Source organism: Stenotrophomonas sp. 71799_Sma (assembly GCF_056482505.1).
The window spans coordinates 2,695,853-3,596,412 of the sequence record NZ_CM151202.1 but is presented as its reverse complement, the minus strand read 5'-3'; the positions used below and the strand labels follow the sequence as shown (position 1 = coordinate 3,596,412).

834 protein-coding genes, 18 tRNA genes, 7 pseudogenes and 1 riboswitch (2 of these 860 running past the window's edge) are annotated in these 900,560 nt (G+C 66.0%); of the genes and pseudogenes, 488 read left to right on the top strand and 371 right to left on the bottom strand.

Annotated features, from left to right (window positions below):
- On the top strand, window positions 1-89 hold the 3' end of the coding sequence (locus ACZK4Z_RS16775) for an alpha-2-macroglobulin family protein (protein WP_478450924.1). It extends 4,819 nt beyond the left edge of the window; 89 of the gene's 4,908 nt are visible here — the last part of the coding sequence; its start codon lies beyond the left edge, outside the window; it ends in the stop codon at window positions 87-89.
- A gap of 64 nt (window positions 90-153) precedes the next feature.
- Window positions 154-2,535: a penicillin-binding protein 1C gene (gene pbpC, locus ACZK4Z_RS16770; RefSeq protein WP_478450923.1), complete on the top strand. Its 2,382-nt coding sequence runs from the start codon at window positions 154-156 to the stop codon at window positions 2,533-2,535.
- A 117-nt stretch (window positions 2,536-2,652) separates the two neighbouring features.
- Here pbpC and ACZK4Z_RS16765 read toward each other — a convergent pair whose 3' ends face one another.
- Window positions 2,653-3,228 carry a ferritin-like domain-containing protein gene (locus ACZK4Z_RS16765; RefSeq protein WP_049421227.1) on the bottom strand — a complete coding sequence of 192 codons (576 nt, stop codon included), beginning with the start codon at window positions 3,226-3,228 and terminating at the stop codon, window positions 2,653-2,655.
- A gap of 29 nt (window positions 3,229-3,257) precedes the next feature.
- A complete protein-coding gene (locus tag ACZK4Z_RS16760) occupies window positions 3,258-3,740 on the bottom strand; it encodes a peroxiredoxin (RefSeq protein ID WP_032127816.1) in 483 nt (160 codons plus the stop codon).
- A 260-nt stretch (window positions 3,741-4,000) separates the two neighbouring features.
- On the opposite strand from ACZK4Z_RS16760, the gene ACZK4Z_RS16755 reads away from it, so the two are divergent.
- On the top strand, window positions 4,001-4,894 hold the full coding sequence (locus tag ACZK4Z_RS16755; protein ID WP_197616322.1) for a DnaJ C-terminal domain-containing protein: 894 nt from the start codon (window positions 4,001-4,003) through the stop codon (window positions 4,892-4,894).
- A gap of 88 nt (window positions 4,895-4,982) precedes the next feature.
- Here ACZK4Z_RS16755 and pilH read toward each other — a convergent pair whose 3' ends face one another.
- Together pilH and ACZK4Z_RS16745 are read right to left on the bottom strand one after the other, a co-directional pair.
- Window positions 4,983-5,354 (bottom strand): twitching motility response regulator PilH, encoded by a 372-nt coding sequence (gene pilH / locus ACZK4Z_RS16750; protein ID WP_005410644.1) that lies wholly within the window; start codon window positions 5,352-5,354, stop codon window positions 4,983-4,985.
- Between the two features lie 88 nt (window positions 5,355-5,442).
- Entirely contained in the window at window positions 5,443-6,438 is a 996-nt protein-coding gene (locus tag ACZK4Z_RS16745; protein ID WP_197616324.1) for a YhdH/YhfP family quinone oxidoreductase, read from the bottom strand.
- Window positions 6,439-6,592: 154 nt separating this feature from the next.
- Here ACZK4Z_RS16745 and hflK point away from each other — a divergent pair, with 154 nt between their 5' ends.
- From hflK to ACZK4Z_RS16710, 7 genes are all read left to right on the top strand, one after another.
- The gene (hflK, locus tag ACZK4Z_RS16740) at window positions 6,593-7,726 is read left to right on the top strand and encodes an FtsH protease activity modulator HflK (RefSeq protein WP_049401370.1); all 1,134 of its coding nucleotides are present in this window, start codon (window positions 6,593-6,595) and stop codon (window positions 7,724-7,726) included.
- Window positions 7,723-8,586 (top strand): protease modulator HflC, encoded by an 864-nt coding sequence (gene hflC, locus ACZK4Z_RS16735; protein ID WP_010482785.1) that lies wholly within the window; start codon window positions 7,723-7,725, stop codon window positions 8,584-8,586. Before hflK ends, hflC begins: the two co-directional genes overlap by 4 nt.
- Before the next feature lie 67 nt (window positions 8,587-8,653).
- On the top strand, window positions 8,654-8,839 hold the full coding sequence (locus tag ACZK4Z_RS16730) for a DUF2065 domain-containing protein (RefSeq protein ID WP_005410640.1): 186 nt from the start codon (window positions 8,654-8,656) through the stop codon (window positions 8,837-8,839).
- Between the two features lie 541 nt (window positions 8,840-9,380).
- Window positions 9,381-10,673 carry an adenylosuccinate synthase gene (locus ACZK4Z_RS16725; RefSeq protein WP_014038120.1) on the top strand — a complete coding sequence of 431 codons (1,293 nt, stop codon included), beginning with the start codon at window positions 9,381-9,383 and terminating at the stop codon, window positions 10,671-10,673.
- A gap of 127 nt (window positions 10,674-10,800) precedes the next feature.
- Complete coding sequence (locus ACZK4Z_RS16720) at window positions 10,801-11,439, top strand: hypothetical protein (protein WP_197616329.1); 639 nt, start codon at window positions 10,801-10,803, stop codon at window positions 11,437-11,439.
- A gap of 153 nt (window positions 11,440-11,592) precedes the next feature.
- Complete coding sequence (locus ACZK4Z_RS16715) at window positions 11,593-12,870, top strand: ComEC/Rec2 family competence protein (protein ID WP_197616331.1); 1,278 nt, start codon at window positions 11,593-11,595, stop codon at window positions 12,868-12,870.
- Between the two features lie 123 nt (window positions 12,871-12,993).
- Window positions 12,994-15,120 (top strand): methyl-accepting chemotaxis protein, encoded by a 2,127-nt coding sequence (locus tag ACZK4Z_RS16710; protein ID WP_197616333.1) that lies wholly within the window; start codon window positions 12,994-12,996, stop codon window positions 15,118-15,120.
- An 86-nt stretch (window positions 15,121-15,206) separates the two neighbouring features.
- Here ACZK4Z_RS16710 and ACZK4Z_RS16705 read toward each other — a convergent pair whose 3' ends face one another.
- Together ACZK4Z_RS16705 and ACZK4Z_RS16700 are read right to left on the bottom strand one after the other, a co-directional pair.
- Window positions 15,207-15,497: a hypothetical protein gene (locus ACZK4Z_RS16705; RefSeq protein ID WP_107432237.1), complete on the bottom strand. Its 291-nt coding sequence runs from the start codon at window positions 15,495-15,497 to the stop codon at window positions 15,207-15,209.
- A 14-nt stretch (window positions 15,498-15,511) separates the two neighbouring features.
- Window positions 15,512-16,060: a hypothetical protein gene (locus ACZK4Z_RS16700; protein ID WP_125895315.1), complete on the bottom strand. Its 549-nt coding sequence runs from the start codon at window positions 16,058-16,060 to the stop codon at window positions 15,512-15,514.
- A gap of 140 nt (window positions 16,061-16,200) precedes the next feature.
- On the opposite strand from ACZK4Z_RS16700, the pseudogene ACZK4Z_RS16695 reads away from it, so the two are divergent.
- A pseudogene (locus tag ACZK4Z_RS16695) lies at window positions 16,201-16,910 on the top strand (alpha/beta fold hydrolase).
- Window positions 16,911-16,919: 9 nt separating this feature from the next.
- On the opposite strand, the gene ACZK4Z_RS16690 reads toward ACZK4Z_RS16695, so the two are convergent.
- On the bottom strand, window positions 16,920-17,393 hold the full coding sequence (locus tag ACZK4Z_RS16690) for a hypothetical protein (RefSeq protein WP_478450922.1): 474 nt from the start codon (window positions 17,391-17,393) through the stop codon (window positions 16,920-16,922).
- A 22-nt stretch (window positions 17,394-17,415) separates the two neighbouring features.
- Window positions 17,416-19,449 (bottom strand): annotated as a pseudogene (locus ACZK4Z_RS16685) (catalase); the annotation flags it as partial.
- Between the two features lie 173 nt (window positions 19,450-19,622).
- Here ACZK4Z_RS16685 and ACZK4Z_RS16680 point away from each other — a divergent pair.
- From ACZK4Z_RS16680 to ACZK4Z_RS16670, 3 genes are all read left to right on the top strand, one after another.
- Window positions 19,623-20,345 (top strand): AraC family transcriptional regulator, encoded by a 723-nt coding sequence (locus ACZK4Z_RS16680; RefSeq protein ID WP_032127825.1) that lies wholly within the window; start codon window positions 19,623-19,625, stop codon window positions 20,343-20,345.
- Between the two features lie 81 nt (window positions 20,346-20,426).
- On the top strand, window positions 20,427-21,794 hold the full coding sequence (locus ACZK4Z_RS16675; protein ID WP_478450921.1) for an amino acid permease: 1,368 nt from the start codon (window positions 20,427-20,429) through the stop codon (window positions 21,792-21,794).
- A gap of 103 nt (window positions 21,795-21,897) precedes the next feature.
- Window positions 21,898-22,308, top strand: coding sequence for a VOC family protein (locus ACZK4Z_RS16670; protein WP_106550323.1), 411 nt, complete (start codon window positions 21,898-21,900; stop codon window positions 22,306-22,308).
- Between the two features lie 92 nt (window positions 22,309-22,400).
- Here ACZK4Z_RS16670 and gcvP read toward each other — a convergent pair whose 3' ends face one another.
- Window positions 22,401-25,268, bottom strand: coding sequence for an aminomethyl-transferring glycine dehydrogenase (gcvP, locus tag ACZK4Z_RS16665; protein WP_125895311.1), 2,868 nt, complete (start codon window positions 25,266-25,268; stop codon window positions 22,401-22,403).
- A 62-nt stretch (window positions 25,269-25,330) separates the two neighbouring features.
- A riboswitch (glycine riboswitch) is annotated at window positions 25,331-25,433 on the bottom strand.
- Between the two features lie 299 nt (window positions 25,434-25,732).
- On the opposite strand from gcvP, the gene ACZK4Z_RS16660 reads away from it, so the two are divergent.
- From ACZK4Z_RS16660 to ACZK4Z_RS16650, 3 genes are all read left to right on the top strand, one after another.
- On the top strand, window positions 25,733-26,959 hold the full coding sequence (locus ACZK4Z_RS16660) for a multidrug effflux MFS transporter (RefSeq protein ID WP_125895310.1): 1,227 nt from the start codon (window positions 25,733-25,735) through the stop codon (window positions 26,957-26,959).
- Window positions 26,960-27,100: 141 nt separating this feature from the next.
- On the top strand, window positions 27,101-27,997 hold the full coding sequence (locus tag ACZK4Z_RS16655; protein WP_125895309.1) for a siderophore-interacting protein: 897 nt from the start codon (window positions 27,101-27,103) through the stop codon (window positions 27,995-27,997).
- A gap of 83 nt (window positions 27,998-28,080) precedes the next feature.
- The gene (locus ACZK4Z_RS16650) at window positions 28,081-28,473 is read left to right on the top strand and encodes a hypothetical protein (RefSeq protein ID WP_008265644.1); all 393 of its coding nucleotides are present in this window, start codon (window positions 28,081-28,083) and stop codon (window positions 28,471-28,473) included.
- A 119-nt stretch (window positions 28,474-28,592) separates the two neighbouring features.
- Here the strand turns inward: ACZK4Z_RS16650 and ACZK4Z_RS16645 are convergent, their stop codons facing one another.
- Window positions 28,593-30,557 (bottom strand): M2 family metallopeptidase, encoded by a 1,965-nt coding sequence (locus tag ACZK4Z_RS16645; RefSeq protein ID WP_125895308.1) that lies wholly within the window; start codon window positions 30,555-30,557, stop codon window positions 28,593-28,595.
- A gap of 690 nt (window positions 30,558-31,247) precedes the next feature.
- Here ACZK4Z_RS16645 and ACZK4Z_RS16640 point away from each other — a divergent pair.
- Window positions 31,248-32,162, top strand: coding sequence for an IS110 family RNA-guided transposase (locus ACZK4Z_RS16640; RefSeq protein WP_478450920.1), 915 nt, complete (start codon window positions 31,248-31,250; stop codon window positions 32,160-32,162).
- A gap of 255 nt (window positions 32,163-32,417) precedes the next feature.
- Here the strand turns inward: ACZK4Z_RS16640 and ACZK4Z_RS16635 are convergent, their stop codons facing one another.
- The 3 genes from ACZK4Z_RS16635 to ACZK4Z_RS16625 form a co-directional block, all read right to left on the bottom strand.
- Window positions 32,418-34,067, bottom strand: a complete 1,650-nt coding sequence (locus ACZK4Z_RS16635) for a phosphoethanolamine transferase (RefSeq protein WP_125895854.1) — start codon at window positions 34,065-34,067, stop codon at window positions 32,418-32,420.
- On the bottom strand, window positions 34,064-34,831 hold the full coding sequence (locus ACZK4Z_RS16630) for a phosphatase PAP2 family protein (protein ID WP_125895855.1): 768 nt from the start codon (window positions 34,829-34,831) through the stop codon (window positions 34,064-34,066). Before ACZK4Z_RS16630 ends, ACZK4Z_RS16635 begins: the two co-directional genes overlap by 4 nt.
- Before the next feature lie 111 nt (window positions 34,832-34,942).
- Window positions 34,943-36,646 carry an ArnT family glycosyltransferase gene (locus tag ACZK4Z_RS16625; protein WP_049461541.1) on the bottom strand — a complete coding sequence of 568 codons (1,704 nt, stop codon included), beginning with the start codon at window positions 36,644-36,646 and terminating at the stop codon, window positions 34,943-34,945.
- Window positions 36,647-36,776: 130 nt separating this feature from the next.
- Here ACZK4Z_RS16625 and ACZK4Z_RS16620 point away from each other — a divergent pair, with 130 nt between their 5' ends.
- Together ACZK4Z_RS16620 and ACZK4Z_RS16615 are read left to right on the top strand one after the other, a co-directional pair.
- Window positions 36,777-37,490, top strand: coding sequence for a response regulator transcription factor (locus ACZK4Z_RS16620; protein ID WP_032129861.1), 714 nt, complete (start codon window positions 36,777-36,779; stop codon window positions 37,488-37,490).
- The gene (locus ACZK4Z_RS16615) at window positions 37,477-38,763 is read left to right on the top strand and encodes a sensor histidine kinase (protein WP_049461542.1); all 1,287 of its coding nucleotides are present in this window, start codon (window positions 37,477-37,479) and stop codon (window positions 38,761-38,763) included. The genes ACZK4Z_RS16620 and ACZK4Z_RS16615 overlap by 14 nt, the downstream gene beginning before the upstream one ends.
- A gap of 215 nt (window positions 38,764-38,978) precedes the next feature.
- On the opposite strand, the gene ACZK4Z_RS16610 is transcribed toward ACZK4Z_RS16615, so the two are convergent.
- Window positions 38,979-39,368: a VOC family protein gene (locus tag ACZK4Z_RS16610; RefSeq protein ID WP_032129859.1), complete on the bottom strand. Its 390-nt coding sequence runs from the start codon at window positions 39,366-39,368 to the stop codon at window positions 38,979-38,981.
- A gap of 132 nt (window positions 39,369-39,500) precedes the next feature.
- On the opposite strand from ACZK4Z_RS16610, the gene ACZK4Z_RS16605 reads away from it, so the two are divergent.
- Complete coding sequence (locus ACZK4Z_RS16605) at window positions 39,501-40,751, top strand: DUF819 family protein (RefSeq protein WP_125895856.1); 1,251 nt, start codon at window positions 39,501-39,503, stop codon at window positions 40,749-40,751.
- A gap of 204 nt (window positions 40,752-40,955) precedes the next feature.
- On the opposite strand, the gene ACZK4Z_RS16600 is transcribed toward ACZK4Z_RS16605, so the two are convergent.
- Window positions 40,956-41,180: a YbdD/YjiX family protein gene (locus ACZK4Z_RS16600; protein WP_005410613.1), complete on the bottom strand. Its 225-nt coding sequence runs from the start codon at window positions 41,178-41,180 to the stop codon at window positions 40,956-40,958.
- Window positions 41,180-43,261, bottom strand: a complete 2,082-nt coding sequence (locus ACZK4Z_RS16595; RefSeq protein WP_049401342.1) for a carbon starvation CstA family protein — start codon at window positions 43,259-43,261, stop codon at window positions 41,180-41,182. Before ACZK4Z_RS16595 ends, ACZK4Z_RS16600 begins: the two co-directional genes overlap by 1 nt.
- Before the next feature lie 215 nt (window positions 43,262-43,476).
- Between ACZK4Z_RS16595 and ACZK4Z_RS16590 the strand changes: the two genes are divergently transcribed.
- Window positions 43,477-44,328 carry a pirin family protein gene (locus ACZK4Z_RS16590; protein WP_125895857.1) on the top strand — a complete coding sequence of 284 codons (852 nt, stop codon included), beginning with the start codon at window positions 43,477-43,479 and terminating at the stop codon, window positions 44,326-44,328.
- A gap of 83 nt (window positions 44,329-44,411) precedes the next feature.
- Here ACZK4Z_RS16590 and ACZK4Z_RS16585 read toward each other — a convergent pair whose 3' ends face one another.
- From ACZK4Z_RS16585 to ACZK4Z_RS16570, 4 genes are all read right to left on the bottom strand, one after another.
- A complete protein-coding gene (locus tag ACZK4Z_RS16585; protein WP_032129855.1) occupies window positions 44,412-44,870 on the bottom strand; it encodes a hypothetical protein in 459 nt (152 codons plus the stop codon).
- 196 nt (window positions 44,871-45,066) lie between these two features.
- Window positions 45,067-45,786 (bottom strand): aquaporin Z, encoded by a 720-nt coding sequence (gene aqpZ / locus ACZK4Z_RS16580; RefSeq protein WP_032129854.1) that lies wholly within the window; start codon window positions 45,784-45,786, stop codon window positions 45,067-45,069.
- A 121-nt stretch (window positions 45,787-45,907) separates the two neighbouring features.
- Window positions 45,908-46,771, bottom strand: coding sequence for a pirin family protein (locus tag ACZK4Z_RS16575; protein WP_032129853.1), 864 nt, complete (start codon window positions 46,769-46,771; stop codon window positions 45,908-45,910).
- Between the two features lie 616 nt (window positions 46,772-47,387).
- Entirely contained in the window at window positions 47,388-49,451 is a 2,064-nt protein-coding gene (locus ACZK4Z_RS16570) for a 3-hydroxyacyl-CoA dehydrogenase NAD-binding domain-containing protein (RefSeq protein WP_049401338.1), read from the bottom strand.
- A gap of 235 nt (window positions 49,452-49,686) precedes the next feature.
- On the opposite strand from ACZK4Z_RS16570, the gene rpoE reads away from it, so the two are divergent.
- The 9 genes from rpoE (at window position 49,687) to recO (ending at window position 58,363) form a co-directional block, all read left to right on the top strand.
- Window positions 49,687-50,307, top strand: a complete 621-nt coding sequence (rpoE, locus tag ACZK4Z_RS16565) for an RNA polymerase sigma factor RpoE (protein WP_010482816.1) — start codon at window positions 49,687-49,689, stop codon at window positions 50,305-50,307.
- On the top strand, window positions 50,304-51,194 hold the full coding sequence (locus ACZK4Z_RS16560) for a sigma-E factor negative regulatory protein (RefSeq protein WP_125895916.1): 891 nt from the start codon (window positions 50,304-50,306) through the stop codon (window positions 51,192-51,194). The genes rpoE and ACZK4Z_RS16560 overlap by 4 nt, the downstream gene beginning before the upstream one ends.
- A 74-nt stretch (window positions 51,195-51,268) precedes the next feature.
- Window positions 51,269-52,804 carry a DegQ family serine endoprotease gene (locus ACZK4Z_RS16555; protein ID WP_032129850.1) on the top strand — a complete coding sequence of 512 codons (1,536 nt, stop codon included), beginning with the start codon at window positions 51,269-51,271 and terminating at the stop codon, window positions 52,802-52,804.
- Window positions 52,805-52,983: 179 nt separating this feature from the next.
- Entirely contained in the window at window positions 52,984-54,777 is a 1,794-nt protein-coding gene (gene lepA / locus ACZK4Z_RS16550) for a translation elongation factor 4 (protein WP_032129849.1), read from the top strand.
- Between the two features lie 54 nt (window positions 54,778-54,831).
- On the top strand, window positions 54,832-55,626 hold the full coding sequence (gene lepB / locus ACZK4Z_RS16545) for a signal peptidase I (protein WP_032129848.1): 795 nt from the start codon (window positions 54,832-54,834) through the stop codon (window positions 55,624-55,626).
- A 52-nt stretch (window positions 55,627-55,678) separates the two neighbouring features.
- A complete protein-coding gene (locus ACZK4Z_RS16540; protein ID WP_010482821.1) occupies window positions 55,679-56,062 on the top strand; it encodes a DUF4845 domain-containing protein in 384 nt (127 codons plus the stop codon).
- Window positions 56,052-56,732: a ribonuclease III gene (rnc, locus tag ACZK4Z_RS16535; protein WP_012511808.1), complete on the top strand. Its 681-nt coding sequence runs from the start codon at window positions 56,052-56,054 to the stop codon at window positions 56,730-56,732. The genes ACZK4Z_RS16540 and rnc overlap by 11 nt, the downstream gene beginning before the upstream one ends.
- Window positions 56,729-57,625: a GTPase Era gene (gene era, locus ACZK4Z_RS16530; RefSeq protein WP_006382863.1), complete on the top strand. Its 897-nt coding sequence runs from the start codon at window positions 56,729-56,731 to the stop codon at window positions 57,623-57,625. The genes rnc and era overlap by 4 nt, the downstream gene beginning before the upstream one ends.
- Before the next feature lie 18 nt (window positions 57,626-57,643).
- Window positions 57,644-58,363, top strand: a complete 720-nt coding sequence (gene recO / locus ACZK4Z_RS16525) for a DNA repair protein RecO (protein WP_032129846.1) — start codon at window positions 57,644-57,646, stop codon at window positions 58,361-58,363.
- Between the two features lie 637 nt (window positions 58,364-59,000).
- On the opposite strand, the gene ACZK4Z_RS16520 is transcribed toward recO, so the two are convergent.
- Window positions 59,001-59,729 (bottom strand): response regulator, encoded by a 729-nt coding sequence (locus ACZK4Z_RS16520; RefSeq protein WP_032129364.1) that lies wholly within the window; start codon window positions 59,727-59,729, stop codon window positions 59,001-59,003.
- Between the two features lie 127 nt (window positions 59,730-59,856).
- Here ACZK4Z_RS16520 and rlmD point away from each other — a divergent pair, with 127 nt between their 5' ends.
- From rlmD to ACZK4Z_RS16475, 9 genes are all read left to right on the top strand, one after another.
- Window positions 59,857-61,191, top strand: a complete 1,335-nt coding sequence (gene rlmD / locus ACZK4Z_RS16515) for a 23S rRNA (uracil(1939)-C(5))-methyltransferase RlmD (protein WP_125895832.1) — start codon at window positions 59,857-59,859, stop codon at window positions 61,189-61,191.
- A 33-nt stretch (window positions 61,192-61,224) separates the two neighbouring features.
- On the top strand, window positions 61,225-61,710 hold the full coding sequence (locus tag ACZK4Z_RS16510) for a CYTH domain-containing protein (protein ID WP_197616010.1): 486 nt from the start codon (window positions 61,225-61,227) through the stop codon (window positions 61,708-61,710).
- 114 nt (window positions 61,711-61,824) lie between these two features.
- Window positions 61,825-62,520, top strand: coding sequence for a DsbA family oxidoreductase (locus ACZK4Z_RS16505; protein ID WP_049398295.1), 696 nt, complete (start codon window positions 61,825-61,827; stop codon window positions 62,518-62,520).
- A 163-nt stretch (window positions 62,521-62,683) separates the two neighbouring features.
- On the top strand, window positions 62,684-63,691 hold the full coding sequence (nagZ, locus tag ACZK4Z_RS16500; protein WP_032129343.1) for a beta-N-acetylhexosaminidase: 1,008 nt from the start codon (window positions 62,684-62,686) through the stop codon (window positions 63,689-63,691).
- Entirely contained in the window at window positions 63,691-64,245 is a 555-nt protein-coding gene (locus tag ACZK4Z_RS16495) for a hypoxanthine-guanine phosphoribosyltransferase (protein WP_005410592.1), read from the top strand. Before nagZ ends, ACZK4Z_RS16495 begins: the two co-directional genes overlap by 1 nt.
- Before the next feature lie 82 nt (window positions 64,246-64,327).
- Complete coding sequence (locus ACZK4Z_RS16490) at window positions 64,328-65,074, top strand: S-methyl-5'-thioinosine phosphorylase (RefSeq protein ID WP_010482830.1); 747 nt, start codon at window positions 64,328-64,330, stop codon at window positions 65,072-65,074.
- A gap of 88 nt (window positions 65,075-65,162) precedes the next feature.
- A complete protein-coding gene (locus ACZK4Z_RS16485; RefSeq protein ID WP_005410590.1) occupies window positions 65,163-65,369 on the top strand; it encodes a cold-shock protein in 207 nt (68 codons plus the stop codon).
- Between the two features lie 102 nt (window positions 65,370-65,471).
- A complete protein-coding gene (locus ACZK4Z_RS16480; protein WP_125895833.1) occupies window positions 65,472-66,740 on the top strand; it encodes an FAD-dependent oxidoreductase in 1,269 nt (422 codons plus the stop codon).
- Between the two features lie 180 nt (window positions 66,741-66,920).
- Window positions 66,921-67,190 (top strand): hypothetical protein, encoded by a 270-nt coding sequence (locus tag ACZK4Z_RS16475; RefSeq protein WP_032129345.1) that lies wholly within the window; start codon window positions 66,921-66,923, stop codon window positions 67,188-67,190.
- Between the two features lies 1 nt (window position 67,191).
- Here ACZK4Z_RS16475 and pdeM read toward each other — a convergent pair whose 3' ends face one another.
- Genes pdeM through ACZK4Z_RS16455 form a run of 4 tightly spaced genes read right to left on the bottom strand, consistent with a single transcriptional unit; the run spans window position 67,192 to window position 72,881 of the window.
- Window positions 67,192-67,833, bottom strand: coding sequence for a ligase-associated DNA damage response endonuclease PdeM (gene pdeM, locus ACZK4Z_RS16470; RefSeq protein ID WP_125895834.1), 642 nt, complete (start codon window positions 67,831-67,833; stop codon window positions 67,192-67,194).
- Window positions 67,823-70,282 carry a ligase-associated DNA damage response DEXH box helicase gene (locus tag ACZK4Z_RS16465; protein WP_125895835.1) on the bottom strand — a complete coding sequence of 820 codons (2,460 nt, stop codon included), beginning with the start codon at window positions 70,280-70,282 and terminating at the stop codon, window positions 67,823-67,825. Before ACZK4Z_RS16465 ends, pdeM begins: the two co-directional genes overlap by 11 nt.
- Window positions 70,279-71,886 (bottom strand): ATP-dependent DNA ligase, encoded by a 1,608-nt coding sequence (locus ACZK4Z_RS16460; RefSeq protein WP_125895836.1) that lies wholly within the window; start codon window positions 71,884-71,886, stop codon window positions 70,279-70,281. Before ACZK4Z_RS16460 ends, ACZK4Z_RS16465 begins: the two co-directional genes overlap by 4 nt.
- Entirely contained in the window at window positions 71,883-72,881 is a 999-nt protein-coding gene (locus ACZK4Z_RS16455) for a ligase-associated DNA damage response exonuclease (protein WP_125895837.1), read from the bottom strand. Before ACZK4Z_RS16455 ends, ACZK4Z_RS16460 begins: the two co-directional genes overlap by 4 nt.
- Before the next feature lie 113 nt (window positions 72,882-72,994).
- Between ACZK4Z_RS16455 and ACZK4Z_RS16450 the strand changes: the two genes are divergently transcribed.
- Window positions 72,995-74,632 (top strand): acyl-CoA dehydrogenase family protein, encoded by a 1,638-nt coding sequence (locus ACZK4Z_RS16450; protein ID WP_125895838.1) that lies wholly within the window; start codon window positions 72,995-72,997, stop codon window positions 74,630-74,632.
- A gap of 308 nt (window positions 74,633-74,940) precedes the next feature.
- Here ACZK4Z_RS16450 and ACZK4Z_RS16445 read toward each other — a convergent pair whose 3' ends face one another.
- The 3 genes from ACZK4Z_RS16445 to ACZK4Z_RS16435 form a co-directional block, all read right to left on the bottom strand.
- On the bottom strand, window positions 74,941-75,351 hold the full coding sequence (locus ACZK4Z_RS16445; protein ID WP_014647982.1) for a hypothetical protein: 411 nt from the start codon (window positions 75,349-75,351) through the stop codon (window positions 74,941-74,943).
- A gap of 156 nt (window positions 75,352-75,507) precedes the next feature.
- On the bottom strand, window positions 75,508-75,849 hold the full coding sequence (locus ACZK4Z_RS16440; protein ID WP_004153024.1) for a hypothetical protein: 342 nt from the start codon (window positions 75,847-75,849) through the stop codon (window positions 75,508-75,510).
- Between the two features lie 124 nt (window positions 75,850-75,973).
- The gene (locus ACZK4Z_RS16435) at window positions 75,974-77,149 is read right to left on the bottom strand and encodes a thiolase family protein (protein WP_121504604.1); all 1,176 of its coding nucleotides are present in this window, start codon (window positions 77,147-77,149) and stop codon (window positions 75,974-75,976) included.
- A gap of 183 nt (window positions 77,150-77,332) precedes the next feature.
- On the opposite strand from ACZK4Z_RS16435, the gene ACZK4Z_RS16430 reads away from it, so the two are divergent.
- Window positions 77,333-80,173: a S8 family serine peptidase gene (locus tag ACZK4Z_RS16430; RefSeq protein ID WP_478450919.1), complete on the top strand. Its 2,841-nt coding sequence runs from the start codon at window positions 77,333-77,335 to the stop codon at window positions 80,171-80,173.
- 44 nt (window positions 80,174-80,217) lie between these two features.
- On the opposite strand, the gene ACZK4Z_RS16425 is transcribed toward ACZK4Z_RS16430, so the two are convergent.
- The gene (locus ACZK4Z_RS16425; protein WP_125895918.1) at window positions 80,218-81,315 is read right to left on the bottom strand and encodes a Glu/Leu/Phe/Val dehydrogenase dimerization domain-containing protein; all 1,098 of its coding nucleotides are present in this window, start codon (window positions 81,313-81,315) and stop codon (window positions 80,218-80,220) included.
- Window positions 81,316-81,593: 278 nt separating this feature from the next.
- On the opposite strand from ACZK4Z_RS16425, the gene ACZK4Z_RS16420 reads away from it, so the two are divergent.
- Window positions 81,594-82,670, top strand: a complete 1,077-nt coding sequence (locus tag ACZK4Z_RS16420) for an HDOD domain-containing protein (RefSeq protein ID WP_032129353.1) — start codon at window positions 81,594-81,596, stop codon at window positions 82,668-82,670.
- A gap of 3 nt (window positions 82,671-82,673) precedes the next feature.
- On the opposite strand, the gene ACZK4Z_RS16415 is transcribed toward ACZK4Z_RS16420, so the two are convergent.
- The 3 genes from ACZK4Z_RS16415 to ACZK4Z_RS16405 all read right to left on the bottom strand — a co-directional run bounded on the left by ACZK4Z_RS16415 (window position 82,674) and on the right by ACZK4Z_RS16405 (window position 85,579).
- Window positions 82,674-84,239: a phospholipase D family protein gene (locus tag ACZK4Z_RS16415; RefSeq protein ID WP_125895920.1), complete on the bottom strand. Its 1,566-nt coding sequence runs from the start codon at window positions 84,237-84,239 to the stop codon at window positions 82,674-82,676.
- A gap of 93 nt (window positions 84,240-84,332) precedes the next feature.
- On the bottom strand, window positions 84,333-85,031 hold the full coding sequence (locus ACZK4Z_RS16410; RefSeq protein ID WP_032129355.1) for an RNA pseudouridine synthase: 699 nt from the start codon (window positions 85,029-85,031) through the stop codon (window positions 84,333-84,335).
- Window positions 85,032-85,078: 47 nt separating this feature from the next.
- Window positions 85,079-85,579 (bottom strand): M48 family metallopeptidase, encoded by a 501-nt coding sequence (locus tag ACZK4Z_RS16405; protein WP_049421271.1) that lies wholly within the window; start codon window positions 85,577-85,579, stop codon window positions 85,079-85,081.
- Between the two features lie 62 nt (window positions 85,580-85,641).
- Here ACZK4Z_RS16405 and ACZK4Z_RS16400 point away from each other — a divergent pair, with 62 nt between their 5' ends.
- Window positions 85,642-86,199 carry a DUF2058 domain-containing protein gene (locus ACZK4Z_RS16400; protein WP_293799312.1) on the top strand — a complete coding sequence of 186 codons (558 nt, stop codon included), beginning with the start codon at window positions 85,642-85,644 and terminating at the stop codon, window positions 86,197-86,199.
- 160 nt (window positions 86,200-86,359) lie between these two features.
- The gene (locus tag ACZK4Z_RS16395) at window positions 86,360-86,626 is read left to right on the top strand and encodes a DksA/TraR family C4-type zinc finger protein (RefSeq protein WP_032129365.1); all 267 of its coding nucleotides are present in this window, start codon (window positions 86,360-86,362) and stop codon (window positions 86,624-86,626) included.
- 699 nt (window positions 86,627-87,325) lie between these two features.
- On the opposite strand, the gene ACZK4Z_RS16390 is transcribed toward ACZK4Z_RS16395, so the two are convergent.
- Entirely contained in the window at window positions 87,326-87,919 is a 594-nt protein-coding gene (locus ACZK4Z_RS16390) for a mechanosensitive ion channel family protein (protein WP_080291803.1), read from the bottom strand.
- A gap of 35 nt (window positions 87,920-87,954) precedes the next feature.
- Window positions 87,955-88,134, bottom strand: coding sequence for a hypothetical protein (locus ACZK4Z_RS16385; protein ID WP_049398314.1), 180 nt, complete (start codon window positions 88,132-88,134; stop codon window positions 87,955-87,957).
- Window positions 88,135-88,260: 126 nt separating this feature from the next.
- On the opposite strand from ACZK4Z_RS16385, the gene ACZK4Z_RS16380 reads away from it, so the two are divergent.
- Genes ACZK4Z_RS16380 through ACZK4Z_RS16370 form a run of 3 tightly spaced genes read left to right on the top strand, consistent with a single transcriptional unit; the run spans window position 88,261 to window position 90,261 of the window.
- Window positions 88,261-88,839, top strand: a complete 579-nt coding sequence (locus ACZK4Z_RS16380; RefSeq protein ID WP_032129359.1) for an RNA polymerase sigma factor — start codon at window positions 88,261-88,263, stop codon at window positions 88,837-88,839.
- Window positions 88,836-89,369: a hypothetical protein gene (locus ACZK4Z_RS16375; protein WP_032129360.1), complete on the top strand. Its 534-nt coding sequence runs from the start codon at window positions 88,836-88,838 to the stop codon at window positions 89,367-89,369. Before ACZK4Z_RS16380 ends, ACZK4Z_RS16375 begins: the two co-directional genes overlap by 4 nt.
- A gap of 10 nt (window positions 89,370-89,379) precedes the next feature.
- Window positions 89,380-90,261, top strand: coding sequence for a DUF4097 family beta strand repeat-containing protein (locus ACZK4Z_RS16370; RefSeq protein ID WP_032129361.1), 882 nt, complete (start codon window positions 89,380-89,382; stop codon window positions 90,259-90,261).
- A 49-nt stretch (window positions 90,262-90,310) separates the two neighbouring features.
- Here ACZK4Z_RS16370 and ACZK4Z_RS16365 read toward each other — a convergent pair whose 3' ends face one another.
- The 3 genes from ACZK4Z_RS16365 to ACZK4Z_RS16355 form a co-directional block, all read right to left on the bottom strand.
- A complete protein-coding gene (locus tag ACZK4Z_RS16365; RefSeq protein WP_005410566.1) occupies window positions 90,311-90,493 on the bottom strand; it encodes a hypothetical protein in 183 nt (60 codons plus the stop codon).
- Between the two features lie 11 nt (window positions 90,494-90,504).
- Window positions 90,505-90,756 (bottom strand): YkgJ family cysteine cluster protein, encoded by a 252-nt coding sequence (locus tag ACZK4Z_RS16360; protein ID WP_005410565.1) that lies wholly within the window; start codon window positions 90,754-90,756, stop codon window positions 90,505-90,507.
- A 271-nt stretch (window positions 90,757-91,027) separates the two neighbouring features.
- Window positions 91,028-92,389, bottom strand: a complete 1,362-nt coding sequence (locus ACZK4Z_RS16355; protein WP_032129362.1) for an Hsp70 family protein — start codon at window positions 92,387-92,389, stop codon at window positions 91,028-91,030.
- A gap of 191 nt (window positions 92,390-92,580) precedes the next feature.
- On the opposite strand from ACZK4Z_RS16355, the gene ACZK4Z_RS16350 reads away from it, so the two are divergent.
- Complete coding sequence (locus ACZK4Z_RS16350; RefSeq protein WP_010482882.1) at window positions 92,581-92,916, top strand: zinc ribbon domain-containing protein YjdM; 336 nt, start codon at window positions 92,581-92,583, stop codon at window positions 92,914-92,916.
- A 6-nt stretch (window positions 92,917-92,922) separates the two neighbouring features.
- On the opposite strand, the gene ACZK4Z_RS16345 is transcribed toward ACZK4Z_RS16350, so the two are convergent.
- Window positions 92,923-94,077, bottom strand: a complete 1,155-nt coding sequence (locus tag ACZK4Z_RS16345) for a tetratricopeptide repeat protein (RefSeq protein ID WP_032129363.1) — start codon at window positions 94,075-94,077, stop codon at window positions 92,923-92,925.
- Window positions 94,078-94,305: 228 nt separating this feature from the next.
- Between ACZK4Z_RS16345 and ACZK4Z_RS16340 the strand changes: the two genes are divergently transcribed.
- The 4 genes from ACZK4Z_RS16340 to ACZK4Z_RS16325 all read left to right on the top strand — a co-directional run bounded on the left by ACZK4Z_RS16340 (window position 94,306) and on the right by ACZK4Z_RS16325 (window position 97,171).
- On the top strand, window positions 94,306-94,908 hold the full coding sequence (locus ACZK4Z_RS16340; protein ID WP_125893954.1) for an HD domain-containing protein: 603 nt from the start codon (window positions 94,306-94,308) through the stop codon (window positions 94,906-94,908).
- 50 nt (window positions 94,909-94,958) lie between these two features.
- Window positions 94,959-95,132, top strand: a complete 174-nt coding sequence (locus tag ACZK4Z_RS16335; protein ID WP_049398321.1) for an oxidoreductase-like domain-containing protein — start codon at window positions 94,959-94,961, stop codon at window positions 95,130-95,132.
- Window positions 95,129-95,746, top strand: coding sequence for a DUF998 domain-containing protein (locus ACZK4Z_RS16330; protein ID WP_032130397.1), 618 nt, complete (start codon window positions 95,129-95,131; stop codon window positions 95,744-95,746). The genes ACZK4Z_RS16335 and ACZK4Z_RS16330 overlap by 4 nt, the downstream gene beginning before the upstream one ends.
- A gap of 78 nt (window positions 95,747-95,824) precedes the next feature.
- On the top strand, window positions 95,825-97,171 hold the full coding sequence (locus ACZK4Z_RS16325) for a virulence factor family protein (protein ID WP_053092114.1): 1,347 nt from the start codon (window positions 95,825-95,827) through the stop codon (window positions 97,169-97,171).
- 1,038 nt (window positions 97,172-98,209) lie between these two features.
- Here the strand turns inward: ACZK4Z_RS16325 and mprF are convergent.
- Complete coding sequence (gene mprF / locus ACZK4Z_RS16320) at window positions 98,210-100,774, bottom strand: bifunctional lysylphosphatidylglycerol flippase/synthetase MprF (protein WP_125893956.1); 2,565 nt, start codon at window positions 100,772-100,774, stop codon at window positions 98,210-98,212.
- A gap of 192 nt (window positions 100,775-100,966) precedes the next feature.
- Between mprF and ACZK4Z_RS16315 the strand changes: the two genes are divergently transcribed.
- Complete coding sequence (locus ACZK4Z_RS16315) at window positions 100,967-101,314, top strand: RidA family protein (RefSeq protein WP_005410556.1); 348 nt, start codon at window positions 100,967-100,969, stop codon at window positions 101,312-101,314.
- Between the two features lie 146 nt (window positions 101,315-101,460).
- On the opposite strand, the gene rnfB is transcribed toward ACZK4Z_RS16315, so the two are convergent.
- From rnfB to ACZK4Z_RS16270, 9 genes are all read right to left on the bottom strand, one after another.
- Window positions 101,461-101,874 carry an Rnf electron transport complex subunit RnfB gene (rnfB, locus tag ACZK4Z_RS16310; RefSeq protein WP_080291848.1) on the bottom strand — a complete coding sequence of 138 codons (414 nt, stop codon included), beginning with the start codon at window positions 101,872-101,874 and terminating at the stop codon, window positions 101,461-101,463.
- 25 nt (window positions 101,875-101,899) lie between these two features.
- On the bottom strand, window positions 101,900-102,490 hold the full coding sequence (locus ACZK4Z_RS16305; protein WP_125893997.1) for an HAD family hydrolase: 591 nt from the start codon (window positions 102,488-102,490) through the stop codon (window positions 101,900-101,902).
- Window positions 102,491-102,568: 78 nt separating this feature from the next.
- Window positions 102,569-104,656 carry a methionine--tRNA ligase gene (gene metG / locus ACZK4Z_RS16300; protein WP_293799413.1) on the bottom strand — a complete coding sequence of 696 codons (2,088 nt, stop codon included), beginning with the start codon at window positions 104,654-104,656 and terminating at the stop codon, window positions 102,569-102,571.
- 101 nt (window positions 104,657-104,757) lie between these two features.
- Window positions 104,758-105,201, bottom strand: coding sequence for a DUF2147 domain-containing protein (locus ACZK4Z_RS16295; protein ID WP_071228702.1), 444 nt, complete (start codon window positions 105,199-105,201; stop codon window positions 104,758-104,760).
- 268 nt (window positions 105,202-105,469) lie between these two features.
- Window positions 105,470-105,874, bottom strand: coding sequence for an SMU1112c/YaeR family gloxylase I-like metalloprotein (gene gloA2, locus ACZK4Z_RS16290; RefSeq protein WP_197616005.1), 405 nt, complete (start codon window positions 105,872-105,874; stop codon window positions 105,470-105,472).
- On the bottom strand, window positions 105,871-106,941 hold the full coding sequence (locus ACZK4Z_RS16285) for a serine hydrolase domain-containing protein (RefSeq protein WP_197616006.1): 1,071 nt from the start codon (window positions 106,939-106,941) through the stop codon (window positions 105,871-105,873). The genes gloA2 and ACZK4Z_RS16285 overlap by 4 nt, the downstream gene beginning before the upstream one ends.
- Window positions 106,942-106,957: 16 nt before the next feature.
- Window positions 106,958-108,898 carry a DUF885 domain-containing protein gene (locus ACZK4Z_RS16280; RefSeq protein WP_071228705.1) on the bottom strand — a complete coding sequence of 647 codons (1,941 nt, stop codon included), beginning with the start codon at window positions 108,896-108,898 and terminating at the stop codon, window positions 106,958-106,960.
- Between the two features lie 94 nt (window positions 108,899-108,992).
- A complete protein-coding gene (locus tag ACZK4Z_RS16275) occupies window positions 108,993-109,778 on the bottom strand; it encodes a queuosine precursor transporter (protein ID WP_049398695.1) in 786 nt (261 codons plus the stop codon).
- Window positions 109,775-110,470, bottom strand: coding sequence for a DUF502 domain-containing protein (locus ACZK4Z_RS16270; protein ID WP_197616007.1), 696 nt, complete (start codon window positions 110,468-110,470; stop codon window positions 109,775-109,777). The genes ACZK4Z_RS16275 and ACZK4Z_RS16270 overlap by 4 nt, the downstream gene beginning before the upstream one ends.
- A 76-nt stretch (window positions 110,471-110,546) precedes the next feature.
- Between ACZK4Z_RS16270 and ACZK4Z_RS16265 the strand changes: the two genes are divergently transcribed.
- Window positions 110,547-111,863 carry a hypothetical protein gene (locus tag ACZK4Z_RS16265; protein WP_478450918.1) on the top strand — a complete coding sequence of 439 codons (1,317 nt, stop codon included), beginning with the start codon at window positions 110,547-110,549 and terminating at the stop codon, window positions 111,861-111,863.
- A gap of 7 nt (window positions 111,864-111,870) precedes the next feature.
- Here ACZK4Z_RS16265 and ACZK4Z_RS16260 read toward each other — a convergent pair whose 3' ends face one another.
- The 4 genes from ACZK4Z_RS16260 to trxA all read right to left on the bottom strand — a co-directional run bounded on the left by ACZK4Z_RS16260 (window position 111,871) and on the right by trxA (window position 116,686).
- On the bottom strand, window positions 111,871-112,323 hold the full coding sequence (locus tag ACZK4Z_RS16260; protein WP_032128978.1) for a DUF4442 domain-containing protein: 453 nt from the start codon (window positions 112,321-112,323) through the stop codon (window positions 111,871-111,873).
- A 75-nt stretch (window positions 112,324-112,398) separates the two neighbouring features.
- On the bottom strand, window positions 112,399-114,024 hold the full coding sequence (locus ACZK4Z_RS16255) for a CHASE2 domain-containing protein (RefSeq protein WP_180836605.1): 1,626 nt from the start codon (window positions 114,022-114,024) through the stop codon (window positions 112,399-112,401).
- Entirely contained in the window at window positions 114,021-115,721 is a 1,701-nt protein-coding gene (locus tag ACZK4Z_RS16250; protein ID WP_032128980.1) for a FecR family protein, read from the bottom strand. The genes ACZK4Z_RS16255 and ACZK4Z_RS16250 overlap by 4 nt, the downstream gene beginning before the upstream one ends.
- A 107-nt stretch (window positions 115,722-115,828) precedes the next feature.
- Window positions 115,829-116,686 (bottom strand): thioredoxin, encoded by an 858-nt coding sequence (gene trxA, locus ACZK4Z_RS16245; protein WP_293797489.1) that lies wholly within the window; start codon window positions 116,684-116,686, stop codon window positions 115,829-115,831.
- Between the two features lie 125 nt (window positions 116,687-116,811).
- On the opposite strand from trxA, the gene ACZK4Z_RS16240 reads away from it, so the two are divergent.
- The 8 genes and pseudogenes from ACZK4Z_RS16240 (at window position 116,812) to ACZK4Z_RS16205 (ending at window position 123,703) form a co-directional block, all read left to right on the top strand.
- Window positions 116,812-117,414 (top strand): DUF998 domain-containing protein, encoded by a 603-nt coding sequence (locus ACZK4Z_RS16240; RefSeq protein WP_293797487.1) that lies wholly within the window; start codon window positions 116,812-116,814, stop codon window positions 117,412-117,414.
- A gap of 105 nt (window positions 117,415-117,519) precedes the next feature.
- Window positions 117,520-120,162, top strand: a complete 2,643-nt coding sequence (leuS, locus tag ACZK4Z_RS16235; RefSeq protein WP_121504589.1) for a leucine--tRNA ligase — start codon at window positions 117,520-117,522, stop codon at window positions 120,160-120,162.
- A gap of 136 nt (window positions 120,163-120,298) precedes the next feature.
- Window positions 120,299-120,883, top strand: a complete 585-nt coding sequence (locus ACZK4Z_RS16230; RefSeq protein ID WP_032128984.1) for an LPS-assembly lipoprotein LptE — start codon at window positions 120,299-120,301, stop codon at window positions 120,881-120,883.
- A gap of 9 nt (window positions 120,884-120,892) precedes the next feature.
- Window positions 120,893-121,930 (top strand): DNA polymerase III subunit delta, encoded by a 1,038-nt coding sequence (holA, locus tag ACZK4Z_RS16225; RefSeq protein WP_032128985.1) that lies wholly within the window; start codon window positions 120,893-120,895, stop codon window positions 121,928-121,930.
- Window positions 121,931-121,933: 3 nt separating this feature from the next.
- On the top strand, window positions 121,934-122,599 hold the full coding sequence (nadD, locus tag ACZK4Z_RS16220) for a nicotinate-nucleotide adenylyltransferase (RefSeq protein WP_049421058.1): 666 nt from the start codon (window positions 121,934-121,936) through the stop codon (window positions 122,597-122,599).
- Between the two features lie 58 nt (window positions 122,600-122,657).
- Window positions 122,658-123,069 (top strand): annotated as a pseudogene (gene rsfS / locus ACZK4Z_RS16215) (ribosome silencing factor).
- Between the two features lie 64 nt (window positions 123,070-123,133).
- Entirely contained in the window at window positions 123,134-123,604 is a 471-nt protein-coding gene (gene rlmH, locus ACZK4Z_RS16210) for a 23S rRNA (pseudouridine(1915)-N(3))-methyltransferase RlmH (protein WP_005418108.1), read from the top strand.
- Between the two features lie 22 nt (window positions 123,605-123,626).
- Window positions 123,627-123,703: transfer RNA gene (locus ACZK4Z_RS16205), tRNA-Asn, on the top strand.
- Window positions 123,704-123,835: 132 nt separating this feature from the next.
- Here the strand turns inward: ACZK4Z_RS16205 and arcD are convergent.
- From arcD to ACZK4Z_RS16185, 4 genes are all read right to left on the bottom strand, one after another.
- Window positions 123,836-125,257: an arginine-ornithine antiporter gene (gene arcD, locus ACZK4Z_RS16200; RefSeq protein WP_293797478.1), complete on the bottom strand. Its 1,422-nt coding sequence runs from the start codon at window positions 125,255-125,257 to the stop codon at window positions 123,836-123,838.
- A 138-nt stretch (window positions 125,258-125,395) separates the two neighbouring features.
- Window positions 125,396-128,233, bottom strand: coding sequence for a TonB-dependent receptor (locus ACZK4Z_RS16195; RefSeq protein WP_019338628.1), 2,838 nt, complete (start codon window positions 128,231-128,233; stop codon window positions 125,396-125,398).
- Window positions 128,234-128,424: 191 nt separating this feature from the next.
- Window positions 128,425-129,075: an energy transducer TonB gene (locus ACZK4Z_RS16190; RefSeq protein ID WP_293797474.1), complete on the bottom strand. Its 651-nt coding sequence runs from the start codon at window positions 129,073-129,075 to the stop codon at window positions 128,425-128,427.
- A 216-nt stretch (window positions 129,076-129,291) separates the two neighbouring features.
- Entirely contained in the window at window positions 129,292-130,029 is a 738-nt protein-coding gene (locus ACZK4Z_RS16185) for an SIMPL domain-containing protein (protein ID WP_006382138.1), read from the bottom strand.
- Window positions 130,030-130,160: 131 nt separating this feature from the next.
- On the opposite strand from ACZK4Z_RS16185, the gene ACZK4Z_RS16180 reads away from it, so the two are divergent.
- Genes ACZK4Z_RS16180 through tldD form a run of 4 tightly spaced genes read left to right on the top strand, consistent with a single transcriptional unit; the run spans window position 130,161 to window position 137,640 of the window.
- Window positions 130,161-130,769, top strand: a complete 609-nt coding sequence (locus tag ACZK4Z_RS16180; protein ID WP_032128990.1) for a Maf family nucleotide pyrophosphatase — start codon at window positions 130,161-130,163, stop codon at window positions 130,767-130,769.
- Window positions 130,762-132,249: a ribonuclease G gene (rng, locus tag ACZK4Z_RS16175; RefSeq protein WP_010482960.1), complete on the top strand. Its 1,488-nt coding sequence runs from the start codon at window positions 130,762-130,764 to the stop codon at window positions 132,247-132,249. Before ACZK4Z_RS16180 ends, rng begins: the two co-directional genes overlap by 8 nt.
- A 30-nt stretch (window positions 132,250-132,279) precedes the next feature.
- Window positions 132,280-136,134 carry a YhdP family protein gene (locus ACZK4Z_RS16170; protein WP_478450917.1) on the top strand — a complete coding sequence of 1,285 codons (3,855 nt, stop codon included), beginning with the start codon at window positions 132,280-132,282 and terminating at the stop codon, window positions 136,132-136,134.
- Window positions 136,135-136,194: 60 nt separating this feature from the next.
- The gene (tldD, locus tag ACZK4Z_RS16165) at window positions 136,195-137,640 is read left to right on the top strand and encodes a metalloprotease TldD (RefSeq protein ID WP_032128992.1); all 1,446 of its coding nucleotides are present in this window, start codon (window positions 136,195-136,197) and stop codon (window positions 137,638-137,640) included.
- A gap of 41 nt (window positions 137,641-137,681) precedes the next feature.
- On the opposite strand, the gene yjgA is transcribed toward tldD, so the two are convergent.
- Entirely contained in the window at window positions 137,682-138,269 is a 588-nt protein-coding gene (gene yjgA, locus ACZK4Z_RS16160; RefSeq protein WP_180836610.1) for a ribosome biogenesis factor YjgA, read from the bottom strand.
- A 68-nt stretch (window positions 138,270-138,337) separates the two neighbouring features.
- Between yjgA and pmbA the strand changes: the two genes are divergently transcribed.
- Window positions 138,338-139,705, top strand: a complete 1,368-nt coding sequence (pmbA, locus tag ACZK4Z_RS16155; protein ID WP_180836611.1) for a metalloprotease PmbA — start codon at window positions 138,338-138,340, stop codon at window positions 139,703-139,705.
- 87 nt (window positions 139,706-139,792) lie between these two features.
- A complete protein-coding gene (locus tag ACZK4Z_RS16150; RefSeq protein WP_010482972.1) occupies window positions 139,793-140,164 on the top strand; it encodes a DUF4870 domain-containing protein in 372 nt (123 codons plus the stop codon).
- Window positions 140,165-140,249: 85 nt separating this feature from the next.
- Here the strand turns inward: ACZK4Z_RS16150 and ACZK4Z_RS16145 are convergent, their stop codons facing one another.
- The 5 genes and pseudogenes from ACZK4Z_RS16145 to ACZK4Z_RS16125 all read right to left on the bottom strand — a co-directional run bounded on the left by ACZK4Z_RS16145 (window position 140,250) and on the right by ACZK4Z_RS16125 (window position 145,667).
- Window positions 140,250-141,128 (bottom strand): polyprenyl synthetase family protein, encoded by an 879-nt coding sequence (locus ACZK4Z_RS16145; protein ID WP_121504580.1) that lies wholly within the window; start codon window positions 141,126-141,128, stop codon window positions 140,250-140,252.
- Window positions 141,118-141,378: an exodeoxyribonuclease VII small subunit gene (locus tag ACZK4Z_RS16140; protein ID WP_005410522.1), complete on the bottom strand. Its 261-nt coding sequence runs from the start codon at window positions 141,376-141,378 to the stop codon at window positions 141,118-141,120. Before ACZK4Z_RS16140 ends, ACZK4Z_RS16145 begins: the two co-directional genes overlap by 11 nt.
- A 36-nt stretch (window positions 141,379-141,414) precedes the next feature.
- Window positions 141,415-142,701 carry a tRNA lysidine(34) synthetase TilS gene (tilS, locus tag ACZK4Z_RS16135; RefSeq protein WP_478450916.1) on the bottom strand — a complete coding sequence of 429 codons (1,287 nt, stop codon included), beginning with the start codon at window positions 142,699-142,701 and terminating at the stop codon, window positions 141,415-141,417.
- A 718-nt stretch (window positions 142,702-143,419) separates the two neighbouring features.
- On the bottom strand, window positions 143,420-143,965 hold the full coding sequence (locus ACZK4Z_RS16130) for a WG repeat-containing protein (protein ID WP_478450915.1): 546 nt from the start codon (window positions 143,963-143,965) through the stop codon (window positions 143,420-143,422).
- A pseudogene (locus tag ACZK4Z_RS16125) lies at window positions 143,962-145,667 on the bottom strand (alkaline phosphatase). The gene ACZK4Z_RS16130 and the pseudogene ACZK4Z_RS16125 overlap by 4 nt, the downstream one beginning before the upstream one ends.
- Window positions 145,668-145,821: 154 nt before the next feature.
- Between ACZK4Z_RS16125 and ACZK4Z_RS16120 the strand changes: the two are divergent.
- Window positions 145,822-147,156: a dicarboxylate/amino acid:cation symporter gene (locus tag ACZK4Z_RS16120; RefSeq protein ID WP_046988032.1), complete on the top strand. Its 1,335-nt coding sequence runs from the start codon at window positions 145,822-145,824 to the stop codon at window positions 147,154-147,156.
- Window positions 147,157-147,417: 261 nt separating this feature from the next.
- On the opposite strand, the gene ACZK4Z_RS16115 is transcribed toward ACZK4Z_RS16120, so the two are convergent.
- Together ACZK4Z_RS16115 and ACZK4Z_RS16110 are read right to left on the bottom strand one after the other, a co-directional pair.
- On the bottom strand, window positions 147,418-148,191 hold the full coding sequence (locus ACZK4Z_RS16115) for a C40 family peptidase (RefSeq protein ID WP_053091065.1): 774 nt from the start codon (window positions 148,189-148,191) through the stop codon (window positions 147,418-147,420).
- Window positions 148,192-148,322: 131 nt separating this feature from the next.
- Entirely contained in the window at window positions 148,323-148,901 is a 579-nt protein-coding gene (locus ACZK4Z_RS16110) for a C40 family peptidase (RefSeq protein ID WP_065428014.1), read from the bottom strand.
- Window positions 148,902-148,974: 73 nt separating this feature from the next.
- Between ACZK4Z_RS16110 and ACZK4Z_RS16105 the strand changes: the two genes are divergently transcribed.
- From ACZK4Z_RS16105 to ACZK4Z_RS16070, 8 genes are all read left to right on the top strand, one after another.
- Window positions 148,975-149,457 carry an FKBP-type peptidyl-prolyl cis-trans isomerase gene (locus ACZK4Z_RS16105; RefSeq protein ID WP_049398704.1) on the top strand — a complete coding sequence of 161 codons (483 nt, stop codon included), beginning with the start codon at window positions 148,975-148,977 and terminating at the stop codon, window positions 149,455-149,457.
- A gap of 99 nt (window positions 149,458-149,556) precedes the next feature.
- Window positions 149,557-150,801, top strand: coding sequence for a DUF418 domain-containing protein (locus ACZK4Z_RS16100; protein ID WP_478450914.1), 1,245 nt, complete (start codon window positions 149,557-149,559; stop codon window positions 150,799-150,801).
- Window positions 150,802-150,804: 3 nt separating this feature from the next.
- Window positions 150,805-152,061 (top strand): NAD(P)/FAD-dependent oxidoreductase, encoded by a 1,257-nt coding sequence (locus ACZK4Z_RS16095; protein WP_478450913.1) that lies wholly within the window; start codon window positions 150,805-150,807, stop codon window positions 152,059-152,061.
- Window positions 152,058-153,416, top strand: coding sequence for a glutathione-disulfide reductase (gene gorA / locus ACZK4Z_RS16090; RefSeq protein WP_293799514.1), 1,359 nt, complete (start codon window positions 152,058-152,060; stop codon window positions 153,414-153,416). The genes ACZK4Z_RS16095 and gorA overlap by 4 nt, the downstream gene beginning before the upstream one ends.
- A gap of 318 nt (window positions 153,417-153,734) precedes the next feature.
- Window positions 153,735-154,697 carry an IS110 family transposase gene (locus ACZK4Z_RS16085; RefSeq protein WP_478450912.1) on the top strand — a complete coding sequence of 321 codons (963 nt, stop codon included), beginning with the start codon at window positions 153,735-153,737 and terminating at the stop codon, window positions 154,695-154,697.
- Between the two features lie 109 nt (window positions 154,698-154,806).
- Window positions 154,807-155,727, top strand: a complete 921-nt coding sequence (locus ACZK4Z_RS16080) for a DMT family transporter (protein ID WP_049423794.1) — start codon at window positions 154,807-154,809, stop codon at window positions 155,725-155,727.
- Window positions 155,634-156,062: an MGMT family protein gene (locus ACZK4Z_RS16075; protein WP_428993065.1), complete on the top strand. Its 429-nt coding sequence runs from the start codon at window positions 155,634-155,636 to the stop codon at window positions 156,060-156,062. The genes ACZK4Z_RS16080 and ACZK4Z_RS16075 overlap by 94 nt, the downstream gene beginning before the upstream one ends.
- A gap of 93 nt (window positions 156,063-156,155) precedes the next feature.
- Entirely contained in the window at window positions 156,156-156,830 is a 675-nt protein-coding gene (locus tag ACZK4Z_RS16070; protein ID WP_032128229.1) for a rhomboid family intramembrane serine protease, read from the top strand.
- A gap of 140 nt (window positions 156,831-156,970) precedes the next feature.
- Here the strand turns inward: ACZK4Z_RS16070 and ACZK4Z_RS16065 are convergent, their stop codons facing one another.
- The 8 genes from ACZK4Z_RS16065 to ACZK4Z_RS16030 all read right to left on the bottom strand — a co-directional run bounded on the left by ACZK4Z_RS16065 (window position 156,971) and on the right by ACZK4Z_RS16030 (window position 175,037).
- Complete coding sequence (locus ACZK4Z_RS16065; protein ID WP_293799069.1) at window positions 156,971-158,554, bottom strand: phytoene desaturase family protein; 1,584 nt, start codon at window positions 158,552-158,554, stop codon at window positions 156,971-156,973.
- Between the two features lie 77 nt (window positions 158,555-158,631).
- Window positions 158,632-159,126, bottom strand: coding sequence for a VOC family protein (locus tag ACZK4Z_RS16060; RefSeq protein ID WP_032128230.1), 495 nt, complete (start codon window positions 159,124-159,126; stop codon window positions 158,632-158,634).
- Window positions 159,127-159,252: 126 nt separating this feature from the next.
- On the bottom strand, window positions 159,253-161,259 hold the full coding sequence (locus tag ACZK4Z_RS16055; protein WP_049460715.1) for a M13 family metallopeptidase: 2,007 nt from the start codon (window positions 161,257-161,259) through the stop codon (window positions 159,253-159,255).
- Between the two features lie 308 nt (window positions 161,260-161,567).
- Complete coding sequence (locus ACZK4Z_RS16050) at window positions 161,568-163,670, bottom strand: M13 family metallopeptidase (protein WP_049398732.1); 2,103 nt, start codon at window positions 163,668-163,670, stop codon at window positions 161,568-161,570.
- Window positions 163,671-163,860: 190 nt separating this feature from the next.
- On the bottom strand, window positions 163,861-166,713 hold the full coding sequence (locus ACZK4Z_RS16045) for a TonB-dependent receptor domain-containing protein (RefSeq protein ID WP_125893993.1): 2,853 nt from the start codon (window positions 166,711-166,713) through the stop codon (window positions 163,861-163,863).
- 186 nt (window positions 166,714-166,899) lie between these two features.
- Entirely contained in the window at window positions 166,900-168,927 is a 2,028-nt protein-coding gene (locus ACZK4Z_RS16040) for an alpha/beta hydrolase family protein (protein ID WP_049398711.1), read from the bottom strand.
- A gap of 169 nt (window positions 168,928-169,096) precedes the next feature.
- Window positions 169,097-171,904, bottom strand: a complete 2,808-nt coding sequence (locus ACZK4Z_RS16035; RefSeq protein WP_197615836.1) for a TonB-dependent receptor domain-containing protein — start codon at window positions 171,902-171,904, stop codon at window positions 169,097-169,099.
- A 343-nt stretch (window positions 171,905-172,247) separates the two neighbouring features.
- A complete protein-coding gene (locus ACZK4Z_RS16030; protein ID WP_180836621.1) occupies window positions 172,248-175,037 on the bottom strand; it encodes a TonB-dependent receptor plug domain-containing protein in 2,790 nt (929 codons plus the stop codon).
- A gap of 214 nt (window positions 175,038-175,251) precedes the next feature.
- Here ACZK4Z_RS16030 and apbC point away from each other — a divergent pair, with 214 nt between their 5' ends.
- The gene (gene apbC / locus ACZK4Z_RS16025; protein ID WP_026347084.1) at window positions 175,252-176,106 is read left to right on the top strand and encodes an iron-sulfur cluster carrier protein ApbC; all 855 of its coding nucleotides are present in this window, start codon (window positions 175,252-175,254) and stop codon (window positions 176,104-176,106) included.
- A 77-nt stretch (window positions 176,107-176,183) separates the two neighbouring features.
- Window positions 176,184-176,756: a dCTP deaminase gene (dcd, locus tag ACZK4Z_RS16020; RefSeq protein WP_010483020.1), complete on the top strand. Its 573-nt coding sequence runs from the start codon at window positions 176,184-176,186 to the stop codon at window positions 176,754-176,756.
- Between the two features lie 96 nt (window positions 176,757-176,852).
- Here dcd and ACZK4Z_RS16015 read toward each other — a convergent pair whose 3' ends face one another.
- Genes ACZK4Z_RS16015 through ACZK4Z_RS16005 form a run of 3 tightly spaced genes read right to left on the bottom strand, consistent with a single transcriptional unit; the run spans window position 176,853 to window position 178,126 of the window.
- Window positions 176,853-177,020: a LiaI-LiaF-like domain-containing protein gene (locus tag ACZK4Z_RS16015; RefSeq protein ID WP_005418011.1), complete on the bottom strand. Its 168-nt coding sequence runs from the start codon at window positions 177,018-177,020 to the stop codon at window positions 176,853-176,855.
- A 15-nt stretch (window positions 177,021-177,035) separates the two neighbouring features.
- Entirely contained in the window at window positions 177,036-177,458 is a 423-nt protein-coding gene (locus ACZK4Z_RS16010) for an HIT domain-containing protein (RefSeq protein WP_049398714.1), read from the bottom strand.
- The gene (locus ACZK4Z_RS16005) at window positions 177,455-178,126 is read right to left on the bottom strand and encodes a dienelactone hydrolase family protein (RefSeq protein ID WP_154264097.1); all 672 of its coding nucleotides are present in this window, start codon (window positions 178,124-178,126) and stop codon (window positions 177,455-177,457) included. The genes ACZK4Z_RS16010 and ACZK4Z_RS16005 overlap by 4 nt, the downstream gene beginning before the upstream one ends.
- A gap of 204 nt (window positions 178,127-178,330) precedes the next feature.
- On the opposite strand from ACZK4Z_RS16005, the gene rimO reads away from it, so the two are divergent.
- Both rimO and ACZK4Z_RS15995 read left to right on the top strand, forming a co-directional pair.
- Window positions 178,331-179,692, top strand: a complete 1,362-nt coding sequence (rimO, locus tag ACZK4Z_RS16000) for a 30S ribosomal protein S12 methylthiotransferase RimO (RefSeq protein ID WP_049398716.1) — start codon at window positions 178,331-178,333, stop codon at window positions 179,690-179,692.
- A complete protein-coding gene (locus ACZK4Z_RS15995; RefSeq protein ID WP_478450911.1) occupies window positions 179,689-180,525 on the top strand; it encodes a DUF3025 domain-containing protein in 837 nt (278 codons plus the stop codon). The genes rimO and ACZK4Z_RS15995 overlap by 4 nt, the downstream gene beginning before the upstream one ends.
- A gap of 157 nt (window positions 180,526-180,682) precedes the next feature.
- Here ACZK4Z_RS15995 and greB read toward each other — a convergent pair whose 3' ends face one another.
- Both greB and ACZK4Z_RS15985 read right to left on the bottom strand, forming a co-directional pair.
- Window positions 180,683-181,189 (bottom strand): transcription elongation factor GreB, encoded by a 507-nt coding sequence (gene greB / locus ACZK4Z_RS15990; protein WP_346486703.1) that lies wholly within the window; start codon window positions 181,187-181,189, stop codon window positions 180,683-180,685.
- 78 nt (window positions 181,190-181,267) lie between these two features.
- Window positions 181,268-182,773, bottom strand: coding sequence for a helicase HerA-like domain-containing protein (locus tag ACZK4Z_RS15985; RefSeq protein ID WP_478450910.1), 1,506 nt, complete (start codon window positions 182,771-182,773; stop codon window positions 181,268-181,270).
- Window positions 182,774-182,895: 122 nt separating this feature from the next.
- On the opposite strand from ACZK4Z_RS15985, the gene ACZK4Z_RS15980 reads away from it, so the two are divergent.
- Window positions 182,896-184,500, top strand: coding sequence for a transglycosylase SLT domain-containing protein (locus ACZK4Z_RS15980; RefSeq protein ID WP_180845115.1), 1,605 nt, complete (start codon window positions 182,896-182,898; stop codon window positions 184,498-184,500).
- Window positions 184,501-184,522: 22 nt separating this feature from the next.
- Window positions 184,523-184,870 carry a ribonuclease E inhibitor RraB gene (locus tag ACZK4Z_RS15975; protein ID WP_071228773.1) on the top strand — a complete coding sequence of 116 codons (348 nt, stop codon included), beginning with the start codon at window positions 184,523-184,525 and terminating at the stop codon, window positions 184,868-184,870.
- Between the two features lie 91 nt (window positions 184,871-184,961).
- Here ACZK4Z_RS15975 and asd read toward each other — a convergent pair whose 3' ends face one another.
- Together asd and ACZK4Z_RS15965 are read right to left on the bottom strand one after the other, a co-directional pair.
- Entirely contained in the window at window positions 184,962-185,804 is an 843-nt protein-coding gene (asd, locus tag ACZK4Z_RS15970; RefSeq protein WP_125895651.1) for an archaetidylserine decarboxylase, read from the bottom strand.
- On the bottom strand, window positions 185,801-186,451 hold the full coding sequence (locus ACZK4Z_RS15965) for an SCO family protein (RefSeq protein ID WP_006381470.1): 651 nt from the start codon (window positions 186,449-186,451) through the stop codon (window positions 185,801-185,803). Before ACZK4Z_RS15965 ends, asd begins: the two co-directional genes overlap by 4 nt.
- Window positions 186,452-186,573: 122 nt before the next feature.
- Between ACZK4Z_RS15965 and prmB the strand changes: the two genes are divergently transcribed.
- The 10 genes from prmB (at window position 186,574) to ACZK4Z_RS15915 (ending at window position 197,651) form a co-directional block, all read left to right on the top strand.
- The gene (gene prmB / locus ACZK4Z_RS15960) at window positions 186,574-187,503 is read left to right on the top strand and encodes a 50S ribosomal protein L3 N(5)-glutamine methyltransferase (RefSeq protein WP_032128243.1); all 930 of its coding nucleotides are present in this window, start codon (window positions 186,574-186,576) and stop codon (window positions 187,501-187,503) included.
- Entirely contained in the window at window positions 187,500-188,603 is a 1,104-nt protein-coding gene (aroC, locus tag ACZK4Z_RS15955; protein WP_346486248.1) for a chorismate synthase, read from the top strand. The genes prmB and aroC overlap by 4 nt, the downstream gene beginning before the upstream one ends.
- On the top strand, window positions 188,596-189,633 hold the full coding sequence (locus tag ACZK4Z_RS15950) for a 2-hydroxyacid dehydrogenase (RefSeq protein WP_478450909.1): 1,038 nt from the start codon (window positions 188,596-188,598) through the stop codon (window positions 189,631-189,633). Before aroC ends, ACZK4Z_RS15950 begins: the two co-directional genes overlap by 8 nt.
- Before the next feature lie 93 nt (window positions 189,634-189,726).
- On the top strand, window positions 189,727-190,755 hold the full coding sequence (locus ACZK4Z_RS15945; RefSeq protein ID WP_012511725.1) for an aspartate-semialdehyde dehydrogenase: 1,029 nt from the start codon (window positions 189,727-189,729) through the stop codon (window positions 190,753-190,755).
- Window positions 190,756-190,903: 148 nt separating this feature from the next.
- Window positions 190,904-192,958, top strand: coding sequence for a FimV/HubP family polar landmark protein (locus ACZK4Z_RS15940; protein ID WP_180836625.1), 2,055 nt, complete (start codon window positions 190,904-190,906; stop codon window positions 192,956-192,958).
- A 26-nt stretch (window positions 192,959-192,984) separates the two neighbouring features.
- Window positions 192,985-193,347 (top strand): VOC family protein, encoded by a 363-nt coding sequence (locus ACZK4Z_RS15935; protein ID WP_032128247.1) that lies wholly within the window; start codon window positions 192,985-192,987, stop codon window positions 193,345-193,347.
- Window positions 193,348-193,379: 32 nt separating this feature from the next.
- Complete coding sequence (truA, locus tag ACZK4Z_RS15930; protein ID WP_478450908.1) at window positions 193,380-194,150, top strand: tRNA pseudouridine(38-40) synthase TruA; 771 nt, start codon at window positions 193,380-193,382, stop codon at window positions 194,148-194,150.
- Complete coding sequence (locus ACZK4Z_RS15925; protein WP_019660598.1) at window positions 194,147-194,803, top strand: phosphoribosylanthranilate isomerase; 657 nt, start codon at window positions 194,147-194,149, stop codon at window positions 194,801-194,803. The genes truA and ACZK4Z_RS15925 overlap by 4 nt, the downstream gene beginning before the upstream one ends.
- Window positions 194,804-195,056: 253 nt before the next feature.
- Window positions 195,057-195,746 (top strand): hypothetical protein, encoded by a 690-nt coding sequence (locus ACZK4Z_RS15920; protein ID WP_478450907.1) that lies wholly within the window; start codon window positions 195,057-195,059, stop codon window positions 195,744-195,746.
- 48 nt (window positions 195,747-195,794) lie between these two features.
- Entirely contained in the window at window positions 195,795-197,651 is a 1,857-nt protein-coding gene (locus ACZK4Z_RS15915) for a C40 family peptidase (RefSeq protein WP_478450906.1), read from the top strand.
- Between the two features lie 48 nt (window positions 197,652-197,699).
- On the opposite strand, the gene ACZK4Z_RS15910 is transcribed toward ACZK4Z_RS15915, so the two are convergent.
- Complete coding sequence (locus ACZK4Z_RS15910) at window positions 197,700-198,587, bottom strand: LysR family transcriptional regulator (protein WP_032128249.1); 888 nt, start codon at window positions 198,585-198,587, stop codon at window positions 197,700-197,702.
- Between the two features lie 97 nt (window positions 198,588-198,684).
- Between ACZK4Z_RS15910 and trpB the strand changes: the two genes are divergently transcribed.
- The 5 genes from trpB to glmM all read left to right on the top strand — a co-directional run bounded on the left by trpB (window position 198,685) and on the right by glmM (window position 203,843).
- Window positions 198,685-199,902 (top strand): tryptophan synthase subunit beta, encoded by a 1,218-nt coding sequence (gene trpB / locus ACZK4Z_RS15905; RefSeq protein WP_132810543.1) that lies wholly within the window; start codon window positions 198,685-198,687, stop codon window positions 199,900-199,902.
- A complete protein-coding gene (locus ACZK4Z_RS15900; RefSeq protein WP_125895658.1) occupies window positions 199,899-200,576 on the top strand; it encodes a hypothetical protein in 678 nt (225 codons plus the stop codon). The genes trpB and ACZK4Z_RS15900 overlap by 4 nt, the downstream gene beginning before the upstream one ends.
- Before the next feature lies 1 nt (window position 200,577).
- Entirely contained in the window at window positions 200,578-201,387 is an 810-nt protein-coding gene (trpA, locus tag ACZK4Z_RS15895; RefSeq protein ID WP_197617189.1) for a tryptophan synthase subunit alpha, read from the top strand.
- Window positions 201,388-201,606: 219 nt separating this feature from the next.
- On the top strand, window positions 201,607-202,482 hold the full coding sequence (gene accD / locus ACZK4Z_RS15890; protein ID WP_005410473.1) for an acetyl-CoA carboxylase, carboxyltransferase subunit beta: 876 nt from the start codon (window positions 201,607-201,609) through the stop codon (window positions 202,480-202,482).
- The gene (gene glmM, locus ACZK4Z_RS15885) at window positions 202,482-203,843 is read left to right on the top strand and encodes a phosphoglucosamine mutase (protein WP_032128253.1); all 1,362 of its coding nucleotides are present in this window, start codon (window positions 202,482-202,484) and stop codon (window positions 203,841-203,843) included. The genes accD and glmM overlap by 1 nt, the downstream gene beginning before the upstream one ends.
- Window positions 203,844-203,924: 81 nt before the next feature.
- Here the strand turns inward: glmM and ACZK4Z_RS15880 are convergent, their stop codons facing one another.
- The 3 genes and pseudogenes from ACZK4Z_RS15880 to ACZK4Z_RS15870 form a co-directional block, all read right to left on the bottom strand.
- Window positions 203,925-204,782: a polysaccharide deacetylase family protein gene (locus ACZK4Z_RS15880; RefSeq protein ID WP_032128254.1), complete on the bottom strand. Its 858-nt coding sequence runs from the start codon at window positions 204,780-204,782 to the stop codon at window positions 203,925-203,927.
- Window positions 204,775-205,920 carry a glycosyltransferase family 4 protein gene (locus tag ACZK4Z_RS15875; RefSeq protein ID WP_032128255.1) on the bottom strand — a complete coding sequence of 382 codons (1,146 nt, stop codon included), beginning with the start codon at window positions 205,918-205,920 and terminating at the stop codon, window positions 204,775-204,777. Before ACZK4Z_RS15875 ends, ACZK4Z_RS15880 begins: the two co-directional genes overlap by 8 nt.
- Before the next feature lie 20 nt (window positions 205,921-205,940).
- A pseudogene (locus tag ACZK4Z_RS15870) lies at window positions 205,941-207,826 on the bottom strand (DUF3413 domain-containing protein).
- Window positions 207,827-208,021: 195 nt separating this feature from the next.
- Here ACZK4Z_RS15870 and ACZK4Z_RS15865 point away from each other — a divergent pair.
- From ACZK4Z_RS15865 to pnp, 27 genes are all read left to right on the top strand, one after another.
- Window positions 208,022-208,957, top strand: a complete 936-nt coding sequence (locus ACZK4Z_RS15865) for an isopenicillin N synthase family dioxygenase (RefSeq protein WP_032128257.1) — start codon at window positions 208,022-208,024, stop codon at window positions 208,955-208,957.
- Between the two features lie 813 nt (window positions 208,958-209,770).
- Window positions 209,771-210,526 carry a triose-phosphate isomerase gene (gene tpiA, locus ACZK4Z_RS15860; RefSeq protein ID WP_478450905.1) on the top strand — a complete coding sequence of 252 codons (756 nt, stop codon included), beginning with the start codon at window positions 209,771-209,773 and terminating at the stop codon, window positions 210,524-210,526.
- Between the two features lie 31 nt (window positions 210,527-210,557).
- Window positions 210,558-210,995, top strand: a complete 438-nt coding sequence (gene secG, locus ACZK4Z_RS15855; RefSeq protein ID WP_010486424.1) for a preprotein translocase subunit SecG — start codon at window positions 210,558-210,560, stop codon at window positions 210,993-210,995.
- Between the two features lie 51 nt (window positions 210,996-211,046).
- Window positions 211,047-211,131, top strand: a tRNA-Leu gene (locus tag ACZK4Z_RS15850).
- 111 nt (window positions 211,132-211,242) lie between these two features.
- Entirely contained in the window at window positions 211,243-211,599 is a 357-nt protein-coding gene (locus ACZK4Z_RS15845) for an NADH-quinone oxidoreductase subunit A (protein ID WP_008265012.1), read from the top strand.
- Window positions 211,590-212,144, top strand: coding sequence for a NuoB/complex I 20 kDa subunit family protein (locus tag ACZK4Z_RS15840; protein ID WP_005410463.1), 555 nt, complete (start codon window positions 211,590-211,592; stop codon window positions 212,142-212,144). Before ACZK4Z_RS15845 ends, ACZK4Z_RS15840 begins: the two co-directional genes overlap by 10 nt.
- 33 nt (window positions 212,145-212,177) lie before the next feature.
- Window positions 212,178-212,927 (top strand): NADH-quinone oxidoreductase subunit C, encoded by a 750-nt coding sequence (locus tag ACZK4Z_RS15835; RefSeq protein WP_005410462.1) that lies wholly within the window; start codon window positions 212,178-212,180, stop codon window positions 212,925-212,927.
- Window positions 212,924-214,231 carry an NADH-quinone oxidoreductase subunit D gene (locus ACZK4Z_RS15830; RefSeq protein ID WP_006458796.1) on the top strand — a complete coding sequence of 436 codons (1,308 nt, stop codon included), beginning with the start codon at window positions 212,924-212,926 and terminating at the stop codon, window positions 214,229-214,231. Before ACZK4Z_RS15835 ends, ACZK4Z_RS15830 begins: the two co-directional genes overlap by 4 nt.
- A gap of 97 nt (window positions 214,232-214,328) precedes the next feature.
- Window positions 214,329-214,856: an NADH-quinone oxidoreductase subunit NuoE gene (gene nuoE / locus ACZK4Z_RS15825; protein ID WP_006381132.1), complete on the top strand. Its 528-nt coding sequence runs from the start codon at window positions 214,329-214,331 to the stop codon at window positions 214,854-214,856.
- 4 nt (window positions 214,857-214,860) lie between these two features.
- Window positions 214,861-216,201: an NADH-quinone oxidoreductase subunit NuoF gene (nuoF, locus tag ACZK4Z_RS15820; RefSeq protein ID WP_006381131.1), complete on the top strand. Its 1,341-nt coding sequence runs from the start codon at window positions 214,861-214,863 to the stop codon at window positions 216,199-216,201.
- Window positions 216,198-218,432, top strand: a complete 2,235-nt coding sequence (nuoG, locus tag ACZK4Z_RS15815) for an NADH-quinone oxidoreductase subunit NuoG (RefSeq protein ID WP_006381130.1) — start codon at window positions 216,198-216,200, stop codon at window positions 218,430-218,432. The genes nuoF and nuoG overlap by 4 nt, the downstream gene beginning before the upstream one ends.
- A complete protein-coding gene (gene nuoH, locus ACZK4Z_RS15810; RefSeq protein ID WP_006381129.1) occupies window positions 218,429-219,523 on the top strand; it encodes an NADH-quinone oxidoreductase subunit NuoH in 1,095 nt (364 codons plus the stop codon). The genes nuoG and nuoH overlap by 4 nt, the downstream gene beginning before the upstream one ends.
- 3 nt (window positions 219,524-219,526) lie before the next feature.
- On the top strand, window positions 219,527-220,015 hold the full coding sequence (gene nuoI, locus ACZK4Z_RS15805; RefSeq protein ID WP_006381128.1) for an NADH-quinone oxidoreductase subunit NuoI: 489 nt from the start codon (window positions 219,527-219,529) through the stop codon (window positions 220,013-220,015).
- Between the two features lie 9 nt (window positions 220,016-220,024).
- Window positions 220,025-220,681 carry an NADH-quinone oxidoreductase subunit J gene (locus tag ACZK4Z_RS15800; RefSeq protein WP_032128645.1) on the top strand — a complete coding sequence of 219 codons (657 nt, stop codon included), beginning with the start codon at window positions 220,025-220,027 and terminating at the stop codon, window positions 220,679-220,681.
- On the top strand, window positions 220,678-220,983 hold the full coding sequence (gene nuoK, locus ACZK4Z_RS15795; RefSeq protein WP_005417921.1) for an NADH-quinone oxidoreductase subunit NuoK: 306 nt from the start codon (window positions 220,678-220,680) through the stop codon (window positions 220,981-220,983). Before ACZK4Z_RS15800 ends, nuoK begins: the two co-directional genes overlap by 4 nt.
- Window positions 220,984-220,990: 7 nt before the next feature.
- On the top strand, window positions 220,991-223,168 hold the full coding sequence (gene nuoL / locus ACZK4Z_RS15790; protein WP_121504565.1) for an NADH-quinone oxidoreductase subunit L: 2,178 nt from the start codon (window positions 220,991-220,993) through the stop codon (window positions 223,166-223,168).
- A gap of 23 nt (window positions 223,169-223,191) precedes the next feature.
- Window positions 223,192-224,700 carry an NADH-quinone oxidoreductase subunit M gene (locus ACZK4Z_RS15785; RefSeq protein ID WP_032128647.1) on the top strand — a complete coding sequence of 503 codons (1,509 nt, stop codon included), beginning with the start codon at window positions 223,192-223,194 and terminating at the stop codon, window positions 224,698-224,700.
- Between the two features lie 15 nt (window positions 224,701-224,715).
- Entirely contained in the window at window positions 224,716-226,176 is a 1,461-nt protein-coding gene (gene nuoN, locus ACZK4Z_RS15780; RefSeq protein WP_032128648.1) for an NADH-quinone oxidoreductase subunit NuoN, read from the top strand.
- A gap of 127 nt (window positions 226,177-226,303) precedes the next feature.
- A tRNA-Met gene (locus ACZK4Z_RS15775) sits at window positions 226,304-226,380 on the top strand.
- 84 nt (window positions 226,381-226,464) lie between these two features.
- Window positions 226,465-226,541 (top strand) — tRNA-Met (locus tag ACZK4Z_RS15770).
- Between the two features lie 357 nt (window positions 226,542-226,898).
- Complete coding sequence (gene rimP / locus ACZK4Z_RS15765; protein WP_478450904.1) at window positions 226,899-227,489, top strand: ribosome maturation factor RimP; 591 nt, start codon at window positions 226,899-226,901, stop codon at window positions 227,487-227,489.
- 4 nt (window positions 227,490-227,493) lie between these two features.
- A complete protein-coding gene (gene nusA, locus ACZK4Z_RS15760) occupies window positions 227,494-229,005 on the top strand; it encodes a transcription termination factor NusA (RefSeq protein ID WP_005410449.1) in 1,512 nt (503 codons plus the stop codon).
- A gap of 92 nt (window positions 229,006-229,097) precedes the next feature.
- Window positions 229,098-231,743 (top strand): translation initiation factor IF-2, encoded by a 2,646-nt coding sequence (gene infB / locus ACZK4Z_RS15755; RefSeq protein WP_032128650.1) that lies wholly within the window; start codon window positions 229,098-229,100, stop codon window positions 231,741-231,743.
- Between the two features lie 158 nt (window positions 231,744-231,901).
- Window positions 231,902-232,285, top strand: coding sequence for a 30S ribosome-binding factor RbfA (rbfA, locus tag ACZK4Z_RS15750; protein ID WP_005410447.1), 384 nt, complete (start codon window positions 231,902-231,904; stop codon window positions 232,283-232,285).
- Between the two features lie 107 nt (window positions 232,286-232,392).
- Window positions 232,393-233,301 (top strand): tRNA pseudouridine(55) synthase TruB, encoded by a 909-nt coding sequence (gene truB, locus ACZK4Z_RS15745; protein ID WP_478450903.1) that lies wholly within the window; start codon window positions 232,393-232,395, stop codon window positions 233,299-233,301.
- A 173-nt stretch (window positions 233,302-233,474) separates the two neighbouring features.
- Entirely contained in the window at window positions 233,475-233,735 is a 261-nt protein-coding gene (gene rpsO / locus ACZK4Z_RS15740) for a 30S ribosomal protein S15 (protein WP_005410445.1), read from the top strand.
- Window positions 233,736-233,886: 151 nt separating this feature from the next.
- Complete coding sequence (gene pnp / locus ACZK4Z_RS15735) at window positions 233,887-235,995, top strand: polyribonucleotide nucleotidyltransferase (RefSeq protein ID WP_032128652.1); 2,109 nt, start codon at window positions 233,887-233,889, stop codon at window positions 235,993-235,995.
- 134 nt (window positions 235,996-236,129) lie between these two features.
- Here the strand turns inward: pnp and ACZK4Z_RS15730 are convergent, their stop codons facing one another.
- On the bottom strand, window positions 236,130-237,116 hold the full coding sequence (locus tag ACZK4Z_RS15730; protein ID WP_236494365.1) for a tetratricopeptide repeat protein: 987 nt from the start codon (window positions 237,114-237,116) through the stop codon (window positions 236,130-236,132).
- Between the two features lie 222 nt (window positions 237,117-237,338).
- On the opposite strand from ACZK4Z_RS15730, the gene ACZK4Z_RS15725 reads away from it, so the two are divergent.
- Window positions 237,339-238,529, top strand: coding sequence for a glycoside hydrolase family 18 protein (locus ACZK4Z_RS15725; RefSeq protein WP_293797567.1), 1,191 nt, complete (start codon window positions 237,339-237,341; stop codon window positions 238,527-238,529).
- 90 nt (window positions 238,530-238,619) lie between these two features.
- On the top strand, window positions 238,620-239,012 hold the full coding sequence (locus ACZK4Z_RS15720) for a VOC family protein (RefSeq protein ID WP_049401221.1): 393 nt from the start codon (window positions 238,620-238,622) through the stop codon (window positions 239,010-239,012).
- Window positions 239,013-239,141: 129 nt separating this feature from the next.
- On the opposite strand, the gene ACZK4Z_RS15715 is transcribed toward ACZK4Z_RS15720, so the two are convergent.
- Genes ACZK4Z_RS15715 through ACZK4Z_RS15705 form a run of 3 tightly spaced genes read right to left on the bottom strand, consistent with a single transcriptional unit; the run spans window position 239,142 to window position 241,271 of the window.
- Window positions 239,142-240,701, bottom strand: coding sequence for a PepSY-associated TM helix domain-containing protein (locus tag ACZK4Z_RS15715; protein ID WP_197615941.1), 1,560 nt, complete (start codon window positions 240,699-240,701; stop codon window positions 239,142-239,144).
- A 10-nt stretch (window positions 240,702-240,711) separates the two neighbouring features.
- Complete coding sequence (locus ACZK4Z_RS15710) at window positions 240,712-240,975, bottom strand: hypothetical protein (protein ID WP_197615948.1); 264 nt, start codon at window positions 240,973-240,975, stop codon at window positions 240,712-240,714.
- Window positions 240,975-241,271 carry a hypothetical protein gene (locus tag ACZK4Z_RS15705; RefSeq protein ID WP_005410439.1) on the bottom strand — a complete coding sequence of 99 codons (297 nt, stop codon included), beginning with the start codon at window positions 241,269-241,271 and terminating at the stop codon, window positions 240,975-240,977. The genes ACZK4Z_RS15710 and ACZK4Z_RS15705 overlap by 1 nt, the downstream gene beginning before the upstream one ends.
- A 429-nt stretch (window positions 241,272-241,700) precedes the next feature.
- Here ACZK4Z_RS15705 and thrS point away from each other — a divergent pair, with 429 nt between their 5' ends.
- From thrS to ACZK4Z_RS15650, 11 genes are all read left to right on the top strand, one after another.
- Window positions 241,701-243,602, top strand: a complete 1,902-nt coding sequence (gene thrS, locus ACZK4Z_RS15700) for a threonine--tRNA ligase (RefSeq protein WP_032128659.1) — start codon at window positions 241,701-241,703, stop codon at window positions 243,600-243,602.
- A gap of 48 nt (window positions 243,603-243,650) precedes the next feature.
- Window positions 243,651-244,193 (top strand): translation initiation factor IF-3, encoded by a 543-nt coding sequence (gene infC / locus ACZK4Z_RS15695; RefSeq protein ID WP_005410437.1) that lies wholly within the window; start codon window positions 243,651-243,653, stop codon window positions 244,191-244,193.
- A 266-nt stretch (window positions 244,194-244,459) separates the two neighbouring features.
- Window positions 244,460-244,657 (top strand): 50S ribosomal protein L35, encoded by a 198-nt coding sequence (rpmI, locus tag ACZK4Z_RS15690; protein WP_005410436.1) that lies wholly within the window; start codon window positions 244,460-244,462, stop codon window positions 244,655-244,657.
- A gap of 11 nt (window positions 244,658-244,668) precedes the next feature.
- On the top strand, window positions 244,669-245,028 hold the full coding sequence (gene rplT, locus ACZK4Z_RS15685) for a 50S ribosomal protein L20 (protein WP_006380762.1): 360 nt from the start codon (window positions 244,669-244,671) through the stop codon (window positions 245,026-245,028).
- Window positions 245,029-245,221: 193 nt separating this feature from the next.
- The gene (locus ACZK4Z_RS15680; protein ID WP_005417865.1) at window positions 245,222-246,217 is read left to right on the top strand and encodes a phenylalanine--tRNA ligase subunit alpha; all 996 of its coding nucleotides are present in this window, start codon (window positions 245,222-245,224) and stop codon (window positions 246,215-246,217) included.
- A gap of 121 nt (window positions 246,218-246,338) precedes the next feature.
- Complete coding sequence (gene pheT, locus ACZK4Z_RS15675; RefSeq protein ID WP_197615940.1) at window positions 246,339-248,720, top strand: phenylalanine--tRNA ligase subunit beta; 2,382 nt, start codon at window positions 246,339-246,341, stop codon at window positions 248,718-248,720.
- A gap of 27 nt (window positions 248,721-248,747) precedes the next feature.
- Window positions 248,748-249,047 carry an integration host factor subunit alpha gene (locus ACZK4Z_RS15670; RefSeq protein ID WP_005410432.1) on the top strand — a complete coding sequence of 100 codons (300 nt, stop codon included), beginning with the start codon at window positions 248,748-248,750 and terminating at the stop codon, window positions 249,045-249,047.
- Complete coding sequence (locus tag ACZK4Z_RS15665; RefSeq protein WP_005410431.1) at window positions 249,028-249,384, top strand: MerR family transcriptional regulator; 357 nt, start codon at window positions 249,028-249,030, stop codon at window positions 249,382-249,384. The genes ACZK4Z_RS15670 and ACZK4Z_RS15665 overlap by 20 nt, the downstream gene beginning before the upstream one ends.
- A gap of 68 nt (window positions 249,385-249,452) precedes the next feature.
- Window positions 249,453-249,529 (top strand) — tRNA-Pro (locus tag ACZK4Z_RS15660).
- A 117-nt stretch (window positions 249,530-249,646) separates the two neighbouring features.
- Window positions 249,647-249,847, top strand: coding sequence for a hypothetical protein (locus tag ACZK4Z_RS15655; protein WP_014037933.1), 201 nt, complete (start codon window positions 249,647-249,649; stop codon window positions 249,845-249,847).
- Window positions 249,844-250,185: a low molecular weight protein tyrosine phosphatase family protein gene (locus ACZK4Z_RS15650; protein ID WP_197615939.1), complete on the top strand. Its 342-nt coding sequence runs from the start codon at window positions 249,844-249,846 to the stop codon at window positions 250,183-250,185. The genes ACZK4Z_RS15655 and ACZK4Z_RS15650 overlap by 4 nt, the downstream gene beginning before the upstream one ends.
- Here ACZK4Z_RS15650 and ACZK4Z_RS15645 read toward each other — a convergent pair.
- The gene (locus ACZK4Z_RS15645; protein ID WP_032128661.1) at window positions 250,164-250,601 is read right to left on the bottom strand and encodes a GNAT family N-acetyltransferase; all 438 of its coding nucleotides are present in this window, start codon (window positions 250,599-250,601) and stop codon (window positions 250,164-250,166) included. The two genes, ACZK4Z_RS15650 and ACZK4Z_RS15645, sit on opposite strands and share 22 nt — an antisense overlap.
- Before the next feature lie 85 nt (window positions 250,602-250,686).
- Window positions 250,687-251,196, bottom strand: a complete 510-nt coding sequence (locus ACZK4Z_RS15640) for a DUF3011 domain-containing protein (protein ID WP_032128662.1) — start codon at window positions 251,194-251,196, stop codon at window positions 250,687-250,689.
- A 240-nt stretch (window positions 251,197-251,436) separates the two neighbouring features.
- Between ACZK4Z_RS15640 and ACZK4Z_RS15635 the strand changes: the two genes are divergently transcribed.
- Window positions 251,437-251,832 carry a hypothetical protein gene (locus ACZK4Z_RS15635; RefSeq protein ID WP_012511691.1) on the top strand — a complete coding sequence of 132 codons (396 nt, stop codon included), beginning with the start codon at window positions 251,437-251,439 and terminating at the stop codon, window positions 251,830-251,832.
- Between the two features lie 24 nt (window positions 251,833-251,856).
- On the opposite strand, the gene ACZK4Z_RS15630 is transcribed toward ACZK4Z_RS15635, so the two are convergent.
- The gene (locus ACZK4Z_RS15630; RefSeq protein WP_197615938.1) at window positions 251,857-252,549 is read right to left on the bottom strand and encodes an aspartate/glutamate racemase family protein; all 693 of its coding nucleotides are present in this window, start codon (window positions 252,547-252,549) and stop codon (window positions 251,857-251,859) included.
- A gap of 86 nt (window positions 252,550-252,635) precedes the next feature.
- Here ACZK4Z_RS15630 and ACZK4Z_RS15625 point away from each other — a divergent pair, with 86 nt between their 5' ends.
- From ACZK4Z_RS15625 to ACZK4Z_RS15605, 5 genes are all read left to right on the top strand, one after another.
- A complete protein-coding gene (locus ACZK4Z_RS15625) occupies window positions 252,636-252,947 on the top strand; it encodes an ArsR/SmtB family transcription factor (RefSeq protein ID WP_042358872.1) in 312 nt (103 codons plus the stop codon).
- Window positions 252,947-253,297: an SRPBCC family protein gene (locus ACZK4Z_RS15620; RefSeq protein ID WP_197615937.1), complete on the top strand. Its 351-nt coding sequence runs from the start codon at window positions 252,947-252,949 to the stop codon at window positions 253,295-253,297. Before ACZK4Z_RS15625 ends, ACZK4Z_RS15620 begins: the two co-directional genes overlap by 1 nt.
- Before the next feature lie 37 nt (window positions 253,298-253,334).
- Entirely contained in the window at window positions 253,335-253,943 is a 609-nt protein-coding gene (locus ACZK4Z_RS15615) for an ATP-dependent Clp protease proteolytic subunit (RefSeq protein ID WP_032128666.1), read from the top strand.
- A 98-nt stretch (window positions 253,944-254,041) separates the two neighbouring features.
- Window positions 254,042-254,683 (top strand): LysE family translocator, encoded by a 642-nt coding sequence (locus ACZK4Z_RS15610; protein ID WP_032128667.1) that lies wholly within the window; start codon window positions 254,042-254,044, stop codon window positions 254,681-254,683.
- A gap of 94 nt (window positions 254,684-254,777) precedes the next feature.
- Window positions 254,778-254,951, top strand: a complete 174-nt coding sequence (locus ACZK4Z_RS15605; RefSeq protein ID WP_006380555.1) for a DUF1328 domain-containing protein — start codon at window positions 254,778-254,780, stop codon at window positions 254,949-254,951.
- 22 nt (window positions 254,952-254,973) lie between these two features.
- Here ACZK4Z_RS15605 and ACZK4Z_RS15600 read toward each other — a convergent pair whose 3' ends face one another.
- The 4 genes from ACZK4Z_RS15600 to ACZK4Z_RS15585 all read right to left on the bottom strand — a co-directional run bounded on the left by ACZK4Z_RS15600 (window position 254,974) and on the right by ACZK4Z_RS15585 (window position 256,509).
- Window positions 254,974-255,306: an SMR family transporter gene (locus tag ACZK4Z_RS15600; protein ID WP_005410423.1), complete on the bottom strand. Its 333-nt coding sequence runs from the start codon at window positions 255,304-255,306 to the stop codon at window positions 254,974-254,976.
- A 13-nt stretch (window positions 255,307-255,319) separates the two neighbouring features.
- Window positions 255,320-255,892: a TetR/AcrR family transcriptional regulator gene (locus ACZK4Z_RS15595; protein ID WP_049401207.1), complete on the bottom strand. Its 573-nt coding sequence runs from the start codon at window positions 255,890-255,892 to the stop codon at window positions 255,320-255,322.
- Window positions 255,893-255,978: 86 nt separating this feature from the next.
- On the bottom strand, window positions 255,979-256,212 hold the full coding sequence (locus ACZK4Z_RS15590) for a DUF1653 domain-containing protein (protein ID WP_032128669.1): 234 nt from the start codon (window positions 256,210-256,212) through the stop codon (window positions 255,979-255,981).
- Between the two features lie 12 nt (window positions 256,213-256,224).
- Entirely contained in the window at window positions 256,225-256,509 is a 285-nt protein-coding gene (locus tag ACZK4Z_RS15585; RefSeq protein ID WP_197615936.1) for a hypothetical protein, read from the bottom strand.
- Between the two features lie 443 nt (window positions 256,510-256,952).
- Between ACZK4Z_RS15585 and ACZK4Z_RS15580 the strand changes: the two genes are divergently transcribed.
- The 3 genes from ACZK4Z_RS15580 to ACZK4Z_RS15570 all read left to right on the top strand — a co-directional run bounded on the left by ACZK4Z_RS15580 (window position 256,953) and on the right by ACZK4Z_RS15570 (window position 258,185).
- Entirely contained in the window at window positions 256,953-257,153 is a 201-nt protein-coding gene (locus tag ACZK4Z_RS15580) for a hypothetical protein (RefSeq protein WP_478450902.1), read from the top strand.
- A gap of 97 nt (window positions 257,154-257,250) precedes the next feature.
- Window positions 257,251-257,814, top strand: a complete 564-nt coding sequence (locus tag ACZK4Z_RS15575; RefSeq protein ID WP_049401711.1) for a DUF3011 domain-containing protein — start codon at window positions 257,251-257,253, stop codon at window positions 257,812-257,814.
- Window positions 257,815-257,981: 167 nt separating this feature from the next.
- Entirely contained in the window at window positions 257,982-258,185 is a 204-nt protein-coding gene (locus ACZK4Z_RS15570) for a hypothetical protein (protein WP_005417823.1), read from the top strand.
- Between the two features lie 152 nt (window positions 258,186-258,337).
- Here ACZK4Z_RS15570 and dxs read toward each other — a convergent pair whose 3' ends face one another.
- From dxs to ACZK4Z_RS15530, 8 genes are all read right to left on the bottom strand, one after another.
- Window positions 258,338-260,245, bottom strand: coding sequence for a 1-deoxy-D-xylulose-5-phosphate synthase (gene dxs / locus ACZK4Z_RS15565; protein WP_197615947.1), 1,908 nt, complete (start codon window positions 260,243-260,245; stop codon window positions 258,338-258,340).
- A gap of 105 nt (window positions 260,246-260,350) precedes the next feature.
- Window positions 260,351-261,016: an HNH endonuclease gene (locus tag ACZK4Z_RS15560; protein ID WP_125894316.1), complete on the bottom strand. Its 666-nt coding sequence runs from the start codon at window positions 261,014-261,016 to the stop codon at window positions 260,351-260,353.
- Between the two features lie 507 nt (window positions 261,017-261,523).
- A complete protein-coding gene (locus ACZK4Z_RS15555; protein WP_049401710.1) occupies window positions 261,524-263,314 on the bottom strand; it encodes an acyl-CoA dehydrogenase C-terminal domain-containing protein in 1,791 nt (596 codons plus the stop codon).
- Between the two features lie 65 nt (window positions 263,315-263,379).
- Complete coding sequence (locus tag ACZK4Z_RS15550; protein ID WP_032130304.1) at window positions 263,380-263,856, bottom strand: LEA/WHy family protein; 477 nt, start codon at window positions 263,854-263,856, stop codon at window positions 263,380-263,382.
- Window positions 263,857-264,018: 162 nt separating this feature from the next.
- Window positions 264,019-264,570, bottom strand: a complete 552-nt coding sequence (locus ACZK4Z_RS15545) for a lipocalin family protein (protein WP_478450901.1) — start codon at window positions 264,568-264,570, stop codon at window positions 264,019-264,021.
- 96 nt (window positions 264,571-264,666) lie between these two features.
- Entirely contained in the window at window positions 264,667-265,242 is a 576-nt protein-coding gene (locus ACZK4Z_RS15540; RefSeq protein ID WP_107432594.1) for a hypothetical protein, read from the bottom strand.
- A gap of 100 nt (window positions 265,243-265,342) precedes the next feature.
- A tRNA-Phe gene (locus ACZK4Z_RS15535) sits at window positions 265,343-265,418 on the bottom strand.
- Window positions 265,419-265,491: 73 nt separating this feature from the next.
- Window positions 265,492-265,567: transfer RNA gene (locus ACZK4Z_RS15530), tRNA-Phe, on the bottom strand.
- A gap of 334 nt (window positions 265,568-265,901) precedes the next feature.
- Between ACZK4Z_RS15530 and ACZK4Z_RS15525 the strand changes: the two genes are divergently transcribed.
- Window positions 265,902-266,927, top strand: a complete 1,026-nt coding sequence (locus ACZK4Z_RS15525; RefSeq protein WP_197615933.1) for an NADP-dependent oxidoreductase — start codon at window positions 265,902-265,904, stop codon at window positions 266,925-266,927.
- A 73-nt stretch (window positions 266,928-267,000) separates the two neighbouring features.
- Here ACZK4Z_RS15525 and ACZK4Z_RS15520 read toward each other — a convergent pair whose 3' ends face one another.
- Entirely contained in the window at window positions 267,001-267,843 is an 843-nt protein-coding gene (locus tag ACZK4Z_RS15520) for a bifunctional transcriptional activator/DNA repair enzyme AdaA (RefSeq protein ID WP_478450900.1), read from the bottom strand.
- 132 nt (window positions 267,844-267,975) lie between these two features.
- Between ACZK4Z_RS15520 and ACZK4Z_RS15515 the strand changes: the two genes are divergently transcribed.
- Window positions 267,976-268,737, top strand: a complete 762-nt coding sequence (locus tag ACZK4Z_RS15515; RefSeq protein ID WP_032130300.1) for an SDR family oxidoreductase — start codon at window positions 267,976-267,978, stop codon at window positions 268,735-268,737.
- Between the two features lie 6 nt (window positions 268,738-268,743).
- Here the strand turns inward: ACZK4Z_RS15515 and ACZK4Z_RS15510 are convergent, their stop codons facing one another.
- The gene (locus tag ACZK4Z_RS15510; RefSeq protein ID WP_197585214.1) at window positions 268,744-269,229 is read right to left on the bottom strand and encodes a hypothetical protein; all 486 of its coding nucleotides are present in this window, start codon (window positions 269,227-269,229) and stop codon (window positions 268,744-268,746) included.
- A 161-nt stretch (window positions 269,230-269,390) separates the two neighbouring features.
- On the opposite strand from ACZK4Z_RS15510, the gene ACZK4Z_RS15505 reads away from it, so the two are divergent.
- Window positions 269,391-269,561: a hypothetical protein gene (locus tag ACZK4Z_RS15505; RefSeq protein ID WP_165929940.1), complete on the top strand. Its 171-nt coding sequence runs from the start codon at window positions 269,391-269,393 to the stop codon at window positions 269,559-269,561.
- Between the two features lie 62 nt (window positions 269,562-269,623).
- Here ACZK4Z_RS15505 and ACZK4Z_RS15500 read toward each other — a convergent pair.
- The 4 genes from ACZK4Z_RS15500 to ACZK4Z_RS15485 form a co-directional block, all read right to left on the bottom strand.
- A tRNA-Ala gene (locus tag ACZK4Z_RS15500) sits at window positions 269,624-269,699 on the bottom strand.
- Window positions 269,700-269,794: 95 nt separating this feature from the next.
- Window positions 269,795-270,727: an alpha/beta hydrolase gene (locus tag ACZK4Z_RS15495; RefSeq protein WP_478444875.1), complete on the bottom strand. Its 933-nt coding sequence runs from the start codon at window positions 270,725-270,727 to the stop codon at window positions 269,795-269,797.
- Complete coding sequence (locus tag ACZK4Z_RS15490) at window positions 270,717-271,610, bottom strand: alpha/beta fold hydrolase (RefSeq protein ID WP_478450899.1); 894 nt, start codon at window positions 271,608-271,610, stop codon at window positions 270,717-270,719. The genes ACZK4Z_RS15495 and ACZK4Z_RS15490 overlap by 11 nt, the downstream gene beginning before the upstream one ends.
- A 21-nt stretch (window positions 271,611-271,631) precedes the next feature.
- The gene (locus ACZK4Z_RS15485) at window positions 271,632-272,687 is read right to left on the bottom strand and encodes a sugar phosphate isomerase/epimerase family protein (protein WP_478450898.1); all 1,056 of its coding nucleotides are present in this window, start codon (window positions 272,685-272,687) and stop codon (window positions 271,632-271,634) included.
- Window positions 272,688-272,788: 101 nt separating this feature from the next.
- Between ACZK4Z_RS15485 and ACZK4Z_RS15480 the strand changes: the two genes are divergently transcribed.
- Both ACZK4Z_RS15480 and ACZK4Z_RS15475 read left to right on the top strand, forming a co-directional pair.
- Complete coding sequence (locus ACZK4Z_RS15480) at window positions 272,789-273,370, top strand: TetR/AcrR family transcriptional regulator (protein ID WP_049461862.1); 582 nt, start codon at window positions 272,789-272,791, stop codon at window positions 273,368-273,370.
- Between the two features lie 180 nt (window positions 273,371-273,550).
- The gene (locus ACZK4Z_RS15475; protein WP_032130294.1) at window positions 273,551-275,881 is read left to right on the top strand and encodes a TonB-dependent receptor; all 2,331 of its coding nucleotides are present in this window, start codon (window positions 273,551-273,553) and stop codon (window positions 275,879-275,881) included.
- Window positions 275,882-275,955: 74 nt separating this feature from the next.
- On the opposite strand, the gene ACZK4Z_RS15470 is transcribed toward ACZK4Z_RS15475, so the two are convergent.
- Together ACZK4Z_RS15470 and rnd are read right to left on the bottom strand one after the other, a co-directional pair.
- Complete coding sequence (locus ACZK4Z_RS15470; protein WP_478450896.1) at window positions 275,956-277,029, bottom strand: hypothetical protein; 1,074 nt, start codon at window positions 277,027-277,029, stop codon at window positions 275,956-275,958.
- Window positions 277,030-277,119: 90 nt separating this feature from the next.
- Window positions 277,120-278,199, bottom strand: a complete 1,080-nt coding sequence (gene rnd / locus ACZK4Z_RS15465; RefSeq protein ID WP_032130292.1) for a ribonuclease D — start codon at window positions 278,197-278,199, stop codon at window positions 277,120-277,122.
- Between the two features lie 84 nt (window positions 278,200-278,283).
- Here rnd and ACZK4Z_RS15460 point away from each other — a divergent pair, with 84 nt between their 5' ends.
- Together ACZK4Z_RS15460 and ACZK4Z_RS15455 are read left to right on the top strand one after the other, a co-directional pair.
- Entirely contained in the window at window positions 278,284-280,170 is a 1,887-nt protein-coding gene (locus tag ACZK4Z_RS15460; RefSeq protein ID WP_049423890.1) for a formylglycine-generating enzyme family protein, read from the top strand.
- An 89-nt stretch (window positions 280,171-280,259) separates the two neighbouring features.
- The gene (locus tag ACZK4Z_RS15455; RefSeq protein ID WP_049401698.1) at window positions 280,260-281,156 is read left to right on the top strand and encodes a M48 family metallopeptidase; all 897 of its coding nucleotides are present in this window, start codon (window positions 280,260-280,262) and stop codon (window positions 281,154-281,156) included.
- Between the two features lie 538 nt (window positions 281,157-281,694).
- Here ACZK4Z_RS15455 and xseA read toward each other — a convergent pair.
- Together xseA and queG are read right to left on the bottom strand one after the other, a co-directional pair.
- Window positions 281,695-283,026, bottom strand: coding sequence for an exodeoxyribonuclease VII large subunit (gene xseA / locus ACZK4Z_RS15450; protein ID WP_049463075.1), 1,332 nt, complete (start codon window positions 283,024-283,026; stop codon window positions 281,695-281,697).
- 44 nt (window positions 283,027-283,070) lie between these two features.
- Window positions 283,071-284,141: a tRNA epoxyqueuosine(34) reductase QueG gene (gene queG, locus ACZK4Z_RS15445; RefSeq protein ID WP_164080198.1), complete on the bottom strand. Its 1,071-nt coding sequence runs from the start codon at window positions 284,139-284,141 to the stop codon at window positions 283,071-283,073.
- A gap of 23 nt (window positions 284,142-284,164) precedes the next feature.
- Between queG and ACZK4Z_RS15440 the strand changes: the two genes are divergently transcribed.
- The 7 genes from ACZK4Z_RS15440 (at window position 284,165) to ACZK4Z_RS15410 (ending at window position 292,905) form a co-directional block, all read left to right on the top strand.
- A complete protein-coding gene (locus ACZK4Z_RS15440) occupies window positions 284,165-285,649 on the top strand; it encodes an NAD(P)H-hydrate dehydratase (RefSeq protein WP_293797724.1) in 1,485 nt (494 codons plus the stop codon).
- Entirely contained in the window at window positions 285,646-286,128 is a 483-nt protein-coding gene (gene tsaE / locus ACZK4Z_RS15435; RefSeq protein ID WP_253143611.1) for a tRNA (adenosine(37)-N6)-threonylcarbamoyltransferase complex ATPase subunit type 1 TsaE, read from the top strand. Before ACZK4Z_RS15440 ends, tsaE begins: the two co-directional genes overlap by 4 nt.
- Before the next feature lie 82 nt (window positions 286,129-286,210).
- Window positions 286,211-287,773: an N-acetylmuramoyl-L-alanine amidase gene (locus ACZK4Z_RS15430; RefSeq protein ID WP_032130507.1), complete on the top strand. Its 1,563-nt coding sequence runs from the start codon at window positions 286,211-286,213 to the stop codon at window positions 287,771-287,773.
- A gap of 309 nt (window positions 287,774-288,082) precedes the next feature.
- Window positions 288,083-289,045, top strand: coding sequence for an IS110 family transposase (locus ACZK4Z_RS15425; protein ID WP_107314971.1), 963 nt, complete (start codon window positions 288,083-288,085; stop codon window positions 289,043-289,045).
- 53 nt (window positions 289,046-289,098) lie between these two features.
- Window positions 289,099-291,006, top strand: a complete 1,908-nt coding sequence (gene mutL, locus ACZK4Z_RS15420) for a DNA mismatch repair endonuclease MutL (protein WP_121505054.1) — start codon at window positions 289,099-289,101, stop codon at window positions 291,004-291,006.
- An 11-nt stretch (window positions 291,007-291,017) separates the two neighbouring features.
- Window positions 291,018-291,950: a DUF1684 domain-containing protein gene (locus ACZK4Z_RS15415; protein ID WP_293797719.1), complete on the top strand. Its 933-nt coding sequence runs from the start codon at window positions 291,018-291,020 to the stop codon at window positions 291,948-291,950.
- A 1-nt stretch (window position 291,951) separates the two neighbouring features.
- Window positions 291,952-292,905 (top strand): TraB/GumN family protein, encoded by a 954-nt coding sequence (locus tag ACZK4Z_RS15410; RefSeq protein WP_032130255.1) that lies wholly within the window; start codon window positions 291,952-291,954, stop codon window positions 292,903-292,905.
- A 74-nt stretch (window positions 292,906-292,979) separates the two neighbouring features.
- Here the strand turns inward: ACZK4Z_RS15410 and phaR are convergent, their stop codons facing one another.
- The 3 genes from phaR to gluQRS all read right to left on the bottom strand — a co-directional run bounded on the left by phaR (window position 292,980) and on the right by gluQRS (window position 295,381).
- Complete coding sequence (gene phaR, locus ACZK4Z_RS15405; protein WP_032130258.1) at window positions 292,980-293,519, bottom strand: polyhydroxyalkanoate synthesis repressor PhaR; 540 nt, start codon at window positions 293,517-293,519, stop codon at window positions 292,980-292,982.
- 183 nt (window positions 293,520-293,702) lie between these two features.
- Window positions 293,703-294,443, bottom strand: a complete 741-nt coding sequence (gene phbB, locus ACZK4Z_RS15400; RefSeq protein ID WP_180836674.1) for a beta-ketoacyl-ACP reductase — start codon at window positions 294,441-294,443, stop codon at window positions 293,703-293,705.
- 17 nt (window positions 294,444-294,460) lie between these two features.
- Entirely contained in the window at window positions 294,461-295,381 is a 921-nt protein-coding gene (gluQRS, locus tag ACZK4Z_RS15395; protein ID WP_180836675.1) for a tRNA glutamyl-Q(34) synthetase GluQRS, read from the bottom strand.
- Window positions 295,382-295,474: 93 nt separating this feature from the next.
- Here gluQRS and htpX point away from each other — a divergent pair, with 93 nt between their 5' ends.
- Window positions 295,475-296,341: a protease HtpX gene (gene htpX / locus ACZK4Z_RS15390; RefSeq protein ID WP_049457138.1), complete on the top strand. Its 867-nt coding sequence runs from the start codon at window positions 295,475-295,477 to the stop codon at window positions 296,339-296,341.
- A 700-nt stretch (window positions 296,342-297,041) separates the two neighbouring features.
- Here htpX and ACZK4Z_RS15385 read toward each other — a convergent pair.
- On the bottom strand, window positions 297,042-297,869 hold the full coding sequence (locus ACZK4Z_RS15385; RefSeq protein WP_049401244.1) for an inositol monophosphatase family protein: 828 nt from the start codon (window positions 297,867-297,869) through the stop codon (window positions 297,042-297,044).
- 120 nt (window positions 297,870-297,989) lie between these two features.
- Here ACZK4Z_RS15385 and ACZK4Z_RS15380 point away from each other — a divergent pair, with 120 nt between their 5' ends.
- From ACZK4Z_RS15380 to ACZK4Z_RS15370, 3 genes are all read left to right on the top strand, one after another.
- On the top strand, window positions 297,990-298,760 hold the full coding sequence (locus ACZK4Z_RS15380; RefSeq protein ID WP_049423915.1) for an RNA methyltransferase: 771 nt from the start codon (window positions 297,990-297,992) through the stop codon (window positions 298,758-298,760).
- Between the two features lie 76 nt (window positions 298,761-298,836).
- Window positions 298,837-299,739 (top strand): phosphate/phosphite/phosphonate ABC transporter substrate-binding protein, encoded by a 903-nt coding sequence (locus tag ACZK4Z_RS15375; protein ID WP_032952775.1) that lies wholly within the window; start codon window positions 298,837-298,839, stop codon window positions 299,737-299,739.
- Window positions 299,736-301,862 (top strand): putative bifunctional diguanylate cyclase/phosphodiesterase, encoded by a 2,127-nt coding sequence (locus ACZK4Z_RS15370; protein WP_049460742.1) that lies wholly within the window; start codon window positions 299,736-299,738, stop codon window positions 301,860-301,862. The genes ACZK4Z_RS15375 and ACZK4Z_RS15370 overlap by 4 nt, the downstream gene beginning before the upstream one ends.
- A 74-nt stretch (window positions 301,863-301,936) precedes the next feature.
- Here the strand turns inward: ACZK4Z_RS15370 and epmB are convergent, their stop codons facing one another.
- Entirely contained in the window at window positions 301,937-302,977 is a 1,041-nt protein-coding gene (epmB, locus tag ACZK4Z_RS15365) for an EF-P beta-lysylation protein EpmB (RefSeq protein ID WP_197616062.1), read from the bottom strand.
- 96 nt (window positions 302,978-303,073) lie between these two features.
- On the opposite strand from epmB, the gene efp reads away from it, so the two are divergent.
- The 5 genes from efp to ACZK4Z_RS15340 all read left to right on the top strand — a co-directional run bounded on the left by efp (window position 303,074) and on the right by ACZK4Z_RS15340 (window position 307,330).
- A complete protein-coding gene (gene efp, locus ACZK4Z_RS15360; protein ID WP_014037874.1) occupies window positions 303,074-303,640 on the top strand; it encodes an elongation factor P in 567 nt (188 codons plus the stop codon).
- Between the two features lie 197 nt (window positions 303,641-303,837).
- On the top strand, window positions 303,838-305,181 hold the full coding sequence (locus ACZK4Z_RS15355; protein ID WP_014037873.1) for a TRZ/ATZ family hydrolase: 1,344 nt from the start codon (window positions 303,838-303,840) through the stop codon (window positions 305,179-305,181).
- A gap of 24 nt (window positions 305,182-305,205) precedes the next feature.
- The gene (gene ubiG / locus ACZK4Z_RS15350; protein WP_049401248.1) at window positions 305,206-305,922 is read left to right on the top strand and encodes a bifunctional 2-polyprenyl-6-hydroxyphenol methylase/3-demethylubiquinol 3-O-methyltransferase UbiG; all 717 of its coding nucleotides are present in this window, start codon (window positions 305,206-305,208) and stop codon (window positions 305,920-305,922) included.
- Window positions 305,919-306,614: a phosphoglycolate phosphatase gene (locus tag ACZK4Z_RS15345; RefSeq protein ID WP_110712927.1), complete on the top strand. Its 696-nt coding sequence runs from the start codon at window positions 305,919-305,921 to the stop codon at window positions 306,612-306,614. Before ubiG ends, ACZK4Z_RS15345 begins: the two co-directional genes overlap by 4 nt.
- Before the next feature lie 11 nt (window positions 306,615-306,625).
- Complete coding sequence (locus ACZK4Z_RS15340; RefSeq protein WP_049460737.1) at window positions 306,626-307,330, top strand: squalene/phytoene synthase family protein; 705 nt, start codon at window positions 306,626-306,628, stop codon at window positions 307,328-307,330.
- Between the two features lie 97 nt (window positions 307,331-307,427).
- Here the strand turns inward: ACZK4Z_RS15340 and ACZK4Z_RS15335 are convergent, their stop codons facing one another.
- From ACZK4Z_RS15335 to yidD, 4 genes are all read right to left on the bottom strand, one after another.
- Window positions 307,428-308,948 (bottom strand): gliding motility protein, encoded by a 1,521-nt coding sequence (locus tag ACZK4Z_RS15335; RefSeq protein WP_125895509.1) that lies wholly within the window; start codon window positions 308,946-308,948, stop codon window positions 307,428-307,430.
- Window positions 308,949-309,060: 112 nt separating this feature from the next.
- Window positions 309,061-309,909 carry a M23 family metallopeptidase gene (locus tag ACZK4Z_RS15330; RefSeq protein ID WP_180836676.1) on the bottom strand — a complete coding sequence of 283 codons (849 nt, stop codon included), beginning with the start codon at window positions 309,907-309,909 and terminating at the stop codon, window positions 309,061-309,063.
- A complete protein-coding gene (locus ACZK4Z_RS15325) occupies window positions 309,909-311,255 on the bottom strand; it encodes a dihydroorotase (RefSeq protein ID WP_010486624.1) in 1,347 nt (448 codons plus the stop codon). The genes ACZK4Z_RS15330 and ACZK4Z_RS15325 overlap by 1 nt, the downstream gene beginning before the upstream one ends.
- 1 nt (window position 311,256) lies before the next feature.
- On the bottom strand, window positions 311,257-311,511 hold the full coding sequence (gene yidD / locus ACZK4Z_RS15320; protein WP_014037867.1) for a membrane protein insertion efficiency factor YidD: 255 nt from the start codon (window positions 311,509-311,511) through the stop codon (window positions 311,257-311,259).
- Between the two features lie 272 nt (window positions 311,512-311,783).
- Between yidD and dksA the strand changes: the two genes are divergently transcribed.
- Window positions 311,784-313,013 (top strand): RNA polymerase-binding protein DksA, encoded by a 1,230-nt coding sequence (gene dksA, locus ACZK4Z_RS15315; protein WP_478450894.1) that lies wholly within the window; start codon window positions 311,784-311,786, stop codon window positions 313,011-313,013.
- 670 nt (window positions 313,014-313,683) lie between these two features.
- Here the strand turns inward: dksA and ACZK4Z_RS15310 are convergent.
- From ACZK4Z_RS15310 to cysS, 3 genes are read right to left on the bottom strand one after another with little or no spacing between them, the layout of a single operon-like run.
- Window positions 313,684-314,931, bottom strand: a complete 1,248-nt coding sequence (locus ACZK4Z_RS15310; RefSeq protein ID WP_032129395.1) for an MFS transporter — start codon at window positions 314,929-314,931, stop codon at window positions 313,684-313,686.
- Window positions 314,928-315,380: a SufE family protein gene (locus ACZK4Z_RS15305; RefSeq protein ID WP_049423936.1), complete on the bottom strand. Its 453-nt coding sequence runs from the start codon at window positions 315,378-315,380 to the stop codon at window positions 314,928-314,930. Before ACZK4Z_RS15305 ends, ACZK4Z_RS15310 begins: the two co-directional genes overlap by 4 nt.
- 53 nt (window positions 315,381-315,433) lie before the next feature.
- The gene (cysS, locus tag ACZK4Z_RS15300) at window positions 315,434-316,810 is read right to left on the bottom strand and encodes a cysteine--tRNA ligase (protein ID WP_478450893.1); all 1,377 of its coding nucleotides are present in this window, start codon (window positions 316,808-316,810) and stop codon (window positions 315,434-315,436) included.
- 188 nt (window positions 316,811-316,998) lie between these two features.
- On the opposite strand from cysS, the gene ACZK4Z_RS15295 reads away from it, so the two are divergent.
- From ACZK4Z_RS15295 to ACZK4Z_RS15245, 11 genes are all read left to right on the top strand, one after another.
- Entirely contained in the window at window positions 316,999-317,568 is a 570-nt protein-coding gene (locus ACZK4Z_RS15295; RefSeq protein WP_032129397.1) for a glycine zipper 2TM domain-containing protein, read from the top strand.
- A gap of 318 nt (window positions 317,569-317,886) precedes the next feature.
- Window positions 317,887-318,897 carry an N-acetylornithine carbamoyltransferase gene (locus ACZK4Z_RS15290; RefSeq protein WP_032129398.1) on the top strand — a complete coding sequence of 337 codons (1,011 nt, stop codon included), beginning with the start codon at window positions 317,887-317,889 and terminating at the stop codon, window positions 318,895-318,897.
- A 119-nt stretch (window positions 318,898-319,016) separates the two neighbouring features.
- A complete protein-coding gene (locus ACZK4Z_RS15285) occupies window positions 319,017-320,213 on the top strand; it encodes an argininosuccinate synthase (RefSeq protein ID WP_125894472.1) in 1,197 nt (398 codons plus the stop codon).
- Between the two features lie 137 nt (window positions 320,214-320,350).
- Window positions 320,351-321,439: an acetylornithine deacetylase gene (locus tag ACZK4Z_RS15280; protein ID WP_125894470.1), complete on the top strand. Its 1,089-nt coding sequence runs from the start codon at window positions 320,351-320,353 to the stop codon at window positions 321,437-321,439.
- A gap of 75 nt (window positions 321,440-321,514) precedes the next feature.
- Complete coding sequence (locus ACZK4Z_RS15275) at window positions 321,515-322,843, top strand: acetylglutamate kinase (RefSeq protein WP_293797338.1); 1,329 nt, start codon at window positions 321,515-321,517, stop codon at window positions 322,841-322,843.
- 3 nt (window positions 322,844-322,846) lie between these two features.
- Window positions 322,847-323,449 (top strand): GNAT family N-acetyltransferase, encoded by a 603-nt coding sequence (locus tag ACZK4Z_RS15270; protein ID WP_293797341.1) that lies wholly within the window; start codon window positions 322,847-322,849, stop codon window positions 323,447-323,449.
- The gene (argC, locus tag ACZK4Z_RS15265) at window positions 323,446-324,399 is read left to right on the top strand and encodes an N-acetyl-gamma-glutamyl-phosphate reductase (protein ID WP_293797344.1); all 954 of its coding nucleotides are present in this window, start codon (window positions 323,446-323,448) and stop codon (window positions 324,397-324,399) included. The genes ACZK4Z_RS15270 and argC overlap by 4 nt, the downstream gene beginning before the upstream one ends.
- A gap of 20 nt (window positions 324,400-324,419) precedes the next feature.
- On the top strand, window positions 324,420-325,715 hold the full coding sequence (argH, locus tag ACZK4Z_RS15260; protein ID WP_049461415.1) for an argininosuccinate lyase: 1,296 nt from the start codon (window positions 324,420-324,422) through the stop codon (window positions 325,713-325,715).
- Entirely contained in the window at window positions 325,715-325,978 is a 264-nt protein-coding gene (locus tag ACZK4Z_RS15255) for a YciI family protein (RefSeq protein ID WP_032129404.1), read from the top strand. Before argH ends, ACZK4Z_RS15255 begins: the two co-directional genes overlap by 1 nt.
- A gap of 11 nt (window positions 325,979-325,989) precedes the next feature.
- Complete coding sequence (gene proB / locus ACZK4Z_RS15250; RefSeq protein WP_049401148.1) at window positions 325,990-327,147, top strand: glutamate 5-kinase; 1,158 nt, start codon at window positions 325,990-325,992, stop codon at window positions 327,145-327,147.
- A complete protein-coding gene (locus ACZK4Z_RS15245; RefSeq protein ID WP_293797350.1) occupies window positions 327,144-328,415 on the top strand; it encodes a glutamate-5-semialdehyde dehydrogenase in 1,272 nt (423 codons plus the stop codon). The genes proB and ACZK4Z_RS15245 overlap by 4 nt, the downstream gene beginning before the upstream one ends.
- A 137-nt stretch (window positions 328,416-328,552) precedes the next feature.
- Here ACZK4Z_RS15245 and pgaD read toward each other — a convergent pair whose 3' ends face one another.
- The 10 genes from pgaD to ACZK4Z_RS15195 all read right to left on the bottom strand — a co-directional run bounded on the left by pgaD (window position 328,553) and on the right by ACZK4Z_RS15195 (window position 339,235).
- Window positions 328,553-329,023, bottom strand: coding sequence for a poly-beta-1,6-N-acetyl-D-glucosamine biosynthesis protein PgaD (pgaD, locus tag ACZK4Z_RS15240; protein WP_125894458.1), 471 nt, complete (start codon window positions 329,021-329,023; stop codon window positions 328,553-328,555).
- The gene (gene pgaC, locus ACZK4Z_RS15235; protein WP_010486660.1) at window positions 329,020-330,276 is read right to left on the bottom strand and encodes a poly-beta-1,6-N-acetyl-D-glucosamine synthase; all 1,257 of its coding nucleotides are present in this window, start codon (window positions 330,274-330,276) and stop codon (window positions 329,020-329,022) included. The genes pgaD and pgaC overlap by 4 nt, the downstream gene beginning before the upstream one ends.
- Window position 330,277: 1 nt before the next feature.
- A complete protein-coding gene (pgaB, locus tag ACZK4Z_RS15230) occupies window positions 330,278-332,164 on the bottom strand; it encodes a poly-beta-1,6-N-acetyl-D-glucosamine N-deacetylase PgaB (RefSeq protein WP_285301650.1) in 1,887 nt (628 codons plus the stop codon).
- Between the two features lies 1 nt (window position 332,165).
- Window positions 332,166-334,193, bottom strand: coding sequence for a poly-beta-1,6 N-acetyl-D-glucosamine export porin PgaA (gene pgaA / locus ACZK4Z_RS15225; RefSeq protein ID WP_293797358.1), 2,028 nt, complete (start codon window positions 334,191-334,193; stop codon window positions 332,166-332,168).
- 343 nt (window positions 334,194-334,536) lie between these two features.
- A complete protein-coding gene (locus ACZK4Z_RS15220; RefSeq protein ID WP_032129410.1) occupies window positions 334,537-335,742 on the bottom strand; it encodes a CynX/NimT family MFS transporter in 1,206 nt (401 codons plus the stop codon).
- A 221-nt stretch (window positions 335,743-335,963) separates the two neighbouring features.
- Window positions 335,964-336,040, bottom strand: a tRNA-Pro gene (locus ACZK4Z_RS15215).
- A 140-nt stretch (window positions 336,041-336,180) separates the two neighbouring features.
- Window positions 336,181-336,257, bottom strand: a tRNA-Pro gene (locus ACZK4Z_RS15210).
- A 56-nt stretch (window positions 336,258-336,313) separates the two neighbouring features.
- Window positions 336,314-336,427 (bottom strand): cytochrome bd-I oxidase subunit CydX, encoded by a 114-nt coding sequence (cydX, locus tag ACZK4Z_RS15205; protein ID WP_032129411.1) that lies wholly within the window; start codon window positions 336,425-336,427, stop codon window positions 336,314-336,316.
- Window positions 336,428-336,481: 54 nt separating this feature from the next.
- Entirely contained in the window at window positions 336,482-337,636 is a 1,155-nt protein-coding gene (gene cydB / locus ACZK4Z_RS15200) for a cytochrome d ubiquinol oxidase subunit II (protein ID WP_125894452.1), read from the bottom strand.
- 15 nt (window positions 337,637-337,651) lie between these two features.
- Entirely contained in the window at window positions 337,652-339,235 is a 1,584-nt protein-coding gene (locus ACZK4Z_RS15195; RefSeq protein WP_032129413.1) for a cytochrome ubiquinol oxidase subunit I, read from the bottom strand.
- Window positions 339,236-339,463: 228 nt separating this feature from the next.
- On the opposite strand from ACZK4Z_RS15195, the gene cydD reads away from it, so the two are divergent.
- Window positions 339,464-341,209 carry a thiol reductant ABC exporter subunit CydD gene (gene cydD / locus ACZK4Z_RS15190; RefSeq protein WP_253143598.1) on the top strand — a complete coding sequence of 582 codons (1,746 nt, stop codon included), beginning with the start codon at window positions 339,464-339,466 and terminating at the stop codon, window positions 341,207-341,209.
- Window positions 341,206-342,879 carry a thiol reductant ABC exporter subunit CydC gene (cydC, locus tag ACZK4Z_RS15185; protein WP_253143597.1) on the top strand — a complete coding sequence of 558 codons (1,674 nt, stop codon included), beginning with the start codon at window positions 341,206-341,208 and terminating at the stop codon, window positions 342,877-342,879. The genes cydD and cydC overlap by 4 nt, the downstream gene beginning before the upstream one ends.
- A 91-nt stretch (window positions 342,880-342,970) precedes the next feature.
- On the opposite strand, the gene ACZK4Z_RS15180 is transcribed toward cydC, so the two are convergent.
- The 11 genes from ACZK4Z_RS15180 to ccmA all read right to left on the bottom strand — a co-directional run bounded on the left by ACZK4Z_RS15180 (window position 342,971) and on the right by ccmA (window position 351,328).
- The gene (locus tag ACZK4Z_RS15180) at window positions 342,971-343,315 is read right to left on the bottom strand and encodes a DUF1294 domain-containing protein (RefSeq protein WP_253143596.1); all 345 of its coding nucleotides are present in this window, start codon (window positions 343,313-343,315) and stop codon (window positions 342,971-342,973) included.
- Window positions 343,316-344,428 (bottom strand): homoserine O-acetyltransferase MetX, encoded by a 1,113-nt coding sequence (gene metX / locus ACZK4Z_RS15175; RefSeq protein ID WP_125894446.1) that lies wholly within the window; start codon window positions 344,426-344,428, stop codon window positions 343,316-343,318.
- 138 nt (window positions 344,429-344,566) lie between these two features.
- Complete coding sequence (locus ACZK4Z_RS15170) at window positions 344,567-345,556, bottom strand: tetratricopeptide repeat protein (protein ID WP_125894444.1); 990 nt, start codon at window positions 345,554-345,556, stop codon at window positions 344,567-344,569.
- Complete coding sequence (locus ACZK4Z_RS15165) at window positions 345,550-345,999, bottom strand: cytochrome c-type biogenesis protein (protein ID WP_032129419.1); 450 nt, start codon at window positions 345,997-345,999, stop codon at window positions 345,550-345,552. The genes ACZK4Z_RS15170 and ACZK4Z_RS15165 overlap by 7 nt, the downstream gene beginning before the upstream one ends.
- A 4-nt stretch (window positions 346,000-346,003) precedes the next feature.
- On the bottom strand, window positions 346,004-346,621 hold the full coding sequence (locus ACZK4Z_RS15160) for a DsbE family thiol:disulfide interchange protein (RefSeq protein WP_125894442.1): 618 nt from the start codon (window positions 346,619-346,621) through the stop codon (window positions 346,004-346,006).
- An 8-nt stretch (window positions 346,622-346,629) separates the two neighbouring features.
- Window positions 346,630-348,549, bottom strand: a complete 1,920-nt coding sequence (locus ACZK4Z_RS15155; protein WP_369352636.1) for a heme lyase CcmF/NrfE family subunit — start codon at window positions 348,547-348,549, stop codon at window positions 346,630-346,632.
- Window positions 348,550-349,011, bottom strand: a complete 462-nt coding sequence (ccmE, locus tag ACZK4Z_RS15150) for a cytochrome c maturation protein CcmE (RefSeq protein ID WP_032129787.1) — start codon at window positions 349,009-349,011, stop codon at window positions 348,550-348,552.
- Window positions 349,008-349,196: a heme exporter protein CcmD gene (locus ACZK4Z_RS15145; RefSeq protein WP_032129786.1), complete on the bottom strand. Its 189-nt coding sequence runs from the start codon at window positions 349,194-349,196 to the stop codon at window positions 349,008-349,010. The genes ccmE and ACZK4Z_RS15145 overlap by 4 nt, the downstream gene beginning before the upstream one ends.
- Window positions 349,193-349,963 (bottom strand): heme ABC transporter permease CcmC, encoded by a 771-nt coding sequence (ccmC, locus tag ACZK4Z_RS15140; protein ID WP_125894439.1) that lies wholly within the window; start codon window positions 349,961-349,963, stop codon window positions 349,193-349,195. Before ccmC ends, ACZK4Z_RS15145 begins: the two co-directional genes overlap by 4 nt.
- Window positions 349,964-350,006: 43 nt before the next feature.
- Window positions 350,007-350,702, bottom strand: coding sequence for a heme exporter protein CcmB (gene ccmB, locus ACZK4Z_RS15135; protein ID WP_032129785.1), 696 nt, complete (start codon window positions 350,700-350,702; stop codon window positions 350,007-350,009).
- Entirely contained in the window at window positions 350,699-351,328 is a 630-nt protein-coding gene (gene ccmA / locus ACZK4Z_RS15130) for a heme ABC exporter ATP-binding protein CcmA (RefSeq protein ID WP_032129784.1), read from the bottom strand. Before ccmA ends, ccmB begins: the two co-directional genes overlap by 4 nt.
- A gap of 186 nt (window positions 351,329-351,514) precedes the next feature.
- Here ccmA and ACZK4Z_RS15125 point away from each other — a divergent pair, with 186 nt between their 5' ends.
- The 3 genes from ACZK4Z_RS15125 (at window position 351,515) to ACZK4Z_RS15115 (ending at window position 354,022) form a co-directional block, all read left to right on the top strand.
- Window positions 351,515-352,663: a pyridoxal phosphate-dependent aminotransferase gene (locus tag ACZK4Z_RS15125; RefSeq protein ID WP_125894437.1), complete on the top strand. Its 1,149-nt coding sequence runs from the start codon at window positions 351,515-351,517 to the stop codon at window positions 352,661-352,663.
- 14 nt (window positions 352,664-352,677) lie between these two features.
- Entirely contained in the window at window positions 352,678-353,484 is an 807-nt protein-coding gene (locus ACZK4Z_RS15120) for an amidohydrolase (protein WP_125894435.1), read from the top strand.
- A gap of 103 nt (window positions 353,485-353,587) precedes the next feature.
- Complete coding sequence (locus ACZK4Z_RS15115) at window positions 353,588-354,022, top strand: hypothetical protein (protein WP_032129781.1); 435 nt, start codon at window positions 353,588-353,590, stop codon at window positions 354,020-354,022.
- Here ACZK4Z_RS15115 and ACZK4Z_RS15110 read toward each other — a convergent pair.
- Complete coding sequence (locus ACZK4Z_RS15110; RefSeq protein WP_125894433.1) at window positions 354,009-354,302, bottom strand: hypothetical protein; 294 nt, start codon at window positions 354,300-354,302, stop codon at window positions 354,009-354,011. The genes ACZK4Z_RS15115 and ACZK4Z_RS15110 overlap by 14 nt on opposite strands.
- Window positions 354,303-354,654: 352 nt before the next feature.
- Between ACZK4Z_RS15110 and ACZK4Z_RS15105 the strand changes: the two genes are divergently transcribed.
- Window positions 354,655-355,062, top strand: coding sequence for a hypothetical protein (locus tag ACZK4Z_RS15105; RefSeq protein ID WP_010486702.1), 408 nt, complete (start codon window positions 354,655-354,657; stop codon window positions 355,060-355,062).
- A gap of 78 nt (window positions 355,063-355,140) precedes the next feature.
- Here the strand turns inward: ACZK4Z_RS15105 and ACZK4Z_RS15100 are convergent, their stop codons facing one another.
- Complete coding sequence (locus ACZK4Z_RS15100; protein WP_293797782.1) at window positions 355,141-356,295, bottom strand: MFS transporter; 1,155 nt, start codon at window positions 356,293-356,295, stop codon at window positions 355,141-355,143.
- Between the two features lie 90 nt (window positions 356,296-356,385).
- Between ACZK4Z_RS15100 and ACZK4Z_RS15095 the strand changes: the two genes are divergently transcribed.
- Window positions 356,386-357,174: an AraC family transcriptional regulator gene (locus ACZK4Z_RS15095; protein ID WP_125894429.1), complete on the top strand. Its 789-nt coding sequence runs from the start codon at window positions 356,386-356,388 to the stop codon at window positions 357,172-357,174.
- Window positions 357,175-357,290: 116 nt separating this feature from the next.
- Here the strand turns inward: ACZK4Z_RS15095 and ACZK4Z_RS15090 are convergent, their stop codons facing one another.
- Genes ACZK4Z_RS15090 through ACZK4Z_RS15080 form a run of 3 tightly spaced genes read right to left on the bottom strand, consistent with a single transcriptional unit; the run spans window position 357,291 to window position 360,727 of the window.
- Complete coding sequence (locus ACZK4Z_RS15090; RefSeq protein WP_049401107.1) at window positions 357,291-358,940, bottom strand: pseudouridine synthase; 1,650 nt, start codon at window positions 358,938-358,940, stop codon at window positions 357,291-357,293.
- Window positions 358,933-359,808 carry an SMC-Scp complex subunit ScpB gene (gene scpB, locus ACZK4Z_RS15085; protein ID WP_125894427.1) on the bottom strand — a complete coding sequence of 292 codons (876 nt, stop codon included), beginning with the start codon at window positions 359,806-359,808 and terminating at the stop codon, window positions 358,933-358,935. The genes ACZK4Z_RS15090 and scpB overlap by 8 nt, the downstream gene beginning before the upstream one ends.
- Window positions 359,809-359,821: 13 nt before the next feature.
- A complete protein-coding gene (locus tag ACZK4Z_RS15080) occupies window positions 359,822-360,727 on the bottom strand; it encodes a segregation and condensation protein A (RefSeq protein WP_006456456.1) in 906 nt (301 codons plus the stop codon).
- 375 nt (window positions 360,728-361,102) lie between these two features.
- On the opposite strand from ACZK4Z_RS15080, the gene ACZK4Z_RS15075 reads away from it, so the two are divergent.
- The 10 genes from ACZK4Z_RS15075 to ACZK4Z_RS15030 all read left to right on the top strand — a co-directional run bounded on the left by ACZK4Z_RS15075 (window position 361,103) and on the right by ACZK4Z_RS15030 (window position 374,990).
- Window positions 361,103-361,402, top strand: coding sequence for a YciI family protein (locus ACZK4Z_RS15075; protein WP_032129789.1), 300 nt, complete (start codon window positions 361,103-361,105; stop codon window positions 361,400-361,402).
- On the top strand, window positions 361,399-361,674 hold the full coding sequence (locus ACZK4Z_RS15070) for a BolA family protein (RefSeq protein WP_434060509.1): 276 nt from the start codon (window positions 361,399-361,401) through the stop codon (window positions 361,672-361,674). Before ACZK4Z_RS15075 ends, ACZK4Z_RS15070 begins: the two co-directional genes overlap by 4 nt.
- 149 nt (window positions 361,675-361,823) lie before the next feature.
- Window positions 361,824-362,861: a LacI family DNA-binding transcriptional regulator gene (locus ACZK4Z_RS15065; RefSeq protein WP_032129774.1), complete on the top strand. Its 1,038-nt coding sequence runs from the start codon at window positions 361,824-361,826 to the stop codon at window positions 362,859-362,861.
- A 76-nt stretch (window positions 362,862-362,937) separates the two neighbouring features.
- On the top strand, window positions 362,938-366,024 hold the full coding sequence (locus tag ACZK4Z_RS15060) for a TonB-dependent receptor (protein ID WP_049401101.1): 3,087 nt from the start codon (window positions 362,938-362,940) through the stop codon (window positions 366,022-366,024).
- Between the two features lie 251 nt (window positions 366,025-366,275).
- Complete coding sequence (locus ACZK4Z_RS15055; RefSeq protein WP_032129772.1) at window positions 366,276-367,880, top strand: glucoamylase family protein; 1,605 nt, start codon at window positions 366,276-366,278, stop codon at window positions 367,878-367,880.
- A gap of 4 nt (window positions 367,881-367,884) precedes the next feature.
- Window positions 367,885-369,225: a sugar ABC transporter substrate-binding protein gene (locus ACZK4Z_RS15050; RefSeq protein WP_032129771.1), complete on the top strand. Its 1,341-nt coding sequence runs from the start codon at window positions 367,885-367,887 to the stop codon at window positions 369,223-369,225.
- Window positions 369,222-370,103 (top strand): carbohydrate ABC transporter permease, encoded by an 882-nt coding sequence (locus tag ACZK4Z_RS15045; RefSeq protein ID WP_032129770.1) that lies wholly within the window; start codon window positions 369,222-369,224, stop codon window positions 370,101-370,103. Before ACZK4Z_RS15050 ends, ACZK4Z_RS15045 begins: the two co-directional genes overlap by 4 nt.
- The gene (locus ACZK4Z_RS15040) at window positions 370,100-370,936 is read left to right on the top strand and encodes a carbohydrate ABC transporter permease (protein WP_006378064.1); all 837 of its coding nucleotides are present in this window, start codon (window positions 370,100-370,102) and stop codon (window positions 370,934-370,936) included. The genes ACZK4Z_RS15045 and ACZK4Z_RS15040 overlap by 4 nt, the downstream gene beginning before the upstream one ends.
- The gene (locus ACZK4Z_RS15035; RefSeq protein ID WP_125894423.1) at window positions 370,933-374,100 is read left to right on the top strand and encodes a discoidin domain-containing protein; all 3,168 of its coding nucleotides are present in this window, start codon (window positions 370,933-370,935) and stop codon (window positions 374,098-374,100) included. Before ACZK4Z_RS15040 ends, ACZK4Z_RS15035 begins: the two co-directional genes overlap by 4 nt.
- 2 nt (window positions 374,101-374,102) lie before the next feature.
- Window positions 374,103-374,990, top strand: a complete 888-nt coding sequence (locus tag ACZK4Z_RS15030; RefSeq protein WP_125894421.1) for an endonuclease/exonuclease/phosphatase family protein — start codon at window positions 374,103-374,105, stop codon at window positions 374,988-374,990.
- Between the two features lie 372 nt (window positions 374,991-375,362).
- On the opposite strand, the gene rne is transcribed toward ACZK4Z_RS15030, so the two are convergent.
- Window positions 375,363-378,647, bottom strand: coding sequence for a ribonuclease E (gene rne / locus ACZK4Z_RS15025; protein WP_125894419.1), 3,285 nt, complete (start codon window positions 378,645-378,647; stop codon window positions 375,363-375,365).
- A gap of 407 nt (window positions 378,648-379,054) precedes the next feature.
- Here rne and ACZK4Z_RS15020 point away from each other — a divergent pair, with 407 nt between their 5' ends.
- Window positions 379,055-380,029: an RluA family pseudouridine synthase gene (locus tag ACZK4Z_RS15020; protein WP_049401092.1), complete on the top strand. Its 975-nt coding sequence runs from the start codon at window positions 379,055-379,057 to the stop codon at window positions 380,027-380,029.
- Window positions 380,030-380,571: 542 nt separating this feature from the next.
- Here ACZK4Z_RS15020 and zupT read toward each other — a convergent pair.
- The 3 genes from zupT to ACZK4Z_RS15005 all read right to left on the bottom strand — a co-directional run bounded on the left by zupT (window position 380,572) and on the right by ACZK4Z_RS15005 (window position 382,243).
- A complete protein-coding gene (gene zupT / locus ACZK4Z_RS15015) occupies window positions 380,572-381,381 on the bottom strand; it encodes a zinc transporter ZupT (RefSeq protein WP_049399991.1) in 810 nt (269 codons plus the stop codon).
- Window positions 381,382-381,479: 98 nt separating this feature from the next.
- A complete protein-coding gene (locus ACZK4Z_RS15010) occupies window positions 381,480-381,896 on the bottom strand; it encodes an energy transducer TonB (protein WP_032129663.1) in 417 nt (138 codons plus the stop codon).
- Complete coding sequence (locus tag ACZK4Z_RS15005) at window positions 381,893-382,243, bottom strand: 4a-hydroxytetrahydrobiopterin dehydratase (protein WP_100440645.1); 351 nt, start codon at window positions 382,241-382,243, stop codon at window positions 381,893-381,895. Before ACZK4Z_RS15005 ends, ACZK4Z_RS15010 begins: the two co-directional genes overlap by 4 nt.
- A 90-nt stretch (window positions 382,244-382,333) precedes the next feature.
- Between ACZK4Z_RS15005 and ACZK4Z_RS15000 the strand changes: the two genes are divergently transcribed.
- Window positions 382,334-382,933 carry an NfuA family Fe-S biogenesis protein gene (locus ACZK4Z_RS15000; RefSeq protein WP_125895477.1) on the top strand — a complete coding sequence of 200 codons (600 nt, stop codon included), beginning with the start codon at window positions 382,334-382,336 and terminating at the stop codon, window positions 382,931-382,933.
- A 10-nt stretch (window positions 382,934-382,943) separates the two neighbouring features.
- Window positions 382,944-384,710 (top strand): hypothetical protein, encoded by a 1,767-nt coding sequence (locus tag ACZK4Z_RS14995; protein ID WP_125895478.1) that lies wholly within the window; start codon window positions 382,944-382,946, stop codon window positions 384,708-384,710.
- A 625-nt stretch (window positions 384,711-385,335) separates the two neighbouring features.
- On the opposite strand, the gene ACZK4Z_RS14990 is transcribed toward ACZK4Z_RS14995, so the two are convergent.
- Both ACZK4Z_RS14990 and ACZK4Z_RS14985 read right to left on the bottom strand, forming a co-directional pair.
- A complete protein-coding gene (locus ACZK4Z_RS14990) occupies window positions 385,336-385,749 on the bottom strand; it encodes a barstar family protein (RefSeq protein WP_032129660.1) in 414 nt (137 codons plus the stop codon).
- Window positions 385,746-386,207 carry a guanyl-specific ribonuclease gene (locus ACZK4Z_RS14985; RefSeq protein WP_478450892.1) on the bottom strand — a complete coding sequence of 154 codons (462 nt, stop codon included), beginning with the start codon at window positions 386,205-386,207 and terminating at the stop codon, window positions 385,746-385,748. Before ACZK4Z_RS14985 ends, ACZK4Z_RS14990 begins: the two co-directional genes overlap by 4 nt.
- 219 nt (window positions 386,208-386,426) lie before the next feature.
- Between ACZK4Z_RS14985 and ACZK4Z_RS14980 the strand changes: the two genes are divergently transcribed.
- Complete coding sequence (locus ACZK4Z_RS14980) at window positions 386,427-387,038, top strand: superoxide dismutase (protein ID WP_005410310.1); 612 nt, start codon at window positions 386,427-386,429, stop codon at window positions 387,036-387,038.
- A 134-nt stretch (window positions 387,039-387,172) separates the two neighbouring features.
- Here ACZK4Z_RS14980 and ACZK4Z_RS14975 read toward each other — a convergent pair whose 3' ends face one another.
- A complete protein-coding gene (locus ACZK4Z_RS14975; protein WP_049398779.1) occupies window positions 387,173-388,009 on the bottom strand; it encodes an endonuclease/exonuclease/phosphatase family protein in 837 nt (278 codons plus the stop codon).
- Window positions 388,010-388,172: 163 nt separating this feature from the next.
- On the opposite strand from ACZK4Z_RS14975, the gene ACZK4Z_RS14970 reads away from it, so the two are divergent.
- Entirely contained in the window at window positions 388,173-389,738 is a 1,566-nt protein-coding gene (locus ACZK4Z_RS14970) for a POT-type proton-dependent oligopeptide transporter (RefSeq protein WP_032129657.1), read from the top strand.
- A 7-nt stretch (window positions 389,739-389,745) separates the two neighbouring features.
- Window positions 389,746-390,372, top strand: coding sequence for a rhomboid family intramembrane serine protease (locus ACZK4Z_RS14965; RefSeq protein ID WP_032129656.1), 627 nt, complete (start codon window positions 389,746-389,748; stop codon window positions 390,370-390,372).
- A 43-nt stretch (window positions 390,373-390,415) separates the two neighbouring features.
- On the opposite strand, the gene ACZK4Z_RS14960 is transcribed toward ACZK4Z_RS14965, so the two are convergent.
- Window positions 390,416-390,577, bottom strand: a complete 162-nt coding sequence (locus ACZK4Z_RS14960) for a hypothetical protein (protein WP_165929939.1) — start codon at window positions 390,575-390,577, stop codon at window positions 390,416-390,418.
- Window positions 390,578-390,786: 209 nt separating this feature from the next.
- Here ACZK4Z_RS14960 and ACZK4Z_RS14955 point away from each other — a divergent pair, with 209 nt between their 5' ends.
- The 4 genes from ACZK4Z_RS14955 (at window position 390,787) to ACZK4Z_RS14940 (ending at window position 394,066) form a co-directional block, all read left to right on the top strand.
- Window positions 390,787-391,089, top strand: coding sequence for a GNAT family N-acetyltransferase (locus tag ACZK4Z_RS14955; protein WP_006455911.1), 303 nt, complete (start codon window positions 390,787-390,789; stop codon window positions 391,087-391,089).
- A gap of 37 nt (window positions 391,090-391,126) precedes the next feature.
- Window positions 391,127-392,008 carry a DUF3298 and DUF4163 domain-containing protein gene (locus ACZK4Z_RS14950; RefSeq protein WP_071229774.1) on the top strand — a complete coding sequence of 294 codons (882 nt, stop codon included), beginning with the start codon at window positions 391,127-391,129 and terminating at the stop codon, window positions 392,006-392,008.
- 19 nt (window positions 392,009-392,027) lie between these two features.
- Window positions 392,028-393,143 carry a cyclopropane fatty acyl phospholipid synthase gene (gene cfa, locus ACZK4Z_RS14945; RefSeq protein ID WP_125895481.1) on the top strand — a complete coding sequence of 372 codons (1,116 nt, stop codon included), beginning with the start codon at window positions 392,028-392,030 and terminating at the stop codon, window positions 393,141-393,143.
- A gap of 161 nt (window positions 393,144-393,304) precedes the next feature.
- Complete coding sequence (locus ACZK4Z_RS14940) at window positions 393,305-394,066, top strand: hypothetical protein (RefSeq protein WP_180837504.1); 762 nt, start codon at window positions 393,305-393,307, stop codon at window positions 394,064-394,066.
- A gap of 199 nt (window positions 394,067-394,265) precedes the next feature.
- Here ACZK4Z_RS14940 and ACZK4Z_RS14935 read toward each other — a convergent pair whose 3' ends face one another.
- Window positions 394,266-396,434, bottom strand: a complete 2,169-nt coding sequence (locus ACZK4Z_RS14935) for a M3 family metallopeptidase (protein WP_125895483.1) — start codon at window positions 396,432-396,434, stop codon at window positions 394,266-394,268.
- Between the two features lie 130 nt (window positions 396,435-396,564).
- Between ACZK4Z_RS14935 and ACZK4Z_RS14930 the strand changes: the two genes are divergently transcribed.
- Complete coding sequence (locus tag ACZK4Z_RS14930; protein ID WP_125895484.1) at window positions 396,565-397,044, top strand: glutathione peroxidase; 480 nt, start codon at window positions 396,565-396,567, stop codon at window positions 397,042-397,044.
- 79 nt (window positions 397,045-397,123) lie between these two features.
- Here ACZK4Z_RS14930 and ACZK4Z_RS14925 read toward each other — a convergent pair whose 3' ends face one another.
- The 4 genes from ACZK4Z_RS14925 to ACZK4Z_RS14910 form a co-directional block, all read right to left on the bottom strand.
- A complete protein-coding gene (locus ACZK4Z_RS14925) occupies window positions 397,124-397,903 on the bottom strand; it encodes a ferredoxin--NADP reductase (RefSeq protein WP_046984352.1) in 780 nt (259 codons plus the stop codon).
- Window positions 397,904-397,982: 79 nt separating this feature from the next.
- Window positions 397,983-399,854, bottom strand: coding sequence for an ABC transporter ATP-binding protein (locus tag ACZK4Z_RS14920; protein ID WP_125895485.1), 1,872 nt, complete (start codon window positions 399,852-399,854; stop codon window positions 397,983-397,985).
- Between the two features lie 241 nt (window positions 399,855-400,095).
- Window positions 400,096-400,545, bottom strand: coding sequence for a carboxymuconolactone decarboxylase family protein (locus ACZK4Z_RS14915; RefSeq protein WP_012511595.1), 450 nt, complete (start codon window positions 400,543-400,545; stop codon window positions 400,096-400,098).
- A gap of 36 nt (window positions 400,546-400,581) precedes the next feature.
- On the bottom strand, window positions 400,582-401,478 hold the full coding sequence (locus tag ACZK4Z_RS14910; protein ID WP_125895486.1) for an RNA polymerase sigma-70 factor: 897 nt from the start codon (window positions 401,476-401,478) through the stop codon (window positions 400,582-400,584).
- A 147-nt stretch (window positions 401,479-401,625) separates the two neighbouring features.
- Here ACZK4Z_RS14910 and ACZK4Z_RS14905 point away from each other — a divergent pair, with 147 nt between their 5' ends.
- From ACZK4Z_RS14905 to ACZK4Z_RS14895, 3 genes are all read left to right on the top strand, one after another.
- On the top strand, window positions 401,626-403,143 hold the full coding sequence (locus ACZK4Z_RS14905; RefSeq protein WP_125895487.1) for a fumarate hydratase: 1,518 nt from the start codon (window positions 401,626-401,628) through the stop codon (window positions 403,141-403,143).
- Window positions 403,144-403,270: 127 nt separating this feature from the next.
- Window positions 403,271-403,606: a hypothetical protein gene (locus ACZK4Z_RS14900; protein ID WP_478450891.1), complete on the top strand. Its 336-nt coding sequence runs from the start codon at window positions 403,271-403,273 to the stop codon at window positions 403,604-403,606.
- Between the two features lie 58 nt (window positions 403,607-403,664).
- Complete coding sequence (locus ACZK4Z_RS14895; protein ID WP_049398760.1) at window positions 403,665-404,300, top strand: glutathione S-transferase family protein; 636 nt, start codon at window positions 403,665-403,667, stop codon at window positions 404,298-404,300.
- A 71-nt stretch (window positions 404,301-404,371) separates the two neighbouring features.
- Here ACZK4Z_RS14895 and arsC read toward each other — a convergent pair whose 3' ends face one another.
- From arsC to ACZK4Z_RS14880, 3 genes are all read right to left on the bottom strand, one after another.
- Entirely contained in the window at window positions 404,372-404,713 is a 342-nt protein-coding gene (arsC, locus tag ACZK4Z_RS14890; RefSeq protein WP_125895488.1) for an arsenate reductase (glutaredoxin), read from the bottom strand.
- A complete protein-coding gene (locus ACZK4Z_RS14885; RefSeq protein ID WP_049434855.1) occupies window positions 404,713-405,867 on the bottom strand; it encodes a phospholipase A in 1,155 nt (384 codons plus the stop codon). The genes arsC and ACZK4Z_RS14885 overlap by 1 nt, the downstream gene beginning before the upstream one ends.
- 119 nt (window positions 405,868-405,986) lie before the next feature.
- A complete protein-coding gene (locus ACZK4Z_RS14880) occupies window positions 405,987-406,472 on the bottom strand; it encodes a DUF456 domain-containing protein (RefSeq protein WP_049398758.1) in 486 nt (161 codons plus the stop codon).
- Window positions 406,473-406,708: 236 nt separating this feature from the next.
- Between ACZK4Z_RS14880 and ACZK4Z_RS14875 the strand changes: the two genes are divergently transcribed.
- Window positions 406,709-406,918 (top strand): cold-shock protein, encoded by a 210-nt coding sequence (locus ACZK4Z_RS14875; protein ID WP_005410290.1) that lies wholly within the window; start codon window positions 406,709-406,711, stop codon window positions 406,916-406,918.
- Window positions 406,919-406,989: 71 nt separating this feature from the next.
- Here the strand turns inward: ACZK4Z_RS14875 and ACZK4Z_RS14870 are convergent, their stop codons facing one another.
- A complete protein-coding gene (locus tag ACZK4Z_RS14870) occupies window positions 406,990-407,484 on the bottom strand; it encodes a glycine zipper 2TM domain-containing protein (RefSeq protein ID WP_110712854.1) in 495 nt (164 codons plus the stop codon).
- Window positions 407,485-407,620: 136 nt separating this feature from the next.
- Entirely contained in the window at window positions 407,621-408,055 is a 435-nt protein-coding gene (locus ACZK4Z_RS14865) for a cytochrome c (protein ID WP_180855044.1), read from the bottom strand.
- A gap of 80 nt (window positions 408,056-408,135) precedes the next feature.
- Here ACZK4Z_RS14865 and ACZK4Z_RS14860 point away from each other — a divergent pair, with 80 nt between their 5' ends.
- The gene (locus ACZK4Z_RS14860; protein ID WP_478450890.1) at window positions 408,136-408,963 is read left to right on the top strand and encodes a tRNA threonylcarbamoyladenosine dehydratase; all 828 of its coding nucleotides are present in this window, start codon (window positions 408,136-408,138) and stop codon (window positions 408,961-408,963) included.
- Between the two features lie 77 nt (window positions 408,964-409,040).
- Here the strand turns inward: ACZK4Z_RS14860 and ACZK4Z_RS14855 are convergent, their stop codons facing one another.
- Window positions 409,041-409,814, bottom strand: a complete 774-nt coding sequence (locus tag ACZK4Z_RS14855) for a TatD family hydrolase (RefSeq protein ID WP_478450889.1) — start codon at window positions 409,812-409,814, stop codon at window positions 409,041-409,043.
- The gene (locus ACZK4Z_RS14850; protein ID WP_049398753.1) at window positions 409,811-410,026 is read right to left on the bottom strand and encodes a DUF6116 family protein; all 216 of its coding nucleotides are present in this window, start codon (window positions 410,024-410,026) and stop codon (window positions 409,811-409,813) included. Before ACZK4Z_RS14850 ends, ACZK4Z_RS14855 begins: the two co-directional genes overlap by 4 nt.
- 163 nt (window positions 410,027-410,189) lie before the next feature.
- Between ACZK4Z_RS14850 and ACZK4Z_RS14845 the strand changes: the two genes are divergently transcribed.
- From ACZK4Z_RS14845 to ACZK4Z_RS14795, 11 genes are all read left to right on the top strand, one after another.
- Window positions 410,190-411,035, top strand: a complete 846-nt coding sequence (locus ACZK4Z_RS14845) for a glycine zipper 2TM domain-containing protein (protein WP_478450888.1) — start codon at window positions 410,190-410,192, stop codon at window positions 411,033-411,035.
- 126 nt (window positions 411,036-411,161) lie between these two features.
- Complete coding sequence (locus ACZK4Z_RS14840) at window positions 411,162-411,704, top strand: GNAT family N-acetyltransferase (protein WP_032129637.1); 543 nt, start codon at window positions 411,162-411,164, stop codon at window positions 411,702-411,704.
- Between the two features lie 175 nt (window positions 411,705-411,879).
- The gene (locus ACZK4Z_RS14835) at window positions 411,880-412,536 is read left to right on the top strand and encodes a glutathione S-transferase family protein (RefSeq protein ID WP_121505110.1); all 657 of its coding nucleotides are present in this window, start codon (window positions 411,880-411,882) and stop codon (window positions 412,534-412,536) included.
- A gap of 78 nt (window positions 412,537-412,614) precedes the next feature.
- Window positions 412,615-414,894, top strand: a complete 2,280-nt coding sequence (locus ACZK4Z_RS14830; protein WP_478450887.1) for a thiamine pyrophosphate-dependent enzyme — start codon at window positions 412,615-412,617, stop codon at window positions 414,892-414,894.
- Window positions 414,895-414,897: 3 nt separating this feature from the next.
- Window positions 414,898-416,841 (top strand): asparagine synthase (glutamine-hydrolyzing), encoded by a 1,944-nt coding sequence (gene asnB, locus ACZK4Z_RS14825; protein WP_478450886.1) that lies wholly within the window; start codon window positions 414,898-414,900, stop codon window positions 416,839-416,841.
- A gap of 66 nt (window positions 416,842-416,907) precedes the next feature.
- Complete coding sequence (locus ACZK4Z_RS14820; protein ID WP_032129634.1) at window positions 416,908-417,468, top strand: NADPH-dependent FMN reductase; 561 nt, start codon at window positions 416,908-416,910, stop codon at window positions 417,466-417,468.
- 212 nt (window positions 417,469-417,680) lie between these two features.
- Window positions 417,681-419,111, top strand: coding sequence for a replicative DNA helicase (locus tag ACZK4Z_RS14815; protein WP_010486827.1), 1,431 nt, complete (start codon window positions 417,681-417,683; stop codon window positions 419,109-419,111).
- A gap of 173 nt (window positions 419,112-419,284) precedes the next feature.
- Window positions 419,285-421,528 carry a TonB-dependent receptor family protein gene (locus ACZK4Z_RS14810; RefSeq protein ID WP_478450885.1) on the top strand — a complete coding sequence of 748 codons (2,244 nt, stop codon included), beginning with the start codon at window positions 419,285-419,287 and terminating at the stop codon, window positions 421,526-421,528.
- On the top strand, window positions 421,528-423,117 hold the full coding sequence (locus ACZK4Z_RS14805; protein WP_478450884.1) for an alkaline phosphatase D family protein: 1,590 nt from the start codon (window positions 421,528-421,530) through the stop codon (window positions 423,115-423,117). The genes ACZK4Z_RS14810 and ACZK4Z_RS14805 overlap by 1 nt, the downstream gene beginning before the upstream one ends.
- A gap of 167 nt (window positions 423,118-423,284) precedes the next feature.
- Window positions 423,285-423,497: a hypothetical protein gene (locus ACZK4Z_RS14800; protein ID WP_478450883.1), complete on the top strand. Its 213-nt coding sequence runs from the start codon at window positions 423,285-423,287 to the stop codon at window positions 423,495-423,497.
- A complete protein-coding gene (locus ACZK4Z_RS14795; protein ID WP_125892138.1) occupies window positions 423,494-423,742 on the top strand; it encodes a hypothetical protein in 249 nt (82 codons plus the stop codon). Before ACZK4Z_RS14800 ends, ACZK4Z_RS14795 begins: the two co-directional genes overlap by 4 nt.
- 149 nt (window positions 423,743-423,891) lie before the next feature.
- Here ACZK4Z_RS14795 and lpdA read toward each other — a convergent pair whose 3' ends face one another.
- The 6 genes from lpdA to purB form a co-directional block, all read right to left on the bottom strand.
- A complete protein-coding gene (gene lpdA / locus ACZK4Z_RS14790) occupies window positions 423,892-425,328 on the bottom strand; it encodes a dihydrolipoyl dehydrogenase (RefSeq protein ID WP_478450882.1) in 1,437 nt (478 codons plus the stop codon).
- Window positions 425,329-425,391: 63 nt separating this feature from the next.
- On the bottom strand, window positions 425,392-426,591 hold the full coding sequence (gene sucB / locus ACZK4Z_RS14785; RefSeq protein WP_032129627.1) for a dihydrolipoyllysine-residue succinyltransferase: 1,200 nt from the start codon (window positions 426,589-426,591) through the stop codon (window positions 425,392-425,394).
- A 40-nt stretch (window positions 426,592-426,631) separates the two neighbouring features.
- Complete coding sequence (locus ACZK4Z_RS14780; protein ID WP_032129626.1) at window positions 426,632-429,463, bottom strand: 2-oxoglutarate dehydrogenase E1 component; 2,832 nt, start codon at window positions 429,461-429,463, stop codon at window positions 426,632-426,634.
- Window positions 429,464-429,649: 186 nt separating this feature from the next.
- Window positions 429,650-430,546 (bottom strand): GNAT family N-acetyltransferase, encoded by an 897-nt coding sequence (locus tag ACZK4Z_RS14775; protein ID WP_478450881.1) that lies wholly within the window; start codon window positions 430,544-430,546, stop codon window positions 429,650-429,652.
- Between the two features lie 9 nt (window positions 430,547-430,555).
- On the bottom strand, window positions 430,556-431,968 hold the full coding sequence (locus ACZK4Z_RS14770; protein WP_478450880.1) for a ribosomal protein uL16 3-hydroxylase: 1,413 nt from the start codon (window positions 431,966-431,968) through the stop codon (window positions 430,556-430,558).
- 740 nt (window positions 431,969-432,708) lie between these two features.
- Entirely contained in the window at window positions 432,709-434,076 is a 1,368-nt protein-coding gene (purB, locus tag ACZK4Z_RS14765; RefSeq protein ID WP_478450879.1) for an adenylosuccinate lyase, read from the bottom strand.
- A gap of 294 nt (window positions 434,077-434,370) precedes the next feature.
- Between purB and ACZK4Z_RS14760 the strand changes: the two genes are divergently transcribed.
- Window positions 434,371-435,798: a class II fumarate hydratase gene (locus tag ACZK4Z_RS14760; protein ID WP_164081209.1), complete on the top strand. Its 1,428-nt coding sequence runs from the start codon at window positions 434,371-434,373 to the stop codon at window positions 435,796-435,798.
- A 104-nt stretch (window positions 435,799-435,902) separates the two neighbouring features.
- On the opposite strand, the gene ACZK4Z_RS14755 is transcribed toward ACZK4Z_RS14760, so the two are convergent.
- From ACZK4Z_RS14755 to ACZK4Z_RS14730, 6 genes are all read right to left on the bottom strand, one after another.
- The gene (locus ACZK4Z_RS14755; RefSeq protein WP_032130459.1) at window positions 435,903-436,328 is read right to left on the bottom strand and encodes a hypothetical protein; all 426 of its coding nucleotides are present in this window, start codon (window positions 436,326-436,328) and stop codon (window positions 435,903-435,905) included.
- Between the two features lie 106 nt (window positions 436,329-436,434).
- Entirely contained in the window at window positions 436,435-437,040 is a 606-nt protein-coding gene (locus ACZK4Z_RS14750) for a YggN family protein (RefSeq protein WP_182266396.1), read from the bottom strand.
- A gap of 31 nt (window positions 437,041-437,071) precedes the next feature.
- Window positions 437,072-437,959 (bottom strand): DUF4097 family beta strand repeat-containing protein, encoded by an 888-nt coding sequence (locus ACZK4Z_RS14745; RefSeq protein WP_032130457.1) that lies wholly within the window; start codon window positions 437,957-437,959, stop codon window positions 437,072-437,074.
- Window positions 437,960-437,984: 25 nt separating this feature from the next.
- A complete protein-coding gene (locus ACZK4Z_RS14740; RefSeq protein ID WP_049400228.1) occupies window positions 437,985-439,013 on the bottom strand; it encodes an ABC-2 transporter permease in 1,029 nt (342 codons plus the stop codon).
- Window positions 439,010-439,885, bottom strand: coding sequence for an ABC transporter ATP-binding protein (locus ACZK4Z_RS14735; protein WP_032130455.1), 876 nt, complete (start codon window positions 439,883-439,885; stop codon window positions 439,010-439,012). Before ACZK4Z_RS14735 ends, ACZK4Z_RS14740 begins: the two co-directional genes overlap by 4 nt.
- Window positions 439,885-440,244 (bottom strand): GntR family transcriptional regulator, encoded by a 360-nt coding sequence (locus tag ACZK4Z_RS14730; protein WP_006453095.1) that lies wholly within the window; start codon window positions 440,242-440,244, stop codon window positions 439,885-439,887. Before ACZK4Z_RS14730 ends, ACZK4Z_RS14735 begins: the two co-directional genes overlap by 1 nt.
- A 615-nt stretch (window positions 440,245-440,859) precedes the next feature.
- Here ACZK4Z_RS14730 and ACZK4Z_RS14725 point away from each other — a divergent pair.
- The 6 genes from ACZK4Z_RS14725 to ACZK4Z_RS14700 all read left to right on the top strand — a co-directional run bounded on the left by ACZK4Z_RS14725 (window position 440,860) and on the right by ACZK4Z_RS14700 (window position 446,947).
- Complete coding sequence (locus tag ACZK4Z_RS14725; RefSeq protein WP_019337359.1) at window positions 440,860-441,447, top strand: glutathione peroxidase; 588 nt, start codon at window positions 440,860-440,862, stop codon at window positions 441,445-441,447.
- A 96-nt stretch (window positions 441,448-441,543) separates the two neighbouring features.
- Window positions 441,544-442,521 (top strand): FKBP-type peptidyl-prolyl cis-trans isomerase N-terminal domain-containing protein, encoded by a 978-nt coding sequence (locus ACZK4Z_RS14720; RefSeq protein ID WP_019337358.1) that lies wholly within the window; start codon window positions 441,544-441,546, stop codon window positions 442,519-442,521.
- Between the two features lie 23 nt (window positions 442,522-442,544).
- Window positions 442,545-443,894 carry a UDP-glucose dehydrogenase family protein gene (locus ACZK4Z_RS14715; protein ID WP_032127659.1) on the top strand — a complete coding sequence of 450 codons (1,350 nt, stop codon included), beginning with the start codon at window positions 442,545-442,547 and terminating at the stop codon, window positions 443,892-443,894.
- Window positions 443,887-444,126: a SlyX family protein gene (locus ACZK4Z_RS14710; protein WP_019660397.1), complete on the top strand. Its 240-nt coding sequence runs from the start codon at window positions 443,887-443,889 to the stop codon at window positions 444,124-444,126. The genes ACZK4Z_RS14715 and ACZK4Z_RS14710 overlap by 8 nt, the downstream gene beginning before the upstream one ends.
- 10 nt (window positions 444,127-444,136) lie before the next feature.
- Entirely contained in the window at window positions 444,137-444,826 is a 690-nt protein-coding gene (locus ACZK4Z_RS14705) for a DUF2058 domain-containing protein (RefSeq protein ID WP_125892121.1), read from the top strand.
- Between the two features lie 48 nt (window positions 444,827-444,874).
- A complete protein-coding gene (locus ACZK4Z_RS14700) occupies window positions 444,875-446,947 on the top strand; it encodes an acyltransferase family protein (RefSeq protein ID WP_125892119.1) in 2,073 nt (690 codons plus the stop codon).
- 212 nt (window positions 446,948-447,159) lie between these two features.
- Here ACZK4Z_RS14700 and metH read toward each other — a convergent pair whose 3' ends face one another.
- Genes metH through ACZK4Z_RS14685 form a run of 3 tightly spaced genes read right to left on the bottom strand, consistent with a single transcriptional unit; the run spans window position 447,160 to window position 451,936 of the window.
- A complete protein-coding gene (metH, locus tag ACZK4Z_RS14695) occupies window positions 447,160-449,844 on the bottom strand; it encodes a methionine synthase (protein ID WP_125892117.1) in 2,685 nt (894 codons plus the stop codon).
- 57 nt (window positions 449,845-449,901) lie between these two features.
- Window positions 449,902-450,993 carry a homocysteine S-methyltransferase family protein gene (locus tag ACZK4Z_RS14690; protein WP_125892115.1) on the bottom strand — a complete coding sequence of 364 codons (1,092 nt, stop codon included), beginning with the start codon at window positions 450,991-450,993 and terminating at the stop codon, window positions 449,902-449,904.
- 13 nt (window positions 450,994-451,006) lie between these two features.
- Complete coding sequence (locus ACZK4Z_RS14685) at window positions 451,007-451,936, bottom strand: ArsR/SmtB family transcription factor (protein ID WP_032127664.1); 930 nt, start codon at window positions 451,934-451,936, stop codon at window positions 451,007-451,009.
- Window positions 451,937-452,089: 153 nt separating this feature from the next.
- Between ACZK4Z_RS14685 and ACZK4Z_RS14680 the strand changes: the two genes are divergently transcribed.
- Together ACZK4Z_RS14680 and ACZK4Z_RS14675 are read left to right on the top strand one after the other, a co-directional pair.
- Window positions 452,090-453,238, top strand: a complete 1,149-nt coding sequence (locus ACZK4Z_RS14680) for an acyl-CoA dehydrogenase family protein (protein ID WP_125892114.1) — start codon at window positions 452,090-452,092, stop codon at window positions 453,236-453,238.
- 155 nt (window positions 453,239-453,393) lie between these two features.
- A complete protein-coding gene (locus tag ACZK4Z_RS14675; RefSeq protein ID WP_080355173.1) occupies window positions 453,394-453,657 on the top strand; it encodes a hypothetical protein in 264 nt (87 codons plus the stop codon).
- A 140-nt stretch (window positions 453,658-453,797) separates the two neighbouring features.
- Here ACZK4Z_RS14675 and ACZK4Z_RS14670 read toward each other — a convergent pair whose 3' ends face one another.
- From ACZK4Z_RS14670 to ACZK4Z_RS14660, 3 genes are read right to left on the bottom strand one after another with little or no spacing between them, the layout of a single operon-like run.
- A complete protein-coding gene (locus tag ACZK4Z_RS14670; protein ID WP_125892112.1) occupies window positions 453,798-456,971 on the bottom strand; it encodes a multidrug efflux RND transporter permease subunit in 3,174 nt (1,057 codons plus the stop codon).
- Window positions 456,972-456,986: 15 nt separating this feature from the next.
- Window positions 456,987-458,255: an efflux RND transporter periplasmic adaptor subunit gene (locus ACZK4Z_RS14665; RefSeq protein WP_032127668.1), complete on the bottom strand. Its 1,269-nt coding sequence runs from the start codon at window positions 458,253-458,255 to the stop codon at window positions 456,987-456,989.
- Window positions 458,255-458,911: a TetR/AcrR family transcriptional regulator gene (locus ACZK4Z_RS14660; RefSeq protein ID WP_032127669.1), complete on the bottom strand. Its 657-nt coding sequence runs from the start codon at window positions 458,909-458,911 to the stop codon at window positions 458,255-458,257. The genes ACZK4Z_RS14665 and ACZK4Z_RS14660 overlap by 1 nt, the downstream gene beginning before the upstream one ends.
- A 250-nt stretch (window positions 458,912-459,161) precedes the next feature.
- On the opposite strand from ACZK4Z_RS14660, the gene ACZK4Z_RS14655 reads away from it, so the two are divergent.
- The 3 genes from ACZK4Z_RS14655 to ACZK4Z_RS14645 all read left to right on the top strand — a co-directional run bounded on the left by ACZK4Z_RS14655 (window position 459,162) and on the right by ACZK4Z_RS14645 (window position 466,286).
- Window positions 459,162-464,138 carry an NAD-glutamate dehydrogenase gene (locus tag ACZK4Z_RS14655; RefSeq protein WP_125892110.1) on the top strand — a complete coding sequence of 1,659 codons (4,977 nt, stop codon included), beginning with the start codon at window positions 459,162-459,164 and terminating at the stop codon, window positions 464,136-464,138.
- A gap of 382 nt (window positions 464,139-464,520) precedes the next feature.
- The gene (locus ACZK4Z_RS14650) at window positions 464,521-465,294 is read left to right on the top strand and encodes an NAD kinase (protein ID WP_006376667.1); all 774 of its coding nucleotides are present in this window, start codon (window positions 464,521-464,523) and stop codon (window positions 465,292-465,294) included.
- A 47-nt stretch (window positions 465,295-465,341) separates the two neighbouring features.
- Window positions 465,342-466,286, top strand: coding sequence for a 5'-nucleotidase (locus ACZK4Z_RS14645; RefSeq protein WP_125892109.1), 945 nt, complete (start codon window positions 465,342-465,344; stop codon window positions 466,284-466,286).
- 135 nt (window positions 466,287-466,421) lie between these two features.
- Here ACZK4Z_RS14645 and ACZK4Z_RS14640 read toward each other — a convergent pair whose 3' ends face one another.
- From ACZK4Z_RS14640 to asnS, 12 genes are all read right to left on the bottom strand, one after another.
- Entirely contained in the window at window positions 466,422-466,973 is a 552-nt protein-coding gene (locus ACZK4Z_RS14640) for a DUF2939 domain-containing protein (protein ID WP_125892106.1), read from the bottom strand.
- Window positions 466,974-467,015: 42 nt separating this feature from the next.
- Entirely contained in the window at window positions 467,016-467,996 is a 981-nt protein-coding gene (locus ACZK4Z_RS14635) for an aldo/keto reductase (RefSeq protein WP_125892104.1), read from the bottom strand.
- Entirely contained in the window at window positions 467,996-468,682 is a 687-nt protein-coding gene (locus ACZK4Z_RS14630) for a DUF2461 domain-containing protein (protein WP_032127674.1), read from the bottom strand. Before ACZK4Z_RS14630 ends, ACZK4Z_RS14635 begins: the two co-directional genes overlap by 1 nt.
- Window positions 468,679-470,118 carry an exodeoxyribonuclease I gene (gene sbcB, locus ACZK4Z_RS14625; RefSeq protein WP_125892101.1) on the bottom strand — a complete coding sequence of 480 codons (1,440 nt, stop codon included), beginning with the start codon at window positions 470,116-470,118 and terminating at the stop codon, window positions 468,679-468,681. The genes ACZK4Z_RS14630 and sbcB overlap by 4 nt, the downstream gene beginning before the upstream one ends.
- On the bottom strand, window positions 470,118-471,485 hold the full coding sequence (locus ACZK4Z_RS14620; protein ID WP_125892099.1) for an FAD-dependent oxidoreductase: 1,368 nt from the start codon (window positions 471,483-471,485) through the stop codon (window positions 470,118-470,120). Before ACZK4Z_RS14620 ends, sbcB begins: the two co-directional genes overlap by 1 nt.
- A 31-nt stretch (window positions 471,486-471,516) precedes the next feature.
- Complete coding sequence (gene kynU, locus ACZK4Z_RS14615) at window positions 471,517-472,791, bottom strand: kynureninase (protein ID WP_032127677.1); 1,275 nt, start codon at window positions 472,789-472,791, stop codon at window positions 471,517-471,519.
- 242 nt (window positions 472,792-473,033) lie between these two features.
- Complete coding sequence (locus tag ACZK4Z_RS14610; RefSeq protein WP_125892097.1) at window positions 473,034-473,555, bottom strand: 3-hydroxyanthranilate 3,4-dioxygenase; 522 nt, start codon at window positions 473,553-473,555, stop codon at window positions 473,034-473,036.
- 19 nt (window positions 473,556-473,574) lie between these two features.
- The gene (gene can, locus ACZK4Z_RS14605; RefSeq protein WP_014037740.1) at window positions 473,575-474,237 is read right to left on the bottom strand and encodes a carbonate dehydratase; all 663 of its coding nucleotides are present in this window, start codon (window positions 474,235-474,237) and stop codon (window positions 473,575-473,577) included.
- A gap of 72 nt (window positions 474,238-474,309) precedes the next feature.
- Window positions 474,310-474,948: an FMN-binding negative transcriptional regulator gene (locus ACZK4Z_RS14600; RefSeq protein ID WP_125892095.1), complete on the bottom strand. Its 639-nt coding sequence runs from the start codon at window positions 474,946-474,948 to the stop codon at window positions 474,310-474,312.
- 9 nt (window positions 474,949-474,957) lie between these two features.
- Window positions 474,958-475,272: a hypothetical protein gene (locus tag ACZK4Z_RS14595; RefSeq protein ID WP_125892093.1), complete on the bottom strand. Its 315-nt coding sequence runs from the start codon at window positions 475,270-475,272 to the stop codon at window positions 474,958-474,960.
- 7 nt (window positions 475,273-475,279) lie between these two features.
- Window positions 475,280-475,579, bottom strand: coding sequence for a hypothetical protein (locus ACZK4Z_RS14590; protein WP_005417403.1), 300 nt, complete (start codon window positions 475,577-475,579; stop codon window positions 475,280-475,282).
- 30 nt (window positions 475,580-475,609) lie between these two features.
- Window positions 475,610-477,004, bottom strand: a complete 1,395-nt coding sequence (gene asnS, locus ACZK4Z_RS14585; protein ID WP_032127679.1) for an asparagine--tRNA ligase — start codon at window positions 477,002-477,004, stop codon at window positions 475,610-475,612.
- A 128-nt stretch (window positions 477,005-477,132) separates the two neighbouring features.
- Here asnS and ACZK4Z_RS14580 point away from each other — a divergent pair, with 128 nt between their 5' ends.
- The 7 genes from ACZK4Z_RS14580 to zipA all read left to right on the top strand — a co-directional run bounded on the left by ACZK4Z_RS14580 (window position 477,133) and on the right by zipA (window position 484,034).
- On the top strand, window positions 477,133-477,471 hold the full coding sequence (locus ACZK4Z_RS14580; RefSeq protein WP_006376495.1) for a HesB/IscA family protein: 339 nt from the start codon (window positions 477,133-477,135) through the stop codon (window positions 477,469-477,471).
- A 78-nt stretch (window positions 477,472-477,549) separates the two neighbouring features.
- The gene (locus ACZK4Z_RS14575; RefSeq protein WP_125892091.1) at window positions 477,550-478,092 is read left to right on the top strand and encodes a CbrC family protein; all 543 of its coding nucleotides are present in this window, start codon (window positions 477,550-477,552) and stop codon (window positions 478,090-478,092) included.
- A gap of 160 nt (window positions 478,093-478,252) precedes the next feature.
- Window positions 478,253-478,690: a 30S ribosomal protein S6 gene (gene rpsF, locus ACZK4Z_RS14570; RefSeq protein ID WP_006452997.1), complete on the top strand. Its 438-nt coding sequence runs from the start codon at window positions 478,253-478,255 to the stop codon at window positions 478,688-478,690.
- 11 nt (window positions 478,691-478,701) lie between these two features.
- Window positions 478,702-478,932 (top strand): 30S ribosomal protein S18, encoded by a 231-nt coding sequence (rpsR, locus tag ACZK4Z_RS14565; protein WP_002804494.1) that lies wholly within the window; start codon window positions 478,702-478,704, stop codon window positions 478,930-478,932.
- 105 nt (window positions 478,933-479,037) lie between these two features.
- Window positions 479,038-479,487: a 50S ribosomal protein L9 gene (gene rplI, locus ACZK4Z_RS14560; RefSeq protein ID WP_014037734.1), complete on the top strand. Its 450-nt coding sequence runs from the start codon at window positions 479,038-479,040 to the stop codon at window positions 479,485-479,487.
- A gap of 259 nt (window positions 479,488-479,746) precedes the next feature.
- Entirely contained in the window at window positions 479,747-483,250 is a 3,504-nt protein-coding gene (gene smc, locus ACZK4Z_RS14555) for a chromosome segregation protein SMC (protein WP_125892089.1), read from the top strand.
- A gap of 46 nt (window positions 483,251-483,296) precedes the next feature.
- Entirely contained in the window at window positions 483,297-484,034 is a 738-nt protein-coding gene (zipA, locus tag ACZK4Z_RS14550) for a cell division protein ZipA (RefSeq protein ID WP_006376490.1), read from the top strand.
- 118 nt (window positions 484,035-484,152) lie between these two features.
- On the opposite strand, the gene ACZK4Z_RS14545 is transcribed toward zipA, so the two are convergent.
- Complete coding sequence (locus tag ACZK4Z_RS14545) at window positions 484,153-485,277, bottom strand: pyridoxal phosphate-dependent aminotransferase (protein ID WP_125892087.1); 1,125 nt, start codon at window positions 485,275-485,277, stop codon at window positions 484,153-484,155.
- A gap of 337 nt (window positions 485,278-485,614) precedes the next feature.
- On the opposite strand from ACZK4Z_RS14545, the gene ligA reads away from it, so the two are divergent.
- From ligA to ACZK4Z_RS14510, 7 genes are all read left to right on the top strand, one after another.
- Window positions 485,615-488,086 (top strand): NAD-dependent DNA ligase LigA, encoded by a 2,472-nt coding sequence (gene ligA, locus ACZK4Z_RS14540; protein ID WP_180837543.1) that lies wholly within the window; start codon window positions 485,615-485,617, stop codon window positions 488,084-488,086.
- Window positions 488,087-488,135: 49 nt separating this feature from the next.
- Window positions 488,136-488,621 carry a GNAT family N-acetyltransferase gene (locus ACZK4Z_RS14535; protein WP_032127684.1) on the top strand — a complete coding sequence of 162 codons (486 nt, stop codon included), beginning with the start codon at window positions 488,136-488,138 and terminating at the stop codon, window positions 488,619-488,621.
- Entirely contained in the window at window positions 488,618-489,574 is a 957-nt protein-coding gene (gene epmA / locus ACZK4Z_RS14530) for an EF-P lysine aminoacylase EpmA (protein ID WP_125892083.1), read from the top strand. Before ACZK4Z_RS14535 ends, epmA begins: the two co-directional genes overlap by 4 nt.
- Window positions 489,575-489,716: 142 nt before the next feature.
- Window positions 489,717-490,445, top strand: coding sequence for a DUF3011 domain-containing protein (locus ACZK4Z_RS14525; RefSeq protein WP_032127686.1), 729 nt, complete (start codon window positions 489,717-489,719; stop codon window positions 490,443-490,445).
- Window positions 490,446-490,492: 47 nt separating this feature from the next.
- Complete coding sequence (mtnA, locus tag ACZK4Z_RS14520) at window positions 490,493-491,557, top strand: S-methyl-5-thioribose-1-phosphate isomerase (RefSeq protein ID WP_125892081.1); 1,065 nt, start codon at window positions 490,493-490,495, stop codon at window positions 491,555-491,557.
- A 218-nt stretch (window positions 491,558-491,775) separates the two neighbouring features.
- Window positions 491,776-494,490, top strand: coding sequence for a DNA gyrase subunit A (gyrA, locus tag ACZK4Z_RS14515; RefSeq protein ID WP_125892079.1), 2,715 nt, complete (start codon window positions 491,776-491,778; stop codon window positions 494,488-494,490).
- 131 nt (window positions 494,491-494,621) lie between these two features.
- Window positions 494,622-497,150, top strand: a complete 2,529-nt coding sequence (locus ACZK4Z_RS14510) for a membrane-bound PQQ-dependent dehydrogenase, glucose/quinate/shikimate family (RefSeq protein ID WP_125892077.1) — start codon at window positions 494,622-494,624, stop codon at window positions 497,148-497,150.
- A 43-nt stretch (window positions 497,151-497,193) separates the two neighbouring features.
- On the opposite strand, the gene ACZK4Z_RS14505 is transcribed toward ACZK4Z_RS14510, so the two are convergent.
- Window positions 497,194-498,183, bottom strand: a complete 990-nt coding sequence (locus ACZK4Z_RS14505; protein ID WP_125892075.1) for a zinc-dependent alcohol dehydrogenase family protein — start codon at window positions 498,181-498,183, stop codon at window positions 497,194-497,196.
- A 120-nt stretch (window positions 498,184-498,303) separates the two neighbouring features.
- Here ACZK4Z_RS14505 and ACZK4Z_RS14500 point away from each other — a divergent pair, with 120 nt between their 5' ends.
- The 3 genes from ACZK4Z_RS14500 to ACZK4Z_RS14490 all read left to right on the top strand — a co-directional run bounded on the left by ACZK4Z_RS14500 (window position 498,304) and on the right by ACZK4Z_RS14490 (window position 501,146).
- Complete coding sequence (locus ACZK4Z_RS14500) at window positions 498,304-499,209, top strand: LysR family transcriptional regulator (protein WP_478450878.1); 906 nt, start codon at window positions 498,304-498,306, stop codon at window positions 499,207-499,209.
- 219 nt (window positions 499,210-499,428) lie between these two features.
- The gene (locus tag ACZK4Z_RS14495; protein WP_478450877.1) at window positions 499,429-500,859 is read left to right on the top strand and encodes a serine hydrolase domain-containing protein; all 1,431 of its coding nucleotides are present in this window, start codon (window positions 499,429-499,431) and stop codon (window positions 500,857-500,859) included.
- A 62-nt stretch (window positions 500,860-500,921) separates the two neighbouring features.
- Entirely contained in the window at window positions 500,922-501,146 is a 225-nt protein-coding gene (locus ACZK4Z_RS14490) for a hypothetical protein (protein ID WP_164161265.1), read from the top strand.
- A gap of 12 nt (window positions 501,147-501,158) precedes the next feature.
- Here the strand turns inward: ACZK4Z_RS14490 and ACZK4Z_RS14485 are convergent, their stop codons facing one another.
- The 4 genes from ACZK4Z_RS14485 to ACZK4Z_RS14470 all read right to left on the bottom strand — a co-directional run bounded on the left by ACZK4Z_RS14485 (window position 501,159) and on the right by ACZK4Z_RS14470 (window position 504,316).
- A complete protein-coding gene (locus ACZK4Z_RS14485; protein ID WP_032127694.1) occupies window positions 501,159-501,551 on the bottom strand; it encodes a DUF3037 domain-containing protein in 393 nt (130 codons plus the stop codon).
- The gene (locus ACZK4Z_RS14480; protein WP_478450876.1) at window positions 501,529-502,305 is read right to left on the bottom strand and encodes a HipA family kinase; all 777 of its coding nucleotides are present in this window, start codon (window positions 502,303-502,305) and stop codon (window positions 501,529-501,531) included. Before ACZK4Z_RS14480 ends, ACZK4Z_RS14485 begins: the two co-directional genes overlap by 23 nt.
- Window positions 502,306-502,375: 70 nt before the next feature.
- On the bottom strand, window positions 502,376-503,797 hold the full coding sequence (locus ACZK4Z_RS14475; protein ID WP_478450875.1) for an XVIPCD domain-containing protein: 1,422 nt from the start codon (window positions 503,795-503,797) through the stop codon (window positions 502,376-502,378).
- 12 nt (window positions 503,798-503,809) lie between these two features.
- A complete protein-coding gene (locus ACZK4Z_RS14470) occupies window positions 503,810-504,316 on the bottom strand; it encodes a hypothetical protein (protein WP_223224724.1) in 507 nt (168 codons plus the stop codon).
- A 572-nt stretch (window positions 504,317-504,888) separates the two neighbouring features.
- Between ACZK4Z_RS14470 and ACZK4Z_RS14465 the strand changes: the two genes are divergently transcribed.
- The 4 genes from ACZK4Z_RS14465 (at window position 504,889) to ACZK4Z_RS14450 (ending at window position 509,164) form a co-directional block, all read left to right on the top strand.
- Complete coding sequence (locus ACZK4Z_RS14465) at window positions 504,889-505,218, top strand: hypothetical protein (RefSeq protein ID WP_006376346.1); 330 nt, start codon at window positions 504,889-504,891, stop codon at window positions 505,216-505,218.
- A gap of 167 nt (window positions 505,219-505,385) precedes the next feature.
- Window positions 505,386-507,848 carry a S9 family peptidase gene (locus ACZK4Z_RS14460; protein ID WP_478450874.1) on the top strand — a complete coding sequence of 821 codons (2,463 nt, stop codon included), beginning with the start codon at window positions 505,386-505,388 and terminating at the stop codon, window positions 507,846-507,848.
- Window positions 507,849-507,957: 109 nt separating this feature from the next.
- The gene (locus tag ACZK4Z_RS14455; protein WP_125892061.1) at window positions 507,958-508,710 is read left to right on the top strand and encodes a hypothetical protein; all 753 of its coding nucleotides are present in this window, start codon (window positions 507,958-507,960) and stop codon (window positions 508,708-508,710) included.
- A gap of 133 nt (window positions 508,711-508,843) precedes the next feature.
- Window positions 508,844-509,164 carry a hypothetical protein gene (locus ACZK4Z_RS14450; protein ID WP_125892059.1) on the top strand — a complete coding sequence of 107 codons (321 nt, stop codon included), beginning with the start codon at window positions 508,844-508,846 and terminating at the stop codon, window positions 509,162-509,164.
- A gap of 10 nt (window positions 509,165-509,174) precedes the next feature.
- Here the strand turns inward: ACZK4Z_RS14450 and ACZK4Z_RS14445 are convergent, their stop codons facing one another.
- On the bottom strand, window positions 509,175-510,158 hold the full coding sequence (locus tag ACZK4Z_RS14445) for a hypothetical protein (protein WP_049463183.1): 984 nt from the start codon (window positions 510,156-510,158) through the stop codon (window positions 509,175-509,177).
- Between the two features lie 138 nt (window positions 510,159-510,296).
- On the opposite strand from ACZK4Z_RS14445, the gene ACZK4Z_RS14440 reads away from it, so the two are divergent.
- Both ACZK4Z_RS14440 and ACZK4Z_RS14435 read left to right on the top strand, forming a co-directional pair.
- Window positions 510,297-511,262: a DUF2268 domain-containing putative Zn-dependent protease gene (locus ACZK4Z_RS14440; RefSeq protein ID WP_125892057.1), complete on the top strand. Its 966-nt coding sequence runs from the start codon at window positions 510,297-510,299 to the stop codon at window positions 511,260-511,262.
- Window positions 511,263-511,311: 49 nt separating this feature from the next.
- The gene (locus tag ACZK4Z_RS14435) at window positions 511,312-512,100 is read left to right on the top strand and encodes an SGNH/GDSL hydrolase family protein (protein WP_125892055.1); all 789 of its coding nucleotides are present in this window, start codon (window positions 511,312-511,314) and stop codon (window positions 512,098-512,100) included.
- On the opposite strand, the gene ACZK4Z_RS14430 is transcribed toward ACZK4Z_RS14435, so the two are convergent.
- Window positions 512,075-512,959 (bottom strand): LysR family transcriptional regulator, encoded by an 885-nt coding sequence (locus ACZK4Z_RS14430; protein ID WP_100468918.1) that lies wholly within the window; start codon window positions 512,957-512,959, stop codon window positions 512,075-512,077. The genes ACZK4Z_RS14435 and ACZK4Z_RS14430 overlap by 26 nt on opposite strands.
- Before the next feature lie 105 nt (window positions 512,960-513,064).
- Here ACZK4Z_RS14430 and ACZK4Z_RS14425 point away from each other — a divergent pair, with 105 nt between their 5' ends.
- Complete coding sequence (locus ACZK4Z_RS14425) at window positions 513,065-514,195, top strand: agmatine deiminase family protein (protein WP_125892052.1); 1,131 nt, start codon at window positions 513,065-513,067, stop codon at window positions 514,193-514,195.
- 22 nt (window positions 514,196-514,217) lie between these two features.
- On the opposite strand, the gene ACZK4Z_RS14420 is transcribed toward ACZK4Z_RS14425, so the two are convergent.
- Window positions 514,218-514,763 (bottom strand): thioesterase family protein, encoded by a 546-nt coding sequence (locus ACZK4Z_RS14420; protein ID WP_049397600.1) that lies wholly within the window; start codon window positions 514,761-514,763, stop codon window positions 514,218-514,220.
- A 69-nt stretch (window positions 514,764-514,832) separates the two neighbouring features.
- Between ACZK4Z_RS14420 and ACZK4Z_RS14415 the strand changes: the two genes are divergently transcribed.
- The 3 genes from ACZK4Z_RS14415 to ACZK4Z_RS14405 all read left to right on the top strand — a co-directional run bounded on the left by ACZK4Z_RS14415 (window position 514,833) and on the right by ACZK4Z_RS14405 (window position 516,620).
- Window positions 514,833-515,408, top strand: coding sequence for a TetR/AcrR family transcriptional regulator (locus ACZK4Z_RS14415; protein WP_125892050.1), 576 nt, complete (start codon window positions 514,833-514,835; stop codon window positions 515,406-515,408).
- A 52-nt stretch (window positions 515,409-515,460) separates the two neighbouring features.
- Window positions 515,461-515,844, top strand: a complete 384-nt coding sequence (locus ACZK4Z_RS14410; protein ID WP_049463189.1) for a nuclear transport factor 2 family protein — start codon at window positions 515,461-515,463, stop codon at window positions 515,842-515,844.
- A gap of 254 nt (window positions 515,845-516,098) precedes the next feature.
- The gene (locus ACZK4Z_RS14405) at window positions 516,099-516,620 is read left to right on the top strand and encodes a hypothetical protein (protein ID WP_125892048.1); all 522 of its coding nucleotides are present in this window, start codon (window positions 516,099-516,101) and stop codon (window positions 516,618-516,620) included.
- 46 nt (window positions 516,621-516,666) lie between these two features.
- Here ACZK4Z_RS14405 and ACZK4Z_RS14400 read toward each other — a convergent pair whose 3' ends face one another.
- From ACZK4Z_RS14400 to hutI, 6 genes are all read right to left on the bottom strand, one after another.
- On the bottom strand, window positions 516,667-518,775 hold the full coding sequence (locus tag ACZK4Z_RS14400; protein WP_125892046.1) for a TonB-dependent receptor family protein: 2,109 nt from the start codon (window positions 518,773-518,775) through the stop codon (window positions 516,667-516,669).
- 187 nt (window positions 518,776-518,962) lie between these two features.
- Complete coding sequence (locus ACZK4Z_RS14395) at window positions 518,963-520,399, bottom strand: serine hydrolase domain-containing protein (protein ID WP_125892044.1); 1,437 nt, start codon at window positions 520,397-520,399, stop codon at window positions 518,963-518,965.
- 150 nt (window positions 520,400-520,549) lie between these two features.
- Window positions 520,550-522,217, bottom strand: coding sequence for a urocanate hydratase (hutU, locus tag ACZK4Z_RS14390; protein ID WP_049399643.1), 1,668 nt, complete (start codon window positions 522,215-522,217; stop codon window positions 520,550-520,552).
- Window positions 522,214-523,068, bottom strand: a complete 855-nt coding sequence (hutG, locus tag ACZK4Z_RS14385) for an N-formylglutamate deformylase (protein ID WP_125892042.1) — start codon at window positions 523,066-523,068, stop codon at window positions 522,214-522,216. The genes hutU and hutG overlap by 4 nt, the downstream gene beginning before the upstream one ends.
- A complete protein-coding gene (hutH, locus tag ACZK4Z_RS14380) occupies window positions 523,065-524,606 on the bottom strand; it encodes a histidine ammonia-lyase (RefSeq protein ID WP_125892040.1) in 1,542 nt (513 codons plus the stop codon). The genes hutG and hutH overlap by 4 nt, the downstream gene beginning before the upstream one ends.
- A complete protein-coding gene (gene hutI / locus ACZK4Z_RS14375) occupies window positions 524,603-525,826 on the bottom strand; it encodes an imidazolonepropionase (RefSeq protein ID WP_125892038.1) in 1,224 nt (407 codons plus the stop codon). The genes hutH and hutI overlap by 4 nt, the downstream gene beginning before the upstream one ends.
- A gap of 67 nt (window positions 525,827-525,893) precedes the next feature.
- Between hutI and ACZK4Z_RS14370 the strand changes: the two genes are divergently transcribed.
- The 4 genes from ACZK4Z_RS14370 to ACZK4Z_RS14355 all read left to right on the top strand — a co-directional run bounded on the left by ACZK4Z_RS14370 (window position 525,894) and on the right by ACZK4Z_RS14355 (window position 528,678).
- Complete coding sequence (locus tag ACZK4Z_RS14370; RefSeq protein WP_125892037.1) at window positions 525,894-527,264, top strand: formimidoylglutamate deiminase; 1,371 nt, start codon at window positions 525,894-525,896, stop codon at window positions 527,262-527,264.
- Between the two features lie 28 nt (window positions 527,265-527,292).
- Window positions 527,293-528,021, top strand: a complete 729-nt coding sequence (gene hutC, locus ACZK4Z_RS14365) for a histidine utilization repressor (protein ID WP_125892035.1) — start codon at window positions 527,293-527,295, stop codon at window positions 528,019-528,021.
- A gap of 73 nt (window positions 528,022-528,094) precedes the next feature.
- Window positions 528,095-528,277 (top strand): type II toxin-antitoxin system HicA family toxin, encoded by a 183-nt coding sequence (locus tag ACZK4Z_RS14360; RefSeq protein WP_125892033.1) that lies wholly within the window; start codon window positions 528,095-528,097, stop codon window positions 528,275-528,277.
- Between the two features lie 8 nt (window positions 528,278-528,285).
- Window positions 528,286-528,678, top strand: a complete 393-nt coding sequence (locus ACZK4Z_RS14355; RefSeq protein ID WP_125892031.1) for a type II toxin-antitoxin system HicB family antitoxin — start codon at window positions 528,286-528,288, stop codon at window positions 528,676-528,678.
- Between the two features lie 119 nt (window positions 528,679-528,797).
- On the opposite strand, the gene ACZK4Z_RS14350 is transcribed toward ACZK4Z_RS14355, so the two are convergent.
- From ACZK4Z_RS14350 to ACZK4Z_RS14340, 3 genes are all read right to left on the bottom strand, one after another.
- A complete protein-coding gene (locus ACZK4Z_RS14350) occupies window positions 528,798-529,808 on the bottom strand; it encodes a restriction endonuclease (RefSeq protein ID WP_125892029.1) in 1,011 nt (336 codons plus the stop codon).
- A 237-nt stretch (window positions 529,809-530,045) separates the two neighbouring features.
- Window positions 530,046-530,537 carry a phasin family protein gene (locus ACZK4Z_RS14345; RefSeq protein ID WP_032127716.1) on the bottom strand — a complete coding sequence of 164 codons (492 nt, stop codon included), beginning with the start codon at window positions 530,535-530,537 and terminating at the stop codon, window positions 530,046-530,048.
- Window positions 530,538-530,617: 80 nt separating this feature from the next.
- Complete coding sequence (locus ACZK4Z_RS14340) at window positions 530,618-530,893, bottom strand: polyhydroxyalkanoic acid system family protein (RefSeq protein ID WP_005417302.1); 276 nt, start codon at window positions 530,891-530,893, stop codon at window positions 530,618-530,620.
- A gap of 125 nt (window positions 530,894-531,018) precedes the next feature.
- Between ACZK4Z_RS14340 and ACZK4Z_RS14335 the strand changes: the two genes are divergently transcribed.
- From ACZK4Z_RS14335 to aroA, 4 genes are all read left to right on the top strand, one after another.
- The gene (locus tag ACZK4Z_RS14335; RefSeq protein ID WP_125892027.1) at window positions 531,019-531,825 is read left to right on the top strand and encodes an FHA domain-containing protein; all 807 of its coding nucleotides are present in this window, start codon (window positions 531,019-531,021) and stop codon (window positions 531,823-531,825) included.
- A 217-nt stretch (window positions 531,826-532,042) separates the two neighbouring features.
- A complete protein-coding gene (gene serC, locus ACZK4Z_RS14330) occupies window positions 532,043-533,128 on the top strand; it encodes a 3-phosphoserine/phosphohydroxythreonine transaminase (RefSeq protein ID WP_125892025.1) in 1,086 nt (361 codons plus the stop codon).
- A 51-nt stretch (window positions 533,129-533,179) separates the two neighbouring features.
- On the top strand, window positions 533,180-534,379 hold the full coding sequence (gene pheA / locus ACZK4Z_RS14325; protein ID WP_014037689.1) for a prephenate dehydratase: 1,200 nt from the start codon (window positions 533,180-533,182) through the stop codon (window positions 534,377-534,379).
- A gap of 76 nt (window positions 534,380-534,455) precedes the next feature.
- A complete protein-coding gene (gene aroA / locus ACZK4Z_RS14320) occupies window positions 534,456-535,763 on the top strand; it encodes a 3-phosphoshikimate 1-carboxyvinyltransferase (RefSeq protein WP_125892023.1) in 1,308 nt (435 codons plus the stop codon).
- 120 nt (window positions 535,764-535,883) lie between these two features.
- On the opposite strand, the gene ACZK4Z_RS14315 is transcribed toward aroA, so the two are convergent.
- A complete protein-coding gene (locus ACZK4Z_RS14315; protein WP_125892021.1) occupies window positions 535,884-536,456 on the bottom strand; it encodes an energy transducer TonB in 573 nt (190 codons plus the stop codon).
- A gap of 119 nt (window positions 536,457-536,575) precedes the next feature.
- On the bottom strand, window positions 536,576-537,214 hold the full coding sequence (locus ACZK4Z_RS14310; RefSeq protein ID WP_121503608.1) for an energy transducer TonB: 639 nt from the start codon (window positions 537,212-537,214) through the stop codon (window positions 536,576-536,578).
- Between the two features lie 113 nt (window positions 537,215-537,327).
- Here ACZK4Z_RS14310 and serS point away from each other — a divergent pair, with 113 nt between their 5' ends.
- Window positions 537,328-538,608 (top strand): serine--tRNA ligase, encoded by a 1,281-nt coding sequence (gene serS, locus ACZK4Z_RS14305; RefSeq protein WP_125892019.1) that lies wholly within the window; start codon window positions 537,328-537,330, stop codon window positions 538,606-538,608.
- A 142-nt stretch (window positions 538,609-538,750) separates the two neighbouring features.
- On the opposite strand, the gene ACZK4Z_RS14300 is transcribed toward serS, so the two are convergent.
- Window positions 538,751-539,101 (bottom strand): SH3 domain-containing protein, encoded by a 351-nt coding sequence (locus ACZK4Z_RS14300; RefSeq protein ID WP_125892017.1) that lies wholly within the window; start codon window positions 539,099-539,101, stop codon window positions 538,751-538,753.
- 223 nt (window positions 539,102-539,324) lie between these two features.
- Window positions 539,325-539,912 carry an FMN-dependent NADH-azoreductase gene (locus tag ACZK4Z_RS14295; RefSeq protein WP_032129793.1) on the bottom strand — a complete coding sequence of 196 codons (588 nt, stop codon included), beginning with the start codon at window positions 539,910-539,912 and terminating at the stop codon, window positions 539,325-539,327.
- A 122-nt stretch (window positions 539,913-540,034) separates the two neighbouring features.
- Between ACZK4Z_RS14295 and ACZK4Z_RS14290 the strand changes: the two genes are divergently transcribed.
- Complete coding sequence (locus ACZK4Z_RS14290) at window positions 540,035-541,027, top strand: LysR family transcriptional regulator (RefSeq protein WP_005410175.1); 993 nt, start codon at window positions 540,035-540,037, stop codon at window positions 541,025-541,027.
- Between the two features lie 81 nt (window positions 541,028-541,108).
- Here the strand turns inward: ACZK4Z_RS14290 and ACZK4Z_RS14285 are convergent, their stop codons facing one another.
- The gene (locus ACZK4Z_RS14285) at window positions 541,109-542,179 is read right to left on the bottom strand and encodes a DUF4241 domain-containing protein (protein ID WP_125892015.1); all 1,071 of its coding nucleotides are present in this window, start codon (window positions 542,177-542,179) and stop codon (window positions 541,109-541,111) included.
- Between the two features lie 124 nt (window positions 542,180-542,303).
- On the opposite strand from ACZK4Z_RS14285, the gene ACZK4Z_RS14280 reads away from it, so the two are divergent.
- From ACZK4Z_RS14280 to ACZK4Z_RS14230, 11 genes are all read left to right on the top strand, one after another.
- Window positions 542,304-542,393, top strand: a tRNA-Ser gene (locus ACZK4Z_RS14280).
- A 137-nt stretch (window positions 542,394-542,530) separates the two neighbouring features.
- Complete coding sequence (locus ACZK4Z_RS14275) at window positions 542,531-544,000, top strand: site-specific integrase (protein ID WP_065427970.1); 1,470 nt, start codon at window positions 542,531-542,533, stop codon at window positions 543,998-544,000.
- Window positions 544,000-544,731 carry a hypothetical protein gene (locus tag ACZK4Z_RS14270; protein WP_006375976.1) on the top strand — a complete coding sequence of 244 codons (732 nt, stop codon included), beginning with the start codon at window positions 544,000-544,002 and terminating at the stop codon, window positions 544,729-544,731. The genes ACZK4Z_RS14275 and ACZK4Z_RS14270 overlap by 1 nt, the downstream gene beginning before the upstream one ends.
- A gap of 105 nt (window positions 544,732-544,836) precedes the next feature.
- Window positions 544,837-545,190, top strand: a complete 354-nt coding sequence (locus ACZK4Z_RS14265) for a hypothetical protein (RefSeq protein ID WP_012480712.1) — start codon at window positions 544,837-544,839, stop codon at window positions 545,188-545,190.
- Between the two features lie 107 nt (window positions 545,191-545,297).
- Window positions 545,298-545,954: a DNA N-6-adenine-methyltransferase gene (locus ACZK4Z_RS14260; protein WP_049400621.1), complete on the top strand. Its 657-nt coding sequence runs from the start codon at window positions 545,298-545,300 to the stop codon at window positions 545,952-545,954.
- Window positions 545,947-546,198, top strand: a complete 252-nt coding sequence (locus tag ACZK4Z_RS14255; protein ID WP_006375905.1) for a hypothetical protein — start codon at window positions 545,947-545,949, stop codon at window positions 546,196-546,198. The genes ACZK4Z_RS14260 and ACZK4Z_RS14255 overlap by 8 nt, the downstream gene beginning before the upstream one ends.
- Window positions 546,199-546,207: 9 nt before the next feature.
- On the top strand, window positions 546,208-546,471 hold the full coding sequence (locus ACZK4Z_RS14250) for a hypothetical protein (RefSeq protein WP_006375902.1): 264 nt from the start codon (window positions 546,208-546,210) through the stop codon (window positions 546,469-546,471).
- A 502-nt stretch (window positions 546,472-546,973) separates the two neighbouring features.
- Complete coding sequence (locus ACZK4Z_RS14245; protein ID WP_141098938.1) at window positions 546,974-547,156, top strand: ribbon-helix-helix protein, CopG family; 183 nt, start codon at window positions 546,974-546,976, stop codon at window positions 547,154-547,156.
- A gap of 69 nt (window positions 547,157-547,225) precedes the next feature.
- Complete coding sequence (locus tag ACZK4Z_RS14240) at window positions 547,226-549,157, top strand: DNA primase family protein (protein ID WP_061478955.1); 1,932 nt, start codon at window positions 547,226-547,228, stop codon at window positions 549,155-549,157.
- Between the two features lie 118 nt (window positions 549,158-549,275).
- A complete protein-coding gene (locus ACZK4Z_RS14235) occupies window positions 549,276-549,491 on the top strand; it encodes a hypothetical protein (RefSeq protein ID WP_024956732.1) in 216 nt (71 codons plus the stop codon).
- A 68-nt stretch (window positions 549,492-549,559) separates the two neighbouring features.
- Entirely contained in the window at window positions 549,560-550,585 is a 1,026-nt protein-coding gene (locus ACZK4Z_RS14230; RefSeq protein ID WP_006375900.1) for an ArdC family protein, read from the top strand.
- Between the two features lie 77 nt (window positions 550,586-550,662).
- Here ACZK4Z_RS14230 and ACZK4Z_RS14225 read toward each other — a convergent pair whose 3' ends face one another.
- Both ACZK4Z_RS14225 and ACZK4Z_RS14220 read right to left on the bottom strand, forming a co-directional pair.
- Window positions 550,663-551,382 (bottom strand): hypothetical protein, encoded by a 720-nt coding sequence (locus ACZK4Z_RS14225; protein WP_024956731.1) that lies wholly within the window; start codon window positions 551,380-551,382, stop codon window positions 550,663-550,665.
- A gap of 419 nt (window positions 551,383-551,801) precedes the next feature.
- The gene (locus ACZK4Z_RS14220; protein ID WP_006375898.1) at window positions 551,802-552,080 is read right to left on the bottom strand and encodes a hypothetical protein; all 279 of its coding nucleotides are present in this window, start codon (window positions 552,078-552,080) and stop codon (window positions 551,802-551,804) included.
- A 542-nt stretch (window positions 552,081-552,622) separates the two neighbouring features.
- On the opposite strand from ACZK4Z_RS14220, the gene ACZK4Z_RS14215 reads away from it, so the two are divergent.
- Together ACZK4Z_RS14215 and ACZK4Z_RS14210 are read left to right on the top strand one after the other, a co-directional pair.
- The gene (locus ACZK4Z_RS14215) at window positions 552,623-552,856 is read left to right on the top strand and encodes a hypothetical protein (protein ID WP_478409982.1); all 234 of its coding nucleotides are present in this window, start codon (window positions 552,623-552,625) and stop codon (window positions 552,854-552,856) included.
- A gap of 379 nt (window positions 552,857-553,235) precedes the next feature.
- Window positions 553,236-553,574, top strand: a complete 339-nt coding sequence (locus ACZK4Z_RS14210) for a hypothetical protein (RefSeq protein ID WP_032971199.1) — start codon at window positions 553,236-553,238, stop codon at window positions 553,572-553,574.
- Here ACZK4Z_RS14210 and ACZK4Z_RS14205 read toward each other — a convergent pair.
- Complete coding sequence (locus ACZK4Z_RS14205) at window positions 553,541-553,822, bottom strand: hypothetical protein (protein WP_061478953.1); 282 nt, start codon at window positions 553,820-553,822, stop codon at window positions 553,541-553,543. The two genes, ACZK4Z_RS14210 and ACZK4Z_RS14205, sit on opposite strands and share 34 nt — an antisense overlap.
- Window positions 553,823-554,169: 347 nt before the next feature.
- Between ACZK4Z_RS14205 and ACZK4Z_RS14200 the strand changes: the two genes are divergently transcribed.
- Window positions 554,170-554,526, top strand: coding sequence for a hypothetical protein (locus ACZK4Z_RS14200; RefSeq protein ID WP_006375896.1), 357 nt, complete (start codon window positions 554,170-554,172; stop codon window positions 554,524-554,526).
- Between the two features lie 210 nt (window positions 554,527-554,736).
- Here ACZK4Z_RS14200 and ACZK4Z_RS14195 read toward each other — a convergent pair whose 3' ends face one another.
- A complete protein-coding gene (locus tag ACZK4Z_RS14195) occupies window positions 554,737-555,711 on the bottom strand; it encodes a hypothetical protein (protein ID WP_006375894.1) in 975 nt (324 codons plus the stop codon).
- A gap of 84 nt (window positions 555,712-555,795) precedes the next feature.
- On the opposite strand from ACZK4Z_RS14195, the pseudogene ACZK4Z_RS14190 reads away from it, so the two are divergent.
- From ACZK4Z_RS14190 to ACZK4Z_RS14150, 9 genes and pseudogenes are all read left to right on the top strand, one after another.
- Window positions 555,796-556,017 (top strand): annotated as a pseudogene (locus ACZK4Z_RS14190) (transposase); the annotation flags it as partial.
- A 228-nt stretch (window positions 556,018-556,245) separates the two neighbouring features.
- On the top strand, window positions 556,246-556,677 hold the full coding sequence (locus tag ACZK4Z_RS14185; protein ID WP_125892011.1) for a hypothetical protein: 432 nt from the start codon (window positions 556,246-556,248) through the stop codon (window positions 556,675-556,677).
- Between the two features lie 66 nt (window positions 556,678-556,743).
- Window positions 556,744-557,946 carry an ankyrin repeat domain-containing protein gene (locus ACZK4Z_RS14180; RefSeq protein ID WP_075677511.1) on the top strand — a complete coding sequence of 401 codons (1,203 nt, stop codon included), beginning with the start codon at window positions 556,744-556,746 and terminating at the stop codon, window positions 557,944-557,946.
- Between the two features lie 216 nt (window positions 557,947-558,162).
- Window positions 558,163-558,642 (top strand): JAB domain-containing protein, encoded by a 480-nt coding sequence (locus tag ACZK4Z_RS14175; protein WP_061478952.1) that lies wholly within the window; start codon window positions 558,163-558,165, stop codon window positions 558,640-558,642.
- Window positions 558,643-558,901: 259 nt separating this feature from the next.
- The gene (locus ACZK4Z_RS14170) at window positions 558,902-559,198 is read left to right on the top strand and encodes a hypothetical protein (RefSeq protein ID WP_049403041.1); all 297 of its coding nucleotides are present in this window, start codon (window positions 558,902-558,904) and stop codon (window positions 559,196-559,198) included.
- Window positions 559,191-559,646: a hypothetical protein gene (locus tag ACZK4Z_RS14165; RefSeq protein ID WP_125892007.1), complete on the top strand. Its 456-nt coding sequence runs from the start codon at window positions 559,191-559,193 to the stop codon at window positions 559,644-559,646. The genes ACZK4Z_RS14170 and ACZK4Z_RS14165 overlap by 8 nt, the downstream gene beginning before the upstream one ends.
- 113 nt (window positions 559,647-559,759) lie before the next feature.
- Window positions 559,760-560,260: a Csu type fimbrial protein gene (locus ACZK4Z_RS14160; protein WP_061478951.1), complete on the top strand. Its 501-nt coding sequence runs from the start codon at window positions 559,760-559,762 to the stop codon at window positions 560,258-560,260.
- Between the two features lie 130 nt (window positions 560,261-560,390).
- Complete coding sequence (locus tag ACZK4Z_RS14155; protein ID WP_061478950.1) at window positions 560,391-561,050, top strand: fimbrial biogenesis chaperone; 660 nt, start codon at window positions 560,391-560,393, stop codon at window positions 561,048-561,050.
- Window positions 561,051-561,053: 3 nt separating this feature from the next.
- Window positions 561,054-563,249: a fimbria/pilus outer membrane usher protein gene (locus ACZK4Z_RS14150; protein ID WP_061478949.1), complete on the top strand. Its 2,196-nt coding sequence runs from the start codon at window positions 561,054-561,056 to the stop codon at window positions 563,247-563,249.
- A gap of 7 nt (window positions 563,250-563,256) precedes the next feature.
- Here the strand turns inward: ACZK4Z_RS14150 and ACZK4Z_RS14145 are convergent, their stop codons facing one another.
- A complete protein-coding gene (locus ACZK4Z_RS14145) occupies window positions 563,257-563,976 on the bottom strand; it encodes a hypothetical protein (RefSeq protein ID WP_049430732.1) in 720 nt (239 codons plus the stop codon).
- A 658-nt stretch (window positions 563,977-564,634) separates the two neighbouring features.
- On the opposite strand from ACZK4Z_RS14145, the gene ACZK4Z_RS14140 reads away from it, so the two are divergent.
- Window positions 564,635-566,404 carry an ATP-dependent nuclease gene (locus ACZK4Z_RS14140; RefSeq protein WP_082783310.1) on the top strand — a complete coding sequence of 590 codons (1,770 nt, stop codon included), beginning with the start codon at window positions 564,635-564,637 and terminating at the stop codon, window positions 566,402-566,404.
- Window positions 566,401-567,192, top strand: coding sequence for a hypothetical protein (locus ACZK4Z_RS14135; RefSeq protein WP_046272134.1), 792 nt, complete (start codon window positions 566,401-566,403; stop codon window positions 567,190-567,192). The genes ACZK4Z_RS14140 and ACZK4Z_RS14135 overlap by 4 nt, the downstream gene beginning before the upstream one ends.
- A 138-nt stretch (window positions 567,193-567,330) precedes the next feature.
- On the opposite strand, the gene ACZK4Z_RS14130 is transcribed toward ACZK4Z_RS14135, so the two are convergent.
- Window positions 567,331-567,669: a nucleotidyltransferase domain-containing protein gene (locus tag ACZK4Z_RS14130; RefSeq protein ID WP_046272133.1), complete on the bottom strand. Its 339-nt coding sequence runs from the start codon at window positions 567,667-567,669 to the stop codon at window positions 567,331-567,333.
- 93 nt (window positions 567,670-567,762) lie between these two features.
- Window positions 567,763-568,311 carry a hypothetical protein gene (locus ACZK4Z_RS14125; RefSeq protein WP_061478947.1) on the bottom strand — a complete coding sequence of 183 codons (549 nt, stop codon included), beginning with the start codon at window positions 568,309-568,311 and terminating at the stop codon, window positions 567,763-567,765.
- 156 nt (window positions 568,312-568,467) lie between these two features.
- Here ACZK4Z_RS14125 and ACZK4Z_RS14120 point away from each other — a divergent pair, with 156 nt between their 5' ends.
- The 4 genes from ACZK4Z_RS14120 to ACZK4Z_RS14105 all read left to right on the top strand — a co-directional run bounded on the left by ACZK4Z_RS14120 (window position 568,468) and on the right by ACZK4Z_RS14105 (window position 571,089).
- Window positions 568,468-569,010, top strand: a complete 543-nt coding sequence (locus ACZK4Z_RS14120; RefSeq protein ID WP_061478946.1) for a hypothetical protein — start codon at window positions 568,468-568,470, stop codon at window positions 569,008-569,010.
- Window positions 569,007-569,567 (top strand): hypothetical protein, encoded by a 561-nt coding sequence (locus ACZK4Z_RS14115; RefSeq protein ID WP_061478945.1) that lies wholly within the window; start codon window positions 569,007-569,009, stop codon window positions 569,565-569,567. The genes ACZK4Z_RS14120 and ACZK4Z_RS14115 overlap by 4 nt, the downstream gene beginning before the upstream one ends.
- Before the next feature lie 198 nt (window positions 569,568-569,765).
- On the top strand, window positions 569,766-570,464 hold the full coding sequence (locus ACZK4Z_RS14110) for an ankyrin repeat domain-containing protein (RefSeq protein ID WP_157805965.1): 699 nt from the start codon (window positions 569,766-569,768) through the stop codon (window positions 570,462-570,464).
- 10 nt (window positions 570,465-570,474) lie between these two features.
- Entirely contained in the window at window positions 570,475-571,089 is a 615-nt protein-coding gene (locus ACZK4Z_RS14105) for a relaxase domain-containing protein (protein WP_157805966.1), read from the top strand.
- A gap of 275 nt (window positions 571,090-571,364) precedes the next feature.
- Here the strand turns inward: ACZK4Z_RS14105 and ACZK4Z_RS14100 are convergent, their stop codons facing one another.
- Window positions 571,365-571,739 (bottom strand): HNH endonuclease, encoded by a 375-nt coding sequence (locus ACZK4Z_RS14100; protein ID WP_082783308.1) that lies wholly within the window; start codon window positions 571,737-571,739, stop codon window positions 571,365-571,367.
- Window positions 571,740-572,482: 743 nt separating this feature from the next.
- Between ACZK4Z_RS14100 and ACZK4Z_RS14095 the strand changes: the two genes are divergently transcribed.
- The 7 genes and pseudogenes from ACZK4Z_RS14095 to ACZK4Z_RS14065 all read left to right on the top strand — a co-directional run bounded on the left by ACZK4Z_RS14095 (window position 572,483) and on the right by ACZK4Z_RS14065 (window position 579,147).
- Window positions 572,483-572,890, top strand: a complete 408-nt coding sequence (locus ACZK4Z_RS14095; RefSeq protein ID WP_061478942.1) for a hypothetical protein — start codon at window positions 572,483-572,485, stop codon at window positions 572,888-572,890.
- Window positions 572,891-574,726: 1,836 nt separating this feature from the next.
- Window positions 574,727-575,161 (top strand): BLUF domain-containing protein, encoded by a 435-nt coding sequence (locus ACZK4Z_RS14090; RefSeq protein WP_006375649.1) that lies wholly within the window; start codon window positions 574,727-574,729, stop codon window positions 575,159-575,161.
- A 93-nt stretch (window positions 575,162-575,254) separates the two neighbouring features.
- On the top strand, window positions 575,255-575,530 hold the full coding sequence (locus tag ACZK4Z_RS14085; protein ID WP_049452609.1) for a hypothetical protein: 276 nt from the start codon (window positions 575,255-575,257) through the stop codon (window positions 575,528-575,530).
- A gap of 61 nt (window positions 575,531-575,591) precedes the next feature.
- Complete coding sequence (locus ACZK4Z_RS14080) at window positions 575,592-576,020, top strand: BLUF domain-containing protein (RefSeq protein ID WP_061478940.1); 429 nt, start codon at window positions 575,592-575,594, stop codon at window positions 576,018-576,020.
- Window positions 576,021-576,080: 60 nt separating this feature from the next.
- Window positions 576,081-576,464 carry a response regulator gene (locus ACZK4Z_RS14075; RefSeq protein ID WP_046429004.1) on the top strand — a complete coding sequence of 128 codons (384 nt, stop codon included), beginning with the start codon at window positions 576,081-576,083 and terminating at the stop codon, window positions 576,462-576,464.
- A 114-nt stretch (window positions 576,465-576,578) separates the two neighbouring features.
- Window positions 576,579-576,920 (top strand): hypothetical protein, encoded by a 342-nt coding sequence (locus tag ACZK4Z_RS14070; RefSeq protein WP_125892003.1) that lies wholly within the window; start codon window positions 576,579-576,581, stop codon window positions 576,918-576,920.
- Window positions 576,920-579,147, top strand: a pseudogene (locus ACZK4Z_RS14065) (methyl-accepting chemotaxis protein). The gene ACZK4Z_RS14070 and the pseudogene ACZK4Z_RS14065 overlap by 1 nt, the downstream one beginning before the upstream one ends.
- Before the next feature lie 212 nt (window positions 579,148-579,359).
- Here the strand turns inward: ACZK4Z_RS14065 and ACZK4Z_RS14060 are convergent.
- The 4 genes from ACZK4Z_RS14060 to ACZK4Z_RS14045 all read right to left on the bottom strand — a co-directional run bounded on the left by ACZK4Z_RS14060 (window position 579,360) and on the right by ACZK4Z_RS14045 (window position 581,597).
- Complete coding sequence (locus ACZK4Z_RS14060) at window positions 579,360-579,638, bottom strand: hypothetical protein (RefSeq protein WP_125892001.1); 279 nt, start codon at window positions 579,636-579,638, stop codon at window positions 579,360-579,362.
- 39 nt (window positions 579,639-579,677) lie between these two features.
- On the bottom strand, window positions 579,678-579,911 hold the full coding sequence (locus tag ACZK4Z_RS14055; protein ID WP_125892000.1) for a hypothetical protein: 234 nt from the start codon (window positions 579,909-579,911) through the stop codon (window positions 579,678-579,680).
- A gap of 117 nt (window positions 579,912-580,028) precedes the next feature.
- Window positions 580,029-580,505, bottom strand: a complete 477-nt coding sequence (locus tag ACZK4Z_RS14050) for a chemotaxis protein CheW (protein ID WP_046272126.1) — start codon at window positions 580,503-580,505, stop codon at window positions 580,029-580,031.
- Between the two features lie 567 nt (window positions 580,506-581,072).
- A complete protein-coding gene (locus ACZK4Z_RS14045) occupies window positions 581,073-581,597 on the bottom strand; it encodes an EAL domain-containing protein (protein WP_235649995.1) in 525 nt (174 codons plus the stop codon).
- A gap of 44 nt (window positions 581,598-581,641) precedes the next feature.
- Here ACZK4Z_RS14045 and ACZK4Z_RS14040 point away from each other — a divergent pair, with 44 nt between their 5' ends.
- Together ACZK4Z_RS14040 and ACZK4Z_RS14035 are read left to right on the top strand one after the other, a co-directional pair.
- Window positions 581,642-582,652, top strand: a complete 1,011-nt coding sequence (locus tag ACZK4Z_RS14040) for a sensor histidine kinase (RefSeq protein WP_082783306.1) — start codon at window positions 581,642-581,644, stop codon at window positions 582,650-582,652.
- Between the two features lie 15 nt (window positions 582,653-582,667).
- Entirely contained in the window at window positions 582,668-583,096 is a 429-nt protein-coding gene (locus ACZK4Z_RS14035; protein ID WP_065427813.1) for a response regulator, read from the top strand.
- Here the strand turns inward: ACZK4Z_RS14035 and ACZK4Z_RS14030 are convergent.
- A complete protein-coding gene (locus ACZK4Z_RS14030) occupies window positions 583,060-583,581 on the bottom strand; it encodes a response regulator (RefSeq protein WP_061478936.1) in 522 nt (173 codons plus the stop codon). The two genes, ACZK4Z_RS14035 and ACZK4Z_RS14030, sit on opposite strands and share 37 nt — an antisense overlap.
- A gap of 1,050 nt (window positions 583,582-584,631) precedes the next feature.
- Here ACZK4Z_RS14030 and ACZK4Z_RS14025 point away from each other — a divergent pair.
- The 3 genes from ACZK4Z_RS14025 to ACZK4Z_RS14015 all read left to right on the top strand — a co-directional run bounded on the left by ACZK4Z_RS14025 (window position 584,632) and on the right by ACZK4Z_RS14015 (window position 586,299).
- Window positions 584,632-584,865 (top strand): hypothetical protein, encoded by a 234-nt coding sequence (locus ACZK4Z_RS14025; protein WP_106468504.1) that lies wholly within the window; start codon window positions 584,632-584,634, stop codon window positions 584,863-584,865.
- Between the two features lie 48 nt (window positions 584,866-584,913).
- Window positions 584,914-585,528, top strand: a complete 615-nt coding sequence (locus ACZK4Z_RS14020) for a hypothetical protein (RefSeq protein ID WP_032971128.1) — start codon at window positions 584,914-584,916, stop codon at window positions 585,526-585,528.
- Between the two features lie 564 nt (window positions 585,529-586,092).
- A complete protein-coding gene (locus tag ACZK4Z_RS14015; protein ID WP_153643642.1) occupies window positions 586,093-586,299 on the top strand; it encodes a hypothetical protein in 207 nt (68 codons plus the stop codon).
- Window positions 586,300-586,776: 477 nt separating this feature from the next.
- Here ACZK4Z_RS14015 and ACZK4Z_RS14010 read toward each other — a convergent pair whose 3' ends face one another.
- Entirely contained in the window at window positions 586,777-588,222 is a 1,446-nt protein-coding gene (locus ACZK4Z_RS14010; protein ID WP_235650041.1) for an EAL domain-containing protein, read from the bottom strand.
- Window positions 588,223-588,611: 389 nt separating this feature from the next.
- On the bottom strand, window positions 588,612-589,055 hold the full coding sequence (locus ACZK4Z_RS14005) for a hypothetical protein (protein WP_061478934.1): 444 nt from the start codon (window positions 589,053-589,055) through the stop codon (window positions 588,612-588,614).
- A gap of 347 nt (window positions 589,056-589,402) precedes the next feature.
- Here ACZK4Z_RS14005 and ACZK4Z_RS14000 point away from each other — a divergent pair, with 347 nt between their 5' ends.
- The gene (locus ACZK4Z_RS14000) at window positions 589,403-589,597 is read left to right on the top strand and encodes a hypothetical protein (protein ID WP_061478933.1); all 195 of its coding nucleotides are present in this window, start codon (window positions 589,403-589,405) and stop codon (window positions 589,595-589,597) included.
- A gap of 126 nt (window positions 589,598-589,723) precedes the next feature.
- Window positions 589,724-590,257, top strand: a complete 534-nt coding sequence (locus tag ACZK4Z_RS13995; protein WP_061478932.1) for a hypothetical protein — start codon at window positions 589,724-589,726, stop codon at window positions 590,255-590,257.
- 88 nt (window positions 590,258-590,345) lie between these two features.
- On the opposite strand, the gene ACZK4Z_RS13990 is transcribed toward ACZK4Z_RS13995, so the two are convergent.
- The gene (locus ACZK4Z_RS13990; protein ID WP_100443809.1) at window positions 590,346-590,645 is read right to left on the bottom strand and encodes a hypothetical protein; all 300 of its coding nucleotides are present in this window, start codon (window positions 590,643-590,645) and stop codon (window positions 590,346-590,348) included.
- 62 nt (window positions 590,646-590,707) lie between these two features.
- Here ACZK4Z_RS13990 and ACZK4Z_RS13985 point away from each other — a divergent pair, with 62 nt between their 5' ends.
- The 4 genes from ACZK4Z_RS13985 (at window position 590,708) to ACZK4Z_RS13970 (ending at window position 592,276) form a co-directional block, all read left to right on the top strand.
- Entirely contained in the window at window positions 590,708-591,322 is a 615-nt protein-coding gene (locus tag ACZK4Z_RS13985; RefSeq protein ID WP_061478970.1) for an apurinic/apyrimidinic endonuclease family protein, read from the top strand.
- Window positions 591,323-591,544: 222 nt separating this feature from the next.
- On the top strand, window positions 591,545-591,913 hold the full coding sequence (locus ACZK4Z_RS13980) for a hypothetical protein (RefSeq protein ID WP_478450873.1): 369 nt from the start codon (window positions 591,545-591,547) through the stop codon (window positions 591,911-591,913).
- On the top strand, window positions 591,903-592,082 hold the full coding sequence (locus ACZK4Z_RS13975) for a hypothetical protein (protein ID WP_046272123.1): 180 nt from the start codon (window positions 591,903-591,905) through the stop codon (window positions 592,080-592,082). Before ACZK4Z_RS13980 ends, ACZK4Z_RS13975 begins: the two co-directional genes overlap by 11 nt.
- Window positions 592,079-592,276, top strand: a complete 198-nt coding sequence (locus ACZK4Z_RS13970) for a hypothetical protein (protein WP_046272122.1) — start codon at window positions 592,079-592,081, stop codon at window positions 592,274-592,276. The genes ACZK4Z_RS13975 and ACZK4Z_RS13970 overlap by 4 nt, the downstream gene beginning before the upstream one ends.
- A 144-nt stretch (window positions 592,277-592,420) precedes the next feature.
- Here ACZK4Z_RS13970 and ACZK4Z_RS13965 read toward each other — a convergent pair whose 3' ends face one another.
- Complete coding sequence (locus ACZK4Z_RS13965; protein ID WP_143568382.1) at window positions 592,421-593,509, bottom strand: hypothetical protein; 1,089 nt, start codon at window positions 593,507-593,509, stop codon at window positions 592,421-592,423.
- A 175-nt stretch (window positions 593,510-593,684) separates the two neighbouring features.
- Between ACZK4Z_RS13965 and ACZK4Z_RS13960 the strand changes: the two genes are divergently transcribed.
- Both ACZK4Z_RS13960 and ACZK4Z_RS13955 read left to right on the top strand, forming a co-directional pair.
- On the top strand, window positions 593,685-594,371 hold the full coding sequence (locus ACZK4Z_RS13960) for a uracil-DNA glycosylase family protein (RefSeq protein WP_235649996.1): 687 nt from the start codon (window positions 593,685-593,687) through the stop codon (window positions 594,369-594,371).
- A 12-nt stretch (window positions 594,372-594,383) separates the two neighbouring features.
- Window positions 594,384-595,172, top strand: a complete 789-nt coding sequence (locus tag ACZK4Z_RS13955; protein WP_054172066.1) for a DUF6988 family protein — start codon at window positions 594,384-594,386, stop codon at window positions 595,170-595,172.
- On the opposite strand, the gene ACZK4Z_RS13950 is transcribed toward ACZK4Z_RS13955, so the two are convergent.
- Both ACZK4Z_RS13950 and ACZK4Z_RS13945 read right to left on the bottom strand, forming a co-directional pair.
- Window positions 595,169-595,465, bottom strand: coding sequence for a hypothetical protein (locus ACZK4Z_RS13950; RefSeq protein ID WP_143568383.1), 297 nt, complete (start codon window positions 595,463-595,465; stop codon window positions 595,169-595,171). The genes ACZK4Z_RS13955 and ACZK4Z_RS13950 overlap by 4 nt on opposite strands.
- A gap of 96 nt (window positions 595,466-595,561) precedes the next feature.
- Window positions 595,562-595,840: a helix-turn-helix domain-containing protein gene (locus ACZK4Z_RS13945; RefSeq protein WP_478450872.1), complete on the bottom strand. Its 279-nt coding sequence runs from the start codon at window positions 595,838-595,840 to the stop codon at window positions 595,562-595,564.
- Between the two features lie 503 nt (window positions 595,841-596,343).
- On the opposite strand from ACZK4Z_RS13945, the gene ACZK4Z_RS13940 reads away from it, so the two are divergent.
- From ACZK4Z_RS13940 to ACZK4Z_RS13885, 12 genes are all read left to right on the top strand, one after another.
- Window positions 596,344-596,943: a hypothetical protein gene (locus ACZK4Z_RS13940; RefSeq protein WP_235649997.1), complete on the top strand. Its 600-nt coding sequence runs from the start codon at window positions 596,344-596,346 to the stop codon at window positions 596,941-596,943.
- Entirely contained in the window at window positions 596,940-597,302 is a 363-nt protein-coding gene (locus ACZK4Z_RS13935) for a hypothetical protein (protein WP_061478925.1), read from the top strand. The genes ACZK4Z_RS13940 and ACZK4Z_RS13935 overlap by 4 nt, the downstream gene beginning before the upstream one ends.
- Window positions 597,303-597,360: 58 nt before the next feature.
- The gene (locus ACZK4Z_RS13930; protein WP_061478924.1) at window positions 597,361-597,843 is read left to right on the top strand and encodes a hypothetical protein; all 483 of its coding nucleotides are present in this window, start codon (window positions 597,361-597,363) and stop codon (window positions 597,841-597,843) included.
- Between the two features lie 291 nt (window positions 597,844-598,134).
- Window positions 598,135-598,533, top strand: a complete 399-nt coding sequence (locus tag ACZK4Z_RS13925; protein WP_061478923.1) for a hypothetical protein — start codon at window positions 598,135-598,137, stop codon at window positions 598,531-598,533.
- A gap of 3 nt (window positions 598,534-598,536) precedes the next feature.
- A complete protein-coding gene (locus tag ACZK4Z_RS13920) occupies window positions 598,537-599,361 on the top strand; it encodes a hypothetical protein (protein WP_125895663.1) in 825 nt (274 codons plus the stop codon).
- A gap of 96 nt (window positions 599,362-599,457) precedes the next feature.
- Window positions 599,458-599,742 (top strand): hypothetical protein, encoded by a 285-nt coding sequence (locus tag ACZK4Z_RS13915; protein WP_148099975.1) that lies wholly within the window; start codon window positions 599,458-599,460, stop codon window positions 599,740-599,742.
- Window positions 599,735-600,223, top strand: coding sequence for a hypothetical protein (locus ACZK4Z_RS13910; protein WP_125895662.1), 489 nt, complete (start codon window positions 599,735-599,737; stop codon window positions 600,221-600,223). Before ACZK4Z_RS13915 ends, ACZK4Z_RS13910 begins: the two co-directional genes overlap by 8 nt.
- Before the next feature lie 359 nt (window positions 600,224-600,582).
- Window positions 600,583-600,837, top strand: coding sequence for a hypothetical protein (locus tag ACZK4Z_RS13905; protein ID WP_061478920.1), 255 nt, complete (start codon window positions 600,583-600,585; stop codon window positions 600,835-600,837).
- Between the two features lie 25 nt (window positions 600,838-600,862).
- Window positions 600,863-601,336, top strand: a complete 474-nt coding sequence (locus tag ACZK4Z_RS13900; RefSeq protein WP_061478919.1) for a hypothetical protein — start codon at window positions 600,863-600,865, stop codon at window positions 601,334-601,336.
- Window positions 601,337-601,599: 263 nt separating this feature from the next.
- Window positions 601,600-602,040 carry a DUF6573 family protein gene (locus ACZK4Z_RS13895; protein WP_044570520.1) on the top strand — a complete coding sequence of 147 codons (441 nt, stop codon included), beginning with the start codon at window positions 601,600-601,602 and terminating at the stop codon, window positions 602,038-602,040.
- An 88-nt stretch (window positions 602,041-602,128) separates the two neighbouring features.
- Window positions 602,129-603,046 (top strand): hypothetical protein, encoded by a 918-nt coding sequence (locus ACZK4Z_RS13890; protein ID WP_061478918.1) that lies wholly within the window; start codon window positions 602,129-602,131, stop codon window positions 603,044-603,046.
- On the top strand, window positions 603,043-603,804 hold the full coding sequence (locus tag ACZK4Z_RS13885) for an AbiU2 domain-containing protein (RefSeq protein ID WP_024956683.1): 762 nt from the start codon (window positions 603,043-603,045) through the stop codon (window positions 603,802-603,804). The genes ACZK4Z_RS13890 and ACZK4Z_RS13885 overlap by 4 nt, the downstream gene beginning before the upstream one ends.
- A gap of 162 nt (window positions 603,805-603,966) precedes the next feature.
- Here the strand turns inward: ACZK4Z_RS13885 and ACZK4Z_RS13880 are convergent, their stop codons facing one another.
- Window positions 603,967-605,697, bottom strand: coding sequence for a type 4 pilus major pilin (locus ACZK4Z_RS13880; protein ID WP_162292566.1), 1,731 nt, complete (start codon window positions 605,695-605,697; stop codon window positions 603,967-603,969).
- A 222-nt stretch (window positions 605,698-605,919) separates the two neighbouring features.
- Here ACZK4Z_RS13880 and ACZK4Z_RS13875 point away from each other — a divergent pair, with 222 nt between their 5' ends.
- From ACZK4Z_RS13875 to ACZK4Z_RS13860, 4 genes are all read left to right on the top strand, one after another.
- Window positions 605,920-606,093, top strand: a complete 174-nt coding sequence (locus ACZK4Z_RS13875; RefSeq protein WP_156476632.1) for a hypothetical protein — start codon at window positions 605,920-605,922, stop codon at window positions 606,091-606,093.
- Window positions 606,084-606,548, top strand: coding sequence for a hypothetical protein (locus tag ACZK4Z_RS13870; RefSeq protein WP_049430686.1), 465 nt, complete (start codon window positions 606,084-606,086; stop codon window positions 606,546-606,548). Before ACZK4Z_RS13875 ends, ACZK4Z_RS13870 begins: the two co-directional genes overlap by 10 nt.
- 114 nt (window positions 606,549-606,662) lie before the next feature.
- A complete protein-coding gene (locus tag ACZK4Z_RS13865; protein ID WP_061478917.1) occupies window positions 606,663-607,259 on the top strand; it encodes a ParA family protein in 597 nt (198 codons plus the stop codon).
- Complete coding sequence (locus ACZK4Z_RS13860) at window positions 607,256-607,864, top strand: hypothetical protein (RefSeq protein WP_061478916.1); 609 nt, start codon at window positions 607,256-607,258, stop codon at window positions 607,862-607,864. The genes ACZK4Z_RS13865 and ACZK4Z_RS13860 overlap by 4 nt, the downstream gene beginning before the upstream one ends.
- Window positions 607,865-608,088: 224 nt before the next feature.
- Here the strand turns inward: ACZK4Z_RS13860 and ACZK4Z_RS13855 are convergent, their stop codons facing one another.
- Window positions 608,089-608,973 (bottom strand): HNH endonuclease, encoded by an 885-nt coding sequence (locus tag ACZK4Z_RS13855; protein WP_061478915.1) that lies wholly within the window; start codon window positions 608,971-608,973, stop codon window positions 608,089-608,091.
- A gap of 42 nt (window positions 608,974-609,015) precedes the next feature.
- Window positions 609,016-610,071, bottom strand: a complete 1,056-nt coding sequence (locus ACZK4Z_RS13850; protein ID WP_235650001.1) for a hypothetical protein — start codon at window positions 610,069-610,071, stop codon at window positions 609,016-609,018.
- Window positions 610,072-610,838: 767 nt separating this feature from the next.
- Here ACZK4Z_RS13850 and ACZK4Z_RS13845 point away from each other — a divergent pair.
- The 12 genes from ACZK4Z_RS13845 to mobF all read left to right on the top strand — a co-directional run bounded on the left by ACZK4Z_RS13845 (window position 610,839) and on the right by mobF (window position 624,195).
- Complete coding sequence (locus tag ACZK4Z_RS13845) at window positions 610,839-611,240, top strand: hypothetical protein (RefSeq protein WP_012480692.1); 402 nt, start codon at window positions 610,839-610,841, stop codon at window positions 611,238-611,240.
- Window positions 611,241-611,268: 28 nt separating this feature from the next.
- The gene (locus ACZK4Z_RS13840) at window positions 611,269-611,904 is read left to right on the top strand and encodes a hypothetical protein (RefSeq protein WP_012480691.1); all 636 of its coding nucleotides are present in this window, start codon (window positions 611,269-611,271) and stop codon (window positions 611,902-611,904) included.
- A gap of 59 nt (window positions 611,905-611,963) precedes the next feature.
- Complete coding sequence (locus ACZK4Z_RS13835) at window positions 611,964-613,028, top strand: hypothetical protein (RefSeq protein WP_232503858.1); 1,065 nt, start codon at window positions 611,964-611,966, stop codon at window positions 613,026-613,028.
- 65 nt (window positions 613,029-613,093) lie between these two features.
- Window positions 613,094-613,426 (top strand): hypothetical protein, encoded by a 333-nt coding sequence (locus ACZK4Z_RS13830; RefSeq protein WP_061478914.1) that lies wholly within the window; start codon window positions 613,094-613,096, stop codon window positions 613,424-613,426.
- Window positions 613,427-613,449: 23 nt separating this feature from the next.
- Window positions 613,450-616,431 (top strand): TraM recognition domain-containing protein, encoded by a 2,982-nt coding sequence (locus tag ACZK4Z_RS13825; protein WP_478450871.1) that lies wholly within the window; start codon window positions 613,450-613,452, stop codon window positions 616,429-616,431.
- Between the two features lie 86 nt (window positions 616,432-616,517).
- Complete coding sequence (locus ACZK4Z_RS13820) at window positions 616,518-617,042, top strand: hypothetical protein (RefSeq protein WP_061478969.1); 525 nt, start codon at window positions 616,518-616,520, stop codon at window positions 617,040-617,042.
- Between the two features lie 137 nt (window positions 617,043-617,179).
- Window positions 617,180-617,383: a hypothetical protein gene (locus ACZK4Z_RS13815; protein ID WP_012480686.1), complete on the top strand. Its 204-nt coding sequence runs from the start codon at window positions 617,180-617,182 to the stop codon at window positions 617,381-617,383.
- A gap of 227 nt (window positions 617,384-617,610) precedes the next feature.
- Window positions 617,611-617,838, top strand: a complete 228-nt coding sequence (locus ACZK4Z_RS13810; protein ID WP_099475959.1) for a hypothetical protein — start codon at window positions 617,611-617,613, stop codon at window positions 617,836-617,838.
- 416 nt (window positions 617,839-618,254) lie between these two features.
- Entirely contained in the window at window positions 618,255-618,701 is a 447-nt protein-coding gene (locus ACZK4Z_RS13805; RefSeq protein ID WP_230548553.1) for an ankyrin repeat domain-containing protein, read from the top strand.
- Window positions 618,679-620,553 carry a helicase HerA-like domain-containing protein gene (locus tag ACZK4Z_RS13800; protein WP_061478913.1) on the top strand — a complete coding sequence of 625 codons (1,875 nt, stop codon included), beginning with the start codon at window positions 618,679-618,681 and terminating at the stop codon, window positions 620,551-620,553. Before ACZK4Z_RS13805 ends, ACZK4Z_RS13800 begins: the two co-directional genes overlap by 23 nt.
- Before the next feature lie 21 nt (window positions 620,554-620,574).
- On the top strand, window positions 620,575-621,297 hold the full coding sequence (locus ACZK4Z_RS13795) for an HIRAN domain-containing protein (protein ID WP_012480682.1): 723 nt from the start codon (window positions 620,575-620,577) through the stop codon (window positions 621,295-621,297).
- A gap of 63 nt (window positions 621,298-621,360) precedes the next feature.
- Window positions 621,361-624,195, top strand: coding sequence for a MobF family relaxase (gene mobF, locus ACZK4Z_RS13790; protein ID WP_061478912.1), 2,835 nt, complete (start codon window positions 621,361-621,363; stop codon window positions 624,193-624,195).
- Here the strand turns inward: mobF and ACZK4Z_RS13785 are convergent.
- On the bottom strand, window positions 624,185-624,640 hold the full coding sequence (locus ACZK4Z_RS13785; protein ID WP_012480680.1) for a GIY-YIG nuclease family protein: 456 nt from the start codon (window positions 624,638-624,640) through the stop codon (window positions 624,185-624,187). The two genes, mobF and ACZK4Z_RS13785, sit on opposite strands and share 11 nt — an antisense overlap.
- A gap of 397 nt (window positions 624,641-625,037) precedes the next feature.
- On the opposite strand from ACZK4Z_RS13785, the gene ACZK4Z_RS13780 reads away from it, so the two are divergent.
- A complete protein-coding gene (locus ACZK4Z_RS13780) occupies window positions 625,038-625,562 on the top strand; it encodes a hypothetical protein (protein ID WP_049420549.1) in 525 nt (174 codons plus the stop codon).
- Window positions 625,563-626,151: 589 nt separating this feature from the next.
- Here the strand turns inward: ACZK4Z_RS13780 and ACZK4Z_RS13775 are convergent.
- Window positions 626,152-627,912 (bottom strand): adhesin, encoded by a 1,761-nt coding sequence (locus tag ACZK4Z_RS13775; protein ID WP_061478911.1) that lies wholly within the window; start codon window positions 627,910-627,912, stop codon window positions 626,152-626,154.
- Between the two features lie 257 nt (window positions 627,913-628,169).
- Between ACZK4Z_RS13775 and ACZK4Z_RS13770 the strand changes: the two genes are divergently transcribed.
- The 3 genes from ACZK4Z_RS13770 (at window position 628,170) to ACZK4Z_RS13760 (ending at window position 630,719) form a co-directional block, all read left to right on the top strand.
- Window positions 628,170-628,964 carry a M15 family metallopeptidase gene (locus tag ACZK4Z_RS13770; RefSeq protein WP_061478910.1) on the top strand — a complete coding sequence of 265 codons (795 nt, stop codon included), beginning with the start codon at window positions 628,170-628,172 and terminating at the stop codon, window positions 628,962-628,964.
- Window positions 628,961-629,353: a hypothetical protein gene (locus tag ACZK4Z_RS13765; protein ID WP_260467334.1), complete on the top strand. Its 393-nt coding sequence runs from the start codon at window positions 628,961-628,963 to the stop codon at window positions 629,351-629,353. Before ACZK4Z_RS13770 ends, ACZK4Z_RS13765 begins: the two co-directional genes overlap by 4 nt.
- Window positions 629,354-629,465: 112 nt before the next feature.
- Window positions 629,466-630,719 carry a chymotrypsin family serine protease gene (locus ACZK4Z_RS13760; protein ID WP_125893884.1) on the top strand — a complete coding sequence of 418 codons (1,254 nt, stop codon included), beginning with the start codon at window positions 629,466-629,468 and terminating at the stop codon, window positions 630,717-630,719.
- Window positions 630,720-630,973: 254 nt separating this feature from the next.
- Here ACZK4Z_RS13760 and ACZK4Z_RS13755 read toward each other — a convergent pair whose 3' ends face one another.
- A complete protein-coding gene (locus ACZK4Z_RS13755; RefSeq protein ID WP_293795734.1) occupies window positions 630,974-633,727 on the bottom strand; it encodes a UvrD-helicase domain-containing protein in 2,754 nt (917 codons plus the stop codon).
- A 178-nt stretch (window positions 633,728-633,905) separates the two neighbouring features.
- Between ACZK4Z_RS13755 and ACZK4Z_RS13750 the strand changes: the two genes are divergently transcribed.
- Window positions 633,906-634,115 carry a hypothetical protein gene (locus tag ACZK4Z_RS13750; RefSeq protein ID WP_238378272.1) on the top strand — a complete coding sequence of 70 codons (210 nt, stop codon included), beginning with the start codon at window positions 633,906-633,908 and terminating at the stop codon, window positions 634,113-634,115.
- 69 nt (window positions 634,116-634,184) lie between these two features.
- On the opposite strand, the gene ACZK4Z_RS13745 is transcribed toward ACZK4Z_RS13750, so the two are convergent.
- Both ACZK4Z_RS13745 and acuI read right to left on the bottom strand, forming a co-directional pair.
- Window positions 634,185-634,505 carry a hypothetical protein gene (locus ACZK4Z_RS13745; protein ID WP_049463018.1) on the bottom strand — a complete coding sequence of 107 codons (321 nt, stop codon included), beginning with the start codon at window positions 634,503-634,505 and terminating at the stop codon, window positions 634,185-634,187.
- 128 nt (window positions 634,506-634,633) lie between these two features.
- Entirely contained in the window at window positions 634,634-635,623 is a 990-nt protein-coding gene (acuI, locus tag ACZK4Z_RS13740) for an acrylyl-CoA reductase (NADPH) (RefSeq protein ID WP_125893950.1), read from the bottom strand.
- A 101-nt stretch (window positions 635,624-635,724) separates the two neighbouring features.
- On the opposite strand from acuI, the gene ACZK4Z_RS13735 reads away from it, so the two are divergent.
- Window positions 635,725-636,072, top strand: a complete 348-nt coding sequence (locus tag ACZK4Z_RS13735; RefSeq protein ID WP_125893886.1) for a winged helix-turn-helix transcriptional regulator — start codon at window positions 635,725-635,727, stop codon at window positions 636,070-636,072.
- Between the two features lie 293 nt (window positions 636,073-636,365).
- Here ACZK4Z_RS13735 and ACZK4Z_RS13730 read toward each other — a convergent pair whose 3' ends face one another.
- The 8 genes from ACZK4Z_RS13730 to ACZK4Z_RS13695 form a co-directional block, all read right to left on the bottom strand.
- On the bottom strand, window positions 636,366-636,563 hold the full coding sequence (locus tag ACZK4Z_RS13730; protein WP_032128612.1) for a hypothetical protein: 198 nt from the start codon (window positions 636,561-636,563) through the stop codon (window positions 636,366-636,368).
- Between the two features lie 115 nt (window positions 636,564-636,678).
- Window positions 636,679-637,056, bottom strand: coding sequence for an EF-hand domain-containing protein (locus ACZK4Z_RS13725; protein WP_125893888.1), 378 nt, complete (start codon window positions 637,054-637,056; stop codon window positions 636,679-636,681).
- Between the two features lie 27 nt (window positions 637,057-637,083).
- Entirely contained in the window at window positions 637,084-637,479 is a 396-nt protein-coding gene (locus tag ACZK4Z_RS13720) for a hypothetical protein (protein WP_049398244.1), read from the bottom strand.
- Between the two features lie 90 nt (window positions 637,480-637,569).
- Window positions 637,570-639,528 carry a MacB family efflux pump subunit gene (locus ACZK4Z_RS13715; protein ID WP_478451550.1) on the bottom strand — a complete coding sequence of 653 codons (1,959 nt, stop codon included), beginning with the start codon at window positions 639,526-639,528 and terminating at the stop codon, window positions 637,570-637,572.
- Window positions 639,529-639,530: 2 nt separating this feature from the next.
- Window positions 639,531-640,721, bottom strand: a complete 1,191-nt coding sequence (locus tag ACZK4Z_RS13710) for an efflux RND transporter periplasmic adaptor subunit (RefSeq protein ID WP_100468875.1) — start codon at window positions 640,719-640,721, stop codon at window positions 639,531-639,533.
- A gap of 135 nt (window positions 640,722-640,856) precedes the next feature.
- Window positions 640,857-641,273 carry a hypothetical protein gene (locus ACZK4Z_RS13705; RefSeq protein ID WP_478450870.1) on the bottom strand — a complete coding sequence of 139 codons (417 nt, stop codon included), beginning with the start codon at window positions 641,271-641,273 and terminating at the stop codon, window positions 640,857-640,859.
- Between the two features lie 323 nt (window positions 641,274-641,596).
- Window positions 641,597-642,946, bottom strand: coding sequence for a sensor histidine kinase (locus ACZK4Z_RS13700; RefSeq protein WP_006375112.1), 1,350 nt, complete (start codon window positions 642,944-642,946; stop codon window positions 641,597-641,599).
- Complete coding sequence (locus tag ACZK4Z_RS13695; protein WP_100468871.1) at window positions 642,946-643,620, bottom strand: response regulator transcription factor; 675 nt, start codon at window positions 643,618-643,620, stop codon at window positions 642,946-642,948. The genes ACZK4Z_RS13700 and ACZK4Z_RS13695 overlap by 1 nt, the downstream gene beginning before the upstream one ends.
- Window positions 643,621-643,829: 209 nt before the next feature.
- Between ACZK4Z_RS13695 and ACZK4Z_RS13690 the strand changes: the two genes are divergently transcribed.
- Window positions 643,830-644,111, top strand: coding sequence for a hypothetical protein (locus ACZK4Z_RS13690; RefSeq protein WP_012511452.1), 282 nt, complete (start codon window positions 643,830-643,832; stop codon window positions 644,109-644,111).
- Window positions 644,112-644,167: 56 nt separating this feature from the next.
- Here ACZK4Z_RS13690 and ACZK4Z_RS13685 read toward each other — a convergent pair whose 3' ends face one another.
- Both ACZK4Z_RS13685 and ACZK4Z_RS13680 read right to left on the bottom strand, forming a co-directional pair.
- Complete coding sequence (locus ACZK4Z_RS13685) at window positions 644,168-646,309, bottom strand: TonB-dependent siderophore receptor (RefSeq protein WP_478450869.1); 2,142 nt, start codon at window positions 646,307-646,309, stop codon at window positions 644,168-644,170.
- Between the two features lie 73 nt (window positions 646,310-646,382).
- Entirely contained in the window at window positions 646,383-647,027 is a 645-nt protein-coding gene (locus ACZK4Z_RS13680) for a TetR/AcrR family transcriptional regulator (RefSeq protein WP_006375107.1), read from the bottom strand.
- Between the two features lie 82 nt (window positions 647,028-647,109).
- Here ACZK4Z_RS13680 and ACZK4Z_RS13675 point away from each other — a divergent pair, with 82 nt between their 5' ends.
- A complete protein-coding gene (locus ACZK4Z_RS13675) occupies window positions 647,110-648,639 on the top strand; it encodes an FAD-dependent monooxygenase (protein ID WP_478450868.1) in 1,530 nt (509 codons plus the stop codon).
- A gap of 45 nt (window positions 648,640-648,684) precedes the next feature.
- Here the strand turns inward: ACZK4Z_RS13675 and ACZK4Z_RS13670 are convergent, their stop codons facing one another.
- From ACZK4Z_RS13670 to ACZK4Z_RS13655, 4 genes are all read right to left on the bottom strand, one after another.
- A complete protein-coding gene (locus tag ACZK4Z_RS13670; protein ID WP_012511449.1) occupies window positions 648,685-648,930 on the bottom strand; it encodes a hypothetical protein in 246 nt (81 codons plus the stop codon).
- A 126-nt stretch (window positions 648,931-649,056) separates the two neighbouring features.
- Window positions 649,057-649,326 carry a hypothetical protein gene (locus tag ACZK4Z_RS13665; protein ID WP_032971045.1) on the bottom strand — a complete coding sequence of 90 codons (270 nt, stop codon included), beginning with the start codon at window positions 649,324-649,326 and terminating at the stop codon, window positions 649,057-649,059.
- A 104-nt stretch (window positions 649,327-649,430) separates the two neighbouring features.
- Window positions 649,431-649,907 carry a hypothetical protein gene (locus ACZK4Z_RS13660; protein WP_478450867.1) on the bottom strand — a complete coding sequence of 159 codons (477 nt, stop codon included), beginning with the start codon at window positions 649,905-649,907 and terminating at the stop codon, window positions 649,431-649,433.
- Between the two features lie 93 nt (window positions 649,908-650,000).
- Entirely contained in the window at window positions 650,001-651,239 is a 1,239-nt protein-coding gene (locus tag ACZK4Z_RS13655) for an NADH:flavin oxidoreductase/NADH oxidase family protein (RefSeq protein ID WP_006374758.1), read from the bottom strand.
- Window positions 651,240-651,328: 89 nt separating this feature from the next.
- Here ACZK4Z_RS13655 and ACZK4Z_RS13650 point away from each other — a divergent pair, with 89 nt between their 5' ends.
- A complete protein-coding gene (locus ACZK4Z_RS13650; RefSeq protein ID WP_478450866.1) occupies window positions 651,329-651,808 on the top strand; it encodes a MerR family transcriptional regulator in 480 nt (159 codons plus the stop codon).
- A gap of 16 nt (window positions 651,809-651,824) precedes the next feature.
- Here ACZK4Z_RS13650 and ACZK4Z_RS13645 read toward each other — a convergent pair whose 3' ends face one another.
- Window positions 651,825-653,036, bottom strand: a complete 1,212-nt coding sequence (locus ACZK4Z_RS13645) for an MFS transporter (RefSeq protein ID WP_478450865.1) — start codon at window positions 653,034-653,036, stop codon at window positions 651,825-651,827.
- A gap of 235 nt (window positions 653,037-653,271) precedes the next feature.
- On the opposite strand from ACZK4Z_RS13645, the gene ACZK4Z_RS13640 reads away from it, so the two are divergent.
- From ACZK4Z_RS13640 to ACZK4Z_RS13570, 15 genes are all read left to right on the top strand, one after another.
- Complete coding sequence (locus ACZK4Z_RS13640) at window positions 653,272-653,529, top strand: hypothetical protein (RefSeq protein WP_006374755.1); 258 nt, start codon at window positions 653,272-653,274, stop codon at window positions 653,527-653,529.
- Between the two features lie 36 nt (window positions 653,530-653,565).
- The gene (locus ACZK4Z_RS13635) at window positions 653,566-655,245 is read left to right on the top strand and encodes a type IV secretory system conjugative DNA transfer family protein (RefSeq protein ID WP_012511444.1); all 1,680 of its coding nucleotides are present in this window, start codon (window positions 653,566-653,568) and stop codon (window positions 655,243-655,245) included.
- A gap of 426 nt (window positions 655,246-655,671) precedes the next feature.
- Window positions 655,672-656,118 (top strand): hypothetical protein, encoded by a 447-nt coding sequence (locus ACZK4Z_RS13630; RefSeq protein ID WP_006374753.1) that lies wholly within the window; start codon window positions 655,672-655,674, stop codon window positions 656,116-656,118.
- An 89-nt stretch (window positions 656,119-656,207) separates the two neighbouring features.
- Window positions 656,208-657,263: a VirB8 family type IV secretion system protein gene (locus ACZK4Z_RS13625; RefSeq protein WP_012511442.1), complete on the top strand. Its 1,056-nt coding sequence runs from the start codon at window positions 656,208-656,210 to the stop codon at window positions 657,261-657,263.
- Window positions 657,260-658,039 carry a TrbG/VirB9 family P-type conjugative transfer protein gene (locus ACZK4Z_RS13620; RefSeq protein WP_012511441.1) on the top strand — a complete coding sequence of 260 codons (780 nt, stop codon included), beginning with the start codon at window positions 657,260-657,262 and terminating at the stop codon, window positions 658,037-658,039. Before ACZK4Z_RS13625 ends, ACZK4Z_RS13620 begins: the two co-directional genes overlap by 4 nt.
- Window positions 658,036-659,292 (top strand): TrbI/VirB10 family protein, encoded by a 1,257-nt coding sequence (locus ACZK4Z_RS13615; protein WP_125893915.1) that lies wholly within the window; start codon window positions 658,036-658,038, stop codon window positions 659,290-659,292. The genes ACZK4Z_RS13620 and ACZK4Z_RS13615 overlap by 4 nt, the downstream gene beginning before the upstream one ends.
- Before the next feature lie 14 nt (window positions 659,293-659,306).
- Window positions 659,307-660,350: a P-type DNA transfer ATPase VirB11 gene (gene virB11, locus ACZK4Z_RS13610; protein WP_032976212.1), complete on the top strand. Its 1,044-nt coding sequence runs from the start codon at window positions 659,307-659,309 to the stop codon at window positions 660,348-660,350.
- Between the two features lie 3 nt (window positions 660,351-660,353).
- Complete coding sequence (locus ACZK4Z_RS13605) at window positions 660,354-661,337, top strand: lytic transglycosylase domain-containing protein (protein ID WP_049463037.1); 984 nt, start codon at window positions 660,354-660,356, stop codon at window positions 661,335-661,337.
- 73 nt (window positions 661,338-661,410) lie between these two features.
- A complete protein-coding gene (locus tag ACZK4Z_RS13600) occupies window positions 661,411-661,821 on the top strand; it encodes a TrbC/VirB2 family protein (protein WP_010484857.1) in 411 nt (136 codons plus the stop codon).
- A complete protein-coding gene (locus ACZK4Z_RS13595) occupies window positions 661,814-662,122 on the top strand; it encodes a VirB3 family type IV secretion system protein (RefSeq protein ID WP_010484859.1) in 309 nt (102 codons plus the stop codon). Before ACZK4Z_RS13600 ends, ACZK4Z_RS13595 begins: the two co-directional genes overlap by 8 nt.
- Before the next feature lie 81 nt (window positions 662,123-662,203).
- Complete coding sequence (locus ACZK4Z_RS13590; protein WP_478450863.1) at window positions 662,204-664,651, top strand: VirB4 family type IV secretion/conjugal transfer ATPase; 2,448 nt, start codon at window positions 662,204-662,206, stop codon at window positions 664,649-664,651.
- Entirely contained in the window at window positions 664,648-665,499 is an 852-nt protein-coding gene (locus tag ACZK4Z_RS13585; protein WP_125893919.1) for a hypothetical protein, read from the top strand. The genes ACZK4Z_RS13590 and ACZK4Z_RS13585 overlap by 4 nt, the downstream gene beginning before the upstream one ends.
- 61 nt (window positions 665,500-665,560) lie before the next feature.
- On the top strand, window positions 665,561-666,709 hold the full coding sequence (locus tag ACZK4Z_RS13580; protein WP_125893921.1) for a TrbL/VirB6 family protein: 1,149 nt from the start codon (window positions 665,561-665,563) through the stop codon (window positions 666,707-666,709).
- A 39-nt stretch (window positions 666,710-666,748) separates the two neighbouring features.
- Window positions 666,749-667,291, top strand: coding sequence for a DUF4189 domain-containing protein (locus ACZK4Z_RS13575; protein WP_125893923.1), 543 nt, complete (start codon window positions 666,749-666,751; stop codon window positions 667,289-667,291).
- 341 nt (window positions 667,292-667,632) lie between these two features.
- Entirely contained in the window at window positions 667,633-668,181 is a 549-nt protein-coding gene (locus ACZK4Z_RS13570; RefSeq protein ID WP_448123169.1) for a DUF4189 domain-containing protein, read from the top strand.
- A 9-nt stretch (window positions 668,182-668,190) separates the two neighbouring features.
- Here ACZK4Z_RS13570 and ACZK4Z_RS13565 read toward each other — a convergent pair whose 3' ends face one another.
- Window positions 668,191-668,439 carry a hypothetical protein gene (locus ACZK4Z_RS13565; RefSeq protein ID WP_197581506.1) on the bottom strand — a complete coding sequence of 83 codons (249 nt, stop codon included), beginning with the start codon at window positions 668,437-668,439 and terminating at the stop codon, window positions 668,191-668,193.
- Between the two features lie 577 nt (window positions 668,440-669,016).
- Between ACZK4Z_RS13565 and ACZK4Z_RS13560 the strand changes: the two genes are divergently transcribed.
- From ACZK4Z_RS13560 to ACZK4Z_RS13550, 3 genes are all read left to right on the top strand, one after another.
- Window positions 669,017-669,553 carry a hypothetical protein gene (locus ACZK4Z_RS13560; protein WP_197581508.1) on the top strand — a complete coding sequence of 179 codons (537 nt, stop codon included), beginning with the start codon at window positions 669,017-669,019 and terminating at the stop codon, window positions 669,551-669,553.
- Between the two features lie 57 nt (window positions 669,554-669,610).
- Window positions 669,611-670,618 carry an XVIPCD domain-containing protein gene (locus ACZK4Z_RS13555; protein WP_012511433.1) on the top strand — a complete coding sequence of 336 codons (1,008 nt, stop codon included), beginning with the start codon at window positions 669,611-669,613 and terminating at the stop codon, window positions 670,616-670,618.
- Window positions 670,619-670,715: 97 nt separating this feature from the next.
- Complete coding sequence (locus ACZK4Z_RS13550; RefSeq protein WP_448123168.1) at window positions 670,716-671,990, top strand: hypothetical protein; 1,275 nt, start codon at window positions 670,716-670,718, stop codon at window positions 671,988-671,990.
- A 54-nt stretch (window positions 671,991-672,044) separates the two neighbouring features.
- On the opposite strand, the gene ACZK4Z_RS13545 is transcribed toward ACZK4Z_RS13550, so the two are convergent.
- Genes ACZK4Z_RS13545 through ACZK4Z_RS13535 form a run of 3 tightly spaced genes read right to left on the bottom strand, consistent with a single transcriptional unit; the run spans window position 672,045 to window position 674,732 of the window.
- Window positions 672,045-673,370 carry an XVIPCD domain-containing protein gene (locus tag ACZK4Z_RS13545; protein WP_478450862.1) on the bottom strand — a complete coding sequence of 442 codons (1,326 nt, stop codon included), beginning with the start codon at window positions 673,368-673,370 and terminating at the stop codon, window positions 672,045-672,047.
- Complete coding sequence (locus ACZK4Z_RS13540) at window positions 673,367-674,020, bottom strand: hypothetical protein (protein WP_107431640.1); 654 nt, start codon at window positions 674,018-674,020, stop codon at window positions 673,367-673,369. Before ACZK4Z_RS13540 ends, ACZK4Z_RS13545 begins: the two co-directional genes overlap by 4 nt.
- Window positions 674,021-674,060: 40 nt before the next feature.
- Complete coding sequence (locus ACZK4Z_RS13535; protein ID WP_478450861.1) at window positions 674,061-674,732, bottom strand: hypothetical protein; 672 nt, start codon at window positions 674,730-674,732, stop codon at window positions 674,061-674,063.
- Window positions 674,733-674,975: 243 nt separating this feature from the next.
- Between ACZK4Z_RS13535 and ACZK4Z_RS13530 the strand changes: the two genes are divergently transcribed.
- On the top strand, window positions 674,976-675,482 hold the full coding sequence (locus tag ACZK4Z_RS13530) for a GNAT family N-acetyltransferase (protein ID WP_404830387.1): 507 nt from the start codon (window positions 674,976-674,978) through the stop codon (window positions 675,480-675,482).
- Window positions 675,483-675,504: 22 nt separating this feature from the next.
- Here the strand turns inward: ACZK4Z_RS13530 and ACZK4Z_RS13525 are convergent, their stop codons facing one another.
- From ACZK4Z_RS13525 to ACZK4Z_RS13515, 3 genes are all read right to left on the bottom strand, one after another.
- Complete coding sequence (locus ACZK4Z_RS13525; RefSeq protein ID WP_346484738.1) at window positions 675,505-675,711, bottom strand: hypothetical protein; 207 nt, start codon at window positions 675,709-675,711, stop codon at window positions 675,505-675,507.
- 58 nt (window positions 675,712-675,769) lie between these two features.
- Complete coding sequence (locus ACZK4Z_RS13520; RefSeq protein ID WP_346484737.1) at window positions 675,770-676,207, bottom strand: acetyltransferase; 438 nt, start codon at window positions 676,205-676,207, stop codon at window positions 675,770-675,772.
- Between the two features lie 68 nt (window positions 676,208-676,275).
- A complete protein-coding gene (locus ACZK4Z_RS13515) occupies window positions 676,276-677,043 on the bottom strand; it encodes an NAD(P)H-dependent oxidoreductase (protein WP_478450860.1) in 768 nt (255 codons plus the stop codon).
- Window positions 677,044-677,121: 78 nt separating this feature from the next.
- Here ACZK4Z_RS13515 and ACZK4Z_RS13510 point away from each other — a divergent pair, with 78 nt between their 5' ends.
- From ACZK4Z_RS13510 to ACZK4Z_RS13490, 5 genes are all read left to right on the top strand, one after another.
- The gene (locus ACZK4Z_RS13510) at window positions 677,122-677,481 is read left to right on the top strand and encodes a winged helix-turn-helix transcriptional regulator (RefSeq protein ID WP_032129513.1); all 360 of its coding nucleotides are present in this window, start codon (window positions 677,122-677,124) and stop codon (window positions 677,479-677,481) included.
- 75 nt (window positions 677,482-677,556) lie between these two features.
- A complete protein-coding gene (gene tadA / locus ACZK4Z_RS13505; RefSeq protein ID WP_125893936.1) occupies window positions 677,557-678,081 on the top strand; it encodes a tRNA adenosine(34) deaminase TadA in 525 nt (174 codons plus the stop codon).
- Window positions 678,082-678,155: 74 nt separating this feature from the next.
- Entirely contained in the window at window positions 678,156-678,728 is a 573-nt protein-coding gene (gene orn / locus ACZK4Z_RS13500) for an oligoribonuclease (protein ID WP_107431636.1), read from the top strand.
- A 159-nt stretch (window positions 678,729-678,887) separates the two neighbouring features.
- Window positions 678,888-679,763 (top strand): EcsC family protein, encoded by an 876-nt coding sequence (locus tag ACZK4Z_RS13495; protein ID WP_125893938.1) that lies wholly within the window; start codon window positions 678,888-678,890, stop codon window positions 679,761-679,763.
- Window positions 679,764-679,902: 139 nt separating this feature from the next.
- Entirely contained in the window at window positions 679,903-681,018 is a 1,116-nt protein-coding gene (locus ACZK4Z_RS13490) for an alkene reductase (RefSeq protein WP_125893940.1), read from the top strand.
- Between the two features lie 87 nt (window positions 681,019-681,105).
- Here ACZK4Z_RS13490 and ACZK4Z_RS13485 read toward each other — a convergent pair whose 3' ends face one another.
- Window positions 681,106-681,999, bottom strand: a complete 894-nt coding sequence (locus tag ACZK4Z_RS13485) for a mechanosensitive ion channel family protein (RefSeq protein ID WP_050509854.1) — start codon at window positions 681,997-681,999, stop codon at window positions 681,106-681,108.
- A 130-nt stretch (window positions 682,000-682,129) separates the two neighbouring features.
- Window positions 682,130-684,508 (bottom strand): phosphoenolpyruvate synthase, encoded by a 2,379-nt coding sequence (ppsA, locus tag ACZK4Z_RS13480; RefSeq protein WP_014037623.1) that lies wholly within the window; start codon window positions 684,506-684,508, stop codon window positions 682,130-682,132.
- A gap of 145 nt (window positions 684,509-684,653) precedes the next feature.
- Between ppsA and ppsR the strand changes: the two genes are divergently transcribed.
- The 5 genes from ppsR to ACZK4Z_RS13455 all read left to right on the top strand — a co-directional run bounded on the left by ppsR (window position 684,654) and on the right by ACZK4Z_RS13455 (window position 688,902).
- On the top strand, window positions 684,654-685,475 hold the full coding sequence (ppsR, locus tag ACZK4Z_RS13475; RefSeq protein ID WP_006452040.1) for a posphoenolpyruvate synthetase regulatory kinase/phosphorylase PpsR: 822 nt from the start codon (window positions 684,654-684,656) through the stop codon (window positions 685,473-685,475).
- Window positions 685,476-685,623: 148 nt separating this feature from the next.
- Window positions 685,624-686,133: a DUF1249 domain-containing protein gene (locus tag ACZK4Z_RS13470; RefSeq protein WP_049398213.1), complete on the top strand. Its 510-nt coding sequence runs from the start codon at window positions 685,624-685,626 to the stop codon at window positions 686,131-686,133.
- Between the two features lie 42 nt (window positions 686,134-686,175).
- A complete protein-coding gene (locus ACZK4Z_RS13465; protein WP_049462146.1) occupies window positions 686,176-686,664 on the top strand; it encodes an NUDIX hydrolase in 489 nt (162 codons plus the stop codon).
- Window positions 686,665-686,789: 125 nt separating this feature from the next.
- On the top strand, window positions 686,790-687,419 hold the full coding sequence (locus tag ACZK4Z_RS13460; RefSeq protein ID WP_478450859.1) for a DUF2239 family protein: 630 nt from the start codon (window positions 686,790-686,792) through the stop codon (window positions 687,417-687,419).
- A gap of 118 nt (window positions 687,420-687,537) precedes the next feature.
- Complete coding sequence (locus ACZK4Z_RS13455) at window positions 687,538-688,902, top strand: MATE family efflux transporter (RefSeq protein ID WP_478450858.1); 1,365 nt, start codon at window positions 687,538-687,540, stop codon at window positions 688,900-688,902.
- Window positions 688,903-689,608: 706 nt separating this feature from the next.
- Here ACZK4Z_RS13455 and ACZK4Z_RS13450 read toward each other — a convergent pair.
- Window positions 689,609-690,259 (bottom strand): class I SAM-dependent methyltransferase, encoded by a 651-nt coding sequence (locus tag ACZK4Z_RS13450; RefSeq protein ID WP_134952214.1) that lies wholly within the window; start codon window positions 690,257-690,259, stop codon window positions 689,609-689,611.
- Between the two features lie 344 nt (window positions 690,260-690,603).
- Here ACZK4Z_RS13450 and ACZK4Z_RS13445 point away from each other — a divergent pair, with 344 nt between their 5' ends.
- The 3 genes from ACZK4Z_RS13445 to ACZK4Z_RS13435 are packed head-to-tail and all read left to right on the top strand — an operon-like array spanning window position 690,604 to window position 693,381.
- Entirely contained in the window at window positions 690,604-691,218 is a 615-nt protein-coding gene (locus ACZK4Z_RS13445) for a CDP-alcohol phosphatidyltransferase family protein (RefSeq protein ID WP_032130352.1), read from the top strand.
- A gap of 22 nt (window positions 691,219-691,240) precedes the next feature.
- Window positions 691,241-692,317: a class III poly(R)-hydroxyalkanoic acid synthase subunit PhaE gene (gene phaE / locus ACZK4Z_RS13440; protein WP_189721025.1), complete on the top strand. Its 1,077-nt coding sequence runs from the start codon at window positions 691,241-691,243 to the stop codon at window positions 692,315-692,317.
- A complete protein-coding gene (locus ACZK4Z_RS13435) occupies window positions 692,314-693,381 on the top strand; it encodes a class III poly(R)-hydroxyalkanoic acid synthase subunit PhaC (protein ID WP_071227618.1) in 1,068 nt (355 codons plus the stop codon). Before phaE ends, ACZK4Z_RS13435 begins: the two co-directional genes overlap by 4 nt.
- Window positions 693,382-693,423: 42 nt before the next feature.
- Here the strand turns inward: ACZK4Z_RS13435 and ACZK4Z_RS13430 are convergent, their stop codons facing one another.
- On the bottom strand, window positions 693,424-694,386 hold the full coding sequence (locus ACZK4Z_RS13430; RefSeq protein ID WP_107314971.1) for an IS110 family transposase: 963 nt from the start codon (window positions 694,384-694,386) through the stop codon (window positions 693,424-693,426).
- Between the two features lie 253 nt (window positions 694,387-694,639).
- Here ACZK4Z_RS13430 and ACZK4Z_RS13425 point away from each other — a divergent pair, with 253 nt between their 5' ends.
- The 7 genes from ACZK4Z_RS13425 (at window position 694,640) to ACZK4Z_RS13395 (ending at window position 701,985) form a co-directional block, all read left to right on the top strand.
- Window positions 694,640-695,011 carry a YfeK family protein gene (locus ACZK4Z_RS13425; protein ID WP_071229599.1) on the top strand — a complete coding sequence of 124 codons (372 nt, stop codon included), beginning with the start codon at window positions 694,640-694,642 and terminating at the stop codon, window positions 695,009-695,011.
- A gap of 65 nt (window positions 695,012-695,076) precedes the next feature.
- Entirely contained in the window at window positions 695,077-695,280 is a 204-nt protein-coding gene (locus tag ACZK4Z_RS13420; protein ID WP_006374017.1) for a PspC domain-containing protein, read from the top strand.
- A gap of 44 nt (window positions 695,281-695,324) precedes the next feature.
- Window positions 695,325-695,729 (top strand): hypothetical protein, encoded by a 405-nt coding sequence (locus ACZK4Z_RS13415; RefSeq protein WP_478451549.1) that lies wholly within the window; start codon window positions 695,325-695,327, stop codon window positions 695,727-695,729.
- Between the two features lie 755 nt (window positions 695,730-696,484).
- On the top strand, window positions 696,485-696,700 hold the full coding sequence (locus ACZK4Z_RS13410; protein ID WP_005410085.1) for a hypothetical protein: 216 nt from the start codon (window positions 696,485-696,487) through the stop codon (window positions 696,698-696,700).
- Between the two features lie 207 nt (window positions 696,701-696,907).
- Window positions 696,908-699,295: a Tex family protein gene (locus ACZK4Z_RS13405; protein WP_180837815.1), complete on the top strand. Its 2,388-nt coding sequence runs from the start codon at window positions 696,908-696,910 to the stop codon at window positions 699,293-699,295.
- Between the two features lie 207 nt (window positions 699,296-699,502).
- Window positions 699,503-701,692 (top strand): PAS domain S-box protein, encoded by a 2,190-nt coding sequence (locus tag ACZK4Z_RS13400; RefSeq protein ID WP_125894544.1) that lies wholly within the window; start codon window positions 699,503-699,505, stop codon window positions 701,690-701,692.
- Window positions 701,693-701,754: 62 nt separating this feature from the next.
- On the top strand, window positions 701,755-701,985 hold the full coding sequence (locus ACZK4Z_RS13395) for a hypothetical protein (protein ID WP_125894546.1): 231 nt from the start codon (window positions 701,755-701,757) through the stop codon (window positions 701,983-701,985).
- Window positions 701,986-702,024: 39 nt separating this feature from the next.
- On the opposite strand, the gene ACZK4Z_RS13390 is transcribed toward ACZK4Z_RS13395, so the two are convergent.
- A complete protein-coding gene (locus ACZK4Z_RS13390) occupies window positions 702,025-703,113 on the bottom strand; it encodes a DUF5694 domain-containing protein (protein ID WP_032129389.1) in 1,089 nt (362 codons plus the stop codon).
- A gap of 95 nt (window positions 703,114-703,208) precedes the next feature.
- Between ACZK4Z_RS13390 and ACZK4Z_RS13385 the strand changes: the two genes are divergently transcribed.
- The gene (locus ACZK4Z_RS13385; protein WP_258015780.1) at window positions 703,209-703,811 is read left to right on the top strand and encodes a GNAT family N-acetyltransferase; all 603 of its coding nucleotides are present in this window, start codon (window positions 703,209-703,211) and stop codon (window positions 703,809-703,811) included.
- A gap of 255 nt (window positions 703,812-704,066) precedes the next feature.
- Window positions 704,067-705,893, top strand: a complete 1,827-nt coding sequence (locus ACZK4Z_RS13380; protein WP_125894548.1) for a methyl-accepting chemotaxis protein — start codon at window positions 704,067-704,069, stop codon at window positions 705,891-705,893.
- On the opposite strand, the gene ACZK4Z_RS13375 is transcribed toward ACZK4Z_RS13380, so the two are convergent.
- The 3 genes from ACZK4Z_RS13375 to ACZK4Z_RS13365 form a co-directional block, all read right to left on the bottom strand.
- A complete protein-coding gene (locus ACZK4Z_RS13375; protein ID WP_125894550.1) occupies window positions 705,890-707,326 on the bottom strand; it encodes a GGDEF domain-containing protein in 1,437 nt (478 codons plus the stop codon). The two genes, ACZK4Z_RS13380 and ACZK4Z_RS13375, sit on opposite strands and share 4 nt — an antisense overlap.
- Window positions 707,327-707,441: 115 nt before the next feature.
- Window positions 707,442-707,984, bottom strand: coding sequence for a GNAT family N-acetyltransferase (locus ACZK4Z_RS13370; protein WP_125894552.1), 543 nt, complete (start codon window positions 707,982-707,984; stop codon window positions 707,442-707,444).
- 70 nt (window positions 707,985-708,054) lie between these two features.
- Window positions 708,055-708,140: transfer RNA gene (locus ACZK4Z_RS13365), tRNA-Leu, on the bottom strand.
- A 132-nt stretch (window positions 708,141-708,272) separates the two neighbouring features.
- On the opposite strand from ACZK4Z_RS13365, the gene ACZK4Z_RS13360 reads away from it, so the two are divergent.
- Window positions 708,273-708,653 (top strand): response regulator, encoded by a 381-nt coding sequence (locus tag ACZK4Z_RS13360; protein ID WP_032129385.1) that lies wholly within the window; start codon window positions 708,273-708,275, stop codon window positions 708,651-708,653.
- Between the two features lie 69 nt (window positions 708,654-708,722).
- Complete coding sequence (locus tag ACZK4Z_RS13355) at window positions 708,723-708,920, top strand: hypothetical protein (RefSeq protein WP_010484956.1); 198 nt, start codon at window positions 708,723-708,725, stop codon at window positions 708,918-708,920.
- A gap of 45 nt (window positions 708,921-708,965) precedes the next feature.
- Here ACZK4Z_RS13355 and ACZK4Z_RS13350 read toward each other — a convergent pair whose 3' ends face one another.
- A complete protein-coding gene (locus ACZK4Z_RS13350) occupies window positions 708,966-709,922 on the bottom strand; it encodes an SOS response-associated peptidase family protein (RefSeq protein WP_049461923.1) in 957 nt (318 codons plus the stop codon).
- A 77-nt stretch (window positions 709,923-709,999) separates the two neighbouring features.
- Between ACZK4Z_RS13350 and ACZK4Z_RS13345 the strand changes: the two genes are divergently transcribed.
- The gene (locus tag ACZK4Z_RS13345; protein WP_010484960.1) at window positions 710,000-710,416 is read left to right on the top strand and encodes a GNAT family N-acetyltransferase; all 417 of its coding nucleotides are present in this window, start codon (window positions 710,000-710,002) and stop codon (window positions 710,414-710,416) included.
- 139 nt (window positions 710,417-710,555) lie between these two features.
- Here ACZK4Z_RS13345 and ACZK4Z_RS13340 read toward each other — a convergent pair.
- The 7 genes from ACZK4Z_RS13340 to ACZK4Z_RS13310 all read right to left on the bottom strand — a co-directional run bounded on the left by ACZK4Z_RS13340 (window position 710,556) and on the right by ACZK4Z_RS13310 (window position 711,894).
- Window positions 710,556-710,631, bottom strand: a tRNA-Glu gene (locus ACZK4Z_RS13340).
- A gap of 47 nt (window positions 710,632-710,678) precedes the next feature.
- Window positions 710,679-710,754 (bottom strand) — tRNA-Ala (locus ACZK4Z_RS13335).
- Window positions 710,755-710,800: 46 nt separating this feature from the next.
- Window positions 710,801-710,876: transfer RNA gene (locus tag ACZK4Z_RS13330), tRNA-Glu, on the bottom strand.
- Between the two features lie 49 nt (window positions 710,877-710,925).
- Window positions 710,926-711,001, bottom strand: a tRNA-Ala gene (locus tag ACZK4Z_RS13325).
- 184 nt (window positions 711,002-711,185) lie between these two features.
- Window positions 711,186-711,261: transfer RNA gene (locus tag ACZK4Z_RS13320), tRNA-Glu, on the bottom strand.
- A 54-nt stretch (window positions 711,262-711,315) separates the two neighbouring features.
- A tRNA-Ala gene (locus tag ACZK4Z_RS13315) sits at window positions 711,316-711,391 on the bottom strand.
- A gap of 89 nt (window positions 711,392-711,480) precedes the next feature.
- Window positions 711,481-711,894, bottom strand: coding sequence for a heavy metal-responsive transcriptional regulator (locus ACZK4Z_RS13310; RefSeq protein ID WP_032129382.1), 414 nt, complete (start codon window positions 711,892-711,894; stop codon window positions 711,481-711,483).
- 186 nt (window positions 711,895-712,080) lie between these two features.
- Between ACZK4Z_RS13310 and ACZK4Z_RS13305 the strand changes: the two genes are divergently transcribed.
- The 8 genes from ACZK4Z_RS13305 to ACZK4Z_RS13270 all read left to right on the top strand — a co-directional run bounded on the left by ACZK4Z_RS13305 (window position 712,081) and on the right by ACZK4Z_RS13270 (window position 722,136).
- A complete protein-coding gene (locus tag ACZK4Z_RS13305) occupies window positions 712,081-713,148 on the top strand; it encodes a GlxA family transcriptional regulator (protein ID WP_125894554.1) in 1,068 nt (355 codons plus the stop codon).
- An 80-nt stretch (window positions 713,149-713,228) separates the two neighbouring features.
- Window positions 713,229-714,032 (top strand): TlpA disulfide reductase family protein, encoded by an 804-nt coding sequence (locus ACZK4Z_RS13300; protein ID WP_032129380.1) that lies wholly within the window; start codon window positions 713,229-713,231, stop codon window positions 714,030-714,032.
- A 30-nt stretch (window positions 714,033-714,062) separates the two neighbouring features.
- On the top strand, window positions 714,063-714,905 hold the full coding sequence (gene dsbG, locus ACZK4Z_RS13295; protein ID WP_032129379.1) for a thiol:disulfide interchange protein DsbG: 843 nt from the start codon (window positions 714,063-714,065) through the stop codon (window positions 714,903-714,905).
- A gap of 517 nt (window positions 714,906-715,422) precedes the next feature.
- Window positions 715,423-716,856: a DcaP family trimeric outer membrane transporter gene (locus tag ACZK4Z_RS13290; RefSeq protein WP_125894558.1), complete on the top strand. Its 1,434-nt coding sequence runs from the start codon at window positions 715,423-715,425 to the stop codon at window positions 716,854-716,856.
- 76 nt (window positions 716,857-716,932) lie between these two features.
- A complete protein-coding gene (adiC, locus tag ACZK4Z_RS13285; protein ID WP_006461445.1) occupies window positions 716,933-718,285 on the top strand; it encodes an arginine/agmatine antiporter in 1,353 nt (450 codons plus the stop codon).
- A gap of 20 nt (window positions 718,286-718,305) precedes the next feature.
- Window positions 718,306-720,594, top strand: a complete 2,289-nt coding sequence (locus tag ACZK4Z_RS13280) for an Orn/Lys/Arg family decarboxylase (protein ID WP_125894559.1) — start codon at window positions 718,306-718,308, stop codon at window positions 720,592-720,594.
- Between the two features lie 28 nt (window positions 720,595-720,622).
- Window positions 720,623-721,525: a cation diffusion facilitator family transporter gene (locus tag ACZK4Z_RS13275; protein ID WP_125894561.1), complete on the top strand. Its 903-nt coding sequence runs from the start codon at window positions 720,623-720,625 to the stop codon at window positions 721,523-721,525.
- A gap of 176 nt (window positions 721,526-721,701) precedes the next feature.
- Window positions 721,702-722,136 carry a RidA family protein gene (locus ACZK4Z_RS13270; protein WP_100434884.1) on the top strand — a complete coding sequence of 145 codons (435 nt, stop codon included), beginning with the start codon at window positions 721,702-721,704 and terminating at the stop codon, window positions 722,134-722,136.
- Here the strand turns inward: ACZK4Z_RS13270 and ACZK4Z_RS13265 are convergent.
- From ACZK4Z_RS13265 to ACZK4Z_RS13225, 9 genes are all read right to left on the bottom strand, one after another.
- Window positions 722,133-722,846, bottom strand: a complete 714-nt coding sequence (locus ACZK4Z_RS13265) for an energy transducer TonB family protein (protein ID WP_032129375.1) — start codon at window positions 722,844-722,846, stop codon at window positions 722,133-722,135. The two genes, ACZK4Z_RS13270 and ACZK4Z_RS13265, sit on opposite strands and share 4 nt — an antisense overlap.
- Window positions 722,839-723,639 carry a ChaN family lipoprotein gene (locus tag ACZK4Z_RS13260; protein ID WP_125894563.1) on the bottom strand — a complete coding sequence of 267 codons (801 nt, stop codon included), beginning with the start codon at window positions 723,637-723,639 and terminating at the stop codon, window positions 722,839-722,841. The genes ACZK4Z_RS13265 and ACZK4Z_RS13260 overlap by 8 nt, the downstream gene beginning before the upstream one ends.
- Window positions 723,626-726,097, bottom strand: coding sequence for a TonB-dependent receptor (locus ACZK4Z_RS13255; RefSeq protein ID WP_293794562.1), 2,472 nt, complete (start codon window positions 726,095-726,097; stop codon window positions 723,626-723,628). The genes ACZK4Z_RS13260 and ACZK4Z_RS13255 overlap by 14 nt, the downstream gene beginning before the upstream one ends.
- Before the next feature lie 64 nt (window positions 726,098-726,161).
- Window positions 726,162-727,088 carry a FecR family protein gene (locus ACZK4Z_RS13250; RefSeq protein ID WP_032129372.1) on the bottom strand — a complete coding sequence of 309 codons (927 nt, stop codon included), beginning with the start codon at window positions 727,086-727,088 and terminating at the stop codon, window positions 726,162-726,164.
- Window positions 727,085-727,594, bottom strand: a complete 510-nt coding sequence (locus ACZK4Z_RS13245; protein WP_032129371.1) for an RNA polymerase sigma factor — start codon at window positions 727,592-727,594, stop codon at window positions 727,085-727,087. Before ACZK4Z_RS13245 ends, ACZK4Z_RS13250 begins: the two co-directional genes overlap by 4 nt.
- Window positions 727,595-727,717: 123 nt before the next feature.
- Window positions 727,718-728,224, bottom strand: a complete 507-nt coding sequence (locus ACZK4Z_RS13240) for a hypothetical protein (RefSeq protein WP_125894567.1) — start codon at window positions 728,222-728,224, stop codon at window positions 727,718-727,720.
- 98 nt (window positions 728,225-728,322) lie between these two features.
- A complete protein-coding gene (locus ACZK4Z_RS13235) occupies window positions 728,323-728,547 on the bottom strand; it encodes a hypothetical protein (protein WP_125894569.1) in 225 nt (74 codons plus the stop codon).
- Window positions 728,544-729,245 carry a glutamine amidotransferase gene (locus tag ACZK4Z_RS13230; RefSeq protein WP_121503550.1) on the bottom strand — a complete coding sequence of 234 codons (702 nt, stop codon included), beginning with the start codon at window positions 729,243-729,245 and terminating at the stop codon, window positions 728,544-728,546. The genes ACZK4Z_RS13235 and ACZK4Z_RS13230 overlap by 4 nt, the downstream gene beginning before the upstream one ends.
- Window positions 729,242-730,015 (bottom strand): YggS family pyridoxal phosphate-dependent enzyme, encoded by a 774-nt coding sequence (locus ACZK4Z_RS13225; RefSeq protein ID WP_125894571.1) that lies wholly within the window; start codon window positions 730,013-730,015, stop codon window positions 729,242-729,244. The genes ACZK4Z_RS13230 and ACZK4Z_RS13225 overlap by 4 nt, the downstream gene beginning before the upstream one ends.
- Window positions 730,016-730,091: 76 nt before the next feature.
- Here ACZK4Z_RS13225 and ptsJ point away from each other — a divergent pair, with 76 nt between their 5' ends.
- Window positions 730,092-731,378 (top strand): MocR-like B6 salvage transcription factor PtsJ, encoded by a 1,287-nt coding sequence (ptsJ, locus tag ACZK4Z_RS13220; protein WP_125894573.1) that lies wholly within the window; start codon window positions 730,092-730,094, stop codon window positions 731,376-731,378.
- 134 nt (window positions 731,379-731,512) lie between these two features.
- On the opposite strand, the gene ACZK4Z_RS13215 is transcribed toward ptsJ, so the two are convergent.
- The 7 genes from ACZK4Z_RS13215 to ACZK4Z_RS13185 all read right to left on the bottom strand — a co-directional run bounded on the left by ACZK4Z_RS13215 (window position 731,513) and on the right by ACZK4Z_RS13185 (window position 740,284).
- Window positions 731,513-732,019, bottom strand: coding sequence for a hypothetical protein (locus ACZK4Z_RS13215; RefSeq protein WP_012511394.1), 507 nt, complete (start codon window positions 732,017-732,019; stop codon window positions 731,513-731,515).
- A gap of 81 nt (window positions 732,020-732,100) precedes the next feature.
- Complete coding sequence (locus tag ACZK4Z_RS13210) at window positions 732,101-735,211, bottom strand: error-prone DNA polymerase (RefSeq protein ID WP_125894575.1); 3,111 nt, start codon at window positions 735,209-735,211, stop codon at window positions 732,101-732,103.
- 6 nt (window positions 735,212-735,217) lie between these two features.
- A complete protein-coding gene (locus ACZK4Z_RS13205) occupies window positions 735,218-736,627 on the bottom strand; it encodes a Y-family DNA polymerase (protein WP_125894577.1) in 1,410 nt (469 codons plus the stop codon).
- A gap of 9 nt (window positions 736,628-736,636) precedes the next feature.
- On the bottom strand, window positions 736,637-737,251 hold the full coding sequence (gene imuA, locus ACZK4Z_RS13200) for a translesion DNA synthesis-associated protein ImuA (protein ID WP_125894579.1): 615 nt from the start codon (window positions 737,249-737,251) through the stop codon (window positions 736,637-736,639).
- Between the two features lie 296 nt (window positions 737,252-737,547).
- Window positions 737,548-738,555, bottom strand: coding sequence for a cyclase family protein (locus ACZK4Z_RS13195; protein WP_125894581.1), 1,008 nt, complete (start codon window positions 738,553-738,555; stop codon window positions 737,548-737,550).
- 35 nt (window positions 738,556-738,590) lie between these two features.
- On the bottom strand, window positions 738,591-739,241 hold the full coding sequence (locus ACZK4Z_RS13190) for a DsbA family oxidoreductase (protein WP_121503545.1): 651 nt from the start codon (window positions 739,239-739,241) through the stop codon (window positions 738,591-738,593).
- A gap of 92 nt (window positions 739,242-739,333) precedes the next feature.
- Entirely contained in the window at window positions 739,334-740,284 is a 951-nt protein-coding gene (locus tag ACZK4Z_RS13185) for a LysR family transcriptional regulator (RefSeq protein ID WP_185749963.1), read from the bottom strand.
- Window positions 740,285-740,415: 131 nt separating this feature from the next.
- Here ACZK4Z_RS13185 and ACZK4Z_RS13180 point away from each other — a divergent pair, with 131 nt between their 5' ends.
- Complete coding sequence (locus tag ACZK4Z_RS13180) at window positions 740,416-741,306, top strand: sterol desaturase family protein (protein WP_125894583.1); 891 nt, start codon at window positions 740,416-740,418, stop codon at window positions 741,304-741,306.
- Window positions 741,307-741,315: 9 nt separating this feature from the next.
- On the opposite strand, the gene ACZK4Z_RS13175 is transcribed toward ACZK4Z_RS13180, so the two are convergent.
- Together ACZK4Z_RS13175 and ACZK4Z_RS13170 are read right to left on the bottom strand one after the other, a co-directional pair.
- Window positions 741,316-742,020, bottom strand: a complete 705-nt coding sequence (locus ACZK4Z_RS13175; protein WP_125894585.1) for an AraC family transcriptional regulator — start codon at window positions 742,018-742,020, stop codon at window positions 741,316-741,318.
- A 282-nt stretch (window positions 742,021-742,302) separates the two neighbouring features.
- Window positions 742,303-742,737 (bottom strand): VOC family protein, encoded by a 435-nt coding sequence (locus ACZK4Z_RS13170; RefSeq protein WP_049422820.1) that lies wholly within the window; start codon window positions 742,735-742,737, stop codon window positions 742,303-742,305.
- Window positions 742,738-743,074: 337 nt separating this feature from the next.
- Between ACZK4Z_RS13170 and ACZK4Z_RS13165 the strand changes: the two genes are divergently transcribed.
- Window positions 743,075-745,870 carry a beta-glucosidase family protein gene (locus tag ACZK4Z_RS13165; RefSeq protein ID WP_125894587.1) on the top strand — a complete coding sequence of 932 codons (2,796 nt, stop codon included), beginning with the start codon at window positions 743,075-743,077 and terminating at the stop codon, window positions 745,868-745,870.
- Window positions 745,871-745,970: 100 nt separating this feature from the next.
- On the opposite strand, the gene ACZK4Z_RS13160 is transcribed toward ACZK4Z_RS13165, so the two are convergent.
- Window positions 745,971-746,867 carry a LysR family transcriptional regulator gene (locus ACZK4Z_RS13160; protein ID WP_125894589.1) on the bottom strand — a complete coding sequence of 299 codons (897 nt, stop codon included), beginning with the start codon at window positions 746,865-746,867 and terminating at the stop codon, window positions 745,971-745,973.
- 105 nt (window positions 746,868-746,972) lie between these two features.
- Between ACZK4Z_RS13160 and ACZK4Z_RS13155 the strand changes: the two genes are divergently transcribed.
- The 4 genes from ACZK4Z_RS13155 (at window position 746,973) to ACZK4Z_RS13140 (ending at window position 751,266) form a co-directional block, all read left to right on the top strand.
- Entirely contained in the window at window positions 746,973-748,331 is a 1,359-nt protein-coding gene (locus ACZK4Z_RS13155; protein ID WP_125894591.1) for an MFS transporter, read from the top strand.
- The gene (locus tag ACZK4Z_RS13150; RefSeq protein WP_125894593.1) at window positions 748,331-748,717 is read left to right on the top strand and encodes a DUF4440 domain-containing protein; all 387 of its coding nucleotides are present in this window, start codon (window positions 748,331-748,333) and stop codon (window positions 748,715-748,717) included. The genes ACZK4Z_RS13155 and ACZK4Z_RS13150 overlap by 1 nt, the downstream gene beginning before the upstream one ends.
- A 219-nt stretch (window positions 748,718-748,936) precedes the next feature.
- Window positions 748,937-750,847, top strand: coding sequence for a CocE/NonD family hydrolase (locus tag ACZK4Z_RS13145; protein WP_125894595.1), 1,911 nt, complete (start codon window positions 748,937-748,939; stop codon window positions 750,845-750,847).
- A 293-nt stretch (window positions 750,848-751,140) separates the two neighbouring features.
- Entirely contained in the window at window positions 751,141-751,266 is a 126-nt protein-coding gene (locus ACZK4Z_RS13140; protein WP_260467346.1) for a hypothetical protein, read from the top strand.
- Here ACZK4Z_RS13140 and ACZK4Z_RS13135 read toward each other — a convergent pair.
- The gene (locus tag ACZK4Z_RS13135; RefSeq protein ID WP_125894597.1) at window positions 751,252-752,205 is read right to left on the bottom strand and encodes a helix-turn-helix transcriptional regulator; all 954 of its coding nucleotides are present in this window, start codon (window positions 752,203-752,205) and stop codon (window positions 751,252-751,254) included. The two genes, ACZK4Z_RS13140 and ACZK4Z_RS13135, sit on opposite strands and share 15 nt — an antisense overlap.
- Window positions 752,206-752,262: 57 nt before the next feature.
- Here ACZK4Z_RS13135 and ACZK4Z_RS13130 point away from each other — a divergent pair, with 57 nt between their 5' ends.
- The 9 genes from ACZK4Z_RS13130 to ACZK4Z_RS13090 all read left to right on the top strand — a co-directional run bounded on the left by ACZK4Z_RS13130 (window position 752,263) and on the right by ACZK4Z_RS13090 (window position 761,870).
- Entirely contained in the window at window positions 752,263-752,556 is a 294-nt protein-coding gene (locus ACZK4Z_RS13130; protein WP_125894599.1) for a hypothetical protein, read from the top strand.
- A gap of 95 nt (window positions 752,557-752,651) precedes the next feature.
- Window positions 752,652-753,410 (top strand): SDR family NAD(P)-dependent oxidoreductase, encoded by a 759-nt coding sequence (locus tag ACZK4Z_RS13125; RefSeq protein ID WP_049398446.1) that lies wholly within the window; start codon window positions 752,652-752,654, stop codon window positions 753,408-753,410.
- Window positions 753,411-753,569: 159 nt separating this feature from the next.
- Window positions 753,570-754,022 carry an MgtC/SapB family protein gene (locus tag ACZK4Z_RS13120; RefSeq protein WP_005410036.1) on the top strand — a complete coding sequence of 151 codons (453 nt, stop codon included), beginning with the start codon at window positions 753,570-753,572 and terminating at the stop codon, window positions 754,020-754,022.
- Window positions 754,023-754,244: 222 nt separating this feature from the next.
- Complete coding sequence (gene lldP / locus ACZK4Z_RS13115; protein ID WP_180837660.1) at window positions 754,245-755,903, top strand: L-lactate permease; 1,659 nt, start codon at window positions 754,245-754,247, stop codon at window positions 755,901-755,903.
- 53 nt (window positions 755,904-755,956) lie between these two features.
- Window positions 755,957-756,721 carry a transcriptional regulator LldR gene (gene lldR, locus ACZK4Z_RS13110; RefSeq protein WP_049398449.1) on the top strand — a complete coding sequence of 255 codons (765 nt, stop codon included), beginning with the start codon at window positions 755,957-755,959 and terminating at the stop codon, window positions 756,719-756,721.
- A 4-nt stretch (window positions 756,722-756,725) separates the two neighbouring features.
- Window positions 756,726-757,865 (top strand): FMN-dependent L-lactate dehydrogenase LldD, encoded by a 1,140-nt coding sequence (gene lldD, locus ACZK4Z_RS13105; RefSeq protein ID WP_125894605.1) that lies wholly within the window; start codon window positions 756,726-756,728, stop codon window positions 757,863-757,865.
- On the top strand, window positions 757,862-759,568 hold the full coding sequence (dld, locus tag ACZK4Z_RS13100) for a D-lactate dehydrogenase (protein ID WP_125894607.1): 1,707 nt from the start codon (window positions 757,862-757,864) through the stop codon (window positions 759,566-759,568). The genes lldD and dld overlap by 4 nt, the downstream gene beginning before the upstream one ends.
- A gap of 161 nt (window positions 759,569-759,729) precedes the next feature.
- Entirely contained in the window at window positions 759,730-760,614 is an 885-nt protein-coding gene (locus ACZK4Z_RS13095) for a hypothetical protein (RefSeq protein ID WP_125894609.1), read from the top strand.
- Between the two features lie 293 nt (window positions 760,615-760,907).
- Window positions 760,908-761,870, top strand: coding sequence for an IS110 family transposase (locus ACZK4Z_RS13090; protein ID WP_478450857.1), 963 nt, complete (start codon window positions 760,908-760,910; stop codon window positions 761,868-761,870).
- Between the two features lie 44 nt (window positions 761,871-761,914).
- On the opposite strand, the gene ACZK4Z_RS13085 is transcribed toward ACZK4Z_RS13090, so the two are convergent.
- On the bottom strand, window positions 761,915-762,211 hold the full coding sequence (locus ACZK4Z_RS13085) for an I78 family peptidase inhibitor (protein WP_006373100.1): 297 nt from the start codon (window positions 762,209-762,211) through the stop codon (window positions 761,915-761,917).
- A gap of 171 nt (window positions 762,212-762,382) precedes the next feature.
- On the opposite strand from ACZK4Z_RS13085, the gene ACZK4Z_RS13080 reads away from it, so the two are divergent.
- Window positions 762,383-763,039 (top strand): hypothetical protein, encoded by a 657-nt coding sequence (locus ACZK4Z_RS13080; RefSeq protein ID WP_049463092.1) that lies wholly within the window; start codon window positions 762,383-762,385, stop codon window positions 763,037-763,039.
- Between the two features lie 67 nt (window positions 763,040-763,106).
- Window positions 763,107-763,883, top strand: coding sequence for a CDP-diacylglycerol diphosphatase (locus ACZK4Z_RS13075; protein WP_125895867.1), 777 nt, complete (start codon window positions 763,107-763,109; stop codon window positions 763,881-763,883).
- Here ACZK4Z_RS13075 and ACZK4Z_RS13070 read toward each other — a convergent pair.
- Window positions 763,880-764,479 carry a GNAT family N-acetyltransferase gene (locus ACZK4Z_RS13070; protein ID WP_125895868.1) on the bottom strand — a complete coding sequence of 200 codons (600 nt, stop codon included), beginning with the start codon at window positions 764,477-764,479 and terminating at the stop codon, window positions 763,880-763,882. The two genes, ACZK4Z_RS13075 and ACZK4Z_RS13070, sit on opposite strands and share 4 nt — an antisense overlap.
- A 219-nt stretch (window positions 764,480-764,698) precedes the next feature.
- Here ACZK4Z_RS13070 and ACZK4Z_RS13065 point away from each other — a divergent pair, with 219 nt between their 5' ends.
- The gene (locus tag ACZK4Z_RS13065) at window positions 764,699-767,425 is read left to right on the top strand and encodes a TonB-dependent receptor plug domain-containing protein (protein ID WP_125895869.1); all 2,727 of its coding nucleotides are present in this window, start codon (window positions 764,699-764,701) and stop codon (window positions 767,423-767,425) included.
- 104 nt (window positions 767,426-767,529) lie between these two features.
- A complete protein-coding gene (locus ACZK4Z_RS13060; RefSeq protein WP_260467380.1) occupies window positions 767,530-768,162 on the top strand; it encodes a hypothetical protein in 633 nt (210 codons plus the stop codon).
- Window positions 768,163-768,189: 27 nt separating this feature from the next.
- Here ACZK4Z_RS13060 and ACZK4Z_RS13055 read toward each other — a convergent pair whose 3' ends face one another.
- The gene (locus ACZK4Z_RS13055; RefSeq protein WP_049398456.1) at window positions 768,190-768,831 is read right to left on the bottom strand and encodes a hypothetical protein; all 642 of its coding nucleotides are present in this window, start codon (window positions 768,829-768,831) and stop codon (window positions 768,190-768,192) included.
- Window positions 768,832-769,014: 183 nt separating this feature from the next.
- Between ACZK4Z_RS13055 and ACZK4Z_RS13050 the strand changes: the two genes are divergently transcribed.
- Window positions 769,015-770,175 carry an amidohydrolase family protein gene (locus ACZK4Z_RS13050; RefSeq protein ID WP_125895870.1) on the top strand — a complete coding sequence of 387 codons (1,161 nt, stop codon included), beginning with the start codon at window positions 769,015-769,017 and terminating at the stop codon, window positions 770,173-770,175.
- Between the two features lie 115 nt (window positions 770,176-770,290).
- Here the strand turns inward: ACZK4Z_RS13050 and ACZK4Z_RS13045 are convergent, their stop codons facing one another.
- A complete protein-coding gene (locus ACZK4Z_RS13045) occupies window positions 770,291-770,728 on the bottom strand; it encodes a DUF3806 domain-containing protein (protein WP_121503529.1) in 438 nt (145 codons plus the stop codon).
- Window positions 770,729-770,859: 131 nt separating this feature from the next.
- A complete protein-coding gene (locus ACZK4Z_RS13040) occupies window positions 770,860-771,741 on the bottom strand; it encodes a LysR substrate-binding domain-containing protein (protein WP_125895871.1) in 882 nt (293 codons plus the stop codon).
- 122 nt (window positions 771,742-771,863) lie between these two features.
- Between ACZK4Z_RS13040 and ACZK4Z_RS13035 the strand changes: the two genes are divergently transcribed.
- A complete protein-coding gene (locus ACZK4Z_RS13035; protein ID WP_125895872.1) occupies window positions 771,864-772,565 on the top strand; it encodes an ankyrin repeat domain-containing protein in 702 nt (233 codons plus the stop codon).
- Between the two features lie 51 nt (window positions 772,566-772,616).
- Window positions 772,617-774,074 carry an amidohydrolase family protein gene (locus ACZK4Z_RS13030; RefSeq protein ID WP_478450856.1) on the top strand — a complete coding sequence of 486 codons (1,458 nt, stop codon included), beginning with the start codon at window positions 772,617-772,619 and terminating at the stop codon, window positions 774,072-774,074.
- 89 nt (window positions 774,075-774,163) lie between these two features.
- On the opposite strand, the gene ACZK4Z_RS13025 is transcribed toward ACZK4Z_RS13030, so the two are convergent.
- Window positions 774,164-775,093: a LysR family transcriptional regulator gene (locus ACZK4Z_RS13025; protein WP_125895874.1), complete on the bottom strand. Its 930-nt coding sequence runs from the start codon at window positions 775,091-775,093 to the stop codon at window positions 774,164-774,166.
- 92 nt (window positions 775,094-775,185) lie between these two features.
- Here ACZK4Z_RS13025 and ACZK4Z_RS13020 point away from each other — a divergent pair, with 92 nt between their 5' ends.
- Window positions 775,186-776,379, top strand: a complete 1,194-nt coding sequence (locus ACZK4Z_RS13020) for an MFS transporter (protein ID WP_125895875.1) — start codon at window positions 775,186-775,188, stop codon at window positions 776,377-776,379.
- A gap of 241 nt (window positions 776,380-776,620) precedes the next feature.
- Here ACZK4Z_RS13020 and ACZK4Z_RS13015 read toward each other — a convergent pair whose 3' ends face one another.
- The 3 genes from ACZK4Z_RS13015 to ACZK4Z_RS13005 form a co-directional block, all read right to left on the bottom strand.
- Window positions 776,621-777,535 carry an IS110 family RNA-guided transposase gene (locus ACZK4Z_RS13015; protein WP_107314970.1) on the bottom strand — a complete coding sequence of 305 codons (915 nt, stop codon included), beginning with the start codon at window positions 777,533-777,535 and terminating at the stop codon, window positions 776,621-776,623.
- Window positions 777,536-778,344: 809 nt separating this feature from the next.
- On the bottom strand, window positions 778,345-778,998 hold the full coding sequence (locus ACZK4Z_RS13010; RefSeq protein ID WP_107432195.1) for a response regulator: 654 nt from the start codon (window positions 778,996-778,998) through the stop codon (window positions 778,345-778,347).
- Complete coding sequence (locus ACZK4Z_RS13005) at window positions 778,991-782,020, bottom strand: sensor histidine kinase (protein ID WP_125894350.1); 3,030 nt, start codon at window positions 782,018-782,020, stop codon at window positions 778,991-778,993. Before ACZK4Z_RS13005 ends, ACZK4Z_RS13010 begins: the two co-directional genes overlap by 8 nt.
- Before the next feature lie 96 nt (window positions 782,021-782,116).
- Here ACZK4Z_RS13005 and ACZK4Z_RS13000 point away from each other — a divergent pair, with 96 nt between their 5' ends.
- From ACZK4Z_RS13000 to ACZK4Z_RS12970, 7 genes are all read left to right on the top strand, one after another.
- On the top strand, window positions 782,117-782,449 hold the full coding sequence (locus ACZK4Z_RS13000) for a hypothetical protein (protein WP_125894352.1): 333 nt from the start codon (window positions 782,117-782,119) through the stop codon (window positions 782,447-782,449).
- A 50-nt stretch (window positions 782,450-782,499) separates the two neighbouring features.
- Window positions 782,500-782,943 carry a helix-turn-helix transcriptional regulator gene (locus ACZK4Z_RS12995; RefSeq protein ID WP_053091059.1) on the top strand — a complete coding sequence of 148 codons (444 nt, stop codon included), beginning with the start codon at window positions 782,500-782,502 and terminating at the stop codon, window positions 782,941-782,943.
- Window positions 782,940-783,596 carry a hydrolase gene (locus ACZK4Z_RS12990; RefSeq protein ID WP_049422794.1) on the top strand — a complete coding sequence of 219 codons (657 nt, stop codon included), beginning with the start codon at window positions 782,940-782,942 and terminating at the stop codon, window positions 783,594-783,596. Before ACZK4Z_RS12995 ends, ACZK4Z_RS12990 begins: the two co-directional genes overlap by 4 nt.
- Before the next feature lie 2 nt (window positions 783,597-783,598).
- Window positions 783,599-784,024, top strand: coding sequence for a DoxX family protein (locus tag ACZK4Z_RS12985; protein WP_049398467.1), 426 nt, complete (start codon window positions 783,599-783,601; stop codon window positions 784,022-784,024).
- A 119-nt stretch (window positions 784,025-784,143) separates the two neighbouring features.
- Window positions 784,144-785,991 carry an amidohydrolase gene (locus ACZK4Z_RS12980; protein ID WP_185749961.1) on the top strand — a complete coding sequence of 616 codons (1,848 nt, stop codon included), beginning with the start codon at window positions 784,144-784,146 and terminating at the stop codon, window positions 785,989-785,991.
- The gene (locus ACZK4Z_RS12975; protein ID WP_180837647.1) at window positions 785,970-787,253 is read left to right on the top strand and encodes an alginate export family protein; all 1,284 of its coding nucleotides are present in this window, start codon (window positions 785,970-785,972) and stop codon (window positions 787,251-787,253) included. Before ACZK4Z_RS12980 ends, ACZK4Z_RS12975 begins: the two co-directional genes overlap by 22 nt.
- On the top strand, window positions 787,247-788,896 hold the full coding sequence (locus tag ACZK4Z_RS12970) for an MFS transporter (RefSeq protein WP_293794667.1): 1,650 nt from the start codon (window positions 787,247-787,249) through the stop codon (window positions 788,894-788,896). The genes ACZK4Z_RS12975 and ACZK4Z_RS12970 overlap by 7 nt, the downstream gene beginning before the upstream one ends.
- Before the next feature lie 158 nt (window positions 788,897-789,054).
- On the opposite strand, the gene ACZK4Z_RS12965 is transcribed toward ACZK4Z_RS12970, so the two are convergent.
- Window positions 789,055-789,879, bottom strand: coding sequence for an alpha/beta fold hydrolase (locus ACZK4Z_RS12965; protein ID WP_125894358.1), 825 nt, complete (start codon window positions 789,877-789,879; stop codon window positions 789,055-789,057).
- A 186-nt stretch (window positions 789,880-790,065) separates the two neighbouring features.
- Here ACZK4Z_RS12965 and ACZK4Z_RS12960 point away from each other — a divergent pair, with 186 nt between their 5' ends.
- Window positions 790,066-790,452, top strand: a complete 387-nt coding sequence (locus ACZK4Z_RS12960; RefSeq protein WP_125894360.1) for a hypothetical protein — start codon at window positions 790,066-790,068, stop codon at window positions 790,450-790,452.
- Between the two features lie 69 nt (window positions 790,453-790,521).
- Here the strand turns inward: ACZK4Z_RS12960 and ACZK4Z_RS12955 are convergent, their stop codons facing one another.
- From ACZK4Z_RS12955 to ACZK4Z_RS12895, 13 genes are all read right to left on the bottom strand, one after another.
- Window positions 790,522-791,235: a DUF2968 domain-containing protein gene (locus tag ACZK4Z_RS12955; RefSeq protein WP_043402505.1), complete on the bottom strand. Its 714-nt coding sequence runs from the start codon at window positions 791,233-791,235 to the stop codon at window positions 790,522-790,524.
- 99 nt (window positions 791,236-791,334) lie between these two features.
- Window positions 791,335-793,500: a TadG family pilus assembly protein gene (locus tag ACZK4Z_RS12950; RefSeq protein WP_125894362.1), complete on the bottom strand. Its 2,166-nt coding sequence runs from the start codon at window positions 793,498-793,500 to the stop codon at window positions 791,335-791,337.
- A gap of 8 nt (window positions 793,501-793,508) precedes the next feature.
- The gene (locus ACZK4Z_RS12945; RefSeq protein WP_125894364.1) at window positions 793,509-793,967 is read right to left on the bottom strand and encodes a DUF3613 domain-containing protein; all 459 of its coding nucleotides are present in this window, start codon (window positions 793,965-793,967) and stop codon (window positions 793,509-793,511) included.
- The gene (locus ACZK4Z_RS12940) at window positions 793,964-794,860 is read right to left on the bottom strand and encodes a tetratricopeptide repeat protein (RefSeq protein WP_125894366.1); all 897 of its coding nucleotides are present in this window, start codon (window positions 794,858-794,860) and stop codon (window positions 793,964-793,966) included. Before ACZK4Z_RS12940 ends, ACZK4Z_RS12945 begins: the two co-directional genes overlap by 4 nt.
- Window positions 794,860-795,795, bottom strand: coding sequence for a type II secretion system F family protein (locus tag ACZK4Z_RS12935; RefSeq protein WP_032128078.1), 936 nt, complete (start codon window positions 795,793-795,795; stop codon window positions 794,860-794,862). Before ACZK4Z_RS12935 ends, ACZK4Z_RS12940 begins: the two co-directional genes overlap by 1 nt.
- Before the next feature lie 28 nt (window positions 795,796-795,823).
- Window positions 795,824-796,780 carry a type II secretion system F family protein gene (locus ACZK4Z_RS12930; RefSeq protein ID WP_032128077.1) on the bottom strand — a complete coding sequence of 319 codons (957 nt, stop codon included), beginning with the start codon at window positions 796,778-796,780 and terminating at the stop codon, window positions 795,824-795,826.
- Between the two features lie 2 nt (window positions 796,781-796,782).
- Window positions 796,783-798,132, bottom strand: coding sequence for a TadA family conjugal transfer-associated ATPase (locus ACZK4Z_RS12925; RefSeq protein WP_049398477.1), 1,350 nt, complete (start codon window positions 798,130-798,132; stop codon window positions 796,783-796,785).
- Window positions 798,117-799,373, bottom strand: a complete 1,257-nt coding sequence (locus ACZK4Z_RS12920) for a CpaE/TadZ family protein (protein ID WP_317618055.1) — start codon at window positions 799,371-799,373, stop codon at window positions 798,117-798,119. The genes ACZK4Z_RS12925 and ACZK4Z_RS12920 overlap by 16 nt, the downstream gene beginning before the upstream one ends.
- A gap of 27 nt (window positions 799,374-799,400) precedes the next feature.
- The gene (locus ACZK4Z_RS12915) at window positions 799,401-800,759 is read right to left on the bottom strand and encodes a type II and III secretion system protein family protein (RefSeq protein WP_010485136.1); all 1,359 of its coding nucleotides are present in this window, start codon (window positions 800,757-800,759) and stop codon (window positions 799,401-799,403) included.
- Between the two features lie 18 nt (window positions 800,760-800,777).
- Window positions 800,778-801,815, bottom strand: a complete 1,038-nt coding sequence (cpaB, locus tag ACZK4Z_RS12910; protein WP_430371582.1) for a Flp pilus assembly protein CpaB — start codon at window positions 801,813-801,815, stop codon at window positions 800,778-800,780.
- 23 nt (window positions 801,816-801,838) lie between these two features.
- A complete protein-coding gene (locus tag ACZK4Z_RS12905) occupies window positions 801,839-802,315 on the bottom strand; it encodes a TadE/TadG family type IV pilus assembly protein (protein WP_010485140.1) in 477 nt (158 codons plus the stop codon).
- Window positions 802,312-802,857 (bottom strand): A24 family peptidase, encoded by a 546-nt coding sequence (locus ACZK4Z_RS12900; protein WP_010485142.1) that lies wholly within the window; start codon window positions 802,855-802,857, stop codon window positions 802,312-802,314. The genes ACZK4Z_RS12905 and ACZK4Z_RS12900 overlap by 4 nt, the downstream gene beginning before the upstream one ends.
- Before the next feature lie 65 nt (window positions 802,858-802,922).
- Complete coding sequence (locus ACZK4Z_RS12895) at window positions 802,923-803,114, bottom strand: Flp family type IVb pilin (RefSeq protein WP_019337868.1); 192 nt, start codon at window positions 803,112-803,114, stop codon at window positions 802,923-802,925.
- A 686-nt stretch (window positions 803,115-803,800) separates the two neighbouring features.
- Here ACZK4Z_RS12895 and ACZK4Z_RS12890 point away from each other — a divergent pair.
- From ACZK4Z_RS12890 to ACZK4Z_RS12875, 4 genes are all read left to right on the top strand, one after another.
- Window positions 803,801-804,781 carry an AraC family transcriptional regulator gene (locus ACZK4Z_RS12890; protein WP_010485148.1) on the top strand — a complete coding sequence of 327 codons (981 nt, stop codon included), beginning with the start codon at window positions 803,801-803,803 and terminating at the stop codon, window positions 804,779-804,781.
- A 235-nt stretch (window positions 804,782-805,016) separates the two neighbouring features.
- Complete coding sequence (locus ACZK4Z_RS12885) at window positions 805,017-810,014, top strand: YadA-like family protein (RefSeq protein WP_478450855.1); 4,998 nt, start codon at window positions 805,017-805,019, stop codon at window positions 810,012-810,014.
- A gap of 61 nt (window positions 810,015-810,075) precedes the next feature.
- A complete protein-coding gene (locus ACZK4Z_RS12880) occupies window positions 810,076-810,912 on the top strand; it encodes an outer membrane protein assembly factor BamE (protein WP_430371588.1) in 837 nt (278 codons plus the stop codon).
- 121 nt (window positions 810,913-811,033) lie between these two features.
- Window positions 811,034-811,324, top strand: a complete 291-nt coding sequence (locus ACZK4Z_RS12875; RefSeq protein WP_014037513.1) for a DUF6959 family protein — start codon at window positions 811,034-811,036, stop codon at window positions 811,322-811,324.
- A gap of 85 nt (window positions 811,325-811,409) precedes the next feature.
- On the opposite strand, the gene ACZK4Z_RS12870 is transcribed toward ACZK4Z_RS12875, so the two are convergent.
- Window positions 811,410-812,237, bottom strand: a complete 828-nt coding sequence (locus ACZK4Z_RS12870) for a class I SAM-dependent methyltransferase (RefSeq protein ID WP_430371591.1) — start codon at window positions 812,235-812,237, stop codon at window positions 811,410-811,412.
- Between the two features lie 63 nt (window positions 812,238-812,300).
- On the opposite strand from ACZK4Z_RS12870, the gene ACZK4Z_RS12865 reads away from it, so the two are divergent.
- The gene (locus ACZK4Z_RS12865) at window positions 812,301-812,708 is read left to right on the top strand and encodes a MerR family transcriptional regulator (protein ID WP_010485157.1); all 408 of its coding nucleotides are present in this window, start codon (window positions 812,301-812,303) and stop codon (window positions 812,706-812,708) included.
- A 15-nt stretch (window positions 812,709-812,723) separates the two neighbouring features.
- Here ACZK4Z_RS12865 and ACZK4Z_RS12860 read toward each other — a convergent pair whose 3' ends face one another.
- The 3 genes from ACZK4Z_RS12860 to ACZK4Z_RS12850 all read right to left on the bottom strand — a co-directional run bounded on the left by ACZK4Z_RS12860 (window position 812,724) and on the right by ACZK4Z_RS12850 (window position 817,449).
- The gene (locus ACZK4Z_RS12860; RefSeq protein ID WP_005409984.1) at window positions 812,724-813,440 is read right to left on the bottom strand and encodes an MgtC/SapB family protein; all 717 of its coding nucleotides are present in this window, start codon (window positions 813,438-813,440) and stop codon (window positions 812,724-812,726) included.
- A 92-nt stretch (window positions 813,441-813,532) separates the two neighbouring features.
- Window positions 813,533-815,305 (bottom strand): chloride channel protein, encoded by a 1,773-nt coding sequence (locus ACZK4Z_RS12855; RefSeq protein ID WP_423159626.1) that lies wholly within the window; start codon window positions 815,303-815,305, stop codon window positions 813,533-813,535.
- 62 nt (window positions 815,306-815,367) lie between these two features.
- Window positions 815,368-817,449: a TonB-dependent receptor family protein gene (locus ACZK4Z_RS12850; protein ID WP_428703002.1), complete on the bottom strand. Its 2,082-nt coding sequence runs from the start codon at window positions 817,447-817,449 to the stop codon at window positions 815,368-815,370.
- Window positions 817,450-817,580: 131 nt separating this feature from the next.
- Between ACZK4Z_RS12850 and ACZK4Z_RS12845 the strand changes: the two genes are divergently transcribed.
- On the top strand, window positions 817,581-818,501 hold the full coding sequence (locus ACZK4Z_RS12845) for a M14 family metallopeptidase (RefSeq protein WP_430371594.1): 921 nt from the start codon (window positions 817,581-817,583) through the stop codon (window positions 818,499-818,501).
- A 7-nt stretch (window positions 818,502-818,508) separates the two neighbouring features.
- Here the strand turns inward: ACZK4Z_RS12845 and ACZK4Z_RS12840 are convergent, their stop codons facing one another.
- The gene (locus tag ACZK4Z_RS12840; RefSeq protein WP_197597872.1) at window positions 818,509-819,360 is read right to left on the bottom strand and encodes a LysR family transcriptional regulator; all 852 of its coding nucleotides are present in this window, start codon (window positions 819,358-819,360) and stop codon (window positions 818,509-818,511) included.
- Window positions 819,361-819,510: 150 nt separating this feature from the next.
- On the opposite strand from ACZK4Z_RS12840, the gene ACZK4Z_RS12835 reads away from it, so the two are divergent.
- Both ACZK4Z_RS12835 and ACZK4Z_RS12830 read left to right on the top strand, forming a co-directional pair.
- Window positions 819,511-819,864: an SMR family transporter gene (locus ACZK4Z_RS12835; RefSeq protein ID WP_019659945.1), complete on the top strand. Its 354-nt coding sequence runs from the start codon at window positions 819,511-819,513 to the stop codon at window positions 819,862-819,864.
- On the top strand, window positions 819,864-820,187 hold the full coding sequence (locus ACZK4Z_RS12830; RefSeq protein ID WP_049437687.1) for a DMT family transporter: 324 nt from the start codon (window positions 819,864-819,866) through the stop codon (window positions 820,185-820,187). The genes ACZK4Z_RS12835 and ACZK4Z_RS12830 overlap by 1 nt, the downstream gene beginning before the upstream one ends.
- Window positions 820,188-820,356: 169 nt before the next feature.
- Here the strand turns inward: ACZK4Z_RS12830 and ACZK4Z_RS12825 are convergent, their stop codons facing one another.
- The 3 genes from ACZK4Z_RS12825 to ACZK4Z_RS12815 all read right to left on the bottom strand — a co-directional run bounded on the left by ACZK4Z_RS12825 (window position 820,357) and on the right by ACZK4Z_RS12815 (window position 824,834).
- Window positions 820,357-823,305 carry a TonB-dependent receptor gene (locus ACZK4Z_RS12825; protein WP_430371597.1) on the bottom strand — a complete coding sequence of 983 codons (2,949 nt, stop codon included), beginning with the start codon at window positions 823,303-823,305 and terminating at the stop codon, window positions 820,357-820,359.
- Between the two features lie 69 nt (window positions 823,306-823,374).
- The gene (locus ACZK4Z_RS12820) at window positions 823,375-824,319 is read right to left on the bottom strand and encodes a FecR family protein (RefSeq protein WP_430371599.1); all 945 of its coding nucleotides are present in this window, start codon (window positions 824,317-824,319) and stop codon (window positions 823,375-823,377) included.
- A complete protein-coding gene (locus ACZK4Z_RS12815; RefSeq protein ID WP_019337855.1) occupies window positions 824,316-824,834 on the bottom strand; it encodes a sigma-70 family RNA polymerase sigma factor in 519 nt (172 codons plus the stop codon). Before ACZK4Z_RS12815 ends, ACZK4Z_RS12820 begins: the two co-directional genes overlap by 4 nt.
- Window positions 824,835-824,984: 150 nt before the next feature.
- On the opposite strand from ACZK4Z_RS12815, the gene ACZK4Z_RS12810 reads away from it, so the two are divergent.
- Both ACZK4Z_RS12810 and betT read left to right on the top strand, forming a co-directional pair.
- Window positions 824,985-825,365, top strand: coding sequence for a VOC family protein (locus tag ACZK4Z_RS12810; protein ID WP_010485179.1), 381 nt, complete (start codon window positions 824,985-824,987; stop codon window positions 825,363-825,365).
- Between the two features lie 193 nt (window positions 825,366-825,558).
- Window positions 825,559-827,538, top strand: coding sequence for a choline BCCT transporter BetT (betT, locus tag ACZK4Z_RS12805; RefSeq protein ID WP_010485181.1), 1,980 nt, complete (start codon window positions 825,559-825,561; stop codon window positions 827,536-827,538).
- A 107-nt stretch (window positions 827,539-827,645) separates the two neighbouring features.
- Here betT and ACZK4Z_RS12800 read toward each other — a convergent pair whose 3' ends face one another.
- Together ACZK4Z_RS12800 and ACZK4Z_RS12795 are read right to left on the bottom strand one after the other, a co-directional pair.
- Window positions 827,646-830,273 carry a TonB-dependent receptor gene (locus ACZK4Z_RS12800; protein WP_430371604.1) on the bottom strand — a complete coding sequence of 876 codons (2,628 nt, stop codon included), beginning with the start codon at window positions 830,271-830,273 and terminating at the stop codon, window positions 827,646-827,648.
- Between the two features lie 233 nt (window positions 830,274-830,506).
- Window positions 830,507-831,484, bottom strand: a complete 978-nt coding sequence (locus ACZK4Z_RS12795) for a zinc-binding dehydrogenase (RefSeq protein ID WP_143994575.1) — start codon at window positions 831,482-831,484, stop codon at window positions 830,507-830,509.
- 431 nt (window positions 831,485-831,915) lie between these two features.
- Here ACZK4Z_RS12795 and ACZK4Z_RS12790 point away from each other — a divergent pair, with 431 nt between their 5' ends.
- From ACZK4Z_RS12790 to ACZK4Z_RS12775, 4 genes are all read left to right on the top strand, one after another.
- On the top strand, window positions 831,916-834,279 hold the full coding sequence (locus ACZK4Z_RS12790; protein ID WP_430371606.1) for a ribonucleoside-diphosphate reductase subunit alpha: 2,364 nt from the start codon (window positions 831,916-831,918) through the stop codon (window positions 834,277-834,279).
- 99 nt (window positions 834,280-834,378) lie between these two features.
- Complete coding sequence (locus ACZK4Z_RS12785; RefSeq protein WP_024957408.1) at window positions 834,379-835,419, top strand: ribonucleotide-diphosphate reductase subunit beta; 1,041 nt, start codon at window positions 834,379-834,381, stop codon at window positions 835,417-835,419.
- 25 nt (window positions 835,420-835,444) lie between these two features.
- Entirely contained in the window at window positions 835,445-835,912 is a 468-nt protein-coding gene (locus ACZK4Z_RS12780) for a flavodoxin (protein ID WP_082587896.1), read from the top strand.
- Window positions 835,884-836,210, top strand: a complete 327-nt coding sequence (locus tag ACZK4Z_RS12775; protein WP_010485192.1) for a thioredoxin family protein — start codon at window positions 835,884-835,886, stop codon at window positions 836,208-836,210. Before ACZK4Z_RS12780 ends, ACZK4Z_RS12775 begins: the two co-directional genes overlap by 29 nt.
- 115 nt (window positions 836,211-836,325) lie before the next feature.
- Here the strand turns inward: ACZK4Z_RS12775 and ACZK4Z_RS12770 are convergent, their stop codons facing one another.
- Window positions 836,326-837,657, bottom strand: coding sequence for an Nramp family divalent metal transporter (locus tag ACZK4Z_RS12770; protein ID WP_010485195.1), 1,332 nt, complete (start codon window positions 837,655-837,657; stop codon window positions 836,326-836,328).
- A gap of 117 nt (window positions 837,658-837,774) precedes the next feature.
- On the opposite strand from ACZK4Z_RS12770, the gene mntR reads away from it, so the two are divergent.
- A complete protein-coding gene (mntR, locus tag ACZK4Z_RS12765; protein WP_006372477.1) occupies window positions 837,775-838,245 on the top strand; it encodes a manganese-binding transcriptional regulator MntR in 471 nt (156 codons plus the stop codon).
- 114 nt (window positions 838,246-838,359) lie between these two features.
- Here mntR and ACZK4Z_RS12760 read toward each other — a convergent pair whose 3' ends face one another.
- From ACZK4Z_RS12760 to fabR, 3 genes are all read right to left on the bottom strand, one after another.
- The gene (locus ACZK4Z_RS12760) at window positions 838,360-838,908 is read right to left on the bottom strand and encodes a thioredoxin-like domain-containing protein (protein ID WP_053443188.1); all 549 of its coding nucleotides are present in this window, start codon (window positions 838,906-838,908) and stop codon (window positions 838,360-838,362) included.
- Complete coding sequence (locus ACZK4Z_RS12755; RefSeq protein WP_430371610.1) at window positions 838,898-841,057, bottom strand: TonB-dependent receptor plug domain-containing protein; 2,160 nt, start codon at window positions 841,055-841,057, stop codon at window positions 838,898-838,900. Before ACZK4Z_RS12755 ends, ACZK4Z_RS12760 begins: the two co-directional genes overlap by 11 nt.
- 229 nt (window positions 841,058-841,286) lie before the next feature.
- On the bottom strand, window positions 841,287-841,943 hold the full coding sequence (fabR, locus tag ACZK4Z_RS12750) for an HTH-type transcriptional repressor FabR (protein ID WP_019336273.1): 657 nt from the start codon (window positions 841,941-841,943) through the stop codon (window positions 841,287-841,289).
- Between the two features lie 92 nt (window positions 841,944-842,035).
- Between fabR and ACZK4Z_RS12745 the strand changes: the two genes are divergently transcribed.
- The gene (locus ACZK4Z_RS12745) at window positions 842,036-843,106 is read left to right on the top strand and encodes a ferredoxin reductase (RefSeq protein ID WP_049437664.1); all 1,071 of its coding nucleotides are present in this window, start codon (window positions 842,036-842,038) and stop codon (window positions 843,104-843,106) included.
- Between the two features lie 11 nt (window positions 843,107-843,117).
- Window positions 843,118-844,266, top strand: a complete 1,149-nt coding sequence (locus ACZK4Z_RS12740; RefSeq protein WP_010485207.1) for a fatty acid desaturase family protein — start codon at window positions 843,118-843,120, stop codon at window positions 844,264-844,266.
- 5 nt (window positions 844,267-844,271) lie between these two features.
- On the opposite strand, the gene ACZK4Z_RS12735 is transcribed toward ACZK4Z_RS12740, so the two are convergent.
- The 5 genes from ACZK4Z_RS12735 to ACZK4Z_RS12715 form a co-directional block, all read right to left on the bottom strand.
- Window positions 844,272-844,607 carry a tetratricopeptide repeat protein gene (locus ACZK4Z_RS12735; RefSeq protein ID WP_019336271.1) on the bottom strand — a complete coding sequence of 112 codons (336 nt, stop codon included), beginning with the start codon at window positions 844,605-844,607 and terminating at the stop codon, window positions 844,272-844,274.
- Window positions 844,604-845,182, bottom strand: coding sequence for a flavin reductase family protein (locus ACZK4Z_RS12730; protein WP_164144729.1), 579 nt, complete (start codon window positions 845,180-845,182; stop codon window positions 844,604-844,606). Before ACZK4Z_RS12730 ends, ACZK4Z_RS12735 begins: the two co-directional genes overlap by 4 nt.
- Window positions 845,179-845,808: a superoxide dismutase gene (locus ACZK4Z_RS12725; RefSeq protein ID WP_430371614.1), complete on the bottom strand. Its 630-nt coding sequence runs from the start codon at window positions 845,806-845,808 to the stop codon at window positions 845,179-845,181. The genes ACZK4Z_RS12730 and ACZK4Z_RS12725 overlap by 4 nt, the downstream gene beginning before the upstream one ends.
- Window positions 845,809-846,221: 413 nt before the next feature.
- Window positions 846,222-847,742, bottom strand: a complete 1,521-nt coding sequence (locus tag ACZK4Z_RS12720) for a thioredoxin family protein (RefSeq protein WP_430372179.1) — start codon at window positions 847,740-847,742, stop codon at window positions 846,222-846,224.
- A gap of 129 nt (window positions 847,743-847,871) precedes the next feature.
- A complete protein-coding gene (locus tag ACZK4Z_RS12715; protein WP_430372177.1) occupies window positions 847,872-848,321 on the bottom strand; it encodes a GNAT family N-acetyltransferase in 450 nt (149 codons plus the stop codon).
- A gap of 66 nt (window positions 848,322-848,387) precedes the next feature.
- On the opposite strand from ACZK4Z_RS12715, the gene ACZK4Z_RS12710 reads away from it, so the two are divergent.
- The 9 genes from ACZK4Z_RS12710 (at window position 848,388) to ACZK4Z_RS12670 (ending at window position 859,475) form a co-directional block, all read left to right on the top strand.
- On the top strand, window positions 848,388-849,323 hold the full coding sequence (locus ACZK4Z_RS12710) for a TIGR03571 family LLM class oxidoreductase (protein ID WP_010485219.1): 936 nt from the start codon (window positions 848,388-848,390) through the stop codon (window positions 849,321-849,323).
- A gap of 125 nt (window positions 849,324-849,448) precedes the next feature.
- A complete protein-coding gene (locus ACZK4Z_RS12705; RefSeq protein ID WP_010485221.1) occupies window positions 849,449-849,760 on the top strand; it encodes a DUF3817 domain-containing protein in 312 nt (103 codons plus the stop codon).
- A 154-nt stretch (window positions 849,761-849,914) separates the two neighbouring features.
- Window positions 849,915-851,111 (top strand): MFS transporter, encoded by a 1,197-nt coding sequence (locus ACZK4Z_RS12700; protein WP_043396400.1) that lies wholly within the window; start codon window positions 849,915-849,917, stop codon window positions 851,109-851,111.
- On the top strand, window positions 851,108-852,301 hold the full coding sequence (locus ACZK4Z_RS12695) for an isochorismate synthase (protein WP_235651819.1): 1,194 nt from the start codon (window positions 851,108-851,110) through the stop codon (window positions 852,299-852,301). Before ACZK4Z_RS12700 ends, ACZK4Z_RS12695 begins: the two co-directional genes overlap by 4 nt.
- A complete protein-coding gene (locus ACZK4Z_RS12690) occupies window positions 852,298-853,950 on the top strand; it encodes a (2,3-dihydroxybenzoyl)adenylate synthase (protein WP_430372174.1) in 1,653 nt (550 codons plus the stop codon). The genes ACZK4Z_RS12695 and ACZK4Z_RS12690 overlap by 4 nt, the downstream gene beginning before the upstream one ends.
- Entirely contained in the window at window positions 853,950-854,582 is a 633-nt protein-coding gene (locus ACZK4Z_RS12685) for an isochorismatase family protein (RefSeq protein ID WP_024958585.1), read from the top strand. The genes ACZK4Z_RS12690 and ACZK4Z_RS12685 overlap by 1 nt, the downstream gene beginning before the upstream one ends.
- The gene (locus ACZK4Z_RS12680; protein ID WP_049437644.1) at window positions 854,582-854,839 is read left to right on the top strand and encodes a phosphopantetheine-binding protein; all 258 of its coding nucleotides are present in this window, start codon (window positions 854,582-854,584) and stop codon (window positions 854,837-854,839) included. The genes ACZK4Z_RS12685 and ACZK4Z_RS12680 overlap by 1 nt, the downstream gene beginning before the upstream one ends.
- A complete protein-coding gene (locus ACZK4Z_RS12675; protein ID WP_430372172.1) occupies window positions 854,836-858,726 on the top strand; it encodes an enterobactin synthase subunit F in 3,891 nt (1,296 codons plus the stop codon). Before ACZK4Z_RS12680 ends, ACZK4Z_RS12675 begins: the two co-directional genes overlap by 4 nt.
- Window positions 858,717-859,475 (top strand): 2,3-dihydro-2,3-dihydroxybenzoate dehydrogenase, encoded by a 759-nt coding sequence (locus ACZK4Z_RS12670; RefSeq protein ID WP_430372170.1) that lies wholly within the window; start codon window positions 858,717-858,719, stop codon window positions 859,473-859,475. Before ACZK4Z_RS12675 ends, ACZK4Z_RS12670 begins: the two co-directional genes overlap by 10 nt.
- 138 nt (window positions 859,476-859,613) lie before the next feature.
- Here the strand turns inward: ACZK4Z_RS12670 and ACZK4Z_RS12665 are convergent, their stop codons facing one another.
- The 6 genes from ACZK4Z_RS12665 to ACZK4Z_RS12640 form a co-directional block, all read right to left on the bottom strand.
- Window positions 859,614-861,071, bottom strand: coding sequence for an esterase-like activity of phytase family protein (locus tag ACZK4Z_RS12665; protein ID WP_430372168.1), 1,458 nt, complete (start codon window positions 861,069-861,071; stop codon window positions 859,614-859,616).
- A gap of 21 nt (window positions 861,072-861,092) precedes the next feature.
- Window positions 861,093-863,411 (bottom strand): TonB-dependent receptor, encoded by a 2,319-nt coding sequence (locus ACZK4Z_RS12660; protein ID WP_430372166.1) that lies wholly within the window; start codon window positions 863,409-863,411, stop codon window positions 861,093-861,095.
- Window positions 863,412-863,663: 252 nt separating this feature from the next.
- On the bottom strand, window positions 863,664-864,047 hold the full coding sequence (locus ACZK4Z_RS12655) for a DUF2894 domain-containing protein (RefSeq protein WP_049409407.1): 384 nt from the start codon (window positions 864,045-864,047) through the stop codon (window positions 863,664-863,666).
- Window positions 864,037-864,675, bottom strand: coding sequence for an OmpA family protein (locus tag ACZK4Z_RS12650; RefSeq protein WP_005409939.1), 639 nt, complete (start codon window positions 864,673-864,675; stop codon window positions 864,037-864,039). The genes ACZK4Z_RS12655 and ACZK4Z_RS12650 overlap by 11 nt, the downstream gene beginning before the upstream one ends.
- Window positions 864,672-866,936 (bottom strand): DUF802 domain-containing protein, encoded by a 2,265-nt coding sequence (locus tag ACZK4Z_RS12645; RefSeq protein WP_430372164.1) that lies wholly within the window; start codon window positions 866,934-866,936, stop codon window positions 864,672-864,674. Before ACZK4Z_RS12645 ends, ACZK4Z_RS12650 begins: the two co-directional genes overlap by 4 nt.
- 10 nt (window positions 866,937-866,946) lie before the next feature.
- Window positions 866,947-867,600 (bottom strand): DUF3348 family protein, encoded by a 654-nt coding sequence (locus ACZK4Z_RS12640; protein WP_019337835.1) that lies wholly within the window; start codon window positions 867,598-867,600, stop codon window positions 866,947-866,949.
- Window positions 867,601-867,746: 146 nt separating this feature from the next.
- Here ACZK4Z_RS12640 and ACZK4Z_RS12635 point away from each other — a divergent pair, with 146 nt between their 5' ends.
- A complete protein-coding gene (locus tag ACZK4Z_RS12635; protein WP_010485250.1) occupies window positions 867,747-868,667 on the top strand; it encodes a M14 family metallopeptidase in 921 nt (306 codons plus the stop codon).
- Here the strand turns inward: ACZK4Z_RS12635 and ACZK4Z_RS12630 are convergent.
- From ACZK4Z_RS12630 to ACZK4Z_RS12600, 7 genes are all read right to left on the bottom strand, one after another.
- Window positions 868,571-870,382 (bottom strand): phosphoethanolamine transferase, encoded by a 1,812-nt coding sequence (locus ACZK4Z_RS12630; protein ID WP_430372162.1) that lies wholly within the window; start codon window positions 870,380-870,382, stop codon window positions 868,571-868,573. The genes ACZK4Z_RS12635 and ACZK4Z_RS12630 overlap by 97 nt on opposite strands.
- Before the next feature lie 73 nt (window positions 870,383-870,455).
- Window positions 870,456-870,842: a diacylglycerol kinase gene (locus tag ACZK4Z_RS12625; protein ID WP_164191750.1), complete on the bottom strand. Its 387-nt coding sequence runs from the start codon at window positions 870,840-870,842 to the stop codon at window positions 870,456-870,458.
- 59 nt (window positions 870,843-870,901) lie between these two features.
- Window positions 870,902-872,134: a HAMP domain-containing sensor histidine kinase gene (locus tag ACZK4Z_RS12620; RefSeq protein ID WP_430372160.1), complete on the bottom strand. Its 1,233-nt coding sequence runs from the start codon at window positions 872,132-872,134 to the stop codon at window positions 870,902-870,904.
- Entirely contained in the window at window positions 872,131-872,805 is a 675-nt protein-coding gene (locus ACZK4Z_RS12615; protein ID WP_143994300.1) for a response regulator transcription factor, read from the bottom strand. The genes ACZK4Z_RS12620 and ACZK4Z_RS12615 overlap by 4 nt, the downstream gene beginning before the upstream one ends.
- Window positions 872,806-872,916: 111 nt before the next feature.
- Window positions 872,917-873,447 carry a Cif family virulence factor gene (locus ACZK4Z_RS12610; protein ID WP_262102513.1) on the bottom strand — a complete coding sequence of 177 codons (531 nt, stop codon included), beginning with the start codon at window positions 873,445-873,447 and terminating at the stop codon, window positions 872,917-872,919.
- 35 nt (window positions 873,448-873,482) lie between these two features.
- A complete protein-coding gene (locus ACZK4Z_RS12605) occupies window positions 873,483-873,929 on the bottom strand; it encodes a YbbD-related protein (RefSeq protein ID WP_478450854.1) in 447 nt (148 codons plus the stop codon).
- Entirely contained in the window at window positions 873,922-874,116 is a 195-nt protein-coding gene (locus ACZK4Z_RS12600) for a hypothetical protein (protein WP_049409423.1), read from the bottom strand. Before ACZK4Z_RS12600 ends, ACZK4Z_RS12605 begins: the two co-directional genes overlap by 8 nt.
- 493 nt (window positions 874,117-874,609) lie before the next feature.
- On the opposite strand from ACZK4Z_RS12600, the gene ACZK4Z_RS12595 reads away from it, so the two are divergent.
- Window positions 874,610-874,927 (top strand): hypothetical protein, encoded by a 318-nt coding sequence (locus tag ACZK4Z_RS12595; RefSeq protein WP_430372157.1) that lies wholly within the window; start codon window positions 874,610-874,612, stop codon window positions 874,925-874,927.
- A gap of 49 nt (window positions 874,928-874,976) precedes the next feature.
- Here ACZK4Z_RS12595 and ACZK4Z_RS12590 read toward each other — a convergent pair whose 3' ends face one another.
- From ACZK4Z_RS12590 to ACZK4Z_RS12570, 5 genes are all read right to left on the bottom strand, one after another.
- Window positions 874,977-875,324 (bottom strand): RcnB family protein, encoded by a 348-nt coding sequence (locus ACZK4Z_RS12590; protein WP_233652744.1) that lies wholly within the window; start codon window positions 875,322-875,324, stop codon window positions 874,977-874,979.
- A 133-nt stretch (window positions 875,325-875,457) separates the two neighbouring features.
- Window positions 875,458-876,894, bottom strand: a complete 1,437-nt coding sequence (locus ACZK4Z_RS12585) for an efflux transporter outer membrane subunit (RefSeq protein ID WP_197654698.1) — start codon at window positions 876,892-876,894, stop codon at window positions 875,458-875,460.
- On the bottom strand, window positions 876,891-877,775 hold the full coding sequence (locus ACZK4Z_RS12580; RefSeq protein WP_430372154.1) for an HlyD family secretion protein: 885 nt from the start codon (window positions 877,773-877,775) through the stop codon (window positions 876,891-876,893). Before ACZK4Z_RS12580 ends, ACZK4Z_RS12585 begins: the two co-directional genes overlap by 4 nt.
- 1 nt (window position 877,776) lies before the next feature.
- Complete coding sequence (locus ACZK4Z_RS12575; RefSeq protein ID WP_019337823.1) at window positions 877,777-877,986, bottom strand: DUF1656 domain-containing protein; 210 nt, start codon at window positions 877,984-877,986, stop codon at window positions 877,777-877,779.
- 4 nt (window positions 877,987-877,990) lie between these two features.
- Window positions 877,991-879,952: an FUSC family protein gene (locus ACZK4Z_RS12570; RefSeq protein ID WP_430372152.1), complete on the bottom strand. Its 1,962-nt coding sequence runs from the start codon at window positions 879,950-879,952 to the stop codon at window positions 877,991-877,993.
- A gap of 79 nt (window positions 879,953-880,031) precedes the next feature.
- On the opposite strand from ACZK4Z_RS12570, the gene ACZK4Z_RS12565 reads away from it, so the two are divergent.
- Window positions 880,032-880,826: an AraC family transcriptional regulator gene (locus ACZK4Z_RS12565; RefSeq protein ID WP_329835622.1), complete on the top strand. Its 795-nt coding sequence runs from the start codon at window positions 880,032-880,034 to the stop codon at window positions 880,824-880,826.
- 35 nt (window positions 880,827-880,861) lie between these two features.
- Here ACZK4Z_RS12565 and ACZK4Z_RS12560 read toward each other — a convergent pair whose 3' ends face one another.
- Window positions 880,862-881,683, bottom strand: a complete 822-nt coding sequence (locus ACZK4Z_RS12560) for an alpha/beta fold hydrolase (protein WP_049480914.1) — start codon at window positions 881,681-881,683, stop codon at window positions 880,862-880,864.
- 358 nt (window positions 881,684-882,041) lie between these two features.
- Between ACZK4Z_RS12560 and ACZK4Z_RS12555 the strand changes: the two genes are divergently transcribed.
- Window positions 882,042-886,766 carry an RHS repeat-associated core domain-containing protein gene (locus tag ACZK4Z_RS12555; RefSeq protein ID WP_430372150.1) on the top strand — a complete coding sequence of 1,575 codons (4,725 nt, stop codon included), beginning with the start codon at window positions 882,042-882,044 and terminating at the stop codon, window positions 886,764-886,766.
- Window positions 886,767-886,855: 89 nt separating this feature from the next.
- Window positions 886,856-887,251 (top strand): hypothetical protein, encoded by a 396-nt coding sequence (locus ACZK4Z_RS12550; RefSeq protein ID WP_049409431.1) that lies wholly within the window; start codon window positions 886,856-886,858, stop codon window positions 887,249-887,251.
- 49 nt (window positions 887,252-887,300) lie between these two features.
- Here the strand turns inward: ACZK4Z_RS12550 and ACZK4Z_RS12545 are convergent, their stop codons facing one another.
- The gene (locus ACZK4Z_RS12545; protein ID WP_430372148.1) at window positions 887,301-887,675 is read right to left on the bottom strand and encodes a hypothetical protein; all 375 of its coding nucleotides are present in this window, start codon (window positions 887,673-887,675) and stop codon (window positions 887,301-887,303) included.
- 603 nt (window positions 887,676-888,278) lie between these two features.
- On the opposite strand from ACZK4Z_RS12545, the gene ACZK4Z_RS12540 reads away from it, so the two are divergent.
- A complete protein-coding gene (locus ACZK4Z_RS12540) occupies window positions 888,279-888,608 on the top strand; it encodes a hypothetical protein (RefSeq protein ID WP_010485292.1) in 330 nt (109 codons plus the stop codon).
- On the opposite strand, the gene ACZK4Z_RS12535 is transcribed toward ACZK4Z_RS12540, so the two are convergent.
- Window positions 888,602-889,006 carry a hypothetical protein gene (locus ACZK4Z_RS12535; RefSeq protein ID WP_019337817.1) on the bottom strand — a complete coding sequence of 135 codons (405 nt, stop codon included), beginning with the start codon at window positions 889,004-889,006 and terminating at the stop codon, window positions 888,602-888,604. The genes ACZK4Z_RS12540 and ACZK4Z_RS12535 overlap by 7 nt on opposite strands.
- Before the next feature lie 194 nt (window positions 889,007-889,200).
- On the opposite strand from ACZK4Z_RS12535, the gene moaA reads away from it, so the two are divergent.
- From moaA to narH, 10 genes are all read left to right on the top strand, one after another.
- Entirely contained in the window at window positions 889,201-890,181 is a 981-nt protein-coding gene (gene moaA, locus ACZK4Z_RS12530; protein WP_010485296.1) for a GTP 3',8-cyclase MoaA, read from the top strand.
- An 8-nt stretch (window positions 890,182-890,189) separates the two neighbouring features.
- The gene (gene moaCB, locus ACZK4Z_RS12525; RefSeq protein WP_049397971.1) at window positions 890,190-891,185 is read left to right on the top strand and encodes a bifunctional molybdenum cofactor biosynthesis protein MoaC/MoaB; all 996 of its coding nucleotides are present in this window, start codon (window positions 890,190-890,192) and stop codon (window positions 891,183-891,185) included.
- A complete protein-coding gene (locus tag ACZK4Z_RS12520) occupies window positions 891,185-892,438 on the top strand; it encodes a molybdopterin molybdotransferase MoeA (RefSeq protein WP_430372615.1) in 1,254 nt (417 codons plus the stop codon). The genes moaCB and ACZK4Z_RS12520 overlap by 1 nt, the downstream gene beginning before the upstream one ends.
- Window positions 892,438-892,698 (top strand): MoaD/ThiS family protein, encoded by a 261-nt coding sequence (locus ACZK4Z_RS12515; protein ID WP_019337814.1) that lies wholly within the window; start codon window positions 892,438-892,440, stop codon window positions 892,696-892,698. The genes ACZK4Z_RS12520 and ACZK4Z_RS12515 overlap by 1 nt, the downstream gene beginning before the upstream one ends.
- A 3-nt stretch (window positions 892,699-892,701) precedes the next feature.
- Window positions 892,702-893,202, top strand: coding sequence for a molybdenum cofactor biosynthesis protein MoaE (locus ACZK4Z_RS12510; protein WP_430372613.1), 501 nt, complete (start codon window positions 892,702-892,704; stop codon window positions 893,200-893,202).
- Between the two features lie 36 nt (window positions 893,203-893,238).
- The gene (gene mobA / locus ACZK4Z_RS12505; protein WP_430372611.1) at window positions 893,239-893,781 is read left to right on the top strand and encodes a molybdenum cofactor guanylyltransferase; all 543 of its coding nucleotides are present in this window, start codon (window positions 893,239-893,241) and stop codon (window positions 893,779-893,781) included.
- Window positions 893,778-894,143, top strand: a complete 366-nt coding sequence (locus ACZK4Z_RS12500) for a DUF7009 family protein (protein WP_010485308.1) — start codon at window positions 893,778-893,780, stop codon at window positions 894,141-894,143. Before mobA ends, ACZK4Z_RS12500 begins: the two co-directional genes overlap by 4 nt.
- 144 nt (window positions 894,144-894,287) lie before the next feature.
- On the top strand, window positions 894,288-895,706 hold the full coding sequence (locus ACZK4Z_RS12495; RefSeq protein ID WP_019337810.1) for a NarK family nitrate/nitrite MFS transporter: 1,419 nt from the start codon (window positions 894,288-894,290) through the stop codon (window positions 895,704-895,706).
- A gap of 72 nt (window positions 895,707-895,778) precedes the next feature.
- Complete coding sequence (locus ACZK4Z_RS12490) at window positions 895,779-899,522, top strand: nitrate reductase subunit alpha (RefSeq protein ID WP_143993732.1); 3,744 nt, start codon at window positions 895,779-895,781, stop codon at window positions 899,520-899,522.
- A protein-coding gene (narH, locus tag ACZK4Z_RS12485; RefSeq protein WP_143993733.1) for a nitrate reductase subunit beta crosses the window boundary here: on the top strand, window positions 899,522-900,560 show its 5' portion. The gene runs 506 nt beyond the window's last position; 1,039 of the gene's 1,545 nt are visible here — the first part of the coding sequence; the start codon lies at window positions 899,522-899,524; the stop codon falls past the right edge of the window. Before ACZK4Z_RS12490 ends, narH begins: the two co-directional genes overlap by 1 nt.

Sequence of the window (900,560 nt, the reverse complement as noted above, 5' to 3'; positions counted from 1 at the left end):
CGCCGCCGCTGGTGGAGGACATGTACCGGCCGCAGCTGCGTGGCGTCGGCCGTAGCAACCCGACCACGATCACGGTGGTACAGCCGTGACCGCGCGGACGGGCCGCGACGGCGCGGCCCGTCCCGCTGGCAAGCTCCAATCCGGCGCGCTGCAATGAACAACACGATGACGACCCGGCTGGCGGCCCTGCGCCGCTGGCTGCGGCCGCTGTGGCCGTGGCTGCGCTGGGGTACAGCGGCACTGTTGGCACTGCTGCTGGTGCTGGATTTCGCCTTCCCGCCGCCGCTGCCGAAGCAACCCGATACCAGCACCCTGGTGGTTGCCGCTGATGGCACGCCGCTGCGCGCGTTCGCCGATGCCGAGGGCGTGTGGCGCTATCCGGCATCGATCGACAGCGTCTCGCCGCTGTACCTGCAGGCGCTGCTGACCTACGAAGACCGGTGGTTCTGGCGCCATCCGGGCATCAACCCGCTGGCGATCCTGCGTGCCAGCGGCCAGTTGCTGCGCGGTGGTCGCATCGTTTCCGGCGGCTCGACCCTGACCATGCAGGTCGCACGCATCCTCGACCCGCATACGCGCACGCCGTGGGGCAAGCTCAAGCAGATGCTGCGTGCGGTGCAGCTTGAGGTGCATCTGAGCAAGCAGCAGATCCTGGCCCTGTATCTGGAGCGCGCGCCCTACGGTGGCACCATCGAGGGCGTGGAAGCGGCCAGCTGGGCCTATCTGGGCAAGCCGGCGGCGCAGCTGTCACATGCCGAGGCCGCCTTGCTGGCGGTACTGCCACAGGCACCGAGCCGGCTGCGCCCAGACCGCCACCCGGAAGCCGCGCAGAAAGCGCGCGACAAGGTGCTGTCACGCATGGCCGAACTGGGCGCGTGGACGCCGGAGGAAGTGCAGGATGCGCGCATCGAGAACGTGGTGGCACGCTCGCTGCGACCTCCGTTGCACGCCGCGCTGCTGGCGCAGCGCCTGCATTCGGCGCATCCGGGCCAGGCGCGCATCCAGAGCAGCATCGACATCGGCCTGCAGCGCACGCTGGAAGAACGCGTGGCGAGCTATTTCTCGACACTGCCCGAGCGTACTTCGGCGGCCTTGCTGGTGGTCGACAACCAGACTCTGCAGGCGCGTGCCTACGTCGGTACGTTGTCCTTTGGTGACCGCCAGCGGCTCGGCCACGTCGACATGGTGCAGGCCTGGCGGTCGCCGGGCTCCACGCTCAAGCCGTTCCTGTATGCGATGGCGCTGGACGATGGCCTGATCCATTCGGAAAGCCTGCTGGTCGATGCGCCGCAGAGTTTCGGCAGCTACCGGCCCGGCAATTTCGACATGGCCTTCAATGGGCCGATTGGTGCCTCCAGTGCATTGCGGCTGTCACTCAATGTGCCCTCGGTGGACCTGCTGCAGCGGGTCGGGGCCGCGCGCTTCGCCGCGCGCCTGTCGCACTCCGGCATCCAGCTGCGCTTCCCGCCGGGCAGCACGCCCAACCTCTCGCTGATTCTGGGCGGTACCGGTGCGCGGCTGGAAGATCTGGTCGGCGCGTTCGCGGCGCTGAACCGCAACGGCATTGCCGGACGCGTGCGCTACACCGATGACGAACCGATGATCGAGCGGCGCCTGGCCTCGCCGGGCGCCAGCTGGATCGTGCGCGAAATGCTGGAATCGAACCCGCGCCCAGGCTACAGCGTCGGTACGTTCGATGTCGGTGGCCGCCCGCGTGTGGCGTGGAAGACCGGCACCAGTTACGGGTACCGCGATGCGTGGGCAATCGGCAGCACGCGCCACTACACCGTGGGCGTGTGGGTGGGCCGGCCGGACGGCACACCGCTACCGGGCCAGTACGGCGCGGTGACCGCGCTGCCGCTGATGTTCGAAGTGGTGGACAGCCTGCCGCGCCAGCGCGGCGATTCGGCTGCTGCACCGATGCCGGCAAGTGTCAGCCAGGAAGATATCTGCTGGCCCACCGGCGAACGCGCCGAAGGCCTGCCGACGGCACTGTGCCAGCGGCGGATGTCGGCCTATCTGCTGGACGGCGCGGCACCACCGACCTTCCCCGAGCGCGAGGCGCGGCGCTGGCAACCGGGGCGCCAGCGTTACCTGGCCGACGCGCGGACCGGTCTGCGTGTATCCGCTGATTGCCGTTTGCCGCATGAGGAAGTCGCGCGAGAGATCGCGCGCTGGCCGGCGTTGTTGTCACCGTGGCTGCCCAAGGCCACGCGCGCTGCCTCGCAGTTGCCGGCGCTGTCGCCGGATTGCCGCGACGACGGGCGTGAGGCCAGCGTGGCCTTGCACATCGATGGCCTCAATGATGGCGCCACGCTGGCGCGTGCACCCAATGCCGAACATGGCGTGCGCCTGCAGCTGCGCGCGCTGGGCAGCGAGCAGGCGGTGGACTGGCTGCTGGATGGCCGTTGGATCGCGCAGACCCGTGGCGCGCAGTTGATGCAGCGCGAGTTTGCCGAGCCGGGCGCACACACCCTGACCGCGCTGGCGGCCGACGGTGCGTGGACGCAGGTGCGGTTCAACGTCCTGCGGTAGGTGCTGGGAATGGCCCGGCGACCCGACGGATCCATGCTCTGGTAGGTGCCAACCTTGGTTGGCACGCGATAAATGCGCCCACCAAGGTGGGCATCTACCAAGGCGTATGCGGGGCCGCTATTCCCCGATCCACCCATCCAGCAGGTCGGCGAACTCATCGGCGTGCTCCTCTTCCTGTGCAAGGATCTCTTCAAGGATGCGCTTGGTGGTGGTATCGCGGTCGCCGATGAAGTTGATCATCTCGCGGTAGCTGTCGATGGCGATGCGTTCGGCCACCAGATTCTCGCGGACCATGTCGCGCAGGTCGCTGCCTTCCTTGTACTCGGCATGCGAGCGCGCGGTCAGCGTGTCGGGGTTGAAGTCCGGCTCGCCGCCGAGCTGGACGATGCGCTCGGCCAGCTTGCCGGCGTGCGCCTGTTCCTGCTGTGCATGTTCGAGGAATTCGGCTTTCACCGCGTCGGCCAGCATGCCCTTGGCCATGAAGTAGTGCCGGTAGTAGCGCAGCACGCATACGTACTCGGTGGCCAGTGCATCGTTGAGCAGCTTGATCACGACCTTGCGATCGGCGCTGTAGCTGTCGGTGATCGCACCGTCTTCGATATTGCGACGGGCGCGTTCGCGCAGGGTCTTGCGGTCACTGATGCCGGGCACCTTTGCGGCAGGCTTTGCGGCTTTGGCTGGCTTGGTGGACATGGCTGGCCGTTTCCTCTTGCGGTGGAAGATCAGGTTGGCAGGTGCTCCAGCACGTATTCGGCCGAAGACACTTCGAACTGGCCGGGCTGCTCGATCCAGGCCGCACGCACCACGCCATCCACCACGTACAGGGCGAAACGGCGTGAGCGGATGCCCATGCCCGAGGCGCTGGCGTCGAGCTCCAGGCCGAGCGCGCGGGTCAGTTCGGCATTGCCGTCGGACAGCATCAGCAGGCCATCGGGCACGCTCTGGTCGGCAGCCCATGCCTTCATCACGAACGGGTCGTTGACGGCCATGCAGTAGACGTCGATGCCGCGCTGGCGGAACGCCTGGAACTTCTCGACGTAGCCGGGCAGGTGGCGGGCCGAGCAGGTCGGGGTGAACGCGCCGGGCACGGCGAACAGCACCACCTTGCGTGCGTCGAACAGCGAATGCGTATCGAGCGTTTCGATGCCCTCGCGGATGCGCTTGAGGGTCACTTCCGGAATGCGGTCGCCGACATGGATGGTCATGGGGAACTCCTTGCTGGGGCAGGCTAGTGGGCCGGATGGGACAGGGGCGTCAAGACATTGGAAAACCCGTGTGCAGGCCCCATCTTCAGGCTTTGCGGCGGGGGCTTCCAGCCACAGCGTGGCGCATGGGGATGGCAGCCGCATTGCGCAGGATCAGTCGGCCTCACCGTGGCCGCACGAGGGGCGGCGTAGCATGCCGGCGCGTAGAATGAACCCGGGGCGGCGCCACCGGCGCGGCCGAAGCAGATCGAGGTAGCTGGATGGAATTCAAGGATTACTACGCCACCCTGGGGGTGGAACCGAGCGCGGGCGAGGCGGAGATCAAGACCGCCTACCGCCGGCTGGCACGCAAGTACCACCCGGACGTCAGCAAGGAGGCCGGGGCCGAAGACAAGTTCAAGGCGGTCAACGAGGCCTACGAGGCGCTGCGCGATCCGGAAAAGCGCGCGGCCTATGACCAGCTGCGCGCGCAGGGCTATCGCCCGGGCGAGGAGTTCAACGTGCCGCCGAACTATGGTGGTGCTGGCGGTTTCAATTTCGAGGAAGTATTCGGCGGTGGCGGCCCCAATGGAGGCTTCAGCGACTTCTTCGAGAGCCTGTTCGCGCGCCAGCGTGGCGGTGGTGGCGCTGGTCCGGGGCCGGGCTTCAGCAGCCAGGGCCACGCGCCCAACCGCGATACCCGCGCCAAGCTGTCGGTTCCGCTGGAAGCGGCCTACAGCGGCGACAGCCTGCGCATCACCGTCAACGGCAAGCAGCTGGACGTGCGCGTGCCCAAGGGCATCCGCCCCGGCCAGGTGATCCGCCTGGCCGGGCAGGGCAACCATGGCGGCAACCTGCTGCTGGAAGTGGAGTACGCCGCACACCCGCGGTTCGAAGTCGATGGCCGCAACATCCTCTATACGTTGCCGGTGACGCCGTGGCAGGCCGCGCTGGGTACCAGCATCAGCGTGCCGACCCTGGGCGGTGCGGTGGAGTTGAAGATTCCGGCCGATTCCGATGCCGGCCGCAAGCTGCGTCTGCGTGGCCGTGGCCTGCCGGGCAACCCGGATGGCGACCAGATTGTTGAAATCGAGATCGTGGCCCCGGCCGCGACCGATGAGGCGCAGAAGAAGGCGTACCGGAACCTGGCCAAGGCCTTCGGCGAGACCATTTGAAGGTAGTGCCGGCCGCTGGCCGGCAACTTCATTGCCCGGGACGGTGATGCGTGGTTGCCGGCCAGCGGCCGGCACTACCGCGCGCGTCTCAGCCCTGCCCGGCGAACACCCGTTCCAGCACCTCGGACAGTTCGTCTTCCGAGAACGGCTTGGTGATGTAGGCCTTGGCGCCCTGGCGCATGCCCCACATGCGGTCGGTGTCCTGGTCCTTGGTGGTCACCAGGATCACCGGGATATGCCGGGTCGCCTCGTCGCGGGCGAGGGTGCGGGTGGCCTGGAAGCCATTGAGGTTGGGCATCACCACGTCCATCAGGACCAGGTCGGGCAGCTCGGCCTTGGCGGTTTCGACCCCGGCGGCGCCATCGGTGGCGGTCAGGATCTGGTGCCCGAGCTTCTCGACGATGCGCTGTATCCCCAACAGCTGCGACGGTGAGTCGTCGACGATCAGAATGCGTGCCATGTTGTTCCCCATGTAATGCCCGCAGTGTAGTGCGGGCCCATTACTGGCGGGAGGGGCGCATCTGCCGTCCGTCGCCTGCCTGCGACGTTCAGTCGATCCGCACCACGGTGCGGCCCAGCGAACCGCCCGCCAGCATCCGTTCGAACACGGCAGGAAGGCCATCGAGGCCGACTTCGGCGGTGCAGATGCGGTCCAGCTGCTGCGGCTTCCAGTCACTGCCCAGCCGCGACCACACTTCTTCGCGCAGCCCGCGCGGTGCATTGGCCGAGGACACGCCCAGCAGTGACACGCCGCGCAGGATGAACGGCATCACCGTCATGTCCAGCGTCGGGCTGGCTGCCAGGCCGGCACTGACCACGCTGCCGTAGGGCACCGTCTGTGCCAGCAGGCTGGCAAGCATGTCGCCTCCGGCATTGTCGAGGCCCCCGCCGAAGCGGGCCGACTGCAGTGGGCCGGTATCGGCCAACGCCGAGCGTGGCAGCACCTCGGCGGCACCGATGCCGTGCAGGAAGTCGGACTGCTCCGGCTTGCCACTGACCGCGTGCACCGTGTAGCCGGCACGGCTGAAGATGGACAGCGCCAGCGCGCCCACACCGCCGCTGGCGCCGGTGACCGCCAGCGGGCCGAGCTCCGGGGTCTGCCGGTTGTCCTGCAGGCGCAGCAGCGCCAGCGCCGCCGTGAAGCCGGCGGTGCCCAGCACCATTGCCTCGCGGGCACTCAGCCCGGCCGGCAGCGCGATCACCGCGCGCGATTCCAGCCGCACGTACTGGCTGTAGCCGCCGTCGCGGGTTTCGCTGAGGCCGCAGCCCGTGGCCAGTACCGCATCGCCTTCACGCCAGGCCGGGTCGGTGGATGCCACCACGGTGCCGGCCACATCGATTCCGCCGACCAGCGGGAAGCGGCGCAGGATCCTGCCCTTGCCGGTGCCCGCCAGCGCGTCCTTGTAGTTGACCGAAGACCAGTGGGCGCGGATCAGTACCTGGCCGGGGTTGAGGTCGTCGACATTGAGCTGGGCCAGGCCGCTGCGGTAGCCGGCGTCGTCGTTTTCGATGCGGAAGGCGGTGAACGGGGTGGTGGGGGCCATCGGCGTTGCCTGACTTCGAGGAAAACGCCACCTTACCCCGTTGCCCCCCCTTTCGATCCTGCCGATCCGCCCCATCTTGTATGATCGGTGATGGTTTCACGGCTGGTGGTGCGGGAAGGGCCCGCGCCGCAGCCCAAATCTTGATGGAGCGTGCATGGCCTGGAATACACCCGGCGGCAACAAGGGCGGACAAGGCCCCGAGGACAATCGACGCGGGCCCTTCGGGTCGCGCGGCGGTGGCAATGGTGGTGGCTGGGGCGGACTGCCCGGGCCGCTGAAGGACCTGTTCGACGGTGGCATCATGCGTTGGGTGGTGGCGGCTGTCGTGTTGCTGGTGCTGTTCTCCAGCTTCCAGCTGATCGGCGAACAGCAGCGTGGCGTGGTGCTGCGCTTCGGCCAGTTCTCGCGCATCCTGCAGCCCGGCCCGAACTTCAAGCTGCCGTGGCCGATCGAATCGGTCACCAAGGTCAATGCCACCGAGATCAAGACCTTCTCGATCCAGGTGCCGGTGCTGACCCGCGACGAGAACATCGTCAACGTCTCGCTGAACGTCCAGTACCGCATCGACGACCCGCAGCAGTACCTGTTCGGCACGGTCGATGCCAACCAGGTGCTGGAGCAGTCGGCGCAGAGCGCGGTGCGCGAGGAAGTCGGCCGTGCCGACCTCAACGCCGTGCTGAACAACCGTGGCCCGCTGGCCGTGGCTGCTGAAGAGCGCCTGCAGGCGCTGCTGAAGGCGTTCAAGACCGGCCTGACCGTGACCGGCCTGACCCTGCAGGACGCCCGTCCGCCGGAGGAAGTGAAGCCGGCCTTCGACGAGGTCAACGGTGCCCAGCAGGTCAAGGAACGCTTGATCAACGAAGCCCAGGCCTACGCCGCCAAGGTCGTGCCGGAAGCCCGAGGCCAGGCCTCGCGTGCCCGTACCACCGCCGAAGGCTACAAGCAGGCCGTGGTGTCCAAGGCCGAGGGTGACGCGCAGCGCTTCAGCCTGTTGCAGGCCCAGTACAAGGACGCCCCGGAAGTGACCCGCAAGCGCCTGTGGCTGGAGACCGTGCAGCAGGTGCTGAGCGAGAACCGCAAGGTGATCGGTGGCGATGGCCGCCAGCTGATCTACGTGCCGATGACCGGCGATACCCGTCCCACCACCTCGGCCCCGCCGGGAGTGACCAATCCGGAGGTGGTGATGCCGTCGCTGCCGGGTGCAGCGGCGGAAGCTTCCCGTGATCCGGGCCGGCCGGTGGGCCGCCCGACCGGGCGACCGAGCGGCCGTGAGGAGGGCAGCCGATGAAGAGTCCTATCTGGATTGCCGTGATCGTGGCGGTGGTGCTGGGCCTGCTTGGCTCGGTGTACGTGGTCCGTGAGGACCAGACTGCCATGGTGCTGAACCTGGGCAAGGTGGTGCGTTCGGACATCAAGCCGGGCCTGCACTTCAAGGTGCCGGTGGTGGAAACGGTGAAGGTCTTCGACCGCCGCTTCCAGGTGCTCGACACCGCCCCGGCGCGTTACTTCACCGCCGAGCAGAAGGACGTCAGCGTCGACTTCTTCGCCATCGGCTACATCTCCAACGTGGGTGACTACTTCCGTGCCACCGGTGGCGATCCGCGCATCGCCAACGCCCGCCTGGCACCGATCATCACCGACTCGCTGCGCAACCAGATCAACTCGCGCACCCTGCAGCAGCTGGTCTCCGGCGACCGCAGCGAGCTGATCGCCGAGCAGCTGAAGGGGATCAACGAAGCGGTGGCGGGCCTCGGCATGCAGATGATCGACCTGCGCATCAAGCAGGTGGACCTGCCCACCGACAGCCAGGTGATCAATGACGTGTACGAGCGCATGCGCGCCCAGCGCAAGCAGGAAGCGGCCAAGCTGCGTGCGGAGGGCGAGGAGCAGTCGCTGACCATCCGCGCCCAGGCCGACCGTGACAGCACCGTGCTGATCGCTGAGGCCGAGCGTGATGCACAGCGCCTGCGCGGTGAAGGCGACGCCGATGCGGCGCGCATCTACGGCAAGGCCGGCTCGGCCGACCCGTCGTTCTATGCGTTCTACCGCAGCCTGGAGGCCTACCGTGGCTCCATGACCGACGGCAACGGCGTGATCGTGCTCGACAAGAACGACCCGTTCCTGCAGTACCTGAAGAACGACCGCTGAGGTCGCAGGGCAGTACCCCACGGGGCCCGGCCAGATGCCGGGCCCCGTGCTTTTTCCGGAGTCCCCCATGAAAGATCTGTTCGCCGCCGTCTGCCTGGTGGCGGTGCTGGAAGGCCTGTTCCTGTTCGTCGCCCCATTCGCCTGGAAGCGCATGGCCGAGCGCCTGCTGGACCTGCCCAGCCCAGCCCTGCGCAGCTTTGGCGGGCTGGTGCTGCTGGCCGGCCTGAGCCTGCTGTGGTGGGCGCGGCATTGAAAGGGTAGTGCCGGCCGCTGGCCGGCAACCTGGGATTGCCCACCAGCGGCCGCCTGCGTTCACATGCGTGGCCCGGCTCTGGTAGATGCCAACCTTGGTTGGCATTGCCGGCCAACGGCCGGCACTACCGGGAGGCGCCTGACCGGCCGGTACATGCGTGGCCCGGCTCTGGTAGATGCCAACCTTGGTTGGCATTGCCGGCCAGCGGCCGGCACTCCCGGGAGGCGCCTGACCGACCGGCACATGCGTGGTCCGGCTCTGGCAGATGCCAACCTTGGTTGGCATTGCCGGCCAACGGCCGGCACGACCGGGCGGGGCGGCTGACCGGCCGGTGAAGCCGTCCGTCGGAAAGGTGGCACCCGACCCCGGAAACCCGGATAATGCACAAAAGCCGGACGGGCCTCCCCGTTCGGCTTTTTCCGTGTATGGGCCTTCCATCGCCGGCGGCTCCCCGTTTGGAGCCGCCCTCCAGGTGCTGGCCAGCCCCGCCACGGTTCAACCGTCCGCGGCCCCGATGGCCGCAACATATGAGGAGCCCGTCATGGGTCAGTCTGTCGTAGTGTTGGGTGCCCAGTGGGGCGATGAAGGCAAGGGCAAGATCGTCGATCTGCTCACTGAGGAAATCGGCGCCGTCGTGCGCTTCCAGGGCGGCCACAATGCCGGCCACACCCTGGTCATCAACGGTAAGAAGACCGTCCTGCACCTGATCCCGTCGGGCATCCTGCGTGACGATGCGCTGTGCCTGATCGGCAACGGCGTGGTGATCTCGCCGGCCGCGCTGCAGAAGGAAATCGCCGAGCTGGAAGCCTCCGGCGTGGAAGTGCGTTCGCGCCTGAAGATCTCTCCGGCCGCGCCGCTGATCATGCCGTACCACATCGCCCTGGACCAGGCGCGCGAGCGCGCTGCCGGCGGCAAGGCGATCGGCACCACCGGCCGTGGCATCGGCCCGGCCTACGAAGACAAGGTGGCGCGTCGCGGCATCCGCATCGCCGACCTGCATTACCCGAAGCAGCTGGAAGAACTGCTGCGCACCGCGCTGGATTACCACAACTTCGTGCTGACCAAGTATCTGAACACCGATGCGGTCGATTTCCAGAAGACCTTCGACGAAGCGCTGGCCTTCGGCGAATACGTGCAGCCGATGAAGTCCGACGTGGCCGGCATCCTGCACGACCTGCGCAAGCAGGGTAAGCGCGTGCTGTTCGAAGGCGCGCAGGGTGCGCTGCTGGACATCGACCACGGCACCTACCCGTACGTCACCAGCTCCAACACCACCGTGGGTGGTGCACTGGCCGGTTCCGGCGTCGGCGCCGATTCGATCGACTACGTGCTGGGCATCGCCAAGGCCTACGCCACCCGCGTCGGCGGCGGCCCGTTCCCGACCGAACTGGACGACGAAGTCGGCCAGGGCATCCGTGACCGCGGCGCCGAGTACGGTGCCTCGACCGGCCGTCCGCGTCGCTGCGGCTGGATGGACATCGTCGCGCTGAAGCGCGCCGTGGCCATCAACGGCATCAGCGGCCTGTGCATCACCAAGCTGGACGTGCTGGATGGCATGGAAAAGCTGAAGGTCTGCATCGCGTACGAATACAACGGCAAGCGCACCGAGTACGCGCCGCTGGACGCGCAGGGCTGGGAAGACTGCACCCCGGTGTACCTGGAGTTCCCGGGCTGGAGCGAGAACACCCACGGCATCACCAACTGGGACGACCTGCCGCCGGCCGCACGTGCCTACCTGCGTTCGCTGGAAGAGCTGGCCGGTTGCCCGATCAGCATCGTCTCCACCGGCCCGGACCGCGACCACACCATGGTCCTGCAGGATCCGTTCGCCTGAGTGAGTGACCGGTAGCACTGGGCCTTGCTTGGCGCCGCTGGAAGGAAAAGCCCCGCGAAAGCGGGGCTTTTTCGTTACTGTGTCGGCACGGCCAGCAGGGAAATGACGTGATGACCCGGATGTCAGCGTGAAGGGCGTAACGGTGGTGCGGATCACCCTGTGGGTGCTGTGGAGCCTGTGGGGCATCGCCTGTCTGGTACTGGTGCTGGGTGCGGCTGCCAATACCCTGGCTTCGCGCACGCAGACGGTGCCGCTGGTGCTGAGTCCTGGCGCAACCGCCCAGATCACCGTCTACCGCCTCATCGATGACCAACTGCGCCTGCGCCTGCGCTATGCCGCGGACGGTACAGAGGCTGACCCCGAGGTGCTGCTGCGCATCGAAACTCCGACCGATCAGGGAGACTTCCGTGCAGGGGAGCGTTCGGGAGTGGCCGGGCAGGGCATCAATCGCGCGCTGGCTTCGGTTGAGTCCAGCGGCCTCACGGCGTTCTACTTTGGATATGGCCGCGGCGACGCATTGCCACGCGGCCGCTCATGGCTACGGGTAACCGTGCTGGAGGTGGACCCGGCCCTGGCCGGGCACGCGGCAGACATCGAGCTGCAGCCACCGCTGGACCTGCTGAAGCTGACCGACCTGGATTACATCTGGCTGTGGCCGTTCTTCTTCTGGAAGATGGCGGCGTTCTTCCTGCTGATCTTGGCAGGGGGATTGGCCATACTCACGACTCTTCTGCGCAGGCTGAATCGGCGTATTCCCGTTACGTGATCAGGCATCGGCGGCACCGAGCACGGTGTCGCGGTGCAACTACATCCTAGCTCGCGTGATTGATGGAGCCTCTGCCCCGAGGTGGCCGGTCGCTGGATCGCTTCGGATTACTGTAGATTCCCTTCCATATCAACTCATATTCATGGATGAATCATGCTGACTCACGTTTGCCAGCGCTTTCAACCGGTCGGGCATGGAACCTTCTTTACTGGCATCGTCAGTGATGATTCCAGCAAGGGATTCAGTTGGGTGTATGACTGTGGCTCACGCAGGCCTAGCCATGTGGTACCGCTCGTTGGGCGGCTGAATACTTGGGGGGATCTCCCGCAGGAATTGGATGTTCTGGTGATTTCTCATTTTGACGTTGATCACGTAAATGGGATTCGCGAGTTGCTGAAGAGTCGGCGGGTAAAACGGATGGTGTTGCCTTTCATGGATATCGGACAGCAGCTCGAGAACGTGATGGAACTGTTGGATGACGAAGAAAACACTGAAGAGAATGGGAGTGAAGGTCTGCTGGATGCAGTCCTCCTTCAGCTTGTTCCCGTCCGTTGGTTGGCAGCGAATGGGTTTGAGGACAATGTCGGCGAGTTGATGTTCGTCCAGTCCGGAGGGCCGGCGGAAGAGGGTGAGAACATCGAACCGTTCCCTGACAGCGGCGGCAATGAAAGCGATCGTGTTGCAGTAAGTGAAGAGTATGTTCTTTCCACTCGCGGGGCTGAAATTGAGCGTGCATCGGTTCGATTGGTCGAGGACTCCGCCAGGCGCAGGGCAGGCACTTTCCCCGTTGAGTTGACCTTCTTCAACTCGATGGGGAGCGATCTCTTCGAGACGGATGACTCGGGCCAAAGGTTGAGCAGGCTATCCCAGAAGACAGTGAAGGAGCTTCGCGACCAACTGGCGACGATCCTGTCCGATTTGGGAATGGATCAGCCGGAGCAGGCAGTGGGCTCCGCTTCCGTTGACTGGAGGGGAAAGCTCCGTGAATTCTATGACGGCCACTTCGGAGGGGATGGGCATCATCGGAACAATATCTCCCTGTGTCTGATGATACGTCCGCTTGGGAAAGAGCTACGGCAGTGCAAATTTTTCAAGGAGCACGAACCTATGAGCAGTGCTGGTGTTTCCTCTCATGGTGGACTGCTGTTGTTGGGTGATCTGGGCATCGACCAGAATAGGTTCGCCGAACTCAAAGCGCACTTCGGTCATAAGCGATGGAGCAGCTTGAGCGCAATCCAGGTTCCTCATCATGGATCTCAGCACTCGTGGGCGACGGGAACCGCGAAGATGTTTGGTGATCTCACCTTTGTTCATTGCGCCCCAGGCGATAAGAAACTCCCTCATCCCAGCGTGGAACGGGATCTGCAAGGCAATGGAACCGTCCATATCGCGACTTACAAAGTGGGTGTCGAACTGGACTATCACTTCTAGCCTTGGAACGCTGGCCCAGGCCCCATCACATTCCTGAATCAATAAATGGAGTGGTGCAGGCACACATCAAGATTGCGGCCTTGCGTGCCGATAGGGCCACATCCCCCCGTTTTGGATGTACCGATGAACTATTTGAGGAACGTCAGGGTTGCCTGGCGTCTTGGGCTGGGCTTTGGCCTGTTGCTGCTGCTGGTTGCCGCCGTGGTGACCACCGGCGCCACCGCAAGTGTCGTGCAGAAGCGCGCGATGCAGCAGGTGGTCGATGTCAGCGTGGCCAAGGTGCGCCTGCTGTCGCAGATGCTTGATGCCAACAACCAGATGATGGTGGTGCGCCGCGAGATGCTGATCCGCCAGGGCGATGACCGCGGCCACGACGAGCAGCGTATCGCCGATCTGGTCAAGCGCTACGAGGCCAGCTGGACCGCCTACCAGGCGCTGCCCAGCGACGCCGACGGCAAGGCCATCGCGGAAACCATCGCCGCCAAGCGTGCCATTGCGCGTCCACTCAACAAGCAGACCAGCGAACTGATGGAGCAGGGCGACTACCCGGGCGCCGTAGCGCTGACCCTGGGCCCCGTGCAGGAAGCAGCAAACGGCTGGAACAAGGCGCTGTCCGATGGCGTGGACTTCGAAGAGAAGGAAAGCCGTGAGGCAGCCGCCGAGGCGATCCGCCTGGGTGAGCGCAGCCTGCTGCAGCTGCTGGTGCTGGGCGGCGTCGCGCTGCTGGTGGGCATCGGTGCCTCGGTGATGATCGGCCGCAGCCTGACCGGTCCGCTGGCCCGCGCGGTGAACCTGGCCGAGCGCCTGTCCAAGGGACAATTGGACCAGGAGTTCCGCCTTGGCGGCCGTGACGAACTGACCCAGCTGGGCGAGGCGATGGCCAGCGTGCGGCAGAGCGTGCAGGCGGCGATCGGCGCACAGCTGCAGATGGCTGAGCAGCATGAGGCGGGCGCGATCCGCTATCGCATGGACGTCACGGCGTTCCCCGGTGACTTCGGTCGCATGGTGCAGGCCACCAACAGCCTGGTCGAATCGCACGTGCAGGTGGAACTGCTGATGGCCGAGGTGATGCAGCGCTACGCCATCGGCGACCTCAGCCGTGACCTGCCCGACTACCCGGGCGAGAAGGGCACGCTGACCCGTACCCTGGCCGCGGTGAAGCAGAGCCTGATGGCGATCAACGCGCAGATCGATGAATTGGCCCGCGCCGCACGCGCCGGTGATTTCAGCATGCGTGGTGATGCCGCTGCGTTCCAGTACCAGTTCAAGGCGATGGTCGAACATCTCAACGGCATGATGGCCAGTTCACAGGCCAGCATCGCCGATGTCTCCGACGTGCTGCGCGCGATCTCGCACGGCGACCTGACCGCACGCATGGACGGCGAGTACGACGGCGTGTTCGCACGCATGCGCGACGATGCCAACACCACCACCGCACAGCTGACCGGCATCGTGCATGGCATCCAGGTGGCTGCCGACAGCATCAACAACGCGGCGCAGGAACTGGCCGCCGGCAACAACGACCTGTCGCGCCGTACCGAGCAGCAGGCAGCCAATCTGGAAGAAGCGGCCGCATCGATGGAGGAACTGACCTCCACCGTGCGCCAGAACGCCGAGCTGGCGCGTCAGGCCGACAGTGAAGCGCATGCGGCCGGTGCCGCCGTGCGCGAGACCGAGCAGGCGATGGCACAGATGGCCTCGGTCATGGGTGAGATCGACCAGTCCTCGGCACGCATCTCGGAAATTTCGACGGTGATCGATGGCATCGCGTTCCAGACCAACATCCTGGCGCTGAATGCTGCGGTGGAAGCGGCGCGTGCAGGTGAGCAGGGGCGTGGATTCGCCGTGGTCGCCAGTGAAGTGCGGACGCTCGCGCAGCGTGCCGGTGTCGCCGCCAAGGAGATCAAGGAACTGATCGAAGATGCCGCTGCCAAGGTGAAGAGCGGCCTGGCAGTGACCGTTGAATCGGAAGCCGCGATCGCCCGCGTAGCCCAGGCAAGTTCGCGCACCACCCAGCTGATGAGCGACATCGCAGCGGCAAGCAAGGAACAGGCCGCCGGTATCGAGCAGGTCAACCAGGTGGTGGTGCAGATGGACCAGGTGACCCAGCAGAACGCTGCGCTGGTGGAAGAAGCCACCGCGGCGAGCCGCGCGCTGGAAGAACAGGCGCATGCGCTGACCACGTCGGTTTCGGTGTTCAAGGTGGAGCAGGGCGCGCGCATGCCCATCATGCCTGCGCAGGCGGCGTAAGCAACCTGCGACTGGATGTTGGATGGCGCCCTGCATGCGCTCCCGCGTGCAGGGCGTCGATGCGCGCAACCGGTCCGTGCCGCTGGCTAGCGCCCGCGCGCGGCGCGTTCGATCAGCCAGCCGGCTGCGTACAGCAACAGCAGTGTTGGCGGAAGCAGCACTGCATACGCGGTCGACCAGGGTTTGCCGTACAGCAGGCTGCCTGCGCCGATGGCATCGAGTGCGGCGGACTGTAGGGTGATGGGGAGCGCCATCAGGATATAGGTGCCCTTCGGGTCCGCGTCCGACTGCGCGCCGTGAACCAGCCATGCGGTCAACAGCAGGTAGACCACGCAAAGCGCAAGACCGGTCCAGCTCAGTAATCGCCGCATCTTCATTCGCATGCCTCCGTTCAACGGACGTCGAAGCGAGCCTGCAGAGGCAGGCTCACATTCCGCAGCAGATCCCTGACCACCACCTGCGCAGTCCATGTGCCTTTCGGATCACTGGCCTCGGCGACGAACTTCAGGTGCAGGTTGGCCATGTACAACAGGGTTGGCGGGCCGGGCAGGGCAGTGGTGAAACAGGGAACATCGGGTTCGTCGATACTGGTACTGCCGTCCGGACGTAGCATGCGCAGATCGCAGTGCACCTTGGGTACGCGGTTCTCGTCCAGTTGCGGGTTGGACAGGAATGTCAGCAAGAACAATTCACCGCCCAGGTGGACTTCGTTGGCCTCGGTAAAACCGGGAGTGGTCTCCGGTGGGGTTTCCCACTTGGCCTGCCAGTCGGCATCGGAGGTAACCAGCAGCGATGCAGCAAAGCCACCGCTGGATTTCATAGCACCGGTCTCCGGCATCGCCTTGCCGTCCCCGTTTATCCAACCATCGCTGGCGGAGCTGTTCAGTGGCAGCATCATGGCCATCATGGCCATCATGGCCAGCGCGTAGGTCCATCGCACCAACGGCTCTCCTTGGCAGCCGCGTTCCGCGGCAGAGCGGGCAGTATTGCTCAACCTTGACCGGCAAAGCAGCCGGAGAGCCGGAGCAGAGGTTCCGTTGCATGCCGATGTGGGTGATGCTTGTCAGCAAAGGAGGTGACATGGGAATCGGGAGCGAGGAAAAGCCGGGCTGTGATTCAGCATCGGCTGCGCCGCAGCACGTGCTGATGCTGCCCGGCCTGGATGGCTCCGGCAGCCTGTCCACCCCGTTTCTGTCAGCACTTCAGGCTCATGGGCTGACGACGCAGGCGATTACGCTACCTGCGCAGGGAGGGCAGGATCACGCCACGCTAGCCCAACGGCTGTGGTCGCAGCTGCCCGGCCATCCCTTCATCCTGCTTGCCGAGTCCTTCTCGGGCCCGTTGGCAGTTGAACTGGCCACGCGACACCCTACCGGGCTGCGCGGACTGGTGCTTGCCCGGCAGCCAGCGCAGCCCTGCTGTCGCCGGCTTGGCCTCTGCCTCCCGTGGCGTTGCTGGCGCGCCTGCTGCTGGGGCGGTGGCGCACCCGCGAGCACATGTCGATGCTGCGCGATGCGTTGGTCCAGATTCCGGCGATCACGTTGCGGCAACGCGCCGCAGCGACCCTGCGGGTCGACGTACGCGCATTGCTGTCGGCAATCGAAGTGCCGACGCTGTGCCTGCACGCGTGCCATGACCGCCTGCTGTGGCCGCCCAGCGTGGCAGAGCTGCAGGCCCTTTTGCCGGATGCTCGTCATGTTTCGCTGGAAGGGCCGCATCTGCTACTCCAGGCGCGCGCCGACGCAGCTGCAGCCGAAGTTGCCGCGTGGATGAGGACGCTGTCGCCCTGATCGAAGGGCTCAGCCGCGCGCGCGGGTACGTGCTGCCTTCTTCGCTGCCACCCTGCGCACGGTCTTCTTTGCCGCACGGGTCTTCGCTGCCTTCTTCGCGGCAGCACTACGCGAGGCGGGAGTGCTGGCCTTCTTGGCCACCGTCTTCTTTGTCGTCTTCTTTGTGGCTGTCTTGCGAGCCGGTGCCTTCTTAGCCGCCGCCTTCTTCGCAGGTGCCTTCTTCGCTGCCGTCTTGGGTGTGGCCTTCTTTGTAGCGGACTTCCTGGCAGGCGCCTTCTTGGCAGCGGTCTTGCGGGTCGCCTTCTTCGTACCCTTGCGTGCGCTGCCGCTACGCTTGCCGCCGCCATCCTGCTTGTTCACGGTAGCCCAGGCAATACGCTCGGCCGTGCCTTCGCCGGCACCGCGCTCGCGCTCGCTTTCCTCGATGTGCTCGACCTGGCGCTTCTGTTTGTCGGTATATGCGGATTTGTCACCACGGGGCATGACGGTTCTCCTGTCGTTGTAGTCAGGCCAGCAGGCGCAGCTTGGGTTCACGCGCCCATTGGCGGGTGGCGGCGACCGCCAGGAAGGCCTTGGCATCTTCCGCTTCGACGATGCCGGCATCGTTGCCGACCCTTGCTGCCTTCAGCAGCGCATGGCCGCCGGCATCGCTGGCAATGGCCTTCAGGTGCGCCCACGCCTGGCTGACGAATTCGATGGCTGCACTCTCTTTCGACAAAGCCTTCGCGGCCTCCGGGCTGAGCACTGCGGCCACCGCATCGAACACGGCCGAGGGGGTGCCCGCCAGCTGCCCATCCGCCGCCTGCAAGGCGCCATCGCTGAGCGTGGCGCCACCCACTTTGGGGGCGACCAGCTTCACGTCTGCACCTGCTTTCCTGGCTGCTTTGCTCAGGCTGGCAATGATGCGAGCGTCGGAGCCTTCATCGAACAGGATGCCGATGCAGCGACCCTGCAGGGTAGGCTTGTTGCGCCCGATCACTCGCACCTCGGGAGCGGGGGGCATGTCCCGCACCGGGGTGGCAGTCGGCGCGGGGTCGGGCAGTGCAGGCAACGCCAACCCGTCGGCCACGCGCTGTGCCAGTGAGTCGTCGATATTGCGCAGGTGGCTGAGGGTACGCACCCGCACCTTCAGCGTTTCCACCTTGGACAACTCGAACACCAGCGCCGATGCCAGATGGGCCTGTTCCGGCTTTTCAAGGCTACGGAAGAACATGCGGGCCTGGCTGTAGTGGTCGGCAAAGCTCTCCGCGCGGATGCGGCCCTTGCGGCCATCGTCCGTGCTGGCGTGACTGCGGAATCCGCTTGAGGCCTCGCGCGGTGTGTCTTCCTGCAGCGAGCTGGGATCGTAGGCCACCCGGCCCTTGGGCACCTGCATCTGCATGTGCCCGTCGCGCTGATGATTGGAAAACGGGCACTTCGGAGCATTCACCGGGATCTGGTGGAAGTTGGGGCCGCCCAGGCGCAGCAGCTGGGTGTCCAGATAGGAGAACAGGCGCCCCTGCAGCAGCGGGTCGTTGCTGAAGTCAATGCCGGGCGGCACGTTGGCCGGGCAGAACGCCACCTGCTCGGTCTCGGCGAAGAAGTTGTCCGGCCAGCGGTCCAGCACCATGCGGCCGATGACCTGCAACGGCACCAGTGATTCGGGAATGATCTTGGTCGGGTCCAGATGATCGAACGGGAATGCGTCGGCCTCTTCTTCCGTAAACAGCTGCACTGCCAGCTCCCATTCCGGGAAGTCACCGCGCTGGATGGCCTCGAACAGGTCACGGCGATGGAAGTCATTGTCGGCCGACTGCAGCTTCAGCGCTTCGTCCCAGACCGTTGACTGGATGCCCAGCTTCGGCCGCCAGTGGAACTTGACGAAGGTCGACTCACCTGCCTCGTTCAGCAGGCGGAAGCTGTGCACGCCGAAGCCTTCGATCATTCGCAGCGAACGCGGAATGGCACGGTCGCTCATTGCCCACATGATCATGTGCATCGACTCGGGCATGAGCGAGATGAAATCCCAGAAGGTGTCGTGGGCCGTGGCCGCCTGCGGGAAGGCACGGTCCGGTTCCATCTTCACCGCGTGCACCAGGTCCGGGAATTTCATGGCGTCCTGGATGAAGAACACCGGGATGTTGTTGCCGACCAAGTCCCAGTTGCCCTCCTTGGTATAGAACTTGACCGCGAAGCCGCGCACGTCGCGCGGGGTGTCCACCGAGCCTGCGCCACCGGCTACCGTCGAGAAGCGGGTGAACACGGGTGTCTTCACGCCTACCTCGGTCAGGACGCGCGCGCGGGTATGCGCTTTCAGCGATCGGGTCAGTTCGAAGTAGCCATGTGCTGCGCTGCCACGTGCGTGCACGATGCGCTCGGGAATGCGTTCGTGATCGAAGTGGGTGATCTTCTCGCGCAGGATGAAGTCCTCCAGCAGCGTGGGCCCCCGAGCTCCCTGCCGCAGGGAGTTCTGGTTGTCCGCCACCGGGATGCCCTGATCGGTGGTCATCACCGGATGGCTGCCCCCGGCCTGCTGGTGCAGTTCATCACCGTTGCCCCGGTGTTGGTTTTCAGCGTGGGTGGTTGCGCGCTTGCCGGTCGGCTTGCTGGCGGCCATTGACGTTGGCTCCGGAGGATCTGAAAGAGAACCACGACACTGGAACCGAGCCCGTTAAACCGAGGTCCGGCAAAGGTGAACGTACAGGCAAAAGCAGGCTCGGGTATGCTTGCCCCATGCGAGTCGAGCCCGCCGACATCGAAGCCCTGTTCGACGCCATCCCGGATGTGCTGTTCTTCATCAAGGACCTTCAGGGGCGTTACACCCACGTCAACCAGACCATGCTGCGGCGGCTGGGTCTGCGCGCGCGCAAGGACGTGATCGGGCGTACCGCGGCCGAGATCTACCCGACCGGCCTCAGTGCGGACTACGTCGACCAGGACGCCCGCGTGCTGTCCGGTGAGGTGATCGAGAACCTGATGGAGCTGCACCTGTTCGCCAACCGCGAACCGGGCTGGTGCCTGACCTGCAAGCGCCCGCTGGTGGTCGATGGGGCCATCGAGGGCCTGATCGGCATATCCCGCGACCTTGGCCAGAAGGACAGCCTGGGCACCCAATACGAGCAGCTGCGGCTGGCCCTGGCCCACCTCAATGCGCACTACGCCGAGAACGTGCGCATGCAGACCCTGCTGGACATCACCGGCTTCTCGCTGTCCAAGCTGGAGCGCAGCTTCCGCAAGGTGTTCCAGATGACCCCGCAGCAGGTGCTGACCCGGCTGCGGATCCAGATGGCCATGCACCTGCTGCACGGTGACGACAGCATCGCCTGCATCGGCCAGGCCTGCGGTTTCAGCGACCAGAGCGCCTTTACCCGCAAGTTCAAGGCTGAAACCGGTTTCTCGCCGCGCGCCTACCGGGCCCGTATTGGTGGCAACGTCGGCGAGCCGGCGCTGGCCTGAGCCGCCTGCTGCGCTGTGCCTATCCCCGTGGGCACGGGACAGGGTAAGGTGTCGCCCCTGTAGCCGCCGCCAGCCCTGCCGATGCCCAACTCGATTCCGACCGCTTCGCCGTCCCGCCTCGGGCACTCGCTCAAGCCCCGCCAGCTGATCATGATGGGCCTGGGCAGCGCCATCGGCGCCGGCCTGTTCCTCGGCTCGGGCGTGGGTGTACAGGCAGCCGGCCCGGCGGTTCTGGTGTCGTATCTGGTCGCTGGTGCGCTGGTGATCATCGTGATGAACGCACTGGGCGAGATGGCGGCGGCCAAGCCGACCAGTGGCGCGTTCTCGGTCTATGCCGCTGATGCCATGGGAGCCACCGCCGGCGCCACCGTGGGCTGGCTGTGGTGGGTGCAGCTGGTGATCGTGATCGCCGCCGAGGCGGTAGGCGCGGCCGGGCTTCTTGCCACGGTCTGGCCGGCGATACCGGTACCGATGGCGGCGCTGGCCTTCATGCTGTTCTTCACCGCGATCAACCTGCTGGGAGTGAAGAACTTCGGCGAGTTCGAATTCTGGTTCGCCATCCTCAAGGTGGTGGCGATCCTGGCCTTCATCGCCATCGGCGTGGCGCTGCTGATGGGCTGGCTGCCGCAGGTGACCTCGCCGGGCCTGAGCAACTTCACCGAGCATGGCGGCTTCGCGCCGAAGGGGCTGGCCGGTATTGGCGCGGCACTGCTGGTTGTCGTTTTTGCCTTTGGCGGGACCGAGATCGTAGCCGTCGCTGCGGCCGAAACCGAAGATCCCGAGCGCAGCATCGCCCGTGCCATCCGCACCGTGGCCTGGCGCATCCTGGTGTTCTACATCGGCTCGCTGAGCGTGATCATCGCCGTGGTGCCATGGACCAGCGAGGCGCTGAAGTCGCCGTTCGCTGCGGTGCTGGATATTGCCCGCATCCCGGGCGCGGGTACGGCCATCACCCTGATCGCCGTGATCGCGCTGCTGTCGGCGCTCAATGCCAACCTCTACGGCGCCTCGCGCATGATGTTTTCGCTGGCGCAGCGCCGCGAAGCCCCGGCCGTGCTCGGCTGGACCGACCCGCGCCAGGTGCCGGTGATCGCCGTGCTGGCCAGCGTGCTGTTCGGCTTTGCCGCCACGGTGATGGAACTGCTGTTCCCGGACCGGGTACTGCCGGTGCTGCTGAACATCGTCGGTTCCACCTGTCTGCTGGTGTGGACGCTGTCGCTGGTTTCCCAGCTGGTGCTGCGCCGCCGTGCCGACCGACTGGGTACCCGCCTGCCGTTCCGCATGGCCGGCTTCCCGTGGCTGACCTGCTGCGCGCTGGCGATCCTGGCACTGATCTTCGGCCTGCTGCTGAGCGAAGCGCATACGCGCCTGCAGTTCCTGTCGATGGTTGCGCTGACTGCCACCATCGCCGCCAGCAGCGCCATCGCACGGCGCATGCGCGAGGCCTGACTGAAGCTGCCGGCCCGCGGCCGGCACTACCACGGGGGCTGCACATCCGCCGTGCCATCCTGATCGTGTGGGCCGCCCGCGGCCCGTCGACCAGGAGTACCGCATGCTGCGCAGCCGCCCCTTCCTGATGTTCACCGGCCAGGCCGAAGCGGCCCTGGCCCTGTATGCCGAAGCCTTCGCCGATTTCCGCCTGCTGGCACTGCAGCGCCACCCGGACGGCGCCGGTGCCGGCGTGCCCGGGCAGGTCCGCCAGGCCATCTTCCTGCTCGGCGGCACCCATTACCTGTGCTTTGACAGCCTGGATGTGCACGATTTCACATTCTCGCCGTCGATCTCGCTGTTCGTGGAGTGCTCCGGCGCCGAGCAGTTCGAGCGTGCCGCACGCGTGCTGGGCGAAGGCGGTCATTGGTTGATGCCGGTGGGTGACTACGATTTCAGCAACCGCTACGGCTGGGTGCAGGACCGCTTCGGTGTGTCGTGGCAGTTGAGCCTGGGGCAGATGCCCGACCCGTGATCGGATGTTTGTGGGTGTGGACCTTGGTCCACACGCGCTTATGAAAACGGCCCGCTTGCGCGGGCCGTTCTGTTTACCGATGCAGCGAGGAATCACGCCTCGACTTCATCATCCTTGTAGGCATCGACCGGGATGCAGGCGCACATCACGTTCTTGTCGCCGTACACGTTGTCGACACGGGCCACCGGCGGCCAGTACTTGCTCTGCTTCAGGCTGGCCAGCGGGAAGGCGGCAAGTTCGCGCGGGTAGGCGTGGGTCCACTCGCTCGCGGTCACTGCGGTGGCAGTGTGCGGCGCGTTCTTCAGCGGGTTGTCCTCGCGGTCCAGGCGGCCGTCTTCGATCGCGGTGATTTCCTCGCGGATCTGGATCATCGCGTCGATGAAGCGATCCAGCTCGTGCAGCGACTCGCTCTCGGTCGGCTCGACCATCAGCGTGCCGGCCACCGGGAAGCTCAGCGTCGGGGCATGGAAGCCGAAGTCGATCAGGCGCTTGGCCACGTCCTCGGCGCCGATGCCGCTGGTCTTCTCCAGCGGGCGCACGTCCAGGATGCACTCGTGTGCCACCAGGCCGTTGCGGCCGGTGTACAGGGTCTTGAAGTGCGGAGCCAGGCGCTTGGCGATGTAGTTGGCGTTGAGCTGGGCGACCTGGGTGGCCTTGCGCAGGCCGTCGCGGCCCATCATCGCGATGTACATCCAGCTGATCGGCAGGATCGAGGCGCTGCCGAAGCTGGCCGCGCTGACCATGCCGACCGGGCCGTTGTCACCCAGCTTGCCCGGCAGGAACGGGGCCAGGTGCTCCTTGACCGCGCACGGGCCGACGCCCGGGCCACCACCGCCATGCGGGATGCAGAAGGTCTTGTGCAGGTTCAGGTGCGAAACGTCCGACCCCCACTTGCCCGGCTTGGCCACGCCGACCAGGGCGTTCATGTTGGCACCGTCGGTGTACACCTGGCCGCCGTGCTTGTGGATGATCTCGCAGATCTCCACCACCTCTTCCTCGAACACGCCGTGCGTGGACGGGTAGGTCATCATGATCGCAGCCAGGCGGTCGCTGTACTTCTCGGCGTTGAGGCGGATGTCCTCGACGTCAACGTTGCCGTTGGCATCGGTTTTGGTCACCACCACCTTCATGCCGCACATCTGTGCCGAAGCCGGGTTGGTGCCGTGCGCCGAGTCCGGAATCAGGCAGATATCGCGATGTTCCTCACCGCGCGAGCGGTGGTAGGCGCGGATCGCCAGCAGGCCGGCGTACTCGCCCTGCGCGCCGGAGTTCGGCTGCAGGCTGACCGCGTCGTAGCCGGTGCATTCCACCAGCATCGCTTCCAGCGTGTCGATCAGTTCCTTGTAGCCCAGCGCCTGGTCGGCCGGCACCAGCGGGTGGATCTGCGAGAACTCCGGCCAGGTCACCGGAATCATCTCGGCGGTGGCGTTGAGCTTCATGGTGCACGAGCCCAGCGGGATCATCGTGCGGTCCATCGCCAGGTCCTTGTCGGCCAGCGAACGCAGGTAGCGCAGCAGCTCGTGCTCGCTGTGGTGGGTGTTGAACACCGGGTGGGTCAGGAACGCGGACTGGCGCAGCAGGCCGGCCGGCAGCGCATCGGCAGTGCTGGCATCCAGTGCGTCGACGTCCAGCGAGGCACCGAACACGGCAGCCACGGCGACGATGTCGGCGCGGGTAGTGGTCTCGTCCAGGCTGATGCCGACCGAGTCGCTGTCGATCGCGCGCAGGTTGTAACCAGCGGCGCGTGCCTTGGCGTGGATCTCATCGGCGTGCACGCCGGTGACATGCAGGGTGTCGAAGAAGTCACCACCGACCTGCACGCCGGCGTTGCGCAGCGCGGCGGCCAGGATCGAGGCCAGGCGATGGGTGCGGCGGGCGATGCGGGTCAGGCCGTCCGGGCCGTGGTAGACGGCGTACATCGACGCCATCACCGCCAGCAGCACCTGTGCGGTGCAGATGTTGGACGTGGCCTTCTCGCGGCGGATGTGCTGCTCGCGGGTCTGCAGGGTCAGGCGGTAGGCCGGGTTGCCCTGGGCGTCGATCGAGACGCCGATCAGGCGGCCCGGCATCGAGCGCTTGTAGGCGTCACGGCAGGCCATGAAGGCGGCGTGCGGGCCACCGAAGCCGAACGGCACGCCGAAACGCTGGCTGTTGCCGACCACGATGTCCGCGCCCCATTCGCCCGGAGCGGCCAGCAGGGTCAGGGCCAGCAGGTCGGTGGCCACGGCCACCAGGCCGCCGCGCGCGTGCACGGCATCGACCAGCGCCTTGTAGTCGCCGACCTGGCCGAAGGTGTCCGGGTACTGCAGCAGCAGGCCGAAGGCTTCCGCTTCCAGCGCTTCGGCCGGGGTACCCACGCGCAGCACGATGCCCATCGGTTCGGCGCGCGTGCGCAGCAGTTCCAGCGTCTGCGGGTGCACGGCGTCGTGCACGAAGAAGGTGTCCGACTTCGACTTGGCCGAACGCTTGGCCAGGGTCATCGCTTCGGCGGCGGCAGTGGCTTCGTCCAGCAGCGAGGCGTTGGCGATTTCCATGCCGGTGAGGTCGGCGCACAGGGTCTGGAAGTTGATCAGCGCTTCCATGCGGCCCTGCGAGATTTCCGCCTGGTACGGGGTGTAGGCGGTGTACCAGGCCGGGTTTTCCAGGATGTTGCGCAGGATCACGTTCGGCGTGTGGGTACCGTAGTAGCCCTGGCCGATGAAGCTGCGCAGCACGGTGTTCTTGTCGGCGATCGCACGGATCTTCGCCAGTGCCTGCACTTCAGTCATCGACTCCGGCAGCGCCAGCGGCGCCGGCGACTTGATCTTGGCCGGTACGATGGCATCGGTCATGCCATCCAGCGACGCGTGGCCGACGACATCGAGCATCTGCGCGATCTCGGCGTCGTTGGGGCCGATGTGGCGCTCGACGAACGCATTGTGGTGCTCGAGCTCACGCAGGGAAGGGGTGTTCTGGGACATGGCGAAGGATCCGTCAGGAAAGGGCACACGCACGGGCACAAGCCGCCGGTCGGCGGTCTGCGGGGCGCCCCTCTGTCCTTTTGCCTGAGAGTTTAAAAGCGCGGCGGACCGCAGCTTCGTGCCCCTTCGGCGCCGGATCGAACCGGTCTCTCCAGAGTTCTGTTACGGGTGGTATCGGGCCTGAGCGATTACGGGCGTTGCGCCTTCGGCAGCGGTGTTCCGCTTCTCCCACCGTGTTGCCCGCTGATTATAGCCCGTTGCGGGCCCGCCGGCCGCCTCCAGGCATGGCCGCCGCGCCTGAATGGCCGATGGCCCGGTCGTGCGTTTTGTACACCGCTGCATGGCATCGGGCGCAATCCCCACCTATGATGGGCGGATACCCGAATTCATCTGGCGCCGTCCCTGCAGAAGGGGACCGGCGCCCGCCGTGCGTGTCGCGCATGGCCCTGCCGGACGCCTTCCCCATGACCGCCGCTGTTGCTCCCTCCACCCGCCGCATGGCCCTGCTGCTCGCCGGTCTGGCCATGTTCGGTCCGTTCTCGATCGACACCATCTTCCCGGCGTTCCCGCAGCTGGCCCAGCGCCTGGCGGTGGACGAAGTGGCGGTGCAGCAGACCATCAGCGTGTACCTGCTGTTCTACGGCCTGATGAGCCTGGCGCACGGCCCGCTGTCCGATGCCTGGGGCCGCAAGTGGGTGATCCTCGGTGGCTTGGTGGTGTTCGTCGGCGCCTCGGTCGGCTGCGCGCTGTCCACCGACCTGACCACGCTGCTGGCGTTCCGCGCGCTGCAGGGCCTGTCGGCGGGTGTCGGCATGATCGTCGGCCGAGCGGTGATCCGCGACCTGTACCACGGCCATGACGCGCAGCGGCTGATGAGCCAGGTGTCGATGCTGTTCGGCATCGCCCCGGCGATCGCCCCGATCATCGGTGGCTGGATCCTGCTCAGCGGCGCCGGCTGGCCGTTGATCTTCTGGTTCCTGGTGGTGTTCGCGCTGGTGCTGCTGGCGGCCACTGCACGCTACCTGCCGGAAACCCATCCGGTCGAGGCGCGCGTGCCGTTGTCACCGCGCGTGCTGCTGCGCGACTACGTTCGCATCGGCTTCAATCCGCGTTTCCTGCGCTTGGCGCTGGCCGGCAGCATCGGCTTCGGTGGCGTGTTCCTGTACATCTCCTCGGCGCCGGTGTTCGTGATGCAGCACCTGCACCTGGGCGAGGGCGGTTTCGCCTGGCTGTTCATTCCCACCATCGGCGGCATGACCACCGGCTCGTTCCTGTCCGGGCGCATGGCCGGGCACAGCAGCCCTACGCGACAGGTCGCCATCGGTTTCGGCCTGTGCGCGCTGTCGGTGCTGCTGAACATCGGTTACGTCGGCCTGGCACCGCAGTTCGCACTGCCGTGGGCGGTGATGCCGATCTTCCTGGGCGGCATGGGCATGGCGCTGATCTTCCCGATCCTGGCGCTGGCGGTGCTGGACATGTACCCGCACCAGCGCGGCCTGGCCTCGTCGCTGCAGGCCTTCGTGCAGCTGATGATCAGCACCGTGGTGGCCGGCGTGGTATCGCCGCTGCTGAGCGCCAGCCCGCTGCACCTGGCGTTGGGCCAGGCTGCGTTCTTCGGTGCTGGTTTCGTGTTCTGGTACTGGGAACACCAGCGTGAACGTGCGGCGCAGGCAGTCTGCACGGGTCACTGAGCAGCGTGCAGGGGTAGGGCAGGCCGCGACGCCGGCAGCGCTTGCGACGGGAAACCACCGGACTAGGCTGGGCACTCCAGCCAGCCGGTGCACGGGTGCACGACAGCCAGCCAATCCGATGTCGTTGCATGAGGTTCCCCCATGGCTGCGCAGCAGACCTACCGCCTGTTCGAGGTGGCGCTGAAGGAGCGCCGCGTTCTTTCCCCTTCCCTGGACCGCATGGTGTTCACCGGTGCCGACGTGGCGCGGATGAAAACCGAAGGCCCGGACCAGCGCATCAAGGTGTTCTTTCCCTTGCCCGGCCAGGAGGTGCCGCAGGTCCCCAGCGGTGACGACTGGTACCCGCGCTACCGGGCGCTGCCGGATGATCAGCGCCCGCCGATGCGCACCTACACCATCCGCCAGCTGCGTGCGGAGCAGGGCGAGGTCGATGTCGATTTCGTCATCCACGGCGTGACCGGTCCCGCCTCGCGCTGGGCCATGCATGCCCGGCCGGGCGACCGCGTGGTGCTGCTGGCCCCGGATGCCGACTGCGCCGACAGCAGCGAGGGCTGGGAATGGAAGCCGCCAGCCGGCGTTGGCCAGGTGCTGCTGGTGGCTGACGAGACCGCGCTGCCGGCAGTGGCCGGCATTCTCGAGGAACTGGCGGCCATGGTGGATCCGCCGCGCACGCTGGCCCTGCTGGAAGTGGCGCAGGCCGGTGATGCGGTTCCCCTGAAGGCGCCGGCCACGGCCGAGCTGGTGTGGTTGCCGCGTGGGCAGGCCGCCTATGGCCAGCCGCTGCTGCAGGCGGTCCAGGCAAGGTTGGCTGCGGCCGCGGGTGTGGCTGCCGGCGACGCGCTGGAAGAGATCGACGTCGATACGCAGATCCTCTGGGAGCAGGCCGACACCTGCGTGGCCGGGCCGCTGTACGCCTGGGTGGCGGGCGAGGCGGGGGCGGTGATGGCGATCCGCCGCCACCTGGTGCGCGATTGCGGGCTGGACCGCCGCGCGATCACCTTCATGGGCTACTGGCGGCACGGCAAGGTGCTGGACTGACCATGCTGGATCGAGCACGCGTGAAGCAGCGCTGCGGGCGGGGTGCGCTATCCTTGCGCCCCCCTTCGCAGCGGTACCGCACCATGTCCACCAGCTCCAAGACCCGCCGCGACCAGCGCCGTCGCCAGGAAAAGCAGGCCGCCAACAAGGCCGCCGCGCAGGCATCGCCGGTGGAACCGCATGCCGAGCTGCGCGATGCGCAGCGCACCCTGCTGGCCGGTGTCGTGCGCCGTGACGGCGAATGGGTGCTGGGCATGGACGGCCGCATCGCTGGCCACAGCGAGAGCGCTGCGCAGGTGCTGGCGCTGATCATGCAGGCCGGTGAACTGCACGAGCGCAACGGCACGCCGGTGCGCCTGATGTACTCCGATGCGCTGCGCGATGCCGCGCAGGCCGAAGCGAAGGAGAAGGGCCAGACCTTCGAGGAATTCAAGGCCGAGCTGGCCGCAGCGATGGCCGCGAAGAAGAACAGCTGACAGGCATTTCGGTAGAGCCGGCCGCTGGCCGGCTGCCCGTTGGGTCTTCATCGCGTAGTCGCCGGTCAGCGGCCGGCACTACCGGAAAGGGGCGGATCCTTGCGGACCCGCCCCTTTTCTCATTTCGCCGCCGGGGCCGCGTTGGCCTGCCAGCCGCACATCTGGCCTTCGTTCTGCTGCTTCAGCCATTCGTTGACCGGGCTGAAGTACTCGATCATCGGGCCGGCATCGAGCTTGTCGGTGCCGGTCAGTTCCTTCAGTGTGGCCTGCCACGGCTGGCTGGCACCCTTGCTCAGCATCGCCCAGTACTTCTGGCCGGCTTCCTTGTTGCCGTAGAAGGTGCACTCATGCAGCGGGCCCTTGTAGCCGGACGCGTCGCACAGGCCCTTGTAGAACTGGAACTGCAGGATGCGCGCCAGGAAGTAGCGGGTGTACGGGGTGTTGCCCGGCACGTGGTACTTCGCGCCCGGATCGAAGAACTCTTCGCCACGGGTGCTGGCCGGCGCCACGCCCTGGTACTTGGCCTTCAGGTCCCACCACGCCTTGTTGTAGTTGTCGGCGGTGATCGAGCCATCGAACACGCCCCAGCGCCAGCGGTCGATCATCAGCCCGAACGGCAGGAACGACACGCCCGACAGCGCCATGCGCATCTGGTTGTTGATGACCGCTTCGCGGCTCTCGGTCGGCGCATCAACCAGGCCGATCGAGCTGAGGTACTTGGGCGTCATCGCCAGCACGATGGTGTCGCCGATCGCTTCATGGAAACCATCGTTGGCACCGCCCTGGAACAGCGGCGGCAACGGGTTGTAGGCCAGGTCGTAATAGATGTGGCCCAGCTCGTGGTAGATGGTGGTGAAGTTCTCTTCGTTCGGCTTGATGCACATCTTGGTGCGCACGTCGCCTTCCATGTTCATGTCCCAGGCGCTGGCGTGGCAGACCACGTCGCGGTCGTCAGGCTTGATGAACTGGGTCTTTTCCCAATACGACTGCGGCAGCGACGGCATGCCCAGCGACACGTAGAAGTCCTGGGCGCGCTCGGTCATCTGCTTGGCGGTACGCAGTTCGGCCTCGCGCTGTGCCTTGTACTGCGCCGCTACGTTGGCATCCTTGCCGGCCTTGGCCAACGCCGCGCTCAGGTTGGTCTGGTACTGCTTTTCAAGCGCTGCAGTGATGTCCAGGCTGCCGGCACCCGGATACGGCTCCAGCTGGTCCCACAGATTCGACCAGTCCTGCTGCCACATGTTGCCCAGCAGGTGTGCGGCGATCAGGCCATTGCCCACTTCCGCCTTGTCCTTGCCGTAGGTCTTGTCCAGCTTGCCGCGTGCGTAGCAGTGCAGCTGCTCGTACATCGGCTTGACCTGTTCCCACAGGCGGTCGGTTTCCGGGCCGATCTGCTCCGGCGGCATGTCGTAGCCGCTGCGCCACATCTGGCCGGCATCGGTGAAGCCCATGCCCTTGGCACCTTCGTTCACCAGACCGACAAATTTCTGGTAGTCGCCGCGCATGCTCTTGGTGGTGCTGTGCCAGCCCTGCCAGGCGTCGAGCTGCTTGTCGTAGTCGCGGCTGCGTGCCAGCACCTGCTCCAGCTCGCCCAGCTGGCGGCAGGAGTTGGGATCGTTGGCATCGGTGCAGTACTTGCCGGCACCGTAGCTGCCTTCCATGCGGGTGGCGATCTGGGTCAGCTCGGCCAGCTTGGCCGGGTCACGCGGTGCCGGCATCGAGGACATCAGCTTCAGCAGGTGGATCGCGCGCTTGCTGTCCTCGCTCATCGGCTTGCCATCGAACTTGGCGGCCTGTTCGATCCAGCTGTTGAGCTGGGTCAGCGAGCGCTCGTTGGCCTTGGCCGCGATGCGTTCCGAATCACTGTTGATGTAGGTGGAGGACAGCCACTGCGCCGAGGTCATCTCCGGGTAGGCGGCCTTGAATTCGGCATTGATGCGGGCCACGAACTGGTCGGCGGTTTCGCCGGCCGGGGCGCTGCTGCTGGCGGTATCGGTGCCTGGGGCAGCTTCCTTCTTGCAGGCGGCCAGGGCCAGCGTGGCGGCGGCGATTGCCGAGGCCAGCAGGAGATGACGGTGTTTCACGGGCGGTCCTTGGGTGGTGAACGACGGCCGAAGGCTAGTGGGCAGTCGCCGCCACCGCAAGTGGCGGAAGTCGGTTGGGTTCGGCAGGGCTGCGCCCTGCACCTGCCGAAGCCTTCAAGCAACGTCAACGTCAGAAGCGGGTATTCCGTGGTTTGGCGGGGCGGTGTCGGAGTGCGGGGACGCCGCAAGTACGTCCCTGTAGGCTTGGCAGCCGCATCCATGCGGCTGACACCCCGCACTCCGACACCGCCCCACCTCCGACAGATTCCGTGTGCTGTGGGTAGGTGTCGACCTTGGTCGACACATCTGTCAGATATCGAAAGGAATCTGGGGTCAGATCCGGTTTCCTCCGGAAAACGGATCTGACCCCAAGGCCGTTCCATCAGATCGCGGAAAACTGTCGAAGGCGGGGTGGATCCGGTTGCGGGGGCGTGAGCGCCATGGATGGCGCGACCGAGCCTTATCTAATCGGAATCTGGCAGCGTAGGCGTCGAGAGCCGGCGTGGGCCGCCGTGCGAGCCTGGATCTCGACGATCCGTAACCAGGATCGCGACGATCGCCATGTAGCTTGGCGCCCACGCCGGAATCTCCCTTGATCCGCCCGAACAGTTGCTGGAGCGACCACTCGAAGCGATAAGACTGGGCAAGCGGGGGAGCTCTCGACCCTTCCAGACTATACGGAGTCAGGTGATGAACGGGATCGGGATTGATGTCAGCAAGCGTCAGCTGGATATCGGTACGACGGACGGAGAAACCCTGCAGGTCAGCAACAACCGCTCCGGGTTTTCTGAACTGGATGTTTGGCTGAAGAAGCGTCCGACCCGCCAGATCGTGCTTGAAGCCACGGGTGGCTATGAGCAGCCGGTGCTGGATTTCCTGCACAAGGCCGGTCATCCGGTGGCCCGTGCCAATACCTTGCGCGCCCGGAAACTGGCTCAGGGGTTGGGTCAGACTGCCAAAACCGACCGTTTGGATGCCTACGCGTTGGCGCAGATGGCCGCCCTGGTGAAGCTGCCTCCCTATCAGCCGCTGCAGTCTTGGCAGCAGAAGATGCGGGAGTTCGTTCGGGCACGTCGGCAGGCGATAGACGCCCTGACCATCGCGCGGCAACAGCAGGAAATGGTGCTTGATCGTGAACTGCGCCGACTACTGCAGGGCAACATCACCCGCCTACAAACGTTGGTTGAGCGTCTGGGCAAGCAGATCGTCGAGCAGGTTGGTCAGCAGCCTCAACTGAAGATGCTGAAGTCGATGAAGGGCGTAGGGCCTGTGCTGCAGGCAGTTCTAGCCAGCTATCTGCCAGAGCTTGGCAGGATCACTGGCAAGCGCATCGCCAGCCTGGTCGGGGTAGCCCCGATGTCCCACGACAGCGGCACGATGAGAGGAAAACGAAGCATCCACGGTGGAAGAGCCGAAATCCGGCAAGTGCTCTACATGGCGGCAATGTCGGCCATGCGGCATGAACCTCGGCTGCGCGATTTTTACCAGTCGCTACGAGCCCGCGGCAAGGAAGGCAAGGTGGCCATCGTGGCAGTGATGCGGAAGATGCTGGTCATCCTCATCGCCCGTGTGCGCGACGCTGAAAGCGGGCTAGTCCCCGCCTGAGGCGAGCCAGGGCGAAAGACCAAAGGCTGCCGGCCAGCGGCCGGCACTACCGTGCCCGTTTACCTGACGGGCCTGAGACTCTCCAGCAACACAGTTGCTACAGGGATGTATTTACGGCGTCCCCCGCAACCGGACCCACCCCGCCAACCCACGGATAGCCAGCTTCTGCTGTTGCTGTTGCTGTTGCTGTCGAGGCTGCCGGCCAGCGGCCGGCACTACCGCGGGTGCAGGGCTGCAAGCCCTGCCGGACAACCCTCAACCCTCGCAGTTGGCGAATACGTCGCGGTCGCGCTCGTACAGCGAGGTCTTCACCTGCATCAGGCCCAGCACCGACGGGAACAGGTTGTCATGGTCGGTGTAGGCCGCCGAACGCTTGCGCACGCACTGCAGGTCCAGCCCGCGGCTGCTGGCGAAGCCCTGCGAGAACCACATCGTCATCGGTACCCGGGTCTGCTCGGCCGGGGCGATGGCGTAGGGCACGCCATGCAGGAACAGGCCCTTCTCGCCCAGCGACTCGCCGTGGTCGGACAGGTAGATCATCGCCGTGTCGTAGTCCTGCATGCCCTGCAGCGTACCGATGGTCTTGGTCAGGAAGTGATCGGTGTACAGCACGGCATTGTCGTAACTGTTGGTGATCTCTTCGCGCGAGCAGCGGCCGATGTCGCGGGTATCGCAGGTGGGGGTGAAGCGGCGGAACGCGGGCGGGTAGCGCTCGAAGTAGGCCGGGCCGTGGTTGCCCAGCTGATGCAGCACCACGACGCGGTCGCCCGGCTTTGCACGTACCTGGGTGGCCAGGTCCTGCAGCAGGATTTCATCCATGCAGCGGCCGTCAGCGCACAGGCCCGGCGTGGTCGCATCGGACAATGACTGGAAGTCCAGGCCTTCGCACACGCCCTTGCAGCCGGACTGGTTGTCACGCCACAGCGGCGCGATACCGGCACGGTTCAATACGTGCAGCAGCGACTGGTGCGCGCGGATCTTCTTCTCGTCGTAGTCGTGCCGGCCCCATGGCGAGAACAGGCACGGCAGTGAAACCTCGGTGCTGGTGCCGCACGAGTGCATGTCCGGGAAATTGATCACGCTGGCCTGCGCCAGTTCCGGGGTGGTGTTGCGGCCACCGTTGAGGCCCCAGTTCTGCGCGCGCACGGTCTCGCCCATGACGATCACCAGCAGGCGCGGCTTGCTGGCAGGGGCACGCGGGGTGGCCTTGGCATCGGTACCGATCGGCAGCTTCGGTGCGCGCTGTACCGGGTTGTCGCCACGCAGTGCACGCGGCACGCCCAGCAGCACATTGGCCGGGGTGGCGAGGTAACGCACTTCGCGCTGGTTGCGCATCAGTGCCGAGACATCCTGGAACGAGATCAATGCGCCGCCCACCGCGGTCACTGCCGCCACGACCAGGAAGCCGACGCGCCAGAGCAGGCTGCGGCCCCAGCTGCGGCGGCGCAGCTGCACGCGCCACAGCACCGCCATCGGCAGCACTGCCAGCAACAGCACCGGCCACACCAGCGATATGGTCATCAGCTCGCGGCTTTCCTTGGGATCGGTCGCCAGCACGTTGCGCAGCATGTCCGCATCCAGGTAGATGTGGTAACGGCTCATGTAATGCGCAGCGAATGCGGTCACCAGCAGCAACAGGCTGATCACCACCTTGGCGTTCCAGCGCCAGACCAGGATGCCCAGCAGCACGCCGTGCGCACCGAGCAGCAACAGCAGCAGCGACAGCGCGTAGCGCAGGCTGCCCGGATGGCTGGCCATCGCGCTGTGCCAGAACAGGCCATTGCCTGCCACCGCGAAGAACAGGCTGGTCAGTGCGATCAGTGCTTCGGTGGACAGCTGCGGCCGCCAGCGGCGAAGGTTCGCCAACGCGGGAAGGCGGGTGGGGCGTTGGACCGATGCACTCATGCGTTTGCCTCCTGGCGGTGGGGACGGTCCAGCTGACGGCGGGCCAGGACGCGTTTGACGATCAGATACAGGCTCAGCGAAAGCAGCCAGCAGATCAACGCAGTAGCAACGTCATGCGAAAGGAAATGCGCGCCCCGCAGTTGCTGGCTCACGCCGAATACCAGGCCGGTGCCAAGGCCGATCCACAACCCGGCCCAGCGCCATGAAGGGCGCCACAGCAAGGCGAAAAAGTACAGGGACAACCATGCATAGCCCGCGCTGGCGTGGCCGGCCGGGAAGCAGGCCTGTGCGGCCATGCCTGCGGGGCGTGCCGTGAAAAGCCCGATGAACGGCTGGTGGCCACCGTAGCGCAGCAGGTCCCAGGGGCATTCCATCGGCACCAGCGACTTCAGCAGGGAGATCACACCTGTGCCCAGGGCCATGGCAATCACGACATAAAGCAGCGCCCACCGCAGGGTGCGATCGCGACCCTTTCGCCAGTGGTGGAAGCACAGCAGGATCGCCACGAGCGCAGCCGCCGTGCTCAGCCACTTGCCGGCCTTGTGCACCACCGTGCGGGTGACCCAGGCGTCCTGTAGCGCCCAATGGCCACCCTCAAGGCGGAACAGGTGATCGGCCACCCATTGGTCGCCGCCGAAACCCATCAGCAGCGTAAACACGGGCAGACCGATTGCGACAGGCAGCCAGAGGTGAGTTACGGCGAATTTTGACGCCAGTGGCGATGTCGCAAGCGGCGCTACCGAATCAAGGGGACGGACGGGCATGCTGGGAAAGGGCGGGTCGGGAATCCGCGGCCATGCTCGTCACCTGGATGTCGGAGAAGGGTCGGACGCTCGTTCGTGCCGGGTTAATGCTTGTCCGGCACGTGTCAGCGTTCAGTCTTCTTCGGCGGTCGCGCCGGCCCGTTCAGCGTGGCATTCCGCGTCCCACGCGGTACCGGGAAGCAGTTGCCAGCGATTCCTGTTGGCAATACCGATATCGATCACCTTGCTCGGGTCCACGCACGGGCTCATCGCATCGTCCAGCACCAGCAGCCAGCGCTTGCCCGGTGCCTCGGCCAGCCACGGGCCGGCGTCGTGCCACTGCTCGGCCCAGGGCCGCTTGAAGCCGAACTCGCGCACCGGCCGGTCGGCCTGCAACAGGTTCTGCTCGCGCCAGGCCACCAGCGCCAGTTCGGCGTCGGGTCCGATCCGCGCGCCCACCCGGCGCATGAGTGCCGACGCCGAAGCGAAGGGGTCCAGGGCAGGCATCAGCACCAGGCCGTAGAGCATCCACAGCATGCCGTGGGTCAGCAGTACCAGCGTCGCGGCACGGCGTACCCGCAGCCACACGATCAGCGTGGCCAGGGCAATGGCGAAGGTCAGCAGGCCATCGCCCAGCACCGGCAGCAACGTCTCGGGCATGGCGCGGCGTTGCAGTTGCGCCAACGCCCATGGGTGCTCGGTCATCAGCATTACGCCGAGTACGCCGGTGGCCAGCATCAGCACCACGCTGTAGCCGAACAGGTAGCGGCGCACGCACACGCGGCGCAGCAGGCCGGGCAGCAGCGGCGCCACGGCCAGTGCCATCGCCGGCAGCATCGGCAGCAGGTACACCTCGCGCTTGCCCGGGCTGGCACTGAAGAACACCAGTACCAGTACGGCCCAGCCCAGCAGCAGCCACTGGCGGCGATCGCCACGACGGATGCGGCGCCACCAGGGCTTGAACAGCATCGGCAGCAGCAGGCTGCCCGGCAGCCACAGGGTCAGGATCACCTGCAGGTAGTACCAGGCCGGCTGCCGGTGGTGCCAGGCATTGGCGTAGCGGGTGCCGGTCTGCTTGAACAACAGCTCGTGCGCGTAGGCCTGCAGTTCGGCGCTGGGCGTATGCAGCAGGGCCCAGCCCAGCGGCGCCAGCCACACGCCCACGCCCAGCAGGAACGCCGGGATCAACCACAGCAGCGTTGCCGGGTGCGGACCCTCCACACGGTGCCCGCGACGGCGCTGGTACAGCCACCAGCCGAACCAGGGCAGCACCAGCAGCAGCGGCAGGAAACCCACGCCCTTGGTCACCGTGCCGACACCGGCGGCGAAACCGGCCAGCCACAACGCGGGCAGGTTGCGACGTTCGCACAGGTGCCGCATCAAGCCCCACAGGGCGACGGTGGTCATCCCCACCAGCACCATGTCGATCTGCGCACGCTTGGCCATCAGCCCGAACTGCAGCGTGCAGAACAGCGCCGCGAGGGCATAGATGGAATGCCGCGGCGACCACAGCCTCCGTGCCAGATCCGACACCAGCCACAGACTCAGCAGGGCGCCCAGCAATGATGGCAGCAGGAACGACCATTGCCAGCTGCCGACCACCTCGTAGGCGGCCGCCTGCAGCCACATGAACACCGGTGGTTTCTCGGCATACAGCTCGCTGCCACGATGCGGCAGCAGCCATTGCCCGCTCTCGACCATGGTCCGTGCGGCCAGCACGAAGCGCGGCTCGTCCGGTGGCTGCGGCTGCCGAAGGCCGATGCCCGCTGCCAATGCAGCAATGATCAGCAGCCACAACAGGGGCAGGCGCCAACGGCGGGGCAGGGCTACGGGCACGGCAGGCTCCGGGAGCAAAACGGCCATTCTGAGGTGGCAGGGGTGGGAAAAGCGTCAGAAGGGGGCGGGACGACCGCATTCCGACATGGGCGGCGCTACCATGGTACGAACTTCCGTGGATGTTTCGTGCATGCGTCTGTTGGTGATCGAGGACAACCGCCAGCTGGTGGCCAACCTGTTCGACTATTTCGAGTCGCGCGGGCATGTGCTGGACGTGGCCCCGGATGGCATCACCGGCCTGCACCTGGCCGGCAGCCACCCCTACGATGCGGTGATCCTGGACTGGATGCTGCCGCGCATGGAGGGACCGGAAGTGCTGCGCCGGCTGCGTGCCGAGCACGCGTCGGAGGTGCCGGTGATCATGCTGACCGCGCGCGATGAACTGCCGGACAAGATCGCCGGTTTCCGCGCCGGTGCCGACGACTACCTGACCAAGCCGTTCGCCCTGCCCGAGCTGGAGGTGCGGCTGGAAGCGCTGCTGCTGCGTGCGCAGGGCCGCAACCCGCGCAAGCGCCTGCAGGTGGGCGATCTGGTGCTGGATCTGGCGACGCTGGAGGCCCAGCGTGAGGGCCAGGTGCTGCACCTGTACCCGGCCTGCCGCAAACTGCTGGAAGTGCTGATGCGGGCCAGCCCGGGTGCGGTGACGCGACAGCAGCTGGAGTTCGCCCTGTGGGGTGACGAGCCGCCGGATGGCGACCTGCTGCGTTCGCATGTCTACGAGTTGCGTCGCAGCGTTGACGGTCCGTTTGCCGAGAAGCTGATCCACACCCTGCCGCGCGTGGGTTACCGGTTGGCGGTAGTGGAGGGTGCCGACGCCGGCAGGAATGCTGATGAGGGCGCGTAAGCCGGGGCCGTTGTACCGGCGCGTGGTGTGGTGGTTGCTGGGCTATCTGGCGCTGCTGTCGATCGCGGTGTTCAGCGTCGGCAACTACGTGCACGAGCACGCCGAGCATGCCGCCTGGCGCGCGCTGCTCAACTCCGAGCTCGACAGCATCGTCGAGCATGTCGAGCACGAACCGCACTATCGCTGGCAGGATTCGGACACGCTGAGCCTGTACCGCTTCGACGCGGTCAACCTTCCCGATAGCCTGCGTACCCTGCATCCAGGGCTGCACGACGGCGTAATGGTCAAGGGCCGCGAGACGGCGGTGATGGTGCGTGAAACCCAGTCGATGGGACGGGTCGCGCTGGTACTGGACATCTCCGACTTCCATGACCTGGAACAGTTCGCCACGCGCTGGGTGATGCTGGCCGGGGTGATCATGATCTTCGTTACCGTGCTGATGGCTTCGTTCGGCATGGAGCGGATGGTGCGTCCGCTGAGCCTGCTGGCACAACACATCGCCGCGCTCAGGCCGGGCGTGCAGGGGCAGCGCATCGAGGTCGACCCGCGCGGCAGCTCAGAGCTGCACACCATTGCCAATGCGTTGAACGACTACCTGGATCGCAACGAGCAGTTCGTCGAACGCGAGCGGGTCTTCATCAGCACCGCCAGCCATGAACTGCGCACGCCGATCGCGGTGATGACCGGTGCCGCCGAACTGGCGCTGGAGCAACCGGGCCTGCCCGAGCGTGCGCGCCAGCAGATGCAACGGGTACTGCGCACCGCGCAGAGCGTGGAGCAGCTGATCGAACTGCTGCTGGTGCTGGCGCGTGATCCGGCGCGACTGGCGGCGCGTGCCGAGCGCATCGCGCTGGATCAGCTGCTGCCGGAGATCGTCGACGACCATCGCCACCTGCTGGGCGACAAGGACCTGAGCATCGGCATCCAGGCCGCACCGGTGGACATCGTCGCGCCGCTGGCGGTGGTGCAGGCAGCGATCGGCAACCTGCTGCGCAACGCCATCGAGAACAGTGGCCGTGGCCACATCGAATTGCGCCTGAGTTCGTCGGCGGTGCTGACCCTGCAGGACCCGGGACATGGCATGAGCCCGGAAGAGATCGCGGCGATCCATGCGCGGATGGCCCGTGGCGAACGCGCCGATCGTGGCGGCGGCATCGGACTGGATCTGATCGCGCGGCTGTGCGAGCACCTGGGATGGACCCTGCAGTTGCAGCCCTGCGAGCCGCGTGGCACGCGTGTCACGCTTGATTTCGGTGCCTCGCGACCGCGCTGATCCGGCCGTTCGTGTAAATGCCAACCTTGGTTGGCATGCCGTTCGTCGACCAAGGTCGACGCCTACCCAGGCGGTGGCTGTCCGTGTCCTGGTAGATGCCAGCCCTGGTTGGCATGCCCTGGCGGTGGCTGGGCGTGCTCTGGTAGATGCCAACCTTGGTTGGCATGCCGTTCGTCGACCAAGGTCGACGCCCACCCAGGCAATGGCTGTCCGCTTCAACGCCCGTTCGGTCGCGCCACGTGCTGGTCGATCAGGATCACGTTGCCGTCGGGATCGGCCAACTGCAGATAGCCGGTCCCCTGGCCATCAGGATCGGTGCGGACCGCCAGTTCGATGCCCCTGGCGTCCAGCTCTGCCTGCAGCTCACGCACATCCTGGAAGTGGGGCAGTTCCTGCTTGTGCTGGTCCCAGCCGGGGTTGAAGGTCAGCAGGTTGCCCTCGAACATGCCCTGGAACAGCCCGATCACCGTGCCGTTGCTGCGCATCACCAGCCAGTTCTGTGCCGGATCGCCGCCGGTGACCGAGAAGCCCAGGGCTTCGTAGAAGGCACGGGAGGCCGCGAGATCCTTCACCGAGAGGCTGACCGAAAAGGCACCAAGCTGCATGAGTGGGCTCCCTGACGGGATGGGGGTGTCGGCACTGCAGCATGACCGGGCGTGAAGACAATGTTAATCTCGATCTGCGCCGCCTTATGCGGCGCTTTTTTTTCTCCGCTCTTTCGATCGACAGAGGATCCCATGCCGACCGAACCCGCTACTGCCCTGATCAGCAACGACATCGTTGGACTGGGCCTGATTGCCGCCACCCTGGCCCTGATCTTCTGGGCCGCCAGTGGTCCAACCCCGCTGCTGAAGAAGATCTTCGCCTGGGTGCCGGCCCTGCTGCTGTGCTATTTCATCCCCGCCATCTACAACACCGCCGGTGTCATCGATGGCCACAATACCTCGCTGTACAACCCGGTCGCGCGTGACGTGCTGCTGCCGGCCGCGCTGGTCCTGCTGACCCTGTCGATCGACCTGAAAGGCGTCATCAAGCTCGGCCCGAAACTGCTGATCGTGTTCTGTGCCGGTACCGCCGGCATCATGCTCGGCGCCATCGTTTCATTCCAGCTGATGAAGCTGATCCATCCGGAAACCGTGGCCGGTGATACCTGGGCCGGCATGGCGGCGCTGGCCGGCAGCTGGATCGGTGGCGGCGCCAACATGGTCGCCATGCGCGAGGTGTTCGGCACCGATGCCACCACCTTCGGCCAGTTCGCGGTGGTTGACGTGGCCTGTGCCAGTCTGTGGATGGCGATCCTGCTGTTCCTGGCCAACCGCGCACAGCAGATCGACACCCGCAATGGTGCCGACACCCGTGCCATCGACGAGATGAAGGCGCGCATCAGTGCCTACGAGGCGCAGAACGCGCGCATTCCCAGCATGACCGACCTGATGGTGATCGTTGGCGTGGCACTGGGCGGCGTCGGCCTGGCTCATGCAATCGCCGCGCCGCTGGCGGGCTGGTTCAAGGCCAATGTCAGCTGGGCCAGCCAGTTCAGCCTCGACAGCCAGTTCGTCTGGGTGATCCTGCTGTCCACGGCGATGGGCCTGGGCCTGAGCTTCACCCGTGCCCGCCGGCTGGAAGCGGCCGGTGCGTCGCGGCTGGGCACGGTGTTCCTGTACTTCCTGATCGCCTGCATCGGCATGCAGATGAACCTGCTGTCGCTGCTGGATCGGCCGTGGCTGTTCCTGCTCGGCGCGATCTGGATGGCCACGCACGTGCTGGTGCTGTGGGTGGTGGCCAAGCTGCTGCGCGCGCCGCTGTTCTTCTTCGCCATTGGTTCGCAGGGCAACATCGGCGCAGCCGCTTCGGCCCCTGTGGTGGCGGCGGCGTTCCATCCGACGCTGGCGCCGGTGGGCGTGCTGCTGGGTACGGTGGGTTATGCCACCGGCACGGGCCTGGCCTACGTCACCGGCCTGATCCTGAAGTGGATGGCCACCGGCTGAGTTCGGACCGCCCTGGCGTCATGCTTCCGTAGATCCACGCCATGCGTGGATGCATTTCATGGGTCTCCATGAACAAGGAAGGGGTCAGATCTGTTTCCCGGAGGAAACGGATCTGACCCCGGACTCAACTCGATATCTGCCAGGTTTCATCCACGCATGGCGTGGATCTACTCAACGTCACTCGAGCGCTGTTGAACCGGACCCTCAACAGCAGCGGCCACCGTTGCGTCCGCCATAACGCGCTTCCTGGCGCTCGCGGAAGAACGTCTTGTAGTCCATCGGCTCCTGGTCCGGATGCTTCTCCAGCATATGCCGGACGTAGTTGTCGTAATCAGGAATGCCACAGCACAGTCGTGCGGTCTGCACCAGGCGCCGCCAGATGCGGCGGTGCGCCTGGTACTGGCCGGCGGGGACCAGTTGGGTACTCATCACAGATCCACCATTTCATGCGGCTTCAGCGCCACGTACGGGGTCTCGCGGTCAGTGCGCTGCGGGTTGCGGCGTGCCGCCAGGATGGTCTTGATCGAATACACCAGCACCGCGCCCACCACCAGCAGGAACAGCGCGGTCAGGCCGGTGTTGACGTAGGCGTTGACCACGATCTGCTTCATCTGCGCCACCGACTTGGCCGGTGCAGTGATGGTATCGCTGGCGAGCGCGGCCTGGAACTTGTGTGCCTGTGCCAGGAAGCCCTGTGCCGGATTGCTGTCGAAGATCTTGATGAAGCCGGCGTAGGTGGTGCAGATCAGCAGCCACACCGCCGGTACCGCAGTCACCCATGCATAGCGGTCACGCTTCATCTTGAACAGCACCACCGTGCCCAGCATCAATGCGATGCCGGCCAGCATCTGGTTCGAGATGCCGAACAGCGGCCACAGCGTCTGGATGCCGCCGAACGGATCGACCACGCCGGTGTAGAGCAGGTAGCCCCACAGCGCCACGCAGCCGGCGGTGCCGATGATGTTGGCGGTCCACGATTCGGTCTTCTTCAGGGCCGGCACGAAGTTGCCCAGCAGGTCCTGCAGCATGAAGCGGCCCGCACGGGTACCGGCGTCCACCGCGGTGAGGATGAACAGCGCTTCGAACAGGATCGCGAAGTGGTACCAGAACGCCATCATCGCGTCGCTGCCACTGGGAATCGCTTCGTGCAGGATCTGCGCGATGCCTACCGCCAGTGTTGGCGCGCCACCTGCACGATGCAGGATGGTGGGTTCACCAATGGCCGCCGCGGTCGCGGTCAGCTGCTCGGGGGTGATGGTGAAGCCCCAGGTGTTGGTGATGTAGTGCGCGGCCGAGGCCGCATCGGCACCGATCACCGCCGCCGGGCTGTTCATCGCGAAATAGATGCCCGGATCGATGATCGAGGCCGCCACCAGCGCCATCACCGCCACGAACGATTCCATCAGCATGCCGCCGTAGCCGATGTAGCGCATGTGCGCTTCATTGGCCAGCAGCTTCGGCGTGGTGCCGGAGGAAATCAACGCATGGAAGCCGGAGACCGCACCGCAGGCGATGGTGATGAACAGGAACGGGAACATGCCGCCCTTCCACACCGGGCCATCACCGCTGGCGGCGAACTGGGTCAGCGCCGGCATCTTCAGTTCCGGCATCACCACCAGGATGCCGATGGCCAGCGCGATGATGGTGCCGATCTTGAGGAAGGTCGACAGGTAATCACGCGGGGCCAGCAGCAGCCACACCGGCAGCACCGAGGCGACGAAGCCGTAGCCGATCAGCATCCAGGTGATCTGGGTGCCGGTGAAGGTGAACGCCGGGCCCCAGACCGGGTCGGCGGCGACCTTGCCGCCGTACCAGATCGCGGCGAGCAGCAGGATCAGGCCAACCACCGAGATCTCGCCGATCTTGCCGGGGCGGATGTAGCGCATGTACACGCCCATCAGGATCGCGATGGGCATCGTCGCAATCACCGTGAACATGCCCCACGGGCTTTCGGCCAGCGCCTTGACCACCACCATCGCCAGCACTGCCAGGATGATGATCATGATCAGGAACGCACCGAACAGCGCGATGGTGCCGGGCACCTGGCCCATCTCTTCTCTTACCAGGTCACCCAGCGAGCGGCCATTGCGGCGGCTGGACAGGAACAGGACCATGAAGTCCTGCACCGCACCGGCCAACACCACGCCCACCACCAGCCACAGCAGGCCGGGCAGGTAGCCCATCTGCGCGGCCAGGACCGGGCCGACCAGCGGGCCGGCGCCGGCAATGGCGGCGAAGTGGTGGCCGAACAGCACGTGCTTGTTGGTCGGAACGTAGTCCAGGCCATCGTTGTTGATCACCGCCGGGGTGGCCCGGGTCGGATCCAGCTGCATCACCTTGTTGGCGATGAACAGGCTGTAGAAGCGATAGGCGACGAGGTACAGCGACACCGCCGCGACGACGATCCACAGGGCATTGATGTGTTCGCCGCGGCGCAGCGCCACGGTGCCCAGACAGAACGCGCCGAGCAGAGCGAGTACCGCCCAGCCCAGTTTGGAAAACCCTTTCATGAGGTGCTCTCTCCCGGAAAGACAGACAAAGAGTCCTGCTTGCCCACGACAGGGTCAATTGGCACAGGACGAATCGGCGGTAGTACTTTGGTCGTACGGCGGCTGCGCTGACGTGCAGCGAACATCAGGGATGGAACAATCGGTTGCGGAGCCATCCATTGGCCTACGGCCGTGTGGCGTCCATCTTCAGTGGCACCCATCCAACAGGAGTCGCCATGAGCTTTCCCGAACCGGTCCGCGTACTGCGCACCATCCGTGGCATGCCCACCTCCGACGGTGCCGGCGTGCGCCTGACCCGCGTCATCGGCGGCCCGACGCTGCCCGACCTGGATCCGTTCCTGCTGCTTGATGAGTTCGGTACCGACCGCGCCGAGGACTACATCGCCGGCTTCCCGGAACACCCGCACCGTGGTTTCGAGACCGTCACCTACATGCTCGACGGGCGCATGCGGCATCGCGACAACCATGGCAACGAAGGCTTGCTGACCCCGGGCAGCGTGCAGTGGATGACCGCTGGCCGTGGCCTGGTGCATTCGGAGATGCCCGAGCAGGAAAGCGGGCAGATGCGCGGGTTCCAGCTGTGGGTGAACCTGCCGGCGAAGGAGAAGATGACCGAGCCGAAGTACCAGGAATTCGCACCCGAGCGCATTCCCGTGGTGCACCCGGAGCCGGGCGTGGAGGTGAAGGTGATTGCCGGCAGCGTGGACGGCACCGATGGCCCGATCGTGCAGCCGGCCACCGATCCGCTCTACCTCGACATCACGCTGTCGCCCGACCGGGCCTGGACCTATGCGCTGCCGGAGGGGCACAACGCGTTCGCCTACGTGTTCGAAGGTGCGATGACCGTGGGTGAGCAGGACGCCGCGCGCGACGTTGCACGCCAGGAACTGGCGGTGCTGGGCGGTGGCGAGCAGTTGCACCTCTCGGCCGGCAGCGAAGGTGCGCGGTTGATCCTGGTGGCCGGCCGTCCGCTGCGCGAGCCGGTGATGCGGCATGGCCCGTTCGTGATGAACACGCGGCAGGAACTGATGCAGGCCTTCGTCGATTTCCAGGAAGGCAAGTTCTGAGGGGGGACGCCGGGCCATGCCCGGCGGATGTCCAGCGCATTGGATGCGGCGGGGATGCTGCCAGGCAGTCATCCCCGTCACCTTCAGCGCCCCGCGGCCACGGCCGACGGAGTCAGGCTCATGCCCTGCGCCAGCTGCTGCAGCGAGCCCAGTTCCTGCGCGCTGTCCGGATACAGCGAAATCTGCGCGTAACGCCCTTTGTCGAGCTTGACCACACTGATGCGACGCTCGGCATAGCCCGGCGGCTGCTGGCCACCCAGATCTGGCTGGTACCAGTACAGCGATTCACCGCCGAAGCTGCCCTTTTCCTGGCGCAGCGAGCGGTTCAATGGAAGGTTTGGATCGCGCGCACTGAGCATCAGGCTCAGTACCTCGCGACCATCGCCGGTGCTGGCGCGGCAGACCAGGAAATCGGCCTGTGCCTGCTGTTGCCACTGCAGGCCGCTGCTGGCCGGCAATGAAGGACATTCGGTGGGAGCCTGCGCGGCGGCCTGGGCCACCGCGAACAGCAGGCTCGACAACACTACAGGCGCGAACTTCATGCATCCCCCAAGGTGGTGTGTCGTTGGCTCCGCCGGATGGACCGGCAGCCTTGGCATCCCATCCCCGGATGCCGCCCCGGCCGGCATGTGCACGGACGGTCAACTCAACCTTAACGGAACGTGAGCGATCGCACAAATCGCGGTTACACGCGTAACCATTGCGACCGATGGTCGGCCGCAATGGTCCGCACGGGCCTCAGCGGTCGTTGCCGATCCACTTGTAGATGATGCCGCCGATCGCGCCGCCCAGCAGCGGGGCAACCCAGAACAGCCACAGCTGGCTGACCGCGCCGCTGCCGGCGAAGAAGGCCACCGCCGTGGAACGGGCCGGGTTCACCGAGGTGTTGGTGACCGGGATGCTGATCAGGTGGATCAGGGTCAGTGACAGGCCGATCGCCAGCGGGGCGAACCCGGCCGGTGCCTTGCCGTGGGTGGCGCCCATGATCACGATCAGGAACACGGCGGTCAGCACCACTTCGCACAGGAAGGCCGCGGCCACGCTGTAGCCGCCGGGGGACAGCGCGCCGTAGCCGTTGCTGGCGAATGCACCGGCCTGGCTGCCATCAATGGCGAAGCCGCTGGCGCCCGATGCGATCTGCAGCAGGATGAAGCCGGCCAGCAGGCCGCCGGCGACCTGGGCGATGATGTACGGGATCAGGTCCTTGGTCGGGAAACGACCGCCGGCCCACAGGCCGACACTGACCGCCGGATTGAAGTGCGCGCCGGAGATATGGCCGAACGCATAGGCGCCGGTTACCACGGTCAGGCCGAAGGCCAGCGCAACGCCGAGGAAACCGATACCCAGCGGATTGCCGTCACCGCCGAACTTGGCGGCCAGCACGGCACTGCCACAGCCACCCAGAACCAGCCAGAACGTGCCGAGGAACTCGGCGGACAAGCGTTTACCCATGCTCATGTGTTGCACTCCTTTGACGGTCGAAAGTGTGATTTATGTCACATTTCAATGATCAGCGGGTGACTGTAGTGTCAACGCCGGGTGCAGGGATACACCTTCGGATGTGTGCAACACGCGATGTTCAGTACTGCGGCAGCGGGATGAATTCCTTGTCGTCGCCCGGAATGGTGCCGAAGCGGCCGGCCTCCCAGTCGTGCTTGGCCTGTTCGATACGTTCCTTCGAGCTGGACACGAAGTTCCACCACAGGTGACGCGGGCCATCCAGCGGCTCGCCACCGAACAACATCGCCTTCACCGGCGTCTTTGCGCGCAGGCGGCCACGCGCACCAGCCTCGGGGATCACCAGGTGCTGGGCAGGGATGTCCACGCCATCCAGCTGCGCGTCGCCTTCGAGGATGTACAGCGCGCGCTCGCGGTGGCCGTTGTCGATATCGATTTCCGCATCCGGGTCGAGGTCGATCGCCACGTTGAGCGTATCGGCGAACACCTTCACCGGCGATTCTTCGCCGTAGGCGCGGCCGGCAATGACGCGCAGCCATGCGCCATTGCGGCGCTGCTCGGGCAGGGTGGCAGCGGCGTGGTGGTAGAACGCCGGTTCGATTTCCTCGTGCGACTTCGGCAGCGCGACCCAGGTCTGCATGCCGTGGATCGGGTTGTCGTGATCGCGGTCAGGTTGCGGCGTGCGCTCGGAATGGGCGATGCCGCGGCCGGCGGTCATCCAGTTGACGTCACCGGGACGGATCACCTGGTCCGAACCCAGCGTGTCGCGGTGGCCGATCGCGCCCGACCACAGATAGGTGACGGTGGCCAGGCCGATATGCGGATGCGGGCGCACGTCGATGGCGGTGCCGGGATGCATGAGTGCCGGGCCCATCTGGTCGACGAACACGAACGAGCCGATGCTGCGGGCCTGCAGGGTCGGGACGGCCCGGCGGACTTCGAGGCCGCCGATGTCGTGCACGCGCGGGGCGATGATGGTGGTCATGCGGGCGTTCTCGCTGGCAGGGATCAGGTGATCAGCATCGCATGCAGCTGTGACGGGGACATGCCCCGTATGGGTAACAGGTTGTTCCAGCCAACGGCGCAGCCCCTCGTGGCTGTGGGGGTGGTCGCGTAAAGCAAAAGCCGCGCTTGGCCGGGCGGGTGGGAGGCGCAGGACACGCCGTAAACCCGTCCATGGGGGCTCGATGGCGCCATCCATGGCGCCAACGGTCCTGCGCCACCCACCCGCCCGGCCTCTGACAGTTTCCGTGTGCTGTCCAGCCACGGAGAAGAAAAAAGAAAATCAAAATCAAACGCCGGTCGCTTCGCTCCTTGTGGCAACCAAGGTAGCCACCCACCAGTTCGTAGCGATTCCCACCAGAATCGCAGTTCACCGACCGTCATCGGGAAACTGTCAGGGGTGGGGCGGTGTCGGGTTGCGGGGTGTCCGCGGCATGGATGCCGCGGCCAAGCCCCCAGGGACGGGTTTACGGCGTCCCCGCAACCCGACACCGCCCCGCCCAACAAACAGAAAAGCCAGAGCCGCTTTGGCTCTGGCTTCTGCTGTGGAACTTGACGTTGCCTCTGCGGGTGCCGGGCCGCAGGCCCGGCCGATCAACTCACACCACCGGTTCGCGCAGGGCGGGGTTGTCCCAGCCCGGGCGCGGTGCGAAACGGTCACCATGGCGCTGCTGCAGCGCCTTCAACCGCTCGACGATCGCGTCGGCACCCACCGCGCGGATGTGCTGGATCGGACCACCGCGGAACGGTGCGAAGCCGGTGCCGAAGATCACGCCGGCATCCAGCAGGTCCGCATCGGCCACCACGCCTTCGTGCAGGCAGGCCACCGCTTCGTTCAACAGCGGCAGGATCAGGCGGTCCTCCAGATCGGCCGGGGCCTGGTAATCGCTGGCCACGTCCGGCTTCTTCGGCTTGCCGTTCTCCCAGGTGTAGATGCCCTGGCCATCCTTCTTGCCGCGCTTGTCCGGTTCCACCGTCTGCAGCGCGGCCGGAATCTGCAGGCCCAGGAACGGTGCCAGTTCGCGGCCGACACCGGCGGCTACGTCCAGGCCCACGGTATCGATCAGTTCGATCGGGCCCATCGGCATGCCGAACTTCACCGCCGCCCTGTCGATCACCGGGCCCGGGATGCCTTCGGCGTAGGCAGTGGCGGCTTCCAGCATGTACGGGAACAGCACGCGGTTGACCAGGAAGCCCGGGCTGCCGGCCACCGGCACCGGGAACTTGCCCAGTGCCTTGCAGAACGCGGCCAGGCGACGTTCGGTCTCAGGCGCCATGCCGTCGTGATGGATGATTTCCACCAGCGGCATCTGCGCGACCGGGTTGAAGTAGTGCAGGCCAGCGAACTGTGCCGGGCGCTGGATGTGGTCGCGCAGCTCCACCAGCGGAATCGACGAGGTGTTGGTGGTCAGCAGCGCATCCAGCTTCATCTTCGGTTCCAGCGTCTGGTACAGCGCGCGCTTGGCTTCCGGGTTCTCGATGATCGCCTCGATCACCAGATCGGCCTCGGCCACGCCGCTGCCTTCCAGGTCGGCACGCAGGCGCGCGGCCACCGCGGGACGCTTGCTCTCGTCGCGCACCTTCTTGGCGAACAGCGCCTGCGCGCGTTCCATGGCCGGGTCGATGAAGCGCTGCTCGCGGTCCTGCAGGGTCACCTCGAAGCCCTTGTAGGCGGCCCACGCGGCGATATCACCGCCCATCACGCCGGCGCCGACCACGTGCACGTGGCGGATGCCGGAATCACCACCGCCGAGGCCCTTCAGGCGCTCGGTCAGGAAGAAAATGCGGATCAGGTTGCGCGCGGTCGGCGTGCTGGCCAGCTTCACCACGGCACGCCGCTCGGCATCCAGGCGCGCCTGGATCGGCTTGCCGCCGCTGCGCTGCCAGGTGCTGATCAGCGCGTAGGGCGCCGGGTACTGGTCCTTCTTGGCCTTGCGCGCGACCTGCTTGACCATCTGCGGTGCCAGCAGGGTGCGGGCCAGCCAGGTGTTGGTGGCCCAGGCCGTCGCGCGCTGCTTGAACGGGCGGGTGGTGCCGGACAGCGCCAGCGCGACGGCGGTGTCGAGCACCACCGCCGGTGCCACCACCTTGTCGACCAGGCCGATGCCGCGCGCGGCCGAGGCCGACAGGGTGCGGCCGGTCAGCATCATGTCCATCGCCGCCGGTGCGCCGACCAGCTGCGGCAGGCGCGCGCTGCCACCCCAGCCCGGGAAGATGCCCAGCTGGGTCTCCGGCAGGCCGATGCGGGTGCTGCTGTCATTGGAGGCCACGCGGTAGCGGCAGGCCAGCGCCAGCTCGGTACCGCCGCCCAGGCAGTGGCCGTGAATGGCTGCCACGGTCGGGCAGGGCAGCTCAGCCAGCTTCTGGTAGGTGGCCTGGCCGCGACGGATGGCGTCGTTGACGGTGCCGCGGCGGTCGAACTCCTGGAACTCCTTCAGGTCGGCACCGGCAATGAAGCCGGCCTTCTTCAGCGACTGGATCACCACGCCCTTGGGCGGGTCCAGTGCAATGCGCTCGAGCAGGTCGCCCAGTTCCAGCAGCACGTCCTGCGACATGGCGTTGACGCTGCTGTCCTGACGATCCAGGGAGAGAACCACCACGCCGTCGTCGCGGATCTCGGGGTGCCAGTGGCTGAAGCGGAGACCATCGAAGCCTGAGAGCATGGACGTTCCATCCGGTTGTGTATGGAGAAGCGGCTATGATCCAGAGGTTGTTTCCCCCGCGTCAAATCCCAATAGCAGGGGAGTGGCGACCCCGGATCCATGGCCGTGGACCGGGACGCTAACGGAACGGTGGTTAAAAGCTGGTGCGGCGCCAGGTGATCGGCGACTGAACTTTTCCCGGGATTGGCAGTCTCATTGCCCGACGTCGGTTGGGCTGACAGGAGTGCGGCCCCTCATGGCCGATGTTGATACACCTCAGGAGCTGGATCTGGAACTGGTCCGGCGCGTGCAGCACGGCGAGAGCGCCGCGTTCGATGTCCTGGTGCGCAAGTACCAGCATCGCGTGGTGGCCCTGGTCGGTCGCTACATCGCCGACTGGAGCGAATGTCAGGACGTCGCCCAGGACACTTTCATCCGTGCGTACCGCGCGATCGGAAGTTTCCGCGGCGATGCCCAGTTCTCAACCTGGTTGCATCGAATCGCCGTGAATACCGCCAAAAACTACCTGGCTTCACACAATCGACGGCCGCCGACCGATGACATCGACATCGGTGACGCCGAACAGTTCGACAGCGGGACGCGCTTGCGCGACACCGATACGCCCGAACGCGAGTTGATGCGCCAGGAACTGGAACAGACGGTGATGAAGGCCGTCAATGCGCTGCCGGAAGAACTCCGGTTGGCGATCACCCTGCGCGAGGTGGAAGGCCTGAGTTACGAAGATATCGCGCAGAAAATGGGGTGCCCGATCGGCACCGTGCGTTCACGGATCTTCCGGGCGCGCGAGGCGATCGACACCGAACTCCGGCCGCTGTTGGACATCGGCAGCGCCACCCGTGAGAAGAGCCGCGTATGACCAGTAATCCGTTCAACGAATCGCAGAACCACCAATCGCCCGCCGGGCAGCGCCTGGACCAGCGCCATCGCGAACAGCTGTCGGCCCTGGTCGATGGCGAGCTGGGCGCCGATGAAGCGCGCTTCCTGCTGCGCCGGATGGAGCACGACCCCGAGCTGGCCGGCTGCCAGGAACGCTGGCAGCTGCTGGGTGACGTGATGCGCGGGCAGGCCTCGGCGCTGGCGCCGGCCGGCTTCAGCGCGGCCGTGGCCGCCGCCATCGCTGCCGAACCGGCGCCGCAGGCCGAGCCGCGCCGCGAGGTGCGCCGCAGCGGTTGGCGGGCCTGGGGCGGTGGCGCCGCACTGGCCGCCTCGGTGGCGGCGGTGGCGCTGTTCATGGGCGGCGAGAAGCTGAAAGAGGCCACCCCGGGCGAGCCGCTGGCACCGCAGGTGATCGCCAGCCAGGCCGAACTTGCGCCCGCTCCGGCGCCGACGACGCCGGCTCCGGTAACCGAAGCGTCGGTGGATACCGCCGCAATGGCCGTGGCCGGTGTACCGGCAGTGGCCATGGCCGCGGCCAGCCGACGCCAGGACACCCGTCGCGCCAGCGCTACCCGCAGCCAGCAGGCCGCGCGTGCCGCCCAGCGCGAGGACATGCCGCAACGCGCTGTGGCCGCTGCACAGGCGCCGCTGACCCCGACCGTGCCGGCCAACAATGCCAGCCGCAACATGCCGTTCGGTGAGGTTGGTGGCCTGCAGGCGCGACCGTGGCCGCGCTCCAGCCTGGCGCCCGCTGGCGGTGGCGCGCTCAATGCGAGCTTCCCGGCCCACGCCGGGGGCGCCGCGTTCTACCCGTTCGAGCCGCGCCTGCAGGACGACCTGCCGGTGCCGCCGCGCCCGCGCGACTGAGCCGGGCGCTTTCACGCCCCGCCGTCGGCGGGGCCCGTATTCCTCTTTCCATCCGATCCGGAGGTTGCCGTCCGATGACTCCCCGACTCCGCACGCAGGCCATGGGCCTGCTGGCCCTGACCCTGCCGTTGGTGGCCTGCGCGCAGGCCCCGGCTCCGGCCGCCCAGACCCAGGCCGCGCCGGCCGCCGCGCCGCGGGCCCCGGCCCAGCCGCTGGTCACGGGCCTGCCTGACTTCACCAATCTGGTCGAACAGGTCGGGCCTGGCGTGGTCAACGTCGACACCACCATCGTCCGCAACAACCGCCAGGCCTCGCGGGGCCCGATGGGCGGCGACGATGACATGCCGGAGTTCTTCCGCCGCTTCTTCGGCCCGGATTTCCCGATGCCGGGGCAGGGCCCGGGCGGTCCGGACGGTGGCCCCAGCATCAAGGGCCGCGGCATGGGCTCGGGCTTCATCATCTCGCCCGATGGCTATGTGCTGACCAACTACCACGTGGTGGCCGATGCCAGCGAGGTGAAGGTCAAGCTGGGTGACCGCCGTGAGTTCACCGCGAAAGTGGTGGGCAGCGACCAGCAGTACGACGTGGCACTGCTGAAAATCGACGGCAAGAACCTGCCGACCGTGCGGGTTGGCGACTCCAACTCCCTCAAGCCGGGTCAGTGGGTGGTCGCGATCGGTTCGCCGTTCGGCCTCGACCACTCGGTCACTGCCGGCGTGGTCAGCGCCCTCGGCCGCAGCACAGGTGGTCCGGACCAGCGCTACGTGCCCTTCATCCAGACCGACGTGGCGATCAACCAGGGCAACTCCGGTGGCCCGCTGCTGAACACCCGTGGCGAAGTGGTCGGCATCAACTCGCAGATCTTCTCCGCCTCGGGCGGCTACATGGGCATCAGCTTCGCGATCCCCATCGACCTGGCGATGAGCGCGGTCGAGCAGATCAAGAAGACCGGCAAGGTCACCCGTGGCCAGCTCGGCGCGGTGGTGCAGGAAATCGACGGGCTGAAGGCGCAGGCGATGGGCCTGCCGGACAGCCGCGGCGCCCTGGTCAACCAGATCGTGCCGGACTCGGCTGCAGCCCGGGCCGGGGTGAAGATCGGCGATGTGATCCGTTCGGTGAACGGCGCGCCGGTCAACAGCTGGTCCGACCTGCCGCCGCTGATCGGCGCGATGGCACCGGGCAGCCGGGTCACCCTGGGCGTGATCCGTGATGGCAAGCCGCGCGACCTCAGCGCCACCCTGACCGCACTGACCGAAGACGGGCAGGCCGGTTCACGTGGCCCGGCCACCGGCGACAGCGATGCGGCTCCGCAGGCCGGCGCCAATGCCCTGCTGGGGCTGGACGTCAGTGACCTGACCGCACCGCAGCGCAAGCAGCTGGGCCTGGAATCGGGCGAAGGCGTGCGCATCACCGGGGTCAAGGGCCAGGGCGCGCGTGATGCGGGCCTGTCTCCGGGCATGGTGATCCTGCAGGTGGCCAGCACCCAGGTCGGCAGCGTGGACGCGCTGAACCGTGCGCTTTCCAGCTACAAGAAGGGCGACGTGGTGATGCTGCTGGTGCGCACCGGCAGCGGCAACAGCGCGTTCGTCGCGGTCAAGGCCGGCCAGTAAGGCCTGCCGGGGCCGCTTCGGCGGCCCCGCCTTTTCCCCGAAGCCCCGCCCTGGCGGGGCTTCGGCCATTCCGGGCCCGGTCCGATGAGGCCGTTTTCGCGGGCGGGCGCCGGGCATGCGATAATCGACCGTTACCCTGACGACGCCGCGCGCCGCCGCCACCTATGTCTTCTGATTCGATGCGGAACATCCGCAACTTCTCCATCATCGCCCATGTCGACCACGGCAAGTCCACGCTGGCCGACCGCATCATCCAGCTCTGTGGTGGCCTGCAGGCCCGCGAGATGGAAGCGCAGGTGCTCGACTCCAACCCGATCGAGCGCGAGCGTGGCATCACGATCAAGGCGCAGTCAGTGTCGCTGCCGTACCTGGCCAAGGACGGGCAGACCTACCATCTGAACTTCATCGACACCCCCGGCCACGTCGACTTCTCCTATGAAGTCAGCCGCTCGCTGGCCGCCTGCGAAGGCGCGCTGCTGGTGGTCGATGCGGCCCAGGGCGTGGAAGCGCAGTCGGTGGCCAACTGCTACACCGCCGTGGAGCAGGGCCTGGAAGTGGTGCCGGTGATCAACAAGATCGACCTGCCCACCGCCGACATCGAGCGCGCCAAGGCCGAGATCGAGGCCGTGATCGGCATCGACGCCTCCGACGCCGTGCCGGTCAGTGCCAAGACCGGCCTGAACGTGCAGGACGTGCTGGAAGCGATCGTGCATCGCATCCCGCCGCCGAAGCCGCGCGACACCGACAAGCTGCAGGCGCTGATCATCGACTCCTGGTTCGACAACTACCTGGGTGTGGTCTCGCTGGTGCGCGTGATGCAGGGCGAGATCAAGGCAGGTGACAAGCTGCAGGTGATGTCCACCGGCCGCAACCACCAGGTCGACAACGTCGGCGTGTTCACCCCGAAGCGCAAGGTGCTGCCGGCGCTGCGTGCAGGTGAAGTGGGTTGGGTCACCGCCAGCATCAAGGACGTGCACGGTGCGCCGGTCGGCGACACCCTGACCCTGGCCGGCGACCCGGCACCGAAGCCGCTGCCGGGCTTCCAGGAAATGCAGCCGCGCGTGTTCGCCGGTCTGTTCCCGGTCGATGCCGAGGACTACCCGGACCTGCGCGAAGCGCTGGACAAGCTGCGCCTGAACGATGCCGCGCTGCGTTTCGAGCCGGAAAGCTCCGAGGCGATGGGCTTCGGCTTCCGCTGCGGCTTCCTCGGCATGCTGCACATGGAAATCGTGCAGGAGCGCCTGGAGCGCGAATACAACCTGGACCTGATCAGCACCGCGCCGACGGTGGTGTATGAAGTCCTGAAGACCGATGGCTCGATCATCAACATGGACAACCCGGCCAAGCTGCCGCCGGTGAACCAGGTCGAGGAGATCCGCGAGCCGATCATCCGTGCCAACGTGCTCACCCCCGAGGAGTACATCGGCAACATCATCAAGCTGTGCGAAGAGAAGCGCGGCAGCCAGATCGGCATCAACTACCTGGGCAGCCAGGTGCAGATCAGCTACGAGCTGCCGATGGCCGAGGTGGTGCTGGACTTCTTCGACAAGCTGAAGTCGGTCAGCCGTGGCTATGCCTCGCTGGACTACCACTTCGTGCGCTTCGACGCAGGCCCGTTCGTGCGCGTGGACGTACTGATCAACGGTGACAAGGTCGATGCACTGTCGCTGATCGTGCACCGCAGCCATGCCGACCGTCGCGGCCGCGAGCTGTGCGAAAAGATGAAGGACCTGATCCCGCGCCAGATGTTCGACGTGGCCATCCAGGCCGCCGTCGGCTCGCAGATCATCGCCCGTACCACGGTCAAGGCCATGCGCAAGAACGTGCTGGCCAAGTGCTATGGTGGCGACGTTTCGCGCAAGAAGAAGCTTCTGGAAAAGCAGAAGGAAGGCAAGAAGCGCATGAAGCAGGTCGGCCGCGTGGAGATCCCGCAGGAAGCGTTCCTGGCCGTGCTGCAGATGGACAACAAGTAAGCCCGCACCGGCCCTGCGGGGCCGGTCGTCTGGTGACGTTGCAAAGGACCCTGAATGAAACTGTTTGAGATCCTCCTGGTCGTGCTGACCCTGGCCTCGGGCCTGATCCTGCTCGCGGACAAGCTGTACCTCGCCAAGCGTCGCGCCCAGCGCGCGGGTCTGCTCGATTCCGAGCCGGTGCTGGTGGACTACTCACGTGCGTTCTTCCCGGTGCTGGCGATCGTGCTGATCGTGCGCAGCTTCATTGCCGAGCCGTACAAGATCCCGTCCAGCTCGATGATGCCGAACCTGCTGATCGGCGATTTCATCCTGGTCAACAAGTTCTCCTACGGCCTGCGCCTGCCGATCAGCAACACCAAGTTCGTGCCGGTGGGCGAGCCCTCGCGTGGTGACGTGGTGGTGTTCCACTTCCCCGGCCATGGCGAGAACGATCCGGCCAAGGGCGAGAACTTCATCAAGCGCGTGATCGGCGTGCCGGGTGACACCGTGGTCTTCGAAGGCGACGGCGTGATCCTCAACGGCGAGCCGCTGAAGTACGACAACAAGGGCATCTACGCCGGCCACAAGGGCCAGGGCGAGGGCGCCAACCTGCTGGTCGAGCACCTGCCGGGCCGCACCCACACGGTGCTGGAGACCGACTATCCGCGTGGCCAGGGCCAGTGGACCGTGCCGGCCGGCAAGTACCTGGTGATGGGCGACAACCGCGACAACAGCGACGATGGCCGTTTCTGGGGCCTGCTGCCGGAAGAGAACCTGCGTGGCAAGGCGTTCCTGATCTGGCTGAACTGCCAGGGCTGGTTCTGCAAGGATGGCTTCGAGCCGTCGCGGATCGGCTCGAGCATCAACTGAGCGGGCACCAACTGAGTATTTTCACATCCAACGCGTATCTGGGGAGAACGCAATGAAGACGATGAACACGCAGCGTGGCATGACCCTGACCTCGTTCCTGACGGTCCTGATCGTGGTTGGCTTCTTCCTCTACATCGGCATGAAGCTGTTCCCGATGTACCAGGAGTACTACGCGGTGCGCTCGGCGATGAAGAGCCTGGCCAACGAGCCGGGCGTGGGCAGCATGGAGCCGGCGCGCATCCAGGATCTGTTCTTCAAGCGCCTGTACATCAACTATTCGGACAACGTGAAGCCGGCCAACGTGAAGTTCGACCGTCGCGACAATGGCTGGACCCTCAAGGTCAACTACGAAGTGCGCCGTCAGCTGATCGGCAACCTCGATGTGGTTGGCAAATTCGATTCTTCCCAGGACCTGACACGAAGCGGTGCCCAGTAAATTCATCCAACGTGGCGACCTGATCGGTCATGCCTTCAGCGACCCGGCCCTGCTCAAGCAGGCGCTGACGCATCGCAGTGCCGGTGCGCCGCACAACGAGCGCCTGGAGTTCCTCGGCGACAGCATCGTCAACATGATGGCGGCCGAGGCGTTGTACCGACGCTGGCCCAAGGCCGACGAAGGCGCGATGACCCGTGCCCGTGCCGAGCTGGTGCGTGAAGGCGCGCTGGCGGTGATCGGGCGCACCCTGGAACTCGGCGAACGGCTGACCCTGGGCCCGGGCGAAATGAAGTCCGGCGGTCATCGTCGCGACTCGATTCTGGCCGACGCCGTGGAAGCCGTGGTGGCCGCGATCTACCTGGATGCCGGCTTCGAGGCCTGCCGGGCGGTGGTACTGCCCTGGTTCAGCGCTTCGATCGAGGCACTGCCGGCTTCCGGTCGGCCCGAGAAGGACCCCAAGACCCGCCTGCAGGAATGGCTGCAGGCCCGACAGAAGGCGTTGCCGCAGTATGAACTGGTGTCAGAATCCGGTGACGACCATGCCAAGCACTTCCGGGTACGCTGCATCGTAGCCGACCCGGCCGCCAGCACCGAGGGCGAAGGCGCCTCGCGGCGGCTTGCCGAACAACAGGCGGCTGCGGCCGTCCTAGAACAACTGGATTCCAAGTGAGCGAACAAACTCCCCATCATTGCGGCAGCGTGGCCGTCATCGGCCGCCCGAACGTGGGCAAATCGACCCTGACCAATGCCCTGGTCGGCGCCAAGGTCAGCATCGTTTCCAACCGCCCGCAGACCACGCGCCATCGCCTGCTGGGCATCGCCACCTATCCGGAAGGCCAGCTGGTGCTGGTCGACACCCCCGGCCTGCACAAGGTGCAGAAGCGGGCGATGAACCGGGTGATGAACCGCGCCGCGCGCGGCTCGCTGGAAGGCGTCGATGCCGGCCTGCTGGTGATCGAAGCCGGTCGCTGGGACGAGGAAGACAGCCTGGCCTTCAATGTTCTGCGCGACGCCGGTATCCCGGTGGTGCTGGTGGTCAACAAGATCGACCGGCTGAAGGACAAGGGCGCGCTGTTGCCGTTCCTGCAGGAAGTCACGGCCGGCCGCGATTTCTCGTCGGTGCATCCGATCTCGGCGCAGAAGCGCAACGGCCTGGAAGCACTGGTACGCGACGTACTGGCGCTGCTGCCGGAAGCGCCGCCGATGTTCGGCGAAGACGAGATCACCGACCGCAGCCAGCGCTTCCTGGCCGGCGAACTGGTACGTGAACAGCTGATGCGCCAGCTCGGCGAAGAGCTGCCGTATGCCACCACCGTGGAAATCGAGCGCTTCACCGAAGATGGCAACCTGCTGCGCATCGGTGCGGTGATCTGGGTCGAGCGCGAGGGCCAGAAGGCGATCGTGATCGGCAAGGGTGGTACCCGCCTGAAGGAGATCGGGGCCAAGTCCCGCCTGCAGATGGAGCGCCTGTTCGGGGCCAAGGTGTTCCTGGAGACCTGGGTGCGCGTGCGTGAAGGCTGGTCCGACGACGAGGCCGCACTGAAGGCCTTCGGTTACGAGTAAGCCGTTGCAGTCGCTTCGATGATGATCGAGGACGACACCGGCTTCGTGCTGCATGCACGGGCCTATCGCGAGACCAGCCTGCTGGTCGAAGTGCTGAGCGCGCAGCATGGCCGGATCGGCCTGCTCGCGCGTGGCGTATCCACCGCCAAGGGACAGGTGCTGCGCGCGGCCCTGCAGCCGCTACAGTGGATCCGCTTCAGTGCCCAGCAGCGGGGCGAATTGGCCCAGCTGCGGGGTGCCGAGGCACTGGATGCTGCCCCGCGCCTGGTCGGCCAGGCGATGCTGGCCGGCTTCTATCTGAGTGAATTGACCCTGCGCCTGGCCCCGCGCCAGGACCCGCTGCCGGAGTTGTACCTGGCCTACGGCGAGGCACGCGCGCGGCTGGCCGTGGGCGCCGGCCTGGCCTGGACCCTGCGCCGGTTTGAGCGCGAGCTGCTGTCTGCGCTGGGCCTGGGTTTCGATCTGGACAGCGCCAGCGACGGCCAGCCGATCGACCCGGCCGCGCGCTACGAACTGGACCCACAGGAAGGCGCGCAGCGCCTGCTCAGCGAGCGCGGTGGGGAACGCCGGGCGGCCGCGACGGGTTCTGCGCTGCTGGCGCTGGCCGCCGATGAAGAGCCCGATGCCGCCGACCTGGCCAGCCTGCGCCTGCCGATGCGGCGGGTGCTGGCCCATCACCTGGGGCCGCGCGGCCTGAAGTCCTGGGAAATGCTCGAGCAGCTCGCTCCCAGGCGTTGAGGGGGGGGCGGCAGGGCTTGCAGCCATGCACCTGCCGAATCAACGTCAACGTCAACGTCAACGGCAGAAGCTGGCTATCCGTGGGTAGGCGGGGTGGGTCCGGTTGCGGGGGCCGCTGCAAGTCCCCCTCCGGGGCCCGGCCCAGCCGCTGGCGGCTGTGCGTTCGGGCGCTTGCGAAGCAATGCTTCGCAAGCAAAGCGCCCTCACCCATGTAAGCTCGGTCGCCGCACCCATGCGGCTCACGCCCCCGCAACCGGACCCACCCCGCCTTCGACAGTTTCTCGCGAGCTGTCGGAACGGCACTCTGCTCTGGTGGGTGTCGACCTTGGTCGACACAGTAGAGCCACGCCATGCGTGGATGCGTTTCGATTTCAATTCGAAATATTTGATTCCGATTGAGATTCATCCACGCATGGCGTGGATCTACTGGCCACCGGCCAACTATCGAAGGCGGGGCACTGTGGGTTTGCGGGGTGTGAGCCGCATGGATGCGGCGACCAAGGCTACATGGACGTACTTGCGCCGTCCCCGCAAACCCACAGTGCCCCGCCATCCCACGGAATGCTGCTTTGGCCTTTGACGTTGCCCTGGCTTGAAGGCTTCGGCAGGTGCAGGGCGCAGCCCTGCCGAACAACCGTTAATGCAGCAGGGCAGCCACCGCGTCGCGGAACCCCGCCTGGGCCTGCCCGGACTCCGGCGCATGATGCAACTGGCGCACCGCCCGGCCCAACCGCGCCGCGCCCACGAAGCCACAGCTCGCCTGCAGCCGATGCAACTGGCTGCGCAGCTGGCGCTCGTCATGCTGGTCCACCGCCTGCTCGACCGCATCGCGTACGCCTGGCAGCTCGGCCAGGAACAGCTCGCGCAGCGCGATCAGGTGGTTGCGCTGGCCATTGAGCGCGGCCAGTGCCGCAGTCTCGTCCCAGTCCTGTACCTGCAGCTCGACCGCGGCCGGCGCCTGGGCCATGACGATCCCGGCCGGACTGTTGACCAGGGCGCGGCGCACCGCCTTCAGCAGCTGGTCGCGGCCCAGCGGCTTGACCAGCGTGTCGCTGAAACCGGCCTCGCGCAGGCGCGCATGGATCGAGGTATCACCGTCGGCGGTATGCGCCAACGCCGGGGTGTCGGGATGTGAACGGCGCAGTTCGCGCAGCAGCTGCGCGCCGTTGCCGTCAGGCAGGTTGACGTCGATCAGCCACAGGTCATGCGCGCCGGGCTCGGCGCTGGCCAGGGCACTGGCCAATGAGTCTGCGGTGTCCACGTCCGCCGGTAACGTTTCCAACGCCGCCTTGAAAAAACCGCGGCTGATGATGTCGTCCTCGACAAGCAGGAAGCGGGGCCGGCTGGCCCGCGGGGTCATCTGCATCAGGGCTGCCTCCATGTCAGCTGTTGCAATCATCAAGCACAGCGGCGGCGGGCGCAAGCGGGTCCGGACCCTGCCGGTCAGGATCTGCGACAATACGCCCCCATTTTTGCCCGCAGCCTGTTGCCACGTGGCCCGATCCCGCTCCCGCATCGACCGTACCCCGTTCCAGACCGAGATCCTCGACCTCAGCCATGATGGTCGCGGTGTCGCCCGCCGTGAAGGCGAGGGCGGCAAGGTCACCTTCGTCAGCGGCGCCCTGCCGGGCGAGGTGGTCATGGCCGAACAGACCGCCCGCAGCCGCCATTTCGACGAAGCGCGTACGGTGGAAGTGCTGCAGGCCTCGCCGCAGCGCGTCACCCCGAAGTGCCCGCACTTCGGCACCTGCGCCGGCTGCGTGCTGCAGCACCTGGACGAAGACCAGCAGATTGTCGCCAAGCAGCGCGTGCTGATGGACAACCTGGAGCGCATCGGCCACGTGAAGCCGGGCACCGTGCTGGCGCCGCTGGTCGGTGAGAGCTGGGGCTACCGGCGCAAGGGTCGCTTCTCGGTGCGCCGGGTCGAAAAGAAGGACAAGACCCTGGTCGGCTTCCGTGAACAGGATCCGCGATTCGTCGCCGACCTCAGCCAGTGCCTGACCGTGATCCCCGAGATCGGCACCAAGGTCGAGGCGCTGTCCACCTTCATCGAATCGCTCGATGGCAAGCGTGACATCCCGCAGATCGAATTCATCGCTGGCGACCAGGCCGTGGTCCTGACCGTGCGCCACCTGCAGCCGCTCAGCGATGCCGACCGCGTGGCCTGGGCCGCCTTCGGCCAGCAGCATGGCTTCGTGATCTACCTGCAGTCCGGTGGCGTGGATACCGTGCAGCCGCTGGACGGGCAGGGCGTGCCGCTGTCGTTCCGGCTGGCGCCGTGGGACGTGGAGCTGGCGTTCCGTCCGTTGGACTTCATCCAGGTCAACGCCAAGCTCAATGAGAAGATGATCGCCCACGCCCTGGACCTGCTGGAGCCGGGTGAGGACGAGCGTGTGCTGGACCTGTTCTGCGGCCTGGGCAACTTCACCCTGCCGCTGGCGCGCCGCGTGCGCGAAGTGGTCGGTGTTGAAGGTGATGCTGGCCTCGTCGCGCGGGCCCGTGAGAATGCCGAGCGCAACGGCCTGACCAACGCCCAGTTCTTCAGCGCCGACCTCACCCAGGACCAGCGCAGCACGCCGTGGATGCGCCAGGGCTTCGACAAGCTGCTCTTGGATCCGCCGCGCTCGGGCGCGATCGAAGTGCTGCAGCAGCTGCCGCTGAAGCAGTTCAAGCGCATCGTCTACGTCAGCTGCCACCCGGGTTCGCTGGCACGCGATGCCGGCTATCTGGTCAACGAACAGGGCTTCACCCTGGTCAGCGCCGGTGCCATGGACATGTTCCCGCACACCGCACACGTGGAAAGCATCGCGGTATTCGAGAAGCGCTGATCGGCTGTCATGCCCATCGCGCATAATGGCGCGATGGGCATCGAAATCGAACGCAAATTCCTCGTCAGCAGTGATGGCTGGCGCGCCGCCGCGCGCCGGGTGATCCCGATGGCGCAGGGCTACATCAACGACATGGGCGCGCTCGACCGCGGCACCCAGAACGCCTCGGTGCGCGTGCGCATCGAGGGCGACCACGCCGCGCTGAACCTGAAGTCGCGCACCATCGGCCACACCCGCCAGGAGTTCGACTATCCGATCCCGGTGGACGATGCTCGCGCACTGCTGGCGCTGTGCGTGGGCGGCCTGATCGACAAGCGCCGCCATCTGGTCGAACACGCCGGCCTGACCTGGGAGGTGGACGAGTTCCTCGGCGACAACGCCGGCCTGGTCGTGGCTGAGGTTGAGCTGGACAGCGCTGACCAGACCATCGACCTGCCGGACTGGGTGGGTGCCGAAGTCACCGATGATGCCCGCTACTACAACGTTGCCCTGGCCAGCCACCCGTATTCAGAGTGGTGAAACCACCCAAAAGGGGACGGAGGGGATTAAGTCGTCTTTACCCCATCTGTGCGGGAAACGACTTAATCCCCTCCGTCCCCTTTTATCGAGGGTGTCGGCCCCCATGTGGAAAGGATGAGAATCGACATCTACTCCGACGTGGTCTGCCCCTGGTGCTGGATCGGCAAGCATCGTTTCCAGCAGGGCGTGCAGTTGCTGGGCGCCAACGCGCCTGAACTCGATATCCACTGGCAGCCGTTCCAGCTCGACCCGGATGCTGACGCCACCCCGGTGCCGCTGCGCGAGGCCTATGTGCGCAAGTTCGGCGGCGTTGAGCGTACCGAACAGATCCTCGGCCAGACCCAGACCACCGCGCGGGCCGAGGGCCTGCCGATGGACTTCAGCCAGGGCCAGGTGCGGGTGACCACGCTGCCGGCGCACCGGGTGTTGTGGCTGGCAGGCGAGCACGGCGTGCAGGATGCGGTGGGCGAAGCACTGTTCCGCGCCCACTTCGAGCACGGTCAGAACCTGGCGGACCCCTCGGTGCTGATCAAGGCGGGCGCGGCAGGCGGCCTCGACGCGGGTGAAATCACGCAGATGCTGGCCTCCGACCGCGGCCTGGCCGAGGTCGAAGCCAAGCTGGCGCAGGCTCATGCATTGGGCGTTTCTTCGGTGCCGACCTTCGTCATCGATGGGAAGTGGGCCATTTCCGGGGCGCAGCCCCCCGAGGCCTTCGCCAACGCCCTGCGCCAGATCGCCGCCGAGCAGGGCGCGCCTGCGGCCCCGGCTGACGGCGACGAGGCCTGCGGCCCGGACGGCTGCAAGGTCTGACCGGATCCGAAAAGGGGACGGAGGGAATTAAGACGTATCCAGCCCGTGGGGGCCGATTGCGGCTTAATCCCCTCCGTCCCCTTTTTCTGACCACTGCGCCTGTCGGCCGGTTCTGCGACAATGCGGCACTGCGCCATGCGGGCGCGCGTTGTGGAGATCGACCATGCTGCTGATCGGCGTTGCCGGCACCGAACTGACCGCCCAGGAACGTGACTGGCTGCAGCACGATGCCGTGGCCGGAGTGGTGCTGTTCAAGCGCAACTTCGCCTCGCGCCAGCAGGTGACCGATCTGAGCGCGGCGATCCGCGCTGCCGCGCCGCGCCCGCAGCTGATCTGCGTGGACCAGGAAGGTGGCCGCGTGCAGCGTTTCCGCGAGGGCTACAGCGAGTTGCCGCCACTGCAGGACATCGGGGCGATGTACGCCACCGACCCGCAGCAGGCGCTGGCCCTGGCCGAGCAGCACGCCTGGCTGATGGCCAGCGAAGTGCGCGCCAGCGGCCTGGACCTGAGCTTCGCGCCGGTGGTCGACCTTGGCCGTGGCAACCGCGCCATCGGCAACCGCGCCTTCAGTGAAGACCCGCAGGTGGTGGCCGCGTTCACCGCCGCCTACGTGCGCGGCATGCATGCGGTCGGCATGGCCGCCACGCTCAAGCATTTCCCCGGCCATGGCACCGTGCTGGAAGACACCCACGTGGATACCGCGATCGACCCGCGCGCGCTGGACGAGCTGCGCGCCCAGGACCTGGTCCCGTTCCAGGCCGGCATCGCCGCCGGTGCCGACGCGGTGATGATGGCGCACGTGATCTATCCGCAGGTGGCACCGGAACCGGCCGGCTATTCGCCGCGCTGGATCCAGGACATCCTGCGCGGCGAGCTCGGGTTCCGCGGCGTGGTGTTCTCCGATGACATCGGCATGGCCGCCTCGCACAGTGCGGGCGGCGTGCCGGCGCGCGTGCACGCGCATCTGGATGCCGGCTGCGACGTGGTGCTGGTCTGCCACCCGGAGCTGGTCGATGAAGCCCTGCACGCCGTGCAGGGACGCTCCCTCAATACTGCTGCGCTGCTGGGCCTGCTGGGCCGCGGCGCGCTCGGCTGGGACGGCCTGCTGGCCGATGCCCGCCATGGCGACACCCAATCCCGTCTGCTTGAAACCCTTGGAAGAACCGTCTGATGCCCAACCTCACCATTTCCCAGGCCCTGGCCCAGGCTGACCTGCTGGTCGACCGCCCCACCATCGACAAGGCCATCGCTGGTATCGCCGACGCCATCGCGCGCGATTACAAGGGCGAGGTGCCGCTGTTCCTGTCCATCATGCACGGTGCGCTGCCGTTCGCCGGCCAGCTGGCGCTGGAACTGGGCGCGCGCGGCCAGGACGTGCAGTTCGATTACCTGCACGCAACCCGTTACCGCGGTGAAACCACCGGCGGCGACCTGGTCTGGAAGCACAAACCGGCCACCTCGCTGTTCGGCCGCCGCGTGCTGCTGGTCGACGATATCCTCGACGAGGGCTACACCCTGCAGGGCGTGCGCACCTGGTGCCTGGAACAGGGCGCGACCGACGTGCGCATCGCCGCGATGACGGTGAAGAAGCACGACCGCGCGCTGCCGGACGTGACTGCCGACTACGCCGGCATCGAACTGCCGGACCGTTACGTGTTCGGCTTCGGCATGGACGTCAACGAAACCCTGCGCTGCGTGCCGGCCATCTACGCGATGAAGGAATAACGGCGCAGCCGCCCGCGGCGCGTCTTCTTCTGCCGCCGGCATCCTCGGGTGCCGGCGTTCGTCTTTTCATGGAGTGCTTCGAATGCAACAGATCGCCCTGGCCGTGATCGGCGGTACCGGTGTCTATAACCTGGCCAAGCTTGACGACGTGCAGACCCACGAGGTCGACACCCGCTTCGGCCGTCCGTCGGGCCCGGTGCGCGTTGGTACGCTGCTCGGCCATCGCGTGGCGTTCCTGGCGCGGCATGGCGAAGGCCATTCGCTGCCGCCGCACAAGATCAACTACCGCGCCAACCTGGCCGCGCTGCAGCAGCTGGGCGCGCAGCGCGTGCTGGCGTTGAACACGGTGGGAGGCATCACCGAACACTTTGGTCCGCGCGTGCTGGCCTGCCCGGACCAGATAATCGACTACACCTGGGGCCGCATCAGCACGATCTGTGAGGAAGAAGGCACCGACGTGGTCCACGTTGATTTCGGCCACCCGTACACACCAATGCTGCGCAGCAAGATCCTGGCGGCGGCCAAAGTGACCGGCGTCACGGTCCATGACGGTGGCTGCTACGGCGCAACACAGGGCCCGCGCCTGGAAACCATCGCTGAAATCGCCCGTATGCGCCGCGACGGCTGCGATCTGGTGGGCATGACCGGCATGCCGGAAGCCGCCCTGGCACGCGAGCTGGGGCTGGATTACGCCTGCCTGGCGATCATCGCCAACTGGGCTGCCGGCTGTGGTGATGGTGAGGAGATCACGATGGCCGAAGTGCTGGCCAACGTGCAGGCGGCCGGCAACGGACTTCCGGAACTGGTGGGCGAATTGGCACGGGGGTGATTGTCTTCCCCGAGCAAGCTTTGCATACTCAGCTTGTGCGCGGGTTCAGCGTACACCACCCATTCATTGCATAAGGTCTCGCATCACCATGCCGAACGGTACCGTCAAGTGGTTCAACGACGCCAAGGGATTTGGCTTCATCTCGCCGGAGGATGGCAGCGCCGACGTGTTCGCGCACTTCTCCGCCATCAACTCCAAGGGCTTCCGCAGCCTGCAGGAAGGCCAGCGTGTCACCTATGACGTGACCCAGGGCCCGAAGGGTGCCCAGGCTTCGAACATCACGCCGGCCGAGTGATCCACTCGACAGTGCGTTGAAAACCCCGCTTCGGCGGGGTTTTTTTTGCGCGGATTGCCCGCGACCCGCTCGCGACCCACCCGCCTCGGGCACAATGCGGCCATGACGGAACGACTGCGCATCGCCGTGATCGGCTACGGCACCGCTGGACAGGCAGTGTCCATCCTGCTCACCCGTGACGGCCACGAGGTGGAGATCTTCGAGCGCGTGCCCACGCCGGGGCCGGTGGGTGCCGGTTTCCTGCTGCAGCCCAGCGGCCTGCAGGTACTGTGGCAGATGGGCCTGCTTGATTCCGTGCGCGCACATGCCGCGCCGGTGCACCGCCTGTATGGCGACACGCCGTGCGAGCGCGCGGTGATGGACATGCGCTACGAGGGACTGGATGCGCGCCTGCACGGCCTGGGCATGCAGCGCGGGGCCTTGTTCTCGCTGTTGGACGAGGCGCGCGCAGGCGAGGGCCAGCTGCATGCCGGTACCACCATTACCGAGGTGGATGCCGAACACGGCCGTCTGCGCGACAGCGACGGGCGCACGCATGGCCCGTTCGACCTGGTAGTGGTCGCCGATGGCGCCGCGTCGACGCTGCGCGGCACGATCGCCGGCGGTGCCGGGCTGGACCGCGTGTATCCGTGGGGGGCGCTGTGGTGCCTGCTGCCGGCCGAGGACTGGCCGCACGTGCAGGAGCTGCGGCAGCGTTACGTGGCCGCGCGCAAGATGATCGGACTGCTGCCGGTCGGCACGCGCCCCGGTGATGACACGCCGCGCCTGAGTTTCTTCTGGAGCCTGCCACGCGCTGACTTCGAACGCTGGCAGGCCGATGGCATGACGCCCTGGCTGGATGAACTGCATGCACTGTGGCCGCAGGCCAGTGCGCGCTTCGCCCATCTGCGTGATGCCGGCCAGTTGGCGCGCGCGGTCTACCGTGATGCGGTGATGACGCGCTGGTACCACGGCCGCATGGTGCTGGCCGGTGATGCCGCGCATGCGATGAGCCCGCAGCTGGGGCAGGGCGTGAACATGGCGCTGTTGGACGCGCTGGCGCTGCGCGATGCGGTGCGCACCTATGGCGGCAGCACGGTCGCGCTGCAGGCCTACCAGGCGCAACGCAGGGCACACGTTGCGGTGTACCAGCGCTGGAGTCGTTGGCTGACGCCGCTGTTCCAGTCCGACCGCGACGCCTGGGCGAAGGCGCGTGACGTGCTGCTGGGCCCGATGGGGCGCCTGCCCGGTGGCCGTGGCCACATGCTGCGCGTGCTCAGTGGCACCCAGCACGGCTGGTTCGGTGCACTTGCACTGGATCCGGCGTTCGTCGACGCACTGGCCACTGCAGCGGAAATGCCTCGTATCAACGCGATTTCGGCCAATGCGTGAAGCGCGTCGTCACCTGAATTAACGGTTGCCTCACCGCCGATATGCGAGAAGTAGGTTGCACGCGATTGCGCGTCGCCCGTTTTCCTTTCCGTGATCAACATCGCGCGTGGCCCGGGCGGCGCTGCCGTTGCGGCCTGTTGCGGCCCGGACGTGCCGCCTGTTGTTGAAGAGGAGGACGCCATGTTGTTCGCGGTCGAGGAGCTGGAATCGGAAATCTGCAAGCTGCGCGGATTGCTGCAGATGCTGCACGAGGACCAGCCCGACGTACTGGAGGACGTGTTCGAGTTCCATGTCGGCAGCCTGATCAGTCATGCATCAGCGGAGCACCACGCGCGCATCCGCACCTGCGCGCAGGAAATGCTGGCGGCGATCCAGGCGTTGCCGCGACGACGTGAGGGCGACACGCCTGATTTCCAATTGATGCCGCAGCTGGGCATTCGTCCGGCCTGATTCAAGCCACCGGCAGTTGCACCAGGCCGTTTTCCACGCAGGCGACCCTTTGCTCGCCGCGGGCGGGCACGGGCACGATGCCGGCAGTGAATGCGGAGAAGGCCGGCAGCACCGTCATCCGCTCACGCAGCCAGAACGCGGGGAAGCGCCGTCGCAATGGCGGCAAGGTGACCTGCGGATGCAGATGCCCGGCGATCACATGCAGCTCTGCATCGGGCATCGGCTCATGGCGAAGCAGGAACGGCTGCAGCCGTACTTCATCGTGGATCTGTACCTGCAACTGAGCATGCGGCAGCTGGCGGTCGTGATTGCCACGCAGGACATGCACGTCCAGCGAAGCATTGCGTTCGCGCCATGCCAGCCATTGCTGGTACCACGCAGCGCGATGCGCCGGTCCATGCAGGATGTCACCCAGGATCCACAGCTCGCGACAGGCATGCCTGTCCAGCAGCCCCTGCAGGCGTTGCAGGTCTTCGCCGGTGCCGCCGCTGGGCAATGCGATGCCGGCGCGGCGGAATACATCGGCCTTGCCCAGGTGCAGGTCGGCGATCAACAGCGCCTGCCGCGCGGGCCAGTACAGCGCACGCGCGCCAAGCAGAATCAGCGATTCGCCGGCGCGCAGCAGCGGCAGTTCATCGGCCATGGCGGCGCTCCAGCTGCTGGGCCGCACGTTGCACGCGGGTGCACCAGTCCTCGTTGCTGAACTGCCCGCGTTGGCGTTCAGCCCATAACGGGAAGCCCAGTGGCGTGAGTGATGTCGGGTGCTGCACGGAGAGGACCTGCATGCCGATCCTTGCCAGGACCTGCTGTAGTCCCGGCAGATCCAAGCTGTCGTGCAGCACTTCGCGTTCGGCCAATGCCAATAGCAGGTGACCGGGGTCATGCTCGCGCAGTACGTCGTAGAGCAGGCCTGCCGAGGCCTGCAGCTGGCGCAGCGATCGCGGCATACCGCCGGGCAGGCTGGGGACCAGCAGGCCCGCTACGCGTGCGATGCCACGGAACTGGCGGCGCGCCAGCTCGCCCAGGTTCACCGCGGCACGCAGATCGTCCAGCAGCTGATCGGCGGTGAACAATGCACGCCATTGCGCCGCATCCAGTTCGATCGCCTGCGCCGGTGCCAGCACCAGGCCATGATCGTTCACCGCGTAGCCGATGCTGTTGCGCTGCCGGCGGGTACAGCGCAGTGCCAGCAAGGCGGCCAGCGCCTCGTGCACGTGACGGCCGGCAAAAGGGTAGACGAACAGGAACTGGCCGTCGCGGCGCCGCACCTCTTCCACCAGCAGATGCTCTGGTCCGGGAAGCGTCGACAACTGCTGCTGCAGTGCCAGCAAGGGGGACAACCAGCGTGATTCGGCACTGTCGTCGGCGCCGGACAGTACCCACTCCAGCTCGCGGCCGAGCGGCATCGACAGTGGCAACTGGCCTCCCTGCCAGCGCGGCACCACACCATCACCGCGCCCTCGTGCCAGCCGCACGAAGGCGGTCATGTCGCGCAGCTGCACCAGTTCCAGCAGGCGCCCGGCGAACTGGAAACGGTCGCCGCGACGCAGGCGGCTGGCGAACTGTTCCTCCACGGCGCCCAGGCCACCTCCGCGCAGGAACTGCACGCGCACGCTGCCATCGCTGCTGATGGTGCCGATCGACAGCCGATGTCGCAGCGCCTGGCGACGGTCGTGCATGCGGTACCGGCCATCGGCATCACGCGCGACCTTGTGGAAATCGGGGTACTGGGCCAGAGCCTGGCCGCCCTGCACGATGAACGTCAGCACGGCCTGCCACTGGTCTTCGCCGAGCGACGCAAAGGCATGTGTACGCCGTACCTGCGCCAGCAGCGCATCGCTGTCGAAGCCACCGGCCAGCGCGCGGCTGACCGCATGCTGGGCCAGCACATCCAGCGACAGCGTCGGCGGCCTGCGCGCTTCGACCACGCCTTGGGCCAATGCACGGCGCACCGCGGCGTATTCGGCCAGCTCCAGTGCATGGCTGGGCACGCACAGGATGGAACCGCTGGCACCCGGGCGGTGACGCGCACGTCCCGCGCGTTGGCGCAGGCGGGCCACGCCCTTCGGGCTGCCCAGCTGCAGTACCTGCTCAACCTCGGGGAAGTCCACGCCGAGGTCGAGGCTGGAGGTGGCAACCACGCAGCGCAGCGCGCCCGCGCGCAGGCCATCCTCGACCTGCTGGCGCAGCGCTGGATCCAGCGAGCCGTGGTGCAGCGCAAGCGTGTCCGGGGCTTCCGGCCAGACCGCGGCCAGCGCCTGATGCCACAGTTCTGCCTGCGCACGGGTGTTGGTGAACAACAGGCTGCTGCGTGCCCGCATCAACGCGTCCAGCACCCGCGGCAGCTGCGCCAGGCCCAGATGCCCGGCCCACGGAAAACGTTCGCCGGGTTCCGGCAGCAGGCTGCGCACGCTGATCGCGCGCGGGCGCACGCCCTGCACGATCGGCGCGTCGGGCTGTCCGGGCAGCAGCACGTCGCGCGCCTCTTCCAGGTTGCCCAGCGTGGCCGAAAGCCCCCACAGCTGCACTGCAGGCGCAGCTTCGCGCAACACCGCCAGGTTCAACTGCAGCAGCACACCGCGCTTGTTGCCCAGCAGCTCATGCCATTCGTCCACCACCACGCAGCGCAGCTGGCGCATGCGCGGCAACGTATCCGGATAGCTCAGCAGCAGCGCCAGTGATTCGGGCGTGGTTACCAGTACGTCGATGCGGCCTTCGCGGGCCTGGCGCCGCTCGCGGTTGCTGGCGTCACCGCTGCGCAGGCCGACACGCCATCCCAGTCCCAAGCCGTCGACGACGGCCTGGAGCGCGCGTGCGGTATCACTGGCCAATGCGCGCAAGGGCGTGACCCACAGCACCTGCAATGGGCGCACCACACTGGCGCGGCGGGGCGAGGGAGGTGGATCGATCAGCGCCTGCAGCAACGGCCCGCCGAACATCGCCAGCGTCTTGCCGCTGCCCGTGGGCGTATGCAGCAACCCGGATTCGCCGGCCAGGTAGTGGCGCCACATCGCGCGCTGGAAGGGCAGTGAGCGCCAGCCGCGTGCCGCGAACCAGTCTTCCAGCCGGCGCAGTGCCTGGCTGCGGGTCATCGCGCCAGCGCCTGCAGGCTGGCCAGCTGATCGGCCTCGCTGGCAGGCTTGTCGTGGCGCCAGCGCAGGATGCGCGGAAAGCGCACGGCGATCCCCGATTTGTGCCGGCTGCTGCGGTTGACCGCTTCGAAACCCAGCTCGAACACCTGTTCGGCGCGTACGCTGCGCACCGGCCCGAAACGCTCGCGGGTGTTGGCGCGGATCCAGCGGTCAAGCGCGAGGATCTCCTTGTCGTCCAAGCCCGAATACGCCTTGGCCACCGGCACCAGCGTGTCGCCGTCCCAGACGCCGAAGGTGTAGTCGGTGTACAGCGTGCTGCGCCGCCCATGGCCAGCCTGTGCGTACAGGAGCACCGCATCGATGGTGAGCGGATCGACCTTCCATTTCCACCAGTCACCGCGGCGTCGCCCAGCCAGGTAGGGCGAGCCGCGTCGTTTCAGCATCAGCCCTTCCACGCCACGTTCGCGTGCCACATCGCGCATCGCCGCCGCCTGCGCCCAGTCGACGGCGGCAACGTCGGGCGACAGCTGGATCCGCACATCGTCCAATGCGCCGATGACCGCGGCAAGCCGCGTACGCCGTTCCTGCAACGGCAGCTCACGCAGGTCCGCGCCGTCGTGCTCCAGCAGGTCATAGGCGAGCACGCGTACCGGCGTGTTGCGCAGAGTCGCTGCTCCTGGCTTGCGACGCTGGATGCGGGTCTGCAGGGCGGTGAATGCGCGCGGCAGGTTGGCGGTCTCGTCCCAGGCCAGCAGCTCTCCGTCCAGCACGCAGCCCTCCGGCAACGCCATCGCGGCGTGCTCGATCTCGGGGAAGCGGCCATCCAGTCGTTCCTCGCCACGGGACCACAGCGCGACTTCGCCACGCCGGCGCAGCAGCTGCAGGCGTATGCCATCCCATTTCCATTCCAGCAGCCAGTCGTCGATCGCGCCGAGGCGTTCGGCAGGATCGCCTTCCAGAGGGGAGGCGAGGAAGAAGGGGTAGGGCTGCTGGCGGTCGGACGGCAGCTCGTCCGGTGACAGCAGTTGAGCCAGCAGCCCGGGCGAGGGGACCCACTCGCCGAGCATGCGCTGGGCGATGCGTGCGATGTCCAGGCCGGACCATTCCGCCAGTGCCTGCTGTACCAGTCGCTGCGAAACGCCAACGCGCAGGGCGCCGGTCAGCAGCTTGTTGAACACCAGGCGTTCGCTGCTGCACAGCTGCCGCCACCCGGCGACGACCGCAGCGCGGCGTACTGCCTCGGGTTGGTTGGCCACGGCCAGCAGATGCTGTTCGATCCAATCAGCCAACGGGCGGTCGGCGGCTGGCTGCGATGGATCATCCAGCAGCAGGGTCAGCGTTTCGGCCAGGTCACCCACCTGCGCGTAGCTGTCTTCCACCAACCAGGGAGGCAAGCCGGATTCTTCGGCAATCCAGCCGCGCAGTTCGCCGCTGGCGGCGATCTTCCGGCGTGCACCGCCCACCTTGCCGCCGCTGAGCAGGTACAGCGCCCACGCCGCATCATGCGCACGCGCGTGGCGGAAGTAGTCGACCAGCGCCGCACGCTTGTCCAGTGTCGCGGTGCTGCGGTCCAGGCGCTGGTAGAGCGCAGCGAAGGCCTTCATTCCTCGCTCCCGAAATCGGTGCGGAAGGCTTCGGCAGCCACGCCGCGCTCGCGCAGGAACGGAATCAACGCATCGGTATTGCCATGGGTAGCGATCACCCGCTGCGCGCCTGTCTGTTCGATGGTCTGCAGCAGTGCTGGCCAATCGGCGTGATCGGAAATGACGAAACCGCGATCGACATTGCGGCGCCGGCGGTTGCCGCGCAGTTGCATCCAGCCCGAGGCGAAACCCAGCTGGTGGCGGCCGAAGCGGCGCATCCATGGTGTGCCCGCGGCCGAGGGTGGGGCGAGGATCAACTGGCCCGCCGCGTCCGGCTGGCGGCCCTGTTCGGCCACGGCGAGCGTCTCCAGCATCGGTACGCCGGCCTGCCGGTAGACCGCCACGCCATTGGCGATGGCGCCGTGCAGCCAGGCTGGTCGATCGTCCAGCTGCAGCAGCTCGGCCAGCACCCGCTGTGCCTTGCCCAATGCGTAGCACAGCAGGATCGCGGCTTCGCCACGTTGTTCGCATTCGCGGCGCCACGCCAGGATCTCTGCAGCCACCGCCGGCGTGTCCGGCCAGCGGTAGATCGGCAGTGCGAACGTAGCTTCAGTGATGAAGGTATCGCAGGGCACCACTTCGAACGGTGTGCAGGTCGGATCAGGCTGTCGCTTGTAGTCGCCGGAGGCTACCCATACCTGCTGCCCGTCGTCGATGCGTACCTGTGACGAACCGAGTACGTGGCCGGCCGGATGCAGCGATATCTGCACCTGCCCGAGGCGGAACGGCACACCCTCGGCATGCGCCTGCACCGGCACGTCACCCAGGCGCCAGCGCAGGATCGGCAGGCTGCCTTCGCTGCAGTGGTACTCCCTCATGCCCGGGCGGGCATGGTCGCCGTGGCCATGGGTGATGACCGCGCGCGCTACCGGTCGCCACGGGTCGATATGGAAATCGCCGGCGGCGCAGTACAGCCCCTCCGGGCGCAGCACCACCAGATCGTCGTTGCCTGCCATGCGGTCACTGTGGCCTGCGTCTCGTGCAGAGGGTGAGAACCGGCCTGAACACGGGCTTGGCAGGCGATGCGGCACAATCGGGCCGCAGACCTCTTGCCGCCAGGATGGACCGGATGAGTGGACCCAGCTTCAGCAGCAACGCACCGTATGAAACCCATGTGGTGTTGAACCAGCCGCCGCCGTTCGCAGGGCGACAGTTGTGGACCGACGACGTGGCGCTGATGGAGGCCGTACAGCGCGAAGGCGCCGCCAGCTTCGCGCCGCGACTGGGTGTCTATGGTGCACTCGCCGGTGATGAACTGTACCGGCTGGGCTTCGATGCCAACCGTGATCGTCCGCGGCTGCGCACGCATGATGCACAGGGCCATCGCATCGACACCGTGGAGTTCCATCCGGCCTATCACCAGTTGATGGACACGGCAAAATCGCACGGTGTCGCTGGATTGTCCTGGCATGAGCCGCAGCCTGGCGCGCACGTGGCACGTGCGGTGTTGAGCTACCTGCATCACCAGGCCGAGGCGGGCACCAGCTGCCCGTTGACCATGACCCATGCGGCAGTGGCGGTACTGCATTCGCAGCCGCATCTGGCCGAGTGGGCGCGCAAGGCCGCTGCGCCGGTCTATGACCCGCGCGACGTGCCGGTGGCGGACAAGGCCGGCATCACCCTGGGCATGGGCATGACCGAGAAGCAGGGCGGCTCGGATGTCCGTGCCAACAGTACGCGCGCCGAACCGATCGATGGCGAGCGTTACCGTCTGGTCGGCCACAAGTGGTTCTTTTCTGCACCGATGTGCGATGGCTTCCTGGTGCTGGCGCAGGCGCCGGGAGGCCTGACCTGCCTGCTGATGCCGCGCCGGCTGGCCGATGGTGACCGCAATGCGTTCCGGTTGATGCGGCTGAAGGACAAGCTCGGCGATTGGGCCAACGCTTCCAGTGAGGTCGAGTTCTGCGGCGCACAGGCATGGCGCGTGGGCGAAGAGGGGCGCGGCGTGGCCACCATCATCGGCATGGTGATGATGACCCGCCTGGACTGCATGCTGGGTGCAGCGGCGGAGATGCGCATGGCGCTGGCGCTGGCGCTGCACCACGCACGTCATCGACGTACCTTCGGCAAGCTGCTGGTCGAGCACCCGCTGATGACCAACGTGCTGGCTGATCTGGCGCTGGAGTCGGAAGCGGCCACGGTGTTGGCGATGCGGATCGCGCGCGCGGTGGATCGCGCCGGTGTGGATGCCAATGAAGCCGCGATGGCGCGGTTGGGGACGGCGCTGGGCAAGTACTGGCTGTGCAAGCGCGCGCCCGCCTTCGTCAATGAAGCGCAGGAATGCCTGGGCGGTGCGGGCTACGTGGAGGAGTCGATGCTGCCGCGCCTGTACCGGCAGGCACCGTTGAATTCGATCTGGGAGGGCAGCGGCAACATCCAGTGCCTGGATGTGCTGCGTGCGCTGGCGCGCGAACCGGAGGCGATGGCGGCGCTGCGCGGTGAGCTGGCATCGGTGGCTGACCGTGATGGGCGCTATGCAGCGGCATTGCAGCGTTGGGCAGCGGCACCGCCACCGGAGGAAGCGCAGGCGCGGCTGTTCTGCGAGCGCACTGCGCTGCTGCTGCAGGCGGCGCTGCTGCTGCGTGCGCGCAGCCCGATGGCGGAGGCATTCGTGCGTAGCCGGCTGGAAGGGGAGCACGGGCTGGCGTTCGGGACGCTGCCGGCGGGGGTGGAGCTGACGGCGATGCTGGCGCGCGCGCTGCCGTAGGAGGCGGCCAACGGCGGAGCCCCTCGTGGTGGGCGCTGATACTGATGGGTGGGCCGCGCGGGTAGGTCGCGCAGGGGGCGCTGCAAGTACGTCCATGTAAGCTCGGGCGCGCCATCCATGGCGCTTACGCCCCTGCGCAACCTACCCGCGCGTCCGTGGACACTTTCCGTACGCGTCCAGCACGGAATCAACAGAAAGAGCAGAGAGCGAAAAGCAGAAAAGCCGCGGCAGTGCCGCGGCTTTTCCTGTGCAGCCGAGCCGATGCTCGGCTGGTCGGTAGCGCCGGGCCATGCCCGGCGAACGAACCGTTAGTGCTTGGCTTCTTCCTTGGCGGCGTTGGCCTTGGCGTCATTGGCGACATCGCGGGCCTTGTCGGCGACCTTCTGTGCGGCGTTCGCAGTGGCGTCGCTGGCGTGTGCGGCGGCATCGGTTGCGGCGTCCTTGGCCTTGTCGGCGGCGTTGGCGGTGGCGTCTGCAGCCTTGTCCAGCGCCTGCTGGGTATCGGCGGCGGCCTGCTCGGACGCGGCAGCGGTCTTGTCGGCGGCGTCGCGGGTGGCTTCGGCGGCCTTGTCCACGGCGTCACGGGCGGCAGCGCCTGCGCTGTCGGCAGCCTGCTGTGCGTCCTGCTTGGCCTGTTCGGCTTCGGGGCCCTTGCAGGCGGCCAGGGCCAGCAGCAGGGAGGCGGCCAGCAGGGTGGTGGTGATCGGACGAATCTTCATGGCGGTCTCCGGTACTGCAATGGATGGGGACGCCAGCCTATTCATGCCGTTGTGAAGACGGGGTCGCGATGCAGCGGCTCAGTCGCGCGCATTCGAAAAAGAAAAAGCCGCTGGCGAACCAGCGGCTTTTCCAGAACAGCGTGAAGAAAGAAGTTATTACTTCTTGGCTTCTTCAGCAGCGTCCTTGGCCTTCTCAGCGGTGCCTTCAGCAGCCTTGGCAGCGTCAGCAGCGGCGCCGGCAGCGGCGTCGGTGGCAGCAGCGCCAGCCTGGGCAGCAGCGTCAACCGAAGCGTCAGCAGCGGTGGCGGCGGTGTCAGCGGCCTGCTGGGCAGCGTCGGCGGTCTGGGCGCCAGCAGCGGCGGCCTGGTCGGCAGCAGCCTGGGCTTCGGTGGCGGCTTCGTTGGCCGAAGCAGCGGCGTCCTGGGCAGCTTCCTGCTTCGAGCAGGCGGCCAGGGCCAGAGCCAGGGACATCGCGACCAGCAGCTTGTTGATGCTCATTGTGTAAATCCTCGTCGTTAGAATTAGGCAACGCGCATGCTGCGCGCCGACAACATGATGACAAGCCAAGATTGGGTGTCAAGCGATCCCGCATTCATTTTTGCGAAATCATCGTTAAATCTTTTTAAATCAATTCGATGGCGATTGCGGTTGCTTCGCCGCCGCCGATGCACAGGGTGGCAATGCCGCGCTTGCCACCGCGCGTGCGCAGGGCGTTGACCAGGGTCACCACCAGACGTGCGCCGGAGGCACCGATCGGATGGCCCAAAGCGCAGGCACCGCCATTCACGTTGAGCTTGTCGTGCGGGATGCCCAGTTCGCGCATCGGCGCCATCGCCACCACGGCGAAGGCTTCATTGATCTCGAACAGATCGACCTGGTCCAGCGACCAGCCGGTCTTGTCCAGCAGTTTGTGCAGCGCGCCGATCGGGGCGGTGGTGAACCACTCCGGTTCCTGCGAATGGGTCGCGTGGCCGACGATGCGGGCCAGCGGGGTGATGCCGCGAGCGGCTGCATCTTCCTCGGTCAGCAGGACCACTGCAGCAGCGCCGTCGGAGATGCTGGAGGAACTTGCGGCGGTGACGCTGCCGTCCTTCTTGAAGGCCGGGCGCAGGGTCGGGATCTTGGCGATGTCCGAGCGGCCCGGCTGCTCGTCGGTGGCGACCTCGACCTCGCCCTTGCGGGTGGCGACCTTCACCGCGACGATTTCATCGGCGAACGCACCGTTGGCCTGCGCCGCCTGCGCGCGCTTGACCGATTCGATGGCGTAGGCGTCCTGCTCTTCGCGGCTGAACTGGTATTTGTCCACGGCGCATTCGGCGAATTCACCCATCGCCTTGCCGTCATAAGCGTTGACCAGGCCATCGTGGGCCATGTGATCGACCGCCTGGAAGTTGCCGAAGCGGTTGCCGGTGCGCGAGTTCGGCAGCATGTGCGGCGCGTTGGACATCGATTCCATGCCGCCGGCGACAACGATGCTGGCCGAACCGGCCTTGATCAGGTCATGACCGAGCATGATGGTCTTCATGCCCGAGCCGCACACCTTGTTCAGCGTGGTGGCACCGGTCGACAGCGGGATGCCGGCAGCGATCGCCGCCTGGCGGGCGGGCGCCTGGCCGAGGTTGGCCGGCAGCACGCAGCCCATGAGGACTTCGGAAACGTCGCTGGCCGGGATGCCCGACTGTTCCAGGGCGGCAGCGATGGCGGCCGCGCCGAGGGTCGGGGTCGGCACGCCGTTGAACTGGCCGAGGAAGGAGCCGATGGCGGTGCGCTTGGCGGCGGCGATGACGATGTTGGACATGGCAATCTCGTTGATGCGTAAGCAATGTTCGGAAAGGAGACCGGGGGCCGTTGGATGTGCCCCGGTTTCCCGGCAGACTGCGTGGGGGTCGACCCAAGTATAGAGGGTCGGGGAGGGCCGCCGCTGGGCGCGGCCGCACGCCTGCCGGGATGAAGGCAGGACAACGTTCATGGGAAGGAATCGATGGAACGCACGATGATGGTGAGGTCCGCCCTGGGAACCGCGCTGGCGGTAGCGCTGACGGCCTGTGGTGGAGGTGGCGGGGGCGGCAACGTGCGCATCGATACCCCGCCACCACCGCCGCCACCGACTACCCCGCCACCGACGACGCCGCCCCCGGTCAAACCGCAGGAGCCGGCCTTCGACGCGCATCTGTCAGTCACCAATGCGCGCGCCGCACAGGCTGCCGGCCTGACCGGCCAGAACGTGCGCATCGGCATCGTCGACTCCGGCGTGCAGCGCAATGCGGTGGCGTTGAATGGCCGGGTGCTGGCCAACCTCAACTACATCGATCCGGCCAGGAACAATCTGGGTGTCGATGATGTGGTCGGCCACGGCACCGCCGTGGCCAGCCTCGCCGCCGGCGCGGCAACGGGCTCCTGGCCGGGTGGCATCGCGCCAAAGGCGCAGATCGTGTCGGCACGGATCATTGCCGACAAGCCGCCCGTCGATGACGGCAGCGGCAAGGGCAATTCCTTCAGCGGCCCGCTGGGCGTGGCGCAGGTCCACCAGGACCTGATCAGCTACAACGTGAAGGTGATGAACAATTCGTGGGGCGGCCTGTACTGGACCGACCTGCCGACCACCGCGCAGGTGGCCGCCGAATATCGCCCCTTCGTGATCAACCATGGCGGGCTGGTGGTGTTCGCCGCGGGCAATGATGGCCGCAGCGAGCCGAGCAGCCTGGCCGCACTGCCCAGCCAGCAGGGCGTGGCCGGCACGCTGCCGGCTGCCGACCTGGAGCGCGGCTGGCTGGTGGCCACCGCCGTGGATCCGTATGCGCCCGGTACGCTGGCCAGCTATGCCAATGCCTGTGGCCAGGCGGCCCGCTACTGCCTGGCGGCGCCCGGCAGCGCGGTCTACCCCGATGCCAACGGTGGCAGCTACTACTGGAACTACGGCACGTCATTCGCGGCGCCCTTGATTTCCGGTGCGGCGGCGCTGGTCTGGGAGCGCTTCCCGTACTTCAGCAACGATCTGGTGCGGCAGACCCTGCTGGGCACCGCCAAGGATATCGGCGCGCCGGGCGTGGATCCGGTGTTCGGCTACGGCCTGCTCGACATCGGTCGTGCGATCAACGGTCCGGGTCGTTTCGACTGGGGTGATGTGGTCGCCAACGTGGATCTGGCCTCGACCGGCTCGGCGTGGCGCAACGATATCGTCGGCAGCGGCGGGCTGGTCAAGCAGGGCGGGGGCACCCTGGTGCTGGCCGGCAACAACAGCTACACCGGAGCAACCCGCATCGAACGCGGCATCCTGTCGCTGCAGAACGGTGGCGTGATCCGTTCCAACGTGACCATCCTCGGCCAGTCCGATCCGGATTCGACCGGCCTGCAGTTCAATGGCGGCACGCCCCGCGTGATCGGCAATGTGGCCAACGGCAGCAGCGTGTTCCTCACCACCGGCAACACCACCGGCACCATCGAGGGCAACTACACCCAGCAGGCCGGCGCACAGTTGATGATCGCACTGGGCGCCAATGCGCTGCAGGTCACCGGCAATGCCACGATCGACGGTGGCGTGCGCGTGCATGGCTTCGTTTCCGGCTACGTGCCACAGAACGGCAGCCGGCAGGACCTGATCCATGCGGCAGGCGGACTCAGCGGCGCCTTCAGTACGCCGGCTACCTCCAGTGGCCTGCAGGGGCTGTCATTGCTGCAGAGCAGCTACGGCTATGACAGCAACAACGCGTGGTTGAACCTGACCCAGGTCAGCGTCACCGCAGCGGCCAGCGGGCTGGGGGCGTCCGCCCAGGCGGCAGCACAGCGCCTGGAAGGTGCATTCGCAGCGCTGGACAAAAACACAGGCCTGCAGGGATCGGCCTTTGGTGCAGCGGCCGGTGCCCTGCAGTGGACCGGCGGTGGCCCGCAGGGCCTGGCCGCCAGCCTGCAGAGCCTGTCCGGTCAAGCGCATGCGCGAGCCGAAGCAGCGACCTTCGACAGCATCGACATGTCGCGGCGTGCGATCGCCGAGCGCTTTGATCGTGTACAGGCCGCACCGCGCCTGCGCGGGAGCTGGCAGAGCGCGCTGGGTGAGGCGGGGCAGGGCAGCTTCGCCGGCAACGCTGCCGACAGCCGGGGCTGGATGGCCGGCCAGGATCTGCCACTGGGCAGCAACGGCCTGATGGGCGTGGCGTTTGGCGAGACCCGCAGCACTGGTGGCAGCAGTTTCGGCGGTGATCGTGGGCGTGATCGCCAGGCGCAGGCGCAGCTGTACGCCGGCTGGAATCTGGGGCGTGGCTACGCGTTGGCCCAGGTGGGCAGCGGTCAGTTCACCCGCGCGCTGGATCGTCAGCTGCTGCTCGGTGCGGGTGCCTATGGCGTCTCCGCGCGGTACGGCGGCCGTTTCAGCAGTGCCAGCGTGGAGGGCGGGTATCGGCTGGGGCGTGCGGGTGCATCGTTGACGCCCTACGTCGGTGCCAGCACCACGCGTGTGGAGACCGACGCCTTCAATGAACTCGGCGGCTTTGGTTTCGGCCTGCGGGGCGATGCCAACCGCGTGCAGCGCAGCCAGATGCTGGCCGGTATCCGCGGCGAGCGCGGCTGGGGGCGTTGGACGCTGCGTGGGCATGCCGAATGGCAGCAACGGCTTGATGGTGCGGATGCGGACTGGCAGGCCAGCTTCGTCGGCGTCGATGCCTGGGCGCCGTTGGCGGGCTGGAACGCGCCGCGCGGCAGTGCGCTGATCGGCGTGGCGCTGGAATCGTGGTGGGGCCGCAATGGGCGCCTGAGCCTGGGCTTCGACCAGCGCGTTGGTGGCGAAGGTGCGCGGCAGGCCGCCTTGCACTACAGCACCGGCTTCTGAAGGACGGCTCGCGCCGGGTCATGCCCGGCGCGACATCGGCGGGTTCAACCGCCGCGCAGGTTGCCCAGGCGCGGGGTGCTGCGGCCCAGCGGCATCTTCAGCTTGCCGATCGACAGGATGCGGCTTTCGGCGATGCGGTCGGCGGCACGCTGCGGCGCGATGTTCTCGCGCTGCGACAGTTCGAAGATGCGGGTGAGGTTGTGGTAGATGCTGCGGATCAGGCGCATTGCGCGTTCGCGGTTGTAACCGTCGATCTCCAGCGACACGTTCATCACGCCACCGGCGTTGACTGCATAGTCCGGCGCATACAGGATGCCGCGCGCATGCAGCTCGTCGCCGATTTCCAGGCTCGACAGCTGGTTGTTGGCGGTGCCGCAGATGATCTTCGCCTTGATCCGCGGCAGCGTGTCGGCGTTGATCGCACCTTCCAGCGCGCACGGTGCGAACACGTCGGCGTTCACCTCGTGGATCTCATCCGGCTTGACTGCTTCGGCGCCGAAATCGCTGACCGCGCGATCAACCAGCGCGCTGTCCAGGTCGGTGACGTACAGCTTGGCACCGCGGTCGCGCAGCAGCTTCACCAGTTCCATGCCGATGTGGCCCAGGCCCTGCACGGCGATGCTGGTCTTGCCCACTTCCTCATGGCCGAACTTGAAGCGCATCGACGCCATCAGTGCCTGCAGCGCACCGTAGGCGGTGAACGGGGCGGGATCGCCGGAGCCACCATGGACCTGGTGCACGCCTGTCACGAACTGGCTTTCCAGGTAGATGTTCTCCATGTCGTTGACGTCGGTTCCGACGTCCTCGGCGGTGATGTAGCGCCCGCCCAGGGAATCGACATAGCGGCCGAAGGCACGGAACAGCACCTCGGTCTTGTCCACTTTGGGGTCGCCGATGATCACCGCCTTGCCGCCACCCACGTTGAGGCCGGCCAGTGCATTCTTGTAGGTCATCGTCCGGCTCAGCCGCAGCGCATCGGCCAGCGCCTCTTCGGTGCTGGCATAGGGGCGCATGCGCACGCCGCCCAGGGCCGGGCCGAGGGTGGTGTTGTGGATGGCGATGATCGCCTTCAGGCCGGCGTCGTGGTTGTGGCAGAACACCACCTGTTCGTGGCCGGTGGTGGCGAGGGTTTCGAATAGCATGGCGTCTCCGATGGCGCGATCAGCGGCGAACTGCAGCGAACGGCCAGTGAACGGTAGGGTCCCAAAACAAAAAAAGCGACGTCGTCGGTGCAGGGGGACGGGTCGCGCGGCGCCATTCTAGTCCATTCCCCCGGCCGGTGCCGTCGACATCGGTGGCCTTCCGGTTAAAGAAGATGAAAGTTCGGCCGATGCTGCGACGACGGCGGGTGGCCGGATTCGCGTGAAGAGGCAGGGCGGTCAGTGACGGCAAGGGCACCACAACGACAGGGCGGGCGGCGATGACGCCGGCCTGGTGGCGATCACTGCGTGGCTGGCTGGCGCGTTCGACCGGGACGGCACCGTCCCGGTTGGCGGCGGCGTCGCGGCAGGCGGTGGCGGCGGCTGCGGCCAGCCTGCAGGGCGAGGCTCTGCCCTCGGCCGAGATCGCTGCACATCTGCAGCGTGGCCTGCATGCACTGGCCCTGTACCCGCGCCTGGCCGGTGAATCCACGGCGGTGCAGGCCGCGGGGTTGGGCGAGGCGGTGGCGCGCGCGCTGCAGGACCGGGACTGGGCGGCCCGTCAGCTGCCGCGCCGCCCGCAACTGCTGCCGCAGCTGATCCAGACGGTCAACGACGATGCTGCGTCGGCGCGGGTGATGGCGGCGATCATCGGCCAGGACCCGGTGCTGACCGGCAACCTGCTGCGCATCGCCAACAGCCCGGCCTACAAGGTGCACGAGCGCCCGGTGGAAAGCCTGCAGCGGGCGGTGACGCTGGTCGGTACCGAAGGCGTGCGACAGATCATCAGCGCAGTTCTGGTGCAGCCGGTGATGCAGGTGCAGTGCGAGGTGTTTCCGCAGTTCAGCACGATCATCTGGGAGCACGCACTGCTGGCCTCGCGCGCAGCCGCTGACCACGCGCGCACGGTCACTTTCGGCGATGCCTTCGCCGCCCAGTGGCTGGGCCTGGTACAGGGGCTGGGGGCCGCGCTGGTGATGCGCCAGCTGCTGCAGGAAGCGCAGGCACGAGATGAAACGGTGGAACCGGCGCTGGCGCTGCAGCTGCTCCAACAGTGGTCGCTGCCGTTGGCGCAACGCGTGGCTGCGGCCTGGGAGCTGCCCGAGCCGGTGCACCAGGCGCTGGCGCCCGAGGCGGATGGCCCGCTGGCCGACAGCCTGCGCCTGGCCAGCGCGGCCGCAGCGGCCAGCCTGCTGTGCCGGCACGGACATGCCAGCCAGAGCCGCATGCTGGCCCTGCTTGAACAGTTGCCTTCGGCGCCGCCGCATGCCCTGCGCTGGATCTGGCGGCGCCTGCATGGGCGCAGCGTGGAAACACGGGATGACGCCGGACAGGAAGAGGCGGGTCCTGCGCCCTGAGCGCTACAGCTGCGATTCCACCGGCAGCCAGCTGATCACCCGCGCGGTCCAGCGCTTGCCCAGGCTGGCCCCGGGTTCGGCCTCCACCCAGTGCGGCGGTGGCTGCCGCTCCAGCCAGCGCAGGTCATCATCGCGCCCCAGCGCCAGCCACCAGCTGTGCTGCGGACCGGCCAGGCGCAGGTACTCGTCGCGCAGCTGTGCACCGAGCGCCGGGTCATCGAACAGCACGCCCATTTCGGTATTGAGGTAGGCCGAACGCGGGTCGAGGTTGAACGAACCGACGAAACCGCGGCGGTCATCGACCACGAATGCCTTGGTGTGCAGGCTGGCGCCGCTGCTGCCGAACAGGCTGGCATCCAGCTGGCCGTGTGCCTTCAGTTCGTACAGCTGCACGCCGGCCCTCAGCAGCGGCACCCGGTAGCCCATGTAGCCGCCGTGTACCGCTGCCACATCGTTGGCGGCCAGTGAGTTGGTCACCACGCCCACCTGCGCGCCGCGTGCGGCCAGCGCCGACAGCGCCTCGACCCCCTCGTTGCCGGGCACGAAGTAGGGCGAGATCAACAGCGCACTGCGCCGCGTGCTGCGCAACTCGTCGCTGAGACGGCTGACCAGCCAGCCGCGGCGATCGTCATCGCGGTGCTTCATCGGCGGATCGGAAGCGATGCGCACGTTCGCGCTCCAGTGCAGCGGTTCCGGGCTGGGCCGCTGCAGCGCGCGCGACTCGGCCACGCGTTGCAGGTAGGGCTGTGCCTTGGCATGCATGGCATCCAGGTCCGACTGCCGTACCAGCTGCTGCAACTGTGCATCGGTATACGAGGCCAGTGCGGAAATCGGGATCGCCGTGCTGCTGTTCCAGTAGTCGTCGAAGATCTGGTTGGCCTGCTGCACGGCGGGGCCGGCCACCACCAGATCCAGGTCCTGGAAGTTCACATCGTCGCGCGCGCTGAAGTATTCCTCGCCGATGTTGCGGCCACCGACGATCGCGATGCGGCCGTCGGCGATCCAGCTCTTGTTGTGCATGCGGTGGTTCACGCTGAAAGCGCGTTGCACCAGCTCCAGCGTGCGCGCGATGCCGCTGCGGTTGCGGAACGGGTTGTACAGGCGGATCTCGATGTTCGGATGCGCATCGAGTGCCATCATCAGCGCGTCCTTGTCCTTGGCGTTCATGTCGTCAAGCAGGATGCGCACGCGCACGCCGCGCTCGGCGGCGTCGTACAGCGCCTTGGCCATCAGATGGCCGATCAGGTCGTCGTGCCAGATGTAGTACTGCAGGTCCAGGCTGCGGCCTGCTTGCGCGGTGATCATCGCGCGCGCGGCGAAGGCGTCCATGCCATCACTGAGGAACGCCACGCCGGACTGCCCGGGGTGTGCGTCCTGCAGCGGCACGATCTGCTGGTCGATGCGGGTCTGCGCCGGCTGCAGTGGCAGCACATGCGAAGGTGCGCCCTGTGCCTGCGGGGTGAGGTGGTCGGCCAGCAGCAGCCCGGACAGGACCAGCAGCAACAGCGCGGCGAGGATGATCGCAGCGACGCGCAGCAGGCGTCGCCACAGGGGCTTGGGCAGGCTCATGCCCCGATGGTAGATCCACGCCGTGCGTGGATGAAAGCCAATAGACCCGCTGCAGTAGATCCACGCCATGCGTGGATGGCAGGGATTTCGCGGTCAGAAGCGCTCGTCGCTGCCCAGATAACGCCACTGCCCCGCAGGCAGCGGTCCCAGTGCCACGCGGCCAATCCGCAGCCGACGCACGGCCGCGACCTGCAGGCCGGCAGCGGTGACCGCCACGCGCAGGCCCTTGGCCGTCAGGCCCTTGCCGGCGAAGCGCAGGCGCTGCTCGCTCTGCCAGCTGACCTTGGCGCCGCCCGATTCCTGCTGCAGCCGCGCCATCAGCCACGGGCCGCGCTCGGGACCGCCTTCGGCCACTTCGATCAGGTATTCCTGTTCGGTGCGGCCCAGATTGCGCTGCAGATGGGCCAGCGTGGCCGGGTCCTGGCTGACCACCACCAGGCCGCTGTCGCTGGCCGGAAGCGAGGCGGCCAGCTGCAGGCCGTGGAAGTGACGCTGAAGCGGACGGATGTCGCTGGCATCAAGTTCGCTGCGGCTGTCACTGCTGACCAGCGCGCACAGGGTTTCAGCGGCAACGCCTGCCGGCTTGTGCAGCAGCATGCTGACCCGCTCAGCCTTTTCATCACTGGCCTGCTCGGCCACGACGATCACCGCGCTGTCATCGACCGGGCGCTGCGGCTGCTCTACCACCTCGCCATTGACGCTGACCCAGCCGCCTTCGATGTAGCGCCGCGCTTCACCGCGCGGGATGCCGAGCAGGGCGGACAGGCGTTTGTCGAGACGGATCGGTTCCATGGCGGAAAGGTCAGGCAGGGGGCGCGCAGTGTAGCCGCTGCGGCCGGTCAGCGCTGGCCGCGGTTGGCCAGCTCGGTCAGGTACAGGCGGGTATCGAACTCCAGCTGCAGGTACTCCGGCTCCATGTGCTGGCACAGCTGGTAGAAGGCCTTGTTGTGATCGGCTTCCTTCAGGTGGGCCAGTTCATGCACCACGATCATGCGCAGGAACGCCGCTGGTGCCTGGCGGAACACGGTGGCGATGCGGATCTCGCGGCTGGCCCTGAGGCGGCCGCCGTGCACGCGGGAGATGGCGGTATGGGTGCCCAGCGCATGCTTGATCACTTCCAGCGTGTTGTCGTAGCAGACCTTGTTGAGCGGCACCGACTTGCGCAGGTAGCGGTCCTTCAGCTCCTGCGTGTAGTCGTACAGCTGGCGGTCGCTGCGCACCTCGTGCGGATCGGGATAGCGCTGCTGCAGCCAGGGGCCGAGCTTGCCCTGCGCCAGTAGTTCACTGACCTGGGCGACCAGGGGTTCGGGATAGCCGGTGAGGTACTTCAGGACTGCCATGCAGGGGCGGCGGGGCGTCGGTAGAATGGGGCATCCAAGATTACACGCGGTACGCATCGACCATGGCAAAGCCCAACGCGCTGCAGGAACAATTGCTCAAGGCCGGCCTGGCCAAGAAGTCGCAGGCCAGCGCTGCCGCGAGCGCGCAGGCCAAGGCCCGGCAGGGCAAGGCCGAATCGACCTCGGGCGAGGTCCAGCGCGAGGCTGAACGGGCCCGCGCCGAGAAGGTCGAGCGCGACCGCGCATTGGCCGCCGAGCGCAATGCCCAGGCCAGGCAGGCTGAACAGAAGGCCCAGGCCCGGCAGATCATCACGGCCCATGCCGTGCCTCACAAGGGCGACGACGAGTACCGCTTCAGCGATGGCGCGGCGATCCGCACCCTGCTGATCGACCCCAAGCTGCGCAAGGCGCTGTCGGTGGGCGTGCTGGTCATCGTTGCCCACGGCGAGGGCTACGCCCTGCTGCCGCGCGCCGCTGCCGAAAAAGTGCGTGAACGCGCCCCGGAGGCGATCATCGTCGACCACGGCCAGCCGGGCTCGACCGCCGAGATCTCCACCGGCAATGCCGAGGACGACGCCTACTACGCGCAGTTCCAGGTGCCGGACGACCTGGTCTGGTAAGCCAAAAAGGGGACGGAGGGGATTAAGTCGCAAATGGCCTGATCCGGCCCGTCTGCCTTCTGCTCAGCTTGCTGAAGGCCTGCCGGTCATGGCTCGGCGCTACCGTTTGCTGCGCGGTGTATCGTCCCCATATCAGGCGACACACCTGCGGAGGATGGCCATGGCCACCGGTTGGGCGGGAGACGGCGCGGTCCAAGACCAGATCGACGCCACCGTCGACGATGCGATCGCCCGCGCGCGGCGCCAGCTGCGCGAGGGGCCTGGTCTGGAACATTGTGAGGAATGCGACGCGCCGATCCCGTTGGCGCGGCGCCAGGCCGTGCCCGGGGTACGGCTGTGCGTGGCGTGCCAGCAGGCGCATGATGACGAAGCGCAGGCGCATGCCGGCTACAACCGGCGCGGCAGCAAGGACAGCCAGTTGAGGTAAAGGTTGTTCGGCAGGGCTTGCCGCCCTGCACCTGCCGAAGCCTTCAAGCCAAGGCAACTTCAACGTCAAAAGCGGGCATTCCGCAGGTAGGCGGGACGGTGTGGGTAGGCAGGACACGCCGTAAACCCTTCCATGGGGGCTCGATGGCGCCATCCATGGCGCCAACGGTCCTGCCTACCCACACCGTCCCGCCTCTGACAGATTTCCGCGGCTGTTGGTAGGCGTCGACTTTGGTCGACACATCTGTCAGATATCGAATGAGTCATCCACGCATGGCGTGGATCTACCGTGTCGACCCAGGTCGACACCCACCAGGGCAATGCGTCGTTCCGACAGCTCGCGGAAATCTGTCGAAGGCGGTGTGGGTCCGGTTGAGGGGGCGTGAGCCGCATGGGCCCGAGGCATGCCTCGGGCGGGTTGGGCAGGACGCCCAACCCCGGTCTTGCCGTGTGCGCAGGAACGCGCACACGAGCAAGCGGCGACCGAGCTTACATGGGTGAGGGCGCTTTGCTTGCGAAGCACTGCTTCGCAAGCGCCCGAACGCACAGCCGCCAGCGGCTGGGCCGGGCCCCGGAGGGGGGACTTGCAGCGTCCCCCTCAACCGGATCCACACCGCCAACCCACGAAATGCCGGCTGTTGCTGGTGCTGTTGCTCCCGCTCGTAGCAGGTGCAGGGCGCAGCCCTGCCGAAAACCACCCTCAGCCGTCGCCCTGGATGCCGCCGGGGGCCTGCGCCGGGTCGCGCCAGCGGCGCACCGTGCGCTGGAAGAACAGGTTGTTCGGCAGCTGCAGCACCGTGCCCTCGTGGCCGTCGCCGGTTTCCTGCAGCGTGGTGTAGATCAGGTTCACGTCGATCACCCGGCCCTTCAGGCCCGGCTTCTCGCCGTTTTCCAGCACCTCGATGTAGTCGTGCAGGCGGAACGGGCGGGTGGTGAAGATCAGCAGCGTGCAGAAGATGTTGGACAGCACGCTCCACGCCGCGAAGAAGGCCACCGCGCCCACGGCTGCAAAGCCGGTGAACGCGGTCCACAGCACCGACGGCTTCGCGCCGAGCAGGCTGAGGATGTACAGCAGGGCACTGAAATAGACCACGAAACTGGTGATCCGGCGCGCGCCCATCACCATTTCCGGCGGCAGCGTGTAGTGCTCGGCGAAGCGGCGGATCAGGCGACGGGCGAGCACGCGCAGGAGCCATGCGACCAGCAGCACCAGTACGATCTGCAGCGCGACGCCGGCGTAGTTCAACCACGGGTGGGTCCAGGCGGGCAGGTGATCCTTCAGCGACAACATCATGGGGCGAAAACAGGCGGCGGGAACGGCCCCTGATGTTACCCGGCGCGTGCGGGGGATTCGACCGCCGGGTTCCAGGCCACGCACACCAGTTCCTGGCGGTGCTGCTGCAGGCAGGCGCGGCCATTGTCGGGACGCAGCTGCAGTGACAGGCCCAGCGCCTGCAGCAGGACACAGGCGGTGATCACCAGCAGGGCGGCGCAGGATGGGCTGGACATGGCAGGACTCCTGGACGGCAATTTCGCGAAGGACCTTTCATGGATGCAGCAGCCACCCAAAAGGTTGCATGCCATCGATCATCGATCGGCTCTAAACCTTTTCCCGGGTCGCCGCATCCAAGCGATATGCTCGACACCACCATGCCCGCGCCGCCTGCCGCCAACGACGCCGTCGATGAACCCGCCCTGGTGCGGGCGGCGGCCGCCGGTGACACCGCTGCCTACGAACTGCTGTACCGGCGCCACGCGCCCCGTGTATTCGCTGTGCTGTGGCGGCTGTGTGGCGGCCAGCAGGCACGCGCCGAGGACGCGCTGCAGGAAGCGTTCCTGCAGGCGTGGAAGGCGCTGCCGGGCTTCCGTTTCGAGAGCAGCCTGTCGACCTGGCTGCACCGGCTGGGCGTCAACGCGGCACTGATGGAGCTGCGCGGACGTGCGGGCGGGCAGGATCACGACAGCCTCGACGAAGTGGACGGAGGGTTGCAGGAGCTGGCAGTGCACGATCGTTGCGCCGGCACCGAACGCGACCTCGAACGGGCACTGTCGACACTGCCGCCACGGGCACGTGCGGTACTGGTACTGCACGACATCGAAGGCTGGAAACACCAGGAAATCGCCGAACAGCTGCAGATGGCCGTCGGCAGTTCCAAGGCACAGTTGCATCGTGCGCGCGGCCTGTTGCGCGCACGGCTGGGAGACATGACATGAGTACACACGACCACGATTCCGACCACGATCTGCTGGCCCGGCTGCGCGCGCTGCCGACCGAACGCGGCGTACCCACCGATGGCTGGGCACGCCTGTCGGCGCAGCTGCCGCCGCGTGAACCGCAGGCGGCACCTGCGCCGGGCGACAACGTGGTGGCCCTGCCAGCGCGCTCGCGGCGTCGCTGGTGGCTGCCGGTCGGTGCGGCGTTGGCGGCCAGCCTGGCGCTCTACGCGGTGGCACCGTGGCGGCATGCGCAGCCGGAGGTGCCGGTACCTTCAGCGCTGCAGCTGCAGGCGGCGGCGATGACCGAGCAGTACCAGCAGGCCGTCGCTTCGCTGCCCGATGGACGGGCGCCGGAATGGCAGCCGGCGCTGCACGAACTGGATGAAAGCGCAGCGCAGATCCGTGCCGCCTTGGCGCAGGACCCACGTGCGCCGCACCTGCTTGGCCAGCTCAAGCGCACCTACGCGCTGCGGCTGGAACTGACCCGGCAGGCGGCCTATGCCGCCGAGTCCGGCTTGACGACCTGAGGAGACCCCCATGACCCGAACCCTGATTTCCTGCTGTGTCGCGCTGCTGCTGGCCCCTGCCGTGGCGCTGGCCGACACCCGCATCGACGAGCGCCACACCCTGGCCGCGGGCGGTCGCATCGAGCTGAGCAATGTGGCCGGCAAGGTGACCGTGCGTGGCTGGGACCGCAATGACGTGCAGCTCACCGGCACGCTCAGCGACGGCCTGCAGCTGCGTCAGGAGAAAAGTGCCAACCGTGTGCGCTGGGAGATCGAATACCCGCGCCGCAGCAGCAATGGTGGCGCGACGCTGGTACTGAACGTGCCGCGCTCGGTGGAGCTGCTGCTGAGCACGGTCAGCGCCAGCCAGGACATCAGTGGCATCGATGTGCGACGGCTGCAGGCCGACACGGTCAGCGGCAGCCTGAGCGCGGCTGGCCGCAGTGGCGACAGCAAGCTCAACACGGTCAGTGGCAGCGTCAGCGCACGCCTGCAGACGCCGAAGCTGGACGTGAACACGGTCAGTGGCCGGATCGAGGCCGGCGGCGGCGTGTCCGGTGATATCGGTGCGCAGACGGTGTCCGGCCGGGTCGAGGTGGATGCCGGGCGCGTGCAGCGGCTGGCGGTGGAGACCGTCTCGGGCAGCATCGATCTGGCAGCGGCCGGGTTGGCTCCCGGCGGCCGCATCAACGTCGAATCGGTCAGTGCCTCGGTCACGCTGAGCCTGCCGCGCACGGTGTCGGCACAGCTGTCGGTGAACAGCTTCAGCGGATCGATCAACAGCGATGCCGGGCAGGTGGAGCGGCCGCGCTATGGGCCGGGCAGCCACCTCGATACGCGTCTGGGCGGCGGTGATGGTGACATCCGCATCCAGTCGCATTCGGGCAGTGTGCGGGTACGCCTGGACCGCTGAACGCGATCCGGCAGGCCGCGGCGGCAGCGCCGCCGCGGTCGATACTGGGTCAGCTGGCTTTCTTCAGCGCCCAGGTGGTGCCGAGGACTTCGATCTTGCCACCGGCCTTGCGGAACGCTGCCAGGTCCGAAGCGATCGAATCGCTGCTGACCACAGTGCTGGCGGCCGCGCCCTTGCGTTCGCTGCGGATGCTGTTGCTGGCCTTCGCGGGGGTCTTTGCCTTGCGGGGCATGGTTGCTCCTGTCAGGTGGAAGGGGAGGAAAGCGCCCAGGCATCGGCCTGGCGCAGGTAGTCCTGCCGCTCGCGGCGGCAGTCATCGCCGCCCATCGAAAACTGGCGGCAGATCGCCGGGCGCTGCGAATAGATCGTGCAGCGCAGGTGATAGGGATCGATCGCCGCGCACCAGCCTTCCTCGTTGCGCGCCATCACGGCACGGCCGTGGGTGTCGCGTGACAGGAACTGGCCGGGCACGTGGTCGCCGGGCTGCAGCAGCACGGGCAGCCGGCAACAGACCGCGTCACAACGGCGGCAGTCGATGGGTGCAGGTGCTGCGTCAGGTTGTAAGGCCACAGGGGCCTGGCGGGTGCCCAAAGCGGGTCTCGATGGCGGCTCAGGTGCTGCGCGGACCATGAACGAGCCAGGAAGGCATGGCCGCTAGGCCCGCGGGGCGGGCCAGGCTGCACTGTGGACACACACCGGCGTGGCCGGCGGAAGGTGCAGCGTGGTTCTAGCCGACCAAGAGTAACTTAGACCGCGTAACGTTTTGTTAATCCTGGCTGGCTGCCGCCAGCGCAAGGCCCTGGACCACGCCCAGCGAGGGCTCGCCGTGGACCATGCGGGCCCCCGGGAAGGCCTCGGCCACGGCCTGGCGCAGGTAGCCGGCACGGGACATGCCACCGGTCAGGAACACCGCGTCCGGGTCGCCGCCGATGTCGCTGCGGACCTGGGCCAGCAGTTCGCGGATCTGCTCCAGGTAGCCATGGGCGGCGGCGGCCAGGCCGTCGGCGCTGCTGTCGGCATGCAGGTCGCGGGCGATGTAGTCCAGCGTGCTGCGGTGTTCGCTGGCGGCGCTGAGGGCAATCTTGGCGCGTTCGACATCGCGGTACAGGCGGGCGGTGTTGCCGGTGTCCTGCAGGGCCTGCAGGCGAGCGCCCCACGGTTCGTCGACATGGTCGTATTTGTGCTGGCGGAAGTCGCGCTGGCGCGTCATGTCCTGCACGGTGGCGGCTTCCACGTAGTGGTGGGCGGGCACGCGGGTGATGCCGCGGCCGAACAGCGGCATGTAGCTGGACAGGCTCAGCGCCAGATCGATGTCGGTACCGCCACGGGCGATACCCCAGGCGCGGTGGATGCGCGGCGCAGCATCGCCACCAACCTCGGCGTGGGCGATATCGGTGGTACCGCCGCCGATGTCAACGATCACCGCCTGGTGCCGCTCGCGGCTTTCGGCGTGGTAATGCATGGCCGCCGCGGCCGGTTCCTCGAGGAAATCGATCTGGTCGAAACCGGCCTGGGTGGCGGCTTCGCGCAGGATGTCCAGTGCCTGATCGTTGCCGGCCGCGCCGATCGAGCTGCGGAACTGCACCGGGCGGCCGAGCAGGGCGGCACGCAGCGGCTGGCCAAGCTGGGCGCTGGCGGTCAGGCGGATGTGCTCGAGGATGTGCGCGGCGATGCCGGTGATGGTCTGCTTCGCGCGCGGGTGCAGGTTGTAGCCCAGCATCGACTTCGGGCTCTGCACCAGGTTGCCTTCGTGTTCCTCGAAATAGGCTTCCAGCGCGTCGTCGCCGTAGACCGCGTTCTGCAGCAGGTCGCTGGCGCTGCGCTCCTTGCCGGCGCGGGCTTCCATCCATTCCCGGCGCAGTGCGCGCAGGGCTTCGCGGCGCAGCGCCTGCGGCGTGCGTTCCTGGCCGGCGGCGCGGGCCGCGCGCGCGGCGCTGTCGATCATCTGCTGCAGCTCGTGTTCCTGGCCGGCGTCGAGCTGGAAGTCGTCCGGGTCGGGCACCACGCCAGGGAAGTACACGCTGGTACGGAACTGCTCGGCGTCGCCGAAGCGGATCGGCAGCAGTTTCCCCTCATGCACGATGGCGGCGGCGGAGTTGCTGGTACCGAAGTCGATGCCGAGGCGCATGGGGAGTTCCGGGGGCGATCAGGGGCCGCGCACTCTGCTGCAGTTCGTCGCCGACTGCAAGTTCCTGCGGCCTTCTGTTCTGGATGGGGGTTCCGGATCGGGTCATGCGAGCCGCCGGGCGCCGGCCGGAAAAGGGCAGCGAGCCAGGCGGTTACAATGGCGGCTGTTGATTCACTTTGAGGTACTTGCTGATGTCTTCTGCCCCCGCCTGCCCGCAGTGCACCCTGGAAAACACCTACGCCGATGGTGCGCTGTGGATCTGCGCCGACTGCGGTTTCGAATGGACCGCCGAGGAAAGCGCCGGTTCCACCCTGGTCGTGCGTGACAGCAACGGCAACACCCTGCAGGCCGGCGACACCGTCACCGTGATCAAGGACCTGAAGGTCAAGGGCTCCTCGATCCCGCTCAAGCAGGGCACCGTGATCCGCAACATCCGCCTGGTCGAGGATGACGCCGAGCACATCGAAGGCAACTCGGACAAGATCAAGGGCCTGGTCCTGAAGACCTGCTTCCTCAAGAAGGCCTGATCACCTTCAGCGCTTGGCCTGCTGCTGCGCGCGCCAGCGGGCCAGGCTGTCCAGTTTGGCCTGGTAGCGCGCCTGCTCCGGCGCGCCCCCCAGTTCCTGCGCACGCAGCAGTTCGCGATCGGCGCGCTTGAGCTGGCCAGCCAGGAAATAGACGCGTGCCAGCCCGAAGTGGAACTGATGCGCGGTGTCATACAGGCGCACGGCCTGCCGGTAATAGCGGATCGCCTGGTCCAGCTGGCCGGCACGTTCGGCCTTGGCGCCGAACATGTACTGCGCGAACGGGTCTTCGCGCTGCACCGACTTCAACCGGCGCTCAAGTGACTGTGCCTGCGCGGTCAAGCCCAGGCTGCGGAACAGTGCGGAGGCATTGGTCAGTGCGGCATCCTGGCGGCCCTCCAGCTGCAGCGATCGGTCCAGCGCCTGCCGCGCCGCCTCGTTGTTGCCTTCGCGGTGGTCGAGCACGCCAAGGTTGTTCCACACCGGAGCGAACCCGCTGTCCTGAGCCAGGGACGCGTCGAAGAATGCACGCGCGCCGACGAAATCACCGTCGGCGAGGCGCTCCGCACCCCGGTTGTTGTAGAAGTGCGCCAACGCCCGCGCACGGCTGACGGGAACCGGGCCGCGGCGGTCATAGAGCACATTGCGGTCCAGATCGACGGTACCGAAACGCCCACCGACGTCGACACCGGCGTTGACGTGGCCGACGCTGTAGACCACGCCCGCGTCCTGGTCCTGGTACCAGGACACCACCTGCCCGACTTCCTGCACGCGGGCCTGGATGCCAGCCTCCCGCGCAAGCGTCACGAACAGCAGGGTGAAGGCCAGGCAGTTGGCGCGGCGGTGCTGCCAGATATCGCTGACGGTGTAGGTCGCATTGGCGTCGTACTGCAGGTCCAGCCCGTGCTGGTCGAAGATCATCTCCACGAGCGCCTGCAGCCGCTGGTCGCGGGAGTAGCTGCGCTGGATCACCTGCTTCTGGAGCATCGCGCGCAGGTCCGCGGGAATGGCGAACACTTCTTCCGGGGTCGGCACACGTGCGGCCGACACGGTGATGGTCGGGGTCGTCACCACATCGGCGGGCGGTGCCTGGCCTGCGCCGAAGGCAGGAGCACAGAAGGCCAGCAGCGAAAGAGTGAGGCAATGGGCGGCAGAACGGTACATGACGGTTCCCGGCAGCGGCGGGCGCTCCCGCCTGTGGCGAGTGTATGCCCATGGATGTCCGGCTGCAGCGACCGTTGGTCGGCGCCGCGTTCATCCACAACCGGTGTGGACCAGCGCTCGACAAAGCTGTGGACAACTGGCTCCGGGCCCCGCCCGGCAAGCGTTGTGAGTGCGTGGTGAAAAAACCGCCAGCTTGCCCGGCGCCGGCGCAGGCGGGATGATCCGGTCATGGACTTCTCACCGCTGACGCTTGCCCCGGCGCAGTGGCAGGCGCTGCAGGACAGCTATGCAACGCCGCCACGGGCCTACCACCACTTCGGCCATGTGCGCGCGGTGCTGCAGCACTGCCAGGAGGTCGCCGACGGCCCCGGCTGGAAGCAGCCGGCCGAGATCTATCTGGCCGTGCTCTATCACGATGCGATCTACCAGGCGGGGCGCAAGGACAACGAGGCGCGTTCGGCGCAGCTGGCTCTGCAGGCGATCGCACAGGCGCCAGAGCTTGCCACTGTCGACGCCGCTCGCGTGGAGCAATTGATCCTGCTGACCGCCCGCCACGGCGCGCTTGGTCCGGAGGATGTGGATGCCGAGGCGGCGCTGTTCCTGGACTGCGACATGGCGATCCTGGCCGCGCCGGAACCGGTGTTCGCTGCCTATGACCGTGGCGTGGCCGAAGAATACAAAGGGGTGGTGCCGGGCTTCCTGTACCGTGCCGGCCGTCGCCGCTTCCTGCAGGGCCTGCTGCGCGCTCCGCGGATCTTCCTCAGCGAGTTCTTCCACCAGCGCCTGGACGCGGCCGCCCGTGACAACCTGCGACGTCAGCTGGGCGTTTGAGCCGGCCCGGTACACTGGTGACCTGTTTCCAATGATTGCCGTTTCCGACCGTGTCCGTCCCTGATCCCGATCCCCGCCCGCTGCCACCGGAAGAACCCGGCCCCAACGAGTGCTGCGGCAGTGGTTGCCCACTGTGTGTGCTGGACCTGTATTCCGATGAGCTGCAGCGCTACCGCAAGGCGCTGGCCGAGTGGAAGACGCGGCATCCAGAGGCCGCACCATGAGTCGTGCACGCCCGGCGGCGGTGCTGGCGCTGGTGGCACTGGTGCTGTTCGTGGCCACCGCGCTGTGGACCCAGGTCGCGCGCAGTGATCTGGACTGGGTGCGGGCGACCTTGAGCCTGTACCTGCACGGGCCGTGGGGGCTGGCATTGCGCGCTGCCTACTGCCTGCTGGCGCTGGCCATTGCGGCGCTTGGCATTGCGCTGTATCGAGGCAGCATCGGCCCGCGGCGCAGTGCGGCCGCACCATTGCTGTTCACGGTTTCCGCGCTGGGCCTGGCGACGGTCGCCATCGGCGACAGCTGGCTGCCTGAAGCAACACCGCTGCTGGCGCCGTTCATCCATGGGCTGGCAGCCAACACGGCGTTCCTGTGTGCCAGCGTCGGCATGCTGCTGCAGGCCTGGTATCTGCGCCGCGAACCGGGTTGGCAGTCCGCTGCGGGCCTGCTCTGGGGCTGGGCATGGCTGGCCTTTGTGCTGCTGTGGCTGCATGTGCTGTGGCGTGGTGGACCACCGCGTGGGCTGGGACAGAAAGTGGTGATCGCGGTGATCGTTGGCTGGCTGCTGTATCTGGCGATGGCGCTGTACCGTCGCAGCCGTCGGGCCGCGGCCCACTGAATCCCCAACGGCCTGCGCCGGTACGTGCCGTGCACGCGGCGGCGGCGTATCGTGTGCGCATTCCATCGGGGATGAGATATGAAGCGTGCAGGGCTGGGCAGGGCAATGGGGGTGGTACTGGCGCTGGCCGCGCTGCCGGCAACGGCGGCCGTGACCCCGCAGCAGTTCAGCCATGGGCGGTTCGAGCAGATTCCGGTGCACATGCCATCCGGCACGCCGCAACGGGTGGTGATCTGGTTCCACGAACCCACGGCCGGTGGTGACACCAGCCGTCTGCCGATCGAGGCCCTGCGTGCCGATGGCGCGCTGGTCGCGGCAGTGGACATTGCGCACCTGCGCGGTGTGCTCAAGCGCGAGGGGGACCCGACCTGTTCGTTCGGTTCCGGTGACGTCGAGAATTTCTCACGTTGGCTGCAGGCCTCGCTGCATCTGCCCGGCTACCACCTGCCGCTGGTCGGCGGTGATGGCGAAGGTGCCGAGATGGCCTATTCGCTGGCAGCGCAGGCCGATACCCAGGTGTTCGCCGGTGTACTGACCACCGGCTTCTGCCCGGACCACAACCACCAGCGCATGGTCTGCGGCGATGGTGTGAAGCACGACAGGCTGCAGCCGGCCGAACTGAATTTTCCGTGGTTGAGCGCGGCCGGTGACCGCGGCTGCAAGGTCGGCCAGGCCAGCGCGTTCGTGCAGCAGGTCGCGATGGCACGCGAGTTCAAGCGCACCGCGCGCGGTGATGCGTCACCGGGCCTGGTGGCTGCGGCACGGGTGATCGGCGCGCAGGCCGGCGTCAGCCTGGCACCGCCGCCTGCTGCACTGAAGGGCCTGCCCGTGGTGGAAATGCCGGCGACCGGCAGCGGCGATACGCTGGCGGTGTTCGTCTCCGGTGACGGTGGCTGGGCTGGCCTGGACAAGAACGTGGCGTCGTCACTCAACGAGCATGGCGTGGCGGTCGTCGGCATCGATTCGCTGCGCTACTTCTGGAGCGAGCGCACACCGAAGGGCTTTGCGGGCGACCTGCAGAAGATCATCGACCACTACCGCCAGCAATGGCACCGCGACAAGGTGATGTTGATCGGTTTCTCGCAGGGCGCCGACGTGCTGCCGGCCACCATCAACCAGCTCGACGCTGGCACCCGTGAGGCGCTGGAGCGCATCGTGCTGCTGTCGGTGGGCAGGAAGGCCGACTTCGAATTCCATGTCAGCAACTGGCTGGGCGGTGGCGGCGACGGCCTGCCGATCGCACCGGAAGTGGCCAGGCTGCCGGCGGAAAAAACGCTGTGCGTGTACGGCGACAAGGATGAGGACGCGCTGTGCCCGGATCTGCCGGCCAATGACGGCGTGAGGAAGGTGAAGCTGCCGGGCGATCACCATTTCGGTGGCGATTACGACCGCCTCGCCGAAGTGATCCTGAAGGGCGGGGTGTAGCGTTTGGTAGACGCCGATCTTGGTCGGCGCCGGGGCTGAAGGCACCGCGGGATGAGCGTGTCGACCAAGGTCGACACCTACCAGGCGCATGTAGCGTCGAGCCACGCTCGACGGCTGTTGGTAGACGCCGACCTTGGTCGGCGCTGGGGCTGAAGGCGCCGCGGGATGAGCGTGTCGACCAAGGTCGACACCTACCAGGCGCATGTAGCGTCGAGCCACGCTCGACGGCTGTTGGTAGACGCTGACCTTGGCCGGCGCCGGGGCTGAAGGCGCCGCGGGATGAGCGTGTCGACCAAGGTCGACACCTACCGGGTGGCATGTAGCGTCGAGCCACGCTCGACAGCTGTTGGTAGACGCCGACCTTGGTCGGCGCTGGGGCTGAAGGCGCCGCGGGATGAGCGTGTCGACCAAGGTCGACACCAACCGGGTGGCAGGTAGCGCCGGGCCATGCTCGACGGCTGTTGGTAGACGCCGACCTTGGTCGGCGCTGGGGCTGAAGGCGCCGCGGGATGAGCGTGTCGACCAAGGTCGACACCTACCCGGCGCATGTAGCGTCGAGCCACGCTCGACGGCTGTTGGTAGACGCCGACCTTGGTCGGCGCTGGGGCTGAAGGCGCCGCGGGATGAGCGTGTCGACCAAGGTCGACACCTACCCGGCGCATGTAGCGTCGAGCCACGCTCGACGGCTGTTGGTAGACGCCGACCTTGGTCGGCGCCGGGGCTGAAGGCACCGCGGGATGAGCGTGTCGACCAAGGTCGACACCTACCAGGCGCATGTAGCGTCGAGCCACGCTCGACGGCTGTTGGTAGACGCCGACCTTGGCCGGCGCCGGGGCTGAAGGCACCGCGGGATGAGCGTGTCGACCAAGGTCGACACTTACTAGGCGCATGTAGCGTCGAGCCACGCTCGACGGCTGTTGGTAGACGTCGACCTTGGTCGGCGCCGGGGCTGAAGGTGCCGTGGAATGAGCGTGTCGACTAAGGTCGACACCTACCGGGTGGCAGGTAGCGCCGGGCCATGCCCGGCGGATCGCGGCTTCAATTCCGCCGCGGATCCAGCGAGATCAGGCGCGTGGCATCCAGCAGCGCGGCCGGCAGATGCATGCCGCCGGGCGCGGCGAGATAGCGCGGCCGCCACTGCGGATCGAACTTCGATTTGAAGCGGCGCAGGCCACTGAATCCGTAGAAGCGTTCGCCGTGCCGCGCCAGCAGGCCGGCCAGTCGGTTCCAGCGACCGGCCAGCCGATGCTGTGCCAGCCCGGACAACGGTGCCATGCCCAGCGAGAAACGCGCATAGCCCTGCGCGCGGCCCCACAGGAACAGTTCGATGAAGAGGAAGTCCATCGTGCCCTTCGGTGCTTCGTTGACGTGGCGCATCAGGTCGACCGACAGCTCGGCGCCGGCCGGTGCCTGCCACAGGTTGGCGAACGCCACGATCTGGCCCTCGGCCTCTACCAGCGCCACCGGGAAGCGCACCAGGTAATCCGGGTCGTAGCTGCCCAGCGAGAAGCCCTTCTCATCGCCGGCCTTGTCTTCCAGCCATGCATTGGAAATTGCGTGCAGGCGCGGCAGCAGGCTGGGAATTTCCTCCACCGGTGCCACGCGGAAGGTCAGGCCACCGCGCTTGCCCCGGTTCCAGGCCTGGCGCAGATCGGCGCGTTCGCGGCCTTCCAGGCCGAAGTCGTGCAGCGGCACCATCGCTTCCTCGCCCAGCTTGACCAGGCCCAGGCCCAGGTCGAGGTAGGTCTGCCAGTAGGTCTCGCCCACCTGGTAGAACACCGGGCGCAGGCCCAGCCGGTCGGCTTCCTCGCGGAAGCGCCAGATCAACGCACGCGCCACGTCAGGCGGGCCGACCGGATCGCCCATCGCGATCAGCGAACCGCCGTAGCGCTGCATCATCACGAAGCCCTGTTTCGCGTCATCGCGCAGCACCGCCTTGTCGGCGGTCAGTACCAGGCAGGCCTGGGTATCGGTGGCACCGGCCAGTACCGGCGCCAGTGATTGCAGCGTGGCCTCGTCGGCGGCTGGCAGCGGGCTGCGCGTGCTGTGCAGCAGCCGCGCCAGGCCGAACATCACCAGCGCGATGGCCACCACCAGCAACGCACGCAGTGCGCGCGGTGCATTGCCCGACACCGCGAACTGCCACCACAGCTCGTTCTGGTATTCGACATGACTGTAGGTGAAGAACAGCAGCCAGGTGACCGCCACCAGCACCAGGCCGAGATTGCGCAGCCACGGCCACGACCAGGCTTCGTCCAGCAGGGCACCCTGGCGGTAGAACTCGCGGCGTGCGGCCCACAGTGCCATCGCCACCAGCACTGCCGAGACCGCGATCAACAGCTGGCCACCACGCAGCCACAGCGGCAGCGGGGTGATCACGCACACTGCCATCGCCAGCATCCACGCCGCATGGCTGCGCCGGGCCAGGCCCTGGCCGATCAGCAGCAGTGCAACGCCGCTGAGGCTGCCGATCAGATGGGATGTTTCCAGGATCGGCAGCGAGGCATTGACCAGGTGACGGCGCGGCGTCGGCAGCGTGCCGTCGATGACCAGCGCGGCGCCGATGCTGAACACCGCCAGCGCGATGATCTGCGGCAGCCACGGGCGCAGCGCGTTCCAGCCGGCGCGGGTTGCGCCGGCACTGGCCTGCAGCGGCTGACGCAGTGCCGGCGCGAGCGCGAGGAGCGTGGCCAGCACCAGCGGCAGTACGTAGTAGGTGACGCGGTAGATCAGTGCAGCCGCCAGCACCGCAGCCGGTGCCACCTGTGGCAACAGCTTCAACAGGCTCCATTCGAATACGCCCAGGCCCGCGGGAACCGTCGAGACCAAGCCGGCCAGCACTGCCACCAGGTACAGGCCGACGAAGCCCGGCAGGCCGGTCGGCGTGGAGTCCGGCAGCAGCACGTAGAACGCGGCACTGGCCAGCACCAGTTCGATCACGCTGAGCACGGTGACACCGATCATGGTGCGGCGGTCGGGCAGCCACAACGCATGACCGAATACGCTGAACTGCCGTCCATCGCGGCCGACCAGCAGCACCGTGGCGAGGTAGGCGAGCAACGCGACGATGCCGACGATACGTACCGCATTGGGATCCAGCGGCAGCGCCAAGGCTGCGGCAGCCGGTTCCATGCACAGCGCCACACTGATCAGCAGCCATGCACCGAACACGAAGCCGAGCGTGCTCATCAGCACCACCTGGCCGATCTGCGCCAGGTCCAGGCCGGCGCTGCGGTAGCCACGCAGGCGCACCGCGCCGCCGGTCAACGCGGCAAAACCCACGGTCTGGCCCAGCGTGTGCGCAAGGAAGGCGGTGATGCCGACGCGCGCGGGGTGCACGCGGATGCCGCTGCGACGCAGGCCGATGGCATCGAAACCGATCAGGCAGGCGTAACTGGCCAGGCCGAGTACCACGGTGAGCGCGATCTGCGTGCCGCTGAGCTGCCGGAACGCCTGGCGGATGGCGCGATAGCCGTGCTCGTCGAACTCGTTGGCCAGGCCGTGCAGGGCCAGGGCGAGGATCAGCAGGGGGATGACGATGGTGGCAACCCGCTTCCAGGTTGGCGTGGAAGAGGCAGTGGTGGAATCGACGGGGGCGGTCATCGGCGCAAGGGTGCGGCAGGAGGGGCGAGGGCGGTGTCAACGCGGGCGTGGCGCATCGTGCGCCTGTCATCGTCATTTGACCAGTGGGACCGTCCGAGTCCGGTAGTGACGTGTCGCGGAGGATGCCCGTGCACCCACCGTCGACCGGTTTGGAGGACAATGCAGGCCTGATCAACCGCAGGAGCCACGCCCATGATGGAGCGTTACGACGTCGGACCGCGCATGTCCGAAATGACCGTATACAACAAGGTCGCCTATCTCTCCGGCCAGATTCCGGAAGACACCAGCCAGGACATCACCGGCCAGACCCGGCAGGTGCTGGCAGAAATCGACAAGCTGCTGGCGTTGGTCGCCAGTGACCGCCAGCACGTGCTGCGCGCCGAGGTGTTCCTGGCCGACATGGCTGACTTCGACGGCATGAACAAGGCGTGGGATGAGTGGGTGGTCGAGGGTGCGACCCCGGCGCGTGCCACGGTCGAGGCCAAGCTGGCCCACGCTGACTGGAAGGTCGAGATCGTAGTGACGGCGGCGGTACCGTAACGGCAGGCAAGGTCAGGTCCCACCAGCGGAGGGTAGAGTCGACGGTTAGTCGACTATCGCGCGCAGCGCGGGGTTTTGCGCCGCCGGAACGAAGAGCAGTCGACAAACAGTCGACTCTACCCCGCCGCTCCACTGCCGGTTGGTGGCTATGTTGGCACCAGCTCGATGCAGTCCACCGGGCACGGTGGAATGCACAGCTCGCAACCGGTGCACAGATCGGCAATGACCGTGTGCATGTACTTGGCGCCACCGACGATGGCATCCACCGGGCAGGCCTGGATGCACTTGGTGCAGCCGATGCAGTCGGCTTCCACGATCAATGCCACCTGCGGCGCCTTGTGCTCGCCGCGCGAACGATCAAACGGAATGGCGGGTACGTCCAGTACCTGCGCCAGTGCGCGCGCGCCAGCGTCGCCGCCCGGCGGGCAGCGGTCCACGCCTGCCTCGCCGCGCGCCATGGCCTGCGCGTACGGGCGGCAGCCGTCGTAGCCGCATTGCCCGCATTGGGTCTGCGGCAGCAGGCGGTCGAGGCGTTCGGTCAGGGGAGGAATCAGGCTCATGCGTGGCGAAGGCTGCGCGTTGGGGTTACTTCAAGGGTTTGCCACGGAACCAGCGCTCGTGGGCCAGCGCCAGCATCGGCTTGTCCTCGGAACTGTCACCGTAGGCATGGATGCGCACGTAGCGTGACAGATCGAACTGGCGGCGGATGTGCTCGACCTTGCGCGGGCCGCAGTCGCCACCGGCATAGCGACCTGTGAGACGGCCGTCCTGGCTCTCCAGCCGGTTGCAGATCAACTGCAGGTCCAGCTGTTCGCACCACGGCCGCAGGTACAGGTCCAGCGAGCCGGACACGATCACCACGGTGTGCTGCTGTTCCTTGTGCCAGCGGATCTGCTCCAGCATTTCCGGGCGCACCACGTCGGGCAGGAACTCACGCGAGAAGCCGGCTGCCAGCGTGGCGATGTCATCGCTGTGGCGGTCGCTGAAGGTCAAACGGGTGACGCGCGCGCGGATGCGCTCGGCCGAGATCAGCTTCAGCTTGTACGCGGCCAGCCACGGGCCGACCTTCCACCACGCCTGTGCCAGCTGTTCGGCCGTGGCCACGCGGCGCAGGAAACGGCCATAGGTATCGCAGGTGGTCACGGTGTGGTCGAAGTCGAACAGCGCCAGTTCCATTCCGTTGCCTCCCATCGCGTTGCCTCCGGTGACCGGTGCTGCCGGCGGGCGTGGCCGCAACCACGCCCGCTGCGGGCATCAGCGGACCGGCATGCCCGGCTGCGCGCCGCTGTCGGCGTCCAGCAGCGCCAGCGCGCCGCCGTCGAAACCGGCCGACAGGATCATGCCTTCGCTCAGGCCGAAGCGCATCTTGCGCGGGGCCAGGTTGGCGATGAACACCACACTGCGGCCGACCAGCTTCTCCGGCTCGCCGTAGCTGGCGCGGATGCCGGAGAAGATCTGGCGCTTGCCCAGCTCGCCGGCGTCCAGTTCGAAGCGCAGCAGCTTGTCAGAACCTTCCACGAACTCGCAGACCAGCACCTTGCCGATGCGCAGGTCGAGCTTGGCGAAATCGTCGATGCCGATGTAGGCCGGAGCATCGGCACCCTTGGCTTCGTCCTTGGCCGGTGCCGGTGCCGGTGCGGCCGGCTTGGCGGCGTCGGTCTTGGCGGCGGGGGCGGCAGCGGCGGCCGGCTGCAGGGTGTCCTTGGAGGCGTCGATCATGGCGTCAATCTTCTTCGGGTCGATACGGGTGAACAGCGGGGTGTAATCGGTGATGCGATGGCTCAGCAGCGGCTGCGCCAGTTCGGTCCAGTCGTTCACCGGTGCGGCCAGGAAGGCTTCGGCCTGTGCGGCGGTGGCCGGCAGCACCGGCTTCAGTGCGGTGACCAGCACGCGGAACAGGTTCAGGCCCTGGCTGCACACCGCCTGCAGCTGCGCGTCGGCGCCTTCCTGCTTGGCGATCACCCACGGCTTGACGTCGTCGATGTAGCGGTTGGCTTCGTCGGCCAGGGTCATGGTCAGGCGGATCGCCGCGGCCGGATCGTTGCGCTCGTAGGCTTCACGGATCGGCGCCAAGCCGTCGACGAAGCGCTGGTACTGCGCCGCATCGGGCAGCTGTGCGGCCAGCTGGCCGTCGAAACGCTTGCTGATGAAGCCGGCACAGCGGCTGGCCAGGTTGACGAACTTGCCGACCAGGTCGGCGTTGACGCGGGCGATGAAGTCACCCAGGTTCAGGTCGAGATCGTCGACGCCACCGCCGGACTTGGCCGCGAAGTAATAACGCAGCGCTTCCGGTTCCAGGCCGGCATCGAGGAACGTACGCGCCATCACGAAGGTGCCGCGCGATTTGCTCATCTTGGCGCCGTCTACGGTCAGGTAGCCGTTGACGTGCAGGCGGGTTGGCGCGCGGTGGCCGGTGCCATGCAGCACCGCCGGCCAGAACAGGCCGTGGAAGTTGACGATGTCCTTGCCGATGAAGTGGTGCAGCTCGGTGGCGGTGCCGGCGCGCAGATGCGCTTCGAAGTCTTCGCCGAGCTTGCCGCACAGGGTCTGGAAGCTGGACAGGTAGCCGATCGGCGCATCCAGCCAGACGTAGAAGTACTTGCCCGGCTGGCCCGGAATCTGGAAACCGAAGTACGGTGCGTCGCGCGAGATGTCCCACGCGCGCAGGCCACCTTCGGCATTGAGCCACTCACCCAGCTTGGCCTTCACGCCCGGCAGGGCGACATCGCCGGCCAGCCATTCGCGCAGGAATGCATCGAAGTGGCCCACCTCGAAGAAGAAGTGCTCCGAATCGCGCATTTCCGGCGTGGCACCGGAGATGACCGAACGCGGCTCCTTCAGGTCGGTCGGCGCATAGGTGGCGCCGCAGACTTCGCAGTTGTCGCCGTACTGGTCGGGGCTGCCGCAGTTCGGGCAGATGCCCTTGACGTAGCGGTCGGGCAGGAACATGCCCTTGGCCGGGTCGTAGAACTGCGCCACCGAGCGGCGGCTGATGTGGCCGGCCGCTTCCAGCTTCAGGTAGAACTGCTCGGTCAGCGCCTTGTTGGCCGCCGAATTGGTCGAGTCGTAGTGATCGAAGGCCACGCCGAAGGCGGCGAAGTCACGTTCGTGACTGGCCTGGATGTTGGCGATGAAGGTTTCCGGGGTGACCCCGGCCTTCTCCGCGGCCAGCATGATCGGCGTGCCGTGGGTGTCGTCGGCGCAGACGAACCAGGCCTTGCCGCCACTCATTCGCCGCGCACGCACCCAGATGTCGGCCTGGATGTAGCCGACCAGGTGGCCCAGATGCAGCGGGCCGTTGGCGTAGGGCAGGGCGGTGGTGACGAGCGCGGTACGGGTCATGGTCGCGGGGTGAAGCCGAGGGGAACCGCAGAGTATCGCATGCCCGCAACGACGTGACCCGGCCGAAGCCGGGTCACGGGGATGAAGCGGGGCCTGGGGGCTTATTCGCGCTGCCAGGTCTGCGCGCGGCAGATGAAGGCAATGCAGCCGGACACGTCCAGCTTGGTGCCGCCGGGCTGCAGTTCCATCTTCGACTTGTAGGTCTTGCCGTTGGCCGGGTCGAGAATGGTGCCGCCGGACCACTTGTTGGCGCCGTCGGCCTTCAGGTTCCAGAGAATGGTCATGCCCTTCACCGGCTTGTTCTTGTTGGCGCCTTCACAGCCGTCGCAGACCGGGTTCGGGCCCTTGTCCGAGTGCAGGATGTCGACCACCTTGCCGGTCAGCGTGCCGTTGGCGGCCTGGCTGATCTCGACGATCGACTTCACCTTGCCGGTTTTGTCGTCGATGGTCTTCCAGCGGCCGGCGGCGCCGTCGGCGGCCTGTGCCGACAGGGCGGCCAGGCACAGCGGCAGTGCCAGCAGCAGGGTCTTGAAGGTCTTGCGCATGGTCCCCTCCCAGGGTTCATTCCGGCACGCTGCCGGCATGGGTCGACTGTATACCCATTCGGCGGGGTATGGGGAAGGGGGGCTTTGCAGGGCTGCGCCCTGCACCCGCGGTAGTGCCGGCCGCTGGCCGGCAACCTCAACGGCAACGGCAACGGCAACGGCAAAACCGCCCCGCCTCCGACAGATTTCTGCGGCTGTTGGTAGGTGTCGACCTTGGTCGACACGGTAGATCCACGCCATGCGTGGATGAATCTCGATTGAAGAACGCTCAACCGACTTCGTACAGCTCCAGCGGCAGGTCGTCGGGGTCGGCGAAGAAGGTGAAGCGGCGGCCGGTGTATTCGTCCACGCGGATCGGTTCGCATACCACGCCATGCGCGGCCAGACGCTGGATGAAGGGTTCCAGCCGGACGACGCGGAACGCGAGGTGGCGCAGGCCCTGGGCTTCCGGGCGGCTGGGACGGGGCGGCGGCGAGGGGAAGGAGAACAGTTCCAGCTGGCCACCGTCGGGCAGGGCCAGGTCCAGCTTCCAGGAGTCGCGCGCGCTGCGGTGGTTCTCGGCCAGCACGCGCAGGCCGAGGATGCGCACGTAGAAGTCCTTCGAGCGTGCGTAGTCGCTGCAGATCAGTGCGGCGTGGTGGATGCCCAGTAGGGCGTCGGCATCGCGGGTCATTGCAGGGTGTCCAGCCAGCGCTGGGCGATCTTCAGCGCCAGCGGATAGGGTTCGGGGTCGTTGCGGTTGGTCAGCACGATCACGGTCAGGTGCTTCTCCGGGTGGCGCACGATCACGTTGCGGAAACCGATGCTCTCGCCGCTGTGCCATTGCACCGGCCCGTTCAGGCGCCAGCCGAAGCCGTAGTGCGGCACGTCGGCTTCAGGCGTCGACGTGGCCGGGCTGAACATCGCGCGGCGCGAGGCCTTCGACAGCAGGCGGTCGTCATACAGCGCGGCATCCCAGCGGGCGAGGTCGTCCAGCGAGGAATAGATGCCGCCATCGCCGAGCACGGCGCTGGTGGTGCTCTGGTCGGTGCGTTGCCAGCGACCGTCGATCCAGCTGTAGCCATAGGCACGTGCTGGCACCGTATCGACACCGTCCTGGTGGGCCACGGTGTGGGCCATGCCCAGCGGCGCGAAGACGCGCTGCTGCAGGAAGGCGGCGAAATCCTGGCCGGAGGCGCGGCCGACGATCATTGCCAGCAGTGCATAGCCGCTGTTGCTGTAGCGGTACTGCGTGCCCGGTGCGAAGTTCAGCCGGTCCTGGCGCGACAGCAGGGCCAGCACATCGGCATCGTGTACCTGCCGTGTGTCCGCCGGGTCCATCAAGTCTTCGTAGTCGAGCAGGCCGCTGGTGTGCGAGAGCAGCTGGCGGATCGTGATGGTCGCTGCAGCCGGCGGCAACTCGGGCAGCCACTGCCGGGCCGGCTGGTCGAGCCCAAGCCGGCCATCCTCCACCAGCAGCAGTACCGCCGCAGCGGTGAACTGCTTGCTGACCGAGGCCAGCCGGAAGTTGCTGGCCGGGGTGACTGCGGTGCCGTCCTCCACCACCGCCAGGCCGTAGCCGCGGCGGAATACCGGTTGCCCGTCGTGCAGTACCAGCACGGCGGCGCCGGGTACCTGGCCATCGTAGGCCTGCATCAGGCCGTCGATGCCCGCATCCGGTGGGGTCAGCACCGGTGCGGCGGAGGTGGCCAGCGGCAGCAGGCCCAGCACGGCGGCGAACAGAGCGACGGCAGGGCGCATGGCGGCTCCGGAGGGGTCAGGGTGAAGGCGCGGGCGTGGCGCTGGCCGGCTGCGCCATCCAGCGCTCCATCTTGCGGTCCAGCACGTCCAGCGGCATCGAGCCATCCTTCAGCAGTTCGGCGTGGAAGCGGCGCAGGTCGAAGGCGGCACCCTGGCGTGCCTTGGCCTTGTCGCGCAGGGCGACAATGGTGGTCAGGCCGGCCACGTTGGACAGCGCCTGGCCGGGCTGGGCCATGATCCGCTCGACTTCGGCGTTGGCGTCATCGCTGCTCATGTCCACGGTCTTCTGCAGGTAGGCCACGGCCTGCTGCTTGCTCCAGCCCTGGGCGTTCACGCCGGTGTCGGCCACCACGCGGGCAGCGCGCAGCAGGCGCGAATACAGGTAGCCGATGCGGTCGTAGGGATCGGTGTAGATGCCCAGGTTCTCACCCAGTGTTTCGGCATACAGGCCCCAGCCTTCGACGAAGGCGAGATCGCCACCCAGGCGGCGGAAGCGCGGCAGCTTGGCCAGCTCCTGCTGCAGGCCCAGTTGCACGTGGTGGCCGGGGATCGCTTCATGCAGGTACTGCACCGGCACGTTCCAGCGCTTGCGGCTGGGCAGGTCGCGGGTGTTCACGTACAGCACGCCCGGTTGCCCGGCCGCAGACGGCTGGTAGGCCGCTGCTGCGGCGGTCAGTGCACGCTCCGGTTCCACCGCGCGCACGTCCAGCGTTGACTTGGGCAGGGTATCGAGCACCTGCGGCAGGCGTGCGTTGACCTGCTGCTGCACCTGGCGATAGCGGTTGATCAACGCATTGGCGTCGCCGTACTGGAACTGGCGGTCGTTGCGCATGCTGCGCAGCAGCTTGGCCGGCGTGCCGCGCAGCTTGGCGTCCTTCATCACCGTGGCGATCTGCGCCTGCAGTTCCTGCACGCGCTGTTCGCCCAGCGCGTGCAGCTGCGCGGCGGTCTGGTCGCTGGCCGTGGTCTGCACGATCAGGTTGGCGTACCAGGCCTGGCCATCGGGCAGTGCGCCCAGGCCGCTGCTGGTGCGCGAGGCGGGCAGGTATTCGGTGGCGATGAAACCGCGCAGGGCGCGATAGGCCGGCATGATGCGCAGTTCGATCATGCGCTTGTATTCGGCGCTGATGCGGGCCTTGTCCTCGGCCGCGATGGTGTTCGGCATGGTGCGGATCGGCGACCAGAAGATGCTCTCTTCGGCGGTCGGCTTGATCACTGCATCCAGCTGCGGCAGCACTTTTTCCATCAGGTCGCGTGGCTGCACCACGCCGGCCTTCATGCCCTGGCGCATGTTGTCGATGGCCTGGTCGAACAGCTCGGGAATGCCGAGCGAACGGCGCGACCAGGTGTCGTAGTCCTGCACTGTGTTGAACGGCTGCGCGCCGGCACCTGCACCGAGGATCGCCATGATGCTGCCGACGTTGTAGTACTGGCTGATCGGCATCATCCAGCTCGGGTAGCGCTCGGCGGCCAGCGAAGCGCGCGCGTCGCGCACGAAGATCTCGTAGCTGAGCAGGTCCTGGCCCTGCAGGCCGTCGCTGCCGAGTTTCTCGACCTTGCCCAGCCACTCGGTGGTGAAGTCGTGCGATTGCTGGCGCCACGCGGCGGACAGGATGTTGGGCAGCTGGTCGTTGTAGCGGGCCTCGCCCTGGAAGGTTGCCTGCAGCGGATTCAACCGCATCGAGGCATCCCAGTATTCGTCATACAGGCGCTCCAGCTGCACCTGCTTGGGTACGGCGCGGGCCGGTGCGACCGGACGCGGCGTGGCGCGGCGCGCCGAACTGCCACGGGCCGGCGCGGTAGCGCGGGCAGGCCGGGCCTTGGGCTTGGCGGCCTGGCGGGTCTGCGCGGCGGCAGGGCGGCTGGCCTTCTTTTTCGCTGCTTCGGCCGACGGCACGGCGCTGAACAGGAACAACGCGGCGATGGCGGCGGCCAGGGCGCGGGTGGGATGCGGCATCAGGAGCTTCCGTGGAACACAGACCGTGGAGCTTGCACGATCCGGCCGCGTACGGCCAGCGTTAAGGCGCAGTCAGCTTTTTGCTGCTGGGGCTTCAGTCAGCCGCAGCGGCGGCGCGCAACGATGCGGCTCGCTCGGCACCCAGATAGCGGGTGATGGCACGCCGCATCAGGTACAGCAACGGAATCAGGGCGATCGCAAAGCCCATCTTGTAGATGTAGTTGACGCTGCTGACCGCCAGGAACAGCGAGGTCGGCCAGTGTTGCGGGCCCAGCACGAAGGCGATCCAGATCACCACGAAGCTGTCGACTACCTGCGAGACCGCCGTCGATCCGGTCGCGCGCAGCCACACGTGGCGTTCTCCGGTGGCCTGGCGGATGCGATGGAACACCGCCACGTCGATCAGCTGGCCGAGCAGGAAGGCCACCAGCGAGCCGGCGATGGTCCACATGCCCTGGCCGAACACCGCCGCGAACGCGGCCTGGTAGTCGGGCACGCCGTGGCCATCCATCGACGTGACCCACCAACTGGCCGGCGCCAGCGAAATAGCCGCGAAGGCGAACAGGAAGCCGTAGCCGATCAGCACCACCGCCAGCCACGAGATGAAGCGCACGCCGCGCTTGCCGAAGAACTCGTTGATGGTGTCGGTCATGATGAACACCACCGGCCACAACAGGGTGCCGGCGGTGAAGCTGAGCGAGCCGGTCTGGCCGAACAGGTTCCAGTTCAGCGGAGCGATGCCCAGGGTGTCTTCCAGCGCGAAGATCTTCACCCCGATCAGCTCGGCCAGCACCGCATTGCCGCAGAAGAACGCGGCCAGCACGATGAACAGCAGGACCGCGCGGTCCTGCAGCGGGCGCTCGATCGGCGCCGGGGTCATTCGGTGTGTTCGCCGGTGCGTTCGCCGGCACGGGTGAACGGCACGCTGGACGGCGCCACGGCACCGCCGGAAATGATGAAGCTCATGGCCTGGTCGACGGTCCAGTCGGTCGGCGTCAGCAGTTCCACCGGCACGATTTCCAGATAGCCCGAGGTCGGGTTCGGCGTGGTTGGCACATACACCGCGGCCAGCTCACGGTCGGTGCCGTGTTCCTTGATCACGCGGGTGACCAGGCCGACCGATTTCATGTCGCGGTGCGGGAAGTCGATCAGCACCACGCGCTGGGTGCTGCCCGGCTCGGTCTGCAGCATGTCCAGCAGCTTCTTGGCGCTGTCGTAGATGATGCTGGCCAGCGGAATGCGCTTGATGACCGCGCCCACCCAGCGCAGCAGGCGCTGGCCGAGCACGCGGCGGCTGGCCACGCCCACCGCCAGGATCACCAGCAGGGTGGCCAGCAGGGCGATGGTGTCCTGGATCCATTCGGCGCGGACCCAGCCGAGGTAGTGCGGGAAGCTTGTCGCGATCTGCTCGGACAGCGGTACCACCAAGGGGCTGGAAATGCCCGACAGCAGCACGAACACGAACTTGACCACGACCCAGGTCAGCCAGATCGGTAGCAGGGTCAGCAGGCCGGTCAGGAACAGGCGCTGCAGGGAGGGGCGGGGGACCAGGGCGGGGGCTTCGAGCGACATGCGCGCATTGTAGCGGTCACTGCCGGTCGATTACGCTGGGGAATCGACTGTGGCAACGGCACATGGAAGGGAAGCTGTGTTGAAGATTCTGCGCGGACTGGGCTGGACCCTGGCAGGCCTGCTGGTGCTGGCCATCGTGGTGTGGTGCGCTTCGCGCATGTGGCCGGTGCCCGAATCGCGGCTGCAGGCGCAGCAGCGACTGGAAGCACGCCTGCCGGCGACTGGCCACAATGGTTATGCCCTGTTGTGGACGCTGCCGTTCGACGATCTGGATGCCCGCCAGCGCGAGCAGGCGTTGGCCGAGGACGTGCGCCGTTGGGAGGCCGACCTGCGGGGCAGCAGCGGCGGCCAGACACACCTGGTGGCCAACCATGCTGAGCTGCGCTCGCGGCCCGGTGCCAGTTGCGGGCCGGCCGCCAGCGGCTGCCTCGCCCAGGTCCGCGCGGACCCGCAACGCTTCGTGGAGGCCCATGCTGGGCACCAGCAGTTGCATGCGCGGCTGGATCAGCTGGGCGAAGCGGACTACTTCATGTCGCCGTTCCCGCCGAAGGGCGAGGGCGTTCTGGTTCCGTTGCCGACCTATGGCGTGGTGATGGACGCCACCAGTGCACGCGCGCTGGCGTACGTGCAGGGCGATATCGACGGTGCCCTGCGAGGTGCCTGCCGTGGCTTGCAACTGGGCCGGCGGCTGTTGCCCGGCAGCAGCTATCTGGTCGAGAGCATCATCGGTGCCAGCCTGGTGCAGGCCAATGCCCAGCTGCTGGCCGACATGCTGGTCGAACTGCCGGCCGACCACCCCTTGCCGGCGGAGTGCGAACAGGCCATGCAGCCGCTGCGGGCCGAGGAACAGAGCCTGTGCCGTGCCATGCAGGGTGAGTACGCGATGAGCCGGGCGGCGATCGAGACATCGGCGCGGGAGTTCGGCGGCGTGCTGGTGCTGGATCGCAGCAGCACCCTGGCCCGCGCGGCCGGCAATCTCGGCTGGGCCTGTGGCGCGGCAGCCACGTCGGCGCTGGAAGCGGATCGCCCGTTGCCAGTGCCGGCGCCACCGCAGCATGACTTCGGCTGCCTGTCGAACGTCATGGGCTGCGTGCTGACCGATATCGCCGCGCCGATCTATCCTGCCTATTCGTCACGGCCACAGGATGCCGCGGCGATGGTGCGGCTGCTGGGGGCGCAGCGTTGGCTGCGGCAGCAGACGGATGATCCGGTGGACGCACTGCAGCGGCTGCCGGTGCAGTTCCGCTCGCCGGTGCGGGCGCCGCAGCTGTCGGCCGACGGCCGCCACCTGCAGGTGCCGCGTCGCTCTCCAGCGCGCAGCGCTGAAGAGAACCCGTGGCTGTCGGTGCCGTTGCAGAAGGAATCGGCTTCGACTGCTGCGGGACGCGACTGAAGCGCGCTCAGCGTGCGTGTGGCTTCAACCGCAGGTAGACCTGCTTGCGCACCTGGGCGACCACCTCGCCGCTTTCATCGACGACATCATTGCTGAACCATCTCAGCACTTTGTCACCAGCGGCGGCTTCGGCGCGCAGTTCGTCCAGCAGTGCGTCGTCGATGCGGAACGACGTACGCACGGTACCGCGGCCGGGCTTGAGGAAATCGATGGCGCCGGCACGGTCCCACACGTAGTAGTCGCGGCCGAGGATGTGCAGCAGGCCAAGCATCCAGAACGGATCGGTCATCGCAAACAGGCTGCCGCCGAAATGCGTGCCGACGTAGTTGCGGTTCCAGGGCCGCATGCGCAGTTCGACGTCGATCTGCCGGTAGTCCGGCGAGACCCGGGTGACGTGGATGCCGGTGAACAGGAACGGCGGCCAGAGATTGATACCGAAGCGGAACAGGCGGGCGTTCATGCGGGTCCGGGGGCGCAGGGCGAGGCGCCCAGTCTAACCATTCGCATGCGTATGTTGCACCCCGGGCGGCGAGGGTCACGCCTCGCCGTCGATGACATACCCGTCGCGGCCGTTGGCCTTGGCCTGGTACAACGCGGTGTCGGCGCCTTCGACGAAATGGTGTGGTTGCAGCGTGCCGTCGGGTACGCGGGTGAACACGCCGATGGTGAGGGTGACGCCTGCTTCGCTGCCGTCACCGGGCGCCGGCAGTGCGCGCACGCAGGCAATCAGGTCCTCGATGACCTGGCGCGCGCCCTCGGCCGGGGTATCGGGCAGCACCAGTGCGAACTCGTCGCCACCGTAGCGCGCGGCCATGTCGCGAGGGCGTCGCGCATGCGCACCGATCAGGCGTGCAACATCGCGCAGCACGCGGTCGCCGACCTGATGGCCGTGGCGGTCGTTGTGGCGCTTGAAATGGTCAACGTCGATCAGTGCGAGGCTCAAGGACTTGCCACTGCGTCGCGCGGCATCGCATTCCTGTTGCAGCGACTGCTCGAAACGCAGGCGATTGCCGAGACCGGTCAGCGCATCGCGGTTGGCCAGGCGGTGCCAGGCCGAGACGCGCCAGGTCGCCCAGGCCAGCAGCACCAGCAGGATGCCCAGCATTGCGCTGGCCGGTGCCCACCACAGGTCACCGGCGCGCAACAGCAACCAGCTCAGCAGCGGTGGAAGCGGCAGCGAGCACAGCGCCGAGAGCCAGGGCAGGCGCAGGCCGAGCAGGATCACGCACAGTGCCACCAGTACGCCACTGATGGCGTGCTGCCAGAGGCGGGGCAGCAGGTCGATCTGCTTGTGCTGCAGCAGCATCGAAGCGATGTTGGCCTGGTACTCACTGCCGCTCATCCAGAACTCGCGGGTGGTCGGGGTCAGCAGCCGCGGTGCGATGCCGCTGGCGGTCATGCCCACCACGATGCGGCGGCCGTGCAGCATCGCCATGTCCACGTGACCATCCAGCACATCGGCATAGGACACCTGCGGCAGGCGTTCGGGCGGTCCGGCATAACGCACCCGCACGTAGTCGTTGCGCCGCCATTGATAGGGCGAACCGATCTCCGGGTCGGGGTCGGGCAGGCCGTGCACCGCGCCCGCCGGCAGGTCGGCCAGCGCCAGGCCCAGTGCTGGCCAGTGGGCCTGGCCGATGCCGGCACGCAGGTACACGCCGCGCGCGACACCATCGCCATCCACTTCCACATCGGTGTGGCCGATAGCTGCGGCACTGGCCGCGATCTGCGGAATCGGCAGCATTTCCTCGGCCATGCGGTCGCCGGCGGCCGGTGCCGCGAGTACCGGCAGCACCACCCGGCCGTTGCGGCGTATCGCGGCGGCCAGTTCATCGTCCTGGCGGCTGTCGCGACGATCAGGTTCGGACAGCATCAGGTCCAGTGCGACGCGCTCGGCACCGGCATCGGTCAGCCGGTCGAGCAGGCGGGCATGGATCGAGCGGGGCCAGGGCCATTGGCCGATGCGCTGCAGGCTGCCCTCGTCGATGGCCACGATCAGCACGCTGGGGTCGGGGCGGTAGTCCCAGTTGCCGACCATGGCGTCGTAGGCCGCTTCGTCCTGTCGCCACAGCCACTGGCCCTGGCTGGCGATCACCGTCAGCACCCCGGCCAGCAGTGCCAGCAGGATCCGCTTCGGCCACGGCAGCGGCGAGCGCCTCATAACAACAGCAACAGCAGCAGGGCGCCACCACCGGCGCCGTAGCACAGGCGGCAGGGCAGCTTGATCTGCTGGGCCGGTGAGTACTCACCCGCATGACCATCGTCGTCGATGTACTGCACACGCACATGCAGGGTGCCGCTCCACGGCCGCTTGAAGCTGACCTGCGGCTCGCTCACGGTCTGGTCGACCAGGGGCGCCCTGAAGTCGCCACGACGGTCCACCTGCACCCGGTACTGCTGGCCTTCGCTGCCGGCCTGCCAGCGCAGGGTCAGTTCGCCATGCGCGGCCTCAGGCGGCTGCAGGGCAGGGTCCACCGGTTCATTGCTCAGTTGCAGGGGCAGGGCCTGGCCGTAGCGGCCCTGATGGCCGTTGCCGTCGCGCGACGCCACCCGCCAGAAGTACTCTCCGGGCGGCAGCGGCTGCGCCAGGCGCAGGTCGGTACCTGGGGTGCTCTGTTCCTGTAGTGGCTGCACGAAGCTCGGCTCGGTGGCGATCTGCAGCACGCTGCTGCGCGCGCCCGGCGCCTGGCTCCAACGGAAGCGCGGGCGGTCGCTGTTGACGGTCTGCCCATGCAGGGGGGCCACGGTGAGCGGCGGCGGGGGCTGGTCGCTGAGTTCGAAATCGGCGCTGGCGTCGAGGCCTTCCACGCCCTGTGCATCCACCGCGCGCAACAGGATGCGCAGCTGGCCGGGGGGCAGGTCACCGATCGCCAGCCGGGTGTCGGCGGTGGTGGCGGCAAACAGCAGGATTTCCGGCGTCGCTGCCTGTACCACTTCCACGCGGTAGCGCGCGGCGCCGTCGACGGGGTCCCAGGCAAGCAGGGTCGGCAGGGGCGCCAGGCGCACCTCGTCGCTACGCAGCTGCGGCGCTGGAAGAAGGGCGGAGACAGCGTCCGGTGCGGCATCGGCGCTGCTGCTGCGGCTGGCCTGTCCAGGCTGGACCAGGCGCTTGCCGTGGGTGTTGCCGACCTGCACCTTGCCCTGCAGTACTTCGGTGGCAGCCACCTGGCCGGTGTCACCGGCGCTGACCCGGAAGACGGTGCCGCGCACGCTGCTGGTCGCCGTAGGTGCATCGATGATGTAGCGCGAGGCCGGGCCACGGGCAGGTGTCACCCGATTGCTGGCGCGGCCCTGCTGCAGGCGCAGGCGGGTATCGACCATGCCGGTGTGGCCGTAGCGGCTGAGCTGGTCCAGGCGCAGCCGGGAGTACTCGCGCAGCTGCAGGCGCGAGGCGTCAGCGAATTCAAGCGTGACGCTGGAGTCGCCTTCGGTCTGCACGGTGTCACCGATGCGAAGTTGTTCCCCGGCGAGTATCGCGCGCGAGGCGCTGCCATCGGCGCCTGACAGTTCGACCTTGCCGCGCACCGACAGCACGCGGGCAGGTGCCGGTTCGATGCGCAGCCAGCTGATCGGGAAGCGCAGCAGCTGCCCCGGTGGCAGCTGGTAGGGGTTGTCGATGCGGTTGTGCTGTTGCAGCTGCTGCCAGCGCACCGAGGGCTTGAGGTACAGGCCTCCCAGATCCCACAGGGTATCGCCGGGACGGACCCGGTAGTTCCAGTCCTGGGCGGCGGCCATGGCCGGCAGGAAGAGAAGAGCGCAGAGCAGCGCGCCCTGGAAGCGCATGGCGAACGACAGCGAGCGAACGAAGGTCACAGTTTGCAATCCCGGCAATGCGGGGGCGCAGCTGCAAGACCCCATGGCCCCGACCTCATCCCCCCGAACGGATCGTGGCGACCGTACGGCCGCCATCCCGCGCATTATTGCCCGCGTTCAGTGCAGGGATTCTGAACGAAGTGGGTTCCCGTTCAGAACAGCAGGGAGGCCATCCGGCGGCGGTACTGGCCGACCAAGTCCTCGTCGGAGATCACATTGAAGGCGTCGATCAGGGCCTTGCGCGGCAGTCCGTCCTCGAACGTGCGGTCGATCCGCAGCATTTCCAGGAACTGGGCCAGCGCGGCTTCGTCGTGGCCACCGAGCAGCAGCTGTACGCCACGCAGGTGGCGTGCCTTGAGGTCCTTGCCATCGGCGGCGATGCGCGCGTCCAGCACTTCGGCGGCCGGGGCGTCCTTCAGGGCCGAGGCGAAGGACAGCCGGGCGCGTGCACGCACGGCACGGTCGTCGGTGGCCAGGTTGGCGGGCAGGCCATCGATCAGCAGACCGGCTTCATCCACGCCACCGATCTGCAGCAGGGCCAGCGCCAGGTCGAGTTTCAGCTCGTCCTTGTCCGGCTCGGCGGCGATCTGCGCGCGCAGCACGTCCACCTGCGCCTGCGGGTCCAGCGGCGCTTCGTCTTCGGCGACGGCGTCGCCGATGTCGGCCGGCACGATGCCGTGCTGGGCCAGGAATTCACGCAGCCGGCCTTCCGGGATGGCCCCCGGGAAGCCGTCCACCAGCTGGCCGCCCTTCACCAGGAACACGGTCGGCACCGAGCGGATCTGGAAGGCGGCGGCGATCTGCTGTTCCTTGTCGACGTCGACCTTGGCCAGTTCGAAGGCGCCGTTGTACTCGGCTGCCAGCTTTTCCAGCATCGGCCCGAGGGTCTTGCACGGCCCGCACCAGGTGGCCCAGAAGTCGACCAGCACCGGCGTCTGCAGCGACTTCTGCAGGACTTCGGCCTCGAAGGTCGCAGTGGTGGCGTCGAATACGTAGGTCGTCTCGGTCATGGGGGAAAGCATCGTTTGGCGTCTGGAGACTGATTCTATGGTGACGATCGATGCCGGTCTCAACCCGGGTTGTAGTAAATGCCTGACAATGCCGCCTTCCTGTCGCCGTCCTTTCCGGAGCCTGCATGTCGTCCCTGTCCCCGTTGCTGCGCCTGTCCGGTCTGGTCGCCGCACTGCTGTTCGTGCTGGCGGTGCTCGGTTTCGGCGCCGGCCTGGATGGCTACGCACAGGCTCGCCACCCGGTGGCGCTGCTGGGTGCACAGGGGGTGCCGCATGCGCTGGCCTTCAATCTGCTGGGCTTCGTGCTGCCGGGCCTGCTGGCGGTGGTTGTGGCCGAGTGCCTGCGCCGTGGGCTGCCGGCAACCGCCGGCTGGGCGCCCCGGGTGGGCAGCCAGATGCTGCTGCTGGCCGGGTTGGCGTTCGCCGCGATGGGACTGCTGCCGCTGGATGTGGATGACCTGCACGGGCCGGCCAGCCAGCTGCATGCCAGCGCCTGGATGATCTGGGTGCTGGGTTTCGTTGCCGGGACCCTGTTGCTGGGCACGTCGCAGTTGCGCCAGGCGCATGGCCGCGCGCTGGGCGCAGTGGCGCTCGCCTGTGGCGTACTGGCCGCGCTGGCGGCGTTTGCCCTGCAGGGCGTGTTGGCGGCACCGCTGGCACAACGGCTTGCGTTCGCCTGCTGGACGGCCTGGCTGGCCCTGGCCCTGCCGTTGTCGCGGCCGCGCTGAGACCAGCCTCGGGCGCTCGCGGAGCCGGCCTTCAGCGGGCGGGATTGGAGACGTTTGCCGCACTGCGGTACGCTGTACCGCTTTGCCGCCGCATCCGCGTGTTCCATGACCAGCGCTGAAACCAACGCCTACGACCCGCAGCAGGTTGAATCCGCCGCCCAGCAGTACTGGGACGCCACCCGTGCCTTCGAAGTCGACGAGACTTCGGACAAGCCGAAGTACTACTGCCTGTCGATGCTTCCGTACCCGTCCGGTGCGCTGCACATGGGCCACGTGCGCAATTACACGATCGGCGACGTGATCAGCCGCTACAAGCGCATGACCGGCCACAACGTGCTGCAGCCGATGGGCTGGGACGCGTTCGGCCTGCCGGCGGAAAACGCCGCGATCAAGAACAAGACCGCACCGGCGGCCTGGACCTACAAGAACATCGAGCACATGCGTGGCCAGTTCAAGGCCATGGGCTATGCCGTTGACTGGTCGCGCGAGTTCGCCACCTGCCGCCCGGACTACTACGTCCACGAGCAGCGCATGTTCACCCGCCTGATGCGCAAGGGCCTGGCCTACCGCCGCAATGCGGTGGTGAACTGGGACCCGGTCGACCAGACCGTGCTGGCCAACGAGCAGGTGATTGACGGCCGCGGCTGGCGCTCCGGCGCCCTGGTCGAGAAGCGCGAGATCCCGCAGTGGTTCCTGCGCATCACCGATTACGCCCAGGAACTGCTGGACGGCCTGGACGAGCTGGACGGCTGGCCGGATTCGGTCAAGACCATGCAGCGCAACTGGATCGGCCGCTCCGAGGGCCTGGAAATCCAGTTCGATGTACGTGACGTTGACGGCGGCGTGCTGGATCCGCTGCGCGTGTTCACCACCCGTCCGGATACCGTGATGGGCGTGACCTTCGTGTCGATCGCCGCCGAACATCCGCTGGCGCTGCATGCGGCGAAGAACAACCCGGAACTGGCCGCGATGCTGGCCGACCTGAAGCAGGGTGGCGTGTCCGAGGCGGAACTGGAAACCCAGGAAAAGCGCGGCATGGACACCGGCCTGCGTGCGCTGCATCCGGTCACCGGCGAGCCGGTGCCGGTGTGGGTCGCCAACTTCGTGCTGATGGGCTACGGCACCGGCGCGGTGATGGCTGTGCCGGGTCATGACCAGCGCGACAACGAAGTGGCCAACAAGTACGGCCTGCCGATCAAGCAGGTGATCGCGCTGAAGGATGCGCGCACCGAAGAAGAGCGCACCTGGGATGGCAGCCGCTGGCAGGACTGGTACAGCGACAAGAGCCGTGCCTTCGAGCTGGTCAACTCGGCCGAGTTCGATGGCCTGGATTTCCAGGGTGCCTTCGAAGCCCTGGCCGAACGATTCGAGCGCAAGGCCCAGGGCCAGCGCCGCGTCAACTACCGCCTGCGCGACTGGGGCGTGAGCCGCCAGCGCTACTGGGGCTGCCCGATTCCGGTGATCTACTGCGCCAAGTGCGGTGCGGTGCCGGTGCCGGAAGAGCAGCTGCCGGTGGTGCTGCCGGAGGACGTGGCATTCTCGGGTACCGGTTCGCCGATCAAGACCGATCCGGAATGGCGCAAGACCACCTGCCCGGAATGTGGCGGTGCGGCCGAGCGCGAGACCGACACCTTCGACACTTTCATGGAGTCGAGCTGGTACTACGCCCGCTACACCTCGCCGGGTGCCCGTGATGCTGTCGACAAGCGCGGCAACTACTGGCTGCCGGTCGACCAGTACATCGGTGGCATCGAGCACGCGATCCTGCACCTGATGTATTTCCGCTTCTATCACAAGCTGCTGCGCGACGCGCGGATGGTGGACAGCAACGAACCGGCGCGCAACCTGCTGTGCCAGGGCATGGTGATTGCCGAGACCTACTACCGCCCGAACCCGGATGGCTCGAAGGACTGGATCAACCCGGCCGATGTGGAAGTGCAGCGCGACGAGCGCGGCCGCATCACCGGCGCGACCCTGATCGCCGACGGCCAGCCGGTGGTGGTCGGTGGCACCGAGAAGATGTCCAAGTCGAAGAACAACGGCGTGGACCCGCAGGCGATGGTCGACAAGTACGGCGCCGACACCGTGCGCCTGTTCTCGATGTTCGCCGCGCCGCCGGAACAGTCGCTGGAGTGGAACGAAGCCGGTGTGGATGGCATGGCCCGCTTCCTGCGCCGCCTGTGGGCCCAGGTGCAGAAGCATGCTGCCGATGGCGCCGCTCCGGCGCTGGATGTTGCAGCACTGGATGCCAACCAGAAGGCACTGCGCCGCAAGACCCACGAGACCATCGGCAAGGTCGGTGACGACTATGGCCGCCGCCACAGCTTCAACACCGCCATTGCCGCGGTGATGGAGCTGATGAACGCGCTGGCCAAGTTCGAGGACGGCAGTGCGCAGGGGCGCGCGGTGCGCCAGGAAGCGCTGCAGGCCATCGTGCTGCTGCTCAACCCGATCACCCCGCACGCCAGCCATGCCCTGTGGCAGGTGCTGGGCCATGGCGAGACCCTGCTGGAAGACCAGCCGTTCCCGCAGGCCGATGCCGGTGCGCTGGTGCGCGACGCGCTGACCCTGGCCGTGCAGGTCAACGGCAAGCTGCGTGGCACCATCGACGTGGCAGCCGACGCCGCGCGCGAGCAGGTCGAGGCGCTGGCCCTGGCCGAGCCCAACGCGGCCAAGTTCATGGAAGGCCTGACGGTGCGCAAGATCATCATCGTGCCGGGCAAGATCGTGAACATCGTCGCCGCCTGATGTACCCCGTACCGGCCACCCGCGTGGTGGCCGGTACCATTCCGGTGCAGGGCCCGGCGTTTGATGGCCCTGCATTCACGCGGCTTCGGGCACGCTGTCTGTTGCCGTGATCGCCCGGCTCCGCCAGACTGTCTCCATGACCCGAATCCTGCTTGCCCTCGTTCTTGTCCTCGGCCTTGCCGGCTGCGGTTTCCATCTGCGCAACAAGCTGATGCTGCCGACCGACACAGCACCGGTGAAGGTGGTTTCCACTGCGCCGTACAGCGAACTGGTCAAGCTGCTCAACCGCAGCCTGCTGGCCTCCGGCGCCAGGCTGGCCGATGAGGACAGCAAGGAGCCCAGCGCCCAGCTGCAGGTACTGTCCGAGCGCTGGGGCGACCTGCCGATCGCCATCGACTCGCAGGGCCGTGCGCAGGAATACAGCCTGCGCTACGCGGTGATCTTCATCTTCCGTCGCGAAGACGGCAGCGAACTGGTGCCGCAGCAGGTGATCGAGCTGTCGCGCGACTACGTGTCGCCGCCGACCGACGCCACCGGTACCACCACCGAACGTGAAATCCTGGCCAATGAACTGCGCCGGGAAATGTCCGCCTCGATCATCCGCCGCATCGACAGCGTGGTGCGTGCCGAGATCGAGAAGGGCGGCAGCCTGTCGGCGCCGAAGGACAAGCCGATCGAAGGCGCGGTACCGGCCGAGCCGGTCCCCGCAGCCAAGCACTGAGCCGCGCGCATGGAACTGCGTCCGGAGCAGCTGGCCAGCCAGGGCGCTGATACCGCGCTGGCGCCGGTCTACCTGATTGCCGGCCCGGAAACCCTGCGCGTGCTGGAGGCGGCCGACGCCATCCGCGCACGTGCGCGCGCCTCGGGCATTGGCGAACGTGAAGTGTTCGACGCCGATGGGCGTGATTTCGACTGGAACCAGCTCGACGCCAGTTTCAATGCCCCCAGCCTGTTCAGCGCCCGTCGCCTGGTCGAGGTGCGCCTGCCCAGCGGCAAGCCGGGCAAGGACGGTGCCGAGGTGATCAGCCAGTTCTGCGCCAATCCGGCGCCGGACGTGGTGTTGATGATCACCGCCAACGAATGGAGCAAGGCGCACCAGGGCAAGTGGGCCGAAGCGGTCAACCGCATCGGCGTGCTGTCGGTGGCGTGGGCGATCAAGCCGCACGAACTGCCGGACTGGATCGAGCGCCGCCTGCGTGGCAAGGGCCTGCGCGCGGACCCGGCCGCCGTGCAGCGCCTGGCCGAGCGGGTGGAAGGCAACCTGCTGGCTGCCGCCCAGGAAATCGACAAGCTGGCGCTGTTGGCCGATGGCCAGCCGCTGGATGTGGAGCGCATGGAGTCGCTGGTGGCCGACGCCGCCCGCTATGACGTGTTCCGGCTGGTGGAGGCGACATTCTCCGGGCAACCGCCGGCGGTGCTGCGCATGCTGGCCGGCCTGCGAGGCGAGGGTGAGGCGGTGGCTGCGTTGATGCCGATGGTGATCCGCGAGCTGCTGGCCGGTGCTGGCCTGGCCCGGGTGCAGGCCCGTGGTGGCAACCTGGCCGCCGAAATGAAATCGCGCGGCATCTGGGAATCGCGGCAGGCGCCGTACAAGCGCGCGCTGCAGCGGCATCCGGAAAGCAAGCGCTGGGAGCGCTTCGTGGCTGAAGCGGGACTGGTCGACCGTATCGCCAAGGGGCGCGCCGACGGTGATGCCTGGCTGGCGCTGGAGCGCCTGCTGGTGGCTGTGGCCGAACCGCGTGCCGTGCGCCTGCTGGCGCGGGCCTGAGCAATGAGCCTGCGGATCTACTACGGGGGCACCTTTGATCCGGTGCACCTCGGGCACCTGGCGATCGCGCGGGCTGCCCGTGACGAACTGCAGGTTGCCGTGCGCATGCTGCCGGCGGCCGATCCGCCGCACCGTGCCGTGCCCGGCGCCACGGCCGAGCAGCGCTGCACCATGCTGTCGCTGGCCATCGGCGACGAACCAGGCCTGCTGCTGGACCGCCGCGAGCTGGAACGCGCGGCGCGTTTCCCCGGTCGGCCGTCCTACACCGTGGACACCCTGCGCGAGCTGCGCGGCGAGCTGGGGCCGAGCCGGCCGCTGGCCTGGCTGGTCGGCGCCGACAGCCTGCTTGGCCTGTCCAGCTGGCACGAATGGGAGGCGTTGTTCGGGCTGGCTCATTTCGTGGTGGCGGAGCGCCCGGGTAGTCCGTTGCAGGCCGCGGTGGATGGCGAGCTGGGCCGGGCGCTGGAAGGGCGTTGGGCCGACACCGAGCAGGCCCTGTTCGCCAGCCCGGCCGGGCGCATCCTGCGCCTGCACCACCCGCTGCGCGAGGAATCGGCCAGCGCCGTGCGCTCGCAGATCGCCGCCGGCGGCCCCTGGCGCGCCCTGCTGCCACCCGGCGTGGCGGACTATGTGGCTGCACACGGGCTGTACCGCCCGGCCAGGCCGTGAATGGCGCAGCGGCGCCATCCCCGTATAATCGCCCCCACGTTTATCGAGTCGATCCACTTTGAGCAACCAGACCCAGCCCCAGACCATCAAGGTCGATCTGCCCAGCCCCGCCGCCGTCCGTGCCGGAACTGCTGGCCAGCGTCCGCCAAGCCACCGAAGACCTGAAGGCCAAGGACCTGGTCGAGATCGACGTGCGCGGCCGGTCCAGCGTTGCCGACTACATGATCGTCGTTTCGGGCACCTCGACCCGCCACGTCAAGTCGATTGCCGACGAAGTCGTGCGCTTCGCCAAGAACATCGACGTGATGCCGCTGGGCGTGGAAGGTGAGCGCGAAGCCGAGTGGGTGCTGGTCGACCTGGGCGACGTGATCGTCCATGTGATGCTGCCGCGCGTGCGTGAGTTCTACGCTCTCGAGCGCCTGTGGACCGTCGGCGACCAGCCGCCGTCCAGCGACGACGAAGTGGCCTGAGCCACGCGTTGATGCATCCCTTCGACGGCGCCGATGGCGCCGTCGACGTTTTGGAGGACCGTTGATGAAAGCCCGCCTGATCGCCACCGGTGAACGCGCCCCCAGCTGGGTGGCGCAGGGCTTCGCCGAGTACCAGAAGCGGCTGTCGCACTGGCTGCCGTTCGAGCTGGTGGAAATCGAGCCCGGCCTGCGTGGCAAGGGGCGCGATCCGCGTCGCGCCACCGAAGATGAAGGCAAGCGGGTCATCGCCGCGCTGCCCAAGAACGCCTATGTGGTGGCGCTGGATGTGCCAGGGCGACAGCTGAGTTCCGAACAGCTGGCGCAGCGCCTGGAACACTGGCGTGGGCAGGGAAGGGACCTGGCGTTCCTGATCGGTGGCCCGGAAGGGCATTCGCCGGAGGTGTCCGCGCTGGCCGATGAGAAGTGGTCGATCGGCCCGCTGACGCTGCCGCACATGCTGGTGCGCCTGGTGGTGGCCGAGCAGCTGTATCGGGCTGCCGCAATGATTGCCAATCACCCCTACCATCGCGCGTGAAGAGTGGTTATACTAGTCGTCTGCCCGAATAGCTCAGCCGGTTAGAGCACTTGACTGTTAATCAGGGGGTCGTTGGTTCGAGTCCAACTTCGGGCGCCACCTTGAAAAACCTGCATCGCGAGATGCAGGTTTTTTTTTGCGTCTTTGTAGGGGCGAGCTTGCGCGACTGCTGTTGTGGAGCCGAGCCATGCTCGGCTGCTGCGGATGAACCAGCCGAGCCTGGGCTCGGGTCTACAGCGTGAGATTGCCTCGCCAGAACGCCACCAGCGTAGCAATCGCCACGATCAGGATCGCAGCGAACAGTACCCCTTCCCAACGCGTAAATACCTGTTCGCCGCGTTGGTGCCGGGTCAATGCGAACAACACCACGCCGGGCACGTACAGCAGTACCGACAGCAGCAGGTTGTCCAGCCCGCCGGCATACACCAGCCACAGCGCATAGGCGCTGGCCAGCAGTGCGACCACGAAATCGCGCCAGCGCACGCCTGGTTCACCGGCATAGGCCTGCCCACGCCAGGCCAGCTGTACGCCGAATGCCGTGGACAGGAAGTAGGGCACCAGGCTCATCGACGCGGCCAGCAGCACCAGCCCGGTATAGCTGCCGGAATTGACCAGCACCAGCAGCAGGAACAACTGGATCAGCCCGTTGCTCAACCACAGTGCATTGGCCGGCACCCCGCGCGCGTTCTCACGCCCCAGGAAGGCCGGCATGGTGCCGTCACCTGCGGCGGCATAGAGCACTTCGGCACACAGCAGCACCCAGGCCAGCAATGCACCGAGAACGGAGATGATCGAACCGATGATGATCACCGTCGCGCCCCATTCGCCGACAATGGCACGCAGCACATAGGCCATCGACGGATTAGGCAGTCCGGCCAGTTCCGCCTGCGACAGCACGCCCATCGACAACAGGCTGACCAGCACCAGCAGCAGCCACACGCCGAGGAAGCCGATCACCGTGGCGCGACCCACGTCGGCACGGCGTGCGGCGCGCCGCGAGTAGATACTGGCGCCCTCGATGCCAATGAACACCCACACGGTCACCAGCATCATGCCGCGCAGCTGCTGGCCGAGATCGCCCAGTGCGGGCGTGCCAAAGAAATCGGCGCGGAACACGTCCATGCGGAACGCGCCGGCGGCCAGGACCAGGAACAGGGCGATCGGCAGCAACTTGGCCACGGTCACCAGGCCGTTGACGATGGCGGCAGTGCGCAGGCCACGCAGCACCAACAGGTGCACGGTCCACAACAGCAATGAGGATGCGGCCACGGCGGCCGGGGTATTGCCTTCGCCGAACACGGGCATGAAGTGGCCCAGGCCACTGAAGATCAGCACGAAGAAGCTGGCGTTGCCGAGCACCGAGGCGACCCAGTAGCCCCACGCAGCGGAGAAGCCGATGTAGTTGCCGAAGCCTTCGCGTGCGTACGCGTAGATGCCGGTATCGAGATCAGGCCGGCGGTTGGCCAGCGCCTGGAATACGAAGGCCAGCATCAGCATGCCCGCGCCGCTCAGGGCCCAGCCGATCAGTGCGGCGGCAGGCCCGGCGCTGCGCGCCACGTTCTGCGGCAATGAAAAGATGCCGGCGCCGACCATCGAGCCGACCACCAGTGCAGTCAACGCGGGCAGGCCCAGGCGTTGCGAAGTTGCGGCCATGCAGATCCCCTGCGGCGGTGATGCCGCGTGCACACGGTAGCCATGTGCCCGTGAACATGCCTGCAAGGGGCGGAACGACGAAGGCCCGGGCAGCTGCCCGGGCCTTCGAAGTTGCTGCGTTGAAAGGTGTTGCCTGTATTACTTGAAGGTGTACTTGGCACCGACGGTGAAGTAGCGACCGATGGCACCACTGAAGTGCATCGGGTTGTAGTTCACGCCGCCATAGGTCAGCGGATCCAGCGGAGCAATGCGGTCGAAGACGTTCTCGACCGAAGCATTCAGCTCGAACGCTTCGGTGATTGCCCAGCGGCCGGAAAGGTCGAAGGTGGTGAACGAAGAGATCTTCTTCACCGGCGAGCCGTCAGCATAGAAGAACTGGTACTTGCCGCCGCGCTTGTCGGTGTTTTCCATGCTGGATATGTAGTTGGCCACGCCGCTGACACTCCACGGGCCCTGCTTCCAGGTGGTACCGAAGTTGATGCGGTCCTTCGGCGTGCCGATGCAGTTGGTCACGTCGCAGTTGCCGTGCGTGCCCAGGAAGTCATCGGTGCTGGTACCACTGGTGCGCTCGAACTTCAGCAGGTGGCTCCACTGCAGATCCATCTCCAGCTGGCCCGGGCCGATGTCGAAGGTCTGGCGGATGTCGGTGTCGATACCGCGAACGCGCGAGGAACTGGCGTTGATGTAGGCGGTGTTGACGGCCAGGATGCTGCCGGTACCGGCGACGCCGTTGAGCAGGTTGTTGTCGCGCAGGACGTTGCCAGCCCGGATCGCGTCATCGGTATCGCCCTGGGCGATCTCGTTGGTGCGCTTGATCTCCCAGGCATCGACGGTCAGCGAGGTGGAGCGGGTAGGCTGCAGCACGATACCCACCGAGTAGCTCTTCGACTCTTCCGGCTTCAGGTCCTTGTTCGGACGGGTGATGATCGCAACCGACTGCGAGCCGCAGTCGTCCGGCGAAGCGCCCGGGGCAGGGTTTTCACCGTCCGGGCAACGGATCGGATCCGAGGCCGTGGAGAACGCGGCCAGGCCACCGTCGCCGTTCTCGGCCGGGTTCGGTGCACGGAAGCCTTCGGCGTAGCTGGCGCGCAGGGCGATCCAGTCGGCCGGCGTCCACTTCACACCCAGCTTCGGCGTGGCCTTGCCTTCACCACTTTCATACTTGTCGTAGCGCAGGGCGGCGGACAGTTCCAATTGCTCCAACACCGGTGCCGACAGTTCGACGTAACCGGCGTACACGTTCTGGGTGCCGTCGTAGGCCGAGTAGCCCAGGCCGATGATGTCACCCGTGTCGGTGTAGGTCTGCGGGGTCAGGCTGTTGCTGGTCTTGCGCCACTCGGTACCGATCGCCAGGCCCAGCGGGCCACCCTTCAGGTCCATCAGGCTGCGCGACACGGTGAAGTCGAACATATCCAGGCTGGACTTGGCACGTGCGCTGATCTTCGGCGAGATGTAGTCATACAGCGCCTGGGAGTTCAGGTTGGCGTTGTCGCCAATGCGCCATACGCCACCGGCACAGTTCGCGTCACCCAGTGCACATTTCACGGCGCTGTAGCGCAGGAAGCCGGTGCGCTCGTTGACCAGGTCGGTGCCCGAGTGCAGGTAGGCGGTGTCGTAGCTCCAATCACCCCAGTTGCCCTTGACGCCGACCAGGAAACGATTGAACTCGTTGGTGTTGTCGGTCACGCGGGGGCCGACGTCCCAAGCGCTATAGCGCAGGCGCAACGGGCCAGTACCGAGGCCGGCAGGCCGGTCAGGATGATTGGGACCAAGCACCACGGCGCCCGGACCGCTGTTGCCGTTGACCGGGCCGCCGGGATAACCCCAGCCGCCGGACGCGGCGGACGGCGTGTTGCTGAAGGTGGTTTCCTTCTTCGAGTAGCCGATCTCGGTGTAGATTTCGCCACCTTCACCGAACGCGAAGCTGGCGCGGCCGAACACGTTGACGTACTTCTCTTCCGGCGAGATATCGCGATACAGCTGTGCCGGATCCCACAGGCAGCCCTGCGCGGCGACAGAGGCGTCGGTCTGGCCACCGATGGTGGTCAAGCCCTGGCAGCCCGGCAGCGGTACGAGGGTGGCCGGATTCGTGTCGGTGACATTGCGGTCGTCGTACACCGAGCCATTGGGACCAACGCCGCCGCGGGTCTTGCCGCTGAGGAAGGCGCCGCCCAGGAACTGGGCATTGTTGCCATAGCCCCACTGGCGGGTGTCGCCGGTGCCGATCCACTTGCGGTTCTTGCGGTCGCTGATCTTGATCGCGTCGCTCTTGCCGACGTCAAGGCTGAAGAAAGCGTTCCAGCCGTCGGTGGCCATGTCGCCGGTACCGGCGGTCAGGGTCGCCTTCTTGGTATCGCCATCGCTGTCGCCGGACAGGCCGTAGGAGCCGCGAAGGATCGCGCCCTGGAAGTCGCTGCGCAGGATGATGTTGACCACGCCGGCGATGGCGTCGGAACCATAGATCGCCGACGCGCCATCCTTCAGCACTTCCACACGTTCAACGGCGTCGAGCGGGATGGTGCTCAGGTCGGTGAAGACCTTCTGGCCGTCATCGGCCAGGCCGTAGGTGGCCATGCGGCGGCCATTCAACAGGACAAGGGTCGAACCCGCGCCCAGGCCACGCAGCGAAATGCCGGCGCCACCACCGGCGAAGCCGTTGCCGAACGATTTGGGAATCGAGCCGGCGCCATTGGCGGTGATGGTCTGCAGGTACTCGGCAACCGTGGTCTTGCCCGTACGGTCGATTTCCTGGCGGGTCACCACCTGCACCGGGGACGGTGTTTCAGTGTTGGTGCGCGGGATGTTCGAACCGGTGACCGTGATGCGGTCCAGGTTGGTGGCCTTTTCCTGCGCGAAAGCGGAGGTGGAAGCCACGGCGCCAACCAGCAGCAGCGTGCCGCCGGTAAGGATATGGGTGATGGACGATGCCAGGGTGGTGCGGCGGCGGCTGGCGGGCCGCTGGATCAGGTGTTTCACAGCTTCTCTCCTAACTGGAAAACCGTAGCGTTGAGGGCTGTCTCCGGAAGATTCCGGGACGGACCAATCTAGGTTTCCGACAGGTGACGAAGTCGTGAATTTTTGCTTAATCAATAACAGTTGATCCTGTTCCGTCCGTACCCGCCCGGACGGAAGCGCCGGCCCGGCAAGCAGCCGGGCCGGCGATCACCTCAGTCCGGCAGCGAGAACTGCACCGGCACCATGCCGATGGCCGGCACGGCCACGCCATCACGCTGGGCCGGCTCGAAGCGCCAGTGCCTGAGCACCTGCTGGCGTGCGGCCTGGTCCAGGCTGCGCGAGCCACTGCTGCGCTCGATGCTGACCACCGCCGGCTGCCCGTGGGAGTCCACCTCTACCCGCAACAGCACCGTACCCTGCTCGCGGTTGCGCAGTGCCGCCAGCGGGTAGGCCGGCGGCGGGGCGCTGCGGTACTGCAGCTGGGCGCCGGCCAGAGGCGTGGAGGTATCGATGCTCGGTGCCAGCTGGGGCGGGGCCGGTTCGGCGGCCGGCAGTGCGATGCCCTGGGTCTCCTCCACGGTCGCGGTGGGTGCAGGCAGTGGCGGTGCTACTGGCTGCGTCCGGGGTTTCGGCACCACCTGGACGATCTCTTTCGGCGGAATCGGAACCGGCGGCGTGGGCGGTGGCGGGATCTTCTCGATCAGCCTGACCGCAGTCTTGTCACGTGGGGCCTGCACGGCCTGGTAGGTCGCCGGGATCAGCAGCAACAGGAAGGCCAGCAGATGCAGGGCGATGGCCGCGCTCCAGGCGGCAACGCGGGCGGGGTCGAAGTGCGGGGATGCAACGGGATACGTACGAACCATGGTCTACCTCCATGCCAGTGACGAAGTCCTCAACGCACCAGGGCCCGTGGCGGGGTTGCCGCACGCGGCTGGCAGTCCATCAGTAGCGCGACAGGGCGGCCACTGCCTAGAGGCAGGGGGGCGATCGTTGGGCTGGCCTTCAGCCAACGCCGGCTGCGGGCATGAAAAAGGCGGACCCCCTGCGGGATCCGCCGTTGTCGGCAATGGCGAACGGAATCAGCGACCCAGTTCGAACACCACGTCCAGGTTGACCGAGACGGTCGATTCACCCGGTGCGACCGGGGTGGCCTTGTCCATCGCCGCGCCGGCCGACATGGCCCGCATCATCGGCATCGGGCGGTAGCCGCCGCCGGCGTTCTCGGAAATGCTGACGATGCGGCGCACCTGCAGGCCCAGCGACTTCGCATAGGTCTGGGCGCGGGCCTGGGCCTTCTTCAGTGCAGCCAGGCGGGCTTCGTCGTAGACCGGTTCCGGCTGGTCGATCTCGAAGCTGGGGCCGTTGATCTGGTTGGCGCCCTGCGCAGCCAGTGCATCCAGCACCTTGCCCAGCTTGGCGATGTCACGCACCTTCAGGCTGACCGTGTTGCTGGCCTGGTAGCCGGTGATCTTCGGTGCTTCGTTGTCGGCATAGCGGTACTGCGGATTGAGGCTGACGCCACTGGTCTGCACGTCGCGCTCGGCGATGCCGGCGGCCTTGATCGCGGCCAGTACCTTGTCCATCTGCTGGGCGTTCTGGCGCATGGCGCTGTTGCCATCGGCGGCCTGGGTGACCACACCGGCCGACAGGGTGGCCACGTCCGGCACGCGGGTCGCCTCGGCATTGGCCGAGATGTTCAGCAGGGTGCCTTCGGCCGGGGCGGCGATCGACGGCGACGACGGGGCAGCATGGGCAGTCATCGAGGTTCCAAGGGCGAGGGACAGGGCGAGCAGCAGCGGGGTGGCGGTCAGGCGCATGGAGAACTCCTTGTTGTGCCGTTGAGGGTGGTGTCGTAGCGATGAACGCGCTGTGAGCCCGTTCGGGGTTGCGCACGTTCCGGGACGGGTTGCCGACGATTCAGGTGGCGGCCTCAGGTTATGCTGTGCCGATGCTCTATCTTGCTTCCCGCTCCCCCCGACGCAACCAGCTGCTGGCCCGACTCGGACGCCCCTTCCAGGCCCTGGACCTGGAGGTCGTCGAGCAGCGCGCGCCCGCTGAAAGCGCCGAACAGTATGTCTGCCGGGTCGCCGCCGACAAGGCGCGCGCCGGGCTGGCCCGGGTGCTGGCCGATGACCCGCAGGCGCGGGTGCTCGGTTCTGACACCGAGGTGGTGCTGGATGGCGACGTGTTCGGAAAGCCCACTGACGCCGCCGATGCGCGGGCGATGCTGGCGCGCCTTGCCGGGCGTACCCATCAGGTGATGACCGCCGTGGTGGTGGTCGGCGCGGACGGGCTGGACAGCGAACTGGTCATTTCCGAAGTGACCTTCGCCCCGATCGACGCTGCCGACATCGCCGCCTACGTGGCCACCGGCGAGCCGTTGGACAAGGCCGGGGCCTACGCCATCCAGGGCGGGGCCGAGCGCTGGATCGAACATCTTTCCGGCAGCTACTCCGGCGTCATGGGGCTGCCATTGCTGCATACCGATCGTCTGCTGGCGCGCTGCGGCGTGCCGGCCACAACTGCCGATGCCGCCAGGGAGGCTGCCGATGTCTGAGGAAATCCTGGTCAATGTGACCCCGCGCGAAACCCGGGTCGCGGTGATCGAGAACGGCATGCTGCAGGAACTGCACATCGAGCGCGGTTGGCGCCGGGGTGTGGTCGGCAACATCTACAAGGGCAAGGTGCAGCGGGTGATGCCCGGCATGCAGGCCGCCTTCGTCGAAGTCGGGCTGGAGCGTGCCGCGTTCCTGCATGCCAACGACGTGGTGCGGCCGGCGCCGGTGGCCAGTGCCGATACCGAGAACACCACGCTGCCGCCGCCGTCCAGCGTGCCGATCGTCGAGCTGCTGCGCGACGGCCAGGACATCGTGGTGCAGGTGGTGAAGGACCCGATCGGGACCAAGGGCGCACGCCTGACCACCCAGATCAGCATTCCCTCGCGCTACATGGTGCTGCTGCCGCAATCCAAGGTCGTGGGCGTTTCCGCACGCATCGAGGATGAAACCGAGCGCGCCCGCCTGAAGGCGCTGGTGACCGAACTGTCGGCGCAGCACGGGGGCTACGGCTACATCGTGCGTACCAATGCCGAGGGCCAGCCGGCAGAGGCCATCGCCGAGGACATCGCCTACCTGTCGCGCGTTTGGAACGTGGTCGAGCGTCGTGGCCGCGAAGCGGCCTCGTGCAGCAACATCTATGAAGACCTGAGCCTGCCGCTGCGATCGGTACGCGACCTGATCCGCAAGGACGTTGACAAGGTGAAGGTGGACTCCAAGGAGACCTTCGCGCAGTTGCAGGCCTTTGTTGCCAAGTACATGCCGGTGCTGGCCGAGAAGATCGAGCTGTACAGCGGTGATCGCCCGATCTTCGACATGTTCGGGGTGGAGGACGAGATCGGCCGCGCGCTGGACAAGCAGGTGCCGCTGAAATCCGGTGGCTACCTGGTGATCGACCAGACCGAGGCGATGACCACCATCGACGTCAACACCGGTTCGTTCCTCGGCCAGCGCAACCTGGAAGAGACGGTGTTCCGCACCAACCTGGAAGCGGCACAGGCGGTGGCACGGCAGCTGCGGCTGCGCAACCTGGGCGGCATCATCATCATCGATTTCATCGACATGGACGATGCCGAGCATCGCCGCCAGGTGCTGCGCACCCTGGAAAAGGCGCTGGCCCGCGACCATGCCAAGACCACGGTGTACGACTTCTCGCCGCTGGGCCTGGTGGAGATGACCCGCAAGCGCACGGTGGAAAGCCTGGAGCGCCAGCTGTCGGAGACCTGCCCGCAGTGCAGCGGCCGCGGCAGCATCAAGACCACCGAGACGGTGACCTACGAGATCTTCCGCGAGATCACCCGTGCCGTGCGCCAGTTCGATGCCGCGCGCCTGCTGGTGATCGCGTCGACCAAGGTGGTCGCGCGCATCACCGACGAGGAATCCGCGGCGGTGGCCGAGCTGGAGGAATTCCTCGGCAAGAGCATCCGCTTCCAGGCGGACGAGCAGTACCTGCAGGAGCAATTCGATGTCGTTCTGCTCTGATCCTCGCCGGCCGCAGGCCGGCGGTGGCCGATGAGCGCGCCGCCGCGCCTGCGACTGCGAAGGATCCGCCGTCATTTCATTGCCGCCTGCGCGGTGGGCCTGGTCGGGCTTGCACTGCTGGTGGGCACCTTCAGCCAGCTGCTGCCGCTGGCCGAGCGCCATCCCGACAGGATTGCCGCCTGGCTGAGTGAACGCGCTGGCCAGCCGGTGCGTTTCGACCAGCTGCAGACCGCCTGGACCCGGCGTGGTCCGCTGCTGCAGCTCAAGGGCCTGCGCATCGGCGCCGGCCAGGGCCTGGCGATCGGCGAGGCCGAAGTGCTGGTATCGATGTACAGCGGCCTGTTGCCTGGCCGGTCGCTGACCGAGCTGCGCCTGCGTGGCCTGGCGCTCGACCTGCAGCAGGGCGAGGACGGTCGCTGGTCGGTACGCGGCCTGCCGCAGGCCGCCAATGGCGGGGACCCGCTGGATGCGCTGCGCCGGCTGGGCGAACTGCAGGTGATCGGAGGCCGCCTGGGCGTGCATGCGCCGGGGCTGGGAATCGACACCACGCTGCCACGCATCGACGTGCGCCTGCGGGTCAATGGCGACCGCCTGCGTGTAGGCGTGCGTGCCTGGGCCCAGACCGAAGCGCTGCCGTTGACGGCGGTGCTGGACGTGGACCGCGTGCGCGGCAATGGCCAGGCCTGGCTGGGCGCCGATCCGGTCGATTTCCATGCCTGGTCGCCGCTGCTGGCGGCCGGCGGTGTGCGCCTGCGCGAAGGCAAGGGCGAACTCAACCTGTGGCTGACCCTGCGCGATTTCGCGCCGGTGGCGGTGACCACCGATTCGGACCTGCGTGATGTCCGCATCGATGGCGCACCGATGCCCTCGATGGCGGCTCCGCAGCTGCAGCTGCAGCGGTTGCAGGCACGCCTGCGCTGGCAGCGCCAGGCTGATGGCTGGGCGTTGCAGGTGCCGCGCCTGCGCCTGAAAACCGAAGAGGGCGAGCAGCAGCTCGATGGCCTGCAGCTGCAGCTTGGCAAGCAGCTGCGGGTCCGTTCTGGCGAAGTGCAGGCCGGCACCGCGCTGCGTGCGCTGGCCCTGAGCGATCGTCTCGAACCAGGCCTGCGTCGCTGGCTGTTCCTGTCCAGGCCGCAGCTGGACGTGCGCGAGTTGCAGCTGGCGGGCGATCGCGATGGCCCGCTGTGGGCGCAGGGCGAACTGCAGTCGCTGGGCTTCGCCAGCGTGGGCAATTCGCCCGGCCTGCGCGGCCTGGGCGGGCGCTTCGAAGGCGACGCGGATGGCTTCAGCCTGCAGTTGCAGCCGCAACGGCAGCTGCAGTTCGATTGGCCGACCGGCTTTGGTGTGCGTCATGACCTGCATCTGGCGGGACAGGTGGTGGGCTGGCGCGACGAGGGCGGTGGTTGGCGTATCGGTACTGCGGCGATGCGCGTGGAAGGCACCGACTATGCGGCCGACGTGCGCGGCGGGGTCTGGTTCCAGGGGGACGGTACGCGGCCGTGGCTGCAGCTGGCGGCCAAGCTGGACGACGTGCCGATGACTGCGGCCAAGCGCTTCTGGATCCACTCCAAGATGAGCAAGGGCGCCACCGACTGGCTGGACATGGCGCTGGCCGGCGGCCAGGTGCGCAATGGCATCGGCCTGGTCAGTGGCGACCTGGACGACTGGCCGTTCGACAATAACGATGGCCGCTTCGAGGCCACCGGCCATATCACCAACGGTGACATCCGTTTCCAGCACGATTGGCCGTTGATGAGCCAGGTCGACGCCGATATCGCCTTCATCGGCCCCGGCTTCGACATGCATGGGCGCGGCGATCTGGCCGGTGTGGCGGTGCAGAAGTTCGAGGCGGGCATTCCGGATTTCGGGCAGCAGCCGCTGTATGTGCGCGCCGATGCGCAGAGCGAGGCGGGCAAGCTGCTGGCGATGCTGCGGCAGAGCCCGCTGCACAAGGATTATGGCGACACCCTGGACAACCTCACTGCTGCCGGCCCGGCGCATGTGACCTTCGATCTGCTGCAGCCACTGCACCACGATGAAGGTGGCGGCCACCTGCAGGGGACGGTTGATCTGGCCGGCGTGAAGCTGGTCGACAAGCGCTTCCAGCTCGCCTTCGACAACATGCAGGGGCAGGCGCGCTACAGCAATGGCGGTTTCGATGCCGAGGCACTGTCGGTGCGCCACCTCGGCCAGGACGGTCGCCTGAGCCTGCGTGCCGGTGGCTACGTGCACGACAGCAGACTGGCCTTCGAATCGCAGCTGTCGGCCACGCTGGATGCTGGCGTGCTGATCGACCGCGCGCCGGAGATGGCCTGGCTCAAGCCCTACATCACCGGAACCTCGCCGTGGACCATCGCGGTCAGCCTGCCCAAGGTCGCTCCAGGGGCGCCTGCGCCGCCCAGCGAGCTGCGGTTGAGCTCCGATCTGGTCGGGACCCGGCTGGACCTGCCGGCGCCGCTGGACAAACGGGCTGCCGAGCCATTGGCGACCACCGTGGCTGCACAGCTGCCGATGGGGGCCGGCCGCATCGACGTTGCGTTCGGCCAGCGCCTGGCGCTGGCCGCACGCAGCCACAACAACCAGACCGGTGTGCAGGTGACGCTGGGCAGCGACCATGTCGACCGCGAGCCGCCGCCGAGCGGATTGACCGTCAATGGCCGCAGCCCGACCCTGGACGCTCTGGAGTGGATCAGTCTGGCGCGGGGTGGCAGTGATGACGACGCCATGCCGCTGCGTGCGGTGGACGTGCAGGTCGGCCAGTTGAAGCTGATCGGTGGCGTGTTCGAGCAGACCCGGTTGCAGCTGCGCCCGGGCGCGCAGGCACTGGATGTGCGCCTGGACGGCCCGTCGCTGGCCGGGCGCCTGACCGTCCCCAATGCAGACGGCGGCACCATCAGTGGCCAGCTCGACCGCGTGCACTGGCAATCCCTGCCGGCGGCTCCGGGTGCATCGGCCGCACCGGCACGGGTACAGGCCGGCGCCAACGACATGGACCCGGCCAAGCTGCCGCCGTTCGCGCTGGACATCGCCGACCTGAAGTTCGGCAAGGTGGTGCTGGGCCAGGCGGTACTGCGTACGCGGCCGCTGGCCAATGGCCTGAACGTGGACGAGCTGCGCTTCCGTGCGCCCGACCAGGAGATCGACATCAGCGGTCGCTGGCTGGGCCGCACCGGTGGTGCCCGCACCGAGCTGACCGCACAGGTGCGCAGCGAGGACCTGGGCGGATTGATGCAGAACCTCGACTACGGCGGCCAGCTGCGTGGCGGTTCCGGCCAGGCGCAGCTGCAGGCCACGTGGAGTGGGGGGCCGTCGGACTTCCAGCTGGGCAACCTGCAGGGCCGCCTGGACCTGCACGCGCGCAACGGCCAGCTGCTGGAGCTGGAACCGGGCGCTGGCCGGGTGCTGGGCCTGCTCAGTGTCACCCAGCTGCCGCGGCGCCTGATGTTCGACTTCCGCGACTTCTTCTCCAAGGGCTTCGCGTTCAACCAGATCGACGGCAGCATGCAGTTCGGCCAGGGCATGGCACGCACCGACAAAGTGCTGATCGAAGGCCCGGCAGCCAACATCACCATCCGCGGCCAGGCCGACCTGCGCAACCAGCAGTTTGACCAGACCATCGACGTCAACCCGCGTGCAGGCAATCTGCTGACCGTGGTGGGTGCGGTCGCCGGTGGCCCGGTGGGGGCGGCGCTGGGCGCGGCCACCAATGCGGTATTGTCCAAGCCATTGGGCGAGATTGGCGCCCGTACCTACAAGGTGACCGGTCCATGGAAGGAACCGAAGGTGGAAGTGATCGAGCGCAGCCGCGACAAGGCTCCGCCACCCGTACCGGCACCGGCGCCGGCCATTCCGCCGACCGTCACCGGCCTGCCGCGCTCGCGTTGAGCGCGGCTTTCCTGTTCACGGGGCTTGCCTGAGCGCCCCCGCATCCCCAGATCGAGAACCATGACTGATATCGCCCTGACGCTTGCCCAAGACCGCCTGCTGCGCCCCGGCGGCCTGGATACCGCTGGCCTGGAGCGCACCTTCGGCCAGCTGCTCGGCCCCGGTGTGGACTTCGGCGACCTTTATTTCCAGCATGCCCGCCGCGAGAGCTGGAGCGTGGAAGACGGCATCGTCAAGGACGGCGCCCATTCCATCGAGCAGGGCGTGGGCGTGCGGGCGATTTCCGGCGAGAAGACCGGCTTCGCCTACTCCGACGACATCCATGCCGATGCGCTGCTGACGGCGGCGCAGTCGGCGCGTGCGATCTCGCGTGAAGGTGGCGCCCAGTCCGGGCGGTCGCTGCTGCGCGGCAACGCGCGCGCGCTGTACCCGGCGCTGGACCCGATCGATGGCATCGGCAACGAGGCCAAGGTCGAGGTGCTCAAGCGCCTGGATGGCTACCTGCGCGCCGCCGACCCGCGCGTGAAGCAGGTGATGGTGAGCCTGTCCGGCGGCGTCGATACGGTACTTATCGCCCGCAGCGACGGTGTGCTGGGCGCTGACGTGCGCCCGCTGGTGCGCCTGAACGTGCAGGTGATCGTCGAGCACAACGGCCGCCGCGAGTCCGGCTATGCCGGCGGTGGTGGCCGCTACGGGTATGAGGAGCTGTTCGCCGACGGCCGCCCCGAGGCCTTTGCCCGCGAGGCGCTGCGCCAGGCGCTGGTGAACCTGGACGCCGTTCCGGCACCGGCCGGGGTGATGCCGGTGGTGCTTGGTCCGGGCTGGCCCGGCGTGCTGCTGCATGAAGCGGTCGGCCATGGCCTGGAAGGCGACTTCAACCGCAAGGGCACCAGCGTCTACGCGGGCCGCATCGGCGAGCGCGTTGCCGCCCCGGGCGTGACCATCGTCGATGACGGCACGCTGGACGGACGCCGTGGTTCGTTGAACATCGACGACGAGGGCCATCCGACCCAGTGCACCACCTTGATCGAGGACGGCATTCTGGTGGGATACATGCAGGACAGCCTCAATGCGCGGCTGATGGGCATGGCGCCGACCGGCAACGGCCGCCGCGAATCGTTCGCGCATCTGACCATGCCGCGCATGACCAACACCTACATGCGCGCCGGCCAGCACGACCCACAGGAAATGATCCGTTCGGTGAAGAAGGGCCTGTACGCAGTCAACTTCGGTGGCGGCCAGGTCGACATCACCAGCGGCAAGTACGTGTTCTCGGCCACTGAGGCCTACCTGATCGAGGATGGCCGCATCACCACGCCGGTGAAGGGTGCGACGCTGATCGGCAACGGTCCGGAAACCATGCAGAAGGTGCGCATGGTCGGCAACGATCTGGCCCTGGACGAGGGTGTGGGCATCTGTGGCAAGGACGGGCAGAGCGTGCCCGTGGGTGTCGGCCAGCCCTCGCTGCTGATCGAGGGCATCACGGTCGGCGGTACCCAGGCCTGAGCCGGGCGATGGCCAGCGCCACCGCCCAGGCCGGCGCGGACTCAGTCCTCGTCGGCTTCGTCGCTGTCGACGGGGTCGGCGTCTTCGGCGCTGGCCTTCAGGCCCAGTGCGGCCGGCAGCATCAGGGCGCGCAGCACCTGGAAGATTTCGCGGTAGGCACGCGGCGGCTTGTTCTTCGCCTTCTCGGCCTGCGCATTGCGCACCAGCGTGCGCAGCTGCTGGCGGTCGGCCTGCGGGTAATCGTCCAGCAGGGCGGCCAGCGCCTTGTCACCTTCGGCCAGCAGGCGCTCGCGCCAGTCTTCCACGCGGTGCATCATCGCCACTTCGCGGCGGCCGGTTTCGCTGTTGGCATCCAGCGCATCGCGGATCGCATCCAGCGTGGCTTCTTCTTCGCGGCGCATGTGCTTGGCCAGGAACGCCAGCTGGCGCTTGTGGGCGATGTGGGCGGTGATGCGCTTGCACTCGGCGATATGCGGCAGCAGGTCTTCCGGGATCGGCAGGCGCGCCAGCTGGGCCGGGGTCAACGACACCAGCTTCTCGCCCAGGGCCAGAACGTCGAGCGCGTCGCGCCGGTTCTGGCTGCGGCTCTTGTCGTGGAATTCACCGGTTTCTTCGTCGCGTCCGCGCATCGTTCCTACCTGATCTCAAAAAAAGTCGCCCGGCGTGATGCCGGGCCCAACCCGTACAGGATAAAGCATTGAACGTGATCGCCCCTGAAGTCGCTGTCGGCGACGACAGCCTGGCCCGGCTGGAACGGCTGGCCGACCTCTCCCAGCAGCTGCTCGACCGCGCCCGTGCGCTGGGCGCCAGCCAGGCCGAGGTCAGCTGCAGCGAGGATCGTGGCCTGGAGGTCAATGTCCGCCTTGGCGAGGTGGAGACCGTGCAGTCCACCCGTGACCGCGGTATCGCCGTCACCGTCTATTTCGGCCAACGCAAGGGCAGCGCCAGCACCGGCGACCTGAACGAGGCCAGCCTTGCCGCCACGGTCGAGCAGGCCTGTGCGATCGCCCGGCACACCGAAGATGACCCGGCTGCCGGCCTGGCCGAGGCCGCGTTGATGGCCACCGATTTCCCGGATCTGGATGCCTGGCACCCCTGGGCGCTGCAGGCCGACGAGGCGGTGGACCTGGCCCTGGCCTGCGAGAACGCAGGCCGTGAGGCCGATGCGCAGATCCGTAATTCCGACGGCGCCTCGGTGTCGAGCATGCAGAGCCTGTCGGTGTACGCCAATTCGCATGGCTTTTTCGGCCGTGAGCGTGGCACCCATCATTCGGTGGGCTGTGCGCTGATCGCCGGCCAGGGCGATGGCATGCAGCGCGATGGCTGGTACACCAGCGCGTTGGCCCGGGAGGACCTGGAAGACGTGGGCCTGGTCGGCCGTCGTGCTGCCGAGCGCACCGTCGCCCGCCTGCAGCCTCGCTCGATGGCCACCGGCAGCATGCCGGTGCTGTTCGCCCCGGAAGTAGCGCGCAGCCTGGTTGGCCACCTGCTGTCGGCGGTGTCCGGCGGTGCGCTGTACCGCCAGGCCAGCTTCCTGTTGGACAGCGTTGGCCAGCAGCTGTTCCCGGACTGGATGCAGATCGAGGAACTGCCCCACCTGCGCCGTGGCCTGCGCTCGGCCGCCTTCGACGGTGACGGCGTGGCTACCCGTGCTTCGGCCCTGGTCCGTGACGGCGTGCTGCAGCGCTATGTGCTGGGCATCTACTCGGCACGCAAGCTGGGCCTGCAGACCACCGCCAATGCCGGTGGCGTGCACAACCTGCAGCTGGCCGCCAACGCGGGCTCCCTGCAGGACATCGCCCGGCAGATGGGCGATGGCCTGCTGGTGACCGAACTGATGGGGCAGGGCGTGAACGGGGTGACCGGCGACTACTCGCGCGGTGCCGGCGGCTTCCGCGTCGAGAATGGTGAGATCCAGTACCCGGTGGATGGCATCACCATCGCCGGCAACCTGCGTGAGATGTTCAGCAGCATCGAAGCGGTCGGCAGCGACGTCGACCCGCGCTCGCACATCCGGACCGGTTCGATCCTGCTGGGGCGGATGACCATCGCCGGTAATGATTGATGGCGTCGATGGCGTAAGCTATGCCCGCCTGACGCAACCAGCTTGGTGCTGGTGGGTCAAGACCACCCAATGAAAAGGAGTTTTGTCGTGAGCGAATTCGATAACGTCCCGCCGCCGCCGGCCACCACCGACGTACCGGCCGACCAGCGCACCATGGCCCTGGCTGCCCACCTGCTGGGCATCTTCACCGGCTTCATCGGCGCGCTGATCATCTGGCTGATCAACAAGGATGACGCGGGCAAGGCCTTCGTGACCGACCAGGCCAAGGAAGCCCTGAACTTCCAGATCACCGTGACCATCGCCATGGTCATCAGCATGATCCTGACCATCGTGATCATCGGCGTGTTCCTGGCCCCGATCGTGGGCATCATCAGCCTGGTGTTCAGCATCATCGCAGCGGTCAAGGCCAACAACGGCGAAGCCTATCGCTACCCGTTCGCACTGCGCCTGATCAAGTAATACCGGCGGCATGCGGAATTGAGAACGCCCGGCATTGCCGGGCGTTTTCATGTGCGGGGAGCGACGGGCGGTGCCCGGCGAGCGATCAATGATCGCGTTCGACCGCCAGCGTCGCCAGTGCACGCAGTGCATCGGCCTCTTCGCCATACCCGGCCAGGATCGACTGCATGCGTGCGGCCAGTTCGTGCAGCTGAGCCTTGGCACCGTCCATGCCGAGCAGGGCGGGGAAGGTGCTCTTGTCCTGCGCCTGGTCCTTGCCGGCGGTCTTGCCCAGCTGCTCGGAACTGGCCTCGACATCGAGGATGTCATCGCGTACCTGGAAGGCCAGGCCGAGTGCGTCGGCGAAGCTGTCCAGCTGGGCCAGCTGAGGTTCGTGGGCCTGGCCGCACAGCGCGCCCATGCGCACCGCCGCACGGATCAGCGCGCCGGTCTTCAGGGCATGCATGCGGGTCAATGCCGCCAGCGTCTGCTGCTGGCCGGTGGCATCGATATCCAGCGCCTGGCCGCCGCACATGCCAGCGGCGCCGGACGCGTGGGCCAGGGTCTGCAGGCAGGCCACGCGCAGCGTGGCCGGCAGCGGTGCATCGGCCAGCAGGCCGAAGGCACGGGTCTGCAGCGCGTCGCCTGCCAGAATCGCGGTGGCTTCATCGAAGGCGATGTGGGTGGTCGGCTTGCCGCGACGCAGCGCGTCGTCATCCATCGCCGGCAGGTCGTCATGCACCAGCGAGTAGGCGTGGATGAGTTCGACGGACATGGCGGCCGCATCCAGGCTTTCCGGCTGCGCACCGAACAGGTGGCCACTGGCGTAGACCAGCAGCGGGCGCATGCGTTTGCCACCGCCCAGCACCGAATAGCGCATGGCCTGGTGCAGGCGCTGCGGCGCTTCGGCAGGCGAGGGCAGCGCGGCGTCGAGCTGGCTTTCGATACGGTCGCGCCAGCGCGCGAACAGAACCTCAGCCGTCATGGCTGGGCGGATCGAAAGGCTCGGATGCTTCCGGCTGCGCCGGATCGCTGAGCAGGCGCACGCGCAGCTCGGCCTGCTCCAGCGCCTGCTGGCACTGGCGATACAGACCGACGCCACGTTCGTAAGCACTGAGCGAAGCTTCCAGGCTCAGCTCGCCGGTTTCCATCTGCTCCACCAGCTGCTCCAGCGATTCGAGCGACTGCTCGAACTGGGCGACCGGGGAGGCGTTTTCGGGGGACTTCTTGGCCATGCGGCAAGTGTGGACGGGCCGCGCGCGGGGGTCAATTCACCAGCCGCCCGGGCGCCACTGCAACTGCGCGCCATGCGCCTGCAACCAGGCCTGCAGCGGTGCGGCGATGACCACGTCGGCGGCGGCCAGCAACTGCGGGCCATCAAAGATCAGCGGCAGCTGCGCGCGTCGCCAGGGGGCGAGGTGTTCGCGTTGCAGGCAGTCCTTCAACGCGTGCGAATGTTGGCGACCGGGCAGCAGAATGCGCTCACCGCCCACGCGTGCACGGACCTGCAGCGGGCGATCGAAGGCCGGGGTGCCCTGCAGGCGCAGCTGTCCGCCATCGGGCAGTGCCAGCGGTGCGCGTCCATCCCATTCGACCTGCCACTCGAGGGGAAGCGCAGGCAGCCGGGCCGGCAGCAGGTAGACGTGGTCGCGCCACTGTTGGATCGCGTGATCGTGCCAGCGCACCCGCGCCTGGCAATCGTTGTCGGCCGGCAGCAGCTCGTCCAGCGCCTGCTGCAGCACGGTGGCCGGCAGCGGTGCCGCGCAATGGCCGGCCACCCAGGCACGCAGCACGCGTGCGGCACGGCCCGTTGAGACCTGACGAAGCAGCTGCAGGGACAGCACGCGTGGAGCGACTTCCAGGTGTGCGATCAGCTCGGCGTCTTCCTCGTCAAGCAGTTCGCGGGTCTGCCCGCAGTGCGTTGCGCTGCCCGCCATCGCCGCAGCGGCATGCGGCCAGCGCTGGCGCAACAGTGGCAGTACCTGCAGGCGCAGGAAGTTGCGATCGGCGTGGTCGTCGGCGTTGCTGGGGTCTTCGATCCAGTGCAGTGCATGCTGGCGGGCATAGTCGAGGAGTGCACTGCGTGGCACTGCCAGCAGCGGTCGCCATAGAGGCTTTTCGCCAAGGCGGCTGTGCGTGGACATCGCCGCCAGGCCATCGACGCCGGAAGCGCGCAGGGCGCGCAACAGGAAGGTCTCGGCCTGGTCGTCCTGGTGCTGTGCCAGCGCCAGGGTTTCGCCGTCGCGCAGTTCGGCCGCGAACGCGGCGCGTCGTGCCAGTCGCGCGGCACCCTCGGTGCCCAGGCCTGTGCCGTTCTCGACCTGCACGCGGTGCACGGCCAGTTCGATGCCCCTGGCATCGCATTGCTGCTGGCAGTGCAGCACCCAGTCATCTGCATCGGGCTGCAGCCCGTGGTGCACGTGCACCGCGCGCAGCGCCGTGCCGGAAGCTTGCGCGCAGCACCACAGCCAATGCAGCAGCACGGTGGAGTCGACACCACCGCTGTAGCCCACCAGCAGCGGCGCATCCAGCGGAACGAGGGCAGGGAATTCACTCACGGCGGCAAGTATAGGGTTGGTCGGCAGGGCTGCGCCCTGCACCCGCAGACGCGCAAGCAACGGCAACGGCCGAAGCAACAGCAGAAGCGGGTTTCCTGAGGCTTGGCGGGGTGGGTCCGGTAGCGGGGGGCCGCTGCAAGTCCCCCTCCGGGGCCCGGCCCAGCCGCTGGCGGCTGTGCGTTCGGGCGCTTGCGAAGCAGTGCTTCGCAAGCAAAGCGCCCTCACCCATGTAAGCTCGGTCGCCGCTTGCTCGTGTGCGCAGTCCTGCGCACACGGCAAGACCGGGGTTGGGCGTCCTGCCCAACCCGCCCGAGGCATGCCTCGGGCCCATGCGGCTCACGCCCCCGCAACCGGACCCACCCCGGCTTCGACAGAATGCCGCGATCTGCCAGAACGGCGTCGTGCACCGCTTTGGTAGGTGTCGACCTTGGTCGACACAGTAGATCCACGCCATGCGTGGATGACTCATTCGATATCTGACAGATGTGTCGACCAAGGTCGACACCTACCAACAGCCGCGGAGATCTGTCAGAGGCGGGGCACTGTGGGTTTGCGGGGTGTGAGCCGCATGGATGCGGCGATCAAGGCTACATGGACGTACTTGCGCCGTCCCCGCAAACCCACAGTGCCCCGCCATCCCACGGAATGCACGCTGTTGCTGTTGCTTCGGCCGTTGCCGTTGCGTCTGCGGGTGCAGGGCGCAGCCCTGCCGAAAACCCTACTTTACCCGACGGCCCGAACGGTCGATGCGGAACCGCTCTCCGCCTTCCATCGGCGTGTGGCCATCGGCATCCGGCGTGCCGCGCCGGCAGCCATTGCAGACTTCGGCCACGCCATCCTGGAACGGCCAACCGAAATCGAAGGTGCCGGGCACCACCTGGCGGAACTTCAGATCGAAGTAGGCCACGCGGTTGCCGACGCGGGCGCGCAGCAGGCCTTCCTGCGGCGTTTCCGGACCGTTGTCCCAGGTCAGTACCGGCAGGCTGCGGCCTTTGCGGTTGACGTAGTGGAAGCCTTGGTCGGCGTACACCACGGCCAGGCCATGGTCGTCGTAATTCAGGTCCTTCAAGGTGTCGGCACTGATCTTCGGCCGGTGATCGACCACTTCGCAGTTGGGCAGCGGCCACAATCCGTGTTCGTCGGTCAGCAGCTTGCACGCCGACGCCTGTGCCGCTGCATTGGCACTGACCAGCACGCCAAGCAGGACCAGCGACCGCGCGAAGCGGCCGCTGGCAGGAGCAGGGTAGGCCTGCCTCACGATCACTTGGCCTCGGCCTTGCGCTCGAATGCGGTCGGCGCCGGCAGCTGCACCGGCACGCCCTTGTCATCGCAGGTGCCGGCCTGGCACAGGCGTTCGCGCAGGGCCGGGGTGGCCTGCACGATCATGTGGTAGATCGCGTTCTGTTCCAGCGTGCCGCGGATCGCCTTGCTGCCCGGGCCGCGTGCCCAGATGCCGACGTCTTCGCCGCCGTGCGACTCGGACTTCATCGGCACCAGTGCTTCCTGCATGTAGTCCGGATGCTCGGTGTCGACCTCGCGCAGGTTCGGGCGGCCGTTGGCCGGTTCGAAGCTGCTCGGGTTGTGCGGGTAACGCTTCGGACCGGCCGGCTGCTGGTTGCTGCTGCCGGTGTGGCCCGGGCCGTTGGCGTAGCTCAGCGTGGTGTAGGGCTGGCCGGTGCCGTCCAGCGCGTAGTCCAGCTTGCCGGCGCCATCTTCGCCGCCCTTGTCCTTCACCTTGCCCAGGATCGGGTTGCCGCGTGCCGGGTAGCCGACGAAGTTCAGGGTGTGCGAGTGGTCGGCGGTGACGATGATCAGGGTGTCGTCGGCCGACGTCAGTTCGTTGGCCACGCGCACCGCGTCGGACAGGGCCACGGTCTCGGTCAGCGCACGGTAGGCGTTGCCGCTGTGGTTGGCGTGGTCGATGCGCGCGCCTTCGATCATCAGCACGTAGCCTTCCTGGTGCTTGGCCAGGTTCTTGATGGCTGCCGCCGTCAGTTCGGCCAGGCTCGGCTCACCGCCCGGATCCTGCGGGCGCTCGTACTCGTAGCGCATGTGGTCCGGCTCGAACAGGCCAAGGATGGCCGGCGCATTCGCGGCGGCGGCCAGCTGCTTGCTGTTCCACACGTAGGCACCCTGCGGATGCGCCTGCTGCCATTCCTGCACCAGGCTGCGGCCGTCCAGGCGCTGGCCGACCTTGTCGTCGTACTCGGGATCGCGCTCTTCCACGGTGGTGAACTCACCACGACCACCGCCGAGGGCGACCAGCGGGCCACGGCCATAGCGCGAGGTGGACAACAGCTGCTGGGCGATGTCCTTGCAGCCGGCGGCCTTCGCGGCTTCGGTCAGGTCGGTGTCGTTTTCCCAGTTGCGCTCGGGCGAGTGCGCGTAGGTGGCGGCCGGAGTGGCATGGGTCAGGCGTGCGGTGGACACCACACCGGTGGCCAGGCCGGCGCTGTCGGCCAGCTGCAGCCAGGTCAGCAGGCCCTTGGACAGGCTGTCGGCGCAGTCGGTGCGGCTGCCGGCGCTGACGCCGATCGCGCCCATGTGGGTCTTCACGCCGGTGGTGATGGCGGTCATGGTGCCGGCCGAATCCGGGGTCTGCGAATCGGTGTTGTAGGTCTTGCTGAAGGCCGTGGCCGGGAAGCGCTCCCAGGACAGCAGGTTCTCTTCACCCGAGCCGCCCTTCTGCTGGCCTTCGTAGATGCGCGAGGCGGCCACCGTGGTCAGGCTCATGCCGTCGCCGAGGAACAGGATGACGTTCTTGGCCTTGCCGGACATCGCGCCGTTGGCGGCGGCCTGGGCGGCGCCGCTGCGGTACCACCACTGCGGGGTCTCGCCGGCCGGATGGGCAACGGGGTCGACGGCGACCTTCAGGCCGGCCGGGGCGGACGCGGGGGGGTGCTGGCGCAGGCGCCCAGCAGCAGGGTGGTGGCGCAGGCGGCCAACAGGGAGACGGAACGGCGCATGGACGCTGGGATCTCACAAACTGTAACGGGACGTTCATTATGCCCGCCCTCGCAAGGCACGCCGATGACACACTGATTTGCCGGCCGGGCGGTCGTTCTGCGGGCCGCCTTGGGCTATCGTGCCAGCATCCCTTCCTTCACCTCTGGATTGCCTATGAAGCTGGTCTCTGCCTGGCTGCGGATTCCATTCTGGCAGCGCGTGGTCGGTGGCTTCGTGCTCGGCGCGCTGGCCGGCTGGGCGCTCGGCCCGGCCGCGGAAACGTGGTTCGGCCCGCTCGGCGAGCTGTACGTCACCCTGATCAAGATGATCGCCGTGCCGCTGGTGTTCTTCGCGGTCATCAACGCAATCTCGTCGCTGCACGGCCAGAAGTCGGTCGCCGCGCTCAGTGGCCGCACCTTCCTGTGGTTCGTGATCACCGCCGCGTTGGCGGTGTGCGTCGGCCTTGGCGTGGGTACCGTGCTGCAGCCCGGCGCCGGTGGCCTGCAGCTGTCGATGGCCAGCAACTACGTGCCGCGCGAAGTGCCCAGCGTGGTGCAGGTGCTGCTGGACGTGGTGCCGGCCAATGTCTTCTACGCGCTGTCCGGCATCGGCACCAAGGTCAATGCGGCCGGTGAGACCGTGCTGGCTGCCGGTCGCGGCTCGATCCTGCCAGTGATCTTCTTCGCTGGCCTGGTCGGCTTTGCCATCGTCAAGCTGGGCGAGAAGGTGACCGAGGCGCGCAAGCTGGTCGGGCAGATGAGCGACATCATGATCCAGGTGACGCGCTTCGTGCTGGAAGTCACCCCGATCGGCACCTTCGGCCTGATTGCTGGCCTGGTCGGCAGCTACGGTTTCGAGAAGCTGCTGCCGCTGGGCCACTTCGTGCTGGCGCTGTACGTGGCCTGCGCACTGCACATCGTGGTGGTCTACAGCGCACTGCTGCTGGCGCACGGCCTGAACCCGTTGAAGTTCTTCCGTGGCGCGGCGCCGGGCATGCAGGTCGCCTTCGTCAGCTCGTCCAGCTTCGCCGCGATGCCGGTGGCGCTGCGCTCGATCACCCACAACCTGGGCGTGAACAAGGACTACGGTTCGTTCGCGGTGCCGCTGGGCGCCAGCATCAAGATGGATGGCTGCGGCGCGATCTATCCGGCGCTGTGCGCGGTGTTCATCGCGCAGTACAGCGGTGTGCCGCTGACCCCGGAACAGTACGTGGTGGTGCTGATCGCCTCGGTGCTGGGCAGCTTCGGTACGGCCGGCGTGCCCGGTACCGCGGTGATCATGGCCACGGTGGTGCTGAGCGCAGCCAACCTGCCGCTGGAGACCATCGGCTACCTGTATGCCATCGACCGCATCCTGGACATGATGCGCACGATGACGAACGTGACGGGCCAGATGCTGGTGCCGGTGATCGTGGCCAAGGAAACCGGCCTGCTTGACCAGGCGGTGTATGACAACCCGTCCAGCAACGTGGGCGTGGACGATCCGGACCCGACACCGCCACGCGGCTGAGGTTGCGTGGAGATGAAAAGCCCGCCCTGACCGGCGGGCTTTTTGTTTTGGAGCTGACTGGCGCGGTGCCGATCAGGGTAGGTCCCTGGTAGATCCACGCCATGCGTGGATGGCCGCAGTGCCGACCAACGGTCGGCACCCACTGGGGCAGGTGGCGCAGTGCCGGCCAAGGTCGGCACCCAGTGGGGGCGCAAACAAAAAAGCCGCTGCAGGGCAGCGGCTTTCTCGTGTGAGGCGGCGCGGTAGCGCCAACCGGTCAGATCAGAGATCGACCCGGCGGGCCTGCATGAACTTGTTGCCCCAGTAGCCGCTGAGCAGGGTGTCCACGCGGACGTCCTTGCCGGAGCTCGGTGCGTGCAGGAAGCGGCCATCGCCAACATAGATGCCGACGTGGTCGACGCGGCCCTTGCGGCCGAAGAACACCAGGTCACCGGCAGCCAGTGCGGTGCGGTCGTTGATCAGTTCGGCGTTGTCATCGTGCGCCATTTCGCGGGAGACGCGCGGCAGCTCGATACCCAGGGCCGAGCGGAACACGTAACCGACCAGGCCGCTGCAGTCGAAACCGCTGTCCGGGTTGCTGCCACCCCAACGGTACGGGGTGCCCAGCAGGGTCATCGCGCGGCGCAGCAGCGACTGCACCTTGCCGTTGTCGGCGGCGGTGCCGACAACGCTGCCATTGGCGGCGCTGCTGGTGTCGTAGTTGGCGAGCAGGCGGCTGAGATCACCGGCCACCACGGCCGAGCGGTCCATCAGCGGAATGGTGTCGTTGGCAGCCAGGTGCGGCAGCAGGGCGGCCAGCGTGGCGCTGGCGGCGGCATCGACGCGGCTGCGCTGCGGAGCGGCAGCCTCGGCCTTGGCGGCCGGTCGGGGGGTGCTCTCGGCCACCGGGGCCGGGGTCACATCGGAACGGTTCGGAGCAGTCTGCGACCAGGCCGGAAGGCTGGTCAGACACAGTGCCAGGCCAAGCAACAGCGGGCGGGCACTACGTGAAGATACGGAAGTCTGGCCTTCGCTTTTCAGGTCGTCAGTCGTCACGCGTCGGTCACAGGAAAAAAACGATGGGGCATCATGCCCTGTAAAAGCGGCAATAAGTTAAAAATTCCGTTAGTAAATCGTTAGTTGCATGGTGATGTGCGTCACAATTTTGAACATATCGCCTGTTCATCTTAGCGAAGGACGCGTTTCGCCCCGGTGTAGTGGTCCTTCCAGTACGGACCGCTGAGCGAGTCCAGCCGGACCGTGCCACCGGTGCTCGGCGCGTGCACGAAGCGCCCTTCACCCACATAAATGCCGACATGGGTGACGCTGCCGCGGCTGCCGAAGAACACCAGGTCGCCGGTGGCCAGGCGCTGCGGGTCGATCTTCGGGCCCTGTACCGCCGCCAGGTCGCGCGAGGTGCGCGGCAGTTTCAGGTCCAGCATCTCGCGGTAGACGTAGGCCACCAGGCCGCTGCAGTCGAAGCCGGAGTCGGGGGTATTGCCGCCATAGCGATAGGGGGTGCCGACCAGGCTGATGGCGCGCATCAGCACCGAGTTGGCCGCCTCGGGATTGTCCGGCACGGTCTTCGGCCAGTTCGCGGTCGGCGGGGGCGGCGCGGGTCGGGTGGCCTTGCCGCCGCCGCAGGCGGTCATCAGCACGGGCAGGGCCAGCAGCAGGGCCGGGGCGAGGAGCCGGCGCAGGCCGGACGAAACTGGCGTGATGTGCATGATCTCCGGATAATGCGCCACCTTAGGATTGGCCGTCATGATGGCGGCGTCCCCGCCGGGCGACAACCCGCCCCAACCCGCCTGCCTCCGGCAGATCCAGACAGAGTTGCGCATGAAGATCGAAAAAGACCGCGTTGTCCGCTTCCACTACACCGTTTCCGAAGTCGGCCAGGAGCCGATCGAATCGTCCAAGGACCGCGGCGAGCCGCTGGCGATCCTGATCGGCCACGGCAACATCATCCCGGGCCTGGAAAACGCCATGATGGACAAGGAAGCCGGCGCGACCTTCAGCGTCGACGTCAACGCTGCCGATGCCTACGGCGAGCGTCGTGAGGGCCTGTCCCAGCGCGTGCCGAAGAAGCACTTCGGCAACACCAAGCTGGCTCCCGGCCAGCAGGTCGTGCTGCAGACCAACTTCGGCCCGCGTGCGGTGACCGTGCAGAAGGTCGGCATGAGCGTCGTCGACGTCGACCTGAACCATCCGATGGCCGGCAAGGACCTGCACTTCGACGTGGAAATCGTCGATGTGCGCGAAGCCGGCAAGGAAGAAATCGACCACGGCCACGTCCACGGCGACGGCGGTCACCAGCACTGATCGCAGTGCGATCGTGATGGCAGCAACGGCCCGCTTCGGCGGGCCGTTGCGTTTGTGGAACACGGCGCGGCCATCCATGGCGCGCAGGCCGGCGGCATAATGGCGGACCTGCCCGACGGACGCCCTGTGAACGCCGCTTCTCCTTCCCTGCAGCCGGTGGCTTCCGGCGAACGCATCGCCGTGCTTGACGTGCTGCGCGGTGCTGCGCTGCTGGGCATCCTGCTGATGAACATCGAGGCCTTCAGCGGGCCGCTGGACCTGGCGTTCACCGGCATCGACGTGCATTGGCAGGGCATCGACTACTGGGCCGATGCCTTTGTCTACGTGTTCGTGCAGGGCAAGTTCTTCACCCTGTTCTCGTTGCTGTTCGGTGCCGGCTTCGCGGTGATGGCGCAGCGCGCTGAGGCCGCCGGGCGCGACTTCACCCCGTTCTACCTGCGCCGCAGCGCTGGCTTGCTGCTGATCGGTCTGTGCCATGCACTGCTGGTCTGGTCCGGCGACATTCTGGTGATGTATGCACTGATCTCGTTGCCGCTGCTGGCCTGCCGCGAGGCGCCACGCAGCTGGCTGCCGTGGATGGGGCTGATGGTCTACCTCGGCGGTGTGGCGATGATGCTGCTGGTCGGCGCGATGGTGTCGATGGCTTCGGCCGAAGATGTGCAGGGCATGCTTGCCGAGGCGCAGCGGAGCATTGAGCTGCAGCGGCAGGTGTACGGGCAGGGCAGCTGGGCGCAGGCCAATGTGCAGCGCCTGAATGAGTTCGGTACGTCGATGGGGGCGCTGCTGATCACCGGCCCGGAAGTGCTGGGCATGTTCCTGATCGGCAGCTGGTTCGCCGGCAGTGGCGCGCTGGCGGCGCCGGAGCGCTTCCCGCGGCTGTACGCGTCGCTGCGCTGGGTCGCGTTGCCGCTGGGCCTGCTGGTCACGTTGATCGGCGTTGCCTGGAAACCCTACCTGGCACCGGGCGCCTACAACCTTCCGGTGACGGCGGCGATGGGCCTGGTGACCATAGGCGGCCTGCCGATGTGCCTGGGCTATCTGGCGTGGATCGTGCACTGGCGCACGCGGCTGGCCTGGCTGGCGCCGGTGGGGCGCATGGCGCTGACCCATTACCTGGCGCAGTCGCTGGTCTGCACGCTGCTTTTCTATCACTACGGACTGGGATGGTTCGAGGTGATGCCGCGCAGCGTGCAGCTGCTGTTCGCACTACTGCTGTTCGCTGTGCAGGTGGGCATTTCGCACGCGTGGTTGCGCCGCTTCCGTTTCGGGCTCATGGAATGGCTGTGGCGTGCGATGACCTACCGGCAGTGGCCGCCGATGCGGCGCGGGGCCGGGCAGGGCTGATCGATGCAGGGCGCGCGCGAGGATGTGATCGTGGTCGGCGCCGGTGCCGGTGCCATTGGACTGGCCGTCGCGCTCGCGCTGCGCGCACAGGGCCGGCAGGTACGCGTGATCGACCGTGGGCGTGTCGGCGGCGCGACCTCGCATGGCAACTGCGGCACCATCACCCCCAGCCACGCGCCGCCGCTGCCAGCGCCTGGCGTACCGTTGCGCGCGCTGCGCTGGATGCTCGATCCGCGTGCGCCGTTGTACGTGCGTACGCGACTGGACCCTGCATTGTGGCGCTGGCTGCTGCAGTTCAGCGCACGCTGCAATGCCCGCGACTGGCTGCAGGCCACGCGCGCCCGCGCTGCGCTGCTGAATGATTCCCGGCTGCGCCTGGCACAGTGGGTGCAGGTGCATGCGCTGGACTGCGAATTCGATATCCGCGGTCTGGACTACGTGTTTGGCGATGCCCGCAATTTCGATCACCACGCCGCTGAGTGTGAGGCACTGAACGCGCAGGGCATCGCCACGGCGCGCATCGACGGCGCCGACTATGCGCGCGACAATCCAGCTTTCCATGATCGCATTGCCGGCGCGATCCACTTCCCCGGCGATGCGCAGCTGCGTCCGGACCGCTACACCGCCGAACTGGCGCGCGTGCTGCGTGCACAGGACGTGGTGATCGAGGAGCAGGCGGACATGCAGGATTTCAGCACCGACGCGCACGGTGTGCGCGTGCACGTCGGCGAACGCACGCTGCACGCACGCGAGCTGGTGCTGGCCACCGGACCGTGGTCGCCGCGCTGGGCACGGCAACTGGATCTGCGCGTGCCGATCCAGCCCGGCAAGGGCTATTCGCTGACCTGGTCGCGACCGGTGCAGGTGCCGCAGCGCCCGGTGGTGCTGAAGGACCATTCCGTGTTCGTGATTGCCTGGCGCGAGGCGTTACGACTGGGCGGCACCATGGAATTCGCCGGTGCCGACCCGCAGCTGCGCACGGCCCGCCTGCAGGCCCTGCAGCAGGCCGCCGACCGCTACCTGCGCGCGCCACGCGGTGCGCAGCTCCAGGAGCAGTGGTGCGGGTGGCGCCCCATGAGCGTGGACGACGTGCCGTTGATCGGCCGCGCGCCCGCGCATCCTCACGTCTGGCTTGCAGCGGGGCATGGCATGCTCGGCATCAGCATGAGCGCCGGCACCGGCCAGCTGATCGCCGATCTCGTCTGCGGCCGCACGCCAGCGATCGATCCTGCCCCTTACCGACCCGAGCGATTCCGATGAGCACTGCATCCTATGATTACGACCTGATCGTCCTTGGCGGCGGCTCCGCCGGCCTGGCCGGCGCGATCCGCGCCGCGCAGCACGGCAAGCGCGTGGCCATGCTGGAGCCCGGTGAGCTGGGCGGGACCTGCGTCAATGTTGGCTGCGTGCCGAAGAAGGCGATGTGGCTGGCGGCCGACCTGCACGAGCGCATCGGCCTGGCCAGTGCGATGGGCTTCGATGTTCAGGCGCGCCCGGCGCTGTCGTGGAAGGAACTGGTGATCCATCGCCAGGCCTACATCAGCAACATCCACACCAGCTACCACAAACGCCTGGATGAGACCGGCGTGGTGCGCATTCCGGCGCGCGGCCATCTGCTCGATGCGCATACCGTGGCCTGCAGTGATGGCGTGCGTTACAGTGCCGAGCACATCCTGATCGCCACCGGCGCGCACCCGCTGCGTCCAGATATCCCCGGCGCGGAACTGGGCCTGGTCTCCGATGATTTCTTCGATCTGCGTGCGGCACCGGCGGAGGTGGCGATCATCGGTGGCGGTTACATCGCGGTGGAGCTGGCCGGCCTGCTGCAGGCTCTGGGCAGCAAGGTGAGCCTGCTGGTGCGTGGCCAGCGGCTGCTGGATCGCTTCGATTACGAGCTGACTGATCAGCTGGCCGAGAACCTGAAGCAGCAGGGCGTGCGCATCCATTTCGGCTATCGCCTGCGCGAACTGCAGCGCGATGGCGAACGCGTACGTGCGTTCGGCCATGACGGCCCGCTCGACAGCGTGTTCGACGCGGTGTTCTTCGCCACCGGCCGCCGCGGCAACAGTCGTGATCTGGGCCTGGAAGCGCTCGGCATCGGCATTGGCGAACACCAGCAGGTGCAGGTGGACGAATGGCAGACCACCAGCGTGCCGAGCGTGCACGCGGTGGGTGACATCGCCGGCAAGGTCGGCCTGACCCCGGTGGCGGTGGCTGCTTCGCGACGGTTGATGGATCGCCTGTTCGGTGGCCGCCCGCAGTCGAAGATGGATTACGAGAACGTGGCCAGCGTGGTGTTCTCGCACCCGCCGCTGGGTGCGGTGGGCATGAGCGAGGAAGAAGCGCGCGCGCGTTTCGACCAGGTGAGCGTTTACCACAGCCGTTTCCGACCGATGCTGCAGGCGCTGGCCAACGGTACACAGCGCAGCCTGTTCAAGATGGTCTGCGCCGGCCCGGAAGAACGCGTGGTAGGTATCCACCTGCTGGGCGAAGCGGCCGACGAGATCCTGCAGGGTTTCGCGGTGGCGGTGAAGATGGGCGCGACCAAGGCCCAGTTCGATGACACCGTGGCGATCCACCCGACCTCGGCTGAGGAAGTGGTGCTGATGCGCTGAGCCGGGCCGTTGTAGAGCCGAGCCATGCTCGGCCGTCGCTCTTTGTAGAGTCGAGCCATGCTCGACTGCGGTGGAAAGACAGTCGAGCATGGCTTGTATGTTCCTCCCGGCTCCTACGAGGTATGTAGGAGCCAGGGTGGAGGGACCGTCAAGCATGCATCTGCGGATACTAGCCGACAGACGAGTCGAGCGATCCCCATCCCGCACACGAACGTCGATAAAGGATCGTACGGCCCCCAAAGGGGATCGTCGATGTAGGCAAGCTAACGTCGGTGCGGTACCACCCCAGCCCCTTAAAGATAGCTGGGAGCCGTACAAATGTCTGATTCTCTCGATATTGGCGTGGACGTGGACTCCAAGGAGTTCGTACCGGCAGTGGCCGACCGCAAGGCCGGCGACAGGATCGCCAACACCCGGGCCGGCATAGCCCAGTGGCTCAACACCTTGCCCCAGCGATGCCGGATTGGCATGGAGGCGACGGGGCGGTACTACGAGTTGTTGGCTCGGATGGCTGGCCAGGCAGGCCACGTTGTCTATGTGATCAATCCACGTCTGATCAAGCACTACGGCCGGGCGACGGGCTCGCGTGGCAAGACGGACGCCATGGACGCCGAAGCGATCGCCCGGTACGTGAAGAAGGAGAACGATCGCCTGCGTGAATACGTACCGCGTACCGACGAGCAGCAGCAGATGCACGATTTGCTGCGCAAGCGGCAGACGCTGGTAAAGACACGCGCGCGCCTGGAGCAATCCTTCGGGGTAAGCAAAAGTGCCCCCGGGGAGCTGTCAGATCTGTTCTGCGCTCTGGCTGGGACGCTGTCCGAGCTGGAAAGCGAACTGCAGCGCTTGGGGCGCGATGGAGAGCATGGCACGCTCTACAAGCGCCTGTTGACCATCCCTGGTATCGGCCCCGCCGTCGCCGCTCACCTGATCTACTACATGACGCGCTGGCCGTTGGCCAACGCCAACGCGTGGATCGCCTGCACCGGCCTGGATCCCCGGCCTAACGAGTCTGGCGGCAGAACGGGACGGCGTCGGCTGTCCAAACAGGGCACGCCAGTGCTGCGCCAGATGCTCTACATGGCCGCCATGGGGCTCAAGCGGTGTCGCCAGGGGCAACCGCTCTACGACGAGCTGTCAAAACGCGGTCACCCCAGCACCGCCGTCTTCAACATCCTGGCCAGAAAGCTGGCCAGGATCGCCTGGGGTGTCTTCAAAAGCGGCCGGGACTTCGATCCGGCCATGCTGAAGGTGGGTCAAGCCTGCTTCCAGCAGGCTTGACCACGAACATAGGATCTCGACTCTACAAGGCGGGCACCGGACGCCCCCGTGCGACAATGGGCGCCCCCACGCTTTCCCGGGCCGCTCCGAGCGGCCCGCCGTCGTCCTGATGTCCAATCCCGCTTCCCGTATCGCCACCGCCTCCCCACGCATTGCGCTGGGGGGTATCGGCCTGGCCGCGATCGGCGCCATCGCTGCTTCCGGCAAGGCGATCATTGTCAAGCTCGGCCTGCGTCACGGCGTGGATGCCACCACGCTGCTTGCCCTGCGCATGCTGATGGCGCTGCCGCTGTTCGTACTGATGGCGCTGTGGGCCGCGCGTCGGGCCGAACCACTGTCCTGGGCCGACCGCGCCCGCGTGCTGTGGCTGGGTTTCACCGGCTACTACCTGTCCAGCCTGCTCGACTTCCAGGGCCTGCAGTACATCAGCGTGACGCTGGAACGGCTGATCCTGTACTTGAACCCGACCCTGGTGCTGCTGATCAACGTGCTGCTGGCGCGCCAGCGGCCGGGCCGATGGCAGATCGGTGCGCTGGTGCTGAGTTATCTGGGCGTGCTGCTGGCGTTCGGCCATGACCTGCAGCGCGAGGGTGGGCAGATCATCGTTGGCAGCCTGCTGGTGCTGGGCAGTGCGCTCAGCTATGCGCTGTACCTGTTCGGCAGCGGGCAGGTGGTCGCGCGTATCGGAGCGGTGCGGCTGACCGCTTACGCCAGCTGCGTGGCCAGCGTGCTGGTGCTGCTGCATTTCGCGGTGACCCATCCGCTGCCGTTGTTGTGGCAGGCGCCTGCGCCGGTGCAGTGGCTGTCGCTGGTCAATGCCACCGTGTGCACGGTGCTGCCAGTGCTGGCGATCATGCTGGCGGTGCAGCGCGTGGGTTCGTCGCTGGCCGCGCAGGTCGGTATGCTGGGCCCTGTTTCCACCATCGTGATGAGCCTATGGCTGCTCGACGAACCGATGGGGCCGGCGCAGATCGCCGGCACCGTGCTGGTGCTGATCGGCGTTCTGCTGGTAACCCGCCTGCGGCGCTGACGCCGGAGCAGGCGCGTGCGCGCATCCTGGCGGTGATCCGCGCGATCCCGGCGGGGCAGGTGATGGGCTATGGGCAGGTGGCGATGCGCGCGGGCCTGCCCGGGCGTGCACGCCTGACCGCGCGCATCCTGGGCCAGAACGACGACCCGGACCTGCCCTGGCATCGCGTGCTGCGCTCGGATGGGCGCATTGCCATGGAGGAAGGGTCGGCCGGCTGGCGCGAGCAGTCACAGCGGTTGCGCGCCGAGGGCGTGCGGGTGGAGAACGGCCGGGTGCGGATGCCGGCGGCTGATCCGGCGGCAGCACTGGATGCCGCTGTGTGGGGTCCGGGCTGAGCAACGCTGGCGACTGAACAGGCCGCGCCTGCCGGTCGCCAACAAGACACGGTGCTGCGGCTATGATGGAGGCCGTTCCATGCCGGTGCTCCCATGTTCCCGCGACTGCCTACCGTCACCAAGGCCCTGCTGATCGCCAATGCGATCCTGTTCCTGCTGCAGCAGCCGTTCCTGCTCGGCATGCAGACCTTCGAGCCGTTCATGCTGCAACCCCTTCAGCAGGGCTTCGACGCATTCTCGCCGGGCGGCAACTTCCAGCCCTGGCAGCTGCTGACCTACGGCTTCCTGCATGGCAGCTTCGGCCATCTGTTCTTCAACATGCTGGCGGTCTTCATGTTCGGCGCGCCGCTGGAGCAGACCTGGGGCGAGAAGCGCTTCCTGCTGTATTACCTGGTGTGCGTGGCCGGTGCCGGTGTCTGCCAGCTACTGGTGGGCACGCTGCTGGAAAACCCGGCCACGGTGCTGGGCGCCTCCGGCGGCGTGTTTGGCCTGCTGCTGGCCTACGGCATGCTGTTCCCCAACCAGCGGGTGATGCTGCTGTTCCCGCCGATCCCGATGAAGGCACGCACCTTCGTGATCCTGTTCGGCGTGGGCGAACTGGTGCTGGGCATGACCGGCTGGCAGCCGGGCGTGGCCCACTTCGCACACCTCGGCGGCATGCTGTTCGGCTGGTTGCTGATCCGCTACTGGCGCGGGCAATCGCCGTTCAACAAGCGCCGCCCGCCTGGCCCACCGAAGCGCCCGAACCATCTGCGCAGCGTCAAATGATCCGAAGGATCATTTGACGCTGTAGGTGCCGACCGTTGGTCGGCACGCCTTGTCCCACGCGGGTAGGTGCCAACCTTGGTTGGCACGCTTTGAATGGGATCATTTGACGCGGTAGGTGCCGACCGTTGGTCGGCACACCTCTACCCATCCTGCAACACCACCTGCGCGGCATTGTGCCCGGGCGCACCAGTGACGCCACCACCGGGATGGGTGCCCGCACCGCACAGGTACAGACCGGGCAGGGCACCGCGATAGCCGGCCTGGCCGACCATCGGCCGTGCCGAGAACAACTGGTTGGCACTGAGCGCGCCATGGAAAATGTCGCCGCCGACCAGGCCGAAGGTGCGTTCCAGATCCAGCGGCGACAGCACCTGCCGACCGAGCACGCTGCCGGCAAAGCCGGGCGCATACCGTTCGACGGTGGCAATCATCAGGTCCGCCACAGTCTCGCGGTGATCATCCCAGTTACGCCCGTCGGGCAGTACCGGCGCCACGTGCTGGCAGAACAGGCTGGCCACATGCTGCCCGCGCGGCGCCAGTGAATCATCCAGCGTGCTCGGAATCAGCATCTCTACGATCGGTTCGCGCGACCAGCCTTCGCGGCGCGCATCCAGCCAGGCGCGGTCCATGTAGTCCAGGCTGGGGGCCATGATGATGCCGGCGCTGAGGTGATCGCCGGGGCCGGGCAGGGCACGGAAGTCCGGCAACCGCGACAGCGCCACGTTCATCCGGAAGGTGCCGGAACCGCAGCGCCAGTTCGTCATGCGTTCGCGTGTGGCAGCGGGTACTTGCGTCGGCTCCAGCAGCTGTTCGTACAGCAGCTTCGGATTGACGTTGGCCACCACCGCGCGTGCACGCAGGGTTTCGCCGTTGACCAGTTCCACCCCCACGACGCGGCCTTGTTCGGTCAGTACCTGTTGCACACCGGCATCCACGCGAAGTTCGGCCCCGGCCTCGCGCGCCGCGCTGGCGATGGCCTGGCTGATCGCGCCCATGCCGCCGATCGCGTGGCCCCACGCACCCTTTACGCCATTGCACTGGCCGAATACGTGGTGCAGCAGTACGTAGGCACTGCCCGCTGTATACGGGCTTGCGTAGTTGCCGACGATGCCATCAAAGCCGAACAGCGCCTTGATCGGCTCGCTCTCGAACCAACGGTCCAGGTACTCCGCCGCCGACAGCGTGAACAGGTCCAGCAGTTCCTGCCGCAGTGGCGCATCCAGCGCCGCCAGTTCGCGGCCGAGTTTCCCCATCTGCCATAGTGCGGGCAGCGCACGCCAACCGCCTGCTACACCCAGGTCGGGCGGCGCGCGCAGGGCCCATGCGCGCAGTACGTCGGCGAAGATTTCCAGGCGTGCCTCGTACGTGGGCAAGCGCTGCGCATCCCGCTCGGAGAACTTCGCCACTTCGGCCTGAGTGCGGCCAGGTGCCGACAACAGATAGCGGTCGTCGGGCAATGGCAGGAAGTTGTTGGCCGGGCGCGCGACGATGCGCAGCCCATGCGCATGCAGCTGCAGGTCGTCGATCACCTTCGGCTGCAGCAGCGAGACCGTGTACGAGGCGACTGAATTGCGGAAGCCGGGATGGAATTCCTCGGTGACTGCAGCGCCGCCAAGAACGCCGCGACGTTCCAGCACCAGCACCTTCTTTCCGGCACGTGCCAGATAGGCGGCGCAGACCAGGCCGTTGTGGCCACCACCAACGATGATCGCATCCCAGGTCATCTGCACCTCGGAAAAAGGGGACGGAGGGGATTAAGTCGCAATTCGCATGGGGTCACCGGCAATGGGGAAAAAACGACTTAATCCCCTCCGTCCCCTTTTTTGATCGCTGCTTCGATGGTGGCGATGTCGATCTTCTTCATCGGCATCATCGCGTTGAATGCGCGCTTGGCCAGTGCCTTGTCCTGGCTGGTCACCGCTTCGATGAGCATGCGCGGGCTGATCTGCCAGGAGATGCCCCAGCGGTCCTTGCACCAGCCGCATTGGCTCTCCTGGCCACCGTTGCCGACGATCGCATTCCACAGGCGGTCGGTCTCGGCCTGGTCCTCGGTCTGGATCTGGAAGGAAAACGCTTCGCTGTGCTTGAACGCGGTGCCGCCGTTGAGGCCGACGCAGGGGATGCCGCAGACCGTGAATTCAACGGTCAGTACGTTGCCTTCCTTGCCGTCCGGATAGTCACCGGGGGCGTGATGCACGGCGGTCACCGCGCTGTCGGGCAGGATACTGGCGTAGAAGGTGGCGGCCTCGAGCGCGCCGTTGTCATACCAGACACAGATCGTGTTCTTGTGTGCCATGTCGGGGCTCCACGTTGGACGAAGCCGCAGCGATAGCATGCGCGGTGTTAATCCGGGATCGTGCTGCACCTGCAAAAAAGGAGGGCGCCCGAAGGCGCCCTCTGCGTTACCCGTGTGGCAGCTGGATCAGCGCCAGACCTTGATCTGCTCGGCTTCACTGCGCTGCATCGGCTGGCCGGCCTTGCAGCTGAAGGTGGCGCCGAAGGCCGGCAGGTTGGCCAGCGTGCCGTTGCTGCGCCACAGGCCTGGTGCACGGATGTCGGCGGTCAGGCGGCGTACGGCCTCGTTCGGCGCCAGCTGCTGCGCCCACAGCGCAGACCAGGCGCGGAAGAAGCCCTGCTGCTGGGCCTGCTTGGCCTTCGGCTCCTGTGCGACATACGCCGCCCAGGCCAGTTCCAGACCGGCGATGTCGGCCAGGTTCTCTTCCTGGGTGAGCGTGCCGTTGACCTTGGCACCCTTCACGCCCGGGAAGTCGTAGGCGCTGTACTGCGCGGCCACGCGGTTACCGAGCAGGGTCCAGGCGGTCTTGTCGGCCGGGGTCCACCAGCTGCGCAGCTCGCCCTTGGCGTCGACCAGCGCACCCTTGGCATCGATCGCGCGGGTCAGCTCATGGCCGACCAGGCCACCGAAGCTGCCGAACTTGTCGGCAGCGTCGGCCTTGGCGTTGAACACCGGGCCCTGCAGGATCGCGGCGGTGACGATCAGGCGGTTCTGGGCCAGATCGTAGGCCAGCGACGGCTGCTGCGGCAGCACGTCCCAGCGACGGTCGGCATTGCCCTTGCCGATGCGCTTCATTTCCTCGCGATGGCGCCAGGTCGAAGCAATCAGCATGTTGCCACCGAACGAACCGCGGCCCATCGGCTGCACGCTGTAGTCGAGGTCGCGCAGCGGGGTGCCAATCTCGATCTTCAGCGCAGCCAGCTTGGCCTGCGCTTCGGCCTTGGCTTCGGTGCTCATCCAGCTGCTGTTCTTGACCGCTTCGATCTGCACTTCGCGCACCTTGTCGACGATCCACGCCGCCTGGCGACGATCTTCGGCGGACAGGTAACGGGCAGCGTATTCGCGACCGACCATCGGGCCAGCGGCTACGTTGATCGCCTCCAGCACGTCTTCCCAGCGCTGCGGCGGCAGGGTTTCGCCACGCAGCACGCGGCCGCGGAATTCGAACTCGGCGTCGCGGTAGGCCTTGGACAGGTACGGCGCCATCGAGTCGCCCACGCGCCAGCGCAGGTAGGCCTTCCACTGGTCCGGCTTGAGCTTGGTGACCATGCCGTCGAGCTGCTTGAACAGGCCCGGGTCGGCCAGCGAGACCAGGTCGTCATCCACGCCCTGTGCCTTCAGGAAGGCATCCAGCTGCAGGTTGCGGTAGCGGCTGTTGAGCTCCTTGGTGGAGATCGGCGCGTAGTTGTTGAACGGGTTGTTGATGCCGGCCAGCGACTGCGCATTGCGTGCCAGCTCGGTTTCCAGCGCGATCACCGCCTGCGACTCGGCATCCAGCTTGGCCGCCGGCGTGCCGGTCAGTGCCAGGATCTGCTTGACGTAGTTGCGGTAGCGGCCCATCAGCGCCACGGTGTCGGCGTCGGTACGGGTATAGAACGCCGGATCCGGCAGGCCCATGCCGCCCTGCATGAAGTAGCCGATGTGACGGTCCAGCGCTTTCAGATCGACGTCGGGGCCGAAGTTGAAGGCCACCGGGATGCCGACCTGGTGCAGTGCGGCGATCGAGGCCGGCACATCCTTGGCCTTCTTGATGGCGTTGATGCGGGTCAGCAGCGGGGCGATCGGGTTGGAGCCGTCTGCTTCCACGGCCGCTTCGTCCAGGCCACTGGCCCAGAAGTCACCCAGCAGCTTCTGCACGTTGCCCTGCGGCGCCTTCATCGCTGCGTCGAGCAGTTCACGCTGCTGCTGGCGGCTGCGGTCGACCAGCTGGCCCAGCGCGGTGGTGGCGCCGGTCTGCGGCACCGGGTTGGCCTTCAGCCAGCCGGCATTGGTGGCGTCGTAGAAGTCGCTGCACTGGGCACTGACAGCCGGGGCACGCGCGGCCTTTTTCTTGGCGGCGAACGCATCGTGGGTCGGGACCAGAGTCGCCAGGCTGATGCCCAGGGCGATGGCAAGCGGACGGAAATTGGGCATGTGGAACGAATCCGTGATGGATTGAGGGCGCGCGCACTATAGCAAGCCGCGCATGGGCGCGGCATGCACGCATCACGGCGCATCCGCCGGGCATGGCCTGGCGCTACCGGGTGTGTGGCATCGACACCGCATGCACGCATCACGGTGGCTCCGCCGTGCCGTGCGCCGACCAAGGTCGGCATCTGCCAATGGCGTGGGCCTGCACAGGCGCAGTAGATCCACGCCATGCGTGGATGACGGGCGCGGCAAAAAACAAAGGCCCGGGAATTCCCGGGCCTCTGCAGGTCTACCTTGGCATCAGCCAGGGCTTACCAGATCACCACCTGCTGCTCGCCGGCGCGGGCCATCGGCGAACCGGCCTTGCACTGGAAGGCCGCAGCAAAGGTCGGCAGGTTCGACGGCGCACCCATGGCTCGGAACTGCGCCGGCGCGTGCGGGTCAGTGGCCAGGCGGACCTTGGCGTTTTCCGGGGTGTACTTGGTGCGCCACACGGTGGCCCAGTTGAAGAAGAAGCGCTGGTCGCGGGTGAATCCATCGACCTTTGCATCTTCCTTGCCGGCGGAGGCCTTCTGCAGGGCGTCGTAGGCGGTAGCCAGGCCGCCCAGGTCGGCGATGTTCTCGCCCAGGGTCAGGTGACCGTTCACGGCCTGGCCGTCGACCTTGTACTGGTCGAACTGCTTGACCAGCTTGCCGGTCAAGCCTTCGAAGTTCTTCTTGTCAGCGGCAGTCCACCAGTCTTCCATGTTGCCGGTCGGCCCGAAGCGTGCACCCTGGTCGTCGTAACCGTGGGTCATTTCGTGGCCGATCACCGCACCGATGCCGCCATAGTTCAGTGCGTCGTCGGCCTTCGGATCGAAGAACGGAGGCTGCAGGATGGCGGCCGGGAACACGATCTCGTTCTGCAGCGGGTTGTAGTAGGCGTTGACCGTCTGCGGGGTCATGCCCCACTCGGTCTTGTCCACCGGCTTGCCGATCTTGGACAGGTTGAACTTGTAGTTGAACTCACTGGCCGCGCGCACATTGCCCAGGTAGCTGTCGCGCTGGGTCTGCAGGCCCGCCCAGTCACGCCACTTGTCCGGGTAACCGATCTTCGGGGTGAAGGTTTCCCACTTGGCGATGGCCTTGGCTTTGGTTTCATCGCTCATCCAGCTCAGGCCCTGGATGCGTTCCTTCAGCGAAGCGGCCAGGTTCTTCACCAGCTCTTCCATCTTCGCCTTGGCTTCCGGCGAGAAGGCAACCTTCACGTACAGCTGGCCGAAGGCTTCACCGGCGTCGTTCTCGATGGTGCCCAGCACGCGCTTCCAGCGCGGCTTCTGTTCCTTCTGGCCGTTGAGGGTCTTGCCGTAGAACTCGTAGTTCTCCTGCACGAAGGCATCGGCCAGGTACGGCGAAGCGCTGTCCACGGTGTGGAAGCGCAGGTAGGCGCGCCACACCGACGGATCGGTATCGCCCAGCGCCTTGCTCACTTCCTCATGGAAGGCCGGCATGGCCAGCGAGAACTTCTCCGGCGCGGCTACGCCCTGCGACTTGAAGAACTCGGTCCAGCTGAAGTTCGGGGTCAGCTTGTCGGCGTCAGCCAGGGTGACCGGGTTGTAGTACAGCTCGACGTTGCGCGACAGCTCGACGCGCGACTTGGAGGCCTTGGCCAGGCGGGTCTCGAACTTGACCACGTCCTCGGCCTGCTTGGCAGCGTCGGCAGCGGCGACGCCGGACAGCTCCAGCACCTTGGCGACGTGTGCCTGGTAGGCCTTCAGCTTGTCGGCGTTCTTGGCATCGGTGTAGTAGGTGCTGTCCGGCAGGCCCAGGCCGCCCTGGCTGGCGTAGGCCAGGTTCACGGCCGAGTTCTTGAAGTCGGCTTCAGCGCCGAAGCCGAACAGGACGTTGTCACCCTTGGCCGCGCTGCTGCGCAGGTAGTCGGCGATGGCCGCCTTGTCCTGCAGGCCGTCGATCGCGGTGAGATCGGCCTTCAGCGGCTCGATGCCCTGGGCATTGATCTTGGCTTCGTCCATGCCGGTGGCCCACAGGTCGCCGACGATCTTCTCGATATGGTTCGGGTTCTTGACCTGCGCGACCTGTTCAGCCAGCTGGTGCTGCACGGCCACCGAACGCTCGTCGAGGATGGTGAACGCGCCCCAGCTGGTGCGGTCGCCCGGAATTTCATTGGCGGCCAGCCACTTGCTGTTCACGTAGTCGCCGAAGGCGCCACAGGCGTCCTTGCTGGCATCCAGATCGCTGGGCTGGAAGGCGTTGTAGGCCGGCAGCTTGCTCTCGTCCAGCGTGTAGTTGGTGGCTTCGGCCGCAGCCGGCGTGGAGGCGGTGGCATCCTTGGCCGGGGTTTCGTTCTTGCCGCAGCCGACCAGCGCGGCCGAAACGGCCAGGGTCAGCAGCACGATCTTGGGAGTACGGGTCACTTTGATGGCCTCCAGGCCGAGTGAGTCAGGGAAGGGCCGCGGGGACGGCCGTGGGCCGAACAATACGCCGCCGGCCTGCCCTGCAAGGGTGTCGAAGGTCATGGCCGGGCGCAAGGGGGCCGCTTCGTGGGCCGGAAAAGACAGACCCGGCAAAAGCCGGGTCTGTCGGGGTCCTGCGATCAGGCGTGGATCAGAACTTGTACTTCAGACGCACGAACGGGGTGCGGCCGTACAGGTCGTACTGGGTTGCGAATGCCGGGATGTTGCCGTAGCGGGCATCGCTGACGCCGGTGGAGATCAACGGCGGGGTCTTGTTGAAGATGTTGCTGACACCCACCAGGATTTCCCAGTCGGCCTGCGCGTAGCTGACCGAAGCGGTGTGGTACGTGCGCGAATCGGCAACGATGTCACGGTAGGAGTTCGGACGGCCCTGATAGGTGTACACCGGGTTCAGGTCGATGTCTTCGGTCTTGTGGATATAGGTGGTCAGCCAGTTGAACGACCAGTCGCCACGGGTCAGGCTCAATGCCAGATTGCCCACGACTTTGGGACGGCCGATGTCGCCCAGCAGTTCCGAGGATTCCAGGCCGCTTGCAGCCGCACTGGAGAACACTTCCTGGGTGTCTTCGATCGTGTAGGTGACCTGGGTCTCGGCCGAGAACTTGCCGAACGAGAAGTCGTGATCGAAGTTGGCGGTCAGGTCGTAACCACGGGTGCGCTGCTTGTTGATGTTGATGTACTTGTTCTGGATCTCGGTCACCGCATACGGCTGGTTGCCGGTAGCCGGGTTGCGCTTCAGCAGGTCGCAGTAGCTGTTCGGGTACACCGTGCCGCCGTAGCAGCCGCGCATGATGTTGGTGCTGCCGAGCTGGGCGATTTCATCCTTCACTTCATAGTCGAAGTAGTCGATGGCCACGCTGAGGTTGGCGAAGGTCGGAGTGAACACGATACCCGCAGTCTTCGCACGCGAGGTTTCGGGAATCAGGCCACTGCCACCGCCGGTGGCGTACGAGGTACCGCTCGAGCCGCCGCCCGCATAATCGGCGGGAATGCCTGCGGCTGCGCAGTTGGTCTGATAGGCGCTGTTGGAGCTTTCACCCCAGCGGACGCACGGATCGTTTGCCTGCTGGAAGAAGCCGGTCTGGTTGCCCAGGTACAGCTCATACAGGCCCGGAGCACGGTAGGAAGTGCCGATCGAGCCACGCAGACGCACCGATGGGATGATCTGCCAGTTCAGGCCGACCTTCCAGACGTTGTCCGAACCGGACACCGTGTCGTACTTGAATACACGGCCGGAGGCGTTCAGGCTCAGCGACTCCACCGCAGGCAGGCCCTTCAGCAGCGGAACGTCCAGCTCGACGAAGGCTTCCTTGACCTTGTCGTTGCCCTTGGTCACATCAGCCGAGGACGAGCCCCAGATGTCACCGGCGCGCGACAATTCGCCCGGCTGGTCGTTGATCGAGTAGTAGCGGTATTCCAGGCCGCCCGCAAAACCGACCGCACCCGCCGGCATCTCGAACAGGTCGCCGCTGACGACGGCGTTGATGGTGGCCTGCTTGTAGATGGTCTTGCCCCAGTCCCAGACGCCCAGCTTGTCGACCAGTTCATCGACCTTGCGGCCGCTGAGGTACTCCGGATCGAAGTAGTTCACCGCCGGAGGAGCATCGGTGTAGTCCAGGTCGCCGCTCTTGGAGGCCTGGATGGCGAGGTTACCGTACTTGCCCTTGGAGTGGCTGAAGTTCGCATTGACTTCCCATGCCCAGGTGTCGGTGCCCTTGAACAGGCCGTCAAGCTTGGTGGCGGCATAGAAGTAGTCGACCGTCACATCCTGTTGCGACTTGAACAGCATCACCGGATTGGCTTCGATGCGGGTGCCCGGCAGGTATGCGTACGGGAAGAACTGGCGCCAGGCGAACGTTTCGGTTTCGCGGCGGTTGAACAGGAACTGCGTCTTCCAGTTGACCGAATCGAAGCCGAAATCGGTTGCCAGGTAGACCGTCTTGCGTTCCTGCTGGTTGATGATCTGGCCCTCGCCCCAACGGGCGAAGTTCAACGGCTCATCGTAGAAGGCCTGGCCACGCGCATAGGTCTGGGTCTTGCGCGGGCGGTAGCCCGGCAGCGGGCCGACAGTGGTGCCATCACCCGACGGCACATAGCGGGTGCTGCCGATGTCGACCACGTTGTGAAGCATGTTGTTGCAGCCGGCCAGCGGGGTGCCGGCGTTGACCGAGCGATCTTCGCGATCGATGCGGTTGCCGTCCGCGTCCTTGATCAGGTCGTTGCCGCACTTCAGATAGTCGCGGTCGCCGCGGGTCAGCTCATAGTGCTTGTACCACTCGACGGCAGCCACGACGCTGCCCTTTTCGAAGTTCCAGCCATTGGCCAGCGACGCCGAGAACACTTCGCCGCCACCCTCGGTCGGCACGCGACCGGTGACGGTCAGCTCCGGGCGCTCGATGTTCTTCTTGGTGATCAGGTTGACCACACCGGCCACCGCGTCGGAACCATAGATCGAGGACGAACCGTCCTTCACGATCTCGGCACGCTGCAGGATGGCGGTGGGAATGACGTTCAGGTCGAAGGCGCCGACGGCGCCACGGGTACCGGCCGGGCCGGGGCGCTGGCCATCGAGCAGCACCAGGGTGCGGTTGGCGCCCAGGCCGCGAAGCGACACGGTCTGTACGCCGGTGCCGCCGTCCACGACGAAGCCGCCGAACTGGTGGGTGATCTGGGTTTCGGCCGAACCGATGGCCGACTTCTGCAGGAACTCGGCCACGTTGACCTGGCCCTGCTTCGCATTGGTTTCGGCGTTGATCGTGAACACCGGCGAAGTGGTCTCGTAGTCCGCACGGCGGATCAGGGAGCCGGTGACCGTAACCTTGTCAAGATCGGTTGCGCGGGTGGAAGCGCTTGAGCTGCTTGACGCCTTTGCTTCCTGCTGGGTGGATTCCTGGGCCAGAGCCGGTGCGACCTGCAGGCAGGCCAGCACAGCAAGAGTCAACGGGACGCGGCTTGGCTTTGATTGGCGGTTGGCGTTGCGCATTTCGTTTTGATCCCCACTTGTTATGCTTCGGTTAATGGAGTGTATGAGTCGCGTAAAGTAAATGCAACATGAATATTAAAATCTCTTAACTTGCTGTTGTTATGGGGAAATTCAGTATTTGGGGCATGAAAAAGCCCCTGCCTGGCCGGCAGGGGCTTGGTGAAAGCGAGGGTGCCCGGGGAGGGATCAGAGGCCGCCGGGGCCGCAATCCTTGCTCAGGTAGTCGGCCATGAGCGTCAATGTCGTCCGGAAGTGCACGGGGTACCAGGGCATGCTGTGCGGCATGTCGGGGATCAGTTCGAACCGGGCCGGCACCTTGCCCTGTACGCCGTTGTAGAAGTTCCTCGCATGGAAGGACGGCGTGCGTACGTCACGGTCGCCGACGAAGGTCAGCAGAGGAATCGTGGCCTTCGCGGTGTTCTGCATCGGGTCCATGCCCTTCACCGTGCGCCCCTGCAGAATGCGTTGCAGGCGGTTCTGGCTCCAGGAGGTGCCCAGTCGGCCAAGATCAGTGACCGGGGCACCCGCGATGGCGCACTGGTAGGGCGATGGGCTTCGGACCGTTGCAGCGGCAGCCGCGAAACCACCGTAGGAATAGCCGAAGATCGCGATCCGGTCCTTGGCGGCGATGCCCTGTGAGACCAGCCAGGCGGCGCCGTCATCCTTGTCGTCCTGCATCTTCTGGCCCCACTCGGCGTCACCTGCCAGCCAGAGCTTGCGGCCAAGGCCGGCGCTGCCGCGGTACTGAGGGCGCAACACGGCGTAGCCGCGCGAAGTGAAGAACGGTACCCAGCCTGATGCATCCCAGCCAGTGTAGTCGCGCGCCCACGGCCCGCCGTGCGGATGAACGAGTGCCGGCAGCGGGCCGTCGCCCTGCTTCCAGCCCGGCGGGAGATCCAGAATCGCTGGAATCTGCAGCCCATCGCGTGCGGTGTAGGTCACCCAGCGTTGTTCGCCAATCTGTTTGCTGTCCACCCAGGGGCGCTCATTGCCGAGTGGCACGACATCCTTGCGATCGGCCAGGATGAAGTAGCTCTTCGGGTTGCGGTTGCTTTCCGTGGTGAACAGGACGCGCGAAAGGTCGTCGTTGTAGCCGGTGATGTAGATGCTCAGGCCGGGATAGGCTTTCTGCAGGCCCTCCTGCAGGGCCTTCATCTGCGGATCCACGTACACGGCCTGTCGCTGCGGACCGTCGATATAGAAGCCGAGGACCTGGTTGAAGTTGCTCTTGCGCGTGCCCAGGATCAGTGAACTGATCGAGAAGGACGGATGGGCGGCCAGAGGCTCCTTGTCGAACTCCTTTTTGGCAGGATCGTACAGTCGCGCCTGCACCAGATCGGAGAACTGGTCGGTCAGCACGTACAGCTTGCCGCTGTCATCGTCTATGCCGACGACTTCCACCGTATAGCGTTCGCTCAGTCGGGTGGTCAGGGGGGCGTGCACTTCGAACTGGCCGGCGCTGTTCTTGATCAGAATGCGTTGTTCGAAATCGTCGGAGCCGGCGGATTCGACCTGGGTCTGGGTAAGGACTTCACCTGTTCGGGGATGGAACAGGCCGGGTGACGTGCGGGAGCTGCCCTTGAACAGCAGTTCGGTCTGGCCCGTGCGCAGGTTGAAGCGATAGTAGTTGGCCTGCAGCGTGGCCTCATTGAGCTGGCTGATGATGACCCTGTCTGCATCCAGCGGCAGCCCATGGACGAGCGAGGCGGTACCCGCAAGTTCGAGGCAGCGAAGGGTCTCGGGGCTGACCCCGAGCGTGCGGGTGTTGTTGGCGAAAGCCTCGTCGAACTTGGTCTGGGTAGCGTCGGTGAGGTAGGCCTTGGTCAGGAAGGTCTTGGTGGCTCCCGTACTGTTGCCTTCACCGCAGCCGCCGAGTTTGCCTGTCCATTCCTGGCGTCCGATGACGAGGTTGCGTCCCGCCTTCAGTGCGCTTGCCGCGATGAACTTCATCCGGTCACCGGATGGCGTGATGGCGACCGGACCGGCGCCGAGGTTATCCAGGTTCCAGTTGGCCAGGGCGGTATCGCTGTTGTCGCTGCCGGGCGCGGCGACGATCGCGACCAGCTGCTTGCCGTCGGCGCTCATGGTGACCGACTGGATGGTGGGGATCTTGGCGAAATCCTCGGCTGGCAGAGGGCTTGCGAGGGCAGGGGCAATGCACAGCGCCGCCAGTGCGGCGGCGCCAAGGCGGGCGGGGGACAAGCGCAGTTCCATGGTCGGCAGGGTCCTTGTGGCGGGCACATCAATATGACCTGAAGATGAACGAAGACGTGAATCCAGTCAACTTGGCGTGAATGCCCGGGCGCGCGTCACGCCCTGGAGGGACGACCAGCAAAAAAAGACCCCGCCGGGGGCGGGGTCTTTGGTGCGGCAAGGGCCTGGATCAGTGATCGCCGAACTCGTACTTGGCCTGCACATAGATGGCACGCCCGTAGGCGTTGTACAGGTAATTGTTGTACGGCTGGCCGCTGGTCCCGGCGAAGCTGAAGCGCTGGTTGTCCGGCATCTTGTTGAACACGTTGTTGACCATCAGCGACAGGGTCAGGTTGTCCAGCGCGCGATAGTTCACGCTCAGGTTGTAGGTGGTGTAGGACCCCCACTTGCCTGCCTTGTAGCCGGAGCTGTGGACGTAGTCGTAGCCATTGCCCACGTAGGCCATGTAGTTCGGCGTCTTGCCGATGTAGTTGGCATACAGGGTGGTGGTCCACTTGTCCTTGGCCCAGCCGACCGAACCATCGGCGCGCACCTTGGCGTAGGAGTCATATACCCACATCGCGTACGGGTCACGCAGCAGGTCCAGGAACTCATCGCCCGGCTGCGGCTGCAGTTCGCGCTTGAGCATGTCGGTGTAGTTGCCCGAGAACTGCAACGAACCGAAGCGGCCCATGTCGTGCACGTACTTGAAGCTGGCGGTCAGCGCTTCCAGGTTCTGGCGGGCGACGTTCATCTTCGGGGTGTAGATCTCGTCCAGCACGCCGGACGCATCGCGGGTGATCCAGTCGTCGACGTTCTGGCAGCTGGCCGAGGTGTTGTTGGCCTGGCCGCCACGGCAGTAGTACTCGGCCAGCAGCAGCTGGTCGGAGCTGAGCGTATCGACCTCGTTCTTGATCTTCCAGTTGTAGTAGTCCACCGACAGCGACAGGTTGTTGATCGGTGCCCACACAACACCTGCGTTCCAGACGTCGGCGGTGATCGGTTCCAGGTCCGGATTGCCGGCGCGGGTGCCGAATACCGAGACGCTGTCATACGGGCAACCGGTGGTGTTGGCCGGGTCGTAGCCCAGCTGGCCGCAACGGTAGTAGTCGGTGGAGCCGTTGGCATAGTAGCCGCTGCGGCCCTGGAATGCGTCGGACAGGGTCGGCGCGCGGAAGGCAGTGCCGTACTTGCCGCGGAACAGCAGGCTCTCGATCGGGCGGAACTCGATGCCGATGCTGTAGGTGGACTTGTCGACGGTGTTGCTGCCGATCTTGAAGGCGTCGTAGCGGCCGGAGCCGGTGACTGTCAGCGTGTCATGCAGCGGCAGACGCAGCTCACCGGTCACCGCATAGTTGCTGCGGTGGCCGGCACCGGAGACCGCCGTGGTGCCCCAGACGCTGCCATCCATCAGGCCCGGATCGGGGCTGTAGTCCCAGCCTTCACTGCCACCTTCAACGACCACGGCCAGGCCGGCGTCGCCGCCGGGCAGCTTGAACAGTGATCCATTGGTGACCTGTGCACGGGCCAGGTTCTGCCAGGTGCGGCTCTGGCTGTAGCTGTAGCCGGTGAAGGTCTGGAAGTCACCGGCCGGCAGCGGCGCGTAGAAGGCTTCCCAGTTCGGGCTGTAGATGTCGTAGCCGGTGCTGGTGGTTCCCAGCACCGGGCCGAGCACGCGCTGTTCGAAGTAATCGTTGATCGGGTCATTCCAGCGCACGAAATTGCGCTCGGTCAGCTTGTACTCGCCGCGGGTGAAGCTGAGGCTGTAGTCCCAGTTGCCGGCCGTGCCGCGGCCGCCCAGCGTCACCTGATAGGCCTTGTTGCGGTCGGTGTTCATGATGTCGCGGTAGCCGGCGCCGCCGATGTCTTCCGGGGCGAACACGCGCTGCAGGTTCATGTACTGGCCGCTGGCCTGGTCGTAGAAGCGGCCCCAACCGGAAGAGGTGCCCCACCAGGTGTAGCCGGAACCCGTCGCGTACTTGACCTCTTCCAAGCTGTACAGCGCATCGCCGAACAGCTGGAAATTGTCATTCACGTCGAAGGTGGCAGAGCTGTAGATCTGCGCGCTTTCCTTGCCGTTCTTGATGGTCTTGTAGCCGGTGCCATAGGTCGAGCCGCATGCCTGGCCGGTGGGTCGGGTGCCGAGCACGGTGGTGCCATCGAACTGCCCGGCGACGTTGGCGCACAGGTTCGGGTCCATCATCGCGTAACGGTTGTTGTTGGCCGGCAGCAGCACCAGGAAATCGTTGGAGACGTACTGCGGGCTGTAGCCGTCGGGATTGTTGACCTTGGTCAGATCGCGTTGGTAGCCCCAGATCGGGCTGGTCTTTTCGTACTGCACATTGACCAGCGCGTGGAAGCGGTCATCGACACCATTGAAGCCGCGGGCGCCGCTGAAGCGGAAGCTGTTGCCGCCGCCTTCGCTGTAGGCGCCGCCACGGACGTTGAGGACGCCACCATCCATGCGTTCCTTGAGGATGATGTTGACCACGCCAGCGATCGCATCGGAGCCATACAGTGAGGACTGGCCGCCCGGCAGGATCTCGATGCGCTCGACGATGTCGATCGGAATGCCGCTGATGTTGTTGAACGTATCGCCGCCGTTGTACAGCGCCGGATATGAAAGCATCGGGCGGCCGTTGATGAGGTACTTGGTGTAACCCGGGCTGAGGCCGAACATGCCGGCGGCTTCGGCGCCCTGGGTGAACGAGGCCGAGGTCTGGCCACCCTGCAGGCCGCCAGTGGACAGCGAGGACTGCTGCAGGACATCGGCAACGCTGGTGAAGCCGCGGGTCTGGATGTCCTCTGCGGTCACGGTCAGGACCGGCGTGTGGTTCTCGATCTCGGTCTGCGGAATCAGCGAACCGGTGACCGTCACGCGGTCAAGCTGGGTCGGTGCGTTGCCGCTTTGCGCCAGGGCCGTGCCGGAGGCGAGCAGTGTGCCGAGCAGGGCGAGCGTCAGTGGGTGGCGCGAGAGTGTGGAACGATGGCGAGACATGGAAAATCCCCGTAGTGAGCGATGTCTTTGGCTACCGGCTTCCGTGTCGGCTTAACGATCTGTTCAGTTGCATTCCATTCAGTCGGACCGTAACACGCACTTAACGCAGGGAACACACGATCGTCATTTCGTCAATCGGGGTTTCGGCTGAAAAATGTCGGTATATCAATGACTAACGCCAATTGTTTTGGAGTGTTTCAAAAGATGGCGATATGAAGAGCATTCTTTCGTAGTGCATTTGCTGCTTCTGCATCAGTGCTTTACCGAAGGCTTCCTGGAACCAAAAAAAAGGCCCCGCCGAAGCGGGGCCTGGTCCAGACACGAAGTCCGGAAAATGACGGGATCAGAAGTTGTACTTGACCTGGGCCGAGATCTGGCGGCCGTAGACGCTGTAGAAGCCGTCATTGAACGGGGTCGATTCGTTGCCCGGGTAGTTGTAGCGCTGGCCTTCCGGCAGCTTGTTGAACACGTTGTTGACCATCAGCGACAGGACCAGATCTTCCTGTGCCTGGTAGTTCATGCTCAGGTTGTACGTGGTGTACGAACCCCACTTGCCGGCCTTGGCGCCGGAGGAGTGGACGTAGCCGTAGCTGCGGCCGGTGTAGGCCAAGTAGTTCGGGGTGCTGCCGACGTAGTTGGCGTACACGGTGGTGGTGAACTTGGCGATGTTCCAGGCCACCGACAGATCGCCGCGAACCTTGGCGAAGTTGTCGTAGTACCACATGTTGTACGGATCGCTCAGCAGATCCAGCTTGGCGGCACCCGGCATCGGCTGCACTTCACGCTTCAGCATGTTGGTGTAGTTGCCGGAGAACATCAGCGAGCCGAAGCGGCCGATATCCTGCTGGTACTTGGCCGCCACGGTCACCGCTTCCAGGTTCTGGCTGGCAACGTTGAGCTTCGGCGTGTACACGCGGGTCAGGTTGCCACCGGCATCGCGGGACACCCAGTTGGTCACGTCACCGCAGCTGGCCGAGGTGTTGTTCGGCAGGCCGTTGTGGCACTGGTACTCGGCCAGCAGCAGCTGGTCGCTGCTGAGGGTCTTGACCTCGTTCTTGATCTTCCAGTTGTAGTAGTCGGCCGACAGCGAGAAGTTGCTGACCGGAGCCCACACCACGCCTGCGCTCCAGACGTCGGCGGTGATCGGCTTCAGGTCCGGGTTGCCGGACTTTTCGCTGTACACCGAGGTGTTCTTGTAGAACGAGCAGGCCTCGTCACGCAGGCCGTAGCCCAGCTGGCTGCAGCGGTAGTAGTCGTTCTGGCCGGACGAGTACGAACCGCTCATGCCCTGGAAGGCATCGGACAGGGTCGGCGCGCGGAAGGCGGTACCGTACTTGCCACGCAGCAGCAGGCTCTCGATCGGACGGAATTCCAGACCGATGCTGTAGGTGGCCTTGTCGACGGTCTTGTCGGCGATCTTGAAGGCGTCATAGCGGCCCGACGCGCTGACGGTCAGCTTGTCGTGCAGCGGCATGCGCAGCTCGCTGGTGACCGCATAGTTGCTGCGGTGGCCGGCGCCGGCGACGGCGGTGGTGCCCCACACGTTGCCCTTGACGAACGCCTGGTCCGGCGAGTAGTCCCAACCTTCGCTGCCACCTTCCAGCACGACGGCCAGGCCGGCGTCACCGCCCGGCAGGCTGAACAGCGAGCCGTTGGTCACCTGCACGCGGCCCAGGTTCTGCCAGGTCTTGCTGCGGTGGGTACCGTAGCCGGTGAAGCTGGCGAACTGGTCCGGAGTGATCGGCGAGTAGAAGGCCGCGTAGTCCGGGTTGTAGATGTCGAAGCCATCAGCGGTGGTGCCCAGCTTGGGGCCCAGCACGTTGTCGCCGAAGAAGCCATCGATCTTGTCCTTCCAGCGCACGAAGCGGTTCTGGTCCAGGCGGTACTCACCACGGGTGAAGCTGGCGCTGTAGTCCCAGTCGCCGACCATGCCCTTGCCGCCCAGGGTGACCTGGTAGGCACGGCTTTCGTCGGAGTTCATGATGTTGTTGTAGTGGCCCGGGCCGATTTCTTCCGGCGCGAAGGCGCGCTGCAGGTTCACGACCTTGCCCAAGCCCTGGTCGTAGAAGCTGCCCAGGCTCGACTTGGTGCCCCACCACAGGGCGCTGGAGCCGGAGGTGAACTCGGTCTTTTCCTTGCTGTACAGCACATCGGCGAACAGCTGGAAGTTGTCGTTCACGTCGAAGGTCATCGACGAGTAGAACTGGCCGCTGTTCTTGCCGTTCTTCAGGGTCTTGTAGCCGGCGCTGTACACCGAACCGCAGGACTCGCCCGACGGGCGCTGGCCGACCACAGTGGTGCCGTCATACAGCCCAGCGACGTTCGCGCAACGGCTCGGGTCCATCATCAGCAGCTTGTTGTCAGCGTTGGTGATGACGGCGAAGTCGTTCGACGGGACCTGGGCGGTGTAGCCGACCGGGTTGTTCTGGCGGGTGATGTCGCGCTGGTAGCCCCAGATCGGGCTGCCGTTCTCGATCTGCACGTTGAACAGTGCATGGAAGCGGTCGTCGAAGGCGTTGATGCCCTTGGCGGCGCTGAAGCGGATGTTGCTGCCACCGCCTTCGGTGTAGGTGCCGCCACGGAGGGTCATGGTGCCGCCGTCCATGCGCTCCTTCAGGATGATGTTGACCACACCGGCGATCGCGTCCGAGCCGTACAGCGAGGACTGGCCGCCCGGCAGCACTTCGATGCGCTCGACGATGTCGATCGGAATGCCGCTGATGTTGTTGAAGGTTTCGCTGCCGTTGTACAGCGCCGGATACGAGAGCATCGGGCGGCCGTTGATCAGGTACTTGGTGTAGCCCGGGTTCAGGCCGAACATGCCGGCAGCTTCGGCGCCCTGGGTGAACGAACCCGAGGTCTGGCCACCCTGCAGGCCGCCGGTGGTCAGCGACGACTGCTGCAGCACTTCAGCAACACTGCTGAAGCCGCGGGTCTGGATGTCTTGGGCGGTGATGGACATCACCGGGGTCTGGGTTTCAACCTGGGTCTGCGGGATCAGCGAACCGGTGACGGTGATCTTGTCCAGGTTGGTCGCCTTGTCCTGGGCCATTGCCGGGGCGGCGGCCATCAGAGCGGAAATCAGGGCGACGGCGAGCGTGTTGCGACGTGCGGTGTTGCTTACGTAGTTCATGTAGTTCCATTGGAGAGCAAAAACAAAAACGGCACTGCGCATGCGCCATCGCGCGGGCTGGAAATGCCAGCTCCGCAGCCCAAAACAGTGCGGGTCGAACGTAACATGAACTTAACAATCTGTGCACGAATCTGTAGCAATCCTGAATTTCAGTCAGGTTACGTCCAGCTTGTATGATGCTCGGTTATTCCCCCTGACCCCGCCGGTGCTCGTTGTGAACAGTTCTCCCCGCCGTCCCCATGCAAGCCAGGTCCAGAAGGGACTTACGCCGCATGCCCGCATCCGCAACGTGATCGCGGTTGGTTCGGGCAAGGGCGGCGTCGGCAAGTCGACCACTGCGGTCAATCTGGCCGTGGCCCTGCAGCAGCTCGGCGCACGCGTGGGCGTGCTTGATGCGGACATCTACGGGCCGAGCGTGCCGGCCATGCTGGGCCTGTCCGGTCGCCCGGAAAGCCCCGACAACAAGAGCATCGAGCCGCTGCGTGCGTTCGGCGTGGACACCATGTCGATCGGCTACCTGATCGAAGAAGACACGCCGATGATCTGGCGTGGACCGATGGCCACCTCGGCGATGACCCAGCTGTTCAATGACACCCTGTGGGATGACCTGGACTACCTGCTGATCGACCTGCCACCGGGCACCGGTGACATCCAGCTGACCCTGACCCAGAAGATCCCGCTGGCCGGCGCGGTGATCGTCACCACCCCGCAGGACATCGCCACGCTGGATGCGAAGAAGGCGCTGAAGATGTTCGAGAAGGTCGAGGTGCCGGTGCTCGGCATCGTCGAGAACATGGCGGTGCATACCTGCAGCAGCTGCGGGCATGTCGAGCACCTGTTCGGCGAGGGCGGCGGCGAGCGCATGGCCGCGCAGTACGGCGTGCCATTGCTGGGTTCGTTGCCGCTGCAGATCGGCATCCGCGAGCAGGGCGATTCCGGTACCCCGATCACCGTGGCCCAGCCGGATTCGGTCCCGGCCCAGGCCTACCGCCATGCCGCCCAGCGCCTGATCGAGGAGGTTGGCAAGCGTCCGCGTGCCTCGATCCCGATCCTGTCGTCGCTGCTGTAAGTGCCAGGGCAGGGGCCGCCGGCAACGCCCGGCCCCCTGCTAGAATCCTCGCGCCCCCTCGTACCCCAGGACAAAGCATGAGCATCAAGAGTGACCGTTGGATCCGCCGCATGTCCGAGCAGCACGGCATGATCGAGCCGTTCGAGGCCGGGCAGGTCAAGCAGGCCAACGGCGAGCGCATCGTCAGCTATGGCACCTCCAGCTACGGCTACGACGTGCGCTGCTCGCGCGAGTTCAAGGTGTTCACCAACATCAACTCGACCATCGTCGATCCCAAGCACTTCGATCCGGGCAGCTTCGTGGATATCGTCGGCGATGAATGCATCATCCCGCCCAACAGCTTCGCGTTGGCGCGCACCGTGGAGTACTTCCGCATCCCGCGCGACACCCTGGTGGTGTGCCTGGGCAAGAGCACCTACGCGCGCTGCGGCATCATCGTCAACGTGACCCCGCTGGAGCCGGAGTGGGAAGGCCACGTCACCCTGGAATTCAGCAACACCACGCCGCTGCCGGCACGCATCTACGCCAATGAAGGCGTGGCGCAGATGCTGTTCTTCCAGGCGGCCGCCGATGACATCTGCGAGACGTCGTACCGCGATCGTGGTGGCAAGTACCAGGGCCAGACCGGCGTGACCCTGCCGCGGACCTGAGCGGCGCGCCATCGCATGACGAAAACGCCGGGCATGCCCGGCGTTTTCATGGGTGCGGCCACACGCTGCGCTCGCCGGGCATGGCCCGGCGCCAGCTTATTTCCCGCGACCGAACAGCATCGCGATGCCCACGCCCACCAGTGCCACCGGCCACCAGGTCAACAGCAGCTTGGACAGGTTCAGGTGCGTCCAGCCGAGGTTGCTGGCGAGCATGAACAGGCCGATCAGGATCAGCAGGACGGCGGCAACGAGGTTGAATCGCATCGGGTCGGCAAACGCTCAGGACTGGGCTGGATATCCTAGCCGTTCCTTCCAGTAGGCGACATGCTGGTCCAGCGCACCCGGCTCGTAGCGGTGCGCGGGGCCACTGCCCCAGACCGGGCCCGGCCACGCGGGGTCGCCGTCATGGCGGCCGATCACATGGAAATGCAGCTGGCGCACGATGTTGCCCAGCGCACCGATATTGATCTTCTCCACCCCGTCGGCGCCCTTCAGGGCCTTGCAGGCGCGGTTGAGCTCGGTGCGCAGCTTGTCCTGCTGCTCGCCGTCCAGCTCGATCCACTCGGTCACCCCGGCCAGGCGCGGTACCAGCACCAGCCAGGGGAATCGTTCGTCGTTCATCAGCCGCACTTGCGACAACGGTCCTTCCGCCACCAGCACGCTATCGGTGGCCAGGCGTGAATCGAGTTCGAATTCGCTCATCCAAGATGCTCCGAGAAGAAGTCCAGGGTGCGTTGCAGCGCCAGGGTGGCGCTGTCTGGATCATACGCATGTCCGACCTCCCGGTTGAAGGCGTGGTCGGCCGGATAGACGAAGGTGGCCATCTGCGGCAGCTTCTCGCGATGGGCCTGCACGGCCTCCGGCGGGATGCTCTTGTCCTGGGCACCGAAGTGGAAGATCACCGGGGCCTTGGGTGTCTCATCCAGGAACTGGACGTTGCGCGCACCGTAGTAGCTGACCGATGGCAGGCCCAGGCGCAGGGCCGACAGCATCGCCACCGTGCCGCCCCAGCAGTAGCCCACCGTGCCGACCTTGCCGTAGGGGGCCAGCCGGGTCGCTGCGGCACGGACCACCTCCAGCGCCTTCTCCATGCCCAGTGCAGTCACCCGTTCCAGGCCCTGCTTCACGCCGTCGGCGTCATAGGGCAGGGCATCCGGATCGGCTTCTGTGCCGTCAATCAGGTCGAAAAAGGACGGCGCCAGCACCGCATAGCCTTCGGCCGCGAAGCGCTCGGCCACGCCGCGGATGTGCGGGTTGGCGCCGAAGATTTCCTGCACCACCACCAGCCCGCCACGCGGGGTGCCCTCCGGCAGGGCGTGCCAGGCCCGTACCGGGCCGTGATGCGTATCCAGGGTGATCCACTCGGCCATCGTTTCCATCTCGTTGCGGGGAACAGAACCCGCATTGTCGGCGCTGCGTGGGTTAGCGCGGTGTCAGCGGCTGTGCGTGATCGGGCGGCTGGCCATTCAGAGCGCGGCCGCCAACCCCGGTATACTGGCGCCCTTTCAGGCCCCGGCCCCCAGGAACCCCTGCCACGACGGCAGGGGCCCAGGCCCCCAGAGTCCCGCGATTCCATGTCCCAGCTGAACCCCAAAGTCGGCTTCGTCAGCCTTGGCTGCCCGAAGGCCCTTGTCGATTCCGAACGCATCCTTACCCAGCTCCGCTCGGAAGGCTACGACATCGTGCCGTCCTACGATTCGGCCGACGTGGTGGTGGTCAACACCTGCGGCTTCATCGATTCGGCGGTGACCGAGTCGCTGGACGCGATCGGCGAGGCGATGAACCAGAACGGCAAGGTCATCGTCACCGGCTGCCTGGGCAAGCGCCCGGAGCAGATCCGCGAGGCGTACCCCAACGTGCTGGCGGTGTCCGGCCCGCAGGACTACCAGAGCGTGATGGAAGCGGTGCACGAAGCGCTGCCGCCCAAGCACGATCCGTTCGTGGACCTGGTGCCCGACTACGGCATCAAGCTGACCCCGCGTCACTATGCCTACCTGAAGATTTCCGAGGGCTGCAACCACAAGTGCAGCTTCTGCATCATTCCGTCGATGCGCGGCAAGCTGGTTTCGCGCCCGGTGGATGAGGTGCTGCGTGAAGCCGAGCGCCTGGTGCGCGGTGGCGTGCGTGAGCTGCTGGTGGTATCGCAGGACACCTCGGCCTACGGCGTGGACGTGAAGTACGCCGAGAAGATGTGGCGTGACAAGGCCTACCAGACCCGCCTGAAGGCGCTGTGCGAAGGCCTGTCCGAGCTGGATGCGTGGGTGCGCATGCACTACGTCTACCCGTACCCGCACGTGGACGAGGTGGTGCCGCTGATGGCCGAAAACCGCATCCTGCCGTACTTGGACATCCCGTTCCAGCACGCCAGCCCACGCATCCTGCGCCTGATGAAGCGCCCCGGCGCGGTCGAGAAGACCCTGGAGCGCGTGCAGAACTGGCGCCGTATCGCGCCGGACATCACCGTGCGTTCCACCTTCATCGTCGGCTTCCCCGGCGAGACCGAGGCCGAGTTCGAGGAGCTGCTGTCGTTCCTCGACGAAGCGCAGCTGGACCGCGTCGGCGCGTTCGCCTATTCGCCGGTCGAGGGTGCCACCGCCAACGACCTGCCCGATGCGGTGCCGGAAGAGGTGAAGCAGGAGCGCCTGGCCCGTTTCATGGAAAAGCAGGCGCAGATTTCCGCTGCGCGCCTGGAGGCCAAGATCGGCACCGTGCAGCAGTGCCTGGTCGACGCCATCGAAGGCGATATCGCGGTGGCCCGTTCCAAGGCCGATGCCCCGGAGATCGATGGCCTGGTGCACATCCAGAATGCCGACCAGGTGCCGTTGCGCGTGGGTGAGTTCGTCGACGTGGACATCACCGAGAGCGACGAGCACGACCTGTACGGTGACGCGCTGCCGGCCGCCACCCGCCCGGCATTCGATCTCAAGATGCTGTGACCGCGGCGACGACCGCCCCCGGTGACGGCAGCGGCGTCCGCCGTTTCGTGCCGCCGCCGCGTGCGGCGGTCGATCCACAGGTGTTCGCGCACCCGGTGTTTGCCGGATTGCGCGACGTTCGTGATCTGTTGGAAGGCCCGGAGTGGCCGTCCATTGCAGCGCTCGAGGCACGCCTCGCGCTACCGGGCATGCAGCTGGTCGAGCAGGATGCCAGGCTGCTGGCCGACGGCCTGCACTACGAAGCCCGCATCGCACAGGGCCGCATCGCCACCCGCGCCGACAACTGGCATGACCTGTTCAACGCACTGGTGTGGGCCCACTACCCGCAGCTCAAGCAGGCGCTCAATGCGCAGCAGTGCCGGCATATCGAGGCGATGCCGCCGGGTCAGCGCAACCGCGCGCAGGCGGCACTGACCCAGTTCGACGAAACCGGCGTGATCGTGCGTGTGCGCGATCACACGCTGCTGGCTGCCTGGGATGTGCACGACTGGTGTGCGCTGTTCGAATCGAGACACTGGCTGAGCGGCGACATTGCCATCGCTACGGTATTCGGGCACGCGCTGATGGAGCAGGCGCTGCTGCCGGGCCGCCGGCTGGTGGGCAAGTGCGTGATGGTGCACGGCAAAGCCGATGACACCTGCGTTGACGCAGTGACCGCGGCCATCGCCGAAGGCAGGGCAGTGACCGATCCCCTGCAGTTGCGTCCGCTGCCGTTGGCTGGAGTTCCGGGCTGGCACGAGAGACAGGACGCCGACTTCTATGCAGATGCCGCGTACTTCCGCCCGTTGCGTGCCGGCCGCCAGTATCCGCCGCCGTTGCACGGGGCTATGTAGAGTCGACTGTCAGTCGACTGCTCTTCGTCCCGAGGCCGTGAACGCCTGACAGATGGCTTCGGCGAGTCATCAACCGCGATGAGGAGCGCGGTGCGTTTGCCGTCCGGCTGCGGAGGTTTGTGCCGCGCTTCGCGCGGTAGTCGACTGACAGTCGACGCTACAGCGGTTCGTATTCCACGCTGATCACCGCGAAGGTGAACTGGCCGCCGGGCAGTTCCACCGAAAATTCATCATCCAGCCGCTTCTTCAGCAGTGCACGTGCCAGCGGCGAATCGATGCTGATCCAACCCAGGCCTGCGTCGGTCTCATCCGGGCCGACAATGCGATAGCGGCTGGTGTCGCCACTGTCCACGTTCTCCAGTTCCACCCACGCACCAAAGAACACCGCCTGCGGATCGGTCGGCGTGGTGTCGACCACGCGCAGCGATTCCAGCCGCTTGGTCAGGTAGCGCACGCGGCGGTCGATTTCACCCAGCTGCTTCTTGCGGTAGGTGTACTCGGCGTTCTCGGAGCGGTCGCCTTCCGCGGCAGCGGCGGCCAGCGCCTTCACCACCTCCGGGCGGCGCACACGCCACAGCTCATCCAGTTCGGCCTTCAACCGGGCGTGGCCGGAGGCGGTGATCAGGGCGGTGCTCTTTTCTGCAGGGGGACGCCAACGCGACATGTGGTGCGACTTCTTTTCAGGGGAACGATGGGGCCGGGTCCTTTCCCCAGGAAAGGCCTCCGACCCCGGGAGGGCAGGTCAGCGCTTGCCGCCGAAGATGCCGCCCAGCAGGCCGCGCACGATCTGGTTGCCCAGCTTGGTGCCGACGGTGCGCGTGGTCTGCTTGGCCATGGTTTCGATCATGCCCTGGCGGCGCTTGGTGCCGAAGATCGCGTCCTTGATCGCCTGGCCGAAACCGCCTTCCTGCGCTTCGTCCTGCTCGCGACTGCGCGCGGCCGGTGCCTGCGCCTGTTCGACGGTCTTCTGCGCACGCTGGGCCAGCAGTTCGGCGGCCGATTCACGGTTGATCGCGGTGTCGTAGCGGCTGCCGACCGGGCTGCCGGCACGCACCTGGGCACGCTCGGCGTCGGTGATCGGCCCCATCCGGCAGCGCGGCGGCGCGATCATCGTCTGCTGCACCGGCATCGGCACACCCTTGTCCTGCAGCGTGGACACCAGCGCTTCGCCGGTACCGAGCTGGCTGAGCACCTTGGCCACGTCCAGCTTCGGGTTCGGCACGAAGGTCTCGGCAGCAGTCTTCACTGCCTTCTGGTCGCGCGGGGTGAATGCACGCAGCGCATGCTGCACGCGGTTGCCGAGCTGGCCGAGGATGTTGCCCGGTACGTCGTCGGGGAACTGCGAGCAGAAATACACGCCCACGCCCTTGGAGCGGATCAGGCGCACCACCTGCTCGATGCGCTGCACCAGCGAGGCCGGTGCGTCGTCGAACAGCAGGTGTGCCTCGTCGAAGATGAAGACCAGCTTCGGCTTGTCCAGGTCGCCCACCTCCGGCAGCTGCTCGAACAGCTCCGACAGCAGCCACAGCAGGAAGGTGGAATACAACTTGGGCTTGAGCACCAGCTGGTCGGCGGCGAGGATGCCGATCACGCCGCGGCCGTCGTGATTGACCCGCATGATGTCGGCCAGTTCCAAGGCCGGTTCGCCGAAGAAGTTCTCGCCGCCATCCTGTGCCAGGCGCAACACCGAGCGCTGGATCGCAGCGATGGACTGCGCGCTGACCAGACCGTACTCGGTGGAGATGTCCTTGCGTTCCTCGGCAACCAGGCCGAGCAGGGCGCGCAGGTCATCCATGTCCAGCAGCAGCAGGCCGCGATCGTCGGCCAGCTTGAATACGATATCGAGCACCCCGGCCTGGGTGTCGTTCAACTCGAGGATGCGTGCCAGCAGGGTCGGGCCCATTTCGCTGACCGTAGTGCGCACCGGGTGCCCGAGCTTGCCGTACAGGTCCCAGAAAATGGTCGGGCTGGCGGCCGGCGCGTAGTCGGCCGCGCCGATCTCGGCGGCGCGCTTGAGCAGGTTCTCGGCACCGGTGCCGGGCACGGCCAGGCCGGACACATCGCCCTTCACATCGGCCAGGAACACCGGCACGCCCAGCCGCGAGAAGCCCTCGGCCAGGGTCATCAAGGTCACGGTCTTGCCGGTACCGGTGGCGCCGGCCACCAGGCCGTGGCGGTTGCCGAGTTTCGGCAGCAGGGTGACGGCAATATCGTCGGTGATGCCTTTGCCGAGCAGAATCGGATCCATGGTCCAGCCCTTGTGGTGAATAGCCCAATGTTAACCGCCAGCGGTGACGGGCCGAAGGTCGGCTTGCCCGGACCTTGGCGGCGCCGCTACTCTGCCTGCCTGTTTCGCACACAGTGCCATCAATGCCCGTTCCTGTCCTGATTTCCCGCGGTTGGCCGCTGCTGGCCCTGGCCGGCCTGGTTTCCCTGGCGCCCGACGCCCATGCGCAGCGGGTTTCGGCCCGGGACAAGGTGAAGGTGGATGCGCTGCAGCAGCGCATGACCGCCGCCGAGAAGCGCTACAGCGATGCGCTGCTGCTGGTCGCCAATGCCGACCCCAAGGGCAGCAACGAGGCGGACGCCGCGCTGGAGGACATGGAAGATGTCCTCAACGACTGCGTGAAGCAGAAAGGCTGCCAGATGGGCACCCTGCTGGCCAGCTACAAGCGTCTGCTCAAGCATGATGCTGATGCCGCTGCCAGCGATGACGTGGCCGATGAGGGTGGTGACCGTCTGGAAGCCGACCCCGACCATATCGGCCCGCTTACCGCCGACGTGCCGGAGGCCGCGCGCGCTGCAGCGCTGCTCAACGACAAGCGACATGCCTTCGACACCATGGTCGAGTACAACCCCGCCGTGCAGGCCGGCATCCGCCGCTGGTTGACCGACATGCGCCCGGCGCTGCTGACCAGCTACGAGAACTACCAGAACCTGCGCGCGGTGATGTGGCCGGAGTGGGAAAAGCGTGGTCTGCCGGAGGCGCTGCTGTTCGGCATCATGGCCAAGGAGTCCAACGGCCGTGTGCATGCCTCCTCGCGCGCCGGCGCCGCCGGGCTGATGCAGTTCATGCCGGCCACCGGCCGCCGCTTCGGCCTGGGCCCGGACGGCACCGGCTTCGACACGCGCTTTGACGCACGCAGTGCCGCCGAGGCCAGCGCCAGTTATCTCAACGAGCGCCTGCGCGAACTGAACAACAACGTGGAAATGTCGGTGGCCGCCTACAACGGTGGCGAAGGCCGCGCCGCGCGCGTGTTCAAGCAGAGCGGTGGCCAGAGTTTCTGGACCGACAGCGTCTACAACCAGTTCCCCGGTGAAACCAAGGACTACGTGCCGATGGTGATCGCCGCGGCCTGGATCTTCCTGCACCCGCAGCAGTACGGTGTGGAGCTGCCGAAGATCAGTGCGCAGCCGGCCACGCTGCGCCTGGCCAAGTCGACCACCATCTACGAACTGACCATCTGCCTGGGCAGCCACGGCACCCGCGATGGCTACATGCGCGCGCTGCGCAACCTCAACCCGCGCTATGAGGCCGATGGCTGGATCCCGGCCGGCACGCTGATCAATGCCACCACCCGCATCGCCGGCCTGTACCAGCGCAACTGCGTCAGTGGCCCGCGTGCCGACCTGGCCCGCACGCTGATCACCGCCGATCTGAACGCAGCAATCAAGCGCCCGGCCGCGACCAGCTACACCGGAAGCGTGGCCGTGGGCGGCGTGGTGCCGGTGGCCGATGCGGCCGCGTCCACCAGCGTGCCGACCACGCCGGTCGCTCCGGTGGCCACGCCGCGCCCGGCGGCGCGCCCGAAGCCGGTGCGCAGCCACAAGGTGGGCCGGGGTGAAACCCTGGGCGCCATCGCGGCCAAGTTCCAGTGCGACGTGCCCACCCTGGCCCGCGCCAATGGCCTGAAGGCCCCGGCCTACAGCCTGCGCCACGGCCAGACGCTGAAGCTGCAGGGCTGCGACAAGTAATCCCCCCGACCCTGGAATCCGCATGGACCTCGAAGACACCCGCAACCTGTTCGCCAACCTCCGCGAAAACACCGACTGGGACATCACCGGCCCGTTGCTGTGGGGGTACTTCTTCGTGCACTCCACTGCCGAGCCGTTGCAGGCACTGGCAGAGCACCTGCAGGCGCAGGGCTATACCTTCGTGGAACTGTTCGAGCAGGAGCCGGAAGAGGGCGACGCGCCGTTCCACGTGCTGCACGTGGAGCGTGTGGAGATCCACGACGAAGCCTCGCTGGATCGCCGCAACCAGGAATTCGCTGCGCTGGCCGCGGAAAAGGGCGTGGAAGACTACGACGGCATGGACGTCGGCCCGGCTCCGGCCCTGCAGTAACGCGCGTACCGGTAGTGCCGGCCGCTGGCCGGCAATGCTCGACGCGTTGGATCAGCGGAGATGCCGGCCAGCGGCCGGCACTACCGAAGCCTCAGCGCAGCTTCGCCAGCGCCTGGCCCAGCTGCACCGGGCTTTCGGCGCCCAGCTGCGGGGCGAACTCGGCTACGCCCGGCGGCAGCAGCACGATCACGGTCGAGCCGTAGTTGAAGCGCGCCATCTCGGCGAAGCGCTCCAGCTGGATGCCCTGGCCGCGGTAGTCCTTGCGGGTGATGCGGTCACCGTAGGCCGGAATTTCTTCGCCGCTCCACACGGTTTCCACACCGGACACCAGCAGCGCACCGACCATCACGCTGACCATCGGGCCGAAGCTGGTGTCGAAATGGCAGACCAGGCGCTCGTTGCGCGCGAACAGGCGCGGCACGCCGTTGACGGCGGCCGGGCCGACGCTGAACAGGCGGCCGGGCACGTGCACGGTTTCGCGCAGGGTGCCGGTCCACGGCATGTGCACGCGGTGGTAGTCGCGCGGCGACAGGTACACGGTGGCGTACAGGCCTTCGTTGTACGGCTTGGCGTCCTCGTCACTGCCCAGCAGTTCGGCGGCGGTGAACGACTGGCCCTTGGCCTGGAAGATGCGGCCGGCCTCGATCCTGCCGAGCTGGCTGATGCGGCCGTCGGCCGGCATCACCAGGCTGCGCGGATCGGCGTCAGCCACGCGCGCACCCGGCTTCAGCGCACGGGTGAAGAACTGGTTGAAGGTGGCATAGCTGCGCGGGTCCGGGTTGGCCGCTTCGTCCAGATTGACGTTGAACTTGCGGGTGACCGTGTCGATCAGCCAGCGCGAGACGCGCGGATCGTCCGAGTACGCCAGCGAACGCGCCATCGAGGACAGCAGGCGGTGGGGCAGGGCGTACGTCAGGGCGGTGGTGAGGCTCATGGGGCGGTTTTCTCGGTCAGCTTCTGCAGGTCGCGGGCAATGGCCGGCGCGTTGAACGGGGGGCGCACCAGGCCGGCAAGGCGGCCCTGCGGGTCGAGCACGGCCAGGCTGGCCGAATGCTCGACGGTGTAATCCTCGGGATTCTCGTCGAAGTGCTTGCCCGGCACCTTCTGGAACACGAAGCCCAGCGAGGTGGCGAAGCGCTCCAGCGAGGGAACGTCGGCGGTGGCGGCCAGGGTGTCCTTGTGGAAGCCGTGCACGTACTCGCCGAGGCGGGTGGCGCTGTCACGGTCCGGGTCGACCGAGATGAACAGCACGCGCGGGCGCAGGCTGTCGGGCAGGGCCTCCCACTGGTTCTGCGCGCCGGCCAGCTCGGCCAGGGTGGTCGGGCAGACGTCCGGGCAGAAGGTGAAGCCCAGGAACACCAGGGTCCAGTGACCCTTCAGTTCGCCCGGAATCAGGCGGGTACCGTCGGACTGGGCCAGATTGAAATCGGGCAGTTCGCGCGGCTGCGGGTACAGGGTGATCGCTTCGGTGGCCGGGGCATTGGCCGGCGGCTTCGGCGCGAACACCTGCTGGGCGGCCAGCAGGCCGAGACCCGCCGCCAGGGCGATCAGCAGGATGATGCCGGCGTTGCGATTGAACATGGGAGCCCCCGCGCGAAGTGGGCTCCATCATACCGGCTGCGGCCCGATCGTTTCTGCCGCAACGGATGCCGCCGCGGGCGTCAGCCCCTATAATCGGGGGCCACTTTGCCCGCAGTACCGCCATGACCGCTGAAACGGCCGCCGAACTCCACACGATCATCGATCTGATCCGCTACGGCACCAGCCGTTTCAACGAAGCCGGACTGACCTTCGGGCACAGCTACGACAACGCGCTGGACGAGGCCACCCAGCTGGTGCTGCACAGCCTGCACCTGCCGCACGACCTCGGCCCGGCCTACGGCCAGGCGCGCCTGCTGCAGGAAGAGAAGGTGCGTGTGCTGGAACTGTTCCAGCGCCGCATCGACGAACGCATCCCGGCCGCCTACCTGACCGGCGAGGCCTGGTTCGCCGGTCTGAGCTTCAAGAGCGACAAGCGCGCCCTGGTGCCGCGCTCGCCGATCGCTGAACTGATCGAGTGCGGCTTCGAGCCGTGGTTGGCCGGCCGCGATGTCAGCCGTGCGCTGGACCTGTGCACCGGTTCGGGCTGCATCGCCATCGCCATGGGCCACTATTACCCGAACTGGGAAGTGGACGGTGTCGACCTGAGCGACGACGCGCTGTCGCTGGCCGAGGAAAACAAGGAACGCCTGCAGGCGCACAACGTGACCCTGCTCAAGTCGGACCTGTTCAACGGCCTGACCGGTCGCCACTACGACCTGATCGTCACCAACCCCCCGTACGTCACCAACGACGAGACCGATGCCCTGCCGCAGGAATACTCCTACGAGCCGGAGATGGGCCTGCGTGCCGGTGACGACGGCCTGGACCTGGTGCTGAAGATCCTGCGCGATGCCCCGCTGCACCTGAGCGAGGACGGCCTGCTGATCTGTGAAGTGGGCGAGTCCGAGCAGCACCTGATCAAGCTGCTGCCGGAAGTCGACTTCGCCTGGATCGAATTCAAGGTCGGCCAGATGGGCATCTTCGCGGTCGAATGCCGCGAGCTGATCGCCCACAGCGCGCGCATCACCGAGCTGGCGGCGCAGCGCCCGTGAGCTCCAATTCGTTCGGCAAGCTGTTCACCGTCACCACGTTCGGCGAGTCGCACGGGCCGGCCATCGGCTGCGTGATCGATGGCTGCCCTCCGGGGCTGGCGCTGGACGCGGCCGAATTCGCCCACGACCTGCAGCGTCGCGCTACCGGCAAGAGCCGGCACACCTCAGCGCGCCGCGAGGCGGACGAGGTCGAGATCCTGTCCGGCGTGTACGAGGGCCTGACCACCGGCACGCCGATCGCCCTGCTGATCCGCAACACCGACCAGCGCAGCAAGGACTACGCCAACATCGGCCAGCAGTTCCGGCCGGGCCATGCCGACTACAGCTACTGGCACAAGTACGGCATCCGCGACCCGCGCGGTGGCGGCCGTTCTTCCGCGCGCGAGACCACCATGCGCGTGGCCGCCGGCGTAGTCGCCAAGAAATGGCTGGCCGAGCGCTTCGGCGTGACCGTGCGCGGCTACCTGTCGCAGCTCGGCGACATCACCCCGGCCGGTTTCGACTGGTCGGCGGTGGAAGACAATCCCCTCTTCTGGCCGCACGCCGCACAGGTGCCGGAACTGGAGGCGTACATGGATGCGCTGCGCAAGTCCGGTGATTCGGTCGGTGCGCGCGTGGACGTGGTGGCCGACAACGTGCCGCCAGGCTGGGGCGAGCCGATCTACGGCAAGCTCGATGGCGAACTGGCTGCCGCGCTGATGAGCATCAACGCGGTGAAGGGCGTTGAGATCGGCGACGGTTTCGCCAGCGCCGCACAGAAGGGCACCGAACACCGCGACCTGCTGACCCCGCAGGGCTTCGCCAGCAACCATGCCGGCGGCATCCTCGGTGGCATTTCCACCGGCCAGCCGGTGGTCGCCTCGATCGTGCTCAAGCCGACTTCCAGCCTGCGCCTGCCCGGCCCGTCGCTGGACACGGCCGGCAACGTGGTGGAGGTCGTCACCACCGGTCGCCACGATCCCTGCGTCGGTATCCGCGCCACCCCGATCGCCGAGGCGATGGTGGCGATGGTGCTGATGGACCAGGCGCTGCGTCATCGCGCGCAGTGCGGCGATGTTGGCACGATCACCCCGCGTATTCCCGGGCAGATCGATGGCTGACACGCGGCCGACCGTGTGGGTGAGCCAGCCGCTGATCGACGCGGCCATCGCGCCGCTGCGCGATCGAGTGCAGCTGCGCAGCACCGACACCGTCACCGCGTGGTCGCCCGACCAGATCGCCGAACAGCTGGCCAGCGCCGACGGCGCCATCATCACCCTCAACGAGCGCATCGGTGCGGCCCAGGTGTCCGGCGCCGCGCAGCTGCAGGTGATCGCCAATGTCGGGGTGGGCTACAACAACCTGGACGTCGACGCGCTCAGCGCGGCCGGCATCCTCGCCAGCAATACCCCGGACGTCCTGACTGAAACCACCGCCGATCTCGGTTTCGCTCTGTTGATGGCCACCGCGCGCCGCATCACTGAATCCGAGCGCTGGCTGCGCGAAGGCCAGTGGCAGCAGTGGTCGTTCCAGACCATGCTCGGTGCCGACATCCACGGCAGCACGCTGGGTATCCTCGGCATGGGCCGCATCGGCCAGGGCATCGCCCGTCGCGGCGCGCATGGTTTCGGCATGAAGGTGCTTTACCACAACCGTTCGCAGCTTCCGGCCGCGACCGAAGCGGAGGTGGCGGCCCGTTACGTTGACCTGGACACGCTGCTGGCGCAGTCCGATCACCTGCTGCTGGTGCTGCCGTATACCCCGGCCTCGCACCACCTGATCGATGCCGCCGCGCTGGCGAAGATGAAGCCGTCGGCGACGCTGGTGAACATCGCCCGCGGTGGCCTGGTCGATGAGATCGCGCTGGCCGATGCGCTGGCCAACGGCCGCCTTGCTGCAGCGGGTCTGGATGTGTACGAAGGCGAGCCAAAGGTACGCCCCGAACTGCTGGCGCTGCGCAACGTCGTGCTCACTCCGCACATCGGCAGCGCCTCGCTGGCCACGCGCACGGCGATGGTACAGCTGGCCGCGGATAATCTGGTTGCCGGGCTCGGCCTGGACGGCGGCCCATCGCGCATGCCGAGCGCGATCAACGCTGACGCGGCGATGGCCGCGCGCGTGACTCTGGGCAAAAAAACCGGGAAACGATAGGGAACCTCCGCGCGCCCCGCTTGAGGAGGTTCCCCGAACCCAGCTGTCGTGCGTGTTTTTTTCCCCATCCCCGTTTTCGTGAGAGTTTCCCCCATGAGCAATGCACAGCGCAGTTTCCACGTCGCCGTCGTCGGTGCCACCGGTGCGGTCGGCGAGACCATGTTGTCGATCCTGGCCGAACGTGATTTCCCGGTCGGTACCCTGAGCGTCCTCGCCTCCGAGCGTTCGGCCGGCGGCGAGATCGAGTTCAACGGCCAGAAGGTCAAGGTCCAGGACCTGGCCACCTTCGATCCGAGCGGCGTCGAGATCGCCCTGTTCTCGGCCGGCGGCAGCGTGTCGAAGGAATATGCACCGAAGTTCGCCGCAGCGGGTGCGGTGGTGATCGACAACTCCTCGGCCTTCCGTTACGACGATGACGTGCCGCTGGTGGTGTCCGAGGTCAACCCGGAGCAGGTCGCCAACCGTCCGCGCGGCATCATCGCCAACCCGAACTGCTCGACCATGCAGATGCTGGTGGCGCTGGCGCCGCTGCATCGCAAGTACGGCATCGAGCGCATCAACGTCTCCACTTACCAGTCGGTGTCCGGCGGTGGCCGTTCGGCAACCGAGGAGCTGGGCAAGCAGACCGGCCAGCTGCTGAGTTTCCAGGAAATCGATCCGCAGCGCTTCCCGGTGCAGATCGCCTTCAACCTGATCCCGCACATCGACGACTTCCAGGACAATGGCTTCACCAAGGAAGAGATGAAGCTGATCTGGGAGACCCGCAAGATCCTCGGTGACGACAGCATCCTGGTGAACCCGACTGCAGTGCGTGTGCCGGTGTTCTACGGCCACTCCGAGTCGGTCGCGATCGAGACCCGCGACAAGGTCACCGTGGCCGAAGCACGCGCGCTGCTGGAGCAGTCGCCGGGCATCGAAGTGGTGGATCGCCACGAGGCTGGCGGCTACCCGACCCCGGTCACGCATGCGTCGGGCACCGACGCGGTGTACGTCGGCCGCATCCGCGAGGACCTGTCGCACCCGCGCGGCCTGAACCTGTGGATCGTGTCGGACAACGTGCGCAAGGGCGCGGCGTTGAATGCCGTGCAGCTGGCCGAGCTGGTCGCCGCCGAGCAGCGCTGATCACAGCGGTTGCCTCATCGGTAGTGCCGGCCGCTGGCCGGCATTGCCGTGATGGGGGCGTGCGTGTATGCCGGCCAGCTGCCGGCACTACCGAAGGTCTCCCATCGGTGGGTGCGGACCCCGGTCCGCACGCTTTATAGTGTCGCCCATGAATAAACGGGCCAAGGGCGCAAAGCGCCCGCTCACCTATCTGTCCGCCGCACTGCTCGCCCTGGCCAGCAGTTCGGCGCTTGCCCTGGGGTTGGGCGACATCCGGGTCCTGTCCAAGCCGGGCCAGCCCCTGCTGGCCGAAATCCCGGTGGTCTCGGCGGACCCGTCCGAACTGGAAAACCTGCGCGTGGCGCTGGCCTCACCGGTCACCTTCGAACGTGTCGGCCTGCAGCGGCCAACCGGACTGGTCAGTGAACTGCAGTTCGAACTGACCCGCGACACGCAGGGCAGGGCGGTGGTGCGCGTCACCTCGCAGGCGCCGGTGGAGACGCCGTCGCTCAGCTTCCTGATCGAAGCCGACTGGGGCCAGGGCCGCCTGGTGCGTGAGTACTCGGCACTGGTCGATGCGCCACCCAGTGCGTTGGCCGTGGCCGAGCCGGAAATCGTCGCGCCGGCCGGTACGCTCTCCAATACCATCGTGCGCGAACCTGCACCGGCTTCGGTGCCAGCAGCAGAGACGCCCACGACGCCGCCACCAGCGGTGGCGCCAGCACCGGCACGCCCGCGTGCGGCCTCCGCGCCAGTTGCTGCACCGGCGGCCGATGGCAGCATCACCGTGCAGCGCGGGCAGACCCTGTCGCAGATCGCCAGTGCGGTGGCACGTGGCAACCAGGTCAGTCGCGACCGCGCGATGATCGCCCTGCTGCGTGCCAATCCCGAAGCCTTCATCCGCGGCAACGTCAACCTGCTCAAGCAGGGTGCGGTGCTGCGCATGCCCGGCAGTGATGCGCTTGCTGCGGTCGACGCTGCCGAAGCGGCGACGCTCGTGCGCGAGCATGCCGCGCAATGGCGGCAGGCACGTACCGTGCCGCAACCGGTGGGCATGGCCGCACCGGTTGCCAGGGCGGCAGCCACGAACGCTTCTTCCCCGGCTGCGGCCAATGGGGCACGACTTGAGATCGCTCCGGCGCTGGCGTCCGACGCCGCGCACGCGGGCACAACCACCGGCACCGCTGCCGGCAGCGAGGGTGACATGCTGGGCAACGAACAACTGCGCCAGGCGCGTGAGGACATCGCCACCCGCGATGCCGAGATCGGCGAGCTGAAGCAGCGCGTGGCCGACCTTGAAAAGCTCAAGGAACAGCAGCAGTCGCTGATCGCGATGAAGGACAACGACCTGGCCGCCGCGCAGCAGCGCCTGACGCAGGCACCGGATGCCCGCGATGCGGCAACGCCGTGGTACTGGCTGGGGCTGCCGGTGCTGCTGCTGGCGGCGGGCGCCGCCTGGCTGCTGCGTCGTCGCAAGCCGTCGCCGCTGCCGCCGCTGCGTGAGGAAGACGATGCCGCCGGCCTGGCCGCAGCGGTGCCGGCGGGTGCGGCGCTGGATACGCTGGCCGAGCAGTCCTCGTGGTCATCGGCTGTTGCCGGCAACGGCCGCCAGGAACCGGCGATGCCCGACTGGGCGACCGAAACCGAAGTGCACGACGTAGTGGTCGCCGAACCCGTCGCCGAGCACGCGGTACGGGCCGACTGGCAGGCCGACACGCTGCGCGACGAGGACGCGGTGGCCTTGCCCGAAGCGGTGACCGATCTGCCGCGCTGGGACGATTCCGCAACCACCGCCGACGAGGTTGTCGTCGCCGCGCCGCTGCAGGACGAACGCGTTGTACCGCAGGCGCCGGCCGACGTGGCGGTGCCGGACTACGCACTGCATGCCGAACAGCAGCCGCAGTTCCGCGGCGTGTTCGATCTGCCGGCCGACGCGCATGACAACGAGGCGCCGGCGGATGCCGCTCATCCCGAAGCCGTCGACGGCATCGACCATGGCAGCATCGAGGCCTCTCATTCCGACGACATCGCGTCGAGCGCGGCCGTGCCTGCCGACGACGCCGGCTGGTCGCCACGTGCCGGCCAGGAGCGCCTGGAACTGGCCATTGCCTACCTCGATCTGGGCGACGCGCAGACGGCGCGCACCCTGTTGCTGGAAGTCGCCGAAGGCGGTGACCTGCACAGCCAGGCCCAGGCCCGCGAACTGCTGGCCCGCCTGCCGTGACCGAATCTGCCGACAAGGACCTTGCCATGAGCCGCGAACGCCGCATCGACTACGTTGAATTCGCGTCCAGCGACCCGGCTGCCAGCCGTGCTTTCTTCGAGAAGGTGTTCGGCTGGTCGTTCGTCGACTACGGCAGCGACTACACGGCGTTCGACGATGGCCGCCTGCAGGGCGGCTTCTTCCGTGGCCAGCCGCAGCGGGCCAGCGACAGCGGTGCACCGCTGCTGGTGCTGTATGCCGACGCACTGGCACCGGTCGAGGCCGCCGTGCGCGACGCCGGCGGCGAGATCGTGCGCGCGGTGTTTTCCTTCCCCGGTGGCAGCCGCTTCCAGTTCGTCGAGCCCGGTGGCAACGAACTGGCGGTCTGGTCCGAACGCGATCCGGCCTGAGCGCCGCCCCATCCGCAACATCGAGGTAGCACATGCGTTATGCGCTTGGCGTCGAGTACGACGGCAGCGATTTCAGGGGCTGGCAGAACCTGGGCGAGGGTGGTCCCAGCGTGCAGGCCAGCCTCGAGCAGGCCCTGTCATCGGTGGCTGATGCGCCGCTGCAGGTGGTCTGCGCCGGCCGCACCGATGCCGGGGTGCATGGCCAGTGCCAGGTCGTGCATTTCGATACCGACGTGGTGCGCGATCCGCGCGCCTGGATGCTCGGCACCACCACCCGCCTGCCGCGCTCGATCGCGGTGCGCTGGTGCGTGCCGGTGGCCGATGATTTCCACGCCCGCTTCTCCGCGCGTGCGCGCCGCTATCGCTATCGGCTGCTCAACCGCGAGGTACGGCCGGCGCTGGACCGGCAGACCCTGAGCTGGGAGCGCCGTGCGCTGGACGAGACCCTGATGCACGCCGCCGGCCAGGCATTGCTTGGTGAGAATGACTTCAGCGCGTTCCGTTCGGTGCAGTGCCAGGCGCTGCATGCGCGGCGTGAACTGCAGTCGCTGCAGGTCAGCCGTCATGGCGAAGTGATCGAAGTCGCAGTACGTGGCAATGCATTTCTTCATCACATGGTCCGCAATATCGTCGGATCGTTGATCCTGGTGGGCAGCGGCGAAAAACCGGTGGAATGGATCGCCGAAATGCTGGCCGGGCGCGACCGCACCGTAGCTGGTCCCACCGCACCGCCGCAGGGCCTGGTGTTCCTTGGGCCCCTGTACCCCGACAACTGGCATCTGCCCGCCGAGGTCACGCTATGAGCCGTTCCTACTACCGTACGCGCATCAAGTTCTGTGGAATGACCCGTGCCGGCGACGTCCGCCTGGCCGGTGAGCTGGGCGTGGACGCAGTGGGTTTCATCTTTGCCCGCGAGAGCAGCCGCCGGGTTGCACCGGCCGAGGCCCGCGCGATGCGCCAGGCGATCGCGCCGATGGTCGACGTGGTGGCGCTGTTCCGCAACAACAGCAAGGAGGAAGTGCGCGAGGTGCTGCGTACGGTACGTCCGACCCTGCTGCAGTTCCATGGTGAGGAAGACGAAAGCTTCTGCCGCAGCTTCAACATGCCGTACCTGAAGGCGATCGCCATGGGCGGCCGTGAAGAGGTCAACGCCCGCACCCTGCAGCTGCGCTACCCCAGCGCTGCCGGCTTCCTGTTCGACAGCCACGCCCCGGGTGGCGGTGGCGGCACCGGCGTGGCGTTCGACTGGGGCCGCGTTCCGACCGGGTTGCACCGGCCGTTCCTGCTGGCCGGTGGCCTGAACCCTGAGAACGTCTACGATGCTGTGCTGGCGACGCTGCCGTGGGGCGTGGACGTGTCCAGCGGCATCGAGCTGGAGCCGGGCATCAAGGACGGCTACAAGATGCGCACCTTCGTCGAAGAAGTGCGTCGCGCGGATTGCACCGTTCTGGAGTGATCCGCGTCACCTGAGGGGTCACCCGGAATGTCATCGTCGACGGTGCGTTCCGCCGTGCCGTGAAGGCGGGCGAATCCTGAATGCGATGAGTATCACGCTTTCGGGTAATTCAGGTTCCAGCGCCAAAAAGTCGACACCCCCCGAACATCTGATCGGACACAATGCGCCCAGCCTGTCTTGGCTGGGTGCGATGCCGTGTGCGTGTCGCTGGCCGCACGCTCGAGATACGCCTTACCTTTCGAACGAGGACGCAATGGATATGCCCCATCTCTCTTCCCGCCGTATCCGCCTGGCCCGCCTGACGCTCGTGCCCAGCCTGCTGCTTGCCTTGGGCGCGTGTGCGGCCGGTGACTCATCCGCCCCGACCGCATCGGCACCGGCCGCTGCCGCACCGGCAGATGCACCTGCCACAGCACCGGCCACGGTTCCGGCGGCAGCACCGGCAGCCGACGGCCTGGCGGCGCTGATCCAGGCCAGTGGCGTGAAATGCAGCAACGCCAGTACGGGCAGCGGCTGCACGGCCGGCGATGTGGACAGCGGTGATTTCTACGATGTCGAACTGTCGCCGGACTGTGGCGACCAGGGTTTCTTCGCGGGCGTAGCCGATGCCAAGGGCGTGGAGACGTTGAGTACGGTGCCATCCACCGGCAGCAAGGCCAGCGTGACCGCGAAGCTGTCGAAGGGGCAGCTGGTCTGCGTGCAGGGCATCGGGCGCACCGGACAGAACCCGCTGTTCTATTACGTCGTTGCGGTTCCCGCTGCGACGGTCGGCAAGTGCAAGGGCAACACGTTGTGTGACACCTATGGCGACAGGCCGCTCACTGGCCTGGCGACCACGGGGGGCGAGGCCTGCCATGCGGCGGCGCCGGGACGTTACGCCGGGAACTGCGCACAGGGCTGGGTCAGTGCGGACGTGCTCGACGTGTTTTCCAACGGAATGTAATCACCGCCAGGGGAGCGGTCCAATCAACCACTGGCAAAGGAACAGCTCATGTCGGATCCAAAAATCACCCGGCTGGTCAGCAGCGTAGGTACCACGCGCACGCTGGAAATGGACGATGGCAGTGTCGTCGAACGATCAGGCGGCAGCGTCTCGTGGCGCAACAACAATCCTGGCAATCTCAAGTTTGAATTCGCCGACAGCGCGGACAAGACGGTGACCAATCCGCGTACCCGCGAGCAGGCGCTGGAATCGGCGCAGGGGCGCTACAAGGGCGTGGTCGATCTCGACCAATGGGGCAACGCGGTTTTCGAAAGCTATGAAGCCGGCCGGGTGGCGAAGATCCAGCTGCTCGAACGCCGGTTCGGCGACAAGACCGTGGAGGAAATGCTGCCGAGCTACTCCACCAAGGATTACAGCGGCACCACCCACCACAAGGAGCAGGCGGCCACCATCTATGCCGAAGGCGATCGCCAGGGTGTCGACCTGCGCTCGAAGACCGTCGGCCAGATGAGCGTGCGCGAGCGTGAAGTGCTGGCCGACGGCATCCGCCGTTTCGAGGGCTGGCAGCCGGGTGAGGTTGCCACGCAGCAGCCACCCACGCGCACTCCGGCGGCCGCGCCCGTGCAGGCCCAGACCCAACCGCAGGTACAGACGCCTTCAGCGGCGGCGCCTGCTGCGGGCCAGGCCGCGGCTGCAGTCGGCAGTGCCGCGCTCTACAACGAGGCCTATCAGCATTTCATGGCCTCAGGCCGCCAGTACGAATACGGGCGCCCGGACCATCCGCGCCCGGGTCGCGACAGCAGCCGGCTGGAGCGTGACCTCGATGGTGACGGACGCTTCGGCGTGGATTGCTCGGCGTTCGTATGGCGCGGCCTGAAGAACGCGGGTTACGACGTGCGTGGCGAGAACGCTGCGGGGTTCACTACGTCGACGCTGTTCAATGGTGCGAACACCACGGCTTACGCACGCGAGCATTTCGATGTGACCTCGGCTGCCGAAGCACGCAAACCGAACGGAACGCTGAAGCAGGGCGACATCCTGATGTTCTCCTCGTCGCAGGGCCAGCATGTCGGCATTTTCAAAGGCTACGACGCGCAGGGAAACATCCAGTTCATCGGTTCACAGGGAAGCACCGGGCCGGCCGAAGTCACCATCCGGCCGGGCGGGTACTGGGATGGCGGAAGCACCCGCATCGTTGGTGCGCTGACACCGAAGCCGGAATTCCAGGTGCGCGCGCCGCTGCACGGCAATGGCGAACCTGCGCTGTCCCGGCCAACCGCCACCGTGCAGCCGGCTGCATCACACACGGCGGCCAGCGAGGTGATGAAGCAGGGGCAGCGTGGCGCCGACGTGCAGGCGTTGCAGCAGACTCTCAACCAGCTCGGTGTGCGTGATGCGCAGGGCCATCGGTTGTCAGAGGATGGTCGTTTTGGTGATCACACCCGCGAAGCGGTGGTCGCGCTGCAGAAACAGCAGGGGCTGGTGGCCGATGGAATTGTCGGTCGCCAGACCGCTGCCGCGCTGGCGGCGGGCCGTGTGCAGGGCCATGAACCTGCAGCGGCTGTACCGAAGGGGCCGTCGCTGAACGATGCATCGCATCCGGACCACGCACTGCACAACGCCGTCCGCAGCAAGCTTCCCAGCGTGTTTTCCGAAGAGGCTGCCGCCAATATCACCCTGCATGCAAAGCAGAACGGAATCGACGCGGCCGACAAGCTGCAGAGCATCACGGTGCAGGATGGCAAGGCGTTCGTGATGGGCACGACGCCGGGCTTCCGCACCGCGGTCGACCTGGCCCAGGCGCCGCCGTCGCTGGAGCAGACCAGTGCCAAGCTGCTGGCAGATCCTTCGCACCAGCAGCAGGTGCATGAGGAGCAGCAGCGGGTCGCGATGGGCGGTCGCTGAGGCCTGTGTTGCCGGCTCCGGGCGGTGAACGCCGCCCGGGGCCTCGTCTCATTGCAGTTGCGCTGCTGCCCAGTCGGCCAGGGCGTCCACCCGTGCATCGGCCGGGCCATCCGGCCGCGCCAGCACCCAGAAGCCGCCGGTGGCGGTAAACCCCCACGGTGCGACCAGCCGGCCTGCTGCCAGATCTTCGGCCACCAGTGGCTCCGGTGCGATCGCCGGGCCCAGCCCGGCCACGGCTGCTTCCAGCAGGTAGTACAGATGTTCGAAAGCGGTGCCCAGCTGCAGCTTCGCGGTGTCCAGATCGTGCGCCTGCGCCCACGCCGGCCACGCCTGCGGCCGTGAGCTGGTGTGCAGCAGCGTTTCCTGCAGCAGCGCCGAGGGCGGTACCTGCCGCAGGCGCTGCGCGGCCGGATGCGAGGGTGCCACCACCACGCCGACCCGTTCCGGCGCCAGCTCACGCACCTGCCAGCCCCGTGGCCACGGCCCCTGCGCCAGCAGCAGCACGGCATCCAGCGCCGCCTGTGCTTCGGTGAAACTGCCATCCAGCGCCGACCACTGCAGGCGCACGCCGGGCAGGGCGGCCTGCAGCACGGGCAGGCGCGGGATCATCCAGCGCGCCAGTACGCTGCCGCTGCAGCCCAGCACCAGTGCTGGGGCCGCCGTCGGCCGGCGCAGCTCGCGCACGCAGTCTTCGATGCCGCTGAACGCCTCGCTGCACGCGGCCTGCAGTCGCGTGCCCGCAGCGGTCAGGCGCAGCCCGCGGCCGGCACGCTGGAACAATGCCAGGCCGAGATGATCCTCCAGCAGCTTCAGTTGCCGGCTGACCGCGCCGTGGGTGACATGCAGGTCCTGCGCGGCGCGCCCAACCCCGCCCAGACGGGCGGTGGCCTCGAACGCACGCAGCGCATTGAGGGGAGGCAGCAGGGAACGACTCATGTGAGATTTCCTGACGATATGCGCCAGATAATATCCATTTTCCGGTCACGACCCGTGCGCTAGAGTATCCACCTGTCTCGAACCAGCGGTCGCTTCCATGTCTGCCTCCCCCATTGCCGACTACCACGCCTTCCCGGATGCCCAGGGCCACTTCGGCCGCTACGGCGGCAGCTTCGTTGCCGAAACCCTGGTCGGCCCGCTGCAGGAACTGGCCCAGGCCTATGACCAGGCCCGCCAGGACCCGGCATTCCAGGCCGCTTACGACCGCGACCTGGCCCATTACGTGGGCCGGCCGAGCCCGATCTATCACGCCCAGCGCCTGAGCGATCATGTCGGCGGTGCGCAGATCCTGCTCAAGCGCGAGGACCTGAACCACACCGGTGCGCACAAGATCAACAACACCATCGGCCAGGCGCTGCTGGCCGCGCGGATGGGCAAGAAGCGCATCATCGCCGAGACCGGTGCCGGGCAGCATGGCGTGGCCAGTGCCACCGTTGCCGCGCGCTTGGGCCTGGAATGCGTGGTGTACATGGGCGCCACCGACATCGAGCGGCAGAAGATCAACGTCTACCGAATGAAGCTGCTCGGTGCGACGGTGGTGCCGGTCACCTCCGGCTCGGCCACCCTGAAGGACGCGCTCAACGAAGCGATGCGCGATTGGGTGACCAACGTGCAGGACACCTTCTACATCATCGGCACCGTGGCTGGTCCGGATCCGTACCCGCGCATGGTGCGCGATTTCAACGCCATCGTCGGCCGCGAAGCACGCGAGCAGATGCTGGCCGAGTACGGCCGCCTGCCGGATGCGATCACCGCCTGCGTCGGCGGCGGCAGCAATGCCATCGGCCTGTTCCATGCCTTCCTCAATGATCGTCAGGTCGAGATCGTCGGCGCCGAAGCTGCCGGTGATGGCATCAGCACCGGGCGCCACGCTGCATCGATCGCGGCGGGTCGGCCGGGCGTGCTGCACGGCAACCGCACCTATGTGCTGTGCGACGACGACGGCCAGATCATCGAGACCCACTCGGTATCAGCCGGCCTGGACTACCCGGGTGTCGGGCCGGAGCACGCGTTCCTGGCCGATACCGGCCGCGCACGTTACCTCGGCATCACCGACGAGGAAGCGCTGCAGGCCTTCCACCTGCTGGCGCACACCGAAGGCATTCTGCCGGCGCTGGAATCCAGCCATGCGCTGGCACAGGCGATCAAGCTGGCGCGCGGTCGTCCGCGTGACCAGATCGTCCTCTGCAATCTGTCCGGCCGTGGCGACAAGGACGTGCACACCATCGCCGCGCGTGAAGGGCTGGTGCTGTGAGCGCGCGGCTGCGGAACAGCGGCGTGCTGCTGCTGGCGCTGGGCTTGGCCGCGTGCCAGCCGCCGGAGCCGCCGGTGCTGGCACCGGCCGCCAAGGCCACCACGCAGCCTGTGCAGCGGGCCGCCAACGATGATCTTGACCCGATGGCGCGTACGCCGATCGACGATCCGCCGTCTGTGGAAGATAAGGACAGCGATGACGCGCCCGCGGTGGCCTCGGTGGCGCTGGACCATGCCGGCGAGGTGCTGATCGGCCAGCATATGACCGATCTGAAGGCACTCGGGCCGTGGACCGCGCAAGGGGCGGTCGAAGCCATCGGCGGCAGTTGCGAGTACTACGACGGCAAGGGGCTGCCGCCCGGCGTGTCGATGATGACCGATGAAGATCGCGTCGTCCGTTTCGATCTCGGCCTGGATCCGGAGAGCGGGGCGCCGACCCAGCAGCCCGGGCCGTTCGGCCTGCGTGTCGGCATGACCCGCGCCCAGGCCATGGCCCAGTTCCCGAAGCCGCCGGTATCCAGCCCGCATGCCTACGACGGTGACCAGGGCGAGTACCTCACCTGGCAGGACCCGGGCTCGGCCCTTGGCATCCGCGTGGAACTGTTTGAAGGGAGGGTCATCCAGATGTACTGGGGGACCAGCGATGCGATTGAACTGATTGAAGGATGTGCCTGAGATGCCTGTTTCCCGACTCGATGCCTGTTTCCAGCGACTGCGCGAGCAGCAGCGCAAGGCGCTGATTCCCTTCATCACCGCCGGTGATCCCTCGCTGGAGGCCACCGTGCCGGTCATGCACGCGCTGGTCGATGCCGGTGCCGATGTGATCGAACTGGGCGTGCCGTTCTCCGACCCGATGGCCGACGGTCCGACCATCCAGCGCAGCTCCGAGCGCGCGCTGGCGCGTGGTGCTGGCAGCCGCTACGTGCTGAAGGCCGTTGCGCAGTTCCGCGAGCGTGACGCTCAGACGCCGGTGGTGCTGATGGGCTACCTGAATCCGGTGGAGATCCATGGCTACGCGGCCTTCGCAACGGCAGCCGTGGAGGCCGGTGTGGACGGCGTTCTGCTGGTCGACCTGCCGCCGGAAGAAGCCGGCGAAGCGCAGCAGGCCTTCGATGCAGCGGGCCTGGCACTGGTCCTGCTGGCGTCGCCGACTACCAGCGAAGCGCGCGCCGACAAGCTGCTGGCGCTGGCCCGTGGCTACCTCTACTACGTCAGCTTTGCCGGTGTCACCGGCGCGTCCGAGCGCCTGGACAGCGATGCCGCCAGTGCCCGCCTGCAGGCGTTGCGCGCGCGTGCTTCGGTGCCGGTGGTGGCCGGCTTCGGCATCAAGGATGCCGACAGTGCTGCGGCGATGGCCCGCCAGGCCGACGGCGTGGTGGTCGGCAGCGCGCTGGTGGCGGCGCTGGCCGAAGCGGGCTCGGCTGAAGAGGCCGCACAGCGCGCTCGAACCTTCCTGGCTCCGCTGCGGCAGGCGCTGGACCAGTAACGGTAGCGCCGGGCCATGCCCGGCGGTGCGGGGCGCAAGGGCATCCGCCGGGCATGGCCCGGCGCTACCCGCACGGCGTTGCCGCGCTAAACGTACGTCCCAGCATGGTTTTTTCCGGCGGCCCCGTGTCCGGCAAGGGGGTGCACGGGCGGGGAAAGCGGAGCTAGACTGTCCGCCTTTGCGGCCCTTGGGCCGCCCTGAACGGAAGTGTCCTCCCGCATGAGTTGGCTCAGCAAGTTGATGCCGTCCGGCATCCGCACCGACAACACCCCCAGCAAGAAGCGCAGTGTCCCCGAGGGCCTGTGGGAAAAGTGCAGCAACTGCGGCAGCGCGTTGTACCGTCCGGAACTGGAAGAGAACCTGGAGGTCTGCCCGAAGTGCGGCCACCACATGGCGATCCGCGCACGTGCGCGCCTGGCCGCCCTGTTCGACGCCGACAGTACCACCGAGATCGGTGCGCGCCTGGGCCCGACCGACCTGCTCAAGTTCAAGGACCAGAAGAAGTACAGCGAGCGCATCAAGATCGCGCAGAAGAACACCGGCGAGTACGACGCGCTGATCGCCATGCGCGGCCTGCTCAAGGGCCGTGCGCTGGTGGCCTCGTCGTTCGACTTCGCCTTCATGGGTGGCTCGATGGGCTCGGTGGTGGGTGAGCGTTTCGCGCTGGCCGCCGAAACCGCGGTCGAGATCGGCGCCCCGTACGTGTGCTTCTCGCAGAGTGGCGGTGCGCGCATGCAGGAAGGCCTGTTCTCGCTGATGCAGATGGCCAAGACCTCGGCCGCGCTGGGCAAGCTGCGTGAAGCGGGCCTGCCGTACATCTCGGTGCTGACCCACCCGACCACCGGTGGTGTGTCGGCCTCGTTCGCGATGCTGGGCGACATCAACATTGCCGAACCGCAGGCGCTGATCGGCTTCGCCGGCCCGCGCGTGATCGAGCAGACCGTGCGCGAGAAGCTGCCGGAAGGCTTCCAGCGCTCGGAGTTCCTGTTGGAGCACGGTGCCATCGACCAGATCTGCGACCGCCGCGAAATGCGCGACCGCCTGTCCGATCTGCTGGCAATGCTGGGCCGTCAGCCGGCGCCGGAGGTGGCTTGATGGGAGGCCGCAAGTACTTCGGTACTGATGGCATCCGTGGGCGGGTCGGCCAGGGCGTGATCTCGGCCGACTTCGTGCTGCGCCTGGGCAATGCCCTGGGCCGTGTCCTGGTCGCCCAGCGCGGCCAGGACGGGCGCCGGCCGATCGTGGTGATCGGCAAGGACACCCGCATTTCCGGTTACATGTTCGAAGCGGCACTGGAAGCCGGCCTGGTCGCCGCCGGCGCCGACGTACAGCTGCTGGGGCCGATGCCGACCCCGGCGGTGGCGTTCCTGACCCGCACGCTGGGCGTGGACGCCGGCATCGTCATCAGCGCCTCGCACAACCCGCATTACGACAACGGCATCAAGTTCTTCTCGGCCCAGGGCGAGAAGCTCGACGATGCCACCGAACTTGCCCTGGAAGCGGCGCTGGACGTTCCGTTCACCACCGCCGAATCGGAGAAGCTGGGCAAGGCATCGCGTGCGCGTGAAGCGGTCGGCCGCTACATCGAGTTCTGCAAGGCCAGCGTGCCGCGCGCGTTCGACCTGCGTGGCGTGCGCCTGGTGCTGGATTGCGCACACGGCGCCACCTACCAGATCGCACCGCTGCTGTTCCGCGAACTGGGGGCCGAGGTGATCGGCATCGGTGCCGAGCCCAACGGCGTCAACATCAACGCCGGTGTGGGTTCCACCCATATCGACAACCTGGCGGCCAAAGTCCGCGAGACCCGTGCCGATCTCGGCATCGCGTTCGATGGTGATGGCGACCGTGTGCTGATGGCCGACGACCAGGGCAACCCGGTCGACGGTGACGACCTGCTGTACATCCTGGCCCGCGCCTGGAAGGACGAAGGCCGCCTGCGCGGCCCGGTGGTCGGCACGCTGATGAGCAACTACGGCGTGGAGAAAGCTTTCGCCGATCTGCAGATCCCGTTCGTGCGCAGCAACGTTGGTGACCGCTACGTGCACCAGGCATTGGTCGAAGGCGGCGGTGTACTCGGTGGGGAAGCGTCGGGCCATCTGCTGTGCCTGGACCGGGCCACCACCGGTGATGGCATCGTCAGCGCTCTGCAGGTGCTGGTCGCGCTGCGCAACAGTGGGCAGACCCTGCGCCAGGCACTGAAGGGCCTGGTGCGGGTGCCGCAGAAGACCGTCAACGTGCGTCTGGGCAATGTCTCGGCCAAGGCCACGGTGCAGTCTGAAAGCGTGCAGTCCGCGCTGGCCGTGGCGCAGCAGGCCGTAGCCGGCCGTGGCCGCGCGTTCCTGCGGCCGTCCGGTACCGAGCCGGTGGTTCGGGTCACCGTGGAAGCCGATGACGCTACGCTGATGCAGCAGACGCTGGACCGCTTGTCCGCTGCGGTGCGTGAAGCCGCCAGCTGAGGCGACTGCACATCCGTACAAAGAAAGCGCCCCGGAATTCCGGGGCGTTTTCTTTTGCGGCGGCCCGGGAGGATGGCGTGCTCAGGGCCCCGGCACCATCTTCTTCTGGCGTGCCTTGAACCCATTGAACAGCGGCGCGATCAGCGGGTTGTAACTCAGGCGGATGCGCTTGCGCAGCCAGTTGGCCGGGCGGTTGCGGATCGCAAAACGATAGATGCGTTCCGGGTCGCCACCGATCACGTTGCGGCCGAACGGGTGGGTAGTGTGCAGGTAGCGGAAGCCCTGCTCGCGCGCCACTTCGATGTGATCCTGGTCGAAATCACCGTACGGCCAGCACAAGGTATCGGACACGTCGCCAAGCTTGTCCTGCAGGACTTCGCGCGAGATCGCCAGATCCCGGCTCAGGCCCGCGCGGCGCTGCGCACGGTCCAGATCGTCACGGCGCAGCCAGCGGGTGTGGGTATGGGTGTGGCAATGCACTTCGAAGGTGCCGGCGGCGATGGCCGCACGTGCTTCGCTCCAGCGCATCATCACGTCGTCACTGCGGTCCTGCTCGTAGATCGCCGCTTCGCAGCCGCGATGGTCCGGCGTCGACGGCAGCGTCGCTCCGGCAATGCCGGCATGCGGACGTTCCGGGCCTTCGCCCATCCAGCCGGTGACCACGAACACCACGGCATGCATGCCGTACTTCTGCAGGATCGGATGGGCATACACCCAGTTGTCCAGGTAGCCATCGTCGAAGGTGATGACGATCGACTTGCGCGGCACCGGCTTGCCGGCCAGGAAGCCGGCGTACTGGTCCAGCGTCAGTGAGGTCCAGCCATTGCCTGCCAGCCACGCGATCTGGCTTTCGAAGTTTTCCGGCGACACGGTGATCATGCCCGGCGAAGGGCTGACATGGTGGTGCATCAGCACCGGAACGGTTCGCGCATCAGCCATGTCCCAGCTCCTTCAGCCACTGGTGGTAGTAGTGTTCGGTGGCTTCACCGTGGCCGTCCGGCGTGAAGCGGTGTGCGCCGTGCATCCAGTCCCAGCCAGCGCGGCCCATCTGCCGCCGCCGTTCCGGGTCGTCCACCAGCAGGCGCAAGGCACCTGTCAGGGCGGCATTGTCTCCCAAACGGGTGAGGATCGCATTGCTGCCATCGACCACCATCTCCGGCACGCCACCCACCCGCGTGGCTACGATCGGTACGCCCACATAAGCCGCTTCCAGGAACACGGTGCCGGCCGCTTCCTTGTGCGAGGCCAGCGCGAAGATGTCGAAGCCGGCCATCAGCCGGCAGGCTCCATCGCGGTAGCCGAGCAGGTGCACCTGGCGCTGCAGGCCGTGCTCGGCGCACATCGCCTGCAGTCGTTCCGTCACGGCCTGGCCATCACCGACGATCACCAGGTGCAGGTCCGGGTTGGCCTTGCACAGCGGGATCATCGCCTGCAGCAGGTCGGCATGGCCCTTGGGCTCGCGCAGTACCGCCACGCAGCCGACCACGATGTCCTGTTCGCCGAAACCGAGCTCGGCACGCACCTGCGCGCGCGCGTCCTGCAGGCACTGCCAGGGATCGGCCTTGCGGATCTCGCTCCAGCGCGGCGGAACCGCGATAGGCGGCACGATGCCGATGCGCTCGGCCGGAATGCCACGGTCGGCCAGCAGCTGCTTGACGAAGCTGCTGACGGTCAACACCCGGTGCGGAAGCCCGGTATAGGTCAGCAGCGAATTGACCGGGCTCATCAGGTGGCGTGAGCGCACCACCAGCGGCGTGCCGCCCAGGCGTGCACCGGCGGCGGCGATCAGCGCATCGCGGCGGCTGGTGGTGTTGACCACGTCGTAGCGTTCGCGGCGCACCAGTCGCGATACCGACCACACGCCGCGCAGCAGGCGTGCCAGGCCTCCCATGCGCAGCGTATGCACGGTGAAACCGTCGTCGCGTGCCAGTGTGGCCAGGCGCGCATCGGGCTGGCACAGCAACGACACTTCATGGCCACGCGCGCGCATCACCTGCATGTGCCGGAAGATGTAGATCTCCTGCCCGCCCATTCCCTTGGCGGCTTCGGTATGCAGGATGCGCAGCGGACGGTTCATGCAGGATCGGTCCTTGAAGTTCAGCGGTTGCGGAAGCGGGTCAGCGCTTCCCATGCGGAGCGGATGGCGGCGGCGTCCGGCGCCTGCTGCGGCAGCGGACGGTAGTGCCGGTCGAGCGCGGTGGCGTTGCCGAACTTGTCGAACACGTAGATGGCATCGCCATGGCGTACCGCGCGCTGCGACCAGCTCTCCACCACCAGCGCACGTTCGCTGGTGGTGGGCGCGGCCAGCAGGTCCTGGCCAGTACTGAAGTCGCTCAGTGCGTTCTCGCAGCCCAGTGCGTGGCGCATCAACGTCGGCACCCAGTCCTCATGCGAACTGGTGCGCATCTCATGGCCGCTGGGCTGGCCTGGCCAGTGCAGCACGAACGGCACCTGCAGCTGGTAGTCGGAGAAGTTGCCGTTGTGGCCCCAGTAGTTCAGCTTGAGGTCGTTGAACTCTTCGGCATGGTCACCGGTGACCAGCACGATGGTGTTCTCGGCCAGGCCTTGTGCGCGAAGGTCGTCCAGCAGCGAGCCGATCAGGCTGTCGGCGTAGTGCACGGCGGTGCGGTAGCGGTTGAGCTCCGGCGTCGGGTCGTGGTCCGGGCCGAAGGACAGGAAGTCGATCTCCTTGGCCATCGGCGTGGCCACCGGCGGGTAGCTGGCGGGCAGGTGGTAGCCGGCGTGGGTGGAGTCGAGGAACACGAAGCCGAACCACGGGTGCTGCGCGGCCTGGCTGGTGCGGATGTCGCTCTGCAGCGCGGTGACGATGGCTGCGTCACGCTTGTCGGGTGTCAGGGCGGAGGGGCCCTGGTGCAGCTGGTCGCGTACGTCGGCGAAGGCGGTGCGGTCGAACTCCGGGCTGTACAGCGGCGCGCTGCCGTACAGGTGCAGGTCGTAGCCCTGCTGGCCCAGCACCTGGAACAGCTGCGAGCCGCGCTGTTCGTCCAGCATGCTCTGCCAGTAGCCGCCGGGCAGGCCGTAGAGCAGGCCGAACAGGCCGTAGCGGGTGGCGTTGCCGGTGCTGAAATGCTGGTCGTACACGCGCGAAGCCTGTGCCAGTGCCGTCGTATTGGGCATCAGCTGCGGCGTCATGGCGTCCTGGCGCAGCGACTCCAGCACCACCATCAGCACATTCGGCCGATGTGGGTTCTGGCAGCGCAGGGGCTGCAGCGGATACAGCAGCTGCGCATGCCGCGGGTCAGGCAGGCCGGCCTGCTGTTCGCTGACAACGCCCAGTTTGCGCATGAAGCTCTTGGCGGTGATCGGCTGCGCCCAGGGCAGGTAGTTCCACTGCGCGATGACGTCGCGGTCGCCGCGGGCATCGTAGTAGGCGGTGGCGACCTGGCCCCCCCCATCAGCAGAGCGACCACCGCCCAGGCCTGCAGGACCCGGCGGCGGCGGGGCAGGGCGGGCAACAGCTTCCAGCATGCCCAGGCCAGCAGGCCTTCGGCGGCGAAGATGGCGGCGACCAGCAGTCCGGCCTGCAGCCAGGTTTTCCAGGACAACGCGACCTGGTCCTGCAGCGCGCCGCCGAACACCATGTTCACCACCATGGCATTGAGGTGGAACCGATACAGAGTGAAAACCTTCGCATCAACCAGCAGCAGGCACAGCCACAGGCCCTGCAGCAGCACGGCGCTGATGCTCAGCGTGCGCGCGCTGCGCTGCCACAGGCCCAGCAGCAGCGGCAGCAGGCCTGCGAGGGCACCGAAGGCGAGCAGATGCCCCGGCAGAGCGACGGACAGGTAAACCAGGCCGATTGCGCCACCGGGGTTGTCGGCCAGCGGTACGTTGCCGAGCGTGATCGCCATCGCCAGCAGCGCGTTGCCGGCCACGAACAGCGACCACCAGGCCAATCGGCGCCAGTGACGTGCCGGGCCTGAGGGCAGGGAGGTGTTGGCAGAAGGAGCAGCAGGGCGCATGAAGGACGGAGGCGGCAGGTGGAGCAGGGGCGGGAGTCCCGGTTGTGACGGAATCGTTAATCCGCGCGCGGGTTGCGCATTGTATCGGTTTGTTTCTTCGTATCGAGTGGCGTCCCCCGGGCGATCTGTCACAATGTTCAGGTGGGCCATGAATGCGCTGGCCCTTCCAGACCCAACGACAAGCCAGGAACCGCTGTGAGCCAGATCCCCACCCTCGACATCACCCGTTTCGACAGCGACCGCGAGGCCTTCGTGGCCGAGCTGGGCGCGGCCTACCGCCAATGGGGATTCGCGGGCATCCGCAACCACGGCATCCCGCAGGCCGACATCGACGCGGCCTACGATGCCTTCAAGGCCTTCTTCGCCCTGCCGGAGGAGGTCAAGCGCAAGTACCACGTGGCCGGCAGTGGCGGCGCCCGCGGCTACACCCCGTTCGGCGTGGAGACCGCCAAGGGCTCCAAGCATTTCGACCTGAAGGAGTTCTGGCACATCGGTCGCGAGATCGCCGACGACTCCAAGTACCGCGACGTGATGGCGCCGAACCTGTGGCCGACCGAGGTCGAGGGCTTCCGCGAGCGCGGTTACGGCCTGTACCAGGCGCTGGACAACCTGGGTTCGCGCGTACTGTCGGCGCTGGCCCTGCACATCGGCCTGCCGGAAGACTTCTTCGCCGACAAGACCAACTTCGGCAACTCGATCCTGCGCCCGATCCACTACCCGCCGATCACCACCGACGACATCCCGAACGTGCGCGCCGGCGCGCATGGCGACATCAACTTCATCACCCTGCTGGTCGGCGCCAGCGCCGCGGGCCTGGAAGTGCAGTCGCACGAGGGCGAGTGGGTGCCGTTCACCTCGGACGCGGACACCATCGTGGTCAACATCGGCGACATGCTGCAGCGCCTGACCAACCACGTGTACCCGTCGACCATCCACCGCGTGGTCAACCCCCCGGGTGAGCTGGCGCGCCAGCCGCGCTACTCGGTGCCGTTCTTCCTGCATCCGAACCCGGACTATCTGATCGACGTGCTGCCGTCCTGCATCACCCCGGAGAACCCGAGCCGGTACCCGGAGGCGATCACCGCCCACGGCTTCCTCGAGGAACGCCTGCGCGAGATCAAGCTGAAGTAATGAGAAGTGAGGCCGCTGAAAGGCGGCCTTTTTCTTTAGCAGGGCTGCGCCCTGCACCCGCAGAGGCCAAAGCCAAAGCCAAAGCCAAAGCGGCTCTGGGATGTTCCGTGGGGAGGCGGGGAGGTGTCGGATGGCGGGGACGCCGTGAACCCGTCCTGGGGGCTTGGCCGCGGCATCCATGCCGCGGACACCCCGCCATCCGACACCTCCCCGCCTTCGACAGTTTCCCGGTGACGGTGGGTAAATCGCGATTTCCGGTAGGTGTCGACCTTGGTCGACACGGTAGATCCACGCCATGGGTGCGGGCAGCTATCCGCACTGCTGCTTTTGCTTTTGATCTTCTTATTTCTTTCCGTGGCGGGCGGAACCGCCGGAATGTGTCAGAGGCCGGGCGGGTGGGGCTGCGCAGGGGCGTGAGCCGCATGGGCCCGAGGCATGCCTCGGGCGCGTTGGGCAGGACGCCCAACCCGGGTCTTGCTCGTGTGTGCAGGACAGCGCCCACGAGCAAGCGGCGACCGAGCTTACAGGGGTGAGGGCGCTTTGCTTGCGAAGCACTGCTTCGCAAGCGCCCGAACGCACAGCCGCCAGCGGCTGGGCCGGGCCCCGGAGGGGGACTTGCAGCGCCCCCTGCGCAGTCCCACCCGCCCGGCCAAGCCCCAAATCCAACCGGGCTCTCCGCGACCAACCCAACCCCACCCCCGCCACGAGAGGCTGCGCCGTTGGCTGAAAACCCATGTAACCGCTTACACGGAAACGGATTTTTGCCGTAACGGGTATCATGACCGGCTGACTTCACACAGGAGCCACCCGCTCATGCGCCGCAAGATCGTCGCCGGAAACTGGAAGCTGCATGGCAGCCGTCAATTCGCCAATGAACTGCTGGGGCAGGTCGCCGCCGGGCTGCCGCTGGAGGGGGTGGACGTGGTGATCCTGCCGCCGCTGCCCTACCTCGGGGAGCTGGTCGAGGACTTTGGTGATACCGGCCTGGCCTTTGGCGCGCAGGACGTGAGCAGCAACGAGAAGGGCGCCTACACCGGCGAGGTCTGCGCCGCCATGCTGGTCGAGGTCGGCGCCCGCTATGGCTTGGTCGGCCATTCCGAGCGCCGCCAGTACCACCACGAAAGCAGCGAGCTGGTCGCACGCAAGTTCGCCGCCGCCCAGCACGCCGGCCTGGTGCCGGTGCTGTGCGTGGGCGAGACCCTGGAGCAGCGCGAGGCCGGGCAGACCGAAGCGGTCATCGCCAGCCAGCTGGCGCCGGTGCTGGAGCTGGTCGGCGCGGCCGGTTTCGCCAGGGCCGTGGTCGCCTACGAGCCGGTCTGGGCCATCGGTACCGGCCGTACCGCCACCAAGGAGCAGGCGCAGCAGGTGCACGCGTTCATCCGTGGCGAAGTCGCGCGTATCGATGCTAGAATCGCTGATTCACTGCCCATTGTTTACGGCGGTAGCGTGAAGCCCGACAATGCCGGGGAACTGTTCGCGCAGCCGGATGTCGATGGTGGGCTGGTCGGCGGCGCCTCCCTGGTGGCCGCGGACTTCCTGGCCATCGCACGGGCGGCGGCCGCGAACTAATCCTAGAAGTTTTGTCCGAGGGCGGTTTCCAATGCTGATGTTGATCCTCAATGTCGTCTACGTGCTGGTCGCTGTGGCCATGATCGCGCTGATCCTGATGCAGCGTGGCTCGGGTGCGGCGGCGGGTTCGGGCTTTGGTGCCGGTGCCTCGGGTACGGTGTTCGGTGCGCGCGGCGCCTCGAACTTCCTGTCCAAGTCGACCAAGTGGCTGGCTGTCGTGTTCTTCGGCATCAGCCTCTTCATGGCCTGGTATGCCGGTCATGGCAGCCGCCCGGCGGCCGACCAGGATCTGGGCCTGATGTCCGCCCCGGCGGCAGTCGCTCCGGCGGCTCCGGCGGGCGAACTGCCGGCCGTTCCGAAGGCCGATGCGGTCCCGGCCGCCCCGGTTCCGGCCGCGAATGTGCCGGCTCAGGCGGAATCTTCGGTTTCTGGTGAAGAAAAGCCTTCGGAAGGCTCCCAGAAAGACTGAAGCCGGTTACAATACGCGGCGCATCGGGAAGATAGTCTGATGTGATCGTTTGCCCAGGTGGCGGAATTGGTAGACGCACTACCTTGAGGTGGTAGCGACGCAAGTCGTAGGGGTTCGAGTCCCCTCTTGGGCACCATTTGTAAGTAAAGCGGGTTCGTCTGGCGCGCAAGGCGCCAGGCAGATTCCCGTCCACTCCCCCATGCCAAAGCGCCTGCAGGCGCGGCGGCAGAGGCAAGAGAGAATCGCTGTGCTGGCCGAATATTTGCCGTCTCTGCTGTTTCTGATCGTTGCCACCGGTATCGGCATTACGCTGATGCTGGTTGGTCGATTCCTCGGTCCCCGCCGCCCCGATCTGGAAAAGCTGTCGCCGTACGAGTGCGGCTTCGAGGCCTTCGAAGACGCGCGCATGAAGTTCGACGTGCGCTATTACCTGATCGCGATCCAGTTCATCGTCTTCGACCTGGAAATCATCTTCATCGTGCCGTGGACCCAGGTCTTCATGGAGCTGGGTGCCCGTTCGCTCATCACCATGGGCCTGTTCGTCGGCATGCTGTTCCTCGGTTTCATTTACGTCTGGAAGAAGGGAGCGCTGGAATGGGAGTGATTCAGACTCTCGATGGCCTCATGAACAACCCCACGCCGGAAGGCCGGGTTGATGACATCCTGCGGCCGGAAGGCGACAACCCGCTGCTGGAAAAGGGCTTCGTCACCACCAGCGTCGATGCACTGCTGAACTGGGCGCGCACCGGCTCGATGTGGCCGATGACCTTCGGTCTGGCCTGCTGCGCGGTCGAGATGATGCATGCCGGCGCCGCGCGCCTGGACCTTGACCGCTACGGCGTGGTGTTCCGCCCGTCGCCGCGTCAGTCCGACGTGATGATCGTGGCCGGTACCCTGGTCAACAAGATGGCCCCGGCGCTGCGCAAGGTCTACGACCAGATGCCGGACCCGAAGTGGGTCATCTCGATGGGTAGCTGCGCCAATGGTGGCGGCTATTACCACTACTCCTATTCTGTGGTGCGCGGCTGTGATCGCGTGGTGCCGGTGGACGTCTACGTCCCGGGCTGCCCGCCGACCGCCGAGGCGCTGGTGTACGGGATCCTGCAGCTGCAGAAGAAGATCTGGCGTACACAGACCATCGCCCGCTGACCCCTTCACCTGACAAGAGCGCGCCAAGCCCCCATGGCAGAGCAAGCATCCTTCATCGACCGACTCTCCGCACGTTTCGCAGGTGCGAAGGTCATCGTGGTCGAACCCCGCGGCGAAGTGACGCTGGAAGTGCCTGCCGCCGAGTGGCACGCCACCGCCCTGGCGCTGCGTGACGAGTTTGGTTTCGAGCAGGCCGTGGATCTCTGCGGCGTCGACTACCTCGGTTATGGCTCCGACGAATGGGACACCGCCGACGTGTCCTCGCAGGGCTTCAGCCGTGGCGTCGAAGGCAAGGCCCAGGGCCGTTTCGCGTGGGGCGAGTTCCCCACCGAGGAAAACGGTGCCGACGGTGCCCGCCCGCAGCACATGCCGACCCAGCGCTTCGCCGTGGTCGCCCAGCTGCGTTCGTACCAGCACAACCTGATGATGCACCTGCGCTGCTTCGCCCCTGACGAAGCGCTGCCGGTGGTGTCCTCGCTGACCGGCATCTGGCCGGGCCTGAACTGGTTCGAGCGCGAAGCGTTCGACCTGTACGGCGTGATCTTCGAAGGCCACCCGGACCTGCGCCGGATCCTGACCGACTACGGTTTCGTCGGCCATCCGTTCCGCAAGGACTTCCCGCTGATCGGCAATGTCGAAGTCCGCTACGACGAAGAAAAGAAGCGCGTGATCTACGAACCGGTCACCTCGGTGGAGCCGCGTGTCGGCGTGCCGCGCGTGATCCGCGACGACGCCCGTCTGCAGACCGCAGAAGGTGAGCGCGCGCAGGAGGCAGTGAAGTGAGCCACGTACACCAGGCCGGCGAAGCCTTCGCCAGCAACGCCGCCGAAAGCCGGCAGGAAATCCGCAACTACACCATGAACTTCGGCCCGCAGCATCCGGCCGCGCACGGTGTGCTGCGCCTGATCCTGGAAATGGACGGCGAAACCATCATGCGCGCCGACCCGCACGTGGGTCTGCTGCACCGTGGTACCGAAAAGCTGGCCGAGTCCAAGCCGTTCAACCAGTCGATCGGCTACATGGATCGCCTGGATTACGTGTCGATGATGTGCAACGAGCACGCCTACGTGCGCGCGATCGAGACCCTGATGGGCATCGAAGCGCCGGAGCGTGCGCAGTACATCCGCACCATGTACGACGAAATCACCCGCATCCTCAACCACCTGATGTGGCTGGGCTCCAACGCGCTCGACCTGGGTGCGATGGCGGTGATGCTGTATGCCTTCCGCGAGCGCGAAGAGCTGATGGACTGCTATGAAGCGGTCTCCGGCGCGCGCATGCACGCGGCGTACTACCGTCCGGGCGGTGTCTACCGCGACCTGCCGGACCACATGCCGAAGTACAAGGAATCGCGCTGGCACAAGGGCAAGGCGCTGAAGCAGCTCAATGCTTCGCGCGAAGGCTCGCTGCTGGACTTCCTGGAGAACTTCACCGTCGAGTTCCCCAAGCGCATCGACGAATACGAAACCCTGCTGACCGACAACCGTATCTGGAAGCAGCGTACCGTCGGCATCGGCGTGGTCACTCCGGAACTGGCCCACCAGTGGGGCATGACCGGCGTGATGCTGCGTGGCTCGGGCATTGCCTGGGACCTTCGCAAGAAGCGTCCGTATGCCAAGTACGATGCCGTCGATTTCGACATCCCGCTGGGCAAGGAAGGCGACTGCTACGACCGCTACCTGGTCCGCGTTGCCGAAATGCGCGAGTCCAACCGCATCATCAAGCAGTGCGTGGCGTGGCTGAAGGCCAACCCCGGCCCGGTCATGGTCAAGAACTTCAAGGTCGCTCCGCCCAAGCGCGAGGACATGAAGGACGACATGGAAGCGCTGATCCACCACTTCAAGCTGTTCAGCGAAGGCTATTGCGTGCCGGCCGGGGAAACCTACGCGGCAGTGGAAGCGCCCAAGGGCGAGTTCGGCTGCTACCTGGTCTCTGATGGCGCCAACAAGCCGTTCCGCGTGCACCTGCGTGCACCGGGCTTCGCCCACCTGTCCTCGATCGATTCGATCGTGCGCGGCCACATGCTGGCCGACGTGGTGGCGATGATCGGTACCTACGACCTGGTGTTCGGCGAGGTTGACCGGTAATGCCGTCCGCCACGCCAACGCCCGCTGCAGGCAGCCGGCGCAAGCCGGCGCCGCAGTTTCTGGAATTTCACGTTATGCATTTCGCTGAGGTCGGCCGATGAAGGCGACAGGTAATTTCGAGGCGGCGCGCGACGTCGACCCGATGGTGGTGCTGAGCGACAAGACCCGCGCTCACATCGATCACTGGCTGTCCAAGTTCCCGCCGGACCGCAAGCGCTCTGCCGTGCTGCAGGGCCTGCATGCGGCCCAGGAGCAGAACGAGGGCTGGCTGACCGACGAACTGATCGCCGGCGTGGCCAAGTACCTGGACCTGCCGCCGGTGTGGGCCTACGAGGTCGCCAGCTTCTACTCGATGTTCGAGACCGAGAAGGTGGGCCGCAACAACGTGGCCATCTGCACCAACATCAGCTGCTGGCTCAATGGCGCCGAGGACATCGTCCGCCATTGCGAGAAGAAGCTGGGCATCAAGCACGGTGAATCGACCCCGGACGGCCGCGTCTACCTCAAGCGCGAGGAAGAGTGCCTGGCCGGCTGCGGTGGCGCGCCGATGATGGTCATCAACGGTCACTACCATGAGCGTCTGACCCTGGAAAAGGTCGACGAGCTGCTGGACGGGCTGGAGTAAGGGCATGGCACATCACCACGAATCCAAGGGTCCGGTCGGCCCCGCGCCGCTGCCGCACCAGGTGGTCTACACCACCCTGCATTACGACACCCCGTGGTCGTACGAAAGCTACCTGAAGACCGGTGGCTACGCCGCCCTGCGCAAGATCCTCGAAGAGAAGATCCCGCCGGAGCAGGTCATCGAGATGGTCAAGGCCTCGGGCCTGCGTGGCCGCGGTGGCGCAGGCTTCCCGACCGGCCTGAAGTGGTCCTTCATGCCCAAGGGCAACATGCAGAAGTACATCCTCTGCAACTCGGACGAATCCGAGCCGGGCACCTGCAAGGATCGCGACATCCTGCGCTACAACCCGCATTCGGTGGTGGAAGGCATGGCGATCGCCTGCTACGCCACCGGTTCGACCGTGGGTTACAACTACCTGCGCGGTGAGTTCCACCACGAGCCGTTCGAGCACTTCGAGCAGGCCCTGGCCGACGCCTATGCAAATGGCTGGCTGGGCAAGAATGTGATGGGCTCGGGCGTGGACATCGACATCTACGGTGCGCTGGGCGCCGGCGCGTACATCTGCGGCGAAGAAACCGCGCTGATGGAATCGCTGGAAGGCAAGAAGGGCCAGCCGCGCTACAAGCCGCCGTTCCCGGCCAACTTCGGCCTGTACGGCAAGCCGTCGACGATCAACAACACCGAAACCTATGGTTCGGTGCCGGCGATCATCCGCAACGGTCCGGAGTGGTTCAAGGGCCTGAGCCTGACCGCCAACGGCGGCCCGAAGTGCTTCTCGGTGTCCGGCTGCGTGCAGAACGGCGGCAACTTCGAAGTGCCGCTGGGCACCAAGTTCCACGACCTGCTGGAAATGGCCGGTGGCCTGCGTCCGGGCCGCACCCTCAAGGGCGCGATCCCGGGCGGCGTGTCGATGCCGGTACTGACCGCGGCCGAGCTGCAGGATCTGCCGATGGACTACGACACCATCCGTGCGCTGGGCTCCGGCCTGGGTTCGGGTGCGATCGTGGTGCTCGACGACAGCGTCTGCTGCGTCAAGTTCGCCTGCCGCATCAGCCAGTTCTTCCACAAGGAATCGTGCGGCCAGTGCACCCCGTGCCGTGAAGGCACCGGCTGGATGCACCGCGTGCTGGAGCGCATCGTCGCCGGCAAGGCCACGATGGAAGACCTGCACCAGCTGAAGGCGGTGGCCGGCCAGATCGAAGGCCACACCATCTGTGCGTTCGGTGAAGCGGCTGCATGGCCCATCCAGGGCTTCCTGCGCCAGTTCTGGGACGAATTCGAGTACTACATCGTCAACGGTCATTCGATGGTTGACGGCAAGAAGGTGGAGGCAGCCGCCGCATGAGCGCGCAACCCGTAAACCCGAACGTGCCACCGGATCACGTGACCATCGAAATCGATGGCAAGTCGCTGGTCGTGCCCAAGGGTTCGATGATCATCCAGGCGGCCGACAAGGCCGGCATTTCGATTCCGCGCTTCTGCTACCACGAGAAGCTGCCGATCGCCGCCAACTGCCGCATGTGCCTGGTGGACGTGGAAAAGTCGCCGAAGCCGGCGCCGGCCTGTGCCACCCCGGTGATGGATGGCATGAAGGTCGCCACCCGCAGCGAGAAGGCACTGAAGTTCCAGCGCTCGGTGATGGAGTTCCTGCTCATCAACCACCCGCTGGACTGCCCGATCTGCGATCAGGGCGGCGAGTGCGAGCTGCAGGACGTGTCGCTGGGCTATGGCCGTTCGGTCAGCCGCTTCAACGAGCGCAAGCGCGTGGTGCCGGACGAGGACATGGGCCCGCTGGTCGCCACCGAGATGACCCGCTGCATCCAGTGCACCCGCTGCGTCCGCTTCACCGCCGACGTTGCCGGTACCTATGAACTGGGTGGCATGTACCGCGGTGAGAACCTGCAGATCGGTACCTTCGACGGCAAGCCGCTGACCACCGAGCTGTCCGGCAACGTCGTCGACGTCTGCCCGGTCGGCGCGCTGACCAACAAGGTGTTCCAGTTCCGCGCCCGCCCGTGGGAACTGACCGCGCGCGAATCGCTGGGTTACCACGACGCGATGGGTTCGAACCTGTTCCTGCACGTGCGTCGCGGCGAAGTGCTGCGCACCGTGCCGCGCGACAACGAAGCGGTGAACGAGTGCTGGCTGTCCGACCGTGACCGCTACTCGCACCAGGGCCTGTACAGCGAAGACCGTGCGGTCAAGCCGCTGCGCAAGGTCAATGGCGAGTGGAAGGAAGTGAGCTGGGCCGAAGGCCTGGCCGCGGCCGCCGAGATCCTCAAGGCCAACCAGGGCGACAACCTGGGCGTGCTGGTGCACCCGTCCACCTCGAACGAGGAAGGCGCGCTGCTGGCCCGCCTGGCCAAGGGCCTGGGCTCGAGCAACATCGACCACCGCATCAACAACCGGGATTTCTCCGACGCCGCAACCGCCGAAGTGTTCGGCCTGCCGCTCGCCGAGATCGAAGGCGCCGACCGCATCGTCGTTCTGGGCAGCAACATCCGCCACGAACTGCCGCTGCTGCACGCTCGCCTGCGCAAGGCGCAGACCACCAACGGCGCGAAGATCCACGTCGTCAACCCGGTGGACTTCGACTTCGCCTTCAGCATCGCCGGCAAGCAGATCGTCGCGCCGTCAAAGTTCGTCGACGCGCTGGCCAACGCCGAGCTGCGTTCGGCGGTGCAGGGCGGCAACAACACCGTGCTGATCGTCGGTGGCATCGCCGAAAACCACCCGCAGGCTGCCGCGATCCGCGCCGCCGCGCGTGACTTCGCCGCTGCGACCGGTGCCAAGCTGTGCCGCATCCCGCAGGGTGCCAACGCCGTTGGCCTGACCCGCGCAGGCGTGCTGCCGGCCGGCAAGGACGTCGCCGCAATGCTGGCGCAGCCGCGCCAGGCCTACGTGGTGTACGGCCTGGAGCCGGGTCTGGACTTCGCCGACGCCCCCGCCGCGCGCAAGGCGCTGGTCGGCGCCAAGGTGGTGGCCTTCAGCCAGTTCGCCTGCGTCTCCACCCGCGACGTTGCCGACGTGATCCTGCCGATCGGTGCGCTGCCGGAAATCGACGCCACCCTGACCAACCTCGATGGTCGCGAGCAGTCGGCGCGTGCCGGCGGCAAGCTGCCGGGCGAGGCCCGTGAGGGCTGGCGCGTGCTGCGCGCCCTGGGCGGTGAGCTGGCGGTAGCCGGTTTCGACTTCACCGACCTGGCCGGCCTGCGCGCCAGCCTGGCCCCGGTGTCGGTCGCCGTTGCCGCCTCGGCACAGCCGGTGGTTGCCGGCGAAGGCTTGGAAGTGGCTTCGACCGCCGCGATCTACCGCACCGATGCGGTGGTCCGTCGCGCCCCGGCGCTGCAGTCGCATCCGCTCAACAACGCCCCGCGCATCGTGCTGAACGCTGAAGATGCCGCTCGCCTGCAGCTGCAGGAAGGGCAGATGGCCAAGGTCGGCACCGATGCCGGCAAGGCCACCCTGCCGGTGGTGATCGACGCCCGCGTCGCTGCGGGTTCGGTCTGGATTGAATCGGGCCACGGCGCGACCGCGCCGCTGGGTGCCGCTCGCGTAACGGTGGTGGCTGCATGAACGAATTGCTGTTGAACGCGGTCGATCCGCTGCACCAGTGGCTGCTTGGCCTTGGTGACATCGGCGCGCTGATCTGGATCATCCTGAAGATCCTGGTGATCACCGTGCCGGTGATCATCTCGGTGGCCTTCTACGTGGTCTGGGAACGCAAGCTGATCGGCTGGATGCACGTCCGCCACGGCCCGATGTACGTGGGCATGGGTATCTTCCAGGCCTTCGCCGACGTCTTCAAGCTGCTGTTCAAGGAAGTGGTCCAGCCGAGCAGCGCCAACAAGGCGATCTACCTGCTGGCCCCGCTGATCACCCTGGCTCCGGCCTTCGCGGCCTGGTCGGTGGTCCCCTTCGATTCGCAGATCGTGCTGTCCAACGCCAACGCCGGCCTGCTGTACCTGCTGGCGATGACCTCGCTGGGCATCTACGGCATCATCCTGGCCGGTTGGGCATCCAACTCGAAGTATGCGTTCCTGGGTGCGATGCGCGCCTCGGCGCAGATGATCAGCTACGAAATCGCCATGGGCTTCGCCCTGGTCGGCGTGATGATCGCGTCGGGCAGCCTGAACCTGAGCAACATCGTGATGGCGCAGGCCGGCAATTCCGGTTTCTTCGACTGGTTCCTGCTGCCGCTGTTCCCGCTGTTCGTCATCTACTGGGTGTCGGGCGTTGCCGAAACCAACCGCGCGCCGTTCGACGTGGTGGAAGGTGAATCGGAAATCGTCGCTGGCCACATGGTCGAGTACTCGGGCGGTGCGTTCGCGCTGTTCTTCCTGGCCGAATACGCCAACATGATCCTGATCAGCTTCCTGATCTCGATCTTCTTCCTCGGCGGCTGGCTGAGCCCCATCCAGGGCTGGGTCAACTTCGGCGACGTCTCGCCGCTGGTCGACTGGATCTGGAAGGGCGGTGCACCGTGGCTGTTCGTCAAGGTGTTCTTCTTCGCCAGTGCCTACATCTGGTTCCGTGCCAGCTTCCCGCGCTTCCGCTATGACCAGATCATGCGCCTGGGCTGGAAGGTCTTCATCCCGCTGGCCATTCTGTGGATCGCGGTTACCGCCGTCATGGTGTTCTTCGGCGTGATTCAAAAGGGCGTCTAAGTGATGAACAGGATTACCCATTACTTCAAGAGCCTGCTGCTGCTCGAACTGCTTGGCGGCCTTTGGCTGACGCTGAAGTACAGCTTCAAGCCCAAGTACACGATGATGTACCCGATGGAGAAGTTCCCGCAGTCGCCGCGCTTCCGTGGACTGCACGCCCTGCGCCGTTACCCCAACGGTGAAGAGCGCTGCATCGCCTGCAAGCTGTGCGAAGCGGTGTGCCCTGCATTGGCCATCACCATCGACTCGGCCAAGCGCGAAGACGGCACCCGCCGTACCACGCGCTATGACATCGATCTGTTCAAGTGCATCTTCTGCGGCTTCTGCGAAGAAAGCTGCCCGGTGGACTCGATCGTCGAAACCCACATCCTCGAGTATCACTTCGAGAATCGTGGCGAAAACATCGTTACCAAGCCGCAGCTGCTGGCCCTGGGCGACCGTCTCGAGTCCGAGATCGCCGAGCGTCGCGCCGCCGATGCCGCTTACCGCTGAGGTCGAGAGATGGATTGGGTAAATATCGCTTTCTGGGTGTTCGCCATCGCGGCAACGGTTTCGGCCGGTGCGGTGATCAGCGTGCGCAACCCGGTTCACGCCGTGCTCTGCCTGGTGCTGACCTTCTTCTCCATTGCCTGCGTGTGGCTGCTGGTCGGCGCCGAGTTCCTCGGCGTGGCGCTGGTGCTGGTCTACGTCGGCGCGGTGATGGTGCTGTTCCTGTTCGTGGTGATGATGCTCGACATCGACCCCACCAAGCTGCGTGAGGGCTGGGTCCGCTACCTGCCGGTCGGTCTCATTGTTGCCGTGGCGATGCTGGTGCAGATGCTGATCCTGATCGGCGTGAAGGGCAGGGCGGTCAACCCGTTCCCGGCCGACAACGCCGCCGCGGTCGCTGCCGACAGCTCCAACGTCACCTGGCTGGCGCGTACGCTGTTCACTGAGTACCTGCTGCCGTTCGAGTTCGCCGCCGTCATCCTGACCGTGGCCGTGGTTGCCGCCGTGATGCTGACCTTGCGCCGCCGTACCGGCGTGAAGAGCCAGAACCCGGGTGAGCAGACCATGGTCAAGGCCGGCCAGCGCCTGCGCATGGTCAAGATGGGCGCCGAAGCGCCGGTCGTGCACAGCAACAGCAAGCCGGCCGCCGGCGAGGAGACCCAGCCGTGATTACCCTTGGCCACATCCTTGCGCTGGGCGCGGTGCTGTTTGCCATCAGCCTGGCCGGCATCTTCCTCAACCGGAAGAACGTCATCGTCCTGCTGATGTCGATCGAATTGATGCTGCTGTCGGTGAACATCAACTTCGTCGGCTTCTCGCGTCAGCTGGGCGATCCGTCCGGCCAGCTGTTCGTGTTCTTCATCCTGACCGTCGCCGCCGCGGAAGCCGCCATCGGCCTGGCGATCCTGGTGACCCTGTTCCGTACCCGCCGCACGATCAATGTCGGCGAAGTCGATTCGTTGAAGGGCTGATCCACAGATGGAAATCACTCTCTCCAAGAGTCTGTTGATCGCAGTGGTGCTTGCACCGCTGTTCGGCAGCATCATCGCCGGCCTGTTCGGTCGCCAGGTCAAGCGCTTCGGCGCGCAGACCATCACCATCCTCGGCGTCGCGGTTGCCTGCGGCCTGTCGATGTACACGCTCTACCAGTTGCTGTGGGGCGGTGCGCAGCCGTTCAACCAGAACATCTACACGTTCTTCGAAGTCGGCCAGTACTCGGCCCACGTCGGTTTCATGGTCGACAAGCTGACCGCGATGATGATGGTGGTGGTGACCTTCGTGTCGCTGCTGGTCCACATCTACACGATCGGCTACATGCAGGACGATCCGGGCTACCAGCGGTTCTTCAGCTACATCTCGCTGTTCACCTTCTCGATGCTCACCCTGGTGATGAGCAACAACTTCCTGCAGCTGTTCTTCGGCTGGGAAGCGGTGGGCCTGGTGTCGTACCTGCTGATCGGCTTCTGGTTCAAGCGCCCGACTGCGATCTTCGCCAACATGAAGGCGTTCCTGGTCAATCGCGTTGGTGACTTCGGCTTCCTGCTCGGTATCGCCGGCGTGCTGTGGGTGTTCGGCACACTGGACTACTCGCAGGTGTTCTCGCAGGCCGGCATGCTGGCTGACCCGCGCGCCCAGCTGCAGATCTGGGACGGCACCATGTTCGGCATGCAGCTGCTGAACGAGCCGGTGATCTGGTCGATCGCCACCGTCATCTGCATCTGCCTGTTCATCGGTGCCATGGGCAAGTCGGCCCAGGTCCCGCTGCACGTGTGGCTGCCGGACTCGATGGAAGGCCCGACCCCGATCTCGGCACTGATCCACGCCGCGACGATGGTGACCGCCGGTATCTTCATGGTCACCCGCATGTCGCCGCTGTTCGAGCTGTCGCAGACCGCGCTGAACTTCATCCTGTTCATCGGTGCCACCACCGCGTTCTTCACCGGCCTGATCGGCATCGTGCAGAACGACATCAAGCGCGTCGTCGCGTACTCCACGCTGTCGCAGCTGGGCTACATGACGGTTGCACTGGGCGTGTCGGCGTACTCGGCCGCCGTGTTCCACCTGATGACCCACGCCTTCTTCAAGGCGCTGCTGTTCCTGGGTGCCGGCTCGGTCATCATCGCGATGCACCACGAGCAGGACATGCGCAAGATGGGCGGCCTGCGCAAGTACATGCCGATCACCTTCGTCACCATGTGGATCGGTACCCTGGCCCTGGTCGGTACGCCGTTCTTCTCCGGCTTCTACTCGAAGGACACCATCATCGAGGCGGCCGAGATCCACGCCCACATGCAGAACAGCTGGGTGGCCACCTATGGCTACTGGGCAGTGCTGGGTGGCGTGCTGGTGACCAGCTTCTACAGCTTCCGCCTGCTGTTCCTGACCTTCCACGGCAAGGAGCGCTTCCGCGACGTGCATGATGATCACGGCCATGCCCATGACGATCACCACGCCGCAGATGCGCACCCTGCTGATGCCCATCATGGGGACGCGCACCATGACGACCACGGCCATGGCCACGGTCCGCATGAGCCGCACGAAACCCCGTGGGTGGTGACCCTGCCGCTGATCCTGCTGGCCATCCCGTCGATCGCCATCGGTTTCTTCAGCATCGGTCCGATGCTGCACGGCACCGACTGGGCCGGCCACCATGCACACGACGCAATCAAGGGCCAGGTCAACACGTTCTTCACCGGCATCGTCGATTTCTACGATCCGGCCAAGAACACCGTTGCCTTCCTGGGCGAAGAGTTCCACGGGCCGGTGGCGTTCGCGCTGCACGGCATGATGCTGCCGCCGTTCTGGCTGACCCTGGCGGGCTTCCTGCTGGCTGCGCTGTTCTACCTGTGGAAGCCGGACCTGTCGGGCAAGGCGCGCAAGACCTTCGCTCCGCTGGTGTCGGTGCTGGAAAACAAGTACGGCTTCGACAAGCTGTGGATCGATGGCTTTGCCGGTGGCAGCGTCAAGCTGGGCAAGGTCGCACGCTGGATCGACAGCAACATCGTCGACGGCGTGGTCAATCTTTCGGCACGTGTTGTGGACGTCGCAGCCGGCGTGCTGCGTCGTACCCAATCCGGTTTCCTCTATCACTACGCCTTCGCGATGATCATCGGCCTGATTGCCCTTCTGGGCGTGCTGATGCATTACCTGCGTTGATGACCTGTACGGAATAAGAAGACGTGTCGAACTGGCCTCTACTCAGTGTCCTCATCTGGCTGCCGATCATCGGTGGCGCCCTGATCCTTGCGATCCGTGATGCGCAGACCGCCCGCTGGGCGTCGCTGGGCGTAGCGGTGCTGACGTTCGTGGCGAGCCTCTCGCTGCTGAGCGGCTACAACGCGGGCATCGACGGTCTGCAGTTCGTCGAGACCCATGCCTGGATCCCGGCGTACAAGATCGGCTACAACCTGGGCGTGGACGGCATCGCCGTGGCGCTGATCCTGCTGACCACCCTGGTCAGCGTGCTTGCCCTGATCGGCGCCTGGAGCGCCATCGACAAGCGCGTCAACCAGTACGTGGCCGCCTTCCTGATCCTGGAAGGCGTCACGGTCGGTATCTTCTCGGCCACGGACGCGATGCTGTTCTACGTGTTCTTCGAGGCGATGCTGATCCCGATGTTCCTGATCATCGGTGTCTGGGGTGGCCCGCGTCGCATCTACGCCGCGCTGAAGTTCTTCCTGTACACCTTCCTCGGCTCGGTGCTGATGCTGGTGGCGCTGATCTACCTGTACATGAAGGGCGGCAGCTTCCAGCTGGCCGACCTGTACGCGCTGCCGCTGTCGGCCAAGGAACAGACCTGGATCTTCTTCGCCTTCCTGATCGCCTTCGCGGTCAAGGTGCCGATGTTCCCGGTCCACACCTGGCTGCCGGATGCCCACGTGGAAGCGCCGACCGCCGGTTCGGTGATCCTGGCCGCCATCGCCCTGAAGATCGGTGGCTACGGCTTCCTGCGCTTCAACCTGCCGATCGTCCCGGACGCGTCGCAGGAATGGGCGTGGCTGGTGATCGCGCTGTCGCTGATCGCGGTGATCTACGTCGGCCTCGTCGCCCTGGTGCAGGACGACATGAAGAAGCTGATCGCCTATTCGTCGATCGCGCACATGGGCTTCGTCACCCTGGGCACATTCATTGCCCTGTGGCTGGTGCGTGAAGCCGGCAACGCCGATGCCGCCCGCCTGGGCCTGCAGGGCGCCATGGTGCAGATGATCTCGCACGGCTTCGTGTCCGGTGCGATGTTCTCCAGCGTCGGCGTGCTGTACGACCGCATGCACAGCCGCCGCATCGCCGATTACGGCGGCGTGGTCAACGTGATGCCCTGGTTTGCGACCTTCGCCATGCTGTTCTTCATGGCCAATGCAGGCCTGCCGGGCACCAGCGGTTTCGTCGGCGAGTTCATGGTCATCCTTGCGGCCTTCCAGCGTAATCCGTGGATCGCGCTGGGCGCGGCCACCACCCTGATCATCGGCGCCGCCTACACCCTGTGGCTGTACAAGCGCATCTTCTTCGGTGAAGTGGCCAACAGCCATGTTGCCGAACTGAAGGACATCAACGGCCGCGAGTGGCTGGTGCTGGGCGTGTTCGCCATCGGCGTGCTGGCCCTGGGCATCTACCCCAAGCCGCTGACCGACCTGATGGAGCCCTCGATCGCGAAGCTGGCGATGCAGATCGCATCCAGCAAGCTGCTGTAATTCCAGGATTTGATGATGACCACCTCGCCGCTGCTGCCATTGACCGCCGCTGACCTGCCACCGCTCGCTCCCGAGCTGGTGCTGATCGGTAGCGCCTTCGCCCTGATGATCCTCGACCTGTTCGTCAGCAACCGGAACAAGATCGTCACCCACCTGTTCTCGCTCGCTGCGCTGGCCGTGGTGCTGTTCATGCTGGCCACCGGCGTGGGCGGGCAGGGGGAGGTCTTCCATGGCATGTTCGTGCGTGATACCGCCGCGGACGTGATGAAGACCGGGATCGTGCTGCTCAGCGGCCTGACCCTGGTCTACGGCTGGCGCTACCTGCGCGACCGCAACCTGTTCCAGGGCGAGATCCCGGTGCTGATCCTGTTCGGCACCGCCGGCATGATGATCCTGGTCTCGGCCGGCAGCCTGCTGATGGTCTACCTGGGCCTGGAACTGCTGGCGCTGTGCTCCTACGCGCTGGTTGCCAGCAACCGTGAGAACGGCCTGGCCTCGGAAGCGGCGATGAAGTACATCGTGCTGGGTTCGCTGGCTTCTGGCCTGCTGCTGTACGGCATGTCGCTGATCTACGGCGCCACCGGCAGCCTCCACCTGGACGTCATCCGCGAGGCCATCCCGCACTCGGAAGAGCGCGTGCTGCTGATCACCGGTGCGGTCTTCATGATCGCCGGCGTCGCCTTCAAGCTGGGTGCCGCGCCGTTCCACATGTGGCTGCCGGACGTGTACCAGGGTGCCCCGGCACCGATCGCACTGTTCATCAGCTCGGCGCCGAAGCTGGCCGCCTTCGGCATGGCCTACCGCCTGCTGGAAATGGGCGTGGGCCCGCTGTCGACCGAACTGCAGCTGCTGATCGCCGGCCTGGCGGCGGTCTCGCTGGTCATCGGCAACCTGATGGCCATCGCGCAGAGCAACCTCAAGCGCATGCTGGCGTTTTCCACCGTCTCGCACATCGGCTTCCTGCTGATGGGCATTGCCGGTGGCGGCTCGCAGGGCTATGCCGCCGCACTGTTCTACGCACTGGCCTACGCCATCATGTCGACCGCCGCCTTCGGCGCGATCATCGCGCTGTCGCGTGCCGGCTTCGAAGCCGAGAACATCGAAGACTTCAAGGGCCTCAATGCCCGCAACCCGTGGATGGCCGGCCTGGTGCTGTGCATCATGGCGTCGCTGGCTGGCATCCCGCCGTTCCTGGGCTTCTGGACCAAGCTGGCGGTGCTGGGCGCGGCCGTCAACGGTGGCCTGCTGTGGCTGGCCATTCTCGGCGTGCTGTGTGCCGTGGTCGGCTGCTTCTACTACCTGCGCGTCATCAAGGTCATGTACTTCGATGAGCCGGTGGGCGAGGCCATGCCGCGCAGCAACGACCGCGTGCTGGGCCTGGTCCTGGGCGTGAACGCGCTGGCGCTGCTGGCGCTGGGCCTGGCATGGAACCCGATCATGGTCTGGTGCCAGCAGGCATTTGCGCATCTTGCATAAAAGTTGACACAAAGCTGCGCGATTCGTGTAATATGCGCAGCCTGAGTTGTCACTGCAGCGGTTCAGCCAGAACATCGTTGCGGTAGCCCTCCTCGAAAGAGCAGGGCAGCAGTTCAAACACTTCCGGTGCGGGGTGGAGCAGTCTGGCAGCTCGTCGGGCTCATAACCCGAAGGTCGCAGGTTCAAATCCTGCCCCCGCTACCAACACATCGAATCGGCGCCAACCAGTTCGATGAATGAGGAAAAGCTTGCAGGTTTTGAAGTTATGCCTCATAATTCCGCTTCTGATGCGGGGTGGAGCAGTCTGGCAGCTCGTCGGGCTCATAACCCGAAGGTCGCAGGTTCAAATCCTGCCCCCGCTACCAAGTAAAGAGATCGCCTTCGAAGTCCTGCTTCGAGGGCGTTTTTCTTTGCGGCTCTGGTTGATCCGCCGGGCCATGCCCGGCGAGCGAAGCGGCCGGTTTCAGGCGGGTCCAAGCCTTGCACCAGCGCGGTGCAGTCGCTATCATCAGCGGCCTAGCAATACCCCTGAAGGCGGCCTCCCAGCGGGAGTCCGGACCCGGAAGGAGGGCCGCAACCGGCAGGCACTGCAGGTTGCAACCGGAATCCAGTCACCGGAGTCTTTCCGGAAAAGGGGCCCCAGCGGGCCCTTTGTCGTTTCCGGGGCGTCATGTTTCCATGCCGGCCAAGGCCGGCACCCAACCAAGAGATCAAGGCAGGCTGTGAGCGACAAGGCAACCGACATCGCGAATCTGCTCGCCCCGACCGTTGTGTCGCTGGGCCTGGAGCTGCTGGGCGTTGAGTATCTGCCGGCCCCCGGCGGTGCGACCCTGCGCCTTTACATCGACGTGCCGCTGGCTGAACAGCCCGAGCGCATCATCAATGTCGACGACTGCGAGCGGGTCAGCCGCGAAGTGTCGGCACAGATGGACGTCGAAGACCCGATCAGCGGCAACTACACGCTGGAAGTGTCTTCGCCGGGCGTCGATCGTCCGCTGTTCAACCTGGAGCAGTTCGGCCGTCACTTCGGCGAAATGGCCAAGGTCACGCTGAAGCTGCCGCAGGACAACCGTCGCCGCCTGCAGGGCCGCATCGAAGCCATCGACGAGACCGCAGGTGCCATCACCTTCATCGTCGACAAGGCCGAAGTGGTCGTGTCGGCCGACAACATCGACAAGGCACGGATCATGCCCGACTGGGTGGCGCTGGGGCTGGCCCCGAGCAAGCCGACCGGTCCGGCACCGAAGCGTCCGAAGCCGAACACGAATTCTTCTTCCAACGAGCCGGCGGCAAAGAAGCCGCGCGCGGAGTGAGCCAATGAGCAAGGAACTGTTGCTGGTAGTCGACGCGGTCGCCAACGAGAAGGGCGTGCCGCGTGAAGTGATCTTCGATGCCATCGAGGCCGCCCTGGCCTCGGCAGCGAAGAAGCGCTATCCCGACGAGGAAGTGCTGACCCGCGTGGTCATCGACCACAAGGATGGCAGCTACGAAACCTTCCGCCGCTGGGAAGTGGTGGCCGATGACGTGGTCATGGAATCGCCGGACCGCCAGATCCGCCTGATGGACGCCGTCGATGAAGCCGAAGGCGTGGACGTCGGCGACTACATCGAAGAGCAGATCGAGAACCCGGACTTCGGCCGCATTGCTGCCCAGGCCGCCAAGCAGGTCATCGTCCAGCGCGTGCGCGAAGCCGAGCGCCAGCAGGTCGTGGATGCATGGAAGGATCGCGTGGGTGAGCTGATCACCGGCGTGGTCAAGCGCGCCGAGCGCGGCAACATCTATGTCGACCTCGGTGGCAACGCCGAAGGCTTCATCCCGAAGGACAAGGGCATTCCGCGCGACGTGCTGCGCGCCGGTGACCGCGTGCGCGGCTACCTGGCCGAAGTCCGTTCGGAACCGCGTGGCCCGCAGCTGTTCATCAGCCGCGCCGCCCCGGAATTCATGATCGAGCTGTTCAAGCTGGAAGTGCCGGAAGTCGGCCAGGGCCTGGTGGAAATCAAGGCCTGCGCCCGCGATCCGGGCGACCGCGCCAAGATCGCCGTGCTCGCCCACGACCAGCGCACCGATCCGATCGGTGCCTGCATCGGCATGCGCGGTTCGCGCGTGCAGGCCGTGTCCAACGAGCTCAATGGCGAGCGCGTGGACATCGTGCTGTGGAACGACAACCCGGCCAACTTCGTCATCAACGCGATGGCGCCGGCTGAAGTGCAGTCGATCATCGTCGATGAAGACAAGCACTCGATGGACCTGGCTGTCGCTGAAGACCGCCTGGCCCAGGCGATCGGCAAGGGCGGCCAGAACGTGCGCCTGGCCAGCCGCCTGACCGGCTGGCAGCTCAACGTGATGACCCAGGACCAGGTCACCGCCAAGTCGGAGGCCGAGCAGGCTTCGGCCCGCCAGCTGTTCATGGACAAGCTGGAAGTGGACGAGGAAATCGCCGGCATCCTGGTCAGCGAAGGCTTCGGCACCGTCGAGGAAATCGCATATGTCCCGGTCGGCGAACTGCTGGCCGTGGAAGGTTTCGACGAAGACATCGTCGAAGAGCTGCGCGCTCGTGCCCGCGATGCGCTGCTCAATGAGGCCCTGGCAGTCGAGGAAGGCCTTGAAGACGGCCAGCCGGCGCAGGACCTGCTGTCCCTGAAGGGCATGGACGAAGCCACCGCGTATGCGCTGGCCGGCCACGGCGTGCGTACCAGTGAGGATCTGTCCGACCTGGCCGCCGACGAGGTCATGGACTTCGGCATCGAAGGGCTGGATCAGGCGCGCGCCGCTGCGCTGATCCTGGCCGCACGTGCCGAGGAGATCGCCCGACTGGAACGCGGCGAATGAGCCGGCAATGAACAGGGCCCTGAGCCGCTCAGGGCGTAGAATCCGCGCCACCTCCAGATGCGGGGGGGCGCCCACAAGATCATAGGATCCGAATGTCGCAGCAAACCACCATCCGCAAGCTTGCCGAACTGGTCAACACGCCGGTCGAAAAACTGCTGGAACAGCTGGCCGGTGCCGGCATGAAGTTCAGCGGTCCCGACCAGGTCGTGACCAGCACCGAGAAGGTGAAGCTCCTGGGCTTCCTTCGTCGTTCGCACGGCAAGCCCGAGCAGGCCCCGGAAGAAACTGATCAGTCTGCAAAGAAGATCACGCTCAACCGCCGGAAACAGCAGGAAGTGACGGTCAGTTCCGGTCGCAGCAAGACGACCGTGAATGTCGAGGTGCGCCAGAAGCGTACCTACGTCAAGGATGGTGCTCGCGCCATGACCCCGGACGAAGAGCGCGCCGACATCCTGCGCAAGCTGGAAGAGTCGCGTGCGCGCAACCTTGCCGAACAGCAGGCCCTGGCCGAGAAGGATCGTCTGCGCGACGAAGCCATCGTCCGTGCCCGTGAGGAAGAGGTTGCGGCCAAGGAACGCGCAGAGGCCGAGAAGAAGGCCGCCGAGGAAGCTGCGGCCGCCGCCAAGGCTGCCGAGGCGCTGGCGGCCAGCAAGCCCAAGCGCGCTCCGATCGATGAAACCGCGCCGCGCCCGCCGCGTGCTCCGGCCGCCGCTCCGGCTGCGCCGCGCAGCGCTCCGCCGCCGCCGCGCAACGACGACCGCAACAACCGCAGTGCGCCGCGCAACGAGCGTGGCCCGGGCGACCGTTTCGCCGGCCAGATGCACCTGTCGGCTGCCGACCGCGCGCGTCGTGGCAACAGCAACAACAGCAACACCCGTGGTCGTCCGGGCGGGCGTAACCAGGCCGGTGGCCGTCGCGACATGTCGCGCGGTGGCAACAATGCAGGTCCGCACGCCTTCGAGCGTCCGACCGCGCCGGTGGTGCGTGAAGTGGCGATCGGCGACACGATCACCGTGGCCGACCTGGCGCAGAAGCTCGCGCTGAAGGGCGGTGAGGTGGTCAAGGCGCTGTTCAAGATGGGCGTGATGGCCACCATCACCCAGTCCATCGACCATGACACCGCCGCGCTGGTGACCGAAGAACTCGGCCACAAGGCGATCCGTGCCAACGACAACGACGCCGAAGACGCACTGCTGGCCTCGACCGGTGAAAACCAGGGCGAAGCCACCCAGCGTCCGCCGGTGGTCACCATCATGGGCCACGTCGACCACGGCAAGACCTCGCTGCTGGATTACATCCGCCGCACCAAGGTCGCCACCGGCGAAGCCGGCGGCATCACCCAGCACATCGGTGCCTACCACGTGGATACGCCGAAGGGCGTGATCAGCTTCCTGGATACCCCGGGCCACGCGGCATTCACCTCGATGCGTGCGCGCGGCGCCAAGCTGACCGACATCGTGGTGCTGGTCGTGGCCGCCGATGACGGCGTCATGCCGCAGACCAAGGAAGCGATCCAGCACGCCCGTTCGGCGGGTGTGCCGCTGATCGTGGCGATCAACAAGATCGACAAGTCCGACGCCGACCCGATGCGGGTCAAGAACGAACTGCTGTCCGAGCAGGTCGTGGCCGAAGACTTCGGTGGTGACACCCAGATGGTGGAGATCTCGGCCAAGACCGGCCTGGGCATTGACGACCTGCTGGACGCCATCTCGATCCAGGCCGAACTGCTGGAACTGAAGGCCGTCGACGAAGGCCGCGCTTCGGGCGTGGTGATCGAATCGTCGCTGGACAAGGGCCGTGGCCCGGTCGCCACCGTGCTGGTGCAGCAGGGCCGCCTGAAGAAGGGCGACTACCTGGTGTGCGGCATCCAGTACGGCCGCGTGCGTGCGCTGTTCGACGAAACCGGCAAGCAGCCGGAGTTCGCCGGCCCGTCCATCCCGGTGCAGGTCCTGGGCCTGTCCGGCGTGCCGGAAGCGGGTGATGACTTCGTGGTCGTCGAGGACGAGCGCCTGGCCAAGGACGTTGCCCAGCAGCGTGAGACCAAGCGCCGTGAATCGCGCCTGGTCGCCACCGCCGGCAGCCGCATGGAAGACATCATGGCGACCCTGGGCAAGGGCGAGGGCCAGCAGGTCCTCAACCTGGTCATCAAGGCCGACGTGCAGGGTTCGGTGCAGGCCCTGAGCCAGGCACTGGTCGCGCTGTCCAACGAAGACATCCGCATCAACGTGATCCACTCCGGCGTGGGCGGCATCACCGAATCGGACGCCAACTCGGCGGCCGCTTCGAAGGCCACCGTCATCGGCTTCAATGTGCGTGCGGACGCTTCGGCCCGTCGCATCATCGAATCCAACGGCGTCGATCTGCGTTACTTCTCGATCATCTATGACGTGATCGATCAGGTGAAGCAGGTGGCTTCCGGTCTGCTGGGCGTGGAGATCCGCGAAGAGATCATCGGTATCGCCGAGGTCCGCGACGTCTTCCGCAGCTCCAAGCTGGGCGCCGTGGCCGGCTCGATGGTCATCGAGGGCGTGGTCAAGCGCAACAAGCCGATCCGCGTGCTGCGCGACAGCGTGGTGATCTTCGAGGGCGAGCTGGAATCGCTGCGTCGCTTCAAGGAGAACGTCGAGGAAGTCCGCAACGGTACCGAATGCGGTATCGCGGTGAAGGCCTACAACGACGTCAAGCCGGGTGACCAGATCGAGTGCTTCGAGCGTATCGAAGTGCCGCGCACCCTGTAATGTGATGTGGCCCGACCAACGGTCGGGCCCTACCATGATGTAGAACCCGACCAACGGTCGGGTACCATGTAGTAGCGCCCGACCGTTGGTCGGGCGACCATTGAATCAAGAGTAGTGCCCGACCGTTGGCCGGGCGACAACTGAACCAAGAGCTCCTCGTGCCCAAGACTTTCCATCGAACCGACCGTGTCTCCGCCCAGCTGCGCCGTGAACTCGGCACCCTGGTGCACAACGCCGTGCGCGAGCACGGGTTGCCCTCGGTGAGCGTGTCCGACGTGGAAATCACCCGCGACATGGCCCATGCCAAGGTATTCGTCACTGCGCTGATGCCGGAACGTTCGGCTGAAGCCGTTGCCGGCCTGAAGGAGCTGGGCTATCGCCTGCGCATGGACCTGGCCCGTGCGATGAAGCTGCGCCACGTGCCGGAGCTGCATTTCCACTACGACGACTCGGTCGACCGTGGTGAGCACATCGACAACATCCTGCGCGATCTGCCTGATACGTTGGCCGCCGAGAAGCGTCGCGAGAGCGACGAAGAATAACCGCGCGACGCCGGGCATGCCCGGCGTCGTTGCATTCCGGCTGCGCGATGTCTGATGCAGACCGCGCTGCAGCAGTCGAGCATGGCTCGACTCTACAAAATCCTGTCATGACCCGAATTCAGTTCCGCCGCCTGGATGGCATCCTGCTGCTCGACAAGTCGACCGGCATGAGCTCCAACGCCGCCCTGCAGGTGGCCCGTCGCCTGTTCCGTGCCGAAAAGGGTGGCCATACCGGCAGCCTCGATCCGCTGGCCACCGGCCTGTTGCCGCTGTGCTTCGGCGAGGCGACCAAGATTGCCGGTCTGCTGCTCGGCTCGGCCAAGGCCTACGACGCCGAGATCATGCTGGGCCAGACCACCGACACTGACGATTCCGAAGGCCAGGTGCTGCTGCAGCGCCCGATGCCTTCGATCAGTGCCGAGGCCCTGCAGGCGGCGCTGGCGCCGCTGACCGGCAGCATCCGCCAGCGTGCTCCGATCTATTCGGCACTGAAGCAGGGTGGGGAGCCGCTGTATGTGAAGGCCCGCCGCGGTGACGTCATCGAAGCGCCGGTGCGCGAGGTGCAGGTGCACGCCATCGAGGTGATGGAGCAGCAGCCCGAGCGGTTGCGGCTGCGCGTGACCTGCGGCTCCGGCACCTACATCCGCAGCCTGGCCCGCGACCTGGGCGAGGCGCTGGGCTGCGGTGCCCACATCAGCGCGTTGCGCCGGCTGTGGGTCGAGCCGTTCCATGAACCGGCGATGGTCACCCTGGACCAGCTGCGGGCGATGGTCGAGGCAGGCGACGAGGCCGGCATGGACGCGCTGCTGCTGCCGCTGGCGGCCGGCCTGGCTGAATACCCGCGGGTCGACCTCGATGCCGACCAGGCCCACCGCTTCTGCGTCGGCCAGCGCCAGCGCAATCTGTCATGGCCGCATGGCCTGGTGGCCGTGTTTGGCCCGGACGATGCTGTCCAGGGCCTGGGCCAGGTTGATGGCAGTGGCCTGCTGGCCCCGCAGCGTCGTTTCAACCTCTGACCTGGGCCGGGCGGTTCAGCCCCGGTCCTTGTCCCGGAAGCCCCCGACCGTTACAATTTCGCGGCCGTTTTCCGGCAGCCTGCCTCGCGCAGGTTTCATCCTCGTAGTCCACGGCGAGCCTGGCGGTGCGCGAAGCGCGTTCCTGCCGGCCACGCATCACAGAGAAAAAAGAAATGTCGATCGACACCCAGAAGGTCATTGAAGACAACAAGCGCAGCTCGGCTGACACCGGCTCCCCGGAAGTCCAGGTTGCACTGCTGACCGCCCGCATCGAACTGCTGACCGGCCACTTCAAGACCCACAAGAAGGACCACCACAGCCGCCGCGGCCTGCTGCAGATGGTCAACCGCCGTCGCAGCCTGCTCGACTACCTGAAGAAGAAGGACGTCGAGCGTTACAAGGCCCTGATCGAGAAGCTTGGCCTGCGTCGCTAAGCAACGAATCCCCCGCGGCGCAGCGATGCGCCGCGGTTTTGTTTTGTAGCACCGCAATCCCCGATTCAGGCCGGAACGATCCGGCCACCCGCTGGCGGCAAGGGTCGCCGACGGTCCAAATTCGCAGACAGCATCCCCAAGGACACCCTCCGTGGCAAAAATCACCAAAACCTTCCAGTACGGCAAGCACACCGTCACGCTCGAGACCGGCGAAGTCGCCCGTCAGGCCAGCGGTGCCGTCATCGTCAAGATGGACGACACCGTACTGCTGGTCACCGCCGTCGCCGCCAAGAGCGCGCGCGAAGGCCAGGACTTCTTCCCGCTGACCGTCGATTATCAGGAAAAGTTCTACGCCGGCGGCCGTATCCCGGGTGGTTTCTTCAAGCGTGAGGGCCGTGCGACCGAGAAGGAAACCCTGATCTCGCGTCTGATCGACCGTCCGATCCGTCCGCTGTTCCCGGAAGACTACAAGAACGAAGTGCAGATCATCGCCACGGTCATGTCGTTGAACCCGGACGTGGACGGCGACATCCCGGCCCTGATCGGCGCCTCGGCTGCCCTGGCCCTGGCCGGCACCCCGTTCATGGGTCCGATCGGCGCTGCCAAGGTCGGTTACAAGAACGGCGAGTACATCCTGAACCCGACCGTCAGCGAACTGGCCGACTCGCAGCTGGAACTGGTTGTCGCCGGTACCTCCAACGCCGTGCTGATGGTTGAATCCGAAGCCGCGCTGCTGTCCGAAGAAGTGATGCTGGGCGCCGTGACCTTCGGTCACCGCGAAATGCAGAAGGTCATCAACGCGATCAACGAGCTGACCGTCGAAGCCGGCACCAAGCCGTCGACCTGGGAAGCTCCGGCCAAGAACGACGCGCTGATCTCCGCCCTGAAGGAAGCCATCGGCCCGCGCCTGGGCGAAGCCTTCCAGGTGCGTGACAAGCTGCAGCGCCGTGACGCCATCTCGGCGATCAAGAAGGACGTGGTCGAAACCCTGGCTGGCCGCGTGGCCGCCGAAGGCTGGAACCCGGCCGAGCTGTCGAAGGAATTCGGCGAGCTGGAATACCGCACCATGCGTGACTCGGTGCTGGACACCAAGGTCCGCATCGACGGCCGTGCGCTGGACACCGTCCGCCCGATCGCCGTGAAGACCGGCGTGCTGCCGCGTACCCACGGTTCCTCGCTGTTCACCCGCGGCGAAACCCAGGCCATCGTGACCATCACCCTGGGCACCGCCCGTGATGGCCAGGTCATCGATGCCGTCGCCGGTGAGTACAAGGAAAACTTCCTGTTCCACTACAACTTCCCTCCGTTCTCGGTGGGTGAGTGCGGCCGCATGATGGGCCCGAAGCGCCGCGAAATCGGCCACGGTCGCCTGGCCAAGCGCGGCGTGCTGGCTGTCATGCCGTCGCTGGAAGCCTTCCCGTACACCATCCGCGTCGTCTCGGAAATCACCGAGTCGAACGGTTCCTCGTCGATGGCATCGGTCTGCGGTTCGTCGCTGGCCCTGATGGACGCCGGCGTGCCGGTGAAGGCGCCGGTTGCCGGTATCGCCATGGGCCTGGTCAAGGAAGGCGAGCGTTTCGTCGTCCTGTCCGACATCCTGGGTGACGAAGATCACCTGGGCGACATGGACTTCAAGGTGGCCGGTACCGCTGAGGGCATCTCCGCCCTGCAGATGGACATCAAGATCGAAGGCATCACCGAAGAGATCATGAAGCAGGCCCTGCAGCAGGCCAAGGCTGGCCGTCTGCACATCCTGGGCGAAATGGCCCACGGCCTGACCGCTCCGCGTGAAGAGCTGTCGGACTACGCGCCGCGCCTGCTGACCATCAAGATCCACCCGGACAAGATCCGCGAAGTGATCGGCAAGGGTGGCTCGACCATCCAGGCCATCACCAAGGAAACCGGCACCCAGATCGACATCCAGGACGACGGCACCATCGTCATCGCCTCGGTCAATGCCATCGCTGCCCAGGCCGCCAAGGCCCGCATCGAGCAGATCACCTCGGACGTCGAGCCGGGCCGCATCTACGAAGGCAAGGTCGCCAAGATCATGGACTTCGGTGCGTTCGTCACGATCCTGCCGGGCAAGGACGGTCTGGTCCACGTGTCGCAGATCTCCAGCGATCGCGTCGAGAAGGTCGGCGACGTGCTGAAGGAAGGCGATGTGGTCAAGGTCAAGGTGCTGGAAGTCGACAAGCAGGGCCGTATCCGCCTGTCGATGAAGGCCGTGGAAGAAGGCGACGCCGTCAGCGCCGAGTAATCGACCTCCGGTCGATTACGGTAGGTGTCAACCTTGGTTGACACGCTCCTGGAATCGCTGAAATGAAAAAGCGGGCTTCGGCCCGCTTTTTCTTTGCCTGGAATCCTGTGGATGAGGACCGTTGGTCCTTGCACTTACGCGTCTTCTTCGTCCTCCCCCAGCCACCAGACCTGGCCTGGCTCCGGGTCGCTCATCGGGTGCTCGCGCTGTTCGATGGCCTCCAGCACCCGGCCGGGGGCTGCAGCGACCCACACCGCCATGAGCTTTTCCACCGCAGCCCGGCCCTGTGCGGCCACGCCGAGGTCACGTTCGCGTCTCCATTGGTCTTCATCTGGCGCCTCATCACCATGCTGGTGCGGCGTGCCGTAGCTGCAGCGGCGGCACAGCCGGCGCACGGTAGCCGTCCAGTCCTCGACCATGCCGATGCCGGGCAGGGTGATTGCCTCCAGCGCAGCGATGTCATCGGCCGAATCGCACTGCACGAACACGGTGAAGGTCGCCATGTCCGATGCCTGCAGGCGCTGCATTGCATTGAACACCGGCACCTCGTGTTCGCTGTACGTACGGCGGCCGGTCGAGGCGCCGTCGTGCAGCACGATGTCGCCGAAGCGAAAGCCGCTTTCGGGCAGCGGTACGTTGTGGATGCGTGCACGCACCGGATCAATGCGGCTCATGTACACCACTTCGGCATCCGACCACGGTGCCAGGCGCACGCAGGCCACGCCGAAGTGGCCCTCGATCGGGCCCTCGCCTTCGGGCAGGGTGATGCCACAGCGGGTCCACTGGCGTCGTGCTTCGGCCCAGTCCGCCATGCCGGTGGCGGCGATGCCGGCATTCCAGGCAGTGGCGACATCGAATTCCCCACGCAGCTGCTCCGATTGCAGGTTGTCCTGCAGTGAGGCAGCCCAGTCGCGCAGGTACTTGTGCGCCAATCCGCGCATGTAATGCAGGTACGGCACTTCGGGGGCGAGTGCGATCAGCTCGCCGAACAGCGCCACCGCCTGCTGCAGGTCGCCCTCTCGGAAGGCGGCGTAGGCGCGTGCCTCCAGGGCCTGGCATTCGTCGAGGGTTTCGTCGTCCAGCAGGTCGCCGTCGTCGAGGTTGTCGTGGTCGGTGCTCATGTCCATGCGCGGTTGAAGGTCCGCGGCTACCTTAGCCGATGCGCGAGCCCGCGAACGCAGCGTCGGCGTGTGTCCTGCTGCAGTGCATGAGGGTCGTTGCATGACTGGCGCGTTGTCGTCATCCGGCGGGATGCACTTGTCCACTGGACGACATGCTACGACAACCGTCCCACAGCCCCATCCGTTTGCTAACGTGGCTGCGCCTTCGAACCGGGAGATCCCATGTTCCGCCAGACCGTGGCTGCTCTTGCCGTGCTGATTGCCGGTGCTTTGCCCATAGCCGTGCATGCGGCACCCGCGCAGCCGCCGATCTTCGGTGCCTACTACCCCGGTGGTTCGGCCGAGCGCTACCCGGTGTCGAGCATTCCGGCCGAGCGCCTCACCCACCTGTTCTACGCGTTCTCCACCATCGAGGACGGGCGCTGCACGATCGGTGCGGAAGCGCCGAAGAATTTCGCGGCGCTGGCCGAGCTGAAGAAGGCGCACCCGCATCTGCGCACGCTGATCTCGATCGGTGGCTGGGGCGCAGGTGGATTCTCCGATGCAGCGCTGACCGAGGGCAGCCGCAAGCGCCTGGTCGACTCATGCATGGCGCTGTTCTTCGATCGTCATGCTGGCAGTTTCGATGGCGTGGACATCGACTGGGAGTTCCCGGTCAGTGGCGGACCGAAGGAGCTGGCACACCGCCCGCAGGACCGCGCCAATCTGACCCGGCTCGCGCAGGCGTTCCGCGTGGCCCTTGATGCGCATGGCCGCAAGGCGGGGCAGCCGACGCTGTTGACCGCCGCACTGGCCGCCGGTCGCCTGCAGACCGATGGCCCCTACGATCCAGCCGCAAGCTATGACCTGCCGGCGCTGGCCAAGGTGTTCGATTTCATCAACCTGATGAGCTACGACATGGGCACCGGCTTCTCGGCGGTGTCGACGTTCAATGCGCCCCTGCATGAAGTGCCGACCGATCCGCTGGCGCCGGAACTGCGGCGCTGGAACAACGTTGCCGGCGCGGTGCAGTACTATCGCGAGCGCGGGGTGCCAGCCCACAAGCTGGTGCTGGGTATGCCGTTCTACGGGCGCGGCTTCAAGGTCACCGGCGATGCACCGGACGGTCTGTATCAGGCCTACAGCGCACCAGCCGATGCCGGCGATTGGCGGGTGATCAAGGCGCGTTATCTCGACCAGCCGGGCTGGACGAAGCACTGGCAACCACAGGCGCAGAGCCCGTGGCTGTACAACGCCGAGCAGAAGGTTTTCATCAGCTATGAAGACCCGCGCTCGATCGGCCTGCGTGCGCAGTTCGCCCGCGAGCAGGGCCTGGCCGGCGTCTTCATGTGGGAGCTGACCGGCGACGACGAACAGGCCAGCCTGCTCAACGCCATGCTGGGCCCCTGGCAGAAGGCACGCATCGGCGATTGAGCTGCATCAGGCGATGTCCGGCGCAACGCCGCAACGCCATCGGCCCGACCCCGCACAGCATGTCCATGCCCGCAGCATTACGCTGCGGGCATGATCCATCTCGAACGCCTGGACCATCTGGTCCTCACCGTCGCCGACATCGACCGCAGCTGTGATTTCTACCAGCGCGTGCTCGGCATGCAGGTCGTGCGCTTCGGCGCCGGTCGTACCGCGCTGCAGTTCGGCCAGCAGAAGATCAACCTGCATCCGGCCAGCGCCCCGCTGCAACCGCATGCGCTGCGGCCCATGCCGGGCAGCGCCGATCTGTGCCTGGTCACGCGCACGGCGACGACCGATGTGCTGGCCCACCTGCAGGCGCAGTCCGTTGCAGTGGAGGAGGGGCCGGTCGCACGTACCGGCGCGCTGGGGCCGATCGAATCGGTGTACTTCCGCGACCCGGATGGCAACCTGATCGAAGTGAGTCGTTACCCCGGCGAGGCATGATCCTGCTTGGGTAGCGTTGAGCTTGCTCGACGGAGCTTGGCGCGAAATCAACAGCTGTCGAGCATGCTCGACGCTACAGGGGGCGTTGCGCGTAACGGTCGGTAGCGCCGGGCCATGCCCGGCGACGGCTCAGTTGGCCCAGACGCTGTTGGGGTCGCCGTTGCGGGCGCGGCGTTGGCTGGCCACAGCCAGGCGGGCGAAGCCGAAGGCCATGGCCAGCGCGATGGCATCGACCCAGAACAGCGGCCAGTGGCCACGCGCAGCAGCACGCCACAGCCAGTCACCATTGAGCGCGCCATGCAGGATCGGCACCAGCGCGGTGCTGATCGCCGCCGCCCACAGCAGTTCGCGTGCCGCCTGCGCCGGGCGTCGCAGCGCGGCCCACAGCGCACAGGCCGCCCAGCTGCCGAAGCAGGCCCAGCGGATGCCGTGATCGACCGCGGACGGTGCCAGCCGCTCCAGCACCAGTGCGGTGACGAACGCCACCGAAATCGCAACGCACAGCCCGATGCAGACGCCGACCGTGGCCCGTGCCATGTTCACCCCGGCACGCGGTTGCTGCGGCTGGCGACGCTTGCGCCGCGATTCGATCCACAACAGATTGCCGGAGTAGAACAGGAAGGCACCGCCAAGGCCGAGCAGAAAGTACAGCCAGACCACCACGCCGTTGCCGAACTCGCCGAAGTGCAGGGCATAGGCCGCGCTGAGCGTGGCGTGGTTGGCGTCGCGCTGGCCGGGCAGCTGCGAGGCCAGGACGTTGCCGGTGGCCACGTTCAGTGCCACCGCGCCGAGCGGGCCGAGCGTTCCGGTGGATTCGCCGGTGATCTCGATGGTGGCGTTGGCATCGCCGGCGTTGGCCAGCTTCAGGTAGGCCGGTTCGAAATTGGCCACGCCCTGTGCGCGGGCCACTTCAAGCGCGCGTGCATGCAGCACGCGCAGGCTGCCCGGCGGTGCCGGGATGCCGCTGGCGTCGCGCACGGGCGCGGTGTCCATTGCGGTCGGTACCGCCTGCAGGGCCTTGCCGTCGTAGATCAGCGGGTTGAGCAGGGCCATCTGCACGAACACCAGGCAGAGCAGGGCGCCAGTGACCGCGAACATCAGGTGGAAGGGCAGGCTGAGCACGCCGATCACGTTGTGCGCGTCCTGCCACAGTTGTTTCAGGTTGCGGCCCGGACGCAGTGCGAACAGATCACCGAACAGCTTTGGCAGGTGGATCACCAGGCCGCTGAGCAGGGCCATGCCATACAGCAGGCTGACGATGCCCATCACGTAGATGCCGGCCACCGGCAGGCCGAGGCTGTAATGCAGCTCGTTGACCAGTTCGGCCAGCCCGGTCTGTGGCGGCGTCGGGCTGCCGGCGATCTGTCCCGGCCAGGCGTAGCGCCAGCTGCCGTCATCGGCCTGCCAGTAGGCCAGTGGCTGCGGGTGTTCGGTGCCGGGGAAGGTCATGCCGACGTGGCGGCGCGCTTCCGGATGCGCGGCAAGCACGTCTTCCAGCAGGTACTGCGCGTCGTCCAGGCCGGCGGGGAGTGCGGTGGCTGCACCGGGCGTCTGCCACAGCGGCAGGTCGTGGTGGAACAGGGTCAGCGCACCCGCGTAGAAGGCCACGAACAGGCCGAAGCCGGCAACCAGGCCGACCCAGGTGTGCAGGGTGGTGAACGTGCGCAGCGTCTGCGAACTGAACTTCATGGGAAAGGTCTCATTGCACCGCGCCGGTCAGGCGCAGCAGCCCGAGCACGGCAAAGCCGGCGGCGGCGCTGCCGGCCAGCACCAGCCAGGCGCGCAGCGCGCTGCGGAAACTGAACGCCCAGAGGGCGGCCAGCATCCACAGCGGGATGAAGGCGATGAGGGTCGGCACCAGCGCCCGTTGCCACGGGCCGGGCGGCAGCCAGGTCACCAGCCCGGTGACGGCGGCGGCCAGGAGGAAGCCGGCCACGATGCCGGCGAAGGCGCGCGGCCACATCACGGCGACTCCGTGCCGGGGCGGTGCCAGGCCGCCAGCGCCGGCAGCAGCATGGCGGCCAGCATCCAGGTGCACAGCATCGCCACCAGGCCGGCGGCAAAACCAAGCTCGGCCATCCACAGCCACAGCGCGGCGGCAGCGGCGACCAGGCCGATCTGGCGGCCAAGGCGGCCGGCACGGCGCAGGCGCGGCCAGCGGCAGTGCGGCGAGGCGGCATAGAACGCCAGCGCCGAGAACATCGCCGCCAGCATGCCCAGGCTGCAGAAGCCGAGCGTGGAAAGGCCGACGGTGATCATCGCGGGCGGCCAGCGTGGCAGCGGGCCGGCGAACGCGGGGCACGGGCGGGGCCGGCGGGAGCCGGTCGGAGCGGGTGGCGCATCACGGGGTCCTGGGGGAAAGCGGGCAGGCTGGCACAGGGCGGCCTGCGCCGACATGGTAATCATTGCAATTTCACGCCGCCAGCGAGACCCATTCAGCGGACCGTACGGTAGGCCTTGGGCTTTCCCCTGCGCTGGTTTAAGATCAGCGTAGAACCCTGACTGGAACAAGGTGGCCCGCGCCCAGCGCCGGCCGAGCGTGCGACATGAGCACTACCACCGCCCACTGTTGACCTGCCCCCGAAGGCCCTGTGTTCCAGGCGCCCTCGCGGCGCTTTTTTATTGCCCGGGCGCCGCCCCGGGAACGCTTTCCAGCCCGCCCAGCGGGCCCCGCACGAAGCCACTGCGATGATCAACATTACTCTTCCCGACGGCAGCCGCCGCGAATTCGAAAATCCCGTCAGCGTCATGGAGGTCGCCCAGTCGATCGGCGCCGGCCTGGCCAAGGCCACCATCGCCGGTGCCGTGGATGGCGTGCTGGTCGATGCCAGCGACGTCATCGACCACGATGCCAGCCTGCGCATCATCACCGCCAAGGACGAGGAGGGCGTGGAGATCATCCGCCACTCCTGCGCCCACCTGGTCGGCCACGCCGTCAAGCAGCTGTACCCGGACGTGAAGATGGTGATCGGCCCGGTGATCGCCGAGGGCTTCTACTACGACATCTACTCCGAGCGCCCGTTCACCCCGGACGACATGGCCGCGATCGAGAAGCGCATGGGTGAACTGATCGCCCAGGACTACGACGTCATCAAGAAGGTGACGCCGCGCGCCGAAGTGATCGAGATCTTCAAGGCCCGTGGCGAGGACTACAAGCTGCGCCTGATCGAGGACATGTCCGACGACATCCAGGCGATGGGCATGTATTACCACCAGGAATACGTGGACATGTGCCGCGGCCCGCACGTGCCGAACACGCGCTTCCTGAAGGCCTTCAAGCTGACCCGCATCTCCGGTGCCTACTGGCGCGGTGACGCGCAGAACGAGCAGCTGCAGCGCATCTACGGCACCGCCTGGGCCGACAAGAAGCAGCTCGAGGCGTACATCAAGCGCATCGAAGAAGCCGAGATGCGCGACCACCGCCGCATCGGCAAGCAGCAGGACCTGTTCCACCTGCAGGAAGAAGCGCCGGGCCTGGTGTTCTGGCACCCGAAGGGCTGGGCACTGTGGCAGGTGGTCGAGCAGTACATGCGCAAGGTGTACCGCAAGACCGGCTACGGCGAAGTGCGCTGCCCGCAGATCCTGGACGTGAGCCTGTGGCAGAAGTCCGGCCACTGGGACAACTACCAGGACGCGATGTTCTTCACCGAATCGGAGAAGCGCACCTACGCGCTCAAGCCGATGAACTGCCCGGGCCACGTGCAGGTGTTCAACCAGGGCCTGCACAGCTACCGCGACCTGCCGATCCGCTATGGTGAGTTCGGTGCCTGCCACCGCAACGAGCCGTCCGGCGCGCTGCACGGCATCCTGCGCGTGCGTGGTTTCACCCAGGACGACGGCCACGTGTTCTGCACGGAAAACCAGGTCGAGGCGGAAGTGACCGCGTTCCACCAGCAGGCGCTGGCGGTCTACCAGCACTTCGGCTTCGATGAGATCCAGGTCAAGATCGCGCTGCGTCCGGAATCGCGCCTGGGCGATGACGCCACCTGGGACAAGGCCGAGGGCGCGCTGCGCTCGGCACTGTCCAGCAATGGGGTGGAGTGGCAGGAGCTGCCGGGCGAGGGCGCCTTCTACGGCCCGAAGATCGAGTACCACCTCAAGGACGCGATCGGCCGTACCTGGCAGCTGGGCACGATGCAGGTCGACTTCATGATGCCGGGCCGTCTGGGCGCCGAGTACGTGGACGAGAACAGCCAGAAGAAGCACCCGGTCATGCTGCATCGCGCCATCGTGGGCTCGATGGAGCGCTTCCTGGGCATCCTGATCGAGCACCATGCCGGCCAGTTCCCGGCCTGGCTGGCGCCGACCCAGGTGGTGGTGGCCAACATCACCGACGCTCAGGCCGAGTACGTCTCGGGCGTGACCAAAACCCTTGCGGAGCAAGGCTTCCGCGTCAGCTCGGATTTGCGTAACGAGAAGATCGGCTATAAAATCCGCGAGCATACGTTGCAGCGCGTGCCCTACCTGCTGGTCATTGGTGACCGCGAGAAGGAAAATGGGGCTGTGGCGGTGCGTACGCGTTCTGGCGAAGACCTGGGCAGCATGAGCCTGCAGGCCTTCATCGAGCGGCTCCAGGCCGAGGGCGCGTAAGCAAAGGTCCGGTCCGGGGGCACAGGCACCCGGACCGGTTCGATACCCTTGGGAGAACGTAATATCAGCACCCCTGACAACAAACAGAACCGCAAGAATCAGGAAATCCGTGTGCCGCGCGTCCGCGTGATCGGCAGTGACGGAGAAATGATCGGCGTGTTGTCGCGCGACGAAGCGCTGTCCATGGCCGAAGATGAAGGCCTGGACCTGGTCGAAATCCAGCCGCAGGCCGATCCGCCGGTCTGCAAGATCATGGACTTCGGCAAGTTCAAGTTCGAAGCGCAGAAGAAGGCCAGCGAGGCCAAGAAGAAGACCAAGCAGGTCGAGATCAAGGAAGTGAAGTTCCGTCCGGTCACGGACGAGGGCGACTACCAGATCAAGCTGCGCAAGATGCGCGGGTTCCTCGAGGATGGTGACAAGATCAAGGTCAACATCCGTTTCCGTGGCCGTGAAATGAGCCACCAGGAACTGGGCCGCGAAATGGCCAACCGGATCGAGACCGATCTGGGCGAGGACATCGTCATTGAATCCCGTCCGCGCCTGGAAGGGCGTCAGATGGTCATGATGATCGCGCCGAAGAAGAAGACCTGAGGCCTGACGGGCCGCCTTCCGGGGCGCCTGGCTGAATGGTTCAGGGTAGAGGGACGCCATGGGCGTCCCTTTGCTTTTGCAGGAAGCCGGTGAATTGCCGGCGAAAGGGTTGCAGGGGCTGGTGGCAGGGCGGTTTTGCCTGTATCATGCCCGGCTCGACCCACCCAGGACGGGTCGTACGCCGATCATGGCAGGACGGAAAGAGCGGCCCAGGCCGCCGCCAGATCAGTCAGAAACCAGGGTCATATCCCATCAAGGACATTGCAATGCCCAAGATCAAGACCAACCGGGCAGCGGCCAAGCGTTTCCGCAAGACCGCCTCGGGCAAGTACAAGTGCGGCCACGCCAACCGTAGCCACATCCTCACGAAGAAAGCGACCAAGCGTAAGCGTAATCTGCGTCAGACGGGCCATGTCCGTGCAGAAGACGCAGGCCGTCTGGACCGCATGCTCCCTTACCTCTGAGGAACTGAAAAATGGCACGAGTTAAGCGTGGCGTACAGGCGCGTCGCCGCCACAAGAAGATTCTGGATCTCGCCAAGGGCTATTACAACGCCCGTCGCAAGGTCTTCCGCGTCGCCAAGCAGGCGGTCATCAAGGCACAGCAGTACGCCTACATCGGCCGTAAGCAGAAGAAGCGCAACTTCCGTTCGCTGTGGATCACCCGTATCAATGCGGCTGCCCGCATCAACGGCCTGAGCTACAGCCGCTTCATGAACGGTCTGCTGAAGGCCGGCATCACCCTGGATCGCAAGGTCCTGGCTGACATCGCCGTGCACGACGCAGCCGGCTTTACCGCGCTGGCCGAAAAGGCCAAGGGCGCGCTGGCGGCATAAGTCCTTCCCGATGCCGTAACCGTTCACTCGGAACGGTGTCAGGTCAAGGCAATGCATGGGGAAGGGCGCAAGTCCTTCCCCATTCTTTTTTGGGTCCCGGTGAGGCCATGACGGCAGCGCGGGGACGGCGGTGGCGACAGGGGTCGGCCCTTCGCGCATCGCGATGGCAGATCGACTGGAGTTCCGGCCCCCCATGAGCGACATCCAATCCCTCACCACCCAGGCGCTGGCCGATGTGGCCGCCGCACAGAGCCCCGACGTGCTGGAACAGCTGCGCGTGGCCCTGCTTGGCAAGAGTGGCAGCATCACCTCGCAGCTCAAGCAGCTCGGCGCCCTGCCGGCCGACGAGCGCAAGGCCGCCGGTGAAGCGATCAACCAGGCCCGCGACGCGCTGACCCGCGCGCTGGGCGAGCGCAAGGCGCTGCTGGAAGACGCGGCACTGGATGCGCGCCTGGCCGCCGAAGCCATCGACATCACCCTGCCGGGCCGCAATGGCGACCGCGCCGGCCTGCATCCGATCACCCGCACCCTGGAGCGCATCACCGGCATCTTCGGCAGGCTGGGCTACGAGCTGTCGGAAGGGCCGGAGATCGAGGATGACTGGCACAACTTCGAGGCGCTGAACTTCCCGCCGCACCACCCGGCGCGCGCCATGCACGACACCTTCTACTTCGGTGACGGCCGCCTGCTGCGCACGCATACCTCCGGTGTGCAGGTGCGCTACATGGGCGACCACGCGCCGCCACTGCGCATGATCGCCGCCGGCAAGGTGTACCGCAGCGACAGCGACCAGACCCATTCGCCGATGTTCCACCAGGTGGAAGGCCTGCTGGTGGACGAGCATTCGACCTTCGCCGACCTGAAGGGCACGCTGGCCGAGTTCGTGCGCGCCTTCTTCGAGCGCGACTTCGAGATGCGCTTCCGCCCCAGCTACTTCCCGTTCGTTGAACCGGGCGCGGAAGTGGACATCGCCTGGCAGCAGCCCGATGGCAGCACCCGCTGGCTGGAAGTGCTCGGCTGCGGCATGGTCCATCCGAACGTGCTGCGCAACGTCGGCATCGATCCGGAGCGCTACACCGGCTTTGCCTTCGGCATGGGCGTGGAGCGCTTCGCGATGCTGCGTTACGGCGTCAACGATCTGCGCGCGTTCTTCGAGAACGATGTGCGCTTCCTGAAGCAGTTCGCGTAAGTCGCAACCGTGTAGCGCCGAGCCATGCTCGGCTGCTTTTCTGGATGGACGCCTCCTTGCGCATGCGCTGGGCGACCACAAAAACCGCAACGGGAGGCACGCCTCCCACCAGGGTGACACCATGAAATTCTCCGAAAACTGGCTGCGCAGCCACGTCCCGACCCGCGCTTCGCGCGATGAACTGAGTGCGGTGCTGACCGCCATCGGCCTGGAAGTGGAAGACGTGACCGCGCTGGGCGAGGGCCTCGAGCACGTGGTCGTGGCGCGCATCGTCGACGCCGTACGCCATCCGGAAGCCGACCGCCTGCAGGTGTGCAAGGTCGATGCCGGGCAGGGCGAGCTGCTGCAGATCGTGTGCGGCGCACCGAACGCACGTCCGGGCCTGGTTGCGCCGCTGGCGATGGTCGGCGCGCAGATTGGCGAGCTGAAGATCAAGCCGGCCAAGCTGCGCGGTGTCGAGTCCAATGGCATGCTGTGCTCGGCCAAGGAGCTGGGCCTGGACAACGATGCCTCCGGCCTGCTGGAGCTGCCGGATGACGCACCGGTCGGCCAGGCTCTGGTCGAGTACCTGGGCCTGCCGGACGCCAGCATCGAGATCAAGCTGACCCCGAACCGCGCCGACTGCTTCAGCCTGCGCGGCATCGCCTACGACGTCGCCGCGGCCACCCGCAGCGACGTGCTGGATTTCACCGCCGAGGCGATTCCCGCCATCGGCAGCCGTGAGCTGGCCATCCAGCTCGACGCCGGCGCCGAAGCACCGCGTTACCTGGGCCGCGTCATCGAAGGTGTCAACGCCGCCGCCAAGACCCCGCTGTGGATGGCCGAGCGCCTGCGCCGCAGCGGCGTGCGCCCGGTCTCGCTGCTGGTCGACATCACCCAGTACGTGATGCTCGAGCTCGGCCAGCCGATGCATGCCTACGACCTGGGCACCCTGCAGGGCAGCATCGCCGTGCGCCGTTCGCGTGCCGGCGAGAGCCTGAAGCTGCTGGACGGCCGCGACGCCGCGCTGGACGACAGCTTCCTGGTGGTGACCGACGCCGATCGTGCGGTCGGCCTGGCCGGCCTGATGGGCGGCTTCGACACCCGCGTCACCGACGCGACCACCGCCGTATTCCTGGAAGCCGCACACTTCGCGCCGGCCGCGATCATGGGCCGTGGTCGCAAGCTGGGCCTGCACACCGATGCCGGCCACCGCTTCGAGCGCGGTGTCGACCCGGCACTGCCGCGTACCGCCATCGAGTACGCCACCCGCCTGGTGCTGGACCTGGCCGGCGGCACCCCGGCGCCGGTCACCGAGGCCGTGCGTGAGGCCGATCTGCCGCAGCCGGCAACCATCGTGCTGCGCCGCGCCCGCATCACCCGCGTGCTCGGCATCACCATCGACGATGCGGAAGTGGAGCGCATCCTGCGCGCGCTGGGCATGGACGTGGTTGCCACCGCCGACGGCTGGCAGGTCACGGCGCCGAGCCGCCGCTTCGACATCGCCATCGAAGAAGACCTGATCGAAGAGCTGGCGCGCATCCACGGTTACGAGCAGATCCCGACCACGCTGCCGGGCGGCGCCTCGCGCGTGGCGATGCCGAGCGAGACCCAGCTGGACGCACTGAGCGTGCGCCGCCAGCTGATCGCCCGTGATCAGCAGGAAACCGTCAACTTCGCCTTCGTCGACGATGCGCTGCTGAGCCAGTGGCAGCTGCGCGACAACCTGGTGCCGCTGGCCAACCCGCTGTCGGCCGAACTGGCGGTGATGCGCCCGTCGCTGCTGCCAGGCCTGGTCGCCACGTTGGGCCGCAACGCCGCCCGCCAGATCGGCCGCGTGCGCCTGTTCGAACTGGGCCGCGTGTTCGCCCAGCAGGCCGGCGACGGCCGGCCGGCGCCGCTGGAAACCCCGCGCGTGGCCGCTGCGGTCTGTGGTGATGCACAGGCACTGCAGTGGGGCCTGCCGGCCCGCAAGGTCGATTTCCATGACCTGAAGGGCGATCTGGAATCGCTGGCGGCTGCCAGTGGTGCGGTACTGGAGTTCCGCCCGTCGGCCCGCCCCTACGGCCACCCGGCCCGTTCGGCCGAGGTGTTCCGCGATGGCGTGGCGATCGGCTGGATCGGGCAGATCCACCCGCGTCTGGCCAAGGCAATGGACATCGAAGCCGACGTCTATGCCTTCGAACTGGACCTGGAGCCGCTGACCGCCCGCCGCCTGCCGCGTGCCGGCGAACTGTCGCGCTTCCCGGCAGTGCGTCGCGACCTGGCATTCCTGGTGCCTGAACAGGTGGCCTGGGCCGATCTCGCGGCCACCGTCCGCCAGGCTGCTGGCCCGCTGCTGCGCGACCTGAACCTGTTCGACCGCTACGTCGGCCAGGGCGTCGAGCCGGGATTCAAGAGTCTCGCTATGGGCTTGATTTTGCAGGACAAGTCGCGCACTCTGACGGACCGCGACGTGGATGCGGTGGTGGCCGAGGCGGTCACTGCCATCGAGCGTGAACATCACGCCCGGATCCGCGGCTGAGCGGGCAGCACTCGGGGGTAGCAGGCAATGGCATTGACCAAGGCGGAGATGGCGGAAAAGCTGTTCGACGAAGTCGGTCTGAACAAGCGGGAAGCCAAGGAATTCGTCGACGCGTTTTTCGATGTGCTGCGTGAAGCATTGGAACAGGGACGTCAGGTGAAGCTGTCGGGCTTCGGTAATTTCGATCTGCGGCGCAAGAACCAGCGCCCGGGTCGCAACCCCAAGACCGGCGAGGAAATTCCGATTTCCGCCCGCACGGTGGTCACCTTCCGTCCGGGCCAGAAGCTCAAGGAGAGGGTGGAAGCTTATGCTGGATCCGGGCAGTAACCGCGAACTACCGCCGATCCCGGCCAAGCGCTACTTCACCATCGGTGAAGTCAGCGAGCTGTGCGACGTCAAGCCGCACGTCCTGCGCTACTGGGAAACCGAGTTTCCCAGCCTTGAGCCGGCCAAGCGCCGAGGCAACCGCCGCTACTACCAGCGCCACGACGTGCTGATGGTGCGGCAGATCCGCAGCCTGCTGTACGAACAGGGCTACACCATCGGTGGTGCACGCCTGCGTCTGGACGGTCCCGATGCCCGCGAGGAATCGGCGCTGAGCAACCAGATCATCAAGCAGGTGCGCATGGAGCTGGAAGAAGTGCTGCAGTTGTTGCGCCGCTGATCCCATTTCCATCGTAATCCGCTATACTTCACGGCCCGCCGCACTGGCGGGCACATCGCAGCATCAGTCGGGGCGTAGCGCAGCCTGGTAGCGCATCTGCCTGGGGGGCAGAGGGTCGTCGGTTCGAATCCGGCCGTCCCGACCACTGTGATGAATCAAGAGGCCTGCGCAGCAATGCGTGGGCTTTTTTGTGCGCGCGGTGTATGCTGCGCGCCACTCGTACTACCGCGGCTGCTGAACCCGGTACTCACGAGAACACATCATGGAATCTGCAAGAAACCGTGCCTGGCGTCGCAGCCAGGCGCGCAACCGTGGTGGCGACCGCGCCACGACCGCCTACAGCTACAAGCCCGAGAAGAACTGGAAGCTGCTGTACACGCGCGATGCCAAGCTTGCGCGCGCACGCCAGCTGGGCTTCACCTATCCAGTGCTCAGCGCCCGCCAACTGCAGGAACAGGAATGATCAACCTGCTGTTCGTCTGCAGCCGCAACCAGCTGCGCAGCCCAACCGCCGAAGCCATGTGGCGACGGCGGCCCGGCTTCACTGCGCGGTCGGCCGGCACCAGCCCGCATGCACGACACCCCATCGACCCGGCGGACATCCGCTGGGCCGATGTCATCTTCGTGATGGAGGCCAAGCATCAGCATCGACTGCAGGCCGCATACGCGCGCCTGCTGGAACACAAGCACCTGCATTGCCTCGATGTTCCCGACGACTATCGCTGCATGGATCCCGTGCTGATGGATCTGCTGGACACCAAGGTGACCGCGTATCTCGATCAGCTGCCGGCAAAGCGGTAGATCAGCTCTGGGTCGCCGTCATCCAGTCCATGCACGATGCCGCTGTCGATGAAGCCCGATGCAACGAGCAGGCGCTGCATGGCGATGTTGGAGGCATTGGTCGAGGTGAACAGCTTGCGCTGTCCACGCTGTGCGATCGCGTGCCGCAGCAGTGCAGCGCCGACGCCCTGGCTGCGCCGCTCGCGCGCGACCATCAGCATTTCGACGAAGCCTTCGCCGAAGAAGTGCTCATGGAGGGTCATGTAGCCAACGATCTCGCGCTCCTGCTCGGCAACATGCACGTTGCCCCGCGCCAACCACTCGCCAATCTGTTCCGCCCGTCGAGGGTCGCTTGCCGCCACGCTGTCGAGTGCGATCAGCGCGGAGGCATCGGCGGGCGTCGCGTCGCGGAGGCGCAGCGCAGTCGCAGCGGGCATGGTCGGGCTCCTGACAGGAGGGGCCAGTCTATCGGCTATGCCACAGGTGCAGTCGCACCCGCCGCAGCCAGCGCGTGCTCGGCAGTCAATACACGCGGAACTCGGCCCGGCAGCCGTCGCTGACCCACACGCCGCGGCGGTCCCAGCCCCAGTTCTGGTCCTCGATGCAGGCCGTCACCGACTTCTGCTTGATCAGGCGCACCTCGTGGCGCACACGGATGCGGCATTCCTTGTCCTTCTTTTCGTAGGACTCGCAGACCAGGCGCTCGCCATCATCGTCACGGTCCCTGCCGCGGCCCGGCCAGCGTCCGCGCCCATAGCCGTCGGCGACGAACTCGGCGCGGCAGCCGTCGGTCACCCACAACGTGCGGCGGCTCTGGCCCCAGTTCTGGTTCTCCACGCAGCGGGTGACCGACAGTTGCCTGGCCAGGCGCATCGGGCCCTCGATCGGGCATTGCGCGGTCTTGTTGAACTGCGATTCGCAGCGCAGCGCCGGAATGTGATCGGTGTCGTAGTCCTGTGCGGCCACGGTGGTGGCGGCCAGCAGCAGGGCAAGGGAGGTGCCGGTGATCGTCAGCAGCAGGCGATGGGACATGTGCAGGCTCGGTGGGGATGGGGCGGCAAGAATGGCCCAGTCCGGGGCTGCCGGAACGCTTCGTTCCGAAGATGGCTCAGTGGCGGTTTAGTAGTACGCGCGGGCCCATGCAGAGGGCTACATCCCGTATCATCGCTGCACATCCGATCGCATCGGTTTACACCCTCTTACATGTCTCCCACGCCGGTCGGCACAGCCTGTGGCTGTTGTCACTGGCATGCGGCCGGCGCGTGGAGGAGGATGCGCGGACCACGACGACCACAGGGGGTTGCGTTGATCAGCAGTACCGTCATTCATCGCTCGGCCGACGCAGGTGGCGCCGAGGTGCGGGTCCTGGACACCACGTTCAAGGGCAAGCATGTGTTCATTGCCTGGGGCCTGCGCGGGCCGGAACTGACCCGCAGCGCGGACCCGGCTGCCACCGTGGCCGCACGCAAGGCGCTGCACGCGGTTGCCGGCCACAGCGAGGGGCCGCGCAGCCCGGAAGTGTTCATCGCCAACCAGTCGGCGGTGGCGATCACGGTCTATCGCCTGCTTACCGAGGCGCGCTCCGGCGATGCCATCTTCTTCCTGTGCGATTCACAGGCGGTGGTCGAGTGGCTCATCACCGCGCTGGAAGTGCAGGGCGCGGACTGATTCCGCGCTCCGGCGCGCATCGATTCAGGCCAGCGCCGCGTCCACCGCAGCCCGTGCGTGCAGCGCAGTGGTATCGAACAGCGGCACTGCGCTGTCTTCCGGGCGTACCAGCAGCATGATCTCGGTACAGCCCAGGATGATGGCTTCGGCACCGCGCGCCACCAGTCTCGCGATCACGCCGGCGTAGACCTGTCGTGAGTGCTCGCTGACCACACCGGCGATCAGTTCCTGGTAGATGATGTCGTGCACGCTGCGACGATCATCGCCTTCGGGAACCAGCACCTCCAATCCGAAGCGATCCTGCAGCCGGCCGCGGTAGAAGTCCTGTTCCATGGTGAAGGCGGTACCGAGCAGGCCCACCTTGCGTGCGCCTGCCTGCACGATGGCCTGGGCGGTGGGGTCGGCGATATGCAGCAGCGGCAGTGGGCAGACCGCCTCGATGCGGTCGGCCAGCTTGTGCATGGTGTTGGTGCAGATCAACAGCAGATCGGCGCCACCGGCCTGCAGGCGCCGTGCAGCGTCGGCCATGTGGTCGCCCAGCGCATCCCAGTCGCCGTCATGCTGCAGCTGCTTGATGCCGGCGAAATCCACCGACCACAGCAGCAGCTGCGCCGAATGTGCGCCACCGAGGCGCTGCCGCACGTCCTCGTTGATGAGCCGGTAATACTGCGCCGAGCTTTCCCAGCTCATGCCGCCGATCAGGCCAAGGGTCTTCATGCACAGCTCCATGCCGGGGAGCCGTCATTGCAGCACAGCCGATGCGGGAGTTGCACTACACATTAGTGATTGCTAATGTGTTGGTCATGATCGAGAACGCCCTCTTCAAAGCGCTGGCCGACCCCACCCGCCGCCACATCTTCGAAAAGCTGGCCGAGGGCGGGCAGCATGCCAGCGCGCTGCGCGAGGGCATGGCGATCAGCCAGTCTGCGATGTCCCAGCACCTGGCGGTGCTGCGCGATGCCGGGCTGGTGAGCGAACAGCGCCAAGGCCGTTTCGTCCACTACGAGGTCGATCCGCGCGGGCTGGCGCACATCGGCAACTGGCTGCAGCGCTACCGGGCCTACTGGCCCGCGCGGATGGATGCCTTGCAGGATCTGCTGAAGGAGATGGACTGATGGACGATGTTCTGAACGAAGCGGCTCCCGCGTTGGTGATGGAGCAGTGGCTGCCAGCGCCACCGGAACGGGTCTGGCGCGCACTGTTCGATCCGGCGCTGCGTGAGCGCTGGTTGCCTGCGGCCGATCTTGCCGATCCGCAGCCTTGCCTGTGCGAGGAGGGGCGGGAGCTGGGGTTCCGCCTGCGCGATGCGCAGCCCCCGCATCTGCACAGCCTGGTGTGTTTCCGGCTGCGCGCGGATGACGGTGAGGGGACGGTGCTGACCATCGTGCATCGGCTCACTGACCTGCGCGCGCTGCTGCCGTTGGCCGCCAACGACGATCATCGCACCATGATGCGCGCGGCCTGAGCCGGCGCCTGGATCAAACGCTACAGGGAGCAGGCACATGCGGGACAGAATGCAGCTGATACCGATGGTGGTGGAACGCAGCGAGCGCGGTGAGCGCTCCCATGACATCTACTCGCGGCTCCTGCGCGAGCGCATCATCTTTCTCAACGGCGAAGTCGATGACACTGTGTCGGCGCTGGTCTGCGCGCAGCTGCTGTTCCTGGAATCGGAAAACCCGGAGAAGCCGATCCATCTGTACATCAACTCGCCGGGTGGGGTGATCTCCAGCGGCCTGGCGATGTACGACACCATGCAATACATCTCGGCCCCGGTGCATACGCTGTGCATGGGCACCGCGCGGTCGATGGGTTCGTTCCTGCTGATGGCCGGCGAGCCCGGTCACCGTGCGGCGTTGGCCAATGCCAGCCTGCATGTGCATCAGCCGCTGGGCGGGGTGCAGGGCCAGGCGTCGGACATCTTCATCCACGCCGAGGAAATGCAGCGCACCAAGCAGCGCATCACCCGGCTGTATGCGCAGCATTGCGGACGCAGTGTCGAGGAGGTCGAGCAGACCCTGGACCGCGATCGTTTCATGAGTGCCGAGCAGGCATGCGAATGGGGCTTGATCGACCAGGTACTGGTACGGCGCGACGCGCTCGCGGCCTGAGCCTGCCTCTGTAACCACCGCATCCATGCTGCGCTGTGTGTGCCGCGCCAGGCCGGCGCACTCTATGCTGGTGGGATCTTCTGAAGTGGATGTCCGATATGGCGCTGCATACCTGGTGGTGGTTCCTCGCCACGGTGTTCGTTCTGTGTGGTACGCCGGGGCCGAACATGCTGCATATCCTCGGTCGCAGCGTCGGGCTCGGCTTTCGCGGTAGCGTGCCGGCGATGGCTGGCTGCCTGCTGGCGATGCTGCTGGTGCTGGCGGCCTCCGCAGCAGGCCTGAGTGCGCTGCTGCATTCCTCGCCGATGCTGTTTGAGGTGCTGCGCTATCTGGGCGTGGCCTATCTGGCCTGGCTGGGCCTGAAGGCATGGCGTGACAGTTGCCGGCCGGCACCACCGGTGACGGTCGATGCCGCGCTGCCGGTTGCGGCGTCGCTGGGCGCGTGGAAGGTGTTCCGTGGTGGCCTTCTGGTGGGCCTGAGCAATCCCAAGCTGCTGCTGTTCGCTGCGGCGTTCCTGCCGCAGTTCGTCGACCCGTCGCGTGGCCAGGCGCTGCAGTACAGCGTGCTGGTTGCCACCTTCGCCGGCTGCGAACTGTTCTGGTACGTGATGTATGCCGCCGGTGGCCATGGCCTGCGCCGATGGTTGGCCAAACCCTTCGCGCGGCGCTGGTTCGAGCGGCTGGTGGGCAGCGTTTTCCTGGCCTTTGCAGTGGCCCTGCTGCGTTTCCGCCCGCGCTGATTCACGCCGCGCACGCGGCCTGTTCACGACTGCCGCATCGGCTACGGCCTAGCCTGATCATCCAGTACGCAGTCCCCACGGGGAAAGGTTTGACATGATCAAGTGGGCCATCATCTTCGCCATCATCGGCGTCATTGCGGGCGTGCTCGGCTTCGGCGGCATTGCCGGCGCCGCGGTCGGCATCGCCAAGTTCCTGTTCTGGGCCGGCATCATCATCGCCGTGGTGCTGTTCCTGCTCGGCATGACCGTAGCGAAGAAGGTCAGCTAGCGTTGATCGCGCAGCAGCGTACTCAGTGTGCGCTGCTGCGCGAGAACAGATTGATCACCAGTACGCCAGCACAGATCAGGCCGATGCCGATCAACGCCGGTGCATCCAGGCGCTGCTTGAACACCACCAGCCCGATCAGCGAGATCAGCACGATGCCGACGCCGGACCAGATCGCGTAGGCGATGCCGGTCGGGATCGACTTCATGGTCATCGACAGCAGGTAGAAGCACAGTCCATAGCCGACCAGCGCGCCCAGTGTCGGCGCCAGCCGGCTCATGCCGTCGGATGCCTTCAGCAGCGACGTGGCAATTACTTCCAGCACGATGGCAGCGGCAAGGTAGAGATAGGGATTCATTGAGCGCTCCTGCTCACTGCGGGTCGCATAGTTTCAGGGCCTGTTCGGCCATCGCCAATGCGTTGGCGCGTTCTTCCTCGTCCAGCGGACGCCCATAGGCCGTGGCCCAGTAGCCATCGGCAGCGCAGCGCGCCGCATACAGTCGGGGATCGTTGGCTTCGCCGGCGAACTCGGCCAGCATCGCACGCTTCCAGGTGCGCCAATGCGCGAGCAGGGCTGGTTCCATCAGGTTGCCCAGGGTCAGGCCGATGTCGTTGTCCTGTTCCTGCTGCAGCAGATGCTCGAAATTGGCCTGCACATAGGCGCGGCTGAAACGGCCATGCCCTTCGGGGTTTTCCTGCAGCAGGGCACGCACCCGCGCTTCGAATTCGCCGATGAGCGCTCCGATGGCTTCATCCACCAGTGCCTGCTTGCTGCTGAAATGATGGAACAGCGCACCCTTGCTGACACCGGCGGCCTGTGCGACGTCCTGCACGGTCAGCGCGGCCAGGCCATTACGGCCGATCACTTCAATGGTGGCCTGCAGCAGTGACTGGCGCACGCTGTCGGGCGCCTTGCGGCGCGAACGGGAGGGGGATGCGGACATGGCGGGAAGAAACCGACTGGACGGTACGATTGTAACGCAGGCCCGTGGTGTCACCGCGCTGCCGGCCAGGGCCGGCAGCGGAACCGTCATGCGTCGATGCGGGCGAAACGCGGCTGCGGTCCGTGTTCGCCCGGTACCTGTTCGACGAACATGGCATACGGGCGCACCCACAGGCCGCCTTCGCCATAGAGCGCGCGATACAGCACCAGTGGCTCCAGCGTCTCGCTGCTGCGGACGATATCGAGCACGTCGTACTCGCCGCCCTTGAAGTGGCGGTAGCGACCCGGGGCCAGGGTGGGTAGCGGGCTCAGCTCAGCCATGGGGTGCGCGCCTCACTTGCGTGCCGGGCTGGCCGGCTTCGCGCAGTAGGCATCGATGGCCTCGGCGGTATTGGCCAGGCCCTGTGCCCGTGCCAGTTCCCACGGGCGTTCGCAACGCTGGCTGCGCTCGCACCACTGGTAGCCGGCCGAACCAATGCATCCGTGGGCATCGCGATCGCCGCCCACCTTCGGTATCGCAGACGAGGTGGTCGCCGCATCGGCACGTGCGGCGGCGTCGTGCTGGTTGGCGCACGCGGTCAGCACCAGCAGGGCTGGAATCAGAAGAAGCGCTTTCATCGGGCGGGCTCCGTGCCTAAAGCGACAGTGTCTGTCGCAAATAGCCCTCCAGCAAGCGCTCAGTGCATGGCGGCGCGGATCAGCTCTTCAATCAGCACCAGATAGCTGGCGACGAAATAGAACTTCAGCAGCGTCCAGCGCTGCTGCGAGAAGAAGGTGCGCATGTGGAAGGGGCCCCTGTTGGTGACGGTAGTGTGAAGCTCCGTCAACTCCGTGACAAGGGTCACGGAACGCCTTCACTAAACAGCCTCAGGGATGTGAGGGTTGGGAAGCGCCCGACCGAATCCTGAGGCATTTTCGTACAAATCTGATGGGCCATCTCCGACGCGATCGATAGCCTGAGGGTGTACTGGCACGTGGCCCTGCCGCCTGTCACCGCCTCTTTCCTTCCGCAGGAGCTTCTCATGGTCTTTACTGTCCAATGCACTGCCCGGCACTGGTCCGTGTTGCATCCGAAGGCGGGTGACGCCACCCGTTACGCCCGCGGTGCCGATGCCTTCGACGCGGCCGCTGCGCTGGCCCTCGAGCACCATCGTCGCACCGGCCAGCGCAGCACGGTCCGGGTCGAGGCGCTCGGCAGCACCGTGGATGCGCTCCATATCGGGAGTGACGCCACCGGCCGAGGCGCAGTCAGCCACGGTTGAGTTGTTTGAATGGGGAAAAAACCGCCGTGGGGCGCCCCCTGTGCGCCGCGCCACGAATCCCGGATGCTTGCGCCATCGTATTCATCCGGAGATTCCGATGGGCAAGGCACTCACCTGGCGAACCCTGGCCTGCACGCTGCTGCCGATGCTGGCGGCCGCGGGCGGCGCGCAGGCGCAGAGCTATGGCTACGGTTATGACGACGATCGCTATGGCGGTCGTGATGGCGGCGGCATCGTCCGCTGCGAATCGATCAAGAACCGCAGCAATGAATGCCGCCTGGAAGGCCGTGCCCGGATGATCCGCCAGTTGTCCGGTTCGCCGTGCGTGGAAGGCGAGACCTGGGGGCAATCGCGCTACGGTGTGTGGGTCACCCAGGGCTGCCGTGCCGAGTTCGTTGGCGAGTACCGCCGTGGCGGTGGCTGGGGTGGTGGCCATGGCAACGGCTGGGGCAACGGTGGCAATGGCTGGGGCGGGGGTGAGGTGATCACCTGCCATTCCAACGGCCACCGCCAGGAGTACTGTGATGCCCGCATCCGTCGTGGTGTGCGCCTGGTGCGTCAGGATTCACGCAGCGCCTGCATCGAGGGCCAGACCTGGGGCTGGAACCGTCGTGGCATCTGGGTCAGCGACGGCTGCCGGGCGCAGTTCCAGGTGAATTGAGCTCGCCCATCGAAAATCAGAATAATCTGATACAGCTCACATTTTGAACGTCGTATCTTCTGTGATTAGGGCACCCCTGCGTGCCCCTGATCCGTCGCGATGAAGTCTGCCGTAACCGGCACGCCCGTCCCGCCACCGTCGATACGCTGCCTCAAGGAGTGAGCTGCATGTTGATCCGCCTGCAATGCGAGCAACGCCAATGGCGCGTGCTGCACCCGGACCGGCCGGAACCGATCGAGTTCCGCGATGGTGCCCGGGCCTACGATTTCGCTGAAACCCTTGCACGCCTCCACTTCGTCGACACCGGGCAGCGCGCTGCGGTGCGGGTGGAGGCCAGCGGTGCGTTCGTGGAAGCGGTCAGCTACGGCTGAGGGTTGGGGTTTCCGGCCAGATCATCGTTCCGGAGCCCGCCATCCACGCACGGCGTGGATCTACTTTGCATCTGTCTCCACGCATGGCGTGGATCGACCCCTGTTCCGCAGTAGATCCACGCCATGCGTGGATCTACTGGTGGTGACCGGCCTCAGCCCGCCGCGCTGAGCGGCGGGGTGCCTGCAGCCAGCTGCGGCCAGCGCTTGAGTACCGCCGCGCGGATGCCCGCCGCATCGATACCGGCTTCGGCCAGCAGGTCCTCACGGCTTGCGTGGTGCTGGTAACTGTCTGGCAGGCCCAGATGCAGGATCGGGCGCAGTACGCCTTCGGCGTTGAGCAGCTCGCCGACGCCGGAACCGGCGCCACCGGCCACCACGTTGTCTTCGATCGTCACCAGGCCCTCGTGCTGGGCGGCCACGGCCAGCACCAGCTCGCCGTCCAGCGGCTTGATGAAGCGCATGTTGACCACGCTCAGGCCCAGCTCGCGCCCGACCTGTTCGGCGGCCGCCACGGTGCTGCCAAAGGCCAGCAGTGCCACGCGGCTGCCCTGCAGGCGCAGCTCACCCTTGCCGATCGGCAGGGTCGACAGGTCGGTGCCGGCGGCGACGCCGGTGCCGGTGCCGCGCGGATAGCGCACGGCAGCCGGGCCCGGATGCTGCAGGCCAGTGCTGAGCATCTGCCGGCACTCGGCTTCGTTGGACGGTGCCATCACCACCATGTTCGGCACGCAGCGCAGGAAACTCAGGTCGAGGTTGCCGGCATGGGTGGCGCCGTCCGGGCCGACCACGCCGGCGCGGTCGATCGCGAACAGCACGTCCAGGTCCTGGATGGCCACGTCATGCACCAGCTGGTCGTACGCACGCTGCAGGAAGGTCGAGTAGATCGCCACCACCGGCTTGCCGCCCTGGGTGGCCATGCCGGCGGCGAGAGTGACCGCGTGCTGTTCGGCAATTGCCACGTCGAAATAGCGCTGCGGGTATTCCTTGCTGAAGCGCACCAGGCCGGAGCCTTCGCGCATCGCCGGGGTGATGCCGTACAGGCGTGGCTCGGCAGCGGCGGCATCGCACAGCCAGTCGCTGAACACATCGGTGTAGGTCGGCTTCTTGGCACCGGCCTTGGCCACCAGGCCCTTGTCCGGATCGAACGGGCCGACGGCGTGGTAACCGATCTGGTCGCCTTCGGCCGGCTCGTAGCCCTTGCCCTTGGTGGTCATCACGTGCAGCAGCTTCGGGCCCTTGGAGGCGCGCAGCGTCTTCAGCGTGGACAGCAGGGCGGGCATGTCGTGGCCGTCGATCGGGCCGGTGTAGTGGAAGCCCATTTCCTCGAACATCGTGGACGGCACGAACATGCCCTTCCAGTGTTCTTCCCAGCGCTTCACGAAGCGCGCCGGATTGTTCTTCTTGTCGCCGAGGATCTTCTTGCCGCCTTCGCGCAGCGCATTGAGCGTGCGGCTGCCGGTGGCACGGCCGAGCATCTTGGTCAGGCCGCCGACCGCCTCGGAGATCGACATGTTGTTGTCGTTGAGGATCACCAGCAGGTTCGGCTCGGGCTCCATGCCACCGGCGTGCATCAGCGCTTCGAACGCCATGCCGGCGGTCATTGCGCCATCACCGATCACTGCAACGACCTGGCGGTTGTCGCCTTCGGACTGGCGGGCGATGGCCATGCCGAGTGCGGCCGAGATCGAGGTCGAGGAGTGGCCGACGCCGAAGGTGTCGTACTCGCTCTCTTCGCGCTTCGGGAACGGCGCGACGCCGTCCTTCTGCTTGACGGTGTGGATCTCGTCGCGGCGACCGGTCAGGATCTTGTGCGGGTAGGTCTGGTGACCGACGTCCCAGACCAGCTGGTCCTGCGGGGTCTGGTACAGGTAGTGCAGGGCCACGGTGAGTTCGATCACGCCCAGGCCGGCGGCGAAGTGGCCGCCGCTCTTGCCCACCGACTCGATGAGGTAGGCGCGCAGTTCGTCGGCGACCGCCCTCAATTCGGATTCGTCGAACGTGCGCAGGTCATCCGGTGTCTGGATGCGCGCGAGGCGGGGATAGCGGGCAGAGTCGATCATCATGTTCGCACTTGTTCTGAACGCCCATTTTCGCCCTCAAACGGGGGTGGGGCAAGCAAACGCCGCCGCCCGTGACAGGACGGTGAGGGTTGCATTTTCAGCGATTCAGGTGCTCAGTTTTGACCGCTTGGGCAATTGCGCCTTCAGGAAGGCCATCTGGTCGGCCAGGATGTTGCGGTTGGACAGGATCAGATGCTCGATCCAGCTGGGCCGGTAAGGCACCGCCAGCAACGGCATTCCGGCCTGCTGGGGGGTGCGGTCGCTCTTGCGCGAGTTGCAGTGGAAGCAGGCGGTGACCACGTTTTCCCAGCAGTCCAGGCCACCCTTGGACAGCGGCATGACGTGGTCGCGGGTGAGCGTGGGGCGGTTGAACTGCTGGCCGCAGTACATGCACAGGTGCGCGTCGCGGGCGAACAGGGCCGGGTTGGTCAGGTTCGGCGTGGGGTCGATCGCGCGGGAGCGGGCGTGGCCGCGGGCGGCGATGATCGGGTGCAGGTCCATGCCGCTCTGCAGGCCGCTGAAGCGGTTGGTGCCGCCGTGGATGTGCAGGCAGGGATCGCCGAGTGTCCAGGCGACGGCTTCGCGGGCGTAGAGGCACGCCGCATCCTGCCAGGTGATCCAGTCCAGTACGCGTCCGTGGGCATCGAGCGAGAGCAGCCGGACCGAACCGGGGCGATGCAGCGTCGTGGCGTTGGGCGATGCTTCGGCGCCCGGAGCAGAAATCGGGGCTCCGGCTTCGATCAGACCCAAGCGTGTAGTGTCTGTCTCCATCGGGAGAACAGCTTATACCTGAATCATTGCGATTTGGGTATCGCCCCGAGGGCGATGCCCAAATCGCAAGATTCAGGTCCACGCATTCCTCCTATCCCCCGCACCTGTCGGTGCGCCCCCTTTAGCAACCCAGCCCGCCGTTGGCGCGCTGGGTTGCCCGCGCATTCTTCCTAATCCCCGCGCCTGTCGGCGCGCCCCCTTTAACAAAAGGGGGCTTTTCTCCAGATGGATTTCGGTGGTTTCCATCCACGCATGGCGTGGATCTACGGTGTCGACCAAGGTCGACACCTACCAGCAGCAGAAATCTGTCGAGGGCGGGGTGGGTCCGGTTGCGGGGGCGTGAGCCGCATGGATGCGGCGACCGAGCTTACATGGACGTACTTGCAGCGTCCCCCGCAATTGGACCCACCTCGCCACCCCGCAGGAAGCCAGCTCTTGCCGTTGATGTTGCTGTTGCGGGTGCCGGCCAGCGGCCGGCACTACCGCGGGTGCCGGGCGCAGCCCGGCTCAGGCGCCGAAGCGCTCGTCGTCCATCGCCATCAGCGGGGCGGCGCCGGCCTGGATCGCGGCGGCGTGGGCGAGGGTGCGCGGCAGTACGCGGGCGAAGTAGAACCGTGCGGTCTCGCGCTTGCCCTGAGCGAAAGCGGCGCCGTGCGCGCTGGCATCGGCGGCGGCCACGCTGCGGGCCCACCAGTAAGCCAGCACCACGTAACCCGAATAGAACAGGTAGTCGTAGCTGGCCGCGCCGAGTTCGTCCGGATTGGAAGCCGAACGCTGCAGCACATCCATGGTCAGCTTGCCCCATTCGGCGGCCTTGGCGCGCAGCGGGCCGATGAACTCGGCCAGCGCTTCGTTGCCCTCGTTGGCCTTGGCGAAGGCTTCGATCTCGGCCAGCATCAGCTTCAGGCCGGCGCCCTGGCTGGACGCGGTCTTGCGGCCGATCAGGTCCAGCGCCTGGATGCCGGTGGTGCCTTCATACAGCGTGGTGATGCGTGCATCGCGGGCCAGCTGCTCCATGCCGTGTTCGCGGATGTAGCCGTGGCCACCGAAGCACTGCAGGGCGTTGTAGGTGTTCTCGATGCCCCATTCGGTCTGGCAGGCCTTGGAGATCGGGGTCAGGAAGCTCACCAGGGTGTCGGCGCGCTCGCGCTCGGCGGCATCCTCGGCGTGGTGGGCGACGTCGATCAGGGTGGCGGCGTGCAGGGCCAGCAGGCGGCTGCCCTCGACCAGTGACTTCACCGTCAGCAGCATGCGGCGCACATCCGGATGGACCAGGATCGGGTCGGCCGGCTTGTCCGGGAACTTGGCGCCGCTCAGGGCGCGCGACTGCAGGCGCTCACGGCTGTACTTCAGTGCGTTCTGGTAGGCGCGCTCGGACAGGCCGATGCCCTGCAGGCCGACGCCCAGGCGCGCGGTGTTCATCATGGTGAACATGGCCTGCAGGCCCTTGTGCGGCTGGCCGACCAGGTAGCCCTGCGCACCATCGAAGTTCATCACGCAGGTGACCGACCCCTTGATGCCCATCTTGTGCTCGATCGAGCCGCAGCGCAGTGCGTTGCGCTCGCCGACGTTGCCTTCGCGGTCGACCTTGAACTTCGGGGTGACGAACAACGAGATGCCCTTGGCACCCGGAGGGGCGTCGGGCAGCTTGGCCAGCACCAGGTGCACGATGTTGCCGGTCAGGTCGTGCTCGCCGGCAGTGATGAAGATCTTGGTGCCGGTGATCGAGTAGCTGCCATCGGCATTCGGCTCGGCCTTGGTCTTGAGCAGGCCCAGGTCGGTGCCGCAGTGCGGCTCGGTCAGGCACATGGTGCCGGTCCAACGGCCCTCGATCAGCGGCTTCAGGAAGGCCTCGTGCTGCCAGGCCTCGCCGTGCTGCTTCAGCGCTTCGATGGCGCCGTGCGAGAGCAGCGGGAAGTTGCCCCAGGCCAGGTTGGCGGCGTTGATCATCTCGTTGAGCGGCACGCCCAGGGTGTGCGGCAGGCCCTGGCCGCCCAGCTCCGGCGAGGCGGTCAGGCCGGTCCAGCCGCCATCGACGAACTGGTCGTAGGCCTGCTTGAAGCCGGGCGGGGTGGTCACTTCACCGGTGGCCTGGTCGAGCACGCAGCCGATCTCGTCGCCGACGCTGTTGAGCGGGGCCAGCACGGTGGCGCTGAAGCGGCCGGCTTCTTCCAGCACGGCATCGACCACGTCGGCGGTGGCGTCGGTGAAGCCCAGGCGGGCGAACAGGGGTTCGACCTTGAGCACATCGTGCAGGGCGAAACGGAGGTCGGAAAGCGGGGCGGTGTAGCTGCTCATCGGTACGTCTCGATTTGATCAGGGACAGGGGGAGCGGCGCCGGGCGCCGCGGCGGAAAGCGGGAGTCAGCGCAGCACGCCCGGCAGGCCCGGGGCCTGGTTGAGGGTGCTGCGGCTGCTGATGTCGAAGCTGCGCTGCTTCTTTTCCTGCGGCGTGGCTGCCACCGTTCCCTTCAGGCCATAGGCCAGGGTGCGGTTGCTGGCCAGCGCATCGGCCACTACCAGGCGTGCGGCCGAGCTGGGCACCAGATTGACCTGGATGACGTCGGCCGAGGTGCCGCCGATGGAAATGCCCGGCTTGGCCTGCAGGGTGCCGGCGTCGCTGTCGCCGACGGTCAGCGCCAGCGCGACGTCATCGAAGGTCATGGGCATGGAGCTGTAGTTCTGCAGGCGCAGGGCTACGGTCCAGTTGCCGTCGGCGCGCACGGTCAGCTGCTGCAGGCTGGCCGCCGGTTCCGAAACACGCTTGACGATGCCGTTGTTGCAGGCAACAAGGGCGAGGGTGCACAGGACGATCAAGGCGATACGGAAGCGGTGGAGCATGGGCGCAGGTCCTCTGGAGGGGTGCGTTGGATAAGCATACTACGGCGTATGGTCGTTTGGATCGCCTGTGGCGACCCGTCGCAGAGGGTAGCGCGTGAAGATGGCGGCCGGGCGTGCGCGGCGCCGGATGGCACGCGCGTGGTGCGCCGGATGCGGCGCGGTTCAGTCGGCGGGCGTATCGCGAATCGGAGCCATCAGGCGCAGTGGGCCGAGGTCGTAGCCCATCGTCTCGGCTTTCTCTTTCAACTGTTCGAACCGGGCGCGATCCATTTCCGGCAGGCGCGAGAGGATCCACAGGTACTTACGGTCCGGTTCACCGACCAACGCCCACTGATAGTCCGGGTCCAGTGCCAGGACCCAGTAGTCCGCCCAGACCAGTGGCACCCAGCTCAGCCAGTCCGGCACGAAGCGCACCTGCAACTGGCCGGGATGGCCGGCAACCGGGCGTGCCACGCCTTCAGCAACCACGCGTTCTCCGTCGCCGTTGTGGCAGGCATTGGTGACACTGATGCGGCCATCGCGGCGCAGCCCGTAGTTGGCGGTGATCTCGCCGACGCACTGCTTCTGGAACGACACCGGAAGATGCGCGATCTCGTGCCACTGGCCTGCGTAGCGGTCGATGTCCAGCGTGTCGACTGCGCGCACCGGTTCGGCGGCGATCACCGGGGAGGCGGCCAGCAGCAGGCAGGCGAGCAGGGCGGGACGCAGAGGCATCGGCAGGCTCCAGGCAGGAGTCCTGAGCTTAGGCGAGCGGCCACGGGCGCGTGTAAAGGTTCCATGCGCCGGCACCATTGCCGTCGTCAGTTGCGGCTACTGCTCGAACGGGCGTTGACTGCGCTCGTCGCCGTCAAAGGTAAGTGTCCGCGTATGCAACGTGCCGCTGCCCATATCCCATTTGAAGGTGTCCAGCCCTCCGCCGCCAGTTCCCTTGGAATGCAGGCGTACTGCGCCGCGGGTCAGATTGTCGGTCAGCAGCAGTTGCGCGGAGCCGTCGGCGTCCACACGGAGTCCGGCCCGGTCCCGCCACCGGTCCTCGCCCTGTCCCTTCGGGGCGTCCAGAGCAAGAGCGACGCTGTTGTCCTCGAACGTGCTCAGGCCGCCTCGCTCGGCGCCGGAAGCGTCGAAAATCAGGATGCCGGCAGCGCGGCTTCGTCGCCCTTCTTCTACGCTGTCCTGGCCAATCTCCACCCGTACCACGCCGTGCTCGTCGAGTACCTGCAGCTGCCGCGTGCTCAAATGATCGACGTGTAATGGGGCATCGCGCTGCGAAAGCAGCCAGGCCGTGACTGCGGCCAAGCCAAGCAACAATACGGACAGCCCGGCAACCAGCCATTGCAGGCGACGCAGCGATTGCCGTAGTTGGGACAGGGAAGGGGTGTCATCCATGTCATCAGTGCTCCATGCAGTGAACCAAGGACGGTACTACAGAGACGGCAGGCACGATCGCGCAAAAAAAAAGACCTGCATTTCTGCAGGTCTCTGAAGATGGTGGCCGAAGACGGAATCGAACCGCCGACACGGGGATTTTCAATCCCCTGCTCTACCAACTGAGCTACTCGGCCAAATTGTGTGGCAACCGTGATCAAACCCGGTTTCCGGAAAAAAAAGACCCGCATCTCTGCAGGCCTTCGAAAGTGGTGGCCGAAGACGGAATCGAACCGCCGACACGGGGATTTTCAATCCCCTGCTCTACCAACTGAGCTACTCGGCCACATGTTTCATTGCAGCGAGGTCGCTGCCAAGGACGCGTATATTACGGAGGTCGGCTGCCTTCGGCAAGCGTTTTGCCAAGATTTCTTCACATTGCCGTCTGCGCGCTCGCAAGTGCTTGATCCTCCGTTCTGGGGCGGGGCGTGGCCAGTCGATCATCGTCTGCGGTGGAAATCAGCAGATCGCCGCGATCGCCAAAGCTGCAAGGGCAAGGGCTGCGCCGGACCTGCGCCGGTCCGGGCGATGGAACGCTGTTTTCGTGGCCGCCATCGGGGATGGCTGCGGCGTAGTGTCGGCACTCCCTTCCTGATGCTGGCAACAGCAGAGACCTGGCCATGTCCGATCCCTCGACCACCTCCCGCATCGTGCTTGCGTCGCGTCCGCAGGGGGCGCCAAGTGCAGCCAACTTCCGCCTGGAACAGGTTGCGTTGCCGTCATTGGCCGATGGCGAGGTGCTGCTGCGCAACCGCTACCTGTCGCTGGACCCGTACATGCGTGGACGCATGGACGAGGGCCCCTCGTATGCCGCGCCGGTGGCGGTGGGCGCGGTGATGGAAGGGCAGACCGTGGCCGAGGTGCTGCAGTCCAACGCCGAGGGCGTAGCCGCAGGTGAGCTGGTGCTGGCGCCGGGGGGCTGGCAGACCCACGCGGTGCTGCCGGCCAAGGCACTGGGGCGCCGCCTGGACCCGGCCGGACTGCCGCTGAGTACCGCGCTGGGCGTGTATGGCATGCCCGGCTTCACCGCCTATTCCAGCCTGCATGAAATCGCCCGTTTGAAGCCGGGCGAGACGCTGGTGGTGGCTGCCGCGACCGGGCCGGTGGGCGCGACCGTGGCCCAGCTGGCCAAGCTGCAGGGCGCGCGCGTGGTCGCCATCGCCGGCGGCGAAGCCAAGCGTGCCTATCTGCAGACGCTGGGCGTGGACGTGGCGCTGGATCATCGCGCCGCTGATTTCGCCGCGACGCTGCGCGCGGCAGTGCCCAGGGGTATCGACGTGTATTTCGAGAACGTGGGCGGACACGTGCTGGATGCAGTGCTGCCGCTGCTCAACGACTTCGCCCGCATTCCGGTGTGCGGCACCATCGCCACCTACAACGAGCGGGGCGTCGAGCAGCCCGGCCCGGACCGGTTGCCCGCACTGTTCAGCCAGATCCTGCGCCAGCGCCTGACCGTGCGCGGTTTCATCGTGCACGACTTCAACCACCTGTGGCCGGAGTTCGAACGCGAGATGCCGCAGTGGCTGCGCGACGGCCGCATCCAGTACCGCGAGGATGTGGTGGAAGGGTTGGAGAATGCGCCGGAGGCGTTCTTCGGGCTGTTGCAGGGGCGCAACTTCGGCAAGCTGGTGGTGAAGCTGGATTGAGGCCTTGGCGGTGTGCCGACCAAGGTCGGCGCCTACGGGAAGCTGAGTGTGTCGACCAAGGTCGGCACCCACCTCAGGCAGTCGAGGTCTTTTCCCGGCGCAGCAGTTCGCGCTTGCGCGCTACGCCCCAGGCATAGCCGGACAGGTCGCCATCGCGGCGCACCACGCGGTGGCAGGGCACGGCCACCGCCAACGGATTGCTTGCGCATGCGCGTGCGACGGCGCGGCTTGAGCGCGGCGCGCCGATACGCGCGGCGATATCCGCATACGAGGCAGTCTGCCCGCGCGGAATCTGCTGCAGTGCCTGCCACACCCGTTGCTGGAACGCGGTGCCACGGATATCCAGCGGCAACGTGGCGCCTCGCGAAGGATCCTCGACCAGGCCTACGACCTGTGCCACCAGTTGCTCGTAGCCCTGGTCGGCGCCGACCAGTTCGGCTTGGCGGAAGCGTTGCTGCAACGACTGCAGCAGTGTCTCCGGATCGTCGCCGAGCAGGATCGCGACCACGCCGGTCCCGCTGCTGGCCACCAGCACGCTGCCCAGTGAGCTTTCGGCAAGCGCGAAGTGGATGACTTCGCCGCGCCCCCCTGCGCGCCATTGCTTGGGCGTCATGCCCAGCAACTTCGGTGCGTTCTCGTAGAAGCGTCCACTGGAACCGAAGCCAGCATCGTGGAAGGCGTCGGTGATGCGTTCCTGTTGTTCCAGCCCGGTGCGCAGGCGGTCGGCGCGCAGCGCGGCGGCGTACTGCTTGGGGGTCAGCCCGGTGGACTGCTTGAACAGGCGATGCAGGCGCGTCGGGCTGCAGCCAGCGATATCGGCCAGTTCCTGCAGCGAGGGTTCGTCGAGGCTGGCCTGCAGGTGGCGGCAGACCCGTTCGATGCGGTCATCGAGGGCGGTGGTGGCGGTACTGTCCATGGCCGGATTCTGGCACGTGCCGGTGCTGCGGAAACTCCGTTTCCTGCACTCACCTGTGAGGCCCGGAAACGGAGTGTTGGCGGGCCGAACGCACGGCATCGTGGCGGCCACTTCACAACCGGTACCACGACCATGCGCCTGAACAACAAGATCGCTCTCATCACCGGTGCCAGCGCCGGTATCGGCCGCGCCAGCGCGCTGCGCTTCGCCGCCGAAGGAGCAAAGCTGGTGCTCAACGCACGGCGGCCGGAGCCGCTGCAGGCGCTGGCCGAGCAGATTCGCGCTGCCGGTGGCGAAGCCGTGGTGCATGCCGCCGACGTGGCCAACCCGGGCACGGCGCAGGCGCTGGTCGATCTGGCCCAGCAGTCATTCGGCGGCCTGGACATCGCGCTCAACAATGCCGGCATGCTCGGCCCGGGCGTGCCGGCGGCGGAGTTTCCGGTGGATGCCTGGCGCGAGGTGATGGCCACCAATCTCGACGCCGCCTTCCATGCGGCACGCGCGCAGCTGCCGGCACTGCTGGCGCGCGGCGGCGGCTCGCTGGTGTTCGTCGGTACCTTCGTCGGCCACACCGTGGGATTCCCGGGCATGGCGGCCTATGCGTCAAGCAAGGCCGGGCTGATCGGCCTGAGCCAGGTGATCGCTGCCGAATACGGTGCGCGCGGCGTGCGCAGCAACGTACTGCTGCCCGGTGGCACCGATACGGAGATGGGCCGGCAGGCCGCACCGACCGGCGATGCCCGCGACTTCGTGCGCTCGTTGCACGCACTCAAGCGCCTCGCCGAGCCGGAGGAGATCGCCAATGCGGCGCTGTTCCTGGCCAGCGATGAGAGCAGTTTCGTTACGGGTACCGCGATGCGCGTGGAGGGTGGGGTGTCGATCACCCGTACCTGAGCGCGGTCACGTGCGTGGTGAGTAGCGAATGCCGCTGCTGGCCATGAAGCCTTTCGGATCGAAACGGGCCCAGGCTTCGCCCCAGTTGAACCGGGCGCAGCCGCCGGCCAGTTTTCGCCCCAATGCCGTGGCCAAGGTGCGGCGCATGAACGCGACTTCGGCATCGATCGCTGCCTGGGTTGGCCAGCCGTCTTCCAGTGTTGCACCGGGTAGATCGACGCCCATCGTCACCATGTCGAGCTGTTGCCCGTGGAAGCACAGGCTGATGCCAGCGGGCGCACCGCCCAGGCTGAGCCGGTGCAGGCTGAGCCAGTGATAGCCGGTGCCGACATCACGCTCCCCACTTACCAAGGCGGTAAAGGCGATGCGCGCTTCATCCAGTGAGAGCGTGGGGCAGATCAAGGCCGGCAGATTGCCGAGCTGGATGCTGCCGTCGGTCGCATCGAGGCGCATCGGCACGGCGTGTGCTGCGTGCTGGACAGAAGAGGGCATGGCATACCGGTGGGCGTGGTGCGTCGGATTCTGGCTGCACGGGGGCCGCAGCGGCAAGCCAGTGCCTGCACATGACGTTGGCACAGGACTGACCTGTGGCTTACCCGGCAACCTCTAGCGTGATGGGCAACGTTGGCGTTCCGCCGGCGAGGGAGATTTCAATGAACGAGCGAGGCAAGGATCAGGACCCGAAGCAGGGCATCCAGGAAAGCCGCCAGGACAGGAAGCAGGACGACGTGGCCAAGCAGCGGCCGGGGCAGCGCGATCAACAGGTGCGCGATACGCACTCGCGCAGCCCGCAGCGCAAGGACGGCGGCGAGGAGCCGGCCTGAGCCGGGGGGGCTGAAAAGAAAAAACCCGCAGATCACGGAGATCTACGGGTTCTTCTGAATAGTGGTGGAGCCAAGGAGGATCGAACTCCTGACCTCGTCATTGCGAACGACGCGCTCTCCCAGCTGAGCTATGGCCCCACGGCAGGCTTTCAGTGTAGCGCCGCCTGCCGGGCTTGCCAAGCGCCGGACCGGAACGGCGGCAGGCGTGGATCTGCCGCCGTCCCCCAGCCGGTTCAGGCCAGCGCCTGGCGCAGCAGATCGCCCGCGCGCTGTATCGCCATGCCGGTGGAAGCGGCCACGCCCTGCAGGTGGATGCAGGCGTGGATCATCCCCGGCAGCCGCTCCAGCATGCAGTCGACACCCGCAGCCTGCAGGCGGTGCGCGTACTGCTCGGCCTCGTCGCGCAGCGGATCGTGCTCGCAGCTGAGTACGGAGGCAGGCGCCAGCCCCTGCAGGTCGGTTGCGTGGGCGGGCGAGGCCAGTGCCGGCGGTGGATCCAGATCCATCCCACTCAGATAGGCCTGCCAGCAGCGCTGCATCAGTTCGGCGCTGAGGTAATAGCCCGTGGCGTAGTCGCGGTAGGAACCGCTGCCCATGCCGGCATCCAGCGCCGGGTACAGCAGCAGTTGGTGGCACGGTTGCGGCAGGCCCCGTTCGCGCAGCAGCAGGCAGCAGGCGGCGGCGAGGTTGCCGCCGGCGCTGTCGCCACCGATTGCCAGCCGCCGTGGGTCCAGGCCGAGGCGCTCGGCGTTGTCCTGCAACCACCGCCAGGCGTCGGCGACGTCATGCAGTGGAACCGGGAACGGGTGCTCCGGCGCCAGCCGGTAACCCACGGCGACAATCACGCAACCGCTGGCATTGGCCAGCGCGCGGCAGGGGCCGTCATAGACCGCCAGCGAGCATTGGAACCAACCGCCGCCGTGGGCGAACAGCAGAGCCGGTACCGGTCCATCGGGAAGCCCTTCCGGCGTGTAGAAACGCAGCTCCAGCGCATGCCCGTCGCGCGCGATTACCGTGTGTTCGATCACATGCGCAACCGGCTGTGGTGCTCCCTGCAACTGTGGCAACGCGCTCTCGCTGATCGCCCGCAGTTCGCGCAGGTCTTCCGGCAGCGCATGGGCGGCGACGGCGTCGACGAACTGCTGCAGCGCCGGTTCAAGCAGCATGGCGTGCCTCCTGCAGGAACGGCAGCAGCTGTGCAAGGAACGCCTGCGGCGCTTCTTCCATGATGAAGTGGCCGCAGCCCGGCACGATGCTGCCGCGCACATCATCGGCATGCGGTTGCAGGGTCAGCATCGGCGCATCGCCGGTGGCGTGTTCGGCGCCGATCGCCAGCACCGGCATCGGCAAACGGTGCTGCGCACGCAGCTTGTTCTGGCGGATCGTTTCCGGAATCGCGCGGTACCAGGCGAAGCCCGCCCTCAGGGCGCCGGGGCGGCTGTAGGCGGCAATGTAGGTATCGGCGGCCACCGCATCACGGCGGTACGACCAGCGGTCGAACATGAATTCCAGGTAGGCGCGCTCGCGACCGGTGATGAGCGCCTCGGGCAGGTCGGCCACCTGGTTGAACATGAAGTGCCAGAGGAAGATGTTGTCGGCCGGTGCAGCAAAGATGCCCGGTTCCGGGGGCAGGCCGGGAATCACCGCTTCGGTGACGGCCAGCTGGCGCACCGCCTGCGGCTGGTCGCTGGCCAGTGCATAGGCGATCCACATGCCGATGTCATGGCCGACTACCTGGTAACGGTCATGGCCCAGCGCCTGCATGGTCCGGTGCAGTACGGCGGCGGCGCTGCCGGTGTCGTAGCCGTGGGTCGGGCGATCGGATTCGCCGATGCCCGGCGGATCCACGGCAATCGCTTCGAAGCCGGCTTCGGCCAGGGCGTGCAGCACGTGGCGCCAGGCGTACCAGGTCTGCGGCCAGCCGGGAATCAGCAGCACCGGTTCACCGTGGCCAGCGGACACGCAATGCACGCGCTGGCCATCGACGCGCAGGTAGTGGTGGCGCAGCGAAGCCTCGCCGGCAGCGCCAGCGGAAAGGGAAGTGGTCATTGGGAAGTGCTCCGTTGGGGTTCAGGCGATGCCGAGCATCTGCTGCATCTGTGCGGTGCTGATCGGTGCACCGGCGAAGTCGTCGAAGATCTTGTCGGTGACCGGAATGATGTGGTCGCGGATGAACGCGGCACCTTCGCGCGCGCCGGCTTCCTGGTCCTTCAGGCAGCACTCCCATTCCAGCGTCGCCCAGCCCGCGTAGTCGTACTGGGCCAGCTTGGAGAAGATCGACTTGAAGTCGACCTGGCCGTCGCCCAGCGAGCGGAAGCGGCCGGCGCGCTCGGTCCAGTCGGCATACCCGCCATAGATGCCCTGGCGGCCGCTCGGGCGGAACTCCGCATCCTTGACGTGGAACATGCGGATCAGCGGGTGGTAGATGTCCAGGTACTCCAGGTAGTCCAGCTGCTGCAGCACGAAGTGGCTGGGATCGAACAGGATGCGGCAGCGCTGGTGCTGGTCGACGCGTTCGAAGAAGCGCTCGAAGCTGGTGCCGTCATGCAGGTCTTCGCTGGGATGGATCTCGTAGCAGAGGTTGACGCCGTTGTCCTCGCAGGCATCGAGGATCGGCCGCCAGCGTCGTGCCAGTTCGTCGAACGCCGCGTCGATCAGGCCCGGCGGGCGCTGCGGGAACGGGAACAGATACGGCCAGGCGAACGAGCCGGAGAAGGTGCCCATGTCCTGCAGGCCCAGCCGTCGCGAGGCACGGGCGGCCAGGTGCAGCTGCTGCTGCGCCCATTCGCTGCGGGCCTTCGGGTTGCCGCGCAGTGCTTCGGGGGCGAAGCCATCGCAGAGCTCGTCGTAGGCCGGATGCACGGCCACCAGCTGGCCGAGGATGTGGGTGGTCAGTTCGCTGACCTGCAGGCCGTGCTCGGCCAGGGTGCCGCGGAGGTCGTCGCAGTAGTCCTGGCTGTCGGCAGCCGTGGCCAGGTCGAACAGGCGTGCATCCCACGCGGGAATCTGCAGCGCCTTGAAGCCGTGGCCGGCGGCCCACGCGGCAATGCCGGCGAGGCTGTTGAACGGGGCCTGGTCGCCGGCGAACTGCGCCAGGTGCAGGCTGGGGCCCTTGAGGGTCTGCATGTGTTGCTCCAATTGTTTGTTGATCAACAAAGAATAGGCGCGACCCTCGCGGTGGTCAACACCCGCGTTACACTGCGCGCCTCACTGGAGCAGGCAGGCAGATGGCAGGGCGACCGCGCGAATTCGACAGGGACCAGGCGTTGCGCAAGGCGATGCTGCTGTTCTGGCAGCACGGTTATGAGGGCACGTCGATGTCGGCACTGGTCGAGGCACTGGGCATCGCCTCTGCACGCATCTATGCCGCGTTCGGCAGCAAGGAGCAGTTGTTCCGCGAAGCCGTTGCGCTGTATGAGGAAGGCGAGGGCGGCTTCGCGCCGCGCGCGCTGGAGCAGGCCACGCTGCGCGAGGCGATCGGGTCCATGCTGCGTGACGCCGTGTTGACCTACACCCGGCGCGGGCGGCCACACGGTTGCCTGGTGGTGTCCTCGGCCAGCAGCGTGTCGCCCGATGGCGAGGGCGTACGGGACTGGCTGGCCAGCCATCGTCGCCAGCGTACGGCGGCGATCATTGCGCGGCTGCAGCAGGCGCAGGCCGAAGGGCAGCTGGCCGGCGATGTGGCGGTGCAGGCACTGGGCGATCACTTCGCCACGGTGCTGCACGGCATTTCGGTGCAGGCCCGTGACGGCATCAGCCGCGAGCGGCTGCTGGCGATGGTCGATGTGGCGTTGACCCCGCTGCCCTGAGTCAAGCCTTCGGGGCGTGCGGAATGCCCGGTGACTGTGCCGAAACCGCTTGTTTCGCCGGGTTTGGGTGCTGCGCAACGAAATCGTAACAATTTGGGGGATAATGGCGGCTTGCGCAGTTATCCTCCTTTTTGCCGCCCGGCTCGCGCAGGCCGCACGGACGCCTCCTCAGAGCATTTCATGCCCTCCCATTCCGATTCCCGCCGCCTGTCGGGTATGTCGTCTTCCTTTGTTTCCTTCCGCCGCCATCCGCTGGCCCTGGCCTGTGCCGGCCTGGCCCTGGTCGGCAGCTTCGGCGCCGCCGCACAGGACAGCGCGCCGACCCCGACCGGCCTGGACACGATCACCGTGACCGCCGAACACCGTGAGCAGAACCTGCAGGAAGTGCCGGTCTCGGTGGGCGTGGTGCAGGGCGAGCGCATGCGCGACTTCACCGCCGGCGGCGACGACACCCTGCTGGCGCTGTCCGGCCGCGTGCCGAGCCTGTATGCGGAAACCACCACCGGCCGCATCTTCCCGCGCTTCTACATCCGTGGCCTGGGCAACATCGACTTCTACCTCGGTGCCTCGCAGCCGGTGTCGATCATCCAGGACGACGTGGTGCTGGAACACGTGGTGCTGAAGTCCAACCCGGTCTATGACGTGGACCAGGTGGAAGTGCTGCGCGGCCCGCAGGGCTCGCTGTTCGGCCGCAACACCACCGCCGGCATCATCAAGTTCGACACCCTGAAGCCGACCCAGGACTACACCGGCCGTGTCAGCGCCAGCTACGCGTCCTACAACAGCGTGTCGATCGACGGCGGCTTCGGTGGCCCGATCAACGACATCGCCTCGTTCCGTGTGTCGGCCCTGTACCAGCACCGCGACGATTACGTCGACAACACCTACAAGGGCCCGAGCGCCGACGGCACGGTCAGCCCGAAGAAGAACGCCATGGGCGGCTTCGATGACCGCAACGTGCGCGCCCAGCTGCTGCTGACCCCGAGCGACCAGTTCTCGATCCTGGCCTCGGCCCACGCCCGTGATTACGAAGGCACCTCAACCCTGTTCCTGCGCGGTGCGCTGACCAAGGGCTCGAACAAGACCGACGTGCCGCGCGACAAGGTCGCCTACGACGAAGCCGGCAACAACCCGCAGGCGTACAAGACCTATGGCGGTTCGGTGAAGGCGCGTTATGACTTCGGCGCGATCGACTTCACTTCGATCACCGCCTACGAAACCACCTCCGGTTACAGCCGTGGCGACACCGACGGCGGTGCCGCGGTGAACTTCCCGGTCAACGGCGTGCCGAACGGCTACGGCCAGTCGATGGGCCGCATCCGTGACCTGGACCAGTGGACCCAGGAATTCCGCCTGGCCAGCCATGACGACAGCGCCCTGCAGTGGCAGGCCGGTGCGTTCTACTTCAACGGCAGCGACACCACCGACTTCTACCAGCGTGCATGGTTCCTGCAGGGCGCGGCCCGCAACCCGAACAACTGGGTGCGCCTGCGCAACAAGAACACCTCGTGGGCCGGGTTCGGCCAGATCAGCTACGCCTTCACCGACAAGTTCACCGTCACTGCCGGCCTGCGCCAGACCAAGGACGAGAAGCACACCCGCCTGCTGAAGACGGCTGACACTGCCGCTGGCGTGGTCACCTACAAGGGCCGCACCGACGTCAAGATGTCCGACACCACCCCGAGCTGGGATCTGAGCGCGATGTATCAGATCACGCCGGACGTGAGCGTCTACGCCAAGGTCGCACGCGGCTTCCGCGGCCCGACCATCCAGGGCCGTTCGGCGGTGTTCAATGCCGACTTCACCACCGCTGATTCCGAGACCATCCTGTCCTGGGAAGCGGGCGTGAAGAGCAGCCTGTGGGACAACCGCCTGCGCCTGAACGCCACCGCGTTCACCTACACCGTCAACGACATCCAGCTCAACGGCAACGATTCGGACGGCAACGGCGTGCTGTTCAACGCCGACAAGGCCAAGGCCTACGGTTTCGAAGCGGACATGGAGCTGCGTCCGATCCCGAACCTGACCCTGAGCGCCGGCCTGAGCCTGCTGCACAGCGAGATCAAGGACAAGCGCGTGTACGCGCAGGTCTGCGGCCTCAATGGCCAGGTGGTCTGCACCGTCGGCGACCCGACCATCAAGGTCGGTGCCAACACCTTCGCGCAGATCGACGGCAACCCGCTGCCGAACGCGCCGAAGTACAACGTCAACCTGGCGGCCCGCTACGACTTCCCGGTGAGCGACGCCGGCACCATGTTCGTCTCCACCGACTGGAACAAGCAGGGTTACACCAGCTTCGTGCTGTACGACAGCAAGGAGTTCAACTCCAAGGGTGACTTCGAGGGTGGCCTGAAGATCGGCTACTCGGGTAACTACGGTGCCTACGAAGTGGCGCTGTTCGCGCGCAACATCACCAACGAGAAGAACCTCAAGGGTGTGATCGAGAACTACATGGCCGCGGTCTACAACGAGCCGCGTACCGTCGGTGTCTCGCTGAACATGAACTGGTAAGCCCACCCCGTCGTGTAACGGAAACGGCGCTCATCGAGCGCCGTTTTTCGTTGCTGGTCAGGCATCATCCGTGCTCAAGGCGTGGCGCTGACGCCCTTGCCCAGCGCTGCATCGGACGGCGCACTGGGGCCCAGCACCTGCAGCTGCATCGCCTCCATCCGCTCCAGTACCTTGCGCTGCTTGCCGTTGAGGCCGCGCGAGGTGATTGCGATGTGCTTGCGTGCAGCGTCCAACGGCGCGGGTTGGTAGTGCACCCTGAAGCGGCGCAGGGCGCAGCCCGTCAGCTTGTCGACCGGTGCGCAGTCGTTCGCGTTGAAATCGATATCGCCGTCGGCGGCAACAATGAAGGGGCTGAGCAGGATCTGCCCTTCGTGGGCAGTGAAGGCCAGTGGCGCGTGGGCCTTGGCGATGACCGCCTGGATGCGTACGGCAGGGATGTCTTCAGGGACGATCCTGTCATCCCAGTAGCCTTCGGTCGGGCGCGAGGTTTCATAGTTCTGGGTGCCCCATGCCACGCAGTTGCCGGAAGCCACGTGCACCGAGATGCAGACCTGCTGGGAGTGCTGATCGGTCAGGACGCCCGGTGGTACCCAGACCTTCTTCCAGGAATAGAAACGGTAGTCGACGTCGGCAAGGCGGGTGGCGCCGATGTCCTTCGATACTTCGTCCATGGTCCCCAGCGGCTTCAGCTTGGCCACGCGGGTGTTCAGGCGGTAGTTCTCCGCACCGTTCAGCAGATAGGTGCCCGGCGGAATCAGATGCACCTCGAACACGTCCATCAACACCGTCCGCTGCGGGCCGGTTTCCAGTTCGTTGGTGTTGAACAGCTGCACATAGCCCTGGGAGGGAATGTCCTTGTGCTGGAAGGACACCCGCGTCGAGAACCCGGGCAGGTCGGTCGAGCGGTTGCCCAGATGAAAGCCGGGGACCGGAGAGCCGACGCCTGGCCCGCCGTTGTGCACGACATACGGGGCCGGCACCAGCACGGCAACCAGACCATCGCGGGTGGCACCGTCAATGATGTCCACCAGCTTGGCTGTGTTCTCCTTTTCCTGTGCATAGGAAAGCGGTGCGGCCTGCCCAGCGCATGCCAGGACCAACGGGGTTAGCAGCAGTGCGCAGGCGGTCGCGATCTTGCGGGTCTGCATCGACGTCTCCTTGTCAGTACCGGCAAACCCTAGCACGGCCCCTGCAGGCCTGAGGTGCACGGCGCCGGCGTGGTCCGGCGCCTTGTGCCATCAACGTGCCGGCAACAGTGCCTGCAGTCGCGATTCCAGTTCCTGCTGGCGCCAGCCGGCCAGTGCTGCCGGCCATTGGCGGCGTTCCAGATAGCTTTCCAGATGCTTGCGGGAGGCCAGCACGCCATCCGGCAGGCCCAGCTCGCGGCTGCGCTCGGCCACCGCGTCTTGAAGCTTCTTCACCGCCTGCTTGTTGCTGTCGTTGGCGGGTAGCGCCAGCGGTGCCCCGGCCTCATCGGCCAGCGGTGTGGACAGCGCCTGCCAGACCGCGCCGGCCAGCTTGCGCGGTGCCTTCGGGAACTGCTCGAACAGCTTGCCCAGCGCAGCCTCGTCGGCCGGTGGCGTGCGCGCCAGGGTGGCGGCCAGTTCGTTGTCCAGGATCCAGCTTCGCGGGCGGTCGCTGTTGCGTGCCTGCACATCACGCCAGCGCAGCAGGCGCAGCAGGCGGTGCTGTGCGGCCGCGTCGAGGAACTGCGCCGAGCGCATCGCCAGATGCGGCCAGCGGTCTTCGTCATTGGCGACGCTGGCCAGCAGGCGCTCGCCATCGTCGTGCAGCCACTGCTGGCGGCCGAGTGCCTGCAGCTTGGCATCAATGGCGTCATGCAGTGCGAACAGGTGCTCGACATCGTCGGCGGCATACTGCAGCTGCGACTCCGAAAGCGGGCGGCGCATCCAGTCCGAACGGGTTTCGCCCTTGGCCAGGGCGACGCCGGTGATTTCCGCCACCAGCTTCTGGTAACCCATGCCGCCACCGATGCCGGCCAGCGCAGCACCGATCTGGGTGTCGAACAGTGGTCGCGGCAGCACGCCGCACGCCCACTTGAAGGCGACCAGGTCTTCGCTGGCGCTGTGCATCACCTTGGTGATGGATTCATCGGCCAGCCACGGCGCCAGCGCCTCGGTCATGCCGGGAATCAGCGGGTCGATCAGCAGGATGTCCTGCCCGACCGCCATCTGCACCAGGGCCAGCTGCGGCCAGAAGGTGCGCTCACGGATGAATTCGGTATCCAGGCCGATGCGGGTCGGGCGCTGCTGGAAGTACGCATCCAGCTCGGCGGGGGTGGTGATCCAGGTTGCCACGGGTCAGGGCCTACTACTCGGGTTTGCTCAGGCAGGGGAGAATAGCCTAACGTCGGTGCGCGTCCGTGCCGAAGGAGGCTCTGCTTGCGTTTTTCGTTGTCGCCCGTGCTGTGCACCGCCCTGGCCTTGGCCCTGGCCGGCTGCACGCCGTCGCCCCCCACGGCAACGGACCGGAGTGCCGGGGAACAGGCGCGCCCGTCCGCGGACGCAGACAGCGACGAGCGCCCGCAGGCCGGGCAGGGCAGCGTGACCATCGCCGGTGAGGATGCCGCCGAGGATGTACAGCAGTGGACGCCGCCGCGGGTGGACCGCCAGGGCCGCAGCCTGGCCCAGTTGCGCCGCGCCGCCGAGCAGGCGTTCGCCGAAGGACGGCTCTATGAGGATGCCGATGCCGCCATCCCGCTGTGGCTGGCGGTACAGGAAGAGGATCCGGATGACCGCCAGGCCCGCCAAGGCCTGCAGCGCGCCCGCCAGCGCCTGCAGCAGCAGGCGGATGCGTTGCTGGTGCGGCCGCTGAAGCAGCGCGAGGCGCTGGCCGAGGCCAGCCGCCAGGCGCTGGTGCTGCTGACGCTGGCGCCGAAGGACGAGAAGGTGCGTGCGCTGCAGGGACGGGTGGAGCTTGCCCAGCGTGTGGTGGCTTACAACCGCGCCGGCGAAGAGGACCTGCGCTCGGACCGGATCGGCGAGGACGGGGACGGGGCCATCGGCAACTTCCGTGAGGCACTGGCACTGGATGAGGACAACAGCCGCGCACGGCAGGGACTGGCCGCGGCCGAAAGTGGACTGATCCGCCGCGCCGAAGACGCGGCACGCACGCGTGATTTCGCCAGCGCCGGCACCTGGCTGGCCGAAGCGAGCAAGGTGCGCGACTCGTCGCCCACCATCGCCGACGCGTTCGAGCGCATCGAGCAGATCCGTGCGGCGGCATTGCTGCAGCTGCGCGATGACGGCCTGCGCGACCTGTCCACGCCGCAGGGCCTGAAGCCGGCGCGCGAGAAACTGGCCGAGGCCCTGCGCATCGCCCTGCCGGGAGACGCGGTGGTGGCCCAGCTGCGTGAGCGTATCGACCTGGCCACCCACTACGGCAGCTTCCGCCCGGGCCAGGTGTTCAGCGACGCCATGCGCGATGGCGGACGCGGGCCGCAGATGGTGGTGGTGCCGCATGGCGGTTTCCAGATGGGCGCCGGCGATGCCGAGCCGGGCTCGAGCGATGCCGAGCGACCATCGCACTATGTGCGCTTTGATCGAGGCTTTGCGATGGCGATCACCGAGGTCACGGTCAGCGATTTCCAGCGCTACGTGAAGGCGACCAATGCGCGCCCACGGGCGACGCGGCGCGGCCATTCGGTGGTCTATGACGAACGCAGCGGCAACTTCATCCGCCGCAGCGGCGTGGACTGGCGCTCGGATTACGACGGTGGCCGCGCGATGGCCAATTCGCCGGTGATGCACGTCAGCATCCGCGATGCCGAAAACTATGCGGCATGGTTGTCCGAGCAGACCGGGCGCAGCTACCGGTTGCCCAGTGAAGCAGAGTTCGAGTACGCGCTGCGCGGTGGCAGCAGTGGTCGCTACCCCTGGGGCGATGCCGGCACGCCGCCGCCGGGCAGCGGCAATTTCACCGGCAGCAAGGACGTGTCGCCGTCCGGGCGGCATTGGCACAACGCCTTCATCGGCTATGGCGATGGCTGGTGGGGGCCGGCACCGGTAGGGAGTTTCCAGGCCAATGCCTTCGGCCTGCACGACATGGGCGGCAATCTCAGCGAATGGGTGGCCGATTGCTGGCATGCCAGCTACCGGCGCGCGCCCTCCGATGGCGCCGCCTGGTTCAACCCGGGCTGCCGCGCACGGGTGATCCGGGGCGGCAACTGGGCCAATGCGCCGGAGCAGACCCGTGCCGCCTGGCGGCAATCCCAGGACTCGGATACCACCAACGCGCGCATCGGCTTCCGCCTGGTACGCGGCATCTGATCGGCGGCCGGCTTCACCCGTTGCTGGCATCGGCGCACTAAGATTGCGCCGTGCCCGCCGGCCGGCGGGGCCCGCTGGAAGCCGACCCGATGCGCAATGATCCCTTCTCCCGCTCGCCGCAAGGCCCACAACGGCGCGGCCTGTTCGGCAACATCCGCTGGTGGGTGCTATTGCTGGCCGCTGGCTATGCGGTCTTCTACTGGTTTTCCAACCGCACGGTGGATCCGTATACCGGCGAGAAGGTGATGATCGACAGCAGCCTGGATGCGCGGCAGGAGACCGCTTTGGGGCTGCAGGCCTACCAGCAGATCCTGTCGCAGGAACGGCCGATGGATCCCAATGCGCCGATCGCGCGCGATGTGCGTGACATCGCCCAGCGGCTGATTGCCAAGGTCGATGTGGTGGAGACCGCGCTGGCCCAGGAGCACGGCGTGCAGCCGGCGCATTTCGCGCGGGATTTCCAGTGGGAAGTGAATGTGATCCCATCCGAGCAGGCCAATGCGTTCTGCCTGCCGGGCGGCAAGATGGCGGTCTACACCGGGCTGGTGCCGGTGGCGCGCACCCGTGATGCGATGGCGGTGGTGATGGGCCATGAGATTGCCCATGCGCTGCTGCGCCACGGTGCACAGCGGATGGCCCAGCAGAAGCTGACCCAGATCGGGCAGGTGGCCGGCGCCGCCAGCGGCATGGATGCGCAGCAGCAACAGATGATGATGTCGGCGATGGGTTATGGGTATCTGCTGCCGTATGCGCGCAGCCACGAGACGCAGGCCGATGAAGTGGGGCTGATGCTGGCCGCAGCGGCGTGCTTCGATCCACGCGAGGCGGTGCCGCTGTGGCAGCGCATGGGCCAGGCCAGCGGTGGCCAGTCACCACCGGAATTCTCCTCGACCCATCCCAACCCGGGTACCCGCATCCAGAACCTGCAGGCGTTGATGCCGAAGGCGCTCGAGTACCGGCAGAAGTTCTGCGAGCAGGCAAAGTAGAGGGTTGTTCGGCAGGGCTGCGCCCTGCACCTGCCGAAGCAACAGCAACAGCGTGCATTCCGTGGGATGGCGGGGTGGGTCCGGTTGCGGGGGCCGCTGCAAGTACGTCCATGTAAGCTCGGTCGCCGCATCCATGCGGCTCACGCCCCCGCAACCGGACCCACCCCGCCTTCGACAGATTCTCGCAATCTGTTCGCTCTTCTGTAGAGCCGAGCCATGCTCGGCTCAAATCGTTCCGATATCGAAATATTCGATTCCGATGGAGATTCATCCACGCATGCGTGGATCTACCGTGTCGACCAAGGTCGACAACTACCAACAGCCTCCGGAATCTGTCAGAGGCGGGGCGGTGTGGTTGTGCAGGTCCGTTGGCGCCATGGATGGCGCCATCGAGCCCCCATGGATGGGTTTACGGCGTGTCCTGCACAGCCACACCGCCCCGCCATCCCACGGAATACCAGCTTTGGCTGTTGCTTCGGCTGTTGCTGTTGCTTGAACGCTTCTACAGGTGCAGGGCGCAGCCCTGCCGAACACCCCTTTACTTGACCTGCACCTCGATCACGCCGTCGCCAACGCGGGCCTGCAGGGCGTCACCCGGCTGCACCTGGTCGACGTGCCGCACCAGGGCACCATCGTCACTGCGGGTCAGGATGCTGTAGCCACGCGCCACGGTCGCCAGCGGGCTGACGGCTTCCAGCGAACGCGCCAGCCCGCGCAGGCGCAGTGCATCGCGTTCCAGCAGACGCTGCATCGCAATCTGTGGGCGCCCGCGCAGGGCAGCCAGGCGGCGCTGCATCGCGTCGAGCTGGCGCTGCGGATGATGCCCGCGCAGCACTGCCGCCGCATGGCGCAGGCGCGCGGCACGGCGTTCCTGTTGCTGGTTGAAGGCGGCATGCAGGCGCCGACCCAGATCGAGCTGGCGGCGGCGCAGCAGGTCCAGCCGCGCCTGCGGGCTCTGTGCGTTCAGGCGCAGCAGGGCGCGATCGGCGCGTTGCATCGCCTGCTGCATCGCATGCCGTTGCAGCTGCACCATGCGCGCCGCCGTGCGGCGCAGGCGCAGGGCCAGTTCGCGCTGGTCGGGTACCAGCAGTTCGGCCGCCACCGACGGCGTCGGTGCGCGCAGGTCGGCGGCAAAATCGCTGAGGCTGAAGTCGGTTTCGTGGCCCACCGCCGACACCACCGGGGTGCGGCTGGCGGCGATCGCTCGGGCCAGGGCTTCATCGTTGAAGGCCCACAGGTCTTCCAGCGAGCCGCCGCCGCGGGTCAGCAGGATCACGTCGTAGCGGCCACTGGCGTCGGCGGCCTGCAGCAGGCGGGTGATCTGCGCGGCGGCACTGCTGCCCTGGACCAGGGTCGGCAGCAGGTCCACTTCCAGCAGCGGGAAGCGGCGGCCGAGCACGCTCAGCACGTCGCGTACGGCGGCACCGGTGGGCGAGGTGATCACTGCCAGGCGCTGCACGTGCGCCGGCAGCGGCCGCTTGCGTGCGGGGTCGAACAGGCCCTCGGCCTCCAGGCGTGCCTTCAACTCCTCGAAGGCGCGGCGCAGTGCGCCTTCGCCGGCTTCTTCCATGTGGTCCAGCACCATCTGGTACTCGCCACGGGCGTCGTACAGCGTCACCTTGCCGCGCACCAGCACGCGCATGCCTTCGCGCGGCACGAACTTCAGGTACTGCGCCTTCATCCGGAACATCGCCGCGCGCAGCTGCGCACGTGCGTCCTTCAGGGTGAAATACAGGTGCCCGGAGGCAGGGCGCGCCACGCTGCCCAGTTCGGCCTCGACCCAGATCGCCGGGAAGCTGCCTTCCAGCAGGTCGCGGGCCAGGGTGTTGAGCTGGCTGGGGGTGAGGATGTCGTTGTTGCGTGGCTGCATGGGAACGGCGTGCTGCGGGCGGAACGGGGGCTCAGGATCGCACGTCAGCGCACCGTGTGCTGGCCCAGCGCCCACTGCACGTGTTCACGCACCAGCGGCGAGGGATCATCGATGCGGGTATGCAATGCGGCGAGCGCTTCGGCAGAGGACGGTGCGTTGCCCAGTGCCACGGCGATGTTGCGCAGCCAGCGTTCATGGCCACTGCGCCGGATCGGGCTGCCTTCGGTACGGCGCAGGAACTCGGCTTCATCCCAGGCGAACAGCTGGTCCAGCCGCGCGGTATCGAGGTTGTTGCGCGCGCGGAAATCGGCTTCGTCGGTACGCTTGGCGAACTTGTTCCAGGGGCAGACCAGCTGGCAGTCATCACAGCCGTAGATGCGGTTGCCGATCAACGGCCGCATCTCTTCGGGAATGGCGCCGTCGTGCTCGATGGTCAGGTAGGAGATACAGCGCCGCGCGTCCAGCCGCTGCGGGCCGGTGATGGCCTGGGTCGGGCAGACATCGATGCAGCGCGTGCAGGTACCGCAGTGTGCTGTGGCCGGTGCATCGATCGGCAGCGGGATATCGATGTAGATTTCGCCGATGAAGAACCAGGAGCCGCCATGGCGGTCGATCAGGCAGGTGTGCTTGCCGATCCAGCCCAGGCCGGCATTGCGCGCCAGCGCGCGTTCCAGCACGGGGGCGGAATCGACGAATACGCGGTAGCCCAGCGGTGCCACTTCATCGTTGATCTGCGTGGCCAGCTTCTGCAGGCGGTTGCGCATCAGCTTGTGGTAGTCGCGACCCAAGGCGTAACGGGCCACGTAGGCGCGGCCCGGGTCGGCCAGGGTTGCCCAGGCTTCGGTGTCGTCCTTGTGGCTGTAGTCCATGCCTACCGAGATCACCCGCACGGTGCCGGGCAGCAGTTCGGCCGGGCGCGCGCGCAGGGTGCCGTGGCGCGCCATCCAGTCCATCGTGCCGTACAGGCCCTGGCCCAGCCAGTCGGCCAGGTGCGCTTCATCCTCGCCCAGCTCGATGCCGGCGATGCCACAGCGCTGGAAGCCATGCGCACGGGCGAGTTCGCGGATGCGCTGCACGGCCTGGGCCGGATCGACAGGGGCGGGGACGGGGGACATGTGCACCAGTATAAAATCCCCGCATGGCCAACCTTGCCGATCTGTTCGATTCCGCTGCCGCGCGTGCGCTTGATGCGCAGGCCTCGACGCTGGCCGCCGAGGGCGGTTGGGGCCTGATGGCACAGGCCGGCCAGGCCGCCTGGCAGTGCCTGCTGCAGCATTGGCCGCAGGCGCAGCGGATCGGCGTGGTGGTTGGTGCGGGCAACAACGGCGGCGACGGCCATGTGCTGGCCCGCCATGCGTTGCAGGCCGGACGTGAGGTGACGGTGATCGCCTTGCCGGGGAAGCCACCGTCAACCGCGCTGGCACAGCGTGCAGCATCGGAATTCACATCCGACGGCGGCACCCTCACCGATTTCGACGGCGCGCTTCCCGAGGCCGATATCTGGGTCGATGCACTGTTCGGGCTGGGCTTCGATCGCGTGCCGGAGGGCGTGGCGCGGACGCTGATTGCCGCGCTCAACGCGCAGGCGGCACCGGTTCTGGCGCTGGACGTCCCCAGTGGCGTGGATGCCGACCGCGGCGCCGTACCGGGCGAGGCGGTGAGGGCGGCGCTGACCGTGCAGTTCATCGTGCCGCATCGCGGGCTGTACACCGGCGATGCGCTGGACCATTGCGGGCGGAAGGCGCTGGCGCCGCTGCAGCTACCCGCGGCCGCATGGCAGGGCGTGTCACCCGCTGCGCAGCTCTGGACGCAGGTGCGCCTGCCAGCCCTGCTGCCGCCGCGCCGCACCAATACCCACAAGGGCGAATCCGGGCACGTGCTGTGCGTCGGCGGCAACCATGGCAGCGGCGGCGCCATCGCCATGGCGGCTGAAGCGGCGTTGCGCGCGGGTGCTGGATTGCTGAGCCTGGGCACCCGCCGCGACCACGTTGGCCCGTTGCTGGCTCGGCTGCCCGAGGCCATGACCCATGCACTGGAAGATGGTGACGCGCTGCCGGCACTGCTGGACAAGGCCAGGGTGGTGGCGATCGGCCCCGGTCTGGGCCAGGACGAATGGGCGCGCGCACTGTTTGCGCGGGTGCTGGCCAGCGCCAGGCCACTGGTGGTCGATGCCGATGCACTGAACCTGCTGGCGCAGGATCCGCGCGCGCTGCCCGACGCCATCCTTACGCCACACCCGGGCGAGGCCGCGCGCCTGCTGGGTTGCAGCACGTCTGACATCCAGGCCGATCGCTTCACCTGCGCACAGGCACTGGCCGAGCGCTTCCACGCCGTGGTGGTGCTGAAGGGCGCCGGCAGCATCGTCGCAGCGCCGGGGCAACGGCCACGACTGATCGCGGCTGGCAATCCAGGCATGGCCGTGGGTGGCATGGGAGACCTGCTGACAGGCATCATCGCCAGCCTGCGTGGGCAAGGCCTGGCCGCCTTCGATGCCGCCGCCGCTGGTGCGCTGTTGCATGCGCTTGCCGGCGACGTCGCTGCCGCCGACGGTGCGCGCGGCCTGCTTCCAACTGATCTGCTGTCGCCGCTGCGGCGACTGGCCAACCCGGAACTTTCCCGATGATCGATTTCTTCCTTGCCGACAGCGATGCCACTGAACTGCTCGGGCAGTGGCTGGCCGCCACCCGACCGCCGCAGGCGCTGGTCGAACTGCGCGGCGACCTGGGCGCCGGCAAATCCACCACCGCCCGCGCACTGCTGCGCGCACTGGGCGTGCAGGGGGCGATCCGCAGCCCGACCTACACCCTGGTCGAGCGCTATCCGCTGGCCAGCGGTGGCGAGGCCTGGCATCTGGATCTGTACCGGATCGGCCAGGCCGGCGAGCTCGATTTTCTCGGACTGGACGAGGGCAGCGCGGTGTTGTGGCTGGTGGAATGGCCGGAACGCGGCGCTGGCGCGCTGCCGCCGACCGACCTGGTGGTGGCGCTGGAGATCGAGGGGCAGGGGCGTCGCGTCCGTCTCACTGGAGCCAGCGACGTCGGACATGTATGGCTGGAACGGCTCCCCCAAGGGGGCGACTTGCAGGCCATTTCTGTCGGCTGACGAGAACAAACACCGGCAGGTTACGGATTATTAAGGAAAAAGGTGTTGCATTCCGTTCAGCGCGGTGATTGAATCCTGAGCCATGCGCCCGGGGAACCGTCTCATTGCCATCTGTGCCGCCGTCGGACTGAGTCTGGCGAGCGTCAGTGCGTGGGCCGGTGAAGTCCGTCAGGTCCTGCTGAATACCGGCGCCACCGGCACCCGTGCCGAGATCTCGCTGGTCGGCAGCGGCGGTTACAAGACCTTGTCGCTGGCCGGACCGAACCGCCTGGTGGTCGATTTCCCGGACTCCAGCGCCATACGCAACCTGAAAATGCCGGCCGCGCAGGGCGTGGTCACGGCGGTGCGTACCGGACAGCCGGTGCCGGGGACCTTCCGTGTCGTTTTCGACCTCGCTGAATCGGTAGCGCCGTTCCGCCCACAGATGCAGCGCGAAGGCAATGAATCCAAGCTGGTGATCGAATGGCCGGGCGATGGCCCGGCCGTGGCCGCCAGCCGCCCGCCAGCGACGCCGGCGGTGCAGCCGCAGGCACCGGTCAACACGCCCGCACCGACGCCGGCCGAGAGCGCGCAGTCGCGCAACGACGCCGCGCGCGCCACCGCGCTGTTGACCGCGCAGGTACAGCAGCAGGCCAGCGCCGCCGCTGCCACACCGGCCACTCCGACCCCGGCCCCGTCCACTGCACCGGCCCAGGTCGCGGCAGCGGGCACGGCTGCCAGCAGCACGCCGTCCGCATCGCCGGCTGCGATCCTTGCCGGCCAGCGTACCGCCGCCGTGGTAACCACGCCGCCGGCCACAGCGCCTGCACCGGTTCCGACCACGGTGGTGCCACCGCGTCCGGCCATGCCCAGCGATGCCTCGCGCATCCGCATGCAGGCTGGCATGCGCCACCTGGTGGTGGCCATCGATCCAGGCCACGGCGGCCAGGACCCCGGTGCGATCGGCCCGACCGGCAAGCGCGAGAAGGATGTGACCCTGGCCGTAGCGCGTGAACTGGCCCGTCAGGTCAACGCGACGCCGGGCCTGAAGGCCTACCTGACCCGCGACAGCGACGTGTTCATTCCGCTGCCGATGCGCGCGCAGAAGGCGCGTGCGAACAAGGCCGACATCTTCATTTCGATCCATGCCGACGCGGCGGAAAACCGTTCGGCCACGGGCTCGTCGGTGTACGTGCTGTCGACCAAGGGAGCCTCTTCGCAGCGCGCCCGCTGGCTGGCGGACAAGGAAAACGCGGCCGACCTGGTCGGTGGCGTGCGCCTGCAGCAGACCGAAGGCACGCTCGCCAACGTGCTGCTGGATCTGGCCCAGAGCGGCTACATGAAGGCGTCCGAGGACGCGGCCGGCCATGTGCTGGGCGGCCTGAAGCGGATCGGCAACAACCACAAGCCGAACATCGAGCGCGCCAACTTCGCGGTGCTACGTACGTCGGACATGCCGGCGATGCTGGTGGAAACCGCGTTCATCTCCAATCCGGATGAAGAGCGCCGCCTGATCGACCCGGCCTACCAGCGCAAGATCGCCGGTGCGGTACTGGACGGTGTGCACACGTTCTTCAGCCGTCAGCCGCCGCCGGGCACGTTGTATGCCGCCCGGGCCCAGGCCGAGATCGACGCCGCCGGCACCATGGCCGGCGGTAGCAAGTAACCCGCCGAAGGCGGGTTACTGCTTTCTGTAGAGTCGAGCGGCGCTCGACTGGGCCTTCCCGGTAGCCCGTCAGTCGAGCATGGCTTGTATGTTCCTCCCGGCTCCTACGAGGTATGTAGGAGCCAGGGTGGAGGGACCGTCAAGCATGCATCTGCGGATACTAGCCGACAGACGAGTCGAGCGATCCCCATCCCGCACACGAACGTCGATAAAGGATCGTACGGCCCCCAAAGGGGATCGTCGATGTAGGCAAGCTAACGTCGGTGCGGTACCACCCCAGCCCCTTAAAGATAGCTGGGAGCCGTACAAATGTCTGATTCTCTCGATATTGGCGTGGACGTGGACTCCAAGGAGTTCGTACCGGCAGTGGCCGACCGCAAGGCCGGCGACAGGATCGCCAACACCCGGGCCGGCATAGCCCAGTGGCTCAACACCTTGCCCCAGCGATGCCGGATTGGCATGGAGGCGACGGGGCGGTACTACGAGTTGTTGGCTCGGATGGCTGGCCAAGCAGGCCACGTTGTCTATGTGATCAATCCACGTCTGATCAAGCACTACGGCCGGGCGACGGGCTCGCGTGGCAAGACGGACGCCATGGACGCCGAAGCGATCGCCCGGTACGTGAAGAAGGAGAACGATCGCCTGCGTGAATACGTACCGCGTACCGACGAGCAGCAGCAGATGCACGATTTGCTGCGCAAGCGGCAGACGCTGGTAAAGACACGCGCGCGCCTGGAGCAATCCTTCGGGGTAAGCAAAAGTGCCCCCGGGGAGCTGTCAGATCTGTTCTGCGCTCTGGCTGGGACGCTGTCCGAGCTGGAAAGCGAACTGCAGCGCTTGGGTCGCGATGGAGAGCATGGCGCGCTCTACAAGCGCCTGTTGACCATCCCTGGTATCGGCCCTGCCGTCGCCGCTCACCTGATTTACTACATGACGCGCTGGCCGTTGGCCAACGCCAACGCGTGGATCGCCTGCACCGGCCTGGATCCCCGGCCCAACGAGTCTGGCGGCAGAACGGGACGGCGTCGGCTGTCCAAACAGGGCGCGCCAGTGCTGCGCCAGATGCTCTACATGGCCGCAATGGGGCTCAAGCGGTGTCGCCGGGGGCAACCGCTCTACGACGAGCTGTCAAAACGCGGTCACCCCAGCACCGCCGTCTTCAACATCCTGGCCAGAAAGCTGGCCAGGATCGCCTGGGGTGTCTTCAAAAGCGGCCGGGACTTCGATCCGGCCATGCTGAAGGTGGGTCAAGCCTGCTTCCAGCAGGCTTGACCGCGAACATAGGATCTCGACTCTACCCTCGGCCGCTCCGTTATCATCCCCGCATGACGTCTGCTACCCATCCGCGCCCGATCCGGCCGTTGCCGGAGATCCTCATCAACCAGATCGCCGCTGGCGAAGTGGTCGAACGTCCCGCGTCGGTGGTCAAGGAGCTGGTCGAGAACGCGATCGATGCCGGCGCCAGCCGCGTTGATATCGATCTTGAGGAGGGCGGTGTCCGCCTGATCCGCATCCGCGACAACGGCAGTGGCATCGCGCCGGAACAGCTGCCGCTGGCGGTATCGCGCCACGCCACCAGCAAGATCGCCGATCTGGACGATCTTGAATCGGTGGCCACGCTCGGTTTCCGGGGTGAAGCGCTGCCGTCGATCGCCTCGGTCAGCCGCTTCACCCTGTCCTCGCGTCGCGCACATGACGAACACGGTTCGGCGCTGCAGATCGAAGGCGGCAAGATCGGCGAAGTGACGCCGCGCGCGCATGCGCCGGGCACCACGGTGGAAGTGCGCGAGCTGTTCTACAACGTACCGGCGCGGCGCAAGTTCCTGCGCGCCGAGCGCACCGAGCTGGGCCATATCGAAGAATGGCTGCGTTCGCTGGCGCTGGCGCGGCCGGATGTCGAACTGCGCGTCTCGCACAACGGCAAGGCCTCGCGTCGCTACAAGCCGGGCGATCTGTATTCCGATGCGCGATTGGCCGAAACGCTGGGCGAGGATTTCGCCAACCAGGCCGTTCGCGTCGACCACAGCGGTGCCGGCCTGCGCCTGCACGGCTGGATCGCGCAGCCGCATTATTCGCGCGCCAGCGCCGACCAGCAGTACCTGTACGTCAACGGCCGCTCGGTGCGCGACCGCAGCGTCGCCCATGCGGTGAAGATGGCCTATGGTGATGTGCTGTATCACGGCCGCCAACCGGCCTACGTGCTGTTCCTGGAGCTTGACCCGACCCGCGTCGACGTCAACGTGCACCCGGCCAAGCACGAGGTGCGCTTCCGCGACTCGCGGCTGGTGCATGATTTTGTCTACCGCACGCTGAAGGATGCGCTGGCCGATACCCGCGCCGGCATGTCGGTGCAGGACATCGGCGCCGGCTCCGCGCATCCGGTGGATGCAGGCGCGGCACCGATGCTCTCCAGTGCAGGTGCCTCCGGTTTCGGTCTGGTACGCGGTGCCGCACCGGGTGCCGGTTCGAGTGGTGGCGGTGGTGGATTCTCGGGTTGGCGCCCGCAGCAACCGCTGGGATTGCAGGTGGCCGATGCACCGGCGGCCTATGCCGCGCTGTATGCCGCACCGGCCGGCGCCGAACGCGGTGCTGCGCTGCCGCCGATGCCGACCGAGAACGGGCTGCCGGTCACCAGTGCCGACGCTGGCGTGCCACCGCTGGGCTACGCGATCGCGCAGCTGCATGGCATCTACATCCTGGCCGAGAACGCCGAAGGCCTGATCGTGGTCGACATGCATGCGGCACACGAACGCATCGGTTACGAGCGGCTGAAGAACGCGCACGATGGCATCGGCCTGCAGTCGCAGCCGCTGCTGGTGCCGATCACGCTCGCAGTGGGCGAGCGCGAAGCCGACACCGCCGAGAATGAAAGTGAAACCCTGGCCGCACTCGGCTTCGAAGTGACCCGTGCCGGTCCCGGTGCGCTGCACGTGCGCAGCATTCCGGCGCTGCTGGCGCATGCCGAACCGGAAGGCCTGCTGCGCGATGTGCTGACCGACCTGCGCGAACACGGCCAGAGCCGGCGCGTGGCCAGTGCACGCGACGAACTGCTGTCGACCATGGCCTGCCATGGCGCGGTGCGCGCCAACCGGCGCCTGACCGTGCCGGAAATGAACGCGCTGCTGCGCGACATGGAAATCACCGAGCGGTCCGGCCAGTGCAACCACGGCCGGCCGACCTGGGCCCGTTTTTCGCTGGCGGAGATCGACCGCTGGTTCCTGCGCGGACGTTGAGGGGAGCATCGATGCGTTATCGGGGAATGGGCGGCCTGCTGGCCGCTTTGGTGTTGGCCGCCTGCAGCCCGGCGACGCCGCCGGCACCAGCCTCGGCCGCGGAGGATCCGTCCTATGCCGCCGAGCAGCAGCAGTGGCGGGTGGCACGCTATCAGGACCTGACCCGGCCCGATGGCTGGACCGCGCTGGTCGGCCTGCACTGGCTGCAGAACAAATCCCACTTCGTCGGCAGCGGCGCGACCAATGGCATCCGCCTGGCGGTTGGGCCGGACAAGCTGGGCCTGCTGCGCCGTGAAGGCAGCCAATGGTGCTTCACGCCCGAAGCCGGCGTGGATGTCAGCCATGATGGCCAGCCGGTGCGCGGCCGCATCCGCATCGACACCGACAAGGATGCGCAGCCGACGCTGCTGGCTTTCGATGGCGGCAAAGGCCAGCTCAGCATCATCCGCCGCGGTCCGCGCGATGCGCTGCGGGTCAAGCACGCCGATGCGCCGGCACGTCGCGATTTCGGTGGGCTGGAGTACTGGCCGGGCGGCCCGGACTGGCAGGTGCAGGCGCGCTTCATCGCGCACCCGCCGGGCAAGACCCTGCCCATCGTCGACATCACCGGCCTGACCACCGAAATGCCCAATGCAGGCGCGGTCGAGTTCCAGCGCGATGGCCGCAGCTGGCGGCTGGAGGCGATCGGTGCGCCGGGGCAGCCGCTGTTCCTGATCTTTGCCGATCGCACCAGTGGCCGTGGCAGCTATCCGGCCGGTCGCTATCTGGATACCGATGCCCCCGCTGCCGATGGCACCGTGCGCATCGATTTCAACCATGCCTACAACCCACCGTGTGCGTTCACCGCCTATGCGACCTGTCCGCTGGCGCCGCCGGAAAACCGGTTGGACCTGCGCGTGGAAGCGGGCGAGAAGGCCTACCACTTGCCTGAAGGAGAAGGCTGATATGCCGATCAGATCCCTGTTGCGTGCCACCGTTCTGTTGGCGGCCTGTGCGCTGGCACCGCTGGTTGCAGCGCGTACCGTGCAAGCCGATACCGCTGGCGCAGCGGCGGCCAAGCCGCCGGTGCCGTTGCTGTGGAAAGTGACCGGCCCGGGTGACTCGCGCCTCTACCTGCTCGGTTCCTTCCACCTGCTGAAGCCGCAGGATTACCCGTTGTCGCCCGATGTTGAACAGGCGTTCGAGGCCTCGCAGCGGGTCGTGTTCGAACTGTCGCCGGAAGACATGCAGTCGCCACAGCTGGCCAGCCGCATGGTGCAGGCGGCGGTGCGCACCGATGGCAGCGAGCTCAAGCGCGATCTCGATGCCGCGACCTGGCAGAAGCTGCAGGTGTTCGCCACCGAAAACAAGCTGCCGCTGGCGCAGATGCAGGGGATGAAGCCGTGGTTTGTCGGCCTGAGCATTTCGGTCGGGCAGATGCAGAAGCTGGGCCTGGACCCGGCACTGGGCCTGGACCGTCACTTCATGGAGCGTGCGCAGAAGACCGGGCGCAAGACCGCGGGACTGGAAGACATCGACACCCAGATCGGCATGCTTGACGGAATGACGCTGCAGGAACAGCGGCAGATGCTGGCCGAAGCGCTGGACCAGGCCGGCAAGGCCGACGAGCAGGCACGCCAGCTGCACGACGCCTGGCGCCGCGGTGACGAGCGCGTGCTGTGGACCCGGATGGCGGCGGAAATGCGCCAGCAGTATCCGCAGCTGTATCAGCGCATCAATACCGGCCGCAATGACGCCTGGGTGCCGAAGCTGCTGCCGTACCTGCAGGCCGGGCAGGGCGGTACGCTGGTGGTGGTGGGCACGCTGCACCTGCTGGGCAACGACGGCGTGGTCGAGAAGCTGAAGGCGAAGGGTTACAAGGTCGAGCGCGTATGCACGGGGTGCAAGGCGAAACGCTGACGTATCGTTGGCGCGATGCCAAACAAAACGGCGCGCCAGGGGCGCGCCGTTTTCGTATCAGCCGTTGCAGCAGCTCAGCGGCGGGTCTTGCCGCCGGTGCCGGTGCCCGGTTCGTTCGGCTTGTTGCCGGTACCTGCGCCGGTTCCCGTTCCGGTGCCGCCCGGACGCGGGCCACCGAAGCCCGTGCCCATGTTGCGCTGGAATTCCTGCCACAGCTCCAGGTTGCGCTCGGTCAGCTGGTTCATCATCGCCCACGGGGTCTGCCCCAGCAGGTTGCCCATCTGCTGGCGGAACTGCTGCTGCTGGTCGAGGAAGACCTGCATGCTGCGCTCCAGGTAGTTGCCCATGAAGCCCTGCAGGGAGTCGCCGTAGAAGCGGATCAGCTGGCTCAGCAGCTGGGTGGACAGCATCGGTTCGCCGTCCTGTTCCTGGTCGGCGATGATCTGCAGCAGGACCGATCGCGTGAGGTCGTCGCCGCTCTTGGCGTCGCGGACTTCGAAGTCTTCACCGTCGAGGATCAGCTGGCGCACGTCCTCGATGGTGATGTAGCTGGAGATCTCGGTGTCGTAGAGACGGCGGTTCGGATACTTCTTGATGATGCGGGTCGCAGCCATGAAGCGGTACTCGTCACAGTAGACGCGCAGCATGGCGCAGTGCAGCAGCCGTTGCAACCGCCTCAGCCCCCGCCAGGCTTGGCTTTCGGCGGCGATCATGTTGCGCAACAAGGGTTTGCGTGCTGCGCAGCATGACTCTTGGCAGGGGCCGGCGGCGTTCGCCGCGATGGCCCGCTGCGCGGCTTACCAACCCATATGGTGGCCGCCGTTGATGTCCAGGTTGCTACCGGTGATCCACGAGGCTTCATCGGCGACCAGGAACGAGACGCCGTAGGCGATTTCCTCCGGCTTGCCCAGGCGTCCGGTGGGGATGTCGGCGATGATCTTGGCACGCACCTCCTCCGGCACCGCCATCACCATGTCGGTAGCGACGTAGCCGGGCGAAATCGTGTTGACGGTGATGCCAAAACCGGCGTTCTCGCGGGCCAGCGAGATGGTGAAGCCGTGCATGCCGGCCTTGGCCGCCGCGTAGTTGGCCTGACCGTACTGGCCCTTCAGGCCGTTGATCGAGCTGATCTGGATGACCCGGCCCCAGCCGCGGCGGCGCATGCCCTCGATGACCGGACGGGTGACGTTGAACACCGAATTGAGATTGGTGTTGATCACATCGTGCCACTGGTCCGCGCGCATTCGGTGGAAGGTGGTGTCGCGGGTGATGCCGGCGTTGTTGACCAGGATCTCGACCGGGCCGAGCTCGGCCTCGACCGCGCGCACCATTGCCTCGGCGCTGTCCGGATCGGAGACATCACCCGGGAAGATCGACACGTTGTAGCCGCGTTCGGTCATCGCCTGCAGCCAGGCCCGGGCCTTGGCTTCGTCGCGGTAATTGGTGGCGACCCGGTGGCCCTGGTCGGCCAGGCGTTGGCAGATGGCGGTACCGATGCCGCCGGTTCCGCCGGTGACCAGTGCGACGCGAGATGTCATGGAATGCTGTCCGGGTATCAGGTGGGGGAAGGGTGATTCTGCAACATCGGCGCGGAAAGTGCGCCGGCCGGCAACAGGATGTCGCTACGCGGCAACCGCGCCGGGTCGAAGGCCTGTCGAGCGGTGGCCAGCAGCGCGTCCAGATCGTGTGCCTGCGCCAGCGCCTCAGGGGCTTGGCCGAGCAGCTGCCAGAGCTGGCGCAGCACCGGCAGCGGACGTGCGCTGTCCACCGGCAGCGCCGCCAGTGACTTGGACAGCTTGTGGCCCGGTGTATCCAGCAGCAGCGGCAGGTGCCAGTAGCGCGGCACCGCCAGGCCCAACGCCTGCTGCAGCAGGATCTGCCGTGCGGTGGAGTCGAGCAGGTCGGCCCCGCGCGCCACTTCGGTCACCCCCTGCGCGGCGTCATCGACCACCACCGCCAGCTGGTAGGCCCAGCAGCCATCGGCGCGGCGCAGCACGAAGTCGCCGACCTCGGCATGCACGTCCTGCTGCTGCGGGCCGCGCAGGCCATCGTCGAAGTGCACAAGGCTGCCGGGCGGCACGCGGAAGCGGACGGCCGGGTCCGGTCGTGGTTGCCGGGCGACGCAGCGATGATGGATGCCGCCGCCGGCGGCAAGGTCGCTGCGGCTGCAGTGGCAGACAAAGGCCTGGTCGCTGGCGAGCAGTTCATCCAGCGCGGCCTGGTAGGCCTCGCCGCGCGTGCTCTGCCAGAGTACCGGGCCATCGTGGACCAGGCCGAACGCGGCCAGCGCCTGCAGCTGTGATTCCGCCGCACCGGGCACGGTGCGCGGCGGGTCGACGTCTTCGACGCGCAGCCGCCACAGGCCGCCGTGATGGCGGGCGAGCAGCCAGCTGCCGAAGGCGGCGAGCAGGGATCCGGGGTGGAGCAGGCCGGTCGGCGAAGGGGCGAAACGGCCGCAGGGAATGTGGGAGGTCATGCTGGCTGAATCGTCGGTCAGGTTGGCGCTTGAATTCAAGCTGACCGCACCGCAAATTGATCGATATCGACCCCTTCCGAGCCGGAATTTCCCATGTTCACCCGTATTGCCCTCTTCCTGGCCACGAACTTTGCCGTGCTGATCCTGGCCAGCATCGTGATGTCGCTGTTGGGAACCGACCCCAGCAAGATGAGCGGCCTGCTGATCATGGCCGGCATCTTCGGTTTCGGTGGCTCCTTCATCTCGCTGCTGCTGTCCAAGTGGATGGCCAAGCGCTCCACCGGTGCGGTGGTCATCACCGAGCCGCGCAACCAGACCGAGCGCTGGCTGCTGGCTACCGTCGAGCGCCAGGCCAAGGCGGCCGGCATCGGCATGCCCGAAGTGGCCGTGTATGAAGGTCCGGAGATCAATGCCTTCGCCACCGGTGCCAACCGCAACAACGCGCTGGTCGCGGTGTCCACCGGCCTGCTGCACAACATGAGCGAAGACGAGGCCGAAGCGGTGCTGGGCCACGAGATCGCCCACGTCGCTAACGGTGACATGATCACCATGGCCCTGCTGCAGGGTGTGCTGAACACCTTCGTGATCGTGCTGGCCCGCGTGGTCGGCGGCATCATCGACAGCGCACTGTCGGGCAACCGCGAAGGTGGCGGCCGCGGCTTCGCCTACTACATCATCGTGTTCGTGCTGGAGATGGTGTTCGGCCTGTTCGCCACCATGATCTCGATGTGGTTCTCGCGCCATCGCGAGTTCCGCGCCGACGCAGGCGGTGCCTCGCTGGCCGGCCGCCAGAAGATGATCGCCGCGCTGGAGCGCCTGCAGCTCAACCACGGCCAGAGCACGCTGCCGACCCAGATCGCGGCGTTCGGTATTGCCGGTTCGACCGCGAAGAAGCTGTTCATGAGCCACCCGCCGCTGGAAGAGCGCATCGCCGCGCTGCGGGCGTCGACGGTGGCGTAAGCCTCCGCTTCCAAGGCAGTGCAGGAACGCCTGGCCTCGCGCCGGGCGTTTTTGTTTGCGCGCGCACGCATGGGTGGCACCGGATCGTTTCCGCGCCTGCGGGGAGGTGTCACTTTCTTTGCGCGCAAAGAAAGTAACCAAAGAAACGCTCCGCTAGCCGCGAGCCGTCGCTACGCGCCGGTCCCCTGCGCTTCTCGGTGAATCAGGGGGCGGTGCCGAACTCGCTGCGCTCAGACATCGGCACCTCTTCGCCCCTGATTCCCCTGCGATGCTCGGCTCGCTCAAGGCGGACTGGAAAGTCAAGATCAACGGCAACAGCATCCACGCATGGCGTGGATCTACTGGGTGCAGCTGTGGCATTTGACCTTGGGTCCGCCTTGAGCGAGCCGAGCACCGCAGGTCCGGCGAGGGCGAAGAGGTGCGGGTGTCTGAGCGCAGCGAGTTCCCGCACCGTCCCTCGACGGACCGAGGAGCGCAGGGTACCGATGCACAGCATCGGCTCGCGACCTGGCGGCGTGTTTCTTTGGTTACTTTCTTGATGACGCACATCCGTGTGCGCCACCCTACGGGCCGGCTACGCCGTTCCACGCTGCTCCTGCAGCGTGGTGCACGAGCAAAGAAAGTGACAAGCACGATCACCGCGGATACGAAAACGGCACCTTCGCAGGTGCCGTCTCCATGAACCGCGTCTACGCGCAGATCAGAACTTCGCGTCGAACTCCGCCGCGTAACCGGTGTTGACCAGTACCTTCTGCAGCGACTCGGCCACCTTCAGGTTGCCGGCCACGATCTGGTGGGTCTCCGGACCGCGGTTGTCCATGCGGCCCAAGGTGGCGCCCTTGAAGTCGCAGACCTTGCCACCGGCCTCGCGGACCAGCAGCAGGCCGGCAGCGATGTCCCACGCCTTCACGCCAGCTTCGAAGTAGGCGTCGGCGCGGCCGCAGGCCACGTAGGCCAGGTCCAGTGCCGCCGAGCCGGTGCGGCGGATGTCTTCGCCGTGTACCAGCAGGGCGTCGACCGCCTTCAGCTGGGCGCTGGCGCGGTTGCGCTCACGCGGCGCGAAGCCGGTGTGGATCATGGTGCCTTCCAGATCCTTGCGTTCGGCCACGCGGATGCGGCGGTCGTTCAGCACGGCGCCGGCGCCACGGCTGGCGGTGAATAGTTCATTGCGCAGCGGGTCGAAGATGACCGCATCGGTCGGCTCGCCGTTCTCGACCAGGGCGATCGACACGCAGTAGTGCGGCACGCCGCGCAGGTAGTTGCTGGTGCCGTCCAGCGGGTCGATGACCCACATGTGGCGACGCTCGCCCTGCACGCCGCCTTCTTCGCCGAATACACCGTATTCGGGGTAGGCGCGCTTGAGTTCCTTGACGATGACCTTTTCCGCGTCCGCATCCACTTCGCTGGCGTAGTCCATCCGGCCCTTCTGCACCACGTTAAGTGCCTCGAGCTTGTTGATGTTGCGCAACAGGACGTTGCCGGCGAGGCGGGCGGCCTTGACCATGACGGTTACGGCGGGTTTCTGCATGGCGTGGGCTCCCGGAAAGGCAGAAGAGATGGACTGGCGGGGGAAAAGAGCGGGTCCGGCGCAGTGGCCGGCCGCACAGTTTACCATTGGTCATCGTCCAGCTCGACCCTTTCCCTGTTCATGTCCCAGTTTCCTGCCGCCACCCGCCTCCGATTCGTCCTGGTCGGTACCCAGCACCCCGGCAACATGGGCGCCGCCGCCCGCGCCCTGAAGACCATGGGCCTGGCCCGCCTGGTGCTGGTTGCCCCCGAAAAGCCACTGGACGAGGAGGCCTTCCGCCGCTCGGCCGGTGCCGAAGACGTGCTGGGGGATGCCCCGGTGGTGGCCACCCTGGCCGAGGCGGTGGCCGATTGCCGCCTGGTGCTGGGCTGCACCGCCCGCGCACGCCGCGTCCAGCTGGAGGAGTACCTGCCGGCCGATGCCGCTGCCCGCGCGGTGGCCAAGGCCGGCGAGGGCGCCGAGGTGGCGCTGGTGTTCGGCCGTGAGCGCACCGGCCTGACCAACGAGGAACTGCAGCTCTGCCATGCAGCGGTGCACATCCCGTCCGACCCGGAGTTCAGCTCGCTCAACCTGGCTGCCGCCGTGCAGGTGCTGGCCTATGAAACGCGCATGCAGCTGCTGGGCGCGCAGCCGGCCACCGATGCCGAGCCCGGCTTCCGCGAACAGGCGGCCAGCCACGAGCAGATGGAGAGCTTCTTCGCCCAGCTTGGCGACACGCTGGACGAGATCGATTTCCACAAGGGCCGCGCCCCGGAATCGGCGATGCGCAAGCTGCGCCGCCTGTTCCTGCGCAGTGAGCCGAGCGAGCAGGAAGTGCGCCTGCTGCGCGGCATCCTCGCCGACACCCAGCGCATGGCGCGACTGGCCCAGGCAGGCGGCAAGGACAGCTGACGACGTTCTCATTTTTTCGGGTAGTCTGTCCGGATACCCAGGGGGGATGAAGCCTGTGTCGGGTCTGCGAAAGGCAATGCAGGGGGGACTGCTGAGCCTGGCCATGGTCCTGCTGGCCGGGACGGTGCGTGCAGCACCGGACCCGGTGCTGGTGCTGGGCCGGATCAGCGATGATCCCAAGGCCCATTACGAGCAGCTGCAACCATTGCTGGACTACGTGGTGGCGCGCATGCACGACGTTGGCATCAAGGAGGGGAGGATCCTGATGGCACGCGACCCGCAGCAGATGGCCAGCTATCTGCGGCGGGGCAGGGTCGACTGGGTCACGGAAACCTCCGGTACGGCGGTGGCGCTGGGCCAGCGCAGTGGCGCCCGTCCACTGCTGCTGACCGAGCGCAACGGCGTGCGGGATTACCAGACGGTGTTCTTCGTGCGCCGCGACAGCCCGATCCAGCGCGTGCAGGATCTGCGGGGCCATCGCCTGGCCCTGCAGAACACGGCGTCCACCAGTGCCTATCTGGTGCCGGTGATGACGTTGCTGCAGGAGGGCCTGTCGCCCCAGATCCTGGCCGGTGCATGGGACATGCCGGGCCGGGACAGTGTGGGTTACGTATTTGCACGCAGCGAGCTGAACATCGCGACGTTCGTGCACAAGGGGGTGGTTGACGTGGGGGCGGTGAGCAGCGTGGACTGGAACGACGAGCGGCGGATGCCGGCAGCGTTCCGGCGCGACTTCCGCGAGCTGCTGCGCACCGAGCCCTACCCGCGTGCGGTGGAGATGGTCCGCGCCGACCTTGATCCACGCGTGCGCGATCGCCTGCAGGAAGTGCTGCTGCAGGCAGCCAGCGACCCGCAGGCACAGGGGGCGCTGCATCGGTTTTTTGGCACTTCCGGGTTCCACCGCGTCGATGCGCATGCGCAGCAGCGGTTGGATGAATTGAAACAAGGATTGACGCGCGTGCGGATGGAAGTGGAATGAAGTGGCTTGGCTCGGGGATGCAGGCCCGGTTCCTGCTCGCGATGGGCGGGGCGATGGTCGTGGTGATCGCGATCCTTGCGGTGTTGTTGGGTCGGCAGGCCGCGATGCAGGGCGAGGTGCGCAACCTCAGCGGCGGCGTCATCCATGAATTGTTCGACCGCAGCGTGCGCAGCCGCGGCGAGGCGATGGCGCGTGAGCTGTCCGACGCGCTGGCCAACCCGTTGTACTACCGTGACCTGGACCAGGTGGGCGTACTGGTGCGCAGTACCGCGCGCCAGCCCGTGGTGCGCTATGTACTGGTGTTCGATGAACGCGGCCGGCTGGTACACGATGGCTCGGTCGAGGTGTCTGGATTCGGTCAGCCGATGGCCGATCCACTGGCACCCAAGGCCGCGGCCGCGCAGATGCTGGTCGTGCAGGAATCGCCGAAGGTGCTCGACAACGCCATGCCGATCATGATCGGCAACCAGCGCATTGGCGGCGTCCGGGTCGGCATGGCGCTGGATGAGGTGCAGCAGCGCGAGCAGGCGGCCAACGCCACCCTGGGCGAGCGCCTGCAGCAGGTTGGCAGCCGTCACCTGGGCTGGCTGCTGCTGATGCTGGGCCTGCTGGTGGTGATCGGCGTGGTGGTGATCCTGTACGTGCAGCGCACCCTGGTCGCGCCGATCCGTGATCTTGCCGTCGCCGCCCGCCGCATCGAGGCCGGTGACTACCAGACACCCCTGGCCGAGAACACCCGCGACGACGAGGTCGGCGAACTGGTCCGCGGTTTCGCCCGGATGCGCGATGCGATCGCACGCCATGACCGCGAAGTGCGGCGTATGGCCTATACCGACGCGCTGACCGGGCTGACCAACCGGCTGGCATTCCGCGAGGCGCTTGATCATCGGTTGATGGCGGCCCGTGCCGCCAATCACCGGCTGGGCCTTCTGTTCGCCGATATCGACGATTTCAAGCGGGTCAATGACACCCTTGGCCACGAGGCCGGCGATGAGGCATTGCTGCAGTTCGCCCAGCGTATCGGCCGCGCGGTCACCGAGGCCGGGGGCGATGAAGCCCTGCTGGCCCGCTTCGGCGGCGACGAGTTCGTGATCCTGGTCGGAGATGGCGACGTGGCGGCCAATGCGCGGCTGCTGGCCGAAGTGCTGGTGCGCGAGCTGGGCAAGCCGCTGGTGGTGCAGGGCAGGGAACTGTTCCTGGGCACCTCGATCGGCGTGACCCTGTTCCCCGACGATGCTGCCGATGCGACCACGCTGCTGAAGAACGGCGACATCGCCATGTACCAGGCGAAGATGGCCGGCAAGAACTGCTATCGCTATTACAGCCGGGCGATGGACCATGCGGTCGAGCGTCGCGTGCATATGGAACAGGAGCTGCGCGGCGCCTGGGAGCGCGGTGAGCTGCGCCTGGCCTACCAGCCGATCTTCCGCATGCGCGACCGCCGCATGGTCGGCGTCGAAGTACTGCTGCGCTGGCAGCATCCGACCCTGGGCACGATCCCGCCCTCGGTGTTCATCGAGGTGGCCGAGCAGAGTGGCCTGATCGAGATCATCGGCCCGAAGGTGCTGCGTGCGGCCTGCATGGAGGCCTCGCAGTGGCCGCGCGGGGCAGCGGGCGATGATCTGTTCGTGTCGGTCAACGTGTCACCGCGGCAGCTGCGTGGCGGCGAACTGCCGGCACTGGTCGCGCAGTGCCTGCATGAGTCCGGGCTGCCGGCGTCGCGCCTGCACCTGGAGCTGACCGAAACCGCCGTGATCGGCGACGAGATGGTTGCCGCGCAGCTGCTGGACAAGCTGCACCGCACTGGCGTGAAGGTGTGGCTGGACGATTTCGGTACGGGCTTCTCCGGGCTCAGTCATCTGCGCCAGGTGCCCGTGGACGGCGTGAAGATCGACAAGAGCTTCGTTGCCGACATGCAGCGCGATCCCGACGACCTTGCGCTGACCACGGCGATCATCGCGATGGCCCACGCGCTGGGCATCACCGTGGTGGCCGAGGGCATCGAGCAGCAGGCACAGTTCGAGCTGCTGGCGCAGCGCGGCTGCGATCTTGGCCAGGGCTACTGGTTGAGCCACCCGGTGACCGCCACCGAAGTGGTGCGGATGATCGAATCGGGCGTCTGACCCCAAAAAAGGGGACGGAGGGAATTAAGTCGCAAATGCATAAGCGACTTAATTCCCTCCGTCCCCTTTTTTTGTTACAGCGGGCGCTTGCTCGGGTCGCCGGGCAGTTCGCGCACCAGCTTGGGGATCAGGTAGCCGGACAGGCGTGCGGTCAGGCCGGCAATCAGCGCCTTGGCCTGGGTGTCGTCCACTTCGAAGTGGGCCACGCCCTCGACCCGGTCCAGCTGGTGCAGGTAATAGGGCAGCACGCCAGCAGCAAAGCTGCGCTCGCTCAGGTCCTGCAGGGCCTGCACGCTGTCGTTGACCCCGCGCAGCAACACCGCCTGGTTCAGCAGCTGGGCGCCGGTACCGCGCAGGCGGGCCATCGCTGCGTCCACGCTGGCGTCGAATTCATTGGCGTGATTGGCGTGGACCACGATCGCCGGCGGCCAAGGCAGGCTGCCCAGCCAGGAGACCAGTTCATCGTCCACGCGCTCCGGCAGCACGATCGGCAGTCGGGTATGGATGCGCAGGCGGCGGATGTGCGGTATCTGGCGCAGGGCGTCGGTCAGTTCCACCAGCTTGTGCGTGGCCAGCGACAGCGGGTCACCGCCGGACAGGATCACCTCGTCGATGTCCGGGTCGGCGGCGATGGCGGCTACGGCCTCCTGCCAGCCGCCCTTGGCGGCGTTCTCCGCGCCATAGTCGAAGTGGCGGCGGAAACAGTAGCGGCAGTTGATCGCGCAGCTGCCGGTGGCGACCAGCAGGGCGCGGCCGCGGTACTTCTGGATGACGCCGGTGGCCTTCTTGGCGGCGCCATCGCCCACCGCATCGAAGCTGAACCCGGGCGCCGGGTGCATTTCCTCGTCGATCGGCAGCACCTGGCGCAGCAGCGGGTCGGCCGCATCGCCGGGGCGCATGCGGGCCACGAAGCCCTCCGGCACGCGCAGCGCGAACTGGGCCATGGCCGCCTCCGAGACACCCAGCGCGGCCGGGTCCAGCTGCAGCCGGGCCAGCAGGGCGTGCGGGTCGCGCAGCGCCTGGCGCCAGAGCTGCTGCCAGCGCGCGGGCGCACCTGGCGACTGGGGCCGTGGGAAGGCGGAAAGCTGCATGGAGAGGGGGCCTGCGGTTATCATGGGGGCAGAAAAACAGTCGCCCACCGGCATCCGGTGGGCTTTCCATTCTAACGGCTCGCCGCACCCGCGGCGTTTTTGCCACTCAGGAGTTTACGCATGGCCAGCTACGGCATGAACGACGTCAAGAACGGGATGAAGATCCTGGTCAACAACCAACCGGCCGTCATCATCGACACCGAATACGTCAAGCCGGGCAAGGGCCAGGCCTTCACCCGCGTGAAGTACCGCCTGATCAAGGACGGCCGTACCCAGGAAGTCACCATGAAGTCGACCGACTCGCTGGATGCAGCCGACGTCGTCGATACCGACATGAACTTCATGTACAGCGACGGCGAGTACTGGCACTTCATGGACCCGGAATCCTTCGAGCAGGTCCAGGCCACCAAGGCCGGCATGGGCGGCGCCGAGAAGTGGCTGAAGGGCGAAGAGTCCTGCGTGGTCACCCTGTGGAACGGTGAGCCGATCTTCGTGCAGCCGCCGAACTTCGTTGAACTGAAGATCACCGAAACCGATCCGGGCGTCCGTGGCGACACCTCGGGCGGCGGCGGCAAGCCGGCCACCCTGGAAACCGGCGCCGTGGTCCGCGTGCCGCTGTTCGTGAACCAGGAAGAAGTGATCCGCGTCGACACCCGTTCGGGCGAATACTCCGCACGCGTCAAGTAATCCGGCGCAGCCGGATTACGGTAGTGCCGGCCGGTGGCCGGGTACGCGCCATCGCATTCGCGCTGGCGCTCCCATGATCTGCTTCGGCAGATCATGGGCCCCGCTTCACGAGTCTCCAGACCCCGCCGCTTCGCGGCAGCCCCTGACTCAGGGGCGTGTCCCCCAGAAGTATCTCGCCCCACAGCCAGTGAGCCCGCATGAGCGATAGCCCGCACCTCCCCGAAGCCTGCGACCTGCTCATCGAAGCCGGTTACGTCGTTCCGATCGAGCCGCACGCGGTGGTGCTGGAAGACCATGCCGTTGCCGTGCGTGGCAGTGAAATCGTGGCCATCCTGCCGCGTGCCGAGGCGCGCGCGCGGTTCCGCGCCACCCAGGTGGTGAGCCGCCCCGAGGCTGCCCTGATGCCGGGCCTGGTCAATGCGCACACGCACAACCCGATGACGCTGCTGCGCGGCGTCGCCGACGACCTGCCGCTGATGACCTGGCTGCAGCAGCACATCTGGCCGGTGGAAGCGGCGGTGATCGGCCCCGAATTCGTTGCCGACGGCACCACTCTGGCCATCGCCGAGATGCTGCGCGGCGGTACCACCTGTGCCAACGAGAACTACTTCTTCGGCGACGTGCAGGCCGCGGTCTACAAGAAGCACGGTTTCCGCGCGCTGGTGGGCGCGGTCATCATCGATTTCCCCACCGCCTGGGCCAAGACCGATGACGAATACTTCGCCAAGGCCGGTGAACTGCACGACCAGTGGCGCACCGATCCGCTGATCGGCACCGCGTTCGCGCCGCATGCGCCCTACACGGTCAACGATGCCAACTTCGAGCGGGTGCGGATGCTGTCCGACCAGCTCGACATGCAGGTGCACCTGCACACCCACGAGACCGCGCAGGAGATCAACGATTCGATCAAGCTGCACGGCCAGCGCCCGCTGGCGCGGCTGGATCGGCTCGGCCTGGTCAACGACCGCCTGATCGCGGTGCACATGACCCAGCTGACCGATGCGGAAATCCACCTGTGCGCCGAACGTGGCGTCAGCGTGGTGCACTGCCCGGAATCGAACCTGAAGCTGGCCTCCGGTTTCTGCCCGGCCTGCGCCCTGCAGCGCGCCGGCGTGAACCTGGCGATCGGCACCGATGGCTGCGCCAGCAACAACGACCTGGACATGTTCAGCGAGAACCGCACCGCGGCGATCCTGGCCAAGGCCGTGGCCGACGATGCGACCGCGCTCGATGCGGCGACCACGCTGCGCGCCTCCACCCTGGGTGGCGCCCGCGCACTGGGCTTCGGCGACCGCATCGGTTCCATCGAAGTCGGCAAGCAGGCCGATCTGGTCTGCGTCGACCTGTCCGCGCTGGAAACCCAGCCGCTGCACAACGTCCTGTCGCAGCTGGTGTACGCCACCGGCCGCCAGCAGGTCAGCGACGTCTGGATTGCCGGCAAGCCGAAGCTGGTGCAGCGCGAGCTGGTCGGCATGGACCTGCCGGGCATCATCGCCAACGCGCGCCAGTGGCGCGAGCGCATCCGTCATATCCGCGCCTGAACCCCGGCGCCGCAAGGACCCCCCATGACTGCCCCCCACGCTTCCTCCAATTTCGATCAGGCCGAGCTGGACAAGTTCGCCGCGCTGGCCAACCGCTGGTGGGACGCTGACGGCCCGCAGAAGCCGCTGCATGCGCTGAACCCGGTGCGCCTGCAGTACGTGGCCGATCGCGTGCCGCTGCGCGGTGCGCGCGTGCTCGACATCGGTTGTGGTGGCGGCCTGTTGAGTGAAGCGCTGGCCCAGGCCGGTGCTGACGTCACCGCCATCGACCTGGCCCCGGAACTGGTCAAGGTCGCGCGCCTGCATGCGCTGGAAAGCGGCGCCAAGGTCGATTACCGGGTGCAGGCTGCCGAAGATCTGGCCGCCGAGCAGCCGGGCAGCTTCGATGTGGTCACCTGCATGGAAATGCTCGAGCACGTGCCCGACCCGGGCGCGATCATCGAGGCCTGCAAGCGCCTGCTGAAGCCGGGCGGCCACCTGTTCCTGTCGACCATCAACCGCACCGCCGCCGCCTTCGCGGTGGCGATCGTCGGCGCCGAGTACGTGGCGCGGCTGCTGCCCAAGGGCACGCACCACTACCAGGAATTCATCAAGCCTGCCGAGCTGGCGCGCTGGCTGCGCGAGGCCGACATGCAGCTGGTGGATGTCAGCGGCATGGCCTACGAGCCGTGGCGCAACCAGGCCCGCCTGAGCAGCCGTACCGACATCAACTACCTGGCCTACGCGGTCAAGCCGGCATGACCGCGGCCCGCTTCCCGCGCGCGGTGCTGTTCGATCTGGACGGCACCCTGCTGGACAGCGCGCCGGACTTCGTCGCCACCTGCGACGCGATGCTGGCCGAGCGTGGACGCGCACCCATCGATCCGGCCGCGCTGCGCCCGGTGGTGTCGAAGGGCTCGCGGGCGATGGTCTCGGCTGCGTTCCCGGAACTGGACGTTGCCGCACGTGACGCGCTGATCCCGGAATTCCTGCAGCGCTACGAAGCATTGATCGGCCAGCACGCAGTGCTGTTCGATGGCGTGGCCGGCATGCTCGCCGCGTTGGACGATGCCGGTACGGTGTGGGGCATTGTCACCAACAAGCCTGAATATCTGGCGCGCTTGATCCTGCCGCAGCACGGCTGGCAGCAGCGCTGTGCGGTACTGGTGGGTGGTGACAGCCTGGCCGAGCGCAAGCCGCACCCGCTGCCGTTGCTGCACGCCGCACAGGCGATCGGCATCGCCGCCGAAGACTGCGTGTACGTGGGCGACGACGAGCGCGACATCATCGCCGCACGTGCCGCCGCCATGCCGTCGGTGGCGGCGCTGTGGGGCTACCGCCTGCACAGCGACGATCCGCTGGCCTGGCAGGCCGACGTGCTGGTCGAGAACGCCGAACTTCTGCAACTGGCCAGCCTCTGGCCGACCCGGCCGGCAGCCCCGGCCCAGCCGTAAGGAATCACGTAGTGAGCAGTACCGCGCTGGACAGTTTCCTCGACAAGTGGCGCAGCCGTTGGCCGGAATGGTCGGTGGCCGCCCCGTTCGTGGCCGAATCGCAACGCGAGCTTGCGGTGGCGTGGTTCGCGCTGCTGCAGGAATTCGACGACATGCTCAACACCAGCGGCGACCCGTTGCCGGCCGACGCCAAGCTGGCGTGGTGGGGCGAGGAGCTGCGCAGCTGGGCCGCGCATCGTTCGCGCCACCCGCTGGGCCGCCTGCTGGAGCCGGTGCGTGCGCCGTGGGCGCAACTGGCCGAAGCGCTGCCCGATCTGGTTGAAGCGCGTACCGTCGCGCTGGATGCGGCCGGCGCCGAGCGCGCGCTGGCGAACTACGCTGAAGCCGTGGCTGCGGTGGAGGCAGCCCTGTTCGCGGACAAGCCGCGCACTGGCGCCGGTCGTGCGGTGCAGCTGCAGACCCTGGCCCAGCGCCTGCAGGATGCCGGCGTAGCCGGTGTGCCGCGCAGCCTGCTGGACGGTGATGCCAGCACGGCCGCACAGCGCTGGGCGCAGCATCTGTTGAAGGGCTGGGGCAGCCGCGTGCCCGGCCCGCGGCCGCGCCGCGTGTGGTCCAGCCTGGCGCGTGCACGCGTTGCCGCGCAGGCGGCAGGCAAGCCGATCGAAGCCACGCCGGTACGCACCCTGCTGCGTGTGTGGTGGGCTGCGCGCGGCTGATCGATTGCCCTGGCTGCCGGCCGCTGGCCGACAGCCAGGGTGATGCAGGATTCATGGGGTTGCCGGCCGGCGGCCGGCGCTACCCTTCCAGGGCGCCTCAGAACGTCCTGACCTCGTTCATTGCTTCGCGCAGTACGTCGCGCTGCAGCGGCGTACTGCCCGGTGCGCGCGCCGCTTCCACTGCATCGACGATGCCCATCCACGCCATGTAGATCTGCTCGCGCTCTTCGGTTTCGATAAAGCCGCTGCGGCGGTCCAGTGCGTTGAAGCCTTCGGTGTAGTTGCGGCCGATCTGCGCCAGCGCTGCGGTCAGTTCTGCAGCAGCGCGGTCATCGGTGGCCAGCTTCAATGCATCCGTACAGGCTTTGCGATACAGCGTGGTTGCCTTCTTCGCCTGCGCAGTGCTGATGTGCGTGCTTCCCTCCCAGTCGCGGAAGGGGTTGTCGAGATTTGCGGCCAGCCATTCGGGCTTGCGCAGCTGGCCCACATCCAGATCCAGGCCTTTTGCCACCTCGCCCTTGTAGGCCTTCCTGATGGCGGTGCCAAGATCGGCCGGTAAGCTGTGCAGCCACAGCCGGCACAAGCGCGGCCAGCATTCCGGTGCCGGAAACACCGAACCAGCAGGCGGAAAGAGATCGCTGCCGCTGAGGGTGTGCAGCTGCTGCAGATCGCCGAGGCACTGCAGCTGATGCAGCAGGCAGGGGGCGCCGTTGATCGCGAGTGATTGCAGTTGCGGGAACTGCTGGGCGATGCGTGCGGCGTCGAGTTCGCGTACCTCCCGCAGCTGCAGCTCACCGAGCTGCGCCAGGCCCAGGCCTGGCAGCAGCGGATCGGTACTGATGAGGGTCAGCCAGCGGCCCTCGTCCTCGGCGTGGATGATCAGCGCGGGATCGATGCTGCCGATCAGCGTCAGGCGATCCAGCTGCGGGTTGAGGTGGAGCGAGCGCAGGCCGGTGACATCGATCGTCATCTGCAGGAGCCTGGTTTCTCGCACATCGACGTCGGTCTCCTGCAGGCCACTGATCTGCAAGGTATGGATCAACGGCCGTGTGCGCAGCCACGGCAGCAGGCCCGGCACCGGTGTGCCGATCTCCAGCTGCGTGAGCAGCGGCAGGGCATCGAATACAGCCAGTGACGGCGCACGGTTCAGGGTCGCGCTGTCCAGTTGGCGGGTGCAGCGCCGCACCGGAAAGGCATCGCTTTCCAGTACCACGCTCTGGTCTTGCGGCGCGGACATCGCGGCGTGGAAGGCGCGCACGGCATCGGTATCCAGCGCATCCCACTTGCGTTGCCCGACCCATTCGGCGCCATCCGGCCAGCTGCCGTAAGCCCTCGGATGATCGGCGATCAGCGGCTCGCGCCAGCCTGCCTGCCGGAAATCGCGCGGGACGCGTTTGCCTACCCAGCGGTGCAGGATCGCGGGCGCCGCACGGAACGGGCTGAAGCGGGCAGGTTGCATGGCTGCAACGGCGGCGGCATCCGGCAGGGCACTGCCCACCCAGTCCAGTGCAAGGACGGCGAAGCTGCCGTCCTCCGTATTCTGGTGGGTGAGCTGGTAGGCCACGTAGGCGCCCAGGCGTGCGTTGTGGACGACGTGGATATCACCCGTAGCGGGCATGCAACGTTCCTTGTTTCCATGCGTCGAAACATCACGGTAGCGCCGGCCGCCGGCCGGCATCCAGATTCGCCGCGAAGATCATGGGGTTGCCGGCCAGCGGCCGGCACGACCGTTACTTGCGCTCCAGCACCAGCAGCGGATCGATACGGGTATCGAACCAGTTCATGCCCCAGTGCAGGTGCGGGCCGGTGGCACGACCGGTGGCGCCGACCGCAGCGATCACCTGGCCCTGTTCCACACGGTCGCCAACTTTTACGTCGATGCGCGACAGGTGCAGGAAGTTGGAGCTGACACCGAAACCGTGGTCGAGCAGCAGCGTGCCGCCGGTCAGGTAGAGGTCGGGGCCGGCGAAGGTGACGATGCCGGCCGCCGGCGCCTTCACCGGCGTGCCGGTCGGTACCGCGATGTCCATGCCGGAATGACCTGCGCCGGGCTGTCCGTTGTACACGCGTGCGTTGCCGAAGCGGCCGCTGATGCGGCCCTGCACCGGCCAGATGAAGGTCTGGGTGAAGTCGGTACGGTCGTCATCACGGGCACGCGCGGCGGTCACCTGTGCTTGTTCGCGCTTGATCCGCTCGGCAATCGCCGGCGGCGGGTTGACCGTCTTCGGCGGCACGCCGTTGACCCGCTCGGTGGGCCAGTCGCGCGGGGTCACCGCAATGGTCGCGGTCTCGCTGCCACCATCAGGGCGTTGCACCTGCACGTGCAGCGGACCCTTCTCGTCGCGGCCGATGCCGAACACCACGCTGCCATAGCCGCTCACCCGCAGTTGGCGGCCGGCGTACTGCGCGCGGCTGCCGGCAGGTACCTTGCCGATCACCAGTGCGCCCTGCGATGCGCTGGCCGGGAACACCACCCGGCTGTCGATCAGGCTGCCGATGCCGTCCTGTGCCTGCGCCGACGGTGCGGTGAACAGGGGTGCGGCCAGCAGCAGCGCCCCGATCAGAAGTGCGGAGCGCATCAGCGGTCGTAGGTCATGCGCTGGCCGGCCGGCTCGCCCACCAGTTTGCTGCCGTCCCACACCAGTTGGCCATTGACCCAGGTGGAGGCCACGCGCGAACGGAAGGTCGTGCCTTCAAACGGCGACCAGCCGCACTTGGACAGCACGTCCTCGCGCTTGACCGTGAACGGCACGTCCTCGACCAGCACCAGGTCGGCGAAGTAACCCTCGCGCAGGAAGCCACGTTCTTCCACGTCGAACAGCTGTGCCGGCGCATGCGCGAACTTCTGCACCACCTGCTCGCGGGTCAGCTTGCCTTCGTGCACCCGTTCCAGCGCGGCCACCAGCGCGTACTGCACCAGCGGCAGGCCCGACGGCGCCTGTGCGTAGGGCTTCTGCTTCTCTTCCCAGGTGTGCGGCGCGTGGTCGGTGGCCAGCACGTCCAGCACGTCGTCGGCCAGCGCGGCGGTGATCGCCTCGCGGTCGGACACTTCCTTGATCGCCGGGTTGCACTTGATCAGGTTGCCCTTGGTCGCATAGTCCGGGCGCGCGAAGTGCAGGAAGTGCACGCAGGTTTCGGCGGTGATCTGCTTGCGGCTGCCGTCGGCGCGGATCAGCGGGCCCTTCTCGAACAGCGCCAACTCGTCGGCGGTGGAGATATGCAGCACATGCAGGCGGGTGCCGTGCTTGCGCGCCAGCGACATCGCCAGGCGGGTCGACTTGATGCAGGCCTCGCGCGAGCGGATGTCCGGGTGCATGTCCGGGGTCAGCGCATCGCCGTACTTCTCCTGGAAGGCCTTCAGGTTGGCATCGATCATCGGCGTGTCTTCGCAGTGCGTGATGATCGGGGTCGGGCATTCGCGGAAGATCGCGTCCAGCGTTTCCGGGTTGTCGACCAGCATGTTGCCGGTCGAAGCACCCATGAACACCTTCACGCCCGGGGCCTTCTTCGGGTCCAGGGCACGGATGGCGTCCAGGTTGTCATTGCTGGCGCCGTGGTAGAAGCCGTAGTTGGCCCAGGCGCGGCCGCGCGCCAGTTCGTACTTGGCTTCCAGGATGGTCGAATCCAGTGTCGGCGGATTGGTGTTGGGCATGTCCATGAAGCTGGTCAGGCCACCGGCCACCGCAGCCGCCGATTCGCTGGCGATGTCGCCCTTGTGGGTCAGGCCCGGTTCGCGGAAGTGCACCTGGTCGTCGATCATGCCCGGAAGCAACCAGCGTCCGGCTGCGTCCACCACCTGCTCGCCGTCGCGCGGCGCCAACCCGTTGCCGATCTGCGCGATGCGGCCGTTCTCGATGCGCAGGTCGCCGTCGAAGGTGCGGCCTTCATTGACCATGCGGGCGTTGGTGATGAGGGTGGAGGACATGTCAGTGTTTTCCTGTGCAACGGCAAGAGGGGGCGTTGGGGGACTCGGGCACGGGGTCGAAGCCGCCGGGATGGAACGGGTGGCAGCGGCCCAGCCGGCGCGCAGCCAGCCAGCTTCCGCGCAGCGGGCCGTGCCGCGAGATGGCGTCCATCGCGTATTCAGAACAGCTCGGCACGAAACGGCAGCGAGGCCCCAGCAGGGGGCTGATGAAGCGCTTGTAGAAGCGCAGCAGGGCAATGAGCAGGCGCGAGATCACCCAGTCATCTTATGCCAGTTGGCATGAAGGCCGCATTTGTGCAGGATGGGCCGTTGGTCGCATGTCGCCGATGGCCTGCGACCGGTACCAGTACCTTCGGGTGCTGGCCAGGTTCCGTACCGCGCAAGGCGGTCCGTGTTCGTCGGACTGCCTCCAAGGGCGCCTTGACTCCAGGACTGAATGGAGCAGGGGGTCGAGGTTGCTGCTGCGGGTCGGGTAGGCTATAAAGGCCCGCTTTCCCGGGCCCCGGGGAATCCAAGGAAGAGCGTTTCGTGGCTGCTAAAAAAACTGCAAAGAAGGCCGCAACGGCCGCCAAGAAAACCGCCAAGCCTGTTGTGAAGAAGTTGGCGGCAAAGCCCGTTGCCAAGAAACCGGCCAGCAAGCCGGCGACCAAGGCAGCGTCCTCGCAACCGGCGGCCAGGAAGGCCACCGCAAAGAAAACGCCGGTCAAGGCAACCAAGCCGGTGGCGAAGAAGGCTGCTGCGCCCGCCAAGGCCAAGCCTGCCGCTGCCAGCAAGAAGGCGCCGGTGGTGAAGAAAGCCGCCAGCAAGGCCGCGCCGGTGAAGAAGGCCGCCGCCAACCCGGTGGCGAAGAAGGCAGCAGCCAAGCCGGCGCCGAAGGCGGTGGTGAAGAAGGCTGCGGCCAAGCCGGTCGCCAAACCTGCAGCGAAGAAGGTTGCTGCGGCTAAACCGGTGGCCACGCCTGCCGCTGTAAAGAAAGTCACCAAGAATGTTGCCGCGCCGGCCGCAAAGCCGACCCCGGCCCCCGTAGTGAAGTCCGCACCGAAGCCTGCCCCCAAGCCGGCTCCGGCCAAGCCTGTCCCGGCCAAGACCGTGGCAGTGGCAGCAGCCCAACCGGCCCCCAAGCCGGCCCCGGCCGCCGCTCCTGCTGCTTCGAAGGCCCCGCAATCCAAGAATTCCGTGCCCGTTTCGAAATCGCCTGCCAAAACCGCCGTGAAATCCGATTCCGCCCCGAAGACCGTGTCGCGCCCTGTCGGCAAGGTTGCCGTGGCCGTCGCCGCCCGCTCGGCGGCACCGGCCCCGCGCAGCAAGTACAAGGTGGTCGAGTACAAGACCGACGAGGCCACCGGCCGCCCGATCCTGCCGGCTGGCTACAAGCCGTCCTCGGAAGAGGAATACATGAGCCCGCTGCAGCAGGAGTATTTCCGTCAGCGCCTGCAGAACTGGCGCGCGGACCTGGTGGAAGAGTCCAAGCAGACCATCGAGAACCTGCGCGAGGAAGTGCGTGACATCGGCGACGAAGCCGAGCGCGCGACCCGCGAGACCGAAAACTCGCTGGAACTGCGTACCCGTGACCGCTACCGCAAGCTGATCGGCAAGATCGACAGCACCCTGAAGCGCCTGGAAGCCGGCGACTACGGTTACTGCGTCGACACCGGCGAAGAAATCGGCCTGGAGCGCCTGGAAGCGCGCCTCACCGCCGAACGCACCATCGACGCCCAGGAGCGCTGGGAGCACCTGCAGAAGCAGCAGGGCGACTGATTCCCGATCGTTGTATGGTCATGCGAAAAACCCGGCCTCGGCCGGGTTTTTTGTTGGGTGTGGTTGGCTTTGTAGAACGGCGCCTTCCGGGTATCGGAGGGAGCCTGCGGGTGGGGCCGGGCAGGACACGCTGCAAGTACATCCCGGTAAGCTCGGCCGCGGCATCCATGCCGCGGACGGTCCTGCCCGGCCCCACCCGCAGGCTCTCTACGGTTTCCTGCGTGCGCGGTTGCTGTAAAGCCGAGCTCATGCCCGGCTCGGGCCGAAAACGGAGGGCAAGGAAGAGCAAAAGCAAAAGCAAAAGCAAAAGCAAAAGCAAAAGCAAAAGCAAAAGCAAAAGCAAAAGCAGCCAAGCATGGCTTGGCTCTACCAAGGGCGGTCATGCGTGCGCTCGCGGCTGTTGGGTCCGCCTTGTAGCGAGCCGAGCACCGCAGGGGAATCAGGGGCGAAGAGGCGCCGCTGTTTGAGCGCAGCGAGTTCGGCGCCGTCCCCTGATTCGCCGAGGAGCACAGGGCACCGGCGCGCAGCGCCGGCTCGCGGATGGCGGCGCGTTTCTTTTGGTTACTTTTCTTTTCGCGCGAAAAGAAAAGTGACACCCCACCGCGGTCACGGAAAGAGCCCGCCGGGCATGGCCCGGCGCTACCGGCGCGTGGGCGCGCGGAAATCCGCTCTATTGCAGGTCGCGAAGATTCAGCTTCCGCAACGTCGGGTTCTTCCACGCCGTGATCCCGGCCACGCTCAGCACCGCGAACCCGCCCAGCACCACCGCTGGCACCAGGCCGAGCAGCTTTGCCATCGTGCCGGCATAGAACGCGCCCAGTTCGTTGGACGAACTGATGAAGATGCCGTTGATCGACGACACCCGTCCGCGCATCTCTTCCGGCGTGGCCAGCTGCAGGATGGTCGAGCGGATCACCACCGAGACGCCGTCGAAGGCCCCATAGAACAGCAGGATCAGCGCGGACAGCCAGAAGTGCTGCGACAGCCCGAAGCTGATCACGCACAGGCCGAAGCCGGCCACCGCGAACAGCAGCACGCGGCCGGCATTGCGGTGCAGCGGGTGGCGCGCCAGCCACAGGCCAACGCAGACCGAGCCCAGCGCCGGCATTGCGCGCAGGATGCCCAGGCCTTCCGGGCCGTGGTGCAGGATCTCGTGCAGGAACGCCGGCAGCATCGCCACCACGCCGCCCAGCAGCACCGAGAACATGTCCAGCGCCATCGCCCCGACCATGATCCGGTTGCCGACCACGAAGCGCGCGCCTTCAGCGATGCTCTTGAAGATCGGGGCGGCCGGACCGGTATGCACCGGTTCTTCCACCTTCAGCGTGGCCAGGCAGGCCATCGCCACCAGCGCGAAGCCCGTGGCCACCGCGTAGGACAGGCCCTTGCCGCCGAAGCCGACCAGCACGCCGCCCAATGCCGGACCGGCCACCATGCCGGCCTGGAACACCACGGCGCCGAGGCCAGCGCCACGTGCGAACTGGTCACGGGCCAGCACGCGGGCGAACAGGGCGTTGTAGATCGGCGACAGGAAGGCGCGGACCATGCCGGTCAGCGCAATGGCCGCATAGATCGGCCACACGCCTTCGAACGGCAGCCAGCCCTTGGCCACGCCGGTCAACACCAGCGCGGTGGCGATCAACCCGGAGCAGGCGACCATGCCGAGCCGGCGGCGCGGCAGGTGGTCGACCAGATAACCGGCGAACGGTGCGACGCAGAAGAACGGCAGCACCTCGGCCAGGCCAACCAGGCCCAGCGAGAACGGATTGCGGGTGACTTCGTAGATGTGCCAGCCGACGGTGACCGCGACCACCTGGTAGGACAGCATCGCGAAGATGCGGTAGGCCAGCAGCTTGGCGAAACCGGGCCGGGACAGCAGCCCCAGCGCGGTGTCTTCGGCCGTGGCGGGTTCGCTCACGACGGGTCGCGCTGCAGCTGCGCCTGCGCGGTCTCGCGGATGAAGGCCAGCATCGCCGCCACGCCGTTGCTGCGGGTGGGCGAGAGGTGGCGGGCCAGGCCGATGTCCTGGATGTAGCTCGGTTCGGTGGCCAGGATCTCCTGCGCCGAGCGCCCGGAGTACACGCGCAGGGCCAGGAAGATCAGGCCGGAAACGATGGCCGAATCACTGATGGCGTGGAAGCGCAGCGACTGCGCATTGCCTTCCGGCACGATCCAGACCATCGACTGGCAGCCGAGCAGGCGGTGCTCTTCGGTCTTCCATTCGTCCGGGAAGGCGGGCAGCTTACGGCCGAGGTCGATCAGATACTGGTAGCGCTCGGACCAGTCGCCGAAGAAGCCGAATTCCTCGGCGATGGCGGTCTGGGCCTCGGCGGCGGTGGGTTCAAGCGGGAACGGAGAGTCGGTCACAACAGTCTCTACAGTGGAGCGTGGCCGGCGGACCGGCCACGGGGCAGGGTGGGTCAGCCGCGCTTGCGCGACCAGCGCACGCCCTGCGGGGTGTCTTCCAGCACGATGCCTTCGGCGGCCAGCTGGTCGCGGATGGTGTCGGAACGGGCGAAATCGCGTGCCTGCTTGGCGGCGGCACGCTCGTCGATCAGGCCCTGGATGCGGGCATCTTCGCCATCATCGCTGGCCGCGGTGCCGAACCACTGCGCTGGATCGGCCTGCAGCAGGCCCAGGGCCAGGCCGGCACCGAGCAGTTCGCCCTTCAGGCGCGCCTGTTCGGCCGGGTCGGTGGCCCGGCGTGCATCGGCGGCGATGCGGGCCACTTCGGCCAGTGCCTGCGGGGTGTTCAGGTCGTCATCCAGGGTTGCCTCGACCGTGGCCGGGATCGCCACGACCGCCTCGACCGACGCCAGCTCGCGCAGCGTGCCGTACAGGCGGTCCAGGGTGCGCGCCGACTGCTCGATGAGGCCATCGGACCAGTCCAGCGGCTGCCGGTAGTGGGCCGACAGCAGGGCCAGGCGCAGCGCTTCCGGCGGGTGCTGGCGGACCAGATCGTGCACGCGTTCGATGTTGCCCAGTGACTTGCTCATCTTGGCGCCGCCGAAGTTGAGCATGCCGTTGTGCAGCCAGAAGCGGGCGAAGATCTTGCCGCCGTGGGCGCATTCGCTCTGCGCAAGCTCGTTCTCGTGGTGCGGGAACTGCAGGTCGACGCCGCCGGCATGGATATCGATGGTCTCGCCCAGGTGGGCGGCGGCCATCGCCGAGCATTCGATATGCCAGCCCGGGCGGCCACGGCCCCAGGGAGACTCCCAGCCAGGGAGGTCATCGCTGGACGGCTTCCACAGCACGAAATCGCCCGGGTCGCGCTTGTACGGGGCCACGTCGACGCGGGCGCCGGCCAGCATCTCTTCCGGGTCGCGGCGCGAGAGCTTGCCATAGCCTTCGAAGCTGGCCACCGCGAACAGCACGTGGCCTTCGGCGGCGTAGGCATGCCCGTTGGCGATCAGCTGCTCGATCATGGTGATGATCTGCGGAATGTGCGCGGTAACTTCCGGCTCGATGTCCGGCGGCACCACGCCCAGCGCGGCCATGTCTTCACGGTAGGCGGCGGCGAACCTGTCGGTGATGGTGCTGATCGGCACGCCCTGCTCACGCGCGGCGTTGTTGATCTTGTCGTCCACGTCGGTGATGTTGCGCGCGTAGCGCAGGCCACCGAAACGGCGTCGCAGCAGATCGGCCAGCACTCCGAACACCACTGGGCCACGGGCGTTGCCGATGTGCACGTAGTTGTAGACCGTCGGGCCGCACACATACAGGGTCGGACAGGCCGGGTCGAGCGGGGTGAACGGTTCGAGCTGGCGAGTCAGGTTGTTGTGCAGGCGCAGGGTCATGGGGCTGTGGCTGGGGGACAAGCCTGTGATTTTAGAACGTGTCGGCCCCCTTTGGGGGCACCGCCTGCCACCGGTGGACGCCGGGTCCAACCAGGGTGGGGTGGGCAGGAGCAGCGTGGACGGGTAATGTTCAGCCCCTTGCGCTCGCCACTGCCTACACTATTGCCGTGTCCTTGCTCCCTTCGCCAATGAAATCCACCGCGTTGCTGACCCTGGCCTGCCTGTCGGCGCTGGCCGCCGTGGCGCAGGCGCAGGAGGCCGAGCCCCGCAACCGGGTGGTGATCGTGGAGAACGTGAAGTTCGACTACGCGCAGGTACTGAACGTCGAACCCGTGTTCCAGACCCTGCGCGCGACCCGTACCGAAGAACACTGCGAGCCGGTCTCGACCCGGACCCTGGCGCCGGTCAATGTCACTGGTGAGGAGCCGGTCGAGGACAAGGGCCGGATCAGCCGCTTCTGGGACTCGGTACGCTCGATGTTCAAGCGCAGCGATGAAGAGGTCTCCGAGGACACCGCCGCCGAGTCACCGGCCCCGGCGCCGGCACCGGCCAACAATGGTCCGATGCTGACCCGCGACTGTCGCATCGTGCCGGTGGGACGTGAATTCCGCCGGCCCATCGCCTACGACGTGGACTACGTCTACAAGGGCACCAAGTACCGCTCGCGGCTGCCGGAAGATCCCGGCAACCGGCTCAAGATCCGGGTGTCGATCACCCCCTGGGTCGGCCCCGAGCAGGGCGCCGCCGGCAATCCCTGATTCTGCGACCCCGGCCCCTTGCGTCGGCCCCGGCCGCATGCAAAGATGGATGACCATGAAGCTCACCGACTTCCAGCACGACAGCAGCGCAGCCCGACAGGCGTCGGGCATGACCTCGCGTGCGCGTCGACCGGAACCCCACATCCTCGCTGGGTAACCGGAGCTTTTTGCTGTTCGTCCGAAAAAAACCCAGCCCGCCGGCTGGGTTTTTTCGTTTCCGCGTCATGAAAGCTGCAACTGCAACCTTTTCGTTCCACCTTTGCTTCCTGTTTTCCCTTCCACCGCGTCGAACCCGGCGCCGCCACGCAAGGAAAGATGATGTCCCCCAAGCACTTCCTGAACACCCAGGACTGGAGCCGCAGCGAGCTCGACGCGCTGCTGACCCAGGCCGCGCTGTTCAAGCGCAACAAGCTCGGCGACCAGCTCAAGGGCAAGTCGATCGCGCTGGTGTTCTTCAATCCGTCCATGCGCACCCGCACCAGCTTTGAACTGGGTGCGTTCCAGCTGGGTGCCCACGCGGTGGTGCTGCAGCCGGGCAAGGATGCGTGGCCGATCGAGTTCAACCTCGGCACGGTGATGGACGGCGATACCGAAGAGCACATCGCTGAAGTGGCCAAGGTGCTGGGCCGTTACTGCGACATCATCGCCGTGCGTGCGTTCCCCAAGTTCATCGACTGGGCCTACGACCGCCAGGACATCGTCCTCAACAGCTTCGCCAAGTACTCGCCGGTGCCGGTCATCAACATGGAGACCATCACCCACCCGTGCCAGGAGCTGGCCCACATCATGGCCCTGCAGGAGCACTTCGGCACCCAGGACCTGCGCGGCAAGAAGTACGTGCTGACCTGGACCTACCACCCCAAGCCGCTGAACACCGCAGTCGCCAATTCGGCGCTGACCATCGCCACCCGCATGGGCATGGACGTGACCCTGCTGTGCCCGACCGCCGACTACATCCTCGACGACCGCTACATGGGCTGGGCCGAGCAGAACGTGGCCGAGAGCGGCGGCTCGCTGAAGATCAGCCATGACATCGACAGCGCCTACGCCGGTGCCGACGTGGTCTACGCCAAGAGCTGGGGCGCGCTGCCGTTCTTCGGCAACTGGGAACCGGAAAAGCCGATCCGCGACCAGTTCAAGCACTTCATCGTGGACGAGCGGAAGATGGCGCTGACCAACAACGGTGTGTTCAGCCACTGCCTGCCGCTGCGCCGCAACGTGAAGGCCACCGACGCGGTGATGGATTCGCCGCAGTGCATCGCCATCAACGAAGCCGAGAACCGCCTGCACGTGCAGAAGGCGATCATGGCGGCGGTTGCCGGGCGCTGAATCAAGCAAGGGGTAGAGCCGACCGTTGGTCGGCTGCTCCCGCAGCGGCGCATCCAACATTTCAGCCGACCAGCGGTCGGCTCTACCGAATTCCCATCCCCCAAGTGGACCTGATCCCCATGAGCAACAAAGACGTCGTTCTCGCCTTCTCCGGCGGCCTGGATACCAGCTTCTGCGTGCCGTACCTGCAGGAGCGCGGCTACAACGTGCACACCGTGTTCGCCGATACCGGCGGCGTGGATGATGAAGAGCGTGATTTCATCGAGAAGCGCGCCGCCGAGCTGGGCGTGACCAGCCACGTCACCGTCAACGGTGGCCCGGCCATCTGGGAAGGCTTCGTCAAGCCGTTCGTGTGGGCAGGCGAAGGCTATCAGGGCCAGTACCCGCTGCTGGTCTCGGACCGCTACCTGATCGTCGATGCCGCGCTGAAGCGTGCCGCCGAACTGGGCACCAACATCATCGCCCACGGCTGCACCGGCATGGGCAACGACCAGGTCCGCTTCGACCTGGCGGTGAAGGCACTGGGCGACTACCAGATCATCGCGCCGATCCGCGAGATCCAGAAGGAACACACCCAGACCCGCGCCTACGAGCAGAAGTACCTGGAAGAGCGCGGCTTCGGCGTGCGCGCCAAGCAGCAGGCCTACACCATCAACGAGAACCTGCTGGGCCTGACCATGTCCGGCGGCGAGATCGACCGTTGGGAAGCGCCGGGCGAGGGCGCCCGTGGCTGGTGCGCACCGCGCAGCGAGTGGCCGGAGCAGGCGCTGAACGTGACCCTGAAGTTCGTCGAGGGCGAAGCCGTCGAACTGAACGGCAAGGCGTTGCCGGGCGACCAGATCCTGGCCCAGCTCAACAAGCTGTTCGCCCCGTACGGCGTTGGCCGCGGTGTCTACACCGGCGACACCGTGATCGGCCTGAAGGGTCGCATCGTGTTCGAGGCCCCGGGCCTGGTGTCGCTGCTGGCCGCGCACCGCGCGCTGGAAGATGCCGTGCTGACCAAGCAGCAGAACCGCTTCAAGCCGGACGTGGCGCGCAAGTGGGTGGAGCTGGTCTACGAAGGCTTCTACCACGACCCGCTGAAGACCGACATCGAGGCCTTCCTGAAGTCCTCGCAGGCCAAGGTCAACGGCGAAGTGGTGCTGGAAACCCGCGGCGGCCGCGTCGATGCAGTGGCGGTGAAGTCGCCGCACCTGCTCAACACCAAGGGCGCCACCTACGCGCAGTCGGCCGACTGGGGCGTGGAGGAGGCCGAGGGCTTCATCAAGCTGTTCGGCATGAGCTCGACGCTCTTTGCTCAAGTCAACCGTGGTTGACTTGAGCACGAGCCCGCGCATTTCACCTTAACCCTGCGCCGTTGGCGCGCCCCCTTCAACAAGAAGGGGGCTCTCCTCCAGATGCGCTCCGGTAGCGCTGGGCCATGCCCGGCGGAATTCCACAGGATTGTTGATTCATGCTTGAACAGACGCTCGATCACCTGCAGGCCCTGGTGTCCTTCGACACCCGCAACCCGCCGCGTGCGATCACCACCGGTGGCATCTTCGATTACCTGCGCGCGAACCTGCCCGGCTTCAACGTCGAGGTGATCGACCACGGTGCCGGTGCGGTCAGCCTGTACGCCGTGCGTGGTACGCCGAAGTACCTGTTCAACGTGCATCTGGATACCGTGCCGGATTCGCCGCACTGGAGTGCCGACCCGCACGTGATGCGCCGCCTGGAAGATCGTGTGATCGGCCTGGGCGTGTGTGACATCAAGGGCGCCGCCGCTGCACTGGTGGCCGCGGCCAACGCCAGTGATGGCGATGCCGCGTTCCTGTTCTCCAGCGACGAAGAAGCCAACGATCCGCGCTGCATCGCCGCGTTCCTGGCCCGTGGCCTGCCATATGAAGCGGTGCTGGTGGCGGAGCCGACCATGAGCGAAGCGGTGCTGGCGCACCGAGGCATCAGCTCGGTGCTGATGCAGTTCTCCGGTCGCGCCGGGCATGCCTCGGGCAAGCAGGATGCGGCCGCCAGCGCACTGCATCAGGCCATGCGCTGGGGCAACCGTGCGCTGGACCATGTGGAATCGCTGGCCTCGGCGCGCTTCGGCGGCCTCACCGGCCTGCGCTTCAACATCGGTCGCGTCGAAGGTGGCATCAAGGCCAACATGATTGCACCGGCCGCCGAAGTGCGGTTCGGGTTCCGTCCGCTGCCGTCGATGGACATCGATGGCCTGCTGGCGACCTTCGCCGGTTTTGCCGAACCGGAAGCCGCACTGTTCACCGAAACCTTCCGTGGCCCCAGCCTGCCGGCCGGTGACATCGCCGAGGCCGAGAACCGCCGCCTGCTGGCACGCGACGTGGCCGATGCGCTGGAACTGCCGATCGGCAACGCGGTGGACTTCTGGACAGAGGCCTCGCTGTTCTCGGCCGGCGGCTACACCACGCTGGTGTTCGGCCCGGGTGACATCGCCCAGGCCCACACCGCCGATGAGTTCGTGACGCTGGAGCAGCTGCAGCGCTACACCGACGCCGTGCACCGCATCATCGCCGCCGGCGCCTGATCGACTCTACAACGCCGCCCGGCCCTGGCCGGGTGGAACTGCAACGCGGCGACCGCCGCCTGTGACGAAACCGAAATGTCTCCTGCCCTCCAGCCCCACCGCCAGACCCGCCAGACCATCGTGCGCCTGCTTTCCAGCATGGCCAGCGCGAAGGAGATCAGCCAGTACCTCAAGCGCTTCTCGCAGCTGGACGCCAAGCGCTTTGCCGTGGTCAAGGTCGGCGGCGCGGTGCTGCGCGACGATCTCGACGCGCTGACCTCTTCGCTGTCGTTCCTGCAGGAAGTCGGCCTGACCCCGATCGTGCTGCACGGCGCCGGCCCGCAGCTGGATGCCGAACTGTCGGCCGCCGGCATCGAAAAGCAGACCGTCAACGGTCTGCGCGTGACCTCGCCGGAGGCACTGGCGATCGTGCGCCGGGTGTTCCAGCAGTCCAACCTGCGCCTGGTCGAAGCCCTGCAGCAGAACGGCGCGCGTGCCACCTCGATCACCGGCGGCGTGTTCGAAGCCGAGTACCTGGGCGTGGACACCTACGGCCTGGTCGGCGAGGTGAAGAAGGTCAACCTGGCGCCGATCGAGGCCAGCCTGCGCGCCGGCTCGATCCCGGTCATCACCAGCCTGGGCGAAACCGCGGGTGGCCAGATCCTCAACGTCAACGCCGACTTCGCCGCCAACGAGCTGGTGCAGGAGCTGCAGCCGTACAAGATCATTTTCCTGACCGGCACCGGCGGCCTGCTGGACGAGCAGGGCAGCGTGATCGATTCGATCAACCTGTCCACCGAGTACGACCACCTGATCGCGCAGCCGTGGATCCACGGCGGCATGAAGGTGAAGATCGAACAGATCAAGGATCTGCTCGACCGCCTGCCGCTGGAATCGTCGGTGTCGATCACGCGCCCGGCCGACCTGGCCAAGGAACTGTTCACCCACAAGGGTTCGGGCACGCTGGTGCGCAAGGGTGAAAAGGTGCTGCGCGCCACCGCCTGGAACGAACTGGACCTGCCGCGCCTGAAGGGCCTGATCGAATCCAGCTTCGGCCGCGCGCTGGTGCCGGACTATTTCGAGAAGACCAAGCTGTTGCGTGCCTACGTCAGCGAGAACTACCGCACCGCGGTCATCCTCACCGACGAGGCAGAGGGCGTGTACCTGGACAAGTTCGCCGTGCTCGACGACGCGCAGGGCGAGGGCCTGGGCCGTGCGGTCTGGAACGTGATGCTGGAAGAGACGCCGCAGCTGTTCTGGCGCTCGCGCCATGGCAACCCGATCAATCACTTCTACTATGCTGAATCCGATGGCTGCTACAAGCAGGGCCATTGGAAGGTGTTCTGGTACGGCGCCGATGGCATCGACCGGATCAGCACCTATGTCGACCACTGCGCCCAGCGCGCACCGAGCCTGCAGGGCTGAATGATGGACCATTCCGATCACTGGACTACGATTCCCACCCTGCGCGGCCAGCACGTGACACTGCAACCGCTGCAGCCCGAGCATGTGCCTGGCCTGCGCACCGCCGTGGAGGGCAGCGGCCTGGACAAGCTCTGGTACACCCAGGTGCCTGCGCCGGAGCGGGTCGAGCACTATGTGCAGGCCGCGCTGCAGGCGCAGGCGGAAGGCAAGGTGCTGCCGTTCGTGATCCTCGATGCGGCGGGTGACATCGTGGGTACCACCCGCTTCTACGACCTGGATGCCGGCGTGCCCAAGCTCAGCCTGGGCTACACCTGGTATGCACCGCGCGTGCAGCGTACCGGCGTCAACACCGAAACCAAGCTGTTGCTGCTGCAGCACGCCTTCGAAACCATGGGCTGCATCAGCCTGGTGCTGGAAACCAGCTGGTTCAACTTCACCTCGCGCACCGCCATCGCCCGCCTGGGCGCCAAGCAGGACGGCGTGCTGCGCAACCACAAGCGGCACGCCGACGGCACGCCGCGCGACACCGTCATCTTCTCCATCATCGATACGGAATGGCAGGGCGTGAAGCGCCACCTGCAGTACCGCCTGGACAGCCACGCATGAACGATTCGACTTTCACCCTGGGCATCGTCGGCGCCCGTGGCCATACCGGTGCCGAGCTGATCAAGCTGGTGGCCGCACATCCGCGGCTGAAGCTGGCCTTCGTGTCCTCGCGCGAACGCGCCGGGCAGCGCCTGTCCGACCACCATCCGGAGTTCCAGGGCGAGCTGCAGTACGAGAATCTGGACGCCGACGCGGTGGCCGCCAAGGGCGTGGACGCGGTGATCCTGGCCCTGCCCAACGGCCTGGCCGCACCGTTCGTGGCCGCACTGGAAGCGGCGAAGCCGGACACCGTCATCGTCGACCTGTCGGCCGACTACCGCTTCGACAACAGCTGGTACTACGGCCTGCCGGAGCTGACCCGAGGCCGCTACAACGGCCAGAAGCACATCAGCAACCCGGGCTGCTATGCCACGGCGATGCAGCTGGCGGTGCATCCGCTGCTGGACCTGCTGGCCGGTCCGCCGCAGTGCTTCGGTGTGTCCGGCTATTCCGGCGCCGGCACCACGCCGTCGGACAAGAACAACGTCGAACTGCTCGCCGACAACCTGATGCCGTATGCGCTGACCAACCACGTGCACGAGCGTGAAGTGTCGGTCCAGCTGGGCGTGGCGGTTGAATTCATGCCGCATGTCGCGCCGCATTTCCGCGGCATCACGCTCACCGCCAACCTGTGGCTGAACCGCGTGCAGACCCGCGAACAGATCGTCGAGCGCTTCCAGCAGGCCTATGCGGGCGAACCGCTGATCGAGGTAGTGGATGAAGCGCCGTGGGTCAGCCGCATCGCCGGCCGCCACGGTGCGCAGGTCGGTGGCTTCACCCTGGCCCCGGGCGGCAAGCGGGTGGTGGTGGTGGCGACCCTGGACAACCTGCTCAAGGGCGCGGCCAGCCAGGCCATGCAGAACCTCAACCTCGCGCTGGGCATCGACGAACTGACGTCGATCCCGCACTGAACACGTATTCCGGAGCCCCCATGGCAGACCTTCTTTGGCAGAAGCCCGGCGTCGCCGTCGACGCCCAGATCCAGACCTTCCTCGCCGGCGACGACGTGATCCTCGACCGCGAGTTCTTCCTGCATGACATCGCCGCCAGCGCCGCGCATGCGCAGGGCCTGCAGCACATCGGCATCCTCAGCGCCGATGAACTGGCCGGCCTGCTGCGCGAGCTCGACGTGCTGGCGCAGGACTTCCGCGAAGGCCGCTTCGTGCTGGACACGCAGTACGAAGATGGTCATTCGGCGATCGAAGCGCGCCTGACCGAACGCCTCGGCGATGCCGGCCGCAAGATCCACACCGGCCGCAGCCGCAATGACCAGATCCTGGTCGCCACCCGCCTCTGGCTGAAGGAGAAGCTGCAGCGTGTGGCCCAGCTCAGCGCCGAGGTTGCCAAGGTCGCGCTGGACCGTGCGCAGGCCGAGAAGGATCTGCCGATCCCCGGCTACACCCACATCCAGCGTGCCGTGGTGTCCTCGGCCGGCATGTGGTGGGCCGGCTGGGCCGAGGCCTTCATCGACAACGCCATCCGCGCGCGCGACACCCATGCGCTGGTCGACGCCAATCCGCTTGGCACGGCTGCCGGCTACGGTGTGAACCTGCCGCTGGACCGTGAGCACACCACGGCCGCGCTCGGTTTCGCCCGCATGCAGATCTCGCCGATCTACGCGCAGCTGTCGCGCGGCAAGTTCGAACTGGCCGCGCTGGAAGCGCTGGGCGGCGCCACGCTGGACCTGCGCCGCATTGCCTGGGACCTGTCGCTGTTCACCAGCGCCGAGTTCGGCTTCGTCGCGCTGCCGGCGCAGTACACCACCGGCAGTTCGATCATGCCCAACAAGCGCAATCCGGACGTGATCGAGCTGATGCGCGCGACCCACGCCAGCGTCGCCGCCGCGCGTACCGAGATCGAGCAGCTGCTGTCGCTGCCGTCGGGCTATCACCGCGACCTGCAGTCGTCCAAGGGCGCCATCTTCCACGGCTTCGGTCGCGGCCTGTCGGCGCTGGAACTGCTGCCGGCGCTGCTGGCCAACCTGGAATGGCGCGACGACAAGGTTCGCGCGGCAATCGACTCGGGCATGTACGCCACCGACGTGGCGGTGGAAGCGGCGGTGGCCGGCGTGCCGTTCCGCGAGGCCTACAAGGCTGCTGCCGCCGGTGCCGACAGCGCAGGGCAGGGGCGTACCCCGGAAGGCAGCCTGGCCGCACGCGTATCGCCGGGTTCGGCCGCCGACCTGCGCCTGGACGAACTGCACGCGCGCTGGCAGGCGCTGTCCTGATGGCCGGCACCGTCTACCTGGTGCTGGCCATGCGCCGGCCCGATTTCAACGCCGCCGCCGTGCAGCCGCACCGTGACTTTCTCGATGCGTTGCAGGCACAGGGCAAGCTGCAGCTGACCGGCGGTTTTGCCGACGGCAGCGGTGGCGCCTATGTGCTGTGCAACGTGGACAGCCTGGCGCAGGCGCAGGCCATCGTCGCCACCGATCCGCTGGTGACGATGCAGGCCTCCGCGCTGACCGTGCACGAATGGAACACCCGCTGAGAGCCTGACCGATGATCCAGCACGCTGCCCACGTCGCCTCGCCGTTCCCCGAACAAGCGCTGCCGCCGTGGCGGCGTGCGGTGCTGAAAGTCGGCAGCAGCCTGCTGGCCGCCGATGGCGGCGGCCTGTCACCTCGCCACGCGCTGGGCCTGGCACAGTTCGTGTCGGCCAATGTACTGGCCGGGCGTGAGGTGGTGATCGTGTCTTCCGGCGCGGTCGCTGCCGGGCGCGCGATCCTGCCGCGGGCCGATGAACCCGGTGCGGCGATGGCGGCGCGGCAGGCCCTGGCCGCGCTCGGCCAGGCGCAGCTGATCGGGCTCTGGCAGCGCTTCTTCGAGCGCCCCGTGGCGCAGGTGCTGCTGACCCACGACGACCTGCGCAACCGCCGCCGCTACCTCAACGCACGCGCCACGCTCAATGAGTTGCTGCGGCTGGGCGCGTTGCCGGTGGTCAACGAGAACGACACCGTGTCGGTGGACGAACTCAAGCTCGGCGACAACGACAACCTGGCCGCCACCGTGGCCGCGCTGGTCGATGCCGATGCACTGTTCATTGCCACCGACATCGACGGCCTGTACAGCGCGGATCCGCGCACCGTGGCCGATGCGCGGCCACTGCACGACGTGCCGGAACTGAGTGACGAGGTGCTGGCGATGGCCGGCGGCGCAGGGTCGCGCGCCGGTACCGGCGGCATGCGGACCAAGCTTGAGGCGGCGGCCAAGGCGGGTCGTCTCGGCATCGAGACCTACCTTTTCAACGGCCGCAGCAGCGACGTGGTGCGTGCACTGGCGCAGGACCGCCTGTTCGGCACCCGCATCCACGCCGCGCGCAGCCGCGAGGCGGCCCGCAAGCACTGGCTGCGGCATGCACCGCTGACCGAAGGCGCGATCGTGATCGATGCCGGTGCGGCACAGGCCATGCGCGAGAAGGGCGCCTCGTTGCTGCCCGGTGGCATCACCGGTGCGGAGGGCGCGTTCCGGCGTGGCGATATGGTGCAGGTGTGCTGGAATGCACCACAGGGCCGTGTCTGCATCGCCCGCGGTGTCAGCCAGTACGCCGCCGATGATGTGCGCCGGATCGCCGGTCGCCATTCGCGCGACATCGAGGCCGTGCTGGGCTACAACTACGGTGGCAGTGTCGTCCATCGCGACGATCTGGTGCTGCCATGACCGGTTTGAAGGACACCCCGATGAGCGAAATCGAAGCGCAGGCGCGTGCCTGCCGTGACGCGGCCCAGATCGTTGCCGGCCTCGACAGTGCGGCGCGCCGCACGCTGCTGCTGGCGATGGCGCAGGCACTGGAAGTGAATGCCGGGCTGATCCTGGCCGGCAATGCGCGTGACCTTGCTGCCGCGCGCGACAAGGGCGTTGGCAGTGCCATGCTCGACCGCCTGGCGCTGGACCCGGCACGCCTGTTCGCGATGGCCGAAGCCGTGCGTGAGGTCGCCGCGCTGCCCGATCCGGTCGGCCAGATCACCCGCGACGATGTGCGTCCAAACGGCATCCGTGTGCAGAAGGTGCGCGTTCCGCTGGGGGTGATCGCGATGATCTACGAGGCACGCCCGAACGTGACCGCCGAAGCGGCCGCGCTGTGCCTGAAGGCCGGCAATGGCGTGATCCTGCGCGGTGGTTCCGAGGCGATCCACTCCAACACCGCCATCGCCCAGGCGCTGTCCGGCGCATTGAAGGCCAACGGCGTACCGCCGGCTGCGGTAACCGTGCTGACCGACCTGCGCCGCGAAGCGATGCTGGAACTGCTGCAGTTGCATGAGCTGGTCGACCTGGCCATTCCGCGTGGTGGCGAAGGCCTGATCCGCTTCGTCGCCGAGCATGCGCGGGTGCCGGTGATCAAGCATTACAAGGGCGTGTGCCATCTGTTCGTGGATGCCAGCGCCGACCTCGGCAAGGCCATTGACCTGCTGGTGGATGGCAAGTGCAGCCGCCCTGCAGCCTGCAACTCGCTGGAAACGCTGCTGGTGCACCGCGAGGTGGCCGAAGCGTTCCTGCCGCGCGTGGCGCAGGCGCTCGGCGAGCGCGGCGTGCAGCTGCGCGCCGATGCGCAGGCGCAGCCGCTGCTGCCGGGCAGCATGTTGGCCACTGAAGACGACTATGCCGCCGAGTTCCTTGATCTGGTGCTGGCGGTACGCGTGGTTGACGATCTCGACGCTGCCATTGCGCACATCCGTGCCTACACCTCCGACCATACTGAAGTGATCGCCACCGAAGACGCGGGCAACGCCGAGCGCTTCGTCACTGCGCTGCGCTCGGCGGTGGTGATGGTCAATGCGTCCTCGCGTTTCTCCGACGGCGGCCAGCTGGGCCTGGGCAGCGAGATCGGCATCTCCACCACGCGCCTGCACGCGTACGGCCCGATGGGGCTGGAGGCACTCACCGTCGAGCGATTCGTCGTGCGCGGTGAAGGGCAGACCCGCAAGTAGATCCACGCCATGCGTGGATGCTCTTCGCGGTAGACCCCGGTGCCGACCAAGGTCGGCACCCACCAGAGAGAACGCCGACCAAGGTCGGCATCTACCAAAGCAAGTGCCGACCAGGGTCGGCACCCAGGGCAATCGAGTTACACCACCTCGCGGCGGATGCCGATCGGCCGCGCGTGGTCGTCCATGTGCAGCGTGGCGGCCTTGCAGCCCAGCAGGCGTTCGGCCAGGCCGGTGCTGGCCCCCAGGTCGGCGGCCACTTCGTTGAGGCTGGCCAGCGGCCGTGGCAGGCGCCGCTCGTGGCCACGGAAGCGCGCGCGGTTGTACTCGGCCCAGCCGATCAGCAGTACGCTGGCGCACAGCAGCATCAGCGGCAACGCCACCAGCACATAGGGGTCGAACTGGCTTTGCCGTTCGTACAGCTGCTGCCAGGCCAGCTGGCCGCCGACCAGCCACGACACCAGGGTGACCAGTGGGGCCCACAGGTAGAAGTAGAACCCCCAGAACGCGAGGGTGACGAAGCCCCAGGCGGTGCGCTGGAAGCGTGGTTGGCGATGCGGCTTGCGGATCATCCGCGAGTCGAAGCGGTTGGACGGGCGTTGTGCGTTCATCGGATCCCCCGATCGGGACTGGTCCAGGTGGCGCGCTTGCTGCGACGGCGCAGCAGGGTTTTCGGCAACGCCACCAGGGTGGTGGAAAGGCTGATCAACCAGTACGCCATCGGGTACCAGATGACCCAGAAGTAGTTGCGTCCAATCTGTGTTTCGTAACGACGGTCGATGATCAGGCTGCTGGCGAACTGCAGCAGGCAGACCAGGGCCAGGATCACGCCATGCCACTCCGGCAGCAGGCTGGCGATATGCAGTTGCGGGGGCAGTTCGATGAACTTGCCCAGCGCCCACAGCACCACGATGAACAACATGGTGTAAGCCCAGATCACGCTGAGCACGTACTCCAGCAGTACGCCCCACATGCGCCGCTCCTTCCAGTGCAGCAGCGAGCGGGCGTGGCGCAGCATCACCTCCACGCCGCCCTGGGCCCAGCGCAGCCGCTGCCGCCACAGCCCCTTCAGGGTTTCCGGCATCAGGATGAAGCATAGTGCGTTGGGTTCGTAGCGGATGTCCCAGTGCGCGCGCTGCAGGCGCCAGCTGATGTCGATGTCTTCGGTCACCATGTCATCGGACCACCAGCCGACCTGGTGCAGGGCGGTGCGGCGGAAGCCGGCGATCACGCCGGAGATGGTGAAGATGCGCCCGTACACCCGCTGCGCGCGCTTGATCATGCCGATGATCGAGGAGAACTCGGCCACCTGCAGGCGTCCGAGCAGGGTGGAGCGGTTGCGGATGCGCGGGTTGCCGGTGACCGCGCCGACCCGGTTGCCGCTCACCAGGTGCCAGATCATCCAGTGCAGCGCGTGTTCTTCCAGCATCGCGTCGCCGTCGATGCACACCAGGTATTCCGAGCGTGCGGCGAGCGCCCCCATGCGCAGCGCATTGGCCTTGCCGAGGTTGCGGTCCAGGTGCAGCACGCGCAGCCGTGGGTGCTTTGCCGCCAGGGCGTCCAGCCGCGCACCCGTGTCGTCGCTGCTGCCGTCGTCGATGGCGATCACCTCATAGTCGGCCGGGTAGCGCTGGGCCAGCGCCGCGCCGAGTGTGTCGTCGAGGTTTGCCGACTCGTTGTGGCAGGGAATCAGCAGGCTCGCGAACGGTGGATCGACCATCAGCGGCGGGTCGTTGCGTGGGCGCGAATGGCGTTCGCGCCGGAAGTAGTAATACAGGCCGCCCGACATCCAGAAGAATGCCATCACCATCGGGTAGTAGAAGGCGAACTGGAACAGGACCTGCAGCAACGGATGCATGTCCATGTCACTTCTCCGGGTACGGGAAGTTGCCGGCGGACATTGCCGCGCGGGCATCGCGGGTGGAGGGCTGGTCGGCGATGAAGTCGTCCGGGTACCAGGCGAAGTGGTGCACGCCCTGCGCCTGCAGCTGGCGGATCTGCGCGCGCAGGCGCTCGGCAGGAATCGGTTGCCCGCTGCGCCAATCGACGGTCTGCAGTTCGAACAGGGTGTGCTGCAGCTGTGGGTCATGTGCACGCACCGCGGCCAGCAGCTGGTCGAGCCAGCGTTCCGGATGCTTGCTGCCTTCCATCCACGGCATCGCCATCAGTGCGGTCTGGTCGTAGGCCTTGTTGAACAGGTCCAGGCGCTGCGCGAACCAGGCTTCGCTCTGCGGGCGCAGCACCGGCTCCGCGTACAGGTTGCGCACCGTGGCCAGCTTCGGCCGCCAGCGCTGCGCGCTGTTGCGCAGCGCCAGGGTGAAGTCGATCAACGCCTGCGTGCGTGCGCTGCCCCCATCGCCGGCCGCCAGCGTGGGCAGCTCGGTATCGCGCAGGTACCCATCGTCATGGAACAGCAGGCCCTCGAAGTAGGAGTTGACCGCCAGATCCTCGTAGAGGTCGAGCATGACCTGGCGCGCCTGGGGATTGGTGAAGTCCAGCCGGTACATGCCATCGGCATCGCCGTTGCGGATCGCCAGCGCCTTGCGCTGCACCGGGTCGGGCAGCTCGAAGCCGAGTACCGGCAGCCATGCGTAGACCTTCACCCCCGCACGCGATTTCAGCTGCCAGGCGACGCGACTGAACAGGTCCGCGCGCATCGGCATGTGGCGGTTGGGGAAGTACAGTGCATCGGCGGTGTTGTTGCCGTCCGGGTCGGCGAACGCCTGCAGGTAGACGTGCGTCGGTGCGATGCGCTTGACCCGCTCGATCAGTGCATCCAGATTGCGCGCCTGCTGTGCGGGCTCGGGGTCGTAGACATCATCCAGGTCGATCTGCAGGGCACGGATGCCATCGAGCGCGACGTCGCGGCGCAGCTCGTAGGCCAGCCCTTCCACGGTCGGGTTGTCGCTGACCAGGAAGCGCGCCAGGCCATGCAGGTCGCTGGCCACCGGCGTGCTGCGGCCCTCCAGATCGAAGGACACCGGCATGCCCAGCTGCTCGGCGATGTCGTTGCTCAACTGGTTGTAGGCCGCGTATGGCCATACGATGGCGCGCGGGCGCACGCCCAGATGCTGCTCGATGCGCTGCACGCTGCGCGAGAGATCGGCGCGCAGGCGTTGCGCGTACTGCGCCTCGCTCTCATAGCTGCGCGTGGCGGGGTTGTAAACGCGGGTCACGACAGCCGGGGTGGAGTTCCCCTGTGGGTTGGCGAGCACCCCGTGGTGCAGGTCGTCGGTATGGCTGGCCACTTCGATCAGGCCGCTGTCGTGCATCTGCTTCAGCTGTGCCCAGGTGATGAAGTCGTCGCGGCCGAACGGCCGGTAGCCATAGTCGATGGTGCGGCCAGGTGTCATGTCCACGTAGTCGGTGATCACCGCCACCAGCGCCGGATAGCGGTAAGCCTGCAGCAACGGGAAGGCCTTGTCGTAGACGCTGCGCAGGCCGTCATCGAAGGTCAGCAGTACCGGTTTCGGTGGCAGCGTGGCGCGTCCCCGGGAGGCGTCGATCACCTGCGACAGCGACACCGGGTGGTAACCGTGTGCCCCCAGCCAGTCCAGATGGGCGGCGAAGTTCTGCGTGCTCACCGCATAGGTATCGGCATCCCCCTTGGCTGCGACCTGGTCGCGGATGTCGTGGTAGCTGAGGATCAGCAGGCCGTTGTCGATCGCATCGAGATGCAGGGCCTGCTGCGCGAAGGCCGGCGGCGCAGCCGACAGCAGCAGGAGCACGATCAGGCGCAGGATGCGGGTCATGTCAGTCTCCCCAGCGCAGTGCGGCTTCGAAGCCGATATGGCGTTCGCGATGGCCGTCGTAGACCGGCCGCGACCAGCGCACGCCATACTCGAACACGCGGCCCTGGCCCAGCTGCCACTCGTGCATGTATGACACCGACGGCACCAGTGCACTGCCGAAGCCGTCCTGCCAGTAATCGCCCAGCGAGACGGTCAGCCGGTGGCGGAAGTGGCGTTCGTAGTGGCGCCACAGCTGCTGGTCGATGCGCAGGCCGATCTCGACCATGCGATCACGCTTCGGGTTGAAGTAGGGAGCATCATCGCGGCTGCCGCGACTGGTGTATGCACTGCCCAGGCCATCGATCAGCCACCGTGGGCGTGTCAGCAGCCGCTGCTCGACGCTGGTGCTGAACAGTTCGCGATGGTTGCCATCGTCGTAGCGGAAGCGGCTGGCGCCGAACATCCAGTGCGTGCGTTCGCTGCGCCGGTAGTCGACCTGCGCGCTGACGCTGTCGGCAGTGATGCCGGCCACGCGCGCCTGCATTGATGCATCCGGATCATTGCGTGCGGCGGTCAGTCCGGCATGCCAGTGGTCGTTGAACTGCCAGCCCGCGCCGACGCGCAGGCCGGTATCACCGATGTGGTCGTTGGCGCGCAGCACTGCAGCTTCCGCATTCAGACGGCCGAATCGGTAGCGTACGCCCGCGCCCAGCCACAGCGGGTCGATGCGCTGGTCCTGGAAATCGACCGAGCGCCGGTCGGCGAAGGCGAACAGCCGCCAGCGATCGTCGAGTACGGGTGTCTGGACTTCCATGCCATAGCGGCGGTCGTCGTTGCCCAGTGGCGAGGTGCCACCACCGCCGGAACTGCGTCCGATGTCGGTCCATGCCTTCAGCTGCCAACCGCGGTGCGCGCGCCAGGCCTGGTCCATGCGTTCGACGGCGGGCTGGGTGGGGTAGCGCGCGACCAGATCGTCGTGCAGCGGTCGCGCCAGGTCATCGCGTTGCAGGGCGACGTAGGCTTCCTGCATGCCCAGCCGTGGTTCGATGTCGCGCGGGTCCAGCGCATGCGCCATCTGTTGCCGTTGCAGCGCCCTGCGTGGCCAGCCGCGCATCATGTACACGCTGCCCAGCGCGCTCTGCAGGCCGCCGTTGCCCGGTGCGATGTCGACCATCGATTCCAGATCGCGCTGCGCGGTGGGCAGGTCACCGCTGTAGGCGCGCACCATCGCCAGGTTGAGGTCGGCTTCGTAGCGCGACCAGTTTGGATACGGCGACTTGCCGTTGCTCCAGCGCCAGGCAGGTTCCTTGTCGCGCCACGCCTGCAGCAGGTCGACGGCCTTTTCCTGCTGCTCGCTTTCCAGGTAGGCGTAAGCCAGTTCCGAATGCGAGGCGTCGCGCGTCGGATCGCCTGCGACGGCCGCCTGCAGCACCGGAATGGCTTCTTCCGGATGCAGCGTGCCCATCAGCGAATCGCCGACCGCAGGCAGAACATAGTCGGGCAGGGCATGGCCTTCAGCCTGCAGTGCGCGGGCTTCCTCGCGCACCTGCGCATGGCGGCCCAGCCGGTTGAGCAGGATCAGCCGGTCCATGCGGATGCGCAATGGCGCCTGCACAGGTGGGGTGCCTTCGCTGCCCAGATAGCGCTGCATGCGCGCCAGGGTCGATTCGGCTTCTTCCAGCCGGCTGTCTTCGCTGCTGCTGTAGGCCAGGCTCCAGACCACCAGCTTGGCCAGGTAGTCGCCTTCGATGCGTTGCTTCTGAGCAGCGTCGAACAGTTGCGGGCGCTGCTGGTACAGCTCCCAGGCGCGCCAGGCATTGCCGATGTCGCCCAGGGTCAGGACGCGCAGCTTGAACAGCAGGTCGTCGTTGGGCTGCTGCTGGCTGGCGCGCTCGATCGCGCCGAGCGCATCCAGCCAACGGGCCTGGTCGCGGTAGCGGCCGATCTCGGCCAGGGCCGCCTCGCGGTCAGGCGGGGCAGCGCTGCTGGCCCAGGCCAGGGCGGTACAGGCAAGGCCGACGCAGAGCGCCAGCCGGCGGTGGACAACCATTGGGGACCCCCTTGGCTTCCGAACCAGACAACCTGAAAAATGTGACGCACATCACATGCCAGATTTTGGGATGGCCGTGGCCTGCGTCACTCCCCTCGCGAACTCCCATCCAGCAGGGATGGGCGAAACCAGGACAGCGACCTGCAATGTCTTGTCTGAAACGAGAGTCCCCCGCACACCGAGTGGTGGCCTGGGCGGCGCTGCCGCCCCCATGCCCGATGCCGGCACGCGGCAAGGATGGGCATTCGTGGGCACTATCCGCCCGGAATTGTCAGCCCGGCGTCAAAATGCGCAGACGGGCTGACGAGCGGTAGGTGGGGCCGGTTGCGAGGCCCCACGTGGCTTACCAGAGGTCTTCCAGCTTGCGCGGCTTGCAGGCCACCCAGGAGGCGCACAGCATCAGGGTGGCGCAGCCGAACAGGAAGCTGAATGGGATCGTCCAGCCGTCGCTGACGGTGTGCAGCCAGCCGACCAGGAACGGCCCCAGGCAGCTGAAGCTGTAGCCCACGCCCTGCATGAACCCGGACAGCGCGGCCGAGCCGGTGGGGGTGCGGGTGCGCAGGTTGATCAAGGTCAGCGCCAGCGGGAAGGTGGACGGACCGACGCCGAGCAGGCAGGCCCACAGCAGCGGCGCTTTCATCGGGGCCACAAGCAGGCCGGTGAAGGCGATCACGAACGAGAAGAAACCGATCAGCACCAGCGGGAACGGGTTCTGCAGGCGCACCGCCATCGACGGAATGACCAGCGACGGCAGCAGGCCCAGTGCCGAGAACACGGCGACCATCACGCCGCCGAACGCGGGCGTGCCACCGGCCTCGACCACGATGCGTGGCAGCCAGGTGAACATCGAATAGGTCATCAGCGAGGTCATGCCGAACATGAGCGTCATGCTCCAGCCCAGCGACGTGCGCCAGACCTTGCCGTGCGGCTGTGCGGTGGGATCGGTGGCGTCGGCCTGCGGCTTCGGTGCGCGCCTGGCCAGCAGCAGCCACGGCAGGGCGGCGGCCAGCGCCAGCAGCGCCCACATGCCCAGCGATACGCGCCAGCCCGCAGCATTCGCCACCGGCACTGCCAGCAGCGCCGGCAGCATCGTGCCCAGCTGCAGCACGCTGATGTACAGCGTGCTCATGGTGCCAACCTTGTTGGCGAAATAGCGCTTCACCAGCGGCGGCACCACCACGTTGCCGATGCCCATGCCGGCCAGTGCAACCACCGAACCGAGCAGCAGCGTGCCGACGTTGCCGGCGCTGGAACGCAGCAGCAGGCCGGCCATCGCCATCACCATCGCCAGCAGCGTGGTGCGTTCCAGGCCCAGGCGCCGCGCCAATGCCGGCGTGGCCACGCCGAACAGCGCGAACGAGGCGGTCGGCAGCATGCCCAGCACGCCGGTCATGGTGGTGCCGAAGCCGAACTGCTGGCCGAGCACGTCCAGCAGCGGGGTGATCGAGGTGACCGCAGTGCGCAGGTTGACCGCTGCCAGCAGGATCGCGGCAAACGCGAGGACACGACCGTGCAGCAGCGACGGCGAATCGGAAGGGGAGGAACTCATCGGTGGTCCTTGCAGGTGTCGCACGCCGCAGCAACGGCATGCAGCGCCGGCATCGGTCTACGCCGAAGCGGCAGGTGGGGGGGGGGCTGCAGGAGGGCCGGCAGCGCGGCCATTGTACGTGCGCTGCGCGGCAAGGTCCCGTCACGCGGGCGGCCTGGCGCTTGATACAAAAAAACCCGGAGGACAGTGATGTCTTCCAGGCTTCTTGGTGACCACCGAAGTGGTCGGGGAGACAGGATTCGAACCTGCGACCTCTACGTCCCGAACGTAGCGCTCTACCAGACTGAGCTACACCCCGAAGGGAGCCGCCTATTCTAGCGATTCACCCCGATGGCGGCAAGGGGTGAATGCTGTTTTCTTCACACTGCCGAAGCAGTGCCACTTCAGGGAACAAAAAAGCCTGGACGACTTCACCAGGCTTCAATGCGACCACTTGAGTGGTCGGGGAGACAGGATTCGAACCTGCGACCTCTACGTCCCGAACGTAGCGCTCTACCAGACTGAGCTACACCCCGAAGGAGCCGCCTAAGATACCGTGTGAAGGCCCTGTCGGCAACCCTTTTTTACAGTTTCAATGCACGTCGTTGTCGGTGCGGGCGCTTTCGCGCGCTTCGAACCACATCCCGTTGAGGATGGCCACGACCGAGGCCAGTCCGGCACCGAGAATCCAGGCGAAATACCACATGGTCAATCTCCTATGTTCAAGGGATGTGCCGACCGTGGGCCGGCACACCGGCAATCAGTAAGCGTTGGGGTTGTCGCCCATTTCCTCGACCGTCGTCTTGCCCTTCAGTACGCGGTACACCCAGGTGGTGTAAGCGATGATGATCGGCAGGAAGATGGCCGTGGCCAGCAGCATGACCCACAGCGTCAGATGGCTGGACGAGCTGTCCCAGACAGTCAGGCTGGAGGTGGGCTGGCTGGAGGACGGCAGCAGGAACGGGAAGATCGCAAAGCCGACGGTCAGGATGATGCCGGCGATCGAGGCGCCCGAGGCGATGAAGGCCAGGCCACCACGACGTGCGCGCAGCAGTACCGCGCTGGCCAGTGCGCCCAGCAGGCCCAGCACCGGGAACACCAGCGTCGCCGGCATGGAGCTGTAGTTGCGCAGCCAGCCACCGGCGACCGTGCCCAGTTCGGCGGTCTTCAGCAGCGGATTGGTCGGGCCATCGGTGACCACCTGCGAGGTGATCTGGTAACCCGGCAGGCCGAAGGCTACCCAGGCACCGGCCACGGCGAACAGCACAAAGCTGACGATGGCGGCGACGCTGCCATAACGTGCGGCACGTTCGGCCACCGGGCCGTCGGTCTTGATCACCAGCATGGCCGCACCATGCGAAACCAGCATGGCCACGCTGATCAGGCCGGCGATGAGCGCGAACGGGGTGAGCAGGCCGAAGAACGAACCGGTGTAGGTCACGCGCAGGGTGTCATCGAAGTGGAACGGCACACCCAGCAGCACGTTGCCCACGGCGACGCCGGCAATCAGGCCCGGCAGCAGGCCGCCGATGAACAGCACGCGGTCCCAGTTGTCGCGCCAGCGCTTGGACGGCAGCTTGCTGCGGTACTTGAAGCCGACCGGGCGCAGGATCAGCCCGAACAGCATCGCAAACACCGCCAGGTAGAAGCCGGAGAAGCTGACCGCATACAGCGGCGGCCATGCGGCGAAGATCGCGCCACCACCCAGCACCAGCCAGACCTGGTTGCCTTCCCACACCGGGCCGACGGTGTTGATCACCAGCCGGCGTTCTTCATCGGTCTTGGCCACGAACGGCAGCAGTGTGCCGACACCAAGATCGAAACCATCCATCACGGCCCAGCCGATCAGCAGGATGCCGAGCAGCAGCCACCAGATCACGCGGAGCGTGGTGTAATCAAGTGCAATGAATTCCATCTGGATTCTCCTGCCTCAGGCCTGGCCGGGGGCGACTGCATTGGGGGAAGCGGGGCGGATATCGGCCTGCAGCGAGGGCAGGATGTCGTCCGGACCCTTGCGGACCGCCTTCAGCATCAGCTTGATCTCGATGATCAGCAGCACCGTGTACAAGCTGGTGAACACCGCCAGCGTGGTCAGGATTTCATGCAGTGCCAGGCCCGATGCCGCGTAGAAGGTGGGCAGCACACCATCCACCGCCCACGGCTGGCGGCCGTACTCGGCGACGAACCAACCGCACTCGATCGCGATCCACGGTGCCGGCAGCGACCACACGGCCAGCTTCAGGAACCAGCGCTTGTCCTGGAAGTTGTTGCGGCACGAGAAGTAGAACGCCAGTGCGAAGAAGGCGATCAGGTAGAAGCCCAGGCCCGCCATGATGCGGAAGGTCCAGAACAGCGGGGCCACGCGCGGGACGGTATCCATCGCGGCCTTGGAGATTTCCTCCGGCGTCGCGTTGAGGATGTCTTCGCGGTAGCGCTTCAGCAGCAGGCCGTGGCCGAGATCCTGCCAGTGGCGATCGAACATCTCGCGTGCTTCGAGGTCGTTCCGGTTCTTCTTCACGCGTTCCAGTGCGCCATAGGCGATCTGGCCGCCGCGGATGCGGTGCTCGGCACGCTCCACCAGTTCCAGGATGCCCGGGATCGGCTGGTCCAGCGAACGGGTGGCGATCAGGCCCATCAGGTACGGGATCTTCACCGCGTAGTCGTTCTGGTGGGTGTCCTGGTTGGGAATGCCGAAGGCGGTGAAGTCGGCCGGTGCACGCTCGGTTTCCCACATTGCTTCGATCGCGGCCAGCTTCATCTTCTGGTGTTCGCTGGCGGCGTAACCACTCTCGTCACCCAGCACCACCACCGACAGCGAGGACAGCAGGCCGAAGGCTGCGGCCACCGCGAACGAACGGCGGGCCATGTCCCGATGCTTGTTGCGCAGCAGGTACAGGGCGCTGATCGACATCACGAAGATCGCACCGGTCACGTAGCCGGCACTGACGGTGTGCACGAACTTGGCCTGGGCCACCGGGTTCAGCAGCACCGCAGCGAAGTCGACTACTTCCATGCGCATCGTTTCCGGGTTGAACACCGCACCGGTCGGGTTCTGCATCCAGCCGTTGGCGATCAGGATCCACACCGCCGACAGGTTGGTGCCCAGCGCCATCAGCCAGGTCACAGTGAGGTGCTTGACCGGGCTCAGGCGCTTCCAGCCGAAGAAGAACAGGCCGATGAAGGTCGCTTCCAGGAAGAACGCCATCAGGCCTTCGATGGCCAGCGGCGCACCGAAGATGTCGCCCACGTAGTGGCTGTAGTACGACCAGTTCATGCCGAACTGGAACTCCATCACCAGGCCGGTGGCCACGCCGATGGCGAAGTTGATGCCGAACAGGGTGCCCCAGAACAGGGTCATCTGCCGCCAGACCTGCTTGCGGGTCATCACGTACACGCTCTCCATGATGGCCACCATGAAGGACAGGCCAAGCGTGAGCGGTACGAATAGGAAGTGGTACATCGCGGTCAGAGCGAATTGCAGCCGCGACAGTTCTACGACTGTCTGATCAATCATGGCCTGGCTACCTCGTTGGATAGTGCCGTTGCAGGTGGCGGGAAGGGTGGTCTACGGGGTGAATGATGTGACCGACTACTTCAAACAGCCTTGATCCAGATCAATGTATGAATGGGTATTCAGGAGGATCGTATGCCAACCCGATGAAGACTGCGACCGCCGGCCGCAGGGGGAGGCTGTTGCCTGCGCCTACAATGCCGTGTCTCCCCTGTTACCCGTGAAGACCCCTTGAGCGCTGCCGAAACGACCCCTGACGGCCTTTCCCCGGAAGCCGAAACGACCCGCCAGCGGCGTGCCCGCACCGCCTGGCTGGCCGATCTTGCGCGCTCCGCTCGAGGTCGCCAGCGGCTGGCGGCGCTGTGCATCAGCCTGTCCGGCGCGCTGCTGATCGGCCAGGCCGCTGCCATCGCCTGGCTGGTGCAGCAGGTGCTGGTGGAACGCGCACCGCTGGCGTCGGGCCTGCCGGTGCTCGCTGGGCTGGCGGTGATCCTGGTGCTGCGCACGCTGCTGGGCAGCGCCACCCAGGCGGCTGCCGGTGATGTGGCCGATGCCGCGCGGTTGGCGCTGCGCGAGCGTGTGTTCGCGCGCCTGCTTGGACATGGGCCGCTGTGGCTGCGCCAGCGCCGCACCGGCGAGCTGGGCGAACTGATGCTGCATCACGGTGATGCGATCGAGAGCTATTACAGCGGCTTCCTGCCGGTGCGCACCGAAGTGGTGGTGGTGCCGCTGCTGATCCTGTCCGCTGTGGCCTGGGTGGATTGGGTGGTGGCGCTGATCCTGCTGTTCACCGCACCGCTGGTGCCGTTCTTCATGATGCTGGTGGGCTGGGGCGCTGAAGCCGCCGGCCGTGCGCAGCTTGGCGAGCTGGCGCGGATGAGCGGCCACTTCGCCGACCGCATCAAGGGTCTGGGCCTGCTGCGCCTGTATGGCCGCGGCGAGGCCGAACTGGACGGCATCGCGGCCGCCGCCGAAGGCGTGCGCGTGCGTACGATGAAGGTGCTGCGCATCGCCTTCCTGTCGTCCACGGTGCTGGAATTCTTCGCCTCGGTGAGCGTGGCGATGGTTGCGCTGTACCTGGGCCTGAGCTATCTGGGCCTGATGTCGCTGCATGCAGCGGTGCCGACGCTGGGCGCCGGCCTGTTCTGCCTGCTGCTGGCGCCGGAGTTCTACGCGCCGCTGCGGCGGCTGGCCGCGCACTACCACGACCGCGCCAACGCGCTGGCCGCTGCCGCCGAAGTAGAGCGCCTGCTGCAGTCGCTGCCCGGGGAGCAGGGCTTGATCGAAAGCGAGGTTGCACCGTTGGCGGTGGAACCGGCCGAGGCTGCCTTGCCGCCGCTGCAGGCGCAGGGTCTGGTGCTGCGCCCGCTGGGTGCGCCGCATGATGTGCTGCAGGATCTGGACGTGCTGCTGGAACCGGGCCAGCGCCTGGCCCTGGTCGGTCCCAGCGGGTCCGGCAAGAGCACGTTGCTGGAAGCGCTGGCGGGGTGGTTGCCGCCGCGTGCCGGCAAGCTGCAGCTGCGGCCCGGCGTGCAGGTGGCGTACGCCAGCCAGCGGCCGTACCTGTTCCACGGCAGCATCGCCGACAACCTGCGGCTGGCTGATCCCGGTGCCAGCGATGCGCGCCTGCGCGCGGTCGCCGAGGCCTCGCAGGTACTGCAGTTCGCGCAACGCCTGCCGCAGGGGCTGGATACCGTAATCGGCGAGCGTGGTTTCGGCCTGTCCGGTGGTGAAGCACGCCGCATCGGCCTGGCCCGCCTGCTGCTGCGCGACCCGCAGGTGCTGCTGCTTGATGAACCCACCGCGTTCCTCGATGCCGATACCGAAGCGGCGTTGCTGCGCAGCCTGGCCGCCTATGCACGCGGCCGCAGCGTGGTGGTCGCCACCCACAGCCCTGCGGTGATCGCCTGGGCCGACCGCTGCCTGCTGTTGCCGGAAGGCCGCCTGGTCGAGCCGGCACAGGCGGTGCGCGCATGAGCCGTTCGCCTGATTCGCTGCGCGCGGTGTTCCTGCGCCATCGCCCGCGCCTGCTGCTGACCGTGCTGCTGCTGTGGATCACGATGCTGGCCGGCACCGCCCTGCTGGGCCTGTCCGGTGGCTTCCTGACCGCCGCTGCGCTGGCCGGTGCGGCCGGGCTGGCGCAGGGCTTCAACTTCTTTTCGCCGTCGGCCGGCATCCGCGGCCTGACCATGGCGCGCATCGTGTCGCGCTACTTCGAGAAGCTGGTCGGCCACGATGCCACGCTGCGCATCGCCCGCGATCTGCGCGTGTGGTTCTTCCGCCGCGCGCTGCCACTGGCACCGGCGCGGCTGGGGGCCACGCGTACCGGCGAACTGCTGGCACGCCTGCTGGGTGACATCAATGAGGTGGATGGCCTGCTGGTGCGTGCGATCGGGCCGCTGGTGGCGCTGGGTGCGCTGTCACTGGTGGCGATCGCCTCGGCCGCGGTGATCCTGCCGTCTGCGGCGGTACTGCTGGCGGTGCTGGCGTTGCTGATCGCCTTCGGTGTGCCGTGGCTGGGCGTGCGTGGTCGCGACGATGAGGAGGCCGACCGTGCCGCGCATCGTGCTGCCCTGCGTACCGCAGCCTTCGAAGGACTGGAGGGCGCGGGTGATCTGGCCGCGTTGCATGCCGATGCAGCGTGGCAGTTGAAGGTGCGCGTGGCGGCAAAACAGCTGGCTTCGCGGGATCGTCGTCGGCGCTGGCGCCTGATCGCGGCCTCGACCCTGCATGGCCTGGTCGCCGGGCTGGGCCTGGTGGCGATGCTGGCGTTGGCCCTGCATGCGGCCGAACAGCAGCGCATCGCGCCGGAAATGGCGGCGGGTCTGGTGTTCCTCACCGTGGCACTGATCGAACTGTGGGCCGGCATGGGCCTGGCCTGGCAGTCGCTGCAGTCCGGGCGCATCGCCGCCGATCGCCTGCAGGCCATCGTCGAGCAACCGCCGACGGTGGAGGACCCGCAGGCGCCGCAGGCGGTGCCGCAGGCCGCGCGCGTGCATTGGGATGACGTGCACTTCCAGTGGCCCGGTGCGGCGCGGCCGGTGTTGTCCGGCCTGCAGCTGACACTGGCGCCGGGCGAGCGGATCGCGATTCGCGGCGACAGCGGCAGTGGCAAGACCACCCTGTCGAGCCTGCTGCTGCGGCTATGGGATCCGCAACAGGGACGGTTGACCTACGGGGGCCGCGACCTGCGTGATTTCGCCCAGGCCGACTGGCACCGGCAACTGGCGTGGCTGCCGCAGAACGCGCCGGTGTTTGCCGGCAGCGTGGCCGAGAACCTGCGATTGGGTGATCCCGATGCCAGTGACGCAGCGTTGTGGGCGGTGCTGCGTCGCGTGCGCCTGGGTGAGTGGGCCGAGCGCAACGGTGGCCTGCAGACCTGGGTGGGCGAGAACGGCGCGACGATGTCGGCCGGCCAGGCACGACGCCTGGCGCTGGCGCGCGCGCTGCTGCGCAATGCGCCGATCCTGCTGCTGGACGAACCGACCGAAGGCCTGGACGTGGATACCGCACGTGCGTTGCTGCAGGACCTCTCCGGGTTGCTGGACGGGCGCAGCCTGCTGATGATCACCCACGACGACCTGCCCGACGGCGTGGTGGATGCGCAGTACCGGTTGCGTGATGGGGGAGTGGTGCGCGAAGCGTGAATGGTAGTGCCGGCCGCTGGCCGGCAACCTCATGGCGCTTGATACGGATACGGAATTGCCGGCCAGCGGCCGGCACTACCCATTCGAAGGGTTACCGCGAGAACTCGCGCAGCATCACCGCGATCGAGGCCACGTTGGCCAGCACGCACAGCCAGAACACCCACTGGAATCCGGCTTTGCGATGCTTGTGGCGGAACAGCGCCTGGCCCAGCAGCGCGCCCGGCCAACCGCCGGCAAAAGCCAGCAACTGCAGTGTGCGCTCGGGAATCCGCCACTGCTTTCGCTGCGCCGCGCGCTTGTCGTGGCCGTACAGGCCGAACGACACTGCGCTGGAGAGCAGGCACCAACCGCCCAGCCACAGCGGCAGCACGCCGCTGACCGTCAGTGCGATCAACGCACCGAATGCGGCCAGCGCGAGGTTACGCCGCCATGCCACTTACAGCGCGTCGAGGAAGCCGCGCACGGCCGGGCCGAAACGCTCGAAATCGACGAGGAAGGCGTCATGGCCCTGCGGCGACTCCAGACCGATGAAGCGCGCATCGGCACCGCCGGCGCGCAGGCCGTCGGCGACCTGTTGCTGCTGCTGCACCGGGAACAGGATGTCGGTGTTGGCGCCGATCGCCAGCGCCTTCTCCACCCGGATCTTCGCCAGCCCGGCCAGCACGTCGCCGTCGGCATACTCAGCCAGGTCGAACCAGTCCATCGAACGGCTCAGGTACAGATAGCAGTTCGGATCGAAGAAGCGCACGAAGCGCCGTGCATGGCCTTCCAGATAGCTTTCCACCTGGAATTCGAGGCCGAACGGATCGTCGTCGGCCTGGTCCGAATCCAGCCGCACGCGGCCGAAGCGCCCATCCCATTCCAGTGCCGAACGGTAGGTGATCACGCCCAGCTTGCGCGCCATGCGCATGCCGGACTCGGGATACTCGGCATCGTCGTAGTGGCCGCCATTCCAGCGTGGATCAAGGCGGATCGCCTCGCGCTGCAGCGAACGGATCGCGATCGAGAACGGCAGTGCCTGCGCACTGCCGGAAATGTTGACGTGGCTGCGCGCAATGCCCGGGTGCAGCATCAGTACCGCGAGTGCGGTCATGCCGCCCATTGAATTGCCGACCACGCAGGCCAGCTGTTCGATGCCCAGGGCACGCACGACTTCGATGGCGGCGCGTGCGCCGTCTTCGATCGACAGCTCGGGGAAGTCGAGGCGATACGGTTGGCCCGTGGCCGGGTTGAGCGAGGCGGGACCGGTCGAGCCCTTGCAGCTGCCCAGCGAATTCACGCATACCACGAACCAGCGGTCGGTATCGATCGGCTTGCCGGGGCCGACCATGCCTTCCCACCAGCCCACTGCGGGGTTGGCGTCATTGGCAGCGGCGTGTGCATCCGGCGACAGGCCGGTCACGATCAGGATCGCGTTGCTGGCGTCGGCGGCCAGCGTTCCCCAGGTTTCGTAGGCCACGCGTGCGCCATGCAGGGCGCCACCGCGCTTGAACGGGAACGGCGAGGGCAGGGCGTGGAAGCGGGTGCCGGGCGGGATGAATTCGGTCATGCAGCCATTCTAGCGGGGCCGCATGTGGAGCTGGCGACACGCTGGTTTCCATCGGCGATGCACCCGGTGGTGCCGGCCGCTGGCCGGCAACCTCATGAATCTGGATGCGCCCACGTGGTTGCCCGCCAGCGGCCGGCACTACGGGAACCGCAGCTCCACCACGCCTTCATGCGGCAGGCTCACCTTCACCGGCACGCTCTGCAGGTCATCCTCGCCGCGGTTGGCACTGCCGCTGCGCGAGATGCGTGCCAGCACTTCCACTTCGCGATGCGCGGACAACGGTGCGGTCGGCATCGGGCTGTCTGCGTCGCCCAGCCCGACCGTGGCCGGGAAACCGGCCAGAGGCAGCTTGCGTGCGGCCACCGGCATCGGCGGTCCACCCACGGCGCGGGCCAGCACGAATACCTGGGTGCTGGCGGGCCACTCGGCGTTGTTCAGCGCAGGCAGTTGCACGCGCACCTGCAGCAGCGCCGGTGGCGCCGCAGCGGCAGCATCGGGCGCCTGGCCGGCGGCCTCACGGGCGATGGCGATCTGCGCCTGCAGCGCCTGCGCGGCGCCGGGCTCAAGCCGTGGCAGCAGGCCGCTCCAGATGTCGGCAGCCTCGGCATTCTTTCCGCGCTGGCGCAGGGCGATGCCCAGCAGCCAGCTGGCGCGCTCTGCATCGGGCGCCAGCGCACGAGCCTGCTGCAACCAGGCCATCGCGGTGTCATCGAACTGCTTGCCGGCATCGGCCTGCGCACGTGCCTGCGCCGCTTCCACCAGCACGCCGGGGTCTTCCGGGGCGAGAGCGGCAGCACGTGCGAAGGCATCCGCTGCGGCTGCGGCGTTGCCCAGTTCGGCCTGCGACCGGCCCAGCAGCGTCCAGCCATCGGCTCGCTGCGGGTCTCGCTTCAGTGCATCCTGCAGGGCCTGCACGCCATCGCGCAGGGTGGCTACCGACGGGGTTGGTTGTACCTGTGCTGCACGCGGATCACCAACCAGCAGATACAGGCAGGCACCGGACACGCCCAGCGCGAGCACACCCACCACGAAACCGCGGCGACCGTGGTGGCGCAGCGGCCACAGCACCAGCGCCGCCATCAGTGCGGCCACCAGTCCAGCCAGCATCGGCAGCCAATGGCTCACCATCCGTCTCCTTCATCGGTCTTGCTGGCGGGGGCGGCAGCAACCGTGCGGCCACGGCGGCGGACGATGCCCAGTACCACCAGCGCGCCGGCGCCCAGCACCAGCAGCGGACCGCCCCACAGCAGCCAGGTGCCCGGCTGTAGAGGCGGTTGATAGAGCACGAACTCACCGTAGCGCGCGACCAGGAACTGCTTGATCTGTGCGTCGTCGCGGCCCTGCTGCATCAGCTGCAGCACCTCGCGGCGCAGGTCCTGCGCGATCTGCGCGTTCGAGTCGGCCAACGACTGGTTCTGGCACTGCACGCAGCGCAGCTGCGCGGCCAGGTCGTGGAAGCGGCGTTCTTCGGCGCCATCGCGGAACTGCAGTGGCTGCGGATCATGCAACGGCTGCTGTGCCAGCACGGCCAGGGGCAGCATCAGAAGCAGCAATGCCAGCAGCCAGCGCATGGGCTCAGGGCGCCGTGTGCAGCGTGCTGCCGGCATTGCCCTGGGCCTTCTCGATCTTCTCCAGTGCCGGGATCAGCTTCTCGTCGACCACGCGCTGGGTCATCGCACCGCTGTACTTCCAGCGCACGACACCGCTGCCATCGACCAGGAAGGTTTCAGGTGCCGCGGTCACGCCCCAGTCGATCGCGGTGCGGCCTTCCACGTCGCTGAGCACGACCATGAACGGGTTGCCCAGCTGTTCCAGCCAATGCAGGGCATCGGTCGGTTCATCCTTCCAGTTGTAGCCGATCACGCGCACGCGCTTGCTCTCGGCGAAACGGGTCAGCACCGGGTGTTCCTCGCGGCAGGCCGCGCACCAGCTGCCCCACACGTTAAACAGGTAAGGCGCGCCGCGCAGTTCGTCGCTGTGCACGATCATTTCCGGGTCGTGCAGCACCGGCAGCGCGAACGCCGGCGCCGGCTTGTCGATCAGCGCCGATGGCAGCACGTCGCGCTGCGGATCGCCCGATTTCATCACCCCGTAGATCATCAGCCCGAGCAGGCCGAAGAAGAACAGCACGCCGATCACGATGGCTACCGGCGGCAGCGGGCGGGAGGGGCGCGGGGCGGGGGACTCGGACATGGAAACTCCTACGGACGACGGAAGCGGCGGTCGGCGGCGGTGATGAATCCGCCCAGGGCCATCAACAGCGCGCCCAGCCAGATCCAGCGCACGAACGGCTTGATGTGCACCCGGACCGCCCATGCATTGTTGCCCAGCGGCTCGCCCAATGCCACGTAGACATCACCATCGAGGCGTGCATCGATGCCGGCCTCGGTCATCACCTGGCCGCCGCTGGCGTACTGGCGCTTTTCCGGATGCAGCAGGGCCAGCTCGCGGCCGTTGCGGAACACGCGCAGGTGGCCGCGGTCGGCGATGAAGTTCGGTCCTTCGCGATGGTCCACGCCCTCGAAGCGTACTTCGTGGCGGCCGACCACCACCTGCTGGCCCGGTGCCAGCGCCACTTCACGCTGTACGTTCAGGGCTTCCACCAGCAGCGCACCGGCCAGGAACACGGCGATGCCGGCATGGGCGACGATCATGCCGAGCATTTCGGCGGTGAAGCGGCCATTGCCGCGCAGTCGCTGCCAGACGAAACGTGCGGTACCGAAGCCGACCCAGACCGCGGCAGCGACACCGAGACCGGCCTTCCAGCCGTTCTGCGGCGCCTGCCACCAGGCCAGCGCACCCAGCAGCACCGCCAGCCCCAGCCAGGGTGCCAGCAGCGCGAACGCGCGCGAGGGCTGGTCGCGTTGCCACTTCACCAGCGGGCCGAACGGCAGCAGCAGGATCATCGGTGCCATCAGCAGCAGGAACAGGCTGCCGAAGTAGGGCGGGCCGACCGAGATCTTGCCCAGCGACAGTGCATCGGCCAGCAACGGATACAGTGTGCCGAGCAGCACCATCGCGCAGGCGGTGGCCAGCAGCAGGTTGTTGGCCAGCAGCAGGGTCTCGCGCGAGGTGGCGGTGAAGCCACGGCGCGGATCGTCGGCGTCCACGCTGAGCTGGCTGGCACGCAGCGCGTACAGCAGCAGGCTGCCGCCGACCAGCACCGACAGGAACACCAGGATGAACAGGCCGCGCGACGGATCTGCAGCGAACGAATGCACGCTGGTCAGCACACCGGAGCGCACCAGGAAGGTGCCGAGCAGCGACAGCGCGAAGGCCGCGATCGCCAGCAGCAGGGTCCAGCTGCCGAAGGTGCCGCGCTTCTCAGTGACCGCCTGCGAATGGATCAGTGCCGCACCGACCAGCCACGGCATGAAGCTGGCATTTTCCACCGGGTCCCAGAACCACCAGCCGCCCCAGCCCAGCTCGTAATAGGCCCACCAGCTGCCCAGCGCGATGCCCAGGGTCAGGAAGCCCCAGGCGACGTTGGTCCACGGCCGCGTCCAGCGCAGCCAGCGTGCGTCGACACGACCTTCCAGCAGCGCGGCCACGGCGAATGCGAACGGCACCGCGAAGCCGACATACCCGATGTAGAGCATCGGTGGGTGGATGATCAGCCCGGGGTCCTGCAGCAGTGGATTGAGGTCGCGGCCTTCCAGCGGTGCCGGGTTCAGGCGCAGGAACGGGTTGGAAGTGAAGATCAGGAAGGCGAGGAATCCGATGCTGACGATGCCCATCACCGCCAGTACACGCGCCTGCACCGGTGCCGGCAGGTGCCGCGAGAACAGCGCCACTGCGCCGGTCCACAGCGCCAGCACCAGCGCCCACATCAGCAGTGAGCCCTCGTGCGCACCCCACACCGCCGAGTAGCGGTAGATCATCGGCAGCAGCGAATTGGAGTTCTCGGCCACGTAGCGCACCGAGAAGTCCTGCTGCACGAACGCAGCGGTGAGCACCGCGAAGGCGCCGGCGAGCAGCAGCAGTTGTGCGAAGGCGGCTGGCCGTGCCACCGCCATCCATGCCGTGTTGCCGCGATGCGCGCCGACCAGCGGCAGCCCGGCCTGCAGCAGCGAGGCCAGCAGCGCGCACAACAGCAGGATCTGACCCAGTTCGGGCAGCACTCAGCGCACCTCGGGTGCCGTCACCGGCACGTCATGCTTGCGATGGGCGTCGCCCATCTTGTCGGCCACTTCCTTGGGCACGTACTTCTCATCGTGCTTGGCCAGCACCTCGTCGGCGACGAACACATCGTCCTGCAGGCGGCCACTGGCGACCACCGCGGTGCCTTCGGCGAACATGTCCGGCAGGATCCGCGACGTGGTCACCGCCAGCTGGGCATCGCCGTCGGTCACTTCAAAACGTGCTTCCAGCGAACCGACCGGGCGGTTGAAGGAGCCCTTCACCACCATGCCGCCCAGGCGGAACCGCGACTGCGCATCGACATCGCCGCGCAGCACTTCCGAAGGCGTGTACAGGTAGGCGATGTTGCGTTCCAGCGCCATCGCCACCAGCGCGGTGGCCAGCCCGGAGGCGAGCAGGGCCAGCAGTACCCAGACCAGGCGGCGACGTTGTACCGGCGTCATCGTTCCAGCTCCGTCGACAGCGGCGCCGCAGCGTCCTGTTTGACGGCGCGGGTCTGCTGCCGCTGCTGGCGTGCCAGCGCCAACCGGCGTGCCACGCGCAGGCGCAGCCACGAACCGATGGCATCGGCGCCGAGTACCAGCACGAACACGGCGTAGGCGCCGATCACATAGGGCAGGTGGGTCATGGCTGGGCCTCCCCGGCCGGACGTGCGGCATCGACGCGGCCGCCGACCCAGGCCTTGCCGGCCTCGCGGTCGAGATTGTCGGCACGGGCCTTGGCCAGCACCGAACCGGCGAACCAGAACTTGGTGCCGATCACCATCCACCACAGCGGCGCGATCATCGCGCTGCTGATCGCCGATTCACCGAACACGTTGATCGACTGGCGCTGGTGCAGGCCGCCCCACCAGTCCACCGAATAGCGGATCACCGGCAGCAGGCTGACGCCGACGATGGCCAGCAGGCCGGCTGCGCGTGCGGCGCTGCGGCGGTCCTCGATGGCGTGGTACAGGCCGATCACGCCCAGGTACAGGAACAGCAGCACCAGCTCGCTGGTCATGCGCGGGTCCCAGTCCCACCAGGTGCCCCAGGTGCCCTTGCCCCAGATGCTGCCGGTCAACAGGGTGATCAGGGTGAAACCGGCACCCATCGGTGCGCAGGCCATGGCCAGGATCTCGCAGACCTTGATCCGCCAGATCAGCGCGATGGCGGCATACAGCGCCATCAGCGCGAACACGAACAGGCTCATCCAGGCACTGGGCACGTGGATGTAGAGGATGCGGAAGCTGTCCAGCTGCTTGGCTTCCGGCGGCACCACCAGCAGCGCCTGCCATATGCCGACCAGCAGCACCGGCACCGCCGCGAGGTAGAACACCCGCGACCAGCGGGCAGCGAAACGGTCGAACGTGGGAGGCGAACCGAGTTGGTGGAACCAGCGGACAATCGGATTCATGCGTGGCGGCTATCCAGCAGGGGTGGATTGGCTCTCAGCTCGGTCAACTCAGAGAAATACGTATTGCAGCGGCGGTGGCCAACGGCGCCAGCACCAGCGCGACCAGCAGACCGGCGCCCAGCATCAGCAGCGCACCGACCGGATCCTGTCCGCGTCCCGCCGCTGCCAGGCTGCCTGCACCGAACACCAGCACCGGCACGTACAGCGGCAACGACAGCAACGCCACGAGAATACCAGAGCGCCGGATGCCTACGGTCAGTGCAGCGACCACGCCACCGATCAGGCTCAGCAACGGTGTTCCCAGCAGCAACGATGCCAGCAACATCGGCAGCTGGTCATGCGGCAGATGCAGCATTTCGGCCAGCAACGGGCTGACCACGATCAGCGGCAGCGCAGTGGTGGCCCAGTGCAGCAGCACGCGCACCAGCACCAGCCAGGCCAGCGGCACCGGCGCCAGCAGCCATTGCTCCAGCGAGCCGTCTTCGGCATCGGAGCGGAACAGTGAATCCAGTGACAGCTGGCCGGCCAGCAGCACGGCCAGCCACAGCACCGCGCCGGCGGTGGCGGCCAGTAGTTGCGGTTCGCGGCCCTGGGCGAGCGCGAACAGCACCACCACCAGTACCGCGAACAGCAGCGGCTGCAGCGCATCGCCGCGGCGGCGCCAGAGCAGGCGCAGGTCGCGCTTGAGCAGGGCCGCTGCGGTCTGCCACAGGCCCGGTTCGGTGCCTGGCGCGATCATGCGGTACCGCCGAGGTCGAGCTGGCGGGTACGCACCGGTGGTGCGGCATAGGCGCCGTGGGTGGTGACCAGTGCAGCGCCGCCGGCACGCAGATGCGCGGAAATCATCCGGTTGACCAGGGTGATGCCCTCCAGGTCGAGGTTGGCATAGGGTTCGTCGAGCAGCCACAACGGCGCCGGTGACAGCCAGATGCGTGCCAGTGCCAGCCGCCGCTTCTGTCCGGCGGACAGATGCCGAACGAGAGTGTCCTCATAACCGGCCAGGCCGACGATGGCCAGCGCGTTGCCCGGCATCTGCCGTGCGCGACGGCCGTGCAGGCCGCACAGGAAATGCAGGTTCTCCAGCGTGTCCAGATCGGGCTTCAATGCGGGCAGGTGGCTGAGGTAGGCGACGTAACGCGCGCGCTCGGCATTGCCGGCCGGCCTGCCATCGATCTGCACCTGCCCGGCACCAGGCCGGGCCAGGCCCGCCAGCACGCGCAGCAGGGTGGTCTTGCCGGCGCCATTGCCGCCCTGCACCAGCAGGGCTTCGCCGGCGTCCACATGGAAGTCCAGCGGGCCGAACACCGGCTCGTCATTGCGGGAAAAGCTCAGGCCGCTGGCGGCCAGCAATGCAGGGGTGTTCAAGGGGCAGGGTCTTCATGCCGGAGTGCGGCGGCAATTGTAGCGGTGAATGCATACGGTAGTGCCGGCCGCTGGCCGGCAGGCGCGACCAAGCGTCGCAGATAGTCCCGGGTTGCCGGCCAGCGGCCGGCACTACCGAAGCAGGGATTGCGTAAACTCAGGGGCCTGTCTCCCCATATCCCCAGGCCGATGCAACCCAACACCAAGCTGCCCAAGGTCGGTACCACGATCTTCACCGTGATGTCCCAGCTCGCTGCCGAACACGGCGCGGTCAACCTGGGCCAGGGTTTCCCGGACTTTTCGGCGCCGCAGCGCCTGGTCGACGAGACTGCCAGGGCGATGGCCGCCGGGCTGAACCAGTACCCGCCGATGACGGGCGTGGCGCCGCTGCGCCAGGCCATCGCGCAGAAGGCGCTGGACTGCTACGGCGCGCAGGTGGATGCGGACAGCGAGATCACTGTCACCAGCGGCGGCACCGAGGCCATCTTCAACGCTATTCACGCTGTGGTGCGTGCGGGCGAGGAAGTGATCGTGCTCGACCCGGCGTATGACTGCTATGAACCGGCGATCGATCTGGCCGGCGCCAAGGCCGTGCATGTGTCGCTGGATCCGCAGACCTTCGCCGTCGACTGGGACCGCGTGCGTGCGGCGATCACCCCGCGTACCCGCATGCTGATCGTCAACACCCCGCACAATCCGTCCGGTGCGATGCTGTCGGCGCAGGACATGCAGGCGCTGACCGAGCTGCTGCGCGGCACGCAGATCTATCTGATCTCCGATGAGGTGTACGAACACATCATCTATGACGGTCGCCGCCACGAGTCGGCGCTGCGCTACCCGGAACTGCGCGAGCGCGCGTTCGTCATCTCCAGTTTCGGCAAGACCTACCACTGCACTGGCTGGAAGATCGGCTATGCGATCGCCCCGCCGGCGCTGACCGCCGAGTTCCGCAAGGTGCACCAGTACAACACCTTCACCAGCTTCGGCCCGGCGCAGTACGGCTTCGCCGCGATGATCCGCGATGAGCCCGAACACCACCTGGAGCTGGGTGCGTTCTACCAGGCCAAGCGCGATCGCTTCCGCGAACAGCTGGCCAGCACCCGGCTGAAGGCGCTGCCGGTGCCGGGCGGTTACTTCCAGCTGGTCGACTACTCGGCCATCAGCGACCTGCCGGACCATGAGTTCGTGAAGTGGCTGACCATCGAGAAGGGCGTCACTGCCATTCCGCTGTCGCCGTTCTACGAGAACCCGCCGGCCGGCCAGCGCCTGGTGCGCCTGTGCTTCGCCAAGAATGAAGCAACGATGGACGCGGCGATCGAACGCCTGCGCCTGCTCTGAGCGGAGGCGTGAACATGCAGGACCTGCGCATTTCCCTCGTCCAGGGCGACACCCGCTGGCATGACCCGGCGGGCAACCGTGAGTACTACGGCGCGCTGCTGGCACCGCTGGCGGGCACCACCGACCTGGTGATCCTGCCGGAGACCTTCACCAGTGGCTTCTCCAACGACGCCATCGCCCAGGCCGAAGGCATGGACGGCCCGACCGTGGCCTGGGTGCGCGAGCAGGCCAAGGCCTTGAACGCGGCGGTCATCGGCAGCGTGCAGCTGCGCGAGGGCGAGGGCGTCTACAACCGCCTGCTGTTCGCCACGCCCGACGGCGAGCTGCAGTACTACGACAAGCGCCACTTGTTCCGCTATGGCGGCGAGCACGAGCGCTATGCGGCCGGTCGCGAGCGCCTGAGCGTGGAATGGAAGGGCTGGCGGATCAATCCGCAGGTCTGCTACGACCTGCGTTTCCCGGTGTTCTGCCGCAACCGCTACAACGTTGAACGTCCACAGCAGCTGGATTTCGACCTGCAGATCTTCGTCGCCAACTGGCCGTCGGCACGTGCCTATGCGTGGAAGACACTGCTGCGTGCACGTGCGATCGAGAATCTGTGCTTCGTTGCCGCGGTGAACCGTGTCGGCGTCGATGGCAACCAGCTGCATTACGCCGGTGACAGCGCGGTGATCGACTTCCTCGGCCAGCCACAGGTGGAAATCCGCGAGCGCGAACAGGTGGTCACCACCACCATCTCGGCCGAGGCGCTGGCCGCACACCGCGCGCGCTTTCCGGCGATGCTTGATGCCGATGCCTTCCACCTGGACGAGCAGGCCTGAGCGACGGCCTGAACGCCGCCGCACCAGCGCGCGCGCCTGCATTCAACGTGCACGCGCGCGCTGCTAGATTCGCCGCCAGTCCGACCGAACTGGAAGTCCTGCCATGAACACGTCCTTCGCCCTGCTGCTGGCGCTGTCCGCCGCATCGCTGGCCCCGGCCGCGCACGCCGCCGGCAACCTCGACTGCGAGCTGCGCTACAACCTCTCCGGCTGGTCGCTGATCTACAAGACCGCCTCCGGCAATGGCACGGTCACCTGCAGCAACGGCGCCAGCATGCCGGTGCGCATCCAGATGAAGGGCGGCGGCCTGACCGTGGGCAAGTCGAAGATCACCAACGGGCGTGGCAGCTTCACCGGCGCGGTCAGCGTCAACGAACTGCTGGGTACTTATGCCTCGGTCGGCGCGCATGCCGGTGCGGTGAAGTCCAGCAACGCACAGGTGATGACCAAGGGTGATATCTCGCTGGCCCTGTCCGGTACCGGCAAGGGCTGGGACCTGGGCGTGGACGGCACCGCGTTCACCCTCAGCCGGCGCTGAGGCGCGACGGCTCGGCAGATCCCCAGCTGATGCGGATGTAGTGCTGTTCGGAATCGCTCAACAACCGTTCGACACTGAAACCATTCTTGAGCAGTTGTGCGGTCACGTCTTCGACGAGCTGCTCGCTGGCCATCACCTGGCTGAAGCCGAACACGAGATAGCGGCGGCCATTCTCCGAGCCGATCTGGATCGAGTTGTCGAGGTCGCGGTAGAACTGTTCGATCGGGCGCTTGGCGGCATCGGCGTTGGCGCGTGCCTGTTCGGCGGTAATGGTGATCATGGGCATCTGCCTGGTGTGGGAGAGCGCGCACGATAGCCAGCGTCCTGATGTGAATTCCGGGCGTGGCGCACAATGCCTTGTGTTTGCAGCAATTCCTAACATGCGGTGTGAGCGTCGATCCGCGCTGGAAAAGTGCCGCGCGACGGTGAGCATCCTGCATCGACATGAGGTCATCGGTCAGGGATGGGTTCCAACGGCAGTGGAGGCGTGAAACGCGCCGCCCACAGGGGATCCTGCGGCCATCCGATGCTGTGGGCGCTCATGCATTTACGTTTCCTTGACCCTGCAGTAACCCCGCAATGCCTAACAGGGACGTCCCAGCGATTCTGCTGGGATCATTGGAGACGCTGGAATGGAGTTCAGAACGTCCGTGCTGCTCGTGGCCCTCATCGCCACGCCCGCCATCGCCCACGCCGAGGTCTGCCTGTCTGACAGCGGACTCGTTGTGCCGTGTCCTAGCCTGTTGCCGCATCCGGTGACGGCCAGATTCGAGATCGGCACCCTGCCGCGTGTGGCTGGCTCGCCGTCGGAAATCTACATCACAGGCGGCGGCCAGGTGGATGGAACGAGTAATTTCTCGGTCTATGCCAATGGTCAGTTCCTGTGCCGTACCAATGACAATTACGACGGTGGCAACACCACGCCCATCCGCCATTGCACCGCGACCATCGCAACACCCGGGACCTATGTGATCTCAGCGTCGCGCAACAGTCCTGGCAACTTCCTCGCGCCGATGGACGAAGTGATCAACGTGCAGTAACCCGCTGTTCTCTGATCCAGGCCCCGGGGCAGGGACCTCGGGGCCACTGCTGCCCGCGTGGCAGCAGGAGCGAGTCTTTCATCGTTGCGATCGGCAGCCAGGCCTTCCGCCGTCGACTGACCGATCCCGCTGCAGCCACAAGGCCAGCAGGCCACACACGATGAGGGTCGGTGCCAGCAGCTGCACTGCACCGACCAACGCCATTGCCGCGCCGATCAACAGGTAGTAAAGCAGGCCGAACAGCGCGCCTGCGCTGCCGAGACAGTGTGGATAGCCGCGCAGGGCCTGGCCGAGCACATTGGGAATGGCAAGGCCGAAGCCAGTCACCACCGGCACCATCGCCGCGACCAGGGCAGGGTGATCATGCAGCAGCGCGGCCAGCAGGCCTCCCGTCAGAACCAGGCCTGCGGCGATGCGGATGCGCGTGGTTGCGGCAACGCCTGCACGCAGCAGGCGGCCATTGCCCCACGCGCCCAGTGCCGAGCCCAATGCCAGCACCGCGCCGCTGGCGCCGAACCAGGTGGCTGGCCAGTGCAGGCGCGCAAACAGGAAGGGGCCGAGTGCATACCAGCTGTACATCGCCACGTTGAAGGCCATCACCAGCAACGCGTGTGACCAGATCCAGCGATCGTGCAGCAGTTCCCGCAGCAGCGGCAGCATGGGCGTGTGCGGGATATGTGCAGGGCGGCTTTCGCGCAGGCCAGCCAGGCATGCGACTGCCAGCAGGACAGCTATCAGCAGCAGGCCGGACTGTACGCCGAGATAGCCATTGGCGGCGACCAGCAGCGTGCCCAGTGCAAGACCGATGGCCGGGCTCAGGGCCAGGGCCATGCCGATCCAGGAGAATGCCTGGGCCAACGCTGGCCCCTGCAGATGGTCGCGCAGCACGGTCTGGGTCACCACCGAAGCGGCGGCGGCGCCGACTGCGGCCAACGCCTGGGCCAGCAGCACGTGGCCGAAGCTGCCAGCCACCAGCCCGCCCAATGCGCCCGCTGCGAAAACGCCGAGGCCACAGAGAAGGGCAGGGCGACGACCGATACGATCGGCCAGACGCCCCCACAGCAGCACGCCTGCAGCGAAGCCGAACAGGTACAGGCTCATGGCCTGGCTGGCGGCACTCGGCGGCAGGGCGAAGCGTTCGGCCAGATCGGCCAGGGCCGGGCTGTACAGGGTCTGTGCCAACTGCGGAAACATCAGCAGTGCAATGGTGAGCAGCAACAGGCGGCGCGACATGCGGGCGCTCCAGGAACAGGGCCGCGCATTGTGGTCGCGTCCGCAATGGCGCACTCTGTATATCCTGTCATCGAATACATGAAATAAGACATGGCCTGGTTGCAGCCGGATGCACACTTCGACGCCGATGCCTGGGGCGCTCCGGTGCTGGGTATCGCGGCCTCATTGGCGGATCACGACTCGGGTTGGCACCAGCATGCGCGCGCGCAGCTGCTGTACACCCGGCAGGGCTGTACGCGCCTGACCTATGGTGATCGCGTCAGCCTGCTGCCGCCCGCGCGCGCAGCGTGGATTCCGGGTGGGCTGCGCCATCGCGCGCAGATGCGCCAGGCGGTCGACTACCGTTCGTTGTACTTCGACGCCACCCTGTCGGCCCAGCTGCCCCGCCAGCCGGCCATCATCGGCGTGGGTCCGCTGCTGCAGGCCTTGCTGGAGCCGATCGCGCAGGCACCGTTCGACCATGACTGGCAGTCGCCGCGCGCACACCATCAACTGGCGTTGTGCGTGCTGGAAATCGTCGCTGCACCGGTGGCGCCGATGGACCTGCCTCTGCCGCGTGATCCGCGGATCGCACGTTGTCTGCCGCTGGCCGAACAGTTGCCGCCCGAACTGGGCGAATTGGCCGCGCGTGTGGACCTGAGCGTGCGTACCGTTGGCCGGCTAATGCAGCGTGATACCGGCATGAGCTACCAGGCCTGGCGCCAGCAATGGCGCCTGATGCGGGCCATGGAGCTGCTGCTGCTCGGCCATCGCGTCGCGCATGTGGCGCAGGACACCGGCTTCTCCGCCGAGAGCCCGTTCATCGCCTTCTTCCGCAGCATGACCGGCACCACACCCGCCGCGTTCCAGCGCCACGCAAAAGGGGACGGAGGGGATTAAGTCGCTTTCGCCCCTTCGACACACGCCGTGGCAAAAACGACTTAATCCCCTCCGTCCCCTTTTTAAAGAAAAACCCCGGCCGGAGCTGGGGTTTTTCATTTCAGTCGGATCGCTGATCAGCCGCCGCGCGGGCCGCTGCGGCGCGGGCCGCCCGGACCGCGGTTGCCACCGGGGCCGCCCGGGCCTCGGTTGCCACCCGGACCACCGGGACCACGGTTACCGCCCGGGCCACGGTTGTTGCCACCGCCCGGACCGCGACCGCCCGGACGGGCGCCCTGCGCCGGCTTCGGGCTGCCATACGGGTTGAAGCCCGGGGTGGCGTGGTCGGACGGGAAGCTCGGGGCATTGCCCGGATGGCCGTACGGGTGCTTGTTGCCCTGGCCCTGCGAGCGGTTGCCCGCGCCGGCCGGACGACCTTGGCCGCCTGCGCCGCCACGGCCTTCACCGCCGAAGCCGCCACGGCCCTGGCCGCCACCGGCGCCAGCACCCGGACCCTTCGGCTTGCCGTACGGACGGCCCTGGCCGCCTGCGCCCGGACCACGGGCACCCGGGCCACGTGCGCCCGGACCGGCATTGCGATGTCCGCTCGGGCCGGTGCTCACGCCATCCGGCACGTACCAGGTGCGGAACGCGGCCGGATTGCCTTCCGGCAGCGAACGGTCGTTCTTCTGGGCACGCTGCTTGAACGGCTTCTGCGACTGCTTGGCTGCCGCTTCGCCGCTGACCGTCAGGCCGCCCTTGAAGCCGCCGCCCTTGCCGCCGCGACCACGGCCGCGGTCTTCGCGCACGTTGTCGAAGCGACGCAGCTCGCGACCTTCGTCGGCGGTGTTGTGGCCGTTGACGTAGGCGTTGCCGCGGCCACCTTCGCGCACGCGCACGGTGGTCTTGGCGGCGCGGCGCTGGCCGATCACCGGCTGCAGGGTCAGTGCCGACGGTGCGCCTTCTTCCAGCTTCAGCTGCGCGCGCAGGGCTTCAACCTGCGCGGTGCCCAGTTCCACTGAATGGCCACGGGCCAGTTCGCGCGGCAGGCTCACCTTGCCGTAGCGGGTGCGCTTCAGGCGGCTGACCTGGCAGCCCTGCGACTCCCACAGGCGACGCACTTCGCGGTTGCGGCCTTCCTTCACCACGACGCGGAACCAGTCGTGCGAGTCGGTGCCGCCGATGCGTTCGATCTCGTCGAACTTGGCCGGACCGTCTTCCAGCGCGACGCCACGGGTGAGGCGGTCGACGATGGCGTCGGAGACCTTTTCCTCGCCTTCCGGCGCGCGCACGCGCACCACGTATTCGCGCTCGACCTCGAACGACGGGTGCATCATGGCGTTGGCCAGTTCACCGTCGGTGGTGGCCAGCAGCAGGCCGGTGGTGTTGATGTCGAGGCGGCCGATCGCGATCCAGCGCGCGCCCTTCAGCGGCGGCAGCGATTCGAACACGGTCGGGCGGCCTTCCGGATCATCGCGGGTGGTCACTTCGCCTTCCGGCTTGTTGTAGACCAGCACGCGCGACGGCTCGGCCAGGGCGGTGGCGACGAAGCCACGGCCATCCAGTTCGATCTTGTCGCCGCTCTTGACCGACATGCCGGTCTGCGCGACTTCACCGTTGACCTTGACCAGGCCTTCGGCAATGCGCTGTTCCAGCGCGCGGCGCGAGCCAAGGCCGGCCTGTGCCAGCACCTTGTGCAGGCGTTCTTCCAACTTGAACTGTTCGGAGGTGGCTTCGCGCTTGAGCGAGAGCTTGTTCAACGACAGCTTGCGAGGGGTGTCACTCATCAGTTTTGCTCCGGCCGACGGTTTCGGGGTCGGCCTCTGGTTCGGAATCGGCTTGGTCAACAGCCACGGTCGTCATCGCGACGGCGTTGTCTTCGCGTTCGTTCACTGGCACCGCGCGCTCGCCCGGCGCGGAATCGGGGTGCCCATCATCGAGGGGCGAAGGTGCTTGCTCATCGGAAGCCGGCGCAGGGGCTGCGTCGGCGGAATCGGGGGTGTCACTGCCGGCCAGGCCGGCATCATCGTTCGCGGCAGCGCCTTCGTCGCCGGCCGAGATGTCAGGACCGTCGGCGCTTGCCGTTGCCGGTGCATCGCGGTCCAGGGACAGCTGGGGTTCCAGCTCGCCCAGGTCCTTCAGTTCCGACAGTGGCGGCAGCTCATCCAATCGCTTCAGGCCGAAATAATCCAGAAAGCCCTTGGTGGTGCCGAACAGCGCCGGCTTGCCGGGTACGTCGCGGTGGCCGACCACGCGGATCCACTCGCGTTCTTCCAGCGCCTGGATGATGTTGCTGCTGACCGCCACGCCGCGCACCTGCTCGATCTCGCCGCGGGTGATCGGCTGCCGGTAGGCGATCAGCGCCAGGGTTTCCAGGGTGGCGCGGGTGTAACGGGTCTTGCGTTCGGTCCACAGCCGGCTGATCCAGCCATGCACTTCGCCGGTGACCTGGTAGCGGAAGCCGGAGGCGACCTCGACCAGTTCCACGCCGCGGCCTTCGCAGGCTTCGCGCAGGCGTTCCAGTGCGCGTTCGATGCTGCCCGGCGGTGCCGGTTCCTCTTCCGGGAACAGGTCCTTCAGCTGGGCCAGGGTGAGCGGCTGGCTGGAGGCCAGCAGCGCACCTTCGACAATGCGGTTGATCAGCAATTGATCCATCGGCAGTCAGCGCTCACTCGTCTGCATTGGCGGCGTCGTTGTCGTCGAACTCGCTGCTGAACTGCAGCGGGGCGTTGGTGTTGCCGGCGGCCAGCGATTTCACGTAGATCGGCGCCAGCGGTTCTTCCTGGACGATGTCCAGCAGCTGTTCCTTGGCCAGTTCCAGCACCGCCAGGAACGTGACCAGCACGCCCAGCTTGCCTTCTTCGGCCGTGAACAAGCCTTCAAAACGATAGAACTTGCCATCTTCCAGGCGTCCCAGCACTTCGCCCATGCGTTGCCGCACGCTCAGTGCCTCACGCTTGATGGCGTGGCCGCTGAACAGCTCGGCGCGCTTGAGCACGTCGTGCAGCGCCAGCAGCATCTCCTTCAGGTCCACCGGCGGCGGCAGTTTCACCGTAGCGCGTTCGGGCATGAAGGCATGGGCCAGGCTGGTGTCGCGGTCCTGGCGGGGCAGGGCGTCGATGTCCTCGGCGGCCTGCTTGAAACGTTCGTATTCCTGCAGCCGGCGCACCAGCTCGGCGCGCGGGTCGGCCTCATCGCCTTCCTCGCTGACCGGGCGCGGCAGCAGCATGCGCGACTTCACCTCGGCCAGGATCGCGGCCATCACCAGGTACTCGGCGGCCAGCTCGAAGCGCAGCTCGCGCATCACGGTGATGTATTCCACATACTGCCGGGTGATCTCGGCGACGGGAATGTCCAGGACATCCAGGTTCTGGCGGCGGATCAGGTACAGCAGCAGGTCCAGCGGGCCTTCGAAGGCATCCAGGATGACTTCCAGCGCGTCCGGCGGAATGTACAGGTCCTGCGGAATCTGCAGGACCGGTTGCCCATGCACCACGGCCAGCGGCATTTCCTGCTGCTGGGGGGCGGGCGGCCGGGTTGGCGGGTTCGCGTCGAGCGCGAGTTCGGAAGTCATCTAATGGACATCAGGATTGCAACGGACCAGTCGCGGCACCGGGTTCGCCGGGCCAACGCCACGGAGCCCCAGGGCACCAGACACGCCGGGATCGGCGCGATTCCACACATATCAAACAGCAGGACGCGCCGCAGGAAACGGCAGCGACGGAACTACGGGGAGGTCGTCTACGTGGCCCGGCCAGGTGGTCCGGTTTGAAGCAGCGGGACGGTCGTCGGGGGCTGCGTTGGCCGCAAAAACCGACGGGCTGCTGCATCCAGCCACGTGCAATGGAGTCTAGGGTAAGCCTTTGTTGCGCCAGTGTCCAGCCGGGCCGGGGCAGGGGCCGCATTGGCTAGAATCTGCGGACCCGACAACGCAAGCGAGGAAATGCCGGTGTGGTATGTGATCGAAGGGTATGACGGCCAGGATGTGCTGGCGCAGCGGCTGCAGGCGCGGCCGGAACACCTGGCGCGGTTGCACGCGCTGCGCGACGAGGGACGCCTGCTGCTGGCCGGCCCCTGCCCGGCGGTGGACAGTGAAGACCCCGGCCCGGCCGGTTTCAGCGGCTCGGTGGTGATCGCGCAGTTCGAGTCGCTGCTGCAGGCCCAGGCCTGGGCCGACGCCGACCCGTACGTGGCCGCCGGCGTCTACACCCGCGTGCAGGTGCGACCGTTCCGGAAGGTGTTGCCGTGAACGCGGAACGGATCTCGCGAATGCGTGATGCGCTGCAGCATGCGCTGGCGCCGAGCGTGCTCGAGATCGAGGACGACAGCCATCGCCACGCCGGCCATGCCGGTGCGCGCGATGGCCGCGGCCATTTCAACGTACATGTGGTCAGTGAACGCTTCGCCGGACTGGGCCCGCTGGCCCGGCATCGCGCGGTGTACGCCGCGCTGGGGACGATGATGGAGACCGATATCCACGCGTTGTCCATCCGCGCGCAGACCCCGTCAGAACAGGGCTGAGCCCTTGTCCCACGCTGTCCTGGCGGGTCCCTGCGGGGGCTCGCTGCAGACAGATTTCCATGTCCATTTCGGGACATTCGCCTAACGGACTGTTTACAAGCCCAGATGGAAACGCTTACATTCCGCGCCAATGCTGGTAGGTCCAAGCCGTGGAGGGCGGCTTCGTGAACAAGGCAGCTATCACAATCAAAGACGTCGCTCGCGAAGCCCGGGTCTCCGTGGCCACGGTTTCCCGCGCGCTCAACGGGCATGAAAATGTCGCCGAACCGGTCCGCCAGCTTGTGCTGGAGGTGGCCGCACGGCTGCGTTACACCCCGCACGCCGCCGCCCGCAGCCTGAGCAGCCGCCGCACCAATACGGTGGGCGTGGTACTGCCTGACCTGTACGGCGAATTCTTCTCCGAACTGATGCGTGGCATCGACAATGTCGCCCGTAGCCGTCGCCAGCACCTGCTGGTGTCCAGCTACCACGGTGACCAGGAGCAGCAGGGCGCGGCCCTGCGCGCCATGCGCGGCCGCGTCGACGGCCTGCTGGTGCTCTCGCCCTATGCCGAGAGCCCCGGTTTCCTGACCGACAACCTGCCGCAGTCGTTGCCGACGGTGTTGATCAACACCTATCTGCCCGGGCAGGACCACCCGGTGCTGAGCATCGACGACCATGCCGGTGCGATGGCGATGACCCGCCATCTGCTTGACGCCGGCCACCGTCGCATCGCTTTCATTTCTGGCCCGGATCTCAACTTCGACGCGCGCGAGCGCCTGCGCGGCTTCCGTGACGCGCTGGCGGCTTTTGGCGGTGGCGCCGAGGGCATCGAGCTGCCCGGTGATTTCGACGAAGCTTCCGGCCATCGCGCCGGTCAGGAGTTGCTGGCAGCCGGAGCGCTGCCTGATGCCGTGTTCGCCGCCAACGACATGATGGCCCTGGGATGCCTGTATGCATTCACGCAGGCCGGTGTCCGTGTTCCGACCGATGTCGCCCTGGCGGGTTTCGATGACATTCCACTGGCGCGTTTCGTCCACCCGTCGCTGACCACCATGCAGGTCAGCATCGCCGAGCTCGGCGACCGGGCCATGACGCGCCTGCTGCAGTTGATGGACGGCACCTCCACGGACGGGACAGGGGACAAGCAGACCCTGGTTCCCCGCTTGATAGTTCGCGATTCCACCACTCCGCCATCGGGCCATTGAAGCCAGAGGCGTTCCTTCTTTTTTGATTGATCGCAGGGACCGCGCGAGCGGTTACCGCCACCCGGAGATTGAGTTGATGATGCACACCACCTTCCGCACGCCGGCGCGCCGGCTGCTGAGCACCGCACTGGTCAGCTGCCTGATGCTGGCCGCCGCTCCGAACGTCATGGCGCAGTCGGCCAATGCCAGCCTGCGCGGCCAGGTTTCCGGCGCCCAGGCCGGCGCCGAAGTGACCGCCACCAACCTGGCCACAGGCACCGTCCGTCGCGGCACCGTCCGTGCCGATGGCAGCTACTCGCTGATGGGCCTGGACCCGGGCACCTATGACGTGGTCGCCAACGGCCAGTCGCAGAAGGTCACCGTCACTGTGGCCTCGACTGCTACCCTGAACTTCGCCGGTGCCGCCAGCAGCACCCCGGGTTCGACCGCGGCCACCAACCTGGACACCGTCAACGTTGTCGCACCGACCCTGCTGCAGGAAGTGCGCACGTCCGAAGTCGGCAAGACCGTCAGCCTGCAGCAGATCCAGACCACGCCGCAGGTCTCGCGCAACTTCCTGGAGTTCGCCGACGCGGTGCCGGGCATGATCTTCACCCGCGATGCCAAGGGCAACACCTCGCTGCGTGGCGGTGCCACCAACTCCGACGGCACCAACGTCTATATCGATGGTGTGGGCCAGAAGAGCTACGTGAAGGGTGGCGGCATCTCCGGCCAGTCCGGCAGTGCGGGCAACCCGTTCCCGCAGCTGGCCATCGGTGAGTACAAGGTCATCACCGGCAACTACAAGGCCGAGTACGGCCAGGTGTCCAGCGCCGCGATCACGGCTGCGACCAAGTCGGGTACCAACGAGTTCAAGGGTGAGACCTTCTACCGTTATACCAACGAAAGCATGCGTGCGATGACCCCGGCCGAACGCCAGCCGGGCAAGAGCAAGGAAGACTCGGCCGAGAAGGAATACGGCTTCGCGCTGGGTGGCCCGATCATCAAGGACAAGGCCCATTTCTTCGTCACCTACGAAGCCAAGCGCTTCGATCTGCCGGTGACCATCGCGCCGGACGGTGCCGTCACTCCGTCGGCCGCCAATCTGCCCGCCGATGGTCTCGCAGGTCTCGGCCCGGCCAGCCAGCCGTTCCAGCAGGACCTGATCTTCGCCAAGATCGACTTCGAGCCGACTGACAACGATCGCATCGAACTGACCTTCCAGGACCGCGACGAAACCCAGCAGCAGTTCAGTGGCCAGACCGCGAAGGTACACGGCAAGGTCGTGGACAACACCGACCGCCGTTATGCGCTGCGCTGGAACCACAGCGGTGAGCGTTTCTACAACGAGTTGATGGTGACCCACGAGGAGGCCTTCAACAATCCGCTGCCGTTGACCATGGGCAACGGCATCATCTACACCGCACCGGATTTCGGCGACTCGGACGCCAACCGCCCGCAGGAGAAGACACTCGTCCAGGTTGGCGCGGCTGATGCCTTCGCCTCGCAGGTGAAGGGCCAGAAGGGCTGGGCGATCGAGGACAACCTGACCCTGGACGGCCTGCAGTGGGCGGGTGACCACACCATCAAGATGGGCGCCAAGTACAAGCAGATCGACCTGTACGCTTCCGACGCGGCGCAGATCAACCCTCAGTTCTCCTACACCATCGACAACCCGGCGTTCCCCTCGAGCACGCCGTATAAGGCGCAGTTCACCAAGGCCAGCACCGGCGTCACCGGCGTGCAGTCCGAGGTGCGTGCCAAGGTCAAGCAGATTGGCCTGTTCATCCAGGATGACTGGCAGGTCAACGATCACCTGCAGCTGAACATCGGCCTGCGCTGGGACTACGAAAAGAACCCGGTCTACACCGATTTCGTGACCCCGCCGGAGGTAGTGAAGGCGCTGTTCTCGCAGGATCCGAACGCGCCGGCGGGCGTGTCCCAGACCTATGCGCAGACGCTGGCGCTCAGCGGGCTGAACGTCAACGACTACATCAGCACCGGCCACAACCGCAAGAACTTCAAGAACGCCTGGCAGCCGCGCCTGGGCTTCTCGTATGACGTCAATGCCGACGAACGGCACGTGTTCCATGGTGGCGCCGGCCGTTCCTATGACCGCGACCTGTTCGACAACCTGGCACTGGAAACCACCAAGCTGGCACTGCCGCAGCCGACCGTTTACTTCCGCAACCCGGCCACCGGCAACTGCATGTACGGCCAGACTCCGTGCTTTGACTGGAACCCGAACCTGATGAACGGCATCGAGAACGTGCAGGCACTGCTGGGTTCCACCAGCAATGAAGGCATGGAAGTCGATCTGCTGAACAACAACATGAAGGTGCCGTACGCCGACCAGTTCAGCCTGGGCATGAGCAACCAGTTCGGTGAGTGGCTGACCGACGCGACGATTTCTCGCACGCTGACCTATGATGGGTTCGCCTTCACCCTGGGCAACCGCTTCAACAACGGCAACTTCTTCGATAACCAGATGCTGTGTGGTGCCAAGGAGCCGACCTACGGCCAGCCGTGGAACTGCAACATTCCGGGCTTCGGCAGCCTGATCATCGGCCAGCAGGGCATCAAGACCCGTTCCACCCAGGTGCTGCTGTCGGCGCAGAAGCCGTACAGCAAGGAAAGCGGTTGGGGCACCTCGATCGCCTATACCTGGACCAACGCGCGTCACAACCGAAACATCAACGAGCATTACTCGTTCGATCGCGGCACCATCGGTGAGTACCCGACCATCAAGTCCAACGGCGCGCCGCGCCATCGCCTGGTGGTCACCGGCTCGTATGACGGCTTCTGGGGCATCACCTTTGGTGGCAAGCTGACCCTGGCCACGCCTACCCCGGGCAATGACTGGTCCTGCATCGCGCAGGCTGGCACTGCCAACTGCCTGCCGACTCCGGCCGCGGGTACTCCGGGTGGCAATGGCCGCTTCCTGCTCGGTGGCAAGATCTTCGGCTACCGCTCGCTGGACCTGCAGGCGACCAAGACCTTCAAGCTGGCCGGCGATACCGAGCTGTATGCGCGTATCGACATCATCAACGTGCTCAACTTCGACAACTTCTCGAACCTGAACTACGTGAAGAGCGATGGCAAGCTGCTGGTGAGCTACAACGAGACCGGCGATGTGATCGGTACCCCGCGTCAGGTGAAGGCCGAAGTGGGCTTCCGCTTCTAAGCGGATCCGCCTGAAGCAATACCCCGATGCCGCCGCTCCGCCGGCGGCATCGGCAGGAAGAAAAAAGGCAATGGCCGGCCCCGTGCCGGTCCATTGCCCATGCCGCTGCCGGCCAGGCGGCAGCGGCATGGGCAATGATCGCGGTGTCAAACCACGTTTTTCGTGGTTTTTTCAGAACGCATCTTGTAAACGATTTCAGATCATTGGACGGTATGCTTTCCCATCGATCAGACCACCGGAGAAATCGCGCCATGCAGGCACGCCATCTGTTGTCCGCCGCAGCGTTGAGCCTGGCCGTGGCCGCCTGCCAGCCGGCCCAGCAGGAACCTGCCAAGCCGCGGCCGCCGGTGATCCTGATCGAGGCCGACGCACCGCCGCGGCCGATGAAGCCGGTGCTGCCGCCGTTGTTCGATGACATCGAGCGCCGTACCTTCCAGTTCTTCTGGGATACCACCAACGAGATCAACGGCCTGACCCCGGACCGCTATCCGTCGCGGCCGTTCGCCAGCATCGCCTCGGTCGGCTTCGCGCTGACCGCCTATCCGATCGGCATCGAGAACGGCTGGGTCAGCCGCAACCAGGCGATCGACCGCACCCTGACCACGCTGAAGTTCTTCCGCGACGTGCCGATGGGCCCGCAGCGCACCGGCAAGGCCGGCTACAAGGGTTTCTACTACCACTTCCTGGACATGCAGGAAGGGCGTCGCTACGACAGCTGGGTTGAACTGTCCTCGGTGGATACCGCGCTGCTGATGATGGGCGTGCTGTTCGCGCAGTCGTACTACGACGGTGACGATCCGCGCGAGAAGGAGATCCGCCAGATCGCCGACACGTTGTACAAGAAGGTCGACTGGCCGTGGCTGCAGCAGCGTGCGCCGCTGATCTCGATGGGCTGGTTCCCGGAGAGCGGCTTCATCGACCACGACTGGATGGGCTACAACGAGGCGATGATGGTCTACATCCTCGCCCTGGGGTCGCCGACGCACCCGGTCAGCCCGGATGCGTGGACGGTGTGGACGCGCACCTACGACAACGACTGGGGCGTCTACCAGGGCCAGGAATACCTGTCCTTCGGCCCGCTGTTCGGCCACCAGTACAGCCATGTCTGGATCGACTTCCGCGATATCCAGGACGCGTACATGCGCGAGCGCGGCAGCACCTACTTCCTCAACAGCCGCTCGGCTGCGCTGGCCCAGCGCGAGTACGCCATCGCCAACCCGATGCAGTGGAAGGACTATGGCGAGAACGTATGGGGCCTGACCGCCAGCGACGGCCCGCAGAACACCACCCAGGAGTACCGCGGCGAGCAGCGCCAGTTCCGCCACTACTCCTCGCGCGGCGCCGGCCTGCGCGAGAACTTCGATGACGGCACCATTGCCCCCACCGCCGCGATCGCCTCGGTGGTGTTCGCACCTGAGCAGGTGATCCCGGCCACGCTGGAAATGCACAAGCGCTACGGCGACTACATCTATTCCAGCTACGGTTTCCTGGATTCGTTCAACCCCAGCTTCAACTACGACATCCCGATCAAGACCGGTCGCCTGGTGCCGGATCGCGGCTGGGTCGCCAGCGATTACATCGCCATCGACCAAGGCCCGATCCTGACCATGATCGCCAACTACCGCGATGACTTCGTCTGGGAAGTGATGAAGAAGAACCCGTACATCCGCAAGGGCCTGGAACGGGCCGGGTTCAGCGGTGGCTGGCTGGCACCGGAAGGTTCGTTCCAGCCGCTGGAACTGCAGAAAGACGAAAAGGCCGCGGCGGCACGCGCGGTGGGTATCGCCGAATCACGCGCGGCTGCCGCGCAGGAACAGAAGAACAATGCCAACCGCAATACAGGCCAGGGCAAGTAACCCGATGCCGAACTGGATCGACCGCCTGCGCCGCTGGGCGCTGCCTGCCCTGGCCGTGTTGGCCGTGGCCGGCTGCGCCCGTACCGAACCGGGCACCACCACCGTGCGCTTCTGGGCGATGGGCCGCGAAGCCGAGGTGGTCAGCGAGCTGATCCATGAATTCGAGGCCGAGAATCCGGGCATCAAGGTGGATGTGCAGAACATTCCGTGGACCGCCGCGCACGAGAAGCTGCTGACCGCGTTCGCCGCGGACGGCCTGCCGGACGTGTGCCAGCTGGGCAACACCTGGGTGCCGGAGTTCGCCGAACTGGACGCGCTGACGCCGCTGCAGCCGTTCGTGCAGCGTTCGTCCGTGGTCGACCCGAAGGACTATTTCCAGGGCATCTGGGATACCAATGTGATCCACGGCGAACTGGTAGGCGTGCCGTGGTATGTCGATACCCGCCTGATCTACTACCGCAAGGACCTGCTGGCCAAGGCCGGCTACGACCACCCGCCGCGCACCTGGCAGGAGTGGGACGAGCAGATGGCGGCGATCAAGCGCATGCAGGGCCCGAACCGCTATGCGGTGCTGATGCCGATCAACGAGTTCGAGCAGCAGCTTTCGCTGGCACTGCAGCAGCCTGATCCGTTGCTGCGCGACGACGACACCCGCGGCAATTTCGCCAGCCCGGGCTTCCGTCGCACGCTGGCCTTCTACGCCAACATGTTCGAGCAGGGCTGGGCGCCGAAGATGTCCGAGACGCAGATCTCCAACGTCTGGGATGAGTTCTTCCGCGGCTTCAACGTGTTCTACATTTCCGGCCCGTGGAACATCCGTGAGTTCAAGAAGCTGCAGCCGAAGGAACTGGAAGGGCAGTGGGGTACGGCCGCGCTGCCGGGTCCGGACGGCCCGGGCGCCGGTATTGCCGGTGGTACCAGCCTGGTGATCTTCCGCAAGTCGCAGCAGAAGGAGGCGTCGTGGAAGCTGATCGAGTTCCTGTCGCGACCCGAAATCCAGGCGCGCTTCCATTCGATCATCGGCGACCTGCCGCCGCGCCGCAGTACCTGGAACGCGCCGTCGCTGGCCAACGATCCGCTGGCCGCTGCGTTCCGTGACCAGCTGGAGCGGGTCAAGCCGACACCGAAGGTGCTTGAGTGGGAGCGCATCGTGCAGGAAATGCGCATCGTCACCGAGAAGGTGGTGCGTGGTGGCCTGGCGCAGGACAAGGCCGTGGAAGAGCTGGACCAGCGCGTGGACAAGGTGCTGGCCAAGCGCCGCTGGATGCATGAACAACAACGCCTGCAGCAGCGCGTGCCGTCGCCGCAATCGAGCAGTGCCGTGGCCGCCGGGAGCGCGCAATGAAACGTACCTCGCTTGCCGGCTGGGTTTTCGCCGGTCCCTCGCTGATCGTGCTGGGCATGTTCTTCGGCCTGCCGGTCGCCTCGGCGCTGGCGCTGAGCGTGACCGATTTCGACCTGTATGCCTTGGCCGACAGCAGCAACCTGCGCTTCGTCGGCCTCGGCAACTACATCGATCTGCTGCAGACGCCGATGTTCTGGAAGTCGCTGTGGAACACCACCTACTTCGTGTTGATCGGCGTGCCGTTGTCGATCGGCGTGTCGCTGGGCGCAGCGATGCTGCTGAATGCACCTGCCGCGCGTTTCAAGGCGCTGTTCCGCACCGCGCTGTTCGCGCCGGTGGTGACCACACTGGTGGCAGTGGCGGTGATCTGGCGCTACCTGTTCCATACCAGCTACGGCCTGGTGAACTACGGCCTGGGCCACCTGGGCATCAGCCCGATCGACTGGCTGGGTGATCCCAACTGGGCGATGCCGACCATCATGCTGTTCGCAGTATGGAAGAACTTCGGCTACAACATGGTGATCTTCCTGGCCGGCCTGCAGGCCATCCCGCATGACCTGTACGAGGCCGCCCGCATCGACGGTGCCTCGCGCTGGAAGCAGTTCCTGCACATCACCCTGCCGATGCTCGGCCCGGTGCTGCTGGTGGTCGGCGTGATCACCGTGTCCGGCTACTTCCAGCTGTTCGCCGAACCGTATGTGATGACCCGCGGCGACCCACTGCAGAGCACCGTCAGCGTGCTGTATTTCATGTTCGAGGAAGGCTTCAAGTGGTGGAACCTGGGACGCGCCTCCGCGGTGGCGTTTCTGCTGTTCCTGATCATCCTGGCGGTGACCACCGTGATGCTGCGTTTCGGCCGCAAGAGGCAGTTGGTATGAGTCGTGAAATCGGCCAGTCGCGCTGGTACCCGTGGTTGATCAATGGTGCGTTGCTGGTGCTGGCCCTGGTCAGCCTGGCACCGCTGCTGTGGATGCTCTCGGTTTCGTTCATGCCACAGGGCGAGGCGACCCATTTCCCGCCGCCGCTGCTGCCGTCCAGCATCACCACGCGCAACTACCATGAGTTGTTCGCGCGCACCGGCATGGGCGGCAACTTCGCCAACAGCCTGCTGGTGTCGGTCGGCATCACCCTGGGTTCGCTGCTGCTCAACACCATGGCCGGCTATGCCTTCGCCAAGCTGAACTTCGTCGGCCGCGAGCGCCTGTTCCAGGTGCTGATGGCGGCGCTGGTGATTCCGGCCCAGGTGGCGATGCTGCCGCTGTTCCTGTTGATGAAACAGCTCGGTCTGGTCAACAGTTTCGGCGGCGTGATCGTGCCGGCGCTGGCCAGCGTGTTCGGCATCTTCCTGGTGCGCCAGTACGCGCGTTCCATTCCTGACGAACTGCTGGAAGCGGCCCGCATCGACGGGGCAGGGGAGCTGCGGATCTTCTTCCAGATCGTGCTGCCGATGCTCAAGCCGGTGCTGGTGACCCTGGCGATCTTCACCTTCATGGGCGCATGGAACGATTTCATGTGGCCGTTGATCGTGTTGACCGACCAGGAGCACTACACTTTGCCGGTGGCGCTGGCCACCCTCTCGCGCGAGCACATCATGGACGTGGAAATGATGATGGCCGGCGCGGTGGTCACCGTGGTTCCGGTGCTGGCGCTGTTCCTGGTGCTGCAGCGGTACTACATCCAAGGTCTGTTGCTGGGGAGCGTCAAAGGATGAAGCGAGCGATCGCCGTTGGACTGGGCCTGTTGTGGACCTCCCTGGCGATCGCCGCACCACCGGCGCTGCCGGCACCGAAGGTGCTGGACGACTTCGACGACATCGCAGCCTGGAAGCTGGTGCTGTCCGACCAGGTCAGCGGATCGCTGCGACCGGTCAGCGGCGCCGGTGGTGGCCGCGCGCTGTGCCTGGACTATGACTTCCACGATGTCTCCGGTTACGTCGGCATCCGCCGCGCGCTGAACATCGACTACCCGGTCAATTACCGTTTCGGTTTCCAGCTGCGCGGTGATTCACCGGGCAACGACCTGCAGTTCAAGCTGATCGATGCCAGCGGCGACAACGTCTGGTGGGTCAATCGTCCCGGCTACAGTTTCCCCAAGGCGTGGACGCCGGTCGAGTATCGCCGTCGCCAGATCGACAAGGCGTGGGGGCCGTCTCCCGAGAAGGAGATGGCACGCAGCGCTGCGGTCGAGTTCACGATCTACAGCAAGGTCGGCGGCCGCGGCACGGTGTGCTTCGACAAGCTGACCCTGCAGGGCCTGCCAGTCCAGGATGACTCGGCGCTGGTGCCGTCGGTGATCGCCGATACCGCCACCGCGCTGCAGGACCGCATGATCGACGGCAAGAGCGATACGTTCTGGATCAGCGGTGGCGTCAAGCAGCAGACCATCAGCCTGGACCTGCACAAGAGCCGCGAGATCGGTGGTGCGGTGATCGACTGGCTGCCGAACCTGGAAGCCCGCCGCTACACCGTGCGCACCTCCGAGGATGGCCGCGACTGGCGCACCGTGCGCGAAGTCACCAGTGGTGCCGGTGGCCGCGACTGGCTGGCGCTGCCGGACACCGATGCGCGCTACGTGCGCTTCGATCTGCAGGACGGCCCGAACTGGCGCTACGGCATCCGCGACATCGCGCTCAAGCCGCTGGCCTTTGCTTCCACCCCGAACGCATTCCTGTCCTCGGTCGCCGCCGACCTGCCACGGGGCTCGCTGCCTCGTGCCTATGTGGGCGAGCAGCCGTACTGGACCCTGCTCGGCCTTGATGGTGGCCAGGAACAGGCATTGATCAGCGAGGATGGCGCACTGGAGCCGGCCAAGGGCAGCTTCAGCATCGAGCCGTTCATCCGCCTCGATGGCAAGCTTCTGGACTGGTCGAAGGTGGCCATCACCCAGTCGCTGCAGGATCACTACCTGCCGATCGCCAACGTCGACTGGGTGCATGAGAAGGTCGGCCTGGCAGTGACCAGCTTCGTGCAGGGTACGCCGGAGCGCGCGCAGCTGATCGGCCGCTACCGCCTGAGCAATCCGGACAAGGTCGCGCACGAGTACACCCTGGCGCTGGCGATCCGCCCGTGGCAGGTCAACCCGCCCACCCAGTTCCTCAACACCGTCGGTGGTTTCAGCCGCATCGATGCACTGGACGTGGGTGAGCAGCTGGTGCGGGTCAACGGTGAGCCGCGCATCTACCCGCTGCAGGTGCCGGACGCGCGCTTTGCCAGTACGTTCGACGGCAAGCTTGATGCGATGCATCTGGAAAGCGGCACGTACCCGGCGACCACAGCGGTGAAGGACAGCACCGGCATGGCGTCGGGTGCGCTGATGTACACGATCAAGCTGGAGCCCGGCCAGAGCCGTGAAGTGGCGGTGGTGCTGCCACAGACCGGTGGCTGGGCACCGCAGGCGCTGGACGTGGCCAAGGCGCAGGCGCAGGTGGCCGAGCAGTGGCGCAAGAAGCTGGGCGTGGTCTCGCTGCAGGTGCCGGCTGCGGGCCAGGCGCTGGTGGATACCCTGCGCACCGCGGTCGCGCACATGCTGATCTCGCGCGTCGGCCCACGCCTGCAGCCGGGCACGCGTTCGTATGCGCGCAGCTGGATCCGCGATGGCGCGATGATTTCCGAGGGCCTGTTGCGCATGGGCCGCAGTGATGCGGTGCGCGACTACATCAACTGGTATGCGCCGTATCAGTTCGAGAACGGCAAGGTGCCGTGCTGCGTCGATGCCCGCGGCAGCGACCCGGTGCCGGAGAACGACAGCCATGGCGAGTTGATCTACAGCATCGCCGAGTACGGGCGCTACACCGGCGACAGCACTTTCACCGAGCTGATGTGGCCGCATGTGCAGGGCGCCTACGGCTACATGGAGCAGCTGCGCGCCAGCGAGCGCACTGAGGAGAACCGCGCACGCAACCCGGCCTTCTACGGCATGATGCCGGCCTCGATCAGCCACGAAGGCTATTCGGCCAAGCCGATGCACTCGTACTGGGACAACTTCTGGGCACTGCGCGGCTACAAGGACGCGGCCCTGCTGGCGACCCAGCTGGGCAAGGTCGAGGCGATGCAGATCGCCGAATCGCGTGACCAGTTCCGTGATGACCTGCAGGCCTCGCTGCTGTCGGCGATGCAGCAGCACAACATCGACTACCTGCCGGGCTCGGCCGAGCTGGGTGACTTCGACGCGACGTCGACGACCATCGCACTGGCCCCGGGCGGCGAACAGGGCAGGTTGCCGCAGCAGGCGCTGGAGGCGACCTTCGAACGCTACTGGAACGAGTTCGTTGCCCGTCGCGACGGCAAGCGCGAGTGGAAGGACTACACCCCGTACGAGTGGCGCAACGTGGCCGCGTTCGTGCGCCTGGGCTGGCGCGATCGCGCTTGGCAGGCCACCGAGTTCTTCTTCAAGGACCGCGCACCGCAGGCCTGGAACCAGTGGGCCGAAGTAGTTTCGCGCACGCCGCGCAGGCCGTTCTTCGTCGGTGACCTGCCGCATGCCTGGGTGGCCTCGGACTTCGTGCGCTCGGCCTTGGACATGTTCGCCTACAACCGCGACATGGACGAGTCACTGGTGCTGGCCGCCGGCGTACCGACCGCGTGGCTGCAGGGCGAGGGCATCGCCGTGCAAGGCCTGCGTACGCCGCAGGGCCAGCTCAACTACCGCCTGCAGCGCAGCGACAAGCAGCTGGTGCTGGAGGTGCAGCCGGGCCTGGTGCCACCGGTGGGAGGCGTGGTGTTGCCGTGGCCATACGCCGGTGATCCGGGCGAGGCGAGTATCAACGGCGAAGCAGCCGAGTGGGTCAACAAGGAACTGCACGTGCACCAGCTGCCGGCGCGGGTTGAGATCGACGTACCGAGCGCAGTGCGCCGAGCCGAACGCAAGGGGCAGTAACGATGAAGCAACAGGGGGCAGGGGTGCGCACGTCGGTGCGTGCCCTGGGGCTGGCAATTGCATTGGCAGTGCCGAGCGCGGTGATGGCGGCCGAGCCGGCTGCCGCGAACGCGGCGCCCGACGTTGCCAGCGCAGCGGGCATGAGCATGGTCACCTTCAACCTGCATCATGACCGCGAAGACTGGCCGAGCCGGCGCCGCACCATCCTGGCCGAGCTCAAGCGCCTGCAGCCGGATGCGGTTGCCCTGCAGGAGGTGATCCAGCGCCGCGACGTGCGAAACCAGGCGCAATGGCTGGCCAGCCAACTCGGCTACAAGTACGTGTTCGTGTCCACCGATCCGGTCGGGGCACCCAAGCGCTACGGCAATGCGCTGCTGACCCGGCGGCCGATCCTCGCCCAGGGGGATCATCTGCTGCTGCCGTTGGACGACTACCGCACCGTGGCTCACCTGCGCATCGACGTCGACGGTATGCCGGTGAACGTCTACGCCACGCATCTGAACGAGCGCAGCGATGAGAGTGGGCAGCGCATCCGTCGCACCCAGGTCGAGGACCTGCTGCGCTTCATCACCACGACGTCGGCCGGTGCGCCGGTGGTGATCGCGGGCGACTTCAATGCGCTGGTGGATGCCGGCGACCTGAGCGAGCTGCGCAGCCACTACGGCGACAGCTACGGCAGCGTGCACGTCAACACCGACCTGTCCGGGGTCAGTACGCTCAACCGCCACTATTACCAGGCGCCTTCGCGGATCGACCACATCTTCTTCCAGCAGGACGAGATGGTCGCGCGTGAGGCGAAGCTGCTGTTCGACCAGCCCGATGACAGCGGACGCTGGGCCTCGGACCACTACGGCGTGTGGACCCGCCTGCAGTTCGCACCGAAGCCCTGACGGAGCAGGCTCCGGCAGGTGCCAACCTTGGTTGGCACGAACGTGTCCGCGTGCACTGAATCAACGGCGCCAACCAAGGTTGGCCTCTACCAAAGCAGTGACCGTGCGCGGGTTGTGCGCTGGTTGGCCTCCACCAAAGCAGTGACCGTGCGCGGGTTGTGCGCTGGTTGGCCTCCACCAAAGCAGTGACCGTGTGCGGGGTGTGCCCTGGTAGGTGCCAACCTCGGTTGGCGCGTGCGTGTCCACGTGCACTCAATCAACGGCGCCAACCAAGGTTGGCTTCTACCAAAGCGAAGCCAGCGCCAAACGCACACACAAAAACGGCGGGGATCATTGATCCCCGCCGTTTCGTTTCACGCGATCAAGGAGCGATCAGTTCGCCGGCGGCGTGCGCTTGGCGGCCTCTTCGTCTTCTTCATCGGTCTTGGCTTCTGCGGCCTGGGCCGCAGCGTCGGCATGGCCATCGGCGACCGGGTCGATCGACGGCGTCACCACCGCTTCGGCGACCGGGGCAGCGGCCTCGATCGGCGCGGCTTCCACCGCCACCGGAGCGACCGACTGTTCGGCGGCCACGACGGGCTCGACGACCGGCTTGGCTTCAACCACCGGCGTGGCCTCAACGGCCACCGGCTTGGCTTCAACCACCGGCGCGGCCTCAACGGCCACCGGCTTGGCTTCAACCACCGGTGCGGCCTCAACGGCCACCGGCTTGGCTTCAACCACCGGCGCAGCCTCGACCGCCGCCGGCTTCGCTTCGATCACCGGAGCGGCTTCAACCACCGGGGCGGCTTCAACCGCGACCGGCTTTGCTTCGGTCACCGGCGCGGCAGCGGCTACCGGCTGGGCCGGGGTCGCGGCGTCGATGGCATCGAGCATGCTGGTCTGCACCGGCGAGGACACCGCTTCGGTCTTCGCAGCAGCTTCGACCGGGGCCTGCACTTCAGCCACGACCGGGGCGGCGGCTTCGACCACAGCGCTGCTCACCACGGCAACCGGTGCGGCGGCAACAGCGGCGGCAGCACGGACCGGCTTTGCGGCGTCGGCAGCGGCCGGTTCGGCTTCGTCATCGAAGTCGAACTCCGGCTGCGAACGGGCCGGCTGCGCAGCAGCGACCGGCGCAGTGCCGGCAGTGCTGTCGACGCTCGGCTCGGCGCCGTCGGCGTCGTCACCGTCGTCACCATCGTCCTGGTCATCGCCCAGGGCGTCGCTGCCGGCGGCATTCTCGGCGCCACCGCGACGACGGCGACGGCCACCGCGACGGCCGCGACGACGGCGGGTCGCGCCTTCGCCGGTCTGCTCGCCATTGGCGTCGGTTGCAGCCTCTTCACCGGCAACCGCAACCACCTCGGCCTCGCTGGCGGTGTTGGCAGTCGTGTCGACCGGTGCTGCGGCTTCCGCCGGAGCGGCGGCCACCGGAGCAACCGGCGCGGTCGCTTCCTGCGCGGTCACCGCATTGGCAGCGACCGCCGTGGCGGCCACGGCTGCAGCCGCGGTCACGGCTTCGGCCGGTGCTTCTGCGGCGTTGCGCTGCGGCTTCTCGGCCGGCTTGTCACCGTCCTGCTGCGGGCGCGGCTGCTTCGGCTGCTTCAGCTTCGGCTGCTGCGGGTTCTGGCCCTGCTGCTCGTTGCGCGGCTTGTTCTGCTGCTGCGGCTGCTGCTGGCCATCCTTCTGCTGCGGCTCCTTCTGCTTGCCCTGCTGCGGCTGCTGCTGGGCATTGCCGTTGTTACCGTTGCGGCCGTCCTTGCTGCGTTGCTCACCGCGCTCCTTGCGGTTGCCGCCGTCCTTCTGCTGCTGCGCGTTGCCGTTGCCGCCGTTGCCACGGTTGTCGTCGCGACGGTCCTTGCGGTCCTTGTTGCGATCCTTGTTGCGGTCCTTGCGGCCGCCGTCCTGCTGCTGGCGGGCGACCGGAGCCGCCGGTGCCGGTGCCGGCGCCGGTTCGCCACCGAACACGCGCTTGAGCCAACCGATCACGCCGCCGCTCGGGGCCGCTGCAACCGGCGCTGCCACGACCGGGGCCGGTGCCGCTGCGGCCGGCTCCACTTCCTCGCGTACCGGGGCGGGGGAGGTGTGCTTGACCTGGGTCACCGCCGGCGGCGGGATGTTCAGCTGACCCTTGGTCAGCGCGTGCACCGGCAGCTTGCGCGGGGTGCCGCGCTGGTAGCTGGGCTTGTTGCTCTCTTCACCCAGCTCGTTCTCACGCAGGCGGGTGACGGTGTAGTGCGGGGTGTGCAGCTGCTCGTCGGCGACGATCACGATCGGCGCCTCGTGGCGCTGTTCGATCTCGCGCAGGGCGCTGCGCTTCTCGTTCAGCAGGTAATTGGCGATCTCCACCGGGGCCTGCACCAGCACCTGCCCGGTGTTCTCCTTCATCGCATGCTCTTCGGCGACGCGGATGATCGACAGCGACAGCGACTCGACGCTGCGCATGCGGCCGTGGCCGTCGCAACGCGGGCAGACGATCTGGCTCGATTCGCCCAGGCTCGGGCGCAGGCGCTGGCGGCTCATTTCCAGCAGGCCGAAGCGCGAGATGCGGCCGACCTGCACGCGCGCACGGTCGTACTTCAGCGCGTTGGCCAGGCGGTTCTCGACCTCACGCTGGTGCTTGTTGGAGGCCATGTCGATGAAATCGATCACCACCAGGCCGCCCAGGTCACGCAGGCGCAGCTGGCGGGCCACTTCCTCGGCCGCTTCCAGGTTGGTCTGGAAGGCGGTGTCCTCGATGTCGCTGCCCTTGGTGGCGCGCGAGGAGTTCACGTCGACGGCGGTCAGCGCTTCGGTCTGGTCGACCACGATCGAGCCGCCCGACGGCAGGCGCACGTTGCGCTCGTAGGCGCCTTCGATCTGCGATTCGATCTGGAAGCGGTTGAACAGCGGGATGTCGTCCTTGTAATGCTTGAGCTTGCGCAGGGTCTGCGGCATCACCTGCTGCATGAACTCGCGGGCGTGCTCGTACATCTCCTCGGTGTCCACCAGGATCTCGCCGATGTCGGCGCGCAGGTAGTCACGCAGGGCGCGCACGATCAGGCGCGATTCCTGGTAGATCAGGAACGGGGCCGGCTTGCTCAATGCGGCTTCGGCGATGGCGCGCCAGACGTTGAGCAGGTAATCCAGATCCCACTGCAGCTCTTCCGCATCGCGGCCGACGCCGGCGGTACGGATGATCACGCCCATGTCGTCGGGGATGTTCAGCTTGTCCAGGGCGTCCTTCAGGGCGGCCCGGTCTTCGCCCTCGATGCGACGGGAGACACCGCCGGCGCTGGGCGAGTTCGGCATCAGCACCATGTAGCGGCCGGCCAGCGAGATGAACGTGGTCAGGGCGGCGCCCTTGTTGCCACGCTCTTCCTTGTCGACCTGGACAACGATCTCCTGGCCTTCCTTCAGCAGTTCGCGGATGCCGGCCTTGTTGTGGTCGACACCGGCCTGGAAGTAATCGCGGGAGATTTCCTTCAGCGGCAGGAAGCCATGGCGGCCGCCACCGTATTCAACGAAGGCCGCTTCCAGCGAGGGCTCGATGCGGAAGATCCGGCCCTTGTAGATGTTGGACTTCTTCTGTTCCTTCGACGGCTGCTCGATGTCGATGTCATACAACGACTGGCCATCCACGATGGCAACACGCAGCTCTTCAGCCTGCGTGGCGTTGATCAGCATTCGCTTCATTGTTGCGTTCCTCGCAAGCGGCTACCGCGCGGAACGCCATGGGGTTTCGCCTCTGGACACGGTTCGCCGCCCATTCGCGCAAGCGCGGGGAGGGCGGCTTGGGTTTCCAGCGCTACGACACCACGGCAGGCCGCGGGAGCGCTTCACTCTTATGGGTTTTGGGGTGTTACAGGCCGCAGGCAGCTGTCAGCCAGGCTGGAGCGCCACGCGGGACATGTTCAGCACGGTTGCGTGTCAGGCATCCGGCGATGGCCGGGAAGGCCGGTGAGCCGCTAACATGGCCGCCCCGCGGGCGGTGGTCGCGCACTGTGCCGGATTCGTCGGAAGCTGGGCTTCTGGCCCTGAGTAACTTCCAACGAAATCAATCCCTTATCTCGCCCCCCGAGTGTAACAGAATAAACAGCCTGATGACTGCCCAAGACCCCACCAAACCCGCTGGCGACAAGCCTTCCGTGCGCATGATCACCGTTCCCGCCGACCGTGCCGGCCAGCGCCTGGACAACTTCCTGCTCGGCCAGCTGAAGGGTGCCCCGCGCAGCCTGGTCTACAAGCTGGTGCGCAGCGGCCAGGTACGGGTGAATGGTGGCCGCGCCAAGGCCGAACGCAAGCTCGAGGCGGGTGATGAGGTGCGTGTGCCGCCGGTCCGTCTCACCGAAGAGGGAGACAAGGCCGGTCCGCCGGAGGCGTTCATGCGCCGCCTGGAGCAGGCCATCGTCTTCGAGGATGCCCGCCTGCTGGCCCTGAACAAGCCCACTGGCGTGGCCAGCCATGGCGGCAGCGGCATCAGTTTCGGTGCCATCGAGACCCTGCGGGCCCTGCGCCCAGGCCAGACCCTCGAGCTGGTCCACCGGTTGGATCGAGACACCTCGGGCCTGCTGATCGTGGCCAAGAAGCGCTCCGCGCTGAGCGAACTGCAGGCGCTGCTGCGTGAAGATCACGGCGCCGGCATCCGCAAGCGCTACCTGACCCTGCTGGCCGGGCGCATGCCGGACGGCGTGATGACGGTCGATGCGCCGCTGCACGTGGGCCTGCGCCAGGGCGGCGAGCGCCATGTGCAGGTCAATGCGATCGGCAAGGAATCGATCAGCCACTTCCGTGTGCTGGAGCGTCGCGGTGGTCATTCCTACTGCGAAGTCCGCATCGAGACCGGCCGTACCCACCAGATCCGCGTGCATGCCCAGCATCTGGGGCATCCGGTGGCTGGAGACGACAAATACGGCGATCCTGCGGTCAACAAGCGGCTTCGTGAGCAGATCGGGCTGAAGCGTCTGTTCCTGCACGCGGCCTCGCTGGAGTTCGCGCTGGACGACGGCAAGAGCCCGTACGTGCTGAACGCGCCGCTGGCCGATGAGCTGGTCGAGGCGCTGGACCGGCTGCGCTGACGGCGGTTCGGCGGCGCCGGGTGCTTGGTCGGCGCCGTCGCTTCCCTGCGATGAGTGGGCTTGTCACTTTCTTTGCTCGTGCAAAGAAAGTAACCAAAGAAACACGCCGCCATCCGCGAGCCGGCGCTGCGCGCCGGTGCCCTGCGCTCCTCGGTCCGCCGAGGGGCGGCGCGGAACTCGCTGCGCTCAGACACCCGCGCCTCTTCACGCTCGCCGGACCTGCGGTGCTCGGCTAGGCGGACCAGACAGCCGCAGCGTAGACCCATACCCGCACGTAGCCTTTGTAGAGTCGAGCGACGCTCGACTCGCGCGCGCAGCGCGGGCTTCGCTTTCTTATTCTTTCATCGCGTGGCTGGCACGCACAGAAAAATGACGGGGCACGGGCGGGGGCGGCTTGCAGGGGTGTCCGCCGCATGGATGCGGCGGCCAAGCCTCCATGGATGGATTCACGGCGTCCCCTGCAAGCCGCCCCCGCCCGTGACCTCTCGATGCTGCGGGACGTACCAGCCACGAGGGGGCTCAGCCCGTTGGCCGCAAACCCCTCACCACTTGAACAGCACCAGGCTGATCGCCAGCGTGCCCATGCCCGCCACCAGCCCGTACACCGTTTCGTGGCCCTTGGCATAGCGCTTGGCCGCCGGCAGCAGCTCGTCCAGTGCCAGGAACACCATCACGCCGGCGATCAGCCCGAACACCCAGCCGAAGGTGGCGTGCGACAGCGACCCGGACAGCAGCCAGTAGCCCAGCGCCGCGCCTACCGGTTCGGCCAAGCCTGACAGCAGGCTGGCGCTGAATGCATACAGCTTGTTCTGGGTGGCGAAGTACACCGGCACTGCAATCGCAATGCCCTCGGGGATGTTGTGGATGGCGATGGCGAAGGCCAGTGGCATGCCCACCGACGGGCTTTCCAGCGTCGCGAAGAAGGTTGCCAACCCTTCCGGGAAGTTGTGCGCGGTGATCGCGATCGAGGTCAGCAGGGCGACGCGCTTCAGATACTCGCGGCTGTTCTCGCGGAACGCCGGGTCCTGCTTGTCCAGGCTGTCATGCGGGTTGGGGATGAAGTGGTCGATCAGCACGATCACGATCACGCCCAGCAGGAAGGCCAGAGTGCCGTAGGTGAAGCCGGTGCGCTCGCCATAGGCCAGTGCGAACGAGGCAATGGACTTGTTGAGGATCTCCGACAGCGACACATAGACCATCGCACCGCCGGCGAAGGCCAGGCCGAAGGCCAGCAGGCGCGGGTTGGGGCGGCGCGAGAACAGCACCAGCAGGCTGCCGATGGCGGTGGCCAGGCCGGCCGCGAGGGTGACCGCCAGTGCGATCCAGACATTTTCGGGGGGAATCTGCAGCATGTACCGACGCGGTCCTGGTCAACAGACAACCGCCCCGGATGAACGCGGGGCGGGGAGGGCGAGGCGGGCGTCGGCTGGCCTCGTCGGGGCGCGCGCGATCAGCCGCCGCGGCGCAGGCGTTCTTCGATGGCGAAGCACTGGTCCGGCTTCGGCTGCGGCGGGTTGAAGCTCACCGGCACCTGGATCGTGGCCGGCACCGGCTGGCCGTTGCGGGTGGCGGCATTGAACTGCCAGCCCTGCACGGCGGTCCTGGCCAGCTCGTCCAGCTGGGGGTTGCCGGCGCCGGTCAGCAGAGCCACTTCGCTCGGCTTGCCATCGGTGCCGATGGTCACCTTGAAGGTGCTGGTGCCGCCCACACCCATGCAGGCCAGCTCAAGCGGGTACTGCGGCGGCGGTGTCTTCACCGCAGCCACTTCGGTGGGCGGCGGCGGTGGTGGTGCCGCTGGTTCGGACGCGCCACAGCCGGCCAGGCCGGTCGCAGCGATCAGGGACAGGCTCAGCAAACGTACGTTCATGGCAGTTGCTCCGTCAGGGCCGAAGTCTTCGCCGCACAGATGAAGTCGTTCTCGCTCAGGCCGCCCACATCGTGGGTGGAGAAGCGCACGACCGCGCGGTCGTAGTGCACGCCCAGGTCCGGATGGTGGTCCTCGCGGTGGGCAATCCAGGCCAGCGCGTTCACGAAGGCCATGGTGGCGTAGTAATCCTTGAAGCGGAAAGTGCGCAACAGGGCCTGCCCGCCCTCGCTCAGCTCCCAGCCGGGAATCTGCGGCAGCAGTTCGGCCAGGCGGGCTTCGCCGAGCTTGTGGTCGCTGCCTTTGCGCGGCACGCAACGGGCCTGGGCCAGTGGAATCAGGTCGGCCATGGGAATCTCCACCTCGTGTTGACTGAACAATGCGCCGGACGGTGTATAAATCGAATGAGCGGCTGACGCTTACTTGGCTAGAATAGCCTGATGATCCAGATCTCCGACACTGCCCAGACCCATTTCCGCAAGTTGATCGAACGCGAGGGCGTGCCCGGCATGGGCGTGCGCCTGAGTGCCGTCGACCCTGGTACGCCGCGCGCCGATGCCAGGCTGGAATTCGCCGAACCGACCGACCTGCTCGGTGACGAGTGGGCGGTGGACTGCGATGGCTTCACCCTCTACGTCGATGCGAGCAGTGTCGGCTGGCTCGATGGCGCCGAGATCGACATCGTCGCCGGCACCGCCGGTACCCAGCAGTTGACCATCAAGGCGCCGCGCATCAAGGGTGAGGCCCCCGGCGATGCCGCTTCGCTGGTCGAGCGCGTGCACTGGGTGGTGGAAAACGAAGTCAATCCGCAGCTGGCCTCGCATGGTGGCAAGGTGGCCGTGCAGGAAGTCTCGTCCGACGGCGTGGTGCTGCTTCGCTTCGGTGGTGGCTGCCAGGGCTGTGGCATGGCCGACGTGACGCTCAAGCAGGGCATCGAGAAGACCCTGATGGGCCGTGTGCCGGGCGTGACCGCCGTGCGCGACGCGACCGACCATGACAGCGGCCACGCGCCGTATATCCCGCGCGGCAACGTCGCCTGACCGCTGACGCGTGCCTCTGACCCGGGCCGAGCAACTCATCGAACTGCTGCTGGCCCGCCAGCAGCCACGCGCCGTCCTCGAGAAGTCCACGCGCCTGCCCTATGGCTGGGCGCTGTGGCTGCGCTCGCTGGGCCCGCTGCCGCGGCCGTTCCACGCCCGCGAAGTGATTGCGGTATTGCTGCCGCGCCCGCTGCCTGGAGCGCCGGGCCAATCACCCCGGCTGTCGCCGTGGCAGGCGCTGCGCCGGTTGTTCTGGCAGGACTGGGATGCTGCGCCGCGCGATCAGCGCTGGATGCGCTGGACCTCGGCGTTGGCCAGCGCGCTGCTGCACCTGCTGTTCTTCATGCTGCTGCTGTGGGTTGCGGTGATCCGCACCACGGCACCGGAAGCAGGGGGCGCCGAAGGCGAGCGTGTGCAGGTGGAATTCGTCGGCCGCGCCTCCCAGGAGGGCGGAGGCGATCAGCCGGGTGCCGAGGCGGCTGCGGCTGCACCGGCCGGCCAGGTTGCCGCCGGCCAGGCAGCAGGGGCCGCGACTGCACCTGAGCCGCGACCTGCGGCCGCGTCGGCGCCTGCGCCTGCACCGGCTCCAGCACCGGCAGCCAGCGTGCCGTCGCCGCCGGCCGAAGCCGAGCCGGCCCCGCTTGCGGCCCCGCCACCGTCGCCGGTGCAGGCCACCGAAGTGGCGCAGGCCAGCACGGATTTCGTGGTGCCGCCGGTCAGCGTGCCGCGCACCGAGGTCAGCATCGTGCCGCGTGACACCACACCCACGGTGCGCGAGCGCAGCGTGCAGCCGGTGCAGGCGCCGCCAACCCCAACCGTGATGCGTGCGCCGCAGATCGCGGTGCGGACGCCGCAGCTGCGTGACATCCCGGTGCAGGAGCGCGAAGTCAGTACGGTCGATGCACCGGCGGTGTCGCAGCCACTGCGCACGGCCGATGTGCAGGTGCGCGTGCCGCAGCGGGACGTACAGGTGCGCGAGCGTGAAGTGCAGGCGGTGGTCGATCCGCAGGTGCGGATGGCGACCGTCGCCGGTCGTGAACCGGCAGTGCATGCGCCGGCGGGTCGTGACGTACAGGTGCGCGAGCGCGAAGTAGCCTCGGCACCGGCGGCAGCCCCTTCGTCTTCCAGTGGCAATGCACCCGCGGCAACGCCCGCGCCGGCAGCCAGTGGCAGCGCGACGCAGGCGAGCAGCAGCGCTGCGCGGCCTGCTGCATCCAGCACGACCCCGGCCCAGGCTGGAGCGCGCCCGGCCCCCAATCCGGGCAACTGGGCCACGCCCGCCAAGGGCGATGACTGGGGGGCATCGAGCCGCAACCAGGACGGCGCCGACAAGGGCGCCCGCCAGGCCAGTACCAGCGGCAAGGGCAGTGGCCTGTTCAATGCCGATGGCAGCGTCCGCGTGCCGGGCCAGGAAGGCGAGGGGCGTGCCGAGCGCGGTGCGCCAGGTGGCGCCAACGACGGCTGGAGCAAGGAACGCATCGCGCAATCGGGCACCTGGTTGAAGCGACCGCCGTACGACTACACGCCCACTTCGTTCGACAAGTACTGGGTGCCGCAGGAATCGCTGCTGGCCGAATGGGTGCGCAAGGGCGTCAAGGCGATGGAGATTCCATTGCCGGGTACCAGCACGAAGATCTCCTGCGTGATCTCGATCCTGCAGGCCGGTGGTGGCTGTGGCCTGACCAATCCGAACATGCAGGACCAGCCAGCGGTGGCACGACCGCCGCCGGACATCCCGTTCAAGAAAGAGCTGCAGGAAGATAACGGGAGCCGCTAACGGCTCCCGTTGTCCACGCATGTTTCCTTATCCCCGCGCCGTTGGCGCGCCCCCTTGAACAACAAGGGGACTTTTCGATGGACCCATCGCGGGATGTGACGGCCATGCTGGCGCGCTTTGGTAGGTGCCAACCTTGGTTGGCACAGAAGCGCCGACCAAGGTCGGCCTCTACCTGGGCGATGACCTCACGCGCTCTGCGACAGAAACATCCAGAACGGCAGGTCTCCGCCAACCCACTGGCCGGCTCGCGCTTTGGTAGGTGCCAACCTTGGTTGGCACAGACGCGCCGACCGAGGTCGGCATCTACCGGATGCACGTGCGCCGACCAAGGTCGGCCTCTACCTGGGTGGTGACCTCACGCGCTCTGCGACAGAAACATCCAGAACGGCACGTCTCCGCCAACCTGCTGGCCGGCTCGCGCTTTGGTAGGTGCCAACCTTGGTTGGCACAGAAGCGCCGACCAAGGTCGGCCTCTACCTGGGTGGTGACCTCACGCGCTCTGCGACAGAAACACCCAGAACGGCACGTCTCCGCCAACCTGCTGGCCGGCCCGCGCTTTGGTAGGTGCCAACCTTGGTTGGCACAGAAGCGCCGACCAAGGTCGGCATCTACCACGGCATTGCGCTTACGCGCTCTGCGACAGGAACACCCAGAACGGCACGTCGCGGCCAACCCAGTCGCGGCTGGCTTCGTCCATCACGTCCAGCAACGTGTCGAAATCCTTCTGCGTGGAGGCGCGCAACGTGTCCACGTCGGCCAGGAACAGCGCGTAGCCGTTGGCCGGAAGCCACTGCAGGTCGCGCAGGTTGTCCGACAGCGCATCCCAGTTGCCGCCGAAGCCGGCAGGGAAATCCAGTTGCGCGGCCAGCCGGGCCAGCAGGGTGCGCTTGTCGGCCACGCCTTCCAGGTCGATGCGGATCACCTTCAGCCCGGCATCGCGCATCGCAGCGGCCAGTGCGCCGATGTCGTCGCTGTCGATGGCGTAGACGCCGGCATTGTTGATGTCATGCAGGCCGAGGCCGAAATCATCGTGGCTCATTGCTGCGCTCCCTGGGCCGGTACGGTGAAGCTGCGGAACGATGTGTAGTGGTCGTCGGTGTAGTACCACGCCTCCGGCGGATCGCCACCGGTGACGATGCGGCGCGTGCCGCGGGTACGCGCACCGGGGGTGTCGACGGTGTATTCGCGGTAGTAGCCGCGCGGGCGCTGCGGCAGCTGCTGCTCGCGGTTGCCGAAGGTGCTGCCGTCCTGGCGGTGCGGGAACGGGCCGCCACGCTGGATCAGGGCGATGGTCTGCCGGGCTTCGGCGGGCAGGAATGCGGGCAGGCCGCTGTCGTTGCCGGTTGCGGGCGTGGCCGTGGCCGGCGCGCGCGCGGCAGGCGCACCCTGCAGGTCCGGCGCGAACTGCGGCGCCGGTGGGCGCTGCATGAAATGGTTGACGACCAGGCCGAGCAGCAGCAGGGCGATGGCGGTGATCAGCAGCCGGGGGTTGCGCATGAGCAGGGGCGGGCGAGGGTGGTGCGGGCACTGTAGCGCCTGTGCGCTGCACGGTGCATGAGGACGCCGTCGCGTCACTGCTGCGTAACAATTGCCGTCATGCTCACTGGCAGGACGCAATTTCCTTTACATCCCCCTTGGTAATCTGGTGGTCTGTCCCCATCATTCACCGCGCAACGCCCGACACCGTCGGGTGCCCTCGCAATCAGGAGATGCATCATGGCCTATACCCTGCCCAAGCTGTCCTACGCCTACGACGCGCTGGAACCGCATATCGATGCGGCGACGATGGAAATCCATCACACCAAGCATCACCAGACCTACATCAACAACGTCAACGCGGCGCTGGAAGGCACCGAGTACGCTGACCTGCCGGTCGAAGAACTGGTGAAGAAGCTCAAGTCGCTGCCGGAGAACCTGCAGGGTCCGGTGCGCAACAATGGTGGCGGCCATGCCAACCACTCGCTGTTCTGGACCGTGATGGCTCCGAATGCTGGCGGCAACCCGGTGGGCGACGTGGCCAAGGCCATCGACAAGGACCTGGGCGGCTTCGACAAGTTCAAGGACGCCTTCACCAAGGCGGCGCTGACCCGTTTCGGCAGCGGCTGGGCGTGGCTGAGCGTGACCCCGGACAAGAAGGTCGTGGTCGAGAGCACCGGCAACCAGGACAGCCCGCTGATGGAAGGCAACACCCCCATCCTCGGCCTGGACGTGTGGGAACACGCGTACTACCTGAAGTACCAGAACCGTCGTCCGGAATACATCGGCGCGTTCTTCAACGTCATCGACTGGAACGAAGTCGAGCGCCGTTACCAGGAAGCGATCGCCTGATCGCGGTAACGGGATGAACTGAGAAGGACGGCGGGGAGACCCCGGCCTTTTCTGTTGCAGGAGTCATTCGGTAGTGCCGGCCGCTGGCCGGCAATCGTGTGGTACCCGAGGAGCCGGCCAGCGGCCGGCACTACCTATTCCGCGCCCTGCAGCCGCAGGGTGGCCATCACGCCCAGGCGCAGGCCGGGCAGGTCGCCGTCGGCCGGCAGCAGGATCGGCTGCTGGCGGATGCCGCCGAAGTGCTTGACCTGGAACAGCACATCCAGGCCGTGGCCGCTGCTGCCACCGCCACTGGCCGCCGGCGCTTCGGCGCGGCCGCCGGGATTGCGCCGGGCCGGCTGGAAACCCGGCGTGCTGCGCACCAGTTCCACCGTGTTGGCCGAGAAATCGCCAGCAATCAGGCTGGGCATGCCCTCGGCGGTGGCGCCGATCCAGGTCATCAGGTCGCTGGTCTGATGCTGGCGGGCGGTGGCCTCGTCCGGGTCCGGGCGCAGCCGTGCCACATAGATGTTGACCAGTGCCTCGCCCAGCTTCAGCCGCATCATGCCGGCGGCGCTGAAGGTGCCGGGTGGGTGCAGCAGGGTCACGCCATCCTCGCTGACCGGCAGCCGGGTCAGCATCGCGTTGCCATGCCGCAACGGCTGGCTGGGCGGATCGGCGGTAACGAAGTCGCAGCTGTAGCGCAGCCGGCTGGCCAGCCAGCAGGCCGGATTGCGGCCCTGCTGCTGCAGCACCTGCTGCACCGAGATCACGTCCGGCTGCAGGTCGGTCAGCAACTGTGCGACCTGCTCACGGCGCAACTTCCATTGCGCGTCATCGCGGCTGGGCAGTTCCAGCGCGGCCACGGTCAGTTGCCGGGGCTCGTTGTCACTGGCAGTGGCGGCCGTTGCCTGCGGCCGCGCCTGTGCCTGCAACGCCATCAGCAGCACCAGGCAACTGAGCAGGAGACGGGCGGGGGCGAGGGGGCGCATAACGATAAGTTTACGCTTTTGTCGTGCAGGTGCCGTGACTTCCGACACGGAGTGTCGCTGCCTGCCATGGATTGGCACCGTTGTCATGCAGCCCTGCAGCGTGCTTCGCAAGCCCTGCTTCCGGTAATCTTGCGCCTTTCGCTTTGCAGGATTGCCTTACAGGATGAGCCACGACGCAGTTGCCCCCATCGCCGGCCAGGGAAAGATGCCGCGCCAGATCCCGTACATCATCGGCAATGAGGCCTGCGAGCGGTTCAGTTTCTACGGGATGCGCAACATCCTGGTGCAGTTCCTGATCACCTCGCTGCTGCTGCAGGAAATCACTGCGGAAGGCCGTGCCGGTGAAGCCAAGGACATCATGCACAGCTTCATGATCGGCGTGTATTTCTTCCCGCTGCTCGGTGGCTGGCTGGCCGACAGGTTCTTCGGCAAGTACCACACCATCCTATGGTTCAGCCTGGTCTACTGCGCCGGCCATCTGTGCCTGGCGCTGTTCGAGAACAGCCGCGAGGGCTTCTTCCTCGGACTGGGCCTGATCGCGCTCGGTGCCGGTGGCATCAAGCCGCTGGTGGCCTCGTTCATGGGCGACCAGTTCGACCAGAGCAACAAGCACCTGGCCAAGATCGTCTTCGACGCCTTCTACTGGATCATCAACTTCGGCTCGCTGTTCGCCTCGCTGCTGATCCCGCTGGTGCTGAAGAACTGGGGCCCGCAGTGGGCGTTCGGCATCCCGGGCATCCTGATGTTCATCGCCACCTTCGTGTTCTGGCTGGGCCGCAAGCGCTACGTGCTGGTGCCGCTGCCGCCGAAGGATCCGCATTCGTTCGCCAACGTGGTGCGTACCGCACTGACCACGCGCGTGGCCGGCCAGGGCCGTCCGGGCCTGGTGATCGCCGTGCTCGGCCTGGTGCTGGCAGTGGCCTCGTTCGGCCTGGTTGGCTCGCTGGGCATTGTCATCTGCCTGTGCCTGGCGCTGGTATCGATCCTGGCCGGTATCGGCGGTGGCACCTGGCTGCAGCTCGATCGCGCCCGTGGCCAGCATCCGGCCGAAGCCGTCGAAGGCGTGCGCTCGGTGCTGCGGGTGCTGGTGATCTTCGCGTTGACCACGCCGTTCTTCTCGCTGTTCGACCAGAAGGCCTCGACCTGGGTCCTGCAGGGCCAGCAGATGCAGATGCCGAGCTGGTTCACCGCCTCGCAGATGCAGGCACTGAACCCGCTGCTGGTGATGATCCTGATTCCGTTCAACAACCTGGTGCTGTACCCGGCCCTGCGCCGCTTCGGCTTCGAGCCGACCGCGCTGCGCCGCATGACCGCCGGCATCGCCTTCAGCGGCCTGGCCTGGATCGTGGTCGGCGGCATCCAGGTGGTGATGGACGGGGGCAACGCCATGTCGATCTTCTGGCAGATGCTGCCGTATGCGCTGCTGACCTTCGGTGAGGTGCTGGTCTCGGCCACCGGCCTGGAGTTCGCCTACAGCCAGGCGCCGCAGGCGATGAAGGGCGTGGTGATGAGCTTCTGGAACCTGACCACCACCATCGGCAACCTGTGGGTGCTGCTGTCCAACGCGGCGGTGCGCAACGATGCGGTGACCCACAAGATCGCCAGTACGGGCCTGAGTGAAGCGGCGTTCCTGATGTTCTTCTTCGCCGGTTTCGCCTTCGTCGCGGCGTTGGCCTTCGGTTGGTACGCGAAACGCTATCGTATGGTCGACAACTACCGTAGCGCCTGAGCCTGACATGACCCCCGTCAATCTGCTGTTGATCGCCATTACCGCCATCCTGTCGTGGATGGCGTTCAACAACCGCAAGCTGGCCGACCGCCTGATCCTGTGGCCGCCAGCCGTCGACCGTCACCGCCAGTACGACCGGCTGGTGACCTATGGCTTCATCCACGCCGACTGGTCGCACCTGATCTTCAACATGATCACCCTGTTCTTCTTCGGGGGATTCATCGAGAGCGTGATGGTGCAGCTGACCGGCAGCTACCTGACCTACCCGGCGTTCTACATCGGTGCGCTGCTGGTCTCGATCCTGCCCAGCTACCTGAAGAACCAGAAGAACCCGAACTACCTCAGCCTGGGTGCGTCCGGTGCGGTGTCGGCGGTGCTGTTCGCCTTCATCCTGATCAAGCCGTGGTCGATCATCCTGGTGTTCTTCATCCCGGCGCCGGCCATCGTCTACGCCGCGTTCTACGTCGGCTACAGCATCTGGATGGACAAGCGCGGCGGTGACCGCATCAACCACAGCGCGCACCTGGCAGGCGCGGCGTTCGGCGTGATCTTCATGCTGGCCATGCAGCCGAGCATCTTCACTCACTTCCTGCGCGAACTCTCCAACCCGACCTTCCGCCTCGGCGGCGGTTGATGACGGGAGCGGGGCGGATCGGCAGCGATCCGCCCCCGCTGTTTCAGAGCGTGGGCTGCTGACCGTAGGTATCCAGCAGGCGGGCGAACACTTCTTCGCCGATGCGCTGGAAATCCTGGTCCTGGGTCTGCCCCTCCACCGCCAGTTGCAGCAGGCCCTCCAGCAGGGCGCGGTCGGTATCTGAATGGGAATCGCTGGGGTGCATCGGAGCCTCCGCGGTGGTGCGCATGATCAACGGTCGCAAGGGCCGTGCCAGCCTGGCCGTACCCCTCCACAGGCGATAGCGGCCGCCAGCGCTCCAGCTTGAGGGTCGCAAACTGACGTGAATGGAACGGACTTGCCCCTGTTCAGGCTTCACGCGATCATGGCGCCCGGCTGCGCACCATCCACGCAGTCGCCGCAGGAGACAGTTCCATGGCTTCGGTCACGCCCCCCGGTCTGGCCTACGAGGTCGAACACGACCTGGCCAACCATCGCTTCACCGCCCGTGTGCGCGGACAGCTGGCGGTGCTGGACTACCAGATCAAACGCAGGCGCATGGTCATCACGCATACCGAGGTGCCCGAGCCGATTGCCGGCCGAGGCATCGCCGGTGAGCTGACCCGTGTGGCGCTGCGTTTTGCCCGTGAGCAGAAGTACAAGGTGGTGCCGGCGTGTTCCTACGCCGAGGCCTTCCTGCAGCGGCATGAGGAGTACCACGACCTGCTCGTTGGCTGAATGCCAGCGGGCCACGCTTCAGCCATGGCAGGCGATGATGTACAAACATGAACAGGGGATCCCGATGAAGATTGGAAACAACCGGCCATTGCACGGCAGCGTGCTGGCCGGCGTGGTGGGCGTGCTGTTGCTGGCCGGTTGCCAGCGTGAAAGCGAGCCGGCACCGGCGACCGACGCGGCGCCCGCCGCCGAAGCCACCGCCGCAGGTGAAACGCCGGCCACGGAAGCGCCGCTGGACCTGCGCGACGTGATCGAGAACAACGAGCGCGAAGTGGTGGGTATCAGCTACCCGGCCGGCATCGACCGCTACCCGGGCCTGGCCCGCGCCCTGCAGAGCTATGCGACGAGTGCGCGCAGTGACCTGCAACAGGCGCTGGACGGGCTGGGCAATGACAAGCCGACCATGCCGTACGAGCTGTCGCTGAGCTTCGAGAAGCTGCTGGAAACCCCGCAGCTGGTGGTGGTCAGTGCCGATGGCAGCCGCTACACCGGTGGCGCCCATGGCGAACCGCTGGTGGCCCGATTCGTGTGGCTGCCGCAGCATCAGCAGATGCTCAGCGCCGAAAAGCTGGTGGCCGATGCCAAGGGCTGGAAGGCGATCAGCGATTTCGTCGCCGACCAGCTGCGTGAACGCGTGGCCACCCGCCTCAGCGGTGAGGACATGGATCCGGCCCAGCTGCAGGAATCGCTGCGCAACGCATCGCGAATGATTGCCGACGGCACCGGCCCGCAGGCCGACAATTTCAGCCAGTTCCAGCCGCTGACCGACGACAAGGGGCAGATCACCGCGCTGCGCTTTGTTTTCCCGCCGTACCAGGTGGGTCCATACTCGGACGGCACCCAGACCGCCGATGTACCGGCGGCGGTGCTGTTGCCGCACGTGGCCAAGGACTACGTGGAGCTGTTCGCACGCGGTTGACCGCAGTCGAGGAGGTGGCGTGGATACAGGGTTGCAGGAGCGGGTCGCCGGCCTGCTGCAGGAAGCCGGGGTCCGCATCGGCGGTACCCAGCCACAGGATATCCAGGTTCATGACCCGCGCTTCTTCGCGCGGGTCATGGCGCACGGCTCGCTTGGCCTCGGCGAGAGCTACATGGACGGTTGGTGGGATGCCAACGTCCTGGACGACTTCCTTGTCCACCTGATGCAGGCGCACCTGGACGAACGGGTGCACGGTTGGCGCGAAGTGGCCGATGCACTGAAGGCGCGCCTGTTCAACCTGCAGGTGGGACAGGGCAGCTACGAGGTGGGCCGCCGCCACTACGACCTCGGCAATGATCTCTACCAGGCCATGCTGGGCCAGCGCCTGGTCTATAGCTGTGGCTACTGGCGCAATGCCGGCGATCTCGACGCCGCGCAGGAAGCCAAGCTTGACCTGGTCTGCCGCAAGCTGGGCCTGCGCCCGGGGCAGCGTGTGCTGGACATCGGCTGTGGCTGGGGCGAAGCCCTGAAGTTCGCCGCCGAGCGCTACGGTGTCAGTGGCGTCGGCGTGACCATTTCGCAGGAGCAGGCCGAGTTCGCCCGCGAACTGTGCGCCGGCCTGCCGATCGAGATCCGCCTGCAGGACTACCGCGAACTGCACGAGCCGTTCGATGCGATCTTCTCGATCGGCATGTTCGAGCACGTCGGCGACAAGAACTACGCCAGCTTCTTCGAGGTGGCCAGGCGTTGCCTGTCACCGCGCGGCCTGCTGCTGCTGCACAGCATCGGCACCAACATCTCGCGGCATCGTACCGACCCGTGGATCGCGCGCTACATCTTTCCCAACTCGATGCTGCCATCGGCGGTGCAGATCACCAAGGCGTTCGAGGGCTGCTTCGTGCTGGAGGACTGGCACAACTTCGGCACCGATTACGACCTGACCCTGCAGGCCTGGCGGCGCAACGTGGAAGCGGCGTGGCCGCGGCTGGATGCGCGCTACGACGAGCACTTCCGGCGCATGTGGCGCTTCTACCTGGCCGGGTCGATGGCCACCTTCCGTTGCCGGCACGCGCAGCTGTGGCAGCTGGTGCTGTCGCCGGAAGGCGTGCCGGGTGGGTACGTGGCGCCACGTTGAGGCTGCACTTCTGCCCTGCGCGACCGATGGTGCGGATCGTGGAAGACGCGACATCGCTTGACGTCATGCGCGAGCGTTGTCGGCGCTGTGCCTGGCTGGGGTGACGTGGGCGCTAAACTTGTCGACCAGCGGCATCACCGCTTCACTGAAGGCATCGCAGCATGGGTTGGGACATCACCTATCATCCGATTGCGGAATCCGAGATCCGTGACATTTATTTCCGTGCGCTTGAGGATGGCGCGCTGGTCGCCGAGCTGCAGCAGCGGTTCCAGATCGAGCCGTTCTACATGGAGCAGCTGCAGGAGCGCATCGAGGAGGCTCGCTCGATCAGCGCAGAAATGCCTTTCGAGAAGGGGCACGCTTTGTACCTGGCGATCGTGGCCGGCCACCTTCGGCAGTATCACTATCTCCGCGGGAGCGCCCTTTCGTTTTTCATCGACGATCCGGTGGTCGCCCGCTATTTCGCGGACTGGCGGCAACTGGTGCCGTTGCAGTGGGCGGATGCTGCCGCCGGCAACCATCTACGTGAAAACTATGGTGGTGGCGTGTTCATCACGCATGCCCGGCTGAAGCAGTTACGCGCTGATCATGCAGTGGACAGCGCACTGGCTGCGCGCCTGGAGGAGCTGTTCTCCGATGGACGCCTGGTCGTTTTCTGGCGTGTTGTCGATGATGCCATCGCCAAGGGCTGTGGACTGCTGGAGGGCAGCGAGGTGGTCGAGCCGAACCCGATGGATCTCAATGCATCGACCAGCTTGAGCAATCTGCTGAACTGCGCGCCGGATGGCGCGATGCTGTATGCGGAGGCCGCGGCGGCACAGCTGGCGGAGTTCGTGGCAGCGCACCCGGATATCGCATCGACTGCCGCTGCCACGCCCGGTACGCCGAAAGGGCGGTGGTGGGAGCGACTGTTTCGGCGGTGACCGGAGAGCATCCACGCATGGCGTGGATCTACTGGTGGGTGCCGATCGTTGGTCGGTACGATCCATTCGCGCCACGAACCCCGGCATCATCGATCCACACATGACGCACTCCAGTAGATCCACGCCATGCGTGGATGGCGCCAACAAAAAACCGCCCGGTCTTCCGGGCGGTTTTCGTTTCAGGCTACCGCGCGGGCGATCAGTTGCCGGCGCCGGTCAGGCCACGCTTTTCCAGCAGCGGTTCGATCTGCGGCTCGTGGCCGGCGAAATCGCGGAACAGCTGCATGGCATCCACGCTGCCGCCCTTGGACAGCAGGGTGGCGCGGAAGTGGTCGCCGTTCTTGCGGCTCAGGCCGCCGTTGTCCTTGAACCACTTCTGGGTGTTGGCGTCGAGCACTTCCGACCAGATGTAGGCGTAGTAGCCGGCCGAGTAGCCGCCCATGATGTGGCTGAAGTACGGGGTCTTGTAGCGCGGCGGAACCGGCGCGTAGTAGATGCCGTCCTTCTCCAGCGCGGCGCGCTCGAAGGCCATCACGTCCTTGGCGGCCGGCACCTGGTCGGCGCCGATCTGGTGCCAGCGCTGATCAAGCATGGCCGCGCCCAGGTACTCGGTGGTGGCGAAGCCCTGGTTGAACTTGGCCGCTGCCAGCACCTTGTCCAGCAGTGCCTGCGGCATCGCCGAACCATTCTGGTAGTGCTTGGCGTAGTTCTTCAGGATGACCGGGTTGTCCGACCACATTTCGTTGACCTGCGAGGGGAACTCGACGAAGTCACGCGGCACCGAGGTGCCCGAGAAGTACGGGTACTTCACGTTGGAGAACATGCCGTGCAGGGCGTGGCCGAACTCGTGGAAGGTGGTGTTCACCTCGTCCCAGGTCAGCAGGGTCGGCTGGCCGGCCGGCGGCTTCGGGATGTTCAGGTGGTTGGCGACCACCGGCTTGAAGCCGGTCAGCTTGGACTGCGAGACGTAGGAGTTCATCCACGCACCGCCGCGCTTGGAGGCGCGTGCATACGGGTCGAAGATGAAGATCGCCAGCTGGCTGCCGTCAGCGTCGAACACGTCGTAGACGGTGACGTCATCGTGGTAGACCGGCAGGTCGGTGCGCTGCTTGAAGGTCAGGCCGAATTCCTGGCCGGCGGCGTAGAACACGCCGTTCTCCAGCACGTTCTTCATCTCGAAGTACGGCTTCAGCTGCGACTCGTCGAAGTTGTACTTGGCCTGGCGCACCTTCTCGCTGTAGAAGGCCCAGTCCCACGGTTCCAGCTGGAAGGTCGGCTTGCGCGCGGCCTTCTGTTCCTTGTCGATCATCGCCTGCAGATCGGCGGCTTCGCGCTTGGCGTTGGCCACGGCGGCCGGAGCCAGCTTGCCGAGCATTGCGTTGACCGCTTCCGGGGTCTTGGCGGTCTGGTTGGTCAGGTTGTAGGCGGCGAAGTTCGGGAAGCCCATCAGCTTGGCCTTGTCGGCACGCAGCTGCATGATGCGCGAGACCAGCGCGGTGTTGTCGAACTCACCGCCGCGGCTGCCGCGGGTGGTCGAGGCTTCGTAGATCTTCTGGCGCAGGGCGCGGTTGGCCAGGTTGGTCAGCGGCGGCTGGCCGGTGGTGTTGAGCAGGGTGATCACGTACTTGCCTTCCAGGCCACGGGCCTTGGCGGCTTCGGCGGCGGCAGCGATCTGCTCCTTGGACAGGCCGTCCAGCTCCTTGACGTCGTCGACGGTGATCGCCGAAGCGTTCACTTCCGACTGCACGTTCTGGCTGAACTTGGTGCCCAGGTTGGCCAGCTCGGCGTTCATCTCCTTCAGCGTGGCCTTGTCAGCCTCGGACAGCTTGGCGCCGGCGCGCACGTAGTTGTCGTAGTACTTCTCGACCAGGCGCACGCCTTCGGCGTCCAGGCCCAGCTGGCTGCGGGTGTCGTACAGCGCCTGGATGCGGGCGAACAGCTTGCCGTTCAGCGCGATCGCATCGCTGTGCGCGGCGAACTTCGCCGAGTAGTCGGCCTGCAGCTTCTTGCGGGTGTCGTTGGTATCGGCGCCTACCAGGCTGAAGAACACGGTGGTCGCACGGTCGAGGATGTCACCGCTCTTTTCCAGGGCGATGATGGTGTTGTCGAAGGTCGGCTTGGCCTTGTTGTTGGCGATCGCCTCCACTTCCTTCAGCTGCTGCGCCATGCCGGCGTCGAAGGCCGGGGCGAAGTCGCTGTCCTTGATCTTGTCGAACTGCGGGAAATGCAGCGGCAGCGGGCTTTCGGCGAAGAACGGGTTGGCCTGCTGGGCATTGGTGCTGGCAGCCGGGGTGGCGGCGCCGGCCGAGAAGGCGGGCAGGGCAAGGCCGAGGGACATGGCCACGGCAAGGGCAAGGCGAGTGGTCAAGGTAGGAACTCCGGTAAGGCAAACAAGGGCCCGAGGGTAACCCGGCCGGCGGCGCCCGCACTTGTGTCAAAAGGCATGTTGCCGGGGCCGGGCGCGGGTACCATGCATTCACCGCCCACGGCCCGCTGCCATGACCACTGCCTACGACTTCAGCTTCCGCGACCTCGACGGCCAGCCGCAGGCCCTGGCCCGGTACCAGGGGCACCCGATGCTGCTGGTCAATGTCGCCAGCCGCTGTGGCTTCACCCCGCAGTACACCGGGCTGGAACAGCTGTGGCAGGAGTATCGCGAGCGTGGCCTGGTGGTGATCGGGTTCCCATGCAACCAGTTCGGTGCACAGGAGCCCGGCGACGCCGCGCAGATCCGCCAGTTCTGTTCGCTGGACTACCCGGTCAGCTTCCCGCTGTCGGAGAAGATCGAGGTCAACGGCGAGGGGGCTGATCCGTTGTGGGCATGGCTGTCACGCGAGAAGCGCGGCCTGCTGGGTAGCGCCCGCATCAAGTGGAATTTCAGCAAGTTCCTGGTCGACCGCCAGGGGCAGGTGGTGTCGCGGCATGCGCCCACCACCAAGCCGGAGCAGCTGCGCGGCGAGATCGAAGCGCTGCTGTGAGATGAACCCAAAAAGGGGACGGAGGGGATTAAGTCGTTTGTGCACAAACGACTTAATCCCCTCCGTCCCCTTTTTTTGTTTATTTCTCGACGAAGGCGCGTTCGAACACGTAGTGGCCCGGCTGGCCGATACGCGGCGAGACCTGGAAGCCACGGGCATCGAGCACGCTGCGCAGGTCGGCCAGCATCTGCGGGCTGCCGCAGATCATCGCGCGGTCGTTCTCCGGGCTCAGCTCCGGCAGGCCGAGGGTGCGCTGCATCTCGCCGCTTTCCATCAGCTGGGTCAGGCGGCCCTGGTTGGCGAACGGCTCGCGGGTGACGGCCGGGTAGTACAGCAGCTTGTCGCCGATCATCTCGCCCAGGAACTCATGCTCACGCAGTTCCTTCTCGAAGTAGTCGCGGTAGGCGAGGTCCTTTTCGTAGCGCACGCCGTGGCAGAGGATCACCTTCTCGAAGCGCTCGTAGGTTTCCGGGTCCTTGATGACCGACAGCCACGGCGCCATGCCGGTGCCGGTGCCCAGCAGGTACAGGTTCTTGCCGGGGTGCAGATCGCTGATCAGCAGGGTGCCGGTGGGCTTCTTGCCGACCAGCACCTTGTCACCCGGCTTGATGTGCTGCAGGCGCGAGGTCAGCGGGCCGTCCTGCACCTTGATGCTGAAGAACTCCAGATGCTCTTCCCAGTTGGCGCTGGCGATGGAATACGCGCGCAGCAGCGGCCGCGCCTCGGTTTCCAGGCCGATCATCACGAACTGGCCGTTCTCGAAGCGGAAACCGCTGTCGCGGGTGAGGGTGAAGCTGAAGTAGGCATCGGTCCAATGACGGACCTCAAGCACCGTTTCGGCGCCAAAAGCGGAGGACATGGGCGTATCTATCGGAAGTCGTCGGGGTGATTCTATCTCAAATGAGACAGGTTCTCATTAGGCGGAACGAGAGGCGTTCTCAGCGGTAGCCGGCCGCCTGCAGCTCGAACAGCTCGGCGTAGCGGCCGCCCTGGGCCATCAGCTCTTCATGGGTGCCGCTGGCCTCGATCCGGCCATCGGCCAGCACCAGGATGCGATCGGCCATGCGTACCGAAGAGAAACGGTGGGAAATCAGCACTGCGGTGCGATTATCCGCCAGTTCCCTGAACCGCTGGAACACCTCGAACTCACTTCGCGCATCCAGCGCCGCCGTTGGCTCATCCAGGATCATCACCTGCGCATTGCGCATCCATGCGCGGGCGATGGCGATCTTCTGCCATTGGCCGCCGGACAGGTCCACGCCCTGCTTGAAGCGGCGGCCGATCAGCTGGTCGTAGCCGCCGGGCAGGTCGTCGATCACTTCCTCGGCCATGCCACGCCGTGCGGCGTCGGCGATGCGCGCCTGGTCGTCCATCGCCTCGACCTGGCCGACGCCGATGTTCTCGCCGGCGCTGAGGTTGTAGCGCACGAAGTCCTGGAAGATCACCCCGAGGTTGGCGCGCAGGTCGTCCAGGTCGTAGTCGCGCAGGTCGCGGCCATCGAGCAGGATGCGGCCCTCGTCCGGTTCGTACAGCCGTGCCAGCAGCTTCACCAGGGTGGTCTTGCCGGCGCCGTTCTCACCGACCAGCGCCAGTACTTCGCCAGCCTGCAGCTGGAAATCAAGGTGGCGCACCGCCCATTGCTCGGCATCCGGGTAGCGGAAGCCGACGTTCTCGAACACGAAGCCCTGGCGGATCGGCTGCGGCACGCGCACCGCACCTTCACGCGAGTGGATTTCCGGCTGGATCTGGAAGAACGAGAACAGGTCATCCAGGTACAGCGCCTGGCTGGCCACCTGCGAGAACCCGATCAACAGGCCCTCCAGCAGCTGGCGCAGGCGCAGGAAGCTGCCGGCGAGGAAGGTCAGGTCGCCGATCGAAAAGTCGCCGCGCACCGTGCGCCAGGCGATGTAGGCGTAGGCGGTGTAGTAGCCCAGCGTGCCCAGTGCGGCCAGCAGCGTGCCCCAGAACGCGCGGCGCCGGGCCAGGGCGCGGTTGGCCTGGAACAGCGCCACCGACAGGCGCCGGTAGCGCTCCACCAGGAAGCGATGCAGGTTGTAGATCTTCACTTCCTTGGCCGTTTCCACGCTGGCACCGAGCTGGCGCAGGTAGTCGAGCTGGCGGCGCTCGGGCGTCCACTGGAAGTTGAGGCTGTAGCCGGCCGCGTTGAAGTGCGATTCGCCGATGAAGGCCGGCACCAGGGCCAGCGCCAGCAGCAGGATCAACCACGGCGCGTAGACCAGCAGGCCGACGGCGAGGCTGGCCACGGTGATCGCGTCCTGCACCTGGCCGAACAACTGGCTCATCAGGTTCATCCGGCCCATGGTCTGGCGTCGCGCACGGTCCAGCTTGTCCTGCAGGTCCGGGTCTTCGAAATCCTCCAGATCCAGCGTCGCAGCGTGCTCCATCAGCCGGATGCTGGTGACGTTGGCGAACAGTTCCGAGAGCAGAGCATCGGCGTAGCTGACCAGCCGGCCGAGCAGATCCGAGGCGATGGCCAGGCCGAATTCCAGCGCCAGCAGGCCCAGCAGCGGATTCAGTATGCCGCTGGACAGTGCTTCGCCCAGCGGCGGGAAGCCAGCGTCGTGCTGGCTCAGGTGCAGGGCGCTGTCGATGATCAGCTTGCCGACGTAGAGCATCGCCACCGGCAGCAGCGCACGGATCAGGCGCAGGCCAAGGCTGGCCAGGGTGAGCGCGGGGCTGGTCTTCCAGACCATGCGCAGGAACGGTGGCAGGTTGCGCATCGCCTTGAAGCGCTGGCGCAGGCTGGGTTTCTTCGCGGCGGCAGCGCCAGCGGTGGGGGTAGCAGGCATGCGCGTATTGTGCGCGCCTGACGCGTGCAGATGGGGTCAGTGCAGGCGTGTGGCCGCGCCGGGGTCAGATCCCTTTGCGGCGCAAAGGGCTCTGACCTCATCTGCCCGGATCGGGTCAGAGCCCTTCGTAATGCGAAGGGATCCGACCCACCACATCCACGCATGGCGTGGATCTACCGTGTCGACCAAGGTCGACACCTACCAACAGCTGCAGAACCTGCCTGGCCCGGCTTGCCTCCCTTTACGGCAGCGGCGGCAGCAGCCCGGCGCCCAGCCGGTTCCAGGCATTGATCACCGCGATGCCCATGCTCAGGTCGCTGATGCCCTTCTCATCGAAGTGCGGTGCCAGTGCATCGAACGCCGCCTGTGACGGTGCACCGTCGGTCAGCCGGGTCAGTGCCTCGGCCCAGCCCAGCGCCGCACGCTCGCGGGCATCGAAGAAACGGCTTTCGTGCCAGGCGGGCAGGGTATCGAGCTTGCGCGGCTCGATGCCGCCCTTGCGCAGCGTAGTGGCATGCATGTCCATGCAATAGCCGCAGCCGTTGAGCTGCGACACGCGCAGGAACACCAGTTCCATCAGGGTCGGATCAATCGAGCTGTCATGCACCGCCTGGCTGGTGGCCAGCAGGCCCTTGAAGGCTTCGGCGGCCAGGCGGGTGTAAGGGACGCGGGGAGAGGCGTGGTCGGACATTTTCGGCTCCACGGCGGCCACGATGGCCGCCTTTCATTACAAGGACGCCGTGCCGTCCCTGTTCGTGACAACGTCCGGCAGCTTTTCCGGATTCAGCACGCTGTACACGTTGGCGATGCGGCCAGCGACCACCTCGATGGTGGTGACCGAGTGCAGGCGATCACCGATGAAGCGCAGGATCGCCGGCTCGCCGTTGACGTAGCCCAGCTGCGCCGAATGCGCCGCGCCACGGCGGGCGATGGCCCAGAACAGGCGTCCGATGCGTTCGGCGCCCAGCAGCGGGCGGATCGCCGCGGTAACCACGCCGCCACCGTCGGAGACCAGCAACGCGTTGGCGTGCAGCAGGGTCTGGATCGCTTCGCTGTCGCCGCGCTGGGAAGCGTCCATGAAGCGTGCCAGCAGCTGCCGGTGCTGGCTGGCATCGGCATTGAAGCGTGGCCGCCCAGACTGCAGGCGCTGCCGGGCACGATGCACCAGTTGCCGGCAGTTGGCCTCGCTGTGGCCGATCAGGTCGGCGATCTCACGGTAATCGTGGTCGAAGGCTTCCTTCAGCAGGAAGGCGGCGCGTTCCTCGGGGCCGAGCTGTTCGAGCAGGGTCAGGAAGGCGACCGAGATGTCGTCGGCCAGCGCATGCAGCTGGGCCGGGCCGGGCGCCGGGTCGGGCTCCAGGGTGACCGCCAGTGGCTCGGCCAGCCACGGGCCGACGTAATGCACGCGCTCGCGCTTGGCTGCGCGCAGCCGGTCCAGGCCGAGCCGGGTGGTGGTGGTGACCAGCCAGGCTTCGGGGTCGCGGACGGCCGCCGGGTCGGCGCCGGACCAGCGCAACCAGGCATCCTGGACCACGTCTTCGGCGTCGGTGCGACTGCCGAGCAGGCGGTAGGCCAGCGCCATCAGACGCGGACGGTGGTTCTGGAAAGCGGTTTCAGCGTTCATGTGGGCAAGGACGCCGCAGTGGCGCGTGGCGTGACAGAGGGTGTGCGTGGATAGTGCAGGCCAGCGGCCGGCACTACCACCCCGCGGCCGGGGGAGGGGGTAAAATGGGCGGATTACCCCCGCCAGCCTCCAGCAAGCGAGCAAGTCGTGACATCGATCAAGCAGGAAGACCTCATCCAGTCCATCGCCGACGCGCTGCAGTACATCTCGTACTACCACCCGGTCGACTACATCAAGAACCTTGCCGCCGCCTACGAGCGCGAGGAGTCGCCGGCCGCGAAGGAAGCGATGGCGCAGATCCTGATCAATTCGCGCATGTGCGCCGAAGGCCACCGTCCGATCTGCCAGGACACCGGCATCGTCACCGTGTTCCTGGAAATCGGCATGGACGTGCGTTGGGACGACGCCACCATGGGCGTGGAAGACATGGCCAATGAAGGCGTGCGCCGTGCCTACATGCACCCGGACAACAAGCTGCGCGCCTCGGTGCTGGCTGATCCGGCCGGCAAGCGCATCAACACCAAGGACAACACCCCGGGCGTGGTCAACGTCAAGGTGGTGCCGGGCAACACTGTCGACGTGATCGTCGCCGCCAAGGGCGGTGGTTCGGAAGCCAAGACCAAGTTCGCCATGCTCAACCCGTCCGACTCCATCGTCGACTGGGTGCTGAAGACCGTGCCGACCATGGGCGCCGGCTGGTGCCCGCCGGGCATGCTCGGCATCGGCATCGGCGGCACCGCCGAGAAGGCGATGCTGCTGGCCAAGGAAGCGCTGATGGAGCCGATCGACATCACCGAGCTGCAGGCCCGTGGTGCGTCCAACCGCATTGAAGAGCTGCGCCTGGAGCTGTACGAGAAGGTCAACGCGCTGGGCATCGGTGCGCAGGGCCTGGGTGGCCTGACCACCGTGCTCGACATCAAGATCAACGATTACCCGACTCATGCGGCCAACCTGCCGGTGGCGATGATCCCGAACTGCGCGGCCACCCGCCATGCGCACTTCACCCTGGATGGCAGCGGCCCGGTGATGCTGGACCCGCCGTCGCTGGAGGACTGGCCGAAGCTGACCTACGATTCGTCCAAGGGCACCCGCGTGGACCTGGACACGATCACCCCGGAGGACGTGGCCAGCTGGAAACCGGGCCAGACCCTGCTGCTGAACGGCAAGCTGCTGACCGGCCGCGACGCCGCGCACAAGCGCATGGTCGACATGCTCAACAAGGGCGAGGAACTGCCGGTCGATCTGAAGGGCCGCTTCATCTACTACGTCGGCCCGGTCGATCCGGTGCGCGACGAAGTGGTGGGCCCGGCTGGTCCGACCACGGCGACCCGCATGGACAAGTTCACCCGTCAGGTGCTTGAACAGACCGGCCTGCTGGGCATGGTCGGCAAGGCCGAGCGCGGCCCGGCGGCGATCGAGGCGATCCGTGACAACAAGTCGGCCTACCTGATGGCTGTTGGCGGTTCGGCCTACCTGGTGTCCAAGGCGATCAAGGCCGCCAAGGTGGTCGGATTCGCCGACCTCGGCATGGAGGCGATCTACGAGTTCACCGTGCAGGACATGCCGGTGACGGTGGCGGTGGATTCCAGCGGTGAGTCGGTGCACAAGACCGGCCCGCGCGAATGGCAGGCCCGCATCGGCAAGATTCCGGTGGTGGTGGAGTAATCCTGCCGCGCTTCCGGTTCAAGCAACGGCGCCCGTGTGGCGCCGTTGTTGTGTGGTGAGGGTTAACGAACCTGCAGCATCTGCTCTGCTCTGCTAGGCTCGGCGCGACCTCACACAGGACGTGTTCATGGGCCTGCATCGATTCATCGCCGTTGCGATCCTGCTGGCCCTGGCCGGCTGCAGTACAACCTCGTCCTATGAAGGTACGGACTTCTCCGCCTCCTCGCAGTGCCGCATGCAGTGTCAGGCCGACTATCGCAGCTGCATGGCGCGGGGCAGTATCGGCAGCAACGACTTCAGCTGCGAACAACAGATGGTGCCGGCGCCGGACAAGCGCTGCAAGGACATTGCCAACCCCGAGCTGCGCCGTTCCTGTGAACTGAAGACGCACGACTGCGCGATACGCACGCCGATCATGTCCTGTAGCGAAAGCCGCGATACCTGCATGAGCCGCTGCGGCTGAGCAACGATTGCGCGCGTGGGCGCATAATCGGCTGATCCACCTGCACAGGATCTTCCGCATGAGCACCACGCTGTATGGTTCAACCAGTACCGCCGCGCTGGTGGTTCACTGGCTGCTGATCGAGCTGGGCATCGAGCACGAACTGGTGCTGCTGGATTTCGACGCGCGCGAGCACAAGTCGGCGGAGTACCTGGCGCTGAATCCGGCCGGTGTGGTGCCGACACTGCTGATAGATGGCTTGGTACTGACCGAAGCGGCGGCGATCGCACTGTATCTGGCTGACCGCCATCCGGAGGCCAACCTGCTGCCCGCACTGGGCACGCCGCAGCGCGCCGATGCCTACCGCTGGATGTTCTGGTGTGCCAATACGCTGCAGCCGGCCTATCGTGCCTGGTTCTATCCGCATGAAATGGCGGGCGAGGCAAATATCGAAGCGAGCCGCGAGATGGCCCGTCAGCGCCTTGAGGCGGCCTGGCAGCAGGTCGCCACGCACCTGCAGGCGCATGGCCCCTACCTGCTGGGCACCACGCCCTGCGTGGTCGACTACATGCTGGTGATGCTGATGCGCTGGTCGCGCAACATGCCGAAGCCCAGCGACACCTGGCCGGTGCTGAAGGCACATGCCACGTCGATGAAGGCGCGCCCGGCGTTCGCCGAGGTATACCGCCGCGAGGGCATCACCGACTGGCGGTAACCAGAAAAGGGGACGGAGGGGATCAAGTCGTTTGTGCACAAGCGACTTGATCCCCTCCGTCCCCTTTTCCGTTACAGGATCTCCAGCACCGTTTCCGGTGGACGGCACAGCCGGGTGCCCTTGGGCGTGCGCACCACGGGGCGGTTGATCAGGCGCGGGTGTGCGGCCATCGCGGCCAGCAGCGTGGCCTCGTCCGCATCTTCCAGGCCCAGTTCGGTGAACTGTGCTTCCTTGCTGCGCACCAGATCACGTGCGCTCAATCTGGATTCGGCCAGCACCTGGCGCAGTGTGGTCACATCGGGTGGATTGCCCAGGTACTCGATCACCTCCGGATCGAAGCCGGCATCGCGGATCAGCTTCAATGCGCCACGCGAGTTGCTGCAGGCCGGGTTGTGCCAGATCGTCACGTCCATCAGAACCACTCCAGCAGCGACACGCCCACGCCCACGTAGGTGGCCTTGTGGTTGTAGTCGATCAGGCTCTCGCCATAGCCGTCGAAGACCTGCACATGGCCGCGCAGCAGGTTGCTGATCGGGAAGCCGTAATCCAGCTGCAGGGCGCCGTGCGAACGGCTGCCGGTGCGCAGCGAGTGGCGCGCCATCAGTGAGACTTCGTGGCCGTTGCGGTTCCAGGTCAGGGTCGCATCACCGCGGCCCATGTAGTCCTCGATGTCCGGATTGTTGTCGTCGCTGCGGGTCTCGGGAATGCGGTACCACGGCCGCAGCACCAGCGCCCAGTTCTCGCGGTCCAGGCCGATGTTGAGCATCACCCGGTTCCAGCTGCGCGACAGTGGGTCGGCACGGCCGTTGGACTGGTGGTTCAGCGCGATGCCGGTCATGCGTCCACGCCAGCCACCGATCGAGTAGCCGTTGCGGAACACCATCATCACTTCCGGCTCGTAGTTGGTTTCGCGGAACGGGCGCGAATCCTCGCCGTTGTAGGCCTGCCAGCGCGAGCTCTGGGTGTAGCCGGCCCAGATGTCGCCGTTGTCGCCGAACAGGTTCTCGGCGATCTTGGTCTTGAAGCTGATCTGGAACTTCAGTTCGGCGCTGTCCAGCACCTGCGGCGTGGTGACCGTGTTGGCCGGATTCGGTGAATGCGGCGTGGTGTTGCGGTCGCTGGTCCAGAACGCGGGCAGCAGGTACACCGGCTTGTAGGCACGCAGCTGGAATGGGCCGAGCTTGGAGTCCTCGGCCAGTTCCCAGCGGCTGTCCAACAGCGAACCGCGGCCGGCATTGGCCAGCGCGCTGTCCGGCGCAGCGGGGCGGAACAGGTCGCTGACCCGCTCGCGCAGTTTCTCTTCGCCTTGGCTCACGCGTGCGGTCTGGCGTTCTTCGCGACGGGCCTGCGCGGCCGCCTCGGCAGCGGCATCCGCGGCGGCCGTGGCCTGCGGCGTATGCGCGAACAGGCGGTCATAGCAGGCCAGGCGCGCCGCGTCAGTGGTGATGGCGGCACACGCCGCCGGCGAGGTATCGGTGCTGGGCACGAATTCCTGCGCGGCCAATGGGGCACTGGCCAGGGCCAGCGCCAGCGGCGCAAGGCGGGGAAGCAGCGGGGGGAGGGTCATTCCAGCAGGCCCTTCGGTGAATACGGGAATCGCACAGTGTGGCGGCTGTACCGCATCGCGGCCAGCCCCCACGGTTTATGCACGGCCACCGCGTGCGCGCGGCGTGAAGACGGTGCGGGTTACAGGAACCAGGCGAAGGCGAACAGGCCCAGCATCGCGATCACCACCGCCAGCTTCAACGCCAGGCCGAGCAGGATGCCGAGCCAGGTGGCCAGACCCACCTTGGTCGAGCGGCCCAGTTCACGGGTGTGCCAGTACTCGCCGGCCAAGGCGCCGATCAGGGGCCCGGCAAAGAGGCCGATCGGCATGAAGAACAGCCCGACGATGCTGCCGACGAACGTGCCCCACAGCGCCTTGCGGCTGGCACCGACCCGCTGCGCACCCACCACTGTGGCCAACACGTCCACCAGCAGCGAGAGCAGGGTCAGTACGCCCAGCGCGACCAGGGTCGGCCAGCCGACGTGGGCGAAGCCGTCGGCCCACGCCGCAAGCAGCAGTCCGATGAATACCAGGGGGATGCCGGGGAGGGCCGGAAGGATGATTCCGGCGATGCCGACGAGGACAAAAATGACCGCTAGCAGATATAAGATGAATGAGAGTCCCATGCTGTCCCGTATGGTGGTCGTTTTGGGGTTGACAGTGAAAGATTTTGCCAGTTGCTTTTTCGTTTTGGGCGGGTTAAGTTGCAGTCGCTGAGCTTGGCAAGGTCACCGTGGATCGTGGCCTGATGAAGCAAGATCTTCCCGATCCGCTGCATCGATGCACCTCGCTTCCCCCTTGCTTGTCAGCCGCCCACCAGGCGTTTCCTACAACAAGAGAGAGTCACCAGGGAGTTAGTGAGATGTCTGATCGCGAGACCGGTACCGTCAAGTGGTTCAACGATGCAAAGGGCTTCGGCTTCATCAGCCGTGAAAACGGCGAAGACGTGTTCGTGCACTTCCGTGCCATCCAGACCCAGGGCTTCAAGAGCCTGAAGGAAGGCCAGAAGGTAACCTTCACCGTCGTGCAGGGCCAGAAGGGCCTGCAGGCCGACGCCGTTCAGCCGACCTGATCGCGCTGCATACCGTCAAATGAAAAGGCCCGCGCAAGCGGGCCTTTTCTTTGCCATCGGCCCGATGCAGGTCAGCGCAGGATGACCTTGCCGTTGACCACGCGCACGTAGGTGTTCTCGCGGATGCCGCCGAGGTCGCGCTGGTTGACCACGATCGTGCGGCCATCGTCCATGCGCACGCTGATGTCGTAGGTATCGCTGGTCACGTTCTTCTGGATCTGGTTGCCGGCCAGGGCGCCACCGACCGCGCCTGCGGCGGCGGCGATGTTCTTGTTGCCACGGCTGCCACCGGTGTGATCGGAGATTTCATGGCCGGCCACGGCGCCGACGATGCCGCCGAGGATCGCGCCGGTCGCGCTGGGCGCGGTGCGGCCCGAGGGCACGGTGTTGATGCGGGTGACGATGCCGCAGTCGGCGCAGCGGCCCTGGTTGTAGCCGCCGTTGTTGCCGTAGCCACCATTGTTGTAGCCGTTGTTGTAACCGCCGCCACCGTAGCCGCCGGGGGTGGCACAGCCAGCCAGAGCAAGGGTAGCGATGGCAGTGGCGGCGATGAGCTGGATCTTCATGGGGCATCTCCTGGCCGTGAAGGCGGGTGTCTGGGGTGGTACTGCGTCATGCAGCAGGGTGGACGAATCCTCTCCTTTCGAACGTGAACGACGCGCCAACCGTGCATGGCTTGCCCGGCTGCAGGATGAATGCGGCTCAGCGGAAGTCCTGGTGGCAGGCGCGGCAGTCGGCCTGCAGGGTTTCCACCACCTGGGCCAGTGCCTTGCAGTCGCTGGGCGGAGCTGCCAGTGCGGCGTTGAGGTTGCCGCGCAGCTGGCTGGCGTGCTGCTGGAACTGCGTGCTGTCCTTCAGCCCGGGAAAGGCCAGGTCCAGGTCATTGGACAGCAGGCGTATGGCCTGCAGCCGCGGCACGCTGTCAGCCAGGCTGCAGCGGTTCTGCTGCTGGGCCTGCAGCAGCAGTTGCGACTGCCGCTGCATTACCTGCATCAGGCTGTCCGGGAACGGGTCGCGACGCGCCTGCAGGGCGCGGCTGACCATCACGGTGGCGATCAGGCCGATCAGCAGGCCCAGGCACAGCACGAACAGGTAGCGATGGGCAGTGGACAGGCGGCGGGGCGGGCTGGCGTTCATGGCGGGCTCTCCGGGCGTGCAACGGTGGGTTCGATGCCGACGTACTGCGGGTGCCGGCGCCTGCACGTTAAAATAGCGGGATGAACGAACAGGTCAAACAACGCTTCGCCGGCATCGAACGGCTGTATGGCGTGGGCGCACTCGAGCGCCTGCAGGGCAGCCGCGTGGCGGTGGTCGGCATGGGCGGCGTCGGCTCGTGGGTGGTGGAAGCGTTGGCGCGTTCAGCGGTCGGCCACCTGACCCTGATCGATGCCGATGACATCTGCGTGTCCAACACCAACCGGCAGCTGCCGGCGATGGAGGGCAACTACGGCCGCAACAAGGCCGAGGCCATGGCCGAGCGTTGCCGTGCGATCAATCCGGATATCGAGGTCGATGCCGTGCAGGCGTTCCTGACCGTGTCCAACATGGCCGAACTGCTGGACCGTGGCTTCGACCTGGTGATCGATGCCTGCGACAGCTTCCGGGTCAAGGTCGAGACGATCGCCTGGTCCCGTCGCCGCAAGCTGCCGTTGCTGACCGTGGGCGCTGCCGGTGGCCGTACCGATCCCACCCTGGTGCGTATCCGCGATGTCTCGCGCACCGAGCATGACGCCATGCTGGCGCTGATCCGCAAGAAGCTGCGCAGCGAGTTCAACTTCCCGAAGAATGCCAAGCGCTACTTCGGCGTGCCGGCGGTGTACTCGCTGGAGAACGTGAAGTACCCGCAGGCCGATGGCAGTGTCTGCGGCATCCGACCAAACCTGGGCGCCGATGCGGCGCTGAAGCTGGACTGCGGCGCCGGCCTGGGCGCAGCGACCCACATCACCGGCGCGTTCGCCTTCGCAGCGGTCGGCAAGGCGTTGGAGATGCTGCTGGAGCCGAAGAAGGTGAAGGCTGAAGTGGTCGAGGATCACGCCGACGCGTGACGGTAGTGCTGGCCGCTGGCCGGCAACTCCGGAATGATTGAATCAGCGCAGATGCCGGCCAGCGGCCGGCACTACCCTCAGTTCACGGGCAGCGCGAACAACCGCCGCGCGTTCTCCGTCGTGGCCTGGGCCACCGCGTCCAGCTCCATCCCGCGTAGCGCCGCCACGTGGCGGGCGATGATCGCCAGCCGGGCCGGTTCGTTGCGCTGGCCGCGGATGCCGGCGTCAGGCTGGTCCGGGGCGTCGGTCTCCAGCAGCAGCTGTTCCAGCGGCATCTCGCGCGCCAGCCGCTGCAGGCGTTGCGCGCGCTCGTAGGTCAACGGGCCGCCGAGCCCGAGCAGGAAGCCCTGCCTGTGAAGTTGCGCTGCCTGTTCCGGACTGCCGGAAAAGCTGTGCACCACGCCGCGCAGGCCGCCGACGCGACGGATCGCGGCGATCACCGCATCCACCGCGCGCCGTGCATGCACGATCACCGGCAGCTCGAACTCACGGGCCAGTTCCAGTTGACCGATGAAATATGCCTGTTGCGCCTCGGCATCCAGGCCTTCAACGAAAAAGTCCAGACCACATTCGCCGATCGCGCAGGGGCGTTCGCGTTCGATCCACTCGCGCAGCAGCGGCAGGTGCCCAGGCTGGTGCTCGGCCAGGAACATCGGATGCAGGCCGTAGGCTGGGTACAGCCCCGGCGCCTGCTGGCAGACCTCGCGCAGCTTCGGCCAGCTGGCTGCGGTCACCGCCGGTACCACCTGCTGGTGCACGCCAGCGGCCTGCGCACGCTCGACCACCGCGGCGCGGTCGCGGTCGAACTCGCTGGCGTCCAGATGGCAGTGGCTGTCGACCAGCAGGCTCAATGCTGCTCCAGCGGCGGAGGCGTGGTGGTGTTGCGGCGCTTCCAATTGGCCAGCAGCAGGGTGCCGAAGCCGAGCACCAGCTCATCGACGAACGGAATCGGGTCCGGGATGAACAGGGTCAGCGCGAACAGGCCCGCGGTGAGCTTGAACAGGGTGGGGTAGCGCAGCCGGCGCGCCCATTGCAGTACCGGCAGCAGCATCGGGTTGGCCATGGCGGGGGTCCTCCTGGGGAATATGCAAACGCTACCACGGGCCCAGCATTTCCCGATGCTGAATGGGTTACGGGAATGAGCAGGAAATGTGGAGATTCCGTTCAGGCAGCGCATGCTGCAATCTGGTTCGAGAACGTTGCGGATGGTCCGCAAGGAGCAGGTCATGAAAAGCACAACTACAACTGTCCTGGTCGCAGCGGGCGCGCTGCTGGTCGGTGGCATCGCCACTGCCGCCTTCATGAAGAGTGGCGACAGATCGCCCGATTCCATCAGCGCCGGAACCCCCAATGGTGAATCGCGCCTGGTCGATGGCAACGCCAGCGACGATGGCGCGCGTGGTGACACTCTCGACCCGACCGCACCGCGTGGGCTGGAATATGCCGATGTGCTGAAGGTCGACCCGATCACCGAGAAGCAGAAGGCCTACGCCACCGTGATCGGCACCGACGCGGTGCGTGAGACCTCCACCACCCAGACCCCGCATGAAGTCTGCCAGGACGTGACGGTGCAGGAGCGCCTGCCGGAACGTGACGGCAACGTCGGCGGTACCGTGGTCGGTGCTGTGGTGGGTGGCCTGCTGGGCAACCAGGTCGGCGGCGGCAATGGCAAGAAGGCCGCCACTGCGGCCGGCGCGGTGGCCGGTGGCTTCATCGGCAACCAGATCGACAAGCGCCATGTGGGTGGCCGCGTGGTCAACCGCACCGAGCGCCAGTGCCACACCGAGACCGCGACCTCCGAGTCGAGCCGCGTCACCGGCTACAACGTGACCTACCGCAACGAGGATGGCACCACCGGTACCATGCGCATGGCCAGCAAGCCGGGCAACCGCATTGCCATGGGTACCAACGACGTGGTGAAGGGCTACAACGTGACCTACCGCTACGACGGCGCCGAGAAGACGGTGCGCATGGACAAGAAGCCGGCCAGCGATCGCCTGCCGGTGGTCGATGGCCAGCTGGTCACGCAGACCGCTGCTGCCGGTGCCACGGCGGCCAGCACGCGCCAGTAATCCAGACGCAGCATGCAGTACCTGACGGGCCGGCTTATGCCGGCCCGTTTCGTTGCAGCCGGCGAAATTCATCCGCGCGGGGCGTGAATCCACCATCATGGACGCTTCCTTCGACATGGAGCCGGCATGAGCATCTTCGACCTGCGCATCGAAACCGAGCGCCTGATCCTGCGCCCGCTGCTGCGCGAGGACTACGAACCGTATCTGGCGTTCTGCGCCGATGAGGAAACGATGCGCACCCTCGGTGGCGTGCAGCCGCCTTCGGTGGCCTGGCGTGGCTTCTGCAGCCTGGCTGGCGCTTGGCAGCTGTTTGGCTTCTCGATGTTCAGCGTGATCGAGAAATCCAGCGGTGACTGGATCGGGCGGATGGGACCCTGGCAACCGCAGGACTGGCCCGGTACCGAGGTCGGCTGGGGCATCCGTCATGCCAGCTGGGGCCGGGGCTATGCGCCGGAAGCGGCGGTCGCAGCAATCGATTGGGCGTTCGACACGCTGGGTTGGGACGAAGTGATCCACACCATTGCCGAGAACAACGACAACTCGCGGGCGGTCGCGCGCAAGCTCGGCAGCACGCTGCTACGGATGGGGGAACTGCCGCCGCCGTACAACGACAAGCCGATGCAGATCTGGGGCCAGTCGCGCGAGCAGTGGCGACAGCGCGCGCGCTGAGCCTTGCCCGGTAGTGCCGGCCGCTGGCCGGCAACCGCGTTGCGGCAGATTCGCGCGATTGCCGGCCAGCGGTCGGCACTACCGTGTTGCCATGCTGCACCCGCGCTTGGCATTCATCGGCGCGCTTGCCAGACTGCACGCAGCTGGCCGCCGGCCGGATCCGATGGAGCAGGCGATGGTGGAAGAGCGCGTCCCGTTGACGGTGCATGGCATGTCGGTCTCGGGCAATTGCCACAAGGTGCGCCTGCTGCTGGAGCAGCTCGGCAGCCGCTACCGCTGGGTGGAGGTGGACAGCGCCCATGGCCAGACCCACACCCCAGAATTCCTGGCGTTGAATCCGAATGCCAAGGTGCCGCTGATCGTCCGCGACGATGGCCGCGTGCTGACCGAATCCAACGCGATCCTGTTCTGGCTGGCCGAGGGCACGCCGTACCTGCCCACCGATGGCTGGGAGCGCGCGCAGGCGTTGAGCTGGATGTTCTTCGAGCAGTACACGCACGAGCCGTGCGTGGCGGTGGCGCGCTTCATCCGTGGCTGGACCCCCGCTGATTCACCGCGCCGCGCCGAACTGCCGCGCCTGCACGAGCGCGCCGCCACCGCGCTGGCGGTGATGGAGCAGCACCTGCGCCAGGCGCAATGGTTCACCGGCAACGGATATGGCGTCGCCGATATCGCGCTGTTCGCCTATACCGACGTGGCGGCAGAGGGCGGTATCAGCCTGGAGCCATTCCCGGAAGTGCGTGGCTGGCTGCAGCGCGTGCGTGAACAACCGCGCTTCCTGCCGATGCCGGCGGTGACCGCCGAGGTGCGCGCTCGCTTCGAGGCTGCGTGACTCTCACCAGGGTGACCCCCACAGGGTAGCGCCTGGCCAGCGCCGGGCGGAATGCAACAACGACACGGAGGGTGTTCGATGTTCGCTGTGGTTCCAGATCCGATTCCCGCACGCATGCGCGTGCTCAACCGCGCCGAAGTGTGCGACGTCAACTTCCTCGATGCGGTACGTGGCTGGCGCGGCACCCCGCGTCCACGCCCGGTACCGGATGCGGCGATCCTGCCGGGCAGCACGCTCACTGCCGCAGCGTTTGGCGAACTGTTCGATTCGCAGCTGGCCAGCCGCCAGCTGGACCTGATGGCACGCGTGCTGCGCGTTCAGAACAAGGTCTTCTATACCATCGGTTCCTCCGGCCACGAGGGCAACGCGCTGCTGGCGCGGGCCTGCCGGCATACCGATCCAGCCTTCCTGCACTATCGCTCCGGTGCCTTCATGGCCGAGCGTTCGCGCCAGGTGCCGGGCATCGATCCGCTACGCGATGCCGCGCTGTCTTTCGCCGCCAGCGCCGATGACCCGGCCAGCGGGGGCCGCCACAAGGTGTGGGGCAGCAAACCGTTGTGGGTGCTGCCGCAGACCTCGACCATCGCGTCGCACCTGCCGAAAGCGCTGGGCACCGCGCTGGCCATCGAGAGCGGCAAGCGCCTGGGGCAGCCGTTGCCGATCCCGGCCGACAGCATCGTGCTGTGCTCGTTCGGCGACGCCTCGGCCAACCATGCCACCGCGCAGACCGCGTTCAACACCGCGATGTGGTCGGCCTACCAGAAGCTGCCGGCGCCGATCCTGTTCGTCTGCGAGGACAACGGGCTGGGCATTTCAGTGAAGACGCCGGAAGGCTGGATTGCCGAGCGCTTCAGCCGCCAGCCGGGGCTCGACTATTTCTTCGCTGATGGTCTCGATCTGGCCACCGGGCACGCCCAGGTGCAGGCGGCGGTGGAGCACTGCCGGCGCACGCGGCGGCCCACCTTCCTGCATCTGCGTACTACCCGCCTGATGGGCCACGCCGGCACCGATTTCGAGGTGGAATGGCGCGCGCTGCCGGAGCTGTGCGCGGCCGAGGCGCAGGATCCGCTGCTGCGCTCGGCGCAGATCGCGATGGAGTCGGGCTGGATGGATGCGGCCACCATCGAGGTCGCCTACGAAACGATGCGCGCGCGCTGCATGGCCGCGGCGGCGGATGCCGAAGGCCGCCCGACGCTGCAGTCACTGCAGGAGGTGATGGCGCCGCTGGCGCCGTACACGCCGGCGGCGGTGCAGGCCGAAGCGCGGCGCGAGGTGCCCGCCGATGCGCGCGAAGCGCTGTATGGCGGTGCGGAGGCCCTGCCCGAGCGGCAGCCACCACGGCACCTCGCCATCCAGATCAACCACGGCCTGCAGGAGCTGCTGGCGAAGTATCCGCAGAGCCTGCTGTTCGGTGAGGATGTGGCGCAGAAGGGCGGTGTCTACACCGTCACCAAGGATCTGCTGCGCCGCTTCGGCCCGCGCCGGGTGTTCAACACCCTGCTGGACGAGACCATGATCCTGGGCATGGCGCAGGGCCTGGCCAACATGGGCATGTTGCCGATTCCGGAGATCCAGTACCTGGCCTACCTGCACAACGCCATCGACCAGGTGCGCGGTGAAGCGTGTTCGCTGCAGTTTTTCTCCAATGACCAGTACCGCAACCCGATGCTGGTGCGGGTGGCCGGGCTGGGCTACCAGAAGGGCTTCGGTGGCCACTTCCACAACGACAATTCGATCACCGCGCTGCGCGACATTCCCGGCCTGGTGGTCGGTTGCCCGTCGCGCGGCGACGATGCGGTGATGATGCTGCGCACGTTGGCCGCGCTGGCGCGGGTGGACGGGCGGGTGGCGGTGTTCCTGGAGCCGATCGCGCTGTACATGAGCAAGGACCTGCATGCGCCGGGCGATGGCCAGTGGCTGTTCGACTACCCCGCCCAGGGCCAGGCGCTGGTGCCGGGCGAAGGGCGGGTCTATGCGCCGGAGGCAGGCGACCTGGTGGTCTACACCTATGGCAACGGCGTGCCGATGGCGCTGCGCGCGGTGCGGGCAATCGAACAGCAGCTGGGCTGGCAGGTGCGGGTGGTCGACCTGCGCTGGCTGGTGCCGCTGGATGCCGGCTTCATCGCCAGCCAGGCAGCCAGTGCGCGGCGGGTGCTGGTGCTGGACGAGGGCCGCCACAGTGGCGGGGTGGGCGAGGGCGTGGTCACCGCCCTGGTCGAGGCCGGTTTCGGCCACCTGCCATTGCGCCGGGTCTGCGGTGCCGATACCTATACGCCGCTGGCGGGGGCAGCAATGTTCGGGCTTCCAAGCGACAATGCGGTGATTGGCGCCGCCCTTGAACTGGCGCAGGAACCTTGATGCATGTGTGGATTGGCGGGAATGTTGTTGCCGGCGCCGGTGGCGTCGGCCGAGGTGCTGCAGGCGCAGGTCCTGGCCATGGGCGAGGCGCTGCACCACCGCGGGCCGGATGATGGCGGCAGCTGGGTCGATGCCGGGGCCGGCATCGCGCTGGCGCACCGTCGGCTGAGCATTCTCGACCTGTCGCCGCTGGGCCACCAGCCGATGGCCTCGTCTGATGGTCGCTACGTGATGGCTTACAACGGCGAGGTCTACAACTTCGCCGCCCTGCGTGCCGAACTGGAGCCGCTGGGGCATGTTTTCCGTGGCCACTCCGACACCGAGGTGCTGCTGGCAGCGATCCTGCAGTGGGGCATGGAAGACACCCTGCAGCGCTGCAACGGCATGTTCGCCATTGCGCTGTGGGACCGCCAGGAGCAGTGCCTGTGGCTGGCCCGCGACCGCGTTGGCAAGAAGCCGCTGTACTACGGCTGGGCCGGCGACACGCTGGTGTTCGGTTCGGAACTGAAGGCGCTGTGGCAGCACCCGGCCTTCGACAACGACATCGACCGTGACGCCCTGACCCTGCTGCTGCGGCTGGATTACATTCCGGCGCCGCACAGCATCCACCAGCGCTGCTACAAATTGATGCCCGGGCGCGTGCTGCGCCTGGATGCGGAAGCCGTGGCGGCGGGTGCGGCCGCGCACCGGCCGGAGCAGGCGCAGCGCCCGTACTGGGATGCGCGTGCGCGCATGCAGGCGGCGCTGGCTGCGCCGTTCCAGGGCCGCATCGAGGAAGCCGAGGAGCAGCTGGACGGGCTGCTGCGTGACGCGGTCGCGCTGCGCATGGTGGCCGACGTGCCGGTGGGCGTGTTCCTGTCCGGCGGCACCGATTCGTCGCTGGTGGCCGCGCTGATGCAGGCACAAAGTGGCCAGCCGGTGCACAGCTTCAGTATCGGGTTCACCGGTTCGGGCCACGACGAGGCGCCGCTGGCCAAGGAACTGGCCGCGCATCTGGGCTGCGACCACACTGAACTCTACGTCAGCGGTGCCGATGCGTTGGCGGTGGTGCCGCAGTTGCCGGCGATGTTCGACGAACCCTTCGCCGATGCCTCGCAGGTGCCGACCGCGCTGGTCGCCCGCCTGGCGCGGCAGGGCGTGACCGTGGCGCTGTCCGGCGATGGTGGCGACGAGCTGTTCTTCGGCTATACCCGCTATGTACGCGCGCTGCGCAACTGGCAGATGCTGGGCCGTGTGCCGGGGCCGCTGCGGCGCTGGATGGGCGCGCGCTCACAGCAGCAGGGCGAGGCCTCGCGTACCGGCGGCCTGGCCGCGCTGCTGGCAGAATCCGGCGCGCGTGGCATCGGTGACGTGTACCGCAACCGCATCTCGCGCTGGCGCAACCCGGCGGCGGCAGTGCCGGGGGCGCAGGCCGCGGGCAGCTTCTACGACCTGGCCGACCCGTTGCACGGTGCCGGCACACCGGCCGATGCGATGATGCTGGCCGATTACGTGACCTACCTGCCGGATGACCTGCTGTGCAAGGTCGACCGCACCTCGATGGCGGTCAGCCTGGAAGCCCGCGCACCGCTGTTGGATTCTCGCGTGGCCGAGTTCGCCTGGTCGCTGCCGCTGGGCTTCAAGCGCAGTGAAACCACCAGCAAGGTGCTGCTCAAGCGCGTGCTGGGCCGCTATGTACCGCAGTCGATGGTGCACCGGCCCAAGCGTGGTTTCGGCGCGCCGGTCAGTGACTGGCTGAAGGGCGACCTGCGGCCGTGGGCCGAAGATCTGCTGCAGCCCGCGCGGCTGGAGCAGGAGGGCGTGCTGTCGGCGGCCGCGGTACAGCCGCTGTGGCAGCAGTTCCTCGGCGGCCAGCGCAAGTGGCATACCCATCTGTGGAACGTGCTGATGTTCCAGGCCTGGCAGGCGCATTGGCGGCAGGTGCGCGCGGGCGTGACCGGCGGCTGATCTTCACCGGCCTGCAAGGGCCCGGCGACTAGGCTGGGCCTCCCGCACCGTGAGGAGTATGTCCCGATGTCCGTCCCCACCATCGCCGTGTTCGTCGGCAGCCTGCGCAAGGATTCCTGCAACCGCAAACTGGCCCATGCGCTGGAGAAGATTGCCGGCGACCGTGCGCGCTTCCAGTACGTGCAGATCGGTGATCTGCCGCTGTACGACCAGGACTTCGATGGCCACTATCCGGCGCAGGGTACCCGGCTGAAGGACCAGGTCCGTGCCGCCGATGCGGTGCTGTTCGTGACCCCGGAATACAACCGGTCGGTGCCGGGCGTGCTGAAGAACGCCATCGATATCGGCTCGCGCCCCTACGGTGACAGCGCGTTTGCCGGCAAACCGGCGGCGGTGATCGGCGCCTCCATCGGCCAGATCGGCACCGCCGTGGCCCAGCAGCACCTGCGCAACAGCCTGGCCTTCCTGGACATGCACGTGCTCGGCCAGCCCGAGGCGTTCATTCATTTCAAGGACGGCCTGATCGATGCCGATGGCACGGTCCACAATGAAGGCACGCAGAAATTCCTGCAGGGCTACGTGGACCGGTTCCTGGCGCTGATCGCGGTTCACGTCAAGGGCGATTGACGCCAGCGGTTGCCAGCCCCATCTGCGATAATGTCCGCTCGGGTGCCGCAATGGCGCCCGTCGCAGGCAGTGCGACGCCCCCACGCCAGTCTGGCCAGGCACCGGCGGATATCCCCCGTTTCTCCACGGCTTATCCACAGGCTTGTCCATGGCCGCCGGGGTCGGCGCATGCCTACACTCGTCCGGCCCACTTTCGCAGGAAACACCGCAGCATGTCCGCTCGCCCCGGCTTCCGTTCCAACCGCAGAGAGCGCGGTGATGGCTTCGATCGCGATCGCGACGAGTCGCGCATCGACCAGTTGCGGGTACCGCCCCATTCGGTGGAAGCCGAGCAGGCGGTGCTGGGTGGCCTGATGCTGGCCCCTGAGGCCTATGACCGGGTCAATGACCAGCTGACCGAAGGCGATTTCTACCGCCGCGACCACCAGATGATCTATCGCGCGATCCGTGAGCTGTCCGAGCGCGAGCGGCCGTTCGATGCGGTGACCCTGGGCGAGTGGTTCGAATCGCAGGGCAAGATGGAACTGGTGGGCGATGGTGCCTACCTGATCGAACTGGCCAGTACCACGCCGTCGGCGGCCAACATCGTGGCCTACGCTGAGATCGTGCGTGACAAGGCGGTGCTGCGGCAGCTGATCCAGGTGGGTACCGACATCGTCAACGACGGTTTCCAGCCCGAGGGACGAGAGAGCAGCGAGCTGCTGGCCTCGGCGGAAAAGAGCGTGTTCGCCATCGCCGAACAGGGCGCACGCGGCCGTACCGATTTCGTGGCGATGCCCGGTGCATTGAAGGATGCCTTCGAAGAGCTGCGCAGCCGTTTCGAGAACGGCGGCAACATCACCGGCCTGCCGACCGGCTACAACGATTTCGATGCGATGACCTCCGGCCTGCAGCCGACCGACCTGATCATCCTTGCCGCGCGCCCGGCCATGGGCAAGACCACCTTCGCACTGAACATCGCCGAGTACGCGGCGATCAAGTCGAAGAAGGGCGTGGCGGTGTTCTCGATGGAAATGTCGGCCTCGCAGCTGGCGATGCGCCTGATTTCCTCCAACGGCCGCATCAACGCGCAGCGCCTGCGTACCGGCCAGCTGGAAGACGAGGACTGGAGCCGCGTCACCAGCGCGATCAAGATGCTGAAGGAAACCAAGATCTTCATCGACGACACGCCTGGCGTGTCGCCGGAAGTGCTGCGTTCCAAGTGCCGCCGCCTCAAGCGCGAGCATGATCTGGGCCTGGTGGTGATCGACTACCTGCAGCTGATGAGCGTGCCGGGCAACAGCGAAAACCGCGCGACCGAAATCTCGGAGATCTCGCGTTCGCTGAAGGGCCTGGCCAAGGAACTGCACGTGCCGGTGATCGCGTTGTCGCAGCTCAACCGCTCGCTGGAAACGCGTACCGACAAGCGCCCGGTGATGGCCGATCTTCGCGAATCGGGCGCAATCGAGCAGGATGCGGACATGATCGTCTTCATCTACCGCGACGATTACTACAACAAGGAAAATTCGCCGGACAAGGGCCTGGCCGAGATCATCATCGGCAAGCACCGTGGTGGCCCGACCGGGTCGTGCAAGCTGAAGTTCTTCGGCGAGTACACCCGCTTCGACAACCTGGCCCACGACTCGGTCGGTTCATTCGAATAGCCGTAGTGCCGGCCGCTGGTCGGCAACCACCCCACGGCCGGCAAACCATTCGAAACGCCAAACGTCCGTATGTGGCGTGTAAATGACATGTAACGCGACGCTTCTACGATTCCGCCGCTGCTGCCCTTCGACGCCGCCCTTCGGCGTCCAGCGTGCCCAAGGAATCCGCCCCCATGCCGTCCCACGCTCCGCTTCGCCGCAATCTGCTGGCCCTGTTGGTCTGTGCTTCGCTGCCGTCGCTGGCTGCCGCTGAAACCGCCCCCGCCACCGACGCACAGTCGGCCACCACCCTCGATTCGGTCTCGGTGATCGGCCGCGGTGAAGCGCGCCAGGTGCAGCGCGTGACCGCCGAGGACATGAAGGTGCTGCCGCCGGGTGCCAATCCGCTGAAGCTGCTTGCAACCAAGCCGGGCGTGCATTTCGAATCGGCCGATGCCACCGGCGCCTACGAATGGTCCACCACCATCAGCCTGCGTGGCTTCAACCAGAACCGCCTGGGCTACACCCTCGATGGCATCCCGCTGGGCAACATGGCCTATGGCAACAGCAACGGCCTGCACATCAGCCGCGCGGTGATCAGCGAGAACCTGGGCGGTGCGGAGGTCTCCACCGGCATCGGCGCACTGGGTACGCCGTCCACCAGCAACCTCGGCGGCGTGTTCCAGTTCTACTCGATCGATCCGTCCACCGAGTATGGAGTCGTGCTGGCACAGAGCTTTGGTAGTGACAGCGCACGCCGCAGCTATGCACGCCTCGATACCGGCGAGCACCAGGGCTTTGCCGCCTACCTGTCCGGCGTGTATTCGGAAGGTGACAAGTGGAAGGGCAAGGGCTCGCAGGAGCTGAAGCAGTTCAACGGCAAGGCCACCTACAACTTCGGAACGGACAGCAGGATCACCGCGCTGTTCAACGCCTCGCGCCGCGTCGAGGCCGATTACCAGGATCTGTCGCTGGAAATGATCGATCGCCTCGGCTGGGACTGGGACAACTACGCGCCGGACTGGGATCGCGCCGTCGCCGCCGCACGCGGCAAATTCAGCGGCGGCGTCAACAGCCCGTGGGATGCGTACTACTCCGGCCACGGCCTGCGCAATGATGACCTGTCCAGCATTGCCGGCGATTTCGGCCTGAACGAGTCGATGCGCTTGAAGGTCAACGTCTACAACCACAGCAACCGTGGCCAGGGCCACTGGTTCAGCCCGTCCAATCCGTCGAACCCGGGCACCAGCCGCGAGATTCCGATCTCGATCCGCACCACCGAGTACGCGATCGACCGTACCGGCGTGACCTCGGCGTTCACCTGGAACGTCGGTGGCCACGAACTGGAAGCCGGCCTCTGGTACGAGGACAACGGCCACAGCGTGCAGCGCAACTTCTACTACATCGACGGCCCGATCACCGACGACTTCTTCCTGCGCAACCCGGACCAGCGCGTGTGGCACCAGCGCTACACCACCATCACCCGCCAGTTCTACGTGCAGGACCGCTTCCGCCTGTTCGATGATCGCCTGACCATCGACATCGGTGCGAAGTCGCCGCACACCCGTACCAGCGTGCGCACCCCGCTGGGCAGCTACGCCAACAACAGCAGCCTGACCTCGAAGAAGGGGCTGCTGCCGCAGGCCGGCTTCAACTTCAAGCTCAACGAAGGCAATGAGATCTTCGGCTCGTTCGCCAAGAACATCGCCGCCTATGCACTGGGTGTCGGCAGTCCGTTCAACGTGCCGCAGGCGGCATTCGACAGCAGCGCGAAGAACCTGAAGCCGGAACAGTCGCGCACCATCGAGCTCGGTTGGCGTGGCTACGGCCGCGGCTATGAAGCCTCGGTGGCGGTGTACGACGTCAAGTTCGACAACCGTCTGCTGGCCATCGCGCAGTGCGTGGGCATCCTCGGTTGCCCGGCACTGTTCTCCAACGTCGGTTCGGTGACCAGCCGCGGCGCCGAGGCGACCCTGCAGCTGAAGCCGATGCAGGACCTGACCTGGTCCAATGCGCTGTCCTGGAATGACAGCACCTACGACAACGACTACGTGAACAACGGCGTGGTGCCGACCCGCGGCAAAACGACCGTCGACACCCCGGAATGGATGTTCGCCAGCACCCTGGCGTGGACCCCGGGCCCGTGGGACCTGCGCCTGGCCGCCAACCATGTCGGCAAGCGCTACGTGACCTATACCAACGATGTGTCGGTGCCGAGCTACTGGCTGGTCAACGCCTCGGCGGCCTATGACTTCGGCAAGCTCGGCCCGGCGCAGAACCTGACCGTAGCGCTGAACCTGACCAACCTGACCGACAAGCGCTACCTGTCCTCGATCAACACCAATGGCACCTACGCCGCTGACCCGACCCGCAGCCTGGCGACCATGCAGGTCGGCGCGCCGCGCCAGGTGATGGCCACCGCTACCGTGCGCTTCTGATGCGCGGGCCTGTCGATCCGGAAAGCCGTCGTCGCCTGCTGCGCATGGCGTGGCAGGGCACGGGGGCGGCGATCGCGCTGGCGGCGATGCCGGGGCTGGCCGCGGCCGGCCCTGGGCCGCGGCTGGGGCGCGATCCGTTCACCCTGGGCGTCGGCGCCGGTGATCCGGATCCACAGGGGGCCGTATTGTGGACGCGGCTGGCACCGGACCCGCTCAATGGCGGCGGCATGCCGTCGCGGGCGGTGCCGGTGCGCTGGTTCGTGGCCGAGGACCCGGGCATGCGCCGGCTGGTGCAGCGGGGGACTGCGGCCGCGGTGCCCGAGCTGGCGCATTCGGTGCACGTGGAGGTCAACGGCCTGCGCCCAGGCCGCGACTACTACTACCGTTTCGCCTGCGACGGCGATGAGGAAAGCGCGGTCGGCCACTTCCGCACCGCGCCGCCGCTGGACACGCAACTGCAGCAGCTTCGGTTGGCCCTGTGCACCTGCCAGGCCTGGAACAGCGGCTACTACCCGGTCCTGCGCGATATCGCGCAGAGCGATGTCGACCTGGTGCTGCATGCCGGGGACTACCTGTACGAATACAGCCCGCTGCAGAACGCGCGTGGTCGTGCGCTGGATGCGCAACGCTTCAGTGGCGAGACCGTCAGCCTGGAGCGCTACCGTGACCAGTACGCGCTGTACAAGCTCGATCCGGATCTGCAGGCCGCGCATGCCGCACACGCGTTCGCGGTGATCTGGGACGACCATGAAGTACAGAATGATTACTCCGGCATCCACCCGGAAAAACCCGGCGTATCAACGGAGGACTTCATCATCCGCCGCGCCGCCGCCTACCGCGCGTTCTACGAGCATCTGCCGATGCGCAGCACACCTGCGGGCAACGGCGGCCTGCGCGTGCATCGGCGCCTGCGTTACGGCGATCTGGCACAGCTGACCCTGCTCGATTGCCGCCAGTTCCGCCCGGCCAATCCCTGTGGCGTGGGCGAGTCGCCACGCTGTGATGCTGCACTGGATCCGCGCATGAGCATGCTCGGCACGGGCCAGGAGGCGTGGTTCGCGCAGTCGATGGCGGCCGCGCAGGGCACGCGTTGGAACGTGGTGGTGCAGCAGTTGCTGATGGCGCAGCTGCGGCTGGACGGTGGCACGCCACGCGAGCGCTTCTGGAATGACGCCTGGGATGGCTATCCCGCCGCACGTAACCGGCTGCTGCAGGCGATGCAGGCAGGCGGGCAGGGCAATGCCATCGTGCTGGGCGGCGACTGGCATTCCACCTTCGTCAACGACCTGAAGCTGGATTTCGACGCGGCCAGTGCGCCGGTCGTAGCCACCGAATTCATCGCTCCGGCGATCAGCAGTGGCGGCGACGACACGCCATACGGGCCGTACTACGGGCCGTCGATTCCGCAGAACCCGCATATCCGCTATTTCGACGGTGACCGCCGTGGCTGGTGGAAGCTGCAGCTGAACCGGCAGACCGTGGATGCGGAACTGCGCTTCGCTGACAGTGTGCTGCGTGCGGATGCGACGGTTCGCACCGCGGCGCGCTTCCAGGTGACCCACGGCCGCCCGGGCGCAGTCCCGGTGTGAATCCATTCGGTAGTGCCGGCCGCTGGCCGGCAACCTGATCAATCTCCGGTTTCCCCACCACCGGTTTCATCGCCCCCAGCCCGGTTTCGTCGCAAACCGTTTGCCGGCGGTGGGGCGGGGCGCCAAGGTGTCCGCAGGCGGCAGGGTGCCGCCCCAAGGAGACCGTGATGAAGACCCTGTTCGCGCTCGGTGCGTGGTGCCTGCTGTTCGTGCTGTGCTGGCCGCTGGCGATCCTCGCCCTGATCGCCTGGCCGTTCGTGTGGCTGCTGAGCCTGCCGTTCCGCCTGGTCGGCATCACGTTCTCGGCCCTGTTCGCGTTCCTGCGCGCGCTGTTCATGCTGCCGGCGCGCCTGCTCGGTGGCCGAGCGGTGGCTGCATGAGGACGGTGCTGCTGGTGGCGCTGGCATTGCTCGCGGGGCCGGCACTGGCCACACCTCCAGCGCCACCGTCGGTGTGGCTGGAACGCCAGCAGACTGCTGCGGCTGACGAGGCGAATGCTGCCGCGGTCTCTGTGCAGAAAGCCAAGGAGCGCTGCAGGGTCGCGAAGGAATGGAAGGTCGGTGAAACCGTGGTCCAGCACCGCATCTGTGACGATCCGCCGAAGAAGCCGGCTGGAAAGGTGTAGTGCCGAGCCGATACTCGGCTGCTTTTCCCGGGATAGCCGAGCGTGGGCTCGGTTCTACATCATCAACGCCAACAAAAAACCCCGCCGAGGCGGGGTTTTTTGTCTGCAGGCGCGTGCCGACCAACGGTGGGCCCCTACCCGGATGCAGATCAGTTCGCCTTGTGGATGGCGCGCTTGCTGACCGCCATCGCGGCGTCGTGGATCACTTCCGACAGCGACGGGTGAGCGTGGCAGATGCGGGCCAGGTCATCGGCCGAGCCGCTGAACTCCATGGTCAGCACGCCTTCGTGCACCAGCTCGGAGACGTTGGCGCCGACCAGGTGCATGCCGAGGATGCGATCGGTTTCAGCATGGGCCAGGATCTTCACGAAGCCGGCCGGCTCGATCATCGCCACGGCACGGCCGTTGGCGGCGAACGGGAAGCTGCCGGCCTTGTACGGAATGCCTTCGGCCTTCAGCTGAGCTTCGGTCTTGCCGACCCAGGCCAGTTCCGGCTCGGTGTAGATGACCCACGGGATGGTGTCGAAGTTGACGTGGCCCGGCAGGCCGGCGATCAGCTCAGCCACCGCGATGCCTTCCTCGAAGCCCTTGTGCGCCAGCATCGGGCCACGCACGCAGTCGCCGACCGCCCACACGCCGTTGACGCCGGTGTGGCAGTGCGCGTCGACTTCGATCTGGCCGCGCTCGTTGATCTTGACGCCGGTGCCTTCGGCCAGCAGGCCCTTGGTGGCGGCGCGACGGCCAACGGCCACCAGCAGCTTGTCCACGGTCAGGGTCTTTTCGCCTTCGCTGTCGGTGTAGGTGACAACGACTTCCTTCTTCTTGCCCTTGCCGGTGATCTCGGTCTTGGAGACCTTGGCGCCGAGGCGGATGTCCAGGCCCTGCTTCTTGAATTCCTTGGCAGCGGTCTTGGCCACTTCGGCGTCGGCCACGGCCAGGAACTCCGGCAGTGCTTCCAGGATGGTGACTTCAGCGCCCAGGCGCTTCCACACGCTGCCCAGTTCCAGGCCGATCACGCCGGCGCCGATCACCGCCAGGCGGTTCGGCACTTCGGTGAAGTCCAGGCCGCCGACGTTGTCGACGATGGTCTCGCCGTCGAACTTGGCGAACGGCAGTTCGATCGAATCCGAACCGGCGGCGATGATGACGTTGGTGCCCTTCAGCTCGACGATGGAACCGTCATGCTGGGTGACCTTGACCACGTTGCCCGGCTGCAGTTCGCCGAAGCCGTAGTAGGCGGCGACCTTGTTGGCCTTGAACAGCATGCCGATGCCGCCGGTGAACTGCTTGACGATCTTGTCCTTGCGGCCAACCATCGCCTCGACGTCCATCTTGGCATCCTTGAAGCTGATGCCGTGGTCGCCAAAGATGTGGCCCATGTTCCAGAACTGGCGCGAGGAATCCAGCAGCGCCTTGGACGGGATGCAGCCCACGCGCAGGCAGGTGCCGCCCAGCGCCGGCTTGCCGTCCTTGCCCAGCGCTGCGTCGATGCAGGCGGTCTTCAGGCCCAGCTGCGCGGCGCGGATGGCAGCGTGGTAACCGGCCGGGCCGGCACCGATGACGACGACGTCGAATTGTTCAGCCATTGAATTATTCCTTGATGCATTACCAGAACCCCTCCGCGCAGGCGCGGAGGGGCGGGAGGTGTCTTACAGGCCGAACAGCATGCGGCCCGGGTTTTCCAGCTGGTTCTTGATGTCCACCAGGAACTGCACCGAGTCCTTGCCGTCGATGATGCGGTGGTCGTACGACAGCGCCAGGTACATCATCGGCGCGATCACGACCTGGCCGTTCTGGGCGATCGGACGCTCCTTGATGGCATGCATGCCCAGGATGGCGCTCTGCGGCGGGTTGATGATCGGGGTCGACAGCAGCGAACCGAAGGTGCCGCCGTTGGTCACGGTGAAGGTGCCGCCCTGCAGTTCTTCCAGGCTCAGCTTGCCATCACGGGCCTTCTTGGCGTAGTCGGCGATGGTCTTCTCGATGTCGGCGAACGACATGCGCTCGACGTTGCGCAGCACCGGCGTGACCAGGCCCTTCTCGGTCGACACGGCGATCGAGATGTCCGAGTAGCCGTGGTAGATGATGTCGTCGCCGTCGATCGAGGCGTTGACCAGCGGGAAGCGCTGCAGGGCATTGGCCGCGGCCTTCACGAAGAAGCTCATGAAGCCCAGCTTGATGCCGTGGGCCTTGACGAACTCGTCCTGCAGTTCCTTGCGCGCCGCCGAGACCTTGGACAGGTCGACTTCGTTGAAGGTGGTCAGCATGGCGGTCGAGTTCTTCGACTCCATCAGGCGCTCGGCGATGCGCTTGCGGATGCGGGTCATCGGCACGCGCTCTTCCGGACGTGCGCCACCGGCCTTGCCGGCGCCGCCGTTGCGGGCGAAGTTGACGATGTCTTCCTTGGTCACCGCGCCGCGACGGCCGGTGCCGTCGACGTCGGCCGGGTTCACGCCTTCGGTGATGGCGGTGAAGCGGGCGCCCGGCGGCAGGGTGTCGGCGGCCGACTTGGCAGCCGGGGCCGGAGCAGCAGCGGCGGCCGGTGCGGCAGCGGCCGGAGCGGCCTCGGCCTTCTTCTCTTCAGCGGCCGGAGCCGGGGCAGCAGCGACGGCGCCTTCCTCGATGATCGCCACGACCTGGCTGGAGGTCACGGTCGAGCCTTCGGCGAACTTGATTTCCTTGAGCACGCCGTCGACCGGCGACGGCACTTCCAGGACGACCTTGTCGGTTTCCAGGTCAAGCAGGTTTTCGTCGCGCTTGACGGCGTCGCCCACCTTCTTGTGCCAGGTGGCGATGGTGCCGTCGGCGACGGATTCGGGCAGTACCGGGGCTTTGACTTCGGTGGCCATTGCGGGAGCTTCCTGGTTTGTCTTCTAAATAGGGGGAGGATTATTCAGCGAACGTGTCGTTGAACGGGTTGACCAGTGCATCGGCGACCAGCTGCTGCTGTTCGCGGACGTGGTCAGCCATGTGACCGGCAGCCGGCGAAGCCGAACGTGCGCGACCGGCGTAGTGCAGGTTCTGGCCATCGGCCAGGCAGAACTGCAGGTGGTGGCGGATCTGGTACCACGCACCCTGGTTCTGCGGTTCTTCCTGCGTCCACACCACGTCGGTGGCCTTGCCGTACTTCTTCAGTTCGGCAGCCAGCAGCGCACGCGGGAACGGATACAGCTGCTCCACGCGGATGATCGCCACGTCGTCCTGGCCACGCTTGGTCTGGTCTTCCAGTAGGTCGTAGTAGACCTTGCCCGAGCACAGCACCACGCGCTTGACCTTCTTGGCGTCCGCATTGGCGTCGCCGATCAGGTGCTGGAACTCGCCGTTGGCCAGCTCGTCCAGGGTCGACACGGCCAGCTTGTGGCGCAGCAGCGACTTCGGCGACATCACCACCAGCGGCTTGCGGGTGGTCAGGTGCTGCTGGCGACGCAGCATGTGGAAGGCCTGTGCCGGGGTCGACGGCACCACCACCAGCATGTTCTCCAGCGCGCACAGCTGCAGGAAGCGCTCCAGGCGCGCCGAGCTGTGTTCCGGGCCTTGCCCTTCATAACCATGCGGCAGCAGCAGGGTCAGGCCGGAGATGCGGCCCCACTTGGCTTCACCGGCGGCGATGAACTGGTCGATGACGACCTGGGCACCGTTGGCGAAGTCGCCGAACTGGCCTTCCCAGATGCACAGCGTGTTCGGATCGGTGGTGGAGAAGCCGTACTCGTAGGCCATCACCGCTTCTTCGCTCAGCAGCGAATCGATGACGGTGGCCTTCTCCGGCGAATCCACCAGCTGCCGCAGCGGCATGTAGTAGTTGTCGGTCTTCTGGTCGTGCAGGATCGCGTGGCGGTGCGTGAACGTACCGCGACCCACGTCCTGGCCGACCAGGCGCAGGGCACTGCCTTCGTCGAGCAGGGTGGCGTAGGCCAGGTTCTCGGCAAAGCCCCAGTCGCCCGGGATCTCGCCAGCGGCCATCTTGCGGCGGTCGTCGTAGACCTTGGCCACGCGCGAGTGCAGCTGCACTTCGTCCGGAATGGTGTTGATCAGCTTGGCCAGCTCGACCAGCTTGTTCTTCTCGACCTTGGTCGAGATCGGGTCGGACAGCTTGCCTTCCAGCAGCTTCGGCCAATCGACGAACAGCGGGCTGGTCGGCGGGGTCTTCTCGACCTTGGCCAGCTCGGTGGTCACTTCACCGGCATCCAGCTTCTCGCGGTACGCATCGACCATCGCCTTGCCGGCACCGGCGGCGATCACGCCCGCTTTTTCCAGCTGCTCGGCGTACATCTCGCGGGTGGTGGCGTGCTTGCGGATCACCTGGTACATCAGCGGCTGGGTGATCGCCGGTTCGTCGGCCTCGTTGTGGCCCCAGCGGCGGTAGCACATCAGGTCGATGACCACGTCCTTGGCGAACTTCTGGCGGAACTCGAAGGCCAGCTGCGCGGCGAACACAACGGCTTCCGGATCATCGCCGTTCACGTGCAGCACCGGGGCGGCGATCATCTTCGCCACGTCGGTGGCATAGCGCGTGGAACGCGTGTCCAGCGGGTTGGAGGTGGTGAAGCCGACCTGGTTGTTGACCACGATGTGCACGGTGCCGCCGACGGCGAAGCCGCGGGCCTGCGACATCTGGAACAGTTCCATGACCACGCCCTGGCCGGAGAAGGCCGCGTCGCCGTGGATCAGGATGGGCATGACCTGCTTGCGCGCGGTGTCCTTGCGGCGCTCCTGGCGCGAACGCACGGAACCGGCCACGACCGGGTCGGCGATTTCCAGGTGCGACGGGTTGAACGCCAGCGCCAGGTGCACCGGGCCGCCATCGGTGGCGACGTCGGCGGAGAAGCCCATGTGGTACTTCACGTCACCGGCCGAGGCGTGCTCGTCGTGCTCGAACTTGCCTTCGAATTCGTCGAACAGCTTGCGTGGGTTCTTGCCCAGGGTGTTGACCAGCACGTTCAGGCGGCCGCGGTGGGCCATGCCGATCACCACGTCCTTGACGCCATCCTTGCCGGCGCTGCGGATGATGGTGTCCATCATCGGGATCAGCGAGTCGCCGCCTTCCAGCGAGAAGCGCTTCTGGCCGACGTACTTGGTGTGCAGGTAGCGCTCCAGGCCTTCAGCCGCGGTCAGGCGCTCCAGGGTGCGGCGCTGGGTATCAGCGTCCAGCTGGTAGTTGCCACCGGCCAGTTCCAGCTTCTTGTAGATCCACTGGCGCTGCTCGACCTCGGAGATGTGCATGAACTCCGCACCGATCGAGCCGGTGTAGGTCGCCTTCAGGCGTGCCAGCAGGTCGCGCAGCTTCATGCGCGGCTGGCCACCGACGCCGCCGGTGCTGAACTCGCTGTTGAGGTCACCATCGGACAGGCTGTGGAACGGCAGGCCCAGGTCCGGGGTGTTGACCGGTGCGGCCAGGCCCAGCGGATCGAGGCGGGCGTCCAGGTGGCCGCGCGAACGGTAGGCAGTGATCAGACGACCGACATTGCGCTCGCGCTCGTCGCCTGCACCGTTGCCGGTACCGGCCTTCAGCGCATCCTTGGCCGCGTCCGCAATGTGGGAGATGACGGCCGAGTGCGGAATGTCACCTGCTTCACGGCCCTTGAAGCCGTCGAAGTAGGTTTTCCATTTGGGATCGACACTATCCGGGGAGACCAGGTACTGCTCGTACAGGTCCTCGACATAGGAGGCGTTGCCGCCGGCGAGTTGCGAAGATTGCGCAAACTGCTTCAGTTGATTGTCCACGATGGAGGGTGTTGATTCGCTTTGTGGGGTATGGCTTCAGAAGGACCCGGCAGGAAGATGAATAGCCCTGCGCGGGCGCGTTCAAACAGCCAAATTGTACCCCCAACCGGACACGAAGGGGCACCACCAGAGGTATCGCGCGTCCCCCGGTGCCGGTTCCAGACAGGTTGAGTCAGCCCGCTCCGCTCAGATGCCGAGCGCGCGCAGTTCGCTGCAATCACGCGAACGGTCCCAGACGCGCTGCAATTGCTGCTCGAACGGCTGCGAACGTGTCGGCAGCGCGATGCCGGCTTCGCCGTCGAGGCGATGGCCGATCAGACGAAAGTAGAAGTCGCCCGCATCGTTGAGCAGACAGGCCGAGGCCAGTGCACGGTCGACCGGGTCGGTGACCTCGCGGAACTGGATCACGCTGGGCAGGCGCTGGGCCAGCGCCAGCAGCGGCGCCCCGGCAGAGGCGATCGCGGCGGCGTCGTGCACGATCACCCGCAGCTGCTTGTCGTGGCGGGCGGTGACGAAGCGGCGCAGGGCGGCCTGTACCGGGGGCGCGTCGAGCAGCCCGGGGTCCAGCTGGCGGCTGTGCAGCCATAGCTGGCGACGGGCGCGGTGGATGATGGCCGTGGTGATGGCCACCGCCTCGGCGCGGCTGTCGATGGCGCTGGCCGCGCCCAGCCGGCGGCGCATCTGCTGGTGGCCGATGCCGGCCTCCTCGAACACCTCGCCTTCGGGCAGAAAGCCCTGGCGGGCATAGAAGTCACGGGCGGGCAGCTGGGCATGCAGATGCAGCTCGGCCAGGCCGAGCCGGCGCCCGGCCTCCACCAGCGCTTCCAGCAGGGCCCCGCCGACCCCGTGGCTGCGATGGCTGGCCAGCACCGCCATGCGGCCGATGCGGCCATCCGGGGCCAGCCGGCCCGTGCCGACCGGCTGGTTGTCACTGTCCAGCGCCAGCACATGGGCACTGACCGGGTCCAGCGCATCGCGTTCCAGCTCGGCGGCGATGCCCTGTTCCTGCACGAACACGCGTTGGCGCACCTCGTGGATGGCTGCGTGGGCATCGGCGTGGCTGACCTGCTGGACCCGGATCATGGCGATGGCTCAGGCCCGGCCGGCGCTGTCGTCTTCCTCGTCGTCCTCGAAGTTGACGATGACCTCGATGCCGTCGTCGTGCACGGTCACGGAGTGGACATCGTCGGACACCGCGTCGGCGTCGATCGCATCCACGCGGTCGCGGCCTTCGACGACCTCGCCGAGCGCCACGGCATCCTCGCCGTCGTCCTCGTCTTCGGCCTCGTATACCTCATTCGGGTCGATCAGCTGGAACACCCCGCCGACCAGCAGCTGCTGGACCACGGCACGGCCCTTGTCGGACAGGCCGCGATAAGCGGCGGCGTCCAGCTGTTCGGTGCCAGCCAGGCGCTGCGCGTCCTTCACCGGCAGCGCGAAGTCCTGGCCGCTGACATACAGGCTGGCGCCACGCTTGGCCCGGCGCCAGGCCAGCCGGGCCCACGGGTGGCGCTGCAGCAGCAGGCCCGATGCCAGGGCCTGGACCACTTCTTCCTGTGCCGGTGCGGCCTGGTGGGCCATCACTTCGCCGGCCGCGCGGTAGGTGGTGATGAAGCGGCCGAACCAGTCGCCCAGCTTGTCCGGGTCGTTCATGCGGATGGCGTTGAGCGCGGTGATCACCCGCGCCATCGCCACTGTGTCGATTTCGTTCGGGTCGGCCGGCACCTTCAGGTCGGCATCCTGGTAGCGGATGTTCTCGTCGGCATCGGCGATCAGGGTGTCCAGGTAGTCGCTGATCAGCTCGGCCGAAGACGGCGCGCGCATGCCGAACGAGAATGTCAGGCAGGGATCTTCGGCGACGCCGTGGTGCGGCACGTTCGGCGGCAGGTACAGCATGTCGCCCGGCGCCAGCACCCAGTCGTGGGTCGGCTTGAACACCTTCAGCAGCTTCAGCTCCACGTCGGGGCGGAAGCCCAGCGGCGGCTGCTTGCCCTTGATCGATTCGCTGGCATCGATCTGCCAGCGGCGATGGCCATGGGCCTGCAGCAGGAACACGTCGTACTGGTCGACGTGGGCGCCGACCGAGCCGCCGGTGGCGGCGAAGCTGATCATCACGTCATCCATGCGCCAACGCGGCAGGAAGCTGAAGTGCTCGATCAGGGCGCGTACGTCCGGGTCCCACTTGTCCACGTCCTGCACCAGCAGGGTCCAGTCGTGGTCGGGCAGGGCGGGGAACACGTCTTCCTGGAATGGACCGGTGCGTACGCGCCAGCCGTCCTGGGTCTTGTCGTGCTCGATCAGGCGTGCCAGCACGCCTTCCTCGCAGGCCAGCCCGGCCAGGTCTTCCGGCTGCACCGGGGTCTGGAAATCCGGGAAGGCGTTGCGGATCAGCAGCGGGCGCTTCTGCCAGAAATCGCGCAGGAAGGTGGCCGGCGCCATGCCCAGCGGCTGGCCGGGGCGGGCGGTGACTTCGATGAGGGGGGCGGAGGACTTGCGGGCGGCCATGGGGGAATCCTTGCAGCGGAAAGCGGGAGGGGCGGCGCGGCGGGCCGCCAAGGCCTCCATTGTCCGACGTTCGCCGGGATTGCGCACGTGCGCGGGTTTGTCGCGGGGTGTCCGGCCAACGGCGGAGCCCGTCGTGGCGGGGTCTGGGTTGGTCGCTGAAAGCAAAAGCCGCGCTTGGCCGGGCGGGTGGGCTGCGCGGGGGACGCTGCAAGTACGTCCCTGTAAGCTTGGCCGCCGCATCCATGCGGCGGACACCCCCGCGCAGCCCACCCGCCCGGCCCCTGACAGTTTCCTGCGCGGCCCGCCACGGAATGGAAGAAGAAGATCAAAGGCAAAAGCGGGTCGCGCGCTGCGCTTGCTCATGCTCCTGTAGAGCCGAGCCCATGCTCGGCTTGCTGTTGGAACAAGCAGCCGAGCATGGGCTCGGCTCTACAATCAGCCAAAAACAACAGAGGGACGCGGCGAAGCCGCGTCCCTCTTCCAAATTCCGTCCCGACAACCCAATGCTCTTCGATCCGTCACCGGGAATCTGTCAGAGGTGGGGCGGGTTGGGTTCGCGGGACCGTTGGCGCCATGGATGGCGCCATCGAGCCCCCAAGGACGGGTTCACGGCGTGTCCCGCGAATCCAACCCGCCCCGCCAAGCACGGCAAAAACCCAGAGCCGCTCTTGACGTTGATGTTGCTGTTGCTGTTGCCTGCCGCAGGCAGCGCCCGCGGCCGCCGCCGCAAAGGAAACTCCTTAAATCTTCTTCGCCAGCGACTCGGCCAGGCCGGTGTAGCTGCCCGGGGTCATCTCCAGCAGGCGCTGCTTCGCATCCGCCGGCAGCTCCAGCCCCTGCACGAACGCACGCATCGACTCGGCCGTGATGCCCTGGCCGCGGGTCAGCGCCTTCAGCTGCTCGTACGGGTTCGGCAGGCCATGGCGGCGCATCACCGTCTGCACGGCTTCCGCCAGCACTTCCCAGGCCGCATCCAGATCGGCATCCAGGCGCTGCGGGTTCACTTCCAGCTTGCCCAGGCCCTTGGCCAGCGAATCCAGCGCCACCTGGCTGTGGCCGAACGCGGTACCCAGTGCACGCAGCACGGTGGAGTCGGTCAGGTCACGCTGCCAGCGGCTGATCGGCAGCTTCGCGCTGAAGTGCTCGAACAGCGCATTGGCAATGCCGAAGTTGCCTTCCGCATTCTCGAAATCGATCGGGTTGACCTTGTGCGGCATCGTCGACGAGCCGACTTCGCCTTCCTTCAGGCGCTGCTTGAAGTAGCCCAGCGAAACATAGCCCCAGATGTCGCGGGCCAGGTCGATCAGGATGATGTTGGCGCGGCGCGCGGCATCGCCGATTTCGGCGATGTTGTCGTGCGGCTCGATCTGCGTGGTGTACGGGTTGAACACCAGGCCCAGGCTGGTAACGAAGCGCTCGGCGAAGGCCGGCCAGTCCACGTCCGGGTAGCTGGCGATGTGGGCGTTGTAGTTGCCCACCGCGCCATTGATCTTGCCGGTCAGTTCGACCGCGGCAATCTGCTTGCGCTGGCGTTCCAGGCGGGCGACCACGTTGGCCAGCTCCTTGCCGAGGGTGGTCGGCGAGGCGGTCTGGCCGTGGGTGCGCGACAGCATCGGCTGGCCGGCCTGGGCGTGGGCCAGGCTGCGCAGGGAGGTGGCGATGCCATCCAGGGTCGGCAGCAGCACCTCGCGGCGCGCCTGTTCCAGCATCAGGCCGTAGCTGAGGTTGTTGATGTCTTCGCTGGTGCAGGCGAAATGCACGAATTCCAGCGCCGGGGCCAGCTCGGCGTCGTCCTTCAGCTGTTCCTTGATGAAGTACTCCACCGCCTTGACGTCATGGTTGGTGGTGCGCTCGATCTCCTTCACGCGCGCGGCCTGGACCGGGCTGAAGCTGGCGGCCAGGGCACGCAGGCGCGCGATGGCGGCGTCGGAGAACGGGGCCAGTTCGACGATGCCCGGCTCGGCGGCCAGGGCCAGCAACCACTCCACTTCGACCGTGATGCGGGCCTTGATCAGGCCGTACTCGGAGAAGATCGGGCGCAGGGCGTCGACCTTGCCGGCATAGCGGCCATCAAGCGGGGACAGGGCGAGCAGGGCGGAATCGGACATGTCGGCAGGGCTGGGGCGAGCGGCGGGGGCCATATTCTACGACGTGCCGGTCAGGTAGTGCCGGCCGCTGGCCGGCAACCACGCCCGGCCCACGATTCCATGGATTGCTGGCCAGCGGCCGGCACTACCCCTTGCGCGTGCAGATCGGCCCTACGGATGAAACGATCTGGCCCGCCCTCGTCATCCCACGCTGCGGGCAAGGGAGTATCGTTGGCGCAGCCGCCAGCCCGGGAAGCGACACCCTGCCAGCCGCCGCTTCCCTTTCCCCAACTGAAGTAGTGCGGAGTTGATGCAATGAGCAAAGCTGCAAGCAAGGGTTTCAGAATCGAACACGACAGCATGGGCGAGCTGCAGGTGCCTGCGGACGCCCTGTGGGGCGCCCAGACCCAGCGTGCCGTGCAGAACTTCCCGGTGTCGGGCCAGCGCATGCCGCGCGGTTTCATCCGTGCCCTGGGCCTGGTCAAGGGCGCCGCCGCGGGCGTCAACGCAGAACTGGGCCACCTGCCGAAGAACGTGGCCAAGGCCATCCAGACCGCTGCCGCCGAAGTGGCCGCCGGCAACTGGGACGCGCAGTTCCCGATCGATGTCTACCAGACGGGTTCTGGCACGTCGTCGAACATGAATGCCAATGAGGTCATCGCCACCCTGGCCAACCGTGCCGGCAAGGCGGGCAAGACCAGTGTGCACCCCAATGACCACGTCAATCAGGGGCAGAGCTCCAACGACGTGATTCCGACCGCGTTGCGGGTGTCGGCGGTGTTGGCGACGCATGAGCAGCTGCTGCCGGCGCTGGTGCACCTGCGCAAGACCCTGGACAAGAAGGGCCGCAGCCTGCGCAAGGTGGTCAAGACCGGCCGCACCCACCTGATGGATGCGATGCCGCTGACCTTCGAGCAGGAATTCGGCGCGTGGTCGGCACAGCTGGCGTCGGCGCAGGAGCGTATCGAAGACAGCCTCAAGCGCGTGCGCCGGCTGCCGCTGGGCGGCACCGCCATCGGCACCGGCATCAATGCCGATCCGCGCTTCGGTGCACAGGTGGCCAAGGCACTGAAGCAGCAGACCGGTTTCAAGTTCGACAGTGCCGAGAACAAGTTCGAAGGCCTGGCCGCACAGGATGACGCGGTGGAGCTTTCCGGTCAGCTCAATGCGCTGGCGGTGGCGCTGATCAAGATCGCCAACGACCTGCGCTGGATGAACGCCGGTCCGCTGGCCGGGCTGGGCGAGATCGAACTGCCGGCGCTGCAGCCGGGCAGCTCGATCATGCCGGGCAAGGTCAACCCGGTGATTCCGGAAGCGACGGTGATGGCCTGTGCACAGGTGATCGGTCACCACACTGCGATCACCGTGGCCGGGCAGACCGGCAACTTCCAGCTCAACGTCACCCTGCCGCTGATCGCAGTGAACCTGCTCGATGGCATCGGCCTGCTGGCCAACGTGTCCACCCTGCTGGCCGACAGTGCGATTGCCGGGCTGAAGGTGCGCGAGGACCGGGTTGCCGAGGCGCTGGCACGCAACCCGATCCTGGTTACCGCCCTCAACCCGATCATCGGCTACGAGAAGGCTGCGGCGATTGCCAAGCGTGCGTACAAGGAACAGCGCCCGGTGCTGGACGTGGCGCTGGAAGACAGCGGCCTGGCCGAGGCCGAACTGCGTCGCCTGCTGGACCCGACCGCGCTGACCGCCGGTGGCATCCAGGCCGGTGGCGGCGGCGCCGGCGGTTGATCGGCCGGTTGTAGAGTCGAGCCATGCTCGACTGTTGTTCCGGAGTCGAGCATGGCTCGACTCTACAGAAAGCAGAAACGCCGCCCTTTGGGCGGCGTTTTTTTTCAGCGACGGTCGGCGACGATGTTGCCGAAGGTGTCGGTGTAATCCTTGAACTCCGGGATGCGCTGGATCAGGTCCGCCGGAATCACGACCATGCCCTCCGGCGGTTGGATCTTCACCGGCTGCATGTTGGGATCGGCCGGTGCGGCCACCAGGGTGTTCTGGCGCAGCACCTGCAGTTTGCCGAACATGGTCTGCAGCATCTGTTTCTGCCCGTCGTCCAGCGGAATCTGGATCTCGTCCATCTTCATCGTGCCGTCGGCGAGGATGATGATGTTCGGCGCGGGCGGGCGACGCACGGTGACCATGCCTTCGCTGACGGAAATCTTGGGTTTGCCACGCTCGGCGCGGTGGTTGCGGTACTCCTGGTCACAGCCGGCCAGGCCAAGGCAGAGCAGGGCGGTCAACAGCAGAAACAACTTCTTCATGACATTCGGTTCGGGGGCGTCCGGGGCCGCCATTGTAAGCCGGGCGGCGCACTACGGCCGGCAGCCAGACGCCGCTGCCGGCCGGGTGCGCTGATCTGTCACAGGCCTAGCGCTGGACCACGGTGTCCTTGCCGCAGTCGTCCACGTCGCTCTGGTCCATGGTCGCGTAGGGCTTGAATGCCGGCAGTTCACGTGCGAGCGCCTGCTGGCTGGCCAGCATCGCCGGAAGGCGGTCGCAGATGCGCTTGGCCTGGGCTTCGATCTTCTCGGCTTCGGCATTGATGCGCTTTTCGACACCTTCGCTGTCGCCACTGAAAATGCCCTTCAGCGCTTCGCCGGCAGCACTGGCACCCAGTTTGGCGCCGGCCAGGCCGACATCCATGCCGTCCATCGCGATGGCGACCACGTGGCCGCGATAGTCCTGCAGATGACGGCGCTGGATATCGTTGGCGGCAATCTCCTTGCCCGCGATCAGCAGGCGGCCATCCGGCGTGATCTCCGCACGCGGCTGCTTGTCCGCCGAGATCTTGATGTTGCCCTGGGCAATATCCTTGCGGGCATCGTCCATCGCGTTCTTGACGGTCTCGCCGACGCCGCCTGTGGCTTCGGCCACACTCTTGCCAACGGTCTTGTCGGGTGCTGACGACGTGCCGCCGCAGGCGATCAGCGGCAGGGACAGCAGCACAGCGGGCAACAGGCGCAACAGGTTCATGGTGTTCCCCTGGTAGTGTCTGGAAGAGGGTTTACTTGCTGCGCGGCAGAGTGACCCGGCCGCTGACGTTGCGATGATCGACGTCACCGCTGCCGCTGTGGTCGACGGTCAGGGTACCGCGCACGCCGTCGACGTTGATGTCGCCCGAGCCGTGGCTGCGGACATGCACATTGCCACCGATGTCGGCCAGATCGACCCCGCCGGAGCCGACCACGCCCACTTCAACGCTGCCCTGCACGCGCTTGAACTCGATATCACCCGAGCCCACGGTATCCAGCCGCGCGTTGCCACGCACATCGCTGATCTTCAGGTCACCGGAGCCGACGGTACCGGTGCTGGCATCGCCGCTGATGTTGCGTACGGTGACGTCGCCGGAACCCAGCGACAGCAGATTCAGGGAGCTGCCGCCATCGATGTTGAGGTCGCCCGAACCCACTGCAGCGTGGATGCTGCCGCGGGTACCGCGGACCACGGCGTCACCGGAACCCACGTCCACGCTCAGCGACTGTGCGTTCTCCACGCTGGCATCGCCCGAGCCGATCTTGAACTGCAGCGGCATGTTGTCCGGCACGCTGCCACGGATATCCAGCCAGGCGTAGCTGTTGCCCAGGCTGATACCGCTTTGGCGGCCGTCGCGGCGCAGGCTCACCACCAGCTTGTCGCCGACCTTGCGCTGCTCCAGCACCAGCTGGTCCAGCCATTCCTGGCTGGACGCGCAGGCGCGGCCGTCCAGCTGGCCGCCGCCAGCGCTGGCGACCACCTTCAGGTCATGCTGGTTGACCTCGAACACCACCGTCCTGGCACCAGCCACGTCCAGCTTCAGTGCGCGGGCAGCAGTGAACTTGCAGTTCGGAGCATCGGCGGCCAGCGCCGACAACGGCAACAGCAACAACGCAGAACAGGCGAGCAAAGAACGCATGGGTGGTGCCTCCGGATGGATGGGATCAGATCTCGCCGGCGCGCTTGCGCAGGCGGATGGCAAGGAAGATGAACACTGCACCGACGACGGCGCCGATCCACAGCTCCGGCATCGCCAGCGACTTCAGCTGCGAGGCGGGGGACATCAGGCTGACGACCGAGTCCAGATCGCGGCGCGATGCTTCGTCGGCGCCGAGGCGATACAGCAGGTCCATGCCGGGCACGCCGCCCAGCAGCAGGCGGCCGACGATGTTCTGCCAGAACCAGCCGGTGGTCAGGCCGAACAGCGGCATCATCTTGGTGGAGCTGACAATGATGCCGGCAAACAGCGGCAACATTACCGCCCACAGGAACGGCTTGCTCCTGGCCCATGCCGAGCACAGCAACAGCCAGCCGGCGGTGGGCAGGGCCCACAGGGCATAGACCGGAATCCAGGCCAGGTGCCCAGCGGCCAGGGTCAGCGGGCTGGCCGGGCCCCAGATCAGGGTCATCGGGCTGCCGCCGTGCAGCAGTGCGACGGCGCTGATGATCAGCATGAAGCCAAACATGGTGAGGATGCCGGCGATGACCGCGATCAACGGTGCCACGATCAGTGCGCTGATCACCTTGGACAGCACGGTCTGCGTGTCCGACAGCGGCAACGACTTCCAGAACAGTATGCTGCGGTCACGGCGATCGTCGTAGAGGGCGCCCAGGCAGTAGAAGAACACGACGAAGGCCAGCACCACGAACGGCCAACTTGAACTGAGTACCAGAGTCAGGTCCAGGCCGTTGCCAAGATCAGCAAGGTCCTTGGCACTGATGTCACGGGTGAGCAGGGCCAGGTTCAGGCCGTTGATGTTCACGTTCTCGCCATCGATGTGCAGGCCGCCGTCGCGTGCTGCACGGTTCAGCGCGAACAGGCCGAAGGCAATGCCGGCGATGCTCATCACCAGTGAGATCAGGCCCGCGATCAACGGGGCATACAGGAAGCCGCCGCGGTTCTCCCAGTACTCGCGCTTGAGCAGCCAGCGCAGGGTGCCGATCGGGCTGACGGGGTGGTTGACGGCATTCATGCGTAGGTCCCCTTCATGATGGCGACGAACAGGTCGGCCAGGCCCGGAATGCGGGTCTCGCCGAGAGAGGAAAGCTGGGTGCGCGGCACGCCATCGAACAGCATCACCGTCTTGCCGAACGCCAGGCTGCGCTCGTCGATCGGCTTCAGGGCGCGCGCGGTGTCCAGCTGGTCGGCATTGACCAGCAGCTCGGTGTAGCGCTGGCCGACGTCGTCCATTTCCGCGTCGAGCACGATGCGGCCATCGCGGATGAACATCACGTCGCTGAGGATGTGCTCGATCTCCTCCACCTGGTGGGTGGTGACGATGATGGTTTTCTGTTCGTCGAAGTAGTCTTCCAGCAGGCGCTGGTAGAACTCCTTGCGGTACAGGATGTCCAGGCCGAGGGTCGGCTCGTCCAGCACCAGGATGCGGGCATCGATGGCCATCACCAGCGCCAGGTGCAGCTGCACGATCATGCCCTTGGACAGCTCGCGCACGCGCTGCTTCGGCTGCAGCTTGGTGTTGGCCAGGAAGCGCTCGCAGCGGGCGCGGTCGAAGCGCGGGTGGACGCCGGCCACGAAATCGATCGCCTCGCGCACCTTCAGCCAGCGCGGCAGCACGGCGACGTCGGCGATGAAGCAGATGTCGTTCATCAGTTCGTCGCGGTGCAGTCGCGGGTCGCGGCCGAGCACGCTCAGTTCACCCTCCACCGAGGTCAGCCCAAGAATGGCCTTCAGCGCGGTGGTCTTGCCGGCGCCATTGGGCCCGATCAGGCCGACGATGCGCCCGCTTGGAATGCTGAAACTGGCGTTGTCGAGGGCGACCGTGGTCTTGTAGGCCTTGCGCAGGCCTCGGGCGGTGATGACCGACTCACTTGCAGTGCTATTCATCAGACTTTCCCCTGGGGCAGCAATTCGTCGAGGCTCAGGCCCAGGCGCTGGATGCGCTCCAGAACCGCCGGCCATTCTTCGTTGAGGAAACGGTCGCGCTCGCTGCTGCGCAGCTGCGTGGCCGCCTGCTCGGTCATGAACATGCCCAGGCCGCGGCGCTTCTCGACCAGGCCTTCGTCGGCCAGCTCCTGGTAAGCGCGCGAAACGGTGATGGGGTTGAGTTGATAGTCGGCGGCCACCTGGCGCACCGAAGGCAGGGCATCGCCCGGCTTGAGGATTCCGTCGAGCATCATGGCGATCACGCGCTCCTTCAACTGACGGTAGATGGGAGCGCCGTCGCTCCACTGGATGTCGCTCATATTCAGCTCCGTGGGGTCAGCGGCTGGGCGAACGAGAAATACGGCATGGACAGCGCGCTGTGCAGCCGACGCGGGGGAGGGGGGAGGAGGAGGGGGCGTTCCCTGCGGGGGAGAGAGTCGCGTCCTGCGCACTTTCAGCAGCGGCGGAAACAGGGGCGGTGGGCGTGGCCCACCAGGCCAGCACGAGCAGGGTCGAAACAGCGACGGCCGCGGGTGCGGTGAAGTTGCGACGGATCCGGACGTTCATGGCTTCCCCCTGTCTCAGGTGACTGGTGTTGTATGCAACTATAACACCGGCACGCCTACGTGCAACCCCTTGCCGTCCCCAACTGATGGCAGGGGTGTTCAGATTGCTGAAACATCCCTTTAGTCGATTGATTTAAAAGGGAAATGAATCTTCTGCAAGGGGCTTTTCGGGGCGGCCTTCCATTCAGTGATGTCCATGCTATGTCATCACTGCGCCTTCGATGGCGCCCAGGCAGCACATTCGCCACGCCGCGCAAAGCCCGGGATGGACCTGTGCCATCAGGGGCTCCAGAGCCCGATGCTATAGTTCGGCCGATTCCCGGCCAGCACTGGCCGGGCCTTGTGAATGGCTACCGCGGACCGCCTCTGATGCCCCTGCCGACCGTTTCCCCGTGCCGCCTGCGCGGCCTGTCCCTGCTGGCCCTGATGGTGGCCGGCGCCGCCGGTTCCGCCAGTGCGCTGGCGGCCGACCTGCTCGATCTGGAATACCGGCCGTTGGCCAGCAAGCAGCAGGTGAATCTGCAGCAGCGCTATCACGGGCAGGTGCTGCTGGTGGTCAACACCGCCAGCAAGTGTGGCTACACGCCGCAGTACGAAGGGCTGGAGGCGCTGCAGAAGCGCTATGCAGGCCGCGGTTTTGCGGTGCTGGGCTTTCCTTCCAATGACTTCAAGGGCCAGGAACCGGGTGACGAGAAGCAGATCCAGGACTTCTGCACCCTGACCTACGGCGTCAAGTTCCCGATGTTCGAGAAGGTGCATGTGGTCGGCACGCAGGCCACGCCGCTGTACCAGCGGTTGACCGCAGCGACCGGCGTTGCGCCGGCCTGGAACTTCCACAAGTACCTCGTGGGCCGCGATGGCAAGGTCATTGCCCAGTTCGCCAGCAAGGTGACGCCGGACGATCCGCAGCTGACCGCGGCCATCGACAAGGCGCTGGCGGCAGCCGCCACGCATTGATATCCAGCACGCATGCCTCGACATCGACGGCATGCGTGCGACAATGTTTCTTTTCGCGCCGACGTCGGCGCCCAGACACTTCCAGGAATGCAGCGAATGAAGATGGGAATGCGCGGCGCCGCGGCGTCGGTTCTGATTCTGGCGATGGGCACTTCGGGTGTCGCTCTGTCGCAACAACCGGCTGCCCCCGCAGCCGCCAAGGAGACCGCAACCTTGAATTCCCCCAAGCAGAAGCTCGGCTACGCCATCGGCCTTGATGTCGCCAAGTCGTTCACCCCGATCGCCGATGAGATCGATGTGGCCGCCCTGCGCACCGCCGTTGAGCGTTCGTTCGAGGGCCTGCAGCCGCAGATCACCCAGGAACAGGCCAAGGCCACCGATGCCGCCCTGCGCCAGGTCGTGATGGCCCGCAGCGGCCAGCAGGTGCCGGGCGTGGCACCGGGCTCGCAGCCGCCGAAGGTCGACCGTGTCAAGGTGTCGCAGATGATCGGCTCCTACTCGGTAGGTCCGTCGCTGGCGCAGCTGAAGGACGATATCGATGTCGCCTCGTTGTTTGACGCAATCAGCACCGGCCTGACCAAGGGCCAGCCGAAGATGACGGAAGCTGACGCGACCGCCACCATCCAGGCCTTCATGGGTGCCAAGCAGGCTGAAATGCAGGCCAAGGCCGCCCAGGCTGCGCAGACCAACCGCACGGAAGGCAACGCATTCCTGGCCAAGAACAAGACCCAGCCGGGCGTGGTGACCACCTCGTCGGGCCTGCAGTACCAGGTGATCCGCCCGGGTAGCGGCGAGCGCCCGCTGCCGAGCAGCAAGGTGCGCGTGAACTACGAAGGCAAGCTGCTCAACGGCACCGTGTTCGACAGTTCCTACGGCCGCCAGCCGGCCGAGTTCGGTCTGGACCAGGTGATCAAGGGCTGGACCGAAGGCGTCGCGCTGATGCCGGTCGGTTCGAAGTACCGCTTCTGGATCCCGGGCGAACTCGCCTACGGTGAGAACGGCACCCCGGGCGGCCCGATCGGCCCGAACGCGACTCTGACGTTCGACGTCGAGCTGCTGGGCGTTCTGCCGTAAGTCATTCAGGAGCGAATACGGATATGCGCGTTGCGATTTTTGGTACCGGCTACGTTGGACTGGTGACCGGTACCTGCCTGGCCGATGTTGGTCATCAGGTGGTCTGTGTCGATATCGACCAGGCCAAGGTGGATGGCCTCAACCAGGGCATCATCCCGATCTATGAACCCGGCCTGGAGCCGATGGTGAAGGCCAATCATGCCGCAGCGCGGCTGGCGTTCACCACGGATGCCGCGGCCGCCATCGATCACGGCCAGGTGGTGTTCATCGCCGTTGGTACGCCGCCGGACGAGGATGGCAGTGCCGATCTTCAATACGTGCTTGCCGTAGCCCGGACCATTGGCCGGCACATGAGTGTGCCGACCGTGGTGGTGAACAAGTCGACGGTGCCGGTCGGCACCGCCGACAAGGTGCGTGCCGCCATTGCCGAAGAGCTGGCCGCGCGTGGCGCGGACATCGCCTTCGACGTGGTGTCCAACCCGGAATTCCTGAAGGAAGGCGATGCGGTTGCGGACTGCATGCGCCCGGACCGCATCATCATCGGTGCGGCGAACGAAGAGTCGGTGGCGGTGATGCGTCGCCTGTACGCGCCGTTCAACCGCAACCACGACCGCGTGGTGGAAATGGACGTGCGTTCGGCCGAACTGACCAAGTACGCCGCCAATGCGATGCTGGCGACCAAGATTTCGTTCATGAATGAAATCGCCAACATCGCTGAACGCGTCGGTGCCGATGTCGAGCAGGTCCGCCAGGGCATTGGTTCGGATCCACGCATCGGCTGGCACTTCATCTATCCGGGTGCCGGTTACGGCGGCTCGTGCTTCCCCAAGGACGTGCAGGCATTGGCCCGTACCGCCCAGCAGTATGGCCTTGAGCCGAAGCTGCTCAATGCGGTTGAAGCGGTCAATGATGCGCAGAAGGGCCATCTGTTTGCCCTCATCCAGCGTCATTACGACAAGGGCGAGGACGAGGGCGTGCGTGGAAAGACCTTCGCCGTATGGGGTCTGGCCTTCAAGCCGAACACCGACGACATGCGTGAGGCCTCCAGCCGTCGACTGCTGGCGCAGCTGTGGGAAGGCGGTGCGACGGTGCGTGCCTACGATCCGGAGGCGATGCACGAGTCGCAGCGCATCTTCGGCGAACGCGATGACCTGGTGTTCTGCAACAGTGCCGATGAAGCGCTGCAGGGTGCCGACGCGCTGGTGGTGGTCACCGAGTGGAAGCAGTTCCGCAGCCCCGACTTCCAGAAGCTGCGCGAGCAGCTGAAGGATGCGGCGGTGTTCGACGGCCGCAACCTGTATGAGCCGGGCGAAGTGGAAGCCGCAGGTCTTGCGTACTACGGCATTGGCCGGGGGCGCTCGCTGCATGTCTGATCTGCCCACTGAACGCGAGCAGGCGCTGGAAGCGCGCCTGGTCGAGCTGGAAATGCGCGTGTCCTTCCAGGAACAGGCGCTGGCCGAGCTGAGCGACGCGCTGGCTGATGCCCGCATGCAGGGCATGCGCAACGCCGATGTGCTGCGCGTGCTGCTGGAAGACCTGGGCAAGGTCCGCAACGCACTGAATTCTTCCGATCCGGCGAGCGAACCGCCGCCGCCGCACTACTGATCCGAATCCTATGAGCGATACCCTCCGCGACCAGCTGATGGGCCTGGGCTTCAAGCCCGCGCCCAAGCTCGAGCGCAAGAATGATGGCCCCCGCCGTGATGGCCGCCCGCAGGGCAAGGGTGGCAACGGCAACGGCAATGGAAAGCCGCAGGGCGCAGGCAAGGGCGAGCACAAGCCCGGTGAGCGTCGTGGGCAGGGCCATGGCGCGGGCAAGCCCGGCGGGCATGCGCGCGGTGGCCAGGGCCAGCAGGGCCCGCGCAAGCCGCGCAGCACCAAAGAGATGGACTTGGCCAAGGCCTATGCCATCCGGGCGCAGCGGGAGAAGGAAGAGCGCATCGAGACCGAGCGCCTGAAGCAGGAAGAAGCACGCGTGCGCCGCGAGGCGAAGGCCAAGCTGGAAGAACTGCTGAAGGACAAGAGCCTCAACGCCGAGGCAGCGGACATCGCCCGCCACTTCCCGTATGGCGGCAAGATCAAGCGCATCTATGTGACTGCCGAACAGCTGACCGCGCTCAATGCCGGTGAGCTGGGTGTGGTCCAGCTCAATGGCCGCTACCTGCTGGTAACGGCCGACGTGCTGGCACAGTCCGAGGCGGTGTTCGCCGCCTCGGTGGCGCTGAAGGTCGATCCGAATGCGCCGGCCGAGGAAGATCCGTATGCGGATCCGCAGTACCAGGTGCCGGACGACCTGGTCTGGTAAAGGCGCAACCACCGCGGACGGCACTGCCTCCGCGGTTGGGGGAGAAGGATGACCGCTGATCCAAGCCGCGGCTACGTGCCGCACATTGACGGCCTGCGCGCGATTGCCGTGCTGGCCGTCATCGTGTTCCACCTGGACCCGGCCTGGTTGCCGGGCGGGTTCACCGGCGTAGACGTGTTCTTCGTCATTTCCGGGTTCGTGGTCAGCGCATCGGTGCACCGGCTGCCGTCGTTGTCGCTGTGGCAGTCGATGCTGCGCTTCTATTCGCGCCGCATCCGCCGCATCGCACCTGCGCTGATCAGCTGCCTGCTGTTGACCGCTGTCGGCAGCGTGCTGTTCATTCCCGAGTCCTGGCTCAGCGAGGCCAGTGACAAGACCGGGCTGATGGCATTCTTCGGCTTCAGCAACTGGGTGCTGGCGCTGATCGGCAACGATTATTTCGCGCCCAAGGCCGAATTCAATCCCTATACCCATACCTGGTCGCTGGGCGTGGAGGAACAGTTCTACCTGTTGTTCCCGCTGCTGTTCCTGGCCTGGGCGCGCGGCGCGCGCGGGCGCTGGATCAGCCTTGGCCTGTTTGCCGTGGTCAGTGCGGCGTCGCTGCTGCATGCGGCGGTGCTGGGCCTGCGCGAGGCGCCGCCATCGTGGGCGTTCTACGCCACCACTACGCGGCTGTGGCAACTGGGCGTTGGCGTACTGCTGTTCCAGTTGCTGCATGTTCGCCAGCCAGTGGATGCGGTGACGACGACTGCACTGAAGCGCGCTGCGCCCGTGTTCTCGCTGCTCGCGATGGTGGCGCTGGCCTTGCTGTGCTGGGCATTGTGGACCGCACGGGCCGGACGTTCGCCGTGGCCTGATGGCCTGCTGCCGACCTTTGCTGCGGCAGGCCTGCTGTGGGCGCTGCATCATCATCCCCGGTCCTGGGTGGCACGCCTGTTGGCCAGCAGGCCGATGCGCTCCATCGGCCTGCTGTCGTACTCGCTGTATCTGTGGCACTGGCCGGTATTCGTGCTGATGCGCTGGACCGTGGGCCTGCAGACACCCCTGCAGATGAGCGCTGCGCTGGCGCTGGTGCTGCTGCTGTCGTGGTTGTCGTGGCGCTGGGTGGAGCAACCGTTCCGGGGCCCCTTGGCGCAGCGTCTGCGCCCGGGTCGCTGGGTGCTGGCAGGTTCGGCTGTGCTGCTGGTCGCGGCCGGCACCCAGACGCTGCTGTACCTGCAGGCACCGCGGATATCACTGAGCACGGTCAGTCGGCATCCCGGCGACTGGTATCCCAACGGCAAGAGCGTGGCAGGCGACTATCCCGACTGCAGCCTGGTGACCACCAAGCGACGCTTCGAAGGTGGCAGCATGCGGACCTATGCGCGTGGTGACTGCGATCGGCCGGTGCCTGCCGGTGCGCCGAAGCAGGTGTTCGTTGCTGGCGATTCGCATGCAATGGCCTACATCGAGCTGCTGCAGCGGCTGGCGCTTGAGAGTGGCTCGGAGGTGATTCTCTACGGTCGTGGTGGATGCCCGCAGGTGAGCCTGCAGAAGTGGCGCGGCGCGGGTGCCGGTTGCAGTGATTTCGACGCAGCGATGCTCGCCGATATCACGCAGCGTGCGCAGCCAGGTGATGCCGTGGTGCTGGTGTCGCTGCGGATACCGCGCTTGTCCGATCAGTTCGTATTGTTCGATGCGCAGGCGCAGCTGGCGGGCGAGCTGACCCCGGAAGCCACTGCAGGACGCGAGGCCGAAGTGGCCGAGGCGATCACCCAGTGGAAACCGTTGGCCGAGCGCGGTGTGCGAATTGTGCTGGAGGCGCCCAAACCGGTGCTGCCGGCGCCGCCGTATCGCTGCTCTGACCGCTTCAATTCACGCAACGAGGTCTGCCGCAACGGCCTGGACAGCACGCGTGAGGCGATGGAAACGCTGCGTGCGCCGATGCTGGGCAGCCTGCAGCAGGTGGTCGATGGCCTGCCAGGGGGTGTGCTGTGGGATCCGATGCCGGTGCTGTGTGATGACGTGCTGTGCCCGGCGCAGCGCGATGGCCGGCCGTTGTTCTTCGATGGCGATCACCTCAGCGCGCATGGCAACCGTGTGCTGCTGCCGTCGCTGCAGCAGGTACTGCTGCAGCAGTAGGGCCGCGCCGGCGTCAGGCCTTGAAGCGGCTCCGGCGTGCGCGGATCAGTGGCAGGCTCGGTGCGAAGAAGCACAGCAGTGCGCCGACCAGGGCAAACGACACCGGACGAGAAACCGTCAAATCCCAGCGCAATGATGAAGCGAAAAGGGGACGGAGGGGATTAAGTCGTTTTGGGCACAAACGACTTAATCCCCTCCGTCCCCTTTTTGTGTCATTCGGGGTCGTAGTCGAGGTTGGAGGCCAGCCAGCGCTCGGCCTGGGCGCGGTCCACGCCCTTGCGGCGGGCGTAGTCGCTGACCTGCTCGCGGCTGAGGCGGCCGACCACGAAGTACTGGCTCTGCGGATGGCTGAAGTAGTAGCCCGAAACGGCCGCCGTAGGCAGCATCGCGAAGCTCTCGGTCAGTTCCATGCTGGCGTTGGCTTCGGCCTGCAGCAGGTCGAACAGGCGTCGCTTTTCGCTGTGCTCCGGGCAGGCGGGGTAGCCCGGTGCCGGGCGGATGCCGCTGTACTGCTCGTCGATCAGGGCCTCGTTGTCCAGTGTCTCGGCATGGTCGTAGCCCCAGAAATCGATGCGCACGCGCTGGTGCAGGCGCTCGGCCAGCGCTTCGGCGAAGCGATCGGCGAGGGCCTTCAGCAGGATCGCGTTGTAGTCATCGTGGTCGGCTTCGAAGCGCGCTACGTGCGCGTCGATGCCGATGCCGGCAGTGACGGCGAAGGCGCCGATCCAATCCTGCTTGCCGCTGTCGGCCGGGGCGATGAAATCGGCCAGGCAGAAATCCGGGCGCTCGGCCGGCTTGTCCACCTGCTGGCGCAGGAAGTGCAGGGTGGTCTCGCCCTGCGGGTGCTGCACGCGCACGTCGTCGCCGATGCTGTTGGCCGGCCACAGGCCGAACACGGCCTTGGCGGTCAGCCATTTCTCATTGACGATGCGCTCAAGCATCGCGCGGGCGTCCCTGTACAGATCGCTGGCCTGGGTGCCGACGATCTCGTCGGTGAGGATGGCCGGGAACTTGCCGGCCAGCTCCCAGGCCTGGAAGAACGGCGTCCAGTCGATGTAGTCGACCAGTTCGGCCAGCGGGTAGTCGTCAAATACGTGCAGGCCGGGCTGGTTCGGTGCCGGCGGCGTGTAGGTGTCCCAGCCGCCCTGGAATTTCTGCCCACGCGCGTGTTCCAGCGAAACCAGGCGCTTGGCATCGCCACGGTTGCGATGGCGCGCGCGGATCTCGGCATAGTCGGCCTCGTTGGCGGCTACGAAGGCCTCGCGCAGGTCACGCGAGATCAGCGACTGGGCCACGCCGACCGCGCGCGAGGCGTCCTTCACCCACACCGTGGGCGCCTTGTAATGTGGGTCGATCTTCAGCGCGGTGTGCGCGCGCGAGGTGGTCGCTCCACCGATCAGCAGCGGCAGGTCGAAGCCCTGGCGCTGCATCTCCCGGGCCACGTGGCTCATCTCTTCCAGTGATGGAGTGATCAGGCCGGACAGGCCGATCAGGTCGGCGTTGTGCTCGCGCGCGGCATCGAGGATCTTCTGCGCCGGCACCATCACGCCAAGGTCGACCACCTCGAAGTTGTTGCAGGCCAGGACTACGCCGACGATGTTCTTGCCGATGTCATGCACATCACCCTTCACCGTGGCCATGATGATCTTGCCGTTGCTCTTGGCGGTGTCGCCACTGCGCGCCTTCTCGGCCTCGATGTAGGGCAGCAGGTAGGCCACGGCCTTCTTCATCACGCGCGCGGATTTCACCACCTGCGGCAGGAACATCTTGCCGGCGCCGAACAGGTCGCCGACCACGTTCATGCCATCCATCAACGGACCTTCGATCACGTCCAGCGGGCGGCTGGACGCCTGCCGGGCCAGTTCGGTGTCTTCTTCCACGAAGGCATCCAGGCCGTGCACCAGCGCGTGCGCCAGGCGCTGCGCCACCGGCTTCTCGCGCCAGGCGAGGTCTTCGGTCTTCGCCGCGCCCTTCTTGCCCTTGTAGCGCTCGGCGATTTCCAGCAGGCGCTCGGTGGCATCGCTGCGGCGGTTGAGGATCACATCCTCCACGCGCTCGCGCAGTTCCGGTTCCAGTTCGTCGTAGATCGGCATGGCGCCGGCGTTGACGATGCCCATGTCCATGCCGGCGGCAATGGCGTGGTACAGGAACACCGAGTGGATGGCCTGGCGCACCGTTTCGTTGCCGCGGAACGAGAACGAGACGTTGGAAACACCGCCGGACACATGGCAGTGCGGCAGCGTCTGCTTGATGATGCGGGTGGCTTCGATGAAGTCCACCGCATAGTTGTCGTGCTCTTCGATGCCGGTGGCGACGGCGAAGATGTTCGGGTCGAAGATGATGTCCTGCGGTGGGAAGCCGATCTCGTCGACCAGGATGCGGTAGGCGCGGGTGCAGATCTCGACCTTGCGTGCGCAGGTGTCAGCCTGGCCGCTTTCGTCGAATGCCATCACCACCGCGGCAGCACCGTAGCGCAGCACCTTGCGCGCGTGTTCGCGGAACAGCGCCTCGCCTTCCTTCAGCGAGATCGAATTGACCACGCTCTTGCCCTGCAGGCACTTCAGGCCGGCCTCGATCACGCTCCACTTGGAGGAGTCGACCATCACCGGAATACGGGCGATGTCCGGCTCGGACATGATCAGGTTGAGGTAGCGGGTCATCGCCGCTTCCGAATCGATCAGGCCCTCGTCCATGTTGACGTCGAGGATCTGCGCACCGCTGGCCACCTGCTGGCGGGCCACGTCCACCGCTTCTTCGTAGCGGCCTTCCTTGACCAGCTTGCGGAACTGCGCGCTGCCGGTGACGTTGGTGCGTTCGCCGACGTTGATGAACAGCAGGTCCGGAGTGATGACCAGAGGTTCCAGGCCGGACAGGCGGGTAGGGCGGACAGGCGTCATGGCAGGCGTCAGCTCAACAGCAATAGGGCGGGAAGTGCGGAACGGTGGCGGCGACATTCATGCGGCCTGCTCCTGGACACCGGGCAGGGCGCGCGGCGGCAGCCCGGCCACGGCCTCGGCGATTGCGCGGATGTGGTCAGGGGTGGAGCCACAGCAGCCACCGACCAGGTTCAACAGGCCATCCTCGGCGAAACCGCGCAGGGTGCTGGCCATGTCCTCGGGCGTCTCGTCGTACTCGCCGAAGGCATTGGGCAGGCCTGCGTTGGGGTGCGCGCTGACGTAGCAGTCGGCGACCTGCGAAAGGGTTTCCACGTGCGGGCGCATCGCATCGGCACCCAGTGCGCAGTTCAGGCCGATCGACAATGGGCGCGCATGCGCGAGCGACGCGTGGAAGGCCTCGGCGGTCTGCCCGGACAGCGTGCGTCCCGAGGCATCAGTGATGGTGCCGGAGATCATCACGGGCAACCTTGCGCCGCGTGCATCGAAGGCCTCCTCCAGTGCATACAGCGCGGCCTTGGCATTGAGCGTGTCGAAGATGGTCTCGACCATGATGGTGTCGGCGCCGCCGTCGATCAGGCCGTCAATGGCTTCGCGGTACGTGTCGCGAAGCTCGTCGAAGCTGGTGTTGCGAAAGCCCGGATCGTTGACATCGGGACTGATCGAGGCGGTGCGGCTGGTCGGGCCGATCACCCCGATCACGAAGCGTGGCTTGCCTGGTGTGGTTGCGGCTACTGTATCGCAGCAGGTGCGTGCCACCGCTGCGCCAGCCTTGTTCAATTCGTACACCAGGTGTTCGAGGTGGTAGTCGGCCTGGCTGACCGACGTGGCGTTGAACGTGTTGGTCTCGACCAGATCCGCGCCCGCTTCGAGGTAGGCGGTATGGATGTCGGCGACGATCTGCGGCCGGGTCAGCAGCAGCAGATCGTTGTTACCCTTCAGGTCATGCCCTTCCTGCGCGGCGTGGTCGCAAGCGGGGCCATGCACATGATCGTAGCCACCGGCGAAGCGCTCGCCGCGGTAGTCGTCTTCCTGCAGGCCATGGCGCTGGATCATGGTGCCCATCGCGCCGTCGATGATCAGGATCCGCTCGCGCAGGGCGTCGAGCAGGGCGTTGGCACGATCAGGATGCAACCAGGGCAGGGCAGGCATGGCGATCTCGGGCTCAGGGCTTGTTGGCGATCAGTGAAATCACTTCGAAGTGCGGCGGACGCTTTTCGCGGGTGACCGTCTCCAGGCTGGATACCTGCAGGCCGGCCTTGTCGACGAACCTGCGCAGCTCCTTGTCGCTGAAGCCGAGGTTGACGTGGCCGTAGGCCTCGACCGCCGCCTTGTGCTCGTGGCGGGCCAGGCTGCACAGCAGCAGGCGGCCGCCGGAGCGCAGCACGCGTGCGGCTTCGGTCACCGCCTGCGCCGGTTTGCTGGCGTAGGTCAGCGCATGCATCAGCACCACCAGGTCGAAGCTGCCGTCCTTGAACGGCAGCGCATGCATGTCGCCCTCGCGCACTTCCACATTGGGCAGGCGGCGCAGGCGCTCGCTGGCGGCGGCAACCACGCGCGCGCTGGTATCGATGCAGATGTAGCGCTTGGCATGCGGGGCGACGAGTTCGGCCAGCACGCCGTCACCGGAGGCGATGTCCAGCACGTCGCCGGTCTCCAGCAGCGGCAACGCGGTACGCGCGAGGGCTTCCCAGGTGCGGCCGGGAGAATAGTGGCGCTCCATGTCGCCGGCCACGCTGTCGGCCCAGTTCTGGTCGGAGGCACGGTGGGCCAGCACGGCGGCGACACGTTCAGCGTCCTGCCGCAGCAACGGGTCGTCGCTTCCATTGCTCAAGGCATGCCACAATGCACGCTGCGCCGGGTCCAGCTGGGCCTCGTCGAAGCGGTAATAGGCCGACACGCCCGCACGGCGGTCGCGGACCAGGCCGGCTTCCTTCAGGCGCGCCAGGTGGGTGGACACCCGCGGCTGTGCCAGCCGGGTGATCGCCGACAGTTCGGCCACGGTCAGTTCCTCCTGCTCCAGCAGCGCCAGCAGGCGCACGCGGGTGGCATCGGCGAACACCTTGAGGCGGGTCGACCAGTCTTCCAGATCCATAAATATCTACCTATCGCGATATAGAGATATATTCGCTGAGAACGCCTGCCGCGGTCAAGTCGCTGGCGTACGGAAACTGGCGGGCCCCGGTACAATCGAGGCACCTGGGCGCGCGGTGCGCGGCCCATAACTTCATGTACCCGGGAGGGTGTTGTGGATTTCAGCTTTACTGAAGAGCAGTTGATGCTGCAGGACGTGGCGCGGCGCATCGCGCAGGAAAAGATCGCCCCCAGCGCGGAGCACCATGACCGCACCGGCGAGTTCCCGCTGGACAACATCCGCCTGCTGGGCGAAAACGGCCTGATGGGCATCGAAGTGCCGACCGAATACGGTGGCGCGGGCATGGACCCGGTGGCGTACGTGTTGGCGATGGTGGAGGTCGCCGCCGCCGACGCAGCCCATTCGACCATCATGTCGGTCAACAACTCGCTGTTCTGCAACGGCATTCTCACCCACGGCACCGAGGAACAGAAGCAGAAGTATGTGCGTGCCATCGCCGAAGGCGAGGCCATCGGCGCGTTCGCGCTGACCGAGCCGCAGTCCGGTTCGGACGCCACGGCCATGCGCTGCCGCGCGGTGAAGCAGGCCGACGGCACCTTCGTCATCAACGGCAAGAAGAGCTGGATCACCTCCGGCCCGGTGGCCAAGTACATCGTGCTGTTCGCGATGAGCGAGCCGGACAAGGGCGCGCGCGGCATCACCGCCTTCCTCATCGATACCGACAAGGCGGGCTTCGGTCGCGGCAAGACCGAACCGAAGCTGGGCATCCGTGCCTCGGCCACCTGCGAGATCGAGTTCAACGATTACGTGGCGCAGGCCGAAGACGTGCTGGGCCAGGAAGGCGAGGGCTTCAAGATCGCCATGAGCGTGCTCGATGCTGGCCGCATCGGTATCGCCTCGCAGGCCATCGGCATCGCCCGTGCCGCCTATGAAGCGACCCTGGCGTACGTGAAGGAGCGCAAGGCGTTCGGCGCGGCCATTGGTACCTTCCAGATGACCCAGGCCAAGATCGCCGACATGAAGTGCAAGCTGGACGCAGCGCTGCTGCTGACCCTGCGCGCGGCGTGGGTGAAGGGCCAGGGCAAGCGCTTCAGCACCGAAGCGGCGGTGGCCAAGCTGACGGCCTCGGAAGCGGCGATGTGGATCACCCATCAGGCCGTGCAGATTCATGGTGGCATGGGATATTCGAAGGAAATGCCGCTGGAGCGCTACTTCCGTGATGCCAAGATCACCGAGATCTACGAGGGCACCTCGGAAATCCAGCGCCTGGTGATCGCCCGCAACGAGACCGGGCTGCGCTGAGTTCGACCGGCCGCGCCGCTGCAACGGCGGCGCGGCCAGTAGATCCACGCCATGCGTGGATACACGGTCTTCTTGGCCGAGCGATACCCGATCTGGTCCAATGCAAGCCGGTTTTTACGCGGTCTGCAAAGATGATCTATCGAGGTTGGGGATTCATGACGCTGGTGACGCCGATTGCAGCCATCCTGCTGCTGGCGTACTTCTTTCCGCATGAAGGCTCCAGAGGCAACACGCCGCTGCCCCAGGTTCTGTTGGGTGCAGGCATCGGCGCAGCGGTGAACGTATTGCTGGGTCTGTGGCTCAACCGTGCGCCCCGGCAGAAGGGTATGGCTGCACCCCATCATTTCTTCTTTGTGCCGATGCAATGGGCTGCGTTGGCTCTCGTGGTAGTGTGCGTGGTGGTTGCGCTGCTGCGCTGAGACGCCGGCTTGGCATGCGCCAACCTTGGTTGGCATGGATCCAGCGGCGCCAACCAAGGTTGGCGACTACCGGCTTCATGGCACGAATGAAAAAGGCCCCGGATCGCTCCGGGGCCTTTTCATTTCAGCCCACCATCGGATCAACGATCCGGGCGGTGTGCGGTTTCCGCGTCGCGCTGGCGCTCCATGAATTCCTTGGAGGACTCATCCAGCTTGTCACCCAGCATGCGGCGCACGACCACGAAGAACACCGGGATCATCAGCAGGCCGAGCAGGGTGGCGAACAGCATGCCGCCGATCACGCCGGTACCGATGGCGTGGCGGGAATTGGCGCCGGCGCCGGTGGAGATCGCCATCGGGATCACGCCCATGATGAACGCGAACGAGGTCATCAGGATCGGTCGGAAACGCAGGCGTGCCGCCTCGATGGTGGCATCGCGCAGGGTCTTGCCTGCTGCGCGCTGCTCCACCGCGAACTCGACGATCAGGATCGCGTTCTTCGCGGCCAGGCCGATCACGGTGATCAGGCCGATCTTGAAGAACAGATCGTTCGGCAGGCCACGCAGCATCGACAGGCCGAGGGCGCCAAGCACGCCCAGCGGCACCACCAGCAGCACCGCCACCGGGATCGACCAGCTTTCATACAACGCGGCCAGGCACAGGAACACCACCACGATCGACAGCACCAGCAGCAGCGTCGCCGCGTTGCCGGCCAGGATTTCCTGGTAGGACATGCCCGACCAGTCGTAGCCGAAGCCGGCCGGCAGGTCGTCGTTGACGATGCCTTCCATGGTCTGCATCGCCTCACCCGAGCTGGTGCCCGGGGCCTGCGAGCCGACGATGTTGATCGCCGAGTAGCCGTTGTAGCGGCTCAGCGACGGCGGTGCCGACACCCATTCGGACTTGACCACCGTATCGAGCGGGATCATCGCGTTGGTGCCGTCGGCATTCGTGGTCAGGCTGGACGGGCTGTAGAAGCTCTTCAGCGACTCCTGGCCGGTGCGGTACGGACCATCGGCCTGCATTGTCACGCGCTTGATGCGGCCTTCGTAGAAGAAGTCGTTCACGTACACCGGGGCCAGCATCAGCTGGATGGTGCTGTACACGTCCGACACCGACATGCCCATCGACTGCGCCTGCACGCGGTCGACATGCAGCTGCAGCTGCGGGGCGTTTTCCAGGCCGTTCGGGCGTACGCCCACCAGATGGTCGGGCTTCTGCGCAGCCTGGCCAAGCAGGATGTTGCGCGCCTGGGTCAGCTGCTCGTAGCCGGCACCGCTGCGGTCCTGCAGCCACATGTCGAAGCCGCCGAACTGGCCGAGGCCCTGCACGGTGGGCAGGTTGACCACGAAGATCTGCGCTTCCTTGATGCCGTAGAACGCGCCGTTCATGTTCTGGATGAACTCGGGCGCGGTGAACTTGCGTTCCTCCCATGGCTTCAGGCGGATGAAGCCCATGCCCACGTTCTCGCCGGAACCGACGAAGCTGAAACCGGCCACCTGCAGCATGCCTTCATAGCCATCCTGCTTTTCCAGGATGCCACGCATCTGCGCGAACACTTCGTTGGTCTGGCCCTTGGTCGAGCCCGGCGGCAACTGCACGATCGCCAGCGCATAGCCCTGGTCTTCTTCCGGCAGGAAGCTGCCCGGCATGCGGGTGAACAGGAAGCCGCACAGTGCGGTCAGCACCACGAACAGGATCATCCAGCGCGGTGCATGGCGCACCGCCGAAGTGATGTGCCCCACATAGGTATGGCTGATCTTGTCGTAGTACTTGTTGAAGGTGCGGTAGATGATGTTCGGGTTGTCGTTGTGCGTCGGCTTGAGGAAGGTCGCGCACAGCGCCGGGGTGAAGCCCAGAGCCAGGAACGCCGAGAACGCCATCGAGATGGCGATGGTCAGCGCGAACTGCTTGTAGATCTCACCGGCGGCGCCGCCCTGCAGGGCGGACGGGATGAACACCGCGGCCAGTACGACGGTGATCGCCACCACCGCGCCAGTGATCTGGGTCATCGCCTTCTGCGTGGCCGGCTTCGGCGCCAGGCCTTCCTCGGTCATGATGCGTTCGACGTTCTCGATCACCACGATCGCGTCATCGACCACGATGCCGATCGCCAGCACCATCGCGAACAGGGTCAGCTGGTTGATCGTGAAGCCGATCATCCACATGCCCAGGAAGGTGCCGAGCAGGGCCACCGGGATGACCAGGGTCGGGATCAGGGTGGCGCGGAAGTTCTGCAGGAAGATCAGCATCACCAGGAACACCAGGAACACTGCTTCAAACAGTGTCTTGACCACTTCCTGGATGGAGATCTTGACGAAGGTGGTGCTGTCGTACGGCGAGAACCAGGTCACCCCGGACGGGAAGCTGGGCTGCAGCTCGTCCATCTTGGCGCGCACCGCATCGGCCACGTTCAGGGCGTTGGCGCCCGGCAGCAGCTGGATGGCGAAGGCACCGGTCGGCTTGCCGTTGTACTGGGTGTCGAAACCGTAGTTGTTGGCACCGAAGGCAACGCGGGCGATGTCCTTCATCAGCACCCGCGAACCGTCCGGATTTGCCCGCAGGATGATGTTCTCGAACTCCTGCGGCGAGCTGAAGCGGCCCTCGGCCGAGACCGTGGCGGTGAAGTGCTGGCCTTCCGGAGACGGGTCCGAACCCAGCGCACCGGCGGCGAACTGCACGTTCTGCGCGCGCACCGCCGCCAGCACCTGGCTGGCCGACAGGCCATAACCCTGCATCTTCTCCGGGTTGAGCCAGATGTTCATGGCGTACTCGGAACCGAACTGCTGGGTGCTGCCGACGCCGGGAATACGCGAGACCTGGTCGAGCACGCGCGAGCCGACGATGTCGTTCAGGGCGTCACGGTTGATGGCCGGCGTATCGGACTGCAGCGCGATCACCATCAGGAAGCCGGCGTTGGCCTTGGCCACCACCACGCCCTGCTGGGTCACTTCCGAAGGCAGGCGTGGCGTGGCCAGCGAGACCTTGTTCTGCACCTGCACCTGGGCGATGTCTGGATCGGTACCGGTCTCGAAGGTCAGGGTGATCTGCGCGCGGCCGTTGGAGGCCGACGAGGAGCTGAAGTACAGCAGGTGATCGATACCGGTCAGCTGCTGCTCGATCACCTGGGTGACCGATTTCTCGGTGGTGTCCGCACTGGCACCCGGGTAGGTCGCCGAGACGGTGACCTGCGGCGGGGCGATGTTGGGATAGGACTCCACGCCCAGGTTGAGGATCGCGATCACGCCGCTGAGCGAGATCAGGATCGCAACCACCCAGGCGAAGACTGGATGTTCGATGAAAAATTTAGGCATGACGGAAGGTTCCCGTTACTGCTTGTTCGAATCGTTGGCGGCCGGCTTGGCCGCATCGGCCTGCTCGGGCTTGGCCGCGTCGGCCGGTGCCTTGCCTGCGGCCGGTGCTGCGCCCGCCGGAGCGGCGCCGCCTGCGGCAGGCTTGCCGTTGGCGTCCTGCCCCGGGGTCCACGGCTTGGCCACCGCCGGTGCACCTTCCTTGACCTTCTGCACGCCGGCCACGATCACCTTGTCACCGGCGGCCAGGCCGTCGCTGACCAGCCAGTTGCCGTTCTGCGCGCCATCGGTCTTCACGTTCTTGCGCACGACCTTGCCGTCGGCACCGACCACCATCACGTAGCCGCCGGTGGTGTCGCGCAGCAGCGCCTGCTGCGGCACCAGGTAGGCGTTGTTGCGCTCGCCGAGGTTGGCCTGGAAGCTGACGAAGGCGCCGGGCAGCAGGATCTGCTGCGGGTTCGGCAGCAGCGCGCGCAGCGACACCGCGCCGGTGGCCGGGTCGACCGTGGTCGAAGAGAAGTCCAGCGTGCCCGGTTCGCTGTAGGTGCTGCCGTCGGCCAGCTTGACGTTGACCGTAGCCTTGCCGTCACCAGACAGCGCCAGCGCACCCTTGGCCTGCTGCGCGCGCAGCTGGGTCAACTCGTCCACGCTCAGCGAGAAGTTGACGTACAGCGGGTCGAGCTGGTCGACGGTGGTCAGCAGGGTCACATCGCCCTGGCCGACCAGTGCGCCTTCGGTGACCTGCTGCTTGTTGGCCACACCGCTGATCGGCGCGGTCACTTCGGTATAGCCCAGGCTGATGCGCGAAGAGGTCACCGCCGCTTCGGCCTGCTTGACCGCGGCCAGCGCGGTGCGCTCGGCCGATTCGGCGTTGTCCAGGTCGGATTTGGAGACGAACTGCTGCGGCGCCAGCGAACGCGCGCGGTCCGCGGCCACCTTGGCATTGGCGTAGGTGGCGCGGGCCGAGGCCAGCTGGGCCTCGGAGGCATTGAGCGAAGCACGCAGCGGCGCCGGGTCGATCAGGAACAGGGGCTGGCCCTGCTTGACCTGCGAGCCTTCCTGGTAGACGCGCTTGAGCAGCACGCCCGGCACGCGCGCGCGGACGTCGGCGCTGCGGAACGGCGACAGGCGGCCGACCAGCTCACGCTGCAGCGGCAGGGTCTGCGGCTTGGCGTCGATCACGCCCACCTCCGGCGGCGGGGGCGTCTGCTGTTCCGGCTTCTTGCAGGCAGCCAGCGCGACAGCAACGGCGCACGTCAGGGCAAGGGTGCGGAGTGGGGCGGTCATCAGGAGGAACTCCGGGGTTGGTTTGAAGACGGGGCCGCCGACGGCTGAGGCGCGAACGCGCGCAGGAAGCTGTCGACGGAGAACTCTGCCCAGCGCCGACGCAGCTGCGCGTCATCACGATGGGGGGTATGGAAACGCTGTTTGTCGAAATCCTGACCGGCGATCATGCTCAGCAGCAGTTCGGCCATGAAGTGCGGGTCGTCATGCCGGAGCTGGCCACGCATGCAAACGGTTTCAATCCATTCAGCAAGATGAAGCGTCAGCGCGCCGGCGCCATGCCGGTACAGCGTACGCGCCTCTTCGGGAAACTGGGCCGCGTCGGCGGCGATCAGCCGACAGGCCTGCCCTACGTGCGGTTGGTTGAAATGCTCCAGGAAGTCGGTGGCGAACTGGAGCAGGCTGGCACGCAGGTCGTCAGTGCGGAGTGCACGAACCATGGCTCCGGTAGCGTGGCCGACATGGCGCTGCATCACCCGGCGCAGCAGTTCCTGCTTGTTGCCGTAGCGCGAGTACAGGGTCTGCTTGGAGCAGCCGGCATGCTGGGCCACCGCGTCCATGCTCATCTGCATGCCCTGCTGGGCCAACAGCTCGCGCACGGCATCGAACACGCGCTCATCGCGTGCGTCGAGGGCAACGGGGAGGTAGGCCGGGTTCACGCGGTGGACTATACCGTCCAGTTCAGGATTGTGGAATCGAATCGGCGTCGCCGCGTGAGTCTTCCGGTAACACGCTTTGCCGATCCTGTCGGCAGTGCTGAAGCGGGCGCCAGCACCATACCGGTGCGAACTGAATAGGCGTCTAAACCGCAGCAAACCCGAATCTGGTTATTCCGTCCTGCAGCAAGGCCTTTTCGTGCGGTAGGGCTACAATTTCATTTTCCCAACTGAGCAAGCGCATCGCTCTGCCATGAAACCGCAAAAAACCGCAGCCAAGACCGTGAAAAACAAGACCAAACCAGCAGAGTCGGAGGTCGCAGTGACCGCTGGTTTCTCCCTGGAGCCGGTGTACACGGCATTGCGCAAGCGTTACCCCGCGGCCGCACAGGCCGAAGCGGTGGCCTTCGCCACTGACTTCTACAAGCGCATGGAGTCGGACGAGTTCCCGCACCACAGCGCTGAAGAGTGGGCCGCTCTCGCGGCTGAGACGCTGGAATTCGCCCGTGCCCGCAAGGCCGGCAAGGCCAACGTCCGCGTGTTCAATCCGAACGCGAAGGCCAACGGTTGGGAATCACCGCACACCGTGCTGCAGATCGTCAACGACGACATGCCATTCCTGGTCGACACCGTCACCATGTCGCTGGCCGAACAGGGCGTGGGTGTTCACGTGCTGGGCCACCCGGTGCTGCGCTTCACCCGCGACAAGGCCGGCAAGCTGGTCAAGGTCGGCGAGGGTGATGCCGAGTCGGTGATGCTGCTGGAGATCGACCGCCAGCCGGCCGAAGCCATGGCGGCCATCGAGCAGGCCATCAGCAAGGCGCTGGACGAAGTGCGTGCGATCGTGCGCGACTGGCAGCCGATGAAGGACAAGGCACTGGCGCTGGCCGACGACCTGGGCAGCCGCCAGCTGCCGGTCGACGACGCGTCGCGCAAGGAAGCACAGGAATTCCTGCGCTGGGCCGCCGACAACCACTTCACCTTCTTCGGCTACCGCGAGTACCGCGTCGAGAAGCAGGGCAAGGAAGAGGTGCTGGCGCCGCTGAACGACACCGGCCTGGGCCTGATGCGCGGCAAGGACAAGTCCGCCGCCCGTCCGGTCAAGACCCTGGCCGCGCAGGGCCTGAACACCACGTCCGGGCTGAAGGACGCGCTGATCCTGACCAAGACCAATGCCCGTTCGCGCGTGCACCGCGCCGGCTACATGGACTACATCGGCGTGCTGGAATTCGACGCCAAGGGCAAGATCATCGGCGAGCAGCGCTTCCTTGGCCTGTTCACCTCCAGCGCCTACAACCGTCGCCCGTGGGAAATCCCGCTGGTGCGCCAGCGCCACGAGCACGTGATGAAGCAGTCGGGCCTGGCCTCGGCCAGCCACAGCGGCAAGGCCCTGCGCCACATCCTGGAAACCCTGCCGCGCGAAGAACTGTTCCAGTCCAGCGAGGACGAACTGTTCCGCACTGCCATGGGCGTGCTGGGCCTGCAGGAGCGCGTGCGCAGCCGCCTGTTCCTGCGCCGTGACAAGTACAGCCGTTTCATCTCCGCGCTTGTCTACCTGCCGCGTGAGCGCTTCAACACCGACGTGCGCCTGCGCATCGAAGCGATGCTGAAGGACGCGCTGCACGGCGAGTACGTGGACAGCTCGGTGGTGCTGGGCGAATCGCCGCTGGCCCAGGTGCACCTGATCGTGCGCCCGAAGCCGGGCGAAATGCTGGACGTCGATACCGCCGAACTGGAGCAGAAGCTGGCCCAGGTGCTGCGCAACTGGCAGGACGACCTGCGCGAAGCGCTGGTGACCCGCCACGGCGAAACCGAAGGCCTGCGCATCGCTGCCCGCATTGGCAAGGCACTGCCGGCCGGCTACATCGAAGACAACAGCACCGCCGTTGCCGCCAACGATGTCAGCCAGCTCGATGCCCTGACCGGCCCGGACGACCTGCGCCTGAGCCTGCAGGCCGTGCCGCGCGAAAGCGGCGATGGCCTGCGCCTGAAGCTGTATCGCCAGCTGGACGACATTCCGCTGTCGGACGCGCTGCCGATGATGGAAAACATGGGCCTGCGCGTGATCGCCGAGCGCCCGTACCGCCTGTCGGTCGACAACGCGCCGGTGTACGTGCAGGACTTCGAGGTCGAGTCGACCGCAGGCGCGATCGATGCCGCCAGCGTCGATGAAGCCTTCGGCGAGACCTTCGCCCGCGTCTGGCACGGCGATGCCGAGAACGACGGCTTCAACCGCCTGGTGCTGGCTGCCGGCCTGCACTGGCGCCAGGTCGCCATGCTGCGTGGCTACTGCAAGTACCTGCTGCAGACCGGCGTGCCGTTCTCGCAGGCCTACGTGGAAGGCACCTTCGCGCGCTACCCGCTGCTGGCCCGCCTGCTGGTCGAGCTGTTCGAAGCCCGCTTCGATCCGGCTACCGGCCATGAGAGCAAGGACGATATCGCCGCCGGCCAGGCCCAGCTGAAGGCCCACTTCGATGTGCTGGCTGCTGGCGACGACGCCACCCTGAAGGTGCTCAAGACCGTGGTCGACGCCCGCAAGGGTGACCGCGACGCGCAGATGCAGGCCGCGCGCGATGCGCTGCTGAAGCTGATGGACCGCGTGTCCAGCCTGGACGAGGACCGCATCCTGCGCTCGTTCATGGGCGTGATCGACGCGACCCTGCGTACCAGCTACTACCAGACCGATGCCAACGGCCAGCACGGCCATGTCATCAGCTTCAAGTTCGATTCGGCGCTGGTGCCGGACCTGCCGAAGCCGCGCCCGTACCGCGAAATCTTCGTCTACGGCCCGCGCGTGGAAGGTACCCACCTGCGCTTCGGCGCGGTCGCCCGTGGTGGCCTGCGCTGGTCGGACCGTCGCGAAGACTTCCGTACCGAAGTGCTGGGCCTGGTCAAGGCGCAGATGGTCAAGAACACCGTCATCGTGCCGGTTGGCGCGAAGGGCGGCTTCTTCGCCAAGACCCCGCCGGTGAACGGCGACCGCGACGCGATCTTCGCCAACGGCGTGGCCTGCTACAAGCTGTTCATCCAGGGCCTGCTGGACATCACCGACAACATCGTCAACAACAAGATCGTGCCGCCGGTGGATGTGGTGCGTCACGACATGGACGATCCGTACCTGGTGGTGGCTGCCGACAAGGGCACCGCGACCTTCTCCGACATTGCCAACGGCCTGGCCATCGCGCACGGCTTCTGGATGGGCGATGCGTTTGCTTCCGGTGGTTCGGTGGGTTACGACCACAAGGGCATGGGCATCACCGCACGCGGTGCGTGGGAGTCGGTCAAGCGCCACTTCCGTGCGCTGGGCCGTGACAGCCAGAGCCAGGACTTCACCGCAGTCGGCGTCGGCGACATGTCCGGCGACGTGTTCGGCAACGGCATGCTGCTGTCGCGCCACATCCGCCTGGTCGCTGCGTTCGATCATCGCCACATCTTCCTGGACCCGAACCCGGATGCAGCCACCACGTTCGTCGAACGTGAGCGCCTGTTCACCGTGCCGCGTTCGAGCTGGGCGGACTACGATGCCAAGCTGATCAGCAAGGGCGGCGGCGTGTACCCGCGCAGCCTGAAGTCGATCGAGATCACCCCGCAGGTGCGTGAAGTGCTGGGCCTGGACGAGAACGTCAAGGCGCTGTCGCCGAACGACCTGATGAGCGCGATCCTGAAGGCACCGGTCGACCTGCTGTGGAACGGCGGCATCGGTACCTACGTCAAGGCCGCCAGCGAGCAGCACAGCGATGTCGGCGACCGCGCCAACAACGCGCTGCGCGTGAACGGTGGCGAGCTGCGCTGCAAGGTGGTGGGCGAGGGCGGCAACCTGGGCATGACCCAGCTGGGCCGCATCGAAGCTGCCCAGGCCGGCGTGCTGCTCAACACCGACTTCATCGACAACTCGGCCGGTGTCGACACCTCCGACCATGAAGTCAACATCAAGATCCTGCTCAACGATGTGGTGCGGGCCAAGAAGCTGACCGTCGAGCAGCGCAACAAGCTGCTGGCCTCGATGACCGATGAAGTCGCCGAGCTGGTGCTCAACGACAACTACCGCCAGAACCAGGCGCTGAGCCTGATGGAGCGGATGGCGGTCAAGCGCCTGGGTTCCAAGCAGCACTTCATCCGTACCCTGGAACAGCAGGGCCTGCTTGATCGCCAGATCGAGTTCCTGCCGTCCGATGCCGAGCTGTCGCAGCGCAAGGCACGCGGCCAGGGCCTGACCCGTCCGGAGCTGTCGGTGCTGCTGTCCTACTCCAAGCTGGTGGCGTTCGCCCAGCTGCTGGATTCGGACATTCCGGAAGATCCGTACCTGTCCAAGGAGCTGCAGCGCTACTTCCCGACCCCGCTGCAGAAGAAGTACGCCGACGCAATGGAGCGTCACCGCCTGAAGCGCGAAATCATCGCCACGGCCGTGACCAACCAGACCATCAACCGCATGGGCGCCACCTTCCTGATGCGCATGCAGGAAGACACCGGCCGTTCCATCGCCGAGGTCGCCAAGGCCTACACCATCAGCCGTGAAACGCTGGATGCGCGCGCGCTGTGGGCACAGATCGATGCCCTCGACGGCAAGGTGCCGGAGTCGGTGCAGATCGATGCACTGGAAGTGATCTGGAAGCTGCAGCGCTCGTTCGTGCGCTGGCTGCTGTCGCGCCCGGGCGCGATGCCGGGCATCACCGAAGCGGTCAACCGCTACCAGGGTCCGTTCAACGACATCCGCGTTGCTTCGGGTGTGCTGCCGGATTCGCAGCGTCCGACCTACGAAGCCCTGGTGGCCGAGTGGAAGGAAAAGGGCCTGCCGTCCGCGCTGGCGCAGCAGCTGGCCGAACTGCACTTCCTGGAGCCGGCGTTCGACATCATCGAACTGGCCCGCACCCGCAAGCTGAAGCCGGTGGACGTGTCCAAGGTTCACTTCCGCCTGGGCGACGCCCTGCAGCTGCCGTGGCTGTTCGAGCAGGTCGACGCGCTGGAGGTCAATGGCCGTTGGCACGCCGTGGCACGTGGCGTGCTGCGTGACGAGCTGGCCGCCAACCACCGCAACCTGGCGGGCCAGGTGCTGGGCACCAAGGGCAGCAGTGCTGAAGCGAAGGTGGCGGCCTGGATGGGTCGCGACGACAACAGCCTGCGCTTCACCCTGGCGATGCTGGCCGAACTGGCCGAGCAGAAGACCTTGGACTACCCGACCGTCTCGGTCGCCGTCCAGCGCCTGGGCCAGCTGGCCGCGCATGGTGCGTAAGCGCATTCGCGCTGACGCCCCACGGTTTGCTCTGCAAACCGTGGGCCCCATGCCAACCATGCTCCCAGACCCCCGCGCCGTTGGCGCGCCCCCCTGACTCAGGGGGGCTCCTGATCTGCAGCAGTTGGAGGAACGGCCCCGCGAAAGCGGGGCCGTTCTGTTTCTGCCTGTTTTTCTGCGATCACTGACCCGACGCCGGCCGTCGACCTGTCAGGTGGATGACCGGCATATCCGCCGGGACCGTGAGCGCCATGGATGGCGCGATCGAGCCCCCAGGGACGGGTTTACGGCGTGTCCCGGCGGATATGCCGGTCATCCGCCCCGCGCGGTCCACCCCCCGGCGCTCGGTTATGCTCTTCACCAGTCCCCCCCGGATCCACCGATGAGCGACACCCCCCGCATCGCTTTCCTGGCCAGCACCACCGAGCCCGCGCAGATGGCCCGCGCGGCCATGGTCTCGCGTTATGGTGACCACGCGCCGGAGCAGGCCGACGTTCTGTGCCCACTGGGCGGCGACGGCTTCATGCTGCAGACCCTGCATCGGCACGGGCACCTGGGCAAGCCGGTATTCGGCATGAAACTGGGCACCGTCGGCTTCCTGATGAACCAGTATCGTGGCGACGACGACGTGCAGGCCCGCATTGCCCGTGCCGAACCGGCCAACCTGCGCCCGCTGGAAATGGTGGCGCTGACCGAGTCGGGCACCAGTACCGGTTCGCTGGCCTACAACGATGTGTCGCTGCTGCGCCAGACCCGGCAGGCGGCGCATATCGGCATCGACCTCAACGGCCAGGAACGTGTGGCCGAACTGATCGGAGACGGCGTGCTGGTGGCCACCCCGGCAGGCAGTACCGCCTACAACTATTCCGCGCACGGACCGGTGCTGCCGCTGGGCTCGCATACCATCGCGCTGACGCCGCTGGCCCCTTACCGGCCGCGACGCTGGCGCGGGGCGATCCTCAAGGCCGACACCGAGGTGCGTTTCCGCGTGCTGGATCCCTACAAGCGCCCGGTCAGCGTTACAGCGGATTCGCACGAGACCCGCGACGTGGTCGAGGTGACCATCCGCGAGTCGAAGGACCGCCGCGTGACCCTGCTGTTCGACCCGGAGCACAACCTGGAAGACCGGATCCTGAGCGAACAGTTCGTTTTTTGACGACAATAGGCGGCCGGCCCCGCCGACCGCTTGAAGGACCCCCACCGATGGGCGACAACTCCCCCCGTTTGCTGACCGTCGCGGTGACCTCGCGCGCCCTGTTCGACCTCGAGGAAAGCCATGCGCTGTTCGAGAGCGATGGCGTGGCGGCCTATGCCGAATTCCAGCGCCAGCACGAGGACGATATCCTCGGGCCCGGCGTGGCCTTCCCGGTGGTGCGCAAGTTGCTGGCGCTGAATCAGGGCGCCAGCTCGGAGAACCCGCGGGTCGAGGTGATCCTGCTGTCGCGCAATTCGGCCGATACCGGCCTGCGCATCTTCAATTCGATCCAGCACTACGGCCTGGGCATCATCCGCGCAACGTTCACCGCCGGCGAGCCGACCTGGCCGTACGTGAAGCCATTCGGCACCGACCTGTTCCTGTCGGCCAACCCCGAATCGGTGCGCAGCGCGCTGCGCCATGGCATCGCGGCGGCGACCATCCTGCCCAAGCCGCCGGGCGAGACCGCCGCTGCGGCGGCCGACCAGATCGATACCGGTCGCCCGGCCGGCCAGCTGCGCATCGCCTTTGACGGTGACGCCGTGATCTTCGGCGACGAGAGTGAGCGCATTTCGCGCGAGCAGGGCGTGGAAGCCTTTGGCCGCCACGAACGCGAGCGCGCCCGAGAGCCGCTCAGCGGCGGGCCGTTCCGTGGCTTCCTGTCGGCGCTGCACACGCTGCAGGAAGTGTTCCCGGCCGGAGACAGTGCACCGATCCGCACCGCACTGGTGACCGCGCGTTCGGCACCTGCGCACGAACGGGTGATCCGCACCCTGCGTGAGTGGGGTGTGCGCCTGGACGAAGCGCTGTTCCTCGGTGGCCGCCACAAGGGCCCGTTCCTGCAGGCGTTCGGCGCCGACATCTTCTTCGATGATTCGCAGCACAACATCGACAGCGCCCGAGAGCATGTAGCCGCCGGCCACGTGCCGCATGGCGTTGCCAACGAGGGGTGAAACCATGCCGGGTGGGTGCCAACCGTTGGTTGGCACTGCCATGCATCCATGCCCACCAAGGTGGGCACCTACCAGAGCGCTGTACCCCGGTAGTCGCCAACCTTGGTTGGCATTGCCGTCAGGCCACGGGTCCCGTCAAGGGCTGCCGGACATCCCCAGCTGCAGGTCCACCACCTTCCAGCGCAGGCCCTGCGGTTCCAGCACCACCTTCAAGGGGGGCTGGCCGGGGCCGCGATCGACGTCGATCACGAAGCGGTCCAGCGCTTCGAAATGATGTTCGGCATGCTTCAGCGGCCGCGCGGGTTCGGTCGGGCCGAAGGCATCGCCGCCCTGCAGTTCATTGCGGCCACGCTTCCACAGCACGTGGCCCTGCAGCATCGCGCCGATCCCGGTCGGGGTCACCATGGTGTCCACCGCGGCACCACCAAGCTGGTCGCCCAGCCCGTACAGCAGGGCACCGAACGGGCTGGACGCCACATCCGGGCCGGCCTGGCGTACCAGGTAGTCGTTGAGCTGGGCGCGCAGGCTGCTGCGCACGCGTGGGAAATCGACGTAACGCTCCAGGCGCGCGGTGTCGCGCTGTTCGATGGCCTTGGACAGGCCATTGACGGTCATGTACGGGCCGCCGAACCACCAGGCGGCCAAGGCCAGGACCAACAGCCCAACGAGTGCGGTGAGTTTCTTCATGCCGCCCAGACTGCCGCAACCGCAGCAGCATGGGGTGAAGACTCAATGACTGGGAGATCCGCGGCCATCACCGAAGGCGTCCACCAGCTGCTGGCGTTCGGCTGCGGTCAGTGCCTCAAGCCGCGTCCCCAGAACTTCGTCCAGGCTGCCGGTGCGGGTGGTACCCAGGATGCCACTGGCTACGCCGGGATGGCCGAGCGCGTAGGCAAACGCGGTCTGGGCGGGGCGCTGGCTGCGGATGGCGGCGAGTGCCTTCCGCATATTGCGTGCGCTGCGCATCAGTTGACGGCTGCTCGGCTTGAGCCAGGCCCTGGCCAGGTACCAGGCGTCGGCCGGGCGCGGCAGGCGGGCCCGTGACGGCAGCAGATGGCCCTGCGCCAGCACGGTGCCGGCCAGCACGCCGATGCCCACCGCGTGCAACTGGTCGATGAGGGGTTCACGGTCCTGCTGCAGGGCGTTGTAGTCCAGAAGCACCACGTCGAACAGCGTGGGATGGTCGATCATCCAGCGCAGGGTCGATGCCGTGTGCGTATTGATGCCGGTGTGCCGGATCAGCCCACGTTCGCGCAGGCGTTGCAGCGCGGCCAGCAGGTCATCGTTGATGTCGTGCTGGCTGGCACCGTGCAGCTGGTAGATATCCAGGTAATCCAGGCCGAGGTTGCGCAGCGAGGCCTCGCAGCTGGCAGTGATGGCTGCCGGCGAGAAATTGCGTTGCTCGGCGCCGCTGACGCCGGCCTGGCCGGTCAGCGTGCCGCCCTTGCTGGAAATCACCAGCGACTCGCGCGGGTATCGCTTCAGCAACGGGCGCAGGATGCGGCCCAGCCGCGGCTCGGCGTGGAAACCGGAATAGTTGTGGCCGGTGTCCAACAGGTTCACGCCCTGTGCCAGTGCATGCTCGACCACGTGCGCGGCCGACTGTTCCGGGAAGCGGCGATGCCCCCAGAAGCCGGAGCAGCCAAGGCCCACCGGCGAAACCGCCAGGCCGGTGCGGCCCAGCGTGCGGCGTTGCTGTGCCAACGGCATCAGAATTCCAGGTCCAGCGCCGCGCACAGGTAGTCGACGAACGGGCCGAGCGCGGCCAGGTCCTTGCCCAGCGTGGACAGCAGGCGCGGGCCGGTCATGGTGGCGTCGTCCAGCGAGCGCCACATCACCCAGTTGCGGTGCTTGAGGTCGTCGATGAATTCGAAGTCGGCCGGGAAGCCGCGCGGCGGACGCACCAGCTTCTCGCTCTCTTCGAAGTCGAAGCGCTTGCGCAGGGCCGGTGCATGCGCTGCGGCCTTCCAGCTGCCCGGGTTGTCGAGGATGAAGTGGCGCACGCGGCGCTGGGTCTCCGGTTCCGGATGCCACAGGCCGGCACCGACGAAGCTCTCGCCCGGCTGCAGGTGCACGTAGAACGAGGGCGCGGCCACCTCGCGGCGGCGCTCATGGAACAGGCGTGCACCCTGCCAGGTCTTGTACGGGGATTTGTCGTTGGAGAAGCGCGCGTCGCGATGGATGCGGAACAGCGAGCCGCCGACGCCGCGGGTATCGGCGCGGAAGTGGTCGCTGACCTCGGCCAGCGCCGGCTGCAGGTCACCCAGCAGGCGCAGGAATGGCTGCCGCACGTGGTCTTCATACTGCTGGCGGTGGTCGTTGAACCACGCCTTGTCGTTATGCCGCGCCAAGCTGCGCAGGAACTTGAAGCTGGCGTCCGAGAAATAGGTACTCACAAGGTCTCCTGCAGGTTCTGGCCCCAGTCGCGCAGCGATTGCAGCAGGGCCTGGCGCCGTGCATCGTCGGGCGCTTCAGCGGCCAGTGCATCGAGCTGCTGCTGGTACTGGGGCAGGTTGAGTTCGCCCAGCCCGCCGTCTCCGAGCAGGCGCTGGCGGCGGTAATCCTGCCAGCGCTGGCGTTCAGGCGGCGCGAGGCTGTCGGGATGATTGCGCGCGCGGTAGCGGAACAGCAGCTCCGGCAGGCGCGGGTCGCGGAAGCGGCCTTCCAGCGCGGCCAGCTGCTCCGGCGCGGTGGTGCGTGCCAGCGCAAGCAGCGGCTTGTCGCCATTGCCGAGGAAGCCGTCGTAGAGCGAGGCATCGACATCGGCCACGGTGGCGGCGCGGGGCTGGTTGTAGACCTGCCGGGCCTTCTCGGCCAGCTGCGGGGCGAACGCGCGCAGGCGTTCCACCTTGGCCTCGATCGCGGCCACGTCCAGGCCGAGGCGCGCGTGGTCATCGGCGCGCAGGTGGTTCCAGGCGATCAGCGCGGGCACCTTGTTCAGGTGCACTTCCTTCAGCGGCACCCGCGCCACGCCTTCGGGCAGCTCGCTGGCGCGCATGTACAGGCGCTGTGCGATCACCTCGGCCGGCAGTTCCAGCAGATCGTCGATCTCGCCTTCCAGGTCGAACACGATCACCCGGTTGTTGATGGTCGGGTGCGCGGCCAGCGGCAGCACCGGGGCCGCGCACAGGCGACTGGCCGGGTAGCGCATGGAAATGTGCAGTACCGGCTTCATCGCGGCCACGTCCAGCAGGCTGCCGACGAAGCGTTTGTCGCGCAGCTTCAGCGCGTACTCCCACAGCCGTGGCTGCGACTGCTTGAACAGGCGTGCCATGCCGATGGTGGCGCGCACGTCGGACAGCGCTTCGTGCGCATCGCCTTCGCGCACGTTGTTGGCCTCGGCCAGGTGCTCGAGCTTGAACGAGGTGGCGCCATCCTCGCGCAGCGGCCACTGGATACCGTCCGGGCGCATCGCGCGCATCAGCCGCAGCATGTCCAGCAGGTCCCAGCGCGAATTGCCGTTGCGCCACTCGCGTTCGTACGGGTCGTGGAAGTTGCGGAACAGCCCGTAGCGGACGAACTCATCGTCGAAGCGCAGCGTGTTGTAGCCCAGCGCACAGGTGCCGGGGCGCGACAGCTGCTCGTTGATGCGATCGAAGGCCTCGGCCTCGCTGATGCCCTCGGCCAGTGCCTGCTGCGGGGTGATGCCGGTGACCAGCGTGGCCATCGGCGAGGGCAGCAGGTCATCGGCCGGGCGCACGAAGAAGCTGACCGGCGTGTCGATTTCGTTGAGATCGGCGTCGGTACGGATCGCGGCGTACTGCGAGATGCGCGTGCGCCGCGGGTCCTGGCCGAAGGTTTCCAGGTCGTAGAACAGGAAGCTGTCAGCCATCAGTGCGCGCCCTCCAGGACCGGTAGCTGGGCGTGGATCTGCGCTTCCAGTGCCGCCCAGTCGATGTTGTCCAGTGAATCGTGACCGGCGGTGGCGGCCACCAGCATGTCGCGCTGCAGTTCGGTGCGGCGCAGCGCTTCGGCGTACGGCGTGTGCAGGAAAGTGACCATCGTGTAGTGCGGTACGAAGCGGGTCGGCCAGCGCCGCTGCAGTTCCTGTTCCAGCTCGCGCTGCAGCAGGAAGGCGGGATCGGCCACGCGGTCGCGCATCTCCAGGTAGTTCTCCAGCGCCATCTGCTGGATTGCGCGCGCATTTGGCTTGCGCTCGGCTTCGAACGCGGCGAACGCGCCTTCCAGATCATCGGCCTCCATCAGGTGACGGGCCAGCGCAACGCAGTCCTCGAACGCGCAGTTCATACCCTGGCCATGGAACGGCACCATCGCATGCGCGGCGTCGCCGATCAGCACGGCGCGGCCCTGCTGGTGCCAGCGTTCCAGAGTGAGCGTGCCAAGCAGGCCCGGCGGATGCTGCTCCCAGTCCGCGCGCAGGTTCGGGATCAACGGCAGGGTGTCGGCGAACTCGCGCGCGAACAGCGCCTCGGCCTGTGCGCCGGTGTTGACCGTGGCGAAGCTGGGGTCGCCCTGGTTGGGCAGGAACAGAGTGACGGTGAAGGTGCCTTCATGGTTGGGCAGGGCGATGCACATGTAGTGGCCGCGCGGCCAGATGTGCAGTGCATTGCGCTCGATGCGGAAGCTGCCATCGGCAGCCGGCGGGATCTCCAGCTCCTTGTAGGAGTGGTCGAGGAAGGCGATGTCCTCACCCAGCGGCGCGCGCCGGTTCATTGCCGCACGCAGTGCCGAACCGGCACCGTCGGCACCGATCAGGGTGTCGAAACGGATGTCGTGCGGGCTGTCGTCACGGTCATCGATGAAGCGTGCGTAACCCGCATCGAAATCGACGGTGTGCAGGCGGCGATGGAAGTGCACGGTGGCGCCGGCCTGTTCGGCCAGCTCCAGCAGCGTGGTGTTCAGGTCGCTGCGGTGGATCGACCAGATCACTTCGCTGTCGTCGCGACCATAGCGCTGCAGCTGCGGTTCGCCCTCGCGCGGGTGCACCATGCGCCCGCGCATCATCACCGCGCGCGCCATCACCTCGTCTTCCACGCCCGCCTGACGCAGTGCGTTGCGCCCACGCTCGGCCAACGCCAGGTTGATCGAGCGGCCGCTCTCGTAGTCGGCCACGCGTGGATCGCCGCGGCGTTCGTACAGGGTGATGCGCCAGCCCTGGCGTGACAGCAGGATGGCCAGCAGGGACCCGGCAAGGCCGGCACCGATAATGCTCAACGAGCGGGAAGCGTGTGCGATCAACGAACTGTCCAGCAGTAGGGGAGGGGCCGGCTTAGAGGCCGGCCCAGGCTTCCACTTCCTCGACGAAGTGGTGCACGTCCAGGTAGCGGTTGTAGAGCGGGGTGGGCGAGATGCGGATCACGTCGGGCTCGCGCCAGTCGCCGAGCACACCGATGCCGCGCAGATGCTCGAACAGCGCACGGCCGCGCTCGCGGCCACCGATCACGCGCAATGACAGCTGGCAGCCACGGCGCTGCGGCTCGGCCGGGGTGATGATGTCCAGCACGCCGGACAGGCGTGCGCGGACCAGTGCTTCGAGCATGCCGGTCAGTGCCAGCGACTTGCTGCGCAGCGCCTCCATGCCGGCGCGCTCGAACAGGTCCAGCGAGGCGCGCAGCGGCGCCAGGCCGAGGATTGGCGGATTGCTCAGCTGCCAGCCTTCGGCACCGATGGCCGGCGTGAACTGCGGTGCCATCTGGAAGCGGGTGGATTCCTCATGGCCCCACCAGCCGGCAAAGCGCGGCAGGCTGGTGTCGCGGTGATGGCGCTCGTGGACGAAGGCGCCGGCAACCGCGCCCGGGCCGCTGTTGAGGTACTTGTAGTGGCACCACACGGCGAAATCAGGGGCCACGTCATGCAGGCGCAGCGGCAGGTTGCCGACCGAGTGTGCCAGGTCGAAGCCGATACGCGCGCCCTGCAGGCGTGCGGCGCGGGTGATCGCATCGAGGTCGAAGGCCTGGCCGGTGCGGTACTGCACGCCGGGCCACAGCACCAGCGCCAGGCGTGAACCGTGCTCGGCGATGGCATGCTCGATCGCGGTCAGTGAAATCGTGCCGTTGGCCTCGTCCGGCTGCACTTCCACCAGGCACTCGGCCGGGTCGAAACCATGGAAGCGGATCTGTGCTTCCACCGCGTGGCGATCGGTCGGGAATGCGCCGGCTTCCATCAGGATCACCGGGCGCTCGGCCGTGGGCCGGTAGAAGCTGACCATCATCAGGTGCAGGTTCACGCTCAGCGTGTTCATTGCAACCACCTCGCTGGGCAGCGCACCGACCACGCGGGCCAGCTGCGCGCTCACCAGGCGGTGGTAGGACAGCCACTGCGTCGGGCCGGTGAAGTGGCCTTCCACCGCCAGCTCACCCCACTGCTTCATCACTTCCTGCACGGCCGCCTGCGCGCCACGCGGCTGCAGGCCCAGCGAGTTGCCGACGAAGTAGGTCTGCTCGCCGCCGCCATGGCGCGGAATCAGGAATTCATTGCGCAGCGGGCGCAGCGGATCGGCGGCGTCCAGGGCAATGGCGTGGGTGCGGCTGAGCAGGTCGGACATGGTCGGGCAACAGGCTGCAACGGGACCGCCAGTGTAGCGCCTGGGCCAGGGCCCGGTAGCAGCCGACCCTGCACCAGCGCCGCATGACCCGGTTGTCGCCAACCTTGGTTGGCGCAGGTACAAGCAAGCGCCCACCAAGGTGGGCAACTACCAGAGCGGGAGCGAGTGCCCACCAAGGTGGGCATCTACCAGAGCGAGGGCGAGCATGCGCCCACCGAGGTGGGGAACTACCGTTCGATGGCTCAGCCTGTCGCTGGCACCGGCAGCGGGTCCACGTGCCCGCACCCGCTGCAGGTACGCAGTTCCAGGCTGGCGTGATAGCGCGCGAACACCTTGGGCAGGTCGGTTTCGATGTTCTGCAGCGGGAAATACTCTTCGTGCAGCTTGTGGTTGCAGCGCTCGCAGTGCCAGATCACGCCGTCCATCTCGTGCGGCAGGCGCTTGCGCTCGACCACCAGACCGATACCACCGGGCGGGCGCCGCGGCGAGTGCGGAACCTTTGCCGGCAGCAGGAAGATCTCGCCGGCGCGGATCGGAATGTCGCGCACTGCGCCGTCTTCCTGCACCTTCAGCACCATCTCGCCTTCGAGCTGGTAGAACCACTCCGGGCCTTCGTCGTAGTGGAAGTCGGTACGCGAGTTCGGCCCGCCCACCACCATCACGATGAAGTCGCCGTTGTCGATCATCTTGTTGCCCACCGGCGGCTTCAGCAGGTGGCGGTTTTCTTCGATCCAGGCGTGCAGGTTGATCGGCGAAGCGAGCATGGTGGTCATCCGTAAGGGATCAGTCGCGCTTGCCCTTGCGCGGGACGTAGGACAGGGCCTTTTCGTAGGCCGGCTGCAGTTCTTCCTGCGAACCGACGTCGATGCCCATCTCGCGCACGCGTCCGTCCTTCAGGCTGTAGACCCAGCCGTGCACCATCAGCTTCTGGCCGCGGGCCCAGGCGTCCTGCACGATGGTCGAGCGGCACAGGTTGGCCACCTGCTCGATCACGTTCAGTTCGCACAGGCGTGCGTGCTTTAGCTCGTCGGTCTCGATCGCATCGAGGATGCCGGTGTGCTTCTGCATCACGTCGCCAACGTGGCGCAGCCAGTTGTCGGCCAGGCCGACGCGGGTGTTGTGCAGGCAGGCATGCACGCCGCCGCAGCCGTAGTGGCCGACGATCAGGATGTGCTTCACCTTCAGCTGGTCTACCGCGTACTGCACCACGCTCAGGCAGTTCAGATCGGTGTGGGCGACCACGTTGGCGACGTTGCGGTGCACGAACACTTCACCCGGGGCCATGCCGATGATCTGGTTGGCCGGCACGCGCGAATCGGAACAGCCGATCCACAGGTATTCGGGGTGCTGCTGCTTGGCGAGCTGGTGGAAGAACTCGGGGTCTTCCTTCTCGATGCGGTCGGCCCAGTCGCGGTTGTTCTGCAGCAGTTTGTGGATGTCTTTCATGTATGGGTCCCTGGCGTCGGGTGGGGGCTCGCCGCAGCCGTCCGGCTGCGTCGTCGCGGGAATCTGGGGCGTTCAGTCGCTGCGGGCGGCCTGTTCGCGGTGCCAGCGCATCCACTGCGCCAACTCGGTGGAAGCGGGGGTGCCCAGCTGTTCCAGTTCGGTGATCACCGCGCGCTGGTTCGCATCGGGATGGTTCTGGCTCAGCTTGAGCTTCAGCTGCACCTGTTCGACCTGGAAACGGAAGCCGACGATGGCGCGCAGCTCCGGGCCATGTTCGGCACGCGTGGCATCGAACTGCCAGGCCTGGCCGACACTCGCTTCGAAGCGGTCGCTGATCGCGCCGACCAGTTCGGCCAGCGCCTCGGTATCGTCGAAGGTCTGCAGCTGGCCACGCAGCTCGGCAGCGGCGTAGTTCCAGGTGGGTACCCGCGCAGCGGGCTCCTTGTCCGGGTACCAGCTGGCCGAGACATAGCCGTGCGGACCGTCGATAAGGACCTTGGCCGCGCCGCTGTGGCGCGACTGCGGGTTGGCGCGCGCCCAGTGGCCGCGCAGTTCGATCTGGTCGCCGTCACGCCGGTACAGCACGGGTATCCGGGTCAGCTCCGGCAGACCATCACTGCCGGTCGTGAGCACGGTGACGAACGGATCACGCGCCAGCAGGCGGTCCAGCCAGAGCAGGTCGGTCTCGGCGAAGGCGCGTGGGGTGAACATGGCGTGGTCTCAGGCGCGGGCCCCGAGGGACTGCACCATGCGGCCGCGCAGGCCCTCATCGCTGTCGGCCTGCGGCGGCTGCACTTCGTGCAGACTGAAGCCGCGCACCAGCGCGTCTTCCTCGTCCAGGCCGTCGTACTCGACGAATTCGGCGTCGAACAGCTGCGAACGCGCGGTGTCTTCGCTGTCATAGCTCAGCGTGTTGCCATCGCTGTCGAGCACTTCGGCGGTGCCGGCCGGGCGCACGCGCAGGCGCGCCCAGATCAGGGTGTTGCCGAGGCTGGCCAGCCACCAGCTGTCGCGCGAGGCGGTGATGTCATTCATGGATGTGTTACCAGAGCGAGGCCAGCCAGAGCAGGGCGGCCATGCCCAGTCCGGCCAGCAGGGTCAGCAGCGATACCCAGGCCGGCGTCGCCAGCCCGGACAGCGAGCGGTCCGGCTGCTGGCGATAGTCACGGCGCAGCAGCCAGGCCAGGGCATCGGGCTTGAGGAAGGCGCCGCTGCCGAAGCGCTCGGCGAGCGCCGGATGGCGATCGCGTACGTGCACCAGGGTCAGTGGCCAGAAGATCACGAAGGCACTGAACCCGGCCACTGCAACGCCGACGAAACAGAGGGCGAAGAACAGGGTCATGGGAGCGGTACCTCCGTGGTCGTGTGGGGCTTAGAAGTCCGCGCTGCCCGGGGCGCGCGGGTAGGGGATCGCATCGCGGATGTTGGACAGCCCGCAGACGTACACCACCAGGCGTTCGAAGCCCAGGCCGAAGCCGGCGTGCGGCACCGAACCATAGCGGCGGAAATCGCGATACCAGCTGTAGTGCTCACGATCCAGGCCGAACTGGGCCATGCGCGCGTCCAGCACGTCCAGGCGCTCTTCGCGCTGGCTGCCGCCGATGATCTCGCCGATGCCCGGGGCCAGCACGTCCATCGCGGCAACGGTCTTGCCGTCGTCGTTCAGGCGCATGTAGAAGGCCTTGATGTGCTCCGGATAGTTGGTCACCACCACCGGGCGGCCGACGTGTTCTTCGGTCAGCCAGCGCTCGTGCTCGGTCTGCAGGTCCAGGCCCCATTCGACCGGGAAGTCGAACTTCTTGCCGGACTTCTGCAGCAGGCTGACCGCATCGGTGTAGTCGATGCGCTCGAACGGCGCATTGATGAAGTCTTCCAGCTTGGTGATCGCGTTCTTGTCCACGCGCTCGGCGATGAAGGCCAGGTCGTCGCCACGCTCGTTCAGCACCGCGCGGAACAGGTACTTCAGGAACTCTTCGGCCAGGCGCGCGTCTTCGGCCAGGTCGGCGAAGGCGATTTCCGGTTCGATCATCCAGAACTCCGCCAGATGGCGGGTGGTGTGGCTGTTTTCGGCGCGGAAGGTCGGGCCGAAGGTGTAGACCTTGCTCAGCGCCAGGCAGTAGGCCTCGACGTTCAGCTGGCCGGACACGGTCAGGAAGGTTTCCTTGCCGAAGAAGTCGCGGCTGAAATCGATCGCGCCCTTCTCGTCACGCGGCAGGTTCACCATGTCCAGGGTGGACACGCGGAACATCTGGCCGGCGCCTTCGGCGTCGGAGGTGGTGATGATCGGGGTGCTGATCCAGTTGAAGCCGTTCTCGTGGAAGAAACGGTGCACGGCCTGGGCCAGACAGTTGCGGATGCGGGTGACCGCGCCGAACAGGTTGGTGCGCGGGCGCAGGTGCGCCACTTCGCGCAGGAACTCCGGCGACATCGGCTTGGGCTGGATCGGGTAGGTGAGCGGGTCTTCGACCCAGCCGACCACTTCCAGCGCGCTGGCCTGGATCTCGAACGACTGGCCCTTGCCCTGCGACTTCACCAGAGTGCCGGTGGCGATGACCGAGCAGCCGCTGGTCAGGCGCTTGATCTCATCGAAGTTGGCCAGGCTGTCGCCGGCCACGACCTGGATCGGCGCGAAGCAGGAGCCGTCGCTCACATTCACGAAGGCCAGATTCGCTGAACCGCGCACCGTGCGCACCCATCCGCGTACCGTGACTTCGCCGCCTTCCGGGATCTTCCCGGCAAGCGCATGTTCAACGCTGACCACCGTCATGACTTGAATCCTCTGCTGATCGACTCGATCTGTGAACACGGGAGTTTACCGGTTGCAGCGTTCTGCTTGCGAGGCATTTTTCGTGGCAACGGCTCCTTATAATGTCCCCGTACCTATGGAGTAGCCCCATGGCCGTCAGCCTGACCCCCATTGCCTTCGAGCGCGTGCAGCGCTTTGTCGCCCAGACCCCCGGCGCGCTGGGCCTGCGTTTCGGCGTGACCAAGACCGGTTGCTCGGGCTGGGGTCACATCACCGACCTGGCCCGCGACGAGCGCGAGGGCGATACCGTTTTCGATCAGGACGGCGTGAAGATCTACGTCGATGCCAAGAGCCTGGCGCTGGTGGACGGCACCGTGATCGACTTCGGCAAGCACGGCCTGAGCGAAACGTTCACGTTCAGCAACCCGAACGCCACCGCCGAGTGTGGCTGCGGCGAGAGCTTCACCACCGACGCCGACAAGGCCTGAGGGCTGGTTCTGGCGTCCGCCGGGCATGGCCGGGCGCTGGTAGATGCCGACCTTGGTCGGCAGGGAAGGGATCCACGGATGGAACGACCGCTTTTCATTTATCACCCCAACGCCTACGCCCTCTCCTTCGAAGAGGTCGACGGGGTCTGCGACTGCTGCGGTCAGCCGCGCACACTGCGCTACCGGGGGCCGTTCTACTCCGTTCTGAGCCCCGATTACCTGTGCCCCTGGTGTATCGCCGATGGCAGGGCAGCGGCCAGTTACGAGGGTGAATTCACCGGCTGGAGCGATATCGAAGGGGTATCCCCGGATCCGGCCGATCCGCCGCCGACCATCGCCCGCGAGCTGCTGCTGGAGATCTGCGAGCGCACCCCGGGCTACTCGTCCTGGCAGCAGTCGGTCTGGCTCAGCCATTGTGAGCGGCCCTGCGCCTTCCTCGGTTACGCCGGTAGCGAGGATCTCCAGCCCATCCTCGACGAGGTCCGGCCCGACGTGATCGAGGTCAACCCGCGCGACGCCGACTGGGTGCTGGAACACCTGAGCCGGGACGGGGAGATGATTGGCTGCCTGTTCCAGTGCCTGGAATGCGGCCAGCACCGCCTTCATGTGGATCTGGGGTAGCCCGGTTCAGGTTGCCCTGTGGCCCGCCGGTTGCCCGGCCACCCCATCTGCGCCATAATGCGCGGCTTCCTGCCTTCCTGGCGGGAATCCTTGCCCCACCGCGGTCTCAACGGCGGGGGGCTGTCCGGCCGCGAGGCCACATCCGAAAGGTAGAAAAAACATGAGTCGTCATTACGAAATCGTGTTCATGGTCCACCCGGACCAGAGCGAGCAGGTCCCGGCCATGATCGAGCGCTACAAGTCGCTGGTCGAGAACGGCAACGGCACCATCCACCGTCTGGAAGACTGGGGCCGCCGCCAGCTGGCGTACCCGATCCAGAACCTGGTGAAGGCCCACTACGTGCTGATGAACATCGAAGCCGACCAGGCCGTTCTGAACGAACTGACCGAAAGCTTCCGCTTCAACGACGCCGTGCTGCGCAACCTGGTCATCAAGCGTGACGAGGCTGACACCGAGCAGTCGCTGATCATGAAGAGCAAGGACGAGAAGGGTGACAAGCCGGAGCGCGGTGAGCGCCGTCGTCGTGACGACGAAGAAGGCGAGTCCACCACCACCGCTGACAACGAAGCCGGCGACGACGCCGCTTCCGCCGCCTAAGGAGCCTTCCCATGTCCAAGTTCTTCCGTCGCCGCAAGTTCTGCAAGTTCACGGCTGAAGGTGTGAAGGAGATCGACTACAAGGATCTCAACACCCTGCGCCAGTACCTGACCGAGAACGGCAAGATCGTGCCGAGCCGCGTCACCGGTACCAAGTCGAAGTACCAGCGTCAGCTGGCGACCGCCGTCAAGCGCGCTCGCTTCCTGGCCCTGATCCCGTACACCGACAACCACGACGTCTGATGCCCGGCGGGGCGGCCCGGTGCCGCCCCCGCTGTGCCAGCTATTCGGACAGCCTTTGTTGCGGGGCATCGCCTCGCTAACGAATAACTTATCTGGAGCAATACCATGCAGCTGATCCTCCTGCAGAAAGTCACCAACCTCGGCAATCTGGGCGACCTGGTCGACGTGAAGCCGGGCTACGGCCGTAACTTCCTCGTGCCGCAGGGCAAGGCCGTTCCGGCCACCGAGAGCAACAAGGCCGAGTTCGAAGCCAAGCGCGCCGAATACGAAGCCAAGGCCCAGGCCATCCACGCCGACGCTGACGCCCGCAAGGCCAAGCTGGAAGGCGCGAGCGTGACCATCCCGGCCAACGCTTCGACCGAAGGCAAGCTGTACGGCTCGGTCGGCGCCCGCGAAATCGCCGATGCCTTCACCGCTGCCGGCCTGCCGGTCAGCAAGAGCGAAGTCATCCTGGGCGAAGGCGCCTTCCGCAACATCGGCGAATACGACGTGCTGGTCCACCTGCACGCCGACGTCGAGACCACCGTCAAGGTCGTCGTCGTCGCCGAAGCCTGATCCCACGCCGCAAGGCCTGGAATCACCGCAGAACGGGCGCCCGCAAGGGTGCCCGTTTTGTTTTATGGCTCCGTTTCGTGGCGTCGGGCCACGTCCGGCCGGCGGGGTGGGGCTGGACAATGTTCCACGCCCATTCGTAGAACACGGCCACATCGGTATACTCAGGGCGTCACACCCGTTCCACGGGCATCGATCCCAGCAGGATCAATGACTTGGAGGGTAAACGCAGGCCGCTTGCCGGCCCCAGTCCGGAACCCCTATGCGTCTTTCCACGATCAAGCTGTCCGGCTTCAAGTCGTTCGTCGATCCGACCACCCTGCACCTGCCGACCAACATGACCGGCGTGGTGGGCCCCAATGGCTGCGGCAAGTCGAACATCATCGACGCCGTGCGCTGGGTCATGGGCGAGAGCTCGGCCAGCCGCCTGCGTGGCGACTCGCTGACCGACGTGATCTTCTCCGGCTCCAACGCCCGCAAGCCGGTGTCGCAGGCCACGGTTGAGCTGATCTTCGACAACTCCGACCACACGATCTCGGGCGAGTACGCCTCGTTCAACGAAATCTCGGTCAAGCGCACGGTCAGCCGCGACGGCACCAGCAACTATTACCTCAACGGCACCAAGTGCCGCCGCCGCGACATCACCGACCTGTTCCTCGGCACCGGCCTGGGCCCGCGCAGCTACTCGATCATCGAACAGGGCATGATCAGCCAGATCATCGAGGCGCGCCCGGAAGACCTGCGCGTGTACCTGGAGGAGGCGGCCGGCATCTCCAAGTACAAGGAGCGCCGCAAGGAGACCGAGACCCGCATCCGCCACACCCGCGAGAACCTGGACCGGCTGGGCGACCTGCGCGACGAGATCAGCAAGCAGCTCGAACACCTCAAGCGCCAGGCCAGGCAGGCCGAGCAGTACCAGGCGCTGCAGGAAGAGCGCCGGGTCAAGGATGCCGAGTGGAAGGCCCTGGAATTCCGCGGGTTGGACGGTCGCCTGTCCAAGCTGCGCGAAGGGCTGTCGCAGGAAGAGACCAAACTGCAGCAGCTGATCGCCGACCAGCGTGACGCCGAGGCCCGCATCGAGACCTCGCGCGTGCGCCGCGAAGAGGCCGCCGATGCGCTGAACACCGCGCAGGCCGCGGTCTACCAGGTCGGCAGCACGCTGGCGCGCGTGGAACAGCAGATCCAGCACCAGCGCGAACTGTCGCAGCGCCTGCACAAGGCGCGCGACGAGACCCGTCAGGCGTTGGCGGAACTGGGCCAGCACATCAGTGGTGATGAGGCCAAGCTGATGGTGCTGCGCGAAGCGGTGGAGGCCGCCACCCCGCAGCTGGAAGAGCTGCAGGAAGAGAACGAGATCAAGCAGGAAAGCCTGCGCGAGGCCGAAGACCGGCTGGCCAGCTGGCAGCAGCGCTGGGAGCAGCACACCTCGCAGAGTTCGGAGGCGTCGCGCGCCGGCGATGTCGAGCGCACGCGCGTGGACTACCTGGACAAGCAGATCCTCGACGCTGACCGGCGTCGCGAGGCCCTGGCCGCCGAACGCGCCGGCCTGGACGTGGACGCGCTGGAAGAAGCCTTCGAGCAGCTGCACCTGCAGCACGACACGCAGAAGACCGCGCTGGATGAGATGAGTGAAGACGTCGAACTGCGCAAGCAGGGCGTGGCGGCCGTGCAGGAACAGCAGCGCAACGGACAGAACGAGCTGGCCGAACTGCGCAAGCAGGCCAACGGCCTGCGCGGTCGCCTGGCTTCGCTGGAAACCCTGCAGCAGGCCGCGCTGGGCCAGGAGCAGGGCGCGGCCGTGGCGTGGCTGAAGGCGCGTGGACTGGATTCGGCGGCGCGTGTCGGCGAACGCCTGGACGTTGATGCCGGCTGGGAGAACGCGGTGGAAAGCGCGCTCGGCCAATTGATCGAAGGCGTGCTGGTTGATGATCCGGCCAGCCTGGTCGATGCCCTCGGCGAATTGGGCGAGGGCCACATCGCGCTGGTTGCCAACGATGGCGCGGACCTGAAGGTCGCGCCAACCTCGCTGGCGGCCCGCGTGCGTGGCCCGGCCGCGATCCGTCGCCTGCTGGCGCACCTGCACGCAGCCAAGGACCTGTCCGAGGCCAAGGTGCTGCAGGCCGGCCTTCCGGAAGGCGATTCGATCATCACCCAGAGTGGCGAGCGCCTGGGCCAGGGCTGGCTGCGCGTATCGCGCTCCGGTGCCGCCGCGCAGGGCGCGCTGCTGCGCGAACGTGAGATCCAGGAGCTGCGTGAGCAGATCGAGCAGCTGCAGGACCGCGAGGCCGAACTGGAAGAACAGCTGGCCGGCTTCCGAGAGCAGCTGCAGGCTGCCGAACAGCAGCGCGAAGACGCGCAGCGTGCGCTGTACCAGGCCCATCGTGCGGTCTCTGAACTGGCTGGCCAATTGCAGGGACAGCAGGGCAAGGTGGAGGCGGCGCGAACGCGCATCGACCGCATCGAAGGTGAACTGAAGCAGCTGCAGGAAACGCTGGAAGCCAACAACGAGCAGGCGCGTGAAGCGCGCTCGCGGTTGGAAAACGCGGTCAGCAGCATGGGTGACCTGGAATCGACCCGGCAGCGGCTGGAGGGTGAGCGTCGCCAGCTGACCGAGGCCCGCGACCTGGCCAGAGACGCCGCGCGAGCGGTGCGCGAGCGCTCGCACTCGCTGGCCCTGACCCTGGAATCACAGCGGGCGCAGCTGGCCTCGTTGAGCCAGGCGCTGGAGCGCATGGGCACCCAGCGCGGGCAGCTGGATTCGCGCCTGGGCGAGCTGCATTCGCAGCTGGACGAAGGTGATTCGCCGGTCGAGTCGCTGCAGGCCGAGCACCAGAACGCACTGGAAGAGCGTGTGCGTGCCGATCGCGTGCTGACCGAGGCGCGCACGCTGCTGGACGGCATCGACGCCGAGCTGCGCAATTACGAGCAGACCCGTCACCAGCGTGACGAACAGGCGCTGGCCCAGCGCGAGCGTATTTCGCAGCGCAAGCTGGACCAGCAGGCGCTGGTGCTCAGCGCGGATACCCTGCAGGGCGCGGTGGAGAAGGCCGGGTTCGTGCTGCAGGACGTGCTCAACGCACTGCCCGAGGACGCCCGCCTGGGTGACTGGGAGCAGGCCGTGCACCAGATCGATGGCCGCATGCGCCGGCTGGAGCCGGTCAACCTGGCCGCCATCCACGAGTACGGCGAGGCTTCGCAGCGCTCGGACTACCTGGATTCGCAGCACACCGACCTGACCACGGCGCTGGAAACCCTTGAGGATGCCATCCGCAAGATCGACCGCGAGACCCGCGGTCGTTTCAAGGACACCTTCGATCGTGTCAACGCTGGCGTGCAGGCGCTGTACCCGCGCCTGTTCGGTGGCGGCCACGCCTACCTGGAACTGACCGGTGAAGACCTGCTCGACACCGGTGTGACCATCATGGCGCGTCCGCCGGGCAAGCGCGTGTCCAGCATCTCGCTGCTGTCCGGCGGCGAGAAGGCGATGACCGCGGTGGCGCTGGTGTTCGCCATCTTCCAGCTGAACCCCGCGCCGTTCTGCCTGCTGGACGAGGTGGACGCGCCGCTGGACGAAGCCAACGTCGGCCGCCTGGCCAACATGGTCAAGGAAATGAGCGAAAAGGTGCAGTTCCTGTTCGTCAGCCACAACAAAGCGACGATGGAGGCCGCGCACCAGCTGTCGGGCGTGACCATGCGCGAGCCGGGCGTCAGCCGCCTGGTCAGCGTGGACCTGGAAGAAGCCGCGCGATTGGCGGGCGCGGCCTGACGTGCCATCCTAGTTACCTGAATGAACCAGCCGGAGAACCTATCGAATGTCCGACACGGCACTGTTGCGCATCGGCATCCTGGCCGCCGGCCTGCTGTTGATCGCCGCGATCTTCCTGTTTGGCCGTCCGAAAAAGAAGCCCCAGGGGCGCCGCGTGGAAGGCGCGGAACCGACCAGCGGCGAGCGCCGCGAACCGGTACTGGGCGAAGACGGCGTCGCCGTGGCCGATGGCCGCGTCGAACCGGGCATGGGCACGGAAGGCGAGCAGGCCGAACTTGGTCTGGGCGAAACCGACCCGGGCGCCAGTGATCTCGGCAAGCGCGCCACCCAGGATTTCGACAAGATCGTCTCCTTGTTCGTGGCTGCCCGGGCCGGCGAGCAGCTTCGTGGTGAGGACATCGTGGTGGCGGCTGAGAAGACCGGCCTGGTGTTCGGCCACATGAACGTGTTCCACCGTCTGGTGGAAGGCCACCCCGAGCGCGGCCCGATCTTCTCGATGGCCAGCATCATGAAGCCGGGCAGCTTCGACATGGCCAACATCCGTGCCATGGAAACCCCGGCCATCGCCTTCTTCCTGACCCTGCCGGCGCCGCTGACCGCGCTGGACGCCTGGGAGAAGATGCTGCCGACGGTGCAGCGCATGGCTGAACTGCTGGATGGCGTGGTGCTCGATGACAGCCGCAATGCCCTGGGCCGCCAGCGCATCGCACACATCCGTGACGAGCTGCGCGCCTACGACCGCCAGCACCAGGCCCCGCCGCTGACCAAGACCCCGCGCTGGTAAGCGCCATGGCGTGCCGACCAACGGTCGGCACCCACCCCGACCAACGGTCGGCACCCACAACAGTAGATCCACGCCATGCGTGGATGGGGCGAACCAAGGTTCGCCCCCACCAACAGGATCAGGCCGGCACGCCGGCCACCTTCGCGAACGCATGGCGGAACGCGGCCATTTCTTCTTCGGTGCCGACGGTCACGCGCACGCGCTGTGGCCAGATCGGCCAGCTGCGTCCGATCACCACGCCGTTGTCCGCCATCGCCTTGGCGAACGCGCTGCCATCGCGTTGCACGTCGACCACGAAGCAGTTCGCTTCCGACGGCACGCAGCTGAAACCACGCTTGCCCAGCCACGCGATGGTGGCCTCGCGCACCTTGGCATTCTGCAGGCGGCGCTGCGGAATCAACTGCGGATCGCGCAGGCTGGCCAGTGCAGCGGCCAGTGCCGGCACGGGTAGCGGGTTGTCGCCGAGGCTGGCCAGCTCGCGCAGGCGGTCGGGATGTGCGGTCGCCACGCCCAGGCGCAGGCCGGCCATGCCATATAGCTTGGAGAACGTGCGCAACACGATCAGGTCATCGCGCTGCGCCACCTGCGCGATCAGGCTCGGCTGTTCGCTGTACTGCAGATACGCCTCGTCCAACAGCACGCGGGTGGAAGCGGGCTTGTGGGCCAGCAGCCAGGCGAGCTCATCCGGTGGGCTGATCGAGCCGGTCGGGTTGTTCGGGTTGCACACATACAGCAGCCCGGTCGGGCGTGCGTGTGCGGCGGCGACCATCGCACGCAGGTCGTGTGCACCGTCCTCGCGCAGCGGCACTTTCTGCACGTGTGCACCGTGTGCGGCGGCGACCTCGCCCAGCGTCTCGAAGGTCGGGTCGGCCACTACCAGCCCCGCCTGCGGGCCGGTCCATAGCACGGCGGCGCGGTTCAGCGGCTCGCTGGAACCCGGATACAGCCGCACGTGATCAGCCGGGATGCGCGCCTGTTCGATGAAGGCATCGCGAACCTGTGCCGCCAGAGCGAAGCGGTAGCGGCCGCAGCTGGCGATGCTGTCGCGCGCCGCCTGCTGGGCGGCGCGCGAGGGGCCGTACGGGCATTCGTTGAAGTTCAGTAGTACGGCGCCTTCGGCAGGGGCTGGGGCGGCGGCTGTCGCGGGTTGGGCATGGCCGAGCTGCGGCAGCCCGGTGCCGGCGACGGCGAGGCCAGCACCGGCCAGTTGCAGGAAGCGTCGACGGGAGGCGGGCAGGGTCACGGGTGGGATTCCGAAGGGAAGACCGTCGCACGCTAGCGCCGGTGGGGATGGGCGGCAAGCTGCTTTTTGTGGAGTCGAACCATGCTTGACTGCAGATGTGCCAACCAAGGTTGGCACCTACCAGAGCGGGAGGGTGGTTGGCACCTACCAGAGCGGGAGGGTGGTTGGCACGTACCAGAGCTGGGGAGTGGTTGGCACGTACCAGGATGGGGGAGTGGTTGGCACCTGCCAGAGCGAGGGAGCACCAGTCGAGCAAGCTCGACGCTACAAAGGCGGGAGCGTTACAGGGCCTGACGGTCGGGCGCGGTAGAATCCCCGGCCATCCCAGAACCACCGGATCCCGATGAGCCCCAGCCCCGCCGAACGCGCCGAAGACCTTCGCCGGCAGATCGCCCAGGCCAACCGCGCCTACCATGAGCTGGACGCGCCGGAGATCCCCGACGTCGACTACGACCGGATGGTGCGCGAGCTGGAAGCGCTGGAGCGCGAGCATCCGGAGCTGGCCCGTGCCGACAGCCCGACCCAGCAGGTCGGTGCGCGCCCCTCCGGCCGCTTCCCGGAAGTGCGCCACGCGGTGCCGATGCTGTCGCTGTCCAATGCCTTCAGCGACGAGGAAGTGGCAGATTTCGTGCGCCGCATCGACGAGCGCCTGGGCCGACGCAGCCTGCGGTTCTCGGCCGAGCCGAAGATGGACGGCCTGGCGATCAGCCTGCGCTACGAGGACGGTCATTTCGTACTCGGCGCGACCCGCGGCGATGGCAGTACCGGCGAGGACGTGACGGCCAACCTGCGCGAGATCGGTGATATTCCCAAGCGGCTGCACGGCAAGGACTGGCCGGATGTGCTGGAGGTGCGTGGTGAGGTCTACATGGCCCGCGCCGACTTCGAGTCCTACAACGAGCGTGCGCGCCTGCAGGGCGGCAAGGTGCTGGCCAACCCGCGCAACGCCGCCGCCGGTTCGCTGCGCCAGCTCGACCCGAAGATCAGTGCGCAGCGCCGGCTGAGTTTCTTCGCCTACGGCACCGGCGAAGTGCAGGGCGGCGAGCTGCCGGACACCCATTCGGGCACACTGGCCCAGCTCGGTGCCTGGGGCTTCCCGGTCAGTGAGCTGTGCAAGGTCGTGGAAGGCACCGACGGCCTGCTCGGCTACTACCGCGATATCGGTGAGCGCCGCGATGGCCTGCCGTTCGATATCGATGGCGTGGTCTACAAGCTGGATGACCGCGCCGGCCAGCAGGCCATGGGCTTCGTTTCGCGTGCGCCGCGCTGGGCCATCGCGCACAAGTTCCCGGCACAGGAACAGAGCACTACGGTAGAGGCGATCGAGATCCAGATCGGCCGCACCGGTGCAGCCACACCGGTCGCGCGGCTGGCGCCGGTGGCGGTGGCAGGCGTGATCGTGTCCAACGCCACGTTGCACAACGCCGACCAGATCGCACGCCTGGATGTGCGCGTGGGTGACAGCGTGATCGTGCGCCGCGCCGGTGATGTGATTCCGGAAGTGGTCAGCGTCATCCTTGATCGCCGCCCGCCGGGCACCACGCCGTGGCAGATGCCGACGCGCTGCCCGGTGTGCGGCTCGGAAATCGTGCGCGAGGAAGGTGCTGCCGCATGGCGCTGCTCGGGCGAACTGTCCTGCCCGGCGCAGCGCAAGGAAGCCATCGCCCATTTCGCCTCGCGTCGCGCGATGGATATCGATGGCCTGGGTGACAAGTACATCGAAACTCTGGTCGACGCCGGCATCGTCAGAAGCGTGGCCGATCTGTACCGGCTCAACCGTGACCAGCTGCTGCATCTGAAGCTGGTGCTGGATGCCGAGGACCCTTCCGCACTGGCGGCTGCGCTGAAGCTGCACCTGCCCGCCGAAGGCAGTGGTGCGGTGCTCAATGCGGTGCTCAAGCTGGATGGCAACGATCCGGGCTGGCGAGCACAGGCGCTGGCACAGCCGGCCAGCTTCGAATGGAACACGAAGAAGATCGCCACCAAGTGGGCCGACAACCTGATCGCGGCGATCGATGCCAGCCGTGCGGCCACGCTGGAGCGCCTGCTGTTCGCGCTTGGCATCGAGCACGTGGGCGAGAGCACGGCCAAGGCGCTGGCGCAGTGGTTCGGTGACCTGGAGCTTATCCGCCACCTGCCGTGGCCGCTGTTCAAGCGTGTGCCGGACATCGGCGGCGAAGTGGCGCGTTCGCTGGGTCATTTCTTCGAGCAGCAGGGCAACCAGCAGGCCATCGATGACCTGCTGCAGGTCGGTCAGGTGCGCATCAGCGATGTGCATGCGCCCAGTGCCAAGCTGCGCGAAGGGCTGGATCTGGCGCAGCTGCTGGTCGAATCGGAGATCCCTGGCATCACCCGCCTGCGCGCCGAAAAACTGGTCGCTGCGCTTTCCGGCGCGCAAGCAGTGCTCGACGCCGAGCATGGCCAGTTCGTCAACGCCGGCCTGCCCGATGACACTGCACGCGGCCTGGCTGCGTGGCTCGATGCCGATGGCCATGGCGCGATGTTGCTGGCGGCCGAGAAGGCGATGCAGCAGATCCTGGCCAAGGCGCCGGCGCTGGCCGAGATCGTGGCCGGCCCGCTGGATGGGCAGACCGTGGTGCTGACCGGCACCCTGGCCCAGCTCACCCGCGATGCCGCCAAGGAACGCCTGGAAGCGCTGGGTGCCAAGGTCTCCGGCAGCGTGTCGAAGAAGACCAGCTTCGTGGTGGCCGGTACCGAGGCCGGCTCCAAGCTGGACAAGGCGCAGTCGCTGGGCGTGCCGGTATGGGACGAAGACCGCCTGCTGGCCTACCTCGCCGAACACGAATGATGACCCCGCCGGGTGCCTGGCGCCCGGCATGAAACACAAAGGAACACCGATGCAGACCGCTCCGCTGGATTTCCGCCTGGCCACCCGTGCCGACGAAGAACTGTTGATCGCGTTGATGCGCGAGTTCTATGCCGAAGACAAGATCGACTTCGACGACGCGCGCGTGCGTCGCGGCGTGGACGCGCTGCTGGCCGATCCGCGCAATGGCGAGGTGCTGCTGTGGCTGGACGAGGCCGCCGAGGTGGTGGGCTACGCAGTGATCGCGATGGGTTTCAGCCTGGAGCAGGGCGGCCACTTCATGCTGCTGGACGAGCTGTACCTGAGCCACCGCGCGCGCGGCCGCGGCCGCGGCAAGCAGGCGCTGGCCATCTGCGAACAGCGCGCTCGCGGGCGTGGCGTCAGCCGCCTGCGGCTGGAAGTGAACCACCACAACGAACTGGCCCGGCGCCTGTACCTGGCCAGTGGCTACATCGATGACACCCGCGATCTGCTGACCCTGCCGCTGGATCATCCGCGCCCGGAGGGCATCCTGTGAGCGAGGCCCTGCTGCGCGCGCTGCAGCAGCGTGCCGCGCTCAACGCGCTGGTGCGCCGCTTCTTCGCCGATCGCGATGTGCTGGAGGTGGAGACGCCGATCCTGTCGGTGGCCGGCAACACCGAGCCGAACATCGACAGCTTCCATACCGATTTCACCGGCCATGTCGATGCCGGTGGCCGCCGCCGCTGGCTGCGTACCTCGCCGGAGTATCCGCTCAAGCGCCTGCTGGCGGCGGGCGTGGGTGACTGTTACGAACTGGGCCGGGTGTTCCGCAACGGCGAGGCGGGCGGCCGCCACAATCCGGAATTCACCATGCTGGAGTGGTACCGGGTCGGTTGGGACCACCATCGTCTGGTGCAGGAAACCGCCGAGCTGGTCGGCCAGGCGCTGGCCCTGGTCGGGCGCAGTGCGACGCTGCGTGTGCTCAGTTACCGCGAGCTGTTCCAGCAGTACGTGGGTGTGGATCCGTTCGATGCCGACGAGGCCGCGCTGCGTGCCGCGCTGGGCGAGGTACATATCGACCCGGTCGGGCTGACCCGCGATGACTGGCTGGATCTGCTGATGACCCATCATATCCAGCCGCATTTCGATGACGCGGTGATGACCGTGGTCCACGATTGGCCTGCCAGCCAGGCCGCACTGGCGCGCATTCGAGCCGGCACGCCGCCGCTGGCCGAGCGTTTCGAGCTTTATCTGGGGGCCGTGGAACTGGCCAACGGCTATCACGAACTGAACGACGCGCACGAACAGCGTGCGCGATTCCAGCGTGACCTGCAGCGACGCCATGAGCGGGGCCAGGTGCAACCGTCCGTGGATGAGGCGCTGCTGTCGGCGTTGCCATCGATGCCTGCCTGCGCTGGCGTGGCGGTGGGTGTCGATCGGTTGTTGATGGCGATGAGCCGCACGCCGCGTATCGCCGATGTGCTGGCCTACGACTTCGCCCACGCGTGAGCGCGGTGCGCACATTCCTGAACATCGAAGACTGAACGGAATTCCGCGTTTCCGCGCTTGCTTCGGTAAGCAGGATGATGCTCTTATCACGGCAGATGCCGGACACTGGCACGCAGTTCATCCATTCCTGCTGGGGAAGGCTTTGGTCAAGTGGTTTGCGGTTGTCGCTGCACCGGTGTACTCCATCGCGCTCTGGGGTGCCTGGCTGCCGTCATCGGCGTCGGCCCAGCAGGCGGGCTATGACGGCGAAGTGGTGACCTGCGAATCGCGCGACATGGGCTGGGTGCATTGCGATATCGACGTCAGCAATGGCATCGACCTTGTGCGCCAGTTGTCCAGCAACAGTTGCATCCGTGGCAGCGAGTGGGGCACCGACCGCAGTGGCGTGTGGGTCACCCTTGGCTGCCGCGCAGAGTTCCGTGCGCGTCGTGCGGAAGGTGCAGCGCCTGCGGCAACGGAAGGCAAGCGCCTGGTCCGCCGTGTGGTGCGCTGCGAATCCAATGGCCGCCCGCAGAGTTGCCCGGTGCGCCTGGACGGGGCGCCGGTGCGCCTGCTGCGCCAGCTGTCGGTGCTGCCGTGCCGCGAAGGGCAGGGCTGGGGCTACAAGCGCAATGAAGTCTGGACCAGCCGTGGTTGCCAGGGCGATTTCGAAGTGGCTGACGAGGACGGCCGTTTTGTCGACGTGCCACGCCGCCTGACCTGCGAGTCGAAGTCGAAGAAGCGCCGCTTCTGTGGGGCGAGCATTTCGGTCGGCGCGGTCGTTACCGAGCAGTTGTCCAGCACCCCGTGCGAGGAAGGCAACACCTGGGGCTGGAACCGCAACGGGATCTGGGTGGACGGCGGCTGCCGCGCCGAATTCTCGGTGAATTGAGCCCGGGCAGGCTCCAACCACGCGGGGCGTGGCCCTACAATGGGCCCATGAACACTGCCTCCGACATCGACTACGCCCGTTATGACCACATCCGCCCGATCCTCTGGACCGGCGATGCCCTGCAACTGCTGGACCAGCGCAAGCTGCCGTTCGTGGTCGAGCACGTGGTCTGCCATGACAGTGACGAAGTTGCCAGCGCCATCCACGCGCTGACCGTGCGTGGCGCGCCGGCGATCGGCATTGCCGCAGCCTGGGGTGTGGTGCTGGCGGCGCGGGACGTGCAGGCCGCTGATGGCGCGCATGCGCTTCAGCAGTTGGAGCCGGCGCTGCAGCGCCTGAACGCATCGCGCCCGACCGCCGTCAATCTGGCCTGGGCGCTGGCGCGCATGCGTCGCTGCCTGAACGTCGCCGGCGGCGACTGGAAGGCCCTGCTGGAAGCCGAAGCGCAGGCCATTGCCGAGGAGGACCTGGCCGCCAACCGCCACATGGGCGCGCTGGGCGCGGGCCTGATCGAGGCCGGCAGCGGCGTGCTGACCCACTGCAACACCGGCTCGCTGGCCACCGCCGGCTTCGGCACGGCACTGGGCGTGATCCGTGCCGGCATGGCCCAGCACCGCATCGCCCGCGTGTTCGCCGGCGAGACCCGTCCGTGGCTGCAGGGCGCACGCCTGACCGTGTGGGAACTGCAGCAGGATGGCATCGACGCCACCCTGATCGCCGATTCGGCAGCCTCGCACCTGATGAAGACCGGCGCCGTGCAGTGGGTGATCGTCGGCGCCGACCGCATCTGTGCCAACGGCGATACCGCCAACAAGATCGGCACCTATCAGCTGGCCATCGCCGCTCGCCACCACGGGGTCAAGTTCATGGTGGTGGCGCCGTCCTCGACCGTGGACATGGAGACCGTGGATGGCAGCCAGATCGAGATCGAGCAGCGCGACCCGGGCGAGCTGTACGGCGTGGGCGGTACCCGCACCGTGGCCGAAGGCATCGCCGCCTGGAACCCGGTGTTCGACGTCACCCCGGGTGAACTGATCGATGCCATCGTGACCGAGCGCGGGGTGATCCTGAACCCGACCATCGAGAACATGCGCACTGCCTTTGGTGGCTGAGGCACAGGGGAGGGGGCAGCGTGACCTCCGCCCCCGGTAGTGCCGGCCGCTGGCCGGCACCCCCCTAAGTTCCTGATTTGTGCCGGTAAAATCCCCGTAAATGGAGGCAGGGGACGGCCTGTTGTGGTAGTATCCACAGGTTGAATCGAGGTTCCGGCACGACCCCCTCCCGCAGAGGGCTGCGCCGGACTGGACCGCTACCAGACAACGGAACCCGAATGGCAGAAAACGCCAAGGAAATCATCCAGGTCAACCTGGAAGACGAGATGCGCAAGAGCTACCTCGATTACGCCATGAGCGTGATCGTGGGCCGCGCGCTCCCGGATGCGCGCGATGGCCTCAAGCCGGTGCATCGCCGCGTGCTGTTCGCGATGAATGAACTCAACGCGCACAGCAACAAGCCCTACTTCAAGTCGGCGCGTATCGTCGGTGACGTCATCGGTAAGTACCACCCGCATGGCGATCAGTCGGTGTACGACACGCTGGTGCGCCTGGCACAGCCGTTCTCGCTGCGTTACATGCTGGTCGATGGCCAGGGTAACTTCGGCTCCATCGATGGCGACTCCGCCGCGGCAATGCGATACACCGAAGCGCGCATGTCGCGCCTGGCGCATGAGCTGATGGCGGACATCGACAAGGAAACCGTCGATTTCCAGCCCAACTACGACGAAAAGGAACTGGAGCCGACGGTCATGCCGACCCGGTTCCCGAACCTGCTGGTCAACGGTTCGGCCGGTATCGCGGTGGGCATGGCGACCAACATCCCGCCGCACAACCTGAGCGAATCGATCAACGCCTGCATCGCGCTGATCGACAACCCGGAAATCGACGTCGACGGCCTGATGGAGTACATCCCGGGCCCGGATTTCCCGACCGCCGGCATCATCAACGGCACCGCCGGCATCGTCGCCGGCTACCGCACCGGCCGTGGCCGCGTGCGCATCCGTGCCAAGGCCGATATCGAAGTGGCCGACAACGGCCGCGAATCGATCATCGTCACTGAAATTCCTTACCAGGTGAACAAGGCGCGTCTGATCGAGAAGATCGCCGAGCTGGTCAAGGAAAAGAAGATCGAAGGCATCAGCGAGCTGCGCGATGAGTCCGACAAGGACGGCATGCGCATCTACATCGAGATCAAGCGCGGTGAATCTGCCGAGGTTGTGCTGAACAACCTGTACCAGCAGACGCAGATGGAATCGGTGTTCGGCATCAACATGGTGGCGCTGGTCGATGGCCGCCCGCAGTTGATGAACCTCAAGCAGATGCTGGAGGCGTTCGTCCGCCACCGTCGCGAAGTGGTCACCCGCCGTACCGTGTTCGAGCTGCGCAAGGCGCGCGCCCGTGCCCACGTGCTGGAAGGCCTGACCGTCGCGCTGGCCAACATCGACGAGATGATCGAACTGATCAAGACCTCGCCGAACCCGAACGAAGCACGCGAGCGCATGCTGGCGCGCGTGTGGGAGCCGGGCCTGGTCGGTGCGATGCTGGGTGCCGCCGGTGCCGAAGCCTCGCGTCCGGAAGACCTGCCCAAGGGCGTGGGCCTGATCGAGGGCGGCTACCAGCTGACCGAGATCCAGGCCACCCAGATCCTGGAAATGCGCCTGCACCGCCTGACCGGGCTGGAGCAGGACCGCCTGACCGACGAGTACAAGCAGCTGCTGGAAGTGATCGCCGGGCTGATCCACATCCTGGAAGATCCCGACCGCCTGCTGCAGGTGATCCGCGAGGAGCTGGTCAACGTCAAGGCCGAGTTCGGCGATGAGCGTCGTACCGAAATCCGCCACAGCGAAGAAGATCTCGACATCCTCGACCTGATCGCGCCGGAAGACGTGGTGGTCACCGTGTCGCATGCCGGTTACGTGAAGCGGCAGCCGGTGAGCGTGTACCGCGCACAGCGCCGTGGCGGCCGCGGCCGCAGTGCGGCAGCGACCAAGGAAGAGGATTTCATCGAACAGCTGTGGCTGGTCAACACGCACGATACGCTGCTGACCTTCACCAGCTCGGGCAAGGTGTTCTGGCTGCCGGTCTACCAGCTGCCCGAAGCCGGTTCCAACGCCCGCGGCCGTCCGATCATCAACTGGATCCCGCTGGAGCCGGGCGAACGCGTGCAGGCCGTGCTGCCGGTGCGTGAGTACGCCGACGGCCAGTTCGTGTTCTTCGCCACGAAGAACGGTACGGTCAAGAAGACCCCGCTGAGCGAGTTCGCCTTCCGTCTGGCGCGCGGCAAGATCGCAATCAATCTGGACGAGGGCGATGCCCTGGTCGGCGTTGGCCTGACCGACGGCGAGCGCGACATCCTGCTGTTCGCCTCCAACGGCAAGACCGTGCGCTTCGGTGAAGACAAGGTCCGCTCGATGGGCCGTACCGCAACCGGCGTGCGTGGCATCAAGATGCCGGCCGGCGAGGAAGTGGTCAGCCTGATCGTGGCCGAAAGTGCCGGTGGCAGCGAGGACGAGAACGAGGACGACAACGGTGTCGAGGAAACCGCAGCCAATGGCGATGCGGTGATCGACGGCGCCGATGACGCCAGCGTGCAGTACATCCTCACCGCCACCGAGAACGGCTACGGCAAGCGCACCCCGCTGCCCGACTACCCGCGCAAGGGCCGTGGCACGCAGGGCGTGATCGGCATCCAGACCACCGAGCGCAACGGCAAGCTGGTCGCCGCGGTGCTGATGGGCTCCAGCGACGAAGTGCTGCTGATCTCCGATGGTGGCACCCTGGTGCGTACGCGTGGCTCGGAAATCAGCCGCGTCGGCCGCAACACCCAGGGCGTGACCCTGATCCGCCTGTCCAAGGACGAGAAGCTGCAGGCGGTGGAGCGCATGGATGCCTCGATCGACGAGGACGAGGACGAGGTGGCCGTCGCCGCCCCGGCCGCGACCGACGGCGCACCGGCGGCTGCCAGCAGTGAGGACGCCGCGCAGGAGTGATCCTGTCGCGAGCCTGAGGTACCCGACGACGCCGGCCCTGTGCCGGCGTCGTCGTATCCGGATGCCGCACATACGCGCGCGCTTCACGCAGGCGGTGGGATAACGGCGCATGCTGCCCCCGGAGATCGACGATGTCCGCCACGCCGCAGTCCGCTCCTGCCCCTGTTCGCGCCTCCCGGCACCCCCTTGTCACCGTGCTGTCGCTGCTGCTGGTCGTGCTCGGCCTGGTCATCGGCGGGCTCGGTGCGTGGCTGCTCAGCCTTGGCGGCTCGGCGTACTACGCCATCGCCGGGCTCGGCCTGCTGGCCAGCGGCATCCTGTTGTTCGGCAACCGCCGCAGCGGTGCATTGCTGTACGCGCTGGTGTTCATCGGCACGCTGCTGTGGACCTGGTGGGAGTCAGGCAGCGACTACTGGCGCTGGGTGCCCCGGCTGGGCCTGGTGACCGCACTCGGCATCGTGCTGGCCTTGCTGGCGCCCACCCTGCACGAGCGGGTCTCCAAACGCCTGTCGCGTAGCGTGGCCGGCGTGCTGATGCTGGTGTTCGTGGCTGCCTTCGGCCTGGCCTTTGCGCCGCATGGTGAAGTGGACGGGCATCAGCCGTTCCCGGAAGGCGCGGTCAGCGCCGGACTGGAACCTACGCGTGATACCACGGGCCTGCAGCCGGCTGACCAGCCCGCCGAGGGCGACTGGCCGGCGTGGGGCCGCAGCAACGCCGCCACCCGCTATTCGCCGCTGCAGCAGATCACCCCGGCCAATGTGGCCACGTTGCAGCCAGCCTGGCAGTTCCGTACCGGCGATATGCCCAAGAATCGCTGGGGCGCGGAAACCACGCCGCTGAAGATCGGCGATCGCCTTTACCTGTGCACCGCGCGCAACCGCCTGATCGCACTCGATGCCGCCAGCGGCAAGGAACTGTGGCGCTTCGACCCCAAGGTGAAGGACGCTTCGATCCCGTACACCGCCGCCTGCCGTGGGGTGAGCTACTACGAGCAGCCCCGCACGCCGGTCCTTGCCGATGCCACGCTGGCCGATGCCGCGGCCGATCTGGCGTTGCCGGAACCGCCGCCCAGCGTCGCCCGCAGTGCTGCGCCGGGCACCCGTCCGGCCTGCTGGGCGCGCATCATCGAAGGCACGCTGGACGGCCGCATCATCGCGGTGGACGCGGACAGCGGCCGTCCCTGCGCCAACTTTGGCAACAACGGCCAGGTCGACATCACCCTGGGCATGGGGGAGGTGCCACCGGGTTACGTGTCGATCACCTCGCCACCGGCCATCGTGCGTGGCGTGATCGTGACCGGTCACCAGGTGCTGGACGGGCAGCGCCGTGACGCGCCGTCGGGTGTGATCCAGGCCTACGATGCCATCACCGGCAAGCTGCGCTGGGCGTGGGACATGGACCAGCCCGAGCGCAGCGGTCTGCCACCGCGCGAGCAGACCTATACGCGCGGCACGCCCAACATGTGGACCACCGCCACCGGTGATGAGGCGCTGGGCCTGGTCTACCTGCCGCTGGGCAACTCCGCAGGCGACTACTGGAGCGGCTCGCGCACGGAAAACCAGAATCGCTACTCGACCTCACTGGTGGCGATCGATGTGGCCACCGGCAAGCCGGTCTGGCATTTCCAGGCGGTGCGCAAGGACGTGTGGGATTACGACCTGGGTTCGCAGGCCAGCCTGATCGATTACCCGACCGCTGCCGGCAAAGTGCCGGCGATCCTGTTGCCGACCAAGCAGGGCGACATCTACATCCTCGACCGCCGCAACGGCCAGCTTCTGACCGCGGCCGAAGAGCGCAAGGTGCCGGTGGGCGGCGTCGAACCCGAGCAGCGTTCACCCACGCAGTTGTTCTCGCTGTACCACACGCTGCGTCGCGAGCATGAGCTGACCGAACGTGACATGTGGGGCATCACCCCGATCGACCAGCTGGTCTGCCGCATCCAGTTCCGCAAGGCCTACTACGAAGGGTTCTACACGCCGCCGAGCAGTGACCGCCATTCCATCGAGTACCCCGGCTACAACGGCGGCTCGGACTGGGGCAGCGTGTCCATCGATACGCGCCGCGGCGTGATCGTGGCCAACTACAACGACATGCCGAACTACAACCGGCTGGTGCCACGCGCGGAGGCCGACCGGCTGGGCTGGCTGCCGCGCGAAAAGATCCGGTTCGACAAGGGCGGAGCAGAAGGCGCGGGTGACCCGCAGGTGGGCACGCCCTACGCCATCCAGGTCAATGCCGGTTGGCGCCTGCCGTTCACCGGTCTGCTGTGCAAGCAGCCGCCCTATGGCGGCATCCGTGCCATCGACCTGCGCACCGGCAAGCTGCTGTGGGACCGTCCATTCGGCAGTGCGCGCGGCAACGGACCCTTCGGCATCCGCTCCGGCCTGCCGATCGAGATCGGCACACCGAACAATGGCGGCTCGGTGGTGACCGCCAGCGGCCTGATCTTCATCGCCGCCGCCACCGATGATCTGCTGCGTGCCATCGATCTGAAGACCGGCAAGGAGTTGTGGCATGCCAAGCTGCCCGCGGGAGGTCAGGCCAACCCGATGGTGTACGAGCAGGGCGGGCGCCAGTACGTGGTGATCATGGCCGGCGGCCACCATTTCATGGAAACCCCGAACGGCGATTACGTGATGGCGTTTGCGTTGCCGAGGTAACCGCAACGGGGGCGGTGGGCCGCCCCCGTTGCATGACGCTGGATCACACCGTCACTACCACCTTGCCGATCTGCTCGTTCGATTCCAGGTAACGGTGTGCGTCCTGGATCTGCGCGAACGGGAACACCCTGGCGATCTTCGGTGCCAGGGTGCCCTTGTCCAGGCCATCCACGATGAATGCCTTCGCGCGGGCCAGCGCGGCATCGTCGGAAACGATCTCCGAGTACAGATAGCCTTTCAACGTCAGCGACTTGCCCAGCACGTTGAACAACGGGAACGGCGTGGGTTCGCTGCTCAGCGCGCCGTATTCCAGCAGGATGCCGCCACGCGCCATCGCTTCGGTCAGCGGCACGAACTGCGGGCCACCGATCGGATCGAACACCACGCGGGCACCTGCGTCGCCGGTGATGCGCGCCACTTCGGCCACCAGATCCTGCTCCTGGGTGGCGATGACGTGGGCGGCGCCTGCATCGAGCAGGGCCTGGCGCTTGCCCGGGCCTCGCGTTACCGCGATCGGCGTGGCGCCCACCGCGTTGGCGATCTGGATCGCGGCCAGTCCGACGCTGCTGCTGGCAGCGGTAATGATGACGAAATCGCCGGCGGCCAGGCGTGCCTGTTCCAACAGCGCGCCCCAGGCGGTCACGTACTGCATCCACACCGCGGCGGCCGTTTCAAAGTCCAGTGCCTGCGGATGCTTGACCACCAGTCGTGCCGGCACGTTGGCCAGTTCGCCGTAGGTGCCCCAGCGCGCGATATCCAGCGGCGGCACCACGCTGACCGCATCGCCCGCGGTGAATCCGCTCACTGCACTGCCGACGGCTTCAACCACGCCGGCCGCTTCGTAGCCCAGGCGGCTGGGGAACTGCGCTTCCTGCAGGTAGGCGCCGTTACGGAACATCACCTCGGCGCGGTTCAGGCCGATCGCCTTCACCCTGATCTGGACTTCGTCAGGGGCGGGGGCGGGAACGTCGATATCGTCGATGCGCAGTACATCGGCAGTGCCATATTCGTGGATGCGGACAACCTGGCTCATGGGGGGGCTCCGAGGAAGGGCCGGCGAGGGCGCCGGCGAAAGGGTGAGCGCTACTGTGCGCGTAGTCTGCATCCAGAATAAGGGGTAATCTGGCGTTTCATTGAAAAACAATTGTTTGCAATGGACCTGATCGTTCCCCTGCGGACCTTCGCCAAGGTGGCCGAGGTCGGCTCCTTCGCCGCCGCTGCCGAGGCACTGGACCTGTCGCCGCAGCTGGTCGGCAAGCACATCCAGGCGCTGGAGCAGCATCTGGGGGTGCGCCTGCTCAACCGCACCACGCGCAAGCAGAGCCTGACCGACTTCGGCCAGGCCTACCTGGCGCGGGCGCGGGTGATCCTGGAGGAAGTGGAGTGGGCCGAGCAGCTGGCCGAAGTGGCGCGCGGGCGACCGATGGGGCGCCTGCGCATCAGTGCGCCGGTCACCTTCGGCGTGCACGCGCTGGGTCCCGCGGTGGTGGCCTACTTGCAGCAGTACCCGGACGTGCAGGTCGATCTGAACCTGTCCAACAGTCTGGTGGACATCGTTGAAGACGGCTACGAACTGGTGTTCCGCACTGGCGATCTGGCCGACAGTGGGCTGGTGGCGCGGCGGTTGGGGCCGTATCCGCTGGTCCTGTGTGCCTCGCCGGACTATCTGGCTTCGCGCCCGGCCATTGCCCATCCCAATGACCTGAGCCGCCACGAGTGCCTGGGCTTCGCGCATTCGATCATCCGCACCCGCTGGAGCTTTCGCGATACCGATGGCGGCGTGCTGACCGTGCCAGTGTCCAGCCGCTTCATGGTCAACCAGGCCGAGCCGCTGCTGACCGCCGCCATCGGAGGGCTGGGGCTGATCCTGCAACCGCACGAAATGCTGGCCGGAGCATTGGCGCGTGGTGAGCTGGTGGAAGTGCTGCCGGACTACGCACCGGTGTCGACCTGGATCAACCTGGTGTATCCGCGCGATCGCCAGCTGACGCCCAAGCTGCGCAGCTTCCTGGACTTCTGCGTGGCGAGATTCAGCGAACAGACGATGGCAAGGCGATAGCGGGGCCATCGAGTAGCAGGGGTTCCATCAACTGCGAAGGATCTCGCACTCACGTTGCATCCGGGGCTGTGCGCATTCCACCACGCACGCGGAGTGGATGGCAGCGCATCGATGCATTCAGCGTCACCGTTGAGGTGTTGCAGCAGAGTCCCTGGTGTCGATGCGGCGGCCGCATCCTTGGTCTAGGATGCGTCCAGGAATCCCCGCAAAGGAACTGCCATGAGGGTTGTTGGACGCCTGTTTCTCTGCAATGCACTGGCCTGTTCGGTTCTACTGGTTACCCCGGTTTTTCCAGCAATCGGCGCTACATCTTCCGAGAGTGCACATCCACGTGCGCAGGACGCCATCGATGACTGGCTGGCGGCCTTCAACGCTGGCAGCCTCGAGCAACTGCAGGCGTTCGCCGATACCTACGCGAAGAAGGAAGGCAGCAGCCCCAAGGACTATCTCGAGTTCCGCGAGAGCACCGGCCCGCTGCGTGTGCTGGAAACACGCCAGAGCGCGCCCGGTCACGCGAAGGTGCTGGTGATGGGCCAGCTGAACGAGCGCGCGATGTGGGTGACGGCCAGCATGGACCCGGACAATCCGGCGCACCTGAAGCAGTTCCAGATCGAAGGCACTGAAACGCCGGACAAGTTCAAGCCGGAGAGGGTTGCTTTGCCTGCCCTGATGGCCGATGCCACAGCAAGGCTGGAGGCGCTGCGGGCCCAGGACGCGCTGTCGGGTGCGTTGCAGGTGGCACGGAACGGCAAGGTGCTGCTGGACTGGCGCGGTGGCGAGGCCGATCGCACCGCTGGCATTCCAGTGGGCGTGGATACGCAGTTCCGCCTTGCGTCCTCCAACAAGATGTTCACTGCCGTGGCCATCCTGCAGCTGGTGCAGGATGGCAGGCTCAGTCTCGACGACACGATCGGCAAGCACCTGCCGGACTATCCGAACAAGGCCGTCGCCAACAGCGTGACCGTGCGCGAGCTGCTGTCACACACCAGTGGCCTGGGGGATTTCTTCGGCGACGATTTCGAGCAGTATTCCGCGTCGCTGAAGACGCTGGATGACTATGTGCAGCGCTTTGCCAAGGATGCACCGCAGTTCACGCCAGGCAGCCAGGACAGCTACTCGAACTATGGCTTCATCGTGCTTGGGCGGATCATCGAGGCCGTCTCCGGTCAGTCGTACTACGCCTATGTGGAGCAACACATCCTGCGCCCGGCAGGCATGACCGGCACCGGCTTCGAACCGGAAACAGTGACGGTGCCACAGCGTGCGGTCGCCTATACGAAGCAGGAAGGGCAATGGGTCCGTGAAACGAAGTCGCTGCCCTGGCGCGGCATGTCAGCCGGTGGTGGCTACAGCACGGTGAGCGACATGGTGAAGTTCGCCGAGGCGCTGCGCAGCGGAAAGCTGGTCTCACCTGTATTGCTGCAGCAGGCCACCACGGCGCAGAACCACAAGGGCTGGTACGGGTTCGGCTTCGTGGTGCAGGGCGAGGGCAGGGAGCATCAGTACGGCCACGAAGGCGGTGCGCCCGGATCGAACAGTGCCATCGTGGTGCTACCCGCGCAGGGCTATGTGATCGTTGGGCTGGCCAATGTCGATCCGGATGCGATCGGCAATGTGGTCAACTACATCGCGCGAAGAGTGCCGCTGTAGTCCCGAGCGACTATGCCACAGCGATGTTGACGCTGGGGCAGGTGGCGGACCAGAATCGGGCCATGAGCCGACTCCTTCCCGTGGTGTGTCTGGTCGCCAGCATGGTGCTGCTGCTGCGTGGGGTGCACGTGATACTCAAGGGTGTTCCGGCCATGGCCGGCGAAGGTGCCAGTGCTGCGTATGCACAAGGCTACCTGCATGGACAAGCGGCAGCCGGGTGGGTGTTGATTGCCGCTGCAGCAGCCTGTGCGCTCATTGCCTGGCACAGGGCGCGCGCCAGGAAGTGAGAGACGGGCGCGTCAGCGCGGCACCCGCACCATCTTCGTCATCAGATGTTCCACTACACCCGCCGGGTCGGCCGTGCGGCCCACATGCGTGCTCGACATCTGCACCACCGAGCTGCGCTTGGCGGTGAGGAAATGGAAGCGCGCACGCGCTGGCAGCTGTGCGATCGGCCCGGCGCTGGCATCGCCGCGGCAGATGGCCACTATCGCATCCAGCCACGGCTGCAGCGCCTCCTGGTCCAGCGCTGGGGCGAACACGTGCAGGCGTGCCGGATCGATCTCGATGGCCGCCTCCAGATGACGCGCGCCGGGACAGGAGACGATCACCCCGACGTTGATGAATTCCTCGCGCTCCACCCGCGGTACCACGCGGATGACGGCGTAGTCATACGTGTGCAGCGTGGGCACGGATGGCCTCCTGCACGAACACCGCACGCACTTTCAGGCGGTGCTTGAGATAACTGATGTAGCCCTGGCGGTACGCCTGCGGGCTGTCGAACGCGGGCTCATTCACCAGCCAGCTGTCCGGCACCAGGCCAACGATGCGCTCGATCTCGGCATCGGTCAGGCGCGCGGCCAGCTCGGCGTCCACCTCGGCGATGCAGTTGGCGAACGACAGCAGTACGTGGTCGCGGATCAGCACGAACGGCTTTTCGCAGGCATCGCCAGCATTGGCCCAGTCGTGATGGAAGTACATGGCCGCACCGTGGTCGATCAGGTACAGCTTTCGATGCCACACCATCAGGTTGGGATTGCGCGTGGTGCGATCGACATTGCTGGTGAACGCATCGAACCAGACGATGCGCGAGGCCAGGCCGGCATCCACCGGCATCGCCGCCGGGTCGTAGTTGATCGCACCGGGCAGGTAGTCCAGGCCCAGGTTCAAACCTTCGCTGGCGCGGATCAGTTCCTGGATCTCCGGGTCCGGCTCGGTGCGGGCGAACTCGCGGTCCAGCTCCACGAACAGGATTTCCGGAATCGGCAAGCCCAGCGTGCGCGCCATTTCACCAGCGATCAGCTCGGCGATCAGTGCCTTCGGGCCCTGGCCGGCGCCTCGGAACTTCAGCACGGCCATGCCGTCGTCGTCGGTCTCGACCACGGCCGGCAGGGAGCCACCTTCCCGCAAGGGGGTGATGTAGCGGAGGGCATGTACGGTGCGCATGCGCGCATTCTAGCGTGGGTGCCGCCAAGGGAGCGCCGGGTGCGTCCCGGCGGCTCCATGCCGTTCCCCGTCAGTGCGTCAGCGCGCCGCGCTGCTGCTCCTGCACGCGGACCTGTTCCTGCGTGGCCTGATCGGCCTGCCGCTGGTTGACCACGGCAAGCGTATCCAGGCTGTCCTGCACCGGGCGCTGGGCGGCCTCGGCAGTGGGTGATGAGGCGCGCAGCGAGGCCGGATCATCCAGCGGCCCCTTCACCACAAAGATGTTCTGCGCCGCGCCCGCACCCTCGGTCTGGCGGCTGAGCACCACATGGTCGACCCGGTCCAGCCCGTTTTCGCGGGCCAGCACCAGCAGGCTGGCACTCAGGCGCTCGCTGGACGCATCGAAACTGCGTCCGTTGGCAGCATCCAGCTCAGCTACCTTGCCGCGGATCTGCTCGTGCAGCGAACGGTCACGGCCTTCCGCAAGCAGCGTCGGTAAGCCATCGCCCTCCACCGCATGCTGTGTGGTGATCGGCACATGCGTATGCGTGCCCTCAGTGTGGTCGAAGTAACGCAGCGTCGACGGCGAGGTACTGGTATCGAAGTAGGGCTGGCGCGGGGGCGAGCCCTCGCCGAGGTTGAGCCCGTTCTGCTCCAGCAGGCGTTCGTCCAGGCCCAGCTTCTTCATGTTCACTTCCATCCGGCTGACGCCATCGGGCGCTGGATTCGCGGCCTCGTATTCGCTGGCCAGTCCGATCGCCAAGGCGCCGTAGAAATTCTGGTAGTCCGAATTCCCATGATGGCCCAGGCCGGTGCTGACGCCCTGATCGTAATAGTGCCTGGCCATTCCCTCGATGTTGGCTGCGGTGGGGGAGATGGTCAGGTCCGCATTGAGGGTCAGCTCCGGGTGCGGGGCATAGGTGATCGGCGGGCCGGGTCGTGACTGGATGACATCTGTCGAGCGGGTGCTGGCTTCATACAGGTCGCGCAGGGTGGCGTCCGGGTTGCTGGCACGTACCTGGCTGACCAGCGCATTCCAGCCTGCGATGTTCGAAGAAGCCTCATCGCGGCGGTTGGCCGCGAGCAGGGTGCCGATGGCCTCGGTGTAATCATGGCTCGTTGTACGGCCCGCGACCTGCTCCACGTCGGCTTCGAACTGCACGTAGGCGCGCTCGACATCAGCATCGTTGAAGCCGTGCTGGATCTCGTGACCGAGCACAAAGGCAACCTCGGCCGCGTCGAACCTGTCCGGCGCAGCCGGGGTCGACAAGCTGCTGGCGGGCAGGTTGATGGATTTCGTGCCGGTCTCGTAGGTGCCGCCCGCGTTGCTTGTGGCGGGCAACAGTTCGAAGCGTTCCAGATAGCCTGCCGCGATGGCGGCGTCCACCTGCTTTGCCAGCAGGGGCGAGCCCGCGATGACGTTGCGCAGGTTGTCGACCTGGTCGCTGGTGACGTCGGTCTTGCCAGCGAACTCGCCCAGCAGGCGTTCCGTTTCTGCGGAAAGGATCGTCATTGATGGCTCCCCTTACTGCACGGTGACAAGACGCACGCAGGCATGCGTGGCGTCGCCGAGGGCGTGAGGGTTCTCGGGCATGGTGTCGACCTTGATGCTCAGCTGCGGTCGATCGAAGCGGTCGTAGATCACCCGGCCGTGTTCGCCGCGCACCGTCTCGCGCTTGAAGCCGGCGGCATCCAGTGCGGAAGCGAAGTGGTTGAAGTCGACCTGGCAGATCGCCGCAGCCGAGGCCTTGCGATCGCTGCTGGTGTCCATGAAGTTCAGGTCCAGCCGCGCGTCGGCAGTGCCGGCCCGCTGCACTTCCAGTCCATAGCCCCATTCCGGTGTCAGCGTGCCGCCATAGCCGAAGTGGCCGGGGCCGAAGACCTGCGCCGGCGCCTGCATTGCCGCGGACAGGCGCTCGGCGGTGAGCTCGCGGGTGGAGGTCGTGACCTTGATCAGGTCCAGCAGGCGCAGCAGCAACTGCTCGGCATTGAGCGGGGAGGGCGAAGTGGTCTCGGATACGGCGGGGGCCATGGTGTCGGTTCCTTGAGAAGTCGGCGTGCGGTCGGCGGCATGTGCGCAGGCGCAGAGCGCGGCCGCTGAAAGTGCGAGCGTCCACGGTCGTATGAATGCGTACCGGGGCATGTGCGTTCCTTGCAGATTGAAGGCTGACCCTAGGGCCAGCCGGATGAAGCAGAGGTTAAGCGTAATCGAGGCACCCGAATGCGTTACAAAAGGTGAACGGGTGCGTATTCTTCACTTGACCATTCCGCGCGCGATGTCAGCATCGGGTCCATGGAGCATCAACTTCGCGTGTGACCTTCAACAGGAGGCCGTCATGCAACAACTGCGCAGCTGTCACGCTTTACCCTGCATGCAATGCAACGCGTGGTGTTGACCCTGGTCTGATACGGCCACTTTGCCGGCACGGATGGCCGCCACCCACAGCATCTGCCACTGTTCACCCGATGCGGTCCCGGCATGCTCTTGCCGGCCCTGCAATACAGGCATACGCCCGCCAGATTGTCCCCTGCGTTGCCCGATGGCCTTCGCAGCGCAGAGGCTGGCTTGTCCATGATGATCCTGCAGGCTTTGGAGGTGCACCGATGAGCGACCAATACGAACGAATGCTGCCGGCCCTGGACGATGCCAAGGTCGAGGAAATGATCGGAAAACTGGTGCTGGTCGGGGTGACCCGCTACGGCGGCGACGGCCAGGTGCAGGGACTGGAGCAGTACGCGGGAACGGTGCTGCGCATCAGTGCCGATGAAGGCGTGGTGCTGGCCGACGAGAACGATGGCCACGAACGTTACCTGCCGCCGATGCTCGACCAGTACCTGCCGGCCCAGCCGGGAGAGTACCGGATGAGCAACAGCGGCATGATCGTGGTCGACCCGGACTATCTCACCGCCTGGGACCTGCACGCCCAGCAGTAGTGCCAGGCCAAGTCTGGCAGGTGCCGGCAGCTCCCCGGCACCTGCCGGAGCTGCACTTTGCCCCATCCGGCCACTAGCCCTTCCGGCCCATTCACGACAACCCCTGCGGTGCTAGATTCGGGTCCATGCCCGATTCCGGGTACCCATTCACACCCCAGGGGATAAGGATGCTGATCCGTCGAACCTCTCTGGCAGCGGCCGTTGCCGTTGCCACCGTCGGCCTGCTGGCCGCTGGCCCGGCGCTTGCCGATTACGCGAAGCCGCCGGAACACCTGCTCAAGGTGCTGAAGGCACCGCCGCCGCCGGCGCCGAACGTGGCCCCGGGCGGCCAGCGCCTGCTGCTGACCACCGCGCAGACCTATCCGTCGATCAGCCGCGTCGCCCAGCCGTACCTGAAGCTGGCCGGCGTGCGCCTGGAGCCGAAGAACCGCAGTCGGCATGACACCCCCGGCGGCTACGGTATTCCGGCCTGCGTGGCCGACTTCACTCTGGTCGATATCGGCAGCGGCAAGGAGACCAAGGTCAACCTGCCGCAGGGCTGCGCCACTGGCGCGCTGTGGTCGGCCGATGGCAGCCACTTCGCCTTCCAGAATGCGGTCGATACCAGCGTGCAGCTGTGGGTCGGCGATGCGGCCACCGGCCAGGTGAAGCAGGTGCCGAACGTGCAGCTGAACCCGATCTTCGGCTACACCGTGCAATGGCTGGGCGGCAGCCAGAATCTGCTGGTGAAGCTGGTACCGGCCAATCAGGGTCCGGCGCCGTCCAACGGTGGCGTGCCGACCGGTCCGGATGCGCAGGAGTCGCTGGGCAGCAGTGGCGAGAGCAGCACCTACGAAGCCCGCGACACGCTGACCAGCGTGCATGACGAGAAACTGTTCGCCTATTACGGCGCGTCGCAGCTGGCCGTGGTCGATACCGCCGCCAACAGCGTGCGCCCGGTCGGGCAGCCTGCACTGTTCAACGAGGTCAGCGCCGCGCCCGATGGCGTGCACGTGCTGACCGAATCGATCAAGGCGCCGTACTCACATGCGGTGACCTACCAGCGCTTCGCCAATGACGTGGCCGTACTGGACGTGAGCAATGGCCGCAGCACGCCGATCGCCAGCCTGCCGCTGGCGGATCGCGTGCCGGTGCACGGCGTACCGGAAGGCCCGCGCGGTTTCGACTGGCGTGCCACCGATCCGGCCACCCTGGTCTATGCCGAAGCGCTGGACAAGGGCGACTGGAAGGTCAACGTGCCGCACCGTGACCGCGTGCTGATGCTGAAGGCGCCGTTCAACGGCAAGCCGACCGAGATCACCCGTACCGCGCAGCGATTCGAGGGCTTCGCGTGGACCGCCGATCCGGCCGTAGCCTTCCAGTACGAGAACGACGAGAACCGTCACTGGATGCAGACCCGCATCGTCGACGTGGACCAGCCGAAGAAGGAAGGTCGCCTGCTGTGGGACATGTCCAGCGATGAGCTCTACGGCAATCCCGGCAACCTCGTGTTCACCCGCCTGCCGAATGGCGCGCAGGTCGTGCGCCGTGAGGGCAACCACGTGTTCCTCAGCGGCCGTGGCGCTTCGCCGCAGGGCGATCGTCCGTTCCTGGACCGCCTGGACCTGGGCACGCTGAAGAGCGAGCGCCTGTTCCGCAGCAGTGCCGACGCCTACGAACAGTTCCTCGGCTTCAGCAACACGCCGGGGCGCTACCTGACCTGGCACCAGTCGGTGATCGATCCGCCGAACGCCTTCATCCGCCAGCAGGGTGAGGCAGTGGCCGATGCGAAGACCGGCGAGGCGCAGTTCGCCTCTACCACGACCGCGCTGACCAAACTGGTCGACCCGACCCCGGAAGTGCGCCAGATCAAGAAGCAGCTGGTGACCTACAAGCGTGCCGACGGCGTGGACCTGTCGTTCACCCTGTATACGCCGCCGGGCTACAAGGAAGGCCAGCGCGTGCCGGCGATCCTGTACGCGTACCCGGCCGACTTCGCCAATGCCGCGCAGGCCGGTCAGGTGTCTGGTTCGCAGCAGACCTTCACCCGCCTGCAGCCGTACCGCCTGATGCTGCTGGCCGGCTACGCGATCATCGACAATGCCTCGTTCCCGATCGTGGGTGACCCGAAGAACGCTTACGACACCTACCTGGAGCAGTTGGAAGCCGACGCCAAGGCGGCGGTGGACAAGGCCGTGGACATGGGCGTGGTCGACCGCAACCGCATCGGCGTGACCGGTCACAGCCACGGCGGCCTGATGACCGCCAACCTGATCGCGCACACCAACCTGTTCAAGGCCGGTGTGGCGACCAGCGGTTCGTACAACAAGACCTTTACCCCGTTCGGCTTCCAGAACGAGCGTCGCTCGGTATGGCAGGCGCAGGACGTGTACCTGAAGGCCTCGCCGTTCTTCTATGCCGACAAGATCAAGCTGCCGCTGCTGCTGGTCCACGGTGAGGATGACGCCAACCCGGGTACCGAACCGTTCCAGTCGCGCAAGCTGTACCAGGCCATTCGTGGCAACGGCGGTACCACCCGCCTGGTGATGCTGCCGAACGAACCGCACTGGTACACCGCGCTGGAGTCCAACGAGCAGCTGGTGTCGGAGATGCTGAACTGGTTCGACACCTACGTGAAGAACGCCAAGTAGCGTCGAGCGTGCTCGACTGCTTTGCAGAAGGCCGCCTTCGGGCGGCCTTCCTGCATCCTGTAGAGCCGCGCCATGCTCGGCTGCTGTTCGACAGAGATAGGAAAGTCTCATGAAGGCATGGATGTTGGTACTGGCCACGTTGTTGGTTTCTCCCGTGGCAATGGCGGTGCAGCCCCGGATGAGCGTGCACGTGACGTACGACTGGTCTGGTTGGGGTTCTGTATCTGAGCGCTGGGTCATCCGGCGCGATGCCTATGGCTTGACCACCCGTGTACAGGTGGTTGATGCGCCCGACGTCCAGCCGCGTTTGCCGGAGCTTCTGCCGTTCGGCGCGCTGTCAGCGTTCGAGGCCGCGCTGCGGGCAGCACCGTTGACCAGGGACGCCACGGTGGATCTGATCACTTCGCAGCTGGACCGGCCCGCGATACTCAAGCTGGATCCGGAGCTGCGCAGCATGCCGCCGGCCAGATGTTCGTTTGCCCAGCAGCAGGCCTGGGCACGGCAAGCTCTGGCCGGGCAGGGTTTGCAGGAGCGCGTTGCAGAACACTTCAACAGTCTCCGGACCGATGACTATCCCATCATGACCGTGGTCGTATCCCGGCTGGGCCACCCGGATACCGTCTTGGTGTCCACCTCCCAGCACACGATGATGCTGCCTTGGAAGCGCCTGTCGTCGGCGGACTTCGATCAGCAGGTTCTGGAAGGTGCTCAGGAAGAGTGGCGTCCGGCGTTGAGCGATGCATTGATGGGGCTGCTACCTGGGGGAGAACCCACACGCGAACGCTTCAAGATCGCTTGGTTTCAGAACAGATTACGCGGCGACCTTGCCTTGGAGGCGCTGCGTTGTGGAACCCTGCGCTAGGAAACGGCAGATTGATCATCCATGGATGCTCTGCAATCAACTGTGGAGACTCGGTAACGACGTGTTACCGGCACATTCGCATGCCACGCAAATGGTCTAGGCTGAACCTGATCGCTCGTTCCAGGTCGGTGCAATGAAAGCCATTCTCCTTGCTGCAACGTTGTCGTTGGCCCAGGTTTCAACGGCATATGCTCAGTCGTTTCCCGCTGAGCTGACGCAATTGGGCATCATCGCCGGCATGCCTTACGCCAAGGCCAAGCGCCTGCTGGATGCCGCAGGCTGGCAGGCGAAACCTGCGCAGGGCGCGCCGGAGTCGCTGGAGGGCTTTCCGGAAGTCGGATGCCATAAGGACGGAAAGCAGTGTGCGACGACCTTCGAAAAGGACGGTCAACAGATCGCGGTGCGGCTGGGTACTACCCTGGCAGGGCAGCCGTTCGTGCAGAGCGCTGACTGAGCACCCGCCCTCACGCCAGCGGTAGGCGGTCCTGCGCGTGGGATAACCCGTCATGCAGGTCGCGCACGTGCTCGGCCTTGGCATGCACCCGGGTGGTATCGCCGAAACTGCGTAGATAAGCGCAGGCTGCGAAGCCGGCGCTCTTCTTTTCGTACTCGGCAATCCAGGCCAATCGATCCGGATTGTTGGCCTGTTCGGATGACCACGCGGCCACTGGTGGGCGGATGCGGTACTTCAGGCCGACGCGCCACGGCTTCGGTGTCAGTCGCGCACGGAAGCAATGCTGCAGCCGGCACATGCGCGCGTACAGGGTATCGGTGCCCAGTGCCTTGAAGAATGCCTGCAGCTGCTCGTCCTCCGGGGAGAACGTGGCATGCATCGCCAGTACGCGCAGTCCCGCAGGCGTCCGGTAGGCGCGCAGATGCCAGTGGGGGTGTTGTTCGCTGAAGGCTTCCACGCGTCGCAGCGCCAACCCCTCGGCGCCCCCGGCGGCGGCCAGCCGCTGCCTGCGGCGCATCAGCAATGCGGCATTGACCAGAACCACCGCCGCCACGCCCAGCACCAGTCCCACCAGCCAATGCCACAGCAGCGTGCCGGTGACGGCGCCGGCAAGCAGCACGACCGCCGCAACGATGGCTGGCATCACGCAGCCGGCTGGCGGCTGCGCATGGTCGATGTCGGCGAACAGTACGTCCGGGCTGTTGAGGCACAGTGCGCCATAGCTGTTGCGGGTGATGACGACGTCGCCGTCGCGCTGCACGATCTGCTCGCGGATCGGCACGCCTTCCACGCCGTAGTTGCTGCGCACTTCGCGACGCGGCAGCACCTGTCCGGCGAGGATGGCATTGAGGGCTTCATTGGCGCGGCGGTCGGCGTGCACCTGCGCCTCGGCAGGGCCTTCGTCGGACCAGCCGAAGCGGCGCACCACCACCGGCCGGCCACGGAAACGGGCCTGCAGGCGGGCTTCGGCCCAGTAGGCGGGAACGATCATCATCGCGGGGTGCTCTATCTTCCGTGGCAGGTGCCAACGCGAGTCTGGCACAGCGCCGGGGTGCCCGCATCTGCTTGCTGCGGCGGCCGGGCCGGAGTGATAGATTGCGCGCTTCGCATGCACTCCACCAAGGACGGAGCGATGTCCATGATCCTGCGCGGCCTGTTGGCCCTGGCCTGTGCCGGGGTGGTTGGCATGGCCACGGCGGCGGCACCGGTCGGGCCGCAGATTGTCACTGACGATGTCAGCCGTTTCTACGCGCTGTACGACAACGCAGGTGGCAAACCCAGCGTTGCGCAGTTGCGTGGCTACATGGCCGAGGGTTCGGCGGGCCTGGCCGAGCTGGCCAAGGCGCGCCGGGTCACCCCCGAGCGCATTGCCGAGTCCATCGCCAGCCAGCCGGAGCTGTATGTGCAGGGGCGAAGCTGCCTGGCCGAACTGCCGGCGGTGAAACAACGTCTGACGCAGGTGTTTTCCAACCTGCAGGCCATCTATCCGCAGGCTGCGTTTCCGCCGGTGACCATCGCCGTCGGCCGTGGTCGTCCGGTAGGGTTGACCTCGAAAAGCGGCGTGATCATCGGCCTGGAAGCGCTGTGCGCAGCCGATTTCATGAATCCCAATGTGCAGGACCGCTTCGTGCATGTGATCGCGCACGAGTACGTGCACATCCAGCAGACCGGCCTGACCGACTTCGAGCCGGGCGACCCGCATGCGACCGTGCTGCGTGTTTCGTTGGGCGAGGGCATTGCTGAGTTCATCGCCGAACTGATTTCCGGCAACGTCGGCAACGGGCGCCATGCGGCCTGGACCCGTGGTCGGGAAGTGCATATCGAAAGCGCATTCGCGCTGGATCTGGACAGCACCGATCTGTCGCCGTGGCTGTACAACTACAAGCCCGGTTCGCAGGAGCCCTATGACCTCGGGTACTGGGTGGGATACCGCATCGCCAAGGCCTATTACCTGCAGGCCAAGAACAAGCGTGACGCGGTGCGTGCGCTGATCCAGCAGGACAACCCGAAGGCGATCCTGGCCGCCAGCGGCTGGACGCCGGGTATGTGGATGCCGGCGAAAGTCACGGGTGTGGCGGCGCGTACGGCTGCACGCTGAGCACAGGGTGGGGCGTTAGACTGCTGAAGATGATTTCTGGAGTACCCGCATGCGTGGACCTGTTGAGCTTGCCACTGCCACTGTCGTGACGTTGGGCCTCGCGTTGGCTTCTCCGCTGGACGCCGCTGAGGCCGTCGCCGTCAACCCGCTACTGCAGACGCCCATCGACCGGCTACGCCCCGACGAAGTGCGCTTCATGCAGCAGCGCCTGGCCGATTGGCCGGAGCTGCAACGCTATCGTGATGCCAATGCGCGCCTACCTGATGCGGTGCCCGGCCAGCCGCGCGTGGTGTTCTTCGGTGACTCCATCACCAAGGGCTGGGGCAGGGAAGGCAGTGCCGGTTTCTTCCCCGGCAAGGGCTGGCTCAACCGCGGCATCAGCGGCCAGACCACGGCGCAGATGCTGGTGCGTTTCCCGCAGGACGTACTGGCACTGAAGCCACAGGTGGTGGTGATCCTGGCCGGCACCAACGACATTGCAGGCAACACTGGCCCATCCACGCAGGCGATGATCGAAGACAACCTGCACGCGATGGTGGACCTTGCCCGTGCACATGGCATCGCCGTAGTACTGGCATCAGTGCTGCCGGTCAGCGATTACCCGTGGCTGCCGGGCACAGCACCTGCGCCCAAGGTGCGTGCATTGAACACGGCATTGAAGCGCTATGCCGATGCACAGCAGCTGGTCTATCTGGACTACTACACGCCGATGGCCAATGCAATCGGCGGACTGGACCCGCAGTTGGCGGAGGACGGCGTGCATCCTACGGCGAAGGGCTATGCGGTGATGGCGCCGTTGGCCGAGGCGGCGGTCATGCGCGCGCTGCAGCAGAAGTAGCTCCGCCGGGCAGGCTTGCCAACAACCACTCGCAGAAACTGATCACCAGCGGATCGGTTGCACTCTCCTCATGTACCAGCCAACTCCAGCGTGGGCCGCGCACGCGTGCATCATCCAATGGTTGCAGCAGGCCTTGTTCGCAGGCTCGGGCTGCCAGCAGCTCGCTGACCAAGGCGATACCCAGCCCTTGGCACGCGGCATCCAATAGTTGCCCAGGCTCGGAGAAATTCATTCCCTCGCGGCGCTGGCCGACATCGGCGCCACCCTGTACCTGCCATTGGCTCCAGTCCATCTCACGCTCGCCATGCAGGGTGAGACGTTCGTGCACGGGCGTCGCCAGCAGCTTGGGATGGCAGGCCGGATAGAGACGATCCTGCAGCAGCACGCGATGCTGGCACTGCGCCTGTGAGTCGAGGTCATCACGTACCGCTACGTCCAGCGTCTGCGTGGTCATGTCCGGCGCTTCCTCGCTGGTCAGCAGCCACAGATCGGCGTCGGGATGCAGCCGGTGAAAGCTGGCCAGGCGTGGCACCAGCCAATGCCGAGCAAAGGCCGGGCTGGCGTTGACGATCAGTTGATTGGGCTTGCGGTACTGATCGAGCCGGCGGATGCCGCTGGCCAGCTGCCGCAGCAGCGCCTGCGTTGTTTCCAGCAGGTCGATGCCGGCATCGGTGAGGGTGACGCTGCGGCCCTGCCGGAAGAACAACGGCTGCTGCAGCGACGCTTCCAGGCCCCGGATCTGCTGGCTGATGGCCGACTGGGTCAGGTGCAGTTCCTCCGCCGCACGGTGGAAACTGCCGAGCCGGGCGGCAGCCTCGAAACCCCGCAGGGCGTTCAGTGGTGGCCAGTGCTTGAGCATTTAAGATAAGTAGAACTGTTCAATTGATGGCTGAATCTATCGTTTGTTCTTATGTGTCGGCAAGCGCAGCATAGCGCCCATCCCACACCGGCCATGGAGCCTGTCATGAGCAACCGTCGTCACTTCCTCACCCAGCTGGCGGGCGCCGCCGGCCTTGGCGGCCTGGCTGCTCTGGGCCTGGCCGGGCTGCCGGGTCGCGTGGCTGCAGCAGGGCCAGGTGCGGGGACTTGGCGCATGCCGGACGAGCACGGCCCACAGGAACGCGTGTTCCTTGCCTTCGCCGCGCAGCCGAGGGTGTGGGGCGCGCAGGCCGATGCGGTGAACACCGCCGTGGCGCGGCTGGCCCGTACCATCGCCCGCCACCAGCCGGTCAGCGTGCTGTGCCGCCCGGCGCAGTTGAAGCAGGCGCAGGATCGCTGTGGCCGCGACAACATCGAGTTCCTCGAGGTGCCGCTGGATGACATCTGGGTGCGCGATTACGGTGGTTGCTTCGTCACCAATGACAAGGGCGGCCTGGGCCTGGTCGACTTCAACTTCAACGGCTGGGGTGGCAAGCAGAGCGCGCGCAACGATGGCGCGGTGGCGCCGTGGCTGGCGCAGGTGACTGGCGCGACGCTGCTGGAAAGCGATCTGGTGGGCGAGGGCGGTGGCATCGAAGTCGATGGCCATGGTACGGCCATCCTCACCGAAAGCTGCTGGGTCAACCGCAACCGCAATCCGGACTGGTCGCGCGCGGATATCGAGGCCGAGCTGAAGCATCACCTGGGCCTGCGCAAGGTGATCTGGCTGCCCGGCATCGCCGGCAAGGACATCACCGATGCGCACGTGGACTTCTATGCGCGCTTCGTACGCCCGGGCGTAGTGATCGCCAATCTGGACAACGATCCGGAGTCCTACGATTACGACCTGACCCGCGAGCATCTGCGGATCCTGCGCGGGGCCACCGATGCCGATGGCCGTCGCCTGCAGGTGCATACGCTGCCGCCGCCGCTGGACGGGCGCGATAACGTGCATACCCGCGACAACGATGATCTTGCGATGGGCTACATCAACTACCTGCCGATCAACGGCGCGGTGGTCGCGCCGCAGTTCGGTGACGACGAAGCCGATGGATTCTGCCGCGAACTACTGGAAGACATGTATCCCGGCCGCGTGATCGAGCAGGTGGATATCGATGCCATCGCCGGTGGCGGTGGCGGCATCCATTGCGTGACCAAGAACATGCCGAAGGTGTAGTCCACTGTTGCGTTGACGCGCCTCAGGCGTCGTCCTGCTTCAATGCGGCATCGGCAGCCAGCAGCGCCTCGGCGGCTGCACTGAGCGGCGGCGACGGCGGGGCGACCACGCCGATCGCTTCCATCATCTTCGGCATGCCCAGGAACTGCCGCGCGCGGCGGTCGTAGATGCCGGTGACCAGCAGCGCACGGGTGGCGATCTTCTGCTCGGGCCCGATCAGTACGCGTTGCTCCATGATCCCGCGCGAGCCGACCCAGCCGACCAGCCGCGTTTCCAGGGTGAAGCGCTGGAACGGCTTCAGCTCGCGGCGGAACTGGATGGTGCCGGCGCCGACGATCGGTGCCCACTTCTCGCGCAGCGCCACCCGTCCCAGGCCCATGCGCAGGATCAGGTCCAGCCGGCCCAGGTCGAAGATGTTCCAGTAGCGGCCGTTGGTCATGTGCAGGTTGCTGTCCAGGTCATTGGGCAGTACCCGGAACTGCAGCCGCGAGACCCCGAATGGGGCCTCCAGCTTGGGCCGGAACAGGCTGCACAGCAGCAGATGGAGCAGGCGGAACCAGAGATTCATGGTTATGACGACTGTTATATAATCGCCGGTACGCTAATCTATGACGACTGTCCTGGCAAGGAGCCTGCCGTGAGCCCGCGTACGTCTGATGCGCCACAACGCGTGATTGATGCTGCGGCACAGATGCTGGCGCGTGTGGGCCTCAATGCCACCAGCATCCGTGAGGTCACCAAGCTGGCCGAGGCGCCGCTGGGCTCCACCTATCACCACTTTCCCGGCGGCAAGCAGGAGCTGTTGGCGCGTGCCACCCATATGGCCGGCGACAAGGTCGAAGCGTTGCTGGTGGAGCTGCTGAAAGGCGGGGCGGTGCAGGGCCTGCAGCAGTTCCTGACGATGTGGCGCGAGCGCCTGCTGCGCACCGATTTCCGCGCCGGCTGCCCGGTGTTGGCCGCTGCGGTGGAGGAGCCGGTTGACGCGGTGCACAGCCAGCCGCGCGCGGCAGCTGCAGAGGTATTCGCGCGCTGGCAGGGCCATCTGGCCGCAGCGTTCGTCGCCGACGGACACGATCCGGCCGCCGCGGGTGGGCTGGCCAGTCTGGTGATCGCCAGCGTGGAAGGTGCGGTGGCGATGTGCCGCGCACTGCAGGACATCGCCCCGTTCGACCAGGTGGCCGCGCAGTTGCTGAAGGCCGCCGCGCGGCCTTGATCCGGCGGCACGGTCGCGGGAGACTCGGTGCAGGCCCTGACTGGACGCCGCCATGGACGAATCGCACTGCCGCCACCTGATTGAGCACTACCTGCAGGCCTACAACCGCTTCGACATCGACGCCATGCTGGCGGTGCTGGCGCATAACGTGCGATTCGAGAACCACAGCGGCAGCCAGCTGACGATGGTCACCGAAGGCATCGATGCCTTCGGCGAACTGGCACGGCAATCGGCGCCGTTGTTCCGCGAGCGCGAGCAGCGGTTGCTCGAGTTGACCTTCGAGGATGGCATGGCGCTGGCCAGGATCGGCTGGCGTGGCGTGTTCGCGCAGGACATTCCCGATGGTCCCAGTGCGGGCACGGAACTGGCCCTGCAGGGACGCAGCGAGTTCGCTTTTGAGGACGGTCGCATCGTGCGGATCATCGACCGCAGCTGAGGATCGATGGCATAGGCCCGCCGTCTGGACAGCGGACCTGCCCGCGGTAGAATCCGCCCATCACCACCTACGCGTGCCCGGCAAGGATGTCCGCATGCTGCATCAGGCTCTTGAGCCCCCATGCTCCACGAGCTGTAGCGGCGCATGTGGATGGCCGAGCCCAGTTTTTCGTTCCTGGCCTACCCTGCGCTATGATCCGCGCCAAGGCCAAGGTATGTGGCCGGCTGTCAACCACCACTGACGAGGAAGAGCGCATGGATGTCGCTGCACACCGCAACAGGACGTTGTTTCGTTGGACCATGATGGTGCTGCTGGCTGTGTTGTTGCCGTTTGCAGCACTGGCACAGCCTGCAGCCGGGCAGGCCGATGGCGCCGAAGCCGCCACCACCGCTACGGAAGAGGCGCAATGCCGCGCCTGCGCTTATGAGCGCATTGGGCCCAAGGTCGATATCGGCCTGGTGGCCCTGATTTCGCTGCTGGTGGTGGGCCTGCTGGTGGCGGTATCCCGCGAATGGGGCACCACCTCGCAACGATGGACCTGCCGCACGCTGGCCCTGTTGCTGGTGGGTGTCGGTGTGGCGTTGCTGTGGTGGGCTGGCAGCGTCGTCTACCTGGGCTACAACCCGTGGCAGGAAATGGCCGCCCCCGTCGATGGCTCGCTCACCTCGACACTGCTCAATACCTCACCGAAGTGGCTGGCGGCGATGGTGCTGATCGGCTTGGCGCCTTCCATCTGGAAGCGCAGCGAGCGCCTGCCAGCGTGGCGTATCGGCTGACCCTGTAACGGCGGCGCCGGATCACGCCCGGCGCCGCCTGAGGCAATCAATCAAAGCGCAAGCGCACGCCTGCATAGACCCCACGGCCTTCGCCCGGTGTTGAGCGCGCGACATCCTTGCCGGCGTCGTCGTAGCCCGGCGTAACCGTGGCGGCATAGTGGCGGTTGCCGATGTTGCGCATCTCCGCCCAGGCCTGCCAGCGGCCACCGGGTGCGTCGTAGCCGATGCGGCTGCCGAAGATCACATGGCTGTCGGCCCAGTAGCTGTTGGCGTAGTCCACGGCGATGCGCGAGGCGTATTCGGAATTGAGCGCAGCGTACAGGCCGGACGCGTGATCGAAGCGCAGCTCGGCCTGGTAGCTGTGCAGTGGCAGGCCGGGCAGGCGGTTGCTGCCGAAACGCGCGTCGTGGCGATAGCGGAAATCGCTGAAGGTGTACGCCTGGCGCAGCGACAGGCGGCCCGGTGCAGCCTGCCACAGGGTGCTGTCCAACCCGGCTTCGATGCCGCGGTGAACGGTGGGGCTGGCGTTGTTCTCGGCGATGAACAGGTTCGGCACCGGTTGCAGCTCGACGCTCAGCAGTTCGTGGTTCACGTGTGCGTAGTAGCCGGTCAGTTCCCAGCGACCCAGCGCCGCGTCACCGCGCGCGCCCAGTTCCAGCGTGGTGGCGGTCTGGTTCTGCATCGGCACCGGCGCGCGCTGGCGGCCGGTAGACGGGCCATTGCCCGGCCCGAAGTACTGGTTCGAGCCCCAGATCATCGACCACGGGTGCGGTGCTTCCACCGAGCGGCTGAGGTTGCCGAACCACTGGGTCTGGGCGCTGTGCTGCCAGGTGAAGCCCAGTCGCGGCGCGTAGTCCCAGTCGTGGTCGCGCAGGCGGCCGCCGCTGCTCGGCCAAGTCACCTGCACATCGCGATGGGTATTGATCAGTGCCAGCCCGGTCTGCACGCGCAGGCGGTCGTTGAAGGCCAGGGTGTTGCTGACGTGCAGCGTGCTGTCGGTGCCGTGGTGGCGGAAATCACGCGTGCGCGTGCCGGCGGCATAGCCGTTGCTGGCAAAGCGCAGCGACTCGCGCACATCGGCGTCCAGATCATGGGTGACGCGCAGGCCGACCGTGGTTTCGCTGTCCAGGCCGAACAGCCGGTGGCGGTGGCGGTAGTCCAGCGTGGCGTTGAGGTTGGCGTAGTCCAGCTGCTGGCGGTACAGGCTCTCGTTCAAGTCCATCGGGTACTTGTGATAGACCAGCCCGGCCTGCAGCGAGGAATCCTCATCGATCTGCAGCGTGGTGACGTTGCCCACCCACGTGCTGCCCGGCTGCGGGCGGCGCGCGTCGATGGCCAGGTTGGCCGCATTCGCGGCACGTGGGTCGTTGCGGATCTGATCGCGGGTCAGGCGCCCGGGTGTTTCATGATTGGTTTCGCGGTAGCGCACGAAGAAGCGCGTCTGCAGGTCGGGCGTGATCTGCCAGCCGATGTTGGCCATCGCGCCCTTGCCGTCGCCGCGCGCATGGCGCTGATAGCCATCGAACTCGGTATCGGTGTAGGCCAGGAAGTAATCGACATCACCATTGACGCCGCCCCAGCTGATGCCGCGCTTCTGGTAGCCACGGCTACCGGCTTCGTAGTGCAGCTGTACGCCCGCCGAATCACGACCGCTGCGGCTGACGTAGTCGATGGCACCGCCCAGCGCCAGCGCGCCACGCTCGAAACCGTTGGCGCCGCGCAGTACTTCCACGCGGGACAGCCACAGCGGTTCCAGCAGCTCGTAGGGCGTGCCGCCCGGGCCGGTCAGTGGCAGGCCGTCGATCGACACCGCAATACCCGAGGCATGCGCGCCCGGGCCCCGGTTGATGCCTGAGCCACGGATCGAAATCTTGGTGCCTTCGTTGCCCGGCGACTGCGCGCTGATGCCCGGCTGGTAGGCCAGCACATCGGCACTGCTGGACAGCCGGCTGTCCGCCTTGGTCACGTCGATGACGTTGCTGGCGCCGGGTACGCGCTTCAGCGCCTCGCGCACCTGGGCGCTGGCATCGGCGGCGGTGACCCGCACCGCATCGAGGGTGGTGGCCTGCGGCGCAGCAGCGGCGGTGGTGGAGAGGCCAAGGGAAACGGCCAGGAACAACAGCGACGGGGTGGGGCGGTACGACGAGAACGACATGCGGAAATGCTGTAAACCACAAAAGTGGCGCGCAAGTTAACAGGTCGGCGGCGTCACGTCACCCATCGGCGGCGTGTGGCCGCCCGCGCTCCTTGCAGAGTCGAGCTTGCTCGACTGCTTTTCGCTTTCTGTAGAGTCGAGCCTTGCTCGACTGCCTCTGTGTCCCGCAGTCGAGCACGGCTCGACTCTACAGCGCCGGCTTCGCCAGCGCCTTGGCCTTTGCATACAGCCGATCGGCCGCCTCCTTCTCACCCAGCGCCGCTTGGCATTCCGCCAGGCTGTCCCACGCATTTGCCGAATCCGGATACAGCTCGGTGTTGAGAGCAAATACCTTTACTGCCTTGCGTGCCCCGAGGCTCTCGCGGATCGCGTAACCATCGGCATTGATCGCGCGTTCCAGTTCTCTGGCAGCAACCTTGTTGCTGTCGCGCAGCCAGCGATGCACAGCTTCGGCCGCGCCAGCGCTGTCATCCAGCGCATACGCGATCAGTCGCTCGGACAACACCGTATGTGGGAACTCCTCCGGCGCGGCCACCGCCATCGTGCTCTCGACCAGCGTGCTCGACCAGACATTGCGGGTGCTGCCGTTGGTCAGGTACACGAACACCCAGTAGCCGTTGGCCAGCGTGCCCTTGTAGGCCAGCCGCGCACGTACACGGGTGCCGCCATCGTGGCCGACCTGGGTGTAGCCGTCGCTGCGGGTGGTATCCCAACCGGTGGAGAAGAAATTGCTGCCACCGCCGGCCAGTTTCTGCGGCTGCCAGAGTTTTTCCAGGGTCGCCGTGCGCAGCAGCTTGCCGGTCGCCAGCGCCTGCAGGAAACGGTTCATGTCGCCCACGGTGGTCTGCAGGTCGGCGTGTCCCCAACCGTAGTTCGGCCAGGGGTCTTCATTGGCCGGCTGCAATGCGCCGTCTTTGCCGATGTACGGCACCGCCGCGCGCTGCGCCGGCACGCTGGTGATGCCCCACGAGGTACTGGTCATCTTCAATGGCAGCAGGATGCGTTCGCGCGCGATGGCCGGGTAGGGCTTGCGGTAGTGCGCTTCCAACAAGGCGGTCAGCACCAGGTAGTTGGCCTGGGTGTACTGCACGCGGGTACCGGTGGTGAACTGCATCGGTGCCGCAGCGGCGACGTTCAACGCAGTTGCAAGATCGGGGGCCACGCCGGGGTAGCCCTTGCTCACCCAGCGGTTGTCCATGCGTTCGTAGTACTCGCCGACACCCGAGCTGTGGTTGAGAAAATCGCGCACGTGAATGGTCTGCCATGCTGATGGCAGGTCCGGCACATAGCGGCTGGCTGGTGCATCCAGATCCACCTTGCCCTGGTCCACCAGCTGCATCACCAGCGTGCTGGTCAGCAGCTTGGCCATCGATTGCGCGGCGAAGATGGTATCGACAGTGGCAGGCACATGGGCAGCGGGATCGCGTTCGCCGCTGGCGCCCTGGTACAGCACCTGGCCGTTGTGGGCGACCAGTACCGCCTGGCCGGCAATGCCGTAGCGCTCGCGGTTGCTCTGCAGTTGGGCGTCGAGCTGTGAAGAGAGGCCGACGCGGAGGTCACGCGCGGAAGCGGGCGGAGCAGCGAACAGGGCGCAGAGCAATGCAGCAGCAAGGGTGCGGTACATCGCGGTGATCCGTCAGCGGTGATGGCGCATGTTGGTCAGCGGCGGGGGAGCGGGTCAAGGGCACCGATTCCCGCATCAGGGAGAGCCGGCCAGCGGCCGGCACTACCCTACGCTTCCGGTAGTGCCGGCCGCTGGCCGGCACCCCTGCGATCAGCCCAGGATTCCTGGCAGATCCAGCCCCTTTTCCTTCGCGCAGTCGATCGCGATTTCATAGCCTGCATCGGCATGGCGCATCACGCCTGTGGCCGGGTCGTTCCACAGCACGCGGCCAATCCGCTTGGCCGCGGCCTCGGTGCCGTCGCAGACGATCACCATGCCCGCGTGCTGCGAGAAGCCCATGCCGACGCCGCCGCCATGGTGCAGCGACACCCAGGTGGCGCCGCTGGCGGTGTTGAGCAGGGCGTTCAGCAGCGGCCAGTCGGACACGGCATCGGAACCGTCGGCCATCGCTTCGGTTTCGCGGTTCGGCGAGGCAACGCTGCCGCTGTCCAGGTGGTCGCGGCCGATCACCACCGGCGCCTTCAGCTCGCCGTTGGCCACCATCTCGTTGAAGGCCAGGCCGAGGCGATCGCGGTCACCCAGACCCACCCAGCAGATGCGCGCGGGCAGGCCCTGGAACTTGATCTTCTCGGCAGCCATGTCCAGCCAGCGGTGCAGGTGCGGGTTGTCCGGAATCAGTTCCTTCACCTTGGCATCGGTCTTGGCGATGTCTTCCGGATCGCCGCTCAGTGCGGCCCAGCGGAACGGGCCGATGCCGCGGCAGAACAGCGGGCGGATGTAGGCCGGCACGAAACCGGGGAAGTCGAAGGCATTGGCCACGCCTTCCTCCAGTGCCATCTGCCGCAGGTTGTTGCCGTAGTCCACGGTCGGCACGCCCAGCGCGTGGAAGCCAAGCATGGCGCGGATGTGGTTGGCCATCGACGCGCGCGCGGCTTTCTCCACTTCCTTGGGCGCGGAGACACGTTTCTCATCCCACTGCTCGACCGTCCAGCCCTGCGGCAGGTAGCCGTTCACCGGGTCGTGCGCGGAGGTCTGATCGGTCAGCAGGTCCGGCTTCACGCCGCGCTTGAGCAGTTCAGCCAGTACGTCGGCCACGTTGCCGAGCAGGCCCACCGACTTCGGCGTACCGGCCTTGCACGATTCATCGATCAGCCGCAGCGCTTCGTCCAGGTTGTCGGTCCAGGTATCCAGGTAGCCGGTGCGCAGGCGCATGTCGATGCTGCTCTTGCGGCACTCGACGGCCAGGCAGGACGCGCCGGCCATCACGGCAGCCAGCGGCTGCGCGCCACCCATGCCACCGAGGCCACCGGTGAACAGCCACTTGCCGGTCAGGTCGCCACCGAAATGCTGGCGGCCCATCTCCACGAAGGTCTCGTAGGTGCCCTGCACGATGCCTTGCGCGCCGATGTAGATCCAGCTGCCGGCAGTCATCTGGCCGTACATGGCCAGGCCCTTTTTATCCAGCTCGTTGAAGTGGTCCCAGTTGGCCCAGCGCGGCACCAGGTTGGAATTGGCGATCAGCACGCGCGGCGCATCGGCATGGGTGCGGAACACGCCCACCGGCTTGCCCGACTGCACCAGCAGAGTCTGGTCGTCGTCCAGGCGCTTGAGCGTCTCGACGATGGCATCGAAGCTCTCCCAGTCGCGCGCGGCGCGGCCGATACCGCCGTACACCACCAGTTCCTGCGGGCGCTCGGCCACGTCCGGGTGCAGGTTGTTCATCAGCATGCGCAGCGGCGCTTCGGTCAGCCAGCTCTTGGCGTTGAGCGTGGTGCCTGTCGGCGCGGCAATGGTGCGGGTCGGGTCGTTGCGGGTCATGCGGCGCTCCGGTTCGTAGCGAATTCAAGGCAGGCGTTGAGCACCTGCGCCAAGGTGTGGCGCAGCGGTGCGGCGTGATCGGGGTCGAGCGGGGTGGGCCAGCTGTGTTCGTCCACCTGGTCCGGCAGGGGTTCGTGCATGTAGCCGCGGCAGGCAAGTTCCATCTGCAGGCTGTGCACGCCACCGGCGATGTTGCTGTAGTGGCGGGTGATCCAGCCGCCCTTGAAGCGGCCGTTGCGTACCTGGCTCATGCCGCTGATCTTCAGCAGGTTCTCCACCACATCGCTCAAGGCGTTGTCGCAGGACGTGTCCGGTGCGCCGGACGGGCCGGCGGTACCGAGGTTGAACTGCGGCAGCTCGCCTTCGAACAGGTGCGGGATATGCGAGCGGATCGAGTGCGCGTCATACACCACCACGGTGCCGTGGCGTGCACGCAGGCGCGTGATCTGTGCGGCCAGCGCATCGTGGTAAGGAAGGAAATACGTGTCGCGGCGACGAGCGATTTCCGCGTCATCCGGTTCGCGCCCGGCGTGGTACAGCGGCTGGTTGTCGAAGGTGGTCAGCGGACACAGGCCGGTGGTGTTCTGACCCGGGTACAGCGACACACCGCTGGGATCGCGGTTGAGGTCGATCACCGAGCGCGAGATCGCCGAGCGCACCGTGGTGGCGCCCATGCCGCGCACGAAGTCGTACAGCTCGTGCACCCACCAGTCAGCATCGCGACGGGCCAGCCACGGCGAGTGGTAGTCGCCGATCAGGTCGTGCGGCAGTTCGCTGCCGGTATGCGGGAAGCTGACGATCAACGGGGCGTCGCCCTCGTGCACCGTCAACCATTCGGGATGGGCATTCATGCCTGCGGTTCCACGGTCGGCAGCAGCTCTCCCAGGCCCTGCGCCAGTGCACCGCTGCGCACAAGATTCGTGGCGGTCACCATGTCCGGGTGGAAGTAGCGGTCTTCTTCCAGCGTCGGCACCTGCGCACGCAGGGTGGCGCGCACGGTTTCCAGCGCGGCGCTGGAGCGCAGCGGCGCATGGAAGTCGCAGCCCTGCGCAGCGGCCAGCAGTTCGATGCCGATCACGTTGGCGGCGTTCTCGGCCATCTGCATCAGGCGCCGCGCGCCGTGCGCGGCCATCGACACGTGGTCTTCCTGGTTGGCCGAGGTCGGGATCGAATCAACACTGGCCGGGTAGGCACGCTGCTTGTTTTCCGAGACCAGCGCAGCCGCGGTCACCTGTGGAATCATGAAGCCGGAATTCAGGCCCGGACGCGGGGTCAGGAACGCCGGCAGGCCGGACAGGGCCGGGTCGACCAGCATCGCCAGGCGGCGCTCGCTGATCGAACCGATCTCGCACACCGCCATGGCCAGCATGTCGGCGGCGAATGCGACCGGCTCGGCGTGGAAGTTGCCACCGGACAGTGCTTCGCCGGTATCGGTGAACACCAGCGGATTGTCGGAGACGCCGTTGGCTTCGATTTCCAGCGTGGTCGCGGCCTGGCGCAGGATGTCCAGCGCCGCGCCCATCACCTGCGGCTGGCAGCGCAGGCAGTACGGGTCCTGCACGCGTACGTCGTTGTCACGATGCGATTCGCGGATGTCCGAGCCCTGCATCAACGTGCGCAGGGTGGCGGCAGTGGCGATCTGCCCGCGCTGGCCGCGGATGGCATGGATGCGCGGGTCGAACGGGGTATCCGAGCCCTTGGCCGCTTCCACCGACAGCGCGCCGGTGACCAACGCGGCCTGGAACACGGTTTCGATCTCGAACAGGCCGGCCAGCGCATAGGCGGTGGAGAACTGGGTGCCGTTGAGCAGCGCCAGGCCTTCCTTCGCGCCCAGCTCGATCGGTTGCAGGCCGGCACGTGCCAGTGCGTCGACCGCCGGTAGGCGTTCGTCACCGATGAAGGCTTCGCCGACGCCCAGCATCACGCTGGCCAGGTGCGAGAGCGGCGCCAGGTCACCCGAGGCACCCACCGAGCCCTGTGCGGGCACCACCGGCAGCACGCCCTTGACCAGCATTGCTTCCAGCAGCAGCAGGGTTTCCTCGCGCACGCCCGAAGCGCCCTGCGCCAGGCTGACCAGCTTCAGCGCCATCATCAGTCGCACCACATTCGCCGGCATCGGCTCGCCCACACCGGCCGCATGCGAGAGCACGATGTTCCGCTGCAGGGTAGCCAGGTCCTCGCGCTCGATGCGCACGCTGGCCAGCTTGCCGAAGCCGGTGTTGATGCCATAGACCGGCGCGCCCTTGGCGACGATGGCGGCCACGGTCGCGGCACTGGCACGCACCACCGGCAGCGCGGCCGGGTCCAGTGCAAGCGGCGCACCGCGATAGGCCTGCCGCCACTGGGCGAGGGTGACATGGCCGGGGCGAAGAACCAGGGTGTTGCTCATGTGTTGCTCCAGGAGGCAGGCAGGTCGGGCTGTCCGCGCACCACGCGCGCGTGCAGCGGGTTGAATCCAATGCGATAGACCAGGTCGGCGGGGGCGTCGATGTCCCAGATCGCCAGGTCGCAGTCCATGCCCACGGCCAGGCGGCCGATGCGGTCGCCATGGCCCAGAGCGCGCGCTGCTTCACGGGTGAAGCCGGCGATGCACTCGTCCACGGTCAGGCGGAACAGGGTGGCGCCCATGTTCATCGCCAGCAGTGGGCTGGTCAGCGGCGAGGTGCCCGGGTTGCTGTCGGTGGCCAGCGCCAGCGGCACGCCGGCCGCACGCAGCGCCGCGATCGGTGGCAGGGTGGTATCGCGGGTGAAATAGAAGGCACCGGGCAGCAGCACGGCGACGGTGCCGGCCGCCGCCATCGCGGCAATGCCGGCATCGTCCAGGTGTTCGATATGGTCGGCCGAGAGGGCACCGAAGCTGGCGGCCAGTTCGGCGCCATGCTGGTTGCTCAGCTGCTCGGCGTGGATCTTCACCGCCAGCCCGTTGGCGCGCGCCGCTTCGAAGACCTGCCGCGCCTGCGCCGGCGAGAACGCGATGTTCTCGCAGAACACATCCACCGCTTCGGCCAAGCCTTCGGCGGCGATGGCCGGAATCATCACGTTGCACACCTCGTCGGTGTATTCCTGTGCTTCGCGGCCTGGCGGAATCGCATGTGCGCCGAGGAAGGTGGTCACCACGTTGACCCTGCATTCCTCGCCCAGCGCACGCGCCACCTGCAGCTGCTTGCGTTCGTCGGGCAGGGTCAGGCCGTAGCCGGACTTGATCTCGAGGGTGGTCACGCCCTCGGCGCGCATTGCCAGCAGGCGCGGCCGGCTTTCGCTGGCCAGCTGTTCCGGTGTGGCGGCGCGGGTGGCGCGCACGGTGGAGACGATGCCGCCGCCGGCACGGGCGATGTCGGCATAGCTGACGCCCTGCAGGCGCTGCTCGAATTCGTTGGCGCGGTTGCCGGCGTAGACCAGGTGGGTGTGGCAGTCGATCAGGCCGGGCGAAATCCAGCGGCCTTCGCCGTCGATGCGGGTGGTCGGCTGCAGGTGGGCATCGCTGCCGGCCGCGCCGACATGGACGATGCGGCCGTCGGCGCAGGCCAGTACGCCATCGCGGATGACACCCAGCCCCTCGCCATCGAGGGTGATCAGGTGAACGTTGGACCAGAGGGTATCGACGTGCATGGCATCCACAACGCGGCTGTGCTTATATGTCTATACAATATAGGCGTCCATTTCGGGTTGTCCAGCCATGTCCGATTCGCGTTCCCCGCACAGTTTCCATGCCGCCCACGCCCTGCTGGTCGAGGGTTGGGCCCGCGATGTCCGCCTGCAGGTGCAGGACGGTCGCTTCACGGCGATCAGTACGGGGCAGGGCGCGCAGGCGGGTGATACCCGTGTCGGCATCCTGGTGCCGGGCCTGCCCAACCTGCACAGCCATGCCTTCCAGCGCGGCATGGCCGGGCTGACCGAGATCGGCGGCGGCGACGGTGACAGCTTCTGGAGCTGGCGCGAGCTGATGTATCGCTTCCTGGCCCATCTGCGCCCGGACGCGGTGCAGGCCATCGCCGCCCAGGCCTACATGGAAATGCTGGAAAGCGGCTTCACCCGCGTCGGCGAATTCCATTACCTGCACCATGATGCTGACGGCCGGCCGTATGCCAACCGTGCCGAGATGAGCGCGCGGATTGCGGCGGCGGCCGACCAGACCGGCATCGGGCTGACCCTGCTGCCGGTGTTCTATGCGCATGCCGATTTCGGCGGAGCGGCACCGAACCCCGCGCAGCGACGCCTGATCCACGACGTGGACGGCTTCGCGCAGCTGCTGGACGCCGCCAAGCCGTCTTTGGCCGCGCTGCCCGATGCGGTGCTCGGCATTGCCCCGCACAGCCTGCGTGCAGTCACCGGCGAGGAATTGAGTGCTTTGCTGCCGCTTACCGACGGCCCGGTGCACATCCACATCGCCGAACAGGTGCGCGAGGTGGAGGCCTGCCTGGCCTGGAGCGGCCAGCGTCCGGTGCAGTGGCTGTACGACCATGCGCCGGTGGATGCGCGCTGGTGCCTGGTGCACGCCACCCACATCACCGACGATGAGCGCGCCGCCATCGTGGCCAGCCAGGCGGTGGCCGGCCTGTGCCCGATCACCGAAGCCAACCTTGGCGACGGCCTGTTCCCGATGCAGGCGTTCGCGCGCGAGGGTGGACGCTTCGGTGTCGGTTCCGATTCCAATGTGCTGATCGACGCGGCTGAGGAACTGCGCCTGCTTGAGTACGGTCAGCGCCTGACCCTGCGCGGGCGCAACGTACTGGCCCCGGATGCCACCCGCAGCAGCGGTCGCTTCCTGTTCGAAGGTGCATTGCAGGGCGGTGCACAGGCGCTGGGCGTGGCTGCTGGCCTGCAGGTCGGCGCCAGCGCCGATCTGGTCGAGCTGGATGCCGCACACCCCGCGCTACAGGCGCGGCAGGACGACGCATGGCTTGACAGCTGGGTGTTCGCCGCACGTAATGGCGCGCTGCGATCGGTCTGGCGCCATGGCCGCCAGTGCGTGGCCGACGGCCGCCACCTGCAGCGCGAGGCGATCACCAGCGCCTTCGCTGCCGCCCTGCGCGGCGTGCTGGGCTGATCGCCTCCCGCCACCGAGATCCCATCACGTGAAGGCCAGCAAGTCCGCCACGCTCAACCAGCGTATCCGCAGCGATCTGGAAAGCCGCATCCTCAGCGGAGAGTGGGCGCCGGGCTTCCGTATTCCGTACGAACACGAGCTGATGGAGCAGTACGGCTGCTCGCGGATGACCGTGAACAAGGTGCTGACCGCACTGGCCGAGAGCGGCATGATCGAGCGCCGCCGCCGCGCTGGTTCGTTCGTGGCGCGGCAGCCCCCGCACCTGGAACAGGTGGCGCTGGAGATTCCCGACATCGCGATGGAAGTCGGCTCACGCGGTCATCAGTACGCGTATCGTCTGCTGCAGCGCGACCTGCGCCTGGCCGACGCCGGCAATGCCGGTGAAGTCGGGCTGGCCGGCAGCGAAATGCTGTTGGCGATGCGCTGCCTGCACCTGGCCGACGGCCGCCCGCTGGCGCTGGAGCACCGCCTGATCAGCCCGGTGGGCGTGCCCGAGGTGCTGGAGGTCGATTTCAGTACCACCGCGCCGGGCAGCTGGCTGCTGCAGAACGTCTCGTGGACCCGTGCCCAGCACCGCATCAGTGCTTGGGGCGCGGATACCGCCACCGCCAAGCTGCTGGAGGTGAAGCCCGGCACCGCCTGTCTGGTGATCGAGCGCCTGACCTGGCGCGGCGAACAGCCGATCACCCGTGTGCGCCAGGTGTTCCTCGGCGACGCCTGGGACCTGGTCGCGCGCTTTGCGCCTGGCGCAAGGTAGGGTCGGCCCCGCTCGGGACACGCTGTCGCCTTGAACTCTGTCGGGGCGTGTGTACGATGTGTATCGTCCCCGCATGAAGAGCAGGGACCTCATCCTGGATCTGGAGGCGGCAGGTTGGACCTGGCGCCGGATTCGCGGATCCCATCATGTATTCGTGCACCCGCAGCACCCTCACATCATCACCGTGCCTCACCCTAGGAAGGATCTGGGGAAAGGGCTGCTGCTGGCGTTGCGGAAGCTCGCAGGACTGACGTAGGAGGGCCCATGCGATATCCAGTCTTGATCGAGGCAGGCGATGAGCGCACCGCGTGGGGTGTGGTCGTTCCAGATCTGCCGGGGTGCTTCTCGGCGGCCGACACGCTTGATGATGCGCTCAGCGCTGCCGAGGAAGCTGCGCTCGCCTGGATTGATGCGGCCCTGGATGAGGGGCGCTCGATTCCGACACCTTCCGCGCCACAGAAGATCGCCGCCGAGGCATCCAAGGACCTCCGTTGGATTCTTGCGTACATCTGCATTGATCCGGCTCTGCTGGACGACACCATCGAGCGGGTCAATATCAGCCTGCCACGCCGGATCCTGGCGAGGCTGGATGCGCAGGCCAGAGCGGCGGGTGAATCGCGCTCCAGTTACATCGCCCATCTCGCGGCATTGGGCTGAGCAGGCGCCATGTAGAGCCGAGCCATGCTCGGCTGCTGTTGGCGCGATGCGCGATGAGTCGAGCGTGGCTCGACGCTACAAGGGCATCCATGCATGGCGTCGATCTACGGACACCCCAATCAATACGTGGCGCACTGCCGCCAGCGCACCGGCTCATCCACGCCGGGGCGGGCGTTGAGCTGGATGCGCACGTTGCGCAGGGCGGGGTAGTGCAGCACTTCCTCGCAGACCTGCGGCCAGACCTTTTCCAGCTCGCCCGTGCGGTTGATCGCCAGCGTCTGCCGGGTCAGCCAGACCCCGCTGGCGATACCGGGCTTGCCGGCCAAGGCGCGGGACAGATCGGCCTGGAAGCGCTCCAGCGTGGCGGCATCCGGGTTGGGGTTGCTGCGCGCGTCGGCTGAGGGCGCGGCCGGTGCAGGCGCAGCGGCCGGCGGCGTGGTGGCGGGGGCCGGCGCCGGTTCGGGCGCCGCTTCAACCACAGGCGCAACCGGCGCGGGGGTGTCCGCCACCTCGGCAACAGGCGCGGTGTCCTGCACATGCAAGCCTTGCAGGCTCAATCCCACCAGCAGGCCCAGCGTGACCGAGCCGAGCGCGGCAATGGCGATCCGGCGCAGGGCTTCATGACGGGCACTGGCGCGTACACGGGTTTCGATTTCCGCCGGTAGATAGGGCTGCAGCAACGGCCACAGGCGCGGGCCGTCCAGCACCTCAACCGCCTGCTTTTCGGCGGCGCTGCGGCCGTCGCGTTCCATCCGGCCTTCGGTCAGCAGCACGCCGCCGCGGGCGCCGGCCAGGCGCGCGGCCGCGCCCAGTTCGTTCACCGCGGCGGTGCCGATGCGATAGGCCAAGCCGTGCTTGCACGAGACCAGCCAGCTGTTGGGGCCGTCGCTGAGCAGGAAATCGCTGCTTGGCTCACGGGATTCCTCGCCCGGGTCATCCAGTTCGCGCAGGCCGCGCTGCTCGCGCAGCATGCGCTTGACCAGTACCGAGAACTCGCGCCAGTGCATGCCCGCCAGGGCCTGCAGGCCGAGTTGCATCTCCTTCTGCCGCCGCTTGATCCACCACAGATAGACAACAGCCAGGGAACAGGTAAGCAGGGCCGACAGCAGGGCCAGGATCCAAGGGAGCATGCAGGAGGTGCGCGGAAGGGGCGAATGCGGAAGACGACAGTGTAAAGGTCGTACTATCCGGCTGGGTCAGGACGTTCCTGACAGGAAGCGTGATGGAACGCTCAGATCGGCATACGGCGGGCACGAAAAACCCGCCAATCCTGAAGCCGTGAGGGGAGGGAACAAACGGCAGCCGAAGCGATTGGCGGGTTGCTCGCGATTGTCAATCAAAATTTATTGCATTGCAACAATGGCCGGTCAGGGCACGCTGCCTGGCGACTGATGGCTGCCCGGTGCAGGTGCATCAGTGCCCGAGGCGTCGCGATTTTCCAGCTTGGCCAGGCGTGCCTGCAGTGCGTCGATGCGCGCCTCCAGCGCAGTCACCTCGTCGGCGGTTGGCACGTGCAGGCGCTTGAGTACGCCCTGCACCTGGTCGTCGAACGCTTTTTCAACCTTGTTCCAGGTGCCGGAAGCCTTCTCGCGGGCCTCGTCCAGCGACGTTTCAACGTTGTCGCGCCAGCCCGGGCCCTGTTCGCCGTTGCGTTCACGGCGGCGGGCTTCCCAGGCTTCGCCTTCCTTCACCAGGCCGTCGAAGAAGCGGCTGCCTTCGGCCTGTGCACGGCCAAGAGCGCCCAGGCCGGCCAACCAGACCTGCTGCGCCGAGTCACTCAGCTTGCGCGAGAAGCGCTCGGCTTGGTCACCGAAAGAGGCGTCGTCGTTGCGGCGGTCGTCGTTCTCGTAGTGGTTCATCGCACTTCCCGTGGGAGTTGGGCCTGCCCCGAGAGTAGCGCGCGCTGGCGTTGCACGGCCGTGATGGCCGCCGCCGGGGTTCAGCCCAGCTTTTCCTTCAGAACGCGCTGGATCTCGCCTTCGACCATGCCCTTCATCGCCGACAGCAGGAAGCCCAGCTTGGCCGTGACGCGCACGGCGCCCGGCTGCAGTTCGATCGCACCGTCCACGCCGCTGCCGGAGAAATTCAGTACGTCGGCAGTCCAGGACGACTTCAGGCCGAAGCGCTCGGACAGCTTGGCGGCGACCTGTTCGATCGCGGCGCGCGCCTGTGCATCGGGCAGGGCGTGGGCGTGGCGGACATCGATGGTGGACATGCAGGCTCCTGGCGCAAAGCGGGGATGATTAATGAGGGCGAGCATTGTGCGCATCGAGGGCCTTCGCGCCAAGCACTCATCGTGGGTTCTTCTTCGTTGGCGACCAACCTGCTAGGCTGCGCCGCGTGCAGAACCTGCTTGTTCACTTCAGCCAACAACAACAGCCCGACCAGCCGCTGCGGCCCGGGGTGCAACGCATCGTGCGCCAGGCCAATGGCAGTGTGAGGCTGGGCGAGGCCGGCCACGGTGCCCTGCTGCTGGCGCAGTTCTGCGTGGATGATCGCGGCCTCTGGCTGCAGGTCGGCAACGGTATCCGCGGCATTCATGTGAACGGTCGCCCGGTGCGGCGCATGGCGCTGCTGCGTGCGGGCGATGCGGTGTATGTGGACGGCGTGGAAATGGTCCTGCAGGGCGAGGTGGAGAGCCTGCTGCAGGCCCCCGCACCGAACAGCGGTGACGGCACCAATGAGCAGCAGCGCCTGCTGCGCGGTGTCGGTGGCCTGCACCATGGCCGCAGCTTCACGCTGTCGCGGTCCCGCCTGATCGGCCGCGGTGGCGACGCTGACATCGAGATCAATGAGCCGGCCTTCGCCGAACAGCACGCCCGCGTGGAAGTGCATGGCGAGCGCGTGCTGTTGCGTGACCTGGGCAGTGCCGATGGCACACGGGTCAATGGCGTGGCCGTGCGCCACTGCTGGCTGCAGGCAGGCGACCAGGTGGTGTTCGATGGCCAGCACCGGTTCGTGCTGGAAGTGCCGCATGACCCGCGCCGGCGCCCGCTGCCGGATGAAGACGAGTCCAGCCAGGACGCCGAGCAGGCGCCGATGCTGCCGGCCGCGCCGCGCAAGGTCCGGCGCTGGCCGTGGCTGCTGGTGAGTGCGCTGCTGCTGGCCGCACTGCTCAGTCTGCTGCTCTGGTTCGGCGCGCGCTGATCTGAACCGGCCGTATCCGCTCTGGTAGGTGCCGACCTTGGTCGGCACGCTCCTTCGGCGGGGATGACGCCTGACGGCGTACGCCGACCAAGGTCGGCGACTACCGGGGCAATGCTGCTGGCCAATGGATTCCAATGAAACCAAATTTCCCTTGCCGCACAAGGCCGCAAGGCTGGTGCACTGCGGCATACTAGGGGTCTTGCCCCACAGGTGTGACATGACGCGCGCGTTCAACTTCAGTGCCGGCCCTGCAACCTTGCCGGAATCGGTCCTGCGCCAGGCGCAGGCGGAAATGCTGGACTGGCACGGTACCGGTGCCTCGATCGTGGAAATGAGCCATCGCGGCGCGGAGTTCATGTCCGTGGCCGCCGAGGCCGAGGCCGACCTGCGTCGCCTGCTCGATATCCCCGAAGACTATGCGGTGCTGTTCCTGTCCGGTGGCGCCACCACCCAGCAGGCGCTGATCCCGCTCAACTTCGCCGCCCCGGGCCAGCGTGCCGATTACGTGGTCAGTGGCCACTGGGGCAAGACGGCGGTCAAGCAGGCCGGTGTCTACGTCGACGTCAACATCGCCGCCAGCAGCGAGGCCGATGGTTACCGCACGCTGCCGCCGCGCGCCGACTGGCAGCTGTCGCCCGATGCCGCCTACGTGCACATCACCGCCAACGAAACCATCCACGGCGTCGAGTTCCGTGATGTGCCCGACACCGGCGGCGTCCCGCTGATCGCCGACTTCAGCTCGTCCATCGCCAGCGAACCGCTGGATGTGCGCCGTTATGGCGTGATCTACGCCGGCGCGCAGAAGAACCTGGGCCCGGTCGGCATCGCGGTGATGATCATCCGCCGCGATCTGCTCGAGCGCAGCGGCCAGCCGCGCGCGGACATCTTCGACTACCGCTCGCACGTTGCCCGCGATTCGATGCTCAACACCCCGCCGACCTGGAACTGGTACCTGGCCGGCCTGGTGTTCAAGTGGATGCTGGCCGAAGGTGGCGTGGCCGAGTTCGCCAAGCGCAATGCCGCCAAGGCCGCGCTGGTATACGGCGCCATCGATGGTTCCGGGGGCTTCTACCGCAACGAGGTCGCACACCCGGCACGCTCGCGGATGAACATCCCGTTCTTCCTGCCCAATGCCGAGCTTGATGCCCGTTTCGTCGCCGAAGCCAAGGCCGCCGGCCTGCTGGCGCTGAAGGGGCACAAGGTGGTCGGGGGCATCCGCGCCTCGCTGTACAACGCCATGCCGCTGGCCGGGGCCGAGGCGCTGGTCGCCTTCATGGCCGATTTCCAGCAGCGTCACGGCTGAGCAATGAACGGCGCGCACCGTCGGGTGCGGGCCCCGTAACAAGGAACTCCGATGGCAAGCAGCAAATCCAGCAAGAAGGCGCCAAAGAAGGCCGAACCGGCCAAGGACAGCGCGCCCACCAAGGCGAAGGGCAAGGCCAAGGCCGCGTCGAACCCGGCACCCACCCTGGCGCCGCTGGCGCTGGCCGATGTGCGCTCGAAGATCGACCAGATCGACCGCGACATCCAGAGCCTGATCGCCGAGCGCGCGCGCTTCGCCCACCAGGTCGGCAAGGCCAAGGGCAAGCTTGCCGCCGCCGTCGACTACTACCGCCCCGAGCGCGAAGCGCAGGTGCTGCGCATGGTGGTGGACCGTAACGAAGGCCCGCTCAGCGATGAGCTGCTGGTGCACGTCTACCGCGAGATCATGTCGGCCTGTCTGGCCCAGCAGGAGCCACTGAAGATCGGCTACCTCGGCCCGGAAGGCACCTTCAGCCAGCAGGCCGTGCTCAAGCACTTCGGCCGCTCGGCGCTGGGCCTGCCGATGGCCAGCATCGAGGAAGTGTTCCAGGAAGTGGAAGCGGGCAACGCCGATTTCGGCGTGGTGCCAGTGGAGAATTCCGGGCAGGGCACCATCCAGATCACCCTGGACATGTTCCTGACCTCCAACCTGAAGATCTGTGGCGAAGTGGAACTGCGCGTGCAGCAGTACCTGATGTCGCGCAGCGGCCGCATCGAGGACATCGAGCGCATCTATGCGCACCCGCAGTCGTTCATGCAGACCTCAGCCTGGCTGCGCGCCAACCTGCCGAAGGCCGAGAAAATTCCGGTGTCGAGCAATGCCGAAGGTGCGCGCCGTGCGCGCAACGCCGATGACGCGGCGGCCATCGGTGGCGAGAGTGCCGGCCACGTGTACGGCCTGAAGAAGGTGGTCACCAAGCCGATCCAGAACGACGCCGACAACACCACCCGCTTCCTGGTGGTGGGTCGCAACATCTTCCCGACCTCCGGCCACGACCGCACGTCGGTGCTGGTGTTCATCCATGACAAGCCCGGTGCGCTGTTCGACGTGCTCAGCCCGTTCGCCCGCCACGGCATCAGCATGAACCGCATCGAGTCGCGTCCGTCGCACCACGGCAAGTGGGAATACGGCTTCTTCATCGACCTGGCCGGCCACATCGACGACGCGCCGATGCAGGCCGCGCTGGCCGAACTGGAAGCGCACTCGGCGCAGATCAAGGTGCTCGGCTCCTATCCGGTGGCCGTGCCCTGAGTGCTGCTGCGGTGGCTGCGGCTGCCGCCCCCTGATGCATCGCCGGTGCTGCCGGCGTTTACGGAATGATCGAACGATGAGCAACGCGCAACACTGGATTGCCCGCAAGGGCCAGCCGCTGCAGGGCAGCCTGACCATTCCCGGCGACAAGTCGGTCTCGCACCGCTCGGTGATGTTCGCCGCGCTGGCCGATGGCACCTCGCATATCGAGGGTTTCCTGGAAGGCGAGGACACCCGCGCCACTGCGCGCATCTTCAGCCAGCTGGGCGTGCGCATCGAAACCCCCAGCCCGTCGCAGCGCATCGTGCACGGCGTCGGTATCGACGGCCTGAAGGCGCCGGATGCGCCGCTGGACTGCGGCAACGCGGGCACCGGCATGCGCCTGTTGGCCGGTCTGCTGGCGGGCCAGGCATTCGACTGCACGCTGATCGGCGATGAGTCGCTGTCCGGCCGCCCGATGCGCCGCGTGACCGGCCCGCTGTCGCAGATGGGCGCGAAGATCGACACCCAGGAAAACGGGACGCCGCCGCTGCACGTGCATGGCGGGCAATCGCTGCACGGCATCGACTTCGCCTCGCCGGTGGCCAGCGCGCAGATCAAGTCGGCGGTGCTGTTGGCCGGCCTGTACGCGCAGGGCGAAACCCAGGTGACCGAGCCGCACCCGACCCGTGACTACACCGAGCGCATGCTGTCCGCGTTCGGCGTGGACATCGAATTCTCGCCCGGCAAGGCACACCTGCGTGGTGGCCAGCGCCTGCGCGCTACTGACATCGTGGTGCCGGCGGACTTCTCTTCGGCTGCGTTCTATCTGGTGGCTGCCAGCATCATTCCGGGCTCCGAGCTGCGCCTGAAGCAGGTCGGCCTGAACCCGCGCCGCACCGGCCTGCTGCACGCGCTGCGCCTGATGGGGGCGGACATCACCGAAGAAAATCCGGCCGAGCAGGGCGGTGAGCCGGTGGCGGATCTGGTGGTGCGCTACGCTCAGTTGAAGGGCGCACGCATTCCGGAAGCACTGGTGCCGGACATGATTGACGAGTTCCCGGCGCTGTTCGTGGCCGCTGCGGCCGCCGAAGGCCAGACCGTGGTGAGCGGTGCGGCCGAGCTGCGGGTGAAGGAATCCGACCGCCTTGCCGCGATGGCCACCGGCCTGCGCGCGCTGGGCATGCAGGTGGATGAAACCGAAGACGGCGCCACCCTGCACGGCGGCGTGCGCCTGGGCAGTGGCACCACCGAAAGCCACGGTGACCATCGCATCGCCATGGCCTTCGCCATCGCCGGCCAGATCAGTGACGGCGAAGTGCGCATCAACGATATCGCCAACGTCGCCACCTCCTTCCCGGACTTCGATGGCCTGGCGCGCAGCGCCGGGTTCAATCTGGCCTGAAAGGCCACGCCCGGCGGATGACGTAACCCGGTGGGTGCCAACCTTGGTTGGCACGCTTCTCCAAATAAAAAGACGGAGGCCGAAGCCTCCGTCGAAACATCACGAACCCCTCGTCCGCGATCAACGCTGCTCGGTACGGAAATCCACCGGGACCCGCACCACGCTTGCTACTGCGCGGCCGTCATGCACCGCAGGCTGGAACTTCCAGTTCTGCACGGTGTTCAGCACCGCACGGTCCAGGTCGCGGCTGCGCTCGCCGCTGCGCGAAACGATCGCAGCGTTGGCGACATTGCCACGGGTATCGACATTGAGGCTGGCGATCACGCTGCCCTGCACGCCACTGCGCAGTGCAGCAGCGGGGTAGGTGGGCATGCGGTTGCTGGCCAGCGGGCGCGCTTCGCGATTACGTACCGCAGGTGCGGCCTTGTGCTGGCTGGAGGCAGGGGCAGCCTGGCGCGTTGCAGGTATTGCTGCATCAGTCACCGCAGCTTGCTCAGGGGCGGGCAACATGCGCTCACCGACCGGTGCCGGCGCCACATCCTCCTGATTGGAATGGCGCAGCCACAGCAGGGCGGCCGCAAACATCGCCACGATCAGCGCGATCCACATCCAGGGCGACGTGGGCTTGTGCTGCACGCTCGAATCCTGCTGCAGCTGCGGCGAATGAAGGTCTTCGTGGGTGGTGGCAGTCATCGCAAACTCCTTCCGTCAACTGACGACGTGGGAAGTGTTGCCCGAGCCATGGACGGGAAGTGTCAGCGCTGCGTCAACGCCACCGGCAGGGTTCAGTTTGCCTGCCGGGAAGCGTTCAGTTACTGCGTCTTGAAGTCGAACGGTACTTCAATGCTGCCGGGCACGGCCTGGCCATTGCTCTGCGCCGGGGTGAAACGCCACCGGCGCACCGCGTCGGTGGCGGCACGGTCGAGGTCGCGTGAACCACTGCGCTGGATCACTGTGGCGTTGTTGGGATAGCCGGTGGCGTCCACGTCTACGCGTACCACCACGGTGCCGGTTTCCCCGGCGCGCAGGGCGGCGGCGGGGTACGACGGCGGCGGCGACTGGCCGGCAATCGGCATCGGCTGGCTGTTGCCGGTCGCAGCCGGCGCAGCGCCCGGGGCGGCCGGGGCCGGCTCGGCGATCGGGGCGGGTGGCGGCGGAGCGGTTTCGACCAGCTTCGGCGCTTCCTCCTCCACCGGTGCCGGCTTGGCGTCAGGCATGTCGCTGGAACCGGCTGCAGCGGCCAAGGGTTCCGGCAGGGGCTCGACCTGGGCAGTTTCCTGCGGGGTCTGTGCGGCCGGGTCGGCGCGGAAGAACTCTTTGTCACGGCCGGTCAGCCAGACCAGCACGAACAGCAGCACGCCCACGCCGAAGGCGATGCCGGCGATCTTCAGGGCGTTGCGCGGGATATGCACAGTGAACGACTTGGCGGACGACGAGCGGGGTGCAGACATGGACCGGACCAGTACGGAATAGCCCGATTCTGCCACGCCGGGAATGAACCGGGCGGCAGAAATCCGTATAACAAGCGATAATCCCATCCCTGATACCCACCACGACACCTGCCATGCTTGATCCAGCCCTGCTCCGCCACCAGCCCGCCGACCTCGCCGAACGCCTGCGCACCAGCCGCGGCTTCGAGCTCGACGTGTCTGCCCTGGAGTCCCTGGAGGCCGATCGCAAGCGCATCCAGGTGCGGACCCAGGAGCTGCAGAGCCTGCGTAACAGCCGTTCCAAGGCCATCGGCCAGGCCAAGGCGAAGGGCGAGGACGTCTCGGCCATGATGGCCGAGGTCGCTGCCTTCGCCGATGAGCTGAAGGCCTCGGAAGTGGCGCTGGACGAGCTGCGCGAGAAGATCGACGCCATCTCGATGGGCATTCCGAACCTGCCGGCCGATGACGTGCCGGCCGGTGCCGACGAGAACGACAACGTCGAGCAGGCGCGCTGGGGAACCCCGCGCCAGTTCGACTTCAAGGTGCTCGATCACGTCGAACTGGGCGCCCGCAACGGTTGGCTGGACGGCGAAACCGCCGCCAAGCTGTCCGGTTCGCGCTTCACCGTGCTGCGCGGCCCGATCGCGCGCCTGCACCGTGCGCTGGCCCAGTTCATGGTCGACCTGCACACCGGTGAGCACGGCTACGAGGAAACCAACGTGCCGCTGCTGGTCAACGCCGATTCGCTGCGCGGCACCAGCCAGCTGCCGAAGTTCGAGGACGACCTGTTCAAGACCGCCGTGGGCGATTCCACGCGCTACCTGATCCCGACCTCGGAAGTGCCGCTGACCAACATCGTGCGCGATGAGATCGTCGATGCCGAGCGCCTGCCGCTGCGCATGACCGCCCACTCGATGTGCTTCCGTGCCGAGGCCGGCAGCGGTGGCCGCGACGTGCGCGGCATGATCCGCCAGCACCAGTTCGAGAAGGTCGAGCTGGTCTCGATCAGCCGCCCGGAAGACAGCGACGCCGAACACCAGCGCATGACCCGTTGCGCCGAAGTGGTTCTGGAAAAGCTGGGCCTGCCGTACCGCAAGGTGCTGCTGTGCACCGGCGACATGGGCTTCTCGGCGGTGAAGACCTACGACCTGGAAGTCTGGCTGCCGTCGCAGGAGACCTACCGCGAGATCTCCTCGTGCTCGAACTGTGGTGACTTCCAGGCCCGCCGCATGCAGGCCCGCTGGCGCAACCCGGCCACCGGCAAACCGGAACTGGCGCATACCCTGAACGGTTCGGGCGTGGCGGTGGGCCGCGCGATGATCGCGGTGATGGAGAACTACCAGAACGCCGACGGCAGCATCACCGTGCCGGAGGCCCTGCGCCCGTACATGGGTGGCCTGGAAACCATCGGCTGATAGCCTGATGGGGTGGGTGCCATGCTTGCATGGCACTGCTCTGGCTCTGGTGGGTGCCATGCTTGCATGGCACCGTATCCACGCATGGCGTGGATCTACGATGCGGGCTACATCCACGCAATGCGTGGATGAACCACCGTGATCACTCCACAACCCGCACCTTCTCCAACGGCACCCAGCCCGGTTCACCCGTCTCCGGCACGCACCACGTCCAGCCATTGAGCGTGCGCTCGCCACGCAGCAGCTGCCCGGGATCCACATTCAGTTCGCGCGCACAGTAGTCTTCCGTGGCAAATGCGCCACCCTGCGCGTCGCGGCCGATCACCGGCGCGGGCACGAATCCCGGCTGCTGGCCCTCTGCCTCGCACAGGAACCAGTCTTCCCAGCCTTCAGGCCCTTCATAACGTTCGCCCACCACCAGCGCCTGGCCACGGCGCAGGGTGATCGGGTGCGGAAATTCGCTGCGGTGTGCAGTGGTCACGATGTAGTTCATGGCCCCAGCCTAACGTTCTGGTGAGCGTCGCGCATGGCAGCGTATCCATGCGCACGTGCGGTAGAGCCACGCCATGCGTGGATGACGTAGCGCTCAGTCCATACGCCACAAAAAAACGGCCCCGCAAAGCGGGGCCGCCAGGGTGGGCCGGGATGGGGGAGGGGATCCCGGCCCGCGTTCAGCGCCCAGACGAGGAGAGAGCGGCGCCGAACGCTGGAACGCGTTACGCCGCGGCGGCCTCGGCCGCTTCGTGCGACGGCAGCGCAGCCAGTGCGCCGGCAATGGCGTCTTCGCGGTGCTGCGGCGAGTAGGCGATGCCTTCGGCACGTACGAACTCGACATCGTTGATGCCCCAGAAGGCAAACGTCTGGCGCAGGAACGGCTCCTGGAAGTCCGCGGGCGAATCGGTGTAGATGCCGCCACGGCTGCTGGCGATGATCACTCGCTTGCCACCGGCCAGACCGACCGGGCCGTTCTCGGTGTACTTGAAGGTGCGCCCGGCCACGGCCACGCGGTCGATCCAGGCCTTCAGGGTGGACGGAATGCTGAAGTTGTACATCGGCGCGCCGATCACCACGATGTCGGCCGCCAGGAACTGCTCGAGTACCTGTTCAGCATCGGCGGCTTCGGCAGCGTCGGCCTTGGCAAGCGATCCGCTGCGCAGGTGCGGTACCGGATTGGCGTCAAGATCGCGATAATCAACCTGCAGGCCGTCGATCTGCTGCGTGAACTGGGCCACCACGGCGGCGGTCAGGTGGCGGGAGACGGAGTTGTCGCCAAGCACGCTGGCGTCGATGTGCAGAAGCTTCATGGCAGTACCTATGTTCGGGAGAGGTGGCGGACTTGCCGCCGACGGAGAGAACGATAGGTTGTTGCAAAGGCGGGATAAAGGTGGTTGAATGCCACGTATTGTTCTAGATATGGAACTCGGGCATGCATGACCTGAATGATCTGTACTACTTCGCGATGGTGGTCGACCATGGCGGATTCGCCGCCGCCGAGCGTGCACTGGGTATCCCCAAGTCGCGCCTGAGCCGCCGCATCAGCCAGCTGGAAACCGACCTGGGCGTTCGCCTGCTGCAGCGCTCCACGCGTCGTTTCGCCGTCACCGATGTCGGCACCAGCGTGCACCGCCACGCGCAGACGATGCTGGCCGAGGCACAGGCCGCACGCGAAGTGGTGGACCGCCTCAGCGCGGAACCGCGCGGCGTGGTGCGCGCCAGCGTGCCGGTATCGCTGGCGCAGATGCAGCTGCCCAAGCTGCTGCCCAAGTTCCTTGAGCAGTACCCGAAGGTGCGCCTGCAGCTGAACATCAGCAACCGCCGCGTGGACATCATCAACGAAGGCTACGACGTGGCCCTGCGCGTGCGTTCGCGCCTGGACGATGACGGCAGCCTGGTGATGCGCAGCTTCGGCCAGGTGCAGGAATTGCTGGTGGCCAGCCCGAAGTACCTGGACCGCGCCGGCCGGCCGAAGGATCCGGAAGAATTGACCCAGCATGTCACCCTCAGCATCAGCGAAGACGAAGCCCGCCAACGCTGGGAGCTGCACGGGCCGGAAGGCGAAGTGCGCCGGGTCGACCTGCAGCCGCGCGTGGCCGGCTTCGACTTCCCGCTGCTGCAGAGCATGGTGAAGGACGGTTTCGGCATCACCATGCTGCCGGAAACCGTGTGCGCCGACGCCGTGCGCAACGGCGAGCTGGAAGTGGTGCTGCCGGACTGGTCGCTGCCGCAGGGCGTGTGCCATGCCGTGTTCGCCTCGCGCCGCGGCCTGCTGCCGGCGGTGCGCGTGTTCATCGACTTCCTGGCCGAGCACCTGCCGCCGCAACTGGAGGCCTCGCGCCTGGATTGCGGTGGCGCCTGTGAAAAGGCCAAGGAGCGGATCAAGGCCAGTGCGCTGGGCGCGTTGGCGGTGGACGCGGGCTGAGGCACCCACCCGTAACTGCACCGCCAATCTGTGAAACGGTAGCGCCGGGCCATGCCCGGCGTTGCTGCTTTCCGGCCCCGGTCAGTTCCGGCCAAACAGCCGGTCCCAGAAGCTGCGCCGCGGCGGTGCGGCCGATGTGGGCTCGGCAATGACCGGTGCTTCCAGGACCGCCATCAGCTCCGCGCTGCGCGGCTTCTTCAGGAAGCGGGCGTAATCCAAGTAGCTGGTCACCTTGCTCATGTGCAGGCGCTCGGGCATTGCGGGCAACGCGCCGCCCTGCAGCAGCACCCGCAGTGCCTCTGGGCGGTCCAGGCGGATCGCCTCGAACAGCGCGGTGCCGCCACAGCCCGGCTCGATCTGGTTGGCGCGCTGTGGCGCATCCTTCAACAGCTCTCGCAGCGCATCCGGGTCGTCGCGGTCCACGGCGGCAACCAGTCGTGCCAGCGCTTCAGCTTCTTCGGGTGGGAGGCTATCGCGATAGGCCTGGTCGGCGATCTCGCGCTCGTCGCGCCCATCACCGCCCTGGATGCACAGGAAGTCGGTGACCAGGGCGACCGGAATGCCGGAGGTATCCAGCGCCCAGTAGCTGGGATAGACGCCGTCGCCCCAGCCGCTGGTGAATACGACCAGGCCGTGTGGAGAGTCCTCGCCCCACGGGCGGTACTCGGCGCCTTCATCCAGGCCGTCATGGTCGATCAGCGCATCCGACCATTCGCTGTCTTCGTCGCCATCGGCCTGTTCGATCAGGGCCAGCAGTGCCTGCTGGGTGTTGGTATCCATGAAGCATCCGATGCCGGCGTCGACCGGATAGCCAATGAAGCTGTCCTCATCCAGTCCAGTGAGGTCCTGCGTGGTCCAGCGCGCCATCTGCCAGTGCAGGGCAGACGCAGTGAGGGCTTCGCGGGGCTTGAACCAGACCACGGCCAGGGCCGGGCGGCCGCTGTGCACGATGATTTCGACCGGATGCCGGCCTAGGGGGGCGGTGTAGTCGGCCAGCGCCGGCGCCTCGGCCTGGACCAGCGGATCGCAGACCACCACATGCCCACTGCTGACCGGCAGGTGCCCGGCGAACGTGCGGTGCAGGGCCACTGCGGCCAGCTGGGTGTCGTCCAGCAGGGTGGTGCGCAGGTTGGCCAGATCGAGGTGGGCCATGGGGGCTCCGATTGCAGTGAAGGCCCCACCGTGCCGGATGCGAAGGGCGGGGGCAAGGGTGGTCTTGGGCAAATGCTCTTCACGTGCGAGAATACGCCGCTGCCCGGGCGACCGGGACCCGATTGGAGAGATGGCCGAGCGGTTTAAGGCACCGGTCTTGAAAACCGGCGAAGGGTTAAACCTTCCGTGGGTTCGAATCCCACTCTCTCCGCCAATCCTTAGTAAGTGTTTGTTTTTAAACGACATTTTTTAAGGTCTTGAAGGGCGGCTTGGGGCACAAATCGGGGCACAACTCCGATGCGATTACCAAGCTATCTCACTCGCTCTTCCACAGGTCGTTACCAGTTTCGCATGCGCGTTCCGACGGACATGCGCGGTATCGTCGGCAAACCTTTCGTCAAGCATCCCTTGGGCATCCAACTGCATAGCGCAAGAGTGGCTGCCTTGGCCATCGCGCAGCGTTATGCTCAAGCATTCGATGCCATCAGGGATGGGTGCATGACCAAGAAGGGACTCACGGTTGAGGATGTTCTGCGCAGCGTCGCGGAGAACGGCTCCCGGCGTTATGAAATTGACTTGCCGGGCTTCCGTCTTCGGACCACGGATGCGGCCGACCATGCTCGAGCAATGGAGGCGCTGGAAGAAATCGGCAAGTTCCACTTCCGTGATGCGGGTGCAGTTCCGGCGGCGGCTGGGCCAAACCCGTTGGAATCAGCGGCGGCGCAGCCCCTGCCATCTGAGACCATCAGCCTGATCGATGCGAAGCGAATCTGGCAGGATAAAGTCGCCGCCGAGGACATCGAGGTCAAAACGGTCGGCATCAAACTGCTTCCCGTGACAGAGCTGATCGAGTTCTTGGGCGCCGAGCGCGAGCTGCACACCATCACGCGGCCTGAGATGGCCCGCTTCTACGACCATTTGGCCAAGCGCGGGTTAACGCGTTCTACGCTCAACAATCGCCAGAGCTACCTCGCAGGAAAGAGAGGATTCTTCACTTGGGCAATGGCTTCAGGCTACGTGCTCAAGGGAGACAATGTCGCCGCAGGTCACGTCAGCGTTTCGATGGCGGAGAAGCGCAAGCGCAGAAAATTTGGCTTCCAGGCCTTTACCTTGGATCAGGTTCATCAACTCTTCGCGCCTGATAGCTTCAAGCAGCTTTCAACGGGAGCGCGCTGGGCGGCTTTGTTGGGCCTGTATACGGGCGCCCGGGCAGGTGAGGTGGGGCAGCTGTTTACCCTCGACGTCAAGGAAGAGGAGGGAATCCCGTGCATACGGTTTACCGATGAGGGGGAGGATCAGCGATTGAAGACCGATGTTTCCAATCGGGTCGTCCCGTTGCATCCCGACCTGATCAAGCTTGGTTTCTTGGACTACGTCGCCGAACGAAGGGAGAGCGGGGACTGGCGATTGTTTCCGCAGGCTGACAGTAAGGCGAAGAATGGTGCGGGGAACTGGATATCGAAGGCGTTCAGCTACTACCTCCAAAAGCACAGTGGTGGGTGGTCGAAAGCGAAACGTGGTTTCCATAGTCTCCGAAAGACCGTGATTCAGGAGATGCAGGGCAGCGGTGTGGCCTCTGAGATGCGAGCCCAAATCGTCGGCCACGAATTGGACGACGAACACCACGCGACTTACAGCAGGCCCTTTACGGTGAGTGAGAAGCTCAACGGTGCCGGAGGAACGCCAGCTTTGGGTGTCCTAGATTACGGAATCGACCTGGAGGCGCTGCGCACCCTGCCGGCGCGCAAGGTCGGGCGGCGAAGCAGCAATGCTGCCGCGCGCTCTTCAAAGGTCGGCCGTAAGGGGAGCGAGCCGAACTAATGGCCCTTACTGCTGCTGATGCTTACCGCCGCGCCATCGATCGCTTTCTCGGCAAGCTCTCTGGCACCGAAAACGTGGGCCAGATGGAGAAGAAGATCGCAGACCATTTGCGCCTAGCGAAACAGCGGCCCAAGGTGGACGTGGCGTTGAGCTTCAATGAGGCCGCTGGGGTGTTGGCGATCAGCACGGCCCAATTGCAACACCTCTTGAAGGAACACTCCCCAAAAGGGACGCTGTTCACGGTGAAGGGAACTCGCAAGCGCTCGACCACCCTTGTTCCGTTGATGGCCTGGGCAGCCGAGCTCAAGGCTAAGGGCCTGTGGAAGCCGTTGAGCGAACGGGGCGTTGCGATCGACACCCTCCTAACTGCAGAACTGCCGTTTCTGGTGGCCAAAGGGTCCAAGGCTAAGCAGTTCTTCCTGGAGCCACTGACTGACCAACCCATCAGCGATGCGTTAATTCGCCAGCTCCAAGCATTGGGCGTGCAAATCGGGCTTGGGATTCGGGTCTGCACGCTGACCGAGGCCTTCGCCCAGCCTTGGCAAAACCCTGACGTCAAGCGCCAGTGGGTGGACGCATTCAACAACGCAGCCCAAGCCCAGGCCAGCCGTCTGCGGGACCTGGCTCAGCAGCTCGACGCCTCGCGAGCTGGGGTGATCGAACAAGCGCTGCACGAACGCCTGCAGCCGGCGCCTCCAAAGATGCCCGACAAGCGCAATGGGCGAATGTAACGGCTGCTAACGGATATTGGAGGCCTCCAATATCCGTATCGATGGAGGCTCTCAGTTCGGATGATTACTCCAACGCCTCGGTGGTCGGGGCGATGGAGCAAGCCGATGGGCCTCGATATGTATGCGGTCAAGACCCGCACTGATGTGCGAGATCGCACTCAAGAACTATTTTTCTACTGGCGAAAGCATCCGAACCTTCATGGTTGGATGTTCAAGTTGCACAGTGCTAGGACGGGGCAGGTTGATCCCTTCGATTTCAACCAAGTTCCCGTATTCCTTGGATTGGACGATCTTGATGCGTTGGAACAGGCTGTGCTGAACGATGATTTGCCTTATACCCAAGGCTTCTTCTTCGGTGAATCGGATCCCGATCGAGCTGAAGAAGATCTGGACTTCATTGCGCAGGCCCGCGCATTGATCAACGACGGTTGGGACGTGTTCTACAACTCTTGGTGGTAACCCGCCGCCAGCAGCGCCTCTCGGGCTGGTTCAAGCCCAACTCCCAAAACCCATTCTTCAACGCGGCAACGCAGCCGTGCTGACGGAGCCTTGCCTGGAGAATCCTCATGCAGCCCAAGTCCAACGTTCTGCCGTTCAACGCAGCAACCCGCTCCAAGCGCCTCGTAGCGGCTAAACCCACCCGGCTCACCTCCGTTTGCTACAAGGCAAGCGACAAGGCCCACACGAGCGTCGATTGGTATACCCCGCCTGCCATCGTCAGGGCGCTGGGGGGAAGGCGCGGCTTTGACCTCGATCCTTGCACGCCCGAAGACCCGTCGCGGCTGCCCGCACCCACGGCCAGCCGGATGATCCCGCCGAGCCAGGACGGCTTGGCTACGCCGTGGCCCAAGCAGGCATTCGTGTGGATGAATCCGCCTTACGGAAAAGGGATTGAGAAGTGGTTGAGCAAGCTGGCCAACCACCCCGGCGGCGGTATCGCCCTGGTGCCGGTCAACATGGAGACGGGATGGATGCACGACTGCGTGCTTTCCCACCCCAACGCGACGGCGATCCTGTTCACCCGTGGGAGGCTGAGGTTTGTGCGTCCCGACGGAACCACCGGCACGGCAGCGCCGTCGGGATCGTTGGTGGTGACTTACGGCAAGCGCGCCGCCGATCACCTTCAGCAAGCGCAGGCGAGCGGTGCGTTGCACGGGAAGTTCTTTGCCATCCAGCGGGTAGGGCAGGTGGCCACGGCGAACCAGGAGAGCTCCAATGGCTGATCGCTGGAACGTTGTTGTCTTGGGCCGCGCGACGGCCGAATTGGAAATCCGAATCGACGCGGACTCAGAGGCGGCAGCCTTGGAGATTCTGAACTCGATGGGAGTGGCTGACATTCATGCCGGTGGCTGGCGTACCGAGTTGGAGGAGATCTACGGCTTTGTGGAGGTCATCAGCCCCGATGGTTCCGAACGCGAAGATCTCAACTGGCCTTGTCCAACCATGCGCCACCACCTCAACTATTAGGAGGAGCCGATGGGAACTTACGAATTCGTCGTCCGGGGTGACTACTTGGTGAGCAAGGTGATTGAGGTCTTTGCCCAGACCCAGTCCGAGGCAATGGAGGCATTCGCGCGACTGTCCTTGGCGGAGTTGGATGCCATCGATTGGCACCATGGCGCCCTTACGATTGAAGAACACGTGGTGGTGACGGAGGTGGAAAGCGGGAGGGAGTTTCAGCATCCGTTCTTGACCGATCGCAAGCGCGAGCAACTGGAGTGTTTGGCCGAAAATGAGTAGGAACTTCCGGCTGCTGGTCTTCCACTAGCCAGCAGCGATCGAAGGCCAGCAGGAAGACCAGTAGTGCAAGGTCGTTGAATCCCAAGGGATTTCTGCGACTAAAAGTGCGCTGCTGGCTTGCTGGCTTTCGATTCAACTCCCCTGTGCAAATGCGTCCAAATCGCATGGAAAGTGTTGGTATCTCAAATTTCAAAACCGATTCTTTTTTGACCCAGCAGACCAGCGGAACGGTTTTCTATGAATGCAAAGCTTTTGGAATCAAGGGTTTGTAGCTGCTGGTCTTCCTGCTGGTCTTCCTGCTGGTCTTCTCTTTCTGCTGGCTAATGGAAGACCAGCAGGGAAGGGAAAGCCAGCAGAACAGGGCTTCCGGAAAAAGTGCGAGAGATTCCGCAGTTTTCGTGTTTAGTCAAAAACCGTGGGTTGCGGAAAGCTCCTGGAGTGGTTGAGTGGAAGTGTCCCCCATGTGGGACACACCAAACCTTTCACCTTCGGAGTTGCCACCGTGAACGCCGCCACCCATCCCTCGTCGCCGCCGACTTACAGCATCCGCGCCAGCGTGAAAAAGCACGTTCGGATCAAACGCCCCTTGGCCGAACGCCTTCGTCTCGCCGCGGCCGAAAACGAGATGACAGAGAGCGAGTTCATTCGCCGCGCCTTGGAAACCGCTCTCCCGCGCGCTGCCTGAGCAAGCCTGTCCCCCCACAACGACAAACCCCCACCGGCCAGGGCGAGGGTTTGAGAGGAGCCAACAACAATGTCTACAACCAATGTGTCCCCAAAAGGGAAGGCTGTCAACCCGACGACGGAAGAGCCAAGCAACATCGTGCCATTCGAAGCGTCGCGCTTCCTGGGTGCGGAAGCCTCCGCCCGCAAGGTCAACCTGGAGGCAGAGGAGCACAAGCAGCTCTACCGCCACTCGGTTGATCGAGAGGGCCAGCGCAAGCCACCGTCGCTCCCCATCCTGTTTGCCCGCCGCACCACCGAATGCGTCGATCGCTTGTGGGCGTGCCAAGCCACCAGCGGCACCGGCGAGATCGTACACCATTGGAACGGTACCTACTGGCAAGCGATCAGCGACGCGGAAGGTGTGGGTGTGGCATCCGATTGGATCGACCGCAACGCCGATTTCGCGGGCAGCCCCAAGCTCGCCAAGGACTGCTGGGACATGGCTTCCCTTCGGCTGCGCCAGAAAAACCCCATGCCAGCCCAAGCCAAGCGGGCCATCGTGCCGGTGGCAGACGGCTACGTGGAAATCCTTCCCGGCGGTTTCCATGTGCTCGCTCCTGATCCCGCCTTGGGCATGACCCACGCGGTCAGGGTGGCCTGTGGTGGCAGGCAGGGCCATGCATACAAGCCCCAGCCTTTGCCGGCTGACTCGCGATTCGCCAAGTTCCTCCGCCAAGCCCACGACGACCCGCGCGTCATCGACCTGCTCCAGGAGCAGTGCGGCATGACCCTGTTGCCGGGTGTCTACAGCCAGGCCGCCTGGTGGCACGGCGTCGCAGGTTCTGGCAAATCCACCCTGGCGGAAATCGTGGAAGCGATGCACCGTCAGGTGGCCCGCTGCAACCTTGAAACTTTGGGCGACCGCTTCAGCCTGGAACCCATGATTGGCGCCAGCCTGATCCTGGTGGACGAAGTGGAGTGCGAGAAGTGGGCCGAAGGTCGGTTCAAGACGATGGTCTCTGGCAATGGCATTGGCATCGACCGGAAGAACCAGAAGCAGCTGGCGAGCTACCATTCCACGGCCAAGTGGATCATCACGTCCAATTCGGCCCCCTTCATCCGCGACAAGAGCAACGGGGTGTGGCGCCGCCTCACCGTCGTGCACTGGAAGAAGGCGGTACCGGTCAACCAGCACGACCCTGATCTGGTCAAGAACATCCTGGCAGAGGAAGGCCAGCTTGTGCTGGACTGGATGCTCGAAGGCGCCCGACGCATCGTGGCCCGTGGTAGGGCGTTGTCCGACACCGACGCCGACATGCCCGAAGCCGTGCGCGCAGCGAAGCTGGCCGCCCGCCATGGCAGCGACCAGGTCATGGCTTGGGCTCAAGCCGAGCGCGTGGTGCGCATTGAGACGGATGAGTGCACGCTTTCCATGCGGCAGGTCTACGAGAACTACAAAAACTGGGGCTACCGACAAGGGCTGGCGGACATCGATCTCCTCACCGGTCGCCAGTTCTGGCGAGGCTTGAAAGAGATGGGCCTGGACGACGGCGCCCGCTCGAACCGTCGCATCAATGGCAAACAGGAAGAATGCGTGCGCCTGCGAATCAACGGAGCAGCCACCGTCGGCGAGGCCTGTGGCGATCTGCCGTTGAGATCATCGGCGACCGTGACAGCACTGCGCGTGGCGCAGGAGCGCTCTCAGTCTTTGGAGCCTTGGGAAACCGATGTGACGCCCACCCTCGAACAGCAAGGGGCTCGGCAGGAAGAGATAGAGCGTCGATTCGACCGCTTGAGCGCTCAGCAGCAGGCGGCTGAGATGGGAGCTCTCCATGCCGATGCGTTGAGGGAGGAGGCAGGGCGCACCAGAGCCAAGGCAATCCAACTCCAGCTGCAGGAACGTATCAATGAACTGGAGATTCGTGCGCTGTTCGGTGAGCCGTTGGCGGGCCGAGAAAGCAGCGAAACCCAAGGTGGCGGAAAGGTGGGAGATGGGGATGCGCGCCAACGGCGGTCGTAAAGGCGGGGCCAAATCCGTGTTCCCATCTTCCGTATCAGCTCTAGCCAATGGATTGGTCGGTGACGCTAACGGTCCAGCCCGGACTTGCCAAATCCGTATCCTGTCGCATGCTGAAACCATGACCCCTTCCGATGCCTTTGTAGACGACAGCATGGACCGCCAGGACTCCCTGGCGGCGTCCCCCCGTTTCACCGTGCAACGAACCCCCGAGGGCATCCGCGTGCAGCTCCAGGAGGGCGACGGGGGCCCCGGCACCGCTTTGACCATCGAACGGGCCTTGGCTTTGCTGGAGAACCTGTTGGAGCAGGGACGCGCCGTCACCATTCACGATTGAAGTTTCCAGCCTAACCCCCTTGGCGTTGCCGACAGGCGCCTTTCCTTGCCTTCCAGGAGAGCCTGCCCGTGTCCGATGCCACCCCCAACGAAAGCTTCCTTCAGCGCCATTCCCGCGACGTCGTCGAGCGCTTGATCCGCCAGATGGAGGAGGGCACCGGTCCCTTTCTCAAACCCTGGGACGCCCGCGTGGACCTCGGGTTGCCCATGAACCCCACGACTGGCAAGAGCTACCGGGGCGGAAACCTGCTCCACCTGTGGGCCCTTCAGAGCGCCTGGGACACCCAGGACAACCGGTGGATGACTTACAAGCAAGCCGCGGCCGTGGGCGCTCAGGTGCGCAAGGGCGAGAAGGCCAGCGTGATTGAGTATTGGGATTGGTCGCGGGTGGAGGAGGCCAAGAAGAGCGGGGACCCCGACCTCATCGCCAAGGCCCACCCCAAGGTCTTCTTCCCACGCGTGTTCAACGCGATGCAGATCGATGGGTTGCCGGCACTGGTCCTGCCAGCCGCGCGCCCAGAGCCCGACATTCACCAGGCCTGCGAAGCGGTGCTGAGAGACAGCGGAGCCGAGATCCACCACGACGGGGGCAACCAAGCGTTCTACCGTCCGATGACCGACAGCATCCACTTGCCCCAGCGCAACACCTTTCACTCGGCCAGCGGCTACTACGCCACCGCGTTGCACGAACTGGGCCACTGGACCGGCTTTCCCACCCGCCTCAACCGCGATCAGAAAGGGGCTTTTGGGAGCATCGACTACGCCAAGGAAGAACTGGTCGCGGAGGTGTCATCCATGCTGATGGGCGAACGCCTGGGCATTGGCCACGATCCCACCCAGCACGCGGCTTACGTGAAGTCGTGGATCCAAATCCTCCGGGACGATCCCCGGGAGCTCTTCCGAGCCGCGGCGGCGGCCGAGCGGGTGGTGGAGTTCCTGAAGGTGCCCGAGTTGGTTCGAGAGCCGCTCCAGAAGGTTGAGCAGCAGCGGCAGTCCGTGGCGGCCAATCTGCATGAGATCGAAAAACATGCCGCCAACGACCGGTCTCGATCGCGCTTCAAGGCAAGAGGGGCGCGCCTGAACTTGGCAGTTTGATTCGTGAACAAGCGACTGAACGCGCACCCGCCTGTCGGGAGGCAGCAGGGTGCGCGACAGTGGCTGACAAATTCTGGTTATTTATTCTTCGACAGCACGTCCATGCGCAGGAGCATCTGCTTGAGAACGTCGATGACGGAAACCTCGTCAGCATCCTTGGCCGGAGCCAGGGCAAGTGCCCAGTTGCGGACCGATGGGCTCAAGTCCTCTCCCAGTTCCACCACCAAGTCCTGAAGGTCGTCTAACGGCAGATAGGCCGTCGCAGCCAAGATATCATCGAGCTTTCCCGACAGGTCTTCTTCGTGTGCCTTCCGAAGTTCTCTCGCGGTGGCTCCGCGCTTTCTAAGCTCGGCGGCGTGCTCCACCTTGATCTCTTCAATCTTTGCTTTCGCTGATTTGCTCTTCTTGCGAACGGCGCCGCGAACAATGTCACGCACCAGCTTGGCGTCGTGCGTGTCTGTAAGGCTGGCAATGAGTGTGTCACTTTTAACGCGTGCCGGTCGGTAGACGCGGACCTTGCTGACCTCATCCCCCAGCACTCGCTGCGTCCACTTTTCCATCGTCTCCTTTGCCTTCTTTTGACCGGTTAGAGGCGACGGAACGTTCTTGAGGCGTGGTTTACCTTCGAAGTCCACCAGCAGGCCATAAGTCTTGAGGATGCGGTGGCTGTAGGTTGTGTCGGACATCCAATTTCCCCCTGTGAGTGATCCTGCAATTTTGCCAGTTCCGTAGACGGTTTGGCAGGTTGAGGGAGAGCGTTCCCACATCATCACAGGTTGAATGTCGATCAGGAACATTGCACGACAGGAGAGCTTGCCGGTTTCAGATTCCTTGCCAGACGCGGAGGGGCGAGAGAGAAAGGGGAAGAAATGGCCAGTCTGATCTACGTGCAGTAACAGAAATTCCGATCCGTGTGCTATCGAGCATGCGCGAACCCATCGTGCATCCCAACGTGTAGGCGCGGACTGCACCGCACTCCGCCGGCTGCTAGCCCTGCATGAACGGCCTCAGTGCGCTCGGGTTTGAGCGTCACGCCGCACTCTGGCTGCGCCAGCGGGGCATTGAGGTCAACGTGGCCTTTTGGTCCAAGGGCTTGAGCCACAAGTTGGTAAGAGCGGCCACCAAGGTTGCTAGCTTGGATGGCCACTTGCAGACATTGACGAAGCCTGCGCGACGTAGAGGGAAACCGCTTGTGGCAGTGGGCCAGGCAGAGCGGTTACTTCTTGGATGCCATGCGCTGGTAGAGCTTGTAGACGCCGAACATCGCCGCACCACCCGCAATTGGTGCAGCCGCGACCACCCCCAGTCCAGCAAGCATGCCACCGCCCACAACGCTCCCGACGGTTGCCAAGCCGGAGGTCACGGCGGCTGCACCGGCGGTCCCGGCCGCTGCACCACTGGTTACGCCGAGGATCGCAGAAGTTGCGCCAGCGACGGCTCCGCCGCCGGTCGAAATCGCGGCACCTGCGGCCGATGAACTCTTCTTCCTTGCCATACATTTCCCTGTTGGTTTTGAGTTGTGGGCAGAATCATCGCCTGAGCATCAATCTCTGTCCATATGCTTCATTTTGTCGCTTTTCCGTCAATTTAATGACGCGGACTGCAGTCTGTGTAACCGCGCTCCGAAGCCCCCCCCCCTTGCGCATTCCCAGAATCGATCTATGCATAGGTGAACCTACTCACGAAATGGAGGTGCACCTTGAAACCCATCGTTCTGGCCCTTGCATTGGCGTTGTCTGCTCCGGCCGCCTTTGCCGCCGATTCCACCTCCGCTCGCCGTTACGGTTCGTCCGAGGCCCTATCCGTCCAGGACGCCCGACTGGGCGAGGTCCTGATGGTTCGCACGGTTCAACTGACGTCCGACCAGCGTCTGAACGCCGGCTCCGCCATCGGGTCGGCCGTTGGTTATGGGGCTGCTAACCAGGTCAAGAACCGGGAATACCGCAATGCAGCCCGGGTGACCGGTGGCGTCATCGGTGCGGCTGCCGGAACCGCGGTTCAAGGGGCCTCAGCGGCCGGCGTGCGGTGGAGATCTACGTGCGCGATCTGTCCGATCGCCGCCAGCGCGTCCTCGCGGTGGTCCAAGACGCCGATGTGGATGTGCGCGAAGGTGATCGGGTCTTCTTGGTGGGGAAGGGTAAGAAGACCCGGGTGGTGCCGCTTGATGCTTCGCCGGTGCGCATTGGCGATTATTCGTGCGGAAGCCCTTGTGCCATTGGCATCAATGCCCGGTCGGACAACAACAGCGCTCGCGTGCGCGTGGGGCCGTAAGGATGCACAAAAGCGAACGCGTTGGTGGAGGCGTGTATTGCGAAGGCACGGCTTGCGGGCTTCTGGTTGAGCTCATGAAGCGGCCATCCGTTGCCCACCGCCGCTCCGAAGTCGCCCGGATGGTCCGAGAGGGACACGGCCGCGCCGCCATCGCCCAAGCCCTGGGCGTTCCATCGCCCGTGGTGAGCGCCGATCTGGCCCACCTGGGGTTGCGTCAAAAGCCCCGGCGCCCACTGGCTGACCAACACGCTCTGGTGGTGCGCCTCCTGGAGCAGGGGAACAACGGCCCTGCAATTGCCAAGCGCCTGGGCGTGACCCGACAGGCAGTCCACGCTTACCTGCAGGCCCATGGCCTGCTCCCAACCCAGAGGAGGATCCCATGACCGTTATTCTGGTGGTCGTGCTGTTTGAGCTCGCCATGTTTGCGATCACCTTCGGAATCGCGTGGCTGTGCGCGTCCAAAGCCCGCAGCGCACGCAGGGGCTGGGAGGCGTTCCAAGCCGGCCAAGAGGACGCCCCATCCGTGGTTGCGTTGATGTGGCATTTGGCCGTGTTCTACGCGTGCTTGGCACTGCTGGCTTACCAGCTACAGCACGTGGTGAGCCAAGTCTGGTTGGATCCTTCCAACCTATACCTGTCATCCACGCTGGCTCTTGTCGTTTATTCGATCGCATGCGGGCTGCTTCACGGCAGCGGGCTGGCGCGGAGGCGGGCATGAGAACGAGTCACGGTCGGTTGCGCCCAGACCCCGTCGACGCCCGCCCACGCCAGGATGGGCTGTTCCAAGGCGAAGACACAGGCGAAGAGATTCACGAAGAGCGTGACCCGTTGCTTCAAGCGCTTTACACCGAATCGCTCCATGCCCGCGGGGACGTGGACGCTGTCGATCGCTTGCTGGATGCCCACCGAGAGGCGCTTGGGGAGCCCGAGCAAGTCGCCTATGCCCGTCAGCAAGACGAACGCCATGATCGGACGTTGCCATTGCCGAGCGGTGGCCTGCCGTTGAGGCCGTCCACGGAGCGCTACCTAGAGGAGCATCGGTCATGGAACCCGCCGACCGCCAAAGAGGCCGCCATCGCACGTTCCAGGGGTCCCACCATGGTGCTCGAAGGGAAGGCATGGCGCGCTGAAGACGACGTTGCCGAGGTTACGGTGGAGGCTCCCAAGGACGACCCGTGGCAGCGGATGCGTTGAGTTCGTGTCTCAGCTGGAGAGACAGTTGGGCACCATCATTGCTGCTAGGAACACGGTGTTCCCTTCGGCTATCCTGCCCAGGGTATCCATCACTGGTATTGCTAACAACAGGGGGCGTTATGGCAAGCGTGACAGTAAGGACGCGGGATGAGCTGGAAGCGGCCAAGAATGCAAAGGCGCAGCAGATTGTGGTTGTGGGCAAGTTGGCAGACGACCTGAAGAAGACGCGCAAGTTCGCCAAGCTTGGTGCCGTCGGTGTTGCAGCAATCGTTGCTGCAGTTGGGCTCGCTCCAGTAACGGCTGGGCTCAGCACGCTCAGCCTGGGGGCGGTCGCGACAGTCACTGGAGTCGAGATCATCGGCATCATCACCGCCGCAAGCCTTGGTCTCTCTTTGATCCTCGCAATCTACAAAGGCTACGATGTGGAATACGAGGCTGGCGGAAAGGTCATTTTCAAGCGCAAGGAAGGAAAGTGATGCCCGGCTTCGTTCCAGGGGCGCCTTACCTTTTTGTTTGCGAGAAGTGCAGTCATCACTTTCAGCGGAAGATCAACTTGGGGCTCTTCTGTCCGGCATGCAAGTCGCTGTCCGTGAAGCCTCGTTTGGTCTGTAAGTAGTGCTCGTTGGCCGCCAGAAAGTTGGCGGCCACTTCCAATGACCGGTCGAATCGGGTTTAACATCGCGGTCTCAGGTGCCCCGTAACCCTTTTGCTTCAAAGCGCTCCAGTATCGCCGTCACGGCTTCTGCGGCACGGTCCGGTGACGCATCTATGCGTTCCAAGCCCGTCATGGCGACGGGCAACGGCGCATTCGGATCGGTCGTGGCCACCACGGCCAGGACTCTTCCTCGGATGGTGTCTTCCACCGTGGTCCATTCGTCGGCGAGACGCTGGGGTTTATCGGTGAGAAGGACCACCATGACGGGGCCGGGTGTCAGCAGGCGGTTGGAGCGTCCCCGAAGTGCTGCGCTGTTGTGGACATGGATGGCCCGGCGGTGCCCATCTTCGGTCAGTTGGACCAGGACGCTGTGGCAGCTCGGCGCGCCCATCTCGTTGCAAACGATGTGGATGCGACCCTTGGCCCATTCCTGAAAGCCCACTGAGGAGGGCGCCAACTCATCGCTGGTAAAACAAGCCTCCACGAACCGTCGGCCTGCGAGGCTCAGTCCTTTCTCTTCGATCAGGCCCCAGCGTTCAAAGGTCTGGCGATTGATGCTGCTTTTCGACTGCAGTCCAAGGAATTCTTTTGGGTCCAGGTTACCCCCGCCGGTGCCAGGAAACACGTGGTGACGCTCGGTGATTAAAGCGCGTCGCAGAAGATCGACCTGGCCAAACGACAGGTCGCTCAGCGCCTTAATGAAGTGGCGCTTGAGATGGCCTGCGGTTTTGCCGGTAGCGATTGAACAGGCAAGGCGGCCATAGACGGTGGCCTTCTCGGCCTCGATGTCCATCTCCAATGCCCGCAGCATGGCCAGAAAATCTTCCGAGGTCATGGCCTCCGCGTTCTCGGGGAACACCTGACCCTCAAGCGCGGCACGGGTGAACTCCCGGTAGCGCTCCTCAGTGCGCTTGGCAAGCCAGGCGGCGATGAATTTTGGGCCCTTCGAAAGAAGGGCGAACGGACCGGAGATTTCCTCCAGGGGGGCAAGGTCAGGGTAGTCCATCGGGGTCTCGTGACGGTTTGCGGGTCCAGGTAGCTCATCCTCAAGCCTTCAAGCCCGTTCTTCAATCCTCCGGTTGAATTCCCCATTGGCAACGCGCGTGAGCTCGAACAGGTTGAGCGCTGGGAGCGCTGCAAGGCTAGTCTGCGCGCGAAGGTCGAGCATCCGTTCCGGGTGATCAAGCGGCAGTTCGGCTACACCAAGGTGCGCTATCTCGGCTTGATCAAGAACACGGCACAGGTGCTCACCCTGTTCGCGCTGTCCAACCTGTGGATGGTGCGCCGGAAGCTGTTGGCGGCACAGGGGTAACTCCGTCTTGAGGTGCCCGCAAGGGCACTTCGAGAGCGGAAAACATGGCAGTCCGCCGCGTCTGAAGGCCCAGGATGACTCCGGCGCTGAAAACCCACGACTCAGTGTGAATTGATCAGACCATCCCTATTTCTACTTTTGGCCGCTGCTAAAAATGGGGGGATTACCCGACGAGCTCCGCCAGGCCGCTTTTGACGAGCATTGGGACGACGAGACAAATTAAGATGAGTGGAAGGAGGACGCCCGCATCGACAGCGGCAAGACTACGAGGCCTTCCTGACGGCCGCGACCGAGTATCCGCTCCACTTCGCTGTTGCATGCGGCGATGCAGAATGGGCCGGTGACCTGCTCAAGGCTGGACGCACGCCTCAGGATCCCGATTTAGAAGGAACAACGCCCACGGATCTTCTGGGGCGGCCAGGTAATGATCAATCCGATCAGGTCATTCGTGCCCACAACCGATCCAAGCTTTTTGACGAGCTCCTTCCCGCTGCCAATGCTTGGAAGCCACCGGAAGGCGGATTTGGGGCCGACGCCAAACGTCAAGTCGGTGCGGCCATGAAAGCCCAGGGTGAGGAAAGGGAAGCCAGAAGCCTCGAATCCGACAACGGTTTTGACATGGAAAAAGAAAGGCGGCAAGAGCCGTCTTCTTCTATTTAATTCCCTTGCGAGGTTCTGATTTTCTGCTAATGGTGGGAGGTCAAAATACTATTGTGGAGGTGTGGGTTGAATATTTCGAATCTCAAAGACGTTCTTCTGAAGCAAATCGGGCTTACCAAAATCCCCGCTGATGTGAACGCAAGGGATGAAGATTGGCTGGATCAAACGCCACTTCATGATGCGCATCACCCGCGCGAAGTTCGGAGGCTGTTGGATGCTGGGGCTGACATCGAAGCGAGGGATGGCCTTGGAAATACGCCGCTTCATTCTGTGACAAGCGAGGGAGCCGTGATTGAACTGATCAAGGCCGGGGCAGACATCAATGCGCAGAATAACCAAGGGGAAACACCGCTTTTTAACGCGAGAGGGCAAGGGGATGCCAGGGCGTTGATTGCGGCCGGGGCAGACATTCATGCGCGCGATAACCGAGGGAAAACGCCCCTTTTCGGAGCGAGCGAAGGGGCTTTAAGGGAGCTCGTGAAGGCTGGCGCTGACATCAACGCTCGCGACACCCAAGGGAACACCCCGTTGTTTGGCGCACACAACGACAGTCTCAAAGCGTTGCTGAAGGCGGGAGCGGATGTCAGCGCGAGGAATAATGAAGGGCAAACCCCTCTCTTCCGAGCAACCGGGCAGACGGAGGCCCGCGCCTTGATTGCGGCCGGGGCAGACATCCTAGCCCGGGATAACCGAGGGCGAACCCCTCTCTTCGAGGCGAACACGGGCGCGCTTAAGGAACTTCTGAAAGCAGGCCTTGATCCCGCGGCGAGCGATGACCAGGGGAATCAACCGCTGCATATAGCCAGGGACCCCGAGGCGGTGGCCTTGCTCACCCGTGCAGGCGCAGACGTCATTGCACGGCGAATGGACGGCCAGGCGCCGATCCACCGTGCGATTTTTCCAGAGACGATTGAAGCGCTCGCCAAGGCAGGGGCGGATATGAACGCCCAAGACAACAACGGGAATACCTCTCTTCATGCGGGCCGCGATGCCACTGTCTGGAGTGCGCTGATTGAGGCGGGCGCAGATCCCCACATCCAAAACCAAAAGGGCGAAGCGCCGATCAACAGCGGCAAGCCATTTTTCAACGACTTGCGGGCTCAAGAGAGGGCCAAGCTCCTGGTCAGCCTGCTCCCGCCCGCCAACGCTTGGAAGCCACCGGAAGGCGGGTTTGGGGCCGATGCCAAACGCCAGGTTGGTGCGGCCATGAAGGCCCACGGGCAGGACAGCCAAACCCAGGAAGCCCCTCGCTTGCGAGCGCGCTTCTAAGCCCAAGGGAAAGGCGGCGAAAGCCGCCTTTTTCTTTTCTAGATCCCGTTGCGCAAACCAAACCTTTTGTTATGGGTAGTGCAACCCATTCATGAAAGGAGGCCTCATGCGCGTCTTGGTTCTTTCTCTGGCCCTTGTCGGCCTGCTCCCACTGACCGCCTCCGCCGCAGACACCACGCCCGCCCGTCGCTAATCCCGCGCCGGTGGAGAAAGCAAGTGAAGCGAGCCAACGACATTCGGGCCCAATACCAGCTGGCCATGGACGATGAGGGCATCCTCTTGGCCGCCTCGCACATCTTGGAGCGTCGCCTGCAGCGCCACGAGGCCATCACCGACCCCTCCAGTGCCAGCAACTACCTCACTGCCCGCTGCGCGCACCTGGATCACGAAGTGTTTGGCACGGTGTTCCTGGACGCCCGCCACCGCATCCTTGCCACCGAGCACCTCTTTCAAGGCACCATCGATGGGTGCGAAGTCCATCCCCGCATCGTCGCCAAGAAGGCGTTGGACCACAACGCCGCCGCGGTCATCTTCTTTCACAACCACCCCAGCGGAAACCCCGAGCCCAGCGCTGCCGACCGCGCCATCACCGACCGCCTCAAGCAGGCCCTTGCCCTTTTCGACATTCGAGTGCTGGATCACCTTGTGATCGCGGGCACCTCGCACGTGTCGATGGCTTCACGAGGGTGGGTGTGACCACCCCCTTTAAAGCAAAGACCTGCGGCGGAAGCCGCCGGCGGCCGCTGCGCGCCGGCATCTGAAAAAGCATCCGCATGGATGGAAAGCACCAACGCCTTCGGCGCGATAAGTGATGTTAGGAAAAACTGCGGCCTTAGCGCCGCATTTTTTGCTTTTAGTCAAGATTTTGTCCACTAAGGCCGTGGACAAATTTCCAGGGCGATCTACCTTGAATTAAGGGGTAGGCAATGCCGCCGACCAAGCCAAGAGGTGTCACATGAGCGCAACCGTCACAACCAACGAAACCAAGATGATCGCGTTGGGATTGAATCCCGGCTTGATTGAAAATTATGCAGCGGTCTCCTTGGAGCCCGTCAGCTTTGAAGAGGACGACAGCCTGGGCTGGGCGACCACTTGGACCGCGGTTCATGCCGTCGAGCTCCACAACGGCGGGAAGGTCAACACTTACGGACGATCCTTCCACGTCCCCCAAGCCAAGCCCGGTTACAAACACCTGCTCAAGTGCTGGCGAGAAGAGCAGGGGCGGCGCGCAGAACTGGCTAATGATGGGTGACGTGACTCCTCCGATGAACGGTTATTGGGGAGACGGAGAGCTCGGAAAGAGTGAGAGGGCATCCGTGCTTCACGGCATCCATTTCGTCAGTCCCTCGGTGGGTGGCCCGCTCTTCAATACGGTGTGGCTTCCCACGCTTGCCGACTTGCGGGCGCTGCTCACTGACGCCGACCTTTGCAAAGCAGCCGAAACCGAGGTGAGGGCGTTCATTGACACGTTCGTGGACCCGTTGCCCCCTGAGCTCGACGAGGTCATTCACCAGCCATCGATAAAACAGATTTCCAGCTTGCCGGATGATTGCGGGATCGGCGTGGGCGTTTTTGTGACTGACGCGTTTGCGTTCGTCCTTCAGCGGATGATTCAGGAGGCAATGGCTCAGCACCGTGCGCGTGAGCTGGATGGGTTATGGAGACAGTCAGCGGCCGGTGGCAAACGAGCCAGGCTCTGACCGCTGGCTCAATGCCCACCCTTGCGCGTTTTCAGATTCGAGGTATCGGTAAGGGGATGGCCCATTCTGGGGCTACTCATCCCCACTCAATCCCTCTCAAGGAGACGATACCCATGACACGCAAGACCTTCCTTCGCGCCCTTCTGCCCATCGCCCTGGCTTCGCTTGCAGTGCCCGCGTTCGCCGCCGACACCACCGCGGACCTGACGATTCAGGGCACCTTGACCAACACCTGCCAGCTGTCCGTGACCTCCATCGAAGGCATGGACTGGTCGGGCATCTCCGAAGCTGCCGCCCGCACCTCCGGGCTGAGCATCGTGTGCAACGCGGGCACGACTTACTCCATTTCGCCGGGCCAGGGGCAGAACTTCGGCCTGCTGTCCGGGTATGGGACCTATCGGGCTGTGACCAACGGCGCCGGGGCTTACATCCCCTACGGTTTCTTCAAGGACCCGCAGGGAAGCCAAGTATGGGGGGATGACACCGACGCGTTCACCGGCGTTGGCGACGGCACCGTCCAGAGCTACAACTACGCGGTGCGCTTCCTGGCCCTCAAGCAGGCCGTGGGCGGCAACTACACCGACACGGTCACCGTCACCGCCACTTACAACTGATCCCCATCGGTTGTCCCGACGCCCCCGGCTTGCCCCGGGGGCTTTTTGTTGCCGAAAAGATGAGTAGGTATGGGTTGACGGAATGGTATTCCGATCTAGTTTGAATGGAGACGCCCCTAAAGGAGACCCCATGACCCATTCCCAACGTTTTTTGGCCGTGGCCGCCGCGTCCTTGCTGTCCTTTTCGGCGTCCGCCGGTTCCATCTCCGTCGGCCCCACCACCCTGATGGCCGATACCTCGGCCAAGCACGTCGCCGTGACCCTGCACAACAGCGGCGACGCGTCGGTGCGTTACCAGGTGAAAGCCGTGGGGTGGGATCAGGCCACAGGGCAGAACGTGTTTTCACCCACCACGGATATCGTGGGGGCGCCCACCTTCGTGGACGTCCCGCCCCAATCCAAGCGCACCGCCCGGTTGATGAGGGTGGGCGCGCTGGGCGAGCGGCGCTACTACCGCGTCCTGCTAATGCAGCTCAGGGCTCCCAACGTCCAAGGCGTCCAGTTGCTGGTCAACCAGGACTTGCCCGTGGCCTTTGAGGTCGCCAACGCGCCTGTCCCCCAGGTGACCGTCCAGGCGGTGCCCAAGGGCTACCGGCTGACCAACCACGGCCAGACCGCCGCCCGCGTGTCGTCCATCGGCCCGGCTGGTGGCAAGCCGTGGCGCGAGGGTGCGTTGGGTTGGACCCTGCCGGGGGCCTCAATGACCTACGAGGCCCAGCCCGGGCAGCGCGCTGAAAACCTTTCAATCACCGTCAACGGCCAGCCCGTCACCGTCCCTGTGGGGCGGTGATCCATGCGTGGCCACGCCTTGGCGTTGTTGTTGCTGGCTGCATCGTCGGCCAGCGCAGCGGTGCCCGAAGGCGTGGCACCCGCGTTCCTGGTGCCGGTGATCGGCGGCAAGGCCAAGGCGGATCCGCTCACGTTCTGGCAGCAAGGCGGTCAGTGGTTCGCCGAGCCGGCCACGTGGCGCGAGGTCGGACTCCAGCTTCCACCGGGTCAAACGGATCCGATGAGCGCCCAGGCGCTGGGCGTGGGCTTTGCCGTGGACGAGGCCAGCGCCACGGTCGCTCTGGACTTGCCGGCAGACCGGCTCAAAGCCCAGCGCGTGGCCCGTGTCCGCGCCGAGCGCGGCCCCATCGCGCCGCCCGCTCCCGGGGTGCTGGTGAACTACAGCGTGGCGGGCATGGTGTCCGAGCAACAGCAGGCGCTCTCCTTGGGGCACGAAGTCCGCAAGGCGGGCCGTTGGGGCGTTGTCAGCACCAGCGGGCAGGTCAACACCGACGCGTCGGGCACCGGCTACGTTCGCGGCGTGACGCGCTGGCAGAAAGACGATCCCAACCGCTTGGTGACTTACCAGGCCGGCGATGTGTTCGCTGGTCCGTCGTCCTCTCCGGTCAACCTGGCTGGGATGCGCGTGGCCAAGGACCCGCGGGCGTTGGACCCGTTGACGCCCACCTATCCCGTCCCGATGCTCGGTGGCGTGGCGCTCGATCCGGCCACGGTGGAAGTCCTGGCCAACCGCGCCCGTGTGCTGCAGGGCCAGGTGGGGAAGGGGCCGTTCACGGCCGATGGCAGCGCCTTGGGCACCGGTGCGCAGCAAACCCGAGTGGTGGTGCGAGACCCTTACGGCCGCGAAACCGTGGTGAGCGATCAGCGTTTCTACGTCGCCCCCACGTTGCTCCGCAAAGGGCTCACCACCTGGGAAGTCGCCGCCGGCCGTGTGCGCCAAGGGGAGAGCGATTATGGAGCGTTGGGCGCGACCGGGGCGGTGGCTTGGGGCCTCAATGACCGGTGGAGCCTGCGCGGCACCGCCCAAACCTCATCGAACGGTAAGGCCAACGTGGCGTTGGGGGCCACCACGGTGCTTGGCACCTACGGCACGCTGGATCTGGAAGTGGGCACGTCAACCCAAGGCGGCCAACGGCAGGCCATGGCTTACGACTACCGCGGCCCGGGGTTTGGCGTGCGCCTGGAGCACGAGCGCCAACAGGACTACTGGCGCCTGCGCGCCTCCAATGCGGTGGAGGTGGAGCAGCGCACCCGAGGCTCGGTCTTCTGGCGGCCCACGCCCCAGTGGTCCCTTCGGGCCAGCTATTCGGACGTGCGCACGCCACGCTTTCGCACCGCTTACGCCGACGCCGGGCTGACTTGGCGTGGCTACGGGCACACCGTGGCCGTCTCCGCGTTGCGCGATCTGGAGCGCAAGGAAACCCGGGTGGAGGTGGGCTACAGCTACGATTTCGGCCGGGGCAAGGGCGTGAGCGTTAGGGCCCGGCAAGCCCCCGATGCCACCGCTTGGGCCGTCCAAGGACGCGCCCGTCCCACGGTGTTGGGAACCCCTGTCGGCTTGTCTGCTTCGGTGGACGAGGGAGCGGCTGGCCAGACCGCCCGGGCCAACGCCAACTGGACCACCCGGGCAGGGTGGGCCCAGATCAACGCCGAGCACGGGCCCAGCGGCACCTGGGCTTCCGGTTCGATGGCCGGTGCCGTCCACCTGGACCGCCAGGGCGTGACGTTCCTAGGTCCGGCCGAATCCTTCGCCGTGGTGGACGTGCCCGGCCAAGCCGGGGTGCCGGTGAGGGTGGGCGGCAGATTGGTGGGGAAGACCAACGCCCAAGGCCGCCTGGTGGTGGGCGAGGTGACCCCGATGGTGCCCACGGAGGTCCGCGTAGACGATCGGGCGCTGCCACTGGGCACCCAATTGGCCGAGATCGAGCAAGCCGCCACCGCTGGCCGCCAAGCCGGCATGCACCTTACCTTCCCGGTCCTGACCGAGGCCGCGCGCACCTTCCGCCTCACTGGCTCGGCCATCGAAGCGGGCACGGTGGCCAAGACGGCGACCGAGACCACCCAGGTGGGCTATGACGGGGTGCTCTACCTGAAGCAGCCGCGCCCCGGCCAGACGGTGGAGGTGGAAGGGGTCTGCAAGGCCACGTTGCCCAGCAACTTGGGCAACGCGACGGTCGCTCTCGATCTGGATTGCAAGTAGAAATTTGTCAGGACGGCGTGCTAGCACTCCAGCGGTGATCGTTTCGGACCCCATCGGGCAATGGCCGAATCGATGGTGTGTATTTTCCAGACACGGCCGTTGCTTTGAGGGAATCGGACCAGCGCCACAGATCAATGAGGTCGCCGACGGTGCGCTCGGAAATGTCAGCGTCCGTTTCCCCCATTTCCTCTGAGTGCTTGTCCAGTCGTGACTGGATTCGTTTGAGGATCTCCAGCGCGTCTGCATACAGAACACTGCCTTGATAGCCCACGGAGTTGAAGGCCGTCTGGAGCTGGTGCAGCCGGCGATTGATCTTGTGGCCCTCTTCCTCAAGCTTTGCTAAGCAAGAGGCGGCGGCGACCCGTCCATCCTTTGGAGCTGGCTTGGTGAGTCTATGCTCCTGAAGAAGCCGTTCGTAATTTGCGTAACCGTTGATGGCGCCTTCAATGGCTTGGGTGATCTCACCCAAGATAGGCGCGATGAAGACTTTGGCTTCGGTGCGCTTTCGGCGCTCCTGCCAATTCGCGAGCCATGCACCAGCTCCAACTGCAAGGAACGAACCTACGGCCGGGCCGACAATGACGTTGGCAAGCTCTGGAACCTTGCTGTGTTGTGCTCCCATGAGAATACCTGCAATCAATGCAGTGACGACCAAGACGATCGCCCAAGGATTGATGGACAGCCATTCGGGCAAGCTGATCTTCTGCGAGTCTGTGTCATGAGCCATGCGGTTCCCCTTAATTTCCGTTTGAGAGCCTGCGCGTTGTCATCCCCTGCGCAGTTTTTACTACTCTAACCTCACTCGACCCCAAGCCGGGCGAGAGGCAGGTGCTCCAAGAGGTGTCGAGAGGGGGGGGCAAGGCGAGGCCACTGTCTCAGGGGCTGAGAGGGGGCTCATATGCTGCTTATGAACAATGCTTGGGCCAACAAGCCGTGTCCTCTGGTGGTTTGGAGGTCGTGCGTAGCGATTGCCTGGTTCGCATGACGGCTCATCTACCGTGTGACTGCCGCAAGGAGGCTCATCACCTCCGGAGCACTACTGTCCCTGGTCCATGGATCTGAATCTGAAGGCTGGAAAGGGTAGTATCGCCGAAAGTATTGTTGTGATAAATGATTGATATGCTGGGCAACGGTAGACCTTCGGGGCTAACCAGGCTTCGTCGCTCGTCTTGCTGAAGGGCTCCTGCTGGTGGTGGACTACAACGGCGGGGACTGATCTACGGCTGGCCGGAAAATGGGAGGGCGCCTGGTCGGACAGTTGTGGGCCGAGCGCAGCGACGGGCGGGCCGTCTGCCTCATCGCGCAGTTGAGGGATGAAAACAACAGCAGCCTTACCGATCAGCTGCAGCGATCGGTAAGTAATCAGGATAACAGGGGGCAATGGAATGGCTGTCTACATCTCAAGTTTGGATGTTCTGAATTTTAGATCATGTGTTTCCACAAGCTTGCAGCTGACCAGCTTTACACCGCTGGTTGGGTTGAATAATTGCGGGAAGAGCAATTGTCTTACCGCGCTCCAATGGCTCGTGCGTAAGGCAAAGCTTGGTGTGGAAGATTTCCACGAGCCGACCCTGCCGGTGCAAGTGATGGGAACACTGCGTGGGATCACCGAGGCTGATCTGGCGGTCCTGGAGCAAAAGCACCGAAAGAAGATTGAAGGACACGTTCGGGACGGGGCGCTGATGGTTCGTCGCGAACAGCAGGTGCCTGGGGGCGACACCGAACTGACCGTGATGAATCCCGACACAGGCGACTGGGAGCCGAACCCTACGGGCATCGATAACGCCATCTCAGCACTCTTTCCAGATCCTATTCGCATCGGAGCAATGGAGAATGCTGAGGAGGACGCCAGTAAGGCCAAGACGACGACCACGATCGGCAAGCTGCTGGCCTCGATGCTTGCCGCTATCCAAGAGCAGCACGAGGAGGCCTTGACCCCGCACTTGGCAGCCATCCTAGGAATGATCTCTGCAGAAGGTGGGGATCGTTTTAAAGAGTTGGGTCGCATCGACGATTCAATCAATCGTAAGATTTCGGATCTTTTTCCTGGTATCCACATCAAGCTGGATTTCCCAGTGCCGGTCTTCAATGACCTCATTAAGGCGGGAACTGTCAAAGTTTACGAAGGGGAGGGGCGTGGACGTGCCTTCGGGTCATACGGCCATGGCGCGCAGCGCGCCATCCAGATGGCCATGGTCCGGCATCTGGCGGATCTCAAGCGTGGAGCAGCGGCTGCGGGCGGAGTAACGCTACTGCTGGTGGACGAGCCGGAACTCTTCATGCACCCCTTTGCAGTGGAGCAGGTGCGTGAAGCCTTGCGTGCGTTGTCAGAGGCTGGATATCAGGTCGTGTTCTCAACCCACTCTGCTCAGATGATCTTGGCCAAGGACGCGAAGAACGCTCTGCTAATGACGAAAAAGCATCCGGAGGGAACCAAAGCCCGTCCGCGCATGCAATCCGTCGTAGAACAATTGGTGGACAATCCCACGCATCAACTCCAGCAGCTATTCAGCCTGACAAATTCGTCTCAGATATTGTTTGCCGACAAAGTCGTGCTCACAGAAGGGAAGACCGAACTCCGGCTGTTGCCATCCATCTTCCAGTTGGTGGCGGGCAAAACCATGGGGCAGTCATCGTTGGCAATTGTTGCGATGAGTGGGGTCTCGGATACTCGTAAGTCAATGGAAGTTTTGTCTGCCCTAGGGTTGCCTGCGTGTGCCATCGTGGACTTGGATTTCGCTTTCCGCCAAGCAACAAAGCATGGTTTCCTGCAGGCGGATGATCCCGATGTTGCTGCGTGCAAGAACGTTCTCGCGAGGATGGCAGGCGCGGGCGTCGTGACTTTAGACGGAGCGTTGCCTTGCAAGGGGATTCAAGGGCCGGCTTCGAAGGCATTCGAGTTGCTTGCGGCCGATGACCAAGCAAAGCCCCACATCGCTGCTTTAATACAGAAACTGCGTGCTCAAGGCCTTTGGTTGTGGGGCGCTGGTGCCATTGAGCCTCACCTTGGGATTTCGGAGAAGTCGGAACACGCCTGGCTATCTCTCCAAGTCCGATTGGAGAGCGAGCCACTGGAAGATTGCTGCTCGGACGCAGATGGCATTCGATCCTTGATCGAATGGCTGGATGCCCCGCCTGCGGTTCAGCCGGCATGAGCGGCCGCGAGTGGAGCGCCTATCAGCTGGTGGATTCCGAACGGGAGCTCCGCGTCTCGGAGCATCGGTTCTACGTTGAGCAGGCCAAGACCCGCCTTCTGTCTCAGTTCGCCAACATTGAGGCGGAGGCCGATCAAGCGGAATCCGAGCACTGGGAGCGCAGCGGTCAGTCCTTCGACCCTGACTGGCACGACCCTGGCGATCTAGCGGACGCTGCGCGCGATCACGGCGTCGAGTTCTACCAGCTTCTAAGTGAGATGCATGATCGAACCCGCCTCAGTGTGGTGGCTGGCATGTATCACCATTGGGACAAGACATTTCGACGCTTCCTCGTTCGTGAGTTTAGGTGGCCCAAGTTGGTGATCGGCGACAACACGCGGCGCGCTCTTTGGAAGCTGGATAGCGCGAAGCTGGAGAGGTTGCTTGAAGCCATCGGCTTGGACCTTTCTGCTCTCGCCTGTTACCCACGCATTGATGCCATGCGGTTGGTCGTCAATGTGTTCAAGCACGGGGAGGGGAAGTCATTGGACGATCTCCAGCTGCGCTACCCGGAGTTCTTGCGAGCAAGTTCTCACGGATGGAACTTGTTCGACGACACCGACATGGAGGTGTCGGATGTTCACGTCGATGACTTTGCTGCGTCTATTGAACTGTTCTGGCGTGAATTGCCGGCTACCGTAAAGTTCGACGAGGCAAACCTAGATGTTCCAGACGATTTTGCAAAGGCCTGGAACAAAGACCTTGAGGCGCAGAAGGTATCTCGCTTTGTCAAACAGCACGACATTTAACCGGTGTTGTCTCTTTGAGTAGCCCGGGTGAGCGCTTGGTTCCATCGAAATAGTGAAATGGTGGAATCGAAGCGCTCGTGGCTCAGGGCGGAAGTCGGGGCTGGGGCGGCGGCGTTAGGTGCTCCGGAGCGCGATGTTCTAACGAAACTTTTCGTAGATGAGCTTTCCCGACCGTTCGAGCCCCGCATGGAGGATCGGGGTTTCCTCGGGGCCATGGTAGAACTCCAAGTCAACCGGGATGGGCAGTCGTTGCGCTAGTTCGGCCTCCCAGTGCTCGGAGTATCGGCTGAAGGTCGCGAACCCATCGCTAAAGTCGACTCCTGGTGCCGCTGAAAGATCAAGCTCCACCGCGATGTCAATGTCGCTGTCGGGGCGATGATCGCCTCTTAGCCGGCTCCCGAACAAGTGGATCTTCGCGATGATAGGTTCTTGGCGAGCCCATTTCAGCAGCACTGCTTCGATCACTTCTAGGTCCATTGCAACTCCAATGTCAGATCAGCTGTCCAGCTGGGGCGGACTTTATCATCCTATGATGCGTGCTCTTGGATCTGCTGCCGCGCGCACAGCAGCTTACCGGTCGGCCGGTGTCTGCCGGCGACAAGCTATTCGGTCTTCAGGTAAAGCATGGGCGTCCCATCTCCCCCACGGGCCTACCCCCGATCTAAGCGTGCCATAGTTCAGCAGGTGAAGCGGGCACTCGGCCACGTCCAGTGCGGCGGCGGCCCACTCGTCATCATCGCCCAAATGCGGCTCCTCCTTGCCCCCGTGGAAGAGGTTGTTGCGCACGCGGCGTGCCGCTTCGATCAAAGCGCGGGCATTGGATTGATGAAGGGGCAGGCGCTGGAAGACAGCGTGGTTGAGGCCGTTGATCACCGCCACCTCCTGGACCATCGGGCGATCACGTGGAGGTGTGAGGATTTGCTCGCGCGTGCTGTCCGACACCCGATCGAAGAAGAGTGGATCGTCCAGCCGTGACACCGCCTCATCCACCGCAGGCCAGTTCACCTGGGCCATTCGGTAGGGACCGGCCCGAAGAAAGCCTGGGTCGCTCTTGAGGCGAAACTCCAACTGCGCGAACGCCCGCAGCAGGTCGAACGCGAGGGGATCAGAGACGGGCATGGGTGCCTTCAAGGTCGGTGGAGGATGCGGGCTTCTGAATCTGTCGGCCAGAGGCCGCACATTCTGAGTTTAGCCGTCCCGAAGCCCTGGACACCGCGCCGCTCTCTGTTTGCATGGGGGAGAAGGAATACAAACGTATTCCAGAAAGGAGGGTGCATGAAGGGTTGGGACCGGGCGTGGGACATCCTGAGCGAGGTTGGTAAGTTCACCCTGGGGATGTCGGCGCTTTTTTGCGTCCTCTTCACCATCGCCGTTTTGACGGAGAAGCTGGAAAAGAAGGATGCGGTAACCAAGAGGGCGCAGGCGATCGAGGAGGCGATGCCCATGGCTGCCGAGATCATTGCCGTGGCCGACGAGGGCGTTCCCAAAGAATGCTCCGATGGAACGTGGGAAAAAGATGGGCTGACTTGCAGGCTGAACGAGGCGCGTGTGGCGGCAGCCGACAATTTTAAGGTGCTCTACCGGATGAACGTGCCGGGCACTGAGAAGATAGAGGCTTACAAGCTCTTCCAGAGGGGAGAGGATGAGGTTAAGCGCTACCAATGGGCGGTTTGCCTGAAAGGCGACAACAAGGAGTTGGTGGATTGGGAGGCCGACTACGCGCTTGGCGCTTATGAGTTTTCGAAGAACATTCTGGAACGTCCTTGCAGCCATTCCAGCCAATACCCTGAGGCGTGCAAGAAGGAAGGCCTCTGGTGATTGATCTCTCGTGCCTCTGTCGCCAGGACATCATCGCCCACGGCATTTCTTTCAGTGCGCTGTTGGGGACACCTTTGGACAGGCTTCGCTGGGGCGGTTCGTGCCTGTCTGTGTTGAAGTTGCGCGGACAGGTGACCGAGCAAGCCATGCGGCGCTTCGCGTTGGGCCAGGACTTCGATGGGATTCAGCAATTGTGGGAGGGCGCCGCTCATTACGAAAGTGCAGCGGGCTACCGGGTGGGGTTTCGCCTGCCGGAGGGATTTATCGATGAGTTGGCGATGGCTGACGCGGAACAACGCGACCTGCTGCGGTTCGCCCACCTTCGAGCCGTTGGACGTGCGTTGTTGTCGCTGGCATGCCAACGGGATCACCAGGTGCTGTTTGTCGCGTCCGATCGCTTGGGGGGCGACTGGACGCATCACTGGCTGTTCGCCACCGCCTGCGCCCCCGACGGAACCTGGGAGCGCCTGACTGAGGCCTTGCGCGTTGGGTTGGGCCCCGCGCCCGATCGCCAGGGCCACCTGGGCGGGGTTGCGCTGTTGAATTGCAGCGAGTAAGTCGGTGTTGGCCATGCGTCCTCCTGACCCACTGATTTTCCGCTGTAGCGGAAACGCGCAAGGGGAGGGTGACAGTTTGGCAAACTGTCGTGCAACCCCAGCGTTTTTCCGCTTTAGTCAGTAAAGCCCTCTGGACAGGATGTCCCTTTCTGCTTGCATGGATCTGAAGGGATACAAATGTATTCCATGGGGGCTGACATGAATTTCGTGGCAAGTATAAAAAAGGGTGTGCGGGGATGGTTAAAGGATTTGCGTAACCCACCAAATCTATTTCAAGAGCCGATCTGGAAGGTTCGCGTGGAGTTCCTTGTATTGACGCTGCTGTCTCCAATCCTGATCCCCCGCTATGTCATTGAGAAACGCATGGGTAAATGGAGAAGGCATCGCCGGATGCCACCCATCTTTCAGCTATTCGACCGCGAAGGAGGGTTCCAGCTGAGGGAGCTTGAGCAGTTGATTGCAGATGGCGCTGATGTGAACGCTCGGGAGCGAAAAGATGGAAAAACGCCACTTATTCTTGCTGTTATGCAGGACAGTCCATGGGAAGAAAATGGGCGAAGGTGGCTCGAGGTTTGTCGCGTGCTGCTCGAAGCTGGCGCAGATCCGGACGCGGATTACGACTGTGGCGAGATAAGGCGGTCACCTATCTATTTCGCCTATCTGGCGGGCAACGTGGAGCTGCTCGACCTGTTGTTGCAGGCAGGGGCCAATCCGCGTTCGAAGGCTTGGTTGCAGTTTGTCAATGCAGAGCCACGTCCCGATGCGTGGCTCGAACAGCAACGTCCGGAAATACGCGATCGCCTATGCAGATGGGAAACGGAACAAGAGGCCCTGCGTTTGGATGCGACTCTCCCTGGCGCAACGAAAGCCGTTCCTAATAGTAGGGCACGGCTATGAGGGTGATCCCATGAACCTGCAACTCACCTGCCTCTGCCGGGAGGACGTGTTCGCCGATGGGTTCGCCTTCGCAGAACTGCTGGAGGCGCCCTTGGCCGCGTTGCGCTGGGGTGGTGCGTGGTTGACCCAGTTGAAGCCCGGTGGGCCAGTGACCGAGGAGGCCATGCGGCGCTTCGCTATGGGCCAGGATTTCGATGGGCAGCAGCGGTTGTGCGAAGGCGAGGGCCACCACGCCCGGGCGGCGGGCTACCGCGTTTCGTTGCGCCTGCCCAAAGGGTTCGCGGCGTTACTGGACACCGACGGCGAGGAGAGGGCACGGCTACAGGCTGCCCACCGCCATGCGGTTGACCAGGCGCTGTCGTTCCTGCCGTTCCAGCGTGATCACCGGGTGCTCTTCGTTGCATCCGATCGGTTGGAGGATGACTGGACGCACCACTGGTTGTTCGCCATCGCATGCGCACCGAACGGAAAGTGGGAACGGCTTGCGCTGAGCTTGCGGTTGGCGGCCAGCGAGGACGCTTATACCCACGCCATGGGGGCCTTCATGGAAGCGTTGCTGGAGACCAAACGATTGGAGCGCTTCTTCCGCCCAGCCCCCGTGGGCCGACTGAGGCAGAGGCTGTGACGCTGACGTCCAAGCCTCCCTTGACGGCCGTGCTGCCGAAAGTGTCCCTTTCTTCAACCTTGCGCCAGGCATTGGCCGCACGCGCTAGAGCAGCCGGGTGAGCGAGAGCGAAGCCGTGCGCCAATGGCTCACCGCCTACCTGGCGCGCCCCCAACTGCTGCGCTCTCCCGTTGCCGGCCCCAGGGACGACCGCTTGCCGCCTATCCGGGCTTCCCGAGACCTGGCCGACCGCGTCCGCCGCGAGGCGCAGCGGCAGCACGTGAGCGTGGCGGAACTCATCCGTCGGGTGGTTGCGTTCCACGCGTTTTGAGGCGCAACTTGGCCACGCTCGGCGGGTGCCACTTGCCCTTCGCCAAGCGTTTCTGCACGAACGCGCGGTAAGCCTCGGGGGAGGGCGGCGACTTGCGTTTGTGCCGGCGCATGTTGCAGAGCCAGCAGGCGGCAGCGATGTTGCCTACCACGTCCTTGCCGCCCTCTTGCTGGGCCACCAGGTGCTCAGCGGTGCAACGGAGCGGCGTGGCCGTTTTGGCGCTCAGGCCGAACGGCCTTAGTTCATCGGGAGAGGCGTTCCACATCGGCAGGCTGCAATAGCAGCACCGGCCCTTCTGGGCGAGGAAAGCCTCGGTTCTCAACCGTTGGAGTTTGGGCATGCTTAGATCTCAAAAAACAGGAAAAACCATCCCGTCGTCGCTTGTGCGATCGAATCGGGAACCTGTTGCCTTGAGCTAAGCAGGCAATACGCCGGGGGCATTTCCCCTCGCGGCAAGGGAGTTATCGCGCCCCAGGGTGGTGGGTGTCAAGATGGGGCCCGTTCGGGTGGCCATGCTAGGAACGATGGGCTATAACCGTTGGATTCCCTACCGGAGCGCTCCTTTGGCCCTGACCACCCTGAAATCCCTCAACGCCGAAATCAAACAGCTCTAAGCCCAGAAGAAACTGGTGGAGAAGCGCGACGGCGAGGTGCCCAAAGCCCTGGCGGTCCTGCAGAAGTATGCGAAGGTCCTCAGTCCGGCCCAGCGGCGGCAGGTGGCCAAGCTCATCGGAGAAACGATCGACGCCAAGCCGGCGCACGCCGCCAATGCTGCCCCGGGACCCCGAAAGGGCCGCAAGCTGGGCAAGGTCGCGCCGAAGTATCGCCTCCCAACCGGTGAGACGTGGGCAGGTCGGGATTTGGCCCCCAAGGCCTTCACCGCGTGGGCCAAGTCCGCCGAGGGCAAGGCGTGGGCTCAGGCCAACCCCGGAGCGAAGTTCCCCCGGCCCATGGCGCATCGAAGAAGGCACCGGGCAAGGTGGTCAAGAAGGCGGGCAAGCCGGTGAAGAAGGCCGCCCAGAAGGCCGTCAAGAAACTTGCGAAGAAAGCCGTCGCCAAGAAGGCCGGCAAGAAGGCCTGATCATGCGCGGCCTGTGCCCCAAGAAGAAGAGCCGGCTCTCGCCGCAAGGCAAAGCCATCGCGGCCGCCCACGTGCTGCTGGACAGTGCCGAGGGCCGATTGGACGAGAAGGCCGCCGGCAGGCGCTTGCGCGAGGAAGTGGGCCTCCAATGGTCCTACCTGACTTGCATCCAATACCTGTCAGGGCAAGAAGCCTTGGCGGCCATTGAATCGCTGCCCAAAGGGTGGGAGGAAAACGGGCGCACCCAGGGGCACCTGTTTGGGGCTGCAGTCATGGCTGCGCACACGGTGGCCAACCTGCGTTCGGACGGCAGCTCGTTGTGCGCCAGCTACTTGGCCCAAGAGCTCAAAGGGAAAACCGTGGAGCAGTGGCTGGCCGAGAAATTCGACGTGTTCCGGGAAGAAGTCTGACACCGGATGCCCATGGGCCCCTGATGGTGGCCCGAAGAGCTTTGGTTACCGTGGGTGTGCCGTCGAGGCCATCTCACCCGGCAACGGGGGACGGGGGCGAGAATCCCCATTCAAGCGCAGATCACCGCGGTCACACGCGAAGGGCCTTGGTTCGTCTGGCTTGCTGTTGCATCTGGTCCTGCATGCGATCAAATCAGGATGCAGCGGTAAAGGCCTAAGTCTTGATATCGAAACTGATGGGTGAGGGTGTGGTGCGGCAGAGGGAATTGAAGCTAGCTGCTGCCTGCCATTGGCCTCAGCGGCTAAAGCTGATCGGGCGTAGATGTCCGCCGGAGGCTTTTTCTTGGCGCCTCATCCGCGATCGATTGCGCACCAGCGCCGCATCTACTCGGTTGATTTTAGAAGCGGCGGGGAAACTGTGTCGAACGGTCAACGTGCGGGAGTTGACCCATCGGTAACGTAGCGGCCAGTGTCGGATGATTCTTCCGAAAGATTGGCAAGGCTAACTGATGGAAATAGGCACATTGCCTGAACCGTTCAATCAACTCGACTTGGCTGGGGTAGAGCGCCGATGCAGGGGTACCTTTGGGTGGATTCATAGGCAAACGATCGGCAGATGACTTTCACGCCGATGTCACGCGGTTGCGGCGATCTTCACCCCCAAGCGGACAGGGGGCCGCTGAGCGCCAATGGCCCGGGCGCTATGACTTGCTGCCAACCCGTGGGACTGTAGGACCCCATCATGGAACTACTTTTGTCTCTTGCTATGGTTATCTTGGCTTCCGCAACTGGTCTGGCGCTGCTCCAGCTTGTAATCGCGCTCTTCAAGGCGCCGTCCTGCCGGGAATGGTTGCGCCGCAGGAGAGCGAGATGATGCGTTCGTTTCACTACGCCTACCAGAAGGCTCGCGCTTGGCACAGCTCCGTAGCGACATCGATTTGGGCCGGAGTCCGCTATTCGTTGACGGGCGACACCGGCTATTTCAAGTCGCACGGTGGCTGGCGTCTGTCTCGCGTGCACCGGGGGTCTGAATCGGCGGAGCAATGATCGCTTCGGCTGAGCCTGTCGGGCCGCCAAAGGATTTAAGCCCTACACAGCCCGCTCGGTTTGTTTCGCTTACAGATCGGCCGTTTGTGGTGCGTGGAGCCCATCTACCCGGACGGCCAGAATGACGGGCGGCGCGCAGGCGTTGCTCTCACCGCTGCCGCTGTCGGATACTGATCCTGTCCATCGTTCGTAGCTCGCAATTCGCGCCGCCCACGGAGCCACAAGAGGGACGAATCGATCAATCAGGCCAACAACGAGCAGCCCGATGATACGTAGCAAGCTTGCTCACAGGCGCGTTCTCGCCGAGGGCGGACCGATTCTGGTGTGGTTGACCTCGTTTAAAAATCATTACGTATTTACCGCCAGTGGCATCGGATTGTCTGGAAAATACGGTGTGGAGCTACGGCAGGACACGAAAGCAAGTCGGAGAGCCCTCCAAGCGCGCTTTGCGGGGTCGAAGTTTCACGAAGTGTTCGTGAGCGATGTGCCAGCTTCGGTGATCAGTGTCAACCGGTCTCTGACGTCGGCTGGGCCGCGAGACGGGATATTCTTCCTCTGCAACACAGAGGTCGTCCAAGCCGCGGTTCTCGCGCACCTCGGGGCCGTGATCCCTAGCGAGGTCATCGCTCTTGCAGCCAACTTGAGTCGGGGACGGGGCTAGCCATGGTGCACTCTTAAAGGTTCAGGAATAGCGCAACTGAAAACTGAAATTCAAGCTGGCCTGCGTTTTGTACACAGCTGATCCACGTTGGCCGGCTTGCACTGGTGCCGAGTGAAAGGTAGCCCGTAATGTCTAAGTGTGCGGTGGTGTTCGTAAGCGCGGCTGTGGAAGAGATCGGTGAGGAGCGCTTGCCCGAAGTCATGCGTGCAGGCCGAGAGTTCAATGCCAAGTGCGGCTCGCGTGCAGTTGTATGCTTCGACGGCAGCAGGTTTTTAACGTATTTGGAAGGCACAGCGAGTGCGGTGGCTGCGAGCTCCGTTTACACCCAGTCCTTCACCCTGCATACCGAAATCGTTGAGCTGGCGCGGGGATCCATCCAGCAGTTGCGGTTCCCTGCGCATGCATTGCTCTTCCTGCGGATTTCAGAAGCCGAGCTCAAAGCACTGATGAGGTCGAACTGGGTGAATTTCTCCCAACGCTTCGGAGGGAAATTCATCCCAGAAACGGGGATGGAGCGGCTTGCCGCATTGGTCGGCAATCGTCTCGATGACGTTCCGCAGTGATGGGTAACGGATTTCCTCTGTAGGCCGCCCGATTCACGTTGCACAGTGGAAGCAGGGGAGTCATGAATTTGAGGCATTCGACAGGGGCATGCCATGCGGTTGGAATTTACTCACAGCCACATCTACCCAGGGGCCACCGCGTCCCTGACAGGCGAGCAGGCTGAACTGGGCGAGAGAACCACCTGCTTGGTCGAGCTCAGTGACGGCGTGGTCCTCTCGACCAGCTGTCTGATTCAAGGGGGGGAGATCATGCTATTCATGCCGGACTACCTGACCGCCCGTGGGGCAAAGATTCCGGCGAAGGACTGGGTGCTGCGGAAGGATCTGGAAACAGGCGCCTGGAAGGCAAAATCAAAGGTTGCCGTGTAGCACTTGCTGCTCTTCCCGACCCGTCAGGTTGTTGGGTCTGAAGCAATCTTAGGAGCGTGTCATGCCAAACCGTGCGGTGGTTTTTGTGAGTGAGGCCAGCCCCTACCTTAGCCTTGGGCGGCTGGTTGAGTTGATAGCCGACGCGGAGCGGTTCAACAGACAGGCCGGCGTGACCGGGGTGACCTTGTGCGACGGGGCCCGGTTCCTGTCCTACCTGGAGGGTCCACCGGATGGCCTTCGCGTTGCCTACGCCAGGGCATCCGAAGTGCGCAGCCACCTGAACTTCATCGAGTTGGCACGCGGGCGTGTCTCGCAACGTCGGCTGCCGCGGTGGCCTATGCGGCTGTTTTTGGCCAAGGAGGGCCAGCTGCAGAGCATCGCGATGGCAGACTGGGCCAGCTTCTCTCAGCGGGGCGATGCGGACGCAATGAATTCAACGGCGATGGATCTCCTTGTGCGCTTTGCCGAAAGCAGAAGTCGTCCCAACTAGCTTGAACCAGCTGCTGACCGTGTGGAAAATTTGACCCGACCTTGTGGAACGGCAATCCACATGAACGTTCTCTTCGTGGACATTGAAACCTCCATCTGTGAGTTGGTTGGAGTCGAACTAAGAGAGCTCGGCTATGACGTCGAATGCTTGGAATTCAGCTCAGGAGCCTTGCGCGCAGCGCAAGCGGGGCACGTCGACGTCGTCATTCTGGATGTGCCCGCCAGCCCTGACGCCCGGCGCAGTGCATACAAGTTGGCAGACGAACTTCGGCGCGATGGCATCGCTTTCTTCTTTACCTCCACGCTTCATCCGAACGATGTGATCAGCCGGCACCGGGATCGGGGTGTTTTGTCCAAGCCCTACGGCGTCAAACAGATCGATTCCTGGATCGAGGCGCTTGGCAAAGATTGCAGAGGCGAACCGGCAGGCGCGCACGTGCGCTAGCTGACTGGCAACATGCATCCGCCCTTTGGAGTGCATTGGACCGCAAGCCTTCCTCTTTACAGTGGATACGCTGGAAGCGAACGTCGCTGCTGCCCATCAATGCGCGCTACTTGCATGATCAGAAGCACTGTCGTTCAGCACCGTCACTTTCAAGACGGCGACCAGATCGTTGTCCTGCAGACAGCGTTCAAGAACTGGCTCCTGAATACGTCGTTCGCCATTGGATTTCCCGACTCCAGCAATCGGCCGCTTTCTGATCGAGCGGAGCAGGCCAAGCGCGCGCTGTTGGCCACGGCGAGCGAGATCAAAGGCCACAGTTACCAGGAGGCCTTCGTCAGGTCTCCTTTCGCCGCGCTTATCTCCATTCATAGCGCGTTGAGTGCTTCAAGCCACGGCGACGCCGTGTTCTTCCTGTGCGCCGACGAAGCCACGTCGGAAGCATCTCCAAAAAACTGATGCTGGCATTCGCCATAACGACCAGCATGACCTTGGCGTTGGGCATCTTCACTATTGTCCGCGCGTCACATTCGAAGCAGGAGTTGTCCAGGATTGAGTCCGTCTGGGCGCCTGGCAGCTATGCCATCGGAGAGATGCGTGCGCAGTTCGGCGATCTCCGCATCTACGAAACCTCCCAGGTCAGCGAAGCCACTTCCGCTGAGGCCGTCAAGCAATACGAACAGCGGATCGTGGCGGGCAAGGCCAAGATCAACGAGCTGGTGAAGCAATACCTGCGGTCCTTCGCCGATGGCGAAGATGCCGCGTTGTTCAAGCCGGTCAGCGCTGCGTTGAGCGATTACTTTGTCATCCACGATCAGCTTCACGCTGCGCTCCTCGCTGGCGATGCCGAGGCCGCGCAGACGATCTCGGTGACAGAATCCAGGGCAAAGCGCGTGGCGCTATTCGACGCCATGGATAAAGTCAGCGAATACAGCCTTCGCGGCATGAAGGCTGAACTCGCAACCAACGCAGCAAGCCTCAACAACCTGATGTCGATCACAGGCTTGGTCTTGGCGGTGCTGTACTTGGTCGCAAGCGTGCTGGGGTGGGCGATCAGCCGTTCGGTCACCCGGCCCATTGGTGAGGCGTTGCCCGCTATCCGCAGCGTGGCCAATGGCGACCTCAACGTGCGAACCGACTACCAGAGCCGCGATGAGGCGGGCCAGATGCTGCTCTCCCTCCGTCAAATGGTTGCCACCTTGGAGCGTTTTTCGAACGACACCAAGGTCATGGTCAAGCTTCACGAGGCCGAAGACATCTCGCACCGGATTCCGGAGGACCTGCCCGGTGTCTACGGCGAGCTGGCCAAGGGCATGAACACAATGGTGTTCGAGCACCTTGAGGCCATCCTGGATGCCATCCAAGTGCTCAACGAGTATGCGGCCGGTGACCTGCGGCGTGACGCGCGACGCCTGCCCGGCTCCCGGGCGTGCTCCACGAATCGATGGACGCTGCCAAAGCAAGTCTGCTGGCGATCAACACGGAGATCAAGCGGTTGGCAGTGTCGGCTGCCGACGGCGACTTCTCCGCCCGCGGTAACACGTCTGCGTTCCAGCACGACTTTGAATTGATGGTTTCGGACCTCAACCGTCTGATGGAGACAGCTGACCACAGCCTCAGCGCCGTCTCCACCTTGCTTCAGGCCATTGCCTCTGGCGACTTGACCCACCGCATGGAAGGCGACTTCCGCGGCGTCTTTGCGACGATGAGCGAAGACGCTAACGCGACCGTGGCTCAGCTGACCGATATCGTCTCCCGCATCCAGCAGGCATCCACGGCAATCAATACCGCGTCGACGGAAATTGCCGCGGGCAATGGCGACTTGTCGCGACGCACCGAACAACAAGCGGCCAACTTGGAAGAGACGGCGGCGTCCATGGAGGAGCTTACCTCCACCGTGCACCAAAACGCTGAGCATGCACGCCAGGCCAGCGAGTTGGCCAGTGGGGCCTCGCGCGTGGCCGGGCAGGGCGGTGGAGTGGTCGGGAAAGTAGTGGAGACGATGGGGGGTATCGAAGCCTCGTCGCGCCGCATCGGGGACATCATCTCCGTGATCGATGGCATTGCTTTCCAGACCAACATCCTCGCACTCAATGCGGCCGTGGAGGCGGCTCGAGCCGGGGACCAGGGTCGAGGGTTCGCCGTGGTGGCCTCCGAGGTGCGCACGTTGGCACAGTGCTCTGCCTCTGCAGCCAAGGAGATCAAGGGGCTAATCGAGGACTCTGTGGCCAAGGTCGCTCAAGGATCGGCGCTGGTTGACCAGGCTGGCCAGACGATGTCTGAGATTGTCAGCTCGGTTGAGCGCGTGTCCAACGTCATTGGTGAGATATCTGCCGCCTCTCAGGAGCAGGCGTCGGGCATCGAGCAAGTGAACCAGGCTGTTTCTCAGATGGACGAAACGACCCAGCAGAACGCCGCGTTGGTGGAAGAAGCGACCGCCGCTGCCCGATCCATGGAAGACCAGTCGGTACAGCTGGCAACCGCCGGCGCGGTCTTCAAGGTGAATGAACGCGCGCAGGGAAAGACGCCAGCCACGGCCAGTGCAAGCTTGGCCAAGCCAGGTGCTGTGGACGGCTCCCGCCTTTCTCAAACCGCCTACGCGGGCAAGCCAACCCCGCCGAAGGCATTGCCAGCTCGTCCCGCACGGCAGGTATCTGCGGACGCAGCGCACTGGCAGGAGTTCTAACCGCCCTTCCAAGGCCAGTGCGAACGCATGGTCGCTCGCAGGGCATGGTTGACCGAAGTTGCCGCTGAAGTCACCGTGGGTGAGGCCGCCTGGATGGCGGCCTCAGACCCGCAAGCGCGCCGAAAGCTCGGCGCCTTGCGCCGTGAGGCGGCGAGGCGGCAATGGCATTGGCCGAGGTTACGGCCGCCCGATGGCCGCTCCGCTTTGGCAGTTCAGCGGCTCGGAGACGGGGGAATGCCAGCCAATGGTTCCCTCAGGATGCCCAGCCATGGCTCGACGATCTCCTCGAACGCGAAGACATGGTCCCGGTGCTGGTCCATCCCTTGGAGGTAGTGCCGAATGCTGCGCTCAAACTCGTCTGCGACGTTGGCGTTGCCGGCGTTCGTGCGAAGCAGGAGCACTGTGGCGGCTTCCAGCGCCGCAACACGTATATGCATGCGATTCATTGCTTCTTGAAGACGCAAAAATGCGTCCCTGACCTCGTCGTTCACCAAGCCCTCCGCGAGCAGGCACATCAACACAGAAGAGGATCAGTGGCTGCTGCTTGAGCCCGGGATCGTCAGGCGAGCACGGTTGGCGGCGATCAGAAGGGCATTGCCAATTCGCTCCGCTTGCGTCGGAGTCATCGTCGAGCCGCACATGGTCGAGTCACCGGCCGCGTTGCGAACTTGGTAAAGCCCGAGTGCAACCACTGCTGTTTCGGCGTCAATGCCGACTTCAAACCTGTCCAGTGGGAACCACGTTGCTCCGTCGAATTTCTCCATCGAGCGCCCCATGCACGGAATCGCGTTGTCAGCCAGAGATTACCGCAAAGCGTGGAACTTGGAACGCGCGCGAATCGGTTGCAACTGAAAGCGGCAGCACCGTGCAGCATTGGGCAATCAACCTGAATCGATCTCCAGCCGTTGCTGAATGGATAGGGCACGACCAGGGTCAATGACGGCGACGCGTTTGCCGTTCCCCAGCTGCACGCCCTGCGGGCAGAGCTCAGCGAATCGGTCGCTGTGAGCGGCAGGCTCGGCACGCCAGGCAGACAGGCTCTCGATGACCAAGACTTCGTCCACTGCAAGGGCGAACAGCTGAACCGCGGATTGAACCAACAGCATTGCTGGACAACCCGTCCCGACTGCATCGCCTCCGGTGATCAAGCCCAGATCAACCACAGGGACGTCTTGCCCTCTGATCGAGACTACAAACTGGCGGTCCCGGGTTCGGGTCAGCGTCTCTGGTCCGCGTATTTCCACGGCCGACTCGACATCCACACCGAACAAATCGCAGCCCACACGCACAATCACCAGCTCCAGCAATGGCTCTGATGAGGCCTGCAGAAATGGATCATAAGGCAGGGGAACGGTCATGGTTTCTGTGGGCAAAGACCAAAGGGCGATCGCATCATGCCCTTAATGTGTCCACCGTGGCAATTCATGCCCTAGGAAATCCGAGGCGTTCAGATTGGCAGGCCAAGGGCCTCACTCTGACAAGACCTGCCCGTCGTCCGAAGACGATGGGTTAGCGGTGGCTGTAGCGTTCGTGCCGGCCATTCGCTTCATGAACTCTTCCAACCTCATCCGGCTCACCGCTTGGTGGTTCTGGCAGTGTGGGCACACCATCACACCGGCGCCTTCCAAGTCCGTCAGGCCCTCGCCCGGTGCTAGCAGCGAGGTGAGACCACAGCTGCTACAAGTGGCCTCAACAGCATGCAGACGCGCCAGAGCGCCGTCGGAGGTCAGTTCTCCATTGACAAAGCGAAGCAAAAAAAAACCGGTTTAGCCACGGGTAGGGTCCTGAAATAGGCCAGAGGCAGTCAGCGGCCTCAGCGATCTCGCAGACTTCCTGAAAGCGATACGCACGCTGCAGGATCCTTCCGCGTGCTTCCATCCGGGACGGTTCGTCGGCTGGAAGACCGAGTATCAAACTCCCTCGGGTCAGGGCGCAAGGAGCTCGGCCAACTCAATGGCGCTGATGGGTCTGGAAAGCGCGAAACCTTGAATTTCGTCACACCCAAGGCCTTGGAGCTTGGCGACCTGACCGTTCGTCTCGGCTCCTTCAGCGACGGTCGAGTAGCCCAGATCATGGGCCAGACCGACGATCGCTTGGACCTTGAGCAACGCGCGTTGGTCTTCGGAAATATCGTCTATCAGCGACTTGTCGAGCTTGAGCGTGTGAATGGGCAACTCGGTCAGGTATCCGAAATTGCTGTAGCCGCTGCCGAAGTCATCCACCGCGAGCCGAATGCCTGACGAGGCCATCCGCTTGAGTTGCTCGCCCGGCAGCGAGTTGACCCGCAGCCATTCTCCCTCGGTGATCTCGACCTCCACGTCCTGGCAATCCAACCCCTGCGCGTGGATTTTGGCCACGAGTTCATCGGCCATTCCTTGCCGCGCGACATTCCGAGCGGAGAGGTTGATGGAAAGGCTCAACGCAAGGCCAGCACGCTTCCATTGCGCCAATTGTGCCAATCCTAGGCGCAAGCGAGCGGCCCCTGGGGGCACTGGTGGCCGCGGCCACCCAGTCGCGTTACTCAATCTCCCCCGATTGGCAGCAGGAGCAGATTTATCGCCAAGGGGACATGGCCGAGCTCAAGGCCACTGGGGGCAACTGGCGTCAACAGCTGATCCACCCCGAGGACAGGCCCGCGGTGGAATTGGCCATTGCTCATGCCCCGGAGTTGGCGTCGCCGTTGGAGGTAGAACACCGCGCCTTGTTGCCAGACGGCTCCGTCCGCTGGATACAGTTGCGGGCAGTCCCGTTGATGGACAGCGAAGGCAACGTGAGCGAGTGGTTCGGTGCAGCCTCCGGCATCACCGATCGCCGCGTGGCTCAAGAGCGTTTGCAGCAGTTGACCGCAACGCTTGAAGAGCGGGTGCAGGCCGGCACTGACGAACTGATGGCGATGGAGGAACGGCTGAGACAGGGCCAGAAGATGGAGTCCCCCGGCCAACTGGCCAGCGGCATTGCCCACGACTTCAACAACATGCTCACCGGGGTCTCCATGGGCTTGGAGCTGTTGGAGATGCGCGTTGGCCAAGGCCGTTTGGAGGACCTGGGTCGCTACGTGGAGATGGCTCGAACGGGGGCCGACCGAGCTGCAGCGTTAACCCAACGACTGTTGGCGTTCTTTCGCCGGCGGACGTTGGCACCGTCGGCCATCCACGTGTCGGCCATGGTGAACAGGACGCTCCACATCCTGGCCCGCTCCATCGGGCCCTCCATTGAGATCGAGACGCGGTCGGATCAAGTGGAGGACGTCGTGCGGGTGGATGCTCCGCAGCTGGAAAACGCCCTTCTCAACCTGTGCATCAACGAGCGCGATGCGACGCCGGATGGAGGGCGCATCTCGATTGAGGCCGAGCTCTCACACGTCGATGGCGGACTGGCGGAGCGTTTGGTGCTGACGCCTGGACCCTATGTTCGCTTGTCGGTCCGAGACACGGGAACCGGCATGGACGCGAGCGTTGTTGAAAAGGTGTTCGAGCCCTTCTTCACGACCAAGCCGATCGGGTAGGGCACGGGGTGGGGCTTGCCGATCTACGTATTCACGCGCCAATCCGGCGGTCAGGTGGCGGTTGACTCCATCCCTGGGGTGGGAACCACGATGCACCTTTATTTGCCGCAAAGCACGGCTGATACCGATGACCGAATCCAGGAAACGCCCGCGCTTCCCCCAGCCACGTCGCCTGGTCGCTCGGTCCTTCTGGTAGAAGACGAGACCGCCATGCGCACGCTGGTGAAAGAGGTGCTGAGCAGTTTGGGCCACCGCGTGAAGGCGGCTGCAAACGGCAGCGACGCCCTCACTGTGCATGCCAGCGAAAAGCACTTTGATTTGCTGATTACGGACGTGGGCCTGACGGGCTCGCTCAATGGGCGGCAGGTGGCGGACGCGGGCCGGCAGCGCCGTCCGACACGCCGGTGTTATTCATCACCGGCTATGCAGCAAGCGTCGCGGTAGGAGCCGGCCAGCTTGAGTCTGGCATGGAGATACTCACCAAGCCGTTCGCCGCGGGGGAGTTGGAAAGAAGAGTGACCGAGTTGTTGCTGGAAGCCGTCAAAGCGTCGAACGAACCGTTCCCAGCAACTCCAGCAGCGTGAAAGCTTCTTGAGCAGCATAACGTCGTTTTCGAGGAAGTGTGGGTCTGCGCCGGAAACGCCCCCGTGACCGGTGACCAGCAGGACCGTCACGGAAGGGTGGCGTGCCATGGCGTGCTTGGCGAGATCGTGCCCGTTCATCCCCGGCAGGCCCACGTCGGAGATGAGGAGATCGAAGGCGGGTTGCTGTGCCAAGCGCTCCACAGCCGCTTCAGCGTCTCCGACCGCAGTGATGTCATAGCCGCTGTCTTTGAGAACGTCCTGCATCGATTCGCGGATGGCGACGTCGTGCTCTACAAGAAGGATGCGAGGGTACGAGAGGCAGTCATAGCAAACCTGGTTGATCAAAAATTCGAGGAATCATGCAGGACGGGGAGTAAAGCGCTGGTGCATCCCTGTGATGACGGCAATCACGGGAAGGCGAGGGCGCCGTCGCGCCTTGACGCGGTTTTGCCGCGAGGGCTGGATACTCAATCCCCACCCCCTCCCGCCTGGACACTCCCACTATGGCCCGATCCGCCCCCGATTTGCCGGCAGCGTCGCCCCACGCCCTTCGCGTCGAAATCATGCCGCTGGAGTGCGGTGATACCGCGGTGATCGTCGAATTTGAATCCGAACCGCCCGCGTCGTGGCGAGCTCTTCTGACGAAGAAGTTGGCAGACGTGGAGGGGCTTGAGCTGGCATCCGCCCAGTTTGAGGGGCGGGTTCTCTACGTGCTGGGTGCGGAGGGGGGTAGGGGAGGAAGCGTCCACAGGGTGAGTCAATTGTTGCGGTCTCTTCCCGGACGTCCTGGGGGCTCAAACCTGCTGGATGAGCCTGTGAGCCGGGGCGTCCCGGGGCCGGAGCAGGCTCTAGCGACGCACGCCTGAGCGCGTTGTTCAAAAGACGAGTTAAACGCCCGGCCGGAAGATAGGCCGAGCTCGGTTCGATGGCGCTAGCATCGCAGATTGATCACGCAAGGCAGCTATGTACGTTGAGGTATACCACCGGGTGGGATTTTGGGCCCGGATCACCGGGGCGGAAGGTTGGCGCTGGCGGCTGGTGGCGCCACGCGGGCATGTTTTGATGGCTCCCCGGGAGACGTTCGCCAGTCGGCAGGCGTGCTTGGCGGCCTTGGCTCTGCTGCAGATCGGGCCCATTTCAGCGGTGGAGTCGGCCGGAGATGCCCCGAACGCGGTGGGCGCGGCCCCCTCACTATGTCCCGCCCTTTCAACGCCATGACGGCCACCCCAGGTTGGGCAGGTCACGGTCACATCGCCGGCATCCAATGAGGACTGGGTCTGATCCATCGGGGGGCATTTCGCTTGAGTGTGACTCCCCGCGTCGCAGGAAGGCGATCAGTTGAGGCCAGCGGCGTTCGCGTGCACACTGCTTTTGAACAGTCAGGGTTCGAGGGCCATGGGTACTTCCAAGCCGGGCAAAGATTTAGAACGGGTCACCTTGTCGGTGGGAGAGCACGTTTACACCTCCGAGATCTGGCGGCTCAGTGAAAGCCGTTGGGTTCTTCTCGCTGTCGAGGTCCATGGCGTGGGAGGGCGCTCGGATTTGAGCATCAAAGCGTCGTCGTGCCTCCATGCGTTGGACGCGGGAGAGCGGATTGCGTCTGAGATTCTCAACAACCCCTATGGCTGAATTGGCGTTGGAAGGTTCAATCGACTGAATGGATCCCAAGGACGGCAGATGAGCATTTTGAACGTGTTGCTGAGTGCCGATCACTTGGCTGTGACCGTCGATACCCTTGCGCAAGATGCTCAAACCGGGGCGCACTCAGAGGGCGCCAAGTTGCTTCTGCTGCCTCAGCACAACGCCGTCTTGGCCACGCGTGGGTCGGCCCAGTTCTTCCTAAGAATCTACGAGCTCTGTCTCCAAGCCAGTTTTCGAGCAGACTTCACGATAGAGCGGCTGTCCGGCGAGCTTGGCGGCGTGATTGATCGCCTCTGGCCAAACTACGTGAGCGCGGCGGCAGCCGCTGGCATACCCATCAGCGCTATGCACACCGAGTTGGTTTTGGGCGGCTGGTCGGCGCACGCCCAGCGCATGGTTGCCACCGCTTATGCAAAGTCCGAAGATGGCCGTCCCGCCGTGGTCCAAGCGCTGGTGGGAGGCTTGGCGTCGCCAGGAGAGCCCTTGCGGAATCAGCCAGCAGGCATGGGACGGGCGGAGTTGATGGCAGCAGGACGCTTGCAAGCCGCTTACCTCAACGGCGACAGCGAGCGGCCATTAGCGGGCGGTCGTCTGTTGGCAGCAATTCTCTCAAAGGGCCAAGCAACCGTTCTCGATCTGGGAGGTCTCTAGGGGGCAGGGCAAAGCGTCGATTTGCTCGGCCACGGACCTCAGTCCATGACGCAAGCCAAGCAGAAAGTCTGCATTGGAGCGTTGGCTGGGGAGGCACATGGATGTCGACGATCATGGGCATCAGGTGGGCCCATGCAAGGCGCACCGCGGTGGGATTGGCAGAACTGGCCACCAAAGCCCTGACCGCATACTCCAAGGCATTGGTTTCGCCCTCAGCGTTGGGCAGGCGCCTCTCGCACTCGCTCAGGCGGAGCTCCAACTTGACCAACGCCTCCGTCTCAGCCTTGTGCATACCCCTCCTCCATTGGCTGGCCACCGAATCGCGGTCTGGCAGCAGGGTGGCCCCAAGCTCAAGCGTTGGAAACCGGTGAGCGTTCCGCTTGACTGCACCGTCAATCGGCCCTTTCGGGCCAGCACACAGCGGTCCACTCTTCAATCAAGACTCGCCATGCGCGGGTGGTTAGGTTGGGGGCAAAGCTTTTCCAACCTCGCGCGTGCCACCGCCTAGCGGTTGTCACAGAGCGGGCAAGTGAGCACGGCGGCGCCGTCCAAGTCCAGCAGGCCATGCCCTGGAACCAATCGCAGTTGGCGGCCGCATTCCAGACAAGCGCAACTGATCCGCGTGACCTGCAAGAGCGAGCCGTCGGCCCGCCGCACACCCTCAACCTGATCGATGAAGAAACGTCCAATGTTGGGCATGAAGATGAACAAAAAGCTGAACAGAGCGGAATGCATATGATGCACCGCGACAACCCCACCGGAACCAGATGAGACAATTGGATTCTGAAGAATTCATCTACGGGGTCGTCCGCGCAGTCCGCACGCCAGATACCGCTGTCCGATCCCTCTATTGCCGTCGCAGGAGCATGATAAAGAGGCGGGCTGCACGGCGACAGCCTTAGGCACAGGGAAGTAACCGAGCGGCGCTGTTGGAAAGCGCTGAGCCAGTTCGTTAACCAGCAAAAGGCCAGACCGGCGGCCAGTCGGTTGCGACCACTGCTGAGGGTGTGTGTCGCGCGTTGCCCTAAAGAGGCCGCCTGCTAGGGGTGCCGATCACGACGATGCCCTGAACTGCCGGGGCGTCACCTAGGGGAGGGGGAGTCACCCCTTTGGGTTCGGCGGCGCCAACTGGGGTCAGCGCCATAGCGGAGATTTTCACGATTGTCGCGTCCATCGGACGCACGGACATCTTGCTAGGGCGAACGTCAAGCGCCAGTGAACGCGCTCGGGTCGACCCGTGCGCGAGGGCTACCCAACTTGGATGGCGGCAAGCGCGTCTTTGGTTGAGAGAGGGCAGCCATAGTGCCACCCTTGGCCAATAGCCTCTGGAGCAATCCGGTAGAGCAGCAAATCTTGCGCCTCTGATTCGACGCCTTCTGCGATGACATCCAGCCCAAGCTCACGTGCGATGCGATACATCCCTGGCAAAACGGGCCGCAGGGGGGAGTCCTCGTTGATAGCGGCCACGAACATGCGATCGATCTTGATTCCTCGAAACGGCGATTGGGCGAGGCGGGAGAAGTTGGCGCTGCCGGTCCCGAAGTCGTCGATCAAGAACCGGTATCCCAGAACAGAGAGGGCCTGCATGTTGCTCTTTGCGGCAGCGGACACGAGTTCTTCCCGCTCGGTGATCTCGATGCGAATTTGCTCTGGCAACACGCCAAAATCGTTGGTGACGCTGCCGATGTAGCGAACGACGCACTCTTGGGCCATGTCCACGGGCTCGGCATTGATGCTTACGTAGAGGTTCCTATGCTCCCTCAGCGCGGGGGCGAGATCATTCATGGCACGGGCCAGCACGTATCGAAAAAGATCAGGACTCAGGCCGAATCGGTGGGCGATGGGCACGAAGATGGCCGGCGGGATTTCATCGTCTCCCGGCGGGCGCCAGCGGCTGAGCGCTTCAAATCCCACGAGCTCCCGCGTGCCAATTCGACGCAGTGGCTGGTAGGCCAGTTCGATCTCGCTGCGCTTCAGTGCAAGCACCAACCGTTGCTGGATGGTTTGCCGAGCCGTGATTTGGTGTTTGATCAGCAAGAACGCGAGCAAAAGCCCTACCGAGGCACCCGCTGCCAGGATGGTGGTGAGCAACGCCGAGGGCAGTTCGGACACCACGTGCCTAGGGCTGGTAACGAACGCGCAAACGTCGGCCACCCGGCTGCAATGTTGAGCTTGGACGAGAGACGGGCTGCCGACGCGGCTGGTCGGGGACAAGGTGCGGAATGTAAACGATCGGTCCTTCGTTTCGATGCTGATGGAGCTGCTGCGCGCAGGGTCCAAGCTCTCGAAGGCAGACGGGGAGGACACGGTGAACGTGTCGCCTTGGGCGATCAGATTGGACCCGGTGTAGGGGGAGCCAACGAGATCCGACGCGTGCCAAAGCCGGACAGCGCCGCTGGAGAAGCGTGGGGCGGGGAGGGTGTAGGGGCGCGAGCGCCCCCAGAGAGCGCTGCAGACAAGGCGTCCGTCTCGGATGCGACCGATGTCGCTCATGTAGATGGAGCGGAACGCGATCTCCTTTAGTGAGTCGATGTCGGTGTCGGAGCAAGGCGGCTGTCCGATGCGAGAGGCTTGTTCGGCCGCTACGCGCCGGTCACGAGATATGGCCTCCGCGCGCGTCACCGCGGCTTCCGCCACTGCCTCCGCCCCTTCCTTGTCACGCACGTAGAGGATGGCTTGGGCGACCGCGAGCATCGCCAAGAGGCACACCGCCGTGGCTCCTATTACGGTCGAGACGTAGCGACGCCGATTTTCTCGAACGCTCAAAGCAACCCCCGATCTGAAACGCGCCATCGCTTCGCTTGGCTTCTCGCCTCATTTACCTTGTTACAGGTTTATCGGCAAGCTTTCCATGAACTTCAGCCCCAGCTCCACTGGCTTGCAAGCCTCGATCGAACAACCATGCATCTGCGTCTGAACTGTACAGCAATAGGCCGTGAGCCCGGCGATCGCCAGCATTGACACCTGCGGCGTCTGTTACGAAGATCAATACGGTTGCACGGATGGCGCAAGCGGGCACTTGGTAGCGCCTAGGCTTGCGAGAGCACGCCTGCGCTCTCCGTCAGACACGCCATGCCCTTGTGCTATGGTGCAAGGTGCGGACGGGACGGCTGTCGGCAGCGTCGGGTGGGCGATGGCGCTTTCTGTGCGGTCATGGGCGCGCTAGGTTGCTCTTTGATCAGCCAAGCGAGGAAGGCAAGGCGGTCCGGGAGAATTTCAGGTCGAACGCCCAAGCGCAAATTGCACTCGAATTCGTCGAAGTAAGCCATTCCAGCCGAGAACTCCGCGTTGTTCGGTCGCATCGATTTGGCACTGGCGATTGGATCATCCACGGTCCCGCAGCAACACGCCTTCAGCATCTCCATCAGCTGGGACTTACCCAGCTTGGTGAGTCCAAACTGGGCTGGCTTGCCCGGCTGGAACCAGACCAGGTCTTGATCACACAACGCCGTCAGCCTCGCTGGCGAGGGACGAAACCCCTGGGCAGCCATGCACAGGTCTGCGAACTGATCAAGATGAACGGTCATAGCAGTGGTCGTCTTTGCTCATGAAAGGCCTTTTTTCACTGTGATCCCCTGCGATCGAAGGCGCAAGCCTCTATGCGTTCAGCGTTGGCCGAGGCTTCGACCGTCTTTAGGGGCGGCGGCGGCCCTCAAACCGCTCGAGCGCTCCCTTGCTGGCGCACCCGTCCAGGGAGCCCCGAGGTGGGACCGGGAAGCCCATTGGCCGATGATCGCCAAGGTTCGGCCGGCAGGTTCATGCTCAACGCCCTGCCAGTCAACGGGGTGGTCGCGCTCCGCCTCCCGGAGCCCAAAGACGCCTGAACCCCACGGGGCCCTTCGGGGTCCCTTTCATTTCCTAAGAGAGAACGCCCGTGACGACCATCAACGCCCAGTGGTGCACCGCCTTCAACGCCGCTCTGCAAGCGCACTTCGCCCTCCCCATCCAGAACGCGGGGCTCACCGACACCGAGTTGTCCCGCTACAGCGACCTGCAGCCCAAAGAGGCTGCCCTCACCTTTGGCGAAGACCACGATCTGGAGCGCGTGGATCGCGGGTGGTTTGGCTAGCCGCTTTGGCTGCCATGCCATGCCAGACAAACGCCACTGGGACCAACTCGGCTCGGGCAGACTGTGAGGGGTGTCACGCAATCGGTAAACTGTGCCCGCGCCAAGGTAGGCGCTATCAGGGGCACCATGAAAAAGTTCGTTCTTCCTCTCGGCATCTTGCTGCTGTCAGGCTGCGCCACGTTTGCGCCAGCGCCGCCGCGGCAGGTGGCTTTGACCACCACTTTCGATCCCAGCGAAGTTGCTTGGTTCTCTGAGAAAGGCACTGGCGCCATCAACGGCCAAGCCTTCTTCCAAACCCGGGGTGGTCAGCCCAGAACCTGCGCGGGGTTGGAAGTCTCCTTGCAGCCCAAGTCCGGCTATGGTCGCGAGCGCCTGCTCGCGCTTTACGGCAGTGCCGAGAGCGGGTATACCACCGTGGGTTCGGCCAACGTGCAGTTCATCCCTGACAGCGCCGATTACAAGCAGGCGCGTAAGACATCGGTTTGCGACGCCCAAGGCAATTTCAGTTTTACTGGGCTGCCTGCAGGAGAATATTTCCTGACCACCGGCATCATGTGGTCCGTTCCCGGTCAAGAGTTCATGCCTCCGCAGGGTGGGCTTTTGATGCAAAGCGTCAAGCTCTCGGATGGGGAATCCACGCGAGTCATCATGACCCGTTGAGGTTGGCCGCCGCAAAAACACCACGCCTTCAGCCGGCAGGTGAGTGAAGTGGACTGAGTGGGGGGGCATTGCGTGCCCCCCGAGTCAGTCAGCCAAGAAAGTTGGATGCTCGGTCGCGCCCTTGCCCAAGGGCATTGAATTGTTGAGTCAACGCCTGCAGCCCCTGCTGCAAGGTCGTGTTGTAGGTGAGCGTCTGGTGGCCGGCATGGGCGTCGGCCATTCCCGCGAGAGCCATGTTCCAAGCGACAGGCAGTAGTTGGGGGCTCGGGTGGCTGGCAATGATCGTTCGCAGCCCATACTCCAACGCCTTGAGATATCCGCGATGGGCTTCCAGATCGACTTCGCAGGCATCCAATCGCGCTGCCAGGTCTTCTAGGGTTTGGGCCATGATCGGGCTCGACAGGGGGGAGATGAGGCCCGATAGTGGCAGAAAGCCGCCAGACTTTTGCGATGAGCATCCTCAACGTTCTGCTGAGTGCCAACCAGCTGGTTGTGACCGTGGACACATGGGCCGAAAACGCGCACAGCGGACAAGCTTCGGCGGGAGCCAAACTGCTCCTCATTCCCCAGCACCAACTGTTGCTGGCGACCCGTGGGTCAGCCCAGTTCTTCTTTCGCATCTACCAACTGTGCCTGGAGGCAAGTTTTCGGGCCGATTTCACGATGGAGCAACTGAGTGCTGAGCTCGGGCTCGTGATCGATCAGCTTTGGCCCAACTACATGAAGGCCGTTGCCGAGGCTGGGTTGCCGGCGGAACACTGCACCACGGAGTTGGTCTTGGGTGGTTGGTCGCCCAAGAACGGCCGGATGATGGCCACGGCCTATGCCAAGCACGACTTGACCGTTCCAGCGGTTGTCCAGCCCATAGGAGGACAGCTGGCGTCGCCCGGCGATCCGCTCAGGGAGCGGCCGCCCAGCATGGCCACCCAGGAGCTGCTGGTGGCAGCGCAGCTCCAGGCTCGATACCTCAACGCCAGCATGAGGCGGACCGTCGCCGGCGGACGGTTGCTATTGGGCTTTTTGAAGCCTGGCCAGGCGGTGGTCAAAGACTTGGGCCCGATTTAGCCCTGCCAATTTCGTCAGTCGAACCGTTCAAAGCAATGCCCCAGTCGAGCGCCGGCTGACGGGCAAGTGCAGCCGCGCCTGCAGCGTGATCGGGCTTTTCTCCCAATTTTTAGCTTTAGTCAAAATAACCCCCTTGTGGGTTTCGCGTGTCGGTGTATCCCAAACGTATGACGTTCGCGATGCGTGCGTCTGACACCGACCAACGAAACGAAAGGGGGGAACATGTTCATTGGATTCAGACTGACGAAGCGGCTTGTCGTCAACGCCGTGGTTGTCCTGGTGCTGGCGCGATTGCTGTTTATGGGCATGGACGGCTTGGACCGGTTTTCCGACACGTGGAACCGCACCTTTGGGGCGAGCATGCCCAACGCCAGCGGGTTGCGCGGCGCCGTCAACGGCGCACGCCAGGTTTTCCCGTCTGGGTTGGACGAGTATGCGCGCCAGGCCGAACGGGACGCGGCCCAAAGCACCTCGCTGTTGGACGTGTTTGCCAGCGTGTTCGGACGCGTGAAAAACGAGGAGGTCATGTTGCCCTCCACCATCAATTCCGCTGGAGGGGGGGGCTCGATCTATGACCGCTATGACCATTGATTTTGAGTGGCTGTCCATCCTCTCCGGGTGGTCCTTGCTCAACGACAGCGCGGCGCTGCTGCGCACCCCCGGCCAACGCTGGGCGGGCTTGGAGGGATTGCTCATCGGCTACGGCCTCATCGCTGGACAGTGGTTCGTCCTGGCCACCATGGCAGGGGCGCTGGCATGACCACCGTGGGCGCGGTGTTGGCCGCCGTCCTGGCTGCAGCGTTCCTGGCCACCGTGTTGGGCCTGGCTGGCATCTTCTGGGTCAATGCACGGCACGCCAGCGGGGCGCTTCGTGTGCGTTACCGCTTGCGTGCCCAAATCCTGGCTGGGCTAGTGCTGGCGTGGGTGCTCACCCTGGCGAGGCTGTCCACGTGAGCCGGCCACCTTACGTGCAGATGGCCGTCCGCGTGCCACAGGAGCTGAAAGACCGGCTGGAACAGGCGGCAGCCCGGGAGGGGCTGCATGTCAGCGAGATGGTTCGCTTGTTGCTTTGCGAGGGATTGGCGCGCCGTGCGGCGATCAACGGGCAGGGGTCTTCACGATCCGGTGGTTTCGCAGCGGCCGAATAAAGTTGGCCGGTGTGGACTTGTCCAACGGTTGGGCGCGCACTTGGTATTGCCCGCTCTCGCACAAGCGCAACAGCTCAGCTTCGTCGTGGATCTCGCGCTGGCCATCCTTGGTGTTGCCCATTTTGGCCACCCGGAACGCCACGTTTCCCGTGTCTCGGTCCCTCATCCGCACCGCGACGATCACCCTTCCATCGTGGCGAACCAGGTGGAAGGCTCGGGCAAAACGGTCGCCGTTGGACGCCCTAGCTGGTGAAATCGGGTCAGGCGGCGTGGCACGCTGGATCGGTGCCGGTGCCGGGCGAGGCGGAGCTGAAAGGGGCTGCGCTGGGGCCTTGTGACCCAACGCTTGGCGCGCCAGCTGCTTCTTGCGGCCCGGTTCGGTGGCGGTGTCACCGTCGATCCAGGCTTGAAAGGTCCCGTTGGCCGGGCTGGGGTGCGACGCAAACACCCATGTCCGGCCTTGGGCGCTGAAGGCTACCTCGTTGATTTCTTGGAAGTCGTTGAATTGCTGGCGCATGAGCGCCTTGACCCCCTTCATGTAGGCATCGGTGGTCCCCAACAAGACCACGCGCTCCACACTGTCAGGCAACGGGTCCAGGTGGCGTGCCACGCATGTTTTCATGGCTTCCAAAGGCAACGACGAACGCATGGCCTTGGGCATGATGGTGCCACTGCTGACCAGCTTGCCGTTGTCCATCACCGACAACCCGCAGCGCACCAAGGAGGCGGCGCCCATGTGGCGGCTTTCGGCGGTCAGGGCGTCGTTGATCGTTTGCCCACCCAGATCGATCCCAAGCTCGTGCAATACAGCTGCGAGGCGAGGGCGCATAGCACCCGCGAAGGCGACCCCATCGAAGCTCCCGTGTTGGGCGGCGGCAATTTGGGTGGCCCCCTTGGAAAACCCCAGGACCAAGGTTTTAGGGACGCTGGTTCCCCAGTAGCCGGGATTGGCACGGAGGTGCCAGCCTCCCTCCACACGCACATCAAGTCCTGGTGCATGGCATGCGCGGCACGCCTGCCAGCCATGGTGAGTTGTCATGGGGCCTCCGCAGGATCCTTGAAGGCCCATACAGTTAAAGCACGTGCGAGCGGTATGCAAGAGCTTTTTGTCGGCTAAATGTGGCGGAAAAATGGGATGGCATGGGATGGCGTGCAATAGCTGCGTGGCAGCACGGTGTGGAGTAGCCTGACACCATCATACGAAGGTCAATGGCATGGATGATCCGGCTGAGTTGAACATGGAAGCGTGGCCGGCTGAGGTGGCCTTCGTGCCCTACGTCGGCCGCGGCTACTGGAAGGGAGTTGAAGGGCGCCGCGTCTTGCTACTGGGCGAGTCCCACTACCGGGAGGCTGGGTGGACCGACGACCCCGTTATCACTCGTCCATTCACCCGCGAGACGTTCGGCGACATGGAGACTTGCAAGAGGACAGGTGGTGGCAAGTTCTTTGATGAGCTGGATCGCCTGCTGACTGGTCAAAGCAGCCCAAATGTTGTGGATGCCGCCCACGCCTGGCAGCACGTCGCATTTTGCAACTTGTCCCAGCGCTTTGCCGGCAAGAGAGCTGGACACCGTCCGTCAGGAACCGACTTCAGTCAAGGCGGGAAGTTGTTGGTAGAGGTGATCCTCCCTCTGCTCCGGCCAGAGGTGATTCTGGTGCTCGGCCGCACCGCTTGGCGAATGTTCGATCACGGGAAGCGGTCGGACCAGCCTACCTTCCAGGCTCGCCATGCCAACTCCGAGGGCAGGAGGCGGCGCTATCTGGAGGAGCGCCACGTATGGTCTCTCGATTATGGCAACGGGGGGGGCGTGGATGACTTGGGTCTACCATCCATCTTGGAACGTAGATTGCTGGGAAGATCGTGCCGCAGCTCTGAGGCATCTTTTGAAATACGCGAATGAAGGGCAAAGGATATGACGCACAATTCGTTGAAGGATGCGATCCGCGATGCGCTGGAGCCGCGTGCTGCCACGCGGCAGCCCACGGCGTTGGACATCGCACAGGAGGCCAGAGAGGCCAAGGCCAGCCTGGAATCGAACATGTCCTGCATGGCCCGCATCACTGTTCCCGCCGGCAGCGAGCGTCACCGGGCGGCTTTCCAACTGTTGAGGGCCTCGATGGACTACGGGCGTGCGTTGCTGTTCCTGTTGGAAACCCATCCCATCGATCTTCCAGCGGTGGCCTTGGCAATGCACCGCTCCCAGATTGAGCAATTCCTGCGGGCGGTGTTTGTCCAGTTCCTTGCCGACGACGAACAGCTGGCGGACTTTCTCCAGGAAGATCGGGGCCCTCGAAGGAAAAACGAGAAAGGAAAGTGGGTGGCTATTGCCCTCAAAGACCTGGCCGCGGACGTGGAGCAGGCCATTGCACGCATCGGGCAGGACGATGAGCCTCAGAAGCTGGCTCGGACGGTGACCAATTCGTGGGACCCTCTTTGCGGGCTGGTCCATGGCGGGAAGGCCATTCGGGTGATGTATCAAGATCCCAATGGACAGATCGGGGCGCACGTGCCGGCAGCCATTCTGTTTCAGACCACCGTCAACGCGGTGGCCACCACCAACTTGTGCGTCATTGCAGCACTGACGGCGGTTGGGGTTGGGGCCTTTGAGGAAAGCCCCGTTGTTGAGCAGTGCGCCAGCGGGATGTTGCACTACATGCAACGGAGGAAAGCCCGCATGGAAGAGCTGGCCTGGCCGCCTTAAAGGACCGGACGCGTATTGTCGTGCCGCTCTGTATCCCCACCAACGATCGCTGGCGGGGAGAGTTGCAATCGGAGGTCTGCGAATCCTCGGTTTAGGCGGCGTGCCTTCTGGCCAAGGGATTCCCAGGTTGAGTCTGCGGCGTCGGATGGAGGCTTTTCGTTGAGGATCAGCTGGGCCGATGCCTTGAATCTCTCAAGAAGTGCTGCTTCATGCCCCGGTGGGTCCAGTTCAACGCGGTTGCGGGCCTCCGCTGCGTTGAGCTCCAGCATGTTCAGTTCGATCAGTGTGGCCATGGCAATGGCGGACCGGGTGGGCTCCGTCCTATTGCGGCGGCAGAGGTGGGTGATCCATGTCCACATGGGGTCGATTCGTCCTTGTTCGCCGATGCCCTAATCCTTGACGGGCGGTAACAGTTGCTCGATGAGTGCGTTGCGCTTCTTCGCCGGCAGCTCACCCAAAACGCCCAGCAGTTCGGCAAAACGTTCCTGCTGGGCCACGCTCTGCTCGCCCAAAGCCAAGATCGCATCGGCCATCGCTGGGCTGGTCGCCAAGAGATAGGCCGGGGGCACCTCCAAGGCCTGGGCCAGCTCGAAGAGGGCTTCCAGGCTGATCGACATGCCCTCGGATTCATACCGAGAGATGCGGGCCGACGCAGCGTCCTTGTCCATCCCCATCCGCACTCCGACCTCGCGTTGGCTAAAGCCCCGCAGGACGCGGGCTTGGCGCAAACGCGCGGCAACCACGGCTCGGGGAGCGGGCGGGGCGGCAGTCACGGGCTGAACGGATGCAATGCAGGCATGCGGACAGGATGACCCAGAGGCTACGCCCCGGGTAGACTCTACGTGCCACGTAAGTTGGCCGCAAGATCCCAAATCTATTGGTGGGAACAGGGGGTTCCATGAAGAGGGTCAGAAGAACCGTGCTGATCGGGGCGTTTGCCCTGACTGCAGCGGCTGGAGCGCAGGCACAATCGAGGGCCGGATCGGACCTGCTTCGCCACATCGGCCGAGCCATCCAAGGCACGCCGAAGGTGGTCAGCGATAGGTCGCGGAGCCCTTACCTTGAGCCGCCTGGGACCTACTGGGACCTGGATCAGGAAGGCTTGGAAGGGGTTCAACACCTGCGGGCCGGAGTGACGGCTGTCGGAGGCGGGGGCGTGGACACCTGCGACATGCAGCTGCTGGCAATGGCCCATTCGGCCTATCGGATCGACGCCGACAAGCGCCAGTGGTGCCTGAGGCAATGGTGGCTGATGGACACGAAGGCCCACGGCGCCAACGGTGTCTCGGGCAATGATCCGGCTGCCATCGAGCGCCGTTATGGCCCGGCCTTCGACGCGCGCCTGCAGCGCTTCAAGGCCATCCGACGGTTTGCGATTCGTCCCACGTTCCAAGCGCTGGGCGATGTCGCCTATCGGGCCGACCGTGGCGTGCTGGAAGGATTCATCCCGATGCCTCAGGTGTCCGCGGCGGGACAAAGCGTCACCGGCAAGGGCTTTGTGCCGTGGGTTCACCGCACCTCCACGGGGGTGTCCAGCCCACCCAACGCCGGCCGCTTCCATCTGCTCATCCGAATGGACGCCCAAGAGGCCGCGAACTTGGCGCGACAAGGTCGCAGCTACCGCGACGATTTGGTGGTGTTCTCCGTCAACCGGGTCTGGGTGGAGGGAACGGTGCCAAAGATGGACGTGACGATAGAGAGGGTTCGGCTCGGATACCGCGATGAAACGATCGACGTTGATTTGACCCATACGCAAGGAGCTCCGGCATGAAAGCAACCCTCGTTTCCCTCGGCCTGATCACCGCAGGGTTGGCTGCCTGCAGCAGCAAAGCTGATCTTCCCACCATCGAACAAGTCGCCCACGCTTACGAGGCGCATGCCAATGCCAACCTCTCCAGTGAAATGGGCCAACGAATCGAGGTCCGGGGTTGGAAAGACCTCACCGCGGATTGCACCTCAACTGGTCCCCAGCGTGCCACGTGCGTGACCGGTGGAACGTTGGACGTGGTCGGGTTCCAGGGCGGGCAGCAGTTGAAGCCCGATCCCGTCCCCGTGCCGCCGGCTTACGACTTCGTCTTTGAGAAGCAGCCCACCGGCTGGGTGCCGGCCGGAGCCCAGAAGAAGGGCTGACCTTGCCAAGGACCGGAATCGCGGTATGCATTGAGGAACACCACTTTAAGGAGGTCCCATGTCTTACAACGCTCACCACACCCCCGGCGGTCACATGCAGTGGGGCTTGTTGGCCCCCGCCACTGTGATCCTTGGGGGAGCGGGCTTGCTGTTTCTTGCCGGGGCCCAAGAGATCGGCCAGAACGAGGGCTACGGCTGGCAGGCCGGCCTGGCAGCCGCTGGTGGGGCAGCCGTGCTGCTCTTGCTGGCGATTCTCTACGTGTTGAACTGGCGAGCGGCCCGCGTGCGCGCGGCAAGGGCCAGCGGGCTCCCGGTTTCGCCGCCCAAAGGTGGCTTTGGAAAGGGCGCCCTGGTGGGCTTGCTTGTCGTCGTTGCCCTGCAGCTGGCCAGCGTTGCTGTGGGCCTGCTCTACCCGGGGTTGGAGGAGAGCGAGCGAAACTTCTTCACCTCCGTGCCCCCGATGGCTCTGACGGCGCTCATGCCGGTGGCCCTCATCGTCGGTGGCATCGCAGGCAAGCTTTGGCGCTCCACCAGCCTGTAAGATCAATCCATGTCCTTTGGGGCCCCCGCGAGGGGGCCTTTTTTTGTGCCAAGAAAAGCTCAGTGCCGCCACCGGTCGCTTCGCGCCGGCTTCTGTAAAAGCGGGGGTAGGAAAAGAGCGGATGACGCCTTCGGCGCGATAAGTGATGTTAGGAAAAGCTGCGGCCTTAGCTCCGCAGTTTTTGATTTTAGTCAATATTTTGTCCACCAGAACCGTGGACAAATTTTCAGGGCGATCTACCTTGGATACATGGGAAGGCAATAGTGCCAACCGACAAACAAGGATCTCGCCATGAACCACACGATGCTCATCACAAACGACACCATCACCGTCAAGGAAGCTCACGAAGCTGCGCATGCCGCTGCCAGCACTTTGTTTGACCAGTTGTCTGGGTATACCTATTCGACCGGCGCGGCGGGCTATCCCGCGTTCCAGTCTTCCACTGAAGACGCATTGCTGGCTTTCCTGCTGAACCGCAATTGGGCAGAGCTGGGACGCGAAGACGACGAGCTGCTGGCTGAGCAAACCGTCTCTGTCAATGTGCAGCGTCAAGAGGACGGGGAGCTCCTCTATGAAGTGGGGCTCGACATCGAAGGGTCGGATTACGGCACCAATTGCAAGGTCAAAGACCTGGCGACGCTGAACGAATGGTTCGATGAAGAATGGATCGACGTGGAGTGCGCGGAGTGAGACGTGCTGACAAAAGAATACTCGCGTAAGAACAACCAATGTCCTTTAAGGCCCCCGCCAGGGGGCTTTTTTTTTGAAAAAAACAAAGCCCAGAGCCACTGCCGGTCGCTTCGCGCCGGCTTCTGTAAAAGCGGGGGTGGGAAAGGAGCAGGTGACGCCTTCGGCGCGAGAAGTGATGTTAGGAAAAAGTGCGGCCTCAGTGTCGCAGTTTTTGCTTTTAGTCAAGATTTTGTCCGCTACAGTCGTGGACAAAACTCCAGTGCGATCTACCTTGAATTTGTGGATGGGCAATCGCGCCTTCCGAAAACCACCAAGGAAATCGACATGAAAATTCATCACCTCGTCAGCGACGGAAACCAAGCGGTCGCCATCACGCAATCGGCATCGAGTGGTGGTGGTTACGCGCACCCGGTGAAGCTCTCCGCCATTCGCTTCAACGTGCAAGACGCTGAAGCGGCGCTTGGCGAGCTCAACAAGTCTGGCCACCGTCACGAGAAGGCGTTCGAAGTGATCGAGCGTTGGGACGTCGATGCTCGCAACCAAGGGCCAAAGTCAAAGTTCGGTCGAACCCTTGCCGCCCTTGTGGACGAAGCGCAGGGCCACTTGAAGGGGCCGGTGATCTACGAAGCCAAAAGCATGCAGGAGGACACCGCGCGTGCGCTCAACGCCGCAGCGAAGCAAGCCAGGCTTTCGCAGGTCCTTCCTGCTACAGGTGGCCCGAGCATGATCATCGGTGGGGAAGTGTGGAACCCGCGCCAAGAGGCCCAGAGCCAAGCGCCAGCTCCGGCGGCGGCCCTGGAACCTCCCCGTCAGCGCGTGCGTCTGTGACCGCCGTCCAAGGAAAGAGAAGTGCTTAAACCCGTCCGTTCCCCAGACTTGGCCACCCTTCCGTCCTCCCGGGGCTACTCCCGTGATCTGGAGCGCTTGCAGGCGGCCGCCGCGCGCGTGCAGGTCACGCGAAACGAAGCCGTGCGCCAAGTGCTCGCCATGTATGCCGCCAAACCTTACCCACTGAGCAAGCGTCGGCTGGGTGGGGAACGGGACGTGCGGCTGGCCTACCTTCCGCTGCAGCGCAGCGTCTTGGAGGCGGTGGAGCAGGGCGCGGTGAACGCTGGGATTTCCACCGCAGAAGCGGTGCGCCAGATCATCCGAGACTACGTCCAAGGACATCTCATTCGGAACCAGGTTCGGGGCAGCCGCCATGGCTGACCGCCACCCACCACCGCCAGGAAGTCCGAGCGCTGAGCTGATTCACGCGTGCGTCGAGGGAAGCCTTTTCGGCGCTCTACAGGCCCTGCGGCAGGGCGCCAACCCCAACGCGTGGCGCCTCAACGAAGGTCCCGCGCTCCATTCCGCACTTGCCTGGCCCCGCATCGTCGAAGCCCTCCTGCAAGCTGGTGCGCACCCTCAAGAGAGGAACCACTGGTGCGAGCGCCCGCTGGAAAAGCTGGCGGCGGACTACCAGCTGAGCGACGACGCCGACGAGCGCAGCCGACTTGAACAGACGGCGTTGCTGCTGTTGCGGCTGGGCGGCAACCCTCACCGGGGCAGCCCGTTCTGGAACACGCCATCGCTGAAGGCGGCGATGCCGCACGTGGTGGCCACGGTGGAAGCCGAACAACGTGCTGTCCACCTGCAGCATGCATGGGCAGCCCGGGGAAGTGTCAGTGCAAAGCGGGCAAGGCTGTAGAGCCAACGGCCCAACGCCGCCACCGGTCGCTGCGCGCCGGCATCTGTAGAAGCAGCGGTGGAAAAGAGCAGGTGACGCCTTCGGCGCGAGAAGGGATGTTAGGAATAACTGCGGCCTTAGCTCCGCAGTTTTTACTTTTTGTCAAGATTCTGTCCACTACAACCGTGGACAAATTTCCAGGGCGGTCTACGTTGGGATCAGGAAGAACGCAACGCTCTACCCACCGACTGGAACCGCCGACATGACCCTTTCTCTTCTCGCCATCGCTGCCCCCATCGCCCTTCCTTTCAGCGTTAGGTTGGCCCAGCGCCTTGAACGCTGCATCGATCGTGCCCTTTGGGCGCACTGAGGGAAACGCCATGACCACGCGTGCCGCCCGCCACCGCTATTACGCATACGAGCGCCGCGATGGTTCTGTGTGTTACCTGCCAAAACTGTTGCACGAGGGGATTCAGCGCTACCCACGAACGATTGCGCACTACCACCTGGTGCAGTGGCTGGGAGTGTCCAAGTTGCTCAGCAAAGACGAATACAAGCAAATGGCGTGGCTGGGTTCACAGCGGGGCACGCTCCGAAACACCCATGATTCAGCGCAGGCTCGTCTCACCGGCTGACACCCAGGCAGGGCAAAATGGCTCCATGACCCACGCTGCCCCTCCATCCACCCTTCAGGCTCCGGCCTACGGCCTGCTGCTCGGCCACACCGAGTGCCATTTCTGCCACGCCCCGACCCCCACCGCCGCGATCTGGGTGCCCTCGCTCGAGGAGCACGACGACGAGGGTCTGGTGGATCAGGGGGAGGGTGCCGTGTTGCGCTACATCGAGCGTTTGGACGAGGACACTGTCGCTTTCGTGGCGGGCCACGCGCCCTGGCTTCGTTTCGCCACTACTCGAACGTCAGGGCAAACCTACCTGGCCCATCACTGCACCACCTGTGGGGCCCTTCAAGGGGACCACTTCGTGTTCTCGCCGGATGGTCCTTACTGGCCCCAGAGCGACGTCGAGCTTGCACGCCTGACGTTTGTCCAGGGCCTTGGCCCGCTCACCGCCCAAGCATCGGCAGGGCAGAGCACCTGGATGGACCGGGTCCCTCTGGCCTGCGCCCAGGCCTGACGGTATTCCCAAGTTCAACGCCGAATCGGTGTGCCGCCCGCGGCACCTCATTCAAGCCCTGTGCGCTGCGCGCGGCCCCAACGCCCGGCTTCTCCGGTCAAGGGCCATTCCAGGGCCCGTGTCCTCGCTTCGCTGCGGGCCGCGCCAGCCCTTCCATTTCCTCCCTTGACCGCGCCGAGCGGTGGGGCGGTGGGTTTCCCATTCCAAGACATCCGCACCGGATGCCCTGGACCGGGCCATTACTCACCAAGCGAGGAAACAACATGTTCGAGCCTTCCGACCTCATCCATTCCTACACCCGCGCCCAGGCGATCGAGGACGGCGTCTTAGTGGACGTGTCCGACGTGGCCAAAGAAGCCGGTTTCAAGTTGCCCGTGGCCATCACCCGCGCTGCGTGGGCACGCTACGTGGAAGTGCCCGCGGGACTGGAGGTGCGCGGCCAGTCGGTGGACGGCCGGCTCTGGGATGTGCTTTTTATGCTCCACGTCGCCATCAAGCGGCATCAGGGCAACGGTTCGGAGATCCACTACCAGCTCCACGTGGCTCTGTCCGACGCCGGCGACTGGTTGTCAAACGAAGCCCACCCGGAGGCCGGGTCTGGCCTGACGCGGTCGACCCATCGCCTTGTCACCTTGAAAGCACTGTGTGGGCCCGGGGACGCCCTGGAGCCGGTGGTCACCATCATGCTGCCCAACGAGGATTGAGAAGGGAGGGGGCAGGACATCGGCCCCCATCGTTTTCCCGTGCTGGTCCCGCCGCTACCATGGCGAGACGACAAGGGAGGAGTAGAGGATGGAAAAGTTCGATTGGTCGAAGGTGGAGTTTGCACGCACACCCTGGCGGAGCCGGGTTATCCCGGACGCGCTGCCCATCCTCATCCGGTGGGCGCAGGAGGGTGAAGCTCATTCCTACAGCGACCTGGCCCAAGAGCTGCACGACACCTTCGGACACGAGATCAAACCCCGCAAAGACCTCTACGGCACCGTCGCCGGGGGAGTGGCCCAGGCCCTGCAGTGGCTCAGCGAGCAGTGGAAGGAACCCATCCCGCCCCTCCACGCAATCGTCGTCAACAAGAACACGAAACACCCTGGCGAGGGGGCGATCACCATCTCGCCAGCTTACTTCGCGGGGAAGAAGCTGGACACCGAGGAAGAGCGCCGTGCGCACTTGCGAGAGGCGATGGAAGACGTTTTCACCTATCCCAATTGGGACCGGGTCGCCCGCGCTCTGGGAGCCACCATGCTGACCCCGTCCGCCGGGGCGGTTGAAGAGGTGGCAGCGGATGCGCCTCTTCCCCTTCCTAAAGTCCAGGAGGGGGGGCGGCCAGAGAGCGACGAGCACAAAGCGTTGAAGGCGTGGGTGGCCAGCCATCCCGAAGAGTTCGTGGACTTTGGGTACTTCCCCATGGGGAGCAACGAGAAGTTGTTGAGCTCGGGTGACCGACTGGACGCGCATTTCGATAACGGAAGACATCGCCTGGCGGTGGAAGTTAAAACCAGCAAGTGCTCGGAGGACGAACTCCAGCGAGGCGTCTATCAAGCGGTGAAATACCGCGCCGTTCTCCGGGCCGAGCAGAAGGCCATCCGCCACGTGCCCAACGGGGAGGCGGTGCTGGTGTCCACGCGCGCTCCGAACGCGGAAACCCGTGCGCTCATCAAGCGGCTGCAGGTGCGTTTCCAGCAGGTGCCGCTGGAGGCGGAGCAAGAATGAAGCCTGAGGAACTGGAACAACGTATTCGCCAAATCGATGGATTCGTTCGGGTGCTCACGCAGGAGTGCCACATCCTCGACGAGCGCCGGCACATTTTGTCCCCACTCATTCAAGACCCCGCGATCCAGGCAGGGCTCAAAGCCAAATTGGATAAGACCCCCGGCGCCAATGCGTGGAACCACTTGGCTCCGCTTCTTGGGCAAGACCTGGTGCGCGATCAGTCACGGCTTTTTCTGGACAACGATCTCAGGTCGGGTAGCCTGACCAACCTGTGGAGAAAGCTGCAAGCAGATCCAGCCATCAAGGAGCACTACCGGGAGCGCTACGGGCGCATGTTCGATCACTTCCACGACGAACCGATCAGTGACCTGCCGCCCGAAAGCTCGGCTGTTTTCCAGGAGAAGTTCAGACAGAGCGATCGGGACGAAAATTACTCGCGCTTCGATAATGGCTGGGAAAAGGTCTCCAATGAAATGGTGATCCTTTCGGCTGATCCCGTGGCAGCGAAAATCAAGACCCTACGGGACAAGCACCACGCCCACCTGGAAATGCGCAAGCTGGACGAGGAGCCTGGCGCGTTTGACATCAACACGCTTGGGTTGACCTTCAATGAGGTCTTGGCTTTTGGCGATCGCTGTCAGGCCATCGTGGCAGAGCTGGGGCTGCTGCTGACCGGGACCAGCTGGGATCCACAGCAATACGCATCGGTTCACGAAGCCCAGGGCAAGGCGATGTGGAAAACCCTGGCTGGGGTTTGACTTCGAGGCACAACAGCGAAGAGCCCAGAAGCCGCCGCAGGTGGCCAAGCCACCTGCCTTCTGAAAAGCACGCTTGGTGCGAGGGCATTGCCTCCGGTCGGTTTTGGAGATCCGAAGCTTTGCCACTTCGAACGTGAGGGATGCCCCCCGCCTTCTTTGCCGTCAGGGGCATTTGAATTCAAAGCCCACCCAGTCGCTCGCTCCCAGGTCTTGCCAGTAGAACCGCGCGCCTGGACCCACGACGCTGCACGAGCAAGCCGCCGGCCAAACCGCGGTGCCTGGGTGGTTGACGAAGCCGTAACCTGGCATCGGAGTTAAGTTGGCGCGCAGCGCGTAGACACAGGCTTCCAAAGCCGGTGTTGGGCGGGTCACGCCAGGTGGCTCTGGCGTAAACGTGGGGGTGTCGTTCGTTTCGTATTGCCAGGTGCATGCCAACGAGGTGGCTTGAAGCTCGGCCAGGGTCCGGGGAGCGTTGCAGAAGATCGCCCAGCCGTAGTGCCCTCCGTCTCCCCACGAATGCCAAGATCGCCCGGTGTATTCGGGAAACGTCGGGGGTGGTGCGTTGGGTGTGCATGTATTGGCCTCGTTGCGACGAACCCCCGTCTCCGCCCAATTTGTCCAAGTGGTGAACGTCGGGCTGGGCAGCGACCACGTGGTGGCCGGGCAGTTGTAAGACCCCATCCTGGTCCGCCGCTGCTCGGCCTGCCACGTGTGCGATCCACTTTGGCCTGCCGGGCAAGCGGCACTCGCGGCGACCCACTGGGTTTCGGCTTGTGGGAAAGGTGCTGGGCAAGCCGCGCAGGTGGTGTTGGTTTGCGTCCAAGCGTCCCACGAACCGGTGCCCGTGCATGAGAAGGTCCGCCGCTGGCCGATCGAGCCAAACTGACCTGCAGGGCATCCCACGTTGCGGGTCTCGGGAGCAGGGCACGGAGTGCAGGTGCTGCTGGTCGTGGTCCAACTGCCGGCCGTCGTGGACCCAGCCCACGCCTCGTAAACACTCGGGTCGGTTCCGCAGTGGTGACGGCGGTGTTGGAACACCTGGCCCACCTGGCCCACTGGGCAGTTGATCGTTCGGTTCTCGCTCCACTCTCGGCACGGCATCGTGGTGCTGATCGGCGGCGGCGTGACCGGCGGTGAAGTGGGCGGAGCCGGAGGCGTCACGCTCACCGGGGGAGCGGGCGGCGTGACCGGTGGGGGCGTCGTGGGCGGAACGCTTGGTGGCGGGGCGGTTGGGGGCGACACCGGCGTGGAAGGTGGCACCGGCCCCACGGGCCCCACCGGGAATCCCACGGGCGGAGAACCGGGTGGAGTGGCCGGAGGTGTTGCTGGCGGCAATACTAGAGGCGATCCGGTCCACTCGCCTCCCAACAATCCGCTGTGGTAGACGAAGACCACGCGCGATTTGTCCGCACACGTGCGGCTCAGCAATCCGACGTCGAGTTGGCCGCCGGTGTTTCGAATCACCGACACGTCCGACACCTGCGCGTCCCACACCCCGCCCGCGTTGGCCGCGACCAGGGCCACGCACGCTTGACGAGGAAGGCCGGCGTAGCTCACGGAGAACGAATCGCCGAAGCGATCCACGGTGTAAGGCTGGACGTCCACCGCGCCGCCCCACGCGTTGGTCAAAACGTTTTCCCCGGCGCCGAGCTGGGATTCAGGGGCCAATCCATCGACCACCACGGCCGTGGTGCTCACCCCGCGGAACGTCCCCACCACCCCAAAGCTGCTTTCAAGACGACGGGACAGCTCGCGCAGGTTGCGCGTCTCGCTGGCCACCTTGGACTTTGCATCGACCTGGCCAAAGAACAGGAACATCGCGCCCGTGGCGGCGGTCACGGCCCCGAGCGCAAGCAAGGCCTCGGTGAGGGTGAAGCCCAGCGCGCTGCGCACGCCCTTGGAAACGTGGGTGAGAGTGGGCGAACAACGGGGGCGGGTTGTGTGCGTCATGCACTCAGCATGCGATGCACCTGGGATTCCGCAAGCCCCTGTTTTTAGTCAAAAAAAGGTCGATTTTTCATCTTGACATTGCTCGGCGATCTGGTTGCATGAGGTCAAGTGAGTGGGTCGACCTACGCACGAACGTAGCTCCAAACAACCCAAGAGACCGCCACCATGATTGAAAGCCCCGCCAACTTGTCCCGCCTTATTGCTGGCCTTCCTTTCGCGCACATCCCTCCCACGGTTCCCGCGTTCCTGCCCGAAGGCAAACTTCGCCGGCAAGCCCGCCTGGCGCGCGAGCAACGCCACTTCGAGCGCCAGCTGCGCAAGGAGCTGAAATGGAAATGACCACAGACCGGCGTGCTCAACGGCTTCTGGATGCCATCGAGCACCGCAACCCACAGGCTTTGAAGAGAACCATTGCGGCCATCCGCGAGGCACGTCTGAAGGCGTGGAGGGGCCTGACGGCTTTCCCGTCCTTGGACCACCCGGTGGGGCCCAACGGAATCACCGCTTTCCACGTCGCTTGCATGGCGTGGCACGTGAACCAGGATGACCCGGCCAAGCGACAGTGCTACGACAAGATGGCTGGAATGCTGGCTGAAGCCGGAGCGGACGTGTTCGCGGAGTTCGGTCCGGCAAAACAACGCTGGACGATCATCGAAGCACTGCATGGCGCTGCGCCACCGTCTGTCAAAGCATGGATGGCCTCTCAGCCGTTCGATCTGCATTGCTCGGCGTCAAACACCGCCCACACGCTGCGGTGGGACTGCCGTCGTCCAGCCGCCTTGTCGGAAGGATAGAAAATAATCCAAGGGCTGAACGGCCCGAAAGGGTTGCAAAAACATGCACTTGCGCTATGGTAGCGTCGGGGTAGATTCGAGAGAAACCCCTATCTACTCACGAAAGGATGTCCTATGCGACTGTGCAACTTCTCACTCAAGGGTGGCGTCGGCCGCACGACGCTGGCCCTGAATCTAGCCGGGTGCTATGCCCGTGACCCCAGCCTGCGTGTGCTGGTCAATGACCGGGACCCCCAAGGCGGGGCCTGCGCGTTTGCCTCACTGTCGGACGAAACACCGTTCAGTGTCGGGCGATCGCGCTCCCCTGGCTTCGACGTGGAGATCACCGACACCCCGCCGCGTCTGCCGGACAACGAGGTGATTCCCGAGGCGGACCTCTACCTGGTGCCGACGTTGCTCGACGGGGCCAGCTTCCTCATCTTCCTGCGAACCGTGGATGTTCTTGAAAAGAAGGGAAAGCGTTTCCTGCCCATCGCCAACCGGGCCAACGAGAGGCGGGCAGCCCATCGACGTCGCCTGGAGCACCCCAAGATGTCGGGCGCCATGCTGGTGCGGGATCGTGCGTTGTTTGCGGACTGCTACGAGGAGGGAAAGACCGTGTTCGACGCCAACGGCCGCTGGGCCCGGGTGGCCCAGGAGGAGATCCACGCCTTGGCGGTCCGGGTGCGCGACATCCTGGCTGCTGGTGCAGGCCGGAGGGCTGCGGCATGATGGAGCTTCCCTTGGTTTCCCTCCCAGACCTACCCATGGCCACTCGCAAAGCTCCTGCCAAGAAGGCTGCCACGAAGAAGGCCGTCAAGCGCACCTTGGATGACGTCAAGGACGTGACCCATGCCAAGCCCCGCCGGGCCAGCAAATCGGCAAGCGTTCCGATTGCCCGCATCCCGGAGCACCTGTTGCTGGGGCCAGGCGACTACCCGGAGCGCAAGTCCTACTTTGACTACGACGACAGCCAGAAGGCGGGAAGCGTGGGAGGCAAGCGGGTTCACATGGTCATGCCCCGATCGGTCACCCTGCACGACTACCGCCGTCGGGAGGACGGGCTGCGCCACCACCGGGCCATGGTGACGATCCCGCCAAAGCTCCGCGAGAACATCGCCAAGCTGTTCGGCTTTGACGATTCGGAGGACGCCGGGAGTGAAGTCGCGTTGACCACCGCCATGGTGGCGCTGGCAGACTACGCGGCCGCGTCGCTCATCCAAGACAACACGCTGTTGATCGTGAGCTCGCCGGTGGACGAGCACGCGGAGGACCGCAAAGCCGCCAGGGTAGCGGTGCGGAACTTGGGGATGAGCAAGAACGGAAAGATCTACTGACCCTCACAATCAGGGGGACGAAGAAAGCGGCTATGGCCGCTTTTCTGTGTCTGTGGATCATCCCGTGGGCAGAGCAAAAGCAGCTGAAAAAGCGTCCCCTGGCGGGAGCTGGCATACGCCTACGGCGCGAAGAACCGTTGATTGAACTTCCGGATCCACGCGGAGGGCGTTCCTATCATGAGCAATGATTCGATTTGTCCGATCAGCCGGAGCTTTGGGGCGGCTCATTGGGGAAGGCTAGCAACCTCCAGTTCGGACGATTCATTGCCCGCCAGTCGCCGCCGCAGGGCCTCTTTGGACATCTTGGGCGGAGTGTCCAGCGAGAGCTTCTTTCCGTCCAACGAACGGTAGAACGGATCGTCCACCCCCGCGCTGACGTAGACGACCAGGTCCGGCCCGATCGTTAACAGGCCTGCATCGAACAACGCGTGGATGTCCTTCCGTAGCAGTAAGCCATTGCTCAAAGCATTGGTGGCTGCCCCGTTGTAGGGGACGATGTGAGCGGCGTCGATGACGCTTGCCAAGGCGGTCCCGGTGACCATGCACACGGCTCCGTAGTGAGCGACTAGGCGTTTACGAAACTCCGCTTGGCCCTCTCGGATCACCCGAAGGACTTGTTCCACCCGCTTGCCCTCGGCAACGACGGCTTCCGCCGCTGGGGGCAGTGCCTGTTCCACTGCCAACCGCCCGCTCTCCTCAAGGACGCCCTGGAGGGCTTGGATGGCGTCGTATCCAAGCAGCTCTGCTGCCGGGCGCAGCTTTGGGTCAATGCCGGATCGGTGTCGGATATGGGCCAACAGGAGGGCGGCGTCTTCGAGGTAAGTGAGCTTCTCTCGGCGCATGCTCCAGAGCTGATTCAGCTCTTCTAGGTTCCAGGTGCGCAATGCTAGCCCAAGCTCATTGGTGGACATGCGTCGGGTGAGCTGGCCCTTCCCCAAGTGTTTGCGAACCAGGTGCTCTTCGAACTCCTTTACATCTGCAGCGTCCTTGTCCGTCAAGGTGAAATGACTGATGTAGGACCTGCTGTTTTGCTCGTCCCACTTTCTCTCTCGCCGCATCTGCTTCGTCAGACGCCAATTTGCAATCCGTTCCTTGTCTGTGTCGTCCATGGTGGCTAGCTGGTCGTTTGAGGCTTGAACAATGGTAGTGGATCACGGCCGCTGAGAGCGGCCTTCCGCTTTCCGCTGGCGGGCTTTCAACCACGCAGCCGCCAGATCGTCCACGTCGGCCTGCAGCGCGGCCCGTTCCCCAGGGAGCCATGGCCTCAACGTCCCACTGGCCACCCCAGCGTCCCGGTCCGCTAAACGGCGCCGGGCATTGAGCCACTGTGCCTTGGTTTCCTCCTGACGAGTGGCTTGGCGCTGTGTCCGCATGCGAACCGCGTTGGGCTTGTCGCTGTAAGTCCGGGCATGGTCTTTGCCTTGGCTAGGCCAGGGTGTTTCGTGCGCGCCCTGTCGCCGCCGGCGGATCTGGCTCAGGCTTGGATACCGGGCCATCCACCGATTCTCAAACGTTCGATCGGGAGGGGGTGCTTCTTCTTGGGCCAGGGGGATGACCAAGGCGTGGAGGGCGATCAGTTGCCACACCGCTGATTGAAAAACATCCTCGGTCAACCGGAAGGCCACCACCTCGGGGTGTTCCAGCCATTCGCCTTGGTGCACGTTGCGCAAGAGCGCCGCCAAGTCGTTTCGCGTCAGATGGGCACGGTGGGCCAGTGGCCACCCCAGCATCCAGGTGTCCGAATGCCGTTCGGCATGAACGACGAATCGGGGGTGTTTCCAGCGCTCTTGAAGCTGGGCAAGGACGGTGGCTGGCTTGGCAAAGCGCCCTACCTCGACCAGGTGGTTATCGGAGCGCTGCAGGACAAACAGTCGGTCGGCCAGCAGGGCGTCCAGGGGTTCTGGTGGCAGCCGCTGGCTCAACTCGGGCCAGGCCAACAGGTCACGGGTGCCCCGCTCGGTGATGCAGCGCTTGCAAGCCATGCGCAGGTTCTCGGCGTCCCTTGGGCCGGCTAGGCTCAACGGAACGAGCGGTGAGAGCCCCCAGGCGTGGCGACGATCCAAGTCCAGGGGGGCGGTGCAGAAAGCGCACACAGGGCGTTCGGAACGGCGGGCCACGTCCAGCGTCCAACGGGGAGTGGCAGGCGCACGGGCGCCATGGAAGGCCAGCACGCGACGGGCAAACGCGCCCAGGTCAGCGGTGGTCATGGGAGCGCTCCTGAAACGAAAGCCGGCAAATCACCGATGGGCCAATGGCGGTGAATGGAGGTCATGGGGCGCACCCTCGCTTGACTAAAACGAAATGCGGCGAGGGCTCCGCGCTTCCCTTCCAGGGGTTCTTTGGCTCCCCACTTGTGATTCGGAAAACACGGTGGCGGTGTATCCATGGGCACTGCACACGTTTGACTAAAACCAATGTGGCTTGGGTGTCGTGGGTCGGTGCTGCGGGTGGGTGAGGGCAACCTGTCCTGGGGATCCGGGGCAATGCGAAACGGTGGGCTGAAAAACTCCACACGGACTCCTGGGGTGGGGCATCGGTGGGCGTGAGGGGTGGAAGAGCGGGAGCGTTGCGTGGGCATGGCGTGGGCGGTGGTCCTGTGGGGGCGAGGGGGCGTAGACCACCAATAGCGCAGTTGGGGCAACACGCAAGGGGCCGCCGAAAAGCAACTGCAAGAGCCCAACGTGGGTGGAAGCAGTGTCGGCAGGGGCAGAGAAGCAGGAGCCCGGACGGTTCCCCAGAGTCGTCATACACATGACGCACTGAAGTGGGAGTGCGCTTTTCGCCCAAAAATCGGCCTCACATCTGCCGGAACCTCAATGCAATCAAGGCCTGACCCTGTCACCACTGAATGGAGACAGTGTCAGTGCTTGTTAGCTCGTTTGGCCCATGTTTTTCAGGCTCCTGACGTGGGGCCTTGCCAACTCCGAGATTCGCGGTATCGGTGGAGTAGTCCAGAAACGGAGTTACTCGACCAATGGCGTTGGTTCGTCAAAACGTAAACCTCGACCGTGGGCAACTGAAACTTGCTCAGCGGCTTGCCCGTGAATCGGGCAGTGGGTTTAGCGCCTACGTGCGAGAGGCGCTGGAGCGACACAACACTTCCATGTCTGTGGCGAGTGTGCTGGAGAACTCTAACGCTCACTTGGAACAGCTCATCGACGAGTTGCGGGAAGAGAACGCGTTGTTCCGGAGTGCGCTCCAGGAAGACCTGCGGCGGCTGCGAGACGAAACGAAGGCGGAACAGGACAGCGCCATCCAGCGCTACGAAGAAGCGCTTCGCAAGGTGGTGACGGCGGCCCTCTCGCAACCCTCTCCCAAAGGTTCTGGTGCGGCCAAGGTGCCCGCAGCCGGTCCCATGACTGCTCCACGCACCTAACTTTCCCCCACAGCAGGAGATCCAACCCATGAAACGTTTTTCCCTTTCTCTCACTCTCTGCCTGGCGGCGTTCATGCCGCTTCACGTTTCCGCCCAGGCCGCCGCTGATGCGGTCCATGCCGCAGAGGACGATGGCAAGCCCAAGGCCGATAAGAGGCGCCTGTTCAAGGCCGGAGGCATCGGTTGCGTGGCCGGCGGAGCCATCGCCTTGCTCACGGGCAAGAAAGACAAGGCCTTGGGCGCTTGCGCCGCGGGTGCTGCAGTGGGTGCTTCCGCGTCCTACGTGAAGCAGCAGCGGGAACACGCCGAGCAGGCCGCCGACGCTGCCCGTGCGGCTGGCATGAAGGCCGAAGTGGTCACCAAGACCGAAACCGTGGAGGGCAAGCAGGAAGCCGTCCTGGATTCGTTGCGCTTGAACTACAACCCCACCGACATGAAGCGGTTGAACAGCGACACCCGGGCCTTCCTCGACAAGTTCGCAGGTCTGTTGAACAAGTCCAGCAACGGGTTGACGGTGGTGTTCCAAGGAGCCGACAAGGCCGCCTGCCAAGTGCCCATCGTTGAGCTGGCCAAGCGTGGCGCGCTGTCCAAGGTCACGGTGGACGACCGCTGCGGCAGCGGTGAGCCCGTGATCGTCGTTACCCCGGTGCCTGACGTCCGGTGATCTCAGTGCCCGGGTGTCGCTCGATGCTCGGGCTTCCTTCCCCCTTCCGAGGAGCCCACATGACCCCAGAAGAAAAGAACCAGAGAATCCTGAAGCGCAAGCGCGAAGAATTGCTGAAGCGTGCCAACGCAACCCCGACCGCATCGCCCACGCAAGAAGAGCGGCTGGTTTCCGACGGCATGAAAGAAAACCTGAAAGCGGCCAGTCACTGGGCTGGAGTGATCAGCAAGCGCACTGCCGAGTTGACCCAGAAGGGCGTTGCTGCCGCTGCAGAGAAGGCAAAGGAAGCCAAGGCACAGCTGGACGCGAAGCGCGCCCGGGAAGCCCAGGAACATCGTGCTGTCGAAGAGAAGCCTCAAGACGCTCCGCTCACCTTGGAGGAGGAAATGTTGGTTAGGCAACTGACGTCCGATGCAGCTGCACCGGTTCTCGTAGGAGCGGGTGATAAGGGAATGTGCACCGTTTGGGAGCTGGTTGATGAATTTGGAGAGCCCGGCGCACAGGTTGCAGATGGATTGGGTGGCCCTTCGGTGGACGCCAAGGCGTTGAGCAATGAAGATACGGCAGCCTTGGTCAAGCTGTCTCAGCAGGACGCGGTGGAAGTCCTGTCCGTTTCCGCGGGGCCTGAAGGGTCCAACCGGCCCCCGGAGGCCGCGTCACCAGAGCAGCCAGTAACTCCAATCCAACCCAGCCCCCGCTCTCGTTTGCCTTGGGTCTTGACCGGTGTGGTGGCGGTGGCATTGGTCGTGGGGGCGATCTACTTCTTGCTTGGGAAGAACAACCAAGTGCCTCCAAGCACACCGGCTCCCATGGCACCGGTTGCCACTCCAGCCGCTCCCGAGCAGTTGCCCGAGGTGGTGGAAGTCCCCGTGGTTGCGCCTGCTCCAGCAGTGCTTTCAGAACAGGCCAAGCCAGAAGCCACGATCGAGAAACCCGCACCTGTCGCCGCTCCCCCGGTATCGACGACAGCGCCAATTGCGCCCCAGCCAATGCCTTCGCCGAAACGTGCAACCGCCCCATTGCCGAGGAAGCCCCCCGCACCCGCCGCCGAACCGCGGAACGACTGGCAGCAAAAAGCCAATGCAGACCTAGACGCTTGGGCGAAGAAGTCGGGGATCGACTGATCCCCCTTGCGCATCCGCGGATTCGATCTAGAAAGAAGTGACCTACTCACGAATAAGGGGGAAGCATGTTCAAGTGGCTGTTCACGCAATACCGGGAGCCCGGAAAACTTCATTTCGGCTCAAAGTGGCTGAACGTGCACGGGCGCTTGTTCCTCGGCAGCCCTGAATCGTTTGGCATGGGCCACCTGAGCGAAGGCGTCCGCCGCACTTTCTACTACTTGCGCGCCGATCGCAGGCCTCCGGTCAGAGACGACGCCGCGTATGACGCATGGACCAAGGATCGGCTCTACGCGAGCAAGGTTGAGCAGGTCGCAGAGCGCTGGGTGGCCAAAGCGGGCTTTCTGGCGTGCGCGCCGCTTTGCTTGGTGCTTGCCGTCTTGGCGCATTGGCTTCGTTGAATTGACAGGGGAGGGAGACAGAGATGGCAGCAATCAGTTTGTTCAACGTGCTTGACTGGACGAGCGGCCTGGGGCGCAAGTTCCGCCGGAAGAGCGGCGAGCCTTGGAACGTGAAGGAAGAAATCATCGTCAGATCCGCCGAGGAGTATGAAAACCTGGTGGGGCGCTTTGACGTGACCGATCGCGTTCGCAGTCGAGAGCTCGATGTGCCAGAGGCTGACCGGGATTTCGCGCTGGAGTGCGGCGCCGTCTGGGACGAGAACGCCCAGGGGTTCAAGGTGCCCGACGGACGCAGTGAGGACGAATTCCAGGAGTGGTGGCCGAAGGTTTCGGAAGATTTGCGCGACACCCAATCGCGGATCATCACGACGAAGCTTGGACGGCGTGCCGAGGGCTTCTTGCAGGGCAACGACATGGGGCAGGGCGGCGACAGCCTGGCCACTCCCTTGATGTATCTCGCCTTCCCCGTGATCGGCGTTCTGGCGACCTTCCTAGTGAGCCTCATCGGCTGGGCAGGCTGGGCCGCGCTGCTGCTGACCATTCCATACTTCATCGCCCTCAAGCAAGGCGAGGGCATGAAGGAGGCCCTGAAAGCCCTGGTGCTGCTGCAATGGGTTCCGATGGCGCTTCAGTTCATGGTCGGCGGCAGCAAGGGCGGCACCGAGGTGGCAATGCAAGCCGGCGGCATGGCTGTGTATGCCCAGATGGCCAAGACCTACCTGTGGTGGGCCTTTGGCTTGGTCGGCATCCTGTTTGTGGTTTGCTTTGTGGCGGCGGCCTCGCACCCGCACCGGGGCGTCATTGGCGGGACAGCCGCGCGCTTCATTCAAGCGATGAAGTGGGTGGGGCTCATCTTTGCCACACTGGTGGTCGCCAAGGTCCTGCCGTTTGGCTTGGGCGAGGCGGCGCCTTACGTGCTGGCATGCATGTATGCGATGCAATACGCCGAAGGCAACTTTGTCCAAAACGCCGCCCGGCTTTACCTGCAGAACAACGACAACAACCTGGCCAACCAGGGGGCGCTGATCAACGCGCACGTCAAGGCGCGTGAACAGCAAGCTGAGGCGGCACTGCGGGACAAGACCCCGCTGATCACCATTGGGCGCGCCACGGGACACCTTTCCGACAAGGGCTATGGCTACTCGCCCGACCTGGGCACCGTGATGATGTTCTCGTGGAGGGATTGTCAGCAGGGCCTGCTCGTGTTCGGAGCCATCGGATCTGGCAAATCCTTCGCCGCGCTCAGACCCATCGCTCGTCGGTTCCGTAGAGCCGCTTTGGCGATGGCATGTGTGGCGCCAGGCCACGCAGATGCAAGGGAGCGCTTGAAGCAGCAGAAGCTTGCCGGCGGTGGCGCGCTCATCGCCGACGGCAAAGACGGGGCGATCATCTCGGACTTGGAAGGTTTGTTCGATATCGTCGTCAAACCCGGGATGCGGGTGGCGCCATACGAGGGGTTGGCGCCCGATCAGGTCGTCCGGGCATTGCGCGGTGCAGCCGGTGGGCGAGTGGACGAGAAATCCAAGCTTTGGACGGACGGCGGTGACGCGTTTCTCTACCACACCGGCATCATCCTTCGTGCGCTCGTGGATCACGAGATGGCTTACAGGTCTTGGTGTTCGGCCAAGCTGGAAGGGCTGGAGCGTGCACAGTTGGACGCGGAGTTTGAGCTGGTCAAACAGCGCAAGCTGGACGAGGACGTGGCCGAGACTGAGGCATTGCTCGAGCGCATCGCCGAGCAGATCGCCATCCATCGAATCCCTGTGAGCGACGACAGACAATGGCAATACACGCCATTCCACCACGCCAAGTTGTTGTCCATTGTGGAACGCGTGATTCCCGCCAGCCCCGCGCCTCGTGCCAATGCAAAGCTGATGGAGGTGGTGAAATACTTGGGCTTGGAAGAGGCGGACACGAGCCATGACGAAGAAGGGCGGCTGGCCTACGCGGCCTACCTGCAACAGCACCGCCTTCGTCAAGAGAGCGCTCCGCAGACCATCCACCCGGATCTCTTCCGTCCCATGTCTCAGCTGCAGAGCTCGCTGGAATGGGCGTTCCTTGAGATTCCCGCGATGCATCCGGAACAGAGGCAATCGTTCACGCTCAACTCACGAGGGCTGCTGGAGAAGCTCTTGCGAGGCGAAAAGCTGCGTGACAGCAGAACGGACATGCCATGGCACTCGATCGAGAAGGGCGAGGTGGACGTGTCCGATGCGCTCTACGGAGCCATGGTAGGCCTCTTCTTGCCCCCGACCCAATTCGGTGAAGCGGGTGAAATGATGATGCGCCTGCTCAAACAGCGGGTCATGAATGGAATCAAAGCGCGTGGTGCATTCGGCGACAAGTGGCGCGAAGTGTTGCCTGGGCAAATTGAAGTGATGTTGATGATGGACGAGGCCCACCTGCTGTTGACGGCCGATGACATCAACCTGTTCTCCGTTTCGCGCTCGCTGGGGTTGATGCCCGTGCTTGCAACGCAAGGGTTTGAGAGCTTGGTCAACGCCTTTGGGTCGGTCAACGAGGCGGAGCTGATGGCCAACACGATGCAGTCGGTGATCGCGCTAAAGTGCTCGCACAACACCCACGAATACCTGGAAAAGCGGTTCGGGCAGGCCACATTGACCACCTTCAAGCAGCGCACCCGGGGCATCGACTACCAAGGCGGTATGAACAACTGGCGCCACTCTGTGCTCAACGACCCAGATCATGCATACGCGTCCGCCTACGACAAGATGCGCATGGAAGGGGCGGGGCGGTTGACGGCTTCGCGCATCGACGCCGTGACGGGTCGCCGCTGGCGGATTGGATCGGAGGACACGCTGGGCCAAGACGAGATCGCGCGCGACATCGACATGCCCACCGGGGGCAAGCGCGAGGTGCAGCCGCTCTTCCTGCAGGAAGAATACTCCGCTCTTCTTGAGCCCCGCGGTCACGCCATCGTGGCGCTGAGCCGTGCCGGCATCAAGCGCTTCGACCTGGCGGAGCTGCTGCCCGACGCGGATTGATGCGGATAGGCGAGGGGGTTTGCCCCCTTGCCAAACCTGCGGATTGATCAACGATGAGCCTATTCACCCCAGCGGAGGAAACAAACATGAGCAACACCCTCTCCCAACCCATCGAAGAAATGACCGAGCTGCGAGCACTCCAGGCGCAGCGCAACGAGCGGCTTCTGGGCGATCGCCCACCGCCCCAGAAGGACAGCGCGGCGCGGGCAGACTTCGAGCAGAACGTGGCCCAAGACCAAGCCGCCATCGAGCAACGCCGACAGCGTGTTCTGGATTGGGCAGAGAAGGCCTCGCCCGATCAGATCGCTGCGCTCCAGGCAAAGATCCAGGAGGCCGACAAAGCCGTTCGTGATGCAAAGCCGGACGACAAGCGCGAGCAGGTGGTTCATGCGACCGTTGCGCAGTGGCGGCAGCAACGCGGGGCCCAGCGGGAGGAGAGTCCTCCCATGTTGACCCGTGAGCAGCGGATGGAGAACGGACCTGGGCGCCTGGGATACGCCGATTACGCCCGCAGTTCGTTGAAGGAGGCGGCTTTCATGAAGGACTACGCTGCAAATTACGATTGGGAGAAGCACCAAAAGCAGGCCCAGCCGAACGTCTTCCGACAGTAATCTTTACCGATGTTCAGATCTGCCCGGTTCTTCGCAGAATCGGGCATTTTTGCGTCTTGACGTCCAGTTTTATGGTGCTTTACTGGTTAAGTAACGAGTAGGTAGACCTACTCATACAAACCCCAGGGAGAGCCACCATGTCCACGTTGTTCAATGCCCTCAAAGACTTCGCTTTCGAGAACGCGGTCCCACTGCTGACCGGCTTGTTCCTGCTGATCGCGGCCTTCGCAACGGCTGTCCTCGCCTACCCTCCGGCCGTTCCGGTTCTGCTCAAGGTAATGGCCATAGCGGCGGTGGGCTTTGTGACCATCGGGGTGGTGGTCCAGAGTTCCTTCCGGTGAGCAGGCGGCGCTGGCTCAAGCTGCGCGCGCGGTGCAGGAAGCGTTGGCGCCGGTTTGACTGGGAGGGGTTTGATCTCTGGTTCTATCCCGCGCTGATTTTCTACATGTTGGGTTGGGTCGTCTTTGGCCCGCCCGACAGCGTTTAACCCGTTAGCCCACTAATTCACCAGCGATCGAGCTGGACCTTTCCGATGAGGCACATCGGCTTACCACTGCAGGAGGACCCGATGAATATCAACAACACCAACTTCCACCGTTTTCCCGACGTTGCTCCCGAGCATTTGAGTTCTTTCGCCTTGGTCGGCGGGTATGTGGATTCCCAGGTTCTGGCTGGAAGGAGCTTGGACGGTGTGCTTCAGGAACTGGACAGCAGTAGCCCAGGGCAGAAGCTCTGGCATGACACAGAGATTCTTCGGCATTTCAGTGTTGCGGTGGCTACTCGCCTCAACAGCTAACACGTTCTCTTGACGGTCGCGGATTCGGCTTTACAACAATGGAGATGGACATCCAAGAATCTCTGTTGCGCCTCTTGCGTCCCCTGGGCCTCCAACGAGCGGAGGCCTTGGCGGGCGCGCTCGCGCGCGAAGCCGGCGCGTCCAAAGGCCTTCACGATTCGCAAGTGTTGGCGCGTGCCCACGCCCTGAGCGTTGCCCCTGTCGAGGGTCGATTGGGCGATCTGGTTTGGCAGGTGCGCCAGCGGGAGCACGATGGGGCACCGCAAGTGGACCTGCGTTGGGGCTTGCATCGGCTGGGGTTGGACGCACCCTCACGGGCCTCCACCCGGGACCTGGTGCGTGCTTACGAGAGGCGCTTGGCAGACCGTAACGAACCGATGGTTTACAGCACCCTGGCAGAGAGGGTGGCTGGGTCCATGGCTGAGCACACCTCGCTCTTCCAAGGCATGGCGATGGCGGTAGAGGAGGCGCGGGCTCGGCGGTCGGACGCAAACCGGTTGCGGGAGAACGCACCGTGGCAGGGCTGGCTCGTGGGGGCGTCCCGGGCGGGCCACGAAGCAGCACTGCTGGCCTGCATCGGCATGGGCGCAGACGCCCGGCTGCCCGATGCCAGCGGCAACACACCACTGCATCATGCGGCCCGGTTTGGTCACTTCTCGCTGGTCACGCCTCTGGTCGAAGCCGGCGCCGACGTGGCGGCCCTCAACGCCCACGGGTGGGCGCCGCTCCACCTTGCCGCCCTCCACAAGCACGCCCGGGCCTGCCTCCACCTGATGGCCCACGGCGCCAATCCTGAGCAGCCAGGGTGGCGGGGGCGGACCCCAACGCGCATGCACCGACATGAGCAAACCCAAGCCCTTTGACGCGCTGGGCGACGTGCCCGGCAGCGTTGCGCCTTCCCAGCCGGTCCGATACTGGCACCGCGCCGTTCTTGCCGGTGCATTCGTTTTTGGCTTGGCCTACGTGGGGAGCATGGGCGTTGCCTGGCTCATCCCGAATCCCGATGGCTCGCTCATCCGCTTCGCCGATGCTTTGAAAGGCGGTCTGGTGACCGCCTACCACTTCCTGACCGTCGGCATCTCGGCTCGCGCCCCGGCACGGGAGTTCATCGAACTGGTGTCCTACCATCACCCAGTGGCGACGTGGTCCCGGATCGGGGTGTCGCTTCTGCTGGCGGCGGGCCTCGGTCTGCGGGTGTTCCTCAAGGCGACCGAGCCGGTGAGCAACACCTGGCACCTGTCCGGACCGCGGTTGTTGGAAGGAAAGGAGGCCGTGGACGAAGCCCGGCACCGCTCGGTAACCCCTAAAGACGCCGAGGCGGATCCCTTCGCCCTGTCCCTCCACCCCGATCTGTTGCTGTCTAAAAAGCATTGGGCGCGCCACGTCCTGATCACCGGCTCGGTGGGGTCGGGCAAGAGCGTCATCCTCAAGCACATCCTGGAACAACTGACGCGAAAGAGGGACGCAAAGCTGTTCCTTTACGACATCAAGGGTGATTTCACGTCGATTTTCAAAAGGCCCATCATCGTGTCGCCCTTCGATGCGCGCTCCCACGTGTGGGACGTCGCCGCCGACGTGCGGACCCCGACCCAAGCGGCGGCGTTCGCCGCCTCTCTCATCCCAGAGGGCGACGGGAACGCCAAATTTTGGAGCATGGCCGCCCAGGACTTGTTGATTGGGTGCGTGCGCGAGCTCCAAAACACCCGGCCTGGCGAGTGGGAATGGCCCGATCTGGCGGCCTTGGTGCGCCGCCCGGCCGCGGAGATGGCCGCAGGCATGCGCCCGCATTACCCCCGCGGTGCCGCACTGGTGCGTGACCCGGAGAGCCAAACCACGTCCAGCGTGCTGTCTTCCCTGGGGGGCTTCACCCGCCTTATCGACGATCTGGCCACCGCATGGCCCAAGGTTGGCAAGCGCCGTTTCTCGATGACCGAGTGGATACGGGACGACTACAACGGGCGCAAGCAGGTCATTGTTCAATCCGGACCGGACCCAACCCTGACGAAGGCCTACATCGCCGCCATGATCAACGTGGCCGTCCCGGATCTCATTGGGCCGGGCTTGCCGGACGACGAGGGCGGGCGTGGGCTCTACTTCGTGTTCGACGAGCTGACCAGCGCCGGGCGCTTGAACATCGATCCCTTGCTGGCGTTGGGGCGCAGCAAAGGCGTGGTGGCCATCATGGCGGTCCAGGATCACTCCCAGGTTGAGCTGGTCTACGGGGACAAGACCGCGCAGGCCCTCTCGTCCCTGGTGGGCACCCACGTGGTGTGCCAAGTGCAGATGGGAGCCACCAGGGACAAGCTGGCCAGCCAGCTCGGCAAGCGGAAAATCGCGTGGCGCGGGCACGAGAACAAGGCCCAGGTCCACGAAGAAAGCCGCGCGTTGGTTTCCAGCGGTGAGCTCACCGACCGGCTGGGTTTCCGCAAAGGCAATCGCTACGGTCCCGAGAAGTGGGGCATCGAGGCGATCGTGCAGATGGGCGGGGACGTGCTGTTGCTGACATGGCCCGGGAAGAGCCATCCAACGGTTCGCGAGGGGCAGGTGGCCGCTGCGTGGACCACCAAGCCAGCCGGACCTGAAGGGCCGTCGCCGGCAACGTCCCCTTCAAACGCTGGCGCGTCGGCCTTCCCAACCACCGCCGAAGGCATCGATGCGGTGCAGCGGGTGTTGACCATGACACCCGAGGAAGTCGACGCGCTATTCTCCCGTTGAACACCATGTAGGGAAGCAAGTATGGCAACGATCACCGTGCCGATTTGGAAGCCAGTCGCCAAATACGCTGTGAAGGCAGCCTTGACCTCGCGTTTTCGGGAGGAGCTGGACGAGGTGGCCAACAATCGAAAGGGCTCCACCAGTCGGATTTTTACTTTGGTCGTCCTGTATCCCGATAACACCAACACGGCGGACCAAAACGCGGTGGCCGTCATGACACAACAGGCGCCACCCAGGATGCTTGGGTATTTGCCACGGGAGGTGGCCGCAGAATATCGGCAGCGCATGGCTCAGGCCGGCTACGAACACATGGTGTCTGCGTGTGAGGCGGTTCTGTCCGGCGGGCTGGTGACCACGGACAAGGTTTACGACTACATCTTGGAAGTGGACCTGGACATGTCCATCGACCCGCATCCGGATCACCTCGTCACTCATCCCGAGATGGTCCGCCATACCGCTGACCCGGAGTTCAAGAAGGACACCGATGGGGCATATCGCTTCAAGTGCTGGATCCCGCACGATGCGGTGGGCCACCTCCATCCGAAACAGCGCACCAAGGGTTGGACCACGGACTCCTGGACCACGGTCAACTACTACCTTAGCAACGCGCAGAGCATCGGCTTGGGTTTCAAGGTGCTTTCGGTGCCCAAGTCCAAGCACGCGGGAGTCTTCGGCGAAGAGCCAGTAACCGCCGTCGTGGAGGAGATAAAACGCCGTTGGGTCACGCTGCGCCTGGAGAAGTAAACCCCCCTTGCGCATTGGTGGTTTTCTGGGACCTTGGTTCAATCAACGTTCCAGGAGGTCCCTGTGATCAATTGCACCCGCATCGATGCCCGCGGCCACAACAAGCGCAACGGCAACATGTTCGACTACATGCTGGCCACCGAGCGCCTATCCATCGACAGCGCCGTGGCTTACTACGCGGGCAGCGGTCCTGATCCGAGGCAGACGCTCAATTGGGGCGGCAGCCTTGCCGCCGAGCTCTGCCTGGAAGGGCAGCCGGTCACCCGCGAGGTGATGGAAAAGCTGGGGAAGGGCTTTTCACCCACCGGAAGGCCGTTGTGCAAAAACGCGGGCAAGGAGGCCCGATTGGTCATCAAGACGGATCGCTGGGGAAACGTGCGGTTGGACGACGACGGCAAGCCGATGGAGAAGTGGGAGGGCGGCCACCGGGTGGGGTTCGATCTGACCATTTCCGCCCCCGGGGACGTGAGCGTGGCGTTTGCCCTTGCGGATGAACGCGAGAAGCTGGCCATCTTGGAAGCGCACCGCCAGGCCTGCGCCGTGGCGATGCGCTACATCGAGAGCAAGGTAGAGACCCGGCGCGGAAGAGCGGGGAAAGACGTTATAGACACCCAGGGGTTGGTGTGGGCAGCCGCCGATCACACAAGCAACCGGAACGTGCAGTGCGATTTGCACACCCACCATCTTGTCTTTGGTGTTTCGAAGGGGGAGGACGGCCGTTGGGGCACGTTTGATGCCATCGAGATCTACCGCCACCGCCATGCGGCCGATCACCTCTACAAGGCCGAGCTCTACAGCGCGATGAAAGCGCTGGGCTATGGGATTCAGCGGGAGCGCGAGGTGGACGTGATAGGGCGCGAGACGGGCCAGATTCTCACCACGATTGCCGGCATCGACCGTGAGCTGGTGCTTCAGACGAAGACCCGCCGCCAGGAAATCCTGGACTACGTCAAAGAACACCCCAACGCCAGCCACGACGAGGCCTGCAAGGCCACCCGCAAAAAGAAGGAAGAACCGCCCTTCGAGCAGGTGGTCAAGGACTGGCAGCAAACCTTCGCCAACATTGCCCGAGAAAGGCCAGACCTGGTTCCCACCACCCAGTCGCTCAAGCAGACCCAAGGCCAGCACCTGGACCCGCATACCTTTGACGAGGTCTTGCAGCGCATGCACGAGAACGAGGCGATGTTCTGCGAGCATGACCTGGTCCGGGAGCTGGGGATGGAGTTCGCCGGGCAAAAGAACGCGGAGGAGATCCTCAAAATGGTGAAGGAGTTCACCGAACAGGACGACCTGGTGCGCGTTAAAGCCGAACACCTCCACAAAGACGACCGTGGCACTCGTTTGGCACGCAAGCACCGGGAGGATCGCTTCTGCGCCACCTGGATGGTCGAATGGGAAGCCGAGATCATCCGTCGTTCGAAGGAGCGGGAGAACGAGACGGACCTGAAGCTGTTCCGCTCCACCGTAGACCGGGAAATCGCCGCCTATGAGAAGCGAAAGGGGTTCACCCTTACCGAAGAGCAGAAGGCTGCCATTGGTCATTTGACCCATGGAACGGCAGGTGTCGGCGTTATGTCAGGGTTGGCCGGGACCGGCAAGACCACCGTGGCCGAGGTCTACAAGCAGTGCTTCGAAGCCGAAGGAAAGCAGTTGATGGGCTTGGCCGTGTCGGGTAAAGCCGCGGCTAAGCTGGAAGAAGAGTCCGGCATGCTCTGCATGTCGGTTGCAAAGTTCTTTTCCCAGCTCCGGCAGGGCAAGGTTGCTCTGACGAAGAATGTTGTGGTGGTGCTCGATGAAGCCGGCATGGTGGCTACCGATGACACCTTGAAGCTCATGACCTACTGCCAGGGGGTCGGTGCCAAGCTTGTCATGCAGGGAGACAGTGACCAGCTTCAGCCCATCGCTGCGGGCAACGGCTTTGAGCTGGCGAAGATTGCCTTGGGCGACACGAAGCTGACCGAAATCCGCCGGCAGAAGAACGCCGGTGACCTGATCACTGCCAACAGCTTCTACGAGCGGGACCACCAGGGGAAGGTCAAGGACATGCGCCGCGGGCACCGCAGCCGCCAAGGCACCCTCGATATGGGTGCGCAGACCCTTCGCAATCTCAAGGAGAGAAATTGCATCGACGACTTCGGCACGGAAAAGCAGGCCATCAAGGCGTTGGTGGACGACTACCTGAAAGACCCCACCCCGATGGACGAGAAGTTGGTTCTGGCCCACACGCGCTCTGAAGTCAAAGCCCTCACCACGGGCATCCGAAAGGGGCTCCAGGAGCAAGGCGTGCTGGACAAAGAGGAGTTCACCTTCCGCTCGATCGTAAAAGGGCAGTGGGAGGACCTGACGCTCTCCCGCCGCGACCGTGTGATGTTCACGGCGACCAACAACGACTTGGGCGTCATCAACGGCACCGAGGGCACGGTTGAGAGCATTCGGAAGGACAAATCCGGTGGCTACGACCTGGTGGTGCGCATCGACTCTTCGAACCCGAAAGAGGACGGGCGCATCTTGAAGTTCAACACCAGCGAGCACAACGCCTTGGCCCACCGGTATGCCATGACCGTTCACAAGGCGCAGGGGCAGGGGAAATCCGAGGTTTACCACCTGGCCACGAACATGGGCATGCTCGACCAGCAGTCGGCCTTGGTGGCGTTCACCCGCCTCACCAAGGGCAGCTACCGCATGTATACGACCGACGAGATGATGGAGCGCATGGCCGAACGGCTGGGAACCGAACGGCACAAGGAAATGGCGCTGAGCGTCGGCTTGTCCGAGACCCAGGCTGCTCCGGTGCGCAACCTGGTCCAGGACGTGGAAGAGCTGTTGGCAGGATTGAAACCGCAAACCCAGGTGCCAATCACAAACGCGGAACGGCGCGAGATGAGGCTTACCCGGTGACGCATCGGGCCAGTGTCAATACGCTGATCACCACCACTACCCACGGCCACCACCCCACGCGTTCGGAAGGCGCTTTGACCGGTGTTCCCAGCTGCCACCGCCGTTGGTGGGCCAACCCGCGCACGTGGGCCGTGGCCCGCCGGTGGGGGTTGACCACGATCCCCGGTGGCTTGGCGTAGATGCGCCATCCCTCCCGGGAGGCCTTCACCCGCCACGCCTGCTCATACGCCTCGGTTTCCGCCCGGGTGGCTGTCACCACCTCCAGCGCATGGAACCGGAAGGGACGGTGCCAGCCGCCTTTGGGGGAGCGGTGCTGCTTCTCCCGCTGCTGGGGGTTTGAGCTTTGGCCGATGTAACAGCCCCCGTCGTCGAACAGCAGGGCGTAAAGGGTGCGGGGCAGGGCGTGATACTTCTCGCTGCGTCCCAGGTTGTGGCGGTGGGTCATGGTCTCTCCGTGAGTAAAACGACCCACTCACGAATAGATCAGAATTTGAAGTTGGCAAGCCTGCTGCGAAGGACGTGAGAGGCCACACGTCGCTTGCGTGTAATCTCTTCGCAGTTCATGGCGAGCATGGGGCGGGCGAGTGACCTTTAAGTTCCCGGTTGGACCTTCCAAGGGGCGTTGCAACATATGCGGGCAGGAAACCGACCTGACCGAAAACCACGTGCCACCCAAGGCGTGGGCTCAAGGCATCGCTCTGAGGGTGTCCAGCGTCGCCGACGCAATCAGTGGAGAGAAGAAGCCGCGGTCCCACAAGATGCCCAATGGTGTTTGCTTCAGGAGCATCTGCAGGACCTGCAACGGCTCGGTGCTTTCTCGATACGACAAGGCACTTGTATCGATGAGCCGGCAGGTGACGGAGATCTTGCGTGATCGAAGCAAGGTCACCTACAACCAGAGCATCCGCATCCAGCCGCAGCTTGTGGCAAGGGGAGTTCTGGGCCACTTGTCATCGGTGGGCTTGAATCGCTACGACGAACGCCACAGCCAGCACCTGTTCGATGACCGGTCAGATCTTCTACGCCAGGTTCGGCTTCACTACTGGGTGTATCCCTACAGTGGTCGAACGGTTCTTCGCGACTTCGGGCTGGGCATCTTGGGCGGGAAAGGCAGTTCGGCGATCTATGTCCTGAAGGCCTATCCGCTGGCCTTTGCAATGGTCTGGAACAGGGACTTTCAGTTCGAGGACTGGCAGCCGCAGAGCTTTGACCCGTTCGCTGGGTTCGAGCCAGACCAAGAGGCGAACCTCCCGCTGGAGTTCGTGGGCCTGCCGGGACAGGTTTGGCCAGAGCACGTCCAGGGGAACACGTTCGCGCTCCTTCATTCCGATGGTGCGTTCGTGGCAACGGAGAAAGGACGGGGCTAGGTTTGGGCGGTTTCGGCTCTTCCGGAGCGGAGGCGCTGCGGATAGCAGCAGCGTTCCAAAGAAAAAGCCCGGGCTGGGCCCGGGCTTTTCATATCGGTCAACGGGGAGCATGGCTCACCGCGCGTTGACCTGTGTAATGTAAGGAGCGCGCTTGCTCCTACAGCAATTGTCGTGTCGTAAATCACCTTGAAGCCCACGCCAAGGGCTCTGCAAAGCGGGTGTTTCTTGAAGCGTGTTGCGAGCGTGTTGCTGTTAGTTGTTTCTTTATTCATTGAAGTGTTCCTGTAATTGTTAGTGCTGCATGTGTCATCTTCCTTTGCGTCGTGGTTGGTCAACCATTCCCTGACGGCTTCTAGGGCAATGGCAAGCATTGGCGTGAGTAGTGCTACGACAGCGGTAATCACTGCAGGCGGGATTGTCAGTCCGGCTCCTACACTGCTTAGCGGTGCAGATGCTACCAGCTTCCAATGCCTTGGTAAATCGTAAGTTATTGTATATAGATACAATTTCAATAAATTGACGCCACGAACAAGGGCCCCGAAGGGCCCTTGCCGAGACACGATCACCTCCTTTTCGCTGCTGATATTCGTTACCAACCGATGGCCCAGGCTGCGCCCACGGCCGTGTCCTGCCCGCTGCGGGAAACCCCGATCGAGAAGGCCGATGGGGATCCGCGTGGGGTGGTCACGTCGCGGGTGTAGCCGATGGAAATGGCGGCTTGGCCGCTGCAGCCACCTACGCCTACGGCCAAGCGGTTGCGGTTCTCCCCATGGATGGCCGACGTCGAGGTGGCCATCTGGGCGTTGGCTTGGGCCATGGCGCAGATACCGCTCACCCGCTTGTCGAGCTGGCGGAAACGGCGGTCCGTCAGGTTCCAGCGGTCGTCTTGCTGCCGCTGGTAATCCCACAATTGGCCACCGTTGATCGCGTCCGAGGACCCTGCGGCGATCGCCCCCGCTGCCACCCCGGTTACCCGCTGGTTGCCGGCGTTGATCCCGGATCTGGTGACCGATGGACCGCCCTGGACAGTGAAGCCGTCGCTGTTGTGGATGGCCTTGGCCACCTGGACCGAGCCCTTTTCGGACAGTCCAACGTTGTCTTTCAAGCCAACGGTTTGGGTGCCGTCCCCGTTGTCAGTGACCTCGATGTTGGCCCCGGCCACCGTGGTGCTGCTTCCTCCGTCCTTACCGTCCTTGCCTGCTGGGCCTTGCGGACCGGTGGGGCCCTGTGGACCGGGGGTGCCACCACCGCCGCCAGGGTTTTGTTCCAGCTGGTGAACGCGCCCATCGAGATCGTAGATGGCACCGGCCACGGTGGTGTAGTTGTTACCGCTGCTCAGCTGGTAGTTCGGCGCCACGATCAAGCCGTTCACCATGGAGGCGCCAGCGCCCAAGGTTTCCACGGCGGTCCGCAGTTGGCTGACGGCCACGGCGTCGTCGTCCGCTTTGCCCAAGGCAACTTGGGTCAAGCGGCGGTTGCCAAAGGCTGCAGTGTCTTCTTCATCGCACGTGGTGTTGGCGCCCACGGCCACGCATCCCCATGCGTTGGCCACGGCACGGGGCCCCAATGCCACACTTTCTGTGGCGTTGGCCGTGGCAGACGCGCCGAAGGCGGCAGAGTAGGGCGCAAACGCCTGTGCCCATGGACCCACGGCGGTGCCGGCCTCGCCGGCAACGCCAGCGCTGTAACCGTAGGCGCCGGCAAAGTCGGCGGTTGCGTTGGCACCGGGCCCCACGGCGGATGCACCTTCGCCCTCGGTCTGGGATGCGGCGCCCAACGCGAGGTTGCGATCGCCTTGAGCATTCGCCCCGGCCCCGAAAGCCGCCGCGCCGTTTCCATCGGCTCTTGCGGTTGAGCCTACAGCGGTCCCGCCATCCCCGAGCGCGCGGGCACTAGAGCCGATGGCCACACCGGTGATCCCGCTGGCCAGGCTGTGCCCGCCAATGGCCACCGCGGAATCGCCGGTGGCTTGGGCTTGGGCTCCGACGGCGACGGCGTAAACCGCAAATGCCTGTGCGCGAGAGCCAATGGCGAGCGCATTTGAGCCCTGCGCTTCGCTCGAGAACCCCAGAGCGGTTGTATGGCATCCGCGAGCGGTGGCGCGATTGCCCACCGCAGTGGCCCCCAGGCACTCACCCGGAACGCCATTTTCATCCACCATTATCCCGCCGTCGGCGAGGGCGTCCGCCCCGATGGTCGTGGCCCCAACGGTCAACGATTGGGCGCGGTCGCCTACCGCAGTGGTCTCGGGTTTGGTGGCAACGGCACCGTTGCCCACTTGAACCTGGGCTTGCGCCGTGCCAGCAACAAGGCCTGCCAGCAAAGCGCAGTGGATGAGGGAGCGTTTCATGGGGTGGCCTCCTGGGTCTGAAATGAGTGAGCGTGTGCACTCACGAATAGATCAGATCCTGGAATGCGCAAGCCCCCCCCCCAACGAAACTTCCCGGCGCAACGGCAGGAGGGGCCGTTGCGCCAGGAAGCGGTGGGGCCGACTTTTCCCCACCCCTGTTCTTCTACGACAGGGAAAAAATTCCGCAAGCCCCCTTGCGCGTTTTCGATTCTCCGCTTGCATGGGTGTATCGCTCATGTGAGTAAGGAGGCCTACTCATGTTTCAACGCTTGTTGCTCGCGCTCGCACTGGCCAGCGCACCCGTCTTGGTCCACGCGCACGCGGCAGCCACCGATTCCGTTGAGGTCCACGGGAAGAAGCCTGGGTTTTTCAAACGCCTGTTCCACCGCCACAAAGACGCCCCGCAGTGGGACGGTGTCCAGCCCGAGCTTCGCTCAGCGCTGGAACGCATCGCCTTGCAGATGAAGGACGAGGGCTACGACCTGCGGCTGATGGAGGGCTACCGTTCTAAACAGCGCCAGGCCGAGCTGCTCGCCAGCCAAAAGGGCGTGACCCAGGTGGGGCCAGGCAGCAGCTGCCACAACCACGGTTGGGCCGCGGACATGGTCATCTACAAGCGCGGGCGCCCTTCTTGGGACCTGAAGGACGAGCAGGTGCGGCAGGGCTACCAACGCTTCGGTGAGCTCGCCCAGCAGGCGGGATTGAGGTGGGGCGGGGCTTGGAAGAGCTTCAAGGACATGCCCCACGTCGAGATGCGCAGCGAGTGCCTGGTAGCCATTCGTGGCGGATCTGCCCCCCGCCGATCGCTGCAAACAGTGATTGCCAAGGCCGAGTCAGTGTCTGACGCACCGAAAGCACCCCGTTGGGCCTGGAGCGTCGATTCCGAGCTGGCGCCGGACTGGGCGTGCGAATCCGTGCTTTGCAGTGTGTCGTGGGCGACGGTGAGCCGGCCATGGAGCTATGGCGTAAGGCCGCCGTTGAAAGGACTCCGTCCAGAACCGTTTGCTGAGGCGTCCTGTCCCATGGCCCCAATTGCCCTGAGGCACACATGAGGAAGCGGTCCACCGGATTGCTTCCCTTTTCGGCGGAGAGTGGGGGCGAACGGGTCATCTGCCCTGATCGCGCCGGTTTGGAGAAGATCGAGATTGGCGATCCCAAGGGCGGCAAAAACGGCTGGATCCGTTGCACCGCAAGGGGTATGCTCATCGCGGGCACATTCAAGGGCACCTCCCAGATTCGTGAAACCCAAGCCGTCCAAGGGGTGAGGGCACTTCTCAAGGAAGTCCCACTCTCTCCGCCAGTTGTTTCAAAGAGCCCCTGGAAACAGGGGCTTTTTTGTTTTTCCCGCCTTGCTGCCCGTCAGTTCATCAATTCAGCTACTTGGTTCCAGGGAGGGGCGGCAGTCGTGCAGAGCACGCATGCTGCCAAGACAACACACTGACGGTTGGAAATGGAACACTCTACTCAATAGCAATCGTAATCACGTCGTACACTCATGCTCAGTCTGCAGCAGGCTGCGCAGGATTCCTACAGCATTCATTGGAGGAGGCTAGGTGAAAACAGGCGCTATTTACGTGAGTGTGTTCGGGCTCCTCTTGGGGAGTGTTGTGTCCACCACTGCACTTGCTCAGAAGGATGTTTCTGAAAGTGAGAAACTGAAGGGACTGGATGAGGAGACTGCGGTTGCAGTCAGCTCCCTCCTTTCCAGAGTCAAGTCTCTATCGGTTGATGAGGCAATCAGACGGATTCAGCTGGAGGCAGCAGTGGCGCCCAGCATCCAGGACATTCGTCGAGAGTACGCCGGGCGCTTGACGGAAATCAGCATTGAGCAGTCGCCTGACTTTCATGTTTCGGTGAAGCTCAAGGGAGATGGTGCTGTTGCAGGGCGGCAATGGACGACGGCGGCTGGTAAAGCGCGTGTCGAGTTCTCCACTGGGCACCTCTTCACGGAGGAGGAGTTCACCAAGCAACTGAAGGAAATTCGGCTGGCAGCACAGTCAGCTATCCCGGGATTCGTTGGATTGACCGGATATGCGGGAGATAACGAGGCTGAGGTCAGAATACGTGGGGATGAACAGGACGCCCAGAAATATATGGGAATCCTGTCCAAGCTCGAACGTGCCTATCGCGTAAAGCTCCGTTTCAAGACATCGGACGTTCCTGAAAGCAATTCCATATATGCAATCGGCGGAGCCGTACTGCAGTCAAACAATTCATACTGCACCACCGGATTTACGGTGAAGCACACGGCTACAGGTCTAAAGGGAATCATAACGGCGGCGCATTGCCCCGACGACGTCATCTATGGCAACTATGGGAGTAGCCAGAACGGGACCTTGGTTACGTTCCCCTTGATATTCCAGGATCAAAGGAACGATGCGCAAACCGATGTGCAGTGGCATCGAATTCCATCTCCGCACATTCCTTTGCTGGAGACGTACGCGTCGTCAACCGTGTCCACGCGCTTTATTTCGAACGTTTACAATGTTCCAGCGAAAGACGGTACCATCTGCTTCCGTGGCTCGCGTAGCGGATACAGCTGTGGAATAGTCACGTCGGTTGCGCATAGTCCTGGAAATATTTGTGGGCCCACCGAGTCTATGCAATGCGATGAGGTCTGGTTCAAGGTAGAGGGAAGTTCGCTCGCCTGTGGTGGTGGCGACAGCGGTGCTGCAATGTTCTTCCAGAACACCGGTTATGGCATTGTCAAGTCTGCGCGCTCGGACACACCGCTGCCGGGCGAGTGCAAGTCGCTCACCGGAATGCCGTTCAGTCGCGTCAGGGCTTGGGGGTTCCAGCCCAACTAGAGACCGACCTCAACAAGCTTCTCTGATTGGTTGAGCCGTGTATTGATCTCCATACGGTCTGTGCAGCTGGCGACGTCGCTGGTACCAGCGACGTCGGCTACATGGCCGGCGTTCTCTTCGCCAGAATCATGAAATGGCCCCTGGGAGCAGGGGCCTTTTTTTCTGCCTCCGCAGCTGCTGTCCAGCCATCGAACCATCAGGCCAGCTTGCACGGCTTGGTATGGGCGGGCGCATATGGGTGTAGCTGAACGCGCTTACCTGCGTCGCTCACCCTTCGGCTTGTTGTGGCACAACGGGTAACTGGAGCACGACCGGAACGTCCCATGCGGCCCATTGCGGTCCACAAACACGCCCACCTTGCACACTGGGCAGCGTTCTTCATTGATGGCCGCGCCTGAAATTGCGGTTACTTTCACAGCCCCGTCCTTCACCAGCTCATCCAGGAACGGCGAGCGCTTCCCCTGCAGGGTGAACATGGCCACCGACCGTCGCGCCCGCGTCAGCGCGACATAGAACAACCGCCGTTCTTCGCTCAGTGGGTAGGTATCCCCATCCGGCATTGCCAGGGAAAGCACCGGGTCATCCGCGCGCAGGCTCGGGAAGCTGCGGTTGATCATGCCCGGCAGGATCACGTAGTCCGCTTCGCGCCCCTTCGATCGATGTGCGGTCAGGAATTCGACCTCCATCGTGCTGCCGAAGGCTGTCTTCCAATCCGAAGGCATCGCGCTGCGATCGGCGCGGTAGCGCCCCAGGATGAAGACCGTCACGCGTCCGTTGCGCCCTTGCGGCACCGCCCCGGACAACAACTGCTGATGCAGCTTGGCGAGGTACTGGCGAACGCCATCCTGCACCTCCTCACGCCGATTCATCTGGAGCGCCTGCAGCACCGGGCCCATGGCCGTTGCAGCTGAGCGAACTGCTTTGGCGATTTGCGCGGGGTTGCGGCTGATGAAGCGGCTGGACACATCGCACAGCGCCTGTGGGCAGCGGAACGTCTGTTCCAGTTTCAGCACCTGGCCATGGCCCATCCACTCGCGGAATCCGGTCATCACCGAAACGTCGGCCCCGGCGAAGCGGTTGATCGACTGCCAGTCATCGCCCACTGCAAACAGATAGCGGCCCGGTTGGCTGACCAATGCACGGCAGAGGCGTGCGCGGGCGCGCGAAGCGTCCTGGAATTCATCGGCCATCACCAGCTCGTAAGGCGATTCGTAGCGGCCCTGTTCCAGCAGCCCGGCCGCCATGTTGAGCATGTCCTCGAAGTCGATGCCGCGCTCCTCAGCCAGTGCGTTGTCCCAGGCTTGGAAAACCGGCCCTGCGATTTCCAGGAAGCGACGGTGTCGCTCCTTGAACTGATCCTCGGGCATCTGCCGCAGGCGCGCGGCCATGTCATCCAGCGTCAGGCAGTTGCTCTTGGCATGGGCAATGAAGGTGCGCATCAAGCCGATCAGGTCCGCGTCCGGCATCGGCTTGGCGCCCTGCTCGGGGAGCTCGCGGTCCGGATTCGGGTCGAGCTCGATGTCGCACTCGCCAAGCTTCTCTGCGAGGTCCAGCAGGGCATGCCCGCTGCGCAGGCCAAAGGATGTCGTCTCGACAAGGGCCGTGCCGCGTGCCACATGCTGCTGGCGCTTCCAGTGCATCCCTTCGCTGTAGTTGGCAATGTGCTTCGGCGGCTGACCATCAGCATCCAGCGCAAAGTGCTCGTGATACAGCCCGGCGTCCGGGTAATAGAAGTCGGGGCGATACTGGCGATGGGTGTCTGTCGCGGTGTCGAACTCGTAGCGTCGCTCGTAGTCGTACGTCACGCCGTTGTAGAAGAGCCAGTCGGCGATGACGCACTCTTCCAGGCTCTTCACCCGTTCCCCCTGCAGGGTACGGATGTAGGGCGTGCCATCGCGGTCGTAGCCATCGGCCTCCATTTCCGCGCCGAATGGCGGCAGGTCGCGCCCGAATACCAGGCGGAACATATCCCACTGGGTGCGGAAGTGGGTCGAGCGATCCTTCAGATCGTCCACCAGTTCGGCCAGCTTGTTGAAGCCCAGCGTGGCGTCAGTGGTCCATTCGGGGATGTCGGGCTTGCGTCCGGTGGCCTTGGCGACGATGGCCAGGCCGAGGGCGTGGAAGGTCCGGGCTTCAACCACGGTGTCGCCCATGCCGAGCCGGTCGAAGCATTGCTGCGCGCGCTCTTCAAGCTCCCTGGCGGCGTCCTTGTTGAATGCGAGCATCAGGATCCGTTCGGGTTCGACAAAGCCGCGATCAATGGCATAAGCGGCCTTGGCGACCATGGTGGAGGTCTTGCCAGAGCCAGCGGAGGCGACGACCTGCACGCGGTTGTCGAAACAGATGACGGCGCGGGCCTGTTCGTCGGTCAGCGGCTTGCTCTCGACCCGGTCCAGGAAGTCCTTGGTCAGTACCCGTTCGCGCGCTGCCATGGTTGCGTTGGCGTCGGCCCACGCCTCGGGCCAGTCCAGCTGCCAGTCGCCCAGGGCGTCCAGTGCTGCACGGTGGCTGGGCGAATGCAGGTCCTCGTGCACATCCTCATCCAGGAACAATTGTTCCAGCTCGCGCGGCCGGAGCGGCAGGGCGGGGCGACCGGCCAGCAGTGCCTGCTGTTGTTCGTGCGTGATCCAGCGGCGGCCGGTGCTGCCCCGGTCGATGAGGGCATCTGCCTCGGCCAGCCACGACTGGATCTGCTCCAGAATCGTGTCGAACAGTGCCTTGCGCCCGCGCGTGGTACCCGTAAAGCGCACCTGCTGCAGCGCTGCCGCAAGCCGGGAAGCCTGGCTGTTGGACAGTCCATCCATGGTCAGCACGCCGTCGCCCTGGGTCTGCAGGACGACTTTGGCCCAGAAGAGTCCAGGGATGACCTGCATGCGCTCGTCGTCAGCTACGTGTTGCCGGTACTGGCGACCTTCAATCAAAAGCTCAACATGTTTGCCGTCAAGTCGCAGCCACCAGTTCGGCGAGCGGGTCACACGTAGGCCCCAGCCCGAGGGGCGCCATTCCATAGACATCCAGATACTGCCTTGCGTACGTCAACTGGGCTTGCAGAGCCCTTACCCCTCCATGATAAGGGGCCTTGACCACGCGCGTGGCCTTTCGCTTCATGGTCGGCCGTGCGACCGGTTTCATTGACGTGGGCGAAGGCCGTTGCCAGCATGAAGCCTGTGGATGTGGACGCCGATCATGGAAATCGACTGGAACAGTGTGGGTACCTTGAAGCACACCGTCGGCGGCTACGATATCCGCACGGATGCACTGAAGATTCTGGTGACCGCTGCAATGCAGGGGCACGAAGGTGATGCCTCGCAGATGCGCATCGAAATGGAGGACGGCGTCGTGTTTCTGCCAGACGAGATCAGGCGCCTGGCACTGGCGCGGAGTCGCATCCGCTAGCCTCGCCGATCGGCACTGGACCTGGTTGCCCTGCGGCAGCTCCAGGTGCCAGCACCTGCCGGCACGGAATCACTCGTAGACGCGGTCCTGCCTTGTTGGAGGCACCTCAACCAGGTCTCCCCGCCGGATCAGCTCATCCAGATCCACTGCCGATGCCGCCAATGCCTCCTGGGCATCGAAATCCCATTTATTCCTGTACTCACGTGCCAGGAGATCGCAGACCGCCTTGGCGCGCTGGTAGGCATCACTCTTCGCGTCATCCTGCATCAGCTCATCGCGATGGATCTGGCAGAGCATCAGCTGGTGTGCGTCCTCACCGCGCTCGCGCTCCCAGGCAATGTCGGGCAGGCCGGAAAGAGCGGTCGCAAGTGCGAGTGCAGTCATTGACATGGCGGTGTCCACAGTCGGCGGAAACCTGAGCGTATGCGAGCAGCAGTGGCAAGCGGCCATTGCTGCGCGCATGGTTTCACGGCATGTTCACCATTCGTTGCCGGATGGAATCCGCTGGGGAGGCTTCCTCAGGCATTCACATCCACCACTATCCGCCCACGCACCTTGCCCGGAATGATCTGCTCGTAAACCTCAAGCACGTCGGCAAGCCCAATCAGCTGCACCGTGCTTTCAAGCTTCTGCGGATCCAGGTCGGTGGCAAGCCGGTCCCACGCGCGCTGGCGGACGTCCTGCGGCGCATTCACCGAATCCACGCCCGCAAGGGTCACGTTGCGCAGGATGAAAGGCAGCACCGAGCCGTGCAGCGCGTCGCTCTGCGTCAGGCCGCACGCGGCCACGGCACCGCGGTACTTGGTCTCGGCGATGGCGTTGACGAGGGTAGGGCCGCCGGCCACATCCACCACGCCGGCCCAGCGTTCGGCGCTCACCGGCCGGTCGCGTGGTTCCGAAAGCTGCGCGCGGTCGATGATTTCGCTCGCACCCAGGTTGTGCAGATACTCAGCATGCTCCGGGCGCCCGGTGGCGGCCACCACGCGATAGCCCAGCTTTGAAAGGATCGCCACCGCAATCGAGCCGACACCGCCGTTGGCGCCGGTCACCAGCACATCGCCCTTGTCGGGCGTCACGCCGGCATGTTCCAGGGCCAGCACGCACAGCATGGCGGTATAGCCCGCTGTGCCGATGGCCATGGCGTCGCGGGTGCTCAGGTTGCCGGGAATCCGGTTGAGCCATTCGCCGCGCACACGGGCGCGCTGTGCAAGGCCGCCGTGGTGACTCATGCTCAGGCCCCAGCCATTGAGCACAACGCGGTCGCCTGGCTTGAAGTCGGCCCTGCTGGATTCCAGCACCACGCCTGCCAGATCGATGCCGGGAATGAGCGGGAACGTCCGGATGACCGGGCTCTTGCCGGTGAGGGCAAGCGCATCCTTGTAGTTGAGCGTGGAGTACTCGACCTGCACCAGGACGTCGCCGTCCATCAGATCGGCCTCATCAAAATCGACCAGATCGGTCGATACCTGGTTGTTTGTCTTGCGGGCGAGCAGTGCTTTGAACGTCATGGAGGGGCTCACATTCAAGGAATGGGGCCATGCTAGGCTCGCACCGCTATTGCAACAAGAACGATGATTTTCCGTAGGTACTATGGTTTTCCGGAGTATGCATGCGTAGCAAGCGTTGGGATGGCAAGAGCGGTTGCGCCGTGGAGGTCACGCTGTCGGTCATGGGTGGCGTGTGGAAGCCTGTCATCCTCTTCCACCTGATGACCGGCAAGCGTCGCTTCATGGAGCTGACGCGGCGGGTGCCCAACGCCACCCAGTCCATGCTGACCAGCCAACTGCGGGAACTGGAAGCTGACGGGGTGGTGATCCGCCATGTCTATGCAGAGGTGCCACCGAAGGTCGAGTACGAGCTGTCCGAATTCGGGCGCACGCTGGTGCCGGTGCTGCTGGCCATGCGCGAGTGGGGCGAAACCTATCGTGGCCATAGAAGCACGGACAGCGACTGCTGAGGTCTGAAGCGTAGCGCCGAGTGTGGTCGACATGGCCCGCGCACCCCGCAGCGTTTCGGAGGCCACAGCAATCGCGGTAGTGCAGGAGGCAGCGCATGTGGGGCGCTGCCTCGCTTCGTGAAGGGCGGCGAGCAGGATATCGAAGTGCAGGCGCGCGAAAATAACGCGATGCGGATGGGATGAAATCACTCCGCCCACGCGTATGGAACCTCTTCAGTAGCAAGGGGGCAGCGCGTGGCAGCCAATGCCAGCCCCCGAAATGGGGGCCGGCACACATCACGGCAGTGCGTGACTTACGGGATGGTGCAGCCGCTGTTCCGCAGGCAGCGGGCAAAAGCCGGGTAGCACACCTTCTCGCCATTGCCCGCTGCGAGGCAGGCCTCGTACGCGGTGTAGCACGGGGTACAGCGGGACTGCGCGGAGGCACTGCCGATTCCCAGGGTCAGTGCAGCAGCCGCAATAGCAACAGACAGCTTGAATCCAATCTTCATGCTTCACTCCGTTGATAGCCCTCCTTGGGCACCTCGGAGGCTAACGTGGGAAGAGGGTGTATTCAACCCGCACCGCGCCCGGATGGGTATCCATCTTCAGCGCCCCGCCCTGGATTTACTTTGTTGGCGCGTCTGCAGTCTGAGCGGCCACCATGGCTTGTTGCATCTCTTTCAGCGACAGATAGCCATCACCATCGGTGTCCAGGCCCGCGAAGTACTTCGCGATCTCCGGCACCACGTTGGCTTCCTCCTTGCTGATCCTGCCGTCTTTGTTCCTGTCCATCGCGGAAAACGCGGCGTCGATGGAATCGGCCTGCTTGCTGAAACGTTCCTGCTGAAATGTCGCGTACTCGACCTTGTCAACGCGTCCGTCGTTGTTGGCATCCATGGCGGTGAATGTGGCGTCGATGTAGGCCTTCTTCGGGTCGGTCGGTGAGGCCTGGGCCAGCAACGGAGCAGCGCACAGCGCGATCAACAGAGTGATCCTGGTCATGGGTGGTTTTTCCTTGAGAGATACAAGTCAGCGGCAGGGATAGGTGTAGCCGTCGGCGCCGCGATAGGTGTCGTTGCGGCGGTCGTAGTTGCCGTAGCGGTTCATGCAGTAGTCGGCGCGCTCGCGGGTCTCACGCTCGCGTTTGGCGGCAGCGGCAATCACGCCGGCCACCACCGCTGCACCTACCACGCCCACCACGACACCGGCGGTCTTGGCATCGTGCCGGCGCTCGCGTTCGCGCTCATGATTCCGCTCACGTTCGCGCCGTTCCCATGCATCGCGCTCCCGATCGCGGTAGTCCTGGTTCCACTGCGGGTTGTAGCGGTCGCCACGCTGCGCATGGGCGTCACCGGCGTACGGCATCAACACCAGCTGCGCAGCGACCGCCAGAATCAGCGCGGTTCTTCCTGTCTTCAGAAACATCGTCCAGCTCCTGTGCGGACATCGTTGGTAGCCGTAGTACACCCTGCAGACATTGCGCGAACCTGCCGTCAGGGCGAGCAATTGCAGCGGCTATCGAACCAGCGCCTCCACAGGATCCAGCTGTGCGGCACGGCGTGCCGGCAGGAAGCCGAAACCAACGCCGATCAGGCTGGAACACACGAATGCAGCCAGAATCGAATTGACGGAGAACACCAGGCTGAAGCCCGCATCGGCCAGCTCCATCACCGCGCCCAGCGCCAGCGCCACGCCGATGCCGAGCACGCCACCGAGCAGGCAGACCAGCACCGATTCGATCAGGAACTGCTGCAGGATGTCGCTGCGTCGCGCGCCCACCGCCATGCGCACGCCGATCTCGCGGGTTCGCTCGGTCACCGAGACCAGCATGATGTTCATGACCCCGATTCCGCCCACCACCAGTGCGATGGCAGCGATGGAGCTGATCATCATGGTCAGGATGCCGGTGGTCTGTTCAATGGATCTACGGATCTGCGCGTTGTTGCTCATGTAGAAATCGGTGCTGCCGTGGCGGCGAGTCAGCAGTCGCCCGATGGCCTGCTCAGCCGCTTCCATGCTGATCGCATCCGAGACGCGCACGGTGATGCTGGAGACGTGGCTCTGCCCCAGTACGCGCGCCATTGCGGTGGTGTAGGGCAGCCATACCCGCAGCAGCGATGCATCACCGGCCGCACCGGCGTCCTTCTTCACCACACCCACCACGCGCACCGGAACATTGCCCAGCAGCAGGGTCTGCCCGATCGGGTTGTCGGTCGCGGCGAAGAAGCGTGCGCGGGTATTGGCGTCGATCACCACCACCTGCTGGTAGCCGGCCACGCCGGGTGGACCGAAGAAGGCGCCCTCGCCGAGCTTCAGGCCATGCACGCGGAAGTACTGCTCGCTGACGCCCTGCACCTGCACACTGGCAGAGCGATTGCCGCGCAGGGCGGTGCCGCTGCTGGCAACACCCGGGGTGGCGCTGTCCACGAATGGCTGCCGGGCCAGGGCCACGCTGTCGCCGGGGGTGAGTGTTTCCACCCGCGCCGAGTGCAGGTCGCCAAAACCGGAACCGGGATAGATCTCGATCGTGTTGGTACCCAACGAGGAGATGTTGGACAGGATGGCCTGCCGTGCACCGGTGCCCAGTGCTACCACCGCCACGACCGAAGCAATGCCGATGATGATTCCGAGCATGGTCAGGAAGGTGCGCATGCGGTGGGCGTTCATCGCGCGCAGTGCCATGCGGAAGGCTTCAGCGAACCGGTCCCGCCAGACCTGCCAGCCGCTGCTACCCACGGATTGGGGCACGGCTGGCGTCGCCACGCCCGCTGCCAGAGCAGTACCGGTTGCACGATCATCCACGATCCGCCCATCGCGGATTTCGATGATGCGCTGCGCATGCTCGGCCACGGCCATGTCATGCGTGACCAGCACCACGGTATGACCCTCCGCGTGCAGCTCGCCGAGGATCTTCATCACCTCTTTGCCGGAATGCGTATCCAGCGCACCTGTGGGTTCGTCGGCGAAGATCACCGCGCCACCATTCATCAGCGCACGCGCAATCGAAACGCGTTGCTGCTGGCCGCCCGAGAGCTCGCCAGGGAGATGCTGCATGCGCTCGCCCAGACCCAGCCGCGACAGCAAGGTGGCTGCCCGTGCATGGCGTGCTTCGGCAGGCATGCCGGCGTAGATCGCAGGCACCTCCACATTGCTCAGTGCAGTCAGATCGGTCAGCAGGTGATAGCGCTGGAAGATGAAGCCGAAGTGCTCGCGGCGTAGTTCGGCCAGTTCATCAGGCGACATCTGCGCGGTCTCGCGCTCGGCGATCTGATAGACGCCAGCGGAAGGGCGATCCAGGCAACCCAGGATGTTCATCAGCGTGGACTTGCCCGAACCGGATTGGCCTACGATGGCCACCAGTTCACCTGCGTGAATATCCAGGTCGATGCCGTCGAGTACCACCAGTGTCTGCTCGCCCGCAGCAAATTCACGGCGTACGCCGCGAACGCGCAGCAGTGGCTCGGTCATGGTCATACTCATTTGGGTTGCGCGGGTGCGCTGGCGGCTTCGACGTTGGCCTGCGCCAGCACGACCTGTTCGCCTTCCTTCAGCCCGTCGCGTACTTCCACCTGGATCTGGTCATCCAGCCCGGTGGTGATGCGCCGCGCACTGGCGCGACCGTCGGCACCGCGTATCTGCACGCTGTAGCTGCCATCGGCGGCGCGCGCACCCAATGCGGCCGAGGGAATGGTCAGTACGTCGTTGGCGCGGCCCAGCACGATGCGAACCTGCGCGGTCATGTAGCTGCGCAGGCGGCCATCAGCGTTGTCCACGTCGAACTGGCCGTTGTAGTACATGGCCGTGCGGCTGCCACCCGACACCGCCGGTGCGGCGAGGCTGGAACTGTCTTCGTTGGTGATCGATTCCGGTGCTGGCGCTATATCCCGAAGCCTGCTGCTGTAGCGCCGACCGGCATCACCAAGAATGGTGAAGAACGCCTCCTGCCCAACAGCGGTGTGTACGACGTCAGCCTCGGAGATCTCGGCGTACACCGTCATCACGTCCTGATCGCCGAGCATCACGATGGTCGGTGCGCTCTGCACCGCATTCACGGTCTGCCCCTGGCGCGCGACCACGGCCAGTACGGTGCCGTCGGTGGGGGCAGTGATGCGGGTGTACTCCAGATTGGTCTGCGCGACATCAACGTCGGTCTGCCGGCGCGCAACTTCACCGTCCAATGCGGCGATCTGTTCACGGGTGGCGTCGACCTTGGCCTTGGCTGCATCGAAGTCGGCGCGGGCCACCAGTTGCGCGGCAGCCAGTTGCTGCTGCCGACGCAGTGTCAACTCGAACTGGCGCAGGTCGGTCGCCAGTGCATCGCGGTTGGCGCGCGCGGTGCGCTGTGCGGCCTGCGCGCTCAGCAATGCATTGCGCTGCGTGCGCGAATCGATATCGGCAATGGGATCGCCGGCTTTCACTTTGTCGCCCAGTTTCACATGCAGGGTGTCGATGCGGCCGGAGACCTGCGCACCCACGCTGACCAGTCGTGAGGGCTTCAGCGTGCCAGTGGCTTCCACCACCTGTTCGATGTTGCCTCGAACGACGGGTGCAACCTGCAGTTGCGGTGGTGGTGTCGGCCGCAACCATGCGAACAGAATCAGTGCGCTGCACAGCAGGGCGGTAGCAATCATGAGCGCCCGGCGGCGCTTGCGTGGTGCGGCGCTCATCGGCGCAGCATCCAGTAGAGACAGGTCATCGCGGATCCTCGCGGCAGAAGAGACACACGTCTGGGGTGGCAGACGGGGTTGGCCGTCGAGTCTCGATGCGCTGGATTGCGTGAACCTTGCGGGGCTGTCGCTGTGTCAGCGTGCGGCAAGAAGGGCGAGCAATGCTACGGCGATGAACTGCAGGGCGCTACCGAGAACCAGCAGTGCATTGCGCAGCCGGTGACCTGCCAATCGCGCAGCGAAGAGTTGACTCACCGCGCCGGCCAACAACCAGAAGAACGCTGGAACAGGCAGCTTCGTCATTCCTGCACCGATGGCGATCAGCAGCGCGCTGGCAATCATTGTCCCGGCGGCATGACCATCCAGAGCGCGCAGCAGTGGTGGCATCGGGCGGGAGGTTGCCGCGCGCCATGCCGCCAACCCATGCAGCGCGGCATGCACGGCAACGAACAGGAGCACGGCAGCGGCCGCCGCTGCGCTCGCGTGCCGATACGTTGAAGCCACCAGTGCAATGCCGGGCAGCAGCAGGAACAGGGCGCCGAACAGCCGCATCAATACACCTGCGCGCTCGGTTTCGGGAACTTCCCGCAGCCAGAGCGGCCAATGTTCCAAGCCGAGCGCGCGGGCACTACGCGGGCGGCGATTCCACGCGGCAGCGGTAAGGCCCGGCGAATTCCGCGGTGGCACAGTGCGCGTGGAAGAGGACGGTGGAGGAGCTCCCTGGGTCACATGCAGGCTTCCTGTCAGATCGGAACGCGGTGGCACGGCAGGTGCCACACCCCGATGCTGTCCAGCGAAGATTGCCGCAACCTTGCCTGTCCTCGCTACCGGCTTCGCATGGACAGGTGCCAGTTACACAGGTGCATGCGGTGTGTTCAGTGCTCCAGCGGTGGTGCGCTGGTTACGCCCGGGTGCAGTGGAAACTCGACTCGGATCAATGCACCACCGCCAGGCGCATCCAGAATCGTGACGTGGCCGCCGTGGCGGTCGATCACCTGGCGCACGAGGTTCAACCCCAGGCCTGCGCCTGTCTGCCGCGGCCGCAGCCGCTGGAAGGGTTCGAAAACCCGTTCGCGCTGGTCGACCGGTATGCCGGGGCCGTCGTCCTCGACCTCCAGGCAGCTGCCCTGAACGCGCACGATGATCTGGCGTCCGCCATGTTCGGCAGCATTCAGTACCAGGTTGGAGATTACCCGCTCCACTGCGCCGGTCTCGCCGAGCACCGGGAAGTGCGATTCCACCGCCACGGCTACAGTCTTGTCCGACTGGATCAACAGCGGCGCCAGATCGGCGGCCACCCGTTTGGCTACCCGCGCCAGGTTGATGGTTTCCTTCGGCCCGTCTTCGTCCATGCGGTGCAGATCCAGCAACTGCTCTGCCAGCGTCGCCAACCGCGCCACTTCCACGGCCAGGCTGCGCGAGGTGGCGTCGTCGGCCGCATCGACCTTTACCCTCAGAATCGCGATGGGGGTGCGCAGCTCATGCGCGGCGGCGGCGATGAAGCGGCGTTGCCGCTCGTGCCCCTCGTCCAGCCGCTCCAGTGCTTCATTCACAGCCGTCACCAACGGAGCGATCTCCACCGGCACCGCGGTTTCTGTCAGGCGGACACCGCGCCGACTGGCGGAGATGTTGCGGGCTTCCTGGGCGATGCGCTCCACCCCGGCCAAGGCCCGCCTCACGATGATCGGTGTCAGGACGATGGTGGCCAGGCCCAGCAGCAGGAAGATCGGCAGAGTGATGATGTGTGCCGCCAGCGCCATCTGCCAGGTCAGCGTATCGGTTTCGCCATGGGCCATGATGGTCAGCTTGCCGGCCGGCCCGCTGTGCTGGCGGACCACGACGGCCAGGCCATCGCTGCGATCGCGCCCGCGCAGATCGCCAAAGGGGATGCCATCCAGTGCGCCTACCAGCGAGGCATAGGCCGGCGGCACAGGTCCGAACGTAACGTGGTGGCCGTGCTCATCCTCGGCGATGAACCATGCGCCGGGAACGATCTTCAGCAGTTCGGCCAGTTCCGGCGTGTTCTGCACGTAGAGGTCGCCATTGCGGTCGCGGTGCACTGCATCGGCGGCCACCGGCGCGAAGGTCTGGATGCTGTAATAGCCACCGCTGTCGGCACGTATCAACACCATCAGAAGCGCGAAGAACGCCACCAGCAACGCCAGCAGCTGATAGATCAGCGTCTTGACGATCAACGGGCGCTTCAGCGATGGACGACGCGCCATTACTTGGCTTCCCGCATCAGATAGCCGACGCCGCGGATGGCGTGGATCTCCACCCGGGCATCGGCATCGGCCAGCTTGCGGCGAAGGCGCGAGACATGAGAGTCGAGCGTATTGGAATGGATGCCGTCATCGAATCCATACACAGCCATCTCAATCGACTCGCGCAGCACGGTGCGACCCAGGCGCCGGGCCAGCGCGGTCAGCACACGGATCTCGCGGCGCGGCAGCTCAAGCCGTTGCCCGCCCACGCTGGCTTCACCCGATGCCTGGTCGAACACCAACCGGCCAATGCTCACCAGTTCCACCTGCATGCCGCTCGGCCGGCGCCCTGCAGCACGGATGCGGGCGAACAGTTCCTCAAGTGCGAAGGGCTTGGCCAGATAGTCGTCCGCGCCCTCATCCAGCCCGGCGATGCGGTCTGGCAGCTGGCCCAGCGCGCTCAATACGATGATCGGCACTCCGGGGTTGCGCTCACGCAGCAGGGAAATCAATCCCAGCCCGTCACCGTCGGGCAGGGTGCGGTCCAGCAACACCAGGTCGTGCGATCCGTACAGGGCTGCTTCTCGGGCCAGCGCGAGAGTGTTGGCCAGGTCCACCACGTAGCGCTCGCGCTGCAGGGCGGATTTCAGGGTGGCGGCCAGTTCGGCTTCGTCTTCGATCAGCAGGATGTGCATCGGCAGGGCTTGGGCAGGAAGGGGCGTGGCAGGGCGGGTCGGCACGCGCCGGCACCGTATTACAGGAACATTGCGTGAACATGGCGTGCCTTCCGGACGTCCCGCAAGGCTGTGATGACCCAGGACGGTGGGCGGCGGCGCAAGGTTCGCGCAATCCAGGCACTCCAGCCTTGGCGCCCACTCGCTGCCCCCCAATCCCTGGAGTACCCATGAAGTTGTTCGTTCCGTTGTTGCTTGTGGCCGCGTTGAGTGGCTGTACCACCGCGAAGATGACCGTTACCCCTGATGGCCGGCGCGGCGTCTCCATCGACTGCAGCGGCTCCAGTTCCTGGAGTGGCTGCTACGAAAAGGCCGGACAGATGTGCCCAGGCGGCTATGTAGTCTTCAGCAAGGATGGCGACGACGGCAACGCCATCGCGGTGGGCAACAAGAACGGCTTCACCTCCACCCAGATGGCCACCCGCTCGATGCTGGTGGCCTGCTCGCACTGACACCAACAGGGGAGGTGGGTTGCCACCTCCCCGTCATCACAGCCCACAGCCCTGCGTCAGAAGCTGTAAGCGGCCTGCACGTACACCCGCCGCGGCTCACCCGGGAAATGCCCGTTGCGCGCGATGAAACCGCTGGCTGCATATACCTTGTCGAACAGGTTCTTGACGTTGGCCTGGAACTGCCACTGCTTCCATGTGGTCTTCCAGCTCATGTCGAACACGGTGTAAGCCTTCACCGTCTGCCCGTCCAGACTGACGCGCTCACCCACATGGTCAGCACCAAAGCCGATGGCCGAATTGATCGACGGCAGGTCGTAGCGCGTCCACAGACCCAGCTTGTTGCGCGGCGCATTGGCGAATCGGTCGCCGGAAGCGTTGGTGATGCCATTCGGGCCTGCGTCCTTCACCCGCGCATCGTTGTAGGCGTAGGTCAGGTTCAGCACCCAGCGATCGGTCACGTCGGCCAGCAGGTCCAGTTCCATGCCCGTACTGCGCACCAGGCCCAGCGCGGCCAACTGGTTCACGCCACCGATCACTTCGCCGGTTGCCTGCACGATATTGCTGCGGTCGATCCGGTAGGCGGCCATGTTCAAGGTCACACGGTCGGCCAGCAGGGACTTCATGCCCACTTCCCACTGCTTGCTGCGTTCTGCATCGAACGGCCCGCCAGCGGCGGGGTTCTGGTTGGTAGCACTCTGCGGTACGAAGCCGCTGGCCACATTGGCATAGACATTCAGGCCCTCGCGCACGGTGAACGTGCTGCCCAGCCGCCAGCTGAGGTCGTTGCCATCCACGCGGCTGCCGGCAATGCGGTCGTCGTCCTTGAAGCCATCCCAGCGCAACCCGGCCAGCACATGCCAGCGTGTGCCCAGTGCCAGTTCGTCCTGCAGGTAGCCGCCATAGCGCTTGCTGCGGGTGGACGTGCTGCGCCAGGGCAGGGCCGCCAGGTTGTAGTCGTGCCAGGTACTGGCGCCGTACACGGGATTGAACAGGTCGATGCCGCGCACCGGCCCCGCACCACGTGCAAGGTCGGCGCTGTTGGCGGTCTGTGCAGTGAAATCCGCATCCAGCTGATACACGTCCGCACCGAACAACACCTTGTGCTCGACGGTGCCGGTGGTCACCCGCCAGACTGCATTACCGTTGGCAGTGAATGCTTCGTTGTCGCGGATCTGGTTGCGCAGCTGGCGGGTCATCCACTCGGCCACGCCATCGCGGTCACGATCGATCAGGCCCATCGGCTCGTGGTACATCTGGTGCTCGTTGTTGCTGAACCAGCGAGCGGCAAAATCGAGATCCAGATTGTCGCGCGGTGCGAAGCGGTACTGCGCCAGCGCCACTTTGGCGCGCATGTCGAGGAAGTCGCTGGCCTCGTTGTGGTTCCAGCGGCGATCGGTCAGGAAGGTGCCCGCATCATTCACCGGCACGCCGCGCAGGCGGTTGCCGCCGAGGTTCTGGGTGATGTCGGTGAACTGCAGCACCAGCTCGCCGGTCCGGCCGACATCGAAGGCCAGCGAGGCGTCGCCGATCACGCTTTCGCTGTCGGTGTTCCAGCGCACGCCCTGCTCGGTGTCGGCATACAGGCCGGCGCGATAGCGCACGCTGCCAGCGGCATTCAATGGACCCGTGCCTTCGATCGAGCCGGCGCGGAAATCCCGGTTGCCCATCTGCACTTCGATGCGGCGCTCAGCGACCGCCCTGGGCTTGCGCGTGACGTAGTTGATGACGCCGCCGGCGTCGCCACCACCGTAGAGTGCGCCGGCCGGCCCCTTCAGCACTTCCACGCGTTCGATGTTGAACAGCTGTGGTACCGAGAAGCCAGCGTACGGGTCGCCGCGCAGGCCGTCATACAGCACGTTTTCCTGCCGGAAGCCGCGCAGGGTCACGCCGGCATAGCTGAAATAGCTGATGCCGCTGATGCTGCGATAGAGATCGGTCACCTGACGCGCGGCCTGATCGTCGATCAGCTCGCGCGGGATCACCTGGATCGACTGTGGAACCAACTCGAGTGGCGTATCGGTGCGGGTGCCAACCGCAGCGTCGTCCACCCGGTACAGCGCCTGCGCACGGCCGCGGACTTCCACCCTGTCCAGCTCCTTGGGAGTGGTCGTTGAGGTCTCGGAGGCAAGGGCAAGGGGTGCAAAGGGCAGGGTCAGTGCCAGGTACAGCGCGCGTTTGTGGAGCAGGAGAGGGGGCATGGGCAGGGGGTATGTGGCTGCAAATGAGAAAGATTAGCATTTGCAACACTTCGTGACCTATCCCCCGAATGCGCTATGGACGCGCGTCAGGGTCGGTATAGGGGGTGCCTGCCAAGGCCACCAGTACGCCGGTGGCGCCGCGCACGATCAACTGCACCATGGCTTCGCGCGGATCCTCGCCCAGCAGCTGGCTTGCCAGTCCTTTGCCGTAGGCGGTCACCATCGATGCCAGCAGCATCGACGCACCCAGTCGCGCCTCGGCATCGCCGTCCGGGCGCCCGGCTGAGGCCGCCATCAGCTGCGTCAGGTCGTCGGTCAGCTGCGCCTGCAGTCGCCTTGCATGCGCCACCAGCACCGGGCTCGCGGCCACGGTGGCCCAGAACGCGGCGGCGCCTGCGTTGACCCGCAGCAGGGGATGGCCGCTGTCCAGCAGTTCGTGCACCAGCGACTGGAACGCGGCCAGTGGGGTCAGGCCGCTGCGCGCGGCCATGCCCTCGCGCAGAAGCGCGCGGGCCTCCTCATCGCGGTCGAACACCAGGTCTTCCTTGCTGGCGAAGTAGTTGAACACCGTCTTGCGCGAGACCCCGGCGGCATCGGCGATCTCGGACATGGAAACGGCTTCGAAGCCACGTCGGATGATCAGCTCGGTGGCGACATCCGAAATCGCTTGTCGGGTCTCGGCCTTGCGCTGCTCGCGGCGGCCCGGAGGCGGGGTCATGGGCGGTTCACTTGTGAAAACGTACACCGAGTGTAACATTCGCTTCGCCAGAGTGCCGGCCCGGTGCTCACAAGGAATTCCGATGCTGTACGACGTCGTCATTGCCGGGGCTGGCCCGGTCGGCCTGTTCCTGTCCTGCGAGCTGGCCCTGGCCGGCTGTTCGGTGTTGGTGCTGGAGCAGGCCGAGTCCCCGGAATCACCCCTCAAGCGCCTGCCCTTTGGGCTGCGCGGCTTGAACACGCCCACCCTGGAGGCGCTGGACAGGCGCGACTTGCTGCAGGCGGTGGCCGCGCGCCAGGTGCTGAAACCCGACAAGGGCGCACCACCGCCCGGCACCGCCCACTGGCTGGCGCAGCCCCGGCCACTGGGCGGCCACTTCGCCGGCATTCCGTTTGCGCTGGACAACGTGGCCAGCGAGCGCTGGCTGTATCGCCTGCCGTCGCCGGTCGGCTTCCAGATGGCGATTGAACTGCAGGCGCTGGAAGCGGTGCTGGCCGAACGGGCGACCGCGCTTGGCGTGCGCATCGACCGCGGGAGTGCGGTGCAGGCGGTGCGCATGGAAGGTGAGCAGGTCGCCGTGGAGACCCTTCTCGGTACAACGCGTGGCCGCTGGCTGATCGGTTGCGACGGCGCCCGCAGCACTGTGCGTAAACAATCAGGTTTCACCTTCGCCGGGACCGAGCCGGAGTTCACCGGACACTCGCTGCTGGTCGAGCTGGCAGATCCGTCGCTGCTCACACCGGGACGTCATTACACCGCCGATGGAATGTACAACTTCAATCCGCCAGGCGTGTTGGCACTGGCGGATTTCGACGGCGGTGCCGGTCATCGCACGGCGCTGGACCGGGAACGCGCGCAGGCCATGCTACGGCGCATATCCGGACGTGAAGCGACCATCACCGCGGTGCATCTGGCTACCACCTGGACCGATGCCGCGCGCCAGGCCACGGTCTATCGCAAGGGTCGCGTGCTGCTGGCCGGCGATGCAGCACACATGCATTCGCCGCTGGGCGGGCAAGGCCTGAACCTTGGCATCGGCGACGCGATGAACCTCGGTTGGAAGCTGGCCGCCGTGGTGCGTGGCGATGCCGATGAGGTGCTGCTGGACAGCTACCAGGCCGAGCGCTATCCGATCGGCGCGAAGGTGCTGGACTGGTCGCGTGCGCAGGTCGCGTTGATGCGGCCGGGCGCTGGCTCGCGCGCGCTGGCGGCGGTGATGGCCGATCTGGCCGACACCCGTGATGGTGCGACCTACCTGGCCGAGCGGATCTGGGGCGTTGCACAGCAGCTGGACCTGGGCGTGGGCCATCCGCTGGTCGGCCGCAGCGCGCCGGACTTCCTGCTGGCCGATGGACGTCGCATGGGTGAACTGCTGCGTGCAGGGCAGGGCGTGCTGCTGGTGTTCGACGCGGGCACGTCGTTGTGCGCAAGCATCGATGGTTGCCAACGGCGTCTGGCCCTCGTCAGGCAGGCGGTGGATGAAACGCTCGGCCTGGGCGCGGTGCTGGTGCGCCCGGATGGCATCGTTGCCTGGGCCTGTGATGCCGGGGGTGATGGGGCCGGGCTGTCCGATGCGCTGCGGTGCTGGTTCGGATCGATGGCCGCAGGCTGACCAGCAAAGCGGTGGCGCAGCCGGCAAGGGCTGCGCCAGTTGTGGTCAGAGGTCCTTCTTCTTTCCGCTCAGATCCAGCGGCCTGTCACTGCCCTTGCGCTCGCTCGACCACACTTCCATGCTCTTGTTGCAGCGGCTCTCGCGGGCCGCCACTTCGCGCGGCAGGTCCTTCAGATGCGGCGACTCCTGGCAGGCCTGATGCATGTTGCTGTCGTCATAGGTGGCACATGCGCTGAGCGATGCCAGGGCGATGGCGGTAAGGGAGGCGCGATACAGGGGCTGCAGGGTCATGGCGTGGTCTCGGGGGTAATGCCGGGTGGCCATGGCATTCCAATCCGTGACCCCCGGCACGCACAATCCGACTGATCGCACTTGTTATCTTGTAACGTTTAAGTGATAGTCGCGCGCTTGCCCGGATCAGGCGAGGCAGATCATCAGCACCGTGCACAGCACCAGCATCAGCACGAACACACGCCGGCTCAATGCGAGGCAGGCCAGATAGGCCGCCAGCGCCCAGGCGCCCAGCAGTGCACAGGCCAGCAACCAGAGGCCGATCACCATCAGTGATCCACTCGCCAGCGCAGACAACGCAATCGCTTTGAACAGGGCCACGCCCAGCACGCTGCCGAGCACGCCGGCCTGCAGGGCAACGGCATCGTGGCGGGCAGGGGCAGGGTGGCGGAACATGCTGGCCAGAGTGGTCACATGGAAGGGCGGCGCAGCTACTGTGCCCGACCCCATATCCACGCCGCGTGTACTTCGTGTGCGCCATGTGCCTGCAGCAGGGGCGCTCAGTCGAACTCACCCTCGGCCGATTCTAGCCGTTGCCGGTAGGCAGCGCGGTGCTGATACAAACGCTGGCATTCGGCCGACCTGTGGATGCGGCTGCCGGGTTCGTTGGCTACCGAGTCGCACATCCGCGCGATGTGGTTGTTCTCTGCCAGCTCGGTGACGAAGAACACGGCCGTGATGCCGGTGCCGAGCAGCACGACATACAGCAGGCGGCTGAGCCAGCGCGACAGCTTGCGCTCGAAGTGCTGCTGGATGGTCAGGTCGAAACGGATGATGCTGAGCACGATCCAGACGATCGCGACCAGGAAGCAGAGCGTGGGCAGCAGCCCGCGCCAGAGTCCCGCTTCGTATACCGATTCGTTGTAGTGCACGGCAGCCCCGGCACCGGCGATGGCGATGGCAAGTGCCCAGTTGCGCCCCAGCGAGAGCAGGTCGTCGAGCAGTTTCTCGCGGTCCTTGGTCGGTGCTGCTGCCACGTCGGTTCCTTCTGCATGTTGCGATCGGCGGCGGGGTGCCGCCGATCCTGCAGATGGTGGGGTATTGCCCCGGCGATGAGAAGCCTTGCCGGCTCAGTGCGCAGCCGCGCGTTCCCCCATCCAGCGTCGGTAGCGGCGGGTCCGGCATGTGGCCGCGGCCTGTGCCAGCAACAGTGCCCACACCGGCGAGACGCCGGGGGCGGTTGGTTGGCGTCGGCTCAACCGGCCCAGCTGGTACTTCACCGCGGCCATGTGTGCACTGGCCGCCAGCGGCTTGCTGCGCCAGTCGATGTTGCGCAGGCTCGGCACCTGGTCGCGGCCTTGCTGCCAGTGGTGTGGCAGGTCCGGCTCGATCGCCAGCGCGGTGGCGATGCCGACCATGGCAACACCGCTGTCCAGCACCTGCTCGGCCACTACACGGCGACGGATGCCGCCGGTGACCATCAGCGGCATCGTTGCCACCGTGGCGATCTCGCGTGCGAATTCGAGGAAGTAGGCTTCTCGGGCCAGGCTGCGGCCGTCGCGTGCGGCGCCGGTCATCGCCGGCGCTTCATAACTGCCGCCGGACAGTTCCACCAGATCCACGCCCAGTGGTGCCAGCATCTCCACTACTGCGCGCGCCTCCTCGGGCGAGAAGCCACCGCGCTGGAAATCGGCGGAGTTGAGCTTCACTGCCACCACGAAGGCGGGCGACACCGCTGCACGCACACCCTGCACGATCTCCAGCAGCAGGCGCGCACGGTTTTCCAGGCTGCCGCCCCAGTGGTCCTCGCGCCGGTTCGACAGCGGTGACAGGAACTGACTGAGCAGGTAGCCGTGCGCGGCATGGATCTCCACCCCGCTGAAACCGGCACGTTCGGCCAGTTCGGCGCTGCGGATGAAGCGGGCAATCACTTCCTCGATGTCGGTTCCGGTCATCGCCCGCGGCGGTGCGAACTGCTTGGACAGGGCCCCCAGATCCATCGCTACCGCTGACGGTGCCAACGCCGGTTGACCGAGCGCGGCCGGCATCTGCCGCCCGGGGTGGTTGATCTGCATCCACATCTGCGCACCGCGCGAACGAGCGGTGTCGGCCCAGGCGATGAAGCGATCGAGGTGGCGATCGTCTTCCAGCACCACGCCGCCGGGACCGGTCATGGCACGGCGGTCGACCATTACGTTGCCGGTAATGATCAGCCCGGCGCCGCCGTCGGCCCAGCGCTGGTACAGCTGCAGCAGCGCGGCCGAGGGCGCGTGGTCGGCGTCGGCCATGTTTTCTTCCATCGCCGCCTTGGCGATGCGGTTGCGGATGACGGCACCGGAAGGCAGTGCCAGAGGCGAGAACAGCGACATCGGACAGCTCCAGGACAGGGGAATAGCGCTACGCTAACCTTCAAGTTTGATTGAAGGTCAACGGGTTCCAATGTCGAGGATTCAGGCAGATGAAGATCGGTGAGCTGGCGCGACGCACCGGCCTTGCCGCGTCGCGCATCCGCTTCTATGAGGACGAAGGGTTGCTGGTTGTGCAGCGCCAGGCCAACGGCTACCGCGACTATCCGGAGCAGGCGGTGCTGCTGCTGGAACTGATCACCGGTGCGCAGCGCGCCGGTTTCAGCCTTGAAGAGATCCGCGCGCTGTTGCCGCCGGACATGGGCCAGTGGCAGCACGAGGCACTGATCACGATGCTGCAGCAGAAGGTGGCCGATATCGAAGCGCTGCAGCTGCGGCTGGCAGAGAGCCGTGCGCACTTGCTGGCCCTGATCCAAGACATCCAGGCGCGGCCGGAGGGCATCGATTGCGCGGCCAATTCGCAGCGGGTGCTGGACCGGGTGAAGCGTGGTGAGCTGGCGCGGCCGACGCTGGCGGCCGGCGATGTGGCGATGCTGCGCCCGGATCGCCGCCGCCGCATGGGCAACGGCTGACGACCCGGCGCGGTGTTCAGTGGCTGCCTGTGACGGCGATCTTGCGCTTCTTGTCCACCATCACCGCCACGCACCACAGCAGCAGGCCGCCGATCGCGGTGGCTGCACCGACGTAGCCAGTGCTGGCCGGGCTGAAGCCGGCGCTGATCGCCATGCCACCCAGCCACGGGCCGAGCGCGTTGGCGGTATTGAAGGCGGCATGGTTGGAAGCGGCAGCCAGGGTCTGTGCTTCGCCGGCCACGTCCATCAGGCGGGTCTGCAGCACCGCAGCCAGCGCACCCATGGTGCCGACGGTGATGATCATCGGGCCGATGGTCCATACCGACTGTGCGGCCAGCGGATACAGCAGCAGCATCACGATCGACCACAGCAGCACCACCGCAGCGGCCTTGAAGTGGAACTTGTCGACCAGCCAGCCACCGGCGATGTTGCCGATGATCGCGCCGATGCCGAACACGCCCACGGCCAGCGGCATCCACGATTCGGCCACGCCGGTGACCTGCACCAGGGTCGGCGCCAGGTAGGTGAACACGCAGAACATGCCGGCGAAACCGACCGCGCCGATCGCCAGCGCCAGCCACACCTGGGTGGTGTTGAAGGCACGTAGTTCGCGCATCGGCGAGGTGCGCACCTCGTCCGGGTCCGGCAGAAGGAAGCGCGCGATCATCACCACGGTGGCGATGGCCAGCAGGCTGACCAGGGCGAAGGCGGTGCGCCAGCTCAGCTGCTGGCCCAGCCAGGTGGTCAGCGGGTTGCCGATCAGGATCGCGATCGACAGGCCCAGCAGAACCCGCGACATCGCCTGGCCGCGCTGGCCGGCCGGACTGATCGCGGCGGCCACCAGCATCGCCACGCCGAAGTAGGCGCCATGCGGCAGGCCGGCAACGAAACGTGCGATCAGCATCGTGCCGTAGTTCGGGGCCAGGGCGCTGGCCAGGTTGCCGACGGCGTAGAAGCCCATCAGCGCCAGCAGCAGCTTGCGGCGCGGGAAACTGGCGCCGACGAAGGCCAGGATCGGCGCGCCGACCACCACGCCGATGGCGTAGGCGCTGATCAGGTGGCCGACCTGGGTTTCGCTGATCGACAGGCCGCGGCTGATTTCCAGCATCAGGCCCATGCTGGCGAATTCACTGGTGCCGATGGCGAAGCCGCCCAGTGACAGGGCAAGGATGATCAGGGTGCGCTGACGGGGCGTCAGCCGCGCAGCCAGGGAAGAGTTGGGGCTCATGCGGGGGCGCGATGGGGGCGGGGAGCTCGCCATTGTACTGCTGCACCGCAACAGCAGCAGCCACGCTGGCGGTAAAACAGCGTTTGATCCGTGGGGTTGCGGCAAGCCGGGCATGGGCTCGGTACGACGGCAGGTTCGGGGCGCTGTTGTCGGCGTCCTGCATGTAATGACGACATGGACGTCGGCATGATGCGAAACACAGGGGCTGCGGAGTGCTGGAACAAGGAGGATGTCGATGCAGGAATTCAGGCATGTGCTGGAGACGCGCGGCCGCTATCAGCTGGTAGCGGTGTCCTACGCGCCGGTGTACGCTCCGGGCGATGTGGTCGGCCATGCGGTCGTAGCCGACGATGGGGATCGTCTGACCGACCTGATGTCGCTGGCCGAAGCGCGCCAACGCCTGCAGGCACTGGTGCGTGAAGAGGGCGAGGAGCCCGGGCTGGAGAACGAAAACCACCTGCGGAAGAAGGCGTCGCGCTGGCGCCGCCGCTAGGCCGTCGCGCCCTTGTGCGCATCATGGAGGATCCGGGTGTTGCCCAGTAAGAAGTATCTGCTCATCGCCATCATCACGCTGGCGACCCTGCTGCTTGGTTTCGTGTTTTCCGGTTACCTGACCCTGCTGTTGCTGGGGCTGGACACCAAGCTGTTCACATGGAATACCTACTACCAGTACTTCAACGCGCTCGGCCAGCCACAGGTCGCGCCCTTCGTGGGCAAGATCAAGTGGGCCGGCTATCTGGGTTTCGGCCTGCCGCTGCTGGTACTGCTGGTGACCGGCCTGGTGCTGCTTCTGAAGAAGGACAAGCGCTCGCTGCACGGTGACGCACGCTTTGCCACCAGCGCCGACCTGTCCAAGCACGGCATGTTCAAGAAGACCGGCCAGAGCATCGTGGTTGGCAGCCATGGCGGCAAGCTGGTGCGGCTGGACGGCCAGCAGTTCGTGATCCTGGCCGCGCCGACCCGCTCGGGCAAGGGCGTGGGCGTGGTCATTCCGAACCTGCTGGAGTACGGCGAATCGCTGGTGGTGCTGGACATCAAGCAGGAGAACTTCGACCTGACCAGCGGCTGGCGTGCCAGCCAGGGCCAGGAGATCTACCTGTTCAATCCCTTCGCCGAAGACCGCCGCACGCATCGCTGGAACCCGCTCAGCTACGTCTCCGACGACCCGGCGTTCCGCGTTTCGGATCTGATGAGCATCGCCGCGATGCTGTATCCGGATGGTGCCGAGGACCAGAAATTCTGGGTCAGCCAGGCGCGCAATGCGTTCATGGCCTTCACCCTGTATCTGTTCGAGAACTGGGATGACGAGCGCAGCAGTGGCTTCCCGGGCGGCTCGGGCACGCCCACCCTGGGCGCTGTCTACCGGTTGTCATCGGGTGACGGCAGCGATCTGAAGAAGTACCTCAAAGCCTTGTCGGAGCGGTCGTTCCTCAGTTCCAACGCGCGCTCGGCGTTTGCCAACATGCTGTCCCAGGCCGATGAGACCTTCGCCTCGATCCTGGGTACCTTCAAGGAACCGCTCAACGCCTGGATCAACCCGGTGCTGGACAAGGCCACCAGCAGCAACGACTTCCTGCTGACCGATGTCCGCAAGAAGAAGATGACCATCTACATCGGCATCCAGCCCAACAAGCTGGCCGAGAGCCGATTGATCATCAACCTGTTCTTCAGCCAGCTGATCAACCTCAACACCAAGGAACTGCCCAAGTCCAACCCGGACCTGAAGTACCAGTGCCTGCTGCTGATGGACGAATTCACCTCGATCGGCAAGGTCGAGATCATCGCCTCGGCGGTGTCCTACATGGCCGGCTACAACATCCGCCTGCTGCCGATCATCCAGAGCATGTCCCAGCTCGATGCCACCTACGGGCGGGAGGTGTCGCGCACGATCATCACCAACCACGCGCTGCAGATCCTGTACGCGCCGCGTGAGCAGCAGGACGCCAACGACTACTCGGACATGCTGGGTTACACCACCATCCGCAAGAAGAACGTCACCCATGCCCGCGAGAAGACCCACAGCTTCACCGAGGAGCGGCGCGCACTGATGCTGCCGCAGGAGCTGAAGGCGATGGGGCCGGACAAGGAAGTGTTCCTCTACGAGGGCATACCGCATCCTGTGAAGTGCGACAAGATCCGCTACTACAAGGATCGCTACTTCACCTCGCGGTTGCTGCCGAAAGTGGATGTTCCGATGCTTAACGTCTAATTCACGACGCTAAATTTGTGACGTGGATTCACATTCATTGACGTGAATTCGTGAGCTGAGTCAAAAAAACATCATCTGTTCATAGAAATTCAGACTTGTCTGACATGGAATTGACGCGCGGTTGTGCGACCCTGTGTTCGTCATCCAGAAATGTGTGCTGGGTGTCAAATGTTGTAGAGCAGGGTGGCCAGGAGTTTGTGCCATGGAAACAAGGATGGTTTCGACGTTGGAGATGTGTGCGGGTGTGTCGTCGGCAATGACTGACGGCCCCGTCACCTGGTTGGCAGCTTTCGGGCTGCAGGGGAACCGGGGCAGGTGTGCTGCGAGCCAGCGCGTCTTCCCGTTTCCGGTGCGCGTGATGCGGCGCCGGACGACCAGGGAGCCAATGTTCGGGACTGCTTTTTCGTACGTCAAAGTGAAGCCCGTATGAATCAGGCGTTTATCGCGAAAATATCCGTCGCCGCAGTCGCGGCGCTGATGGTGGCAGGGTGTGCCACCAAGTCCGCTCCCGATTTCGGAGGGCGCTGGAAGCCGGTCAACCGTTTCGCTGCGGCGACGACCGAGATCCCGCTGTACTCCAGCTACGTCTACCAGGCTTCGCCGATGGATGGCACGCTCAAAGCCATGCTCGAGCGCTGGGCCAAGGATTCCGGGCGCACGCTGGACTACCGCCTCAGCTCGGACTTCACGCTGTACGGCGCGGTCTCGAACATCGACACCACCAATGCACAGCAGGCCGTGATCGATCTCACCGCGGCCTATGCGACGCAGGGTATCTCCGTCTCCATCGTTGGCAACCAGATCGTTGTGCAGAGCGCTGGCGCGACGCCGACCGCGTCGGCGCAGGGCGCTGATTCCAACAGCGGCACCTGAGTCCACCTCGAAACCATCGAACGTGCCGCTCCCCGCGCCTGTCGCAGGGGCTTCACGCCCATTGATGTTTCAGCAGTACGGAAGAATCCATGTTCCGCAAGAAGGATCCCGGCAACAGTCCCAAGGTCGAGCAGTCGGTCGCCAAGGCGGTCAGCTACGAGATCACCGTGGCCGACATGGCGCGTCGCAGCGAGCGTCGTGCCTGGTGGGTCGCCACGGGCTCGCTGTTGATGTCGCTGGCATTGGCCGGTGGCTACTACTACATGCTGCCTCTGAAGGAGAAGGTGCCGTTCCTGGTGATGGCCGACGCGTACACGGGTACCGCGACGGTCGCGCGCCTGAGTGGCACCTTCCAGGGCGAGACCATCACCAGCAACGAAGCGATCAATCGCAGCAATGTGGCCCAGTACGTGCTGGCGCGCGAGTCGTACGACTCGGCGGTGATGGGCCTGCGCGATTGGGAGCTGGTGTTCGTGATGTCCACCGATCCGGTGGCGCAGTCGATGCGCGTGCGTTATGCCGGAAACAATCCACAGAACCCGTTCGTCATGTACGGCCGCGAGCGCGCCATCCGGGTCAAGATCCTCAGCATCACGCCGCTGGGTGCTGAGCCGAATGGCAGCTTCCGCGGTGCTTCGGTGCGTATCCAGCGCAGCCTGCTGGACAAGCGTACCGGCGTTGCCACTTATCTGGACAACCAGCTGGTGACGATGCGCTTCGGCTACAACCAGAACCTGGCGCTGTCCGAACAGGATCGCATCCTCAATCCGCTGGCCTTCCAGGTCACCGAGTACCGAGTCGACAACGATTATTCGCGTGGCGTACCGGTGCCGGATGACGGCGCCATGCAGGCACAGGCGCAGCAGGCAGCACAGGCCGCGCAGCAGGCCCAGGCGGCCTACGATCCCAACAATCCGGCCGCAGCCACGATGATCGATCCGGCCACCGGCCAGCCGGTCGCCGTTCCGGCCAATGGCCAGGTGCCGGGTCAGCCCGTGCAGGGCCAGCCGGTACAGGGGCAACCGATGCCGGCGCAGCCGGTGCCGGGTCAAGCAACACCGGGGCAGGCCATGCCCGGTCAGCCGGCCATGAGGCCGGCGCAGAACAATTCCACCGGAACTGCTGATGGAGCAAGCAACCGATGAGTAGTCGAAATATCAGGGGAAGCGCACTGGTGCTGCTGTCGATGTTGTCGCTGTTGTTTTCAGCAGCGGCGATGGCGCAGGCGGTGGACCACTACGAGTACGAGAAGGACCGCATCTATCCGGTTCGCACCGGCCTGGGCCTGACCACCCAGATCGAACTGAGCCCGAACGAGAAGATCCTCGACTACAGCACCGGCTTCAGCAGCGGCTGGGAACTGACCCGTCGCGAAAACGTGTTCTACATCAAGCCGAAGAACGTCGACGTCGACACCAACATGATGGTGCGCACCGAGACTCATTCCTACATCTTCGAGCTGAAGGTGGTGGCCACTGATTGGCGCCAGCTGGAACAGGCCCGTCGTGCAGGCGTGCAGTACAAGATTGCCTTCGTCTATCCCAACGACACCGTGTTCGGCGTCGCCCAGGAGGCGGTCGAGGAAGAGGCCAAGCCGCTGTTGAGCTCTGAACTGGCCAAGGACCGCCAGTACAACTTCAACTACTCCTATTCGACCAGCAAGGCGAAGAAGATGGGGTGGCTGATACCGGTCAACGCCTATGACGATGGTCGTTTCACCTATCTGAAACTGCCGAATTCGCCGGAGTACAAGACCGGCATCTTCCCGGCGGTTTTTGGTCGCGAAACGGAATACGGTGAAGACTTCGTGGTCAACACCACGGTTGAAGGCAATACGCTGATCGTGCACGGGACGCACCCGTACCTGGTCATCCGCCATGGCGACTTCGTCGTCGGCCTGCGAAGGAACGTGAAGAAATGAGCCAGCAGAACACTCCCGGAAACGACCCGAACAACGGACGCGACGAGAGCCAGAGCCCGTACGGCGCACAGGGTGCCCCGGACGCGCCGTCGAATCCCTACTTCGGCACGGCCCAGGCCGAGCCGGCGCCGGATCTGGACGCGGCCGCGCCGCAGCTGCGCTCGGCCGAAGAACAGCGGTTGAACCGCAAGGCGCTGCTGTTCCTCGGCGGCATCGTGCTGCTGCTGATGGCAATGGGCTTCCTGCTGTTCCGCAAGGGCCAGGATAGTGATGACGCCGTGCAGAAGGTGCCGGATGTCGCACGTGCCAGCACGCCGACATTGCCGGACGTTGCGCCGCCTCCGCAGGCGCCGCCGACTGCCGCCGAACCGATTCCGATGCTTCCGCCGATGTCGCAGGACGAAGGTCCGAAGCTGGTGCCCATCGCGTCCCGGCCGGAAGCCATGGAACCCCGTGGGCCGACGCTGGTCGAGCGCCGGATGGCTGGCGTGGATGATGCCGCGCTTGCGGCGGGCAATCGCGCGCAACCGCAGCGCAGTGCGCTCGACGAACAGACCCGCCAGGCGCTGCTTGCGAACATGATGCCCAACAACCAGCAGGGGCAGCAGAAGATCCGCCGTGGGCCGGATGTGGAAGACGTTTCCAGTGCCACCTACATCCAGAGCCCCGATGCGCTGCTGGTGCGCGGCACCTACCTGCGGTGCGTGCTGGAAACCCGCATCATCACCGATCTGGCCGGCTACACGTCGTGCCTGCTGACCGAGCCGGTGTACTCGATCAACGGTCGCAACCTGCTGCTGCCCAAGGGCTCCAAGATCTATGGCGCCTACGGCGGTGGTCCGATCGGCAAGCGCGTGGAAGTGATCTGGGATCGCATCACCACCCCCAATGGCATCGATGTTGCGATGTCCAGCCCGGGCGTGGATCAGCTGGGCGGCGCCGGTCATCCGGGCCAGTACAGCGCGCACTGGGGCAGCCGTATCGCCTCGGCGCTGATGATCAGCCTGATTTCCGATGCCTTCAAGTACGCGGCTGCCGAACACGGTCCGGAGACGACCACCATCGCCAACAACGGCATGACGGTGCAGTCGCCCTATGAGAGTGCTACCGCACGCACGATGGAGCGCCTGGCCAACGAGGCACTCAGCAGCAACCGTCGTCCGCCGACAGTCACCATCAACCAGGGCACGATCGTGAACGTCTACGTCGCCAAGGACGTCGACTTCACCAACGTGCTCCACCCCCGCCGGTAACCCAACGAACGATCATGGACGCCGAAGTGTCACCCCTCGCCCTCGTCTCCAGCGATTTCCTGCGCTATCAGTACGAAGTGCTGGGCATCGCCGAGTACATGACTTCCCCGGAAGTGACGGAAATCTGCATCAACCGTCCCGGTGAGCTGTACCTGGAAACCCGGGCGGGGTGGCAGCGCGTAGACGTGCCGAGCCTGACCTTCGAGCGGGCCCGGCAGTTCTGCACGGCGGTGGTGAACGAGAGCAACACCGGCCAGCGCATCACCGATGCCGATCCGGTCGTGTCGCTCACGTTCCCCACCGGCCAGCGTGCGCAGTTCGTGATTCCGCCCGCATGTGACGCCGGCAAGGTTTCGATCACTATCCGCCTGCCGTCCAAGCACACCAAGTCGCTCACCCAGTACCACGAGGATGGTTTCTTCAACCAGATTCTGGAACAGGATGGCAGTCTGAGCGAGCAGGATCGCGAGCTTCTGGAGCTGCGCCAGCAGCGCGAGTACGCCGAGTTCTTCCGGCGTGCGGTCATGTACCGCAAGAACATCGTCGTATCCGGTGCGACCGGTAGCGGCAAGACCACCTTCATGAAAGCGCTGGTCAATCATATCCCGGACAGCGAGCGCCTGGTCACGATCGAGGATGCGCGCGAGCTGTTTCTGACCCAACCCAATGTGGTGCACCTGCTGTACTCCAAGGGTGGGCAGAGCACCAGCAATGTCAGCGCAAAGAGCTGCATGGAAGCCTGTCTGCGCATGAAACCCGAGCGCATCATCCTCGCCGAGCTGCGCGGTGACGAGGCGTTCTACTTCATCCGCAACTGCGCATCGGGCCATCCGGGCTCGATCACCAGTTGCCATGCCGGCAGCCCGGAGCAGACCTGGGATCAGCTGGCGCTGATGGTCAAGGCCTCGACCGAAGGTTCGGGCCTGGAATTCAACGTGATCAAGCGACTGCTGATGATGACCATCGACATCGTCGTGCATATCAAGGCGCACGCAGGCTCGCGCTATATCACCGGTATTGATTTCAATCCTGGGCGTGCCCAGGGGCAGGAGGGCTGACCAATGCTGCCAGGACTGGAAATGATGGCGTGCCCGGAAATGGCCGTCTCGATGGACGTGATGCAGCACGTCATCAACGTGGAATCGTCGCGCAACCCTTACGCCATCGGCGTGGTCGGCGGTGCCTTGGTGCGCCAGCCCAAGGCCCTGGACGAGGCGCTGGCCACCGTTCGCATGCTGGAGGAGAAGGGCTACAACTTCTCCATTGGCCTGGCCCAGGTCAATCGCTACAACCTCGGCAAGTACGGTCTGGATTCCTACGAGAAGGCCTTCCAGCAGTGCCCGAACCTGCAGGCCGGTTCGCGCATCCTCGCCGAGTGCTACAAGCGCTCCGGTGGTGACTGGGGCAAGTCGTTCAGCTGCTACTACTCGGGCAATTTCGAGACCGGCTTCCGTCATGGTTATGTGCAGAAGGTCTATGACTCGATGCGCCGTGGGCAGCAGCTTGCCAGCAATGGTGTTGCACCGATCGACGTGGTGAGTCGCGGCGAACGCCGCAGCGTGAAGGTCGAGCATCACCCGCAGCTCGCTTCGCCGGCGCAGGCGCGCATCGTTGCGCAGGCGAGTGGCCCGGTGTACGTGCCGTCGGAAGATCCGGCACGTGCGTATGTCGTGTATCCGTCCACCGGTGCAATGGCGCGGGGCAGCCTGCTGAACATCGCCGACCAGGCGCTTTCCAAAGTGGTACTGGGCTCGGTGGATCGGATGATGCAGCCGCAGGCGCAGCCCACCCAAGGGGCCGCCTATCCGCAGCAACAGGCCGGTGGCCTGCCTCAGCAGCTGCCTCAGCAGGGTCCGGCGCAGACAATGGCCATGCCGCAGCAGTTGCCGGGCGCTGCCAGCGCCGGCAGCGAGGGGCCCGTGATGCTGCGGCCCTGGAGCGAGCGCAACCAGCCTGTGGCCGGTGGCGAAAATTCATTCAATGCACCGGTGCAGGCTGCGCCGTTGCAGCAGATTCCCGCAGGGGATGCGGCCTTCGTGTTCTGACGAAGTCGTGGTGCGGCCAGTCCCCCGGCTGGTCGATTCAGTTGTGTTAGTCCATCAACAAGGAAATCAATCCATGAAGCGATCCAATCTCGACCTCGTCCAGGCCCAGCGCACGCTGAAGACCCTGCTGATGGCCACGATCTTCGTTGGCGCACTGTTCGCCCCGCAGGTGTTCGCCACCAACACCGACTTCGGCGGCACCGACAAGAAGGTCTGCGGTTTCTTCTCCAACATCAACGGCCTGCTGAACATGGCCTCGATCGCCGTGGTGACCATTGCGGTGATCTTCGCGGGCTACCAGATCGCTTTTGCTCACAAGCGCATCAGCGACGTCGCGCCGATCCTGATCGGTGGCGTGCTGATCGGTGCCGCCGGCCAGATCGCGCGCATGCTGCTGGGTGAAGGCAGCGACGGCAAGTGCGGTGCTGGCACCAGCACGACCTACTACCTGATCAACAACGCGATCCAGTACTACAGTGCATAAGAACGTCGTGTTCCGCGGTTGCACGCGCCCAGCGATGTTCCTGGGCGTGCCTTATCTGCCATTTTTCATGGTGGCAGGCGGGCTGTTGCTGCTCAGTGTGTACACGAACTTCTGGTTCCTGCTCACCATTCCGGTGGCGATCTTCATCATGCGGCACATGGCCAAGCGTGACGAAATGATCTTCCGCCTGCTGGGCCTGCGACTGATGTTCAAGCTGAAGGTGCGCAACGTGCCGGAACACGATGGCATGTGGGTGTTCAACCCCAATCACTACCGCAACAAGCCGGCCCGAATGGATTGAGGTCCGGATCCGGCCTGGCGGGCGTCCGCGCTCGCCAGGTCTCTTGAAACTCCTTGGCAGTACCTCTTTGGAAGCAGTCGTATGTTCAGTCCTGACACCTCCATCAGTGAGTTCATCCCGTTGTCGTCGCATGTCGCCCCGAACGTGGTCAAGACCACGGGCGGCGACTACCTGCTGACCTGGCATCTGGAAGGGCTGCCGTTCGTCGGCCGAGAGGAGTGGGAGCTCGAGCATCGCCACAACACGTTCAACCGCCTGCTGCAGACCCTGCGCGCACCGGACTTCGTCAACGTCGCTTTCTGGGTGCACGACATCCGTCGCCGCCGCACGCTGAAGGGCAAGAGCAGCTACAAGCAGCGCTTCAACCAGGACGTGTCCGACCAGTACATGGGCATGCTGTCCTCGCAGCGCATCATGCAGAACGAGCTGTACCTGACCATGATCTACCGCCCGGTGGTGGCGGGTAAACGCTTCGTCGAAAAGTCGGCGAACGTGGACAAGCTGCGCGCCGAGCAGGAGCAGGCGGTAGAGAAGTTGATGGAACTGGCCGGCAACGTCGAGGCCGTGATCCGCGACTACGCGCCGTATCGACTGGGTATGTACGAAGCCAAGAATGGCGTTGTGTTTTCGGAAACGCTGGAGCTGTTCGGCTACCTGATCAATCGCATCGACGAGCCGGTGCCGGTGCTTTCGGCACCGATCAAGGATTACCTGCCGGTCAGCCGCCATATGTTCTCGGCTAAGACGGGCGATTTCGCGATCAATACCCCGAATGGTGCCAATCACTACGGCGCCATTCTGAACATCAAGGAGTATGCCGAGGGGACCTATCCGGGCATCCTCAACGGTCTGAAATATCTGGACTACGAGTACGTCATCACCCATTCGTTCAGCCCGATGGGGCGTCAGGATGCGCTGAAGGTGCTCGACCGCACCAAGGGCATGATGATCTCCTCCGGCGACAAGGCGGTCAGCCAGATCGTCGAGCTCGACCAGGCCATGGATCAGCTGTCGTCGGGCAACTTCGTGCTGGGTGAATACCACTTCATCATGGCGGTCTACGGCGACACGCAGGCCAAGCTTTCGCAGAACGTCGCCTCGACCCGCGCCGAGCTATCCAACGCCGGTTTCGTGTCGACCAAGGAAGACCTGGCGGTCACCTCGTCCTTCTATTCGCAGCTGCCGGGCAACTGGCGCTACCGCACTCGACTGGCCAACGTCAGCTCGCTGAACTTCCTGGGCCTATCGCCGCTGCACAACTTTGCCACCGGCAAGCAGCACAACAACCCTTGGGGCGACTGCGTCACCACGCTGCAGACCACCAACGGCCAGCCGTACTACTTCAATTTCCACGCGACCCATCCGTCGGAAAACTCGCTGGGTGAGAAGGCGATCGCCAACACCATGGTGATCGGCAAGTCCGGTACCGGTAAGACCGCGCTGATCAACTTCCTGCTCAGCCAGGTGCAGAAGTACGAGCCGTCGCCGACCATCTTCTTCTTCGACAAGGACCGCGGTGCTGAGATCTTCGTGCGTGCCTGCGGAGGAAACTATCTGGCCCTGGAGAACGGCGCCCCGACCGGCTTCAACCCGTTCCAGTGCGAGAACAACGAAGCCAACGTGCAGTTCCTGGCCGACCTGATCAAGGTGCTGGCCGGCAAGCGCGAATACAGCGCCCGCGAAGAAGAGGACATCTACCGCGCGGTGGAAAGCATGCTCGATACGCCGATGCACCTGCGCAGCATGACCAACTTCCAGAAGAGTCTGCCCAATATGGGCGACGATGGCCTCTACGCGCGCATGCGGCGCTGGACCTCGGGCAATTCGCTGGGCTGGGTATTCGATAATCCGATCGATACCGTTGACCTGAGCAAGGCCAACATCATCGGTTTCGATTACACCGACATCATCGACAACCCAGAAGTGCGCGTGCCGGTCATCAATTACCTGCTGCACCGCCTGGAGTCGTTGATCGACGGTCGTCCGCTGATCTATGTGATGGACGAGTTCTGGAAGATCCTGGATGGCGAGGGTGGCCTGAAGGAGTTCGCAAAGAACAAGCAGAAGACCATCCGTAAGCAGAACGGTCTCGGCATCTTTGCCACGCAGAGCCCGGAGGACGCGCTGAAGAGTGATATCTCCGCCGCCCTGATCGAGCAGACCGCTACCCTGATCCTGCTGCCGAACCCGAATGCCAGCAAGAGCGACTACATGGATGGCCTGAAGTTGACCGAGGCCGAGTTCAATGTGGTTACCGCCTTGGACGAGCGCTCGCGTTGCTTCCTGGTCAAGCAGGGTCATGCGTCCAGTGTCTGCCAGCTCAACCTGCGCGGCATGGACGACATCCTGTCGGTGATCTCGGCGTCGACCGATAACATCGACATCATGCATCGCGTCCTGCAGACCGCCGCCGTGCGTGCACGCGTGACGGTGGATGAGCTGACGCCGGAACAGTGGCTGGAAGATTTCTACAAGAACCGCAAGGGCTCCGGAAAGCCCGCATCCAACAGTAAGGAGGTTGCAGCATGACTGTCGCAATGGACGTGAACGCAGCAAGCCCCTTGAATTCGATGGAGAAGAACATGGAAACCACTGCCCGTACTGCTAGAACGCCGAGCGCAGTCTCCCGGCTCCGTTCCACCGCCATGGCGATTTCCGTCGCCGCATTGCTCAGCTTGCCTGTGAAGGGATACCCCATCCCGGTGGTTGAGGTTGGCTTGAATACCGTCAACAGCACGCTGACTGAGATCCATACGTTTACCGCTCAGGGGGAAGCCCTGCTCGAGTACGGTACCCAGGCGCAACGGTTTCTGGAAACAACTCAGAACTGGGCGCAGAAGCTGGCGAAGTTCAATCAGATCATCGCCTCGCCATTGATGCCTCAAGGCGTGAAGCTGGAGCCGGTTCCGCTTGAGTGGAATGTCGCCGAGCGCTGCGGTGCCGGCAATATCATGAGCCTGAGCGGTATCCTCACTGCGTTGGACTTGAGCCCGGGTGGGGACATCATAGCCCAGCAGCGCAACATCTGCGCTGCAATCCAGGTCATGGAGAATCAGAAGTACAACGAGACCGTGGAAGTTGTGCAGAAGACGATGCCCGACATGCGCAAGGTGCTGGACAGGATCAAGGATATCCGCGATCTGTGGAGCGGCGAGGGTGCGATGGCGGAGGCCTCCGCGAACGCAGTCGTTTCTGACGCCTATATGCAGGCGGATTTTGCGACCTGGGAAAAGAAGACTGAAGGGTATGACAAGCAGATTCAGGCGCTGACCAAGATGCAGCAGATTCTTGCGCAGCGCGCATTGAAGGGTACCGGTCAGTCACCTCTCGGTACCGTAGTGAAGGCCGCGGCACTGAAGGCAGCGCTCTCCAACTGATTAGACGCTGCTCCGGTCGAGCTGCAATCACATTCTAGGTGAAGTTATGGATCTTGGGCTGATGGATGCCATGTTGGGGCAAGGCCCCCTGCACATGCTGCAGAATCTGCACGCGTCATCCTCAATTGGTGACTTTGTGTTCTTCCGGCTGATCCTCGATTACCTGCATAAGGAAATCGCGGAGTACGGCGTCAAGCTGCTTGGACGCATGATGGCGTGGGTCGGTGGCATTGCACTGACTCTCATGACGCTCTGGGTGCTGATTCAGGGTTTCCGGATCGCCACCGGTCGCAGCCGCGATTCGATGATGGTGCTCGTGACCAACATGGCCAAGGCCGCGCTGATCGTGTCGGTTGCCACGACCATGGGTATGTTCGGTCGCGAGATGCATGGCTTTCTCATCAATGACGTGAAGAACGAGATCACTTACGTCGTGACCGGGAAGAAGGACTCACCGGAGGATCTGATCGATGAGAACCTGGGCTACATGCAGCTGGCGCTATCCAGCGTTGACGCGCTGGACGTGATGAGCGACGTGACGCTGGACAACGCGAAGACCCGTGCCATGTGGTTCATTGGTATGGGCACGGGTGGTCCGGCAGTCACAGCTGGCTCAATGCTTTTGCTGTATGAGGTCGCGCTGGCGTTGTTCATCGGCCTGGGGCCATTGTTCATCCTGTGCTTGCTGTTTGACCAGACCAAGCAGCTGTTCCAGAAGTGGCTGCTCTACGGCATAGGCACGATGTTCTCCATGGCGGTTCTGGCAGCGATGACCGGCATCGCGATGAAGATGGTGTCCAAGGTTGCGTTCGCCTTCTGGGGAAGCACGTTGACGGGCACGCTGATGGGTCAGAATTTCAGTGAAGGTATGTCGAGCATGGCGCTACAGCAAGGCGGCATGGGCCTGATCCTGACCACGCTGATTCTGACTGCGCCCCCAATGGCGGCGATGTTCTTCCAGGGAACATTGGGCAGCTTCATGGCATATTCGCAGATAGGCGGTAGTGCAGTACCTGCATCGCCGGGCCCGAATGGTCAGCCGCCGGGTTCGACGGGCGGTGGTCAGAGTTACAAGCCAGAGGCACCGTCCTCAGCTGCGGGATCTCAGTTGGGTGGAGGACAAGCGGTAATGCCAAGATTGCAAGGTGGACATGAGCCTCAGCATCCGTCTTCTGGCCTCAGAGGGAACGCCAATTCAGGAATTGCCTAGTTTGATCGCTTGGCTGGAGACGGTGGAGGTACGTTCGCTATGAAGTTGATTGCACATTGGGTATTGCTCGCCTCGTGCCTGCTGCTATTGGGTGGTGTTGATCGTGCGTGGGCAGAAGGAAACTGCCCGCCCGGGTATTACCCTATTGGCGGGCAGGGGGCGCGCGGATGTGCGCCGATTCCGGGAGGTGCCACTGGAAGCACTGGCTCCTCTGAGATCCGTCTCGCAACTCCGACTGGCAAATGGACCAAGACCTGGGGGGCAATTGCGGAGTCGAAAAGTACTCAGGATGCAGGGGTTTCAACGGGGTTGCGATCCAAGAATGAGGCCGAGCGCGAAGCAGTTTCAAAGTGTGGAGCGTCAGGTGCCCGGGACTGCACGGTCAGCATGAGCTATTTCAACCAGTGTATTTCCTGGGTCATTCCAAGCGGACGATCCGGTACTGGACGTGCGGGACTTGGGACAGGGGCTACCCCCGAGTTGGCGCTTGTCGCTTCGGAAGCAATGTGCCGCAATGATCGCGCAGGACGGTGTGAAGTGTTCTATTCGAACTGTACCAAGCCTTTGTTTGATGAATTCTGATCAAGGGCATGCGGCAAGGAATATCAGAGCAATGGCACACCAGGAGGTACACGCGCCGGTCGAGTCAATGCGTTGTCTGAGTACCCCAAACGGTCAGCCAAGCGCGCACCTCCCGAGCATCGCCGGGCCCGAATGGTCAGCCGCCGGGTTCGACGGGCGGGCAGAGCTATAAACCGAGTTCGCCTTCTGTGACGCAAGCTGATACTGATGGTGCTGGGCAGGTGGTCAGTCCACGATTGCATGGCGGAGGCGATTCGGTGCCGTCAGCCTCTGGTCTTAGGGGGAATGCCAGTTCCGGTGCCGTCTAGCTGGTCCAATGAGAAGGGAGTGAGGACAGTTTTATGAATGGAGCAAAGCAATGGGTGATTCTTTTCTTCTTTCTTCTCGTCTCATTGACCGAAGTTGCGTTCGCTGAAGGCAATTGTCCGCCAGGGTACTATCCGATTGGAGGTCAGGGCGCCCGAGGTTGTGCCCCCATTCCAAGTGGCGCACCGAGTAGCACATCGAGTGGCGGGATTTCCGAATTGCCCGCAAACTCTCCTACTGGGCGATGGGCCAAGACATGGGGGGCGATTGCTGAATCGAAAACAACTCAGGACGCGGGCACCTCTGTCGGTAAGCGATCCAAGGAGGAGGCTTCTCGTGAGGCAATTTCAAAATGCGGATCAGCTGGTGCTGCTGATTGTTCGGTTAGCTTCACGTATCAAAATCAGTGTGTCTCGTGGGTCATTCCAAGGGGGCGTTCTGGCGCAGGCCGTGCTGGGATTGGATCTGGTCCCACGCCTGAAAGGGCAAAATTCAACGCGCAAGCCATGTGCAAAAATGACCAGCCGGGATATTGCGAAGAGATCTATTCGGACTGCAGTAAACCGATATTTGATGAGTTCTAAGTTGCAGGCTTATGTCGTGCCCTGATATTCCGGTCCATTGATGTGACCGGCATCGCAATGAAGATGGTGTCCAAGGTTGCGTTCGCCTTTTGGTGAAGCACGTCGACGGGTACGCTGATGGGTGAGAATTTCAGCGAAGGTATGTCGAGCATGGCGCTGCAGCAAAGGCGGCATGGGCCTGATCCTGACCACGCTGATTCCCTGACTGCGCCGCCCAATGGCGGCGATGTTCTTCCAGGGAACATTGGGCAGCTTCATGGCATATTCGCAGATAGGCGGCAGCGCAGTACCGGCATCGCCGGGCCCGAATGGTCAGCCGCCGGGTTCGACGGGAGGTAGTCAGAGTTACGCCATGACGTTGAGCAGACCTATTCTGCAGCGGCCGGGACACTGCCCGAGGCGGAGGAAAACGCAGGGAGAATGTATCGATGCCGATGCGAAAGCCTGTCCTCTGGTACTCAACAACTGCACGTGAGGCTACAGGCGATTTGGGGGCGTTGCGCCGCCTTCGACCGTCTTGCTTCGTGGATGCAGCCCCGAATTTTGTGACTGGTAGCGCCATTTCAAGCTTTCGATCTTCGACGCAAGCGACCTCCTCGCGCTAAGCTCTCTTGGCGTCAGAAAAATGACGCTTCGGCGCTACCGATTGCAGGAGCTTTCCCGTCCATGAGGACCCTGTCCCCCCGCTCAATGGGTGACGCTTGCCACCGTCGCTGCCACGGTGCTCCCGGAGCTATCATCCGCATCTGCAGGGTGACTGGCGCGACTGGGCAACGCCACTATGCCTGCCTACGACGCGAGCATCGGCGAGACGATATTGAAGGAGTGGGAGGGGATGGAAGACAGGGCTGGCGCACACATGGACGATGCCCTGGCATTTGTTCCGTCCGGTGCGAACCTGCTGGAAGCGGTCAGGGGCGAGCTCAACGGCGATGGCATCGAGTATCAGCTGCTGGTCATCGATCAGCCGACACCGGAAGGGCTGGTGCCCGGCCAGCACGGACCCAACCGGGTGCTGCTGTTGCTGCGCGGTGACGGACGCGGGCGCTGGCAGCTGGCCGCGCGCAACGACAAGCTGGTGCCGTGTTCTACCCGAGGTGGCCTGGCCGGCGACCCTTTTGCGTATGCAATGGTCGAGGAAGGCACCTTCAGCGTGATCACCAACGGGGGTAGCCGCGAGCGCTGGAGCAGCACCTACCGGTTCCGCTATGCGCCTGCGGACAAGGCCTGCTGGGTGGATGGGGTGAGACGCAAGGTCGTGGATATCGAGACTGAAGCGACCAACATCCGGGATTACTCGGTGGCGGAGCTGGGCAGGGTGCGGTTCGAGGACTTCGACCCGTCCAGTGTCGCCGAGGTGTCGCTTCCATGAGCCAAGCTCCAACCGGCGGAAGGGAATCCGCGCTGATGAAGATTCAGGAGTTGCACTGTGTCGACCGATAGAGAGTCGCAGCTGTTGCGGCAGGCGACCAAAGCCGGCATCGACTCCCCGCTTGAACTGGCCAATTTCATGGCCCAGGCAGGGCACGAGTCGCGCGGCTTGAGCCGGCTCAATGAAAGTTTCAACTTCACCCGGGGAATCTCGCAGATCCCGGTGGAAGCTGCGTGGCGCAATGGCAACGCCGCGCTGGAGAGCGCCCGCCAGGAGGCGCTGCGTGGGCGGCCGGAGAGCCTGGCCGAACTGATGTATGGCGGGCGCATGGGCAATGATGCGCCCGGCGACGCATTGAAGTATCACGGCCGCGGCTATCTGCCGCTGGTCGGCAAGGAAAACTATGAGCGTGCCGGCAAGGCGCTGGATCTGGATCTGGTGAATCAACCGGAGCTGGCCGCGCAGCCTGAGCATGCGGGCCGTATTGCGGTGTGGCAGTGGCAGACGCGCGTGCCGGAGGCGGCGCGCGAGGATGTGCGCGAAGCGACACGCGCGATCAATGGTGGCCTGAACGGCATCGAGGCCCGCCAGCAGCGGTTCGATGTGTGGCAGCAGAAGCTGACACCTGATGTGATGGCGCGGCTGGAGCGGGGCGAAGTGGGGGCGCCGGCGCAGCAGGCCACCCTGCGCGACATGTCGCAGCCGGGCGAGCCGGGACACGCCCTGTTCCAGGGGGCACGCCAGCACCTGCAGCAGATGGGGGCGCAGAGCGGACTGCGCAGTGAGCAGGAACTGGACAACGCCGCCGGCGCGCTGGCGTTGAGCGCGCAGAAGGCCGGCCTGTCGCGTATCGATCATCTGCTGGCGGGCAACGACGGGCGCACGCTGTTTGCGGTGCAGGGCGCGCTGGGAGATCCGGCGATGCTGCGTGCGTCCGTTGACCGGGAGCAGGCCGCCCAGCAGCCGCTGGCGCAGAGCAGCCAGCAGTTGGCTGCCAGTGTCGCCCAGCAGGACCCGGCGGCCGCGCTCGCCCGCGAGCAGGAGCAGCGTTCTCGATCCCTGTAACACCTGATGCCGGCGGGCAGGGGACCCGCCGGCGCTTTACGTACGACGCGTGGCGCCCTGTGGCGCCGACATGGAAACCCACTCGGAAGGACACCACATGCGAATCGTTCCCTCGAATGCCCGGCACGTCGCTGCCCGCTGCGATGCATTCGCGCGCCGCCTGCCGCCGCTCTGGCTGCTGTCACTTGGACTTGCCGCAGCGTCGGCACAGGCTCAGGCTCAGGAGACAGCGGCGCCCGTCGTGGAGGCGCCCATCGCCGCCGAGGCGATCGTTGACGCGCCTGCAGGGATGGCACCTGTTGCAGCGCCCATGGCCACCGAAGCCGTTGTCGCGGCGCCGGCTCCCGATGTACCGGCTGCCGTGACACCTCCTGCGACACCAGTGGTGGACGCGCAGCCGGCGCCGGTTGCAGACCCGACGCCTGTGCCCGTTGCACCCGCAGCGGCGGCGCCTGTCGCTGCACCGCCTGCTGTCGTCGAGCCAGCCGTCCCGGCGGTAGCTCCCGCGCCGCCCGCCTTGGTCATCGCGCCGTTGCCGCCCGAGCAGGCGACCGAGCGTGCGCTTGGTGCCCGCTGCCCGGTGGATCTGGCTGGGCGGCTGGCGGCCCAGGGCGAGCTGCTGATCGGCGCCTGCCAGGGCACGATGCCGGCGCATCTGGCCGCGCTGCTGGTCGCGCTGCCCCAGCAGGACGTCCACCTGCCGCGCAGCTGGCGCGAGCGTGAGGTGCAACAGAAGGTTTGGTTCAAGGCGGTGCCGGGCTACGGCCAGCGCCCGGACTTCATCGCGCGGATGGGCGACATCTGGGTGCGTTCGCTGGAAGGACGCGACGCCGACAGCACGTTCTACCTGGTGTCGGCACCGTTCACCTGCAGCGACAGGGTCGCCAACCGCGATGAGTACGGCGCGGAGCCGGTACGTGTGCCAGCGGGTGACTGCCGCGAGGCCTATGTGGCCCAGCGTGTGTACCAGGTTCGCGGGGACGCCGCGCCGAGGGATGTGACCGCCGATGCCATGCCGGCCATGCCCCAACTGACGGAGGCCGATCGTGCGCGGCAGCTGTCGCGCGACGGCCGGATCAGCCTGGACCACAGCAAGTTGCAGTACGGCCCGGCCATGCGCTGGTTCGTGCAGTACCCGGAGACGGCGCAGAAGGTCGGTCCGCGTGCCTACAGTGACTGGAACCGCGAGCACCTGGCCTTCGTGGTCTGGACTGGGGATCGCTTCGAGCTGCGTGAGAAGGTCGCGCGGGCGCAGTGGCCCTGTGATCCGGTAGCACCGGGCGATCGCGCCTGTGGTGGCTTCCCGGATTCCGGGCCGGATCTGTTCGTGACCGCCGGTGCGTCCGCGCCGGTCGCGGCCTCCAGCCCCTGAGGCAGAGGGCCGAAGTGACGCGGGAGCCGGAATGACCGGCTCCCGCGCTGTTCATCAGGCCTGCATGCTGCGGGTCTGGTTCTGCTGTTGTTCCAGTTGCTGATCGCGGTCCTGTGCCAGACGCTGTCCCGCGGCTTGCTGATCAATGCGCTGGCTGCTCTGCTCCAGCGGGGTGTTCATTGCCACGGCGGTGTCCACCGATACGCGCAGATGCGCCGGGTCGCCGCCCTGGCCCTGCACCGCGAAGCTGCGCGAGGCGTCGGCATTCATCACCACCTCGTCGATGCGCTTGCCGCCTGCAGCGTGCATCTCCGCCGCCAGGCTACCGGCCAACTGCGTACTCATCACATCCGGCACGCGGCCGACGCGAACGTCCTGCGCATGCACGCCACGGATCGCGTCGTTGAACAGCGGGTTGCCAAGATGAGTGGCATCGTCCATGCGCAGCATGCTGGTGTGATGGCCGTTCTTCTCCGCCTCGCGACGCGCCGGCTCACCGGGTTGCAGCGGGCCACGGATGTGGTCGTACAGATCGACGGCACCGCCCGGAATGCCACGTGCCGCACGGGTAACGCCGCGGCGCAGCGATTCGACGTCGTCGCGGTACTCCTCGATCATCTTGGCGTTGTCTTTCGCCAGCTTCTGCGTTTCCGGGTGCTTCAGCACCGAGCCTTCGTTGAGGAAGTTGCCCAGTTTGTGCGCGCCGAATGAGCTGGTGGCCGCGATGATCGGACGGTCTGGAATCAGATCACGCAGGGCGTGATTGCTGAAGCCATTTGCCGCGAGCGTCTTGATCTCATCGGGCTTGGCGTAGATGCGGACCTGGCCGAAGTGCGGCGAGGCGGCGCTGACCGGATCGGAAGCCATGACGTGGTTGATCATGGTGTTGCCGCCTTCCGGAATGCGGTAGCTGAGGCTGACCGCGCCGTAGGCGTTGAAGGTCTCGCCCTTGACGTTGAAGTGGTGCGAGGTGATCTGGGCCAGGGCGCCGCCGAGGGAGTGGCCGGTGACGGTAACTTCAGGTGCGCGGCCTCCGAATGCAGCTTCCTGCTTCGCGTAGTCCAGCGCGCTTTTGGTCAATGCGATGGCATCGGGGGCCTGCACGTTGGTGCGGGCGACGACCATGCCGCCGTCGGTCAGGATGGCATCACGAGCTATCTGCTCGGTGCCGCGATGAGCGACCACGATCTCGTTGGTGTCGGCTCGCTGATAAACAGTGCCTTGGTAACCATTGAGCCGGTTATTGACGTGATCGAGAATCTTGTAGTCATGCCCATTGATCGTGACGAGCTCTTCTTCCCCCGGACGCCTCCGGCCGACAGCGCGGTCCTTGTAGGCATCGTCGGAAAGCGCGGCATAATCCTGCGTGCTGATGGTCATTGGGTGACCTCGCTGGCGCTGAGACTCATCGTGAACAACTTGCCCTGCAGTTCAGCAACGTAGTCAGCCGGATCTGCCTTGCCGGTGGCTGGGTAGTTGGCAGCAAGCGGTGCCCGCGGATAGGCCGCGTCTGGATAGTAAAGCGTGTGGGTCTTGCCTTCGGTCAGCGGATCGGCTTTGACGAAGGTCAGGAAGCGGGTCTCTTCTTCTGCTCCCGTCGCTTTCAGCATCGCGCCGGCACCGGTGAACTCCCACTTGCAGACACCGCGACCGTAGTAGTCCTCGTCCAGCATGCGGTCGATGTATACAGTGCCGCGGTATTCGCCATCAGCGACCTTGCGCAGCTCCACTGGTTCCTGGCTGGTGATGCGTGCAGCCGTGCCTGTGGCCGGCTCGATGTGGCCGCACTGGTCTTCGTTGGTGACGTCGTACTGCGCGACACCTTCGACCACCGCGAAGTCGCCCGGGGCATCCTTCAGGCGCAGCACCAGTTCATAGGCCTTGCGCGGGCTGGGGTTGAGCTTGGCGAGGCCGCGCCCACCCTGGGCGACATCGGCTTCAGCAGCGGCACGTTCCTGGTTCATGGCGGTCTCCGGGTTGCAGGCGGTCAACAGAAGCAGAGCAAGGCACGGAATCATCTTGTGGCGCAATGTCGGCCTCCTTGGGGGTAGGGGTTGTGGAACTGGCGGCTCATGGCATGAGCTTCTGCACAGTGGTGGTGGTTGAGAACAACGCATTGCGCAGATCGGCGCGATAGCTGGAAGGATCTTCCTCGCCGCTCGCTCCGTATCCGGTGATCTCTTCGATTCGGGGGTAGTCGGCGCGTGGGTAGTGCCGCGTCACCCGGCTCCCCGCGTCCATGCGCTCCTTGTCGATGAACGTCAGGAATCGCGTATCCGCCTCGCCGGTCGTAGCGCGCAACATCGCACCGACTCCCGTCAGCGCCCAATGGCAGACACCACGCCCGTAGTAATCCTCGTCCTGCATGCGGTCGAGGTAGAACGTACCGCGGTACTCGTTCTCACCGACCTTGCGCAGCGTGACGAGCTCCTGGCTGGTAATACGGCTGGCGGTACCGGTCGCCCTCAGGACCCGGCCGCAGTCCTTGTGGTTGCTGACGTCGTACTGGGCAACGCCCTCGACCACCGCGAAGGGACCGGGGGCATCCTTCAGTGTCAGCACCAGCTCGTAGCCTTGCTGCGGTGATGGGTTGAGTTTGGCCAGGCCGCGCCCACCAGCGGCGACGTCGCGCTCGGCATCAGCATAGGGCGAGCATGCGGCCAGTGGGATAAGGGCGAGCAACGCCAGCAGCGGCTGCCTTTTCCTTTCAGGGAGCGCTACTCCCATGGCCTGATCCTGCATCGTGCGTCCATGTCCATATATCCTTCCTGGGTGACAGGTTTCTCGATTATGGAGCGTGTCAGGAACGCTGCGCCACCGCCGCGACGGCTTTTTGACGCGCCCGATGCGGTGTATTCCGGCGAATCGATTGCAGCACAGGGGATTCGGGCGTCGCGTTGGCCTTGCTGGCAGGGGCTGCTCGCGGTTGAATCTGCGACCTAAATCAATAATTCACGCATTCATCACATTATCAAAGGCGTTCTCTTGAACTGCATGATCCGCACCGAAACCACGGCCGACCACGCCGCCATCCATGCACTCACCGAGGCCGCCTTCCGCGAAGCCCTGCACAGCAGCCACACCGAGCAGTTCATCGTCGACGCCCTGCGCACCCGCGGGGAGTTGAGCATTTCGCTGGTCGCCGAAACTCAGGGCCAGGTGGTCGGTCACATTGCCCTGTCGCCGGTGACGGTCAGCGATGGCAGCACGGGCTGGTTTGGTCTGGGCCCGATCTCGGTAGTGCCCGCGTGGCAGGGGCAGGGCATCGGTGCGGCCCTGATGCGCGCCGCACTTGAAGCACTGCGTCAGCAGGGTGCGCATGGCTGTGTATTGCTGGGCGAGCCGGCCTATTACGGGCGCTTCGGCTTCCGTGCCGAGCCGGGCCTGGTGTTGCCGGGCGTGCCGGCGGAGTACTTCCAGGCGCTTTGCCTGCAGCCTCCGCTGGCTCAGGGCGAGGTGCAGTACTCACCGGCCTTCGAGGCGACAGCCTGAGCCACGGCGGGCGTGCGCCCGCTCAGGGCGCGCGCCAGACGGTCGGTTCGGGTTGCGGTTTCGGAATGCGGTAGCCGCCGATATGCTCGAGAATTTCATTGGTACGACGCTGCTCGACCAGTACCTCACGCAGCAGGTTGCGCACGGCGAAGATGGCGAACGGCACCAGGATCCAGACCAGGCTGATGCCCAGCGCAAACAGGGTCAACAGGGCTTTTGCACCATCCATGTACGGCATTCCTTGATCGAAAGCAGCCACGCTAGCACGCAGCTGCTGCCAACGGATGTCAGGCCTTATGCCGAAGGTGGATCAGCGGATACGGGCGGCCCTGCGAATCCAGCGGCGAACGACCGGTTTCGACAAAGCCCATGCGCAGGTAGAAACCTACGGCCTGCGCGTTCTGTGCGTTGACGTCGGTGCTCAGCTGCGGATGCTGGGCCAGTGCGTGCTGCAGCAGTTGACGGCCGATACCGGTCCCGCGCACGTCCGGATCGATGAACAGCGCTTCCATGTGGGTGCCATCGATCAGCATGAATCCCTGCGGCTGGTCCTGTGCATTGACGGCGACGGTCATCGGCGCCTGCGGCAGGAAAGCGGCCACTTCGGCATCGATGGCCTGGCGGTCTTCGGTACTGAGGAAGTCGTGGGTGGCGTCGACGGCGCGGCGCCAGAGATCGACAAGGGCGGCGCCGTCGTCGGCGCGAGAGGGACGGAGGGTGGTCATGTGTTCACCAAGGTGCTTGACAGGAATACTCATTGTGAAGCTTTCCGGCCGTGCCTGCAGGTGCGGGTTCATCCGGCGTTGCGATGGCGGATGAAGGGACTGTAGGCAGTCGCTTCCGCGCGCAGCAACACGCCATCCTCGAAGTCCTCACTGTTGTTGAAGGGCACGGTCGGCCACTGCCGCCATCGCGACAGTCGCTCGCGGTAGGAAAGGGTGGCTGCAACCAATGCTTCGTCGTGGGCCTGAATGCGTTCCGCTGCAAGCCCTGAACGCACGCCGTGCACCATATACGGCTCCATCACCTCGAAGCCGACGTAGCGCAGGCTGTACATCAATGGCCAGAGCAACAGCCGGGTATCGCCTTCGCGGCCGTCAACCGCGCATGCCCGCGCCGAAGAGCCGGTGGTGACGCTCAGCAGCGCACGCTTGCCCTGCATCACGCCGCGCTCGTGGCGTTGCCGGCTGTTGTACATCGGCCCGTAGACCAGCACGCGGTCCAGCCAGCCCTTGAGGATGGCCGGCGCCGCGAACCACCACAGTGGGAACTGCAGGATCACCAGGTCCGCGGCCCGCAGCAGTTGCAGGTGATGCTGCACATCGGTGGGCAACTGGTCGTGTTCGGCGCTGTAGCGTTGTTCGCGCTGGGGATCGAAGCGCTCGGGCTGCAGGCGCCGTGGATGGTGCCAGGAGGCTTCCAGCGGATCGAAGCTTTCTGCATACAGGTCGACCATGTCCACCTGCAGATGGTTGTGCCGCAGCTGCTCGGCCGCCTGCGTGGCCAGGTGGGCATTGAAGGAGCGGGGTTCGGGGTGGGCCAGCAGGATCAGGGCGCGCATGGGGCGAGGTGTTCGTGGAGTGTGCGACCATCCTCGCGATGCCGGCATGCCCCGGCAATTACGCACTTTGAGGTAACCATGGCCTTTCCCGGTGATGTCTATGCCGCCGACTGCTCGGCGCGCGATGCGCTGGCACTGATCTCCGGCAAGTGGGTGATGCTGCTGCTGCCGGCATTGGCCGAGGGCCCGCAACGCAATGGTGCGCTGCTGCGGAAGATCGAAGGCATCTCGCAGAAGGTGCTGACCCAGACCCTGCGGCAGCTGGAGCGCAACGGCCTGATCGAGCGCTGCGATCTGGGCGGCAAGCCACTGCACGTGGAGTACCGGTTGACCGAGGTTGCGCGCAGTCTGGTAGACACCCTGACCGCGTTGGACCGTTGGGCCGAGCACAATTTCCCGGCGCTGGACGCTGCCCGCGAGCGCTTCGACGCGCGTTAGCGGCGCCTGCACGGCTGCGGGCGTACAATGCGGCCCCGGCGGCCATCTTGGCCCTGCAGAAACGCGAGAACCGCCATGACCGACGCCCTGGGTGTGCCGGTGCACGACACCGACGAACACTGGATGCGCCACGCGCTGGCGCTGGCCGAGCGCGCACAACGCGAGTTCGACGAGATCCCGGTGGGTGCGGTGCTGGTCAGTGCCGACGGCCAGCTGCTGGGTGAGGGCTGGAACCTCAACATTGCTTCGCACGACCCCAGTGCGCATGCCGAAATCGTGGCCATGCGTTCAGGTGGAAAACTGCTCGCCAACCATCGCCTGCTCGGCAGCACCCTGTATGTGACCCTGGAGCCGTGCGCAATGTGCGCGATGGCGATCGTGCACGCGCGCGTTGCACGACTGGTCTACGGGGCCAGCGATCCCAAGACCGGGGCCTGCGGCAGTGTGTTCGACCTGCTCGGCGATGGTCGCCACAACCACCGGGTGGAGATCCACGGTGGGGTGCTGGCCAAGGAAGCCAGCATGCGCCTGACCAACTATTTCCGCGCCAAGCGCGGCAAGCCGCCGCTGTTGCTGGAAGACCACGCCAGCGAGGGCTGAGGGGCGAACGGGTATGATGGGCGCCTCTTTCCATCACCGGTAGGCCGCGCGCCTGCCCAGCAACGAGGCGACACATGGCGGACAACGGCGCGGCCAACGAACGACTGATCTGGATCGACCTGGAAATGACCGGGTTGGATACCGACAACGATTCGATCATCGAGATCGCCACCGTAGTCACTGACGCCCAGCTCAACGTGCTGGCCGAAGGTCCGGAATTCGCCATCCACCATCCGCTGGAAACGCTGGAAGCGATGGACGAGTGGAACCGCAACCAGCACCGCCGTTCGGGCCTGTGGCAGCGTGTGGTGGACAGCACGGTGACCCTTGCCCAAGCTGAAGCGCAGACGGTGAATTTCCTGGCGCAGTGGATCCCGGCCGGCCTCTCGCCGATGTGCGGCAACTCCATCTGCCAGGACCGCCGCTTCCTGCACCGCCAGATGCCGCGCCTGGAGAAGTACTTCCACTACCGCAACCTGGACGTGTCCACGGTGAAGGAGCTGGCCAAGCGCTGGGCGCCGACCGTGGCCGCTGGCGTTGGCAAGAACAGCAACCACACCGCGCTGAGCGATGTGCATGACTCCATCGCCGAGCTGCGTCACTACCGCCAGTTCATGGGCGCGCTGTCGGGGCTGCCGGTTGCCTGAACGACGACGCCGGGCATGGCCCGCCGCTACCGGATGACACGCGAACTGGTAGTGCCGGCCGCTGGCCGGCAATTCAGCGGCCTTCGTGACGTGTATCAGGTTGCCGGCCAGCGGCCGGCACTACCCTCCGTTCAACTCCCTGGCGCTAAGATCGGCGCCATGAACGAGCCCATCCTGCTCCCCCGCGACATTGCTCACGACGCCCGCGACTGGTCTGACCTGCAGCGGGCGGTGACCCTGCTGGAAGCGCCGACCCTGACCGCGCGCATGGCCAATCTGGTCGGCACGCCGCTGGAGTTCGCGGTGAAGGCGCTGCCCAACTCGGTCTCCAACCGCATCCATGGCGCCGTGCAGGCGGCGCTGACCAAGTCGGCGCAGGCAGCGCTGTGGAGCATGGACAACACCCCCGGCAAGGGGGCGTCCACCCGCTGGCACAAGTTGGCCGCAGCGACCTCCGGTGCGGTGGGCGGCGCCTTTGGCTTTGCCGCGCTGTTCATCGAACTGCCGGTGTCGACCACCATCATGATGCGCGCCGTGGCCGACGTGGCTCGCAGCGAAGGCTTCGACCTGTCCGAGTTCAGTACCCGCCAGGCCTGCCTGGAGGTGTTCGCGCTGGGCGGCAACTCGCCGCGCGATGACGCCAGCGAGACGGGCTATTACCTGGCCCGCGGCTTCACCACCGATGTGATGCGCCATCTGTCGGCCGAGCTGGCCGGGCGCGTGGTGACCGGCCGTGACCTGACCCTGGGCGTGGCACCGAAGGAAGCCGGCAAGCTGCTGGCAAAGATGGTGGAGAAGGTAGCCGCGCGCTTCGGCGTGGTGGTCACCGAGAAATTCGCCGCACAGGCGGTGCCGATCGTGGGTGCCGCTGCCGGTGCGACGCTCAATACGATGTTCACCGATTACTACCAGGACATGGCGCGCGGCCACTTCATCGTGCGCCGGTTGGAGCGCAAGTACGGCGAAGACGTGGTGCGCACGTGCTATGACCGCGTGGCGCATGGCACGATCAGGATGGAACCCAGCCTGGAGTAGATCCACGCCATGCATGGATGAGCCTTCATGCCAGGCCATCCTTGCCTGCCGGGCATAACTGTTTTGCCACAACACGCCTGTTGCCTTTCGCAGGCGGTCCCCATTCTTGCTGGCACTCCCCCCGCAAGAGATGTCCGCCATGTTGTTTACCTCCCACCGCTTGGGCGCCTTGACCCTGCCCAACCGAATCGTCATGCCGCCGATGACCCGCTCGCGCGCTGCCGACGGCAACGTTGCCACCGCGGAAATGGCCGCCTACTACGCGCAGCGGGCCAGCGCGGGCCTGATCGTCAGCGAAGGTACCCAGATCAGCCCGCAGGGCCAGGGCTATGCCTGGACGCCGGGCATCCACAGCCCGAAACAGGTGCAGGGCTGGCGACAGGTGACAGATGCCGTGCACGCTGCAGGCGGTCGCATCTACGCCCAGTTGTGGCACGTGGGTCGGGTCTTGCACGTGGCCCTGCAGCCCGGTGGTGCCGCGCCGGTGTCGTCGTCGGCGCTGCTGGCCGAGGGCGTGAAGGTGTTTGTCGACCCCACCGGCGCCGGCCCGGAAGCGGGCGTGGGCGAGATGATCCAGCACTCGATGCCGCGCGCGCTGGCCGAGGCCGAGATTCCAGGCATCATCGCCGACTACGCGCAGGCCACCCGCAATGCGCTGGCCGCCGGCTTCGATGGTGTCGAGCTTCACGGTGCAAATGGTTATCTGATCAACCAGTTCATCGACTCGCAGGCCAACCAGCGCAGCGACGGCTATGGCGGCTCGCTGCAGAACCGGCTGCGTTTCCTGCGCGAGGTCGTGCAGGCGGTGACTGCAGTAGCCGGTGGTGACCGCGTCGGTGTTCGTCTGGCGCCGCTGACGACGCTGCAGGGCGCGGTGGACGATACGCCGCAGGCTACCTACCTGGCCGCGGCGCACCTGCTGGGTGCGCTGGGCGTGGGCTACCTGCACATCGCCGAAGCCGACTGGGACGATGCACCGCTGATGCCGGTGGCGTTCAAGCAGGCGCTGCGCTTGATCTACCCGGGCACCCTGATCTACGCCGGCAAGTACACCGCCGAGCGCGCCGAGCAGGCACTGGCGGAAGGCTGGGTCGACCTGATCGGCTTCGGTCGCCCGTTCATCGCCAACCCGGATCTGCCGGAGCGCCTGCGTCTGGGTGCGGAATTGAACCCGCCGGATCGGGCGACGTTCTTCGGCGGAGGCGCGATCGGCTTCACCGATTACCCAACGCTGGAAGAAAGCGTCGCCGCCTGATCCTGGAGGTTGCCGGCCAGCGGCCGGCACTACCGGGGCGCGCGGGGCAGGGTAGTGCCGACCGCTGGCCGGCATTTCTGTGTCGGATCAGGGCTTGTCGCGCACCAGCGCGTCGGCCTCGACCACGCCACCATCCTTGCCATGCAGGTACAGGTGCATGTCCTGCTGCGGATACGGGATGTTGATGCCGGCCTTGTCGAAGCCCAGCTTGAGCTGTTCCAGCAGCGTGACCTTGGTACCGAACCAGTCGGCCGACTTCACGTAGCAGCGGATGCCAAGATTGATCGCGTGCGCGCCCAGTTCGTACACCACTACGTCCGGTGCCGGCGTCTGCAACACGCGCGGGTCGGCCTTCATCAGCGCCAGCGCGGTGTCGCGCGCCAGCTGGATGTTGTCTTCATAGCCGATGCCCACCACCAGTTCGACGCGGCGGGTCGGCTCGGCGGTCAGGTTGATGATCGGCGCAGCGGTGATCAGCGTGTTCGGAATGGTGGTGTGCTGATTGTCGGCACCGGTGATGACGGTCTGGAAGATGCGCACTTCGCGCACCGTGCCGGTCTGTCCGGCCACCGTCACTACATCACCGACGCGGAACGGGCGCAGCGTCACCAGCATGACGCCCGAGGCGATGTTGGACAGCGAGTCCTTCAGTGCCAGGCCTACCGCCAGGCCGGCGGTGCCAAGCACGGCCAGCAGCGGGGTGATCTGCACGCCCAGCGTGCCGATTGCCAGCACCACCACGATCACCAGCGACGCGGCGTACACCACGTTGCGCAGGAAATTGCCCAGCATCGGGTCCACGCCCATGCGCGCGGTGGCGCGTGGCATCGCGTTGGACAGGCGTCGCGCCACCCACATGCCGACCAGCAGCACCACGATCGCGGCCAGCAATGGCACGCCGTAGGTCTCCAGCAGGCGTTCCCAATCGAGGGAGTGGAACCAGGGTGTTGCGGCGGGGGCGGGTGGGGCAGTGGCGAGCATGCGGGCTCCTTTGCAGCGGGGGAGGTGGCGCGCGCAGACGCCAGAAACAACAAGCCCCGCAGAGGCGGGGCTTGCATGCAGCTGAAGTATGGGCCGGCGCCGATGAACACGACGTCAGCCCATCACGGCATCAGCCGTTGGCCTTCAGCTTGGCCAGGCGCAGCCAGGTATCGACCACGGTGTCCGGGTTCAGCGACACCGACTCGATGCCTTCCTGCATCAGCCACTCGGCCAGATCCGGGTGATCGGACGGGCCCTGGCCGCAGATGCCGACGTACTTGCCCTTGGCACGTGCAGACTTGATCGCCATCGACAGCAGCTTCTTCACTGCCGGGTTACGTTCGTCGAACAGGTGCGCGACGATCGACGAATCGCGGTCCAGGCCCAGGCTGAGCTGGGTCAGGTCGTTGGAGCCGATCGAGAAGCCGTCGAAGATCTCCAGGAACTCATCGGCGAGCAGTGCGTTGGACGGCACTTCGCACATCATGATGATCTTCAGGCCGTTCTCGCCCTGCTTCAGGCCGTTCTGTTCCAGCACCTCGATGACCTTGCGGCCTTCTTCCAGGGTGCGCACGAACGGAATCATGACCCACAGGTTGTCCAGGCCCATTTCGTTGCGCACGCGCAGCACGGCCTTGCACTCCAGCGCGAAGGCGGCCGAGAAGCTCGGATCGACGTAACGGCTGGCGCCGCGGAAGCCGATCATCGGGTTCTCTTCGTGCGGCTCGTAGTTGCTGCCGCCGATCAGGTTGGCGTACTCGTTGGACTTGAAGTCCGACAGGCGCACGATCACGGCGTTCGGTGCGACCGAGGCGGTGAGGGTGGCGATGCCTTCGGCCAGGCGATCCACGTAGAAGCTGACCGGATCACCGTAACCGGCGATCTTCTCGTCGATCTTCTTCTTGGTTGCCGCATCCTGGCGGTCGTATTCCAGCAGCGCGTTCGGGTGGATGCCGATGTGGCTGGCGATGATCATTTCCAGACGGGCCAGGCCGATGCCGGCGTTCGGCAGCTGGCCGAAGTCGAAGGCACGTTCCGGGTTGGCCACGTTCATCATGATCTTCAGCGGTGCCGGCGGCATGTTGCCCAGATCGGTGGTGGTGCGCTCGAAGCCCAGCTTGCCTTCGTAGATGAAGCCGGTATCGCCTTCAGCGCAGCTGACGGTGACCAGCTGGCCATCTTCGATGACCTTGGTGGCGTTGCCCGAACCGACCACGGCCGGCACGCCCAGCTCGCGCGCGATGATCGCGGCGTGGCAGGTACGGCCACCACGGTTGGTGACGATGGCCGAAGCGCGCTTCATCACCGGTTCCCAATCGGGATCGGTCATGTCGGCGATCAGCACGTCGCCCGGCTGCACGCGGTTCATGTCGTCCAGCGTCTTCACCACGCGGGCCACGCCCGAACCGATCTTGGCACCGACGGCGCGGCCCTCGGCCAGCACGTTGCCGCCCTTTTCGGTCAGCGCGAAGCGCTCGATCTGGGTGGCATGGCTGCGCGACTTCACCGTTTCCGGGCGCGCCTGCACGATGAACAGCTTGCCGCTGACACCGTCCTTGGCCCACTCGATGTCCATCGGGCGGCCGTAGTGCTTTTCGATGACCAGCGCCTGCTTGGACAGTTCCTGCACGTCCTCGTCGCTGATCGAGAAGGTGTTGCGCAGTTCGACCGGAGTGTCCTCGATCCTGACGCGCTCACCCGGAACATCCGAATACACCATGCGGATGGCCTTGCTGCCGAGCGAGCGGCGCAGGATCGCCGGCTTGCCGGCCTGCAGGGTGGGCTTGTAGACGTAGTACTCGTCCGGGTTGACCGCGCCCTGCACGACCATTTCGCCCAGGCCGAAGGACGAGGTGACGAACACCACATCGCGGAAGCCGGACTCGGTGTCCAGTGTGAACAGCACGCCGGAGGAACCGACGCCCGAACGCACCATCAGCTGCACGCCGGCGGACAGGAACACGTCTTCATGCTTGAAGCCGTGGTGCACGCGGTAGGCGATGGCACGGTCGTTGTACAGCGAGGCGAACACTTCCTTGACCTTGTGCACGACGTCGTCGGCACCGGTGACGTTGAGGAAGGTTTCCTGCTGGCCGGCGAAGGAGGCATCCGGCAGATCCTCGGCGGTGGCCGACGAACGCACGGCCACGGCCACGTCGCCGCCGCCATTGTCGGCGCTCAACTGGGCGTAGGCAGTGCGGATGTCCTGGTCCAGCTGCGGCTGCAGCGGGGCATCGATCACCCAGGTGCGGATTTCCTTGCCCGCTGCGGTCAGCGCGTTGACGTCCTCGACGTCCAGCGTGGCCAGCTTGTCGAAGATGCGCTTGGACAGATCGTTGTGCGCGATGAAGTCCTTGAAGGCTTCAGCGGTGGTGGCATAACCGCCCGGCACCGAAACGCCCAGACCGGCCAGGTTGCCGATCATCTCGCCCAGCGACGAATTCTTGCCGCCTACGCGGGCCAGATCGGCCAGACGCAGTTCGTGCAACCACAGGATGTTCTCGTTCAAGCGCGATGCTCCGTTTGGCCATCGCCCGAGGCGGGCTGGAATGGCCGCGTCCGTAGGAAGAAGCCGATATGATGCCGGGCAGAGTACCGTCGGCACAAGCTTGTGCTGGCGGCCTTTTTAGGCTTCGTAGGGGGTAAAAGCGCGCATGTCGACCATCCGTCCGGTGTTCTACGTTTCCGATGGAACCGGTATCACCGCTGAAACCATTGGGCATAGCCTGCTTACCCAGTTCTCCGGGTTCAGCTTCATTACCGATCGCATGTCGTTTGTCGACGACCCCGAAAAAGCGCGTGAAGCCTGTGCCCGGATCCAGGCGGCAGGGGAGCGGTACCAGGTCCGGCCGATCGTGGTGAACTCCTGCGTGGACCAGAGCCTGAGCCTGATCCTGGCCGACAGCGGCGCGCTGATGCTGGATGTGTTCGCGCCGTTCATCGAGCCGTTGGAGCGTGAACTGGCCAGTCCGCGCCTGGCCCGGGTCGGCCAGGCGCACGGCATGGTGGATTTCGACACCTACCACCGCCGCATCAACGCGATGAACTTCGCCCTGACCCATGACGATGGCATCGCGGTGAACTACGACGATGCCGACGTGATCCTGGTGGCGGTGTCGCGCGCCGGCAAGACGCCCACCTGCATCTACCTGGCCCTGCATTATGGGGTGCGCGCGGCCAATTACCCGCTGACCGACGAAGACCTGGAAAGCGACCGCCTGCCGCCACGCCTGCGCAACTACCGGCGCAAGCTGTTCGGCCTGACCATCGACCCGGACCGGCTGCAGCAGATCCGCCAGGAGCGCCGCCCGAACTCGCGCTACGCAAACCTGGACACCTGCAAGCGCGAGGTGGCTGCGGCCGAGGTGATGTTCCAGATGGAGCGGATCCCGACCCTGAGCACCACCCATACCTCGATCGAGGAGATTTCCAGCAAGGTGCTGGCCACGCTGGGGCTGCAGCGCGAGCTGTATTGATCCTCATCTGGTAGAGCCGGCCGCTGGCCGGCTGGTGGATGAACCCTCGGCCGCGATGCAGAGCTGCCGGCCAGCGGCCGGCACTACCCAGGGGTTGGCTTGCACGTGCGCGCCCCCACGTTGAAGCACCAACGTGTAGGATCGACCCATGGCCCGAGCCTTGCCCCGCACCGAACGCATTCCCCGCCTGAGCCGGCTGAGCTGGCTCATGGGCCTGTACGCGGAAAACTACCGCCATCTGGTGCGTCTGTTCGAACCGGCCGGACTGGTGGCGGGCAGCTACATTTCCTCGATCGGCGACGGCCTGGATGTCCGCCTGGACGTGATCGAGTGCCACCGCTACACGGTGGAACTGCGCCTGACCTACGACCTGGCCGACCCGGTCACCGGTGAGCCGGATCCGTCGGCCTATGTGCGTCTGTACCGTGACGCGCGCCAGGCCGAGACCACCCACTGCTACGTCGGCCGTCGCTGGCAGGACACCATGGGCCTGTACCCGCCGCCGGCGGAGCTGATCAGCCACCGCATGCGGATGAACACCTTCCTCGGCAAGTGGCTGGAGTACCTGGCCGAGCGCGGCCACGGCGTGGCCACCCTGCGCCGCGATCCCGACGGTGCTGGCACACCTGCCGAGCGCCGCCTGTCGCTGGTGCGCTGATCGGCCATAATCCACGGCTGACCTGCCGCTGGATGCTGCCCCATGCCGTACACCCCGATCGTCGCCACCCTGGGCTATGTGCTGTCGCCTGATCGTCGCCAGGTGCTGATGATCCATCGCAATACCCGTCCCGGTGACCACCACCTGGGCAAGTACAACGGCCTGGGCGGCAAGATCGAAGCGGACGAGGATGTGGCGGCCAGCATGCGCCGCGAGATCGCCGAGGAAGCCGGCATCGACTGCACCGGCATGCGCCTGCGCGGCACCATCAGCTGGCCAGGCTTCGGCAAGCACGGCGAGGATTGGCTGGGTTTCGTGTTCGTCATCGATGGATTCGAGGGCACCCCGCACGGCGGCAACCACGAAGGCACGCTGGAGTGGGTGGACCTGGACAAGCTGGACACCCTGCCGATGTGGGAGGGCGACCGCAACTTCCTGCCGCTGGTGTTCGACGCCGACCCGCGCCCGTTCCACGGCGTGATGCCGTACAAGGACGGGCGCATGGTGAGCTGGTCCTTCAGCCGCCTGTGAGCCGGGAAATCGGGTAGCTGCCAACCTTTGGTCGGCACGCTCTTCTGGCAAATTAATACCCGGGCAATATTGACGGGAGAGAATTACCCGGGCAATATTCGCGCATCGCCTCTGATGCCGTTGCCATGCCTGCGTCCCGACTTCCTCCCTTCAGTTGTTTCGACGGCCATCGCCTGGTCGCTTCCGGTACGCCGGAAGTGGCCGCGCTGGCGCTGAAGCAACTGCGTGTCGACAACGCTGCCGGTCCGCTGCTGGTGTTCGACAACGCCACCGGCCGCACCCGTGATTTCGATACGCGTGGCAGCGACGCAGAACTCCTGGCGCGGGTAAACGAAGCGTTTCCCGCCGCCGTGGAGACGGAGCCCGACGTCACTGCCGAAGAGGCGCCCGCAACCCCACGTGGCCGTGGCCGCCCCAAGCTGGGTGTGGTCGCCCGAGAAGTGACCTTGCTGCCGCGCCATTGGGCGTGGCTGGCCGAGCAGCCTGGCGGTGCCTCGGTGGTGCTGCGCAAGCTGGTGGAGGCGGCCAGCCGTGCCGGTGCTGACAAGGACCGCCAGCGTCGTGACAGCGAGCGTGCCTATCACTTCCTGCAGACCATCGCCGGTGACCTGCCGGGTTTCGAGGAGGCGATCCGTGTCCTGTTCGCGCATGACCGCGCGGGCCTGGAAGCGGCGTTGCGGAGTTGGCCCGCGGATGTGCGCGCCCACGCTCTGCACTTGGCCTTCGACGATCCTGCGGACCACATCGACGGCTGAGCCATCGCGCCGTTGCTGAGCGACGGCCCCACCTGACCGCGGGTCCAGGCCCGCTTCCCCTGTGCGTGCTTTGCTGGCGGAAACGCCGGGCAGGGCGGCGCCTTGCCCAGAGAACCCCATGAGCCCCCCTGTACATCCGATACCTCCGGCAGCACCCCCGCTGTGGCGCACCTATCTGACCCTGCTGCTGCCGATGCTGCTGACCAATGCGCTGCAGCTGGCCGCAGGCACGCTGGACAACATTTACCTCGGCCATCTGCTCGGCACACAGGCAGTGGCTGCAGCGGCTGCGTTCTTTCCGGTCTTCTTCCTGCTGTTGGCCCTGGTAATGGGCCTGGCGACCGGTGCGATGGTGCTGATCGGCCAGGCCTGGGGCGCGGGCCGCCCGCAGCAGGCACGCGCCGTGGCTGGCAGCGCGGTGGCGCTGATCCTGCTGCTGTCGGTGCTGGTGATGGCTGTGGGCGGCGGCTTCGCACCACAACTGCTGGTGGCGTTGGGCACGCCGGCAGCGGTCCTCAGTGAGTCCATTGTCTACGCACGCGTGCTGTTGCTGACGGCACCGGTGTTCTTCCTGCTGTGGCTGGCCACTGCGGTGAGCCGCGCGGTGGGCGATGCGAAGACACCGCTGCATGCGCTGCTGCTGGCCACGGTGGTCGGCCTGCTGTGCACGCCGCTGCTGATCCTCGGCTGGGCCGGCCTGCCGCAGCTGGGTTCGGCCAGTGCGGCAGTCTCGGCGGCGTTTGCCTCGCTGCTGGCCCTGGCCTGGCTTATGTGGCGGTGGCAGAGGATGGAGCACCCGTTGGCGCCGGGACGTGAGCTGCTGCGTGCCATCCGTTTCGATGGCGTGCTCATCCGCGCGATGCTGCGCATCGGCGTACCGTCATCGCTGCAGATGCTCAGCCTGGCCATTGCCGAAATCGTGTTGCTGGGCTGGATCAACCGCTACGGCTACACGGCCACGGCCGCCTACGGTGCGGTCAACCAGTTGATGAGCTGGGTGCAACTGCCTGCGATGTCGCTGGGGATCACCGCCACCATCCTCGCGGCGCATGCGATGGGCGCGGGGCGTACGGCACGGCTGCCCGCCATCGCTCGCACCGGTGTGCTGCTTGGGCTGGCGATGCTGAGCCTGGTGGTGCTGCTGGTGATGGCGCTGGCGCCCTGGCTGACCGGGCTGATTCTGGCGGCCGCAGAGGTGCGCGAATTGGCCGCATCGCAGCTGCGCACGGTGGTATGGGGCGTGCTGGCGATGGGAGGTAGCGCGGTGCTGGTCGGGGTAATGCGCGGCAGCGGCACGGTTTTGCTGCCAGCGTTGCTGGGCATGGCAGCGGTACTGCTGCTGGAGCTGCCGTTGGCGATGTGGTTGCAGGCGCGGCATGGTTTGGCCGGCCTGTGGTGGGCGTGGCCGCTGGGGTTGCTGGCGATGCTGGTGATGCAGGTGTTCTGCTTCGCGCGTTGGCGGCGCCGGGTGCAGGCTGGGTAGTGCCGGCCGCTGGCCGGCAACGCGGAACGGTCGGGGCAGCCGGCCAGCGGCCGGCTCTACCACTCGGTCGGCTCGCGTCCGGCGCGGTGGTTATGGTGTGCCTGGCCGCTGGTGATGCAGGTGTTCTGTGTTGCTCGCTGGCGCCGGGTGCGGGCTGGGTAGTGCCGGCCGCTGGCCGGCAACGCGGAACGGTCGGGGCAGCCGGCCAGCGGCCGGCTCTACCACGTGGTCGGATCACGGTCGTTGCGGCGGCTGCGGTGGGCCGACCACTGGTGATGCAGGTGTTCTGTGTTGCTCGCTGGCGGCGGGTGCAGGCTGGGTAGTGCCGGCCGCTGGCCGGCAATCCGGAATGCCGCGGCAGCCGGCCAGCGGCCGGCTCTACCACGCGTTCGGATCACAGTCGTTGCGGCGGCTGCGGTGGGTCGGCCACTGGTGATGCAGGTGTTCTGCGTTGCTCGCTGGCGGCGGGTGCAGGCTGGGTAGTGCCGGCCGCTGGCCGGCAATCCGGAATGCCGCGGCAGCCGGCCAGCGGCCGGCTCTACCACGCGTTCGGATCACAGTCGTTGCGGCGGCTGCGGTGGGTCGGCCACTGGTGATGCAGGTGTTCTGTGTTGCTCGCTGGCGGCGGGTACAGGCTGGGTAGTGCCGGCCGCTGGCCGGCAATCCGGAATGCCGCGGCAGCCGGCCAGCGGCCGGCTCTACCACTTCAGCGCCGCTGTGCCAGCAGCAGATGGAAGTGCTTTTCGCGGATCTGGCCGTCATTGCCGGCTGCGGATTCCCGGTGGCTGCGCCAGGCCGAGACGCGGAAGCCCGATACCCGCAGCGCCAGCTCCACCGCGTCCAGCTCATGCAGTTGGAAGTCGGCAGCAAATGGCAGGCTGCGCATGAAGCTGGCGTCGCCAAAGGCCAGGCACAGGCGGCCGCCCCGGCGCAGCACACGCGCCAGCTCGTCCAGCACCGGCGCCAGGTGGGGCCAGAAGTACAGGGTGTTGACCGCCAGCGCGGCATCCATCGCGGCATCGGCGACCGGCAGCGCATGAGCGTCGCCGTGTCGCATCGCGGCACGCTCGGCCAACCCGGCGCTGGCCAGGCGCTGGTTGCCGGCCTCGACCATGGCGGTGGACAGCTCAATACCCAGATAGTGGCTGCCGGTGGCCTGCAGCATCAGCGGCGCGAAGGCCGCATTGCCGGGGCCGATCTCCAGGACCCGTTCGCCAGTACCGACGGCCAGCAGCCCGATCGCGGCCAGGTTGAGTGCGCCGTTGCTGCGGTTCATCGAGTCGGCCACCGCCAGCGCGGCCTCGCCATGGGGCTGCCGCAGCTGTGCGGCCAGAGTGGGAGCATCCAGCATCATCATCGTCCGTTGCAGAGTTTCGGACGTGGCGGCGGCGGGTCCGCCGGTGACCATAGCGCCGACCTTGTGGCTTGGGAAGTAGGGAAACCCCGCTTCGGGGTGATGAGGAAATGTCCAGCGTCGCAGTCGGTGAGATCTGGTTGTCCACAGGGGGTGTGGATTACGCGTGGGCAACTTTGTGGATAAGCCGCGACAGGCGCCACCCCCCTAGGCTGTCAAGATGGGTGGCGAAAAATTCACCGCCGGTGAGGACAGGTGAGGGAGCGGTGAAGGCTGGGGCCTGCCAGCGCTGTCGCCAGTGGCGGCGCTCGCGGTAACCTGTGGGCCTTGATGCTCCGTGAGACCCCATGAAACGTCACTTCTCGATGCTGCGCGAATTCCAGCTGGCCGACTGGTTCACCCTGGCCAATGCTTTCTGCGGCACCGGTGCGGTCTTTGCCGCAATGCGCTTCCTGCAGGACGGCGAGCGCGGCTACCTGCTGTTCGGCATGGCGTTGATCCCGCTGGCTTTCATTTTCGACGCCCTCGACGGGCGCATCGCGCGCTGGCGCAAGTCCAGCTCCACCCTGGGCCGCGAGCTGGACTCGCTGTCCGACGTGATCTCCTTCGGTGTGGCCCCGGCGGCGCTGGCCTACGCCTGCGGCATGCAGGGCGGCTGGGACTGGCTGGTGCTGAGCTATTTCGTCTGCTGCGGCGTCAGCCGCCTGGCGCGCTACAACGTCACCGCCGAGGCGCTGGCCGGCGACGAGGGCAAGGTCGCGTATTTCGAGGGCACCCCGATCCCGACCAGCCTGGTGCTGGTGATCGTGCTGGCGATCGCCGCCGGTACCGATGCCATCGGCCAGAACATCTGGTTCGGCCAGTGGCAGATCGGCCCGTGGCAGCTGCACCCGATGGTGCTGTTGTTCGCCCTGTCCGGGTCGCTGATGATCAGCAAGACCCTGCGTATCCCCAAGCCATGAGCCAGCCCTGCGGAGGCCTGCGATGACCAGCTCGGCCCACGACGCCGGCAGCAGTGATTTCGAAACCCTGGCCCGGCAGTACTTCGGCGCCTGGGGCGATGCCCTGCGCCACGCCAGCACGCCCGGTGCGCCGGCAGGTGACGACCCCGGCAGCTGGCAACGGCTGTTCGACTGGTGGGGCCAGCTGTTGCCCGAGCAGGGGCAGGGCGCGCCGGAAGATGCCGTGCGCCGCTTCCGCGAACAGGCGGGCAGCTGGTACGGCACCATGCAGGAAGTGGCCGCGCGTTTCGCCGGCCGCGACGCCAGCAGTGCCGATGTGGCACAAGCCTGGCGCGAGGCGGTGCAGGGGCAGGGCGACGGCATGCTGCAGTGGATGCTGCAGGGCGCCCGTGGCAGTACCCACGCTGGCGCCGCTGTACCGGAGTTTGCCGCCTGGCTGCAGCAGTTCCAGCTGCAGGCCGGTCCGTGGCTGCAGAGCCCGGCGTTCGGGCCCGGCCGCGAGCACCAGGCGCGCTGGCAGGCGCTGCTGCGGGCGCAGGAGGAATACCAGCAGCATTCGCGCGCCTATGTCGATCAGATCAAGCAGGCGCTGGATGAGGCCTTCGCGTTGTTCGAGCAGCGCCTGGCCGAGCACGAGCAGCCAGGCAGCCAGCTGACCAGCGCCCGCGCGATGTTCGACCTGTGGATTGAAGTGGCCGAGGAGGCCTATGCCAAGGTCGCCATGTCCGAACCGTTCCAGCAGGTGTATGCCGCGCTGGGCAACGCTCAGATGCGCCTGCGCGCCGGCCTGCAGCGCGAGGTGGAACAGATGAGTGAACGGATCGGCCTGCCGACCCGCAGTGAGATGGACGCCGCGCACCGCCGCATCGCTGAGCTGGAGCGCAGCCTGCGCCGCCTGCAGGCACAGGTGGTGGCCATGGCCGGTGCGGGCGAGGTCGATCCGGTGGCACAGCCGGCGCCGGCGAAGGTGAAGCCGGTCGCGCGCAAGGCCGCGAAGAAGGCCGCGCCGGCAAAGAAGGCGGCTGCGAAAAAGGCGCCTGCGAAAAGGGCTGCACCAAAGGCAGCGCCCCGTACTTCCACGCGGACGCGTGACCGATGAAAGGACCGCTGGGCTTCAACGCCGATGACCTGATGCAGGAAACCCTGGCCATGCAGCGCAAGCTGATGGAAGGGCTGAAGCTGCTGCCGCAGGTGGAAGACGTGGACTATGGCGTCACCGCCCGCGAGGAAGTCTGGCGCGACGGCAAGGTGGTGCTGTACCGCTTCGTCGGCGAACAGGCACCGACCCGGCGCACGCCGTTGCTGATCGTCTACGCGCTGGTCAACCGGCCGTACATGGTCGACCTGCAGGCCGATCGCTCACTGGTGCAGAAGCTGCTGGCGCTGGGGCAGGACGTCTACGTGCTGGACTGGGGTTACCCGGATCGCTCGGAGCGCTTCCAGACCCTGGAGGACTATCTGCTGCGCTACATCGATGGCGCGGTCGATGCGCTGCGCGCGCGCAGTGGTGGACCGGTCGACCTGCTCGGCATCTGCCAGGGCGGCGTGTTCGCGCTGTGCTACGCCGCGCTGCGCCGGCAGAAGCTGGGCAAGCTGATCACCATGGTCACCCCGGTCGATTTCCACACCGCCGACAACATGCTCTCGCACTGGGCGCGGCAGGTGGATGTGGACCTGCTGGTTGACACGCTGGGCAACATCCCGGCCGACCTGATGAATGCCAGTTACCTGATGCTCAAGCCGTTCCGCCTGAACGTGCAGAAGTACGTCGGCCTGCTCGACATCCTCGATGACAAGGCGGCGCTGGAGGATTTCCTGCGCATGGAGAAGTGGATCTTCGATTCACCGGACCTGGCGGGCGAGGCGTTCCGCGACTTCATCAAGCAGTTCTACCAGGGCAACGGGCTGATGAACGGCACGGTGCGGATCGGCGAAGAGGCGGTGGATCTGTCGAAGGTGACCCTGCCGGTACTGAACATCTACGCCGAGCAGGACCACCTGGTGCCGCCGGATGCCTCGCGCGCAATGCGTGGACGCCTGGGCACCGAGGATTACACCGAGTCCAGTTTCCGTGGCGGCCATATCGGCATCTACGTGTCCGGTCGCGCGCAGCGCGAAGTGCCGGCCACGATCGATGGCTGGTTGAAGGCGCGCGACGTGTAAGGCTTGCTTCGCTTTTGTAGAGTCGAGATCCTATGTTCGCGGTCAAGCCTGCTGGAAGCAGGCTTGACCCACCTTCAGCATGGCCGGATCGAAGTCCCGGCCGCTTTTGAAGACACCCCAGGCGATCCTGGCCAGCTTTCTGGCCAGGATGTTGAAGACGGCGGTGCTGGGGTGACCGCGTTTTGACAGCTCGTCGTAGAGCGGTTGCCCCCGGCGACACCGCTTGAGCCCCATTGCGGCCATGTAGAGCATCTGGCGCAGCACTGGCGCGCCCTGTTTGGACAGCCGACGCCGTCCCGTTCTGCCGCCAGACTCGTTGGGCCGGGGATCCAGGCCGGTGCAGGCGATCCACGCGTTGGCGTTGGCCAACGGCCAGCGCGTCATGTAGTAAATCAGGTGAGCGGCGACGGCAGGGCCGATACCAGGGATGGTCAACAGGCGCTTGTAGAGCGCGCCATGCTCTCCATCGCGACCCAAGCGCTGCAGTTCGCTTTCCAGCTCGGACAGCGTCCCAGCCAGAGCGCAGAACAGATCTGACAGCTCCCCGGGGGCACTTTTGCTTACCCCGAAGGATTGCTCCAGGCGCGCGCGTGTCTTTACCAGCGTCTGCCGCTTGCGCAGCAAATCGTGCATCTGCTGCTGCTCGTCGGTACGCGGTACGTATTCACGCAGGCGATCGTTCTCCTTCTTCACGTACCGGGCGATCGCTTCGGCGTCCATGGCGTCCGTCTTGCCACGCGAGCCCGTCGCCCGGCCGTAGTGCTTGATCAGACGTGGATTGATCACATAGACAACGTGGCCTGCTTGGCCAGCCATCCGAGCCAACAACTCGTAGTACCGCCCCGTCGCCTCCATGCCAATCCGGCATCGCTGGGGCAAGGTGTTGAGCCACTGGGCTATGCCGGCCCGGGTGTTGGCGATCCTGTCGCCGGCCTTGCGGTCGGCCACTGCCGGTACGAACTCCTTGGAGTCCACGTCCACGCCAATATCGAGAGAATCAGACATTTGTACGGCTCCCAGCTATCTTTAAGGGGCTGGGGTGGTACCGCACCGACGTTAGCTTGCCTACATCGACGATCCCCTTTGGGGGCCGTACGATCCTTTATCGACGTTCGTGTGCGGGATGGGGATCGCTCGACTCGTCTGTCGGCTAGTATCCGCAGATGCATGCTTGACGGTCCCTCCACCCTGGCTCCTACATACCTCGTAGGAGCCGGGAGGAACATACAAGCTTGCTCGACTGCCTTGGAGAATAATGATGTCGCAACGGTTCACGCTGCTGCTTGCCACGCTGCTGCTGGCAGCACCTGTTGCCCACGCCGCACCCAGTACGGATGCACGCCGGGAGATCGCCCAGCTGATCTCCAGCCTGGACGGCTCCCAGTGCCGGTTCCAGCGCAATGGCAGCTGGTACGACGGCAGCGATGCGCGGTCGCACCTGCAGCGCAAGTACGATTACCTGCTGAAGAAGAACATGGTGGACAGCGCCGAGCAGTTCATCGAGCGCGCCGCCAGCCAGAGCAGCATGAGCGGCAAGCCCTATCGCATCCAGTGCCCGGGGCAGCCTGAACAGACTGCAGCCGCCTGGTTCGGCGCCCGCCTGCAGGCCCTGCGCCACCGCACGCCGTAGACATAGGGGCGGTGTAGAGTCGAGCCATGTTCGACTGCTTTTTCCCGTAGCCCAGGAGAACCGCCATGAACACCACGCCGCGCACGCTGTCGCGTTCATTGAACGACCGCATGATCGCCGGCGTGATGGGCGGCATCGCCCATCGCTTCGGCTGGAATCCCACGTTGGTGCGGATCGTGTTCGTGCTGGTCTCGATCGGTTCGGCGGCCTTCCCTGGCATCCTGGTCTACCTGATCCTGTGGCTGCTGATTCCCAACGAGGCCGATTGAAGACTCCCGTGACGCCCCGGCCGGTCTGGCTGCGCGCGCTGCAGGTGCTGGGCGCGGTGTGGACGTCCCCCAATTCACTGCTCGGCCTGATCGGTGGACTGGCCGGCATGCTTGGCGGGGCGACGCTGCGCTGGAGCGGCCGTGACAGCGCGTTGGTGTTCGATCGCTGGCCGTGGGGGCCGGGTGGGGCGATCACCCTGGGCAATGTGATCCTGCACACCGCGCATGACCTGGGCATTTCCTGCCGCACCTATGCACACCAGGCGGGGTGGGGCGTGGAGCCGCTGATCCGGCTGGATGACCACGAACGCGCGCACGTGTACCAATACATGGTGCTGGGGCCGCTGTACCTGCCGGTGTACCTGCTGTGTGGCGGGGTGAGTGCGCGCAACCCGTTCGAGCGCGCGGCCGATCATTTCGCCCGGTTCGGGCGTGGCTGGTGGCCGTAGGTTCCAGCCAACGGCGCAGCCCCTCGTGGCTTGGTCGCGGAATACGTTTCATGTGATTGGGCCGGGCGGGGTGGGTTCGCGGGACACGCCGTAAACCCGTCCCTGGGGGCTCGATGGCGCCATCCATGGCGCCAACGGTCCCGCGAACCCACCCCACCCGGCCTCTGACAGTTTCCGTGCGCGTCCAGCCACGGAGAAGAAAAAGAACAGCAGAAGCGGGTCGCGCGCTGCGCTTGCTCGCGAGCCGAGCCTGCGGTCGGCTTCGCGGACTGGTCTGAAAGCAGCCGAGCGTGGGCTCGGCTCTACAAAAAGCGGCCAGCCAGGCTGCTTTTGCTTTTGATCTTCTTTTTTCTTCTCCGTGGGTGGTAGACGCAGCAGAAATCTGTCAACGGCCGGGTGGGTGGGGCTGGCGGGGTATCCGCGGCATGGATGCCGCGGCTAAGCCCCCAGGGACGGGTTCACGGCGTCCCCGCCAGCCCCACCCACCCGGGCAGCCCACAGGAAACCGGCTTTCCGCGATCATCCCAAACCACCCACGAGGGGCTGCGCCGTTGGCTGGAAACCCCGATTCGTTAGTCGGAAGTTAAAGATCCGTAAGCATTCTGCTGCGATCCCGCAGTCATCTGCATGCAACCGATCGTCATTAGCCTTCGTGACGTTCCAGTCAGGTTCGACGCGGTAAGCTCTCCCTCGATGAGCTCGCAGCATCGCTCATCGAGTGCAGTACGCAGTAGCAATTTGGAGGAATACATCACATGGCAATCGTTCTTTATGTCGGTGGTAGCAAGGATGGCGAGAAGGGCGTGGTGCCCTACGGCTTCAGCAAATCCCGCGCCGACACCGCGCTGGGGCCGGAGTTCTACACGGAGCGGTTCATGGAACTGCAGGGTGTCGGCAAGGTCCGCCTGATGGCCCTGGAAGGCATGCGTGACGAGATCGTCATGCAGCGCGCCGCCCGCCACTACCGCTGACCTCCGCAACACGCGGCAGGGCGCGCCCACCATCGCGCGCCCGCGCCGGCATCCCAGCCCAGGGCCAGTCCGAGCCCTCTTTTCGCCAGGATGCCGGCGTCCACTCCGGCCTCGCTGCTGAACCTCGCCCCCTGTCAATGCCTTGTCCGGCTCCGTCGTGGATTGCCAGAATGGGGTCTTCCCGTAACGCGGCACAGACCTGAAGCAATGCACGACGCCAAGAACGCCCAGAGCGCGCTCGCCCAGCAGATCGCCCAGACCATCGCCGACGAGATCGGTGCCCAGTCCGCCCAGGTACGTGCCGCCGTCGGCCTGCTCGACGAGGGCGCCAGCGTTCCGTTCATCGCGCGCTACCGCAAGGAAGTGACCGGGGGCCTGGACGACACCCAGCTGCGCAACCTGGAAGTGCGCCTGACCTACCTGCGCGAACTGGAAGACCGTCGCGCGGCGGTGCTGGCCAGCATCGGTGAGCAGGGCAAGCTCAGCGACGAACTGCGCAACGACATCCTGGCCGCCGACACCAAGAGCCGGCTGGAAGACCTGTACCTGCCGTACAAGCCCAAGCGCCGTACCCGCGCCCAGATCGCCCGCGAGGCCGGTCTGGAACCGCTGGCTGATGGCCTGCTGGCCGACCCGACGCAGGACCCTCAGGTCTTCGCGGCTTCCTTCGTCGACACCGACAAGGGCGTGGCCGACACCAAGGCTGCGCTGGAAGGTGCACGCGCGATCCTGATGGAGCGCTGGGGCGAAGATGCCGCGCTGGTCGGTGAGCTGCGCACCTGGCTGGGCGAGACCGGCGTGATCCGTGCCCGCGTGGCCGAGGGCAAGGAAACCGAAGGCGCCAAGTACCGTGACTATTTCGAACACGCCGAGGCACTGGCGAAGATTCCCTCGCACCGCTTGCTGGCGCTGTTCCGTGCGCGCCGCGAGGAGATCCTGTTCCTGGAGCTGGACCCGGGCAACGAGGCCGAGGCCGGCCACCAGTACGCCGAAGGACGCGTGGCGCGCAAGGCCGGCATCGCCGATCAGGGCCGCGCCGCCGACCGCTGGCTGCTGGATGCCTGCCGCCTGACCTGGCGTGCCAAGCTGCACACCCATCTGCTGCTGGACCTGTTCAACCAGGCTCGCGAAAAGGCCGAGGCCGAAGCCATCGCAGTGTTCGGCGACAACCTGAAGGACCTGCTGCTGGCCGCGCCGGCGGGCCCGAAGACCGTACTCGGGCTGGATCCGGGCATCCGCACCGGCTGCAAGATTGCCGTGGTCGATGCCACCGGCAAGCTGGTCGCCACCGACACCATCTACCCGCACGAGCCGCGCCGCCAGTGGGACCAGTCGCTGCAGACGATCAAGCAGCTGTGCGCCAAGCACAACGTGGAACTGATCGCGATCGGCAACGGCACCGCCAGCCGCGAAACCGACAAGCTGGCCGGCGAAGCGATCAAGGCTGCCGCCAACCCGAAGCTGCAGAAGGTGGTGGTCAGCGAGGCGGGCGCGTCGGTGTACTCGGCGTCCGAGTTCGCGGCCAAGGAATTCCCGGGGCTGGACGTGTCGCTGCGTGGCGCGGTGTCCATCGCGCGCCGCCTGCAGGATCCGCTGGCCGAACTGGTCAAGATCGAACCCAAGGCGATCGGTGTCGGCCAGTACCAGCACGACGTGGACCAGTACCGCCTGGCACGGGCGCTGGATGCGCGGGTCGAGGACTGCGTGAATGCCGTGGGCGTGTACGTGAACACCGCTTCGGCCGCGCTGCTGTCGCGCGTGTCCGGCCTGTCGTCCACGGTGGCCGAGAACATCGTGCGCCATCGTGACGACAATGGCCCGTTCAAGCGTCGCAAGGACCTGCTGAAGGTCGCGCGCCTGGGCGAGAAGACCTTCGAGCAGTGCGCCGGCTTCCTGCGTATCGCCGATGGTGACCAGCCGCTGGACGCCTCGGCGGTGCACCCCGAAGCCTACCCGGTGGTCGAGCGCATCGTGGCCAGCACCGCGCGCCCGATCAAGGCGCTGATCGGTGATGGCAGCTTCCTGCGCGGCCTGAAGGCAGAACAGTTCACCGACGACACCTTCGGCGTGCCGACCGTGCGCGACATCCTGAAGGAACTGGAAAAGCCGGGCCGTGACCCGCGTCCGGAGTTCAAGGCGGCGCGCTTCGCCGAGGGCGTCGAGGACATCAAGGACCTGCGCGAGGGCATGGTGCTGGAAGGCGTGGTCAGCAACGTCGCGGCCTTCGGCGCCTTTGTCGATATCGGCGTGCACCAGGACGGCCTGATCCACATTTCGGCGCTCTCCGATACGTTTGTGAAGGACCCGCGCGACGTGGTCAAGGCCGGCGATATCGTCAAGGTGAAGGTGCTGGAGGTGGACGTGGCGCGCAAGCGCATCGCCCTGACCCGGCGCCTGGACGATACCCCGGGCCAGGCCACCAGCCGCCCGGGCCAGCGCGATGACCGCGGCCAGGGGCAGGGGCTGCGCCGCGACGCAGGCGGCCAGAACCGCGGGCCAAACCGGGGCCAGGGCAATGGCGGCCGTCCCGCTCAGTCCGCGCCCCCGGCCAACAACGCCCTGGCGGAGGCCTTCGCCCGCGCCAAGCGCAGTTGAGGACCGTGTCCCCCGTCACGCTTGATTCGTGGCGGGGGACTTGTCGATTTTCCCCGTGATTGCGCACACTTGCGCCTGAGGGGGGCGTTTGGCCTCCCCGCTGTCGCTGGGGAGGGCCATGACGCCAGCAGGACCCGTTGTCTTCGTTGAGGGCTGCAGCGTTGTGCTGCGGCTGCTGCCCGCCTGTGCGGGCCGGGGACCGGATTGATGGCGGGCCAGGGAAACAACGGCAACGGGCTGCTCGAGCGGCGCCTGCAGGAACTGGCAGAGGAGCGCCGGCGCCTGGCCATGATCATCGACGGCACCGCTGCCGGTACCTGGGAATGGAACGTGCAGACCGGCGAAATGCGGGTCAATGCGCGCTGGGCGGAGATTGTCGGCTATCGGCTGGAAGAACTGGAGCCGGTGTGCCAGAAGACGTTCCTGACGCTGGTCCATCCCGACGATATCGCCCTGTCCGACGCGGCGCTCGAGGACCATTTCGAAGGCCGCAGCGACAACTATGTCTGCCTGTTGCGCATGCGCCACAAGAACGGCCAGTGGATGTGGATCCACGACCGTGGCCGCGTGTTCGAATGGGACGGGCAGGGACGACCGCTGTGGATGGCCGGTGCGCACGCCGACGTGACCGAGCTGCAGCAGGCGCGGCAGGATGCGGCCGAGAGCCGGCAGCGATTGCAGGCCGTGGTCGACGCGTCCGATGAGGTGGCGGTGATCGCGACCGATACCGAAGGCACCATCACCCTGTTCAATACCGGCGCGGAACGCCTGCTGGGTTACAGCGCGGAAGAAGTGGTCGGCCAGCGGCGACTGGGTGATTTCCACGATCCGGACGAGCTGGCGGCCTGGCTGCGTCCGCTGGCGGCTGCGGACGGAAGCCTGCCGGGCGCGTTTGAAGCACTCAGCGCCCGCGCCGATGAGCAGACCTATTCACGGCAGTGGACACTGCGGCGCAAGGATGGCCAGCCACGCCAGGTGCGCTTGTCGATCAGCCGCATGGATGGTGCCGGCGGCGCGCGGATCGGCTATGTCGGCATGTCCATCGACATCACCGAGATCCTGCAGGCGCGCGCCGAAGCACGCCTGTCGGCAGAGAAATTCGCCGGTGCGTTCACGTCGGCGGCGCTGGGCATGGCGCTGGTGTCGCTGGAAGGACGCTGGCTGGACGTCAATGACGCACTGTGCCGGATCCTGGGCTACCCCCGCGAAGAACTGCTGCAGGTTGATTTCCAGCGCCTGACCCACCCCGATGACCTGCAGACCGACCTGGCCCTGGTGCAGGATCTGCTGGCCGGGCGGCGCAGCCACTACCACCTGGAAAAGCGCTATCTCGATCGCGACGGCAAGGTGATCTGGGCGCGGCTGTCGGTGTCGCTGGTGCGCACCGAGCACGGTGAACCGCTGCATTTCGTGTCGCAGATCCAGGACATCAGCGCCCAGCGCAGCAGCGAGCAGCGCCTGTTCGAGAGCGAGCAGCGCAGCCGTATCACGCTTGATGCGGTTGCCGACCTGGTGCTCAGTGTCAGCCTGGATGGCCGTATCGACTACGCCAATGCCGCCGCAGTACGCACCCTGGCGGGTGATGGCGCGCTGTCGCTGGCCGGGCACAAGGTGCAGGACGTGCTGGCACTGACCACCGAATATGCGCCCGGCTCGGTACTGGATGTGTCGGTCCTGCTGGACCCGGAAAGCAATGCGGTGGACCTGCACGCCGATCTTCTGCTGCGCCTGGGCACGGCCACGATCCCGGTCGACCTGACCCGTGCCTGGCTGCGCGATGATGAAGGTCATGTACGCGGTGCAGTGTGGGTACTGCGTGATGACACCCAGCAGCGCGCGCGCCAGCGCGAAGCGCGCCATCTGGCCGAGATCGATCCGCTGACCGAGCTGAGCAACCGTCGCGGTTTCGAGGTGCATCTGCAGCAGGCGATCACCCGCGTCGAGCGAACTGGCCAGGCCGCGTCGTTGATGTACATCGACCTGGACCGCTTCAAGCCGGTCAACGACACCTGGGGCCATCTGGCTGGCGATGCCGTGCTGTGGGCGGTGGCCAGCGTGCTGCGCCACGGTGTGCGCGATTCGGACGTAGTGGCGCGTCTGGGCGGCGACGAATTCGCAGTGATCCTGTCCGGCTGCACGCCGCGTCGTGCCGCGCGCATCGGCGGTGAACTGCTGCACACCCTGGCATCGCTGTCGATTCCGTGGGACCGGGACCGCCTGCATGTGGGTGCCAGCATCGGTATCGCGCCATTGGCGGGTGGGATGAGCGTGGACCAGGCCGTGGCGGCGGCTGATGCCCAGTGCTACCGGGCCAAGGCAATGGGTCGCAACAACGTACAGGTGCAGGGCGAGGTCAGTGAGCTGCCCGGCGATGATTCCGAAGCCGCCGAGGGCTGATCTCAGCCTGTGAGAGGGCGTGCGCGAATACTGCGCGCACATCCACTCATGCAGGTGATCCCATGAAGGTCTGGAACCCGGTTGCGATGCGGGCCTACGCCCCGGCGATGGTTGGCTGGTGCCTCGCGCTGGCCGCCTGCCTGCGTGCGGAACAGCTGCGCGGCGACCTTCACGCGCAGGCCCTGCTGCCGGTACTGCAGGGCGGCGCGGTCGCCCTGCTGGTGTTCACGCTGTCCTGTATCGGTGCCGCCAGCATCGTGCTGTGGCGGACGGGCAGGAACGCGGCGGAGTGATGCGGTGGATGGTCACCGCATCCTCCACGTCATGTTGCGTCAGCGCAGTACTTCATCCGAACTGACCAGCTGCACGTCGTGCATCAGATCGAGGTAAGCCTCGTAGTAGCCCTTGTGCGAGGCACCGACGATGGTCAGCATGCGGGTGCCTGGATGCTGGCCCAGGATGTCGCGCATGTTGGCGACCATGCGCAGGTTGCGGGTTTCCCAGTAGCCCACGTAGTTGCGGCCGAAGCCTTCCGGCGAGGGCTCGACGAGGGTCGCGCCGAAATCGCTGTTGAAGGCCACCATCGCGGCCTCGGGCGTGTTGTAGGCGCGATACATTGCGAGCAATCCATCCGGTTGAGCAAGATTGGCCTCCAGTCGTTCATCGGCCGCCCTGCGCGCTTTGACGAAGGAATTGTCCCAGGCACCGCGTATGGCGGCAGCGTAGGCCTTCTGCTGCGATTCCGGTGTTGGCGAATCTGCAGTGTGGTCGTCGACCGACCACAGGCGCTCCAGCCCCAGGCGTGCCGCAAGTACGCCGGCCACCAGTCCGGCCTCGTTGCGGCGGGCCATGCGCGTGTCGAGGAACTGCACCAGTTCCGGTGTCAGGCTGTCCGAAGCACGTCGCTCTTCCCTGGGCAGCCGCAGCCATTGGACGACTGCCGAGCTGCTTTCGCCCGCGGCCAGGAACACGGCGGCCAATCGGCGCCGCTGGGCAGCGGTTGGCGCCTTCGGCCAATCCGCAAGCAGGCGTTCCATCTCCACGTTGGCGCTGGGCACGTCCAGGCCGGTGGCGGCCTGCGCCGGTGCCGGATCGACGCAGTAGTCCGCTACGCTCTCCGCGTATCGGGCCGGATTGCGGCGCATGAAGTCACACTGCAGGCCGGACAGGTTCTCCACCGCGATCGCGGTGGGCCGCCAGGCTTCCAGGCGCTGCAGAAGAGGTTCCAGCATCGCCGGCGTGAAGGTCTCCGGCAGGCTGGACAGGTGCGGGCTGCCCAGCACCAGCACTTCGTTCGGGCGTCCTGCGGGTGGTCCCTTCAGCTGGTCGGGGTGGAAGGCGGGTCGATAGGCGGCGTCGTTGGCCAGCGCGCTGCTGCTGCACAGGGCCAGGAAGAGAAGGCTGGCAAAGCGAGGGAACATGCGATCTCCATGTCGATAAGCATCCTGCGGGACCTTCATGCTGGTCATTTTCTCCTGCTGGGGAATCCCGCATTGGTCATGTAAACCTTTCTGCCTTGAGCTGCATCCTTCTGCTGAGCGATGCTGCACGCAATGCCCAGGCGATGCAGAAGATGACATTGGACGACTGGACCATCGACAGTCCGCGGCTGCACCTCCGGCCTTTCACGCCCGGTGATGCCGACGAGGCATTTGTGGCAATCACACCCGGGCTGACCCGCTATATGGCGTTTGAGCCGCCACCCTCGAAGGAGACGTTTGCTGCCGTCTGGCGGACGTGGCTGCTTACCATCGCCGACGGGACCGACATCACGTTGGTGATCCGCAGGCGCGGGGATGGGGTATTCCTTGGCCTGGCAGGCCTGCATCGAGCCCTTGAAGCAGAACCCGAACTGGGCATCTGGATCGCAGAAGTGATGCATGGGCACGGCTATGGCCGCGAGGCAGTGGCGGCGGTGTGGTCGGCGGCCTCCGGGCGCCTGCGCTGTGCTGCGTTCCGCTACCCGGTGGCGGAACGGAACCGGTCCAGCCGTGCACTGGCTGAGTCCCTTGGTGGGCAGGCTGTGGCACGTGAGCAGGGCGTGAAGTACACGGCAATCGTCTACCGCATTCCGGCTGCAATGCACGGAGTTGCGACGGACGTCGCGGAATCCCGCTAAAGCGGCCGACGGCGTCGCCGATACTCCCTCTGGATCCCGCTCCAGTCACCCGCCGCAGGACCCCAGGCTGCCCCCGACGGGTGGTCCGCGCAGTGTGTTCCGCCGTTTCCAGATGCCGATCGCACCCGCAGCAGACGTTCTTGGCAGTCGCTCGAGAGGTGCCCGTTGGCACCTGTAGTCCCTGGCAACTGATGTTGCCGCCGGGCATCCCGCCCGTCGGGTCACAACCGCTTACCGGACACCGAGGATCAGACAATGCTCATTCCAGGCTTCACGGCAGGCGCGCAGGCGCCGGCCGAGCTGCATACCCGTTGGTCGCCGTGGCGTGCGCTGCTTGGCGTGCTGGCGCCGCAGCAACGCACCAGCACAGAGGCGGCGATGACCGACCGCACCGAGCTGGAAGCGCAGGTGGCCGCGCTGCATCGCGTGCAGGCTGTCATCGAGTTCGCGCTCGACGGCACCATCCTGCGGGCCAATGACAATTTCCTGCAGGCGATGGGTTACCGGCTGGAGGAGATCCAGGGCAAGCATCACTCCCTGTTCGTCGACCCCGAGCAGGCGCGCAGCGCGGAATACCGCGACTTCTGGGTGCGCCTGGGGCGTGGCGAATATGACGCCGGACAGTACCGGCGCTTCGGCAAGGGCCAGCGTGAGGTCTGGATCCAGGCCTCGTACAACCCGGTGCTGGACCGCCAGGGGCGGCCGTACAAGGTGGTCAAGTTCGCGACCGACATCACCGCGCAGAAGCTGCAGGCGGCCGACTCGGCGGGGCAACTGGCCGCGATCGCCAAATCGCAGGCGGTGATCGAGTTCAGCATGGATGGCCGCATCCTGTCGGCCAATGACAATTTCCTGGCCGCTACCGGCTACAGCCTGGACGAAGTGCGCGGGCAGCACCATTCGTTGTTTGTCGAGCCTGAGCATCGCAGCAGCGTCGAGTATCGCCAGTTCTGGGAGAAGCTCGGGCGCGGCCAATATGACGCCGGCCAGTATCGGCGCCTGGGCAAGGGCGGGCGCGAGGTCTGGATCCAGGCATCCTACAACCCGATCCTGGACCTCAATGGCAAGCCGTTCAAGGTCGTCAAGTACGCCACCGACATCACCGCGCAGGTGCACGAGAACCAGGCCATGCAGCGCGCCGTGGCGCAGACCCGCGAGGTGGTGGCTGCCGCCAAGCAGGGCGATCTGACCCAGCGCGTGGCCACCGCCGACAAGAACGGGTCGATCGCCGAACTGTGCGAAGGCGTGAATTCGCTGGTCGAGGCGATGGCCGCGATCATCGGCCAGATCAAGTTCGCCGCGGACACCATCGCAGTCGGCGCGACCGAAATCGCACAGGGCAACAGCGACCTCTCGCAGCGTACCGAGCAGCAGGCGGCCTCGCTGGAGGAAACCGCTGTGTCGATGAAGGGCCTGGCCGAGACCGTGCAGCGCACGGCCACCAACGCGCGCCAGGCCAGCCAGCTGGCCGGTGGAGCGGCCGACGTCGCCGCTCGAGGCGGCACTGTGGTGCATGAAGTGGTCGAGACGATGGCGGTGATCAATGCCTCGTCGCGGCGCATCGTCGACATCATCGGAGTGATCGACGGCATCGCCTTCCAGACCAACATTCTCGCGCTGAACGCAGCGGTGGAGGCTGCGCGTGCCGGTGAACATGGCCGCGGCTTTGCCGTGGTTGCCACTGAGATCCGCGAGCTGTCGCAGCGTTCGGCCAGCGCAGCCAAGGAGATCAAGCACCTGATCGATGAGTCGGTTGCCAATGTGGGCGCCGGCACGGCGCAGGTTGAGAGCGCGGGCCGTACCATGGATGAAATCGTGACCAACGTGCGCCGGGTCAGTGACCTGATGACTGAAATCAGCACGGCCTCGCAGCAGCAGAGCGACGATATCCAGCAGATGAATCATGCGGTCGACCTGATCGATCAGGGCACCCAGCAGAACGCGGCCCTGGTCGAGGAGGCGTCGGCGGCGGCGCGCAGCATGGAAGAGCAGTCGGCGCAGCTGCTGCAGACCGTGGCCAGCTTCCGCGTGCAGGGCGGGGCCGGGCCCCGGCACGGAACAGCGGGGCTGCACGCGGTCTAGGCGCGGCGACCGGACGGGTCTTCCTTGCTATCGGTGTCGCCGCGTACGCAGTTGCGTCCGGCATGTTTGGCGCGATACAGGGCCTGGTCGGCGCGTTCGACCAGGTCGCGCGGATCGCGGTCTTCGCCGGGTGCCTGCCAGGCCACGCCGATGCTGATGGTTACGGTGGCCTCGGGGGCGGGCAGGGCTGCGGCTTCAACCGAAGCGCGCAGCCGTTCGCCCAGGCCCAGGGCGTGGGCGGCATCGGGCGAGGGCAGGGCGGCGATGAACTCTTCGCCGCCATAGCGCGCCAGTAGATCGTCACCCCGTTGCAGGCAGCCATCAAGAATGGCGGCGACCGACTGCAGGCGACGATCGCCCTCCGGATGGCCATAGGTGTCATTGAGCCGTTTGAAGTGGTCGATGTCGATCATCAGTACCGCCAGCCCGAGTCCCTGGCGGCGTGCGCGGCCACGGGCATTGCCAAGAGATTCGTCGAAGCTGCGGCGGTTGCCCAGCCCAGTCAGCGGATCGCGCCGCGCCAGCGTTTCCAGCTCATCGCGCTGGCGCTGGATCTCCACCTGGCTCAGCACGCTGCGCAGGGCATAACCGAGCATGGCACCAATGAAGCCCACCGTGGCCAGGGTGGGCTGCAGGCGCGCGACCAGCAGCGCCACCATCATCAGCAGCAAGGGCAGCATCAACGGCACGCCGGCGTCGACGATGCGGCGCAGGCTGCGCGATACCTCCACCGCCGGATAGCGGCGCTTGCTGGCGGCCATGACGGCCAGCACCACGAACAGTCCGCTGATCAGCAGGTCCCCCCAGTTGCCGTCAGGCAGCTGCGGCTGGTAGGTGTTGATGTAGAACGCCAGCAGGAAATAGCCCAGCGCGTAGATCGCAAGTGTCCGGAAGAAATCGCGGCGGTCGGGATTGTCCTCGGCGAGGAAGCGGATCAGCGCGAAGCAGAACACCAGGCTGTTCTGTAGGTTGCTCATGGCGTTCAGGCACTGCGTCCACAATGCGGCGTTGAAATGCGCCATCGCCCGCGTGTGCCCGAAGTACAGCAGCCACAGCAGCGCGATGATCAGCAGGTCCACCGCGCGGATGCAGCGGTTGCCGCCGCCCGGGCTGGCGGCCACGTAGGTCAGGGGGATGCGGTAGAACACGTACAGGATCAGCGAAGACACGGTCATCTGCGCAGGATCGAGGCCGGCCACATTGCGGTACAGCAGGGCGAGCAGGGCCAGCGAGAACAGGCCCACGGCAGCGCCCAGCGTCCGCCATTTGCAGGCCCCCTGGCGGCTGTCACGCGCACGCCGCACGCAGGCCAGTGCAGCCAGCAACGGCGCAGTGATCAGCATCAGGTAGGAGCCGACCGGGTCCTGCGGGCCAACAAAGGCAATGACGAGCGCGTGCGTGACCAGAAAAAACAGTGCCGCACGCAACGTCATGCATTCCCCCGCCCCCAGCTCCGGCTGGGATCACGATAGGCAGAAGCACGTGTGGCTTGCAAGAAAAGTGTGCGCTGCGTCTATTCCAAAGCTTGCCGGAAGTCGCAGTTGTGTTTCAGCATGGTGACGCGGAGCCTTCGACGCGGGCGTACATCCAGAAGTCACGGGGCTGTCCTCGAACCCGCCGGTAAGCGCGCAGCAGGCCTTCGCGCTGCATGCCGAGGCGTTCCAGCACGGCGATCGAGCGGGCGTTGCTGTCCAGGACAGTCGCCTGGATTCGGACCAGAGCGAGTGCGGCATGGCCCCATTCGAGCACCGCGCGTGCTGCCTGCGTGGCCAGTCCCTGACCCTGCCAGCGCGGATCGAGATCATAGGCAAGTTCGCCGCGGCCATGCGACAGGTCGATTCCGTTCAGGCCAACGGTGCCGATCAGCTGGCTGTCGGCGCCCACCAGCGCCCAGCGCTGGTCCGTTGCCGTGGGCAGGTAACCGGCGATCTGGCAGCGCAGTGCCCTTTCGGAAACGTCGCCCCAGCTGGTGTGCTCGGTCACGCCCGGCAGCGAGAGATAGCGGGCCCAGGCGGCGGCAGCATCCACGTGCAGTGGACGCAGCCGTGCGGGCAGGGTGGCAGGGAGCGTGGGCAGGGCGGGCGCTGGCATCGTCGCCAGTGTCGGCGCCCGGGCCCTGAAATTGCAAAAGGCCAGGTCGGTGACCTGGCCTTTGATGCAGTGGTGCCGGTGAAAGGACTCGAACCTTCATGGGGTCACCCCCGGCTGATTTTGAGTCAGCTGCGTATACCATTCCGCCACACCGGCAGGCAGCGTGCGAGTGTAACCGAGGTCGGCACGGCTTTCATAGTGGGGAGGCCGATCGGGGCGCGTCCTGTCGGCTTCGGCCCTGTCATGGCTATACTGCGGCGGCTTGAATGCCTCCAGGAGCGGTAGCCGATGACAGTGTTGCAGGACCTGAGGGTGCTGGTGGTCGAGAACGACGAGATGAGTGCCGCACTGCTGCAGATGCAGCTGGTGCATGCCGGTGCGACGGTGGTGGGGCTGGCCGCGAGCGTGGCTGAAGCGCTGCGCCTGCTGCAGGCGTCGACCCCGGACGTGGCCCTGCTCGATTACCGCCTGGCCCGCAATGAGACCAGCGAGCCGGTGGCTGCGGCACTGTCGGCGCGCGGAGTGCCGTTCGTGCTGGCCACCGGGATGCAGGCCGAGCAGCTGCCCGAGCCGATGCTGGCCGGCGTGCTGCTGGTCAAGCCCTATCTCTCGGCAGATCTGAGCCAGGCGCTGGTACGCGCAGTGGGCCGCGCCAGCGCCAGCGCCTGATTGGCGCGTGCTGAAGCGGTGGGCGTATCCTGCCCGGGCCTGAATGCTCAGGCCTACAAGGAGAGTGGCATGAAGAAGTGGATCAAGCGCATGGTTGCTGCGGGTGTCCTTTCGATGGCGGTCTTCGGTGGTACGGCCTCTGCCGCGTGGTGTGGCCAGCCCTGTTTCCAGCTCTACAAGAGCTGCATCGCGCGGGGTGGAGAGGTCGAACAATGCCTGCAGGAACAGGCCTTCTGCGAAGAGGCGATGTGCGGCGGCAATCCCTGATCCATGAACCCCGCCCAGGCGGGGTTTTTCATCTGTGCGCGGTGTTCAGCCCGCTTCTTCGTATACGTAGCGGATCTCCTCGCGGTCGTCGAGGATGCGGTACTGCCGCGCCAGGTCATCCGGATCGGGATTGAGCCAGGCATCGAGGTGTTCCTTGCGGATGGGAACGACGCCGCGGTCATGGCCCGCAGCGGCGACGTCGTGCGGAGGCGTGTCGGTGATTGTGGCAAATGACAGGAGGCGACCTTCCGGTCCTTCCCATTCCGCCCACAGGCAGGCCAGCAGCAGGTCGCGCGGGGGATCGGGCCGGAACTCCAGCACCACGTCCTGATCCTTCTCATCGGCACCCAGCGTACGGCAGGCGATGGCGTGGCGTGGCACGTGCTCATAGAACGCCTGCACCACCACCACGCCGTGGCGCAGCCCGAACGCACCGCGCCAATAGCCTTCCAGGCTGTCGCGCCGCGCGTTGTAGGTGCCCGGATATAGCACGTCGTTGCGCGCAGGCTTGTCCGGCAGCCGGCACTGGTAGCGCATCGGCTTGATCACGCGTTTGCCGCTCTCGCTGACCATCACCGGTGCGTAGGTACCGGGGAAAATACGGTTGTCGCGCGGCAGCAGCTGCACCCGGTGCAGATCTTCCAGCCGAGCCTGCGCACGATCGATGCGGTTGCCGGCCACGCGCAGGTCGTTGCGTGCCTTCTGGGTGGGGCGGGTCGCCAGCGTGGCATTGGCAATATCGCGTCGCTCGCGCTGGCGGGCCAGCTCCGCTTCCAGATCCTGGCGTTCCTGCGCATGCCACTGCTGGATTTTCGCGACGATGTCGCGGCCCTGCTCGGTGCGCGCGCCGGCGAAGCCGTCATCCATCGCCTTGGGAGTTCTGGGGCGCTTCTTGCCAGGATCGTGCGCGTACAGCTCCGCGAATTCTTCCAACGACAGGATGGCGCCGAACTCGCGCACCAGCTTGGCGTAGTCGGCGCGGATGAGGGCGGAATAGCACATGGGAACTCTGCGGGCGTGGGTCGCAGCAGCTGCGACATGGATGAGGCAGGATAGCCCGACCTACAGGGAGATAGCGCATGAATGATTCCGTCGCCTGCCAGTTCCGCGACGCCGTGCCCACGGTCGAAGACTATTGCCAGCTGCGTGTGCTGGCGGGCCTCAGTGCCAAGAGCCAGGAGGCGGCGGCACGCGCGCTGCCCAATACCCTGTATGGCGTGTGTGCCTACCAGGGTAACGAGCTGGTGGCGATGGGGCGCATCGTCGGCGATGGGGGCTGCCACCTGCAGGTCTGCGATATCGCTGTGTTGCCGCGCCTGCAGGGTCAGGGCCTGGGCAAGGAAGTGATGCGTCGCCTGGAGGGCTGGATGCAGGCGAACCTGCCGCCGTCGGCATACGTCAGCCTGCTGGCCGATGGTGAGGCGCACCGGTTGTACGCGCAGTTCGGTTTTGCGCCGACAGCACCGGCGTCGATCGGGATGTATCGCCGGTTCTGAGGTGCGGCGCAGGTGAAGCCATCCATGCAAGGCGTGGATCTACGCGGGCTCTGCGGTAGATCCACGCCATGCGTGGACAGGGCCTTCCGGGAATCGCAGGCAAAGAAAAACCCCGGCCGAAGCCAGGGTTTTCAAGAATTGGCGTCCCCACGGGGATTCGAACCCCGGTCGCCACCGTGAAAGGGTGATGTCCTAGGCCTCTAGACGATGGGGACGCACGAAAACTTCAAGTTGTAGATCCTTCGACGGCCTAATGTCGAAGTGGTGGAGCCAAGCGGGATCGAACCGCTGACCTCCTGCATGCCATGCAGGCGCTCTCCCAGCTGAGCTATGGCCCCAATGAAACTCCGGATGATCTGCCGGGAGCAGAGTCCGTTTTGAAACTGGCGTCCCCACGGGGATTCGAACCCCGGTCGCCACCGTGAAAGGGTGATGTCCTAGGCCTCTAGACGATGGGGACGCACGAAAAACTTCAAGTTGTAGAACTTTCGACGGCCTAATGTCGAAAGTGGTGGAGCCAAGCGGGATCGAACCGCTGACCTCCTGCATGCCATGCAGGCGCTCTCCCAGCTGAGCTATGGCCCCGTGTTACCGAGCCGCCTATCATACCTGCGTGTTCACGTTTGTGGAAGCTTTTTTTGAGCTTTTTTCGTTCCGGTTCAACCGCGACCACGAGGGCAGGGGAATCGCAACGCCACAACCTGAATGCCGGTAGGCGGTGAACAAAAAAGACCCGGTTATCGGCCGGGTCCTCGTTGTTCGTGATGAGTGGCGTCCCCACGGGGATTCGAACCCCGGTCGCCACCGTGAAAGGGTGATGTCCTAGGCCTCTAGACGATGGGGACGCAATTCTCATCAATGTTCTTTAGCGACCTTTCGACGGCCTAATGCCGAAAGATTGGTGGAGCCAAGCGGGATCGAACCGCTGACCTCCTGCATGCCATGCAGGCGCTCTCCCAGCTGAGCTATGGCCCCACGTCGCTGAGGAGCGAAATAATAGCCTTGCCCCAGGGGGTTGGCAAGCATTTGTTGCACTTTTCTTCACATGCGTTGCGAAGCCGATGTCAGTCGCCTTTCGCCTGTGCAGCGTCGTCGGTCAGTGCCGCCAGGATCGGGCACTGGTCCAGCGCGCCGTGACCTGGGCAGGCGTCGACCAGCAGCGAAAGTGCAGTGTGCATGCGTTGCAGCTCCGCCATCCGCTGTGCGATGTCCTGCAGGCGTGCCTGCGCGGTGTCGCGCACGCTGCCCATGTCCTGCGAATGGCGATCGCTCAATGCGAGCAGCTCGCCGATCTCTTCAAGGCTGAAGCCCAGCGCCTTGGCGCGGCGGATGAATCGCAGCCGGCGCAGGTCCTGCTCGCCGAAGATGCGGTAGCCACCCGCCGAGCGGGCCGCAGTCGGCAGCAGCTGCTGTCGTTCGTAGTAGCGCACCGTATCGATCGGTACGCCCGCCTGGCGGGCCAGTTGTCCAATGTTCATGGCGGATTCCTGCTGGGGCTGCCGACCATTGTGAAGCCTGGAGTCTGGTCGAGAGTCAAGGCTTGGCCCGGGTGCGCGCATTCAGCGCACTTTGCAACTTTCTTCATAGCCCCGCCGATGGACCAGTTCCTACCCTTCGCCTGAACCGGCCGTTCGATGGCCTGCAACGAACCGAGGAGGTGGTCTGTGGAAGGATTCAGGAACGAAGGATTCGTCGAGATCGCGGTGGTTGAATACCCGGGAGGTGATCCGTCTGCCGCCTCCGTACTGGCTGAAATGGCGCACGTTGCCAATCGCCTTGCCCAGCAGCAGCGTCGGCCGTTCAAGCGGGTGCTGGTCACCCGCTGGATCGTGCCGGCCAGCCAGACCGGGGTGCATCGTATTGCGGGTGCGGAAATGCTCGATGCGGCCATCCCGGCTGTGATCGCGGTTCCCGGCCAGATCAGTGCCGGCGCGTGCCTGCGCGCGGACGAGGTCCTGCTGGACTGGCTGCGTGCGCACTATGACGGCGGGAGTCTGCTGGCCGCCGCCAGTGATGGCGTCAGCGTGCTGGCACGTGCCGGGTTGCTGGCCGGGCGTACGGTCAGTGGCCCCGATCTCGGGCGCCATCCAGGCCTGCAGGCGCAGGCCGCGAGCTGGGTGCCGAGCGAGCGGGCGCTGGTGGATGACGGTGACCTGCTGACGGTCGGCGGGGCCCAGGCCTGGCGCTTCCTTGGCCTGCGATTGTTGTACCGGCTGCACGGGCAGGGCGTGGCCAGTGCGGTCGCACAGCAACTGGGCATCACCGTGCCCGCCACGATCCAGCAGGACCTGGAGCGCTTCAGCGCCAACTTCGCACATGGCGATCGTGATGTGCTGAAGGCACAGCGCTGGCTGCACACCACGGCGGCACGCGGCGCCACCCTTGCCGCGATCTGCGAGGTCTCCGGGCTGGAGCCGCGCACACTGCAGCGGCGGTTCCTAAAGGCCACCGGCCTGCGGCCGATCGAATACTGCCAACGGCTGCGCATCGCCAAGGCGCAGACCCTGCTGCAGCAGGGGGCGGGTATCGATGAGGTGGCGTGGGGTGTCGGCTACGCTGATCAGAGTGCTTTCCGCCGGTTGTTCCTGCGCATCGTTGGCATGACGCCGGCCAACTATCGGCGTCACGTCAGCAGCAAGCGTCGCGAGCGGCCCTTGATGCCGTCGGTGGCAGGCAGCCTGCGCGGGCTGCAATCGGCGTCGGTGATGCAACTGGGGCGCAGCGCGGCCTGATGTCGGCGGCATCGTCGCGCTTGCAACCGGAGCGCGACACTTCGACCATGCAGTCAGTGGACGATTGAACAGGTGGTCTGATGTCGAGCGTTGGGCCGGTGCCGATGCCGGTGGTGTTGATTCTCGTGTGCGTAGTGATTGCCATGGCCGTGGCGCGTCTGTGGCCACGCAGGAAGGACGGCATGCCGCTGCCTTCTGCACCCAGCATGGTTCTGGACATGCTGCTGGTGGGCCTGCTGTGTGGTCGCATCAGCTTCGTGGCCTTGAACTTCGCCCTGTATCGCGAGGCGCCGTGGAGCATTCTGCAGATTGCCGATGGTGGCTACCACCTGGTGGTTGTCCTGGTTGCGGGGTCGGCATGGGGGCTGTGGCGGGTGCGCCCATGGCGGGCGTTGCGCGCCCCGGTGCTGGGCGCGGCGTTGGCGGGTGTGCTGCTATGGGCGGGCGGCAGTCAGCTGCTGTCCGCATGGCAGGAGCGTCAGATGCCCTTGCCGGTACTGCAGGTTGCTGATCTGCAGGGGGGCAGGGTTGATCTGCAGCAGTTCCGGGGAAAACCGCTTGTGCTGAATCTCTGGGCGACCTGGTGCGGGCCCTGCCGGCGCGAGATGCCGGTCCTGGCTGCGGCGCAGCAGGCACATGCGGATGTGCAGTTCGTGTTCCTCAACCAGGGTGAAACCCTTGAGGAGGTCCAGGGTTTCGTTGCGCGCGAACGGCTGCTGCTGCACAACGTTTTGCTCGATGATGACGCTGCGGCATCCACGGTGCTGGGCGTGCAGGCCTATCCCTCGACCCTGTTCTTCGATGCCGAAGGGCGCCTGCGTGAACTGCACCTGGGCGAACTGACGGCAGCCGGTCTTGAACACAAACTGCGCCGGCTGCGGTAGCCTGCGCGGGCATCTCACTACGGAGTTCCCATGTTGTCGACTTCCCTGCGCACCGCCCCTGCGGTGCTGTTGCTGCCGGTCCTGCTGGCATTGGCTGCCTGCAGCCAGGCACAGACGCCACCGGGCAAGACCGCCGCGGCACCGGCAGCGAGCGCCACAGCCACGGCCAACAAGGGCGATCGCCCTGCGGTGCTGAAGGGCATCGAGAAGCATGGTTTCGAGGTCGTCGCAGAATTCGATGCCCCCGGTGGCCTGCGGGGCTTCGCCGGCGTGGTCGGCGGCCAGCAGCCGGCAGCGGCCTATGTCACTGCTGACGGCAAGAACGTACTGGTCGGCAGCCTGTTCGATGCGGAGGGCAACGATGTAGCCGCTGAGGCCGTTGAAAAGCTGGTGGCTTCGCCGATGTCGGCCAAGATGTGGACCAAGCTGGAAGCCAGCGCCTGGGTGCGTGATGGCAAGGCCGATGCGCCGCGCGTGGTCTATACCTTCAGCGATGCCAACTGCCCGTACTGCCACAAGTTCTGGGAAGCGGCACGGCCGTGGGTCGATGCCGGCAAGGTGCAGCTGCGTCACATCATGGTCGGCGTGATCCGCGAGGACAGCCCGGCCAAGGCCGCGGCGATCCTTGCCGCGCGTGACCCGAGTGCGGCGCTGCTGCAGAACGAGCACGATTTTGATCGCGGTGGCATCAAGGCGCTGCCGAACATCAGCCGCGAGATCGCTGGCAAGCTCGACGCCAATCAGGTGCTGATGATCGAGATGGGCTTCCAGGGCACACCGGGCATCCTGTTCCAGGACGCACAGGGCCAGGTGCAGCGTCGTGCGGGTCTGCCGCAGGGTGCCGATCTGCAGACGGTGCTTGGCCCGCGCTGAGTGGCGCCAGACCCATGAAACATTGCGCAGGCCCGCATGGCAGCATGCGGGCCTGTCGCATTCCATGGCGGGCATTGCGGTTGTGGGCCCGCGCAACAGTGGTTCATCGTCACGTCTGAATCGTGACTGACATCAAGCATCCCGCCTTGATTCCAATCAAGGCCAAAAACGACAGGCGGATTAGCCTGTGACGCATGGAATACAGCGTCAATGCGCGATGGATGCCGCGCTCGCCACGCCCTGATCAGGGTCGGCTGGCACAGCCATTCACGACACTCTCACTCCGTGCTTGTTACCCAGACCGCTGCGGTCGCCACCTCTCTGGCAGCGCGGCCTTGATGGCGTCGACATCGGTGCGGGCAGGGCAGTGTCATCGTCCTGTTGCCTGCCATGCGCAGGCTGGCCGGTGTCGTCGACGCAGTATCCGCATTTCCAGCAACGGCAGCACGAGGCCGGAGTGGCGCATGCGTGCGTCCTGTCTGCGTGCTGCGAACAGGGGTCGTCCAGGGAGGATGCAATGCGCGTGGGGGTACTGAGCCTGGCCTGTGTGACAGCACTGGCGATCACGCCGGCGTATGCACAGGTGGATGACAAGGAGGACGCGCAGGCGCTGCGTCGTGAGATTGCGGCCATGCGGCAGGCGCTGGAGGGCATGCAGCAGCGTTTGGACCGCCTTGAGCAGCGCGACGCAACCGTTGCGCCTGCTACAGCACAGGCACCCGCCGCCGTGGTCGCGCCTGCCAGCACTGCCAACCTGCTGCACCCCACCCAGGTACCGGGCGTGGCACAGCCGGTGCTGCCGCAGCGCGAATCGGTGGCCGATCCGTCCACCGCCGCGTCGCGACCGGACAGTGCGGCCGGCCCGACCGATCCGGATCTGAAGGGCTTCTTCGCCATTCCGGGTACTGACACGGTGATCCGTATCGGCGGCTACGCCAAGCTGGATGCCATCGCCGATTCGCGTGCAGCGGGGGATGAGGATCAGTTCATTCCCTCGTCGATGCCGGTCGGTGGCAGTCATCGTGATGTCTCGAACTTCAACATCCATGCCAAGCAGACCCGCTTCAGTTTTGAGGCGCGACGTCCGACCACGCACGGCAACCTGCGCTTCTACCTGGAGAATGACTTCTTCGGTAGCAGTGACGGCTACGAATTCCGCCTGCGCCATGCCTATGGCCAGCTGGGCAATACCTACGCCGGTTACGGCTACTCCAGCTTCATGGATCCGGACAGCCTGCCTGACACATTGGACTTCGCAGGGCCCGGTGGTGCCGGCTACCTGTTGGTGGCGGGCATCCACCACAGTTTCGCGATGGGCAAGGGCAACACCCTGACCGTCGCCGCCGAAGATCCGAAGACCGAACTTGCCGGCGCCAGCGATGAGCGAGCCGCAGTGAACCGCCTGCCCGACGTGACGGTGACCGCGCGCATGGAGCGCGACTGGGGCCACCTGCAGCTGGGCGCGGTGGCACGCAGCCTGGCCTATGACGGCGATGGCGAGCGCGACCGGCGTATGGCCGGTGGCCTGCAACTCAGCGGTTCGGCCTCGGTAGGCGAGCGCGACCTGCTGCTGTTCGGTGCCCTCGGCGGGCGCGGCCTCAGCCGTTACACCGCCGACCTGACCGGCTCCGGACTGGACGCGGTGGTCAGTGCCGATGGCCGTCTAGACGCGCTGGACCTGCACGGCGGTTTCGTCGGCTACACCCATTACTGGTCCGAGCTGTGGCGTTCGAACCTGATCTTCGGCCAGCTGACCCTGGAGCGGAATGCTGCATTGGCAGCCGACGCATTCCGTCAGAGCCGCTACGGCGTGTTCAACCTGATCTGGAGCCCGGCACCGTCGTGGACGATGGGCATGGAGCTGCTGTACGGCCGCCTGGAACAGCAGAGCGGCGCGCGCGGCGACACGGTCCGGGTGCAGGGCAGTCTGCAATACAACTTCATCAAATAGGCGCCAGCGGTCGTACGCCAGCGTAACCGTCCCCACGCCCGGTTGTACCGGGCTCATGCCAGTACAGGAGATTGTCATGGCAGAAGCAAAGAAAATCGGGGTGGTCGGAGCCACCTTCCTCGTCGCCGGCAACATGATGGGCTCAGGCGTGTTCCTGTTGCCGTCCAGTCTGGCCAAGATCGGCACCGCCTCGATCTGGGGCTGGCTGATCACCACCGCCGGTGCGCTGCTGCTGGCCTTCGTGTTCGCCAAGCTGGGCAAGCTGGCACCCAAGGCGGGCGGCCCCTATGCCTATGCGCGTGACTGGTTCGGGCCGTACATGGGCTTCCAGACCAATACCATCTACTGGTTCGCCAACTGGATCGGCAACGTCGCCATCCCTATCGCGGCGGTGGGCTACTTCAGTTACTTCTTCCCGATCCTGTCCGAGCCGCTGGTGCGCTGCATCGCGGTGCTTGTGCTGGTGTGGGCGCTGAGCTTCGCCAACATGATCGGTCCGGCCTTCGTCAGTCGCGTGCAGACGGTCACCACCAGCTTCGCGCTGGTGCCGATCCTGGGCATCGCCATCTTCGGCTGGTTCTTCTTCGATGCCGACATCTTCAAGGGCGCCTACAACGTGTCCGGTGAATCCAACTTCGGCGCGATCTCCAGTGCCGCGGCACTGACCCTGTGGGCCTTCATCGGCGTCGAATCCGCTTCGGTGACTGCCGGCGTGGTGGAGAATCCGGAAAAGAACGTGGCCCGCGCCACCCTGGCGGGCGTGTTCCTGGCTGCCATCGCCTACATCGCCAGTTCGTCGGTGATCATGGGCATGGTGCCCAATGGCGAGCTGCAGACTTCTGATGCACCGTTTGCACTGGCTGCCGCCAAGGCCGTCGGTGGCTGGGGTGGCGCGCTGGTGAGCCTGTGTGCCTTCATCGGCGCTGCCGGTTCGCTGGGCGGCTGGATCCTGCTGACCGCACAGAGTGCCAAGGCGGCCTCCGATGATGGCCTGTTCCCGAGCATCTTCAGCAAGACCAACAAGGACGACGTGCCGGTCAAGGGCGTGCTGATCGTGGCGGTGCTGATGACCCTGGCGGTGCTGGTCACATCCACCTCGGAAACCGCGTCGGCCCAGTTCGACGTGATCACATCGGCGGCGGTGGTGCTGACCCTGCTGCCCTACATCTACTCGTGCGTGGCCTGCTACTTCGTGGTCGAGCGTTCGCACACCCTGGTCCACACCGGTGCGTTCTGGACCCTGACCAGCCTGACCGTCGTGTACTGCCTGTGGGCGATCTACGGCTCGTCGGGAACCATCGTGCAGTACGCCTTCCTGTTCGTGCTGTTCATCACCGTGTTCTATCCCTTCTTCAGCGAGGAGCGCCGCCAGCAGCGGCAGCGCGCCCGCGAGGCATCGGCCATCAGCGCCGGCGCCCAGCGTTCCTGAGTTAGACAAGGAGAATCAACGTGTATTTCAAGTCCCTGGATTACCCGGTCATTGTCATCGACAACGACTACGAGTCGCCGCGCATCGGTGGCATCCTGATCCGCGCCCTGGTGGAGGAGCTGCGCAGCAACGACCAGCGCGTGCTGTGCGGCCTGAACCTGGATGATGCCCGCGCCGGTGCCCGCACCTACGTGGCGGCCTCGGCGGTGCTGATCTCGATCGATGGCAGTGAAGAGGTGGATGGCGAGTTCCAGCGCCTGACCGCCTTCCTGCGCGAGCAGAGCGCACGCCGCGCCAATCTGCCGGTGTTCCTGTACGGCGAGCGCCGCACCATCGAGAAGGTGCCGAGCAAGCTGCTCAAGTACATCCACGGTTTCATCTTCCTGTTCGAAGATACCAAGAGCTTCATCTCGCGGCAGGTGATGCGCGCGGCCGAAGACTACATGAAGAACCTGCTGCCGCCGTTCTTCAAGGCATTGATCCACCATGCGGCCGAGTCGAACTACTCCTGGCACACGCCAGGCCATGCCGGCGGCGTGGCGTTCACCAAGTCGCCGGTCGGTCGTGCATTCCATCAGTTCTACGGCGAGAACACCCTGCGCAGCGATCTGTCGATCTCGGTGCCGGAACTGGGTTCGCTGCTCGACCACACCGGCCCGATCAAGGACGCCGAGAACGAGGCCGCACGCAATTTCGGTGCCGACCATACCTTCTTCGTCACCAACGGCACCTCCACCGCCAACAAGATCGTCTGGCACGGTACGGTGGCCCGCGGCGACGTGGTGTTCGTCGACCGCAACTGCCACAAGTCGCTGCTGCACGCGCTGATCATGACCGATGCGGTGCCGGTGTACTTCACGCCCAGCCGCAACGCGCACGGCATCATCGGCCCGATCAGCCTGGACCAGTTCACGCCGGAGTCGCTGCAGCAGCGCATCGCTGCCAACCCGCTGGCCAGCCAGGCCTACAAGGCCGGCTCCAAGCCGCGCATCGCGGTGGTCACCAACTCGACCTACGACGGCCTGTGCTACAACGCCGAGAAGATCGCCGACGAGATCGGCAGCGCGGTCGACTTCCTGCATTTCGACGAAGCGTGGTACGCCTATGCTGCGTTCCATCCGTTCTACGAGAACCACTACGGCATGGCCAAGGGCAAGCCGCGTGAGCAGGATGCGATCATCTTCACCACGCATTCCACCCACAAGCTGCTGGCGGCGTTCTCGCAGGCGTCGATGATCCACGTACGCAACTCGGCGCAACGCAACCTGGATGCCGAGCGTTTCAATGAGTCGTTCATGATGCACACCTCGACCAGCCCGCACTACGGGGTGATCGCGGCCTGTGACGTGGCCTCGAAGATGATGGAAGGTGATGCGGGCCGCTCGCTGGTACAGGAAATGCACGACGAGGCCATCGCCTTCCGCCGCGCGATGCTGCACGTGCGCGATGACCTGGGGCGTGACGACTGGTGGTTCAGCGTGTGGCAGCCGACCCAGGTCGAGCGCAGCCTGGACAAGGGCGACACGCCAGCGCCGCTGGTGGCCAAGCGCGAGGAGTGGTACCTGCAGCCGGATGCGCACTGGCACGGCTTCGAGAACCTGGTCGACGACTATGTGCTGATCGACCCGATCAAGGTGACCCTGCTGACGCCGGGCCTGGCGATGGACGGCAGCATGGGCAAGCTGGGCATCCCGGCGGCGGTGCTGAGCAAGTTCCTGTGGGGCCGCGGCATCACCGTGGAGAAGACCAACCTGTACTCGGTGCTGTTCCTGTTCTCGATGGGCATCACCAAGGGCAAGTGGAGCACCCTGGTCACCGAGCTGATGGCGTTCAAGGAGCTCTACGATCGCAATGCGCCGCTGAGCCAGGCACTGCCGACGCTGGTCGCCGACTATCCGAATGCCTACGCCGGCTGGGGCCTACGTGACCTGTGCGACGCGCTGCATGCGTTCAACCAGGAATTCGCCGTGGCCAAGGTGATGCGCGAGATGTACGTGGATCTGCCGACGCCGGTGATGACCCCGGCCGATGCCTACAACCACCTGGTGAAGGGCGAGATCGAGCGGGTCGACATCGAGCAGATCAGTGGCCGCATTGCGGCGACCATGCTGGTGCCGTACCCGCCGGGCATCCCGACCATCATGCCGGGTGAGCGTTTTGGTGACAGCGACGAGCCGATCATCCAGTCGCTGCGCATCGCCCGGGAGCAGAACGCCCGTTTCCCGGGCTTCGAGTCGGACGTGCACGGGCTCATCATCGAGCAGGAGGGTGATGCGGTTTCGTACAAGGTGGAGGTGCTGAAGGCCTGACCGGCAACGGTCGGCCCCTCGGCGAACGATGGATACTGCGCGCGAGCAACGCATCCTGACGTTCTCGATAGGGGTCACCCTGGCGGTCAGCGCGGTCGGCTTCATCGGTGGCCTGCTGGTGGGATCGCAGGCCATCCTGTTCGACGGCGTGTACAGCCTGGTCGATGTCGCCCTGACCCTGGTGTCGTTGTCGGTGCTGCGGCTGGTGGCGCGGGAGCAGAGCCCGCGCTTCCAGTACGGCTACTGGCATCTGGAGCCGATGGTCGAGGCGCTGGGCGGGGTGATCCTGTCGCTGGCCTGCGTGTACGCGCTGGCCAACGCCGTGATCGGTTTGACCACGGGCGGGCACGAAGTGAAGTTCGGGCCCGCGCTGTGGTGGGCGGCATTGCTGAGTGCCAGCAACCTGGCGATGGCGGCGTTCGTCGCGCAGCGGGCGCGGCATCTGCGCTCCGCGCTGTTGTGGCTGGATGTACGGGGCTGGCTGCTGGGTGGGTTGATGAGCCTGGCGGTGGTGCTGGCCTTCGTGTTGGCGCTGGTCCTGCACGGTGGTGAGTGGCACCACTGGGTGCCGTACCTGGATTCGATCGTGCTGGCGTTGATCAGCCTGGCGGTGTTGCCGGTGCCGGCGCGGAGTGCCTGGAAGGCCATGCGCGAAGTGCTGCAGGTGGCACCGGATGATCTGGACCGGCGCGTGCAGCGGGTGATGCAGGCGTTCGTCGCCGAGCGTGGCTATGCCGGTTTCACCAGCCATGTGGCGAAGATGGGGCGGATGCGCTTCATCGAGATCCACGTGCTGGCTGACCCGGCCATGCCGTTGGGTTCAGTGGGCGAGGTCGATGCGATGCGCGACGAGATTGCGGTGCGGCTGGATGCGCGGGGCAGCACGTTCTGGTTGACCATTGATTTCACCGCAGACCCAGCGTGGACGTGACCACGCTTCTGTAGAGTCTTGCTCGACTGCTTCTGGTCGGTGGAAGTCGAGCAGGCTCGAGTCCACGGGAACGCGCGATCGTTGCGCGTGGCAGACCGGTCTGTTGCACCGGATCCATTTGACCTCAACCGGAGTTGAGGTCACAGACTGCCGGCATCCCCCACGAGGCGCGCGGCATGAACCTGCTGACCACACCGGACCTCAGCCATGGCCTGATGGAACTGTTCAATCCACCGGGTCTCTACGATCCTTCGGCCAACGGCTACTCACACGTGGCGGTGGTGCGCCTGCCGGCACGGGTGATCCATGTCGCAGGGCAGGGCGGCGAAGATGCCCAGGGCCGCCTCTCGCCCAGCTTCGAAGAACAGGTCGGGCAGGCGCTGGACAACCTGCAGACCGCGCTGCGATCGGCGCAGGCAAGTCTGGCCGATGTAGCGCGGCTGCGCATCCTGGTGGTCGACCACGATGAGGACCGGCTGGGCATCATTGCCCACCAGGTGCGACGGCGCTGGCCGAACCGCGCGGCGCCCACCTGCACGCTGATCCCGGTGCCGCGACTGGCGTTGGACGGCATGCTGTTCGAGATCGAGGCGGAGGCCTACGCCGCCTAGCGCAGGTAGTACTCCACCGGCACCACCAGTTCCTGCGGTGCCTTCAGTTCCTCGGGAATGGGCGGCAGCGGCTGCGCGCGACGGAAGGTCTGCAGCGCAGCGTCATCGAGCATCGGCTGGCCACTGGACTGCTCCAGCCGCAGCGCCAGCAGGCGACCTTCGCGGTCGATGCTGGCCCTGACCCAGGCAGTGCCCTGCTGCCGGCGCGAGCGCGCGGCGGCAGGGTAATAGCGGTAACGCTCCAGCCGCGCCATCAGGCGGGCTTCCCACTGGTCGCTGGCGGCGCCGGCCTGGAAGTCCGCCGGTGGCGCGTCTGGAGCGGGCGGCGCGGCCGTGATCGATGCCGGTGCGGGACTTGCATCGGTCGCGGCCGCAGGCGGGGCGACCGGCAGCGGCTTTCTACCCGTCCCGCCCGTTTCGCTGGCGGCCAACTCGCCCTCGCGCGCGGCGGTGGGCTTCGGTGGCGGGGGCGACTTTGTCGGTTGCGATGCACGCGCCTGTTGCGCCTGGCTGGGGGTATCGGCCTGGCGCTCCTCTACGGGCTGTGGCGGCGTGGCCGGTGCCAGCAGGCGCAGGCTGATGCGCACGTCCTGCTCCGGCGGTGGCAGCATCGGCGGCATTGCAACCCAGTGCACCAACAGCAGCAGGGGCAGCAGGTGCAGGACGACGGTGATCACGATCGCCTGCCAGTGTTGGCCGCGCTCACTCATCGTCCAGCACCCACAGCAGATCGGCATCAGCAGCACCGACGGTTTCACCCGGCGAGGCCAATGCGATCACCAGCGCAGGCGTATCCGGTGACAGGTAGCCCGGCACCCCGGTGCCGTGCAGCACATGCCAGCGACCGCCTACCAGCAGCGCGGGTGCGGGGGCTGCGGTCAGCACCTGTGCCATGCGCGTGTCGCGGGCCTGTTGCACGGCCAGCATCCCTTCCAGCATCGGTGCCGCGTCTGCGTGCTGGGCCAGTACCACATCCGACAGGCGTTGGCGGGCGGCGGCCAGCGGGAACCGCACCGCATCAGCGGACGCCAGGTGGGCGTTGACCTCGACGCGCGCGAGATTGCCGCCGAACAAGGGGATGCCGGCAGCGGTGGCGTCCTGCACCAGCCCGCCGTAGGCGGTCCACGGCCATCGTGTATCCCAGCCCAGCAGCTCCTGCAGGCGTGCACCGTCGGCATGGTTGCCCTTGGCCAGCCAGCGCTGCACCCGCTGCAGGCGCGGCTGGCGTTCGCTGGCAATCATCTCCAGCACCAGCGCGCCTTGTGGACGCTGCTGCTGCAGCGCGTGCAGCAGCCAGCGCTGGGCAGCGTGGTCACCGGCCAGGTCGTGGCGTTCGCCCAGCAGCAGTCGCGGAGCGTTCGCTGCGCGCTTCACGAACGCAGCTTCGTCCAGGGTCTGGCCGCTGGCGAGGTCCAGCACCTTGCCGGGCATCGGCTGCGCGCTGGCCATCGACGCGAGCGCGAGCAGGCACAGCGGCAGCCAGTGGCGGCTAGAACGCCACATTGACGCCCATCGAGACGGTGCGGCCACGGCCGTTGCCGCGGTCCAGGATCGGGCTGAAGATGCTGTCGATCGAGGCATTGTTGTCATAGGCCTTGTTCTGCAGGTTTTCGATGTTCAGCCACAGCGTGGTGTTGGCCTGGGGCTTGAAGCTGGCGTAGAAGTCGAGCAGTACACCGGTACCGCCGGTCTTGCGTGTCTGGAAGAAGTCGTAGCCTTCTTCGGTGGGCCCGGAGTATTCGGCGCGCAGGCCGGCCTGCACGCGCTGCTGCCACCAGCGGCCGCCCACGTCCAGCGTCCAGTAGCGGTCGGGCAGGGCGGTGATGTCTTCCAGGTTGACGAACTCGATGGCCGGCGCGCTGGTGCGCGAGCGGGTCCAGCTCAGCGTGGCGTGGTAGTGCTCGCTGGCGTAATGGGCTTCCAGTTCGATGCCGCGCATGCGCACTACGCCGGGGTGGTTCATCCAGCGCGTAGTGGCGCTGAAGTCGTCGGCGTCCAGCACATCGGTCCAGGCATTGAGCTGCGGATCGCTGTCGATCGGCACCACGAACGGTTCCACTTCCGGCGGATGCACGATCAGCAGGTACTGCGGCTTGATGTAGTCGCGGATGCGGTTGTCGAAGCGGGTGACCCGCAGTTGTGCCAGGTCACCGTCGACCAGCAGCGAGTCGGTGCTGAGGTTGGCGCCGAACTGCAGGTTGCGCGAGCGCTCGCGGCGCAGGAACGGATTGGCGCCGATGCCGTCGGCGACGCTGGCGTCCTCCAGCGGGATCTTCTCGAAGAACATTTCCTGCACGCGCGGCGGCCGCGACGTGCGCGAGACCTCGGCGAACAGCTGCAGCCAGTCGGTGGCCTGCAGTGAAACCGCCAGGCTCGGGCTGAGTGCGCGCTCTGTGCGACGCACGTCGATGTCGCCGCCATTGATCTCCGCGCACTGGCCGGGCACATCCGAGCACACCGGGATGTGACCACGGATGCCGAAGCGGTCCTGGCGCAGTCCTGCGGTCAGGGCATAGATGTCGTACTGCAGCTCCAGCGTGCTGAACACACTGTCCAGCTGGCTGCGACCCTGCGGGTTGGCACCGCGCAGGATGGGCGTATCGGCCACATAGATGTCCGATTGGTGCTTGATGCCGGTGTTCCAGCGCGCCTGCAGTGCACCGATGTCGAAGCGGCTGGTGTTGTCCACGGTCCAGCTGCTAAGGCTGCTGTGGGTGCGGCGGCCGATGTAGCTGGAGTCCTCCACCGGCGGGTAGAACAGCCGGGTCTTGTTGCTGGCGAAGGTCGCACGCAGGTCGATCCACGGCGAATAGGGTGTGTAGTGGTAACTGGCGCGCTGGTTGCGCGCGGAAATCTGCCACGGATAGTTGTGGTAGAAGTCGTTTTCGTAACGCATGTGGCTCAGGTCCAGCCGATGCTGGTCGCTGGGCTGCAGGCGCGCCTTCAACAGCCAGCTGCTGGGCTGCTGGCTGCCCGGGTCGGCGTTGTTCTTCTGCCCGCGTGCGGTCGCGTACTCGCTGCTGCGGCTGCTGCTGGCGGCGGCCAGCAGGCCGAACTGGCGGTCGCCACCCTCTTCGCTGTGGCGCCAGGCACCGGCGAAGGTACGGCCACTGCCGTAGCCGTTGTTGCCGTGGCGGTAGCCCGCACGCAGGCCCCAGTCGCGCCCCTCGCCGAGCAGATCGTCGATGTCCAGCGTGCGGAAGTTGGCACTGCCGGCCAGCGTGCCGGCGCCATCACCACCGGCGACCGCACCGCGCTGCACGTCCACACCGGCCAGCAGGAAGGGATCGACATAGGCGAACGGGCCGCCCGAGCCGTGCCCGGCATTGTTGCGGAAGGTCTGGGTGACACCGTCGATCATGGTGTTGACCCGGCCGGCACCGGTCATGCCGCGGATGTTGACCTGCAGGCCCGGCTGGCTGCGCGAATGGAAGCTGTGGGTGCCGGGCATCGAGCGCAGCAGGCTGTTGCCTTCCTGGCGTTCGGCCATCGCCACACGCTCGCTGCCCACCGAGGGCGCAAAGCCATCGCGGGTGGCCGGTACATATTGACTGGCGCCGGCACCCGGTGCCTGACCGTGTGCGGTAGTACCCTGCACCCGCAGCGGGCCAGTGCGACGGCTGCCATCGGCGCGTTCAGCCGGTGCCGGCTCCAGGGCGGCACGACGCGCATCGACGAAGCGCGGGCGCAGGCCGCTGCCTGCCAACAGGCGCGACAGGGCCTGCGCATCGTCGAAGTCACCGCGCAGCGCAGGCGCCGAATGGCCAGCGGGCAGCGCCGCGCCGATCACCAGATCGACGCCGGTCAGCCGGCTGTAGGCGTCCAGCGCGGCCGCCAGCGGTTGTGCGGGCAGATTGTAGGTGCGGGTGGCGGTCTGTGCGTGGGCACTGCCGGGCAGCAGCGGAAGGGCACTGGTACAGGCCAGCGACAGGGCGAGGACAAGGGGGCGGGGGCACAGCATCGGGGGCTCCAGGGGCTGACGCAGAGCGTCGTCATCCTGGGTAGACGCAGCCGCAGGCCGGATGTCAGGGTCCATCACGCTGTTCCCTGCGTGGCGGCAGCCACACCTGTATGCCCGCGCCGAGGCGCAGCACGCGCACCTGCAACTGAGTGGCCAACTGGTCGCGATTGCCGGCCGCACCGTCGGCACTGCCAAGCAGGGTGACCGGCTGCTGGCGCAGCTGCTCGCCGACGACCCACGTGTGCCCGCCATGCCAGCGGTCCAGGCCCTGCGTGACGTCGGCCAGTGGGGCCGAGACCCAATGCAGGCGCCGCTCGCGCCAGGCCAATGCTCCGGGGGCGGTCGTTGTTGCATGGGCTGTTGCCTGCCCATCGAAGCGCAGCTGTTCGCCGTGGTCAGCCAGCATGCTGACGTTGCCGCTGTCCACGCGCACGCGATGCTCAGTAACGGTGACCACGCTGCTGTTGCCCTGCACGGCAAGATCGAATGCGGTCCCCAGTGCAGTGACGGTGCCCTGTGGGGTATGCACCTGGAAGGGCCGGTCGGCATCGGCGGCGACCTGGAACCAGGCCTGGCCGCGCTGCAGCTGGAGCTGGCGGCGCTGCCCATCGATGCGCACCTTCACTTCGCTGCCGGGTGACAGCAGGACATGCGAGCCATCCCGAAGGGTCTCCTCGCGGATCTCGCCAGCGGCCGTTCGCAGGACCTGCGCTACGGGCGGCGACACATGGCGGCTGTAGAGACCCAGCGCGCACAGCAACAGAACCGCAATGCCGGCTTCGCGCAGGCGACGGCGTTGCCTGCGCTGCTGTTGCCGCTGCAGGCTAGGCAGCGTCGCACCGGCCTGCCACAGGTGTTGCAGATGCTGGTACTGCGCAGCATGGCGAGGGTCGGCCTGGTACCACTGCTCGAACGCGTTCTCGTCGCGGCCACCGTCGTGCCCGTCCAGCCACCAGCGTGCAGCTTCGCGCGCGATCGCGTCCAGGCTCATGCGCCCGGCACCTGCTGCAGGGCGACCAGTGCGCGCAGCAGATGGCCGTGCGCGGTCTGCCGGCTGATGCCGAGCTGGCGCCCGATCTCGGCCAGCGCCAACTGTTCAACCCGCGCCAGCAGGAACACCTGGCGCGAGCGCGGTGGCAGCGCGGCGATGATCGCGTCGAGGTGGCGCAGCTGTTCGGCGTCGAGCAGTCGCTGCTCGGGCAGCGGCGCAGGATCGGCGATGGCATGCAACTGCGTGTCATCCAGCGCTTCTTCGCGACGGCGCTGGCGTTGCCGGTAATGGTCGGCAATCAGGTTGTGGGCAACACGGTACAGGTACGCGCGGCCATTGCTCAGCAGGCCACTGGCGGCGACCTTGACGACACGCAGCCAGGTTTCCTGGACGACGTCATCGGCGTCGCTGCGTTGCGGGAGTTTGCGGCGGACATGGGCGTGCAGCGGCCGGTAATGGGCCGCGCACAGCTGCGCGACATCCGTCGGTTCGACAGGCGTGGACACGGGGCGGGCGACAACTGGGAAAGGGAACAGCCCGCGGCGGCAAGGGCAGCGGCTGCACCTTACAGCAAAAGAGAATCATTTGCATCTTTGGTGCGAGCGCAGTCCGCATGAGCCACCGCGGCGTCAGCGGGGACGATAGTCGCAGTGGATCTGCAGCGCTTCGGTGGGGTTGCAATGCAGCTCGAAGCCGCAGTGCTGCAGGCTGCGCTTCGCTCGTGCGACTGGCTCGGCATACCGGGCGACGCGGCGGTGCTGCCAGCGCGGCGGGGTGAACACGCCCAGGGGCAGCAGCCGCAGCCGCTCGCCGTGCAGTACCAGTGAGACATCGACATGACGGCCATCGATGTCGTGGCCGTTGGCGCCGAAGATGGCGTCGACTTCATCCCGGCGCTGCGGATAACAGGCACGGAAGAGGGTGATGCCGAGCCGACGCACCAGGCGGCGGAAGCCACCGAGACGGCTGTGGCTGGGTTCGAAGCCACGGGTGAGCAGTAGCCGCAGCCCCACAGGCAGCATTGCCTGCGCGTCGAGCAGGCGTTGCAGTACCTCTTCTTCCAGTTGGATGCGGGTGGAGGGCCAGCGCGGGGCGATGAGCAGTCCGTGGTGGTTGCCGCGTTGCAGGGTCAGCATCGGTGAAGCTTCGCACGCGGCCGAACAGCCGGGGTAGTGCCGGCCGCTGGCCGGCAGATTCGAGTACCGGCCAGCGGCCGGCACTACCGTGACGATCATCAGAGGTCGCGGTACTGGATCTGCGAAGCCAGTACGCGCAGGCCGTCGGCATTGCTGGACAGGATGCGCTCTTCGCCAACACCTTTCTGCCGTTTCAGCTGGAAGCCCTGATCCGCAGGCAGTTGTGCGGCGATGGCGTCCATGCGCTGCAGGGCATCAGGGCCGCTGCAGTCGAAGTGGCCCCAATAGGCGCCATCGCGGTGGATCTGCAATCGATAGTTCATCGCGGTGTCTCCGGCAGGTCCTGCAGCCAATGGTCGAACATCGCGGTGGCGGCCGCGGCCAGTGGTGCGCCATAGCGACGCGCCTGCGCGCGCAGGTCGTTGGGATCGATGCCGGCCTGGGCCAGCTCCAGCGTGTGGCCGACCAGCCAACGCTCGAACTGGCGGGCGTCCAGTTCCGGATGGCATTGCAGGGCCAGTGCGTGGTTGCCGATGGCGAAGGCCTGGTGGCGGCAGGCCGGCGTGCTGGCCAGGCGGCGTGCGCCGGCCGGAAGTTCGAAGGCCTCACCATGCCAATGCAGCACCGGAATGCCCTGCAGGGCCTGCAGCGGTGAACGCTGGCCTTCATCGGTCAGCAGCAGTGGCGCAAAGCCGATTTCCTTGCCGCCGCTGGGAGCGACACTGGCACCGAGTGCACGCGCCATCAGTTGTGCACCCAGGCAGATGCCCAGGGTTGGCCGCTGCTGCTGCAGCCGGCGCTGCAGCAGGGCGATGCTGTCGGTGACGAAGGGATAGGTCGCTGTGTCATTGGCACTGATCGGGCCGCCCAGCACCACCAGCAGGTCGGTCACTTCGGCCGGATCGAGCGCATCGACGCCGGCCTGCAGCACCTGCAGCTGCCAGCCTTGTGCCAACAGCAGAGGCTGCAGGGTGCCGAGGTCTTCAAAGGCAACGTGTTGCAGAACGACTGCGTGCTTCATGCCGGGGCCCCGCTGTTCGGCCAGTAGAAGCTGTCCGGGGTGGCGCGGGCGCCGAAGATGGCCTGGCCGACGCGGACCACGGTGGCACCTTCCTCGATGGCCACTTCGAAATCACCGGACATGCCCATCGACAGCTGCGACAGGTCAAGGCCGGGCGGGGCGTTGCGTTGCAGCTGGCCGCGCAGTTCGCGCAGGCGCACGAAGCAGGCGCGCACGCGCTCGACGTCGGGGGTGAAGATGGCCAGGGTCATCAGGCCGCGCACACGCAGGCGATCGAAGGCCGGCAGCTGCTGCACGAAGGCCTCGACCGCGTCGGGTTCCAGTCCGTACTTGCTCGGCTCGGCCGAGGTGTTGACCTGCACGAACACATCCAGCGTGCGGTCTTCCAGTTGCAGGCGCTGCTGCAGGGCCTCGGCCACGCGCAGGCTGTCCAGCGCCTGGAACTCGCTGGCAAAGCGCGCCACGTAGCGCGCCTTGTTGGTCTGCAGATGGCCGATCACCGACCAGTGCACGCCCAGGTCGGCCATCGTTTCGGCCTTGCGCTGTGCTTCCTGCACCTTGTTCTCGCCCAGTTCGTGGCAACCGGCGGCCACGGCCATGCGGATACGGGCGTCATCGACGGTCTTGCTGACCGGCAGCAGGCGCACGCTGGCCGGGTCCCGGCCGACGCGCGCGCAGGCATCGGTGATGCGTTGGCGCACCGTGACCAGGTTGGCGGCGATCTGTTCAACGGACTGGGCGACGGGCCAGTCGGCAGCGGCAAGGGGCATGCGGGCACCTCCAATGCAGGATGGCCAGGGTGGGATACACTGGCACAGGACAAGATATATTTTGGCATAGGACAAAATGAAAATCACCGGGCATAGCGCCGAGTCGATCTTCGACAGCATCCGCGACGGCATCGGCAAGGGCCGCCTGCCGGCCGGCAGCGTGCTGCCGCCGGTGCGTGAACTGGCCGAGCAACTGGGCGTGAACCGCAACACCGTGGCCGCTGCCTACAAGCGCCTGGATGCGGCGGGCCTGGCCAGCACGGCGGGCCGCCGTGGCACGGTGGTGCGCGGATTGCCGCCGACGCTGGCGCGCGAGGGCAGTACGCCCGGGCTGGCGCTGCAGGACCTGGCCGGTGGCAATCCGGATCCGCGCCTGCTGCCGAACCTGCGCCTGGCCCCGGCCGCGCCGCGTTTGTACGGCGTAGGCACGGTCGACCCGAGGTTGCAGGCGCTGGCAAGGGCCTCGCTGGATGCGGACTGCCCGGAGGGCTATGCGCTGGAGCTGACCCATGGCGCGGTTGATGGCATCGAGCGCCTGCTGGCGGCGTGGTTGCTGCCAGGAGACCGCATCGCGGTGGAGGATCCATGCTTCCTCGGTAGCCTCAATGTGCTCAATGCTGTGGGCCACGCGCCGTTGCCGGTGGCGGTGGACGCGCATGGCATGCAGGTCGATTCGCTGCGGCAGGCGCTGGAGGCCGGCGCACGCGCGGTGCTGCTGACCCCGCGGGCACACAACCCGACCGGGGCCAGCTTGGATGCGAAGCGGGCACGGGCGTTGCGGCAGTTGCTGGCGGCCTACCCGCAGGTGGCGGTGCTGATCGACGATCACTACGCACTGCTCTCGCAGCAGGCCTATCACTCAGTGCTGCCGCTGGATGGCCGGCGCTGGGCGCTGCTGCGTTCGTTGTCCAAACCACTGGGTCCGGACCTGCGGCTGGCCTGGCTGGCCTGCGATGAGGAGACCGCATCGCGGTTGCGGCTGCGATTGGCGTCCGGCACCGGCTGGGTCAGCCACCTGCTGCAGGATGCAGCGACTTCGGTGCTGGCGTCGGCAACGCAGCGGGCGAAGATCGCCTCGGCGGGTGAGCGCTACCAGCAGCGCCTGCAGTCGCTACAGGAGCTGCTGCGCGCGCATGGCATGCCGACGCCGCAGCCGATGGAAGGATTGAACCTGTGGCTGCCGTTGCCGGCCGACAGCCACCCACACGTGCTGGCACTGGCTTCGCGTGGATGGCATGTGCGTGCAGGCGAAGTGTTCGCGGTGGCGGCACCGGGCCATGGTCTGCGCATTACCTGCGCGGCGCTGGGATCGGCGCAGCTGCGGCAGCTGGCCGATGACCTGGCGGCGGTGTGTGGTTTGTAGCGTCGGGCCATGCTCGGCTTTGCTTCGCCTTTGTAGAGCCGAGCCATGCTCGGCTGCTGTTGGTAGAAGCAGTCGAGCATGGCTCGACTCTACATGACCGGTAGTCGAGCATGGTTCGACGCTACAGAAGCAGATCAAGGCGCGGCGTTCGCGCCCGGGCGCACGTAGTAGGACTGGCCGCTGTCATCGACGAACATCAGCTCCGGCTTGCCCTGCCAGGAGGTGAGCATGGCGCCGGTGTTGTTCTGGTGCTTGACCATGAGGCTGGCGCCACGGTCCGGATTGGCGACGACCTTGAACACTTCGGTGGTGCCGGTGGCATCGTCCAGGGTGAGCAGGGCTTCGCCGCCGCGATCGCTGGTGCCGTAGCCGCCGCGTTCGGAGCCGTCGGGGCCGAGCAGGATCAGGCCGGACAGGGCGGTGGCGCGCGGCCCCTGGGTGCGGCCCTGGCTGAGCGGATCGGGAACCGGTGCGCCGAGGATCACCCGCGGCTGGCCGCTTGCATCGTGAATGATCAGCCCGCGTGCCTCGATGATGCGCTGTGGCGATTGGCTGCGATGCAGGTTCCAGGCGGTCCAGCCGGAAACAAGCAGGGCGAGGGTCGAGACCACCAGGGTGGTCAGCAGCAGCGCACGGGACATCGGGTCGTCCTTCCTTGGATGTGCCGACGATAGCGGATGCGGACCGGCAATGGCCAGTTCGTTGTGTGACGTTGTGTATCGTCAGTGGAAATCGCGACTGTGGCTGCGCAGTCCCTGCAGCAGTTCATCCAGGCAGTGCATGCGCTGCACGATGACGTGCTGCACGCCATCGACGCGTTCCAGGCGGCCATCGATCTGCATCAGCTGGGTATCGACCAGCACCCGGTGCTGGCGATCAGCCAGGTGCCGCCAGACCACGGCGTTGACCATGCCGGTTTCGTCTTCAAGGGTGAGGAAGGTGACGCCACTGGCGGTCTGCGGGCGCTGGCGCATGCGCACCAGGCCGGCGATGCGCACGCGCCGGCCATGGCCGTGGGCAGCCAGTTGTGCGGCATCCAGGCAGCCACGGCTGCGCAGTTGCGCGCGCAGGAACGAGATCGGATGGCGGCCCAGCGTGGTGCCGGTGCTGCGGTAATCGGCCTGCATGTCTTCCCAGGCGCTGGGCAGGGGCAGTGGCACGCGGGCTTCGGTGGTGGCGCGGGCCTGGTCGAACAGCGGCAACCGGTTTTCCACACCGGAGATATCCCAGCGCGCACGATGGCGATGGCCGCTGAGCCCACGCAGCGCCCCGGCATCGGCCAGCAGGCCCTGCTGGCGGCGGTCCAGAGCGGTACGCTGGCACAGGTCACCCACATCGTCGAACGGGCGCCGCGCACGTTCACGCATGATGGCCTGCACGGCGGGCTCGTTGCAGCCATCGACCAGGCGCAGGCCGAGCCGGATCGCGGCCGGCCCCTTGCTGAAATCCAGCGTGCAGTCCCAGTCGCTGTGGCGCACGTCCACCGGCAGCACGCGGATGCCATGCCGGCGCGCATCCTGCAGCAGCTGGTCGGGGCTGTAGAAGCCCAATGGCTGGCTGTTGATCAGGCTGGCGGTGAACGCGGCCGGGTGATGGCACTTCAGCCAGCAACTGTTATAGGTCAGCAGGGCGAAACTGGCGGCGTGACTTTCCGGAAAACCGTAGTCACCGAAGCCCTTGATCTGTTCGAACAGGTGCTCGCCGTACTCGCGGCTGAAGCCGTTCTTGAGCATGCCGGCCAGCAGCTTCTCGCGATGCGGTTCCAGGCCGCCACGGCGCTTCCACGCCGCCATCGAGCGGCGCAGGGCATCGGCCTGGCCCGGCGTGTAGCCGGCCGCTTCCACCGCCAACTGCATGACCTGTTCCTGGAACAGTGGCACGCCGAGGGTGCGCGCGAACACGCGTTCCAGCCGCGCTGGATAGAGTGGATTGTCTGGATCGTTCAACGCGTCAGGACCCTGCTCGCGCAGGATCCTTCGCCGTTCCAGGTAGGGGTGCACCATGTCACCCTGGATCGGGCCAGGGCGCACGATCGCCACTTCGATCACCAGGTCGTAGAAGGTGCGCGGCTGCAGGCGCGGCAGCATCGCCATCTGCGCGCGCGACTCGATCTGGAATACGCCGATGGTGTCGGCGGCGCAGATCATGTCGTAGGTCTTCGTATCCTTGGGAGGAATCGCATCCATGCGTCCTTCGTGCAGGCCATGCTGCTGCAGCATCGCCAGGCATTTGCGGATGGCGGTGAGCATGCCCAGCGCCAGGCAGTCGACCTTCATCAGGCCGGTGGCATCCAGATCGTCCTTGTCCCACTGGATGACGGTGCGGTCGGCCATCGCCGCGTTCTCCACCGGCACCAGGGTTGACAGCGGATGCTCGGAAATCACGAAGCCGCCCGGGTGCTGCGACAGGTGGCGCGGGAAGTCGATCAGTTCGGTGGTCAGCGCCAGCAGTCGCCGCATCAGCGGGGTTTCCGGATCGAAGCCGCGCTCGCGCAGGGTCTCCGGCAGCGGCACATGGCCGCCCCAGTGGTCCATCGCCGCGCCCAGTTCGTTGACCTGGTCCATCGGCAGGCCAAGCGCACGGGCCACGTCGCGGATCGCGCTGCGGCCACGGTAGCTGATCGCCACCGCGGTCAACGCCGCGCGCTCGCGGCCATAGCGCTTGAACACGTACTGCAGCACTTCCTCGCGGCGCTCGTGTTCGAAGTCGATGTCGATATCCGGTGGTTCGTCGCGCTCGGCGGAGATGAAGCGCTCGAACAGCAGGTTGCTGCGTGCCGGGTCGATCTCGGTCACGCCCAGTACGAAGCACACCGCGGAGTTGGCCGCCGAGCCACGACCCTGGCAGAGGATGTCCTGGCTGCGCGCGAAGCGCACGATGTCCTGCACGGTGAGGAAGTACGAGGCGTAGTTCTTTTCCCGGATCAATGCCAGTTCGTGCTCGATCTGTTTGCGTTGTGCCGGTTCGATGCCGCCTTTCCAGCGCCACGGGATGCCGCGCTCGACCAGCACGCGCAGCCAGCTGTCCGGGTCGTGGCCCTCGGGCACCAGCTCGCGCGGATAGGTGTACTGCAGCTGCTCCAGCGTGAAGTGGCAACGCTCGGCGATGCGCAGGGTCTCGGCCAGCAGTTCGGGCGGATACAGCTGGGCCAGTGCGGTACGCGGGCGCAGGTGGCGCTCGCCGTTGGGAAACAGGCGCCAGCCGGCCTCGGCCACGCTGCAGCGGTGGCGGATCGCGGTCAGGGTGTCCTGCAGGGCGCGGCGGCGTCGCACGTGCATGTGCACATCACCACTGGCCACCAGCGGCAGGTGGTGGCGTTCGCCGAAGGCCTGCAGCTGCTGCAGGCGACGCGCGTCGTCATGCTCATGGTGCAGCTCCACCGCCAGCCACAGGCGATCATCGAAGCCGGTGCGCAACAGTTCCAGATCGATGGCGGCCGGTTGCCGGTCCAGCCACAGGCACAGCAGGCCGTCGGGCAGGCCGAGCAGGTCCTCGCGCAGGCAGCGGTATTCGCCCTTGGCCGCGCGCCGCCGGCAGGTGGTGATCAACTGGCAGAGACCAGCATAGGCGGCCTGGTCGGTGCACAGCAGGGCCAGCTTCGGCCCGTCCTCGATCTGGAATTCGGCGCCGACGATCAGCGCCACGCCATGCGTCTTCGCCGCCTGCCAGGCACGCACGATGCCGGCCAGCGAGCATTCGTCGGTGATCGCCAACGCGCGGTAGCCCTGGCCGGCAGCGCGCGCGAACAGTTCTTCGGCGATCGAGGCGCCACGCTGGAAACTGAAGGCCGACAGGCAGTGCAGTTCGGCGTAGCCGGGCAGTTCGCTGTGCATGGCGGCTCAGCCGAACCAGCCGTGCAGCATCCACGGCGCATGCGGATCATTGCGGTCACGGAAAGCCCAGCCGCGCTGGCCATGCGCGGTTTCCACCACGTAGTAATCGCGGCGCGCATCGGCCTGGTCCCACCAGCCCGATTCGATCCGCTCCGGCCCGGTGACGATGCGCAGGCGCGGATCACGCAGCGGTTGTGGGGTGTCCAGCAGCCAGCCAGGGCGCAGCGGCCAGTACGACGGAGACTTGGCCGGCGGCTGGGTGCCACTGGCGCGTTCGGGGCGATGGTCGGCCTGCACCGCCAGCGGCTGCACGGCGTCATCGCCCAGCCGCGCCCGCAGGCGCTCGCGCAGCTGGTTCCAGGGCATCGCCTGTGCCGGCCGGGTATCGAACAGGTCACGCGCGGCGGGCACGAACGGTGGCAGCTGTTCGGCCTGCAGGCGCAGTGCGCGGCTGCCAGCGGGCAGGGCGAACGCTTCCATGCGGTTGCGCGCGATCTCGAACAGCAGCGCGGGATCGCGCTCGGGTGCCAGCAGGCCGATGGTCAGCACGCTGGCCGGCAGCAGGTCATGCTCGAAGTGCAGGTCGAAGCGCTGTACGCCGCCATCGCGCGAGCACAGGAAGGCCGCCAGGTCCAGCAGCAGGCGGCGCAGCGGGAACAGCAGGGCCTGGCTGGATTCGATCTCGTATTCGAATTCGATGCGCGCATCGAAACGATCCGGTGGCTGGTAGTAGCGCAGTGGCGCGGTGGGCAGGCCACGCAATGCGTCCAGCTGCTGCAGCACCTCGGGGGCGAAGCGCCGGGCCAGGCTGTCGCGCGGCAGTTCGAGCACCGCACCCAGCGTGCGCAGACCGGAACGACCGAGCACGGTCACCGCTTCGCTGGGCAGGCCGCAACGCGGCAACGGCAGCTGCGCCAGTGCCGCTGGCAGCTGCTGCGCATCGATGCTGAGGCCGTCGTGGACGTTGGCCAGCACGCGCGCGGCATGCGCGGTGGGCGCGGCCACCAGGCGGTGGCGGAAACCAAGCTCATGCAGTTCGCCGCGCAGGCGCTTTTCGATCGTCAGCCAGTCACCGAACAGGGCGCGACTGGCGCCGATCTCCATGACCAGCGCGTGCGGAAAATCGAGGCTGACCTGCGAGCTGTAGGCGTAGGCCCAACTGGCCAGCAGCTGCCGGGTGTGCTGTTCGGCGTTCGGGTCGTAGTCGTGCAGGTACATGTCCTGCACCAGCACCTGTGCGGCCGACAGCAGCATGCCCGGGCGCAGTCCCGCTGCGCGTGCCGACGGGCTGACCGCGCGCAGCACGCGACGCTGCGCCGGCCCCTGCAGCAGCACCAGTGGCCGCTGCGGGTCCGGCTGCAGGCGCAGCACGCTGTCCAGTGCCAGCTGCGGCAACAACAGGCAGGCCCAATGCATGACGCGGCCTCAGTGGGCGATGGCCAGTGGCAACGGCTGCGCCGGTGGCAGGCCGCCACGGCACTTCAGCACCCGCACCTGGCCGTGGTTGAGCTGCAGGCGCAGGCTGGCCGGGGAGGGGTTGCGCGCTGCCTGCGCCTCGCGGAACACGAAGCCCAGGCACTGGCCGCTGTCGGCAGCCACCTGCAGCCGGCGCAGTGAGCGGTCGTCGGCCTGGTGTGGCCAGCACAGCACCGCCGCGCAGGCCGCAGAGCGCAGGCACTGTTCGGCGGCCCACAGCGCCTGTTTCGGTGCGGCGTGGATGATCTGCAGCTGGGCCAGGTCCAGCCCGGCCGCCGCCCAGGCCGGGGCATGCGGGCGGTAGGGCGGGGCGACCAGCACGATCGGGCGGTCGCGCTGGCTCAGCTTCGCCAGCGCCGGCCAGACCAGCGCCAGCTCGCCGACGCCGGGCGCGGCCTGCAGCACCTCGCACAGCCCGCTGGCCGGCCAGCCACCGCCGGGCAGGCGTGCGTCCAGCGCCGGATGGCCACTGGCCAAGTGGTCGCTGGCCGGCCCCTGGCGGGCTGGGCCGCGCCACAGCTGGCGCCCGTCCAGCAGCCGGTCGAGGGCGACGACAGCACCCATCAGCCGATCCTCCAAGGGAGGCGCCGGGTTGGCTTGAAGCGGCAGGAACGGGCGGAAACGGCAGGCATGGCGCGAGTATCGACGGGCCGGTATCAGGGGCTGAGACCGGACATGCTACTCGCCTTGTGAGTAGAATTACTAATGAAATCGGAAGGTCGGGTTTCAGGTTGCTGAAGGGCTAAAGCATCCACGCATGGCGTGGATCTACCAGGGTTCTCTCCAGTAGATCCACGCCATGCGTGGATGGGAAAACGGTGCCGACCAGGGTCGGCACCTACAGGCACGGGCACTCCCGGTTACGGGCGCACCGGCAGCGCCACCGGGCGCAGCGGCGCGGCATCACCGCCGCGGATCTTCAGCGGGCCACCGATGAAGGCGAACTCATAGACCTTGTCGCGGGCCAGTTCGTCCAGCGCCACCAGCTCGATGATCGGCGCGCCCTGCTGGGCCAGCAGGTAGGTGTGCAGCGGCACGTAGTCGTCGGACACCTCCGAGGGGAAGGTCTCGAAGCTGAGGTTGTCGGCGCCGACGATCATCGCGCCGCTGTCCTCCACCAGGAAGCGCGCCGCGTCCAGGCCCATGCCCGGCGGGTTGGCCATGTAGGCCTTGGGCTGTTCGAACAGGCGCATGCGGCCGGTGCGGATCAGCACCACGTCGCCCTGCTGCAGCTTCACCTGCTGGCGTGCCAGCGCATCCTTCAGGTCCTGCCGGGTGACGCGGTAGCTGTCCGGCAGCATGTCCACGCCCTTGGCGCCGGCCACGTCGATCAGCACGCCACGCGCGATCAGCGGCGGGAATTTCTCGATGCCGGTGACGTTCCAGCCACGGTCACCGAGGTGCTTGTCGGCCTCGAAGCCGTTCCAGATCTTTCCGTGGATGCCGAAGTGGTTCAGCGCATCGATGTGGGTGCCGGTGTGGCTGTACATCGAGAATGCGGTGCCGGTGTAGCTGCGGGTGAGGTTCATGGTTTCACCCACGCCCATCGGGTCGTCCATCACCGTGCCGCGCGGGGTGTGGGTCATCCAGAACTGGTAGTGCGGGTCGCCGGCATCCTGCCAGCTGGGCATGCCAACGTAGTATTCGGTGGCCAGGTCATAGGCCTTGCCGCCGCTCACCCGCGACAGGATCGCCGCACGCGAGGCGTCGGTGATCAGGTTGAGGCGGCCGATCTCGTCCTTCGGCCCCCAGGGGCTGGTGCCGACCTGCTGGCCGGAGGGAACGCGTTCGTGCGCGGATACGGTGGTGGAAGCGGCGGTGCCGGCCAGCAGCAGGGCCAGCGCGGTGGCCAGGGTACGTGGGGTCATGGGGAATCTCCTTGCAGGGTGGGGGACGGTGCGGCTCAGGCCGCGACCAGGTGCGCCAGGGCTTGGCGCAGTTGCGGCAGCGGCAGGGTCTGCAGGCGCAGGCCGTTGCCGCCGATCACGGTGGGAATGGAGCGGATGCCGAGGGTCGCGGCTTCGGCACGGTCGGCCTGCACGCGCTGGCGCACTGCGTCGCTGCGCATGTGGTCAGCGAAGGCGCCACGCGGGTGGCCCAGTGCTTCGGCGATATCCAGCAGTACTTCGGCGTCGCCGATGTTGCGGTGCTGGTGCAGGTGCGCCCACTGCACGGCATCGAACATCGCGCCATGGGCGTCGTTGCCACCGAGCATGCCGGCGGCCTGGCAGGCCAGTGCGCCGAGCCAGCCGGACGGATACTCGAAGTCCTGTGCACGCATGCCTTCGATATCGATGCGCGCGGTGTCTTCATGCGCGGCGCAGTCGGTCCAGTGGCGCAGGATGATCGCCTTGGCGCGCTCCATCGAGCCGAACACCTCGACCATCTGCGCGCGCGAGTCCTGCAGCACGAAGCTGCGGTGACGCACCTGGATGCCGAGTTCGGCGGAGACCTGCTGCAGGCGCGGGGCCAGCACGAAGCACCAGCCGCAGACCACGTCGTGGAAGAAATCGACCACCGGCGCGGCGGTGGCGGGGGAAGGAACGGAAGACATCTGCCTGCCATCGGTGAGAGGGGAGGCGGCAGAGTAGGCAGCGCGGCGCGTCTGAAACAGCACGCCGCGGGCAGCTCAGTTTTCGCTGGCGGTTACGAATCCAGGCCGGCGCAGCCGGGCAGCTCGGCGTGCAGGAAATCGATGAAGGCACGCACCTTGGGCTGCAGGTGGCGCGAGGTGGGGTAGACCGCATGCACGAAGCGCGGCGGATAGCGGTGGTCGGGCAGCACCTGCTGCAGTTCGCCACGGGCCAGCGCCGGTGCCGCCAGGAACGAGGGCAGGGCGCCGATGCCCATGCCGGCCACCAGCAGGTCGCGCAGCAGCAGGCTGTTGTTGACGGTGACGCGCGCTGGCAGGGTGATCGTTACCTGCCCATCAGGGCCGAGCAGCGGCCAGCTGCCGGGCGAGTCGGACAGGCTGTAGGCCAGCACGCTGTGCGTCTGCAGATCGTCCACTGCCTGCGGTGCCGGATGCTGCTGAAGGTAGGACGGAGCCGCGCACAGCACCTGCTGCAACGAGGCCAGGCGGCGCGCTACCAGTCGCGAGTCGTCCAGCTCGGCACGCAACCGCAGCGACACATCGAAACCTTCGCCCACCGCATCAAGCAGGCGGTCTTCCATCACAAGGTCCAGCGACAGTTGCGGATGCTGCTGCAGGAAGCGTGGCAGCAGCGGCGACAGCGTGCTCAGCGCGAACGACTGCGGCGCGTTCACGCGCAGGCGCCCGGCCACGTCGCCGCGCTGTTCGGCGATGCCGCGTTCCAGTGCTTCCAGCTCGTCGAGCAGGCGGCAGCATTCGCGGTAATAGGCGTGGCCGGTTTCGGTCAGGCTCATGCGCCGCGTGGTCCGCTGCAGCAGTACCACGCCCAGGTGCGCTTCCAGCGTGCGCAGCTGCTTGCTGAGCCCGGCCGGCGACATGCCCAGGTCTTCGGCGGCACGGGCCAGCCCGCCGCGTTCGACGATGCGGCGGAAGGCACGCATCAGGTTGAAGGAATCCATGCCGGTCTCGGGCGCGATGAGGCCGCCATTGTAGATCCACGCCATGCGTGGATGCGGGAAACGTGGTGCCGTCCACGATGGTCATCCACCAGAGGCGCGCCGGGTTGCGCCGTTTGTTCAAGCCGGCCACCCGCATGCCGCGCCAGCATGCAGGCCCCTTACTTTCCGGATTGCCCATGAAGCACTGGATGCTCCGCCTGTATGCCCCGCTGTTCCTGCTGGGGTTCGTTGCCGCCGCCATCGTATGGGTCGGCCACTGTCACGGTGACCCGTTGTGGTTGCTGGCCCTGCTCGCGGTTGCCATCCCGGTTTCGTTCGCTGCCGAACGTGCCTGGCCGTATGACCCCGCGTTCAACCACGACCAGGGCGACAGCCTGCGTGACACCCTGCATGCGCTGGTCAACGAAAGCCTGAACCTGCTGTCGATCGCTGCGGTTCCGCTGCTGGCAGCCATCATTCCGTGGCAGGCCTGGCCGCTGCAGTGGCCATTCGCGCTGCAGGTGCTGCTGGCCGTCATCTGCGCCGATCTCGGCATCACCCTGGTGCACTATGCCAGCCATCGCATCGGCTGGCTGTGGCGGCTGCATGCGGTGCATCACAGCGTGACCCGCATGTATGGCTTCAACGGTCTGATGAAACACCCGCTGCACCAGGCGGCCGAAGCGGTGGGCGGCGTGCTGCCGCTGCTGCTGTTGGGCCTGCCGATGCCGGTAGCCGCGGTGTTGGCGTTCGCCATTGCCATCCAGCTGCTGCTGCAGCATTCCAACGTGGACATGCGTCCCGGCGTGCTGGGCCGGGTGATGGCCTGGGCGCCGCTGCACCGCTTCCACCACATGCGTTACGGCACCGCCGGCGACGTCAACTTCGGCCTGTTCCTGACTGTCTGGGATCACCTGCTGGGGACCGCCTTCGATGCGCCCGGCTATCGGCTGCAGCAACGCGACCTCGGCATCGGCAGCCAGCCGGACTATCCGCGCGATTATCCCGGACAGCTGCTGGCGCCGTTCCGCGAACTGCCGCATGGCGAGGTACCGGAGTTGCCGGAAGGTCTGCGCAGGCGCGGATGATGGGGCGTGTCAGGCCGCGTGCAGCTGCAGGCCCTGCAGCTGCGCGGCACCGATGCCGAACATGCGGCGCAGGCTGCGCGACAGATGGGCCAGGTCAGCGAATCCGGCCGCGTGCGCGCTGTCGGTCAGGCTGTGCCCGCGCAGATGATGCATCAGTGCGCTGCGCAGCCGTTGCCACAGCACCCAGCCGCGCAGGGTCACCGCCAGATCGGACTGGAAGCGTCGATGCAGCTGGCTGGTCGACAGATGTGCCGCCTCGGCGATATCGGCGGCTGGCACCGGCCCGGGCAGGTGCTGGGCGATACGGGACAGCGCGGCCTGCACGCGGCGGTCCAGTGGTTGCGGGCGGCTCAGCCGTGGCAGCCAGTCGTGCAGCTCCAGCGCGTTGCCCGGCAGCGCGTGCAGGTGCTGCTCGATCTGCCCGGGATCGGCATGTGCGGGCTCGAGGAACACCGTACAGCCCGCTTCCGGCGCCGACAGGATTGCGTGCGGCTGGAATGACGGCAGCCACAGCCGTTGGCCCTGCTGCCGTACGCCAGCGACCTCGACCTGCCAGAGCGCGGCTTCGCTCAGCAACAGTTGATGGGCGTAGTGCGCGTGCGTATCACTGCCACCGGCGTGGCCCTGCAGCACGGCCACGTGAGCATCCAGCAGCAGCGTGCCATTCCAGGGCAGGGCGGGAGAGGACATGGAGGAATTGTAGATCCACGCCATGCGTGGATGGACCTCCACCGGAATCGAATATCTCGTGTTGATTTGAAAAGCATCCACGCATGGCGTGGATCTACTGGCCACCAGCCAGCTGTCGAAGGCGGGGCACTGTGGGTTTGCGGGGTGTGAGCCGCATGGATGCGGCGACCAAGGCTACATGGACGTACTTGCGCCGTCCCCGCAGACCCACAGTGCCCCGCCATCCCACGGAATGCGGCATTTGATTCTGCTGTAGCGTTGGCCGTTGCCTCTGCGGGTGCCGGGCGCAGCCCGGCCGCGCGACCCTCACCGCCCCTGCGGATCCGGCCGGTGATGCACGTACTCGACCACGGTGCCATCGGGATGCACCGCATTGAACGCCGCCCCGGTCGGTACCACCTGCAGCGGGAAGATGATTTCAGCGCCAGCCGCCACCAGCTTGTCGTGATAGGGCCGAACGTCATCGACCAGCAGCGTCCCCGTGGTCGAAGTGAAGGGCGCCAGCGCCGCCTTGCTGCCCTCGATCAACAGGAACGCACCGACCATCGCCAGACGCAGGCCGGCCTCCGGAAACGGGAACCCGGCATCGGCCACCACGCCCTGCAACTGCTCGTAGAACGCCACGCTGCGCTCCAGCTCACCGGGGGCCACGAACACCCGGATCAGCACGCGCGGCGCGCGTTGGCTGGAGGTGTCACAGCGGTCGCGCCAGAGATGATCGAAGTCGCGGTGTACGGTCATGGGCTCGATTCGTGGCCAGGGATCTCCATTATCAGCAGCCTCGCGCGGCGCGCTGATGACCGCCGGTGATGGCCTGATAACCAGTGGCTGGGGTCGGCCTGTGACTTAGGTCCTGTTGACAGGTGTGAACGCCCTCGCACAATCTTCACATGATTAGGTCGCCCTGCGCGGCCCGGACAGGCAGGTTGTCACGCCGGGAGGAGGGTCCCAGGCGCAGACCAGCCCGTCCTTCGGCCTGCGGGACGTTGCCTGGCAACCCCTGCGCGGCATGAACGCTGCACCCTTCGGCGGCACTTTCCCTGGACCGATTGCCTTGGCAACGGAATTACGCCTGCCGATGAAAACGTTTACAAAGCCGCTTGCACTGTCCCTGGCCCTGTCAGCCGCACTGGCCGCCCCGGCCTGGGCCGACCCCGCCGCGTTCACTGTGCTGACCCTGGAACAGGCCCCGACCGCCGAGGCCATGCCGGCCCTGGCCGCCCAGCTGAAGACCCTGCAGGTGGACGCGGTGAGCGTGCGCCAGGTGCAGCGCGGCATCGGCCAGGTCGATCCGCTGCAGGTGCTGGCCGATGGCCTGGGCTACGCGTACCGCTTCATTGCTGCGGGCAAGGACGATGGCCAGACCCAGCGCGGCCAGGCCGTGCTGACCCGGCTGCCGATTGCTGCTGAATCCGGCCCGGACCAGCCGGGCCTGAACTACCTGCGCCTGGATGACGGTCGCCATGCCGTGGCGGTCTACACCGATGCTGGTGCAGGTGCCGCGCAGCTGCCGGCGCTGGTCACGTGTTCGCGGCTGGGCGCACCGGCGGTGCTGCTCGGCGCGGTGGCCGGTGAATCGGCCAAGGCCGCAGGCTTCGACCCGGCACGTGTGGCGCTGGAGGCCGATGCCAGCTATTTCAGCGACGGCTTCCAGGCCGCCAGCAGTGCACCGTTCAAGGTGGAAGGCAGCGCCCTGCGTGCCACGCTGCTGACCCTGGCCTATGCCGCCGACAAGCATGGCGACACGCCGTGGATGGACACCACCCTCAACGCCGATGCACGCGCTGCGCTGCTGCTGAAGGCGATGACCGAGGATGAGAAGTTCCAGATGCTGCACAGCTACTTCGGGCTGGGCAAGGACGGTGGCCCGCTGCCGGAAGGCGCGGTCGGGTCGGCCGGTTTCGTGCCGGGCGTAGCGCGGCTGGGCATTCCATCGCAGCAGTCGGCCGATGCCGGCGTCGGCGTGACCAATCCGGGTGGCATCCGCCCGGGTGACTTCGCCACGGCAATGCCGTCGGGCCCGTCCACCGCCTCCACCTGGAACCGTGCGGTCGCCTTTGCCGGCGGCGCGACCATGGGCCGCGAAGCGTGGCAGCAGCGCTTCAACATCCTGCTGTCCGGCAGCGTCAACCTGCAGCGCGACCCTCGCAACGGCCGCAACTTCGAATATGCCGGTGAAGACCCGCTGCTGGCCGGTTCGATGGTCGGCGCGCTGATCCAGGGCGTGCAGAGCCAGCACGTGATCTCCTCGATGAAGCACTTCGCGCTGAACGACATGGAGACCCGCCGCAACTTCCACGACGTGCGCATCGGCGAACAGGCCATGCACGAGTCGGACCTACTGGCCTTCGAGATCGCGCTGGACGCCGGCCGCCCGGGCGTGGCGATGTGCTCGTACAACAAGATCAACGGTACCTACGGCTGCGAGAACGGCTACCTGATGAATCAGGTGCTGAAGCAGGAATGGAAGTTCCCCGGTTTCGTGATGTCCGACTGGGGCGGCGTGCACAGCGGTTCCAAGGCAGCGCTGGCCGGCCTGGACCAGCAGTCGGCCGGTGAAGTGTTCGATGCGGCAGTGTTCTTTGACGAACCGCTGCGCCTGGCCGTGCATGGTGGCGTGGTGCCGCAGGCGCGCCTGAACGACATGGTGGCGCGCATCCTGCGCACGATGTTCCTGCACGGCAACTTCGACAACCCGCCGCAGCACCAGAAGGTCGATGCCGAGGCTGGCTTCGCCGTCGCCCAGCGCACGGTGGAAGAAGGCAGCGTGCTGCTGCGCAATGAAGGCAACCTGCTGCCGCTGGCCGACAGCGTGAAGCGCATCGTCATCATCGGCGGTCATGCCGACAAGGGCGTGATCGGTGGCGGTGGTTCGTCGATGGTGGGCGTGACCGCCAAGGGCACCAACGCGGTGCCGGGCGTGCTGCCGACCACCTGGCCGGGCCCGGTGATCTTCCACCCGTCCTCGCCGCTGGAATCGCTGCGTGCGGCACGTCCGGATGCAACCATCGAGTATGTGGACGGCACCAACGCCGCCGCTGCGGCCAAGGCAGCCGCGCAGGCCGATGTGGCCATCGTGTTTGCCACCCAGTGGGCGGCCGAATCGGTGGACCTGCCGGACATGCAGCTGCCGGATAATCAGGACGCACTGATCTCGGCCGTGGCCAAGGCCAACCCGAAAACCGTGCTGGTGCTGGAAACCAACGGCCCGGTGCGCACGCCGTGGCTGGCGCAGGTGCCGGCGATGCTGCAGGCCTGGTACCCGGGCATCCGCGGTGGCGAAGGCATTGCCGCGCTGCTGACCGGCCAGGTCAATCCGTCCGGCCGCCTGCCGGTGACTTGGGTGGTGGACGAATCGCAGCTGCCGCGCCCGCACATCGACGGCCTCGGCTTCAAGCCGGCCAAGCCGTTCGGTGATGTGTTCGATTTCGATATCGAAGGCGCCAACGTCGGCTACAAGTGGATGGCAGCCAAGGGCCTGACCCCGACCTTCGCCTTCGGCCACGGCCTGTCCTACACCTCCTTCGCCTATGAAAACCTGAAGGTGAGCGTGGAGGGTTCGCGCCTGGTCGCCAGCGTCGACATCCGCAACACCGGCAAGCGCGCCGGTGCCGACGTCGCCCAGCTGTACCTGAAGCTGCCGGCCGGCAGCACCACGCCGATCCGCCTGATCGGCTACGACAAGGTGACCCTGCAGCCGGGTGAACAGCGCCGCATCCGCATCGAAGCCGAGCCGAAGACGCTGGCTCACTACGATGCGCAGGCCCGCCAGTGGAAGATCGATGGCGGCACCTACCAGGTGCAGCTGTCGCGCAACGCCGCCGAACCGCTGCAGACGGTGGATGTGCAGCTGGTGGAGCAGGTGCTGCGCTGATGCCTGAAGGCATGGCCCCGCAAGGGGCCATGCAAAAAAAGGGACGGAGGGGATTAAGTCGTTTATGCATAAACGACTTAATCCCCTCCGTCCCCTTTTTTCAGGTGACAAACCACCCGCGCAGGAAATCGATCAGCTGCCGCACCTTCGGTGAGGGCTGCGTGCTGTGCGGGTAGACCGCGTACACGCTCTGCTGCGGGAACCGGTGCTGGCGCAGCACCGGGCGCAGCCGGTCCTGGGCCAGGTCGTCCTGGATCAGCCAGCGTGGCAGCACGGTGACCCCGGCGCCGGCCACGGCGAAGGCGCGCAGGCTGCTGGCGCCATTCACGCGCACCACCGCGTTGCCCGGGTTGGTGGCGAACAGGGCGTCGCTGCCGTCAGGTGCAATCACCGGCACGTCGGCCAGGCGTGGGTAGCCGAGGCGGGGCAGGGTGCCCAGCTGCACGGGGTCATCGGCAGCATCGGCAGAGGGCAGGCGTGCCAGCAGGGACGGAGCCGCCACCGCGCACAGTGGGTGCCGTTCCAGTTCGCTGGCGTGCAGGCCCGAATCGGGCAGGCGGCCGAGGCGGATGGCCAGATCGAAGCGTTCGGGAATCAGATCGGCCGGTGCCGGTGAGGTCGACAGGTGCAGCTGCAGGGCCGGATGCCGCGCACGGAACGCCTCCAACGCAGGAATCAGGCGCAGCTGGGCGTACTCTGGGGTGGTGGTCAGGCGCAGCACGCCCTGCAGCTGATGCTGGTCGCGGCGGGCGGCATCGATCGCCGCCTGTGCGGCGTCCAGCGCCTGCACGCAGTGCTGCAGGAACTGTTCGCCGGCCTCGGTCAGGGCCAGGTGGCGGGTACTGCGCAGCAGCAGGGTCACGCCCAGCTCCTGCTCCAGCCGCTTCAGGTTGAAGCTGACCACCGCACGGCTCAGGCCCAGGCGATCGGCGGCAGCGGTCAGGCTGCCGGCCTCGACCACTGCACGGAAGATATCGAAGCGATCAAGGCTGACCATGGCAATTCATTGTCAAAGCAGATTTGACAGTGTTGCAGTTGCTGTCGTGTTTTTCCAACAAGGCCCGCACGGCATGCTGGCCGCTTCCCTGCTGGAGCGTCGCCGATGCCGTCCCCCCGCCTGCGCCATGAGGCCATCTTCCTGCTGGTGTTCGCTCTGGATCTGGTCAACATGTTCATCGCCACGGTGGCCTATCCGGCGCTGGCGGCGGAACTGCATGCCGACGTCGGTACCCTGGCCTGGGTCGGCACCGCCTACATGCTGGGCCTGAGCGTGGTGATTCCGCTGGCGCCCTGGCTGGCCGCACGCTGCGGTGAGCGTCGCCTGCTGCTGGTGGCGTTGCTGCTGTTCGCCGCCTCCGCAGTGTTGGCCGGGGCTGAACCGGGTATTGGCTGGCTGTTGGGCTGGCGCCTGCTGCAGGGCCTGGCTGGTGGCCTGCTGATTCCGGTGGCACAAGCGGCAGCGTACCGACAGTGCACGCCTGACCAGCGTGGCGCGCTGACCCGCCGCATCCTGCTGGTGGCGCTGCTGGTGCCGGCACTGGCGCCTGCGCTCGGTGGGCTGCTGGTGCAGTGGTTGTCCTGGCGCGGTGTGCTCTGGGCCAGCCTGCCGCTGGCCGTGGTGGCGATTGGACTGGTGCTGGCGTGGATGCCGGCCGATGGCGCGCGTAGTGCGCCACGCCTGCAGGCCTATGCGCTGTCCACCGCGATGGCGGCGCTGGGCGCGCTGCTGCTGGCGTTGACTTGGCTGGGCGAGCCCGGACATCGGACCGCCGGTGCCGTACTGCTGTTGATCGCAATGCTGTTGGCGGCGGCTCACCTGCGGCATGCACGGCAGCAGGCGCAGCCACTGCTGCGCTGGTCGCTGCTGTCCCATCGCGGGCTGCGCCTGGCGATGCTGGTCTACCTGGCCGTACCCGGCGTGTTCATCGGCAGCCAGCTGGTCAGTACCCTGCAGTTGCACCAGGCCGGCTATAGTGCCGCGCGCATCGGCGCGCTGATGCTGCCGTGGGCGCTGGCCTCGGCCATTGCGATCACGGCCAGCAAGCGCCTGCTGACCCGCTTCGGCCCGGCCACAGTGCTGCGTGCGGGCATGCTCCTGCAGGCCTGCGGCCTGTTGTTGATGGCGCTGCTGCCACACCCGGTCTTTGCCATTGCCGCATTGCTGTTTGCCTTGATGGGCGCTGGCGGCAGCCTGTGCAGCAGCACGGCGCAGACGCTGGCCTTCCATGGGGTCGAGGGCGAAGCATTGGGCGATGCCAGTGCGCTCTGGAACCTCAACCGCCAGCTCAGTTTCTGCCTGGGTACCGCTGCCATTGCGTTGCTGCTGGCCTTGGCCATGCAGTGGCTCCCGGCCCGCGCCACCGGCGCGGCGCTGGGTCTGGCCGCCGTACTGACCCTGTTGCCGATGGCGCTGCTGCGCCGGCCGCAGTTGCTCACCCTTTCGCAACCGGAGAACACCTGATGGATACCACCGCAGAACACGAAGTCCACCACCTGCACGACAAGCTGCAGGCCTGGTTCCGCGCCGACGCCGGCACCGACGCACTGGAGGACCTGATGGCGCATTTCTGCGCGGACTTCAGCATGGTCGGCATCGCGGGTCGCAGGCTGGACCGGAAGGCCGTGCAGGCACTGTTCGCGGGCGGTCATGGCGCGCGTCCAGGGCTGCAGATTTCCATCGACGCCGTGCAGGCGGTGGAAGCGCCATCACCGCTGGCGGTGCTGCGCTATCGCGAAGGGCATGCGATCGATGGCGGCGAGCCCATATGGCGGGAATCGCTGGCGGTGCTGCGGCGGGAAGAGGGGCGTTGGCGCTGGCTGGCGCTGCATGAGGTAACGGCAGCCTGATCGGTAGTGCCGGCCGCTGGCCGGCAACCGCGTACCGTGCCCGAGGTGGATGAAGTTGCCGGCCAGCGGCCGGCACTACCGGTTGCCGACGAGCGCAGCAGCTGGTCGCACATGTGCCATCAGTCCTGCCTGCATCCACCGCAGAATGCAAAGCACGCACACACTTCACGGCTCAAGGCAGGAGTAGGCTTGAGGCTTTCCTGCCGGGAGGGGTTGTCCATGCGTGTGCGTGCCGTCGCTGTAGCCATTGCCCTTTGCCTGTCCAGCACAGTGCTGGCCGCCGAAACCCCGCCGATGACCCCGGACATCAGCGGCAAGCCCTTCGTTGCCCCTGATGTCGGTCGTGACTACGACAAGCGCGTGGTGATGGTGCCGATGCGCGATGGCGCCAAGCTGTATACGGTGATCGTGGTGCCCAAGGGCGCGCGCAATGCCCCGATCCTGCTCACCCGCACGCCTTACGATGCTGCCGGCCGCGCCAGCCGCAGTGATTCGCCGCGCATGCGCGACCTGCTGCCGCAGGGCGACGAGGTATTTGTCGATGGCGGTTACATCCGCGTATTTCAGGACATCCGCGGCAAGTATGGCTCCGAGGGCGATTACGTGATGACCCGGCCGCTGCGCGGACCGTTGAACAACACCAAGGTGGACCACTCCACCGACGCCTGGGACACCATCGACTGGCTGGTGAAGAACGTGCCGGAGAGCAACGGCAAGGTCGGTATGCTCGGCTCGTCGTACGAGGGCTTCACCGTGGTGATGGCGCTGACCGACCCGCACCCGGCGCTGAAGGTGGCCGCGCCGCAGAGCCCGATGGTGGATGGCTGGATGGGCGACGACTGGCTCAACTACGGCGCGTTCCGCCAGGTCAATTTCAACTACTTCGCGATGCAGACCGAGAAGCGCGGCAAGGGCACGCCGCTGCCCAGCCTCGGCTACGATGACTACAGCACCTTCCTGCGTATCGGTTCGGCCGGCGACTACGCGCGTTTCACCGGCGTGGACCAGCTGACCTGGTGGAAGAAACTGGTGGAGCACCCGGCCTATGACGGCTTCTGGCAGGGCCAGGCGCTGGACGCGGTGATGGCGAAGACGCCATTGAAGGTGCCGACCATGTGGCTGCAGGGTCTGTGGGATCAGGAGGACATGTGGGGTGCCAACCACGCCTACCAGGCAATGGAAGGGCGCGACAGCGGCAACAACCGCAACTATCTGGTGATGGGGCCGTGGCGGCACAGCCAGGTGAACTACAGTGGCAGCGAGCTGGGCGCGCTGAAGTTCGATGGTGATACCGCGCTGCAGTTCCGCCGTGATGTGCTCAAGCCGTTCTTTGACCAGTACCTGGTGGACGGTGCGCCGAAGGCGGATACGCCGCCGGTGCTGATCTACAACACCGGCGAGAACCACTGGGATCGCCTGAAGGGCTGGCCACGCAGCTGCGACAAGGGTTGTGCTGCCAGCAGCAAGCCGCTGTACCTGCGTGCTGGCGGCAAGCTGGCGTTCCAGGCACCGGCGGCGGGCGAGGGCGACTTCGAGGAATACGTGTCCGACCCGGCCAAGCCGGTGCCGTTCGTGCCGCGCCCGGTCCGTTTCGGTGACCGTGACATGTGGACCACCTGGCTGGTCAAGGATCAGCGTTTCGTTGATGGCCGCCCGGACGTGCTGACCTTCATCACCGAACCGCTGACCGCGCCGCTGCGCATCGGCGGCGCACCGGTGGTGCACCTGCAGGCGTCGACCAGTGGCACCGACAGCGACTGGGTGGTGAAGCTGATCGACGTGTATCCGGACCAGGAAGCGTCGACGCCGGAGATGGGCGGCTACGAGCTGCCGGTGTCGCTGGCGATCTTCCGTGGCCGCTATCGCGAGAGCTTCAGCGATCCGAAGCCGCTGGCCGCCAACGAGGTGCTGCCGTACCGCTTCGACCTGCCCAACGCCAACCACACCTTCCAGAAGGGGCACCGGGTGATGGTGCAGGTGCAGTCCAGTCTGTTCCCGCTGTATGACCGCAACCCGCAGACCTACGTGCCGAACGTCTACCTGGCCAAGCCCGGCGATTACCAGAAGGCCACGCAGCGGGTCTGGCACAGCGCGGCGCAGGCCAGTTACATCGATCTGCCGGTGTATTGAGGTTGATGAGGTGCGCCGGGTGCGCGATACCCGGCGGTGCGCGGTCGTGCCGGCCGCTGGCCGGCATCCGTGATGGTGTGAGAGCGTGTCGACCAAGGTCGACACCTACCAGAGCGGAGCCATGGAAGTTCGATTCAGGCGGCCGCGATCGTGCCGGCCGCTTGCCGGCATCTGGGATGGTGTGAAAGCGTGTCGACCAAGGTCGACACCTACCAGAGCGGAGCCATGGAAGGTCGATTCAGGCGGCCGCGGTCGTGCCGGCCGCTGGCCGGCATCCGCGATGGCGTGAAAGCGTGTCGACCAAGGTCGACACCTACCAGAGCGGAGCCATGGCAGGTCGATTCAGGCGGCTGCGGTCGTGCCGGCCGCTGGCCGGCATCCGCGATGGCGTGAAGCAGAAGCTGCTATCCGACCTTTGAGGGTCCGGTGCGCCAGCGGCTGGGTACCAGTCCGAAACGCTTGCGGAATGCAGCCGCGAAGTTGCTGGGGTGGCGGTAACCACTGGCGGCCGCAGCCTGCTCGACAGTCCAGCCGTCTTCGCGCAGGCCCTGCTCGGCGTGGCGCATGCGTTGTTCGTGCAGGTAGTCGAACACCGAGCAGCCGTACTGCTGGGCGAAATGACGGCGCAGCGAGCTTGGGCTCATGCAGGCCAGCTGGGCCAGTTCGATCAGACTATGGGCGTGGCTGGGATCGTCATGCAGGTAGGCACGCACGCGCTCCAGGCGCTCGCGCTGGCCAGCCCGCAGCGTTCGTACATGGTCGGTCTGCAGATCCTCGGCCTTCAGCCCAACGGCCAGCAGCTGCAGTGCGACGCCTTCGCGCCACAACGCGTCGATGCCGTCCTCCCATGGGCTTTCGAACAGCTGGCCCAGCACCGGCAGCAGGGTATGCGGAATGGCCCAGTGGCGGCATTCCAGGTGGGTGTTGAGCGCGGTCTCCAACTGTGGCAGCTGGAACAGGTCCGGATCGATCTGGCCGGGCACCATCACGCTGACGCCGCGCATGCGCGTTTCGCCAGGATGCGCACCCGTCATCTCAACCTGTTCGCGGTGGTGCGCGGTCATCGCCGTACCAGCACGCAGGGTGAAACCACCACGTCGCGGAATGCGCACATCAACCTGGCCCTGCAGCATCACGCGGATGGCCAGGCCGGGACTCTGCTGGGCGGTGGCGACATAAGGGAAGCGATTATGGACGTCGGAGGCGATCAGGCTCATGCCGCCGCGCAGGAACTGCTCGTTGACCTCGCCATGGCCGGCCCACTGGTCGTCACGCAGGTGGGCCGGGTCGGCGCGGTAATCGAAGCCATGGCGGTGGCCGAAGCGGCGGTAATCAGCAAAAGTGAAATATCGGGACATCGCTCGGCACGTGCTTTGGAGGTGGACGCTGGCATTACCTCGCCCACGCGCTCTGCAATGCAGATGCAGATCCCGTCGTTACCCGTGCAGACATGCTGGGAAGCAGGGGCGTGGGCACGCTGGATGGTGGGGGAACACCAGGTTGAATGGAATGTGTCGAAGAAACTGGAAACGTTTCCCATTGTCGCCTTGATTCGCGCGCTTTTGATTTCAATATGGTCAAAACGATTGACGATTACGGCCAAAGTGAAAATGCCGCCGAACATACGCCAGCGTTTTGCATGCATATCCGTACGCAATTCCATACATCAACTTGAGTTGAGGTTTCATGGCTGGAACGATCACCCGTAGACGTGATGTCGGCCGGGCCATCACGAGCGGGCGCGTAGGGTGGGGCGGTTGGCCATTGCAGGTCACATCGATACCCCCACTGATGGAGAACGCAGATGATTGACTACCAGCTCACCGGCAAGACCGCGATCGTAACCGGCGGCGTGTCCGGTATCGGCCTGGCCGTGGCGCAGACGCTGGCCGCATCCGGTGCCCGTATTTCGGTCTGGGACCTGAAGCAGGATGCAGTCGATGCCACCGTGACGCAGCTGCGCAGTGCCGGTGCACAGGCCATCGGCATTGCGCTGGACGTTACAGACGACGCGGCCGTGGAGGCGGCGGTGCAGCGCACGATCAAGGAACTCGACGGCCTGCATGTGGCAGTCAACAACGCCGGTATCGGCGGGCCGGCCGCAAGCAGCGGTGACTATCCGATCGATGGCTGGCAGCGGGTAATCGACGTCAACCTCACCAGTGTGTTCCTGTGCCAGCGTGCGCAGATCCAGGCGATGCGCACGGCCGGAACCGGTGGCAGCATCATCAACATGGCCTCGATCCTGGGCCAGGTGGGCTATGCCGGTTCCACCGCGTACGTGGCGGCCAAGCACGGCGTGGTCGGGCTGACCCAGACCGCCGCCTGGGAGCATGCAGCCGACGGCATCCGTGTCAACGCGGTCGGCCCGGGCTTCATCAGCACACCACTGCTGGAGAAGATGGACCCCAAGGTGCGCGCCACGCTGGAAGGCCGCCACGCGTTGAAGCGACTGGGCACGGCCGAGGAAGTGGCGGCGCTGGTTGCCTGGCTGGCCAGCGACGACGCCTCGTTCGCGACCGGCACATACTATGCGATCGATGGTGGTTATCTGGCGCAATGATCGAGTGCGTGAAGGTTACGCATGGCGATGGCCAGTAGATCCAGGCCATGCGTGGATGAGCGCGCGCGGTGAAGCATGCGGTGAAGAGGGCGTGCCATCGTCTTCACCGCCATCCCACGGCTGCCGAGCAACGCTCCGGGAAACGCCCGGAGCCTGCCCATGGAACTCACCCAGGATGTCTCGATCCTGCTGCGCGTGGCCGCAGCAATGCTGTTCGGCGGCGTGCTCGGTGTCGAGCGCGAGATGGGCAAGCACGCTGCGGGCCTGCGCACCCACATGCTGATTGCCGGCGCTGCTGCGCTGATTGTTGGACTCGGCGATTCAGTGGCAGAGCATTTCCAGCAGGAGCGTTACCGCGACCTGCTGCAGGTCGACCCGGTGCGCCTGATCGAAGCCGTGGTCGCCTGCGTCGGCTTCGTTGCCGCCGGCACCATTCTGCGTGGGTCACGCGAGGATCAGGTCAGCGGCCTGACCACGGCCAGCTCGCTGATCATGGCGGCGGCCATCGGCATCGCCGTGGGCATCGGCAAGTACGTGATTGCCATCGGGGTGAGCGTGCTGTGCGTGCTGGTGCTGGCGGTGATGCGGCGGTTGGAGAAGCGGATTTCGTAGGGAATCTCGAATTGCCGGCAAGCGGCCGGCACTATCACGGGATCTAAATGGTCGGACCAATATGGCATCTAGCCCTATGGTCTAATAGGCGCTTCGTCGGAGCGGCGGTTAAATCCGCTGCAAGTGGTCTGATCGAAATCATTATTGGTAATACCAATAATCGACGACCATGGCGACCCACCGCCTGCGGTGGAGCACATCCCGCCCCAGTCGAGAGCCCTCATGCAGCCCTGGCAACACCTGTACGACCCCGCCGGCAACCTGTGGTTGTCCAGCCTGATCGCGCTGCTGCCGATCGCGTTCTTCTTCGTCGCCCTGGCCGTGCTGCGCATGAAGGGCTGGCTGGCCGGCACGATCACCGTGGCCATCGCGCTCGGCGTCGCCCTGCTGTTCTACCGCATGCCGCTGAGCCAGGCGCTGGGCGCGGCCGGTTTCGGCTTCGTCTACGGCCTGTGGCCGATCGCCTGGATCATCATCGGCGCGGTATTCCTCTATAAAGTCTCGGTCAAGACCGGGCAGTTCGACATCATCCGCGCCTCGATCCTGTCGGTCACCGAGGACCAGCGCCTGCAGATGCTGATGGTCGGCTTCGCCTTCGGTGCCTTCCTGGAGGGGGCAGCCGGCTTTGGTGCACCGGTGGCGATCACCGCGGCACTGCTGGTCGGGTTGGGCTTCAAACCGCTGTATGCCGCCGGCCTGTGCCTGATCGTCAACACCGCGCCGGTCGCCTTTGGTGCGATGGGCATTCCGATCATCGTGGCCGGGCAGGTCACCGGTCTGGATGCCTTCGAGATCGGTCAGATGGCTGGGCGCCAGCTGCCGTTCCTTACGATCATCGTGCTGTTCTGGATCATGGCGATCATGGATGGCTGGCGCGGCATCAAGGAAACCTGGCCGGCAGTGCTGGTGGCCGGTGGTTCGTTCGCCATCGCGCAGTATCTGACCTCCAACTTCATCGGCCCGGAGCTGCCGGACATCACCGCGTCGCTGGCCTCGCTGGTCTGCCTGACGCTGTTCCTGCGCCGCTGGAAGCCGGTGCGGATCTTCCGTTTCGACACCGAAACCAGCGCCGAGGCGGCCGCACAGGCACTGGAGGCGCCGCGCTACAGCGTCAGCCAGATCGCCAAGGCTTGGTCGCCGTTCCTGATCCTCACTGCGATGGTCACGCTGTGGAGCATCAAGCCGTTCAAGTCGCTGTTCGCGGCGGGCGGCCCGCTGGAAAGCTGGGTGCTGAAGATCCCGGTGCCGGGCCTGGACCAGATGGTGCAGAAGATGCCGCCGATCGTGGATGCACCGCTCAGCTACGAGGCGATCTACAAGTTCGACTGGTTCTCGGCCACCGGCACCTCGATCATCCTCGCCGCGGTGATCGCCATCATCGCGCTGCGCATGCCGGCCCGTTCGGCGCTGCAGACCTTCGGTGAGACCGTGCGTGAGCTGCGCATGCCGATCTACTCGATCGGCATGGTGCTGGCCTTCGCCTTCATCGCCAATTACTCGGGCCTGTCGGCGACGCTGGCCCTGGCACTGGCGCACACCGGTGATGCGTTCCCGTTCTTCTCGCCGTTCCTGGGCTGGTTGGGCGTGTTCCTGACCGGCTCGGATACTTCGTCCAATGCCTTGTTCTCGGCACTGCAGGCCACCACCGCGCAGCAGATCGGCGTGTCCGACGTGCTGCTGGTGGCGGCCAACACCACTGGTGGCGTGACCGGCAAGATGATCTCGCCGCAGTCGATCGCCATTGCCTGCGCGGCGGTCGGCCTGGCCGGCAAGGAATCGGACCTGTTCCGTTTCACGGTCAAGCACAGCCTGATCTTCACCACGATGGTCGGCCTGATCACCCTGGCCCAGGCTTACTGGCTGACCTGGATGATTCCCTGAGCCATGCACGGTCAGCCGACCACCCGCTGCGCGCTTCGGGCCACAATGACGCCATGAGCACGCAACGTATTTCGGACAAGGTGGCCGCGCAGCTGCGCGGCCTGGTGCAGGAACAGCGGCTGCAGCCGGGTGACCGGCTGCCGGCCGAACGCACCCTGGCGGTGCAGCTGGGGGTCTCGCGAACGGCGTTGCGCGAGGCCATCGCGCAGTTGGCCAGCCAGGGCCTGCTGACCGCACGGGTCGGTGGCGGCACCTACGTGGCCGAACCCGCGGCGCGCGCGCGGCAGGCGCTGGATGAACCGCTGGCGCCGTACCTGCCGCTGTTCCAGGGCGACCCGGAATACCGCTTCGACGTGCTGGAGATCCGCCACGCGCTGGAAGGCGCCACCGCCTGGCATGCAGCGTTGCGCGCCACCGATGAGGATCGTACGCGCATCGCGCAGGCCTTCCAGACCATGATGGACGCGCACGGCAAGGATGACCCCACCGGTGAAGCCGAGGCTGATGCGGCCTTCCACCTGTCCATCGCCGAGGCCTCGCACAACCTGGTGCTGCTGCAGGTGATGCGCGGCCTGTTCGACCTGCTGCAGACCAACATCTCGCAGAGCCGCGAAAAGCTCTACACCTCGGCGAGGACCTTCTCGCCGTTGTCCGACCAGCACCGCGAGATGATGGACGCGGTGCTGGCCGGCGACCCCGAACGCGCGCGCGCCGCCGCGCATGCCCACCTCGAGTTCGTGCACACCACGCTGCGCACCCTCGATGACAACGAAGCCCGGCGTGCGCGGGCCTCGCGTCTACCTTCCCCACACGGTTGACCCCATGATCATCTCCGCCTCCACCGATTACCGTGCCGCAGCGCAACGCCGGCTGCCGCCGTTCCTGTTCCACTACATCGATGGCGGCGCGTATGCCGAGCACACGCTGAAGCGCAACGTTTCCGACCTGTCCGACATCGCGCTGCGCCAGCGCATCCTGCGCAACATGTCCGACCTGAGCCTGGAAACCGAACTGTTCGGCGAAACGCTGGCGATGCCGGTGGCACTTGCGCCGGTCGGCCTGACCGGCATGTATGCCCGGCGCGGCGAGGTGCAGGCGGCGCGCGCGGCCGACAGCCGTGGCATCCCGTTCACCCTGTCCACCGTATCGGTGTGCCCGATCGAGGAAGTGGCACCGGCCATCCAGCGGCCGATGTGGTTCCAGCTGTATGTACTGCGCGACCGTGGTTTCATGCGCAACGCGCTGGAGCGGGCGCAGGCTGCGGGCGTGACCACCCTGGTGTTCACCGTGGATATGCCGGTGCCGGGTGCGCGCTACCGCGATGCCCACTCGGGCATGAGCGGCCCGAATGCCTCGCTGCGCCGCATCGGCCAGGCCATCACCCACCCGCACTGGGCGTGGGACGTGGGCCTGTTCGGCCGCCCGCATGATCTGGGCAACATCTCCACCTACCGCGGCAACCCGACCGGGCTGGAGGATTACATCGGTTGGTTGGGCAGCAACTTTGATCCCTCCATTTCGTGGAAGGACCTGGAGTGGATCCGCGAGTTCTGGAAGGGCCCAATGGTGATCAAGGGCATCCTCGACCCGGATGACGCACGTGATGCGGTCAAGTTCGGCGCCGATGGCATCGTGGTCTCCAACCACGGTGGCCGCCAGCTCGACGGCGTGCTGTCCACCGCGCGTGCATTGCCGGCGATTGCCGATGCGGTGCAGGGCGACCTGAAGATCCTCGCCGATTCCGGCATCCGCACCGGCCTGGACGTGGTGCGCATGCTGGCGTTGGGTGCCGATACCGTGCTGCTGGGCCGTGCCTTCGTCTATGCACTTGCAGCGCAGGGCGAGGCGGGCGTGGCCAACCTGCTGGACCTGATTGCCAAGGAAATGCGCGTGGCGATGACACTGACCGGTGCGCGCCGCGTCGCTGACATCGGCCGCGATTCGCTGGTCAACCTGCCGTGAGTGGCCACGATGCCGTGCTGGCGCAGTTGCGCGATGCGGTCGGCAACCGCCATGTACTGACCGGCGACAAGGCCACCCGCCGTTTCCGCCGTGGCTACCGTTTCGGCGACGGCCCGGTGCTGGCGGTGGTGCGCCCGGGGACGCTGCTGGAGCTGTGGCGTGTGCTGCAGGCGGCGGTGCAGGGCGGGGCAGCGATCATCCTGCAGGCGGCCAACACCGGCCTGACCGGTGGCTCGACCCCGGATGGCAACGACTATGGGCGTCCGATCGTGCTGGTCAGCACGCTGCGCCTGACCGGCATCCAGCTGTTGAACGAGGGCCGCCAGGTGCTGTGCCTGCCTGGCGCGACGCTGGACCGCCTGGAGCAGACGCTGGCACCGCTCGGCCGCGAACCGCATTCGGTGATCGGCTCGTCCTGCATCGGTGCGTCGGTACTCGGTGGCATCTGCAACAACTCCGGCGGCGCGCTGGTGCGCCGTGGCCCGGCCTACACCGAGCTGGCACTGTATGCGCAGGTCGATGCGCAGGGCCAGCTGCAGCTGGTCAACCATCTGGGCATCGCGCTGGGCGATACGCCCGAGCAGATCCTGCAGCGCGTGCAGGCGGGTGACTACCGTGCTGCCGACGTTGGGGACGGCGATGGCCGCGCCGCCTCCGATCCACGCTACGCCGAGGAAGTGCGCCGGGTCGATGCCGATACGCCAGCACGCTTCAATGCCGACCCCAGCCGCCACTTCGAGGCAGCGGGGTCTGCCGGCAAGCTGGCAGTATTCGCGGTGCGCCTGGATACCTTCGAGAAGGAGGCCGCCGAGGTCTTCTATATCGGCAGCAACCGCACCGACAGCCTCACCGCGATCCGACGCCAACTGCTGACCGGCTTCGAACGCTTGCCGATTGCCGGCGAATACATCCACCGCGATGCCTATGACATCGGCGAGCGCTACGGCAAGGACAGTTTCCTGCTGATCGACCGCCTCGGCACCGCCCGCGTGCCGGCCGCCTTCGCACTGAAGAGCCTCGTCGATGGCTGGTTCGAACGGTTGGGCCTGCGCGGGGTGACCGACCGGGTGATGCAGGTGCTGACTGGCCTGCTGCCCTCGCACCTGCCCAAGCGCATGGGCGAGTTCCGCCAGCGCTACGAGCATCATCTGCTGCTGAAGGTCTCCGCGCAGGACGCCGCGGAAACCGAGGCCTGGCTGCGCGGCTTCTTCGCCGACCATGAGGGCGGCTACTTCCACTGCACGGCCGATGAGGGGCGCAAGGCGTTCCTGCATCGCTTCGCTGTGGCCGGCGCCGCGGTGCGCTACCGCGAGGTACACCGCGACCAGGTGCAGGACATCGTCGCGCTGGACATCGCCCTGCGCCGCGATGATGCCGACTGGTTCGAGCAGCTGCCGGTCGATATCGATGGCCGCCTGCTGCACAAACTGTATTACGGGCACTTCCTGTGCCACGTGTTCCACCAGGACTACATCGCGCGCAAAGGCGAAGACCCGATGGCGATCGAGCATGCGATGTGGGCGTTGCTGGACCAGCGTGGCGCCGAGTATCCAGCCGAGCACAACGTCGGCCACCTGTACCCGGCCAAGCCGGCGCTGGCCGGGTTCTACAAGCAGCTGGACCCGAGCAACACCTTCAACCCCGGTATCGGCCAGACCTCGAAGGAAAAAGGGTGGGGTAGCTGCGACTGTAGTGGGCATTGACGGATACAGCGTGGCTTTACTGTAGAGCCGAGCCTATGCTCGGCTGCACTTCCCGACAAGCACAGTCGAGCAAGCTCGACTCTACAAATGCAAAGTCGAGCAAGCTCGACTCTACCGGAGCAGCGGTTACCATCTGGATTCCACGAGCAGGAATCTCATCCATGCCCCCCGTCCTTGCCCGCACGACCGTGTGCGTTGCACTGCTGGCCACCCCGATGCTGGCGCTGACGCAGGGCTCGATCCTGCCGCAGCAGCGTGACGCTGCGGGCAACGTGATGGAGCCGTTGGGGCAGGTGCTGATCGCCAATGAGACGGGGCCGGCGGGGCTCTACGAGTGCACGCGGGACGGCAACTGGTGCGTGCGCGTGCAGCCGGTTGCCAAAGATGGTGACCGGCCGACCGTGCTGGAAGTACTTGAGAAGGAACCGGGCCAGGGCACGCCACACACCTACCACGTCAGCATCGACGTGCCGCAGGAAAGCGAGCTGTCGCTGTGGCCGTGGATCGTGCGGCTGGCACCTGGCGTGGGCAGCGATGAACCGGTGACCGACCCGCAGCAGCGCGCCCGCCAGAATGTGCTGGTGGGTGGCATCGTCACGTTCAGCGCCATTTACTCCGGTGGAGGTGCCGACGCGTCCACGCTGCAACTGGCACGCGTGCGCCACCTGCAGGACGACATCCAGGTGGACGACGACGTGTTGACCGTGCCATGGCTGGGCAATGCGATGATCCGCGCCTGTTTCAGCGAACAGGACATCAAGCAGCGCGCAGGTGCCTGCCATGACGAATACGGCTTCTCGGCGAAGCTGGCGCTGGATACGGTCGCCGAGGGCATGCCGGTGCTGCGCTACCAGACCGTGGCGACCCGGTTCCCGGCCGGTGTTTCGCGCTTCGAGGATTCGCTGGCCAAGGGGCCGTTGAAGAAGCAGGATCTGCGCACCGAGCAGGACCCGGCGTGCACCTACACGCGGCTGTTCCGCTTCAGCGATGGGGTATTCCACCCCGACCAGGCGCTGCCGGATTGTGCGGGGTATACCGAACCCTGAAATGTAGAGTCGAGCCATGCTCGACTGGTTTTCTGCGCGACCCATCCGAAAAGCCAGTCGAGCATGGCTTGTATGTTCCTCCCGGCTCCTACGAGGTATGTAGGAGCCAGGGTGGAGGGACCGTCAAGCATGCATCTGCGGATACTAGCCGACAGACGAGTCGAGCGATCCCCATCCCGCACACGAACGTCGATAAAGGATCGTACGGCCCCCAAAGGGGATCGTCGATGTAGGCAAGCTAACGTCGGTGCGGTACCACCCCAGCCCCTTAAAGATAGCTGGGAGCCGTACAAATGTCTGATTCTCTCGATATTGGCGTGGACGTGGACTCCAAGGAGTTCGTACCGGCAGTGGCCGACCGCAAGGCCGGCGACAGGATCGCCAACACCCGGGCCGGCATAGCCCAGTGGCTCAACACCTTGCCCCAGCGATGCCGGATTGGCATGGAGGCGACGGGGCGGTACTACGAGTTGTTGGCTCCGATGGCTGGCCAGGCAGGCCACGTTGTCTATGTGATCAATCCACGTCTGATCAAGTACTACGGCCGGGCGACGGGCTCGCGTGGCAAGACGGACGCCATGGACGCCGAAGCGATCGCCCGGTACGTGAAGAAGGAGAGCGATCGCCTGCGTGAATACGTACCGCGTACCGACGAGCAGCAGCAGATGCACGATTTGCTGCGCAAGCGGCAGACGCTGGTAAAGACACGCGCGCGCCTGGAGCAATCCTTCGGGGTAAGCAAAAGTGCCCCCGGGGAGCTGTCAGATCTGTTCTGCGCTCTGGCTGGGACGCTGTCCGAGCTGGAAAGCGAACTGCAGCGCTTGGGTCGCGATGGAGAGCATGGCGCGCTCTACAAGCGCCTGTTGACCATCCCTGGTATCGGCCCTGCCGTCGCCGCTCACCTGATTTACTACATGACGCGCTGGCCGTTGGCCAACGCCAACGCGTGGATCGCCTGCACGGGCCTGGATCCCCGGCCCAACGAGTCTGGCGGCAGAACGGGACGGCGTCGGCTGTCCAAACAGGGCGCGCCAGTGCTGCGCCAGATGCTCTACATGGCCGCAATGGGGCTCAAGCGGTGTCGCCGGGGGCAACCGCTCTACGACGAGCTGTCAAAACGCGGTCACCCCAGCACCGCCGTCTTCAACATCCTGGCCAGAAAGCTGGCCAGGATCGCCTGGGGTGTCTTCAAAAGCGGCCGGGACTTCGATCCGGCCATGCTGAAGGTGGGTCAAGCCTGCTTCCAGCAGGCTTGACCGCGAACATAGGATCTCGACTCTACAAAAGCCCGCTGCCGCGCTTACTCGCAGCGGGTGGACGTGATGATGTTGTCCTTGTCCACGAACACGCGCAGGCGGTCCGGGCGGATGTCCTTGGTGGTGATGGTGCTGGGGCCGATCGGGTTGACCAGGCCGGCACCGCTCTCGCGGGACAGGCGACGGATGTTGGGCTCGTTGGCCGGCTGGCCGATCGCCCAGCCCAGCTGGCTGGCGTCGCAGCGGCCACTGCCTTTGACTTCCGGGCCAGGGGTGCTGACGCAGGCCGACAGCAGCAGGGCGGAGGCCGGCAGCAACAGGGACAGACGGAATGCAGACATGCGAGCGCTCCTGCGCAGGGGAAGATGGCGGGAACGATAGCACCGAGCGTGCGAAAGGCGTCAGCGCCCCGGTCATTGCCGGCACAGCGTGGTCATTGCATAGTGAGAGGAATAGCTGGCAGTACGCCAGCGGGCAGGCCGGGCCTTTCCGGCGCAGGTGTTGGATACGGTATGACGGCAGGCAGTTTCCGCGGCAAGGACAAGACAATGACGGCCCTGATGTTGTCGTTGCTGGGCGTGGCGTTTGCCGCCTCCGCTGCCGATCCGGAACCCGAGCAGGTCCAATCCCCGGTATTCGGCGCCTGGCGCAACCTGCAGACCGAATCCGGCTACGCGCCGGCGCAGCGTAACCTGGCCTTCGCCATGCTGCCGCAGGCGGCCACCCGCGGCGACCGTTTCGCCATCCTCGACCGCGAGGGCAAGCGGGCGGTGTGCTGCCTGCAGGTGGCCAGCCCCTCGCTGGGCGTCGCTGCGCTGCGCGGGGAGTACCACCTGCCGCAGGCCTGGGTGACGGACCTGAGCAATGGCCGTAGCCCTGCACGACCCTATGTGCCGCACGTCTATGCGATGCAGCGGGTGGACGAGCTGGCCGACTACAGCTTCGCCGATGTACCTGGCGCCTACAGCGACCTGGGCGGTCTGCTGATTCCGGAAGGTGCCGCGCTGGAGGCCGACGGCAGTGCCGTGCGCCTGGGGGACAGCCGCTACCCGCTGCATTTCCAGCGCCAGCCGCACGCCGATGACGATGGCGCGCTGGACCGCTACAGCCTGCAGGCCGGCGAGGGTGCCGCCCCGATCGTGGTTGAAGTGCCGTTCGGCACCTACTGATTGCAGCGTTGCACTGGCTAGAATGCAGCGCGGCGCTGTCTGCCGTGCCTGCTCCGTGAGTCGTGCCGTGTCCTTGCGCCCCTTCCTGCTGTCGTCCCTGCTGCTGTTGTCTGCCTGTGCCAGCGCGCCTCCGCCGCCGGCCCATTCCGATGCATTGTGGCGATTGATTGAACGTGACTGCCAGGGCGCCGAAGGCCCGCGTGGCGATTGCCTGCGGGTGGAGACGGCAGCAGACCGCCGCGATGTGCTGGTCAAGGACGCGCACGGCGACTACCAGTTCCTGCTGATGCCGCTGGACAAGGTCAGCGGCATCGAGAGCCGCAGCCTGTACCAGCGTGGTGCACCCAACTACTTCGGCGCGGCCTGGCTGGCCCGCACCCACACCGAACGGGCGCTGGGCCAACCGCTGCCGCGCAACGTTGCCAGCCTGGCGCTGAATTCACCGCATGGCCGCTCGCAACATCAGCTGCATATTCACGTGGATTGCCTGCGTGCCGACGTGCTGCAGGCGCTGGACACGCATGCTGCCGCTCTGGGCAGCCAGTGGACACCGCTGCCGGTGCTGCTGCGCGGCCATCAGTACCAGGCACGCCTGCTGCCGGGCGCAGAACTGACCGCCAATCCGCTCAATCTGCTGGCCTACGACCTCGCAGGCGTGGACGACGTCGGCCAGTGGAGCCTGGTTGTGGCGGGCCGGGACGCCGTGCAGGGCGTCCCGGGCTTCATCCTGCTGGCCACCCGTGTGGACGCGGGCACCGGCAACGAGGCCAGCGCCGAAGAGCTGCAGGACCACGCCTGCTCGGTGCTGACCGGTGCCGGCAACGCGCTGGAGCGGGTGCGCTAGTCCAGCACGCTGTGCTTGCTCCGCCACATGGGGGCGGTCAGCGCCAGCAGCTGGCGATCCTGCCAGCCATCCAGATCCAGATGATGGTCGCGCAGCAGGCCTTCCTGCTCGAAGCCGAAGGCCCGCAGCGCGGTGGCGAACGGATCACTGCAGTCCGGTGGCAGCATCACGAACAGGCGATGCAGGCCGACGTCCTCGAACAAGAACGGACACAGCGCCTGCAGCGTCGCGTCGGCATGCGGGTGCCAATGCTGCAGCGACAGCAGTTCGGCGCTGCGCGCGTGTAGTGATTGCAGCCGTACGTGCAGCTGGTCCAGTACGTTGCCGTGCTCGTCATCGAACACACCCAGCAGCAGCTGGTCGTTGTCCTGTTCCAGGCGTGAGCGATGCATGTGGGCGAGGAAGCGCGCTTCCTCATCGATGACGGACGGATCGCGGCGGCCGCGCCGGCGGCGGTCATCGAACAGGCGCCAGCGCGGCAGGTCGGCACGCTGGAAAGGGCGCAGGGTGACCGGTGCGGCCTGCAGCTGCAGCAGGTGACGGCGCAGCACCGGGCGCAATGGGGGAAGGGGGGAAGTGGGGTACGGGGTCATCATCCGGGGCACGATGGCCGTGCCTGCAGCCCTGCACCATTCAAAACATTGCAAAAGTGTGGTGGATGGCACTGCGGGTCTGATTCGGTTCAGGCATAAGGCCATCAGGCCTGGTCATTTCCGTTGAAACCCCCCATTCAGGACACTTTCGTTACGGGATCGTTATGCGCCGTACAGGCCGCTGCCCCCGTACCACCACCCGCCCAACTCCCCAGGAAGCCCATGTCCGCCTCCCACAAGGCGCTGCGCCCGCGTCCGCTGGTGCTCGCACTGTCGTCCCTGATGCTGGTCTCGCTGCCGGCCTTCGCGCAGGAAAGCGCACCCACCACATTGCAGGAAGTGAAGGTCACCGGCTCGCGCATTCCACGCGCCAGTGTGGAGGGCCCGTCGCCGGTGACGGTGATCAGCCGCGAACAGATCGATGCGCAGGGCTACCGCAATGCCTTCGACGCACTGAGCGCGCTGACCGAGAACACCGGCAACGTACAGGGCGAGGACTTCGGCAACACCTTCACCCCGGCTGCCAACACCATCAACCTGCGCGGGCTGGGCCCGAACCGCACGCTGGTGCTGGTCAACGGCCGCCGTCAGGCCGACTACCCGCTGGCCTACGAAGGGTCGGTGAACGTGGTCAACCTGGCCAACATTCCCAGTGCGCTGATCGAGCGCATCGAGGTCCTGGCGGCAGGTGCATCGGCGGTATACGGCTCCGATGCGATCGCCGGCGTGGTCAACATCATCCTCAAGGACCGCTTTGAGGGCGTGGATGTGAATGTGCGCGCCGGTGGCACCCAGCAGGGTGGCGGCGACAACCAGCGCGCGCAGGTGGTCGGTGGTAGTTCCGGCGAGCGTTGGGATGCGCTGTTCGGCTTCGAGTTCGATGTGCGCAAGGCGATCCACGCGCGCCAGCGCGATTTCATGGATTCGCTGGACGATGATCCGGCCGGCAAGGCACCGCAGGCGACCGCGATCGCCTATCGCCGCAATGCCGCCACCGGCCGCAACATCGATCCGGGCGTCACTGGCTGCGACGGGGCGTCTGACATCTATGGCGGCAGCGTGTTCCGCGCCTTCAACCCTCGCCAGGGCTGGTACTGCGGCAGCAACGAGGCCGCCGCCAGCTACTGGACCGTGCAGACCCAGAAGCGCAACCTCAATGGCTATGGCCTGCTGACCTTCCACGTCAACGAGACCACTGACCTGTTCGCCGATGTCGCCGTGGGCAGCGCGCGGATCTACAACAACACGCGTGCGCCGACCTGGACCTCGGCCCGCAACTACTTCTACAACCAGACCACCGGCAACCTGGAAAGCTGGTACCGGCGCTTCGCGCCGGAGGAAATCGGCGGCCTGCCGCGCAATGCCAACCGCTTCCTGGAAAACTCGTGGTCGTTCAACGTCGGCGCACGTGGCCAGATCGGCGACAGCGGCTGGGACTATGAGGCGGTCTACAGCCGCTCGCGATACGAGAACCGCACCCGCCGCCCGGTGCTGCTGGCCGGCATCAACGAATACCTGCTCGGCCCGAAGCTGGGTGTGCGCAACGGCGTTGAGGTCTATGCGCCGGATCCGGCGCGCCTGTTCCAGCCGTTGACCCCGAACGAATACGAGGGGCTGTCCGACTACCAGGAAAGCCGTAACGCGGCATGGCTGCAGACCTTCAGCGCCAGCGTCAACGGCCGCCTGTTCGCGCTGCCTGGGGGCGATGCGGCGTTGGCAGCGGTGGTCGAGGCCGGCAGCCAGGGCTATCGCAACCGACCGGACCCGCGCCTGGGCAGCGGCGAGTTCTGGAACACCAGTGCAGGCGTCGGCGCCGGTGGCGAGCGTGACCGCTACGCTGCAGGTGTGGAGCTGCAATTGCCGCTGCTGCAGTCGCTGACCACCACCCTGGCCGGTCGCTATGACCAGTACCGTGCCGGTGGCGAGCACATCGGCAAGGCCACCTGGAGTTTCGGCGTCGAGTTCCGTCCGATCGAGAGCCTGCTGATCCGTGGTACGGCGGCGACCAGCTTCCGTGCGCCGGACATGAACTACGTGTTTGCCACCGAAACCCGCGGCTACAACCCGGGCATGACCGATTACTGGCGCTGCCGCACTGCGGGCCAGTCGTACGACAACTGCGACTACAACGGCCTGTCGATTGATTACAGCAACCGCGCCAATGCGCAGCTGCAGCCGGAATCGGCCAAGTCGTATGGTTTCGGCGTGGTCTGGTCGCCGCTGTCCGGCCTGGATTTCAGCGCTGACTACTACGACATCCGCATCGACAACGAAGTGACCAGCCTCGATACCAGCCGCATCCTGCGTGATGAGGCCGATTGCCGCCTGGGCCGGACGCTGGGCGGCGAAGCGCGCGATATCGGTTCGCCGCTGTGCCAGGACGCGCTGTCGCGGGTGATCCGCAATCCGTCCGATGCCACCGTGCAGCCGGACCAGGTGACCCGGGTGCTGATCAATCCGATCAACGCGGCCTCCGAATCGGTTCGCGGCCTGGACCTGAAGGGCAACTGGCGTTTCGATGCCGGTCGCTATGGCCGCTTCACCACGCGCCTGGCCTACACCGTGGTGCTGGAGCACAAATACCGCCAGTTCTCCGATGATCCGGAGCGTGACATCCGCAATTCGCTGGATGACTACCAGTGGCGCAGCAAGGCCAACGGCAGCATCACCTGGAACCAGGGTGACTGGACCACCACGCTGTACGGCAACCGCTTCGGCTCGCTGCCGAAGACCGATGGCAGTGGCCGCATCGCGCCGTACATGACGTACAACGCCAGCGTGTTCCGCCAGTTCGGCGAGAACCTGTCGGTGGGTGTGATCGTCAACAACCTGCGTGACAGCCGCCCGCCGGCGGACAAGAACGGTGGCGGCTGGCCGTTCTACCCGGTCGGCAACTACGACCCGTATGGCCGCCAGTACTGGGTGCAGCTGGACTACCGGTTCCGCTGATCCCGCAGGCGAACGAAAGGCCCAGCATTGCTGGGCTTTTCTTTGTGCAGTGCACCCGTGTTGCCGCTGCGCGCGTGGCATGCTGTGGCGCTACCCGGAGGAGGATGCGCATGGATGTCAGGGTGTGGAGTGTGATTGCAGTGGTGGCCATTGCAGGTTGCAGTGGCAGGCAGGCGGCCAGCGTGGAGGATGCCGCGAAGGTGGCCAATGCCGCGCCTGCGCAGTCTCACGCGCAGCCAGCGGAGCACGCTGGGCCATCGCGCGCGGCAACGGCATCGAGTGCCACGACGGCGGCAGCTGGGCTCGCGCAACCGGAGGGGCACTTCCTCGAGGGCGAGCGCATGCTGCTGAGCGAGGGTGCGGTGTCCGTGCAGAAGAGCGAGGCGCTGCTGGGTTCCGACAAGGCTTTCGCGCAGGCGATCAGCCAGTTCGAGCGCGATGCGGCCGGCCACCCGGAAGTGCAGGACCTGACCCGGCTCTACAGGACGGCCGCGACCCGGCTCATCGGCAGCGACGGCACGCTGGTGTCTTTCGCCTGTGGCTACAGCCTGTGTGTTGGCGAGATCCGAAGCCGTACCGATGAGGATTTCAGTGCCTGGTCCGAGGCGATCGGCACGGACAAGGCGGCCCCGGTCTACAGTCTGACCACGGCACCGATGACATGGGGCAGGGACCAGCGTGGTGGGCGCTTCGTGTTCTCGGTGGATCCTGCAGCCAACGCCATCACGGGCCCGTAGCCGTCGGATGCCCGGCGCCGCGGCGCGTTACGGAAGCGCCTGCTGCAGGTACGACTCGATGACGTAGCTGAAAGGCTGCTGCTGGCGGTCGCGCAGCAGGGCACGCACTTCCAGGATCACGCCGTGATCGCCTTCGCCCCGCGGCGGCCAGAACGTCTGGTCAGCCAGGGTCTGGCGCTGGAAGCCGAGCGGGCCGACCACGCGACCGAACGGTTCGTCGGTGCTGTCCAGCACCTGGTTCATGGCCGGGCTGAGGTGACCAGGCAGGTACCAGTTGTCGGCCTCGGACAGCACGCGGCTGCCGCAGACCAGCTGCACGCGGCGATAGCGCAGGTCGGTACCCGGCTTCACGCCCAGCGCCTGCAGCACGTCGGCGGGGGCCGGCTTGTCCTGGCCGTGTATGCGCACGGCGCGCACCCGCGCCTGTTCGGCCAGGCCGTGCTCGGCGCACCAGTGTTCCAGCGTGGCGGTGGCGCTCTGCCCGGACAGCACGCGCTGGTGCAGGCGCTCGACCAGCGCAGCCGGGGCGATGCGCTGCTGGCCCGGCGGCGACTGCAGCGGCGCGGCGGCCGCAGCATCAGTGGCGGACAGGCTGGCGATCGGAGCGGCGGCAAGCAGGGACGCGGCCTGCCAGCGGCGGAGACGATCGTGGCGGTCGGACGGGCCCATGCGGCATCACAGCGGAAACAGGCGCCCATGTTACCCGTTCAGGGGGGTGCACGGCGTGGCTGCGACCGGTTGTCGCAGGGGGAATCATCGTTCTGGTGAATGCGTGCCATCCAGATATTTCGTTGGCCGATGGCTGCGGCGAGGCGCACGATGGCGCCATTCTTGGCATTTCGGGAGTTCCCGATGACCCTGCAGTTCATCCACGGTGGTGTCGACCGCGACGGCGCGCCACTGCATTTCCATATCCGTGATGGCCGCATCAGCGGGCTCAATGGCGAGGCCGCGCCGGCTGAAGGGGCGGAATGCGTCGACCTGCAGGGCTTCGCGGTGCTGCCCGGGCTGGTCGACGGCCACATTCACCTCGACAAGAGCTTCGTCGGTGACCGTTGGCACCGGCATCAGCCAGTGAACAGCCTGCGTGAGCGGCTGGCGGTGGAAAAGGCGGCAGTGGCGGCTGCGGCGCCGATGGTCGATCGCGCCGAGGCGCTGATCCGCCAATGCAGCGGCTTCGGCACAGTGGCAATGCGCTGCCATGTCGATATCGATGGCAGCACCGGCCTGCGTCACCTGGAAGCGGTACGCGAGGCCGCATTGCGCTGTGCCGACATCATGCGCATCCAGCTGGTGGCGTTCCCACAGGCCGGGGTGATGTCCTGTCCCGGCACCGCCGCCGTACTGGAGCAGGCCCTTGCTGCGGGCGTGGAGGTGCTCGGCGGCATCGACCCGACCACGCTCGACGGTGATGCCGAAGGCCAGCTGGCGCTGCTGTTCGGCCTGGCTGAGCGCTATGGCGTGCAGCTGGACATTCACCTGCATGAGCCCGGCGAAACCGGCCTGGCCCAGCTGCTGCGCATCGCCGCGCGCACCCGGGCCGCTGGCCTGCAGGGGCGGGTGGCGGTCAGCCATGCCTATTCGCTGGGCGAAGTGCCGCTGGCGCGCGCGCTGCAGGTGGGCGAGGCGCTGGCCACGGCCAGCGTAGCGATCATGAGCAACGCGCCGGGCGATCATCCGTTCCCGCCGCTGCGCGCGTTGCATGACGCTGGTGTGCGCGTGTTCGCCGGGAACGACAACATCCGCGACTGCTGGTGGCCGTATGGCAACGGCGACCTGTTGCAACGCGCGATGCTGCTGGGCTACCGCTCCGGCTTCCATACCGATGCCGACCTGATGCTGGCGCTGGACATGGTGACCACCCATGCCGCGCAGGTGATCGGGCTGCCACAGTACGGTCTTGTGGAAGGGCATCCGGCCACATTCGTGGCGGTGCGTGCCGACCACGGCCCGGCCGCTGTGGCCGCAGTGCCGGTGGAGCGACGCGTGGTAGTTGATGGCCGTTGGCTGTAGATCCAGGCCATACGTGGATGAATGTGGCCGCGCGGTGGTTCCATCCACGCATGGCGTGGATCTACCCACGACGCCACGCCAGTTCCGGTTGCGCCGAGCCATGCTCGGCAGCTTTTCAGGCGTAATCGTCGGCGCGGGTGGCGACAAATTCCTCAAGCCACGCCAGCAGATGGGCGATGTCGATGAGCTCGCCCTGCTCGATGCGCTTGAGCAGCAGCGTGCTGGCGCCGATCTGCAGGCTGCTGTCGGCATAGCGCAGCACCGCGTCGATGCCCCAGGCATCGGTGACCTGCATCCAGGCCAGGCCCGGCACGCGTTGGGCCAGGGTGTCACCGAACGCCACGCCCAGCGCTTCCCAGCCATCGCCGTCATCACGGTCGATCAGCTCGGCATCGACCACGCGCTGCAGCGTGGTGGCCGCCAGCGGCCATTGCACCGGCAACGTCGGAAAGCCGGCGGCCACGCGCGCAGCGATCAGCGAGCGCTGGTGCTGCAGATGCGTCTGCAGTGCAGCGGGCAGGGGATCGAAGCGGGTGGGGATTTCATCGGACATGGCAGAGCGCCGTGGGACACGGAAACAACGGGCACTCTACGAGGCGATGTTGCCCGCCGTGCGGCCGGATTGGCCAAGTTTCGATGCTTGATGCGCGAAAGGCATCCACGCATGGCGTGGATCTACCGTGCTCAATCCGGTTCGCGTTGCACCTGCCGCCACAGTTCGCTGGCCAGCGCTCGCACGGCATCATCGGCATCGGAGCGATGCAGCAGGCCGATCTCGTAGTTGTCGATCACCGGCAGCTCGCGCTCGCCATCGATGATGCGGTGTTCGCGGGTGACCGCGCGGCGCGGCAGCAGGCTGATGCCGATGCCATCGGCCACCGCACCCTGGATGCCACTCAGCGACGAACTGGTGAAGGCGATGCGCCAGCGCAGGCCCAGCGCCTCCACGGCGTGGATCATCTCGTCGCGGTACAGCCCGCGTGGCGGGAAGGTGACCAGCGGCAGCGGGTCCAGCTGCAGGCAGCTGCTGCGCAGGCTGTCGATCCAGTGCATCGGCTCGCGCCGGCAATGCACCGCCTGGCGGCTGTTGCGGCGTTGCTTGACCAGCACCAGGTCCAGCTCGCCGTGGTCGAAGCCCTGCGCGAGGTCACGGCTGAGGCCGCTGCTGATCTCCAGCTTCACCTGCGAGTGGCGACGGCTGAAAGCGGCCAGCATGCGTGTGGTCTGCGCGTTGACGAAGTCCTCGGGCACACCGATGCGCACCGCGGTTTCCACGGTGGCGCCGGCCAGCGCCTGTGCCATTTCCTCGTTCAGGTCGAGCATGCGCCGCGCGTAGCCGAGCAGGGTGTGGCCGGCATCGGTGGGGTGTACGTCGCGGTGGCCGCGTTCGAGCAGGCGATGCCCGGCCAGTTCCTCCAGCCGGCGCACCTTCTGACTGACCGTGGACTGGGTCGAATGCAGGCGCGTGGCCGCAGTGGTGAAGCTGCCGCAGTCGGCCACCATCACCAGCGCCCGCAGCAGGTCCAGTTCGAACAGGGTTCTATTCGATTTGGCACTGTCTTGCATTTGAACATTTCACTTCTGGATACCAATGCCGACTTCTACCATGCAGGGCAGGGGCCGGCAATGCCCGGCTGTTGCTACCGTCGCACGGCGCTCCGTGGCGACGGTCATGAGGAGACACCGTCATGCGCGTCCATCGTTCCCCTGGCTGGCCTGCGCCGTTCGCGCGCGTGCTGCTGTTGTTCCTGCTGGCCATGGTCTCCCCGGCCTGCACCGCAACGTCCAAAGCCGACGTCGATGGCCGCCTGCGCGATGCTGCCAGCCGTGGCGATGCCGATGCGCTGCGACAGGCGATCGAGGATGGCGCCACGCTGGAGGCGCGCGATGGCCAGGGCCGCACCGCGCTGCTGCTGGCCACGCATGGCAACAACGTGGATGCCGCGCGTGAGCTGATCGAGGCCGGGGCAGACGTCAACGCCAAGGACGCGTTGCAGGACAGCGCCTACCTGTACGCCGGTGCGCGCGGCCTGGACGAGATCCTGGCGATGACCCTGGCGCATGGCGCCGATCTGCGCAGCACCAACCGCTATGGCGGCACCGCGCTGATTCCGGCCGCCGAGCGCGGTCACGTCGCCACTGTGCGCACGCTGCTGCGGGCCGGTGTGGCGGTGGACCATGTCAACCGGCTGCACTGGACCGCGCTGCTGGAAGCGATCCTGCTCGGCGATGGCGGTGCGCGCCACGTGCAGATCGTGCAGCTGCTGCTGGAGGCCGGTGCCGACCCGGAGCTTGCCGACGGCGACGGCGTGACGCCGCTGGCGCACGCGCGCCAGCGCGGCTATACCGGAATTGAGACCCTGCTGCGCCAGCACGGCGCGGTGCGCTGAATGCAAACCCCTTCCACCCGCACGCTGGGCGTGCCCATCAGGATGCTGTCCATGTTCCGTTCCCGTCCGTTGTCCCTTGCCATCCTCCTTGCAGTGGCCCCGCTGTCGGCCTCGGCCGCCGAGCGCGCTGACCTGTTGATCCGCAATGCCACCGTGGTCGATGTCGAGCACGCCAGCACCTTGGCCGGGCAGAGCGTGGTGATCCGTGGCGAGGACATCGTCGCCGTCGGCCCGGACGCGCAGCTGCGCAGCCAGTGGAGCGCGGCCCGCCAGATCGATGCCAAGGGCAAGTACCTGATTCCGGGGCTGTGGGACATGCACGTGCACTTCGGTGGTGGCCCGGCGCTGATCGAAGAGAACAAGGCGCTGCTGCCGCTATATATCGCGCACGGCATCACCACCGTGCGCGACTGTTCCGGTGACCTGCCCGAGCAGGTGCTGCAGTGGCGCGGCGAGATCGCCAAGGGCACGCTGTTTGGTCCGCGCCTGCTCAGTTCGGGCGCGAAGATCGAAGGCATCAAGCCGGTCTGGAAGGGTACGATCGAAGTGGGAAGCGAGGCCGACGCCGACAAGGCGATCGCCCGCCTGCAGCACGACAAGGTTGATTTCGTGAAGATCACCGACAGCACGCTGAAGCCGGAGCTGTTCCTGTACTCGGCCAGTGCTGCGCGCAAGGCCGGCTTCAAGGCCTCGGGGCATATTCCGATGGCACTGACCGTGGAGCAGGCGGTCGATGCGGGCCTGGCCTCGATCGAGCATCTGGATTATGCATTCAAGGCCGGCAGCAAGGACGAAGCGCAGATCGCCGCCGACTTCGGTGCCGGTCGCATCGACCGCGCCGAAGCCAACCGCCGCCTCGACGCCAGCTTCGATCGTGATACGGCGATGCACGCCTACCGCGATTTCGCCAAGCGCGGCGTGTTCGTGACCCCGACCCTCAACGGTGGCCGCATCCTCGATTTCCTTGACCAGGATGACCACGCCAACGATCCGTACCTGGCCTACATCGGCCCGGGCCTGCGCGCGACCTACCAGTGGCGCGTGGACCGCGCGGCGAAGGCCGCGCCGGCACAGATCGAAGCGCGCCACGCGCAGTACCACCAGGTGGCCGCGGTGCTGCCGATGCTGCAGGAAGCCGGTGTGGCGATCATTGCGGGCACCGATGCGGGCTTCCTCAACTCGTTCAACTTCCCGGGCATCGCCCTGCACCAGGAATTGCAGCTGTTCGTGAAGGAAGGCCTGAGCGCACCGCAGGCGCTGTCGGCCGCAACCCGTTCCGGCCCGGCCTGGTTCGGCCAGATGGACCGCTACGGTGGTGTCGCACAGGGCAAGGCCGCCGATCTGGTACTGCTGACCGCCAACCCACTGCAGGACATTGCTGCCACCGAAAAGATCGACAGCGTGATCCTGCGCGGCAACGTGTATGACCGCGCCGCACTGGACAAGATGCTGGCCGACACCAAGGCCAGGGTCGCAGCGTGGAATGCCGAGGCGGCCAAGGCCAACTGATTGCGTGGCGGGGCAGAATCCACGCATGGCGTGGATCTACCCGTACCATCAGTAGATCCACGCCATGCGTGGATGATGCGGCCGATGACCTAACGCGGCGCCGGCCGCATTCCATGCAATTGCGGCAGCGCGGCCTTCATCGCATCGATGAAGGCGCGCAGCCGCGGCGGCTGCTGGCGCGCGGCGGGAAACACCACGTGTACCGGCAGTGCCGGCGCCTGCCAGTCCGGCAGCAGCTGCACCAACCGCCCTTGTGCGAGATCGTCGGCCACCAGCCAGGCCGAGACCACCGCTGCGCCCAGCCCCGCACATGCGGCCTGCTGCACCACGAACAGGTTGTCGCTGAGCAGGCGCGGGCTGATCGACAGCGTATGCGCGCGGCCCTGTGCGTCATGCAGCAGCAGGCGTTCGCGGTAGTAGGTGACCAGCGAGATCCACGGCAGTGACTGCGCCTGTTCTGGAGTGCTGATCGCGGTGGCCTGCACCAGCGAGGGTGCTGCCACGACGATGCGCGGCACTTCGGCGAGCGGTAGTGCGACCATGCGCGGTTCGTCGACGGGGCCCACCCGCACCGCGCAGTCGATGCCTTCTGCGATGAAGTCCGGGCGCCGATCCTCGAGGATCCACTCCAGGCTCAGCTGCGGGTGCTGGGCGAGGAACGCGAGCATGGTCGGCAGCAGCTGCGCCTGGCCGAAGGCGTGCGGCACCATCACCCGCAGGCGTCCACGCAGCGTTTCCGGTTCGCCGTGCAGCTCGGCCTGCAGCGACTCCCACTCGTCGATCACACGTTGCGCATGACGCTGGCAGCGTAGGCCATCCTCGGTCAGCTGCAGGCCGTGGGTGGAGCGCTGCAGCAGGCGCAGGCCGAGCTGCCGCTCCAGTGCCTGCAGGCGTCGGCTGACCGTCGGCTGGGTGGTGCCCAGCTGCAAGGCCGCAGCAGACAGGCTGCCGGCATCGACGATGCGCAGGAAGGTGCGCAGAAGATCCAGACGATCGGCGCCGGTGGCGAGGTCATTCATGCGCTTTACGTATGAAGTGTATGTGCGAAAGGCTACTACAGACGTCTCGCGAATACCGGCAGGATAGGCCCACTTCCCCCACCGGACTCCCCATGTCTACCCCCTCGCTGTCCGTCGCTGCGGCACCCGCGACCGCACCCTCCACCCCGCTGGTGATGGCGATGGCAGCCGGCGCCGGCTTCTCGGTTGCCTCGCTTTACTACAGCCAGCCGATGCTGGGCCTGATCGCCCAGGATCTCGGCGCCGGCGAGCGCGCTGCCGGCCTGGTACCGACCTTGACCCAGCTGGGATATGCGCTTGGCATTCTGCTGCTGGCGCCGTTGGGCGACCGGTTCGACCGCCGCAACCTGATCCTGTGGAAGTCCGCGTTGCTGGCGTTGGCGTTGGGCGCTGCTGCGATGGCTGGCCACCTGCCGGGCCTGCTGATGGCCAGCCTGCTGGTCGGGCTGATGGCCACGCTGGCGCAGGACATCGTGCCGGCTGCAGCGGTGCTGGCGCCGGATGTGCAGCGCGGCCAGATCGTCGGCCGGGTGATGACCGGCCTGCTGCTCGGCATCTTGTTGTCACGGGTGGTCAGTGGCGTAGTGGCCGAAGCGTGGGGTTGGCGCACGCAGTTCGTGCTGGCCGCGGTATCAGTGGCGGCGATGGGAGCGGTGATGGCGCGTGCGCTGCCGCGCTTCGCACCGACCAGCACACTGCGCTATCCGGCGTTGTTGGGTTCACTGCTGGCGTTGTGGCGCGAGCAGCCACAGCTGCGCCGTGCGGTGGCCAGCCAGTCGCTGCTGGCGGTGGGCTTCAGCGCGTTCTGGTCAACCCTCGCGCTGATGCTGCATGCACGGTTGGGGCTGGGTAGTGCCGCAGCGGGTGCATTCGGCATTGCCGGTGCGGCCGGCGCATTGGCCGCGCCGTTTGCGGGTCGATTCGCCGATCGCTTGGGTTGCCACGCCGTGGCGCGGCTGGCGATCGCGGTGGCGCTGCTGGGCTTTGGCCTGCTGTTGACCGAGTCGTGGCTGCCGGCCGCTGCGCTGCTACCGCTGCTGGTGGTGAGCGCGCTGCTGTTCGACTTCGGCTTCCAGTCGGCGCTGGTGGCGCACCAGACGTTGGTCTACGGACTGGTGCCGCCGGCACGCAGCCGGCTCAATGCGTTGCTGTTCACGGGCATGTTCATCGGCATGGCCGCCGGTGGTGCGCTGGGCAGCCTGGCGCTGGCGCAGTGGGGTTGGAACGGCGTGGCCTGGCTGGCGGTGGTGTGCGCGGGTGGCAGCCTGCTGCTGCGTTTGAGGTAAGGATGGTGTTCGGCAGGGCTTGCAGCCCTGCACCTGCTGGAAGCTGGAGCAACAGCAACAGCAACAGCAACAGCAACGGCGGGTTTCCTGTTGGGTGGTGGGGCGGTGTCGGAGTGCGGGGACGCCGCAAGTACGTCCTTGTAGCAACTGTGTTGCTGGAGAGTCTCAGGCCCGTCAGGTAAACGGGCACGGTAGTGCCGGCCGCTGGCCGGCAGCCTTTGGTCTTTCGCCCTGGCTCGCCTCAGGCGGGGACTAGCCCGCTTTCAGCGTCGCGCACACGGGCGTTGAGGATGACCAGCATCTTCCGCATCACTGCCACGATGGCCACCTTGCCTTCCTTGCCGCGGGCTCGTAGCGACTGGTAAAAATCGCGCAGCCGAGGTTCATGCCGCATGGCCGACATTGCCGCCATGTAGAGCACTTGCCGGATTTCGGCTCTTCCACCATGGATGCTTCGTTTTCCTCTCATCGTGCCACTGTCGTGGGACATCGGGGCTACCCCGACCAGGCTGGCGATGCGCTTGCCAGTGATCCTGCCAAGCTCTGGCAGATAGCTGGCTAGAACTGCCTGCAGCACAGGCCCTACGCCCTTCATCGACTTCAGCATCTTCAGTTGAGGCTGCTGACCAACCTGCTCGACGATCTGCTTGCCCAGACGCTCAACCAACGTTTGTAGGCGGGTGATGTTGCCCTGCAGTAGTCGGCGCAGTTCACGATCAAGCACCATTTCCTGCTGCTGCCGCGCGATGGTCAGGGCGTCCATCGCCTGCCGACGTGCCCGAACGAACTCCCGCATCTTCTGCTGCCAAGACTGCAGCGGCTGATAGGGAGGCAGCTTCACCAGGGCGGCCATCTGCGCTAACGCGTAGGCATCCAAACGGTCGGTTTTGGCAATCTGACCCAACCCCTGAGCCAGTTTCCGGGCGCGCAAGGCATTGGCACGGGCCACCGGATGACCGGCCTTGTGCAGGAAATCCAGCACCGGCTGCTCATAGCCCCCCGTGGCTTCAAGCACGATCTGGCGGGTCGGACGCTTCTTCAGCCAAACATCCAGCTCAGAAAACCCGGAGCGGTTGTTGCTGACCTGCAGGGTTTCTCCGTCCGTCGTACCGATATCCAGCTGACGCTTGCTGACATCAATCCCGATCCCGTTCATCACCTGACTCCGTATAGTCTGGAAGGGTCGAGAGCTCCCCCGCTTGCCCAGTCTTATCGCTTCGAGTGGTCGCTCCAGCAACTGTTCGGGCGGATCAAGGGAGATTCCGGCGTGGGCGCCAAGCTACATGGCGATCGTCGCGATCCTGGTTACGGATCGTCGAGATCTAGGCTCGCACGGCGGCCCACGCCGGCTCTCGACGCCTACGCTGCCAGATTCCGATCAGATAAGGCTTGGCAGCCGCATCCATGCGGCTGACACCCCGCACTCCGACACCGCCCCACCTCTGACAGATTCCGGTGGCTGTTGGTAGGTGTCGACCTTGGTCGAAATATCTGTCAGATATCGAATGAGTCATCCACGCATGGCGTGGATCTACTGTGTCGACCAAGGTCGACACCCACCAGGGCAATACGCCGTTCCGACAGATCGCGGCCAACTGTCGAAGGCGGGGTGGGTCCGGTTGCGGGGGCGTGAGCCGCATGGGTCGGGCGCATGCGCCCGACGGGTTGGGCAGGACGCCCAACCCCGGTCTTGCCGTGTGCGCAGGACAGCGCACACGAGCAAGCGGCGACCGAGCTTACATGGGTGAGGGCGCTTTGCTTGCGAAGCACGGCTTCGCAAGCGCCCGAACGCACAGCCGCCAGCGGCTGGGCCGGGCCCCGGAGGGGGACTTGCAGCGTCCCCGCACTCCGGCACCACCCCGCCATCCCATGGAAAGCCCGCTGTTGCTGTTGTTGCTCCTGAGGTTGCCGGCCAGCGGCCGGCACTACCGCGGGTGCAGGGCTGCAAGCCCTGCCGAACAACCCCTAATCGTGACCGCTGTCGTCCAGGCTGATGATCCCGCGCCGCAGCGCCTGGGTCACCGCATGCGTGCGATCACCCACGCCCAGCTTGTCCATCAGGCTCTTCATGTGCGCCTTCACCGTCTGCTCGGAAATCTGCATGCGCTCGCCGATGCGCTTGTTCGACAGGCCGCCGGCTACATGCCTCAGTACCTCGGTTTCGCGCGGCGACAACCGGTCTTCCACCACATGCGCGGCGATGCTGGCCGCCACCGCCGGGGGAATCGGTGCGCGGCGGCCGCCAGCGACCATGCGGATCGTATCGACCAGCTCATGGCGCAGCATGTCCTTCAGCAGATAGGCGCTGGCGCCGGCCTGCAGCGCGCGGACCGCGCGTACGTCACCACGGTAGGTGGTCAGCACGATGATGCGCGCGCGCGGGTCCATCGCGCGGATCCGCACGATCGCTTCCACACCATCCAGCCGTGGCATCTGCAGGTCCATCAGCACCACGTCGGGCTGCAGCCGCTGGTAGCAGGCGATGGCTTCCTCGCCATCGGCGGCTTCGCCGAGCAGGCGCAGATCGGGTTGTGCGCCCAGCAGCGCCGCCAGGCCGTCACGCAGCAGCGGGTGGTCGTCGACCACCAGCACGCCGATCAGGGCAGGGGACTCAGTCATGGTTTGCTTTACTCCAGGGCCAGCGCCAGCGCGATGGGCGGCGGTGATACAGGCGCCGGGCGGGAACCGCCAGCGCGACTTCGGTTCCCAGTCCGGCGCGGGTCCACAGCTGTAGTTCCGCACCGAGGCGCTGCGCGCGCTCACGCATGCCCTGCAGGCCCCAATGACCATGGCCGGCATTGTCGTCGGCGATGCCGACGCCATCGTCGCGCACGTGCAGCAGGAAGCACCGCGTGCCGTAGGACAGCTCCACTTCGATGGCGCTGGCGTTGGCGTGACGCAACGCATTGCGGATCGCCTCACGCCCGATCAGGAACACTTCTTCGGCCGCGTCGGCCTGCAGCGGTGGCGTTGCACCTTCCACGGTCAGGCGCAGTGGGTTGGTGCCATGCCCGGCGTACTCGGCGTGCACATCGGCCAGTGCCGAAGCGAGGTCGCGGCCAGCGAACGGTCCCTCACGCAGGGCATTGACCCGCTCGCGGCCCTCGGCCAGGTTGCGCTCGGCCAGTTGCATCGCCGATTCCAGCTGGCCGCGTACCTGCTCCGGGGTCTGCGGCGACTGGCTGATCGCGTGCAGGCGCAGGATCAGGCCCTGGCTGCCCTGCAGCAGGGTGTCGTGCAGGTCGCGTGCGATGCGTTCGCGTTCGCCATTGCGTTCCTGCAGGCGCGCGCGGAACAGCGCGGCCAGCTGCCCGCTGCGGATGCGCACCGCCATCACCAGCAGTGCGAGGATCGCGGCCGCACACAGCAGCTTGAACCACACCGTCTGCATGAAAGTGGGGGCGATGCGGAAGCTGCGACTGGCCGGTGCAGTGCTCCAGATGCCGTCTTCGTTGGCGGCTTCCACCTCGAACCGGTAGTTGCCCGGAGCGAGGTTGGTGTAATACGCGCGGGTGCTGCTGCCGGCATCCTGCCAGCCGTCGTCGACGCCGGACAGGCGATAGCGGTAGCGGTTGCGCTCCGGGCGCGCCAGCGACAGCGCCACGTAATCGATCTGCAATTGGCTGGTGCCGGCCGGAAGGCGCAGGCCATCGCGCAGTGGCTCGTGCTCACTGCCATACAGCACTTCGCCGATGCGCACGCTGGGCGCCATGGTGTTGACGTGCGAGCGGGTGGTGTCCAGCCAGGCCAGGCCCTGGTTGGTGGCCAGCCACAGCAGTCCGTCATCGGCCAGCGTGGCGGTGGCGATCGGTCCGCTCTGCAGGGCGATGCCCGGCATGCCATCCACTGCATCGAACAGGCGTGGCGTCACCGGCAGCCCGGTCCGCAGCGTCCGTCGCAGCTGATCGCTCCCCAGCCGGACCAGGCCACGGCTGCCATTGAACCAGAGGTGTCCGTTCGGATCGGCCACCATGCCGGTGATGCCTTCCAGTACACCGGCCATGTCGGTTCGCACCGGAACGAAACGACCGTTGCCAACGCGCGCAGCCAGACCGGCTTCGCCGGCGACCAGCAGCAGGTCCTGGTGATGCAGCATTGCGGTGATCGGCCCCACCGACAGGCCCTGGCTGGCATCGAAGCTCTCGATGTGGCCCGCGCTCATCCGGCGCAGGCGGCCGTCGGCATAGCCGAGCAGAAGCTGGCCATGGGCATCCAGCGCCAGCGATGAGCAGGCCTGCTCGGGCAGGCGGACCTCGCGCTGCCATTGGCCATGCAGGTAGTGCAGGACGCCGCGTTCACCCGTGCATACCCAGGCCTGCGCGTCGTCGGGGAACAGCAGGGCGTGCAGCGGTTGCCCGGTGAACGGGGCCGGCAGCGGGATCAACGAGGTGTGGCCGGCGACCGTGCGCGCAAGATTGACCCAGTCGAACTGCCAGATCGGCGTGGGTGCCTGGCGCGCGGCGGCCTGCAGCTGCGGGGCACTGCCATCCAGCAGAGTGCGCCGCAGATCGTAGGGTTTGAGGTCTTCGCCATAGCCATACACGCGGCCATCGCTGGCCCGCACCAGCGAGCGGTAGGGATCACTCGGGCCCACTGCCAGGGTGTGCACGCTGCGTGCGCGGAAGCGGTTGAGGCCGAGGTTGGTGCCGACCCAGAGATTGCCTTCGCGATCGACGATGATCGGCACCGCGGAGGTGGCGGTCAGCCCGTGCGGCGAATCGAAACGCTCCATGCGCACGGCGCGGCTGCCGTCGAAGGTGATGCGGGCGACGCCGCCGTGCGGGCTCATCGTGGCCCACAGCGCGCCATCGGCAGTGAACTGCAGGCGTGCAGCAACCAGTTCCGGAAGACGCCGCGCTTCACGTTCGCTGGCCGCCAACAGGCCCTGCGCGTTGGCCAGGGGTGAGGTGCCGCGCACCCGGTCGGCCAACCACACTTCACCCTGCGGGCTTTCGGCCAGCGTTGCCATCTGCGAGACCGCGATGCCGGTGTCCTCGAACGTGGTCTGGCCGGCCGCACGCATCCAGATCTTCAGGTCGGCCAGCACCCAGAACCTGCCCCGGCTGTCGTGCAGCACCCACTGCACACGGCGTTCGGGCAGGCCGGCTGCGGCCGGCAGTGGCTGCCAGCGCTGTCCATTAAAGCGGCGCAGCCCGCCATTGATCGCCGCCCACAGCTGGCCCTGGCGATCCTGGCTGAAGCGTGGGACCACGCCGACCGGCACCCCCTGCTCGCGGCCGTAGTTGTGCAGCCTCCCCTGTGCGAACCGGCTGATGCCGGCCTGGAAGTAGCCGATCCACAGGGCACCGTCGGCGGCATGCGCCAGCGTGACCATGTTGGTGGACGGGAACTGGCTGCCGACGGGCGCTGCCTGCCGTTCGAAGCGACGGCCATCAAAGCGGTACAGGCCCGAGCCGGTGGCCAGCCACAGCAGGCCGTCGCGGTCCTGGGTGATGTCCCAGATATCGCCGGGTGCGCCCTGGCCGACCCGCCACGCGGTGTGCTCGTAACCGGGCAGCCCGCCGCTCACCGGCGGGCGCTGCACGGCAAAAGCGGGCAGGGCGGTCCACAGCAGCAGGCACGTCAGCAGCGTCGGCAGGCGACGCAGGAACGGGAAGGGGCGGCCACGCATGGCGCGCATTCTGGCAGGTGCGGGGCAGTCCGGGGTGACCCGAACGGGGTAGGCGGTCGCCGCCGCGGTCGGTTATCACGCCGGCATGCCCTGTGGAGCCCGGCCATGCAGCGCCTGTTCGTGATGTTCCCCGACCGCGGGCCGGGCATCGGCCTGCTGTGGCTGCGGCTGTGCCTGTCCGCGGCACTGTGCACGCCCGGCACGCATGCGGGCGGGTGGTCGGCGCTGTGCCTGCTGGCAGTGCCGATGCTCACGCTGGGTGTGTTGACGCCACTGGCCGTGCTGATGGCGGCCGTGGGCCTGCTCGCGCAGCAGGCGCCGTGGTCACAGGTGGTGCTGCCCTTGGCGCTGTTGATGTTGGGCCCTGGCGCCTATTCACTGGATGCGCGGTTGTTCGGTCGTCGCCTGCTCGGGCGTCGGCCTCCCCCATTCGGGTAGGTGCTGGCCTCGACCGACGGGGGTAGGGCATCGTGCGGCGGCCACGCACCATGGGGCACCCCCTCGCGGCGTCCCGCATGGCCACCGTCTTTTCGCCCGATCCGCCCGCCGTGGCGCTGGCACCGCAGCAGGCCGCCGCATTGCAGCGCGCCCTGCGCTATGTCGATGAGCACCTGTCGCAGCCGCTGCGGGTGACCGAGCTGGCCGCAGCCGCCTGCGTCAGCCGCTTCCATCTGGTGCGCCTGTTCCGGACCGGTACCGGTGCAAGCCCGCTGCGCTACGTGCGCCGTCGTCGCATCGAACGTGCGCGCCAGTTGTTGCCGGTCGCGCAGCTGCCGATGTCCTGCCTGGCGCAGCAGCTGGGCTTCTTCGACCAGAGCCATTTCGTCCGCAGCTTCCGCGCCGAAACCGGCTGCAGCCCCGGCCAGTACCTGGCCGGCGATGCGGCCCTGTTGCTTCCCCCTGATCGTGTTTCCAACGGAGTCCAACCATGAGCCTTGCCACCGCCACGCCCGCCCCGGCCCTGTTGTCGCCCACCGACCATGCCCTGGTGCTGATCGACTTCCAGTCGCAGATGGCATTCGCCACCCACACCATCGATATCTCCGCGCTGCGCAACAACGTGTCGTTGATCAGCAAGGGCGCCAAGGGCTTCAACGTGCCGGTGCTGCTGACCACCGTCGCCGAAGCGTCGTTCTCCGGCCCGATGTTCCCGGAACTGCCGGAGATCTTCCCGGGCCAGACGGTGTTCGACCGCACCTCGATGAACACCTGGGAAGACCAGCCGGTGATCGATGAGATCAACCGCATCGGCAAGCGTCGCCTGGTCGTTGCCGGCCTGTGGACCAGCGTCTGCATCGTCGGCCCGGCGCTGTCGGCGCTGGCGCAGGGTTTCGAGGTGTATGTGATCACCGATGCCTGCGGCGATGTCAGCGAAGAAGCCCACGAGCGTGCGATCACCCGCATGGTGCAGGCCGGTGCAGTGCCGATGACCAGCGTGCAGTACCTGTTGGAGCTGCAGCGTGACTGGGCGCGTGGCGAGACCTACGAGCTGACCACCGGCATCGCCCGCGACCACGCCGGTGGCTATGGCATCGGCATCCAGTACGCCAAGCGCATGTTCGGCGCGCAGGAAGGCGGGCACTGAGCATGCTGGCTGGCCATGGCCTCGACCTGGCCCTGCTGATGCTGCGCGTGGCAGCCGGGGGATTCCTGCTGCCACACGCGCTGGGCAAGCTGTTCGGTTGGTTCGGCGGTCCTGGGCTGGCCGGCTTCGCCACCGAACTGCGCGGTTTCGGCCTGCCAGCGGTGGCACCGCTGCCGCTGCTGCTGGCCCTGCTGCAGGTGCTGTCAGGGCTGGCCGTGCTGCTGGGCTGGCAGACCCGCGTCGCCGCGCTTGCAGCGGCGGCCTTCATCGGCTTCACCGTTCTGTTGGCCCTGCCCAAGGGCTGGTTCTGGATGCGCGGTGGCAGTGAGTACCCGTTGATGTGGACCACGGTACTGCTGGCCCTCGCGCTGACCGGGCCCGGCGCCTGGGCACTGGACGGCCAACGCCTTCCGGGAGATCTCGCATGAGTCACGATCCACTCGATCACGGCCGCCGCAACGTGGTGCTGGCCGGCAGCGCCGCGGTGGCGCTGGGTCTGGCCGGCCGTGCCGGTGCCGCACTCGATTCCACTTCCAAGGAGCGTCGCATGAGCACGCTGGTCATCCGCAATGCCCGCATCACCACCCTTGACCCACAGCAGCCGCATGCACAGGCGCTGGCCGTGCAGGAAGGGCGCATCGTTGCCGTCGGCAGCGACGAGGAGATCATGCGTGGCTGGGGCAATGAAGCGACCCTGATCGACGCCCAGGGCCGGCGCCTGCTGCCCGGCCTCAACGACAGCCATACCCACCTGATACGTGGTGGCCTGAACTACAACCTGGAACTGCGCTGGGACGGCCTGCGTTCGCTGGGCGATGCCTTGGACATGCTGAAGGCGCAGGTCGACCACACGCCTGCACCGCAGTGGGTGCGCGTGGTCGGTGGTTTCACCGCCACCCAGTTCAACGAGAAGCGCCTGCCCACGCTGCAGGAGCTCAACGATATCGCGCCGGACACGCCGGTGTTCCTGCTGCACCTGTACGACCGGGCGCTGCTCAACCGCGCCGCACTGCGTGCCTGTGGCTATACCAAGGACACCCCGGATCCGCCGGGCGGGCAGATCGTGCGTGATTCGCTCGGCAACCCGACCGGGCTGCTGCTGGCCAAGCCCAACGCGCTGATCCTGTACGCGACCCTGGCCAAGGGTCCGAAGCTGCCGATCGAGTACCAGGCCAATTCCACCCGTCATTTCATGCGTGAGTTGAACCGTCTCGGCATCACCTCGGTGATCGACGCCGGCGGTGGTTTCCAGAACTACCCCGAGGACTACCAGGTCATCGAGCAGCTGCACCGCGATGACCAGCTGACCGTGCGCATCGCCTACAACCTGTTCACCCAGAACAAGGGCAAGGAAGTGGATGACTTCCGCGGATGGAGCGAGATGCTGCAGCCGCGGCAGGGTGATGACCTGCTGCGCCACAACGGTGCCGGCGAGATGCTGGTGTTCTCCGCGGCCGACTTCGAGTTGTTCAACGAGCCGCGCCCGGAACTGCCGCCGGAGCTGGAGCCGGAACTGCACGATGTGGTGAAGCTGCTGGTCGAGAAGCGTTGGCCGTTCCGCATCCATGCGACGTACGACGAGAGCATCACCCGCATCCTCGATGTGTACGAACAGGTCAACCGCGAGGTGCCGTTCGATGGCCTGCACTGGTTCATCGATCACGCCGAAACCATCACCCCGCGCAACATCGAGCGCATCCGTGCGCTGGGTGGCGGCATCGCCGTGCAGCATCGCATGGCCTATCAGGGCGAAGCCTTCGTCGAGCGCTACGGCGTGCAGGCCGCGCGGCATACGCCGCCGGTCAAGCGCATGCTGGCCGAAGGCGTGCCGGTCGGTGCTGGAACCGATGCCACCCGTGTGGCCAGCTACAACCCGTGGGTGGCGTTGTCCTGGCTGGTGACCGGGCGCACCGTCGGCGGGCTGGCCCTGTATGGCGATGAGAACCTGCTCGAACGCGAGCAGGCGCTGCGCCTGTGGACCCAGGGCAGTGCCTGGTTCTCCGGCGACGAAGCAGTGAAGGGTACGTTGAAGGTCGGCCAGTTGGCCGATTTCATCCTGCTCTCGGCCGATTTCTTCCGCGTGGATGATGCGCAGATCGCCGACATCACCAGCGTGTTGACCGTGGTCGGTGGCCGCATCGTGCATGCCGACGCCGACTATGCAGGGCTTGCGCCGCAGCTGCCGCCGGCGATGCCCAACTGGTCGCCGGTCAACCGGTTCGGCGGCTACCACGTCGGCGGTACCGCCACCGGGTTGGCCGCCGCCCATCGTCACCATCACGGCGTAGCCTGCAGCACTCACGGTGCTCATGGTCATGCGGCCCGGCACGCGGCGCCCACCGATGACCTGACCGCGTTCTGGGGCGCGATGGGATGCTCGTGCTTCGCGTTCTGAGCCTGGCATTGCTGGCCGCACCGTCGCTGGTGCAGGCCTGCGACGGCGGTCATTGCAGCGACGCCGGTGACGGCCAACTGCAATGGGATGCGTCGCTGCGTGTGCGTGGGCTGTACTACGACCCGACCCGGTTCGGCATTGGCGGCAGCGAGGATGGCTATGGCCTGCTGCGCGCGCTGGCCTCGGCCACGTATGTGGAAGAGACCTGGCAGGCGAAGTTGCAGCTGGGTGTGCACGGTGAGAGGGGCAAGGCCGGCGGCCCCGGCCGTACCGACCGTAGCGCGCTGGACGTGCAGCAGGCGTACTGGCGCTGGCAGCGCGATGGCTTCCACCTGCAACTCGGCCGGCAGGAAGCCGGCTATGGCAGTTCACGGCTGCTGTCGGTGCGCGACGGGCCGAACATTCGCCTGGCGTTCGACGGTGCGCGTGTGGGTTGGAAAGGCCGCCTGGGTACGCTTGATCTGATGGCATTGCGGCCAGTGGAAAACCGACCGGGTGCCTTTGATGATCGCGGCGAGCACGGTGCCCACCTGTGGGGTGCCTATGCCACCACGGTGCGGGGACAGGGCGCGGGACAGTGGGATCTGTATCTGCTGGACTACCGCCGCGAAGGCGCGCGCTTCGCCGCAGGCAGCGGTACCGAACGTCGGCACACTCTGGGCGCGCGCTGGTTCGGCCATGCCGGTGCACTGGACTGGAACAGCGAGCTGGTGGCGCAGGGCGGTGAACTGCGGACGACCGCCGGCACCCTCGATATCCGCGCCTGGACGCTGGCGACCGATACGGGGTGGCGCTGGACGAACCTGCCGCTGCAGCCGCGGTTGGGGTTGAAGGCCGACATCGCCAGTGGCGATGGCAACCTGCATGACGGCCGCCTGGGAACCTTCAACGCCTTGTTCCCGAAATCGGCCTACTTCAGCGAGGCCAGCCTGCTGGCCCCGGCCAACCTGATGGACCTCCAGCCGACCCTGACCCTGCGCCTGCACGACGCGGTGACGACGGAACTGGGCGTACAGATGGCCTGGAAGCATCGTCGTGCCGATGCGGTCTACACCACGCCGGCACCGCTGGTGGCGTTGCCAGGCAGCGCCGGTGGCGCGCGCCGCATCGGTAATCAATACAAATCCGAAACACGCTGGCAGGCCAGCGAACACTGGCAATGGCAGCTGCAGCTGGCCTGGGTCGATGCCGGTCCTGCACTGAAGCAGGCCGGAGGCCAGGACACGCTGTTCGCCTCGATCGTTGGAGCATGGCAATGGTGAACGCAACCGCGTCGCAACCCCCCGCACAGGCCGCAGGTGCCTGGTCCCCGCTGAAAATCCGGATGTTCCGCTCGATCTGGCTGGCGATCCTGGCCAGCAACATCGGCACCTGGGTCAACGATGTGGCCGCCGCCTGGGTAATGGCCGAGCGCACCGGCTCACCACTGATGGTGGCGCTGGTGCAGTCGGCCACCACGGTGCCGATCGTGCTGCTGGCACTGGCCGCCGGCACCCTGGCCGACATCGTCGACCGCCGCAGGTACCTGCTGGCCACCCAGGGCTGGATGCTGCTGGTCGCCGCGGTGATGGCGGCCCTGACCGCGATGGACATGCTGACGCCGCAGCTGCTGGTGCTGCTGACCTTCTGCATGGGCTGCGGTGCGGCGATGGCGATGCCGGCGCAGGCCGCGATCGTATCCGAACTGGTGCCGCAGCCGATGCTGGCCTCGGCGGTGGCGCTGAACTCGATCGGCATCAACATCGCGCGCTCGATCGGCCCGGCCATCGGCGGTGTGATCGTCGCCCAGCTCGGCGCGGTCTGGGCATTCGGTTTCAACGCCATCACCTTTGCCGCGATGCTGTTCGTGGTGTGGGGCTGGAAGCGCGACCCGAAACAGTCCAGCCTGCCGCCGGAAGGCTTCGGTGCCGGCCTGAAGGCGGGCCTGCGCTATGCCAGCCGCGCCGGGCGCCTGCAGGCGGTATTGATCAAGTCGGTCGGCTTCTTCTTCTTTGCTGCGGCAATGAATGCACTGCTCCCGGTGGTGGTGCGCGGCCAGATGCAGGGTGGGGCGGGGCAGTACGGCATGCTGCTCGGCTGCATCGGGATCGGTGCCGTGGGTGGTGCGTTGTTGCTGCCGAAGCTGCGCGCGCAGATGGATCGCGACCTGCTGGTGCTGCTGGCCACGCTGTCGCTGGCGCTCAGCCTGGTCGGGCTGGCACTGACCCGCAGCTGGTACGTGCTGCCATTGGTGATGCTGATCAATGGCTTTGCCTGGATCACCGTGCTGTCGTCGCTGCAGATTGCCGCGCAGACCGCAGTGCCAGCGTGGGTAAGGGCGCGTGCACTGGCGCTGTACATCATGGTGTTCTCCGCTGGCATGGCGGCCGGTGGCCTGAGCTGGGGCGCGCTGGCGCAGCGCACCTCGCCGGAGCTGGCCTTGCTGGTGGCGGCTGCCGGCGCGGTGATCGGCGGATTGCTGGTGTGGCGCGTGCGCATCGCTGGCACCGAGGATCTGAACCTGCGTCCGGCCGGGCACTGGCCGGCACCGGAACTGTCGGTGCCGGTATCGAACGATCGCGGCCCGGTACTGGTCACCCTGGAGTACCGCATCGACGAGGCTGACCGCGCCGCGTTCCAGGCGCAGATGCGCGCGCTGGGCACGATCCGCCGCCGCGATGGCGCGGTGGTCTGGGGCGTGGTCGAGGATGTGGCCAGTCCGGGCATCCACCTGGAGTATTTCGTGACCCCATCGTGGCTGGAGCACCTGCGCCAGCACGAGCGCATCACCGCCGATGACAAGGCGATCCAGGAAGTGCTGCGCGGGCTGCATCGCGGTGAGCGTGCACCGGTGGTGCGCCACTTCGTGGGCGGGCATGACCCGCTGCCGAAGACCGGGGTCCCGCACCACCACAGCGATATCTGACAAAAAAGGGGACGGAGGGGATTAAGTCGTTTGTGCACAAACGACTTAATCCCCTCCGTCCCCTTTTTGCGCGATCAATCCATCCCGATCCTGCGCAGCCGGCCAGCGGTCGGCTCTACCACAGGGGCGGCGGCGCTGGGTGGCGCCGCCGCAGTGCCTCACCCGCGTGCGAACGCCAGCAGGTCGGCGTTGAACCGGTCGGCGTGGGTGACGGTCAGGCCGTGCGGCGCACCGGCGTACACCTTCAACTCGGCTCCCTTGATGATCTGCGAGGACAGCTTGGCCGAGGCATCGAATGGCACGATCTGGTCGTCATCGCCATGCACCACCAGCGCTGGCACATCGATCTTCTTCAGGTCTTCGGTGTAATCCACTTCCGAGAATTCGTGCACGCAGTCGTACTGGCCCTTGACGCCACCGAGCATGCCCTGCAGCCAGAACGAGTCACGCATGCCCTGGGTGACCGTGTTGCCGTCGCGGTTGGCGCCGAAGAACGGCGTGGTCAGGTCCTTGAAGAACTGCGAGCGGTCACCGCCGGTGCCCTTGCGGATGCCGTCGAAGACCTCCAGCGGGGTACCGGCCGGGTTGGCATCGGTCTTCAGCATCAGCGGCGGCACGGCGCCGACCAGCACCACCTTGGCCACGCGCTTGCTGCCGTGGCGCCCGATGTAATGGGCCACTTCGCCGCCACCGGTGGAGTGGCCGACCAGGATCGCGTCCTTCAGGTCCAGCGCCTCGAGCACGGCGGCCAGGTCGTCGGCGTAGGTGTCCATGTTGTTGCCGTCCCAGGTCTGGCTGGAGCGGCCGTGGCTGCGACGGTCGTGAGCGATCACGCGGAAGCCGTTCTGGCCCATGAACAGCATCTGCGGGTCCCAGGCATCGGACGACAGCGGCCAGCCGTGCGCGAACACGATCGGCTGGCCGGTACCCCAATCCTTGTAGAAGATGCGCGCGCCGTCGGCGACGGTGACGAAGTTGCTCATTGTGGTTTCCTTGACGGAAGGGAGGGAAGGCGCTGGCGCGGATGCCGGTGCCTTCGGCAGTACAGCGCAGCGCCAGACCGACGACTTGCACGGCTGTGCTGGATTACGCCGGATGTGACGTGTATCGCTCTGGCACGAAGCCGTGCCGGCATCGAGGATGGCGGCAGCCCTGACGAGGAGCCTGCAATGTCGAACGCGTGTTGGAGCCCGCTGTTGTACCTGCTGCTGGCCACGGGGGCGCATGCTCAGACCAACGTCTACAAATGTGTGGACGGGCCGCATCCGGTCTACCAGCAGACGCCGTGCCAGGGGCGCGCGGAATGGCGCTGGGAGGTGCCGGCGGAGCCGACCTCAACAGGTGCGAGCGCGGCCAAGGCAGCGAGCCCAGCTTCATTGCGTCCGCGTGTGGTGCAGCAGCGGCGTGCGCGGGCTGCACTGATACCGATCAGCGCGGATCCCGCCGCCTGTGAGCGCGCGCGGCAGCATCGTGGGAAGGTGCTGGCCAATGGCAAGCGCATGGACTTCGTGCAGCGCCGGCAACTGGACGATGCCGTGCATGAGGCGTGCCGTTGAAATGGAATGGTGCCGGAAACGACAACGGCGCCCGTAGGCGCCGTTGGACGGCACGCCAGGCGCTGGACCTCAGCGACCGTCGCTGGCGGCCGCCGGTGCCGGCGAGGGCACGCTGTCCGGCTTGGGCAGGCTCAGCTCCGGGTTGCCCTGTTCGGCCTGCAGGATCTGGATGCGGCGCTGCAGGGAATCCAGCTGGCTGTTGGTGCTCTGCACGTCGCTGCTCAGGCTGACCGCCTGCTGCTGGGCCTGCTGCAGGGCAGCGCTGACCTGGGCCGACTGTGCCTGCTGCTGTTCCATTTCCTGCTGCAGGGTGCGCAGGCGCTCCTCGTTGTAGGCCACCAGGCGCTCGGTATAGCGCTTGCCGGCTTCCAGTCGGGTGGTGTCGATGTAGACCTGGGCCAGCTGCTCTGACTGCTGCGCGAAGGTGCGGTAGACACGCTCGGCGTTGTCGACGGCATCGGTCTTGATCACCCGCCAGAAGTTCTTCTCCTGGAACAGGGCGACGTAGTAGGTCAGGGTGTTGGCATTGAACAGCAGGCTGGCGCCGTAGTTGCCGTTGTAGGTGGTGCGCAGCTCGGTCAGCTGGCGGGCATCCATCAGCTGCTTGAGCTCGTCAACGGTGTTGCGCACCACCGGTGCGGTACGTGCGGCCGGCTCTGCGGCTGCTTCGCGGTCGCCACGGGCAGCCATCGCCGCCGGTGCCACCAGCATCATGGCCACGGCCAGCAGTGCCGCGCCGCGCGCGTGCCGGGCGAAGACCGCGCCCCCTGAAGTTTCTCGCATGTCTAGACCATCCACGGATGAGTGTGGGTTGAGATGAAGGTGGTTCCCCGCCGGGAGTCTAGCATGTGCGCGGGCGCCGCCAAGGGCGCCCGTCACGGGTCAGTAGACCAGCTGTGCGGGCGTGCACTGGATGGACTGGACATGCACATCCGTACGGCCCAGTTCCAGGCCCAGCACCTGCGCCAGCAGCGAGCGCAGCAGGGAGCCGACGCTGTTGAGCAGCGGCTTCAGGACGTCCAGGGCGGGCTTCAGCAGCAAGCACAGCAGGCCCGAACAACTGACCGGGCCATTGCCGGGGGCGGTGACACCGTCGCCGGCGAACTGGTCCAGGAAGCCGTCGTGGGCGGTCTGCAGGTAAGACGCGAGGTTCTGCGTCATGCAGTTGTTGTAGGCCTGGTCGCTCAAGGAAATCAGCAGGCTTGCACACCGGTTGACGGTCAGTCCGCCGAGCAGGCTACCCAGCAGTGCCGGCAGCACGCCCAGCCCTTCGCCAGTCACAGCCGTGCGATAGCCTTTCCAGACCGAGCCATCCTCCCAGCATGTGAGCAGGCCCACCAGGCAGGGTTTTGGAACACCCTTGGGTACATCCCACGCGCCCAAAGGCTTCAACCCCCGCGTCTGGTCGCCAAGTTCAAGCAGCTTGATGGACGCATCGACGTCGTAGCGATTGCGACCAACGTTGGCTGCTTTCAGGTAGCGATCGGCCAACTGCGCTGCGGTCGAGCCCTGGCTCATGCCATCGTCGCGCGGATCGAGCATGCCGGACAGTACGCGCAGCAGTTCGCTGACCAGCTCGGACACGGCGGTGCCCACCTCCAGGGAGTTGACCTGGGTTGAACCGGTCGCGCCGGCGGGGAGGGTGAGGCTTTGCGTGTCGGTCAGCGTATTGACCTTGATGCTGTCATTGATCAACGGGGCGCCGAGCAGTGTGAGCATCTGTTCCTTCTGCAGGGTGTCGCCACAGACATTCTGCTTGGAGAACCGCTCGCTGTCGGCCACCTTGCCGACGCAGGCGCGCAGCACGGAAGACTCGACCTTGATCGTCGCCGTGGGAGGCGTGCTGCCACATTGCAGGCTGGTCAGGGTCGCCATTGCATTGGTCACGTCCGCATGGACCGGCAGCTTCAGGCGGATGCCCAGCAGTGAAAGCACGCCGCCTGCAACGGGAATGTTGTTGGTGTCGATGTCGAGGAAGACACGGATCTGCGCGTTGTAAGCGCGCGAGCCAATGCCACCGATGGCGATGGACGGCGGTTCCACCACAGCGGCTTTGGCATTGACCAGGCCCAGCAGGTTGAGTTCATCGACCGAGACCGCACGGCCGCCATTGGCGATGCTGATGCTGGTGCCGATCAGGTCCAGCACATTGACATCGGCCTGCAGCGCGCTGGAAATCGTTCCATCCGGCGCGACCACGCGTGCGAACAGGCCGCCACCGCTGTCATCGGAGCCGAGTTTCACCTCCAGCTGCTTGAGGTCGATGCCCTTCACGACCAGGGCATTCTCCAGTGCACTCAGGTCCACGTGGGCAACGCCCTGCTGGGTGAGCAGGTCAACGGTCGCCTGAAGGATCTTGCCCAGCTTGACCTTGCGGCCGGCCAGCAGATTGTTGAACTCCGCCACGCCCATGTTGACGTCGATCGGAATGCCCAGTGCCTGCAGCAGTCCGTTCGGGGTGATATGCGCCTGTGCAAGGCCGTCGTAGCCGAGCAGGGTGGTCTTGTCGAGGTCGGCACCCACCAGTTTCAGGACATTTCCCAGTGGCGTGTTGCCATTGATGCGCAGCAGTTGCGAGCCGACACTGAAAACCGCCGTCGGTTCTGCACGGCGCGCCACCGCCTGTGCGGTCACGGTCGGCAGGCTGCTGTTCTGCCCGAAGAAGGGAAGCACCGCGCGGCGGGTGATGACACGGACAGCATTGCGTTGATTCGCTGCATCGACGACCGGGCTGAAGTGCCCTTCGGTGGCGCGGGTCACGTTCCAGTTTCCGCAGCGGACTTCCAGGCTTCCTGCGAAGGTGTTCTGGGTGAGTGCGCTCTGCCGCGCAGCACTGTTGTCGCTGTTGTCCGAGGTGCACAGTTCCAGTCGCTGCGCTCCGGCCAGTGCGGCCAGATCAGCGACTTTCTGTGCATCGCGCTTGGCCCAGAACAGGTAACCGATCTCGATCAGGCCCAGCATCGCCAGCAGTGCCAGCATGACCAGCATCATGGTGATCGACATGCCGCCCCGTGGGCGGCTGAAACTGAACTGGCGTGGGCGTTTCATGGCCTACCTCAGCGTCCGGATGAGGATGATCCCTTGGACTTGGCGACATCGGCTTCAAAGAAGTCCGGGATCTCGTGTTCGAAACTCTTCATGTAGCGGGCGTAGCTCAGCGTCGCCTGGTCGCCGAGGATCGGCAGGTGCTGTCCGGCTTGTTGCCCCGATGCCTGCAGGCGGAACAGGTTGCGCGTGGTATCGCCGATCTGGCTGCGGCCGGGCCGCGGGGCTGCAGTGCTGCCGTCGGTGTTGGCCACTGCTGCAGGCGCCGCATGCGGCACCGGTGCTGGCGGGGCCGCCAGTTCCACGGTGGGCAGTGACTCGGACTGCAGCGGCTGCGAAGCCGACGCAGCCGGCGTGCTGCCGCCAAGCATCTGCCCGGTCAGCGGCTGTTGCTGCGCCTGCACGGCGGCGGCTGGCAGCAGGCAGATCAGAACGGGCAGCAGGCGTCGGGTCAGGGGCGTCGCGGTCATGGTGTGTTCCCGTTCGGGTGGTCGGAGGCGCTGAAGCGTTCCAGCATCGAGGGCGGCAGGCGCTGCGGATCGCGTTGATCGCGGCTGTCGCGGCGCGGTTCCGCCGCCAGTCGCGTGGCGCCGGGCGGGTTGCCGGCGGCATCGCTGGCGAGAGCACGGGCAGCGGCCGGCACGACTGCGGCGGCTGCCGCTGCGGCCTGGCGCTGCTGCAGGCGGGCACGGATCTGCGCCGCCTGCTGCTGGATGCTGAGCCGGGTCTCGTCGTTGAGGTTCGCTTGCTGGGCGAGGCGTTCGGCAGTGGCGGTGTCGCCCCGCAGTACCGCCCAGAGGGCGAGGTTGGCGGTGGCCTTGGCATTGCCCGGCGACAGCTCCAGCGCCTTGGCCAGGGGTTCGCGCGCGCGCTCGAACTGCCCGGCGCGCAGCCGCGCATAGCCCAGGTCGCCGAGATAACTTGTATTCAATGGCTGCAGTTCGGTCGCCCGCGCCAACGCCTGCTCACTGCCGGCGTCGTCGTCGCGGCGCGCGGCAATCAGGCCCAGGCCATGGGCGGCCGCGGCGGCCTGGGGGCCACTGGAAAGATCGCGGTACAGGGTGACCGCGGCATCGGCCTGGCCGGTCTCGCGCAGCGCGTCGGCCTGCAGCAGGCGCAACGCCGGCGGATCGCCGTAGCGCTGGCGGAAGGCGTCGACGTGGGCGAGCGAGGCATACCATGCGCCTTGCTGCTGCATGCGCTCGATCAGCTCCAGGTAGGCATTGCGGCTGTCCTGCGGTGCCGGTTCGGGCGCGGCCAGGCTGGGCGCGCGCAGGTACTTCGGCGTGGTCGATGCACAGCCGCTGGCGCCGGCAACGGCAGCCAGGGCAACAATGAGGCAGGAAGTGCGCAGGGCAGGCATCAGGGGGACCCCATCTTGGACATGGTGGTGGCCAGCGCGACCAGCGCCGGGCCGGCAAGGACCAGCATCAACGCTGGCAGCAGGGTCAGCATCATCACCACGGTCATCTTCACCGAGAGCTTGCCGACCTTTTCCTTCAGCGTGTTGCGACGCTGTTCGCGCAGGCGGATGCTGAACTGCCGCAGGGGCTCCTGCACCGCGCCGCCATGGGCGTGCACCTGCAGGATCAGCTGCATCAGGCTGGTCAGGTCATCGTCGGCATAGACCTCGCTCAGCCGGCGCAGCGACTGTGCGCGCGTGCGGCCGTGGGTATAGGCGATGTTGGCCTCCTGCAGCTCGCCGCCGAGGACCGGCAATGCATCGCGCAGCTTGTCGCCGAGCGTCTGCAGGCTCTGGTCCATGCTGAAGCCCACGCCCTGCAGCAGACGCAGCAGGTCGATCAGCAGCGGCAGCTCGTTGTCGACCGCTCGTCGGCGCCGTTTCACCCAGGAGGAGAGAACGAACTTGGGCAGCAGCAGGCCGGCGGCGAGGGCGCCGATGATCACCATGATCCTGGCCAGCCCGGTGACGCTGCTGAATGTCAGCACCAGTACCAGCACCAGCACGGCCAGCAGCAGGCGCAGGCCGAGGTAGATGGCCGTACCGCGGCGGGTGTTCCACCCGGCCAGATCCAACAGCAGCCGGTCTTCATTGGCCAGCAACGCCGTTTCCAGCCGGCCGCCGCTGAGGGCACGGCCGAAGCGTTCCAGCCAGCCCAGCGAATCGTGCCGCGCAGGCTCGGTGTCACGGGACGCCTCGCGCGGCTGCAGGGCGGTCTTCAAGGTGGCCGTTGTACGTTGCTCACGATGGCTGCGTACCCAGCCGCCGATACCGAGCAGGGCGATACCGGCGGCCAGCACGAGCAGGGAGAGGGCGAACCAGGCGCTGGCGCTCATCGGTTGTCTCCGGCGGGGCGAAGGGGGTTCATAGCGACTTGGCCAGGCGATACAGCAGGAAGCCACCGACAAGTTCCATGCCCAGTGCAAGCAGCAGGATCTTGTGGCCGAGCGGATCGTGCAGCACCGGCTGGAAGAAGTCCGGGCTGGTGATCGCCATCAGTACCGCGCAGGCCGGTGGCAACAGGCCCAGCACCCACGCTGACATCCGCGTCTCCGAGGTGGTCGCTGCAAGCTCCTGCTGGGCCTGTTCCAGATCGCGCATGAAATCGCCCATGCGCTGCAGGATCTGGTCGGAGCGCCCGCCGATGCGCACGCTGACACCGATCACCACCGACAACACCTTCAGCACATCCATGCGATAGGGATGCGAGGCCTGTGCGAGTGCACGGTCCAGCTCCATGCCGCTGCGTGCAAAGCGCACCGTGGTGTCCAGCAGCCCGCGCAACGGCGCGCTCGTCTGCATCGACGCAACCTGGAACGCGGCCTGCAGGCTGTTGCCCAGTGCGGTCAGCCGCACCAGGTTGTCGAGGAAGTCCGGCAGCTGATGCAGCAGTTGCGCACGCAGCTTGGTGGTCCGCCGCATCACCCACAGCCAGCAGCCAAGCAGGTACAGCAGCAGGGTCAGCGGAAACATCCATGCGGTGCCCAGCCGCAGCATCGCCACCACCGACAGTACCAGCCCCGGTACCAGCAGCATGATGGGAATTTTCCAGCCGGTCTGCAGCCCTGCGCGCTGCAGCAGGCCATCCAGCGGCAGCACGCGGCGCCCGGCGCTGGCGGGCCGCGCCGGGTCGTTGGCAGCGGTGACGGACGGCCCGGCGGGTGCTCCGCCCGTGGCGCTTCCGCGCGAAAGCTGCTGCTCGGCGTGCCGCATTGAAACCTGGCGTTGCTCACGGCTGCTGGCCGTGCCCCACAGCCAGGCTGCCAGCGCCAGCAGCACCGCGATGATGCTCAGCATGCCCAGCAGCGCGCCGGTTCCCATGCTCAGAAGTCTCCGTAGAGCGATTCGCGCAGCTGCTGGCGGAACGGCTCCAGCTTGTGCGAGTGCGGATGGAAGCCCAGCCCGACCCAGCGATCGATCTCTTTGCCGTTGCCGTCGATCTGCAGCTCGTGGCGGAACATTTCCTGGGTGGTGATCAGGTTGTCGCTGACCCCGGTGATCTCGGTGATCGAGACCAGCACGCGGCGCCCGCTGCCCAGGCGCGAGATCTGCACGATGAAGTCGATGGCACTGGCGATCTGCCGGCGCAGGCTGTCCTCGCTGCCCTGGAAGCCGGCAAAGCCGGCCAGCATCTCGATCCGGTACAGGCAGTCGCGGGGCGAATTGGCGTGGATGGTGGCCATCGAGCCGTCGTGGCCGGTGTTCATCGCCTGCAGCATTTCCAGCACCTCGGCACCGCGCACCTCGCCGACGACGATGCGGTCGGGGCGCATGCGCAGGCTGTTGCGGACCAGATCGCGGATGCTGACCGCACCGTGCCCTTCGGCGCCGCCGATACGGCTTTCCAGGCGAACTACATGCGGGTGGTTGAGCGAGAGCTCGGCGGTGTCTTCGACGGTGATCACGCGCTCGTTCGCGGGGACGTAGCTGGCCAGGGCGTTCAGCAGCGAGGTCTTGCCCGAGCTGGTTCCGCCGGACACCAGGATGTTGCAGCGCCCCAGTACCATCGCCTTCAGCAAGGCCTGCATCGGCGCATCGAAGGTGCCCTTGGCCAGCAGTTCATCGGGGGTGAACGGATCCTTGCGGAACTTGCGGATGGACACCATCGGTCCATCCACCGCCAGCGGCGAGATGATCGCGTTGAGACGGCCGCCGTTGGGCAGGCGCGCATCGACCATCGGATTGGAGTCATCCAGGCGGCGCCCAAGCGGGGCGAGGATGCGGCGCAGGATGCGCAGCAGATGCGTATCGTCGGTGAAGCGCTGGGTGGCCCGCTTGAGCTGGCCGCCCTGGGACACGTGCACATCCTTGAAACCGTTGATCAGGATGTCTTCGATGGACGGGTCGTGCAGCAGGTCGTCCAGCGGGCCGAAGCCGGTCAGCTCCTTGACCAGGCCGTCGGCGACCACCTGCATCTCCTCTTCGTTGATCGGGATGCGCCACTCCTGGATGAAGCCCACCGTCTGCACCTGCACCCAGCGGGCGATGGTGTCGGGGGCCCAGGAATCGATGTCGATGCGCTCGTCCTCGATGCTGTTGAGCAGGTGCTCATGCGCGGCCGACAGCACCTTCTGGTACTGCTCGGTCTGCGCGAACGGCTGATGGCCCGGCGAGCTTTCGGGCAGCACCGGCCGGGCAACGGCATGCGGGAACGGGGTTACCTTGTCTTCCATTGCGATCCACCCAGGGCAAGGGAGAGTCTTTCCCGCAGGCCCTGCGCCTGGACCGGGCAGGCAGCCGGATCCAGGCGCGAAACCAGCGGGGCGAGGGCACGCAGGTAGGGGTCGCGCGGCGCATCCTGCAGCAGCAGGTGGCCCTGGCTGGCAGCCAGGCGCACGCGCGGTCGTTCGGGAAGCGTGGCCAGCAGGGGAACCTCGAAGCGGCGCGCGATCTGCTCCGGGCTCATGCCGCTGCTGTCATCGTGGCGGTTGATCACCAGCTGCAGGCGCTTCTCGCGTTCGCGCTGCCCGGCAAGATGCTTCAGTGCCTGGTCGAGCGACACCAGTGTGGCAATGGAGGCATCGGTGACCAGCCAGATCTCGTCGGCCTGGTCCAGCAGCAGCGGCGGCAGCTGACGCAGCGGGCAGCCACCGGCATCACACAGCACGCTGGCGAACACGGTGCGCAGGCGCTGCAGCAGCGCACCCGGATCGGACGGCGGTACCGCATCGCTGCCGCTGGCGCGGTCCAGCAGCACCAGTCCGGAATCGTGACGGGCCATGGCCGTACGGGCGAGGGTGGCGTCGATGCGGCTGGCATTGCGCAGCGCGTCTTCGTAGTGGAAGCGGCTGTCCAGGTTGAGGTACAGGGCGAGGTCGCCCGAAGGCTGGGCCAGCTCCATCAGCAGGCCATCCTGCTGCAGTGCCTCGCCCTGTGCCAGTGCACGGGTCTGCTGTGCCAGCACCGCAAGATGCGCGGCCAGCGTACTGGTGCCGACCCCGGCGCGCACGCCCAGCAGGACGATCAGGCGGGCCTTGTGCGCCTGCTGCGCGGCGGCGGCCGGTCGTGGTGACAGGGCGCGACGCAGCGCGGCCTCGATGCCGACGTTGTCGCTGTCCAGGTCCAGCACATCACGCAGGCCCGCCCGCAATGCGATGACAACGCCTTCCACCTGGCCGGCGCTGGTGGCACCGACGGCAACCAATGCCAGATCCGGCTCTGTCTGTTGCAGTTGCTGCGCCAGCACGCTGGAGGCGGCCGCATGTTCGGGGCGGAAATCGAGCAGCACAAGGCTCTGCGGCCCACGTTGCAGATCCTGGGCGGAGGTCGGCGTACTGCTGTCCTGCCAGTGCAGGGTAGTGGTCGGCGGCAGTTTGGCCGCCAGCCGGGGCAGCAGTTCGCGATCCATTCCATACAGGACCAGGTTCATCGGCGGTCCTTGCGGATGCAGCGGCTGGGCAGTGGCGTAGGGCATGGGCGTGGTATCGCAGGCATCATGGAATCAGCGTGAGAAGCCGGGCACCGGATCCTGGCTGATCGGACCCAGCAGCCAGGCGCCCCATTCGGGCATGTGCGGCTTGGCTTCGCGGTCGCCGGGCAGTGGCAGGTCGGTGTTGCGTGCCAGCGGCTTCACCAAGCGTGGCGTGACGATGATCACCAGTTCCTTGTCCTGGCGCTTGTAGTCGAAGTTGCGGAAGAACGAGCCGATGATCGGCAGGTCACCCAGCAGCGGGATCTTGCCGACGCTGGACACCACGTTGGAGCTGACCAGGCCACCGATCACGAAGCTCTCGCCATCGCCCAGCTCGACCGTGGTGTCGGCACGGCGGGTGGTGATCGAGGGAATCTGCACGCCGTTGAGCGCGATGGCGTTGCTGTAGTCCAGGTCACTGGCTTCCGGTGCGACTTTCAGGGCGATGCGGTTCGGCGCCAGTACCGTCGGTGTCACGGTCAGGCCGATGCCGAAGGGCTTGTAGGTGATCGTCGTGGTGCCCAGCCCCTGCGGTTCCAGGATCGGCAGCTCGCCGCCGGCCAGGAAACTGGCGCTCTGTCCGGACAGCGCGACCAGTGTCGGCTCGGCCAGCACGCGCGCCATGCCATTGCTCTGCAGCAGGTCGACGTCGGCATTCCACAGGCCCTTGGTCGAGCCGAATACCAGGCGGAAGGCCGAAGAAATGGGTGATTCGGCTTCGTTGCCGGAGTTGCCTTCCTTCATGCCGGGCAGGATGCCGGTGTTGCCCGGCAACTGGCCGCCCGGGCGGGCGAAGCCGTAGGCGAAGTTGCCGTTGCGGTTCTGGAAGCTGATGCCGATCTGCTTCAATGCGGTCTTGTTGAACTCGACCACCTTGACCTCGACCTGGACCACGCCGCCGCTGCTCACCGTGGATGCGTCGGCAAGCAGGCCCTCCTTGCCCAGCGCCATGGCGGCGGTCTTCTGTTCCTGCATGTGCGAGAGCACGCTGTCGGTGCTTCCCTGCAGCAGGCCCTGATTGTCCTGCTGGGTGAATACCAGCCCGTTCGCGCCGGTGTCGGCCGCACCCTGCACCGCGCTTTGTACCCGCACCTGCAGGCGCTGTGGTTCGGCCTGCTTTCGGTGCCAGAGCAGCAGCGTGGTAGTGCCAGGCGCCTTGCCGACCAGCAATGCCTGGCGCTGGCCGCGCAGCATCACGATATCGGCCACGCCCGGATCGGCAATGGCGACCCGCTCCAGATCGCCCGGCAGGGTCCAGGGACGCTGCTCACGCGCCTGCAGCACCAGGTCGTCGGCGGCCACGCTCGTCGCCGGTGCCAGCAGCACCAGCAGCAGGGCCAGCCAGCGCTGGCGGGGGGAAGGGCGTGGACTGCGGCGACGTTCGGTCATGGATGCGCTCGATGCAGGTCAAAGGGAACCACGGGGGGCGGAGCTGTCGCCTCGGATGATTTCGATACCCGATGCGCGCGGGGCACTGCGCCGCGGTGCGGGTGCGCGTGCCGGGGCATCCTGGGCGCTGCGCGCCGGTGTGTTGCTGCGCCCGGCCAACGCATCGCCGTCGATGCCGGCGAAGGCGTGATTCTCTGGCCGTTGCAGCGCAAGCTGCTGCTCCGCATCAAGCCCCCGCAGCGGATCGATCACCCCGCGTGCCTGCGGGAACAGCGCCAGATCGGGCTGGCCGGAATCGGCAGGGTTGCGCAGGGCCAGGAACAGCTTGCCCTGCTGTGCACCCAGCAGCAGCCGGTTGGCGTCGGCCACCGGTACCGCCAGTACCGCGCTGCGTGCGGGCTGGGCAGTCTCGCTGCCCGTGCTCTGGGTGCTGCTGCTTCCGGTGATGTCAGCGGCGCGCGGATCGTTGCGGGCATCGGCTTCAGTGCTGGCAACAGCGTCATGGTTGGCCGGGGCGATGTCCTGCTGGCCATAGCTGAGCACGCGCAGGCGTGACAACAGCAGGCGCGTCTGTGCTGCATCGGCCGGGCCGCTGGCGCTGGATTGGGCAGTGCGCAGGTTGAGGAACACGTCGACGAAATCACCCGGAAGGATGCGGTTGCCGGCACCCACCAGCTCGTCCACCGGGACCGCGAGTGCGCGTTCCCCGGGGCGCAGCTGCAGCGAGAATCCCTGCGCGAGTGCATTGCTGCTGATCGCCGCGCCTTCGGCGATGTCCTGCACCGGTACCTTTCCGACCACGGCGGAAATGCTGGTGGCGGCACCGGCAACCGGGGCGCTGCGCTGTGCGAGACGCAATCCGTTGGCAGAGATCGGTTCGCCGGCCGGCAGGCGTGCCACCGCCTCCACCACGGTGATCGCCTGGGCATCGCTCCGCGCGACCGGGGCAACCGTGGCCGGCGCGGCCTGCTTACGCCCGATCATCAAGGCGATCACCGCCAGCAGCACGGCCAGCCCGATCAGGGCGACGGCAGCAATGCGGGTCAACTTGAGCATGGAACCGTCTCCTGTACCGAACGTCAGTTGCCGCTGCCGAGGTCGAGCTGAGCGACCGCGACGCTGCGGATGGGAGCCCGCATCACCCACTTGTAGAGCGTGGCGGTGCCGGGCAGGAAGGGGTGGCTTGCGTAGTCGTAGCTGACTGTCACGGTCATGCACTGGGCGCTGGCCAGTCCGGCGCAGGGGGCCTGCGCCGAAACCAGAATGGCGTTGCTTCCGCCATTGCTGCAGTCGACCGGCTGACCCGAGAAGTTCAGCAGCCACTGCATCGAACTGCGCGCCGCAACACAGGCTGCAGTACGGCGTTCGTTGGCGCTGCCATAGCGCAGCGATGCGCGCGCACCCTCGGCCGAGGCGGTTGCCAGGGTCTGCTGGGCCGCCATGATCATCACGCCGGAGAACGTGAACAACAGCAGTGGCAGCAGGCCCAGCATCAGCATCAGTGCGAACTCGATGCTGGCCACGCCGCGTTGCCGGCGTGGGTTCTGGATGTTCATGCCACACCTCCGTACGTGCTGATGAGGATCCAGGCGATGGCGGATACCGCCAGGTAGGCGGCGTAGGGAATGCCTTGGCGTCCCTGGCGGGCGCTCTGCATTCCGCGTAGCGCCGGGTGCGAATGCCATTGCGAACTTGCCCGATGCATATGGGCTTGAAGGCCGATGGGCAGTACTGGACCCAACCGGCGTGATACCAGCACCAGTGCGGCATGTGCGCCCGCCGCCAGGCTGGCCGCGATCCAGATCGGCAGCAGTGCCTGCCAGCCCAGCATCAATCCCAGTACCGAAAAGAATTTGACATCGCCGGCGCCCATCCAGCGCACTGCATGGAAAGGCAGCAATGCGACCAGGCCGAGCGCCGCGCCGGCAATGTGGGAAGCCCACGGCAGGCGCGGCGCGTTGAACTGTCCAGCGATGAGCACGACAACGGTGATCGCGCATGCGGACAGCAGCCAGGCGTTGGGCACCCGACGGGCGTACAGATCGCTGATCGCGATCCGCAGGCACACACCGATGGCCAGCAATCCCAGCAGTGTCATCGCACCCTCCTTTGTCCGTCAGTGGACGGTCAGCAGCTGCTGTCCCTGATCAGCCTGGGAGCGGCTCAGGCCGGTGTGTTGCCTGACGCCTTGTCGGCAAGCTTGGTGAGATTCTCAAAGAGCGTTTCGAAGAAATCCTTGATCTGCGTGCTGCCCAGTGCGATCAGGACACCCGCAATCACAGCCGCCAGCAGGCCGTACTCGAGTGCGGTAACGCCATCTTCTTCCTTCAGGAACTTGCGGATCGATGCGTTCATGACGTTTGTCTCCCTCTACCTGTCTGCTACAGGACACCTGTTGGGCGGTGGCCCGGCTCCGCCGGGATCGTCCGTGGACCTCCGCACGTCCTGGCGGAGGAGGCACGGCGGGATGGACCCGCCATGCTCAAGCAGGGTGATCGATTCCAGGCGGGACGCCGTTCGCGCAACCGCGACCGCACGGCGCGGAGCCGTTGGTCGAAGTGTCGAGCGATACGTGCATGGTCATGCTGTCCCCCTGGGTGTGGTCATTATCAAAGACCGGATCACCGTGTTATCGACTTTGCCTGAATGGCGGCCGGCTGCAACCGGAACCTATATGCAAATTCGGCAGAATCCCTTCGGTCCTTAATTTTTCACGCGGGTTCTGTGACGGAAATCCGTTCGTTCGCAAAACGATTCATCGACGTGCAGATAATGTGAGGCGCGTTTTTCAGTTGCATGCGAAAACTGTGCCAAACACCACGACCTTGTTTTCACGTCTGTATCCATCTTATTCAATGCGGTGCAGATGTTTACCCCGTTGAATTATCGGGCATACTCGTATTCAAGTACTCGCGTTTCTTTTGGGGTGCGCACTTTGCTGGCGCGCATCCCGGCGATGGAAGAGATTCCATGAGAGGTGCGCGCCCTGTCAGGCAGTGGGGGCCGTATCGCACGACGGATAATCGGGGGACGACACTGTCATGGTCGATGGTGGGGTAGGAGACAGCGACGACAGCGGCCTGCGGTCGATCGACCTGGCGACGCTGAGCGGCGTGCTTCGTGTATGTGATGTCGAACTGCTACTGCTCGATGGCAATGGGCCGCGGGCGGCCTTCGCTTCACGCGTGCACGAGGAGGCGTTGTTCTGCAGCATCAGCTGTGGATTCCATTGCCGTGGACGATTCATGCTGCCGCCGGACTGGGCGATGCTGGGGTATCTGCACGCGACCGATGAAACCCTGAGCTGGTGCCACGGTGTACCGCTCGTACCTGGAATGGCGTTGACCGTGATGCCGGAGGGTATCAGCGAGTTCACCCTGAGCCCGGGCACGCACATGACCCTGATGCTGGTGCCGGTGGCACGGGTGCAGCGCAAGCTGACCGAACTGAGCCTGCGCAGTACACCGCCGGCCGGACAGGCACTTTCGCTGTTCAATCTCGCCAGCGAGGCCGCCCCGCTGGCACAGCACTACCAGCAGCTGCACCTGCAGCTGGGCCAGGGCACGGGCCTGCAGCCGGAAGAAACCGAGCGGCTGCTGCACGAACACGTGCAGGCACTGCTGGGCGCGGGTTCCGCCGATCGCCCGGGTTGCAGCCGTGCGCGGCGCACACATTATCTGATCGCACAGCGGGCGGAAAACTTCATGCGCCTCAACCTGCGCCGCAATATCTACATGAATGAGATCTGCGATGCTGCCGGTGTCAGCGAGCGTGGGCTGCGCTACGCGTTCGAGGACCTGTTCGGCACGTCGCCCAATCGTTACCTGTCGATGCTGCGCCTGTGCGCGGCCTGCCGCAGCCTGTCGATGGCTGATTCCAGCCGCCGTTCGGTCAAGGCCATCGCCCTCAGCTGTGGCCTGTGGGACCTGTCGCGCTTCGCCGACAACTACCGCAAGGTCTTCGGTGAACTGCCGCGTGACACGCTGATGCGCGCTCCCGCGCAGATCGGCCAGCCAGCTTGATTCAAGCCCCGTAAGGGTTTCCCGGCAGTTCCTGCCGGAATTGCATATCCGCTTGCCGATATGGTTGCCGCTTCTGCATAACCGGCTGCCGATTCCGACCGTGGATTTGCCGGAATGCGCGATTTCCGTGCCGGAATGAAGTGCGCAGCCGCCGTTGCAAACGCTGAAATGTCAGTCACCTGCCTAACGGCAAGTCCACTGACATTCCAGTTGTTCGCCTACGGGGGAAATGCTCATGAACCGCATCTACCGGCGTGTATGGAACCGCCAGCTCAATGCTCTGGTTGTGGCCTCGGAACTGGCCACCGGCGACAGCGGCGGCAGCGCCGCCCGCGATCCGCGCAGTGCACTGCTGATGCCGACCGCACTGGCCCTGGCCCTGCTGTGTGCGCTGGCCAGCGGGCATGCAGGCGCATCCGAATCCAATCAGTCTCTACGTGACCTGCAGGCACTGGCCGCGAAGTACGCGCAGCCGATGCCGGTCAAGGTCGACGCGGAAGTGGCGCTGGCCGCCGCATCGCGCCAGGCGCAGAGCAGTCCGGCGATCAGCGCTGACGCACGTGTCGGCCTGCAGCTGAGTACGAACTCGCTGCCGATCGTACGCGACGTGCTGCCGGCCACCGTGCAGGTGAAGGTGGCGGCGAACGCCGCGCCGAAGCAGGTCGCGGTTCCTGCGCTGGCTGCCGATGTTCGCGCCAATGTCGGGCTGGGTCATGCAGCGTCCAATGCGGCGAAGATTGATGCATCGCTGGCGGCCAACGTTGCGCCGTCCGCGCATGCGCCGCTCGGTGTGGCTGCGGATGCCCAGGCGAAGGCCGGCGTTGGCATCGCCGGTACCCAGGTGGCCTCGATCGATACCGGTGCCAAGGCGGCCGCCGCTGTTGCTGGCGCACCGGCTGGCTCGCTGTCCGGCCTCAAGGCGTCCGTTGACGGCAAGGTGGATTCGCAGCTGAAGCTGGCGGGCCACCAGATCGACGGCCAGGGGCAGGTCAAGGCGACGGCGGCGGTCACGCTGCCGGCCAAGGAGGAGCTGCCGGGCGAGACTCATGATCGTGCGATCACCGCGGCCTTCGATACCGGTGTTGCCGGCAAAGTGCGCGTGCAGGCGCCGGATGGCCAGGAGGTCGTGGCCGACCGCAATCTGAAGCTGGCCGGCCAAGCCACCGTGGCAGCGCAGAACAGCGCGCTGGGCGTCGGTGGCCTGGTGGGCGGCGTTGTCGGCGCAGCAAGTGGCGCCGTGGGCGGCGTGCTTGATGGCACCGTAGGCAACACGGTTGATGCGGTCGGCGGCGCCTTGCACGGCACGGTTGGAACGGTAGGCGGCGCAGTGGGCAGCACGCTCAATGGTGCCGTTGGCACGGTTGGCGGAGCCGTAGGCGGTGCGCTCAACGGCACCGTTGGAACTGTCGGTAGCGCGGTGGCTGGCGCGCTCAACGGTGCGGTTGGCACGGTTGGCGCAGTCGGCGGCACCGTGGGTGGTGCACTCAACGGCACGGTCGGTTCGGTTGGCGGTGCCGTGGGCGGCACGCTCAACAATACGGTGGGTGCAGTAGGCAGCACCGTCAGCGGTGTACTCAACGGCGCAACAGGTGGCAGCACCGGCGGCCTGGGTGGCCTGCTGGGCGATACACTCGGCAATGTCGGCGGCGCCGTCGGTAACCTGCTCAATGGCAACCTCAACGGCACCATCGGCAATCTCGGCAGTGCCGTAGGCGGCCTGGTCGGTGGCACGCTCGGCGGCCTCGGCCTGACCAAGCCCTCGGCGATCCCGCCGACCAGCCCGAAGGCGCCGGCTCCGGCCGACCCGAACGCTGGCCTGATCATCGGCACCGGCGGCCTGGTCGGTAATGTCGGGCAGCTGATCGGCCCGACCACCACCAGCCTGTTCGGCGGCAACGGCTACCTGAGCAACGGCAACCTCAAGCTCAGCAACGCCAACGTGATGCAGACCTACTCGACGGTCAATGTGCTGGGACTGCCGGTGGTCAACCTGTCGCCGGTCGGCAGCACCCTCAATGGCCTCGGCGGCGCCGTCACCGGCGGCAGCTCGCACCTGACCCTGATCGGTGGCGTCACCTCCGACAGCTACATCTACAACATCAACAACGGCAATCCGGGTGGCCTGCTGGGCCTGTTGCTGCCGAAGGATTCGCCGGCCTGGGCCGCCAAGTGCCTGGACATCGCCCTGGCCGACATCTCCTGCTGGGCCGTCAACGCCGCGCAGGACTACCAGGTGCTGATGGGCGACGGCGCCTTCGCCAACGGCTCGAAGGAAGTGGTGATCGGTGCCAATGCGCGGCACGAACTGCCGAAGGTCGATGCCAACGTGGCCTTCCCGGGTGCAGGCACCAATGACCCGAGCAACCCGACCGGCGTGCCGACCGCGGACTACGCCGCGCGCATGGGCCACTCGGTGATCGTCGGTGACAGCGCGGTGGGTACTGCCAACGGGCAGACCCTGCTCGGTGCCGAGGCCACCTCGAACCAGGCCAATTCGGTCGCACTGGGCTACCGCTCGGCCGCGCTGCGCGGTGCCCAGGCCAGCTACAGCGCCTATGGCCTCACTGCGCCGCAGGTCTCTGCCGGTGAAGTGTCGGTGGGTACCGCCGGTGGCGGTGAGCGCCAGATCACCAACGTCGCGGCGGGTAGTGTCAATACCGATGCGGTCAACGTGGCCCAGCTGAAGGGGGCCATCAGCCTGATCGATGATGTGGCGGCCGCTGCGGTGACCTATGACCTGGACGGTGCCGGCAACCCGAACTATCGCCGTGTCACGCTCGGCGCGGGCACCGGCACCACCACCATCGGTAACCTGGCTGGCGGTGCAGTCACGGCCGGCAGCCTGGAAGCGGTCAATGGTGGCCAGCTGGCGGCGACCAATGCTGCCATCGCCAGCTTCTTCGGCGGCCGCGCAGCCTTCGATCCTGCCAGTGGCGCGTTCACTGCGCCCCTGTTCGAGATCAGCACCATCTCCACCGGCGGCGCCATCGCCAAGGGCCTGTATGAGAACGCTACCGATGCCTTCGCCGCGGTCGATGGCTCGCTGGTCAACCTCAACACGCAGATCACCGACATCCGTAACGGTGGCACCAAGTACCTGCGGGTGAACTCGACCGGTACCGAGGCCCTGGCCAGCGGTGCCGACTCGATCGCAGTCGGCACCAACGCCCGCGCAACCGCCGCCAACAGCATCGCGGTCGGTGCCGGCAGCCTGGCCTATCGTGCCAACAGCGTGTCCATCGGTGCCGCCGGTGCCGAGCGTCAGGTCACCAACATGGCGGCCGGTACCGCAGCGACCGATGCAGTCAACCTGGGCCAGCTGCAGGCCTCGGAGCAGGGCGCCCTGCGCTATGACCTCAACGGCGACGGCAGCGTCAACTATGCCAGCGCCACGCTGGGCCAGGCTGGCACCGCCACCACGCTGCGCAACCTCGGCCCGGGCCAGGTCAGTGCCACCAGCAGCGAGGCCATCAACGGTGCCCAGCTGTTCGCCGCCAACCAGGCCGTGGCCACCCACCTCGGAGGTGGTGCAGCGGTCAATGCCAGCGGTGTGCTGACCGCACCGACCTACGCGATCAACAACGTCGCCGCCAACGGCACCGTCACCAAGGGCAGCTACAACGACGTCGGTACCGCCTTCGATGCCGTCAGCAACTCGCTGGCCAACGTCGCCGACCAGACCGGCGAGATCGACAAGCTGGCCGTGAAGTACGACGTCGACGGCAGCGGCAACGTGCTCAACAGCGTGACGCTGACGGGCACCGGCACCGGCGCGGTGAAGATCACCAACGTCGCCGCCGGCAGCATCCTGGCCGGCAGCAGCGATGCCATCACCGGCGACCAGCTGTTCAACACCAACAGCACCATCGCCAACTACTTCGGTGGCACCACCGCGTACAACGGCACCACCAATGTGTGGACCGCGCCGAAGTTCAGCATCTCCAGCATCGCCACCGACGGCACGTTTACCAGCGGCGACTACAACAACGTCACCGCCGCCTTCACTGCGGTGGACGGCTCGCTGAAGGTCCTCAACCAGCGCATCACCAACGGCGGCGGTGGCAGCGCCTACCTGGCGGTGAACTCGACCGCAGCGGCTGCATCGGCTGCCGGCGCGGAAGCGGTGGCTGTCGGCCCGCAGGCCAGTGCGGCCGGTGCCAACAGCGTGGCGGTCGGCAACGGTGCCAGCGCCAGTGCAGGCAACAGCGTCGCCCTGGGTGCCGGTTCGGTGGCCAGCGTTGGTGCGCAGAGCGGCTACACCGGTGCCTACGGCCAGACCGGCGCCAGCAACTCGGCCGGTGAGGTCTCGGTCGGCAGCACCGGCAGCGAGCGCAAGATCACCCACGTTGCCGATGGCTCCGACACCTACGACGCAACCAATGTCGGCCAGCTGAAGAATGGTGTGAACTACGCCATCGATGAGTCGAAGAAGTACACCGACCAGAAGATCCAGAACATCACCAACGTGGCCGGCAGCTTCCGCGCCAACAACACCAACAACCTGGCCGATCCGTCCGCCAGCGGTGCCAACTCGGCCGCCGGTGGTGCAGGCTCCACCGCCGCCGGTGCCAACTCGACCGCGCTGGGCAATGGTTCGCAGGCGCAGGCCGACAACTCGGTGGCGCTGGGGGCGGGTTCGGTGGCGAACCGGGCCAACACGGTCTCGGTCGGTGCCAGCGGCGCCGAACGCCAGGTCGTCAACGTGGCTGACGGTTCGCAGGCCACCGATGCGGTCAACGTGCGCCAGCTGCAGGCCTCGCAGCAGGGCACGATCCGCTACGACACCACGGTGAACGGTGCGACCAACTACAACAGTGTCACGCTGGGCAGCACCAACAGCGGCCCGACCACGGTGCGCAACGTCGCCGCCGGCACCGCCGGTACCGACGCAGTCAACGTGGACCAGCTGAAGTCGGGCATGGCGCAGACCCTGGACTGGTCGAAGGCCTACACCGACGAGCGCATGGGGGGCTTCGAGCGCGACCTGCGCAAGACCGACAACCGCGCCTCGGCCGGTATCGCTTCGGCGATGGCCACCGCAGCCCTGCCGCAGCCCAGCGAAGCGGGCCGCAGCATGGCCTCGGTCGCTGCCGGCAGCTACAACGGCGAGTCGGGCGTGGCGGTCGGTATCTCCGGTGTCTCCGAGGGAGGGCGCTGGATCTACAAGTTCAGCGGCTCCACCAACAGCCGTGGCGAGGCCGGTGTGGCCGTGGGTGCCGGCATCCAGTGGTGATCCCCGCCGCCGGGCCGCACGCGCGGCCCGGCATCGCGGAAACGTCCATAGGTGGAATGACATGAAACAGCATCGCATCGCCCGCACCGGCCAGATGGCCGCAGTGCTGGGCCTGGTCCTGGGAATGGGCCTGCTGGCCGCCTGTCGCAGCCATGCGCCGGCCGCCGAGGGTCCTGCCGAAACCACCGCCGTGCAGTTCCCGGAGGCTTCGAAGGCCTCGTTGAAGGAAGGCATCTATCCCGACGTCGCCGACCTGCGCCGCTTCGCGCCGGGCATGAGCAAGCGCCAGCTGTACACCTTGCTGGGCACGCCGCACTTCAACGAAGGCATGTGGGGCGTGCGCGAGTGGAACTACCTGTTCAACTTCCGCACTGCGCAGGGCGCGGAGTATTTCACCTGCCAGTTCCAGGTGCGCTTCGACGGCAAGGGCATCGCCCAAGGGGGCTACTGGAAGCCGGAATCGTGCGCGGCGGTGCTGGAACCGCCGCGGCCGCCAGCGCCGCCAGCACCGGCACCGTTGCCGGAGCAGCCGCTGCGGTTGTCGGCGGATGCGCTGTTCGGGTTCGACAGCGCGGTGCTCAGTGCCGAAGGCCAGCAGGCCATACAGGGCGTGCTGGCGCAGGTGCGCGAGGCCAGTCAGGTGCAGTCGATCCGGGTGACCGGGTACACCGACCGTATCGGCAGTGCCAGCTACAACCAGACCCTGTCGCAGCGGCGTGCCGAGGCCGTGCGCAGCGCGCTGGTGCAGGGTGGGGTGCCTGCGGCCAGCATCAGCGCCGAAGGGCGGGGCGCAGCCGAGCCGATCGTGCAGTGCGAGCAGCGCAACCGTCGCGAGCTGATCGCCTGCCTGGCGCCGAACCGGCGTGTGCAGATTGCTGGAATGGCCCAGCCGCGCTGAGAGTCCAACACCGGGGTCATGCCCCGGTATCCCGAGTCCCCCCTGACCGTCGGCAGGACGTGGTTACGTCTCCCCCGTTGACCATGCCTGCCGGCGGCTCAGGTTTTCCATGGTGCACGCGATGAACGCCCAATTCCTGCCTCTTTCCATGAAGACGGAAGCCACATTGAGTGTGTACGGCCAGCTCGGCAACCATGCGGTGGTGCGCATTCCCGGGCGGCGCCTGCCGGGCTTGATCCTGCAGGCAGACACCGTGGCCGGCTTCCTTGCCCAGCTGCAGGAAGCCCAGGCCTGCCTGCGCAGTGGTCGCGCACAGCGCACCGACGCCGAACTGGACATGCTCATCGACGTGTTGCAGCAGTGGTATGCGCTGATCGAATCGCGCCTGGCCGACGCCGGCGAGGCACTGTAGAAGAAAAAGGGGACGGAGGGGATTAAGTCGTTCCCGGCACGGCAGGGACATGGACGACTTAATCCCCTCCGTCCCCTTTTCTGTGTCATGCGCGTGCGCGGATCAACCAGCAGGCAGCATCCACGCGGACCCGATCGCAGTCGATGAATGGTGTGAATGCTGCCAGCGCCTGGTCGCGCAGCCCAGCGGCCTCCGCTTCGGGCAGCGCCCGCAGCGCCTGGCCCACCGGGCCCAGCTGGCCGACGTAGGTCGGCAGCTCATCGCGTGCGATCGAACACGGAAGGTCCACCGCAACCACCTCCACATCCTTCCAGCCGGCAGCCTGCAACAGGCGCTGCACGCGTTGGCCATCTGCGAAGGCGAACTGTCCCGGGGCACCGGGTACGCGCGGCGGAAGCTCAAGCGCATCGCCGACCGCGCGCTCGGCCGTGGTCATGAATGGATTCTCGTCAGCGCTGCGCCAGGCAATGAAACGCAGGCCGGCACCGGGCCGCGTGGCGCGGTGCAGGTTGGCGAAGGCCGCACCGGTATCCTCGAAGAACATCACCCCCAACCGCGACTGGATCCAGTCGAAGTGCGCGGAAGGCAGAGGGTGCCGTTGCGCGTCGGCAAGGATGAAGTCAGCGTCCAGCCCCGCCGTTTCTGCCCGTTCGCGCGCCATTGCCAGCATCGGTGCGGAGATATCCAGGCCGGTGCAGTGGGCGGCCGGGCGTGCCGCACCGGCGGCAAGCAGGCTTGCGCCCGTGCCGCATCCGATGTCGAGCAGTTGCGTGACGGTTTCTGGCAACTCGGCGACCAGCAGGTCGGCCATCGGCTGGAACAGGCCATCGAGGATGGCCTGCTGGGCGACCCAGATCTGGCCGCCGGGGCCGTTCCAGAGGGTGTTCTGATCAACGGGGGATGGGCTGGCCATGGTCTTGCCTTGTCGGGAAGTGGCCCATAGGTTGCTGCTTGAAGACGACTTGAGGTCAAGCCCATGCGTGAACTGGATATCGGCGAGGTGGTCAAGCGCAGTGGCGTGCCGGCCTCGACCCTGCGCTACTACGAACAGCTGGGGCTGCTGCAGGCACTTGGGCGCCGTGGCCTGCGCCGGCAGTATGACGAACAGGTGCTGGAACGGCTGGCGCTGATCGGTCTCGGCCAGGCGGCCGGGATGTCACTGCAGCAGATCGGGGCATCGCTGCCGCCGCAGCGTGGATGTATCTCCCTGGATCGTGAGGCGCTGCTGGCGCAGGCTGATGTGCTGCAGAGGCACATCACCCAGCTGCAGCGGGTGCGCCGGCACCTGCAGCGCGCGGCGGCCTGCCCGGAAGCGCAGGATGCGCGGCAGTGCGGTTCATTCCGCAAGCTGCTGCGGGCGCAGCAGCGCATGGCGGGTGGGTGAGTTGCCGGAACCGGCTCAATCGCGGGTACTGACTTCCCAGGTGGCATGCAGGACGCCCGGCACGTGCTCCATCCGCGCCAGCACCACGTCCAGCTCATCGGCACTGACGGCCGTACTGACCAGCACCGCGATCACATCGGTGGGTGCATCGGCATGCTCGACCACCTGCACATCACCGACCGGATACTGCGCTGCTTCCAGCGCGTCGACCAACCGCTCGCGCACGCGCGGCACGGCTTCTGCATCCACGCTCAGGCGCACTTCGTAGGTCGCCTCGGTGGCGGCCTCATTGATCGGAATGCGGTTGATCGCATTCACCAGCGGCCGCAGCAGGGTGTTTCCGGCGATGATCAGCACGGTCAGCAGCACGCCTTCGGCCAGCATGTCCGCGCCGGTGCAGCTGCCCACCGCCGCAGAGCACCACAGGGTGGCGGCGGTGTTCAGGCCGCGCACGTTCATGCCTTCCTTCATGATCACGCCGGCGCCGAGGAAGCCGACGCCGGAGACCACGTAGGAGATCACCCGCACCGCCTCGGCGCTGCCGGCGATGCGCATGCCCAGGTCGACGAAGGCAGCGGCGCCGACGGCCACCAGCACGTTGGTGCGCAGGCCGGCGGTGCGCTGCCGGTACTGGCGTTCGGCGCCGATCAGCGTGCCCAGTACGAAAGCGGCCAGCAGGCTGACCACGGTGTCGGCGAAGGGACCGGCCTGGAAGGTCTCAATAAAGCGCATGGCCGGAGTCTACCCCGGTCGTGTGACGGTAGATCCATGCCATGCGTGGATACCCGGATGGGCCACAAACGACTTAATCCCCTTTTTCGGGATCAGTCGGTATCGTCGACGCGCTCGCCCATCAGCTCGCGCTGGCGCTTGTCCAGTTCTTCGGCGTAGCGCTTGCGCACGAAGGCTTCGGAGACGACGCCCAATACCTGGCCGTCGGCAGCCACCACCGCCAGCTCGTCGGCCTGGGTCTGGTCGAAGCGCTGCATCACGCTGACCACGTCGGAGGACGGTGCCAGCGAGACGTCACGGTTCTCGGCCAGTTCGCCGATCAGGGTTTCCGGCTTCACGCCATCGCCGTAGACCCGTGGAATCTGCACGATGCCGGCATAGTGGCCCTCGCTGTTGATCAGGATCACCCGGGTGCCCGAGCCCAGCGGGAAGCGCTGGCGGAACGCGGCGGCATCGAGATCGGCCGGGGCGGTCGCCACGCCCTTGCGCATCAGCCGGCCGGCGTTGAGGTTCTGCACCCAGCCCACGTCGCGGGCGCTCTTGATGGTCTCGCCGCGCAGGTGCATGCGCCAGGTCGAGAACGAGTAGCCGAACCACTGCCGCACCAGCGTGCTGGACACCAGTACCGCGCTCATCACCACGCTGGTCAGCAGGAAATCGTGCGTGCCTTCCAGCACCAGCATGGCCATGGTCATCGGCGCGCCAACGACGGCGGCGGCCAGTGCGGCCATGCCGGCCAGCGCGGCCGAGGTGGCGTCGATCACCGGAACGCCGGTGGCCATGCCCAGCAGTCCAGCGAACAGCGCGCCGACCAGGGTGCCCATGAACAGCGAGGCGAAGAACAGGCCGCCACGGAAGCCGAAGCCGAGCGAGATGCCCGAGGCCAGGCACTTCAGGGTCAACAGGCCGCCGATCCAGATCAGCGGCAGGTGCGTGGTCAGGTCCAGATGCAGGGCGCCGTGGCCGGACGACAGTACCTGCGGGCTGGCCAGTGCCAGTGGAATCAGCAGCAGTCCACCCACCACCGGCCGTCCCCACGCGGGCAGGGGGCTGCGCTTGACCGTGCCTTCGATCGAGGCGATCAGCCGCATGATGGCGATGCCGACCATCGCGCAGCAGCAGCCGAGCAGGCCGTAGATCGCGTAGTCGGCGGCGCGCACGTCGATGGTCGAGGCCGCTGGCAGTAGATAGGCTTCGATGCCGGCCTGGTCGGCCACGAACGCGCCGGCCAGCGCTGCGACGGCCACCGGTGCCAGCGCAGCGGGGGTGTAGGCGCCGATGACGATCTCGAAGGCGTAGAACGCACCGGCCAGCGGCGCACCAAACGCAGCGGCGATGGCACCGGCGGCACCGGCACCGACCAGGATGCGCACGTCGTTGCGACGCAGGCGCATCACCCTGCCCAGTTGCGAGCCGCTGCCCGCGCCCATCTGCGTATACGAAGCCTCAAGGCCGACCGACGCGCCGCAGCCGTTGGACAGCAGGGTCTGGGTCAGCACGATCAGGTTGTCGCGCATCGACATGCGGCCGCCGTGCAGCGCATTGGCTTCCACCGCATCGAGCAGTGGCCGTTTCAGTCGCGTCGCCGCCAGGCTGACCAGGCCGACCAGCAGCCCGCCCAGTGGCAGCACCAGTAGCGCGGTCCAGGTCAGCGAGGGCAGGGAGCTCAGCCGCATACCGTCGTCCAGCCCATACAACGTGCCCTGCAGCCAGCGCGCGATGCCCGACTGCAGCAGGGTCAGGTAGCCGGCGATCAGGCCAACCAGCAGCGCCAGCGCGATGAACCACAGGTCGCTGCCACGCAGGCGCAGGCGCAGGCCTTGGAAGGCCAGATGCAGGCGCGATGGCGAAACGGGCGAAGACATGGTGGCGGCATGATACGCCGCCACCGTGAGCGCCACCGTCACCGCATCGGGCGGCTACCGGCTCAGAAGCGGTAGCGGCCCTGCACGTAGAAGGTGCGCGGCGCGGCCACCATGCGGCCGGCGTTGCCATCGACATTGCGGGTGTACCAGCGCTTGTCGGCCAGGTTGTTCACGCCCAGCGCGATCTCGCTGTCACCCAGCCCCGGCACCTGCCAGGCCACCTGGGCATTCCACAGGCGTACGCCCGGCACGCGTCCCACGCGCGCGTCAGCGCTCTCGGCCCAGGTGTTGGCGGCGTCGGAGAACTGGCCGCTCTGGTGGGTGCTGGAGACGTTGAAGGTCCAGCCGGCCAGCGCGTAGCGGGCGCCGATGCTGTCGGTGTCGCGCGAGTAGAACGGCACGTCCAGGCCACGGTTGTCGCCGGACTGCTGGATCGCCTTGGTCCAGGTGTAGTTGGCGTACAGCTCCAGCCCGGCCAGCGCGCCGTCCTCGGCGAAGTGGTACTCCAGTGCGCTCTCCACACCCTTGTGGTCGGTGGCACCAATGTTCTGGAAGGTGGGCGGGGTGATGCCCGGCACCTGCAGGATCTGGTTGTCGAAGCGCATCTTGAACACGGTCACTTCCGCGCGCACTGCCCCATCCTGCCAGCGTGCGCCCAGCTCGGTGGTCCTGGCCACTTCCGGGTTCAGCGGATTGCTGGCGGTCTGCGAATTGAGCTGGATGTTCTGTACCGGTCCGAACGAGGTGGTGTAGTTGCCGAACACGGTCAGCTGCGGAGTCAGCAGGTAGGCGATGTTGATCGAGGGCAGGGCCTTGTCGTTGCGGCTGCTGAAGGTCGCCGTGCCTCCGGCCTGGCGGCGGTCCATGTCGATCCATTCCATGCGCACGCCGGGCGTGATCCGCCACTGGCCGATCGCAATGCGGTCGTCGATGTAGAAGGCGTGCGCGTCGGTGGCGTTGTCGAAGCGGGTGGTGGCACTGGCCGCGCCGGTGCGGCGGGCGACGGTGTAGCTGCGGTCGTTGCCGCGCTCGCGCAGGAAGCGGTAGCCGGCGGTGATGTCATGCACCGCGCTGCCCCAGTGCAGGCGCTGGGTATAGCGCGGCTCGATGCCGAGCACGCGGTAGTCGCGCGGCTGCACGGTCAGCTGGGTGTTGGCGGCGTTGATCAGCGAGCTGGCACGGGTGCTCTCGTTGTAATAGGCCAGCACCTCGAACTCGCTGTTGGCCGACAGCGTGTTGGTGTAGCCCAGGTCGATGCCGGTGCGGTGGCCCTTCCAGAAATCGGTCGGCCGGGTGTTCTGGAACGGATCGGCCTCGTACTGCGCACGGGTCACGCCGCCCGGCGTCAGCGAGCGTACGTCGTAGTAGGACAGCTTGGCACGCAGCTCCTGCTGTTCGTCGATGGCGTAGGCGAACTTCAGCGCGAGATCGTTGAAGCGGTCATCGCTGCCCTGGCGCCAGCCGCGACCATCCTGGCCGGAGTACAGCAGGGCGGCGCCCAGATCGTTGTCGCCGGTACCGCCAAGGAAGGCGTTGTACTGGGTGCTGTCACCGCCGCCATGGTCGTAGGCGGTGTAGCGGACGCCGGCTTCGCCGTGCAGGCCGGCCTCGGTGGGAATGGCGCGGGTGCTGAAGTTGATGATGCCACCGACGTTCTGCGGCCCGTAGCGCACCGCGCCGCCGCCGCGCACCACGTCGATCGACTCGATGTTGGACAGGCTGGTCGGCGCGAACGACAGCTGTGGCTGGCCATACGGCGCCACCGCCAGCGGCACGCCGTCCAACAGTACGGTCGAGCGCGGCGAGTAGCGCCCGGTGAGGCCGCGCACGCCGATGTTCAGCGACACCGAACTGCCAGCGGTGCCGGAGTTGTCGGTGACCTGCACACCGGGGATGCGGCGCATGGCATCGCCGAGGCTGGCCGCGCCGCTGGCCTCGATGCGCTGGCGGTCAACCACGGTGCGCGCGCCGGCGAAGCGCTTCACGCTGTCATGCAGGCCGGTGCCCAGCCAGCTGCCGGAGACCTGGATGCTGTCCAGCGTGGTGGCGCCGTCCTGGGCGAAGGCACGGGTGGTCGGGAGCAGGCACAGGGCGAGGGCGGCGGCCAGGGGTAGGCGGGCCGGTTGCAGGGCGAGGATGGGCATCGGTGCAGGCTGTGGAAGGTCGTAAATGAGAATTATTGCTGAGTCCATTCGCTATTGGAATGCGCCTTCGGTTCATGCCGATGCCCCGGTGATACAGTGGGCGATTGCTTCCTGACTCGCTGAGATCTGCCATGTCCCAAGCCGCTTTCTACCCCGTCGGAACCCCTGGCCAGCCGTGGGGAGCGGCGGAACGGGAGGTGTGGCGTGGCCGCCAGCAGCGCCTGCGTCGCTATGACGAGGAGGTGCTGCCCCGCATCGAGGCGCTGGCTTCGCGCTTCGACAAGGTGGCCTATGGCCAGCTCGACTACGCTGGCGAGACCTACACTCTGTTCGCCCTGCGCAGCCGCGATTGGAACCCGGCGCTGCCGGCTGCCCTGATTACCGGCGGCGTGCACGGTTATGAGACCAGCGGCGTGATGGGCGCGCTGGAATTCCTCGAAAGGCACGCCGCCGACTACGCCGGCAAGGCCAATCTGCTGGTGGCACCGTGCGTGAATCCGTGGGGCTTCGAGCGCATCAACCGCTGGAACTTCGATGCGATCGACCCGAACCGCAATTTCCGCGCCGATGGCCCGGCCCGCGAGTCGACCGCGCTGATCGAGCTGATCGCACCGATCAAGGACCAGTTCGTGCTGCACATCGACCTGCACGAGACTACCGACAGCGACGAGAGTGAGTTCCGCCCGGCGTTGGCCGCGCGTGACGGCAAGCCGTTCGAGCCGGGGCTGATTCCGGATGGCTTCTATCTGGTGGACGACAGCGAGAACCCACAACCGGCCTTCCAGCAGGCGGTGATTGCCGAGGTGGAGAAGGTCACCCACATCGCGCCGGCCGACGACAAGGGCGAGATCATCGGTTCGCCGGTGGTCGCTCACGGCGTGATCGAGTACCCGCTGGTGAAGCTGGGCCTGTGTGCCGGCATCACCGGTGCGACCTACACCACCACCACCGAGGTCTACCCGGACAGCCCGCGGGCGACCCCGCAGCAGTGCAACGACGCCCAGGTGGCAGCGGTGTGCGCGTCGCTGGATTACGCGCTCGCCCATCGTTGATTTCGGTTCACCCCAACGCGTCGGCCCACCACAGCGCCGCCGGCCCCGGCGGCGTGTCGCGGCGCCACAGCAGGTCGCTGTGGATGCGTCGTGGCCAGCCGGGCAGAGTCAGTTCCACCAGCTGCCCGCGGTCGTAGCGCTGTACCAGCGCGCGTGGCAGCTCGGCCCAGCCGATGCCGTCCTCGGCCATCTCCATCACCATCAGGTAGTCGGTGGCGGTCCACGCCAGCCCGGTAACCGCCCGCGCATGGTCGACCTCCGCGCTCAATCGCACCTGCCGGTACCGTGCCAGCTGGGAAGCTGCGCGACGGCCGGCGTCGGCCAGCGCATGGTCGCGCGCCACATACACCGACAGTTCGCTGTGATGGGCCAATGGCCGTGCCACCAGACCATCCGGGTAGCTTTCCTGGCGCGGCAGCAGGCCCAGCGCGGCGCGACCACTGCCGACCAGTTCCAGCACGTCTTCGCCTTCGGCATCCAGCCATTCCAGTTCGATCTCGGGGAACGCTTCGGCAAAGCGCTGCAACACGCGCTGCTCCGGATCGAGCTGATACACGTCGGAGAACACCACGGTCAGCCGCGCTTCGACCGGGGCGGCCAGCCGCACGCTCAACTGCTGCAGGCGGGTATCGGCGGCGAGGATTTCCTGGGCATGGCCGAGCACCTGGCGCCCGGCTTCGGTCAGCTGTGGGTAGCGTCCACTGCGGTCGAACAGGCTGACGCCCAGGTCCGCCTCCAGGTGGGCGATGGCGGTGCTGACCGTCGATTGGGTCTTGCGCAGGCGACGCGCCGCCGCCGAGAACGATCCGAGCGCGGCCGCTTCGACGAACGCCTGCAGGGATTCAGGGGAATAGGGCATTGATCCATCGCTCCTGTCGATGGTATCCATTTTGAATCGACCGTAAAAGGCGATGATACTGTCCGCCGTCGCCCCTGTCTGCGGGGCATCCACGCATGGCGTGGATCTACTGAGGGCGGGGCGCTGTCCGCGTCCCGCAAGGAGTTTCACATGTCCCGTACTGTTCCCGCCCGTGGCGCGCTGGTCGCCTGGGCCTGCCTGACCGTGGCGATCGTTGCCGAAGTGGTCGGCACCTCGTTCATGGCCCATGCCGCCCGCGACGGCGGCTGGACCGGCTACCTGATCATGGCCGGCGCGTTGGCGTTGTCCTATTACTTCCTGGCCCTGTCGGTCCGCCGCATCGCGGTCGGTGTCGCCTATGCGGTGTGGGAAGGCCTGGGCCTGACCCTGCTGACCGTGGTCGGCCTCACCGTGTTTGGCGAGAGCCTGTCGCTGCAGCAGCTGGCCGGCCTCGTGCTGGCGGTGGTCGGCATCGTCTGTGTCACCCTCGGGGAGGCGCACTGATGAATACCCTGGCCCTGTTTTTCGTGATCTGTTCTGCGCTGATCGACGTTGCCGCCAACATGATGGTGGCCAAGTCGGAGGGCTTCCGCCGCTGGCGCTGGGGCGTCGGCGCGGTCGTCATGGTCTGGATCGCCTTCGCCCTGCTGGGCCAGGCGGTGCGCTACATGGACCTGGCCACCGCCTATGCGATGTGGGGTGCAATCGGCGTGATCGGTACTGCCACTTGCGGCCGCCTGCTGTTCGGCAACCGCCTGCGCCCGATCGGCTGGATCGGCATCGCGCTGGTCACTGTTGCGGTGCTGCTGCTCAGCACCGCGAAGTAACGCGTTGTTGTGCCAACCAAGGTTGGCACCTACGCGTGCTGAGTTGCTGGTTGGCACCTACCCGTGCTGAGTTGCTGTGCCAACCCGGGTTGGTACCTGTCAGAGCGTGAGCCGCAGCATGCAGACGCCCCGGGGATGATCTCCCCGGGGCGTCTGCATGCTGCAGCGGTCAGAAGCGTGCGGTGAAGTTCAACCGCGTGGTGCGCCCCGGGCCGGGCATCAGGCTCATCGCCAGCGTGTCCATGTAGTAGGTGTTGCGCAGGTTGCTGACCACCAGTTCCACCTCGGCCTTCTGGGTGAACTGCCAGCGCGCATAGAAGTCGTAGATCGCGGTCGGCAGGTAGATGTTCTGCAGGCCTGTCGAGCCGGTGGTGTTCCAGGGCTTGTCCAGTTCATGGGTCGGGCCGCTGTTGTAGGTGCGGCGGATGCCGGTATCCAGCCGCTTGTCGAACAGGCGGAAGCCCAGCGTGCTGTGGATCGAGTACTTCGGTGGATTCTGTGCGTTGACGAATGAGGTACCGAAGCCGCCATCCACGCAGTCCGGCGTGGTGTCCAGCTTGCTCCACTTCGCATAGGGGTCTTCGCGCAGGCGCTTGGCGGTGGCCGCATCGCAGGTCCGCGCACGCTGGTAGTAGCTGGCCGACAGGTCCAGGTAGGCGATGCCGGCGTCATAACCGGACTGCAGCTCGTAGCCGGACACCGTGTAGTTGTCCACGTTGTCGACGTAGAACGCCCAGTTGCTGGAATCGAAGCGGCGGGTGATCGCGTTGTCGATATCGTTCTTGAACCAGGCCACCTTGAACGCCAGGCGGTCGCCATCGCGCCACAGGTCCTGCTTGAGCAGGCTGAAGCCGATGTCCCAGGAGCGGTTCTTCTCTGGCTTCAGGCCGGCCACCGGTGCCGAGGTGCTGTTGCCCAGCGTCGACTCGAACAGGCTGGGCATCTTCCAGCCCTGCGCGTACTTCACGTAGAAGAACATGTCCTGGTCGAGGTTGAAGCGGGCCTCTGCGTACGGCGCAAAGCCGTGGCCGGAACGGCGGATCGCCGGCTTGTAGCCCCAGGCGGTGGGAATCTGCTTGGTATAGAAACCGTTGGCGCCGCGCGGGTCGGGGATGAAGCCATCGAAGTCGTAGCTCTGGCCCAGCGTGCTGTCGCCGTAGGGCGTAGCGCGCAGCGAGTCGTAGGTGTAGTTGCCCTGTGCATCCGGGTACCACTCCTTGTACCAGCCCGGTAGCAGCTGGCCGCCCTTGCTCAGGCGCGCGAAGGTGTAGCGCAGGTCGCGCGATTCGCTGACGAAGGCCACGCGGTTGCGGTCACGGGTGCGGTAGTCGATGAAGCGACCGCCAGCGGTCAGCGACAGCCAGTCCCACGGCTGCCATTGCAGCGACGCCACAACGCTGGCTTCGCGGCGCGTGCCCGAGCGCAGGTAACGGTTGTTGTTGTAGTCCACCGGCAGCACCGGCGAGTTCGGTGCGGTGTCCTCATGCTGGAACGCAGCGCCATAGCGCAGTGTCCAGTCACCCAGGCTGTTGCTGAAGCGGGTGGTGTTGCTGCTGTCCACGCCCCAGCGCCGGGTCTTCACGTCCGACTGCAGGCCGGGGCCGTAAGTCTCGCCCAGCGTGTCGGGCATCTGGTCGGAGGCCATTTCCTTGAACAGCGGCGTATTGGCGATATTGCTGTTGAACATGCGGCTGGTGGCGGTGGTGAACCAGAGCGTGCTGCTCAGGTCCAGCCACGGGTGCGCCTCGGGGCGGTAGCGATGGCGTAGGGACGTGGCGTTGACCCGCATCTTCCCGGGCTCGAACTGGAACATGGTGTTGGCCTTGTCCACGTAGGTCACCCATTCGTTGGACTCGCCCACGCGACCGATCGCCGACGGCATGATCTCGCCGAAGCTGGAGTTGAAGTAACGATGGCTCAGCTCAAGCCGCTGGTCGGGGTTGGGCGTCCACGTGAACTTCAGCAGCGCCGATTCGTTGTCGGTGTGCGTGTTGAGCACCTCATCGCCGGGGTGGTACATGTCCGAGACCGCCTGGCTGGACATGCCGGTACCGCCGCTGGACAGATGCTGGTCGTCGTAGCGGTGCGCGCCGTTGCTGCCGGCGAAGTAGTTGCCCTGGCGGCGACGCGCGTAAGCGGCCACCAGCTGCCAGTCCTCGCCGCGCTGTGCGAAGGCCACGCTGCCGTTCCAGTCGCGCGGGTCACGCAGGCTGTTGCGGTTGTCGCTGCCGCGTGCGATCTGCTTGAAGGTACGGGTGCGGTCGATGCTGTTGTCGGCCACGCCACCGCGCACGCGCAGTCCCCAGGCCTGGCCGTCGTCGAGGATGTCATCGACGTTCAGCGTTTCCATGTAGACCACGCCGCCGATCGCACTGGCGGCGTTGGCGGCCAGGCTCGGTCCCTTTTCGATGCTGACCGAGCTGATCAGGTCCGGGTCGAGGTAGCTGCGCTGCTGCACGCCGGCATAGCCGCGATAGACGTCGATGGCCTGCTGGCCACCGTCGATGATCACCGGAACCCGGTTCTGGCCCTGCAGGCCACGGATGTTGACGTCCAGTGCGCCGCCGTTGCGCACGTCAGCGGTATGCACGCCGACCGCACCGGCCAGCACATCGCCAATCGACTGGCCGCGGAACCGCTCAAGTTGCTGGCGGTCCAGGTGCACGCGCGAGCCGCTGTCGCGGTACACGGCATCGGCATCGGCCAGGCCCCACGACGATGCACCTTCGCTGGCCTGGCCGGCGACCCGCAGCGTACCGATCTGGCGCACACCGGCATCGGTGCCGGGGGCGGCCTGCAGCACCACACCGCTGGCATCGCGCTGGAAGGTCAGGCCGGTGCCGGCCAGCAGCTGCGCCAGCGCGGCCTCGGTGTTGAGCGAGGCCTGCACGCCGCTGCTGTGGCGGCCGCGGGTCAGGCGCGCATCGGCGGCGATGGACAGGCCGGACTGCTGGCCGAACGTGGTCAAGGCCTGGTCGAGCGGTCCGGCCGGGATCTGCCAGCGAACGGCAGCGGCTGCATCCTGTGCGTGGGCGGCCGCCGGCAACAGGCACGGCGTGGCCAGGGCCAGGCACAGCGCGATGGCAAGCGGGCGAGGAGAAGGGCAGGGTAGTTTCATGGGGGCGGCAACATCCGCAATGGGTTCCCTTGTAGTGCCCGCCGAGCGCGCAGAAAGGGAACCGCGATTTCAACGCGGGCGCACAACGGTCCACCACGGCCAACGCTGCTCGATGCGGATCGGCAGGGCGCGCGCCAGCAGTTTCAGGGCCTGCAGGCTGTCCAGGCGCGGCAATACCGCGGTGACATTCAATGCGGACAGTGCCGGATCACAGCCCAGATAGCCCTGATGGTGACGGGCCAGTTCGTCGATCACCCGGATCAACGGCGTGTCCTGCACCCGCAGGCGTCCGTCCTGCCAGTCGCCGCGCAGAGGATCGGCAGCGACCGTTGTGAGTCCCCCCATCGGTCCGATCTGCAGCGCACTTCCCGCAGGAACATCCAGCGCCGCACCGAACATCGGCAGGCACCGCACCCCACCCTCGAACACGTCCAACCGGCTGTCCTGCGCTTCGCGGCCGACCGCGAAGCGGGTGCCGATCGGCTGCAGGCGCGCCCCGGGTACATGCACGGTCAGGGGCAGGCCGACGAATGCGGGGTGGTGGCCGGTCTGCAGCAGCAGTTCGCCGCGCAGCAGATGCAGGGCGCGGTGGCCGTTGCCGATGTCGACGGTCACTTCGCTGCCGGCGTTGAGCCACAACTGGCTGCCATCGGCCAACGTCCAATGACCGGTACGCCCGGCGGCGGTGCGGTGCGTCTGCAGGCGGCGCTGCGCCTGAAGCCCATGCAGGCCGAGCAGGGAGACCGCGCCGATGCCGAGGGCGCCACCGATGCCGCGCAGCGCCCGCCGCCGGCGAAGGCGCGCAGCATCAAGTGCCGTTGCGGCTGCCGGAGCCGACAGCGGGGCGAACGATTGCCAGACCGCCTCGACCCGTCGCCAGGCGTCGGCGTGACCAGCATCGGCCTGCAGCCAGGCGTGCCAGCGTTGCTGGTCGCCGTCGCTCCAGCCCTGTTGGCGCAGCGCGAACCATTCGGCAGCCTGTTCCAGCACCGGGCCGGCCAATGCCGCGCTCATGCCGCCGCGTCGCCGGACAGGCGCAGGCAATGCAGCATCGCCTGCGCCATGTACTTCTTGACCATGCGCTCGGACACGCCCAGCTGCACGCCGATCTCTGCATAGCCAAGGCCGGACAGCCGCGCCAGCAGGAACGCGCGCCGTGGCCGCTCGGCGAGGCCGGACAGCATGTCGGCAATGGCATGCAGCAACTGCAATGCCTGGGTGCGCTCCTCTGCCGAGGGATGCACCGGCTCCGGTTGGGTGGCCAGCGCGGTCAGGTAGGCGCGTTCCAGGTCCGCGCGCTGCCAGTGGTTGACCAGCAGGGCGTGCGCGATGGTGCTGAGATAGGCGCGCGGCAAGCGCAGTTCTGATGGATCGACACGACGGCTGAGCAGGCGCAGGAAGGTGTCCTGGGTCAGGTCGGCGGCGCAGTCGGCGTTGTGCGTGCGGCGGCGCAACCAGCCGAGCAGCCAGCCATGGTGTTCGCGGTAGAACCCCGCCAGCGCAGTGCTGGAGGCGGCGGGCACGGCCATCGGCATCGATCATTAATGAGAATGATTCCCATTATAGGGTGATCGAGCGGCGCGCGACAAACGTTGCGCGGGGCGCAGCGGGGGAGATCGCCGGATTTGCGATGCCCGACGTGCTCGCCGACACTGCGGTTTTCCACAGGGAGTGCCCGCATGTTCAGCCACATCACCGTTGGAACGAACGACATGGACGCCGCGCATCGCTTCTACGATGCACTGTTCGGTGCGTTGGGCGCACGTCCGGGCGTCTTCGATGACAAGGGCCGTCTGGTGTATTTCAAGGATGGCCGTATGTTCATCGTCACCGCGCCGATCGACGGTCAGCCGGCATGCCACGCCAACGGCGGCACCATCGGCTTCACCCTCGACAGTGCTGAGGCCGTGCGTGGCTGGCAGGACGCCGGCGTGGCCCATGGCGGCACCGCCATCGAAGACCCGGCCGGCATCCGCAGCATGGCCGGGCGCCAGCTGTTCCTGGCCTACCTGCGCGACCCGGATGGCAACAAGCTGTGCGCGGTGCATGTGATGTCGTAATTGGACAGTACGCGCGTGGCCGCGTCGCAGGCAGTGCGCGCGGCTGTGCTCGCAGGCGTCTGCCGGCGCGCGCGTGATAACACGTAATGGTGGATCCGGCCTGTGACCGCTGGCCACAACTTCATGCTCTGTCCACTGCGGTTCAGCCACAATCGGTCGGCTAACCCTTTGATCTACCGGAGAACGCCGCCCCATGGATGTACTGGAGCCGCAACAATCCCCGGTGCGCACCCTTCGGCCTGTGTTCGCCTTCGCGGCGATCGTTGTCGTGGCGTTCGCGCTGTTCGTCAGCCTGTTCCCGCTGGGCGCAGGCCGCCTGCTGCTGAAGGCGCAGGACTGGGCCGCACTCAACGTCGGCTGGTACTACCTGCTGGCCATGACCCTGTACCTGGTGTTCGTGGTCGGCGTGGCGCTGTCCAAGTACGGTGGCATCAAGCTCGGTGCCGACCATGACGAACCGGAGTTCAGTTACCTCTCCTGGGCCGGCATGCTGTTCGCTGCAGGCATCAGCATCACCCTGTTCTTCTTCTGCGTTTCCGAGCCGCTGACCCACTACCTGCAGCCGCCGCAGGGCGACCCGGCGGCGGGCGAGGCCGGCGCGCGCCAGGCCATGCAGCTGCTGTTCCTGCATTGGGGACTGCATGGCTGGGGTGTGTTCGCGCTGGCGGCGATGGCGATGGCCTACTTCGCCTACCGCCACAACCTGCCGCTGGCACTGCGCTCGGCGCTGTACCCGCTGATCGGCAAGCGCATCAATGGCCCGATCGGTTACACCGTGGACGCGCTGGGCATCGTCGCCACCGTGTTCGGCATCGGCGCCGACATGGGCTTCGGCGTGCTGCACCTCAATGCCGGGCTGGCGCACCTGTTCAACATCCCGCATTCCAACCTGGTGCAGATCATGCTGGTGGTGGCGATGATGGGCGCGGCGGTGGCCGTGGCCGTCTCCGGCGTGGAGAAAGGCGTGCGCTGGATGGCCAACATCAACATGCTGCTGGCGATCGCGCTGGTGCTGTTCATGCTGTTTGCCGGGCCGACGCAGTACCTGTTCAGCACCTTGATGCAGAACCTGGGCGACTACCTCGGTAGCGTGGTCGGCAAGAGTTTCGATGTGTATGCCTACGGCGGCCGACCGGAATGGCTGGGCGGCTGGACGGTGTTCTACTGGGCCTGGTGGATCGGCTGGGCGCCCTTTGTCGGGCTGTTCATCGCGCGCATCTCGCGCGGCCGCACCATCCGCGAATTCGTGTTCGGCGTGCTGCTGATTCCGCTGGGCTTCACCCTGGCCTGGCTGTCGATCTTCGGCAACAGCGCGCTGGACCAGGTGCTGCACCACGGCCAGCAACAGTTGGCGCAGCTGGCGGTGGATGATCCACCGACCGTGCTGTATGCGCTGCTGGACGGCTACCCCTGGAGCCGCGCGGTGATCACGGTGACAGTGCTGGTCAGCTTCATCTTCTTCGTGACCTCGGCCGACTCGGGGGCGGTGGTGTTGTCCACGCTGTCCTCGCATGGCGGCGCACCCGAGGATGATGGTCCGCGTTGGCTGCGGGTGTTCTGGGGCACGGTGATCGCGGTGCTGACCGCGGGCCTGTTGCTGGCCGGCAGTATCGACGCACTGAAATCGGCGGTGGTGCTGGCGTCGTTGCCGTTCTCGGCGATCCTGTTGTTGATGATGTGGGGGCTGACCCGCGCCTTCAGTGACGAATCGCACCGCAAGCGCGCGCTGCAGTACCGGCCATCGCCGCTGATCGGCGACGATCGCCACCACCAGGGCTGGCGCCAGCGCCTGAGCCAGGCGATGCATTTCCCGGTGCGCGACCAGGTCTACCGCTTCATGGATGACACGGTGAAGCCGGCGATGGAAGCGGTGGCCGAGCAGCTGCGCGGGCAGGGCTGGGACGTGGCCACGCGCTTCGAGGCGGGCGACATGGAGTTGACGGTCAACCATGGCGAGCAGCAGGACTTCCTGTACCGGGTGATCCTGAGCGGTTACCTGACCCCGTCGTTCGCCGCACAGCAGCTGCGCAACCAGCGCTACTACCGCGCCGAGGTGCACCTGTTCGAAGGCAGCCAGGACTACGACCTGGTGGGCTACAGCCGCAAGCAGATCATCAACGACATCATCAGCCAGTACGAACGGCACCTGCAGTTCCTGCACCTGAGCCGGTGATGCGGTGGGTGCGGACCGTTGGTCCGCACCCCCTGTAGAGCCGAGCCCGCGCTCGGCTCCTCGGTGTCGGAAGAGCAGCCGAGCATGGCTCGGCTCTACAGTGGCAATCAGAACCTGTAACGAGCGCCCAGCGAGACGAACTGTCCGCGCAGGTTGTACTGGCTGATGTCGAAACCGTTGGAGCCACCGGCGGGGTCGAACGGCGGGTCCTTGTCGGTCAGGTTCAGCACCGACAGCGACAGCGTGGTGTTGGGAATACCTTCGTACGCTACGTACAGGTCCAGCTGGTGATACGGCTTGATGCGGTCGCGCAGGCCCGGGTTGCTGGTTGCCGTCGCCACACGCTGGTCGTAGCCACTCACGTACTGCAGGCTCAGCGTACTGCTCCAGTCGCCCACCGCCCAGTTCAACGAGGTGGTGCCGCGGGTACGCGGCAGCGCGCCGTGGCGGTTGTTGCCGGCGCCGTCATACGGTGCCTGCCCAGCCACCAGCGGCTGCTTGAAGCTGAGCAGGTGGGTCCAGCTGCCGGCCACGGTGAAGGTGCCCCAGCCCACGGTGCGGAAGGTGCGGTTGGCGTCCAGGTCCAGGCCCGAGGTGGTCAGTTCGCCCTGGTTGGCGTACTGGTTGGTGATGAACTGGATGCGTCCCTGCGCATCACGTTGCACGCGACCGGGGAACAGCGTCGGGTTGTCGACGATGAACTGCGCGCTGTCCGGCTTGACCAGGTTGTCCTGCTCGATGCGGTACCAGTCCAGGCCGATGCTGGTATCACCATCCGGCGACCACACTGCACCCACGTTGAAGTTGCGCGAGCGCTCCGCCTTCAGATCCGGGTTGCCGGTGCGGATGTTGGTCACGCCACGGCTGCCGCCGGGCTGCAGCGGATCCAGCGGATCGATCACCGAGCCGTAGCTGACGGTCTGGCCCGGCGCGATCTCCGGCAGCGAGGGTGCGCGGAAGCCGCGCGAGAACGAGCCGCGCAGCAGCAGGCTGTCCAGCGGCTGCCAGCGCAGCGCCACCTTCGGCGAGAACGCCTTGCCGAAGTCATCGTAGTGATCGCCGCGGCCGGCCACCTGCAGCTCCAACGTGCGGTGCAGTGGCACGCTCAGTTCGGCATAGGCGGCACTGACCTGGCGCTCGCCGTTGACCACGTTGATGGCCGGGCGCAGTTCGGTGCCCGACAGCACCTGCGCGCTGGTGCGCGCATCCAGCGATTCCTTGCGGAACTCGGCACCCCAGGCGAAGCCGATCGCACCGGCCGGCAGCTCCCACAGCGAAGTCGAGGCCTTCACATTCAACGCGTGCAGCTTGTACCAGCCGGGGCGCTTGGTCTGCAGGCGCAGTGCATCCAGCGCGCCCGGCGTGCTGGACGGGTTGAGGAAGTTGTAGCTGCCATCGCGCAGGATCTGTTCGAACGCGTAGCGGTTGACGAAATTGTCCACGTACTCGCGCTGTGCACTCTGCGAGGTCAGCGCCGCCACTTCCCAGTCCCAGCGTTCACCGCTGCCGCGCACGCCCGCCAGGGCGCGGTAGAACACCTGCGTGTTGTCCTTCAGGCGCGGGCCGAGATCGAAGAAGGTGTACTCGAACGGCAGTGGCGTGCTGCCCGGGTTGTTGGGATGGCCGACCGGCAGCACCGCCGGCACGTCGATGAGCGTGCCGGTAGCCGGGTTGTAGGCACGCAGGCCCGGGCCAACGGTCAGCGGCGCACTGAAGATCTGGTCGGCCTTGTTGTGGCTGTACAGCACGTCGGCGAACGCTTCGACACTGTCATTGAAGCGGTAGGTCGCGCTCAACGACGCCTGCAGGCGCTCGGCGCCGGGCTGCAGGGTCTTGAACGGCTGCGCGTTGAAGGCGCAGGCCTGGCCGGGCAGGGTGCTGCCGAAATCGCTGTAGGGACGCAGCTGACTGCCATCCGGGCAGTTGGCGAACGGTTGCGGCGCGCGCGGGTTGGACAGCCAATTGCCACCGGCGGTGGACCAGCCGGCCAGGCGTCCGCCGGGCTTGTCGCGGAAATCGCCGCTGCGGGTATAGGCGCGCTGGTCGGCGTCGAGGCGATCACGCTTGAGCAGGTCCAGCCCGAACAGCACGTTCCAGCCCTGCTGCTCCAGGTCGCCGAAGCCGGCCAGCAGGTTGGCCTTGCGTTCGTCCAGGCCGCCCTGTGTGGCGGTACCGAAGCCGCCGCCCACTTCCACGCCCTGGAAGTTCTTGCGCAGGATGATGTTGATGACACCGGCGATGGCGTCGGAGCCATACACCGCCGAGGCGCCGTCCTTCAGCACTTCGATGCGTTCCACCGCGCTGATCGGCAGCGCGTTGAGGTCGACGAAGGTGTCCTGGGTATTGAGCGCGAAGCCGAAGTTGGACACGCGGTAGCCGTTGACCAGCACCAGTGTGTTCTTCGGCGACAGGCCACGCAGGCCGATCGAGGCCGAGCCGGCGGCGAAGCTGCCGGTGTACTGCTCGTCGAAGCTGTTGCCGGCATTGGCCGACAGGTTGCGCAGCACGTCGGTGAGGGTGGAGCGGCCGGTCTGCTCGATCTGTTCGCGGCTGACGATCTGCACCGGGTTGGGCCCGGCGGTATCGCTGCGCTTGATGTTGGAACCGGTCACCAGCACGGTGCCGAGGGTGGTGCTGTCCTTGCCGGTGTCGGCGGATTCAGCGGCGCCGGCAGCGCCGGCGGTGAGGCCCAGCGCAATGGCGCCAGCAAGCAGGTTCAGGGTGGTGCGGTACATGGAAGCGACAACGCCGAACGGGGGAGGAGCCGTCAGTACCGCATGCAGGTATATGCACCTTCCAATGACGAAAGCGCATTCAGTTATGCATCACAGGTTCTTAACGAACCGGCTCGGTGGGTGCGGACCGTTGGTCCGCACGCCCCTGTAGAGCCGAGCCTACGCTCGGCTCCGCACACTGGCCGGAAAGCAGCCGAGCATGGCTCGGCTCTACAGAAGGCAATGTCAGACGATCACGGCCGCAGCAGCACCTTGCCGTTACGACCCGAACCCGCACCGGTCTTCGCTGCGTGGGCGATGTCGTCCAGTGCGAAGATCTGCTCCACCGGCAGGGTCAGTTCGCCGCTCGCCGCACGCTTCAGCAGTTCGCCAACCAGCCGGCGCTTGTCCTCCACCGCCATCGCCTGGCTGACCTTGCTGCCCCAGAAGCCCTTCACCGTCGCTTCCTTGTAGATCAGGCCGCCGGCCGGGATGCGCATCGGTTCGCCGCTCATCACGCCGAACGACACCAGCGTGCCGTTGTGGCCGAGCAGGTCGACCAGGTCACCGCTGGCGTCGCCGCCGATGGAATCCACGGCGGCCGCCGCCTGTGCTTCGCCGGTCGCTTCACGAACGCGATCCTTCCAGCCGTCCACCGAGGTGTCGAACACATGATCGATACCCAGCGCCTGCAACTGTGCGACGGCATCCGCATTGCGCACCAGGTTGGCTACATGCACGCCACGCGCCCGCGCCAGCATCGCCAGCGACTTGCCCACCGCGCCGTTGGCGGTGTTCTGCACGATCCACTGGCCCGCCTCGACGTGCAGGAACTCCAGCAGCATCAGCGCGCTCAGCGGCATGGCGATCAGCTGCGCGGCCATTTCGTCGGGGATCGCCTCCGGCATCGGAATCACCATGCGTGCCGGCGCGATGAAGGCCTCGGCCCAGGTACCGTGTACCGAGGCTGCGGCGACGCGCTGGCCGATCTGCAGGCCGTCGACACCATCGCCGAGTGCATCGACCACGCCCAGCGCTTCACTGCCACCGATCGCCGGCAGGGTCGGCTTGTAGCCGTAGAGGCCGCGCACGGTCAGCAGATCGTGGTTGTGGATCGAGGCCAGCACGGTGCGGATGCGCACCTCGCCGGGGCCGGGCTCGGGCAGCGGCGCATCGGCAATGGCAAGGACGTCGGCCGGGTTGCCGAAGGAGGGGTACTGGGCAGCGCGCATGGGTGGTGTTCCGGGGAAAGTGGATGTTGTACCGAACTGGGGACGCAGGCGTTGTCGACAAGGCGCCGCAGCTGCAACACGGCATCCTGCGACTGATCGTCGCGACATGTGCTGATTACCGCATCTTGTGTTGACGGTTCGGGATATCCCCACTATGTTGTGGCCGTCACTCCCGGTCAGCCGCCGCCGCCGGACATGCAGCAAACGTCCCGCGGCCCGCCCCTGAAGGCTTGCCGTGTCGACGCGGCCGCCATCGTGCGGACGCAGGTCGCCCCCACGGCCCGGATACCGGCCGCAGGCGCAGGCAGATGCCGACGACCTACGTTCCCGTGCCCTGGCAATCCACCCGTTCGCCCCGTGCGCCGGTATCGCGTTCAGGGCCGCCATGGCATCGACCGCCAAAGCGCGTGCGAGCCTGGAGTTTCACCACCATGACCGACAGTACCTTCCGCGTGGCCGATCTGGCCGGCGCTGGCGACGCCTTGCGCGCCGGTGGCGAGCGCGTGCCGACCTGGATCACCAAGGAGGCCGGCAACCGCCGCCTGCCGTTCGAGGCCGAGCGCCTGCAGCGCAGCATCGACGCCGTGCATGCCGAGTTCCCGCAGCTGGACGTGAGCGACTATCGCCGCGTGGTGCAGGCGATGGTCGAGCGCAAACCGAGCATCAGCGCCGACGACCTGGTCGATCTGCTGATCCGTGAGGCCGAATCGCGGGTGGACCTGGTTGCACCCGAGTGGGAACAGTTTGCCGCGCGCATCTACCTGCGCCGCCTGTACAAGCGTGCCAGCCGCAACCGCTTCTACGATGTCGGCCTGAAGTACGGCTCCTACGTGGGCCTGCAGGAAAGCCTGGCTGACCGCGGCATCTACAGCAACGACATCCTGCGCTGCTATTCGAAGGAAGAGCTGCAGCAGGCCGGCGAGATGATCGACCCGGAGCGCGACCGCCTGTTCGCCTACAACGGCCTGTACCTGCTGGCCACGCGCTATCTGGCCAGCGACCGCAGCCGCGAGGTCTACGAACTGCCGCAGGAGCGCTGGCTGACCATCGCGCTGTACCTCATGCAGGAAGAAAAGCCGCGCGAGCGGCGCATGCAGCTGGTCGGCGAGGCGTACTGGGCGCTGTCCAACCTGTACATGACCGTCGCCACACCGACCCTGGCCAATGCCGGCAAGGTGGGTGGGCAGCTGTCCAGCTGCTTCATCGACACGGTGGACGACAGCCTGCAGGGCATCTATGACTCCAACACCGATATCGCCCGCGTGTCCAAGCACGGTGGCGGCGTCGGCGCCTACCTGGGCTATGTGCGCAGCAGCGGCGCGCCGATCCGGGGCGTGGCCAATTCCTCCGGCGGCGTGGTGCCGTGGATCAAGCAGCTCAACAACACCGCGGTGTCGGTTGACCAGCTTGGCCAGCGCAAGGGCGCGGTGGCGGTGTACCTGGACATCTGGCACCGCGACATCGAAGCGTTCATGGACCTGCGCCTCAACAACGGCGACCAGCGCCTGCGCGCGCACGATGTGTTCACTTCGGTGTGCGTGCCCGACCTGTTCATGGAAGCGGTCGAGCGCCGCGCCGACTGGTACCTGTTCGACCCGCACGAGGTGAAGCAGGCCAAGGGCTGGTACCTGCAGGACTTCTACGATGAGACGCGCGGTGCGGGCAGCTTCCGCGACCGCTATGCCGAACTGGTGGCCGACGAGCGCATCAGCCGCCGCACGGTGAAGGCGATCGATCTGTTCAAGCGGATCATGCTCAGCCAGTTGGAGACCGGAAATCCGTTCCTGTTCTACCGCGACGAGGTCAACCGCCGGAACCCGAACAAGCACGCGGGCATGATCTATTCCAGCAACCTGTGCACCGAGATCCTGCAGAACATGAGCCCGACGCGGATGATCCAGGAGATCGTCAGCGGCGACCAGATCGTCACCACGCGCCGCGCCGGTGACTTCGTGGTCTGCAACCTGTCCTCGATCAATCTCGGCCGGGCAATCAGTGCGCCGGATGACCTGCTGGCCACCGACGTGCTGGAGCGCCTGATCCCGATCCAGGTGCGCATGCTCGACAACGTGATTGACCTCAACGCGCTGCCGGTGCCGCAGGCCACCATCACCAACCGCAAGTACCGCGCCATCGGCCTGGGCACGTTCGGTTGGCACCACCTGCTGGCGCAGCAGGCGATCCAGTGGGAATCACCGGATGCCGAAGAATTGGCCGACCGTCTCTACGAACGCATCAACTTCCTGACCATCCAGGCCAGCGCGCAGCTGGCGAAGGAGAAGGGCAGCTACCCGATGTTCGCGGGCAGCGACTGGCACAACGGGCGTTACTTCCGTGACCGCGACTACAGCGGCGCCGCATGGGACAGCCTGGCCCACGAGGTCGCCACGCACGGCCTGCGTAACGGCTGGCTGCTGGCCGTGGCGCCGAACATGAGTACCGCGCAGATTGCCGGTTCCACCGCGTCGATCGACCCGATCTACAGCGCGTTCTACTACGAGGAAAAGAAGGACTTCCGGCGGCCGGTGGCGGCGCCGGGCCTGTCGCTGGAAACCTGGCCGTACTACGAGAAGGGTGCCTACAAGGTCGACCAGTTCGCCAGCGTGCGCCAGAACGCCCGCCGCCAGCGCCATGTCGACCAGTCGATCAGCTTCAACCTGTATGTGCCGAGCACGATCCGCGCGAGCACCCTGCTGGAGCTGCACCTGAGCGCCTGGCGCGAAGGCCTGAAGACCACCTACTACGTGCGCTCCAACGACATCGACATCAGCGAATGCGAGTGGTGCGCCAGCTGACCATCCACGGTAGCGCCGGGCCACGCCCGGCGAGCGCATCGCGCGGCCGTCGCACATTCCGCCGGGCATGGCCCGGCGCTACCCCCTGCAGGTAACACCATGGCAACCCCCCTCGACCGCATCAAGATCCTCGAACCGCGCCATCCCAACCGCAGCACCGGCATCATCAACGGCCGTACCAGCGGCATCCTCAACTGGAACGATATCCCGTATCCGTCCTTCTATCGGGCCTACAAGGAGCTGTCGACCAACTTCTGGATTCCCGACGAGGTCGACATGAAGCTCGATGCCCGCCAGTACGGCGAGCTCAACGCACGCGAAAAGAACGCCTACGATTCGATCATCGGCCTGCTGGCCACGCTCGACTCACCGCAGACCCGTTTCATCTACAACGTCGCCGAGTACATCACCGACCCGGCCGCGCATGCCAATGCGGCGATCATCGGCCAGCAGGAAGTGATCCATAACGAGAGCTACAGCTACGTACTGGCCTCGATCACCGACCTGCCGAACCAGAACCGCATCTTCGAGATCGCCCGCACCCACCCGACCATCATCAAGCGCAATGCCCCGATCATGGGCGCGTATGACGACTTCATGCGCGAGAAGACCGCCGAGACCCTGCTCAAGTCGCTGATCCAGTCTTCGATCCTGGAAGGCATCAACTTCTATTCCGGTTTCGCCTACTTCTACAACATGGTGCGGCAGAACCGCATGAACGGCACCGGCAAGATCATCAGCTTCATCAATCGCGACGAGCTGGCCCATACCAAGTTCATCAGCGAGCTGATCCGCGCCATCATCGGTGAAAACCCCGAGCTGCAGACCAATGAGTTGACCGCCTACGTGCACCAGTCATTCGAACATGCCATCGAGCTTGAGACGCAGTGGTCGTCGGAGGTGCTGGATGGCATCGATGGCATCGACGTGGACGAGATGGTGCGCTACGTGAAGTACCGCGCCAACAAGATGGCCGGCATGCTCGGCATCGAGCGCCTGTACAGCGACACCACCGACAACGTGATGCCGTGGATCAAGGCCTACGCCGACAACTTCACCGAGACCAAGACCGACTTCTTCGAGATGCGCAATGCAAGTTACAAGAAGACCAACGTCGACAACGGCTTCGACGATCTCTGAGCCAGTCGCCGCGCTGCGCATCCTGATGGTGGTCGCCTCCTTGAGCGGCAACACCCGCGAACTCGGCCGGCAGATTGCCGAACGCTGCCGCGCTGCCGGTCATGCGGTGCACTGGCAGGAGGCCGACGACCTGCGCCAGGCACCGCCGCTGGCGACCGATGAGGCCGACCTGGTGCTGCTGGGCTGCTGGACCGACAACGCCGGCCGCACGCCGGCGGAGATGAAGGCATGGGTGGCCGGCATCGCCGAGCGCGGCGAGCGGCCACGGCAGCTGGCGGTGTTCGGCACCGGTGAAACGCAGTGGGGGCAGGAGTACTACTGCGGCGCCGTGCACCGGCTGATCCGCTATTTCCGCAGCGACTACCCGCCGCTGGAGATCGAACAGATGCCGCATGGCCAACGCCATGCCGGGACCATCGATGCCTGGACCGATGCGGTCCTGGCCCATTACTGGAGCAACACCGATGCAGATCATCGACGCCACCACGCCTGAGCAGTTCCAGCAGCTTCTGGCCGAACATCCGCGGGTGCTGGTGGATTTCCACAAGGACCAGTGCCCGGGCTGCCGGATGCTGGAGGTGTCGTTGCACCGGGTGGCCAACAGCGTGGCGGGGCAGGGCACGACCCTGCTGCGCGTGCAGCTGGAGGTGCTGGGTGAAGCGTTCTTCAGGGAGCTGGGACTGCGGCAGACCCCGACGTTGTCCCTGTTCCGTGACGGTGATGAGCGCACGCGCCTGGCAGGGTTCCAGTCACCGCAGCAGATCGAGGCCGCGATCGCGTTGCATCTGTAGAGCCGAGCCCATGCTCGGCTGCCGTTCGCGCGGTGAGCGATGAGTCGAGCATGGCCCGACTCTACAAGGGCATCCACGCATGGCGTGCTACCGGGGCAGGGTCCGTGGTTCGGCGTCAGGCTCCGCTGAAGGTATCCACCAGCAGCTTCACGTTCAACACCACGATCACCAGCGCGATCACCCAGGCGATCGCGCCCAGCCAGCGTGGTGCCACCAGCGCGCCCATCGTCACTTTGTCGGTCACGATCCGCACCAGGGGAATGATCGCGAACGGTAGCTGCATCGACAGCACCACCTGGCTCAGCACCAGCAGCTTCACCGCGCCCTGGTCGCCGAACAGCATGATCACCACCACCACCGGAATGATCGCCAGTGCGCGCGTGATCAGCCGACGCAGCCACGGCGGCAGGCGCAGGTGCAGGAAGCCTTCCATCACGATCTGGCCGGCCAGCGTGGCGGTCACTGTCGAATTCAGGCCCGAGGCCAGCAGGGCAATCGCAAACAGTGTCGCCGCCGCGCCCACGCCCAGCATCGGCGCCAGCAGCTGGTGCGCCTGCTCGATGTCTTCCACATCGAAACGGCCATTGGCATGGAACACTGCCGCCGCCAGGATCAGGATGCTGGCGTTGATGAACAGTGCCAGCGTCAGCGCGAGGGTGCTGTCGGTCACCGCCCAGCGCAGCGCGCTGCGACGGCCCTCGTCGGTGCGCGGATAGGCGCGGGTCTGCACGATGGAAGAATGCAGGTACAGGTTATGCGGCATCACCGTGGCGCCGATGATGCCGATGGCGATGTACAGCGCGTGCGGATCAGTCACTACCTGCGCGCGCGGAATGAATCCGCCCAGCACGTCCATCACCGGCGGTGCGGCCAGCGCGATCTGCACCATGAAGCAGCCGAAGATCACCATCAGCAGCGCGATCACGAAGGCTTCCAGCGCACGGAAGCCGCGGTTCATCAGCAGCAGGACCAGCAGCGTATCCAGCGCGGTGATCACCGCGCCCCACAGCAGCGGCAGGTCGAACAGCAGCTTCAATGCGATCGCGGTGCCGATCACCTCGGCCAGGTCGCAGGCGATGATCGCTGCCTCGCACAGCGCCCACAGCGCCAGGTTCACCGGCTTCGGGTACCGCGCGCGGCAGGCTTGCGCCAGGTCCATGCCGGTGGCGATGCCCAGCCGTGCCGACAGCGCCTGCAGGATCACCGCCATCAGGTTGGAGATGAGGATGACCGACAGCAGCAGGTAGCCGAAGCGCGAACCGCCGGCGAGGTCGGTGGCCCAGTTGCCTGGGTCCATGTAGCCGACCGAGATCATGTAGCCCGGGCCGAGGAAGGCCAGCAGGCGGAACCACCAATGGCCCTTGTCGGGAACGGCGACCGAGGCGTTGAGCGCGCCCAGGCTGGCCGGGGTGGAGGCCGAAGGGTCGTGGGGCGCCAGGGTGTTCATGGGTCCGAATATAGCTCCTGCTATAGTCATTAGCAATGTGAAACAATCGTCTTTATCGCGTTACTGGTCCAGAATTCAGTTTCAAACCCGGAGTAGACCGGAAGGACAGGCGCAGGCGTGGGCAAGACCGACGATTCGACATCGCTGAAAAGCACCCCCTTGATCGAGGCTGAGCGCCAGGTCGAGAGCTTCCGGCAAGTGCGCGAAGCGCACCGGATGGAGCTGGTGGAGGACTATGTCGAACTGATCTCGGACCTGCTGGCCGACGGCGGCGAGGCCCGCCAGGTCGACATCGCCACCCGCCTGGGCGTGGCCCAGCCCACCGTGGCGAAGATGCTGCGGCGCCTGGCCCGCGATGGCTGGGTGGTGCAGCGGCCGTACCGCGGCGTGTTCCTGACCCCGGAAGGCGAGGCGCTGGCCCATGCCAGCCGCCAGCGGCACCAGACCGTGGAGCGTTTCCTGCTGGCGCTGGGCGTGGACCCTGATACGGCACGGCGTGATGCGGAGGGTATCGAGCACCATGTGAGCGAGCAGACGCTGGCGCTGTTCGAGGCGTTCGTGCGCAAGGCCGAGGGCGAGGCGCCGTAACGGTAGCGCCGGGCCATGCCCGGCGGCCGTTCGCGCGATCCAGGTTTTTGTAGAGCCGAGCCATGCTCGGCTGCCGTTTGCACGGTGATGGAATGCGTCGAGCATGGCTCGACGCTACAGGTCAGGCGGGCAGCGGGCCTGTTCCTGCGCGCACGCCCGTTTCGTCCATTCCTTCAACACCGGCTGCAGGCCTTGGTAGCGCCGGCCTTGCCAGCCATTGGCCAGCACCGTGCCGTCGGCATCGATCAGTACCAGATTCGGCGGTGCCAGCCCGGCCAATGCCTGCAGGGCCGGCATGCGCGCAGCGCGGCGCGGGTCAAGCACCGGCCACGGCATGTCCTGCGCGTGCATGTAGCGGCGCAGCGCGCTCTCGCTCTCATCCTGGCTGACGTACACCACTTCGGTATCGGCGCCGGCTTGGCGCAGGGCATCACGCACGCTGCGCAGCGTGGGTACGAAGGCATGGCACGGTGCACACCAGTCGGCACCGAAGTACAGCGCCACCAGTTTCGGCGGCTGTGTCCATTGCATCGGTCGCAGCGAGCGCTGTTCCGGCCGCATCAGCGAGGCCGAGACCTGCGCGTGCAGGTCCGCAGCCATCGCCGGTGCGGCCAGCAGCACGGCACAGGCCAGCAACAACGCTCGCAGAGCTTCAGAACGCATAGCGCAGGTTGACGTACCACGAACGCGCGAAGCGCGGCCCGTAGACATAGTCGCTGTCGCGCAGCGCGCCCACTTCCAGATCTTTCTGGCGCTGATCGAACACGTTCTTGACACCCGCGGCCACCGACACTTCCTGCTGCGCCTGCGCGCCCAGATGGCGGTGCCAGCGAGCACCAAGATCGGTGACCAGGAAGGAACGCGTACGGTGCAGCTCGCCCAACCGGTTGTTCAGCACTGACATCGGCCCGGTATGGCGCAGCGCGACGAAGGTTTCCCACGGCTCGGCGGGCATCCAGCTGAGCTGCGCCAGGCCGGTCCAGCGCGGGGTCTTCAGGTAGTCGCGGCTTTCGATGATGGTGTCGCCACCGTCGCCGGTGTCGTCGTAGATGCGCTGCGGTTCGCGGAAGCGCGAGCGGTACCACGAGGCACCGGCGGTCAGGCGCCACTGCGGCGACGGCTGCCAGCCGAGGTTGGTTTCCGCCCCCAGTACGTTGGAGCCGGAGGCGTTGTAGCGCAGCTGGCTCAGTTGTCCGTCATCGCCGCGCTGGATCTCGCCCAGCGCGAAGGTGTCGCGGATGCGTGCATAGGAGGCGGTAGCATCCCAGCTCCACACTGGATTGGCCGGGTCCGAGCGCCAGTCGAAGCCGAACAGGGTGGTCAACGCGCGCTCTTCCTTCAGGCCATCGGTGTTGCGCACGCGCACCTGCTCGCCACCCAGCGTATCGACGTGCACGTCCTCGACGAAGATCTCCGGTGCACGGAAGCCGGTGGCGATGCCGGCTCGCCATTTCAGGTTGGGCGTGGCCTGCCAGGCCAGGGCGATGCGCGGCGAGAACACCGCGCTGTCCAGCTCCGAGCTCTTGTCCACGCGTGCGCCCAGTACCAGGTCGACGTTGTCGCGCAGGCTCCACTCGTCCTGGATGAAGGCGCCCAGATTGTGGAAGGTTGCATCTTCCAACACCGCCAAGCGCTGCCCGTCACCGGTGCGGTTGTCGTCGCGCAGCGCCTCGTGCTTGTACTGCACGCCGAAGGCCAGCGCGTGCGCGCCCAGCCGCCAGTTCAACTGGCTGTCGATGTAGTGCAGCGGGTTGTGGGTGCGGCCGTATTGGCGCCACGAACGCGAGGCCGCGCTGCCGGCCACGTTGGGATCCAGCTGCGACGGGTCATGGCCGGGGGCAGACGGATCGGTAACCACGTCGCCAAGACCGCCGTAGAAACTGTCGCGGTCGATGTCGGCGAAGGCGTAGGCCAGGCGGAAATCGGCGTCGGCATTGATTTCCTGATCCCACGACACGCTGCCGCGCCGGTATTTCGTATCCAGCGATTCGGCGATGTTGGCCAGGTATTCGGGCTGATCCAGTCGATTGCCGCCACGCCGGGTTTCATCGGTCACCTGCAGGTCCAGGCGCAGCCGCGTGCCCGGCGTGGGCGCGTACCAGGCCTGCAGCCCGCCGACCTTGAGGTTCTTGCGGGTGATCTCGGTGTAGCCGTCACCGTTGTAGTCGATGCCGCTGTTCCAGTTGCGCTGGGCAATCACTGAAAGCCCGGCGTCGGCATCTTTCGCCACCAGGTCCAGGCGCACGTCGGCATTCTTCTGCGGTGTGCCCTTCAGGACATCCACGCCCGCCTGCACATGGCCACCGCTGCGCGCCGGCAGCGGCGGAATCAGGTTGATCACACCGGCCACCGCACCCGGGCCGTACAGCGCCGAGCCGCCGCCCTTGACCACTTCGATGCGGTCGACGAACCCGGCCGGAATCTGCTCCAGGCCATAGACGCTGCCCAGCGTGGACAACAGCGGGATGCCATCGAACAGCAGCTGGTTGTAGGCACCGGGCAGGCCCAGCAGCTGCACTTCGCTGGTGTTGCAGTTCTGGCAGTTGCTTTCCACGCGCAGGCCGTTGATCAGCTCGGCGGCGCGCGAGAAGTCGGTGGCCGCGCGCAGCGCGATGTCTTCCTTGCGCAGCACTTCGGTGCGGATCGGGACATCGGATAGCAGGCGTTCGCTGCGGGTGGCGGTGCTGACCTTGACCTGCACGCGGTCCAGCTCGGTCGGCTTCGAGGTGGCGGCCAGTGCAGGCAGCGGCAGGGTCAGGGCAATGGCGGCGGCCAGGGGCAGCCGATGGAAGAGGGGCGTGGCAACGGGCATGAGGGCGTCGTCCTTGGGAGAAGAAAGGCGGCGAGGGCGACCTGGCTGACGATATGAAAGCAGCGGCTTATGAATATAGCAAGTGCTATATAACGAAGCCGAGGCAATTGCGATTGGGGCGCCAGTCGAGTCAGATCATTTGTGTGTTATAACATTACACAAAACGACCACAACCCTGCCGGTGGTCATGTCCATAGGATGGAGTTGCCGTGTAGGCGCGGTCGGATCGTCAGCCGCGACGGAATGCGGCGGGGGTCCGGGCGCCGACGATGATCATGCGGATCATCGTGGAGATCTGTTCGACCAGTTCCGGATCCTTCTCCGGTGGCAGGTCCATGGCGGTGGCGCCCATCGCGAACACCAGCCGGGTGATGGCCTTGGCCACCAGTTCCGGGGCATGCAGTACCGCGCCATCCAGTGCGGCCAGGCGCACCAGATCGTGCTGCAGCTCTTCCTCGAAGTAGTGCAGCTCGCGTTCGACCGCGTGCTTGAAATCGTCCGAGCCGACCGCGCCTTCCCGCAGCAGTACGTGCAGCAGCTTGTCGTCGGCGCGCAGCTGCTCCATGAAGGTCTCCACCGAGACCCGCACCACGCTGGTAGCGGTGGAGGTGGCGCGCTGGCGGGCCTCGCCGATGATGGTGCGCAGCGAACGGCCGGCTGCATCGATCAGCGCCACGGCCAGTTCGTCCATGTCGCGGAACTGCCGGTAGAAGCTGTTCGGCGCAATGCCGGCCTCACGTGCCACTTCGCGCAGGCTGAGCGTGGACAGGCTGCGGTGCGGCCCGATCAGTTTCAGGGCGGCGGCCAGCAGATCCTCGCGGGTCACCGTACGGCGGGCCGGGCTGTTGGCATCTTCGGGCGTCGACAAGGCGGTGGCGGCGGCCATGGGGGTTCCGGTAGGGCGAGGCTGAATCATACCCAATCCGGTTCAATATACACATGTATACACAGGTGTATGTGCGCCCGTATAGTTCACTCATGAGCGCTGTCGTCCGTCCGTCCCTGTTCTCTCCGTACCGCTGGGTGTCGCCGTCGCTGTTCGATTTCTGGGCGGGCCAGCTCAATCCCCTGTGGACCCTGCGCGAGCCGGTGGCCCGCCTGGTCCGCCGCGAGCCGGCTGGCGAGGGCGCGGCGACCCTGGTCCTGCGCACCAACCGGCACTGGGCCGGCATGCGCGCCGGCCAGCACGTTACTCTCGGCGTCGAGATTGAAGGACGCCTGTGGCAGCGCAGCTACAGCCCCACCGCACTGGGTCGGCGCGAGCTGGCGATCACCGTCAAAGCGATCGACGGCGGCCGGGTCAGCCAGCATCTGGTCAACCATGCACAGCCGGGCGAACTGTTCCGCCTCGATGCCGCCTTCGGCGAGTTCCATATGCCGGCCGCGGCGCCGGTGCTGCTGCTGGCTGCCGGCAGTGGCATCACGCCGATGCGCAGCCTGTTGCGCGACGCCTGCCAGCGGCCGCTGGCAGCACCGGTGGACCTGTTCTACTGGGAGCGCACTGCTGCCCATCTGCAGTTCCGTGATGAACTGCGGGCGCTGGCTGCGGCACATCCGAACCTGCGCGTGCATCTGCTGGCCACCCGCGAGGGTGAGGCGCCGGCCGCGCGAATTGATACCCATGATCTGCAGGTGGCCGGTGATGACACGCCGCTTGCGCAGCGCCATGTGCTGGCTTGCGGCCCGGACGGCTTCGTTGCCGCTGCGCGCGAACGCCTGGCGCACCAGGTGGCCGGCTTCCAGGCCGAAGCCTTCACCCCGCCGGCGCCGCTGCGCGATGCCAGCAGCGAAGGAGAGGTGTCGCTGACGCTTGCGCGCAGTGGCCGCCAGCTGAGCGTGCCGCGTGGCCGCTCGCTGCTGGAAAGCCTCGAAGCCCATGGCATCAAGCCCAAGCACGGCTGCCGCATGGGTATCTGCAACAGCTGCAGCTGTGACCGCGTCAGTGGCGCCACCCGCCACCTGCGCACCGGCGACCTGCAGTCCGAGTCGGCACAGCCGGTGCGGATCTGCGTGAGCGCACCGACCACCGACCTGACCCTGGATCTCTGAGGACGCCTGCCATGACCCGCGCTACCGACCGTGCCCTGAGCACCGCCGAGATGCATGCTTTCGGTGAGGAACTCGATGCGATCCGCGACCGTGTGATCGGCAGCCTCGGCGCCTCCGATACCCGCTACATCCGCCGCGTGGCTGCCGCCGTGCGCTGGTTCGGCGTGGGTGGCCGTGGCCTGCTGTTCCTGGCAGCATTCTCGCCGCTGTTCTGGATGCCGCTGCTGTGGCCGGCCGCGATCACCGGCACGCTGCTGCTGGCGTTGTCGAAGATCCTGGAGAACATGGAGCTGGGCCACAACGTCATGCACGGCCAGTTCGACTGGACCGGCGACCCCAAGCTCAATGGCAACACCTACGAGTGGGATATCGTTGCCACCGCCGACAACTGGCGCAAGACCCACAATTTCCGCCACCACACCTATACCAACGTGCGTGGCATGGACGATGACATCGGCTACGGCCTGCTGCGCATCTTCCCGGAACAGCGCTGGAAGCCGTTCTACCTGCTGCAGCCGATCATCGCGCCGATCTTCGCGCTGCTGTTCCAGTGGGGCGTGGCCGCGCAGGACCTGCGCCTGGGCCGTTGGCTGAAGGGCCGCATCAGTGGCCGTGCGATGTGGATGCAGACCCGCCCGGTGGCGCGGAAAATGGCTCGCCAGGTGCTGAAGGACTACGTGTTCTTCCCGCTGCTGGCCGGCCCGTTCTTCCTCACCGTGATGCTGGGCAACATGGTGGCCAACGGCCTGCGCAACATCTGGACCTACGTGATCATCTTCTGCGGGCACTTCACCGCCGAATCGGAAACCTTCCCCAAGGAGTGCCTGCGCAATGAGTCGCGCGGCCACTGGTACCTGCGCCAGCTGCGCGGTTCGTCCAACATCAGCGGTGGCTTCCTGATCAACGTGCTGTCGGGCAACCTCAGCCACCAGATCGAGCACCACTTCTACCCGGATCTGCCGGCCAACCGCTATGCGGCCATCGCCAAGGAAGTGAAGGACATCTGCCGCCGTTACGGCCAGCACTACAACAACGGCTCGCTGCCGCGCCAGTTCGGCCAGGTGGTCTGGCGCATCCTGCGTCACGCGTTCCCCAGCAAGCCGCGCCGCCTGCCGATGCCGGACATCATGTCCGCACCGGCATCGGCCAACGCGGGCTGATCGACTCAGCCCGCCTTCGCCAGGGCCGCCTGTTCGCGGTCCAGGCGGCGCAGGAACACCTGCATTTCCTTGTGTGCCTGCTGGTCACCCTTGCTGCCGGCCACGCTCAAGCCGCGTTGCCATGCTTCGCGCGCCGCCAGCGGCTGGCCACTGGCCAGCCAGGCTTTGCCCAGCAGCTTCCACGCCGCGGAATACTGCGGATCAAGCACCACGCACCGGCCCAGATGGGTGGCCGCGCGCACCGGGTTGCCCGCATCCAGCCAACCCTTGCCCAGGCCGAAGCGCAGCAGCGCGCCGTCCTTGCCGTTGGCAAGCATGCATTCCAGGGCTTCGATGTTCATCCGCGCACCTCCACCAGCAATTCGGTGGGGCCGGGCTGGAAGCGGCCACGATGGAACAGCAGCGGCGCGCCGCCGTTCTCGTGCACTTCGATGATGCGGCCAGCCAGCAGCAGATGATCACCCACCGGCCACTGTGCGTGGCGGGTACAGGTGAGGTGGGCGACCGCACCGGCGATGCGTGGTGGGGCATCCTCGTCATCATCCAGCAATGCCAGGCCGTCGAAGCGGTTGCGGACCTGCGGATCGGCAAAGCGCCGGGCCAGCGCTTCCTGGTCGGCCGCCAGCACGCTGATCGCAAAGCGGGTGGCGCGCTGGAAGGTGGACAGGCTCTGCGCATGCAACGCCAGGTTCCACAGCACCAGTGGCGGCTGCAATGACACCGGCACGAACGAATTGATGGTCAGGCCGATGGGTTTGCCCTGCGCATCGCGGGTGCAGACGATGGCCACGCCGGTAGGAAAGTGGCCGAGCAGCCGCCGCAGGGCCCGCGGCGGCATCTCGACCGACGGCACCGGGGCCGGGGAGGGGAAGACCCCCGCCCACGGCCCGGCGTATGGCAGTGTCTCGCCGCTCATGAGGCCCTGGCCTGGCGGTAGCGCCGGCCGACCTCGGCCCAGTTGATGATGTTGAAGAACGCACCGATGTAGTCCGGGCGACGGTTCTGGTAGTGCAGGTAGTAGGCGTGTTCCCAGACATCCAGTGCGAGGATCGGGGTGTTGCCGGACAGGCCCACGGCCGCACCCATCAGCGGGCTGTCCTGGTTGGCGCTGCTTTCCACCTGCAGGCGGCCATCGCGATCGCTGGTCAGCCACGCCCAGCCGCTGCCGAAGCGGGTCTGCGCAGCCTTGGTGAACGCATCCTTGAAGGCATCGAAACCGCCGAGATCGCGGTTGATGGCGGCGGCCAGTTCATCATCGCGTGCACCACCGTTGGTGCTGAGTACGGTCCAGAACAGGCTGTGGTTGGCGTGGCCACCGCCGTTGTTGCGGACCGCGCCACGCTGCGCCTCGGGCACGGCATCGAGGTTGGCGATCAGCGCCTCGATCGGCTGCTCGGCGATGCCGGCCTGCTCGATGGCGGTGTTGAGGTTGTTGACGTAGGTCTGGTGGTGCTTGCTGTGGTGGATCTCCATCGTGCGCGCATCGAAGTGCGGCTCGAGGGCGTCATAGGCATAGGGAAGCGGGGGAAGCGAGTACGACATCGAAGCAATCTCCGTGGGGAAGGCCAGAGAGGCTGGCCGTGGGGAGATCGTTATCGCACCTCAACATTGGTTGAGGTCAAGGGGAAGGATTGAAATGCGTGAAAGGGAGCAAGAGCGACGTTGTAGTGCCGGCCACTGGCCGGCAATCAGCGAAGGTCGGGTTGGCGGCCAGCGGCCGGCACTACGAGAACCCGCTTTTCGAACCTCACCGGCGCGCTGATGTGTTGCCCGCGCTCGCAGGAAACCGTCGGGTGGCGGGGGAAGGGGCTGGCCGGGACCGTTGGCGCCATGGATGGCGCCATCGAGCCCCCAGGGATGGGTTTACGGCGTGTCCCGGCCAGCCCCTCCCCCCGCCACAACCGATATCAACAAAAGCGCCGGCATGCGAACCCGCCGCCAGCGTTTTCATCAACTCAACTCAACCAATCCTTGCACGCGCCATCTACCTGATCGCCGCACGCCTGCTGCATCCTCTGCTGCAGCCGCGCCAGCGTCTCCGCGCCCTGGTGCTTGCCGCTCCACGTCTTCAACTGCCCTGCCAGGCGTTCGAAACGCTGGCGGGTACGCTGGTGGTAACCGGAAGGCTGCGCTTCCAGTTCGGCGATCAGCGAGGCGGTGGCCTGCTCGATGCGTGGTGCGTCGTCCGGCGCCAGCTTCAGCAGGCCCTCCACGTACAGCACGCCCCACTGCACGCGGGTGGCCGGGCCCTGCGCACCGTCGTAGGCACGCTTCAACCACTCCAGCGCCCCGGCGGTATCGCCGCGCTGCTCGGCCAGTTCGGCCAGCTCGGGCATGTAGTAGTACGGCTGTTCGCTGCGCTTCAGCTCGGCCAGCAACAGCGCTTCGGCACCCGCGTCGTCGCCAACCTTGCGCAGGGCATGGACCGCGCTGCTGATCGTGGCCTGGCGCGCATGCGCATCGGTGGCGGCGGCATCGGCAGCGGCCACGCGCTGCTTGACCCGATCAACCAGCGGCGCGGGCAGTGCACCCTCCGGCTGCTGCTGGCGGACCAGCGACACTTCGGTCAACGCACGGGACAACGCGTCGTCGGCGCGGTCGCCGCGCTCGGCGTCTGCCCGCTCCAATGCCACCAGCAGCTGCTGTCCCAGCGTGTTGCTGGTGGCCGGCCCGGCACTGGCCTGCTTGACCAGCTGTACGCCTGCATAGCCCAGCAACTCACGGTTGCGGCGGACTTCGGCGGGCTGCGCCAGCACGGCCTGCAGCAGCTCGCGTACTTCGGTGGGCGAGGCATCGGGCTTTTCGGCCGTTGCCAAGGCCAGCAGGGCGAAGCGGCGCTGCAGGGCAGCGTCGGGTGCGGCCTTGGACAACTGGCGCAGCACATCCTCGCTGCTGCGCTCGCCGGCCAGGCGGTTGGCGTCCACTTCCCAGCCGTAGTCGCCCAGCACCTGCCAGTCTTCGGCAGCCAGTTTGCCCGGCGTCGCCAGCGCTGTGGCCAGGGTGGCGGCAACAGCACTGCGGCGGCCTGCGGCAACGGTCAGTGCCCGGGTCAGTTCGGCGGCATCATTGCCGCCGGCCACGCGGGTGATTTCGTTGCGCTTTGGGTCCAGCACGATCAGGGTCGGATAGCCGCGTACGCCGAAGCGCTCACCCCAGGCTTGCGCACCTTCCTCGTCGCCATCCAGGTAGACGGGAACGAATTTGCTGGTCAGCGCGATGAAGGCCGGGTCCTTGAACAGGCCCGCCTTGAGCTGGTTGCACGGTGGGCACCAGACGGCGCCCCAGTACAGCAGCACCGGCTTGCCGCTGTCGGCGGCCTCGGCGAAGGCATCGTCGACATCGCCCTGGCGCCAGGCGATGGCGGACGCCGGCGCGGGCGCCTCGGCGGAGTTGGCGGTGGAAACCGGGGCCGGGGTGCAGGCGCTCAGCGCCGAAGCCAGCAGCAACACGGAAAGCGCGACGCGCATCGGCAGCATCTCGAAGGGCAGGGTGACAGGCCATTGTAGGAACCGCCGGGGAGCTCGCTGATTCAGTTTGCTTATGACGGGCGTGCTGCAGGGCATGACGCCCACCGCGCATTGCCGGGCAACGCCGGGCGGATGCCTTCAGGCCGCTGCCCGCACCATCTGTTGATACACCAGCCCATTGAACTCGCCGACCTCGCCGTCCAGCACGAAGCCATAGCGCAGGTAGGTTGGCACTGCATTGAGTGAGGCGCGCACGGTCAGGACCGGCTCGCGCACCTGTGGAAGCACCGCCTCGAACAAAGCATGGCCGATACCCTGACCCTGGCAGCCGGGATCGACGAACAGCATCGCCAGGTGCCGGCCTTCCTTCAGTTCGATCACGCCGACGACGCGGCCGTCCTGCTCGGCCACCAGGATGTGGTTGTCGCCGTGTAGGCGCGCGCCGAACGCTTCGGCCGCGGCGACGCTGCCGAAGGTGGCGATGCCGGCCGCGCTGAGCGAAGGTGCGACCGCCGCAGTGAAGGCAGCCAGGCACACCGTGCTGATCGCGGGCAGGTCATCGACGTGGGCAGGGCGGATCGTCGGCATGCAGTGTTCTTCCGGTGGTGGGCGGCGCGTCATTGTTGCCGCAGGCCTTCACGCTAAGCTGGCGGCATGAGTGATTTCAATCCCGCGTACGCTGCCTTGTTTCCGCAGCAGGGTCTGAGCCTGGGCCTCATGACGCCCGTGGCGTCGCATGGGTTGGCCGATCCACGTGAGGCGCGACGTATCGCGCGACTGGCCGATGACCTGGGCTTTGCCGCGTTGTGGACGCGCGACGTGCCGCTGATGGTGCCGCAGGGTCCGGACGCGACAACGAGCGCGTTGGACGACCCGTTCCTGTGGCTGGGCATGCTGGCTGCGGCGACCGAGCGCATCGTGGTCGGCAGCGCGGCCATCGTGCTGCCATTGCGCCATCCGCTGCAGGTGGCGAAGTCGGCCTTGAGCCTGGACCGGATCAGCGACGGCCGCTTCGTGCTGGGCCTCGGGTCTGGCGATCGGCCGGAAGAGTTCGCGGCATTCGGCGAATACCTGGAGGGCAGGGCGGCGACGTTCCGTGAGCGCTGGACCTTGTTGCGCGCGGCGTTGTCACCGGAGGCTGAAGAAAGGGCCGAGGTACTGCAGGTAACCGGTGGCTTCGACGTGCTGCCGGCCCCGGCCACGCGCATTCCGATGCTGGTGGTGGGCACTGCGCGGCAGAGCCTGCAGTGGATCGCGCGCGAGGCCGAAGGCTGGGCTACCTATCACCGCGAGGAAGCCGCACAGGAAGGGCGCATCGGCCTGTGGCAACAGGCGCAGGCGCAAGGCGCTGGGCCAGGCAAGCCGTTCGTGCAGTCGATGCTGCTGGATCTGCAGGCCGATCCGCAGGCGCCACCCGAGCCACTGCCGCTGGGGCTGAAGGTTGGCCGCGATGGCTTGCGCGACTACCTGCTGCGCGTACATGTGCAGGGCGTGGCGCATGTGATGTTCAACCTGGTCGACAACGGGCGACCGATGGACGCGGTGCTGCGCGAAATTGGAGAGCAGGTGCTGCCACATATGCTCCGGTAGGTGTCCACCTTGGTGCACACGTTCCAGCAGTCGAGCACGGCTCGACTCTACATGGGGCGTGCATCTGCGTATCATTCGCATTTGATACCCCGATGCCGGAGCCCCGCGTGACCCAACGTTCCCCCATGCACCCGACCGGACGCCTGTTCGCAGCGGTCGCTTTCATCGAGGCCGTGACCTGGGCCGGCCTGCTCATCGGCATGTGGATGAAGTACGGCCCCATGACCAACGTGGCGCTGGTGAAGCTGTTCGGGCCCCTGCACGGCGTGGCCTTCCTGGTGTACGTGGCGGTCACGCTGTTTGCGGCGGTGCGCCTGCGCTGGCCGTGGTGGGCCAGTGCCCTGGCCCTGCTGGCGGCCATCCCGCCGTTGGTGACGCTGCCGCTGGAGTGGTGGTTCAAGCGCCGTGGCCTGCTGGGCCTGCGTGCAATGCGCTGAACCCACTGTTGCATGCCCATTCAAGAGAATGGGTATCAAATGCAAATACGAGCCGTTATCATTTGAGGGTGGCATCCGGTCCTGAGTGGGGCGGGTGCCGGGCGGGGCGTGCAGACGCGCCCGGCCAATCCTTTCCTGTTACGGCTGGTGTTTCATGCACGCACGTCCCGTCGTTCCCGGCTTGCCGGCGCTGGTGTTGGCTGCCCTGATCGGCACCATGGCGATGATGTCCTTCGTCGCTGTGATCGGCCCGGTGGTCCGCATGCTCGGCCTGTCCGAGTGGCATGCCGGCCTGTCGGTCACCGCCGCAGGCGTGCTGTGGATGCTGGCCGCGCGCCCCTGGGGCCAGCTCAGCGACCGCATCGGCCGCAAACGCGTGCTGATGCTGGCGATGAGCGCCTACACCGTCGTCTATATCGCGCTGGCGGTGTTCATCGATGTCGCCCTGCAGGCAGTGCCGCCGGTGCTGGTGTCAGTGCTGGTGCTGGTCGGTGCGCGTGGCCTGATCGGCCTGTTCTACGCGGCTGTGCCTCCTACCGCAGCCGCGCTGATCGCCGACAAGGCACCCACCGGACAGCGTGCAAAATTCCTCGCCCGCCTGGGCAGTGCCAACGCGCTGGGCATGGTGCTCGGCCCGGCCGCCGCGGGCTGGCTGGCCTATACGAATCTGTCGCTGGCGCTGTACGTGGCCGCGCTGTTGCCGTTGCTGGCACTGGCATTGCTGGCCTGGCGGCTGCCGGCTACACCGCCCGTGGTGGGCGCGTCCGCACAGCGCCGCACGCCGATGAGCCGCCTCGACGCGCGCCTGTGCCTGCCGCAGCTGGCAGCGTTCATCGCCATGGTCTCGGTGACTATCGCGCAGGTCACGGTCGGCTTCTTCGCAATTGATCGCCTGGGTCTGGATGCGGCGACCGGCGCGCGCATGGCCGGCATTGCACTCACCGCCGTTGGCGTCGGCCTGATCCTGGCGCAGGCGCTGGTGATGAAGCTGGAGGTGCATCCACGTCGCTGGATCGTCCTCGGCGCTCTCATTTCCGGCATCGGCTTCACTTCGGTGGCGGGCGTGCAGCAGGCCTGGCAATTGCCTGCGGCGTATGCGCTGGCTGCGTTCGGCATGGGCTTCGTATTCCCCTCGTTCCAGGCGCTGGCCGCCGATGCGGTAGAGGCGCACGAGCAGGGCGCCGCCGCAGGCACCGTGGCGGCCGCGCAAGGGCTGGGCATGGTGGCCGGGCCGATGCTCGGCACGCTGTTGTATCGCGGCGGGCCAAGCCTGCCTTACCTGCTGGTGGGCGCGCTGCTGCTGTTGCTGTGCGCGCTGGCCGCAGCGCATCGGATGAAGGAGACCCCATGAACGATTCCCTGATGCAGGGCGCGTGGCCGGAGGCTGCGCCAGCACCACAGGAGAGCACCGACGACGCGTCGCTGTTCCTGCTGCGGCATGCCGGCCAGCACGTGCACGCCCGCGGTTGCCGCGCCACGTTGCCAGCCGGTGCACTGGCGACGTTGGCAGAACGCGTTTCGGAGTTCTTTGCCCAGCAGCGTGGCGGCCCGGGCCTGCTGGTTGGCGCGGTGCCGTTCGAGCCGCGTGCCGACGATGCGCTGTACCAGCCCGAGCGCCTGCTGCCGGCGCTGGCACTGCAGCCGCAGGCCGCACCGCCGCTGGACGGCGCCCTGCGGGCCGAACCTGTGCCGCAGGACTATGCCGCTGCAGTCGCTGCGGCAGTGCAGGCCTTGCGTGCGCCCGAGCAGAACCTGCATAAGGTGGTGCTGGCGCGCAGCCTGCTGGCACGCACCCGCCAGGCGCTTTCTCCGGACGTGCTGCTGGCACGCCTGGGCGCGGATCCGTCGGTGGCGACCTACGCGGTGCCGCTTCCGGTGGAGCTGGGCCAGGCACCGGCATGGCTGGTCGGTGCGACGCCGGAGCTGCTGCTGCGCAAGCGCGGCGCCGAACTGTTGTCGCATCCGTTGGCGGGTTCCGCGCGGCGCAGTGCCGATGCCGCCGAGGACGAGCGTGCGGCGCAGGCGCTGCTGGCCTCGACCAAGGACCACGACGAGCACCGCCACGTGGTCGAAGCCATCGTCGAAGGCCTGGCACCGTACTGCAGCCACATCGATGCACAGCCGCGCCCGGTGCTGCATGCCACCGCCAGCATGTGGCACCTCGGCACCCGCATCCACGCCACCCTGAAGTTTCCGCAGACATCGGCGGCCGAGCTGTTGGCACAGCTGCATCCCACGCCGGCGGTCTGCGGTACGCCGCGGTTGGCGGCGCTGCAGCGCATCCGCGAGCTGGAACCTGTACCGCGTGGCTTCTATGCCGGCGCCGTGGGTTGGTTGGACGCGCAGGGTGACGGCGACTGGTACGTGGCGATCCGCTGCGCGCGCCTGCAGGGCACGCAACTGCGCCTGTATGCCGGTGCCGGCATCGTCGCCGAGTCGCACCCCGAGGCCGAGGTGGCTGAAACCGCAGCGAAGTTTGCTGCCCTGTTGAACGCGCTGGGTGTCCATGAATCCGCGCCCGCCATCGAGCCTGCCGCATGAATGCTTCCGTTGAATCCTCCCGCCTGCCACTGCAGCAGGTGTGGCCCGACGCGCTGGTGGCGCGCTATCGCGAGGCCGGTCACTGGCGTGGCGAGACCTTCCCGGCGTTCCTGCGCGACCGTGCGGAACGCTATGCCGATGACATCGCGGTGGTCGCCGGCGACGTCCGCCTGAGCTATGCACAGCTGTGGCACGAGGCCGGGCGGATCGGCGCCGGCCTGTTGGCGCTGGGCCTGCAGCCAGGGGGGCGGGTGCTGGTGCAGCTGGGCAACACGGCAGGCTTCATCACCACGGTCTGTGGCCTGTTCCGTGCCGGGCTGGTGCCGGTGTACGCGTTGCCGGCGCACCGCATCACCGAGCTGGTGCACTTCGCCAGCAAGGCCGAAGCCAGTGCCTACATCACCACGGCACTGCACGACGGCTTCGATCACCGCGGGCTGGCGCGGGCGCTGCAGGCCGAGGTCCCGGCGGTTCGCCATGTGGTGATCGACGGCGAAGCGGCGGAGTTCGTCGCGCTGGAGGCGCTGCAGGGCGATCGCAGCCAGCTGCCGCCCGATCCGGACCCGCAGTCGGTGGCGTTCCTGCAGATTTCCGGAGGCAGCACCGGGCTGTCCAAGCTGATTCCGCGTACCCACGACGACTACATCTACTCGTTCCGCGCCAGCAATGACCTCTGCGGCATCGACCGCGACAGCGTCTACCTGGTCGCGCTGCCGGCTGCGCACAACTTCCCGATGAGCTCGCCCGGCTTCTTCGGCGCACTGTATGCCGGCGCCCGCGTGGTGCTCAGCCCCGGCCCCGGTCCGGATGCGGCCTTCCCGCTGATCGCCCGCGAGAAGGTGACCTGCTGCGGGCTGGTGCCGCCGCTGGCGCTGCTGTGGGCGCAGGCCGCCGCCACCAGCAAGCATGACCTGTCCAGCCTGCAGGTACTGCAGGTAGGCGGGGCCAAGCTGGTGCCGGAAGCCGCACGGCGCGTGATCGACGGTCTTGGCTGCACGCTGCAGCAGGTGTTCGGCATGGCCGAAGGCCTGGTCAACTACACGCGGTTGGATGACCCGGAGGAACTGATCGTGACCTGCCAGGGCCGGCCGATCAGTCCGGATGATGAAGTGCGCGTGGTCGATGACCATGACCAGCCGGTGGCCGAAGGCGAGGTGGGGCATCTGCTCACCCGTGGCCCGTACACCATCCGTGGCTACCACAACGATGCGGTGGCCAATGCGCGCTCGTTCACCGACGACGGCTTCTATCGCACCGGCGACCGCGTACAGCAGCTGCCCGGAGGCTACCTGGTGGTGCAGGGCCGTGCAGGTGACCACATCAACCGCGCCGGCGAGAAGATCTCCGCCGAGGAGATCGAAGATCATCTGCTGGCCCACCCCGGCGTGTTCGACGCCGCCGTGGTCTCCATTCCCGATGAGTATCTGGGCGAGCGCAGCTGCGCCTTCGTGATTCCACAGGGCGAACCGTTCAAGGCGCCGGCTCTGAAATCCTGGATGCGCGGGCGCGGCTTGGCGGCGTTCAAGGTGCCGGACCAGATCGTGTTCGTCGACAGCTTCGATACCACTGCGGTCGGCAAGATCAGTCGCCGCGAACTGCGCGCGCAGCTGCGTGCGCGTCATCTGCAACAGACAGGAGGAACGCGCTGATGGCGCTGCCCCGCATCACTGATTACCCCTTGCCGACCGCCGCTGAACTCCCGCAGGCGCGCGGACCGTGGCGCCCCCAGCGCGATCGTGTCGCGCTGCTGGTGCACGACATGCAGCGTTACTTCCTGGCCGCATTCGACGCCGGTAATGCGCCGCTGCGGCCGGCCGTGGACAACATCGCACGCCTGTTGGCACATTGCCGCGCGCACGGCATTCCGGTGTTCTACACCGCCCAGCATGGAGACCAGGACCGACGTGACCGTGGCCTGCAGGCCGACCTGTGGGGACCGGGCATGCGCCGCAGCGCCGACCACGAACCGATCATCGAGGCGCTGGCACCGCAGCCAGGCGAGCACGTGCTGGTGAAGCACCGCTACAGCGCGTTCCAGCGCAGCAACCTTGAAACGCTGATGCGGGTGCGCGGCCGTGACCAGCTGCTGGTCACCGGCGTGTACGCCCATATCGGCTGCACCGCGACCGTGGTGGAAGCCTTCCAGCGCGACATCGAAGCGTTCATTGCCGCCGATGCGGTGGCGGACTTTTCGCGTGCCGATCACGATCAGGCACTGCACTGGATCGCGCGCACCAGCGGGGTGCCGATGACCACCGACCAGCTGCTGGAGGTGCTGTGATGGCTGCCGCCGGCGAGATGCTGGATCTGGAGCGGATGCGTGCCGATGTGGCGCGCGTGCTGGAGTGCACGCCGGCCGAGATCGGTGACGACGACAACCTGATCGACCTGGACCTGGATTCGATGCGCATGCTCGGCCTGGTCCTGGCCTGGGGCAACACCGGTCTGCCGCTGGAGTTCTCGCAGCTGGCCGAGCACACCACGCTGCGCCAGTGGTGGGGCGTGGTGCAGACGCTGCAGGCCGCACAGAGCGCATGAACGCCGCCGCGCTGGCCACGCCGGTGGCATTGACCGAGGCCCAGGCGGGACTGTGGTTCGCACAGCGGCTGGCACCGGACAACCCGTCATTCAATACCGCGCACGCGGTGTGGATCGATGGCCCGCTGGACGTGGCCGCGTTCGTCGTAGCGGCAGACCAGGCTGCAGGCGAGGCCCAGGCCTTAGCACTGCGCTTTGCCGAAGGGGCCGATGGCCAGCCGCTGCAGTGGCATGACCCCGCACACGTGCCGTTGCTTTCGGTGCGTGATGTGTCCACCGAGACGGATCCCGCCGCTGCGGCACGCAACCTGATGCACGCCGACCGGCTGAGCCCGGTCGATCCCACCCGCGACCGGATCAGTCAGCAGGTGCTGCTTGAGCTGGGCGGGCAGCGCTGGGTCTGGTACCTGCGTGTGCATCATCTGGCCACCGATGGTTACGGCATGGCGCTGTTCACTGATCGCGTGTGCGCGTTGTATGCCGGTCGTGTGGGTGAGCCACTGCCGGGGCTGGCGGGCGTGCTGGCCGATGATGCCGCCTATCGTGCCGACCCGCGCCGCACGCAGGCCGGGCAGTGGTGGCGCGAGCACATGCAGGGGGCACCGGCGGGCGTCGGCCTGGCCGGTACGCTCGCGGCCAGTGACGACGCGCTGCGCTGGGTGCAGCCGCTCGATGCGGCATTCCGTGAGCAGTTGCTGCAGGCATCGGTACGTTGGTTGCAGCCCTGGCCAGACGTGCTGGCCGCGTTGTCGGCCGAGTACCTGCGGCGGATGAGCGCGGCCGATGAAGTGGTGCTGGGCGTGCCCTACATGGGCCGGCTTGGCAACGCGTCGGCACGGGTACCGGCGATGGTGATGAATGTGTTGCCGCTGCGCGTGGCCGCCGGCGAGGGCAGCGTCGAAACCTTTACCCGCAGCCTGGGCCGGCAGCTCAGCCAAGGGCGCAAGCACGGCCGTTACCGAGGCGAGCAACTGCGCCGGGATCTGGGTCTGGTGGGCGCGCAGCAGCGCCTGCACGGTCCCATGGTAAATGTGCAGCCGTTCTACAAGCCGCTGGCGCTGACGGGCGTGCAGGCGACGCTGGAGGTGCTGTGCACCGGGCCGGTGGATGACCTGACGCTGGGCTTCCGCGGCGATGGCCAGCGTCTGCTGGATCTGGAGATCGAGGCCAATCCCGCGCTGTACAGTCGCGAGGATGTCGAGGCGCACGCGGCGCGGTTGCTGCATTTCGTGTCGGCGGCACTGCAGGCTGACGATATCGCAGCCGTACCTCTGGCGACGACCGACGAGGTGCAGCAGGTGCTGCAAGGCTTCAATGCCACCGCGCACGCGCTTCCTGAGACCACACTGGTTGAATTGCTGCAGCAGGGCATGGATCGGGATCCGCACACTCCAGCGCTGGTGTTCGGCGACACTACGCTGGACTACGTAACGCTGGAAGCGCGCAGTTTCGCGCTGGCGGCACAGCTGCGGGCGATGGATGTCGGCCCGGGCAGCGTGGTGGCGGTGGCATTGCCGCGCTCGCTGGAGCTGGTGATCGCTCTGGTCGCGGTGCTGCGAGCAGGCGCGGCCTACCTTCCGCTGGACCTGGCCCATCCCGATGAGCGGCTGGCACGTATTTTCGCGTCGGCACAGCCGGTGTGCGTACTGGCTGCGGCGGACGTATCGGCGCGCGTGGCCGGCGTACCGGTGCTCGCGCCGGAGCAGTGGACTGCGCTGAGTTTTGCCGCACCGTGGGCCGATCCGGCACCTGACGATGCGGCCTACGTGATCTATACCTCCGGCTCGACCGGCGAGCCCAAAGGCGTGGTCATCGAACACCGTGCCATCGTCAACCGCCTGCTGTGGATGCGCGAGCACTACGACATCCGCGCCGATGACCGCGTGCTGCAGAAGACCCCGGCCACCTTCGACGTCTCGGTCTGGGAGTTCTTCCTGCCGCTGCTGTGCGGGGCCACGCTGGTGGTCGCCGGGCCGGACGCGCATCGCGATCCCACTGAACTGGCGCGGCTGATCCGCGAGCATGGCATCACCACGGCGCATTTCGTGCCATCGATGTTGGATGCCTTCCTCGCTGCACCGGCCTCCGAAGGGCTGCAGCTGCGACGGGTGTTCACCAGTGGCGAGGCGCTGGATGCTTCGTCCCGCGACCGCTTCCACGCGCGTGTGCACGCCGAGCTGCACAACCTGTATGGCCCGACCGAAGCTGCGGTGGACGTCAGCTACTGGCCGGCGTCGGCGCAGGATCGTTCGCGGCCGGTGCCGATCGGGTTCCCGGTCTGGAACACCCGCCTGTACGTGCTGGACGCCCGGATGCAGCCGGTGCCGGTGGGCGTGCCCGGTGACCTGTACCTGGGTGGCGTCCAGCTGGCGCGTGGCTATCTCGGTCGCGATGATCTGACTGCCGAACGTTTCATTGCAGATCCGTTCCGGGCGGGCGAGCGTATCTACCGCACCGGCGACGTAGCCCGTTGGCGCCGCGATGGTGCGGTCGAGTATCTCGGCCGCAGCGACCACCAGGTGAAACTGCGCGGCCTGCGCATCGAACTGGGCGAGATCGAGGCGGCACTGCGCGAGCTGCCTGGCATGGAGCGGGTGGAAGTGCTGCTGCGCCAGGATGCTCCCGGCGAAGTGCGTCTGGTGGCGTATCTGCCGACCGCGCTTGCCGATGCCGTAACGCTGCGCAGCCACCTGGCCACGCGCGTGCCGGACTATATGGTGCCCTCGGCGTTTGTCGGCGTGGACCACTGGCCGGTGACCGCCAACGGCAAGCTCGACCGCAACGCGTTGCCGAAGCCACCGCAACTTGAAGTTGCCGGCTTGGCGCCGCGCACGCCGTTGGAACAGGAGCTGGCGTTGTTGTTCGCCCAGGCGCTTGGGCGTGAGGCGCCGGTGGCAGTGGATGCAGATTTCTTCAGTCTCGGCGGTGATTCGCTGTCGGCGGTGCACCTGCTGCTGGCGATCGAGCAGCGCTGGCGCTGCGATCTGGGTCTGGGTGCCTTGTTTGCGCAGCCCACCGTGGCCGCGCTGGCGGTTCGTATTGCCGAGCCTCCCGCGCTGGCCGATCACGCACTGGGGCCGGTGATCGCATTGGCCGCAACCGACGCCGCCGGGCCCACGCCGCTGTTCGTGCTGCATCCGGCCGGGGGGATCGCCTGGAACTACCGCACCCTGGCCCGGGCACTGCAGCCGGCACGCCCGGTGTACGGCCTGCAGTCGCCGGCACTGGACGCCCGGCAGCCGCTGCCGAGCAGCATCGAGGCGATGGCCAACGACTACGTGCAGCGCGTGGTCGCACTACAGCCGAAGGGGCCAGTGCATCTGGTGGGGTGGTCGGTAGGTGGCATCCTCGCCCAGGCGATGGCGGTGCGCCTGCATGAAATCGGCCGCGACGTCGGCGAGCTGGTGCTGCTGGACGCGTATCCCAGCGAGTGCTGGCGGGCCGAACCGGAACCCGATCCCATCGCTGCATTGCGGGCATTGCTGGCGATTGCCGGCCACGATCCGGATGCGCATCCGGAACTCGACAGCCGTGAACGCATTCTGGGGTTCCTGCGCCGTGGCGGCAGTGCACTCGGCAGCCTGCCGGACGTGGTGCTCGATGGCGTGGTGCGCGCGGTGACCGGCACCAATCGACTGATCCGCGAACATATTCACCAACCGTTCGACGGCACGCTGGTGCACGTCCGTGCTGGTCGGGATCATCAGGCGCGGCCACAGCTGCAATCGACGTTGTGGCGGGCCCACGCGCGCAGGGTGCAGGCGCTGGAACTGCCGTTCCTGCACGCCGAACTGACCGGCCGCGATGCGGTGGCGCAGCTGGCGCCGTGGTTGTCGGCGCGGCTGCGCCACTGGGATGAGCAACAGGAGATCGCAACATGCAGTTGACCGGTTTCGAGGGTCGCGTGGCGTTGGTTACGGGTGCATCCGGCGGCATTGGCGAGGCGTTGGTACGGCTGTTGGCCGAGGCCGGCTGCACGGTGGTGGCGACCGATCGCGAGGTGCCGCGTGTGTCAGATACCCGGGTGACGTCGTTCGCACTCGATGTAACCGACAGCGCCGCGGTGGACGCCCTGGTGGACCAGGTCGAGTCCAGCATCGGGTCGATCGCGCTGGCCGCCAGCGTGGCCGGTGTGCTGCATGTGGGCGGCGTCACCGAAACCGGCGACGATGACTGGCGCCGGGTGTTCGCGGTCAATGCCGATGGCGTGTTCCATGTCGGCCGTGCGCTGGCGCGGGTGATGTCGCCGCGCCGGCTGGGCGCAATCGTTACCGTCAGCTCGAATGCGGCCGGCGTGCCGCGGCACGGCATGGCCGCCTACGCCGCGTCCAAGGCCGCGGCCACCATGTTCACCCGCTGCCTTGGGCTGGAACTGGCGCCGCTGGGCATCCGCTGCAACATCGTTGCCCCGGGTTCAACACTGACCCCAATGCAGACCGGCATGTGGCTGGACGAGCATGGTGCCGAGCGGGTGATCGCCGGCACCCTTGAAACCTACAAGGCCGGCATTCCGCTGCGCAAGCTGGCCACCCCGGAGGACATCGCGCACTCGGTGATGTTCCTGCTCTCCGAACAGGCCGGGCATGTGGCGATGAGCGACCTGTATGTGGACGGCGGCGCCACCCTGCGTGGGTGAGCTTTTGTAGAGCCGAGCCCATGCTCGGCTGTTCCTTCAGAGATACGGATGCCTGAAGGAAAAGCAGCCGAGCATGGGCTCGGCCCTACAACAAACAGCGGGTTGATCCGGTAGCGGCGGGCCAAGCCCGGCGACGATTCAAGGCAGGGTCAGGCGGTACACCAGCACGCGGTTGTCGTTGTCGTACGGGGTGTCGCAGGCCTGGCCCTGCATGCGGCAGTGGCGGGCGATGAAGTCGTTGTCGTTGCCGATCAGCAGCAGTACGTCGTTCGGGTGCTGCGGGTCGAGCGCCGGCAGCACGTCCATGGCTTCCCACTTCTCTGACAGCAGTCCGGCATGTGGGCCGCGCTTTGTGTCCAGGTCCAGCCCGGCACGGGCCAACTGCGGGCGGTCCAGCAGGTTCAGCAGTTCGTCGCTGCGTGCTGGCATGATCTCCGGCTTCAGCGCGGTGTCGGTCGGGTCGGCCAGAACCGAGGCCGTGCCGGTTTCATAAGCACTTTCGGCCAGGTTGGTGGCATCGGCCACATCGACCAGCAGCACCGACTTGTAGACGATCGGGTCGTCGCCGTCCTTGCCCAGCCCGTTTCCGTCGCGGGCCAGCAGCAGAAAGCGATGGCCGTCCAGCGCGCGCAGCTCGCTCTGCGCCGCGGTTCGGTCCAGCTTGCCCTTGCCGTCGTGCGCGTAGGCAGGCAAAGCCATCACGTAATGGCCGATCGGCTGCTGTGGCGTTGGCGAGGCCGTCACGTCGTAGACCAGCACGCGGGTGTTGATGCGGCCCGCCGCGTTGCCCTGCGCGCTGTCCTGCAGCGTCGCGCTCTGCAGGACGACGAACAGGCGGCTGCCGTCGGGTGACAGGCCCATGCCTTCCACGCCCTGGTTGTTGCGTCGGCCGGTCTGCGGTGGCGCCAGCGAACCGAGCGCCGGCTTGCCGTCGCGCTGCGGACGGATCGCGGGCGGTGCCACGATCACACCCTGCACCTGGCCCTGCGCATCGAAGTAGTAGACGTTGGCGGTGTACTCGTCGCCGATATAGAAGTGGCCATCTGCGGTGAACTGCAGTGACTCAGCATCCAGCGAGACCTTGCCCGCTCCGGCGCCGCTGGCCGGCGAAGGCAGCACCATCTGGCGCCGGGTGACCGTGTGGTCGCCCGGGTCGGCACCGGTGAACGGCTGCCCGTTGAAATCCTTCAGTACCACACCCTTGTCGGGCGCCATCGTCAGCGTGCCAAGCTCGGGCTTTCCCGGGGAAACGTCGATGCGCAGCTGCATGCGCTCGACGCGGCCGGTGTAGTCGTAGAACAGGCCAGCCCCGGGATCGTTGCGGCCGCGGTCGGGCAGGGTCCACAACACGCCTTCGTAGCCGTTGGCAGTGCGCTTCCAGGTGCCGGGCTGCACCGCCAGCGACGAGAACGATCCCAGCGTGTCACCCAGGAAGTCCACCGTGCCCGCCGACAGCCGCCCGGCGGCGACCAGGCCTTTGTCCACATAGGTGCGACCGCCCAGCTGCAGGGTGCGCGGCGCTGCGCCCGTCGCCTCATGCGGAGCGGAGTATCCGCTGGCGGAGAGAGTGGCCAGCAGCAGGGCGGTCGTGAGCATCAGTGGACTCCGGGCGGTCAATCAGAAGCGAAGGTCGATCGTACCGAACACCTGGCGTGGTGCCGAGGCATGGAACACGTACAGTTTGCCGGCCGGGTCGCTCGGGGCGAATACGCTCGAATCCAGGTTGCTGGCATAGCGCTTGTTGGTCAGGTTGGTCACGTTGAACGACACGCGCACGCCCTTGGCGAAGCCGACCTGGCCGAAGTCATAGCCACCGGCCAGATCGAACACGGTAAAGCCGCCGAAGCCCTGGTCGTTGGTGTAGGTGTAGAAGCGTTCGCCGGTGTACTTGCCGCGCAGGCTGGCAAACCAGCCGTCGTCGCGCCAGGTGATCTCGGTGGCCAGCAGCTGCTTGGGCGTATCGGTCTGGATCTTGCCCTTGATCTGCTGCTCGACGCCCGCCTGCACGTAGTTGGACGCATAGGTCGAGCGGTTCAGCGAGGCCGAGGTGTACCAGCTGAAGTGCTCGTTCGGGGTCCACAGCACGGTCAGCTCGGCGCCGCGGCTGTCGACGCCGCCCACGTTGTAGAAGCGGTTGCCGCAGGTCGGGCCGACCGGCTGCCGCGAGTCGCAGGGGTTGTACTGCAGCAGGCGGTTGTCGAAGCGCACGCTGTAGGCCGCGACCGAGGCCTGCAGGGTATCGGTGACGAAGCGGTAGCCGGCCTCCAGCGAGCGGGATTCTTCCGGCTTCAGGTTGCCCTGCGCGTTCCAGGTGGCCTGGCTGACTGCCTGCGGGCCCAGCTTGAAGCCGCCCTGGAACATGGCGATGTTCTCGGCGTAGCTGGCGAAGATTTCGTGGTGCTCGGCCAAGCGGAAGTTGGCGCCGATGCTGGGCAGGAAGTTCTTGCTGGCCTTCAGTGAGCCGGTGGCGAACTGGTTGTTGGAGGTCGGCGAGATCGGCGCCTTCGCGTCGCCCGGCAGGGCCTGCGCATCGGAGGTGGCATGCGGGCTCTTGGCGCCGAACTCCAGTGTCAGGCGATCATCGAGCAGGCGCCAGGTGTCCTTCAGGAAGAACTGGTGGGTCTTCCAGCGCGTGCGCTGGGCGAACACACCGACATCGGAGGGCAGGGTGTTCATGCCACTCAGGTCGCGCGGGCCGTCCACGGCGGTCTGGTAGCGCTCGGCGCTGCTGGTGTTGCGCTCGTACCAGACGCCGCCCTCGATGCGGTGCGCGCCCAGTTCCCAATCGAACGACAGCGTGCCGCCATCGCGGTCGATGGTATAGATCGTGTTGCGGAAGATGATCGGGATTTCCTGCGCGGTCCCCTTGTTCGACCACGCGCCGCTGTTCCAGTTGTGGCCTTCGCCGCGGTCGTCGTGGTGGTAGGCCAGGGCACGCAGGCTGAAGCCATCGGCCAGGAAGAAATCGCCGGCCAGGTAGTACAGGTTGTCATCGCGCAGGATCTGCCCGGCGGTGAACGCACCGTCGGCATCCTTGTCCGGGCCGCTGCTGTCGCACTTCTTCGCGTTGAAGCTGGCGGTATTGCAGTAGGCCTTGGCCACGGCCTTGTTCCAGTCCGGCGCATAGCCGCCCCAGTCCCAGCCCAGCCCGCGCGACATCTCGTCCTTGGACAGGTAGAAGTAGTCCGCCTGGGTAGTGCGCGAGGTATCGACGAAGCCGGTGATCTGGCCGCGGCCGAAGTTCCACACGCCCTTGGCGTTGAACTGCTTGGTGGTGGATCTGTTGTAGGCGGTCTGGTCATTCCACAGATCGGAGACGGCATTCATGCCGGAGATATAGCCGGAGAAACCGTTGTACTCGCCGCTGTCCACACGGACGAAGGTGCGGCGGTTGGCATCGCTGCCGAAGGTCTGCACCACGCGGCCGCCGAGTTCCTGGGCCGGGCGGTCGGAGGTGTACGAGATGGTGCCACCGAGGTTGCTGGTGGACGGCGTGCCGAGGCTGCCGATACCCACGGCCAGTTCGGCGCCGGCCATGTTCTCGCTGATCAGCGCACGGTTGATGGTCAGGCCGTTGTAGTTGTTGTACGCGCCATCGCCCAGCGGCACGCCATCCAGCGTGTAGCCGAGGCGGGTGGAGTTGAAGCCACGCAGGCTGAGGGTCATCGACTGCTCGTTGGTGCCCAGCGCATCGGCCGACTGCGCGTTGACGCCCGGCAGCAGGTTCAGGGTCTTCTGCAGGCTGGTCCCCGGCGGCAGGATGTCGAGGTTCTCGCGGGTGATGCGCTGCACCTGGCGCGCTTCACCGCTGCCGATCACCGAAACCGCATCGAGGTCGGTGGCGGACGTGCCATGGGAGGTCGGGGCAGCATCCTGCGCCCAGGCCGCGGGAGCAAGCGCGATCGACAGCGCGGCGGCCAACAAAGTCTTCGTCATGTTGCAGACACTCAGGCAGGCACGAGCCACCGCGCTGGCGCGGAGCTCATGGAATTGAAAAGGGGAGACAAGCGATGCGACTGCAGGCGCTGCGGGCGCCGTGGGTCAACGTGAAAATGGTGCGCTAGACAGATGACTGTCTGGTGACATGTTCAGTCGTTGTGAGGGACTGACCTGTAGAGCCGAGCCCATGCTCGGCTGTTTCTGGCCGGAGCCGAGCATGGCTCGGCTCTACAATGGCACGCGACGGCACTACTCCTTCGGCGTCCGGCGCGGCTTGCGCGTGCGCTTCGGCTTTGCGGTGTCACCACTGCTCACGGCACCGTCCTGCAGCGCCTGCAGCCAGGACAGGGTGTCCACGTAGTCGATGAAATGGCGCAGGTAACCTGGGCTGGCGGCCTGCATCGTGTCCAGCATGCGCTGCACCAGCACCGCCGAGTTCAGCGGGCCGCCGTCAGCCGGCGCCTCGGCGCGCAGCGAGCGGCGCACCTGCAGTTCGCTGCGCAGTTCCGACCACTCGCGCTGTACCTGCTGCAGCATCGGCACCCGCGGGTAATGCGGCAGCGAGCGCGACCCCGCATCGAGGTCGCGCACCAGTGCGCGCAGTCCCTCCAGTGCGGGCGGCTTACTTGGCATCCGGGGCCTTGGGCTTGGGAATCGGCGCGATCTCCACGCGACGGTTGCGTGCGCGTCCTTCCTCATTGGCATTGGAACTGACCGGCTGCTCGCTGCCGAACGCGGCGGCGAACACGGCGTCAGCCGGTACGCCATCGGCAATCAGGGTACGGGTCACGGTCAGCGAACGTTGCGCGGACAGCTCCCAGTTGTCGGCGAAGCGGCGGTTGCCTTCGCGCACCGGCGCATCATCGGTGAAGCCGCTGACCATGAGGATTTCTTCGCGACTGCCCAGATAGGCGGCCAGCGGTGCCGCCAGGCTGCGCAGCAGCTCCTGGCCTTCCGGCTGCAGCTGGTCGGAGTTGAGCGCGAACAACACGCTGCCGCTGATGCCGATGCGGCCGTCAACCAGCGTCACGCGACCGGCAGCCAGCGGGCCAGCCAGTGCCTGTTCGAGCGTCTGCAGGCGCTTGGCTTCGGCCTGGCGCTGCTTCACTTCCTGGTCCAACCGCTGCGACAGCTCCAGCTGCACCGCGACCACACCCACCAGGATCAGCACGAACGCACCCAGCAGCACCGACATCAGGTCGCCGAAGGCGGCCCAGATCGGGGCGTGTGAGCCGCCATCGACCTCCAGCTCGTCGCTCATGCGCTGCCGGCCTTGCCGCGGCGCGTGGCCAGCTGCTGCAGTTCTTCCATCACCTGCTTCTGCGACAGCAGGCTGAGGTCGACCACCTCGCGCGCCTGTGCCACGTAGTAGGCCAGCTGCTCATCACTACGGGCCAGCGAGGCATCCAGTGCGCCGCCAATCTGTTCCAGGCGGCCGGACAGCTCGGTGGAGGCACTGCCGAACTGCGCGACCGCCTCACCAAAGGTGCTGGCCAACTGGCCCACTTCACCGGCGCTGCCGTTGAGCGCTGCGGCGATGCCGTCCAGCTTCCCGGTCTCGGCGGCGATATGGTCGGTGAAGCGGTTGCCGACGCGCTCCAGCAGCTCGGCCGAACCGCCGACCAGCGCGTCCACGGCGGTGCGCTGCTCGTGCGAGGCATGGTTGATCGCATCGAGCAGGGTCTGCACGGTGGCCATCAGGCGACCGCGTTCTTCCAGCATTGCGTTGTCACGCACCAGGCTTTCAGAGAGCGTGCTGCGCAGTTCGTTGATGACGTCGGCAGCCGCTTTTGGTGCCGCCGCCGCGGTCTGCAGCAGGGTGGACACTTCGGCCAACGTGGCGCTGGCCTGCGCGCGACCGTTCTCGCCGATCTGCTGCGCGGTCGCCGCCAGCGTCTCGCAGACATGCTGCTGCTGCGCAGCCAGGCGCTCGCCGTTGGCCCGCAGGCGCTCGGCCAGGTCGGTGGAAACGTGCTGCAAGGCATCGCTCCAGCGCTGCAGGCGCTGTTCGTCGCCGGCCTGCAGCTGCGCATGCAGCGCGGCGTGGGCTTGCTGCAGTTCGGCGCTGACCGCGTCCCAGCGCGCCTGGCGCTGCTGTTCGCGAGTGTCCAGGCAGGCCTGCAGTTCGGCGTGCGCAGCTGCGGCGGCAGCCTGGGCGGCCTGCCACTGCTGCGAGCGCTGCTGTTCGTGGTCCTGCAGCAACGACTGGCTGGCGTCGTGACGCTGCTCCAGTGCCCGCAGCAATGCCTGCGCATGCTCGTCCAGCTGCTGGCCGGACGCCAGCAGCGCCTGCTGCTGGCGCTCGACCAGCGCGCTGTTCAGTGCCTGCTGCTGCTCGATGGCGGCGCGCCAGGCCTCGGCGTTGCCGTTGGCATCAACCTGCAGGCGCTCGCCGATGCGCGCGACCAGTGCTTCGGCCTGCGTGCCCTGGCCATCGCTGAAGGCCTGCAGGTGCTGGCGCAGATCGTCCACCAGGGCCTGCTGTGCCTGGCTCTGTTCACTCACCACCTTGGCCCAGCTGGCTTCGGTCGCAACGCGGCTGCGCTCGAAACCGTCGCTCAGGCCGGCCAGCTGCTGGTGCACGGCCTGCTCGACGCGGGCGTGCAGTGCTTCGCTGTGACGGGCCAGGCCAGCCAGCGTGGTCTCGGCCATCGGCTGCAGCGCACCGCCGATGGCGGCGGCGCTGGCTTCGGCGCCTTCGCGCAGCGACTGCTGCAGCGAGACCGCCAGACGCTCCTGCAGCGCCTGGCTCTGGGTCAGGAATTCGGCCTGGCCGGCCAGCAGGCGCTCGTTGGCGGCCGTGCTGTGCTGTTCAAAGGTCTGTGTCATCGCCTGCAGGCGGTCGACCAGTGCCGGCAGCGCGGCGGACTGTGCCTGCAGCAGGCGCAGCGACTCGGCGCGCTGCCAGGCCTGCGAGTAGGGATGCAGGTCGCCTGCAATGGCCCGGTCCAGCTGCTGCACGGCCTGCAGCCGATCCCGACGCAGCAGCGCCGCCAGCAGGCCGAGCATGGCCGAGCTGGCCACACCGGCGATCGAGGTACCGAATGCCACCGCCAGGCCCTGCACCGGCGAGGCCAGCGAGCCGCGGATGGCGGCCATGTCGGTCGCGCTCTGCAGGGCCAGTCCGGTGCCACGCAGCGTGTCCATCATGCCCAGCAGGGTACCGAGCATGCCCAGCAGCACCAGCAGGCCGACCAGATACGGGGTCAGCACCGGTGCGGGCAGGGCGGTGCGCTCGCCCTCCACGCGCAGGCGCACGGCGTTGCGCAGGCCTACCGGCACGCGCTCCAGCCAGGGGGCGAGGCTTTCCTTCGCGCTGGACAGGTCGTTCAGTGCGGCGCGCAGGCCGTTGCTGGCCTGGCGGTAGCGGTACAGCTCCACGCCACCGGCGATGTAGCAGGCCGCGATGATCGCCGCCACCGCTGCACCCAGCGGATGCACCGAAACGTAGCCAATGCCGATCCAGCACACGGCCAGCAGGCCGACAAGGAAGACAACGACATGGAAAGCAGTTCTGGACATGGTGTTCCGGTCAGTGGGAGCGCAGGGCGTCTTGCAGCCCTTCGATCGGGTGGAAGCGCAGCTGCAGCTCGGCGAGCAGCAGCGTGCGCATGTCATGGCGGAAGGCTGTGCGCCAGCCGGGCTGGCCGTGCACGCGTTCAAATCGGGCGCCGAGCACAGCCGGCGCAGTGGCCAGCAGGCTGTGCTCGCGCGGGGTGAGGGTCTGTTCCATCACCGCATCGACCTCGGCCAGCCGCGCCAGCTCGGGCGAAACCTGCACCAGCTGGTCGCGCAGGCGGCCGCGCAGGCGGCCCGTGGCGGTCTGGATGGCCTGCTGCAGTACCCGGTAGCGCTGGCGCAGCGAGGCGAAGTTGGGTGCGGCGGCAGCTTCGGCCAGGTCCAGCAGGCGCTCGGCCTCGGCATCCTCGCGGATCGAGGCCAGCAGGCTGGCGTGCGCCTGGGCGCAGTCGGCCAGTACATCCTCGACCGCTTCGGCGGCTTCACCGGGCTCGGGCAGGCGTCCGCCGAGCGCCCCGGACAGGGCCACGGCACGGCTCCAGTCCACCCACTGGCCGAGGCGATCGGTCAGGGCGGGACTGGTGGCCGGCATCGCGCCGTCGCTGAGACGGGCGAGCAGGCGGAGGAACTCCGGTCCACCCAGGACCGGCTGCGCTGCGTTCGCCATCAAGGGGTGAGGGGCCAAAAACCATTGATTTTACAACCAGATGACCCCGGCTGGATGAAGGCGGGGCGGGGCGGGGGCGCCCGCAGGCGCGACAAGGCTTAGAATGTCCGGCTGCACCCATCCCGTTCGACCCCTGGAGTTCCCCAATGACCGTTGCGCAGTTCTACCCGATCGGCACCCCCGGACAGCCCTGGGGCGACGCGGAACGCGCACAGTGGCGGGCCCGCCAGCAGCGCCGGCGCAGCTACCACGACGACGTGGTGGCCGCGCTCGAGCGCCTGGACGACAGCTTCGATGTGATCCAGTACGGCCAGCTGGACTATGCACCGGACCATTACCCGCTGTTCGCCGTGGTCAACCACGACTGGAACCCGGCGCTGCCGACCGCGCTGATCACCGGTGGCGTGCATGGCTACGAGACCAGCGGCGTGCACGGTGCCCTGCAGTTCCTGGAGCAGCAGGCGGAGCGTTACCTGGGCCGGCTGAACCTGATCGTGGCGCCGTGCGTCAGCCCGTGGGGCTACGAGCGCATCCAGCGCTGGAACCCGGACGCCATCGACCCCAACCGCAGCTTCCGTGACGGCGGCCAGATCGTGGAAGCCGCCGCCCTGATGGCCTGGGTGGCCGAGCGCAAGCCGAACCTGCTGGTGCACCTGGACCTGCACGAGACCACCGACAGCGACCTGCACGAGTTCGATCCGGCGCGTTGTGCCCGCGACGGCAAGCCATTCGAGCGCGACACCATTCCGGATGGTTTCTACGTGATCGGCAACAGCGAAGATCCGCAGGCCGAGTTCCAGAAGGCATTGATCACCGCCGTGGCCCCGGTCACCCATATCGCCCCGGCCGATGCCGAAGGCAACCTGGTCGGCCTGCCGCTGCAGTCGCCGGGCGTGGTCTGGGGTGAATCGCGTTCGATCGGCGCCTGCGCCGGCTTCACCGACGCGCGCTTTGCCACCACCACCGAGGTCTACCCGGACAGCCCGCGCACCAACCCGCAGGAATGCAACGACGCCCAGGTGGCGGCGGTGTGTGCGGGCCTGGATTTCGCCCTGGCGGCGCAGTAGCGCGCCACGTTCCGGGCAGCGACCGGCATCAGCCGGCGCCTTTCCTTGGCCGGTGAGGTGGCCACAGCCGGCGAAGCCGACGCGCGGCAACCTGCGAACACATCCAGATCGTGCTGGTACACCCCGCTGTTGACCGCGAACAGGCCCAGCAGCGAGTGGAAGAGGTTGTCGTGGCTGTGCGCCCGGTGCAGGGCATTCTGGTGCAGGCAGGCCAGGTCCAGGCCTGCGTTGCGGCTGAATTCCGGTGAGAACCACATCACCATCGGCACCTGGGTCTGCTCGCGCGGGGCGATGAAGTAGGGCGTGCCGTGCAGGTACATCCCGCGTTCGCCCAGCGACTCGCCATGGTCGGACACATAGATCAGTGCGACATCACGCTGGTCCGCATAGCCCTGCAGCAGGTCGATGGCCTTGCCCAGCAGGTGGTCGGTGTGGACCAGAGTGTTGTCGTAGGTGTTGACCAGCGCCTCATTGCTGCAATGCTGGATCTGGTTGCTGTCGCAGGTGGGGCTGAAAACCCGCGACGCTGCGGGATACCGTTCAAAGTAGGTCGGCCCATGACTGCCGAGCTTATGCAGCACGATCAGGGCGTCGCCGTTGATGGCATCGATGCGTGCGCCCAACTGGTGCAGCAGCACGTCGTCGTAGCAGGTGCCGTCGGCGTTGACGCACTGGCCGGCCACCTTCAGCGCAGGCATGTCCTCGGTCGGTACGCGTTCGCACACGCCCTTGCAGCCGCCGTTGTTGTTGTTGCGCCAGAGCACGCGGATGCCGGTGCGCTGCAGGATGTCGAGCACGTTTTCCTCGGTTGCGGCGCGCACGTCGTCGTACTGGCCTCGGGTCATCTGCGAGAACATGCACGGCACCGAGATGGCCGTGGCGGTCCCGCATGAGGAGACATCATTGAAGCTGATGACGCCTTCCTTGCGCGAGAGCCGGGGATTGGTCGCGCGTGGGTAGCCGTTGAGCTGGAAGTTCTGTGATCGCGCGGTCTCGCCGACGACCAGGATCACCAGCTTCGGGCGCGGGCCCGGCGCGCGCCGTGCGTCCATGCCAATCGCGCGCAGCGGTTGCTGGCGGGTGCTGTAGAGGCTCTTCAGGTAACCGTGGGTATGCCGCACCACGTTCAACGGCAGCACCTGGTCGCGGATGTAGCGGTTGTTGCGAAGCAATGACGAATAGTCCTTGTAGAACGCAAAGCCGATCGCCAGCAGCACCATCATGGATACCAGGACGTTGACTGGCCACACCAGGAACGAACGTATCGAGCCCGCCCCGCTGGCGGTGCGCATCAGGACCAGCCCGGTCGCGGGCAGCCCGCCCAGCGCCAGCAGGGTCAACAGCAGTGGCAGCGACAGATAGGCGTTCAGTTCAGCCTGGTTGGTCTCGAACACGTTCTGCACCATGCTGCGATCGATCAGCACGTTGTAGTGCAGCATGAAGTAGCTGCAGGCGGCGCTGACGACAACGAGCAGCACCAGCAGCGGCCTGCGCAGGAACGGCAGTGCCAGCAGTGGCGTCAGCAGCAGGTTGAACAGGCAGAAAAGCACCACCGGCAAGCTGGCCAGGAACAGCACGCTGCGCAGGCTGTTGAGGTCGATCAGCCCCCACAGCGTCTTCCAGAGGGCGATGTTTCCAATCGTGGTGAAGAACAGTGCGGTGGCCCAGACCAGAACGATCGGATGGGGCCGTGGAAAACGGCGGCGTTGACGCACGAGCAGGTTCCGTGGAGCGGGAGTGCGCGCAGTATCGAAACTGCTTTATCAGGAAGTTGTCAGGTTGGGCGGACTAGCCCAGCAGGATCACGCCCCACACCGCGCCCACCATCAACAGTGCGGTGGTCTGCGCGGCGCTGCCCATGTCCTTGGCGTTCTTGGACAGTGGATGCCGTTCCAGTGAGATGCGATCGACCACTGCTTCGATCGCCGAGTTGAGCAGTTCCACCAGCAGGCTGATGAAGCAGACCGCCAGCACCAGCGCCCGTTCGAGCTTGCTGATGTCCAGCACGAACGCTGCAATGATCAACAGCGCGTGCAGAAGCAGCAGTTGGCGAAAGGCCGCCTCGCCGCGGAAGGTGGCGATGAAACCATCGCGCGAATGGATGAGGGTGTGGAAGATGCGGCTCAGGCCGCTCTTGCCGTGCGGGTACTTGCCGCTGTCCTTGGGGTGCTGCATGCCGTTTCCGCCGTGAAGTGAGCAATCCCCAGCATGTGCAGGTGCGCGTCAGGAAACCGTCAGATGGGCCACTCCAGGCTGAACCGGCAGCCCTGCTGCGAGGAACGCACCGTCATCCTCCAACCCAGGTGCTCGACGATGCGCTGCACGATGGACAGCCCCAGTCCCTCGCCACTGTGCGGGCTGCCGGGCACGAAGCGCTGGAACTGCTGTGGGTCGATACTGGAGGGCAGGCCGGGTCCGGTGTCGGCGAAGGTGAGTGCGGTGTCGTGGAGGGTGATCCTCACTTCGCCCCTTTCGGTGTACTGGCAGGCGTTGCGCAGCAGGTTCCAGATCACGCTGTGCGCCAGATCTGCGTTGGTGTGCAGCACGGCGTCATGCCGGGCATCAAGCGCAACGATCACCGGCTTGCCGGAAATCCACGGCTGGCAGCGCTCCATGCAGGATTCGATCAGCGGGCGCAGGGCCACCTTGTTGCGCGGCACGGTACTGGGGGCGCGTGAGAGCAGCAGCAGGCAGGTCAGCTGGCGCTGCATCTCCTGGGTGGTGCGCAGGATGCGCTCCGCGCTGGGAACCAGGTGGCTGTCGGCCGGAAGCTGGCAGGCGAGCGTCTCCGCAGCGCCGCCGATGATGGCCAGCGGCGTGCGCAGCTCGTGGCTGGCATCGCCGCTGAAGCACTGTTCGCGATGCAGGAACCGTTCGAGCTCGTCACTGTGTCGGGCGAAGGCGCGGGCGAGTACACCGATCTCATCGCGCGCGTCCTGGTAGGGAAAAGGCTTCTGGCCGTCCTGCACCGCGTCCGCCAATCGCGTGATGGGTGCGATGACGTGCGTCGCTACCTTGCGGCCGATCAGGAAGGCGCCGAGCACGCAGATCGAAATGACCAGTGCCGCAAAGGCGTTGATCAGGTGTTCCAGATAGCCATAGTGCGCCGCATCCTGCAGCAGGTAGTAGCGCTGGTCGCCGTTGTTGAAGACGCTCAGGTGCCACTCGTTGGGCGCCTCTTCGCCGTGATGGCCCGGGCCGTACTGGCGCAGCACGACAGGCGCGTCATGGGCATCGAACAGCTGGGTCCCCGGTGGCAGGGCGGGGCGTTGGCCACGAGCCAGCGCGGCCTGCAGCCTTTCCACTTCACCGTGCTGGGTCCGCGCGACGACAGACGCCCGGACCTGGTCGTAGTCGACCTGTTCGGCCAGAACGATGAAACCCATGGCACCGGCCATCAACAGCACGAACGAGATCGTGATGCGGGCACGCAAGCTCAGGCGGCGGTAGAGGGAGGCAGGGCTCACGCCTGCATGCGCCAGCCGACGCTGTGCACCGTGGTGATCAGCGCGGCGTCGAAGCTGCGGTCCACCTGCAGGCGCAGCTCATGGATGTGTGTTCGCAGCGCGCCGCTGTCCGGTGGCTCGTCGCCCCAGACCAGGTATTCCATCTCCTGCTTGCGGACCACAGCGGGCGCCGCGCGCACCAGGCACATCAGCAGCTTGTGCGACGTGGGTGTCAGCGCAATGCGGCGGCCTTGCCGCCAGGCCTGCGGCGAGCGCGTGTCCACCTGCAGATCCTTCCACGCCAGCACGCTCTGGACCTGGCGGCCCTGGGCGCGTCGTACCAGGGCCTTGATCCGCGCATCCAGTTCCGTCAGCGAGAACGGTTTGACCAGGTAGTCATCCGCGCCCAGGGCCAGGCCCTGCACGCGGTCTTCGACCGGATCGCGCGCGGTCAGCATCAGGATCGGTACAGGGTTCTGGAACTCCTGGCGCAGCTTCTGGCACAGCGTCATGCCGTCCAGCCGCGGCAGCATCAGGTCCAGCAGGATGGCGTCGTAGTCGTGCTGCGTGGCCCGGCGCAGTCCGCTGGCGCCGTCGCGGGCGTCGTCCAGGACGTAGCCCAGCGGTTCAAAGAAGGCATACAGATTGGCAACCAGCTCGGGGTTGTCTTCGATGATCAGCAGGCGGGTCATGGCGTGCGTCCTTGCGCGTGGCCGAACTCTGCCCGATCTCTTGCCGGATGCCAATGCCCTGGCTGAATGGATCGCAATCGGCAATCGGCGCTCAGCGTCCTCAAGCGACGTTCAATCGGCCGGGCTGCGTGAGTCGCGGATCGAATAGATCACCGAAAAGATCTTCCAGCCCTGTTCGGTGCGGACCAGCTGCCACATTTCCTTGCCCCAGTTGGTCTTCCCCCCATCGTCGTGGAAGCTGTAGTCGAACGACACCGAGGCCACGTCGCCGTCTGTCTCGATCTTCGTGTTGGAGAACTTCTCCTCCTTCGGCTTCGGCGAGGCCACCGCTCCATCGATCAGCGCGATGAAGTTGTTGGCGGGAATCTGCCGCGCCTTGATCGCATCGGGCTTGGCCTTGCGGATGTCCTGCAGGCGCACGTCCTCGGAAACATACTGCCAGCCGATGTCTTCCGGCTTGTCCGAAAAGAACAGGTCCATGTAGGTCGGCTTGTCCTTGTTGATCAGCGAGGTCCGGAAGGATTCGACAACCTGTTCGATCGCTTCGATGTCGGCGGGGGCGTTCTGCGCGGCGTAGGCCGGCAGGCACCCCGCGAAAGAGAGGGCGAGGGCGACGAAGCGTGCACGCGCGTTGGGCATCATGGGTTCCTGAGAAGAGGGGCGACGGTGCGGGCGCATCACCGTGCGTAGGTTCGCCAGAAGAGCACGCGGTCTTCGGTCCTGTTGATGGCGACGAAGACCGATTTTCCGGATTCAGGTGCGCAGCGAAAGACGCGGTACGACGCGCTGAGCGTCGCGTCGCCAGGCCACCAGTGTCGATTGAACGCAACAGGATCGCGGTCGTTGAATGTGGTTGCCTGGCAATCCGCAGGCAGCTGCAGTGGTATCGCAGGGGGCTTGGTGAAGGCCAGCGCGCTGGTGTTCGAGTCGAGCTCGTGTACCTCGCGCAGGTCGGTCGCCTCGTGGGGTACCCAATCGGGAATCCATCCCTTGTTCACCATGTCGGCGTCAAGCGCCTCGCACAGAGTGTCGAACGAACTGTCCATCACCAGTCCGCAGGCGCCGAGCGCGCTACAGAATGTCACGACGATGGCGCGCCTGGCCATTCCGGCGGGGCTAGTCATCGTCGTCCTCTTCTCCGGAAAGCAGCCTACCCAGTTCTTCCGGTGGCAAGCGCTTGAGCCGCGCTTCCAGTTTCCGATCGTACGGCCGGTCGTTGGGTTCGGTATGGCGCTGCGCCTTGCGCGCGTACTGCTGCATGAACAGGCCGATCTCCTGCGCGATCCTGTCCTTCCGGCGCTTGCCTGCCATCGACGGGCGTCCCTGTGTTCATCCTGAATCATCGGTCGGCGCACGCTAGCACGGATGCCGGGCGCTGCAACAGGCCCGCTTGTCGAGGTTTGACGTTGAAGAAGGTCTGCGCGGATGATGCGCGGGCGCGAGGCGCAGGAGGGGGTCTGTCAATGAGGACACTGATCGAGGGGCTTGCCGGCCCGTTCGTGGCGTACGTTGCCAGTTGCTCGGCGATCTCAGCGTGGCATTCCCACGCGCTTGCCTCGGTCTCGGTCGGGGCGAGCAGGGCCGAGGTACTGCGGGTGCCGGGGCACCCTGACGTTGTGGAGCACGCCGGTGCTCCCTTTACCCGCTATGCCAGCCGTGGATGCAGTGGTCGCTGTGCGCAGCGATGGTGGTATGAGAACCGGCTGCGCCTGGATACCCAAGCCTGGTCGGTAGAGCTGGATGCTTCCGATCGCGTGCTCGCAACGTCGCGCTGGACATCACCGTAGAAGACCGCGACGAGCGCATGCGTATCCATCGACCTTTCATCTTCATCGCAAGCCTGGCCCTGATGGCGTGGTGCGGGCTGATGGGCGTACTGGTGCTCATCCATGGCTTCAACGAGCACGGCCTGCGCTGCGGCAGGCTGTGCTCACTGGAGACCTCCATCCGCCTGCTCTTTGGTGATCGGGGATTCGAAATACTGGTGGCGATGGGGCTATTTGCCACAGCGCTGATGTGCGGGCATATCGCACTGCGGGAGGGCATGCATGCCGGGCGGCAGCGGAGGCATGTGGGGCGCGGTGGGCGCAAACACCGCCGACCGGAGCGACCCCGGTCGTAGGGTGTCTGCACCGGGGTAAATCGCTCCATGTGGGACGCTGCAGGTCGCTTCAGCGATGCAGGGCGTCGATGATCAGCCCGGTGGCGATCTCCACCAACAGGTACTCGTTGTCGGACTGGCGCACCCAGCGCCGGTCGCGGCCCGGCTCGCGCAGGTGATAGCGGGCGTAATCGTCTACCCAGTAGCGGCGGTCCACTTCGGCCCAGGGCAGGCGCTCGCCACGGCGCCAGGCCTTCTTCTGCCAACCCGGCGGCGGCGCATCGCGGTGGTGCGGGCCGCCTGCATGCGGCGGCGGGCCGTTGCCGCGGGCATGGTGCGGCGGATCGGCGAAGGCGGGCGCTACGGCGAGTGCTGCGGCTGAGCCCACGGCAATGGCAAGAAGACGTATGGATGTCATCGGGATGCCTCCGTCATGGCCGCGATATGCGGCGCTGTGAGCGCGAATATAGGGCAGGCCGTGTGAATGAATACGGATGTGGACAGGGCTTTCATGAACAGATCGGGTAGCGGCTGCTGCTGCGAAGACGACGTCAGCGGGCCGCACCAATGGCGACGGCCCCTGCAGCCCAACCGCCACCCAGTGACAGGAACACATCCATCTGACGGTCGACCCGCTCCGCGCGGGAGGCCGCCAGTGCGGACTCCGCATCTGCCAGCGCGGCCTGGGCCGAAAGCACGTCGAGAAAATCGATCCTGCCGAAGCGGTAAAGCTGCTGTGCCTGTCCGGCTGCGCGCGCCGCGTCCCCGCGCGCCTGCGCCAGGCTGCGCTCGCGTTCAAGCTCCTGCGTGCAGGCAGAAAGCGCGGTCTCGGTCTGGCGCAGTGCCTGCAGCACGATGCCATCAAAGGAAGCAAGAGCGGCATCCACATTGGCGCCGGCCGCCGCGATGCGGGCCTTGGCCACGCGGCGGTTGGGCCAGTGCCATGAGAGCAGCGGCCCGACGCTCGCCCCGAAACCGTCGGCCGAAAGCAGCTGCCCTCGCGTGCCTGCTGTGCCCAGGGATGCGCCCAGGGTGACCCGCGGATAAAGTTCCGCGGTCTCTACGCCGATCATCGCCGTGGCCGCGGCAAGGCTCCGCTCGGCGGCACGTATGTCAGGGCGCCGCTGGAGCAGCTGCCAGCCCTCACCGACCGGCAGCGCCTGCTCCAGCTCCGGGGGGCGCGGGCACGCTTCCGCCTCCCTCGGATAGTCTGCCGGCACCCTGCCCATCAATGCGGCCAGTTCGAACAGTGCGGCCTGACGTTCGGCCAGCAGGTGCGGTATCCCCGCCGCGCTGCGGTTGACGGCGGCACCGGCACGGCTGACATCGAAGTCCGTTCCTCGACCGCCTGCGGCGAGGCGGCGGGTTGCCTCCAGCGTGGCGTGCTGGATCGCCAGCACCTGCCGGGTTGCGGCGAGCGTGTGATTGCGGGTGCACACCTGGAGATAGGCACGCGTGACGGCAGCAGCGACGACCACGCGGACCTGGTCGCGTGCCGCAGCGACGGCCTCGGCGTCCGCGTTGGCGGCTTCGATGCCGCGGCGGATGCCGCCTGCAAGATCCAGTGGATAGGAGAGGTGAAGGCCCAGCGCATACGACTGCGGCGCGGCCGACGCTTGGGCGTAACCACCTGTATGGGTGAGCGTGCCCGATGCATCCACGTCGGCTTGCACGGCACCGCGCGCGCGGTACTCCAGCACGGTTGCGCTGGCGCGCCGAAGGTTGGCATCGGCGGCGCGCAGGTCGGTATTGGCCGCCAGTGCTTCGCGTACGTAGGCGTCAAGCCGGCGGTCGCCATACAGGTGCCACCATTGATCTGGTGGCGCGTCCTGGCTGAACGATGCCTCCTGGCCCGAGACGAACGCCCGCGCCACCTGGGGGGAGGCCGCGACCGCATTCGCAGGCAGGTGATAGTCGGGGCCGGATACGCAGGCCGTCATGGGCAGCAGCAGGGCAAGCAGCCCACCGCGTAGTGTTCGCACGCTCACTTGCAGGCTCCCGGTGCCGAGGGTGTGATGGTCACACTCGCAGTGCGACCCACGATCAGGCGGGTATGCGACGGCGCATCATCGATGCGGATGCGTACCGGGATGCGCTGCGCCAGCCTCACCCAGGTATAAGTTGGCGCCACGGCGGGCAGCAGGTTGTGTGTGCTTGAGCGCTGATCGTCGGCAATGCCGGCGGCGATGGTATCCACGTGTCCGCGGACGTCGTGGTTGTCGCCCATCAGCCGGGCCACGGCGGCATCGCCCTCGGTGATGCAGGCCAGTTTGGTTTCCTCGAAGTAGCCCTCGATACGCAGGCTGCCGGTGTCGATCAGCGCCAGTGCCTGCGCACCGGGTTGCAGGTAGTCGCCCGCGTGCAGGTCGAGGTTGGTGATGATGCCATCGGTGGTTGCGCGCACCTCGGTGCGTTGCACGTTGAGCTGGGCAACGCGCTGTTCGGCCCGTGCCTGCGCCAGCGCGGCCAGCTCGGTATCGACCTTGGCGGCATTGCGTTCGCGGGTTTCCGAAGCGACCAGGTTGCCAAGTGCGTTGTCCCGCGCCGATTCGCGGCGGGCCAGCGCCAGCGTGGCATGCGCGCTCCTGACCGCCGCGTCTGCCTTCTCCAGCGTGGCGGCGAAGCGTGGCTGATCGAGCACCAGCAGCAGCTGGCCGGCACTGACCCGCTGGTTGTCGTGCACCAGCACCTGGGTGACCAGCCCCCCCATGTCCGACGCAACGCGCACCACATCGGCGCGCACCCGCCCATCCCGCGTCCACGGGCGCATTTCGTAACGATTCCAGAGGGAGAGCGCGGCAATGGCGGCAAGCGCACACACGCCCAGCGTTGCGCTCCAGCGCCCGATGACAGCAAGCAGGTCTTTCATTTCATTTCTCGAGCAGGGGCGAGAGCCGGATCATCAGCTCCGCCAGGATCACGAACAGGGACAGGCCCACCAGCGGCCGCGCGGCGAACAGCCGGTACAGACCGAGGCTGGCGAGCAGGCGTGAAGTCAGTATCGACAGCGCCAAGGCGGCAGCGGCCACGGCGAGCAGGCCGGGAATGAGCACGCCATCAATGGAAAGATCAGAGAGCATGCGGTCAGTGCCGATGGGTGAGCGGTGAGGCCAGCAGGTCGCGGCGCAACCCGCTGAGCAGGTGCAGCAGATTCCCTCGATCGGCCTCGGCGATGGCTGTTGCGGCCTCGCGCATGCAGTCCAACAACTTCAGAAGATGGGCATCGACACTGCGTGGCGCGTGGGCGCGAACCCTGAAATGTGCGGCGACGCGTTCGACCAGCGCCGCGTGTAGCGCCCGAACGTGCGGGTTGTCCAGGTACTTGTCCAGTGTGCGGAGTTGGCTGGATGCATGTGCCGCACGAACGTCCGCAAACAATGCCCGCAGGTCGTGTGTTGCGCTGGAACGGCCCTGCAACCTTGGAGCGAGCAGCCCGATTCGATCCAGCATGCGGCTGAGCCAGGCGCGGGTCACATCACCTCGTCCGGCGGTGTGTCGTGCGATATCCCGACGGATCGAATGCTCCAACCGTGCGCGGTTGCGGCCCGCGTCGGCGGTCTGGAACAGCTGCATGCTGCACAGTGCCACCGTCGTACCCACGAACAGCGCAACGCTGTTGTTGAGTGCGCCGACGATGTTGACCGAATTGGTCGCGCCCAGGCCTGCGATGATCGGGAAGGTCAGTACCACGCCCAGGGCGGCCATGATGAAGGGCGGCCGGGCCAGGAACGATCCGCACAGCAGCAGCACCGGCGCGAGCGCGGCAATCAGGCCGGTGATATCGGACAACGCGGGGAAGATCAGCAGACCGTAGAGCAGGCCGACGGCCACGCCGATGCACGATCCCACCAGGTAGCGCATGACATGCGGTGCCGGCGCTTCGATCGTGCCGAACAGCACGCACGCCGTGCCGATGATGGACACCGCCGTGGCGCCCTCCGACCAGCCGGTAGCGATCCATAGAACGCAGCTCAGCAGGATGCCGACGAACGCGCCCAGCGCGCTGCGCAGGGCAAGCCGATGATCCCGGTGAAGTACCGCACCCTGCACATGTCGTGCAAGGCGGGCAGGTACATGCCGGCGCCAGTCGGGACGGGCAGTGTGCAGTTGCGCCTGCAGCACGCGGCAGTCGGCGTGGGCGAGGTCGAGCTCGGCCTGTTGCGCGGCGAGGCCGGCCTGCAGCAGATCGCGCCAGCCCGTTGCATCCATCGCGCCGGCCTGTGGTGAACGCAGTCGGTCGATGGAATCTTCCACCGCGCTGGACAGCATCAGGACGTCCAGCATCCGGTCGTGCAGGGCGCGCAGGATCTGCACCTGCGCCACGCCGTGGGCGCTGTCGTAGGGCAGGTGGATCGACAGCACATGCAGCTCGAGCAGGTCGGCGGCCACTTTCGAGCGGTCCGTCGCCAGTACCGTGTCCGATGCACCGGCGCGCATGTCCCGTGTCCATCGTTCCGCATCATCCAGCACGGCAGCAACCCGCGCGTGCACGCGCATCGAGACCCGGCGCGGCAGCACCAGCGCATGTACCAGCGTTGCAGCCAGGATGCCGATGGCGATTTCCTGCACCCGCGTGATGGCAATGGTGAACACGTCTCCCGGCACCATCACCGCAGGAAATCCAATCAGGCTGGTGGTATAGCCGGCCAGCAGGAACGCATAGGCACGTGGCGTGCGGTCGAGCATCGCCAGATACAGGCACAGCGCCATCCACGTGGCGAGTGCGGCGCTCAGCACCAAGGGGGCATTGGCGAAACGTGGCACCAGCACGACGGTGGCGACGGCCCCGCCCACGGTACCGAGCAGGCGGAACAGGCCGCGGCTGAGCGTTGCCCCGGAAAGGGGCTGTGACACCAGATAGACCGTGCCGATCACCCAGAACGGGCGATTCAGGCCGACCCTTAGAGAGACATACAGCCCCAGCGACGCGGCGAGCAGACATTTGAGCGAGAACAGCAGCGCTTCCTGATCGGTCCTGAGGGCAGGGTTTTTCAACCGGGCAAATGCCTGGCGCATGTAGGGGCGGAACGGGGTGGGGGAGTGCATGCGGCTCATGCTAGTGATCGGCCGCACTGGCGAATTTCGCTACAATGACAATCAATCGCTAAAACCGGCCAATGTGAGAATGGCTCGCATTTCGCTCCCCGGCTTTGACCTGGACCCGGACGAGACCGATCGCCCGGCGGTCGCCAGCCGCCTGCAGGTGGCCGAGCACGACGCGGAGATTCCCGTGCATGAGCACCGCAAGGGTCAGCTCATTCTTGCGCTGCATGGGGCGGTGACCTGCGAAGTGGCCAATGCGTTGTGGATCGTGCCGCCCCAGTGTGGTGTCTGGATTCCGGGTGGCATGCCGCACAGCAACCGCGCCACCGCCAACGCGCGCCTGTGCTACCTGTTCGTCGAGCCCGGCATCGTCGATCTGCCCATGCAATGCGTGACGCTGGCGATCTCCCCGATGCTGCGCGAGATGATCCTGCACCTGGCCGACGCGCCGCTGGACTACCCGCATGGCAGCCACACCGACCGGCTGGCGCGCGTGTTGCTGGACGAGCTGGTACAGATGCCGGCCGAGCACCTGTCGTTGCCGGTCAGCCATCACCCGAAGGTGCGTGCGCTGGCGGCGGCGCTGTCGGCGGATCCGGCAGACCGCAGCACCATCGGCCAGTGGGCCGTGCGCCTGGCCCTGGGCGAGCGCACGTTGACCCGGCTCATCGAACGGGAAACGGGCTTGTCCTTCGGGCGCTGGCGGCAGCAGCTGCACCTGCTCATCGCCATTCGTGAACTCGCCGCGGGTGCACCGGTACAACGCGTTTCCGAGACGCTGGGCTATGAGTCGGTGACGGCCTTCATCACGATGTTCAAGAAGGCGCTTGGCCTTTCCCCGACGCGGTACTTTGCGGTGCGCCTGCGCGGGCAGTAGTCGGGAACATCCCGGCAAGCCCTTGCCTGGAATGGCTAGTTCAAGGTGCCGGAGACCGATTGAATCGCGGTCACCACCGCAGCAGGATCCTCGCGCTGGAGGGTATGCCCGGTCGCCAGGTAGCGATGCGTGCCGCGCGTGAATCCCGAGAAGAGCAGGGCGTGCTGCGCCTTCCAGAGTGCCTTGCCCGCTGCGGTTTCTTCGAAGAACAGCGGTTCGGCAGCGAGCTGGGTTGCAGTCAGCAGCGCGACCGGCACGTCCGGCATTGAGCGCGGGGTCTGTGCACCGGGTGCATCCAGTTGTTCCGTCAGCACGGCATAGTCGGCGGCCATGGCCGGCGGCAGCATTGCCCGCAGCTGGGCATCGTCTGCCTGCACGCGGGCACTGTCGGCCTGCTTGAACGCATGGCGCTGACCCATCGTGGCCGGGTCCACCAGCACCAGGCCCTGCAGGCGCTCCGGATGGCGGCGTGCAAACTCCGTGGCCAGCAGGCCGCCATAGGAATGACCCACCAGCACCACGCGGCGACCGGGGGCGAGCGTATCGATCACGGCTGTGAGGTCGGCCAGATGCGCATCGATGCGCTTGGCGTGACCGTCGCTGCCGGACTTGCCGAGTCCTGCACGGGCGTAGGTGATGCTGTGGTAGTCGCGCCCCAGACCCGCAACCACCTCCTTCCAGGCGCCCGCGCCCTGCCCGAAACCGGATTCAAAGACCACAGCGATCGGGCCGGTCCCCGTCTCTTCGGCCTGCAGTGCGTAGGCGCCGCGATCCACCTGGATTTCGCCGGCGTGGACGGAGCCTGCTGCGGCCATCACCGCGGCCAGCACCCACATCGTCACTCGGCTGCTATTCATTGCCATTCCCCCTGGGCCGTGCCGCGTGCCAGCCCTTCCGATGGGTCAGGTATGCAGCGAAGTGCCACAGCCTGCCGACCTCGCGACAGGTCGTGCTGGTAATGTAGTGATGTATAACACCGACCCCCTGTGCAGGAAGTCATAGAGACGGGGGCGTAGACCGCTGAATGGCGTTGGATGCTTGAATCTGTGATCGGTTACGCGGCTCCACACTTGAACGTGCAAGCGTCCTCAACGATAAAGGCGGCATGTGGCACTGCCGCATACCGGACCAGGGACGATCCGAAGCATGACGCGGGGCACAGCTCCGCGTTCTCGTTCCCGCCGGCGCTGTGTTCGTCCAGGAAGGAGAACAGGGATGTTGGAACGACTGAAGACCATTTCGTGTGCCGTGCTGGCGATTGTTGCCGTCGGCGGCTTCGCCCCTGCCGTGGCACAGGCGCAGGAAAGCAGGATCACCTGGCGTATTTCGCAGCCCGGCGGCGATGCGACTCAATACAAGACCCAGCAGGCGGCGGTGGCTGCCATCAAGAACCTGCCCGCACCCAGCCCGTTCCCGCCGGAGTTCCAGTTCGGCTGGCAGTACGTGGACAAGATCAAGTCGAAAGTCGTGGACTTGAACGGCAACACGTCGATCACCTACTGGATGGGGAAGGCGCAACCCTCCGATCCAGACTGGACCTATCTGAGTACAGAAGAGTTTTCGACGGAAGAGGCGATGGTTGCGAGCTTCCTCGCGGAAGTCCAGTCAAGCAACCCTGTCTGTCCGGGTGCTGCTGTCACACCTCAAGGCGACTGGTTCTCTGGTACGCCGGAAACGGAAGGCGTTGTGGAGTCGAGGTTCTATCAGATCACTCATATGATCGGGCAGAACACGGCCGAATCGCCTTGCGCTCCCTACGTGAGCCAGATGGCCTTCGGACGCAAACGCCGCCTTGATTGCCCTGTTCCTCTTACGCAGTGGTCCAACAAGCACAACGCCTGCGTCAGCGAAGAGTTCGTTGCCACCATCACTTCCAAGTCGCAGAAGTGCGACAAGGACGGTGGCAATGGTAGTTGCCCTTTGACGGGCAGAGATAGTGCTTCTGAGTTCGGCATGGATATGAGCCCAGTTGCCCGAAATGAGCCGGAAACGGATGGTGGCGCCTGCGACGGCAATGTCGGCAACCCCTGCGATGTCAAGACCGGTGAAAAGTATGAGATCGCGCGGGACTTCGATCTTGGCTGGATCGCACTGACGCGTTTCTATCACTCCGGCATCTCCACGTCCTCCGGTGGCTTCGGTTATGGCTGGACCCATTCGCTGGGCGCCCACCTGGCACTGGATGGCGTTGACAGCGTTGGCATCATTGAAAGCACCGGTTTCCAGCGGGCGTTCAAGAAGATCGGCCAGGCCTATGAGGCGGACGACGACAGTGGCGATCGTCTCGTCCAGAACGGCAACTGGACACTGTATTCGGCGGGCTCCATCTCGATCTTCGGCGCGGACGGGCGTCTGACCGCCAAGCGCTTCCCGGATGGCACGTCGCTGACCTACATCTACGACGACAGCGACCGCCTTGCGGCCGTCACCCACAGCAGTGGCCGCACGCTGGAGTTCGTCTATCAGTCCAACGACTATGAGGCGCTGATCAGTTCGGTGCTGGTCGAGGGCATTGCGCTCGCCACCTACACCTACACATCGCAGAACCAGGTCGCCACGGTGACCTATGCGGGTGGTGGTGTGCGGACGTATCACTACGAGAACCAGGACTTCCCCCAGCACTTGACCGGTATCACCGCCGAGGACGGTCGCCGCTACAGCACCTTCAGCTACGATTCCATCGGTCGTGTGATCTCCAGTCAGCATGCCGGCGGTGCCGATGGTGTGACACTGGCCTACAGCCCCAACGGCGGTGCAGTCGTGACCGACGCGCTGGGGCGGCAGACCGACTACACCCTGACACCCGGAGGCGATAGCGCTCCGTCGCGCAAGGTGACCGGCCTGACGGATTCGCAGGGAACGGTCAGCCGAACCTACTACGACCAGAGTGTCGACTTCCGCCGGCGTCTGGATACCTACACCGATCGCCGCGGTATCCAGACCAGGCACACCTATGCGCAGGGCACCGATCCGGTGAGCAGTCGCGCCGTCAGCATCCATACCGTGACCGAAGCGGTCGGCTTGCCCGAACAGCGTGTGGTGACCACCGCGCGCGACATCGAAACCAATGCGGTACTGACCACCCGGATTGGCAGCCGCGAAACCCGCACGGCCTTCAATGCCCGGCGCCAGCCAACGACCAACACGGTAACCGACACCGCGTCCGGCCAGACGCGCATCACCAGCTACACGTACTGCGAAGCCGCTGATGTGGCAGCGGCAGGCAGCTGCCCGGTGGAGGGGCTGCTGAAGAGTGTGGATGGCCCGCGCACGGATGTGGCCGATGCCGTTACCTATGCCTATTACTCGGCGGATGATGCAGGGTGCGCGACCGGAGGTGCCTGCAGCTATCGCAAGGGCGACCTGCGCAGCGTGACCAATGCGCTGGGCCAGACGGTCGAGACCTTGGCCTACGACGCTTTCGGGCGGCCGTTGTCGGTCAAGGACGCCAACGGCGTGGTGACTGATTACACCTACCATCCCCGCGGCTGGCCGACCTCCATCACCGTGCGCGGCGCGACCACTGCCGAGGATCGGGTCACCCAGCTGAGCTACTGGCCAACCGGCCAGGTGCAGAGAATCACCGAGCCGGATGGCAGCAGCGTGTCCTACGTCTACGATGCGGCGCTGCGCTTGACCGACATCGAGGACAACGCCGGCAACACGATTCACTACACGCTGGACAACGCCGGCAATCGCCTCAAGGAAGACACGCTCGATGCAGGCGGTACCCTGCGCCGTACCCTGGCACGGACGTTCAACACACTCGGCCAGCTGACCGCACTGAAGGACGCAGGCAACCACGCTACCGGCTTTGCCTACGATGCCAACGGCAACCCGCAGACCGTGACCGACGCCCTGCAGCGCGTGACCAGCCAGCAGTACGACCCGTTGAACCGCTTGGCGCAGACCCTGCAGGATGTCGGCGGCGTGGCGGCGGAGATCCGCAGCCAGTACAACGCGCTGGACCAGGTCACCCAGGTCACCGACCCGAAAGGCCTGCATACGACCTATGCCTACAACGGTTTCGGTAATCTGACCGGGCAGGTCAGCCCGGACAGTGGCGCCAGCAGCTTCACCGTCGATGCGGCAGGCAACCGCAAGACAGCTACCGATGCACGCGGCGTCACCGCCACCTATCACTACGATGCACTCAACCGCCTGAGCGGCATCGCCTATTCAGACCCAAATCTGGACGCGGGCTACAGCTATGACGTGGCGCCTGCCGCCTGTGCCGCCGACGAGCGCTTCGCCAAGGGACGGCTGGGGCAGGTGCTGCACGCCAATGGCAGTACCCAGTACTGCTATGACCGTTTCGGCCAGGTCACCCGCAAGGTACAGACCGTCAACGGCGTTGCCAGCACGCTGCGCTACGCCTATAGCAAGTCGGGCCGCCTGACCGCGTTGACCTACCCCGACGGCAGCGTGGCCGACTACGTACGCGACACCCAGGGCCGCATCAGCCAGATCGGCCTGACCCGGCCCGGCCAGGCACGCCAGATCGTGGTGAACAACGTGACCTATGCGGCCTTCGGCCCGGCGACGGGCTGGACCTATGGCAATGGCCGACAGCTGCAGCGTCCGCTGGACCTGGACTATCGCCCGCAGGCGGTACACGACCCGGCCGCAGGTGGCCTGTCGCTGGGCTATGGCTACGACCCGGTCGGTTCGATCACCGAGCTGAAGAACGGCACAGGCTCAACGGTACTCGCCAAGTACGCCTACGACACGCTGGGCCGCCTGACCCAGACCCAGGACGGTACGACCGGCACGCCGATCGAAACCTATGCCTACGACGCCACCGGTAATCGGACCGCGCTGACCACGTCGGCAGGCACCGCCAGCTACACCTATCCCGCAACCAGCCATCGCCTGACTGCGGTGGATGGCGAAGCGCGCACCCATGACGCGGTGGGTAACACCACCAGCATCGGCAGCAAGACGTTCACCTACAGCGATGCCAATCGCATGAACGCGGTGAAGCAGGGCAATGCCGTACTTGAAAGCTACGCCTACAACCATCGTGGGGAGCGCGTGCTGCGCACCCCGACCGGTGGAACTGCCCAGATCACGCTGTACGACGAAGCAGGGCAGTGGCTGGGCAACTACTCAGCCACGGGCCAGGCGCAGCAGCAGGCCATCTGGCTGGACAACTACCCGGTGGCGCTGATCAATGTGCCGAGTACCGGCGTGCCGGAGCTGGCCTACGTCCAGCCGGATCATCTGGGTACGCCACGTGTGGTGATCGACCCAGTGCGGAATGTCGCGATCTGGGAGTGGAGCAACAAGAGCGAGGTGTTCGGTAACCAGATCCCGAGTGCTGACCCGGATGGTGACGGTGTGGCGTTCGAGCTGGCGCTGCGCTTCGCCGGGCAGCAGGCGACGGATGCGAGTGGGCTGTTCTACAACTACCAGCGCGAGTATGACCCCGCAGTGGGGCGGTACTCGCAGAGCGACCCACTCGGGCTGAGCGCGGGGATGACGACTTACGCATACGTATCGTCGGGTCCGCTTGGTGCTGCTGATCCGTTTGGTCTGTGCGAGGATGATCACGTCTACCGCATTGATCGATTCAGTCTCTGCTCTCCGCAGTCCGCATTCAGAGCTGCGAGAGTGGTAAGTGCTCCAGGTGCGCCACCGGCCCGAGAGGGGTTCACTCCGGACGTTGAGCTTGTCGGGAACGGTGGACGAAACCACATTACTCAGTGGGTGGACTCAAAGAACATGACGATCGTAAATTCAACCCGTCCGGGCCATCAGTTCCATCCGGGTACGGTATCGTGGAAGGTGGCGCCTGGGCCGCTGGGAATCGGGTCGCAGATCACAATCGTGGGCGAAGGATCCGGGCCCAATCCGATACTCAACGATGCGCTTGGTTTCCTGATTTTTGGTCCGGCGGCGACATTGGCCGCAACGCTTTGCATCGTTGGGCCACGTTGATGGTAAAGCTCCTGACAGTGGTACTTCTGATTGGAGTGGGACTTGGATTATCCGATGGCGCATGCGCCATCGGAAAACGGCCCTTCAAGATGATCCAGTTCTGCGTGCACGACCAAGAGGGCCTGGATCTGTTCAAACAGACCCTCCGCGCTATCGCCAAGGACGAAGGAATGCAGTTCTTCGATGGCAGCGCGGAATTGGATCGGCAGCTCGCCAAGTCAAAGGTCGACGTGAAGCGTCCTGTCGTCTACGTCGGAGTCAAGCGGGAAGATGGCTCCGGAATGGAGGCGGGGAACCTCGGATTGGATCGCTTCGAAATAGCCATCGGCTTCTCTGAAGGGAGGAAGCCTGCCGAGGCCCAGTCATTTTCTTCCCGTGTCGAACGCACCTTGGCCGAGCGCTGGAATGTACTCGCGATTCCACCGGACAAGGGCGCTACGCCGCTGGCATGTCGGGCGGGCAGGCCACAATCGGTCGCGCGATGAAAGAGCCTATGTCGGATGATGGAGGGAGCAGTCTGATCGTCCACTGCCATCACGGGTCGACCTGCAACCGCCCCACCGCCTGCGCGCACAACGACTGGCAGGCCATGACCAATCCCTCCATCACCCGGTCGCCCACGTACTCTTCCGGTTCGCCGTTCTGCCGCGTGCGTTCCGCCGCCAGCAGCATTTCCAGCACCACCCGCAACCCGTTCAACGCGCAATCGGCATCGGCCAGGTCCAGGCAGCGGCCGGGCAGTTGATGCCGCTCCGGCCAGGGCTGTCCGTCGGCCGCCGCACCGGAGCCGATGCGGTGGAGATTGGCAATGAAGGTGTTCCTGTCCACCGCAGGCGCAGCCTGTGGCGAACCGTCGTCGCCGGCGGTGCTGCGGTAGGCGTGCAGATGCGGGAAGTCCGATTCGTTCATGGCGAGGCTCCGTGCAGGGCAATCGGTAGCCGCCACCCGAAAGGTGGCGGGCGGTACGTGGTTCGAATCCGGGTTGGCCTCAAGCCGGCGGGCGCGAACGCCCCCAACGCACCGCCCGCCATAGCCGGCAGACGGATTGCCAGCCGGCGCCACGCATGGTGACGCCGGCTGGCAAGCGCACTTACTCAAGGCCAACACGGGATTCGAAGCCCGGCCACCCTTTTCCGGTGGCACGCCATCTGAGCCCTTGGCGCTGTGCAATGCCAATCAGAAGAGTTGCAAAGATCACTCGATTGGAGACGCTTTCGGCATTCTCCCACGCTGTTAAGCACTGCCAGCACAGGCTGGCGCGGTGATCCGCCCGCACCGTGCAATCTGCGACAGGTGTCGAGGTTGGAAGGAGGAAGGGGGCGGGTGGGGAGGGGCGATGGCGACAGGGATAACAGGACCGGTAGCGCCGGGCCACGCCCGGCGAGCCGACGGCGCATGAACATGGAGGATTCCGCCGGGCATGGCCCGGCGCTACCGATTCCGTTGTTCCTTGACGTTCCCAGCCACCAAGCGCAGGCTTGTTCAGCACGTTTCCTAAACAGAAGGAGACTTATGACCGCGACCGCTTCGCTGCACCCAACCCCCGACACTCAGGGCCGTTCCCGCCTTTGGAGTGTTTTCTGGCTGCAGGGCGTCATTCCCAGCAATATTCTGTGGGCGGTGGCCCTCTGGGCCCTGGCCAACCAGCGCACCCCGCTGCTGCTGGGGGTATTTGCCGTGCTGCTGCTCTATACCGGCTGGATCATCCCGGCGGTCTGGCGGGCGGCGCCCGCCGCGCACAACCCCAACCTGGGCGTGGCGGCGCGCGGGCTGACCGTGGCCTGGGGGCTGAACACTGTGCTGGTGATCTTCTTTCTGACCCTGCAGCTGGTGGCTCAATAGAACTGAACAGGCTCGCCGCCCCGGTCGAAGGCGGCGAAGCGGCCGATCTGACCGTCGTGGATGGCGTTGACCATCAGCTTCAGCGGGCGCGCGGCTTCGTCGCTGTTGGGTGCGAAACCACCTCTGCCATCCAGTGCCGCCACGAACACCAGGTCCCAGTCGATGCCGGTGGTGGTCGACTCGGCCGCCAGCGCCTGGAAGCTGGGCACCTCGTCCGGCAGCTTGTCCACGCACAGCACCGGCGACAGGGTGCCGCCCTCGCGGCGGTCATGCCGGTCGCGCTGGTCACCGGTGGGCGATTCGGGCAGCTCAGCGCGCACGAATACGAACAGCAAGCGTTGCGGTTCAGCCTGCTGGCCGGCGGCATGCAGCAGTTGCTGGAAATCGTTCATCATCATGAGGGTTGTCACACGCCCGCTGCACGGAAAGCCGCATGCTGCCATAACGCCTGCCGCGCGGGGCCGAAGACGATTGATTTAAGTCATGCCCATGGAACTGAAGGCCGCGTACTCTGGCAATCGTTCCAGCAGGCGAGGGTATCCGGGCCGTTCCGGGCACAGGCAAGACGGTGGAGCAACAAGGTGGACCAGCCATGAGCCAACTCACCGACGGTTTCGGACGCAGCTTTCCGTACCTGCGCCTGTCGTTGACCGAAGCCTGCAACTTCCGTTGCAGCTACTGCCTGCCCAACGGTTACCAGGCCGATGGCCGCCCGCGCTTCCTGCAGGTGGATGAAATCGCGCGTCTGGTGCGTGCGTTTGCCGCGCTGGGCATGAGCAAGATCCGCCTGACGGGTGGCGAGCCCAGCCTGCGCAAGGACCTGGATGAGATCATCGCCACCGTGGCGGCGGTGCCGGGCATCCGCAAGGTGGCCATCACCACCAACGGCACGCTGCTGCCGCGGCGCCTGCCGGGGTGGCACCGCGCCGGCCTGACCGCGCTGAACGTGAGCATGGACAGCCTGCAGCGCGAACGCTTCAGGACCATCACCGGGCATGACCGCCTGCCGGAGATCGAACAGGGCCTGGCCTTGGCGCAGGCGCTGGGCCTGCCGGCGATCAAGCTCAACGCGGTGCTGCTGCGTGGCCTGAACGACGACGAGCTGCCGCAGTGGATGGACTACCTGCGCGATCGTCCCTTCAGCGTGCGCTTCATCGAACTGATGCGCACCGGCGACAACGAAGCCTATTTCCAGCGCCACCACCTGCGCGCCGACGTGGTGATCGAGCAGCTGCTGGCGGCTGGCTGGCACGAACGGCCGCGCGCCGCCGATGCCGGTCCGGCGCGCGAGTTCGGCCACCCTGACCATCGCGGCAGCATCGGCATCATCGCCCCGTATTCGCGCGACTTCTGCAAGGGCTGCAACCGCCTGCGGGTGACCGCCAAGGGCGACCTGCGGCTGTGCCTGTTCGGCGAGTTCGGCGTGCCGCTGCGCCCGCTGCTGCAGAGCGACGACGACCATGACGCGCTGCTGGCACGCATCACCACACAGCTTGGCCTGAAAGCGGCCGGGCATGGACTGCACCAGGGCCAGACCGGGCTGACCCCGCACCTGGCCTCCATCGGAGGATGAGCAACACGATGAGTGGGGAATTGAATGCGGCCTTCCATATGGCCGATGTCCGCGACAAGCGCATCACCCGCCGACGTGCGGTGGCGGTGGGCGAGCTGCATGCCGGTCCAGTGGCCTATCCGCTGATCGTCGAGCGCCGCCTGCCCAAGGGCGATGCGCTGGTGATGGCCGAGATTGCCGGCCTGCAGGGCGCCAAGATGGCCTCGATGCTGATGCCGCTGTGCCATCCGCTGCCGCTGGAACTGGTGCAGGTGTTCTGCACGCCGGTACCGGAACGGCAGGCGATCCGCGTGTGGTGCGAGTGCGCCAGCGAGGCGCGCACCGGCGTGGAGATGGAGGCACTGGCCGGCGTCAACGCGGCGCTGCTTACCCTGTACGATCTGAGCAAGCCGGTGGAACCGGCCCTGCGCATCGAAGGCATCCGCCTGCTGTTCAAGGAAGGCGGCAAGCGCGGTGTCTGGCTGCACCCCGACGGCATGGACGATGCCGAGCGCACGCGTTTCAAGCCGCGTGCGCCGAAGGGCCTGGAGGGCGCGGCCTGCGCGGTGATCACGCTGAGCGATCGCGCCAGCGACGGCACCTATGAGGATATCTCTGGCCCGACCCTGGTGACCGGCCTGAAAAAGCTGGGCGGCGAGGTGGTGGCCGCTGAGGTGTTGCCCGATGGCATCGAGCCATTGGCGGGCCGCCTGCAGGCCTTGGCCGCCGAGGGCGTGCGCCTGTGCCTGTGTACCGGTGGTACCGGGCTGGGCCCGCGTGACCTGACCCCGGAGGCGCTGCGTTCCCTGAACGCGCGGCCGGTACATGGCCTGGCGCAGATGGTGCGGGCACTGAGTGCACAGCACACGCCGATGGCCTGGCTGAGCCGCGCCGAGGTGGTGCAGCTGGGCAACATGCTGGTGTTCGCACTGCCCGGCAGCCCGAAGGCGGCGGCGCAGTGCCTGGACATCCTGGCGCCGGTACTGGGCCATGCCCTGGCGATGGTCGAGGGTGGTGGCCACTGATGATTGCCTACAGCGAAGCCCTGCAGCACCTGCTGGACGCAGCCACGCCGCTGCCGGCCGAGCGCCTGCCCCTGCATGAGGCCGGCGGCCGTACCCTGGCCAGTGACATCCACAGCGGGCAGTCGTTGCCGCCGTTCGACAACTCGGCGATGGACGGCTTCGCGCTGCGCGCCAACGGCGCGGCGTTCGAGGCCGGTACCGAATTCGCGGTGCAGGGCTGGCAGGCGGCCGGCGATGCCGGCGCCGAAGGCGGCGAGGGTGCATGGGAAATCATGACCGGTGCACGCATGCCGTCCGGGCTGGATACGGTGGTGCCGGTCGAGAACGTGGAGATCCTCGCCAGCGAGGAGGGACGCCCGACCCGCATCGCCTTGAAGGCATCGGTGAAGCCGGGCCAGCATGTGCGCCTGCGCGGCCAGGACGTGAGCGAAGGCGAGCGCGTGCTGCAGGCCGGGCAGGTGCTGGATATCAATGCGCGCACCCTGCTGCATGCCATCGGCGTGGGCCAGGTGGCGGTGGTGGCGCGGCCGAAGGCGGCGGTGATTGCCACCGGCAAGGAGCTGGTGACCGAGGCGGCGCAGACGCTGGAATCCGGGCAGATCCGTGACAGCAACCGGCCGTACCTGGTCGGCCGCCTGCTGGCCGCCGGTGCCGAGGTGGTCTGGCAGGGCACGGTGGGCGACGACGTGGCCGCGTTCAATGCGGTGCTGGATGAAGCGCTGGCCGCTGGCGCGCAGGTGCTGATCAGCACCGGTGCGGTGTCGGCCGGCCGCTACGATTTCGTTCCCGATGCGCTGCGCGGCCGTGGTGCGCGCATCGTCTTCCACAAGGTGGCCATCCGCCCGGGCAAGCCGCTGCTGTTCGCGGTGCTGCCCAATGGCGCACTGTACTTTGGCCTGCCGGGTAACCCTGTGTCGGCGGCCGTGGGCCAGCGTTTCTTCGTCGAGCCGGTGCTGCGCCGCCTGTTGGGGCTGGCGCCGGAGCTCATGTTGCAGCTGCCGCTGCAGGCCGACGTGCGCAAGCCGCCGGGCCTGCGCTTCCACGCGCGTGCGCGGGTGGAAATGGACGGGGAGGGGCGCCTGAGTGCGCGCGTGCTGTCCGGGCAGGAGTCGTTCCGTTTGATGTCCATGCTGCAGGCCAACGCCTGGGTGGTGCTGGAGGGTGAGGGTGACCTGGCCAGCGCCGGCACCTACGTGCGCGTGCAGGGCTGGGGTCACCACGAACCGGTGCAGCTGGTGAGCCAGGAGTCATGATGAAACAGGTGAATCTGCAGTTGTTCGGTGCGTTTTCCGATCTGGATGCCAGTCGCGAGATCGCCGTGGATGTAGCCGGTGGCACCGTGGCCGATCTGCGCCAGGCGCTGCGCGAGCTGCTGCCGCTGCGTTGGCCGGGTTTCCGTGCCGGCCTGCTGGATTATTCGGCGTTTGCCGACCAGCAACGCGTGCTGCGCGATCACGAGGCGCTGCCCGACGATGGCCGGGTGGCGATCCTGCCGCCGGTGAGCGGGGGCTGAGCGATGAACGAGAAGATCATCGCGAAGGTGGTGGACCGCGCGCAGGCGGCGATCGATCCGGCCGAGGGCATCGCTGCGGTCTCTGATCCGGGCTTCGGTGGCATCGACGTGTTCATCGGCAAGGTGCGCGACGTCAACATCGGCCGGCCGGTGACCGGGATCACCTACGACCTGTTCGAGCCGCTGGTGTTGAACGAGTTCAAGCGGTTGGCCGCCGAGGTCGAGGCGACGTTTGGCCCGAAGCTGATACTGTATGTGGCCCATGCCAAGGGCCGGTTGGGCATTGGTGATGTGGCGGTGGTGGTGGCCGCCGGCAGCCCGCACCGGGACGAGGCGTTCCGCGCCTGCCGGCAGTTGATCGAGGTGGTCAAGCACCAGTGCCCGATCTGGAAGCAGGAGCATTACGAGGACGGCGACAGCGCGTGGAGCGAGGGTTGCAGCCTGTGTCACGTGGACAGCGAACCCGGACATGCCGATGACCATGCGCATGATCATCAACATTGATGCCGACGCAGCCACGCATGGCGTGGCTCTACTGCGATGAGCATCAACGGCATCGTACTGGCCGGTGGCCTGTCCAGCCGGATGGGTCGCGACAAGGCACTGCTGCCGTGGCAGGGCCGCACGCTGCTGGAACACATGCGTGGCCTGTTGATGCAGGCTGGCGCCGAACGGGTATGGGTAAGCGGTGACTATCCGACCTTCGGTGGCATCCCCGATCAGGTTGCGCGCTGCGGCCCACTGGGAGGGTTGCACAGCGTGATGCAGCAGATGCCCGACAGCCCGGCCTGGGTGGTAGCGGTGGATACGCCGTTGCTGGCGCCACGGCTGCTGCAACGGCTGGCTGCCGAGGGGCGGGGCGCGTGCACGATCTTTGACGGGCATCCCTTTCCCATGCTGTTGAATGTGGACAATGCCACTCGTAGCGTGCTGGCCGCGATTCTGGATGATGCGGAAGGGCCGCGCTCTGTACAGGCGTTCCAGCGTCGCCTGCAGATGCACGTGCTGGCGCTTGAAAGCGTTGACGAAGCCTGCCTGGTCAACTGCAATACCCCCGAACAATGGGAGGATGTTGCGTCATGAAAGTGCAGTTGCAGGACCAATCGGTACGGCTTCGCCTGGATGAGGCCGAACTGGCGCGCCTGCTGGCCGGTGAATCGGTCGAGAACATGACCCGCTTCGGCGGTATCGAGGGCTGGGGCATGGCGGTCTCGCTGCATGGCGGCGATCAACCGGTACTGCTCGATGGTGGCACCTTCTGCCGCCTGGTACTGCCGCGCTCGGCAGTTGAGGCCTTGGCGGCACGGCTGCCGTGCCGGGATGGCCTGCCATTCGACATTGCCCTGGAAGATGGCAGCCAGCTTCAGCTGCAGTTCGATGTAGACGTGCGCGATAGCGTGCGCCAGCGCGGAGTCACGCGCCGCAATACCGCTTCATCGATTTGACATTTGTCAGGGGCAGGGTGGAAACCGGCTCCTGATTGATCCAGATCAACCCCGTCGTAGTTGCTGCACGGCCTAATGGCTGCATGACGACGGGTCACAACTTGAAAGCAATACCCACGTCATTCCACAGCCTTGGAGCCATGTATGACCGTCGGTAGCGATCCTGTTGTCCGCAGCACTGCCCGTCCGGGTCGCGTCATCAGCGACTGGACGCCGGAGGACCCCGGCTATTGGGAGCGCACCGGCAAGCGGGTTGCCACCCGCAACCTGGTCATTTCGATCCCCTCGCTGCTGCTGGCCTTCTCGGTCTGGGTGCTGTTCTCGGCGGTGTCGATCAGCCTGCCGAAGATCGGCTTCAACTTCAGTACCGACCAGCTGTTCTGGCTGGTGGCGCTGCCCAGCCTGTCCGGCGCAACCCTGCGCATCTTCTATTCGTTCGTGATCCCGATCTTCGGCGGCCGCCGCTGGACCGCGCTGTCCACCGCGTCGCTGCTGGCGCCGACGCTCTGGCTCGGCTTTGCGGTGCAGGACCCGGCCACGCCGTACTGGGTGTTCGTGGCCATCGCGATCCTGTGCGGCTTCGGCGGCGCGAACTTCTCGTCGTCGATGTCCAACATCTCCTTCTTCTACCCCAAGCAGAAGCAGGGCCTGGCGCTGGGCCTGAACGCCGGCCTGGGCAATGTGGGCGTGTCGGTGGCGCAGGCGGTGATCCCGCTGGTCATCACCGTAGGCGTGTTCGGTGCGCTGGGTGGTGCACCGCAGCCCGCGGTGGAGGGTGGGGCACCGCTGTTCCTGCAGAACGCCGGCTTCATCTGGGTGCCGGCCATCGCGCTGTGCGCCATCGCGGCCTGGTTCGGCATGAACGACCTGACCAGCGCCCGCTCGTCGTTCTCCGAGCAGGCGGTGATCTTCCGCCGCAAGCACAACTGGCTGATGTGCTGGTTGTACATCGGCACCTTCGGTTCCTACATCGGTTTCTCGGCCGGCTTCCCGATGCTGGTGAAGAGCCAGTTCCCGGACGTGAACCCGCTGGCCTACGCCTTCATCGGCCCGCTGCTGGGCGCGCTGATGCGTTCGGTGGGCGGCAGCATGGCCGACCGCTGGGGTGGCGCCCGCCTGACCTTCTGGGTGTTCGCGCTGATGATCGCGGCGGTGTTCGGCGTGCTGCACTTCCTGCCCAGCCATGGCCAGGGCGGCAACTTCCATGGCTTCCTGCTCAGCTTCATGGCGCTGTTCGTGCTCAGTGGCATCGGCAACGGCACCACCTTCCGCATGATCCCGGTGATCTTCCGCACCCTGCATGAGCGCTGGTCGGCCAACGACAACGCCGAGGGCAAGGCCACGGCCGCACACCAGGCCAGCATCGAGTCGGCCGCGGTGGTCGGTTTCTCCGGTGCGATCGGTGCCTACGGCGGTTTCTTCATTCCCAAGAGCTACGGCTCGTCCATTACGTTGACCGGCAGCCCCGACATGGCGCTGTACGGATTCGTTGTTTTCTATGTCACCTGCCTGGCCGTGACCTGGTGGTGGTACTACCGGCGCGGTGCCGAGACACCCTGCTGACGACATGAAAACGCACCGCAGCCAGATGACACACACAGCCACGATGCCGATGTCCGCAAAGGGAGATCCCCGATGAGTTATTTCCTCGATCGCTTGCAGTTCTTCAAGCGTGACCCCCAGACCTTTGCCGATGGCCATGGTTTTGCCAAGAGCGAGGGCCGCGACTGGGAAAACAGTTACCGCGCCCGCTGGCAGTACGACAAGATCGTACGTTCCACACACGGCGTGAACTGCACCGGCTCCTGCAGCTGGAAGATCTACGTCAAGAACGGCCTGGTCACCTGGGAAACCCAGCAGACCGATTACCCGCGCACGCGCCCGGACCTGCCCAACCATGAACCACGTGGCTGCCCGCGTGGCGCCAGCTATTCCTGGTACCTGTACAGCGCCAACCGGCTGAAGTACCCGCTGATCCGCGGCACGCTGCTGCGCCTGTGGCGCGAAGCCCGCAAGAGCAAGGCCCCGGTCGATGCCTGGGCCAGCATCGTGGAGGACAAGGAGAAGGCGCGCTCGTACAAGACCCGCCGCGGCATGGGTGGCTTTGTGCGCCTGCAGTGGGAAGAGGCCAACGAGATCATCGCCGCCTCCAACCTGTACACGGTGAAGCAGTACGGCCCGGACCGCGTGGTCGGGTTCTCGCCGATTCCGGCGATGTCGATGGTGTCCTACGCTGCCGGTGCGCGATACCTGTCGCTGCTGGGTGGCGCCTGCCTGTCCTTCTACGACTGGTACTGCGACCTGCCGCCGGCCTCGCCGCAGATCTGGGGCGAGCAGACCGACGTGCCCGAGTCGGCCGACTGGTACAACAGCCGCTACATCATCGCCTGGGGTTCGAACGTGCCGCAGACGCGTACGCCCGATGCGCACTTCTTCACCGAGGCGCGCTACAACGGCACCAAGACGGTGGCGATCTGCCCGGACTATTCCGAGCTGGCCAAGCTGACCGACCACTGGCTGCACCCCAAGCAGGGCACCGACGCGGCGCTGGCCTTTGCCTTCGGCCATGTGATCCTGCGCGAGTTCCATGTCGATTCGCCCTCGCAGTATTTCCAGGACTACTGCCGCCAGTACTCGGACATGCCGATGCTGGTGCGCCTTGAGCGCCGCGACGATGGCCGCCTGGTGGCGGGCCGCTTCCTGCGTGCCAGTGAGCTGGGCGGGCTGGGTGAAGCCAACAACCCGGACTGGAAGACCCTGGCCTACGACGAGAACAGTGGCCAGATCGTGGTGCCCAATGGCTCCATCGGTTTCCGCTGGGGTGAAAAGGGCCGCTGGAACATCGAAGAGAAGGCCAGCAATGGCGCCGACACACGCCTGCGCCTGAGCTTGTCCGACGCCAACGACGGCATCGAGGCGGTGAGCTTCCCGTACTTCGGTGGCATTGAAAGCGACGGCTGGACTGCCGCGCCGGCCGAAGACGTACTGGACCGCAACATTCCGGTGCGCCGGCTGGTCACGGTCGACGGCGGCGAGACGCTGGTGGCCACGGTCTACGACCTGCTGCTGGCCCAGTACGGCGTGGACCGTGGCTTTGGCGGCGGCAACGTGGCATCGAGCTTCGATGACATGGTGCCGGGCACGCCGGCGTGGCAGGAGCGCATCACCGGCGTGTCGCGCGCCGAGGTGATCGAGATCGCCCGCGAGTTCGCGCGTACCGCCGACAAGACCCATGGCCGTTCGATGATCATCGTCGGCGCGGGCATGAACCACTGGTTCCACAACGACATGAACTACCGCGGCCTGATCAACATGCTGATCATGTGCGGTTGCGTGGGCCAGACCGGTGGCGGCTGGGCGCATTACGTGGGCCAGGAAAAGCTGCGCCCGCAGACCGGCTGGCAGCCGCTCGCGTTCGGGCTGGACTGGAGCAAGCCGCCGCGCCACATGAACGGCACCTCGTTCTTCTACTTCAACACCGGGCAGTGGCGCTACGAGAAGCTGCAGGTGGACGAGCTGCTGTCGCCGCTGGCCGATGCCAGCAAGTACGGCGGCAGCCTGGCTGACCTGAACCTGCGCGCGGTGCGCATGGGCTGGCTGCCGAGCACCCCGCAGCTCGACCGCAACCCGCTGCAGCTGGTACGCGAGGCCGAAGCGGCCGGCGTGGCCCCGGCGGACTACGCGCTGGGCAAGTTCAAGGACGGCTCGCTGGACTTCGCCTTCGCCGACCCGGACGCCAGCCAGAACCACCCGCGCATGATGTTCATCTGGCGCTCGAACCTGCTCGGTTCCTCGGGCAAGGGCCATGAGTACATGCTGCGGCACCTGCTGGGTACGCGCCACGGGCTGCAGGGCAAGGACCTGGGCGAAATGGGCGCAGTGAAGCCGCAGGAGGTGAAGTGGCGCGACGAGGCGCCGGAAGGCAAGCTGGACCTGCTGGTCACGCTCGACTTCCGCATGTGCACCACCGCGCTGTACTCGGACATCGTGCTGCCGACCGCGACCTGGTACGAGAAGGACGATCTCAATACCTCGGACATGCACCCCTTCATCCACCCGCTGTCCAAGGCGGTGGACCCTGCGTGGGAATCGCGCAGTGACTGGGACATCTTCAAAGAGGTGGCCCGCACCGTGAGCGAGATGGCGCCGGGCGTGCTGGGTGTGGAGAAGGACCTGGTGCTGGTGCCGACCCTGCACGACACCCCCAACGAGCTGGGCATGCCGTTCGGCGTGGCCGACTGGAAGAAGGGCGAGTGCGAGGCCATTCCGGGCCAGACCATGCCGTCGATGACGGTGGTGGAGCGTGACTACCCGAACCTGTACCGCAAGTTCACCTCGCTCGGCCCGCTGCTGGACAAGCAGGGCAACGGCGGCAAGGGCATGAGCTGGGATACCAGGCACGAGGTCGAGTTCCTCGGCAAGTTGAACCACACCGTGCACGAAGAAGGCGTAAGCCAGGGCCGCCCGGCCATCTCGACCGCGATCGACGCGGCCGAAGTGATCCTGCATCTGGCGCCGGAAACCAACGGCCACGTGGCAGTGAAGGCGTGGGAATCGCTGGGCACCTTCACCGGCCGGGAGCACACTCACCTGGCAGTGGGCAAGGAGCACGAGGCGATCCGCTTCCGTGACATCCAGGCACAGCCGCGCAAGATCATTTCCTCGCCGATCTGGTCGGGCCTAGAAGATGACAACGTCAGCTACAACGCCGGCTATACCAACGTGCACGAGCTGATTCCGTGGCGCACGGTGACCGGTCGCCAGCAGTTCTACCAGGACCACGAGTGGATGATCGACTTCGGCGAGGCCTTCATGAGCTACCGGCCGCCGGTCAACACGCGCACGGTGGAGCCGCTGCTGAACCAGCGCCCGAACGGCAACAAGGAGATCGTGCTGAACTGGATCACCCCGCACCAGAAGTGGGGCATCCACAGCACCTACAGCGACAACCTGATCATGCAGACACTGTCGCGTGGCGGCCCGATCGTGTGGATCAGCGAGGACGACGCGCGCAGTGCCGGCATCGTCGACAACGACTGGATCGAGCTGTTCAACGTCAACGGCGCGATTGCCGCGCGTGCGGTGGTCAGCCAGCGCGTGATGCCGGGCATGGCGATGATGTACCACGCCCAGGAACGCATCATCAACGTGCCGGGCTCGGAGATTTCCGGCACCCGTGGTGGTATCCACAACTCGGTGACCCGCATCGTGCTCAAGCCGACCCACATGATTGGTGGCTACGCGCAGCTGGCCTACGGTTTCAACTACTACGGCACCTGCGGCACCAACCGCGACGAGTTCGTGATCGTGCGCAAGATGGACAAGATCGATTGGCTTGATGGCGAGGCCGTACCGGCCGTTGCCAAGGAGGTGGTGTGATGAAGGTCCGTGCACAGATCGCGATGGTGCTGAACCTGGACAAGTGCATCGGCTGCCACACCTGCTCGATCACCTGCAAGAACGTCTGGACCTCGCGCGAGGGTGTCGAGTACGCCTGGTTCAACAACGTTGAAACCAAGCCGGGCATCGGCTATCCGAAGGAATGGGAGAACCAGGAGAAGTGGAACGGCGGCTGGGTGCGTACCGGCAGCGGCAAGCTGGTGCCACGCGCTGGCGGTCGCTGGCGGATGCTGGCCAAGATCTTCGCCAACCCGGACCTGCCGCAGATCGACGATTACTACGAGCCGTTCGACTTCGACTACCAGAACCTGCACACCGCCAAGGACAGCCAGCACCAGCCGACCGCGCGCCCGCGTTCGCTGATCAGTGGCGAGCGCATGCAGAAGATCGAGTGGGGCCCCAACTGGGAGGAGATCCTCGGTTCGGAGTTCAGCAAGCGCTCGCGCGACTACAACTTCGACCAGGTGCAGAAGGAGATCTACGGCGCCTTCGAGAAGACCTTCATGATGTACCTGCCGCGTCTGTGCGAGCACTGCCTGAACCCGGCGTGCGTGTCGGCGTGCCCATCAGGCGCGATCTACAAGCGCGAGGAAGACGGCATCGTGCTGATCGACCAGGACAAGTGCCGTGGCTGGCGCATGTGCGTGTCGGCCTGCCCGTACAAGAAGATCTACTACAACTGGAAGAGCGGCAAGTCGGAGAAGTGCATCTTCTGCTATCCGCGCATCGAGATGGGTGAGCCGACCGTGTGCTCGGAAACCTGCGTGGGCCGCATCCGCTACCTGGGCGTGATGCTGTACGACGCCGATCGCATCGCCGAGGCCGCCTCGGTGCCGGCCGAGAAGGACCTGTACCAGGCCCACCTGGACATCTTCCTGGACCCGAACGATCCGGCGGTGATCGCCGCCGCGCGCAAGGAGGGCATCCCGGACAGCTGGCTGGAGTCGGCCAAGCAGTCGCCGGTGTACAAGCTGGCCATCGACTGGAAGCTGGCGCTGCCGCTGCACCCGGAATACC

Bases quoted from the DNA above. Each gene is read 5' to 3' on its own strand.
- pbpC (WP_478450923.1), top strand. From the start codon at position 154: ATGAACAACACGATGACGACCCGGCTGGCGGCCCTGCGCCGCTGGCTG.
- ACZK4Z_RS16765 (WP_049421227.1), bottom strand. From the start codon at position 3,228: ATGTCCACCAAGCCAGCCAAAGCCGCAAAGCCTGCCGCAAAGGTGCCC.
- ACZK4Z_RS16760 (WP_032127816.1), bottom strand. From the start codon at position 3,740: ATGACCATCCATGTCGGCGACCGCATTCCGGAAGTGACCCTCAAGCGC.
- ACZK4Z_RS16755 (WP_197616322.1), top strand. From the start codon at position 4,001: ATGGAATTCAAGGATTACTACGCCACCCTGGGGGTGGAACCGAGCGCG.
- pilH (WP_005410644.1), bottom strand. From the start codon at position 5,354: ATGGCACGCATTCTGATCGTCGACGACTCACCGTCGCAGCTGTTGGGG.
- ACZK4Z_RS16745 (WP_197616324.1), bottom strand. From the start codon at position 6,438: ATGGCCCCCACCACCCCGTTCACCGCCTTCCGCATCGAAAACGACGAC.
- hflK (WP_049401370.1), top strand. From the start codon at position 6,593: ATGGCCTGGAATACACCCGGCGGCAACAAGGGCGGACAAGGCCCCGAG.
- hflC (WP_010482785.1), top strand. From the start codon at position 7,723: ATGAAGAGTCCTATCTGGATTGCCGTGATCGTGGCGGTGGTGCTGGGC.
- ACZK4Z_RS16730 (WP_005410640.1), top strand. From the start codon at position 8,654: ATGAAAGATCTGTTCGCCGCCGTCTGCCTGGTGGCGGTGCTGGAAGGC.
- ACZK4Z_RS16725 (WP_014038120.1), top strand. From the start codon at position 9,381: ATGGGTCAGTCTGTCGTAGTGTTGGGTGCCCAGTGGGGCGATGAAGGC.
- ACZK4Z_RS16715 (WP_197616331.1), top strand. From the start codon at position 11,593: ATGCTGACTCACGTTTGCCAGCGCTTTCAACCGGTCGGGCATGGAACC.
- ACZK4Z_RS16710 (WP_197616333.1), top strand. From the start codon at position 12,994: ATGAACTATTTGAGGAACGTCAGGGTTGCCTGGCGTCTTGGGCTGGGC.
- ACZK4Z_RS16705 (WP_107432237.1), bottom strand. From the start codon at position 15,497: ATGAAGATGCGGCGATTACTGAGCTGGACCGGTCTTGCGCTTTGCGTG.
- ACZK4Z_RS16690 (WP_478450922.1), bottom strand. From the start codon at position 17,393: ATGCCCCGTGGTGACAAATCCGCATATACCGACAAACAGAAGCGCCAG.
- ACZK4Z_RS16680 (WP_032127825.1), top strand. From the start codon at position 19,623: ATGCGAGTCGAGCCCGCCGACATCGAAGCCCTGTTCGACGCCATCCCG.
- ACZK4Z_RS16675 (WP_478450921.1), top strand. From the start codon at position 20,427: ATGCCCAACTCGATTCCGACCGCTTCGCCGTCCCGCCTCGGGCACTCG.
- ACZK4Z_RS16670 (WP_106550323.1), top strand. From the start codon at position 21,898: ATGCTGCGCAGCCGCCCCTTCCTGATGTTCACCGGCCAGGCCGAAGCG.
- gcvP (WP_125895311.1), bottom strand. From the start codon at position 25,268: ATGTCCCAGAACACCCCTTCCCTGCGTGAGCTCGAGCACCACAATGCG.
- ACZK4Z_RS16660 (WP_125895310.1), top strand. From the start codon at position 25,733: ATGACCGCCGCTGTTGCTCCCTCCACCCGCCGCATGGCCCTGCTGCTC.
- ACZK4Z_RS16655 (WP_125895309.1), top strand. From the start codon at position 27,101: ATGGCTGCGCAGCAGACCTACCGCCTGTTCGAGGTGGCGCTGAAGGAG.
- ACZK4Z_RS16650 (WP_008265644.1), top strand. From the start codon at position 28,081: ATGTCCACCAGCTCCAAGACCCGCCGCGACCAGCGCCGTCGCCAGGAA.
- ACZK4Z_RS16640 (WP_478450920.1), top strand. From the start codon at position 31,248: ATGAACGGGATCGGGATTGATGTCAGCAAGCGTCAGCTGGATATCGGT.
- ACZK4Z_RS16635 (WP_125895854.1), bottom strand. From the start codon at position 34,067: ATGAGTGCATCGGTCCAACGCCCCACCCGCCTTCCCGCGTTGGCGAAC.
- ACZK4Z_RS16630 (WP_125895855.1), bottom strand. From the start codon at position 34,831: ATGCCCGTCCGTCCCCTTGATTCGGTAGCGCCGCTTGCGACATCGCCA.
- ACZK4Z_RS16620 (WP_032129861.1), top strand. From the start codon at position 36,777: ATGCGTCTGTTGGTGATCGAGGACAACCGCCAGCTGGTGGCCAACCTG.
- ACZK4Z_RS16615 (WP_049461542.1), top strand. From the start codon at position 37,477: ATGAGGGCGCGTAAGCCGGGGCCGTTGTACCGGCGCGTGGTGTGGTGG.
- ACZK4Z_RS16610 (WP_032129859.1), bottom strand. From the start codon at position 39,368: ATGCAGCTTGGTGCCTTTTCGGTCAGCCTCTCGGTGAAGGATCTCGCG.
- ACZK4Z_RS16605 (WP_125895856.1), top strand. From the start codon at position 39,501: ATGCCGACCGAACCCGCTACTGCCCTGATCAGCAACGACATCGTTGGA.
- ACZK4Z_RS16600 (WP_005410613.1), bottom strand. From the start codon at position 41,180: ATGAGTACCCAACTGGTCCCCGCCGGCCAGTACCAGGCGCACCGCCGC.
- ACZK4Z_RS16595 (WP_049401342.1), bottom strand. From the start codon at position 43,261: ATGAAAGGGTTTTCCAAACTGGGCTGGGCGGTACTCGCTCTGCTCGGC.
- ACZK4Z_RS16590 (WP_125895857.1), top strand. From the start codon at position 43,477: ATGAGCTTTCCCGAACCGGTCCGCGTACTGCGCACCATCCGTGGCATG.
- ACZK4Z_RS16585 (WP_032129855.1), bottom strand. From the start codon at position 44,870: ATGAAGTTCGCGCCTGTAGTGTTGTCGAGCCTGCTGTTCGCGGTGGCC.
- aqpZ (WP_032129854.1), bottom strand. From the start codon at position 45,786: ATGAGCATGGGTAAACGCTTGTCCGCCGAGTTCCTCGGCACGTTCTGG.
- ACZK4Z_RS16575 (WP_032129853.1), bottom strand. From the start codon at position 46,771: ATGACCACCATCATCGCCCCGCGCGTGCACGACATCGGCGGCCTCGAA.
- ACZK4Z_RS16570 (WP_049401338.1), bottom strand. From the start codon at position 49,451: ATGCTCTCAGGCTTCGATGGTCTCCGCTTCAGCCACTGGCACCCCGAG.
- rpoE (WP_010482816.1), top strand. From the start codon at position 49,687: ATGGCCGATGTTGATACACCTCAGGAGCTGGATCTGGAACTGGTCCGG.
- ACZK4Z_RS16560 (WP_125895916.1), top strand. From the start codon at position 50,304: ATGACCAGTAATCCGTTCAACGAATCGCAGAACCACCAATCGCCCGCC.
- ACZK4Z_RS16555 (WP_032129850.1), top strand. From the start codon at position 51,269: ATGACTCCCCGACTCCGCACGCAGGCCATGGGCCTGCTGGCCCTGACC.
- lepA (WP_032129849.1), top strand. From the start codon at position 52,984: ATGCGGAACATCCGCAACTTCTCCATCATCGCCCATGTCGACCACGGC.
- lepB (WP_032129848.1), top strand. From the start codon at position 54,832: ATGAAACTGTTTGAGATCCTCCTGGTCGTGCTGACCCTGGCCTCGGGC.
- ACZK4Z_RS16540 (WP_010482821.1), top strand. From the start codon at position 55,679: ATGAAGACGATGAACACGCAGCGTGGCATGACCCTGACCTCGTTCCTG.
- recO (WP_032129846.1), top strand. From the start codon at position 57,644: ATGATGATCGAGGACGACACCGGCTTCGTGCTGCATGCACGGGCCTAT.
- ACZK4Z_RS16520 (WP_032129364.1), bottom strand. From the start codon at position 59,729: ATGCAGATGACCCCGCGGGCCAGCCGGCCCCGCTTCCTGCTTGTCGAG.
- ACZK4Z_RS16510 (WP_197616010.1), top strand. From the start codon at position 61,225: ATGGGCATCGAAATCGAACGCAAATTCCTCGTCAGCAGTGATGGCTGG.
- ACZK4Z_RS16505 (WP_049398295.1), top strand. From the start codon at position 61,825: ATGAGAATCGACATCTACTCCGACGTGGTCTGCCCCTGGTGCTGGATC.
- nagZ (WP_032129343.1), top strand. From the start codon at position 62,684: ATGCTGCTGATCGGCGTTGCCGGCACCGAACTGACCGCCCAGGAACGT.
- ACZK4Z_RS16495 (WP_005410592.1), top strand. From the start codon at position 63,691: ATGCCCAACCTCACCATTTCCCAGGCCCTGGCCCAGGCTGACCTGCTG.
- ACZK4Z_RS16490 (WP_010482830.1), top strand. From the start codon at position 64,328: ATGCAACAGATCGCCCTGGCCGTGATCGGCGGTACCGGTGTCTATAAC.
- ACZK4Z_RS16485 (WP_005410590.1), top strand. From the start codon at position 65,163: ATGCCGAACGGTACCGTCAAGTGGTTCAACGACGCCAAGGGATTTGGC.
- ACZK4Z_RS16480 (WP_125895833.1), top strand. From the start codon at position 65,472: ATGACGGAACGACTGCGCATCGCCGTGATCGGCTACGGCACCGCTGGA.
- ACZK4Z_RS16475 (WP_032129345.1), top strand. From the start codon at position 66,921: ATGTTGTTCGCGGTCGAGGAGCTGGAATCGGAAATCTGCAAGCTGCGC.
- pdeM (WP_125895834.1), bottom strand. From the start codon at position 67,833: ATGGCCGATGAACTGCCGCTGCTGCGCGCCGGCGAATCGCTGATTCTG.
- ACZK4Z_RS16465 (WP_125895835.1), bottom strand. From the start codon at position 70,282: ATGACCCGCAGCCAGGCACTGCGCCGGCTGGAAGACTGGTTCGCGGCA.
- ACZK4Z_RS16460 (WP_125895836.1), bottom strand. From the start codon at position 71,886: ATGAAGGCCTTCGCTGCGCTCTACCAGCGCCTGGACCGCAGCACCGCG.
- ACZK4Z_RS16455 (WP_125895837.1), bottom strand. From the start codon at position 72,881: ATGGCAGGCAACGACGATCTGGTGGTGCTGCGCCCGGAGGGGCTGTAC.
- ACZK4Z_RS16450 (WP_125895838.1), top strand. From the start codon at position 72,995: ATGAGTGGACCCAGCTTCAGCAGCAACGCACCGTATGAAACCCATGTG.
- ACZK4Z_RS16445 (WP_014647982.1), bottom strand. From the start codon at position 75,351: ATGAAGATTCGTCCGATCACCACCACCCTGCTGGCCGCCTCCCTGCTG.
- ACZK4Z_RS16440 (WP_004153024.1), bottom strand. From the start codon at position 75,849: ATGAGCATCAACAAGCTGCTGGTCGCGATGTCCCTGGCTCTGGCCCTG.
- ACZK4Z_RS16435 (WP_121504604.1), bottom strand. From the start codon at position 77,149: ATGTCCAACATCGTCATCGCCGCCGCCAAGCGCACCGCCATCGGCTCC.
- ACZK4Z_RS16430 (WP_478450919.1), top strand. From the start codon at position 77,333: ATGGAACGCACGATGATGGTGAGGTCCGCCCTGGGAACCGCGCTGGCG.
- ACZK4Z_RS16425 (WP_125895918.1), bottom strand. From the start codon at position 81,315: ATGCTATTCGAAACCCTCGCCACCACCGGCCACGAACAGGTGGTGTTC.
- ACZK4Z_RS16420 (WP_032129353.1), top strand. From the start codon at position 81,594: ATGACGCCGGCCTGGTGGCGATCACTGCGTGGCTGGCTGGCGCGTTCG.
- ACZK4Z_RS16415 (WP_125895920.1), bottom strand. From the start codon at position 84,239: ATGAGCCTGCCCAAGCCCCTGTGGCGACGCCTGCTGCGCGTCGCTGCG.
- ACZK4Z_RS16410 (WP_032129355.1), bottom strand. From the start codon at position 85,031: ATGGAACCGATCCGTCTCGACAAACGCCTGTCCGCCCTGCTCGGCATC.
- ACZK4Z_RS16405 (WP_049421271.1), bottom strand. From the start codon at position 85,579: ATGGCAGTCCTGAAGTACCTCACCGGCTATCCCGAACCCCTGGTCGCC.
- ACZK4Z_RS16400 (WP_293799312.1), top strand. From the start codon at position 85,642: ATGGCAAAGCCCAACGCGCTGCAGGAACAATTGCTCAAGGCCGGCCTG.
- ACZK4Z_RS16395 (WP_032129365.1), top strand. From the start codon at position 86,360: ATGGCCACCGGTTGGGCGGGAGACGGCGCGGTCCAAGACCAGATCGAC.
- ACZK4Z_RS16390 (WP_080291803.1), bottom strand. From the start codon at position 87,919: ATGATGTTGTCGCTGAAGGATCACCTGCCCGCCTGGACCCACCCGTGG.
- ACZK4Z_RS16385 (WP_049398314.1), bottom strand. From the start codon at position 88,134: ATGTCCAGCCCATCCTGCGCCGCCCTGCTGGTGATCACCGCCTGTGTC.
- ACZK4Z_RS16380 (WP_032129359.1), top strand. From the start codon at position 88,261: ATGCTCGACACCACCATGCCCGCGCCGCCTGCCGCCAACGACGCCGTC.
- ACZK4Z_RS16375 (WP_032129360.1), top strand. From the start codon at position 88,836: ATGAGTACACACGACCACGATTCCGACCACGATCTGCTGGCCCGGCTG.
- ACZK4Z_RS16370 (WP_032129361.1), top strand. From the start codon at position 89,380: ATGACCCGAACCCTGATTTCCTGCTGTGTCGCGCTGCTGCTGGCCCCT.
- ACZK4Z_RS16365 (WP_005410566.1), bottom strand. From the start codon at position 90,493: ATGCCCCGCAAGGCAAAGACCCCCGCGAAGGCCAGCAACAGCATCCGC.
- ACZK4Z_RS16355 (WP_032129362.1), bottom strand. From the start codon at position 92,389: ATGCGCCTCGGCATCGACTTCGGTACCAGCAACTCCGCCGCCGCCATC.
- ACZK4Z_RS16350 (WP_010482882.1), top strand. From the start codon at position 92,581: ATGTCTTCTGCCCCCGCCTGCCCGCAGTGCACCCTGGAAAACACCTAC.
- ACZK4Z_RS16345 (WP_032129363.1), bottom strand. From the start codon at position 94,077: ATGTACCGTTCTGCCGCCCATTGCCTCACTCTTTCGCTGCTGGCCTTC.
- ACZK4Z_RS16340 (WP_125893954.1), top strand. From the start codon at position 94,306: ATGGACTTCTCACCGCTGACGCTTGCCCCGGCGCAGTGGCAGGCGCTG.
- ACZK4Z_RS16330 (WP_032130397.1), top strand. From the start codon at position 95,129: ATGAGTCGTGCACGCCCGGCGGCGGTGCTGGCGCTGGTGGCACTGGTG.
- ACZK4Z_RS16325 (WP_053092114.1), top strand. From the start codon at position 95,825: ATGAAGCGTGCAGGGCTGGGCAGGGCAATGGGGGTGGTACTGGCGCTG.
- mprF (WP_125893956.1), bottom strand. From the start codon at position 100,774: ATGACCGCCCCCGTCGATTCCACCACTGCCTCTTCCACGCCAACCTGG.
- ACZK4Z_RS16315 (WP_005410556.1), top strand. From the start codon at position 100,967: ATGATGGAGCGTTACGACGTCGGACCGCGCATGTCCGAAATGACCGTA.
- rnfB (WP_080291848.1), bottom strand. From the start codon at position 101,874: ATGAGCCTGATTCCTCCCCTGACCGAACGCCTCGACCGCCTGCTGCCG.
- ACZK4Z_RS16305 (WP_125893997.1), bottom strand. From the start codon at position 102,490: ATGGAACTGGCGCTGTTCGACTTCGACCACACCGTGACCACCTGCGAT.
- metG (WP_293799413.1), bottom strand. From the start codon at position 104,656: ATGACCCGTACCGCGCTCGTCACCACCGCCCTGCCCTACGCCAACGGC.
- ACZK4Z_RS16295 (WP_071228702.1), bottom strand. From the start codon at position 105,201: ATGCGCAAGACCTTCAAGACCCTGCTGCTGGCACTGCCGCTGTGCCTG.
- gloA2 (WP_197616005.1), bottom strand. From the start codon at position 105,874: ATGACCCGCGATGCCGACGCCCTACTGGGCATCCACCACGCCGCACTG.
- ACZK4Z_RS16285 (WP_197616006.1), bottom strand. From the start codon at position 106,941: ATGCGCCCTGCCGTCGCTCTGTTCGCCGCCGTGCTGGGCCTGCTGCCG.
- ACZK4Z_RS16280 (WP_071228705.1), bottom strand. From the start codon at position 108,898: ATGCCGCATCCCACCCGCGCCCTGGCCGCCGCCATCGCCGCGTTGTTC.
- ACZK4Z_RS16275 (WP_049398695.1), bottom strand. From the start codon at position 109,778: ATGACCCCGGCGCCGATCGAGCGCCCGCTGCAGGACCGCGCGGTCCTG.
- ACZK4Z_RS16270 (WP_197616007.1), bottom strand. From the start codon at position 110,470: ATGTCGCTCGAAGCCCCCGCCCTGGTCCCCCGCCCCTCCCTGCAGCGC.
- ACZK4Z_RS16260 (WP_032128978.1), bottom strand. From the start codon at position 112,323: ATGAACGCCCGCCTGTTCCGCTTCGGTATCAATCTCTGGCCGCCGTTC.
- ACZK4Z_RS16255 (WP_180836605.1), bottom strand. From the start codon at position 114,024: ATGAGGCGCTCGCCGCTGCCGTGGCCGAAGCGGATCCTGCTGGCACTG.
- ACZK4Z_RS16250 (WP_032128980.1), bottom strand. From the start codon at position 115,721: ATGGGGTCTTGCAGCTGCGCCCCCGCATTGCCGGGATTGCAAACTGTG.
- trxA (WP_293797489.1), bottom strand. From the start codon at position 116,686: ATGACCGAGACGACCTACGTATTCGACGCCACCACTGCGACCTTCGAG.
- ACZK4Z_RS16240 (WP_293797487.1), top strand. From the start codon at position 116,812: ATGTCGTCCCTGTCCCCGTTGCTGCGCCTGTCCGGTCTGGTCGCCGCA.
- leuS (WP_121504589.1), top strand. From the start codon at position 117,520: ATGACCAGCGCTGAAACCAACGCCTACGACCCGCAGCAGGTTGAATCC.
- ACZK4Z_RS16230 (WP_032128984.1), top strand. From the start codon at position 120,299: ATGACCCGAATCCTGCTTGCCCTCGTTCTTGTCCTCGGCCTTGCCGGC.
- holA (WP_032128985.1), top strand. From the start codon at position 120,893: ATGGAACTGCGTCCGGAGCAGCTGGCCAGCCAGGGCGCTGATACCGCG.
- nadD (WP_049421058.1), top strand. From the start codon at position 121,934: ATGAGCCTGCGGATCTACTACGGGGGCACCTTTGATCCGGTGCACCTC.
- rlmH (WP_005418108.1), top strand. From the start codon at position 123,134: ATGAAAGCCCGCCTGATCGCCACCGGTGAACGCGCCCCCAGCTGGGTG.
- arcD (WP_293797478.1), bottom strand. From the start codon at position 125,257: ATGGCCGCAACTTCGCAACGCCTGGGCCTGCCCGCGTTGACTGCACTG.
- ACZK4Z_RS16190 (WP_293797474.1), bottom strand. From the start codon at position 129,075: ATGGTTCGTACGTATCCCGTTGCATCCCCGCACTTCGACCCCGCCCGC.
- ACZK4Z_RS16185 (WP_006382138.1), bottom strand. From the start codon at position 130,029: ATGCGCCTGACCGCCACCCCGCTGCTGCTCGCCCTGTCCCTCGCCCTT.
- ACZK4Z_RS16180 (WP_032128990.1), top strand. From the start codon at position 130,161: ATGCTCTATCTTGCTTCCCGCTCCCCCCGACGCAACCAGCTGCTGGCC.
- rng (WP_010482960.1), top strand. From the start codon at position 130,762: ATGTCTGAGGAAATCCTGGTCAATGTGACCCCGCGCGAAACCCGGGTC.
- ACZK4Z_RS16170 (WP_478450917.1), top strand. From the start codon at position 132,280: ATGAGCGCGCCGCCGCGCCTGCGACTGCGAAGGATCCGCCGTCATTTC.
- tldD (WP_032128992.1), top strand. From the start codon at position 136,195: ATGACTGATATCGCCCTGACGCTTGCCCAAGACCGCCTGCTGCGCCCC.
- yjgA (WP_180836610.1), bottom strand. From the start codon at position 138,269: ATGCGCGGACGCGACGAAGAAACCGGTGAATTCCACGACAAGAGCCGC.
- ACZK4Z_RS16145 (WP_121504580.1), bottom strand. From the start codon at position 141,128: ATGACGGCTGAGGTTCTGTTCGCGCGCTGGCGCGACCGTATCGAAAGC.
- ACZK4Z_RS16140 (WP_005410522.1), bottom strand. From the start codon at position 141,378: ATGGCCAAGAAGTCCCCCGAAAACGCCTCCCCGGTCGCCCAGTTCGAG.
- ACZK4Z_RS16120 (WP_046988032.1), top strand. From the start codon at position 145,822: ATGAAGCTGGTCTCTGCCTGGCTGCGGATTCCATTCTGGCAGCGCGTG.
- ACZK4Z_RS16110 (WP_065428014.1), bottom strand. From the start codon at position 148,901: ATGACGGCCAATCCTAAGGTGGCGCATTATCCGGAGATCATGCACATC.
- ACZK4Z_RS16105 (WP_049398704.1), top strand. From the start codon at position 148,975: ATGAAGATCGAAAAAGACCGCGTTGTCCGCTTCCACTACACCGTTTCC.
- ACZK4Z_RS16100 (WP_478450914.1), top strand. From the start codon at position 149,557: ATGGCGGACCTGCCCGACGGACGCCCTGTGAACGCCGCTTCTCCTTCC.
- ACZK4Z_RS16095 (WP_478450913.1), top strand. From the start codon at position 150,805: ATGCAGGGCGCGCGCGAGGATGTGATCGTGGTCGGCGCCGGTGCCGGT.
- gorA (WP_293799514.1), top strand. From the start codon at position 152,058: ATGAGCACTGCATCCTATGATTACGACCTGATCGTCCTTGGCGGCGGC.
- ACZK4Z_RS16085 (WP_478450912.1), top strand. From the start codon at position 153,735: ATGTCTGATTCTCTCGATATTGGCGTGGACGTGGACTCCAAGGAGTTC.
- ACZK4Z_RS16080 (WP_049423794.1), top strand. From the start codon at position 154,807: ATGTCCAATCCCGCTTCCCGTATCGCCACCGCCTCCCCACGCATTGCG.
- ACZK4Z_RS16075 (WP_428993065.1), top strand. From the start codon at position 155,634: ATGGCTGCTCGACGAACCGATGGGGCCGGCGCAGATCGCCGGCACCGT.
- ACZK4Z_RS16070 (WP_032128229.1), top strand. From the start codon at position 156,156: ATGTTCCCGCGACTGCCTACCGTCACCAAGGCCCTGCTGATCGCCAAT.
- ACZK4Z_RS16065 (WP_293799069.1), bottom strand. From the start codon at position 158,554: ATGACCTGGGATGCGATCATCGTTGGTGGTGGCCACAACGGCCTGGTC.
- ACZK4Z_RS16060 (WP_032128230.1), bottom strand. From the start codon at position 159,126: ATGGCACACAAGAACACGATCTGTGTCTGGTATGACAACGGCGCGCTC.
- ACZK4Z_RS16055 (WP_049460715.1), bottom strand. From the start codon at position 161,259: ATGCCCAATTTCCGTCCGCTTGCCATCGCCCTGGGCATCAGCCTGGCG.
- ACZK4Z_RS16045 (WP_125893993.1), bottom strand. From the start codon at position 166,713: ATGCGCAACGCCAACCGCCAATCAAAGCCAAGCCGCGTCCCGTTGACT.
- ACZK4Z_RS16040 (WP_049398711.1), bottom strand. From the start codon at position 168,927: ATGGAACTGCGCTTGTCCCCCGCCCGCCTTGGCGCCGCCGCACTGGCG.
- ACZK4Z_RS16035 (WP_197615836.1), bottom strand. From the start codon at position 171,904: ATGTCTCGCCATCGTTCCACACTCTCGCGCCACCCACTGACGCTCGCC.
- ACZK4Z_RS16030 (WP_180836621.1), bottom strand. From the start codon at position 175,037: ATGAACTACGTAAGCAACACCGCACGTCGCAACACGCTCGCCGTCGCC.
- dcd (WP_010483020.1), top strand. From the start codon at position 176,184: ATGAGCATCAAGAGTGACCGTTGGATCCGCCGCATGTCCGAGCAGCAC.
- ACZK4Z_RS16015 (WP_005418011.1), bottom strand. From the start codon at position 177,020: ATGCGATTCAACCTCGTTGCCGCCGTCCTGCTGATCCTGATCGGCCTG.
- ACZK4Z_RS16010 (WP_049398714.1), bottom strand. From the start codon at position 177,458: ATGAGCGAATTCGAACTCGATTCACGCCTGGCCACCGATAGCGTGCTG.
- ACZK4Z_RS16005 (WP_154264097.1), bottom strand. From the start codon at position 178,126: ATGGCCGAGTGGATCACCCTGGATACGCATCACGGCCCGGTACGGGCC.
- rimO (WP_049398716.1), top strand. From the start codon at position 178,331: ATGTCCCAGCTGAACCCCAAAGTCGGCTTCGTCAGCCTTGGCTGCCCG.
- greB (WP_346486703.1), bottom strand. From the start codon at position 181,189: ATGTCGCGTTGGCGTCCCCCTGCAGAAAAGAGCACCGCCCTGATCACC.
- ACZK4Z_RS15985 (WP_478450910.1), bottom strand. From the start codon at position 182,773: ATGGATCCGATTCTGCTCGGCAAAGGCATCACCGACGATATTGCCGTC.
- ACZK4Z_RS15980 (WP_180845115.1), top strand. From the start codon at position 182,896: ATGCCCGTTCCTGTCCTGATTTCCCGCGGTTGGCCGCTGCTGGCCCTG.
- ACZK4Z_RS15975 (WP_071228773.1), top strand. From the start codon at position 184,523: ATGGACCTCGAAGACACCCGCAACCTGTTCGCCAACCTCCGCGAAAAC.
- asd (WP_125895651.1), bottom strand. From the start codon at position 185,804: ATGAGCCTCACCACCGCCCTGACGTACGCCCTGCCCCACCGCCTGCTG.
- ACZK4Z_RS15965 (WP_006381470.1), bottom strand. From the start codon at position 186,451: ATGTTCAATCGCAACGCCGGCATCATCCTGCTGATCGCCCTGGCGGCG.
- prmB (WP_032128243.1), top strand. From the start codon at position 186,574: ATGACCGCTGAAACGGCCGCCGAACTCCACACGATCATCGATCTGATC.
- ACZK4Z_RS15950 (WP_478450909.1), top strand. From the start codon at position 188,596: ATGGCTGACACGCGGCCGACCGTGTGGGTGAGCCAGCCGCTGATCGAC.
- ACZK4Z_RS15945 (WP_012511725.1), top strand. From the start codon at position 189,727: ATGAGCAATGCACAGCGCAGTTTCCACGTCGCCGTCGTCGGTGCCACC.
- ACZK4Z_RS15940 (WP_180836625.1), top strand. From the start codon at position 190,904: ATGAATAAACGGGCCAAGGGCGCAAAGCGCCCGCTCACCTATCTGTCC.
- ACZK4Z_RS15935 (WP_032128247.1), top strand. From the start codon at position 192,985: ATGAGCCGCGAACGCCGCATCGACTACGTTGAATTCGCGTCCAGCGAC.
- truA (WP_478450908.1), top strand. From the start codon at position 193,380: ATGCGTTATGCGCTTGGCGTCGAGTACGACGGCAGCGATTTCAGGGGC.
- ACZK4Z_RS15925 (WP_019660598.1), top strand. From the start codon at position 194,147: ATGAGCCGTTCCTACTACCGTACGCGCATCAAGTTCTGTGGAATGACC.
- ACZK4Z_RS15920 (WP_478450907.1), top strand. From the start codon at position 195,057: ATGGATATGCCCCATCTCTCTTCCCGCCGTATCCGCCTGGCCCGCCTG.
- ACZK4Z_RS15915 (WP_478450906.1), top strand. From the start codon at position 195,795: ATGTCGGATCCAAAAATCACCCGGCTGGTCAGCAGCGTAGGTACCACG.
- ACZK4Z_RS15910 (WP_032128249.1), bottom strand. From the start codon at position 198,587: ATGAGTCGTTCCCTGCTGCCTCCCCTCAATGCGCTGCGTGCGTTCGAG.
- trpB (WP_132810543.1), top strand. From the start codon at position 198,685: ATGTCTGCCTCCCCCATTGCCGACTACCACGCCTTCCCGGATGCCCAG.
- trpA (WP_197617189.1), top strand. From the start codon at position 200,578: ATGCCTGTTTCCCGACTCGATGCCTGTTTCCAGCGACTGCGCGAGCAG.
- accD (WP_005410473.1), top strand. From the start codon at position 201,607: ATGAGTTGGCTCAGCAAGTTGATGCCGTCCGGCATCCGCACCGACAAC.
- glmM (WP_032128253.1), top strand. From the start codon at position 202,482: ATGGGAGGCCGCAAGTACTTCGGTACTGATGGCATCCGTGGGCGGGTC.
- ACZK4Z_RS15880 (WP_032128254.1), bottom strand. From the start codon at position 204,782: ATGGCTGATGCGCGAACCGTTCCGGTGCTGATGCACCACCATGTCAGC.
- ACZK4Z_RS15875 (WP_032128255.1), bottom strand. From the start codon at position 205,920: ATGAACCGTCCGCTGCGCATCCTGCATACCGAAGCCGCCAAGGGAATG.
- tpiA (WP_478450905.1), top strand. From the start codon at position 209,771: ATGCGCCGCAAGATCGTCGCCGGAAACTGGAAGCTGCATGGCAGCCGT.
- secG (WP_010486424.1), top strand. From the start codon at position 210,558: ATGCTGATGTTGATCCTCAATGTCGTCTACGTGCTGGTCGCTGTGGCC.
- ACZK4Z_RS15840 (WP_005410463.1), top strand. From the start codon at position 211,590: ATGGGAGTGATTCAGACTCTCGATGGCCTCATGAACAACCCCACGCCG.
- ACZK4Z_RS15835 (WP_005410462.1), top strand. From the start codon at position 212,178: ATGGCAGAGCAAGCATCCTTCATCGACCGACTCTCCGCACGTTTCGCA.
- nuoE (WP_006381132.1), top strand. From the start codon at position 214,329: ATGAAGGCGACAGGTAATTTCGAGGCGGCGCGCGACGTCGACCCGATG.
- nuoF (WP_006381131.1), top strand. From the start codon at position 214,861: ATGGCACATCACCACGAATCCAAGGGTCCGGTCGGCCCCGCGCCGCTG.
- nuoG (WP_006381130.1), top strand. From the start codon at position 216,198: ATGAGCGCGCAACCCGTAAACCCGAACGTGCCACCGGATCACGTGACC.
- nuoH (WP_006381129.1), top strand. From the start codon at position 218,429: ATGAACGAATTGCTGTTGAACGCGGTCGATCCGCTGCACCAGTGGCTG.
- nuoI (WP_006381128.1), top strand. From the start codon at position 219,527: ATGAACAGGATTACCCATTACTTCAAGAGCCTGCTGCTGCTCGAACTG.
- ACZK4Z_RS15800 (WP_032128645.1), top strand. From the start codon at position 220,025: ATGGATTGGGTAAATATCGCTTTCTGGGTGTTCGCCATCGCGGCAACG.
- nuoL (WP_121504565.1), top strand. From the start codon at position 220,991: ATGGAAATCACTCTCTCCAAGAGTCTGTTGATCGCAGTGGTGCTTGCA.
- nuoN (WP_032128648.1), top strand. From the start codon at position 224,716: ATGACCACCTCGCCGCTGCTGCCATTGACCGCCGCTGACCTGCCACCG.
- nusA (WP_005410449.1), top strand. From the start codon at position 227,494: ATGAGCAAGGAACTGTTGCTGGTAGTCGACGCGGTCGCCAACGAGAAG.
- infB (WP_032128650.1), top strand. From the start codon at position 229,098: ATGTCGCAGCAAACCACCATCCGCAAGCTTGCCGAACTGGTCAACACG.
- truB (WP_478450903.1), top strand. From the start codon at position 232,393: ATGACCCGAATTCAGTTCCGCCGCCTGGATGGCATCCTGCTGCTCGAC.
- rpsO (WP_005410445.1), top strand. From the start codon at position 233,475: ATGTCGATCGACACCCAGAAGGTCATTGAAGACAACAAGCGCAGCTCG.
- ACZK4Z_RS15730 (WP_236494365.1), bottom strand. From the start codon at position 237,116: ATGAGCACCGACCACGACAACCTCGACGACGGCGACCTGCTGGACGAC.
- ACZK4Z_RS15725 (WP_293797567.1), top strand. From the start codon at position 237,339: ATGTTCCGCCAGACCGTGGCTGCTCTTGCCGTGCTGATTGCCGGTGCT.
- ACZK4Z_RS15720 (WP_049401221.1), top strand. From the start codon at position 238,620: ATGATCCATCTCGAACGCCTGGACCATCTGGTCCTCACCGTCGCCGAC.
- ACZK4Z_RS15715 (WP_197615941.1), bottom strand. From the start codon at position 240,701: ATGAAGTTCAGTTCGCAGACGCTGCGCACGTTCACCACCCTGCACACC.
- ACZK4Z_RS15710 (WP_197615948.1), bottom strand. From the start codon at position 240,975: ATGTGGCCGCGCGCCTTCGCCGGCATCGTGGCCGGCTTCCTCCTGGCC.
- ACZK4Z_RS15705 (WP_005410439.1), bottom strand. From the start codon at position 241,271: ATGATCACCGTCGGCCTTTCCACGCTCGGCTTCTGCAGCCTGGGCATG.
- thrS (WP_032128659.1), top strand. From the start codon at position 241,701: ATGATCAACATTACTCTTCCCGACGGCAGCCGCCGCGAATTCGAAAAT.
- rpmI (WP_005410436.1), top strand. From the start codon at position 244,460: ATGCCCAAGATCAAGACCAACCGGGCAGCGGCCAAGCGTTTCCGCAAG.
- rplT (WP_006380762.1), top strand. From the start codon at position 244,669: ATGGCACGAGTTAAGCGTGGCGTACAGGCGCGTCGCCGCCACAAGAAG.
- ACZK4Z_RS15680 (WP_005417865.1), top strand. From the start codon at position 245,222: ATGAGCGACATCCAATCCCTCACCACCCAGGCGCTGGCCGATGTGGCC.
- pheT (WP_197615940.1), top strand. From the start codon at position 246,339: ATGAAATTCTCCGAAAACTGGCTGCGCAGCCACGTCCCGACCCGCGCT.
- ACZK4Z_RS15670 (WP_005410432.1), top strand. From the start codon at position 248,748: ATGGCATTGACCAAGGCGGAGATGGCGGAAAAGCTGTTCGACGAAGTC.
- ACZK4Z_RS15665 (WP_005410431.1), top strand. From the start codon at position 249,028: ATGCTGGATCCGGGCAGTAACCGCGAACTACCGCCGATCCCGGCCAAG.
- ACZK4Z_RS15655 (WP_014037933.1), top strand. From the start codon at position 249,647: ATGGAATCTGCAAGAAACCGTGCCTGGCGTCGCAGCCAGGCGCGCAAC.
- ACZK4Z_RS15650 (WP_197615939.1), top strand. From the start codon at position 249,844: ATGATCAACCTGCTGTTCGTCTGCAGCCGCAACCAGCTGCGCAGCCCA.
- ACZK4Z_RS15645 (WP_032128661.1), bottom strand. From the start codon at position 250,601: ATGCCCGCTGCGACTGCGCTGCGCCTCCGCGACGCGACGCCCGCCGAT.
- ACZK4Z_RS15640 (WP_032128662.1), bottom strand. From the start codon at position 251,196: ATGTCCCATCGCCTGCTGCTGACGATCACCGGCACCTCCCTTGCCCTG.
- ACZK4Z_RS15635 (WP_012511691.1), top strand. From the start codon at position 251,437: ATGCGCGGACCACGACGACCACAGGGGGTTGCGTTGATCAGCAGTACC.
- ACZK4Z_RS15630 (WP_197615938.1), bottom strand. From the start codon at position 252,549: ATGAAGACCCTTGGCCTGATCGGCGGCATGAGCTGGGAAAGCTCGGCG.
- ACZK4Z_RS15625 (WP_042358872.1), top strand. From the start codon at position 252,636: ATGATCGAGAACGCCCTCTTCAAAGCGCTGGCCGACCCCACCCGCCGC.
- ACZK4Z_RS15620 (WP_197615937.1), top strand. From the start codon at position 252,947: ATGGACGATGTTCTGAACGAAGCGGCTCCCGCGTTGGTGATGGAGCAG.
- ACZK4Z_RS15615 (WP_032128666.1), top strand. From the start codon at position 253,335: ATGCGGGACAGAATGCAGCTGATACCGATGGTGGTGGAACGCAGCGAG.
- ACZK4Z_RS15610 (WP_032128667.1), top strand. From the start codon at position 254,042: ATGGCGCTGCATACCTGGTGGTGGTTCCTCGCCACGGTGTTCGTTCTG.
- ACZK4Z_RS15605 (WP_006380555.1), top strand. From the start codon at position 254,778: ATGATCAAGTGGGCCATCATCTTCGCCATCATCGGCGTCATTGCGGGC.
- ACZK4Z_RS15600 (WP_005410423.1), bottom strand. From the start codon at position 255,306: ATGAATCCCTATCTCTACCTTGCCGCTGCCATCGTGCTGGAAGTAATT.
- ACZK4Z_RS15595 (WP_049401207.1), bottom strand. From the start codon at position 255,892: ATGTCCGCATCCCCCTCCCGTTCGCGCCGCAAGGCGCCCGACAGCGTG.
- ACZK4Z_RS15590 (WP_032128669.1), bottom strand. From the start codon at position 256,212: ATGGCTGAGCTGAGCCCGCTACCCACCCTGGCCCCGGGTCGCTACCGC.
- ACZK4Z_RS15585 (WP_197615936.1), bottom strand. From the start codon at position 256,509: ATGAAAGCGCTTCTTCTGATTCCAGCCCTGCTGGTGCTGACCGCGTGC.
- ACZK4Z_RS15575 (WP_049401711.1), top strand. From the start codon at position 257,251: ATGGGCAAGGCACTCACCTGGCGAACCCTGGCCTGCACGCTGCTGCCG.
- ACZK4Z_RS15570 (WP_005417823.1), top strand. From the start codon at position 257,982: ATGTTGATCCGCCTGCAATGCGAGCAACGCCAATGGCGCGTGCTGCAC.
- dxs (WP_197615947.1), bottom strand. From the start codon at position 260,245: ATGATCGACTCTGCCCGCTATCCCCGCCTCGCGCGCATCCAGACACCG.
- ACZK4Z_RS15560 (WP_125894316.1), bottom strand. From the start codon at position 261,016: ATGGAGACAGACACTACACGCTTGGGTCTGATCGAAGCCGGAGCCCCG.
- ACZK4Z_RS15555 (WP_049401710.1), bottom strand. From the start codon at position 263,314: ATGAGCAGCTACACCGCCCCGCTTTCCGACCTCCGTTTCGCCCTGCAC.
- ACZK4Z_RS15550 (WP_032130304.1), bottom strand. From the start codon at position 263,856: ATGCTCCACCGCTTCCGTATCGCCTTGATCGTCCTGTGCACCCTCGCC.
- ACZK4Z_RS15545 (WP_478450901.1), bottom strand. From the start codon at position 264,570: ATGCCTCTGCGTCCCGCCCTGCTCGCCTGCCTGCTGCTGGCCGCCTCC.
- ACZK4Z_RS15540 (WP_107432594.1), bottom strand. From the start codon at position 265,242: ATGGATGACACCCCTTCCCTGTCCCAACTACGGCAATCGCTGCGTCGC.
- ACZK4Z_RS15525 (WP_197615933.1), top strand. From the start codon at position 265,902: ATGTCCGATCCCTCGACCACCTCCCGCATCGTGCTTGCGTCGCGTCCG.
- ACZK4Z_RS15520 (WP_478450900.1), bottom strand. From the start codon at position 267,843: ATGGACAGTACCGCCACCACCGCCCTCGATGACCGCATCGAACGGGTC.
- ACZK4Z_RS15515 (WP_032130300.1), top strand. From the start codon at position 267,976: ATGCGCCTGAACAACAAGATCGCTCTCATCACCGGTGCCAGCGCCGGT.
- ACZK4Z_RS15510 (WP_197585214.1), bottom strand. From the start codon at position 269,229: ATGCCCTCTTCTGTCCAGCACGCAGCACACGCCGTGCCGATGCGCCTC.
- ACZK4Z_RS15505 (WP_165929940.1), top strand. From the start codon at position 269,391: ATGAACGAGCGAGGCAAGGATCAGGACCCGAAGCAGGGCATCCAGGAA.
- ACZK4Z_RS15495 (WP_478444875.1), bottom strand. From the start codon at position 270,727: ATGCTGCTTGAACCGGCGCTGCAGCAGTTCGTCGACGCCGTCGCCGCC.
- ACZK4Z_RS15490 (WP_478450899.1), bottom strand. From the start codon at position 271,610: ATGACCACTTCCCTTTCCGCTGGCGCTGCCGGCGAGGCTTCGCTGCGC.
- ACZK4Z_RS15485 (WP_478450898.1), bottom strand. From the start codon at position 272,687: ATGCAGACCCTCAAGGGCCCCAGCCTGCACCTGGCGCAGTTCGCCGGC.
- ACZK4Z_RS15480 (WP_049461862.1), top strand. From the start codon at position 272,789: ATGGCAGGGCGACCGCGCGAATTCGACAGGGACCAGGCGTTGCGCAAG.
- ACZK4Z_RS15475 (WP_032130294.1), top strand. From the start codon at position 273,551: ATGCCCTCCCATTCCGATTCCCGCCGCCTGTCGGGTATGTCGTCTTCC.
- ACZK4Z_RS15470 (WP_478450896.1), bottom strand. From the start codon at position 277,029: ATGCAGACCCGCAAGATCGCGACCGCCTGCGCACTGCTGCTAACCCCG.
- ACZK4Z_RS15455 (WP_049401698.1), top strand. From the start codon at position 280,260: ATGCGCAATGATCCCTTCTCCCGCTCGCCGCAAGGCCCACAACGGCGC.
- xseA (WP_049463075.1), bottom strand. From the start codon at position 283,026: ATGCAGCCACGCAACAACGACATCCTCACCCCCAGCCAGCTCAACACC.
- queG (WP_164080198.1), bottom strand. From the start codon at position 284,141: ATGTCCCCCGTCCCCGCCCCTGTCGATCCGGCCCAGGCCGTGCAGCGC.
- ACZK4Z_RS15440 (WP_293797724.1), top strand. From the start codon at position 284,165: ATGGCCAACCTTGCCGATCTGTTCGATTCCGCTGCCGCGCGTGCGCTT.
- tsaE (WP_253143611.1), top strand. From the start codon at position 285,646: ATGATCGATTTCTTCCTTGCCGACAGCGATGCCACTGAACTGCTCGGG.
- ACZK4Z_RS15430 (WP_032130507.1), top strand. From the start codon at position 286,211: ATGCGCCCGGGGAACCGTCTCATTGCCATCTGTGCCGCCGTCGGACTG.
- ACZK4Z_RS15425 (WP_107314971.1), top strand. From the start codon at position 288,083: ATGTCTGATTCTCTCGATATTGGCGTGGACGTGGACTCCAAGGAGTTC.
- mutL (WP_121505054.1), top strand. From the start codon at position 289,099: ATGACGTCTGCTACCCATCCGCGCCCGATCCGGCCGTTGCCGGAGATC.
- ACZK4Z_RS15415 (WP_293797719.1), top strand. From the start codon at position 291,018: ATGCGTTATCGGGGAATGGGCGGCCTGCTGGCCGCTTTGGTGTTGGCC.
- ACZK4Z_RS15410 (WP_032130255.1), top strand. From the start codon at position 291,952: ATGCCGATCAGATCCCTGTTGCGTGCCACCGTTCTGTTGGCGGCCTGT.
- phaR (WP_032130258.1), bottom strand. From the start codon at position 293,519: ATGGCTGCGACCCGCATCATCAAGAAGTATCCGAACCGCCGTCTCTAC.
- phbB (WP_180836674.1), bottom strand. From the start codon at position 294,443: ATGACATCTCGCGTCGCACTGGTCACCGGCGGAACCGGCGGCATCGGT.
- gluQRS (WP_180836675.1), bottom strand. From the start codon at position 295,381: ATGACCTCCCACATTCCCTGCGGCCGTTTCGCCCCTTCGCCGACCGGC.
- htpX (WP_049457138.1), top strand. From the start codon at position 295,475: ATGTTCACCCGTATTGCCCTCTTCCTGGCCACGAACTTTGCCGTGCTG.
- ACZK4Z_RS15385 (WP_049401244.1), bottom strand. From the start codon at position 297,869: ATGCAGAAACCCGCCGTAACCGTCATGGTCAAGGCCGCCCGCCTCGCC.
- ACZK4Z_RS15380 (WP_049423915.1), top strand. From the start codon at position 297,990: ATGTCCCAGTTTCCTGCCGCCACCCGCCTCCGATTCGTCCTGGTCGGT.
- ACZK4Z_RS15375 (WP_032952775.1), top strand. From the start codon at position 298,837: ATGCAGGGGGGACTGCTGAGCCTGGCCATGGTCCTGCTGGCCGGGACG.
- ACZK4Z_RS15370 (WP_049460742.1), top strand. From the start codon at position 299,736: ATGAAGTGGCTTGGCTCGGGGATGCAGGCCCGGTTCCTGCTCGCGATG.
- epmB (WP_197616062.1), bottom strand. From the start codon at position 302,977: ATGATAACCGCAGGCCCCCTCTCCATGCAGCTTTCCGCCTTCCCACGG.
- efp (WP_014037874.1), top strand. From the start codon at position 303,074: ATGGCCAGCTACGGCATGAACGACGTCAAGAACGGGATGAAGATCCTG.
- ACZK4Z_RS15355 (WP_014037873.1), top strand. From the start codon at position 303,838: ATGAGCGATAGCCCGCACCTCCCCGAAGCCTGCGACCTGCTCATCGAA.
- ubiG (WP_049401248.1), top strand. From the start codon at position 305,206: ATGACTGCCCCCCACGCTTCCTCCAATTTCGATCAGGCCGAGCTGGAC.
- ACZK4Z_RS15345 (WP_110712927.1), top strand. From the start codon at position 305,919: ATGACCGCGGCCCGCTTCCCGCGCGCGGTGCTGTTCGATCTGGACGGC.
- ACZK4Z_RS15335 (WP_125895509.1), bottom strand. From the start codon at position 308,948: ATGCCCGCTACGGGTGATATCCACGTCGTCCACAACGCACGCCTGGGC.
- ACZK4Z_RS15330 (WP_180836676.1), bottom strand. From the start codon at position 309,909: ATGCGCTCCGCACTTCTGATCGGGGCGCTGCTGCTGGCCGCACCCCTG.
- ACZK4Z_RS15325 (WP_010486624.1), bottom strand. From the start codon at position 311,255: ATGTCCTCCACCCTCATCACCAACGCCCGCATGGTCAATGAAGGCCGC.
- cysS (WP_478450893.1), bottom strand. From the start codon at position 316,810: ATGACCCTGCGCCTGCACAACAACCTGACTCGCCAGCTCGAACCGTTC.
- ACZK4Z_RS15295 (WP_032129397.1), top strand. From the start codon at position 316,999: ATGAAATCCACCGCGTTGCTGACCCTGGCCTGCCTGTCGGCGCTGGCC.
- ACZK4Z_RS15290 (WP_032129398.1), top strand. From the start codon at position 317,887: ATGTCCCCCAAGCACTTCCTGAACACCCAGGACTGGAGCCGCAGCGAG.
- ACZK4Z_RS15285 (WP_125894472.1), top strand. From the start codon at position 319,017: ATGAGCAACAAAGACGTCGTTCTCGCCTTCTCCGGCGGCCTGGATACC.
- ACZK4Z_RS15280 (WP_125894470.1), top strand. From the start codon at position 320,351: ATGCTTGAACAGACGCTCGATCACCTGCAGGCCCTGGTGTCCTTCGAC.
- ACZK4Z_RS15275 (WP_293797338.1), top strand. From the start codon at position 321,515: ATGTCTCCTGCCCTCCAGCCCCACCGCCAGACCCGCCAGACCATCGTG.
- ACZK4Z_RS15270 (WP_293797341.1), top strand. From the start codon at position 322,847: ATGGACCATTCCGATCACTGGACTACGATTCCCACCCTGCGCGGCCAG.
- argC (WP_293797344.1), top strand. From the start codon at position 323,446: ATGAACGATTCGACTTTCACCCTGGGCATCGTCGGCGCCCGTGGCCAT.
- argH (WP_049461415.1), top strand. From the start codon at position 324,420: ATGGCAGACCTTCTTTGGCAGAAGCCCGGCGTCGCCGTCGACGCCCAG.
- ACZK4Z_RS15255 (WP_032129404.1), top strand. From the start codon at position 325,715: ATGGCCGGCACCGTCTACCTGGTGCTGGCCATGCGCCGGCCCGATTTC.
- proB (WP_049401148.1), top strand. From the start codon at position 325,990: ATGATCCAGCACGCTGCCCACGTCGCCTCGCCGTTCCCCGAACAAGCG.
- ACZK4Z_RS15245 (WP_293797350.1), top strand. From the start codon at position 327,144: ATGACCGGTTTGAAGGACACCCCGATGAGCGAAATCGAAGCGCAGGCG.
- pgaD (WP_125894458.1), bottom strand. From the start codon at position 329,023: ATGAACGCACAACGCCCGTCCAACCGCTTCGACTCGCGGATGATCCGC.
- pgaC (WP_010486660.1), bottom strand. From the start codon at position 330,276: ATGGACATGCATCCGTTGCTGCAGGTCCTGTTCCAGTTCGCCTTCTAC.
- pgaB (WP_285301650.1), bottom strand. From the start codon at position 332,164: ATGACCCGCATCCTGCGCCTGATCGTGCTCCTGCTGCTGTCGGCTGCG.
- pgaA (WP_293797358.1), bottom strand. From the start codon at position 334,193: ATGGTTGTCCACCGCCGGCTGGCGCTCTGCGTCGGCCTTGCCTGTACC.
- ACZK4Z_RS15220 (WP_032129410.1), bottom strand. From the start codon at position 335,742: ATGAGTTCCTCCCCTTCCGATTCGCCGTCGCTGCTGCACGGTCGTGTC.
- cydX (WP_032129411.1), bottom strand. From the start codon at position 336,427: ATGTGGTATTTCGCCTGGATTCTCGGTGCCGGACTGGCCTCGGTCGTG.
- cydB (WP_125894452.1), bottom strand. From the start codon at position 337,636: ATGGAATTCATTGCACTTGATTACACCACGCTCCGCGTGATCTGGTGG.
- ACZK4Z_RS15195 (WP_032129413.1), bottom strand. From the start codon at position 339,235: ATGATTGATCAGACAGTCGTAGAACTGTCGCGGCTGCAATTCGCTCTG.
- cydC (WP_253143597.1), top strand. From the start codon at position 341,206: ATGAGCCGTTCGCCTGATTCGCTGCGCGCGGTGTTCCTGCGCCATCGC.
- metX (WP_125894446.1), bottom strand. From the start codon at position 344,428: ATGACCGAATTCATCCCGCCCGGCACCCGCTTCCACGCCCTGCCCTCG.
- ACZK4Z_RS15170 (WP_125894444.1), bottom strand. From the start codon at position 345,556: ATGGTGAGCCATTGGCTGCCGATGCTGGCTGGACTGGTGGCCGCACTG.
- ACZK4Z_RS15165 (WP_032129419.1), bottom strand. From the start codon at position 345,999: ATGCGCTGGCTGCTGGCATTGCTGCTTCTGATGCTGCCCCTGGCCGTG.
- ACZK4Z_RS15160 (WP_125894442.1), bottom strand. From the start codon at position 346,621: ATGTCCGAGTCCCCCGCCCCGCGCCCCTCCCGCCCGCTGCCGCCGGTA.
- ccmE (WP_032129787.1), bottom strand. From the start codon at position 349,011: ATGACGCCGGTACAACGTCGCCGCCTGGTCTGGGTACTGCTGGCCCTG.
- ACZK4Z_RS15145 (WP_032129786.1), bottom strand. From the start codon at position 349,196: ATGACCCACCTGCCCTATGTGATCGGCGCCTACGCCGTGTTCGTGCTG.
- ccmC (WP_125894439.1), bottom strand. From the start codon at position 349,963: ATGAATCCGATTGTCCGCTGGTTCCACCAACTCGGTTCGCCTCCCACG.
- ccmB (WP_032129785.1), bottom strand. From the start codon at position 350,702: ATGATCGCGCCAGGCACCGAACCGGGCCTGTGGCAGACCGCAGCGGCC.
- ACZK4Z_RS15125 (WP_125894437.1), top strand. From the start codon at position 351,515: ATGCAACCCAACACCAAGCTGCCCAAGGTCGGTACCACGATCTTCACC.
- ACZK4Z_RS15120 (WP_125894435.1), top strand. From the start codon at position 352,678: ATGCAGGACCTGCGCATTTCCCTCGTCCAGGGCGACACCCGCTGGCAT.
- ACZK4Z_RS15115 (WP_032129781.1), top strand. From the start codon at position 353,588: ATGAACACGTCCTTCGCCCTGCTGCTGGCGCTGTCCGCCGCATCGCTG.
- ACZK4Z_RS15110 (WP_125894433.1), bottom strand. From the start codon at position 354,302: ATGATCACCATTACCGCCGAACAGGCACGCGCCAACGCCGATGCCGCC.
- ACZK4Z_RS15105 (WP_010486702.1), top strand. From the start codon at position 354,655: ATGGAGTTCAGAACGTCCGTGCTGCTCGTGGCCCTCATCGCCACGCCC.
- ACZK4Z_RS15100 (WP_293797782.1), bottom strand. From the start codon at position 356,295: ATGTCGCGCCGCCTGTTGCTGCTCACCATTGCACTGCTGATGTTTCCG.
- ACZK4Z_RS15095 (WP_125894429.1), top strand. From the start codon at position 356,386: ATGGCCTGGTTGCAGCCGGATGCACACTTCGACGCCGATGCCTGGGGC.
- ACZK4Z_RS15090 (WP_049401107.1), bottom strand. From the start codon at position 358,940: ATGAGTGACACCCCTCGCAAGCTGTCGTTGAACAAGCTCTCGCTCAAG.
- scpB (WP_125894427.1), bottom strand. From the start codon at position 359,808: ATGGATCAATTGCTGATCAACCGCATTGTCGAAGGTGCGCTGCTGGCC.
- ACZK4Z_RS15080 (WP_006456456.1), bottom strand. From the start codon at position 360,727: ATGACTTCCGAACTCGCGCTCGACGCGAACCCGCCAACCCGGCCGCCC.
- ACZK4Z_RS15060 (WP_049401101.1), top strand. From the start codon at position 362,938: ATGATGCACACCACCTTCCGCACGCCGGCGCGCCGGCTGCTGAGCACC.
- ACZK4Z_RS15055 (WP_032129772.1), top strand. From the start codon at position 366,276: ATGCAGGCACGCCATCTGTTGTCCGCCGCAGCGTTGAGCCTGGCCGTG.
- ACZK4Z_RS15050 (WP_032129771.1), top strand. From the start codon at position 367,885: ATGCCGAACTGGATCGACCGCCTGCGCCGCTGGGCGCTGCCTGCCCTG.
- ACZK4Z_RS15045 (WP_032129770.1), top strand. From the start codon at position 369,222: ATGAAACGTACCTCGCTTGCCGGCTGGGTTTTCGCCGGTCCCTCGCTG.
- ACZK4Z_RS15040 (WP_006378064.1), top strand. From the start codon at position 370,100: ATGAGTCGTGAAATCGGCCAGTCGCGCTGGTACCCGTGGTTGATCAAT.
- ACZK4Z_RS15035 (WP_125894423.1), top strand. From the start codon at position 370,933: ATGAAGCGAGCGATCGCCGTTGGACTGGGCCTGTTGTGGACCTCCCTG.
- ACZK4Z_RS15030 (WP_125894421.1), top strand. From the start codon at position 374,103: ATGAAGCAACAGGGGGCAGGGGTGCGCACGTCGGTGCGTGCCCTGGGG.
- rne (WP_125894419.1), bottom strand. From the start codon at position 378,647: ATGAAGCGAATGCTGATCAACGCCACGCAGGCTGAAGAGCTGCGTGTT.
- ACZK4Z_RS15020 (WP_049401092.1), top strand. From the start codon at position 379,055: ATGACTGCCCAAGACCCCACCAAACCCGCTGGCGACAAGCCTTCCGTG.
- zupT (WP_049399991.1), bottom strand. From the start codon at position 381,381: ATGCTGCAGATTCCCCCCGAAAATGTCTGGATCGCACTGGCGGTCACC.
- ACZK4Z_RS15010 (WP_032129663.1), bottom strand. From the start codon at position 381,896: ATGAACGTACGTTTGCTGAGCCTGTCCCTGATCGCTGCGACCGGCCTG.
- ACZK4Z_RS15005 (WP_100440645.1), bottom strand. From the start codon at position 382,243: ATGGCCGACCTGATTCCACTGGCCCAGGCCCGTTGCGTGCCGCGCAAA.
- ACZK4Z_RS15000 (WP_125895477.1), top strand. From the start codon at position 382,334: ATGATCCAGATCTCCGACACTGCCCAGACCCATTTCCGCAAGTTGATC.
- ACZK4Z_RS14990 (WP_032129660.1), bottom strand. From the start codon at position 385,749: ATGAGCCACGATGATTTCGGCCTCGGCCTGCATGACATCAACAATGCC.
- ACZK4Z_RS14985 (WP_478450892.1), bottom strand. From the start codon at position 386,207: ATGCGCAACCCCCGGCTGCTGATCACCGCCATCGCCCTGCTGCTGCTC.
- ACZK4Z_RS14980 (WP_005410310.1), top strand. From the start codon at position 386,427: ATGGCCTATACCCTGCCCAAGCTGTCCTACGCCTACGACGCGCTGGAA.
- ACZK4Z_RS14975 (WP_049398779.1), bottom strand. From the start codon at position 388,009: ATGCGCCCCCTCGCCCCCGCCCGTCTCCTGCTCAGTTGCCTGGTGCTG.
- ACZK4Z_RS14970 (WP_032129657.1), top strand. From the start codon at position 388,173: ATGAGCCACGACGCAGTTGCCCCCATCGCCGGCCAGGGAAAGATGCCG.
- ACZK4Z_RS14965 (WP_032129656.1), top strand. From the start codon at position 389,746: ATGACCCCCGTCAATCTGCTGTTGATCGCCATTACCGCCATCCTGTCG.
- ACZK4Z_RS14960 (WP_165929939.1), bottom strand. From the start codon at position 390,577: ATGCACCCCAGCGATTCCCATTCAGATACCGACCGCGCCCTGCTGGAG.
- ACZK4Z_RS14955 (WP_006455911.1), top strand. From the start codon at position 390,787: ATGGCTTCGGTCACGCCCCCCGGTCTGGCCTACGAGGTCGAACACGAC.
- ACZK4Z_RS14950 (WP_071229774.1), top strand. From the start codon at position 391,127: ATGTACAAACATGAACAGGGGATCCCGATGAAGATTGGAAACAACCGG.
- ACZK4Z_RS14940 (WP_180837504.1), top strand. From the start codon at position 393,305: ATGGGTTGGGACATCACCTATCATCCGATTGCGGAATCCGAGATCCGT.
- ACZK4Z_RS14930 (WP_125895484.1), top strand. From the start codon at position 396,565: ATGACCACTGCCTACGACTTCAGCTTCCGCGACCTCGACGGCCAGCCG.
- ACZK4Z_RS14925 (WP_046984352.1), bottom strand. From the start codon at position 397,903: ATGTCCTCCGCTTTTGGCGCCGAAACGGTGCTTGAGGTCCGTCATTGG.
- ACZK4Z_RS14920 (WP_125895485.1), bottom strand. From the start codon at position 399,854: ATGCCTGCTACCCCCACCGCTGGCGCTGCCGCCGCGAAGAAACCCAGC.
- ACZK4Z_RS14915 (WP_012511595.1), bottom strand. From the start codon at position 400,545: ATGTCCGACCACGCCTCTCCCCGCGTCCCTTACACCCGCCTGGCCGCC.
- ACZK4Z_RS14910 (WP_125895486.1), bottom strand. From the start codon at position 401,478: ATGAACGCTGAAACCGCTTTCCAGAACCACCGTCCGCGTCTGATGGCG.
- ACZK4Z_RS14900 (WP_478450891.1), top strand. From the start codon at position 403,271: ATGGGCCTGCATCGATTCATCGCCGTTGCGATCCTGCTGGCCCTGGCC.
- ACZK4Z_RS14895 (WP_049398760.1), top strand. From the start codon at position 403,665: ATGAGCACCACGCTGTATGGTTCAACCAGTACCGCCGCGCTGGTGGTT.
- arsC (WP_125895488.1), bottom strand. From the start codon at position 404,713: ATGGACGTGACGATCTGGCACAACCCGGCCTGCAGCAACTCGCGTGGC.
- ACZK4Z_RS14885 (WP_049434855.1), bottom strand. From the start codon at position 405,867: ATGACCCTCCCCCCGCTGCTTCCCCGCCTTGCGCCGCTGGCGCTGGCC.
- ACZK4Z_RS14880 (WP_049398758.1), bottom strand. From the start codon at position 406,472: ATGGGACTCTCATTCATCTTATATCTGCTAGCGGTCATTTTTGTCCTC.
- ACZK4Z_RS14875 (WP_005410290.1), top strand. From the start codon at position 406,709: ATGTCTGATCGCGAGACCGGTACCGTCAAGTGGTTCAACGATGCAAAG.
- ACZK4Z_RS14870 (WP_110712854.1), bottom strand. From the start codon at position 407,484: ATGAAGATCCAGCTCATCGCCGCCACTGCCATCGCTACCCTTGCTCTG.
- ACZK4Z_RS14865 (WP_180855044.1), bottom strand. From the start codon at position 408,055: ATGAACGCCAGCCCGCCCCGCCGCCTGTCCACTGCCCATCGCTACCTG.
- ACZK4Z_RS14860 (WP_478450890.1), top strand. From the start codon at position 408,136: ATGAACGAACAGGTCAAACAACGCTTCGCCGGCATCGAACGGCTGTAT.
- ACZK4Z_RS14850 (WP_049398753.1), bottom strand. From the start codon at position 410,026: ATGGCCAACCCGATGCTGCTGCCGGTACTGCAATGGGCGCGCCGGCTG.
- ACZK4Z_RS14845 (WP_478450888.1), top strand. From the start codon at position 410,190: ATGAAAAGCACAACTACAACTGTCCTGGTCGCAGCGGGCGCGCTGCTG.
- ACZK4Z_RS14840 (WP_032129637.1), top strand. From the start codon at position 411,162: ATGAGCATCTTCGACCTGCGCATCGAAACCGAGCGCCTGATCCTGCGC.
- ACZK4Z_RS14835 (WP_121505110.1), top strand. From the start codon at position 411,880: ATGGTGGAAGAGCGCGTCCCGTTGACGGTGCATGGCATGTCGGTCTCG.
- ACZK4Z_RS14830 (WP_478450887.1), top strand. From the start codon at position 412,615: ATGTTCGCTGTGGTTCCAGATCCGATTCCCGCACGCATGCGCGTGCTC.
- asnB (WP_478450886.1), top strand. From the start codon at position 414,898: ATGTGTGGATTGGCGGGAATGTTGTTGCCGGCGCCGGTGGCGTCGGCC.
- ACZK4Z_RS14820 (WP_032129634.1), top strand. From the start codon at position 416,908: ATGTCCGTCCCCACCATCGCCGTGTTCGTCGGCAGCCTGCGCAAGGAT.
- ACZK4Z_RS14815 (WP_010486827.1), top strand. From the start codon at position 417,681: ATGTCCGCTCGCCCCGGCTTCCGTTCCAACCGCAGAGAGCGCGGTGAT.
- ACZK4Z_RS14810 (WP_478450885.1), top strand. From the start codon at position 419,285: ATGCCGTCCCACGCTCCGCTTCGCCGCAATCTGCTGGCCCTGTTGGTC.
- ACZK4Z_RS14805 (WP_478450884.1), top strand. From the start codon at position 421,528: ATGCGCGGGCCTGTCGATCCGGAAAGCCGTCGTCGCCTGCTGCGCATG.
- ACZK4Z_RS14800 (WP_478450883.1), top strand. From the start codon at position 423,285: ATGAAGACCCTGTTCGCGCTCGGTGCGTGGTGCCTGCTGTTCGTGCTG.
- ACZK4Z_RS14795 (WP_125892138.1), top strand. From the start codon at position 423,494: ATGAGGACGGTGCTGCTGGTGGCGCTGGCATTGCTCGCGGGGCCGGCA.
- lpdA (WP_478450882.1), bottom strand. From the start codon at position 425,328: ATGGCTGAACAATTCGACGTCGTCGTCATCGGTGCCGGCCCGGCCGGT.
- sucB (WP_032129627.1), bottom strand. From the start codon at position 426,591: ATGGCCACCGAAGTCAAAGCCCCGGTACTGCCCGAATCCGTCGCCGAC.
- ACZK4Z_RS14775 (WP_478450881.1), bottom strand. From the start codon at position 430,546: ATGATCCGGGTCCAGCAGGTCAGCCACGCCGATGCCCACGCAGCCATC.
- ACZK4Z_RS14770 (WP_478450880.1), bottom strand. From the start codon at position 431,968: ATGGCCGCCCGCAAGTCCTCCGCCCCCCTCATCGAAGTCACCGCCCGC.
- purB (WP_478450879.1), bottom strand. From the start codon at position 434,076: ATGTCCGATTCCGCCCTGCTCGCCCTGTCCCCGCTTGATGGCCGCTAT.
- ACZK4Z_RS14760 (WP_164081209.1), top strand. From the start codon at position 434,371: ATGAGCAAAGCTGCAAGCAAGGGTTTCAGAATCGAACACGACAGCATG.
- ACZK4Z_RS14755 (WP_032130459.1), bottom strand. From the start codon at position 436,328: ATGAAGAAGTTGTTTCTGCTGTTGACCGCCCTGCTCTGCCTTGGCCTG.
- ACZK4Z_RS14750 (WP_182266396.1), bottom strand. From the start codon at position 437,040: ATGAACCTGTTGCGCCTGTTGCCCGCTGTGCTGCTGTCCCTGCCGCTG.
- ACZK4Z_RS14745 (WP_032130457.1), bottom strand. From the start codon at position 437,959: ATGCGTTCTTTGCTCGCCTGTTCTGCGTTGTTGCTGTTGCCGTTGTCG.
- ACZK4Z_RS14740 (WP_049400228.1), bottom strand. From the start codon at position 439,013: ATGAATGCCGTCAACCACCCCGTCAGCCCGATCGGCACCCTGCGCTGG.
- ACZK4Z_RS14735 (WP_032130455.1), bottom strand. From the start codon at position 439,885: ATGAATAGCACTGCAAGTGAGTCGGTCATCACCGCCCGAGGCCTGCGC.
- ACZK4Z_RS14730 (WP_006453095.1), bottom strand. From the start codon at position 440,244: ATGAGCGACATCCAGTGGAGCGACGGCGCTCCCATCTACCGTCAGTTG.
- ACZK4Z_RS14725 (WP_019337359.1), top strand. From the start codon at position 440,860: ATGCCCCTGCCGACCGTTTCCCCGTGCCGCCTGCGCGGCCTGTCCCTG.
- ACZK4Z_RS14720 (WP_019337358.1), top strand. From the start codon at position 441,544: ATGAAGATGGGAATGCGCGGCGCCGCGGCGTCGGTTCTGATTCTGGCG.
- ACZK4Z_RS14715 (WP_032127659.1), top strand. From the start codon at position 442,545: ATGCGCGTTGCGATTTTTGGTACCGGCTACGTTGGACTGGTGACCGGT.
- ACZK4Z_RS14710 (WP_019660397.1), top strand. From the start codon at position 443,887: ATGTCTGATCTGCCCACTGAACGCGAGCAGGCGCTGGAAGCGCGCCTG.
- ACZK4Z_RS14705 (WP_125892121.1), top strand. From the start codon at position 444,137: ATGAGCGATACCCTCCGCGACCAGCTGATGGGCCTGGGCTTCAAGCCC.
- ACZK4Z_RS14700 (WP_125892119.1), top strand. From the start codon at position 444,875: ATGACCGCTGATCCAAGCCGCGGCTACGTGCCGCACATTGACGGCCTG.
- metH (WP_125892117.1), bottom strand. From the start codon at position 449,844: ATGACGCCTGTCCGCCCTACCCGCCTGTCCGGCCTGGAACCTCTGGTC.
- ACZK4Z_RS14690 (WP_125892115.1), bottom strand. From the start codon at position 450,993: ATGCCTGCCCTGCCCTGGTTGCATCCTGATCGTGCCAACGCCCTGCTC.
- ACZK4Z_RS14685 (WP_032127664.1), bottom strand. From the start codon at position 451,936: ATGGATCTGGAAGACTGGTCGACCCGCCTCAAGGTGTTCGCCGATGCC.
- ACZK4Z_RS14675 (WP_080355173.1), top strand. From the start codon at position 453,394: ATGACGCTGGTGACGCCGATTGCAGCCATCCTGCTGCTGGCGTACTTC.
- ACZK4Z_RS14670 (WP_125892112.1), bottom strand. From the start codon at position 456,971: ATGCCTAAATTTTTCATCGAACATCCAGTCTTCGCCTGGGTGGTTGCG.
- ACZK4Z_RS14665 (WP_032127668.1), bottom strand. From the start codon at position 458,255: ATGACCGCCCCACTCCGCACCCTTGCCCTGACGTGCGCCGTTGCTGTC.
- ACZK4Z_RS14655 (WP_125892110.1), top strand. From the start codon at position 459,162: ATGAAACCGCAAAAAACCGCAGCCAAGACCGTGAAAAACAAGACCAAA.
- ACZK4Z_RS14650 (WP_006376667.1), top strand. From the start codon at position 464,521: ATGAGCGACACCCCCCGCATCGCTTTCCTGGCCAGCACCACCGAGCCC.
- ACZK4Z_RS14645 (WP_125892109.1), top strand. From the start codon at position 465,342: ATGGGCGACAACTCCCCCCGTTTGCTGACCGTCGCGGTGACCTCGCGC.
- ACZK4Z_RS14640 (WP_125892106.1), bottom strand. From the start codon at position 466,973: ATGAAGAAACTCACCGCACTCGTTGGGCTGTTGGTCCTGGCCTTGGCC.
- ACZK4Z_RS14635 (WP_125892104.1), bottom strand. From the start codon at position 467,996: ATGCCGTTGGCACAGCAACGCCGCACGCTGGGCCGCACCGGCCTGGCG.
- sbcB (WP_125892101.1), bottom strand. From the start codon at position 470,118: ATGGCTGACAGCTTCCTGTTCTACGACCTGGAAACCTTCGGCCAGGAC.
- kynU (WP_032127677.1), bottom strand. From the start codon at position 472,791: ATGTCCGACCTGCTCAGCCGCACCCACGCCATTGCCCTGGACGCCGCC.
- ACZK4Z_RS14610 (WP_125892097.1), bottom strand. From the start codon at position 473,555: ATGCTCGCTTCGCCGATCAACCTGCACGCCTGGATCGAAGAAAACCGC.
- can (WP_014037740.1), bottom strand. From the start codon at position 474,237: ATGAAAGACATCCACAAACTGCTGCAGAACAACCGCGACTGGGCCGAC.
- ACZK4Z_RS14600 (WP_125892095.1), bottom strand. From the start codon at position 474,948: ATGTTCACCCCACGCGCCTTCGCCGAGACCGACCTGCTCTGGCTGGAC.
- ACZK4Z_RS14595 (WP_125892093.1), bottom strand. From the start codon at position 475,272: ATGAATGACATCACCGCCTCGCGCGACAGCTGGTGGCTGGCCAGCCTC.
- ACZK4Z_RS14590 (WP_005417403.1), bottom strand. From the start codon at position 475,579: ATGACCCTGTTCTTCGCCCTCTGTTTCGTCGGCGTTGCAGTGGCCGGG.
- asnS (WP_032127679.1), bottom strand. From the start codon at position 477,004: ATGACGGTGGTCAGCGTTGAACATGCGCTTGCCGGGAAGATCCCGGAA.
- ACZK4Z_RS14580 (WP_006376495.1), top strand. From the start codon at position 477,133: ATGGCCGTCAGCCTGACCCCCATTGCCTTCGAGCGCGTGCAGCGCTTT.
- ACZK4Z_RS14575 (WP_125892091.1), top strand. From the start codon at position 477,550: ATGGAACGACCGCTTTTCATTTATCACCCCAACGCCTACGCCCTCTCC.
- rpsF (WP_006452997.1), top strand. From the start codon at position 478,253: ATGAGTCGTCATTACGAAATCGTGTTCATGGTCCACCCGGACCAGAGC.
- rpsR (WP_002804494.1), top strand. From the start codon at position 478,702: ATGTCCAAGTTCTTCCGTCGCCGCAAGTTCTGCAAGTTCACGGCTGAA.
- rplI (WP_014037734.1), top strand. From the start codon at position 479,038: ATGCAGCTGATCCTCCTGCAGAAAGTCACCAACCTCGGCAATCTGGGC.
- smc (WP_125892089.1), top strand. From the start codon at position 479,747: ATGCGTCTTTCCACGATCAAGCTGTCCGGCTTCAAGTCGTTCGTCGAT.
- zipA (WP_006376490.1), top strand. From the start codon at position 483,297: ATGTCCGACACGGCACTGTTGCGCATCGGCATCCTGGCCGCCGGCCTG.
- ACZK4Z_RS14535 (WP_032127684.1), top strand. From the start codon at position 488,136: ATGCAGACCGCTCCGCTGGATTTCCGCCTGGCCACCCGTGCCGACGAA.
- mtnA (WP_125892081.1), top strand. From the start codon at position 490,493: ATGAACACTGCCTCCGACATCGACTACGCCCGTTATGACCACATCCGC.
- gyrA (WP_125892079.1), top strand. From the start codon at position 491,776: ATGGCAGAAAACGCCAAGGAAATCATCCAGGTCAACCTGGAAGACGAG.
- ACZK4Z_RS14510 (WP_125892077.1), top strand. From the start codon at position 494,622: ATGTCCGCCACGCCGCAGTCCGCTCCTGCCCCTGTTCGCGCCTCCCGG.
- ACZK4Z_RS14505 (WP_125892075.1), bottom strand. From the start codon at position 498,183: ATGAGCCAGGTTGTCCGCATCCACGAATATGGCACTGCCGATGTACTG.
- ACZK4Z_RS14500 (WP_478450878.1), top strand. From the start codon at position 498,304: ATGGACCTGATCGTTCCCCTGCGGACCTTCGCCAAGGTGGCCGAGGTC.
- ACZK4Z_RS14495 (WP_478450877.1), top strand. From the start codon at position 499,429: ATGAGGGTTGTTGGACGCCTGTTTCTCTGCAATGCACTGGCCTGTTCG.
- ACZK4Z_RS14490 (WP_164161265.1), top strand. From the start codon at position 500,922: ATGAGCCGACTCCTTCCCGTGGTGTGTCTGGTCGCCAGCATGGTGCTG.
- ACZK4Z_RS14480 (WP_478450876.1), bottom strand. From the start codon at position 502,305: ATGCGCACCGTACATGCCCTCCGCTACATCACCCCCTTGCGGGAAGGT.
- ACZK4Z_RS14475 (WP_478450875.1), bottom strand. From the start codon at position 503,797: ATGACGATCCTTTCCGCAGAAACGGAACGCCTGCTGGGCGAGTTCGCT.
- ACZK4Z_RS14470 (WP_223224724.1), bottom strand. From the start codon at position 504,316: ATGGCCCCCGCCGTATCCGAGACCACTTCGCCCTCCCCGCTCAATGCC.
- ACZK4Z_RS14465 (WP_006376346.1), top strand. From the start codon at position 504,889: ATGAGCGACCAATACGAACGAATGCTGCCGGCCCTGGACGATGCCAAG.
- ACZK4Z_RS14460 (WP_478450874.1), top strand. From the start codon at position 505,386: ATGCTGATCCGTCGAACCTCTCTGGCAGCGGCCGTTGCCGTTGCCACC.
- ACZK4Z_RS14455 (WP_125892061.1), top strand. From the start codon at position 507,958: ATGAAGGCATGGATGTTGGTACTGGCCACGTTGTTGGTTTCTCCCGTG.
- ACZK4Z_RS14450 (WP_125892059.1), top strand. From the start codon at position 508,844: ATGAAAGCCATTCTCCTTGCTGCAACGTTGTCGTTGGCCCAGGTTTCA.
- ACZK4Z_RS14445 (WP_049463183.1), bottom strand. From the start codon at position 510,158: ATGATGATCGTTCCCGCCTACTGGGCCGAAGCCCGCCTGCAGGCCCGT.
- ACZK4Z_RS14440 (WP_125892057.1), top strand. From the start codon at position 510,297: ATGTCCATGATCCTGCGCGGCCTGTTGGCCCTGGCCTGTGCCGGGGTG.
- ACZK4Z_RS14435 (WP_125892055.1), top strand. From the start codon at position 511,312: ATGCGTGGACCTGTTGAGCTTGCCACTGCCACTGTCGTGACGTTGGGC.
- ACZK4Z_RS14430 (WP_100468918.1), bottom strand. From the start codon at position 512,959: ATGCTCAAGCACTGGCCACCACTGAACGCCCTGCGGGGTTTCGAGGCT.
- ACZK4Z_RS14425 (WP_125892052.1), top strand. From the start codon at position 513,065: ATGAGCAACCGTCGTCACTTCCTCACCCAGCTGGCGGGCGCCGCCGGC.
- ACZK4Z_RS14420 (WP_049397600.1), bottom strand. From the start codon at position 514,763: ATGAATCTCTGGTTCCGCCTGCTCCATCTGCTGCTGTGCAGCCTGTTC.
- ACZK4Z_RS14410 (WP_049463189.1), top strand. From the start codon at position 515,461: ATGGACGAATCGCACTGCCGCCACCTGATTGAGCACTACCTGCAGGCC.
- ACZK4Z_RS14405 (WP_125892048.1), top strand. From the start codon at position 516,099: ATGGATGTCGCTGCACACCGCAACAGGACGTTGTTTCGTTGGACCATG.
- ACZK4Z_RS14400 (WP_125892046.1), bottom strand. From the start codon at position 518,775: ATGTCGTTCTCGTCGTACCGCCCCACCCCGTCGCTGTTGTTCCTGGCC.
- ACZK4Z_RS14395 (WP_125892044.1), bottom strand. From the start codon at position 520,399: ATGTACCGCACCCTTGCTGCTGCATTGCTCTGCGCCCTGTTCGCTGCT.
- hutU (WP_049399643.1), bottom strand. From the start codon at position 522,217: ATGACCCGCAACGACCCGACCCGCACCATTGCCGCGCCGACAGGCACC.
- hutG (WP_125892042.1), bottom strand. From the start codon at position 523,068: ATGAATGCCCATCCCGAATGGTTGACGGTGCACGAGGGCGACGCCCCG.
- hutH (WP_125892040.1), bottom strand. From the start codon at position 524,606: ATGAGCAACACCCTGGTTCTTCGCCCCGGCCATGTCACCCTCGCCCAG.
- hutI (WP_125892038.1), bottom strand. From the start codon at position 525,826: ATGCACGTCGATACCCTCTGGTCCAACGTTCACCTGATCACCCTCGAT.
- ACZK4Z_RS14370 (WP_125892037.1), top strand. From the start codon at position 525,894: ATGTCCGATTCGCGTTCCCCGCACAGTTTCCATGCCGCCCACGCCCTG.
- ACZK4Z_RS14360 (WP_125892033.1), top strand. From the start codon at position 528,095: ATGAAGAGCAGGGACCTCATCCTGGATCTGGAGGCGGCAGGTTGGACC.
- ACZK4Z_RS14355 (WP_125892031.1), top strand. From the start codon at position 528,286: ATGCGATATCCAGTCTTGATCGAGGCAGGCGATGAGCGCACCGCGTGG.
- ACZK4Z_RS14350 (WP_125892029.1), bottom strand. From the start codon at position 529,808: ATGCTCCCTTGGATCCTGGCCCTGCTGTCGGCCCTGCTTACCTGTTCC.
- ACZK4Z_RS14345 (WP_032127716.1), bottom strand. From the start codon at position 530,537: ATGAACCACTACGAGAACGACGACCGCCGCAACGACGACGCCTCTTTC.
- ACZK4Z_RS14340 (WP_005417302.1), bottom strand. From the start codon at position 530,893: ATGTCCACCATCGATGTCCGCCACGCCCACGCCCTGCCCGATGCACAG.
- serC (WP_125892025.1), top strand. From the start codon at position 532,043: ATGACGCGCGCGTTCAACTTCAGTGCCGGCCCTGCAACCTTGCCGGAA.
- pheA (WP_014037689.1), top strand. From the start codon at position 533,180: ATGGCAAGCAGCAAATCCAGCAAGAAGGCGCCAAAGAAGGCCGAACCG.
- aroA (WP_125892023.1), top strand. From the start codon at position 534,456: ATGAGCAACGCGCAACACTGGATTGCCCGCAAGGGCCAGCCGCTGCAG.
- ACZK4Z_RS14315 (WP_125892021.1), bottom strand. From the start codon at position 536,456: ATGACTGCCACCACCCACGAAGACCTTCATTCGCCGCAGCTGCAGCAG.
- ACZK4Z_RS14310 (WP_121503608.1), bottom strand. From the start codon at position 537,214: ATGTCTGCACCCCGCTCGTCGTCCGCCAAGTCGTTCACTGTGCATATC.
- serS (WP_125892019.1), top strand. From the start codon at position 537,328: ATGCTTGATCCAGCCCTGCTCCGCCACCAGCCCGCCGACCTCGCCGAA.
- ACZK4Z_RS14300 (WP_125892017.1), bottom strand. From the start codon at position 539,101: ATGAACTACATCGTGACCACTGCACACCGCAGCGAATTTCCGCACCCG.
- ACZK4Z_RS14295 (WP_032129793.1), bottom strand. From the start codon at position 539,912: ATGAAGCTTCTGCACATCGACGCCAGCGTGCTTGGCGACAACTCCGTC.
- ACZK4Z_RS14290 (WP_005410175.1), top strand. From the start codon at position 540,035: ATGCATGACCTGAATGATCTGTACTACTTCGCGATGGTGGTCGACCAT.
- ACZK4Z_RS14285 (WP_125892015.1), bottom strand. From the start codon at position 542,179: ATGGCCCACCTCGATCTGGCCAACCTGCGCACCACCCTGCTGGACGAC.
- ACZK4Z_RS14275 (WP_065427970.1), top strand. From the start codon at position 542,531: ATGCGCGTTCCGACGGACATGCGCGGTATCGTCGGCAAACCTTTCGTC.
- ACZK4Z_RS14270 (WP_006375976.1), top strand. From the start codon at position 544,000: ATGGCCCTTACTGCTGCTGATGCTTACCGCCGCGCCATCGATCGCTTT.
- ACZK4Z_RS14265 (WP_012480712.1), top strand. From the start codon at position 544,837: ATGGGCCTCGATATGTATGCGGTCAAGACCCGCACTGATGTGCGAGAT.
- ACZK4Z_RS14260 (WP_049400621.1), top strand. From the start codon at position 545,298: ATGCAGCCCAAGTCCAACGTTCTGCCGTTCAACGCAGCAACCCGCTCC.
- ACZK4Z_RS14255 (WP_006375905.1), top strand. From the start codon at position 545,947: ATGGCTGATCGCTGGAACGTTGTTGTCTTGGGCCGCGCGACGGCCGAA.
- ACZK4Z_RS14250 (WP_006375902.1), top strand. From the start codon at position 546,208: ATGGGAACTTACGAATTCGTCGTCCGGGGTGACTACTTGGTGAGCAAG.
- ACZK4Z_RS14240 (WP_061478955.1), top strand. From the start codon at position 547,226: ATGTCTACAACCAATGTGTCCCCAAAAGGGAAGGCTGTCAACCCGACG.
- ACZK4Z_RS14235 (WP_024956732.1), top strand. From the start codon at position 549,276: ATGACCCCTTCCGATGCCTTTGTAGACGACAGCATGGACCGCCAGGAC.
- ACZK4Z_RS14225 (WP_024956731.1), bottom strand. From the start codon at position 551,382: ATGTTCCTGATCGACATTCAACCTGTGATGATGTGGGAACGCTCTCCC.
- ACZK4Z_RS14220 (WP_006375898.1), bottom strand. From the start codon at position 552,080: ATGGCAAGGAAGAAGAGTTCATCGGCCGCAGGTGCCGCGATTTCGACC.
- ACZK4Z_RS14210 (WP_032971199.1), top strand. From the start codon at position 553,236: ATGACCGTTATTCTGGTGGTCGTGCTGTTTGAGCTCGCCATGTTTGCG.
- ACZK4Z_RS14205 (WP_061478953.1), bottom strand. From the start codon at position 553,822: ATGGCGTTCGTCTTGCTGACGGGCATAGGCGACTTGCTCGGGCTCCCC.
- ACZK4Z_RS14200 (WP_006375896.1), top strand. From the start codon at position 554,170: ATGGCAAGCGTGACAGTAAGGACGCGGGATGAGCTGGAAGCGGCCAAG.
- ACZK4Z_RS14195 (WP_006375894.1), bottom strand. From the start codon at position 555,711: ATGGACTACCCTGACCTTGCCCCCCTGGAGGAAATCTCCGGTCCGTTC.
- ACZK4Z_RS14170 (WP_049403041.1), top strand. From the start codon at position 558,902: ATGAGCGCAACCGTCACAACCAACGAAACCAAGATGATCGCGTTGGGA.
- ACZK4Z_RS14165 (WP_125892007.1), top strand. From the start codon at position 559,191: ATGGGTGACGTGACTCCTCCGATGAACGGTTATTGGGGAGACGGAGAG.
- ACZK4Z_RS14160 (WP_061478951.1), top strand. From the start codon at position 559,760: ATGACACGCAAGACCTTCCTTCGCGCCCTTCTGCCCATCGCCCTGGCT.
- ACZK4Z_RS14155 (WP_061478950.1), top strand. From the start codon at position 560,391: ATGACCCATTCCCAACGTTTTTTGGCCGTGGCCGCCGCGTCCTTGCTG.
- ACZK4Z_RS14150 (WP_061478949.1), top strand. From the start codon at position 561,054: ATGCGTGGCCACGCCTTGGCGTTGTTGTTGCTGGCTGCATCGTCGGCC.
- ACZK4Z_RS14145 (WP_049430732.1), bottom strand. From the start codon at position 563,976: ATGGCTCATGACACAGACTCGCAGAAGATCAGCTTGCCCGAATGGCTG.
- ACZK4Z_RS14140 (WP_082783310.1), top strand. From the start codon at position 564,635: ATGGCTGTCTACATCTCAAGTTTGGATGTTCTGAATTTTAGATCATGT.
- ACZK4Z_RS14135 (WP_046272134.1), top strand. From the start codon at position 566,401: ATGAGCGGCCGCGAGTGGAGCGCCTATCAGCTGGTGGATTCCGAACGG.
- ACZK4Z_RS14130 (WP_046272133.1), bottom strand. From the start codon at position 567,669: ATGGACCTAGAAGTGATCGAAGCAGTGCTGCTGAAATGGGCTCGCCAA.
- ACZK4Z_RS14125 (WP_061478947.1), bottom strand. From the start codon at position 568,311: ATGCCCGTCTCTGATCCCCTCGCGTTCGACCTGCTGCGGGCGTTCGCG.
- ACZK4Z_RS14120 (WP_061478946.1), top strand. From the start codon at position 568,468: ATGAAGGGTTGGGACCGGGCGTGGGACATCCTGAGCGAGGTTGGTAAG.
- ACZK4Z_RS14110 (WP_157805965.1), top strand. From the start codon at position 569,766: ATGAATTTCGTGGCAAGTATAAAAAAGGGTGTGCGGGGATGGTTAAAG.
- ACZK4Z_RS14105 (WP_157805966.1), top strand. From the start codon at position 570,475: ATGAACCTGCAACTCACCTGCCTCTGCCGGGAGGACGTGTTCGCCGAT.
- ACZK4Z_RS14100 (WP_082783308.1), bottom strand. From the start codon at position 571,739: ATGCCCAAACTCCAACGGTTGAGAACCGAGGCTTTCCTCGCCCAGAAG.
- ACZK4Z_RS14095 (WP_061478942.1), top strand. From the start codon at position 572,483: ATGCGCGGCCTGTGCCCCAAGAAGAAGAGCCGGCTCTCGCCGCAAGGC.
- ACZK4Z_RS14090 (WP_006375649.1), top strand. From the start codon at position 574,727: ATGTCTAAGTGTGCGGTGGTGTTCGTAAGCGCGGCTGTGGAAGAGATC.
- ACZK4Z_RS14085 (WP_049452609.1), top strand. From the start codon at position 575,255: ATGCGGTTGGAATTTACTCACAGCCACATCTACCCAGGGGCCACCGCG.
- ACZK4Z_RS14080 (WP_061478940.1), top strand. From the start codon at position 575,592: ATGCCAAACCGTGCGGTGGTTTTTGTGAGTGAGGCCAGCCCCTACCTT.
- ACZK4Z_RS14075 (WP_046429004.1), top strand. From the start codon at position 576,081: ATGAACGTTCTCTTCGTGGACATTGAAACCTCCATCTGTGAGTTGGTT.
- ACZK4Z_RS14070 (WP_125892003.1), top strand. From the start codon at position 576,579: ATGATCAGAAGCACTGTCGTTCAGCACCGTCACTTTCAAGACGGCGAC.
- ACZK4Z_RS14055 (WP_125892000.1), bottom strand. From the start codon at position 579,911: ATGGAGAAATTCGACGGAGCAACGTGGTTCCCACTGGACAGGTTTGAA.
- ACZK4Z_RS14050 (WP_046272126.1), bottom strand. From the start codon at position 580,505: ATGACCGTTCCCCTGCCTTATGATCCATTTCTGCAGGCCTCATCAGAG.
- ACZK4Z_RS14025 (WP_106468504.1), top strand. From the start codon at position 584,632: ATGGGTACTTCCAAGCCGGGCAAAGATTTAGAACGGGTCACCTTGTCG.
- ACZK4Z_RS14020 (WP_032971128.1), top strand. From the start codon at position 584,914: ATGAGCATTTTGAACGTGTTGCTGAGTGCCGATCACTTGGCTGTGACC.
- ACZK4Z_RS14015 (WP_153643642.1), top strand. From the start codon at position 586,093: ATGCCCTGGAACCAATCGCAGTTGGCGGCCGCATTCCAGACAAGCGCA.
- ACZK4Z_RS14010 (WP_235650041.1), bottom strand. From the start codon at position 588,222: ATGCTCGCGGTCGCCCAAGCCATCCTCTACGTGCGTGACAAGGAAGGG.
- ACZK4Z_RS14005 (WP_061478934.1), bottom strand. From the start codon at position 589,055: ATGACCGTTCATCTTGATCAGTTCGCAGACCTGTGCATGGCTGCCCAG.
- ACZK4Z_RS13995 (WP_061478932.1), top strand. From the start codon at position 589,724: ATGAAAAAGTTCGTTCTTCCTCTCGGCATCTTGCTGCTGTCAGGCTGC.
- ACZK4Z_RS13990 (WP_100443809.1), bottom strand. From the start codon at position 590,645: ATGGCCCAAACCCTAGAAGACCTGGCAGCGCGATTGGATGCCTGCGAA.
- ACZK4Z_RS13985 (WP_061478970.1), top strand. From the start codon at position 590,708: ATGAGCATCCTCAACGTTCTGCTGAGTGCCAACCAGCTGGTTGTGACC.
- ACZK4Z_RS13980 (WP_478450873.1), top strand. From the start codon at position 591,545: ATGTTCATTGGATTCAGACTGACGAAGCGGCTTGTCGTCAACGCCGTG.
- ACZK4Z_RS13975 (WP_046272123.1), top strand. From the start codon at position 591,903: ATGACCATTGATTTTGAGTGGCTGTCCATCCTCTCCGGGTGGTCCTTG.
- ACZK4Z_RS13970 (WP_046272122.1), top strand. From the start codon at position 592,079: ATGACCACCGTGGGCGCGGTGTTGGCCGCCGTCCTGGCTGCAGCGTTC.
- ACZK4Z_RS13965 (WP_143568382.1), bottom strand. From the start codon at position 593,509: ATGACAACTCACCATGGCTGGCAGGCGTGCCGCGCATGCCATGCACCA.
- ACZK4Z_RS13960 (WP_235649996.1), top strand. From the start codon at position 593,685: ATGGATGATCCGGCTGAGTTGAACATGGAAGCGTGGCCGGCTGAGGTG.
- ACZK4Z_RS13955 (WP_054172066.1), top strand. From the start codon at position 594,384: ATGACGCACAATTCGTTGAAGGATGCGATCCGCGATGCGCTGGAGCCG.
- ACZK4Z_RS13950 (WP_143568383.1), bottom strand. From the start codon at position 595,465: ATGGCCACACTGATCGAACTGAACATGCTGGAGCTCAACGCAGCGGAG.
- ACZK4Z_RS13945 (WP_478450872.1), bottom strand. From the start codon at position 595,840: ATGGACAAGGACGCTGCGTCGGCCCGCATCTCTCGGTATGAATCCGAG.
- ACZK4Z_RS13940 (WP_235649997.1), top strand. From the start codon at position 596,344: ATGCAGCTGCTGGCAATGGCCCATTCGGCCTATCGGATCGACGCCGAC.
- ACZK4Z_RS13935 (WP_061478925.1), top strand. From the start codon at position 596,940: ATGAAAGCAACCCTCGTTTCCCTCGGCCTGATCACCGCAGGGTTGGCT.
- ACZK4Z_RS13930 (WP_061478924.1), top strand. From the start codon at position 597,361: ATGTCTTACAACGCTCACCACACCCCCGGCGGTCACATGCAGTGGGGC.
- ACZK4Z_RS13925 (WP_061478923.1), top strand. From the start codon at position 598,135: ATGAACCACACGATGCTCATCACAAACGACACCATCACCGTCAAGGAA.
- ACZK4Z_RS13910 (WP_125895662.1), top strand. From the start codon at position 599,735: ATGGCTGACCGCCACCCACCACCGCCAGGAAGTCCGAGCGCTGAGCTG.
- ACZK4Z_RS13905 (WP_061478920.1), top strand. From the start codon at position 600,583: ATGACCACGCGTGCCGCCCGCCACCGCTATTACGCATACGAGCGCCGC.
- ACZK4Z_RS13900 (WP_061478919.1), top strand. From the start codon at position 600,863: ATGACCCACGCTGCCCCTCCATCCACCCTTCAGGCTCCGGCCTACGGC.
- ACZK4Z_RS13895 (WP_044570520.1), top strand. From the start codon at position 601,600: ATGTTCGAGCCTTCCGACCTCATCCATTCCTACACCCGCGCCCAGGCG.
- ACZK4Z_RS13890 (WP_061478918.1), top strand. From the start codon at position 602,129: ATGGAAAAGTTCGATTGGTCGAAGGTGGAGTTTGCACGCACACCCTGG.
- ACZK4Z_RS13885 (WP_024956683.1), top strand. From the start codon at position 603,043: ATGAAGCCTGAGGAACTGGAACAACGTATTCGCCAAATCGATGGATTC.
- ACZK4Z_RS13875 (WP_156476632.1), top strand. From the start codon at position 605,920: ATGATTGAAAGCCCCGCCAACTTGTCCCGCCTTATTGCTGGCCTTCCT.
- ACZK4Z_RS13870 (WP_049430686.1), top strand. From the start codon at position 606,084: ATGGAAATGACCACAGACCGGCGTGCTCAACGGCTTCTGGATGCCATC.
- ACZK4Z_RS13865 (WP_061478917.1), top strand. From the start codon at position 606,663: ATGCGACTGTGCAACTTCTCACTCAAGGGTGGCGTCGGCCGCACGACG.
- ACZK4Z_RS13860 (WP_061478916.1), top strand. From the start codon at position 607,256: ATGATGGAGCTTCCCTTGGTTTCCCTCCCAGACCTACCCATGGCCACT.
- ACZK4Z_RS13855 (WP_061478915.1), bottom strand. From the start codon at position 608,973: ATGGACGACACAGACAAGGAACGGATTGCAAATTGGCGTCTGACGAAG.
- ACZK4Z_RS13850 (WP_235650001.1), bottom strand. From the start codon at position 610,071: ATGACCACCGCTGACCTGGGCGCGTTTGCCCGTCGCGTGCTGGCCTTC.
- ACZK4Z_RS13845 (WP_012480692.1), top strand. From the start codon at position 610,839: ATGGCGTTGGTTCGTCAAAACGTAAACCTCGACCGTGGGCAACTGAAA.
- ACZK4Z_RS13840 (WP_012480691.1), top strand. From the start codon at position 611,269: ATGAAACGTTTTTCCCTTTCTCTCACTCTCTGCCTGGCGGCGTTCATG.
- ACZK4Z_RS13835 (WP_232503858.1), top strand. From the start codon at position 611,964: ATGACCCCAGAAGAAAAGAACCAGAGAATCCTGAAGCGCAAGCGCGAA.
- ACZK4Z_RS13830 (WP_061478914.1), top strand. From the start codon at position 613,094: ATGTTCAAGTGGCTGTTCACGCAATACCGGGAGCCCGGAAAACTTCAT.
- ACZK4Z_RS13825 (WP_478450871.1), top strand. From the start codon at position 613,450: ATGGCAGCAATCAGTTTGTTCAACGTGCTTGACTGGACGAGCGGCCTG.
- ACZK4Z_RS13820 (WP_061478969.1), top strand. From the start codon at position 616,518: ATGAGCAACACCCTCTCCCAACCCATCGAAGAAATGACCGAGCTGCGA.
- ACZK4Z_RS13815 (WP_012480686.1), top strand. From the start codon at position 617,180: ATGTCCACGTTGTTCAATGCCCTCAAAGACTTCGCTTTCGAGAACGCG.
- ACZK4Z_RS13810 (WP_099475959.1), top strand. From the start codon at position 617,611: ATGAATATCAACAACACCAACTTCCACCGTTTTCCCGACGTTGCTCCC.
- ACZK4Z_RS13805 (WP_230548553.1), top strand. From the start codon at position 618,255: ATGGCTGAGCACACCTCGCTCTTCCAAGGCATGGCGATGGCGGTAGAG.
- ACZK4Z_RS13800 (WP_061478913.1), top strand. From the start codon at position 618,679: ATGAGCAAACCCAAGCCCTTTGACGCGCTGGGCGACGTGCCCGGCAGC.
- ACZK4Z_RS13795 (WP_012480682.1), top strand. From the start codon at position 620,575: ATGGCAACGATCACCGTGCCGATTTGGAAGCCAGTCGCCAAATACGCT.
- ACZK4Z_RS13785 (WP_012480680.1), bottom strand. From the start codon at position 624,640: ATGACCCACCGCCACAACCTGGGACGCAGCGAGAAGTATCACGCCCTG.
- ACZK4Z_RS13780 (WP_049420549.1), top strand. From the start codon at position 625,038: ATGAGCCGGCAGGTGACGGAGATCTTGCGTGATCGAAGCAAGGTCACC.
- ACZK4Z_RS13775 (WP_061478911.1), bottom strand. From the start codon at position 627,912: ATGAAACGCTCCCTCATCCACTGCGCTTTGCTGGCAGGCCTTGTTGCT.
- ACZK4Z_RS13770 (WP_061478910.1), top strand. From the start codon at position 628,170: ATGTTTCAACGCTTGTTGCTCGCGCTCGCACTGGCCAGCGCACCCGTC.
- ACZK4Z_RS13765 (WP_260467334.1), top strand. From the start codon at position 628,961: ATGAGGAAGCGGTCCACCGGATTGCTTCCCTTTTCGGCGGAGAGTGGG.
- ACZK4Z_RS13755 (WP_293795734.1), bottom strand. From the start codon at position 633,727: ATGGAATGGCGCCCCTCGGGCTGGGGCCTACGTGTGACCCGCTCGCCG.
- ACZK4Z_RS13750 (WP_238378272.1), top strand. From the start codon at position 633,906: ATGGAAATCGACTGGAACAGTGTGGGTACCTTGAAGCACACCGTCGGC.
- ACZK4Z_RS13745 (WP_049463018.1), bottom strand. From the start codon at position 634,505: ATGTCAATGACTGCACTCGCACTTGCGACCGCTCTTTCCGGCCTGCCC.
- acuI (WP_125893950.1), bottom strand. From the start codon at position 635,623: ATGACGTTCAAAGCACTGCTCGCCCGCAAGACAAACAACCAGGTATCG.
- ACZK4Z_RS13735 (WP_125893886.1), top strand. From the start codon at position 635,725: ATGCGTAGCAAGCGTTGGGATGGCAAGAGCGGTTGCGCCGTGGAGGTC.
- ACZK4Z_RS13730 (WP_032128612.1), bottom strand. From the start codon at position 636,563: ATGAAGATTGGATTCAAGCTGTCTGTTGCTATTGCGGCTGCTGCACTG.
- ACZK4Z_RS13725 (WP_125893888.1), bottom strand. From the start codon at position 637,056: ATGACCAGGATCACTCTGTTGATCGCGCTGTGCGCTGCTCCGTTGCTG.
- ACZK4Z_RS13720 (WP_049398244.1), bottom strand. From the start codon at position 637,479: ATGTTTCTGAAGACAGGAAGAACCGCGCTGATTCTGGCGGTCGCTGCG.
- ACZK4Z_RS13715 (WP_478451550.1), bottom strand. From the start codon at position 639,528: ATGACCATGACCGAGCCACTGCTGCGCGTTCGCGGCGTACGCCGTGAA.
- ACZK4Z_RS13710 (WP_100468875.1), bottom strand. From the start codon at position 640,721: ATGAGCGCCGCACCACGCAAGCGCCGCCGGGCGCTCATGATTGCTACC.
- ACZK4Z_RS13705 (WP_478450870.1), bottom strand. From the start codon at position 641,273: ATGCGGCTGTTCGGCGCCCTGTTCCTGCTGCTGCCCGGCATTGCACTG.
- ACZK4Z_RS13700 (WP_006375112.1), bottom strand. From the start codon at position 642,946: ATGGCGCGTCGTCCATCGCTGAAGCGCCCGTTGATCGTCAAGACGCTG.
- ACZK4Z_RS13695 (WP_100468871.1), bottom strand. From the start codon at position 643,620: ATGCACATCCTGCTGATCGAAGACGAAGCCGAACTGGCCGCCACCCTG.
- ACZK4Z_RS13690 (WP_012511452.1), top strand. From the start codon at position 643,830: ATGAAGTTGTTCGTTCCGTTGTTGCTTGTGGCCGCGTTGAGTGGCTGT.
- ACZK4Z_RS13685 (WP_478450869.1), bottom strand. From the start codon at position 646,309: ATGCCCCCTCTCCTGCTCCACAAACGCGCGCTGTACCTGGCACTGACC.
- ACZK4Z_RS13680 (WP_006375107.1), bottom strand. From the start codon at position 647,027: ATGACCCCGCCTCCGGGCCGCCGCGAGCAGCGCAAGGCCGAGACCCGA.
- ACZK4Z_RS13675 (WP_478450868.1), top strand. From the start codon at position 647,110: ATGCTGTACGACGTCGTCATTGCCGGGGCTGGCCCGGTCGGCCTGTTC.
- ACZK4Z_RS13670 (WP_012511449.1), bottom strand. From the start codon at position 648,930: ATGACCCTGCAGCCCCTGTATCGCGCCTCCCTTACCGCCATCGCCCTG.
- ACZK4Z_RS13665 (WP_032971045.1), bottom strand. From the start codon at position 649,326: ATGTTCCGCCACCCTGCCCCTGCCCGCCACGATGCCGTTGCCCTGCAG.
- ACZK4Z_RS13655 (WP_006374758.1), bottom strand. From the start codon at position 651,239: ATGTCGCTGTTCTCGCCTCTGGCACTGCCTTCCGGTGCCGTCATCCGC.
- ACZK4Z_RS13650 (WP_478450866.1), top strand. From the start codon at position 651,329: ATGAAGATCGGTGAGCTGGCGCGACGCACCGGCCTTGCCGCGTCGCGC.
- ACZK4Z_RS13645 (WP_478450865.1), bottom strand. From the start codon at position 653,036: ATGAGCCCCAACTCTTCCCTGGCTGCGCGGCTGACGCCCCGTCAGCGC.
- ACZK4Z_RS13640 (WP_006374755.1), top strand. From the start codon at position 653,272: ATGCAGGAATTCAGGCATGTGCTGGAGACGCGCGGCCGCTATCAGCTG.
- ACZK4Z_RS13630 (WP_006374753.1), top strand. From the start codon at position 655,672: ATGAATCAGGCGTTTATCGCGAAAATATCCGTCGCCGCAGTCGCGGCG.
- ACZK4Z_RS13625 (WP_012511442.1), top strand. From the start codon at position 656,208: ATGTTCCGCAAGAAGGATCCCGGCAACAGTCCCAAGGTCGAGCAGTCG.
- ACZK4Z_RS13620 (WP_012511441.1), top strand. From the start codon at position 657,260: ATGAGTAGTCGAAATATCAGGGGAAGCGCACTGGTGCTGCTGTCGATG.
- ACZK4Z_RS13615 (WP_125893915.1), top strand. From the start codon at position 658,036: ATGAGCCAGCAGAACACTCCCGGAAACGACCCGAACAACGGACGCGAC.
- virB11 (WP_032976212.1), top strand. From the start codon at position 659,307: ATGGACGCCGAAGTGTCACCCCTCGCCCTCGTCTCCAGCGATTTCCTG.
- ACZK4Z_RS13605 (WP_049463037.1), top strand. From the start codon at position 660,354: ATGCTGCCAGGACTGGAAATGATGGCGTGCCCGGAAATGGCCGTCTCG.
- ACZK4Z_RS13600 (WP_010484857.1), top strand. From the start codon at position 661,411: ATGAAGCGATCCAATCTCGACCTCGTCCAGGCCCAGCGCACGCTGAAG.
- ACZK4Z_RS13590 (WP_478450863.1), top strand. From the start codon at position 662,204: ATGTTCAGTCCTGACACCTCCATCAGTGAGTTCATCCCGTTGTCGTCG.
- ACZK4Z_RS13585 (WP_125893919.1), top strand. From the start codon at position 664,648: ATGACTGTCGCAATGGACGTGAACGCAGCAAGCCCCTTGAATTCGATG.
- ACZK4Z_RS13580 (WP_125893921.1), top strand. From the start codon at position 665,561: ATGGATGCCATGTTGGGGCAAGGCCCCCTGCACATGCTGCAGAATCTG.
- ACZK4Z_RS13575 (WP_125893923.1), top strand. From the start codon at position 666,749: ATGAAGTTGATTGCACATTGGGTATTGCTCGCCTCGTGCCTGCTGCTA.
- ACZK4Z_RS13570 (WP_448123169.1), top strand. From the start codon at position 667,633: ATGAATGGAGCAAAGCAATGGGTGATTCTTTTCTTCTTTCTTCTCGTC.
- ACZK4Z_RS13565 (WP_197581506.1), bottom strand. From the start codon at position 668,439: ATGAAGCTGCCCAATGTTCCCTGGAAGAACATCGCCGCCATTGGGCGG.
- ACZK4Z_RS13560 (WP_197581508.1), top strand. From the start codon at position 669,017: ATGGAAGACAGGGCTGGCGCACACATGGACGATGCCCTGGCATTTGTT.
- ACZK4Z_RS13550 (WP_448123168.1), top strand. From the start codon at position 670,716: ATGCGAATCGTTCCCTCGAATGCCCGGCACGTCGCTGCCCGCTGCGAT.
- ACZK4Z_RS13545 (WP_478450862.1), bottom strand. From the start codon at position 673,370: ATGACCATCAGCACGCAGGATTATGCCGCGCTTTCCGACGATGCCTAC.
- ACZK4Z_RS13535 (WP_478450861.1), bottom strand. From the start codon at position 674,732: ATGCAGGATCAGGCCATGGGAGTAGCGCTCCCTGAAAGGAAAAGGCAG.
- ACZK4Z_RS13525 (WP_346484738.1), bottom strand. From the start codon at position 675,711: ATGGATGGTGCAAAAGCCCTGTTGACCCTGTTTGCGCTGGGCATCAGC.
- ACZK4Z_RS13520 (WP_346484737.1), bottom strand. From the start codon at position 676,207: ATGACCACCCTCCGTCCCTCTCGCGCCGACGACGGCGCCGCCCTTGTC.
- ACZK4Z_RS13515 (WP_478450860.1), bottom strand. From the start codon at position 677,043: ATGCGCGCCCTGATCCTGCTGGCCCACCCCGAACCCCGCTCCTTCAAT.
- ACZK4Z_RS13510 (WP_032129513.1), top strand. From the start codon at position 677,122: ATGGCCTTTCCCGGTGATGTCTATGCCGCCGACTGCTCGGCGCGCGAT.
- tadA (WP_125893936.1), top strand. From the start codon at position 677,557: ATGACCGACGCCCTGGGTGTGCCGGTGCACGACACCGACGAACACTGG.
- orn (WP_107431636.1), top strand. From the start codon at position 678,156: ATGGCGGACAACGGCGCGGCCAACGAACGACTGATCTGGATCGACCTG.
- ACZK4Z_RS13495 (WP_125893938.1), top strand. From the start codon at position 678,888: ATGAACGAGCCCATCCTGCTCCCCCGCGACATTGCTCACGACGCCCGC.
- ACZK4Z_RS13490 (WP_125893940.1), top strand. From the start codon at position 679,903: ATGTTGTTTACCTCCCACCGCTTGGGCGCCTTGACCCTGCCCAACCGA.
- ACZK4Z_RS13485 (WP_050509854.1), bottom strand. From the start codon at position 681,999: ATGCTCGCCACTGCCCCACCCGCCCCCGCCGCAACACCCTGGTTCCAC.
- ppsR (WP_006452040.1), top strand. From the start codon at position 684,654: ATGTCGACCATCCGTCCGGTGTTCTACGTTTCCGATGGAACCGGTATC.
- ACZK4Z_RS13470 (WP_049398213.1), top strand. From the start codon at position 685,624: ATGGCCCGAGCCTTGCCCCGCACCGAACGCATTCCCCGCCTGAGCCGG.
- ACZK4Z_RS13465 (WP_049462146.1), top strand. From the start codon at position 686,176: ATGCCGTACACCCCGATCGTCGCCACCCTGGGCTATGTGCTGTCGCCT.
- ACZK4Z_RS13460 (WP_478450859.1), top strand. From the start codon at position 686,790: ATGCCTGCGTCCCGACTTCCTCCCTTCAGTTGTTTCGACGGCCATCGC.
- ACZK4Z_RS13455 (WP_478450858.1), top strand. From the start codon at position 687,538: ATGAGCCCCCCTGTACATCCGATACCTCCGGCAGCACCCCCGCTGTGG.
- ACZK4Z_RS13450 (WP_134952214.1), bottom strand. From the start codon at position 690,259: ATGATGATGCTGGATGCTCCCACTCTGGCCGCACAGCTGCGGCAGCCC.
- ACZK4Z_RS13445 (WP_032130352.1), top strand. From the start codon at position 690,604: ATGAAACGTCACTTCTCGATGCTGCGCGAATTCCAGCTGGCCGACTGG.
- phaE (WP_189721025.1), top strand. From the start codon at position 691,241: ATGACCAGCTCGGCCCACGACGCCGGCAGCAGTGATTTCGAAACCCTG.
- ACZK4Z_RS13435 (WP_071227618.1), top strand. From the start codon at position 692,314: ATGAAAGGACCGCTGGGCTTCAACGCCGATGACCTGATGCAGGAAACC.
- ACZK4Z_RS13430 (WP_107314971.1), bottom strand. From the start codon at position 694,386: ATGTCTGATTCTCTCGATATTGGCGTGGACGTGGACTCCAAGGAGTTC.
- ACZK4Z_RS13425 (WP_071229599.1), top strand. From the start codon at position 694,640: ATGTCGCAACGGTTCACGCTGCTGCTTGCCACGCTGCTGCTGGCAGCA.
- ACZK4Z_RS13420 (WP_006374017.1), top strand. From the start codon at position 695,077: ATGAACACCACGCCGCGCACGCTGTCGCGTTCATTGAACGACCGCATG.
- ACZK4Z_RS13410 (WP_005410085.1), top strand. From the start codon at position 696,485: ATGGCAATCGTTCTTTATGTCGGTGGTAGCAAGGATGGCGAGAAGGGC.
- ACZK4Z_RS13405 (WP_180837815.1), top strand. From the start codon at position 696,908: ATGCACGACGCCAAGAACGCCCAGAGCGCGCTCGCCCAGCAGATCGCC.
- ACZK4Z_RS13400 (WP_125894544.1), top strand. From the start codon at position 699,503: ATGGCGGGCCAGGGAAACAACGGCAACGGGCTGCTCGAGCGGCGCCTG.
- ACZK4Z_RS13395 (WP_125894546.1), top strand. From the start codon at position 701,755: ATGAAGGTCTGGAACCCGGTTGCGATGCGGGCCTACGCCCCGGCGATG.
- ACZK4Z_RS13390 (WP_032129389.1), bottom strand. From the start codon at position 703,113: ATGTTCCCTCGCTTTGCCAGCCTTCTCTTCCTGGCCCTGTGCAGCAGC.
- ACZK4Z_RS13380 (WP_125894548.1), top strand. From the start codon at position 704,067: ATGCTCATTCCAGGCTTCACGGCAGGCGCGCAGGCGCCGGCCGAGCTG.
- ACZK4Z_RS13375 (WP_125894550.1), bottom strand. From the start codon at position 707,326: ATGACGTTGCGTGCGGCACTGTTTTTTCTGGTCACGCACGCGCTCGTC.
- ACZK4Z_RS13370 (WP_125894552.1), bottom strand. From the start codon at position 707,984: ATGCCAGCGCCCGCCCTGCCCACGCTCCCTGCCACCCTGCCCGCACGG.
- ACZK4Z_RS13360 (WP_032129385.1), top strand. From the start codon at position 708,273: ATGACAGTGTTGCAGGACCTGAGGGTGCTGGTGGTCGAGAACGACGAG.
- ACZK4Z_RS13355 (WP_010484956.1), top strand. From the start codon at position 708,723: ATGAAGAAGTGGATCAAGCGCATGGTTGCTGCGGGTGTCCTTTCGATG.
- ACZK4Z_RS13350 (WP_049461923.1), bottom strand. From the start codon at position 709,922: ATGTGCTATTCCGCCCTCATCCGCGCCGACTACGCCAAGCTGGTGCGC.
- ACZK4Z_RS13345 (WP_010484960.1), top strand. From the start codon at position 710,000: ATGAATGATTCCGTCGCCTGCCAGTTCCGCGACGCCGTGCCCACGGTC.
- ACZK4Z_RS13310 (WP_032129382.1), bottom strand. From the start codon at position 711,894: ATGAACATTGGACAACTGGCCCGCCAGGCGGGCGTACCGATCGATACG.
- ACZK4Z_RS13300 (WP_032129380.1), top strand. From the start codon at position 713,229: ATGTCGAGCGTTGGGCCGGTGCCGATGCCGGTGGTGTTGATTCTCGTG.
- dsbG (WP_032129379.1), top strand. From the start codon at position 714,063: ATGTTGTCGACTTCCCTGCGCACCGCCCCTGCGGTGCTGTTGCTGCCG.
- ACZK4Z_RS13290 (WP_125894558.1), top strand. From the start codon at position 715,423: ATGCGCGTGGGGGTACTGAGCCTGGCCTGTGTGACAGCACTGGCGATC.
- adiC (WP_006461445.1), top strand. From the start codon at position 716,933: ATGGCAGAAGCAAAGAAAATCGGGGTGGTCGGAGCCACCTTCCTCGTC.
- ACZK4Z_RS13275 (WP_125894561.1), top strand. From the start codon at position 720,623: ATGGATACTGCGCGCGAGCAACGCATCCTGACGTTCTCGATAGGGGTC.
- ACZK4Z_RS13270 (WP_100434884.1), top strand. From the start codon at position 721,702: ATGAACCTGCTGACCACACCGGACCTCAGCCATGGCCTGATGGAACTG.
- ACZK4Z_RS13265 (WP_032129375.1), bottom strand. From the start codon at position 722,846: ATGAGTGAGCGCGGCCAACACTGGCAGGCGATCGTGATCACCGTCGTC.
- ACZK4Z_RS13260 (WP_125894563.1), bottom strand. From the start codon at position 723,639: ATGTGGCGTTCTAGCCGCCACTGGCTGCCGCTGTGCCTGCTCGCGCTC.
- ACZK4Z_RS13255 (WP_293794562.1), bottom strand. From the start codon at position 726,097: ATGCTGTGCCCCCGCCCCCTTGTCCTCGCCCTGTCGCTGGCCTGTACC.
- ACZK4Z_RS13250 (WP_032129372.1), bottom strand. From the start codon at position 727,088: ATGAGCCTGGACGCGATCGCGCGCGAAGCTGCACGCTGGTGGCTGGAC.
- ACZK4Z_RS13240 (WP_125894567.1), bottom strand. From the start codon at position 728,224: ATGCTGACCCTGCAACGCGGCAACCACCACGGACTGCTCATCGCCCCG.
- ACZK4Z_RS13235 (WP_125894569.1), bottom strand. From the start codon at position 728,547: ATGAACTATCGATTGCAGATCCACCGCGATGGCGCCTATTGGGGCCAC.
- ACZK4Z_RS13230 (WP_121503550.1), bottom strand. From the start codon at position 729,245: ATGAAGCACGCAGTCGTTCTGCAACACGTTGCCTTTGAAGACCTCGGC.
- ACZK4Z_RS13225 (WP_125894571.1), bottom strand. From the start codon at position 730,015: ATGCCCCTTGCCGCTGCCGACTGGCCCGTCGCCCAGTCCGTTGAACAG.
- ptsJ (WP_125894573.1), top strand. From the start codon at position 730,092: ATGAAAATCACCGGGCATAGCGCCGAGTCGATCTTCGACAGCATCCGC.
- ACZK4Z_RS13215 (WP_012511394.1), bottom strand. From the start codon at position 732,019: ATGTCCCGTGCGCTGCTGCTGACCACCCTGGTGGTCTCGACCCTCGCC.
- ACZK4Z_RS13210 (WP_125894575.1), bottom strand. From the start codon at position 735,211: ATGCACAGCGAACTGCCCGGCTACGCCGAACTGCACTGCCTGTCGGCC.
- ACZK4Z_RS13205 (WP_125894577.1), bottom strand. From the start codon at position 736,627: ATGCATTGGGCCTGCCTGTTGTTGCCGCAGCTGGCACTGGACAGCGTG.
- imuA (WP_125894579.1), bottom strand. From the start codon at position 737,251: ATGGGTGCTGTCGTCGCCCTCGACCGGCTGCTGGACGGGCGCCAGCTG.
- ACZK4Z_RS13195 (WP_125894581.1), bottom strand. From the start codon at position 738,555: ATGACCCCACGTACCCTGGCCACCGCGCTGGCCCTGCTGCTGGCCGGC.
- ACZK4Z_RS13190 (WP_121503545.1), bottom strand. From the start codon at position 739,241: ATGTCTTCCGTTCCTTCCCCCGCCACCGCCGCGCCGGTGGTCGATTTC.
- ACZK4Z_RS13185 (WP_185749963.1), bottom strand. From the start codon at position 740,284: ATGGCGTGGATCTACAATGGCGGCCTCATCGCGCCCGAGACCGGCATG.
- ACZK4Z_RS13180 (WP_125894583.1), top strand. From the start codon at position 740,416: ATGAAGCACTGGATGCTCCGCCTGTATGCCCCGCTGTTCCTGCTGGGG.
- ACZK4Z_RS13175 (WP_125894585.1), bottom strand. From the start codon at position 742,020: ATGGCGTGGATCTACAATTCCTCCATGTCCTCTCCCGCCCTGCCCTGG.
- ACZK4Z_RS13170 (WP_049422820.1), bottom strand. From the start codon at position 742,737: ATGACCGTACACCGCGACTTCGATCATCTCTGGCGCGACCGCTGTGAC.
- ACZK4Z_RS13165 (WP_125894587.1), top strand. From the start codon at position 743,075: ATGAAAACGTTTACAAAGCCGCTTGCACTGTCCCTGGCCCTGTCAGCC.
- ACZK4Z_RS13160 (WP_125894589.1), bottom strand. From the start codon at position 746,867: ATGGTCAGCCTTGATCGCTTCGATATCTTCCGTGCAGTGGTCGAGGCC.
- ACZK4Z_RS13155 (WP_125894591.1), top strand. From the start codon at position 746,973: ATGCCGTCCCCCCGCCTGCGCCATGAGGCCATCTTCCTGCTGGTGTTC.
- ACZK4Z_RS13150 (WP_125894593.1), top strand. From the start codon at position 748,331: ATGGATACCACCGCAGAACACGAAGTCCACCACCTGCACGACAAGCTG.
- ACZK4Z_RS13145 (WP_125894595.1), top strand. From the start codon at position 748,937: ATGCGTGTGCGTGCCGTCGCTGTAGCCATTGCCCTTTGCCTGTCCAGC.
- ACZK4Z_RS13135 (WP_125894597.1), bottom strand. From the start codon at position 752,205: ATGTCCCGATATTTCACTTTTGCTGATTACCGCCGCTTCGGCCACCGC.
- ACZK4Z_RS13130 (WP_125894599.1), top strand. From the start codon at position 752,263: ATGCAGATGCAGATCCCGTCGTTACCCGTGCAGACATGCTGGGAAGCA.
- ACZK4Z_RS13125 (WP_049398446.1), top strand. From the start codon at position 752,652: ATGATTGACTACCAGCTCACCGGCAAGACCGCGATCGTAACCGGCGGC.
- ACZK4Z_RS13120 (WP_005410036.1), top strand. From the start codon at position 753,570: ATGGAACTCACCCAGGATGTCTCGATCCTGCTGCGCGTGGCCGCAGCA.
- lldP (WP_180837660.1), top strand. From the start codon at position 754,245: ATGCAGCCCTGGCAACACCTGTACGACCCCGCCGGCAACCTGTGGTTG.
- lldR (WP_049398449.1), top strand. From the start codon at position 755,957: ATGAGCACGCAACGTATTTCGGACAAGGTGGCCGCGCAGCTGCGCGGC.
- lldD (WP_125894605.1), top strand. From the start codon at position 756,726: ATGATCATCTCCGCCTCCACCGATTACCGTGCCGCAGCGCAACGCCGG.
- ACZK4Z_RS13095 (WP_125894609.1), top strand. From the start codon at position 759,730: ATGCCCCCCGTCCTTGCCCGCACGACCGTGTGCGTTGCACTGCTGGCC.
- ACZK4Z_RS13090 (WP_478450857.1), top strand. From the start codon at position 760,908: ATGTCTGATTCTCTCGATATTGGCGTGGACGTGGACTCCAAGGAGTTC.
- ACZK4Z_RS13085 (WP_006373100.1), bottom strand. From the start codon at position 762,211: ATGTCTGCATTCCGTCTGTCCCTGTTGCTGCCGGCCTCCGCCCTGCTG.
- ACZK4Z_RS13080 (WP_049463092.1), top strand. From the start codon at position 762,383: ATGACGGCAGGCAGTTTCCGCGGCAAGGACAAGACAATGACGGCCCTG.
- ACZK4Z_RS13070 (WP_125895868.1), bottom strand. From the start codon at position 764,479: ATGATGACCCCGTACCCCACTTCCCCCCTTCCCCCATTGCGCCCGGTG.
- ACZK4Z_RS13065 (WP_125895869.1), top strand. From the start codon at position 764,699: ATGTCCGCCTCCCACAAGGCGCTGCGCCCGCGTCCGCTGGTGCTCGCA.
- ACZK4Z_RS13060 (WP_260467380.1), top strand. From the start codon at position 767,530: ATGCGCATGGATGTCAGGGTGTGGAGTGTGATTGCAGTGGTGGCCATT.
- ACZK4Z_RS13055 (WP_049398456.1), bottom strand. From the start codon at position 768,831: ATGGGCCCGTCCGACCGCCACGATCGTCTCCGCCGCTGGCAGGCCGCG.
- ACZK4Z_RS13050 (WP_125895870.1), top strand. From the start codon at position 769,015: ATGACCCTGCAGTTCATCCACGGTGGTGTCGACCGCGACGGCGCGCCA.
- ACZK4Z_RS13045 (WP_121503529.1), bottom strand. From the start codon at position 770,728: ATGTCCGATGAAATCCCCACCCGCTTCGATCCCCTGCCCGCTGCACTG.
- ACZK4Z_RS13040 (WP_125895871.1), bottom strand. From the start codon at position 771,741: ATGCAAGACAGTGCCAAATCGAATAGAACCCTGTTCGAACTGGACCTG.
- ACZK4Z_RS13035 (WP_125895872.1), top strand. From the start codon at position 771,864: ATGCGCGTCCATCGTTCCCCTGGCTGGCCTGCGCCGTTCGCGCGCGTG.
- ACZK4Z_RS13030 (WP_478450856.1), top strand. From the start codon at position 772,617: ATGTTCCGTTCCCGTCCGTTGTCCCTTGCCATCCTCCTTGCAGTGGCC.
- ACZK4Z_RS13025 (WP_125895874.1), bottom strand. From the start codon at position 775,093: ATGAATGACCTCGCCACCGGCGCCGATCGTCTGGATCTTCTGCGCACC.
- ACZK4Z_RS13020 (WP_125895875.1), top strand. From the start codon at position 775,186: ATGTCTACCCCCTCGCTGTCCGTCGCTGCGGCACCCGCGACCGCACCC.
- ACZK4Z_RS13015 (WP_107314970.1), bottom strand. From the start codon at position 777,535: ATGAACGGGATCGGGATTGATGTCAGCAAGCGTCAGCTGGATATCGGT.
- ACZK4Z_RS13010 (WP_107432195.1), bottom strand. From the start codon at position 778,998: ATGACTGAGTCCCCTGCCCTGATCGGCGTGCTGGTGGTCGACGACCAC.
- ACZK4Z_RS13005 (WP_125894350.1), bottom strand. From the start codon at position 782,020: ATGCGCGCCATGCGTGGCCGCCCCTTCCCGTTCCTGCGTCGCCTGCCG.
- ACZK4Z_RS13000 (WP_125894352.1), top strand. From the start codon at position 782,117: ATGCAGCGCCTGTTCGTGATGTTCCCCGACCGCGGGCCGGGCATCGGC.
- ACZK4Z_RS12995 (WP_053091059.1), top strand. From the start codon at position 782,500: ATGGGGCACCCCCTCGCGGCGTCCCGCATGGCCACCGTCTTTTCGCCC.
- ACZK4Z_RS12990 (WP_049422794.1), top strand. From the start codon at position 782,940: ATGAGCCTTGCCACCGCCACGCCCGCCCCGGCCCTGTTGTCGCCCACC.
- ACZK4Z_RS12985 (WP_049398467.1), top strand. From the start codon at position 783,599: ATGCTGGCTGGCCATGGCCTCGACCTGGCCCTGCTGATGCTGCGCGTG.
- ACZK4Z_RS12980 (WP_185749961.1), top strand. From the start codon at position 784,144: ATGAGCACGCTGGTCATCCGCAATGCCCGCATCACCACCCTTGACCCA.
- ACZK4Z_RS12975 (WP_180837647.1), top strand. From the start codon at position 785,970: ATGCTCGTGCTTCGCGTTCTGAGCCTGGCATTGCTGGCCGCACCGTCG.
- ACZK4Z_RS12970 (WP_293794667.1), top strand. From the start codon at position 787,247: ATGGTGAACGCAACCGCGTCGCAACCCCCCGCACAGGCCGCAGGTGCC.
- ACZK4Z_RS12965 (WP_125894358.1), bottom strand. From the start codon at position 789,879: ATGAGCAACTTCGTCACCGTCGCCGACGGCGCGCGCATCTTCTACAAG.
- ACZK4Z_RS12960 (WP_125894360.1), top strand. From the start codon at position 790,066: ATGTCGAACGCGTGTTGGAGCCCGCTGTTGTACCTGCTGCTGGCCACG.
- ACZK4Z_RS12955 (WP_043402505.1), bottom strand. From the start codon at position 791,235: ATGCGAGAAACTTCAGGGGGCGCGGTCTTCGCCCGGCACGCGCGCGGC.
- ACZK4Z_RS12950 (WP_125894362.1), bottom strand. From the start codon at position 793,500: ATGAAACGCCCACGCCAGTTCAGTTTCAGCCGCCCACGGGGCGGCATG.
- ACZK4Z_RS12945 (WP_125894364.1), bottom strand. From the start codon at position 793,967: ATGACCGCGACGCCCCTGACCCGACGCCTGCTGCCCGTTCTGATCTGC.
- ACZK4Z_RS12940 (WP_125894366.1), bottom strand. From the start codon at position 794,860: ATGCCTGCCCTGCGCACTTCCTGCCTCATTGTTGCCCTGGCTGCCGTT.
- ACZK4Z_RS12935 (WP_032128078.1), bottom strand. From the start codon at position 795,795: ATGAGCGCCAGCGCCTGGTTCGCCCTCTCCCTGCTCGTGCTGGCCGCC.
- ACZK4Z_RS12930 (WP_032128077.1), bottom strand. From the start codon at position 796,780: ATGGGAACCGGCGCGCTGCTGGGCATGCTGAGCATCATCGCGGTGCTG.
- ACZK4Z_RS12925 (WP_049398477.1), bottom strand. From the start codon at position 798,132: ATGGAAGACAAGGTAACCCCGTTCCCGCATGCCGTTGCCCGGCCGGTG.
- ACZK4Z_RS12920 (WP_317618055.1), bottom strand. From the start codon at position 799,373: ATGCCCTACGCCACTGCCCAGCCGCTGCATCCGCAAGGACCGCCGATG.
- ACZK4Z_RS12915 (WP_010485136.1), bottom strand. From the start codon at position 800,759: ATGACCGAACGTCGCCGCAGTCCACGCCCTTCCCCCCGCCAGCGCTGG.
- cpaB (WP_430371582.1), bottom strand. From the start codon at position 801,815: ATGCTCAAGTTGACCCGCATTGCTGCCGTCGCCCTGATCGGGCTGGCC.
- ACZK4Z_RS12905 (WP_010485140.1), bottom strand. From the start codon at position 802,315: ATGAACATCCAGAACCCACGCCGGCAACGCGGCGTGGCCAGCATCGAG.
- ACZK4Z_RS12900 (WP_010485142.1), bottom strand. From the start codon at position 802,857: ATGACACTGCTGGGATTGCTGGCCATCGGTGTGTGCCTGCGGATCGCG.
- ACZK4Z_RS12895 (WP_019337868.1), bottom strand. From the start codon at position 803,114: ATGAACGCATCGATCCGCAAGTTCCTGAAGGAAGAAGATGGCGTTACC.
- ACZK4Z_RS12890 (WP_010485148.1), top strand. From the start codon at position 803,801: ATGGTCGATGGTGGGGTAGGAGACAGCGACGACAGCGGCCTGCGGTCG.
- ACZK4Z_RS12885 (WP_478450855.1), top strand. From the start codon at position 805,017: ATGAACCGCATCTACCGGCGTGTATGGAACCGCCAGCTCAATGCTCTG.
- ACZK4Z_RS12880 (WP_430371588.1), top strand. From the start codon at position 810,076: ATGAAACAGCATCGCATCGCCCGCACCGGCCAGATGGCCGCAGTGCTG.
- ACZK4Z_RS12875 (WP_014037513.1), top strand. From the start codon at position 811,034: ATGAACGCCCAATTCCTGCCTCTTTCCATGAAGACGGAAGCCACATTG.
- ACZK4Z_RS12870 (WP_430371591.1), bottom strand. From the start codon at position 812,237: ATGGCCAGCCCATCCCCCGTTGATCAGAACACCCTCTGGAACGGCCCC.
- ACZK4Z_RS12865 (WP_010485157.1), top strand. From the start codon at position 812,301: ATGCGTGAACTGGATATCGGCGAGGTGGTCAAGCGCAGTGGCGTGCCG.
- ACZK4Z_RS12860 (WP_005409984.1), bottom strand. From the start codon at position 813,440: ATGCGCTTTATTGAGACCTTCCAGGCCGGTCCCTTCGCCGACACCGTG.
- ACZK4Z_RS12855 (WP_423159626.1), bottom strand. From the start codon at position 815,305: ATGTCTTCGCCCGTTTCGCCATCGCGCCTGCATCTGGCCTTCCAAGGC.
- ACZK4Z_RS12850 (WP_428703002.1), bottom strand. From the start codon at position 817,449: ATGCCCATCCTCGCCCTGCAACCGGCCCGCCTACCCCTGGCCGCCGCC.
- ACZK4Z_RS12845 (WP_430371594.1), top strand. From the start codon at position 817,581: ATGTCCCAAGCCGCTTTCTACCCCGTCGGAACCCCTGGCCAGCCGTGG.
- ACZK4Z_RS12840 (WP_197597872.1), bottom strand. From the start codon at position 819,360: ATGCCCTATTCCCCTGAATCCCTGCAGGCGTTCGTCGAAGCGGCCGCG.
- ACZK4Z_RS12835 (WP_019659945.1), top strand. From the start codon at position 819,511: ATGTCCCGTACTGTTCCCGCCCGTGGCGCGCTGGTCGCCTGGGCCTGC.
- ACZK4Z_RS12830 (WP_049437687.1), top strand. From the start codon at position 819,864: ATGAATACCCTGGCCCTGTTTTTCGTGATCTGTTCTGCGCTGATCGAC.
- ACZK4Z_RS12825 (WP_430371597.1), bottom strand. From the start codon at position 823,305: ATGAAACTACCCTGCCCTTCTCCTCGCCCGCTTGCCATCGCGCTGTGC.
- ACZK4Z_RS12820 (WP_430371599.1), bottom strand. From the start codon at position 824,319: ATGAGCGCGGCATTGGCCGGCCCGGTGCTGGAACAGGCTGCCGAATGG.
- ACZK4Z_RS12815 (WP_019337855.1), bottom strand. From the start codon at position 824,834: ATGGCCGTGCCCGCCGCCTCCAGCACTGCGCTGGCGGGGTTCTACCGC.
- ACZK4Z_RS12810 (WP_010485179.1), top strand. From the start codon at position 824,985: ATGTTCAGCCACATCACCGTTGGAACGAACGACATGGACGCCGCGCAT.
- betT (WP_010485181.1), top strand. From the start codon at position 825,559: ATGGATGTACTGGAGCCGCAACAATCCCCGGTGCGCACCCTTCGGCCT.
- ACZK4Z_RS12800 (WP_430371604.1), bottom strand. From the start codon at position 830,273: ATGTACCGCACCACCCTGAACCTGCTTGCTGGCGCCATTGCGCTGGGC.
- ACZK4Z_RS12795 (WP_143994575.1), bottom strand. From the start codon at position 831,484: ATGCGCGCTGCCCAGTACCCCTCCTTCGGCAACCCGGCCGACGTCCTT.
- ACZK4Z_RS12790 (WP_430371606.1), top strand. From the start codon at position 831,916: ATGACCGACAGTACCTTCCGCGTGGCCGATCTGGCCGGCGCTGGCGAC.
- ACZK4Z_RS12785 (WP_024957408.1), top strand. From the start codon at position 834,379: ATGGCAACCCCCCTCGACCGCATCAAGATCCTCGAACCGCGCCATCCC.
- ACZK4Z_RS12780 (WP_082587896.1), top strand. From the start codon at position 835,445: ATGGTGGTCGCCTCCTTGAGCGGCAACACCCGCGAACTCGGCCGGCAG.
- ACZK4Z_RS12775 (WP_010485192.1), top strand. From the start codon at position 835,884: ATGCAGATCATCGACGCCACCACGCCTGAGCAGTTCCAGCAGCTTCTG.
- ACZK4Z_RS12770 (WP_010485195.1), bottom strand. From the start codon at position 837,657: ATGAACACCCTGGCGCCCCACGACCCTTCGGCCTCCACCCCGGCCAGC.
- ACZK4Z_RS12760 (WP_053443188.1), bottom strand. From the start codon at position 838,908: ATGCGTTCTGAAGCTCTGCGAGCGTTGTTGCTGGCCTGTGCCGTGCTG.
- ACZK4Z_RS12755 (WP_430371610.1), bottom strand. From the start codon at position 841,057: ATGCCCGTTGCCACGCCCCTCTTCCATCGGCTGCCCCTGGCCGCCGCC.
- fabR (WP_019336273.1), bottom strand. From the start codon at position 841,943: ATGGCCGCCGCCACCGCCTTGTCGACGCCCGAAGATGCCAACAGCCCG.
- ACZK4Z_RS12745 (WP_049437664.1), top strand. From the start codon at position 842,036: ATGAGCGCTGTCGTCCGTCCGTCCCTGTTCTCTCCGTACCGCTGGGTG.
- ACZK4Z_RS12740 (WP_010485207.1), top strand. From the start codon at position 843,118: ATGACCCGCGCTACCGACCGTGCCCTGAGCACCGCCGAGATGCATGCT.
- ACZK4Z_RS12735 (WP_019336271.1), bottom strand. From the start codon at position 844,607: ATGAACATCGAAGCCCTGGAATGCATGCTTGCCAACGGCAAGGACGGC.
- ACZK4Z_RS12730 (WP_164144729.1), bottom strand. From the start codon at position 845,182: ATGAGCGGCGAGACACTGCCATACGCCGGGCCGTGGGCGGGGGTCTTC.
- ACZK4Z_RS12725 (WP_430371614.1), bottom strand. From the start codon at position 845,808: ATGTCGTACTCGCTTCCCCCGCTTCCCTATGCCTATGACGCCCTCGAG.
- ACZK4Z_RS12720 (WP_430372179.1), bottom strand. From the start codon at position 847,742: ATGCTGCCGATGCGCGTCGCGCTTTCCGTGTTGCTGCTGGCTTCGGCG.
- ACZK4Z_RS12715 (WP_430372177.1), bottom strand. From the start codon at position 848,321: ATGCCGACGATCCGCCCTGCCCACGTCGATGACCTGCCCGCGATCAGC.
- ACZK4Z_RS12710 (WP_010485219.1), top strand. From the start codon at position 848,388: ATGAGTGATTTCAATCCCGCGTACGCTGCCTTGTTTCCGCAGCAGGGT.
- ACZK4Z_RS12705 (WP_010485221.1), top strand. From the start codon at position 849,449: ATGCACCCGACCGGACGCCTGTTCGCAGCGGTCGCTTTCATCGAGGCC.
- ACZK4Z_RS12700 (WP_043396400.1), top strand. From the start codon at position 849,915: ATGCACGCACGTCCCGTCGTTCCCGGCTTGCCGGCGCTGGTGTTGGCT.
- ACZK4Z_RS12695 (WP_235651819.1), top strand. From the start codon at position 851,108: ATGAACGATTCCCTGATGCAGGGCGCGTGGCCGGAGGCTGCGCCAGCA.
- ACZK4Z_RS12690 (WP_430372174.1), top strand. From the start codon at position 852,298: ATGAATGCTTCCGTTGAATCCTCCCGCCTGCCACTGCAGCAGGTGTGG.
- ACZK4Z_RS12685 (WP_024958585.1), top strand. From the start codon at position 853,950: ATGGCGCTGCCCCGCATCACTGATTACCCCTTGCCGACCGCCGCTGAA.
- ACZK4Z_RS12680 (WP_049437644.1), top strand. From the start codon at position 854,582: ATGGCTGCCGCCGGCGAGATGCTGGATCTGGAGCGGATGCGTGCCGAT.
- ACZK4Z_RS12675 (WP_430372172.1), top strand. From the start codon at position 854,836: ATGAACGCCGCCGCGCTGGCCACGCCGGTGGCATTGACCGAGGCCCAG.
- ACZK4Z_RS12670 (WP_430372170.1), top strand. From the start codon at position 858,717: ATGCAGTTGACCGGTTTCGAGGGTCGCGTGGCGTTGGTTACGGGTGCA.
- ACZK4Z_RS12665 (WP_430372168.1), bottom strand. From the start codon at position 861,071: ATGCTCACGACCGCCCTGCTGCTGGCCACTCTCTCCGCCAGCGGATAC.
- ACZK4Z_RS12660 (WP_430372166.1), bottom strand. From the start codon at position 863,411: ATGACGAAGACTTTGTTGGCCGCCGCGCTGTCGATCGCGCTTGCTCCC.
- ACZK4Z_RS12655 (WP_049409407.1), bottom strand. From the start codon at position 864,047: ATGCCAAGTAAGCCGCCCGCACTGGAGGGACTGCGCGCACTGGTGCGC.
- ACZK4Z_RS12650 (WP_005409939.1), bottom strand. From the start codon at position 864,675: ATGAGCGACGAGCTGGAGGTCGATGGCGGCTCACACGCCCCGATCTGG.
- ACZK4Z_RS12645 (WP_430372164.1), bottom strand. From the start codon at position 866,936: ATGTCCAGAACTGCTTTCCATGTCGTTGTCTTCCTTGTCGGCCTGCTG.
- ACZK4Z_RS12640 (WP_019337835.1), bottom strand. From the start codon at position 867,600: ATGGCGAACGCAGCGCAGCCGGTCCTGGGTGGACCGGAGTTCCTCCGC.
- ACZK4Z_RS12635 (WP_010485250.1), top strand. From the start codon at position 867,747: ATGACCGTTGCGCAGTTCTACCCGATCGGCACCCCCGGACAGCCCTGG.
- ACZK4Z_RS12625 (WP_164191750.1), bottom strand. From the start codon at position 870,842: ATGCAGCACCCCAAGGACAGCGGCAAGTACCCGCACGGCAAGAGCGGC.
- ACZK4Z_RS12615 (WP_143994300.1), bottom strand. From the start codon at position 872,805: ATGACCCGCCTGCTGATCATCGAAGACAACCCCGAGCTGGTTGCCAAT.
- ACZK4Z_RS12610 (WP_262102513.1), bottom strand. From the start codon at position 873,447: ATGATGCCCAACGCGCGTGCACGCTTCGTCGCCCTCGCCCTCTCTTTC.
- ACZK4Z_RS12605 (WP_478450854.1), bottom strand. From the start codon at position 873,929: ATGACTAGCCCCGCCGGAATGGCCAGGCGCGCCATCGTCGTGACATTC.
- ACZK4Z_RS12600 (WP_049409423.1), bottom strand. From the start codon at position 874,116: ATGGCAGGCAAGCGCCGGAAGGACAGGATCGCGCAGGAGATCGGCCTG.
- ACZK4Z_RS12595 (WP_430372157.1), top strand. From the start codon at position 874,610: ATGCGTATCCATCGACCTTTCATCTTCATCGCAAGCCTGGCCCTGATG.
- ACZK4Z_RS12590 (WP_233652744.1), bottom strand. From the start codon at position 875,324: ATGACATCCATACGTCTTCTTGCCATTGCCGTGGGCTCAGCCGCAGCA.
- ACZK4Z_RS12580 (WP_430372154.1), bottom strand. From the start codon at position 877,775: ATGAAAGACCTGCTTGCTGTCATCGGGCGCTGGAGCGCAACGCTGGGC.
- ACZK4Z_RS12575 (WP_019337823.1), bottom strand. From the start codon at position 877,986: ATGCTCTCTGATCTTTCCATTGATGGCGTGCTCATTCCCGGCCTGCTC.
- ACZK4Z_RS12570 (WP_430372152.1), bottom strand. From the start codon at position 879,952: ATGCACTCCCCCACCCCGTTCCGCCCCTACATGCGCCAGGCATTTGCC.
- ACZK4Z_RS12565 (WP_329835622.1), top strand. From the start codon at position 880,032: ATGGCTCGCATTTCGCTCCCCGGCTTTGACCTGGACCCGGACGAGACC.
- ACZK4Z_RS12560 (WP_049480914.1), bottom strand. From the start codon at position 881,683: ATGAATAGCAGCCGAGTGACGATGTGGGTGCTGGCCGCGGTGATGGCC.
- ACZK4Z_RS12555 (WP_430372150.1), top strand. From the start codon at position 882,042: ATGTTGGAACGACTGAAGACCATTTCGTGTGCCGTGCTGGCGATTGTT.
- ACZK4Z_RS12550 (WP_049409431.1), top strand. From the start codon at position 886,856: ATGATCCAGTTCTGCGTGCACGACCAAGAGGGCCTGGATCTGTTCAAA.
- ACZK4Z_RS12545 (WP_430372148.1), bottom strand. From the start codon at position 887,675: ATGAACGAATCGGACTTCCCGCATCTGCACGCCTACCGCAGCACCGCC.
- ACZK4Z_RS12540 (WP_010485292.1), top strand. From the start codon at position 888,279: ATGACCGCGACCGCTTCGCTGCACCCAACCCCCGACACTCAGGGCCGT.
- ACZK4Z_RS12535 (WP_019337817.1), bottom strand. From the start codon at position 889,006: ATGATGATGAACGATTTCCAGCAACTGCTGCATGCCGCCGGCCAGCAG.
- moaA (WP_010485296.1), top strand. From the start codon at position 889,201: ATGAGCCAACTCACCGACGGTTTCGGACGCAGCTTTCCGTACCTGCGC.
- moaCB (WP_049397971.1), top strand. From the start codon at position 890,190: ATGAGTGGGGAATTGAATGCGGCCTTCCATATGGCCGATGTCCGCGAC.
- ACZK4Z_RS12520 (WP_430372615.1), top strand. From the start codon at position 891,185: ATGATTGCCTACAGCGAAGCCCTGCAGCACCTGCTGGACGCAGCCACG.
- ACZK4Z_RS12515 (WP_019337814.1), top strand. From the start codon at position 892,438: ATGAAACAGGTGAATCTGCAGTTGTTCGGTGCGTTTTCCGATCTGGAT.
- ACZK4Z_RS12510 (WP_430372613.1), top strand. From the start codon at position 892,702: ATGAACGAGAAGATCATCGCGAAGGTGGTGGACCGCGCGCAGGCGGCG.
- mobA (WP_430372611.1), top strand. From the start codon at position 893,239: ATGAGCATCAACGGCATCGTACTGGCCGGTGGCCTGTCCAGCCGGATG.
- ACZK4Z_RS12500 (WP_010485308.1), top strand. From the start codon at position 893,778: ATGAAAGTGCAGTTGCAGGACCAATCGGTACGGCTTCGCCTGGATGAG.
- ACZK4Z_RS12495 (WP_019337810.1), top strand. From the start codon at position 894,288: ATGACCGTCGGTAGCGATCCTGTTGTCCGCAGCACTGCCCGTCCGGGT.
- ACZK4Z_RS12490 (WP_143993732.1), top strand. From the start codon at position 895,779: ATGAGTTATTTCCTCGATCGCTTGCAGTTCTTCAAGCGTGACCCCCAG.